This is a genomic window from Micromonospora sp. H33, assembly GCF_052068455.1.
GTDB lineage: Bacteria > Actinomycetota > Actinomycetes > Mycobacteriales > Micromonosporaceae > Micromonospora.
This window is the reverse complement of sequence record NZ_JBQHDE010000002.1, coordinates 57,260-777,804: the sequence shown is the minus strand read 5'-3', so window position 1 is coordinate 777,804 and position 720,545 is coordinate 57,260. Positions and strand designations below refer to the sequence as shown.

Annotated in this window: 642 protein-coding genes, 5 tRNA genes, 1 other RNA gene, 11 pseudogenes and 2 riboswitches (1 of these 661 cut by a window edge); of the genes and pseudogenes, 258 read left to right on the top strand and 401 right to left on the bottom strand. The window is 73.6% G+C overall.

Going from position 1 to position 720,545, the window contains the following annotated elements; genetic code table 11:
• Positions 1-141: 141 nt before the first annotated feature.
• Positions 142-1,236: a glycerate kinase gene (locus ACTMS0_RS09115; RefSeq protein WP_441154650.1), complete on the top strand. Its 1,095-nt coding sequence runs from the start codon at positions 142-144 to the stop codon at positions 1,234-1,236.
• Positions 1,237-1,598: 362 nt separating this feature from the next.
• Here ACTMS0_RS09115 and ACTMS0_RS09110 read toward each other — a convergent pair whose 3' ends face one another.
• A complete protein-coding gene (locus ACTMS0_RS09110) occupies positions 1,599-2,633 on the bottom strand; it encodes a LacI family DNA-binding transcriptional regulator (RefSeq protein WP_441154649.1) in 1,035 nt (344 codons plus the stop codon).
• A gap of 240 nt (positions 2,634-2,873) precedes the next feature.
• On the opposite strand from ACTMS0_RS09110, the pseudogene ACTMS0_RS09105 reads away from it, so the two are divergent.
• Positions 2,874-3,245, top strand: a pseudogene (locus ACTMS0_RS09105) (FUSC family protein); the annotation flags it as partial.
• Between the two features lie 15 nt (positions 3,246-3,260).
• Positions 3,261-3,452, top strand: a pseudogene (locus tag ACTMS0_RS09100) (transposase); the annotation flags it as partial.
• A 1,324-nt stretch (positions 3,453-4,776) separates the two neighbouring features.
• Here the strand turns inward: ACTMS0_RS09100 and ACTMS0_RS09095 are convergent.
• From ACTMS0_RS09095 to ACTMS0_RS09085, 3 genes are all read right to left on the bottom strand, one after another.
• Positions 4,777-5,751 carry a metallophosphoesterase gene (locus ACTMS0_RS09095; protein WP_441154648.1) on the bottom strand — a complete coding sequence of 325 codons (975 nt, stop codon included), beginning with the start codon at positions 5,749-5,751 and terminating at the stop codon, positions 4,777-4,779.
• Positions 5,752-6,004: 253 nt separating this feature from the next.
• Positions 6,005-9,865, bottom strand: a complete 3,861-nt coding sequence (locus ACTMS0_RS09090) for a tetratricopeptide repeat protein (protein ID WP_441154647.1) — start codon at positions 9,863-9,865, stop codon at positions 6,005-6,007.
• Positions 9,862-10,311, bottom strand: a complete 450-nt coding sequence (locus ACTMS0_RS09085; protein ID WP_441154646.1) for a hypothetical protein — start codon at positions 10,309-10,311, stop codon at positions 9,862-9,864. Before ACTMS0_RS09085 ends, ACTMS0_RS09090 begins: the two co-directional genes overlap by 4 nt.
• A 499-nt stretch (positions 10,312-10,810) precedes the next feature.
• On the opposite strand from ACTMS0_RS09085, the gene ACTMS0_RS09080 reads away from it, so the two are divergent.
• Positions 10,811-10,948 carry a hypothetical protein gene (locus ACTMS0_RS09080; RefSeq protein ID WP_441154645.1) on the top strand — a complete coding sequence of 46 codons (138 nt, stop codon included), beginning with the start codon at positions 10,811-10,813 and terminating at the stop codon, positions 10,946-10,948.
• Between the two features lie 615 nt (positions 10,949-11,563).
• Here ACTMS0_RS09080 and ACTMS0_RS09075 read toward each other — a convergent pair.
• A tRNA-Leu gene (locus ACTMS0_RS09075) sits at positions 11,564-11,647 on the bottom strand.
• A 189-nt stretch (positions 11,648-11,836) separates the two neighbouring features.
• Between ACTMS0_RS09075 and ACTMS0_RS09070 the strand changes: the two are divergent.
• The 5 genes and pseudogenes from ACTMS0_RS09070 to ACTMS0_RS09050 form a co-directional block, all read left to right on the top strand.
• Positions 11,837-12,284, top strand: a pseudogene (locus ACTMS0_RS09070) (tetratricopeptide repeat protein); the annotation flags it as partial.
• A gap of 2,111 nt (positions 12,285-14,395) precedes the next feature.
• Positions 14,396-17,005 (top strand): fibronectin type III domain-containing protein, encoded by a 2,610-nt coding sequence (locus tag ACTMS0_RS09065; protein WP_441154644.1) that lies wholly within the window; start codon positions 14,396-14,398, stop codon positions 17,003-17,005.
• Between the two features lie 28 nt (positions 17,006-17,033).
• On the top strand, positions 17,034-18,029 hold the full coding sequence (locus tag ACTMS0_RS09060; RefSeq protein WP_441154643.1) for an AAA family ATPase: 996 nt from the start codon (positions 17,034-17,036) through the stop codon (positions 18,027-18,029).
• 12 nt (positions 18,030-18,041) lie between these two features.
• Positions 18,042-19,184, top strand: a complete 1,143-nt coding sequence (locus ACTMS0_RS09055) for a DUF58 domain-containing protein (protein ID WP_441154642.1) — start codon at positions 18,042-18,044, stop codon at positions 19,182-19,184.
• Entirely contained in the window at positions 19,160-21,589 is a 2,430-nt protein-coding gene (locus tag ACTMS0_RS09050; RefSeq protein ID WP_441154641.1) for a transglutaminaseTgpA domain-containing protein, read from the top strand. Before ACTMS0_RS09055 ends, ACTMS0_RS09050 begins: the two co-directional genes overlap by 25 nt.
• An 84-nt stretch (positions 21,590-21,673) precedes the next feature.
• Here the strand turns inward: ACTMS0_RS09050 and ACTMS0_RS09045 are convergent, their stop codons facing one another.
• The 4 genes from ACTMS0_RS09045 to ACTMS0_RS09030 all read right to left on the bottom strand — a co-directional run bounded on the left by ACTMS0_RS09045 (position 21,674) and on the right by ACTMS0_RS09030 (position 24,564).
• Positions 21,674-22,099, bottom strand: a complete 426-nt coding sequence (locus ACTMS0_RS09045) for a nucleotidyltransferase domain-containing protein (protein WP_441154640.1) — start codon at positions 22,097-22,099, stop codon at positions 21,674-21,676.
• Positions 22,100-22,103: 4 nt separating this feature from the next.
• Complete coding sequence (locus ACTMS0_RS09040; RefSeq protein WP_441154639.1) at positions 22,104-22,733, bottom strand: M23 family metallopeptidase; 630 nt, start codon at positions 22,731-22,733, stop codon at positions 22,104-22,106.
• A 68-nt stretch (positions 22,734-22,801) separates the two neighbouring features.
• The gene (locus tag ACTMS0_RS09035; RefSeq protein ID WP_441154638.1) at positions 22,802-23,593 is read right to left on the bottom strand and encodes an SDR family oxidoreductase; all 792 of its coding nucleotides are present in this window, start codon (positions 23,591-23,593) and stop codon (positions 22,802-22,804) included.
• Positions 23,590-24,564, bottom strand: a complete 975-nt coding sequence (locus tag ACTMS0_RS09030) for an LLM class F420-dependent oxidoreductase (RefSeq protein ID WP_441154705.1) — start codon at positions 24,562-24,564, stop codon at positions 23,590-23,592. The genes ACTMS0_RS09035 and ACTMS0_RS09030 overlap by 4 nt, the downstream gene beginning before the upstream one ends.
• A 149-nt stretch (positions 24,565-24,713) precedes the next feature.
• On the opposite strand from ACTMS0_RS09030, the gene ACTMS0_RS09025 reads away from it, so the two are divergent.
• The gene (locus ACTMS0_RS09025) at positions 24,714-25,925 is read left to right on the top strand and encodes a low temperature requirement protein A (protein WP_441154637.1); all 1,212 of its coding nucleotides are present in this window, start codon (positions 24,714-24,716) and stop codon (positions 25,923-25,925) included.
• 33 nt (positions 25,926-25,958) lie between these two features.
• Positions 25,959-26,840: a DUF1028 domain-containing protein gene (locus ACTMS0_RS09020; RefSeq protein WP_441154636.1), complete on the top strand. Its 882-nt coding sequence runs from the start codon at positions 25,959-25,961 to the stop codon at positions 26,838-26,840.
• Positions 26,841-26,887: 47 nt separating this feature from the next.
• Here ACTMS0_RS09020 and ACTMS0_RS09015 read toward each other — a convergent pair whose 3' ends face one another.
• The gene (locus ACTMS0_RS09015) at positions 26,888-27,556 is read right to left on the bottom strand and encodes a maleylpyruvate isomerase N-terminal domain-containing protein (protein ID WP_441154635.1); all 669 of its coding nucleotides are present in this window, start codon (positions 27,554-27,556) and stop codon (positions 26,888-26,890) included.
• A gap of 128 nt (positions 27,557-27,684) precedes the next feature.
• On the opposite strand from ACTMS0_RS09015, the gene ACTMS0_RS09010 reads away from it, so the two are divergent.
• Entirely contained in the window at positions 27,685-28,137 is a 453-nt protein-coding gene (locus tag ACTMS0_RS09010) for a YbhB/YbcL family Raf kinase inhibitor-like protein (protein WP_441154634.1), read from the top strand.
• Between the two features lie 16 nt (positions 28,138-28,153).
• Here ACTMS0_RS09010 and ACTMS0_RS09005 read toward each other — a convergent pair whose 3' ends face one another.
• Positions 28,154-29,041, bottom strand: a complete 888-nt coding sequence (locus ACTMS0_RS09005; protein ID WP_441154633.1) for a phosphatase PAP2 family protein — start codon at positions 29,039-29,041, stop codon at positions 28,154-28,156.
• Positions 29,042-29,226: 185 nt separating this feature from the next.
• Between ACTMS0_RS09005 and ACTMS0_RS09000 the strand changes: the two genes are divergently transcribed.
• Complete coding sequence (locus tag ACTMS0_RS09000) at positions 29,227-29,949, top strand: DUF3159 domain-containing protein (protein ID WP_441154632.1); 723 nt, start codon at positions 29,227-29,229, stop codon at positions 29,947-29,949.
• Positions 29,950-30,241: 292 nt separating this feature from the next.
• Here ACTMS0_RS09000 and ACTMS0_RS08995 read toward each other — a convergent pair.
• The 4 genes and pseudogenes from ACTMS0_RS08995 to ACTMS0_RS08980 all read right to left on the bottom strand — a co-directional run.
• Positions 30,242-30,355, bottom strand: a pseudogene (locus ACTMS0_RS08995) (glycoside hydrolase family 48 protein); the annotation flags it as partial.
• Between the two features lie 738 nt (positions 30,356-31,093).
• On the bottom strand, positions 31,094-31,516 hold the full coding sequence (locus ACTMS0_RS08990) for a roadblock/LC7 domain-containing protein (protein WP_441154631.1): 423 nt from the start codon (positions 31,514-31,516) through the stop codon (positions 31,094-31,096).
• Positions 31,513-34,002 carry a nitrate- and nitrite sensing domain-containing protein gene (locus tag ACTMS0_RS08985; RefSeq protein WP_441154630.1) on the bottom strand — a complete coding sequence of 830 codons (2,490 nt, stop codon included), beginning with the start codon at positions 34,000-34,002 and terminating at the stop codon, positions 31,513-31,515. The genes ACTMS0_RS08990 and ACTMS0_RS08985 overlap by 4 nt, the downstream gene beginning before the upstream one ends.
• Before the next feature lie 96 nt (positions 34,003-34,098).
• Positions 34,099-35,478 carry an FGGY family carbohydrate kinase gene (locus tag ACTMS0_RS08980; RefSeq protein ID WP_441154629.1) on the bottom strand — a complete coding sequence of 460 codons (1,380 nt, stop codon included), beginning with the start codon at positions 35,476-35,478 and terminating at the stop codon, positions 34,099-34,101.
• Positions 35,479-35,716: 238 nt separating this feature from the next.
• Here ACTMS0_RS08980 and ACTMS0_RS08975 point away from each other — a divergent pair, with 238 nt between their 5' ends.
• Entirely contained in the window at positions 35,717-37,630 is a 1,914-nt protein-coding gene (locus tag ACTMS0_RS08975) for a chorismate-binding protein (RefSeq protein WP_441154628.1), read from the top strand.
• 84 nt (positions 37,631-37,714) lie between these two features.
• Here ACTMS0_RS08975 and wrbA read toward each other — a convergent pair whose 3' ends face one another.
• A complete protein-coding gene (gene wrbA, locus ACTMS0_RS08970; RefSeq protein WP_441154627.1) occupies positions 37,715-38,332 on the bottom strand; it encodes an NAD(P)H:quinone oxidoreductase in 618 nt (205 codons plus the stop codon).
• Positions 38,333-38,432: 100 nt separating this feature from the next.
• On the opposite strand from wrbA, the gene ACTMS0_RS08965 reads away from it, so the two are divergent.
• Positions 38,433-38,921 carry an N-acetyltransferase family protein gene (locus ACTMS0_RS08965; RefSeq protein WP_441154626.1) on the top strand — a complete coding sequence of 163 codons (489 nt, stop codon included), beginning with the start codon at positions 38,433-38,435 and terminating at the stop codon, positions 38,919-38,921.
• Positions 38,922-39,111: 190 nt separating this feature from the next.
• Here ACTMS0_RS08965 and ACTMS0_RS08960 read toward each other — a convergent pair whose 3' ends face one another.
• A complete protein-coding gene (locus ACTMS0_RS08960) occupies positions 39,112-39,498 on the bottom strand; it encodes a hypothetical protein (protein WP_441154625.1) in 387 nt (128 codons plus the stop codon).
• 124 nt (positions 39,499-39,622) lie between these two features.
• Between ACTMS0_RS08960 and ACTMS0_RS08955 the strand changes: the two genes are divergently transcribed.
• Positions 39,623-40,732 carry a winged helix DNA-binding domain-containing protein gene (locus tag ACTMS0_RS08955; RefSeq protein WP_441154624.1) on the top strand — a complete coding sequence of 370 codons (1,110 nt, stop codon included), beginning with the start codon at positions 39,623-39,625 and terminating at the stop codon, positions 40,730-40,732.
• 46 nt (positions 40,733-40,778) lie between these two features.
• Here ACTMS0_RS08955 and ACTMS0_RS08950 read toward each other — a convergent pair.
• Positions 40,779-41,027: pseudogene (locus ACTMS0_RS08950) on the bottom strand (hypothetical protein); the annotation flags it as partial.
• Between the two features lie 154 nt (positions 41,028-41,181).
• On the opposite strand from ACTMS0_RS08950, the gene ACTMS0_RS08945 reads away from it, so the two are divergent.
• From ACTMS0_RS08945 to ACTMS0_RS08935, 3 genes are read left to right on the top strand one after another with little or no spacing between them, the layout of a single operon-like run.
• Entirely contained in the window at positions 41,182-42,024 is an 843-nt protein-coding gene (locus ACTMS0_RS08945) for a HalD/BesD family halogenase (RefSeq protein ID WP_441154623.1), read from the top strand.
• 21 nt (positions 42,025-42,045) lie between these two features.
• Positions 42,046-42,897 (top strand): hypothetical protein, encoded by an 852-nt coding sequence (locus ACTMS0_RS08940; RefSeq protein WP_441154622.1) that lies wholly within the window; start codon positions 42,046-42,048, stop codon positions 42,895-42,897.
• A 22-nt stretch (positions 42,898-42,919) separates the two neighbouring features.
• Entirely contained in the window at positions 42,920-44,725 is a 1,806-nt protein-coding gene (locus tag ACTMS0_RS08935; RefSeq protein ID WP_441154621.1) for a choline/carnitine O-acyltransferase, read from the top strand.
• Between the two features lie 56 nt (positions 44,726-44,781).
• On the opposite strand, the pseudogene ACTMS0_RS08930 reads toward ACTMS0_RS08935, so the two are convergent.
• A pseudogene (locus tag ACTMS0_RS08930) lies at positions 44,782-44,928 on the bottom strand (aminoglycoside adenylyltransferase domain-containing protein); the annotation flags it as partial.
• On the bottom strand, positions 44,925-45,398 hold the full coding sequence (locus tag ACTMS0_RS08925; RefSeq protein WP_441154620.1) for a MarR family winged helix-turn-helix transcriptional regulator: 474 nt from the start codon (positions 45,396-45,398) through the stop codon (positions 44,925-44,927). The pseudogene ACTMS0_RS08930 and the gene ACTMS0_RS08925, both read right to left, overlap by 4 nt.
• 61 nt (positions 45,399-45,459) lie before the next feature.
• On the opposite strand from ACTMS0_RS08925, the gene ACTMS0_RS08920 reads away from it, so the two are divergent.
• A complete protein-coding gene (locus ACTMS0_RS08920) occupies positions 45,460-45,831 on the top strand; it encodes a VOC family protein (protein WP_441154619.1) in 372 nt (123 codons plus the stop codon).
• Between the two features lie 11 nt (positions 45,832-45,842).
• Complete coding sequence (locus tag ACTMS0_RS08915) at positions 45,843-46,727, top strand: DNA-3-methyladenine glycosylase family protein (protein ID WP_441154618.1); 885 nt, start codon at positions 45,843-45,845, stop codon at positions 46,725-46,727.
• A 197-nt stretch (positions 46,728-46,924) separates the two neighbouring features.
• On the opposite strand, the gene ACTMS0_RS08910 is transcribed toward ACTMS0_RS08915, so the two are convergent.
• Genes ACTMS0_RS08910 through ACTMS0_RS08895 form a run of 4 tightly spaced genes read right to left on the bottom strand, consistent with a single transcriptional unit; the run spans position 46,925 to position 51,309 of the window.
• Complete coding sequence (locus ACTMS0_RS08910) at positions 46,925-48,130, bottom strand: ABC transporter ATP-binding protein (protein WP_441154617.1); 1,206 nt, start codon at positions 48,128-48,130, stop codon at positions 46,925-46,927.
• A gap of 9 nt (positions 48,131-48,139) precedes the next feature.
• Positions 48,140-48,973 (bottom strand): carbohydrate ABC transporter permease, encoded by an 834-nt coding sequence (locus ACTMS0_RS08905; protein WP_441154616.1) that lies wholly within the window; start codon positions 48,971-48,973, stop codon positions 48,140-48,142.
• 1 nt (position 48,974) lies between these two features.
• Positions 48,975-49,970 carry a carbohydrate ABC transporter permease gene (locus ACTMS0_RS08900; protein ID WP_441154615.1) on the bottom strand — a complete coding sequence of 332 codons (996 nt, stop codon included), beginning with the start codon at positions 49,968-49,970 and terminating at the stop codon, positions 48,975-48,977.
• A 52-nt stretch (positions 49,971-50,022) separates the two neighbouring features.
• On the bottom strand, positions 50,023-51,309 hold the full coding sequence (locus ACTMS0_RS08895; protein WP_441154614.1) for an ABC transporter substrate-binding protein: 1,287 nt from the start codon (positions 51,307-51,309) through the stop codon (positions 50,023-50,025).
• Positions 51,310-51,544: 235 nt separating this feature from the next.
• Between ACTMS0_RS08895 and ACTMS0_RS08890 the strand changes: the two genes are divergently transcribed.
• The 4 genes from ACTMS0_RS08890 (at position 51,545) to ACTMS0_RS08875 (ending at position 54,001) form a co-directional block, all read left to right on the top strand.
• Positions 51,545-52,123, top strand: coding sequence for a DsbA family protein (locus ACTMS0_RS08890; protein WP_441154613.1), 579 nt, complete (start codon positions 51,545-51,547; stop codon positions 52,121-52,123).
• A gap of 253 nt (positions 52,124-52,376) precedes the next feature.
• Complete coding sequence (locus ACTMS0_RS08885; protein ID WP_441154612.1) at positions 52,377-53,081, top strand: VOC family protein; 705 nt, start codon at positions 52,377-52,379, stop codon at positions 53,079-53,081.
• A 171-nt stretch (positions 53,082-53,252) separates the two neighbouring features.
• The gene (locus tag ACTMS0_RS08880) at positions 53,253-53,684 is read left to right on the top strand and encodes a hypothetical protein (RefSeq protein ID WP_441154611.1); all 432 of its coding nucleotides are present in this window, start codon (positions 53,253-53,255) and stop codon (positions 53,682-53,684) included.
• A gap of 47 nt (positions 53,685-53,731) precedes the next feature.
• Positions 53,732-54,001 (top strand): hypothetical protein, encoded by a 270-nt coding sequence (locus ACTMS0_RS08875; RefSeq protein ID WP_441154610.1) that lies wholly within the window; start codon positions 53,732-53,734, stop codon positions 53,999-54,001.
• A gap of 151 nt (positions 54,002-54,152) precedes the next feature.
• Here the strand turns inward: ACTMS0_RS08875 and ACTMS0_RS08870 are convergent, their stop codons facing one another.
• The 4 genes from ACTMS0_RS08870 to ACTMS0_RS08855 all read right to left on the bottom strand — a co-directional run bounded on the left by ACTMS0_RS08870 (position 54,153) and on the right by ACTMS0_RS08855 (position 59,615).
• Positions 54,153-54,932: a L,D-transpeptidase family protein gene (locus ACTMS0_RS08870; RefSeq protein ID WP_441154609.1), complete on the bottom strand. Its 780-nt coding sequence runs from the start codon at positions 54,930-54,932 to the stop codon at positions 54,153-54,155.
• A gap of 430 nt (positions 54,933-55,362) precedes the next feature.
• Positions 55,363-56,118 carry a DUF4184 family protein gene (locus tag ACTMS0_RS08865; RefSeq protein ID WP_441154608.1) on the bottom strand — a complete coding sequence of 252 codons (756 nt, stop codon included), beginning with the start codon at positions 56,116-56,118 and terminating at the stop codon, positions 55,363-55,365.
• A gap of 27 nt (positions 56,119-56,145) precedes the next feature.
• Positions 56,146-56,820, bottom strand: coding sequence for an HAD family hydrolase (locus ACTMS0_RS08860; RefSeq protein WP_441154704.1), 675 nt, complete (start codon positions 56,818-56,820; stop codon positions 56,146-56,148).
• 86 nt (positions 56,821-56,906) lie between these two features.
• Positions 56,907-59,615: an MGH1-like glycoside hydrolase domain-containing protein gene (locus tag ACTMS0_RS08855; RefSeq protein WP_441154607.1), complete on the bottom strand. Its 2,709-nt coding sequence runs from the start codon at positions 59,613-59,615 to the stop codon at positions 56,907-56,909.
• A gap of 42 nt (positions 59,616-59,657) precedes the next feature.
• Here ACTMS0_RS08855 and ACTMS0_RS08850 point away from each other — a divergent pair, with 42 nt between their 5' ends.
• From ACTMS0_RS08850 to ACTMS0_RS08830, 5 genes are all read left to right on the top strand, one after another.
• Entirely contained in the window at positions 59,658-61,595 is a 1,938-nt protein-coding gene (locus ACTMS0_RS08850; protein ID WP_441154606.1) for an amylo-alpha-1,6-glucosidase, read from the top strand.
• Between the two features lie 147 nt (positions 61,596-61,742).
• Positions 61,743-63,071: a glycosyltransferase family 4 protein gene (locus ACTMS0_RS08845; RefSeq protein ID WP_441154605.1), complete on the top strand. Its 1,329-nt coding sequence runs from the start codon at positions 61,743-61,745 to the stop codon at positions 63,069-63,071.
• 180 nt (positions 63,072-63,251) lie between these two features.
• Entirely contained in the window at positions 63,252-65,054 is a 1,803-nt protein-coding gene (locus ACTMS0_RS08840; RefSeq protein WP_441154604.1) for a protein kinase domain-containing protein, read from the top strand.
• Positions 65,055-65,153: 99 nt separating this feature from the next.
• Entirely contained in the window at positions 65,154-65,963 is an 810-nt protein-coding gene (locus ACTMS0_RS08835; RefSeq protein ID WP_441154603.1) for a metal-dependent hydrolase, read from the top strand.
• Between the two features lie 2 nt (positions 65,964-65,965).
• Positions 65,966-66,859, top strand: coding sequence for an amidohydrolase family protein (locus ACTMS0_RS08830; RefSeq protein WP_441154602.1), 894 nt, complete (start codon positions 65,966-65,968; stop codon positions 66,857-66,859).
• A 1-nt stretch (position 66,860) separates the two neighbouring features.
• Here ACTMS0_RS08830 and ACTMS0_RS08825 read toward each other — a convergent pair whose 3' ends face one another.
• From ACTMS0_RS08825 to ACTMS0_RS08795, 7 genes are all read right to left on the bottom strand, one after another.
• Complete coding sequence (locus tag ACTMS0_RS08825; RefSeq protein ID WP_441154601.1) at positions 66,861-67,454, bottom strand: nucleotidyltransferase family protein; 594 nt, start codon at positions 67,452-67,454, stop codon at positions 66,861-66,863.
• Between the two features lie 143 nt (positions 67,455-67,597).
• Positions 67,598-69,283 (bottom strand): bifunctional 3'-5' exonuclease/DNA polymerase, encoded by a 1,686-nt coding sequence (locus tag ACTMS0_RS08820; RefSeq protein ID WP_441154600.1) that lies wholly within the window; start codon positions 69,281-69,283, stop codon positions 67,598-67,600.
• A 161-nt stretch (positions 69,284-69,444) separates the two neighbouring features.
• On the bottom strand, positions 69,445-70,401 hold the full coding sequence (locus ACTMS0_RS08815; protein ID WP_441154599.1) for a carbohydrate ABC transporter permease: 957 nt from the start codon (positions 70,399-70,401) through the stop codon (positions 69,445-69,447).
• 13 nt (positions 70,402-70,414) lie between these two features.
• The gene (locus ACTMS0_RS08810) at positions 70,415-71,356 is read right to left on the bottom strand and encodes a carbohydrate ABC transporter permease (protein ID WP_441154598.1); all 942 of its coding nucleotides are present in this window, start codon (positions 71,354-71,356) and stop codon (positions 70,415-70,417) included.
• A gap of 23 nt (positions 71,357-71,379) precedes the next feature.
• Positions 71,380-72,780 carry an N-acetylglucosamine/diacetylchitobiose ABC transporter substrate-binding protein gene (ngcE, locus tag ACTMS0_RS08805; RefSeq protein ID WP_441154597.1) on the bottom strand — a complete coding sequence of 467 codons (1,401 nt, stop codon included), beginning with the start codon at positions 72,778-72,780 and terminating at the stop codon, positions 71,380-71,382.
• Positions 72,781-72,806: 26 nt separating this feature from the next.
• Positions 72,807-73,556, bottom strand: coding sequence for a sugar isomerase domain-containing protein (locus ACTMS0_RS08800; protein WP_441154596.1), 750 nt, complete (start codon positions 73,554-73,556; stop codon positions 72,807-72,809).
• A complete protein-coding gene (locus tag ACTMS0_RS08795) occupies positions 73,553-74,515 on the bottom strand; it encodes a MurR/RpiR family transcriptional regulator (RefSeq protein WP_441154595.1) in 963 nt (320 codons plus the stop codon). Before ACTMS0_RS08795 ends, ACTMS0_RS08800 begins: the two co-directional genes overlap by 4 nt.
• A 191-nt stretch (positions 74,516-74,706) precedes the next feature.
• On the opposite strand from ACTMS0_RS08795, the gene ACTMS0_RS08790 reads away from it, so the two are divergent.
• Positions 74,707-75,693 (top strand): N-acetylglucosamine kinase, encoded by a 987-nt coding sequence (locus ACTMS0_RS08790; protein ID WP_441154594.1) that lies wholly within the window; start codon positions 74,707-74,709, stop codon positions 75,691-75,693.
• 88 nt (positions 75,694-75,781) lie between these two features.
• Here the strand turns inward: ACTMS0_RS08790 and ACTMS0_RS08785 are convergent, their stop codons facing one another.
• The 3 genes from ACTMS0_RS08785 to ngcE (ACTMS0_RS08775) form a co-directional block, all read right to left on the bottom strand.
• Positions 75,782-76,690: a carbohydrate ABC transporter permease gene (locus ACTMS0_RS08785; RefSeq protein WP_441154593.1), complete on the bottom strand. Its 909-nt coding sequence runs from the start codon at positions 76,688-76,690 to the stop codon at positions 75,782-75,784.
• Positions 76,690-77,595, bottom strand: coding sequence for a carbohydrate ABC transporter permease (locus tag ACTMS0_RS08780; protein ID WP_441154592.1), 906 nt, complete (start codon positions 77,593-77,595; stop codon positions 76,690-76,692). The genes ACTMS0_RS08785 and ACTMS0_RS08780 overlap by 1 nt, the downstream gene beginning before the upstream one ends.
• 68 nt (positions 77,596-77,663) lie before the next feature.
• Positions 77,664-79,076: an N-acetylglucosamine/diacetylchitobiose ABC transporter substrate-binding protein gene (gene ngcE, locus ACTMS0_RS08775; RefSeq protein ID WP_441154591.1), complete on the bottom strand. Its 1,413-nt coding sequence runs from the start codon at positions 79,074-79,076 to the stop codon at positions 77,664-77,666.
• 187 nt (positions 79,077-79,263) lie between these two features.
• Here ngcE (ACTMS0_RS08775) and ACTMS0_RS08770 point away from each other — a divergent pair, with 187 nt between their 5' ends.
• On the top strand, positions 79,264-80,691 hold the full coding sequence (locus ACTMS0_RS08770; protein ID WP_441154590.1) for an acyltransferase family protein: 1,428 nt from the start codon (positions 79,264-79,266) through the stop codon (positions 80,689-80,691).
• Here ACTMS0_RS08770 and ACTMS0_RS08765 read toward each other — a convergent pair.
• Both ACTMS0_RS08765 and ACTMS0_RS08760 read right to left on the bottom strand, forming a co-directional pair.
• Positions 80,663-82,153, bottom strand: coding sequence for a CoA-acylating methylmalonate-semialdehyde dehydrogenase (locus tag ACTMS0_RS08765; protein WP_441154703.1), 1,491 nt, complete (start codon positions 82,151-82,153; stop codon positions 80,663-80,665). The two genes, ACTMS0_RS08770 and ACTMS0_RS08765, sit on opposite strands and share 29 nt — an antisense overlap.
• Positions 82,154-82,191: 38 nt before the next feature.
• Positions 82,192-83,499, bottom strand: a complete 1,308-nt coding sequence (locus ACTMS0_RS08760) for an aspartate aminotransferase family protein (RefSeq protein ID WP_441154589.1) — start codon at positions 83,497-83,499, stop codon at positions 82,192-82,194.
• 246 nt (positions 83,500-83,745) lie between these two features.
• Here ACTMS0_RS08760 and ACTMS0_RS08755 point away from each other — a divergent pair, with 246 nt between their 5' ends.
• Positions 83,746-84,714, top strand: a complete 969-nt coding sequence (locus ACTMS0_RS08755; RefSeq protein WP_441154588.1) for a hypothetical protein — start codon at positions 83,746-83,748, stop codon at positions 84,712-84,714.
• 53 nt (positions 84,715-84,767) lie between these two features.
• Here the strand turns inward: ACTMS0_RS08755 and murD are convergent, their stop codons facing one another.
• Positions 84,768-86,117, bottom strand: a complete 1,350-nt coding sequence (murD, locus tag ACTMS0_RS08750) for a UDP-N-acetylmuramoyl-L-alanine--D-glutamate ligase (protein ID WP_441154587.1) — start codon at positions 86,115-86,117, stop codon at positions 84,768-84,770.
• 88 nt (positions 86,118-86,205) lie between these two features.
• Between murD and ACTMS0_RS08745 the strand changes: the two genes are divergently transcribed.
• On the top strand, positions 86,206-87,555 hold the full coding sequence (locus ACTMS0_RS08745; RefSeq protein WP_441154586.1) for a hypothetical protein: 1,350 nt from the start codon (positions 86,206-86,208) through the stop codon (positions 87,553-87,555).
• Positions 87,556-87,571: 16 nt separating this feature from the next.
• On the opposite strand, the gene ACTMS0_RS08740 is transcribed toward ACTMS0_RS08745, so the two are convergent.
• The gene (locus ACTMS0_RS08740; protein ID WP_441154702.1) at positions 87,572-89,620 is read right to left on the bottom strand and encodes a PucR family transcriptional regulator; all 2,049 of its coding nucleotides are present in this window, start codon (positions 89,618-89,620) and stop codon (positions 87,572-87,574) included.
• Positions 89,621-89,684: 64 nt separating this feature from the next.
• Positions 89,685-90,494: a TrmH family RNA methyltransferase gene (locus ACTMS0_RS08735; RefSeq protein WP_441154585.1), complete on the bottom strand. Its 810-nt coding sequence runs from the start codon at positions 90,492-90,494 to the stop codon at positions 89,685-89,687.
• Positions 90,495-90,751: 257 nt separating this feature from the next.
• Between ACTMS0_RS08735 and ACTMS0_RS08730 the strand changes: the two genes are divergently transcribed.
• Positions 90,752-92,593 (top strand): thiamine pyrophosphate-requiring protein, encoded by a 1,842-nt coding sequence (locus ACTMS0_RS08730; RefSeq protein WP_441154701.1) that lies wholly within the window; start codon positions 90,752-90,754, stop codon positions 92,591-92,593.
• Between the two features lie 26 nt (positions 92,594-92,619).
• Here the strand turns inward: ACTMS0_RS08730 and ACTMS0_RS08725 are convergent, their stop codons facing one another.
• Positions 92,620-92,802, bottom strand: a complete 183-nt coding sequence (locus ACTMS0_RS08725; protein ID WP_441154700.1) for a DUF397 domain-containing protein — start codon at positions 92,800-92,802, stop codon at positions 92,620-92,622.
• Positions 92,799-93,602, bottom strand: a complete 804-nt coding sequence (locus tag ACTMS0_RS08720) for a helix-turn-helix domain-containing protein (protein ID WP_441154584.1) — start codon at positions 93,600-93,602, stop codon at positions 92,799-92,801. The genes ACTMS0_RS08725 and ACTMS0_RS08720 overlap by 4 nt, the downstream gene beginning before the upstream one ends.
• A 210-nt stretch (positions 93,603-93,812) precedes the next feature.
• On the opposite strand from ACTMS0_RS08720, the gene ACTMS0_RS08715 reads away from it, so the two are divergent.
• Complete coding sequence (locus ACTMS0_RS08715) at positions 93,813-94,334, top strand: hypothetical protein (protein WP_441154583.1); 522 nt, start codon at positions 93,813-93,815, stop codon at positions 94,332-94,334.
• Positions 94,335-94,386: 52 nt separating this feature from the next.
• On the opposite strand, the gene ACTMS0_RS08710 is transcribed toward ACTMS0_RS08715, so the two are convergent.
• From ACTMS0_RS08710 to ACTMS0_RS08695, 4 genes are all read right to left on the bottom strand, one after another.
• Complete coding sequence (locus ACTMS0_RS08710; protein ID WP_441154582.1) at positions 94,387-96,582, bottom strand: transglycosylase domain-containing protein; 2,196 nt, start codon at positions 96,580-96,582, stop codon at positions 94,387-94,389.
• Between the two features lie 193 nt (positions 96,583-96,775).
• Entirely contained in the window at positions 96,776-97,585 is an 810-nt protein-coding gene (locus ACTMS0_RS08705; protein ID WP_441154699.1) for a hypothetical protein, read from the bottom strand.
• A gap of 143 nt (positions 97,586-97,728) precedes the next feature.
• On the bottom strand, positions 97,729-98,838 hold the full coding sequence (locus ACTMS0_RS08700; protein WP_441154581.1) for an SPFH domain-containing protein: 1,110 nt from the start codon (positions 98,836-98,838) through the stop codon (positions 97,729-97,731).
• Between the two features lie 4 nt (positions 98,839-98,842).
• On the bottom strand, positions 98,843-99,310 hold the full coding sequence (locus tag ACTMS0_RS08695) for an NfeD family protein (protein ID WP_441154580.1): 468 nt from the start codon (positions 99,308-99,310) through the stop codon (positions 98,843-98,845).
• 85 nt (positions 99,311-99,395) lie between these two features.
• On the opposite strand from ACTMS0_RS08695, the gene ACTMS0_RS08690 reads away from it, so the two are divergent.
• Positions 99,396-100,706, top strand: a complete 1,311-nt coding sequence (locus tag ACTMS0_RS08690) for a serine hydrolase domain-containing protein (RefSeq protein WP_441154579.1) — start codon at positions 99,396-99,398, stop codon at positions 100,704-100,706.
• Positions 100,707-100,751: 45 nt separating this feature from the next.
• Here the strand turns inward: ACTMS0_RS08690 and ACTMS0_RS08685 are convergent, their stop codons facing one another.
• Positions 100,752-101,567: a DUF3097 domain-containing protein gene (locus ACTMS0_RS08685; RefSeq protein ID WP_441154578.1), complete on the bottom strand. Its 816-nt coding sequence runs from the start codon at positions 101,565-101,567 to the stop codon at positions 100,752-100,754.
• Between the two features lie 216 nt (positions 101,568-101,783).
• Here ACTMS0_RS08685 and ACTMS0_RS08680 point away from each other — a divergent pair, with 216 nt between their 5' ends.
• A complete protein-coding gene (locus tag ACTMS0_RS08680; protein WP_441154577.1) occupies positions 101,784-102,578 on the top strand; it encodes a hypothetical protein in 795 nt (264 codons plus the stop codon).
• Positions 102,579-102,658: 80 nt separating this feature from the next.
• Here ACTMS0_RS08680 and ACTMS0_RS08675 read toward each other — a convergent pair whose 3' ends face one another.
• The 4 genes from ACTMS0_RS08675 to fabG all read right to left on the bottom strand — a co-directional run bounded on the left by ACTMS0_RS08675 (position 102,659) and on the right by fabG (position 106,098).
• A complete protein-coding gene (locus tag ACTMS0_RS08675) occupies positions 102,659-103,438 on the bottom strand; it encodes an HAD-IIA family hydrolase (RefSeq protein ID WP_441154576.1) in 780 nt (259 codons plus the stop codon).
• A gap of 34 nt (positions 103,439-103,472) precedes the next feature.
• Positions 103,473-104,504: a ferrochelatase gene (locus ACTMS0_RS08670; protein ID WP_441154575.1), complete on the bottom strand. Its 1,032-nt coding sequence runs from the start codon at positions 104,502-104,504 to the stop codon at positions 103,473-103,475.
• A 98-nt stretch (positions 104,505-104,602) separates the two neighbouring features.
• Positions 104,603-105,370, bottom strand: coding sequence for an enoyl-ACP reductase FabI (gene fabI, locus ACTMS0_RS08665; RefSeq protein WP_441154574.1), 768 nt, complete (start codon positions 105,368-105,370; stop codon positions 104,603-104,605).
• Between the two features lie 23 nt (positions 105,371-105,393).
• Complete coding sequence (gene fabG, locus ACTMS0_RS08660) at positions 105,394-106,098, bottom strand: 3-oxoacyl-ACP reductase FabG (RefSeq protein WP_441154573.1); 705 nt, start codon at positions 106,096-106,098, stop codon at positions 105,394-105,396.
• A gap of 419 nt (positions 106,099-106,517) precedes the next feature.
• On the opposite strand from fabG, the gene ACTMS0_RS08655 reads away from it, so the two are divergent.
• A complete protein-coding gene (locus ACTMS0_RS08655; protein ID WP_155331292.1) occupies positions 106,518-106,670 on the top strand; it encodes a hypothetical protein in 153 nt (50 codons plus the stop codon).
• A 77-nt stretch (positions 106,671-106,747) separates the two neighbouring features.
• On the opposite strand, the gene ACTMS0_RS08650 is transcribed toward ACTMS0_RS08655, so the two are convergent.
• From ACTMS0_RS08650 to ACTMS0_RS08640, 3 genes are read right to left on the bottom strand one after another with little or no spacing between them, the layout of a single operon-like run.
• Complete coding sequence (locus ACTMS0_RS08650) at positions 106,748-107,698, bottom strand: VWA domain-containing protein (protein WP_441154572.1); 951 nt, start codon at positions 107,696-107,698, stop codon at positions 106,748-106,750.
• Positions 107,695-108,696 (bottom strand): DUF58 domain-containing protein, encoded by a 1,002-nt coding sequence (locus tag ACTMS0_RS08645; protein ID WP_441154698.1) that lies wholly within the window; start codon positions 108,694-108,696, stop codon positions 107,695-107,697. The genes ACTMS0_RS08650 and ACTMS0_RS08645 overlap by 4 nt, the downstream gene beginning before the upstream one ends.
• Positions 108,675-109,781 (bottom strand): AAA family ATPase, encoded by a 1,107-nt coding sequence (locus ACTMS0_RS08640; protein ID WP_441154571.1) that lies wholly within the window; start codon positions 109,779-109,781, stop codon positions 108,675-108,677. Before ACTMS0_RS08640 ends, ACTMS0_RS08645 begins: the two co-directional genes overlap by 22 nt.
• A 239-nt stretch (positions 109,782-110,020) precedes the next feature.
• Between ACTMS0_RS08640 and ACTMS0_RS08635 the strand changes: the two genes are divergently transcribed.
• Genes ACTMS0_RS08635 through ACTMS0_RS08625 form a run of 3 tightly spaced genes read left to right on the top strand, consistent with a single transcriptional unit; the run spans position 110,021 to position 112,450 of the window.
• The gene (locus ACTMS0_RS08635; RefSeq protein ID WP_441154570.1) at positions 110,021-110,245 is read left to right on the top strand and encodes a hypothetical protein; all 225 of its coding nucleotides are present in this window, start codon (positions 110,021-110,023) and stop codon (positions 110,243-110,245) included.
• A gap of 22 nt (positions 110,246-110,267) precedes the next feature.
• The gene (locus ACTMS0_RS08630; RefSeq protein WP_441154569.1) at positions 110,268-110,831 is read left to right on the top strand and encodes a PH domain-containing protein; all 564 of its coding nucleotides are present in this window, start codon (positions 110,268-110,270) and stop codon (positions 110,829-110,831) included.
• Positions 110,828-112,450, top strand: a complete 1,623-nt coding sequence (locus tag ACTMS0_RS08625) for a PH domain-containing protein (protein WP_441154568.1) — start codon at positions 110,828-110,830, stop codon at positions 112,448-112,450. Before ACTMS0_RS08630 ends, ACTMS0_RS08625 begins: the two co-directional genes overlap by 4 nt.
• 9 nt (positions 112,451-112,459) lie before the next feature.
• Here the strand turns inward: ACTMS0_RS08625 and ACTMS0_RS08620 are convergent, their stop codons facing one another.
• Positions 112,460-113,530, bottom strand: coding sequence for a phosphatase PAP2 family protein (locus tag ACTMS0_RS08620; protein WP_441154567.1), 1,071 nt, complete (start codon positions 113,528-113,530; stop codon positions 112,460-112,462).
• 116 nt (positions 113,531-113,646) lie between these two features.
• On the opposite strand from ACTMS0_RS08620, the gene ACTMS0_RS08615 reads away from it, so the two are divergent.
• The gene (locus tag ACTMS0_RS08615) at positions 113,647-114,042 is read left to right on the top strand and encodes a thioesterase family protein (RefSeq protein ID WP_441154566.1); all 396 of its coding nucleotides are present in this window, start codon (positions 113,647-113,649) and stop codon (positions 114,040-114,042) included.
• Positions 114,039-114,881, top strand: coding sequence for an MBL fold metallo-hydrolase (locus tag ACTMS0_RS08610; protein ID WP_441154565.1), 843 nt, complete (start codon positions 114,039-114,041; stop codon positions 114,879-114,881). Before ACTMS0_RS08615 ends, ACTMS0_RS08610 begins: the two co-directional genes overlap by 4 nt.
• 154 nt (positions 114,882-115,035) lie before the next feature.
• Here ACTMS0_RS08610 and ACTMS0_RS08605 read toward each other — a convergent pair whose 3' ends face one another.
• Positions 115,036-115,971 (bottom strand): carbohydrate kinase family protein, encoded by a 936-nt coding sequence (locus ACTMS0_RS08605; RefSeq protein WP_441154564.1) that lies wholly within the window; start codon positions 115,969-115,971, stop codon positions 115,036-115,038.
• Positions 115,972-116,364: 393 nt separating this feature from the next.
• Here ACTMS0_RS08605 and ACTMS0_RS08600 point away from each other — a divergent pair, with 393 nt between their 5' ends.
• Positions 116,365-117,447 carry a lytic polysaccharide monooxygenase auxiliary activity family 9 protein gene (locus ACTMS0_RS08600; RefSeq protein WP_441154563.1) on the top strand — a complete coding sequence of 361 codons (1,083 nt, stop codon included), beginning with the start codon at positions 116,365-116,367 and terminating at the stop codon, positions 117,445-117,447.
• Positions 117,448-117,516: 69 nt separating this feature from the next.
• Here ACTMS0_RS08600 and asnB read toward each other — a convergent pair whose 3' ends face one another.
• Entirely contained in the window at positions 117,517-119,478 is a 1,962-nt protein-coding gene (asnB, locus tag ACTMS0_RS08595; protein WP_441154562.1) for an asparagine synthase (glutamine-hydrolyzing), read from the bottom strand.
• A 173-nt stretch (positions 119,479-119,651) separates the two neighbouring features.
• On the opposite strand from asnB, the gene ACTMS0_RS08590 reads away from it, so the two are divergent.
• Complete coding sequence (locus tag ACTMS0_RS08590) at positions 119,652-121,133, top strand: aminopeptidase P family protein (protein WP_441154561.1); 1,482 nt, start codon at positions 119,652-119,654, stop codon at positions 121,131-121,133.
• Between the two features lie 328 nt (positions 121,134-121,461).
• Positions 121,462-123,768, top strand: a complete 2,307-nt coding sequence (locus tag ACTMS0_RS08585) for a hypothetical protein (RefSeq protein ID WP_441154560.1) — start codon at positions 121,462-121,464, stop codon at positions 123,766-123,768.
• An 84-nt stretch (positions 123,769-123,852) separates the two neighbouring features.
• Here ACTMS0_RS08585 and pulA read toward each other — a convergent pair whose 3' ends face one another.
• The 5 genes from pulA to ACTMS0_RS08560 form a co-directional block, all read right to left on the bottom strand.
• Positions 123,853-129,366, bottom strand: coding sequence for a pullulanase-type alpha-1,6-glucosidase (gene pulA / locus ACTMS0_RS08580; RefSeq protein ID WP_441154559.1), 5,514 nt, complete (start codon positions 129,364-129,366; stop codon positions 123,853-123,855).
• A 172-nt stretch (positions 129,367-129,538) separates the two neighbouring features.
• Positions 129,539-130,198, bottom strand: coding sequence for a cellulose binding domain-containing protein (locus tag ACTMS0_RS08575; protein ID WP_441154558.1), 660 nt, complete (start codon positions 130,196-130,198; stop codon positions 129,539-129,541).
• A 97-nt stretch (positions 130,199-130,295) separates the two neighbouring features.
• Positions 130,296-130,973, bottom strand: a complete 678-nt coding sequence (locus ACTMS0_RS08570; RefSeq protein ID WP_441154557.1) for a cellulose binding domain-containing protein — start codon at positions 130,971-130,973, stop codon at positions 130,296-130,298.
• Positions 130,974-131,127: 154 nt separating this feature from the next.
• Positions 131,128-131,517 (bottom strand): hypothetical protein, encoded by a 390-nt coding sequence (locus ACTMS0_RS08565; RefSeq protein ID WP_441154556.1) that lies wholly within the window; start codon positions 131,515-131,517, stop codon positions 131,128-131,130.
• A gap of 37 nt (positions 131,518-131,554) precedes the next feature.
• Positions 131,555-132,262 (bottom strand): hypothetical protein, encoded by a 708-nt coding sequence (locus ACTMS0_RS08560; protein ID WP_441154555.1) that lies wholly within the window; start codon positions 132,260-132,262, stop codon positions 131,555-131,557.
• 168 nt (positions 132,263-132,430) lie between these two features.
• On the opposite strand from ACTMS0_RS08560, the gene ACTMS0_RS08555 reads away from it, so the two are divergent.
• Positions 132,431-132,616, top strand: a complete 186-nt coding sequence (locus ACTMS0_RS08555; RefSeq protein ID WP_441154554.1) for a hypothetical protein — start codon at positions 132,431-132,433, stop codon at positions 132,614-132,616.
• A gap of 1 nt (position 132,617) precedes the next feature.
• Here the strand turns inward: ACTMS0_RS08555 and ACTMS0_RS08550 are convergent, their stop codons facing one another.
• Positions 132,618-133,118, bottom strand: a complete 501-nt coding sequence (locus ACTMS0_RS08550) for an ArsC/Spx/MgsR family protein (protein ID WP_441154697.1) — start codon at positions 133,116-133,118, stop codon at positions 132,618-132,620.
• A gap of 149 nt (positions 133,119-133,267) precedes the next feature.
• Here ACTMS0_RS08550 and ACTMS0_RS08545 point away from each other — a divergent pair, with 149 nt between their 5' ends.
• Positions 133,268-136,123 carry an aconitate hydratase gene (locus tag ACTMS0_RS08545; RefSeq protein ID WP_441154553.1) on the top strand — a complete coding sequence of 952 codons (2,856 nt, stop codon included), beginning with the start codon at positions 133,268-133,270 and terminating at the stop codon, positions 136,121-136,123.
• 78 nt (positions 136,124-136,201) lie between these two features.
• Here the strand turns inward: ACTMS0_RS08545 and ACTMS0_RS08540 are convergent, their stop codons facing one another.
• The 7 genes from ACTMS0_RS08540 to ACTMS0_RS08510 all read right to left on the bottom strand — a co-directional run bounded on the left by ACTMS0_RS08540 (position 136,202) and on the right by ACTMS0_RS08510 (position 144,344).
• Positions 136,202-136,804 carry a GTP-binding protein gene (locus ACTMS0_RS08540; protein ID WP_441154552.1) on the bottom strand — a complete coding sequence of 201 codons (603 nt, stop codon included), beginning with the start codon at positions 136,802-136,804 and terminating at the stop codon, positions 136,202-136,204.
• Complete coding sequence (locus tag ACTMS0_RS08535) at positions 136,785-137,171, bottom strand: DUF742 domain-containing protein (protein ID WP_441154551.1); 387 nt, start codon at positions 137,169-137,171, stop codon at positions 136,785-136,787. Before ACTMS0_RS08535 ends, ACTMS0_RS08540 begins: the two co-directional genes overlap by 20 nt.
• Before the next feature lie 5 nt (positions 137,172-137,176).
• Positions 137,177-137,596 carry a roadblock/LC7 domain-containing protein gene (locus ACTMS0_RS08530; protein ID WP_441154550.1) on the bottom strand — a complete coding sequence of 140 codons (420 nt, stop codon included), beginning with the start codon at positions 137,594-137,596 and terminating at the stop codon, positions 137,177-137,179.
• 98 nt (positions 137,597-137,694) lie between these two features.
• Positions 137,695-140,304, bottom strand: coding sequence for a nitrate- and nitrite sensing domain-containing protein (locus tag ACTMS0_RS08525; protein ID WP_441154549.1), 2,610 nt, complete (start codon positions 140,302-140,304; stop codon positions 137,695-137,697).
• A gap of 101 nt (positions 140,305-140,405) precedes the next feature.
• Positions 140,406-142,070, bottom strand: a complete 1,665-nt coding sequence (locus tag ACTMS0_RS08520; protein WP_441154548.1) for a prenyltransferase — start codon at positions 142,068-142,070, stop codon at positions 140,406-140,408.
• Positions 142,060-142,977, bottom strand: coding sequence for a terpene synthase family protein (locus ACTMS0_RS08515; protein WP_441154547.1), 918 nt, complete (start codon positions 142,975-142,977; stop codon positions 142,060-142,062). Before ACTMS0_RS08515 ends, ACTMS0_RS08520 begins: the two co-directional genes overlap by 11 nt.
• A complete protein-coding gene (locus tag ACTMS0_RS08510; RefSeq protein WP_441154546.1) occupies positions 142,974-144,344 on the bottom strand; it encodes a cytochrome P450 in 1,371 nt (456 codons plus the stop codon). The genes ACTMS0_RS08515 and ACTMS0_RS08510 overlap by 4 nt, the downstream gene beginning before the upstream one ends.
• A gap of 357 nt (positions 144,345-144,701) precedes the next feature.
• On the opposite strand from ACTMS0_RS08510, the gene ACTMS0_RS08505 reads away from it, so the two are divergent.
• Positions 144,702-144,956 carry a DUF2630 family protein gene (locus ACTMS0_RS08505; RefSeq protein ID WP_441154545.1) on the top strand — a complete coding sequence of 85 codons (255 nt, stop codon included), beginning with the start codon at positions 144,702-144,704 and terminating at the stop codon, positions 144,954-144,956.
• Positions 144,957-145,094: 138 nt separating this feature from the next.
• Here the strand turns inward: ACTMS0_RS08505 and ACTMS0_RS08500 are convergent, their stop codons facing one another.
• The 3 genes from ACTMS0_RS08500 to ACTMS0_RS08490 all read right to left on the bottom strand — a co-directional run bounded on the left by ACTMS0_RS08500 (position 145,095) and on the right by ACTMS0_RS08490 (position 147,755).
• Positions 145,095-146,030: a serine protein kinase RIO gene (locus ACTMS0_RS08500; protein ID WP_441154544.1), complete on the bottom strand. Its 936-nt coding sequence runs from the start codon at positions 146,028-146,030 to the stop codon at positions 145,095-145,097.
• Between the two features lie 155 nt (positions 146,031-146,185).
• On the bottom strand, positions 146,186-146,830 hold the full coding sequence (locus ACTMS0_RS08495) for an HAD family hydrolase (protein ID WP_441154543.1): 645 nt from the start codon (positions 146,828-146,830) through the stop codon (positions 146,186-146,188).
• Between the two features lie 61 nt (positions 146,831-146,891).
• Positions 146,892-147,755 carry a carbon-nitrogen hydrolase family protein gene (locus ACTMS0_RS08490; protein WP_441154542.1) on the bottom strand — a complete coding sequence of 288 codons (864 nt, stop codon included), beginning with the start codon at positions 147,753-147,755 and terminating at the stop codon, positions 146,892-146,894.
• A 92-nt stretch (positions 147,756-147,847) separates the two neighbouring features.
• On the opposite strand from ACTMS0_RS08490, the gene ACTMS0_RS08485 reads away from it, so the two are divergent.
• From ACTMS0_RS08485 to mug, 6 genes are all read left to right on the top strand, one after another.
• Positions 147,848-148,420, top strand: coding sequence for a TetR/AcrR family transcriptional regulator (locus ACTMS0_RS08485; protein ID WP_441154541.1), 573 nt, complete (start codon positions 147,848-147,850; stop codon positions 148,418-148,420).
• 125 nt (positions 148,421-148,545) lie between these two features.
• Positions 148,546-149,454 carry a TIGR04222 domain-containing membrane protein gene (locus tag ACTMS0_RS08480; protein WP_441154540.1) on the top strand — a complete coding sequence of 303 codons (909 nt, stop codon included), beginning with the start codon at positions 148,546-148,548 and terminating at the stop codon, positions 149,452-149,454.
• Positions 149,451-150,269, top strand: coding sequence for a DUF692 domain-containing protein (locus ACTMS0_RS08475; protein ID WP_441154539.1), 819 nt, complete (start codon positions 149,451-149,453; stop codon positions 150,267-150,269). The genes ACTMS0_RS08480 and ACTMS0_RS08475 overlap by 4 nt, the downstream gene beginning before the upstream one ends.
• Positions 150,270-150,364: 95 nt before the next feature.
• Complete coding sequence (locus ACTMS0_RS08470) at positions 150,365-150,766, top strand: hypothetical protein (RefSeq protein WP_441154696.1); 402 nt, start codon at positions 150,365-150,367, stop codon at positions 150,764-150,766.
• A gap of 135 nt (positions 150,767-150,901) precedes the next feature.
• Complete coding sequence (locus tag ACTMS0_RS08465; RefSeq protein ID WP_441154538.1) at positions 150,902-151,663, top strand: SDR family oxidoreductase; 762 nt, start codon at positions 150,902-150,904, stop codon at positions 151,661-151,663.
• Positions 151,663-152,220, top strand: coding sequence for a G/U mismatch-specific DNA glycosylase (mug, locus tag ACTMS0_RS08460; protein ID WP_441154537.1), 558 nt, complete (start codon positions 151,663-151,665; stop codon positions 152,218-152,220). The genes ACTMS0_RS08465 and mug overlap by 1 nt, the downstream gene beginning before the upstream one ends.
• A 16-nt stretch (positions 152,221-152,236) precedes the next feature.
• Here the strand turns inward: mug and ACTMS0_RS08455 are convergent, their stop codons facing one another.
• The 3 genes from ACTMS0_RS08455 to ACTMS0_RS08445 all read right to left on the bottom strand — a co-directional run bounded on the left by ACTMS0_RS08455 (position 152,237) and on the right by ACTMS0_RS08445 (position 155,369).
• Positions 152,237-154,213 (bottom strand): ABC transporter ATP-binding protein, encoded by a 1,977-nt coding sequence (locus ACTMS0_RS08455; protein WP_441154695.1) that lies wholly within the window; start codon positions 154,211-154,213, stop codon positions 152,237-152,239.
• 114 nt (positions 154,214-154,327) lie between these two features.
• On the bottom strand, positions 154,328-155,095 hold the full coding sequence (locus tag ACTMS0_RS08450; RefSeq protein WP_441154536.1) for an enoyl-CoA hydratase/isomerase family protein: 768 nt from the start codon (positions 155,093-155,095) through the stop codon (positions 154,328-154,330).
• A gap of 46 nt (positions 155,096-155,141) precedes the next feature.
• The gene (locus tag ACTMS0_RS08445; protein WP_007462679.1) at positions 155,142-155,369 is read right to left on the bottom strand and encodes a helix-turn-helix domain-containing protein; all 228 of its coding nucleotides are present in this window, start codon (positions 155,367-155,369) and stop codon (positions 155,142-155,144) included.
• Positions 155,370-155,593: 224 nt separating this feature from the next.
• On the opposite strand from ACTMS0_RS08445, the gene ACTMS0_RS08440 reads away from it, so the two are divergent.
• Positions 155,594-156,193, top strand: a complete 600-nt coding sequence (locus ACTMS0_RS08440) for a cadmium resistance transporter (protein ID WP_441154535.1) — start codon at positions 155,594-155,596, stop codon at positions 156,191-156,193.
• Between the two features lie 28 nt (positions 156,194-156,221).
• Here ACTMS0_RS08440 and ACTMS0_RS08435 read toward each other — a convergent pair whose 3' ends face one another.
• Positions 156,222-157,829 (bottom strand): ABC-F family ATP-binding cassette domain-containing protein, encoded by a 1,608-nt coding sequence (locus ACTMS0_RS08435; protein ID WP_441154534.1) that lies wholly within the window; start codon positions 157,827-157,829, stop codon positions 156,222-156,224.
• 244 nt (positions 157,830-158,073) lie between these two features.
• Here ACTMS0_RS08435 and ypfJ point away from each other — a divergent pair, with 244 nt between their 5' ends.
• Positions 158,074-158,988, top strand: a complete 915-nt coding sequence (gene ypfJ, locus ACTMS0_RS08430; RefSeq protein WP_441154694.1) for a KPN_02809 family neutral zinc metallopeptidase — start codon at positions 158,074-158,076, stop codon at positions 158,986-158,988.
• A gap of 104 nt (positions 158,989-159,092) precedes the next feature.
• Here the strand turns inward: ypfJ and ACTMS0_RS08425 are convergent, their stop codons facing one another.
• The 11 genes from ACTMS0_RS08425 to ACTMS0_RS08375 all read right to left on the bottom strand — a co-directional run bounded on the left by ACTMS0_RS08425 (position 159,093) and on the right by ACTMS0_RS08375 (position 168,045).
• Complete coding sequence (locus tag ACTMS0_RS08425) at positions 159,093-159,464, bottom strand: YybH family protein (protein WP_441154533.1); 372 nt, start codon at positions 159,462-159,464, stop codon at positions 159,093-159,095.
• Positions 159,465-159,586: 122 nt separating this feature from the next.
• The gene (locus ACTMS0_RS08420) at positions 159,587-160,249 is read right to left on the bottom strand and encodes an acVLRF1 family peptidyl-tRNA hydrolase (RefSeq protein WP_441154532.1); all 663 of its coding nucleotides are present in this window, start codon (positions 160,247-160,249) and stop codon (positions 159,587-159,589) included.
• Between the two features lie 34 nt (positions 160,250-160,283).
• Complete coding sequence (locus tag ACTMS0_RS08415; RefSeq protein ID WP_441154693.1) at positions 160,284-160,910, bottom strand: LysE family transporter; 627 nt, start codon at positions 160,908-160,910, stop codon at positions 160,284-160,286.
• Between the two features lie 327 nt (positions 160,911-161,237).
• The gene (locus ACTMS0_RS08410; protein WP_441154531.1) at positions 161,238-161,669 is read right to left on the bottom strand and encodes a metal-sulfur cluster assembly factor; all 432 of its coding nucleotides are present in this window, start codon (positions 161,667-161,669) and stop codon (positions 161,238-161,240) included.
• The gene (sufU, locus tag ACTMS0_RS08405; protein WP_441154530.1) at positions 161,666-162,142 is read right to left on the bottom strand and encodes a Fe-S cluster assembly sulfur transfer protein SufU; all 477 of its coding nucleotides are present in this window, start codon (positions 162,140-162,142) and stop codon (positions 161,666-161,668) included. The genes ACTMS0_RS08410 and sufU overlap by 4 nt, the downstream gene beginning before the upstream one ends.
• Complete coding sequence (locus ACTMS0_RS08400) at positions 162,142-163,446, bottom strand: cysteine desulfurase (protein ID WP_441154529.1); 1,305 nt, start codon at positions 163,444-163,446, stop codon at positions 162,142-162,144. Before ACTMS0_RS08400 ends, sufU begins: the two co-directional genes overlap by 1 nt.
• Before the next feature lie 85 nt (positions 163,447-163,531).
• Positions 163,532-164,305, bottom strand: a complete 774-nt coding sequence (sufC, locus tag ACTMS0_RS08395) for a Fe-S cluster assembly ATPase SufC (protein ID WP_441154528.1) — start codon at positions 164,303-164,305, stop codon at positions 163,532-163,534.
• Entirely contained in the window at positions 164,305-164,631 is a 327-nt protein-coding gene (locus ACTMS0_RS08390; protein WP_441154527.1) for a non-heme iron oxygenase ferredoxin subunit, read from the bottom strand. The genes sufC and ACTMS0_RS08390 overlap by 1 nt, the downstream gene beginning before the upstream one ends.
• The gene (gene sufD / locus ACTMS0_RS08385; protein ID WP_441154526.1) at positions 164,631-165,773 is read right to left on the bottom strand and encodes a Fe-S cluster assembly protein SufD; all 1,143 of its coding nucleotides are present in this window, start codon (positions 165,771-165,773) and stop codon (positions 164,631-164,633) included. Before sufD ends, ACTMS0_RS08390 begins: the two co-directional genes overlap by 1 nt.
• Positions 165,774-165,862: 89 nt before the next feature.
• A complete protein-coding gene (gene sufB, locus ACTMS0_RS08380; RefSeq protein WP_441154525.1) occupies positions 165,863-167,293 on the bottom strand; it encodes a Fe-S cluster assembly protein SufB in 1,431 nt (476 codons plus the stop codon).
• A complete protein-coding gene (locus ACTMS0_RS08375) occupies positions 167,290-168,045 on the bottom strand; it encodes a helix-turn-helix transcriptional regulator (RefSeq protein ID WP_441154524.1) in 756 nt (251 codons plus the stop codon). Before ACTMS0_RS08375 ends, sufB begins: the two co-directional genes overlap by 4 nt.
• A gap of 98 nt (positions 168,046-168,143) precedes the next feature.
• Here ACTMS0_RS08375 and ACTMS0_RS08370 point away from each other — a divergent pair, with 98 nt between their 5' ends.
• Positions 168,144-169,109: a COX15/CtaA family protein gene (locus ACTMS0_RS08370; protein WP_441154523.1), complete on the top strand. Its 966-nt coding sequence runs from the start codon at positions 168,144-168,146 to the stop codon at positions 169,107-169,109.
• A 153-nt stretch (positions 169,110-169,262) separates the two neighbouring features.
• Here the strand turns inward: ACTMS0_RS08370 and ACTMS0_RS08365 are convergent, their stop codons facing one another.
• The 3 genes from ACTMS0_RS08365 to ACTMS0_RS08355 all read right to left on the bottom strand — a co-directional run bounded on the left by ACTMS0_RS08365 (position 169,263) and on the right by ACTMS0_RS08355 (position 171,745).
• Entirely contained in the window at positions 169,263-170,183 is a 921-nt protein-coding gene (locus ACTMS0_RS08365; protein WP_441154522.1) for an ATP-grasp domain-containing protein, read from the bottom strand.
• Positions 170,184-170,189: 6 nt separating this feature from the next.
• Positions 170,190-170,525, bottom strand: a complete 336-nt coding sequence (locus ACTMS0_RS08360; protein ID WP_441154692.1) for a hypothetical protein — start codon at positions 170,523-170,525, stop codon at positions 170,190-170,192.
• Positions 170,526-170,788: 263 nt separating this feature from the next.
• Positions 170,789-171,745: a heme o synthase gene (locus ACTMS0_RS08355; protein WP_441154521.1), complete on the bottom strand. Its 957-nt coding sequence runs from the start codon at positions 171,743-171,745 to the stop codon at positions 170,789-170,791.
• Positions 171,746-172,010: 265 nt separating this feature from the next.
• Here ACTMS0_RS08355 and tkt point away from each other — a divergent pair, with 265 nt between their 5' ends.
• The 6 genes from tkt to pgl all read left to right on the top strand — a co-directional run bounded on the left by tkt (position 172,011) and on the right by pgl (position 180,515).
• A complete protein-coding gene (gene tkt / locus ACTMS0_RS08350) occupies positions 172,011-174,149 on the top strand; it encodes a transketolase (RefSeq protein ID WP_441154520.1) in 2,139 nt (712 codons plus the stop codon).
• A 15-nt stretch (positions 174,150-174,164) separates the two neighbouring features.
• A complete protein-coding gene (gene tal, locus ACTMS0_RS08345; RefSeq protein ID WP_441154519.1) occupies positions 174,165-175,343 on the top strand; it encodes a transaldolase in 1,179 nt (392 codons plus the stop codon).
• Positions 175,340-176,989 (top strand): glucose-6-phosphate isomerase, encoded by a 1,650-nt coding sequence (locus tag ACTMS0_RS08340; RefSeq protein WP_441154518.1) that lies wholly within the window; start codon positions 175,340-175,342, stop codon positions 176,987-176,989. Before tal ends, ACTMS0_RS08340 begins: the two co-directional genes overlap by 4 nt.
• A 38-nt stretch (positions 176,990-177,027) precedes the next feature.
• Complete coding sequence (gene zwf, locus ACTMS0_RS08335) at positions 177,028-178,545, top strand: glucose-6-phosphate dehydrogenase (RefSeq protein WP_441154517.1); 1,518 nt, start codon at positions 177,028-177,030, stop codon at positions 178,543-178,545.
• A gap of 34 nt (positions 178,546-178,579) precedes the next feature.
• Entirely contained in the window at positions 178,580-179,593 is a 1,014-nt protein-coding gene (locus ACTMS0_RS08330) for a glucose-6-phosphate dehydrogenase assembly protein OpcA (protein ID WP_441154516.1), read from the top strand.
• Between the two features lie 151 nt (positions 179,594-179,744).
• Entirely contained in the window at positions 179,745-180,515 is a 771-nt protein-coding gene (pgl, locus tag ACTMS0_RS08325; RefSeq protein ID WP_441154515.1) for a 6-phosphogluconolactonase, read from the top strand.
• A gap of 53 nt (positions 180,516-180,568) precedes the next feature.
• Here pgl and ACTMS0_RS08320 read toward each other — a convergent pair whose 3' ends face one another.
• From ACTMS0_RS08320 to rapZ, 8 genes are all read right to left on the bottom strand, one after another.
• A complete protein-coding gene (locus tag ACTMS0_RS08320) occupies positions 180,569-180,919 on the bottom strand; it encodes an RNA polymerase-binding protein RbpA (protein ID WP_441154514.1) in 351 nt (116 codons plus the stop codon).
• Positions 180,920-181,057: 138 nt separating this feature from the next.
• Positions 181,058-181,321: a preprotein translocase subunit SecG gene (gene secG / locus ACTMS0_RS08315; protein ID WP_441154513.1), complete on the bottom strand. Its 264-nt coding sequence runs from the start codon at positions 181,319-181,321 to the stop codon at positions 181,058-181,060.
• A 95-nt stretch (positions 181,322-181,416) separates the two neighbouring features.
• Entirely contained in the window at positions 181,417-182,208 is a 792-nt protein-coding gene (gene tpiA / locus ACTMS0_RS08310) for a triose-phosphate isomerase (protein WP_441154512.1), read from the bottom strand.
• Positions 182,209-183,435, bottom strand: a complete 1,227-nt coding sequence (locus tag ACTMS0_RS08305) for a phosphoglycerate kinase (protein WP_441154511.1) — start codon at positions 183,433-183,435, stop codon at positions 182,209-182,211.
• Positions 183,432-184,436, bottom strand: coding sequence for a type I glyceraldehyde-3-phosphate dehydrogenase (gap, locus tag ACTMS0_RS08300; RefSeq protein WP_441154510.1), 1,005 nt, complete (start codon positions 184,434-184,436; stop codon positions 183,432-183,434). Before gap ends, ACTMS0_RS08305 begins: the two co-directional genes overlap by 4 nt.
• A gap of 267 nt (positions 184,437-184,703) precedes the next feature.
• A complete protein-coding gene (gene whiA, locus ACTMS0_RS08295) occupies positions 184,704-185,684 on the bottom strand; it encodes a DNA-binding protein WhiA (protein WP_441154509.1) in 981 nt (326 codons plus the stop codon).
• Between the two features lie 55 nt (positions 185,685-185,739).
• The gene (locus tag ACTMS0_RS08290) at positions 185,740-186,762 is read right to left on the bottom strand and encodes a gluconeogenesis factor YvcK family protein (protein WP_441154508.1); all 1,023 of its coding nucleotides are present in this window, start codon (positions 186,760-186,762) and stop codon (positions 185,740-185,742) included.
• Positions 186,759-187,643: an RNase adapter RapZ gene (rapZ, locus tag ACTMS0_RS08285; RefSeq protein ID WP_441154691.1), complete on the bottom strand. Its 885-nt coding sequence runs from the start codon at positions 187,641-187,643 to the stop codon at positions 186,759-186,761. The genes ACTMS0_RS08290 and rapZ overlap by 4 nt, the downstream gene beginning before the upstream one ends.
• Positions 187,644-187,890: 247 nt before the next feature.
• On the opposite strand from rapZ, the gene recQ reads away from it, so the two are divergent.
• A complete protein-coding gene (gene recQ, locus ACTMS0_RS08280; RefSeq protein ID WP_441154507.1) occupies positions 187,891-189,738 on the top strand; it encodes a DNA helicase RecQ in 1,848 nt (615 codons plus the stop codon).
• A 7-nt stretch (positions 189,739-189,745) separates the two neighbouring features.
• Here the strand turns inward: recQ and uvrC are convergent, their stop codons facing one another.
• Positions 189,746-191,725 (bottom strand): excinuclease ABC subunit UvrC, encoded by a 1,980-nt coding sequence (gene uvrC / locus ACTMS0_RS08275; protein ID WP_441154506.1) that lies wholly within the window; start codon positions 191,723-191,725, stop codon positions 189,746-189,748.
• 151 nt (positions 191,726-191,876) lie between these two features.
• Here uvrC and ACTMS0_RS08270 point away from each other — a divergent pair, with 151 nt between their 5' ends.
• Entirely contained in the window at positions 191,877-195,125 is a 3,249-nt protein-coding gene (locus tag ACTMS0_RS08270) for a penicillin acylase family protein (RefSeq protein WP_441154690.1), read from the top strand.
• Between the two features lie 58 nt (positions 195,126-195,183).
• On the opposite strand, the gene ACTMS0_RS08265 is transcribed toward ACTMS0_RS08270, so the two are convergent.
• The 3 genes from ACTMS0_RS08265 to rsgA form a co-directional block, all read right to left on the bottom strand.
• Complete coding sequence (locus tag ACTMS0_RS08265; protein ID WP_441154505.1) at positions 195,184-195,663, bottom strand: Rieske (2Fe-2S) protein; 480 nt, start codon at positions 195,661-195,663, stop codon at positions 195,184-195,186.
• 190 nt (positions 195,664-195,853) lie between these two features.
• A complete protein-coding gene (gene uvrA, locus ACTMS0_RS08260; RefSeq protein ID WP_441154504.1) occupies positions 195,854-198,796 on the bottom strand; it encodes an excinuclease ABC subunit UvrA in 2,943 nt (980 codons plus the stop codon).
• A gap of 194 nt (positions 198,797-198,990) precedes the next feature.
• Positions 198,991-200,070, bottom strand: coding sequence for a ribosome small subunit-dependent GTPase A (gene rsgA / locus ACTMS0_RS08255; RefSeq protein ID WP_441154503.1), 1,080 nt, complete (start codon positions 200,068-200,070; stop codon positions 198,991-198,993).
• 171 nt (positions 200,071-200,241) lie between these two features.
• Between rsgA and ACTMS0_RS08250 the strand changes: the two genes are divergently transcribed.
• Positions 200,242-200,958 (top strand): maleylpyruvate isomerase family mycothiol-dependent enzyme, encoded by a 717-nt coding sequence (locus tag ACTMS0_RS08250; protein ID WP_441154502.1) that lies wholly within the window; start codon positions 200,242-200,244, stop codon positions 200,956-200,958.
• A gap of 7 nt (positions 200,959-200,965) precedes the next feature.
• Positions 200,966-201,619: an MBL fold metallo-hydrolase gene (locus ACTMS0_RS08245; protein ID WP_441154501.1), complete on the top strand. Its 654-nt coding sequence runs from the start codon at positions 200,966-200,968 to the stop codon at positions 201,617-201,619.
• Positions 201,620-201,629: 10 nt separating this feature from the next.
• On the opposite strand, the gene ACTMS0_RS08240 is transcribed toward ACTMS0_RS08245, so the two are convergent.
• Together ACTMS0_RS08240 and ACTMS0_RS08235 are read right to left on the bottom strand one after the other, a co-directional pair.
• Entirely contained in the window at positions 201,630-202,232 is a 603-nt protein-coding gene (locus ACTMS0_RS08240; protein ID WP_441154500.1) for a DedA family protein, read from the bottom strand.
• A 93-nt stretch (positions 202,233-202,325) separates the two neighbouring features.
• Complete coding sequence (locus ACTMS0_RS08235) at positions 202,326-203,018, bottom strand: class I SAM-dependent methyltransferase (RefSeq protein WP_441154499.1); 693 nt, start codon at positions 203,016-203,018, stop codon at positions 202,326-202,328.
• Positions 203,019-203,192: 174 nt separating this feature from the next.
• Between ACTMS0_RS08235 and ACTMS0_RS08230 the strand changes: the two genes are divergently transcribed.
• Positions 203,193-203,396, top strand: a complete 204-nt coding sequence (locus ACTMS0_RS08230; RefSeq protein ID WP_441154498.1) for a cold-shock protein — start codon at positions 203,193-203,195, stop codon at positions 203,394-203,396.
• 49 nt (positions 203,397-203,445) lie between these two features.
• Here the strand turns inward: ACTMS0_RS08230 and ACTMS0_RS08225 are convergent, their stop codons facing one another.
• From ACTMS0_RS08225 to ACTMS0_RS08195, 7 genes are all read right to left on the bottom strand, one after another.
• The gene (locus ACTMS0_RS08225) at positions 203,446-204,831 is read right to left on the bottom strand and encodes an MFS transporter (RefSeq protein WP_441154497.1); all 1,386 of its coding nucleotides are present in this window, start codon (positions 204,829-204,831) and stop codon (positions 203,446-203,448) included.
• Positions 204,828-205,403, bottom strand: coding sequence for an ArsR/SmtB family transcription factor (locus tag ACTMS0_RS08220; protein ID WP_441154496.1), 576 nt, complete (start codon positions 205,401-205,403; stop codon positions 204,828-204,830). Before ACTMS0_RS08220 ends, ACTMS0_RS08225 begins: the two co-directional genes overlap by 4 nt.
• Before the next feature lie 117 nt (positions 205,404-205,520).
• The gene (locus ACTMS0_RS08215; protein ID WP_441154495.1) at positions 205,521-206,354 is read right to left on the bottom strand and encodes a hypothetical protein; all 834 of its coding nucleotides are present in this window, start codon (positions 206,352-206,354) and stop codon (positions 205,521-205,523) included.
• 161 nt (positions 206,355-206,515) lie between these two features.
• Positions 206,516-208,177, bottom strand: a complete 1,662-nt coding sequence (locus ACTMS0_RS08210; RefSeq protein WP_441154494.1) for a CocE/NonD family hydrolase — start codon at positions 208,175-208,177, stop codon at positions 206,516-206,518.
• A 4-nt stretch (positions 208,178-208,181) separates the two neighbouring features.
• Positions 208,182-208,304, bottom strand: a complete 123-nt coding sequence (locus ACTMS0_RS08205) for a hypothetical protein (protein WP_441154493.1) — start codon at positions 208,302-208,304, stop codon at positions 208,182-208,184.
• A gap of 35 nt (positions 208,305-208,339) precedes the next feature.
• Positions 208,340-209,209 carry a lytic transglycosylase domain-containing protein gene (locus ACTMS0_RS08200; RefSeq protein ID WP_441154492.1) on the bottom strand — a complete coding sequence of 290 codons (870 nt, stop codon included), beginning with the start codon at positions 209,207-209,209 and terminating at the stop codon, positions 208,340-208,342.
• 78 nt (positions 209,210-209,287) lie between these two features.
• Complete coding sequence (locus ACTMS0_RS08195; RefSeq protein WP_441154491.1) at positions 209,288-210,748, bottom strand: DedA family protein; 1,461 nt, start codon at positions 210,746-210,748, stop codon at positions 209,288-209,290.
• A gap of 136 nt (positions 210,749-210,884) precedes the next feature.
• Between ACTMS0_RS08195 and typA the strand changes: the two genes are divergently transcribed.
• Both typA and ACTMS0_RS08185 read left to right on the top strand, forming a co-directional pair.
• The gene (typA, locus tag ACTMS0_RS08190; RefSeq protein ID WP_441154490.1) at positions 210,885-212,753 is read left to right on the top strand and encodes a translational GTPase TypA; all 1,869 of its coding nucleotides are present in this window, start codon (positions 210,885-210,887) and stop codon (positions 212,751-212,753) included.
• A gap of 69 nt (positions 212,754-212,822) precedes the next feature.
• Positions 212,823-213,695, top strand: coding sequence for a serine hydrolase (locus ACTMS0_RS08185; protein WP_441154489.1), 873 nt, complete (start codon positions 212,823-212,825; stop codon positions 213,693-213,695).
• Positions 213,696-213,739: 44 nt separating this feature from the next.
• Here ACTMS0_RS08185 and ACTMS0_RS08180 read toward each other — a convergent pair whose 3' ends face one another.
• The gene (locus ACTMS0_RS08180) at positions 213,740-214,537 is read right to left on the bottom strand and encodes a tyrosine-protein phosphatase (protein WP_441154689.1); all 798 of its coding nucleotides are present in this window, start codon (positions 214,535-214,537) and stop codon (positions 213,740-213,742) included.
• 101 nt (positions 214,538-214,638) lie between these two features.
• On the opposite strand from ACTMS0_RS08180, the gene ACTMS0_RS08175 reads away from it, so the two are divergent.
• Both ACTMS0_RS08175 and ACTMS0_RS08170 read left to right on the top strand, forming a co-directional pair.
• Entirely contained in the window at positions 214,639-215,736 is a 1,098-nt protein-coding gene (locus tag ACTMS0_RS08175) for a mandelate racemase/muconate lactonizing enzyme family protein (RefSeq protein ID WP_441154488.1), read from the top strand.
• Positions 215,737-215,795: 59 nt separating this feature from the next.
• Positions 215,796-216,710, top strand: a complete 915-nt coding sequence (locus ACTMS0_RS08170) for a C40 family peptidase (RefSeq protein ID WP_441154487.1) — start codon at positions 215,796-215,798, stop codon at positions 216,708-216,710.
• Positions 216,711-216,770: 60 nt separating this feature from the next.
• On the opposite strand, the gene ACTMS0_RS08165 is transcribed toward ACTMS0_RS08170, so the two are convergent.
• From ACTMS0_RS08165 to pnuC, 3 genes are all read right to left on the bottom strand, one after another.
• Complete coding sequence (locus tag ACTMS0_RS08165; RefSeq protein WP_441154486.1) at positions 216,771-217,769, bottom strand: TerC family protein; 999 nt, start codon at positions 217,767-217,769, stop codon at positions 216,771-216,773.
• A 378-nt stretch (positions 217,770-218,147) separates the two neighbouring features.
• A complete protein-coding gene (locus ACTMS0_RS08160) occupies positions 218,148-219,326 on the bottom strand; it encodes an AAA family ATPase (RefSeq protein ID WP_441154485.1) in 1,179 nt (392 codons plus the stop codon).
• Positions 219,323-219,976 (bottom strand): nicotinamide riboside transporter PnuC, encoded by a 654-nt coding sequence (gene pnuC / locus ACTMS0_RS08155; protein WP_441154484.1) that lies wholly within the window; start codon positions 219,974-219,976, stop codon positions 219,323-219,325. Before pnuC ends, ACTMS0_RS08160 begins: the two co-directional genes overlap by 4 nt.
• Before the next feature lie 102 nt (positions 219,977-220,078).
• On the opposite strand from pnuC, the gene ACTMS0_RS08150 reads away from it, so the two are divergent.
• Positions 220,079-220,372, top strand: a complete 294-nt coding sequence (locus tag ACTMS0_RS08150) for an antibiotic biosynthesis monooxygenase family protein (RefSeq protein ID WP_441154483.1) — start codon at positions 220,079-220,081, stop codon at positions 220,370-220,372.
• Between the two features lie 123 nt (positions 220,373-220,495).
• Here ACTMS0_RS08150 and ACTMS0_RS08145 read toward each other — a convergent pair whose 3' ends face one another.
• The 4 genes from ACTMS0_RS08145 to uvrB all read right to left on the bottom strand — a co-directional run bounded on the left by ACTMS0_RS08145 (position 220,496) and on the right by uvrB (position 224,844).
• Complete coding sequence (locus tag ACTMS0_RS08145; RefSeq protein ID WP_441154482.1) at positions 220,496-221,356, bottom strand: helix-turn-helix domain-containing protein; 861 nt, start codon at positions 221,354-221,356, stop codon at positions 220,496-220,498.
• A 133-nt stretch (positions 221,357-221,489) separates the two neighbouring features.
• Positions 221,490-221,858, bottom strand: coding sequence for a VOC family protein (locus tag ACTMS0_RS08140; RefSeq protein WP_441154481.1), 369 nt, complete (start codon positions 221,856-221,858; stop codon positions 221,490-221,492).
• A 24-nt stretch (positions 221,859-221,882) separates the two neighbouring features.
• On the bottom strand, positions 221,883-222,734 hold the full coding sequence (locus tag ACTMS0_RS08135) for a helix-turn-helix domain-containing protein (RefSeq protein WP_441154480.1): 852 nt from the start codon (positions 222,732-222,734) through the stop codon (positions 221,883-221,885).
• Between the two features lie 10 nt (positions 222,735-222,744).
• Positions 222,745-224,844: an excinuclease ABC subunit UvrB gene (gene uvrB / locus ACTMS0_RS08130; protein WP_441154479.1), complete on the bottom strand. Its 2,100-nt coding sequence runs from the start codon at positions 224,842-224,844 to the stop codon at positions 222,745-222,747.
• Between the two features lie 214 nt (positions 224,845-225,058).
• Here uvrB and ACTMS0_RS08125 point away from each other — a divergent pair, with 214 nt between their 5' ends.
• Positions 225,059-226,765 (top strand): hypothetical protein, encoded by a 1,707-nt coding sequence (locus ACTMS0_RS08125; protein WP_441154478.1) that lies wholly within the window; start codon positions 225,059-225,061, stop codon positions 226,763-226,765.
• Positions 226,766-226,769: 4 nt separating this feature from the next.
• Here ACTMS0_RS08125 and coaE read toward each other — a convergent pair whose 3' ends face one another.
• Positions 226,770-227,951, bottom strand: coding sequence for a dephospho-CoA kinase (gene coaE, locus ACTMS0_RS08120; RefSeq protein WP_441154477.1), 1,182 nt, complete (start codon positions 227,949-227,951; stop codon positions 226,770-226,772).
• Positions 227,952-228,158: 207 nt separating this feature from the next.
• A complete protein-coding gene (gene rpsA / locus ACTMS0_RS08115) occupies positions 228,159-229,643 on the bottom strand; it encodes a 30S ribosomal protein S1 (RefSeq protein WP_441154476.1) in 1,485 nt (494 codons plus the stop codon).
• Positions 229,644-230,081: 438 nt separating this feature from the next.
• Between rpsA and ACTMS0_RS08110 the strand changes: the two genes are divergently transcribed.
• The 3 genes from ACTMS0_RS08110 (at position 230,082) to ACTMS0_RS08100 (ending at position 231,594) form a co-directional block, all read left to right on the top strand.
• On the top strand, positions 230,082-230,888 hold the full coding sequence (locus tag ACTMS0_RS08110) for a class I SAM-dependent methyltransferase (RefSeq protein ID WP_441154475.1): 807 nt from the start codon (positions 230,082-230,084) through the stop codon (positions 230,886-230,888).
• Between the two features lie 69 nt (positions 230,889-230,957).
• On the top strand, positions 230,958-231,176 hold the full coding sequence (locus tag ACTMS0_RS08105) for a DUF2945 domain-containing protein (protein ID WP_441154474.1): 219 nt from the start codon (positions 230,958-230,960) through the stop codon (positions 231,174-231,176).
• Entirely contained in the window at positions 231,163-231,594 is a 432-nt protein-coding gene (locus ACTMS0_RS08100) for a DUF3140 domain-containing protein (RefSeq protein WP_441154473.1), read from the top strand. The genes ACTMS0_RS08105 and ACTMS0_RS08100 overlap by 14 nt, the downstream gene beginning before the upstream one ends.
• 15 nt (positions 231,595-231,609) lie before the next feature.
• Here the strand turns inward: ACTMS0_RS08100 and polA are convergent, their stop codons facing one another.
• From polA to ACTMS0_RS08060, 8 genes are all read right to left on the bottom strand, one after another.
• Positions 231,610-234,309 (bottom strand): DNA polymerase I, encoded by a 2,700-nt coding sequence (polA, locus tag ACTMS0_RS08095; RefSeq protein WP_441154472.1) that lies wholly within the window; start codon positions 234,307-234,309, stop codon positions 231,610-231,612.
• Between the two features lie 135 nt (positions 234,310-234,444).
• Entirely contained in the window at positions 234,445-235,155 is a 711-nt protein-coding gene (locus ACTMS0_RS08090) for an ABC transporter ATP-binding protein (protein WP_441154471.1), read from the bottom strand.
• Positions 235,145-236,050 (bottom strand): ABC transporter ATP-binding protein, encoded by a 906-nt coding sequence (locus ACTMS0_RS08085; protein ID WP_441154470.1) that lies wholly within the window; start codon positions 236,048-236,050, stop codon positions 235,145-235,147. Before ACTMS0_RS08085 ends, ACTMS0_RS08090 begins: the two co-directional genes overlap by 11 nt.
• Positions 236,051-236,057: 7 nt before the next feature.
• Positions 236,058-237,176, bottom strand: coding sequence for a branched-chain amino acid ABC transporter permease (locus ACTMS0_RS08080; protein ID WP_441154688.1), 1,119 nt, complete (start codon positions 237,174-237,176; stop codon positions 236,058-236,060).
• Positions 237,177-237,208: 32 nt separating this feature from the next.
• Entirely contained in the window at positions 237,209-238,159 is a 951-nt protein-coding gene (locus tag ACTMS0_RS08075) for a branched-chain amino acid ABC transporter permease (RefSeq protein ID WP_441154469.1), read from the bottom strand.
• 87 nt (positions 238,160-238,246) lie between these two features.
• On the bottom strand, positions 238,247-239,416 hold the full coding sequence (locus ACTMS0_RS08070) for a branched-chain amino acid ABC transporter substrate-binding protein (RefSeq protein ID WP_441154468.1): 1,170 nt from the start codon (positions 239,414-239,416) through the stop codon (positions 238,247-238,249).
• Positions 239,417-239,675: 259 nt separating this feature from the next.
• Complete coding sequence (locus ACTMS0_RS08065) at positions 239,676-240,842, bottom strand: hypothetical protein (protein ID WP_441154467.1); 1,167 nt, start codon at positions 240,840-240,842, stop codon at positions 239,676-239,678.
• 55 nt (positions 240,843-240,897) lie between these two features.
• Positions 240,898-241,518 carry an ANTAR domain-containing response regulator gene (locus ACTMS0_RS08060; protein WP_441154466.1) on the bottom strand — a complete coding sequence of 207 codons (621 nt, stop codon included), beginning with the start codon at positions 241,516-241,518 and terminating at the stop codon, positions 240,898-240,900.
• 106 nt (positions 241,519-241,624) lie between these two features.
• Here ACTMS0_RS08060 and ACTMS0_RS08055 point away from each other — a divergent pair.
• Both ACTMS0_RS08055 and ACTMS0_RS08050 read left to right on the top strand, forming a co-directional pair.
• Positions 241,625-241,701 (top strand) — tRNA-Leu (locus ACTMS0_RS08055).
• A gap of 31 nt (positions 241,702-241,732) precedes the next feature.
• Positions 241,733-242,482: a helix-turn-helix domain-containing protein gene (locus ACTMS0_RS08050; RefSeq protein ID WP_441154465.1), complete on the top strand. Its 750-nt coding sequence runs from the start codon at positions 241,733-241,735 to the stop codon at positions 242,480-242,482.
• A 32-nt stretch (positions 242,483-242,514) separates the two neighbouring features.
• On the opposite strand, the gene ACTMS0_RS08045 is transcribed toward ACTMS0_RS08050, so the two are convergent.
• Positions 242,515-243,693 (bottom strand): trans-sulfuration enzyme family protein, encoded by a 1,179-nt coding sequence (locus ACTMS0_RS08045; protein WP_441154464.1) that lies wholly within the window; start codon positions 243,691-243,693, stop codon positions 242,515-242,517.
• An 83-nt stretch (positions 243,694-243,776) separates the two neighbouring features.
• On the opposite strand from ACTMS0_RS08045, the gene ACTMS0_RS08040 reads away from it, so the two are divergent.
• The 3 genes from ACTMS0_RS08040 to ACTMS0_RS08030 all read left to right on the top strand — a co-directional run bounded on the left by ACTMS0_RS08040 (position 243,777) and on the right by ACTMS0_RS08030 (position 246,967).
• Complete coding sequence (locus ACTMS0_RS08040; RefSeq protein WP_441154463.1) at positions 243,777-244,256, top strand: Lrp/AsnC family transcriptional regulator; 480 nt, start codon at positions 243,777-243,779, stop codon at positions 244,254-244,256.
• A 61-nt stretch (positions 244,257-244,317) separates the two neighbouring features.
• Entirely contained in the window at positions 244,318-245,313 is a 996-nt protein-coding gene (locus ACTMS0_RS08035; RefSeq protein WP_441154462.1) for an LLM class flavin-dependent oxidoreductase, read from the top strand.
• Positions 245,314-245,533: 220 nt separating this feature from the next.
• The gene (locus tag ACTMS0_RS08030) at positions 245,534-246,967 is read left to right on the top strand and encodes a pyridoxal-dependent decarboxylase (protein ID WP_441154461.1); all 1,434 of its coding nucleotides are present in this window, start codon (positions 245,534-245,536) and stop codon (positions 246,965-246,967) included.
• Positions 246,968-247,085: 118 nt separating this feature from the next.
• Here ACTMS0_RS08030 and ACTMS0_RS08025 read toward each other — a convergent pair whose 3' ends face one another.
• The 5 genes from ACTMS0_RS08025 to ACTMS0_RS08005 form a co-directional block, all read right to left on the bottom strand.
• Positions 247,086-248,048, bottom strand: a complete 963-nt coding sequence (locus ACTMS0_RS08025) for a sulfite exporter TauE/SafE family protein (protein WP_441154460.1) — start codon at positions 248,046-248,048, stop codon at positions 247,086-247,088.
• Positions 248,049-248,147: 99 nt separating this feature from the next.
• Positions 248,148-248,618, bottom strand: a complete 471-nt coding sequence (locus ACTMS0_RS08020) for an RrF2 family transcriptional regulator (protein WP_441154459.1) — start codon at positions 248,616-248,618, stop codon at positions 248,148-248,150.
• Positions 248,619-248,707: 89 nt separating this feature from the next.
• Entirely contained in the window at positions 248,708-249,577 is an 870-nt protein-coding gene (locus tag ACTMS0_RS08015; protein WP_441154687.1) for an acyl-CoA thioesterase, read from the bottom strand.
• Positions 249,578-249,588: 11 nt separating this feature from the next.
• Positions 249,589-251,037 (bottom strand): pyruvate kinase, encoded by a 1,449-nt coding sequence (gene pyk / locus ACTMS0_RS08010; protein WP_441154458.1) that lies wholly within the window; start codon positions 251,035-251,037, stop codon positions 249,589-249,591.
• Positions 251,038-251,267: 230 nt separating this feature from the next.
• A complete protein-coding gene (locus ACTMS0_RS08005) occupies positions 251,268-251,633 on the bottom strand; it encodes a YciI family protein (RefSeq protein WP_441154457.1) in 366 nt (121 codons plus the stop codon).
• Between the two features lie 323 nt (positions 251,634-251,956).
• Between ACTMS0_RS08005 and ACTMS0_RS08000 the strand changes: the two genes are divergently transcribed.
• Positions 251,957-253,558, top strand: coding sequence for a GMC family oxidoreductase (locus tag ACTMS0_RS08000; RefSeq protein WP_441154456.1), 1,602 nt, complete (start codon positions 251,957-251,959; stop codon positions 253,556-253,558).
• Between the two features lie 83 nt (positions 253,559-253,641).
• Here ACTMS0_RS08000 and ACTMS0_RS07995 read toward each other — a convergent pair whose 3' ends face one another.
• Complete coding sequence (locus tag ACTMS0_RS07995) at positions 253,642-254,472, bottom strand: esterase/lipase family protein (protein ID WP_441154455.1); 831 nt, start codon at positions 254,470-254,472, stop codon at positions 253,642-253,644.
• Positions 254,473-254,720: 248 nt separating this feature from the next.
• Here ACTMS0_RS07995 and ACTMS0_RS07990 point away from each other — a divergent pair, with 248 nt between their 5' ends.
• Positions 254,721-256,061: a pentapeptide repeat-containing protein gene (locus ACTMS0_RS07990; protein ID WP_441154454.1), complete on the top strand. Its 1,341-nt coding sequence runs from the start codon at positions 254,721-254,723 to the stop codon at positions 256,059-256,061.
• A gap of 88 nt (positions 256,062-256,149) precedes the next feature.
• Here the strand turns inward: ACTMS0_RS07990 and ACTMS0_RS07985 are convergent, their stop codons facing one another.
• From ACTMS0_RS07985 to gltB, 8 genes are all read right to left on the bottom strand, one after another.
• On the bottom strand, positions 256,150-256,563 hold the full coding sequence (locus ACTMS0_RS07985) for a hypothetical protein (RefSeq protein ID WP_441154453.1): 414 nt from the start codon (positions 256,561-256,563) through the stop codon (positions 256,150-256,152).
• 100 nt (positions 256,564-256,663) lie between these two features.
• The gene (locus ACTMS0_RS07980) at positions 256,664-257,650 is read right to left on the bottom strand and encodes a hypothetical protein (protein ID WP_441154452.1); all 987 of its coding nucleotides are present in this window, start codon (positions 257,648-257,650) and stop codon (positions 256,664-256,666) included.
• Positions 257,651-257,652: 2 nt separating this feature from the next.
• Positions 257,653-260,262, bottom strand: coding sequence for an FtsK/SpoIIIE domain-containing protein (locus ACTMS0_RS07975; protein WP_441154451.1), 2,610 nt, complete (start codon positions 260,260-260,262; stop codon positions 257,653-257,655).
• 196 nt (positions 260,263-260,458) lie between these two features.
• Positions 260,459-263,152 carry a hypothetical protein gene (locus ACTMS0_RS07970; RefSeq protein WP_441154686.1) on the bottom strand — a complete coding sequence of 898 codons (2,694 nt, stop codon included), beginning with the start codon at positions 263,150-263,152 and terminating at the stop codon, positions 260,459-260,461.
• 115 nt (positions 263,153-263,267) lie between these two features.
• Positions 263,268-264,065 carry an SGNH/GDSL hydrolase family protein gene (locus ACTMS0_RS07965; RefSeq protein WP_441154450.1) on the bottom strand — a complete coding sequence of 266 codons (798 nt, stop codon included), beginning with the start codon at positions 264,063-264,065 and terminating at the stop codon, positions 263,268-263,270.
• A 198-nt stretch (positions 264,066-264,263) separates the two neighbouring features.
• Positions 264,264-265,718, bottom strand: a complete 1,455-nt coding sequence (locus tag ACTMS0_RS07960) for an MFS transporter (RefSeq protein ID WP_441154449.1) — start codon at positions 265,716-265,718, stop codon at positions 264,264-264,266.
• Positions 265,719-265,932: 214 nt separating this feature from the next.
• Complete coding sequence (locus ACTMS0_RS07955) at positions 265,933-267,441, bottom strand: glutamate synthase subunit beta (RefSeq protein WP_441154448.1); 1,509 nt, start codon at positions 267,439-267,441, stop codon at positions 265,933-265,935.
• Complete coding sequence (gene gltB / locus ACTMS0_RS07950) at positions 267,434-272,122, bottom strand: glutamate synthase large subunit (RefSeq protein WP_441154447.1); 4,689 nt, start codon at positions 272,120-272,122, stop codon at positions 267,434-267,436. The genes ACTMS0_RS07955 and gltB overlap by 8 nt, the downstream gene beginning before the upstream one ends.
• A 155-nt stretch (positions 272,123-272,277) precedes the next feature.
• On the opposite strand from gltB, the gene ACTMS0_RS07945 reads away from it, so the two are divergent.
• Positions 272,278-273,114 carry a GNAT family N-acetyltransferase gene (locus tag ACTMS0_RS07945; protein WP_441154685.1) on the top strand — a complete coding sequence of 279 codons (837 nt, stop codon included), beginning with the start codon at positions 272,278-272,280 and terminating at the stop codon, positions 273,112-273,114.
• Positions 273,115-273,258: 144 nt separating this feature from the next.
• Here the strand turns inward: ACTMS0_RS07945 and ACTMS0_RS07940 are convergent, their stop codons facing one another.
• Entirely contained in the window at positions 273,259-274,446 is a 1,188-nt protein-coding gene (locus ACTMS0_RS07940; protein WP_441154446.1) for an FAD-dependent oxidoreductase, read from the bottom strand.
• A 13-nt stretch (positions 274,447-274,459) separates the two neighbouring features.
• Entirely contained in the window at positions 274,460-275,656 is a 1,197-nt protein-coding gene (gene lgt, locus ACTMS0_RS07935; RefSeq protein ID WP_441154445.1) for a prolipoprotein diacylglyceryl transferase, read from the bottom strand.
• 104 nt (positions 275,657-275,760) lie between these two features.
• Here lgt and ACTMS0_RS07930 point away from each other — a divergent pair, with 104 nt between their 5' ends.
• Complete coding sequence (locus tag ACTMS0_RS07930) at positions 275,761-276,264, top strand: NUDIX hydrolase (protein WP_441154444.1); 504 nt, start codon at positions 275,761-275,763, stop codon at positions 276,262-276,264.
• A gap of 189 nt (positions 276,265-276,453) precedes the next feature.
• Here ACTMS0_RS07930 and trpA read toward each other — a convergent pair whose 3' ends face one another.
• From trpA to trpC, 3 genes are read right to left on the bottom strand one after another with little or no spacing between them, the layout of a single operon-like run.
• Entirely contained in the window at positions 276,454-277,257 is an 804-nt protein-coding gene (gene trpA / locus ACTMS0_RS07925) for a tryptophan synthase subunit alpha (RefSeq protein WP_441154443.1), read from the bottom strand.
• Positions 277,258-277,261: 4 nt separating this feature from the next.
• Positions 277,262-278,497, bottom strand: coding sequence for a tryptophan synthase subunit beta (gene trpB / locus ACTMS0_RS07920; protein ID WP_441154442.1), 1,236 nt, complete (start codon positions 278,495-278,497; stop codon positions 277,262-277,264).
• A gap of 31 nt (positions 278,498-278,528) precedes the next feature.
• Positions 278,529-279,332, bottom strand: coding sequence for an indole-3-glycerol phosphate synthase TrpC (gene trpC / locus ACTMS0_RS07915; protein WP_441154684.1), 804 nt, complete (start codon positions 279,330-279,332; stop codon positions 278,529-278,531).
• A gap of 494 nt (positions 279,333-279,826) precedes the next feature.
• On the opposite strand from trpC, the gene ACTMS0_RS07910 reads away from it, so the two are divergent.
• A complete protein-coding gene (locus ACTMS0_RS07910; RefSeq protein WP_441154441.1) occupies positions 279,827-280,084 on the top strand; it encodes a hypothetical protein in 258 nt (85 codons plus the stop codon).
• Positions 280,085-280,133: 49 nt separating this feature from the next.
• Here the strand turns inward: ACTMS0_RS07910 and ACTMS0_RS07905 are convergent, their stop codons facing one another.
• From ACTMS0_RS07905 to hisI, 3 genes are read right to left on the bottom strand one after another with little or no spacing between them, the layout of a single operon-like run.
• A complete protein-coding gene (locus tag ACTMS0_RS07905) occupies positions 280,134-280,712 on the bottom strand; it encodes a Trp biosynthesis-associated membrane protein (protein ID WP_441154440.1) in 579 nt (192 codons plus the stop codon).
• Between the two features lie 55 nt (positions 280,713-280,767).
• A complete protein-coding gene (locus tag ACTMS0_RS07900; protein ID WP_441154439.1) occupies positions 280,768-282,315 on the bottom strand; it encodes an anthranilate synthase component I in 1,548 nt (515 codons plus the stop codon).
• Complete coding sequence (gene hisI / locus ACTMS0_RS07895; protein WP_441154438.1) at positions 282,312-282,761, bottom strand: phosphoribosyl-AMP cyclohydrolase; 450 nt, start codon at positions 282,759-282,761, stop codon at positions 282,312-282,314. The genes ACTMS0_RS07900 and hisI overlap by 4 nt, the downstream gene beginning before the upstream one ends.
• Before the next feature lie 166 nt (positions 282,762-282,927).
• Here hisI and ACTMS0_RS07890 point away from each other — a divergent pair, with 166 nt between their 5' ends.
• From ACTMS0_RS07890 to ACTMS0_RS07880, 3 genes are read left to right on the top strand one after another with little or no spacing between them, the layout of a single operon-like run.
• Positions 282,928-283,665, top strand: a complete 738-nt coding sequence (locus ACTMS0_RS07890) for an ABC transporter ATP-binding protein (protein WP_441154437.1) — start codon at positions 282,928-282,930, stop codon at positions 283,663-283,665.
• On the top strand, positions 283,662-284,417 hold the full coding sequence (locus tag ACTMS0_RS07885; protein WP_441154436.1) for an ABC transporter permease: 756 nt from the start codon (positions 283,662-283,664) through the stop codon (positions 284,415-284,417). The genes ACTMS0_RS07890 and ACTMS0_RS07885 overlap by 4 nt, the downstream gene beginning before the upstream one ends.
• 55 nt (positions 284,418-284,472) lie before the next feature.
• Entirely contained in the window at positions 284,473-285,069 is a 597-nt protein-coding gene (locus ACTMS0_RS07880; protein ID WP_441154435.1) for a TetR/AcrR family transcriptional regulator, read from the top strand.
• A gap of 13 nt (positions 285,070-285,082) precedes the next feature.
• Here the strand turns inward: ACTMS0_RS07880 and ACTMS0_RS07875 are convergent, their stop codons facing one another.
• From ACTMS0_RS07875 to ACTMS0_RS07855, 5 genes are all read right to left on the bottom strand, one after another.
• Positions 285,083-287,164 (bottom strand): amylo-alpha-1,6-glucosidase, encoded by a 2,082-nt coding sequence (locus ACTMS0_RS07875; RefSeq protein ID WP_441154434.1) that lies wholly within the window; start codon positions 287,162-287,164, stop codon positions 285,083-285,085.
• A 6-nt stretch (positions 287,165-287,170) separates the two neighbouring features.
• A complete protein-coding gene (locus ACTMS0_RS07870; protein ID WP_441154433.1) occupies positions 287,171-287,587 on the bottom strand; it encodes an SCP2 sterol-binding domain-containing protein in 417 nt (138 codons plus the stop codon).
• A 162-nt stretch (positions 287,588-287,749) separates the two neighbouring features.
• Positions 287,750-288,490: a DUF2470 domain-containing protein gene (locus ACTMS0_RS07865; RefSeq protein WP_441154432.1), complete on the bottom strand. Its 741-nt coding sequence runs from the start codon at positions 288,488-288,490 to the stop codon at positions 287,750-287,752.
• Positions 288,491-288,555: 65 nt separating this feature from the next.
• A complete protein-coding gene (locus ACTMS0_RS07860) occupies positions 288,556-290,340 on the bottom strand; it encodes an ABC transporter ATP-binding protein (RefSeq protein WP_441154431.1) in 1,785 nt (594 codons plus the stop codon).
• Positions 290,341-290,392: 52 nt separating this feature from the next.
• Positions 290,393-292,279, bottom strand: a complete 1,887-nt coding sequence (locus tag ACTMS0_RS07855) for an ABC transporter ATP-binding protein (protein WP_441154430.1) — start codon at positions 292,277-292,279, stop codon at positions 290,393-290,395.
• A gap of 188 nt (positions 292,280-292,467) precedes the next feature.
• Here ACTMS0_RS07855 and ACTMS0_RS07850 point away from each other — a divergent pair, with 188 nt between their 5' ends.
• The 3 genes from ACTMS0_RS07850 to ACTMS0_RS07840 all read left to right on the top strand — a co-directional run bounded on the left by ACTMS0_RS07850 (position 292,468) and on the right by ACTMS0_RS07840 (position 296,127).
• Positions 292,468-293,097: a TIGR03085 family metal-binding protein gene (locus tag ACTMS0_RS07850; RefSeq protein ID WP_441154429.1), complete on the top strand. Its 630-nt coding sequence runs from the start codon at positions 292,468-292,470 to the stop codon at positions 293,095-293,097.
• 196 nt (positions 293,098-293,293) lie between these two features.
• Positions 293,294-294,163 carry a terpene synthase family protein gene (locus ACTMS0_RS07845; protein WP_441154428.1) on the top strand — a complete coding sequence of 290 codons (870 nt, stop codon included), beginning with the start codon at positions 293,294-293,296 and terminating at the stop codon, positions 294,161-294,163.
• A 140-nt stretch (positions 294,164-294,303) separates the two neighbouring features.
• Positions 294,304-296,127 carry an AMP-dependent synthetase/ligase gene (locus ACTMS0_RS07840; protein ID WP_441154427.1) on the top strand — a complete coding sequence of 608 codons (1,824 nt, stop codon included), beginning with the start codon at positions 294,304-294,306 and terminating at the stop codon, positions 296,125-296,127.
• A 63-nt stretch (positions 296,128-296,190) separates the two neighbouring features.
• On the opposite strand, the gene ACTMS0_RS07835 is transcribed toward ACTMS0_RS07840, so the two are convergent.
• A complete protein-coding gene (locus tag ACTMS0_RS07835) occupies positions 296,191-297,501 on the bottom strand; it encodes a low temperature requirement protein A (RefSeq protein ID WP_441154426.1) in 1,311 nt (436 codons plus the stop codon).
• A gap of 104 nt (positions 297,502-297,605) precedes the next feature.
• Positions 297,606-299,063 (bottom strand): MocR-like transcription factor YczR, encoded by a 1,458-nt coding sequence (yczR, locus tag ACTMS0_RS07830; protein WP_441154425.1) that lies wholly within the window; start codon positions 299,061-299,063, stop codon positions 297,606-297,608.
• 57 nt (positions 299,064-299,120) lie between these two features.
• On the opposite strand from yczR, the gene yczE reads away from it, so the two are divergent.
• The gene (yczE, locus tag ACTMS0_RS07825) at positions 299,121-299,774 is read left to right on the top strand and encodes a membrane protein YczE (RefSeq protein WP_441154424.1); all 654 of its coding nucleotides are present in this window, start codon (positions 299,121-299,123) and stop codon (positions 299,772-299,774) included.
• Between the two features lie 172 nt (positions 299,775-299,946).
• Complete coding sequence (locus ACTMS0_RS07820; RefSeq protein WP_441154423.1) at positions 299,947-300,408, top strand: hypothetical protein; 462 nt, start codon at positions 299,947-299,949, stop codon at positions 300,406-300,408.
• Positions 300,409-300,454: 46 nt separating this feature from the next.
• On the opposite strand, the gene hisF is transcribed toward ACTMS0_RS07820, so the two are convergent.
• The 11 genes from hisF to hisD all read right to left on the bottom strand — a co-directional run bounded on the left by hisF (position 300,455) and on the right by hisD (position 308,306).
• Complete coding sequence (gene hisF, locus ACTMS0_RS07815) at positions 300,455-301,222, bottom strand: imidazole glycerol phosphate synthase subunit HisF (protein WP_441154422.1); 768 nt, start codon at positions 301,220-301,222, stop codon at positions 300,455-300,457.
• A 121-nt stretch (positions 301,223-301,343) separates the two neighbouring features.
• Positions 301,344-302,342: an NADP-dependent oxidoreductase gene (locus ACTMS0_RS07810; protein WP_441154421.1), complete on the bottom strand. Its 999-nt coding sequence runs from the start codon at positions 302,340-302,342 to the stop codon at positions 301,344-301,346.
• 40 nt (positions 302,343-302,382) lie between these two features.
• Positions 302,383-302,814: an organic hydroperoxide resistance protein gene (locus tag ACTMS0_RS07805; protein ID WP_441154683.1), complete on the bottom strand. Its 432-nt coding sequence runs from the start codon at positions 302,812-302,814 to the stop codon at positions 302,383-302,385.
• 5 nt (positions 302,815-302,819) lie between these two features.
• Complete coding sequence (locus tag ACTMS0_RS07800; protein WP_441154420.1) at positions 302,820-303,263, bottom strand: MarR family winged helix-turn-helix transcriptional regulator; 444 nt, start codon at positions 303,261-303,263, stop codon at positions 302,820-302,822.
• 68 nt (positions 303,264-303,331) lie between these two features.
• Positions 303,332-304,057 (bottom strand): bifunctional 1-(5-phosphoribosyl)-5-((5-phosphoribosylamino)methylideneamino)imidazole-4-carboxamide isomerase/phosphoribosylanthranilate isomerase PriA, encoded by a 726-nt coding sequence (gene priA, locus ACTMS0_RS07795; RefSeq protein ID WP_441154419.1) that lies wholly within the window; start codon positions 304,055-304,057, stop codon positions 303,332-303,334.
• A gap of 15 nt (positions 304,058-304,072) precedes the next feature.
• Positions 304,073-304,396: a hypothetical protein gene (locus ACTMS0_RS07790; RefSeq protein ID WP_441154418.1), complete on the bottom strand. Its 324-nt coding sequence runs from the start codon at positions 304,394-304,396 to the stop codon at positions 304,073-304,075.
• A gap of 27 nt (positions 304,397-304,423) precedes the next feature.
• Positions 304,424-305,056, bottom strand: coding sequence for an imidazole glycerol phosphate synthase subunit HisH (gene hisH, locus ACTMS0_RS07785; RefSeq protein WP_441154417.1), 633 nt, complete (start codon positions 305,054-305,056; stop codon positions 304,424-304,426).
• 76 nt (positions 305,057-305,132) lie between these two features.
• Positions 305,133-305,306 (bottom strand): hypothetical protein, encoded by a 174-nt coding sequence (locus ACTMS0_RS07780; RefSeq protein WP_441154416.1) that lies wholly within the window; start codon positions 305,304-305,306, stop codon positions 305,133-305,135.
• Positions 305,306-305,917 (bottom strand): imidazoleglycerol-phosphate dehydratase HisB, encoded by a 612-nt coding sequence (gene hisB, locus ACTMS0_RS07775; protein WP_155331129.1) that lies wholly within the window; start codon positions 305,915-305,917, stop codon positions 305,306-305,308. The genes ACTMS0_RS07780 and hisB overlap by 1 nt, the downstream gene beginning before the upstream one ends.
• Positions 305,917-306,987: a histidinol-phosphate transaminase gene (locus ACTMS0_RS07770; protein WP_441154415.1), complete on the bottom strand. Its 1,071-nt coding sequence runs from the start codon at positions 306,985-306,987 to the stop codon at positions 305,917-305,919. Before ACTMS0_RS07770 ends, hisB begins: the two co-directional genes overlap by 1 nt.
• Positions 306,984-308,306 carry a histidinol dehydrogenase gene (hisD, locus tag ACTMS0_RS07765; protein WP_441154414.1) on the bottom strand — a complete coding sequence of 441 codons (1,323 nt, stop codon included), beginning with the start codon at positions 308,304-308,306 and terminating at the stop codon, positions 306,984-306,986. Before hisD ends, ACTMS0_RS07770 begins: the two co-directional genes overlap by 4 nt.
• Positions 308,307-308,412: 106 nt before the next feature.
• On the opposite strand from hisD, the gene ACTMS0_RS07760 reads away from it, so the two are divergent.
• Entirely contained in the window at positions 308,413-309,117 is a 705-nt protein-coding gene (locus ACTMS0_RS07760; RefSeq protein WP_441154413.1) for an LON peptidase substrate-binding domain-containing protein, read from the top strand.
• Here ACTMS0_RS07760 and ACTMS0_RS07755 read toward each other — a convergent pair.
• The 25 genes from ACTMS0_RS07755 to mraZ all read right to left on the bottom strand — a co-directional run bounded on the left by ACTMS0_RS07755 (position 309,032) and on the right by mraZ (position 335,531).
• Complete coding sequence (locus ACTMS0_RS07755) at positions 309,032-309,952, bottom strand: DUF2567 domain-containing protein (protein ID WP_441154412.1); 921 nt, start codon at positions 309,950-309,952, stop codon at positions 309,032-309,034. The two genes, ACTMS0_RS07760 and ACTMS0_RS07755, sit on opposite strands and share 86 nt — an antisense overlap.
• 59 nt (positions 309,953-310,011) lie before the next feature.
• Complete coding sequence (locus tag ACTMS0_RS07750) at positions 310,012-311,436, bottom strand: AAA family ATPase (protein WP_441154411.1); 1,425 nt, start codon at positions 311,434-311,436, stop codon at positions 310,012-310,014.
• A gap of 77 nt (positions 311,437-311,513) precedes the next feature.
• Positions 311,514-312,533, bottom strand: a complete 1,020-nt coding sequence (locus ACTMS0_RS07745) for a hypothetical protein (RefSeq protein ID WP_441154410.1) — start codon at positions 312,531-312,533, stop codon at positions 311,514-311,516.
• A gap of 93 nt (positions 312,534-312,626) precedes the next feature.
• Entirely contained in the window at positions 312,627-313,571 is a 945-nt protein-coding gene (locus ACTMS0_RS07740) for an RluA family pseudouridine synthase (protein ID WP_441154409.1), read from the bottom strand.
• Positions 313,568-314,251 carry a signal peptidase II gene (gene lspA / locus ACTMS0_RS07735; protein ID WP_441154408.1) on the bottom strand — a complete coding sequence of 228 codons (684 nt, stop codon included), beginning with the start codon at positions 314,249-314,251 and terminating at the stop codon, positions 313,568-313,570. Before lspA ends, ACTMS0_RS07740 begins: the two co-directional genes overlap by 4 nt.
• A 67-nt stretch (positions 314,252-314,318) precedes the next feature.
• Positions 314,319-314,738 (bottom strand): TraR/DksA family transcriptional regulator, encoded by a 420-nt coding sequence (locus ACTMS0_RS07730; RefSeq protein ID WP_007463005.1) that lies wholly within the window; start codon positions 314,736-314,738, stop codon positions 314,319-314,321.
• A 222-nt stretch (positions 314,739-314,960) separates the two neighbouring features.
• On the bottom strand, positions 314,961-316,460 hold the full coding sequence (locus tag ACTMS0_RS07725) for a potassium/proton antiporter (RefSeq protein ID WP_441154407.1): 1,500 nt from the start codon (positions 316,458-316,460) through the stop codon (positions 314,961-314,963).
• 76 nt (positions 316,461-316,536) lie between these two features.
• The gene (locus ACTMS0_RS07720; RefSeq protein WP_441154406.1) at positions 316,537-316,857 is read right to left on the bottom strand and encodes a DUF167 domain-containing protein; all 321 of its coding nucleotides are present in this window, start codon (positions 316,855-316,857) and stop codon (positions 316,537-316,539) included.
• Positions 316,850-317,446 (bottom strand): hypothetical protein, encoded by a 597-nt coding sequence (locus tag ACTMS0_RS07715; protein ID WP_441154405.1) that lies wholly within the window; start codon positions 317,444-317,446, stop codon positions 316,850-316,852. The genes ACTMS0_RS07720 and ACTMS0_RS07715 overlap by 8 nt, the downstream gene beginning before the upstream one ends.
• Positions 317,447-317,518: 72 nt before the next feature.
• Entirely contained in the window at positions 317,519-318,322 is an 804-nt protein-coding gene (locus ACTMS0_RS07710; RefSeq protein ID WP_441154404.1) for a DivIVA domain-containing protein, read from the bottom strand.
• 41 nt (positions 318,323-318,363) lie between these two features.
• Entirely contained in the window at positions 318,364-318,672 is a 309-nt protein-coding gene (locus tag ACTMS0_RS07705; RefSeq protein WP_441154403.1) for a YggT family protein, read from the bottom strand.
• 31 nt (positions 318,673-318,703) lie between these two features.
• Entirely contained in the window at positions 318,704-319,399 is a 696-nt protein-coding gene (locus tag ACTMS0_RS07700) for a cell division protein SepF (RefSeq protein WP_441154402.1), read from the bottom strand.
• 193 nt (positions 319,400-319,592) lie between these two features.
• Positions 319,593-320,339, bottom strand: a complete 747-nt coding sequence (locus tag ACTMS0_RS07695; RefSeq protein ID WP_441154401.1) for a YggS family pyridoxal phosphate-dependent enzyme — start codon at positions 320,337-320,339, stop codon at positions 319,593-319,595.
• A gap of 9 nt (positions 320,340-320,348) precedes the next feature.
• Positions 320,349-321,464 (bottom strand): cell division protein FtsZ, encoded by a 1,116-nt coding sequence (ftsZ, locus tag ACTMS0_RS07690; protein WP_441154400.1) that lies wholly within the window; start codon positions 321,462-321,464, stop codon positions 320,349-320,351.
• Between the two features lie 228 nt (positions 321,465-321,692).
• Positions 321,693-322,511, bottom strand: coding sequence for a cell division protein FtsQ/DivIB (locus tag ACTMS0_RS07685; protein ID WP_441154399.1), 819 nt, complete (start codon positions 322,509-322,511; stop codon positions 321,693-321,695).
• The gene (gene murC / locus ACTMS0_RS07680) at positions 322,508-324,040 is read right to left on the bottom strand and encodes a UDP-N-acetylmuramate--L-alanine ligase (RefSeq protein WP_441154398.1); all 1,533 of its coding nucleotides are present in this window, start codon (positions 324,038-324,040) and stop codon (positions 322,508-322,510) included. The genes ACTMS0_RS07685 and murC overlap by 4 nt, the downstream gene beginning before the upstream one ends.
• Positions 324,037-325,143 (bottom strand): undecaprenyldiphospho-muramoylpentapeptide beta-N-acetylglucosaminyltransferase, encoded by a 1,107-nt coding sequence (gene murG, locus ACTMS0_RS07675; protein WP_441154397.1) that lies wholly within the window; start codon positions 325,141-325,143, stop codon positions 324,037-324,039. Before murG ends, murC begins: the two co-directional genes overlap by 4 nt.
• Entirely contained in the window at positions 325,143-326,558 is a 1,416-nt protein-coding gene (locus tag ACTMS0_RS07670; protein ID WP_441154682.1) for an FtsW/RodA/SpoVE family cell cycle protein, read from the bottom strand. The genes murG and ACTMS0_RS07670 overlap by 1 nt, the downstream gene beginning before the upstream one ends.
• A gap of 295 nt (positions 326,559-326,853) precedes the next feature.
• Positions 326,854-327,978, bottom strand: coding sequence for a phospho-N-acetylmuramoyl-pentapeptide-transferase (mraY, locus tag ACTMS0_RS07665; protein ID WP_441154396.1), 1,125 nt, complete (start codon positions 327,976-327,978; stop codon positions 326,854-326,856).
• Positions 327,975-329,381, bottom strand: coding sequence for a UDP-N-acetylmuramoyl-tripeptide--D-alanyl-D-alanine ligase (locus ACTMS0_RS07660; protein WP_441154395.1), 1,407 nt, complete (start codon positions 329,379-329,381; stop codon positions 327,975-327,977). Before ACTMS0_RS07660 ends, mraY begins: the two co-directional genes overlap by 4 nt.
• Positions 329,378-330,895 carry a UDP-N-acetylmuramoyl-L-alanyl-D-glutamate--2,6-diaminopimelate ligase gene (locus ACTMS0_RS07655; RefSeq protein WP_441154681.1) on the bottom strand — a complete coding sequence of 506 codons (1,518 nt, stop codon included), beginning with the start codon at positions 330,893-330,895 and terminating at the stop codon, positions 329,378-329,380. Before ACTMS0_RS07655 ends, ACTMS0_RS07660 begins: the two co-directional genes overlap by 4 nt.
• 118 nt (positions 330,896-331,013) lie before the next feature.
• A complete protein-coding gene (locus ACTMS0_RS07650) occupies positions 331,014-333,191 on the bottom strand; it encodes a peptidoglycan D,D-transpeptidase FtsI family protein (protein WP_441154394.1) in 2,178 nt (725 codons plus the stop codon).
• Positions 333,192-333,194: 3 nt separating this feature from the next.
• A complete protein-coding gene (locus ACTMS0_RS07645) occupies positions 333,195-333,800 on the bottom strand; it encodes a hypothetical protein (protein WP_441154393.1) in 606 nt (201 codons plus the stop codon).
• Positions 333,790-334,893: a 16S rRNA (cytosine(1402)-N(4))-methyltransferase RsmH gene (gene rsmH, locus ACTMS0_RS07640; RefSeq protein WP_441154392.1), complete on the bottom strand. Its 1,104-nt coding sequence runs from the start codon at positions 334,891-334,893 to the stop codon at positions 333,790-333,792. The genes ACTMS0_RS07645 and rsmH overlap by 11 nt, the downstream gene beginning before the upstream one ends.
• A 206-nt stretch (positions 334,894-335,099) precedes the next feature.
• On the bottom strand, positions 335,100-335,531 hold the full coding sequence (mraZ, locus tag ACTMS0_RS07635) for a division/cell wall cluster transcriptional repressor MraZ (RefSeq protein ID WP_441154391.1): 432 nt from the start codon (positions 335,529-335,531) through the stop codon (positions 335,100-335,102).
• A gap of 357 nt (positions 335,532-335,888) precedes the next feature.
• Between mraZ and ACTMS0_RS07630 the strand changes: the two genes are divergently transcribed.
• Genes ACTMS0_RS07630 through ACTMS0_RS07615 form a run of 4 tightly spaced genes read left to right on the top strand, consistent with a single transcriptional unit; the run spans position 335,889 to position 339,283 of the window.
• Positions 335,889-337,136, top strand: a complete 1,248-nt coding sequence (locus ACTMS0_RS07630) for a MurT ligase domain-containing protein (protein WP_441154680.1) — start codon at positions 335,889-335,891, stop codon at positions 337,134-337,136.
• On the top strand, positions 337,126-337,848 hold the full coding sequence (locus ACTMS0_RS07625) for a type 1 glutamine amidotransferase (RefSeq protein ID WP_441154390.1): 723 nt from the start codon (positions 337,126-337,128) through the stop codon (positions 337,846-337,848). Before ACTMS0_RS07630 ends, ACTMS0_RS07625 begins: the two co-directional genes overlap by 11 nt.
• On the top strand, positions 337,845-338,528 hold the full coding sequence (locus ACTMS0_RS07620; protein ID WP_441154389.1) for a TVP38/TMEM64 family protein: 684 nt from the start codon (positions 337,845-337,847) through the stop codon (positions 338,526-338,528). The genes ACTMS0_RS07625 and ACTMS0_RS07620 overlap by 4 nt, the downstream gene beginning before the upstream one ends.
• Positions 338,528-339,283 carry a phosphotransferase gene (locus ACTMS0_RS07615; RefSeq protein ID WP_441154388.1) on the top strand — a complete coding sequence of 252 codons (756 nt, stop codon included), beginning with the start codon at positions 338,528-338,530 and terminating at the stop codon, positions 339,281-339,283. Before ACTMS0_RS07620 ends, ACTMS0_RS07615 begins: the two co-directional genes overlap by 1 nt.
• A gap of 128 nt (positions 339,284-339,411) precedes the next feature.
• Here the strand turns inward: ACTMS0_RS07615 and leuS are convergent, their stop codons facing one another.
• The gene (leuS, locus tag ACTMS0_RS07610) at positions 339,412-342,252 is read right to left on the bottom strand and encodes a leucine--tRNA ligase (protein ID WP_441154387.1); all 2,841 of its coding nucleotides are present in this window, start codon (positions 342,250-342,252) and stop codon (positions 339,412-339,414) included.
• Positions 342,253-342,719: 467 nt separating this feature from the next.
• On the opposite strand from leuS, the gene ACTMS0_RS07605 reads away from it, so the two are divergent.
• From ACTMS0_RS07605 to ACTMS0_RS07595, 3 genes are read left to right on the top strand one after another with little or no spacing between them, the layout of a single operon-like run.
• Complete coding sequence (locus ACTMS0_RS07605; protein ID WP_441154386.1) at positions 342,720-343,772, top strand: AAA family ATPase; 1,053 nt, start codon at positions 342,720-342,722, stop codon at positions 343,770-343,772.
• A 1-nt stretch (position 343,773) separates the two neighbouring features.
• Positions 343,774-345,072: a DUF58 domain-containing protein gene (locus ACTMS0_RS07600; RefSeq protein ID WP_441154385.1), complete on the top strand. Its 1,299-nt coding sequence runs from the start codon at positions 343,774-343,776 to the stop codon at positions 345,070-345,072.
• A 16-nt stretch (positions 345,073-345,088) separates the two neighbouring features.
• Positions 345,089-347,560, top strand: coding sequence for a transglutaminase TgpA family protein (locus ACTMS0_RS07595; RefSeq protein ID WP_441154384.1), 2,472 nt, complete (start codon positions 345,089-345,091; stop codon positions 347,558-347,560).
• A 200-nt stretch (positions 347,561-347,760) separates the two neighbouring features.
• Here the strand turns inward: ACTMS0_RS07595 and ACTMS0_RS07590 are convergent, their stop codons facing one another.
• The 10 genes from ACTMS0_RS07590 to ACTMS0_RS07545 form a co-directional block, all read right to left on the bottom strand.
• Positions 347,761-348,156: a DUF3040 domain-containing protein gene (locus ACTMS0_RS07590; protein ID WP_441154383.1), complete on the bottom strand. Its 396-nt coding sequence runs from the start codon at positions 348,154-348,156 to the stop codon at positions 347,761-347,763.
• 115 nt (positions 348,157-348,271) lie between these two features.
• Positions 348,272-349,531, bottom strand: coding sequence for a DNA polymerase IV (locus tag ACTMS0_RS07585; RefSeq protein WP_441154382.1), 1,260 nt, complete (start codon positions 349,529-349,531; stop codon positions 348,272-348,274).
• Positions 349,532-349,569: 38 nt separating this feature from the next.
• Positions 349,570-350,865, bottom strand: coding sequence for an alkaline phosphatase family protein (locus ACTMS0_RS07580; RefSeq protein WP_441154381.1), 1,296 nt, complete (start codon positions 350,863-350,865; stop codon positions 349,570-349,572).
• Positions 350,862-351,629: a methyltransferase domain-containing protein gene (locus ACTMS0_RS07575; RefSeq protein ID WP_441154380.1), complete on the bottom strand. Its 768-nt coding sequence runs from the start codon at positions 351,627-351,629 to the stop codon at positions 350,862-350,864. Before ACTMS0_RS07575 ends, ACTMS0_RS07580 begins: the two co-directional genes overlap by 4 nt.
• 37 nt (positions 351,630-351,666) lie before the next feature.
• Positions 351,667-351,846, bottom strand: coding sequence for a hypothetical protein (locus ACTMS0_RS07570; RefSeq protein WP_441154379.1), 180 nt, complete (start codon positions 351,844-351,846; stop codon positions 351,667-351,669).
• A gap of 98 nt (positions 351,847-351,944) precedes the next feature.
• Positions 351,945-355,319: an error-prone DNA polymerase gene (locus ACTMS0_RS07565; protein ID WP_441154378.1), complete on the bottom strand. Its 3,375-nt coding sequence runs from the start codon at positions 355,317-355,319 to the stop codon at positions 351,945-351,947.
• Complete coding sequence (locus ACTMS0_RS07560) at positions 355,316-355,537, bottom strand: hypothetical protein (RefSeq protein WP_441154377.1); 222 nt, start codon at positions 355,535-355,537, stop codon at positions 355,316-355,318. Before ACTMS0_RS07560 ends, ACTMS0_RS07565 begins: the two co-directional genes overlap by 4 nt.
• Positions 355,530-357,179 (bottom strand): DNA polymerase Y family protein, encoded by a 1,650-nt coding sequence (locus ACTMS0_RS07555; protein ID WP_441154679.1) that lies wholly within the window; start codon positions 357,177-357,179, stop codon positions 355,530-355,532. Before ACTMS0_RS07555 ends, ACTMS0_RS07560 begins: the two co-directional genes overlap by 8 nt.
• A gap of 148 nt (positions 357,180-357,327) precedes the next feature.
• Positions 357,328-358,119, bottom strand: coding sequence for a hypothetical protein (locus ACTMS0_RS07550; RefSeq protein WP_441154376.1), 792 nt, complete (start codon positions 358,117-358,119; stop codon positions 357,328-357,330).
• A gap of 124 nt (positions 358,120-358,243) precedes the next feature.
• On the bottom strand, positions 358,244-358,693 hold the full coding sequence (locus tag ACTMS0_RS07545; protein WP_441154375.1) for an SAV_6107 family HEPN domain-containing protein: 450 nt from the start codon (positions 358,691-358,693) through the stop codon (positions 358,244-358,246).
• 456 nt (positions 358,694-359,149) lie between these two features.
• On the opposite strand from ACTMS0_RS07545, the gene ACTMS0_RS07540 reads away from it, so the two are divergent.
• From ACTMS0_RS07540 to ACTMS0_RS07515, 6 genes are all read left to right on the top strand, one after another.
• Positions 359,150-359,638 (top strand): YbaK/EbsC family protein, encoded by a 489-nt coding sequence (locus ACTMS0_RS07540; RefSeq protein ID WP_441154374.1) that lies wholly within the window; start codon positions 359,150-359,152, stop codon positions 359,636-359,638.
• A 43-nt stretch (positions 359,639-359,681) separates the two neighbouring features.
• Entirely contained in the window at positions 359,682-360,434 is a 753-nt protein-coding gene (locus ACTMS0_RS07535; RefSeq protein WP_441154373.1) for a monooxygenase, read from the top strand.
• Positions 360,431-361,000 carry a GNAT family N-acetyltransferase gene (locus ACTMS0_RS07530; RefSeq protein WP_441154372.1) on the top strand — a complete coding sequence of 190 codons (570 nt, stop codon included), beginning with the start codon at positions 360,431-360,433 and terminating at the stop codon, positions 360,998-361,000. The genes ACTMS0_RS07535 and ACTMS0_RS07530 overlap by 4 nt, the downstream gene beginning before the upstream one ends.
• Complete coding sequence (locus tag ACTMS0_RS07525) at positions 360,997-361,866, top strand: carotenoid biosynthesis protein (protein ID WP_441154371.1); 870 nt, start codon at positions 360,997-360,999, stop codon at positions 361,864-361,866. Before ACTMS0_RS07530 ends, ACTMS0_RS07525 begins: the two co-directional genes overlap by 4 nt.
• A 64-nt stretch (positions 361,867-361,930) precedes the next feature.
• Complete coding sequence (locus ACTMS0_RS07520; protein WP_441154370.1) at positions 361,931-363,058, top strand: glycosyltransferase; 1,128 nt, start codon at positions 361,931-361,933, stop codon at positions 363,056-363,058.
• Between the two features lie 16 nt (positions 363,059-363,074).
• Positions 363,075-364,562 carry a phytoene desaturase family protein gene (locus tag ACTMS0_RS07515; RefSeq protein ID WP_441154369.1) on the top strand — a complete coding sequence of 496 codons (1,488 nt, stop codon included), beginning with the start codon at positions 363,075-363,077 and terminating at the stop codon, positions 364,560-364,562.
• Positions 364,563-364,625: 63 nt separating this feature from the next.
• Here the strand turns inward: ACTMS0_RS07515 and ACTMS0_RS07510 are convergent, their stop codons facing one another.
• Both ACTMS0_RS07510 and metF read right to left on the bottom strand, forming a co-directional pair.
• A complete protein-coding gene (locus tag ACTMS0_RS07510; RefSeq protein WP_441154368.1) occupies positions 364,626-365,315 on the bottom strand; it encodes a CDP-alcohol phosphatidyltransferase family protein in 690 nt (229 codons plus the stop codon).
• A gap of 44 nt (positions 365,316-365,359) precedes the next feature.
• Positions 365,360-366,277 (bottom strand): methylenetetrahydrofolate reductase [NAD(P)H], encoded by a 918-nt coding sequence (gene metF / locus ACTMS0_RS07505; RefSeq protein WP_441154367.1) that lies wholly within the window; start codon positions 366,275-366,277, stop codon positions 365,360-365,362.
• 159 nt (positions 366,278-366,436) lie between these two features.
• Here metF and ACTMS0_RS07500 point away from each other — a divergent pair, with 159 nt between their 5' ends.
• Positions 366,437-367,519, top strand: a complete 1,083-nt coding sequence (locus ACTMS0_RS07500) for a polyprenyl synthetase family protein (protein WP_441154366.1) — start codon at positions 366,437-366,439, stop codon at positions 367,517-367,519.
• 171 nt (positions 367,520-367,690) lie between these two features.
• On the opposite strand, the gene ACTMS0_RS07495 is transcribed toward ACTMS0_RS07500, so the two are convergent.
• Positions 367,691-368,059, bottom strand: a complete 369-nt coding sequence (locus tag ACTMS0_RS07495) for an Rv2175c family DNA-binding protein (RefSeq protein WP_441154365.1) — start codon at positions 368,057-368,059, stop codon at positions 367,691-367,693.
• A 187-nt stretch (positions 368,060-368,246) separates the two neighbouring features.
• Between ACTMS0_RS07495 and pknB the strand changes: the two genes are divergently transcribed.
• On the top strand, positions 368,247-370,232 hold the full coding sequence (pknB, locus tag ACTMS0_RS07490) for a Stk1 family PASTA domain-containing Ser/Thr kinase (RefSeq protein WP_441154364.1): 1,986 nt from the start codon (positions 368,247-368,249) through the stop codon (positions 370,230-370,232).
• A gap of 2 nt (positions 370,233-370,234) precedes the next feature.
• On the top strand, positions 370,235-371,098 hold the full coding sequence (locus ACTMS0_RS07485) for a deoxyribonuclease IV (protein WP_441154363.1): 864 nt from the start codon (positions 370,235-370,237) through the stop codon (positions 371,096-371,098).
• Between the two features lie 12 nt (positions 371,099-371,110).
• Here the strand turns inward: ACTMS0_RS07485 and ACTMS0_RS07480 are convergent, their stop codons facing one another.
• The 4 genes from ACTMS0_RS07480 to ACTMS0_RS07465 form a co-directional block, all read right to left on the bottom strand.
• Positions 371,111-372,139 carry a threonine aldolase family protein gene (locus ACTMS0_RS07480; protein WP_441154362.1) on the bottom strand — a complete coding sequence of 343 codons (1,029 nt, stop codon included), beginning with the start codon at positions 372,137-372,139 and terminating at the stop codon, positions 371,111-371,113.
• Positions 372,132-373,538 (bottom strand): class II 3-deoxy-7-phosphoheptulonate synthase, encoded by a 1,407-nt coding sequence (locus tag ACTMS0_RS07475; protein ID WP_441154361.1) that lies wholly within the window; start codon positions 373,536-373,538, stop codon positions 372,132-372,134. Before ACTMS0_RS07475 ends, ACTMS0_RS07480 begins: the two co-directional genes overlap by 8 nt.
• 79 nt (positions 373,539-373,617) lie before the next feature.
• Complete coding sequence (locus tag ACTMS0_RS07470; RefSeq protein ID WP_441154360.1) at positions 373,618-374,097, bottom strand: hypothetical protein; 480 nt, start codon at positions 374,095-374,097, stop codon at positions 373,618-373,620.
• 149 nt (positions 374,098-374,246) lie between these two features.
• Positions 374,247-375,878: a glycosyl hydrolase family 18 protein gene (locus ACTMS0_RS07465; RefSeq protein ID WP_441154359.1), complete on the bottom strand. Its 1,632-nt coding sequence runs from the start codon at positions 375,876-375,878 to the stop codon at positions 374,247-374,249.
• 165 nt (positions 375,879-376,043) lie between these two features.
• On the opposite strand from ACTMS0_RS07465, the gene ACTMS0_RS07460 reads away from it, so the two are divergent.
• The 5 genes from ACTMS0_RS07460 (at position 376,044) to ACTMS0_RS07440 (ending at position 380,016) form a co-directional block, all read left to right on the top strand.
• Positions 376,044-376,538 carry a glutathione peroxidase gene (locus ACTMS0_RS07460; protein WP_441154358.1) on the top strand — a complete coding sequence of 165 codons (495 nt, stop codon included), beginning with the start codon at positions 376,044-376,046 and terminating at the stop codon, positions 376,536-376,538.
• A gap of 236 nt (positions 376,539-376,774) precedes the next feature.
• Positions 376,775-377,008: a hypothetical protein gene (locus tag ACTMS0_RS07455; RefSeq protein WP_441154357.1), complete on the top strand. Its 234-nt coding sequence runs from the start codon at positions 376,775-376,777 to the stop codon at positions 377,006-377,008.
• 148 nt (positions 377,009-377,156) lie between these two features.
• Complete coding sequence (locus tag ACTMS0_RS07450; protein WP_441154356.1) at positions 377,157-378,008, top strand: DUF4397 domain-containing protein; 852 nt, start codon at positions 377,157-377,159, stop codon at positions 378,006-378,008.
• Positions 378,005-378,658, top strand: a complete 654-nt coding sequence (locus ACTMS0_RS07445; protein ID WP_441154355.1) for a class F sortase — start codon at positions 378,005-378,007, stop codon at positions 378,656-378,658. The genes ACTMS0_RS07450 and ACTMS0_RS07445 overlap by 4 nt, the downstream gene beginning before the upstream one ends.
• A gap of 65 nt (positions 378,659-378,723) precedes the next feature.
• Complete coding sequence (locus ACTMS0_RS07440) at positions 378,724-380,016, top strand: exo-beta-N-acetylmuramidase NamZ family protein (protein WP_441154354.1); 1,293 nt, start codon at positions 378,724-378,726, stop codon at positions 380,014-380,016.
• Between the two features lie 60 nt (positions 380,017-380,076).
• Here ACTMS0_RS07440 and proC read toward each other — a convergent pair whose 3' ends face one another.
• From proC to ACTMS0_RS07425, 3 genes are all read right to left on the bottom strand, one after another.
• On the bottom strand, positions 380,077-380,895 hold the full coding sequence (proC, locus tag ACTMS0_RS07435) for a pyrroline-5-carboxylate reductase (protein ID WP_441154353.1): 819 nt from the start codon (positions 380,893-380,895) through the stop codon (positions 380,077-380,079).
• Between the two features lie 73 nt (positions 380,896-380,968).
• Complete coding sequence (locus ACTMS0_RS07430) at positions 380,969-381,997, bottom strand: 6-phosphofructokinase (RefSeq protein ID WP_441154352.1); 1,029 nt, start codon at positions 381,995-381,997, stop codon at positions 380,969-380,971.
• Positions 381,998-382,186: 189 nt separating this feature from the next.
• Positions 382,187-382,693, bottom strand: coding sequence for a polyadenylate-specific 3'-exoribonuclease AS (locus ACTMS0_RS07425; protein WP_441154351.1), 507 nt, complete (start codon positions 382,691-382,693; stop codon positions 382,187-382,189).
• Positions 382,694-382,967: 274 nt separating this feature from the next.
• Between ACTMS0_RS07425 and ACTMS0_RS07420 the strand changes: the two genes are divergently transcribed.
• Entirely contained in the window at positions 382,968-383,660 is a 693-nt protein-coding gene (locus ACTMS0_RS07420; RefSeq protein WP_130327962.1) for a Crp/Fnr family transcriptional regulator, read from the top strand.
• Between the two features lie 43 nt (positions 383,661-383,703).
• Here the strand turns inward: ACTMS0_RS07420 and ACTMS0_RS07415 are convergent, their stop codons facing one another.
• The gene (locus ACTMS0_RS07415; protein WP_441154350.1) at positions 383,704-384,417 is read right to left on the bottom strand and encodes a lysophospholipid acyltransferase family protein; all 714 of its coding nucleotides are present in this window, start codon (positions 384,415-384,417) and stop codon (positions 383,704-383,706) included.
• Between the two features lie 328 nt (positions 384,418-384,745).
• The gene (locus tag ACTMS0_RS07410) at positions 384,746-385,207 is read right to left on the bottom strand and encodes a hypothetical protein (protein ID WP_441154349.1); all 462 of its coding nucleotides are present in this window, start codon (positions 385,205-385,207) and stop codon (positions 384,746-384,748) included.
• A gap of 525 nt (positions 385,208-385,732) precedes the next feature.
• Here ACTMS0_RS07410 and ACTMS0_RS07405 point away from each other — a divergent pair.
• The 3 genes from ACTMS0_RS07405 (at position 385,733) to ACTMS0_RS07395 (ending at position 389,819) form a co-directional block, all read left to right on the top strand.
• Positions 385,733-387,100 (top strand): serine hydrolase domain-containing protein, encoded by a 1,368-nt coding sequence (locus ACTMS0_RS07405; RefSeq protein WP_441154348.1) that lies wholly within the window; start codon positions 385,733-385,735, stop codon positions 387,098-387,100.
• A 271-nt stretch (positions 387,101-387,371) separates the two neighbouring features.
• Positions 387,372-388,199: a DUF308 domain-containing protein gene (locus tag ACTMS0_RS07400; protein WP_441154347.1), complete on the top strand. Its 828-nt coding sequence runs from the start codon at positions 387,372-387,374 to the stop codon at positions 388,197-388,199.
• 201 nt (positions 388,200-388,400) lie between these two features.
• Positions 388,401-389,819, top strand: coding sequence for an alpha,alpha-trehalose-phosphate synthase (UDP-forming) (locus ACTMS0_RS07395; RefSeq protein ID WP_441154346.1), 1,419 nt, complete (start codon positions 388,401-388,403; stop codon positions 389,817-389,819).
• 9 nt (positions 389,820-389,828) lie between these two features.
• On the opposite strand, the gene ACTMS0_RS07390 is transcribed toward ACTMS0_RS07395, so the two are convergent.
• The 6 genes from ACTMS0_RS07390 to ACTMS0_RS07365 all read right to left on the bottom strand — a co-directional run bounded on the left by ACTMS0_RS07390 (position 389,829) and on the right by ACTMS0_RS07365 (position 395,062).
• Positions 389,829-390,644 carry an alpha/beta hydrolase gene (locus ACTMS0_RS07390; protein WP_441154345.1) on the bottom strand — a complete coding sequence of 272 codons (816 nt, stop codon included), beginning with the start codon at positions 390,642-390,644 and terminating at the stop codon, positions 389,829-389,831.
• A gap of 52 nt (positions 390,645-390,696) precedes the next feature.
• On the bottom strand, positions 390,697-392,103 hold the full coding sequence (locus ACTMS0_RS07385) for a flavin-containing monooxygenase (protein WP_441154344.1): 1,407 nt from the start codon (positions 392,101-392,103) through the stop codon (positions 390,697-390,699).
• Between the two features lie 95 nt (positions 392,104-392,198).
• The gene (locus ACTMS0_RS07380; RefSeq protein WP_441154343.1) at positions 392,199-392,903 is read right to left on the bottom strand and encodes an endonuclease/exonuclease/phosphatase family protein; all 705 of its coding nucleotides are present in this window, start codon (positions 392,901-392,903) and stop codon (positions 392,199-392,201) included.
• 4 nt (positions 392,904-392,907) lie between these two features.
• The gene (locus ACTMS0_RS07375; protein ID WP_441154342.1) at positions 392,908-393,855 is read right to left on the bottom strand and encodes an ROK family glucokinase; all 948 of its coding nucleotides are present in this window, start codon (positions 393,853-393,855) and stop codon (positions 392,908-392,910) included.
• 72 nt (positions 393,856-393,927) lie between these two features.
• Positions 393,928-394,566: a hypothetical protein gene (locus ACTMS0_RS07370; protein ID WP_441154341.1), complete on the bottom strand. Its 639-nt coding sequence runs from the start codon at positions 394,564-394,566 to the stop codon at positions 393,928-393,930.
• 40 nt (positions 394,567-394,606) lie between these two features.
• Positions 394,607-395,062, bottom strand: a complete 456-nt coding sequence (locus ACTMS0_RS07365; RefSeq protein WP_441154340.1) for an SRPBCC family protein — start codon at positions 395,060-395,062, stop codon at positions 394,607-394,609.
• A gap of 128 nt (positions 395,063-395,190) precedes the next feature.
• Here ACTMS0_RS07365 and ACTMS0_RS07360 point away from each other — a divergent pair, with 128 nt between their 5' ends.
• The 5 genes from ACTMS0_RS07360 to ACTMS0_RS07340 all read left to right on the top strand — a co-directional run bounded on the left by ACTMS0_RS07360 (position 395,191) and on the right by ACTMS0_RS07340 (position 402,163).
• A complete protein-coding gene (locus ACTMS0_RS07360; protein ID WP_441154339.1) occupies positions 395,191-396,990 on the top strand; it encodes an AMP-dependent synthetase/ligase in 1,800 nt (599 codons plus the stop codon).
• Between the two features lie 14 nt (positions 396,991-397,004).
• Entirely contained in the window at positions 397,005-398,696 is a 1,692-nt protein-coding gene (locus tag ACTMS0_RS07355; RefSeq protein WP_441154338.1) for a sensor histidine kinase, read from the top strand.
• A gap of 7 nt (positions 398,697-398,703) precedes the next feature.
• Positions 398,704-399,372, top strand: a complete 669-nt coding sequence (locus tag ACTMS0_RS07350) for a response regulator transcription factor (RefSeq protein WP_088972416.1) — start codon at positions 398,704-398,706, stop codon at positions 399,370-399,372.
• Between the two features lie 165 nt (positions 399,373-399,537).
• Positions 399,538-400,347, top strand: a complete 810-nt coding sequence (locus ACTMS0_RS07345; RefSeq protein ID WP_441154337.1) for an SAM-dependent methyltransferase — start codon at positions 399,538-399,540, stop codon at positions 400,345-400,347.
• A 160-nt stretch (positions 400,348-400,507) separates the two neighbouring features.
• Complete coding sequence (locus tag ACTMS0_RS07340) at positions 400,508-402,163, top strand: putative bifunctional diguanylate cyclase/phosphodiesterase (RefSeq protein ID WP_441154678.1); 1,656 nt, start codon at positions 400,508-400,510, stop codon at positions 402,161-402,163.
• A 900-nt stretch (positions 402,164-403,063) separates the two neighbouring features.
• Here ACTMS0_RS07340 and ACTMS0_RS07335 read toward each other — a convergent pair.
• Entirely contained in the window at positions 403,064-404,200 is a 1,137-nt protein-coding gene (locus ACTMS0_RS07335) for a glycosyltransferase family 4 protein (RefSeq protein WP_441154336.1), read from the bottom strand.
• A complete protein-coding gene (locus ACTMS0_RS07330) occupies positions 404,197-405,456 on the bottom strand; it encodes a M48 family metallopeptidase (RefSeq protein WP_441154335.1) in 1,260 nt (419 codons plus the stop codon). The genes ACTMS0_RS07335 and ACTMS0_RS07330 overlap by 4 nt, the downstream gene beginning before the upstream one ends.
• 276 nt (positions 405,457-405,732) lie before the next feature.
• On the opposite strand from ACTMS0_RS07330, the gene ACTMS0_RS07325 reads away from it, so the two are divergent.
• A complete protein-coding gene (locus tag ACTMS0_RS07325) occupies positions 405,733-406,245 on the top strand; it encodes a toxin-antitoxin system HicB family antitoxin (protein WP_441154334.1) in 513 nt (170 codons plus the stop codon).
• A gap of 80 nt (positions 406,246-406,325) precedes the next feature.
• Positions 406,326-406,529 carry an ABC transporter permease gene (locus ACTMS0_RS07320; protein WP_441154333.1) on the top strand — a complete coding sequence of 68 codons (204 nt, stop codon included), beginning with the start codon at positions 406,326-406,328 and terminating at the stop codon, positions 406,527-406,529.
• 78 nt (positions 406,530-406,607) lie between these two features.
• Here ACTMS0_RS07320 and ACTMS0_RS07315 read toward each other — a convergent pair whose 3' ends face one another.
• Together ACTMS0_RS07315 and ACTMS0_RS07310 are read right to left on the bottom strand one after the other, a co-directional pair.
• Positions 406,608-406,823, bottom strand: a complete 216-nt coding sequence (locus ACTMS0_RS07315; protein WP_441154332.1) for a hypothetical protein — start codon at positions 406,821-406,823, stop codon at positions 406,608-406,610.
• A gap of 206 nt (positions 406,824-407,029) precedes the next feature.
• Positions 407,030-408,481, bottom strand: a complete 1,452-nt coding sequence (locus ACTMS0_RS07310; RefSeq protein WP_441154331.1) for an NYN domain-containing protein — start codon at positions 408,479-408,481, stop codon at positions 407,030-407,032.
• A gap of 168 nt (positions 408,482-408,649) precedes the next feature.
• Between ACTMS0_RS07310 and ACTMS0_RS07305 the strand changes: the two genes are divergently transcribed.
• From ACTMS0_RS07305 to ACTMS0_RS07285, 5 genes are all read left to right on the top strand, one after another.
• Entirely contained in the window at positions 408,650-410,407 is a 1,758-nt protein-coding gene (locus ACTMS0_RS07305; protein WP_441154330.1) for a DEDD exonuclease domain-containing protein, read from the top strand.
• A 129-nt stretch (positions 410,408-410,536) separates the two neighbouring features.
• Positions 410,537-412,324, top strand: a complete 1,788-nt coding sequence (locus ACTMS0_RS07300; RefSeq protein WP_441154677.1) for a RelA/SpoT family protein — start codon at positions 410,537-410,539, stop codon at positions 412,322-412,324.
• 53 nt (positions 412,325-412,377) lie between these two features.
• Positions 412,378-412,920, top strand: coding sequence for an NUDIX hydrolase (locus ACTMS0_RS07295; protein WP_441154329.1), 543 nt, complete (start codon positions 412,378-412,380; stop codon positions 412,918-412,920).
• Between the two features lie 74 nt (positions 412,921-412,994).
• Positions 412,995-413,888, top strand: coding sequence for a nucleotidyltransferase family protein (locus ACTMS0_RS07290; protein WP_441154676.1), 894 nt, complete (start codon positions 412,995-412,997; stop codon positions 413,886-413,888).
• Positions 413,885-414,172, top strand: a complete 288-nt coding sequence (locus ACTMS0_RS07285; RefSeq protein ID WP_168001853.1) for an Lrp/AsnC family transcriptional regulator — start codon at positions 413,885-413,887, stop codon at positions 414,170-414,172. Before ACTMS0_RS07290 ends, ACTMS0_RS07285 begins: the two co-directional genes overlap by 4 nt.
• An 87-nt stretch (positions 414,173-414,259) precedes the next feature.
• Here the strand turns inward: ACTMS0_RS07285 and ACTMS0_RS07280 are convergent, their stop codons facing one another.
• The 5 genes from ACTMS0_RS07280 to ctaE all read right to left on the bottom strand — a co-directional run bounded on the left by ACTMS0_RS07280 (position 414,260) and on the right by ctaE (position 419,344).
• Complete coding sequence (locus ACTMS0_RS07280) at positions 414,260-414,922, bottom strand: DUF4142 domain-containing protein (RefSeq protein ID WP_441154328.1); 663 nt, start codon at positions 414,920-414,922, stop codon at positions 414,260-414,262.
• 137 nt (positions 414,923-415,059) lie between these two features.
• Complete coding sequence (gene qcrB, locus ACTMS0_RS07275; protein WP_441154327.1) at positions 415,060-416,682, bottom strand: cytochrome bc1 complex cytochrome b subunit; 1,623 nt, start codon at positions 416,680-416,682, stop codon at positions 415,060-415,062.
• Positions 416,679-417,767 (bottom strand): cytochrome bc1 complex Rieske iron-sulfur subunit, encoded by a 1,089-nt coding sequence (gene qcrA / locus ACTMS0_RS07270; RefSeq protein ID WP_441154326.1) that lies wholly within the window; start codon positions 417,765-417,767, stop codon positions 416,679-416,681. The genes qcrB and qcrA overlap by 4 nt, the downstream gene beginning before the upstream one ends.
• Positions 417,768-417,834: 67 nt before the next feature.
• Positions 417,835-418,671 carry a cytochrome bc1 complex diheme cytochrome c subunit gene (gene qcrC, locus ACTMS0_RS07265; protein ID WP_441154325.1) on the bottom strand — a complete coding sequence of 279 codons (837 nt, stop codon included), beginning with the start codon at positions 418,669-418,671 and terminating at the stop codon, positions 417,835-417,837.
• A gap of 73 nt (positions 418,672-418,744) precedes the next feature.
• Entirely contained in the window at positions 418,745-419,344 is a 600-nt protein-coding gene (gene ctaE / locus ACTMS0_RS07260) for an aa3-type cytochrome oxidase subunit III (protein ID WP_441154324.1), read from the bottom strand.
• Positions 419,345-419,452: 108 nt separating this feature from the next.
• On the opposite strand from ctaE, the gene ACTMS0_RS07255 reads away from it, so the two are divergent.
• The 4 genes from ACTMS0_RS07255 to ACTMS0_RS07240 all read left to right on the top strand — a co-directional run bounded on the left by ACTMS0_RS07255 (position 419,453) and on the right by ACTMS0_RS07240 (position 422,531).
• Positions 419,453-420,397, top strand: a complete 945-nt coding sequence (locus tag ACTMS0_RS07255) for a cytochrome c oxidase assembly protein (protein ID WP_441154323.1) — start codon at positions 419,453-419,455, stop codon at positions 420,395-420,397.
• 175 nt (positions 420,398-420,572) lie between these two features.
• Positions 420,573-420,968: a hypothetical protein gene (locus tag ACTMS0_RS07250; protein WP_441154322.1), complete on the top strand. Its 396-nt coding sequence runs from the start codon at positions 420,573-420,575 to the stop codon at positions 420,966-420,968.
• Positions 420,969-421,050: 82 nt separating this feature from the next.
• Complete coding sequence (gene trpD, locus ACTMS0_RS07245) at positions 421,051-422,097, top strand: anthranilate phosphoribosyltransferase (protein ID WP_441154321.1); 1,047 nt, start codon at positions 421,051-421,053, stop codon at positions 422,095-422,097.
• A 227-nt stretch (positions 422,098-422,324) separates the two neighbouring features.
• Positions 422,325-422,531 carry a hypothetical protein gene (locus ACTMS0_RS07240; protein WP_441154320.1) on the top strand — a complete coding sequence of 69 codons (207 nt, stop codon included), beginning with the start codon at positions 422,325-422,327 and terminating at the stop codon, positions 422,529-422,531.
• Between the two features lie 112 nt (positions 422,532-422,643).
• On the opposite strand, the gene ACTMS0_RS07235 is transcribed toward ACTMS0_RS07240, so the two are convergent.
• Together ACTMS0_RS07235 and ctaC are read right to left on the bottom strand one after the other, a co-directional pair.
• The gene (locus ACTMS0_RS07235; RefSeq protein WP_441154319.1) at positions 422,644-423,072 is read right to left on the bottom strand and encodes a cytochrome c oxidase subunit 4; all 429 of its coding nucleotides are present in this window, start codon (positions 423,070-423,072) and stop codon (positions 422,644-422,646) included.
• Positions 423,073-423,082: 10 nt separating this feature from the next.
• Positions 423,083-424,054 carry an aa3-type cytochrome oxidase subunit II gene (gene ctaC / locus ACTMS0_RS07230; RefSeq protein WP_441154318.1) on the bottom strand — a complete coding sequence of 324 codons (972 nt, stop codon included), beginning with the start codon at positions 424,052-424,054 and terminating at the stop codon, positions 423,083-423,085.
• Positions 424,055-424,249: 195 nt separating this feature from the next.
• Between ctaC and ACTMS0_RS07225 the strand changes: the two genes are divergently transcribed.
• Together ACTMS0_RS07225 and ACTMS0_RS07220 are read left to right on the top strand one after the other, a co-directional pair.
• Positions 424,250-425,401: a cysteine desulfurase family protein gene (locus ACTMS0_RS07225; protein ID WP_441154317.1), complete on the top strand. Its 1,152-nt coding sequence runs from the start codon at positions 424,250-424,252 to the stop codon at positions 425,399-425,401.
• Positions 425,398-425,631 carry a sulfurtransferase TusA family protein gene (locus ACTMS0_RS07220; RefSeq protein WP_441154316.1) on the top strand — a complete coding sequence of 78 codons (234 nt, stop codon included), beginning with the start codon at positions 425,398-425,400 and terminating at the stop codon, positions 425,629-425,631. Before ACTMS0_RS07225 ends, ACTMS0_RS07220 begins: the two co-directional genes overlap by 4 nt.
• Positions 425,632-425,637: 6 nt before the next feature.
• Here the strand turns inward: ACTMS0_RS07220 and ACTMS0_RS07215 are convergent, their stop codons facing one another.
• The 4 genes from ACTMS0_RS07215 to ACTMS0_RS07200 form a co-directional block, all read right to left on the bottom strand.
• Positions 425,638-425,805 (bottom strand): hypothetical protein, encoded by a 168-nt coding sequence (locus ACTMS0_RS07215; RefSeq protein ID WP_441154315.1) that lies wholly within the window; start codon positions 425,803-425,805, stop codon positions 425,638-425,640.
• Positions 425,802-426,779 (bottom strand): carbohydrate kinase family protein, encoded by a 978-nt coding sequence (locus ACTMS0_RS07210; protein ID WP_441154314.1) that lies wholly within the window; start codon positions 426,777-426,779, stop codon positions 425,802-425,804. Before ACTMS0_RS07210 ends, ACTMS0_RS07215 begins: the two co-directional genes overlap by 4 nt.
• 165 nt (positions 426,780-426,944) lie before the next feature.
• A complete protein-coding gene (gene erpA, locus ACTMS0_RS07205) occupies positions 426,945-427,313 on the bottom strand; it encodes an iron-sulfur cluster insertion protein ErpA (RefSeq protein WP_441154313.1) in 369 nt (122 codons plus the stop codon).
• Positions 427,314-427,497: 184 nt separating this feature from the next.
• Positions 427,498-428,634 carry a glycerate kinase family protein gene (locus tag ACTMS0_RS07200; RefSeq protein ID WP_441154312.1) on the bottom strand — a complete coding sequence of 379 codons (1,137 nt, stop codon included), beginning with the start codon at positions 428,632-428,634 and terminating at the stop codon, positions 427,498-427,500.
• A gap of 68 nt (positions 428,635-428,702) precedes the next feature.
• Here ACTMS0_RS07200 and nadA point away from each other — a divergent pair, with 68 nt between their 5' ends.
• The 3 genes from nadA (at position 428,703) to ACTMS0_RS07185 (ending at position 432,130) form a co-directional block, all read left to right on the top strand.
• On the top strand, positions 428,703-429,902 hold the full coding sequence (nadA, locus tag ACTMS0_RS07195; protein WP_441154311.1) for a quinolinate synthase NadA: 1,200 nt from the start codon (positions 428,703-428,705) through the stop codon (positions 429,900-429,902).
• A gap of 211 nt (positions 429,903-430,113) precedes the next feature.
• Positions 430,114-431,469, top strand: coding sequence for a UDP-N-acetylglucosamine 1-carboxyvinyltransferase (gene murA, locus ACTMS0_RS07190; RefSeq protein ID WP_441154310.1), 1,356 nt, complete (start codon positions 430,114-430,116; stop codon positions 431,467-431,469).
• Positions 431,470-431,536: 67 nt separating this feature from the next.
• Positions 431,537-432,130 carry a DUF3043 domain-containing protein gene (locus tag ACTMS0_RS07185; RefSeq protein WP_441154309.1) on the top strand — a complete coding sequence of 198 codons (594 nt, stop codon included), beginning with the start codon at positions 431,537-431,539 and terminating at the stop codon, positions 432,128-432,130.
• 69 nt (positions 432,131-432,199) lie between these two features.
• Here the strand turns inward: ACTMS0_RS07185 and ACTMS0_RS07180 are convergent, their stop codons facing one another.
• Entirely contained in the window at positions 432,200-432,358 is a 159-nt protein-coding gene (locus ACTMS0_RS07180; protein ID WP_441154308.1) for a hypothetical protein, read from the bottom strand.
• 16 nt (positions 432,359-432,374) lie between these two features.
• Between ACTMS0_RS07180 and ACTMS0_RS07175 the strand changes: the two are divergent.
• A pseudogene (locus tag ACTMS0_RS07175) lies at positions 432,375-432,506 on the top strand (DNA-binding protein); the annotation flags it as partial.
• Here ACTMS0_RS07175 and ACTMS0_RS07170 read toward each other — a convergent pair.
• Genes ACTMS0_RS07170 through ACTMS0_RS07160 form a run of 3 tightly spaced genes read right to left on the bottom strand, consistent with a single transcriptional unit; the run spans position 432,452 to position 434,992 of the window.
• Positions 432,452-433,465 (bottom strand): ABC transporter ATP-binding protein, encoded by a 1,014-nt coding sequence (locus ACTMS0_RS07170; RefSeq protein ID WP_441154307.1) that lies wholly within the window; start codon positions 433,463-433,465, stop codon positions 432,452-432,454. The pseudogene ACTMS0_RS07175 and the gene ACTMS0_RS07170 sit on opposite strands and share 55 nt — an antisense overlap.
• The gene (locus ACTMS0_RS07165) at positions 433,462-434,283 is read right to left on the bottom strand and encodes an ABC transporter permease (RefSeq protein ID WP_441154306.1); all 822 of its coding nucleotides are present in this window, start codon (positions 434,281-434,283) and stop codon (positions 433,462-433,464) included. The genes ACTMS0_RS07170 and ACTMS0_RS07165 overlap by 4 nt, the downstream gene beginning before the upstream one ends.
• Positions 434,276-434,992 (bottom strand): ABC transporter permease, encoded by a 717-nt coding sequence (locus tag ACTMS0_RS07160; RefSeq protein ID WP_441154305.1) that lies wholly within the window; start codon positions 434,990-434,992, stop codon positions 434,276-434,278. The genes ACTMS0_RS07165 and ACTMS0_RS07160 overlap by 8 nt, the downstream gene beginning before the upstream one ends.
• A 367-nt stretch (positions 434,993-435,359) precedes the next feature.
• On the opposite strand from ACTMS0_RS07160, the gene ACTMS0_RS07155 reads away from it, so the two are divergent.
• Both ACTMS0_RS07155 and ACTMS0_RS07150 read left to right on the top strand, forming a co-directional pair.
• Entirely contained in the window at positions 435,360-440,126 is a 4,767-nt protein-coding gene (locus ACTMS0_RS07155) for a WG repeat-containing protein (RefSeq protein ID WP_441154304.1), read from the top strand.
• Positions 440,127-440,189: 63 nt separating this feature from the next.
• Entirely contained in the window at positions 440,190-441,188 is a 999-nt protein-coding gene (locus ACTMS0_RS07150; protein WP_441154303.1) for an aldo/keto reductase family protein, read from the top strand.
• Between the two features lie 48 nt (positions 441,189-441,236).
• On the opposite strand, the gene ACTMS0_RS07145 is transcribed toward ACTMS0_RS07150, so the two are convergent.
• Both ACTMS0_RS07145 and ACTMS0_RS07140 read right to left on the bottom strand, forming a co-directional pair.
• Entirely contained in the window at positions 441,237-442,034 is a 798-nt protein-coding gene (locus tag ACTMS0_RS07145; RefSeq protein WP_441154302.1) for a site-2 protease family protein, read from the bottom strand.
• Complete coding sequence (locus tag ACTMS0_RS07140) at positions 442,034-442,234, bottom strand: hypothetical protein (protein ID WP_168001880.1); 201 nt, start codon at positions 442,232-442,234, stop codon at positions 442,034-442,036. Before ACTMS0_RS07140 ends, ACTMS0_RS07145 begins: the two co-directional genes overlap by 1 nt.
• 119 nt (positions 442,235-442,353) lie before the next feature.
• Here ACTMS0_RS07140 and ACTMS0_RS07135 point away from each other — a divergent pair, with 119 nt between their 5' ends.
• From ACTMS0_RS07135 to ACTMS0_RS07120, 4 genes are all read left to right on the top strand, one after another.
• The gene (locus ACTMS0_RS07135) at positions 442,354-444,177 is read left to right on the top strand and encodes a protein kinase domain-containing protein (protein ID WP_441154301.1); all 1,824 of its coding nucleotides are present in this window, start codon (positions 442,354-442,356) and stop codon (positions 444,175-444,177) included.
• 72 nt (positions 444,178-444,249) lie between these two features.
• Positions 444,250-446,253 (top strand): bifunctional adenosylcobinamide kinase/adenosylcobinamide-phosphate guanylyltransferase, encoded by a 2,004-nt coding sequence (locus tag ACTMS0_RS07130; RefSeq protein WP_441154300.1) that lies wholly within the window; start codon positions 444,250-444,252, stop codon positions 446,251-446,253.
• Positions 446,243-447,013, top strand: coding sequence for an adenosylcobinamide-GDP ribazoletransferase (locus tag ACTMS0_RS07125; RefSeq protein WP_441154299.1), 771 nt, complete (start codon positions 446,243-446,245; stop codon positions 447,011-447,013). Before ACTMS0_RS07130 ends, ACTMS0_RS07125 begins: the two co-directional genes overlap by 11 nt.
• Before the next feature lie 66 nt (positions 447,014-447,079).
• Positions 447,080-448,375 carry a DUF2314 domain-containing protein gene (locus ACTMS0_RS07120; RefSeq protein ID WP_441154298.1) on the top strand — a complete coding sequence of 432 codons (1,296 nt, stop codon included), beginning with the start codon at positions 447,080-447,082 and terminating at the stop codon, positions 448,373-448,375.
• Between the two features lie 106 nt (positions 448,376-448,481).
• Here ACTMS0_RS07120 and gcvT read toward each other — a convergent pair whose 3' ends face one another.
• Positions 448,482-449,612 carry a glycine cleavage system aminomethyltransferase GcvT gene (gene gcvT, locus ACTMS0_RS07115; RefSeq protein WP_441154297.1) on the bottom strand — a complete coding sequence of 377 codons (1,131 nt, stop codon included), beginning with the start codon at positions 449,610-449,612 and terminating at the stop codon, positions 448,482-448,484.
• Positions 449,613-449,773: 161 nt separating this feature from the next.
• Between gcvT and ACTMS0_RS07110 the strand changes: the two genes are divergently transcribed.
• Positions 449,774-451,333: a leucyl aminopeptidase gene (locus ACTMS0_RS07110; RefSeq protein ID WP_441154296.1), complete on the top strand. Its 1,560-nt coding sequence runs from the start codon at positions 449,774-449,776 to the stop codon at positions 451,331-451,333.
• Between the two features lie 119 nt (positions 451,334-451,452).
• Here ACTMS0_RS07110 and ACTMS0_RS07105 read toward each other — a convergent pair whose 3' ends face one another.
• Positions 451,453-451,782 (bottom strand): hypothetical protein, encoded by a 330-nt coding sequence (locus ACTMS0_RS07105; RefSeq protein WP_441154295.1) that lies wholly within the window; start codon positions 451,780-451,782, stop codon positions 451,453-451,455.
• A gap of 180 nt (positions 451,783-451,962) precedes the next feature.
• Here ACTMS0_RS07105 and lpdA point away from each other — a divergent pair, with 180 nt between their 5' ends.
• Together lpdA and sucB are read left to right on the top strand one after the other, a co-directional pair.
• Positions 451,963-453,351, top strand: coding sequence for a dihydrolipoyl dehydrogenase (lpdA, locus tag ACTMS0_RS07100; RefSeq protein WP_441154294.1), 1,389 nt, complete (start codon positions 451,963-451,965; stop codon positions 453,349-453,351).
• Positions 453,352-453,424: 73 nt separating this feature from the next.
• Complete coding sequence (gene sucB, locus ACTMS0_RS07095; RefSeq protein ID WP_441154293.1) at positions 453,425-455,260, top strand: 2-oxoglutarate dehydrogenase, E2 component, dihydrolipoamide succinyltransferase; 1,836 nt, start codon at positions 453,425-453,427, stop codon at positions 455,258-455,260.
• Positions 455,261-455,352: 92 nt separating this feature from the next.
• Here the strand turns inward: sucB and ACTMS0_RS07090 are convergent, their stop codons facing one another.
• Complete coding sequence (locus ACTMS0_RS07090) at positions 455,353-456,300, bottom strand: SDR family NAD(P)-dependent oxidoreductase (protein WP_441154292.1); 948 nt, start codon at positions 456,298-456,300, stop codon at positions 455,353-455,355.
• Positions 456,301-456,502: 202 nt separating this feature from the next.
• On the opposite strand from ACTMS0_RS07090, the gene ACTMS0_RS07085 reads away from it, so the two are divergent.
• The 3 genes from ACTMS0_RS07085 (at position 456,503) to ACTMS0_RS07075 (ending at position 459,819) form a co-directional block, all read left to right on the top strand.
• Positions 456,503-457,081: a TetR/AcrR family transcriptional regulator gene (locus tag ACTMS0_RS07085; RefSeq protein ID WP_441154291.1), complete on the top strand. Its 579-nt coding sequence runs from the start codon at positions 456,503-456,505 to the stop codon at positions 457,079-457,081.
• A gap of 46 nt (positions 457,082-457,127) precedes the next feature.
• Entirely contained in the window at positions 457,128-458,459 is a 1,332-nt protein-coding gene (locus tag ACTMS0_RS07080; protein ID WP_441154290.1) for a low temperature requirement protein A, read from the top strand.
• A gap of 439 nt (positions 458,460-458,898) precedes the next feature.
• Entirely contained in the window at positions 458,899-459,819 is a 921-nt protein-coding gene (locus ACTMS0_RS07075; protein ID WP_441154289.1) for a TIGR03621 family F420-dependent LLM class oxidoreductase, read from the top strand.
• Positions 459,820-459,825: 6 nt separating this feature from the next.
• On the opposite strand, the gene ACTMS0_RS07070 is transcribed toward ACTMS0_RS07075, so the two are convergent.
• Positions 459,826-460,008: a hypothetical protein gene (locus ACTMS0_RS07070; protein WP_441154288.1), complete on the bottom strand. Its 183-nt coding sequence runs from the start codon at positions 460,006-460,008 to the stop codon at positions 459,826-459,828.
• A gap of 9 nt (positions 460,009-460,017) precedes the next feature.
• Positions 460,018-460,251 (bottom strand): GntR family transcriptional regulator, encoded by a 234-nt coding sequence (locus ACTMS0_RS07065; RefSeq protein ID WP_441154287.1) that lies wholly within the window; start codon positions 460,249-460,251, stop codon positions 460,018-460,020.
• A 333-nt stretch (positions 460,252-460,584) separates the two neighbouring features.
• Between ACTMS0_RS07065 and ACTMS0_RS07060 the strand changes: the two genes are divergently transcribed.
• From ACTMS0_RS07060 to ACTMS0_RS07040, 5 genes are read left to right on the top strand one after another with little or no spacing between them, the layout of a single operon-like run.
• Positions 460,585-460,971 (top strand): hypothetical protein, encoded by a 387-nt coding sequence (locus ACTMS0_RS07060; RefSeq protein ID WP_441154286.1) that lies wholly within the window; start codon positions 460,585-460,587, stop codon positions 460,969-460,971.
• Positions 460,944-461,225, top strand: coding sequence for a hypothetical protein (locus ACTMS0_RS07055; RefSeq protein ID WP_441154675.1), 282 nt, complete (start codon positions 460,944-460,946; stop codon positions 461,223-461,225). The genes ACTMS0_RS07060 and ACTMS0_RS07055 overlap by 28 nt, the downstream gene beginning before the upstream one ends.
• Positions 461,226-461,258: 33 nt before the next feature.
• Positions 461,259-461,471 (top strand): type I restriction-modification enzyme R subunit C-terminal domain-containing protein, encoded by a 213-nt coding sequence (locus ACTMS0_RS07050; RefSeq protein WP_441154674.1) that lies wholly within the window; start codon positions 461,259-461,261, stop codon positions 461,469-461,471.
• A gap of 21 nt (positions 461,472-461,492) precedes the next feature.
• Positions 461,493-462,911: an AAA family ATPase gene (locus ACTMS0_RS07045; RefSeq protein WP_441154285.1), complete on the top strand. Its 1,419-nt coding sequence runs from the start codon at positions 461,493-461,495 to the stop codon at positions 462,909-462,911.
• A 20-nt stretch (positions 462,912-462,931) separates the two neighbouring features.
• On the top strand, positions 462,932-463,558 hold the full coding sequence (locus ACTMS0_RS07040; protein ID WP_441154284.1) for a hypothetical protein: 627 nt from the start codon (positions 462,932-462,934) through the stop codon (positions 463,556-463,558).
• On the opposite strand, the gene ACTMS0_RS07035 is transcribed toward ACTMS0_RS07040, so the two are convergent.
• On the bottom strand, positions 463,544-463,927 hold the full coding sequence (locus tag ACTMS0_RS07035) for a MerR family transcriptional regulator (RefSeq protein ID WP_441154673.1): 384 nt from the start codon (positions 463,925-463,927) through the stop codon (positions 463,544-463,546). The two genes, ACTMS0_RS07040 and ACTMS0_RS07035, sit on opposite strands and share 15 nt — an antisense overlap.
• Between ACTMS0_RS07035 and ACTMS0_RS07030 the strand changes: the two are divergent.
• Positions 463,890-464,153 (top strand): annotated as a pseudogene (locus ACTMS0_RS07030) (aldo/keto reductase); the annotation flags it as partial. The gene ACTMS0_RS07035 and the pseudogene ACTMS0_RS07030 overlap by 38 nt on opposite strands.
• Before the next feature lie 46 nt (positions 464,154-464,199).
• Complete coding sequence (locus ACTMS0_RS07025; protein ID WP_441154283.1) at positions 464,200-465,099, top strand: TIGR01777 family oxidoreductase; 900 nt, start codon at positions 464,200-464,202, stop codon at positions 465,097-465,099.
• Positions 465,100-465,151: 52 nt separating this feature from the next.
• Here ACTMS0_RS07025 and ACTMS0_RS07020 read toward each other — a convergent pair whose 3' ends face one another.
• Complete coding sequence (locus tag ACTMS0_RS07020; protein ID WP_441154282.1) at positions 465,152-466,354, bottom strand: extracellular catalytic domain type 1 short-chain-length polyhydroxyalkanoate depolymerase; 1,203 nt, start codon at positions 466,352-466,354, stop codon at positions 465,152-465,154.
• A gap of 229 nt (positions 466,355-466,583) precedes the next feature.
• Here ACTMS0_RS07020 and ACTMS0_RS07015 point away from each other — a divergent pair, with 229 nt between their 5' ends.
• Entirely contained in the window at positions 466,584-468,404 is a 1,821-nt protein-coding gene (locus ACTMS0_RS07015) for a DUF2079 domain-containing protein (protein ID WP_441154281.1), read from the top strand.
• Between the two features lie 59 nt (positions 468,405-468,463).
• Complete coding sequence (gene lipB / locus ACTMS0_RS07010) at positions 468,464-469,102, top strand: lipoyl(octanoyl) transferase LipB (RefSeq protein WP_441154280.1); 639 nt, start codon at positions 468,464-468,466, stop codon at positions 469,100-469,102.
• Positions 469,103-469,224: 122 nt separating this feature from the next.
• On the opposite strand, the gene aspS is transcribed toward lipB, so the two are convergent.
• Positions 469,225-470,511 (bottom strand): aspartate--tRNA(Asn) ligase, encoded by a 1,287-nt coding sequence (aspS, locus tag ACTMS0_RS07005; protein ID WP_441154279.1) that lies wholly within the window; start codon positions 470,509-470,511, stop codon positions 469,225-469,227.
• Positions 470,512-470,944: 433 nt separating this feature from the next.
• Between aspS and lipA the strand changes: the two genes are divergently transcribed.
• Both lipA and ACTMS0_RS06995 read left to right on the top strand, forming a co-directional pair.
• Positions 470,945-471,997: a lipoyl synthase gene (gene lipA, locus ACTMS0_RS07000; protein WP_441154278.1), complete on the top strand. Its 1,053-nt coding sequence runs from the start codon at positions 470,945-470,947 to the stop codon at positions 471,995-471,997.
• A 67-nt stretch (positions 471,998-472,064) separates the two neighbouring features.
• Positions 472,065-473,705 carry a hypothetical protein gene (locus ACTMS0_RS06995; protein WP_441154277.1) on the top strand — a complete coding sequence of 547 codons (1,641 nt, stop codon included), beginning with the start codon at positions 472,065-472,067 and terminating at the stop codon, positions 473,703-473,705.
• Positions 473,706-473,806: 101 nt separating this feature from the next.
• Here ACTMS0_RS06995 and ACTMS0_RS06990 read toward each other — a convergent pair whose 3' ends face one another.
• Positions 473,807-476,809, bottom strand: coding sequence for a helix-turn-helix transcriptional regulator (locus ACTMS0_RS06990; protein ID WP_441154276.1), 3,003 nt, complete (start codon positions 476,807-476,809; stop codon positions 473,807-473,809).
• A gap of 212 nt (positions 476,810-477,021) precedes the next feature.
• Complete coding sequence (locus ACTMS0_RS06985; RefSeq protein ID WP_441154275.1) at positions 477,022-477,192, bottom strand: hypothetical protein; 171 nt, start codon at positions 477,190-477,192, stop codon at positions 477,022-477,024.
• Between the two features lie 194 nt (positions 477,193-477,386).
• Between ACTMS0_RS06985 and ACTMS0_RS06980 the strand changes: the two genes are divergently transcribed.
• Positions 477,387-478,076 carry a DUF4191 domain-containing protein gene (locus ACTMS0_RS06980; protein ID WP_441154274.1) on the top strand — a complete coding sequence of 230 codons (690 nt, stop codon included), beginning with the start codon at positions 477,387-477,389 and terminating at the stop codon, positions 478,074-478,076.
• A 58-nt stretch (positions 478,077-478,134) separates the two neighbouring features.
• On the opposite strand, the gene ACTMS0_RS06975 is transcribed toward ACTMS0_RS06980, so the two are convergent.
• The gene (locus ACTMS0_RS06975) at positions 478,135-478,536 is read right to left on the bottom strand and encodes an RDD family protein (RefSeq protein ID WP_441154273.1); all 402 of its coding nucleotides are present in this window, start codon (positions 478,534-478,536) and stop codon (positions 478,135-478,137) included.
• A gap of 254 nt (positions 478,537-478,790) precedes the next feature.
• Here ACTMS0_RS06975 and glnA (ACTMS0_RS06970) point away from each other — a divergent pair, with 254 nt between their 5' ends.
• Entirely contained in the window at positions 478,791-480,215 is a 1,425-nt protein-coding gene (glnA, locus tag ACTMS0_RS06970) for a type I glutamate--ammonia ligase (protein ID WP_441154272.1), read from the top strand.
• A gap of 74 nt (positions 480,216-480,289) precedes the next feature.
• Here the strand turns inward: glnA (ACTMS0_RS06970) and ACTMS0_RS06965 are convergent, their stop codons facing one another.
• The 4 genes from ACTMS0_RS06965 to mptB (ACTMS0_RS06950) all read right to left on the bottom strand — a co-directional run bounded on the left by ACTMS0_RS06965 (position 480,290) and on the right by mptB (ACTMS0_RS06950) (position 484,086).
• Positions 480,290-480,748, bottom strand: a complete 459-nt coding sequence (locus ACTMS0_RS06965) for an SRPBCC family protein (RefSeq protein ID WP_441154271.1) — start codon at positions 480,746-480,748, stop codon at positions 480,290-480,292.
• 14 nt (positions 480,749-480,762) lie between these two features.
• The gene (locus tag ACTMS0_RS06960; RefSeq protein ID WP_441154270.1) at positions 480,763-481,116 is read right to left on the bottom strand and encodes an ArsR/SmtB family transcription factor; all 354 of its coding nucleotides are present in this window, start codon (positions 481,114-481,116) and stop codon (positions 480,763-480,765) included.
• Positions 481,117-481,195: 79 nt separating this feature from the next.
• On the bottom strand, positions 481,196-482,671 hold the full coding sequence (gene mptB, locus ACTMS0_RS06955; protein ID WP_441154269.1) for a polyprenol phosphomannose-dependent alpha 1,6 mannosyltransferase MptB: 1,476 nt from the start codon (positions 482,669-482,671) through the stop codon (positions 481,196-481,198).
• Positions 482,668-484,086 (bottom strand): polyprenol phosphomannose-dependent alpha 1,6 mannosyltransferase MptB, encoded by a 1,419-nt coding sequence (gene mptB / locus ACTMS0_RS06950; protein WP_441154268.1) that lies wholly within the window; start codon positions 484,084-484,086, stop codon positions 482,668-482,670. The genes mptB (ACTMS0_RS06955) and mptB (ACTMS0_RS06950) overlap by 4 nt, the downstream gene beginning before the upstream one ends.
• 45 nt (positions 484,087-484,131) lie before the next feature.
• Here mptB (ACTMS0_RS06950) and ACTMS0_RS06945 point away from each other — a divergent pair, with 45 nt between their 5' ends.
• Entirely contained in the window at positions 484,132-485,838 is a 1,707-nt protein-coding gene (locus ACTMS0_RS06945; RefSeq protein WP_441154267.1) for a hypothetical protein, read from the top strand.
• A gap of 200 nt (positions 485,839-486,038) precedes the next feature.
• The gene (locus ACTMS0_RS06940; protein WP_441154266.1) at positions 486,039-486,707 is read left to right on the top strand and encodes an SAM-dependent methyltransferase; all 669 of its coding nucleotides are present in this window, start codon (positions 486,039-486,041) and stop codon (positions 486,705-486,707) included.
• Positions 486,708-486,711: 4 nt separating this feature from the next.
• On the opposite strand, the gene ACTMS0_RS06935 is transcribed toward ACTMS0_RS06940, so the two are convergent.
• Entirely contained in the window at positions 486,712-489,753 is a 3,042-nt protein-coding gene (locus tag ACTMS0_RS06935) for a bifunctional [glutamine synthetase] adenylyltransferase/[glutamine synthetase]-adenylyl-L-tyrosine phosphorylase (protein ID WP_441154265.1), read from the bottom strand.
• A complete protein-coding gene (locus ACTMS0_RS06930; RefSeq protein ID WP_441154264.1) occupies positions 489,753-490,517 on the bottom strand; it encodes a type 1 glutamine amidotransferase in 765 nt (254 codons plus the stop codon). Before ACTMS0_RS06930 ends, ACTMS0_RS06935 begins: the two co-directional genes overlap by 1 nt.
• A 53-nt stretch (positions 490,518-490,570) precedes the next feature.
• On the opposite strand from ACTMS0_RS06930, the gene ACTMS0_RS06925 reads away from it, so the two are divergent.
• Positions 490,571-491,500: a S66 peptidase family protein gene (locus tag ACTMS0_RS06925; protein WP_441154263.1), complete on the top strand. Its 930-nt coding sequence runs from the start codon at positions 490,571-490,573 to the stop codon at positions 491,498-491,500.
• Between the two features lie 135 nt (positions 491,501-491,635).
• A complete protein-coding gene (locus tag ACTMS0_RS06920) occupies positions 491,636-492,106 on the top strand; it encodes a hypothetical protein (protein ID WP_441154262.1) in 471 nt (156 codons plus the stop codon).
• 170 nt (positions 492,107-492,276) lie between these two features.
• Here ACTMS0_RS06920 and ACTMS0_RS06915 read toward each other — a convergent pair whose 3' ends face one another.
• Complete coding sequence (locus ACTMS0_RS06915; protein WP_441154261.1) at positions 492,277-492,702, bottom strand: DUF350 domain-containing protein; 426 nt, start codon at positions 492,700-492,702, stop codon at positions 492,277-492,279.
• A 95-nt stretch (positions 492,703-492,797) separates the two neighbouring features.
• Positions 492,798-494,147, bottom strand: coding sequence for a type I glutamate--ammonia ligase (glnA, locus tag ACTMS0_RS06910; RefSeq protein ID WP_441154260.1), 1,350 nt, complete (start codon positions 494,145-494,147; stop codon positions 492,798-492,800).
• A 212-nt stretch (positions 494,148-494,359) separates the two neighbouring features.
• Here glnA (ACTMS0_RS06910) and ACTMS0_RS06905 point away from each other — a divergent pair, with 212 nt between their 5' ends.
• From ACTMS0_RS06905 to ACTMS0_RS06890, 4 genes are all read left to right on the top strand, one after another.
• Positions 494,360-496,120, top strand: coding sequence for an NAD+ synthase (locus tag ACTMS0_RS06905; RefSeq protein ID WP_441154259.1), 1,761 nt, complete (start codon positions 494,360-494,362; stop codon positions 496,118-496,120).
• A gap of 171 nt (positions 496,121-496,291) precedes the next feature.
• Complete coding sequence (gene panB / locus ACTMS0_RS06900) at positions 496,292-497,137, top strand: 3-methyl-2-oxobutanoate hydroxymethyltransferase (protein WP_441154258.1); 846 nt, start codon at positions 496,292-496,294, stop codon at positions 497,135-497,137.
• A 458-nt stretch (positions 497,138-497,595) separates the two neighbouring features.
• Positions 497,596-498,969, top strand: a complete 1,374-nt coding sequence (locus ACTMS0_RS06895) for a DUF222 domain-containing protein (protein ID WP_441154257.1) — start codon at positions 497,596-497,598, stop codon at positions 498,967-498,969.
• A 724-nt stretch (positions 498,970-499,693) separates the two neighbouring features.
• The gene (locus ACTMS0_RS06890) at positions 499,694-500,350 is read left to right on the top strand and encodes a class I SAM-dependent methyltransferase (RefSeq protein WP_441154256.1); all 657 of its coding nucleotides are present in this window, start codon (positions 499,694-499,696) and stop codon (positions 500,348-500,350) included.
• A gap of 280 nt (positions 500,351-500,630) precedes the next feature.
• On the opposite strand, the gene npdG is transcribed toward ACTMS0_RS06890, so the two are convergent.
• The 4 genes from npdG to ACTMS0_RS06870 form a co-directional block, all read right to left on the bottom strand.
• Positions 500,631-501,329: an NADPH-dependent F420 reductase gene (gene npdG, locus ACTMS0_RS06885; RefSeq protein ID WP_441154255.1), complete on the bottom strand. Its 699-nt coding sequence runs from the start codon at positions 501,327-501,329 to the stop codon at positions 500,631-500,633.
• A gap of 221 nt (positions 501,330-501,550) precedes the next feature.
• A complete protein-coding gene (locus ACTMS0_RS06880; protein ID WP_441154254.1) occupies positions 501,551-502,984 on the bottom strand; it encodes an RNB domain-containing ribonuclease in 1,434 nt (477 codons plus the stop codon).
• Between the two features lie 262 nt (positions 502,985-503,246).
• The gene (locus ACTMS0_RS06875; RefSeq protein WP_441154253.1) at positions 503,247-504,077 is read right to left on the bottom strand and encodes a histone; all 831 of its coding nucleotides are present in this window, start codon (positions 504,075-504,077) and stop codon (positions 503,247-503,249) included.
• Between the two features lie 76 nt (positions 504,078-504,153).
• On the bottom strand, positions 504,154-504,357 hold the full coding sequence (locus ACTMS0_RS06870) for a hypothetical protein (RefSeq protein WP_441154252.1): 204 nt from the start codon (positions 504,355-504,357) through the stop codon (positions 504,154-504,156).
• A 219-nt stretch (positions 504,358-504,576) separates the two neighbouring features.
• Between ACTMS0_RS06870 and ACTMS0_RS06865 the strand changes: the two genes are divergently transcribed.
• Genes ACTMS0_RS06865 through ACTMS0_RS06855 form a run of 3 tightly spaced genes read left to right on the top strand, consistent with a single transcriptional unit; the run spans position 504,577 to position 507,140 of the window.
• Positions 504,577-505,842, top strand: a complete 1,266-nt coding sequence (locus tag ACTMS0_RS06865; protein WP_441154251.1) for a M48 family metalloprotease — start codon at positions 504,577-504,579, stop codon at positions 505,840-505,842.
• Positions 505,843-505,861: 19 nt separating this feature from the next.
• Complete coding sequence (locus ACTMS0_RS06860) at positions 505,862-506,347, top strand: NUDIX hydrolase (protein ID WP_441154250.1); 486 nt, start codon at positions 505,862-505,864, stop codon at positions 506,345-506,347.
• A gap of 1 nt (position 506,348) precedes the next feature.
• Entirely contained in the window at positions 506,349-507,140 is a 792-nt protein-coding gene (locus ACTMS0_RS06855) for a nucleotidyltransferase domain-containing protein (protein ID WP_441154249.1), read from the top strand.
• Positions 507,141-507,237: 97 nt separating this feature from the next.
• Here the strand turns inward: ACTMS0_RS06855 and ACTMS0_RS06850 are convergent, their stop codons facing one another.
• From ACTMS0_RS06850 to ACTMS0_RS06805, 10 genes are all read right to left on the bottom strand, one after another.
• Positions 507,238-508,062 carry a hypothetical protein gene (locus ACTMS0_RS06850; RefSeq protein WP_441154248.1) on the bottom strand — a complete coding sequence of 275 codons (825 nt, stop codon included), beginning with the start codon at positions 508,060-508,062 and terminating at the stop codon, positions 507,238-507,240.
• Positions 508,063-508,191: 129 nt separating this feature from the next.
• Complete coding sequence (locus ACTMS0_RS06845) at positions 508,192-508,533, bottom strand: PadR family transcriptional regulator (RefSeq protein WP_441154247.1); 342 nt, start codon at positions 508,531-508,533, stop codon at positions 508,192-508,194.
• Between the two features lie 51 nt (positions 508,534-508,584).
• Positions 508,585-509,451, bottom strand: a complete 867-nt coding sequence (locus tag ACTMS0_RS06840) for an AraC family transcriptional regulator (protein ID WP_441154246.1) — start codon at positions 509,449-509,451, stop codon at positions 508,585-508,587.
• 109 nt (positions 509,452-509,560) lie between these two features.
• The gene (locus ACTMS0_RS06835; RefSeq protein ID WP_441154245.1) at positions 509,561-509,941 is read right to left on the bottom strand and encodes a VOC family protein; all 381 of its coding nucleotides are present in this window, start codon (positions 509,939-509,941) and stop codon (positions 509,561-509,563) included.
• Positions 509,942-509,985: 44 nt separating this feature from the next.
• A complete protein-coding gene (locus tag ACTMS0_RS06830; RefSeq protein WP_441154244.1) occupies positions 509,986-511,656 on the bottom strand; it encodes a hypothetical protein in 1,671 nt (556 codons plus the stop codon).
• 395 nt (positions 511,657-512,051) lie between these two features.
• Positions 512,052-512,576, bottom strand: a complete 525-nt coding sequence (locus ACTMS0_RS06825; protein ID WP_441154243.1) for a hypothetical protein — start codon at positions 512,574-512,576, stop codon at positions 512,052-512,054.
• 519 nt (positions 512,577-513,095) lie between these two features.
• Positions 513,096-513,632: a hypothetical protein gene (locus ACTMS0_RS06820; RefSeq protein ID WP_441154242.1), complete on the bottom strand. Its 537-nt coding sequence runs from the start codon at positions 513,630-513,632 to the stop codon at positions 513,096-513,098.
• 466 nt (positions 513,633-514,098) lie between these two features.
• Positions 514,099-514,511: RNase P RNA component class A (gene rnpB, locus ACTMS0_RS06815), an RNA gene on the bottom strand.
• A 62-nt stretch (positions 514,512-514,573) separates the two neighbouring features.
• Positions 514,574-514,960, bottom strand: coding sequence for a hypothetical protein (locus ACTMS0_RS06810; protein ID WP_441154241.1), 387 nt, complete (start codon positions 514,958-514,960; stop codon positions 514,574-514,576).
• A complete protein-coding gene (locus ACTMS0_RS06805; protein WP_441154240.1) occupies positions 514,957-515,244 on the bottom strand; it encodes a hypothetical protein in 288 nt (95 codons plus the stop codon). The genes ACTMS0_RS06810 and ACTMS0_RS06805 overlap by 4 nt, the downstream gene beginning before the upstream one ends.
• Positions 515,245-515,356: 112 nt before the next feature.
• Here ACTMS0_RS06805 and ACTMS0_RS06800 point away from each other — a divergent pair, with 112 nt between their 5' ends.
• Both ACTMS0_RS06800 and ACTMS0_RS06795 read left to right on the top strand, forming a co-directional pair.
• Positions 515,357-515,944 carry a GNAT family N-acetyltransferase gene (locus ACTMS0_RS06800; protein WP_441154239.1) on the top strand — a complete coding sequence of 196 codons (588 nt, stop codon included), beginning with the start codon at positions 515,357-515,359 and terminating at the stop codon, positions 515,942-515,944.
• Positions 515,945-515,955: 11 nt separating this feature from the next.
• Positions 515,956-516,717 (top strand): sulfite exporter TauE/SafE family protein, encoded by a 762-nt coding sequence (locus ACTMS0_RS06795; RefSeq protein ID WP_441154238.1) that lies wholly within the window; start codon positions 515,956-515,958, stop codon positions 516,715-516,717.
• Positions 516,718-516,844: 127 nt separating this feature from the next.
• On the opposite strand, the gene mctP is transcribed toward ACTMS0_RS06795, so the two are convergent.
• Positions 516,845-518,494 carry a monocarboxylate uptake permease MctP gene (gene mctP, locus ACTMS0_RS06790; protein ID WP_441154237.1) on the bottom strand — a complete coding sequence of 550 codons (1,650 nt, stop codon included), beginning with the start codon at positions 518,492-518,494 and terminating at the stop codon, positions 516,845-516,847.
• Positions 518,494-518,736, bottom strand: a complete 243-nt coding sequence (locus ACTMS0_RS06785; protein WP_441154236.1) for a DUF3311 domain-containing protein — start codon at positions 518,734-518,736, stop codon at positions 518,494-518,496. Before ACTMS0_RS06785 ends, mctP begins: the two co-directional genes overlap by 1 nt.
• 163 nt (positions 518,737-518,899) lie before the next feature.
• On the opposite strand from ACTMS0_RS06785, the gene ACTMS0_RS06780 reads away from it, so the two are divergent.
• A complete protein-coding gene (locus ACTMS0_RS06780) occupies positions 518,900-519,757 on the top strand; it encodes an alpha/beta fold hydrolase (protein WP_441154235.1) in 858 nt (285 codons plus the stop codon).
• 1 nt (position 519,758) lies between these two features.
• Here ACTMS0_RS06780 and ACTMS0_RS06775 read toward each other — a convergent pair whose 3' ends face one another.
• The 5 genes from ACTMS0_RS06775 to ACTMS0_RS06755 form a co-directional block, all read right to left on the bottom strand.
• Positions 519,759-520,964 carry a bifunctional RNase H/acid phosphatase gene (locus ACTMS0_RS06775; protein WP_441154234.1) on the bottom strand — a complete coding sequence of 402 codons (1,206 nt, stop codon included), beginning with the start codon at positions 520,962-520,964 and terminating at the stop codon, positions 519,759-519,761.
• A 3-nt stretch (positions 520,965-520,967) separates the two neighbouring features.
• On the bottom strand, positions 520,968-521,705 hold the full coding sequence (locus ACTMS0_RS06770; RefSeq protein ID WP_441154233.1) for a zinc ribbon domain-containing protein: 738 nt from the start codon (positions 521,703-521,705) through the stop codon (positions 520,968-520,970).
• Complete coding sequence (locus ACTMS0_RS06765) at positions 521,695-522,531, bottom strand: Nif3-like dinuclear metal center hexameric protein (RefSeq protein WP_441154672.1); 837 nt, start codon at positions 522,529-522,531, stop codon at positions 521,695-521,697. Before ACTMS0_RS06765 ends, ACTMS0_RS06770 begins: the two co-directional genes overlap by 11 nt.
• A gap of 169 nt (positions 522,532-522,700) precedes the next feature.
• Positions 522,701-523,276 carry a flavoprotein gene (locus ACTMS0_RS06760; protein WP_441154232.1) on the bottom strand — a complete coding sequence of 192 codons (576 nt, stop codon included), beginning with the start codon at positions 523,274-523,276 and terminating at the stop codon, positions 522,701-522,703.
• A gap of 16 nt (positions 523,277-523,292) precedes the next feature.
• Positions 523,293-524,522 carry a helix-turn-helix domain-containing protein gene (locus ACTMS0_RS06755; RefSeq protein WP_441154231.1) on the bottom strand — a complete coding sequence of 410 codons (1,230 nt, stop codon included), beginning with the start codon at positions 524,520-524,522 and terminating at the stop codon, positions 523,293-523,295.
• A 237-nt stretch (positions 524,523-524,759) separates the two neighbouring features.
• On the opposite strand from ACTMS0_RS06755, the gene ACTMS0_RS06750 reads away from it, so the two are divergent.
• Positions 524,760-525,440, top strand: a complete 681-nt coding sequence (locus ACTMS0_RS06750) for a bifunctional DNA primase/polymerase (RefSeq protein ID WP_441154230.1) — start codon at positions 524,760-524,762, stop codon at positions 525,438-525,440.
• Between the two features lie 291 nt (positions 525,441-525,731).
• On the opposite strand, the gene ACTMS0_RS06745 is transcribed toward ACTMS0_RS06750, so the two are convergent.
• The 5 genes from ACTMS0_RS06745 to ACTMS0_RS06725 form a co-directional block, all read right to left on the bottom strand.
• On the bottom strand, positions 525,732-526,454 hold the full coding sequence (locus ACTMS0_RS06745; protein WP_441154671.1) for an FAD:protein FMN transferase: 723 nt from the start codon (positions 526,452-526,454) through the stop codon (positions 525,732-525,734).
• 212 nt (positions 526,455-526,666) lie between these two features.
• Positions 526,667-527,266: an FMN-binding protein gene (locus tag ACTMS0_RS06740; protein ID WP_441154229.1), complete on the bottom strand. Its 600-nt coding sequence runs from the start codon at positions 527,264-527,266 to the stop codon at positions 526,667-526,669.
• Between the two features lie 13 nt (positions 527,267-527,279).
• Positions 527,280-528,701 (bottom strand): ferredoxin reductase family protein, encoded by a 1,422-nt coding sequence (locus ACTMS0_RS06735; RefSeq protein WP_441154228.1) that lies wholly within the window; start codon positions 528,699-528,701, stop codon positions 527,280-527,282.
• Entirely contained in the window at positions 528,698-530,077 is a 1,380-nt protein-coding gene (locus ACTMS0_RS06730) for a DUF1501 domain-containing protein (RefSeq protein WP_441154227.1), read from the bottom strand. The genes ACTMS0_RS06735 and ACTMS0_RS06730 overlap by 4 nt, the downstream gene beginning before the upstream one ends.
• 8 nt (positions 530,078-530,085) lie before the next feature.
• Positions 530,086-532,101, bottom strand: coding sequence for a DUF1800 domain-containing protein (locus ACTMS0_RS06725; protein ID WP_441154226.1), 2,016 nt, complete (start codon positions 532,099-532,101; stop codon positions 530,086-530,088).
• Between the two features lie 497 nt (positions 532,102-532,598).
• On the opposite strand from ACTMS0_RS06725, the gene ACTMS0_RS06720 reads away from it, so the two are divergent.
• Entirely contained in the window at positions 532,599-532,856 is a 258-nt protein-coding gene (locus ACTMS0_RS06720) for a DUF3040 domain-containing protein (RefSeq protein ID WP_441154225.1), read from the top strand.
• 34 nt (positions 532,857-532,890) lie between these two features.
• Here the strand turns inward: ACTMS0_RS06720 and ACTMS0_RS06715 are convergent, their stop codons facing one another.
• The 3 genes and pseudogenes from ACTMS0_RS06715 to ACTMS0_RS06705 form a co-directional block, all read right to left on the bottom strand.
• Positions 532,891-533,832, bottom strand: a complete 942-nt coding sequence (locus ACTMS0_RS06715; RefSeq protein ID WP_441154224.1) for an SWIM zinc finger family protein — start codon at positions 533,830-533,832, stop codon at positions 532,891-532,893.
• Positions 533,829-536,300 (bottom strand): annotated as a pseudogene (locus ACTMS0_RS06710) (DEAD/DEAH box helicase); the annotation flags it as partial. The pseudogene ACTMS0_RS06710 and the gene ACTMS0_RS06715, both read right to left, overlap by 4 nt.
• 152 nt (positions 536,301-536,452) lie before the next feature.
• Positions 536,453-537,194 (bottom strand): annotated as a pseudogene (locus tag ACTMS0_RS06705) (ATP-dependent helicase); the annotation flags it as partial.
• A 63-nt stretch (positions 537,195-537,257) separates the two neighbouring features.
• Between ACTMS0_RS06705 and ACTMS0_RS06700 the strand changes: the two are divergent.
• Together ACTMS0_RS06700 and ACTMS0_RS06695 are read left to right on the top strand one after the other, a co-directional pair.
• Entirely contained in the window at positions 537,258-538,133 is an 876-nt protein-coding gene (locus ACTMS0_RS06700; RefSeq protein WP_441154223.1) for a carbohydrate kinase family protein, read from the top strand.
• Between the two features lie 87 nt (positions 538,134-538,220).
• Positions 538,221-538,427 (top strand): hypothetical protein, encoded by a 207-nt coding sequence (locus ACTMS0_RS06695; RefSeq protein ID WP_441154222.1) that lies wholly within the window; start codon positions 538,221-538,223, stop codon positions 538,425-538,427.
• An 81-nt stretch (positions 538,428-538,508) separates the two neighbouring features.
• On the opposite strand, the gene ACTMS0_RS06690 is transcribed toward ACTMS0_RS06695, so the two are convergent.
• The gene (locus ACTMS0_RS06690) at positions 538,509-539,657 is read right to left on the bottom strand and encodes a polysaccharide pyruvyl transferase family protein (RefSeq protein WP_441154221.1); all 1,149 of its coding nucleotides are present in this window, start codon (positions 539,655-539,657) and stop codon (positions 538,509-538,511) included.
• A 178-nt stretch (positions 539,658-539,835) separates the two neighbouring features.
• On the opposite strand from ACTMS0_RS06690, the gene ACTMS0_RS06685 reads away from it, so the two are divergent.
• Positions 539,836-540,783 (top strand): phosphotransferase, encoded by a 948-nt coding sequence (locus ACTMS0_RS06685; RefSeq protein WP_441154220.1) that lies wholly within the window; start codon positions 539,836-539,838, stop codon positions 540,781-540,783.
• Between the two features lie 15 nt (positions 540,784-540,798).
• Here ACTMS0_RS06685 and ACTMS0_RS06680 read toward each other — a convergent pair whose 3' ends face one another.
• The gene (locus ACTMS0_RS06680) at positions 540,799-541,596 is read right to left on the bottom strand and encodes an alpha/beta fold hydrolase (RefSeq protein WP_441154219.1); all 798 of its coding nucleotides are present in this window, start codon (positions 541,594-541,596) and stop codon (positions 540,799-540,801) included.
• 22 nt (positions 541,597-541,618) lie between these two features.
• Complete coding sequence (locus tag ACTMS0_RS06675; protein ID WP_441154218.1) at positions 541,619-541,837, bottom strand: hypothetical protein; 219 nt, start codon at positions 541,835-541,837, stop codon at positions 541,619-541,621.
• Between the two features lie 122 nt (positions 541,838-541,959).
• On the opposite strand from ACTMS0_RS06675, the gene ACTMS0_RS06670 reads away from it, so the two are divergent.
• Entirely contained in the window at positions 541,960-542,259 is a 300-nt protein-coding gene (locus ACTMS0_RS06670) for a hypothetical protein (protein WP_441154217.1), read from the top strand.
• 68 nt (positions 542,260-542,327) lie between these two features.
• Positions 542,328-542,681, top strand: a complete 354-nt coding sequence (locus ACTMS0_RS06665; protein WP_441154216.1) for a hypothetical protein — start codon at positions 542,328-542,330, stop codon at positions 542,679-542,681.
• A 101-nt stretch (positions 542,682-542,782) separates the two neighbouring features.
• On the opposite strand, the gene ACTMS0_RS06660 is transcribed toward ACTMS0_RS06665, so the two are convergent.
• From ACTMS0_RS06660 to ACTMS0_RS06625, 8 genes are all read right to left on the bottom strand, one after another.
• The gene (locus tag ACTMS0_RS06660; protein WP_441154215.1) at positions 542,783-543,265 is read right to left on the bottom strand and encodes a DinB family protein; all 483 of its coding nucleotides are present in this window, start codon (positions 543,263-543,265) and stop codon (positions 542,783-542,785) included.
• Between the two features lie 143 nt (positions 543,266-543,408).
• A tRNA-Val gene (locus ACTMS0_RS06655) sits at positions 543,409-543,480 on the bottom strand.
• An 86-nt stretch (positions 543,481-543,566) separates the two neighbouring features.
• Complete coding sequence (locus ACTMS0_RS06650) at positions 543,567-544,034, bottom strand: peroxiredoxin (protein ID WP_441154214.1); 468 nt, start codon at positions 544,032-544,034, stop codon at positions 543,567-543,569.
• An 82-nt stretch (positions 544,035-544,116) separates the two neighbouring features.
• The gene (locus ACTMS0_RS06645; RefSeq protein ID WP_441154213.1) at positions 544,117-544,554 is read right to left on the bottom strand and encodes a DUF3052 domain-containing protein; all 438 of its coding nucleotides are present in this window, start codon (positions 544,552-544,554) and stop codon (positions 544,117-544,119) included.
• Positions 544,555-544,665: 111 nt separating this feature from the next.
• A complete protein-coding gene (locus tag ACTMS0_RS06640; RefSeq protein ID WP_441154670.1) occupies positions 544,666-547,098 on the bottom strand; it encodes a transketolase C-terminal domain-containing protein in 2,433 nt (810 codons plus the stop codon).
• 597 nt (positions 547,099-547,695) lie between these two features.
• Entirely contained in the window at positions 547,696-548,178 is a 483-nt protein-coding gene (locus ACTMS0_RS06635; protein WP_441154212.1) for a MarR family winged helix-turn-helix transcriptional regulator, read from the bottom strand.
• A gap of 225 nt (positions 548,179-548,403) precedes the next feature.
• Positions 548,404-548,808, bottom strand: coding sequence for a YjbQ family protein (locus ACTMS0_RS06630; protein ID WP_441154211.1), 405 nt, complete (start codon positions 548,806-548,808; stop codon positions 548,404-548,406).
• Positions 548,809-548,877: 69 nt separating this feature from the next.
• Positions 548,878-549,288: a hypothetical protein gene (locus ACTMS0_RS06625; protein WP_441154210.1), complete on the bottom strand. Its 411-nt coding sequence runs from the start codon at positions 549,286-549,288 to the stop codon at positions 548,878-548,880.
• 207 nt (positions 549,289-549,495) lie between these two features.
• Between ACTMS0_RS06625 and aceE the strand changes: the two genes are divergently transcribed.
• Positions 549,496-552,234: a pyruvate dehydrogenase (acetyl-transferring), homodimeric type gene (aceE, locus tag ACTMS0_RS06620; RefSeq protein ID WP_441154209.1), complete on the top strand. Its 2,739-nt coding sequence runs from the start codon at positions 549,496-549,498 to the stop codon at positions 552,232-552,234.
• 151 nt (positions 552,235-552,385) lie between these two features.
• Here the strand turns inward: aceE and ACTMS0_RS06615 are convergent, their stop codons facing one another.
• Positions 552,386-552,832 carry an SRPBCC family protein gene (locus ACTMS0_RS06615; RefSeq protein WP_441154208.1) on the bottom strand — a complete coding sequence of 149 codons (447 nt, stop codon included), beginning with the start codon at positions 552,830-552,832 and terminating at the stop codon, positions 552,386-552,388.
• 185 nt (positions 552,833-553,017) lie between these two features.
• Between ACTMS0_RS06615 and ACTMS0_RS06610 the strand changes: the two genes are divergently transcribed.
• From ACTMS0_RS06610 to gltX, 3 genes are all read left to right on the top strand, one after another.
• A complete protein-coding gene (locus ACTMS0_RS06610; protein ID WP_441154207.1) occupies positions 553,018-554,352 on the top strand; it encodes a GH1 family beta-glucosidase in 1,335 nt (444 codons plus the stop codon).
• 52 nt (positions 554,353-554,404) lie between these two features.
• Entirely contained in the window at positions 554,405-555,676 is a 1,272-nt protein-coding gene (locus tag ACTMS0_RS06605; protein WP_441154206.1) for an MFS transporter, read from the top strand.
• Positions 555,677-555,771: 95 nt separating this feature from the next.
• Positions 555,772-557,181, top strand: coding sequence for a glutamate--tRNA ligase (gene gltX / locus ACTMS0_RS06600; RefSeq protein WP_441154205.1), 1,410 nt, complete (start codon positions 555,772-555,774; stop codon positions 557,179-557,181).
• A gap of 129 nt (positions 557,182-557,310) precedes the next feature.
• Here gltX and ACTMS0_RS06595 read toward each other — a convergent pair whose 3' ends face one another.
• Positions 557,311-557,865: a copper resistance CopC family protein gene (locus ACTMS0_RS06595; protein ID WP_441154204.1), complete on the bottom strand. Its 555-nt coding sequence runs from the start codon at positions 557,863-557,865 to the stop codon at positions 557,311-557,313.
• A gap of 279 nt (positions 557,866-558,144) precedes the next feature.
• Between ACTMS0_RS06595 and ACTMS0_RS06590 the strand changes: the two genes are divergently transcribed.
• A complete protein-coding gene (locus ACTMS0_RS06590; RefSeq protein ID WP_441154203.1) occupies positions 558,145-558,795 on the top strand; it encodes a hypothetical protein in 651 nt (216 codons plus the stop codon).
• A 17-nt stretch (positions 558,796-558,812) separates the two neighbouring features.
• Here ACTMS0_RS06590 and ACTMS0_RS06585 read toward each other — a convergent pair whose 3' ends face one another.
• Together ACTMS0_RS06585 and ACTMS0_RS06580 are read right to left on the bottom strand one after the other, a co-directional pair.
• A complete protein-coding gene (locus ACTMS0_RS06585) occupies positions 558,813-559,739 on the bottom strand; it encodes an NADP-dependent oxidoreductase (RefSeq protein ID WP_441154202.1) in 927 nt (308 codons plus the stop codon).
• 36 nt (positions 559,740-559,775) lie between these two features.
• On the bottom strand, positions 559,776-560,108 hold the full coding sequence (locus tag ACTMS0_RS06580; RefSeq protein WP_441154201.1) for a hypothetical protein: 333 nt from the start codon (positions 560,106-560,108) through the stop codon (positions 559,776-559,778).
• Between the two features lie 125 nt (positions 560,109-560,233).
• Between ACTMS0_RS06580 and ACTMS0_RS06575 the strand changes: the two genes are divergently transcribed.
• The 7 genes from ACTMS0_RS06575 to ACTMS0_RS06545 all read left to right on the top strand — a co-directional run bounded on the left by ACTMS0_RS06575 (position 560,234) and on the right by ACTMS0_RS06545 (position 567,629).
• Positions 560,234-561,589, top strand: a complete 1,356-nt coding sequence (locus ACTMS0_RS06575) for a PucR family transcriptional regulator (RefSeq protein ID WP_441154669.1) — start codon at positions 560,234-560,236, stop codon at positions 561,587-561,589.
• Between the two features lie 78 nt (positions 561,590-561,667).
• Positions 561,668-562,837 (top strand): acyltransferase domain-containing protein, encoded by a 1,170-nt coding sequence (locus ACTMS0_RS06570; RefSeq protein ID WP_441154200.1) that lies wholly within the window; start codon positions 561,668-561,670, stop codon positions 562,835-562,837.
• A 49-nt stretch (positions 562,838-562,886) separates the two neighbouring features.
• Positions 562,887-563,831: a beta-ketoacyl-ACP synthase III gene (locus ACTMS0_RS06565; RefSeq protein ID WP_441154199.1), complete on the top strand. Its 945-nt coding sequence runs from the start codon at positions 562,887-562,889 to the stop codon at positions 563,829-563,831.
• A 75-nt stretch (positions 563,832-563,906) separates the two neighbouring features.
• On the top strand, positions 563,907-564,146 hold the full coding sequence (locus ACTMS0_RS06560; protein ID WP_007072348.1) for an acyl carrier protein: 240 nt from the start codon (positions 563,907-563,909) through the stop codon (positions 564,144-564,146).
• Between the two features lie 2 nt (positions 564,147-564,148).
• Positions 564,149-565,375 carry a beta-ketoacyl-ACP synthase II gene (gene fabF, locus ACTMS0_RS06555; protein WP_441154198.1) on the top strand — a complete coding sequence of 409 codons (1,227 nt, stop codon included), beginning with the start codon at positions 564,149-564,151 and terminating at the stop codon, positions 565,373-565,375.
• 22 nt (positions 565,376-565,397) lie between these two features.
• Positions 565,398-566,822, top strand: coding sequence for an acyl-CoA carboxylase subunit beta (locus ACTMS0_RS06550; RefSeq protein ID WP_441154197.1), 1,425 nt, complete (start codon positions 565,398-565,400; stop codon positions 566,820-566,822).
• Between the two features lie 123 nt (positions 566,823-566,945).
• On the top strand, positions 566,946-567,629 hold the full coding sequence (locus ACTMS0_RS06545) for a lipoprotein (protein ID WP_441154196.1): 684 nt from the start codon (positions 566,946-566,948) through the stop codon (positions 567,627-567,629).
• Between the two features lie 135 nt (positions 567,630-567,764).
• On the opposite strand, the gene ACTMS0_RS06540 is transcribed toward ACTMS0_RS06545, so the two are convergent.
• Positions 567,765-569,498, bottom strand: a complete 1,734-nt coding sequence (locus ACTMS0_RS06540) for a glycoside hydrolase family 3 protein (protein ID WP_441154195.1) — start codon at positions 569,496-569,498, stop codon at positions 567,765-567,767.
• Between the two features lie 98 nt (positions 569,499-569,596).
• Positions 569,597-570,088, bottom strand: a complete 492-nt coding sequence (locus ACTMS0_RS06535) for a DUF3145 domain-containing protein (protein WP_111133972.1) — start codon at positions 570,086-570,088, stop codon at positions 569,597-569,599.
• Positions 570,089-570,410: 322 nt separating this feature from the next.
• On the opposite strand from ACTMS0_RS06535, the gene ACTMS0_RS06530 reads away from it, so the two are divergent.
• Positions 570,411-570,740, top strand: coding sequence for a hypothetical protein (locus tag ACTMS0_RS06530; protein ID WP_441154194.1), 330 nt, complete (start codon positions 570,411-570,413; stop codon positions 570,738-570,740).
• Positions 570,741-570,862: 122 nt separating this feature from the next.
• Here ACTMS0_RS06530 and ACTMS0_RS06525 read toward each other — a convergent pair whose 3' ends face one another.
• Complete coding sequence (locus ACTMS0_RS06525; protein ID WP_441154193.1) at positions 570,863-571,489, bottom strand: carbonic anhydrase; 627 nt, start codon at positions 571,487-571,489, stop codon at positions 570,863-570,865.
• Between the two features lie 149 nt (positions 571,490-571,638).
• Here ACTMS0_RS06525 and ACTMS0_RS06520 point away from each other — a divergent pair, with 149 nt between their 5' ends.
• From ACTMS0_RS06520 to ACTMS0_RS06505, 4 genes are all read left to right on the top strand, one after another.
• Positions 571,639-572,565, top strand: a complete 927-nt coding sequence (locus ACTMS0_RS06520; protein WP_441154192.1) for an alpha/beta fold hydrolase — start codon at positions 571,639-571,641, stop codon at positions 572,563-572,565.
• 125 nt (positions 572,566-572,690) lie between these two features.
• Entirely contained in the window at positions 572,691-574,808 is a 2,118-nt protein-coding gene (locus tag ACTMS0_RS06515; protein ID WP_441154191.1) for a HelD family protein, read from the top strand.
• An 87-nt stretch (positions 574,809-574,895) separates the two neighbouring features.
• Complete coding sequence (locus ACTMS0_RS06510) at positions 574,896-575,813, top strand: cation diffusion facilitator family transporter (protein ID WP_441154190.1); 918 nt, start codon at positions 574,896-574,898, stop codon at positions 575,811-575,813.
• Between the two features lie 152 nt (positions 575,814-575,965).
• Positions 575,966-576,098: riboswitch (cyclic di-AMP (ydaO/yuaA leader) on the top strand.
• An 8-nt stretch (positions 576,099-576,106) separates the two neighbouring features.
• Complete coding sequence (locus ACTMS0_RS06505; protein ID WP_441154189.1) at positions 576,107-577,162, top strand: coiled-coil domain-containing protein; 1,056 nt, start codon at positions 576,107-576,109, stop codon at positions 577,160-577,162.
• A 54-nt stretch (positions 577,163-577,216) separates the two neighbouring features.
• Here the strand turns inward: ACTMS0_RS06505 and ACTMS0_RS06500 are convergent, their stop codons facing one another.
• A complete protein-coding gene (locus tag ACTMS0_RS06500) occupies positions 577,217-577,669 on the bottom strand; it encodes an SRPBCC family protein (RefSeq protein ID WP_441154188.1) in 453 nt (150 codons plus the stop codon).
• A 172-nt stretch (positions 577,670-577,841) separates the two neighbouring features.
• Here ACTMS0_RS06500 and ACTMS0_RS06495 point away from each other — a divergent pair, with 172 nt between their 5' ends.
• Positions 577,842-578,822, top strand: a complete 981-nt coding sequence (locus ACTMS0_RS06495) for a 1-phosphofructokinase family hexose kinase (protein ID WP_441154187.1) — start codon at positions 577,842-577,844, stop codon at positions 578,820-578,822.
• A complete protein-coding gene (gene surE, locus ACTMS0_RS06490; RefSeq protein ID WP_441154186.1) occupies positions 578,819-579,649 on the top strand; it encodes a 5'/3'-nucleotidase SurE in 831 nt (276 codons plus the stop codon). Before ACTMS0_RS06495 ends, surE begins: the two co-directional genes overlap by 4 nt.
• On the opposite strand, the gene ACTMS0_RS06485 is transcribed toward surE, so the two are convergent.
• The gene (locus tag ACTMS0_RS06485) at positions 579,646-580,008 is read right to left on the bottom strand and encodes an STAS domain-containing protein (RefSeq protein WP_441154185.1); all 363 of its coding nucleotides are present in this window, start codon (positions 580,006-580,008) and stop codon (positions 579,646-579,648) included. The two genes, surE and ACTMS0_RS06485, sit on opposite strands and share 4 nt — an antisense overlap.
• A gap of 424 nt (positions 580,009-580,432) precedes the next feature.
• On the opposite strand from ACTMS0_RS06485, the gene ACTMS0_RS06480 reads away from it, so the two are divergent.
• The 4 genes from ACTMS0_RS06480 to ACTMS0_RS06465 all read left to right on the top strand — a co-directional run bounded on the left by ACTMS0_RS06480 (position 580,433) and on the right by ACTMS0_RS06465 (position 582,809).
• Positions 580,433-580,579 (top strand): hypothetical protein, encoded by a 147-nt coding sequence (locus ACTMS0_RS06480; RefSeq protein ID WP_441154184.1) that lies wholly within the window; start codon positions 580,433-580,435, stop codon positions 580,577-580,579.
• 114 nt (positions 580,580-580,693) lie between these two features.
• On the top strand, positions 580,694-581,098 hold the full coding sequence (locus ACTMS0_RS06475) for a hypothetical protein (protein ID WP_441154183.1): 405 nt from the start codon (positions 580,694-580,696) through the stop codon (positions 581,096-581,098).
• 292 nt (positions 581,099-581,390) lie between these two features.
• Positions 581,391-582,077, top strand: coding sequence for a BON domain-containing protein (locus tag ACTMS0_RS06470; protein ID WP_441154182.1), 687 nt, complete (start codon positions 581,391-581,393; stop codon positions 582,075-582,077).
• Positions 582,078-582,260: 183 nt separating this feature from the next.
• Positions 582,261-582,809, top strand: a complete 549-nt coding sequence (locus ACTMS0_RS06465) for a DsbA family protein (RefSeq protein WP_441154181.1) — start codon at positions 582,261-582,263, stop codon at positions 582,807-582,809.
• Positions 582,810-582,887: 78 nt separating this feature from the next.
• Here the strand turns inward: ACTMS0_RS06465 and ACTMS0_RS06460 are convergent, their stop codons facing one another.
• Positions 582,888-585,827, bottom strand: coding sequence for a LuxR C-terminal-related transcriptional regulator (locus ACTMS0_RS06460; RefSeq protein ID WP_441154180.1), 2,940 nt, complete (start codon positions 585,825-585,827; stop codon positions 582,888-582,890).
• A 264-nt stretch (positions 585,828-586,091) separates the two neighbouring features.
• Between ACTMS0_RS06460 and ACTMS0_RS06455 the strand changes: the two genes are divergently transcribed.
• From ACTMS0_RS06455 to serS, 5 genes are all read left to right on the top strand, one after another.
• A complete protein-coding gene (locus tag ACTMS0_RS06455; protein WP_441154668.1) occupies positions 586,092-586,517 on the top strand; it encodes a hypothetical protein in 426 nt (141 codons plus the stop codon).
• On the top strand, positions 586,514-587,689 hold the full coding sequence (locus ACTMS0_RS06450) for a zinc-dependent alcohol dehydrogenase (protein ID WP_441154179.1): 1,176 nt from the start codon (positions 586,514-586,516) through the stop codon (positions 587,687-587,689). The genes ACTMS0_RS06455 and ACTMS0_RS06450 overlap by 4 nt, the downstream gene beginning before the upstream one ends.
• Positions 587,690-587,714: 25 nt before the next feature.
• Entirely contained in the window at positions 587,715-588,884 is a 1,170-nt protein-coding gene (locus ACTMS0_RS06445; protein WP_441154178.1) for a saccharopine dehydrogenase family protein, read from the top strand.
• 106 nt (positions 588,885-588,990) lie between these two features.
• Positions 588,991-590,046, top strand: coding sequence for a MerR family transcriptional regulator (locus ACTMS0_RS06440; RefSeq protein WP_441154667.1), 1,056 nt, complete (start codon positions 588,991-588,993; stop codon positions 590,044-590,046).
• A gap of 194 nt (positions 590,047-590,240) precedes the next feature.
• Complete coding sequence (gene serS, locus ACTMS0_RS06435; RefSeq protein ID WP_441154177.1) at positions 590,241-591,524, top strand: serine--tRNA ligase; 1,284 nt, start codon at positions 590,241-590,243, stop codon at positions 591,522-591,524.
• Between the two features lie 132 nt (positions 591,525-591,656).
• On the opposite strand, the gene ACTMS0_RS06430 is transcribed toward serS, so the two are convergent.
• From ACTMS0_RS06430 to ACTMS0_RS06420, 3 genes are read right to left on the bottom strand one after another with little or no spacing between them, the layout of a single operon-like run.
• Positions 591,657-592,265 (bottom strand): redoxin domain-containing protein, encoded by a 609-nt coding sequence (locus tag ACTMS0_RS06430; protein WP_441154176.1) that lies wholly within the window; start codon positions 592,263-592,265, stop codon positions 591,657-591,659.
• Positions 592,266-592,288: 23 nt separating this feature from the next.
• Positions 592,289-593,758 carry an NADH-ubiquinone oxidoreductase-F iron-sulfur binding region domain-containing protein gene (locus ACTMS0_RS06425; protein WP_441154175.1) on the bottom strand — a complete coding sequence of 490 codons (1,470 nt, stop codon included), beginning with the start codon at positions 593,756-593,758 and terminating at the stop codon, positions 592,289-592,291.
• Entirely contained in the window at positions 593,755-595,458 is a 1,704-nt protein-coding gene (locus ACTMS0_RS06420) for a hypothetical protein (RefSeq protein ID WP_441154174.1), read from the bottom strand. The genes ACTMS0_RS06425 and ACTMS0_RS06420 overlap by 4 nt, the downstream gene beginning before the upstream one ends.
• Before the next feature lie 290 nt (positions 595,459-595,748).
• Between ACTMS0_RS06420 and ACTMS0_RS06415 the strand changes: the two genes are divergently transcribed.
• From ACTMS0_RS06415 to ACTMS0_RS06405, 3 genes are all read left to right on the top strand, one after another.
• Positions 595,749-597,197: an alpha-amylase family glycosyl hydrolase gene (locus tag ACTMS0_RS06415; protein ID WP_441154173.1), complete on the top strand. Its 1,449-nt coding sequence runs from the start codon at positions 595,749-595,751 to the stop codon at positions 597,195-597,197.
• A gap of 80 nt (positions 597,198-597,277) precedes the next feature.
• Positions 597,278-598,192 (top strand): L,D-transpeptidase family protein, encoded by a 915-nt coding sequence (locus ACTMS0_RS06410; RefSeq protein WP_441154172.1) that lies wholly within the window; start codon positions 597,278-597,280, stop codon positions 598,190-598,192.
• A 170-nt stretch (positions 598,193-598,362) separates the two neighbouring features.
• Positions 598,363-599,505 (top strand): site-2 protease family protein, encoded by a 1,143-nt coding sequence (locus ACTMS0_RS06405; RefSeq protein WP_441154171.1) that lies wholly within the window; start codon positions 598,363-598,365, stop codon positions 599,503-599,505.
• A gap of 67 nt (positions 599,506-599,572) precedes the next feature.
• On the opposite strand, the gene ACTMS0_RS06400 is transcribed toward ACTMS0_RS06405, so the two are convergent.
• From ACTMS0_RS06400 to ACTMS0_RS06390, 3 genes are all read right to left on the bottom strand, one after another.
• On the bottom strand, positions 599,573-600,301 hold the full coding sequence (locus ACTMS0_RS06400; RefSeq protein WP_441154170.1) for an NUDIX hydrolase: 729 nt from the start codon (positions 600,299-600,301) through the stop codon (positions 599,573-599,575).
• Positions 600,294-601,793, bottom strand: coding sequence for a hypothetical protein (locus tag ACTMS0_RS06395; RefSeq protein WP_441154169.1), 1,500 nt, complete (start codon positions 601,791-601,793; stop codon positions 600,294-600,296). Before ACTMS0_RS06395 ends, ACTMS0_RS06400 begins: the two co-directional genes overlap by 8 nt.
• 112 nt (positions 601,794-601,905) lie before the next feature.
• A complete protein-coding gene (locus ACTMS0_RS06390; RefSeq protein WP_441154168.1) occupies positions 601,906-603,150 on the bottom strand; it encodes an FAD-binding protein in 1,245 nt (414 codons plus the stop codon).
• Between the two features lie 242 nt (positions 603,151-603,392).
• Between ACTMS0_RS06390 and ACTMS0_RS06385 the strand changes: the two genes are divergently transcribed.
• Positions 603,393-603,782: a hypothetical protein gene (locus ACTMS0_RS06385; RefSeq protein ID WP_441154167.1), complete on the top strand. Its 390-nt coding sequence runs from the start codon at positions 603,393-603,395 to the stop codon at positions 603,780-603,782.
• A 45-nt stretch (positions 603,783-603,827) separates the two neighbouring features.
• Here the strand turns inward: ACTMS0_RS06385 and ACTMS0_RS06380 are convergent, their stop codons facing one another.
• From ACTMS0_RS06380 to ACTMS0_RS06365, 4 genes are all read right to left on the bottom strand, one after another.
• Entirely contained in the window at positions 603,828-604,757 is a 930-nt protein-coding gene (locus ACTMS0_RS06380) for an LLM class F420-dependent oxidoreductase (RefSeq protein WP_441154166.1), read from the bottom strand.
• Positions 604,758-604,803: 46 nt separating this feature from the next.
• The gene (locus ACTMS0_RS06375) at positions 604,804-606,762 is read right to left on the bottom strand and encodes a GTP-binding protein (protein ID WP_441154165.1); all 1,959 of its coding nucleotides are present in this window, start codon (positions 606,760-606,762) and stop codon (positions 604,804-604,806) included.
• A 183-nt stretch (positions 606,763-606,945) separates the two neighbouring features.
• Positions 606,946-607,983 carry a hypothetical protein gene (locus ACTMS0_RS06370; protein WP_441154164.1) on the bottom strand — a complete coding sequence of 346 codons (1,038 nt, stop codon included), beginning with the start codon at positions 607,981-607,983 and terminating at the stop codon, positions 606,946-606,948.
• Positions 607,983-608,252, bottom strand: coding sequence for a hypothetical protein (locus ACTMS0_RS06365; protein WP_441154163.1), 270 nt, complete (start codon positions 608,250-608,252; stop codon positions 607,983-607,985). The genes ACTMS0_RS06370 and ACTMS0_RS06365 overlap by 1 nt, the downstream gene beginning before the upstream one ends.
• 554 nt (positions 608,253-608,806) lie before the next feature.
• Here ACTMS0_RS06365 and ACTMS0_RS06360 point away from each other — a divergent pair.
• The 4 genes from ACTMS0_RS06360 (at position 608,807) to ACTMS0_RS06345 (ending at position 613,434) form a co-directional block, all read left to right on the top strand.
• The gene (locus ACTMS0_RS06360; protein ID WP_441154162.1) at positions 608,807-609,181 is read left to right on the top strand and encodes a YciI family protein; all 375 of its coding nucleotides are present in this window, start codon (positions 608,807-608,809) and stop codon (positions 609,179-609,181) included.
• Positions 609,145-610,410: an RNA polymerase sigma factor gene (locus ACTMS0_RS06355; protein ID WP_441154161.1), complete on the top strand. Its 1,266-nt coding sequence runs from the start codon at positions 609,145-609,147 to the stop codon at positions 610,408-610,410. The genes ACTMS0_RS06360 and ACTMS0_RS06355 overlap by 37 nt, the downstream gene beginning before the upstream one ends.
• Positions 610,411-610,506: 96 nt before the next feature.
• Positions 610,507-611,211, top strand: coding sequence for a dihydrofolate reductase family protein (locus ACTMS0_RS06350; RefSeq protein WP_441154160.1), 705 nt, complete (start codon positions 610,507-610,509; stop codon positions 611,209-611,211).
• A gap of 84 nt (positions 611,212-611,295) precedes the next feature.
• On the top strand, positions 611,296-613,434 hold the full coding sequence (locus ACTMS0_RS06345) for a DUF4153 domain-containing protein (RefSeq protein ID WP_441154159.1): 2,139 nt from the start codon (positions 611,296-611,298) through the stop codon (positions 613,432-613,434).
• A 105-nt stretch (positions 613,435-613,539) separates the two neighbouring features.
• Here the strand turns inward: ACTMS0_RS06345 and ACTMS0_RS06340 are convergent, their stop codons facing one another.
• From ACTMS0_RS06340 to ACTMS0_RS06330, 3 genes are read right to left on the bottom strand one after another with little or no spacing between them, the layout of a single operon-like run.
• Entirely contained in the window at positions 613,540-614,334 is a 795-nt protein-coding gene (locus ACTMS0_RS06340; RefSeq protein WP_441154158.1) for a class I SAM-dependent methyltransferase, read from the bottom strand.
• Between the two features lie 27 nt (positions 614,335-614,361).
• Positions 614,362-614,673: a type II toxin-antitoxin system VapC family toxin gene (locus tag ACTMS0_RS06335; protein ID WP_441154157.1), complete on the bottom strand. Its 312-nt coding sequence runs from the start codon at positions 614,671-614,673 to the stop codon at positions 614,362-614,364.
• Positions 614,674-614,690: 17 nt separating this feature from the next.
• The gene (locus ACTMS0_RS06330) at positions 614,691-615,710 is read right to left on the bottom strand and encodes an NAD(P)/FAD-dependent oxidoreductase (protein ID WP_441154156.1); all 1,020 of its coding nucleotides are present in this window, start codon (positions 615,708-615,710) and stop codon (positions 614,691-614,693) included.
• 79 nt (positions 615,711-615,789) lie between these two features.
• Here ACTMS0_RS06330 and ACTMS0_RS06325 point away from each other — a divergent pair, with 79 nt between their 5' ends.
• Positions 615,790-616,380, top strand: coding sequence for a helix-turn-helix domain-containing protein (locus ACTMS0_RS06325; RefSeq protein ID WP_441154155.1), 591 nt, complete (start codon positions 615,790-615,792; stop codon positions 616,378-616,380).
• Positions 616,381-616,392: 12 nt separating this feature from the next.
• Here ACTMS0_RS06325 and ACTMS0_RS06320 read toward each other — a convergent pair whose 3' ends face one another.
• From ACTMS0_RS06320 to ACTMS0_RS06290, 7 genes are all read right to left on the bottom strand, one after another.
• A complete protein-coding gene (locus ACTMS0_RS06320; protein ID WP_441154154.1) occupies positions 616,393-616,932 on the bottom strand; it encodes a DUF6036 family nucleotidyltransferase in 540 nt (179 codons plus the stop codon).
• Positions 616,929-617,429, bottom strand: a complete 501-nt coding sequence (locus ACTMS0_RS06315) for a helix-turn-helix domain-containing protein (protein ID WP_441154153.1) — start codon at positions 617,427-617,429, stop codon at positions 616,929-616,931. Before ACTMS0_RS06315 ends, ACTMS0_RS06320 begins: the two co-directional genes overlap by 4 nt.
• A gap of 117 nt (positions 617,430-617,546) precedes the next feature.
• Positions 617,547-619,772, bottom strand: coding sequence for a catalase/peroxidase HPI (katG, locus tag ACTMS0_RS06310; protein WP_441154666.1), 2,226 nt, complete (start codon positions 619,770-619,772; stop codon positions 617,547-617,549).
• A 48-nt stretch (positions 619,773-619,820) separates the two neighbouring features.
• On the bottom strand, positions 619,821-620,225 hold the full coding sequence (locus ACTMS0_RS06305) for a Fur family transcriptional regulator (RefSeq protein WP_441154665.1): 405 nt from the start codon (positions 620,223-620,225) through the stop codon (positions 619,821-619,823).
• A 121-nt stretch (positions 620,226-620,346) separates the two neighbouring features.
• Positions 620,347-620,625 carry a hypothetical protein gene (locus ACTMS0_RS06300; RefSeq protein WP_441154152.1) on the bottom strand — a complete coding sequence of 93 codons (279 nt, stop codon included), beginning with the start codon at positions 620,623-620,625 and terminating at the stop codon, positions 620,347-620,349.
• A 129-nt stretch (positions 620,626-620,754) separates the two neighbouring features.
• Positions 620,755-621,045 carry a hypothetical protein gene (locus ACTMS0_RS06295; RefSeq protein ID WP_441154151.1) on the bottom strand — a complete coding sequence of 97 codons (291 nt, stop codon included), beginning with the start codon at positions 621,043-621,045 and terminating at the stop codon, positions 620,755-620,757.
• Positions 621,046-621,357: 312 nt separating this feature from the next.
• Positions 621,358-621,864 carry a hypothetical protein gene (locus ACTMS0_RS06290; RefSeq protein ID WP_441154150.1) on the bottom strand — a complete coding sequence of 169 codons (507 nt, stop codon included), beginning with the start codon at positions 621,862-621,864 and terminating at the stop codon, positions 621,358-621,360.
• A gap of 232 nt (positions 621,865-622,096) precedes the next feature.
• On the opposite strand from ACTMS0_RS06290, the gene ACTMS0_RS06285 reads away from it, so the two are divergent.
• Together ACTMS0_RS06285 and ACTMS0_RS06280 are read left to right on the top strand one after the other, a co-directional pair.
• Positions 622,097-622,957 carry a DUF4253 domain-containing protein gene (locus ACTMS0_RS06285; RefSeq protein WP_441154149.1) on the top strand — a complete coding sequence of 287 codons (861 nt, stop codon included), beginning with the start codon at positions 622,097-622,099 and terminating at the stop codon, positions 622,955-622,957.
• A 64-nt stretch (positions 622,958-623,021) separates the two neighbouring features.
• Positions 623,022-623,183: a hypothetical protein gene (locus ACTMS0_RS06280; RefSeq protein WP_441154147.1), complete on the top strand. Its 162-nt coding sequence runs from the start codon at positions 623,022-623,024 to the stop codon at positions 623,181-623,183.
• Positions 623,184-623,197: 14 nt separating this feature from the next.
• Here the strand turns inward: ACTMS0_RS06280 and ACTMS0_RS06275 are convergent.
• The 4 genes from ACTMS0_RS06275 to ACTMS0_RS06260 form a co-directional block, all read right to left on the bottom strand.
• Positions 623,198-623,274: transfer RNA gene (locus tag ACTMS0_RS06275), tRNA-Ile, on the bottom strand.
• Positions 623,275-623,414: 140 nt separating this feature from the next.
• Positions 623,415-624,656 (bottom strand): FAD-dependent oxidoreductase, encoded by a 1,242-nt coding sequence (locus ACTMS0_RS06270; protein WP_441154146.1) that lies wholly within the window; start codon positions 624,654-624,656, stop codon positions 623,415-623,417.
• Entirely contained in the window at positions 624,646-626,766 is a 2,121-nt protein-coding gene (locus ACTMS0_RS06265; RefSeq protein ID WP_441154145.1) for an MMPL family transporter, read from the bottom strand. Before ACTMS0_RS06265 ends, ACTMS0_RS06270 begins: the two co-directional genes overlap by 11 nt.
• 257 nt (positions 626,767-627,023) lie before the next feature.
• Positions 627,024-627,096: transfer RNA gene (locus ACTMS0_RS06260), tRNA-Asn, on the bottom strand.
• A 270-nt stretch (positions 627,097-627,366) separates the two neighbouring features.
• Here ACTMS0_RS06260 and ACTMS0_RS06255 point away from each other — a divergent pair.
• The 4 genes from ACTMS0_RS06255 to ACTMS0_RS06240 all read left to right on the top strand — a co-directional run bounded on the left by ACTMS0_RS06255 (position 627,367) and on the right by ACTMS0_RS06240 (position 633,851).
• Entirely contained in the window at positions 627,367-627,756 is a 390-nt protein-coding gene (locus ACTMS0_RS06255) for a hypothetical protein (RefSeq protein WP_441154144.1), read from the top strand.
• A gap of 247 nt (positions 627,757-628,003) precedes the next feature.
• On the top strand, positions 628,004-631,339 hold the full coding sequence (locus ACTMS0_RS06250) for a ThuA domain-containing protein (protein WP_441154143.1): 3,336 nt from the start codon (positions 628,004-628,006) through the stop codon (positions 631,337-631,339).
• 117 nt (positions 631,340-631,456) lie between these two features.
• Positions 631,457-632,530 carry a sugar phosphate isomerase/epimerase family protein gene (locus tag ACTMS0_RS06245; protein WP_441154142.1) on the top strand — a complete coding sequence of 358 codons (1,074 nt, stop codon included), beginning with the start codon at positions 631,457-631,459 and terminating at the stop codon, positions 632,528-632,530.
• Between the two features lie 136 nt (positions 632,531-632,666).
• Positions 632,667-633,851: an ROK family protein gene (locus ACTMS0_RS06240; RefSeq protein ID WP_441154664.1), complete on the top strand. Its 1,185-nt coding sequence runs from the start codon at positions 632,667-632,669 to the stop codon at positions 633,849-633,851.
• A 193-nt stretch (positions 633,852-634,044) separates the two neighbouring features.
• On the opposite strand, the gene ACTMS0_RS06235 is transcribed toward ACTMS0_RS06240, so the two are convergent.
• The 23 genes from ACTMS0_RS06235 to ACTMS0_RS06125 all read right to left on the bottom strand — a co-directional run bounded on the left by ACTMS0_RS06235 (position 634,045) and on the right by ACTMS0_RS06125 (position 661,930).
• Positions 634,045-635,052 (bottom strand): sugar phosphate isomerase/epimerase family protein, encoded by a 1,008-nt coding sequence (locus ACTMS0_RS06235; RefSeq protein ID WP_441154141.1) that lies wholly within the window; start codon positions 635,050-635,052, stop codon positions 634,045-634,047.
• A 228-nt stretch (positions 635,053-635,280) separates the two neighbouring features.
• A complete protein-coding gene (gene melC2, locus ACTMS0_RS06230) occupies positions 635,281-636,102 on the bottom strand; it encodes a tyrosinase MelC2 (RefSeq protein WP_441154140.1) in 822 nt (273 codons plus the stop codon).
• Positions 636,103-636,124: 22 nt separating this feature from the next.
• Positions 636,125-636,523: a tyrosinase family oxidase copper chaperone gene (locus tag ACTMS0_RS06225; protein ID WP_441154139.1), complete on the bottom strand. Its 399-nt coding sequence runs from the start codon at positions 636,521-636,523 to the stop codon at positions 636,125-636,127.
• A 421-nt stretch (positions 636,524-636,944) separates the two neighbouring features.
• Complete coding sequence (locus ACTMS0_RS06220) at positions 636,945-639,053, bottom strand: ThuA domain-containing protein (protein ID WP_441154138.1); 2,109 nt, start codon at positions 639,051-639,053, stop codon at positions 636,945-636,947.
• The gene (locus ACTMS0_RS06215) at positions 639,050-641,908 is read right to left on the bottom strand and encodes an RICIN domain-containing protein (RefSeq protein WP_441154137.1); all 2,859 of its coding nucleotides are present in this window, start codon (positions 641,906-641,908) and stop codon (positions 639,050-639,052) included. The genes ACTMS0_RS06220 and ACTMS0_RS06215 overlap by 4 nt, the downstream gene beginning before the upstream one ends.
• Positions 641,909-642,293: 385 nt before the next feature.
• Complete coding sequence (locus tag ACTMS0_RS06210) at positions 642,294-643,361, bottom strand: polyprenyl synthetase family protein (protein ID WP_441154136.1); 1,068 nt, start codon at positions 643,359-643,361, stop codon at positions 642,294-642,296.
• Positions 643,358-644,821 carry an alkaline phosphatase family protein gene (locus ACTMS0_RS06205; RefSeq protein ID WP_441154135.1) on the bottom strand — a complete coding sequence of 488 codons (1,464 nt, stop codon included), beginning with the start codon at positions 644,819-644,821 and terminating at the stop codon, positions 643,358-643,360. Before ACTMS0_RS06205 ends, ACTMS0_RS06210 begins: the two co-directional genes overlap by 4 nt.
• A 76-nt stretch (positions 644,822-644,897) precedes the next feature.
• Positions 644,898-646,148: a metabolite traffic protein EboE gene (gene eboE / locus ACTMS0_RS06200; RefSeq protein WP_441154134.1), complete on the bottom strand. Its 1,251-nt coding sequence runs from the start codon at positions 646,146-646,148 to the stop codon at positions 644,898-644,900.
• Positions 646,148-646,999 (bottom strand): TatD family hydrolase, encoded by an 852-nt coding sequence (locus tag ACTMS0_RS06195; RefSeq protein ID WP_441154133.1) that lies wholly within the window; start codon positions 646,997-646,999, stop codon positions 646,148-646,150. The genes eboE and ACTMS0_RS06195 overlap by 1 nt, the downstream gene beginning before the upstream one ends.
• Entirely contained in the window at positions 646,999-647,643 is a 645-nt protein-coding gene (locus ACTMS0_RS06190; RefSeq protein WP_441154132.1) for an EboA domain-containing protein, read from the bottom strand. Before ACTMS0_RS06190 ends, ACTMS0_RS06195 begins: the two co-directional genes overlap by 1 nt.
• An 11-nt stretch (positions 647,644-647,654) precedes the next feature.
• A complete protein-coding gene (locus ACTMS0_RS06185) occupies positions 647,655-648,593 on the bottom strand; it encodes a sugar phosphate isomerase/epimerase family protein (protein WP_441154131.1) in 939 nt (312 codons plus the stop codon).
• Positions 648,590-649,609, bottom strand: a complete 1,020-nt coding sequence (locus tag ACTMS0_RS06180; protein WP_441154130.1) for an SCO3242 family prenyltransferase — start codon at positions 649,607-649,609, stop codon at positions 648,590-648,592. Before ACTMS0_RS06180 ends, ACTMS0_RS06185 begins: the two co-directional genes overlap by 4 nt.
• Complete coding sequence (locus ACTMS0_RS06175; protein ID WP_441154129.1) at positions 649,593-650,753, bottom strand: inositol-3-phosphate synthase; 1,161 nt, start codon at positions 650,751-650,753, stop codon at positions 649,593-649,595. The genes ACTMS0_RS06180 and ACTMS0_RS06175 overlap by 17 nt, the downstream gene beginning before the upstream one ends.
• 446 nt (positions 650,754-651,199) lie before the next feature.
• Complete coding sequence (locus ACTMS0_RS06170; RefSeq protein ID WP_441154663.1) at positions 651,200-652,381, bottom strand: Gfo/Idh/MocA family protein; 1,182 nt, start codon at positions 652,379-652,381, stop codon at positions 651,200-651,202.
• 53 nt (positions 652,382-652,434) lie between these two features.
• Complete coding sequence (locus ACTMS0_RS06165; RefSeq protein WP_441154128.1) at positions 652,435-653,487, bottom strand: substrate-binding domain-containing protein; 1,053 nt, start codon at positions 653,485-653,487, stop codon at positions 652,435-652,437.
• A gap of 95 nt (positions 653,488-653,582) precedes the next feature.
• Entirely contained in the window at positions 653,583-654,707 is a 1,125-nt protein-coding gene (locus tag ACTMS0_RS06160) for an ABC transporter permease (RefSeq protein WP_441154127.1), read from the bottom strand.
• Positions 654,704-656,215: a sugar ABC transporter ATP-binding protein gene (locus ACTMS0_RS06155; RefSeq protein ID WP_441154662.1), complete on the bottom strand. Its 1,512-nt coding sequence runs from the start codon at positions 656,213-656,215 to the stop codon at positions 654,704-654,706. The genes ACTMS0_RS06160 and ACTMS0_RS06155 overlap by 4 nt, the downstream gene beginning before the upstream one ends.
• Positions 656,216-656,334: 119 nt before the next feature.
• The gene (locus ACTMS0_RS06150; protein ID WP_441154126.1) at positions 656,335-657,513 is read right to left on the bottom strand and encodes an ROK family protein; all 1,179 of its coding nucleotides are present in this window, start codon (positions 657,511-657,513) and stop codon (positions 656,335-656,337) included.
• Positions 657,514-657,766: 253 nt separating this feature from the next.
• Positions 657,767-658,783, bottom strand: a complete 1,017-nt coding sequence (locus tag ACTMS0_RS06145) for a YihY/virulence factor BrkB family protein (protein ID WP_441154125.1) — start codon at positions 658,781-658,783, stop codon at positions 657,767-657,769.
• Between the two features lie 74 nt (positions 658,784-658,857).
• Positions 658,858-659,667 (bottom strand): ABC transporter permease, encoded by an 810-nt coding sequence (locus tag ACTMS0_RS06140; RefSeq protein WP_441154124.1) that lies wholly within the window; start codon positions 659,665-659,667, stop codon positions 658,858-658,860.
• An 11-nt stretch (positions 659,668-659,678) separates the two neighbouring features.
• Positions 659,679-660,479 (bottom strand): ABC transporter permease, encoded by an 801-nt coding sequence (locus ACTMS0_RS06135; RefSeq protein WP_441154123.1) that lies wholly within the window; start codon positions 660,477-660,479, stop codon positions 659,679-659,681.
• 465 nt (positions 660,480-660,944) lie between these two features.
• Positions 660,945-661,136 (bottom strand): DUF397 domain-containing protein, encoded by a 192-nt coding sequence (locus ACTMS0_RS06130; RefSeq protein WP_441154122.1) that lies wholly within the window; start codon positions 661,134-661,136, stop codon positions 660,945-660,947.
• The gene (locus ACTMS0_RS06125; protein WP_441154121.1) at positions 661,127-661,930 is read right to left on the bottom strand and encodes a helix-turn-helix domain-containing protein; all 804 of its coding nucleotides are present in this window, start codon (positions 661,928-661,930) and stop codon (positions 661,127-661,129) included. Before ACTMS0_RS06125 ends, ACTMS0_RS06130 begins: the two co-directional genes overlap by 10 nt.
• 435 nt (positions 661,931-662,365) lie before the next feature.
• Here ACTMS0_RS06125 and ACTMS0_RS06120 point away from each other — a divergent pair, with 435 nt between their 5' ends.
• Positions 662,366-662,602, top strand: a complete 237-nt coding sequence (locus ACTMS0_RS06120; protein WP_441154120.1) for a flavin reductase — start codon at positions 662,366-662,368, stop codon at positions 662,600-662,602.
• Here ACTMS0_RS06120 and ACTMS0_RS06115 read toward each other — a convergent pair whose 3' ends face one another.
• A complete protein-coding gene (locus tag ACTMS0_RS06115) occupies positions 662,603-663,535 on the bottom strand; it encodes an ABC transporter ATP-binding protein (protein ID WP_441154119.1) in 933 nt (310 codons plus the stop codon).
• Positions 663,536-663,849: 314 nt separating this feature from the next.
• On the opposite strand from ACTMS0_RS06115, the gene ACTMS0_RS06110 reads away from it, so the two are divergent.
• Positions 663,850-665,979, top strand: a complete 2,130-nt coding sequence (locus ACTMS0_RS06110) for a TRAP transporter permease (RefSeq protein WP_441154661.1) — start codon at positions 663,850-663,852, stop codon at positions 665,977-665,979.
• Entirely contained in the window at positions 665,976-666,995 is a 1,020-nt protein-coding gene (locus ACTMS0_RS06105) for a TAXI family TRAP transporter solute-binding subunit (RefSeq protein WP_441154118.1), read from the top strand. Before ACTMS0_RS06110 ends, ACTMS0_RS06105 begins: the two co-directional genes overlap by 4 nt.
• 4 nt (positions 666,996-666,999) lie before the next feature.
• Here ACTMS0_RS06105 and ACTMS0_RS06100 read toward each other — a convergent pair whose 3' ends face one another.
• The 5 genes from ACTMS0_RS06100 to ACTMS0_RS06080 all read right to left on the bottom strand — a co-directional run bounded on the left by ACTMS0_RS06100 (position 667,000) and on the right by ACTMS0_RS06080 (position 671,973).
• Positions 667,000-667,536, bottom strand: a complete 537-nt coding sequence (locus ACTMS0_RS06100) for a hypothetical protein (RefSeq protein WP_441154117.1) — start codon at positions 667,534-667,536, stop codon at positions 667,000-667,002.
• Positions 667,537-667,539: 3 nt separating this feature from the next.
• On the bottom strand, positions 667,540-669,432 hold the full coding sequence (dnaG, locus tag ACTMS0_RS06095) for a DNA primase (RefSeq protein ID WP_441154116.1): 1,893 nt from the start codon (positions 669,430-669,432) through the stop codon (positions 667,540-667,542).
• Between the two features lie 61 nt (positions 669,433-669,493).
• On the bottom strand, positions 669,494-670,330 hold the full coding sequence (locus ACTMS0_RS06090) for a siderophore-interacting protein (protein ID WP_441154115.1): 837 nt from the start codon (positions 670,328-670,330) through the stop codon (positions 669,494-669,496).
• 15 nt (positions 670,331-670,345) lie between these two features.
• A complete protein-coding gene (locus ACTMS0_RS06085) occupies positions 670,346-671,623 on the bottom strand; it encodes a deoxyguanosinetriphosphate triphosphohydrolase (RefSeq protein ID WP_441154114.1) in 1,278 nt (425 codons plus the stop codon).
• A complete protein-coding gene (locus ACTMS0_RS06080; protein ID WP_441154113.1) occupies positions 671,620-671,973 on the bottom strand; it encodes a VOC family protein in 354 nt (117 codons plus the stop codon). The genes ACTMS0_RS06085 and ACTMS0_RS06080 overlap by 4 nt, the downstream gene beginning before the upstream one ends.
• Positions 671,974-672,185: 212 nt before the next feature.
• On the opposite strand from ACTMS0_RS06080, the gene ACTMS0_RS06075 reads away from it, so the two are divergent.
• The gene (locus ACTMS0_RS06075; RefSeq protein WP_441154660.1) at positions 672,186-672,650 is read left to right on the top strand and encodes a roadblock/LC7 domain-containing protein; all 465 of its coding nucleotides are present in this window, start codon (positions 672,186-672,188) and stop codon (positions 672,648-672,650) included.
• 49 nt (positions 672,651-672,699) lie between these two features.
• Here the strand turns inward: ACTMS0_RS06075 and ppdK are convergent, their stop codons facing one another.
• On the bottom strand, positions 672,700-675,408 hold the full coding sequence (gene ppdK / locus ACTMS0_RS06070) for a pyruvate, phosphate dikinase (RefSeq protein ID WP_441154112.1): 2,709 nt from the start codon (positions 675,406-675,408) through the stop codon (positions 672,700-672,702).
• Positions 675,409-675,684: 276 nt separating this feature from the next.
• On the opposite strand from ppdK, the pseudogene ACTMS0_RS06065 reads away from it, so the two are divergent.
• Together ACTMS0_RS06065 and ACTMS0_RS06060 are read left to right on the top strand one after the other, a co-directional pair.
• Positions 675,685-677,452: pseudogene (locus tag ACTMS0_RS06065) on the top strand (beta-N-acetylhexosaminidase); the annotation flags it as partial.
• Positions 677,453-677,957: 505 nt separating this feature from the next.
• Positions 677,958-678,626 (top strand): C39 family peptidase, encoded by a 669-nt coding sequence (locus ACTMS0_RS06060; RefSeq protein WP_441154111.1) that lies wholly within the window; start codon positions 677,958-677,960, stop codon positions 678,624-678,626.
• Positions 678,627-678,687: 61 nt separating this feature from the next.
• Here ACTMS0_RS06060 and dusB read toward each other — a convergent pair whose 3' ends face one another.
• The 4 genes from dusB to ACTMS0_RS06040 form a co-directional block, all read right to left on the bottom strand.
• Positions 678,688-679,860 carry a tRNA dihydrouridine synthase DusB gene (dusB, locus tag ACTMS0_RS06055; protein ID WP_441154110.1) on the bottom strand — a complete coding sequence of 391 codons (1,173 nt, stop codon included), beginning with the start codon at positions 679,858-679,860 and terminating at the stop codon, positions 678,688-678,690.
• Positions 679,861-679,912: 52 nt separating this feature from the next.
• Positions 679,913-681,292 (bottom strand): glycine--tRNA ligase, encoded by a 1,380-nt coding sequence (locus ACTMS0_RS06050; protein WP_441154109.1) that lies wholly within the window; start codon positions 681,290-681,292, stop codon positions 679,913-679,915.
• A 113-nt stretch (positions 681,293-681,405) separates the two neighbouring features.
• On the bottom strand, positions 681,406-681,879 hold the full coding sequence (locus tag ACTMS0_RS06045; RefSeq protein WP_441154659.1) for an Rv0361 family membrane protein: 474 nt from the start codon (positions 681,877-681,879) through the stop codon (positions 681,406-681,408).
• 129 nt (positions 681,880-682,008) lie between these two features.
• The gene (locus tag ACTMS0_RS06040; RefSeq protein WP_441154108.1) at positions 682,009-682,350 is read right to left on the bottom strand and encodes an antibiotic biosynthesis monooxygenase family protein; all 342 of its coding nucleotides are present in this window, start codon (positions 682,348-682,350) and stop codon (positions 682,009-682,011) included.
• Positions 682,351-682,376: 26 nt separating this feature from the next.
• Here ACTMS0_RS06040 and ACTMS0_RS06035 point away from each other — a divergent pair, with 26 nt between their 5' ends.
• From ACTMS0_RS06035 to ACTMS0_RS06005, 7 genes are all read left to right on the top strand, one after another.
• Positions 682,377-682,634: a hypothetical protein gene (locus ACTMS0_RS06035; protein WP_441154107.1), complete on the top strand. Its 258-nt coding sequence runs from the start codon at positions 682,377-682,379 to the stop codon at positions 682,632-682,634.
• A gap of 54 nt (positions 682,635-682,688) precedes the next feature.
• A complete protein-coding gene (locus tag ACTMS0_RS06030; protein WP_441154106.1) occupies positions 682,689-683,672 on the top strand; it encodes a metal ABC transporter substrate-binding protein in 984 nt (327 codons plus the stop codon).
• On the top strand, positions 683,669-684,430 hold the full coding sequence (locus tag ACTMS0_RS06025; RefSeq protein WP_441154105.1) for a metal ABC transporter ATP-binding protein: 762 nt from the start codon (positions 683,669-683,671) through the stop codon (positions 684,428-684,430). The genes ACTMS0_RS06030 and ACTMS0_RS06025 overlap by 4 nt, the downstream gene beginning before the upstream one ends.
• Positions 684,431-684,432: 2 nt before the next feature.
• The gene (locus ACTMS0_RS06020) at positions 684,433-685,302 is read left to right on the top strand and encodes a metal ABC transporter permease (protein WP_441154104.1); all 870 of its coding nucleotides are present in this window, start codon (positions 684,433-684,435) and stop codon (positions 685,300-685,302) included.
• Between the two features lie 37 nt (positions 685,303-685,339).
• Positions 685,340-685,666, top strand: coding sequence for an ArsR/SmtB family transcription factor (locus ACTMS0_RS06015; protein WP_441154103.1), 327 nt, complete (start codon positions 685,340-685,342; stop codon positions 685,664-685,666).
• Between the two features lie 71 nt (positions 685,667-685,737).
• On the top strand, positions 685,738-686,343 hold the full coding sequence (locus ACTMS0_RS06010) for a hypothetical protein (protein WP_441154102.1): 606 nt from the start codon (positions 685,738-685,740) through the stop codon (positions 686,341-686,343).
• 49 nt (positions 686,344-686,392) lie between these two features.
• Complete coding sequence (locus ACTMS0_RS06005; RefSeq protein ID WP_441154101.1) at positions 686,393-686,560, top strand: hypothetical protein; 168 nt, start codon at positions 686,393-686,395, stop codon at positions 686,558-686,560.
• A 165-nt stretch (positions 686,561-686,725) separates the two neighbouring features.
• On the opposite strand, the gene ACTMS0_RS06000 is transcribed toward ACTMS0_RS06005, so the two are convergent.
• The 6 genes from ACTMS0_RS06000 to ACTMS0_RS05975 form a co-directional block, all read right to left on the bottom strand.
• The gene (locus tag ACTMS0_RS06000) at positions 686,726-688,729 is read right to left on the bottom strand and encodes an acyl-CoA dehydrogenase family protein (protein WP_441154100.1); all 2,004 of its coding nucleotides are present in this window, start codon (positions 688,727-688,729) and stop codon (positions 686,726-686,728) included.
• A gap of 118 nt (positions 688,730-688,847) precedes the next feature.
• Positions 688,848-689,348, bottom strand: coding sequence for a DUF6328 family protein (locus ACTMS0_RS05995; RefSeq protein ID WP_441154099.1), 501 nt, complete (start codon positions 689,346-689,348; stop codon positions 688,848-688,850).
• Positions 689,349-689,518: 170 nt separating this feature from the next.
• Entirely contained in the window at positions 689,519-690,244 is a 726-nt protein-coding gene (locus tag ACTMS0_RS05990) for a sugar isomerase domain-containing protein (protein ID WP_441154658.1), read from the bottom strand.
• A gap of 54 nt (positions 690,245-690,298) precedes the next feature.
• A complete protein-coding gene (locus ACTMS0_RS05985) occupies positions 690,299-691,123 on the bottom strand; it encodes an alpha/beta fold hydrolase (protein WP_441154098.1) in 825 nt (274 codons plus the stop codon).
• 27 nt (positions 691,124-691,150) lie between these two features.
• Positions 691,151-691,894 (bottom strand): TIGR03943 family putative permease subunit, encoded by a 744-nt coding sequence (locus tag ACTMS0_RS05980; RefSeq protein WP_441154097.1) that lies wholly within the window; start codon positions 691,892-691,894, stop codon positions 691,151-691,153.
• Entirely contained in the window at positions 691,891-692,889 is a 999-nt protein-coding gene (locus ACTMS0_RS05975; RefSeq protein ID WP_441154657.1) for a permease, read from the bottom strand. Before ACTMS0_RS05975 ends, ACTMS0_RS05980 begins: the two co-directional genes overlap by 4 nt.
• Before the next feature lie 248 nt (positions 692,890-693,137).
• Positions 693,138-693,243: riboswitch (TPP riboswitch) on the top strand.
• A 72-nt stretch (positions 693,244-693,315) separates the two neighbouring features.
• On the opposite strand from ACTMS0_RS05975, the gene ACTMS0_RS05970 reads away from it, so the two are divergent.
• The 5 genes from ACTMS0_RS05970 (at position 693,316) to ACTMS0_RS05950 (ending at position 698,578) form a co-directional block, all read left to right on the top strand.
• The gene (locus ACTMS0_RS05970; protein WP_441154096.1) at positions 693,316-693,906 is read left to right on the top strand and encodes an ECF transporter S component; all 591 of its coding nucleotides are present in this window, start codon (positions 693,316-693,318) and stop codon (positions 693,904-693,906) included.
• Positions 693,907-694,002: 96 nt separating this feature from the next.
• On the top strand, positions 694,003-695,457 hold the full coding sequence (locus tag ACTMS0_RS05965) for an ABC transporter ATP-binding protein (protein ID WP_441154095.1): 1,455 nt from the start codon (positions 694,003-694,005) through the stop codon (positions 695,455-695,457).
• The gene (locus tag ACTMS0_RS05960; RefSeq protein WP_441154094.1) at positions 695,454-696,254 is read left to right on the top strand and encodes an energy-coupling factor transporter transmembrane component T family protein; all 801 of its coding nucleotides are present in this window, start codon (positions 695,454-695,456) and stop codon (positions 696,252-696,254) included. Before ACTMS0_RS05965 ends, ACTMS0_RS05960 begins: the two co-directional genes overlap by 4 nt.
• Before the next feature lie 123 nt (positions 696,255-696,377).
• Positions 696,378-698,069 (top strand): PHP domain-containing protein, encoded by a 1,692-nt coding sequence (locus tag ACTMS0_RS05955; RefSeq protein WP_441154093.1) that lies wholly within the window; start codon positions 696,378-696,380, stop codon positions 698,067-698,069.
• On the top strand, positions 698,066-698,578 hold the full coding sequence (locus ACTMS0_RS05950; protein WP_441154092.1) for a hypothetical protein: 513 nt from the start codon (positions 698,066-698,068) through the stop codon (positions 698,576-698,578). Before ACTMS0_RS05955 ends, ACTMS0_RS05950 begins: the two co-directional genes overlap by 4 nt.
• A 47-nt stretch (positions 698,579-698,625) precedes the next feature.
• Here ACTMS0_RS05950 and ACTMS0_RS05945 read toward each other — a convergent pair whose 3' ends face one another.
• Entirely contained in the window at positions 698,626-698,853 is a 228-nt protein-coding gene (locus tag ACTMS0_RS05945) for a hypothetical protein (RefSeq protein ID WP_441154091.1), read from the bottom strand.
• Between the two features lie 440 nt (positions 698,854-699,293).
• On the opposite strand from ACTMS0_RS05945, the gene gndA reads away from it, so the two are divergent.
• Complete coding sequence (gndA, locus tag ACTMS0_RS05940) at positions 699,294-700,739, top strand: NADP-dependent phosphogluconate dehydrogenase (protein WP_441154090.1); 1,446 nt, start codon at positions 699,294-699,296, stop codon at positions 700,737-700,739.
• Between the two features lie 43 nt (positions 700,740-700,782).
• Here gndA and ACTMS0_RS05935 read toward each other — a convergent pair whose 3' ends face one another.
• The 5 genes from ACTMS0_RS05935 to recO all read right to left on the bottom strand — a co-directional run bounded on the left by ACTMS0_RS05935 (position 700,783) and on the right by recO (position 703,845).
• A complete protein-coding gene (locus tag ACTMS0_RS05935) occupies positions 700,783-701,544 on the bottom strand; it encodes a pirin family protein (RefSeq protein WP_441154089.1) in 762 nt (253 codons plus the stop codon).
• Complete coding sequence (locus ACTMS0_RS05930) at positions 701,541-701,762, bottom strand: thioredoxin reductase (protein ID WP_441154088.1); 222 nt, start codon at positions 701,760-701,762, stop codon at positions 701,541-701,543. Before ACTMS0_RS05930 ends, ACTMS0_RS05935 begins: the two co-directional genes overlap by 4 nt.
• A gap of 112 nt (positions 701,763-701,874) precedes the next feature.
• Complete coding sequence (locus ACTMS0_RS05925; RefSeq protein ID WP_441154087.1) at positions 701,875-702,060, bottom strand: hypothetical protein; 186 nt, start codon at positions 702,058-702,060, stop codon at positions 701,875-701,877.
• 64 nt (positions 702,061-702,124) lie between these two features.
• The gene (locus ACTMS0_RS05920) at positions 702,125-702,925 is read right to left on the bottom strand and encodes an isoprenyl transferase (protein ID WP_441154656.1); all 801 of its coding nucleotides are present in this window, start codon (positions 702,923-702,925) and stop codon (positions 702,125-702,127) included.
• A gap of 8 nt (positions 702,926-702,933) precedes the next feature.
• Positions 702,934-703,845 (bottom strand): DNA repair protein RecO, encoded by a 912-nt coding sequence (recO, locus tag ACTMS0_RS05915; RefSeq protein WP_441154086.1) that lies wholly within the window; start codon positions 703,843-703,845, stop codon positions 702,934-702,936.
• 102 nt (positions 703,846-703,947) lie between these two features.
• Between recO and ACTMS0_RS05910 the strand changes: the two genes are divergently transcribed.
• On the top strand, positions 703,948-704,721 hold the full coding sequence (locus ACTMS0_RS05910; RefSeq protein ID WP_441154085.1) for a DUF4097 family beta strand repeat-containing protein: 774 nt from the start codon (positions 703,948-703,950) through the stop codon (positions 704,719-704,721).
• On the opposite strand, the gene ACTMS0_RS05905 is transcribed toward ACTMS0_RS05910, so the two are convergent.
• The 8 genes from ACTMS0_RS05905 to ACTMS0_RS05870 all read right to left on the bottom strand — a co-directional run bounded on the left by ACTMS0_RS05905 (position 704,702) and on the right by ACTMS0_RS05870 (position 712,290).
• Positions 704,702-705,889: an acyltransferase family protein gene (locus ACTMS0_RS05905; RefSeq protein WP_441154084.1), complete on the bottom strand. Its 1,188-nt coding sequence runs from the start codon at positions 705,887-705,889 to the stop codon at positions 704,702-704,704. The two genes, ACTMS0_RS05910 and ACTMS0_RS05905, sit on opposite strands and share 20 nt — an antisense overlap.
• Positions 705,890-706,102: 213 nt before the next feature.
• Positions 706,103-707,005: a GTPase Era gene (gene era, locus ACTMS0_RS05900; RefSeq protein WP_441154083.1), complete on the bottom strand. Its 903-nt coding sequence runs from the start codon at positions 707,003-707,005 to the stop codon at positions 706,103-706,105.
• On the bottom strand, positions 707,002-707,379 hold the full coding sequence (locus ACTMS0_RS05895; RefSeq protein WP_441154082.1) for a cytidine deaminase: 378 nt from the start codon (positions 707,377-707,379) through the stop codon (positions 707,002-707,004). Before ACTMS0_RS05895 ends, era begins: the two co-directional genes overlap by 4 nt.
• Positions 707,372-708,781, bottom strand: a complete 1,410-nt coding sequence (locus tag ACTMS0_RS05890; RefSeq protein ID WP_441154655.1) for a hemolysin family protein — start codon at positions 708,779-708,781, stop codon at positions 707,372-707,374. The genes ACTMS0_RS05895 and ACTMS0_RS05890 overlap by 8 nt, the downstream gene beginning before the upstream one ends.
• Entirely contained in the window at positions 708,757-709,230 is a 474-nt protein-coding gene (gene ybeY, locus ACTMS0_RS05885; RefSeq protein WP_441154081.1) for an rRNA maturation RNase YbeY, read from the bottom strand. Before ybeY ends, ACTMS0_RS05890 begins: the two co-directional genes overlap by 25 nt.
• A gap of 17 nt (positions 709,231-709,247) precedes the next feature.
• The gene (locus ACTMS0_RS05880) at positions 709,248-710,309 is read right to left on the bottom strand and encodes a PhoH family protein (protein WP_441154080.1); all 1,062 of its coding nucleotides are present in this window, start codon (positions 710,307-710,309) and stop codon (positions 709,248-709,250) included.
• Between the two features lie 251 nt (positions 710,310-710,560).
• Positions 710,561-711,931: a serine hydrolase domain-containing protein gene (locus ACTMS0_RS05875; protein WP_441154079.1), complete on the bottom strand. Its 1,371-nt coding sequence runs from the start codon at positions 711,929-711,931 to the stop codon at positions 710,561-710,563.
• Entirely contained in the window at positions 711,928-712,290 is a 363-nt protein-coding gene (locus ACTMS0_RS05870; protein ID WP_441154078.1) for a histidine triad nucleotide-binding protein, read from the bottom strand. The genes ACTMS0_RS05875 and ACTMS0_RS05870 overlap by 4 nt, the downstream gene beginning before the upstream one ends.
• A 93-nt stretch (positions 712,291-712,383) precedes the next feature.
• Between ACTMS0_RS05870 and ACTMS0_RS05865 the strand changes: the two genes are divergently transcribed.
• Positions 712,384-713,181, top strand: coding sequence for an SDR family NAD(P)-dependent oxidoreductase (locus tag ACTMS0_RS05865; RefSeq protein ID WP_441154077.1), 798 nt, complete (start codon positions 712,384-712,386; stop codon positions 713,179-713,181).
• A gap of 61 nt (positions 713,182-713,242) precedes the next feature.
• Here ACTMS0_RS05865 and ACTMS0_RS05860 read toward each other — a convergent pair whose 3' ends face one another.
• The 3 genes from ACTMS0_RS05860 to hrcA form a co-directional block, all read right to left on the bottom strand.
• On the bottom strand, positions 713,243-713,977 hold the full coding sequence (locus ACTMS0_RS05860) for a 16S rRNA (uracil(1498)-N(3))-methyltransferase (RefSeq protein ID WP_441154076.1): 735 nt from the start codon (positions 713,975-713,977) through the stop codon (positions 713,243-713,245).
• 44 nt (positions 713,978-714,021) lie between these two features.
• Complete coding sequence (dnaJ, locus tag ACTMS0_RS05855; protein WP_441154654.1) at positions 714,022-715,167, bottom strand: molecular chaperone DnaJ; 1,146 nt, start codon at positions 715,165-715,167, stop codon at positions 714,022-714,024.
• 69 nt (positions 715,168-715,236) lie between these two features.
• Positions 715,237-716,259: a heat-inducible transcriptional repressor HrcA gene (hrcA, locus tag ACTMS0_RS05850; protein WP_441154075.1), complete on the bottom strand. Its 1,023-nt coding sequence runs from the start codon at positions 716,257-716,259 to the stop codon at positions 715,237-715,239.
• A 220-nt stretch (positions 716,260-716,479) separates the two neighbouring features.
• Here hrcA and ACTMS0_RS05845 point away from each other — a divergent pair, with 220 nt between their 5' ends.
• Positions 716,480-717,091, top strand: a complete 612-nt coding sequence (locus ACTMS0_RS05845; protein WP_441154074.1) for a DUF4870 domain-containing protein — start codon at positions 716,480-716,482, stop codon at positions 717,089-717,091.
• Positions 717,092-717,127: 36 nt separating this feature from the next.
• On the opposite strand, the gene hemW is transcribed toward ACTMS0_RS05845, so the two are convergent.
• The gene (gene hemW / locus ACTMS0_RS05840) at positions 717,128-718,351 is read right to left on the bottom strand and encodes a radical SAM family heme chaperone HemW (protein WP_441154653.1); all 1,224 of its coding nucleotides are present in this window, start codon (positions 718,349-718,351) and stop codon (positions 717,128-717,130) included.
• A 19-nt stretch (positions 718,352-718,370) separates the two neighbouring features.
• Between hemW and ACTMS0_RS05835 the strand changes: the two genes are divergently transcribed.
• Entirely contained in the window at positions 718,371-719,153 is a 783-nt protein-coding gene (locus tag ACTMS0_RS05835; protein WP_441154073.1) for an enoyl-CoA hydratase family protein, read from the top strand.
• 185 nt (positions 719,154-719,338) lie between these two features.
• Positions 719,339-720,202, top strand: coding sequence for a hypothetical protein (locus tag ACTMS0_RS05830; RefSeq protein WP_441154072.1), 864 nt, complete (start codon positions 719,339-719,341; stop codon positions 720,200-720,202).
• A 78-nt stretch (positions 720,203-720,280) separates the two neighbouring features.
• Here the strand turns inward: ACTMS0_RS05830 and ACTMS0_RS05825 are convergent, their stop codons facing one another.
• On the bottom strand, positions 720,281-720,545 hold the 3' end of the coding sequence (locus tag ACTMS0_RS05825; protein ID WP_441154071.1) for an MOSC domain-containing protein. The gene runs 377 nt beyond the window's last position; only the last 265 of its 642 coding nucleotides appear in the window; its start codon lies off the right edge, out of view; the stop codon is at positions 720,281-720,283.

Below are 720,545 nucleotides of genomic sequence, written 5' to 3'. Positions count from 1 at the left end.
CCGCCACGACGCCGCCTGGCAGGCAAGCCGGACGGCGTGTCACCCAACACCGCAAACGTTCGTGGTCACAGCACTAGCTGGTGCCTTTGCGTCGGCGGCAGGATCCTGCCGCCGACGTGACACGACCGGTGGGAGGCTGATGTGCACGTCGTCATCGCGCCCGACTCCTTCAAGGGCAGCATCTCGGCCGGCGCGGCCGCGACCGCCATCGCGGACGGGTGGCGGTCCGTCCGGCCGTACGACGAGCTATCGACCGTTCCGCTCGCTGACGGCGGCGAAGGCACTCTCGATGTGCTCGCGGCCGCCCACGAGGGTGCGATCTGGCAACAGCGGATGGTCCAGGGCCCACACGGCAACGGCGTGTCAGCACGGTGGCTGCTGCTGCCCGACGGTACCGCCGTGGTGGAGCTGGCCGAGGCTAGCGGGCTCGTTCTCACCGACCGGCTCGACGCGCTGTCCGCCAGCACGTACGGATTCGGGCAGCTGCTCGCTGCCGCCGCCCGTCATCCGTCGGTCTCTCGCCTCGTCGTGACCTTGGGCGGATCCGCCACTACTGACGGCGCCGCCGGGGCGCTGCAGGCGCTCGGCGCGAGATTCACCGACCCGGACGGTCGCGAACTGGCCCGCGGCGGGGGTCAGCTGCGCCACCTCGCGGCGATCGACCTGGAAGGGCTGGTGCCACCTCCTGCGGGGGGTGTCCGCTGCTTGGTCGACGTGACAGCCCCCCTGATAGGTCCGACCGGAGCGGCCGCGCAGTTCGGGCCGCAGAAGGGAGCGTCCGGTTGGGAGGTCCGGCTCCTGGAAACCGGCCTGCGCCGCCTCGCCGACCTCCTACGCGGTGATCCTCGGATACCGGGTTCCGGAGCAGCAGGCGGCACCGCATACGGACTGATGTCCGCGTGGCACGCAGATCTCGTGCCCGGCGCGGTCGAGGTCGCCCGCGTCGCGGGCCTGCCCACCGCACTCCTCGACGCCGATCTCGTCGTCACCGGCGAAGGTCGGTTCGACGAGCAGTCCCTCGGCGGCAAGGTGGTCGGACACGTCCTCGAGCTGGCTGGGGCCAGGCAGCTGCCGGTGGGACTGATCGCCGGCGTGCTGGGCAGCGACCCGCCACCCCCGGTGCGCCACCGGCTGGCGTTGAGCGACATCGCGGGCGGTCCGCAGCAGGCGATAGCGGCGGCGAGGCGCTGGCTCATGGCGTCAGGTGCACTCCTCGCGGAGTCGGTCAGCGCTTGATCCGCGACCGCGCCCGCTGCCAGCGGTCAATGGGCGCGGCGCGGATGGCCGGGTCAGCCAGCGGGTGGCGCCGCTCGTCGCTGTAACGAGGTCCGCGGGGTGGTCGGGCAAGTCCCGATCGGCGTGGTCCGCGTGGAGCAACGCCTCGGCGCCGCTCGGTCCGAGATCATGCTCGACCTCGACGCCCGGGACAGACGATTCATCCTCGACCCCGGATACCGAGAAACTCGGGCGGATCAAGCCGACCGGAACGTACGCCGTTGGCAAGCGCTGGGACGTGGCAGGGAACGCCACTCAATCCCTCGTTCACCGGATAGCGGTCGGTGGCTCATCGCGGCTGAGCGTGACGGCTCCTGCGCCGTTCAGGCCCGTGGGGCGGGGCCGGTCGAGTCGCGTACCACCAGCTCGTGGCCGGTCGCGCGGCGCCGGGGCCGGGTCGTGCGGGGCTTGAGGGCGAGAGTGAGCGCCATGCGTCCCATGTCGGTCATCGGCAGCCGGATGGTGGTGAGGCTCGGCGCGAGGTCGGCGGCGACGGAGACGTCGTCGAAGCCGACGACCGACATCCGTTCGGGCACGGGGATGCGGTGCGCGCGGAGCGTCGACAGTACGCCGATCGCCATCGCGTCGTTGAGCGCGATGATCGCGGTCGTCTCCGGGTGGTCGCGCAGGATCTGCTCGGCCGCCACCTTGCCGCCGTCGCGGGTGAAGTCGCTGTGCACGACGGGCAGGTTGTCGAGGGAGAGCCCGCGCTGGCGCAGGGCCGACAAGACGCCGGCGAGCCGGTCGGCGACGGTGGTGAGTCCCGCGGTGCCCGCGGCGACCGCGATGCGCCGGTGGCCGAGGTTCAGCAGGTGCTCGGCGAGCGCCCGGCCGCCGACCTCGTTGTCCGGCAAAACGGCGTCGACGCCGAGCGCGTGCCGCCCGATGACGGCGAGGCGGCCGCCCTGCCGCTGGAACTCCGACACCTCGGCCCGTGCCTCGGCCTCCACGCGCGGGTCGCTGTAGCCCGACCCGGCGATCAATATGATCCCCACCCGCTGCGCGATGAAATGCCGGAGCTGACGCAGCGCCTCGTGGGGGTCGCGGCCGGTGTGGCTGATCTGTACGAACAGCCCCTCCTCGGCGGCGACCTGGATGACACCCCCGGCGATCTCCGAGAAGTAGGGGTCGTCGAACTGGTGGACAACCAGGCCCACGGTCGAGCTCGCGCCGCCGGCCAGGATGCGGGCGTACGGGTTGGCGACGTACCCAAGCTCCTTCGACACCTGCCGGACGCGGCTGGCCACCTCCTCACTGACACCGTCCCTGCCCGACAGGGCGCGGGAGGCGGTCGCCAGCGAGACGCCGGCACGTTCCGCCACGTCGACGAGGCGCAGCCTCGGGCCAGGCTTGGGCATCGCAACCCCCGAAACACGGATCTCATCTGGCTACTGCCAGTGGAATCGGACACGACCAAGTCTACGAAAGCGCTTTCGTAGGGTCTGATCGTAGCCCTTCAGCATCTCCAGTCCGAGCGGAGCGCGAAGGCGAGGAATACACCCATCGCGCGTGCGAGTCGCTCTGATGCCGAGCTGCCCGTTGGTGACAAACGCGCTGGGCCCTGCGGTTCGGCAGGAACGAGCGGGGTAACTCCGGTCATGGGCGCTGATCGGCACGGCCGGCCCGGCCCCGACACCGTTACCGAGCAGGCCAGGGACATGACGGCGCGGGCCCGGCGCCGCGGCGGTGAGGCCGGCCGGCTGCGGCGGCGACATTTCGAAATCATCCTGGTCGTCGCCGTCCAGTGCGGGCTTGCCGCTGCACTGTCCTGGGTGATCGCGCACGAGGTGCTGGGCAGGACAGCGCCGGTTTTCGCTCCCAGCGCGACGGTCGGCACGATCGTCGCCGCCCTCGGGCAGCGTGCCAAACGTACGTTTGAGCTGATGCTCGGCGTCGGGCTGGGCCTGTTGACCAGCGATCTTCTGGTGCTCTTCGTCGGGTTCGGGCCCTGGCAGATCGGTCTGGTGGTGGCGCTGGCCATCGCCATCGTCGGGATCTTCCCCAACCGACCATCGATCATCCGCCTCGTCGGCGCGGTCCTGGCCGAGCAGACCGACGAGTGGACCGAAGGCCGCCGCTACATGGGCCTAGAACTGCTCGCCAAAGCCCGCCTGGTCACCATCGACGCCGACCAACACGACACCAACCAGCCCGACCCGACCCCGATCGCCGCATAGCATCAGACCGGATCCCGCGATGGCCGTCTCTTACACCACCAGCGCGGACGTGACCCCCGGGCAAGCAGTCGCGCTCTTCGGGAGCGCGTTGCTGGTCGGTCCCGCAGAGGGGACTGATTTTGGCGCCAAGAGGCAGGCTGCACGTTATCGATGGGCCGAACCATGGGACGCGGATGGGCCCGTTCGCACGGGATCGCACCGATCGTGACATTGATTTGAGGTCACGATTACAAATCGAAGTGATGACATCACGTGGGGTTCGCGTAAATAACGCGTGTATAACATCGCACTGATGCCACCGACTTGCCGGCCGCCTCGCCATCGCTTCGCTACCGTTCAGCGAGCGGCAGGACCAACGCCCAAGAGCGTGGCCCCGGGATCGCACCCCGAGGCCACCGTTCCTGCCTGTCGCAACTTCGTCCGTAACGACTTGTGACGTGGTGAGGAACGTGGAAAGAGTAGCCAAAGCCAACGGTCAGGGCCATAAGAACCCCCAACGTGACCTGACCTCGCGAGCTCGCGCTCAGGATCCTCCCGCCGCGCCTCCGCGCCCACGTGGTGACCGCCGGCGCAAGCGGGCAGGCGGGGATGGTTTGGCTCGACGCCAGGAGATCTGTGCGCATGACGATCAGACAGTTCCGGCGGTGTCTCCGCGAGATCGCATTGCTCTGACGTGCGCCTTCATTGGCGGCGGAAGCGTCGCTGCGTGCCTGGTCCTGGCTGCAAACGATGCTCCCGACCTAGCCTTCACCGGCGTGGCGGGCGTTGGTGTGGCTGCCGTCACCGCCGTCAGCATCTACTTTCGACGTCGATGAGGAATGGTGCCGAGCAGGCCTGCTTGGCGCCCGTGGGAACACCCCTCTTGCAACCGGCAGTGCGGCTCAGGACTGTGCCACCCCGCGCCGGTCGCCGTCATCTCGAAAAGTCGGCGGGACGACCTGGGGCCAGCAGAGGGCGACTTTCCTGCCGGCCCCACGACTCCTGGTCGGGCCATGAGGTTGACCCGCCTGGCTCCGAACAGCCATTGGCACCTCCGACGCCAGTCTTGCGAGGCGATCCGCCTCTGCCGCGCCCTGGCCGTCCGGGTCATCGACACCCTCGCACCGCTGCTGGCCCTCGCACCTGTGCGCCGGCGGCCGGTCGACCAGATCGCCATCGTCGACGGCACGGCCGATGACTGTCAACCTCGCGCTCATAGGTCTACCGGGCGTCCTGCCGGAGGGAGCGCCAAAGCCTGAAGGCGAAACGTACTCGTCACCGGTGGGGTACGCGTACCGGGCAACAGGGCAGCAGCACGGCGCTGTTGCCCGGGTACGAGTGCACGTCACTCCACCGTTCGGCCGGTCCAGCTGAAGACGGCCGGGCTACGCGGATCAGCGGTCACCGAGAGCCACTCGCTCGCGCTCGCCCCGAAGGTCTCCAGTCGGGTCAGGTTCGCCACCCCGGCGTAGCCGGGCTCAACCTCGTACCGGTGCTCGTCACCGTGGACCAGCAGCACCGGCTCGCCGTAGGCTCGGGCCTTCTCGACGATGCGCGCCCGAATCTCAGCGAAGCCCAGCGTATCGGTCGGCTCCGCCTGCATCAGCAGCAGCACACCCGCCGCGCCGGTGGCCTTGGCCGTGGCGAACGCGGTGTCGATCCAGTCCAGAGCCGCGGCCTTGCGTGCCTCGAACTCCGCCAGTCGTACCGCAGGCTGGTCGCCGCCCGGCAGCTGCGCCCACGGCGCAAGGTTGTTCTCGCTGCCTACGACGTGCACGCTGGCGAACACCACCTGGCTGCGCCAAAAGAGCACGTTCTCCCGGTACGAGGCGTGCTGCGGGTCAAGCGCCTGGGTCAGCACCGGCACCGACCGCCGGCCGAGGGTCCATCCGGGATTCGGGAAGAAGGTGCGGCGTACCGCCTCCAGCCGCTCCGTAGGCAGGTAGCCGCCCGCCGCCGTACGGTGGCAGTCGGTCCATTCGTTGTCGCCCGGCGTGAGGATGAACGGGTCGGCGAACGTGTCGTACAGGTTCACCAGATCGGCGAAGCGGGCGTCGTCGCAGGTGGACGAGCCGTCCTTGACGTCGCCGGCGTGCAGCACAAAGCGTACCTTCGGATCGGCGTTGATCTGGTCGACGAGGGCGGGGAAGACCGCCCGCTGGGCATCGCCATACGGGGTGTCGCCGAGCACGGCGAAGGTCACCGACCCGGCGGCCGGTCCGGCCGGACCGCTGCCAGCGGGGGCGGCGCTCGCGGCGGCGGGAATACCGCTGGCCACCACCGCGACGGTGGCGGCAGCAGCGAGGACGTGTCGTCTCATGAACCGATTCCTCCAGACCGCGGCCACGACCGGGTTGCCGATAGACAACCGCCGGGTTACCCCGGCCGACGGTCTTCTCTGGCGTCACGCCGACCAGCGCGGCTGCGGCCGCTGGCGGTCCATCGCACGAACTGGTGCTGCTCGACGCGCATCGGGTGTTGACCACCGACCAGTTGGCCCGGGTCACCGGTGCGCTGGCCCGCACCGTCCGGCACTGCCTGGACCAGTTGCGGGCCGCCGGGCTGGCAACCTGTCAGGTCGACTCGTCATCGCCGGCCTCCTCTGCGAACGGGCGGCGAAGTTGGGCGGCTTCGTGGTGGCGGCCAGCGTGGTCGAGGAGGTTGGCCTTCACGATGATGGCCTTGTACAGGTCGTCCCGTACATCCTCCGACTTGGAAGCGGCGAGCCGGGTGAAGGTTGTGATCGCCTCGTCGATCGCCGTTGTCGCCTGCTCAATGTCGGTGCCGGCGGCGGCGCGGACCGCGGCGAACACGCGTTGGGCCCTGGCATGGGTCACCACGTCGCCGGTGCGTGCGGCGAGCGCACCCAGGGTGGTGACGGCCTCCTCGCTGTGCGCCAAGGCGTCGTCGGTGCGGTCCAGCGCCTGTTCGAGGCAGACCATCTGAGCGAGGATCACCGCGCGCTGTCGGATCAGGCTGTAGACCATGGTGGGGCTGAGCGACGGGATCCGGCCGTCCCGGCTCGCGGCCAGCATGCGTTCGTGGATTGTTGCCTCCTCCCGGTAGATCTCGACAGCCTCCTCGAGCCGGTTCGCCTCGATCAGGGCCGCCACGCGCTGAGCGAGCAGCTCGGCCGCGAGGTCCACGCTCTGCTCGGGGAGGAAGGACAGGACCGGGATCCCGCGTTCGCGGGCGGCGTCCAGCAGGGGATGGTCCGGCTCCGGCCTGGGCGCGGGCGGCGGTTCCTGCGCCGGTTCCCTTCTGGCCTGGTCGATCCGCCACCAGCGCTGGGCATCGCCGACCCGGTTGTGCCGCATCTGATGGTCGGCTAGGGTCCGGATGGCGTCGGCGTGGCCTGCCTCGGCGGCGCGCTCGAAACTGGCCTCGGCCTCGGCGTGCCGGCCCTGCTCGGCCATCAGCAGGCCCAGCCGGTAGTCACCGTCGGGATCGCCTGCGTCCACGGCGGTGCGGAACCAGTGCTCGGCGTCCCCAATGTCACCGTCGTCCCACATGACTGCGCCCAGCGACACCATCGCGTTCGTCGCGCCCGCCTTGGCGCCCCGCCCAAACCAGTACCGCGCCGTGTCCCGGTCTCCCTGGTTCCAGTGCAGCACGCCTAGGTTGTGGCAACCTGCCGCGATCCCGGCGGCGACGGCCCGGGTCCACCACGTCTTCGCGTCCGTTGTCCGGCCGAGTTCCAGATACAGGTGACCGAGGTTGTACATCGCCTGTGGCAGGCCCGCCTCGGCGGCGCGCCGGTAGTGCTCCTCCGCCTCGGCGGTGCGGCCGGCCTTCACCAGTCGCACGCCCTGGTTGAAGATGTTTACGACCTCGGCGTCGGCTGCGGCGGGCGGCTGAGGCCGGTCGGCCGCGTCGAGGACGCGGAGGTTGCCCATCGTCGTGTCCAGCAGGGACTGATAACCGTCATCGACGAGCACCAGGCGCTCGTAGAGTGCGACAGCCTCGCGCAGGGATGCCACCGCGTCGTCCCGGTTTGTGCGTGCAAGGACCGCTCCGTGGTTCGCCAGCGCGTGCGCCAATATGGCTTGATGGGCGACGCGGTTGACCCGGACTAGCCGCCTGGCCAGCGTCACGGCCTCGTCGGCTACGCCGACAGCCTCCTCGTCCCGGCCGACGTCGGCGAGCCGGCCTGCGTAGTTCAGCAGTGACAGGGTCAGGTCGGCGGTGTACGCGTTCGGGTTCAGCGTGACCAGGTGGCGGCGGATCGCCACCGCTTCCTCTGTCAACCGCAGCGCCTCCGCGCTGTGCCCGAGCCGGTAATGCGCGGTCCCGAGATTGGTCAGCGCCCGCGCCATGCCCGGCAGGTGCGTCTGCGGCGCGGCGTCCACCAGGGCCCGGTAGATGGCGACGCTCTCGACGAGTTTCTCCAGTGCGGCCTGGTCCTGGCCGACCGCCAAGAGGCGGGTGCCCAGACCGTTAAGCGCGAACGCGAAACGTGGCGGGTCGGCCAGATCGGTTCCGGCCAGCTCGCGGTGGATCGCAACGGATTCGCGGGCCGCCTCAACCGCCTGGGTGCGCTGCCCGATGTTCTGCAACTGATTGCCGTGGTTGGCCAGGGCCAAGGCCAGATGGGGACGGCACTCGTGCTGGTCCTTGAGGACGCCCGCGCGCAGCAGCTCGACCGCCCGGGCGGTGAAACCGACGGCTTCGTCATGCCGTCCCAGATCCGACAGGTAGCCGCCGATGTCCATCGTGCACACCGCGACCTGGATCCCGTACGTCTGCGGATCAAGCTCGTTGAGCCGGTGCAGGGCGGCGAGGGCCTTGTGGTTGGCGCGGATCGCCTCCTCCTTGCGCCCGGCGTAGGCCAGGCGCACGCCGAGCCGGGAGTACCAGGACGCGGCATCCTGCAGCCGGGTCGTGTCGTCCACCCGTTCCCGGACCAGCCGGCCAGTCACCGCCGCTGCACCGACGTCGAGCTCGACCTGCCGCCCCTCCGGGAAATGCACCTCGATAACACGCAACACGTCGGTGTCGACGTACGTGGCCTCGCTGAGCGCGACCAGAGCCGCGCTGCCCGCCTGGACCGCGACGTCTGGCCGCTCTCTCAACAGCGTGCCGAGCTGCGCGCCCACATGCGGCCAGCGGTCAGCGGCCGAGGCAAGAACCGTGACCGTCCGGCCCACCGAAGTCGGAACAGGCGCGCTCGGCTCGTCCAAGCCGAGCAAGGCACGGGGCACACCGGTGGCCCAAGGATCCGGGTCGTAGCCGGTGATGTCGTGGCCGGGCATCAGCAGGGCGACGAAGTCCTCCGCCAGCCGGTCAGGATACAGCGGCTCCAGCACCTGAGCGCGATCCAGCGGCGGGTAACAGAACCGGTGGTCAGTTAGAACCCGGTCCACCGGCGCCAAGCCGAGACGGTTGAGCCGGGCGGCGCCATGTTCGTAGGAGACCGCGCCGCCGAGAACCGCGGCGAACACCGCACGGGCCATCACGGTCGGAGAGGTGTCGAACTCCTCACCCTGAAGCCGGGACCCGTACTGGCGACGCCACCCCATGCGCTCGCGGTCGAGCAGGTATGCGGCAATGCCCTCGACGCTGTCCGGCATCGGGCTGCCGGGGTACCGCGCGGTGAGCGCGGCGACAAGGGCAGCCATGTGCAGGGCCAGCACCTGGCCGTAGGCCCGGCCGTCGAGTCCCCGCGCGGTCTCGATGATCGGCTCGCAGACCCCGAGAACGGCGCCGAACCGGTCGCGGGCAGTGGCGAACACCCGCTCGCGGTCCGGCACGCTCCCGGCGAACTCGCCCAGCAGCAAGTCCTTAACCGCGGCGCCGACCGACCGCAACTCACCACGCAGCGCGGCCCACCACTGCACGGTTCGGCCGATCAGCAGCACCCGCACGGCGGGGCCTGCCAGCAGCGGGTCACGCATCAGGTCGACCAGTTCCGGGTGCGCCCAGCGGTCGGCATAGTCGACCACCACCAGCAGCCCGCGGGATCCAGTCCGGACAGGTTCCCCATCCGGCCGCTCGGGCGCGGCGCCGTGGCGAGCTTGCGCCACGTCCCACCCGGCCGCGGCCGACAGCTCGGCGAACCGCGCCGCCAGCCGCGTCTTCCCCTGCCCGCCGGGGCCGTGGAGCAGGAGTGCGGACGAAGCGACGTCAGCGTCGCGCCAGTCGGTAAGCGCGGCGAGTTCGTCCTCGCGGCCGCTGAACGGGACGATCTGGCTGCGCGCGTCCAGCAGCCTGCTCGGCTGGTCGGCGAACCGGTCAGCATCCAGCACCGGGGCAAAGGAGAACCGCTCGAGCCGGTACACCGGCGCCGCAGTGGTGAAGGTGACGTCGCCGATGTGCACGCCGGTGTTGGCGTACCCGGCCCCGCCGGCCGCGACGTGCTGGTCGATCGCGCCGGTCCGCTCGGCGGTGGTGTCCCCGGCCTGGTCGCTCGGGGACGGTGGCGGGTCGGTGCTCATCGGCCGGGGTGCAGGTCGCCGATATGTACGCCGGTGTTGGCGTACCCGTCGCCGATCTGGTGGACCGCGCCGGTATTCACCGCTCGCACCCAGGTCTGCTGCGCGGGCGGCAGCACCGCCGTGACCTTTTCGGTCAACGCGCGCAGCTCGCGGGCGGCCTCGCCGTCGGGGGCGTCGGCGTGTTCGGCGAGCAGGTCGGTCAGGCGGGTCTGCCAGGCTGGCAACAGCCTCTGGCGGACGTGGTCGCGGTCGGCGGCGTCGGCCTGCTCCACCGTGCGGGCGTCTGTGTCGAGCTGCGCTGCGGCCAGCTCGCCGCGGCGGTCACCGCTGCGACGGAACAGGGCGACGATCCCGATGCGGGCGGTCTGCCAGGCGTCGGTGGCGGCCGCGCCGAGCAGCGCTCCCGCCCCGCTCGCCGCCAGCGACACGATCCACTCTGCGACCATGACCTGCTCTCCTCGTCTGCTCGATGGGTGAACGACTACGCGCTGCCGGTGGACGGTTCGGCGGGGGCCGGATAGTCCGCCGCCAAGGGGTGAGTCGGTTGGTCATGTTGAGCGTGACCTCGCCGTAGGGCAGCACGTGGGTCCAAACACGCCCGCAACCGCACCTGGCGGATCGTCATGTTGTCGGGGTCGAACAGCACCTGTCTCTTCACGTCTGGGTAGTCGGGCGCTGATGGCCCTTCCCACCACCGTCTCCATGACCACCGCCCGCCAGGACCTGCGCCGTCTCGTGATGGCCGGCTCTAACGTGTCGACGGCCTTGGAGACCAGCGGCAGTTGCCCGAGCAGCCCGGGATGGGTGCGGAGGAACCGGTGAGCCGCGATCCGGCCCGGACGGAGCTCCGGAGAAAGGAGATGTCCCCATGTCCGTCAAGTTTGGTGGGTGGAGCCACTGGTTCCACTGTCCGCTGTACGACTTCCAAATGCGGGCAGCCACCAGATGGCCGTCGAACTGCGCATCGCGGACGCCCGCGACCGGCATCGCGACGGCTGCCCCGGCCGACTCATCGACCCGCTCCGCCTTAGCAGGATGACGTGCGCGCAGGCACTCTCCGCAGCGGTGCTGTCCGGCGACTGACACGGCTGCTCACAGGGGGCGGTGCGGCCCGGCTCAGACGCATCGCTGCCTGTTCGCCCACCGCCGTCAGCCTGGCGCACTCGGGCAGCAGAGCCCGGATTTCGTCGGGCCACCAGAAATCAAACACAATCATTCCGGCGGCCCAGCGCAAGGCGGCCGGTTGTCAGCTGGTTTGGCCGGACATCGGGAGGGCGATGGCGGTCAGCGCGGCGGCGGCTCCGAGATGTATGTCCGCGAGGACCACATCCTCGAACAACTCGACTGATGGCTCACCCGAGCCTTCTCGCCCAGCCGACTCACCGCAACTGTCCAAGCCATGGCCGACGCGCAGCACAACGACGTCGACCAACAGGCGATCAAGGCGACAGGGGAAACCTCGCCACCTGCGCCTCTCGGCTGGACCGCTACCGCGCCGCTCTCGACGGCGGCGCCGATCCCACTGTCGCCAGCCGATGGATCGTAGAAGCCCTGGGAAACATCAGCGCCGCGCTCCGCGACGCTGACCCCGCAGACAAGGCATTGATTCACCGCGAACTTGGGCTCACCCTGACCTACGGGCCGACGACCCGCACGGTGTCCGCTCAGGCGACCCCAAGTGGATCATGTACTAGATTGTGTCCGAGGGGGGACTTGAACCCCCACGCCCTATACGGGCACTAGCACCTCAAGCTAGCGCGTCTGCCATTCCGCCACCCGGACCTGCACGTCCAGCCTACCGCGCCGGCCGAGGTGATCTTCTCACCGGTCGGCCGCCCGGCGGGCCGCACGGGGAGTTACTGTACACCGCCCCCGTGGATCATGCACATCGGCGCCCGGCCGGTGGGCGGAACCGGACGAGCGGGCCCTTCCGGGTAGCGTCGGAGCGCATCGTGCCGGCAGCATGACGACGTGTCGCATCCCTCTCCCCTGGCCGCCGTCCAGCACCGGGCCCTCGCTCTGCGCCACGCGGGTGACCTGACCGCCGCACGCCGGTTGCTGGGCGAGGCCGTCGAGTCCGCCGGGCCGCCGTACGGTCCGGACCACCCCGACGTGCTGAGCACCGCTCACCTGCTGGCCCGGCTGCACCGGGAGGCCGACGACCCGGCCGCCGCACGCCGGGTCCTCGAGGAGGCGTTCGCGGCGGGCGAGCGCCGCTGGCCGCACGCCGACCCGCTGATGCTGGCGCTCTCCTTCGAGCTGGCCACCGTCGCCGACGAGCTCGGCAACCGCCACGAGGCCCGCCGCAACTACCGCCGCGTCGCCACCGCCGGGCCCGCGGTGCTCGGCGCCGACCATCCGGCGGTACGCGCGGCGCGCGAGTACCTCGGCGACGCCGCCCCCGCCCCGGCCGACACCGCACCGGGTACGCCGAATGTCGAATCCCGCACCGCCGACCAGCCCTCCGCCCTCCCTGTGTCGGCCGGGCTGGCGCCTCCACCGGTCGGGCACCCCGTCGCCCCGTCCCCCTCGCCGGCTCCCACCGGCGCGGGCTCCTCCGGGGGCGTGCCGGATCTCGCCGCGCTGACCGGGCCGACGGTGTCCCTGGCGGTCCTCACCACCTCGTGGCGACCACACGACGGCGCGACGACGGTCGCCCGGCCGCCAACCGCTCCGGTTCCCGGCCCGCCCTCTCCACCGCGACCGACCGCCGCGACGCCGCGCCGGCCCGCGGCGCAGCAGGCGACTGCCCCGAGCGGCGTCCCGCCCACGCCGCCGCCGGCCACCGCCTCGATCCAGGTCCCGCCCACGCCGCCGCCGGCCTCCCCGGTCCAGGTCCAACCCACGCCGCCGGCCACCGCCCCGGTCCAGGTCCCGCCCACGCCGCGGCAGGTGGTCCTGCCGACATCCGGCCCGCCCGCTTCGACGCAGGCCGTCCCTCCGGCTTTCAGCCCATCCACGCGGCCGCCATCCGCAGCCGAGCCGTCCGGGCCCGCCTCCACGTCGGGGGCAGTCGCGGAGCCCGCCACCGCGCCGGCACGCCCGGCGACACCCCGGACCCACCCCTCGGTGTACGCGACACCGCCCGCCACGGACACCCCGACGAAGTCCTCGTCGCAGGGATCGCCATGGTCGGCGTTCCAGCCGGTTCGGCCGTACTCCGAACCGAGCCCGCGACCGCCGGTGCCCGACCCCGTCCCGGGCGGGCGGGCGGCCCACGGCCAGGCGCTCGGCGCGTCCGCGCGACCGCCGGCCACACCACCCACGCCCGGGCGGCCGGTCAGCGACATGGTTCCGGCCGACGCGGCGGATGGTCGGGACGGCATAGTGGCCCCCGTCTCCGGACCGCCGGCGCCGCCCGACGCGTCCGCCGCGCGATCCGGCGAGGCGGCGGTGCCCGGAGCGCGCTGGGACACCCCGACGGTCCAGGTGCGGCAGATCGAGCCGCTGCTCGCCGAGGAGACCGCGATCGCGCGCGGCGGCGCTCAGCCCGGTGCCCATGCGCCGGCGGTGGCCCCTCTGCTCGAGGGCGAGGACGCTGGCAACGCCAACCCCGGCCCGAACCACCCGGTGAGCGGCCCGCCGTGGGTGGCACCCCCGGTCACCCCGTCGCCGGTCAGCGGGCCGCCCGGGCCGCCATCGCAGGCCAGCGGGCCTCCCTGGTCGCACTCCCCGGTCAGCGCGCCGCCGGTGAGCGCGCCGCCGGCCCGACCAGCGGTCAGCGGACCGCTCAACCCCTCGGTCAGCGCCGCGCCCGTCCCGCCCTGGGTGATGGCCGCCTCCGCCAGCAGCGTGCCGGCCGCGAGCCCGACGAGCAGTCCACCGGGCGGCGCGCAAGCCACCTACCCGACGACCGGTACACCGGGCGGCGCACCGGCCGCGTACCCGATCAGCGGTTCTTCGGGCGGTGGGTTGTCCGCGTACCCCTCTAAGGGGCCGGAGGGGCGCGGCCGGAACCGGACGGCGGTGATCGCGGTGGTGGCCGCCGTGGGGGTGGCGGTGGTGGCCGCCGGGGTGGGCGCGGTGGTGCTCGGCCGCGACGAGGCGGCGCCGGCGTCCGCTCCCCCGGCGCCCACGACCCCGAGCGCGAGCCCGAGTGCGGTGGCGGGCGTGCCGCCGACGGACCTGGCGCTGCGGGACGACTCCGCCACGATCACTCTCACCTGGACCGACCCGACGGGTGGCGCGGTGCCGTTCATGGTGGCCGCCGGTCGCGCGGGGCAGGGTCTGGGCGTGCTGGCCAGGGTGGACCCGGGCGAGACGAGTTACACGGTCAACGGGCTGAACTCCCGGGTGGACTACTGCTTCACGGTGCTCGCCGTGTACTCGACGGACACGTTCGCCACCTCTGGGCAGGTCTGCACGGACCGGGCGGGGTGACGGGCGGGTCGCACACGCTGTGTGTCCACAGAGGGACGGTACGGGTTCCCCTGGCCACGGCTAGGCCCATATGATGGCACCCGGCTTCAGGGGAGGGTCGCCGTTTTCCGGCCCGTCACCTGCTCAAACGACACGGGGAGGCAGCCGGTTGTGGCCACCGTCGACGACGCCGTGAACGCCCCGCCCCGCCGGTTCCGGGGTGGGCTGGTCACCGTCGCCACGGTGGCGGCCCTGCTGGCCGCGCTGGGGCTGACCGTGCTCGGCGTCGGCGCCGCCGACAACGCGGTGGCCAGCTACGACGCGAGTTCCTGGCTGTGGAGCAGCGCGCGCAGCGAGCTGGCCCGGGTCAACGGGGTGACCGCGCGGGTGGACACCCGGGTGGAGGTTCCCGGCGCGCGGCGGCACCCGATGCAGGTCACCCAGACCGATCGGCTGCTGGTCCTGCGGGACCTGACCACGGGCCAGGTCAGCTCACTGGACCTGGCGACCCTCCAGATCACCGCCACCTCGCGCACTACCCCCGGTCTCGGTGTGAACGTCGCGCTCCACGAGGACGCGGCGTTCGTGGTGGACGCGGTGCAGGGCGTCGTCCGCCAGCTCGACCCGCGCTCGCTGGCCCCGGTCGGCGAGCCGGTCCGCTACCCGCCGGGCATCACCGGCGGGTCGTTCGACGGCGAGGGTCGGTTGTGGATCGCCGTGCCGAGCGAGGGCACCGTCTCGGCGGTGACCGCCGCGCCCCTGCCGTCCGCGCCGGCCTCCGCCGCGCCCGCCGGCGCGGGTCTCAGTCCGAAGCGCGTCGAGACGTACGAGGTGGCCGAGCCGAGCCACGAGCTGGTGGTGTCCGCCCTGGACGACGGGGTGGCGGTGCTCGACCGGACGGCGGGTGTGCTGGTCCTGGTGCGCCGGGGCGACGTGACGAGGACACCGCTGGCGACGTCCGCGCCGGCCGCGCTACCTGCCCGCACCAGCGGGCCGGCGGTGCCGGTCACGGTGCCGGCCGAGCGGCGCGTGCACGTCGTCACCGACGGCGTGGTGCGCAGCTTCACCGTGCCGGGCAGCGGGGCCGGCCTCGGTCCGGCCGTGTCATGGGCCGGGCGGATCTACTGCGCCGACGAGGCGACCGGCACCGTGTACGCGTTCGACGGAGCCGGCCAGCTGGTCGGCTCCGTGAAGGGCCGGCCGACGGGTCCGCTGGAGCTGGAGGTCCGGGAGAACCACCTCTTCATCAACGCCCCCGACTCCTCGACCGCGCGGGTGGTGGACGACCGGCACCAGATGCGCGAGGTCGACAAGTACGCCAACGACGTGCTCGGTGGGGACCCACCGCCGGCTCCCCCGCCGCCGCCCCCGCCGAAGAAGCCGACGGTGGGCAAGCCGGGGCCGCCCCGCACGGTCACCGCCGCCGCCGGCAACGCCCAGGCCCGGGTGAGCTGGCGGGCCGCCGCCGCCAACGGCGCCGAGATCACCAGGTACGTGGTGACCGGTGGCGGCCAGCGTGTCGAGGTGGGCGCCAACCAGCGCGCGGCGGAGATCAAGGGCCTGACCAACGGCGAGACGTACCGGTTCTCGGTGTTCGCGGTCAACGCCAAGGGCGACGGCCCGGCCCGCAGCAGCAACCCGGTGACGCCGACGGCGGCGGTGCCGGACCCGCCGGCGAGTGCCACCGCCGAGGCACGGCCGGACGGCACGGTGGTGGTGCGCTGGCCGGCGGCGAACGGGCAGGGCAACAGGATCGCCCGGTACGCGGTGACCGCCACCTCGGCCGGCACCAACGCCCCCGCCGGCGAGTCGACGAAGACCGAGCTGGTGGTGCCGGCCGGCGAGCTGGAGTACGGCACGCAGTACGCGTTCACGGTCGTCGCGGTGAACGACAAGGGCGCCGGGTCGGCGGCCTCCCCGGTGAGCAACACGGTCGTGCCGTACGCGGCGCCCGGGCGGCCGGTGGACCTGCGGGCGACCACGGTGCCCGACCAGCCCGGCACGGTCGCGGTGCAGTGGGCGCCGGCCGAGGCGAACGGACGGCCGGTGACGGGGTACCTGGTCGACGTGGGTGGCCGGCGCAGCGAGGTGACCGACACCCGCACGACGGTGAGCGGCCTGGGCAACGGGCAGAACGTGACGGTGACCGTCAAGGCGGTCAACGAGGCCGGCCCCGGTCCGGAGGCCACCACCACCGCCCGGACGGTGGCCGAACCGCGGGTGACGGTGACCGGCTCGTCGGCGACCGCCACCGCGGCGACGGTGACGTTCACCGTGGACGCCGGCGGCGGTCAGGCGACCTGCGCGCTCAGCACGGGCGGCGAGCCGGCGAAGACCGGCCCGTGCTCCCGGATCACCATGTCCGGGTTGACGCCGGGCACGGCGTACACGTTCACGGTGACCGCGAGCAACGCGGCCGGCAAGGGCACCGCCACGCGCGCCCAGGCGACCGCCGCCCTGTACGGCATGGCGACCTGCCGCAACGGCGACTCAGGGGCGGAGGCGACGTACTGCGACGCGGACGTCGACGGCCGCAACGGTAACGAGGTCTTCTCCGTCCCCCGTCAGGACAACAAGCGGCAGGTCGGGTGGGCGCGGCCGGGGACGCGGCTCAAGGCGTTCTGCAGGAAGCAGGGCGAAGAGGTGTACGCGTACATCTACAACGACCACAAGCGCAGCACCTGGTGGGTGCAGGTCGACTACAAGGGACGCAACTACATCCCCTGGGCCTGGCTGAACCTCGACGGCGGCGACGACATCGGCGTCCTGCCCACCTGCTGACCGGACGCCAGGCAAGGAGCACCACCCCGTGAATCCCCCCGAGCCGCTCACCCAGCCGGAGGTGCAGGGCTTCGCCGCGCTCGCCGCCCGGCTGGCCGAGAACGTCAACGCGGTCGTGCTGGGCAAGCCCCAGGTGGTGCGGCTGGCCCTGACCGCCCTGTTCGCGCAGGGGCACGTGCTCCTGGAGGACGTGCCGGGGGTCGGCAAGACCACCCTGGCGCGGGCCGTGGCGGCCACCGTGAAGGGTGAGTGGCGGCGGATCCAGTTCACGCCGGACCTGCTGCCCTCCGACGTGTCCGGGGTGACCATCTTCAACCAGGCGACGCGGGGCTTCGAGTTCCACCCGGGGCCGGTGTTCGCCAACATCGTCATCGCCGACGAGATCAACCGGGCCTCGCCGAAGACCCAGTCGGCGCTGCTGGAGGTGATGGAGGAGCACACGGTCACCGTGGACGGCGTCCGCCATCCGGTACCGCAGCCGTTCCTGGTGGTGGCCACGCAGAACCCGGTGGAGATGGACGGCACGTACCGGCTCCCCGAGGCCCAGCTGGACCGCTTCCTGGTGAAGCTCTCGGTCGGGTACCCGGACGAGGCGGTCGAGGTGGAGGTGCTGCGCGGGGCGACGGTCCGCTCCCCCGAGGCGCTGACGCCGGTGACCGACACCGCCGCCGTCGGGGAGATGGTGCGGATGGCCCGGCGGGTGCACATCGCCGAGCCGCTGTACGCGTACGCGGTCAAGCTCGCGGCCGCGACCCGCAACCACCCGCAGGTCCGCGTCGGGGTGAGCCCCCGGGGAGTCATCGCGCTGACCCGGGCGGCGTGCGCGTACGCGCTCATCGACGGGCGGGGCTGGATCATGCCGGAAGACCTGAAGACCCTCGCCGAGCCGGTGTTCGCGCACCGGCTGCTGCTCACCCCGGACGCGCAGGTGCGCGGGGTGACCGCGGCGGAGGTGCTGCGCCAGGCGGTCGCCTCGGTGCCGGTGCCGCTCCCCTCGGGGCAGCCGGCCCCGGCGCGGAGCTGACCGGACGCTGCCGTGGGGATCACCGCCCGAGGTGTCGGGCTGCTCGTCGCCGCCGTCGTGTTGCTGGCGGTCGGCTTCCGGTTCGCGTACCCGGAACTGGCGCTGCTCGGCGCGGCGGCCTCGACCGCGGTCGGGTACGCGCTGGTCGTCGCGGCGTGGCGGCCCCGGCTGGAGGTGGCGCGCCACGCCGAGCCGGACCGGGTGGCCCGGGGTGAGCCGGCCGCGATGACGCTGACCGTGCGGAACACCGGGCGGCTGCGGGCGGCGAGCCTGGTGGCCGAGGACCGGTGCGGCGGGGCGGCCGTGCCGGTGCCGCTGCTGCGGCTGCGTCCCGGGCGGGACACCACGGTCCGGTACGACGTGCCGACCGCGCGCCGGGGTGTCGTACCGGTCGGGCCGCTGCGGGTGACCCGGCGGGATCCGCTGGGGCTGGTGGCGCTGTCGCGCCCGTACGGCGGGACGGTCCCGGTGTGGGTGCACCCGCGGATCCACCCGCTGACCGCGGTGCCGACCGGCGCCGGCCGCAGCCTGGACGGCCGGGTGGACGCCGTGCCGCACGGCTCGATCACGTTCGACTCGCTGCGGGAGTACGTGGTCGGCGACGAGCTGCGCCGGGTGCACTGGCGGACCAGCGCGCGGGTGGGCGAGCTGATGGTCCGGGAGAACGTCGACACCAGCCTGCCCCGCCTGGTGGTGCTGCTGGACAACCGGGCGACGGCCCACCCCGATCGGGTGGACGGGGTGGCGGAGTCGTTCGAGTCGGCGTGCGAGGCGGCGGCGTCGGTGGTCACCGCCGCTGTCCGCGCCGACCTGCCGGTGGTGCTGCTGCTGGCCGCACCGGAACCGGCCGGCACGGCGCAGCCCGGCGCGGCTCCGCTGGACCGGCTCGCGGCGGCGCAGCTCGGCGAGGACACCCTCGATGCGACGCTGAGCCGGCTGCGGCGGGACCGGGCCGGCGACACGCTCGTCGTCCTCACCGGCCCCGGCGGGCAGGACTCGCTCGGGCGGATCGGCGCGCTGCGGGGCGCGTACCCGTCGGTGGTGGTCGGGGTGTTCGGGGCCGCGCAGCCGGCGCACGCGACCGAACTCGTGGTGATCGACGCCGCGGACGGTGCCGCCTTCGCCGCCGAGTGGGACCGGGTGCGGCGATGGTGAGCGCGCCCGGCGACACGGCGCCCGCCGAGGCCGCTCAGGAGGTGTTGGCAAGGGACCCTTCTACAACGCGAGGCGTTAACCGGGGGCCCTTCCTTACCGACGTGGCGGTGGCGGTGGCGCTGGTCGGGATGGTCGCGCTGGCCGGGGTGGCGCTGGGGCGGGTGTACGCCGACGGGCTGATCACCGGACTGGTCGCGGGGGCGGCGGCCGGGTCCGTGCTGGTCGGTGTGGCGTGCCGGCGGCTGCCGTCGTGGCTGGTGGCGCCGCTGTCGGTGCTCGGCCTGGCGGCGTGGGCACTGTGGTCGCTGCGCCTGGCCGCGAGCCGCGCCGACCTGCCCGGGCCACTGGTCGAGGTGGCCGCCGACGCCGCCCGCAACGGCATCCCCCGGCTGCTGACCGCGATGATCCCGGTCGAGCCCACTCCGGACACGGTGCTGGTTCCGGTCGTCGCCGCCTGGCTGACCGGCCTCGCCGCCACGGAGGTGGCGCTGCGGGCGGGCCGGGTGCTGCTCGGGTACCTGCCGCCGGCGCTGCTCTACGCCGGCGCGCTCTACGTGGTCGGCCCGAACGCCGACCCGGCGGTGCGACCGACGCTGGCGTTCGTGGCCGTGGCCGTGCTGGGGCTCGCCGTTCCGGGAAGAGCCGGGACGGCCGCCGACGACCCGGCGACGGGTCTGCCGCCCGCGGTGCGGGCGGCGGTGCGGGCCCGGCTCGCCGGGGCGTCCGCGGCCGGAGTCGCGGTGGTGCTCGCACTGGCCGCGCTAGTCGGTCCGGCGCTCGCCGGGCAGGTCGGGGGCCGCCCGGTGGACCCCCGCCGGTACGTGGAGCCGCCCCGGGTGGACACCCTCGACGAGAACCCGCTGATCCGCATCTCCGGCTGGGCGCTGAACCCGGACCAGAAGCTGCTGGACGTGACGACGCGGCCGACCCCCGGCGCGGACGCGACCGCCGCCGGTGCCGAGCCGGCCGCCGGTGCAGGCCTCGACGACGTGCGGATCCGGCTGGCGGTGCTGAGCGACTACGACGGGGTCACCTGGCGGGTCGGGGCGAACTACCGCAACGCCGGCCGGATCCTGCCCGCCACGGCCCCCGCCACCGGCAGCACCGTCGAGACGTTACGGCAGGACATCACCGTCGCCGACCTGACCGGGCGGCTGCTGCCCGCCGTCGCCACCCCCCGCGAGGTCACCGGGGCACGGGTGGCGTACGACCCGGCCACCGGGACGCTGATCCGCCCGGAGGGGCTGACACCCGGGCTGCGGTACACGGTGACCTCCGCCCGGGAGCGGCCGGACGCCAACCTGCTGGCCACCGCGAACGTCCCGGCCGGCGACGACGTGGCCCGGGCGCTGCGGGTCGCCGACGGGGTGCCCGACCCGCTGCGCCGTCTCGCCGCCCAACTCGCCGAGTCCAACGGGGCACCGTACGCGCGCGCCGCCGCCGTCGAGCAGTTCCTCGCCGAGCACTACCGCCTCGTCGCGGACGCGCCGAGCGGACACGCGTACCCGAACCTGGCCTTCTTCCTGTTCGGGCCCCGCAACGCGGGCGGGCAGCGCGGCACGTCGGAGCAGTTCGCGGCGGCGTTCGCGGTGCTGGGCCGCCTCGCCGGCCTGCCCACCCGGGTGGTGGTCGGCTTCCAGTCGCCCGGCACCGGCCCGGTGCGGGCCGGTGACGCGTACGCCTGGCCGGAGGTGCTCTTCGACGGGCTCGGTTGGGTGCCGTTCGACCCGCTTCCCCGGCCGGACACCGAGCCCCGTCCGGTGGAGGAGGACTTCCGGCCGCCGCCGGAGGAGCCGCCGCCGTCGGAGGCGCCGCAGCCCACCCCCGAGCAGACGCTCTTGCCGGAGGCGGTGGCGGCGCCGGGCCCGCCGGCCCACACCGGCGGCCCGTCCACGGCGGCGCTGGCAGGCGGCGGCGCCGGCGGCACCCTGCTCCTGGTGGCGGCGCTGCTGCTGACCCTGCTGTGGCTGCGCCGCTCGCTCAGCCGGAACCGGTTGCACCGGGGTGACCCCGGCGAGCGCGTCGCCGGCGCCTGGCGGGAGGTGACCGACGCGCTGCGTCTCGCCGGCCATCCGGTCTCCGGCGACCTGGCGGCCACCGAGGTCGCCGCCCGGGCCCGCGAGATCCTCACCGACGCCGAGACCGCCCGATCCGCACCGTCCACTGCGGACCGGGAACCCGGGGGTGCACCGGCGCAGGCGGGTGTCCGGGAGTTGGCGGGACTGCTCAACCAGGCGGCGTTCGCACCCGGCACGGTCGCCGAGGAGCAGTCGGCCCGGGCCGTGACCGGCGCTCAGGCGTACGTCGCGGCGCTCCGCGCCGCCCGCCCCTGGTGGCGCCGCCTCCTCTGGTCCGTCCATCCCGGTCCCCTGTTCCGGGCCCGGCGTTCCGGTCGGCCGACGTGACGCCGGCAGCGGACGATGCCGTCGTACTCGGATGATGGTGGGCCGGTGCTCACGCCGCGTGACGACCGGCTGATCGTCATCCGATCATGAGGCGCACGCGGCCGACAGCGCCGCCAGGAGGCCGGCCGGGTCGTGCACGACCCGGTGCCCGTCGCCGATGACGCGGCGGGTGCCGGCGTCGACGGGCTCGGTGTGCGCCCAGCTCACCGGGACGACACCCATCTCCACCTCGAACCCGGACGGCCGCCGCACGCGGATCTCCTTGAGCGGCGGCCCCCACTCGGCGAGCCGGGTCACCTGGCCGCCGAGCAGACCGGTCCAGAGGTCCGCGTCCGCGTACCGCGGATTGTCGGTGAGGACCACGAGGTCGAGGTCGGAGTCCATCCGCGCGGCCCCGCGCGCCCAGGAGCCGACGACCACCACACCGCGGACGTCCCCGCGTTCGGCCGCCCACCCGGTCACCAGGTCGACCACCGACTGCGCCTCCCGGGACCGCTCCTCCGTCACCATGTGTTTACACACCTCCCCCACCGACGCAGTTGTTGCTGGTCAGCGTGACGGAGTACTCCCGGTCGTCGGTGGTGATGCCGGACGGTGCGCCGTCGAACCAGGTCTCGACCTTCGCCCAGCCCCGCCGCTGCTCGTAGTGCAGGTGCGGCGCGCCGGAGTTGCCGGTGCTGCCGACCCTCCCGATCTGCTCGCCCTGGGCGACGCGCTGGCCGACCTCGACCAGCGGCGGTTCGAGCAGGTGCAGGTACTGCGTCTCCCACCGGCCACCGTGGTCGATCTTCACCCAGTACCCACCGCCACGCCCGCGCGGCCCGGTCGGGTTGCCCGGGGTACGACCACCCAGCGACCCGTTGATGCCCGCCACGGTGACCTCGCCGGCGGCGGACGCGAGCACCGGCCGCCCCCACGGGTCGCCCTCGGTGGGGAACAGGTCGACGTCGTAGTCGTCGTGGCCGGGATAGGTGCCGAGCCGCCACCTCTCGCCGCAGCCGACGGGGAGCTGGAAGTGCGGGCGCGGGCCCGGCGGCAACAGCAGCGGCACGACGATCACCGCGACCGCGACGACGGCCGCGACCGCGGTGAGCACCAGGACCAGGCGGAGGGTCGGACGTCTGGTGAGGCGGTCGGTCGTCATCGCCCCGAGCATCGCAGACGCCGGCAAGGCGCCGGGTGGCCCCGCCCGCCGCTCAGGAGACCCAGCCGTCAGGCGGTGAGGCGGCGGACCAGTTTGCGCAGTCCGGCCTGCCAGCCGTCGGGGTCCTCGGCGCGGCGGAGGGCGTACGCGGCGACCTCCGGGTGCGGCAGGATCAGGAAGCGCTCCTCGGCGAGCCCGGCCACCACCGAGTCGGCGACCTGGTCCGGGGTGAGCACGGCGCCGGAAGCGGCGATCACCTTCGCGCCCAGGTGACCGGCGGCCAGCCCCTCCGACAGCATCGGGGTGTCGACGCCCTGCGGGCAGAGCGCGCTGACCCGGATGCCCCGGTCCCGGTAGGTGATGGCGAGCCACTCGGCGAAGCCGACCGCCGCGTGCTTGGTCGCCGTGTACGGGGCGTCGCCGACTGCGGTCAGCACGCCCGCCGCCGAGCAGGTCATGAGCAGGTGCCCGCCGCCCCGGGCGAGCATCGCCGGCAGCACCGCACGGGCGGTGTAGACGTGGGACAGCATGTTGACCCGCCACGCCCGGTCCCAGTCGGCGTCCGGGGCGTCCACGCCCCCGCCGGTCGCCACGCCGGCGTTGGCGCAGAACAGGTCGATGCGCCCGTACCGCTGCTCGGTGTCGGCGACCAGCGCGCGCACCTGCTCCTCGTCGGTGACGTCGAGGCCTACGGGGTGCGCGACCGGCCCGACGGCCTCGGCGACCGCGCGGGCCGCGTCGGCGTTCAGGTCGGCCACCACGATGGCAGCGGCGCCCTCGGCGGCGAACCGCCGGGCCAGCGCCGACCCGATGCCCCCGGCGCCGCCGGTGACCACCACGACCCGGTCGGTCAGGTTCACCGCGACGCACCCCCGCCCAGCCGGGTGATCAGCTCACCGAGCGCCGCCGCTCCCCCGGCCGTCAGTTCGGGTGTGGGCAGCAGCGCCAGGACGGGCACGTCGACGCCGGCGTCGGCGTACCGGAGCACCTCGGCGCGGCACGTCTCCGGTGCCCCGTGCAGCACGAGCGCGTCGACCACCTCATCCGGCACGGCCGCAGCGGCGCCGCGCCGGTCGCCGGCCGCCCAGGCCTTCCACATCGGCGCGAACACCTTCTCCCGGCCCAGCCACCGGTGGAACTCGGCGTACGCGGGCACGGTGAGGTAGCTGGTGATGAGCCGGCGGCCCAGCGCGCGGGCGTGCGCGGCGTCCTCGGTCGGGCAGACGAAGATCCGGGTGACCACCTCGAAGCCGGGGCGGCGGTCGTCGAGCGCGGCGACGGCCTGCGGGACGTCACCGGCGGCGAGCCAGTTGAGGATCACGCCGTCGGCCTCGGCGGCGGCGAGCCGCAGCATGCCGGGGCGCAGGGCGGCGAGCAGCAGCGGCGGCGGTACGGCCGGCGGCCGTTCGAGGGTGAACCGCCGGACGGTGAACGTGTCGTACGCCCCGTCGACCGTCTCGCCCGCGAGAGCCGCCCGGAGGAAGCGGAGCACGTCCCGCGTGCGCCGGAACGGCTCGGTGAACTCGACCGCGTTCCAGTTCCGCACGATCACCGGCGACGAGGCCCCGATGCCGAGGGAGAACCGGCCGGGCGCGGTCTCGGCGAGCGCGGCGGCGCTCATCGCCAGCAGGCCCGGCCCGCGCGTGAAGACCGGGGTGATCGCGGTGCCCAGCCGCAGGCGTGGTGCCCACGCGGCGGCGAGCGCCAGCGGGGTGAACGCGTCGGCCCCGGCGACCTCGGAGGACCAGGCGTCGGTGAAGCCGGCCTCGTCGAGAGCGCGGTAGACCGCGGCGTGGTCGGCGAGCGGGATCCCGCCCAGCGGCACCGTCATGCCCCATCGCGTCGTCACCGGTCGATGATGTCCGCCCACGGTGTCCAGGGGCAAGATCGGGTACGGGGTTTCCCGGTTATCGGTCGGCGGTACCGGCGCGGGTGCTAGGACTGCCTGGTGGGCACGTTCGACGGCGAGACCTGCTGACCATGGCGCAGCGCGCCCGGCGCCTCGAGCCCGCCACCGAGGCAACCGGGCGCGCGACCTTCCTGGAGCTCTTCTTCGACCTGGTGTTCGTGTTCGCGCTGACTCGCATCTCGGCGCGCGCGTTCGAGGACCTGGCCCTGGAGCCGGGTGGCGTCGAGGGCTGGACGGTGGTGACCGGCGGGGGGAAGACGCTGCTGGTGCTCTTCGCGCTCTGGGCGGTGTGGCAGGGCACCGCGTGGACCACCAGCCGGTACGACCCCCACCACGCCTGGGTCCAGTTGATCGTGATGATCGCCCTGGTGGCCAGCATGGTGATGGGGGTGGCGCTCAGCCGGGCGTTCCGCGAGACCGGAATGGCGTTCGCGGTCGCGTACGTGGTGGCCCAGGTGTCCCGGCCGCTGATCCTGCTGATCGCGCTCGGCGAACATCCGTACCGCGGGCTGAAGGTGCGGATGCTGCTCACCTTCACCTCGACCGGGATCCTCTGGATCGTCGGGGCACTGCTGCCGACGAATCCTCGCGTGGTGCTCTGGGCGACCGCGCTGGCCCTGGAGTACCTCGCCGCCCGATTCGGCTGGCCGGTGCCGGGACTGGGCCGCTCGACGATCTCGAAGTGGGACATCGCCGGTGAGCACCTGGCCGAGCGGTACCAGCAGTTCTTCCTCATCGCACTCGGCGAGACGATCCTGGTGGCCGGCTTCGCCTTCGACCCCGGCCCGTACGGCGCGGGCCAGATCGCCGCGTTCGCGGCGGCGCTGGCCGCCACCATCCTGCTCTGGCGGATCTACGTGCAGCGCGCCGGGCAGATCCTCGGCGAGGCCGTCGCCAAGGCCCGGCACCCGGCCACCATCGGCCGGTCCGCCGCCGACACCCACCTGGTGATGATCGTCGGGCTGACCGCCCTGGCGGTCGGCTACGAACTGGCCATCAGACACCCGCTCCAGCAGCCGGAGCACGCCTGGGTCGTCATGGCGCTGGGCGGACCGGCGCTCTTCCTGATCGGACGTGCCCGCTTCGAGTACGAGGTGTTCGGCCGGGTTTCCCCGTCCCGGTGGATCGGCGCCCTGGCCCTCCTGGCCAGCGCGCCGCTGCTGCTGCACCACCCGCTGCTGTGGTCGTTGGTCACGGTCGTCGTGGTGCTGGCGGGGGTCGCCATCGACGATGCCCGGCGCGCGTGGGGTCGGCCGCCGGAGGCCGCGGCCCCGCCGTTCTGACGATCCGGGCTACGCGGCGCTACCCTCCGGGGCGTGACCTTCTCGCTCGTCGCCCGCTCCGACGACGGCCGGCTGCACGGCGTCGTCGTGGCCAGCAAGTTCCTCGCCGCGGGCGCGCTCGTCCCGGCCGCCGAAGCCGAGGTCGGTGCCCTCGCCACCCAGGCCCACGTGAACCTGGCCTACCGCCCGCAGGGCCTGGCGCTGCTGCGTACCGGGGTCGCCGCCGCCGACGTGGTCGCCGGGCTGGTCGCCGCCGACCCCGAGCGCGACCACCGGCAGCTCGGCGTGGTGGCCGCGACCGGCACGGGCGCCACCTGGACCGGCCCGGCATGCCATCCGTGGGCGGGCGGTCAGGCCGGGGACGGGTGGGCCGCGCAAGGCAACATCCTCGCCGGCCCCCACGTGATCGACGCGGTGCGCGACGGCTGGCTCGGCGGATCGGCCCTGGCGTTCCCGGACCGGCTCGTCGCCGCCCTGCGCGCCGGTGACCAGGCCGGCGGCGACCGACGAGGGCGGCAGAGCGCCGCGCTGCTGGTGGTCGAGCGCGGCGGCGGGTACGGCGGCACCGGCGACGTCCTGGTGGACCTGCGGGTCGACGACCATCCCGACCCGGTAGCCGAGCTGGGCCGGCTGCTCGCCGTGCACACGCTGCTGTTCAGCCGGCCCGACCCGGCGACCCTGCTCGACCTCACCGGCGCGGTCGCCACCGAAGTCGCCGCCCTACTCACCGCCCTCGGGCACCCCGCCGACCCGGCCGCGCCGGAGAACGCGCTGTTCTCCTGGGCGGGTCTGGAGAACCTGGAGGAGCGGCTGGTGCCGGGCCGCATCGACCCGGTCGTCCTGGACCACCTCCGCAAGGCGGCCCCGCACGTCCCGGCGCCCCGACCCGCCAGCGAGGCCCTGCCCGCCTCCTGACGCCGGCGCGATCCGACGGGCCGCACGGTCCGCCGACGGCGCGGCGCTCAGGGTGCGAAGGAGAGCCAGCGGAAGTCGGCGACCTCGATGGCGGCGCGCTCCGCGGCGGTGAGGGCCGACCGGCTGGTGGCCTTGCGGATCAGGGTGAGCCGGTTCCACCCGAGGGCCGGCGGCACCGGACGGCCGCCGGTGAGCAGGTCGGCGACGACCGCCGCCGCCGTCGGGGTCAGCCACGGCGGCCGGTCGAGCGCCGCGGCCAGGTCCAGGCCGTGCACTCCGACCTCCACCACGCGCGTACGCAGGAACTCGGCGAGCGCCATCGCGTCGCCGTGCCGGGTGCGCACCACGCGACCCGACGGGGCGGCGTCGACCGCGTCGAGGGCGGCCCGCCAGGCCCGGTCGAAGTCCGCCACCAGCGCCGGGCCGTCGAGTTCCCGGGCCTCCCCTCGGCCGCTGTCGATGCGGGCGGCGTCCACCGCCGGGGCGAACTTCGCGGCGGCGTAGTAGCGGGCCGCGTCCACCTCGACCCGGTCAGGAGCCGGCGCGGCCAGCATGTCGACGAGGCGCCCGGCGCCGGTACGCACGTGCGCCAGCAACTCCCGCACCGTCCAGGGGTTGCAGTCAGTGGGGCGGTCGAGGTCCGCCTCGTCGAGGTCACGCAGCACCTCGCCCAGCCGCGTGCACTCGTCCCGGAACGCCGTCCGCACGCTCCGCATCGGCCCTCCCCCCGTCCACTCGTGTCGCCGTACCTTCCCACACCGCCGTCGGGCCGGGCTCCCACGGCAGTTTCACCCCTCGCCGTACGGGTACGCGCAACCAAACCAGGAACGGAAGGAGCCCAGGGATGGCCGGGATCATGATGCGCAGCACCGCGTTCAACGACCAGGACCAGCTGCCGGATCGGTTCTCCCGCGACGGCGACAATGTCTCACCACCCCTGGAGTGGGGGCAGGTGCCGGACTCCGCGAGCGAGCTGGTCCTCCTCGTAGAGGACCCGGACGCCGGGCGCACGCCGTTCCTGCACTGGTTGGTCACCGGGATCTCCGCGAACTCGACCGGGGTACCCGAGGCGGGCGTGCCCATGGGTGGCCGGGAGTGGCCCAACGGCTTCGGCACGACCGGGTGGGAGGGGCCGCAACCGCCGCGCGGCGACAAGCCGCACCGGTACTTCTTCCGCCTCTACGCGTTGGAGCGGCCGTTGGAGCTGCCGGACGCCCCGCAGGTGCCCGACGTGTACCGGGCGCTGACCGACCGGGAGATCGCCAGCGGCACCATGGTCGGTACCTACAACCGCTGATCGCTCGGATGTGCGGTCAGCCCTGGTGGCGGGGCACCAGCCGGTGCACCACGGCGAGCACCAGCGCCATCACCATGCCCATGGTGCCGGCGATGCCGGCGGCGCTGCCCGCGTACCCGACGAAGAGCGGCCGGCGGGCCAGCTCGGCCGGCGGCGTGCCGCGCAGGTCGACCAGCGAGGACAGGGCGAGCCCGCAGGCCAGCACCGCCAGCAGCCCGCCCACGCCCAGCACCGCCGCGGCAATCCGGTGCGCGTCGGCGGGCTCCACCTGCGCCCGCTCCCGCTGCGTCACCAGTAGCACCAGCCCGGCTAGCGCCGCCCACACACCGACTACCAGGTACGCCGCCACCGCGTCGCTGGGCCGGTGCCAGCCGGCGGAGAGGGTGGCGACCCCGGCGGCCGCGGCGTAGCCGGCTCCGATGAACGCGCCGGCGACCCGCATCGTGGGGGGCAGGACGAGCACCAGCGCCACCGCGACCGAGGCGGCCACGGTGGTGTGGCCGCTCGGCAGGCTGTTGCCGGCGTAGACCCGCTCCAGGTCGATGCCGAAGTCCGGCCGGGCGAGCCCGTACTTGAGAGCCTGTGTGGTGGCGTTGGCACCGACGATGAGCAGGGTGGCGGTGACGGCCAGCGCGATCCGCCCCCGGATCAAGGCGATGAAGCCGATCACGGCGGTGGCCGCCACCAGCGACACCACCGACATGGCGTTGAGGATCCGGTCGACCGGTCCGTCGATGCGGTCCTGGCCGATCCGGCTGCCGGTCAGCGCGACGGTGTCGAGCCACTGGCCCAGTTCGGTGTGCACGGCCACGCGCCAGACGGCGAGGAAGGCGACCGCCTGCACGAGCAGGAGCACAACCAACCAGACCGCTGTCCAACCCCTCGCCGTCGTACGCACCCGCACAACTTAACGGCACATCACAGCCGCCGCCCGGGTGGCCCGCCGCCCTTCCCCGGTTAGGTTTGGGGCGTGCCTCGTACGTGCTGGTCGGCCTGCCCCGGGCCCGGCGGCCGCCGGCGGGCGGTGCCGGGACGGCGCGCGGACGCCGGCTCGACCGGAACTCGTGGCGCGGACGGTAGGAGGTGACGGTGACCAGTACACCGGAGCACGGGACGACCCCGGCGGGGCGGCCGGAGTCGCTCGCCGACCTGCTCGGCGGGCGCCGCGGGGCGGTCGACGCCACCCTGCCGCCGGTGGCGTTCGCCGCGGGCTGGCTGCTCGGCGGGGAGTCGCTGCCGCTCGGCGTGGGCGCCGCGCTGGTGACGGGGGCGGCGGTGGCCGGATGGCGGTGGCACCGCGGGCAGCGGCCCCGGTCGGTGCTGGTCGGCCTGCTCGCCGTCTGCGTCGCCGCGCTGGTCGCGCTGCGGACCGGCCGCGCCGAGGACTTCTTCCTGGTGCAACTGGTGGCCAACGCGGCGAGCGCGCTCGCCTGGATGGTCAGCATCGTGATCCGCTGGCCGCTGCTCGGGGTGCTCGTCGGCGTCGCCCTCGGCCAGCGCGGCCGGTGGCGGCGGGATCCGGCGCTGCAGCGGGCGTACGGGCGGGGCTCCTGGGTGTGGGCGGCCACCTATCTGCTGCGGGTGGCGGTCTTCCTGCCGCTGTGGCTCGGTGGGCAGGTCGTCGCGCTGACCGTCGCCCGGGTGGCGCTGACCTGGCCGCTGGTGGCCACCGCCCTCGCGGTGAGCTGGATGGTCGTCCGGCGGTCGCTGCCCGCCGGCCATCGCGGCCTGCGCCATCCCGTCGAACCGGCGCCGTCGGCGGCGCCGGCGACCACGGCCCACGGCCCACGGACGATGAGTGCCGAAAAATGAGGGAGAGGCCGCCACGGGGGGAGCGGCCTCTCCGGTGACGTACGTTACTCCGTCGCGGTCCCGTCCGTGATCCCGGACGGGCCCCTTTTTCGGGCTTTTTCGCGCCCTGTGCACAACCGGGTGGTGGGGTGGGCCGGCCGATCCGCTGCGTCGGCCGGATGACCGGCCCACCCCCGGCCTGGCCGTGGGCGTCAGGCCGTCCGCCGGTCGGGCGCCGCGTTCCCCCGCGCCCCGACCGGCGCTCCGGGCGGGCGTGCTCGACGTCCGCCCGGAGGGGTGCGGTCAGCCGTTGGGGAACAGCTTTCCCGTAGTCGGCGTACGCCATCGCGACGTCCGCCTGGGCCCAGAACCGGTGGTACCGGAAGTCGGGTTCCGGGTTCGGCTCGTACGCGCCGCCCCACGCGTAGTACCAGGAGAGCAGGTAGTGCGCCGAGTCCTTCTCGTTTAGGGGATTTCACAAAGCATTGACGGGCGTTACAGTCGCACCATCGTTGATGGGAGCGCTTCCACCGATGGAGTTCCACCAGGAAGATCACCCGGGCCCGGCCCTGTCGGGACCGGGGAAGCCCCGAGGGCTGACGGCGGGCCAGCCCGGACGCCGCCGCCAGCCACCATCCCGCCACAGTGGAGGGAGGTGGATCCTCAGGCCGCTCGTGTGGCCCGGCTCCCGCGCGACACGCACGACTGGACGCCCATCCCGAACGTGCGTGTGCAGCACCGGTGGGGACGGGGGTTGCCGTTGCGAGTGAGTGAGCATCAGTAAGCCCACGTACCCACAGTCCCGCCTTGCGGCGGGACGCTCCTCGTCTTACCCACCTAAGCGGTGCGAGGTTGACGCTTCACCGACCGCTGCCAGCGAAGGCGCTGGTCTTACATGGTCTCCGCGTCCGTTCGACCCTTGCGGGTCTGGTTCCCGAGGCACTCCCGGTACCGATCTAGCTGGCGCATTTAACCTGCCGCCGCAGGAACCCGGCGTGCCGGGCGAACTTGGTTTTCGCCCGCCCGGCACCAGCCACCGTACCGCAGGAGCGCACCAATGGGTACCAACGCTTACTCCACCAGCGACAGTTGCCTGCCCCCGTTCACGGTCGGAAAGAGGCGGACGCCTCGACACCGCATCGTCCCGCCGGGCGGTGCGCCGTGGTCAGCGGGGCAGGGCCTGCTGGAGCTCCGCGCGCAGCGCGGGGGTCAGCATCTCCCCCGCCTGCTTGGCCAGCCGCGCCATCTCGTAGCCGACCACACCGATGTCGGCGTCAGCGCCGGCCAGGGTGGCCAGGATGGAGCCGTCGCGGACCTGCATCACCAGGAAGTAGCCGCGCCCCATCTCGACCACGGTCTGCTTGACCACGTCCCCGTCGAACATCTGCGCCGCGCCGGCGGTGATGCTCATCAGGCCGGAGGTGACGGCGGCGAGCTTGTCGGCGTGGTCGCGGGGCAGGTGGTCGGAGAGGGCCACCAGCAGCCCGTCGGAGGAGACCACGACCGCGTGCGCCACCCCCGGCACCCGCTGCGCGAACGCGCTGACCAGCCAGCTGAGGTCACGGGCCTCCTGGCTCAACGTCGTCACTGCTGTCCCCCTTCGGTGCTCCCGCGCTCCAGCGGCACGGGCAGTTCGGTGGTGTCCTCGGCCTCGGCCCGCCGGACCCCGCTGTACAGGCGTGACAGCATGCCGCCGACCGCCTCCGGGTCCGGTTCGTGGCGTCGTGCCGGTTCGTCCGGCCGCGCCGAGCGGGTGACGGCGGCGAGCTGCGCCATCGGCACCCGGACGGGCAGGCCGCGGTCGTTGGTGCCGCCCGTTACCGGGACGGACGGCGGGGCGGCGGTGTCCTCGGCCGCCCGGGTGGGGCCCTGGCGGGTCCACCAGCCGCCGCCGGTCTGGGCGGGCGCGCCGGCCGTCGGGGAGAGCACGTCCTCGGCCCGTACCGGGACCCCGCGCGTCTGCCGCGGCGCCACGGCCTCCGGGCGCCGTCCGGCCACCGGCAGCTCCACCGGCCCCCGGCGGCCCCCGGCCGGGCCGGCCGCCGACCGCCCGGCCGGCTCCAGGTCGGCGGCGGGCGCGGGGGCCAGCAGCCCCAGGGGCAGCCGGACGCGGGCCACCAGGCCGGTCTCCCCGGCGTGCAGCCGCACCTCGACGCCGAGGCGGGCGGCCAGGTGACTGACCACGAACAGGCCCATGCGCTCCACGGTGGCGACGTCGGCGGCGGGCGGCGCGGCGAGGACGGCGTTCGCCTCCGCCAGCGCGGTCGGGCTCATGCCGATGCCGTGGTCGACGACCTCGATGAGCGCCCCGCGGTGCTCCTGGACGGCGGTGACCTCGACCGTCGTGTCCGGACGCGAGAAGGCGGTGGCGTTCTCCAGCAGCTCGGCCAGGAGGTGGACGAGTTCGCCGATGGCGTGGCCGACGACGTGCAGGTCGGCGACCTCGTCGTGGCGGATCCGCTGGTACTGTTCGATCTCGGCGCTGGCCGCCAGGAGCACCGCGCCGAGACCGACCGGCCGGTTCCACCGACGGGTCGACTCGGTGCCCGCCAGCACCAGCAGGCTCTCGTCGTTACGCCGCATGCGGGCGGCGAGGTGGTCCAGCTTGAACAGGTTCTCCAGCTGGTCCGGGTCGTTCTCCTCGCGTTCCAGGTTGTCCAGCAGCTCCAGCTGGCGTTCGACGAGCACTTGGCTGCGGCGGGCGAGGTTGACGAACATGGCGTTGACGTTGCGCCGCATCGTGGCCTGCTCGACGGCGACGCTGACCGCGCTGCGGTGCACCGCGACGAACGCCTCGGCCAACTCGCCGATCTCGTCGAGCGACCGGACGACCGCCGGTGCCACGTCGATGGCCGGTACGCCGCCGGTGACCGTCCGCAGCCGGTCCAGGGCGTCGGGCAGCTCGAGCTGGGCGATCCGCAGGGCCTGGCTGCGCAGCAGGCGCATCGACCGGGCGATGGACCGGCCGACCAGCAGCGAGATGAGCATCGCGACCAGCAGCACCGCGACGACCACGCTGACGACGAGCAGGGTGGTCCGCAGCTGGGCGGCGCTCACCTCGTCGGCCTGCCGGACCGCGTCCTCCAGCACCGACGCCTCGACCTGACGGAGCAGTTCCTGGCGCTGCTCGCTGGCCGCCCACCACTGGGTCGCCGGCAGCATTACCGGTGCGGCACCGTCGCGCGGCAGGCTCTGCTCCTCCAGCCGGGTCGCCGCCGCGAACGCCGGGTCCACCGAGGTCTCGTCGTACCGGCGGATCTGGTCGTTGGTGGCCGCGACCCGGAACGCGCCCAACGCGGTCAGCTGCTGGGCCCGCAGGTCGGTCAGGAGGACCTGGTCCTCCACCTCGTAGCCGCCGGCGCGGGCGGCCTCGTAGAGCTGGGCGCGGACCCGCGAGGTCAGCTCCTTGACGCGGGCGAGCTGGACGTAGCGCAGGACCGCGTCGCTGAGCGCGGGCCGGTCCTCGCCGGGGCTCGGCTCCGCCAGCAGGTTCAGCAGCGCATCGACCACCCGGTTGTACGCGCCGAGGATCGTGTCGTTGCCGAGCACCCCCTGCGGCACCGCCGCCCGGATCGAGAGGACCTGCTCGTACGCCTCCTGCACCTCGGAGTACGCGACCCGCCACGCCGCGTCGGCGTCGGCGAGGGGCTCGGCGGCCCGGCCGAGGTCGCCCATCGCCCGGTCGCTCACCGCGTGCAGCGGCGTGAGCGCGAGGGTGGCGGCGTTCGGGTCGGCCGCGTCGCCCGCCCGCCCCAGCGCGCCCAGCTCGCCGGCGGTGCGGTCGCGTTCCTGCTGGAGCTGGTGCACCGCCGCGGTGATCTCCCGGCCGATGCCGACCTGCTGGGCGAAGTCGCCCAGCGCCGTGGTCCGCCCGACCAGGCCCTGCGTCTGCACGGCAGCCAGCACCAGGAACGCCAGCGAGGGGATCACCAGCACGGTGGTGAGCTTGGTGCGCATGCGCCAGTCGCGCAGGCGCAGCGCCGACCGCCGTCGGTGGGGCACGACCCGGACGTCGAACCGGCGCCGGCGGTGGCTCGGCACCGCGCTCTGCGCCGGCTCCGGACCTGCCCCCACACGTGCCTCCCGCGGCTCCCGCTCCTGCGACCCGAGGAGCGGAGTCCATCCAACCAGGCCCGGGAGCTGTGTCAACGGGCCAGGCGTAGCTGCGATTCAGGAAGGTGAGGTGGTGTCGTCCGTCCGGCCGATGTCGGCGAGCCGTGCGGCGTCGCCGACACGACCCAGCGCGACGAGGGTCGCGCCCGTCGCGCCGATCTCCGGGTTCCGCTGGTACCACACCGGCCGGGGGGCCAGGGCCGCGCCGAAGGCCGCCCGCCACCACCGGGACGCGGCCAGCGCGCCTCCACCGAGGACCACCTCGACCCGACTGTCCACGCCGGACTCCAGCACCGCCAGGTCCTCCGCGACCAGGTCACACAGGCCGCGCATCAACCCGGCGAAGATCTCCACCGAGGTCGTGCCGAAGCTCAGCCCGCGAACCTCGCCCGAGCCGGCCGGCGCCACACCCGGCGGGCGGTCGCCACCGAAGCGGACGTTCGCCGGCCGCCCGCCGTCGACGGGGACCAGCGCCAGGGCCTCGTTCAACGCGGCCCCCTCCGGCAGGCGCAGCTCCCGCTTCGCCCAGGTGAAGAGGTTGCCCCCCGAGGAGTACGCCGCGCCGGTGACCACGTGGTCGTGGTCGACCCGGTACCGCCACAGATCCTGGGACAGACGCGGTGGCGGGGCTCCCGCCGGGAGTGCCTCGACCAGCCGGACCGCCGCCGAGGTGCCCACGGTCACCGCCGCCCGGGTCGCGTCGACGCAGCCGGAGCCGACGTTGGACGCCGCGCCGTCGCCCACCGGCGCGGCCCAGCCCACGTCGGCGAGCTGCGGCCACCGGCGCGCGTGCTCCGGGCGTAGCCGCCCGCGCCAACCGACCGGCGCCAGCTCGGGCAGGTCCCCGCCGCGCGCGCCGGCCAGCGCGCACGCCTCCGGGTCCCAGTCGAGCGTGCGCAGGTCGAGCAGGCCGGTGCCGGAGGCCTGCGACACCGACATGGGAGCGGCGTCGAGCAGCGCGCCGAAGATGTACTCGGCCAGGCCGGCGAAGCGGGCGACCCGACCGCCGGTCCGCTCCCGCAGCCAGGGCAGCCGCACCGTCCAGTAGCAGCGGTGCCACCACGTGCCGGTGCGCTGGTGGAAGGCGTCCGGGTCGGCCGGACCGGCCGCGCCCGGCGCCGGCTCCGGTCGGGTGTCCAGCCAGGCCAGCACCGGCCCCAGCGGTGTCCCGTCGTGGCCCAGGGGAACCACCGAGTGCCACTGCGCGGAGGTCGCCACCAGCTGGACGTCGCGCAGGTGGCCGCCCGCCGCCAGCTCGTCCAGGCACTCGGCCAGGCAGGCCAGGTAACCCTCGGCGTCCAGCGTGCCGGTGCCGTCCTCGCCGACCGTGAGGGTGACCCGGCGCCGGGCCAGCGCCCCGGGCAGCGGCCGGGCGTCGCCGTCCAGCACGAGGCCGCGCACCGAGGAGGTGCCCAGGTCGAGCGCGAGAATCTTCATCGCCGGTCACGTTATCCGGCTCGTCGGCGTCCCGCCGCCTGACGCGTCCGGCTTCCGCCCGGGGCGGGCACCGCGTAGGGTGAGCGCATGCTCGCGCGTCTGTCCTGCTGGTGGCCCGCCGATCCGGCGGCCATCCCCCGCGCGTAGCTTCCCACGCGGCCGCCCGACGAGGCGGCCGCCGGTCTCATCCGGGCACCCCGACCGCCCCGCCGGGCGGCACCCGGCCCGAGGAGACCCGATGACCCACCTGCCCACGCTGCTCGCCGCCGTCGCCGCCGGCGTCGATCCCGGCCCGTTCGCGCTCGTCCGCCGCGAGGGCGCCGACCACCTGGACCTGTTCACCGGAACGGTGGACGTGGTGGAGCGGCTCGCCGACATCCCGCTGCCCGACGGGGCGCCCGGGCCGCGCACGCTGGCGCTGGTGCCGTACCGGCAGGTCACCGAGCGCGGCTTCGCCTGCGTCGACGACGGCATCCCGCTGGAGTGCCTGGCCGTCGACCGGCACGACCGGGTCGATCTCGCCGCGGCGCTGGACGCGCTGCCCGACGCGCCGGTGGTCACCAGCGGTGCCCGCTTCGACGTCACCGACGACGAGTACGCGGCCACCGTGGGCCGGGTGCTGGCGGAGGAGATCGGCCGCGGAGAGGGCGCCAACTTCGTCATCCACCGGACCCTGCACGCCACCGTGCAGGGTCCGCCGCTGCGGGCGGCGCTGGCGGCCCTGCGCTCCCTGCTGACTCGGGAGCGGGGCGCGTACTGGACGTTCGTCGTGCACACCGGTACCCGCACGCTGGTCGGGGCGAGCCCGGAGCGGCACGTCAGCGTCGACGACGGGCTGGTCATGATGAACCCGATCAGCGGCACGTTCCGGCACACCGGTACGGCGGTCGACCGCGCCGCGCTGCTGCGCTTCCTCGCCGACCCGAAGGAGGTCGAGGAGCTGTACATGGTGCTCGACGAGGAGCTGAAGATGATGGCCACCGTGGCCGACCGGGGTGGCCAGGTCGTCGGGCCGTACCTGAAGGAGATGTCGCACCTCGCGCACACCGAGTACCTGCTCGCCGGCCGCGGCTCGAAGGACGTCCGCGACGTGCTGCGGGAGACGATGTTCGCGCCCACGGTGACCGGCAGTCCGATGGAGAACGCCTGCCGGGTCATCGCCCGGCACGAGCGCACCGGCCGGCGCTACTACGCGGGGGTGCTGGCGCTGCTCGGCCGCGACGAGGCCGGCCGGCAGACGCTGGACGCGCCGATCCTGATCCGTACCGCCGAACTCTCCCCCGCCGGCGAGCTGCGGGTGCCGGTCGGGGCGACCCTGGTCCGCCACTCGACCCCCGAGGGGGAGGTGGCCGAGACCCACGCCAAGGCCGCCGGCGTCCTCGCCGCGCTGGGCCTCGGGCCGCAGGCGCCCGTACCGGCCTCGGGGTCGCTGAGCCGGCTCGCCGACGACCCCGAGGTACGCGCGGCGCTGGCCGCCCGCAACGCGCCGCTGGCCCGGTTCTGGCTCGACCAGCGGCCGGTGGCCGCACCCGGGCTCCCCGGCCTCGCCGGCCGCCGCGCGCTGATCGTCGACGGGGAGGACACGTTCACCGGCATGCTCTCGCACCAGTTGCGGGCGCTCGGCCTCACCGTCGACCTGCGCCCGTGGGACGCGCCCGGCGCGGTGGACGGGTACGACCTCGTCGTCGTCGGCCCCGGCCCGGGCGACCCGACGGACCTGGCCGCGCCGAAGATGGCGACGATGCGGGGGGTGCTGGCCGGGCTGCTCGCCGCCGGCCGGCCGACCCTGGCGGTGTGCCTCGGCCATCAACTGCTCTGCGGGCTGCTGGGGCTGCCGCTGCACCGACGGGACGCCCCCTACCAGGGGCTGCAACGGGAGGTGCCGCTCTTCGGCGCCCGGCGGCGGGTCGGCTTCTACTCCACGTTCACCGCCCGGGCGGACGCCGACCGGCTGGACACCCCGTACGGGCCGGTGGAGGTGGCCCGCGACGCCACCGACGGTGCGGTGCACGCGCTGCGCGGCACGGGCGTGGCCGGGGTGCAGTTCCACCCCGAGTCGGTGCTCAGCGCGGACGGGGTGGACGTCCTCGCCGACCTGCTCGGCGGGCTGCTGCCCGCGCCGAGCACGCCACCGGCGGTGACCCGGGCGTAGCGCCACCGGTCCGGGGTACAGCTGGCGACGACCGGCGACGCCGGGTGGGCCGAGAGCCCCGCCGGGCACCGCCGGTCGTCCGGCTCAGCCGGCCAGGCCCTTCTTCAGCGCGGTCCCGATCTCCACGGCGCGCCGGGCGGTGAGCGCCGCCGCGCCCAGCGCGAGGCTGTCCGGGGCGATCTCGCCGTTGTTGCTGGTGTGCGACGCGCCGTACGGGTTGCCGGCGACGAACTGGCTCGGGTCGGTGTACGCGGGGGTGACCACGACCCCGCCCCAGTGGTAGAAGACCGTGAACAACGAGGTGAGCGTCGTCTCCTGACCGCCGTGCGAGGTGGCCGTCGAGGTGAAGGCGGAATAGACCTTGTTGGTCAGCGCGCCCTGCGCCCACAGCGGGCCCGTGGTGTCGATGAACTGCTTGAGCTGGGCCGCGATCATGCCGTACCGGGTGGGCGAGCCGAAGATCACCACGTCGGCCCACGCGATGTCGTCCAGTTGGGCCTCGGGCACGCTCTGGGTCTCCAGGTGGTGCGCCTGCCAGCCCGAGTTGGACCGGATCGCCTCGTCCGGCGCCAGCTCGCGCACCTTCCGCAGCCGTACCTCGGCGCCGGCGTCGCCGGCCGCCTCGCACACCGCCTGCGCCAACTGGTAGGTGATGCTGGTAGCGCTGTAGTAGATCACCGCGACCTTGGTCTGGGCAGCCATCGGATGTCTTCCTCCTCCACGATCGAATCAGCCCGGCCGTCTACCCCTTAGTTGCGGAGTCAAACTCCGCCGGCTCGGGGCCGGGTGGCATGCTCGTCCCGTGGAGATCCGCGACGCCGCACCGGACGACTGGCCCGGCATCTGGGCGTTCCTGCGCGAGATCGTGGCGGCCGGTGAGACGTACACCTGGCCCCGGGACGTGGACGAGGAGCAGGCCCGCCGGCTGTGGCTGGTTCCGCCGCCGGGGCGCGTCGTGGTCGCGGTCGACACCGACGGCACCGTGCTCGGCTCCGGCAAGCTGGTTCCCAACGAGGCCGGCCCGGGCGACCACGTGGCGAACGCGAGCTTCATGGTCGATCCGGCCGCCGGCCGGCGCGGGGTGGGGCGGGCGCTGGGCGCGTACGTGCTCGACCTCGCGCGCGCCCAGGGCTACCGCGCGATGCAGTTCAACGCGGTCGTGGCCACGAACACCCGGGCGGTGGCGCTGTGGCGGTCGCTGGGCTTCGACGTCGTCGGTCGGGTGCCGGACGGCTTCCGGCACCCGACCGAGGGGTACGTGGACCTGCTGGTCATGCACCGCTTCCTGTAAACACTCCTCAAGATTTCCGCAAGTTCCGCTCCGTGCCGGTGTCATGACGGCGGGTGGGCGGGGATGCTGGTCGCACCGGTGCCGGGCGGTCGCCCCCGCACCGGTGCACCTGAACGGGGGATCGCGCTCCGCCGGCAAAAGGGGGCCGGCGTGAGCGCGATCCGGGGCTCCGCCCCGCTCCGCCCGACGGTCACTCGTCCAGGCGGTCCCGCAGGTCGTCCACCTGCTGCTGCAGCCGGTCCACCGCCGCCTCGTTGTTGATGACGGTGGTCAAGCCGGCGCCGAGCGCCAACCCGATCAGGACGGCCAGGGCACTGAGCACCAGACCGCCGATCGCGACCCCCCGGCCGGTGACGCCCGGACGGCGGGACATCCGCAGCGCGACGATGCCGAGGATGACGCCGATGATGCCGAGCACCACCCCGACCGGCGCCAGCACCGCGGTCAGCACGCTGAACAGCCCGGCCACCCCGAACACGAGCGCGAAGGTGGCCGCCGCGCTGGTCTTCGCCCCGGCACCGCCCCGGGTGCGGGTCGGTGCGCCGGCGCCACGGACCGGCTCACTTGACGCAGTCATGTCGCTCCCTCCCGCGCGCTGGGTGCGCGTACTCGAGCCGTCGCATCCCCCCTGCGTTCCGGCTTATGCACCCTGTCGGTGAGCACCCGTACGCTGGCGGCCACCCCAGCGACGGAGGAGCCGGATGGGCGTCGAGTTGACCGGGCGGGCCGCGCTCGCGCTGCGGATGACCAGCCTGCTGCTCCGCCCCCGTCCGGGCGGGCCCCCCGGCACGGTGGCGGGCGTGGTGGAGTGGTTCGGAGCCATGCAGGCGCAGGACCTGGCGAGCGGCCTGTGGTCGCTGGGTGCCCGGCTTCCCGGGCTGCGCCAGGCGGAGGTGTCGGCCGCGCTGGAGCGCCGGGAGGCACTGCGCACGTGGCCGATGCGGGGCACCATCCATCTGGTCCCGCCCCGCGACGCCCGCTGGATGCTGGAGCTGACCGGCGTCCGCACGCTGGTCGCCGCCGCGACCCGCCGCGCGCAGCTCGGCCTCACCGAGGCTGACGCCGAGCGGGCCGTGGAGGTGCTCGGCGGCGCGCTGGCCGGCGGCGGTCGGCTGACCCGCGCCCAGTGCCTGGCCACGCTGGAGGCGGCCGGCATCGGCACCGCCGGGCAACGGGGATACCACCTGTTGTCGTACGCGAGCCTGCGGGGCGTCACCTGCCTCGCCCCGAGCGTCGGCACAGAGCAGACCTTCGCCCTGCTCGACGAGTGGGCGCCGGAGCCGCACCGGCCCGAGCGGGACGAGGCGCTGGCGCTGCTCGCCCACCGCTACGTGCGCTCCCACGGCCCGGTCACCGCACGGGAGTTCGCCGGCTGGACGGGGCTGACACTCACCGACGCCCGCCGGGGGATCGCCGCCGCCGGCGAGGCGCTCGCACCGGTCCGCGTGGACGGTGCGGACGCGGTGGTCGACGCGGCCCTGCTCGACGCGGCGCCCCGCCGGGTCGACGACCTGCTGGTGCTGCCGGGCTTCGACGAGTACCTGCTGGGATACCGGGACCGCTCGCTCATGGTCGACCCTGCGCACGCCGACGCGATCGTGCCGGGCGGCAACGGCGTCTTCCAGGCGACGATCGTGCGCGGCGGCCGGGTGGTCGGCACCTGGAAGCGGACGGTCCACCCGACCCGGGTGACGGTCCGGGTGCAGCCGCTGGTGCCCCTCGACGACCGGGCCCGGGCGCGCGTGGAGCGCGCCCTGACCCGCTACGCCGACTTTCTCGGCCGGGAGCTGCGCCTCGACTCGTCCGACTGACGACCATGCCAGTGCCGCTGATCGCGTCGGCGGCACCGGGCTCTTCTCATCCGGGTGGGGACGGTGGGCGCACCATCGGCTTGCGGAACGGGCCCCACCCGACAAAGCGGTGGAACAGGTCACCCGGGCTCGGCCCGTCGTACGGATTCAGGTGATACAGGTCGTGCATCGCCTCGTACAGCAGGCCGGCGAGGTAGATCGACAGGGTCGGGTATCTTCCCTCGAACTCGGCCTTCAGCAGGAGGCGGGCCTCGGCACACGGCCACGGCTGGACACACGCCCGGCATGCCCACATCGTGGCGGACTACCAGTAGTTGGGCTGGTCCAACGGGCCGCGCTCCGGCCGCGGCGCTGTGAACAATGTAACCAATGGGGCTAGACGCCGGTGAATCTTGTTAGGATTCCACATTTCTTCATGCCGCCACCATTGAAGAAGGGATCCGTCCAAAATGAATATCGTGGACACCGCGCGCTATCCACTGGCCGACCCGGGAAGCGACGCATGGGAACGCGTCGTTTCCCAAACGCGCACCGAACTGCGCGAACTCGGGTGCAGCGTGCTGCCGGAGTTCATTCTGCCGAGTAGCTGGGAGGCGCTGCGGCGGGAAGGCGCCGGGGTCGCCCCGCTGGCGTACTACGACGTTGAGGAGACCAACGTCTACAACATCGCGTTCGACGACGACCTGCCGGCCGAGCACCCGGGCCGCATCGTCATGCAGCGCGGCAACGCGTTCGTCCCGCGCGACCGGATCCCCACCGACAGTGTCATCCACCGGCTCTACACCGACCCGTCGTTCGTGCGCTTCGTCGCCGCCTGCTTCGAACTCCCGGAGCTGCACGAGCTCGCCGACCCGCTGTCCGGCCTGGTGCTCAACGTCGTGCAGCCCGGCATGGAGCACCCGTGGCACTTCGACACCAACGAGTTCACCGTCAGCATGCTGACCCAGGAGCCGGAGGAGGGCGGCGTCTTCGAGTACTGCCCGAACATCCGTTCAGCGGGCGCGGAGAACTTCGGCGCCGTCCGTTCGGTGCTCACCGGCGCCGACCGCTCGCCAGTGCGGGCCCTGACCCTGCGCCCCGGTGACCTCCAGCTGTTCAAGGGCCGGTACGCGCTGCACCGGGTGAGCGCGGTGCGCGGCGCCACCGCCCGGCACTCAGCGATCTTCGCCTACTCCGAACGCCCTGGCGTGATCGGCAGCGTCGCCCGTACGCGGCAGCTGTTCGGCCGGGTCCTGCCCGCGCACCGCGACGCCGAGCGCAATGCCGTGCGAGTCGACCAGTTGCTGGATTAGTAATCGCGAGGAGCCGCCCCCGTGCGTTTCGACCGGACCGGAAAAGTTTCCCTCGACGGCATCTACACGCAACCCGATCCCCGCGCCTATTTCACCACCCTGCGTGAGCTCGACTATTACATTCCCCAACTCGCCAAGCCCTATTTCCAGCAAATCATCGGGCAGTACCGCCAATCGCGGCAGGTGGCCGTCCCGACCGTCGTCGACGTCGGCTGCTCCTACGGCGTCAACGCGGCGCTGCTGCGCTGCGACGCCACCATGGACGACCTGTACGACCGCTACGCCGGCGCCGAGTGCACCCGGCAAGCGCTGCTGGAGCGCGATCGTGAGCTGGTCCGGGCGCACCGGTCCCCGGCCCGGTTCGTGGGGTTGGACGTGTCCCGGCCGGCGCTGGGGTACGCATCGGCGGCCGGGTTCCTCGACGACGCCGTGCAGGCCGACCTGGAGGCGCGCGAACCCACGGCGCGGCAGCGCGCCCTGTTCGCCGGTGCCGACATCGTGATCTCCACCGGTTGCCTCGGCTACGTCACCAGCCGGACGCTCGTGCGCGTGGTCGACTCCCGCCGGGACCGGCTGCCGTGGATGGCGCATTTCGCGCTGCGGATGTTCCCGTTCGAACCGATCGCCGACAGCCTCGCGGCCCTCGGTTACGACACGGTGCGGGTGGACGGGACGTTCCGGCAGCGCCGTTTCGCGTCCGACCGGGAACAGCGGCAGGTGCTGGAGACGATGTCCGCCGCCGGCGTTGATCCGGAGGGTCTGGAGACCGACGGCTGGTTGTACGCTCAGCTCTACGTTTCCCGGCCCATCGGCACTCCCGACCCCTTGACCTTTGACGTTGACCAGTCAATGACCCAGAAGGCCGCCCGATGAGCAGCGAGTTCCAGGAGACCGAGTGAGCACGTTCGAAAACGAGGACACGCTGCCGCGGGTGCCGTTGCCCGCGCTGGAGGACACCTGCGCCCGGTTCCTCGAGTGGTCTGCGCCGCTGCTGACGGAGGAAGAGTTCGCCGACACCGAGGCCGCGGTGCAGGAGTTCGGGCGGGCCGACGGTCCGGGGCCGAAGCTGCACGCCGATCTGGTGCGGTACAACGCCGATCCGGCCACGCACAGCTGGTTGGACACGTTCTGGCCGGCGCGCTATCTCGGTCGCCGGGACCGGATCGCGTTGAACGCCAACTTCATCTTCCTGTTCCGCGACACGCCGTTGCGCGGGTTCGCCGAGCCGCAGGTGGAGCGCGCGGCGAGGCTCATCGCCGCCGCCGTGAACTACAAGACCCAGCTCGACGACGAGCGCATCCCGCCGATCGTGACGCGCGGGCAGCCGTTGTCGATGGAGCAGAACAAGTTCCTGTTCTCGACCACCCGCATCCCAGGGCCGGTGCAGGACACCGTCCGAGCGCCGTACAGCGACGAGATGCCGGGCCCGTCGACGGCGCGGCACATCGTGGTGTTCCAGCGCGGCAACGCGTTCCGGATGGACGTGGTCGGTCCGGACGGGCGCCCGTACTCCCTCGACGACCTGGCGGCCGGCCTGCGTGAGGTGCAGAAGGCCGGTGCCGCGCGGGCCGCGACGGCCACCGCGGCCGGTCATCTCACGACGATGGCCCGGGCCGAATGGGCGGCGGCCAGGGACCGGCTGGCGGCACTGGATCCCGGTAACGCCGCGGCGCTGGACACCATCGAGACGGCGCTGTTCTGCGTGTGCCTGGAGGACCTGACGCCGGCCGACGACCTGGCGGCCTGCGACCAGTTGCTGCACGGCGACAGCGCCAACCGGTGGTTCGACAAGGCGGTGTCGCTCATCGTGTTCGCCGACGGCACGGCCGGCATCAACGTCGAGCACTGCGGACTGGACGGCACCACCATCCTCAGCTTCGTCGACACGATGCTCGCCGCGTCGCCCGAGGAGCACGCCGCGCAGTCGGGTGCGGCGGCGCAGGGGGTGCCGGCGATCGAGCCGGTCACGTTCGTGCTCGACGACGCGCTGCGGGCCGACATCGCCGCCGCGGCACGGTCGTTCGCCCAATACGGCGCGGACACCGCCACCGTGACCCTGTCCTTCGACGAGTTCGGGGTGGACGAGGTCAAGCGGCTGCGGATGTCGCCGGACGCGTTCGTGCAGGTGGCATACCAGCTCGCGCACAAGCGGGCCAAGGGCTTCATCGGCGCCACGTACGAGTCCATCGCCACCCGCCAGTACCTGCGGGGGCGGACCGAGGCGATGCGCGTCGTCACGCCCGAGGTGCTGCGGTTCGTGTCCACGATGGACGACCCCGCCGCGTCACCCGACGAGCGGCGGGCGGCGTTCCGGGCCGCGGCCGACAAGCATGTCGAACGGGCGAAGCAGTGCCAGGCCGGTGCGGCACCGGAGCAGCACCTGTGGGAGCTGCAGCTGATCCAAAAGCGGCGTGGGGCGGCGCTCGGCGTGCCCGAGTCGCCCCGGCTGTACGAGACGCCGGGGTGGCTCACGATGCGCGACGACTACCTGAGCACCAGCTCGGCGCCGTCGACCAGCATCCGCTACTTCGGGTTCGGGGCCACCAGCAGTCGCTGCATCGGGATCGCGTACGTGCTGCTGCCGGACCGGTTCAACCTGTACCTCAGCACCCCGCGCCCGGTCGCCGGCATGATGTACACGTTTGCCGACCGGCTCCGCGAAGCGTTGCGTGAGCTGCGCGACCTGCTCGACGAGCGGTAGGCCGGGTCACGGGTCCGCCGCCGGCCGCTCGATCTCCGCGATCTGATGTCGGCGTGGCGGCGGACCCGGTCCCGCAGCGCGTCCCAGGTCTCGGCGGCGAGCCCGCGATAGATCGCCCGGGCGTCGTCGGCCAGCACCGGGCGGTGCGCGGCTGGCAGGCGGTCGAGAACGAAGTCGGCCGCGGCGTCCTTGGACCGGTTCATGCAGCGGGATGGTCGGTGCCTTCCGAGGGCGGTGGCTCGGTGAGCGCGGCCGCGCAGGCGGCGAGGTCGGCGCGGAGCCGCTGCTGCGCGGCGGCGGGCAGCGCGTCGGTCATGCGTCGCTCGATCTCGGCGACGGTCTCGCTGGCCTGGGCGAGGACGCGTCGCCCGGGGTCGGTGAGCTCAGTGGGCAGGGCCCGCCCTCGGGCGGCGGTGGTGGCTCGGGCCAGCAGCCCGCGCTCCTCCAGACCCAGCAGAAGGGCGTGCATCGACTGTCGAGTGACGAACGCGCTGCGTGCGAGTTCGGCCGCCGAGAGGCCGGGCCGCTGGCCGAGCAGTTCGAGGCACGCATACTGCGGCACCGACAGCCCCAGCGGCCGGAGTCCTGCATCCATCGCCGTCCGTAGCGCCGCCGCAGCCTGCTTCAGCGCGTACCCCACCGACATCTCGAGATCGCCTACACCTTGCGCCATGTCAGTATCCTGACATACTCTGGCAATGTCAGGATACTGACATCAACCTCGAGGGGGAACCATGACCGTCACCGGACCCGACTTCATCGCTCTGCAGGTGCGCGACGTCGACGCCGCCGCAGCCTTCTACGAGACTCGGCTCGGGATGCGCCGAACCCTGGCCAGCCCGCCCGGCGCCGTGGTGTTCGCGACGAGCCCCGTGCCATTTGCCGTGCGGACGCCGCTGCCCGGCCTCGACCTGGACGCCGTGACGCCGCAGCCGGGCGCCGGAGTGGCGCTGTGGCTGCGAGCTGACGACGCGCAGGCGCTGCATGACGACCTCGCGGCCGCCGGCGTGCCGATCGTCGCCGCACCGGTCGACGGGCCGTTCGGCCGCGCCTTCACCTTCCGTGACCCGGACGGCTACGCCGTCACCGTCCACGACCAGGGCTGAGGCGGCCAGCCATGAGGCAGCACACGACCGTACGGGAGGTGGCCGGCCCGTGGTCGCTGGCCACCAGCCGGACCTTCTGGGAGGGCTTCGCTCCCGCGGCCCTGCCCGAGCGGGACGAGGCCGCCGAGCTGCGGACGGTGTTCCTCGTCGAGGGCGACTGGTCCCACGCGGCGGCGATCGTCAGGCAGGACGGCACCGCGGCCCGCATCACGGTGGCCGGCGACGGGGACCTGGACGCCGCCGCCGCGCAGACCGCCCGGTTCCTCTCCCTCGACGTCGACGGGCGCGGGTGGCCGGCCGTCGGCGACCGCGACCCGGTCATCGGCGCGGCGCAGCAGCAGCTGCCCGGCCTGCGGCCGTGCGGATTCCACTCGCCGTACGAGGCAGCCGCCTGGGCCGTGCTGTCGCAACGCATCCGCATCACGCAGGCCGCTTACCTGCGCGCCGACCTCATTCGCCGGCACGGCCACGACGGCACCTTCCCCGCCCCCGGCCGGCTGCGGATGCTCGACCTCGACCTGCCCGGCCGCAAACCCGAGTACCTGCGCGCCGTCGCCGATGCCGCCCTCGACGGGGTCCTGGACGGCAGTCGTCTGCGGGACCTCGACCCCGAGGCCGCCGTCGCGCAGGTGCAGCAGGTGAAGGGGCTCGGTCCGTTCGCCGCCGAACTCGTCGTCATCCGCGGCGCCAACCACCCCGACGGCCTCCCGCACCACGAGACCCGCCTCGACGCCGAGATCGTCCAGCAGTACGGGCCCGACACCACCCTCACGCACGTCGCGCCGGCCTGGCGGCCCTACCGCACCTGGGCGGCCGTCCATCTCCGCACCCTCCGCGAACAACGCACCCACGAAATCAGCGGCCGCTCGACAACCGGCCCCGCCGCATACCGTTGATCAAGAAACACCACACTTCACGGACGGCAACTCCGCGTCGGTGTCGCCGATTGCCGGCCCGGGGATCGCACCCAGATCCCGACCTTCCCTGACCTGACGCCCACGCCGTGCGAGCCCCGTGCGAACCGACGGCCCGCTGTCTCACGCATTCGAGCACGAGACAGCGAGCCCATCCGTTCGACAGATCCGACCCTCTGTCAGTCGGCCAGCGCCCCCGCCGCCCGGCCCTCGTGCAGGGTCAGGTTGCGCCCGCTGGCCGGGTCGAACAGGTGGATCTTCTCCAGGTTGAACCACACCCGGTGGCTCTCCCCCTCCCGTACGGCCGACTCGGCCGACAGCCGGGTGACCAGGCTCGCGCCGCCGCCGGTGAAGTCGGCGCCGGCATCGGCGGCCAGTTCCTCCAGCTCGGCGGCACTGGCCCGCTCTCCCTCGACGCTGAGGTAGACGTACTTGTCGGAGCCCATCGACTCGACGATCTCCACCGGCGCCTCGAACTCCATGCCCCGGCGGCGGGTGTCGTCGTCCACCAGCGCGGCGTCCTCGAAGTGCTCCGGACGGATGCCGAGGATCAGCTCGCGCGGGGCGTCCGCGCCCTCGAGCTGGCGGCGGACCCGGTCGCCGATCGGCACGTCACCGAGCGCCGTCCGCAGCGAGCCGTCCTGCACCGCCGCGTGCAGGAAGTTCATCGCCGGCGAGCCGATGAACCCGGCGACGAAGAGGTTGCGCGGGTGGTCGTACAGTTCCTGCGGCGGGCCGACCTGCTGCACCGCGCCGCCCCGCATGATGACCACGCGATCGCCGAGGGTCATCGCCTCGGTCTGGTCGTGGGTCACGTACACGGTCGTGGTGCCGAGCTGCTTCTGCAGGCGGGACACGACGGTCCGCATCTGCACCCGCAGCTTGGCGTCCAGGTTGGACAGCGGCTCGTCCATGAGGAACGCCTTGGGCTGGCGGACGATCGCCCGCCCCATCGCCACCCGCTGCCGCTGGCCGCCGGAGAGGTTGGCCGGCCTGCGGTCCAGCAGCGGGGTGAGCTCCAGGACCTTCGCCGCCTCCTCCACCTTCTGGTTGATGGTCTCCTTGTCCAGCTTCTGCAGGCGCAGCGGGAACGCCATGTTCTCCCGGACGGTCATGTTCGGGTAGAGGGCGTACGACTGGAACACCATGGCGATGTCCCGGTCCCGGGGTGCCTTGTCGTTGACCCGCTCCCCGCCGATGCGCAGCTCGCCGGAGCTGATGTCCTCCAGGCCCGCGATCATGTTGAGGGTGGTGGACTTCCCGCAGCCGGACGGTCCCACCAGGATCACGAACTCGCCGTCGGCGATCTCCAGGTCGACGTCCTGCACCGCGACGGTGCCGTCCGGGAACTTCTTGCTCACCTTGTCGAGCGCGATGTCAGCCACGACTACCACCTATCCCTTGACTGCGCCGGAGGTCAGGCCGGAGACGATGCGGCGCTGGAAGAAGAGCACGAACAGGATGATCGGAATGGTGATCACCACGGCGGCGGCGCAGATCGCCCCGGTGGGGTCCTCGAACTGCGACTCGCCGGTGAAGAACGACAGCGCGACCGGCACCGTACGGGACCGCTCGGTGGAGGTCAGCGAGATGGCGAAGAGGAAGTCGTTCCAGCAGAAGATGAAGACGAGGATCGCCGTGGTGAACAGCCCCGGCGCGGCCAGCGGCGCGATGACGCGGCGGAACGCCTGGCCCTGCGTGGCGCCGTCCATCTTCGCCGCCTTCTCCAGGTCCCACGGGATCTGCTTGAAGAACGCCGACAGCGTGTAGATCGCCAACGGCAGGGCGAACGTGATGTACGGCAGGATCAGGCCGGGCCAGGTGTCGAAGAGGCCGAGCTGCCGCTCGATCTCGAACAGCGGCGACACCAGCGACACCTGCGGGAACATCGCGATCAGCAGCGAGACGCCGACGAGCAGCTTCTTGCCGGGGAAGTCCAGCCGGGAGATCGCGTACGCCGCCATCGCGCCGAGCACCACCGCGACCAGGGTCGCGATCAACGCGATGCCGATCGAGTTGACCAACGCCCGGACGAACTGGTCGGTCTGGAAGATCGTCCGGTAGTTGTCCAGCGTCCACTCCCGCGGGATGAACTTCCCGTCGGTGAGCGTCGCCGGGGTCTTGAACGACAACGACATGATCCACAGCACCGGGATCAACGCGAAGACGACCACGACGACGTCGAGCAGTCCCCAGCGCAGCTTGGCCTTGGTGGTGGTGTCCGCCATCTCAGCGCCTCTCCCCGTCGTCGCTGCCGGGGGCAGCGGTACCGAACAGCTTCACGAAGATGAACGCGACGATCGCCACGGTGATGAAGATCAGCACCGACATCGTGGACCCGATGCCGAGGTTCAGACCCCGGATCAGGTTGTTGTAGGCGATCATCGACACCGACGACGTCTCGTTCGCCCCCGACGTCAAGATGTAGATGTTGTCGAAGACGCGGAACGCGTCCAGCGTGCGGAACAGCAGGGCGACCAGGATCGCCGGCTTCATGACCGGCAGCATCACCTTGGTGAACCGCTGCCAGGCCGTCGCCCCGTCGGTGGAGGCCGCCTTGAGCAGGTCGTCCGGCACCAGGGCCAGGCCGGCCATCAGCAGCAGCGCCATGAACGGGGTGGTCTTCCAGATCTCGGCGAGCATGATGATCGCCAGCGAGCTGGCCCGCTCGGTGAGCGGGGCGCTGCCGTCGAAGAGGTTCGCCAGGTAGCCCGTGCCGGGCGTCCACGCGTACCGCCAGGAGAAGGCGGCGACGACCGTGACGATGCCGTACGGGATCAGCGCCGCGGTCCGGACGATCCCCCGGCCGACCAGCGTCCGGTGCATGATCAGCGCCAGCCCCATGCCGAGCACCAGCTCGACGGCGACGGTGACGACGGTGATCAGCATGGTCACGCCGAACGCCGTCCACCAGAACTCGTTGGTCAGCACGGTCAGGTAGTTCTCCAGCCCGATGAACTCGCGCTGGTCGGGGAAGCGCAGGTCGAAGCGCTGCATCGACAGCCAGACCGAGTAGAGGATCGGGTACGCCGTCACCAGCACCATGACCAGCGCGGCCGGCGCGCAGAGCAGCCAGCCGAGCCGCCGTTCGGCGCGCTTGTTCTCGCTCAGCGGGGCCCTGCGGCGGCTGGCCCGCTGCGCGGGCACGGCCGCGTGCCGCCCGGTACGGGTGGCGGTCTCGTCGGCGGAGATGTCCGCGCCCGCCGGCGTCGCGTTGATGCTCATGCCGTCACCTCCCGGCGGCCTGGTCGGTCGGCCGTGTCACGGGTTCGCTCCCTCACGGCAGGACCCCCTTCGACTCGAGCGCGTCCGCGATGGCGTCGCGCAGCTCGTTCGCGGTCTGCTCGGGGCGGATCGCCGACGGCGGCGAGAGGATCGCCGACGTCACCGTGGAGATGCTCTGGTAGGCCGGCGTCAGCGGACGCACCGCCGGCTCCTTCAGCTCCTCGAGGATCGTGTCCTTCATCGGGTACGCCTCGGTCATCTCCGGGTCGTCGTAGATGCTCTCGATGGTCGGCGGCACACCGTCGTTGATCGCGGAGAACTTCTGGTTCTTCTCGTTGCGGATGCACTTCGCGGCCTCGAAGGACTCCTCCGGGTGCTCCGAGTACGCGCTGACGGCCATGTTCACCCCGCCGATCGTGACCTTGCTCGGGGTGCTCTCGTCGACGCCCGGGATCCGCGCCCAGCCGACCTGCTTGGCCAGGTCCGGGTTCGCCTCCTGCAGTGCCGGGTAGACGAACGGCCAGTTCACCTGGAAGGCGCCGTTGCCGGACTGGAACTCCAGCCGGACCGGGTCCTCGGTGGCGTTGCTGAACGACGGCGACGTCACGCCGGACGTGGCGAAGCGCTGGAGCTGGTCGAGGGCTCGCACCGTCCCCTCGTCCATCACCGCCTCGGTGCCGTCCTCGTTGAGGATCCGCCCGCCGGCGCTCTCGGCCAGCGTGTTGTAGAGGACGACCAGGCCCTCGTACTGGGCACCCATGGTCAGCACCTGGTACGGCTTGCCCTGCGCCTTCAACTGCTGGGCCGCCGAGATCATCTGGTCCCACGTCTTCGGCGGCTCCGGCACCAGGTCCTTGCGGTACCAGAGCAGTTGCACGTTGGTGTTCTTCGGCGCCGCGTAGAGCCGGCCCTCGTACCGGGCGGTCTCCAGCGGGCCCTCCAGGGTGCCCTGCTCGGCCTCGGCCCTGTTCTCCCCGGTCCACTCCCGGATCCAGTCCGCGCTGGCGAACTCCTGGGTCCAGGTGACGTCGAGGCCGAGGACGTCCATGCCGGTGTCCTCGGCGGCGAGCCGGCGCACCATCTGCACCCGCTGCTCGTCGGCCTGCCGGGGCAGCACCCGGTAGACGATCTTGTACCGCCCCTGGGCCTGCGCGTTGCAGTCGTCGACGACCTTCTGCAGGTTCTGCTCGGGCGGGTAGTACAGGTTGATCGTGGGCGTACCGCCGTCTCCACCGGTCCCGCAGGCGGCCATGGGCGCCACCAACGTCAGCGCAGCTGCGGCCGCGACCGCGCGGGCGCGGGGTCGACGCCGCCATCGGGCCTGGTCAGAGTCGCTCATCGCCCCTCCCCTCCTTCTCGGCCAAGCCGGGGGAAGGCTTCCGTGCCCCGGCACACGGCGAGACGGACGGGGCGCCGACCAGGCAGTTCGGTCGCGCCCCGGGCGTTTCGTGGCCCCAACACTGCCCGACCTGCGAAGTTCCGAAACCTGACGGCAACCGGGCCCATGCAACGGAGGTTGGTGTGGCGTACATCACCACGCTGCGGACGACCGTGGGCGCCCTTACGCTCGCCCGATGGACGTCACCTTCTTCTTCGACCCCGCCTGCCCGTGGACCTGGCGTACGTCCCGCTGGCTGGTGACCGTCGCCGACGCCCGCAACCTGCGCATCGAGTGGCGGGCGTTCAGCCTGGCCATCCTCAACGAGGGGGGTATCCCGCCCGAGCACGCCAAGGCGATGACCGCGTCCGGCCGGGCGCTGCGCCTGGTGGAGGCCCTGCGCGCCGAGGGGCGGCACGACGACGCCGGCCGCTTCTACGCCGAGTTGGGCGCCCGCACGCACGACGCCGGCAAACCGCCGGGCCCGAAGGTCGTGGAGGCGGCCGTCGGGGCGGCCGGGCTGGGCGCGGCGGCGTCGGCCCTCGACGACGAGCGCTGGGACGAGGCGGTACGCGAGTCGCACGGGCTCGCGTACGCGTCGGTGGGCCCGGACATCGGCTCGCCGGTGCTGATGGTGCCCGGCGCCGACCGCGGCCTGCACGGGCCGATCCTCACCGAGGTGCCCGGCACCGACGACGCCCTGACCATCTGGGACTGCACCATCCCGCTGATGCGCCTGCCGACCTTCCACGAACTGAAGCGCGCCCGCCACTGACGCCGCCCGCCGACACGGGACCCCGACCCGGACACCGCCCCGCGCTCCCCCCAAGATCCGCGCACTTTCACCGAAAGAGTGGCCACGTCGCGGCGAATGACCACTCTTTCCGTGAAAGCGCCGCCACGGGCGTGCTCCGGGGGGCAGCGCCCGCGGGCGCCGGCTCCGGGGTGCGGGGTGGGGTGCGGGGTGGGGTGCGGGGTGGGGTGCGGGGTGGGGTGCGGGGTGGGGTGCGGTGGGGGATGATGCGCGCATGATCGTGCGGTTCAAGGATCTGTGTCTGGATGCGGCGGACGCCCGGGAGCTGGGCGGGTTCTGGGGACGGGTGCTCGACGGGGAGGTCGTGGACGCCGGGGGCGGGGACACCCGCGTCGATCCCCGGGCGGCCCGCTCCGGCGCCGAGTCGATCTGGGTCAACCGGGTGCCCGAGCCGCGTACCGTCAAGACCCGCGTACACCTGGATCTGCGGCTGTCCGGCGCGGACCCGGCGCCGCTGCTGGAGGCCGGCGCGCGACTGGTCCGCGAGCCGGACGCGGAAATCGACTGGTGGGTGCTCGCCGACCCGGAGGGCAACCTGTTCTGCGCGTTCGCGTCGGGGGAGGGCGCGCGGCCCGGTCCGTTCGAGCTGGTGGTCGACACGGCCGACCCGGCCGCCCAGGCCCGGTGGTGGGCCGGAATCGTCGGCGGCACCGCCGAGATCAGCGAGAAGGGGTACGCCTACATCGTCGGGGCGGCGGGATTCCCCTGGGAGTACTGGGTCTTCGACCCGGTGCCGGAGCGCAAGACGGTCAAGAACCGGATGCACTGGGACGTCGACCTGCTCGACCCGGAGCCGACCGCCCTGATCCGGGCGGGTGCCACGCTGCTGCGCGAGCCGACCGACCAGACCCGCTGGTGGGTGCTGGCCGACCCGGAGGGCAACGAGTTCTGCGCCTTCCCGCCCCGTCCCACCGAGTGAGCGGACGGTTACCCGGCGACCACCAGGTGGACTAGCGTTTACCTGCGCGTTCGCCATCGACGTCGACACGCCTCGGCCGATCCCGGCCCGCCCGATCGGTTGGTTCTCGCGGGAACTCACACCGCCGCCGCGCCGGTTGGGCAGGATCGTCCCCAACGAGGAGGTGCCGTCGTGCAGGACACCCGCGCTCTCGCCCTGACATTCGAGGTGAGCGGCCTGCCACCGGTCAAGACCGAGGCGCTGTCCATCTTCGCCGCCGGGCATCGGCAGGCGACGAGGGTCCGCGCCCTGCTCCAAGCGGCCTGCGTGGCGGCCCAGCGCACCGGCTGGACCCCGCTGTCCGGGCCGATCGAGGTGGACCTCGTGCTGCGCTGCCCGCCGGGGCACCGCACCTCCGACGCGAGCACGCTGCTCGGCGGGGTGTGCGCGGTGCTCCAGGACAAGAAGCGGGTGGGCAGCATCGGCCTGGCCCACCTCGGCGTCCTGGTGGACGTCGCCCTCTACGACGACGACCGGCAGATCCGGAAGTTGTCGTACACCGAGGAACCGGCGGAGGACTTCTCGTACGAGGTACGGGTGGCCGCCGTACCGGCCGCGGTTTGACCGACGGCCGCGGTGGGGTACCGCGGTCGCCGAGGAAGGGAGCCCCGATGTCGGAACCACACGTCACGCTGGACCCCCGGGATCCCGTGCAGGAGAAGCTGCGCCGCCCGCTGGAGGATCAGCTGACCTCGGCGCTGCAGGCCGCCACCGAACGGGTGCGGGCCAGCTACGCCGGCGAGCCGGTCGAGCAGGTCTGCCAGCGGCTGCTGGACGAGACCCGTGCCGGCCTGCACCCCGACATCGCGGCCGGCTTCAACCCGGACATGGAGGAGTTCTGCCGGGTGGCGGTGGCGATCGTCCGGGGCGCGGGCACCTGAGCTCCCGTCACGCCGCGACCGGGCTCGTCCGGCGACCCGTCCAGCGCGTCGCCGCGAGTTCGGCTGGGTGTAGTCGCTGACCAGCGCGGGCAGGCGGTACCCGGCCGGCCCACTGGCAGCGGGCCGGCTCGGGAGAGGACGAAGGACAGCCTCAGTAGCGGGACAGGTTCTGCGCCGGGCAGATGACGATGCGGGGGTTGAGGGTCGGGTTCAGCCACTTCAGGACGCCGACCAGGTGGTCGTGCGAGAGGCTGACGCAGCCGGCGGTGGCGTTGCCCGACGCGGTGCTGAACTCGTGCAGGAAGATCCCGCTGCCCGCGTACGGGACGGGCTTCGGCACGGTCGGCGGCATGTTGTACGTGATGACGGCGAAGTGCGTGTACGCCGGCTTCTCCATCCAGAGCGCCTCGCTGTACCCACCCGGGTTCGTGCTGGTGTGCTGGAACGTGTTGTAGGCCGGTGACTCCGGGTTCTCGTTCCACCAGTCGTCGGTCACGATCCGGTGGTACGGGTAGCGCACGCCCGGGTTGGCGCCGATGCCGTACATGGTCGAGCCGATCGCGAAGACCCCGGTCGGGGTGGTCGGCACGCCCTCGACGTGATCGTCGCTGAACCCCTTGGAGCCGATCCGGGCCGGCAGCGGTGCGGAGACCGGGAACCAGCGGGCGCCCACCCGGTAGAAGGTCTCCAGGGTCGCGTAGGTCGTGCTGTAACCGTTGCCGGTGACGATGACGACCTGCTTCGTGCTGGTCGGCAGGGTGGTCAGCCGGTCGGCCTTCGTCCTTCCGCGCGGCCGGCGCTGGGTGGTGGGCGCCCAGACCTCCCCGACGGCGTCGGTGTCGGAGGGCATGGCCACGGCCGGACCGGCCCCGGCGACGACGGGCGCCGCCACGCCGGCCGCCGCACCGAGGATCAAGGTTCTCCGCTTCATGGCCAAGATCCTGGCACGAGACGCTCTCCCGCACTGTCCCAAAATGAGTGACATTTCGCGATGAATGCAGTCGGTGTGTCGATGCGACACCGTGATCGGCGAACGCCGAAAACGGGTCAGGACCGGGTCCGCAACTCCCCGGTCCTGACCCCCAGCCGTCCGGCGTGGTAGCGGACATCGCCATGGTGGGCGCGCGGGCGTGGCACGTCGCCCGCGCCGGGCTCACCACAACGAGCCGGCCCGCCTGCACTCAGCTCCACGGTGCCCAACCACCGGACTGCAGCACGCTCCCGACTCACCCCGAAGAGCCGTGAGCGCCGGATCAGGTTAGGCGCGTTTCCGCAGCTCGAACAAGGTTCGTGGCGGTCGTGGGAGCGTGATTGATGTCAAGGTGGAAAAACGGCATGTCGACGTAACGCGCGGCCGTGAACTAGCGCTGTTTCCCACCGAGGCGACCACTAGGCGTACGCCGGACGACGGTCGCCGCGACACCGCCGGCGAGCAGAGCGCCCGCCAGTACGTGCAGCAGCCGAACGCCGGTCGGAGCGACCTGTTCCGCGGCCGGCAGCAGCGGCACCAGCGCCACCCCGACGGCGAGGACCAGCCCCGCGACCGGGAGGAACACCGAAGGTCGGGCCGGAACCGATGGCGGCACCACCGTCAGCATGTCACGGCGAGCCGCGACGCGGCGCGCGACCTCGATGGTGACCGCCGCGCCGAGCAGCGTGCTGGCCAGGTCCGACACCGTCCACCAGTGCACACCGGTGGCGGCGTACCAGTCGACGCCGAACGCGCTGAGCCAGTTGGTGTGGGTGACCTGGTCCCACGCGACATGGCTGAGCGCACCGAGCAGCGCCGACCCGGCGGTGATCCACCAGGGGTGCCGGACCGCCGCCAGCGAGGTGTAGTCGGTCCAGCGGAAACCGGAACCGGCCGGCAGGTGCGGGGCGACCACCACCACGGCACGGCGGACGACCCACGCGTACGCGAGCGCCACCGGCAGACACCACCAGAGCAGCCCCGCGAGGGTGTGGGTGCGCGGGAGCTCCCACGGCGTGCCGGTGAACAGGTACGCCACGTCCGGCGACACCGCCCCGGTGACCAGGGTGACCCCGTCGAACCAGCGGGGTCGCCAGAGCTTCAGCGGCAGGACCGCGGCCGGATGGGACGGAAACGTCAGCGGCACCCGGCGAGGTTACCGGCCGGTGGCGGCTCAGAAGTGCCGGAGCAGGTCCGGGAAGGTGGCGAGGTGCAGGACGCCCTCGTCGGTCGGGTCCAGCTCGTCGTGCTCCAGCACCCAGGTGTTCTCGTTGGGGATGAACACGGCGTTCATCCCGGCCGCCCTGGCCGGCAGGATGTCCGACCTCGGGGAGTTGCCGATCATCCACGCGTCGGCCGGGTCGAAGCCGTGCTCCTTGGCCAGCCACCGGTAGGTGTCGACGGTCTTCTCCGAAACGATGTGCGCGGCCCGGAAGTGGTGCAGCAGGTCGGACGCGTCGAGCTTGCGCTGCTGCTCCTCCCGCTCGCCCTTGGTGAGCAGCAGCAGCTCGTGGCGGCAGGCCAGCTCGTCCAGCGCCTCGGCCACGCCGGGCATCAGCTCCACCCGGTGCTCGACCAGGGCGACCGCCAGGTCCTGGATCTCCCGCCGCTCGGCGTCGGTGGCGGGCCGCTCCCGCAGGTGCTCGAAGCACTCCCCCAGACTGTGCAGGAAGACCTTGCTGCCGTAGCCGTGCGCGACCGAGTTGGCGCGCTCGATGTCGTCGAGGATGGCGCGGATCTCGGTACGGTCCAGCGTCGGGTGGTCCACCCACTCCAGGAAGTCGTCGATGACCCGCTCGAACAGGACGTTGTTCTCCCAGAGCGTGTCGTCGGCGTCGAAGACCAGCACCCGTCCCGGCTCGATCACCACGTCTCTCCCTTCGTGTGCCCGGGCCACCGTACTGTCTCCGGCCACCGCGGTCAGCCGAGTTCCGTTCAGCGGCGGAGGTCGAGGATGAGGTCGGCGACCAGGGCGGTCCAGCCGGTCTGGTGCCAGGCGCCGAGGCCGGCCCCGTTGTCGCCGTGGAAGTACTCCGGGAAGCAGATCAGGTCCCGCCAGTCCGGGTGGGTCTGGAAGAGCTGCGCGGCGCCGTAGATCGGTCGCCGGCCCCAGCCGTCCCGGGTGAACAGCGAGATGAGCCGGGCGGACAGGTCGTCGGCGATCTCGTCGAGGCTCCGCTTCACGCCGGACCGGGTCGGGTACTCGACCTGGAGGTCGTCACCGAAGAAGGCCGCGTAGTCGCGCAGCGCGCTGATCAGCAGGAAGTTCGTCGGCATCCAGATCGGGCCGCGCCAGTTGGAGTTGCCGCCGAACAGCCCGCTGGTGGACTCCGCCGGCTCGTACCCGACGCAGAACTCCTGCCCGCCGAGGGTGACCGCGAACGGCTTGTCGAGGTGGGCGCGGGAGAGTGTCCGCAGCCCGTACTCGGAGAGGAACTCGTCGGTGTCGAGCATCCGGGCCAGCAGCCGGACGATCTGCTCCGGGCCCACCATGGACAGCAGCCGCTGCTGGCGGCCGTCCGAGCCGAGCCGCCGGGCGCCGATCACGTCGGCGTACTCGGGGCGGTTGGTGAGCAACCAGCGCAGCCGCGCGCCCAGTTCGGGCAGCCGGTGCAGCGTCCGCGCGGTCAGCCGGGTGACGGCTGCGAGGGGCAGCAGCCCCACCACCGAGCGGACCTTCAGCGGCACCTTCGTGCCGTCGGCGAGCCGCAGCACGTCGTAGAAGAAGGCGTCCTCGGTGTCCCACAGCCCCTGCTCGTACGCGGCCGCGGCGATGTACGCGAAGTGCTCGAAGAACTTGGTGGCGGTGTCCACCCAGGTCCGGTCGTGCTCGGCGAGGACGATGGCGATGTCGAGCAGGTTGAGCGCGTACATCGCCATCCAGCCGGTGCCGTCGGACTGCTCCAGCACACCGGCCACCGGCAGCGCCGCCGAACGGTCGAACGGGCCGACGTTGTCCAGCCCGAGGAAGCCACCCTCGAAGACGTTGTTGCCGCCGGTGTCCTTGCGGTTGACCCACCAGGTGAAGTTCAGCAGCAGCTTGTGCATCACCCGGCCGAGGAACGCGTGGTCCCGGCTCCCGTCGATCTCGAACACCTTGAGCGCCGCCCAGGCGTGCACGGGCGGGTTCACGTCGCCGAACGCCCACTCGTACGCCGGGATCTGCCCGTTGGGGTGCAGGTACCACTCGCGGAGCAGGAGCAGCAGCTGCTCCTTGGCGAAGCCGGGGTCGACCCGGGCGATGCTCACGCAGTGGAACGCCAGGTCCCAGGCGGCGTACCAGGGGTACTCCCACGGGTCAGGCATGGAGATCACGTCGAAGCTGGTCATGTGCCACCAGTGGCTGTTGCGCCCGTGCCGGCGACCGGCCGGCGGTGGCGCCGACCCGGGGTCGCCCTCCAGCCACCGCTTGACGTCGAAGTGGTAGAACTGCTTGCCCCACATCAGGCCCGCGATGGCCTGCCGGGCGACCAACGCCTCGTCCGGGGTGGCCCGGGCGGGGATCACCCCGGCGAAGAAGCGGTTCGCCTCGGTGCGCCGCGCCCAGACCGCCGCGTCGAAGCCGTCGCCGAGGTCGGCCGGCGGGGGTGGCGTGCCGCCGGGCGGCGGGGCGGTCCGGGTCAGCCGCAGCCGGATCTGGCGCTGCGCGCCCGCCGGCACGGTCAGCACGTAGTGCAGGGCGCCCTTGGTGCCCTCCCGCTCCGGGTTGACCGTCGGTGCCCCGGCCACGACGTGGTCGTTGATCCCGTCCTTCGGGTAGCGGGACCGGCTCGGCAGCCCCCACAGCCGCTCGGCGTTGGTGTCGTTGTCGCACAGCAGGGGCGTGGGCTCGCCGTCCCCCTCCAGCAGGAGTTGGCCGAGCACCCAGTGCTCACCCTCCAACCGTGAACCGGAACCGACGATCCGGGGCACCCGGTCACCGCCGGGCAGCCCCCACGCCCAGGTGTTGCGGAACCACAGGGTCGGCAGCACGTGCAGGGTCTCCGCCCGGTCGCCGCGGTTTGCGACGGTGATCAGGATGCACATGTCCGTCGGGCCGGCCTTGGCGTAGTCGACGGTCACCGCCCAGTACCGGTCGTCGTCGAAGATCCCGGTGTCCACCAGCTCGTACTCGGTGTCGTCCCGGCCGCGCAGCGCGTTCACCGCGACGAGTTCGTCGTACGGGAAGGCGGCCTGGGGGTAGTGGTAGCGCCAGCGCATCCAGGAGTGGGTGGGGGTGGAGTCCTCGTACCACCAGTAGTCCTTCGCGTCCTCGCCGTGGTTGCCGCCGTCCCCGCCGAGGCCGAACATGCGCTCCTTGAGGATCGGGTCGCGGCCGTTCCACAGCGCCAGGGCGAAGCAGAAGGTCTGCCGGTCGTCGCACACGCCGGCCATGCCGTCCTCGCTCCACCGGTAGGCTCGGGACCGCGCGTGGTCGTGGGGGAAGTAGTCCCACGCCGTGCCGTGTTCGCTGTAGTCCTCCCGTACCGTCCCCCACGCCCGCTCGGACAGATAGGGACCCCATGCGCGCCACTCCTGCTCCCCCGCGTCGGCCTGGGCGAGCCGGATCCGCTCAGGGTCGGGCGCGGAAGCGTCGGGAGGCGGCACGTCGGTGATCACTCGCACATCTTCGACGCCGCCGGGGTACTTCACCACAGCGGCCATTCTTCTCGTGCCGCGTCACACCTCGCCGCCGGTGGAGGGAAATTGATCGACATCACCTTCGGTCCGCAGGTCTGCGGCGAGCTGACCAGCGCCGCCACCCGCGAGTGGCTGGTGCCGGACGGTCTCGGCGGGTACGCCATGGGCACGGTCGCCGGGCTGCGCACGCGCCGCTACCACGGTCTGCTCGTGGTGGCCGGCGAGACTCCGGCGTCCCGACGGGTGGGACTGGCGAGCCTCGACCCGGCGGTCGTGCTCCCCTCCGGGGCGCGGGTGCGCCTCGGCGCGCACGAGTGGGCCTCCGGTGACGTGGATCCGCGGGGCTTCGAGCTGCTGGAGCGCTTCGACCTGGCCGACGGGCTGCCCCGCTGGCGCTGGCGGATCGGCGACGTGGTGATCGAGCGAGAGCTGGCGACGGTGCACGGCCGGCCGTGCGTCGCGGTGGTGCACCGGCTGGTGACCGGCGGCCCGGTCCGGTTGGAGCTCGCCGCGGCCTGCACCTGGCGCGACGCCCACGGAGAGCGCCGCGCCGACGGGCCCACACCACGGATGGACCCGGTGGCCGACGGCGCCGTGGTCGAGGGCTCCTTCCGGCTCTCCGGGCCGGGCTGGGCGCCGGAGGGCCAGTGGTGGCTCGGCGCGCACCACCGCGAGGAGGCCGCGCGCGGCCTGCACCCGGACGAGGACCTCTGGTACGCGGGCCGTTTCGTCGGCGCGCTGGACCGGCCGGGTGACACCGTCTCGGTGCTCGCCTGGGCCGGCGACCTGGCCGACGAGCCGCCGCCGGGGCCGGAGGTGGTGGCCGCCGCACGGGTCCGCAACCGGGCCGTGGCCGCGGCCGCGCAGCCGGTCGACCCGGTCGAGGCGACGCTCGTCCAGGCCGCCGACGCGTTCGTGATCGGCACCGGCCGTGGCCCGGACGTGGTGGCCGGCTACCCCTGGTTCGGCGCCTGGGCCCGGGACACGATGATCTCCTACGAGGGGTTGTTCCTGTGCGCCGGCCGGGCGGACGAGGGCCGCGAGCTGCTGCGGTCGTACGCGGCGACGCTGTCGGAGGGGATGCTCGCCAACACCGCCGACACCGGCCGGGTGGAGTACAACACCGTCGACGGCACCCTGTGGTTCCTGCACGCGGTGAGTCGGCACGTGACGGTCACCGGTGACACCGACCTGGGCGCGGAGCTGCTGCCCGCGCTGCGCCGCGTCGTCGACGCGCACGTGGCCGGCACCCGGTTCGGCATCGCCGTCGACGCGGCCGACGGGCTCCTCACGCAGGGCGCCCCGGGGACCGCGCTGACCTGGATGGACGCCCGGGTGTACGGGGTGCCGGTGACGCCCCGGGCCGGCAAGCCGGTCGAGGTCAACGCGCTGTGGATCAACGGTCTGGCTGGGCTCGCCGAGCTGGCGGAGCTGGCCGGGCAGGAGGCGGTCGAGCTGTGGCGACTGCACGACCGCGCGGTCTCCGCCTTCCGGGAGCGGTTCCCCGCCCCGACCGGATGGCTGCACGACGTGGTCGACTCGCCCGCCCCCGCGTACCCGCTGGGCGGCGCCGCCGTCCACGACGACGACCTGCTGCGTCCCAACCAGCTGCTGGCCTGGTCGCTCCCGTACGCCCCGCTGGACCCGGACGAGCCGACGCTGCGCCGCGTGGCCGCCGGGCTGCTCACCCCGCTCGGCCCCCGCAGCCTCTCCCCCGACTCGCCGGAGTTCGTCGGCCGGCACCGGGGCGGCCCGGCTGAGCGGGACGGCGCCTACCACCAGGGCACCGTCTGGCCGTGGCTGCTCGGCCCGTTCGTGGACGCGAGCCGGCGGGCCAAGCTCCCCGTCGACGACCTGTTCGTCGGGATCGAGGCGCACCTGACCGAGTTCGGCCTCGGCTCGGTCAGCGAGACAGCCGAGGGTCTTCCCCCGCACCGGGCGACCGGGTGCCCGTTCCAGGCGTGGTCGGTCGCCGAACTGCTGCGGGTGCGCCGGATCCGGTAGGCACCGCTTTACACGACCGCAACGGTTGTGTCTCCGCTGGTTAGCCGTCTACCAGCAGGATTGGCCCCAATCCAGTCGCGACGTCAACGGGGGCACCGGAAATGGTGCCGACCCGCGCGCGCTCGGGGACAACTCAAAGGGGGCCGCATGTCACCAGAGGGCGCCGTGATCGACATCCACCCCGCCCGGCACCAGCGCGTGCTGATGCTGTCCTGGGAGTACCCGCCCGTACTCGTCGGCGGCCTCGGCCGCCACGTCCACGCCCTGTCCGTCGCCCTCGCCACCGCCGGCCACGACGTCACCGTCGTCACCCGCCACACCGACGGCGCACCCCTCGAGGAGTACGCCGACGGCGTCCGCATCGTCCGCGCCGCCGAAGACCCCGTCACCTTCCCCCTGGCCACCAGCTCACTACTCGCCTGGACCATGGCCTTCAACCACACCCTCACCCGCGCCGCCCTCCGCGCCACCGAAACCGGCACCTACGACGTCATCCACGCCCACGACTGGCTCGTCGCCCACACCGCCATCACCCTCGCCGAACACCTCGGCCTCCCCCTCGTCACGACCATCCACGCCACCGAGGCGGGCCGACACCAGGGCTGGCTCCCGGAGGAGATGAACCGCACCATCCACGGCGTCGAACACTGGCTGAGCAGCGCCTCCACGCGGGTGATCACCTGCTCCGGTTACATGCGGGACCAGGTGACCACGCTGTTCGAGGTGCCCGCCGGTGACATCGACGTGGTGCCCAACGGGGTCGACGACCGGGCCTGGCGCGCCCGTCCCCGCGCGGTCGCCTCGGCCCGGGCGCGGTTGGCCGGGGACGGCCCGCTGATCGGCTACGCCGGCCGGCTGGTCTACGAGAAGGGCGTGCAGCACCTGGTGCACGCCGTGCCGTACCTGCGCCGGCGGCATCCCGGGCTGCGGGTGCTCATCGCCGGCGACGGGCCGTACCGGGAGGAGCTGGTGGAGCAGGCGCACGGGCTGCACCTGCACGACACGGTCCGGTTCGCCGGGTTCCTCGACTCGACGCAGCTGCCGGCCGTGCTGGGCGCCACCGACGCGACCGTCGTGCCGAGCCTCTACGAGCCGTTCGGCATGGTCGCACTGGAGGCGGCCGCCGCGGGCGCGCCACTGGCGGTGGCCGCGACCGGCGGGCTCGCCGAGATCGTCGAGCCGGGGGTCACCGGGGTGACGTTCCCGCACAGCGACCCGGACGCCCTCGCCGGGGCGGTCGACCAACTCCTCGCCGACGAGGTGTTCGCGCGGCGGGTGGCCCGGCGCGCCCGCGCCATGGTCGGCGAGCGGTACGGGTGGGCGACGATCGCGGAGCGCACCGCCGGCACGTACGCCGCCGCCCGCCGCGAGCACGGCCCCGCCGGACGGCGGGCCCCGGCCCGGCTCGGCGAGCGCCGGCAGAGCATCGAGATCCCCGACGGGAACCTCCTGGCGATCGGTGGCGCTGCCGGCTGAGCGGCTGTCGGAAGACCCCGGGGCGAGCTGAGGCGGAGTCCAGCCGGGGATCCGGCAAGGCGGACGGTCCGGACGAGCCTGCGGGCCGCCCGCTGACCGACGAGCCACGACGCGCCCGGATGAGAATCCCCGCGCCGCTGACTATCGTGTGACACGGGGCGACCGAGGGGGAACGCGACCGTGCGGCAGGGGCTGATCGCCGGTCGGTACCGGCTGCTCGACCTGGTCGGTACCGGCGGGATGGGCCGGGTCTGGCTGGCCCGGGACGAGATGCTGCACCGCGACGTCGCGGTCAAGGAGGTCGTCCCGCCGAGTTGGCTCGCCGAGACCGAACGGGACGAGGTGCGGCTGCGCTCGCTGCGGGAGGCGCGGACCGCGGCCCGCCTCACCCACCCCAACGTCGTCCGTGTCTACGACGTGGTCCACGACGGCGACAGCCCGTGGATCGTGATGGAGTACGTGCGCTCCCGCTCGTTGCAGCAGATCATCACCACCGACGGGCCGCTGAGCCCGCGCCGGGCCGCCCGCATCGGGCTGGCGGTGCTGGCCGCGCTGCGGGCCGCGCACGCGGCCGGCGTACTGCACCGGGACGTCAAGCCGCACAACGTTCTCGTGGCCGACGACGGCCGGGTGGTGCTGAGCGACTTCGGTCTGGCCACGTTCGACGGTGGCGACGGCGCGATGACCGGGCCCGGCATGGTGCTCGGCTCACCGCAGTTCGTGGCGCCGGAGCGGGCCCGGGACGGGATCTCCGACCCGCGTACGGACATGTGGTCGCTGGGCGCGACACTCTACGCCGCTGTCGAGGGCCGATCCCCGTACGCCCGGACCAGCGCGATGGCGACGCTCAGCGCGCTGGCCACCGAGCCGCCCGGCCCGATGCGGCGGGCCGGTCCGCTGCGCCCGCTCCTGACCGGCCTGCTGCAACGCGACCCGTGGCGACGGCTGACGGCGGCCGAGGCGGAGCCGCTGCTGCACGCGGCGGCGGCCGACCACGACCGGCCGGTCGGGCCGACGACACCCCCCGGCGCCGGTGGGCGTTCCGGTCCGCCCGGCCCGGCGTCCTCGGCGGGATCCGGCCCGCCACGCACCGCGCCGGCCGATCTGACGTCGACGCCCGACCGGCCGACGGCCGCGGGCCCTGCCGGACCGGCGGCCGACGGGGACGCCGGGCCGGTCGTCGGCAGTGCCGGAGCCGGGGTCGAGGGGCACGCCAGGCGAGCCGCCGCGGCGGGCTCGACGCCGGCCCCCGCCGGCAGGACGCCGGTCCGCCGTGGTGGCGCGCCGGCCGGATCGCCGGGACGATCCGCGATGCGCACCCGACGGCGACGGTCATGGACGGCGGTGGGTTCGGCGTTCCTGGTGCTCACCGCGCTGGGGATCGGCCGGGCCCTGCTCACCGGGGACGGTGACCGACCGGACCCGGGTGCCGGTTCCGGTGGGGGCGCCGCACCGGAGCGGCCGGCGGCGTTCGCCTGCGCCGCGCCGCCGCCCGGCGCCGCCCCGGTGCCGTCGGTGCCACCGCCCACCGGCGCGCTGCGCCTGGTGCGGGGCTGGACGTGGCACGTCGACCCGGAAGGCTGGCGGATCGCGGCGCCGGTGGGCTGGCTGCGCTGGACGGAAGGGACGGTGACCTGCTTCCGGGAGCCGGGCGGCGTCCGGATGCTCAGCGTCGAGGCGGGTCCGCGACGGCCCGACCCGGTGGGCTGGTGGCGGTCGGAGGAGCAGCGACTCACCGGCGACGGCCTGCTGTCCGACTACCGCAGGATCAACATCGAAGCGCTGGACATGTTCGACGGTGCCGCCGTGTGGGAGTGCGCCTGGGCCAATGCCGCCGGCGTACGCGTGCACACCGCCCGGCTGCTGCTGAACGTGCCGACCGGGCGCGCGTACACGCTGTCCTGGTTGACCACCGAGTTCGACTGGGGGGTCAACAACCCGTACCTCCTGATGATCCGGCAGAGCTTCACACCGCTGCCCTGACCGCCGGATGCGAGCGGCCGGGCGCCACCCCGGGGGGTGCGGCGCTGAACTACAGTGACGTAGTTTCGGCGCTCAAGATCCCCGGGAGGATGAGCGGACATGATGGGACCATCGCACGCGCTGTCCGGCGCGTCGGTGTGGCTGGCCGGGTCGTGGGCGCTGGACCACTTCGCCGGCTACGAGCAGTCACCGCTCGCACTCGCCGTCGGCACCGCGGTCTGCGCGGGCGGCGCGCTCTTCCCCGACCTCGACCTGTCCGGGAAGGTGACCCGCAACCAGGGCGGCGCCACGGTCGCCCGCACCTTCGGCGTCTTCTCGCTGTTCTTCGCCGAGGTGATGGAGAAGGTGTCGCTCGGGGTCTACTACGCGACGAAGCTCAGCAAGGATCCGCGCCGCAGCAACGGCCACCGGACGCTGACGCACACCATCCCGTTCACCGTGCTGGTCGGCTGGGGCACCACGGCGCTGTGTGCCGCGTACGGCAAGTGGGCCGTGATCGGCATCCTGTTCTTCATGTTCGGCCTCGCCCTGCGCGGCCTCTTCGACGAGTGGGCCGAGCGGGCCGGCTGGGTGGTCGTCACCCTGGCCTCGCTCGCGGCCGCCTGGTTCACCTTCGTCACCCTGCCGGGCGATCGCGGCTATCCGATGATCGGGCTCGCCGTCGGCGTCGGGTCGTTCGTGCACATCCTCGGTGACATGATCACCCGGGCCGGGGTGCCGATCCTCTGGCCCATCCCGATCAAGCGTCGGATGTGGACGATGGTCAGCCTGCCGGATTCGATCGCCCTGCGGGCCGGCAGCAAGACCGAGGTCGTGGTGGTCCGCGCCGCGCTGACCGTGATCGCGGTGCTCGCCGCCGTCGGGCTGGTCGCCCCCTCGGTGCTGCAACGCTTCGACATCGAGGTCTGACGGTGGTCCCGGAGGCCGACGACGCCGACGTGCCCGCGTTCTGGCAGGGCCTCGGTCTGCCCGGCCTCGCCGACGTGCACGTGCACTTTCTCCCGCCGCGGCTGCTGCGCCGGGTGTGGGCGTACTTCGACACCGCCGGCCCGCTGGTCGGCATCGAGTGGCCCATCCGGTACCGGTGGAGCGACGCCGAGCGGGTCGCGCACCTGCGCCGGCTGGGCGTCCGGGCGTTCAGCGCCCTGGCGTACGCCCACAAGCCCGGCATGGCAGCCGACCTGAACGAGTGGACGCTCGACTTCGCCCGCACCACACCGGGCTGCCTGCCCTCGGCGACGTTCTTCCCCGAGCCGGAGGCACCGCGGTACGTCGCCGACGCCCTCGCCGCGGGCGCCCGTGTGTTCAAGGTGCACCTGCAGGTGGGCGGGTTCACGCCGACCGAGCCGGTGCTCGACCCGGTGTGGGGAATGCTCGCCGACGCGGGCGTACCGGTGGTCGTGCACGCGGGGCACGCCCCGGTCGGCACCACGCACACCGGGCCCGACCCGTTCGCCGCCCTGCTCGCCCGCCACCCGGCGCTCACCGCGGTGGTGGCACACCTCGGCGCGCCGGACTACGCGGCGTTCCTCGGCCTCGCCGAGCGGTACGAGCGGGTACGGCTGGACACCACGATGGTGTTCACCCCGTTCTTCGACCGCTTCGTGCCGTTCCCCGCCGACGAGCTTTCCCGGCTACGCGACCTGGGGCTGGCCGGCAAGGTGCTGCTCGGCAGCGACTTCCCGAACCTGCCCTACCCGTACGCCGAGCAGCTCGCCGGCCTGGTGCGCCTCGACCTCGGCGACGACTGGCTGCGCGCGGTCTGCTGGGCCAACGCCGCCGCCCTGTTCGACCTGCCGCGGTGAATCAGACGCCGACGCGTTGCGGCGGCACGGTCAGGCCGTAGAGCGCCATCAGCTCCGGGGTGTCGACCCGGCTGCCGTCGGCCACCGAGTCGCAGGCGATGTCGACGATCTGGTCCTTGTGGGCCAGCAGGTACGGCCGAGCGCCGACGTCGGCGCTGGCCAGGGTGGCGATGCCGGACCAGTGCCGGCGGCCGAACAGCATCGGGTAAGCCCGCAACCCGCCGTAGGTGGCGCAGACCAGCACGTCCGGGTACGGCAGCGCGGTCACCCGGCGGACGGCCGCGGCCGTCAGTCCGGGCATGTCGACCGGTACCACGACCACGGCCTCGATCCCGTCGTCGTCGATCGCCGCCAGGCCGGCGCGGATCGACGAGCCGACGCCCGTCCCCCAGGCCCGGTTGACCACCACCGTGGCGTCGCCGAGATCCGCCGTCTCGCGCACCTGGTCAGCCGCGGCGCCCAGCACGACCACGATCCGCTCGCAGCCGCCCTCCGTCATCGTGTCGATCATCCGGCTCACCAGGGGCTTCTCCCCCTGGTGCAGCAGGGCCTCCGGGCCGCCGATCCGGCGTCCCCCGCCCGCGGCGATGATCATTCCTGCGATCCGGTTCAGCGCTGCGCCCCCTCCACCGTGGAGCGGGCCGCGCCGCGTCGGCCCGGCCCGCTTCCGTCGTACGGACATGAGGAGAAACGAGCATTCCCGGGCGGAGGTAGCGGGGCAAAAGGGAAAATTGTGGGTTAAGCCGCGTCGGCGTAGCAGTCCACGATCGACACGTCGAGCGGGAACCGGACCGGCGTCTCGCCGAAGAGCAGGGCGGTGGCCCGCTCGCCGGACCGGGTGACCGCCGCCGCGACCGCGTCGGCCCGCTCCTTCGGGCAGTGCACGACCACCTCGTCGTGCTGGAAGAACACCAGCTCGCCACCGGTGCCGGTCAGCTCGCCGCGCAGCGTGGCCAGCAGCGTCGACGCCCACTCGGCCGCGGTGGCCTGGATGACGAAGTTGCGGGTGAACCGCCCGCGCGAGCGGGCCCGCGCCGAGCGGTCGCCGCCGTCCGGCGCCGCCTCCTCCCCGTCGAGTCCGGCCGAGCCGGGTGGACAGGTGCGGCCCAGCCAGGAGCGCACCAGGCCACCGGTCTCGCCGGTGCGGGCGGCCGCCTCGACGTACCCGAAGGCGGTCGGGTAGTTGCCGCGCAGCACCTCCAGGGCCGGCACCGCCGACCCGCCGGTCTGCCCGTACATCGCGCCGAGCAGGGCCACCTTGGCACGGGCCCGGTCACCCCCGAACGCGTCGCGGGCGAGCGCGGCGTACAGGTCACCCGCTCCACCGGCGGCGGCGAGCCGGGCGTCGCCGGAGACCGCGGCGAGCACCCGCGGCTCCAGCTGGCCGGCGTCGGCCACCACGAACGTCCAGCCCGGGTCGGCCACCACCGCACGGCGGATCACCTTGGGGATCTGCAACGCGCCGCCGCCCCGGGTGGCCCACCGGCCGGACACCACACCTCCGGGCACGTACTCCGGCCGGAACCGACCGTCGCGCACCCACGCGTCCCGCCAGGCCCAACCGTGCGCCGTCCAGATCCGGTAGAGCTCCTTGTGCTCCAGGACCAGCGGCACCGCCGGGTGGTCCACGCCGCGCAGCACCCAGGCCCGCGCGTTGGGCACCTCCACCCCCGCCCGGGCGAACGCCTTCACCAGCTCCGCCGGAGAGTCGGCGTGCAGTTGGCGTACGCCGAACGCGTCGGCGATGCGGGCCGCCAGCTCGGCGAGCCGGCGGGGCGGCCCGCCCACCGGGGACGGCTCGCCGAGCAGCTCGGCGAGGACGGCGTCGTGCACGTCAACCCGCCACGGCAGCCCGGCGGCCCCCATCTCCACGGCGATGAGCGCGCCGGCCGACTCGGCGGCGACCAGGAGCCGGAACCGGCCGGGATGCCCGGTGGCCGCGATCCGGGCGAGCTGGTCGGCGTACACCCGGGTCAGGGCCTCGATGCCGGGGCCCGGCGGACCCGGCAGCGTCTCGAAGAGCGCGTCCTGGCCGTGGCCGGGCGGCTCGGCCGCGCGGGGCGGCGGGTCCGGCGGCACCGGCGCGCCGGTGAGCCGCGCCCAGGCGGCGGCCAGCGAGCGGGGCTCGCCCCACCGGCCGGCGTGCCCGAGCAGCAGCGCCTCGGTCAGCTCGACGTCGTGGCAGCGGTCGACGCGGACCCCGGCGCGCAGCAGCGCCGGGTACGCCGTCGTGGCGGACCCCCACACCCAGCGCGGGTGCTCGACCCGCTCCCGGGCGGCGACGGCGGCGGCCAGATCGGCGACCGGCTCGGCCGGTGCGGCGGGATGCCCGTCGGCACGAAGGGGTTGCAGCACTCCCCCGCCGACCTCGTCCGCGACCACCGCCACCAGCACGAACACGATTCTGCCTCGCCGGTCCGACACTCCCCGGGCACCCCAGCCGAAGATCCGCCCTCGTTCACGGAAAGAGTGGCCATATCCCGTGAGATGGCCACTCTTTCCGTGAAAGTGCGCGGGCGAACAGGCGAGGGTGGCCGTCCCCGTGGAACGGCCACCCTTTCGCAAACGCGCGAGGCGACGCCTGGTTACTTGCTGACGCCGGCGGTGAGGCCGGACTGCACCTGGCGCTGGAAGACGATGTACACGATCAGCACCGGCAGCATCGCCATGGTGACCCCGGCGAAGAGGCCGGACCAGTCGGACTTGTAGCCCTGGTTGACCGACAGCTCGATCAGGCCCTGGGCGATGACCTGGTTCTTCGGCTCGCCCGCGACCGACTGCATGAGCAGCGTCGGCAGGTACCACTGGTTCCACTGGCCGAGCACGTTGAAGATGCCGATGCTGATCAGGCCGGGCTTGGCCATCGGCAGCATCACGCTGAAGAACAGGCGGCTGTGCGAGGCGCCGTCGACCATGCCGGCCTCGGCGATCGCGTTCGGCAGGGTCCGGAAGAACGAGTGCATAAAGAAGACCGTGAACGACAGCGACCAGGCCACGTACACCAGGATCAGCATGACGTGCTTGTTCGGCCCGAGCAGCGGGAGCACGACGCCGGTGTTGTAGACCCCCTTGAACAGCGGGACGGCGGCGAGGTAGATCGGCAGCGTCAGCCCGGACAGGAACATCCAGTAGATCAGCCGGTTGCCGGGGAACTCGTAGCGTGCCAGGACGTACGCGGCCATCGAGCCGAGCAGCATGGTGAGGAAGACGCTGCCGACGAGCACCAGCAACGTGTTGATGAAGAAGCTGTCGATACCCGCCGTCCAGGCGCGGGCGAAGTTGTCCCACTGCAGGGACTCCGGGAACAGCGACAGCGGCTTGCGGATCACCTCGGAGTCGGTCTTGAGGGCGGACATCACCACCCAGACCAGCGGGTAGACGACCATGATCGCCCACACCGCGAGGAACAGGTGCGAGAAGCCGTTGAAGATCCGTGCGCCGATGCCGTTGGCGGCGGACTCGGCCACCGGGCCGGGTGTGGTACCGGCCGGCGGGGGCGGGGTGGGCCGGGCCCGGCCGGAGGTGTGTGTCACCGTGCTCATCGTCCAGGCCTCCTCAGTACTCGATCCGCTCGCGGCGGGTGATCCGGAGCTGGACGGCGGCCAGCAGGATGGTGAAGATCGCCAGCGACACGGCGATCGCGCAGGCGTAGCCGAACTGGCCCTTCTGGAACGCGTTGAAGTTGATCACCGAGGCGAAGATCTCGCTGGCGTGGTTCGGCCCGCCCTGGCTGGGCGTCATGACGAAGACCAGGGCGTACATGTCCAGGGCGATGAAGCCCAGGTAGACCCAGGCGACCGAGACGGTGTCCCGCAGCAGCGGCAGCGTGATGCGGAAGAACGTCTGGAACCGCCCGGCGCCGTCGAGGATCGCCGCCTCGTAGACGTCCTTCGGGATCGACTGCATCGCCGCGGAGAACAGCACCATGTAGAACCCGGCGCCGCTCCACACCGCGATCAGCAGCAGCCACCACAGCACCGCGGGGACGCCGAGGAAGGGCTCCGGGTCGTTGGTGAACGCGATCGGGTTGTCGGCGTCGACCAGCCCGATCTTGATGAGCAGGCCGTTGATCAGGCCCTGGCCGTCCGTCCGGTAGATCTGCTGCCACATGACCGCGATGACGACCAGGGACAGCACCTGCGGAAAGAAGAAAATGACCTTGTAGAGGCCCGAGCCGAAGACGCCCCGGATGCCGGCCCTGTCCTCGCGCCCGCCCACATTGAGCAGGAACGCGAGGAACAGGGCCAGCGCGATCGTGAACAGCGGCACGGTGACCAGGAAGAACACGTTGTGCCAGAACGCCTTCCTGATCAGCTCGTCGGAGAACAGCCGGACGTAGTTGTCCAGCCCGACGAACTGCTGCCGATCGGAGTAGCCACCCCAGTCGGTCAGCGAGTACCCGGCGGCCTGTGCGAAGGGCCAGACCACGTAGAAGAGGTAGAGCGCGACGGGCAGGGCCAGGAAGCCCGTGACGAAACGCGCGACACCGTGCCGCATTGGACTCACTCTTTCCGTCGGGATCAGGCGGTACGAGTCTGCTTCTTGATCGACGAGTCCTTGGCGACCCTGTCGGCGGCCGCCTGCATCTTGTCGACGAACTGCTGGGCGGTCAGCCGGCCGGCCATCAGCTCCTCGGAGAGGTTCTGGCCCTCCTTGTCCAGGTCGGCGTAGAAGTCCCAGATCTTGACCGAGATGAGGTCCGGACCCGCGTTCTTCATGAGCGCGTTCGCCGACGCCAGCGCCGAGTCCTGCACGTTGTCGCCGGAGCCCTTGGTGGAGGCCAGCGACTTGGTCAGCTCCGCGAACTTCGCCGAGCCGGCCTTGGACAGGATCGCGCGGAGGAACTCCTTGGCCGCCTCCTTGTTCGGGGCCTTGCTCGGGACCACGAAGCCCTCACCGGAGCCCGCGTACACGTCCTTCGCCGCCTTGTCGCCGGCGTTGCTCCAGTAGTCCGACAGCGTCAGCTCGAAGCCCGGCGGGATGGTCGCGGACATCTCGTTCTTCAGCCACGTGCCGACCTGGATGAACGCCGCCTTGCCGTCGAGCCAGGCCTGCTGCGACTGGGTGTGGTCGAGCTTGCCCGGCAGGAGCAGCTTGTCCTTGACGAGCTTCTCCCAGGGCTCGAGCGCCTTGAGGATGCCGTCGGCCTTCCAGGCGTTGTCCTTGAGGTTGTCGATGTCGACGACCGCCTGCTTGCCCGCCGACTTCCAGATGCTCGCCATGAGCGCCCAGCGGGGGTAGTAGCCGTGGACCGCGTCGTGGACGTACGGCGCCATGCCCTTCGCCTTGATCTTCGGTGCCAGCGCGAAGAACTCGTCCCAGGTCGTCGGCGCCTGCCAGCCCTCCTTCTTGAAGAGGGCGGCGTTGTACCAGTTGCCCCAGACCGTGTACGCCACGTTCACGACGTAGAACTTGCCGTTCTGGGTGCCGTCGGAGACGGTGCCCGGCAGCAGCGTGTCGGCCACCGTGCCCTCGCCGTCCCACGCGGGCGCGGTGAGCAGGTCGTCGAGCGGTTCGATGGCACCCTCGTTGATGAGCGTGCTGCGGTCCATCGAGTCGGCGCCCGAGTTCATGACGAGATCGCTCGGCTGCGTCGCCATCTTCGGCTGCTCTTCGGTCTTGATCTTCTGGGTGGAGCTCATGTTGACCGTGATGTTCGGGTGCTTGGCCTTGAAGATCACCTCGTCTTCCTTGGCCCACTGGTCACCGAGACCGCCGTTGAAGATCACGACCTTGACGGCGCTGCCGTCCTTGACACCGAACGGGTTGTCCTTGCTCTTCGCGCCGCCGGCGTCATCGTTCTTCGCCGGCTCGCTGCCGGCGCAGGCGCTGAGCAGGCCGGCGGCCGGGGTGACCAGCAGACCCGCCGCGGCGGCGCGACGCAGCAGAGTCCGGCGGTTGAGATCGGGGGAAACGGACATGATGCGACTCTCCTTGGGATTTCGGGTCAGGCGGTCCGCCGGAGGCGCCCGGCGTACCGCGACTCGAGGGCGTGGTTGTGCTCGTCCCCGCCGGGGACGTTGGCGGAGAGGTAGATAGGGGGTACCTCCCCGGCCTGATGGAACCGTCGTACGACCTCTGCGGTCAGCAGCTGCGCCAGCAGCGCCGCGGTGACCGAGGAGACCGCACAGACCGCGCCGCCGCCCTCGAGCGGCAGCAGTGCGTCGCCGTACGGCGCGCCGTTGTCCAGCACGACGTCGGCGAGATCGGCGAGCCGGCGCCCGGACGGGTGCCGGGGGGCGACCCGTGCCGTGTGCTCGACCGAGGTGACCGCGATCAACGGGTGACCGCGCCCGGTGACCAGCGTCGCCAGCTCGACCACCGAGCCGTTGATGCCGGACTGGGACGCCACCACGAACACGTCCTGCGGCTGCGGGGCCGCGAGGGCGTAGAGCTGGTGGGCGATGGAGGGGTCGCGCTCCAGCTTCGGATCGGCGAGCACGTCACGCGGGGCATCTCCGTGCAGCACCAGGTCGTGGATGGAGAGCCGGTTGGTGGGGACCAGCCCGCCGGCCCGGGCGACCAGCTCCGCGGCGAACGCCTCGGAGTGCCCGGCCCCGAAGGCCTGGAGCACGCCGCCCGCGCGGAGGCTGGCGGCGATCAGGTCGGCGGCGGAGGCGAGCGCGTCGGCGCTGGAGTCGACCAGGCGGTCGAGCACCGGCCGGACCGCGTCGGCGTACCGCTGGGCGCTGATCATGAGGCAGCCCCACCCTTCGCGGCCTTGTGCCCGTCGACGGCCTGGGCGGTACGCCGGAAGGCCGCGTGGGCGCGGTCGTGGGTGCGCTGGGCTACCGCGATGTAGAGCAGGTCGAGCACGACGAGCTGGGGGTGCCGGGCGGACAGCGCGTCGGGGCGGAAGGTGGTGGCCTGGCTGGCCGTGAGGAGCACGATGTCGGCGAGCTCGGCCAGCGGCGAGCGGGGGAAGCCGGTCACGGCGACGGTGGTCGCGCCCCGGCTGCCGGCCTCGGCGAGCATCTCGATGGTCTCCCGGGTCTGGCCGCTGTGCGAGACGCCGAGGGCGACGTCGCCGGGGCGCAGCAGGGCCGCCGAGGCGAGGCCCTCGTGGACGTCGTTCCACGCCCAGGCGGCGACCCCGATGCGGTGCAGCATGAACTGCATCTCCTCGCCGACCAGAGCGCTGCCGCTGGCGCCGAAGATGTTCACCCGGCTCGCGCCGGCGATGGCCACCGCGGCCTGCTCCACCTTCGCGAGGTCGAGCAGCGCGGCGGTGTCGTGCATGGCCCGGGTGTCGGCGGCGATGATCTGGTCGAGCACCCGGCGCAGGGGGTCACTGGGCTGGATCTCGCGCCCGATGTCGACGGTCCAGCCGGCCGAGCGGGCCCGGCCGGTCTCGGCGGCGATGCCCAGCCGCAGGTCCGCGTACCCCTCGAAGCCCATGGCCCGGCAGAAGCGGGTGATGGTGGCGGGCGAGGTGCCGCTGCGCTCGGCCAGCTCCACGATCGTCGCGCGGGCGGCGGCCTCCGGGTCGCTGAGCACGTGCTCGGCGACCCGCCGCAGTGCTCCGGTCAGCTCGCCGGCGCCGGCCCGGACCCGGGCCAGTACGCCGTCGGCCGCCCCGAGGGCGCCCCGCCGGTCGAACCCGTCGGTGTCGACCACCGCGGTCCCCGCGGCGGTGTCCACCTCGTGATCAACCATCGGACGCCCCTTCGGAAAAGACTGTTAACTGTTCGTGGTAAAAGTTCTTACTGAAGGGCCCTCCGTGTCAAGGCCGTGGGCGAAGTTTTCAAACTGTTACCTGGCGCACAGCCCCGTGAGGGCCGGTCCCCTTGCCCGACGCGCCCCGGCCCACCAGCATGAACTCCAGATCCGATCAAGGAGGTGGGCGGGTGTCCGGCACCGTCGTGGTCGGTCTCGACGTCGGGGGTACGTCCACCCGGGCGACCGCCGTGACCCTGGACGGTGAACGGCTCGGCACCGGCCGGGCCGGCGGCGGAAACCCGACCAGCCACGGGGCCGAGGCGGCCGCCCGCGAGCTGCGCACCGCCCTGGGCGCCGCGCTCACCGGCGTCGACCCGGCGCGGGTACGCGCCGGGGTCATCGGGCTGGCCGGGGCCGGCCGGCTGCTCGCCGACCCGGACGGCCGGGCCGCCTTCGACCGGGCCTGGCGGGACGTCGGGCTGCGCTGCCCGTACGCGGTGCACGGCGACGCCCTGGTCGCGTACGCCTCGGGCACCGCCGCACCGGACGGCACGATCCTGATCGCCGGCACCGGTGCGATCGCGGCACAGGTACGCGAGCTGAGGCTGGACCGGGTGGCCGACGGGCACGGCTGGCTGCTCGGCGACGCCGGCTCGGGCTACTGGCTGGGGCGGGAGGCGGTCCGCCGGGTGCTCGCCGACCTGGACCGGGGCGACGCGCCCGGCCCGCTGGGCACCGCCGTCCTGCGCGAACTGCTCGGCTCGGCCGAGGTCGCGCCCCGGCCCCGGGACACGGTCGACACACTGATCCAGGCGGTCACCCGGCGCCCGCCGGTGGAACTGGCCCGGCTGGCGCCCCTGGTGGTGACCGCCGCCGTCGACGGCGAACCGGTGGCGCGCGGGCTCGTCGACGAGGCCGGGGGCCATCTGGCGGCGAGCGCCGCCCGGATCCGTCCGGCCGCCGACACCACGCCGATCGTGCTCGGCGGCGGGCTGCTGACGGGGGACACGCCGCTCGCCGCGGCCGTCCGGGCGGAGGTGGCCCGGCACTGGCCGGACGCGCCGGTGCACCCGGCCGGGGACGGGGCGGCCGCAGCGGCCTGGCTCGCCGCCCGGGGCCTCCCGGACGCCGGCGACCCGGTCACCCTGCACGCCCGCCTGGTGCCCGCCCCGTGAGCACCCGCCCCGGTCACCGCCATGCCACCGAGTCGATCATGTGCCGAGAGCGCCGGGACCGATCAGGCCGACGCGGCGGGAGCGGGCCCTACTTCAGCTGGCCGGCGGTGAGGCCGGTCTGGATCTGGCGCTGGAAGGCGATGTACACGACCAGCACCGGCAGCGTGGCGATGGTCAGGCCGGCGAAGAGGCCACTGTAGTCGCCCTGGTAACCCTGGCTGACCGCCAGCGCGGTGAGTCCCTGCGCCAGTACCCACTTGGAGTCGTCACCCTGCATCAGCACCTGCGGCAGGATGAACTGGTTCCAGTGACTGAGGAAGTTGAAGATCGCGATACTGATCAATCCCGGTCGCGCCATCGGCAGCATGACCCGGAAGAAGAGCCGGAAGTGGCCGCAGCCGTCCATCAGCGCGGCCTCCGCGACCGCGGTCGGCAGCGTCCGGAAGAATGCGGACAGGAAGAAGACCGTGAACGGCAGCGAGTAGGCGGCGTAGACCAGCATCAGCCCGGTCCAGGTACCGAAGAGGCCGGCGTTGCGCACCACGAAGAAGAGCGGCACGAGGGCCAGGAAGACGGGGAACATCATCCCGCCGACGAACAGGTAGTAGAGAAACTGCCGGCCCCGGAACTCGTACCGGGCGAAGACGTACGCCGCCGTGGCACCCAGCAGCATGGTCAGGGTGAGCGAGCCCGCCACCACGATCGCGCTGTTCAGGAAGTACCGGCCGATGTGCGCCTCGGTCCAGGCGCGTGCCCAGTTCTCGAACCGCAGCGCGCCGGGCAGCCCCCACGGGTCGGACAGGATCTCGCCGTCGCTCTTGAACGAGCTGAGGAACATCCAGAGCAGCGGCAGCACGGTCAGCGCGCCCCAGAACAGCAGGAACCCGTGCGAGAAGGCATTGGCGCCGCCGGTCTCGCGACGCGGCTTCCCGTCCGGCGAGACCCGCCGGTCCCCGGCGGCGACCCCGTCGGACGCGGTCTTGTCGAGAATGGTCACTAGTACTCGATCCGATCACGCCGGGCGGCCCGCAGGGCCAGCACCGCCACCGACAGGGTCAGGAAGAACAGCACGACACCGATGGCCGAGGCGTAGCCGAACTTGCTCTCGCTGCCGAACGCCGTCTCGTACATCCGCAGACCGATAACGTCGGAGGAGAAGTTGGGACCGCCGTTGGTCATCTGCTGGATCAGGATGAACCCGTCCAGCGCCGCGATCGCCAGGTAGATCCAGGCGACCTGCACGGTGTCCCAGAGCAGCGGGATGGTGACCTTGCGCAGGGTGGTGAACCGGGACGCCCCGTCGAGCATCACCGCCTCGTAGATGTCGCGCGGGATCGCCGACATGGCCGCGCCGAAGAGCACCACGTAGAAGCCGACGTTGCTCCAGACCATCACCGCCAGCACGCACCAGAAGGCCGTCCGGGGGTCGCCGAGCCAGGTCGGCGCGGGCAGGCCGACGGCGCGCAGGGCGCCGTTGAGCAGGCCGCTGTTGGGGTGGTAGACCTCCTTCCAGAGCAGGGCGATGATGACCACCGAGAGCACCTGCGGGAAGAAGTAGACCATCCGGTAGACCGAGGTGCCGCGAACGCCGGTCACCCCGGCCCGGCCCTTGCGACCGCCCATCGCGAGCATGGTGGCGAAGAAGAGGCCCAACCCGATGGTCAGCACCGGCACCACGGCCAGCAGCCACGCGTTGTTCTTCAACGCGTTCCACACCCGACCGTCGTCCAGCAGCCGCTCGAAGTTGGCCAGCCCGACGGGATCGGCCTCCGCCGAGTAGCCGAGCCAGTCGGTGGTCGAGATCTGGAAGGCCTGCAGGTACGGCGAGATCACGAAGATGCCGTAGAGCAGCAGCGGCGGCACCAGGAACGTGACGATCAGCGGGTACTTGCCATGTTTCATGAGAAGGACCTACTCCCGACGGCGGTGGACCGGTGGGGACGGATGACTCCGCCCCCACCGGCCGGATGTCAAGCGGCCCGCTTGTACTTCTTGATCGAGGTGTCCTGGGCGATCGAGTCGGCGCCCGTCTGGCACTGGTCGAGGAACTCCGCCGGGCCGATCCGGCCGCTGAAGAACTCGCCGCACGCCGCGTCGACGAGTTCCCGCTCCAGCTTGCGGTAGTAGTTGTTGTAGACCCAGTTGAAGCCGTTGCTGCCGGAGGCGTCCAGCGCCTTGACCACCGTGCCGAGGCCGAACGGCAGCTCGATGCCCTCGGTCGAGCCGGCCACCACGGTCAGGCTGGAGACCTTCCGGGTGAAGTCCTGCGCGCCCTTCTTCGACAGCATGATCCGGAAGTACTCCAGGCCGCCGGCGAGGTTCTTGGCCTTGGCCGGCACCATGAACGGCTCACCGGCGGTGCCGCGGATCGCCTCGAACGGCAGCTTGTCGCCGCCGCCCAGGCTCGGCGTCGGCTGGATCGTCATGTTGAAACCCTCGGGCGTCACCTTCTTCTGCTCGCTCTCCAGCCAGGAGCCGCACGAGACGAAGGCGGCCTTGCCCTGACACCACGCGGTCTGCGACTGCACGTGGTCGAGGCCGGGCGAGCCGTCCAGGATGTACTTGTCCTTGACGATCTGGTGCCACGCCTCCGCGGCGGCCTTCATCGCGTCGGACTTCCACGCGTTCGGCTCGAGGTTGTCGATGGCGGTGGCGACGGAGGGCCCGCCGAACTTGATGGCGGTGGCGATCAGCGGCCAGCTCATGTAGCGGGGGTGCTTGCCGGCGTACGTCCACGGGGCGATGCCGGCGGCCTTGATCTGCTTGCAGAGCGCGATGTGCTCGTCCCAGGTCTTCGCGTACTGCCATCCCCGGTCGGCGAAGAGCTTGGTGGAGTGCCAGATGCCGTACGCGGTGTAGGTGTAGTTCAACACCAGGAACTTGCCGTCGTACGAGCCGACGTCGACAGCGCCGGGCAGCAGCGTGTCCTTGACGGTCTTGCCGGGGATGTCGAGGCTCGGCGCGTTGAGCAGCTCGCCGAGGTCGGCGATGGCGTTCTGGGAGACCAGCCCGTTGAAGTCGATCTGACCGGCGCCGGAGTTGTTCACGACATCCGGCGGAGTGCCGTCGACGAAGCGCGGTTGGAGCGTCTTGTTGATCTCCTGAGTGGCCGAGTGCTTGATCGTCGCCTTCGGGTACTTCTCGGTGTACATGGCCTCGTGGGCCTTCGCGTACTCCTCGCCGAAGCCGCCGTTGAAGATCACCACCTCCAGCGGCGCGTCCTCCTTGACCCCGAGCGGGTTCTGCTCGCTCTTGGTGCCCTTGTAGGTGCCGCCTTCGTTGTCGTCACCGCCACCGGTGGCGCAGCCGGCGAGCAGGCCGGCGGCGGGAGTGGCCAGGAGGCCGGCGGCGGCGGTCCGCCGCAGGATGTCACGCCTGTTCATGCTGTCTCCTCGGATCGGGTCTCCGGCGGCCGCCGGCGAATGGGGGGTGGCGGGTCGCCGCGCGAGGCAGGGGGAAGTTTGTCTTCAGTATGTCGAATATTGCTGAAGAATTTCTACGACAGGAGAGCCCAGACTTCAAGACCCGAAGACCGAACCGTTACCGCCGCCGTCGCCTACGCTTGCGACCATGGGCCGCCTGCGCCGGCTCGCCGCAGCCACTCCGGCGAGCCGGGACCGCTACGTCGACCTGCTCCGGGCCCTCGCGATCGTCCTGGTCGTTCTCGGTCACTGGACGGTCGCCACGATCGGGTACGACGCCACCGGGCAGCCCACCGGCCGTTCGGCGCTGCCCGACCTGCCGTGGGCGTATCCGCTCACCTGGGCGGTCCAGGTCATGCCGGTGTTCTTCCTGGTCGGCGGGTACGCGAATGCCGCCTCCCTCACCGCCCGCCGCCGTCGGGGCGGCGACGCCACCGGCTGGCTGCTCGGCCGCAGCGCGCGCCTGCTGCGGCCGACCACCGTGCTGGTGGTCGTACTCGCCGCCGCTGCCCTGGTCGCCCGGGCGCTCGGTGCCGAGCCGGTGCTGATCCGGGCGGTCGTCTGGTTCGCCACCATCCCCCTGTGGTTCCTCGCCGCGTACCTCGTCGTGGTGCCGCTGACCCCGGTGATGTACGCGCTGCACCGGCGCTACGGGCTGCTCGTGCCGCTGGCGCTGGCCGGGCTGGTCGCGGTGGGCGACCTGGGCCGCCTGCTCGGTCCGGCCGAGACGGCCCTGCCGAACTACCTGTTCGGCTGGCTGGCCGTGCACCAGCTCGGCTTCGCCTGGTACGACGCCCGCACCGAACCGCCACCGCAGGACGGGCACGCCGGACCGCCGCCGGACCGCCGGACCGGACCGCGGTCGCGGCGGCTGCCGGTGTCCCGGCGAGCCGGCTGGACGGCGCTGCTCGGCGGGCTCGCGGTGGCGCTGCTGCTCACCGGGCCGGGCCCGTACCCGGTCAGCATGATCAACGTTCCCGGCGAACCACTGGACAACGCCGCCCCGCCCAGCCTGGCGCTGCTCGCGCTGACCACCGCGCAGCTCGGGCTGATCCTGCTGCTGCGCGGGCGCGCGGAGCGCTGGCTGGGCCGCGACCGCCCCTGGATGGCCGTGATCGCGGTGAACGCCGTGGTGCTGACCGTCTTCCTGTGGCACCTGACCGCGACGATCCTGCTGGTCGGCGCGCTGGACGCGGTCGGGCTGCTGCCGACCCCGGCGCCCGGCTCCGCCGCCTGGTTCGCGTGGCGGGTGCCGTGGGCGCTGCTGCTGGCGACGGTGCTCGCCGTCCTGGTCGCCGTCTTCGGCCCGGTGGAGGCCCGCACCGGCCGGCCCCCGGCCGCCCGCGACCCCGAGCCGTCCGACGCCGGTGGGGAGGGCCGTCGGTGGTGGGCCACCGGCCGTGCCGCGCTCACCGCCGCCGGTTTCGCCGCCGTGGTGTACGCGCTGGTCGACAACGCGGTCACCCCCCGCTCCGCCCCGGAGCCGCTCGGGCTGCCCGCCCCGGCGCTGGTGGCGTACCTGGCCGGGGCGGGTGTCCTGCGGCTGCTCAGGTCTGGGTGGGGAAGCCGAGGTTGACCCCGCCGTGGCGTGGGTCCAGCCAGCGGCTGGTGACCACCTTGCCCCGGGTGAAGAAGCGCACCCCGTCCTCGCCGTGGGCGTGCAGGTCGCCGAAGAGGGAGGACTTCCAGCCGCCGAAAGAGTAGTACGCCATCGGCACCGGGATCGGCACGTTGACGCCGACCATGCCGACCTGCACCTCGTGCTGGTAGCGCCGGGCGGCGCCACCGTCGTTGGTGAAGATCGCCGTGCCGTTGCCGTACGGGTTGTTGTTCACGAGGTCGACCGCCTCGTCGTACGACCCGACGCGCACCACGGACAGCACCGGCCCGAAGATCTCGTCGGTGTAGATCGACATGTCCGGGGTGACGTGGTCGAACAGCGTCGGACCGAGCCAGAAACCGGCCGCGTCGCCGTCCGGCTCGACGTCCCGGCCGTCGACCACCGGCACCGCGCCGGCCACCACGCCCGCCTCGACGTACGACCGGACCCGCTCGGCGTGCGCGGCGGTGACGAGCGGACCCATGTCGCACCCGCGCCGGCCGTCACCGGTGCGCAGCCCGGCCATCCGCTCGGCGATCTTCGCGACCAGGGCGTCGGCGACCGGTTCGACCGCCACCAGCGCGGAGATCGCCATGCACCGCTCCCCCGCCGAGCCGAAGCCGGCGTTGACAGCCGCGTCGGCGGCCAGGTCCAGGTCGGCGTCGGGCAGCACCACCATGTGGTTCTTCGCCCCGCCGAGCGCCTGCACCCGCTTGCCGGCCACCGAGCCGCGCTGGTAGACGTACCGGGCGATCGGGGTGGAGCCGACGAACGACACCGCCTTCACCGCCGGATGGTCCAGCAGGGCGTCGACGGCCTCCTTGTCGCCGTTGACGACGTTGAACACCCCGTCGGGCAGGCCGGCCTCGGCGAACCACTCGGCCAGCAGCAGCGCCGCGCTCGGATCTTTCTCGCTGGGCTTGAGCACCACCGCGTTGCCCGCGGCGACCGCCACCGGGACGAACCACAACGGCACCATGACCGGGAAGTTGAACGGGCTGATCACCGCGACCACGCCGAGCGGCTGCCGGATCGAGTACGAGTCGACCTCGGTGGACACGTTCTCGCTGAACCCGCCGCGCAGCGCCGACGGGATGCCGCAGGCGTACTCGATGACCTCCAGCCCGCGCTGCACCTCGCCGGCGGCGTCGGCGAGCACCTTGCCGTGCTCGGCGGTGATGGCCTCGGCGAGCCGGTCCCGCCGGGCGTGGACCAACTCCCGGAAGGCGAACAGCACGGACGTCCGCTTCGCCAGGGAGGCGTCCCGCCAGGCCCGCGCGGCCCGGTCGGCGGCCTCCACCGCCACCGCGACGTCCGCGACGGAGGCCAGCTCCACCTCGCCGGTACGCGCACCGGTCGCCGGGTCGAAGACGTCGCCGCGTCGCGCGGACGCGCCGGAGAGCCGCTTGCCGTCGACGAAGTGCCCGATCAGGTTCACCGGCTCACCGTCCGTTCGCGTCTGGGCGCTGCTCGCGCTCACCGGGCCACCGCCTCGGCGGCGCAGGAGCGGATGGCGTCGACCAGGACGGCCAGGCCCTCGCGGGCCTCGTCCTCGGTCAGCGTGAGCGGCGGACCCATCCGCAGCACGTTGCCGTACAGGCCGCCCTTGCCGGCGAGCAGGCCACCGGCCCGGCACGCCTCGAAGACGCGGGTGGCCAGCGCCGGGTCCGGCTCGCCCGTACCGGGCCGCACGAACTCGACGCCGAGCATCAGCCCCTTGCCGCGTACCTCCGCGACCTCCGGCAGGTCGCCAACGGCGGCGCGCAGGCCGTCGGCGAGGATCGCGCCGACGCGGGCCGCGTTGGCCTGGAGGTCGTGGTCGAGCAGATAGTCCAGGACGGCGTTGCCCGCCGCGGTCGAGACCGGGTTGCCGCCGAACGTGGAGAAGCTGATGGCCGGCACCGACTCGACCACCTCGGCGCGGCCGACGACACCGGCGAGGGCGAAGCCGTTGCCGACGCCCTTGGCGAAGGTGAGCAGGTCCGGCGTGACGCCATGGGCCTGGTAGCCCCAGAAGTGCTCGCCGGTACGCCCCCAACCGGTCTGCACCTCGTCGGAGATGAGCAGGATGCCGTGCTCGTCGAGCACCTTCTTCCAGGCGGCGAACAACCCGTCCGGGCCGTGCACGAAGCCGCCGACGCCCTGGATCGGCTCGGCGATCAGGCACGCCACGTCACCGGCGGTCTGGGTGGCGAGCACCTCCCGCAGGTCCTCCACCGCCGCGTCGATCCGGTCCGCCTCGGGCAGCCGGGCGAGCAGGCCGCGCAGCCGCTCGCCGGAGTGCAGCCAGGCCACCTGCAACGGGTTCAGCGGGCTGGCCGACCAGCCGCGGTTGCCGGTGACGCCCATCGCCGCGTACGACCGGCCGTGGTAGCTGTTGCGGACGGCCAGGATCTGGTGCGAACGGCGGTGGTTGGTGGCCATCAGCAGCGCCGCCTCGTTGGCCTCGGTGCCCGAGTTGGTGAAGAAGACCCGCGCGTCCGGGATGCCGGAGAGCCGGGCCACCTTCTCGGCCAGCTCCACCTGCTGGCGGATCAGGTAGAGGGTGGAGGTGTGCACGATGCCGGTACGCAGCTGGCGCTCCACCGCCTCCCGGATCTCCGGGATGTCGTAGCCGATCATGTTGGTCAGCACGCCGCCGAAGAAGTCCAGATAGGTGCGTCCCTGCGCGTCGGTGACCCGCCGGCCTTCGCCGGAGACCAGTTCGATCGGCTCGGCGTAGTAGAGCGGCATCCAGGACGGGAGCACGGCCCGGTGCCGGGCCAGCAGGTCGTCGGCGGTCATCGTGGCACCTCTCAACGGCGTTCGGGGGGTTACCGCACGCTCTCATCCGACTGGGCGAGGGACAACTGTCACTGTGTAGCGCACGATCCCCGCGCGCCTGACAGCACGTCAACGGATTCCCGTGCCGACCGGAGCCGCCCGTTCGCTTTTCTGCGGCAGCTGCGGCGGTTACGCCACGAAATCCGTACCCAGCCAGGGGGCGAGCGGTGGCCGAGCGTCGTGGCCCGCCTCGGTAGCATCGCGGGCGTGCGCATCGGGGGCGTGGCGTTGCCGAGCGGGGAACCGGGGACGGTCGCCGAGGCGATGACCACGGGCGTCCAGGTCTGGGTCGAGTCGGCTCCGCTGCGGTCCCTCGTCCGGCACTTCGGCGGCGACTGGCCGACCGGCGACCTCGGTGCGGTGCTCGACGGTCTCGACGCCTTCTCCGCCCGGCACTGGGACTTCCGGGCCGGGCGGGAACGCCCCGCGGCCCGTGAACCGGTGCTCGGCCCCGACACGGCGACCCGGGTCCTCGACGCCGCCGCCGCTCTCGGTCTCGTCCACCCCGTACCGCCGGCCCGGTCCCGGTACGCCCACCTGGTCGTACTCGGCGGTCTGGCGCACGCCTGCCTGAGGCGGGTGGCGTACGCCGCCCACCTGCTCCGCGCCGGCGCGTCGGCGAGCGGCGAACTGGCCGTGCTCGGCAGCTTCCGTCCGCTGTCCGGGATGGAGCGCCGTACGCTGACCGACGCCGGGTTGCCCCCGTGCGGGACCGAGGTCGACGTGCTGGACGTGGCGGTCCGGCGGCTGTTCGGCGTACCGGCTCCCGCCGAGGAGGACAGGCACGAGGCCGGCCACCCGCACGACTCCTGGTCGTCGCGCACGTACCGGCCGGCCGGCCTGCCGCCGGTGCGCGTCCTGGCGGCGCCGTCGAGCGAGCCGGAGCGGCGGCGTGCGCACACCGCCGACACGCAGCGGTTCTGGGCGGAGCACGTGGCGCTCTCCCCCGGCGACCGGGTCCTGCTGGTGACCGCGCCGATCTACGTGCCGTTCCAGCACTGCGACGCGCTGCGGACCCTCGCGCTGCCGCACGGCTGCGGCATCGAGACGGTCGGTGTCGACCCGGCCCTGCCCGACGTGGCGGTGCTGCCCGAGCCGACCCTCACCCCTGGCCGGTACCTGCAGGAGATCCGCTCAGCTATCCGGTCGATGCGCGCCCTGCACGCCGCGCTGTAAGGAAGGGACCCTTCTTAACGCCTGGCGTTGTACAAGGGTCCCTTCCTAACACTTCAGCCGGCGGCGGTGTCGCGGACCGCCTGGGCGAACACCTCGGAGCGGTGCTCGAAGTTGCGGAACCGCCCGTAGCTGGGCGCGGCGGGCGACAGCAGCACCACCCCGCCGGTCGGGGTGATCTCGCGGGCCAGCCGTACCGCCTCGACCAGGTCGTCGACGACCTCGCAGCGCACCTTCGGCAGCCCGTCGAGTGCCGCCACGATGCGCGGCCCGCTGTCCGGGATACCGATGACGGTGATCTCCCGCTCGGCGAGGTGCTCGCGCAGCGGGGTGTAGTCCAGGCCGCGGTCGGTGCCGCCGACGATGACGGTGAGCGGCCGCCCGTCGTACGCGTCGATCGCGTGCATGGCCGCGTACGGGCTGGTGGCGAGCGTGTCGTCGACGAACGTGACGCCGGACGGGTCGACGATCTCGGTGAGCCGGTGGGCGAGGCCCTGGAACTCGGCGACCGCCACCGCGAGCGTGTCCCGGCGGGCGGCCACGTCGACGCCGAGCGCGTCGAGCACGGCGACCGCCACGCACAGGTTGCCCTCGTTGTGCCGGCCCACCAGCGGCAGCACGGCCCGCGGGAAGAGCGGCTGGTCGACGAGGTGGAACCAGGGTGTGCCGTCCGGGCCGGTCGCCACGTGCGTGGTGTCCGGGGTGCCGGCGCGTACGGCGGGCCGGTCGCCGAGTTCGGCGGCGAGCCGCGCGTCGGTGCCGTTGACGACGATCGTCTCCGGACCGTGCGCCAGCAGGTTGAGCTTGTCGCGGTAGTACTCCCGCTCGCCGCCGTGCGCGTCCAGGTGCTCGGGGAAGAGCGCGGTCACCACGGCGACGCGGGGCGAGTCGGCCAGATCGCTGCACTGGTAGCTGGACAGCTCCAGCACGTACAGGTCGGCCTCCGGCAGGTCCAGGGTCGGCACGCCGATGTTGCCGCCGAAGACGTTGGGCCGGTCGACCGCGGTGAGCAGGTGGCTGATCATGCTGGACGTGGTGCTCTTGCCCTTGCTGCCGGTGACGCCGACGGTGCGGGCGGCGTGGTCGGCCATCCACAGCGCGGTGCCCTGGGTCACCGGCACGCCGCGCCAGCGCAGCTCGACCAGCCACGGGTGGGTGTTCGGCACGCCGGGCGAGCGGACCACGACGTCGGCGGCGGCCAGCCGGTCGAAGCCCGCCTCACCGGTGACCAGCGGCGCCGCCTCGGCGAGGGGGCCGTCCCAGGGCAGGCTGAGGAAGGAGCCGCTGTCGTCGACCGCCACCAGGTCCGCCGGGCCGTGCGCGGCGATCGCGGTCACGGCGGCCCGGCCCTCGCGGCCGGTGCCCCAGACGGCGACTTTGCGTCCGCGCAGGTCAGACAGGCGCACGGGGCTCTCCTCGAGGTGTCGGCGACGTCGGCGGGCGGGGTCCGGCCGCACTCGGGCACGGCGGACGAACCAGGGCCTAGTATGGCGTGTGCCCAACGAGCAGCTCCGGCGGATGGACGCCTTCACCTTCCCGTCCTACTCGATCGACCTCTCCACCGGGGAGGTGCTGTTCGACTACGCCCTGACTGGGCCCGACGGCGAGCAGCGCTTCACCGAGGTGGTCACCCTGCCGTTGCCCGACGCGCCGCCGTCGGACGAGACGGTCGCGACCCTGGGCCGCGTCCTGGAGCTGCTGCACGTCGTCGCGGGCGTCAGCTACTACAAGACGGCCGCGCCGCGCCGGCTGGTGCTGCCGGCGCCGCTCGGGTCGGCCGCCGTCGAGCTGGTCACGGCCGTCTACACCAAGGGCCTCGGGGAGTACGCGTACCGCAACGCGCTGCCGCACGTGCTGGAGCTGCGTCCCGAGGTACCGGCCGGTGAGGTCGCTCCGGCCGTCGGGTACGACACCTACGGCCGGCGTCCGCTGTCGGCGGTCGGTGGCGGCAAGGACTCGATCGTCAGCCTGGAGGCGCTGCGCCGCGGCGGCTTCGACCCGGTGCCCTTCTCGGTCAACCCGAATCGCGTGATCGAGTCGGTGAACGCGGCGTCGGGCCTGCCGGCGCTGGCGGCGCGGCGACGGATCGACCCGGTGCTGTTCGACCTGAACGAGGCCGGCGCGCTCAACGGCCACATCCCGGTCACCGCGATCAACTCGCTGATCGCGGTGGCGACGGCGGTGCTGAACGGCCTCGGGCCGGTGGTGATGTCCAACGAGCGCTCGGCGTCGGACCCGAACCTGGTCTGGGACGGCCACGAGATCAACCACCAGTGGTCCAAGGGCGTCGAGGCGGAGGGGCTGCTGCGGGCGGCGCTCGCCGAGCACGCCGGGCTCACCGACCCGTACTTCTCGCTGCTGCGTCCGCTGTCGGAGCTGCACATCGCCCGGCTGTTCGCGTCGATCGACCGGTACGACGACGTGGTGACCAGCTGCAACGCGGCGTTCAAGCTGCGCGGCGCGAGCGAGCGCTGGTGCCGGAACTGCCCGAAGTGCCGGTTCGTCTTCCTCGCCCTGGCGCCGTTCATGCCGCGCGAGCGGATCACGCACATCTTCGGCGGTGACCTGCTCGCCGACCCGGCGCAGCTGCCGGGTTACCGGGAACTGCTCGGCGTGGACGGGCACAAGCCGTTCGAGTGCGTCGGCGAGGTCGAGGAGTCGGTGGTGGCGCTCAGCCTGCTCGCCGAGCAGGAGCAGTGGCGCGACGCCCCGGTCGTCCGCGCCCTCGTCGACGCCGTCCCCGAAACGGCCTGGCAGGCAGCGGCCTCGTCCGACGTGTTGACCCCCGGCGGCCCCACCTTCACCCCCACCGTGTACGCGAAAACCCTGGACTCCCTCACCTGAGGCCGGGGGCCGGGGGTTACGGGGTGCGGACGGCGTCCAGGGCCAACAGTGCCACGTGCAGGGAGAGGCAGGCGTCGACCGAGTCCAGGTCGACGTCGAGGATGCGGCCGATGCGGGCCAGTCGCTCGTAGAACGCCGGGCGGGACAGGTGCGCCGCCGCCGCACCCGCCGACTTGTTGCGGCCCTGCTCCAGGTACGCGCGCAGCGTGCCGAGCAACTGCTCCCGGGGGTGCTGCGCGTCGTACGTGAGCAGGGCCCCCAGTTCGCGTTCGACGAACGTCTGGAGCCGCGGCTCGTCCCGCAGCAGGTGCAGCAGGCCGGCGAGTCCCACGTTCGGCAGCCGGAAGATCGGCAGGTCCCGGCGGTCGCGCCGGGCGGCGTCGGCGATCTGGCGTGCCTCGACCAGCGACCGCCGCGCCTCGCGGAGGCTGCCCACCCCGGAGCCGGCGGCGATGACGACCGCGCTGGCCGGCACCGGCCGCACAGGCGCGCCACCGGCCCGCGGGACGCCACCCACGCCCGACGCCTCACCGGGGGTCGGCGCGCCGCCGCCACGGGTGGCCTCGTCGGTCCAGGACGCGGCGCGGGACGCCTCGGCCGGGCGGGGCACCGCCCGGGACGTCTCGCCCGCGCGGGATGTCTCGGCCGCGCGGGGCGCGAGTGCGTCCGGGCGGGTGCGGCGCAGGGCGGCGGCGAAGGCGGCGAGCGCCCGCTCCTCGGCCGCCGCGTCCGACAGGGCGAGCAGCGCCCCCACGGCCTGATCGTCCAGGGCGCTGGTCAGCGCGGTCAGCTTCGCCTCGCGGACGGCGTGCCCGACCGCCTCGGCGAGGTCGCGCAGCCGGGCCGGCCCGGCCTCCGGCCCGCCCGGGGCGAGGCCACCGTCGCCGGCCGGCTCGTGGCCGCCCTCGCCGGCCGGGTCCTCGGTCCGGTACCGGACCACCACGCCCACCAGGTGCCGCCGTTCCAGCACGACGCCGAGGGCCCGCGCCCGCAGCGCCACCTCGTCCACGGGCCGGGAGTGGTCGAGCAGGGCGGTGAGCAGGGTGCGGTGCAGCTGCCGTTCCAGCCCCTCGGCGTCGCGGCGGATGAGCCGCCCCAGCGCCAGGGTCGACGCCGCCCGCTCCACGAGGATGGTCAGCCGGGTCGGTGGGCTGTCGGGGGTACGCACGCCGGGAGCCGACTCGCCGAACCGGACCTCGCCCGCGGACGCGTTCCGCCCGGACTCCGCGGGTCGCCGCGGGCCGCGGGTGGTCAGCTCGCCGTCGCCGGGCCAGCGAAGGAGCAGTCGCCCCCAGTCCTGCCCCCGGGCCCCGACCATGGTCACCAGCCAGCCGCTGTCCGCGTCGTACGCGGTCCGCCCGGCCGGCCGGATCCGCCGCGAGTGCTGCTCCCAGCCGTCGAGCAGCAGCTCGGCGCTCTCCCCCGCCGGGTCGTACGCGAGCACCTGCCGGGACAGGTTCTCCAGCACCACCGGGCACCCGGACAGCTCGGCGGCCTGCCGGACCACCTCGCCCGGGCCGGCGCCCTCCACCGACAGCTCGGTGAAGCGCTGGTGGATCTCCTCGGTGGCCCGCAGCTCGGTGAGCTGCGCGTCGACGATCAGCGCGTGCACGGCCTCGGTGACCCGCACGAACGGCGTGGCACGCCGCAGCTCGACCAGGGGCAGCCCGCGCCGCTCGGCGGCGGCCGCCATCACCCGGGGCACCCCGCTGACGTACCGGCGGCCCAGCTCCACCACCAGGCCGGACACGCCGACGTCGGCCAGGTCGGCGATGAACGCCCGCAGCCCGGCGTCGTCGGCCGGCAACCCGATCCCGGTGGTCAGCACCAGTTCCCCACCGCCGAGCAGGGTCGCGATGTCGGGCACCTCCGCCACGTGCACCCACCGCACCGGCCGGTCCAGCCCGGCGTCGCCCGCGACTAGGCGCGGCGCGCCGTGGCGCACCGGCTCCAGCGCGAGCACCTCACGGACGGTAGGGAACACGGCCGACACGCTACCGTCCGTGACCCCAGCCGCCCATCCCCCGGCGGCCTCCCCCAGCACTTTCACCGAAAGAGTGGCTATCCGGCGAGATATAGGGCCAGTTTCGCGGAAAGTGCGGGGAGGGAGGTGACGTGCCGGCCGCCGGTCAGACCGGGTCGTCGCGGCCGAGCTCCCAGCAGGCGACGGCCGTGGCGGCGGCGACGTTGAGCGAGTCGACGCCGCGCCGCATCGGGATCACCACCCGGACGTCGCTGGCGTCCATCGCCGCCCGGGTCAGGCCGGCGCCCTCGGCGCCGAGCAGCAGGGCCGCCCGGGCCCGCTGGCCGGCGTCGAGGTGCTGGATCGGCACCGCGTCCGGGGCGGGGGTCATCGCCAGCACGGTGAACCCGGCCGCGCGGACCTCGGCGAGCGCGTCCGGCCAGGGGTCGAGCTTGGCGTACGGCACGGCGAACACCTCGCCCATGCTGACCCGGACGCTGCGGCGGTAGAGCGGGTCGACGCAGGTGGGCGAGAGCAGCACCGCGTCGACCCCGAGACCCGCGACAGCCCGGAAGATCGCGCCCAGATTGGTGTGGTTGTTCACGTCCTCCAGGATCACCACGCGGCGCGCGGCGGCGAGCACCTCGGCCGCCGCCGGCAGCGGCCGACGCCGGAACGACGCCAGCACCCCCCGGTGTACGTGGAAACCGGTCGCCTGTTGCAGGACGTCCGGCGTCGCGGCGTAGATCGGCGCCTCCCCGGTGTCCAGGTCGGCGAGCTGGTCGACCCGCTTGGCGTCCACCAGGTACGACCGGACCGGGTAGCCCGCCCGTAGCGCGCGGCGGAGCACCAGTTCGCCCTCGGCGATGAACAGGCCGTGCGGCGGCTCCCAGCGGGTACGCAGCTCCACGTCGGTGAGGGCGCGGTAGTCGGCGATCCGCTCGTCGTCGGAATCGGTGATGAGGTGGACGGGCACCCGACGATTCTGCCGGACGGCACGCGTACCCCCGACACACGCCGCCCACTGGCCGGTTACCGGAACGTCCGGAGGGGTCGGCGCGGCATCGATCAGGTTGAGCGCCTCGCTCCGACCTGCACGGCGAGCTGACCGGAACCGGCGCCCGGTGCGGGCTTCCCCTCCCCGCACCGGGCGCCACCCTTTCGGGGCGTTTCGTCCCCTCCGCCCGGGGAATCCCGCTGGCTGAGGCGAGCGGAGGGATCGATCAGGTGAGCATGGACGGCGACACGTACATCCCGGCCGCCCCGTGGCCCCTGCCCCGTGACGCCACGGTCGCCGACCACATCGTGCAGCGGCTGGCCTGCTGGGGCGTCCGCCGCTACTTCGGCTATCCCGGCGACGGCATCAACGGCATGACCTCGGCGCTGCAACGCACCGCGGAGCAGGCGCAGTTCGTCCAGGTCCGGCACGAGGAGACCGCCGGCTTCGCGGCGTCGGCGCACGTCAAGTACGGCGGCGGCCCGCTCGGCTGCGTCCTCGTGACCAGCGGCCCCGGCGCGGTCCACGCCCTCAACGGCCTGTACGACGCGAAACTCGACCACCAGCCGGTCGTCGCGCTGCTCGGTCACACCGCGCTCACCGCCGAGGGCGGCGGCTACTACCAGGAGATCGACCTGCTCGCCCTCTACAAGGACGTCGCCGCGCCGTTCCTGGCGCAGGTCGACCACCCCGCCCAGGTCCGCCACCTGGTGGACCGGGCCTGCCGGACGGCGCTCGACCGGCGTACCGTCACCGCCCTGGTCCTCCCCCTCGACGTGCAGGACAAGCCGGCGGTGCCGGACCCGCCGCACGCGCACGGCTACTACCACACCAGCAGCGTGCCGAGCACCGGCCCGACCGTGCCGCCGGAGGCCGACGTCCGCCGTGCCGCCGAGGTGCTGGGCAGCGGCGAGCGGGTGGCGATGCTCGTCGGGCAGGGCGCGCTCGGCGCCGAGACCGAGGTACGCGAGGTCGCCCGCCGGCTCGGCGCGGGCGTCGCGACCGCACTGCTGGGATTCACCGCCGTCGACCACCGCGAGCCCTGGGTCACCGGCGCGATCGGCCTGCTCGGCACCCGCCCGAGCTGGCACCTGATGAACCACTGCGACCGGCTGCTCATCGTCGGCAGCAACATGCCGTACTCCGAGTTCTATCCCCCGCCCGGGCAGGCGCGGGCGGTGCAGATCGACCGGGACGGCACGATGATGGGGCTGCGCTACCCGACCGAGGTGAACCTGACCGGTGACGCCGCCCCCACCCTCCGGGCCCTGCTGCGCGAGCTCGGCCCGGGGCCGGGACCGACCCCCTGGCTGGAAACGATCACCCGGGAGACGTCCTCATGGCGGCAGGCGCAGCGCGACCTCGCCGAGCAGCCCGCCGACCCGGTCAACCCCCAACTGCTCTTCGCCACCCTCAGCGATCGGCTTCCCGACGACGTGATGCTGGCCGTCGACTGCGGCACCGCCACCGCCTGGTACGCGCGCCACGTCCAGGTCCGCCCGGGGATGCTGGCCAGCCTGTCGGGCACCCTGCTGTCCATGGGCGGCGCCATGCCGTACGCCCTCGCCGCCAAGTTCGCCCATCCGGACCGCCCCCTGGTGGCGCTGATCGGCGACGGCGCCATGCAGATGAACGGCGTCAACGAGCTGATCACGGTGGCGAAGTACTGGCGTGGCTGGTCCGACCCACGCTTCGTCGTCCTGGTGCTCAACAACCGGGACCTGGCCTTCGTCAGCTGGGAGCAGCGGTCCACCGAGGGCACGCCGATGTTCCCCGACAGCCAGCAACTGCCCGACATCGGCTACCACCGGTGGGCGGAGGTGCTGGGCCTCGGCGGCGAACTCGTCGACTCCCCCGACCAGGTCCCAGGCGTCTGGGAGCGGGCGTTGACCGCCGACCGGCCGACCGTCATCAACGCACTGGTGGACCCGGCCGAGCTGATGCTGCCGCCGCACTTCACCGCCGACCAGGCCCGCAAGACCGCCGCGGCGATGCTGCGCGGCGACACCGACTGGGCGGGCATCCTCCGGCGGGGCCTGCCCGCCACGGTCGCCGCGTACCGGCCCCGCCGGGGCTGAGCGCCGCCGGAGCTGAGCGCCGCCGGTCAGTCGCGCTTCACCGCGCCGACGAAGACCCGCCAGGCGTACGGCTCGAAGCGGAGCGTCCCACCGTCGCGGTCCTTGGAGTCGCGCACCAGCACCACACCCGGCAGATTGTCGGCAACCTCCACACAGGATCCGCCATTCGTGCCGGATCGAGTCGACGTGCGCCAGAGCGCGCGGGTCACGTCCATCGCTGTGCCGCTTCCGTGAGCAGGTGGAGGGACTGACGACTGGACAACGCCTGCCCGTGAATCGCCTCCCACGTTTTCTGGAGCGTAGCAATGTCCTCGCTTTTATCGACGACCTGCGCCCGCACCTGGTGGTCGAGGTGCACTACCGTCCCGCCGTCCGGAAGAGTGGCCAGGATGAAGCCACCCTGCAGCCCCGGGTAGACGGGCGCATCAGCGGGCACCACCTGGATCTGGATGTTCGGTTGGCCGGCGCAGGAGGCCAGGTGCGCGAACTGTGCCGCCAGCATGCCGGGCGGCCCGTCGACCGGCCGGTCGAGGGCCGCGCCGTCGAGGATCACCACGAGGTCCGGAGGCCGCTCGGCGGTCAGGATAGACTGCCGGCTCAGCCGAGAGGCGACGCCCTGCTCGATCTCGTCGGCCGTCATCCGGCCGGCCGCCCGGAAGATCGCTCGGGCGTACTCCTCGGTCTGGAGCAGGCCCGGCACGAACGCCGGTTCGTACCAGCGGAGCAGGACTGCTTCGCGTTCGAACTCGATCCACTCGCGGAGCCAGACCGGGGCGGCGTCGTCCTTGACCAGGTCGGACCAGAGCCGGACGAACAGCCCGCCGGTGTCGAGCGCCTTGTCGATCGCGGCGAGGTAGTCCTCCCGGGGCGGTCGGGTGCCCAGCTCGACGGCGCTGACCTGCTTGCCGGAGAAGTGCGCCCGCTCGCCCAGCTCGTCCTGGGTGAGCCCGGCCAGGGTGCGCTGGCGGCGCAGCTCGGCCAGCAGGAACTCCGACGCGGACACGCTCATCGCTCTCCATCCCCTCTACGCCGGCCCGCCGCGATTCGCGGCCGTTCTCGGGCAGCCCGCCCTGACTCCCCGGCAAGCCACCGAAGCTTCCGAGCGTAACGGTGTCCTCACCAGACTGTGCGCAGGCGGCGTCGGATCGGTCCATTCCCCCCGGCCGTTCCGGCGCCGCCGTGTGACAGAGGAGGACACGGTGGACGGTGAGGCCAGCCGATGCGCGCCCTGCCCATAACGCTCCCGCAGTGCGGAGACGCGGCTTCGACGCGGATCGAGGTCTACTCGGCCGAGTCCCTCGACGCGAACGCCTACACCTGCAATGTCCACACCGAGCATGCCCTCGCCGAGATCGGCCGAGCTGGGCTCCAGGGGCATCCCGTACCCCTCGCCCCGGACATCACCCGGCCCTGCGGACACGTACACGTCTACCCAACCGGCCGGATGGGCGACCAGCACGACCCGGGCCACCCGTCGTGGTGCGATCGACGCGGCTGCATCGTCCGCGGCCAGCACCGGTCGATCCCACTGCCGATCAGCACCGGCGGGCCGGAGGCGGCAATCGCCCACCTCGCACTCACCCTGGGTCTAACCCCGGGTGTGGAGCCGGTGCTGGCTCTCACCGTCGTCGACGGCGACGCCGGCAAGGAGGTCGTACTGTCCCTCGGCCAGGGTCGCGTCCTGTCCTACCAGGTCCGCCGACTGCTCGACCTGGCGATGCGACACCGCCGCACGTGTTAGGAAGGGCCCCTTATACAACGCCAGGCGTTAACAAGGGGCCCTTCCTTACACCTCAGCCGCGGCGGTCGAGCCAGCGGCGGAGGTTCTCCAGCGGGTCGTCGGCGGGGTCGCGCTGCGGCCGGCGGTCCCGCTCCGGGCGCTCGGTGGGGCGCTGCGGGTCGCCGACCAGCGCGGGGCTGGGCGCGGCGAACGCCCTCTCCGGCTGGCCGTCGACGGCGGTGGCGATCACCCGGGCCACCGCGTCGATCACCCGGGCCTGGACCGGGCCCCCCACCGCGTCGGTCGCATCGTCCGGGTTGGCGGCGATGCCGGCCACCGCGACCTGCGGGGTGAAGCCGACGAACGTCTCGGTGGCGTTGCCCTCGGAGCTACCGGTCTTGCCGGCGACCGGACGGCCGTCGAGGATCCGGGTCACCGAGGTGGCGGTGCCGCCGTTGCACTGGCCGAACGGCGACTGCTGGCCGACCGGGCAGCGGGCGGCGTCGGTGGCGGCGCGGGCCACGTCGGCGTCGAGCACCCGCTTGCAGGACGGTTCGACCGGCACCGTCGAGCCGTCCGGCGCGGTCACCGACACCACCGGCAGCGGGGTGCAGTACGTGCCCTCGGCGGCCACCGTGGCGTACGCGTTGGCCAGGTCGAGCGGGGTGGTGGAGGCGACGCCGAGGGTGAAGGCGCCCCAGTTCTCGGCGTCGTTCTCGGCGAAGGCGGCGTCCGCGTCGGCGCGGAAGGTGATGCCGAGGCGCTGGGCCATCTCGACCACCTTCTCCGGCCCGACCTGCTCGGCGAGCCACACGAAGTACGTGTTCACCGAGCGGCCGAAGCCGTCCCACATCATCCGGTACCCGTCCATCCACTCCGGGTTGGCGTTGGCCGGGCACCACCGGCCGTCGCAGGCGCCCTCGCCCTCGGCGGCGTACCGGGTGGGCAGGCGACTCGGCGCGTCGAAGCCGGTGGACAGGGGCTTGCCGGCCTCCAGGGCGGCGAGCATGGTGAACAGCTTGAACGTCGACCCGGCCTGGTAGCCGGCGACGCTGCCGCCGCCGGAGATCAGCGGGTTGACGGTGTTCGGGTGGTTGGCCTGGCCGTCCGGGTTCGGGTCCAGGCTGTAGTGCCGGTTGACCGCCATGGCGAGGACCCGGCCGGTGCCCGGCTCGACCGCGGCGATCGGCAGCGCCCGCTTGTTGTCGTACCCGTAGACGCTCGTGGCCTGCTTCTGCGCGGTGGCCTGGACCTGCGGGTCCAGCGAGGTGACGACGGTGTAGCCGCCGCGGCGCAGCGCCTGCTCCCGCTCCTCGACGGTCTCGCCGAAGGCCGGCTGGGTGAGCCACCACTGGCGCAGGTAGTCGCAGAAGAAGCCCCAGTCGTCGTGACCGCCGGCCATGGCGGTGCAGCCGTTGGGCTGGGCGGTGGGCCGCAGCGTGAGCTCCTCGGCCTTCGCGGCCGCGGCCTGGTCGGCGGTGATCGCGCCGGTGGCGGCCATCGCGTCGAGCACGTACGACCGCCGCGCCAGCGCCGCGTCCGCGTCGCCGTCGATCGGGCTGTACGCCTCGGGCGACTGCACCAGGCCGGCGAGCAGAGCCGCCTCGGCGAGGGTCAGGTCGGCCGGCGCCTTGGCGAAGTAGCGCTGGCTGGCCGCCGCGATGCCGTACGCCCCGGACCCGAAGTACGCGATGTTCAGGTAGCGGTTGAGGATCTCGTCCTTGCCGAGGCTGTCCTCGAGCGCGTTGGCGTACCGGATCTCCTGGAGCTTGCGCCCGACGGTCTGCTCGGTGGCGGCGGCGCGCTCCTCGGCGGTGCGGCCCGGGTCGGTCTTGAGGACGTTGCGGACGTACTGCATGGTCAGCGTCGAGCCGCCCTGCGCGGTCTCCCCGCCGGAGACGTTGGCGACCAGGGCGCGGGCCATGCCCCGCAGGTCGACGCCGCCGTGGTCGTAGAAGCGGCGGTCCTCGGCCGCGACGATGGCCTGCCGCATCACCGGCGCGATCTCGTCCAGCGGCACGTCGGTGCGGTTGACGTCGTAGAACGTCGTGATCAGCGTCTTGCCGTCGTTGGCGTAGAGGTAGGAGCGCTGCGGCGTGACCGGGGTGCGCAGCGCCTCGGGCAGGGCCGCGTAGCCCCCGAGCGCCGCGCGGGCGGCGTACCCGAACAGCAGGTTCCCCGGCAGCGCGGCGACCGCCAGAACCAGGCCAGCGAGCAGACCGGCGAGCAGCACGGTGAACAGCCGCGCCAGCGGCTTGGGGGAGGCCATGCTCCCCAGGATTGCCACGAAAGCCGCCAACCGACCACCCCCAGCGGCCTGTTGTCAGCAACCTCACGGTGAGTAACCAGCTCCCTCCCAGCCATGACCCTCGTTGATCATGAAGTTATCGCAGCGACACGCCGACGTGGAGCGCTATAAGTTCATGATCAACCAGGGTCGGCGGGGTCGGGGCGGGTGGGAGTCAGGTGGCGAGGGGGCCCTGGGGGGTGGTTGGGGTGGACGGGGTGGGTGGTGGGGTTGCGGCCAGGCTGGCGTTCGTCGCGTCGCGGATGATGTCGCGCGGGAGCAGGCGGCCGGAACGGTAGCCGATGCCGATACCGGCGATCAGCACGAAGATCGCACCGAAGGTCTGCAACGAGCCGATCAGCGACCCGCCCAGGCCGAGCAGCGGCGCCGCGATCATCAGCATGGTGCCGTCCCCCATGCTGAACATGCCCGAGCGGGCGACCGCCCAGCCGATCGACAGCCACGCCAGGCTGTAGAAGGTCGCACCGACGAGCACCAGCATGCGGGCGGAGGTGCCGAAGACCGGCGTCTCCTCCGCCAGACCGGCGAACGGCAGCATGAGCACGGTGCCGGCGAGGCTCAGCAGCAGGCCGGTCACCGCGCCGCGGCGGCTGCGGGTCGCCGCGAGCAGGCCGGTCAGGGCGAGGAGCGCCAGCAACCCGAGCCACACCGTGGCCACCCACGCCACGAGGTAGAAGGGACGGCCGTCGGCCGGGTACGGGTCGTTGCCGATTCCGCCGTCACTGGCCATCGACACGAGGCCGTAGAGGATCGCGTACGCGGGAAGCAGCCACACCGCCGCGCGGGCCAGCCGTCGCAGCGACCAGGCCCAGGTGGCGTTGGTGGCCGGCGGGGCGGGCGGCGGATCCCCGACGAACGGCAGCACCCCGAAACCACCGCCGGTACGCCGGGTGCCGAGCGGCCCGGTGGGGTCGTGCGCGCCGGGCACCGGCGCCGAGGACCGTGACCGCTTCGCCGGATCCATCATGCGTGACCTCGCTCCCTGCACGAGCGGTGCGGGACACGCCGGGGCGCCCCGAGGCCTGTTCACCGCCCGTCCTAGGACCGATGGTGGCAGGCGCCGGAGCGCCCCACGAGGAGTTCTCGTATTTGGCGCCGGTTCCCGGGTCAGCCCCGTTCGCGCTGGTCGGCGGGATCGGAGAGGAGGCTGGCCGGCGAGACCGGCTCCGGCGCGGGCAGCCCCTGCGGCCCCTTGCCGCCGGTGGCCTGCGCCTCGGCGACGCGTACCTCGTCGTGGATCTCCTGGGCCGCGGCGGCCGCGGCCTGCGCGGCCTCGGCGGCCTCGCGCTCGACCTGGCTGGCACCGTCGGAGGCCTCCGGCGACGGGACGTCGCCGACCATCTGGCTCAGGCCGCCCAACGCGCCACCCATGCCCTCCAGCGCCTTCGTCAGCTCGGCCGGGACGATCCAGACCTTGTTGGCGGTGCCGTTGGCGATCTGCGGCAGCGCCTGGAGGTACTGGTAGGCGAGGACCTTCTGGCTCGGGTTCGCCTGGTGGATCGCGTCGAAGACGGTGCGGATCGCCTTGGCCTGACCCTCCGCCTGGAGGATCCGCGCCTGCCGGTCACCGTCGGCACGCAGCACCGCCGCCTGCTTCTCACCCTCGGCGGTCAGGATCTGCGACTGCTTGTGCCCCTCGGCGTTGAGGATCGCGGCGCGGCGGTCCCGCTCGGCGCGCATCTGCTTCTCCATCGAGTCACGGATGCTCGGCGGCGGCTCGATCGCCTTGATCTCCACCCGGGTGACCTTGATGCCCCACCGGCCGGTGGTCTCGTCGAGCACGCCGGACAGGTGCCGGTTGATCTCCTCGCGGCTGGTGAGCGCCCGCTCCAGGTCGAGGGAGCCGATCACGTTGCGCAGGGTGGTGACGGTGAGCTGCTCGATGGCCTGGAGGAAGTTCGAGATCTCGTACGTCGCCCGGACCGAGTCGACGACCTTGAAGTAGAGGACCGTGTCGATCGAGACCACCAGGTTGTCCGAGGTGATCACCGGCTGCGGCGGGAAGCTGACCACCTGCTCGCGCATGTCGACCTTGGTACGCACCGCGTCGACGAACGGCACCAGCAGGTTCAGCCCCGGGCTCAGCGTGCGCTTGTAGCGGCCGAGCCGCTCCACCACGTCCTGACGCTGCTGCGGCACGATGCGCACCGACTTCGCCAGGGTCACCACCGCGATCACCGCCACGGCTATCAGCAGGACCGGGAACACGAGTTCCATATGCTCACCTTTTCGCGTCGGGTAGCTCGCCGGAGGAAGAAACGTCGTCCCGCCACACCAGGGCGGTGGCGCCGCGCACCTGGATCACCTGCACCCGGTCACCCGGAGCGAAGGACTGGGTCGCGTCGTAGGAGCGGGCCTGCCACAACTCGCCGTCGATCTTGACCAGGCCATGGTTGACGTCGACCTGCTCCAGCACGAGGGCGGTGGACCCCTCGATGGCCTCCACGCCGAACGGCTGCTCACCGCCGGCGAGCGCGGAGCGCCGGCGCAGCGCCGGCCGGACGCCCAGCACGGTCAGCGCCGAGACCACGGCGAAGACGATCGCCTGGATCTCCACGGGGGCACCCAGCGCCGCGGCGCCCGCGGCGGCGAACGCGCCGACCGCGAACATGATCAGGAAAAGAGTCGTCGTGAAGATCTCGGCGACGGCGAGCACCACGCCGAGCACGATCCACAGCACCGCTTCCACAACACGATCGTGACACGCGAATGCACGTGTCATCGAACTGTCATGATCAGTAGGCTGCCGGCAACCGCGTCACCGAGGAGGGCCCGTGCCCCTGCTGCCCGAGACCACGCGCCGGATCGACGTCCTGGTCGCCGAGGCGCAGTCCGCAGGTCGTGCGCCGTCGCTGGTGATGGGGGTGGTACGCGCCGGCGAGCTGGCCCACCTCGCCGCCGCCGGCGACACCCCCAGCCCGGACGCCGACCTGCAGTACCGGATCGGCTCCATCAGCAAGACGATGACCGCGACGCTCGTCCTCCAGGAGCGCGACGCGGGCCGGCTGGCGCTGCACGACCCGCTCGAGAAGCACCTGCCGGGCACCCCGGTCGGCGGGTTGACCCTGCGGCAGCTGCTCGGCCACGCGAGCGGCCTGCAACGGGAACCGGTGGGCTCCTGGTGGGAGCGCGCCGAGGGCGGCGACCTGGCGGCACTGCTCGCCGGGCTGCACGCCGACAAGATCGCGTACCCGCCGCACCGGTCGTACCACTACTCGAACCTGGCGTACGGGCTGCTGGGCGGCGTGCTCGAACGGGTCACCGGCACCACCTGGGCCGACCTGCTGCGGCAGCGGATCCTGGACCCGCTGGGCATGCGCCGGACCACGTACGCGGCGACCGAGCCGTTCGCCCGCGGCTACGTGGTGCACCCCTGGACCGACACGCTGCGGGAGGAGCCGCGGACGGACACCCGGGCCATGGCCCCCGCCGGGCAGCTCTGGTCGACCGTGGCCGACCTGGCCCGCTGGGCGGCGTTCCTCGCCGACCCCGCCCCGCACGTGCTGTCGCCGGAGACGGTGACCGAGATGTGCGCCCCGGTGGTGCTGAGCGACCTCGACTCGTGGACCGGCGGGCACGGCCTTGGCCTGGAGCTCTACCGGCGCGGCGACCGCGTGTACGTGGGGCACGGCGGCTCGATGCCCGGCTACGTCGCCGCGCTCGCGGTGCACCGCCCGAGCCGCACCGCCGTGGTCGGCTACGCCAACTCGTACGGCTTCCGCAGCGGCGGGATCGGCGGCCTCGCCCTGCGGCTGCTCGACCTCGTGCTGGACGCCGAGCCGGCACCCCCGGCGCCGTGGCGACCCGCCGCCGCGCCGCCGCCGGACGAGGTGGCCGAGCTGGCGGGCCGCTGGTGGTGGATGGGCGTGCCGATGGACGTCACCTGGGAGGCGGGCGAGCTGGTGGCCGCCGTACGCGGAGAGCGCGTCAGCCGGTTCACCGCGGAGGGCCCGGACCGCTGGCGGGGCCGCTCCGGGCCGGAGAACGGCGAGATCCTGTCGGTGCTGCGCGACGGGGCCGGTACGGCGGTGGCGCTGGACATCGCCACGTTCGTCTTCACCCGCAGTCCCGACGAGGAGCCCTGAGCCGGCCGCCCGGACGTGCCGGGCGCCGGCGCCCCATGCGCCGGCTCAGGCCTCCGGCTCGGTGACGAAGTCGATCAGGCGCTCCATCGCGTTGATCAGCGGGGTCTCGACGTCGGCGAAACTGTTCACCCGGGACAGGATGTGCCGCCACATGTCGGCGGGCTCGGCCACGCCGAGGGCGGCGCAGACCCCCTCCTTCCAGGGCCGTCCCGGCGGCACCACGGGCCACGCGGCGATGCCCAGCGCCGCCGGTTTCACCGCCTGCCACACGTCGACGTAGGGGTGCCCGGTCACCAGCACGTACGGGGAGGTCACCCGGGCCACGATCCGGCTCTCCTTGGAGTTGGGCACGAGGTGGTCGACGAGGACGCCGAGCCGCCGGCCGGGGCCGGGGGCGAAATCGCGTACCTCCGCGTCGAGGGCGTCGACGCCGTCCAGCGGCTCCACCACGACGCCCTCGATGCGCAGGTCGTCGCCCCAGATCCGCTCGACGAGGGCGGCGTCGTGGACGCCCTCCACCCAGATCCGGCTGGCCTTGGCGACCTGGGCGCGGACGTTGTCGACCGCGACCGAGCCGGAGGCGGTGCGCCGCCGGGCCGCCGGCACGGTGGGGCGCGCCGGGCGCCGCAGCGTCACCGGCCGGCCGTCGAGCAGGAACGCCGCCGGCAGCAGCGGGAAGTTGCGCCGCCGCCCGTGCCGGTCCTCCAGCACCACCGCCCCGGACTCGAACCCGACGACGGCCCCGCAGAACCCGGAGTCGGCGTCCTCGACCACGAGATCGATCTCGGCGTCCACCTCCGGGGTGACCTTCCGCCGCCGCCAGTCCCCCGCCAACACGTCCTGGTCGTACCGCCCCGCCATGCCGATCACGCTAATCCGCCTCCCCGACCCCACCGGGCCCGCCACGCCGCCCTACCCGTCGATCTTGCACTTTCGGCCCGGGCGAATCGCCACGAAGACCGCAATGCAGGGGCTACAACTCCATGATCGGCGAGAGGGGGACGAGCAGGGCGCGGGAGACGGGCGGCACGGGCGGCAGTCGAGACAGGGGCGGTCGTCAGCACGTACCCTTTCGGCATGTCCACCCCCGCAGCGGGCGCGGCCACTCTCGCGCCGCGCCGGTCCAGCCGGTTCGTTGCCTGGGTACGCGCGTGGCGCGCCGGGCTGGTGCCCTTCGACGAGGTCGCCGACGCCATCGCCGGTGCCGAGGAGCACCTCGTCGCGGACGCGCCCGGCACGTGGACCGACGTTCCGCTGCCCGAGGCCCTGCCCACCCTCGCCAAGCTCTCGCCGGACGAGATCCGCCTGGTGCTGCCCGCCCCCGGTGACCCGCGCGGGCTGCCCGGGCCGGGTGACTTCGCCGGCGCGGCGCTGCTCGCGGGCGAGGCCGTGGTGGCCGGCGCGCTCGGCCTGATCCCGCACGTCCGCACGCACACCTCCGGCTCCGGGGACACCTTCGAGACCGTGCTGTGGCGGGTCTACCCGCTGCCCGCCGACGCCCCGGCGGCGTCGCTCGTGCTGCCCGGCGCCGCGGAGGCGGAGGCGGAGCTGGCCGCCGCCCTGGCCGAGACCACCGCCGCGCTCACCCGGCTCGACGTGGCGCAGTGGCGCCCCGAGCTGGCCGGGGCCCTGGAGGCGCTGCGCCGCCCCGACGGCACCACCGACCTGCCGCCCGGGTTCGACCCGCGCGCCCGGCGGCTGTTCGCCCGCGCCGCCGTGCTGGACCGGGTGCTCGCCCTGGCCGGGCACGCCGCGCCGGGCGGAGCGGTCAACAACTACGAGGCCCAGCAGCGCGACGCCGCGCTGCGCCCGCTGACCACCGCCTGCCGGCAGGCCCTGGTCGCCGCCTGCAACGCCCCGCTGCGCCCGTAGCGCGTCACGCGCCGTACGCCGCCAGGAAGACCCGTACGGCCTCGTCCGCGCGCCCGTGCTGGCCGAGTTCCTGACGTAGGTCAGACCTCGTCGATCAGGTCGGCGACGGAGTCGACGATCCGCGACGGCCGGTACGGGTACCGCTCGGCCTCGGCGCGGCTGCTGATGCCGGTGAGCACCAGGATCGTCTCCAGCCCGGCCTCCAAGCCGCAGAGGATGTCGGTGTCCATCCGGTCACCGATCATCGCCGTGCTCTCCGAGTGCGCGTCGATGGTGTTCAGCGCCGAGCGCATCATCATCGGGTTCGGCTTGCCGACGAAGTACGGCTCCACGCCGGTCGCCTTGGAGATCATCGCGGCGACCGATCCGGCGGCGGGGAGCGCCCCCTCCACCGAGGGGCCGGTGGCGTCGGGGTTGGTGCAGATGAACCGGGCGCCGTCGTTGATCAGCCGGATCGCCTTGGTGATCGCCTCGAAGCTGTAGGTGCGGGTCTCCCCCAGCACCACGTAGTCCGGTGCGAAGTCGCTGAGCACGTAGCCGACCGCGTGCAGGGCCGTGGTCAGCCCGGCCTCGCCGATGACGTACGCGGTGCCGCCCGGCCGCTGGTCGGCCAGGAACTGCGCGGTGGCCAGCGCGGACGACCAGATCGCGGACTCCGGGACGTCCAGCCCCATCCGGGCCAACCGGGCCTGGAGGTCACGCGGCGTGTAGATCGAGTTGTTGGTCAGCACCAGGAACGGCTTGCCGGAGGCGCGCAGCTTGGCGATGAACTCCGGTGCGCCGGGCACCGGCTGGCCCTCGTGGACCAGCACGCCGTCCATGTCGGTGAGCCAGCTCTCGACGGGCTTGCGGTCATGCATCGTGATTCCCAGGGGGTGTCGGGCCGCGGGGCGGTCAGGAGGGGCGACGGGCCGGGACGCAGCAGGCGGTCGGGCAGGTGTCCCACATGGGCAGTTCGCCCAGGCGGCGGCGCAGCGTCGCGCCGTCCGGGTCGGTGCGCTCGCGGACCAGTTCGCGCACCATCGCGACGAACCGCGGGTCGGTGCCGGGCGTGCGGGCACGGACGAAGTCCAGGCCGAGCTGCTTGGCCGTCTCCAGGGCCTCGGTGTCGAGGTCCCACACCACCTCCAGGTGGTCGGAGACGAACCCGATCGGGCTGACCACCACGCTGGTCACGCCCTGCTGGGCCAGCGCGCCGAGGTGGTCGTTGACGTCCGGCTCGAGCCACGGCACCTGCGGCGGGCCGGACCGGCTCTGCCACACCAGGTCGTACGGCAGGTCCGGGGCGGCGGCCGCGTGCACCAGCCGGGCGGTCTCGGCGAGCTGCGCCTCGTACCGGCCGCCGTGCGGGCCGGCGGTGGCGGCCGCCGAGACGGGGATGGAGTGGGCGGTGAACACGATCCGGGTGGTGTCCCGCTTCGCCGGGTCGAGCTGGGCCAACGCCGCCGTCACCGCGTCGGCGTGCGGCTCGACGAACCCGGGGTGATCCCAGAACTGCCGCAGCTTCTCGATGACCGGCGCGTCCGGGCCGACCGCGGCGCGGGCCGCGGCGATGTCCTCCTGGTACTGCCGGCACGACGAGTAGCCGCCGAACGCGCTGGTCACGAACGCCAGTGCCCGTTGCACCCCGTCGTCCCGCATCCGGGCCACGGTGTCGGCGAGCATCGGATCCCAGTTGCGGTTGCCCCAGTAGACCGGCAGGTCGAGGCCGTTGTCGGCGAAGTCCTCCCGGATCGCGGTGAGCAGCTCCCGGCACTGCTGGTTGATCGGCGAGACGCCGCCGAAGTGCAGGTAGTGCTCGGCGACCTCGGCGAGCCGCTCCGGGGGCACGCCGCGCCCCCGGGTCACGTTCTGCAGGAACGGCATCACGTCCTCGGGCCGTTCCGGCCCGCCGAAGGAAACCAGCACCACCGCGTCGTACGCCATGGTCCCATTCTTGCCGGCCGCCCTGGTCGGGTGGACGACGCCCCCGGTTCCGAGGCGGCACGAAGTCCCCTCCGTGGCGGAAGGGACCTTCGTGCCGCTCAGGCGCCGATGGCGTGGTAGCCGCCGTCGACGTGGACGATCTCGCCGGTGGTGGCCGGGAACCAGTCCGACAGCAGCGCCAGGCAGGCGCGGGCGGCCGGCTCCTGGTCGGTGAGGCTCCAGCCCAGCGGGGCGCGCTCGGTCCAGGCGTCCTCGAACTGATCGAAGCCGGGGATCGACTTCGCGGCGATGGTGCGCAGCGGCCCCGCCGCGACCAGGTTGCTGCGGATGCCCTGCTTGCCGAGGTGCAGCGCCAGGTAGCGGGAGGCGGACTCCAGCCCGGCCTTGGCCACGCCCATCCAGTCGTAGACCGGCCACGCCTTGGTCGCGTCGAAGGTGAGCCCGACCACCGCGCCGCCGGGCGACATCAGCGGCAGCGCCGCCATGGCCAGGGACTTGTAGGAGTACGTCGACACGTGCAATGCGGTCGCGACGTCCTCCCAGGGGGCGTCGAGGAAGCCGCCGCCGAGGCAGCTCTGCGGGGCGAAGCCGATCGAGTGGACGATCCCGTCCAGGCCGTCGACGTGCTCGCGTACCTTGTCGGCGAGCCCGGCGAGGTGCTCGGTGTTGGTCACGTCCAGCTCGATCACCGGTGCCGGCTCGGGCAGGCGCTTGGCGATCCGCTCCACGAGCGAGAGCCGGCCGAAGCCGGTGAGCACGACCTGCGCGCCGTTCTCCTGGGCCAGCTTCGCCACCGAGAACGCGATCGAGGCGTCGGTGATGACCCCGGTGACCAGCAGCCGCTTGCCGGCCAGCAGTCCAGACATGTCGGTGTTTCCTCCGTGCTCTCTCAGTGGCCCATGCCGAGGCCGCCGTCGACCGGGATGACCGCGCCGCTGATGTAGGCCGCGGTGTCCCCGGCCAGCCAGGTGACCACGCCGGCGACCTCGTCGGCGGTCGCGAACCGGCCCGCCGGGATGGCCTTGCGGTACTCGGTGCGGCGCTCCTCGGGCAGCGCGGCGGTCATGTCGGTGTCGATGAAGCCGGGCGCGACGATGTTCGCGGTGATGTTGCGGCTGCCCAGCTCGCGGGTGATCGAGCGGGCGACGCCGACCAGGCCCGCCTTGCTGGCCGCGTAGTTGACCTGGCCCGGGCCGCCGTACAGGCCGATCACGGACGAGATGAAGATCATGCGGCCCCACTTGGCGCGCAGCATCCGCCCCGAGGCCCGCTTGGCGCAGCGGAACGCGCCGGTCAGGTTGGTGTCCAGTACGCGGGTGAACTGCTCCTCCGACATCCGCATGAGCAGCGTGTCGTCGGTGATGCCGGCGTTGGAGACCAGCACCTCCACCGGCCCCAGCTCCGCCTCGATCGTGCCGAACGCGGCGTCCACCGAGTCGTAGTCGGTGACGTCGCAGCGGACGCCGAAGAGCCCCTCGGGCGCGTCGCCGCTGCGGTGGGTCACCGCCACCCGGTCGCCCTGCTTGGCGAAGGCCTGCGCGATGGCCAGGCCGATCCCCCGGTTGCCGCCGGTGACCAGGACGGTACGGGCCACGGTTCCCCCTCTGCTCAGCCGATCTCCACGTCGGTCGGAGCCTAGGGGCTACCGGTAGGTAAGCGCTAACGCTGGAGACGTCGGGCCTGGTCAACGGGGGTGTGAAGCACACCACGCCCGGCCGGGTGGACGGGTGTCGTCGGCCGGTCGGCCGAGTGCGCGCCCCGGCATCGGCGGGTGTACGATGATCCCCGTTTGCGAGTCGGGAAATCGGCTCGCGTCCGGGCCCCGCCGACCGCAGGAGGTGATCGCTGTGCGAGATAGCGATCCTCCCAGTCGTGGCCGGGCCCTCCGTCAGCCCCGCTGAGCCCTGACCCGCCAGCCCGGCTGACCAGCCTCGCTCCCCCGCACCACCCGTTCTGGCCGCTGGCCGGGACGACCGCTGGTGTGCGGCCGGAGCCGCCCGGTCACGACTTCGTGTGCGCGTTCTGACCCATCCCCGCGGGCTGCCACGCCCGCGCCCAGTCGCCACCGGAGCCGATCCCATGAGCCGTTACGTCGCCCCGCTGGGCTTCACCCTGGCCGCCGTCTGGGTGGCCGTCCTCTTCGTCCTCGCCAACGGCGGTCACTGATCCTCCGCGCCGGTCCAGGACCGGTCGCCGCCATCCGACGGCGGCGGGCCCTGGACCGGTGCGCGGGAGCCGTCGGGTCAGAGGATCCGGGACGACCACAGTAGGCTCGCCGCCCCGGCGCAGAGCGCGAACAGCAGCGCCATACCCGCGTACCACTGGGTGACCTCGCGGGGTTCGGTCCGGAATCCGATCGATGAGCCCATGTCCTGGTAGACCTGCTTGAGCTCGCTCACCGAGGCCGCCTCGTAGAAGTACCCCTCGGTCGTCTCCGCCAGGTCGGCCAGGGCCAGCCGGTCCACCGGCACCCGCTGCAACTGGCCGCCGATGTCCACCTGGCCGCCGTCGGTGCCGAAGGCGATCGTGGAGACCGGCACGTTGGCCGCCTGCGCCGCCGCCGCGGCCTCCTCGACCGACCGGCCGGAGGTGCGGTAGCCGTCGGAGAGCAGGACGATCCGCGCCGGGGGGATCCCGGCGGCGCCGTCGGCCGGCACCGACCGGATCGCCTCCAGGCAGGTGAACACCGCCTCCCCGGTCGCCGTGGACTCGGCCAGCACCAGGCCGTCGATGGCGGTCACCACGGACTGCCGGTCCTTCGTCGGGGAGACCAGCACGTTGGCCGCCTTCGCGAACGAGACCAGACCGAGGTTGTAGCTCTCCGGGAGTTCGTTCACGAACTGCTTCGCCGCCTCCTGGGCCGCCGCCAGCCGGTTCGGCGCCACGTCGTCGGCCTGCATGGACAGCGACACGTCGATCGCCAGCATGACGGTGGCCCGCTCCAGGGGCTCCCGGGTGTCCACCGCCGGCCGGGCCAGGGCGGTGGCCAGCACCAGCAGGCAGAGCAGGAACGCCGTCGCCGGGACGTGCCGGCGCCAGCCCAGGCCCTTCGGCGCGAGCGTACGCAGCAGGTCCACATTGGTGAACCGCATCGCGTACGTCCGGCGGTGCAACTGCCGCCACACGTAGAACGCGGCGAGGGCGAGCACCGGCAGCACGGCCAGCAGCCACCACGGTTGCAGAAAACGGATCATCGTGTCGTCCCCCGGGTGCGGGCGTGCCGCTGCGCGGCGACGAAGCGCACCATGTCCAGCAGCCAGTCTCGGTCGGTCCGCAGTCGCAGGTGGGCGGCGCCGGCGGAGCGCAGCGCGGCGGAGATCTCCGCCCGCTGGGCCGCGGCGGCCTCGGCGTACCGGGCGCGCAGCCGCGGATCGGCGGTCTGCACCTCGTGCAGCTCGCCCGTCTCCGGGTCGACCACCGGGAGCACGCCGACGTCGGGCAGTTCCAGCTCGCGCGGGTCGACCACCTCGACGGCCAGCACGTCGTGGCGTACCCGTAGCTTGCGCAGCGGGCGGACCCACTGCGCCGGTGGCGCCAGGAAGTCGGAGACGACCACCGCCACGCCACGCCGGCGGGGCGGCCGGTTCAGCATGTCCACGAGGACGCCGAGGTCGCCGCGCCCGGGACGGATCTCGGTGCCGGCGATCGCCCGCAGCAGACCCTGCGCCTCCTTGCGCCCGGCGCGGGCGGGCAGCCGGGTGAACACGCCCGGCCCGGGCGCCGGTGGCCGGCGACGCCAGCCGCCCCCACCGGGCTCGTCGCCGGTGCCGACGACCGCACCGATCCGGTTGCCGCCGCGTACGGTCAGGTGGGTGAGCGCCGCGGCGGCGGCCACCACCACGTCCCGCTTCAGCCACCGACCGGTGCCGAAGTCCAGGCTCGCCGACAGGTCCACCGCGAGCCACGTCTCCAGCTCGCGGTCGGCCACCGTACGCCGGACGTGCGGCATCGTGGTCCGGGCCGTGACCGGCCAGTCCATCCGGCGTACGTCGTCGCCGGGGCGGTACTCGCGCGACTCCCCCGCCTCGCTGCCCGGTCCGGGCAGCAGGCCGACGTAGTCGCCCTGGAGCAGGCCGTCGAGCTTGCGTGTGACGAGCAGTTGCAGGCGGGACAGGACGGCCTCGGTGCGGTCGTGGGGGGTGGCGTCGGAGGGCCGACGGGTGGGTGAGGTCACGGCCGCTGCCCGGGCCAGCCGGCGCCCGGCGGCGCGGTGGCCGGCGTCGGCGTGGCCTGCTGCCGGGGGGCGACCGACGGCAGCGGGATCGTCGCCATCACCCGGTGGACCACGTGGTCGGCCGGCACGTCGTCGGCGAGCGCGTCGTAGCTGAGCACCAGCCGGTGCCGGAGGATGTCGGGCGCGATGTCCTGCACGTCCTGCGGCAGCGCGTAGTCCCGGCCGCGCAGCAGCGCCAGGGCCCGCGTGGCGCGGACCAGGCCGAGTGAGGCGCGCGGGCTGGCGCCGTACTGGATGAGCTGCGCGACGTCCGGCATGCCGTGCTCGGCCGGGCTGCGGGTGGCCAGCACCAGCCGGACCGCGTAGTCGACCAGGGCGTTGTGCACGAAGACCTGGTCGGCCTTGCGCTGGAGAGCGATCAGGTCCGGGGTGCTGAACACCGGCGTGGGCTCCGGCGGCGCGACACCCATCCGGTAGACGATCTCCCGTTCCTCGGCATCCGTCGGATACCCGACGATGATCTTCATGAGGAAGCGGTCCCGCTGCGCCTCCGGCAGCGGGTAGACGCCCTCCTGCTCGATCGGGTTCTGCGTGGCCATCACGAGGAACGGGTCGGGCACCCGGTGGGTCTCGCCGCCGATCGACACCTGCCGCTCGCTCATCACCTCCAGCAGTGCCGACTGCACCTTGGCCGGCGCCCGGTTGATCTCGTCGGCGAGCAGGAAGTTGACGAACACCGGCCCCAGCTCGACGTCGAACTTCTCGCTCGACTGCCGGTAGATCCGGGTGCCCATGATGTCGGCCGGCACCAGGTCGGGAGTGAACTGCACCCGCGCGAACGTCCCGCCGACGACCTTGGCGAGGGTCTCCACGGCGAGCGTCTTCGCGACGCCGGGGACGCCCTCCAGCAGGCAGTGGCCGCGGGCCAGCAGCGCGACCATCATCCGCTCGACCATCCGGTCCTGCCCGACGATCACCCGCTTGATCTCGAACAGCGCCCGCTCCAGCAGCGTGGCGTCCTCGGCCGGCGTGGTCGCCGGGGCGGGTGTCTCCGGGCCCGACCCGTCGGGGGTCGTGACGTCGGGCGTGGTCGGCTGGGCCACCGGTCCTCCACAGCATGATCGGTTGTCGGGCGTGGTGCGTTACAAGACTGACATGCCCGGCTGAGCAGCGAGGCGGTGAGAACCCGATTTCCGCCACGCCGTTCGGTGCCCCGAATCGCCGATCACGGGGTGGACAGGAACGGGGCCTCCACGTGTACGATTCACCCCGTCGCCGGGCGGCTCCCCCCGTGGCCGCCCGGCGCTCATCTTCTCCTCCCCGGCACCCTAGACTGGCCGGGATGGACACCCCCGCATCCGACGCCCTGGTCTGCTCGGCCCGTGGCTGCCGCGCCCCCGCGGAATGGGCGCTGCGGTGGAACAATCCGCGCCTGCACGACGCCGCCCGGCGCAAGACCTGGCTGGCCTGCGCCGACCACCGCACGTCCCTCGGCGACTTCCTCGACGTACGGGGCTTCCTGCGTGAGGTCGTACCGGTGGCCGGATCGCCTACCCTCGAAGTGTGAGCGTGCACAACGGATTTCCGCGGTGAGCGGTGACGACCTGGCCGGGCCGCCGCCCGCGCCGACCGACCCGCCGTCGGCCGCGCCCGGCCCGCCGTCGGCCGGCCCGCTCGAGCCGTGGCCGGAGACCGTCCGCTGGCAGTCCGTCTCGCCGAATCTGATCTGGGTGGAACTGCTGCGGCTGGCCGCCCTCCTCCTCGTCGTCGTGGCCGGGCTCGCCACCGGCTGGGCCCTCAGCGGCAGCGGGCTGTTCGGGGCGGCGGTCGCGGTGGTGCTGCTGCTCGGCTGCCTGCGGGTGGTCGCCATCGTGCGCGCCGTCCGCGCCTGGGGGTACGCCGAACGCGAGGACGACCTGCTGGTGCGTCACGGCCTGCTGGTCCGCCGGCTGTCCATCGTCCCGTACTCGCGGATGCAGTTCGTCGACGTCAGCGCCGGCCCGCTGGAGCGCGCCTTCGACCTGGCCACCGTCCAGCTGCACACCGCCGCGGCGGCCAGCGACGCCCGCGTGCCGGGGCTGCGTCCGGCGGAGGCGTCCCGGCTGCGCGACCGGCTCACCGCGCTCGGCCGGGACCGGGCGGAGGGCCTGTGAGCGACCCGGCCGAGCGGGGCCCGCAGGAGGTCCGGGGACCCGCCCCGGAGCCGCACCCGCCCGCCGGTGCCGCGCCGCACCCCGGCCCGTACCCGCTCGCCGGTGCCGCGCCGCACCCCGGCGGATACCCGCCGTACCCGGTTCCCGGGCCGGGAGCGCAGCCCGGGGCACACGCGCAACCGTCGCATCCCGGCGGGCCACCGCACCCGGCCGGGTTCCCGCACTCCGGCGTGCCGGACGGGTCGGGGCCGCCGCACGGCGGGCCCCGTCAGCCGGCTCCGGGCCCCGGACTCCCGCCCGGCGAGGTGGAGCCCCGGCAGCGCCTGCACCCGCTGTCCCCGGTGCTGCACGGCGCCAAGTCCCTGGTCGTGGTGATCGCCGGGCTCTCCTGGTCGACGCTGTCCCGGGTGGGCTTCGGCTGGTTCGCGGTGCTGGCGGCGGCGCTCGCGCTGGGCGCCACCGTGCTCGCGGTGATCAGCTGGTACAACACCGGCTACCACGTCGTCGGCCGCGAGCTGCGGGTGTACGAGGGGCTGCTGTGGCGGCGTACCCGCGCCATCCCGTTGGAGCGGCTCCAGGCCGTCGAGGTGGTCCGGCCGCTGCTCGCCCAGCTCACCGGCCTCGCCGAGCTGCGGCTCGAGGTGGTCGGCGGCGGCAAGACCGAGGCGCCGCTGGCGTACCTCAGCGTCGCGGACGCGACGGCCCTCCGGCAGCGACTGCTCGCCCTGGCCGGCCGCGCCCCGCAGGACGCCGCCGCACCGGAGGCCCCGGCCGGGGGTGCGGCGCCGGCCGACGCGGCCGCCCCGCCGGGCCGGCCGCTGCACACCGTCCGCAACAAGGACCTGCTGCTCAGCCAGTTGCTGACGCCGCAGGCGTTCATGATCCCGTTCGGCGTGGCGTTCGTGGTGGCGCAGTTCCTCTCCGAGGGGTCGTGGTCGTTCATCGCGGTGGCGAGCACGCTGACCGCCATGGCCGGCGTGCTGCTGCAACCGATCCGCCGGGTGCTGGACGACTGGAACTTCCGGCTCGCCCTGGACGCCGGCACGCTGCGCGTCCGCAACGGGCTGCTGGAGACCCGCGCGCAGACCGTGCCGCTGCACCGGGTGCAGACGGTCGGCGCGACCTGGCCGCTGCTGTGGCGGATCAAGGGGTGGCTGCGGCTGCGGCTGGAGGTGGCCGGCTACGCCGTGGGCGAGTCGGACGCGCGCAACCGGCCGGACCGGCTGCTCCCGGTCGGCGACCTGCCCACGGCGGAGGCGATCCTCGCCGAGGTGCTGCCCGGGGTGCGCCTGGGCGAGCTGCCGCTGACCGCACCGCCGGCGCGGGCCCGCTGGCTCAACCCGCTCAGCCGGAACGTGCTCGGCGCGGGGCTGCACGAGAAGGTCTTCGCCGCCCGGTCCGGCCTGCTCACCCGGCAGGTCGTCGTCGTGCCGTACGCGCGGATCCAGAGCGTGCGGGTCGTGCAGGGGCCGGCGCAGCGGCGGCTGCGGCTGGCGACGGTGCACGCCGACACGGCCGGCGGCGCCGGCGCGGCCGCGAGCGACCGGGACGTGGCCGAGGCGTGGGCCCTGGCGGCGGAGCTGACGGCGCGCGCGCACGCCGCGCGCCGCGCCGGCTGAGCCCGGCGGTCAGCGGCCGGCGGACACCGCGTCGTCGCCTGGCGCGGGCACCTGGTCAGCCAGCGGCCCATCCGGGGTACGCCCGGCGCGCGGGCGCGGGATACGCCAGACGACCTCGGCCGGGGCGCGCCGGGCGCGCCGCGCCGCCCACCAGCGCTCGCCCAGGCCGACGGCGAGGAAGGTCATCCCCACGTACGCCCAGCCGACGAGCACGTCGATCACGTAGTGCTCGCCGGAGTACACCAGGGTGAACGTCATCGCCAGCGGGTACGCGAGCAGCAGCGGCCACCACCGCTTCCGCGTCGCGCGCAGGAAGAACAGCACGACGAACAGGGCGAACGCGGTGTGCAGCGACGGCATCGCGGCGACCGGGTTCGAGGCGATCTGACCGGCGTTGAGCAGGTTGCCGGCGCCGTGCAGGCCGAACGCCTTCCAACCCCGGGTGGAGATCCGGGCGACCTCCTCCAGCAGCCCGTTCTGCGCCGCCCACCAGGGCGGGGCGGCCGGGTAGAGGAAGTAGGTCACCAGGCCCGTGGCGCAGAGGAAGCCCCAGCGGCGCATGAAGGCCGCCCACCGGCCCCGGTCCCGCAGCCAGAGCACGGCGGCGGCGGCCAGCGCCACCACGAAGTGCGAGAAGTAGACCCAGCTGGCCAGGACGTCCCACCATCGCACCTCGGGCTGGTACAGGTGCTGCTGGAGCCAGACCGTCGGCACCTGCCCGTCGGTGGCCCAGCCGAACATCAGCCGGTCGGCGACGATCAGCTCGTACGCGTGCGGCGTCGCCCCGTTGTCGGCGAAGCCCCGCGACAGGTTGTAGAGAACGAGCAGCAGCACGACCGGCAGCCAGTCCCGGGCGAAGCGAAGGTGGCTCCGCCACGGCCGGGTGGAGTTCCAGGCGATCGTCACGGCCCAGATCCACAGGAACGCGTACGCCGGGTCGGTGGGCAGCCCGATGAGAAGCCAGCCGGCGACGAAGGCGACACCCCAGACGGTCATCGCCACCACGCGGCGGCGCCCGCCGTCGGGCACCGGGGACGGGTCGGTGCGGGCGGGGGGCTGGGGGTCGGTCGCGACAGACATCGCGGTCAAGGTTAACGGCGGTCGCCGTGCAGGCGGACGGAGGACCACCGGGGGTTGACCTCCGTGGGTTCGGCGCAGCCGTGGCCCGCCGATGGCGCAGCGCTTAGGCTTGGGCCATGCAGGAGCAGCCCTTCACGGCGGGGTTGACCGCCCGCGTCGAACTGACCGTCACCGACGCCGACACGGCGCAGGCGGTCGGCTCCGGGGACGTGCCGGTGCTCGGCACGCCGCGGGTCCTCGCACTGGCCGAGGCGGCGACGGTCGCGGCGACCGCCACCCGGATGCCGAGCGGCTCGACCACCGTCGGCGTCCGGGTCGAGCTGGACCACCGGGCCCCCACGCCGGTCGGGCGCACGGTGGTGGCACTTGCCCGCCTCGCGAAGGTCGACGGGCGGCGGCTGCTGTTCGAGGTGTCGGTCACCGAGGGCGACACGACCGTCGCCGAGGGCCGGGTGGAGCGGCTGCTGGTCGACCGGCAGCGCTTCGTGGAGCGCGCCGCCCGGCCGTCATGACCGGCCACTCCGCCACCGGCAGCTTCGTCGAGATCGCCGACCGGGTGCACGTGCTGTGCGAGCCGCTGCTGCGGGTCAACGTCACGCTGGTCGTGGGCGACGGCGCGGCGCTGCTGGTCGACACCCTCTCCACGGCCCGGCAGGCGGCGCAGCTGGCCGAGGCGGCCCGGGCGGTCACCGCCCACCCGTGGACGGTGGTGAACACGCACCACCACTTCGACCACTGCTTCGGCAACGCGACACTCGCCGGCGACCCGCCCCGGCCGGTGTACGCGCACGAGCTGGCCGCCGCCGCCCTGCGCGATCCGGACCGGCTGCGCCGGGAGGCGTACGAGGAGATGCGCGACGAGCAGCCCGCCCTCGCCGAGGAGTTGGCCGGCACCGAGCTGCTGGCGCCGACGTACACCGTGCACGCCGAGACCGCGCTCGACGTGGGCGGCCGGCGGGTGGTGCTGCGCCACCCCGGTCGCGGGCACACCGCCGGGGACCTGGTGGTGCACGTCCCCGACGCCGACGTGCTGGTCGCCGGGGACCTCGTCGAGCAGAGCGGGCCGCCGGCCTTCGAGGAGTCGTACCCGTTGCAGTGGCCGGAGAGCGTCGCCGAGCTGCTCCGGATGACCACCGCCTCGACCGTGGTCGTCCCCGGGCACGGCGATCCGGTGGACGCCGACTTCGTCCGGGCCCAGCACGCGCAGCTCGCCGACCTGGCGTGGCTCATCCGCGCCGGCCACACCGGTGGCGCGCCCCCGGAGCGGGTGGCCGCGGAGGCCCCCTTCGGCGCCCGCCCGGCCCTGACCGCCGCCCGCCGCGGCTACGCCGAACTGGACGGCACCCTCTAACCTCGCGCCGCCCCGACCCCGCCCCCCCGACCCGCGGCGATCATGCACTTTCGGTCCCTGATTCGCGGCTTCCATCCCGTTTCGTCGGGGCAGAAAGTGCAAGATCGCGGAGGCGGGCCGGGACGCGCCACCACCGCCTGACCCGCCGCCTCCGTCAGCCGGCGAAGCGGTTGACCACCTCCGCGCGGGTGGGCATCGCGGTGGCGCCGCCCCGCGACTCGCAGACAAGGCCGGCGACCCGGAGCGCGAAGGCGACCCGCTCGTGCCACCCGGCGGGCTCCACGGGCTCGCCGTCGACGAGCAGATCCGCGACGAGCGCCCCCATCACCGAGTCACCGGCACCGGTCGCGTCCACCGCGTCGACCTTGGGGGCGGGTACGCGTACCGGATCGCCACCGACGGGGGCGACCACCGCGCCGGCGGCGCCGAGCGTCAGCACGACGGTCCCGGCGCCCAGCTCGCGCAGGTGCGCGGCGACGCCCTCGACCGGCTCGCCGGGGTAGAGCAGAGCGGCGTCGGCGCTGCTCAGCTTGACCAGGTGGGCGCCGGCGGCGAACTCGGCCACCACCCCGCGGAGCCCGTCCAGCGCCGCCGGGCCGTCCAGCAGCCGGGGCCGGACGTTCGGGTCGAACACCCGCAGGCCGGTGGCGAGGGACCAGGCGCGGCGGGCGGCGGCGAGCGTCGGCGGGTGCAGCAGGACGATCGAGCCGCAGTAGAGGACGTCCGCGCCGGCCACCAGGTCGGCGTCCAGGTCGTCGGGGGTGAGCAGCGCGTACGAGGGCGGCTCGCCGTAGAAGCGGAAGTCCGGCTCGGGACCGGTGTAGGTCGCCACCGCGAGCGCGGTCGGCGCCAGCGCGGTGACCGCGCCGGCCAGGCCGACGCCGGAGCGGCTCAGGACCTTCCGGATGCGGGTGGCCAGCGCGTCGTCGCCCAGCGAGGCGACGAACTCGACCTGGCCGCCGAGCCGGGCCACGGCGACCGCCACGTTGAGGGGCCCGCCGCCGACGGCCTGCCGGTAGACCGGTTCGCCGTCGCATTCGGCGTCGAGGAGGTCGACCAGCGCCTCGCCGAGCACCACCGCGTATCCCATCCCGGTCCTCCGTCCGCCGAACCCTCCGCACCGCCCACCGTAGCCGTGCGCGGGTGCCGAAGGGTCCCACTCGACGCCTCCCCGGAGCAGGTCGCTTCCTGATGGTCCGGGCGCCGGGGCGACTCGACCGACATATCGAGCAACGGCTATTGCATCCGGCCGGTTGACCGTGATGGGATGACGCATGCCGGGGTGCGGGGGCTGCCGCGCCGCCGGCGCCGGGACATCCACGCGAGGGCACCGGTCCGCGAGGCGGACCGCTGCGGCGCTCGTGCCCGCATCTCCTGCGCACGCCCGCCGCGACCGTCGTGACCGCTCGTCGCAGCGGGCCGGCCGTGCCGCCCGTGCGCGTCACCCGCGGGGCGGTCCGCGCCCCGCGAGTCAGGAGTACCCGTGTCCCACCGTTCCCGTACGGCCGCGCTGCTCACCGCGGCCACGACCCTCCTCGTGGGCGCCGTCGCGCTCACCGCCGGTCCCGAACCGGCCGCCGCCCACGGTGCCGCCATGACGCCGGGCAGCCGGACGTTCCTGTGTTGGAAGGACGGGCTGACCGCCACCGGAGAGATCCGGCCGAACAACCCCGCCTGTTCCGCCGCGGTGGCCCAGAGCGGCGCCAACTCGCTCTACAACTGGTTCAGTTTGCTGCGCTCCGACGCGGGGGGCCGCACCGTCGGCTTCATCCCGGACGGCCAACTGTGCAGCGGCGGCAACTCCGGGTTCCGCGGCTACGACCTGGCCCGCACCGACTGGCCGCTGACCCACCTGACGGCCGGCCGGACGATGGAGTTCCGCTACAGCAACTGGGCGCACCACCCGGGGACGTTCTACTTCTACGTCACCAGGGACAGCTGGAGCCCGACCCGTCCGCTGGCCTGGAGCGACCTGGAGGAGGAGCCGTTCCTCACCGTCACCAACCCGCCGCAGCGGGGCGCGGTGGGCACCAACGACGGCCACTACTACTTCACCGGCACGCTGCCGGCCAACAAGAGCGGCCGGCACATCATCTACTCGCGGTGGGTCCGCTCGGACAGCAACGAGAACTTCTTCGGCTGCTCGGACGTGACGTTCGACGGCGGCAACGGTGAGGTGACCGGCATCGGCTCGGGTGGCACCACCCCGCCGCCCAACCCGACGACTCCCCCGCCGAACCCGACCACGCCGCCGCCGCACTCCGGGGACTGCATGGCGGTCTACAAGGTGGTCGGCTCGTGGCAGGGCGGCTTCCAGGGCGAAGTCGAGATCATGAACCACACCCGTACGACGTGGTCCGGCTGGACGGCGACCTGGACCTGGCCCAGCGGGCAGTCGATCACGCAGGTCTGGAACGGCACACAGACCACGTCCGGGTCGTCCGTCACGGTGACCAACGCGTCCTACAACGGCACCTTGGCACCGGAGGGGAGAACCACGTTCGGCTTCCTCGCCAGCACCACCGGCACCAACGCGCTACCGACGGTCACCTGCACCGGCCGCTGACGGGCGGAAGGTGTTAAGCAGGGCCCCCTGCTATGCGCCAGGCGTTAACAGGGGGCCCTTCCTTACACCTCAGCGGACCATGCTGCCGACGACCGGCTTCGTGAGCAGGGCGGACTGGTTGCGCTGGATGCCGGGGTCGAGGGTCTTCGCCACGAAGATGGCATGCCAGATGCAGAAGATCAGCACCGTCCACACCTTGCGGGAGTGGTCCGCCTCCTCCCGCTTGTGCTCCTCGAGGAGCCGCAGCGCGTACGACAGGTCGAGCAGGTCGCCCGCGCCGGAGATGGCCAGCACGTGCCGGGCCCACTCGTACATCTCGCCGCGCAGCCAGACCCGCGTCGGGGTCGGGAAGCCCAGCTTCTTCCGGTTCACGATGGCCGGCGGCACGACCCCCTGCAACGCCTGGCGCATCGCGTACTTCGTGGCGTCCGAGCGGGGCGGGAGCTTCAGGTCGACCGGGATCTTCGACGCGACCTCGAAGACCTCGCGGTCGAGGAAGGGCACCCGCACCTCGAGCGAGTGGGCCATCGAGATCCGGTCGGCCTTGACCAGGATGTCCCCGCGCAGCCAGGTGTAGAGGTCGACGTACTGCATCTTGGTGACGTCGTCGAGCTCCGTGCACTCGGCGTAGATCGGGGCGGTGACGTCGGTGTAGCGCACCGAGGGGTCGTACCGGCGCAGCAACTGCTGCTTCTCCTCCTCGGTGAACATCCGCGCGTTGCCGTAGTACCGCTCCTCGAGCGGGGTGGTGCCGCGCTCCAGGAAGCTCTTGCCCTTGACGCCCTGGGGGATGGCCTTGGAGACCGCCCGCAGGCCCTTCTGCACGCCGCCGGGCAGCCCGTTGACGGCGCTCAGCGAGAGCGGCTCCCGGTAGATCGTGTAGCCGCCGAAGAACTCGTCGGCACCCTCGCCGGAGAGCACCACGGTGACGTGCTCGGCGGCCTTCTTCGCCACGAAGTACAGCGGCACCAGCGCCGGGTCGGCGACCGGGTCGTCCAGGTGCCAGACGATCTTCGGGAGCGCCTCGATCATGTCCTGCGGCCCGATCTTGGTCGGGATCGTGGTCACGTCGAGGTGACGGGCCGACTCCTGGGCGACGTCGATCTCCGAGTAGCCGGGGACGTCGTAGCCGACCGTGAAGGTCAGGATGTTCGGGTTGAACTCGCGGGCCAGCGCGACCACGGCGGTGGAGTCGATGCCGCTGGACAGGAACGAGCCGACCGGCACGTCCGAGCGCATGTGCATCCGGACGCTCTCCCGCAACGTCTCCCGGATCTCGTGGTAGAGCTTCTGCTCGTCCGCGACCGGGGCGGGCCGGAACACCGGCCGGTACCAGCGACGGACGTCGATGCGACCGCCCGGCGTCCAGGTCAGGTACTCGCCCGAGCCGATCCGGCGGATGCCCTGGTGGAGGGTGCCCGGCTCGGGCACGTACTGGAGGGTCAGGTAGTGGCTGAGGTTCGCCGTGTCGATGCCGGCGTCACCGGCGTAGTTGGCCGGCGCGAACGGCAGCAGCGCCTTCTTCTCCGAGGCGAGGTAGAGGCCGTCGGCGGTCTCCAGGTAGTGCAGCGGCTTGATGCCGAAGTAGTCGCGGCCACCGAACGCGCGCCGCTCCTGCCGGTCCCAGATGACGAACGCGAACATGCCGCGCAGCCGGGTGAGCACCTGCTCACCCCAGTAGTGGTAGCCGGCGACGATCACCTCGCCGTCACCGGCGGTGGCGAACTGCGCCCCGAAGTCGCGGGCCAACTCCTCCCGCAGCTCGATGTAGTTGTAGATCTCGCCGTTGAAGGTCAGCAGGTAGCGCCCGTTCGCGTACGGCAGCGGCTCGTGGCTGGAGGCCACGTCGATGATCGCCAGCCGCTTGTGGGCGAACACCCCGTCCGCGTACCGGCCGGTCGCGTCGCCGACCACCTCGACCCCGGTCTCGTCCGGGCCTCGGTGGTGCAGGCATTCCAACGCCCCGGCGATGTGGTCGCGGTGGGCGGCGGCGTCGCCGCGCGCGCTGAAGAAGGCCAGGAGTCCGCACATGGTCGTCATCTTTCCACGCGGTCGTCACGGGCGTCGCGGCCGTCCGGCGAACGGGCCGGACGGTCGGGGCCGCGGCCGGCGGCGGCGGCGTGAGCAGCCGGGCCACCGCCGGGTCCCCGCCGGCACCGGCGCGCGGTACCGTCGGGGCCAGCAACGACGCGAAGGGAGCGGACATGACCGAGGAGCGCACGGACACCAAACCGGCGGACGGCACCGAGTCGCACGACCCGGATTTCCCGGAGGCGTTCCTGGCGTTCATGCGGCAGGGCTGGCGGGACACCACGCTACCGGTCGGTCCGCGCCCGGAGGTGCCGAACTACGCCAAGCGTCGCGCCGCGCTCTCCGCGGCCTTCCCCGGCGAGACCCTGGTGATCCCGACCGGCGGCGAGAAGGTACGCGCCAACGACACCGACCACCCCTTCCGGCCGGGCAGCGACTTCGCGTACCTGACCGGGGACCACGATCCGGACAGCGTGCTGGTGCTGCGGCCGAACGGCTCGGGCCACGACGCCGTGCTGTACATGCGGCCCCGCTCCTCGCGCCTGACCGACGAGTTCTTCCGCAGCCGGCACGGCGAGCTGTGGGTCGGCCGCCGGCACACGCTCACCGAGAAGTCGGCCGAGCTGGGGCTGCCCACCGCGGACCTCACCGAGCTGGACGGGGTGCTGGCCGACCTCGCGCCGGCCCGCACGCGGGTGCTCCGCGGCTTCGACGCCCGGGTCGACGCGGCCGTTCGCGCGTACGACGGCCCGCGTGAGGAGGGCCAGCCGGCCCGCGACCGGGAGCTGGCGATCGCCATCTCGGAGCTGAAGCTGGTCAAGGACGAGTGGGAGATCGCCCAGCTCCAGGACGCGATCGACGCCACGGTCCGCGGCTTCGAGGACGTGGCCCGGGCGCTGCCGGCCGACCGGGGCGTGTCCGAGCGGCTGCTGGAGGGGATCTTCGCCCTGCGCGCCCGGCACGACGGCAACGACGTCGGCTACGGCTCGATCGTCGGCGCCGGCGAGCACGCCACGATCCTGCACTGGGTGCACAACCACGGCACCACCCGTCCGGGTGAGCTGCTGCTGATGGACATGGGCGTGGAGAACCGCCACCTCTACACCGCCGACGTGACGCGGGTGCTGCCGGTGGACGGGCGGTTCACCGCGCTCCAGCGCCAGGTCTACGACATCGTGTACGCGTCCCAGCAGGCCGGCATCGACGTCATCAAGCCCGGCGTGAAGTTCAAGGACGTGCATCTGACGTGCATGCGGGTGCTCGCCGAGGGGCTGGCCGACCTGGGCCTGCTGCCGGTGAGCGTGGACGAGGCGATGGACGAGAAGTCGACCGTCTACCGCCGCTGGACGCTGCACGGCTTCGGCCACATGCTCGGCATCGACGTGCATGACTGCTCGAACGCCCGTAAGGAGATGTACCGGGACGGCACGCTCGGCGAGGGCTACGTGCTCACCGTGGAGCCGGGCCTGTACTTCCAGCCCGAGGACGAGCTGGTCCCGGAGGAGCTGCGCGGCATCGGCATCCGGATCGAGGACGACGTCCTGGTCACCGCGACCGGCGCGGTGAACCTGTCCGCCGGGCTGCCCCGGACGGCCGACGACGTGGAGCGCTGGCTGGCCGCGCAGCGGGAGGCGGGTCCGCGCCTGCCGGGCTGACCCCGCACGTACGACAACGGCGGGCCCCGCCGCCGGCGTCTGCGACGTTTCTCGTCGCCGGACGCCGGTGGTGGGGCCCGCCGTCGTTTGCGCTGGTTTCCGCCACGGCCGCGTTTCCCGCACCGGTCATGCCGAGCCGGGCCGGGACGTCCGCACTCCCGCTGTCCGCACCCGCTACGTACCCAATGCGGGGTTTTTTCGGATACGCACTCATAGTGAAGAACTCTCCCATACGGTGTTGTTCGGCAGCTACAACCGATTTGTAGCGGGGGTCGCCTCGTCACGGCGAAGCGACCTTGTCGGTACAAGGAGAGGACAGAGAGCTCCGATGTCCAACAACCTTCGCAATAACGATGACCCGACCCGCGACAAGACCTCCCCGTTCCGCCGGCGTGGGCTCTGGTTCGTCACGGGCGTCGCCAGCCTCACGGGGGCGGTCAGTCTCGCGGGCGTCGCGTACGCCACCACGGGCGTGACCGGCGCGCACCGGGTGACCGACGTCAAGTGGTCCACCGCCCAGATGGTCAGCGACAACGACAAGGACAAGGACAAGGGCCACGAGGACAAGGGCAAGGACGACAAGGGCCACGAGAACAAGGACGACAAGGACAAGCACGACAAGGGCAAGCACGACAAGGACAAGGACGACAAGGACAAGCACGACAAGGACAAGGACGACGACAAGGTGCGGGAGGTGGGCTGCGACGACGATGAGTTGATCGAGGCCCTGGACCTGGCCAATCGTGACGACGGTGGCACGCTGAAGTTGGCCAAGGACTGCACCTACGAGCTCGACGAGTTCGACAAGAAGGACGAGGCGGGCCTACCGACGATCAAGCAGGACATCAAGATCGAGGGCAACGGCTCGACGATCAAGCGTGACTCGAAGGACGGCTTCCGGATCTTCCGGGTGGCCGACGGTGGTGACCTGACCCTGAAGGACGTCGAGGTCAAGAACGGCGCCGCCGGCGACGAGAAGCGCAAGGACCACGAGAAGGACAAGCACGACGAGAACGACAAGCACGACGGCAAGGACAAGCACGACGGGAAGAACAAGCACGACGGCAAGGACAAGCACGACGGCAAGGACAAGCACGACGGCAAGGACAAGCACGACGGCAAGGACAAGCACGACGGGAAAGACAAGCGCGACGAGAAGGACAAGCGCGACGAGAAGGACAAGCGCGACGAGTCCGGGTCCGGCGGCGGTGCTCCGGCCCCGGCGCCCGCCCCAGCGGCCGCGCAGCCGACGGCTGCGCAGCAGGCGCAGGCCAAGCTGGCGGCTGCCCTGAAGGAGGCTGTCAAGAAGGCGGCCGCGGAGCGGGCTGCCGGCCAGGCGTCGTCCGGGAACGGCCGGAACGGCAACGAGTCCGGCGACTGGCAGGGCAAGGACGGCAAGGACGGCAAGGACGGCAAGGACGGCAAGGACGGCAAGGACGGCAAGGACTGGAACGGCAAGGACGGCAAGGACTGGAACGGCAAGGACGACAAGGAGCACGAGGGCGACGGCGGTGGTCTGCTGGTCGAGCGGGGCGGCAAGGCCCACCTCGTGAACACCAAGTTCTTCCTCAACAGCGCCGAGAACAACGGCGGCGCAGTCGCCAACTTCGGCCGGCTCGACGTCGAGAGCAGCATCTTCGACAACAACCACGCCGGCAAAGACGGCGGCGCCATCTTCAACGCCGGTGTCCTCAAGATCTCGGGGGCCCACGACGGCAAGGGCGGCGAGTCCCGCATCACCAACAACACCGCCGGCAAGAACGGCGGCGGCGTGGCCAACGGTCACGGTGACAAGGACAAGGACAAGGACAAGAAGAAGGACGACTGGGGCCGCAACGGTCACGACCGCGACGACCGCGACGACCGCCACGACCGCGACGACCGCCACGACGACAACAAGAAGGCCGGCACCGTCGAGATCGAGAAGACCCTCATCGAGGGCAACACCGCCAAGAAGAACGGCGGCGGCCTGTTCAGCAACGACGGCTTCGTCGAGGTCAGCTGGAGCTTCGTCAAGAACAACACCGCCGGCGAGAACGGCGGCGGCATCTACGCCGTCGACACCGTCCTGACCGTCAAGAAGAGCATCATCGAGAAGAACAAGGCCCACAAGGACGGCGGCGGCATCTACAACGTCAACAGCGACGAGAAGAACAAGAACCACAACGCCACGTCCTGGGGCAAGGACGACAAGGACGACAAGGACGAGGAGAAGCGCGGCACCGCCACGGTCACCGACAGCGAGATCCTCGAGAACAGCGCCGGCCGCTTCGGCGGTGGCATCTTCAACGGCAAGCCCATTGAAGAGCACAACGGCGAGCCCGCCTCGAGCAACTGGTCCAAGGACAAGGACAAGGACCGCGACGACTTCGGGGCCTCCCTGGTCCTGCGCGACAGCAAGGTCAAGGAGAACTTCGCCGGCAAGAACGGCGGCGGCATCTACAACAACAAGGGCAAGGTCACCCTGACCGACACCAAGGTCACGAAGAACAAGGCCGACAACGGCGACAAGCACAACAAGATCGCCGGTGGTGTCTTCAACAACGATGGCAAGGTCAAGCTCGACGACGACTCCACCATCACCGACAACGACCCCACCAACTGCGCCAAGACCGTCGAAGACTGCTTCAACTGAGCGCTTCGAAGCGCTCTGGGGAACAGCCAGACGGAAAGGTCGGCCCCCTGCCACCTCTGGTGGCAGGGGGCCGCACCATGTGAACTAGCGCTGCACGAAGACGGCCACGCTGCGGGCCGGCACCGTGAAGGTGCCGCTCGCCCGGTCGAAGGAGGCCGTCCGCAGCACCTCGTCGGCGGAGGTCCGCAGCACCGGGTGCAGCGCCACGTCCGCCCCGCGCAGGCCGCTGACCTGCTGGGTCGCCGTCTCCGTGGTGGCGTTGAAGACGACCGTCACCGACTTCCAGCGCCCGTCGAGGCCACGACCGTCCAGCGTCATCGTGAGCACGCCAGGGGTCTCGTCCTTCCCGGACAGCGGGAACGCCACCCGCCTCTGCACCTGCTCGGCGGTGGCCAGCCCGAAGACCGGCGACGAGGCGCGGATCTTCAGCAGCTCGCCGTACCGGGCGTCGGTCAGGTTGATCGCCGCGCAGTCCGGCACCAGCTTCGGGTCGGCCAGCAGGGGCTTCGCGTACGGCCACTTGTCCTTGTTGTCCTGCTCCGGCGGGAGGCCGGCGCCGAACCCGTTGCCCTGGCCGCAGTCCCAGCGGATCTGGTTGAACCAGTCCCCCGAGTTGTACGAGTTGCGGTCCAGCGACTTCGACCGCAGCCGCTCGGTGCCGGTGGTGACGAAGCCGGTGCCCTGACCCATCACGACGGTGCTGAGCGCCAGCACCTGCATCCGGGCCCGGTCCACCGCCGCCGTGTCCTGCGGCAGCTTGTACGCCAGCGCGTCGTACAGGATCTCGTTGTCGTGCGCGTCGACGTACGTGACCGCCTCACCGGGCGCCGCGGTGTACCCGGCGGCCGACCCGTTGTAGTCCACCTGGGCGCCGGTGACCTGCTCGCCGGCCGAGTTCGTGAACCGGTAGCCGCGCAGGTTGCCGGTGAGCCCCACCTTGATCAGGTCGTGCTGGTGCAGCAGCCGGGCCCGCTGGTCGCCCGCCGAGCCGTTGACCGGGTCGCCGTTGGGGTCGGTGAACAGCCCGGAGGCGAAGCCCTGCTGGCGCGGGTTGGCGTCGAACGGTCCACCGCCGCGCACCGCGTCCCGGAGCCGGTCGTTGAACGTGCCGATCCCGGTGCCGGCCATGTTGGCCTGGGTGGCCTGGACGAACCGGACGTCGTTGGCGACCTCGCCGAAGTTCCAGCCCTCGCCGTAGAGCAGGATCTTCCGGCCGTCCACGCCGTCCCGCGCGACGGTCAGCTCGTCCAGCGCGGCCCGCACGGCCAGCATGTTCGCCTTCGGGTGGTGGCCCATCAGGTCGAACCGGAAGCCGTCCACCTTGTACGCCTTCGCCCAGGTGACCACCGAGTCCACCACGAGCTTGCCCATCATGGCGTGCTCGGGTGCGGTGTTGGCGCAGCAGGTCGAGTTGGCGACCGTGCCGTCGTCCAGCAGCCGGTGGTAGTAGCCGGGCACGACCTGGTCCAGCACCGACTTCGGGTCGGTGCCCGCCGCGGAGGTGTGGTTGTAGACCACGTCCATCACCACGCGCAGCCCGGCCGCGTTCACCCCGGCGACCATCTGCCGGAACTCGGTCGTGCGCGTCGCCCCTGACGGGTCGACGGCGTAGCCGCCCTCCGGCACGGTGTAGTGCAGCGGGTCGTACCCCCAGTTGTAGCCGTCGGTGTCGGCCACCGCGGCGATGCACCTCTGCTGCTCGTCGGAGTCCGGCGGCAGCTTCGCCAGGTCGCAGGCGGGCTGCTTCTGGTCGGCGCGGCGCTCGGGGATCGTGGCGAAGTCGAACGCCGGCAGCAGGTGCAGGTGGGTGACCCCGGCGTCGCCGAGCGCCTTCAGGTGCTTCATGCCGGCGGTCGCCGGGTCGGTGAAGGCGAGGAACGTGCCCCGGCGGTCGGTCGGGACGGTCGTGTCGGCGATGGAGAAGTCCCGTACCGACAGCTCGGAGATCTGCACCTTCGTCGACGGCACCGCCGCCGGCTTGCGCAGGTCCCGCCACCCCTGCGGCGCGAGCCGCGGGTCGGCGAGGTCGACGATCTGGCTGTGCGTGGAGTTGGGTGCGAGCGCCAGCGAGTAGGGGTCGGTCACGGACGCGGTGACCATCTTCTGCGCCGCCGGCTGCCAAGCCTCGACCTGGTAGCGGTAGTACTTTCCGGCCCACGAGCGGGACCCGCGCACCGACCACACGCCGGTACGGTCGTCCCGCCGCATCGCGAGGGTGCGCGGCTGCGCCGTCGGCGAGTCGAACAGCTGCAACGACACCGTCCGGGCGGTCGGCGCCCACACCGCGAGCGTCGGCACGCCGCCGGCGAACGTCGGACCGAGGCGCGCCCCCGTCGCCGGGGAGTAGACGTCGTCGAGCACACCCGGGATCTGGACGCCGGTGGCGGCGAGCAACTCGCCCTCGGCGTCGCGCTCGGTCATCACGAGCTGCCCGCGCAGCGCCGCCGGTACCTTGGCCAGGTCCCGCCGGTCCAGCGTGAAGGCCTGGTACGCCCACAGGTGCGGGAACCGGTCCCGCTGCGCCTCGGTCAGCCCGTTGCGCTGCGCCCGCAGCGGGATCGTCGTGTACGTCCCGGCCAGCTCACCGTCGGCCAGGGTCACCCCGCCGGCCGGTGCGGCCACCAGGGCGTACGTCTTGCCGTCGGTCGGGCCGGTCTGCCAGGCGACGGTGGAGCGATCGAGCCAGTGCGCCTTCTGCTTGGTGAGGTCGAGGTCCTTGGCGGTGCCGGAGGTGGTCGCCGGCAGCAGCCGGCCGCGCGTCCCGGCGAGCAGCCACACCTCGCGTCCGGCGCTGGCGAAGTCCAGGCGCTGGTCCTCGGGCACGTCCTTCTCGTCCCCCTTGTGGATGATGTAGCTCAGCCCGGTGGCCCCGGCCGCGAGCGGCACCCGGAACTCCGCGCCGAAGGAGTCGACGCGGGTCGGCGGCATCGGTGTCGCCCAGTCGGTCGGGCTGGCCGCGCCGTCCCACAGGTGCAGGCCCCAGCCGTCGTAGTTGCCGTCGGCCCGCCGGTAGTGGAGGACCGCCGTGCCCTCCTCGACGACCGGGTCCGGCTCGCCGGTGGCCGCCTGCCGGGTCGGGTAGATCGTCGGGTCGCCGGCCTTGAGCCAGACCTCGCCGGTCCGCGTCACGTCGACCGTGCGGTCCTGCTCGACGTCCTTGGTGCCGTTCCGGTCGACGACGAGGAAGCCCACCGACTTCGCGCCGGGCTTGAGCTTCACCCAGGCGAACCGGCCGTAGGAGTCCTCTCCCGCGAAGGGCTGCCCCTTGGGCCACTCGGTCACGTACGCCGGGTCGATGTCACCCCAGGCGTAGAGCCCCCAGTCGTCGTACCCGCCGGCCGGGCGCTGGTAGTGCACCACCACCCAGTCGCGGGCGGCGGCCTGCTCGGGCGTGCCGACGACGGCGGTGGAGCGGGCGGTGGCGGTGCGGCCCGTCCCGTCGCGGACCACGGCCTTGTACTCGACGCGCGTACCACCGGCGAGGCCGGTCAGATCGTGGTGCACGGTGTACGGGGCGCGGTCGGCCGAGCCGAGCAGCGTCCACCTGCCGCCGGCGACGCGGGTGGCCACCGTGACGGTGGCGAGCGGGTCGCCGGTCACCTGGGCGGTGACCGCGGCCCGGGTGGGGACCGGCGTGTCCGCCTCGGGCGCGGTGATCGTGATCGTGGGCGCCGCGGCGGGGAGCGCGATGGGCGTGCCGGCCCGGTGCACGACGGCCGACAGCGCCGGCACGGTGAGGGTGAGCCTGCCGTCCCCCGCGGCCACCGGGGCGGCGGTGGTGCCGTAGACGCCGCCGAAGGTGGCGCCGGCCGACCAGGTGTCCACGGTGACAGTCTGCGGGGTGGTCGCGTTGTTCACCGCGACCACGTACTCGGTCCGCTGCTTCCGGTCGACGCGGGAGACGGCGAAGACGCCGGGTCCGTCGGCGGCGTGGCGGGTGACCTGGACGCCGTCGCGCAGCGCCGGGTGCGCCTGGCGGAGTCCGCCCAGCTCGGCGATGGTCCGGTAGATCGGGTGCCGCGCGTCGAACTGGTCGACGGCGTGCGTCCGGTCGGTGCCGAGCAGGTCGTCGTCGAGGTAGTCGGCGGTCTTGGAGGCGAACATGTCCTGCCGGGCGTCCTTGTCGCCGCCGGCACCGGTGAAGCCCTGCTCGTCGCCGGAGTAGATCACCGGCTGGCCGCGGGTGAGGAACATCAGCTCGTGGGCGAGCTGGTCGCGGCGCAGGTGGGTGGCGGCGTCGGTGTCGCCGTTCGCGATGAACGCGCCGATGCGGCCCATGTCGTGGTTGCCCAGGAACGTGGTGAGCCGGTTCGCGTCGGTGTTCCGCGCGTGGTAGAGGTCGTCGCGGGCGTACACGTCCGCGAGGGCCTTGGCGGAGCCGGCACCCGCGACGAAGCCGCGCGCCGCGTCCTGGAAGGGGAAGTCGAGGGTGGCGGGCAGGCCGCCCCGGCGCACGTACGTCGAGGTGAGTTCCGGATCGGCGCTGTAGACCTCGCCGAACATGAAGAAGTCCTTCTTGCCCGCCCGGTCCGCGGCCTGCTCGACGCCCTGGCTGAACTGTGGCCAGAACTCCAGGTTCGAGTGCTTGACGGTGTCGATCCGGTAGCCGTCGACGCCGGTGGTGCGCACCCAGTCGGAGTAGATCTTCGTCATGCCACGCACGACCTCGGGACGCTCGGTCCACAGGTCGTCGAGGCCGACGAAGTCGCCGTACTCGCTGTTCTCGCCGACGAAGGTCGAGTCGCCGCGGTTGTGGTACATCGTCGGGTCGTTCAGCCACGCCGGAACCTTGACCTTCGCGTCCCCCGGGGTCGCGAAGGTCGGCGTGTACGGGAACGACTTCGTGTTCACCGTCGGGAAGTCACGGGTGCCGTCGGCGTAGTGGCGGTCCTCGAAGGGCCGGCCCTGCGCGTCCCGGTACGGCGACGTCTTCTTGTCGACGTAGGCGTACTTGTCCTCGGCGTACTTGATGACGTCCGCGGTGTGGTTGACGATGATGTCCAGGTAGACCTTCATGCCGCGCCCGTGCGCGAGCTTGACCAGCCGCTTCAGGTCGTCATTGGTGCCGAAGTGCGGATCGACCTGGGTGAAGTCGGTGATCCAGTAACCGTGGTAGCCGGCGGAGGCGTCCTTCCCCTCGCCCTGCACGGGGCGGTTCTTGAACACGGGTGCGAGCCAGATGGCCGTCGTGCCCATCCCCTGGATGTAGTCCAGCCGGTCCATGACGCCCTTGAGGTCGCCGCCGTGGTAGAAGCCCTTGTCCGCCGGGTCGTGCCCGGTCTTCAGCCGGTCACCGGCGAGGCCGCCCCGGTCGTTGCGCGGGTCGCCGTTGGCGAAGCGGTCCGGCAGGACGAAGTAGAACTGCTCGGCCCGGGCGTCGCTGCCACCGGCGGCGAGCAGGGCCGCGGCGGAGGGCTCGGCGCCCCAGTGGGCCGCGCCGGCGGCGACGAGCGGATCGATGGGCGCGCCCGCGCCGGCCGCGCGACCGCTGGCGTCGGCGTTGAGCTGGTGCACGGCCACCGGGGCGCCGACGAGGGTGAGGGTCAGGAGGGAGACGAGGGCGAGCAAAGCCTTGCGCGGTATCGGCGGGGGTTTCATCGACGGCCTTCCTCTGGTCGCTGATTCGCCCGCACGCTAGCCCTTGCCGAAACATTCTGCAATAGCTTGCAAACAGCGTCGTAACAAAGCAGTCTGCTTGCAGCAGCCTTGCCGTACCGCGGGCCGAAAGCGCCGTCCCGCCGCCTCGGCGTGTCGGTGTCCGAGGTGGACGTCAGGTGATGACGCAGGGCGCGCCGTCGACCGTGCAGCCGGTCGGGCGGGAGTCCGTACGCTCCATGTGGAAGCGCAGGGTCGCGGTCCCGCCCGGTGCCACGTCGACGCCGCTGCGGTAGGCGAAACCGTCCTCGGTGACGGTCGCCCTGCCCTGCTCGGTGTTCTCCACCCAGGCGGTCACGAACCGCCCGCCGGCGTACGTCAGTCGCACCGTCCAGCCGCGCCGGTCCGCCGTCCCGTTGCGCACCAGGACCTCGCCGATGAACCCGCCGTCGAAGGAGTTCACCACCCGGTACCGGCCGGTCATCCCGGTCGGTGCCGGCGGGGGCGTCGGGCGGGCGGCGCGGCTGGTGACACCCGGCGTGGGGCGCGGGGGCGTCGCGACGCCCGTGGTGGGCTGGACCGTCGCGCGCGGCGACACCCCGGGCCGGACCGGCCCCGTCGGGACCGGTGCGGCCGACGACGACGGCGGCACCTCCGGCAGAAGCAGCGGCGGCGCGGGCGGGTCCGGTGGCGTGTCGACACCGGTGCGGCCCCGGTACGCGCCGAGCGCGATGACCAGCAGCACGACCATCACGACCACGCCGGCGGCCACCAGGATCCACGGGGAAGACGCGATGGCGGCGGTGGCGCGGGACGACCCCGGGGCACGACGCATGCCGAACATGTACCTCCTCAGCGACCCGTCCCGGAAGCGTAGCGACCAACGACGATGCCGGACACTGCCGGGCAGGTCACGCGCGCCGGGCAGCCCGTCATCCGATGACGCAGGCGGTGCCGTTCACCGTGCACTGGTCCGGCTCCGCGTCGGCACCGTCGTGGCTGATCCGCAGGTGGAACCGCTCGGCGTCCCCCGCGTCGATGGGTCCGGTACCGCGCAGCACGTACCGGCCACTGTCGTCGGCGGACACGGAGACGCCGGACCTCCCGTAGACCCGGATGCTCCGGACGTCGCCGGTGAACAGCAGCTCCACGCGCCAGTCCTGCGCCCCGCCCGTCGTGTTGCGGACGGTCAGCTCCGCTTCGAACGAGTCGCGGTCGATGTCGGTCACCTCGTAGCGCGCGGTGACCTGGCCCGCGGAGGCCCCGCTCCCGACGAGCGGGCTGGGCGGGACCGGAGCCCGGGAGGTGGTCGTGGTCGGCGGGGTCGACCTGGTCCGCGTCGGCCTGGCCACCGACGTCGCCGCAGCCGTCGGGGACGCGGACGCCGGTGACTCGTACGCCGACGCCGCGGCGGCCGGCGTCGGCAGGAGCATCGGCGGCGCCGGCGGCGGCACGGCCTGCCGCTCCTCGGGCCCACGGAACGACAGCAGCGCCATCACGAGCAGCACCACCAGCAGCGCGACACCGGCGAGCACAACGATCCACGGGACCGACGCCAGCACCCTGGACGTGGTTCGCCCGCCGGTGTCCCCGGCTGACTGCACTGACATCGAGGTCCCCCCCTGGTCGAACCGCCGCGCCAGCCTAGCCAGGGATCCCGACCGGCGGAACGGCCAGGTCCCCGAACCGGCCGACCGGGCAGCGGACGGCCGAAAACAGGTGGTGGGCGCGAGCCCGTCGGTCTCGCGGGGAGGTGGCCGCCGGTCAGGCGGTACGGATGACGGTGCAGATGGCCGGCCCGTCGTCGGTGGCGCGCAACAGGTAGCGGTAGCGCTCCCCGGGGACCCGGTGGCCCTGGCTGTCGAGGAACTCCCACTCGACGGCGACCATGGTGAGCAGCGGCGACACCTGCTGCACGTCCTCGATGACCGCGTGCGCGGCGACGAGTTCGCGCTCCTGGTAGTCGGGCGCGGCGCCCACGAAGGACAGTGCCACCGCCGCCGGTGAGGTGAACGAGAAGCTGTACGTGTCGGCGACCACGAGCCCCGGCAGGGCGTAGCACCCGGTCAGGGCGGCCACGTCGCCGGCGGTCAGTGCCACGCCGTACCGGCCGAAGAAGTCGGTCAACGCGTCGAGGTCGGTGGAAGCCGTCACGGGTGACGGAATTTCCGGCGCGCGACCAGCCCAAACCTCAGCGCGGCGGGATGTGCACCTCGATCTCCGCGCCGAGCCGCGCACCGCCGCTCAGACCGAGGTCGTCACCGCTCCAGAAGCGGCCCGGGTCGTACCAGTTCGGACGCCGCCCGGCCGGAAGCAGCCCCATGGCCTCGTAGGTGACCGCGACGACCTCCGCGCAGTACGCCGTCTCCAGCCGGTGCTCGGGGACGGGGGCGCGGCCCCGGTCGTCCGTCACCCGGCCGTTCAGCACGCCCCCGGGGCCCGGGCCGAGCGGTCCCCGCCGGCCGGGCAGCCGCACCGCCGGTGCCCGGCCCCGCAGCCACCGCAAGGCGAGCTGTGCGGTGGACGGGAACGGGGTGCCGTCGAGGCGGGCGATCGTCCGCAGCACCGCCTTCTCCATCTCGGCGTCCGCCGGTGGGTCCAGTTGGCGCAGCCAGCCCCGCTGCCCGTACCGGTTGGCCCAGACGCAGACCGCGTCGCGCAGGTCGTGGAGCTGCACTCCGCGCTGGTGCGTGCCCGACCACAGGTCCGGCAACGACCGGCCCAGCTCGGCGTGCCACATCAGCGGCGGCATGTCGTCCAGCACCACCGCCATGCCGACGTGGTTCACCGGGCTGTTGGTGGTGAGCTGGATGGCCCGGTCCGGCACGCTGCGACCGCGGAACACCCACACGTCGCCGGTGCGGGTCAGCTCCACGGCCTCGTCCAGGCTGATGCTCATGCCGGCGCTCCCCGCCGCTTCGCCCCGGCCTGCGGCACCACGACGCCGCACCGGTGATTCGCCCGCTGACGCCCGCTCACGCCGCCTCCCCGCCGGATCCGATCCGCCGGGCCGGACACGCCGGCGCGACGCCGATACCGCACGCTCATAAGCGTCTACCCTAGGCCGATGCGGCGACGGATGCGGTGGTGGAAGGTGCTCGGTCTGGCGGGCCTGGCCGGCGTGGCGGCGTCCGGTGTGGTCATCGCCCGGGCGGAGCGGCGGCGTCGGGCGTACACGCCGGAGGAGATCCGGGCCCGGTTGCGCGACCGGCACGCGGAGGCGACGGCCACGCCCCGCGACGACCTGTCCTGACTCACTCGCCGCGCGGTCGCGCGCGCTCCACGGCCTGCGCCAGCGCCTCGGGTGTACGCCCGACCAGCGCGCCGCCGTCGTCGAGCAGCAGGATGGGCCGCTGGATCAGCTCCGGCGCCGCCACCATGGCCTCGATCCAGCGCGGCTCGGCGGCCTCGTCCCTCGGCCAGTCGGCCATGCCGAGGGCGACCGCGGCCGGCTCTCCCGTCCGGCAGATGTCCCACGCGCGGACGCCGAGCCGCCGCAGCACCTCGGTCAGTTCGGTCGCGCTCGGCGGCCGGTCCAGGTAGGGCCGCACCTCGTACGACACACCGGCCTCGTCCAGCGTGTCGCGAGCCCCGGCGCACTTGGAACAGGAGGGGTTGTTCCAGATCTCCACGCCCGTCATGGTGCCATCCGGGCCGGGTTCCGGCCGCCCGGGGGCGATGATCGACTCCGCGAACCTGGCATCGGTGTCCAGGTGCCCGGAACCCCACGATACCGCCGGCACGGAGTGGATCATCACGTCCCGCACCGTGGCACGAGGTTGCGCGAATAGCAAGACGGACGTACGGTTTTGTTGAGCATCCGACGCGCGGGTAAGTGTCGCCTAAGCGCGGCAGCCTCCCGGCCGGTGCGACAGACTGCTCAGGACTACTCACAGTCGCTGGTGTGAAGGAGTACGACGTGGCGAGCCTCGACACCTTCGGTGCGAAGACCCAGCTACGCGTCGGAGACGCGAGCTACGAGATTTTCAAGATCAGCAAGGTGGAGGGCCACGAACGGCTCCCCTACAGCCTGAAGATCCTCCTGGAGAACCTGCTCCGGACCGAGGACGGCGCGAACATCACCGCCGACCACATCCGGCAGCTCGGCGCGTGGGACGCCACCGCGGACCCGAGCGTGGAGATCCAGTTCACCCCGGCGCGGGTGCTCATGCAGGACTTCACCGGCGTACCGTGCGTGGTCGACCTGGCCACCATGCGGGAGGCGGTCCGCGACCTGGGCGGCGACCCCAGCAAGGTGAACCCGCTCGCCCCGGCCGAGCTGGTCATCGACCACTCGGTCATCGCCGACCTGTTCGGCCGTGAGGACGCGTTCGAGCGCAACGTCGAGCTGGAGTACGAGCGCAACAAGGAGCGCTACCAGTTCCTGCGCTGGGGCCAGACCGCGTTCAACGAGTTCAAGGTCGTCCCGCCGGGCACCGGCATCGTGCACCAGGTCAACATCGAGTACCTGGCCCGTACGATCATGGAGCGCAACGGCCAGGCGTACCCGGACACCGTGGTCGGCACCGACTCGCACACCACGATGGTCAACGGCCTGGGCGTGCTCGGCTGGGGTGTCGGCGGCATCGAGGCCGAGGCCGCCATGCTGGGCCAGCCGGTCAGCATGCTCATCCCGCGGGTCGTCGGCTTCAAGCTCTCCGGCGAGATGCCGGCCGGCACCACCGCCACCGACCTGGTCCTCACGATCACCGAGATGCTGCGCAAGCACGGCGTGGTCGGCAAGTTCGTCGAGTTCTACGGCCCCGGCGTGAGCGCGGTGCCGCTGGCCAACCGGGCCACCATCGGCAACATGTCCCCGGAGTACGGCTCGACCGTCGCGATCTTCCCGATCGACGCCGAGACCGTCCGCTACCTGGAGCTGACCGGCCGGGACCCGCAGCAGGTCGCGCTCGTCGAGGCGTACGCCAAGGAGCAGGGCCTCTGGCACGACCCGAACGCCGAGCCGGAGTACTCGGAGCGGCTGGAGCTCGACCTCAGCACCATCGAGCCGTCCCTCGCCGGCCCCAAGCGCCCGCAGGACCGGGTGCCGCTGGGCAGCGCCAAGACCCTGTTCCGCGCGGCGCTGACCGACTACGTGGCCGCCGACGAGACCGGCGGCGACCGGACCCGCAAGCCGGGCGTGCCGCAGCTGGAGAAGCCGTTCGGGGTGACCGGTCACGCCGACGAGGCCAGCGCCGAGTCCTTCCCGGCCAGCGACTCCCCGGCCAACGAGATCAACGACCCGGCCGACGCCCCGCGTGACCTGGAGACCGCCGCGGTGGGCTCCGGCGGCCGCGTCACCAACCCGATCCGGGTCACCGGCGCCGACGGCACCGAGTTCGAGCTGGACCACGGCGCGGTGGTGATCGCCGCCATCACCTCCTGCACCAACACCTCCAACCCGCAGGTGATGATCGGTGCCGCGCTGCTGGCCCGCAACGCGGTGGAGAAGGGCCTGTCCCGCAAGCCGTGGGTGAAGACCACCCTCGCGCCGGGCTCGAAGGTCGTCATGGACTACTACGAGCGGGCCGGCCTCACGCCGTACCTGGAGAAGCTCAGCTTCCACCTGGTCGGCTACGGCTGCACCACCTGCATCGGCAACTCCGGCCCGCTGCCGGAGGAGATCTCCGCCGCGGTCAACGAGAACGACCTCGCGGTCGTCTCGGTACTCTCCGGCAACCGGAACTTCGAGGGCCGGATCAACCCGGACGTCAAGATGAACTACCTGGCGTCCCCGCCGCTGGTCGTCGCGTACGCGCTCGCCGGCACGATGGACATCGACCTGGCCAACGAGCCGATCGGCGAGGACAGCCAGGGCAACCCGGTGTTCCTGCGCGACATCTGGCCGAACACCGCCGAGATCCAGGACGTCATCGCCTCCGCGATCGGCGCCACCGGGTTCAGCTCGGCGTACGCCGACGTGTTCGCCGGCGACGAGCGGTGGCAGTCGCTGCCGACCCCGACCGGTGACACCTTCGCGTGGGAGGGCGAGTCGACGTACGTCCGCAAGCCCCCGTACTTCGAGGGCATGCGGCGCCTGCCGGCGCCTGTTTCCGATATCGGTCCAGCGCGGGTGCTGGCCAAGCTGGGCGACTCGGTGACCACCGACCACATCTCCCCGGCCGGCTCGATCAAGGTCGACTCCCCCGCCGGCACGTACCTCGCCGAGCACGGCGTGCCGCGCCACGAGTTCAACTCGTACGGCTCCCGCCGGGGCAACCACGAGGTGATGATCCGGGGCACGTTCGCCAACATCCGGCTGCGCAACCAGCTGGTGCCCGGCGTCGAGGGCGGCTTCACGGTCAACCACCTGACCGGCGAGCAGACGACCATCTACGACGCCTCGGTGGCGTACCAGGAGGCGGGCATCCCGCTGGTCGTCCTGGCCGGCAAGGAGTACGGTTCCGGCTCGTCCCGGGACTGGGCGGCCAAGGGCACGATGCTGCTGGGCGTCAAGGCCGTCATCGCCGAGTCGTACGAGCGGATCCACCGCTCGAACCTGATCGGCATGGGTGTCCTCCCGCTGCAGTTCCCGGCCGGCGAGACCGCCGAGTCGCTGGGCCTCACCGGCACCGAGACCTTCTCGATCGCCGGGGTGACCGCGCTGAACGACGGCGAGACCCCGCGGACCGTCAAGGTCACCACCGACACCGGCGTCGAGTTCGACGCGGTCGTCCGCATCGACACCCCGGGCGAGGCGGACTACTACCGGCACGGCGGCATCCTGCAGTACGTGCTGCGCCGCATGATCGCCAGCTGACCCACCACGCGAACAGGGCCCCTTCCCACCTCGGGAAGGGGCCCTGTCCCGTACCGGAGTGGCCTCCGGCAGAGGATCTCAGTCGGCGTCGCCGCGGGCTTCCAGGGTCTTCATGGCGTGCTCCATCAGGGTGATGAGCACCTCCTTGGCCGACTCCCGCTCCCGGGCGTCGCAGAGCAGCACGGGCACGCCCGAGTCGAGGTTGAGCGCCGCCTGCACCTCGTCGAGCCGGTACTGGCGGGCCCCCTCGAAGCAGTTCACCGCCACCACGAACGGCGTGCCCCGCCCCTCGAAGTAGTCGATCGAGGGGAAGCAGTTGGCGAGCCGCCGGGTGTCCGCCAACACCACCGCGCCGAGCGCACCGAGCGCCAGCTCGTCCCAGACGAACCAGAAGCGGTCCTGGCCGGGGGTGCCGAACAGGTAGAGCACCAGGTCGTCGCTGAGTGTGATGCGACCGAAGTCCATCGCCACGGTGGTGGTGGTCTTGCTCTCCACACCGGACAGATCGTCGATGCCCACCCCGGTCTCGGTCAGCACCTCCTCGGTGCGCAGCGGGCGGGTTTCGCTGACCGCGCCGACCAGGGTGGTCTTGCCGACGCCGAAACCGCCCGCGATCAGGATCTTGATCGCGGTGGGCAGGGGCGGCGCACCCGCCGGCCGCTCAGAGGGCCCGAAGTCCATTGATAACCGCCTCGAAAACGCTGTTGTCGGGAAGGCCGGCCGTCGTCCGCGGCTCGCGTACCTGCACGAGTTCACGGGCCATCAGGTCGCCGAGCAGGACGCGGACAGTGCCCACCGGCAGGTCCAGGTGGGCGGCGATCTCCGCGACGGACTGCACCCGCTGGCAGAGACCCACGATCGCCACGTGCTCGGGACCGAGGCCGATCTCCGGCGTGACGGCCGCCCGGGTGGCGCTCACCAGGGAGATCAGGTCGAACGTGCCGGCGACCGGGCGAGCCCGCCCCCGCGTCACCGCGTACGGCCGCACCACCGGCCCGGCATGGTCGTCGACCCATTGGTGCTCCGCGGACTCCCCCTGCACCGTCATCGCGGCTACTTCCCGGTGGCCGGCTGCTCGGTGCGTGACGGCGACGCGACGTACCTGCCGACACGGGTGACCAGCATCGCCATCTCGTACGCGATCAACCCCACGTCCGCGTCCTCGCTGGCCAGGACCGCGAGGCAGGCGTTGCGGCCGGCCGCCGTGACGAACAGGAACGACGACTGCATCTCGATGATCGTCTGCTGCACCTGGCCGCCGCCGAACCGTTTGCCGGCGCCCCGGGCGAGGCTCTGGATGCCGGCGGCCATCGCCGCCAGGTGCTCGGCGTCGTCCCGGCTCAGCCCTCGGGAGGACGCCATCAGCAGGCCGTCCGTCGACAATGCGACCGCGTGCTCGGCCTGCTTCACCCGGCCGACCAGATCGTCCAGCAACCACGTGAGATCGGCCGTCGAAGCCGTCTTCTGCGTCACTCGTCGTCCTCTTCTCCCCCGGCTCTTCTCGCCGGCTCGTCTTCGACTTGGCTGTCACGCCGGGGGGCGCGTCTCCACGCCTCGCCCAACGGTGCCGGTCAGGTCGCCTGCTGGTCTCCCGGGTCCGGGTCCGCGTCCGGCGGGTCGTCCGCACCGAGTAGCCGGGCCGCGTCCGTGCGGCCCCGGCGGGTCCCGGTCTGGTACGAGCTCATCATCCGGCGCACCTGCTCCGGCGGGCGCACCGTATCGGTGGGGTCGGCGTCGTCCGGCTCGTCACGCAGCTCGGGCGCGATGCTGGCCTGCCGGACGCGCACCGGCAGCCCGGATTCCGTGTACGTCGGGTCCGGCTGGGCGTCCGGCGTCGGCGCGGTCGTCCGGTGCGGCTCCGTCGGCGACTCGGCCGCGCCGTTCGGCCCGGCGGACGACTCCACCGCCGGGGTGGACGAGGTCTGCGCCGGCGACGCGGCGGTCGGCGACGGCGATCCGGCCGCACCGCCGTCGCCGTCGGGGCGGGTCCCGATGGTGAGCGGCAGCCCGGTCGGGACCGTCGGTCCGTCGAGCGCACCGCTGCGGTTGCCCGAGCGGGTCGGCAGCCCCTCGGCGGTCGCCTCGGCGAGGGCCCGTCCCCGGGACCGCACCGGGAGGGACCCGTCGGTGGGCTCGTCGGCGTCGGGCGCCGGCCGGGGTCGGGGCGGGGCGGGCTGCTCGGCCAGCGCGACGGGCGCCGCTGCGGCGGGTCGCTCCTCGATCGCCCCGGCGGCCGGCAGGGCCGGTACGCCCACCGTGCCCGCCGTGCCGGCCAGGAAACCGCCAGAGGTGCTGGGGTCCTCGTCGGCGGTCACCAGCTCGGCCGGGATCAGCACGACCGCGGTCGTGCCGCCGTACGCGGACTCCTTGAGCTGCACCCGGACGCCGTGCCGATCGGTCAGCCGGCTCACGACGTACAGGCCGAGCCGCGAGGCGTTGGCCAGGTTCAGCTCGGAGCGGTCGACGATGCGCTGGTTGGCGGCGGCGAGATCCTCCTCGGTCATCCCGAGGCCGCGGTCCTCGATCTCGAGGACGAACCCGTTGGCGACCACCTGCCCGCGCACCTCGACGATGGTGTGCGGCGGCGAGAAGGACAGGCCGTTCTCGATCAGCTCGGCGAGGAGGTGGATGACGTCACCCACCGCCCGACCCGCCAGGGAGACCGCGCCGAGCGGCAGCACGGTGACGCGGGTGTAGTCCTCCACCTCGGCGACCGCGCCGCGGACGACGTCGACCATCGGCACGTTGCGCCGCCAGGCCCGGCCGGGGGTCGCGCCGGAGAGCACGATGAGGTTCTCCGCGTTGCGCCGCATCCGGGTGGCGAGGTGGTCCACCCGGAACAGGTCCTCCAGCTCCTCGGCGTCCTGCTCGCGCCGCTCCATCGCGTCGAGGAGCGTGAGCTGGCGGTGGACCAGCGCCTGCGTACGCCGGGCCAGGCTGAGGAACACCTCGCGCACGTTGCGGCGCAGCTCGGCCTGCTCGACCGCGGTCCGGATCGCGGTCTCCTGGACGGTGTTGAACGCCGCGCCCACCTGGCCGATCTCGTCGTCGCCGAACTCCAGCGGCGGCGCCTCGGCGGCGACGTCCACGTCCTCGCCGCGGCCGAGCCGCTCGACCACGCCCGGCAACCGCTCGTGGGCCAGGCGGAACGCCGCCTCGCGCAGCCGCTCCAGCTGCGCCAGCAGAGCCCGCGCGGTGGTGATCGACACGACGATGGAGGCGATGACGGCGAGCAGCCCGAGACCCGTGGCGAGCACCAGCCTGACGATGACGCCGATCGCCACCGGGGTGGCCCGGGAGACCACGTCCTCACCGCCGGCGAGCACGACGTCGCGTACCTGTTGCAGTGCCGGCTGGGTGGCACTCTGCCACGCCTCGGCGGTCACCGGCGGACGCGCTTCCGGATTACGGGAGCGGGTGACCCGGTCCTCGAGGTCGGTCAGCCGTTGGTAAGCCTCGCTCTGGACCATCTGCTCGTAGCGGGCACGGTCCGCAGCGGGCAGCTCGGCGGTGGTGCGGCGGGCGGTGAACCGCTGCGCCCCGACGAGCTGAGTGAACTGTGCCTGCTCGGCGGCGGTCAGCCGGCCAGCGGCCAGGGCGCCGGCGAGGAGCGCGTCCTCCTGGGCCAGCAGTTCCCGGGCTCGGTTGAGACTGATCAGCGCGGCCGTGTCCGCGGCGACCTGCCGGTCGTCGAGGCTGCCGATCGACTCGTAGATCTTGAAGATGGACTCGATGATGTCCCCGTACTGGCCCATGACGGTGACCCGGTCGGCGTTGCGGTCGTCGACGGTCGACCTGATCGCCGGCAGGCGGTCGAGGCTGGCGACCAGTTCGTCGAGACGCTGCTCCGCCTCGGCGTCGGTGACGAGCCTGACCTGCCAGTCGTCCAGCGACGACTTCAGCTCGCCTACCAGGCGGTCAGCGCGCTCCCGCCCGGCCTCCAGCTCCTGCTTCTGCCCGGCTTCCGGCCGTCCGAGATAGACCAGGGACATCCGCCGTTCGGACTGCAGCTCGATGAGCACCGGGTCGACGGGTTCGAACACGCCGGTGTTGCGCATCTGAACGCCCAGCAGATTGAATCCGTCGCGGACGGTCACCCACGCCGCGAAGGACCAGAGCGCGACCAGCGACGCGAGCAGGGCGATGACTTTGGTACGGAGATTGGTACTGCGGGAACCCATCACACCGTCCTGGCCGGATGTTCGTTGACCGCCGGAGCGCGGCTGGCCCTTACCCGGCGGGAACGCTAGCAGTGTCGGAAAGTTCACTCAAGCAGCCCTGATCACGCCGGTTCGCCGTGTGCCGGCAGGGTTCGTCCGGTCGCTCCGCCGGTCGGCTCGGCGAGCCGGCGCGTCGCCAGCACCTCGGCCCGGACGATGACATCCGGCCGGTAAAGATCCTTGTCGTGCCAGAGTGGCGGCGCGCCGTCGAGACCGTCCATCTCGGACAGCCACTGGTGGCCGCGCCGCCGAACCGGCGCCGCCTCCGGCACGAACCGACCGGCGGCGTGCAGGGTCTGCAGCGCGTACGCCGTCTCCTCCACGCTGCCCGCCCACCTGCCCCATGAGCCGTCCGCTCGCTGCGACGAGAGCACCCAGCGGGCGGCTCGCCGGACGGCCGTCGCCGTGGGTACGCCCCGGCCGTGCGCGACCAGGGCGAGCACCACGCAGTTCGTGGCGTAGTAGGGCGAGGAGTGCCACCGGTCCGCCCACATCCCCTCCGGCCGCTGCTGCCCGCACAGCCAGTCGGTCAGCCGTCGCACCACAGCGGCCAACGGCTCGTCGGGATCGGCGCGCTTCGACAGCTGCAAGCCCAGCGCGTCGAGCACGTGGGCGTTCGTGGTGACCGAGGCGCCGTCCTCGCCCTGCCAGGTGCAGAAGTGCTCGCCGGTGTCGTACGGCCACAGGCAGGACGGGTCGGCGGCCTGGCCGAACCGTCCGAGCGCGTACAGGGTCATGGCGGTGGTGTCGGCGTCCGCCGGTAGCCCCGGTCCCGTCGCCGTCCCGTTCGGGCCCAGGACCCCGGCCAGTTCGACGAGCACGCTCGGCGGCGGGGACACCCGCACGCGGGCCCGGGCCAGTGCGCTGAGCACCCAGGACCGCTCGAAGACGGTGATCGGGACAGCGGGCGGTACCGGACCACCGTGGCGTCGAGACTCCTCCACCAGGAATCGGAGCGCGGCTTCCGCCTGCCCGCCTCCGCCCGGAACACCAAGCCAGGCAGCGGTCGCTGCCGGAGACGCCCCGACGCACCCCGGGCCGACCGGGACCACCCCCGGGGCCCGGCGAGCCACCCTCCCACCGACCTCGAGGGCGTGCAGCACCTTGTCCGGGACCCGCTGCCCCGATCGGAGCCGGTCCCGGATCCGCTCCAGTCGGTCCCGGCTCAGTCCCACCGGCAGCGGCAACGGGGGACGGCCCGCCGGGACGCTCGGCCCCGACGGGGCCGGCCCGTCCGCTCTCAGCTGCTCGTTGATCTCCTCGATCAGCGCCGGCACGATGAGGTCGACCGCCGGGGTGTCCGGCAACGTCGCGGGACGAAGGGCAACGAGGCGGTCGTGGAGCACGTCCAGGCCTCTGCGCACCGCGGCCGTGAGCCGGGACTCGTCGACCTCGCCCGCCATCCGCCGCCCCCGGAGGACCGTGAGCAGGGCTCCGGTGGCACTCAGGGTCGGCACGAATGCGTACGCGTCACGCCCGCCCCAGGTTCCGTCGGCATGCTGGCCGTCCAACAACCAGGCGACCCGGTCGGCGTGGTGGATCAGCCAGGGCGCGAGAGCGACGAGCCGGGCCGTCTCGTACACCGACGGGGACGAATGTCCTACCGGTGTCCGGGTCATCGCCGCGACGATCTCGTGGGCCACGTGTTCCAGGTCGACCGGCTGCCCGGCACGGTCGGCGGACTGCGGCTGTCCGGCCCGGACAGCCGCGGCGGAGTCAATGCTCATCGGAGGCCCAGAAGTCGGTGGAGCCGTAGAAAGCGCTGCTGTAGCCCAGCTGCCGGGCCAGGTACTCGACCGCCCGAGGACAGCTCGGCTCGAGCTCCGCGAGCAGTGCCCGGCACCGGCTTGTCCCGCTCTGGATCCGCTGCTCCACCTCGGTCCGGTCGTCGACCAGCAACAAGCTGTTCAGGTCACCCCATGCCAGGTCGCGGCGGTAGGTGGAGAGGTCGTTGACCAGCCGCAACACCCGCTGCACCTCGTCGCTGGCCTCGACCAGCTCGGTGATGCGTTGATGGACCTGGCGGTCGCCCGTGTGGGCCAGGTGGGTGACGTTGACGAAGGTGCTCGCGAGGTTGTCGGCGTTGTCCAGGTACTCCTGCAGGCTGGGTGAGGACCCGCCGGCCCGGCGGGCCGTCTTCCACTCCCATTCCCGCTGCATCGCCGACAACACCCGCTCGAGCGCGGTCCGCCACAGCGGGAGCAGCTCGCGGCCGGGTCCGCCGGCCAGGTCGTCGCGAATCTCCGAGAGGAGACGAGACATGTCGTCGTCCGGCTCAGCCGGACCACCGGCCGCGACCGTGAGGTAGCGGGCAGCCGCGTCCTCGATCTCCTCGCGGCCCTGGGCAGCATGGTCGATCTGCCAGTCGAGCGCGAACGCCCACAACACGGCGCGGCTGGCGACCCGCAGATCGGCGGGTGAACACCAGGGCGAGGTGAAGGCCATGATCAGTGCGATGTTGGCGTACAGCGCGGGCTCGAAGGCGCGCGCGGAGAACAGCCCGGGGTACGCCGCGGCCCGGTCGAGCAGGTCGCGGTGACCGTGCGCGGCGAGGGCGGAGATCCGACCGTGCTCGGTGGAGACGGCGAGGTGCTCCGCCACCTTCTGCCGTACGGGCGACAGGGCGGCCGTCATACCGCGGCCGATCGGGCGGCGACCAACGTCAGCTTCACCCGCTCCTGCGGCCGCAGCGCCGCGGCCAGCCGCAGACCCGGCACACCGCGGCTGCGCATCCGGAACCGGTACCGACTGAGCATCGTGGCCACGATGAGCTGCGCCTCCAGATAGAACAGGTGCATTCCCAGACACTGGTGGGGGCCGCCGCCGAAGGGGAAGTGCGCGTAGCGGTGCCGCGCGCGGACGCGCTCCGGCCGGAACCGCTCCGGGTCGAACTCGTCGGGCCGGTCCCAGAACGCGGACATCCGCTGGGTGATGAGCGGGCTGGCCACCACGGTGGCGCCGGCCTCCACCCGGACCCCGTCGATCACGTCGTCGGCCACCGCCCGGCGCGGGATGAGCCACCCGATCGGGTAGAGCCGGAGCAGTTCGTCGAGGACCATCCGGGTGTACGGGAGCCGGTCCAGGTGTTCGCGGGCGACCGGCCCCCGGCCCACCACCCGCTCGATCTCCTCGTACAGCCGGTCGGCGACGTCGGGGTGCTGGTCGAGGTGCGGCCAGAGCCAGGTGAGCACGTTGATCGTGGTCTCGGTGGTGGCCGCGAACATCGCGACGGTGTCGTTGCGTACCTGCCGCTCGTCCAGTTGCCGGCCGTCGTCGGTCCGCGCCCGCCACAGCGTCGAGATGATGTCGTCGCCACCGCCGTCGGCCCGCGAGGCCCGGACGATCGGTACGAGGACCTCGTCGACGATCCGCACCGCCCGGCGGAACCGACGGTCGCCGGGCATCGGCAGCGAGAGCGGGGCGAACGGCACGACGATCCGCGGGATGACGGCCGTGGCGATCACGTCCTGCGCCGCGATGACCCGCATGGCGTCGGGGACCGAGATCCGGTCGGCGAAGAGGACCCGCATGATGGCCCGGGACACGATCCGGGCCTGCTCGACTCCGATGTCGACGGTACGGCCGTCCGGCGACGGCGTGCCGAGCTCGTCGACGGCCTCGGCGATCGTCTCGGCCATCCCGTCGACCATGGCGCCGACACGCTTGGCCGTGAACAGCGGCTGGAGGGTCCGCCGGCTGGCGGACCAGATCTGCCCCTCACCGAGGATGCCCTCGCCGAAGAGCCGCTTGACCGGCCGCCAGAACAGCCCGTCGCCGGCCCGATCGTAGTTGTCCGCCCGCTCGCGCAGGACGTGCTGCACGTGCCGGGGATGGGTGACCAGGTACGGGCGGAAGGTGCCCAGGTTCAGCCGGAGGATGTCACCGCCACCGCGCTCGCCGACGTCGATCAACGCGCGGGCCGGATCCCGTACCACGGCCGGCAGGATCTGGCGCAGGGGTACGGACCTCGTGCGGTTCACCGGTCTGGAGGGGACTGGCATCCAGCGCCCCTTTCCCATCAGCGGTCAGTGACCGTCCCGACATTCAGCGTGACGATTCGCTGAGCATGCCATCAGTCAGGCCCGGATATCCAGCGACCGTGAGGAAATTATCGCGTACAACAAATTGCGGGTGTCCACACTCGACGCCGTGGTTCTTGCGGCTGCGGCACTTGACGTGCGACGGGACCTCCGGTTGCGGCGGTCCCCCGCGTACCCCGCCAGCCACCGCACGGCCGGCGCCCACCCGCCGGGCCGGGCCCGCCCGGGCGGCGGATCGCACGTCCGGGGTACGACGGCGCGCCCGTCCCGTCCGACGACGGCGAATCCGGGCGCGCACCGCCGCCCTGTGCCAGGCTCATGGTCATGGACGACAAGACCATCCTGAAGCGGATCTCCGAGCTGGTCGACGAGGAGCACCGGCTCCGCGCCGACGCCCAGGCCAACGAGGCGGGCACCGACGAGGAGGCCCGCACCCGCCTGCGTGAGCTGGAGGAGTCGCTGGACCAGTGCTGGGACATGCTGCGCCGGCGGCGCGCCGCCCGGTCGACCCACGGTGATCCCGACGCGCAGGGCGTACGCCCGGTGCCGGAGGTCGAGCGCTACCTCCAGTGAGAGGCTGTCGGGAAACCCCGGGGCGGGGTTCCCCGACAGCCTCGGAGACCGTCGCGACGGTCCGGGCCGCCCACGAGGGCGGTGCCGGACCGTCGCGCGGTCCCGGACGGGCTCACCGGTGGCCCGGGACGGTCCCGGTCAGCGCAGACCCGCCTCCCGCAGCAGCAGCTCGGTCAGGGCCGTCGGGTCGGCCTGCGCCGCCGGCAGCCCGCGCGCGGCGAACCAGGCGGCGACCACCTGGACGTCCCGGGCCAGGAACTCCGGGCCCTGCGGGTTGGCGACCAGGTCGACCACCTGCGGCAGGTCGATGAGCACCAGGCGCCCCGCGTGCACCAGCAGGTTGTACGGCGACAGGTCGCCGTGGGCGTGTCCGGCGCGGGCGAGCACGACCAGGGCGTCGACGAGCTGCCGCCACAGGTCGCGCAGCTCCTCGTCCTCCGGTCGCAGTTGGGCCAGCCGCGGGGCGGCGCGCCCGCCGTCGGCGTCGCCGAGGAACTCCAGCATCAGCTCGGTGCCGCGCAGCTGAACCGGGTACGGCACGGCGATCGTGCCGTACCGGGAGCCGATCTCCCAGAGCCGGCTCAGCGCGGCGAACTCGGCCGCCGCCCACTGCCCGGCGATCATCTGGCGGCCGAACGAGGTGCGACCGGTCATCGCCCGCATCTCCCGGGACCGGCGGACCCGGCGCCCCTCCAGATAGCCGGCATCCCGGTGGAACAGCCGGTGGTTGGCGTCCCGGTACCGCTTGACCGCCAGCAGGCAGGACCGGTCGGTGCCGGGCACCGCCCGGCGAACCAGGTGGACGTCGGCCTCCTTGCCGGTCTTCAGCACGCCCAGGTCGGTGTCCTTGGCGGCCAGTTCGGTGACCAGCCAGTCCGGGTGCGGTTCGGGGCCGTGGACCGCGTCGTCCCAGGACGACCAGGTATCCCCCGTCTCCGGGTCCGGCTCGGCGTCGGGGTCGGTGAGCAGCGGCTCGGCGGGCCGGCCGCGCTTCAGGAAGTGTGGTTCGTCGTCGTCGAAGCGGCGCTTGCCGCGGGTACGGCGCTCCGGCGCCGGAAGGTCGTGATCGCGCACTGCGGTGAGAGTCCCTTGGTCGAGGTTGCTGGAGGCAGGTGGAAGCGACCTGCGAAGACGGCCATGACCGACCCCCTCTCCTCGACCGGGCGTCCACGCCCGGGTGCACGATGCGGCACCATGCTGCCGACCGGCGACCGCCGGGAGCAACCGATTTACGCGCCGAGAACCGTGGCGACAGCGGCGATCAGGCCGTCGACGGTGTAGGTCGGGGCGAACCGACCGTCGGTCCAGGTACGGCCGCGGTGCAGCCAGACGCTCGGCAGGCCGATGGCGGCCGCGCCGCCGATGTCCGCCTCCGGGCCGTCGCCGATCACCCAGGCCCCCCGCAACGGCATCCGGACCCGCTGGGCGGCCAGCGCGAAGATCCTCGGGTTCGGCTTGCTCACGCCGGCTTCCTCGGAGATGACCCAGTCTGCGACGTACCGGTCCAGCCCGGTCCGCCGGATCTTGGCGTCCTGCTGGCGTACCGCACCGTTGCTCACCACCACGGGCACCCAGCCGGCCTCGTCGGCGATCCGCAGCGTGCAGGCCACGAGCGGGTCCAGGCGGGTGTACGCCACCACCCCGTCGTGCAGTTCCTCCACCAGGTCGATGGACGGGATCCGCAGCGCGTACCGGTCACGGATGGCGTCGGCGATGTCCCAGCGGTCGGTGAGCCCGTCCGCGTCGATGGAGAGCAGCCAGTCGATGTCGGCGGCCGGCGCACCGATGCTGGCCAGGAACCGCTCACCCCAGGCGCGGAACGGGCCCTCCCGGTCGAGCAGCGTGTTGTCCAGATCGAGCAGGAGCAGCGGCACTCGGGAACCCTACGGGACCGACCTGTCCCACCGACAGGGCCGAGCGACCCGTCGCCGTCCGTCAGGCCGTCAACGACGAACGGGTGAGCCCCTGATCGGGAAGCCGGTCGAGGAGCATGGCGTGGGCGGCCCGGGTGCGGGCCAGCGCGTCGGGGTCCAGCGTGGCGACCAGCACCGCCTCCCCGGTGTCCGCGCCGCGGGCGAGCGGGCGGCCCTCCGGGTCGTAGATGGCGGCGCCGCCGTTGAACCGCCACGGGTCGGCGCCACCGACGGCGTTGGCGAACACCACGTACATGGTGTTGTCCAGGGCACGCGCGGCGTAGTAGAGGTCGCGGCGGTGCGCGGAGCCGGCCAGGTAGCCGCTCGGGCACAGGTAGGCGTGCGCCCCGTCCGCCGCGGCCGCCCGGCCGTGCTCGGGGAAGCAGCCGTCGTAGCAGATGCCGAGGCCGAGCCGCCAGTCGTCGACGAGCAGGGTGGCGCCCCGGTCACCGGGATCGAACAGTTCCCGCTCGCCGCTCCAGAGCTGCTGCTTGTCGTACCCGACGCGGATCTCCCCGGCCCGGTCGACCACCAGGGCGGAGATGGTCCGCCGGCCGTCGGGCTGCCGGACGGCCGCGCCGATCACGACGACCGCGCCGCCGTCGCGCGCGGCGTCGCGCAGCGGCTCCAGGCGGGGGTCGGCGACGCGCCGCGCGGCGTCGGCCGTGACGTCGGTGCCGGCCGGGTCCGCGGCGAGGGTCGGCGGGTGGTACGCGGGCAGGAACAGCTCCGGCAGGACGACCACCCGCGCCCCCTCACCGGCTGCCCGGCGCACGAGGGCCGCGGCGCCGGCCGCGTTTCCGGGCACGTCTCCCGGTACGGGCTGGGACTGCACCGCCGCGACGGTCAACGGCGCGGTGGGAAGGGCGGTGGTGGGTGGCGTCACGCGCGGATCCTAACCGCCGGGCCGCCGGGCGGAGCAGCCACAAGCCGTACGTACGGTTTGCGTGACGCGGGGTGACCTGACACGATCGACCCGTGCCCAGAGTAAGTCAGGACCAGCTCGACGCGCGCAGGCAGGAGATCCTCGCCGCGGCGCGGGCCTGTTTCGCCCGGCACGGGTACGAGGGCGCGACCGTGCGCCGCCTCGAGGAGGCCACCGGGCTGTCCCGAGGTGCGATCTTCCACCACTTCCGCGACAAGGACTCGCTGTTCCTCGCCGTCGCCGAGGACGACGCGGCCACGATGGTCGAGACGGTCGCCCGCAACGGCCTGGTCCAGGTGATGCGCGACCTGCTGGCCCGGGCGGTCTCGCCGGACACGACCGGCTGGCTGGGCAGCCAGCTGGAGGTGTCCCGCCGGCTGCGGACCGATCCGGCGTTCGCCAAGCGGTGGGCGGAGCGGTCCGCGGCCATCGCCGAGGCGACCCGCGACCGCCTGGTACGGCAGCGGGAGGCGGGCGTCCTACGCGACGACGTGCCGATCGACGTGCTGGCGCAGTTCCTCGAGCTGGCGTACGACGGCCTGGTCCTGCACCTGGCGATGGGCCGGCCGGCCGGTGACCTCGGCCCGGTGCTCGACCTCGTGGAGGAGGCGGTCCGCCGCCCCTGACCAGCGGGCGACGACCGCCCCGGGGCGGCAGGTTGCGGTCCGGTAACTGCACCCGCACCCGCGGCCGGCGCTGGCGGGCCTGCTCCACAATGGGGCCGCGATCCCCTCCGCGACAGGAGCAGCACATGACCGTCCTCGCGGCCCCCGGCGACACCTGGGGCATCCCCGGTCCGCTCTTCCTCCGGCTCTACCTGCTGGCGGCCGCCGTGCTCGTCATCGGTCTGCTGGTCCAGCGGGTCCGTGGTCTCGCCGGCCCCACCGTCAGCGACGTCGGCGACCTCGGCCCGCAGCAGGTCGCCTACCTCAACGGCGGCGAGCAACTGGCGATCTGGACCTCGCTCGGCGGGCTGCGCGGCAGTGGGGCGATCGGGGTGGGGCCGGACCGACGGCTCACCGTCGGCGGTCCCCCGCCGGCCGGGATCACCCCGCTGGACCAGGCGATCCACGCCGCCGCCGGCCGGCACACCCACACTCGCGACCTGCGCCGGGACGAATGGGTGCGGCAGGCGCTCGATCAGCTTCGCGCCGGCCTGCAGCAACGCGGGCTGGCACTGGACCCGGAACGCCGCAACGCCCTGCGCCGTGGCTCCCTGCTGCTCTTCGCCCTGGTGCTGCTCGGCGTGTTCCGGATCTTCGAGGGCCTCAACAACGAGCGTCCGGTGGGCTGGCTCGTCCTGAGCCTGATTCCGTTGCTCATCGCGACCGTCCTGCTCTACCGGGTGCCGTGGCGGACCCGCGCGGCCGACCGGGCCCTGCGCGAGTTGCGCCGGCGGCACACCTATCTGGCACCCGCGTCCGCCCCGGCGTACGCCACCTACGGCGCCGCCGGCGCTGCCATGGGGGTCGCCCTCTTCGGCACGGCGTCCCTCTGGGCCATGGATCCGGGCTTCGCCGAGCAGGCCGAGATCCAGCGGCAGGCCCTCAGCGGTGGCGGCTCGTCCGGAGGTGGGGGCTGCGGCGGCGGCGACAGCGGAGGCGGCAGCTCCTGCGGTGGCGGGGGCGGCTGCGGCGGTGGCGGCGGGTGCGGCGGATGACCGGGCCGGCCGGGGTGGGCATCGGCTGGCGGCCGGAGATCGCCGGTTTCGTCGCCGAGCTGCCCGGGCTGCGCTTCGTCGAGGTCATCGCGGAGTCGGTGCCCGCCACCGGCCCGCTCCCGGACGGGCTCGCCGCCCTGCGCGAGCGGGGCGTCACCGTCGTACCCCACGGGGTGCGGCTCTCCCTCGGCGGCGCGGAGCCGGTCGACCCGGCGCGGGTGGCCCACCTGGCCGCGGTCGCCGACCTGACCGGCGCGCCGCTGGTCAGCGAACACATCGCGTTCGTCCGTGCCGGCGGCCTGGAGGCGGGACACCTGCTGCCGCTGCCGCGCAGTCGGGAGGCGGTCGCGGCGGTCTGCGCGAACGTCGCCCGCGCCCAGGCCGAGCTGCCGGTGCCGATCGCGCTGGAACCGATCGCGGCCCTCTTCGACTGGCCCGACGACGAGCTGGACGAGGCCGCGTTCCTCACCGAGATCCTGGAGCGCACCGGCGCCCTGCTCCTGCTCGACGTGGCCAACGTGTACGCCAACGCCCGCAACCGGGGCACCGACCCGCTCGCCCTGCTGGCCCGGCTCCCGCTGGAGCGGATCGCGTACGCGCACGTGGCCGGCGGGGCGGAGCACGGCGGCTTCTACCACGACACCCACACCGACCCGGTGCCGCGCCCGGTGCTGGACCTGGTGGGCGAGCTGTGCGCCCGGCGGCGGCCGCCGGCGCTGCTGCTGGAGCGGGACGGGCACTACCCGCCGGCCGACGTGCTCCGCACCGAACTGGACGCCCTCGCCGCCGCGTCGGGCTTCCCGGCGGTCACGTGATCAGCGACGACCAGGGGCGGTCGACGGCACAGCCCGCTGGCGGTGGGACGTCCACACACGCCCTCGCCGCCCGGCAGGCCGCGCTCGTCGCCGCCCTGGTGGCCGGGGCGCCGGTGCCAGCCGGGTTCGCGGCGGCGCCGCTGGCCGCCGCCCGTACCGCGCTGCTGCGCAAGCGGGCCGGCGAGGTGGCCCGGCACTGGCCGCTGCTCGCCGCGGGGCTTGGCCCCCGCTGGCCCGAGGTCTTCCTGCACTGGGCCGCCGGCCGGCCAGGAGCGGGTTCCCTGCGCGACGGCTGGGACTTCGCCCGCGACCTGCGCCGAGCGGGCACGCTGCCGCCGCTGGGCGCCGAGGAGCTGGCCGCCCGGGAGGCGGGCCACCGCTACGACGGGCAGGGCACGCCACGACCGCGCCGGTTCCCGGCCTGGGGTCGCGCCGGCGGCGCCGTCGCGGTCCAGCTCGCCGGTCGCGTACGCCTGCTGCGCCCCGCCCGCCGCTGACCCGACGGGCCCCGGCCTGCGGTCCCGGTCGGGCTTCGATGCCGGTCGGCGCGTCGATCCAGTCACGACATCAGGTCCAGAGGAGGGCGCACCGCGCCCGGCTTCCCGCCCGACGGATGCGGCAGGATCGACGGCATGGATCTCGGACTGACCGACCGCGTGTACGTGCTGACCGGCGCCTCCCGGGGACTCGGCTACGCCACCGCCGAGTGCCTGGTCGCCGACGGGGCCCGCGTGGTCCTCTCCGCCCGGGACGCCGACGCGGTCGAGGCCGCCGCCCGGCGCCTCGGCGGCCCGGGGCACGCCGTCGGCGTGGCCGCTGACCTGGCCGACCCGGACACGCCGGAACGACTGGTGGCGGCGGCCCTCGACACGTACGGGCGGCTCGACGGTGCGCTGGTCTCGGTCGGCGGTCCGCCGCTCGGCAGCGCGGCCTCGGTGACCGACGAGCAGTGGCGCCGGTCCTTCGAGACGGTGTTCCTCGGGACGGTCCGGACGGTGCGGACCGTCGCCGGCGCGCTGACCGGCGGCGGGGCCATCGGGCTGGTCCTGTCCACCTCCGCCCGGAGTCCGCTGTCCGGCCTGGGGATCTCCAACGGACTGCGCCCCGGCCTCGCCGGCGTCGCCAAGGACGTCGCCGACGAGTACGGGCCCCGGGGCGTCCGGGTGGTGGCGCTGCTGCCGGGACGGATCATGACCGACCGGAACGTGCAGCTCTTCGCCGCGACGGGCGACCCCGAGCGGGCGCGCGCCGCCGCCGAGGCGGACATCCCGCTGCGCCGGCTGGGCGACCCGGCCGAGTTCGGTCGGGTGGCGGCGTTCGTGCTCTCCCCCGCCGCGAGCTACCTGACCGGGATCACGCTGCCGGTCGACGGCGGCGCGCTGCGGGGCCTGTGATGGCCCGCCACGCGCGGCCGACGCGCGAGGAACTGGCGGCCGCGGCCGACCGTACCCTCGCCGACGTCATCGCGCCCGGGCTGGACGTGCTGTTCGTCGGGATCAACCCCGGCCTGTGGTCCGCCGCGACCGGGTGGCATTTCGCCCGGCCAGGCAACCGGTTCTGGCCGGCGCTGCACCGGGGCGGGTTCACGCCCCGGCAGCTGCACCCCAGTGAGCAGGACGAGTTGCCCGGCTACGGGTTGGGCATCACCAACATGGTGGCGCGGGCCAGCGCCCGGGCCGACGAGCTGACCCCGGCGGAACTCGTCACCGGTGCGGAGATCCTGGCCGGCAAGGTCGCCCGCTACCGGCCGCGGTGGGTGGCGGTGGTCGGGGTGACCGCGTACCGCATCGGGTTCGCGCGGCCGAAGGCAGCCTTCGGCCCGCAGCCGGAGCCGCTGGCCGGCGCCCGGCTCTGGGTGCTGCCCAACCCGAGCGGCCTAAACGCGCACTTCACGCCGGAGTCGCTCGGGGCCGCGTTCGGCGAGCTGCGGGCCGCCGTCGCGGCCGGCTGAGGGCCGCTCGGCGCGGTCAGTTGGCGGCGGCGGGCGGCATTGCCTCGTCGGCGATGTACGAGCGCATCGGCACCGCCACCGGCTCCGGCCCGGTCGCGTCCTGGTACGGCGCCGGGGAGTCGGCGACGGCGAACTGCGTCCGGTACAGCTCGGCGTAGAGCCCGCCGACCGCGACCAGTTCCTCGTGCCGGCCCCGTTCGACGATGCGCCCCTGATCGAGCACCAGGATCTGGTCGGCGTCCCGGACGGTGGAGAGCCGGTGCGCGATGACCAGCGCGGTCCGCCCGGTCAGCGCGACCGACAGCGCCCGCTGCACTGCCGCCTCGCTCTCCGAGTCGAGGTGGGCGGTGGCCTCGTCGAGGATGACGATCGACGGTGCCTTGAGCAGGAGCCGCGCGATCGCGATGCGCTGCTTCTCGCCGCCGGAGAAGCGGTAGCCGCGCTCGCCGACGACGGTGTCGAGGCCGTCCGGCAGGGCGCGCACCAGGTCGGCGACCTGCGCACCGGCCAGGGCCGCCCACAGCTCGTCGTCGGTGGCGTCGGGCTTGGCGTAGCGCAGGTTCTCCGCGATGGTCTCGTGGAACAGGTGCGAATCCTGCGTGACGACACCGATCTCGTCGCGCAGCGAGTCGAGGGTGGCGTCCCGGACGTCCACGCCGCCGACCAGCACCTGGCCGTCGGTCACGTCGTAGATCCGGGAGATCAGCATGGACAGGGTCGACTTGCCGGCGCCGGAGGGGCCGACCAGAGCGACCATCTGCCCCGGCTCGACGGTGAACGAGACGCCCTTGAGCACCGGCTCGGTGACCGTGCGGTCGAGGGTGGCGACGTCCTCCAGGGAGGCCAGCGAGATCTCGGCCGCGCTGGGGTAGCGGAAGCGCACGTCCCGGAACTCGACCCGGCCGTTGCGCCGCGGGACCGGCACGGCGCCCGGCTTCTCCGTGATGCCCGGGTGGAGGTCGAGCACCTCGAAGACCCGGTCGAAGGAGACGAGCGCGCTCATCACGTCGACCCGGACGTTGGACAGGGCGGTGAGCGGACCGTAGAGGCGGGTGAGCAGCAGCGCGAGCGTCACGACGGTGCCGGCGCTGACGCTGCCGGTGACCGCGAGCCAGCCGCCGAGCCCGTAGGTGAGTGCCTGCGCGAGCGACGCCACCAGCAGCATGGCCACGAAGAAGGTCCGCGAGTACATCGCGGACTGGATGCCGATGTCGCGCACCCGCTCGGCCCGGTCGGCGAACCGGCCCGCCTCGACGTCGGGCCGGCCGAAGAGCTTGACCAGCAGCGCACCGGCGACGCCGAACCGCTCGGTCATCGTCGCGTTCATCTTGGCGTCCAGGTTGTACGCCTCGCGGGTGATGTCGGCGAGACGCCGGCCGACCCGGCGCGCCGGGATGATGAAGATCGGCAGCAGCACGAGCGACAGCGCGGTGATCTGCCAGGAGAGGGTGAACATCACCGCGGCGGTGAGCACCAGCTGGATGACGTTGCTGACCACGCCGGACAGCGTCGAGGTGAAGGCCCGCTGCGCGCCGAGCACGTCGTTGTTGAGCCGGCTGACCAGCGCGCCGGTCTGCGTACGGGTGAAGAACTGCAGCGGCATCCGCTGGACGTGGTCGTAGACCCGGGTGCGCAGGTCGAGGATGATCCCCTCGCCGATGCGGGCCGAATACCACCTCTGGACGAGGGAGAGCAGCGCGTCGGCGACGGCCAGCGCGGCGATGAACAGCGCCAGCCGGACCACTATGCCGCCGGCGTCGGAGCCGCCCCGGTTGATCGTGTTGATGACGTCACCGGCGAGCACCGGAGTGGCGACGCCGATCATCGCGGCCAGCACCACGGTGACCAGGAAGACGACGATGTCGCGCCGGTACGGCCGCGCGAACGCCACGATCCGCCGGGCGACGCCCCGCTGGAGCCGGTGGGTGGAGATCTCGTCCCGGTTGCGCATCGACCGGAGCATGCTCCACCCGCCCATGCCGCCGCCGGACATCGGATTGGACACGCTCACCTCCGGGTCGTCGGGTCGACCGCACCGTCTGAAGTCAATTCTCCCGACGCCTCTGACAACCTCGGACGTAACCCGGATCTTCCCGAACGGTCCTTACTATTCTCCCCGTCCGGCGAGGTCGCGCAGCCGGCGGGTCTGTGCCTCCCGCTCCGCCCGCCGCTGGTCGGCGTGCGACCGACCGGCGGCACCGGCGAGCAGCGCCTTGATCTCCACGACCGCGTCCCGGTTGCTGGCGAGCAGGCCGGCGGTCAGGTCGCGGACGGCGCCGTCCAGCTCGGCGGTCGGCACCACCACGGTGGCCAGGCCGATCCGGTCGGCCTCGGCGGCGTCCATCCGCCGGCCGGTGGCGCAGATCTCCAGGGCGCGCGAATATCCCACGAGCTCGACCAGGCGCTTGGTGCCGGCGAGGTCCGGGACCAGGCCGAGCGTCACCTCGGCCATGGAGAGCTTCGCGTTCTCGGCGAGCACGCGCAGGTCACAGGCGAGCGCCAGCTGGAAGCCGGCGCCGATCGCGTGCCCCTGGACGGCCGCCACCGAGATCAGGTCGGGTCGGTGCAGCCAGGTGAAGCCGGCCTGGAACTCGGCGATGCGGTCCGCGCACTCCTGCTCGGGCAGGGTGGACAGCTCGGCGAACGAGCCCGGCCCGGTCGCACCGGCCACCGACAGGTCGAGGCCGGCGGAGAACGCCCGGCCCTCGCCGCGCACGACCACGACGCGTACGTCGCCGGGCAGGTCCCGGGAGAAGTCGCTCATCGCGCGCCACATCGCCGGGGTCTGGGCGTTGAGCACGTCGGGCCGACACAACGTGACCGTGGCGATCGGTCCGTCGCATTCCAGCCGGACCCCGGACGCCTCGGCGGTCACCGGGCGGCCCGGGGCGCGGCGCTGATGGACGACGCTGCTGGGCGGGTCACGCCTTCTTGCGACGCCGGGCGCCGCCGCGCTGGCGCAGCTGCACCCCGGACTCGGTGAGCACCCGGTGGATGAACCCGTAGGAACGGCCGGTCGAGGCCGCGAGCGCGCGGATGCTCTCCCCCGAGGTGTACCGCTTTACCAGGTCCTTGGCGAGCGTCTGACGCTCGGCTCCGACGATCCGGCGACCCTTCTCAGTGCTGGTGGCTGTGCCAGTGGCTGCCATGCTGTGTCCTCACGTCCCAGACTGTGCGGTTCGGATACGGTCCCACCTATTAGACCGCCTCGAACGATCATGCGCCAGATATCAACTATTCGCCAACCGACACGCTTAGCAATGTCAGCTTCCCGATAGAGTGATCCCGCCGACCCGTGCCGCCGTACCGGCCGGACGTGCCGGCACCGGTCCGTCGGGCGGCGGAAAGCGCCAGCCGCGCTACCCTCCGCGGCGTGATCGATCTTCTCGGCAGCGCGGCTGGCGCGACGCTCGTCTTCGCCGCAACCGACGTCGACGACATCGTCATCCTGACGCTGTTCTTCGTCGCCGCCCGCACCACCGGGCGGCCTCGCCCCGGGCAGATCGTCGCCGGACAGTACCTCGGCATCGGGGCGCTCGTCCTGGTCAGCGCGGTGGTGGCGGCCGGGCTGCTCGTGGTGCCCGACCCCTGGACCGGCCTGCTCGGGCTGCTGCCCGTCGCGCTGGGCGTCCGGGCGCTGCTGGACCGGGACGACGACGAGGCGCCCGCCGTGGTGGGCGGGACGCTCGGCGTGGCCGGCGTGACGATCGCCAACGGCGCCGACAACGTGGCGGTCTACGTACCGGTGTTCCGGGCGCTGGGCCCCGCCGACAGCGCGATCTTCCTGCTGGTCTTCGTGGTGCTCATCGCCGTGTGGTGCGCCGCCGGGGCCTGGCTGGGCGGCCACCCCCGGGTGATCCGGCTGGTCGAGCGCGCCGGCCGTTGGCTCGTCCCGGCGGTCCTCGTCGCCATCGGCGTGGTCATCCTGGCCACCTCCGGCGTCGTCGGCCACCTGCTCGACCTGGCCGGCTGACCCGCCCGCCGGGCCGGGCGGCGCGCGGTCAGGCCAGCTCGACCAGTTCGAGGAGGTCGTCACTCCATGCGTCCTCGTCGCCGTCGGGCAGCAGGATCGCGCGGTCCGGCTTCAGCGCGGTCACCGCGCCGGCGTCGTGCGTGACCAGCACGATCGCCCCCGGGTAACGGGCGATGGCGTCGAGCACCTGCTCACGGCTGACCGGGTCGAGGTTGTTCGTCGGCTCGTCCAGCAGCAGCACGTTCGCGCCGGAGCAGACCAGGGTGGCCAGCGCCAGCCGGGTCTTCTCGCCGCCGGAGAGCACCCCGGCCGGCTTGTCCACGTCCTCGCCGGAGAACAGGAACGCGCCGAGGATCTTGCGCAGGTCCGTGTCGCTCTGCTCCGACGCGGCGCTGCGCATGTGCTCGAGGATGGTCCGCTCCACGTCCAGGGTCTCGTGCTCCTGGGCGTAGTAGCCCAGCCGCAGCCCGTGCCCCGGCCGCACCTCGCCGGTGTCCGGCTCCAACAGGCCGCCGAGGATCCGCAGCAGCGTGGTCTTGCCGGCGCCGTTGAGGCCGAGGATCGCCACCCGGGAACCCCGGTCCACCGCCACGTCGACGTCGGTGAAGATCTCCAGCGACCCGTACGACTTGGACAGGCCGCTCGCGGTGAGCGGCGTCCGACCGCACGGCGCGGGGGTCGGGAAGCGCACCTTCGCCACCTTGTCGGCGACGCGGACCTCGTCCAGGCCGGACAGCAGCCGCTCGGCGCGGCGGGCCATGTTCTGCGCGGCGACCGTCTTGGTGGCCTTGGCCCGCATCTTGTCGGCCTGCGCCATCAGGGCGCCGGCCTTCTTCTCGGCGTTGGCCCGCTCGCGGCGGCGGCGCCGCTCGTCGGTCTCCCGCGCCTCCAGGTACGCCTTCCAGCCCAGGTTGTAGACGTCCACCACGGACCGGGTCGCGTCGAGGAACCAGACCTTGTTGACCACGGCCTCCAGCAGCGAGGCGTCGTGGGAGATCACGATGAGGCCGCCCTTGTGGTTGGCGAGGAACCCGCGCAGCCAGGTGATCGAGTCGGCGTCCAGGTGGTTGGTCGGCTCGTCGAGCAGCAGGATGCCCCCGCCGTTCTCGCCCGCGTCCCGGAACAGGATCCGCGCCAGCTCGATGCGGCGGCGCTGACCGCCGGAGAGGGTGCCGATGGTCTGCGCGAGGGCCCGGTCGGGCAGGCCGAGGTTGGCGCAGATGCGGGCGGCCTCCGCCTCGGCCGCGTACCCGCCGAGGGAGGCGAACTGGTCCTCCAGCGCGCCGTAGCGGCGGACCAGCTTCTCGTCGTCGGCCCCCTCGGCGAGCTTCGCCTCCAGCTCCGTCATCTGGGCCATCAGCACGTCCAGCCCGCGGGCGGAGAGCACCCGGTCCCGACCGGTGACCTCCAGGTCGCCGGTGCGCGGATCCTGCGGCAGGTAGCCGATGTTGCTGCGCCGGTCGATCTGGCCGGCGTACGGCTGGCCCTCGCCGGCGAGGACCTTCAGCGTGGTGGTCTTGCCGGCGCCGTTGCGGCCGACCAGGCCGATCCGGTCGCCGGGCTGCACCCGCAGCGTGGTGTCGGACAGCAGGATCCGGGCGCCGGCGCGGAGCTCCAGGCCGGTGGCAGTGATCATGTCGGAGGACTCGCTCTCGGGGTCTGGAAGGGCTGACTCAGGGCACGCGAGAGCGCCGGCGGGCGGGAGGCCCGTCGGCGCGGGGCGGTTCAGCCTTCGCAGAGCAGCACGCGGCAAGTGTACCGGGCGCCGCCGGATGGCCCCGCCGGATTACCGGCCAAGATCATCGGGTACGGAACCGGACGTCCGGACCCGGTCCGGTACCGCAACCACCACACGGAATCAGACGGTGATCGGGGTAGACATGGAGCTGAACGAGAAGACGCGGATCGACACCAGTCAGGTGGACGACCGGCGGGGGTCCGGAGGCGGCGGTGGCATCGGCGGGATCCCCATCCCGATCGGGGGCGGGCGGGGCGGCATCGTCGGCATCATCATCGCGGTCCTGGTCGCCCTCGTCGGGGGCGGCTTGGGCCTGAACGCGGCCACCAACGGCGGCGGCGAGCAGGGCGACAACACCTCCCTGGAGCAGAAGTGCTCCGCGGACGACGCCCTCCAGCAGCTGGACTGCCGCAACGCCCTGTACGTCAACTCCATCCAGGCGTACTGGCGGACCGCCCTGCCGCAGGCGTTCGGCGAGCAGTACCGCGCCACCGACACCGTCTTCTTCAGCCAGGCCGTCAACACCGCGTGCGGGCAGGCCGACTCCGGGGTGGGCCCGTTCTACTGCCCCGCCGACTCGCAGGTGTACATCGACCTGACCTTCTACCGGGTGCTGGCCGAGCAGCTGGGCGCGGAGGGCGAGTTCGCCCAGCCGTACGTGCTGGCCCACGAGTACGGCCACCACGTGCAGAACCTGCTCGGCACCAACGAGCAGGTCCGCCGCCAGCAGCAGCGCGACCCGGACAACGCCAACGCGCTGTCGGTGAAGCTGGAGCTCCAGGCCGACTGCTACGCCGGAGCGTGGGCGAAGAACGCCACCGGCACCGCCGACGAGAGCGGGCAGAAGATCTTCAAGAGCATCAGCGAGCAGGACATCGCCCAGGCCATCGACACCGCGGAGAAGATCGGCGACGACGCCATCTCCGAGCGGGCGAACCGGCCGGTGAACCCGGACGAGTTCACCCACGGCTCGTCCGCGCAGCGCCGCGAGTGGTTCACCCGCGGCTACGAGACCGGCGACCCGAAGTCCTGTGACACCTTCAGCGGCAGCCGCTGACCGGCGACCGCCCGCGGAAGGACCGCGGCGACCACCCGACGCCGGGGTCCTTCCGCGTGCACGGGTCGGCGCGCGAGCCCGGGCGGGGCGGCGTCATGGTCGGGTCATCCGAGCCGCGACACCTGGTAGTGGCTGATGAACCAGGTGTCGCCGATCCGGCGCACGATCACGCCGAGGTGGACGGCCACGACCGGCCGGTCGGTGAAGGCGAAGTCGACACTCAGGTAGCCGAGGACGAGGTCGTCCGCGAGGCGCCGGGTCTCGCGGATGTCGTACGTGGCGGTCATGCCGATGGGCTGGGCGGCGTAGTACCCGGCGACGCCGTCACGACCGACCGTGTACGGGTGCAGGCCCTGGAAGATCGCGTCCTCGGTGAAGTACGACGCGACCCGATCGGGGTCGTGGGCGTCGACGGCGGACCTCCACCGGTCGAGGACGGTCCGCAGAATCTGAACCTCGGTGCTGCTGCTGGTCATGGTGGTCTCTCCTGTTCCGCGGTCCGGGGCGGACGGCGCCGGTCACCGGGCGCACCGCACGACGCATCTGGGTGGAAACGGCTCTTACCTAGGTAATCCGGCGACGCCGCCGACCGCTGAAGTCAGCCGGCACGGTCGGGTGCCGGCTCGCGGACCCGGATCCGGACCGCGCGGGCGGCGGCGATCGCGTCGACCAGCACCGCCTGCCGGGGCTCGGGCACGTCGAGCAGCCGGTCCGCGCGCAGCGCCGCGAGCGGGGCCAGCCGCCGGTCGGCCAGCACGGTGTCCACCGCCCGCCGGTCACCGCCGCACACCAGCGCGGCCAGCGTCACCACCTCCGGCAGGAGCAGCCGTACCGCCAGCTCCACCGCGTCGCCCAGCGCCGCCTTCGCCTGGTTGTCCCGCCGTCGTGCGAAGCGCTGCTGCGACCAGCCACCCGCGGCGGTACGGCCCTGCACGTAGCGGGTGTCCACCTTCGACACCACCAGCTCCGCCCCCGCGGCGATCCCGACCGCCACCGCGCCCTTGCGGACGAGCAACAGGCCGATCCGCCGGGGTGCCGCCGCATTCGCCATGAAGGCGGGCAGGTCCGGGGCTTTCGCCGCGCCGGGTGGGGTGTGCAGTTCGGCGGTCGCGCCGTCCGGGGCGGTGAGCAGCAGCCCGTACGTCTGCGGACCGAACTCCGGTGGGCCGTGCCGGTGGGCGAAGCCGTCGACCCAACGGGGCACCCGGCCCGGGTCCACCTCGACCCAGCGACCGCCACCGGCTGCGGGCCTGCTGCTCACGCACCCGAACCTACGGCACCGGGCCCGCCGCGCCTCACCCGGCCAGCAGGGTGGCGACGGCGAGCGCGGCGATGATGGTGCTGGAGGCGAGGGCGGTCATCAGCCGGCCGCGCGGGCCGGCGAGCACGCGGCCGACCAGGGTGCCGCCCCCGGCGACCAGCAACTGCCAACTCGCTGACGCGAGGAACGCCCCGAGCACGAACGCGCCCGCGACGGTCAGATCGGGGTCGGCGGCGTCCCGGCGGCCGAGGACGAGCGCCGCGAAGTAGACCACGGTCGCCGGGTTGAGCAGGGTCAGCGCGAGCACCCCGGCGAACGCCCTCGACGGGCTGTCCAGGCCGCGGCGTGGGGTGCCGGTCGCCGTACCGGCCGCCGGGCGGAGGGCCCGCCAGGCGGTGTGAGCGGCGAGGCCGAGCAGCACCAGGGCGGCCACCACGCGCAGCGGGCCGGCGACCGGGGCGATGACGGTGGCCAGGGCCGCTCCGCCGAGGGCGGCGACGGCCGCGTAGAGACCGTCGGCGGTGGCCACGCCGAGCGCGGCGGCGGCGCCCACCCGGAACGAGTTCCGCGCGGCGAGCCCCATGATCAGGACGGCGATGGCGCCGACCGGGATCGCGACGCCGTACCCGGCGACCAGCCCGGCCAGGAACGCGCCGGTCACGACGGTCGGCGGCGGGTCGAGACGCACCGGAGCGCGGTCCGCTGTCGGCGCGCGACGGTGGCCGCGGCGATAGTGGACTGCATCATCGGGTACGACTCGATCACGCCGCCATCCTCCGCCACCCACCCGCACCACCGCGACCGAATTCCGACCGCCCCTCCGCCCGCCCAGGCGCGCACGTTCACGGAAAGAGTGGCCATTCCGCGGCCGATAGCCACTCTTTCCGTGAACGAGCGTTCTCTCCGGTGATGGGTGGGAGGCGTAGGGCGGGGACGCGTCGGGCGCGGCACCCGGGTGGGTGCCGCGCCCGCTCTCCGACCGGTCCGGTCAGACGTTGAAGCCGAGGGAGCGGAGCTGGTCGCGTCCCTCGTCGGTGATCTTGTCCGGCCCCCACGGCGGCAGCCAGACCCAGTTGATCCGGATGTCCTTGACCAGGCCGCCGCCGGGGCCGGTGGTCAGCGCCGACCGGGCCTGGTCCTCGATGACGTCGGTCAGCGGGCAGGCCGCCGAGGTGAGCGTCATGTCCAGGGTGGCGACGTTCTCGTCGTCGACGTGGACGCCGTACACCAGACCCAGATCGACCACGTTGATGCCCAGCTCGGGGTCGACGACGTCCTTCATCGCCTCCTCGATGTCGGCGACGGCGGCCTTGCCGCCCGCCGCCGGCGCGCCGCCCTCGGTGGCGGCACCACCCACGGCACCGGCCGCCGTGCTGTCGCCGGCCTCCGGAGTCGCCTCGGTCGCGGTGTTCTCGCTCATGCCTTCACCTCCGTCGGGCTGACGCCCACGCCGGCGCGTGCCGCGGCGTCCTTGAACGCCATCCACGGCAGCAGCGCACACTTCACCCGGGCGGGGTAGCGGGCGACGCCCGCGAAAGCGACCCCGTCGCCGAGCACGTCCTCGTCCGGCGTGACCTGGCCACGGCCGGACATCAACTCCACGAACGCCTCGTGCACCACGGACGCCTCGCCGGCCTTCCGGCCGGCGAGCAGCTCGTGCAGCACGCTCGCCGACGCCTGGCTGATCGAGCAGCCCATGCCGTCGTACGAGACGTCGTGCAGCACCTCGCCGTCCGTGGCCACCCGGACGGTGACCTCGTCGCCGCAGGTCGGGTTGACGTGGTGCGCCTCGGCGACGGTCGCCGCCGGGTCGTCCGCGTCACGCAGGCCGCGGCCGTGCGGGTGCTTGTAGTGGTCCAGGATGATCTCCTGGTAGAGCTGGTCGAGCTGCATCAGTCGAACACCTTCCGCACCTGCTCCAGGCCCGCTACCAGAGCGTCGATCTCCTCGGTGGTGGTGTAGAGGTAGAACGACGCCCGGGTCGTGGCCGGCACCCCGAACCGGGTGCAGACCGGGCGGGCGCAGTGGTGGCCCACCCGCACCTGCACGCCGAGCGAGTCGAGGACCTGACCGACGTCGTGCGGGTGGATGTCGCCGAGCGCGAACGAGATCGTGCCGCCCCGACCTACCGGCACCGTCGGACCGAAGATCCGCAGGCCCCGGACGGTCGCGAGGGCGTCCAGCGCGTACGCGGTCAGCTGCTTCTCGTGCCACTGGATGGCCCGCATGCCGATGCCGGACAGGTAGTCGACCGCCGCGCCGAGGCCCACGGCCTCGGCGATCGGCGGGGTGCCCGCCTCGAACCGGGCCGGCGGCGCGGCAAAGGTCGACCCCGACATCGCCACCGTCTCGATCATCGAGCCGCCGCCGAGCACCGGCGGCATCGCCGCGAGCAGCTCGGCCCGGCCCCACAGCACGCCGATGCCGGTCGGGCCGCACATCTTGTGCCCGGTGAAGACGATGAAGTCCGCGTCGTAGTCGACCACGTCCATCGGCATGTGCGGCACCGACTGCGAGCAGTCGAGCAGCAGCAGCGCACCCACCTCGCGGACCCGCTGGGTGATCCGCGAGGTGGCGTTGACGGTGCCGAGGATGTTGGACATGTGCACCAGCGAGACGATCTTCGTCCGTTCGGTGACCAGGTCCTCCAGGCCCGACTCGTCGAGGCGGCCGTGGTCGGTGACCGGGAACCAGCGCAGGGTCGCGCCGGTGCGCTCACACAGCAGCTGCCACGGGACGATGTTCGAGTGGTGCTCCATCTCGGAGATCACCACCTCGTCACCGGGACCCAGCCGGAGGCGCGGGTCGGCGTCCGGGCGCAGCGAGGCGTTCGAGAACGCGTACGCCACGATGTTGATCGCCTCGGTGGAGTTCTTGGTGAACACCACCTCGTCCACGCTCGGGGCGTTGATGAACGCGGCGACCTTGGCCCGCGCGCCCTCGTACGCCTCGGTCGCCTCGGTGCCCAGCGTGTGCACCGACCGCGACACGTTGGCGTTGTGCCGCTCGTAGTGCTCGCGCAGCACGTCCAGCACCTGGCGCGGCTTGTGCGAGGTGTTCGCGCTGTCCAGGTAGACCAGCGGGTGCCCGTTGACCTCCCGATCCAGGATCGGGAAGTCGGCGCGCACCGCGGCGACGTCGTAGCGGGGCACGTCGTCGTACTGCGGCATGCCCGCCGGGATCGCGATCGAGCTCATGCCAGCACTCCGCTACGCTCCGTGCTGCCCTGAGGCACCACCGGACTGAACTGATGATTCGCTCGCTGCCGCTCGCTCATGGCGATCAGGCCCGCGCCGAACCGGCCCCGGCGACGTACCGCTCGTAGCCCGCTTCCTCGAGCTTGTCGGCCAGCTCCGGGCCGCCCTCCTCGACGATCCGACCGGCGACGAACACGTGCACGAAGTCCGGCTTGATGTAGCGCAGGATCCGCGTGTAGTGGGTGATCAGCAGCAGGCCGGTGTCGCCGGTGTCGCGCACCCGGTTGACGCCCTGGCTGACCACGCGCAGCGCGTCCACGTCGAGGCCGGAGTCGGTCTCGTCGAGGATCGCCATCTTCGGCTTCAGCAGCTCCAGCTGCACGATCTCGTGCCGCTTCTTCTCGCCGCCGGAGAAGCCCTCGTTGACGTTGCGCTGGGCGAACGCCGGGTCCATCTGGAGGCGCTCCATGGCCCCGCGCAGCTCACCGCCCCAGGTGCGCAGCTTCGGCGCCTCGCCGTCGATCGCGGTCTTGGCGGTGCGCAGGAAGTTCGCCACCGACACGCCGGGGACCTCGACCGGGTACTGCATGGCCAGGAAGAGGCCGGCGCGGGCCCGCTCGTCGACGGACATCTCCAGGACGTCCTCGCCGTCGAGGGTCACCGAACCGCCGGTGATCTCGTACTTGGGGTGGCCGGCGATCGAGTACGCCAGGGTCGACTTGCCGGAGCCGTTCGGGCCCATGATGGCGTGGGTCTCCCCCGACTTCACGGTCAGGTTGACGCCGTGCAGGATCGGCTTGAGCTCACCCTCGGGCAGCTTCACCGACACCTGCAGGTCGCGGATCTCCAGGGTGCTCATTATCGGGTCACTCCATTACTCGGCGTCAGGTCGACGTAGATGTCACCGTCGCGGATCTCGACGGGGTAGACGGGTACGGGTTCGGTGGCGGGCAGCCCGGTCGGCTCGCCGGTGCGCAGGTCGAAGCGGGAACCGTGCAGCCAGCACTCCAGCGTGCAGCCCTCCACCTCCCCCTCGGAGAGGGCGACCGCCGCGTGCGAGCACTCGTCGTAGACGGCGTAGAACTCGCCGTCCTCGCCGTGCACCAGCGCGATCTGGGTGCCGTCGACGTCCGCGCTGATCACGGTGCCCTTCGGCACGTCCTCGGTGGAGCAGATGCGGATCATCAGGCGCCGGCCTTCGTCAGCCGGGCCTCGATCGTCTCGCCGAGGCGCTCACGCAGGGACTCCACCGGGATCTTGTTCAGCAGCTCGGCGAAGAAGCCGCGGACCACCAGGCGGCGGGCCTCGGCCTCCGGGATGCCGCGGGCCATCAGGTAGAACAGCTGCTCGTCGTCGAAGCGGCCGGTCGCGCTCGCGTGCCCGGCGCCGGCGATCTCGCCGGTCTCGATCTCCAGATTGGGTACGGAGTCCGCCCGCGCGCCGTCGGTGAGCAGCAGGTTCCGGTTGATCTCGTACGTGTCGGTGCCGGTCGCCTCGGCCCGGATCAGCACGTCGCCGACCCAGACGGTGTGGGCGCTCTCGCCCTGCAGCGCGCCGCGGTAGCCGACGTAGCTGCGGCAGTCCGGCACGCTGTGGTCGACCAGCTGCCGGTGCTCGAGGTGCTGGCCGGAGTCGGCGAAGTAGACGCCGTACAGCTCGGCCTCGCCGCCGCGCTCGGTGTACTCGACGGTCGTGTACTGGCGGACCAGGTCGCCGCCGAGGGTCACCTGGACGTGCAGCACGCGCGCGTCCCGGCCCAGCTTGACCTTGAGGTGCTGAGCCTGCACCGCGTCGTCGGCCCAGTCGGACACGGTGACCAGGGTGAGCTTCGCGCCGTCGGCCACCGAGACCTCGACGTTGTCGGCGAGGGTCGCCGAGCCGACGTGCTCCAGCACCAGGGTCGCCTCGCCGAACCGGCCCACCTCCACGAAGGTGTGCCCGTACGCCAGGCTGTCCGCACCCTGGCCGACCACCCGCACGGTCACCGGCTCGGCCACGACGGCCTCACGGGCGACCTGCACCAGCAGCGCGCCGTCCGCACCGCCGTAGGCGAGGGCGCTGATCCGGTCGACCGGGGTGAGCACGCTGCCGACCCGGGGGTCGTCCGAGCCGATCCGCTCGACGGTGACGCCGGCCGGCAGGTCGCCGTACTCGTGCCCGACCGTGCCGGTCGTTGCCTGCACCCCGCCGGTCAGGCCGCGCAGGCGCTTGAGCGGGGTGAAGCGCCACTCCTCCTCCAGGCCGGTGAGGGCCGGGAAGTCGGCGACGTCGTACGAGCGGAGCGCCTGCGACTTGGTGCTGGGCGGCGCGGAAGCCTGGGTAGTCATCTCTTCCTTGGTCTGTTCTGCGACGACGGTCTCTGGTGCTCGGTGCGGCGGACCGGGTGGTCCGGCCCGCCGCTGGGTCGGGGCCGGCGTCAGCCGACCGCGCCCTCCATCTGCAGCTCGATCAGGCGGTTGAGCTCCAGCGCGTACTCCATCGGAAGCTCCTTGGCGATCGGCTCGATGAAGCCGCGGACGATCATCGCCATCGCCTCGTCCTCGCTGAGGCCCCGGCTCATCAGGTAGAAGAGCTGGTCGTCGCTGATCTTGGAGACGGTCGCCTCGTGCCCCATCGACACGTCGTCCTCACGGATGTCGACGTAGGGGTAGGTGTCCGAGCGGGAGATGGTGTCGACCAGCAGCGCGTCACACTTGACCGTGCTCCGGCTGCTGTGCGAGCCCTCCAGCACCTGGACCAGGCCCCGGTACGAGGTGCGGCCGCCGCCGCGGGCGATCGACTTCGAGACGATGGTGCTGCTGGTGTGCGGAGCGGCGTGCACCATCTTGGCGCCCGCGTCCTGGTGCTGGCCCTCGCCGGCCATGGCCACCGAGAGCACCTCGCCCTTGGCGTGCTCGCCGGTCATGTAGACCGCCGGGTACTTCATGGTGACCTTGGAGCCGATGTTGCCGTCGACCCACTCCATGGTGGCGCCCTCGTGGCAGACGGCGCGCTTGGTGACCAGGTTGTAGACGTTGTTCGACCAGTTCTGGATGGTCGTGTACCGGCAGCGGGCGTTCTTCTTGACGATGATCTCCACGACCGCGCTGTGCAGCGAGTCGGAGGAGTACAGCGGCGCGGTGCAGCCCTCGACGTAGTGCACGTACGCGCCCTCGTCGACGATGATCAGCGTCCGCTCGAACTGGCCCATGTTCTCCGTGTTGATCCGGAAGTAGGCCTGCAGCGGGATCTCCACGTGCACGCCCTTCGGCACGTAGATGAACGAGCCACCGGACCAGACGGAGGTGTTCAGGGCGGCGAACTTGTTGTCGCCGACCGGGATCACCGTGCCGAAGTACTCCTTGAAGACGTCCTCGTGCTCGCGCAGGGCGGTGTCGGTGTCGAGGAAGACGACACCCTGCTCCTCGAGGTCCTCACGGATCTTGTGGTAGACCACCTCGGACTCGTACTGCGCCGCGACACCGGCGACCAGCCGCTGCTTCTCCGCCTCGGGGATGCCCAGCCGGTCGTAGGTGTTCTTGATGTCCTCGGGCAGGTCCTCCCAGCTGGTGGCCTGCTTCTCCGTGGACCGCACGAAGTACTTGATGTTGTCGAAGTCGATCCCGGTGAGGTCGGCGCCCCACGCCGGCATCGGCTTGCGGTCGAACAGCCGCAGGCCCTTCAGCCGCAGGTCGAGCATCCAGGCCGGCTCGTTCTTCTTGGCCGAGATGTCCCGCACCACCGCCTCGTTGAGGCCGCGCTGGGCGGACGCCCCGGCGACGTCGGAGTCGGCCCAGCCGTACTCGTAGCGACCGAGGGCGGCGAGCTGCTCCTCCTGGGTCAGGGGCTGGACGATCTGCTCGGTCATCTATCTGTCCTCACAGTGGTGACGGTCTTACCGGACTGGACACGCCCCGGCTGGGCCGGGATGTGCGTGGTGCACACCCCGTCGCCGTGCGCGATGGTGGCCAGGCGCTGCACGTGGGTGCCGACCAGACGGGAGATCACCGCGGTCTCGGCCTCGCACAGCTGGGGGAACTCGGCGGCCACGTGCGCCACCGGGCAGTGGTGCTGGCACAGCTGGCCACCGGAGGCGATCGTGGACGCGTTGGCAGCGTAGCCCTCGGCGGTCAGCGCGCCCGCGAGCGCCTCCGCGCGCGCGAGGGGGTCGTCGCCGGCGTCCTCCATGGCGGCCCGGCACCGGGCCTCCAGGGCGGCCACCTGGTCGGCGGCGAACGCCTCCACCGCCTCCGACCCGCCGTTGCTGGCGATCCAGCGCAGCGCGGCGGTGGCCATGTTGTCGTAGTGGTGGGTGCCGCAGCGGACCCGCGCCTCGTCGGTCAGCAGGAACACCTTGGCTGGGCGGCCCCGGCCCCGGTGGCCCCGCACCGCCTGCTCCCGGGCGACGACGTCACCCTCGGCGAGCATGGCGTCGAGGTGCCGGCGGATGGCGGCCGGGCTGAGCCCGAGCGCGTCACCCAGCTGCGCGGCGGTGGTGGCGCCCCGCTCCAGCAGGAGCTGGGTGACCCGGTCGCGGGTCGAGAGATCGGACGCGGCAGACTGGCCGGCGGCCGGAACGGGCGCCGGCTGGTGCCCAGAGACCCCCGCCGCGTTTTTCACAACGTCAACGTTACGTAATTCGCCAGGGGCCTGCAAACCCGGGGTCCGGTGATCCGAACCACCGCGCCGGCAGAGTCACCCGATCGGGTTCCACTACGGTGCGTAGGATTTGCGCCGTGACTCCTGCCGTCCGGTTCCCGGTCTCCACCCCCCTGCTGAGCCGTCTGGCGTTCGCCAGCATCGTCGCGAACGTCGCGATCGTCGTCACCGGTGGGGCGGTCCGGCTGACCGCCTCCGGCCTGGGCTGCCCCACGTGGCCCCGGTGCACCGACGAGTCGTACACCACGACGCCCGAAATGGGCATTCACGGGGTGATCGAGTTCGGCAACCGCCTGCTCACCTTCGCGGTGGGCATCATCGCCCTCGCCGTGGTGGTGGCCGTCCTGCTGCACCGGCCGCGCCGGCGTGGCCTGCTGCCGCTCGCGGTCGCGGTGCTGTTCGGCATCCCGGCGCAGGCGGTCCTCGGGGGTGTCACCGTGCTCACCAACCTCAACCCGTGGGTGGTCGGGCTGCACTTCCTCGCCTCGATGGTGGTGATCGCGGTCGCGTACGCCCTCTGGCGGCGGATCACGGAGCCGGACGGCCCGACGGTGCCCGTGGTGCCCGGCCCGCTGCGCACCCTCGCGGTGGTCACCACCGTGGTCAGCGCAGCGGTGCTGGTGGTCGGCACGTGGGTCACCGGCAGCGGCCCGCACGCCGGTGACGGCGGCGCGGCCCGCAACGGCCTCGACCCGGAGCAGATCTCCCAGGTGCACGCCGACGGGGTGTTCCTGCTGATCGGCCTGTCGGTGGCGCTGGTCTTCGCGTTCCGGGCGGTCGGCGCCACCGGCCCGGCCCGGGCGGCCCTGGTGCTGGTCGTGGTGGAGCTGGGGCAGGGTGTGATCGGCTTCGTGCAGTACTTCACCGACCTGCCGGCGACCCTCGTCGGCGCCCACATGCTCGGCTCCTGCCTGGTGCTGCTCGCGACCCTGTCGGTGCTCTGGTCGACCCGCGAACGCCGCCCGGTCGCGCCGGCCCCGACCGCCGCCCCGGCGCCCGAGGCATCCGTCCCGGCCCACGCCTGACACCCCCGCCCGCCCCGACCGCGCGCCTACGCGCGCCCCCGCGCGCGGGACGGTCCCCCACTTTCACGGAAAGAGTGGCCTCCCGGCGTTGGGAGGCCACTCTTTCTCTGTTCGGGGGCGAATCCGGACGCGCCCGGGAGGGCGCGCGGGGTGTCAGCCGCGGTGGGACAGATGGGTGAGGATTGCGTCGGCGAGGCGCTCGGGGGCGCCGTCGGCGTACCCCAGGAAGAGGGACGGCTCGGTGAGCTCCAGCTCGACCAGGACGGGGCTGCCGTCGGCGCCGGGGATCAGGTCGACCCGGGCGTAGAGCAGCCGGTCCGGCCCGCCCGGCACCGCCGCGAGCGTCTTCTCGGCCACCGCCAACTGTTCCGCGGTTGCCATACGGGCGGTGATCTGCTCGGGCTTGTAGAGCCCGTCCACGCCCAGGTCCGGGCCGGTCAGCATCGGACCCTTGCGGATCGCGTGACTGAAGGCGAGCCCGCCGGGACCGGCGACGAACAGCAGCGCGGTCTCGCCGGCGGTGTCGACCGCCGACAGGTACGGCTGGACCATGGTGACCCGGCCGGCCGCGCCGAGCCGCCGGACGTGCGCCCGGGCGAGGTCGCGGTGCTCCGTGTCGGCCAAGTCGTACCGGCCGGTGTCCTGGCTGCCGGCGCTGACCGAGGGCTTGAGGACGTACTCCCCGCGCTCGCCGGGGAGCTCCCACTCCTCGCCGGGGGCGACCCACGCGGTGGGGACCGTCGGCACCCCGGCGGCGGAGAGCTCGTCGAGGTAGCGCTTGTCGGTGTTCCAGGCGATTACCTCCGCCGGGTTCGCCAGGGCCGGCACGGCCGCCGCCCAGGCGACGAACTCGTCCCGGCGGGGCATGTAGTCCCAGGGCGAGCGGAGCACCGCGAGGTCGTAACCGGCCCAGTCGACGGCGGGGTCGTCCCAGACGACCGTTTCGACGGTGACGCCGCGGGCCTTCAGCGGAGCGACGACGAGGCGGTCGTCGTCCTCCAGGTCGGGCAGGGCGGCACAGGTGACGAGAGCGACCCGGGGTTCCCCCCGGGTCGACTGGTGGTGGTTGGTCAATTTATGTCAACGGGCCATCGTGCGCCGGGCCATCGACCGCCAGAGGTCGTTGCTCGGGCGCATCTGGTCCATCAGTTCACGCTCCCAGGCGTTCTCGACGGTGACTCCCGCCTTGGCGCACGCCTGCCGCGCGACGACGGTGTCGTCCGCGAACTGGTCGCCCCAGGCCCCGTCGGAGCCGACGAGGACGATGCGCGCGCCGCGCTTGCCGACGTACTCGATGACCGCCTTCGCCCCGCCGTGTCCGGCGGCGAACGACTTGATACCGGCAACCAGACCGTTGGGAGCCTGGTCGTCGGCGGTCTGCTCAGCCGTCAGCGTCGTATCGGAACCATCTGCCATGACGCGAAGCGTAAGCAGACTCGCACCCGTGCGGGCGAGTTCCATGAACCTTTTGTGATGCCAATTACCCCGAGGTTTAAGGAAGACCACAGGCGGCTTGCCCGGATTTATCCCGTAATTTCCTCACCAAAGGGTGGCGACAAAGTTGCGCAGACGTGAACCTGAAAGGCAAGCCCGATGGTGTGAGGAATTCCTGTGACTAATTTAAAAAAGCCGGACAACTCATCCGTGAGGATGACTTGTCCGGCTTCTTCGGCAGTGGATCAGATCAGCGCGTCGAGCGCGACCGCCGCGAACACGATGGTCAGGTACGTGGTGGACCAGTGGAACAGCCGCATCGGCTTGACCGCCTCGCCCCGGATCGCCCGGCGGCACAGCTTGTGCGCCTCCACCAGGAAGATCGCGCCCACCACCAGGGTTGGCACCCCGTAGACGGCGCTCATGCCGAGCGGCCAGACCGCCAGCGAGGTGAGCACGGTCAGCCAGGCGAAGACCAGGATTTCGGCGTTGACCCGCCGGGTGGACGCGACCACCGGCAGCATCGGGATGCCCGCCCGCGCGTAGTCGTCCTTGTACTTCATCGCGAGCGGGTAGAAGTGCGGCATCTGCCAGAAGAAGACCACCGCGAACAGCGCCCAGGCGGCCGGCGCCAGCGAGCCGGTCACCGCCGCCCAGCCGATCAGCACCGGCGCGGCCCCGCACGCGCCCCCCCAGAAGGTGTTCGCCGTGGTGGTCCGCTTGAGCCAGGCGGTGTAGACGAGGTCGTAGTAGACGATCGCGGCCAGGGTGAGGCCGGCGGCCAGGAGGTTGGTGAACGCCGCCATCAGCGCCACCGAGACCACCGCCAGCACCAGGCCGAAGACCAGCGCGCTGCGCGGCGTCACGGTGTGCGCCGGCAGCGGGCGGCGCTTGGTCCGCCGCATGAGCTGGTCGATGTCCCGGTCGATGTAGCAGTTGAGGACGCTGGCCGCGCCGGCCGCGAGCGACCCGCCGACCAGCACCACGGCGACCAGCCACAGCGACGGCATGCCGCCGTCGGCGAGCATCATCGCGGGCACGGTGGTGACCAGCAGCAGCTCGACGATCCGGGGCTTGGTCAACGTCACGTACGCCGCGATGACCGACCGCACGTCCCGCCGCGAGGTGGCCGACTCGCCCGCCACCGTGCCCACCGGCTGCCCGGCAGGGTTGCTGACGGGGCGCTCGGTGATCATGCTCACGGATTGCCACCTTCCGGCGTCGGCAGGGGAGGTCGGGGTCGGCGAGACCCGCCTCGGGGTCCACACACCGCCCACACACTACGCGCTGTCGTTTTGGCTGCCCGGCTGACCCGGCAACGGTGCGAGGCGTCACACGTTCGATCGAACGTGGAACCGCACGGACGCGTACAGAACAGCATGCAGAGATCCCCGGGCGGACGTTTAGGACCGCTCGATAGGGTCACCAGTGAGGGTTCCGCCCATCTGCCGAGGAGCACAAACCATCGTGGCTGCCAACCGACCCGAGCATCCCGCACTGAACTGGTCCGACCTCGACCGCCGGGCCGTCGACACGGTCCGCGTGCTGGCCATGGACGCCGTGGAGAAATCCGGCAACGGCCACCCGGGCACCGCGATGAGCCTCGCGCCCGCGGCGTACCTGCTCTTCAACCGGGTGATGCGGCACAACCCCGCGGACCCGACCTGGCCCGGCCGGGACCGGTTCGTCCTCTCCGCCGGCCACTCCAGCCTCACCCTCTACATCCAGCTCTTCCTCTCCGGGTACCCGCTGGGCCTGGAGGACCTGAAGTCGCTGCGGCAGTGGGGTTCGCTCACCCCGGGCCACCCGGAGCACGGGCACACCCCGGGCGTGGAGACCACGACCGGCCCGCTCGGGCAGGGCCTCGGCAACGCGGTCGGCATGGCGATGGCGGCCCGCCGCGAGCGCGGCCTGTTCGACCCGGAGACCGAGCCGGGCGCCTCGGTCTTCGACCACGACATCTGGTGCATCGCCTCGGACGGTGACATCGAGGAGGGCATCTCCCACGAGGCGAGCGCGCTCGCCGGGCACCAGCAACTGGGCAACCTCTGCGTGATCTACGACGACAACGAGATCTCGATCGAGGACGACACCCGCATCGCCAAGAGCGAGGACGTCGCGGCCCGCTACGAGGCGTACGGCTGGCACGTCCAGGCGGTGGACTGGCGCCGCGGCGACGCCGACCAGGGCGACTACCACGAGGACGTGGAGGCGCTGTACCGGGCGTTGCTGGCCGCCAAGGCGGAGACCGGGCGCCCCTCCTTCATCGCGCTGCGCACCATCATCGGCTGGCCGGCACCCAACAAGCAGAACACCGGCAAGATCCACGGGTCGGCGCTGGGCGCCGACGAGGTCGCCGCCACCAAGCAGATCCTCGGCTTCGACCCGCAGGGCGCCTTCGAGGTCGACGAGGAGGTCCTCAAGCACGCCCGGCAGGTGATGGACCGCGGCGCGGAGGCGCAGCGCGCGTGGACCGGGGCGTTCGAGACCTGGGCCAAGGCGAACCCGGAGCGCACCGCGCTCTGGGACCGGCTGGCCACCCGGACGCTGCCGAAGGGCTGGACGGACGCGCTGCCCGAGTTCCCCGCCGACGCCAAGGGCATCGCCACCCGGGCGGCGTCCGGCAAGGTGCTCGAGGCGCTCGCCCCGGTGCTGCCGGAGCTGTGGGGCGGCTCGGCCGACCTGGCCGAGAGCAACAACACCACCATGAAGGGCGAGCCGTCGTTCGTCCCGGCCGTGCACGCGACGAAGGACTTCCCCGGCCACGAGTACGGCCGCACGCTGCACTTCGGCATCCGCGAGCACGCCATGGGCGCGATCCTCAACGGCATCGCCCTGCACGGCGGCACCCGCCCGTACGGCGGCACCTTCCTCGTCTTCAGCGACTACATGCGCCCGGCCGTCCGGCTCGCGGCGCTGATGAAGCTGCCGGTGACCTACGTCTGGACGCACGACTCGATCGGCCTGGGCGAGGACGGCCCGACCCACCAGCCGGTGGAGCACCTGACCGCCCTGCGTGCCATCCCCGGCCTGGACGTGGTGCGCCCCGCCGACGCCAACGAGACCGCGTGGGCGTGGCGGCAGGCCCTCGAACACACCGACCGGCCGACCGCGCTGGCGCTCAGCCGGCAGCCGCTGCCGACCCTGGACCGCTCCGCGCTGGCCGGCGCCGAGGGAGTGACCCGGGGCGGGTACGTGCTGGCCGAGGCCTCGACCGGGAAGCCGCACGTGATCCTCATCGGCACCGGCTCCGAGGTGCAGCTGTGCCTCACCGCCCGGGAGCGGCTGGAGGCCGACGGCACCCCCACCCGCGTTGTCTCGATGCCCTGCCTCGAGTGGTTCGCCGAGCAGGACCAGGCCTACCGCGAGTCAGTCCTCCCCCGGGGGGTAAAGGCACGGGTGAGCGTGGAAGCGGGCATCGCCATGTCCTGGCGCGGCATCGTCGGCGACTGCGGCGAGAGCGTCAGCCTCGAGCACTACGGGGCGAGCGCCCCGCACATCGTGCTCTTCGAGCAGTTCGGGTTCACCCCCGACCGGATCGTGGCCGCCGCGCACGCGGCCCTGACCCGGGTGGGCGAGATCACCGGTAACCCCACGGGCAACTGAGGGAGCGTGAACGGCATGACGGACAGGTTGGGAGAGCTCAGCGCCGCGGGCGTGGCGGTCTGGCTCGATGATCTTTCACGGGTACGGCTCAGCTCCGGCGGGCTGGACCAGCTGCGCCGGGAGAAGCACCTCGTCGGCGTCACCAGTAATCCGACGATCTTCGCCAAGGCGCTGAGCGACGCCGACGAGTACGACTGGCAACTGCGCGACCTCGCCACCCGGGGGGTCCACGTCGAGGAGGCGGTACGCAACCTCACCGCGTACGACGTGCGGTGGGCCTGCGACGTGATGCGCCCGGCGCACGACGCCACCGCCGGGGTCGACGGCCGGGTCTCCCTGGAGGTCGACCCGCGGCTGGCGTACGAGACGGAGAAGACCGTCGCCGAGGCCAAGGCGCTCTGGTGGCTGGTCGACCGGCCGAACCTGTTCATCAAGATCCCGGCCACCCTGGCCGGTCTGCCGGCGATCACCGCCGCGCTGGCCGAGGGCGTCAGCGTCAACGTCACCCTGATCTTCGGCCTGGACCGGTACTCGCAGGTCATGGACGCGTTCCTCGCCGGCCTGGAGCAGGCGAAGGCGAACGGCCACGACCTGTCGAAGATCGGCTCGGTGGCGTCGTTCTTCGTCTCCCGGGTCGACACGGAGGTCGACAAGCGCCTGGAGAAGATCGGGTCGGCGGAGGCGAAGGCGCTGCGCGGCAAGGCCGCGGTGGCCAACGCGCGGCTGGCGTACGAGCGGTACACCGAGGTCTTCTCCTCCGCCCGCTGGCAGGCCCTCGCCGACGCCGGGGCGCACCCGCAGCGCCCGCTGTGGGCGTCCACCTCGACGAAGAACCCGGACTACCGGGACGTGATCTACGTGGAGGAGTTGATCGCGCCCGGCACGGTCAACACCATGCCGGAGTCGGTGATCGACGCCTTCGCCGACCACGGCGAGGTCCGGGGCGACACCGTGACCGGCGCGTACGACGACGCCCGGCGGGTCTTCGCGGGTCTGGAGTCGGTGGGCGTCGACATGGCCGACGTGATCGACACCCTGGAGCGCGAGGGCGTGGAGAAGTTCGAGGCGAGCTGGAACGAACTGCTCGACGGCGTCCGCAAGTCGCTGGAGGCCGCGGTCAAGGGCACCGGTCACCCGGGCGCCGCCGCCAAGGGCAGCGCCGAGGCCGCGCGGAAGGCCGGGGGTAACGCATGAGCGACCTGCTCGCCGGACCGGTCGAGGCGGCAGCCGGGCTCGCCGTGTACGGGGCGGACGTCGTCGACAAGTCCGCGCCCGCCTCCACCCGCGACGCGCTCGTCGCCAACGAGGCCCCCGGCCGGCTGGCGCGGAAGGACCCGACCCTGTGGGGCCCGGACGCCGAGGCTGAGGCGAAGATCCGCCTCGGCTGGGTGGACACCCACCGCCGCAGCCGGGAACTGCTCCCCCAGCTCGCCGAGCTGAAGGCGGAGCTGGGCGACCTGGACCACGTCGTGCTCGCCGGGATGGGCGGCTCGTCGCTGGCCCCCGAGGTGATCGCACGTACCCTCGGCAGGCCGCTGACCGTGCTCGACACCACCGACCCCGGCCAGGTCCGGGCGGCGCTGGCCGACCGGCTGGAGCGGACGGTGGTCGTGGTGGCCAGCAAGTCCGGCTCGACGGTGGAGACCGACAGCCACCGCCGCGCGTACCGGCAGGCGTTCCTGGACGCCGGGATGACCGAGGAGGAGGCCGGCCGGCACTTCGTCATCGTGACCGACCCGGGCTCGCCGCTGGAGCAGACCGCCGCCGAGATGGGCGCGTTCTGCGTCCTGGCTGATCCGAACGTGGGCGGGCGCTACTCGGCGCTGACCGCGTTCGGGCTGGTCCCGACCGCGCTGGCCGGCGTCGACGTGGCCGACCTGCTCGACGAGGCCGACGCGCTCGCCGAGTCGCTGGGCCGGGACCGGGACAACCCGGGGCTGGCACTCGGCGCCGCGCTCGGGGCGGCGGCGACGATGGGCCGGGACAAGATCGCGCTGGTCTCCGACGGCACCGGCATCGACGGCCTCGGCGACTGGATCGAGCAGCTGGTCGCCGAGTCGACCGGCAAGGCCGGCGTCGGCGTCCTCCCGGTCGTGGTGGAGTCGCCGCAGAGTCCCGGCGCCACCGGCCGGAACGTGCTGACCGTGACCTACGGCGGCGCGCTGCCCCCCGGCACCGTCCCCGGCGGCGGCGCCGACCCGGACGTGGCGGTCAACGGCCCGCTCGGCGCCCAGTTCCTGACCTGGGAGTACGCCACCGCGATCGCCGGCGTGGTGCTCGGTATCGACCCGTTCAACCAGCCGAACGTCACCGAGTCCAAGGAGAACACCAACAAGATCCTGGCCTCGGGCCCGCCGGCCGAGACGCCGTCGTTCACCGAGGGCTCGATCGAGGTGTACGCGCCGGCCGGCGCCCCGGGCGACCTGGCCGGTGTGCTGCGCTGGCTGCTGAACGGTGTGGAGGACGACGGGTACCTCGCGGTGATGGCGTACCTCGACCGGTTCGCCGACGCCGACGCCGCCCGGCTGCGGCCGCTGCTCGCCGGCAGCACCGACCGGCCGGTCACCTTCGGCTGGGGGCCGCGTTTCCTGCACTCCACCGGGCAGTACCACAAGGGCGGCCCGCAGCTCGGCAGCTTCCTCCAGATCACCGGTGCGGCCGACGTTGATCTGCCGGTGCCCGGCAAGCCGTACACCTTCGGGGAGCTGCAGGCGGCGCAGGCCGCCGGCGACCGGCAGGCCCTGGCCGGCCGGAAGCGCCCGCTGCTGCGGCTCCACCTGACCGACCGGTCCGCAGGCGTGGCCCAGCTGCTCGATGCGGTCGGGGCACTGCGCGCGTGACGATGACGGACGGAACGAGGCGGAGCGAGGAGGGCGGCGTGACGAACCCGCTACGCGACCCGCAGGACCGGCGGCTGCCGAGGATCCCGGAGCCGTGCGCTCTGGTGATCTTCGGCGTCACCGGGGACCTGGCCCGCAAGAAGCTGCTGCCGGCCGTGTACGACCTCGCGAACCGGGGGCTGCTGCCCCCGGGCTTCGTCGTGCTCGGCTTCGCCCGGCGCGACTGGGGCGACGGCGACTTCGAGACGCTGGCCTGCGAGGCGGCGAAGAAGCACGCCCGCACCCCCTGGCGCGAGGAGGTGTGGGCCCGCCTGGCCGGCAACATCAAGTTCGTCGGCGGTTCGTTCGACGACGACGGCGCCTTCGACCACCTCGCCACCACCCTTGACGAGCTGCGCCAGACCCACGGTATCCCCGGCAACGCGGCCTTCTACTTCTCCATCCCCCCGGCGGCGTTCCCCGTGGTGCTCAAGCAGCTCGCCCGCACCGGCATGGCCGACAACGAAAAGTCCGGCGGGTGGCGCCGGGTGGTGGTGGAGAAGCCGTTCGGGCACGACCTGCCCTCGGCGAAGGCGCTCAACGACCTGGTCGACGACGTCTTCACCCGGGAGGACGTCTTCCGGATCGACCACTACCTGGGCAAGGAGACCGTCCAGAACATCCTCGCCTTGCGGTTCGCCAACAACCTCTTCGAGCCCCTGTGGAACTCGAAGTACGTCGACTCGGTGCAGATCACCATGGCCGAGGACGTCGGCATCAGCACCCGGGCCGGTTTCTACGACTCGGCGGGCGCCGCCCGTGACGTCCTCCAGAACCACCTGCTCCAGCTGCTCGCGCTGGTGGCGATGGAGGAGCCGACCAGCTTCGACGCGGACGAGATCCGCACCGAGAAGCTGAAGGTGCTCAAGGCGATCACCCTGCCGAAGGACGTCGGCAAGGGCACCGTACGCGGCCAGTACCTGCCCGGCTGGGTGGGCGGCGAGCGCGCGGTCGGCTACCTGGAGGAGGAGGGTGTGCCGCCGGACTCCACGACGGAGACGTACGTGGCGGTGCGGCTGGGCATCCAGAACCGCCGCTGGGCGGAGGTGCCGTTCTACATCCGGGCCGGCAAGCGGCTCCCGCGCCGGGTCACCGAGGTGGCCATCATGTTCAAGACGGCTCCGCACCTGCCGTTCAACGACGCGGACGTCGAGTCGCTGGGCAACAACCAGCTCGTCATCCGGGTGCAGCCGGACGAGGGCGTGGTGCTCAAGTTCGGCTCGAAGGTGCCGGGCACCGCGATGGAGGTCCGCGACATCGCGATGGACTTCCAGTACGGCGAGGCGTTCACCGAGTCCAGCCCCGAGGCGTACGAGCGGCTGGTGCTGGACGTGCTGATCGGTGACCGGACGCTCTTCCCCGACGCCGCGGAGGTCGAGCAGAGCTGGGCCGTGGTGGACCCGCTGGAGCGGGCCTGGGCGGGCACGACGCCGGAGCCGTACCGGGCCGGCGAGTGGGGCCCCCGCGCCGCCGACGAGATGCTGGCCCGCGAGGGCCGGGCCTGGCGGCGGGCGTGACGACCGAGCGACGCGAGCACACCGGGAGGCTCCTGTGATCGGCCTGTGGGACACCACCGGCAACGAGGTGGTCAAGGCGCTCGCCGCCGAGCGGCGCAGCGCCGGCGGGGTGGCCAGCGGCATGGCGCTCACCCTGATCGTGGTGGTGGACGAGAAGCGGGTCCGCGAGGCGGAGGCGGCGGCGACCATCGCCGCCGCCGCCCATCCGTGTCGACTGCTGGTGGTGGTCCGCTCCGACGTCGAGCGGGACCGCAACCGGCTGGACGCGGAGATCGTCGTCGGCGGCCGGCTCGGCCCGTGCGAGGCGGTGGTCACCCGGATGTACGGGCGGCTGGCCCTGCACGCCGAGTCGGTGGTGATGCCGCTGCTGGTGCCGGACGTGCCGGTGGTGACGTGGTGGCACGGCGAGCCGCCGGCCGAGATCGCCACCGACTTCCTCGGGGTCGTCGCCGACCGGCGGATCACCGACGCCGCGCAGGCCGCCGACCCGGTCGAGGCGCTGCGGCAGCGGGCCCGGGACTACGTGCCCGGCGACACCGACCTGGCCTGGACCCGGATCACGCTGTGGCGCACGCTGGTGGCGGGCGCGTTCGACACCACCGAGGCGCAGGTCACCGACGCGACCGTGGTCGCACCGGCGACCGACCCGACGGCCGCCCTGATGCGCGGCTGGTTGGCCGCCCGGCTGGGGATCGACCCGCAGTGGCAGCACACCGACCAGCACCCGCGGATGCACGAGGTGCAGCTGCGCTGCGCCAACGGTGACGAGCTGACGCTGACCCGGAACGACAGCATGGCGATCTTCCGGCGTACCGGCCAGGAGGACCGGCACCTGCCGCTGGTCCGTCGGCCGCTCGGCGACGAGCTGGCCGAGGAGCTGCGCCGGCTCGACGCCGACCAGGTGTACGCGGAGGCGCTGGGCGCTGCGGCGGGGCTCACGGGGCTGGACCAGCGCCCCGCCCAGCGGGTGCACGTCTGGAAGGATCCGGCGGAGGCCCAGCGGGCCGAGGCGGGGGTCACCGCGCACTCCGGGACCAGTGGGGAATGAGCGAGCGGAGCGAGCGAATCATCAAGCTCAGTGCGACGATGCCTCATGACGGCACTGCTCACAGTCCGATCCCCGGCCGAGGCCGTAGCGAAGCTGTGGCATACACGGACGCGGCCGTGGCTCGGACCGTTCGGCGCAGCGGAGTGCCGGCATGAGCGAGGCGAGTGTCGCCGTCCACGCCGACGCCGACCTGCTGGCGCAGGCGGTGGCGGCCCGGTTGGTGGTGAAGCTGCTCGACGCGCAGGCCGAACGCGGCCAGGCGTCGGTGGTGCTGACCGGCGGCCGGATCGCCGCGGCCGTGTACCGCGCGGTGGCGGCGCTGCCCGCCCGGGACGCGGTGGACTGGTCCCGGGTGGACGTGTGGTGGGGCGACGAGCGGTTCCTGCCCGCCGGCGATCCGGAGCGCAACGAGACGCAGGCGCGGGCGGCGCTGCTGGACGTCGTACCGCTGGACCCGGCGCGGGTGCACCCGATGCCGGCCTCGGGCGGCCCGGCGGGAGACGACCCGGAGGAGGCCGCCGGCCGGTACGCCGCCGAGCTGGCCCGGGCGGCCCGCCCGGGCACCGCTGCTCTCCCCCACTTCGACGTGCTCCTGCTCGGTGTGGGCGAGGACGGGCACGTGGCGTCGGTCTTCCCGGAGCACCCGGTGAACTACGAGAGCCGGCCGGTCAGCGCGGTCCGGGGCAGCCCGAAGCCGCCGCCGGTCCGCACCACCCTCACTCTCCCGGCGATCAACACCGCTGAGGAGGTGTGGCTGGTGGCCGGCGGCGCGGACAAGGCCCGCGCGGTCGGCATGGCCCTCGCCGGCGCGGGTCCGGTGCAGCTGCCGGCGGCCGGCGTGCAGGGCACCAGCCGTACCCTCTGGCTGCTGGACCGGGCCGCGGCGGCCGACGTGCCGGCCCGCTTCCGCAGCCTGCGCTGAAGGTGTAAGGAAGGGCCCCTTGTTAACGCCTGGCGTTGTACAAGGGGCCCTTCCTAACACTCCGGCCGGCCGCGACGACGGCGCAGGGCGTCGAGCGCCTCGGCGAGGATCGCCGCGCCCTCGGCGTCGGTGCGCCGCTCCTTCACGTACGCCAGGTGGGTCTTGTAGGGCTCGGACCGGGCGCGGCCCGGCGGGTTTCCGGGGTCGCGGCCGGCGGGGAGACCGCAGCGGGTGCAGTCCCACAGGTCGGGTACCGGCGCCTCGGCGGCGATCCGGATCTCGACATCGTGGCCGTTGCGGCACCAGTAGGTGACCGCCCGGCAGGGGGCCGGCTCGTAGCGTTCGGTGGGGCGGGCGGGGGCGGAGCCCACACGACTGCCCCGGAGGACGTTACCGTTGCGCACGGCTGCTCGCTCCTGTCGTCGGAGGGGAACCGCCGTCGAGGGGATGGCGGCGGCGACGCGGTGCAGCGGGTGAAACGGACTGCGCGCGGCCCGTCGGGGGACGGACCGCGCGCAGATTGTACGACTTGACGCGCCTGCTCAGGCGACGCCGGCGGTCTGCTGGAGCCGGAGCCAGAGCCCGAGCCCGACGATGCAGGCGAACCAGACGATGCCCACCAGCACGGTGTAGCGGTCCAGGTTCTTCTCGGCGACCGACGACCCGGCCAGGCTGGAGCTGACCCCGCCGCCGAACATGCTGGACAGCCCGCCGCCCTTACCGCGGTGCAGCAGGATCAGCATGGTGAGCAGGATGCTCGTGATGACCAGCAACACGATCAACGTGTATGCGAACCAGATCGGCATGGCTGGGGACAGTCCTCTCGTTGCGATCCTCGCCCGGGCAGATCGGGCGCGGTGGCACCGGCCGGCGGACGGGCGGAGTCAAGAATAGCGAGCGATCAGCGGGCGGTGTGCTCCGGGAACCGGCAGATCTTCGCGAACTCCTCGGCGTCCAGGCTGGCACCGCCGACCAGGGCGCCGTCCACGTCCGGCTGGGCCATGATCGCCGCCACGTTCGAGGACTTGACCGACCCGCCGTAGAGGATCCGGACCTGGTCCGCGGTCTCCTGGCCGAAGTTCCCGGCCAGGCGCTGCCGGACCGAGCCGCACACCTCCTGGGCGTCCTCCGGAGTGGCCGTCTTGCCGGTGCCGATCGCCCAGACCGGCTCGTACGCGACGACGACCCTGGTCACCTGCTCGGCGGAGAGCCCCTTGAGGGCGCCGTCGAGCTGGTCGCCGCAGTGCGCCACGTGGGTGCCCTGCTCGCGGACGTCCAGCCCCTCCCCCACGCAGAGGATCGGGGTGAGCCCGTGGGTCAGCGCCGCCTGCACCTTCGCGTTGACGAGCGCGTCGTCCTCGTGGTGGTACGCCCGCCGCTCGGAGTGGCCGACCACCACGTACGTGCAGCCCAGCTTCGCCAGCATCGGGCCGGAGATGTCCCCGGTGTACGCGCCCGACGCGTGCGGCGAGAGGTCCTGCGCGCCGTAGCCGATGAGCAGCTTGTCGCCGTCCACGGCGGTCTGCACGGTCCGCAGGTCGGTGTACGGGGGCAGTACCACCGTCTCGACCTCGGTGAGCTGCTTCTCGGTGAGGCTCGCGGCGAGCTTCTGCACCAGCAGGTTCGCCTCGAGGTGGTTGAGGTTCATCTTCCAGTTGCCGGCCATCAGCGGCCGGCGGGTGGTGCTCGCCATTCAGTTCTCCAGGGCCGCGATGCCGGGGAGGGTCTTGCCCTCGAGGTACTCCAGGGAGGCTCCGCCGCCGGTGGAGATGTGGCTGAACGACTTCTCGTCCAGACCGAGCACGCGCACCGCCGCGGCGGAGTCACCGCCACCGACCACCGAGAACGCGTCGTGCTCGGCGATCGCCTCGGCGACCCCCCGGGTGCCGTTGGCGAAGGCTGCCATCTCGAACACGCCCATCGGGCCGTTCCAGAAGATCGTCCGGGCGTTCGCCGGATCTCCGCAGGCGGAGGTCTTGAGGGCGGCGGCGAACCCGGCCACCGTCTCGGGGCCGATGTCGAGCCCCACCCGCTTGCTCGGGATACCGTCCGCAGGGACCACGTCGTGCGGGGAGTCGGGGGCGAACGCGTCCGCGACCACCACGTCGACCGGGAGCAGGATCTTGCCCTTCTCGGACCGCTCCAGCAGGTTGCGGCAGGTCTCCACCATGTCCTCCTCGAGCAGGGAGGAGCCCACCTCGTGGCCCTGGGCCTTGAGGAAGGTGAAGCACATGCCGCCGCCGATGAGCAGGCGGTCGACCTTGGGCAGCAGCGCCTCGATCACCGCGAGCTTGTCGGAGACCTTGGAACCGCCGAGCACCACGACGTACGGCCGCTCCGGGTCGCCGGTCAGCTTGGAGAGGACCTCCACCTCGCGCAGCAGCAGCCCGCCGGCGAAGTGCGGCAGCCGGGCCGCCACGTCGTACACGCTGGCGTGCTTGCGGTGCACGGCACCGAACGCGTCGTCGACGTACGCATCGCCGAACGCGGCGAGCTGGTCGGCGAAGTCGCCCCGCTCGGCGTCGTCCTTGCTGGTCTCGCCGGCGTTGAAGCGCAGGTTCTCCAGGAGGGCGACCTGACCGTCGGCCAGGCCCTCCACGGTGGACCGGGCGGAGTCTCCGACGGTGTCCTCGGCGAACCGGACCTCGACGCCGAGCAGCTCACCGAGCCGCCCGGCGACGGGACGGAGGCTGAACTGCGGGTCCGGGCTGCCCTTCGGCCGGCCCAGGTGCGAGCAGACGACCACCTTGGCGCCGGCCTCGACCAGCGCCGTCAGCGTCGGCAGGACGGCCCGGATGCGGCCGTCGTCCGTGATGTCACCGGTCTGCTTGTCGAGCGGGACGTTCAGGTCGGCGCGCACCAGCACGCGCCGACCCGCCACCCCCTCGGCGAGCAGGTCGTCGAGGGTCCGGATGCTCACAGCGACTGACCAACCAGCTTCACGAGGTCCACCAGGCGGTTCGAGTAGCCCCACTCGTTGTCGTACCAGCCGACGACCTTCACCTGGTTGCCGATGACCTTGGTCAGCGGCGCGTCGAAGATGCACGACGCCTGGTCGGTGACGATGTCGGCCGACACGATCGGGTCGTCGTTGTACACGAGGATGCCCTTGAGCGGGCCGTCGGCGGCGGCCTTCAGGGCGGCGTTGACCTCGTCCACCGTGGTCTCCCGACCGACGGTGACGGTCAGGTCGGTGGCGGAGCCGGTCGGGATCGGCACCCGCAGCGCGTAGCCGTCGAGCTTGCCCTTCAGGTCCGGCAGCACCAGGCCGATCGCCTTCGCGGCGCCGGTGGAGGTCGGGACGATGTTCAGCGCGGCGGCGCGGGCGCGGCGCAGGTCCTTGTGGGGGGCGTCCTGCAGGTTCTGGTCCTGCGTGTACGCGTGGATGGTGGTCATCAGGCCCTGCTGGATGCCGAACGTGTCGTGCAGGACCTTCGCCATCGGCGCCAGGCAGTTGGTGGTGCAGGAGGCGTTGGAGATGATGGTGTGCTTGGCCGGGTCGTACTGGTCGTGGTTGACGCCCATGACGACCGTGACGTCCTCGTTCTTCGCCGGGGCGGAGATGATGACCTTCTTGGCACCCCCGTCGACGTGCGCCTTCGCCTTGGTGGCGTCGGTGAAGAAGCCGGTGGACTCGATGACCACGTCCGCGCCGACCTCGCCCCACGGCAGCTTCGCCGGGTCCTTCTCGGCGTACGCCTTGATGGTCTTGCCGCCCACGGTGATCTCGTCCGCGGTGGCCTTCACCTCCAGCGGGAGGCGGCCGAGGATGCTGTCGTACTTGACAAGGTGGGCGAGCGTCGCGTTGTCGGTCAGGTCGTTGACCGCCACGACCTCGATGTCAGCGCCGGACGCCAGCACTGCCCGGAAGAAGTTGCGGCCGATCCGGCCGAAGCCGTTGATGCCAACCCGGATGGTCACAGGTCCCATCTCCTCGCGTTCTGGTCCGCCGGCGTGGTGACCCGCGGCCGGCGGAGTGGTGTGCGCCGACCGTTGGAGCCGGCCGTTGACGGTTCATCTCGGCCGCCCCGCCGCGGTCTGAGGGACCTGACCGCCCGAGGCGGTGAGCACGGCGAGGCGTGCCGGTGCCGGCCCCCTTGCCGTACGCAGCGACCATATCCGAGCGCGCGGGGTCGCGCTGCGGCGGGTGGTGATCCTTCTCGCGCCGTAGGACCCGCCACCGTCCTATCAGACCACGAGCATGTCGGGCGTGACTGCCGCTTCCGTATCCGGGATGCCCAGGTCACGGGCCCGCTTGTCGGCGAGCGCGAGCAGCCGCCGGATCCGGCCGGCGATCGCGTCCTTGGTCAGCGGCGGGTCGGCGAGCGCGCCCAGCTCCTCCAGGGAGGCCTGGCGGTGCTCCAGCCGCAGCTGGCCGGCCGAGGTCAGGTGGTTCGGCGCGTCGTCGGCGAGGATCTCCAGGGCCCGGGTGACCCGGGCGGCGGCGGCCACCGCCGCGCGCGCCGAGCGGCGCAGGTTCGCGTCGTCGAAGTTGGCCAGCCGGTTGGCGGTGGCGCGCACCTCCCGCCGCACCCGGCGCTCCTCCCAGGCGAGGACGCTGGCGTGGGCGCCGATGCGGGTGAGCAGGGCGGCGATGGCGTCGCCGTCCTTGACGACCACCCGGTCCACCCCGCGCACCTCGCGGTTCTTCGCGGCGATGCCGATCCGGCGGGCCGCGCCGACCAGCGCGAGCGCCGACTCCGGGCCGGGGCAGGTGATCTCCAAGGCGCTGGACCGGCCGGGCTCGGTCAGCGAACCGTGCGCCATGAACGCGCCCCGCCACGCGGAGACCGCGCAGCAGACGTTGGCCGCCACCACGTGCGGCGGCAGGCCCCGCACCGGACGGCCGCGGACGTCGAGAAGGCCGGTCTGCCGGGCCAGGGACTCGCCGTCCTTGACGACCCGGACGATGAAGTGGCTGCCCTTGCGCAGGCCGCCGGAGGCGAGCACGTGGATCTCGCTCGGGTACCCGTACACCTCGGCAATCTCACGCCGCAGCCGCCGGGCCACCGCGCCGGTGTCCAGCTCGGCCTCCACGACCACCCGGCCGGAGACGATGTGCAGCCCGCCGGCGAAGCGCAGCAGCGCCGCCATCTCCGCCCGTCGGCAGCAGGGTTTGGGCACGTCGACCCGGCTCAGCTCGTCCTTGACCGCCGCCGTCATCGCCATCTGTGCGTCCCCTCACGGACCGGTTCCGGCGTGTCGCCGGAGATTACGTACGTGTCTAACGATCGGCGCCCAGGACCGGCACCAGAGCGGCACCGAAGGCGGCCGGATCATGACGGGGAGTGCCGTCGGTGACCGCGACGGGGGCGAGGACCAGTCGGGCACCCAGCGATTCTGCCGCACGCCCGACCGGTTCGGGATCACCCACCGCCTTGGAATCCCCGAGCACGTAGTCCACCTTCAGGTTCGGGAGGTACCACCGCAGCTCAGCCAGGTGGTCGGCGAGGGACAGGCCGAACGTCTCCTTTTCCGCGGCCAGGTTGAGCGTGACCAGCCGACGGGCCGGGCTCGCGACGATGGCGGCGGCGAGCTCCGGCACCAGCAGGTGGGGCAGCAGGCTGGTGTACCAGCTGCCCGGCCCGAAGATCAGCCAGTCGGCCGCGCCGATCGCGTCCAGCGCCTGCGGGCAGGCCTCCGGGGCCTCCGGGTTGAGCCGCAGCGACTCGACCCGCCCGGTGGTGACGGCCACCTGGTGCTGGCCGGTGACCGTGGCGACGTCGTCGGGGCGGGCCGGGTCGGCGCCCCGGACCCGCGCCTCGATCCCCACCGGTTGGCAGGACATCGGCAGCACCCGGCCGACCGCGCCGAGCATGGCGCCGGCGTGCTCCAAGGCCGCCACCGGGTCGCCGAGCAGCTCCATCAGGCCGCAGAGGACGAGGTTGCCCACCGCGTGCCCGGCCAGCCCGTCGCCCTGCGGCACGGTGTTGCCGGCGGCCCGGGGCGCGACGGCGTCCCGGCCGGCTCCCGGCGCCGACATCTCGGCGAAGCGGTGCTGGAACAGCCCGGCGCTGCGCCGGGTCGACGGGTGGTCCCCGGCCAGCGCGACGAGGGCCTGGCGGAGGTCACCCGGCGGCAGGCCGCCCCGCTCGGCGCGCAGCCGGCCGCTCGATCCGCCGTCGTCGCCGACGGTGACGACGGCCGTGATGTCCAGGTCGAGTTCGGGTGCGCAGCGCCGCAGCGCGCGCAGCGACGCGGAGAGGCCGTGCCCTCCCCCGAAAGCGACCACGCGGGTGGCCGTCATTCGCGCCCCAGGTCGCGGTGCTGGGCGTTGGCGGCGATGCCGGACTGCCGCAGCCGGGCGGCCAGCTCCTCGGCGATGGCGACGCTGCGGTGCTTGCCGCCGGTGCAGCCCACCGCGACGGTCAGGTAGCGCTTGCCCTCCCGCTCGAAGCCGGCGGTGGTGGCGTTGACCAGGTCGGCGTACGTGGCCACGAAGGCGTCCGCGCCCTCCTGGCCCAGCACGTACGAGCTGACCGCCTCCTCCCGCCCGGTGTGCTCGCGCAGCTCCGGCACCCAGTACGGGTTCGGCAGGAACCGGGCGTCGCACACGAAGTCGGCGTCCGGCGGCAGCCCGTACTTGAAGCCGAAGGAGAGGACGGTGACCCGCAGCCGGCGGGCGTCCTCCCCGCCGAACAGCTCCTCGATGCGCCGGCGCAACTGGTTGACGTTGAGGTGGCTGGTGTCGATGATCACGTCGGCCTGGTCGCGGGCCTCCTCCAGGAGCCCACGCTCGACGGCGATGCCGTCCGCGAGCCGGCCCTCGCCCTGCAGGGGATGCGAGCGGCGGACACTCTCGAACCGCCGGATCAGCACCTCGTCGTCGGCGTCGACGAAGACCACCCGGGGCGAGAAGCCACGCTCCTTGAGCTCCCGGATCGCCCCGACCAGGTCGGTCGAGAACGCCCGCGAGCGCACGTCCAGCACCATCGCCGTACGCCGGGCGGCGCCACCGGCCTTCATGGCCAGCTCGGCCATGTCGAGCATGAGCGCCTGCGGCAGGTTGTCCACCACGTAGTAGCCGACGTTCTCCAGGGCCCGGGCGACCGTGCTGCGACCACCGCCGGAGACGCCGGTCACCACCACGAGGGTGGTGTCCGCCTCCGCCGGCGCCGGCTGACTCATGATCTCCGCAGCCGCCGTTCCGGCCGGCACGCCCTGCTCCGCCGTCCGCGCCTCGCTCACCAGAAACCCCCACCCGTGACGCCGCGGCCGGTCCGGCCGCGCATGGTCAGTCAGCGACTCTAACGGCTGTGACCCCACCCGGGATTCCACGGGGTGACACCCGGAACACCTGATTGTCCAGATACGCCCTATTCTTGGCCGGCCGCGCGTCAGCCGTGGCGTTAGGGGCCGCTCGTAGACTGCGCCAATGTCCTCCCCCACCGATCAGCGGCCCGGCGCCCTGGAGGCGCTGCGCCGGGTCTTCGGCTACGACGCCTTCCGGGGCTTCCAGCAGGAGGTCGTCGACCACGTGGTGGCCGGCGGCGACGCCCTGGTGCTGATGCCGACCGGTGGCGGGAAGTCGCTGTGCTACCAGATCCCGGCGCTGGTGCGCGACGGCGTGGCCGTGGTGGTCTCGCCGCTGATCGCCCTCATGCAGGACCAGGTGGACGCCCTCACCGCGGTCGGCGTCCGGGCCGGGTTCCTCAACTCGACGCAGGATCCGCAGGCCCGGCGCCGGGTGGAGGCGGCGTTCCTCGCCGGCGACCTGGACCTGCTCTACCTCGCCCCGGAGGCCCTCGCCGGCCGTGGCACGGTCCACCTGCTCGAGCGAGGGCGGATCGGGCTGTTCGCGATCGACGAGGCGCACTGCGTGTCGCAGTGGGGGCACGACTTCCGCCCCGACTACCTCAACCTGTCGATGCTGCACGAGCGCTGGCCGGGCGTCCCCCGCATCGCGCTCACCGCCACGGCGACCAGCGCCACCCGCACCGAGATCGCGACCCGCCTGCGCCTCACCGAGGCCCGGCACTTCGTCGCCAGCTTCGACCGGCCCAACATCCAGTACCGCATCGTGCCGAAGCGGGAGCCGCGCAAGCAGTTGCTCAACCTGCTGCGCGACGAGCACCCGGGCGACGCGGGCATTGTCTACTGCCTGTCCCGAGCCTCCGTGGAGAAGACGGCGGAGTTCCTCGTCGCGAACGGGATCCCCGCCCTGCCGTACCACGCCGGGCTGGACGCGGCCACCCGGGCGGCCAACCAGCAGCGCTTCCTGCGCGAGGACGGGCTGGTCATGGTCGCGACGATCGCGTTCGGCATGGGCATCGACAAGCCGGACGTCCGCTTCGTCGCCCACCTCGACCTGCCCAAGTCGGTGGAGGGCTACTACCAGGAGACCGGCCGCGCCGGCCGCGACGGGCTCCCGTCGACGGCGTGGCTCGCGTACGGCCTCCAGGACGTGGTGCAGCAACGCCGGATGATCGAGACGTCGGAGGGCGACCTGGCCCACCGGCGTAACCTCGCCGCCCACCTGGACGCGATGCTCGCGCTCTGCGAGACGGTCCGCTGCCGGCGGGTGCAGCTGCTGGAGTACTTCGGCGAGACCTCCGCCGCCTGCGGCAACTGCGACACCTGCCTCGAGCCGCCCGAGTCCTGGGACGGCACCATCCCCGCGCAGAAGCTGCTCTCCACGGTGTTCCGGCTCGACCGGGAGCGCAACCAGCGGTTCGGCGCCGGGCACTGCGTCGACATCCTGCTCGGCCGCACCACCGACAAGGTCACGCAGTACGGGCACGACTCCCTGACCGTGTTCGGCATCGGCACGGAGCTGAGCGAGGCGGAGTGGCGGGGCGTGGTCCGCCAACTCCTGGCCGAGGGGCTGCTCGCGGTCGAGGGTGACTACGGCACCCTGGCCCTCACCGAGACCAGCGGCGAGGTGCTGGGGCGGCGCCGCACCGTCATGCTGCGCCGCGAGCCGGCCCGCGCGCCGTCCGCCCGGTCGGCGAAACCGCGCGGCGCGGCGACCGTGGTCGCCGAGTTGACGCCGGCCGCCGCCGGCACCTTCGAGCGGCTCCGCGCCTGGCGGGCCGCCACCGCGAAGGAACAGGGCGTCCCGGCGTACGTGATCTTCCACGACGCCACCCTCCGCCAGATCGCCAACGACGCGCCGGCCTCCCTGGCGGACCTGTCCCGGATCAGCGGGGTCGGCGAAGCCAAGCTCGCGAAGTACGGCGAGCAGATCCTCGCGGTCCTCGCCGAGGACCCCGCCCCGGCCTGAGAGGCGGTCAGTCGGCGGCTGGGGTCTTCGTGTCGCTGCCGAGGGCGGCGAGGATCGCCTCGGCCGTCCGCTTGCCGACGCCCGGCACCTCGGTGATCTCCTCCACGGACGCGACGGAGAGCCGTTTGAGCGAGCCGAAGTGCCGCAGGAGCGCCTTGCGCCGCACCTCGCCCAGGCCGGGCACCTTGTCCAGCGCCGACTGCGTCATCCGCTTCGAGCGCCGCTGCCGGTGGAACGTGATGGCGAACCGGTGCGCCTCGTCGCGGACGCGTTGCAGCAGGTAGAGCCCCTCGGAGGTGCGCGGGAGGATGATCGGGAAGTCGTCGTCGGGCAGCCACACCTCCTCCAGCCGCTTGGCCAGCCCGCACAGCGCCACGTCGTCGACCCCGAGCTCCGCGAGGGCCTGGGCGGCCGCCGCGACCTGCGGCGCGCCGCCGTCCACCACCACCAGCTGCGGCGGGTACGCGAACTTGCGCGGCCGCCCGGTCGTCGGGTCGATCAGCGTGCCGACCCGCGGCTCGTCGGGCACCCCTTGCCCGGCCGGGGCGTCCGGGTCGTCGGCCGACTCGATGCCCGCCTCACCGGTCTCGGCTCGGGCGTCGAGGTAGCGGGCGAAGCGCCGCCGGAGCACCTCGGACATCGCGGAGAGGTCGTCGGTGGCGCCCCGGATGATGAACCGCCGGTACTCGCTCTTTCGGGGCAACCCGTCCTCGAAGACGACCATGCTGGCGACGACGTCGGTGCCCTGGATCTGGGAGATGTCGAAGCACTCGATGCGCAGCGGCGACGTCCGCATTTCCAGGGCGTCGGCGATCTCGTCGAGGGCCTTGCTGCGGGTGGTGAGGTCGCCGGCCCGCTTGAGCTTGTGCCGGGCGAGCGCGTCCTTGGCGTTGCGTTCCACCGTCTCCAGCAGGGCACGCTTGTCGCCGCGCTGCGGCACGCGCAGCGCCACCCGGCTGCCCCGGTGGGTGGAGAGCCAGTCGGCGAGCGCGTCGGCGTCGGCGGGCAACTCGGGGACGAGCAGCTCGCGGGGGACGTCGGCCTCGCCGTGCTCCCCGCCGTACACCTGGGTGCAGAAGTGGTGCACCAGGTCACCGGTGGTCAGCTCCTCGGTCTTCTCCACCACCCAGCCGCGCTGGCCGCGCACCCGGCCGTCGCGGACGTGGAACACCTGGACGGCGGCCTCCAGGGGGTCGTCGGCGAACGCCACCACGTCGGCGTCGGTGCCGTCACCGAACACCACCGTCTGCTTCTCCAGGGCCCGGCGCAGCGCGGCCAGGTCGTCGCGCAGCCGGGCGGCCCGCTCGAACTCCAACTGGGCGCTGGCCTCGCCCATCTCGCGTTCCAGCTTGCGGACCATGGCGTCGGTCCGGCCGCCCATGAATTCGCAGAAGCCGTCGACGATGGCCCGGTGCTCCTTCGCCGAGACGCTGCCGACGCACGGGGCGGAGCACTTGCCGATGTAGCCCAACAGGCAGGGGCGGCCGACCTGGCCGGCCCGCTTGAACACGCCGGAGGAGCAGGTGCGCGCGGGGAAGACCCGCAGCAGCAGGTCGAGCGTCTCGCGGATCGCCCAGGCGTGCGAGTACGGCCCGAAGTAGCGCACGCCCTTGCGCTTCGCGCCCCGCATCACCTGCAGGCGCGGGAACTCCTCGTCGAGCGTGACGGCGAGGTAGGGGTAGGACTTGTCGTCCCGGTAGCGGACGTTGAACCTCGGGTCGTACTGCTTGATCCAGGTGAACTCCTGCTGGAGCGCCTCGACCTCGGTGGCGACGGAGATCCAGTCCACCGACTCGGCCGTGAAGACCATCTGCCGGGTGCGCTGGTGCAGGTTGACCGGGTCTGCGAAGTACGAGTTGAGCCGGCTGCGCAGGTTCTTCGCCTTGCCGACGTAGATCACCCGGCCGGTGCCGTCCCGGAAGCGGTAGACCCCCGGCGACTCCGGGATCGTGCCGGGCGCGGGACGGTACGTCGAGGGGTCAGCCACGGCAGCAAGCCTAGTCCGCACCCCCGACAGCCCCCGGCCGTCGCCGCGACCTCCGTAGCTGATTGACGCCTTCCGATGGAAGGCCGGAGACGTTACCATCCGGTTTCCGAATGATATTCGTGTAATGATCCCCACCCCCCGGGAGATCACCATGCCGCGTACCCGCCACCCCCTCCTCGCCGGCGCGACCGCCCTCGCCGGGATCGCCGCCCTGCTGACCGCCGCCCCCGCCGCCGCAACGGACACCGCGACCGCCGCGACGGCCGCCCGGACCTCCGTCACCACCTTCACCCCCGACGACCACTGCCTCGGCGAGTGCGCCGACATCCTGCCGCCCGGCCAGAACGGCAACGCCACGCTGGTCGAGATCCTGGGACACCAGGCCCTCGGCACCCTGCCCAAGCACTCCGCGGACCAGCTCGACCGGTACGCCAACCTCGTCTACGGCTACGCCGGCCTGCGCGAGGACCAGATCGGCACCTTCTTCAACGACGCCTCCTTCGGCGTCCCGCCCGGCCAGGTCGAGCGGGACTACTCGCCCCGCGCGGACGTGCGGATCGTCCGCGACAAGGCGACCGGTGTCCCGCACGTCACCGGCACCACCCGCGGCGGCACCATGTTCGGCGCCGGATACGCCGGTGCCGAGGACCGGCTGTTCACCATGGACCTGCTGCGCCACGTCGGGCGGGGCACGCTGACCTCGTTCGCGGGCGGCGCACCCGGCAACCGGGCGCTGGAGCAGAGCGTCTGGCGCACCTCGCCGTACACGGAGGCCGACCTTCAGGCCCAGGTGCAGGCGCTGCGGACCAAGGCCGGCGCGCGCGGCGAGCAGCTCTACGCCGACGTGCAGGAGTACGTGGCCGGGATCAACGCCTACATCGGCGCCTGCATGGCGAACCGCAACTGTCCCGGCGAGTACGTGCTCACCGGCCATCTCGACGCGATCACCAACGCCGGCGGGCCGAAGCCGTTCCAGATGACCGACCTGATCGCCACCGCCGGCGTCGTCGGCGGCCTGTTCGGCGGCGGGGGCGGCACCGAGATGCAGTCCGCGCTGGTCCGCATCGCCGCCCGCGCCCGCTACGGCCCGGTCGAGGGCGACCGGGTGTGGGACGGGTTCCGCGGCCGGAACGACCCGGAGACGGTGCTGACCCTGCACGACGGGCAGAGCTTCCCGTACGGCGACGCCGCCGACGACGCCCCCAGCGTGGTGCTGCCCGACGCCGGATCGGCGCGGGTGGAATCCGTGGTGACCGACGCGACCGGCTCGGCCGCCGGCACCGCGGCGGCGACGTCGACCCGCTCGTCGGAGCTCGCGGCGGCGCTGTCCGGGCTCACCATCCGGCCGGCCAACCGGGGCATGTCCAACGCCGCCGTCGTCTCCGCCGCCCATTCGGCCACCGGCCACCCGATCGCCGTGTTCGGCCCGCAGACCGGCTACTTCGCACCGCAGCTGCTCATGGTGCAGGAGCTGCAGGGCCCGGGCATCAGCGCCCGCGGTGCCGCGTTCGCCGGGCTCAACCTGTACGTGCTGCTCGGCCGGGGGCGCGACTACGCGTGGAGCGCCACCTCCTCGGCCCACGACATCACCGACACGTACGCCGTTCCGCTCTGCGCCCCCGACGGCGCGACGCCGACCCTGGCGAGCAACCACTACCTGTTCCGCGGCCGCTGCCGGCCGATGGAGGAGATCACGCAGGTCAACCGCTGGAGCCCGACGGTGGCGGACGGCACCCCCGCCGGGTCGTACAAGCTGGTCGCCCGGCGTACCAACCTCGGCCTGGTGGCGTGGCGCGGCACGGTCGACGGACGGCCGCACGCCTTCACCCAACTGCGCTCCACCTACCGGCACGAGGCGGACTCGGCGATCGGCTTCCAAATGTTCAACGACCCCGGGCAGATGGGCACGGCCGACGACTTCATCACCTCCGCGAACAACGTCGAGTACGCCTTCAACTGGTTCTACGTCAACTCCACCCAGGCGGCGTACTTCAACTCCGGCCGCAACCCGCTACGCGCGGACGGGTCCAACCCGAACCTGCCGATGCGGGCCGAGCAGCGCTTCGAGTGGCAGGGCTACGACCCGGCCACCAACACCGCCACGTACGCGCCGCTGGCGGCGCACCCGCGCTCGGTGGACCAGGACTACTACGTCAGCTGGAACAACAAGCAGGCCCGGGACTTCGGCGCGGCCGACGGCAACTTCAGCTTCGGCGCGGTGCACCGGGGCGACCTGCTCGACCGGCCGGTGCGGGCGGCGATCGCCGCCGGGCAGAGGTTCGACCGCGCCTCGCTGACCGCACTCGTGCAGCGGGCCGGCCTCACCGACCTGCGCGCCAGCGAGGTGCTCGGCGAGCTGATCCGGGTGCTGGAGAGCCAGCCCGTCACCGACGCCACGCTGGCCGCCGAGATCTCCCGGCTGAAGGCCTGGCGGGCGGCGGGGTCGCTGCGGGTCGAGACCGCGCCGGGTTCGAAGGTCTACCAGCACGCCGAGGCGATCCGAACCCTCGACGCGTGGTGGCCGCTGCTCGTCCGGGGCGTGTTCCGGGCGCCGCTCGGCGCGGACCTCTACCAGTCGCTGGTCAACGCCCTCCAGGTCAACGAGTCGCCCTCCGGTCGCCAGGCCGGCGACGTCTCCGACCTGCCGACCTCCGCCAACAGCGCCCAGACCCACAAGGGTTCGTCCTTCCAGTACGGCTGGTGGGGCTGGGTCGACAAGGACCTGCGCGCGGTGCTCGGCGAGCCGGTACGCGGCGGCCCCGGCCGGGCCTTCTGCGGGGACGGGAACCTCGCCACCTGCCGGCAGGTCCTGCTCGACACGTTGCGGACGGCGAGCACCACCCCGACGGCCGAGGTGTACCCGGGCGACGAGCACTGCGCCGCCGGCGACCAGTGGTGCGCCGACGCGATCGTGCAGTCCCCGCTCGGCGGCATCACGCACGCGAAGATCGCGTGGCAGAATCGGCCCACCTTCCAGCAGGTGGTGTCGTTCCCGGCCCGGCGCGGCGACGACGTGCCGAACCTGGCGGCGGGCCATCCGGTGACGGCGTCCAGCAGCCAGGTGTTCAACGGGCCCGGTCGGGCGGTCGACGGCGACGACCGTACCCGGTGGGCCAGCGCCTGGTCGGACGACCAGTGGCTCACCGTCGACCTCGGCGCGGCGCGGCAGGTCGGCCGCGTGGTGCTCGCGTGGGAGGCGGCGTACGCCCGGTCGTACCGGATCGAGGTCTCCACGGACGGGACCACCTGGCGGACGGTGTGGTCGACCACGGCCGGCGACGGGGGCACCGACGTGGCCGCCTTCCCCGCCGGATCGGCCCGGTACGTGCGGATGCGCGGGCTGACCCGGGCCACCTCCTACGGGTTCAGCCTGTGGGAGGTGGCGGTGTACGCCCGCTGAGACGGCGCACGGCCGGCGCGGGTGTTCCCCGCGCCGGCCGTGGCGGCGTCGATCCGGGTCAGGCGAGCGAGATCCGGTCGCCGTCGACCTTGACGTTCTTCGGTGCGAGGGGCTGGGTGGCCGGGCCGGCCTTCACCGAACCGTCCTCGATCGAGAACTTGCTGCCGTGGCAGGTGCAGTTGATCGTGCCGCCGTCGACGTTCGACACCGGGCAGCCCTGGTGGGTGCAGATCGGGTCGAAGCCCTTGAACTGGCCCGGCGACGGCTGGGTGATCACGACTCCCTGGGCGGCGAAGACCGCGCCCCCGCCGACCGGGATGTCGGTCGTCCGGGCCAGGGACTGGGCGCCCTGCCGGTCACCCCCGCCCGCGTCCCCGGTGTCGGAGACGGCCGGGCCCGGGCTGACGGGGGCGCCGTCGCCGGAGTCGTCGCTCCCGCAGGCGGTCAGGACGACCGCCGCGCCGACGGCACCCGCGCCGGTCAGCAGCGCCCGACGGGTCTGCGTGCCCGGTCCGGTCAGCGCCTGATCGTCACTCATGCCTCGCCCTCTCGTCGACCCACGCCGCTCGTCATGATCCGCGGCCCTACCTCGGTACACGGACCACTCTGCCCGACGGTTCACCCGTTCGGCGACCGGGCCGCCGACGGCCGCGGCCGCCGAGACTCCGGCCGCCGGCGGGCCGGCATCCCGGCGTGCAGGCGACCGCCGGCCCGGATCCGGCCGTGCGTCAGCGGGCGCCGGCCGGCACCTTCCGGGCCGTCCTGGTCTTCGCGCCGTTGGCCTTGGCGGCCCGGGACGTCGCCGCGGCGGCGCCCTTCGCCTCGCCGTCGAGCTTGAGCACCTGGCGCAGGAACTGGCCGGTGTGGCTCTCGGGCACCTCGGCGACCTCCTCCGGGGTGCCGGTGGCGAGCACGGTGCCGCCCCGGTGGCCGCCCTCGGGCCCCATGTCGATGATCCAGTCGGCCGTCTTGATCACGTCGAGGTTGTGCTCGATGGTGATCACCGTGTTGCCCTTGTCGACCAGCCCCTCCAGGACCATCAGCAGCTTGCGGATGTCCTCGAAGTGCAGGCCGGTGGTCGGCTCGTCGAGGACGTAGACCGTCCGCCCGGTGGAGCGCTTCTGCAGCTCGGACGCGAGCTTCACGCGCTGCGCCTCGCCGCCGGAGAGGGTGGGCGCCGGCTGGCCCAGCCGGACGTAGCCGAGACCCACGTCGACCAGCGTCTTGAGGTGCCGGTGGATGGCCGGGATGGCGGAGAAGAACTCGGCCGCCTCCTCGATCGGCATGTCGAGCACCTCGGCGACCGTCTTGCCCTTGTAGTGGACCTCCAGGGTCTCCCGGTTGTACCGGGCGCCCTTGCAGACCTCGCACGGGACGTACACGTCGGGCAGGAAGTTCATCTCGATCTTGATCGTGCCGTCGCCGGAGCAGGCCTCGCAGCGGCCGCCCTTGACGTTGAACGAGAACCGGCCCGGGCCGTACCCCCGGACCTTGGCCTCGGTGGTCTCGGCGAAGAGCTTGCGGATGTGGTCCCAGACGCCGGTGTAGGTGGCCGGGTTTGAGCGCGGGGTGCGGCCGATCGGCGACTGGTCCACACCGACGACCTTGTCGACGTGCTCCAGACCGGACACCCGGGTGTGCCGGCCCGGCACCAGCCGCGCGCCGTTGATCTGGTTGGCCAGTACGGCGTGCAGGATGTCGTTGACCAGCGTCGACTTGCCGGACCCGCTGACCCCGGTGACCGCGATCAGCTGGCCGAGGGGGAAGCTCACCGTCAGGTTGCGCAGGTTGTGCTCGCGGGCCCCGTGGACCACCAGCTCCCGCTCCGGCGTCTGCGGGCGACGCTGCCGCGGCGTCGGGATCTCCTTGCGGCCGGACAGGTACGCCCCGGTGACCGACTCCGGGTTCTCCAGCAGGGCCGGCACCGACCCGCTGTGCACGATCCGCCCGCCGTGCTCGCCGGCGCCCGGGCCGATGTCGACGATCCAGTCCGCGGTGCGGATCGTGTCCTCATCGTGCTCGACCACGATCAGCGTGTTGCCCAGCCCGCGCAGGCGGACCAGCGTCTCGATCAGGCGGTGGTTGTCCCGCTGGTGCAGGCCGATCGACGGCTCGTCCAGCACGTACAGCACGCCGACCAGACCGGAGCCGATCTGCGTGGCGAGCCGGATGCGCTGCGCCTCGCCGCCGGAGAGGGTGCCGGCGGGCCGGTCCAGGGAGAGGTAGTCGAGGCCGACGTCGAGGAGGAACTTCAGCCGGGCGTTGATCTCCTTCAGGACGCGCTCGGCGATCAACTTCTGCCGGTCGGTCAGCTCGATGCCGGCCAGCAGCTCGGCGCACTCGCCGACGGACAGGTTGCAGACCTCGGCGATGCTCTTGCCCGCGAGCGTGACCGCGAGCACCTCGGGCTTGAGCCGGGCGCCGCCGCAGGCCGCGCAGGGCACGTCCCGCATGTAGCCCTCGTACTTGTCCCGCGACCACTCCGACTCCGTGTCCGAGTGGCGGCGCTCGATCCACTGCACCACGCCCTCGAAGCCGGTGTAGTAGGAGCGCTCGCGGCCGTACTTGTTCCGGTACCGCACGTGCACCTGGTCGTCGGAACCGTGCAGGATCGTCTTCTGCGCCCGCGACGGCAGCGCCCGCCACGGCGTGTCGACGTCGAAGTGCTCCGCCTCGCCCAACGCCTCCAGCAGGCGCAGGAAGTATTCCAGGTTGTGGCCGGTCGACCAGGGCTGGATCGCGCCCTCGCGCAGCGTGCGCTCCGGGTCGGGGACCAACAGCTCCGGGTCGACCTCCTTCTTGGTGCCCAGGCCGGTGCACTCGGGGCAGGCGCCGTACGGCGCGTTGAAGGAGAAGACCCGGGGCTCCAGGTCCTCGATGGCGAGGGGGTGGTCGTTGGGGCAGGCCAGGTGCTCCGAGTAGCGGCGCTCCCGGTCCGGGTCGTCCTCGGGCAGGTCGACGAAGTCGAGCAGGACGATGCCGCCGGAGAGGCCGAGCGCGGCCTCGACCGAGTCGGTCAGCCGCTGCTTGGCGCCGGGCTTGACGCTGAGCCGGTCGATGACCACCTCGATGGTGTGCTTCTCCTGCTTCTTGAGCTTCGGCGGCTCGGTCAGCGGGTGCACGACACCGTCGACCCGGGCCCGCGCGTAACCCTTGGCCTGGAGCTCGGCGAAGAGATCCACGTACTCGCCCTTGCGGCCGCGCACGACCGGGGCGAGCACCATGAACCGGGTGCCCTCCGCCATCGCGAGGACCCGGTCGACGATCTGCTGGGGACTCTGCCGGGAGATCCGCTCCCCGCAGACCGGGCAGTGCGGCTCGCCGATGCGCGCGAAGAGCAGGCGCAGGTAGTCGTAGACCTCGGTGATCGTGCCCACGGTCGACCGGGGGTTGCGCGAGGTCGACTTCTGGTCGATGGACACGGCGGGGCTGAGGCCCTCGATGAAGTCGACGTCCGGCTTGTCCATCTGGCCGAGGAACTGCCGGGCGTACGACGAGAGCGACTCGACGTAGCGGCGCTGCCCCTCGGCGAAGATCGTGTCGAACGCCAGGCTCGACTTGCCCGACCCGGACAGCCCGGTGAACACGATGAGGGCGTCCCGCGGCAGGTCGAGACTGACGTCACGCAGGTTGTGCTCGCGCGCGCCACGGATGATCAGTCGGTCGGCCACGGTGCGTGTACTCCCGGGTGCAGAAGACGAGGTGGATCTGTCCGCCAGACGGCCCGTCCGGGCGGTTGTGCGGGCGCCGGAATGCGCCTCGGCAAGACTAGCCCCGAGGTACGACAACTTTCCCGGCCGGCACATTCCCCCAGGTCAACCCGGGTCCGGCGCACCGCCGGCACCCGGAAACCGGACGCCGGCGGTCAGAAGTCCCCGGTCGCGGGCGGCCGGGCCGGCCGCCCCGCCCGTCGGCGCGCGCCACGCCAGCCGCCGCGCCGCTCGGCGGCCAGCCGGACGTCGCGCCGCCGCGTCTCGTAGGCCACCTCGCGGTGCAGCCGTCGCCAGCTCTCCCACCGCCGGGCGGTCAGCTCCCCGGACTCCAGCGCCTCCCGCACCGCGCACGCCGGCTCCCCGTCGTGCCCGCAGTCGGCGTACCGGCAGCCGGTGGCGAGCGCCGCGATGTCGGCGAACGCCCTGTCCAGCCCGGTGAAGCCGTCGAGCAGGCCCACCGCCCGTACCCCCGGGGTGTCGAGCACGGCCCCGCCGCCGGGCACCGGGACCAGCGCCCGCCAGGTGGTGGTGTGCCGGCCCTTGCCGTCGACCCGGCGGATCGCCTGTGTTGGCATCACCACCGCTCCGGCCAGGGCGTTCACCAGGCTCGACTTGCCCGCGCCGGACGGGCCGAGCAGGCCCAGCGTCCGGCCCGGCGCCACCTCGGCGCGCAGCGGGTCGAGCCCGTCGCCCCGCTCCGCGCTGACCGGCAGCACGGGCGCGCCGGGCGCCACGGCCGCGATCTGCCGGGCCAGCGCGGCCGGGTCGGGGGCCAGATCGGCCTTGGTCAGGACCACCAGCGGGCGCGCGCCGGACTCGTGGGCGAGGGCGAGCAGGCGCTCGATCCGCCCGATGTCCGGTTCCGGGTGCACCGGCTCCACCACCGCCGCCGCGGTCAGGTTCGCGGCCAGCACCTGGCCGCTGGCGTCCTTGCCGGCGGTACGGCGGATCAGCGCGGTACGCCGGGGCAGCACCGCCTCGACCGTGACGTTACGGTCGGGCCAGGTGGCGAGCAGCACCCAGTCGCCCGCGCAGGGCAGGCAGGTCAGGTCACCGGCGGCGGCGGCCAGCACGGCCCCGCCGAGCGTGGCGCGGACCGGGCCGTCCACGCCGAGGACGGTGCACACGCCGCGGTCGACCCGGGCCACGCGGCCCGGTCGCTGGTCGGTGCGCCGTCGTACGTCACGTGCCCGGTCGGCGTCCCAGCCGAGGGCGGTCAGGTCGATGGTCATGGCGTCCTCACGGGTGTGGGTTCGGATGGCTCACGCGTGCTCCGACCGGCACGATCACCACCTCCTCCGACCTCCCGGTGCCGCGTTCGACGCCGACGGTAGGGCGCGCGGCGACGCGCCGAAAGCCATTTCCCCGGCGACGCGACGCCGCCCGACCGCTAGGGTCGACACGTGACCACGGATCCGCTTCTGCTGACCGGCGAGGTGGACGACGCCACGGCCCGCCTCCTGCGCACCGCGGCGACCTTCGACGAGGCGGACCTCGCCGCACCGTCCCTGCTGCCCGGCTGGACACGCGGGCACGTGCTGGCCCACCTCGCCCGCAACGCCGACGGGTTCGTCAACCTGCTGACCGCCGCCCGCACGGGGGAGCGGATCCCCATGTACGCGAGCGCGGCCGCCCGTAACGCCGACATCGAGGCCGGCGCTCCCCGCCCGCCCGACGTGCACCTGGACGACCTGCGGCGCACCGCCGACCGGTTCGCCGAGGCGGTCGCGGCGATGCCGGTGGAGGCGTGGGGCGTGACCGTGGAGACCCGCCGCGGGCCCTGGCCGGCCGCCATGCTCGTCTGGGGGCGGTTGCGGGAGATCGAGGTGCACCACGTGGACCTGGCCGCCGGCTACCGGCCGGCCGACTGGCCGGAGGCGTTCGGCCACCGGCTCCTGCACGAGGTCGCCACCGGCCTGGCCGAGCGCCCCGACGCGCCCCCGATGGTCCTGCGCTTCGACGGCAGCCGGCACGAACTCGTTGTCGGCGACCGCTCGGCCGCCCCTACGGTGACCGGCGCCGCCCCGGAACTCGCCGCCTGGCTGATCGGCCGCAGCCCCGGCACCGTGCTCACGGTCACCCCCGACGGTCCCCTGCCGACCCCACCGGAATGGATATAGAGCACCCATGACCTACACCGGAGACGTCACGCCGGGCGGCGCGCCGGCCGTACGCGACCTCGACCGGCTCGCCATCACCAAGGTGTCGGTGGGCCCGATGGACAACAACGCCTACCTGCTGCGCTGCCGGGCCACCGGCGAGCAGGTGCTGATCGACGCGGCGAACGAGGCGCCCCGGCTGCTCGACCTGGTCGGCGACGGCGGGCTCGCGGCGGTGGTCACCACCCACCAGCACATGGACCACTGGGTGGCGCTGGAGGAGGTGGTGGCCAAGACCGGCGCCCGCGCGCTGGTGGGCGCCGAGGATGCGCCCGGGCTGCCGATCGAGGCGGAGACGCTGAGCGACGGCGACACCGTGCCCGTCGGCGACTGCGCGCTGGAGGTCATCCACCTGCGCGGCCACACGCCCGGCTCGATCGCGCTGCTCTACCGCGACCCGGCCGGCATCCCGCACCTCTTCACCGGCGACAGCCTCTTCCCCGGCGGCGTCGGCAACACCGACAAGGACCCCGAGCGCTTCGGCCAGCTCATCGACGACGTCGAGCACAAGCTCTTCGACCGGCTGCCCGACGAGACCTGGTTCTACCCGGGCCACGGCAAGGACAGCACCCTGGGCGCCGAACGCGCCGCCCTCCCCCAGTGGCGAGCCCGCGGCTGGTGACCCCACCACCTCAGCCGATCAGGAACCGACGCCGCGTCAACGCCAGCACGACGCCGGCCAGCACGACCCCCACGCCCATCGTCATCACGACCGGGCTGGGCTCGCCGGGCAGCAGGCCGGCGACCGACCGCGCCACCGTGCCGAGCGCCAGGTAGAGACCGGCCCAGGCGGCCGCGCCGAGCGCCGCGCAGCCGAGGAACCGCCGGTACGACATCCGCAGACCGCCGGCCGCCAGCGGCAGCAGCGCGTTGAAGACCGGCAGGAAGGGCGCCACCAGCACCATCCGCCCTCCGCCGCGACGCAGGGTCCCCTCCGCCGCGGCCCAGCGCTCCTCGCCGATCCAGTCGCCGACGCGGCTGTGCCGCAGCCGGTCCCCCCACCGGCGGCCGGCCAGGAAGCTCAGCGACCAGCCGGCCAGGCAGCCGGCGACGACGGCGGTGAAGGTGGCCAGGCCGGCGGTGGGGCCACCCACCCCCACCGCCGCGAGGATCGCCACGTCCCCCGGGACCAGCACACCCAGCAGCGGTACGGCGTCGAAGACCATCACCACCCCGAGCACCCCCATCAGCAGGGTGGTGGGAAGCTCTCCGACCTGGGCCAGCCAATCCGCCATGCCACGTACGCTATGGCCGCCGGTCCACCGCGGGCATCCGGTCGCATCCCCCACCGTCCCCTGGTCCCCGCCTCAGGGTCGTCCCTGATCCGGTCATCCGGGCCGCAGCACCTGCACCCGTCGCACCGGCGGCCCCGCGGTGGGTTCGGTGATCGGCACGAGGTAGTCGGCCGCCACCACCAGGCCGTCCGGCGGCCGGTGTCCCCGTCCGGGATCGCCGACCAGCACCTCGGCGCCGGCGGCGGCGGCACGGTGCAGGAACGGCAGCACCCGCGCGGCCATCGCCCGGTCGTAGAGGACGTCGCCGGCGACCAGGAGGTCGACCGGGGCCGGCGCGGTGTCGAGCAGGTCCCGCCCGGTGGCCTGCACCGCGACCCGGTTGACGCGGGCGTTGACGGTGACCGCGGCGACCGCGTACGGGTCGACGTCGTTGGCGACCACGGCGGCCGCGCCGGTCAGCGCGGCGGCGATCGCGACCACGCCGGAGCCGGCGGCGAGGTCGAGCACCCGGCGCCCGGCGGCCAACTCGGGGTGGTCGAGCAGGTGCCGGGCGAGGGCCTGCCCACCGGCCCAGACCGACGCCCAGTACGGCGGCGGCAGGGAGTGCCCCGCGCGCGCTTCCATCCGCGCCCACCAGACGATCGGGTCCTCGGCCAGGTGCAACCGCACCTCGGGGACGAACGGGGTGGGCACCAGGCACAGCCGGTCCAGGCCGGCGCCGGGCGCACCGATCTCCCGTTCCAGGTCGACCAGCTCGGTCGTGACTCGGCTCACCGACGCAAGCATGCCGCACCCGGAGGCCCGCCACGCCGGGTCGGCCGAGCCCGTTCCGAAAGTTCACCACATCGCCTGCGGCACTTCGCCCGGCAAACCACGCTCCGGGCAGTTAGGGTCGGGAAGGTACCGGGCGATCGTCGGCCTTCGGTCGGCGGTCGCCTGCTTGTGAACAGGGAGAGATGCATGGCTACCGGCACCGTCAAGTGGTTCAACGCGGAAAAAGGCTTCGGCTTCATCGAGCAGGACGGCGGGGGGCCGGACGTCTTCGTCCACTACTCCGCGATCCAGTCGAGCGGCTACCGGGAGCTGAACGAGGGCCAGAAGGTCGAGTTCGACGTGACGCAGGGCCAGAAGGGCCCGCAGGCGGACAACGTCCGTCCGATCTGATCCGTGGCGGTGACGGCGGCCGGCGTCCGGCCGCCGTCGCGCGCACGGATCAGACCGTCAGCGGTGCCACCGGCAGGTCCCGGCGGTGTCGCAGCGGACCGGCGAGCAGGATCAGCGGCGTGAGCGCCAACCAGCCGGTCATCGCCGCGATCGCGGGGCCGGCTCCGAGGATGCCGGCGAGCACGCCGCTGGCGAGGGCGGCGACGGGGATCGTCCCGTAGTTCAACAGCTGCATGCTGACGGTGACGCGTCCCAGCAGATGCTGCGGGGTGTACGTCTGCCGGAAGCTGCCCTTGACGACGTTGCCGACCGCGACCCCGAAGCTCACCAGGGCACCGCCCAGGGCCAGGCACACCAGCCGCCAGCCGGGAGCCGCCAGCGGGATGAGCAGGGCGGGTGGGCCGGTGAACGCCGCGGCCACCAACAGGGCCCGGGCTGTCCCGCACCACCGGCCCACGGCCGTCGCCAGCACCGCGCCCACGATCCCGCCGGCGCTCATCGCCGCCAGGAGCAGACCGACCAGGCCCGGCGCGAGATGCACGTCGCGGACGAGGAAGACCACCATCAGTGCCTGGTAGCCGGTCAGGCCGAAGTTGCTGGCCGCCCCGAAGACGGTCAGGACCCGGAGGTACGGGTCGCCGACGACGACACGGACGCCTTCGGCGATCTCGCGTCGCAGGGATCGGCGCTCCCGGGCACGCACGGGACGGCGCTCATCCACCCGGATGCGTGACAGGCAGAGGGCGGACAGCAGGAAGCTCACCACGTCCAGCAGGAGCGCGGCCACCGCGCCCACGGCCTGCGCGGCCAGACCGGCGATGCCGGGGCCGAGCAGGTAACTCGCCGTCCGGGTGGCCTGCAGGCGGGCGTTCCCGCCCGGTACCTGCTCGGGAGGCAGCACCACGGGCAGGTAGGCCTGGTCGGCGGTCTCGAAGAAGACCTTGGCCAGCCCCGCACCCAGGGCGACCGCGAGCAGCTGACCGATGGTGAGCACACCGAGCACGGCGGCGACCGGGACGCTGAGGAAGAGCGCCGCGGACACCAGGTCGCAGGCGATCATCACGGGCCGGCGCGGCAGGCGGTCCACCCATGCCCCGGCGGGCAGACCGACCAGCAGCCACGGCAGCCACGCGGCCGCGGTCAGGACCGTGACTGCGAAGGGCGTGGCGTCCAGCACGGCCACGGCCACCAGCGGGAGCGCCACGACGGTCACGTTGCTGCCGACGCTGCTGGCCGCGTGCCCGATCCACAGGAGGCGGAAATTGCGCTCGTGCCGAAGTCCCCGGCCCGGCACCGCGCCGCCCGGCACCGCGCCGCCCGGCACCGCGCCGCGCGGCGCGTGCGTCGCGGCGGACGGGTCGGGTGGGCTGGATGCGGCACCACCCCGGGCGGCGGGGCGTACCGGGTGGGAGGCCTCCGTTCCGGCGCGGCTCACGGTCGGGCCGGGACGCCGTGGGCGAACACGAAGACGGATTCCCGGACGCGACCGTCGTCGGGAACCTCCCGCTCCGCCCAGCGGGCGAACAGGTCGACGACCTGCCGGCCGAGCTCCTCCAGTTCCTCGGGGGTGAGGCGCAGCCACCGGTCGGCGGAGAACGGCCCCTCCCCCCACGCGGCGCGCACCTCGTCGTCGGCGGCCTGCCAGGCGCGGACGAGCTCGGCATGCCGCTCCATGTTCAGAGCGGAGGCGGCGTCGGCGACGGCCCGGGTCGCCGGGTCGGCGTCGAAGTCCGACGTGGACCAGCGCACCGCCCGGTTCACCAGCCGCCACCAGCGCTCCCGCCGGTCGCGGGCGCGTTCGGGAACCTCCTCCACCAGCTCGACACCGGCCAGCATCCGCATGTGATGACTGACGTTGGCCGGGGCCTGCCCGGTGCGCTCGGCGAGCATCCCTACGGTCGACGGCCCGTCCACCTTGAGGACGTCCATGAGCCTGCGGCGCAGGGGGTGGGCGAGCAGCGCGAGCACCTTGGCGTCGGTGACCTTGCGGACGGCGTCTCTCTCCATGCCGTCCGACCCTACTTAGGCAAGACCTCTTGTGCAACACGTCTTGCCTAATTCGTGGTCGGCTCCCGTTCACGCCGCTTCCGCGGGAGAGCCAGCCGGCCGACGGCGCCGGCCGCCTCAGGCGGCCAGCCGCCGGGCCAGTTCGTCCGCCACCTGCTTCGCCAGGCTCGGGGGGATCGCGGCGGCGATCTTCTCCGGGGTGAGTCCGGCGAGGACCCCCTGGATGATCGCCGGTTCGTCGGTGAAGTCCCGTGCCGCGAGCTGCGTGAGCTGGGTACGGAGTGCCTCCACCTGGCCGGGCAGCAGGCGCATCTGGTCCAGGACCTCCGCGACGGTGGTCCCGGTGCGTCCGATGGGGGTGTTGTGCACGGCGGCCTTGATGATCGGCTGGTCGGCGTCGGTGAGCGGCATGTCGTCCTCCAGGAGTCCGATGCTGGCGAGGTAGCGGCGGAACAGGGGGGTCTGGTCCCGGCCCGCCTTGATCGAGTCGCGGAAGAAGCTGAAGTGGGTGTGCCAGAGGTGGGAGTTGTCGCCGGTGGTACGCCGGCGCAGCCGGTCCCACCGGCGGACGGTCCTGCCGTCGGGGCTGTAGATGATCTCGCGGATGTCCCGGGTGTCCGCGGCGTTGGCGGCGCACTGCTCGACGCACCAGACCGAGAAGGTGCGCAGGGTGTGCGTACCGCCGCCGGAGCGGACCTCGAAGAGTCCGACGTCGAGCGCGGCGGCGTCGAGGGTCAGCCCCGAGGAGTCGCGCGGGGACTCGACGACCGAGTAGTCGTTCGCCACCACGCGGTCGGACCCGCAGTGGTAGCCACCCCGGTGGTTGGGGTCGCCGACGATGCCGACCTCGGCCGGTTCGAGATCCTGGCTCCGGACGGTTTTCGGGTCGAGGTTGAGGTGGGCGAGGAGCAGGCCGCGGAGGGCCAGCAGGTTTTCCGGAGCCCGCGTCATGGCTCCCCCTTGCGGTTGGTCGGGGGCCGGGCACGACGGTGACACCGCGTACGCGGTGTCAGGGGCTCACATGCGGGCCCGGCCGAGGTGTGCACAGCGCCGGGCGTTGGCCCAACCATAACCCGCCCGGTGGGCAAACGCCCAGCTCAGAGCGGGACTGTTTACCGTGGAGGCAACTCGGGGCCGGAGTGGACGGTGGGCAGGACCACGGCGGACGGGTGTCTGGGGTCGTGCAGGACCTCCCGCCATCCGGCACGCAGAGTGATCGCCGTGCCGAGGGGTTCGCCGGTGCCGGGGTTGCGCGCGTACCGGGGGTGCGCGCCGCCGGAGACCTGCACGCGCAGCCGGTGGCCGGCCGCGAACCGGTGCGCGGCCGGCCACAGCTCCACCGGCACCCGGACGGCGCCGGTCCCGTCGGCGCGGAACCCGTCCGGGGTCACCCGGACCAGCCCGTCGCACACGTTCCAGGACCGGCCCCGGGCGTCCACGTCACACAGTCGCACGAAGACGTCGAGGTGGGGCAGGTCACTTCGGACGAAGACCTCCGCCCGGACCGGCCCGACGACCTCCACCGGAGCCGGCAGGGCGAGGCTGGTCCACGTCAGCACGTCAGGGCGGGCCTCGACGGGACGGTTGTCCACCGGCCCCGCCCGTTGGGCGACGAGCAGCGGGCCGCCCAGCGAGGGGGTGGGATCGGCCGGGTCGTACCAGAAGCCGGCGGGGGCCGACTCCACCGGCGACGCGGTGCGGAGCGCGCCACCCGGATGCAGGTGCCAGGTCGTCGGCGTCGAGGGCGGCGGCCAGTCCGGCAGGTCCCGCCAGCCGCCGCCCGCCCCGCCGACGTGCACCCGCACCGGGGCGCGTCGGGGCGCCGGCCGCCCGCCGAGGTGTTCGTCGAGCCAGTCGAGGCCGTCGCGCAGGGCGGCCACGAAGAGCCCCGGGCTCCCGTGCGTCCACGGCCCGACGGTGAGCCGGGGTCGGGCGCCGGCGGCGCGCAACGCCGCGAAGTCACGCAGCTGCGCCGGCAGGAAGATGTCGTGCCAACCGCTGATCATGGCGACGGGGACGCGGACCTCCGCGAGACGGTCACCGAAGACCCGGGTACGCCAGTACGCGGCGTCGGGGGTGTGGTGGCGCAGCCACTCCTGGAAGAAGGGCACGGTGACCCCGGTGGCCACCCGGTCCGCCTCGGCCAGCGGCAGGTGGGCGAGCGCCGCCGCGAGCCGGGGCTGGCCCCGCTTGAGTTCCCACTGCCGGGCGAGCCACGGCACGGTCTGCGCCTGGAGCAGCTCCGCCCAGGTGAGCACGGTGTCGAGAGCGAAGGACTCCCCCGCGTACGTGGAGTCGCGGGTGCCGGAGGCGGTCACGACCGCGACCATCGCGCGCAGCTCCTCCCCGGCGTCGGCGGCGAGAGCCCACTGGACGAACCCCTGGTAGCTGGCGCCGAACATGCCGAACGCGCCGCTCCACCAGGGCTGGCGGCGCAGCCAGTCGAGGGTGTCGAGCCCGTCGTCGCGCTCGTGGACGAGCGGGTCGAACACGCCCCCGGAGCCGTGCGTGCCGCGGCAGGACTGGATCACCACGTGGTAGCCGCGCTCGGCGGCGAGCCGGCCCAGCAGGCGCATCGGGCCGCCCCGCCCGTACGGGGTCCGGATCAGGACGGTGGGGGCGCCCGGCAGGTCCGGCGCGTGGTGATCGGTGCGCAGCGCCACGCCGTCCCGGACCCGGACCGGGATGGCGCGGGTCAGGGTGACCCGCCGGGTCCGGGGTGGCGGGAGTCGCAGCGCCGCCGTGGCCAGCCGGGTCGCCAGCGTGGTGAACACGGGGTCAGCCGTTCGTCCGTCGCGGCGACTCGGCGCGGACGGCGTCGCGATGCTGCCGGAGCGAGGCGCCCATCGCCGTCATGAACCGGTGGACGATCTCCAGCGCGTCATCGGTGAAGTCGGCCATCACCGCGTCGGCGCGCCGGCCGAGGGGCCCGCGCCCTAGTACGTGAGGCAGACGCACTCGGTCATGAGGGCGCGGACGTTGCGCACGTACTGGGGGTTGGGGATGGTGAGCGGCTCCCCCTCGCGGGCGACCGCGCCGTGCCCGTAGTTGTACGCGGCGATCACCGCGTTGAGCAGGCAGGAGTTCAGCTCGCTGGTGCACAGGGCGGCGTCCAGCCGGTAGTCGGCCTCGAAGTACATGTCGCCGATGTACTTCGTCAGCCAGGCCAGGTAGTTGGCGCCGAGGTAGGCGTTGTCCGCATAGTCGCGCACGTCGTAGCTCTGCCCGAACCGCTGGTTCATCCAGTCGGCCGTCGCGGGCATCACCTGCATCAGCCCGATGCCGCCGTCGCAGGCGATGATGTTCGACTGCCAGCCGCTCTCCTGCCAGGCGGTCGCCTTGACCAGGGCCAGCGGGATCCGGATGTCGGGAGCGGAGGTCGGCCAGTACGTCTTCGCCGCCGCGTCGCCCAGCGCCGCCTTGACCTGGGAGCGGGTGGCCTGGGTGCCCTCGTAGCGGGGCGTGCAGGAGGTCGGCGCCGGCTTCGGCGGTGGCGGCGGCACCTTCGTCTCGGTCGGCGGCTTCGCGACGGCGCGGGGGGCGGTGGCGCGGGTCGGCTTCGGCGTGGGCCGGGCGCTGGGCGACGCGCTGCGCCGGGGCGCGGCCCCCATCGACTCCCGCGCGGGCGGCGTCGCCGTCGCGGTGGTGACGTCCGCGTCAACGGCCGGTGCGGCGGTGGCCTCGGCCGTCGCACCGACCGGGGCCGCGATCTCCGGCGCGGCGGCCCGGTCGCGGGCGCATCCGGCGAGCCCGGCGGCCAGCAGCACCGCCGCGAGCGTCGCCGTGCCCGCACGGCGTACTCCCATGTCGACCCCTTCCCCGTGACCGTCGCACGGTAACAGGGATCGGCGGGCGGCCACCGCCCCGTGATCGACCGCGCCCCGTTACGCCGGCGCCTCGGTGGCCGACGGCGGGTCGGCGGTGGCCGGCACGTCCCCGGGCGGGTCCCCGCCGCCGGCGGGCGGGTCCGCGGCGGAGGGCGAGTGGTCGGTGGCCGGCGGCTCCACGCCGACCGCCCGGTCGCGGGTCACCCACGCCACCATGAACACCGCCGTCCAGGCCACCCCCAGCAGGACCCCGGTGACGGCGGTGCTGGCCGTGCTCAGGCCCAGGTAGAGCCGGGCGCCGACGACCACGACGACCCCGGCGGCGGTGACCGTCCACGCCGCGACCGCCACCGGCCACCGCGCCCCCCGGGAGAGCAGCCAGGCGAGAGTGCACAGGCTCGCGGTGACCACCGCGTCCTGCGTCGGGAACAGGACCGGCGGACCGGACTCGTCCGGCCGGGCCAGGTCGGCCGTCATCGCGAGCACCACCAGCGGCACGAACGCGCCGGCGGTGCCCAGCACGCTCAGCAGGTCGGCCTGCCAAGGGCGGTGCCGCCAGGCCAGCACCGCCGCCACCACCGCCACCACCGCGATCAGCACCGGCCCGCGCAGTACGGACACCGCCGCGAGCGTGACGTCGACGGCCTCCGGGGTGCGGCGGTCGGCGAACCAGTCGGCGATCGCGCCGTCGACGACCGACAGCCCGCTGTGCCGGATCACCACGCCGAGCGCCCAGGCGACGGCGAGCCCGGCCAGGAAGAGCAGCAGCAGGCCGGCGGCCAGGTTGAGCAGCAGCGTCCAGCCCGGCCCGATGTGCATGGCGAGCAGGAAGAACAGCACCCCGTACCGGCCGGTGAGCCAGCGCACCGGCGGCAGGGCACCCGCCCGGGCCAGCAGCGCCCGTACCGGGTCCGGGTTGCGGCCGAGCCAGCGCCCGGCCAGCAGCACCGCGATCATCGCACCCAGCAGCACCAGCACCGCTCCGGTCGCCCGGCCCAGCAGGTGCGACACCGTCTCGTACGACTCACCGGCCAGGTAGCCGGCGACCACCGAGCCACCCACCCAGGTCACCACACCGGCGAGGTTCCACGGCGCGAACCGCCGGTACGGCATGTTCGCGGCGCCGGCCAGCCGGGGCACCAGCGTGCGGGCGAACGCCACCCACCGGGCGGTGAACACGCCCCGCCCGCCCAACCTTCCCAGCATGGCGTCGGCCCGGCGCCAGCGCTGCGGACCCACCCGGGCACCGAAGCGGCTCGCGCGCAGCCTCGGCCCGTACCGGCGGCCCGCGCGGAAGGCGAGTGTGTCGCCGATCACCGCGGCGACCATCATCACCAGCAGCGTCGGGCCGATCCGTAACGTCCCCGCGTACGCTAGAAAGCCGACCAGCAGCAGGGTCGCCTCGCCCGGCACCAGCAGTCCGAAGATCACGGCGGTCTCCGCCGCGATGATCAGGGCGGCGACCAGGTAGATCAGCAGGGACGGCAGACCCTGCAGTGCGGTCAGCAGGTCGTGCACGTGGCCCCCATGAACACGAGGGTCAGCATGCCAGCCGCACGAACGGCTGGGACAGGAGTTTCGCCAGAGACCCGGGCCATCTGGGGGTTGACCCCGACGCGACCCGGGCAATCGCAGACAGGAGAGTATGGAGGGTATGCAGCTTCGCACCGACCTCCGCAACGTCGCCATCATCGCCCACGTCGACCACGGCAAGACGACCCTGGTCGACGCCATGTTGCGGCAGGCCGGCGCCTACGGCGCCCGCGGTGAGGTAACCGAGCGGGTCATGGACTCGATGGACCTCGAGCGGGAAAAGGGCATCACCATCCTCGCCAAGAACACCGGCGTGCGGTACCTGCCGGCCGACGGGTCCGAGCCGGTCACCATCAACATCATCGACACTCCCGGTCACGCCGACTTCGGCGGCGAGGTGGAGCGCGGCCTCACCATGGTCGACGGAGTGGTGCTGCTGGTCGACGCCAGCGAGGGCCCGCTGCCGCAGACCCGCTTCGTGCTCCGCAAGGCGCTCAAGGCCCGGATGCCGATCATCCTGGTGATCAACAAGGTGGACCGCCCCGACGCGCGGATCAAGGAGGTCGTGGACGACACGTACGAGCTCTTCCTCGACCTGGACGCCGACGAGGAGCAGATCGACTTCCCGATCGTCTACGCCTGCGCCCGCGACGGCATCGCCTCGCTGACCCAGCCCGCCGACGGCTCCGTCCCGCAGGACAGCCACAGCCTCGAGCCGCTGTTCCGCACCCTGCTCGACACGATCCCGCCGCCCGCCTACGACGAGCAGGCCCCGCTCCAGGCGCACGTCACCAACCTGGACGCCTCGCCGTTCCTCGGCCGCCTCGCGCTGTGCCGGGTCCGGCAGGGCACGATCGCCAAGGGCCAGACCGTGGCCTGGTGCCGCACCGACGGCAGCAGCCAGCGGGTCCGGATCTCCGAAATGCTGATGACCGAGGGCCTGGAGCGCAAGCCCGCCGACTCCGCCGGGCCGGGCGACATCATCGCCGTCGCGGGCATCCCCGAGATCATGATCGGCGAGACCCTCGCGGACGCGGAGAACCCGGTCGCGCTGCCGCTGATCACCGTCGACGAGCCGGCCATCTCGATGACCATCGGCACCAACACCTCGCCGCTGGTCGGCCGGGTCAAGGGCGCCAAGGTCACCGCCCGCATGGTCAAGGACCGGCTCGACAAGGAGCTGGTCGGCAACGTGTCGCTGCGGGTGCTGCCCACCGAGCGCCCCGACGCCTGGGAGGTGCAGGGCCGCGGCGAGCTGGCCCTGGCGATCCTGGTCGAGCAGATGCGCCGCGAGTCGTACGAGCTGACCGTCGGCAAGCCGCAGGTCGTCACCAAGGAGATCGACGGGAAGACCTGCGAGCCGGTGGAGCGGCTGACCATCGACGCCCCGGAGGAGTACCTGGGCGCGATCACCCAGCTCCTCGCCACCCGCAAGGGCCGGATGGAGCAGCTGGTCAACCACGGCACCGGCTGGATCCGCATGGAGTGGCTGGTCCCGGCGCGCGGCCTGATCGGCTTCCGCACCGAGTTCCTCACCGAGACCCGGGGCACCGGCATCCTGCACCACGTCTTCGAGTCGTACGAGCCGTGGTTCGGCGAGCTGCGGACCCGCAACAACGGTTCCCTGGTCGCCGACCGGGCGGGCGCCGTCACCGCGTTCGCGATGACCAACCTCCAGGAGCGGGGCCAGCTCTTCATCGAGCCGGGCACCGAGGTATACGAGGGCATGATCGTCGGGGAGAACTCCCGCTCCGACGACATGGACGTCAACATCACCAAGGAGAAGAAGCTCACCAACATGCGCTCGTCGACGGCGGACGAGACCGAGAAGCTGATCCCGCCGCGGAAGCTGTCGCTGGAGCAGGCCCTCGAGTTCTGCCGCGAGGACGAGTGCGTCGAGGTGACGCCGGCCGCGGTCCGCATCCGCAAGGTGGTGCTCGACCAGACGCAGCGCGGCCGGATGGCCGCCCGCCGCAAGCACGCCGGCTGAGTGCCGGCAGGGGCTCTTCACCACGCCCGGCGTGGTGAAGAGCCCCTGCTCACCCGCTACCCTCGGCGGGTGATCTTCGACGAGCTCGACGCCCACCTCGACCGGGTGCCGGGCACCGTGTCCGTGTACGTCGGCCGGCTCGACGCCGCCCCCACGTGGACCCGGCACCCGCAGGCGACCCACTACGCGGCGAGCACGATGAAGGTCGCCGTGCTGGTGGCGCTGCACCGTGCCGCCGAGGCCGGCCGCCTCGACCTCGACTCCCCCGTGCCGGTCCGCAACGAGTTCGACTCCGCGCTGCCCGGGGCAATCCGCTTCTCCTGCGCCCAGCACTACGACAACGACGACGCCGTCTGGGCCCGCGTCGGCGGGACCGCAACCCTGCGCTGGCTCGCCGAACGCATGATCGTCCGCTCCAGCAACCTCGCCACCAACCTGGTCGTCGACCACGTCGGCCTACCGGCCCTGGCCGACGTCTGGGCCCGCGCCGGAGCCCGGCACAGCGTCACCGGCCGCGGCATTGAGGACTTCGCCGCCCGTGACGCCGGCATCACCAACCTGGTCACCGCCGCCGACCTGGCCGCCCTCCTCGGCGGCCTGGCGCGCGGCGCCGCCCGGCCCGGCCCGCTCGCCGCGCCGGAGAGCTGCGTCGCCATGCTGGACACCCTCGCCGCGCAGGAGCATCGCGAGGACCTCGCCGCCGGCCTGCCCGAAGGCACCCGCATCGCGCTCAAGAACGGCTGGGTCCGCGGCGTCCGCCACGGCGCCGGCGTCGTCTATCCCGACGACGCGCCACCGTACGTCATCGTCGTCTGCACCACCACCGACCTCGCCGACGGCGGACCGGGCGGCGAGGAGGTCGAGGACGACGCCTGCCGGCTCATCGCCGACATCTCCACCGTCGTCTGGAACGCCCGGCACGAGCTGCGCGTCGCGGGATAGCGCGGGCCGGGCCGCCCGGCAGCCCGTCGCGGCGCCCGCACCGGTCACTCCAGCAGTCGCGCCCGCAACGCCGTGACCAGGTCGTCGTTCACCCCGAGCCCGTCCCGCAGGTACGCCCCGAACGACCCGTGCACCCGCCGCACCTCGTCGTACGCGGCGTCCAGGTACTCGTCGCGGACCTCCAGCACCGGGCGCACCGCGTCGACGTCCAGCTCCGGCTGCCGCCGGTGCATCGCGGTCACGATCACCTCGCGCAGACTCTCCGTCAGCGGGTTGTTGGCCAGGTAGTCGGCGCGGATCGCCGCCTCGTCCACCCCGAGCGCATGCAGCAGCACCACCGTCAGCCAGCCGGTGCGGTCCTTGCCGGCCGAGCAGTGGTAGAGCAGCGGCAGGTTGTCCGCCTCCGCCGCCAGCCGCACGGCCGTGCCGAACCCGACCCGCGCCGACTCCCCGGTCACGAACCACCGGTAGATCGCCGCCATCGCCGCCGGGGTGCCCTGCACGGCCAGCTCCGCGTACGCACCGAGGTCGTGGCCCAGCAGCACCGCCGACACGTACGTGAAGACCGGGTGCGCCGCGTCGTGCACCGGCAGGTGCACCACGCGCGGTTCCCCCGGCAGCCGGTCCGGCGGGGCGACCGCCTGCTCCGAGGCGTCCCGCAGATCCACCACGCAGGACGGCCCCAACTTCGCCAGCACCGGCAGGTCCTCGTCGGTCAACCGGCCCAGCGCCGGGGTGCGGATGAGCACCCCGGGGCGTACGCGCCGCCCGTCCGCCCCGACCAGTCCGCCGAGGTCACGCGCATTCGGCGCGCCCACCAGGTCCCATTCCCGTCCCCTCATGCCGCCACGAGGCACCGGTGGGCTGTGCGTGATGATTCGCTCGCTCCGCTCGCTCATGCGGCCTCCCCATCGCCTGCCCTTCCCCCTATAGGGTGCCCGACATGACGATCACGGCGGTACGCACCCACCGGCTTTCCGCGCCCCTGCACACCCCGTTCGTCACCGCGCTGCGCCGCACCACCACCGTCGACACCCTCATCGTGGAGGTCGTCGACGCCGACGGGCGCCGCGGTTTCGGCGAGGCGCCGCAGGTGTGGCAGGTGACCGGGGCATCGATGGCCGGCTCCGAGGCGTGCGTCCGCGAGGTGCTCGGCCCGCTGCTCACCGGCCGGGACCCGGACGACCTGGTGGCCCGCTGCACCGAGGTGGGTAAGGCGATCGCCGGCAACGAGGCCGCGAAGGGCGCCGTCGACGTGGCCCTGCACGACCTGGCCGCCCGGCGGCTCGGCGTACCGCTGGTGCGCCTGCTCGGGGGTACGGCCCTGCGCGTCCCGACGGACGTCACGCTGGCCGCCGGCGACGCGGTGGACCTCGCGGCCGCCGCCCGGACGCGGCAGGCGGAGGGCTTCGGCGTGCTCAAGCTCAAGGTCGGTACGGACGCGGCCGGCGACCTGGAACGGGTCCGCGCGGTCCGCTCCGCGGTCGGCACGCGGGTCCGCATCCGGCTCGACGCCAACCAGGGCTGGACGCCCCGCGAGGCCGTCCGGGTGATCCGGGGCATCGAGGACGCCGGCCTGGACGTCGAGCTGGTGGAGCAGCCGGTGCCCCGGTGGGACCTGGACGGGCTGGCGTGGGTCAGCGACCGGGTGTCCACGCCGATCCTCGCCGACGAGGCCGTCTTCGGCGTCCGCGACCTGGTCGAGGTGATCCGCCGGCGCGCCGCCGACCTGGTCAACGTCAAGCTCGCCAAGTGCGGCGGCCTGCACCCGGCCCGCACCCTGCTCGACCTGGCCGCCGCGCACGGCATGGGCACGGTGGTCGGCTCGATGATGGAGAGCCAGGTCGGCATCGGCGCGGCGGCCAGCCTGGTCGCGGCGTACGGCACGACCGCCGTCCCGGACCTGGACGCCGCGTGGTGGCTGGCGTGGTCGCCGGTGCGCGGCGGTCCCCGGTACGACGGCGCGTCCGTGGTCCTGCCCGACGCCCCGGGCCTCGGGATCGACGCACTGGCTGAAGTAAAGGTTCAGGACCGCGGTTGATCCCTGGCGGAAAGTTTCATAGGGTCGCGACAGCGGGCGGCGTGAGCTGGGGGTGGACCGTGGAGCTGCAAGCGGGCCGCGAGGCCGTCGTCCGGGTCGGCGTCGCCACCCTGTGGGCCGCACCCGAGGCGGTACGCGCGGTCGACTGCCCCGCCCTCGCCCCGCGCACCGACCTCGCCGCCTGGATCGCCGGCATGGACGCCGACCAGCAGGTCGGCGACTGCGTGCTCAGCCAGCTCCTGCTCGGCGAGCGGGTGCTGGTGACCGAGCTGCGCCCCGACGGCTGGGCGCACGTCGTCGCCGTCGAGCAGCCCGCCAAGCTGGACCCGCGCGGCTACCCCGGCTGGCTCCCGGCCGGCCAGCTCGCCCCGGCGACCGCGCTCCCCGACACCGATCCGCTCGTCGTGGACGCCACCGTCACCGCCCTGCACGCCACGCCCGACGGCCCGGTACGGCTGCCCGGCGTCGTCCTCGGCAGCCGGCTGGCCGCCGCCGGCCCGGTCGTGGACGGCTGGCGCCCGGTGCACGCCCCGGGCCACGACGCACCCCTGTGGATCCCCGCCCGGCACACCGCCGCCGTGCCGGCCGCCGCCCCCACGGCCGAGGAGGTGCTCGCGGTCGCCCGCCGCCTGCTCGATGTCGTGTACGTCTGGGGCGGCGTCTCCACGTACGGCATCGACTGCTCCGGGCTGGTCCACCTGGCCTGGCGGCGCTTCGGCGTACGGCTGCCGCGCGACGCGGACGACCAGGCCACCGCCACCACGCCCCTGCCGCCCGGCAGCGAACGCCCCGGCGACCTCTACTTCTTCGCCCGCCCCGGACGGGGCATCCACCACATCGGCATCGTCACCGCCGACCCGCGCCCCGGCGACGACCGCCGGATGCTGCACGCCTGCTACCGGCAGCGCCGAGTCCTCGAGGAGCGGCTGCCCGAAGACCGCACCGCCACCCTGGTCGGCGCCCACCGGGTCTGACCCCGTACGAACGACGGCGGGGGCGCCCCCACCGGAGCGCCCCCGCCGTCACCCGCCGTCTCAGCCGCGGGCCTTGACCAGCTCCCGGCGGCGGTCCCGGGACGACTTCACCAGGCTCGCCACGGTGGCCGCCAGCAGGGTGCCCAGGATGACCGTCAGCGACAGCCAGATCGGGATGTGCGGGGCCCAGGCGACGTGCTCGCCGCCGTTGATGAACGGCAGGTTGTTGTCCGCGAGGGCCTCCAGCACCAGCTTCACGCCGATGAAGCCGAGCACCACCGCGAGACCGTAGCTGAGGTAGATCAGCCGGTCCAGCAGACCGCCGAGCAGGAAGTAGAGCTGCCGCAGGCCCATCAGCGCGAACACGTTCGCGGTGAACACCAGGTACGGCTCCTGGGTGATACCGAAGATCGCCGGGATCGAGTCGAGCGCGAAGATCAGGTCGGTCGTGCCGATCGCGATCATCACGATCAGCATCGGCGTGAACAGCCGCCGGCCGTTCACGTGCGTGGTGAGCTTCGCGCCGTCGTAGTCCCGCGAGATCGGCAGCGCCCTGCGGCTCCACCGGATCAGGATGTTCTCGGTGAACTCGTCCTCGTCCGGCTCGCCCTGCCGGGCCAGGTTGATCGCCGTGTAGATGAGGAAGGCGCCGAAGATGTAGAAGACCCAGGAGAACTGGGAGATCAGCGCCGCGCCGGCGGCGATGAAGCCACCCCGCATGACCAGGGCGAGCACGATGCCGACCAGCAGCACCTTCTGCTGGTACTGCCGGGGCACGCCGAAGCGGGCCATGATGATCACGAAGACGAAGAGGTTGTCCACCGAGAGGCTGTACTCGGTCAGCCAGCCCGTGTAGAACTGCCCCGCCGCGCTCGGCCCAGAGGCGAGCCAGACACCCACGCCGAAGATCAGAGCCAGGGCGACGTAGAAGCCGACCCACATGCTCGACTCCCGCACGCTGGGCTCGTGGGGGCGCCGACCGATGATCAAAAGGTCGACGAGCAGGATCGCGGTCAGGGCAACGAGCGTCCCCGCCCACACCACTCCGGACACGTCCAAGGTTCATTCCTCCGGCAGACACGCAACGTCCGGCACACCGTACGCCCTTACCGAGCGTGGTGAGCCGGCGACGCTGACTCTGGTGACTGTCGGAGGTCTCTTCCGCCGCCGCCCTGGCTGGGTCGGCGACCGACGGGGCCGGGTCGCGCCACCGGGGGCCGGCGGTCGACCGTGCTGACGACTCCGTCGCAGGGGAATACTCCCCTCCTCACCCGCCATTCTGACCCACTGCGGGCAGTGACCGCACCTTGGGCGGTCGGTGTCCCTCCCCACGCCTTCGAACGGGAATAGCCGGAGCCACACCGCCTACGGCTTCCTAGGAGGCTAGCCCTGAGGCCCGGCCTCGTCGGCGAGCGCGCGGGCTCCGGGAGCAGGCTGCTACCGCCCGGGCCGGGTCCTCGGGAGCGCGGGGAGCAGCGGGTCGGCCAGGTCCCAGCCGGCCGCTAACAGGTCGGTGCAGGCGACGACCGCCGCCGCCAACCGCCGCTCGTGCGGGCCGGCCAGCTCGACCACCGGCACCCCGCAGCCGGCCAGCTCGGCCCGGAACCGGTCGGTCATCCACGCCCGCAGGTGCTCCCCGTCGCGCAGGCCGTCGTCGTCGAAGGGCACCCCGACGTGGTCCGTGAGCAGGTACAGCGCCGGGCGGCGGGCCGCGGCCCGCACCTCCGCGGAGGTGGAGCCGAGGTACCGCTCCTCCCACACCGCGGTGGCCCGCGCGTCGGTGTCGCAGAACAGCAGCGGCCCCGACGACCGCGCCGCCGCGTCCTCGGCAACCTGCTGCTCCCGTACCACCTCGACGAAGTCGTCCCGGTCCCACGTCACGTCGAAGACCGTCGCCGCGGGTCGGTCCCGGCGCAGCCGCGCGAGCTTGCGCGCGGTCAGCTCCCGGCCGTACTCCGGCACCCACCCGGTGCCGAAGTGCGCGGCGAGCGCGGCGGCCATCGTGGTCGTCCCCGTCGACTCCGCGCCCACCACGACGACCCGCTTGACGAACCACGCCCGCACCGCCGGGTGGAGCCGGTCCCAGTGCCCCGCCGGGTCCGCGCGCACGGCGGTGCCGGAGACCGGCACGGACCGCCGGCCCGGATCGACACTGACGGGTACGGCGTCGAACCGCCGCGCCAGCTCCGCGCCGTACGCCTCCGAGGAGAAGACCGCGTCCACCCGGTCCCCGCCCAGCGCGGCACGGAACACCGCGCAGTGCAGGTCCCAGACCGCCGGATCGGCGTAGTCGACCGGATGGTCGTCGTACGTCCCGACGAAGCGGACCCAGGGCGTGTCCGCGTGCGCCTCGCGGAACCAGGCCAGCCGAAGGTCGAGCGGGATCGACTCGCGGCGCGACGGCGCCACCACCACCGTGACGGCGGCGCAGCGGGCGGCGGCGGCGGCGATCAGCGCGTGGTGCCCGGCGTGCGGCGGGTAGAACTTGCCGACCACCAGGCCGTGCCCGAACTCGGTCCCGCGGCGCCCCGCCTCGCGGCGCTCGGCCGCACCGGCCGCCTCGCGACGCTGTGCCGCACCGGCCGCCTCGGGGCGCACCGCCTCGCCGGCGGTCACGCGGCGACCGGGGCCGGGCCGGGCGGCACCGGCGTCGCGGTGGCGCCGCGCCGCAGGTCGGCCCACCACTCGCGCAGCCCCAGCACGCACAGCCCCAGGAAGATCACGTAGAGCGCGGCGGTCAGGTACAGGCCCTTGTAGGCGTAGAGCGGGATGTAGATCAGGTCGGCGGCGATCCACAGCCACCAGCTCTCCACCCGCTTGCGGGTCTGGCCGTACGTCGCCAGCAACGACAGCGCCGTGGTCAGCGCGTCCGGCAGCGGCACCGTCGAGTCGGTGGCCCGGTCCAGCAGCAGCCAGATCGCGGCGGTCAGCGCCGCCCCGACGGCGGCGAGGGCCCACCACTCGCCGCGGCCCGTCCGGCTCACCGTGAGGCGGGTCCGCCGCTCGCCACCGAAGAGCCAGGCCCACCACCCGTACAGGCCGAGGCCGACGTAGACGACCTGGAGAGCGGCGTCAGCGTACAGGCCGGCGGTCCAGAAGAGGAGCATCAGCAGCAGCACGTTCGCGATGCCGAGCGGCCAGTTCGCGATCCGCTGGCGGGCCACCAGCCAGACGGTGAGCACCCCGGTGGCGAAACCCAACAGCTCCGCCCAGGTGGTCGGCGTGCCCGCCGCCGTGAACGCCGCGTCGGTGAGCCAGTCGATCATGCCTCTCCCCTCTCCCGCGCGATCACCCTAGAGAGCCGTCCACCCGACGGGAAGGCACCCCTGCCGCGAACGCCACGCCGGCCGCCGTGCGAGGCTGCGCACATGGTGCTTGAGGTCGCGCTGATCGACGTGCTGCCGGGACACGAGGACGAGTTCGCCGCCGCGTACGCGAAGGGGCATCCGGTGCTCGCCGGCACGCCGGGCTGCCGGTCGGTGCGGATGACCCGGGGCGTGGAGTCGCCGTCGCGGTTCGTGCTGCTGGTCGAGTGGGACTCGGTCGAGGCGCACGCCGAGAACTTCCGGAACAGCGAGCGGTTCACCCGGTGGCGCGAGCTGATCGGCCCGCACTTCGCCAACCCGCCGCTGGTCGAGCACTTCGTCGACGTGGCCGCCTGAGACTGTCGTACCCGCCGGCTATCGTGCTGTCCGCACGCGCCGGTCGCCGGTCCCGACGGGCTCGGGGGCGCCGGGCCCGGTCGACCGCGCCGTGCCGCCGTCGATCCGTCGACGGCCACCGCGTCAGTCGGCGAGCCGCCGGCCCAGCGCCGCGACCGTCTCCTCCGGTGTCAGCGCGGCCTCCAGCAGCCACCCGGTGAGCCGCTCGTACCGGTCCACGTCCACCGGGGCGACCAGCCGGACGTCTGTGGTCAGCGCCTCCAGCATCACGGTGCGGGGGTCGGCCGGGTCCGGGAACGAGTAGCAGGAGTACGGCGTGAGCGGCTGCACCCCGCCGTGCAGGGCCCGGTCACGGGGCAGCAGGCGGATCGTCACGTTCGCCAGCTCGGCCAGGTCGACGAGGTGTCGGAGCTGCTCGCGCCACACCTCGGGCGGCATGTCGCCGAAGTCGCACACCGCCTCGGCGAGGAGCGCGGTGTAGCGGGGCGGATCCTCCCGCCGCAGCACGTCGTGCCGGATCAGCCGGGCCCGGAGGTCCCCCTCGACATCCACGGTCGGGTCCACCAGATGGCCGGCGGTGATCCGCAGCCGCGCGTACGCCGGGGTCTGGAGCAGCCCGGGCACGACGGCGGGCTGCCAGTCCACGATGCTCGCCGCACCGGCCTCCAGCTCCGCGTACGTGCGCTGCCGCTCCCCCATCTCCCCCAACGCGCGCCACCAGCCCCGGCTGGTCGCGGCGTCCCGGGCGATGACGATGAGCGCGTCCCGCTGGGCCGGGGGCACCTGGTAGACGTCGAGCAGGTCCAGCACGTCGGCGAGGTCCGGGCGGCTCTGCCCGAGCTCGATGCGGGACAGCTTGGAGGTGGAGGCCCAGCCGAGCCGTTCGCAGACCTGCTCCAGGGTGAGTGCCTCCCGTCGGCGCAGTTGACGCAGCTCGGCACCGAGTCGCGCACGTCGGATGACCGGACTTGTTGGCAACGGCATTCCCGCCTCCCCACCGAGGGAGAGTACGCAGCACGATCACCCAGCGCAATAGAACGCTCGCGGAAAGCGACGATCCAAGGTGTGGCGACCCGGACCCCGGCCACCCCCGTCGGCCGGCGGGGTCGTCCGCCGTTCACGGGCGGTACGTGCCGAAGGACCAGACGCGGCCGGCCGGGTCCCGGGCGGCGTAGTCGCGCGAGCCGTAGTCGGTGTCGAAGGGGGCGCGCACGATCTCGGCGCCGGCGGCCCGGGCCCGTTCGTGGTGGACGTCCAGATCGTCCACCGCGACGTAGACCGCGTAGTCGTCGTCGGCCGGGCGGCTCTGCGCGCCCCGCCCGGTGCCCACCATGATCATCCCGTCATCGAAGATCAGCTCGGCGTGCGCGACGGAGCCGTCCGGCCCCTCGTGCACCTCGTGCACCCGGAAGCCGAACGCCCGGCACAGCCATTCCATGGCGGCGTGGGCGTCGGGGTAGCGGAAGGTCGGGTAGATGCTTCTCATGCGTCGATCCTGCCGCCGGACCGGTCAGGCCGGATTGGACGAATGTGATCCGGCCAGAGCGGCCGGGGTGGTGCCGGTGAACTGGCGGAAGTCCCGGATCAGGTGCGACTGGTCGTAGTATCCGCAGCGCGCCGCCACCTCGGCCCACCCGCCGCACTCCCCCGGCGGGACCGCCCCGCCGGGCGTCGGCGGGGACACCAGGTCCCGCGACACGGTCGCGTACGCGCGCTGGAACCGCAGCAGCCGGCCGGCTGTCTTCGGCGCCACGCCGATCTCCTGCCGGAAGCGGACCGCCAGGTGCCGGCGGCTCCAGCCCAGCTCGTCGGCCAGCTCGGCGACACCGATCCCGCCGGCGGTGCCGGCCAGCCGCCGCCAGGCCCGCCCCAGCCGGGGGTCGACCGGCGCGGTGGCCGCCAGCCGGGTGGCCACCGCCGCGTCGAGCAGGGCGAACCGGCGGGACCAGCGGGTCTCGGCGGCCAGCCGGTCGCCGAGCCGGGCCAGCCACGGGTCGGGGAACCGGTCGAGTGCGACCGCCCGGTTGGTCAGCTCACCCAGCGGCAGACCGACGAGCCGGCGGGCGGCCAACGGGGTGAGGATCAGCTCCACGCCGGCTCCGACGCCCTGCGTCGTGGTCGTGCACCACCCGTCGTACGGGCCGGCGACGAACGAGGTCACGCCGACGGCGCCGTGCGCGGCCGCCCGCGGGTCGACGACGTCCAGCGGGGCGCCCCACCCCAGGATGAGCACGACGAACGCGCCGGCCGCCTGGTGGCGCACCAGCGGGAGCGGCGCGGTCTCCCGGTAGCCGAGGTAATGGTCGACGAACGGACGCAGCCGCGCCTCGGGCCTGCCGACCACCACCTCGTCCATGGTCATGCCCGGGCCGTCACTTCACCCCGGCGGCGTCCATGCCCCGCAGCTCCTTCTTCAGCTCGGAGATCTCGTCGCGGATCCGGGCCGCCAGCTCGAACTGCAGCTCCCGCGCGGCGGCGAGCATCTGGTCGTTGAGCTCCTGGATCAGCTCCGCGAGCTCCGCCCGGGCCATCCCCTCCCGGGCGGGGCCGGCGGCACGACCCCGGCTGCGGGTCTCCTTGACCGGCGCCTTGCCCCGGGAGAGCTGCCGCACCGCCCCGCCGACCCGCGTGTCGGTGTCCTCCGCCTCGCGGTAGATGTCGTCGAGGATGTCGTGGATCTTCTTGCGCAATGGCTCCGGGCTGATGCCGTGCGCCTCGTTGTGCGCGGTCTGCTTGGCCCGCCGCCGGTTGGTCTCCTCGATCGCCGCCGCCATCGACGGGGTGATCTTGTCCGCGTACATGTGCACCTGGCCGGAGACGTTCCGCGCCGCGCGGCCGATCGTCTGGATCAGCGACCGGCCGCTGCGGAGGAAGCCCTCCTTGTCCGCGTCGAGGATGGCGACCAGCGACACCTCGGGCAGGTCGAGGCCCTCGCGCAGCAGGTTGATGCCGACCAGCACGTCGTAGTCGCCCTTGCGCAGCTCGCGCAGCAGCTCCACCCGGCGCAGCGTGTCCACCTCGGAGTGCAGGTACCGCACGCGGATGCCGTTCTCCAGGAGGTAGTCCGACAGGTCCTCGGCCATCTTCTTGGTCAGCGTGGTGACCAGCACCCGCTCGTCCCGCTCGGTGCGCAGCTTGATCTCGTGCATGAGGTCGTCGATCTGGCCCTTGGTCGGCTTGACCACGACCTCCGGGTCGACCAGGCCGGTCGGGCGGATCACCTGCTCCACGTACTCGCCCTGGGCCTGCTCCTGCTCCCACGGGCCGGGGGTGGCCGACAGGAACACCATCTGCCCGACCCGCTCCAGGAACTCGTCGAAGCGCAGCGGCCGGTTGTCGGCGGCGCTGGGCAGCCGGAAGCCGTGGTCGATGAGCATGCGCTTACGGGAGGCGTCGCCCTCGTACATGCCGCCGATCTGCGGGATCGTCACGTGCGACTCGTCGATGACGGTGAGGAAGTCGTCGGGGAAGTAGTCGAGCAGACAGTGCGGCGGGCTGCCGGGCAGCCGGCCGTCGATGTGCATCGAGTAGTTCTCGATGCCGGAGCAGAAGCCGACCTGCCGCATCATCTCGATGTCGTACGTGGTGCGCATCCGCAGCCGCTGAGCCTCCAGTAGCTTGCCCTGCCGCTCCAGCTCGGCCAGGCGCTCGCCCAGCTCGGTCTCGATGTCGCGGATCGCCCGCTCCATCCGCTCCGGGCCGGCCGCGTAGTGCGTCGCCGGGAAGATCAGCAGGTGGTCGACCTCGCGGACCACGTCGCCGGTGAGCGGATTGAGGTAGTAGAGCTTCTCCACCTCGTCGCCGAACAGCTCGATCCGGACCGCGAGCTCCTCGTACGCCGGGATGATCTCCAGGGTGTCGCCGCGGACCCGGAACGTGCCCCGCTGGAAGGCCATGTCGTTGCGCGTGTACTGGATGTCGACGAGGCGCCGCAGCAACTGGTCGCGGTCCAGCTCCTGGCCGACGGCGACCCGGACGGCGCGGTCCAGGTATTCCTCCGGGGTGCCCAGGCCGTAGATCGCCGAGACGGTGGCGACCACCACCACGTCGCGGCGGGTCAGCAGCGACATCGTCGCCGAGTGCCGCAGCCGCTCGACCTCCTCGTTGATCGAGGAGTCCTTCTCGATGTACGTGTCGGTCTGCGGAATGTACGCCTCGGGCTGGTAGTAGTCGTAGTAGGAGACGAAGTACTCCACCGCGTTGTGCGGCAGCAGCTCGCTGAACTCCTTCGCCAGCTGGGCGCAGAGCGTCTTGTTGGGGGCCAGCACCAGCGTCGGGCGCTGCAACCGCTCGATGAGCCACGCCGTGGTGGCGCTCTTGCCGGTGCCGGTCGCGCCGAGCAGCACCGTGTTGCGGTCGCCGCGCCGGACCCGCCGCTCCAGATCGTCGATCGCGGCGGGCTGGTCACCGGCCGGCTGGAACTCGCTGACGACCTGGAAGCGGCCGTCGAGCCGGGGAATGTCGAGCGCCATGACCCCACCGTACGCCCGGGGTCCGACACTCCGGGCCGACTACCGACGGTCCGTGATCGGCTTCGATATCCCCATTGTGTGCCCCATCCCACAGGACTACGCTTTTCACGTAGGCCGCTCGCGGCGGCCGACCGGGCCGGTGGCCGTGCCCTCGAAGGCCGGCCACCCCCGGCACAGGGGGTCGCAGCACCCGTTTCCGGCGTGCGCACCCGACGTGGTCGCGCTGACGGCGCTGACCGGCCGCCGCGAGCGCCCCTGCTCGTCACCCCGGGCCGGGAAATCCGTTCAACCTCGCGTGGAGTCCTCCGCCCGTCCCCGCCGCACGCCACCGGAATCCGACCGCCGGCCGGTCGCCGGCCGCCCTCCGGACGCGGCCGACCAGGTCGACCCGGAACCGCCGCCGACGCCCGGGCGCAGCGCACCGGCCGGCGTCCCGACGCCCACCGCCGCGCCACCCGGCGCCCGCCGGCGCCGGACACCGCGCGGCAGCCCGCCCCCGGCCCCACACCGCCCGCTGCCCGACGGCACGCAGACCGGTCAGCTTCCCCGGGTGGTCACCGGCCGCCGCCGTACCATCCTCATGGTGCTCGCGGCGGTGGCCCTGGTCTCCGCCGCCGCCCTGGTCGTCGGGCTGCTGAGCTGGGCGCCCGAGCCGACCGACCCGCCCCGCGCGCTGACCGTCGAGGAGCGGACGCGGCTCGCGGCGGTGCGGGTCACCAACTACCGCGACCTGCGCGCCGGGGTGCGCCTGACGGCGGGGACCGGCGCCGAGCGCACCGAACTGGTCGGCTGGGTGGACTGGTCCCGCCCCCTGGTCTACCTGGATGTCGGCGGCCCGGGCGCGGGCACCGAACGAGGACTCCTCCAGGCCACGCCGTCGGCGGTGATGCTGCGGCCGGACCCGGCCGCCGTACCGACCCCGGCCCCCCCGCCCCTGGTGCCGCCCGGCGACCGGTGGCGCCTGACCGCCCTGCCCGCCGGTGGCCGCCTCGCCCCGGTCCTCGACCTGCTGTTCGGGCTCGCCGCCGACCGGCCCGACGCGCCGGCCCCCGACACGGCGCGCTGGACCGCCCGGACCGACGTCGAGGCCGAACGGGTGGACGTCCTGGAGGCGCCGCTGCCGGCGCCGTCCGGCGCGTCCCCGCCGCCGGTCCCAGACGGGCGCTGGTGGGTGGACGGCGACGCCCGGCTGCACCGGCTGGAGGCCCGGCTACCCGGCGCCGGTCCGGTCTCCCTGCAGCTCAACCGCACCGACCGGCCCACGCTGCGCCCGGTGGACGCGCTCGGCGGGCGGCCCGGGGCGCCCCGGACGCTCACCACCGCCGAGCGGCACCGCCTGGAGCGGCTCCCCGCCCGACTGCGCGGGGTGGGCGGGGCGACCGTCACGCTCACCGCCCCCCTCGGCCCGGGCACGAACCTGCAGGGCGCCGGCTGGGTCAGCTGGAGCCGGCGCGACGCGTACCTCGCGGTCGCCGACCTCGGCGGTCCCGGGCGACGGACGCTGGTGCGGCACGACGCGGGCCGCGCGACCCGGACGGACGTCCCGGCGGCCACCGTTCCCGGCACCGTGGAAGCCCCCGCCCGCCCGCCGCTGCCGGTACCGGCGCGCGGCTGGCGGGCCGCCCCCGCCGACGACCTCACCGCGCTGGTCGACGCCGCCCTGCGCGCGACCACCGCCGCCCGCACCGGGACGGCCCGGCGGATCCGCGGGGACAGTCTCGCCGGGACCAGCGTCGACGTGGTGGAGCTGCGCGCGTCCGGCGCACAGCTGCGCTACTGGCTCGACCGGTCGGGCCTGCTGCGCCGGCTGGAGCTGCGGACCCGCGCGCACACGTGGGCGCAGCTCGACCTGACGCCGGGGTCGGTGCCCCGGCTGGCCGCCGCACCACCCGGCACGAGCGGGACGTCGATCGGACGGTGACCGGTCAGGGCCGCCAACCGGTCTGCACGGCCCACTCCTCGGCCCGCAGGTGCTCCTCGTCGAACCACGGGTCCTTCGCGGTGCCATAGCTGGCGGCGTCCGGCGCGGAGGCGGCCAACTCGCGCTTGAGCAGCAGGTACGCGGCCCGCTGGTCCGGATCCGCCCGCAGGTGGTCCCGGATCAGCAGCGCGTACCGCCAGCCCGGCGAGCCCGCTTCGCGGATGTGCAGGTTCACCGGCCGGGCCGGGTCGGCGCTGCCGTGGAGCCGCTTCTCCCACCGGTCGTCGCCGCGCAGCCGGGGCATGTCCCACCAGTCGCCGGGCAGGCGCGGGAAACCCGCGTCGGCGAGACGCTCGGCCAGCGGCCCGTCGGCCTCGGCGAGGCGCGGCACGGTGAGCTGGATGTCGATCACGTCCTTGGCGGCGAGGCCGGGAACCGCCGTCGAGCCGATGTGGTCGATGCGCAGGTCGGCCGGCGCGACGGCGTGCCGGATCCGGGCGGCCAGCCGCGCGTACTGCTGCGGCCACGTCGGGTCCGCCTCGATCAGCTCGACCCGCGGCGGTCGGACCGCCCGCCGTTCCCGGACGTTGACCTCGTAGGGCAGCAGCCGGTCCGCCCAGAGCGCGTCGACCGCGGCGTGCAGGTCGGCGAGGGTGGCGTCGTTGGTCAGCACCACGTCGGCTGCCGCCCGGCGGCGGGCGTCGTCGGCCTGCGCGGCGATCCGCCGCCGGGCCTCCGCCGGGTCCATCCCCCGGTCCCGCGCCAGCCGCTCCAACCGCGTCGGCACGGCCGCCTCCACCACGACCACCAGGTGGTACGTGGGCGCCAGCCCCACCTCCACCAGCAGCGGCACGTCGTTGACCACGATCGCGTCGGGCGCCGCCGCGGCGACCAGTTCGGCGGTGCGGGCCCGGACCCGCGGATGGATGATCGCCTCCAGCGCCCGGCGGGCGGCCTCGTCGGCGAAGATCACGGCGCCCAGCGCGGCGCGGTCGAGGGCACCGTCCGGGCCGAGGACCCGCTCGGAGAAGGCGGCGACGATCTCGGCGAGCCCCTCGGTGCCGGGCGCGACCACCTCGCGGGAGATCCGGTCGGAGTCGACGATCACCGCGCCCCGCTCAGCCAACCGGGCCGCCACCGCGCTCTTGCCGGAACCGATCCCGCCCGTCAATCCCACCTTCAGCACGGCACCAGTCAACCGGATCATCGTTGGGGCCGCCAACCCGGCTCCGCCGAAGCGGGCTACCGCGACGGCCCGGCCGACGCGCGGCGTGGGAACGGCGAGGGCCCCGCCCCCGACGATCTGTCGATCGTGGGGACGGGGCCCGTCGTCAGCGACCAGCTCCAGGTCGTTGCGCGGCGTCAGACGCGCCGAGCTGGAGTCGTCGTAGGGTCACTTACCGCCGGCGAGCTTCTCCCGCAGCGCGGCGAGCGCCTCGTCGGTGGCGAGGGTGCCGGCCGGCTCCTCGGCCTGCCGGCTCGGGGCCGGGCTGATCGAGGTGGTGGTGCCGGCGGCCGGGGCCGGGGCGGCGGCCGCCTCGGCGTCGGCGGCGCGGGAGGTCTGCACCTGCTTCTGGTGGGCCTCCCAGCGCAGGCGCGCCTCGGCGTACTGCTGCTCCCAGGTCTCGCGCTGCTTGTCGTACCCCTCGAGCCACTCGCCCGTCTCCGGGTCGAAGCCCTCGGGGTAGATGTAGTTGCCCTCGGCGTCGTAGGTCGCGGCCATGCCGTAGAGGGTCGGGTCGAAGTGCTCCTCGCCCTCGACGAAGCCCTCGTTGGCCTGCTTCAGCGACAGCGAGATCCGGCGGCGCTCCAGGTCGATGTCGATGACCTTGACCATGACCTCGGAGCCGACCTGGACGACCTGCTCCGGGATCTCCACGTGGCGCTCGGCCAGCTCGGAGATGTGGACCAGGCCCTCGATGCCGTCGTCGACCCGGACGAACGCGCCGAACGGCACCAGCTTGGTGACCTTACCGGGCACGATCTGCTGGATCGCGTGGGTGCGGGCGAACTGCCGCCACGGGTCCTCCTGGGTCGCCTTCAGCGACAGCGAGACCCGCTCGCGGTCCAGGTCGACGTCCAGGACCTCGACCTCGACCTCCTGGCCCACCTCGACGACCTCGGACGGGTGGTCGATGTGCTTCCAGGACAGCTCGGAGACGTGCACCAGGCCGTCCACGCCGCCCAGGTCGACGAAGGCGCCGAAGTTGACGATCGAGGACACGACGCCCTTGCGGACCTGGCCCTTCTGCAGCTTGTTGAGGAACTCGGTGCGCACCTCGGACTGCGTCTGCTCCAGCCAGGCCCGGCGGGACAGGACCACGTTGTTGCGGTTCTTGTCCAGCTCGATGATCTTGGCCTCGAGCTCGCGGCCGACGTACGGCTGCAGGTCACGCACCCGCCGCATCTCGACCAGGGAGGCCGGCAGGAAGCCGCGCAGGCCGATGTCGAGGATGAGGCCACCCTTGACCACCTCGATGACCGAGCCGCGGACGACGCCGTCCTCGTCCTTGATCTTCTCGATCGTGCCCCAGGCGCGCTCGTACTGGGCGCGCTTCTTCGAGAGGATCAGACGCCCCTCCTTGTCCTCCTTCTGGAGAACAAGGGCCTCGATGTGGTCGCCGACCGACACGACCTCGGCCGGGTCCACGTCGTGCTTGATCGACAGCTCCCGAGAGGGGATGACACCCTCGGTCTTGTAGCCGATGTCGAGCAGGACCTCGTCCCGATCGACCTTGACGACGGTGCCTTCGACAATGTCGCCGTCGTTGAAGTACTTGATGGTCTCGTCGATCGCGGCGAGGAAAGCCTCCTCAGAGCCGAGATCGTCGACGGTGACCTTGGTGGCGCTCGAGGGGGCCTCGATGCTGCTCGTCATGTGGGCGGTTGCTCCGGTCGGATGGGTTGTCATCGCGGACGTGGGCCGCGGTGACCTGTTCGCGCCAGCGGATCCGCCGCCGGGCACACCCTACGATCGCTGATGGGGATCATGATGTGGCTCCGTCGACCGCGCACCTGCTCCCTGCCGAGGCACACGATCCGCGAGCGCATCGTCTAGCCTACCCGCTGCATTACCACAGCGTGCAAGCCCTCCCACCTCATCGCGACCTCGTCAGCTGCGAAAGCGGAGATTTCGGCCGGAAGTCGCCCCGGGTGTCACGCGGGTCACACCGGTCGCAGGGGCCAAGGGTAGGACCGGGCCGGGGACCGCCGCCAACCGGGGCCGCCCCTGCCGGACGGAAACGGCCGGAGGACGGAGCAATGCACGGGCGGCCCCGCCGGCCGTCGACGCCGGGTCGCGGCCTAGCGTGAGCGGGTGGACGACGACAGCCGGGTGGCCCGCCGCACCGTCGGCGACGCCGAGGCCCGCCGCGCCAACCGCCGCTGGTGGGACGTCGACGCCGACGACTACCAGGCCGAGCACGGGGCGTTCCTGGGCGAGGTGGACTTCGTCTGGTGTCCCGAGGGGCTGCGCGAGGAGGACGTGCGTCTCCTCGGCGAGCTGGCCGGGCGGCGCGTACTGGAACTGGGGGCGGGGGCCGCCGCCGCGGCCCGCTGGCTCGCCACGCAGGGGGCGCGGCCGGTCGCCCTGGACCTGTCCGCCGGCATGTTGCGGCACGCGTCGCTCGCCGCCGACCGCACCGGGGTACGCGTACCGCTGGTGCAGGCCGACGCGCTCGTCCTGCCGTTCGCCGACGCCGCGTTCGACGTGGTGTGCACGGCGTTCGGCGCGGTCCCGTTCGTCGCCGACTCGGCGGCCGTCATGCGGGAGGTCGCCCGGGTGCTGCGCCCCGGAGGACGCTGGGTGTTCTCGGTGACCCATCCGATGCGCTGGATCTTCCTCGACGACCCGGGCGAGCACGGGCTGACCGCGGTGCACTCGTACTTCGACCGCTCCCCGTACGTGGAGCAGGACGAGCACGGCGTCGCCACGTACGTCGAGCAGCACCGCACGCTCGGCGACCGGATCCGGGAGCTGGTGGGCGCGGGCTTCCGGCTGGTCGACCTGGTTGAGCCGGAGTGGCCGGAGGGGCACGAGGGGATCTGGGGCCAGTGGAGCCCGCTGCGCGGCCGCCTCTTCCCCGGCACCGCCATCTTCGTCACCGAGAAACCGGACGCGTGAGCCGACCGGACGATCAGCGCGACGCGACGGCGGTCGTTTCCGCCCGCGCCGTCCGGGTACCCGGACGGCATGGCCAAGCAGGAGTTCCACGAGGGTGACCACGTGTCCTGGGCCAGCCACAGCGGCCGGGCCCACGGCGTGGTCAAGGAGAAGCTGATCGACCGGACGCACGTACGCGGGCACGCCGTCAACGCGTCACCGGAGGATCCGCAGTACCGGATCCGCAACGACCACTCGGGGCGGGACGTCGCCCACCGGCCGGAGGCGCTGCGCCATGAGCCGCGGTGACCAGGACCGGGACACCTACCGGGAGTTCACCGAGGCGGTGAACATGAAGCCCGGCGAGCTGTCCAGGTGGCTGGAGACCGAGGAGTCCAAGCACGTCGGCTGGCGGAGAAAGGGCGGCGGGGGCGGTGAGACCGTCGGGCACGAGTCCGGCCGGAAGATCGTCGACCTGCTGCGGCGCAAGCGCGGCGAGCTGTCCGAGGCCGACTACAAGCACATGCGCACGGTCGTCGGCTACGTCCGGCGGCACATGGCGCAGCGACCGAGCGGCGACGTCCGCGCGACCCGGTGGCGGTACTCCCTGATGAACTGGGGCCACGACCCGGTCAAGGGCCCGCTGCCGCCGCCGGGTGGTCCGTCCCGCAAGGCCCTGGAGCGGCACGGCGCCCCGCCGAAGGAGCGTCGGGGACCGGGCCGCTGAGCCGCCGGGCACGGATCAGTGATCGGCGCTGTTCCAGTCGCGGCCCTCACCGACGGACACCTCCAGCGGCACCGACAGCGGGTACGCCCCGCCCATCTCCCGCCGGACCAGCGCCTCCAGGGTCTCCCGCTCACCGGGGGCGACCTCGAAGACCAGCTCGTCGTGCACCTGGAGCAGCATCCGGGAGCGCAGCCCGGACTCACGCAGCGCCGTGTCGACGTGCAGCATCGCGACCTTGATGATGTCGGCGGCGGAACCCTGGATCGGGGCGTTGAGCGCCATCCGCTCGGCGATCTCCCGCCGCTGCCGGTTGTCGCTGCCCAGGTCGGGCAGGTACCGGCGGCGGCCGAGGATCGTCTCGGTGTAGCCGTCGTGGCGGGCCCGGGCCACGACCTCCTGGAGGTAGTCGCGCACCCCGCCGAACCCGGCGAAGTAGTCGTCCATCAGGCCCCGCGCCTCCTCGGTGCTGATCCCGAGCTGCTGGGAGAGGCCGAACGCGCTCAACCCGTACGCCAGGCCGTAGTTCATCGCCTTGATCTTGCGCCGCTGGTCCGGGGTGACGGCGTCGACCGGCACCTTGAACACCGACGAGGCGGTGGCGGCGTGGAAGTCGGCGCCGGAGTTGAACGCGTCGATCAGGGCGTCGTCCGACGACAGGTGCGCCATGATCCGCATCTCGATCTGGCTGTAGTCGGCGGTGAGCAGGCACTCGTAGCTCTCGCCGACCACGAAGGCCCGGCGGATCCGCCGTCCCTCCTCGGTGCGGATCGGGATGTTCTGCAGGTTCGGTTCGGTTGACGACAGCCGGCCGGTCGCCGCCACCGTCTGGTTGAACGTGGTGTGGATGCGGCCGTCGTCGGAGACCGACTTGAGCAGACCGTCCACGGTGGTCTTGAGCTTGGCCACGTCGCGGTGGCGCAGCAGGTGCGCGAGCACCGGGTGCGGGTTCTGCGCGTAGAGCCACTGCAGGGCGTCGGCGTCCGTCGTGTAGCCGGTCTTGATCCGCTTGGTCTTGGGCAGGCCCAGCTCACCGAAGAGGATCTCCTGGAGCTGCTTCGGCGAGCCCAGGTTGAACTCCCGCCCCACCGCCTCGTACGCGCCCTGCGCGGCGGCCTTCACCTCGGCGGCGAAGTGGGCCTCCAGCTCGGACAGGTACTGCGTGTCGGCGGCGATGCCGGTGCGCTCCATGCCGGCGAGCACCCGCATCAGCGGCAACTCCACCCCGGCCATCAGCCGGGCGGACTGCTCCCCGTCTCGGGACAGCTCGGCGTCGATCGCGTCGGCCAGGTCGAGGGTGGCGCGGGCCCGGAGCATCAGGTTCTGCTCGGCCTCACCGTCGTTGCCGAGGCCGTCGAAGGTGAGCTGCCCGCTGTCCGGCGTGTCGACCCGCAGCTCGCGGTGCAGGTAGCGAAGGGCCAGGTCGGTCAGGTCGTACGACCGCTGGTCGGGCCGGGCCAGGTACGCGGCGATCTGCGTGTCGCGGGCGATGCCCTCCAGAGACCAGCCGTGGGCGGCGAACGCGAGCACCGCCGGCTTGCTGTCGTGCAGCACCTTGGGGCGGCTCCCGTCGGCGAGCCACCCGGCCAGGGCGCTCTCGTCGGCGGCGTCCAGCCGGGCGGGATCGAACCAGGCCCCGGCGCCGGCGGCGGTGGCGAGGGCCATCCCGGTCACCGCGGCGGTGTGCCGCCGGTTGGGGCCGGTGTCCAGCGTGACGGCGACCCCGACCGGCGTGCCGGCCGGCGCGTGCGTGCCCAGCCAGGTGGCGAGCGCCCCCGGCTCGGTGAGCACCTCGCCAGCCAGGTCGAAGCCGGCCTCGGCCTCCGGCTCCACGGCCTCCAGGTACTGGTACAACCGGTCGCGCAGGATGCGGAACTCCAGCGTGTCGAAGACCTGGTGCACCGCCTCGCGGTCCCACCCCTGCCAGCGGGCGTCCTCGGGGCGCAGCGGCAGCTCCAGGTCGGACACCAGGCAGTTGATCTCGTAGTTGCGGATCACGTCGGCGAGCCGCTCCCGCAGGCTGTCGCCGGCCTTGCCCTTGATCTCGTCGGCCCGGGCGACCACCCCGTCCACCCCGCCGTACGCGGTGATCCACTTGGCGGCGGTCTTCGGACCGACACCGGGAACGCCCGGCAGGTTGTCGCTCGTCTCGCCGACCAGGGCGGCCAGGTCCCGGTAGCGCTCCGGGGGGACGCCGTACTTCGCCTCGACCGCCGCCGGGTCCATCCGCGCGAGGTCGGAGACGCCCTTGCGCGGGTACAGCACCGTGATCGCGTCGCCGACGAGCTGGAACGCGTCCCGGTCGCCGGTGGTGATCAGCACCGACATGCCCTCGTCGCGGGCCTGGCAGGCGAGGGTCGCGATGACGTCGTCGGCCTCGTAGCCCTCCTTCTCCACCACCGGGATGCGCAGCGCCGCCAGGACCTCCTTGACCAGGCTGACCTGGCCCTTGAAGTCGGTCGGGGTCTCGCTGCGGCCGGCCTTGTACTCCGCGTACTTCTCCGTGCGGAAGGAGCGCCGGGACACGTCGAAGGCCACGACGATGTGCGTCGGCTGCTCGTCGCGCAGCACGTTGATCAGCATGGAGGTGAAGCCGTAGACCGCGTTGGTCGGCTGGCCCGTCGTGGTGGAGAAGTTCTCCACCGGCAGGGCGAAGAACGCCCGGTAGGCCAGGGAGTGTCCGTCGACGAGGAGCAGGCGCGGCGTCGTAGCTTTCACGGTGGCGACTCTAGTCCGTACCGCCGACAAGCCCGGGTGGCGGCACCGCGCCGCCGCACGAAAACGACGACCGGGCGCAAAGCCGGCGGCCGGCCGCCCCCGGGTGGGGACGGCCGGCCGCGGACCGGACGGGCCTCAGGCCACGCCGAGGTACGCCTCCTTGACCGCCGGGTCGTGCAGGAGGGCCTCACCGGTGCCCTCCTTGACGATCCGGCCGGTCTCCAGCACGTACCCCCGGTGGGCCCGGGAGAGCGCCTGCTGGGCGTTCTGCTCCACGAGCAGGATCGTGGTGCCCTGCTCGTTGATCCGCGTGATGATCTCGAAGATCTGCTGGATCAGCATGGGCGCCAGCCCCATCGACGGCTCGTCGAGCAGCAGCAGCCGCGGACGGGCCATCAGCGCCCGGCCCACCGCCAGCATCTGCTGCTCACCGCCGGACAGCGTGCCGCCGGCCTGCTTGCGCCGCTCGGCGAGCCGGGGGAACAGGTCCAGCACCATCGCGAGGTCCTTGGCGATCTCGCCACGGTCCCGGCGGGTGTACGCCCCCATCTCCAGGTTCTCCGTGACCGTCATGCCGGGGAACACGCCCCGACCCTCGGGCGCCTGCCCGATGCCCCGGATCACCCGCAGGTCGGCGCGCATCCGGGTGACGTCGGTGCCGTCGAACACGATCGAGCCCGACGCCACCGGCCGCAGACCGGAGATCGCCCGCATGGTGGTCGTCTTGCCGGCGCCGTTGGCACCGATGAGCGCCACCACCTCGCCCTCGTTGACGTGCAGGCTGATCCCGTGCAGCGCCTGGATCCGCCCGTACAGCAGGGTCAGGTCCTTGATCTCAAGCAGCATCGGTCGGCACCCCCAGGTACGCGGCGATCACGTTCGGGTCCTCCCGGACCTCGGCCGGCAGGCCCTCGGCGATCTTCTTGCCGAACTCCAGCACCACGATCCGGTCGGTCACACCCATCACGAGCCGCATGTCGTGCTCGATCAGCAGGACCGTGACCCCCTGGTCACGGATCTTGCGGATCAGGCCGAGCAGCTCCTCCTTCTCCGCCGGGGTGAAGCCGGCGGCCGGCTCGTCCAGGCAGAGCAGGGCCGGGTCGGTGGCGAGGGCGCGGGCGATCTCCAGCCGGCGCTGCTCGCCGTACGACAGGTTGCGGGCCAGGTCGTCGGCGCGCCGCTCGATACCCACGAAGCGCAGCAGCTCGTGGGCCTTCTCCCGGCCCTGCTTCTCCTCGCGCCAGTGCCGCGGCAGCCGCAGCATCGCGGAGATCACGCTGGTCTTGTGGTGGACGTCCGCGCCCACCATCACGTTCTCCAGCGCGGTCATCTCCGGGAACAGCCGGATGTTCTGGAAGGTACGGGCGATGCCCGCCTTGGTGATCCAGGACCGCCGCCTGCCGCTGACCCGCTCCCCCTTGAACCGGATCTCACCCTCGGTGGGGCGGTAGACGCCGGTCATCGCGTTGAAGCAGGTCGTCTTACCGGCGCCGTTCGGACCGATCAGACCGAGGATCTCCCCCTTGTAGAGGGTGAAGGCCACGTCGTTGAGGGCCACCACGCCGCCGAAGCGCAGCGTGACGTGGTCGACCTCCAGCAACGGCTCCCGGCCCGCGGCGTCCGGCCCGGCCGGGGTGACCTCGGCCGGCTCGGCCGGGCCCTTCTCCGGGGGCACGCCCACCGTGCTCCGACCGTCGGCGACGATGTCCCGGTCGCTCGTCTGGTCGCGTTCGCTTCTCATCTGCGGCTCATTCACTGGGCACCGTCTCCTGGGGAACCGCTTCCTTGCGCCGGTCGGCGAACTCGGCCGCCCGCCGCCGGTTGGGCACCAGACCCTGCGGCCGGAAGATCATCATGACGATGATGACCAGACCGAACACGAGGATCCGGTACTCGGCCGCGTCGAACTCCACGCCGACCAGGTCGCCGACGCCCCGCAGCCACTCCGGCAGGTACCAGGTGAGGGCACCGCCGACGATCGCTCCCTTGATGTTGCCGGCACCACCCAGAATGACCGCCGCGAGCACCAGGATCGAGCTTTCCAGCAGGAACTGGTCCGAGTTGATGAACGTCTGCTTCCCGGCGAATACGGCACCGGTCAGACCGGCGACGGCGGCGCCGATGGCGAACGCCCACAGCTTGTACTTGAACGTCGGCACGCCCATGATCTCGGCCGCGTCCTCGTCCTCGCGGACCGCAACCCAGGCCCGGCCGACCCGGCTGTTCGCCAGGTTCCGCACCAGCAGGATCACCAGGAGGATCAGCGTCAGCATCAGCCAGTAGTACGGCCGGGCGTCCACCACGCCGAACAGCGGCTTGCCGTCCGTGCCGGTGCCGGGCGGGTGCGGGACGGCCGGGATGCCCCGCTGGCCCTGCAGGATGCCCTCGTTGCGCGCGGCGTAGAGCCGGATCATCTCGGCGAAGCCGAGCGTGACGATGGCCAGGTAGTCGCCGCGCAGGCGCAGCGTCGGGCCACCGAGGATCACGCCGGAGACCATGGTCACCATGACCGCCAGCGGCACCGCCGCCAGCCACGGCCACTCGGTGCCGAACCGGCTCTCCGGCGAGGTCAGCAACGCGACCGTGTACGCGCCGAGCGCGTAGAAGCCGAAGTAACCCAGGTCGAGCAGGCCGGCGAAGCCGACCACGACGTTGAGCCCGACGGCCAGCAGCACGAACACCGCGGTGTCGAAGAGCACCCCGGCGAAGTCCGATCGGGTGGTGTAGAAGGCGAAGTACTCGCCGCCGATCGGGAAGCCCAGGTACTCGTAGAACCAGCGGTTGGGCAGGATGTAGAGGAAGACGACCAGGGCCGCCAGGCCCGCCCAGCGGACCTGCTTGGGCAGGTGCGACCACCGCGCCTTCATCCGCGAGGTCCGTCCGTTCTCCGCGGTGGCGGTCATGCGCGCGCCCTCCCGAGTGATTCACCGAGCAGACCGGTGGGCCGGAACATCAGCAGCACGACCAGCAGCACGAAACCGGTGAAGTCCTTCCAGTCTCCACCGAAGAGGCCGGCCGCGTAGTTCTCCGCGACGCCCAGCAGCAGGCCACCGAGCAGCGCGCCGCGCAGGTTGCCGATGCCGCCGAGGACCGCGGCCGCGAAGGCCTTGAGCCCGATGAGGAAGCCGACGTTGAACTTGGTGTAGCCGTACCGGACGTTCCACAGCAGCGCCGCCACACCGGCCATCAGACCGCCGAGCACGAACACCAGCAGGATGACCCGGTTCTTGTTGACGCCCATCAGGGCGGCGGTGTCCGCGTCCTGGGCCACCGCCCGGATGCCGCGGCCCAGCCGGCTGCGGTTCACGAACTGGTCCAGGCCCACCATCATCACCAGCGTCACGCCGAGGATGATCAGCTGGACGTTGGTGATCGCGGCGCCGAAGACGGTGAAGAGCGTCTCCTGCGGGATCAGCGTCGGCATGCCGAACGGCGCCCGGGAGGTGCCGATGCCGAACGACTCGGCCAGCACGAAGGACGCGCCGATCGCGGTGATCAGGAACGCCAACGGCGGGGCGTTGCGCTTCCGCAGCGGCCGGTACGCCACCAACTCGACCGTGACGGCGGTGGCCGCCGAGGCGAGGGCCGCCACCGCGAGGCCGGCCACCAGGGCTATGAGCAGCGGCCCGAAGGCCGGTGAGGGGCTGTTCTGGTCGTAGCCCAGCGCCTCCCAGGTCCACAGGGCGGTGAAGGTACCGACCATGAAGACCTCGGAGTGGGCAAAGTTGATCAGGCGCAGCACACCGTATACCAGGGTGTAGCCGAGAGCGACGAGCGCGTAGATCGCGCCCTGCTCCAACCCGGTTATGGTCAGCGCCGGGAAGTTTCCGAAGAACTCATCGAAGTTCAAGTGGGGGCTCCAAAGGTGCGGCCAAACGATGCGGCCGGGAGGAGAACTCCCGGCCGCACCGTGTGTCCCAGGGGACCGGCTGTCCGGTCAGGCCTTGGGGATCTCGACGTCCGGGACGACCTTGCCCGCGTTGACCTTGAACGCCCAGACGACCACCTGGGCCGGGTCCAGCTCGCCGCTGGCCTCGAACTTGTAGGTCACGCCGGTCGCCGTGCCCGCCTTGTTGTACGACTTGACGAAGGACAGCAGGTCGGCACGGGTGCTCTTGCCGCTCTTGATGCCCTCGAGGAAGATCTTGGTGATGTCGTACGACACGTCGGCGTAGGTGCCGGGCTCGGCGTTCTCGAACGCGGCCTTGTAGTCGGTGAGGAAGGTGCCCTTGGCCGCGGTGGCCGGAGCGCACGGGCAGGTCAGGATCGTGCCCTCGGCGACCGCCTCGCCGGCGACCTTGATGAAGTTGGCGTCGTTGACGCCGTCACCGGCGACCATCGTGCCCTTCCAGCCGGCACCCTTGAGCTGCTTGAGCAGCAGGCCCGCCTCGGTGTAGTAGCCACCGAAGAACAGCGCCGTCGCGCCGCTGGAGATGATCCGGGTGGAGACGGCGGAGAAGTTGGTCTGCTTGACCTGGATCTTGTCCTCGCCGACCGCGCTGCTGCCGATGACCTTCTTGACCTCGTCCTTCAGACCCGCGCCGTAGGCGGACTGGTCGTCGACGACGTAGACCTTCTCGGCCTTCAGGACGTCCTTGATGTAACGACCGAGGGCCGGGCCCTGGGAGATGTCGTTGCCGACGCCCCGGTGGAAGATCTTCCAGCCCTTGGTGCTCAGGCTCGGCCGGGTGGCCGACGGGGTGATGATCGGCAGACCCGCCTCGTCGAAGATCGGGTCGGCAACCTCGGACTCACCGGAGAACGCCGGGCCGACGATGCCGACGACCTTCTGGTCGCCGACGGCCTGCTGCGCCAGGGCCGGGGCCTTGGCCGGGTCGCCCTGCGAGTCGTACTCGGCCAGGGTGACCTTGCAGTCGGCGTTCTCCTTGTTGTACTGGTCGATCGCCAGCTTGGTGCCGTTGCGCATGTGGATACCGAGACCGGCCGCGTCACCGGTCAGCGGGCCGAAGAAGCCGAGCTTCAGATCGCAGGCGGCGGAACTGCCACCACCCTCGCTACCACTGTCAGCCTTGCATGCGGCCGCGCCGCCGAACACTAGTGCGCTGATGGCGACGCCACTCAGCACCCGTGCGAGCTTCTGCCTCACGGCTCGTACCCTCCTCCATCCCAATGGCCCGATCCACCCGGCACCGATTGGCCCTTGCGGGGTGGCCGAACCAGACCGTCGTCGCCGGTCTGGGGCCGGACGTTATCCCACCTCCGAGCTGTGATGAAAGCCCCAGGAGAGCGGGTTGACCGAACCGTTACACGCCGTGCCCGATCAGAAACGATCGCTGTAAGAACCTTCGGTCCTGAAACCTTTTCACCTTTGTTTCGTCGGTAACGAGCGAAAGTCGTTAGACCAGCTACCGACCGGCCGCCGACAACGCCCCCCACCAGGCACGGGAGCCTTCCCCGTCATCCCCGACCAACAGCAATCGATCTCCGTCAGACGCGACCGCCACCGCCGTGTCACCGGTGTCCGGAACCGCCCTCGGCAACCCCATCGCCCGCCACGAATGGCCAAGATCAGGCGAGAACCACAGGGCGTGACCGGCCGCCCCACGAGTCACCGCCACCACGCCCGCGCCGGCCACCGCCAGACCCGCCACCGACGGCACCCCGGCACCACCGGCACCGAACGCCCCGGCCCACCGCCAGCCGTCCGCCGTCGACCGCCACGCCGCGAAACCCACCGCACCCGCCGGCCCCACCGCCACCGGCCCGCCCGCGGTCGCCACCACCCGCTGGGCCGCACCCGAACCGTCCGGACCGCCCGGCAACTCCGCCCGCCGCCACGCGCGGCCGTCGGCCGACATCCACGCCAACGGCCTCGGCCCGCCGGCCGCCAGCAACGACCCCACCACCAGCCACCCCGACGGTACGGCCACCGCGTCCGCCGCCACCGTGCGCCCGCGAGCGTCGCCCGCAAGCTCCGGCACACCCTCCACCAGCGTGAACGCCGACGAGTCCGGTGAGATCCAGACCGCCGCCCCGGCCACCCGCGACCCGACCACCAGCCAGCCCTCCGGGCCGGCCACGATCCGGCCCACACTCACCGCCCGGGGACCACCGAACTGCTCGAACGGCGCCGGCACCTCCCGCAACGCCCCGTCCGGACCCTGCGCCCAGGTCCCGACCCGCGGATTGCCGTGCACTCCCCCGCTCTTCGACCCGACCGCCGCCACCCGCGACCCCCGGCACGCCACCGCCGACAGCACGTGCTGCTCACCGGAGAAGCTCGACGGCACCAGCGTCAGCGGCGCGAACGTCACGCCGTCCGCACTCGTCCAGGCCGCCGGCCGGGTGCCACCCGCCGCGTCGGCGACGCCGCCGGCCACGTACCACCGGCCCCCGCAGGACGCCGCGTCGCGCAACAGCAGCCGCCCCGGCGGCCCCGGCGGGACCGGCAGGGTCAGCGCCGTCCAGGCCGGCGTGAGCGCGCGTTCCGGGCGGTCGGCGGTCCCCGCCCGCTCGCAACCGACGAGCAGCACCACGGCGGCGAGCACCGCCATCAGCCGCCGCACCGACACGGATCCGATGCTATCGATCCGGACCCCGCCCGGGACCGGCCGGACGGATGGGTCCTCAGGTGGCCGGGCGGGCCACCTCGCCGCCGGCGGTCTCCGCGAGGATCCGCTCGGCGACCTCCTTCATGGTCATCCGGTGGTCCATCGCCGTGCGCTGGATCCACTTGAACGCCTGCGGCTCCGTCATCCCGTACGTCGTCATCAGCGCGCCCTTCGCGCGTTCGACGGTCTTGCGGATCTCCAGGCGGTCGGTCAGGCCGGCGACCTCCGACTCGAGGGCGGCGATCTCCGAGTACCGCGACAGGGCGATCTCCACCGCCGGGACCAGGTCGCTCTTCTGGAACGGCTTCACCAGGTACGCCATCGCGCCGGCCGCCCGCGCCCGCTCCACCAGGTCCCGCTGGCTGAACGCGGTCAGGATGATCACCGGGGCGATCCGCGCGCCGGCGATCCGCTCGGCGGCGGCCAGCCCGTCCATGATCGGCATCTTGATGTCGAGGATGACCAGGTCGGGCTTCAGCTCCTCGGCCAGCCGGACGGCGGTCTCACCGTCGCCGGCCTCGCCGACGACCTCGTAGCCCTCCTCGGCGAGCATCTCGGCGAGGTCCAGCCGGATGAGCGCCTCGTCCTCGGCGATCAGTACGCGCCTGCGCTCGGCGTCCGTCTGCGTCTCGGCCACCAGCCTTACCCCCACCATTCTTCGCCCGACACCCGCTCAGCCGGGTGTCGACGCCCCTAGCGTAGTGGGTACTCTATGAGGCGCCACTAAAGGCTTCGGCGAGTATGTCCCCGTATTCCAACCGGTAGAGAAACGGAGCTCAAACCTCCGACAGTGTGGGTTCGAATCCCACCGGGGACACCAATTTGTCGTACTTCTGTTCGACGATCAGTGCGTGCATCCACCCGAGATCCGCGCTCGCGCCCGGCGGTTGTATCTGTCCGGAGCCAGCATCGCTGACACCGCCCGCAGCGTCGGGCTCTCCTACCGCACGGTGTGGCGCTGGTGCCGCGATCGGCCCGAGCCCATCAGCCAAGGGACCGCACTTCGCTGCTTCCGCTGCCGGCCCGATGTCGGCAGCCCGACAGATCCATCGGCATACAGCTACCTTCTCGGCCTCTACCTGGGTGACGGCCACCTCGTCACCACGGCGCGGGTCCCCGTGTTGCGGATCTCCTGCAGCAACTCCTGGCCCGGCCTGATCGCCGCCTGCGAGAACGCCATGCGCCGGGTGCTGGCGTCCAAGGTGCAGCGGGTCCCGCAACAGGGCTGTGTCAACGTCCAGAGCTACGGCAAGCACTGGCCCTGCCTGCTGCCGCAACACGGACCGGGCAAGAAACACGAGCGGCCGATCGTCCTCGCCGACTGGCAGAAGGACATCGTCACCGCCTGCGCGGGCGATTTCCTGCGCGGCCTGTTCCACTCCGACGGTGCGCGTTTCGCCAACCGGGTGAAGGTTCGAGGCAAGGAGTACGTCTACCCCCGCTACATGTTCACCAACGAGTCCGTCGACATCATGGGCCTCTGCCAGTGGGCCCTGGACCTGCTCGACATCGCTTGGCGGATGAACCGTCGCAACTCGCTGTCCGTCGCGCGCCGGGAAGCCGTCGCCGCGCTCGACCGCCACGTCGGCCCGAAGTCGTGACGCCCGTCGGGCCGGCGTGCCGGACCCGCCCGTCAGGCGATCGCGCCCAGCGCCCGCCCCAGGTCCTCGCGCAGGTCCTCCGGGTCCTCCAGGCCGACCGACAGCCGCAGCAGTCCGCCCACCGGCCTCGCCTCCCCCTGCACCGGCCGGTGGGTGAGCGACGCCGGGTGCTGGATCAGCGTGTCCACGCCGCCCAGCGAGACCGCGTGGGTGATGAGCCGGCAGGCGCCGGCGACGGCGGCCGCGGCGGGTGCGCCGCCGCGTACCTCGAAGGCGAGGAGGCTGCCCGGGCCGGACATCTGGCGGCCGACGAGCCCGGCGGGGTCGTGCAGCGAGGGGTGGTGGACGCGCGCGACGGCGGGGTGGTCGGCGAGCCAGGCGGCGATCTTCTCGGCGCCGGCCTGCTGGGCGCGGACGCGCAGCGGGAGGGTCTGGAGGCCGCGGTGGGCGAGGTACGCGCCGAGGGGGTGCAGGATCGCGCCGGTGAGTGCCCGCACCTGCCGGAGCCGGGTCGCCCAGTCGGTGTCGCAGGCGATGACGCCGGCGAGGACGTCGCCGTGGCCGCCGATGCTCTTGGTGGCGCTGTGCAGGACGAGGGTGGCGCCGTGCCGGGCGGGCTGCTGGAGCACAGGCGTGGCGACCGTGTTGTCGACGAGCAGCGGCGCTTCGCCGGCGGCGCGGGCGAGGGCGGCGATGTCGACGAGGTCGAGGGTGGGGTTGGCGGGGGTCTCGACGAGGACGAGGGCGGTGTCGGGCCGGACGGCGGTGGCGACCTCGTCGGGGCGGGCCCAGGTGACGTCGGTGCCGAGCAGGCCGGTGGCGAGGACGTGGTCGGTGCCGCCGTAGAGGGGGCGGACGGCGACGAGGTGCCGCTTGCCGTCGCGGGTGGCGGCGAGCAGGGCGGCGGTGAGGGCGGCCATGCCGCTGGCGAAGGCGACGGCGTCGGTGGTGCCTTCGAGGTCGGCGAGGGCGGTCTCGAAGCGGGCGACGGTGGGGTTCCACAGCCGTTGGTAGACGGCGGTGCCACCGGGTGAGAGGGTCCCGCCGGTGGCGAGGGTCTCGTACGCGTCGCCGCCGGTGTCGACCGAGGGCAGTGGGTTGGTGGTGGACAGGTCGATGGGCGCGGCGTGGACGCCGAGGGCGGCGAGGTCGTCGCGGCCGGCGTGCACGGCTCGGGTGTCCACGGTCGTCATGCCGGAAGGATCGAACATGTGAGGCGTCTACAGCAATAGCATCGAACATCATTCGGCAAAGTCGCTGGGCAGGCTCGGGTGATTCGGGAGAGGATGGTGGCATGCCCGTTGCACCGAACGATGTGCGGCCGTACGCCAGCCTGGACGACACCGACCGCGCGATCCTGGCGGAGCTGGCCGCGGACGGCCGCCTGCCGAACAACGCCCTCGCCGAGCGGGTGGGGGTCGCTCCGTCGACCTGCCTGGCGCGCACCCGCGCCCTGCGGGAGTGCGGGGCGATCCGGGGGTTCCACGCGGAGGTGGACCCGGCGGCGGTGGGCCTGCCGTTGCAGGCGCTGGTGTCGGTGCGGCTGTCGGCGCACGACCGGGCGGTGGTGGACGCGTTCCGGGCGCGGTCGGTGCGGCTGCCGGGGGTGGTGGCGGTGTTCCACGTGGCGGGCGCGGAGGACTACGTGCTGCACGTGCGCGCGGCGTCGGCGGACGCGCTGCGGGACTTCGTGCTCGACCATCTGGCGGTGGACCCGGCGGTGCAGCACACCCAGACGAGCCTGATCTTCGAGCAGGCGCGCGGCGTGGGTTAGGCCACCTTCCGGAACAAACTGGACGCCCAGCGGGTTGGCGACGGTTGTGATCGACGTACCGATGTCTGTTCTTGATCTTGCTCCGGTGGCCCGTGGCGCGAGCGCCGGGGAGGCGTTGCGGCACACGACCGCACTGGCCCGGCGGGCCGAGGAGCTGGGGTACCACCGGTTCTGGGTGGCCGAGCATCACAACATGCCGGCGATCGCGTCGTCCGCCCCGGCGGTGCTGCTGGCGCACCTCGCGGCGCACACGAGCACCATCCGGCTGGGCTCGGGCGGGGTGATGCTGCCGAACCACGCGCCGCTGGTGGTGGCCGAGCAGTTCGGCACCCTGGAGGCGCTGCATCCGGGCCGGATCGACCTCGGCATCGGGCGTGCGCCGGGCACCGACCAGATGACGGCGCTGGCGCTGCGCCGGACGATGGAGGGGCTGTCGGCGGAGGGGTTCCCCCGGGAGCTGACGGACCTGATGAACTACTTCACCGGTGAGGACCCGGGGCCGATCACGGCCACGCCGGGTCTGGGGCAGCGGCCGGCGATCTGGCTGCTGGGCTCCAGCGGGTTCAGCGCCCAGCTGGCCGGGTTGCTGGGTCTGCCGTTCTCGTTCGCGCACCATTTCAGCGCGCAGAACACGCTGCCGGCGCTGGCGCTGTACCGGCAGAACTTCCGGCCGTCGCGGTGGCTGGAGCGGCCGTACGCGATGGTGGCGGTCAACGCGGTGTGCGCGGAGACCGACGAGCGGGCCGAGTGGCTGGCCGGGCCGGCCGGGCTGGCGTTCCTGAAGCTGCGCTCGGGCCGGCCGGAGCCCCTCGCCACGCCGGAGGAGGCGGCGGCGTACCCGTACACGGAGCTGGAACGGGAGTTCGTGGCGCAGCGCCGCGAGGGGCAGGCGACGGGTTCGCCGGAGACGGTCCGGCGGCAGCTCGGGGAGCTGCTGGAGCGCACGGGCGCGGACGAGCTGATGCTCACGACGCTGGTGTACGACGTGGCCGACCGGGTGCGCTCGTTCGAGCTGATCGCCGAGCGGGTCGCCGGCGGCCTGCGCCGGGACTCCTGAAACACGATCTTTACGCCGACGTCACTCCCGGGACGCCCGGTGCGCATAGCTTTGGTTCCGGTGGTGGTACGGCATTCCCGGTCGGGACGGGTCGGGGGTGCCACGGTGTGGCGCACCGGGCCGGAGTTGGCGGGTTCCGCGGCTCCGGCCCGGTGCCTCACTATTTTCAACGCGGGTGGTTGTCCTTGCCTCCGCCGCGCATTCTTGATCCACTCGCCGGGTGGTTGCGCACATGACCCCGGAGGAGTTCCGCCGCGCCGGGCACGCCGTGGTGGACTGGATAGCCGACTACTGGGCCACGCTGCCCGAGCGTCCCGTGACCTCGTCGGCCCCGCCCGGCGCGGTGGCCGCCGGGCTCCCGGCCGGACCGCCGGAGCACGGCGAGCCGGTCGCGGCGGTCCTCGCGGACCTCGACACGCTGGTCACGCCGCACCTCACGCACTGGCAGCACCCCGGCTTCTTCGGCTACTTCCCGGCCAACACGTCCGGCCCGAGCGTGCTCGGCGACCTGGTCAGCTCGGGGCTGGGCGTGCAGGGGATGCTCTGGGCGACCGGTCCGGCCTGCACCGAACTGGAGACGGCGATGCTGGACTGGCTCGCCGACCTGCTGGACCTGCCGGAGCGGTTCCGGTCGGCCGGCGCCGGCGGCGGTGTCATCCAGGACTCGGCCTCCTCGGCGACCCTCGTGGCGACACTGGTGGCGGTGCACCGGGCGAGCGGGGGCCGGTGGCGGGAGGCCGGCGTCGACCGCCGCTACCGCGCGTACACGTCCACTCAGGGCCATTCGTCCATCGAGAAGGCCGTCCGGATCGCCGGGCTCGGTGAGGACGGCGTCGGGTTGGTCGAGGCGGACCCGGAGACCCTGGCGATGTCGCCGGCGGCACTGCGGGCCGCCATCGAGGCGGACCGGGCCGCCGGCGTGGTACCGGCCCTGGTGGTCGCCACCGTGGGGACCACCTCGACGACCGCGATCGATCCGCTGCCGGAGATCGGCGCGATCTGCGCCGAGTACGGGATCTTCCTGCACGTGGATGCCGCGTACGCGGGCGCGGCGGCGGTCTGCCCCGAACTGCGGTTCGGGCACGCCGGGCTGGAGTACGCCGACTCGTACTGCTTCGACCCGCACAAGTGGCTGCTCACCGGCTTCGACTGTGACGCGTTCTGGGTGGCCGACCGGGGCGAGCTGATCGAGGCGCTGACGGTGATGCCGGAGTTCCTCCGCAACGTGGCCACCGAGTCCGGCGCGGTGATCGACTACCGGGACTGGCAGGTGCCGCTGGGCCGCCGGTTCCGGGCGTTGAAGCTGTGGTTCGTCCTGCGCTGGTACGGGGTGGAGGGCCTGCGCGCGCACATCCGGTCGGGGGTGGCGCTCGCCGGCCGCCTCGCCGACCGGGTACGCGCCGACGAACGGTTCGAACTGGCCGCTCCGCACCCGTACTCGCTGGTCTGCTTCCGCCTGCGGGCCGACGACGCGGTCAACGCCGAACTGCTGGCCCGGGTGAACGCGACCGGCCGGGTGCACCTGACGCACACCCGGGTGGCGGGCCGGTACACGCTGCGGCTCGCGGTCGGCTCGCCGCAGACCACCGAGACCCACGTCGACGAGGCCTGGACCCTGCTCACCGACGCCACCGACACCCTCCTCCCCCGCTGACCGCACGGCGGGCGGCACGGCGGGCGGCGCGGCGCGCGGCGCGCGGAGGATCTTGGAAGATTTCGGCCCCTCGGGCGGGCCGTTCCTCTCCAAGATCTCGCGGTGGAACGAGCGGGGACTACCGGCTCGGAGCGGCGACCGGCTCGGGGGTGGCGTCGGCGGGGTGCGGCACCGGGCCGGCCGGGTGGGCGGCGACGAGGGCGGCTGCGGCGACCGCCCGGGCGCGGCGGGCGCGCAGCAGGGCCCGGACGGCGAACCCGAGCGCGGCGACCCAGCCGGCGACCAGCAGCGCGTACACGGCCGGCCGGGCCCCGCCACCGAGGTCGGCGGCGCGCATCAGCGTGCGGGCGTTGGTCAGCACGATCACCCCGCCGATCGCCGCGCCGAGCAGTTGGGCGGGCACGATGCGGACCAGCCAGGCGGCCAGCGGGGCGGCGATCAGGCCGCCGACCAGCAGGGCGGCCACCATCGGCAGCAGGAAGCCCTCGGAGCCGAGGCCGAGGAGGAACCCGACGCTGGCCGCGCCGGCGACCAGGAACTCGGCGGTGTCGACCGAGCCGATCACCTTGCGGGGCTCCATCCGGCCGCTGACCAGCAGGGCGGGCGTGGCGACCGGCCCCCAGCCCCCGCCGCCGGTGGCGTCGACGAAGCCGGCGGCCAGGCCGAGCGGGCCGAGGAAGCGCCCGCGCAGCCGGCCGGCGCGCCGCTCGGTGCGCAGCGGCCGGGAGAAGCGCACCAGCAGGTACGCGCCGAGCGTGAACAGGATCGCCGCCATCCAGGGCGCGGCGGCCTCGGTGGAGATGGCGCTGAGGAAGGTCGCGCCGGCGAACGCCCCGAGCGCGCCCGGCACGGCGATGCGGCCGACCACGCGCCAGTCGACGTTGCCGAACCGCCAGTGCGCCACGCCCGCGGCGAGCGTCGTGCCCATCTCGGCGAGGTGCACCGACGCCGAGGCGGCGGCCGGCGCGACGCCGGCGAGCAGCAGCAGCGTCGAGGAGGTGAGCCCGTACGCCATGCCGAGCGCGCCGTCGACGAGCTGCGCGGCCAGCCCGACGAGCGCGAGGACGAGCAGCTTGCGCACGGCACCTCCCGAGTTTTTGGGTATCTCCTATCGACTTGGTCGACAATGCGGGATGGGCGGTGCCCGGGTCAAGCCCCTGTTCGATCAGTGGGACGTCGGTCAGGTCCAGGCGGCCGGGTCGGCGGCGAGTTCGGTGACGCGCGGCGGGAGCGTGCCGCCGGCGACGTCGGCGACGGTCACCAGGTCGAGGATCTGCCGTTCGCTGGCCCGCAGGGCGATCCACACGTCCTGCAGGGCTCGCGCCGGCCCGTGGTAGCCGAGGTCCTCGGGCCGCTGCCCCCGTACGTGCGCGAGCGGCCCGTCGATCACCCGGATCACCTCGGCGAGGGAGATCTCGTCCGCCGGCCGGGCCAGCCAGTAGCCGCCCTCCGGGCCCCGCTGGGCGTGCACGATCCCGCCCCGGCGCAGTTGCAGCAGGATGCTCTCCAGGAACTTCGGCGGGATGTCCTGGGCGCGGGCGATCTGGTCGGCGGTCACCGGCCGGCCCCGCCCGGCGGTGGAGCCGCCGGTCACCGAGGCGAGCTCGGCGACCGCGCGGAGGGCGTAGTCGACCCGGGCGGAGAGACGCATGCCGGACAGGCTATCCGGCCGGTCACCCCGCCCGGCGGATCACCCCTCGGCCGATCGGCAGGGGGCGGCCGGTGACGGCCGGATCGCGGTCAGGCGCCGACCCGGCGCAGCAGGCCCTCCTGAACGGCGCTGGCGATCTGCCGCCCGCCGCGGGTGAACATCCGGCCGGTCGCCAGCCCCCGCGCGCCGGACGCCGACGGGCTCCAGCAGTCGTAGAGGAACCACTCGTCGGCGCGGAACGGCCGGTGGAACCACAGCGCGTGGTCCAGGCTCGCGCCCACCACGCCGCCGGGACCCCAGACCTCGCCGTGCACCGACAGCACGGAGTCCAGCAGGGTCAGGTCGGAGGCGTACGTCAGCGCGCACGCGTGCAGCAGCGGGTCGTCGGGCAGCTTGCCGTCGATGCGCATCCACACCCGTTGGTGCGGCTCGGCCGGGCGGTCACCGGGACGGACCCAGCCCGGCTCGCCGACGTAGCGGACGTCAATGGGGCGCGGGATCTGCGCCCAGATGCCGAGCCGCTCCGGGTAGCGGGCGAGCCGGTCGCTCATGGTCGGCACCTCGTCCGGCCCCGGCACGTCCGGTGGGCCCGGCGCCTGGTGGTCCAGCCCCTCCTCCACCCGCTGGAAGGACGCGGACATGAAGAAGATCGGCTTGTCGTGCTGGAGCGCGACCGCGCGGCGGACCGAGAACGAGCGGCCGTCGCGGATGTTCTCCACCTGGTACTCGATCGGCTCGACCGGGTCACCGGGGCGTACGAAGTAGCCGTGCAGGGAGTGCACGAAACGCTCCGGGTCGACGGTGCGGCCGGCGGCGACGAGGGCCTGGCCGGCGACCTGCCCCCCGTACACCCGCTGCGGACCGACCGGCGGGCTCATCCCCCGGAAGGCCATCTCGCCGGTGGGCGTGAGGTCCAGGACCTCCAGCAACTGGTCGACGGCGGCCTGGCCGACCGCGATCTCCGCCGCGCTCACTGCAGCGCCCGCGCGGACGCGGCGTCGACGAGCGACCCCAGCTGGTGTACGCGCAGCGTGTTGGTCGAGCCGGGGGTGCCGGGCGGGCTGCCGGCGACGATCACGACGTACTCGCCGGGATTGGCCCGGCCCAGGCCCAGCAGGGCCTCGTCGACCTGCCGGAACATGTCGTCGGTGTGTTCGACGAACGGCATCAGGAACGTCTCCACGCCCCAGGACAACGCGAGCTGGTTGCGCACCTCGGGCACCGGGGTGAACGCGAGCAGCGGCAGGTCGCAGTGCAGCCGGGACAGGCGGCGGACGGTGTCGCCGGTCTGCGAGAACGCCACCAGGGCCTTGGCGCTGATGGCCCGGGCGATCGACGAGGCGGCGACGGTGAGCGCGCCGCCGTGCGTACGCGGGTCGTGCTGGAGCCGGGGCACGCCGATCGAGCCGGACTCGGTGGTGGTGACGATCTTGGCCATGGTGCTGACGGCCAGCACCGGGTACCTGCCGACGCTGGTCTCGCCGGAGAGCATCACCGCGTCCGCGCCGTCGAGGACGGCGTTCGCCACGTCGGAGGCCTCGGCGCGGGTGGGCCGGGAATTCTCGATCATCGAGTCGAGCATCTGGGTGGCCACGATGACCGGCTTGGCGTTCTCCCGGCAGAGCTGCACCGCGCGCTTCTGCACCAGCGGGACGTGGTCGAGCGGGAGCTCCACGCCGAGGTCGCCCCGGGCCACCATGACACCGTCGAAGGCCAGCACGATCGCCTCGAGGTGGTCCACCGCCTCGGGCTTCTCGACCTTCGCCAGCACCGGCCGGTGCACACCCTCCTCGGCCATGATGGCGTGGACCAGCTTGATGTCGTCGGCGGAGCGGACGAAGGAGAGCGCGATCAGGTCGACGCCGAGGCCGAGGGCGAACCGCAGGTCCTCGGAGTCCTTGTCGGACAGCGCGGGGACGCTGACCGCCACGTTCGGCAGTGACACGCCCTTGTTGTTGGAGACCGGGCCGCCCTCGGTGACCAGGACGCGGATGTCGTTGCCCGTGACGTCGGTGACCTCGACCGCGACCCGGCCGTCGTCGATCAGCAGCCGGTCGCCGGGCTTCACCTCCTGCGGCAGCTTCTTGTAGGTGCAGGAGACCCGCTCCTTGGTGCCGACGACGTCGTCACTCGTGATGACGACGGAGTCGCCGGTGCGCCACTCGTGGGGGCCGTCGGCGAAGCGGCCGAGCCGGATCTTCGGGCCCTGCAGGTCGGCCAGGACCGCCACCGGACGGCCGGCCGCGTCGGCCGCCTCCCGCACGAGCCGGTAGACGGCCTCGTGGTCGGCGTGGCTGCCGTGACTGAAGTTGAGTCTCGCCACGTTCATGCCGGCCTCGACGAGGCCGCGGATGCGCTCGGGCGAGGAGGTGGCGGGACCAAGTGTGCAGACGATCTTCGCGCGGCGTGTCACGCCCATCAGGCTAGTCTCTCCTCCGGGCCGGACTGCGGGCCGACCCCTGTCGCACTGCAAACAAGTTCGTCCGACGACGCGCGGGTGCGCGGCCGGCGGTGGGACTGCCCGCCGGGGACGTCGTGACGGCGGGCATCGGCGACCGCGCGCCCGGAATCGTACCGTCCGGTGTCAGCCGGGCCGGAAGGCGCGGGTGCACGGCGCCGGGGCGACCGACGAACGCTCATGGAGTCTGCTCAGCTCTGCGTCTTGGCCAGCGGGAACTCCAGCGAACCGGCCGGGCAGTAGAAGCTCATCACATCCACCTTGTAGAGGCCGGCCTGCACGGCCGGGTCGGCCTCCATCACGCTGCGGACGTCGTCCACCGAGCCGGTGCGGGCCAGGCCGAACCCGAGCGGCGGGTCCGGCTCGCGGGCGGGCCCGTCCACCGCCCCCGCGACCAGGATGATGCCGCGCCGTTGCAGGGCCTGCATGTGCGCGAGGTGCTCGGCCTGGAGCCGCTGCACGGTCTCCGCCGGCAGCGCCCGCCCGGACGGGCCGGGATAGAGCACGATGCACTCGTACGTGTCGAGCGCGAAGTCGACCTCCGGCATCCCCGTCATGGCGTTCTCCTCCCGCCCGTCGCGCCGGCGGCGCCGGCCGGCACGCGCACAGCGTCCCACGCGCCGGGGGCCGGTACGGCCAACTTCGTCGGCAATCCCGGCCGCGCAGCCGCCGCGAGGAGAACCGGTCAGCCGCCCTCGACGTTGCCGCGGCCCGGCGGTGGGCCAGTTCCTCGGGGCGAGCCGGTCCAGGCCCCCGGTGCGCCCGGTCGGGGCCGGGCCGAGCAGCGGACCCGGGGACAACGATCGGGCCATTTCCGCTGAGTAATCGGATCACTACCGTATGGAGGATCTTCATGTTCCAGCGGGGGTGAGGGTCCAGGATGAACGGGTTCGACTACGTCATCGTCGGGGCGGGAGCGGCCGGCTGTGTTGTCGCCAACCGGCTCAGCGAGGACCCGGGCACCCGGGTGCTGCTGATCGAGGCCGGCGGGTGGGACGGCAGCCCCCTGGTTCGCGTCCCCAAGGGCTTCGCCCCGCTCATGGACGACCCGCGCCGGGCCTGGCACTACCCCGCGAGCGCCGCCCCGGGGCGCCCGGAGACGTGGCAGCGCGGGCGGATGATCGGCGGCTCCACCTCCGTCAACGGCATGGTGTACGCGCGCGGCGGCCCGGCCGACTGGGACGACCTGGAACGCCGGGGCAACCCGGGCTGGGGCTGGTCGACCATGCTGGCGATCTTCAGGCTGCTGGAGGACAACCCGCTCGGCGCCTCGCCGGTGCGAGGCGCCGGCGGGCCGCTGCGGCTGTCCTCCGTCACCGGCACCGACCAGCTGTGCGAAGAGATGATCGAAGCCGCGGGCACCCTCGGCTGGCGCCGCGTCGACGACGTGAACGCCGACGACGGGGAGCGGATCGGCTACACCATGGCGACCATCCGCGACGGCCGGCGGGTGAGCGCCGCCGACGCGTTCCTGCACCCGGTCCGGGACCGCCCGAACCTGACCGTCGCGGTGGACACCCGTGTGCTGCGGGTGCTGGTCCGCGACGGTCGCGCGGTCGGCGTTGGGGTCGAGTCGGGCGGGCGGCGGCACGAGCACCTGGCCACCGCCGAGGTGATCTTGGCCGCCGGCGCCCTCGCCAGCCCGCAGTTGTTGCAGGTCTCCGGGATCGGGCCGGCCGACACCCTGCGCGCCGCCGGCGTGGACGTGCTTGTCGACCAGCCGCGGGTCGGCGCCGGCCTGCGGGAGCACCGGCCGATGGTGCTCCAGTACCGGCTCGCCGGTCCCGGAGGCTACAACCGGCGGCTCGGCAGCCCGCTCGGGCAGGCCGCGGCGGCGCTGCGCTACCTGGCCACCCGCCGGGGGCCGCTCGCGCTGCCGGTCCACGACGTCGTGGCGTACGTCAAGTCCCGGCCGGAGCTGGACCGGCCGGACGCGTCCCTGCTGATGGCGCCCTTCTCCGCCGCGCCCCACCAGCCGGGCCGGGCATTGGAACTGGAGCGCGAGCCGGGGCTGATGTGCCTGGGCACGGTCGCCCGGCCGGACAGCGAGGGCCGGCTGGCCATCACGACGGCCGACCCGCGGACGCCACCGGAGATCGTGGCGAACTACTTCACCACCGCCCACGACCGGGCCGTCGCGGTGGACCTCTTCCGGCGGATGCGGGACCTCTTCGCCACCGCCCCGATCGCCGGGCGGATCGCCGCGGAAACCCTGCCCGGGCCGGCGGCACGGACCGACGAGGAGATCGTCGAGGCGGCGGTGACACACGGCTACTGCGGCTACCACGCCGTCGGCACCTGCGCGATGGGCCCGGACGACGGGTCCGTGGTGGACCCGCAGCTACGGGTCCGCGGTGTGGCCGGGCTGCGGGTGGTCGACGCGTCCGTGCTGCCGGTGCTGGTTGCCGGCTTCCTCAACGGGCCGGTCACGGCGCTGGCGTGGCGGGCCGCCGACCTCATCCTCGGCCGGGCCACCGGCTGAGCCGACGCCGACCGGCGGTCGCCACCGCGGGGTGGCGACCGCCGGCCCCGGGCCGCGCGGCGGCGCCCGGAGCGCGTCGCGTGTCAGAGGGCGAAGCAGTTCGGCCTGATGCGCTCGTCGCGCAGCGCCTGCCGGATCACCGTGTACGTGGTGCCGTCGAGCGCGAGCCCGAGGTGCCCGACCAGCCGCAGCGGGCACCACGCCTGGATCAGCGCGTTGGTGGCCCCGTCGGCCAGCGCGGCGTTGTCCACCGGCCGGACCAGCTCGTCCTGCCAGGTGCGGACCGTGGTGTAGCGGACCGCGCCGGGGGTGTCGTCGCCGGCGTTGAGGTCGGCGACGAAGTCCGAGCCGATGGTCATCTGCTGGCAGGAGACGACGCCGGCGCAACTGCCCAGCCCGATGAAGGTGAGGATGTTCGCCACGTACGTCCCCTGCTCCGGGGTGCCGAGGCTGACGTACCGGCCGACGGTGCCGGTGCCGTTCAGCCGCTTCAGGTAGTAGCGGGCCACCAGGCCGCCCTGCGAGTGCGCCACGACGTCCACCTTCGCCGCACCGGTGACGGCGCGGACCTGGTCGACGTACCCGGCGAAGGCGCGGGCGGAGGTGGGGATGTCGCCGAAGCCGAGCCCCGGCAGTTCGTAGGTGAACGGACGGAAACCGTCGCCACGCAGGCGGGCGGCGAGCGGCTCGTAGACCAGGGCGAAGCCGCTGAGGCCACCGACGATGATCACCGGGTTGGCACTGGCATCGGCGCGTTCCGCGGCGTCCTCGGCGGCCGGAACGGCGGCGGGTTCGGACGCCGCCGAGGCGGTCGGGGCGGTCGGGACAGGTGCCGCGGCGGCGGTCGCGGCCGGGACGGCGAGCGTCGCGGCGAGAACGGCCGCGAGCACGGTGGCGGTCTTTCGGAGCAGCATGGCTGCACCTCCGGGGTGGTGGTGGGTGCGGTGTCCGATCGACCGGTGCGACGATGATGGGGCCATTAATTCAGGCTCGTCAATGCTAAGTTACGCTCCGGTAACCGTTTGTTCCATCAAAGGTGCATTCCGGCATTCCGGATGCCGTCCGTCTACAAGGGAGTGTCGTACGGTCCGCGAGGCGTTGCGCGGCAACGATGTCGGCGCGCTCCCCCACCCGCTGGCGCGTCGATGGCATGCTGGGGGCCGTGACCTCACCCCCCGACGAGCGGCTGCGGGTGATGCCGTGGTGGCTGGTGCTGGTCGGGCTGCTGCTCGCCGTCGCCCTCGGCTGGTGGGTGCTGGACTGGCTGCTCGGCGAGGCCGACCGGGCCACCCAGCCGGACACCCGCGCCACCCTGCGGGTCGACGCGATCCGCACCGGGCTGACCGTGGTGGCCGGCACCGGCGGCGGCCTCGCGCTGCTGCTCGCCGCCCGCCGGCAGTGGATCAGCGAACGCGCGCAGCGCCACCAGGAGGCCGTCGCGGCCCAGGACCAGACGCACCGCGAACGCGTCCAGGCGCACACCGAGGCCGTCGCCGAGGCGGCGCAGCGGCAGCAGGAACGGCAGGCCGCGGCGGCCGAGCACGACGCCGCCGAGCGCCGGCTCACCGAGCTGTACACCCGGGCCGTCGAGCTGCTCGGCAGCGACAACGCCGCCGTCCGCCTCGGCGGCCTGCACGCGCTGGAGCGGCTCGGTCAGGACAATCCGGGGCAGCGGCCGACGATCGTGGCCGTGCTCTGCGCGTACCTCCGGATGCCGGGCGCCAACGACTCGCGCGAGACCGAGGTACGGCGCACGGCCCAGCGGGTGCTCACCCGGCACCTGCGCGCGGACGGCGACCACTTCTGGCCCGGGGTCAGCCTCGACCTGACCGGCGCCCGGCTGGACGGGTTCGACGCCGCCGGCTGCACCCTGGTCGACGCCGACCTCACCGGGGCGGTCTGCACCGGCACCACCCGCTTCACCGGCGCGGACGTACGCGGACGGCTGTCGCTGGGGGCGACGTTCGACGAACTGTTGCTCGACGGGGTCACCGGCGACGCGGAGATCGTGCTCGACGGAGCCGACAGCACCGGGACCAGCTTCGACCGGGCCGACCTCGGGGGCACGCTGTCCTGCCGGGGCGCCACGTTCGCGCGGGTGACGTTCCGGGGCACGACGTTCCACCAACCGGCCACCTTCGACACCGCCCGGTTCACCGACAGCGCCACTTTCCGGGATGCGGTGTTCCTCGGCGGCCTGTCGATGGAGCACGTGGTGTTCGGCGGGTACGCCGGCTTCCGCCAGGCCCGCTTCGCCGACCTGGCGCTGTTCCGCTTCGCCGAGTTCGACGGCGAGGCGTGGTTCGAGCAGGCCCGCTTCGAGAGCAAGGCCAGCTTCGGGCGGGCCCGCTTCCACGGCCCGGTCACCTTCGACGGCGCGACGTTCGCCCGCCGCCCCGGCTTCGACCAGGCCCGCGCCACCACGACGGCGTCCCACGTCTGGCCCGACCGGACGCAGGTGCACCCGGTCGACGACGACTGGCTGCTGCTGACCGACCAGTGACGCGGCGGCGCGCCGGCCGCAAAATCTTGGAAGGAAGCGGCCCCTGGGCTGAATCCGTCTCGGCGACCGGCCCGTGGTTCGACCCGCGTCAGGCCGGGCGGACGGCCAGCGCCGTGGCGACGAGCTGGCCCCGGTCCACGCGCTCCGGGTCGACCAGCACAGTCACGGCGACACCCGGTTCGGCCAGCCAGAACGCCTGGTCATCGGCGACCGCACCCGGGCTCGTGCCGTGGGCGAAGTCGGCCGGCGTCCACGAGGCCGGATCCCGCTCCTGGTATTCGGCGAGGAAGTCCCGCAGCGCGGCGAGATCGGTGAGCCGCTCGCCGCGCAGGACGTGCACTCGCAGGTCCACGCGGTGGCCGTCGGGCACCTGCCGCTCCCAGACGCGGCTGGCGACGCGGACGTCCTCCCACTCGCTGGCGAAGTCCGACACCTCCGCACCGACCCCGGCGGGCACGTGCCCGATGTGAAAGCCGTCGAGCACACCACCATCCCGCGCCACCACTCGCCTCCCTACGCCGGTGAGCGTCCAGCGTAGACAGATCTTGGAAGATTCCGGCCCCTGGAAGGGCCGGAATCTTCCAAGATCTGCCGGCCGCGTCTCAGAACACCGTGCGGAAGAGCAGCAGGTAGCCGCAGTAGGCCAGCGGGAGCGCCAGGAAGCAGACCAGGATGCCCAGCACCGGATAGCGGGCCGGCGTCCCGGCGACCATCGCCGGCCGACCCCAGCGGCCGAGCACCAGCCAGCCGGCGATCAGCGACACGGCAGGCAGCCCGGCGCACATCCAGGCGTACAAAGTGCCGAGGTCGACCACCCCGACGCCGGACGCGAGCACCATGACCAGCATGAGGACCACGCCGACGCCGGCACAGCCCAGGTACACGGCGAACGCCCGGGCCACCGGCGACCAGGCCGGCAGCAGCGGGGGCCGCTGAGCCAGCAGCTCGGCCTGCTGCCCGTACCGGTCGGCCTCGTCGGCGTAGCGCCGCGCCAGCTCCAGCTCCGCCGCCGGGTCCGCCTCCCCCGCACGCGGCCCCGGCACCCCGGCCGCCGCCGGCACCGCCAGCGCCGTCTCGCCACCTTGGGGGTACGCCTCGACACCCGGCCGCCCCGGCGCGGCGGCTGCGCCGCCGGCCATCCCCGCCCCCGATCCGTGGTGCGTACCCGGCTGCCCGGCCGACGGCGGAGCCGGAGGCGGCGGACCGGCCGGTGACCGCGGCCCGGCCGGCGCCGATGACGGCGGGCCGGCGGGCGCCGATGACGGCGGGCCGGCGCCCGGCGGTGGGGGCGGCCCGGCGGGCGCCGATGACGGCCGGTCGGCGCCCGGCGGTGGGGGCGGCCCGGCGGGCGGCGAGGGTGCCCCGACGTGCGGTGGCGCCGGCGGACCGGCGGCGGGGGTCGCGGCGCCGATCGCGCGGCCGAGGTGGTCGAGGCGCTGCCCCTGGGCGGTGAGCCGGTGCTGGAGGGAGTCGACGGCGGCGTGCAGGTTGCGCCGGCGCTCGGCCTCCACGGCGGCGCCCTGCTCACCGGCCCGGCGCTGCTCGGCGAGCAGCCGGGCCAGCGCGGCGTAGTCGGCGAAGGTGGCCACGCTCAGCCCTCCCCGTCGTCGTCGGCGGGCTGGCCGTCCCGGGCGAACGGCACGATCAGCCGGGTGCGGTGGTCGTGCCGGTCGACCAGCAGCGCCCGGTCGGCGCGGGGCTGGTAGCTCAGGTCGGGCACGCCCAGGTGCAGCCCGAGGTCGGCACCGGGCACGTTCAGGGCGACCAGGCAGGCCACGTCGTCGCGGTTGTGCGTGCCGCCGAGGTCGTCGGCGAGCCTGCGCAGCCCCCGCCACCAGCCGAGCAGATGCACTCCCTGCCCGGGGCCCTGCCGGAGCAGCTGCCGCAGGTCGTCGTGGCCGCTGCGGAAGGTCTCCGGATCGGCGGCGCCGAGCACGGTCGTGGCGGCGTCCATCCCGAACACGACGAGGTAGGTGCGGCCGGCGCGGTTCCCCCCAGGCGCGCCGTCCACGGCAGCGGCCGGGGGGCCGGCGGGCCGGCCCGGGGGCGCGCCGCCGGCGGCCGGCGACGCAGCGGGAGATGCCGCCAGCTCGGCGATCCGGTCCCGCACCGCTCGGGCGTCGAGACGCTCGACCCGGTGACCGGCGGTGGCCAGCGCGGCGGCGGTGTCGTCCACGGCCGGGGCGGCGGCGGTGACCAGCGGGGCGAGCAGGAAGAGCGCTTCGCCGGGGGCGTGCTGGCGGGCCAGGCTGAGGGTGGCCGCGCGCAGCACCTCGGCGCCGGCGGCGGAGGTGCCCACGACCGCCAGGTGCCGGCCCGGGGTGGCGTCCATCAGGAACAGCGCGGACGTCCCGTCCACGTCGACCGTGCGGCCGACCAGGGCGAGGGGGCGGCGGCCACCCGGACGCAGGCCGGTGAAGGTGGGGTCGTCCTCCAGCCGTGCGGTGTCGTACCCCTTGAAGACGGACGGGGGGCGCGCGCCGGCCGGGCGGGCCTCCCACAGGTCGTGGCGCAGCCGGGCCAGGTCGGCGGCGGCCGCGTGGGCGTCGGGGAAGCGCACGACGGTGTCGGCGCCGGACGCGCCGGCGGCGGTGTTGAGCACGGCGGAGCCGACCGGCAGGGTGGCGGCGGAGTCGTTCAGCGGGTCCAGCACGCCGCCTCCGCCGGGCAGTGCCACACGGAGGGCGAACTGCCCGAAGATCGCCTCCGCGCGTCCGTAGAGCGCCTCGATGCCCGTCGTGCTCTGGCTGGCGAGCACGAGGTGGACGCCGTACGAGCGGCCCTTGCGGGCCAGTTCCTCCAGCAGGTCGACCGACTCGCGGGCGAGCGGGTCGTTGCCGGCGAACAGCACGTGGAACTCGTCGACCACCGCGACGATGCGCGGCAGCGGCGCCTCCCGGGGCAGGTCGGCGAGCTTGGTGACGCCGTGCCGCTTGAACGCGGTGGCCCGGCGGTGCAGTTCCCGGCGCAGCTCGCGGAGCACCGCGACGCCGTACTCCCGGTCGGATTCGATGCCGACCGCCCGCGCGTGCGGCAGCCAGGACGGGTCCCGGCCGGTGGGGACGAACTCGGTGAAGCTCACCCCCTCCTTGAAGTCGAGCAGGTAGAGCTGCAGCTCGGCCGGGGAGTAGCGGGCAGCCAGTCCGTAGAGGACGTCGAGCAGGAAGACGGTCTTGCCGGCGCCGGTGCGGCCGCCGACCAGCCAGTGCGGGGTGGCGTCGTCGAACGCGACGGTGACCGGATCGCGGCCGGCCCGGCCGATGACGGTGCGCAGCCCGGTGGCCGAGGACTCCGCCCAGCGCCGCTCGGGCAGGAGATCCGTGAAGCGCAGCGCCGCGCCCTGTCGGACGGCGGCGCCCAGATGCCCGGCGAGGGCGGCCACGGACGCGGCCGGCGGGTCGCCGTCGAGGCGTACCGGGGCGGCCAGGCCGGTGCCGTCGGCGCTGAACGGCTCCCCGGGCGGGTCGCCCACGTGGGCGTGCTCCCCGGTCAGCCGGACGGTCGTGGTCGCGCCGAGGGCCGGTGCCCCGGCGCTCCCGGCGAGCAGGACGCACACCGCGGCGGCCGGGCCGGCGTGGGTGAGCGCGGCGAGGCGGGCGGCCTCCCGGGGTGGCGGCAGGGAGGCGGCGACCACGAGCAGCAGCTCCTGGTCCGCCCGGTCGGCGGTACGGGCCGCGCGGGCGTGCGCCTCGGCGGCGTCGAGCACGCCGCCGGCCTCGGCCTCGGTCGTCGCGGGCGGGTCGAGCACGCCGGCGTCGACGAGCGGGCGCAGCGGCCCGAAGGTGGCGCCGAGCGCGGCGGTGTCGAGGCCGGTGACCCGGACCCCGCCGGGCGGGGCGGTGGCGAGCAGGCGGAGCACGACGGCGCGCAGCAGCGCGGCGACCCGGGGGTCGCGGGCGTCGGTGTCGACCGCGAGGTGGTGGCCGCTGCCCAGTGGGACGACGACCGGGAAGGCGCCGCCGGCCGTGGCGGCGTCGCCGAGGCGGACCGGCACCGGGCCGGTCGCGAGCGGGGTGGCGCCGGGGGTGGGCGTGGCCAGCGCGTCGCCGAGCTGGGCGAGGCGGGCGAGCAGGTCGGCGGCAGCCGCAGGGGCGGCCGGGGCCGGGGCCGCGCCGAGGGCCCGGCGGGCGGTGTCGAGGTGCGCGCGGGCCGCGCGGTGGGCCGCGACCGCCTGACCGTAAGCCGACGCGAGCCTGCCCACCCTCGTTGCCGCTCCCGTCACCTCGCCCGGTCAGGCCGTGTCTCGACGTCCCGGCGCGAGCCGCGGCGAGGCCCGACCGGGCGATCCGGCGCAAGGCGCGGCCGGGCTGTGACGTCGAGACGCGGCCCAGGTTCGCCGAGAACCCTAGCCGACCCCGGCGACGCCGGGACAGTCCGAAGGCGACCCGACACGCCGGTCAGCTCGGCGGCGACCCGGAGGCCGCGCAGGGGGCGGGCGTCCCGGTGGGACGGTCGGCGGCGCCGCAGTGCCACACCTCGACCGCCTCGACGGTCACGTCCGGCACCCGCTCGACGCGCAGCAGCGCGAGCCGCTTGTCGACCGGCTCGCCGGAGTCCGGCGGGTACCGGATCAGCCCGGACACCCCCGGGTAGCCAGTGCCGGTGTTCTGCCGCAGCACCTCGGCGTGCACCCCCACCGGGTTGACCGCCGTCGGCTCCCACCGCTGCCCCGGGTCGGCGTGGTGCAGCCGCGCCGCGAGGCTCTCCACCGCGCGGACCATCATCATCGCCGCGTCGTACGCGAGGCTCACCCGCTCCCCCACCGGGTGCGGGCGGTCGGGGCGGCAGCGCGGCGGGTCGAGCAGGTCGTCGGCCTGGATCCAGGTCAGGAAGCTGGCGCGCGCCTCGTCGCGGCGCTGCTGCGCGGCCCGCAGCGCCGCGCAGGTGCCCAGCGACGCCTTCGACACGTACGTGACGGGGATGTTGCCCGGGGCGGCGGCGCGCAGCCCGGGGTTGGCGATGTAACGGTTGACCGAGTCGTCACCGACGAGGTGCCGCGGCGGGTTGTCGCCGCACTCGCGCAGGGCGCGCAGGAAGCCGTCGAACTCCGACCAGCGGCCGGCGAAGAAGAGCAGGCCGGGATAGCCGCACTCGGCGGTGAGCCGCTTGCCGGTGCGCCACTCCTCCAGCCGGGTGAGCCGCGGACCGAAGCGCTCCTTCAGGCCGGCGACGAGGGTGCCGACGTAGAGGTCCTCGGCGAGGGAGCTGCCCTCCCCCGTCGTCCAGTACACGTGTGCCTCGCCCACCTTGAGCACCTGCCGGGCGTACGCCTCGACCATCCGCACCTGGTCGGTGTTGGGCGCGCTGACCTGGAGGTAGAGCCGCGAGTTGGCGTCCATCCGGTCGGCCGACAGGGTGGGGGCCAGGACCGGCAGGCCGATCCGGTTGAGTTCGGCGAGGGCCCGGGCGGTGCTGGCGCGGCTCTCCACGAGGCCGACCACGCCGAGCACGGTCGGGTCGTCCCGGGCGAGGTCGGCGAGCCTCGCGACCGCCCGGTCCGCGTGCCGCATCTGCCGGCCGCCGTTGGCGACGACGACGCGCAGCAGCGCCGCGCCGTCCGCGCCGGCCGACTCCTTGAGCAGCGCGTACTGGGCGGTCGCCATCCCCTCCAACTCCTCGCGCTCGGACACGTAGGACTCCTCGTCGGCCCGCGTGCGGTTGCCGGTGAGGGTGCCGAAGTAGACCAGGGTCAGGTAGGGCCGGCGGCGGTCGCTGCGCCGCCACACCTCCTCGGCCGCCCGGTTCTGGGCGAAGATGCGCTCCTGGACCGCGCGCAGCCGGTCCTGGCCGGGTTCGTCGTTGAACAGCTGGGCCGCGCTGTCGCTGTAGCCGACGCACTCGCCGTCGACCAGCTCGACGGCGACCCGACCACCGCTCAGCGACGGGTGGCAGCCGGGCCCCCAGCGGGTGCCGACCCAGGCGCCGCCCGCCGCCACCAGCACCACGGCCAGCGCCGCCGGCAGGAACCGGCGGGACCACCAGGGCGGCTCCGGCGCGCTGAACGGGCGCAGGCCGCCGCGCGGCGGCGGGCCGGTCTCGACCGGGTCCGGCCGCAGCACCACCAGCCAGGCCGCCGCCCGGCGCAGCCGGCGCATCTCGGGCAGGGCCGCGGACCATTCGTCGTACGCCTCGTCGGCCTCGTCGAGGGGGTGCGGCTCGGCCAGCTCCGGCGGGGGGACGTCGCCGGCCGCGACCACGAGCAGCGGATCGTTGCGCCCGGTCTCGTTGCGGACGTCGGTCAGCAGGCGGACCAGCACGTGCGCGGGGTTGCCGGGGGCCACGTTGTCCAGCAGCAGCACCGGGTACGCGGTGCGCCGCCAGTCGGCCGGACGCCACAGCCGCCGCCGGTACGCCTGACGCAGGTCCTCGAGGAACGCGTGCAGCAGCAGCTTGTCGACCTGGTCGGGCTGCTCCCCGTCGCGCCAGCCGGCGGTGAGCCGTTCGGCGAAGCCCAGGAAGGTGGCCGACTGCCGGGGCGCCAGGTACTGCTGGCGCATGAACCAGCGGTAGTGCCGGCCGAGCACGGGCACCCGCCCGGAGACGGCGAGCCGGAACACCGCCCCGGGTACGGCCCGGCGGACCAGCCAGAGCAGCACGTGCGAGGCGATCGAGACGGTGTCCCCGCCGGCCGGCAGCGGCTCGGTGGCGCCGCGCGGCCCGCGGCGGTCGCGCAGCCGCCGGACCAGCGCGGAGCGGCCCTCGTCGGCGTCGAGGCCGACGCTGAGGCTCTGCTGCATCAGCCAGTCCGCCAGCGGGTAGTGCCGGAACCGGAGCCGGGCCGCGCCGAAGGCCTCCAGCGACAGTTGCCGGTGCAGGTCGCGCAGGAGCGCGGGGACCTCGGTGCCGGGGGGCTGCGCCGCGGCGTCGAGGACGGCGTGCGGCACGCGCCGTCGGGGGCCCTGCCCGAGGAAGCGGCGGACGAGTGCCAGCACGTCGGGCGTGCCGGGCGGACGGACGAGCCAGAGCACCGGCGGCCGGCGGTCGCCCCGGCGCGGCCGGCGCAGCAGGCGCGCGAGCAGCGCGAGGAACTCCCACCCGCCGACCGGGAGCCGGTCCCGGGTCGGCGGTTTCTGGCTGGTCGACTCCCGCATGGTCACCCCCGGGTCGATGGCTCACCGTGTCCGTCCGATCCACCCAGTGTGGCGGATCACGGCAAGACGGCGGCCGACGGTCCGGGGTGGACGGTCGGCCGCCGGGTCGCGTGGGTCAGTTGGTGACGGCGTTCAGCGCCGGCAGGTAGCCGTAGCGGTAGCCGTCGGCGTCCGGGTGGTACGCCTCGATGACCCCGGTGACGTCCCGGATCCACGGGTCGGACGCGCACACGCCGTGGCCGGCGAAGTAGGGGCGGGTGTCGGCGAAGGTGGCCCCGGCGGCGGCGGCCCGGGCGGCGGTGACGCCGGCCAGCACGTCGGCGGCCTCGTTGAGGATCGTCCGCTTGTAGGTGCTCATCGCGAACAGGCCGCAGTAGCTGGTCTCGAACAGGCGCGGGTAGCCGAGCACGATCAGGCGGGCGTTCGGCGCCCGGTTGCGGATGGCCGCGTACGTGGCGTCCAGCCGGCCCGGCAGCGTGGTGGTGGCGAAGGACTTGGCGTTGTTGACGGCGTTGGTGCAGCTCGTGGTACTGCCGAACCGGCAGGTGGTCATCACGTCCGCGAAGCCGGCGTCGTTGCCGCCGATCGTGATGGTCACCAGGGTGGTGCTGGTGCTCAGCGAGCTCACCTGGTTGTTGATGACGTCGGCCGTGACCGCGCCACCACAGGCGGGAAACCGGAAGCTGGTCACCGCGTGGGCCGCGGCCCACAGCGGGGCGTACGACTTCTGGCTGCGCAGGCAGCCGGACAGGTCGTACGGGCCGGCGCCCACCCCGGAGGAGTACGAGTCGCCGAGCGCGACGTAGTTGACGGTGGCGGCGTGCGCGGTGGCGGGGACGAGCACCGCGCCGGTGACGGCGGTGAGGACGGCGACCAGCGCGGCCAGGGCGCGGGCCAGCGGGCGGTGTGGCATGAGGGACCTCCACAGGACAGGGGTGGTGGGGCCCGGTGACCGCGCGCGTGGCCAGGGGTGCAACGGTTGTTACTAGCCGGTAATGCTATCGAAACATTTAGATCAACTGAATAGGTGTCGGTCGCGGTGCCGGGCAAGGAAGGGCCCCTTGTTGACGCCGGTGGCGGTACCGGGGCCCCTTGTCAGCGCCGCGCCCGGTCAACGGCCGGGCAGCGACGGGTTGGCGCCGGTCCGGTTGCGCGGGCCGGGCGTCGACGGCCGCCGCAGCGCCCAGGGGCGCCCGCCGGCCTGCCGAGGGCGGACCATGCGGAGCACGGCCGGTCGGGCGTTCCCGACGACCCGCGGAGCCGGACGGACGACCCGGGCCGCGGACGCGGCGACCCGCTGGGCCGGCCGGCGCACCACGGGAGCGGCGAGCATCCGCGCGACCCGGTACTGCAGCCGGCGCTCCCGCAGGCGGTCGAGAGCCACTCCCGCCGCCGCGGTGGCCAGCACGGTGACGGCGCCGGCCAGCACCAGGGTCTGCCGGGGGCCGGCGTGCTCGGAGAGCCAGCCGAGCAGCGGCGCGCCGACGGCGGCGGACACGGAGCCGGTCACCGCCAGGGCGCCGAGCACCCGCCCGCGCATCGCGTAGTCGGTGTCGAGCTGGGCCCGGGCGCCGACGGTGGTGTCGATGAGCACCGCGGCGGCGGCCACCGGCAGGATGACGGCGGCGAAGCTCAGCGTGCCCGGCGCCAGCCCCGCGACGATCTGCAGCGCGCTGGCCAGCAGCCCGGCCGCGATGAGCACGCCGTAGCCGAGGTGACGGCGGCGCGCGGCCACGAGCGCGCCGAGCACCGTGCCGACGGCGAAGACGGTGGACAGCAGCCCGTACCCGGCGGCGCCACCGCCGAGCGGCCCGTCGCTCATCGCGGCCATCGTCACCTGGTAGTTGCGGCCGAGGCTGCCGAGCACGACGGACAGGGCCAGCGCCACCAGCACCACCGGCTGGCGCAGCAGGTAGCGGAATCCGGCCCGGATCCCGCCGACGTCCGGTGCCGCCTCGACCGGTTCCGGGGCGTGCCGATCCCGCTCGCGGACGGCGCACAGGGCCACCACCACCGCGACGAAGCTCGCGGCGTTGACGGCGAACAGCAGAGCGGGGCCGGCGGCGGCGACCACGACGGCGCCCGCGCTCATGCCGAGGATGCGCCCGGCGGAGTTGGTGAGCGAGCCGAGAGCGAGAGCGTTGCCGAGGGTCTCCCGGTCCACCAGCGTCGAGGCCCAGCGGCCCATCATCGGGCCCTCGACCGCGGACACCGCGCCGGAGGCCAGCGAGATCGCGTAGATGGCCGGAAGCCCGCCGGCGCCGGTCACGGCCACCAGCGCGAGCCCGGCCGCGAGCGCCGCGTGGGCGCCCTGCGCGGCGATCAGCAGCGGGCGGGCGGGCAACCGGTCGGCCAGCGCCCCGCCCCACGCGCTGAGCAGCAGGGTCGGGATCGCCTGGAGGAGGACGGCGAGGCCCATCGACGTCGCCGAACCGGTCTCGGCGAGCACGTACCAGTTGACCCCGAGCACCTGCATCCAGGTGCCGACGACGGAAACGAACCCGGCGGCGGCCCAGATCCGGTAGTTGCGGTGGCGCAGCGCGGCGAAGGTGGCTCCGAACGCCACGAGGACCTCCCGGCCAGGACGGCGGCAAACGAAAACCGGACCCGCACGGGTCCGGCCGGCGCCAAGTCTGACCGGCGTGAAACCTCTCCGCCCAGGTTCGTGAGGGGGTTCACCAGCGGGACCGGGCGGGCCGCGCCAGCCCGGCACGAACCGGACACACGACGGCGCCCCGGTCCCGGCCCCCCGGGGGCCGGAACCGGGGCGCCAGGGTCAGCTAGCGGGCGGCCAGCGGCTGCGCGGCCGGCTCCACCGGAGCGGGCAGCGATCCGACGCCGCCCAGGTACGCGTGGATGGCGGCGGCCGCCGCCCGGCCCTCCGCGATCGCCCACACGACCAGCGAGGCACCGCGGTGCATGTCGCCCGCGACGAACACCCCGTCGACGTCGGTCTGCCAGTCCGGACGGGCGTCCACCGCGCCGCGCGGATTGCGGGCCACCCCGAGCTGGTCGAGCAGCGGCTGCTCCTCGGTGCCCTCGAAGCCGATCGCCAGCAGCACCAGATCGGCCGGCAGCTCCCGCTCGGAGCCGGGCAGCGCGGTGACGATGCGCCGGCCGTCGCGCTTCTCCACGGTCACCTCGGCGATGCGAACCGCCCGCACCGCGCCGGTGCCGTCGTCGACGAACTCCTGCACGGCGACGGCGAAGACGCGCTCGCCGCCCTCCTCGTGGGCCGGGTACTCGCGCAGGATCCACGGCCAGGTCGGCCACGGGTCGCGCTCCTCGTCCCGGCCGCGGGGCGGCTGCGGGTAGAGGTCGAGCTGGTGGACGCCGGCCGCGCCCTGCCGGTGGGCGACGCCCAGGCAGTCCGCCGCCGTGTCGCCACCACCGATGATCACGACGTGCTTGCCGGCCGCGTCGATCAGCGTGCCGTCGGGCAGCACCGCGAGCGCCGGGTTGCCGTCCCCGACGGCGGCGACCACCCGGTTGGCGGCGACGAGGTGCTCCATCGCCTGATGGACGCCGCGCAGCGCCCGGCCCGGCGTCTCCGGGGTGTCCCGGCCGGCGAGCGCGCCGCAGGCGAGCAGCACCGCGTCGTGCTCGGCGCGGAGCTCCTCGGCGGTCACGTCGACGCCGACGTTCACCCCCGCGCGGAAGCGCACCCCCTCGGCGGCGAGCTGCGCCAGCCGCCGGTCGATGTGCTGCTTCTCCAGCTTGAAGTCGGGGATGCCGTACCGCAGCAGGCCGCCCAGGGCGTCGTCACGCTCGTACACGGTGACGGCGTGACCGGCGCGCGCCAGCTGCTGCGCGGCGGCGAGCCCGGCGGGACCGGAGCCGACCACCGCCACGGACCTCCCGGTCGGCGCCGGCACCGGCCGGGGACGCAGCCCGCCGCGGGCCACGGCCGCGTCAGCGATCTCCACCTCGACCTGCTTGATGGTGACCGGCTGCTGCCCGCCGAGGCCGAGCACGCACGCCGCCTCGCAGGGTGCCGGGCAGAGCCGCCCGGTGAACTCGGGGAAATTGTTGGTGGCGTGCAGCGACTCCACCGCGGCGTCCCAGTTGCCGGTGCGGACCAGGTCGTTCCAGTCCGGGATGCGGTTGCCCAGCGGGCAGCCGTCGTGGCAGAACGGGATGCCGCAGTCCATGCAGCGGGTGGCCTGCTCGCGGACCAGCTCCTCGCCGGCCGGGGGGTACACCTCGCGCCAGTCCATGATCCGCACCGGCACCGGCCGGCGCGCGGGCAGCCGCCGGTCGTAACGCAGGAAACCGTTCGGGTCAGGCACGGGCCACCTCCTGGGCGGCCACCCGCGGGGCGGGCGGCACCGGCGCGGCCGACGGCGCGCCCAGGGCGCTCATCACCGCGTCGTCGACGTCGTGGCCGGCGGCTTCGGCGGCCCGCATGATCTCCAGCACCCGGCGGTAGTCCCGAGGCACCACCGCGGTGAACTCCTCCACCGCCTCCGGCCAGCGCTTGAGCAGCTCCTCGGCGACCGCCGAGTCGGTCTCGGCGAAGTGCCGCTGCACCAGCTCGTGCAGCGCCGCCCGCTCCTCCTCGCGCAGCGGCGCCAGGTCGACCAGCTCGGTGTTGACCCGCCGCCGGTCCAGCCGCCACACGAACGCGGTCCCGCCGGACATGCCGGCGGCGAAGTTGCGCCCGGTCGGGCCGAGCACGACGACGGTGCCGCCGGTCATGTACTCGCAGCCGTGGTCCCCGACGCCCTCGACGACAGCCACCGCGCCCGAGTTGCGCACCGCGAACCGCTCCCCCACCCGGCCGCGCAGGAGGACCTCGCCGGCGGTGGCCCCGTACAGGATGGTGTTGCCGGCGATGATCTGGTCCTCGGCCCGCCCGCCCGGAACGGCGTCCGCGTCGACGAACGGCGCGGCCTCGTCCGGCCGTACCACCAGCCGGCCCCCGGAGAGGCCCTTGCCGACGTAGTCGTTGGCGTCGCCGTGCAGCCGCAGGGTCACCCCGCGCGGCAGGAACGCGCCGAACGACTGCCCGGCGGTGCCGCGCAGGTCGAACTCGATGGTGTCGGTGGGCAGGCCGGCCCCGCCGTGCCGGCGGGTCACCTCGCCGCCGAGCATCGCGCCCACGCTGCGGTGCTCGTTGCGCACCGGCACCTCGACGCGGACGTGGGTGCCGTCGCGCAGCGCCGGTTCGGCCAGCGCGATCAGCTCGTTGTCCAGCGCCAGCTCCAGGCCGTGGTCCTGGGCGCGGACGCCCCGCCGGGCGGTGCCCTCGGGCAGCTCCGGCAGGTGCAGCACCGGAGCGAGGTCGAGGCCGGCGGCCTTCCAGTGGTCGATCGCCGGGATCACGTCGAGCAGCTCCGTCCGCCCGATCGCCTCGTCGATCGACCGCAGGCCCAGCTCGGCCAGGTACCCGCGGACCTCCTCGGCGAGGAAGAGGAAGAAGTTCTCCACGAACTCCGGCTTGCCGGTGAACCGCTCCCGCAGCACCGGGTTCTGCGTCGCGATGCCCACCGGGCACGTGTCGAGGTGGCAGACCCGCATCATCACGCAGCCCTCGACGATCAGCGGGGCGGTGGCGAAGCCGAACTCCTCCGCGCCGAGCAGCGCCGCGACCAGCACGTCCCGGCCGGTCTTGAGCTGGCCGTCGACCTGCACGGTGACCCGGTCGCGGAGCTTGTTGAGCAGCAGCGTCTGCTGCGCCTCGGCCAGACCCAGCTCCCACGGCGTGCCGGCGTGCTTGAGCGAGTTCAGCGGGGACGCGCCGGTGCCGCCGTCGTGGCCGGAGATGAGGATGACGTCGGCCTTGAGCTTGGCCACGCCCGCCGCGACCGTGCCCACACCGACCTCGCTGACCAGCTTGACGTGCACCCGCGCGGACGGGTTGACGCACTTCAGGTCGTGCACCAGCTGGGCCAGGTCCTCGATGGAGTAGATGTCGTGGTGCGGCGGCGGGGAGATCAGCCCGACGCCGGGCGTGGCGTGGCGGGTCCGCGCGATCCACGGCCAGACCTTGTTGCCGGGCAGCTGGCCGCCCTCGCCGGGCTTGGCGCCCTGCGCCATCTTGATCTGGAGGTCGTCGGCGTTGACCAGGTACTCCGTCGTCACGCCGAAGCGGCCGCTGGCGATCTGCTTGACCGCCGAGCGGCGCTCGGGGTCGTACAGCCGCTCGACGTCCTCGCCGCCCTCGCCGGTGTTGGACCTGCCGCCGAGGCGGTTCATCGCGATCGCCAGGGTCTCGTGCGCCTCGGCCGAGATCGACCCGTACGACATCGCGCCGGTCGCGAACCGCTTGACGATCTCGGTGGCCGGCTCGACCTCCTCGATCGGCACCGGCGGGCGTACCCCGGCGCGCAGCGTGAACAGGCCGCGCAGCGACCCCGCCTTCGCGGCCAGCTCGTCGACCTTCGCGGTGTACTTCCGGAAGACGTCGTACTGGCGGCTGCGGGTGGCGTGCTGGAGCAGGAAGACCGTCTCCGGGTTGAACAGGTGCAGCTCGCCCTCACGGCGCCACTGGTACTCGCCGCCGACCTCCAGCAGGTCGGTCGCCGCCGCGCCGGGCGCGGGCCAGGCGCGGGAGTGCCGCGCGGCCACCTCGGCGTGGATCTCGCCCAGCCCGATGCCGCCGATCTTGCTGGGGGTGCCCCGGAAGTAGCGCTCGACCAGGCGGGTGTCCAGCCCGACCGCCTCGAAGACCTGGGCGCCGCAGTACGAGGACACCGTCGAGATGCCCATCTTGGACATGATCTTCAGGACGCCCTTGCCGAGGGCCTTGACGTAGTTGCGGACGGCCGTTGCGGGTTCCACGCCGACCAGCACGCGGGTGGAGATCATGTCCTCCACCGACTCGAAGGCCAGGTACGGGTTGACCGCCGCCGCGCCGTACCCGATGAGCACGGCCGCGTGGTGCACCTCCCGGCAGTCGCCGGACTCGACGATCAGCGCCACCTGCGTACGGGTCTGCTCGCGGACCAGGTGCTGGTGCACCGCCGCGGTGAGCAGCAGCGACGGGATCGGGGCCAGGTCGGCGTTGGAGTCCCGGTCGGACAGCACCAGGATGCGGACGCCGTCCTCGATCGCCTCGGAGACGTGCCGGCAGATCTCGGTCAGCCGGGCCTTGATGCCGGCGCCGCCCTCGCGCACCCGGTACAGCCCGGAGACCCGGACCGCCTTGAAGCCGGGCAGGTCCCCGTCCTCGTCGATGGAGAGGATCTTCGCCAGCTCGTCGTTGTCGATCACCGGGTAGGGCAGCACGATCTGCCGGCAGCTCGCCGGACCCGGGTCGAGCAGGTTGCCCTCCGGACCGATCGTGGACTGCAGGCTGGTCACCAACTCCTCGCGGATCGCGTCCAGCGGCGGGTTGGTGACCTGGGCGAAGAGCTGGTGGAAGTAGTCGTAGAGCAGCCGCGGCCGGGTGGACAGCGGGGAGATCGGCGTGTCCGTGCCCATCGAGCCGATCGGCTCGGCGCCGGCGCGCGCCATCGGCGCGAGGAGGATCTTCAGCTCCTCCTCGGTGTAGCCGAACGTCTGCTGCCGGCGGCGGACCGAGTCGTGGGTGTAGACGATGTGCTCGCGGGCCGGCAGGTCGGTCAGCTCGATGAGGCCGGCGTGCAGCCAGTCGGCGTACGGCTGCGCCGCCGCCAGCTCCGCCTTGATCTCGTCGTCGTGCACGATCCGGCCGGCGACGGTGTCGACCAGGAACATCTTCCCCGGCTGGAGGCGCCCCTTGGCGACGACGGTGGCCGGCTCCAGGTCGAGCACGCCCGCCTCGCTGCCGAGCACCACGAGCCCGTCGGCGGTCTGCCACCAGCGGCCCGGGCGCAGGCCGTTGCGGTCCAGCACCGCGCCGACGATCTCGCCGTCGGTGAACGCCACCGACGCCGGCCCGTCCCACGGCTCCATCAGGCTGGCGTGGAACCGGTAGAACGCGCGCTTGTCGGCGCGCATGTCCGGGTCGTTCTCCCACGCCTCCGGGATCATCATCAGCACCGCGTGCGGCAGGCTCCGCCCGGCGAGGTGCAGCAGCTCCAGCACCTCGTCGAAGTTGGCCGAGTCGGAGGCGGCGGGCGTGCAGACCGGGAAGATCCGGCGGATGTTGCCCGGCAGGTTCGGGGTGCGCAGCAGCGCCTCCCGGGCCTGCATCCAGTTGCGGTTGCCCCGGATGGTGTTGATCTCGCCGTTGTGCGCGATGAAGCGGTACGGGTGCGCCAGCGGCCAGGACGGGAAGGTGTTGGTCGAGAAGCGGGAGTGCACCAGCGCGATCGCGCTCTCCACCCGCTCGTCGGTCAGGTCCGGATAGAACTCCGGCAGCTGGTCCGGAGTGAGCATGCCCTTCCAGACCATCGTCCGGCCGGACAGGGACGGGAAGTACGCCGGCACGCCGCGCTCGGCGGACTCCCGCTCGGCCTGCTTGCGGACGCAGAACGCCACCCGCTCCAGCTCGACGCCGCCCAGGCGGGACCCGGCCGGGCCGTCCGGCGAGTCGGTCAGCCGGTGCGCGGCGAGGAAGAGCTGCCGTACCCGGGGCATCGCCACGAGCGCCGTCTCGCCCAGGCCGGACGGGTCGACCGGCACGTCCCGCCAGCCGAGCAGGTCGGCGCCCTCGACCAGCGCGTACTTCTCCACCACCCGGCGGGCGCGCGCCTCGGCCGCGTCGTCGTCCGGCAGGAAGACCAGGCCGGTCGCGTACTCGCCGGCGGGCGGCAGCGGGAACTCCACCACCGTCCGCAGGAACGCGTCCGGCACCTGGATCATGATCCCCGCGCCGTCGCCGGTGTTCGGCTCCGCGCCCCGGGCGCCCCGGTGGTCCAGCCGGCAGAGCGCGGCGAGCCCGTTCGCCACGACCGCGTGCGACCGCCGGCCGTGCAGGTCCGCCACGAAGGCCACCCCGCAGGCGTCATGCTCGTGCGCGGGATCGTAGAGCCCGGCCGCGGGCACGCCGGAGCCGAGGTGCGGGACCTGCTGCGGGCTGCTGTGCGGGTGCGGAAAGGCCACCGGGCCTCCTGTCGTCACTCAGGTTGGATCTCGGTGGGGACGACGTCGGCCCTCAGGGGTCATTTGAGTCTACGTTAGGGGGGTCGGCGCAAGGCCAGTGCAGATTGATCACACCTTCCAGACTCTGGGACATGTAGTCTCGCGCGGTGGATCCCGTGCACAAGGATACGGTCGACCGGCTGGAGCGCTTCTACGACGCGGTGCCCCGGGACGCCGCCCGTGCCGAGGAGCACGGGGCCCTGGTGCTGTTCGTCCGCGACGACGCCGGATGGCCGTTCTACGCCCGCCCCCGCCTCGACGCCACCGGCTCACCCACCCTCGCCGACGTCGCGGCCGTCCGCGAGCGCCAGCGGGAGCTCGGGCTGCCGGAGGCCTTCGAGTGGGTGCACGAGGTCACGCCCGACCTGCTCGCCGTCGCCCGCTCGGCGGGCCTGTCCGTGCTCGAGGCGCCGCTGATGGTCCTCGACCCGGCCGCCCTGCCCGACCCGGCGACGCTCACCGACGTACCGGTGCGGCTGCTCGATCCGGCGGATCCGGACTTCGCGCTGGCGGTGGCCGCCCGCCGGGCCGTCGCCGCGGTCGGCTTCGCGGCACCCGGCACCGGCCGGGGGCCGGCCGGTGCCGCCGAGCGCGACGCCACACTTTCCGAAATCGACGTGGCGGCGCTGGACGAGGAGCGGGCCCGCGTCGCCGACGGCCGGCGGCTGTCGGCGCTGGCCGGCACACCGCCGGAGGGGGCGCTGGCCAGCGGGATGGCGATGCGGGTCGGCGACGTCGCCGAGATCGCCGGCGTGGCCACCCTGCCGGCCGCCCGCCGTCGCGGCCTGGGCGCTGCGGTCACCGCCACCCTGGCCCGGGCGCTGCTCGCCGCCGGCACCGACCTGGTCTTCCTCTCCGCCGGCAGCGAGGAGATCGCCCGCGTCTACGTGCGCGTCGGCTTCCGCCGCATCGGCACCGCCTGCATCGCCGAACCCGCACCCGTCGTCCCCTGACGCCGCCCGCCGCACCCCCGCCCGGGCCGATCATGGAGTTGTGGTGGCCGTTCGGGGTGCTCAAGGGCCTTTGTCCACCACCACAGGTCCATGATCGACGGGGTGGGGCGGGGGACGGTCACGGGGACGTGAGGGCCAGGGGGTTCAGGACGGGGGGCGCCACTGGGCGGCGCTGGCGGCAGCCGACGCGAGCAGGCGGGGGCTCAACGTGCCGAGGGCGGCGTCGCGGGCCCGCAGGGCGAGACGCCCCCGGGCCTGGAGCACCGCCGACATGCGGCGGGTCTGCCGGACCACCCCCGCCGCACGGGGCCGGCGCACCCGGTCGTACGCGGCCACCGCGTCGGGCAGCCGGGACTCGCGCAGCAGCGCGGCGAGCGTGGCGGCGTCCTCGAAGGCGAGGCAGGCGCCCTGGCCGAGGTGCGGCGGCATGGCGTGGGCCGCGTCACCGAGCAGCACCGCTCCCCCGGGGCCGGCCGGGAAGCCGTACGCGCGGGGCAGCGGACGCAGCTCGCGGATCTCCTGCTGCACCAGGTCGGCCGGGTCGGTGGCGTCGAGCAGGTCGGCGATCGGCGCGGGCCAGCCCGCGTACCAGCGGCGCAGCAGGGCGAGCTGGGTCTCCGGCGGCTCCGGCCGGGGAGCGCCGGCGGCCGTGGCCACCCAGTAGATCCCGCCACGGCTGGACGCCCCGGAGGAGCCGCGCTCCCCGAGCGACGCGGACACGAACCGGTATCCGGCGCCGAGGACCTCGCCGGCGGGCGGGGTGTCGGCGGGCAGCCGGGGCGCCCGGTACCAGGGGATCACCGCGCGCCAGGCGGCGGAGCCGGAGCTGACCACGGCCGCCTCGGGCGCGAGCTGCCGGCGGACCACGCTGTCGGTGCCGTCGGCGGCGACGACCAGGTCGGCCTCGATCGTGTGCCGCCCGTCGCCGACCGACGGGCGGGCGCCGGACTCGGCGCGGACCGTGCGGACGGTCACGCCGGTCCGCAGCTCGACCCCGTCGCCCAGCCCGGCGATGAGCGCGTCGTGCAGGTCCTCCCGGTGCACCACGACCGGCATCCGGTCGGCCGGGGTGGGTCGGGGCTGTACCAGCCAGTGGCCGTCCGGGCGGCGTACCCCGCCGTCGGGAAGCGGCGTGGCGATCGCGTCCAGCCCGGCACCGAGGCCGAGGGCGTGCAGCGCGCGGACCCCGTTGGGCCAGAGCACCACGGCCGTGGGCTCCGGGCGGATCCGGTCGGCCCGCTCGACCAGGGTGACGCGCCACCCCGAGCGGGCCAGCGCGCCGGCGACCGCGAGACCGCCGATGCCCGCACCGACCACCACCGCGCTGCGCATGTGGCGCCCCCGCTCAGCTGTCGCGGTCGGCGGGGCGGGCGCCGGCGTCCGGCGCCCCGGCGTCCCCGGCCTCTGCGTCGCCGGTCGCCGCCCGGTGCGCCGGCTGGGGTGCCCGCTCGGGCGCGGTGTCGTCGGCCGCCACGACGTCGTCGGCGGCCTCGGCGCGGGCCGCGTCGTCGGGCCCGTCCGCCGCCTCGGGCGGCAGCTCGCCGGTCTCCCGCCAGCGCCGGAACTGCTCTTCGCCGACCACCCGGTACCCCTCCGGGGCCACCGGCCGGGAACCCGCCTCGCGGGCCGACAGGTCGACCTGGGACAGGTCCGACTCGGGGGCGGGCGTCGCGGCCGCGCCGACCGGGACCAGGTACTCGCGGGGGCCACGCACCCGCAGGAAGTAGATCAACGCGCCCAGGAAGACCACCGCGGCGGTCCAGACGTTCAGGCGTACGCCGAGGATCGTGTTCGCCTCGTCGGTGCGCATCAGCTCGATCCAGAACCGGCCGGCCGTGTAGCCCATCACGTAGAGCGCGAACGCCCGGCCACGGCCCAGCTTGAGCCGGCGGTCGAGGACGAGGACCAGGGCGGCGACGCCCAGGTTCCACAGCAGCTCGTAGGCGAACGTGGGGTGGTAGAGGCCCTCCTCGAGGATGGGCCGGCCGGCGTCGTCGCGCAGCGCCTGGCCCGGGTTGTCCGGGTCCATCCGGTGGATCTCCAGGCCCCAGGGCAGGGTGGTGCGGCCGCCGTACAGCTCGTTGTTGAACCAGTTGCCGAGCCGGCCGATCGCCTGGGCCAGCGGCAGCCCGGGGGCGACGGCGTCGGCCACCACCGTGAACGGGATGCCGAGCTGCCGGGCGGCGATCCAGGCGCCGACCGCGCCGCCGGCGACGGCGCCCCAGATGCCGAGACCGCCCTCCCAGATGGCGAACGCCTTCAGCGGGTCCCCGCCGGTGCCGAAGTATTTCTCGGGGGAGGTGACGACGTGGTAGATCCGGGCACCGATGATGCCCGCCGGCACCGCCCACACCGCGATGTCGAGCACCGCGCCGGGCGCGACCCCGCGCTGGCGCAGCCGCCGCTCGGTGACCCAGCAGGCCACCACGATGCCGACGATGATGCAGAGCGCGTACGCCCGGATCGGCACCGGGCCCACCTGCCACACGGCGGTGGTCGGGCTGGGCAGGGCCGCCAGGGGTGTCTGCGAGACGAGGGTCACGGGGGAACAGGCTACCGCCGACCGGCCCTCGCGTGGCACCCCGGTCCGCCCGCCCGGTCGCCGTTCCATGACTTCCGGTGGCCGCGGCCGTAGGCTCGGGTGTCATGAGCGCGCTCACCTGGGCGGTCGCCGCCGTCGTCACCGACGGTGCCGGTCGGGTGCTGCTGTGCCGGCAGGGCCGGGGCGAACGCCGGCACGCGCTGCCCGGCGGGCGCCTGCGCCCCGGCGAGGGCCCGGTCCGGGCGGTGCGCCGGGACATCCGGGCCGAGACGGGCTGGGACATCGAGGTGGTCGACCTGGTCGGGCTCTACCACCTGGCCGAGCCGGGCACGCCGCCGGCGGGTCGGGGTGGCCTGCTGCCCGATGTGCTCGTGCACGTCTTCCGCGCCCGTACGGTCGGTTCGGCTCCGGCGCACGCGCCGACGGGCGGCTGCCGCCTCTCCTGGCACGATCCCGAGGCGCTGCCCGAGGTGCTGACCCCGACCACCCGCGCCGCCCTCACCGACGCCCTCGCCAACCGCAGCGGCGTGGTCCGCGACTTCCCCCCGCCGCCCGTTCCCCCGCCCCCGCGCAGCGCCCCCCCGACAACCCCCGCAACCCACGCCTGACCCGCGACAGCATCCGCGCCGCCCCGCCCCCGCCCCCGCCCTCGCCCCGCCGCCGCCCCCGCGATCTTGCACTTTCTGCCCCGACAAAGGGAGCATTCCACGCAAAGAGGGGGCCAAAACTGCAAGATCGACGCGGAGCAGCGCCCGGGGCGGGGCGCGGCCGGGCGCGCAGGCATGGCACGGGCGGGGTTAGCGGGTGGGGGTGCGGACGCCTTCGGCCAGTTCGGCGCTCAGGGCGCGGAGGGCGGTCAGGCCGGACGGCAGGTCCGGGGCGTCGAGGAGGCGGCGGACCAGGGCGCTGCCGACGATGACGCCGTCGGCGTACCCGGCGACCGTGCTGGCCTGCGCGCCGGTGCCCACGCCGAGACCGACGCCCACCGGCAGGTCGGTGACCTCCCGGACCCGGGAGACCAGGATCGGCGCCGCCTCGGAGGTCTGCGCCCGCGCTCCGGTGACACCCATGATCGCGGTGGCGTAGACGAACCCGCGGCAGTGCTCGGCGGTCATCCGCAGCCGGGCGTCCGTGGAGGACGGGGAGACCAGGAACGTCCGATCCAGCCCGTACGCGTCCGAGGCGGCGAGCCACTCCTGCGCCTCGTCCGGGATCAGGTCCGGCGTGATGAGACCGGTGCCGCCGGCGGCGGCGAGATCCCGGGCGAACGCGTCCACGCCGTACTGCTCGATCGGGTTCCAGTAGGTCATCGTGACCACCGGAGCGCCGGTCGCGGCGACCGCCTCGACGATGCGCAGCGCGTCGGCCACCCGGACGCCGCCGGCCAGGGCGATGTCGCTCGCCTTCTGGATGACCGGCCCGTCCATTACCGGGTCGGAGTACGGAATCTCCACCTCGATGACGTCCACGCCGGCCTCGACCATCGCGGTCATCGCGGCGATGCTGCCCTCGACCGTCGGGAAGCCGGCGGGCATGCAGCCGACCAGCACCGCCCGGCCGTCGGCGCGGGCCTTGTCGAACGCGACCCCGATCCTGCTCACGCCATCACTCCTTGTCGAGGATGCCGAAGTACTCCCCGGCGGTGTGCACGTCCTTGTCGCCCCGGCCGGAGAGGTTGACCACGACGACCGGCTCGCGCCCGAGCTCGGCGGCGAGCTTCGGCGCGATCGCGACGGTGCCGGCGAGCGCGTGCGAACTCTCGATCGCCGGGATGATCCCCTCGGTGCGGCACAGCAGCTCGAAGGCCGCCATCGCCTCGGCGTCGGTGACCGGCAGGTACGTCGCCCGGCCGGTGTCGTGCAGCCACGCGTGCTCCGGTCCGACGCCCGGGTAGTCCAGGCCGGCGGAGATCGAGTGCGACTCGACGGTCTGGCCGTCGGCGTCCTGGAGCACGTACGTGCGGGCGCCGTGCAGCACGCCGGACGAGCCGCCGGTGATGCTGGCCGCGTGCCGGCCGGTCGCCACCCCGTCGCCGCCCGCCTCGAAGCCGTACAGGCGCACGTGCGGGTCGTCGACGAAGGCGTGGAAGATGCCCAGCGCGTTGGAGCCGCCGCCGACGCAGGCGGTGACCGCGTCGGGCAGCGCGCCGGTGAGGTCGAGGCACTGCTGGCGGGCCTCGTCGCCGATGCCGCGGACGAAGTCGCGGACCATCGCGGGGAACGGGTGCGGGCCGGCGGCCGTCCCGATCAGGTAGTGCGTGTCGTCGACGTTGGCGACCCAGTCACGCATGGCCTCGTTCATCGCGTCCTTGAGCGTGCGCGACCCGGTGGTGACCGGCACGACGGTGGCGCCGAGCATCCGCATGCGGGCCACGTTGAGGGCCTGCCGCTGGGTGTCGACCTCGCCCATGTAGACGACGCACTCGAGGTCGAACAGGGCGGCGGCGGTGGCCGTGGCCACGCCGTGCTGGCCGGCGCCGGTCTCGGCGATGACCCGCTTCTTGCCCATGCGCTTCGTCAGCAGCGCCTGACCGAGGACGTTGCGCACCTTGTGCGCGCCGGTGTGGTTGAGGTCCTCCCGCTTGAGCAGCACCCGGGCGCCGACCTTCGCAGAGAGGCGCCGGGCCTCGTACAGCAGCGACGGCGTGCCGGCGTAGTCGCGCAGCAGGGCGCCGAACTCGGCCCGGAACGACTCGTCGGCCGTCGCGGTGCGCCACGCCCCGTCCAGCTCGTCCAGCGCGGCCACCAGGGCCTCCGGAACGAACCGGCCGCCGAACCGACCGAAGTGGCCGGTGGCGTCGGGGTACGAACCGGCCGGGGCGGCCAGGGCGTCGGCGCTCATCGCGGCTCCTCTCGCTGCGGGCCCGGCGCGGTCAGCGCGCCGGGCGGGGCGTCGCCGGGTGGTTGCCGGCGTTGACCAGCTCGGCCACCGCCTCGCGGGGGCTCTTCTGGGTGACCAGGCCTTCGCCCACCAGCACCGCGTCGGCGCCGGCCGAGGCGTACCGGATCAGGTCGTGCGGGCCCCGCACACCGGACTCGGCGATCTTGACGACCCTGCTGGGCAGGCCGGGCGCGATCCGCTCGAACACCGAGCGGTCGACCTCCAGGGTACGCAGGTCGCGGGCGTTGACCCCGATGACCTGGGCGCCGGCCTCCAGCGCCCGGTCGGCCTCCTCCTCGTCGTGCACCTCGACCAGGGCGGTCATGCCGAGCGACTCGATCCGCTCGAGCAGGCCGACCAGCGCGTTCTGCTCGAGGGCCGCGACGATCAGCAGCACCAGGTCGGCACCGTGCGCCCGGGCCTCGTGCACCTGGTAGCTGGAGACGACGAAGTCCTTGCGGAGGACCGGGATGTTCACCGCGGCGCGGACGGCGGCGAGGTCGTCCAGCGAGCCGCCGAACCAGCGGCCCTCGGTGAGGACGCTGATCGCCCGGGCACCGCCGGCCGCGTAGTCGCCGGCCAGGTCGGCCGGGTCGGCGATCTCGGCCAGCTTGCCCTTCGAGGGCGAGGAGCGCTTGACCTCCGCGATCACCGCGACCCCCGGCTTGCGCAGGGCGGCGTACGCGTCCAGCGGCGGCGGGGCGGCGGCGGCCAGCTCCCGGATGCGCTCCAGCGGGACCTGCTCCTGCCGCCGGGCCACGTCCTCGCGCACGCCGGCCAGGATCTCGTCGAGCACGCTTACGGACTTCGCCGGACCGGCGTCGTCCCCCTCCGCGTGCGCATGCTCAGCAGTCACCAACGGACTCCCCTCTCCGGGTGTCATGGGCCGATGCTAGGGGGCGCCACCCGGCGCGGACCCCCGGGGGTATGGCGCTCCTCACCAAACGGGCTGCGGCATAATGCCCGACTTCTGGTGAAGGACGGATCACGCAGGGCCACCATCCCCCTCGACGGGGCGCCACCGCGCGCACCGGCCGGACCGTCCCCGACATCGACATCGATGCTATCGACCGGGCTCCCCTCCCGCCCGGCTCGCGGCTGCGGCGACGACGCCCGTCGATGCTGTGAGCAAGCTCAAGGCCGAACGGCCCTTTCCCAGCTCAGAGCCGTCGATGGAGAGTTGACGCGTCGGTCACGAGCACGAAACGCGAGCCAGCCAGCATGTCCCTCAGGCAGACTCGATGAGGCGTCTGCCCGAGTCCCACACGCATCTCCGTACCGGGGTTGATCATGAGCACTGCCGGACCGCACGAGACCATCGGCCTCACCACCATCTCCCGTACCGTCGCGTCGCTCGCCGTCGGCGTGGTGCACACCCTCGAACGCGCCGTGGTCGGGGAGGGACGCATGCGCACCGCCCGGGGCAACGCGTGGGAGGCCGTCTGCGCCGACCGGGCCCGCGCGGACCAGCGGGCCGAGCTGGACCGCCTGGTGGCCGAGCTGGCGGCGGCCCGCGCCGCGGCCCGCGAGCGCCAGCCGGTGGGCTGAGCCGGCGACATCGGCGCGCCCGCCGGACGCCGGGGACGAGACCAGGCGCTCAGTCCCGCGTCGGATCCTCGCCCCGGTCCAGCGCGTCCCACGCCTCGGTGGTGCGCCGGCCGGTCACCGAGCCCGGCTGCGGCCGCGCGGCGGCCACCGGCCGCGGGCGGCGCTCGTACCGGGCACCCATCGCCGGCCACCGCCGCCCGCGCAGGGCCGTCAGCAGGCCGCCCGCCGCGGCGAGGACCCCACCGACCAGGCTGAGCAGCGGCCACTGCCGGCTGACGTCACCGGCGAACCCGGCGGCCAGCCCGTAGGCGCCGCCCGCTGCCACCGCGACCCCGAGCAGCGCCAGCAGGCCGCCGAGCAGCCGCCGCACCCGCCCGCGGGTGGCCAGCACCGCGCCCCCGCCGGCCAGCGCGACCAGGGCCAGCGCCGGCAGCCAGGGCAGCAGGTCGGCGCCGGTGCGCGCGTCGCGGACCGGCGGCAGCGGGGCGGGGCGCGGGGTCAGCTCCACCGCCCAGGTGCGGGTCGCCGCCCACGCCGCGAGGCCCGCGCCGGCCACGCAGAGCAGCACCGCGTACGTCAGTTCGCGCCGGACCGCCGCGGCGGGCGGGCCGGTGTCGGCGCCGGTCATCGGGCCAGCCTTTCGCTCGCGACTGCGGGGCTCCGCTGCGCTGCACTCCTCGCGCTCACCGGGCCGCCCGCAGGGTCTCGGCGGCGGCGATCGCGGCGAGCACGGCGGCGGCCTTGTTCCGCGTCTCCTGGTCCTCGGCGGCCGGGTCGGAGTCGGCGACCACTCCCGCGCCGGCCTGCACGTACGCGCGCCCGTCCCGCATCAGCGCGGTGCGGATCGCGATCGCCATGTCGAGGTCGCCTCCGAACCCGAAGTAGCCCACCGTGCCGCCGTACAGCCCCCGCCGCACCGGCTCCAGCTCCTCGATGATCTCCATCGCCCGCACCTTGGGCGCGCCGGAGAGCGTGCCGGCCGGGAAGGTCGCGGCGAGGGCGTCGAAGGCGGTGCGGTCGTCGCGGAGGGTGCCGACCACGGTGGAGACGATGTGCATCACGTGGCTGTACCGCTCGATGGTCGCGAACTCGGGCACCTCCACCGTGCCCGGGCGGCAGACCCGGCCCAGGTCGTTGCGGCCCAGGTCGACGAGCATCACGTGCTCGGCCCGTTCCTTCGGGTCGGTGAGCAGTTCGGCGGCGAGCCGGGCGTCGGCCTCGGGGCTGCCGCCGCGCGGCCGGGTGCCGGCGATGGGGTGCAGCAGGGCGCGCCGCTGCCCGTCGGCGTCGGTGGTGACCTTGAGGTGCGCCTCGGGCGACGAGCCGACGATGTCGAAGCCGTCGAAGCGCAGCAGGTACATGTACGGGCTGGGGTTGGTGGTGCGCAGCACCCGGTACACGTCGAGCGGGTCGGCGTGGGTCGGCCGTTCGAAGCGCTGCGCCAGGACGATCTGGAAGCACTCGCCGGCCCGGATCGCCTCCTTGGCCGCCTCCACCGCCTTCGGGTAACCCCCCTCGGGCGTACGGCAGAGCACGTCGCCGGCGGGTGAGCGGTCGACGGTCGAGATCATCGGGGGGATCGGCCGGGACAGCGCGGTGGTCATCGCGTCGAGCCGGCCGACCGCGTGGTGGTACGCCGCGGCGACGGCGGCCTCCCGGTCCGGCTCGTCGGGCGGCGGCAGGATCGCGTTGGCCACCAGGATCGCCGAGCCGTCGTAGTGGTCGAGCACCACCAGGTCGGTGGCGAGCATCATCCCCAGCTCGGGCATGCCGAGGTCGTCCTCGGTGAGGGCGGGCAGCCGCTCGAAGCGCCGGACCAGGTCGTACCCGAGGTAGCCGACCATGCCGCCGGTCAGCGGCGGGAGCCCGGCGTCGGCGGCCGGACCGGCCAGGGCCGCCACGGTCTCCCGCAGCACCGCGACCGGGTCGCCGGTGGTGGGCAGCCCGGCGGGCGGCTGGCCCGCCCACACCGCCGCGCCGTCGCGCTCGGTCAGCGTGGCGACGCTGCGGACGCCGATGAACGAGTACCGCGACCAGGCCGTACCCGCCGAGCCGACGCCCTGCTCGGCGGACTCCAGCAGGAAGGTGCCCGGGCCGCCGGCCAGCTTGCGGTAGACGCCGACCGGGGTCTCTGCGTCGGCCAGCAGCCGCCGGGTGACCGGGACGACCCGCCAGCGCGCGGCCAGCTCGGCGAAGGTCGCCGCGTCGGGGCTCACCGTGCCGTCGGTCATGGCTGGACCTGCCTCTCGTCCCCCGGGGCCGCGACGCCGCTGACCGGCAGGTCGGTGTGGAAGCACGTGCGCTGCCCGGTGTGGCACGCCGGGCCGACCTGGTCGACGCTGACCAGCAGGGCGTCGCCGTCGCAGTCGAGGGCGACCGCGCGGACGTACTGGTGGTGGCCGGACGTGGCGCCCTTCACCCAGTACTCGTTCCGGCTGCGGGACCAGTACGTGGCCCGCCCGGTGGTCAGCGTGCGGTGCAGCGCCTCGTCGTCCATCCAGGCCACCATCAGCACCTCGCCGGAGTCGTGCTGGCGGACCACGGCGGCCACCAGGCCGTCCGGCGTGCGCCGCAGCCGCGCGGCGATGGCCGGGTCCAGGCGGGAGGGCCGGGCCGGGCCGCCGGCCGGGTCCGGGCTGCGTTCGGCGCCGGTCACCGGCGCGTCAGGTACGGGCACAGTGACCCATTCTCCCGTACGCGACGCGGGCACCGCCGCGGGCTCCCGCCGACGCGGCGCCTGGCGGGAGGACGGGCCGGAAGCGACCGGGGCAGACCCTTGCCAGCGGGCCGGAATCTCACCTAGCGTTGAGTTCAACAGCTGATGAGTTTCGGGGAGGTGTGCGATGGAGAACGCCATCGCCGTCCGTAACCTGGTCGTGGACCGGGGCGGACGGCGGGTGCTGCACGGCATCGACGCGACGGTGCCGCGCGGCGCCGTGACCGGCCTGCTCGGCCCGAGCGGCAGCGGCAAGACCACGCTCATGCGGGCCGTGGTCGGGGTGCAGGTGGTCACGTCCGGGTCGGTGGCCGTGCTGGGGCGCCCGGCCGGCACTCCTGAGCTGCGCCGCCGGGTGGGTTACCTGACCCAGGCGCCGAGCGTGTACGTGGACCTGACCGTCCGGGAGAACGCCCGCTACTTCGCGGCGCTACACGGGCGCGGGGCCGCCGACGCCGACCGGGCGGTGGCCGACGTCGGGCTGAGCGGGGCGGCCGGCCAGCTCGTCGGCACCCTCTCCGGCGGCCAGCGCAGCCGGGCCTCGCTGGCCTGCGCGCTGGTGGGCGAGCCGGAGCTGCTCGTGCTCGACGAGCCGACCGTCGGGCAGGACCCGGTCCTGCGGGCCGAGCTGTGGTCCCGGTTCCACGCGATGGCGGCGGGCGGCACCACCCTGCTGGTCTCCAGCCACGTCATGGACGAGGCGGCCCGGTGCGACCGGCTGCTGCTGATCCGCGAGGGACGGCTCATCGCCGACGACACCCCGGACGCGGTCCGCACGGCAACCGGCGTCGACGACCTGGAGGAGGCGTTCCTCCGGATGATCCGCGCGAGCGAGGCCGGCATGGCCGGGCGGGAGGCGTCGTGAACCCCCGGATCCTCGCGGCCACCACCGGCCGCATCCTGCGCCAGCTGCGCCACGACCGGCGTACGGTGGCGCTCCTCCTGATCGTGCCGACGGTGCTCCTGGCCCTCGTCTACTTCATGTTCGTCGACCAGCCCACGCCGCCGGGGCAGCCGTCGACCTTCGACCGGATCGCGCTGGTGATGCTGGGGTTCTTCCCCTTCATCATCATGTTCCTGGTGACCAGCATCGCGATGCTGCGCGAGCGGACCACCGGCACGCTGGAGCGCCTGCTCACCACCCCGCTGGGCAAGCTCGACCTGCTCTTCGGGTACGGCATCGCGTTCGGCCTGGCCGGCGTCGTGCAGGCGGCGGTGGCGTCGGCCGTCGCGTACTGGCTGTTCGACCTCGACACCGCCGGCGGCAGCGGCCTCGTCATCCTCATCGCGGCGGTCAACGCGGTGCTCGCCGTCGCGCTCGGGCTGTTCTGCAGCGCCTTCGCCCGCACCGAGTTCCAGGCCGTACAGTTCATGCCGGTCGTGGTCGCCCCGCAGCTGCTGCTCTGCGGGCTCTTCGTGCCGAGGGACGAGATGGCCGGCTGGCTCCAGGCGGTCAGCGACGCGCTGCCCCTGTCGTACGCGGTCGAGGCGTTGCAGGAGGTCGGCGCGAACGCCGACCCGACCGGCACGATGTGGCGCGACCTGACGATCGTCGGCGGAGCCGCGGTCCTGGCGCTGGTGCTCGCCGCCGCCACCCTGCGGCGGCGCAGCGGCTGAGCCGCACGCGCCACGGCGGCGGACCACACCGGCGGGAGACGAGCGAAGGGCGGCGATGAGGCGGCGGACCGGACGGCGACCCGGCAACCCGGACACCCGGGAGGCGATCCTCGTGGCGGCGCGCGCCGCGTTCGCCGAGCGGGGCTTCGACGCGGCCTCGATCCGGTCCATCGCCGCCGCCGCTCAGGTCGACCCGGCGCTCGTGCACCACTACTTCGGCAGCAAGGACCAGCTCTTCCTGACCGCGATGGAGGCGCCGGTCGACCCCCGGGAGCTGCTGCCGAAGGTGCTCGCCGGCGACCGCGCGGGCATCGGCGAGCGACTGGTACGCACCTTTCTCGGCGTCTGGGACTCGCCGGCCGGCGCCGCCGGGGTGGCCCTGCTGCGCTCGGCGGTGAGCAACGAGTGGACGGCCCGCCTGCTGCGGGAGTTCCTGACCACCCAGGTGCTCCGCCGGGTCCTCGACCACCTCGACGTCGACCCGGCGGAGCTGCCGCTGCGTGGCTCACTGGTGGCCAGCCAACTGGTCGGACTGGGCATGATGCGGCACGTGATCCGGCTGGAGCCGGTGGCGTCGGCCGCCCCCGAGGCCCTGGTCGCGGCGGTCGGCCCGACCGTCCAGCGCTACCTCACCGGCGACCTGTCGGCCTGACGGACCGTGACGTCTAGAGTGCGCGAGGGTGGGCCGGCATGGCGGCCTGCTCCGGCTCGTCGTCCGGGCTGCGGCTACGGCCGAGGGCGTCCAATCTGCCCCAGCGGCCGGGGATGTTCAGCAGCTCGACACGTCCGACACCGGTGGGCAACTCGGGGTCGATGATGAGGTGTTCGCCCTGCGGTTCGAGGCCGAGCATGACGCGCAGCAGGAGCAGGGGCGTTCCCGTCGACCAGGCCTGTGGGCTGCAGGCGGTGGGGTACTCGACGGGGTAGGTGGTGCGGGTTCGCGGATAGCCGGCGAATGCCTCGGGCAGCCGGCCGCGGAAGTACTCGGCGGCGTCGAAGATGGCCTGACAGATGGTGGCGGCCTCGCGGCGGAAGCCGTAGCGCCACAAGCCCCAGGCGATGATGGAGTTGTCGAACGGCCACACCGTGCCGACGTGGTAGCCGAGCGGGTTGTACCGGGCGCAGTCGGTGGCCAGGGTGCGTACGCCCCAGCCCGAGAAGAGCCTGGGGCTGAGCAGAAGTTCGGCGACCCTGCCGGCGCGGGACTCGTCGACGATGCCGCTCCACAACAGGTGTCCGATGTTGGACGACAGCGCGTCGACCTGGCGCCCGTCGGCGTCGAGGGCGAAGGCGTAGAACTCCCCGTCGGCTATCCAGAACTCCTGGTTGAACCGGGCCTTGAGTTCGGCGGCCTCGCGTTCCAGGCGGTCGGCGTAGGCCGGGTCGTTCCAGAACAGGCGGGCCAGGCGGGCCCCGCGTACCTTCGCGTCGTAGGCGTAGCCCTGAAGTTCGCAGGTCGCCCGGGGGAAGCCGGGCAGGCGGCCATCACGGTAGGACACCGAGTCCCAGGAGTCCTTCCAGCACTGGTTGGGTAGCCCGGTCTCGGGGTTACGGGTCTGGTACCAGATGTATCCGGTGTCAAGAAGGTCACCGTACGTGTCGATCCACTGCAACGCTGCGCGAGCCTCGAATTCGTACGCGCGCACCAGGGTCGCGTCCCCGGTCCAGCGTTCGTACTCGTCGAGCAGGATCACGAACAGTGGGGTGCTGTCCGCGGACCCGTAGTACGGCGAGTGGGGCTGCTCCTCGAAGCCGGCCGATTCGCCGTAGCGCAGCTCGTGCAGGATCTTGCCCGGTTCCTCGTCCGAGAAGTCGTTGATCCGGGTGCCCTGACCGTAGGCGAGAGTGCCGAGGGTGGGCGGTACGAGCTGGGGGGTGAACGGCAGGGACTGCAGGCAGGTGAAGATGCTGTCGCGGCCGAACACGGTCATGAACCACGGCAGACCGGCGGCGACCAGCTCCGCGGCCACGCTGATCGACGTGTACCGCAGCGCCGCCAGGTCCACCAGACTCCGCCGGTAGGTGGCGGTTACCGACGGGCTGTCGCAGGAGAGCCTCGGCGCTGCCGCCGTCCACCGTCGCAGCTCCTCGTCCAGCTCGTCACCGGAGCGGGCGGGCCGCAGCTTCATGCTGTCCCGGAAATCCCGTTCCTGCGCACCGAGCACAAGGGTCCGCACGTGCAGCTGCGTCTGCCACTCCCCCTGGGGCGGGATACGGATCTGGAAGGTCATCCCGCCGGAGTCGACGACCCCGGTGGCCGAGCTGGAGATCACGGTCTCCCGGTGGAACCGGTCGCGCCGGTAGCGCAGTCGCAGCTGACCCTCTTCCACGATCGCCGACACCGCTGCCTTCTTGCGCTGCGGGTTCTTGATCTCGAAGATGTCGGCGAAGTCGCTCCCCATGTCCATCCGAACGGTCAGGTCCACCTCGCGATCGCCGTGGTTGAGGACCGCCAGGTCTTCCCGGAAACTGCCGCCGATCGTCCGGTCGCGGATCACGGAGACTTTCGCATCGACGTAGTGAGTGGGCTCCCCGGGAACGAGGAAGAACCGGGTCTCGAAATACCGGATGTCGTCGACCGACAGCGCATGCAGACGCTCGCCGTTCAGCGTCAGCCGCCACGTGGACAAGAAGCGGGTGTCATAAGAGAACAAGCCGGTCGGCGCACTCGGCGACGGATCAATGTCGCCCTGCTCGTCGCAGGTCAGGAACGTATTCCCGTCCAGGATGCTGATTGACCTCCGCATCTCGCGTCACAGGATCCGTGCGTGCAGCCGCTGCCGCCACGCCTGCCCGTGCGGGGCCTGCCGCCGCGCCACCTCCCGCGGGTCACGCGTGCCCGACGGGGCGGGGAAGAACCGCCGAAAGGCAAGGATCAGGCGTGCGTCACCGGCGTACGACGCCTCGTTACGCAACAGCGCAGCGGTCGTCGGCGTGTCACCGCAGATCAGCCGCTCGAACAGCCCGTGGGAGGTCGTCAACACGGCATCGGCGTGCTTCCTCTCCCGCGTCACCACGACAGCATCCGCCGCGGTCAGGTCCGCGTACCAGTGATCGGTGTGACCGTGATCAACAAGATCAACGCGAATGGTCCCGCGAATCCGTGGCGGCAACATCGAACGACCACGTTGCTCCAGCGCACCGAAAAACGCCTCGATGGCCTCACTCATACATTCTCCCGCGCACCTCACGCAGTGTAGGCAGGCGCTCACGCCCTCGCGCTGGTTTCGAGGGACCGGGGCGGGCCTGGGCGGCGGGTCCGGGACCGTGCGCCTGATGCCGTGGCGGCGTAGCTGTCCGGTCAGCCGCACCAACCGAGCGGCCGCAGAGCCCTACCGGTTCCGGTCGGTGGCGTCGGCGTGCGGGCAGAGCATGGGGTGCAGCAGCCGGACGAGTTCCGCGCGGTCGGCCACCGGCTGCGGGAAGACGAGCCGGGCGCGGCGAGGGGCACCCGGCCGGCCGTAGGCGACCACCAGGCCGTACCGGTCGATTCGAACCACCCGCCCGCCGTCGGCGAGACCGAACTGCCGGCGGAGGTAACCGGTCACCTGGCCGGCGTGGTGGTCGGCGAGGTCGGCCAGCAGCGCCGCCTCGACCGGGTGCAGCGGATCCGGCTCGGCCTCCGCGTACGCCCCGAGGTCGATCCGCCGCACGGAGCCGGCGCGTTCCCAGCGGGCCTCGACCACCTCGAAGCGGAACAGCCGGAACCGGGTGCCGACGTCGAGCAGGTCACCGGTGGGGTCGACGGCGGCGAAGTCCACCGCCGCGGCCCGCGCCTCGGCGCCGTGCAGCTGCTCCGCCCAGCCGGAGACCCAGGCGCGGCCCAGGTTAGGCGCGCCGGCCGCCGGCGGCAGGTCGAGCACGTCCAGCACGATCGCCACGTCGGAGCCGCCGTCGGTGGACCGCAGCGCGGCGGCGAGGTCGCTGACGACCGGCACCAGCAGCAGCACCCGGCCGTCCGGGTCGGTGACGTGCCGGACGTGGTGCGGGCCAGGGCGGTGGGCCACGTGGACGAGGCCGGGCAGCCGGCCCGCGATGAGGGTACGGACGATCTCCGCGGGGCTGGGCCGCATGGCACGATCTCCTCATCAGGTTAGGCTTACCTAACTCGGAGCGTAGAGCACCGGCCCGGCCACGTCTACCTGGTCTGCTCCAGCCACGAGGCGTAGAGCAGCCCGTACACCGACTCGGGGTCGCGAACGAGCTCCTCGTGCGGGCCGCGCTGCACGATCCGGCCCCGGTCCACCACGATCACCTCGTCGGCCGCCTGCGCCGTGGAGAGCCGGTGCGCGATGGCGAGCGTCGTCCGGCCCCGGGTCACCGCGTCCAGGGTGCGTTGCAGCCGCACCTCGGTGGCCGGGTCGACCGCGCTGGTGGCCTCGTCGAGCACCAGCAGGTCCGGGTCGGCGACGTACGCCCGGGCCAGCGCGACCAGCTGCCGCTCCCCCACACTCAGCGCCTCGCCGCGCTCGCCCACCGGCGTGTGCAGGCCGGCCGGGAGCCCGTCCAGCCAGTCGGCCAGCCCCAGCTCGGTGAAGGCGGCGGCCAGTTGCTCGTCGGTCAGCTCGGGACGGGCGAACCGGACGTTCTCCGCGACGGTGGCGTCGAACAGGAACCCGTCCTGCGGCACCATCACCACCCGCGAGCGCAGCGAGCCGAAGCGCACCTGCCGCAGCGGCACCCCGGACAGCAGCACGTCCCCCTCGGTCGGGTCCATCAGGCGGGTGAGCAGCTTGGCGAACGTGGTCTTGCCGCTGCCGGTCTCGCCGACCACCGCCACCCGGCTCTTCGCCGGGATCTCCACGTCGATGTCGTGCAGCACCGGCGCACCGCCCGGGTACGCGAACCCCACCGCGGCGAACCGGATGTCCAGCGGCCCGGGCGGCAGGTCCCGCCCCTGCTCGCCCGGGTCGGCGACGTCCGGTGCGACGTCCAGCACGTCCAGCACCCGGCGCCAGCCGGCGATCGCGTTCTGCGCCTCGTTGAGCACCTCGGTGGCGATCTGCACCGGCTGGATGAAGAGCGTGACCAGGAACAGGAACGCCGTCACCTCGCCGATGCTCAGCGTGCGGTCCGCGCCGAGCAGCACCCCGAGCACCACCACGGCGGCGAGGGCCACCCCGGCGGCGATCTCGCCGACCGAGCTGCCCACGATGCTGATCCGGATGGCCCGCTGCTGGGCCCGCCGCTGGTTGTCGATCGCCTCGTCGAGCCGCCGCGCGGTCCGCCCCGCGATCCCGTACGCCCGGATCACCGGCGCACCCACCACGCTCTCGGCGATCGCGCCCAGCAGCGTGCCGGTGCGCTGCCGCACCACCCCGTACGCCCCGGCGAGGCGCCGCTGGAGGCGCCGGATCACGAACACCGCCGGGCCGAACGCGGCCAGCACCACCAGCGTCAGCTGCCAGGAGTACGCGAGCATGACGGCCGTGGTCACCACCAGCTGGCCGAGGTTGATCAGCAGGATCACGCCGCCCCACTGGAGGAACTGGGTGATCTGGTCGACGTCGCTGGTCACCCGGGAGACCAGCGAGCCGCGCCGCTCGGACTGCTGGTGCAGCATCGACAGGTCGTGCACGTGCCGGAAGGCCCGTACCCGCACGTTGGCCAACGCGGTCTCGCTGACCGTGAACAGCCGGCGCATCATCAGGTAGCCGCAGGTGGTGGTGACCGCGAGCACCGCCGCGGTGACGGTCACGACCGTCCACACCACGTCCAGATCGAGGCCGCCGGTGATGCCGTTGTCGATGCCCTGCTGCACCGCCACGGGCACGGCCGCCCGGCCGACCATGTAGATCAGCGCCAAGCCGAGCGTGCCGGCCAGGCCGACCCGCAGCTCCGGGGAGAGCGCCAGGCCGCGCCGCAGCGTCCGCCAGGTCGTCTCGGTCGCCTCCGGCGCCTCGGGTGCCTCCGCGGCTGTCACCGGCCTCGCCTTTCGTTCGCGACTGCGGGGCTCGCGAGATCACTCCTCGCGCTCACCGGTCCACCTCCATCTCGAGGCCGGAGGCCAGCGGCGGCGTGACCTCGTCGTTGTACGTACGCTGCTCGGCCTGCTCGACCTCGGCCTGCTCGTACGCGGTGACCAGGTCGGCGTAGCCGGGGACGGTGGCGAGCAGCTCGGCGTGCGTACCCCGGGCCACCACCCGGCCCTGCTCCAGGTAGATCACCTCGTCGGCGAGCGCGATGGTCGCCCGCCGGTACGCGATCACGAGGATCGACGCGGCCGGCGCTCCAGGATCACCGGCCGACGAGCGCAGCCCGGCCAGGATCGCGGCCTCCACCCGGGGGTCGACCGCGCTGGTGGCGTCGTCGAGCACGAGCAGGCGTGGCCGGCCGGCCAGTGCCCGGGCCAGGGTGAGCCGTTGCCGCTGGCCACCGGAGAGCGAGGTGCCGCGCTCGCCGACCCGCGTGTCCAGCCCGTCGGGAAGGGCGGCGACGAAGCCGTCCGCCTCGGCCAGGCGCAGCGCCGCCCAGACCTCGTCGTCGCCGATGCCGGGGCGGTCCAGGGTGATGTTGGCCCGGACGGTGTCGTCGAAGACGAACGGCACCTGGGCGACGAGCGCGGCCGTGCCGGCGAGCGAGTCGGCGGTGAGGTCGCGGACGTCCACCCCGTCGATCGCGACGGTGCCGGCGCGCGGGTCGACCAGCCGGACGGCGAGTGAGGCGATGGTGGACTTGCCGGCGCCGGTCGGCCCGACCAGGGCGACCGTCTTCCCGGCCGGCACCGTGAAGCTGACCTCGCCGAGCACCTCGGCGCCGGGCAGGTGCGCCTCGGCCGGCTCGTACGCGAAGTGGACGTCGGCGAAGGTGAGGGTGGCCGGCCGGGGGTCGGCGGGATCGAGGACGCAGTCGCCGTACGGCATCTCGCCGGTGGCGTCGAGCACCCGCCGGACCCGGTCCCAGCCGGCGACGCTGCGCGGCAGCTCGGCCAGCACCCAGCCGATGGCACGCACCGGGAACGCCAGCACGGTGAACAGGAACGCCACGCTGACCAGCTCGGCGACGCTGATCGCGCCCTGCCGCAGCCGGATCGTGCCGACCACCAGCACCGCGAGGGTGCCGAGGCTCGGCAGGGTGTCCAGCATCGGGTCGAAGACGCCGCGCAACCGCCCGACCGACACGAGCGCGTCCCGCAGCTCGCGGGCGCGGGCGGCGAAGCGATCGGTCTCCTGCGCCTCGCGCCCCATGGTCTTGACCACCAGGGCGCCGTCGAAGCTCTCGTGGGCGATGCCGCTCACCTCGGCCCGCAGCCGCTGCGCCCGGGCCTGGCGGGGGGCCATCCGGCGGGAGTAGACGACGTTGAGCGCGAAGAGCGCCGGAAAGACGGCGAGACCGACCAGCGCGAGCGCCCAGTCGGTGACGAACAGCGAGGCCACCGCGCCAACCAGCATCACCAGCGTGCCGACGGCGAACGGCAGCGGCGCGATCGGGTACCACGCGGCCTCGACGTCGGAGTTGGCGTTGGAGAGGAGGGTGCCGGTGGCGTTGCGGTGGTGCCAGGACAGCGGCAGGTCGAGGTAGCGCCGGGTGACCCGGCGGCGGTAGGCGGCCTGGAGGCGGAACTGCATGTAGCCGGCGCCGAGCCGCCGGCCGAAGATGCCGACCACCCGCAGCACGCTGATGCCGAACAGCGCGACGGCGGCCAGGGCCAGGGCGCCGACCTCCACCGACCCCTCCGCGATCGCCGGCACGACCACGTCGCCGACCACCGCGCCGACCACGTACGCGCTGGCGATGACCATCAGCCCGAAGAGCACGCTGCCGGCCACCGCCACCCCGAAGATCCGCGGCTGTTCCCGGATCGCCCGGCCGAGGACGGCCAGCCCCCGCCAGAGCACGTCCCGACTCGTCCTGCTCGCCACGCTCTCCCCCGCCGTAAGCCGCAATTATCTCTCCCATCCTTACGTGTGCGGGCCAGCTCCGCCGACCCGGGCGGGCATGTCCGCGATCACCCTCCGGGACGACCCGGTCCGGGCGGCTCCCGGCGAATGGCCGCCACCGCGGCTCCGCGGTCCCGCCGCGCCGGCCGACGGGGCCTACGATCGATGCCATGCCGCGGCACGCCCGATCAGAGCGCGAGGCGCTCGCCGATCTCCTGCAGACGCTCGGACCGGACGCACCGACGCTCAACGAGGGCTGGACCACGCGGGACCTCGCCGCCCACCTGGTGCTGCGGGAGCGGCGCCCGGACGCCGCCGGCGGCATCCTGCTCCCGCCCCTGCGGGCGTACGCCGAGCGGGTCCGCCGCCGCATCGCCGCCCGGCCCTGGCCCCAACTGGTCCACCAGGTACGCCGCCCGCCGGCGTGGAGTCCGGTCAGCAACCCGCTGACCGACGAACTGGCCAACACGCTGGAGTTCTTCGTCCACCACGAGGACGTCCGCCGCGCCCGGCCGAACTGGCTGCCCCGCGACCTGCCGGTCGCGCTGCACCGGGCGCTGTGGAAGCGGGCCGCCCCGCTGGCCCGGATGGCGCTGCGCCGCTTCCCGGCCGACGTGTTCGTCCAGGCGCCCGGGCACGGGCAGCTGTCCGTCGGCCGGGGCGGGGAACCGGTCCGGGTGGTGGGCGCACCCGGCGAGCTGGTGCTCTTCCTGACCGGCCGGCAGCGCGCCGCGCGCGTGCAGGTCGACGGGCCGACGGCGCTGGCGGACCGGCTGCGCGCGGCTCGCCTGGGCATATAACTCGCTGTACACAAACGGTCACGCAACAGCATGGGATCCCCTCGACCCACTGATCGCGGCCGATCCCTGCCTCACGTACGCTGTCCCGCGCCGCCCGCCCGGGGGCGGCGCGACAGGGGGCATCATGCGGACCTTCGCGGTCTCAGCGCTTCGTGAGCCCCCCTTCCCCGCGGGACGGCACGTCGAGACCGAGCGGGTGGGAGGGGATAGCATCGCCTGGGCGCAACGCTTCGGTCTGATCACTAGCGGGCAGCGGCTCCGCCGAGCGGACGCCGCGGGGCTCGCCGGGCGTGCCTGCCCGACCGGTCCGGTCGAGCGGGTCCGCCTGCTGGCCGACCTGATCTCCTGGTTGTTCGTCATGGACGACGCCTGCGACGAGGACGGTCTCGGCGGGGCGCCCACCCGGCTGGCCCCGACCGTCGCGGCGCTGCTCGACGTGCTGGACCGGCACGGCGACCCGGGGGCGGCACTGCCGACCGGGGGCGGTCCGCTGGGCGACGCGCTGGACGACCTCTGCCGGCGGGTCCGGCACCTGGGCCCGCCCGGCCTGCTGCTGCGCTTCACGAGCCAGGTCCGCGACTACCTGCTCGCGTTGCTGTGGGAGGCGGCCAACCGGGAACACGGCCGGGTGCCCGCGCTCGCCGAGTACGTGCAGATGCGCCGGCACACCGGCGGGGTGCAGCCCAGCTTCACCCTCACCGACCTCGCCGCCGGCGGGCTGGCGGGGCCGGAACGGCACGCCGACCCGGCGCTGGTCGCCCTCGACCTGCTCGCCGCCGACCTCGTGTGCTGGTGCAACGACCTCTTCTCGTACGGCAAGGAGACCCGCGGCACCCGGGACGCGCACAACCTGGTCACCGTGCTCGCCGAGGGGTCCCGCGGGGACGAGACGGCGGCGCTGCTGGCCGCGGCCGACCGGTTCAACAAGGGGCTGGCGGCGTACCTGGAGGCGGAGTCGGCGCTGTGGGCGACCGGGGACGACGTGCTGCGGACCGTCCTGCGCAATCGCCGCGCCTGGATCCGAGCCACCTATGACTGGTCGCGGACGGCGGCCCGGTACGCCTGACCGGCGGCGTTCCAACGGGTGGGACACCGGCCGCGCCGACGGGGAGGGCTAGCCGACGCCCGGGGGCAGGCAATACTCTTCGGTAACGAACATTGGCGTGACGGCCGTCACGCCATCACCCCCCGAAGGCGGCTACAGCGATGGCTCTCGATGTACCGTACCGTTCCATCCCTGACATGTTCCTCAAGCGCGTGGCGGCGAGTCCCGACCGCCGCGCCTTTGGCTACCCCGGCCCGGACGACTCGCCGGCCTGGTTGACCTGGGAGCAAGTGGCCCACCGCGCCAAGGCGATCGCCGCCGGGCTGCACGGCCTGGGCGTCGGTCAGGAGGATCCGGTGGCAATCCTGGCGAACACCCGACTGGAGTGGGTGCTCGCCGATTTCGGCATCATGTGTGCCGGCGGCGCGACCACCACCGTCTACCCCACCACCGAGCCGGAGGACGCGACCTACATCATCGCCGACTCCGGGTCGCGGGTGTTGTTCGCCGAGAACCCGGCTCAGGCAGCGAAGATCGCCGGCGCGGAGCTGCCGCGGCTCACCCACGTCGTGCTCTTCGACGGCGCGGCGGACCCGGCCGCGGCCGTACCGCAGCTCACCCTCGCCGAGCTCGAGGAGCAGGGCGCCCGCGCCCTCGCCGCCGAGCCGGACCTGGTCGACATGCTGGTCGCCGGGATCGGTCCGGACCACCTGGCCACCCTGATCTACACCTCGGGCACCACCGGCCGGCCGAAGGGCGTCGAGCTGCTGCACGGCGGCTGGTGCTGGGAGGGCGTGGCGCAGGCCGAGCTCGGGCTGCTGCGCGAGGACGACCTGCAGTACCTGTGGCTGCCGCTGTCCCACTCGTTCGGCAAGACGCTGCTCTGCGGCGCGACCCACGTCGGCCTGCCGACGTACGTCGACGGCCGGGTGGACAAGCTCGTCGAGCTGCTCGCGGTGGTCAAGCCGACGCTGATGTGCGGCGCCCCCCGGATCTTCGAGAAGGTCTACAACAAGGCGGTCACCACGGCCCAGGACGCCGGCGGCGCGAAGGCCAAGATCTTCGCCTGGGGCGTCCGGGTCGGCAAGGAGAAGGTCGCCCTGGAGCAGGTCGGCAAGCCCGTCCCGGCCGGACTGAAGCTGAAGTACGCGGTGGCCGAGAAGCTGGTGTTCAGCAAGCTCCAGGCCCGCCTGGGCGGGCAGATCCGGGTGCTCGTCTCGGGCGCGGCGCCGCTCAGCCCCGAGATCGCCACCTTCTTCGCCGCCGCGAACCTGCCGATCTCGGAGGGCTACGGCCTCACCGAGACCAGCGCCGGCAACTTCGTCAACCCGCCGGAGGGGCTCCAGATCGGCACCGTCGGCAAGGCGATGGGCGATCTCGAGTGCCGGATCGACACCGACGGCGAGATCCTGATCAAGGGCCGGCCGGTGATGCGCGGCTACCACAACCTGCCCGAGGAGACCGCCGCCGCGTTCACCGAGGACGGGTTCTTCCGCACCGGCGACATCGGCAGCCTCGACGAGAGGGGCTACCTGCGGATCACCGACCGCAAGAAGGACCTGGTGAAGACGTCCGGCGGCAAGTACATCGCGCCGTCGCACATCGAGGGCATGTTCAAGGCGACCTGCCCGTACACATCGCAGGCGGTGGTGATCGGGCAGTCCCGCAACTACTGCACCATGCTGGTCACCCTCGATCCGGACGCGATCAAGGGCTGGGCGGCCGGCACGCCGCTGGAGGGTCGCAGCTACGCCGAGATCGTCGCCTCGCCGGAGGCGCAGGCCATGGTCGACGATTACGTCGCGCAGCTCAACACCAAGCTGAACCGGTGGGAGACGATCAAGAAGGTCACGATCCTGCCCCGCGACCTGACCATCGAGGACGGCGAGATCACCCCGTCGCTGAAGATCAAGCGCCGCGGTGTGGAGAAGAACTTCGCCGCGGAGATCGACCGGATGTACGAGGGCACGCTCGCCGAGCTCTGACCGACCCGAGCGGTGGCCCCGCACCCCGACCGGGGTGCGGGGCCGCTGCCGTACGGGGCGGGATCACAGGTGGTGGCGCCGCCAGGCGGTCTGTTCGGCCTCTGACGCGAGCTGCTCCCGCAGCGCCACCTCCCGCACGTCCCGCCGCAGCGGCGCGTCGACGACGGTCTGCCCGACGACCGTCGCCACGGTGGCGACGGCGAGCACGGAGAGGGCGAGCAGCTCCGGCAGCGGGGCGGCCACCGGCACCAGCGCGGCGAGCAGCACCACCGCCGCGACCGAGGGCCAGCGCACGGTCCCCAGCACCCGGCGGCCGAGCGCCACCAGGCCGAGCAGGTAGAGCGCGACGCCGCCGTAGAGCGCCAGCTGGTCCGAGCCGGGCAGCGGCAGCCCCCCGGTCGGCGTGGACGGATCGGCGCCCTCCTCCAACAGGCCCTTGAGGCCCAGCGCGAGCAGGATGATCCCCGCCACCAGCACCAGGTGCAGGTAGGTGTAGGCGTCCCGGGCAAGAGCGGCGCGGGTACCCGGATCCCGGGTCCGGTGCAGCGCCTGCTCGCAGGCCAGCGCCAGCGTGTCGAAGTACGCCCACCACAGGGCGGCCACCACGGCGATGCCGAGCAACGCCGCGATGATGACCGGCCAGCTCAGCGAAAGTCCGGTGGTGAAGCCGGGTCCGATCCCGAGGGCGATGATCGTCTCGCCGAGCGCCACCAGGACGATCAACACGTGCCGCTCAGCCCAGTGCCCGGCGGAGAGCACAGTCCAGCCGGTGCCGGGCAGGACCAGCCCCGACCCGTACTCGACGCCGATGGCGGCGAGCCAGAGCGCGAGCCGGACGACCTGCTCGACGCGGTCGTCGGCGAACCGCTGCGGCAGCACCGCGGCGACGAGAAGGAATCCGGTGGCGGCCAGCACCGGCACCACCGGCAGAAACCGGCGGAACCGCGAGCGTTCGTACCGGACCATCCAGCCGAAGACCGCCACTTGGCTCACCCGGATCACGAAGTAGCAGACCGCGAACACCAGCGGCCCGGGCAGGCCGCCGGGGAGGTCCCGGAATGCCTTCGGCATGGCGAGGGCGAACACGAAGGCCGCGGCCGTGGCCGCGAACCCGACGAACGGGACAACGCCCTGATCCGTACGGACGAGGTTGCCCAGCACCGCGAAGCCGGTCCAGGCCCACCACAGCAGGGCCAGCACCAGCAGGCCCTGTGTCAGGCCGCGCGCGGTCGGGTTGCCGGCCAAGGCCGTGGTGACGTTGAGGAAGGCGAAGACGAACACCAAATCGTAGAAGAGCTCCAGGCGGGTGGCCCGGGAGCCCGGCGCGCTCGGCTGGACGCCGCGCGGCCATGGCGTCCCCCGAACGCTCTCCACCTGGGCAGTCTGTCAGCCAAGGCGGTGCGGGCAGGCGGGATTGACCGACCGGCGGCCCACGCGGAGGCCCCCGGTTCCCGGCGGCGTACGTCGCCGGGATGGCCTCACGCGATGACGGCCGGCTCACCCCACTGCGGCCGGCGTGCCCGGTCCAGGTCGTACCGCACGGCGGCGATCCGGCCGACGGCTTCCACCAGGTCCGCGACGGGCAGGGTGAACGGCAGCCGGAGGAAGCGCTCCAGCGTGCCGTCCAGGCCGAACCGGGGACCGGGCGCCAGGCGTACGCCGACCTCCTCGGCGGCCCGGGCGAGCGCGCTGGAGATCGGCCCGTCGAGTTCGGCCCAGAGGGTGACCCCGCCGTGCGGCACGGTCACCCGCCAGTCCGGCAGGCGCTCGGCGAGGGCGCCGAGCAGCGCGTCGCGCTGGGCGGTGAGCTGCGCCTGGCGGGCCGCCACGATCGCCGGGGCCTGGGCGAGCAGGTGGACAGCGACCAGCTGGTCCAGCACCGGGCTGGCCATGTCGACCCCGACCCGGGCGGCGGCGAGGCGCTGCACCTGCGGGGCGGACGCGCGGATCCAGCCGATGCGCAGGCCGCCCCAGAACGGCTTGCTCATGCCGCCCACCGTGACCACCCGGGAGTGCCGGTCGAAGCTGGCGGTCGGCGGCGGTACCACCGTGCCGTCCAGCGGAAGGTCCACGAAGGACTCGTCGACGATCAGGTCGGTGCCGACGGCGTGGGCGGTGGCGACGAGCCGTTCCCGCAGCGGCGCCGGCATCAGGTGACCGGTCGGGTTCTGGAAGTCGGGGATCAGGTAGGCGAGCTTGGGCCGGCCCTGGCGCAGGGTGCCGAGGAGCAGGTCGGCGTCCCAGCCGGGCTCGTCGAGGGCGAGGCCGTGGGTGGTGATCCGCGCCCGGCGGGCGGCGAGGGCGGCGAGCGCGTTCGGGTAGCTGGGCGCCTCGACCAGGACGCTGCCCCCCGGGCTGTGCGCGAGCCGGAGGACCAGGTCCAGGGCGTGCTGGGTGCCGCTGGTGACCATGATCTGCTCGGGCGAGGTGGGCAGGCCCCGGTCGGCGTACGCGTGGGCGATCGCCTCGCGCAGCTCGATGATGCCGGTCGGGTGGTATCCGGCCCCGCCCAGGTAGCGCGGGAGGTCCTCGGCGGCGGCCCGGGCGGCGGGCAGCAGCTCGGGTGGGGCGGCCAGCGCGGCGACCCCGAGGTCGATCATGTCGCGGTCGTCGAGGGGGGTCCACAGGCCGGTGCCGGCCATCCGGTGGTTGCCGGGGAGCATGGTCCAACTGCCGGCGCCCCGCCGGCTGGCGAGGTGGCCGCTCTCCCGCAGCTCCCGGTACGCGGCGGTGACCGTGGTCCGGCTGATCCGCAGCGCCTCGGCCAGCTCCCGCTCGGCGGGTAGGCGTACGCCCAGCGGCAGCCGGCCGTCGGCGAGCAGGCCGCGGACGGCAGCGGCCAGCGCGGCGTAGTCGGGGCTGCGCCGGCGACCCGGCAGAGCGTGCCACTGGCCGAGCAGCCGGGCCAATTGGGCTCCGCGCACCTGACTCGTCATGCCACTCCCCCCGGATTGGCTCTTCTCCTTCAACGATTGGCACCTAGGGTGGCATGCGTGGCTGCGATTGGCAATCTCCGGTACCGGCCCGCACGGCGGCTGGTCCAGCTCTACGCGGGGCTCGTCCTCTACGGCGTGAGCATGACCCTGATGATCCGCTCGGGGCTCGGCCTGGACCCGTGGGACGTCTTCCACCAGGGCGTGTCGGAGCGGACCGGGCTCTCCTTCGGCACGGTGACCATCGCGGTCGGCGCGCTGGTGCTGCTGCTGTGGATCCCGCTGCGGCAGCGGCCCGGCATCGGCACGGTGAGCAACGTGGTGGTGATCGGCCTGGTGGTCGACGCCACGCTGCCGCTGCTGCCCCAGGAGCTCCCGTTCGCCGCCCGGGTGGCCCTGCTGGCCACCGGGATCGTCGCCAACGGCGCTGCCACCGGCCTCTACATCGGCGCGCGGCTCGGCCCCGGGCCCCGGGACGGCCTGATGACCGGTTTCGTCGCCCGCCGGCCGGGCTTCTCGATCCGGCTGGTCCGCACCACCATCGAGGTGACGGTGCTGGCGCTGGGCTGGCTGCTCGGCGGAAAGGTCGGCGTCGGCACGGTGGCGTACGCGCTGACGATCGGCCCGCTGACCCAGCTCTTCCTCCCCCGCGTCACGGTCCCGCAGCCGGTGACGCCCGCCCCCACCCCGGCGCCGGCGCCAGCCACCCCCTGACCTGCGCGATCATGCAGTTTCGGCCCTCGTTTCGCGCCTTCTGCCCAGGAATGACCGGGCCGAAAGTGCAAGATCGCGTGAGGGTGGGCGGAACGTGACGAGGGCGTGACGCTCGGGTGGTCGATGGGGTGGGGGTGTTTTCTTTCCCCGAGGCGCCCGGCAGAATCTGGCCATGGTGGAGAACCGCTGGCGGTGGACCGACGCCTGGATCTTCGTCTCGTTGGTGATCGCGAGCGGCGCCGGCCGGCACCGCCGAGCGGCGTCCAGCCGCCGGCCCGAAGGGGTCCGCCTCGCCGACGTGCTCTCCACCGCCGACCACCTCAACCAGTCGATCCCGGAGCGGCACGACGTCGAGGTGGCCGTCCGCCGGTTGGTCGGCGCGGGGCTGGTGAGCGTCAGCGACGGCTGGTTCCGCATCACCCCCGACGGCGAACACCTCTGGCGCACCCGCCCCAACGCCGGCCTGGCCACCACGGTCGACGCGGTGCAGAGCGCGCTCAGCCGCCGCCACACCCCGGGCGAGGCGGAGTGGCACCTGGACGAGGCCGACCACGCGGCGGCCGTGCAGGAGTACGTGGTGCGGTCGATCCCGGCGCCCCGGCGCTCTCCCGAGAACCACGCCCGTCGGGACTGACCGGGTCCGCGTACGCGAGAGGGCGCGCCGGACCGCGACGGCGCGGTCAGCGGACGGGGTGGCCCGCCCCGCGCAGCGCGTCCTTGACCTGCGCGACGGTCAGCTCGCCGAAGTGGAAGACGCTCGCGGCGAGCACCGCGTCCGCGCCGGCGCCGATCGCCGGCGGGAAGTGCGCGACCTCGCCCGCGCCGCCGCTCGCGACCACCGGCACGTCGACCACCTGCCGCACCGCGCGGATCAGGTCGAGGTCGAAGCCGGCCTTGGTGCCGTCGGCGTCCATCGAGTTGAGCAGGATCTCGCCCGCGCCCAGCTCGGCGCCCCGCCGCGCCCACTCCACCGCGTCCATCCCGGTGCCGCGCCGGCCGCCGTGGGTGGTGACCTCGAACCCGCTGGGCGTGGTGCCGGCCGGGGCACGGCGCACGTCGAGGGAGAGCACCAGCACCTGCCGGCCGAAGCGGTCGGCGATCTCGGCGATCAGCTCCGGGCGGGCGATGGCGGCGGTGTTCACGCCGACCTTGTCCGCACCGGCGCGCAGGAGGGTGTCGACGTCAGCGACCTGCCGTACCCCGCCGCCGACGGTCAGCGGGATGAAGACCGACTCGGCCGTGCGCCGGACCACGTCCAGCATCGTGCCGCGGTCGCTGGAGGAGGCGGTGACGTCGAGGAAGGTCAACTCGTCGGCGCCGGCGCGGTCGTACGCCGCGGCCAGCTCCACCGGGTCGCCGGCGTCCCGCAGGTCGAGGAAGTTGACGCCCTTGACGACCCGTCCGGCGTCCACGTCCAGACAGGGGATGACCCGTACCGCCACCGTCATGCCGCGAGCCTATCCAACGCGCTCCCGCCGGTGGCCGGCGTGTGAGGCCGACCACCGGCGGGCTGCGTCCTGTTAATAAGGGGCCCCTGCTCTACCGCAGGCGTTAAGAAGGGGCCCTTCCTTACAGCCGCACGAGCATCTTGCCCAGGTTCTCGCCGCGGAGCAGGCCGAGGAAGGCCGCCGGGGCGTTCTCGATGCCGTCGACGACGGTTTCGTCGTACGCGAGCTTCCCATCCCGCAGCCAGCCGGCGACCTCCCGCACGAACTGCTCGCGCAGGTGGCCGTGGTCGCCGACGAGGAAGCCGCGCAGGGTGAGCCGCTTGCCGATGAGCAGCGCCAGGTTGCGCGGCGCGGCCGGCGGCTCGGTGGCGTTGTACTGCGCGATCATGCCGCAGATGGCGGCCCGGCCGTGCAGGCGCATCGCGCCGATGGCGGCCTCCAGGTGCTCACCGCCGACGTTGTCGAAGTAGACGTCGATGCCGTCCGGGGCCGCCGCGCGCAGCTGCTCCCGCACCGGGCCGTCGTGGTAGTCGAAGGCGGCGTCGAAGCCGAGGGCCTTCAGCCGGTCGACCTTCGCCGGGGACCCGGCGCTGCCGACCACCCGGGCGGCGCCCTTGAGCTTGGCGATCTGCCCGACCATGCTGCCCACCGCACCGGCCGCGCCAGAGACGAACACGGTCTCCCCCGGCTTCATCGCCGCCACGTCGAGCAGACCGGCGTACGCGGTGAGCCCGGTCATGCCGAGCACGCCCAGGTACGCCGTGACCGGGGCCAGGTCCGGGTCGACCTTGCGGGCGGCCTTGGCGTCGAGCAGCGCGTACTCCCGCCAGCCGAGCCCGTGCAGCACGGTGTCGCCGGGCGCGAACCCGTCGGCCTCGCTGGCCACCACCTCGCCGACCGCCCCGCCGTCGAGCGGCGCGTCCAGGGCGAACGGCGCCACGTACGACTTGACGTCGTTCATCCGCCCGCGCATGTACGGGTCGACGGACAGGTACGTGTTGCGGACCACGAGCTGGCCCGGCCCCGGGGTCGGGACGTCGGTGGTGACGAGTCGGAAGGTGTCCTCGGTCGGCCACCCCTCGGGGCGGGAGGCCAGGTGGATCTCACGGTTGGTGGTCACGGGTGTCCCTTCGTCGTACGCGGGCGGGGGCGTCGCGGCGTCACGCCGCCAGCGCCTCGCGGACGCGCAGCGCCACGTCGACGTTCCCGCGGGTCGCGTTCGAGTACGGGCAGACCTGGTGGGCCTGTGCGACCAGCTGCTCGGCGGCCTCCCGCGGCACGGCCGGAAGGTCGACCACGAGGGCCACGGTCAGCCCGAAGCCGCCGCTGCCGTTCGGCCCGATGCCGACCTCCGCCTCGACCACCGAGCCGGTGACGTCGGCCTTCGCCCGACGACCGACCAGCCGCAGCGCCGAGTGGAAGCAGGCCGCGTAGCCGGCGGCGAACAGCTGCTCCGGGTTGGCGGCGTCGCCCGACCCGCCCATCTCCTTGGGCACGGCGAGGTCCAGCTCGACGGTGCCGTCGGTGGTGCGGACGTGGCCGTCGCGGCCGTCGCCGGTGGCCGTGGCGTGGGCGGTGTAGAGCACCTGCATGGTCGTCACTGCTCCTTCTGTCGGTGGATCGTCTCGGTGACCCGGGTGAGGGTGTCGCGCAGCGCGACGAGGTCGTCGGCGGTCAGCCCGGTGGCGCGGGCCACCCGCTCCGGCACGTCGGCCATGCGTTCGCGCAGGGCCCGCCCCTGCGCGGTCAGCTCGACCACCACCCGCCGCTCGTCGGCCGCGGACCGCCGCCGGACCACCAGCCCCGCCCCCTCCAGCCGCTTGAGCAGCGGGGAGAGCGTGCCGGAGTCGAGGTGCAGCCGCTCGCCGAGCGCGGAGACCGTGGGCGCCTCGTCGTGCTCCCACAGGACCAGCAGCACCAGGTACTGCGGGTAGGTCAGGCCGAACCCGTCGAGGATGGGCCGGTACACGTCGGTCACGGCGCGCGACGCGGCGTAGAGCGCGAAGCACACCTGCCGCCGCAGCACCAGATCATCGGTCACCGGACGACCGTAGCGCACAATTCAGTTGTGCGCAATCGAGTCGTGCCCTTCCGACGGTGCGCTCCTGGTCAGGCGGTGGCCAGGGCCTCCAGCGCCTGGGCCACGGTGAACGCGCCGGCGTAGAGCGCCTTACCGGCGATCACGCCCTCCACCCCGACCGGCTCCAGCACCGCGAGGGCCCGCAGGTCGTCCAGGGTGGACACACCGCCGGAGGCGATCACCGGGGCGTCGGTGCGGGCGCAGACCTCCCGCAGCAGGTCCAGGTTCGGCCCGCGCATCGTGCCGTCCTTGGTGATGTCGGTGACGACGTACCGCGACGCGCCGGCCTTGTCGAGGCGCTCCAGCACCTCCCACAGGTCACCGCCGTCCCGCGTCCAGCCCCGGGCCGACAGGGTACGGCCGCGCACGTCCAGCCCGATCGCGACGCGGTCGCCGTACTCGCCGCAGACCCGGTCGCACCACTCGGGATCCTCCAGGGCGGCGGTGCCGATGTTCACCCGGGCGGCCCCGGTGGCGAGCGCGGCGCGCAGCGACGCGTCGTCCCGGATGCCGCCGGAGAGCTCCACCTTCACGTCGAGCCGGCGCACCACGTCGGCGAGCAGGCCGGCGTTGGAGCCCCGGCCGAAGGCGGCGTCGAGGTCCACCAGGTGGATCCACTCGGCACCGTCACGCTGCCAGGCGAGCGCGGCCTCCAGTGGATCACCGTAGGTCGTCTCGCTGCCGGCGGCGCCCTGCACGAGGCGTACGGCCTGGCCGTCGGCGACGTCGACGGCGGGCAACAGGGTGAGGCTCACGTCTCTCTCCTCGGATCAGGTACGTCGGTCCAGGGCGATCACCACGATCGCCGGCAGTACGAGCAGCAGCAGGGCGACCAGGGCGAGCCGCAGCGCCAGATCGTCCACCAGGGACCAGATCAGCAGGATCGCCGCCCCGGTCAGCACCACGATCCCGGCACGCTCCCGCCGGGAGTGCCGGGGCAGCCGGCCGGTCCGCCCCCGGCGCAGCGTCGGCGTCAACCGGCGGGCCAGCGCCCGCCGGCGGACCCGGCGGGCCAGCCGCCGTTCCCGGGCCACCCGCTGCCGCGCCGCCTCCGCCTCGCGCACGGCCCGGCGCCGCGCCCGCTCCTTGCTCACCGGATATCCTCGGTGGCGCTCACCGGCTCAGTCACCGGTGGGCAGCGTGGCGAGCCAGTTGCGCAGCAGCCCGGCACCGGTGTCGGCGGACTTCTCCGGGTGGAACTGGGCGGCGGAGAGCGGGCCGCGCTCCACGGCCGCCACGAAGTCCGTCTCGTGGTAGGCGGTGGTGACCGCGGCGCCGGCGGCGGCGAGCCCGGCCACGTCGCTCACGGCGTACGAGTGGACGAAGTAGAACCGGCTGTCGTCGGGCAGGCCGGCGAAGAGCACCGAGCCGGCCGGCGGGCGCACCGTGTTCCACCCCATGTGCGGCAGTCGCCGGGCGGGCAGCCTCGTCACCCCGCCGGGCAGCAGCCCGAGGCCCTTCGTCACGACGCCGTGCTCGTCGCCGTGCTCGAAGAGCACCTGCATGCCGACGCAGATGCCGAGCACCGGCCGGCCGGCGGCGACCCGCCCGGCGATGACCGGGCCGGCGCCGAGCGCCTCGATCCCCGCCATGCAGGCGGCGAACGCGCCCACGCCGGGTACCACCAGGCCGTCCGCGTCGGCGGCGGCGGCCAGGTCGTCGGTGACGGTCACGTCCGCGCCCGCGGCCTCGAGCGCCCGTTCCGCCGACCGCAGGTTGCCCGAGCCGTAGTCGAGTACGACGACGCGACTCATGTCGCCGCCTCCGTCCGGTCGGCGCCGCCACGAGGCTCCACGACGCGGTGCCCGATGATTCGCTCGCTGCGCTCGCTCATGAACCCTCCCCCGGAAGCAGCCACAGCCCGCCGGCCACGGCGGCCAGCACGGCCAACAGTGCGGTGACCACCACGGCTCCGCGCGGGGCCCCCTGCCGGTGCAGCGACAGCACCCCACCGGCCAGCACCCCGGCCAGGACCAGCAACAGGATCGGCAGCAGGCTCCCCATCACAGGGCGCCCTTCGTGCTCGGCACCACGCCGGCCGACCGCGGGTCGATCGCGGTCGCCTCGCGCAGCGCCCGGGAGACCGCCTTGAACTGGGCCTCCACCACGTGGTGGGCGTCCGGGTGACCGCCGGGACGGGCGGCCCGCAGCACGTCCACGTGCAGGGTGATCCGGGCGGACTGCCCGAAGGACTCCCAGATGTGCCGGGTCATGCTGGTCGGGTAGACCGGCCCGATGTACGGGGCGAGCGCCGGCTCGTCGTGCACCACGTACGGCCGGCCGGACAGGTCGACGGCGGCGCGGACCAGCACCTCGTCCATCGGCACGGTGGCCGAGCCGTACCGCCGGATGCCGGCCTTGTCCCCCAGCGCCTGGTCGAACGCCGCGCCCAGGGCCAGCGCGGTGTCCTCCATGGTGTGGTGGGCGTCGATCTCCAGGTCGCCGACGGTCTGCACGGTCAGGTCGAAGCCGCCGTGCCGGGCGATCTGGTTCAGCATGTGGTCGTAGAAGCCGACACCGGTGCTGATCTCGGCCTGGCCCGTGCCGTCGAGGTCGATCTCGACGAGGACCTTCGTCTCCTTGGTGACCCGCTCGATCCGGGCGGTCCGGCTCATCAGATTCGCTCCATCGCTGAAAGGAAGGCGTCGGTCTCGGCGGGGGTGCCGGCGGTGACCCGCAGCCAGCCCGGCAGCCCGACGTCGCGGACCAGCACGCCGGCCTCGAGCAGGGCGCGCCAGGCGACGGCCTGGTCGCCGCCGGTCTCGAACAGCACGAAGTTGGCGTCGCTGTCGGCCACCCGGTAACCGCGGGCGCGCAGCTCGGCCACGATCCGGTCGCGCTGCTCCATGATCGCGGCGACGGTGCCGAGCAGGGCGTCGCGGTGCGCCAGCGCCGCGCGGGCGGCGGCCTGCGTGAGCGCCGACAGGTGGTACGGCAGGCGGACGAGCTGCACCGCCGCCACCACCGCCGGATCGGCGGCGAGGTAGCCCAGGCGCCCGCCGGCGAACCCGAACGCCTTGCTCATCGTGCGGGTCACCACCAGCCGGGGATGCCCGGGCAGCACCGCGAGCGCGCTCACCGTGCCGGGGCGGGCGAACTCCGCGTACGCCTCGTCGACCACGACCATGCCCGGCGCCGCGTCGAGCACGGCCGCGACCACGGCCGGGTCGAGGGCCGTCCCGGTGGGGTTGTTCGGCGAGCAGAGGAACACCACGTCCGGGCGGTGCTCCCGGACCTGCGTCACCGCCTCGTCGGCGGTCAGGCCGAAGTCGGCACCGCGCCGGGCGGGCACCCACCGGGTGCCGGTGCCCAGCGCCAGCAGCGGGTGCATCGAGTACGCGGGCGTGAAGCCGAGCGCGCTGCGCCCCGGCCCGCCGAAGGCCTGGAGCAGCTGCTGCTGGATCTCGTTGGAGCCGTTGGCCGCCCACACGTGGTCGACGGTGAGCCCGTGCCCCAGGTACGCCGCCAGGTCGGCGCGCAGCGCCACCGCGTCCCGGTCCGGGTAGCGGTTGAGGTCGCGCAGCTCGACGGCGAGCGCCTTGGCGATGGCGTCCACCACCGGCTCGGGCACCGGGTACGAGTTCTCGTTGGTGTTCAGCCGGACCGGCACGTCCAGCTGCGGCGCCCCGTACGGGGACCGGCCGCGCAGGTCGTCCCGGATCGGCAGGTCGTCCAGGCTGGTCACGACACGTCCCCCGGGAAGCGCGCGCTGACCGCCTGGCCGTGCGCCGGCAGGTCCTCGACGGTGGCCAGGGTGACCACGTGCGGAGCCACCTCGCGCAGCGCGTCCCGCGTGTACTCCACAAGGTGGATGCCGCGCAGGAAGGACTGCACCGACAGGCCGGACGAGTGCCGGGCGCAGCCGCCGGTGGGCAGTACGTGGTTGGAGCCGGCGCAGTAGTCGCCGAGTGACACCGGCGACCAGGCGCCGACGAAGATCGCGCCGGCGTTGCGGACCCGCAGCGCCCACTCGCGGGCGTTCTCGGTCTGGATCTCCAGGTGCTCGGCCGCGTACGCGTCGACCACCCGCAGCCCCGCCTCGAGGTCGTCGACGAGCACGATGCCGCTCTGCTCGCCGGACAGCGCCGTGGTGACCCGCTCGACGTGCTTGGTCGCCGGGACCTGGCGGGCCAGCTCCCGCTCGACCGCGTCGGCCAGCTCGGTCGACGGCGTGACCAGCACGCTCGCCGCGAGGGGGTCGTGCTCCGCCTGGCTGACCAGGTCGGCGGCGACGTGCGCCGGGTCGGCGGTGTCGTCGGCCAGGATGGCGATCTCGGTCGGGCCGGCCTCGGCGTCGATGCCGACGACGCCGCGCAGCAGCCGCTTGGCGGCGGTGACCCAGATGTTGCCCGGCCCGGTGATCATGTCGACCGGGTCGCAGAAGATGGTGCCGGCGGGGTCGACCGCCGCGCCGTACGCGAGCATCGCCACGGCCTGCGCGCCGCCGACCGCGTAGACCTCGTCCACCCCCAGCAGGGCGCAGGCGGCGAGCACGCGCGGGTCGGGCAGGCCCCCGTTGTCCTTCTGCGGCGGGCTGACCACGACCAGCGAGCGCACCCCGGCGGCCTGGGCGGGCACCACGTTCATCACCACGGTCGACGGGTACATCGCGAGGCCGCCGGGGACGTACAGGCCCACCCGGTCGACCGGCACCCAGCGCTCGGTGACCGTGCCACCGGGCACGACGTGCGTGGTGTGGTCGGTGCGGCGCTGGTCGGCGTGCACCCTCCGGGCCCGCGTGATCGACTCCAGCAGCGCGGCGCGCACCTGCGGGTCGAGCGTCCCCTCGGCCTCGGCGATCGCCTCGGCGGGCACGCGCAGCACCTCCGGGGAGACGCCGTCGAACCGCTCGCTGGCCTCCCGGATCGCCGGGTAGCCATGCTCGCGCACCGCCTCCACGAGGGGGCGGATCCGCTCGACGGCCACGGACACGTCGAGCTGGGCACGGGGCAACAGGCGGCGCGGGTCACGGACGGCGCCGCGCAGGTCGATCCGGTTCAGCACCCTTGTGAGTCTAGGCGGACACTTCCGGCACCGACCGGCACCGCCCGCACGGCGGGACGGTGAGCCGGGACACGCCGCCGGGACGGGATCCGGCTACGCTCGACGCGTGACTGCGCGGCTGCCGGTGTTTCCGCTCGGAACCGTCCTCTTTCCCGGTCTGGTGCTGCCGCTGCACATCTTCGAGGAGCGCTACCGGGCCCTCGTCCGCCACCTGGTCGATCTTCCCGACGGGTCGCCGCGCGAGTTCGGTGTGGTGGCGATCCGGGCCGGCTGGGAGGTCGCCCCGAAGGCGCCGGACGGGCGCCCGCTGCCCGGGGTCGGCGAGGTCACGCTGCACGACGTGGGCTGCACGGCCGAGCTGCGGCAGGTGACCGAGCTGCCGGACGGCGGCTTCGACATCGTCACCGTGGGCCGGCGGCGGTTCCGGGTGGGCGAGGTCGACCGGGCCGGCGCGCCCTTCCTGACCGCCGAGGTCGAGTGGCTGCCCGAGCCGGAGGCCCCGGACGAGGCCGCCGACCTGCTCGCCGCACGCGTGATCGCGGTGTTCCGGCAGTACCTGGGCCTGATCCGCGCCGACCCGGAGGAGATCTCCGAGCAGCTCCCGGAGGACCCGACCGTCCTGTCGCACCTGGTCGCCGCGACCGCCGCGCTGACCGTCGCCGACCGGCAGCGGCTGCTCGCGATCGACGACACCGCCGCCCGGCTCCGCGCCGAGCTGCGGCTGCTCAACCGCGAGGCGGCTCTGCTGCGCCAGGTGCGGGCGGTGCCGGTGCCGCTGGGGGAGCTGGCGTCGCCGCCGATCCCCAACTGACGCCGGGCACCGGCTCGGGGTGCAGCGACGCCCACCGGGACCAGCCGGCCAGCAGGGTGTACGCGACGGCGGCGCCGAACGCGGGCAGCAGCACGTTGCCGTACGGCACCGGGAGCACGCCCAGCACCCACTCGATCCCGCCGGCCCGCAGGTCCGCCGGCTTGCCGAAGGCCCGCCCCTCCGGGGCGGTGTCCAGCAGTCGCTCGTAGGTGGCGAGCCCCACCCGACGGCCCACCTGCCAGGCGGACAGCGCCGCACCGAGCGAGCCGAGCACCGCGGCGACCAGCCCGACCGGCCCCCGGGCGCGGCGCAGCACGAACCAGAGCGCGACCGCCACCAGGACGCCGAACGCGAGGCCGAGCAGGCTGAACCACCCGTCGGCGGCGATCGGCTGCTCCGGCTGCGTCTCGCCGTAGACGGCGCCCGCCGCGGTCTTCACCACCGGGGTGTCGGGCGCGAGCGTGGCCCAGAGCAACCCGAGCGGCGCGCCGAGCACCGTCAGGCCGAGCGCCGCCGCCACGGTCCGCGCGATCCGCGGCCGACGCGGCTCCTGCGCCACCGGGGGCGGACCGCCGTACCAGGTCGCCGGGTACACCGGACCGGCCGGCACGTCGGAGGGCGCCACCGGCGGGCCACCGGCCGGGGCGGGCCCCTCCGGCGCGACCGGTGTCGTCGGGTCACCGGCGGGTAGGTGCCCCTCCGGCGCGACCGGTGTCGTCGGGTCACCGGCGTGCGGGCGCTCCCGCGGCGGGACGGGTGTCGGAGGGTCGGCGTGCGGCGCCACGGCCGCGGGCCGCGGCTCGGGGCGGTCGGGGTCCGGGGTGTCCGCGCTCACGCCGTGATCCTCTCAGGCGGTGCGCCGCGACGGTGGACGAGACCTCACTCGACAGCATCTCAGCGGGCGAACGGCCCCAGCATCACGGCGGCGGCACTCAGCCACGCCTCCCGGGTCGCCGGCTGGAGCTGGTGGTACTCGATCGACGAACCGCTCTCCAGCGCCGGGTCGTACGGCACCACGGTCACCGCCCGGGTCCGGGTGGCGAAGTGGCGCTCCAGGTCGGCCTGGAGATCAGTGCGACCCGGGGTCGGGCAGGAGATCAGCGTCACCGCGTTGTCGGCCAGCTCGCCCATGCCGACCTCGTGCAGCAGGTCGAGCATCCAGTCCGCGCTGAACGCCGCGTCCTCCCGGGGCACCGTGGTGACCACCAGCTGGTCGGCGGCCTGCATGACGGTGCGCCAGTTGGCGCTCTCCACGTTGTTGCCGGTGTCCACGCAGATCACGTCGTGGGTACGCCGGAGCAGCTCCAGCACCCGACGGACGATGAACTGGTCGAGCCGCTGGGCGAACCGGGGGCTCTCCTCGCCGGCCAGCACGTCGTACGAACCGTCCGAGGCGTGCCGCAGGTAGTCGTCCAGCTGGTCGAGCAGCTCCGGCCCGTCCTTGATCTCGATGTGCGCGAGGTCGCTGACCAGGTGCCGGATGGTGCGCGCGTGCCGGGCGCTGCCGGCGCGCAGCCCCAGCGTGCCGCGCAACTCGTTGTCGTCCCAGGCCAGCACGCCACGACCGCGGACACTGCCGACCGTCGCCGCCGCCAGCACGGTCGCCGTGGTCTTGTGCACGCCGCCCTTCGGGTTGGCGAACGCGAGCACCCGGGGAGCGCCCAGGTCGCGCCGGAGCACCGACGCGGCCCGATCCCGTTCGCTCTCCACCGTCTGCGGCCGCCACTCCACCCGGGCGTAGCCCCGGTCGGCGGCCGGCGGGGCGTACGTGGGCTCGGGCTGGTAGCCGTTCTCCGGCGGCGTGTACCGGGGCTCGACGACCGGGGCGTGCCGGTAACCGTTGTCGAGCAGGGCGTACCGCGACTGGGCCGCCGGGGGCGGCTCGGGTTCGGTGTAGCGCGGCTCCGGCGGCGTCCGGTACGCCGGATCGGCCCGGTACGCCGGATCGGCACGGTACGCCGGATCGGCACGGTACGTCGGCTCCACCCGGTAGGCCGCCTCGGCACGGTAGCCCGTGTCGCCCCGCGGGTCCGCGTCGTACCGCGACGGTTCCGCGCCGTAGGGCGGGGGCTCGGCGCCGTACGACAACTCGGCGGGGTGCCCGACGGCCGGCACCCGGGCGGCGTACCCGTTGCCGGCGGCGCGCCGGGGCAGCGGCTCAGGCGCCGGGAAGTCGTCCGGCCCGTCCGGCTCGCCCTGCTCCGCGGCGCGGCCACCCAGCCGCGCCCGGTCGAGCAGCGCCCGCCACCGCGGTGCCGGTTCGGCCGGCCGTCCCCAGCCGGTCTCGCTGCCCTCCACGGCTCGCCCTCCCGACGCCATCCTGCCCCGCCTGACAGGCTACGAACGAAACCCTATTCGGGCCACACCGGTCCGCGCACCGGCGGGCCTACCCACTGTCAGGAAGTGGGCTCCGGCGACCGGCTGTCGGCGGAGTTCGCCGAGGTCACCGGCGACTGGGGACCGGCCGGCGACGAGGGCGGGGCCGACGGAACGGGTGACGAAATAGTCACCTGGGGTACCGGGACGGAGGTCGCACCGCCGGGTGCGGGCGTGGCGGGAGCGGTCGGGACCGGATCGGCCGTCGATGCGGCGGGCGTGGGCAGGGCCCCGTCCGCCGGCGGACTCGCCACCTCCTCCTGTTCCGGCAACGGCGGCGTGAAGACGGTGCGGTCGAGTCGGCGTACCTCCGGTGCCGGGTCCACCACCCGCACCCCCGGCCGGGACGCCACGCGGCGCAGGGCGACCGGCTCCGCCCGGACCACCGCCGCGTAGACGCAGGAGCACCCGGTGCGGTACGCCGCCGCCTCCGCCGCGGCGACCTGGGCGCCGCTGGCGTACAACTCGCGCAGCTCGCGTTCCTCGGGGCCGCCGCCGGTCACCGCGGCGGCCCGCGCCCGGTAGTCGGCCGCCTCCCGGTCCTTGCGGGCGGCGACCTCGGCCATGGCGGCGACCACGTCGTCGGGCAGCCGCTGCGCGGCGATGCGGACGATCTCGGTCTGCCGGTCGGGCAGCGGCACCCGCCCGAAGACGGCGGCGACCGGCACGTCGCCGAGGACGGCGGCGGCCCGCTGCGGCGTCAGGTACGCCGAGAGGGAGACCAGCGCGTACGTGCCGTCGCCGGGCGGTGGGGCGGCGGTCGGCAGCGCCGCCAGGTCGGCGGCGGCCGCCCGGACGTAGCCCGGGATGGAGTCGCCGGCGGCCACCCCCACCCGGGTCACCTCGCCCACCGTGCGATCGCCGACCGGACGGTCGTCGGTGGCCCACACGGCGGTGAGCAGCACGGCGGCGCAGGAGAGCAGCGCCGCCGTGGGCAGCACCCGGGGCCGGGCCGGGCCCTGGCCCAGGCGGCCGACGGCGGCCAGGAGGCGGGGCAGCAGCTGCTGGTCCAGCTGGCGCAGCAGGTCACCGGCGCGCACGGGCGGGGGTCCCCCTCGTCGGGTCGTCATGGGCGTGTCTCGCAGACCGGCGAAGATCCGGGAGACCCGCCCCCAGGGCGGTCACCGCCGCGGTCAGTCCCGCAGGAGTGCCAGCGCGCGTTTCAGATCGTCAGGGTAGTCGCTGACGAAGCGCACCTCGTCCCCCGTTCGGGGGTGGCGGAACCCCAACTCCCGGGCGTGCAGCCACTGCCGGTCCAGCCCGAGCCGGGCGGCGAGGGTCGGGTCGGCGCCGTACGTGAGGTCGCCCACGCAGGGGTGGCGCAGCGTCGAGAAGTGCACCCGGATCTGGTGGGTGCGGCCCGTCTCCAGCCGCACGTCGACGAGACTCGCCGCCGGGAAGGCCTCGAGGGTGTCGTAGTGGGTGATGCTCGGCTTGCCCCCGGAGACGACCGCCCAGCGGTAGTCGTGGTGGGGATGCCGGTCGATCGGAGCGTCGACGGTGCCGCGCAGCGGGTCCAGGTGGCCCTGCACCACCGCGTGGTAGCCCTTGTCCACCTCGCGGTACTTGAACGCCCGCTTCAACACCGTGTACGCCTGCTCGCTCTTGGCCACCACCATGATCCCCGTGGTGCCGACGTCGAGCCGGTGCACGACGCCCTGCCGCTCGGCGGCGCCGCTGGTGGAGATGCGGTGGCCGATCGCGGCGAGCCCGCCGACCACGGTCGGGCCGGTCCAGCCCGGGCTGGGGTGGGCGGCGACGCCGACCGGCTTGTCCACCACGACGATGTCGTCGTCGGCGTACACCACGGTCAGGCCGGGCACGGCCTGCGGCACCACGGCGGGCGGGGCGGGCGGTGCCGGCAGCGTCACCTCCAGCCAGGACCCGGCCCGCACCTTGTGCGAGTTGGCCCGGACCGTGCCGTCCACCAGGGCGGCACCGGCGTCGACCAGGGCTGCGGCGGTCGTCCGGGAGAGCCCGAAGAGCCGGGCGACGGCCTGGTCGAGGCGCAGACCGTCCAGTCCGTCGGGCACCGGCAGCGAACGGTGGTCGCCGCCGGCGGCGAAGGCCGAGGTCATGCCCGCTCCCGCGGCTCGCCGTCGCCGGTCGCCGGGTCGGCGGCCTCGACGGGCCGGCCGTCGCGGCCGAGCCGGCTGCCGTCGCGCTGGCGGCCGGTCAGCTCGAGCAGGACCGCGAGGATGACGCCGCAGACCAGGGAGCTGTCGGCCAGGTTGAACACCGGCCAGACCCGCCCGTACGGGTCGAAGAGGCTGACCATGTCGACCACGTGGCCGACGAACCAGCCCGGCGCCCGGAAGATCCGGTCCATCAGGTTGCCCAGCGCGCCGCCCAGCACCAGGCCGAGCGAGACCGCCCAGGGCAGCGAACGCAGCCGCAGCGCCATCCAGAGGATCCAGCCGACCACGCCGATGGTGATCAGCGGGAAGATCCACGTGTGGTCGGCGCCGATGCTCCACGCCGCGCCGCTGTTGCGGGTGAGGCTGAGGTAGACCAGGCCACCGAACAGCTCGACCGGCTCGCGGTCCTCCAGTGCCCGGAGGGCGAGGTGCTTGGTGAGCAGGTCCAGGGCGAGGGCGGTCAGCCCCACGCCGAGCAGCACCGACAGGGCCCGTCGTCGCGGCGTGCGCCCGCCCCGGGTCGACGGGTCGGCGGGCCCGGCAGGCTCAGCGTCGCCGGCGGGCCGGGTGTGGCCGGCCGTCTCGGCACGGCCCGGTCCGGGGGTCGGTCCTGCGGTCATCTGCTCCCCATCGACGCTCGCGGCGGCGCCGGGGCGCCGCCTCCTCTGCGCGGCCGGGGAGCGTCGCTCAGCGCCGCTCCTCCAGCTGCTTGCACGTCACGCAGAGGGTGGCCGACGGGAACGCGGCGAGCCGCTCCACCGGGATCGGGTTGCCGCACCGCTCGCACCAGCCGTAACCACCCTCGTCGAGCCGCTCCAGCGCCCGCTCGACCTGCGTGATCCGTTCCAGGATGCTGTTGGCGAGGGAGATCTCCTGCTCCCGCTCGAACGTCTTGGTGCCGGTGTCGGCCTGGTCGTCCCCGGCCGAGTCGGTCAGCCGGTCGCGCTGCAGCTCGGTGATCTCGCTCAGCGTCTGATCGTACTCGGCGCGAAGCTCGTCGCGCCGCGCCGCCAGGGCCGCCCGGATCTTCTCGGTCTCCGCCGCGCTGCGGGTGGCCTTGGCCACCGGCTTGCGGCCGGCGGTCCTGGTGTCGGCTGGCTTCGCCATCGTCGCTCCCTCGGCCGCGGAGCCGCGGTGGGCCGCGGCACCTGGACAGGGGTCGCCGCTTTCGGCGCCCCCAGGTACGAAACGGGCGCGCCACCACAGGGCAGCGCACTCCGGAGGTTGGCAAGGATACGGAACGTACAGGCGTCCGACAACGTGCCGCTCCGGCGCCCCGCCGTTCAGCCCCGACTCATGCCATATCGGGGCAAAGGGAACGCTAGCAGATCAACCGTCCCGGTCCTCGCCGTACTCGCCAAACCACCGGGCCAGGCGGCCCTGCCGGCTGACCGCCCGCAGCCGCCGCTCCGCCTGGTCGCGCACGCCGTAGGTGGCCACGATCAGGAGGCTGTCGCCGGTCTTCAGGCGGGAGTCCGGGCCCGGTACGAAGCCGACGCCGTCGCGCAGCACGAGCGTCACCGAGGCACCGAGCGGCAACCGCAACTCGTCCACGTGCACCCCGGCCAGCCGGGAGCCGGGCGGCACCTCCACCTGGAGCAGGTCGGCCCGCATCCGCTCCAGCGGCGCCGTCTCCACCCGGATCTCCGCCGCCTCCGCGGGCGCGGTCACCCTCAGCCGGCGGGCGGCCGGGGCCAGCGTGCCGGCCTGGACCAGCGTGAAGATCACCACCAGGACGAAGACCGCGTCGAAGAGCCGGTCCGCGCCCGGCACCCGCTCCGACAGCGGGATGGTGGCCAGCACGATCGGCACCGCACCGCGCAGCCCCGCCCAGGACAGGAAGGCCTGCTCCCGAAGGCCGACGCGGAACGGCAGGGCGGACACGGCCACCGAGACCGGCCGCGCGAGCAGCACCAGCGCGAGCCCGGCGACCAGCGCGGGCAGCACCGCCGAGCCCAGCCGGCTCGGCGACACCAGGAGACCGAGCAGGACGAAGAGCCCGATCTGGGCCAGCCAGGCCAGCCCGTCGGCGAAGCCCAGGATGGCCTGGCGGTGCGGCAGCCGCGCGTTGCCGAGCAGCACGCCGGCGACGTAGACGGCGAGGAAGCCGGAGGCGTGCAACACCGAGCCGGCCGCGTACGCCAGCACGGTCAGGCCCACCGCCGCGATCGGGTAGAGCCCCGCCGAGGGCAACGCCGCCCGGCGCAGCGCCCACCGCCCACCCACGCCGGCCGCGAAGCCCACCAGGGCGCCCACGCCCAGCTCGTACGTGACCAGGCCGGCCTCGTACCACCAGGGGTGCTCGACCGTGGGCCGGGACAGGAGCACCACCAGCAGCACCGCCGGGGCGTCGTTCATGCCCGACTCGGCCTCCAGGGTGGCCACCAGCCGGGGCGGCAGCCGCAGCCGGCGCAGGGTGGCGAACACCGCCGCCGCGTCGGTCGAGGAGAGCACCGCTCCGTAGAGCAGGGCCAGCCGCCAGTCCAGCCCGAGCAGCAGGTGCACGACGAGCCCGACCACCAGGATGCTCACCACCACGCCGGCCGTGGCGAGTGCGGCGGACAGGCCCAGCACCGGCCGCAGGGTGCTCCACCGGGTGCTCAACCCGCCCTCGGCGATGATCAGGATGAGCGCGCAGAAACCGAGCGTGCGGGTCAGGTCGACGTCGTCGAAGCGGATGCCGAGCCCGGCCTCGCCGATCGCCACGCCCAGCGCCAGGTAGACGAGCAGACTGGGTACGCCGAGCCGGGTGGACAGGCGGACCGCCCCGACAGCCACGAGCAGCACCGCCGCGCCGAGCAGGAGCGCGACGTCCAGACCGGGACTCACCGGTGGCCCGCGCCGGGGGCGCTCGGGCGTGTGGCGACGTCACCACCCGGCCGCACCGGGGCTTCGACACCCACCCTCATCTGTCGCGGAGGCGGTGCAGCGCCCCGGCCAGGTCGGCGGTGGCCCCCTCGACGAGGAAGAGCTTGTCGCGGCTGGCGGCGCCGGTGCGCAGCGACACCGCGGCGGGCCGGACGCCGAGCGCGTCGGCGAGGGCCCTGCGGGCCGCCTCGGTGGCCCGCCCGTCCACCGGAGGGGCGGTCACCGCGACGACCAGGGCGGGACCGTGCGGGCCGTCGAAGCGGCCGCCGACCCGGGTACGGGCGGAGCCCGGCTTCACCCGGACGGCGACGGTGAGTGGGTCGCCGGCACGCGACGCGCCGGCCGGCGCGTCAGGCACCCGTTCCACCGCTGGTGATCCGTCCGTCCTCGGCGAGCAGGGCGGTGGCCGGCGCGCAGTGCGCGCACGGCGTGAAGCCGAGGTCGGCGGCCTCGGCGACCGGCAGCGGCTCGTACTCCCGCCCGACCAGGTGCGGGCACCCGGCGAGGTGGTACCGGGGACGACCGTCGACCACCCGCACCTCGCGGTCGAGCCGGGCCAGCCGCGCGGCGTCCGCCACCGGGACGTCCTGCGCGGCGGGCTCGTCGGCGGACGGCTCGGCCCGTGCCGACGGGTCGACCGCCGGCGGCTCGGGTGGTTGCCGCCACCCGGCGCCGCCGTCGTCGACCGTCGGAGGAACGTGCTGGACGGGGACACCCGCGTCCACGGGCGGCCCGTACGCGCCTGCGGTGACCGGGCCGGTGCGGGGCCGGACCCCTTCCGCCGTCGCCCGGGCGGCGGCCACCTGGCGGGCACCCGCGACCAGCGCGACGGCGGCCAGCAGACTGGCCGCGATGGAGATGATCAGCAGGACGCTCGAGCCGCCGGCCAGGCCGATCACCAGCAGCACCACCGCGAGGAGGATGAGCAGGAGACTGGCGACTATCACGGGTCACCCCCGCCGCGTCGTACCGATGTGGCGAGGCCGGCGACCGTCACCGGGACGGTCGCCGGCCGGTGGTCAGCGACCGGCTTCCAGGGCGCCGGAACGACCGCCGCCGTAGGAACCGGCGAGACCGGCCGCGGCGAGGCCGTTGCCACCCGCGGCCCGGCCGCTGTCGGAGCGGTTCATCTCGGCCTCCAGGCCCTGGCCGCGGCCGTCGAGGTCGCGCAGCTGGCTCTCCAGGTAGGCCTTCAGGCGGGTCCGGTACTCACGCTCGAACTGCTTGAGCTCCTCGATGTGCTTCTGCAGCGCCGTGCGCTTGGCGTCGAGGCCACCCATGGCCTCCTGGTGCCGCTGGCGGGCGTCGCGCTCGAGGGCGTCGGCCTTGGCGCGCGCCTCGCGGGTGACCTCCTCGGCCTTGGAGCGGGCCTCGGAGAGCAGCTGGTCGGCCTCACGGCGGGCGTCGGAGACGTGGTCGTCGGCGGTCCGCTGGGCCATCATCAGCACCCGCAGCGCCTGCTGCTCGCCGTCACCGCCCGGCACCACCGGGCCACCGGCGGTGCGGACCTGCTCCAGCTCCGCCTGCATCGCGCGGGCGGCCTGCTCGGCCGCGGCCTTGTCGCGCTGCACCCGGTCGAGCTGGGCCTTGACCTCGTTGAGCTCGGCGGCGAGACGGGCGTCGCCACCGGGACCGGCGGGGGCAGCGCCCCGGCCGCCGCGCTCCACCTGGGCGCGCAGTTCGTTGTTCTCCTCGATCAGACGGGCAAGCTCGCGCTCGACCTCGTCCAGGAAGGCGTCGACCTCCTCCTCGTCATACCCCCGCTTGCCGATCGGCGGCTTTTTGAAGGCGACGTTATGGACGTCGGCCGGGGTCAGCGGCATCGAAACTCCTCGGGTCAGTTGCGGCCGCGAAAGCGCGTCGGTCATCGGGCGGTCCCGATGATCAACGGCCTCAACACGAACTCCATCAGCACGAACAGGATAACCAGGAGCACAAGGGAGGCCAGGTCGATGCTCACGGTACCAATTCGCAGCGGAGGGATCACACGCCTCAACGCGCTGAGAGGGGGATCAGTGACGCTCCACACGGATTCCAGCCCCGCCGATGCCCCGCGCCCCGGCTGCCACCGCCGGCCGTACTGAAGAACGGCGCTCAACACGAATCGGGACAGAAGAAGCAGAAGGAAGACAAACAGGATCAGGTAGAGAACCTGGAGCACGATCGACAACACGACAGGAGACGTCCCTTGCGCTCGGGCGGGATCAACTGAGACTGAAGAAGCCGCCCTCAGCGATCTTGGCCTTGTCCTCCGCGGTGACCTGGACGTTGGCCGGTGAGAGCAGGAACACCCGATTGGTCACGCGCTCGATCGTACCGCGCAGCCCGAAAGCCAGACCGGCGGCGAAGTCGACCAGACGTCGGGCGTCCGCCTCGTCCATCTCGGTGAGGTTGATGATCACCGGGACCCCGTCGCGGAAGTGCTCGCCGATGGTGCGCGCCTCACGGTAGGTGGTGGGGTGCAGCGTGGTGATCTGGTACCGCTGCTCCTCGTCCGCCGTCACCGCGCGCTCGCGGGCCGTCGCCTGCGGCGCCAGGGCCAGGTTGTCGCGGGTGTGGTAGGCCAGGGCCCCGGACGTCTCGCCGCCGCCGGACCGCGTGATGGACCGGACGCTGGACCGCTCGCCCCGCTCCGGCCGCTCCGCCTCGACCCGCTCGCCGTCGCCGGACCGCGCGGCGGTCCGCTCGGTCAGCCGGCCCCGGTCACCGAGCCGCGGCCGCGGTGCCGGCGGCTCCTCGGCGTCGTCCTCGTCCTCGTCGCTGAAGTCCTCCGAGTACCGGCTCGACCGGTACCGCGAATCGCGGTAGCCACCCTTGTCGTAGCCACCGTCGTCGTAGGCCCGCTCGTCGTCCTCCTCGACCAGACCGAGCCAGACCCCCGCCTTGCGCAGCGCACCCATCCCGCGCCCTTCCCGTCCGCCGTGCGGCACGCACCCCCGTGCCGTGTCGCTTGTCGCGAGTGGATCATCTCTGCCCACCGGACCGGACCGGCAATCCCCTGGCGCACAATTCGCGTCGTGCGCCACGACCCCCGAGCCGGGGATGCCGCTCCCACCAAAACAACACCGATGTAATTTGCTTCTGGCGGTCAGGCTACCGCAGCGTGGAACGCATTCCGAGCAACGCGCTGCCCACCCGGACATGTGTCGCGCCGTACCGGATCGCCATTTCCAGGTCCCCGCTCATTCCCGCCGAGAGAACCGTCGCCTCCGGATGGTGCGCCCGGAAAGCGGCCGCCACCTCCGCGAGCCGGGCGAACGCCCGCTCCGGTTCCCAGCCCAGCGGCGCCACCGCCATCAGGCCGCCGAGCCGGAGCCCGTCCGCGCCGACCACCGCCTCCGCGACCGGGTCCAGCCCGGCGTCCGGGTCGGCGGAGCCGGGCAGCGCGCCGCCTCGGGCCGCGTCGCCGTCGATGCTGACCTGGATCAGCACGTCCAACGGCCGGTCCCGGCCGGCCGCCGACGCCGCGTCCAGCGCGCGGGCCAACCGGACACTGTCGACGGACTGCACCACGTCGGCGTACCGGACCACCGACTTCGCCTTGTTGCGCTGCAACTGGCCGATGAAGTGCCACCGGGGCGTCGCCCCGGCCGCCGCCACCTCGGCCGCCTTCCCGGACGCCTCCTGGTCGCGGTTCTCCCCCACGTCGGTGACCCCGAGCCCGACCAGCGCGACCACGTCGCCGGCCGGGTACGTCTTGGTCACCGCGATCATGGTGACCTCGCCGCGATCCCGGCCGGCGGCCGCGCAGGCGTCGGCGATCCGGGAGCGGACGCGGGCGAGGCCGGCCGCGAGTTCGGCACGCCGGTCCGGACGCACCGGGGCGGAACTGTCAGTCATCGGCAGGGCTCAGGAACCGTTCTTGAGGAAGTCGGGCACGTCGACGTCGTCGAAGAGGACCCGACGCGGCGACTGCTGCGGGGCCGGCATGGTGGCCGGCGGCGGGACCGGCGTCGCGGGCGCCGCCGGCTGGTTCTGGTTGGTCTTGCGGGCCGGCTCGGCCGCCTTGTACGAGGGCGCACCCCCGTCGAAGCCCGCCGCGATCACGGTGACCCGCACCTCGTCACCGAGGGCGTCGTCGATGACCGCGCCGAAGATGATGTTCGCGTCCGGGTGGGCCGCGTCGGTGACCAGCTGGGCGGCGTCGTTGATCTCGAACAGGCCCAGGTCGGAGCCGCCGGCGATGGAGAGCAGCACGCCGCGCGCGCCGTCCATGCTCTGCTCCAGCAGCGGGCTGGAGATGGCCGCCTCGGCCGCCTCCACCGCGCGGTTCTCGCCGCGGGCGCTGCCGATGCCCATGAGGGCGCTGCCGGCGCCACTCATGACGCTCTTGACGTCGGCGAAGTCCAGGTTGATCAGACCCGGGGTCGTGATCAGGTCGGTGATGCCCTGGACACCGGAGAGGAGCACCTGGTCGGCGGTCCGGAACGCGTCCATCATGGAGATGTTCCGGTCGCCGAGCGCGAGCAGCCGGTCGTTCGGGATCACGATCAGCGTGTCGCACTGGTTGCGCAGCTCGTCGATGCCCGACTCGGCCTGCACCTGGCGGCGCTTGCCCTCGAAGGAGAACGGCCGGGTGACCACGCCGATGGTGAGCGCGCCGAGCTTGCGGGCGATGTTCGCCACCACCGGCGCCCCGCCGGTGCCGGTGCCGCCACCCTCGCCGCAGGTCACGAAGACCATGTCGGCGCCCTTGAGCACCTCCTCGATCTCGTCGCGGTGGTCCTCGGCGGCGTTCTTGCCGACGTCCGGGTTGGCGCCGGCGCCCAGCCCACGGGTCAGCTCACGGCCGACGTCGAGCTTGACGTCGGCGTCGCTCATCAGCAGCGCCTGCGCATCGGTGTTGATCGCGATGAACTCGACGCCCTTGAGCCCAACCTCGATCATTCGGTTGACGGCGTTCACGCCGCCGCCCCCGATGCCGACGACCTTGATGACCGCCAGGTAGTTGTGCGGAGGTGTCATCTGAAGGTCCCTTCCCCCTCGAGATTGGCATGGGCCGGCCCACACGGCTTGGCCAGGCCAGCGGTCGACGAACGACTGTTCGCCAGCGGGGCTCGGGCGTAAACCCTCACCCTCTACTAGAGGGTTGCAGTTATGTCAACCACTGATCCTCTTCGGGGCAACGTAAGCGCCCCCGCCCCATGAGCCAAGGAACCGCGCGGCGTGTCGCCGCCTCAGACGCGTCACACCTCACCGGAAGGTCACCACGTCGGGGGCGCTGACGTCGATCGTCGCCGCCTCGCGGTCCAGCAGCGCGGTGGCGACCCGCGCCTTGTCCTCGCCCCGGGTCGCGTCGCCCCACACCACCCGCCGCTCGCCGCGGAGGTTGAGCGTGATCCGGGCGAGCCCCTCGACGGTCACGTCCACCAGCTCCGCCCGTAGCTGCGGGGTCAGCGCGGCGAGCACGTCCAGGGCGGCGCGGGTGTCCGCGTCCGCCGGCCCGGGCGCGGCCAGCCGGACGAGCGGCAGCCCTCCGGGCCGCTCGGCGAGGGTCCGGAAGACCACCCCGGCCCGGTCGAGGACGACGAACTGCTCCCCCTGCGGCACCACGGCCACGCCGGTCCGTTCGGTCACCCGGACCACCAGCGCGTCCGGCCAGTCGCGGCTCACGTCGGCCCGCTCGACCGCCGGCAGGGCACCGATCCGCCGGGCGGTGCCCGCCAGGTCGACCCGGGCCAGCGGCGTACCGTCGGCCACGCCGGCGGCGTCGCGCACCTGCACCGGCGTGACCAGCTCCGCGCCCTCCACCCGCACCTCGCGAACCCCGAACAGCCCGGTCCCGAGCACGGTCCACGCGACGAGCCCGGACAGCGCGAGGACGCCGGCCGCGACCGCCCAGGGCAGCACCGCCCGCATCCGGCGCTGCCGGGCGCGGGCCATGAACCGGCGGGTCGAGGCGGGGACGGCGTCGCTGCCGGCGCGGACGAGCTGCCAGCGGCGGGCCGGGCCCCGACGGCCGGTGCCGCCGTCCGCGCCGGTGGTGCGCCCGCGCGCGGGCCCGGGACTCATCCGGCCGTGGACGCGTCCGGGACCGCGCCGCCGGCGACACCGGGGACGGTGCCCCCGATCGTCGTCGCGCCGCCGGCCTCGCCGCCGGGCACCGTGCCCCTGAGCGGGCCCTCGCCGCGCACCGACAACGCGCCGAGCAGTTGGTCACCCATGAGCGAGATGGGCGGGGCGCCCATGGTCACCACGACATCACCCGGCCGGGCGCGCCGGGCCACCTCGGCCGGCACCGCGTCCCACGAGTCGACGAAGACCTTCCGGTCCACCGGCAGCGACACCGCCTCGATCAGCGCCGCCGAGCCCTCCCCGGGCCCGCGCTGCTCGCCCGGGCCGAAGACCTCCAGCAGCACCACCTCGTCGGCGATCGCGAGGGCCCCGGCGATCTCCGCCTGGAGGTCCCGCGTCCGGTAGAGCCGGTAGGGCTGGAACACCACGATCAGCCGGCCGTCGCCGGCCACCTCCCGCAGCGTCTGCAACGCCAGCGTCATCGACGTCGGGTGGTAGGCGTACTCGTCGTACACGAGCACGTCGTCCGCGACGCCCTTGCGCTCGAAGCGCCGCCGCACGCCCGGGAAGGCCGCCAGCGCGGCCTCCGCGGCCTCCAGGGGCAGGCCCAGGAGGTACGCGGTGAGCACCGCCGAGGCGCTGTTGAGGCCCATGTGCCGCCCCGGCACCGGCAGCCGGAACTCGCCCAGCGAGCGCCCGTCGATCTCGGCGAGGTAGCGGATCCCCTTGGCGGAGGACGTCATCTCGGTCAACCGCAGGTCGGCGTCGGCCGACGTGCCGTACGTGTACACCCGCCGGCCCTCGGCGCGCAGCGTCTCGGCCAGCCGCCGGCCGCCCGCGTCGTCGGCACAGGTGATGATGAACCCGTCCGGGTCCGTGAGCCGGGCGAACTCGGCGAACGTCGCCTCCAGATTGGCCAGGTCACCGTACGTGTTGAGGTGGTCCGCCTCGATGTTGGTGATGATCGAGACGAACGGTCGGTAGATGAGGAAGGAGCGGTCGCTCTCGTCCGCCTCCACCACGAAGTACTCGCCCGTGCCGTGGTGCGCGCCCGAGCCGACCTCGGAGATCTCCCCGCCGATCACGAAGGACGGGTCCACACCGGCCTGCTGGAGCACCATGGTCACCATGGACGTGGTGGTGGTCTTGCCGTGGGTGCCGGCGACCGCGACCGTCCGCCGGCCGGTCATCGCCGCCGCGAGCGCCTCGGAGCGGTGCAGCACCCGCAGCCCGCGGCGACGCGCCTCCACCATCTCCAGGTGGTCCTGCGGGATCGCCGACGAGTAGACCACGGTGTCCACACCGTCGAGGTTGGACGCCTCGTGGCTCATGTGGATCGTGCCGCCGAGCGCGCGCAGGCCGGCCAGCGAGGGCCACTCGCGCAGTTCGCTGCCGGAGACCGGGATGCCCCGGGTGAGGAAGAGCCGGGCCAGGCCGCTCATGCCGACCCCGCCGACCCCGATCAGGTGGATCGTGCCCAGGTCCTCGGCGGTGAGCGTGCCGGCCGGGGTGAACTGCGCGGTCATCGGACCACCGCCTCGTAGACGAAGTTGAGCAGCGCCTCGTCGCCGTCGCGGCGCCCGTACGCGCCCGCGGCGGCGCCCATCGCGGCGAGCCGCTCCGGGTCGCGGATCAGCGGGATCAGGGTGCGCTCGACCCAGTCCGGCGTCAGCTCGCCGTCGTCGACGAGCAGCCCGCCACCGGCCTCCACCACCGGCAGCGCGTTGCGCCGCTGCTCCTGGTTGCTGTGCGGGTACGGCACGTACACCGTGGGCAGCCCGATCGCGGCCACCTCCGCGCAGGTCATCGCCCCGCCCCGGCCGAGCATCAGGTCGGCCGCCGCGTAGCCCAGCTCCATCTGCGACAGGTACGGCAGCGTCACGTACGGCACCGGCAGGTCGGTCGGCACCGGCACCGGCTCGTTGCGCGCGCCGATCACGTGCAGCACCTGCACGCCGTTGCGGGCCAGTTCCTTGGCCGCCCCGGAGACGGCGAGGTTGATCGAGCGGGCGCCCTGCGAGCCGCCCGCGACGAACAGCACCGGCAGGTCGGGGCGGAGGCCGAAGTGGGCGCGAGCCGCGTTGCGCATCGCGTACCGGTCGAGCTCGGCGATGCCGCGGCGCAGCGGCACCCCGACCACGCGGGCGTTCCGCAGCGCCTCGGCCTGCGCGGGCTGGTGCGGGAAACCGACGGCGACGTGCTTGGTGAACTTCATGCCCAGCCGGTTGGCCACCCCCGGCGGCACGTTGACCTCGTGGATGACGATCGGCATCTCGCGCCGCCACGCGGCGAGGTAGGCCGGCACCGAGACGTACCCGCCGAAGCCCACCACCACGTCGGCCTGCACCTCGTCGATCACCTTGCCCGCGGCGCGGGCCGCGGCCCACATCCGGCCCGGGGTCTTCACGAGGTTCATGTTGACCGAGCGGGGCAGCTGGTACGCGGGAATCTGGCGCAGGTCGTACCCGGCCGGCGGGATCAGCTCGTTCTCCAGCCCCTTCGGGGTGCCCACGCAGGTGATCCGGACGCCGGGGTCGTGCCGGCGCAGGCAGTCGGCGAAGGCGAGCAGCGGGTAGATGTGCCCACCGGTGCCACCTCCCGCGAGCACCACCGAACGCAGCGGACCCATCACCGTCTCCTCTCGTCCGCCGACCCGCGGCCGGTCCGGTTCCCCCGGACGCCGCGCGGTGCGGCCTGGTCGTCTCCGCGCCGCTCCCTGGGCACCCGGACCCGGGCGGCCGGCGGGGCCCCCGCCCGGCGCCGGCCGGGAAGCGGCGGCAACGGGGCCCAGACTAGTCGGACCCATCGGGCCGGCGGACGGGCATGGAGGGCTCTCGCCGCATCAGGTTCGGCGCGGGCGAACGAGGCGAGCATCCCGATCGCGGCGAGCGTGACGACGAGGGCGCTTCCGCCGTCCGAGATGAAGGGCAGCGGCACGCCGGTCAGCGGCAGCAGGCCCACCACCCCACCGATGTTGATCACGGCCTGGCCGACCAGCCAGGCGGTGGCCCCGGCGGCGGCGAGCCGCCGGAACGGGTCGGCCACCCGGCGGGCGATCCGCAGTCCGGTGTACGCGAGAACGGCGAACAGCACGACGACCACGCCGCAGCCGACCACGCCCAGTTCCTCAGCGATGACGGCGAAGATGAAGTCGTTCTCCGCGGCGGGCAGCCACTCCCACTTGAGGGTGCTCTTGCCGAGGCCGGTGCCGAACCAGCCGCCGTTCTCGATCGCGTACCGGGCCTGCACCATCTGGTAGCAGTCCTTGAGCTTGCACTGGTCCGGCGGCGGAGGGTCGATGAACATGGTCAGCCGGCCCAGCCGGTAGTTCTCCGCCCCCTTCTCGCCGGACCCGGCGCCGAGCGAGGCGACCGCGACCAGCAGGCCGATGCCGACCAGGCCGACCGCGGTGAGGGTGGCGAAGACCCGCAGCCGCACCCCGGCCGCCCAGAGCAGCCCGACCACCAGGGCGAGCAGGCAGAGCATGGTGCCCAGGTCGTTGTAGCCGACCAGCACGAACAGCAGCCCCACCACCGGGAAGAGCGGCGTGGCCAGTTCCCGCCACCAGCCGAGCTTGACGCCCTTGCGGGCGATCACGTCGGCGCCCCAGAGCACCAGCGCGAACTTCGCCAGCTCCGAGGGCTGCACCTGGATCGGGCCGAGGTGCAGCCAGAGCAGGTTCGCGTAGATCGGGCCGATCCGCTCGACCCCGGCCACCGACTCCAGCGCCACCAGCGCGTTCAGCAGGAGCAGCAGCACCACGGAGACGCCGAGCGCCGGCCAGGCGACCGCGCGGAAGGTGCGCGTCGGCAGCCGCTGGCACGCCCAGAACGCGACGATCCCGATCACCGCGAAGATCGCCTGCTTGGTCAGCGTGGCGGTGGCGTTGCCGTCCTCCGCGTAGTCGCGCACGCTGGTCGCCGAGAAGACCATGGTCAGGCCGATCAGCAGCAGCAGGCCGGCGCTGGACAGCAGCAGGTAGTACGAGGCGAGCGGCCGGTCCAGCAGGCCGCGCAGGGCGGCCAGCCCGCCGGCGGCGTCCAGGCCGCGCAGCGGCGCCGCGCCGCCCGGCTCCTCGGGTGGTCGCGCCCCGCCCGGCGGCTCCGGCGTACGCGCGCCGCCCGGTCGCCGGGTCGTGGCCTCCGTCGTCACGTCGGTGCCTCGTGCCTCCCCCACCCGCACATCATCGCCGCAGCAGGCCGCCACCACCCCCGCAACGGCCCCCTCGGCGTGTCGCCGCACCCCGGCCTGCGCACTGTCACGGAAGGAGTGGCCTCCCGGCGTCGGGAAACCACTCCTTTCCGTGCCGGTGTGCGGATCTTGACGGGCAGCGTCCGGATCAGCCGACGTGGGCGAGGAAGTCGCTGTAGAACAGGCCCAGCGCGATCGCCACCCCGATCCCGGCGATGATCCAGAAGCGAACCACGATGTTGACCTCGCTCCAGCCGGCCAGCTCGAAGTGGTGCTGCAACGGAGACATCCGGAAGACGCGCTTGCCGGTGGTCCGGAACGAGATGATCTGGATCACCACGGACATCGTGATGATGACGAAGAGCCCGCCGATGATCGGCAGCAGCAGGATCGTCCGCGTCGACATCGCCATGCCGGCGATCAGGCCACCGAGGCCGAGCGCCCCGGTGTCCCCCATGAAGATCCGCGCCGGCGACGTGTTCCACCAGAGGAACCCGACGCAGGCGCCGGCCGCCGCCCCGGCGATCAACGCGATCTCCAGCGGGTCCCGCACCGTGTAGCAGTAGTCCTGGGTGTAGTTCGGGTCGGCGCACCAGTGCCGGTACTGCCAGAAGGCGATCAGCGCGTACGCCGCGAGCACCATCACCGAGGCGCCGGTCGCCAGGCCGTCCAGACCGTCGGTGAGGTTCACGCCGTTCGTCGCCGCCATCACCACGAAGATGAAGACGATCACCGCGCCGACCTTGGTGAGCTCCAGCGCGGGGATGTCCCGGATGAAACTCAGCGTGGTGCTGCCGACGGTCGCGGTGTTGGTGGCCCGCCCCTCCGGGTCGGTCATGCTGCTCGGGAAGTACAGGGCGATCACGCCGAAGATCGCGCCGACCAGGATCTGGCCGAGCAGCTTGCCGCGCTTGTTGAGGCCGCCGCTGTGCCGCTTGCGCACCTTGAGGAAGTCGTCGATGAAGCCGACCGCGCCGGAGAAGACCATCAGCCCGAGCAGCACCAGCGCGGTGATGGTCGGCTCGACCTGGGCGATCTGGGCGTCCGGCAGCGTGGTCAGGGCCAGGTGGCCGGCGACGTACGCGATGACGGTGGCCAGGATGAAGACCACCCCGCCCATCGTCGGCGTGCCCTTCTTGCCCTGGTGCATCGCCGGGCCCTCGGCCCGGATCGGCTGGCCGGCCTTCAGCCGGGTGAACACCCTGATCGCGATCGGGGTGCCGAACAGCGAGACCAGGAACGCCACCCCGACGGCGACGATGACCGCCCTCATGCGGCGCCCTCGCCGGCCGCCGGCACGGCGTCGGCGCGCAGCGCGTCCGCCACCTCCCAGGTGCGGTACCGGGAGCCCTTCACCAGGACGACGTCGCCCGGTCGTAGCTCGCTCCGCAGCACCTCGACGGCGCCCGCCTGATCGGTGAGCAGCACCGATTCTCCTCCCCAGTCACGTACCGATGTCGCGCCCTCGTGGATCGGCGCGGCCGCGTCGCCCACCACGAGCAAGCGGTCGACGTCCAGCTCGGCAGCGAGCCGGCCGACCTCGACGTGCCCGTCGTGCTCGAACGGCCCCAGCTCGGCCATGTAGCCGAGCACCGCCACGGTGCGCCGCCCCTGCCCGACGCCGGCCAGCGCGCGCAGCGCGGCCGCCATCGACGCCGGGTTCGCGTTGTACGAGTCGTCGATGACGGTGACCCCGTCGGCGCGCTCGAACACGTCCATCCGGCGGGTCGACACCAGCCCCAGCTCGCCGAGCGCGATCGCCAGCTCGGTCAACGGCATGCCCAGCTCGCGGGCCACCGCCGCGGCGGCGAGCGAGTTGGAGACCTGGTGCCGCCCGGTCAGCCCGAGCCGGACCGGCGCGTCGCCCTCCGGCGTCACCAGCGTGTACGACGGCCGGCCGCGCCCGTCCAGCGTCACGTCGACCGCCCGGATGTCGGCGTCCGGCGCCTCGCCGTACCGGACCACGCGCGCCACCGTACGGGTCGCCATGGCGGAGACCAGGTCGTCGTCGGCGTTGAGCACCGCGAGCCCGTCCGCGGGCAGCGCCTCGACCAGCTCGCCCTTGGCCAGGGCGATGGTCTCCCGGGAGCCGAACTCGCCGATGTGGGCGACCCCGACGTTGAGCACCACGGAGACGCGCGGCGGCACGACGTCGCACAGGTACCGGACGTGCCCCACCCCGCGGGCACCCTTCTCCATGACGAGATAGCGGGTCTCCGGCCCGGCCTGCAACGCCGTGTACGGGTGCCCCAGCTCGTTGTTGAACGACCCGGGCGGCGCCACCGTCGGCCCGAGCCGCGCGGTGAGCTGGGCGATCAGGTCCTTGGTGGTGGTCTTTCCGGACGAGCCGGTGAGCCCGATGACGGTCAGGCCGGGCAGCCGGTCCACCACGGCGCGGGCCAGCCGTCCCATCGCCGCGAGGGCGTCGTCGACCAGCACCATCGGCACGCCGGGCACCTCGCGGGTGCCGAGCACGGCCACCGCCCCCGCCTCGACGGCCGCGGCGGCGTAGTCGTGCCCGTCCACCTTCTCGCCGGGGAAGGCGACGAAGAGCCCGCCCGGGCCCACCTTGCGGGAGTCGAACTCGACCGTGCCGGTGACCGTGACCTCCGGGTCGGCGGCGACCAGCCGCCCGCCGACGGCCGCCGCCACCTCGGCCAGGCGCAGCGGGATCACCGCTGCCCCTCCGGGTCGCCGAAGCGGGCGCGCAGCGCGGCGGCCAGCTCGGTGCGGTCGTCGAAGGGGTGCATCTCGCCGGCGACCTCCTGCCCCTGCTCGTGACCCTTGCCGAGCAGCGCCACCACGTCGCCCGGCTCGGCCAGCCGGACCGCCTCGGCGATGGCCGCGCGCCGGCCGGGGACCTCCAGGATCCGGGCGTCGGTGCCGGCCCGGTACGCCCCGGCGAGCACCTCGGCCCGGATCTCGGCCGGGTCCTCGGTACGCGGGTTGTCGTCGGTCACCAGCACCACGTCCGCTCTCTCCGCCGCGGCCGCGCCCATGAGGGGCCGCTTGCCCCGGTCCCGGTCGCCGCCGGCGCCGATCAGGCAGATGAGCCGGCCGGCGCTGAGCTCCCGCAGGGCGGCCAGCGCGGCGACGATCGCGTCCGTCTTGTGCGCGTAGTCGACGACGCCGCGCACCGGGCCGGGCGCCCGGACCAGCTCCAGCCGGCCGGGGACGCCGCCGCAGGCGGCGACGCCCTCGGCGGCGGTCTTCGGGTCCACCCCGGCGGCGACCAGCGCGGCGACGGCGAGCAGCGCGTTGGCGACGTTGTGCCGGCCGGGCAGGGACACCCCGGCGGGCAGGGTCACGCCGTCCGGGCCGTGCACGGTGAAGCGCTGCGCGTACCCCTCGCCGCCGATCTCGTCCGCCCACCAGGTGGCGGAGCGGTCCCCGGCGGCGGAGTACGTGACGGTGGCCGGCTTGTACAGCGGCCGCAGCGCCGGGTCGTCGTGGTTGAGCACCTCCACCGCGCACCGGCCGTCGAAGAGCTTCGCCTTCGCGGCGAAGTAGTCGGCCGAGTCGGCGTGGAAGTCGAGGTGGTCGGAGCCGAAGTTGGTGTAGCCGCCGACGGTGAACCGGACCCCGCCGACCCGCCCCATGGCGAGGGCGTGGCTGGACACCTCCATGACGACGGCCGTCACGCCGCGCTCCTGGGCGGCGGCGAGCATGGCGTGCAGGTCGGTCGCCTCGGGCGTCGTGCGGACGCTGTCGACCACCAGGTCGCCGAGGCGGGTCTCGACGGTCCCGATCAGGCCGGTCGTGTGCCCGGCGGCCCGCAGGCCGGACTCGACCAGGTACGCCGTGGAGGTCTTGCCGGCGGTGCCGGTCACCCCGATCACGATCAGCCCCTCGGTGGGGTCCCCGTACACGGCGCTCGCCAGGTCGCCGAGGACCGCGCGCGGGTCGGGCACCACCAGCGCCGGCAGACCGGCCTCCTCCGCCGCGGCGGCTCCGGCCGCGTCGGTGAGCACGGCCACCGCGCCGGCCGCCGCGGCGGCCGGGAGGAACTCCGCGCCGTGCCGGCGGGCGCCGGGCAGGGCCGCGTACAGGTCGCCGGGGCGGACCTCCTGGCTGGCGTGGGTGACACCGGTGACCACCGGCTCCGCGGCGCCCGCCCGGGGATCGACGGCGCCCGCGTCGGGCTCGGCGGCGAGCCGGGCGGCGAGGTCACCGAGCCGGACTCCGGTCACGGTGCGGGGGCGAGGATTGCCGGACACGGCGTCAGACCCTACCCGGTCGTCCGCTTCCGGCCGCACAGCCGCCCCGGTGGTTCGTCCTCACTCACCGATGATGTCCCGTTCCCGCCGGTCAGCGAGGAAAGACCTCGAACTTCGGCGCGGCGGCGGACGACGGCGGAACCCGGTCGTGACGCAGGGCGAACTGCATCATGTCCCGGAACGCCGGGGCGGCGATGTCGCCGCCCCCGCCGCCGGGCGTGTGCGCGAAGACCGCGATCACGTACCGGGGCTTCTCGGCCGGAGCCATCCCGATGAACGAGGCCACCTCGCCGGGTTGCTTGACGCCGTCGACCAGGCGCCAGCCGGTGCCGGTCTTGCCGGCGACCCGGTACCCGGGGATCGCGGCCGCCAGGCCGGTCGCGGAATCGACGGTGGTCACCGCCTCCAGGATGGTCCGCAGCTCGGCGGCGGTGTCCGGGCTGAGCACCGACCGGGTCGGCGGCGGCTCGGGCTTCGTCCGCTTCCCGTCCGGCCCGATGATCTCCTTGACCAGGCGCGGCGCGACGTACGTGCCGCCGTTGGCGATCGTGGCGTACGCGGCGGCCATCTGCAGCGGCGTGGCGTCGACGCTGTGCCCGATCGGCACCGACCCGTCCGACGACCCGCTCCACTCCTCCGCCGGCAGGAGCCGCCCGCTCGCCTCGCCCGGCATGCCGACGCCCGTCGCCTCGCCCAGCCCGAACCGCCTCTGGTAGTCGATGAGCCGGTCCCGGCCCAGCTTGTCGGCGATGGCGATGGTGCCCACGTTCGACGAGTACGCCATCATGCCGGGCAGGCTCATCCGCCTGCCGCCCGCCGGATGGGTGTCGGCGAACCAGGTGTCGCCCTTGCGGACGGCGTTCGCGACCGGCAGCGTCGCGTCCGGGGTGATCACGCCCTCCTGCAGGGCCGCGCCGAAGGTGATCGCCTTGTGCACCGAGCCCGGGTCGACCACGAAGCTCGTCGCGACGTCCTCCCGCTCGGTCGGCTTGCTCGCGTCCGGCGTGGCCGCGTTGTAGGTGGGGTACGCGGCCTGGGCCAGCACCTCGTTCGTGCCGACCTCCAGCACGACCGCCGCACCGGTGGAGCCCTTGACCTGGCCCATCCGCTGGGCCAGCAGGACCTGCACCATGTACTGGAGGTCGCGGTCGATGGTGAGCTGCAGCGAGCTGCCCGGCTTCGCCTTCGTCGTCTCGCTGTACCCGCCGGGGATCGGCGCGGCGAGATCACCGAGGCCCACCTCGTAGACGCGCTTGCCGTCGACGCCGGCGAGCAGGTCGTCGTAGCGGGCCTCCAGGCCCTCCAGGCCGATCATGTCCGGGCTGGTGAACCCGATCAGGTTCGCGGCCAGGTCGCCGCCGGGCACCTCGCGCCGCTCGTCCCGGTGGGTGTTGATGCCCGGCAGCTCCAACGCCATGATCTGCCGCGCCCGGCCGACGTCGACACCACGGGCCAGGTACTCGAACTGGGAGTCGCTGCCGTTGGGCCGCTTGCGCGGCTTCATCTTCTCCACCAGTTCGGAGGGCGGGATGCCGAGCAGCGGCGACAGGGCCTTCGCGGTGGCCTGCGGGTCCTCGATCTGGGTCGGGTCGGCGTAGACGTACCGCGCCTCGACGCTGTGCGCGAGCGCCGCCCCGTCGCGGTCGTAGATGGCGCCGCGCGGCGCCGGCAGGACCACGGTGCGCAGCCGGTCGGGGAGGCCGGCGTCGGCGTACGCCGCGCTCTCGGTCGCCTGGAGGACGACGAGCCGGATGCCGATGACGGCGAACAGGGTCAGCGCCAGCGCGGTGCCGAGCCGCAGCCGGCGGCCGGGATCGGCCAGCCGCGGCGGCTTCGGCGGCTTGCGCGACGGGCGCCGGGCCGCCGGCCGGGCCGGCGCGGTACGCGCGGGGCGGCGGCGCGGCGGCGCGTCCTCCCGCGGCGCGCGCTCCGGCACGGTCCGGACCACCGAGGTACGGCGGGGCGGCGGCTCCCGCCGGCCGGCGCGCCCGGCACCGACCCGCCCACCGTCGAGCACCTGGAGGGCGGGGCGGAACGGGTCGCCGGAGCGGCTCCCGCGCGGTGTCCGGCGCTGCTCGGGGCGGGCGGCGCGGGCGTCCCCCAGCCGTTCCTCGCCGATGGTGCGCCCCCGCGGGGTGTACGCGCGGGCGCCGGAGATCCCGCCGACCCCCGGCTCACCCGTACGCGGATCGGCGGTCCCGTCACCACGGGACGAGCCGCGCCGGGAGCCCGTGGCGTCCCGGCGCGGTTCCTCCGATCTCGGGGGCACGATCTACCCCCCGGCGCCCTGCTGGCTGGTGACCGACGGCTGCCCGCTGGCCGGCTGCGGCACGCCGATGGTCTTGCCGTCCGGCAGCCGGATGTACGCCGGCTCGCCGGCCTCGACGAGGCCGAGCTTGCGCGCGGCGGCGGTCAGGTTGCCCGGCGCCTCCGCCTCGGCGATCTCCCGGTTGAGCTGCTGCTGCTCCAGGTCCAGCTTGGCCTGCTGCTGCTGGAGCTTCTCCAGCCGGAACGCGTTCTCGTTGATCTTGGTGTTGACCAGCAGGATGCCGAGCACCCCACCGACGACCAGCACCACGATCAGCGCGGCGAACGGCGCGCGCGGCACCGACACCGGCGCCGGCGGCGCCACCCGCAGCCGGGGCGCGCGCGTCGCGGTCGCGCCACCCCGCTCGGCCGGGCGCAGCGCCGCGGTGCCCTGGGTCGGGAACTCGCGCGCCCCCCGGGCGCGAGTCTCCCCCAGCCGGCCCGCCCGGTCCGCCCGCGGCGTGCCCGTGCCGACGCGCGTGGCCCGCTCCGCCGCGATCCGGCCCCCCGACCGCGGTGTGCGCTGCCCGCCGCCGGTCACGTCCCGGCGGTCGCGCTTGTCAATCGTCATGCCCCTCCCCCTCTTCGTCCGTCCCTGTCCCATCCCCCGGAGCCGACCGTCGCGCGGCCGACCCCGTCCCCGGTTGGTGCATCGCCCGGACCCGCCGGCGGTACCGTTCGCGGTCGGTACGCCGGTGCTGCTCCACGGTCGGGTCGAGCCGCTCCGCGGCCCGCAGCCGCACCGAGGCGGCGCGCGGGTTCGCCGCGACCTCCACCTCGCTCGGCAGTTCCGCGCCCCGGCTGAGCAGCCGGAACGTCGGACCGGACCCGGGCAGCTCGACCGGGAGGTCGACCGGGCCCGTGCTGCGGACCCGGTCGGCGAGCGCCGCCTTGGTGAGCCGGTCCTCCAGCGAGTGGTAGGACAGGACCACCATGCGGCCCCCCACCGTGAGCCGGTCGAGCGCCGCCGGCAGCGCCGCTTCCAGCGCCGCCAGCTCTTTGTTTACCTCTATCCGTAAAGCCTGAAACGTTCTCTTTGCCGGGTGTCCGCCGGTTCGCCGGGCTGGTGCCGGAATGCTCTCCCGTACCAGCTCGGCGAGGCGCGCCGACGAGGTGATCCGGGCCCGTTCCCGCTCCCGGATGATCGCCGAGGCGATCCGCGTCGCGAACTTCTCCTCGCCGTAGACCCGCAGCACCCGGGCCAGGTCCGGGTGCGAGTAGGTGTTGACCACCTCCTCGGCGGTCACCCCCCGGGTCTGGTCCATCCGCATGTCCAGTGGGGCGTCCTGCGCGTACGCGAACCCGCGGTCGGGCACGTCGAGCTGCAACGAGGAGACCCCGAGGTCGAACAGGACCCCGTCGACAGCCGGGTACCCGAGCCGGGCCAGCACCTCGGGCAGCTCGTCGTACACGGCGTGCTCCAGGTGGATCCGGTCGGCGAACCGGGCCAGCCGCGTCCGCGCGTGGGCGAGGGCCTCGGTGTCCCGGTCGAGCCCGACCAGCACGGTCCGCGGATGCGCCTCCAGCACCGCCTCGGCGTGCCCGCCCAGCCCCAGCGTGGCGTCGACGTGGACCGTGCGCTCCCCCCGGCCCAGCGCGGGAGCGAGCAGCTCGAGACACCGCTCGAGCAGCACCGGCACGTGCGTGCCGCGTGGCTCCCCCATGTCGACCCCCAGTGGTTCCGATTCGTCCGTCGTCTCGCGTCCGTCGTCGGACGGCGCCGTGCCGTCGTACCGCCAGATCCCCATCCGCTCCCGCCCGCCTTCCGGCCACGGCCCCCCGATCGGATCGTGCGCCTGGCACCGGGGAAGGGATGCCAGGAACTCGAAAGCGGCTGGAGATCTCGCAGTACGTCGGGCGCCGTCACGCCCTACAGACCGCCGGGCAGCACCCCCTCCTCGATGTCGGCGAAGTCGTCCTCGCTCTCGGAGAGGTAGGTCTCCCAGGCGGTGCGGTCCCAGATCTCCACCCGCGTGTGCGCGCCGATCACGACCAGGTCGCGCTCGAGTGCGGCGTACTCCCGGAGGTGGGCCGGGATGGTCACCCGCCCCTGCTTGTCGGGGACCTCGTCGTGCGCGCTCGCGAAGAAGACCCGGCTGTAGGCCCGGGCCGCCTTGTGCGTCATCGGCTGCGCGCGCAACTGCTCCGCGATCCGCTGGAACTCCGGCGTCGGGAAGACGTAGAGGCAGCGATCCTGCCCTTTGGTGATCACGACACCCCCCGCCAGCTCGTCCCGGAACTTCGCCGGAAGGATCAACCGGCCCTTGTCGTCGAGACGCGGGGTGTGGGTGCCGAGGAACATCGGCCCAACCCCCTCGCCCATCTAGCGGCGTTCGCGGCGCCGCTGACCCCCCGGGCCGGTGGGCCCTCCCGGCCTCACCATCGCGCCCCACTCTACTCCACTTCCCTCCACCTGCAACCGGAAATGCCCGCGTGGCGGGCGTGTCGCCCGGTCAAAACCGCACGTCAACGGGGGTGGAGCGGAGTGGAGGGCGGAGCGGCCCCACCGGCGCCGTCCGCTTTCCGACATAGATCAGTTCCATCCGGCCGATGCCGGTCCGGCCGGTCGCCGCCGGGTAACCGGCCGAACGGTTCGCCGTCGGCGGCGATCTGGGGGGCCCGGCGGTGGAGTAACCTCGCTCGCGTGACGGACGCGAAGATGCCCCTGCGGGCGAAGGTGGCCAGCTCCGTGTCGCGGACCGCCGCGGCGCTGTCGCGGGCCGCGGGCCGCGGCGACGGCTCGGTCATCGGCGGGTGGATCGGCCTGAAGATCGATCCTGACCTGCTCGCCCACCTCGCCGCCGGCCGCGCCATCGCCCTGATCTCCGGCACCAACGGCAAGACCACCACCACGCGCCTCACCACGGCCGCCGTCAGCGTGCTCGGCAAGGTCGCCACCAACTCGTTCGGCGCCAACATGCCCACCGGGCACACCTCCGCGCTGGCCAAGGCCGGCAGCACCCCGTACGCGGTGCTCGAGGTCGACGAGCACTACCTGGCGCAGGTGCTGGACTCCACCGAGGCCCACGTGGTGGCGCTGCTCAACCTCTCCCGCGACCAGCTCGACCGGGCCAAGGAGGTCGCCATGATGGCGCAGCTCTGGCGCGCGGCGCTGGTCCGGCACCCCGAGCTCCGCGTCGTCGCCAACGCCGACGACCCGATGGTCGTGTGGGCGGCCACCCCGCCGCCCAACCACGACCACCGGATCACGCCGCCGCAGGTCACCTGGTTCAGCGCCGGCCAGCGCTGGCACGACGACTCGTGGGTCTGCCCGGAGTGCGGCTCCACCATCGCCCGCGAGGGCGACCAGTGGTGGTGCACCGGCTGCCCGCTGCGCCGCCCCCAGCCGCACTGGACGGTGGAGGACGACGGCGTGGTCGACCCCACCGGTGCCTGGCACAAAGTGAAGCTCCAGCTCCCCGGCAAGGTCAACGTCGGCAACGCCGCCACCGCGCTCGCGGTCGCGGCCGAGTTCGGCGTACGCCCCGTCGACGCGGTGCTCAAGCTCAGCTCGGTCACCTCGATCGCCGGCCGGTACGCGCAGGTCGAGCGCGACGGACGGCTGATCCGGCTGCTGCTGGCGAAGAACCCGGCCAGCTGGCTGGAGGCGTTCGACATGGCCGACGAGGCGCCGACCCTGCTCTCCATCAACGCCCGCGACCCCGACGGGCTGGACACCTCCTGGCTCTTCGACGTCGACTTCAGCCCGCTGCGCGGCCGGCAGGTGCTCATCACCGGCGACCGGGCGTACGACCTGGCCGTCCGGCTCGACGTCAACGGCGTGCCGTTCCAGCACGTCCGCACGTTCGCCGAGGCGATCCGGACGGCCCCGCCGGGCCGGCTGGAGGTCATCGCGAACTACACCGCGTTCCAGGACATCCGAGCGGAGTTGGACCGTGTCAACTGAGAGCCTGCGTATCGTCTGGGTCTACCCCGACCTGCTCTCCACCTACGGCGACCGCGGCAACGCGCTGATCCTGGCCACCCGCGCCCAGCGGCGCGGCTTCCCGGTGGAGGTGCTGGAGGTCCGCTCCGACGAGCCGCTGCCCGCGACCGCCGACATCTACCTGATCGGCGGCGGCGAGGACGGCCCGCAGGCGCTCGGCGCGCAGCGGCTGATCGCCGACGGCGGCCTGCACCGCGCCGTCGCGCAGGGGTCGGTCGTGTTCGGCGTCTGCGCCGGCTACCAGCTGCTCGGCTCCTCCTTCTTCGCCAAGGGGACCGAGTGCGCCGGGCTGGGACTGCTCGACCTCTCGTCGGACCGGGGGCCCACCCGGGCCGTGGGCGAGCTGGCCGGCGACATCGACCCCCGGCTCGGGCTGCCGCCGCTCAGCGGCTTCGAGAACCACGGCGGCCGCACCCACCTCGGCCCGGAGGCGTCTCCCCTCGCCCGGGTCACCGCCGGGGTCGGCAACGACGGCGCCACCGAGGGCGCGTGGCGCGGCAAGCTGCTCGGCACGTACTCCCACGGGCCGGCCCTGGCCCGCAACCCCGCCCTGGCCGACCTGCTGCTGCGCTGGGCCACCGGCGTCAACCAGCTCCCCCCGCTGGACGACACCTGGTCCGACCGCCTCCGTGCCGAGCGCCGCGCCGCGGTGGCCGCCGCCGCCCGACCATGATCCACGCCGTCCGGCGGCTGCTGCGGGAGCCGTCCGCCGTGCGGTTCGGCGTCCTGCTGCTCCTACTCGCGGTCCTCACGCCGGCCGCGCTGCTGGCGCCCCGACCGGACCTGGCGGACCTGCCGGGGTACGCCGACCGGCTCGGCGGGTACGCCCCGGCGGCGGCGATCGTCGGCGGCGCGCTGCTGCTCGTCGCGTTGATTCCCCGGACCTTCATCACGCTGGCGTCCGGGGCGCTCTTCGGCGCCCTCGAAGGGGCCGCGTACGCCCTCGGCGCCGCGGTGCTGGCGGCGGCGGTCGCCTTCACGGTGGGCCGGCTCCTCGGGCGGGAGTTCGTCGCCGAACGGGTCCGTGGCCGCCTGGCCCGCCTGGACGGCTGGTTCGCCCGGCAGAGCGTGCTCGGCGTGATCACCGTCCGGCTGCTGCCGATCGCCGGCTTCGGCCTGGTCAGCTACGGCTACGGCACCACCGGTGCCCGGGTGCTGCCGTTCCTCGTCGGCAGCGTGATCGCCTCCGCGCCGACCGCCTTCGGGTACGCGGCCGTCGGCGCCGCGGTCACCTCCCCCGGCGAGGTCAACTGGTTCGCCGCCGCCCCCGCCGGGCTCGGCCTGATCGCCAGCGCCGTGCTCATCCGCCGCTGGTGGCGCGCCGAACGCCGCCGCCGTCTCGGCCCCACCTGATGCCGGGCGAGGAGCCACTGCCCGGGGGCTTCGTCACCGACGTGGTCCGGGTCGGCGACACGGTCCGGCGTACCCCCGGGGCGAACGCCGACCGCGTCGCGGCGCTGCTGCGTCACCTGGAGCGGGTGGGCGCGGACCTCGCGCCCCGGCACCTCGGGTTCGACGAACGCGGCCGGGAGGTGTTGAGCTACGTGGCCGGCCGGGTGCCCTGGCGGGACCGGGAGGACCCGGCCTTCTTCGCCGACCCGGCGCTGGCCCGGCTGGCCGCGCTGATCCGGCGGCTGCACGACGCCGCTGCCGGCACACCGTTGGCCGGCGGCGCGGCGACGGTCTGCCACCACGACCTGTCCCCGAAGAACACCGTCTACCGGAAATCCCCCACCGGTCCCCTGCCGGTGGCGTTCCTCGACTGGGACCTCGCCGGGCCGGGCCGGCGGATCGACGACGTGGCGTTCGCCGCCTGGCACTGGGCTCCCCTCGGGCCCGGCGCGGACCCGGTCGAGCTGGGCCGGCGGGCGCGGCTGCTCTGCGACGCGTACGACGCCGCCGGCCCCGGCCCGCTCCCCCGGGGCGACCTGGTCGACGTGATGCTCGGCCAACTCGACGGCACCTGGCGCGGCATCGAGGCCGGTTCCGAACGCGGGGAGCCGGCGATGCTGCGGCTGCGCGCGGCCGCCGTCCCGCCGATGATCCGAGGCTGGCACGACTGGCTGCTCGCCCACCGCCCCACCGTGCACGCCGCCGTCCACGACTGACTGGGCGCCCCCACCCCAGGCCCGCGCTCTTTCACGGAAAGAGTGGCCTTCCGACGGGGAATGGCCACTCTTTCGGTGACGTTGTCGCCTCCCCGCCGCCGTGAGATGGCGGCGGGGAGGCGACACGGTCAGGCGACGACGGAGACCATCCGGCCCGGGACGACGATGACCTTGCGGGGTTCCTTGCCGGCCAGGGAGCCGGCCACCGCCTCCAGGGCCGCCGTGCGGACCGTCTCCTCCGGCGCGTCGGCGGGGACCTCGATCCGGCCGCGGACCTTCCCGTTGACCTGCACCGGGTACGTCACCGTCTCGGCCACCAGCAGGGCCGGGTCGGCGACCGGGAAGTCCGCGTACGTCAGCGAGGTCTCGTGGCCCAGCCGGCGCCACAGCTCCTCGGCGACGTGCGGGGCGAACGGCGCCAGCATCAGCACCAGCGGCTCGGCCACCTCGCGCGGGGTCTCCGACAGCCGGGTCAGGCCGTTGGTCAGCTCGATCAGCTTGGCGATCGCGGTGTTGAACCGGATCCCCTCCATGTCGCCGCGGACCCCGTCGACGACCTTGTGCAGCAGTCGGCGGGTGGCCTCGTCGGCCGGGGCGTCGCTGACCCGCAGCGCGCCGGTCTGCTCGTCGACGATCGCCCGCCAGACCCGCTGCAGGAACCGGAACGAGCCGACCACGGCGCGGGTCTCCCACGGGCGGGAGACCTCCAGCGGGCCCATCGACATCTCGTACACCCGGAAGGTGTCCGCCCCGTACGCGGCGCACATCTCGTCCGGCGTCACCACGTTCTTCAGGGACTTGCCCATCTTGCCGTACTCGCGGTTGACCTGCGTGTCGCCCAGGTAGAAGCCGCCCTCGCGCTCGACGACCTCCTCCGCCGGGACGTACGCGCCCCGCGCGTCGGTGTACGCGTACGCCTGGATGTAGCCCTGGTTGAACAGCTTGCGGAACGGCTCGAAGCTCGACACGTGGCCCAGGTCGTACAGCACCTTGTGCCAGAAGCGGGCGTACAGCAGGTGCAGCACCGCGTGCTCGGCGCCGCCGACGTACAGGTCGGTGCCGCCGCAGTCGCCCTCGCCGCGCGGGCCCATCCAGTACCGCTCGTTCTCCGCGTCGACGAAGCGCTCGGAGTTGGTCGGGTCCAGGTAGCGCAGCTCGTACCAGCAGGAGCCCGCCCACTGCGGCATCACGTTCGTCTCGCGGGTGTAGCGCTTCGGGCCGTCGCCCAGGTCCAGCTCGACCTCGACCCAGTCGCGCCGGCGCGACAGCGGCGTCTCCGGGTTGCTGTCGGCGTCCTCCGGGTCGAACGTCTTCGGGGAGAAGTCCTCCACCTCGGGCAGCTCGACCGGCAGCATCTCCTCCGGCAGCGCGATCGCGGCACCGGTCTCGTCGTACACGATCGGGAACGGCTCGCCCCAGTAGCGCTGGCGGCTGAACAGCCAGTCCCGCAGCCGGTAGGTCACCGCGCCCTGGCCGTGCCCGTTCGTCTCCAGCCACGCGATGATCCGGGCCTTGGCGTCGGCGACCCCCAGGCCGTTCAGGTCCAGGCCGCGGTCGGGCGCGGCGCTGTTGACCGCCGGGCCCTCCCCGGTGTACGCCTTGCCGTCGAAGCCCTCCGGTGGCTGCACGGTGCGCACGATTGGCAGCTCGAAGACCTCGGCGAACGCCCAGTCCCGCTCGTCCTGCCCGGGCACCGCCATGATGGCGCCGGTGCCGTAGCCGGCCAGCACGTAGTCGGCGATGAAGATCGGGATGCGCGCGTCGGTGAGCGGGTTGGTGGCGTACGCACCTACGAAGACGCCGGTCTTCTCCTTCGTCTCCGCCTGCCGCTCGACGTCGGTCTTCGCCGCGGCCGCCTTGCGGTACGCCTCGACGGCCGCCCGCGGGCTGGCGTGCCCGCCGGTCCAGGCGTCCTTCGTCCCCTCCGGCCAGGCCGCCGGCACCAGCGCGTCGACCAGGTCATGCTCGGGAGCCAGCACCATGTAGGTGGCGCCGAAGACGGTGTCCGGCCGGGTCGTGAACACCCGGATCGGCTCGACGGTCGTCGGGAAGTCGATGTGCGCGCCGATGGAGCGGCCGATCCAGTTCCGCTGCATCATCTTGATCGGCTCGGGCCAGTCCAGCGTGTCCAGGTCGTCCAGCAGCCGGTCGCCGTACGCGGTGATCCGCATCATCCACTGCTTCAGGTTCCGCTTGAAGACCGGGAAGTTGCCCCGCTCGGAGCGGCCCTCGGCGGTGACCTCCTCGTTGGCCAGCACGGTGCCCAGCCCCGGGCACCAGTTGACCGGGGCCTCGGAGACGTACGCCAGCCGGTGGTCGTCGACGGTGCGCCGGCGCTCGGCCTCGGTCAGCTCGGCCCACGGGCGGCCGTCCGGCGTGCGCCGGGTGCCGCCGGAGAACTCGGCGATCAGCTCGGCGATCGGGCGGGCCCGCTTCGCCTCGGCGTCGTACCAGGAGTTGTAGATCTGCAGGAAGATCCACTGGGTCCAGCGGTAGAAGTCGGTGTCGATGGTGGCCACCGAGCGGCGCTCGTCGTGGGCCAGCCCCAGCCGGCGCAGCTGGGACTTGTACCGGGCGATGTTCGCCTCGGTCGTGGTGCGCGGGTGGGTACCGGTCTGCACCGCGTACTGCTCGGCGGGCAGCCCGAACGCGTCGAAGCCCATCGCGTGCAGCACGTTGCGGCCGGCCATCCGCTGGTAGCGCGCGAAGCAGTCGGTGCCGATGTAGCCCAGCGGGTGGCCGACGTGCAGGCCGGCGCCCGACGGGTACGGGAACATGTCCAGTACGTACAGCTTCTCCGCCCCCGCCCGCGGGTGCCCCGGGTCGGCCAGCGGGCCGGTCGGGTTGGGGGCGTGGAAGGTGCCCTCCCGCTCCCAGATGTCCTGCCAGCGGTGCTCGATCTCGTCGGCCAGGGCCGCGGTGTACCGGAACGGGGGGATGTCGCTGGCCGGTGCGGCTGCCTCAGTCATGGCTCTCCTCGCGTAGCTCGGCGCGGGTCGTCTCGTGCGGTCTCGGTCGGTGCTCGCCGCCCGCCTGACGGAACCGGGCCGACGACGGGCACAAAAAAGCCCCTCGCGCAGGAGGGGCCGCCGTGCTGTCGCGCGTTCAGCGCATCAGCACGGCCCGGTAAGAAGCAGGAAGACTCCGGCCATGTCACGGAGTGTACCCCGCCGTCGGTCTGGCAGGCGTCCCGCCACCGCGCGGCAGCGCTCGGTGATCGTTTCCGGCACCGAACGCAGCGGTCCGGTCCCCCGTCCCGGCGAATATTCGGGGCGTAACCGACCGTCTACCTGCGGGGGTCGGCGACGGCGAGAAACATGGTTAGCCTGAGAGACCAGTGAGATTTCTGCGGCAGACGAGGCTCGCTCGCGCGAACCGAACAGCGGGTCCAGGTGCTCTATACAGAGCTGCCGTCCAGGCGACGAGGAGGAGGCCCGTGACACAACAGACCTGGGACGAGGTGGGCGGTCTGCTGCCGCACGACGAGTTCCGCGCCGCCAGTGAAGCCATCGTGGCGAACATCGAACAGGTCATCGAGGGCAAGACGGCCACCGTACGCCTCGCGCTCGCCGTGCTGCTCGCCGAAGGTCACCTGCTCATCGAGGACGTGCCCGGCGTCGGCAAGACCAAGCTGGCCAAGGCCCTGGCCCGGTCGATCGACTGCACGGTCCGCCGCATCCAGTTCACCCCCGACCTGCTGCCCAGCGACGTGACCGGCGTCAGCGTCTACAACCAGGAGACGCACGACTTCGAGTTCCGCCCCGGTGCCGTGTTCGCCAACCTGGTCGTCGGCGACGAGATCAACCGGGCCTCGCCGAAGACGCAGTCCGCCCTGCTGGAGTGCATGGAGGAGCGGCAGGTCACCGTCGACGGGGTGACCTACCAGCTCCAGACGCCGTTCATGGTGATCGCCACGCAGAACCCGATCGAGATGGAGGGCACGTACCCGCTGCCCGAGGCCCAGCGCGACCGGTTCACCGCCCGCATCGCGATGGGGTACCCGGACGCCGGCGCCGAGCTGGCGATGCTCGACGGGCACGGCGCGACCGACCCGTTGCAGGAGCTGCGGCCGGTCTCCGACGCCAACACGGTGCGGCGGCTCATCGCGCACGTCCGGCAGGTGCACGTCGCCGACGCCGTCAAGCAGTACGCCGTCGACCTGGTCACCGCCTCCCGGGAGGCACCCGACCTGCGCCTCGGCGCCTCGCCCCGGGCCACCCTCCAGCTGCTGCGCACCGCCCGCGCGGTCGCCGCGCTCGACGGACGCGACTACGTCCTCCCCGACGACCTGCAGGTGCTGGCCGTGCCCGTGCTGGCGCACCGGATCATCCCGACCGCCGACGCGCAGCTCGCCCGGCGTACCACCGACGCGATCGTCTCCGACCTGGTGCACCGCCTGCCGCTGCCGCACGAGCGCCGCCGCTCGCCGTACGACACCCGGCCCGCCACCGGCAACGGTCGCGCCCCGTACGAGCCGCGGAGGCCGTGAGGTGCGCGACGGGCTGCGCGGGCTGACCACCCGCGGCCGTTCCTTCCTCGCCGCGGCCATCGCCGCGGCGATCTCGGCCGCGATCCTCGGCGAGAAGGACCTGCTGCGGGTGGCCGTGCTGCTCGGCGTCCTGCCGCTGCTCGCCGCGTTCTACGTCGGACGCAGCCGGTACAAGCTGGCCTGCCACCGCTCGCTGGACCCGCACCGGGTGCCGGTCGGGGCCAGCTCCCGGGTGGTGCTGCGCCTGCAGAACCTGTCCCGCCTGCCCACCGGCACGCTGCTCCTGGAGGACCGGCTGCCGTACGCGCTGGGCAGCCGTCCCCGGGTGGTGCTCGACCGGCTCGGCGCGCACCAGGCCAGCTCGGTGGCGTACACCGTGCGGGCCGACGTGCGCGGGCGCTACGACGTCGGCCCGCTGGTGATCCGGATGACCGACCCGTTCGGCCTGTGCGAGCTGACCCGCGCCTTCCCCAGCACCGACCGGCTGACGGTCATCCCGCAGGTCCACCCGCTGCCCACGGTCCGGCTCCCCGGCGAGTACGCGGGCAGCGGCGACAGCCGGGCCCGGTCGGTGGCGGTGCACGGCGAGGACGACGCGGCGACCCGGGAGTACCGGGTGGGCGACGACCTGCGGCGGGTGCACTGGAAGTCGACCGCGCGCACCGGCGAGCTGATGGTGCGCCGCGAGGAGCAGCCCTGGGAGAGCCGCGCCACCGTCCTGCTCGACACCCGCGCGTTCGGGCACCGCGGCGACGGGCCCACCGCCAGCTTCGAGTGGGCGGTCTCCGCCGCCGCGAGCATCGCCGTGCACCTGCGGCAGGGCGGCTACAAGCTGCGGCTGGTCACCGGCTCCGGCGCGGACGTCGACGCGACGGAACTGGCCGGTGACGGCGTTCTCCTCGACCACCTCGCGGAGGTCCGCCTCGACCAGCGGGTCGAGATCACCACGCTGGTGCAGCGGGTCCGGCAGCGCTCCGACGGCGGCCTGATCATCGGCCTGTTCGGGACGCTGAGCACCGCCGAGGCCGAGGTGCTGGCCGGGCTGCGCGGCAACGGCGCGACCTGCGTCGCGTTCCTGTTGGACAGCTCGACCTGGCTCAACCTGCCGGCCAAGGCGCGGGCCGAGGCCGACCACGCGCACGGCGCCGCCGCCCTCGCGCTGCTGCAGAGCGGGTGGCGGGTGATCGGCGTCGACCACGGTGCCCGGCTGCCCGCGCTGTGGCCGCAGGCCGCGCGGGGCTCGCAGGGCTTCGCCGTACGGGCGGCGCTGGCCGAGACGGTCGCCGGCGGCATGCGATGAACGGAAGGCTCCCCTCATGATCGCCCACCGGAACCTGGGCCTGGTCGCGGCCGCTGCGACGCTGCTCGCCGCGGCGCCGCTGTCGGCCATCTTCGACCGCTGGACGTGGCTGATCCAGTCGACCATCGCGGTCGCGGTGGTGGCCGCCGCGGCGGCGCTGACCCGGCTGGGCCGGGTGCCGCTGTGGGGGCAGATGCTCAGCATGGTGGCGGGCCTGACGCTCGCGCTGGCGTGGCTCTTCCCCTCGGGCTCCGAACTGCTCGGCATCGTGCCCACGCCCGCCACCTTCGGGCACTTCGGCTCCCTCGCCGAGGCGTCGATGGAGGACATGCGTTCGTACGGCGTCAAGGTGCCGGACACCGACCCGCTGCTGTTCATCACGGTGCTCGGCATCGGCGGGGTGGCCGTGCTGGTCGACCTGGTGGCGGTCGGGATGCGCCGGCCGGCCCTCGCCGGCCTGCCGATGCTCGCCGTCTACTCGGTGCCGGTGGCGGTCTACGTGGACAGCGTCCCCCCGGTGCCGTTCGTCATCGGCACGGCCGGTTACCTGTGGCTGCTGGTCACCGACAACGTCGACAAGGTACGCCGGTTCGGCCGGCGGTTCACCGGCGACGGCCGGGGCGTGGACGTGTGGGAGGCCTCGCCGCTGGCGTCCGCCGGTCGCCGGCTCGCGGCGGTGGGCGTGGTGGTCGCCGTCGTCCTGCCGCTGGCCGTGCCGGGGATGACCGGCGGCCTTCTGGACACGATCGGCTCGGGCACCGGTGACGGCACCGGCCGGCCCGGTCAGGGCGGCTCGCCCGGCCGGATCGACCTCTTCGCGGCGCTGAGCGGGCAGCTCAACGAGCGTGAGGTCGCCGATCTGGTGAAGGTCACCACCGACGAGCCAGCGCCCTTCTACCTGCGCTTCGGCGCCGCCGACGAGCTGCGGCAGGACGGCTTCCGGGTCCGCACCCCCACCGGCCGCCCGGTGACCCGCGAGCTGTCCGGTCCGCAGGAGCCGGACCGGGCCGGGGTCGAGCGCAACCGCTACCGGGCCACGGTGGAGGTGACGAAGAACCTCGCCATGCCGTACCTCCCGGTGTACGGCGAGCCGGTACGCACCGAGGACCTCAACGGCAACTGGGCCTACGACACGAACCTCCAGGTCGTCTTCTCCAGCCGTGAGACGTCGCGGGACAAGCGCTACGCGTTCGAGTACGTGCGGACCACGTACAGCGCGCCGGCGCTGCGGCAGGCCCCGCCCCTCCCGGCCGACCACACCCTGCGCCGGCAGCTGCTCACCCCGCGGGTGCCGGAGGTGGAGACGCTGGTCAAGACCCTGATCAAGGGCAAGACCACCGAGTACGACAAGGTCCGGGCGATCTACGACTACTTCTCCGCGGACAACGGGTTCAGCTACGCCCTCACCACCGAGGGCGGCACCAGCGGGCAGGACATCGTCAACTTCCTCAACAACAAGGTCGGCTTCTGCCAGCAGTACGCCGCCGCGATGGCGTGGCTGGTCCGTGCCGCCGGCGTCCCGGCGCGGGTGGCGTTCGGCTTCACCAACGGCGCCAACTCCAGCGGCGGCACGTACACCCTGACCAACCGCAACCTGCACGCGTGGACCGAGGCCTACTTCGTCGGGTTCGGCTGGGTGCCCTTCGACGCCACCCCCGCGTACGGCGTCCAGGGCGCCGCCCGCTCTGCCTGGGCGCCGGACACCGACGCCCCGGAGGAGACCACCCCGGAGCCGGGCACGACCGCCGGGCCGGCGGAGCCGGAGGCCACGCCCGCTGCGGAGCGCCGCAACGAGGGGCAGGAGGACCCGTCCTCGGGGCTGCCGGTCGACTCCGGCACGCCGACCCGGACGGTGCCGGTGTGGCTGTGGTGGGTGGCCGGGGCGGTGGCCCTGCTCGCGCTGCTCGCCGTCCCCGCGCTGCGGCGGCTCGCCCTGCGCCGGCGGCGCAGCGGCGGCCGGGCCCCGGCACCGGTCCCCGAGGCGGCCGAGCCGGACGCCACCGGGGTGCCGGCCGACGCGCGGCGCATGGTCGTGCTGGCCGACGCCGACCGGGCGCGGGCCGACGCGCACGCCGCCTGGGACGAGCTGCTCGACACCCTGGTGGACTTCCGCGTCCGGGTCGACCGGACGGAGACCCCCCGGGCCACCGCCGACCGGCTCGCCCGGGAGTCGCTCGCCGAGGACACGGACGCGACGACGGCGGTACGCCTGCTCGGCCGGGCCGAGGAGCGAGCCCGGTACGCCCGGGATCCGCTCACCGGGGAGCCGCTGCTGCCGGCGCTGCGCCGGGTCCGCGGCGCGCTCGCCGCGCGGGCCGACCGTCGCACCCGCCTGCTGGCAGCGATCCTCCCCCCGTCGGTGCTGCTGCGCTGGCGGACCGCCACGGCGGACGGGTCGGCCGGGCTGGTGGCGTCGTACGGGCGACTCCGGCTCACGCTCGTGCGCTGGAGTCCGCGACGCCTGCTCGCGGGCCGCCTCGCCCGCTGACCCCACCGCCCACCCCGCCCGGTCGCCACTGCCACGACGGCCGGTCGGGGTGCGGTCGGGGTAACGCCGTCCCACCGCGCGGCGGGCACTTGGCGGGGGGCTCGGTGCGGTTGTCGGGGCGCGCGGGAGCGCGAAGCGTCGCCGCAGTCACGGCGACGCGACCGCCCCCGGCGGCCGGCCGGGTTGCGGTCAGGAGGGGGTCAGCGGTGCCCCTCCGGGCGCTGCCGCCACCGGTCCTCCATCCGGTCCAGGATCGACGGGCGCCGACCTGTCCGCCCGCGTGGACGGCGACGTGTGGTCGTCCCGCCCACGACGTGCAGGTCCGGTGACTGCGCCCGCCGCTGCGACTGCACCGCGAACGCGGCCGAAGCCAGCATGACGACGAAGCCCGCCACCGACACCAGCGCAGTGGTGATCACCACGCCGTAGACCAACAGGGCCAGGCCGACGACGACCACGCCGGCAGCGACGAGCAGGCGACGCCGCGCGTGGAAACGCGGGTCGCTGGCGCGCACGGCCGAGGCGAATTTGGGGTCCTCGGCAAGCGACCGCTCGATCTGCTCGAACAGCCGCTGCTCGTGCTCCGAGAGCGGCACGGCACTCCTCCCCGGTCACATGGGTCGGCCCGGTCGGGCCGACAGACCGTGGCAGCCAACCGGCTGCTTACCCGCAAGTCTACGAGGGGCCCCGCGCGTCGGAAAGCGGGACGACCTATGGCCGACGCTGATTTTCATCCGGGCGCTGCTCACGGACTCGGAGCAGACTGGCCGGACCTATGACGGACCGCCCGAAACGGGCAGCAGCTGCGTCGGCGGCAGCTTCCGCCTCCCGCCAGCCCCGCTCGGGCGCGCCGAGCGCGAGTTGGCGTGGGGTCTCCCGGGCCGCCGAGAGTCCCTCGGCCCGCACGCCGACCAGCCGGATCGGCTCACCCGGGTCGAGTGCCGTGTAGAGCGCCCAGGCCGTGTCGAACATCTCCCGACCGACATCCGTCGGCACGTCGAGGGTGCGGGAGCGGCTGACGGTGCGGAAGTCCTCCAGGCGCACCTTCAGCGCGACCGTCCGCCCGACCTGGCCGGCGCGGCGCAAACGGGCGCCGACCTTCTCGGCCAGGCCGAGCAGGGCATGGCGGATCTCCTCCGGGTCGGCCACGTCGACGTCGAACGTCACCTCCGCGCCGATCGACTTCTCCACGTGCTCCGGGGTGACCCGGCGCGGGTCGCGCCCCCACGCCAGGTCGTGCAGGTGGCGGGCGGCGGCGTCGCCGAGCGCCTGGCGCAGCATGCCGTACGGCGCCTGCGCCAGGTCGCCGACGGTGGTCAGGCCGAGCCGGCGCAGCGTGTCGGCGGAGCGCTCCCCCACACCCCAGAGCGCCGACACCGGCAGCGGGTGCAGGAAGTCGAGCACCCGGGCGGCCGGGACGACCAGCAGGCCGTCGGGCTTGGCCCGGGTCGAGCCCAGCTTCGCCACGAACTTGCTGGACGCCACCCCGACCGAGCAGGTGAGCGACTGCTCGGTCGCCACCCGCTCGCGGATCAGCCGGGCGATCGCGGACGGCGGGCCGAACAGCCGCCGGGCGCCGGCCACGTCGAGGAACGCCTCGTCCAGGGAGAGCGGCTCGACCAGCGGGGTGACGTCCCGGAAGATCTGCATGACCGCCCGGGAGGCCGCCGAGTAGGCGGTGAAGTCGGGCGGCAGGAGCACCGCCTGCGGGCAGAGCGCCCGGGCCCGCATGGTCGGCATGGCACTGCGGACGCCGTACCGTCGGGCCTCGTAGCTGGCGGAGCTGACCACGCCGCGGGGCCCGATCCCGCCGACCACGACGGGCCGGCCGCGCAGCTCCGGCCGGCGGCGCACCTCCACGGAGGCGAAGAACGCGTCCATGTCGACGTGCAGCATGGGGCAGCCGGAGTCGTCGGCGTCCGGCCCGAAGCGCGGATCGCCGCCCCGGGGCAACGACTGGCTGCGGCCCATGCCGGAAGGCTAGCGGCGGGGTGCGACGAAACGTCGGGTCAGCCCCGCACCACCAGCAGCGGGATGGTCATCTCGGCCGCCGTGTCCGCCCCGTGGTACGCGACCAGCCGGCTCGCCATCGGCGGCTCGGAGCGGGTTGCCAGGACGGCGTACGTGGCGTTGCAGACCACCACCACATCCCCGATCCGGCTCAGGTGCTCCTCGGGCACCGGGCCGAACCAGCCGGCGGCCACCGCCTCCTCCCGGGTCCGCACCCGGGCCGCGGGACCGAGCACCGCCGACCAGGTGGCCACCACGTCGTCGCGGGCCCCCGGCTCGACGTGCAGGTAGCGGACGCGGGGCTCACCCGCGACCACGGCCACGCCGGCGCGCAGGCGCGGATCGGTGTCCAGGTCGAACCGGTGACCGGCCGGGACGTCGAGCTGCCCGTGGTCGGCGGTGACCAGCAACGCGGCGTCCGGCGGCAGCCCGTCCACGAGGCGGGCCAGCAGCCGGTCCACGTCGGCGGCCGCGATCCGCCACGGCACCGAGTCGACGCCGCTGAGGTGGCCGTGCCGGTCCACGTCGGGGTGGTAGCCGGAGACCAGGGTGGGCCCGGTCCCGGCGGTCAGGGCGGCGAGCATCTCCCGGCCCAGCGCGTCGACGCCGGCCGCGCCCCGGTAGTCGCCACCGCGGTTGGCCGCGACGGTCAACCCGCTGCCGCCGAACTCCGGCCGGCTCACCACCGTCACGTGCACACCGGCCGCCCGCGCCCGCTCCAACTGGGTCGGGACCGGCTGCCAGCGCAGCGGCTCCGGGTCGCCGGCCCACTCGACGTGGTTGAGCACCCGGTCGGTCCCGGGGACCCGCACGGTGAAGCCGAGTACGCCGTGCGCGCCGGGCGCGGCCCCGGTGCCCAGGGTCACCAGGTTGGTCGGGGTGGTGGACGGGAAGCCGGAGGTGAGCGGCCGGCCGACGGTCGCGGCGAGGCCGGCCAGGGTCGGCGCGTACGGGGCGGCGGTCGGGATCTGGTACCACCCGAGGCCGTCGACGAGCAGCACGGCGATCCGGCGGACGCCGGCCAGCGCCCCGGTCAGGCCGAGCGCGTCGGTGGCGCCGGGCACCCCGAGCACCGCGAGCGCGGCGGGGAGCACGTCGGCGAGGCTGGCCGCGCCGTACCGGGGGGCGACGGTCGCCAGCGGACCGGGCGACCGGTCCGGCCCGGCCGGCGAGGTCGAGGCGGCGTCTTTCTCCGCCGCGGCCCCCGGCGCCGCGCCCGTACCGTCCGGCGCGGGGCCGGCCGGTCCGGGGTCCGGCAGCCGCTCGGCGGCGGCCGGCTCGCGCGGCCCGGTCATGCCGGACGGCGGGCGAACAGGTGCAGCTGCGCGGCGAGGTCCCGCCAGGGCGTCCGGGCGGCGAGCGCCCACTCCAGCTCCAGCAGGGCGGCCGGCTGACCGTCGGCGACCACGGCGGGGAGCAGGTCGGCGAGGACGCGTACGCCGTGGATCTCCTCCACCGTCAGCCCGGCGGCGGCCAGCAGCGCGGCGGCGCTCTCGGCGTCGTAGCGCCGGCGCAGGGTGTCCCGTGGCCCGGCGGTGCCGGTGGGGTCGGCGGCCAGCGCGGCGGCGACGTCCAGGTGCCCGTTCATCGCCCGGCCGAGCACGGCGGCGGCCCGCCCGGCGACCAGCACGCTCGCGGCGCCGCCCGGGCGGAGGGCGTTGGCCAGCGCGGCGACCACCGGTGCCGGGTCGTCGACCACCTCGAGGACGGCGTGGCAGAGCACCAGGTCCACACTGGCCGGCTCGACGAGCCCGGCGAGCGCGTCCCCGTCGCCCTGCACCGCGCGTACCCGCTCGGCGACCCCGGCCTCGGCGGCGCGGCGGGTCAGCGCGGCGAGCGCGTCGGGACTGGCGTCGACGACGGTCACCCGGTGCCCGGCCTGGGCCAGCGGCACGGCGAAGCCGCCGGTGCCGCCACCCACGTCGAGCACGGTCAGGTCGGTGTCACCGCGGCGGTCCAGCTCGGCGCGCAGCACCGACCAGATCACGGCGGTACGGGGGGTCAGCGGCGGCCCGGCGAGCCGGCCTCGGGTGTGCTCCACCCCGACGAGCCTAGTCACCCGGTCCAGCTCGGCCGGGGAAGCGCCCGGCGGGCGGTCAGGCCTCGCCGCCAGCGGCGGTCTCCTCCTCCTGGCGGGAGCGCACCGAGTTCGCCACGGGCCCGTCGGTGACCTCGTACTCGCGGGTCTCGACGTGGTGCGTGGGCACCCAGCCGGCGCCCAGCCGGGTCCGTCGGGCGTTGGCCACTCCACCGCTGTTGGCGCGATTCCCCGTCATCGGTTCGTTCCCCTCGTGACGCGCGGGCCACCCTGCCCGCGCGGGCAGGAGTCTCCCGCCGTCCCGGACGGAAAACCGTAATGTGGATCACTTATTGATCAACGAAAATCGCGCGACGCGGGGCTGACCGGGGGATCAATCGGGTCCAACCGGTCAGCGGTGAGATTGATCACTCCCTCGTGCCGCTGCAGCCGCCCCCGGACCACCAGCGCGGCACTCGTCCTCGCCACCCGCCGGTACCGCTGCCAGAGCCCCGGGGAGCAGGTGACGTTGAGCATCCCGGTCTCGTCCTCCAGGTTGAGGAAGGTGACCCCGCCCGCGGTCGCCGGGCGCTGCCGGTGGGTGACGATCCCGCCGACCCGGATCCGCCGGCCCGGCTCCACCCGGCCGAGCCGGGCGATCGGCACCGCGCCCAAGGCGTCGAGCTGGTCGCGGATGAACCGGGCCGGGTGGCTCTCCGGCGACAGCCCGGTCGCCCACACGTCCGCGACGAGGCGGTCGACCGCCTCCATCCCGGGCAGGGTCGGCGCGGCCGTGCCGGTCACCGTGCCGGGCAGGCGACCCGGCCGGTCCTGGGCCGCCGCCCCGGCGGCCCACAGCGCCTCCCGGCGGGTCAGGCCGAAGCACGCGAAGGCGTCCGCGGTGGCCAGCGCCTCCAGCTGCGCGGCGGTGAGACCCACGCGCCGGGCCAGGTCCGGCATGTCGCGGTACGGCCCGTGCGCCACCCGGTCGGCCTCGATCCGCTCGGCCACGTCCTCGCCGAGGGTACGCACGCCGGACAGCCCCAGGCGGACGGCCGGCCCGTCCAGCCCCCAGGCGTGCGGCGGCTCCCCCGGCCGGCTCCCCCACCGGGTGTCCGGGGTGGATTCCAGGACGGCCTTCGCGCCGCTCGCGTTGACGTCCGGCCGGCGGACCTCCACCCCGTGCCGGCGCGCGTCGTCGACCAGGGTCTGCGGCGAGTAGAAGCCCATCGGCTGGGCGTTGAGCAGCGCGGCCAGGAACGGAGCGGGATGGTAGCGCTTGAGCCAGGAGCTGGCGTAGACCAGGTACGCGAAGCTCATCGCGTGGCTCTCCGGGAAGCCGTAGCTGGCGAACGCGGTGAGCTTGCGGTAGACGTCGTCGGCCAGCTCGCCGGTGATGCCCCGCTCGGCCATGCCGGCGTAGAGCCGGTCGGCGATCTGCGCCATCCGCTCCACCGACCGCTTCGCCCCCATCGCCCGGCGCAGCTGGTCGGCCTCGGCGGCGTCGAAGCCGGCCAGGTCGATGGCGAGCTGCATCAGCTGCTCCTGGAACAGCGGCACGCCGAGGGTCTTCTCCAGCGCGTTGCGCATCAGCGGGTGCGGGAAGGTGACCGGCTCCTGGCCGTTCTTGCGCCGGATGTACGGGTGCACCGAGCCGCCCTGGATCGGGCCGGGCCGGATCAGCGCCACCTCCACCACCAGGTCGTAGAAGCAGCGGGGCTTGAGCCGGGGCAGGGTGGCCATCTGGGCGCGGCTCTCCACCTGGAACACCCCGACCGAGTCGGCCCGGCAGAGCATGTCGTACACCTCGGGGTCGTCCAGGGTCATGTCCCCCAGGTCGAGGCTCATCCCGATCATGTCGTAGCCGTAGTGCAGCGCGGACAGCATGCCGAGGCCGAGCAGGTCGAACTTGACCAGCCCGACCGCGGCGCAGTCGTCCTTGTCCCACTGGAGCACGCTGCGGCCGGGCATCCGCCCCCACTCCACCGGGCAGACCTCGATCACCGGCCGGTCGCAGATCACCATGCCGCCGGAGTGGATGCCCAGGTGCCGGGGGAACGTCTGCAGCTCGTTGGCGTACGCGACCACCTGCTCGGGGATGTCCTCCACGTCGACCGCGGCGACCGAACCCCAGCGGTCGATCTGCTTGCTCCAGGCGTCCTGCTGCCCGGGCGAGAACCCGAACGCCTTCGCCACGTCCCGCACCGCCGACCGCGGCCGGTACGAGATGACGTTGGCGACCTGGGCGGTGTGCTCCCGGCCGTACCGGGCGTAGACGTGCTGGATGACCTCCTCGCGGCGGTCGGACTCGATGTCCACGTCGATGTCCGGCGGGCCGTCCCGCTCGGGGGCGAGGAAACGCTCGAAGAGCAGCCGGTGCCGCACGGCGTCCACGTTGGTGATCCGCAGCGCGTAGCAGACCGCCGAGTTGGCCGCCGACCCCCGCCCCTGGCAGTAGATGTCCTCCTCGCGGCAGAACGCGACGATGTCGTAGACCACCAGGAAGTAGCCGGGGAAGCCCAGCTCCTCGATCATGTTCAGCTCGTGCTCCAGCTGCGCGTACGCCTCGGGGTGCGCCTCCGGCGGGCCGTACCGCTCCCGCGCGCCCTGCGCGGTGAGGTGGCGCAGCCAGCTCATCTCGGTGTGCCCCGGCGGCACCGGGTACGCCGGCAGCGCCGGTGCGACGAGCTGGAGGTCGAAGGCGAGTTCCGCACCGAACTCGGCGGCCCGGGCCACGGCTCCCGGGTACGCGGCGAACCGCGCCGCCATCTCGGCGCCGCTGCGCAGGTGGGCGGTGCCGGCGGCGGGCAGCCAGCCGTCGATCTCGTCCAGGCTGCGCCGGGCCCGGACCGCGGCGACCGTGGTGGCCAGCCGGCGCCGCCCCGGGGTGGCGTAGTGCACGTTGTTCGTCGCCACGGTCGGCAGCCCGGCGGCGGCGGCCAGCTCGGCGAGGGCGTCGTTGCGGTCGGCGTCGACCGGGTGCCCGTGGTCGGTCAGCTCCACCGCCACCGTCTCCGCGCCGAAGAGCGCGGTCAGCCGGTCCAGCTCCCGGGCCGCCGCGTCGACGCCCTCGGTGAGCAGGGCGGCCGGCACGTGCCCCTTCCGGCAGCCGGTGAGCACCAGCACGTGGTCGCGCAGCTCGGCGGCGACCTCCTCCAGCTCCCCGTAGACCGGGCGGCCCTTCTCCCCGCCGCGCAGCTGGGCGCGGGAGATGGTGGCGGCCAGCCGCGCGTACCCCTCGTGGCCGTGGGCGAGCAGCAGCAGGTGCCGGCCGAGCGGGTCCGGTTCGCCGCTCTGCGGGCCGGGCAGGTCGAGGGAGAGCTCCGCGCCGAAGACCGTCGGCAGGTGCAGGGCGCGGGCCGCCTCGGCGAAGCGCACCACGCCGTAGAAGCCGTCGTGGTCGGTCACCGCGAGAGCGGTGAGCCCCAGCCGGGCGGCCTCCTCGGCCAGCTCCTCCGGGTGGCTGGCGCCGTCGAGGAAGCTGAAGTTGGTGTGGGCGTGCAGCTCCGCGTACGGCACCACGCCGTCCGGGCGGTCCAGCGGCGGCGGCTCGTAGTGCTGGCGCTTGCGGGTCCAGGCCGGTGAGTCCCCACCGTCGGCGTCCACCGCCAGGGGGTCCACCACGTGCAGGTGCCGCTCATCGCGCGGCGTACGGCGCTGCCCTCGGGCGGGCTTGCCGGTGAGCACCCGCTCCAGGTCCGACCACGGCAGATCCGGGTTGTGAAAACTCACGCCCGCACCCCCGGGTACGCCAGGCGCGCGGGGTGCACCAGGTGCGCCAGGTGCGCCGGTTGCGCCGGCGACGCGATCTTGGAAGATTTCGGCCCCTGGAGGGGCCGTAATCTTCCAAGATCTGTCGAGAGCGGGGTCGAGAGCAGCGGGGTCGAGAGCAGCGGGGTCGGCGGGGCGGTCGCACAGATGGGGCAGGTCGACAGGTGGCGCTCAGTCATAGATGGCCTCCACCAGCCACCGGCCGCCCTCGACGGCGAGCAGCAGGGCGCTGCCGTCGGCGAGGCCGACCTGGAACCGGGCCCGTCGCCGAGCCTCGACCGGCGCCCACCAGCGCTCGTCCACCGGCCACGGCCCGGTCCAGCCCACGATCTCCACCGGGCGGGCGGTCCCGACGGCCAACCGGGCCGGTGCGGCGCTCACCGCCAGGCGCGCGCTGACCTCGACCGGCTCGCCGGCCGCGTCGTGCACGGTGGCGGCGAGCGGCTCGGGCAACACCACCGCCGGAGCCGGTGGCGGGAGCCGACCCGGCCACGGCGGCTCTCCCGTCCGCGTCGACCGGCCCGGACGACTCCGCCGGACCGTCCCGCTGGACCGGGCTGCGTCGGGGCCGTCCGGCAGCGGATCGGGGCGGGGCGGCAGCGGGGGCGGGCCCGGGCGGGCGGGGAGGCGTTCGTCGCCCCACGGCACCAGGCGCACCTGGTCGGCCGGGGACCGCCCGCCGCCGAGCACCGCCGTGACCACCGCCTCGGGGCCGAGGATGCCCTGGACCCGGCTGAGCGCCCGGTGCGCCCGCTCCCGCTCCTCGCCGGCCTCCCCCCACAGGCCCGGTTGCAGGGCACCCTGCGCGATCACCCCGTCGGGGACCAGCCGCAGCCGGATGATGCCGGCCGTCGGCCGGGGCGGACGGGCACCGACCCGGCCGGGTCGGCCGCCGGAGAGCCAGCCGTCGAGCTGCCACCGCACCCGGTCGGCGATGGCGGCGGCGGTGAGCAGACCGTCGTGCCGCCAGACCCGGTGCAGCTCCTGGCCGTGCGCGGTGACCGCCTCGATGCCGAGCCGGGTGCAGGCCAGCCCGTGCGCGGCGAGACGGTCGTGCAGCCGCTCGGCCAGCGCCCGGGCGACGAAGGCCGCCGCGTCGACCCGGTCGAGGGGGTCGTCCTGGTCCGCGGTGACCGCCAGGTCGGCCGGGGGTTGCCGGACCGCGAGCGGGCGGTGGTCCCGCCCCGCCGCCAGCCGGTGGGCCAACGCACCGTCGAAACCGAACCGGGCCAGCACGTCCCCGGCGGGCAGCGCCGCGAAGTCGCCGAGGGTACGCACACCGAGCCGGCGCAGCAGGTCGGCCAGGGCCGGACGGCCGAGCGCCTCGACCGGCAGGTCGGCGAGGAACCGCGGCGCCCCGCCCGGCGGGACGACCCGACCGGAGCGGGCGGCCAGCCCGGCGGCGAAGACCCCGTCGGCGATGCCGATCTGGCTCTCCACCGCGCAGGCCTGGGCGACGTGCTCAACGATCCGCTCCGCCGCCGCCTCCTCGCCGCCGAGGTAGCGGCTCGGCCCCCGGGCCGCCACCGCGCACGCACCGGGGCGGACCACCTCGACGCCGGCCACCAGCTCCTCGACCGCGGCCACCACCGGCTCGAACGCCCGGGCGTCCCGGGCGGGGTCGTGGTCGACGACGGTGAGCCGGGGGCACCGGCCCTGCGCCTCCCGCCGGCGCAGCCCCCGGCGTACCCCCTCCGCCCGGGCCTGCTCCGAGCAGGCGACCACCCGGTTGGCGTGCAGCACCGCGACCGGATCGGTGGCCGGCACCCCGTCGACGATCTCGGCGGCGATCACCGGCCAGTCCGGACACCAGAGCAGCAGCGTGCGTACCGGTGCGGCGGACCCGCCGGTCGCCTCCGGACGAGACGCGCCGGAGCGGCCGGTCGCCTCCGGACGGGACGCGCCGGAGCTGCCGGTCGCCTCGGAACGGGACACGCCGGTCACGCCGGTCGCCTCGCGGGAGCACCGGTCACGCCGGACCGACCAGGGTGAGCGCCGGCGGGGAGGGCTCGGCGGCGGGGGCCGCCGGCACCGTGCGGAGCCGACCGGCGGCCGAGCGGCCGGTGACCGAGGCGACCGCGGCGCCGGGGACCGGGCGGGGGATGACCCGGGTCAGCGCGTCACCGGGCAGCCAGACCGTCAGCTCCCGGGGGCGGGCGGCGGCGCCCCGGCCCCGCGCCGAAACGGTGACCTCCCGGCGCCGCAGCCGGCCCCGGCCGGCGCCGAGCCCCTCCCAGGCTCCCCGAATCACCTGGAGGGTCACGTCGGCGCCGTCCCACCGCCCGTACGGGACGAGGACGCTGCCCCGCTGCCGGGCCCGGGCGGCCAGCCGGTCGGCGACCGAGGCGGAGACCGTGGCCGGCACGGCGGTGACCACGACGTCCACCCCGTCGATCAGCGCGGCGACGACGGTGGCCCACTCCGGCCCCGGATGCGGCACCAGGGCGAGCCGGTCCAGGGCGATGCCGAGCTCGGCGGCGGCACCCGCCCCGAAGGTCGGCACCCCGACCACGGCGCACCACGAGCCGGCCCGGGACGCCTCGGCGAGCAGCGCCAGGACCAGGGAGGTGGCACCGCTGTGCCGGGGCTGACCGACGGCGACCGCGATCGTGCTGCCGCGGCGCAGGCCCCGGTTGGGCAGCAGGCCGGTGAGCTCGGGGGCCACCGGCAGCACCCGGTGACCGCCCGCCGGATCCGGGGCGCTCGCCGGGCGCACCAGACCCGCCAGTGCGGCGGTACCGACCACCATCCGGCCCGCCATCGGACCTACCCCCTGTCGTGCTGCTGTGCGGTGTGCTTGCTGGTAGCTCAAAACGGACCGGGTCGCGCGGACGGCGCCGTCCCCAGGCCCGGCCGGCGCGGGGCCCGGGGACGGGTGCCGGGGATCAGGCCGCGAGGCCGTCGAGTGCCGGTTGGTGGGCCACGCCGAGCGCGGTCTCCACCACCGTCACGAACTCCTCCGCCGCGCGCAGCAGGTCGTCGGCCTCCCGCGCGGTGACGACCCGGGGGATGCCGGCCTCGGCGGCGGCGCGCTTGCTGGCGCCGAGGGCGAAGAACCCGGCCCACTCGTCCAACTCGGGGGCGACGCCGGAGAGCAGGACCCAGACGCTGGTGACCCGGTTCCGCCGGGTCGGCGCGGGGCGGGCGCGCGCGGCGAGCACGGCCGCGGCGGCGCGCAGGGCGGCCAGGTGGGCCGCCGCGTAGCGAAGGCCGTCCGGACCGGTCCGGGCGGCCTCGGCCAGCCCCTGGCGGGCGACCGCGAGAAGCTGGGCGGGGGTGCGGTGCGGCAGCACGTGCGCCGGCACCGTCGGTGCCTGAGCCGGGTTGGTCGGCATGGGTCTGTCTCCTCCACTGGCCGAGGCGCACACCCCGCGACGGAAACCGGTCCGCCGGCGGGACCGCCGGGTCGAGTGGTGCGGAGGAAGACGCACCGGTGTGGGAGCCGGCCGGGTGTGGACGCTTCCCCACACCACACCCGGCCGGCATGACCGGCGGGTTCGTCGCCCGCCGCCCGGGGGTCGAGGGCGGCGGGCGACGCTCCTGCCTGACGGGCCCGGGCTCGCGACTGCCCGGAACCCTGGTGCGGCCCGCGGAGCCGCACCCGCCCGGACCGGTGCCGCGAAACACCACTCCGGGGCTGTTGGAACGAGCGTACGAGGCAATCGAACACTCGTTCTAACTACTGCTGACAGTACACCCCCCCTCCGACGAAAATGCAACGTCTGACCCGCGGGAGGTGCGTCAGCGTGGCCGGCTGAACCCGTCCCGGGCGTACCCGGAAGAATGGCGGCATGCAGCCACACCCGAACGTACGGGCGGTGCAGGAGGCGCTCGACGGGACGGGCGCCCGCGACGGCTCCGGCACGCCGAGCGCCGTCCGCCTGCTGCCCGACGCGGTCCACACCGCCGCGGCCGCCGCCGAGGCACTCGGCGTCGAGGTCGGACAGATCGCCAACTCACTCGTCTTCGAGGCCGACGGCGTGCCGCTGCTCGTGCTGACCTCCGGGGCGCACCGGGTGGACACCGCCGGCCTCGCCGCGTCGATCGGGGTCACCCGGCTGCGGCGGGCCACCCCGGAGTTCGTCCGCGAACACACCGGGCAGGTGATCGGCGGTGTCGCGCCGGTCGGCCACCCGCGGCCGCTGCGCACCCTGGTGGACACGGCCCTCGGGACGTACGACGAGATCTGGGCCGCCGGGGGCGTCCCCCGGGCGGTCTTCCCCACCACCTATCCCGAGCTGCTCCGGGTGACCGGCGGAACGCCGGCCGAGGTGGCGTGAGCGAGCGGACCGTTGCCCTCGGCGGGCGGAGCGAGGTGACCGCGTGAGCCCGGCCGACCGCCGGGAGCCCGTTCCCGACCTGGTCACCCTGCACGTGTGGCGCACCGCCCGGGACGGGCTGCCCCAGGCGCTGGTCCGGATGGCGCGCGACCCGCGCCGGCTGCGCGCACTGCCCGGCGTACGCTTCGCCAAGCTGCTCGGCACCGGGACCGGCACCGCCTTCGGGCCGGGCGACGCGGACCTGACCCGGTGGGCGGCCCTGACGGTGTGGGACTCCCCCGCCGCCGCGGCCGGCTTCGACGGCTCCCCGGTCGGACGGGCCTGGACGCGGCTCGCGCGCGCCGCCGTCCGGGTCGACCTGCGCCCGCTCACCAGCCGGGGCGAGTGGTCCGGCCGGCGGCCGTTCGGCGACCCGCCCGGTGGGCGGGCCGACGGCCCGGTGCTCGCGCTGACCCGGGCCCGGCTGCGCCCCGCCCGGGCGGTCACCTTCTGGCGGGCGGTCCCGCCGGTGGCCGCCGCGCTGCACGCCGCACCCGGCCTGCTCGCCCGGTTCGGCGTCGGGGAGGCGCCGCTGGGCTGGCAGGGCACGGTCAGCGTGTGGCGCGACCCGGCGGACCTGGTCGCGTTCGCGTACCGTCACCCGGAGCACCGCGCCGCGATCATCCGGACGCCCACCGAGGGGTGGTACGCCGAGGAACTCTTCGCGCGGTTCGCGGTGCGCGACGTGGTCGGTGACCGGACGGTGCTGGGGTGGGTCGCCGACGGCGACGCGGGTACGGCGGAGGGTGCGGCATGAGGCTGGTGCGGTGGACACCGGAGGATCTCGTCCGACGGCTGGACGACGTGGTGGCCGTCTACGGCGAGGCGATGGGGTACCGCACCGACCTGCTGGAGGCCCGCCGCGGCTACATCGCCACCCACGTCCGCCGGCCCGGCTTCCGCGCCGTCGCCAGTCTCACCTCCGAGGGCCACCTGGCCGGCTTCGGCTACGGCTACCTCGGCGCGGCCGGTCAGTGGTGGCACGACCAGGTGTGGCGCGCGCTGGACCCGGCGGTCCGGCAGCGCTGGCTGAGCAACTGCTTCGAGGTGGTGGAGCTGCACGTCCGGCCGCCCGCGCAGGGGCACGGCCTCGGTGCGGGCCAGCTGCGCGCGCTGCTCACCATGGCCGAGGGGACGACCACGCTGCTGTCCACGCCGGAGGCCGACGAGCAGCGGTCCCGCGCCTGGCGGCTGTACCGGCGCTTCGGCTTCGTCGACATCCTGCGGGACTTCCACTTCCCGGGCGACGAACGCCCGTTCGGGGTGCTCGGCCGGGACCTGCCGCTGTCCGCCCCCACCTCTCCGGCGCCGGCCGCGGCATGACCCGTCCCGCCCCGGCGACGCGCGTGACCCGCCCGGCCTGGGCGCTGCTGGCCGTGCTGGTGCTGGCGCAGATCTGCTACCCGCTGACCACCGGGGAGACCCGGGCCCGGCTCACCGTCGCCACGGTGGTGCTGGGCTACCTGCTCTCGGTCAGCCACGCGCTGCTCAGCCGCGGCCCGCGGACGGCGGCGGTGCTGGTCGCGGTGGCCACCGGCGGTGGCTTCGCCATCGAGGCGCTCGGCGTGGCCACCGGGTTCCCGTTCGGCAGCTACGACTACTCCGGCCAGCTCGGCCCGAAACTGGCCGGCGTGCCGCTGGTCATCCCCCTCGCCTGGACCTGGATGGCCTGGCCGGCCTGGCTGGCGGCGGTCCGGCTCACCGGCGGCGCGCCGACCGGCGGGTCCGCCGGCACCGGGGTCGGACGGACCCTCCGGCGGATCACGCTGGCGACGCTCGGGCTGGCCACCTGGGACCTCTTCCTCGACCCGCAGATGGTCGCCGAGGGCTACTGGGTCTGGCGGGACGCCACCCCCGCGCTGCCCGGACTGCCTGGGATCCCGGTCAGCAACTACCTGGGCTGGCTGCTCTTCGCGGTGCTGATGATGAGCGCCCTGCGTCCGCTGGCCGGGCCTGCCGTCGCCACCACCGACGGCCGCGACGACCCGATGCTCGCGCTCTACCTGTGGACGTGCGCCTCCAGCGTGCTGGCCCACGCCGTCTTCCTCGGCCTGCCCGCCTCGGCGCTGTGGGGCGCGGCCGGCATGGCGGTGACGGCCGTCCCGCTGGCGGTGACGCTGCTACCCGGACGCCGCCGCCCCGGTCCGGCCGACCGGAACCCCCGCCCCCGCGTCGACGCGCCGGCATGAGCGGGCGGAGCGCCGGCCGGAGCACGCGGAGCGCCGGCCGGGGCGGGCATGGCGGGGCGGCGGCGTGAGCATCCTGCTGGCGCTGCTGGCGGGCGTGGCCGCGCTGACCGCGCACACCGTCGTCAACGCCGGTCGCTGGCTGCGCCGCCCCGCCGCAGCGGCGGCCGAGGTGACCGAGACGGTGGCGGTGCTGCTGCCGCTGCGCGACGAGGCGGCCCGGGTCACCCCGTGCCTGCGCGCGCTGCTGGCCCAGCGCGGTGTGCCACGGCTGCGGATCGTGGTGCTCGACGACGGGTCGACCGACGGCACCGCGGACGTGGTCCGGGCGGTCGCCGGGGACGACCCGCGGGTCACCCTGCTCGACGGCGTCGCCCCGCCGCCCGGCTGGCTGGGCAAACCGTACGCCTGCTGGCAGCTCGCCACCCGCGCCGACCCGGCCGCCACGGTGCTGGCGTTCGTCGACGCCGACGTCGTCCTCGCCCCGGACGCGGTGGCCGCGGCGGTCGGCGAACTGCGCGCCGCGCGGGTGACGCTGCTGTCGCCGTACCCCCGGATCGTGGTGGCGACGGTGGCCGACCGGCTGGTCCAGCCGCTGCTGCAGTGGCTGTGGCTGACCTTCCTGCCGCTGCGCGCGATGGAGCGCTCGGCGCGGCCGTCCCTGGCGGCGGCCGGCGGGCAGTTCCTGGTGGTGGACCGGGCCGGCTACGCCGCCGCGGGCGGGCACGCGGCGGTGGCCGACAGGATCCTGGAGGACGTCGAGCTCGCCCGGGCGGTCAAGCGGGCCGGTGGCCGGATCGCCCTCGCCGACGGCTCGCGGCTGGCCACCTGTCGGATGTACGACGACTGGCCGCAGCTGCGCGACGGCTACACCAAGTCGCTGTGGGCCACGTTCGGGCACCCGGTCGCGGCCGGCGTGGTGGTGACGCTGCTGCTCCTGCTCTACACCGCTCCGCCGCTGGTCGCCCTGGCCGCGCTGGCCGCCGGCGCGCCGGCGGTGGCGGCCGGCGCCGCCGGGGCGTACCTGCTGGGGGTCGCCGGTCGGGTGGTCAGCGCGCGGGCCACCGGCGGCCGGTGGTGGCCCGACGCGCTCGCACACCCCGTGTCGGTCGCGGTCCTCGGTTGGCTGACCCTGCGGTCGTACCATCAGCGAAAGCGGCGGCGCCTGACCTGGCGGGGCCGTCCGGTCGTCTAGGGTCTGGGGGCGCGGCATGGCGCGCATCGTGGTCGTCGGCGCCGGGGTGGGTGGCCTCGCGAGCGCCGCCCGGTTGGCCACCACCGGGCACGAGGTCACCGTCTTCGAGCAGGGCGACACGGTCGGCGGCAAGCTCGGCCGGTACGTGCACGACAGCCCGGCCGGCCCGTTCCACTTCGACACCGGGCCCAGCCTGCTCACCCTGCCCCAGGTCCTCCACGACCTGTTCGAGGACACCGGCGCGAAGCTCGACGAGTATCTGGACCTGGTCCCGCTGGACCCGATCGTGCGGCACGTCTTCCCCCACGGCGGGCCGACGCTGGACTCCTGCGCCGACCCGGCCGAGTTCGCCACCCGGATCGGCGCGGCCTTCGGCGACCGGGCGGCGGCGGACTGGCAGCGCCTGTGGCGGCGCGCCGAGCGGGTCTGGACGGCCTCGGAGCGGGACATCCTGCGCCGCCGCGTCGACTCGCCCCGGGACCTGGCGGCGCTGGCGTGGCGGCTGGGTGACCTGGCCGCCATCGGGCCGGGCCGCACCCTGCGCGGGCTGGGCCGCACGCACCTGTCCGACCCCCGGCTGCGGATGTTGCTCGACCGGTACGCCACGTACACCGGCGCCGACCCGCGCCGGGCGCCGGCCGCGCTGGTCGCCGTGCCGTACGCCGAGTTGACCTTCGGCGGCTGGTACCTGCGCGGCGGGCTGGGCACCCTGGCCGACGCGCTGCTGACCCGCTGCCTGGACCTCGGCGTGGTCGTGCGGACCGGCGCCCGGGTCACCCGGATCGACGCGGCGGGCGGGCGGGTCCACGGCGTACGCCTCGCCGGCCAGGCCGCCCCCGTCCCCGCCGACGTGGTGGTGGCCAACGTCGACGCGCTCACCGTCTACCGGGACCTGCTGCCCTCGCCGCGCCGGCTGGCCGGGCTGACCGACCGCAGCCTCGCCGGCTTCGTGCTGCTGCTGGGCGTACGCGGCGACTCCGGGCTGGCGCACCACACGGTCTTCTTCCCCGGCGACTACGACGCCGAGTTCGACGCGGTCTTCGGGGCGCCGGGGCGGGGTGTGCGGGCCCGTCCCGCCCCCGACCCGACGGTCTTCGTCACCGTCGCGGACGACGAGATGGTCCGCCCGGCCGGGCACGAGGCATGGTTCGTGCTGGTCAACGCCGCCCGGCACGGCACCGCCGCCGGTGCGGTGGACTGGCGGCGGCCCGGCCTCGCCGAGGCGTACGCGGATCACGTCCTCGACGTGCTGGCCGCGCGCGGCACGGACGTGCGGGACCGGCTGGTGTTCCGGGAGATCCGCACCCCGGCGGACCTGGACAGCGCGACCGGCGCGCCGGGTGGGGCGATCTACGGCACCGCCGGTGGCCTGCTCCGGCCGCCCAACCGGGGGCCGGTCCACGGGCTGTGGCTGGTCGGCGGCTCCAGCCACCCGGGCGGCGGCCTGCCGATGGTCACCCTGTCCGCCCAGATCGTCGCCGACGAGATCGGCCCCGCCTGGTAAGGAAGGGCCCCTTCTTAACGCCTGCGGTAGAGAAAGGGCCCCCTGTTAACACGCCCACCCGGCTCAGCCGGCGTCGATCAGGGTGCGGCGGACGGCCGCCAGCAGCTGCCCCAGGCCGAAGCCGGCCAGCAGCACCCACACGGCGGTCGCCATGGTGATGGTGCCGGCGGCCAGGTCCGGGTCGATCAGCCCGGTCAGGCCGGCCAGCAGCAGGCCGACCAGAGCCACCGAGACGCGGGTCGGGCGCTCCCCCACGGTCACCGCGCCGATCTCCCGCATGCCGGCGGAGACGGCCCGTGCCCGGACGTACTCGTGCAGCCAGGAGAGCCCACCGCCGGCGGCCACCAGCGCGCCGGGCGCGCCGATCAGCCAGAACGCGACCAACCAGGCCGCCTCGCCGAGCCGGTCGGCCACCGAGTCGTAGACGTACCCGAGCCGGGTGGTGCGGTTCGTCGCGACCGCGACCGCGCCGTCGACGCTGTCCGCCACGGAGGCGAGCAGCACGAACAGCGCGCCGAGGAACGGTCCGTCCTGGGGTCGTACGGCGAACAGCGGCACGCAGAGGCAGAGCAGCACCCCGGCCACGGTGACCGCGGTCGGGGTGACCCGCAGCCGACCCAGCACGAAGCCGACGTGGTACGCGAAGCGCAGCCAGGCGCGGACGACCGGGGCGGCCGCGCGCGGGTCGAAGCCCCCGTGCAGGCGTGCCCAGGCCGTCGCGTACTGGTCCCAGTTCAGCTGTGTGCCCACCACGGATCAACCGTCGCACCTGTCGGGAGGTGTCGCGGCACGTGGGGTCACACCCGGGCGCCGGCTTGCAGGTTCTGCCAGATCTCCCGGGTGGCCGTCGACCGGTTGAAGGTGATGAAGTGGATTCCCGGCACACCCTCGTCGAGCAGCCGGCGGCACATCTCGCTGGCCTGCTCGACGCCGAGCCGGCGGACCGCCTCCGGATCGTCGGCGACCTTCTCGAAGCGCGCGGCCAGGGCCGGCGGGAAGGGCGCGCCGGAGAGCTGCGCCGACCGCTCGATGGTGCTGATCTGGGTCACCGGCATCACGCCGGGCAGGATCGGGGTGTCGCAGCCCGCCGCGGCCACCCGGTCCCGCAGCCGCAGGTACTCGTCGGCGTCGAAGAACATCTGGGTGATCGCGAACTCGGCGCCCGCCCGGCACTTGCGGACGAAGTGCGCCGTGTCGGTGGCGATGTCGGGCGAGCGGGGGTGCTTGTACGGGAAGGCGGCGACGCCCACGCTGAAGTCGCCGGAGTCGCGGACGAGCCGCACCAGGTCCTCCGCGTAGAGCACGCCCTCCGGGTGCGGGATCCACTCGCCGGTGGGGTCGCCCGGGGGGTCGCCGCGGACCGCGAGCACGTTGCGCACGCCCGCGCCGGCCAGCCGCCCGATCATGTGGCGCAGCTCGGCGACCGAGTGGTTGACCGCCGTCAGGTGCGCCATCGGCAGCAGCGTCGTCTCGGTGGCGATCCGCTCGGTGACCGCGACCGTCGTGTCCCGGGTCGACCCGCCGGCGCCGTAGGTGATCGAGACGAACGACGGGCGCAGCGACTCCAGCTCCCGGATGGCCTGCCAGAGCAGCCGCTCGCCCTGCGCGGTCTTCGGCGGCATGAACTCGAAGGAGAACGTCGGCTGGTGGTCGCGGATCAGCTCCCCGATCGCCGGCTGCGGATTGGGGAGGACCGAGGGGAGACCGAGCGCCACGTCACGACTCTAGCGGTGCGGGGCCGCCGGACCCATGCCCTTCCCACGCGGCGGACAGGTGGCGGTGGGCGCGGCGCCCGGCACGGCGGGTCCGCGCCGCCGCGCGCCGTGGCCCCCCGCCGGTACGTCCCGGGCGGCCCGACCGGCTAGCGTCTGAGCGTGACCCACGCTGCTCCCGTCTCCCCGGTCGACCGCGCCGGGCTGCGTCAACGCGTCGACAAGGCGCTGACCGAGTTCCTGGCCGCCCAGCGCAGCTGGATGACCGGCGTCGACGACGCCCTGGTCCCGGTCGCCGAGGCGATCGAGGCGTTCGTCCTCGGCGGCGGCAAGCGGCTTCGGCCCGCGTTCGCGTACTGGGGGTTCCGGGGTGCCGGCGGGGTGGACACCGACCAGGTCGTGACCGCCCTCGCCGCGTTGGAGTTCGTCCAGGCCAGCGCGCTGATCCACGACGACCTGATGGACCGCTCCGACACGCGGCGGGGCGAGCCGGCCGTGCACCGCCGGTTCGCGGCCCGGCACCGGGCGTCCGGCTGGGGCGGGGACGCGGACGGGTTCGGCGACGCCGCGGCGATCCTGCTCGGGGACCTCTGCCTGGTCTGGTCGGACGAGATGCTGCACTCGGCCGGGCTGGATCCGGGCACGGTGGCGCGGGCGCGACCGGTCTTCGACGAGATGCGCACCGAGGTCACGGTCGGGCAGTACCTCGACGTGCTGACCCAGGCCACCGGGGACACCTCGCTGGAGCGGGCCGGGAAGGTGGCCCGCTACAAGTCGGCGAAGTACACGGTCGAGCGCCCGCTGCTGCTCGGTGGCGCGCTGGCCGACGCCTCGCCGGACGTGCGGGCGGCGTACTCGGCGTACGGGCTGCCGCTGGGCGAGGCCTTCCAGCTCCGCGACGACGTGCTGGGTGTCTTCGGTGATCCGGCACAGACCGGCAAGCCGGCCGGTGACGACCTGCGCGAGGGGAAGCGCACCTACCTGGTGGCGGCCGCCCTCGAGGCAGCCGACGAGGCCGGGCGGGAGGTGCTGCTCGGCGGTCTCGGGGACCCGGCGCTCGACGAGGCGGGCGTGACGCGGCTGCGGGACCTGATCGAGGCCAGCGGCGCGCTGGCCCGCACCGAGCAGCGGATCGCGGCGCTCACCGACGCCGCGCTCGCCGCCCTGGCCACCGTCGACCTGGACACCGAGGCCCGCCAGGCCCTGGTCGACCTGGCCATCGCCGCCACCCGTCGCCCGGCCTGACGGTCCCCGGCCCGACCCGGGCGCCGCGCCGCACCCCGCACGCTCCGCGATCTTGCAGTTCTGGCCCCTCGATTGCCGCTTTCGCCCCAGTTCGTCGGGGCAGAAAGTGCAAGATCGCGGGAGCGGGGAAGGGGCGGGGAAGGGGGCGGGAGGGCGGGAGGGAGAGGGGGGTCAGAAGCCCAGGGCTTGGGCTCGGCGCTTGATCTCGCGGGCCTGGTCGCCGGCGAGGGCGGCGGCCGGCGTGCCGCCGGGCAGCGTGGCGTCCGGCTGGAACAGCCAGCGCAGGCTCTCCTCGTCGTCGTAGCCGGCGTCGGCCAGCAGGTTGAGCACCCCGGGCAGGTGCTTGAGGACGACCCGGTTGGCCACCAGGTCCTCCGGCACTCGCCGGATGCCGTCGCGGCGTACCGCGATCAACTCCCGGTCCCGGATCATCTGGTGGACCTTGCTGATCGGCATGTCGAGGCGCTCGGCGACGTCCGGAAGGGTCAACCAGCCGGCCGGTTCGGCGGCGTTGTCGTCGGCGGGTACGGAGTCGGTCACCAGACCACCCTGCCACGTCCGTCCCCCGGGCGGGTGGCGGCACCCCGCGACGACGTGATCGGCCCCCCGCGCAGCCCGTCCGACCTGCGGCGACGCGTGGCGTCACCGCCGCCGGACGCGGTCGATCGCCTCCCGGCTGTAGCATCCAGTTCTACCTTCACCCCCTGGACACATAGACTGCCTGCCGATGGACACACAGGTCGCCGACACGTTGCTGGGCTCGCTGATCGACGGGCGCTACCGCATCCGCGGTCGCGTGGCCCGTGGCGGCATGGCGACCGTGTACACCGCCACCGACGAGCGCCTCGAGCGCACCGTGGCGGTCAAGATCATCCACCCGGCGCAGGGCCCGGAGGTCCAGGGCCGGATGGCGGGCTTCGTCGAGCGCTTCACCGACGAGGCGAAGACGATCGCCCGGCTCACCCACCCCAACGTCGTCGCGGTCTACGACCAGGGCACCCACGGCGGCCGGCCGTACCTGGTGATGGAGTACGTGCGGGGCCGCACCCTGCGCGACGTGCTCGCCGAGCGGCGCCGGCTCAACCCGGACGAGGCGCTCGCGATCACCGAGCAGATGCTCGCCGCGATCGCCGCGGCGCACCGGGCCGGCCTGGTCCACCGCGACGTCAAGCCGGAGAACGTGCTGGTCGCCGAGGCCCCGACCGGCGGTGCGGCCAACCTGGTCGACAGCGTGGTGAAGGTCGCCGACTTCGGGCTCGCCCGGGCGGTCGAGGCGAGCGCCCACGAGGAGCAGGGCAACCAGCTCATGGCCACCGTCGCGTACGTCGCGCCGGAGCTGGTCACCGACGGCCACGCCGACCCGCGTACGGACGTCTACTCGGCCGGCATCGTGCTGTTCGAGATGCTGACCGGCCGGGTGCCGTACGACGGGGACCGGCCGGTCGAGGTGGCCTGGCAGCACGTCGACCGGGACGTGCCGGCGCCCTCGACCCTGGTGCCGGGGCTGCCGAAGTCGCTCGACGACCTGGTCGCCCGGGCCACCCGGCGCGATCCGGGTGCCCGTCCGACCGACGCCGGCGCGCTGCTGGCCGAGGTGCAGGTGGCCCGGGAGGACCTGGGCAACCACAACACGCGTACGGCGGTGCTGCGCCGGGTGGCCGACGAGCCGGCGGTGGCCCAGCCCACCATGGTGGTCGCGGCCGTCCAGCCGGCCGAGCGGCCCGCCTGGGCCCGGCTCCCGGAGGGCAGTTCACGCGCGGGCCGGCGGCGGGCAGGCCCCGAGGGGGACGACGTCTGGTCCCGGCTGGCCGCGCTGCGGACCCGGGTGCTGGGGCACCCGCGGGGCCGGCTGGCCGTCGCCGCCGCCGTCGTGGTGCTCGGCCTGATCGCCGCGACGGGCGGCTGGTGGTTCGGTGTCGGCCGGTACACGGTGGCGCCGCAGCTGGTGAGCCTCAGCAAGGCGGAGGCGCAGGCGCAGGCGGAACGGGCCGGCTTCGTCCTCGCGTACGCCGATCCCCGCCACGACGAGCAGGTGCCGAAGGACGCCGTCCTGGCGCAGGACCCGGTGTCGTCCACCCGGATCGAGAAGGGTGGCACGATCACGCTCACCCTCTCGCTGGGCCCGGAGCGTTTCCCCGTGCCGGACGTGGTCGGCAAGGAGTTCGAGCTGGCCGCGACCGACCTGGCCGACGCGCAGCTGAAGGTGGCCAAGGGAGCCGCCCGCTACGACGACAGCCTGCCGGCCGGCGTGGTGCTGGCGACCGACCCGAAGGCGGGCACCGAGGTCAAGCCGGGCGACAAGGTCACCGTGATCCTGAGCAAGGGGAAGGCCCCGATCTCGGTACCGAACCTGGTCGGCAAGAACCTGAACGAAGCCCGGTCGATCCTGGCCCGGCTCGGGCTCGTGCTCGTCGAGCCGCCGACCGTCAAGGAGTCCGACAAGCCCAAGGACGAGGTCCTCGGGCAGAGCCCGGCCGACGGCACCGGTGTGGAGAAGGGCGCCCAGGTCCGGCTGGAGGTCAGCCAGGGGCCGCCGCTCGTCGTCGTCCCCCGCGTGATCGACCTGCCGTGCCCGCAGGCGCAGCAGGTGCTGCAGAGCCAGGGCTTCCCGGTGACCGTGCAGTTCAACCCGAACGGCATCACCCGGTTCCAGAGCCCGGGCGAGAATTCGCAGGTGCCTCCGGGCACCCCGGTCACCCTCGGGTGTCTGTGACGATGACGGCACCGCACCGGCCGGTCGGCACGCACACGCCGACCTCGGGCGGCCTGGCGAAGGCGGCCCTGCCGTACGTCGACGCGGCCGGCTCGGAGGTCGTCCAGGTCTACGTCTCCAACTCGCGGGGCTGGGCGCTGCCACCCGGTGACCCGGTCCAGGACGCCCTGTTCCGCTCCGGCTGCGCGGAGCGCGGCGTTCCGGTCTTCATCCACGCGTCGCTGCTGGTCAACCTGGGTTCCCCCACCGCCGCGACGGTCGAGCGGTCGGCGTCGACGCTGGCGCACGCGCTGCGCCGGGGCACGGCGATCGGGGCGCGCGGGGTGGTCTTCCACGCCGGCAGTTCGGTGGACGCGGGCCACGCCGAGGCGGCCATGCGGCAGGTCCGCGAGGCGCTGCTCCCGCTGCTGGACGCCGCGGGCGACGCCGGCGGGCCGATGCTGCTGGTCGAGCCGAGCGCGGGCGGCGGGCGGTCGCTCGCCTCCCGGGTGGAGCATCTCGGCCCCTACCTCGACGCGGTGGACGGGCACCCGATGCTGGGTGTCTGCTTCGACACCTGCCACGCGTGGGCGGCGGGGCACGACCTGGCCGCCGAGGGCGGCATGACGGCGACGCTGGACACCCTGGTCGCGACGGTCGGGGCGGACCGGCTGCGGCTGGTGCACGCGAACGACTCGAAGGACCTGTGCGGCTCCACCCGGGACCGGCACGAGAACATCGGCAAGGGCACCATCGGCGAGCCGGCGTTCGCGGAGCTGATGCGCCACCCGGCCACCGCCGGCGTGCCGATCGTGGTGGAGACCCCGACGGAGAAGCACGTGGGCCACGCCGCCGACGTGGCCACCCTCAAGCGCCTCCGCCCCTGACTCCCGCGGGGGTCAGCCGCGGAGGATCCGGGTGAGGACGTCGATGGCGCGGCCGATGGCGGCGTCGTCGACGTCCATGTGGGTGACCAGGCGGGCCGTACGGGGGCCGAGCACCGAGACCAGCAGACCCTCCGCGCGGGCGGCGGTGGCGAGGGCGTGCGCGTCCAGCGGCGCCTTGGTCAGATCCAGCGGGACGAGGTTGGTGCGCACGCCCGTGGCCAGCACCCCGAACGGGGCGACCGCCTCGGCGAGCCGGGCCGCCTTCGCATGGTCCTCGGCGAGCCGCTCGACGTGGTGCGCGAGGGCGAACCGGCCGGCCGCGGCGAGGATGCCTGCCTGCCGCATGCCACCGCCCATCCGCTTGCGGACGAACCGGGCCCGCTCGATCTTGTCGGCGCTGCCCACCACCAGCGAGCCGACCGGCGCGCCGAGGCCCTTGGACAGGCAGACCGACAGGGTGTCGAAGAGCCCGCCGTACGTCGCCAGCGGCACCCCGTCGGCGACGTGCGCGTGCCAGATGCGGGCACCGTCGCAGTGCAGCGCGACCTGCGCGTCGTCGGCGACGCGCCGCAGCTCGCGCAGGGTGTCGAGGGGGATCACCCCGCCGCCGCCCCGGTTGTGGGTCTGCTCGACGGCGATGGCCCGGGTGGGCACCGCCCAGTAGCCGTCGGGCCGGATCATGGCGGCGACCGCGTCGGGGTCGATGTCCGCGCCGACCGCCGGCCACGTCCGGGAGGAGATGCCACCGTACGCGGCGGCGGCGCCGATCTCGTACGTCACCACGTGCGCGTCGGCGTCGCAGAGCAGCTCGTTGCCGGGCGGCACGAGCAGTTGCAGGGCGATCTGGTTGGCCATCGACCCGGTCGGGCAGAACAGCGCCGCCTCGTGCCCGAAGAGCGCGGCGACCTCGGCCTCGAGGGCGTTGACCGTCGGGTCCTCGCCGTACACGTCGTCGCCGACGTCGGCGGTGGCCATGGCCTGCCGCATCCCGGCGGTCGGCCGGGTCACCGTGTCCGAACGGAGATCGATCAGGTCAGCCACGCAGCATCTCCGCCACCAGGAAGGCCAGCTCCAGCGACTGCTGGGTGTTCAGTCGCGGGTCGCAGGCGGTCTCGTACCGGTCGGGCAGGTCGAGGTCCTCGATGCCCTGGGCGCCGCCGAGGCACTCGGTGACGTCCTCGCCGGTCAGTTCGACGTGCAGGCCGCCGGGGTGGGTGTCCAGGCCCCGGTGCACCTCGAAGTAGCCCAGCACCTCGTCGACGATGCGGTCGAAGTGGCGCGTCTTGTAGCCGTTGGACGACTCGTGGGTGTTGCCGTGCATCGGGTCGCACTGCCAGACGACCTTGGCGCCGGCCGCGGTGACCTTGGCGACGATCGGGGGCAGGGCGTCGCGGACCCGGTGGTTGCCCATCCGGCTGATCAGGGTGAGCCGGCCGGGGACGTTGTCCGGGTTGAGCTTCTCGCACAGCTCGATGGCCTCGTCCGGCGTGGTGGTGGGGCCGAGCTTCACGCCGATCGGGTTGGCGATCCGGGAGATGAAGTCGATGTGCCCACCGTCGATCTGCCGGGTGCGCTCGCCGATCCACAGGAAGTGCCCGGACAGGCCGTACGCCCGCCGGTCGGAGACCCGGGTGAGCGCCCGGTCGTACTCCAGGGCGAGCGCCTCGTGGGAGCAGTAGAGGGTGACGGTCCGCAGCGCCTCGTCGTCGGTCATCCCGCAGGCCCGGATGAAGGCCAGCGCCCGATCGATCTCGCGGGCGATCGCCTCGTACCGCTCACCGGCCGGCGAGTTGCGCACGAAGCCCTTGTTCCAGTCGTGCACCGCGTGCAGGTCGGCCAGGCCGCCGGCCAGGTACGCGCGGAGCATGTTCATCGCGGCGGCCGAGTTCGCGTACGCCCGGATCATGCGCTGCGGGTCGGCGACCCGCGCCTCCGGCGTCGCCTCCAGCGAGTTGATCATGTCGCCGCGGTAGGCCGGCAGGCCGCGCGCGTCGGTCGGCAGCGATCGGGGCTTCGTGTACTGGCCCGCGACCCGGGCGACCTTGACCACCGGCAGGGAGGCGCCGTAGGTCAGGACGATCGCCATCTGGAGCAGCGTGCGGGCATTGGCGAGCAGGTGGCTCTCGGTGTTGTCGGCGAAGGTCTCCGCGCAGTCGCCGCCCTGGAGCAGGAACGCCTTGCCCTCGCAGACCAGCGCGAGCTTCTGCCGCAGCTGGTCGACCTCGTAGGGCGCCACGACCGACGGCACGTTCTCCAGCACCTTGCAGACCTCGGTGACCTGGGCCGGATCCGGCCAGGGCGGGGTCTGCGCGCGGGGCAGGTCCCGCCAGCGGTCCAGGCCGAGGGCCGCGTCCTCGGCGGAGTCGACGGTCGGCCGGCTGGTCTGGAGCACGGGGCTGCCGACGGCAGGATGGCTCAGCTGATGCCACTCATGGCGCATGACAGAAAGCGTACGGCGACGGACCGGGCGGCCGGGCGGCGAGGGGGACTGTTCCGGCAGGTGAGAGATCCCTCACCGGTCAGGGGGTGGGGGCGGGGCTGGGCGTGTTGCCGCCGGCCGCCTCGCCCGCGATGCACCAGTCGGCCCCGTCGCGGGTGACCGTGAACAGCAGCGGGCGGGTGAGCTTGCGCGTGCCGGCGGTCACCGACACCGACGTGCTCACCTGGAGGCCCTTCGGGCCGGGGCGGATGTCGGTGATCTGCGCCTGGGGCACCTCGAAGTGGTCGGCGAAGTCACCGTTCGGTCCGGTGGCGGCGGCGTCGAACGCCTCGTGCATCGCCGCGCAGAGCTGGCTGCGCCCGGCGGCCACGTCCTTGGCCGTCATGGCGTCCAGGTACGCCTGCACCCGCTCCCGGGCCTTGGCCGAGGCCTCCTCGGCGGGCGCCCGTCCGGGACGCTCCGCCGGCTCGTCGTCGCCGCCGATCCCGCAGCCGAGCAGGACGGACGGCAGGGCCGCGGCGAGGGCGCCGACCGCCAGCCTCCGGTACGCCGTACGCATGTCACCTCCGAGCGCGCGCGGACATCGAACCCCCGTCGAGCGGCGAGTCTGTCACATCGACCCCGCCGACCGCCCGTCGGCACACGCGGGCGGGGAGGGACCGGTGCGCGGTCCCTCCCCGCCGTGTGGGTGATGCGTCGGCCTGCGGACTAGCCGAGACCGCCCTTGATGGCGCCGATCAGCTCACCGCTGGTGGTGTCACCGGAGAGCTCCCAGAAGAACGCGCCACCGAGGCCCTGGTTCTTCGCGTACGTCATCTTGCCGCCGATGGTGGACGGGGTGTCGTAGCTCCACCAGTTGCTGCCGCACTTGGCGTACGCCGTGCCGCCGACGGTGCCCGTGGCCGGGCAGGTGTTCTTGAGGACCTTGTAGTCCTCGATGCCCTGCTCGTAGGTGCCCGGGGCCGGGCCGGTGGCGGTGCCGCCCGGCGCGGTCTGGGTCACCCCGGTCCAGCCGCGGCCGTAGAAGCCGATGCCGAGCAGCAGCTTGTTGGCCGGGATGCCCTTGCTCTTGAGCTTCTGGATCGCCGCGTCCGACCAGAAGCCCTGCTGCGGGATGCCCGCGTACGAGTGGAGCGGGGAGTGCGGGGCCGTCGGGCCCTGCGGGGCGAAGGCGCCGAAGTAGTCGTACGTCATCGGCATGATCCAGTTGAGGTACGGTGCCGCGCCGGCGTAGTCGGCGGCGTCGATCTTGCCGCCGTTGCTGCCGTCCGCGGTGATCGCCGAGGTGACCAGGGCCGACGAGCCGAACCGCGAGCGCAGCGCGCTCACCACGTTCTTGAACGCGGCCGGGCCGCTGGAGTCGCAGGTGAGGCCGCAGGCGTTCGGGTACTCCCAGTCGACGTCGATGCCGTCGAAGACGTCCGCCCAGCGCGGGTCCTCGACCAGGTTGTAGCAGCTCTGGGCGAAGGCGGCCGGGTTCTGCGCGGCCTGGGTGAAGCCGCCGGACCAGGTCCAGCCACCGAAGGACCAGATCACCTTGAGGTGGGGGTACATCTTCTTGAGCTTGCGCAGCTGGTTGAAGCTGCCGCGCAGCGGCTGGTCCCAGGTGTCGGCGACGCCGTCGACGCTGTCCGCCGCGGTGTACGCCTTCTCGTAGTCGGCGTAGCTGTCACCGATGGTGCAGCGCCCGCCGGTCGTGTTGCCGAAGGCGTACAGGATGTGCGTCAGCTTCGAGGCCGAGCCGCTGGTGTGGATGTTCTTGACGTGGTAGTTGCGGGCGTAGACGCCCCACTGCGCGAAGTAGCCGACGATCTTGCGGTCGCCGCTCGGCGGCGGGGTCGTGGGCGGCGGGGTCGTCGGGGGCGGGGTGGTGGGGGGCGCCGTGGTCGGCGGCGGGGCGGTGGTCGGCGGCGCGGTGGTGGTCGGGGGCGGGGTGCCGCCACCGGCGCAGGGGGCGCCGTTGACGGTGCAGTTCAGCGGGGCCTTGTAGGCGCCGGTGCCGTTGTAGCCCCAGCTGAAGGTGGCGCCCGGGCCGAGCGGGCCGGCCCAGCTCTTCTTGACCGCGACGTAGTGGTCGCCGGTGCGGGTGACGTCGGCGTCCCAGGAGCTGCTGATGCTGGTGCCGGCGGGCAGGTCGAACTCGATGCGCCAGGTGCTCACCGACGCGTCCGAGCCGTTGGTGACCGTCACCCGCGTCTCGTGACCGGTCCCCCAGTCCTGCACCTTGGCGAACGTGGCGGTGACACTGCCGGCCCCGAACGCCGAGGCCATCGGGACCGTCGCGGCCGTCAGCGCGACCACGGCGCCGACCCAGAGGGCCCGGCGGAACGATCTCTTCATGTGGCGTCTCCCCAAACAGTTAGGAAACTTTCCAAAATAATTGCTGAGACGCTACTCACGGCGTCACCACTTCGTCAAGATGTGCATGTATCGATTTCGTGAGGAGCAAAGCAGGGCGCACGACCGGCCGGCACCAGCCGGTTCGATCCGCGTAGCCTCGCCCCCATGACCGTCTTCGACACCCCGATCGACGCCCTCACCGGCAGGCCCGCCGACCTCGCCCGATACCACGGTCGTGCCCTGCTGGTGGTCAACGTCGCGTCCCGCTGCGGCCTCACCCCGCAGTACGCCGGCCTCCAGGCGCTGCACGACGAGTACGCCGACCGGGGCCTCGTCGTGCTCGGCGTGCCGTGCAACCAGTTCGCCGGCCAGGAGCCCGGCAGCGCCACGGAGATCAGCGACTTCTGCCAGGTGAACTACGGCGTCACGTTCCCGCTCACCGAGAAGGTGGACGTGAACGGCCCGCACCGGCACCCGCTCTACGCGGCCCTGGTGGACACTCCCGACGCCGAGGGCCACACCGGTGACGTGCGGTGGAACTTCGAGAAGTTCCTGGTGGCGCCGGACGGCACGGTCGCGGCCCGGTTCGCGCCGACCGTCGAGCCCGGCTCGCCGGAGCTGCGCGCGGCGATCGAGAAGGCCCTGCCCGCAACCGCCTGACCCGCACGGTTGGTCCGGACCGGCGGCCGGGCCCGGGTCGTTGCGGGCTCCCTGTCGAGCTGCCCCGTCCGTGAGGGCAGCTCGACAGCGCGGCACCGGGCCATCGACCGGAACGCCGCGCCGCAGCCCATCGGGACCCCGCCGAACTCCGGAACACGATCAGCGGACGGCAGTACGTTGGGCAGACGGAGCCGGGGCGACGGGGCACGCGGCACGACGGCCGGACGGAGGGTCGGATGGCGACGGTGGGGCTGATCGGCAGTGGACACATCGGGAGCACGGTCGCCCGGCTGGCGGTGACCGCCGGCTACGACACGGTCGACGCCGGGACGCTCGCCGACAGCTGGCGCTACCAGCCGGACACCCCCGCGTACGGCGTGATCTACACGACCGATCCGCAGACCTGGGAACACGAGTCCCCCGCCGACGCGGACACCCTGCGCTCGGCCCTCGCCGCCGCCACCCGCTGACCCGACGCGCGGTACCGCGACTCCCCCGCCTCCGCCGCACGGAGACCCACGGCGTCACCGCGGCGGATCTGGCGTGTCGGAGGTTGCACGGTAGTCCCGTTCACGGGACTCTGGTCACCCGCACTCGTCCACGCGTCCCGGAGGCGACATGCATCCGCTCCGCTCCGCGTCCCGCCGGCTGCTCGCCACCGCCGCCGCACTCCTGCTCGCCGCCGGCGGTCTCGCGACGATCGCCGGCCCCGCGCAGGCCGCCCCGGTCGGCTATGTCCGGCTGGCGCACCTCTCCCCCGACACCCCGGCCGTCGACGTCTACCTCGCCGCTCCGGGCCAGAAGAAACCCCAGGTCTTCCCCGCCGTCGGCTACGGAGTGGTCTCCACCTACCTGCCGCTGCCCGCCGGCCGTTACGCGGTCGCCATGCGCGAGGCGGGCACCCCCGCCGACGAGCCGCCGGTGCTGACCACCGAGGTGGCGGTGAGCGGCGGCGCCGCGTACACGGTCGCCGGGGTCGGTCGACACGCGGACCTCGGGCTGCGGGTGCTCCACGACGACCTGAGCGCCCCCGACCCGGGCCACGCCAAGGTCCGCGTCGTGCAGGCGTCGGTGCGCGCCCCGGTGCTCGACGTCGCGACCGTCGACGGCCCGCGCATCGCCACCGGCGTCCGCTTCGCGACCACCACCGACTACCAGCAGGTCGAGCCGGGGCGCCTGCGGCTGCGGCTGAGCAGTGCCGGTGGTCCGACGACCGACGCCGAGGTGACGCTGACCGGCGGGGCCGTCTACTCGCTGCTCGTGCTGGACGGGAAGCAGGGCGGGCTCACCACCGAGCTGCGGCAGGACGCCGCGGGCGGTGCCGTCGTCGTCCCGACGGGCGGCGTCGACGCCGGCGCCGGCGGCACGGCCGGGCTGCCCGCGTACCCCCTGGTCGTCGGCGGGGTCGCGGCGGCCGCGCTCGCCGCGGGCCTGGTGCTGCTGCGCCGCCGGGGGCGTGGCACCTGGTGACCGGCCGGCCCGACTTCACGATCCGGCGGCACCGCTACCGCCGGGCGCCGGCCGCCGCGCTGGTCGCGGCCGGCGCGGCGCTCTGCCTGTTGGCGGGGACGGGGGTCGGGCTGGCCACCACCACCGCCACCACGTCGCCGCCGCCGGCCGCGGGCTGGCGGCCGGGCTGCACCATCGACTGCCCCGGCCTCACCGCCCGGACCGTGCGGCTACCGCCCCCCACCCGGGTACGCGTGCCGCGCATCGCGGTCGACTCACCGCTGGAGCTGCTGGGGGTGGACGCGGCGGGCGTCCTCGTCCCGCCGGTCGACTTCGCGCGGGCCGGCTGGTACGGCGCCGGCCCGGCGCCCGGTGACCCCGGTCCGGCGGTGATCGCCGGCCACCTGGACTCCCGCGACGGGCCGGCCGTCTTCGCCCGGCTCGGCGAGCTGCGGCGGGGCGACCGGGTGCAGGTGTGGCGCGGCGACCGGGTGGTGTCGTTCCGGGTCACCGGCACGGTGCGGGCGCCCAAGGACCGCTTCCCCACCGCCGCGGTGTACGGCCCGACGCCCGGCCCGGAGCTGCGCCTGGTGACCTGCGGCGGCGACTTCGACCGACGGTCCGGCCACTACCGGGACAACGTGGTGGTGTTCGCCGTCGTCGAGCTGTAGCTAACCTTCCTTGACGAGCCATCAATGCGTAGCTAAGTTTCATCGCAACCGATGGGAGGTCGATCATGGAGCGTAGGAAGTTCCTGGCCGGTGCGGGTGCGATGACCGCGGGCGCGGTCGCGGCGACGGTCCCCGGCACGCCGGGCAACGCCGTGCCGGCCATCCGCCGGGTGGAGACGGGTCTGGACGTGCTCGTCGGCTCCGACTTCGCCGATCTCGCGGGCGAACGGGTCGGTGTCATCTCCAACCCCACCGGCGTGGACTCCGCCTACCGCCACCTGGTCGACCTGATGCACGCGTCCGGTGCGGTCCGGCTGGCCGCGGCGTTCGGGCCCGAGCACGGGTTCCGCGGCTCGGCGCAGGCCGGCGGCAGCGAGGGCACCGGCGTCGACGCCCGCACCGGGATCACCGTCTACGACGCGTACGGCGCCTCGCAGGCCAAGTGGGAGAGCATGTTCGCCCAGGCCGGTGTGGACACCGTCGTCTTCGACATCCAGGACGTGGGCGCCCGGTTCTACACGTACATCTGGACGATGTACACGTCGATGCTGGCCGCCGCCCGGGTGGGCAAGCGGTACGTGGTGCTGGACCGGCCGAACCCGATCGGTGGCCGGGCGTACGGGCCGATGATGACGCCCGCCTACACCTCCGGCGTGGGCCTGAAGGAGATCGTCCAGCAGCACGGGATGACGGTGGGCGAGCTGGCCCGGTTCTTCAACGCGGAGTTCCTGCCCGCCGCCGCCGGCCGGTCGGTCGAGCTGCACGTCGTCGGGTGTCGACACTGGAAGCGCGACAAGCTCGCCGCCGACACCGACCTGCCCTGGGTGATGCCCAGTCCGAACATGCCCACATCGGACACCGCGCTGGTCTACCCCGGCACCGGCCTGTTCGAGGGCGTCGCGTCCATCACCGAGGGCCGGGGCACCTGCCGGCCGTTCGAGCTGATCGGCGGCCTGGCCGAGGACTTCGACTACCACTGGTCCGACCGGCTCAACGCCCGCGAGCTGCCGGGTGTCGAGTTCCGCGAGGCGTACTTCACCCCGACCGCGGCCGGGCAGAAGCCGGCGCTGCTGAACAAGCTCTGTGCCGGGGTCGAGGTGAAGGTCGTCGACCGGGCGTCGTACGACCCGATCCGCACGGCCGTCGCGATGCTGGTGGAGGCGCGGAAGTACCCGGCGTTCGCCTGGCGGCGCGACTCCTGGGACGCCGCGCGACCGTACTGGGTGGACAAGCTGACCGGTTCGCCGCGGCTGCGCACCATGGTGGACGCCGGCGCCGAGGTGGACGACGTGGTCGGCGCGTGGGCCGACGAGCTGGCGGAGTTCGACCGGCGCCGGACGCCGTACCTGCTCTACTGACCAGTCGATCAGCCGCGGGCGCGAACCGATCCAGCCGGATAACTGGACCGGCGGCGGGCCTCAGTCGGCCTGGGCGGCGATTTCGCGGGCGCGGTCGCGGGCGGCCTCCAGCGCGGCCAGCAGCGCCGCACGGACACCGTGCTTCTCCAGCTCGCGGACGGCGGAGATGGTGGTGCCGGCGGGCGAGGTGACCGCCTCGCGCAGCTTGACCGGGTGCTCGCCGGAGTCGCGCAGCATGACCGCCGACCCGATCGCGGTCTGCACGATCAGCTCGTGCGCCACCTGCCGGGGCAGGCCGAGCAGGATGCCCGCGTCGATCATCGCCTCGACCAGCAGGTAGAAGTACGCCGGGCCGGAGCCGGACAGCGCGGTCACCGCGTCCTGCTGCGACTCCGGCACCCGGAGCGTGGCGCCGAGGGGCTTGAACATCTCCTCGGCCAGCGCCAGGTGCGTGCCGGTGGCGTGCGCCCCGGCGGAGATGGCCGTCATCGCCTCGTCGACCAGCGCCGGGGTGTTGGTCATCACCCGCACCACCGGGGTGCCCTCCGGCAGCCGGCGGCTGAAGAAGGTGGTCGGCAGACCCGCGCAGAGCGAGATGACCAGCTTGTCGGCCGGCACCTTGGGCCCGATCTCCTCCAGCAGCACGCCGGCGTCCTGCGGCTTGACCGAGATCGCGAGCACCTCGGCCTCGCCCACCGCCGTCAGGTTGTCGACCACGCGGACGCCGTAGCGGGCGGAGATCTCCTCCGCCCGGACCGGCCGCCGGGCGGTGGCCAGCAGGCGGTCCACCGGCCAGCCCGAGCGCAACAGCCCGGAGAGCATCAGCTCGCCGATCTTGCCGGCCCCGATGACCGCCACCGTGTGCACCGAACCCGCCATCGGGCCGTACCCCTCTCGCCGTGAAGCCGGCGCGCGGCGGACCGGGAGGCCCGCCGCGACGCCGTGGGATCGATCAGCTGCCGAAGAAGACCTCGGCCTCGGCGTACCGCTCCAGCGGCACGGTCTTCAGCTCCCGGGTGGCCTCGGCCAGCGGGACGCGGACGATGTCCGTGCTCTGCATGGCGACCATCTTGCCCCAGTCGCCCTCGTGCGCCGCGTCGATGGCCTGCAGGCCGAGCCGGGTGGCGAGCACCCGGTCGAACGCGGTCGGTGTGCCGCCGCGCTGGATGTGGCCGAGCACGACCGTGCGGGCCTCCTTGCCGGTCTTGGCCTCCAACTGCTCGGCCAGCCACTGACCGATGCCGCCGAGGCGGACGTGGCCGAAGGCGTCCAGCTCCTGGGTGTGCAGGACCATCTGGCCCTCGAGCGGGTGGGCGCCCTCGGCGACCACGACGATCGGGGCGTACTGGTGCTGGAAGCGCTTCTCCACGTACCCGGCGACCTGGTCGACGTCGAACTGCCGCTCCGGCAGCAGGATCACGTTGGCGCCGCCGGCGAGGCCGGCGTGCAGGGCGATCCAGCCGGCGTGCCGGCCCATCACCTCGACGACCAGGGTGCGGTGGTGGCTCTCGGCGGTGGTGTGCAGCCGGTCGATCGCCTCCATCGCGATGTTGACCGCGGTGTCGAAGCCGAAGGTGTAGTCGGTGGCCCCGAGGTCGTTGTCGATGGTCTTCGGCACGCCGATGACGTTGACGCCCAGCTCGTGCAGCTTGGTGGCCACACCGAGGGTGTCCTCGCCGCCGATCGCGATGAGCGCGTCCACGCCCTGCGCGGCGAGGTTCTCCCTGATCCGCTCGACCCCGTTCTCGATCTTGAACGGGTTGGTGCGGGACGAGCCCAGGATGGTGCCGCCGCGCGGCAGGATGCCGCGGACCTCCGCGATGCCCAGCGGACGGGACAGGCCCTCCAGCGGGCCCTTCCAGCCGTCCCGGAAACCCACGAACTCGTGACCGTAGTTGGTGACGCCCTTGCGGACCACCGCCCGGATCACCGCGTTGAGACCTGGGCAGTCGCCGCCGCCGGTGAGCACGCCGATACGCATGATCTGCTCATCCTCCTGGAGCATTGGGTGAAGCCCGGTAAGCCCCAGGATAGGTGTCAGAACAGACCATCGGCGCCGTTGCCGGCCCGGGGCGGGCCGTCAGTGCGCACTGTAGTCCGCGCCGGTGTACGCCGACACCGCGACCTGGTTACCGCCCAGTAGCTGACCTGGGACTCTCCGGTCGCCCGGTCAGCGCCGGCCGGGTCCGGTCATCGCCCGCCACCGCAGCAGGTTGTGCCGCGCGTCGACCAGGGCGTCGTGCCGGGCCGCCTCGGCCTCCGGCAGCGGCGGGCGGCCCCGGTCGTCCCAGAGCTGCCGCAGCTCCTTGGTGAACCGGGGGATCTCCCGGGGCAGCGCCGGCATCGCCCCCCACAGCTGGGCCAGGGCCACGTGGTCGTACGCCGCGTACCAGGCCCACAGCTCCAACTGCTCGCCAGGCCGGTCCCGGACCGGTTCGAGGAGGAAGTCCAGCAGGTCGTCGCGGATCCGCTCCCGCGACCGCCAGGCCCGGTCGGCCGGCGACGGCAACTTGTCGAGCACGTTGCGGCGCACCCACGGTACGGCCCGGGAGTCGTCGAACTCGGTGGAGACGGCGTAGAACTCGCGGCCGTGCTCGTCGACGACGCCGATCGACACCAGGTCGATGATGCGGCCGTCCTCGACGAACTCGCAGTCGTAAAAGTAGCGGTAGACCATCACGGCCATCCTCGCGTACGCCCCCACCGCCGCGCCGCGCGGGTGCCGGCGACCCGGCCGCCCGCACGTCCGCGCAGGTCACGGCAGGGATGAGAGAAGGGGTCGAGTACGCCTTGAACGTCACGGAGATGAATTGAGGGGTGTACAGCAAGCGACCGGACCGTCATGATCTGATGTGTACCGCTACCGGAGGTGTCGGAGCACCTGGGCGAGGGGACCCGTCAGGTTCACCCGGTGAGCGAGTTGTGGTCCTTGACCGGGGAGGGGTTGGGCCGTGGAGGTGCGCCTTCCGGAGCCGGGTGACGCGCTCACGGGTGTCGAGATGTTCGCCGGCCTCGAGCCGGAGGTCCGGCAGCGGGTGATCGCCGCGGCGGTCCCCCGGACGTACCGCAAGGGACAGCTGCTCTTCGTCGAGAACGACCCCGGCGAGTCGCTGATCGTGCTGCGGCGCGGCGCGGTCGCGGTCTTCCGCACGGCCCCGACCGGCGAGCGGGCCGTGCTGTCGGTGATCCGGCCGCCGGACGTGCTGGGCGAGGTCTCCCTGCTCGACGCCTCCACCCGCTCCGCGTCGGCCGAGGCCATCGAGGACTGCTCCGCCCTCGCGCTGTCCCGGGGCGCGTTCATGGAACTGGTCCACTCCAACCCGCGCATCCTCGACGCGGTGATGCGCTCCCTCGGCGGCCTGATCCGCCGGCTCACCGAGCAGAACGCCGACCACGTCTTCCTCGACCTGCCCGGTCGGGTCGCCAAGACGCTGGTCCGGCTGGCCGGCGAGAGCCAGGCGCCGATGATCACGATCGAGCTCAACCAGAGCCAGCTCGCCGAGATGGCCGGCGGCTCGCGGCAGAGCGTCAACCAGGCGATCGGCTCCTTCGCCAGCCGGGGCTGGCTGCGCACCGAGGGCCGCCGCATCGTGGTCACCGACGTGGCGTCGCTGCGCCGCCGCGCCGGCATGAGCGACCGCTGACCCGCCGCGGGGCGCGGCCGCCCGTGCGGATCTGGGGCTCCGGTCAGGCCGCGATCGGCTGGCGGGGCTGCGGCGCCGGCGGCGAGGGCGTGGACTTCGCCTTCTGGGCGTACATGTCGACGTACTCCCGGCCGGACAGCTCCATCAGCTCGTACATGATCTCGTCGGTGACCGCGCGCTCGACGAACCGGTCCCCCGCCAACCCCGCGTAGCGGGAGAAGTCCAGCGGTGGGCCGAAGCGGATGCGGACCCGCTGCACCTTCGGGATGATCTTCCCGGGTGGCTGGATCTCGTCGAGGTTGAGCATCACCACCGGCACCACCGGGGCACCGCTCTCCAGCGCGAGCCGGGCCACGCCGGTCTTGCCCCGGTAGAGCCGCCCGTCCGGCGAGCGGGTGCCCTCCGGGTAGATGCCGGCGACCCCACCGGCCCGCAGCACCTTGAGCTGGGTTTCCAGGGCCGCCCGCGCCGCCCGGCCGCCCGACCGGTCCACCGGAATGGTGCCGGTGCCGACGAAGAACATCTTGGTCAGCCAGCCCTTGATCCCCTTGCCGGTGAAGTACTCGGCCTTGGCGACGAAGGTGACCTTCCTCGGCACGATCAGCGGCGTGAAGATCGAGTCGGAGAAGGAGAGGTGGTTGCTGGCCAGGATCACCGGGCCGGTCGCCGGTACGTGGTGCAGGCCCTCCACCCGCGGACGGAAGATCAGCTTCAGGAGCGGCCCGAGGATGACGTACTTCAGCAGCCAGTACAGCACCGGCGTCCTTTCCCGTGGGGTTCCCGCGGCGGCGCCCGTCCCCGGGAGCGCTGCCGTCGCCGACGAGCCTACGGAGCACCGGCCCTCCGCCACAACGGACGACCGATCAACTTCCCGTCACACCGCCGGTGACAGCCGTCATCCAGCGTCGCGCCGACGCCGCAGCAGCGCCCGCAGTTCCGCCCCGACGAGGCCGAGCAGCACGAGCGTGGCCGGGACGCCCATCCAGGGCCCGCCAGCCACCCTCACTGAACACCTCCGGGCCGCGGACTCAGTCCGCGCCCATCCGGAGCGTGCCGATCCGGCTACCGAAGTCGTACTCGACGCCTCACCACCACAACGCGCTGGCTGCCGTCAGCAGGGCGGCGAGCATGTAGTCCGGAGTCTGGGCGAGCATCACCGCCCGCCAGAGCCGGCTCGCCGGGTTCCACCGACGCTCGGGCAGATATCGGGCCACCAGCATCTTCACCCCGTGCACGGCCGCCATGAAGAACGGGAAGAAGATCACCCACTCGGCGATGTCGAACGCCAGGTCCTTCACCCGCTCGCTGGCGAAGGCGGAAATTGGAATCACGACCACCGCGGCGACGACGAACGCCGCACCGCACAGGATGAACCAGGCCGTCGACCGGGTCACGTGCCGCAGGCCGAGCTCGTCCACGTCCTCTCCCGGCAGGGTCGCGTACTCGATCACCTCGGCACGCCGCTCCTCGGGCGTCTTGCCGTCGACGTCGAGGAACCTGGCGATGGGGCCCGCAAGCCACCTCGCGAGCACCACCGCCAGGTCCATCTCGCTACCTCCGTCGTTGAACAGTGCCGCTAGTAGAGACGCGACCAGCGGGAGACACGGGAGTTGCGGCACGGGTTGACCGGTGGCGGCGTGAAGGCTGCCACGGTCGCGGCCACCAGTCCCGGGTTCTTCTTCACGAAGTTCCACGCGCCGCGCGCGGCCGCACGTCCCGCAGGCCCTAGAACCGATGATCCTTTATGGACACGTACCGCCCAAAGGTGCGGATGCACCGAGCCGGACCAATCGAACTGGCACCCCCGCCCGTAGTCACCGAGCGGCGTTACGGCACCCGCGGCAGCGAGGCCCGCGCACGAACCGGGGGTGGCATCACCTGCCGCCCGACCGCGCCCGCTCCACGAGGACGCGCCGCGCCGATGACGATCGGTGACCCGGCCCCCGGCGGGGCGCCCGCGCCGGCGCGATGACATCGGCGCTCGCCTATAACATAAATCACATCGCCCATCGATGTCGTGGTCCGACCCGGCCGGCTGGATTCGGTCGGCCGCGCCTGCCATGATGCGGCGCATGTCCCTGCACCGCCGTACCGTGCTCGGCGCCGGTCTCGCGGCCGCCGCAGCGACCGTCGCCGGCTGCCGCGAGGTGGCCCGGTCGGCCACCGCCGGCCCGTCCGCCGGGGCCACCGGGAGCGCGGGCGCGAGCGCGTCGGCCGCGCCCAGCCGGTCGGCGGCGGCCCGGGTCGCCGACCCGGACGCCACCGGGACGACCGGCGCGACGGTCCGCGGCGGCGCCAACGCGGGCGGCCGACTGCTCGTCACGCTCAACCGTCATCTCGCGCCGACCAGCGACAACCCGAAGCACCCGGCGTACGCGGGCGCCGTCGCGCTCTGCCAGGTCAACGGGGCCCCGGTGGCGCGCGCGTGCGTGGGGAAGGCGCTGCGCTACGACGCCGGGCCGGTCCTGCTGCCGGAGTCGAAGCAGGTGGCGATGCGGCACGACTCGATCTTCGACCTCGCCTCGATCACCAAGATCTACACCGCCATCCTGGCCCTGCAGCAGGTGGACATGGGACGGATCGACCTGTCGGCGCGGGTGGTGGACCACCTGCCCGGCTTCACCGGCACCGGCAAGGACAAGGTCACCGTCGCCATGCTGCTGTCCCACACCAGCGGCCTGCCGGTCGGGGCCAAGGTCGCCGGCCTGCCCGACGACGCGGCCCGACGGGCGGCGGTCCTGGCCACCCCCCTGGTCAGCGGCGCGGTGCCCGGCACGGTGTTCCGGTACTCCAGCGTCGGGCTGATGGTGCTGGCCTTCCTGGTCGAGAAGGTCACCGGCCAGCGGTTGGACCAGGCACTCAAGACCGGGCTGACCGGCCCGCTCGGCCTGCGGTACACGGGCTTCAACCCGAAGACCTGGCTCAGCGCCGCCGACCAGGCCGCCCGGCTCGTCGCCACCGACGCGCGCTCGTCGCGCGGGCTGCTCCGGGGCGTGGTGCACGACGACGGCGCCAACCACATGGGTGGAATCGCCGGCCACGCCGGCATCTTCAGCACCGCCGCCGAGGTGGCCGTCATCGGTCAGTTGCTGCTGGCCGGCGGTGCCTACCGGGGCACGCGGATCCTCTCCGAGGAGATCACCCGGCAGATGCTCACCAACGTGAACGCCGGCCTGCCGGCCGTCGACCCGGAGCGGCCCGACCGCACCTCCGCGCACGGCCTCGGCGTCGTGCTCGACCAGCCGTGGTTCATGGGCCGGCTGAGCGGCCCGCGCGCCTTCGGGCACACCGGCTTCACCGGCACCTCCCTCGTGGTCGACCCGGACCGGCGGACGGTCCTGGTCCTGCTGACCAACCGCGCCCACCCGAACTGGAGCTGGGCGAACCCGGACCCGGTCCGGGTCGACGTCGCCGACATCGTCGCGGCGATCCCCCGCTGAGCCGAGATCGACCCGGTGCCGCCGGCACCGGTCGTCGCGCCGGCAGCACGTCGCCGACGCCACCGGCCGGACCACACGGCAGAGGGCACGGTCTGCGCACAAACGGACAAACACCCCCGCCTGCCACCAGCGGAGCGACCCCTGCCGGGCAAGACGCGACACAACGCACTCCCGGAACCGGGTGCCGACGTGTCACGATTCATGGCACGGCGTGGGGACGCCGAGGGGGCTCAGGTGGCGCGCCACGGGCGCGCGTTGAGGAGGTTGTCCGGTGTCAGCGGGTGGCGCCCGCCGGGGGCGGCGGGACAACGGGCTCGACGCGACCGAGTACGCGGTCGCCGGCGACGTCGACCCTCGGGTCGGCGAGCACCTGCTGGACGTGCTGGCGGCCGGGGGCATCGCCGCGTACCTGCAACCCTCCGCCGACCTCAACCCGGTCACCCGCACCACCACCGTCCCGTCCCGGCCGGTCGACCGCCTGTACGTGGACCGCTCGCACCTGACGACCGCCCGGGACTACCTGACCCAGCTCGCCGACGAGGGCGCTGACACGGGCGCCGCCGAGCGCGCGCGCGACGACGAGCCCGACATCGACGCCGAGTGGGCCCGCATCGTCGCCGGTTTCCACGCCACCGCACCGGCCGGCGACAACCCGTGGCCCGCCGCCGAGGACGTCGACGACGCCCGCCCGGGCCGGGCCGGCGTCGACGGGCCGACCGTCACCGAGGTCCGGCCGCTGCCGTCCGCGGCCGACGTCTCCGGCGTGACCGTCGGGCGGGGCCGGGACGACGAGCCGTCGCTGCTGGACGGGCTGGACACCTTCGGGGCGGACCTGCCCGACGACGACGAGGACGAGGACCGGTACACCCCGCCGCCGCCCCCGCCGCTGCCCCGGATCTCGAAGTACGCCGCGATCGGCACGCTGGCCATCGTGGTCGGGTTCGTGCTGTTCCTGTTCCCCTCGGTGTTCCCGGCCGACCCGTCCGTGGTCACGCTGCTCGGCTTCACCGGCATCCTGGCGGGCTTCGTCACGCTGGTCTGGCGGCTGCGTCCGGGCGACCGCGACGACCACGACCCGGACGACGGCGCGGTCGTCTGACCGCCCCGCCCGGCGGTCGCATCGCGTCGATCACCATCACTGCGCCCGCATCCCGGGACGGCCGCTCCCCCGCCAGGGGCGTAACAGTGGTGTAACTTACGGTCAGTAGGAATACCGCTGTCCGTCACGTCCCCTCCGCTGACTGCCGGTCGTTCCTCCCCTGCACCGGCGGTCGCTTCCCGGCAGATCGGAACACCCGAGATGCGACAGAGTTCCCTCGTGGTGGTCGCCAACCGCCTCCCCATCGACGACAGTGTGGCGCCGGACGGCGCCTGCGAGTGGCGCCGCAGCCCCGGCGGCCTGGTCAGCGCGCTGCACCCGCTGCTGCGGCACACCCCCGCCACCTGGGTGGGGTGGGCCGGCGGCACCGGACCGGCCCCGGTGCTGCCCGACATCGACGGCGTCCGCATGCACACCGTTGCGCTGACCGCCGAGGACCTGCGCGACCACTACGAGGGCTTCGCCAACGCCACCCTGTGGCCGCTCTACCACGACGCCGTGGAGCAGCCCGAGTACCACCGCCGCTGGTGGGAGGCGTACCAGCGGGTCAACCAGCGCTTCGCGGAGGCGACCGCCGAGGTGGCCGAGCCCGGCGCCGTCGTGTGGGTGCAGGACTACCACCTCCAGCTCGTGCCCGGCCTGCTCCGGGCGCTACGGCCGGATCTGCGGATCGGCTTCTTCCTGCACGTGGCGTTCCCGCCGCCCGAGCTGTTCATGCAGCTGCCCCGCCGGGCCGAGCTGCTGCGCGGCATGCTCGGCGCCGACCTGGTCGGCTTCCAGCGGGCCCAGGCCGCGCACAACTTCGCCCAGCTCGCGGCGAAGGTGCTCGACCTGCCGGCCACCGACCGCCGCATCGCCGTCGACGACCGGGTGGTACGCATCGGCGCCTTCCCGATCTCCATCGACACCGCCGAGATGGCCGCCCTGGCCGCCCGGCCGGACGTCGCCGAGCGCGCCGCCCGGCTGCGCCGCGACCTGGGCAGCCCCGAGCACGTGATCCTCAGCGTCGACCGGATGGACTACACCAAGGGCATCGAGCAACGGCTCAAGGCGTACAGCGAGCTGATCGCGGGCGGCCACGTCAAGGTTCGGGACACGGTGCTGGTGCAGGTGGCGGTGCCGAGCCGGGAGCGCGTCGGGCAGTACCAGATCCTCCGGGAGCGCGTCGAGCGCGAGGTCGGCCGGATCAACGGCGAGTACGGGCGGGTCGGGGAGCCGGCCATCCACTACCTGACCCAGCCGTTCGACCGCGCCGAAGTGGCGGCGCTGTACCGGGTCGCCGACGTCATGGCGGTGACCCCACTGCGGGACGGCATGAACCTGGTGGCCAAGGAGTACGTCGCCGCGCGGGTCGACGACACCGGGGCGCTGCTGCTGAGCGAGTTCGCCGGCGCCGCCGCCGAGCTGTCCCAGGCCTACCTGGTGAACCCGCACGACCTTGAAGGCCTCAAGCAGGGCCTGCTCGCGGCCCTGCGGGCCGCGCCGGACGACGTCCGCGAGCGGATGCTGGCGATGCGTGCGCACCTGCACCAGCACGACATCCACGCCTGGGCCCGCTCCTACCTCTCCGCACTCGACGAGGACGGGTCGCTGGTCCGCCGGCTCGGCGCCGCCGGCTGACCGACGCGCTCAGTCCCGGCCGGGCTCCTTCTCCAGCCAGTCCAGGATCGCGTCGACCGGCTCCCGCCAGCGGGCGTCGAGCATCAGGTCGTGCCCCATTCCGGGAAAGAGCAGCGGCGCGGAGCCGTACCGCCGGGCCGCCCGAGTCAGCGCCGCCGCCGGCACCACCCGGTCGTCCGGGCTGCCGAGCACCAGTACCGGCGGGTCGCCCACCGCCGGCTCCGGCTCCCGACCGAGCAGCAGCTGCCACTGGGCACGCCGGGCGGCCCCGCCCAGCCGGGAGGCGTACCGCCGGGCGTCGGCCTCCGGCAGCTCCCGGCTGAACAGCTGGCCGCGGCGCAACCGCAAGCGGCCGCCGGCCAGCGCGGGCAGCGTCCCGAGGGGGTTGCGGCGCAGCGCGGTCACCGCCGTACCCCAACCGCCGAGCACCGGCGCCACCAGGACGGCGACGCGGGCCGGGTAGCGCGCCAGGGCGTGCGCGACCACGAGCGCCCCGGCGCCGTGCCCCACCAGCACCGCCTGGCGCGGCAGGCCCGCCGCCACCTGGACCACGTCATGGGCGTACGCCCGCAGCGTCGCGTCCGGCGCCGGGCCGCTGCCGCCGTGGCCGCGCAGGCTCAGGGCGTACGCGGGAAAGCCGCGCGCGGCAGCGTGACCCAGCCAGTGCTCGGCGAACGCCCACGCGCCGTGCCCGAAGCCCGGCACGAACAGCAGTGGCGGGCGGCCCGCCTCCAGCTCCGGGGTGGCGCCGAGCACCTCGCGCCGGACCGGGCGGACCGGCCGGGCCCACTCCCGCCCCCGCATGATCCGCACCTGCTGCGTCACTGTGCCGACCTTTCGTTCGCGACCGCGGGGCTGGCAAGATCACTGCTCGCGCTCACCGCGTCTCCAGGTCTCGAAGGGCGCGCTGGACGGCGCGCAGGTAGTCGGCGTGGCCGACCTCGAAAAAGTGCCGGGTGCTGTCCTTGACCGGCCCGGAGTAGCGCTCCCCCGCCTTCGCGGTGACCTTCGTGGCGAAGGCCGCCGCGCGGTCCGGGCGGGTCACCCGCAGCCGCAGCAGCCGGGCGAACAGCACGGCCTGCCAGTGCGACAGGGGGAAGATGCCCGAGTCGGGCTGCACCAGGCCGGCCACCGCGAGCGTCGGGTGACCGGGCACGAACGCGTTGAGCCACAGCGTCGGCCGGCCGGTCCCGGCGTCGTCGCCGAGGATCTTCGGGTCGAGGAACTCGAACCGCGGCAGGTAGCCGGTGGCGAAGACGACCAGCTCCGGGTCGATCTGCCGGCCGTCGGCGAGCTCGACGGCGTACGGGTGGAAGCGGGTGACGTCCGGCACCGGGGTGATCCGGCCGTGGCCGACGTGGTACACGAGCTGGCTGTTGGCGATCGGGTGGGTCTCGTACACCCGGTGGTCGGGCTTCGGCAGGCCGAAGCGGGTGAGGTCACCGACGGTCAGCCGCAGCGTCAGGTGGTAGAGCCACTGCCGGATCCGCCGCGGGACCCGCATGGCCAGCAGCGCGTCGTTGACCTGGTCGGCGGGGCGACCGAGGACGTACTTGGGGGCGTACCAGTAGCCGCGGCGCGTGGAGTGCCAGCAGTGTGACGCCTGCTGCGCGGCCTCGACGGCGATGTCGCAGCCGGTGTTGCCCGCGCCGACCACCAGCACCCGCTTGCCGCGCAGCTGCGCCGGGTCCTTGTACGACGAGGCGTGCATGATCTCGCCGCGGAACTCGGCGAGGCCGTCGTAGCTCGGCAGCTTGGGGGACCAGTTGTGGCCGTTGGCGACCACGACGGCCGCGTACCGGGAGGTGCGCTCCGGGCCGTAGCCGCCGGTGCTGCGGGTGGTGACGTCCCAGCGGTCCCCGTCCACCGGCTCGACCCGCACCACCTCGGTGCCGAACCAGATGTGCCGGCGCAGGTCGAAGTGGTCGGCGTACTGCTCGAAGTAGGACAGCAGCTGGCTGTGGTGCGGGTAGTCCGGCCAGTCGTCCGGCATCGGGAAGTCGGGGAACTGGGTGAACGGGCGCGACGAGATGAGGTGGGTGCTCGCGTACACCGGGCTGCGGTCGTGCCGCCAGTTCCACGCGCCGCCGATGCCCGTCTCCCGCTCGTAGCAGTCGACGCCGAACCCGTGCTCGGTGAGATTCTTGATGGCGGTCAGCCCGCTCGCGCCGGCGCCGATGACGCAGACCGTGTCGCCCCGGTCCGAGACCGGGCGGCCGTCGCGGGTCAGGGCGACGGTGCTCGACTCCGGATCGGGCCGGCCATGGTCGGTGGAGGTGGACACCGAGGGATCTCCTTATGTGCGGCACGGGTGCCGGGTCGCGCAGCATCCTGCCCACATCGGATGGCCGATGTCCAGCCCTGCCCCCGGTGCCGCGGTCAGTCGGTCGCGGGCAGCAGCAGGTCGACCAGCACCGGGAAGTGGTCGCTGGCGCGGCGGGTCTGCGGGGTGTCCACCACGTCGTAGTCGACCACCGTGATCCGTGGGTCGACGAAGAGCGCGTCGATCCGCCGGCTCGGGTTGGCGCAGGAGAAGGTGAGCCGGTCGGCCCGGTCCATCGCCACCGCCGCGTCGGTGCGGCCGGCCGCCACGGTCGCCCAGGCCGGCCCGTCCGGCCCCTCGTTGAGGTCCGCGCCCGCGATGACCGGCCAGGATGCGTCGGCCAGCCCCCGGGCGAACAGCCCGGCCTGTGCCGGCCGCTCCGCCGGGTCGGTGGACAGGTGCGAGCCGGCGACGGTGAACCGGGCGCCCCGCCCGACCACGCAGTCGGCGTACGCGGCGCCCCGCAGGTGCCGGCCGGGGGTGAGCGGGAACCGCTGGCACCGGCTGGCGGTCACCCGGACCCGGAGGCTGGTCAGCAGCAGGTTGCCCAGCGCGGGCAGGCCCCCGGCGGCGACCACCAGACCGAACGACTCGGCGAGCGCCGCCGACTTCTGCCGCCAGCGGAACCGGCGCGGCCCCTCCTGCACGATGACCACGTCCGGCGCGGCGGCGCGGACCACCGCCGCCAGCGCGGCGGTGTCGTCCCGCTGGCTGTGGATGTTGTACGACACGACGCGCAGCGGCACGCCGTCGACGGGCACGGCCCTAGATCCGGCGGGCGAGATCGGCGGCGCCGATGACACCCGCGGTGTTGCCCAGTCGGGCCGGCCGGATCTCGGCCACCGGCAGCCGGCTGCGCTGCGCCAGCGCCTCGGTGAAGGAGCGGCGGGTCGGGCCCATCAGCAGGTCACCGGCGTCGATGACGCCACCGCCCACCACGAGCACCTGGGGGTCGAGGATCTGCGCCATGTCCGCGAGGCTGGTGCCCAGCCAGCGCCCGACCTGGGCGAACGCCTCGGCGGAGACCGGGTCGCCCCCCTTCGCCGCAGCCGTCACCATGGGACCGGTGATCGCCTCGGCCTCGCCACCGGCCAGGTCCAGCAGGGCGGTGGCGCGGTGCGGCTCCTGGCGGGCGGCGGCGCGGGCGAAGCGGACCAGCGCGCTTCCGCTGGCGTACTGCTCGATGCAGCCCAGCCGGCCGCAGCCGCACTGGTGCCCGTCCGGCACGGTGAGCATGTGTCCGAGTTCGGCGGCGATGCCGTTCGCGCCGCGGACCAGCTCGCCGCCGAGGACGATGCCGCCGCCGACGCCGGTGCCGATCGTGAACATGACCATCGAGTCGTCGGCGTCGCGGGCCGCGCCGTGCCGGAACTCGGCCCACGCGGCGACGTTGCCGTCGTTCTCGACGATCACCGGCAGGTTCACCGCCGCGCTGACGTAGTCGCGCAGCGGCTCGTCGCGCCAGGCCAGGTTCGGGGCGAAGAGCACGGTGGAGCGGCCGGAGTTGATCCAGCCCGCCGCGCCGATACCGACCGCCTCGATCGTCCGGCCGTGCGCCAGCTCGCCGACCACCTCGATGATGACGTCCCGGGTCTTGCCGACGTCATCGGCGGGAGTGTCCCGTCGGGCCTGCACGAGGACCCTGCCGGCGTCGTCCACGACACCGCCGGCCACCTTCGTGCCACCGACGTCGACTCCGATGGTCAGCGTCACCGCTGCCGCTCCCCTCTGCTGTGCTGCCCCGGCCCCCGCGGCGTCGCCTCGGTGGGTGGCGGGAGGTGCTGGTCAGGCCCCCCGGGCGTCCTCGCCCGCGTCGCCGGGCACCCGGGAGGCGGGCACCACAGGACGGTCGGCCGTCGCCCGTACGGTCTGCGACGCGGCCGGCCCGGCGACGTCGACGGGCGGTGCGGCGGCCGGGACGGGGGTCTCCTCCGCGCGGGTGGCAGCGGACCAGACGTCCCCCTCGGGCGCCGACGGAGAATCATGCCCGCTCCGGGTGGCCTCGCGCCACACCTGGTCCTCCGTCCCCGCGGTCGGGGTGGTCGCCGCCGGCGGGTCGGCCCGCTCGTGGGCCGGATCGGCCGGGGCGAACGCGCGTAGCAGGCTGGCCACACCGGCGGCCAGGTCTCCCGCTCCGGTGGCGAGCCGCTCGGCGAACTCGGGACTCGGGTCCCGCAAGGCGGTGATCGCGCGACAGACCGGACAGATACAGCATTCGGCCGTGCCGGTGGCGAAACCGCCCCCGGTCGGCCCTGATGAACCGCCCGGGACGGTGCTGTGACCGAGGACACCCGACACGATCCCACCCAGCGGACCCCACGCCCCGGACCCCGATCCGGCCGCGGCCAGCCGCGCGGCGGCCAGCAGGGTGGCGACCAGTCGTTCCGCCTCTTCCCGGGCCGAACCCGGATCCGTTGCCCCCATGCTCGGCTCCTCTACCGGGGCGGCCGGGCCGCCGGCCGTGTCACTGCGCCGCACCGGGTGCTTCTACCCGGCGCTTGAGCTGCTTCAACGCGGCGTCCATGATCATCTTCTCGGCCTTGCGGCGGAACATGCCGAGCATCCCGACGGACAACTCGACCTCCAGCGTGTAGGTCACCGTCGTCGTGCCGTCCGGGTTGCCCACGAGGTCGTACGAGCCGCGCTGCGACTTCTGCATCTTCGAGGGCGCCACCAGGTGCCACTCGATGCGGGTGAGGTCCTCCGCGTACTCGTAGGCGAGCAGGTACTCGTCGGCCATCACGCCCGCGTCGATGGTGAACCGGACCTGGCTGGCGTAGCCGTCCTCGTACTCCTCGACGACCTCCACGTCCCGTACCGCGTCGGTCCACTCCGGGTAGCTCGGGAAGTCGCAGATGACCACCGCCACCCGTTCCGGTGGCGCGCCGATGATGATCGACTGGGTGGAGGAGTCCGCCATGGGGGGGAGGCTACCCGGCGCCGGGAGGAACCTGCCTGCGCCACCCTCCCGGCCGGACGGGTAGGTTTCGACAGAGCCGACCCGAGGTGGCGGCCCGCCCGGCCAGTGTGAGCACGAGGAGAGTGCAGGTGCGCGAGTTCTCCGTCCCTCCGATCGTCACCGTCGGCGACTCGGCCAACCTCACCGACCCGGTCTGGGACAATGCCGAGGTCGCCCCGGACGCGGTGCAGTTCGTGCGGCCGGGCCCCGACGGCGCCCGGGTCGACGTGACCTGCCGGCAGTTCCGCGACGAGGTGGTGGCGGTGGCCCAGGGCCTGGTCGCGGCCGGCGTGCAGCCCGGCGCCCGCGTCGCCCTCATGAGCCGTACGCGCTACGAGTGGACCCTGCTCGACTACGCCATCTGGGCGGCCGGCGCGGTCACCGTGCCGATCTACGAGACGTCCAGCGCCGAGCAGGCGGCCTGGATCCTGTCCGACTCCGGTGCCGTCGCCGCGCTGGTGGAGACGAGCGCGCACGCCACGCTGGTCGCCGGCGTCCGGGACCGGCTCCCCGAGCTGGAGAACGTCTGGCAGATCGACCTCGGCGCGGTGGACGAGCTGGTCGCGGCGGGCGCCCAGGTCGACCCGGCCGAGATCGAGCAGCGCCGCGCGTCGGTGCGCTCCGGCGACCTCGCCACGATCATCTACACCAGTGGCACCACCGGCCGCCCGAAGGGCTGCATGCTCACCCACCGCAACATGTACGCCGACATCGCCAACGCCGTGCCGGTCCTGCCGAATCTGTTCCGCGAGAACGCGTCCACCCTGCTGTTCCTGCCGCTGGCCCACGCGTTCGCCCGGCTCATCCAGATCGGCGTCGTGCAGGCCCGCGCCACGATGGCGCACTGCGCCGACACGAAGAACCTGGTCGCCGAGCTCCAGGCGTTCCGCCCCACGTTCGTCCTGTCGGTGCCGCGGGTCTTCGAGAAGGTCTACAACGCCGCCAAGCAGAAGGCCGAGGCCGACGGCAAGGGGAAGATCTTCGCCCGCGCCGAGGCCGTCGCGATCGCGTACAGCGAGGCGCTGGAAACCCCGGCCGGCCCCGGCCTGGTGCTGCGCGCGCAGCACGCGCTCTTCGACAAGCTCGTCTACCGCAAGCTCCGCGCCGCGCTCGGCGGCCGGTGCCGCGACGCCATCTCCGGGGGCGCGCCGCTCGGCGCCCGGCTCGGGCACTTCTTCCGCGGCATCGGGGTGACCATCTGCGAGGGGTACGGCCTGACCGAGACCTCCCCCGCGGCCGCCGCCAACCTGCCCGACGCGACCCGGATCGGCACCGTCGGCCGACCGCTGCCCGGCGTGACCATCCGGATCGAGGACGACGGCGAGATCCTGATCGCCGGCGACCTGATCTTCCAGGGCTACTGGCGCAACGAGGTCGCCACCGGCGAGGCGCTGACCGCCGACGGCTGGTTCCGCACCGGCGACCTGGGCCAGCTCGACAGCGACGGCTACCTGAGCATCACCGGCCGCAAGAAGGAGATCATCGTGACCGCCGGCGGCAAGAACGTCGCCCCGGCGGTCCTGGAGGACCAGGTCCGGGCGCACCCGCTGATCAGCCAGTGCGTCGTGGTCGGCGACCGGCAGCCCTTCATCGCGGCGCTGGTCACGGTCGACGAGGAGGCGCTGCCCACGTGGCTGGAGTCGGCCGGCCTGCCGGCGGACACCGGGGTCGAGCACCTGCGCGAGCACCCGGGGCTGCGGGCCGAGGTCCAGCTCGCGATCGACACGGCCAACCAGTTGGTCTCCAAGGCCGAGGCGATCAAGGTCTTCCGGATCCTGCCTCGGGACTTCACTGAGGCGACCGGCGAGCTGACCCCGTCGCTCAAGGTCAAGCGGCAGGTCGTGCACAAGTCGTACGCCGCGGAGATCGCCGACATCTACCGCGGCTGACTACGATCCGTCACGTGCCCGCCTCGACACCCGCCCTCCCGCGCCCGCACCCTCTCGCCGCCGCCGCGCGCGTGGTCATGCTGGCGCTGGTCGCCGTCCTGACCCTGTTCGCCACGCGTGACGTCGCCCAGCTGTGGTGGATCGGGCTGCTGGCGGTGGCGGGCCTGCCCGCGCTGCTGGCGCCGACGCACCACCGGCTCGGGCCGCTCAGCCGGGTAGCCGAGGTGGTGGTGCTGGGGCTGGCCGCGAGCCAGGTCGCCGCCGTCGCGACGATCGGCGCGCAGAACGGCGGGCTGGGCGCCTCGGCGGTGCTGCCGTACCTGGCCGTCCCGGTCACCGTCACGGCGCTGCGCCGGCGGTTCCGCGAAGGCGCCGCGCTGCTCGCCGTCGCCGCGGTCACCCTGCTGGTCGCGGGCGCGCTGACCGAGGTCGACGGGAGGCGGCAGCTCGCCCAGGTCGGCTACCTGGCCGTCTGCGCCCAGTGGCTGATCCTCGCCGCCCTCGGGCTCTACGCGGCCAGCACCCTGCACCGGGTGATGCAGGCGCGCGGCGACGGCAAGCCGCAGCCGTACGCCGAGGCGACCCGGCTGCTCACCCAGCTCCGGACGGTCGCCCGCCAGCTGCCCGGCGCCACCCTCGACCCGGGCGGCATCTCGGAGCACCTGCTGGAGGAGTTGCGGGCGGTAGCCCGGGCGGACCGGGCGGCGGTGCTGTCGGCCAGCGGCGGCGGGCGGCTGGTGGTGCTGGCCCAGTCGGGCGTCGACCGGGTGGACTGGGAGACGACGCTCGACGCGGACTCGGCGATCGCCGACGCGTGGGCCAGCCAGCAGCCGCAGACCGCGGCCCGCTCCCAGGCCCGCTCGCACACCGGCAGGGAGGTCTCCGCGCTGATCGTCCCGCTGGTCGCCGGGGTGCGCACGGTGGGGCTGGTGGTGCTGGAGGCGGACGCCGCGCACGCGTACCCGCCGGACGTGGTGTCCCGCGTGACCGCGCTGACCAGCCCGGCGGCGCTGCGCCTGGAGGCGGCGCTGCTCTTCGACGAGGTGCGCTCGCTGGCCACCAACGAGGAGCGGCAGCGGCTGGCCCGGGAGATCCACGACGGCGTGGCCCAGGAGCTGGTCATGGTCGGCTACGGCATCGACAACGCCCTGGCCACCGTGCACGACGACGCCGAGGAGACCGCCGAGAGCCTGCGGACGCTGCGCCAGGAGGTCACCCGGGTGATCACCGAGCTGCGGCTGAGCCTGTTCGAGCTGCGCAGCGAGGTGGACCGGCACGGCGGGCTGGCCGCCGCGATCGCCGAGTACGCCCGCACCGTCGGCGCCTCCGGCGGGCTGCGGGTGCACCTGTCGCTGGACGAGTCGACCGCCCGGCTGCCCGCCGCCACCGAGGCCGAGCTGCTGCGCATCGCCCAGGAGGCGGTGACCAACGCGCGCAAGCACGCCGGCGCCGCGAACCTCTGGGTCACCTGCGAGGTGGACCCCCCGTACGCGCAGATCGAAGTGTCGGATGACGGTCACGGGATGGGTGACCAGCGCACCGATGGGCACTACGGTCTTGCGATCATGGCCGAGAGGGCGGAACGTATCCGGGGCCGGTTGGAGATCAGGCCGCGGCAGCCGAGCGGCACGACCGTGGCGGTGGTGGTCGGTTCGTCGCCCCGGCGCGATAACGTGCGTGGCAGCGAAGCAGCAGAAGGGGAGTAACCCGAGGATGACCACAAGTCCGACACCGGCCACCCGCACCAAGGTCCTCCTTGTCGACGATCACGATCTGATCCGCAAGGGCCTTCGGCACGCCTTCGAGCGCGACCGGCAGTTCGAGGTCGTCGGCGAGGCCGCCACGGCGGCCGAGGGCGTCCGCCAGGCCGGTGCGCTCCAGCCGGACGTGGTGATCATGGATCTGCGGCTGCCCGACGGCAGCGGCCTCGAGGCCACCCGTGCCCTGCGCAAGTCCAGCGCGACCATGGGGATCGTGGTGCTCACCATGTACGCCGGCGACGACCAGCTCTTCGGCGCGCTGGAGGCCGGCGCGAGCGCGTTCGTGCCGAAGACCGCCCCGGCCGACGAGGTGGTCGCCGCGGCCCGGCACGCCGCCTCCTCCCCGAGCGCGTTCACCGCCGCCGACCTGGCCGAGGCGATGAAGCGCCGGCTGGCTCCGTCCGGTCCGCAGCTCTCCCCCCGCGAGGGCCAGGTGCTGCGGCTGCTCGCCGACGGCATGAGCGTCGCCGGCATCGCCAAGCAGCTCTTCGTCAGCGAGTCCACCGCCAAGACCCACATCTCGAAGCTGTACGAGAAGCTGGGCGCCGCCAACCGCGCCCAGGCGCTGATGACCGCGCTGCGGCTCGGCCTGCTCGAGGCACCGGACGCGCCGAAGTTCTGACCCGCCCCGCGGCACACCGCCGTCGGTCCGCGCCCGCCCACCCGGCGGGCGCGGACCATCCATCGACCTCCGTATTCGACCCGTGCGGTCGCACACGCTATGGTCTCCCCCGGCGGAGGGGCGGTCCGCGGGCAGCGCGGCCCGCGCTCGGTGAAGAGGTGAGGCATGGGACGGCCGGACTGGGCACCCGACGAGATCGACATCGAACGTCCCAGCGTGGCCCGCATGTACGACTACTACCTGGGCGGCTCGCACAACTTCGCGGTGGACCGCGCGGCGGCGCAGGCCATGGTGGCGGCGGTGCCGGAGGCGCCGCTGATGGCCCAGGCCAACCGGGCCTTCATGCGCCGGGCCGTGCAGTTCCTCGTCGACGCCGGAGTCCGGCAGTTCCTCGACATCGGCTCGGGCATCCCCACGGTCGGCAACGTGCACGAGATCGCGCAGCGGGCCGCGCCCGACGCCCGGGTCGTTTACGTCGACGTCGACCCGGTGGCGGTGGCGCACAGCCGGGAGATCCTCGCCGGCAGCGACGGGGCGGCGATCGTGCAGGAGGACCTGCGCCACCCCGAGCGCATCCTCGACCACCCCGACGTCCGCCGGCTGCTCGACTTCGACCGGCCGGTCGCCGTGCTCATCGTCGCCGTCCTGCACTTCGTCTCCGACGACGACCGGCCCGCCGAGCTGCTGCGGACGCTGCGCGACGCCCTCGCCCCGGGCAGCTGGCTGGTGCTGTCGCAGGCCAGCGCCGACGGTCGGGGTGACGACGAGCGGGCCGAGGCCGAGGCGGTCTACCGGCGCACCGACAACCCGCTGTGGATCCGCAGCCGGAGCGAGCTGACCGCCCTGTTCGACGGGTTCGAACTGGTGGAACCGGGCGTGGTCTGGGTGCCCCGGTGGCGCCCGGAGTCGCCCGAGAGCGCCGAGGAGGCCGAGCGGTCGGCGTTCATCGGCGGGGTGGGACGCCTCGGTGGTTGAGAGGCGGTCCGGAAACACCGGGGCGGCGCGCCGACCCGGCGGCCGGGCCGGGGTCGGCACGGCGGTGTGGCCGGCGGCGGAGGCCGGCGTCGCCGCGTCCGGCGCGGTGACCTTCGCCCGCGCATGGGCGAAGGCGGTCAGCGGGACGAGCTACCTGCCGATGACCCAGGCCCAGCTCGAGGCGCTGCTGTGCCGCCTCGCCACGGACCTGGCGGCGGCCCTGCTCACCGAGCCGTTCGACCTGCGCGCCGGGCAGCGGGTGGGTGCCGAGCTGGTGGCCGCGCACATCGCGTCCGCCGAAGGGCTGGGGCGTACGGTCGAGGTCGTCCAGCTACGGCTGGTGCGCGACCTGGGGCTGGTCGCCGAGGACGTGGAGGACCGGATGGCCCGGCTCCTCGCCGCGGTGACCACCGGGTACGCACGGGCGCTGCGCGACCGCACGCTCGACGAGCAGGAGTCGATCCGGCGGGCCGCGATGACCGCGCGGGCGGAGGCGGAGCAGGCGCTGCGGGCCAGTGAGGCCCGTTTCCGGCACCAGGCCACCCACGACCCGCTCACCGGCCTGCCGAACCGGGCGCTGTTCACCGAACGCCTCGCCGCGGCCGTCAACGCCACCGGCCGGGGCGCCGAACGCGTCGGGCTCTGCTTCCTCGACCTGGACCGCTTCAAGCGGGTCAACGACTCGTACGGGCACCAGGTCGGCGACGCCCTGCTCACCACGGTGGCGGACCGGCTCCGGCGGGCCCTCGACGGCCACCTCGTGGCGCGCCTCGGCGGCGACGCGTTCGTCGTCCTGATCGAGAACACCGCGGGCACCCGGGACATCATCGCGGTCGCCGAGGCCGCCCTCGCCGCGGTGCACGAGCCGACCCTGGTGGCGGGGCACCAGGTGGCCGTGACGGCGAGCTTCGGCCTCGTGGAGCGGCAGGTCGCCGGCACGTCCCCGGGCGAGCTCATGCGTGCCGCCGACTGCACCATGCACTGGGCCAAGTCGGCCGGCGGCGACTGCTGGCAGCTGTACGACGCCGACCGACACCACCGGCAACTGGCCCGGCAGGCCCTGTCGGCGGCGATCCCGGCCGCGCTGGAGCGGGGCGAGTTCTTCCTCGACTACCAGCCGCTGGCCTCCCTGCGCGACGGCCGCCTTCTCGGCGTGGAGGCGCTGGTGCGCTGGCGCCACCCCGAGTTGGGCGTGCTGCGCCCGGACAGCTTCATCGACCTGGCCGAGGAGACCGGGTTGATCGTGCCGCTCGGCGGCTGGGTGCTCGCGGAGGCGTGCCGGGCGGCGGGGTCCTGGTCCGCGAGCGGCGGGGCCGCGCCCTTCGTCAGCGTCAACCTGGCCGTACGCCAGGTGCACCGCCCGGGTCTGGTGCAGGAGGTACGCGCGCTGCTGCGGCACACCGGCCTGCCGCCGGAGCGGCTCCAGCTGGAGATCACCGAGAGCACCATGATGAGCACCGCCGAGGAGCCGGTCCAGGCGCTTCGGGTGCTCGCCGACCTCGGCGTACGCATCGCCATCGACGACTTCGGCACCGGGTACTGCAACCTGGCGTACCTGCGGGATTTGCCGGTGACCGAGCTGAAGGTGGCCGGGGAGTTCGTGGCCGGGTTGCGGACCCCGCAGGCCCGGGCCGACGAGCGGATCCTCGCCTCGCTGGTGTCGCTGGCGCACGCGCTGGACCTGACGGTCACCGCCGAGGGTGTGGAGACGGCCGGGCAGGCCGAGCGGCTGCGCGCCATCGGCTGCGACGCCGGGCAGGGCTGGCACTTCGGCCGTCCCGAACCGGCCGACCAGATCCTGGCCCGCCTCTCCTAACCGCCGCCCCGACCGCCCCCGACCGCCCCCCGCCGCCCCCGACCGCCGTCGGCCGCCCCCGACCGCCGTCGGCCGCCCCCGACCGCGGTCCGTCGTCCGGAGCCCGCCGCCGCTGAGCGACGCCGCCGCGTGTGGAGCCGGCGTCGGTGACTCACGCGTCCCGACCGCTGTCGAGCTGCCCCTACCGGTGGGGCACGAGGCGTCATCCCGGCCCCGGCACGACGCCGCCGCGTCTCGAGCCCGCATCGGCAACGGCAGGCTGCCGAGCTGCCCCTACAGACGGGGCATCAATGCGCCCATCCCGACCCCGACACGCCGCCGCGCCCGGAGCCCGCGCCGCCAACGGCAGGCTGCCGAGCTGCCCCTACAGACGGGGCGCCGGTGCCGCGCCATCCGGACCCCCACCGGGTGGTCCATAGATGGGGCAGCTCGACAGCACACCGCCCGGCATCCAGACCCGGCCACGAGACGACCGACGGCTCCGCCTGGCGACGCCCGCCCCCCGACTGCCGCCGCCCGCCGCCGCCGAGCGATCCGCCGGGTTGTGGAACGGCGTCGGTGAGGGCAGGCTGTCGAGCTGCCCCCGACAGGCGAGGGGTCCGTTCGCTGTCGGGTTCCCCGACCGGTGGCGCATCCGATCGCTGGAGAGCTGCCCCTACTGACGGGGCACCAATGCTGCGCCATCCCGGGCCGACACCGGTTGGTCTCATGGATGGGGCAGCTCGACAGCCCACCACCCAGCATCCAGGCCCGATCACGAGCGACAGCGCAGCTCGACACGGCATCAGACCCGCCACGAACCGGCATACAGACCCGCCACGAACCGGCATCCAGACCCGGTCACGAGACGATCGACCGGCTCCGCCTGGCGACGCTCGCCCCGACCGCTGAGCCCCGGGGTCAGCTGGCGAGGAGGGCGGTCATCCGCTGGGCCTGGGTCTCCCAGCGCCACTCGCGTTCGACCCAGGCGCGGCCGGCGGCACCGAACTGGCGGGCCAGGTCGCGGTCGGCGAGCAGCGTCGCCACCCGGTCGGCAAGCTGGGCGACGTCCCGCCCCCGGACCACGTAGCCCGTCTCCCCGTCACGGACGGCGTCCGGCGCGCCGCCGGAGTCACCGGCGACCACGGGCAGACCGGTCGCGGAGGCCTCCAGGTAGACGATGCCGAGCCCTTCCACGTCCAGGCCCCGGTTGCGGGTGCGGCAGGGCATCGCGTACACGTCGCCGGCCGCGTAGTGGGCGGGCAGCTCGGCCGCCGGGACCGTGCCGGTGAACACCACGTCCCGCTCGACCCCGATCTGCCGGGCCAGCTTCTCCAGCGTCGCCCGGTACGGGCCGCCCCCCACGACGAGCAGCGCGGCGTCCGGGACTCGGCGGCGGATCTCCGGCATCGCCCGGATCAGCATGTCCTGCCCCTTGCGCGGCACCAGCCGGGACACACAGACCACCACCGGGCGGTCGGCCAGCCCGAGCCGCACGCGCACCGGCCCGCCGTCGACCGACGGGTGGTACGCGTCCACGTCAACACCGGGGGCGAGACGGTGCAGCTCCGTGACTGCGTGCAGCGCCCGCTCCAGCCGGACCCGCGTGTACTCCCCCAGGTAGGTCGTCACGTCGACGCCGCGTCCGATGCGGCGCAGCGCGGCCCGGGTGCCGGGCAGCGCCGCCCAGCCCACCTCGTGCCCGTGGGTCTGCGCCACGACGCGTCGGATCCCGGCCCGCCGGCGCAGGCCCGCGGCGAGCAGCCCGAGCGGCGCCGCCGCGCCGAACCACACGGTGTCGCAGTCGTACGTCCGCGCCAGCCGCGCCGCCCGCCGCGCCACCAGCGGGGTGGGCAGGAGCAGGCGGGTGCGTTCGCGTACCACCTCGAAGGGCTGGTCGGCGTCGAACTTATCCGCGCCCCGCCAACTCGAGGCGTAGACCACCACCGACCCCGGAGGCTGCCGGACGGCGAGGTTGTGCACGAAGGACTGGATGCCGCCGGGCCGCGGCGGGAAGTCGTTCGTGACGAGCAACGTCCTCCTGGTGCGCTCGCTCATCGACCGGTCTTCCTGGCGTAGGCGCGGGCGGCGGCGATCCGCTCCACGGTGGACGGGTGGGAGGCGGAGTACAGGTACTCCAGGCGAGGTGGATCGGGGTCGGCGAGGTTGATGCCGGCGAGCCGCCGCTGCATCGCCTCGAAGGCGGCCGGATCGCCGGTGAGCGCGAGCGCGTGGGCGTCGGCGCGCGCCTCGACCCGCCGCGACATCAGCGCCTGCGCCGGCGCGGACAGCAGCCCGGCCACCGTTACCAGCGCCACCAGCATCGGGAACGCGCGGGGCTGGGCCACCGAGTCGACGCCGGCCAGGCGCAGCAGCGGGCCGGAGGAGCCGAGCAGGTAGAGCGCCACGACCGCCGCCGCCGCGCCCAGCGCGCCGGTGAGCGTGCCGACCGCCACGTCCCGGTCCTTCGCGTGGCCCAGCTCGTGCGCCACCACCGCGGTCACCTCGGCCGGGGTGGCCTCGCGCAGCAGCGTGTCGTACACAACGATCCGCCGGGTCGGGCCGAGCCCGGAGACGTACGCGTTGACGGCGCGGGTGCGGCGGGACGCGTCGGCCACCAGAACGTCACGGACCGGCACGCCGTCGCGGGCCGCCAGATCCGTCAGCTGGGTACGCAGCGGGCCCGGCTCCATCGGGGTGAACCGGTTGAACACCGGCTCCACCAGCACCGGCAGCACGAACGACAGCAGCACCACCAGGCCGGCCGCCCCGGCCGCGCCGAGCGCCCACCACCAGCGCGGCGCCAGCCGGATCACGCTGTAGAAGCCGAGCAGGGCCACCGCGCCGATGACGGCACTGACGGCGTACGACTTGAGCAGGTCGACCGCCCAACCGCCCCAGCCGTTGGTGGCCAGCCCGTAGCGGGTCAGCACGGCGTGCCGCCAGGCGGCGAACGGCAGCGTGACCAGGTCGGCGACGAGCACCACGGCGAGCCCGCCGAGCACCGCCTGCGCGGCCCAGTGCCCGCCGAGGGGGCGCCCGGCCAGCTCGACCAGGCGGCTGCCCAGCGGGGTGAGCCCGAGCCCGAGCGCCACCAGCAGGCCGATCGCGAGGGCGGCCCAGCCGCCGGGCCGCAGCGCCGCGCGGAACTCACGGCCCCGGGCCACCTGCTCGGCCGGCAGGTCGCGCAGGGCGGCGAGCTGGTCGGCGCGGGGGGCCGGTGGCCGCTGCCACGGGATCAGGACGGCGGCGGCGACGGCGAGCGCGAGCACCAGCCCGGCCAGCGTGAGTACCGCCCAGCCGCGCGGGCTCACCGGGCCATCCCCCGGCCCGGGACGCCGACCATCGCGAGGGGCCTGCCGTCGTCGCGCCGCACCCGCGTCATGCCGCTCCTCCCGCCGTGAGCGCCCATCGTAGTGGCCCCGCAGCGACGGCGGCCGGGGTGTCCGCGACGTCTCACCGTCGCCTCGACCGGTCCCCCGGGTAGGCGGCGGCGTCGTCACGGTAGGGGGCCCCAGCCTGAGCCAGACTGAGCCATGCTGAGCCAAGACGGCTTGCTTTGGTGCCATGAATTGCGCCAGAATGGCACCATGAACCTCACCCCGTACGTCGACCTGCTCCGGCGGGAACTCGCCGTCGCCGCGGAGGCCGGGGGCGACGAAGCGCGGGCGCTCGCCGAGCGCCTCACCGCTCCCCTCGAGTCGGCGATCCGGCTCACCCTGCTGGAGGCGCTGTCGGCAGCCAGCGCCGAGATCACCCGCGACCTCGCCCCCGGCTCGGTCCACCTGCGCCTCACCGGGCGGGACCCGGACTTTGTGGTGACGCCTCCGCCGATCGAGCAGCCACCGGCGGCCGACCAGGCGACGAGCGTCCCCACGACCCCGATCGACGAGATCGCCACGCCCGGCGACAAGGGCGCGACATCCCGGATCAACCTCCGCCTGCCCGAGGACCTCAAGGCCCGGGTCGAGGAAGCCGCCGCCCGAGAGCGACTCTCGGTCAACTCCTGGCTCGTCCGGGCAGCCGCCGCCGCGCTCGGGCCCGGCGGCACCAGCACCCGCGCCTCCGGCACCGGTCAGCGCTTCACCGGGTGGGTGCGCTGACCCCGGCCGGCAGATCCGCATCCACCCCATCCCCTGGACAGACACGACACAAGTTCCTGCCCTTCATCGGCAGCGGGTTCGTGCCGACGGACTCGATGCCGGCCGGCCTTCGGCAGTTCGCCGAGCACCAGCCCTTCACGCCGATCATCGACACGCTGCGGGGCCTGCTCACCGACGGCCCGGTCGGCACCGACGCCGCGGTCGCCACCGCATGGTGCGCCGGCATCGCCCTGGTCGGCTACCTGTGGGCGAAGCGCCTCTACAACCGGGACCCGTCCCGCTGACCGGACACCGGGCAGGCCGCCCGCCGCGACCTCGCGGGTGTCCGGCCCGACCCGCCACCCCGCCGCGACGCCGGCCGTTCACGCCACCCGGCGGCGGCGGCCCGGACGGCGCACCTGGCGCCGCGGCTCCGGCAGCACCTCCACGGTGAACCCCGCCCGGGCGAACACCTCGATCGCCCGGGCCTCGGCGGCGCCGAGCCCGCCCGTCGGGGACGCCTCGTCGAACAGGGCGGTCACCAGGCAGCCGGAGCAGCCGTCGCCCCGGATCCCGCACCGGTCGCACTCGATGAGCATCTCTCCTCCTGATGCGCTGGCGGTGATCATGCCGCGTCGTCGCCGCCCAACCACCGTCGGTCACATCGACGCTATTCGCGGGGTACGACAGAAACCGGACAAGCGGCGGCCATCGTGGAGATCTTGGAAGGAAACGGCCCCTGGCCCGGGGCCAACTCTTCCCAGATCTCGGAGGCCGACGCGACGGCTGCCCGCGGAGGAGCCGGTCAGGAGCGGGCGAGGCGGCGCAGCAGCGCGTCGGCGCCGAGCGGGTACGCGCCGTGCCGGCGGACGCCGTCGGCCACCTCGCGGTCCGAGGAGACCACCACCACCGGCCGGCCCGACGGCTCGGCCCGGACCAGGCGCCGGATCAGCTCGTCGGCGGTCTCCCCCTTGCGGGAGAAGAGCACGCGTACGCCACGCGGGGCCGGCGGCAGGCCGTGCATCCGCTCGGCGCCGTCGAAGACCACCGTCACCTCGTCACCGGTCTGCGCCGCGATCCCGCCGAGACCGGTGATGAGCCGCTTGCGCTGCTGCTCCAGCGACATCTCGCCGAACCCGCGCTTGGTGACGTTGTAACCGTCCACCATCAGGTGCGCCCGGGGCAGGGCGAGCAGCTGGTCCAGCCGGGCCGGGTCGTCGGTGTCCCGGGCGCGGGCCGCCGTGCCGGCCGCGGTGGTGCCGGACTGGTCGGCGAAGGCGTCGGCGACGAAGTCAGCGGGCAGCTTGTCCACCGGCTCGAGCGCCAGCTCCCGCCGCAGCCCGACGGCGGCCTGGCCGATCGTCTCCAGCAGCAGCCACAGCCGGGCGTCGTCGACCGACCGGGCCTCCTTGGCGCTGGCCCGGGCGACCCCCGCCGCGGCCTCCGCCTCGGCCAGTCGCGACCGGGCCCGGCGCAGCTCGGCGTCGGCGTCGGCCGCCGCCCGGGCGGCCCGGCCGCGCTCGGTGGCGAGCAGCTCGGACGCCTTCCGTTCCCGGGCCTGCGTCTCGCGCAGCGACCGCGCCAGCTGCCGCGCCTCCTCGCGGAGCTGCCCCAGCTCCTCCCGGACGCGGGCCAGCTCGTCGCGGAGCTTCTCCGCCTCGACCCGGGCCACCGCGCGGTCGTGCTCGGCGCGGGTGGCGCGCTGTTCGGCTTCCCGGACCAGCTCGGCCACGACCGCGCTGTCCGCCTCGGCGCGGACCGCCGCGCCGCTGGCCTCGATCAGCTCCCGCCAGCCGCGCGGACGCGCCAGGTACGCCAGCGCCGCCACCTCCACCGGGTCGGCGGCGGCCGGCGCGGTGCCCTCGACCACGGCCGCGCCGAGGTCACCGGCGTCGGCGAGCACCCGGGCGGTGACCCGCTGCCGGAACAGCGGGTCGCTGGTGAGTTGGGCCGCGATCGCCGGCGCGCCGAGACGCGCGCGGCGGTTGGGGGCGAACTTGGCCACCCGCCGCAGCGGGACGGGCACCTCGTCGGCCGGCAGGCCGGGCAGGACGGCGGCGGCGAGGGCCACGATCCGCTGGCGGACCGGCTCGGGCAGTACCGGCTCCGGCTCCGGGCCGCCGTCGTCGGCGGCGGTGGTGCCGGCCGCGACGGGGTCGTCGAGAGTGCCCCCCGTACCCTCGACGCCCGCGTCGGGCGCGGCGGCGACCGGTTCCTCCGCGGAGAGGTGGTCGTCGTACGGCTCGGCGAGGGGCATGGGGCAAGTCTCCCACCGCGACCGGGCTCACCGCCCATCGAGTGAGCCGATCTCTCGTTGCGGCGGATTTCCCCGGACGTGGGGGCACCCGCGCACCGCCCGGGGCGGCGGTGGCCGGTGGTGCCGGTGGTGCCGGAGTGTCGGACCGGGCCGCTAGCGTGCCCGCCGATGGCCCAACAGGAGTACGTCCAGGAGTCGCTCGCCGGTCTCGACCCGACCCTCGGTGGCGTCGACCCGGAGCTGCCGCTCCACGCGACCACGTTCGTCGTGGTCGACCTGGAGACCACCGGCGGCGCGCCGGACGGCGGCGGGATCACCGAGATCGGCGCGGTGAAGGTCCGCGGCGGCGAGGAGCTGGGGGTGCTCGCCACCCTCGTCAACCCCGGCGTGCCGATCCCGCCCTTCATCACCGTGCTCACCGGCATCACGCAGGCGATGCTGCTGCCGGCCCCGCCGATCGAGCAGGTCCTGCCGAGCTTCCTGGAGTTCCTCTCCACCGACGCGGTCCTGGTCGCCCACAACGCCCCGTACGACGTCGGCTTCCTCAAGGCCGCCTGCGCCGCCCACGGCTACCGGTGGCCCAACCCCCGCGTGCTGGACACCGCCGCGCTGGCCCGGCGGGTCCTGACCCGGGACGAGGTGCCCAACCGCAAGCTCGGCACCCTGTCGGCGTACTTCCGCACGGCCACCCAGCCGACGCACCGCGCGCTGGACGACGCGAAGGCCACCGTCGACGTGCTGCACGGGCTGATCGCCCGCCTGGGCGGCCACCGGGTGCACACGATCGGCGACGCGATCGAGTTCGCCCGCGCGGTCACGCCGACCCAGCGCCGCAAGCGGCACCTCGCCGAGGGGTTGCCCAAGGCGCCGGGGGTCTACATCTTCCGGGCCGCCGACGACCGCCCGCTCTACGTCGGCACCTCGGTCGACATCGCCACCCGGGTCCGCAGCTACTTCACGGCCGCGGAGAAGCGGGCCCGCATCTCGGAGATGCTCGCCGCCGCCGAGCGGGTGGAGGCGGTGGAGTGCGCCCACTCGCTGGAGGCGGAGGTGCGGGAGCTGCGGCTGATCGGCGCGCACGCCCCGCCGTACAACCGGCGGTCGAAGTTCCCTGAGCGGGTGGTCTGGCTGAAGCTCACCGACGAGCCGTACCCCCGGTTGTCGGTGGTCCGCAACCTCGCCCCCGGCGACGAGGCGTACCTCGGACCGTTCACGTCCCGCCGGGCCGCGGAGCTGGCCGCGGCGGGCTTCCACGACGCCGTGCCGCTGCGGCAGTGCACGCACCGGCTCTCGCTGCGGACCGTGACGCCGGCCTGCGCGCTGGCGGAGCTGGGCCGGTGCGCGGCGCCCTGCGAGCACCGGATCACCCCCGAGGAGTACGCGGCCCGCGCGGCCACGCCGTTCCGCACCGCCACCGCCAGCGACCCGCAGGTGGTGGTCGACGCCCTGCTCGCCCGGATCGAGGCGCTGTCCCGGGCGCAACGCTACGAGGAGGCCGCCGTGGTGCGGTCCCGGCTGGCCGCGGTGCTGCGCGCCGCGGTGCGCATGCAGCGGCTCGCCGCGCTCACCGGCATCGCCGAGCTGGCCGCCGCCCGGCCGGCCGCGCGCGGGGGCTGGGAGCTGGCGCTGGTCCGGCACGGGCGGCTCGCCGGCGCCGGCGTGTCACCGCCCGGCGTCCATCCGCGACCGACGATCGCCGCGATCCGGGCCACCGCCGAGACCGTCCTGCCCGGCCACGGGCCGGTCCCCCGTGCCTCCGCCGAGGAGACCGAACGCATCCTGTCCTGGTTGGAGCGTCCGGAGACCCGGCTGGTCGAGATCTCCTCCGGCTGGGCGTCCCCGGTGGCCGGTGCGGGCCGCTTCCGGCGCCTGTTGACCAAGGCCGAGTGCGCGGCGTCCCACCAACTCTCGACCGAAAGCTCATGACCAAGTGACCGATCGGACGACGTCGGCTCCCTTACGCTGTTAAGGAAGTGCAGTCCTGCCCGTTTCGTGGGCCTGCTCCCGGTTGCCGGGGTCCGGCGGCCGTGGGGCCGGGGTGAGGAGGTGTCCCACGTGGACGTCGACGCCGGACACGGCGCCGCCCTGGGGGGCGCGCTTCCGACCCAGCCGGGCGACCTGCCGCTGACCCGCCGTCTGCGTTCGCTGCTGACCTGGCCCACCGCCGAGACCGACCCGGTCGGCCACCTGGTCCGCACCCACCGGAACATCCACTCCGGCACCGACCCGTCGGTGCTGCGCCGGGCGTACACCATCGCGGAGACCATGCACCGGGGGCAGTTCCGCAAGAGCGGTGAGCCGTACATCACCCACCCCCTCGCGGTCGCCCAGATCTGCGCCGACCTCGGCATGGACACCACCACCCTGGTCGCGGCGCTGCTGCACGACACCGTCGAGGACACCCGCTACACCCTCCAGGCGCTCGCCGACGACTTCGGGCCGGAGGTCGCCCACCTCGTCGACGGGGTGACGAAGTTCGACAAGGCGTTCTACGGCCAGGCCGCCGAGGCGGAGACGATCCGCAAGATGATCGTCGCGGCCGGCAAGGACGTCCGGGTGCTCATCATCAAGTTGGCCGACCGCCTGCACAACATGCGCACCCTCGGGGTCCGCTCGGCCGCGTCCCGCGAGCGGATCGCCCGCAAGACGCAGGAGGTGCTCGTCCCGCTCTGCGACCGGCTGGGCATCCAGACCCTCAAGCGCGAGTTGGACGACGTGGTGCTGCTGCACCTGGAGCCGGAGGAGCACGCCCGGATCGCCCGCCACGTGCACGACCGGCCGGGCTGGGACGCGTACCTCGAGGACGTCGTCGCCCGGGCGAAGACGGCGCTGCGCCGTAGCCGGGTCGACGCCGAGGTGACTCCCCGCCCGCGGCACCTGTACTCGATCTGGAAGGACACGGTCGCGGGCGGCCACGCCGCGCCGTACGACCTGCCCCGCATCGCGGTCATCGTGGACGGTCCGGCCACCGACTGCTACGCGGCGCTCGGCGCCATCCACGGCGTGTGGCGCCCGGTGCCCGGCCGTTTCAAGGACTACATCGCCTCCCCGAAGAACAACCTGTACCGGTCCCTGCACACCAGCGTCTGCGGCCCGAAGGACCACACGGTGGAGGTGCTGATCCGCACCGCGGAGATGCACCGCTCGGCCGAGTACGGCATCGCCGCGAGCTACCGCTTCCCCCACGGTGCCGGTACCGCCGCCCGGGCCGAGCAGTTGGACTGGCTGCGCCGGGTGCTGGACTGGGAACAGGAGACCGCCGACCCGGCGCAGTTCCTGGAGTCGCTGCGCTGCGACCTCGCCGAGTCGCAGATCCAGGTCTTCGCCGACGGACGGCAGGTGGTGCTGCCGGCCGGAGCCACCCCGGTCGACCTGGCGTACGAGCTGGGCACCGAGCACGGTGACCACTGCCTGGCCGCCCGGATCAACGGCCGGCTCGCCCCGCTCTCGTCCTGCCTGGAGGACGGCGACGTGGTGGAGATCTTCACCGAGACGGACGCGGCCAACGGCTACGACGCCGACGCCGCCCCGCGCGGCCCCCGCAAGGAGTGGCTCGGCTTCGTCAAGTCGCCCCACGCGCAGATGCAGATCAACCGGTGGTTCGCCGACCACACCGAGCCCGGCATCTCGATCACCGACAAGGTCCGGCTCGGCCGGGCCACGATCGGCCTGGCCCTGCGCGGGCACAACCGCGGCCTCGCCAGCGACCTGCCCCTGCTGCGGCTCGCCGAGGAACTGGGCTACCCCGACCTGGAGACGCTGCTGGTCGCGGTGTTCGACCGGGTCATCGAGCCGGACACGGTGGTCCAGCAGCTCATCGACCTGGTCGACCACCGGCAGTGACCGGTCCCGCCCCGGACCGTCCTAAGGTTCCGCACGCGCACTAGCCTGGACCCATGATCCCCCGTTCGCGTGTCACCGGACGCGCCGTCGCGTACCAGGTCTTCTACCGGCTGCCGTTGCCGATGCGGCGCCGCCTGGTCCGGCTGGCCGTGCCGAAGTACATCGTCGGCGCGGTCACCCTGGTCCGCGACGCCGAGGCCGAGGGGGCGGGCCGGCTGCTGCTGCTGCGCCAGCCGCCCGGCAACGGCTGGACACTGCCGGGAGGACTGCTCGAAAAGCGGGAGGCGCCGGTGGTCGGCGCGGCCCGCGAGCTGTACGAGGAGACCGGCATCCGCCTGTCGCCCCGCGCGCTGCGCCCGGCGGTGCCGAACGCGATCGTCCACGACAAGGGCTGGGTGGACGTGGTGTTCACCGCCGAGGTGCCGTCCTCGACCACCACCTTCACGGTCGACGGCGCGGAGGTCTTCGAGGCCGCCTGGCACCCGCTTGACGACCTGCCCCAGCTGACCTGGCCGACGGCACGCCTGCTCGCCTACTACGACATCGGGCCGCTGGCCGGGCAGTTCCCGCCACCGGTGCCCGACGTCCGGCCGTGACCGCGCCGAGTGGGCCTTCGTTCGCGACTGCGGGACTCGCCGGCCCGGCTCATTCCTCGCGCTCACCGACCGGAATCTGCGCGGTGGTCCTCGCCGCGGGCGAGGGCACCCGGCTGCGGCCGTTGACCGAGCGGGTGCCGAAGGCGCTCTGCCCGGTGGGGAACGTGCCGTTGCTCGACCGGGCGCTCGCCCGCCTGGCCGGGCTCGGCCTGACCGGCCCGGCGCGGGTGGCGGTCAACGCCAGCTACCTCGCCGGCCAGGTGGTCCGCCACGTCGGCCACCGGGCCCACCTCTCGGTGGAGCCGGACGGCCCGCTCGGCACCGCCGGGGGCGTGGCGAAGCTGCGGGACTGGATCGACGGGCGGGGCGTCCTGGTGGGCAACGCCGACGCGTACCTCGCCGATCCGGCCCGCACGCCCGGGCCGGACATCGCCGCGCTGCTGCACGACTGGGACGGCGAGACCGTACGCCTGCTCGGCCAGCCCGCCCCGGACCCGGCCGCGCCCGGCACCTTCGACGGCCGCGCCTTCACCGGGTTCTCGCTGCTGCCCTGGCGGCGGGTCCGGGAGCTGCCGGTGGAGTTCGGCGACCTGGTCCGGACGGTGTGGCGGCCCGCCGAGGCGGCCGGCGAACTCAGCGTCGTCCCCTACGCCGGCACGTTCTACGACACCGGAACCCCGGCGGACTACCTCGCCGCCAACCTGCACGCGGCGGGCGGCGGAACGCTCGTCGACCCCGGCGCCGTCGTGACCGGCCGGTGCCGTGAGGCGGTCGTCGGCGCGGGCGCGGTCGTGCGCGGCGACGTCACCCGCGCCGTGGTCTGGCCCGGCGCCACGGTGCACTCCGGCGAGCACCTGCGGGACGCGATCCGTGCGGGCACCGACCTCACGGTCGGCGTCGGCCAGCCGCCCCGTCCGGGAGCATCTAGCATGAGCGACGACGCCGACGAACGGAGAACCGTCCCGTGATCACCGCGATCGTGCTGATCGACTGCGCCACCGACTCGATCCCCGAGGTGGCCGAGGCCCTGGCCGCTCTGCCCGGCGTCAGTGAGGTCTACTCGGTGGCCGGGCACGTCGACCTGATCGCGATGGTCCGGGTACGCGAGTTCGAGCAGATCGCCCAGGTCATCGCCGGGAGCATCTCGAAGGTGCCGGGCGTGCTCAACACGGAGTCCCACATCGCGTTCCGCGCGTACTCCCAGCACGACCTGGAGGAGGCGTTCGCGATCGGCCTGGCGGGCGCCGACTGACACGGACGCCGGGCCGGCGCGGCCCGACGCGACGCACACGGCCGGCCCACCCGGAGGTGGACCGGCCGTCGTGCTGCGTACCGAAGGTCAGCTCTCGCCCGGAGCCGGCGTCTCGGTGCCGCCCGGTGCCGGCGACTCGGTGGTGCCGCCCGGAGCCGGGGTCTCGGTGCCGGGCCCCGGGGTACCACCCGGGCTCGGCGTACCAGTGCCGGTGGCCTGCGGGACCGGGATACCCAGCTGCTCAGCCAGCCTGACCAGTTCGTCGTAGTGCGCCTGCAGGGTCGGCAAGGCGGTCTGCGCCAGCTGGACCACCGTCTGCTCGGAGCCCTGCGAGATCTCCGTCTGGGTGGCCTGGATGGCCTGGACGTGGCCGGCCAGCTGGCTGGTCACCCAGAGCCGGTCGAACTCCTCGCCGCTGGCGTTGTTCAGCCGGTCGATCACGTCCTGCTGGTCCGCCGTGGGCTCGTCCGGCAGCTCCACACCGAGCTGGCCGGCGATGTCCTGGACCGACTCGTCCAGCTGGGTGTGGTCCGTCTTGAACATCTCACCCAGGTTCTTGACCTGCTCGTTCTGGCCCTTCTCCTGGGCCAGCTCACCCGCGGTGATCTCGAACAGGTTCACCTGGTGGATCGCCTGCACGTACTGGGTGTCCTGTTGTGATGGCTGCACCGCGGCCCGGGCGGCCGCGGCGGGTGCGATACCCACCAGCACCAGCGCGGCCAACAGGCCCAGGCGCTTGATTCCCAACATGCCTTCCCCCCCTTGAGACGTTGGACCCCACGGATACCCGGCTGGCCCGGGTTATTCCTCCGTCTCCGCCCGTGGGAGAAACGCCGTGGCGCCCGCCGGACGAATCCGGCGGGCGCCACGTGACGGTGCAGGGTGGGTCAGCGGCGTTCGCCGCTGCCGATCTCCTCCCGCTCTCCGCGGGGTTCGACCGGCGGGTGCCCCGGCGAGACCGGCGCCTCGGCGGGCTTCTCGATCGGGTAGAAGAAGCCCCGGATGGCCGGGCCGAGGGCACCGAGCCGGTTCATCTTCTTCGGGACGACCCAGCCGGCGTACTCCAGCGCGCCGTGCCCGTCGTGGTCGGCCGGGCTGAGCGGCTGGTGGACCTCGACGAACCGGCCGTCCGGCAGGCGCCGGATGATGCCGGTCTCGACACCGTGGGCGAGAACCTCCCGGTCGTGCTGCTGGAGGCCCAGGCAGATCCGGTAGGTCACGTAGTACGCGAGCGGGGGCACGACCAGCAGACCGATCCGGCCGGCCCAGGTCATCGCGTTCAGGCTGATCAGGAACTTGTCGGCGATGACGTCGTTGGCGCCGGACAGGGTCAGCACCACGTAGAACGAGACGGCCATCGCGCCCACCGCGGTGCGGGCCGGAACGTCCCGGGGCCGCTGGAGCAGGTTGTGGCTCTTGCGGTCCTTGAGGTGCCGGGCCTCCAGGAACGGGTAGAGCGTCGACAGGCCCACCAGGATGCCCGGCAGGACGACCGTCGGCCAGAACAGCGGCGGGATCACGTACCCGTCGCCGATCGGGATGGTGACCTCCCAGGCGGGCATGAGCCGGGTGGAGCCGTCGAGGAACATGACGTACCAGTCCGGCTGGCTGGCGGCCGAGACCACCCACGCCTCGTACGGGCCGAACAGCCAGATCGGGTTGATCTGGAACAGACCGCCCATCAGCGCGATCACGCCGAAGACGACCATGAAGAAGCCGCCCTGCTTCAGCGCGTACCGCGGGAACATCCGCTCGCCGACCACGTTGCCGTTGGTCCGGCCGGGGCCCGGCCACTGGGTGTGCTTCTGCTTGAAGACCAGGCCCAGGTGCACGCTGATCAGCGCGATCAGCAGGCCCGGGATGAGCAGCACGTGCGCGATGTAGAAGCGGCTGATGATGATCGTGCCGGGGAACTCACCGCCGAAGATCGACGAGGTGAGCCAGGAGCCGATCACCGGAATCGACAGCATGATCGCCGAGGCGATCCGCAGGCCGGTGCCGGAGAGGCCGTCGTCGGGCAGCGAGTAGCCGGTGAAGCCGGCGAGGAAGCCGACCCAGAACAGCAGCGAGCCGATGATCCAGTTGGTCTCCCGCGGCTTGCGGAACGCGCCGGTGAAGAAGACCCGCAGCATGTGCACCACGATCGCGGCCATGAACAGCAGGGCCGACCAGTGGTGCATCTGCCGCATGATCAGGCCGCCGCGGACATCGAACGAAATGTCCAGGCTGGAGGCGTACGCGGCCGACATCGGCGTGCCCCGCAGCGGGGCGTAGCTGCCGTTGTAGACGACCTCGGTCATCCCCGGCTCGAAGAAGAAGGTCAGGAAGACACCGGTCAGCAGCAGGACGATGAACGAGAAGAGCGCGATCTCGCCCAGCAGGAAGGACCAGTGGTCCGGGAAGACCTTGTTCAGCAGCCGACGCAGCGGGGTGGCCACCTGGAACCGGTCGTCCACCCCCCGGGCGGTGTTGCCCGGGACGGCTGCCATGTCAAACTTTCGCCGCTTCACGGCCGCTCCCAGAAGTCGGGCCCGACGGTCTCGGTGTAGTCGGACGTCGCCACGAAGTAGCCCTCGGCGTCGACGTCGATCGGCAGCTGCGGCAGCCGCCGGCTGGCCGGGCCGAAGATGGGCTTCGCGTTGTCGGTGATTAGGAACTGCGACTGGTGGCACGGGCAGAGCAGCCGGTTGGTCTGCTGCTCGTAGAGGCTGGCGGGGCAGCCCGCGTGCGTGCAGATCTTCGAGTAGGCGGCGTAGTTGCCCCACATGTAGTCGCCGTGGCCGATCCGCTCGTTGGCGCGCCGGGCCTCCTGCGCGTCGGAGTCACGCAGGTGGATCAGCAGCGTCGGCGAGTCGGCGTGGCGGTTGCTCACACCGTGGTCGATCCCCGGGAACACGGTGATCTGACCGCCGGAGCTGATGTCGGCCGGGCGGACCGGGCGGCCGTCCTCACGGACGAGCCGGACCTTCTGGCCGCCCTCGGTCGGGGCGAAGCCGGTGGTGAACATCTGGTTGTTCTTGTGCGGGTCGGAGATCAGGCCACCGACCAGCGGTGCCGCGACCACCGCGCCGACCGGCGCGAGACCGGCCAGCAGCGAGATGCCGAGCAGCGGCCGGCGCTTCACGCCGAGCTCGTCGGCCATGTAGAGCATGGTCTGGCCGGTGATGGTGCGGTCGTCCTCGGAGACGGCGCCCTCGTGCCGGTCCTGGATCGAGACCTCCTTCGGCAGCAGCTTCTTGCCCCAGGTGAGGATGCCGAAGCCGATGCCGAGCAGCGCGATGCCCAGGGTGACGCCGAGCAGCGGCGTGTACCACTTGTCGCCGCCGCGGCCGGGCGCGTACTCCCACGGCCACCAGATGTAGATCACCAGGAAGGCGGTCGCCGCCAGGCCGGTCAGCAGGAACATCGACGCGACCGTACGGGTCAGCCGGCGCTCGGCCCTGCTGCCCGGGACGACCTGCGGCTCGTAGTGGACGATCTCGATGTCGTCCCGCCGCGCGCCCTCCTGCACGATCTCGAACCGGCTGAGCCGGGGGTCGTTCACGTCGAGCGGCTCCCGGGCCTGCTGGGCCTGGTGCTCGGTGTGGGTGGTCATGCCGTCACCTCGCTACGGACGGTGTCGACACGCGACACCAGCGCAATGTTACTCACGTTTCGTCCGGTCACGACTTGCCCGCGATCCACAGGCTGGCGAAGACCAGCGCGACGATGCCCACCAGGAAGATCGCCAGGCCCTCGGTGGAGGGACCGTACCGGCCGAGGTTGAAGCCGCCCGGGTCCTGGTCGTGCTTCAGGGTCTCCTGGATGTAGGCGATGATGTCCGCCTTCTGCTCCGGCGTGATCTGGTTGTCGCCGAAGACCGGCATGTTCTGCGGGCCGCTCAGCATGGCCGCGTAGATCTGGCGGTCGGTGGCCGGGCGCAGGCTCGGCGCGTACTTGCCCGAGGAGAGGGCGCCACCGCCACCCCCGAACGCGTGGCACTGCGAGCAGTTGATCCGGAACAGCTCGCCACCGGCGGCGATGTTCCCGTCCTCGTGGAGGTTCGCACCCTCCGGCACCACCGGGCCGCCGCCGAGTTCCTGGATGTACTGGGCGAGCTGGCGGGTCTGCTCGTCGGTGAAGAGCTCCGGCTTGCGCTGCGCCTGGGCCTCCTGACGGGCCATCGGCATGCGGCCGGTGCCGACCTGGAACTCGACCGAGGCGGCGCCGACGCCGATCAGGCTCGGGCCACGCCCCTCGACGCCCTGTGCGTTGCGACCGTGACAGGTCACACAGCTCACGTCGAACAGCGCCTTGCCCTCCGCGGCGGCGCCGGACAACGGCGGGTTGTCCTGCGCCTGCACGCCGGGGGCGAAGACGGTGTAGGCACCGCCGGCCAGCATGAGCGCGGCCAGCAGCCGGACCGCGGCACCCAGCCGGCGGCGGCCCCTGCTGCGCGCTGCGGGCCGCCCGCGCAGCCGCGCGAGCAGACCGCGTCGGCGGTCGTTGTCAGAAGTCATGACCTGTGTCCTTAACCGGTTGGACCTTGCCTGAGGGAGACGGAGCAGCGGCGCGGTTCGTGACGCGCCAAGATCACTGGAGCCAGTAGATCATGGCGTAGAGCCCGATCCACACGACGTCGACGAAGTGCCAGTAGTACGACACGACGATCGCCGCGGTGGCCTGTGCCGGCGTGAACCGGCCCATGGTGGTGCGGATCATGAAGACGATGAAGGCGACCAGACCGCCGGTCACGTGCAGGCCGTGGAAGCCGGTGGTCAGGTAGAACATCGACCCGTAACCGTCTCCGTTGATCTTGATGCCCTCGTGCACCAGCTCGCGGTACTCGTTGACCTGGCCGAGGACGAAGATCAGGCCCATCACGAAGGTGATCGTGAACCAGCGCCGCAGCGCGTGCACGTCGCCCTTTTCGGCGGCGAACACGCCGAGCTGGCAGGTCACCGACGAGAGCACCAGGATCACCGTGAACGTCGTCGCGTACGGGATGTTCAGGTGCGCGGTGTGCTCCGCCCACTGCTCCGGCGCCGCCGCGCGGATGGAGAAGTACATCGCGAACAGTGCCGCGAAGAACATGAGTTCACTGGAGAGCCACACGATCGTCCCGACGCTGACCATGTTGGGTCGGGTCAGGGAGTGGATCCGGCTCTTGTCAATGGCTGGGGCCGCAGTCACGCGGTCATTATTGCCCTTGACCGGGGCCCGCGATCAGCGGGGTGCCAAACCGGTGGTCCGGGCAGCCCGATCGGGGTGGTCCGGTTCGCCTGACCTAGGCTGAAAAGCGTGCTGCACGTCGATCCGATCTCCACCGCGACCTCGGTCGCCGCGCCGGCGGTGACCGCGGCCACCCCGCCGCCGTTCACCGTCACCTCGGTCTTCACCGAGACGCGGCTGGACAGCTGGCTCGCCGTCGGCCTGGTGCTCGCCGCCGGACTCTACCTCTACGGGGTGCACCGGCTGCGGGTCCGCGGCGACCGCTGGCCGGTCGCCCGCACGGTCTTCTTCCTCGGCCCGGGCCTCGGCGGCATCGCGGCGGTGACGGTCAGCGGGCTGCACGCGTACGACACGGCCCTGCTGTCGGTGCACATGGTCCAGCACATGGTGCTGTCGATGATCGCGCCGATCTTCCTCGCGCTCGGCGCGCCGATGACGCTCGCCCTGCGGACCCTGCCGATCCGCCCGCGCAAGCGGCTGCTGGCGATCGTGCACAGCCGGGTCGCCCGCGTCTACAGCTACCCGCTGGTCGCCTTCGCGATCTTCGTGGTGAACCCGTTCGCGCTCTACTTCACGGACCTGTACCGATACACGCTGGAACACGCGTGGGCGCACGAGCTGGTGCACGCGCACTTCATCCTGACCGGCTGCGTGTTCTTCTGGCCGCTGCTCGGCCTGGACCCGCTGCCGGCCCGCTGGCCGTACCCGGGCCGGGCCCTGCTGATGCTGCTGTCCGTGCCGTTCCACACCGTGCTCGGGCTCACGATCATGCAGTCGACCACGCTCTTCGGCGGCGACTGGTACCCGTCGCTCGGGCTGACCTGGTCGGACCCCTGGGAGGACCAGCTGATCGCCGGCGGCATCCTGTGGGCCGGCGGTGAGTTCGTCAGCGTCACCATGCTGGCCGTGCTGGTCGTGCAGTGGATGCGCCACGCGGAGCGGGAGGCCCGCCGGATCGACCGCGAGCTGGACCGCCAGGAGGCCCGCCAGCGCGCCGCGGAGGCCACGGCCTGAGCTGCGCCGACGGGTACGCCCCGGGCGGGGCGTCGCCTATCTCACACCGACCGGTACGATCAGCGGGCAGCTACGAGGTGGGAGCCAGTTCAGCCATGAGCGAGCGCAGCGAGCGAATCATCGGGCTCAGTGCAATGGTGCCTCATGACGGCACGGAGCGAAGCGGAGTGTCGGCATGAGCGATCGTGAGTGCACCGTCCTGCTCTACAGCGACGACCCGCAGGTCCGGGACCAGATGCGGCTCGCCGTCGGCACCCGGCCCGCACCCGGCCTGCAGATCGAGTTCGTCGAGGCGTCGACCTACGCCGAGTGCGTCCGCCTCGTCGACGACTACGAGATCCACCTGATGCTGCTCGACGGTGAGGCGACGCCCGGCGGCGGCATCGGCATCGCCCGCCAGATCAAGGACGACCGCGAGGACGCTCCCCCGACGTGCGTGGTGATCGCCCGCGCCGCCGACCGATGGCTCGCGGCGTACGCCGAGGTCGACGCCACCCTGGTGCACCCGCTCGACCCGGTGACCACCGGCACCACGGTGGCCGAGCTGCTGCGGACGCACGCCCCCGCCTGACGTCCCCCACTCCGGCACCACCTCGGCGCCGGACCCGCCGGCGCCGGTTCCCCATCCACCTGGACCGCTCGGGAGGCCCACCATGGGCGAACGGACCTGGCCGCACCTGCTCTCCGCGCTGCTGCGCGGCGAGGAACTCTCCACCGCCGACACCGCCTGGGCGATGGGCGAGATCATGTCCGGCTCCGCCGCCCCGGCGCAGATCGCCGGCTTCGCGGTGGCGCTGCGCGCCAAGGGCGAGACGGCCGCCGAGGTGGCCGGTCTGGTGGAGGCGATGCTGGGGCACGCGGTCCTGGTCCAGCTCCCCGAGGAGCTGCGGGCCGCCGCCCTCGACGTGGTGGGCACCGGCGGAGACCTCGCGCACACCGTGAACATCTCCACCATGGCCTCGCTGGTGGTCGCCGGCGCCGGCGTCCGCGTGGTCAAGCACGGCAACCGGGCCGCCTCCTCGTCCTGCGGCACGGCCGACGTTCTGGAGTACCTGGGGCTGCCGCTCGACCTCGGCCCGGAGGGCGTGGCCACCTGCGTCGCCGAGGCGGGCATCGGCTTCTGCTTCGCCGCCCGGTTCCACCCGGGCATGCGGCACGCCGGCCCGGTCCGGCGGGAGCTGGGCGTTCCGACCGCCTTCAACTTCCTCGGCCCGCTCACCAACCCGGCGCGACCCCGGGCCGCCGCGGTCGGCTGCTTCGACGCCCGGATGGCCCCGGTGATGGCCGACGTCTTCGCGGCGCGCGGTGACTCGGTGCTCCTCATGCGCGGCGAGGACGGGCTGGACGAGTTCACCACCGCCGCGCCGACCCGGGTCTGGGCGGCGCAGGGCGGCACGGTCCGGGAGTCCCTGCTCGACGCGACGGACCTGGGGGTGCCCCGGGCCACCCTGGCCGACCTGCGGGGCGGTGACGCCGCGTACAACGCCGGCGTGGTGCGCCGCCTGCTCGCCGGGGAGACCGGCCCGGTACGCGACGCCGTGCTGGTCAACGCGGCCGCCGCGCTGGCCACGCAGGGCCCGCTCGACGGGGACCTGACCGGGGCGCTGCGCGGCGGGATGGCCCGCGCCGCCGAGTCGATCGACTCGGGCGCCGCCGCCCGCACCCTCAACCGCTGGATCGAGGTCGCCCGCTCCCTCTGACGCCACCCTGCACGGCCCCTGGCTTCACCCCGCCCCCTGATCCACTCCGTGCCGGCGGCATCGCGGTATCCGAGGCACGCCGATGGGGCCAGGCCACGGGCATCGTGTCGATCATGACGGGGTGGACGGTGCGCGCGGGCGACTGTCGGGGGTGCGTGGAAAACTACAGGCGAGTAGTTCTCCGCCCCGGTCGCCCGTCGGCGGAGCCGCAGCGAGAGGAGCCGCCCGTGTCGACCCGCGAGATGCACTGCGACGTCTGTGAGGGCGTGCAGCCGTTCGAGGCCCCGTCCTGCGTCGACGGTCACGGCACCGACTGCCCCGAGCTGATCTGCACCGGCTGCGGCGCGGCCGTGCTCATCGCGACGTTCGCCTTCCGCGCCCCGCGCCTGGCCACCCGCCGCCGGCCGCCGGCCATCCACCTCCGGGCCGCCTGACCAGCACCGCAAGATCTGCGGAGGCGCCGCCGGGGTGCGGCGCGCGGTGCACACAACGGAGGCCCGCCTCCCCTCGGGGAAGCGGGCCTCCGCGTGCGTTACGGGTGGCGGCTCAGTGCTCGGCGGTGCGCCGGGTGCCGCTGTAGTACTCGAAGAGCAGGCCGCAGGCGGCGAAGACGACCGCCACGATCCCGACGCCCAGCAGCCAGAACTGCCAGAACACCAGGCCGAGGCCCGCGATCGACGCGGAGAGCGCCAGGCCGAACGGCCAGTAGCTGCCGGGGCTGAAGAAGCCGACCTCGCCCGCCCCCTCGAAGATCTCCGCGTCCGGCCGGTCCTCCGGACGCAGGTCGATCCGGCGGGACACGAACCAGAAGAAGCCACCGCACATCGCGCAGAGCAGGAAGCTCAGCAGCAGGCCGACGGTGCCGACCCACTCGACCCGGCCCGAGTCGGCGGCGGCGGTCCAACCGCCGTAGAGGAACGTGGCGAAGAGCAGGAATCCGGCGATGACGAGGAAGATGCGCCACTCGGTCTTCATACCTGCCCCCTCAGTTGCCCGCGCCGGCGGACGCGTTGGCCGGGTTGAAGTTCGCTTGCGTACGCCGGGTCTCGAACGGGAAGGTCTTGGTCGCGTACGGCTCCTCGCCGATGGCGGTCAGCGCCTCCTGCGTCGACCGTCCCTCCCGCTTCGCGGCGAGGAACTGGTCGTACTTCTCCGGCGAGACGACCCGCAGCTCGAAGTTCATGAAGGCGTGGTAGCTGCCGCACAGCTCGGCGCAGCGGCCGACGTACGCGCCCTCCTCGTCGAGCTTGGAGACCTCGAAGACGTTGCGGATCTTGCCGGGGAAGACGTCGCGCTTGAACAGCATCTCCGGCACCCAGAAGGAGTGGATGACGTCGCGGCTGGTCTCCTCGAACCGGATGGACCGGTCGGTCGGGAGCACGAGGACCGGGATGACCTCGCTGGTGCCGAGGACCGACGCGACCGTGTTGGCCTCCGGGCCCTGCCCGTCGCGGTAGTTGAACTGCCAGTTCCACTTGAAGGCGACCACCTCGACGGTGACGTCGGGGTTCTTCGTCGTCCTCACCACGTCCGTCTGCACGACCGCCGTGTAGTAGAAGAGCACGGAGACGATCAGGATCGGCGCGATGGTGTAGAGGAACTCCATCGGCATGTTGTAGCGGGTCTGCACCGGCAGCTCGTTGCCCCGCTTCCGGTAGCGCACCACGCACCAGAAGATCAGGCCCCACACGAACACGCCGACCGCGAGCGCCGCGATGCACGACGCGATCCACAGGTCGTACATCCGGTGCGCCTCGGGCGTGATGCCGCCCTGCGGCCACCCGAAGCCGGCGAACGTGCCACCGACGTCGCAGCCCGTGAGCAGGAGCAGCAGCGCCGCTCCGCCGAGACCGAGCCCGGCGAGCCGACCGGCACCCCGCGCCCGGCGCCCACCGGCTCCCGGGGAAGCGCTGCGTCGTACGGCCGACGGCCGTACCTCCGAACTCCTTGCGACCACCTGGTCCTGCCTCCCTAGCGCGCCGCGGTGTGTGTCTTGTCTGCCGGCTCCGCGGGGCGGAGCGACAGCACCGGCGGCAAAGGCGTCACCGACGGTCGCAGATTACTCGACCATGACGGGCTGGACCGTGTTGGGGTCGCTGTCCGCCCCCATCGGGGAGATCACGGGCCGGACGGCGCGATAGCGTGGGCTTCCGTGAGCGCTTCCCCGGTCTACCTGGACGCGGCGACCGCCGCGCCGCTGCACCCGGTCGCCCGGCAGGCGCTGCTGGCCGCGCTCGACGACGGCTGGGCCGACCCGGGACGCCTGTACACGCAGGCCCGCCGCGCCCGCCAACTGCTCGACGCCGCCCGCGAGGCCACCGCGGCCACGCTCGGTGTGCGAGCCGACGAGCTCTCCTTCACCCCCAGCGGTACGACCGCCGCGCACTCCGCCGTGCTCGGCGGCCTCACCGGCCGGCGCCGCGTCGGGTCGGAGTTCGTGCACTCGGCGATCGAGCACTCGGCGGTACTGCACGCCGCCGAGAGGCACGTGGCCGGCGGCGGTACCGCGACGTCCGTGCCGGTGGACCGGCTCGGCCGGGTCGACCTCGACGCCTGGTCGGAGGCGGTCCGCGCGCCCGGGGTGGCGCTCGCCGCGCTGATCGCCGCGAGCCACGAGGTCGGCACGGTGCAGCCGGTCGACGCGGCGGCCGACTCCTGCGCGGCGGCCGGGGTCCCGCTATACGTCGACGCCGCCCAGGTGGTGGGCCGCGGGTCCGTTCCGGCGGGTTGGTCCGTGCTGACCGCGAGCGCCCACAAGTGGGGCGGTCCACCCGGCGTCGGGCTGCTGGTCGTCCGCAAGGGCACCCGCTGGGAGTCGCCGTGGCCGGCGGACGAGCGCGAGTCGGGGCGTACCCCCGGGGTGTTGAATCTGCCGGCGGTCGTGGCGGCGGCGGCGAGCCTGCGCGCGGCGGCGGCCGACGCGGCGACGGAGGCCGCCCGGCTCGCGCCCCTGGTGGACCGCATCCGGGCGCGGGTGGCGGCGGAGGTGCCGGACGTCGAGGTGGTGGGCGATCCCGATCACCGACTCCCCCACCTGCTGACGTTCTCCTGCCTGTACGTCGACGGCGAGGCGTTGCTGCACGCGCTGGACCGACGCGGCTTCGCCGTCTCCTCCGGCTCCTCCTGCACGTCGTCGACGCTGCGCCCATCGCACGTGCTGGAGGCGATGGGGGTTCTGTCGCACGGCAACGTACGGGTCTCGCTGCACCGGGAGACGACCGAGGCGGACGTGGAGCGGTTCCTCGCGGAGCTGCCCGGGATCGTGGCGGGGCTGCGCGCCGAGGCGGGGGTGGTGGGGCTGTGACGATGCCGGAGGAGGTGCTCGACTGCCGCGGACAGCGCTGCCCGCTGCCGGTGATCGCGGTGGCTCGGCGCCTGCCCGACCTACCGGTCGGCACGGTGGTGCGGGTGCTGGCGGACGATCCGGCGGCGGCGGTGGACATCCCGGCCTGGTGCCGCATGCGCGGCCAGGAGTTCGTCGGCAGGCTCGACGGCCCGGACGGCCCGGCGTACGACGTCCGCCGCCGCCACTGACCGTCGTCAGCCCGGGTAGGTCAGGATGCCGCCGAGGAGGCCCTGCCGGGCCGGCGCCCGTTGCACCGGGGCGACCGGCAGGACCGGCGCGGGCAGGGCCGCGCCCAGCCGGGCCGCCAGGGTGGTCTTCCCCACCCCGGGCAGCCCGGCGAACGCGACCAGAACGCGCGTCACGGCAGGAGGTGCGGCCGTACGTCCTCGGCGGCCTCGTCGCCGTACGACTCGGCGAGGCGCTTGACGAACAGGTCACGGCGGACCTGGTACTCCTGGGTGCCGACGGTCTCCAGCACCAGCGTGGCGAGCAGCGACCCGACCTGGGCGGCCCGCTCCAGCCCGAGGCCCCAGGACAGCGCGGTGAAGAAGCCGGCCCGGAACGCGTCGCCGACGCCGGTGGGGTCGACCGCGTGGATCTCCCGGGCGATCGGCACGTGGATCGGGTCGATGCCGCGACCGGCGATCTCCACGCCGTGCTTGCCCAGCGTGGTGACCCGCACCTTCACCATGTCGAGCAACTGCTCGTCGCTGAGCCCGGCCTTGCTCTGCAGCAGCGACTTCTCGTAGTCGTTGGTCATCAGGTAGTCCGCGCCCTCGATCAGCGCGACGACGTCCTCGCCGGGCATCCGGGCGAGCTGCTGGGAGGGGTCGGCCGCGAAGGCGTACCCCCGCTCGCGGCACTCGGCGGAGTGCCGCAGCATGGCCTCCGGGTCGTTGGCGCCGACCAGCACCAGGTCGAGGCCGTCCAGGCGGTGGGCGACCGGCTCGAGCTCGATGTTGCGCGCCTCGCTCATCGCCCCCGCGTAGAAGGACGCGATCTGGCACATGTCGGTGTCGGTGGTGCAGACGAAGCGGGCGGTGTGCGCGACCTCGCTCACGTGCACCGAGTCGCAGTCGACGCCGTGCCGCTCCAGCCAGGACCGGTAGTCGGCGAAATCGGCGCCGACCGCGCCGACCAGGACCGGGCGCAGGCCGAGCTGCCCCATGCCGAAGGCGATGTTGGCGGCCACCCCGCCGCGGCGCAGCACGAGGTCGTCCACCAGGAAGGAGAGCGACACCTTGTGCAGCTGGTCGGCGATGAACTGGTCGGCGAACCGACCGGGGAAGCTCATCAGGTGGTCGGTGGCGATCGAGCCCGTCACGGCGATCTTCATGTCAACCCTCGGGGGTCGGGAGCAGGGCGCCGGTCAGCCTACCGTTCCGTCCACCGCGAGGTGACCGGTCGGTCGGGCACCGGCCACCTCCCGCACAGGGCGCGGACACACGACGGCGGGGCCGTCCCCCTCGTCATCGAGGGACGGCCCCGCCGTCGGGAAGGCTCAGCTGAACGAGTCGCCGCAGGCGCAGGAGCTGCCCGCGTTCGGGTTGTCGATCGTGAAGCCCTGGGCGTCGATCCGGTCGGCGAAGTCGATGGTGGCGCCGGCCAGGTAGGGGGCGCTCATCCGGTCGACGACGACCTCGACGCCGCCGAAGTCGGTGACGACGTCGCCGTCGAGCGACCGCTCGTCGAAGAACAGCTGGTACCGCAGGCCGGAGCAGCCGCCCGGCTGCACCGCGACGCGGAGCCGCAGGTCGTCACGGCCCTCCTGCTCGATCAGAGCCTTGACCTTCTGCGCCGCGACGTCGGTGAGGATGACGGTCGTGGGGGCCTTGGCCTCGGTCGACTCGGTCTGCGCTGGCGTGGTCACGTGGAATTCTCCCTGCACGCGTACGGTGTGGTCGTCCTGGCCAACGTCGCCCGCCGGTCAGCGATTCCCACTGTGGTCCGGTTTCCGATTGTATGCCTCCTCGCCCGCGGTCACCTGGGCGGCGCGGCCCGGACGTGCGGGTCGGGCGTCCAGCCGGCAACCCGCGCCCCACCAGCCCCGTCCGTCAGCGGCTCCACTGCCGGGCCAGCCGGGCGGCCAGCGCCCGCAGGCCCTCCGCCGGGCGGCCCATCGCCGCCTCGACGCCGCCGCGCTCCTCCCCGCCGAAGTGCTCCACCAGGCTGTACGCCTCGGTGACGCCGGCGGCGGCGGCCTCCCGGCGGCCGGTGCTCACCCGGCCCGCCAGCACGACGCAGGGCACCCCCCGGTCCCGGGCGGCGCCGGCCACCCCCGCGACCACCTTGCCGCGCAGCGACTGGTGGTCGAAGGACCCCTCGCCGGTGATCACCAGGTCGACGGTGTCCAGCGCGGTGTCCAGGCCGATCGCCCGGGTGACCAGGCCGATGCCGGACTCGCACCGGCCGCCGAGGGCCAGGATGGCCGCGCCCAGCCCGCCGGCCGCTCCACCGCCGGGCAGGGCGCCCAGCCCGGCGGGGCAGCCGGGCAGGTCCCGCTCCAGGACACCGGCGAAGCGCTCCAGCGCGGCGTCGAGCAGCAGCACGTCGGCCTTGTCGGCGCCCTTCTGCGGCCCGAAGACGTTGCTCGCGCCGTGCAGCCCGAGCAGCGGGTTGTCGACGTCCGTGGCGGCCACCAGGCGGGCGTCGCGCAGCCGGGGTACGCCGTCCAGCGCCGCGACGGCGGCCAGCGCCGCTCCCCCGTACGGCAGGGCCCGGCCGGCCTCGTCCAGGGGCGTCACGCCCAGCGCGGTGAGCATGCCGGCCCCGGCGTCGTTGGTGGCGGAGCCGCCGAGCCCGATCACCACCTGCCGGGCGCCGCGTTCGACGGCGGCGGCGACCAGCAGCCCGAGCCCGTACGAGGTGGTGGCCTTCGGGTCGCGTTCGGCCGGGGTGAGCAGGTGCAGGCCGCACGCCTGGGCGCTCTCCACGTAGGCGGTGCCGTCGGCGGTGACCAGGATCTCACCGGCCGCCGGCCGGCCGAGCGGGTCGACCGTCGGCACCGGCACCCGGCGGGCGTCCAGCGCGTCGGCGAGCACGTCCAGGAATCCGGGGCCGCCGTCGGCGAGGGGCCGCACGAGCAGCTCGTCGCCGCCGGCCACCTCGTGCCAGCCGGCGACGACGGCGGCGGCCACGTCGGGGGCCGACAGCGTGCCGGCGAACTTGTCGGGACAGAGCAGCACGCGCATGCCGAGCAGTGTGGCAGCACACACCGGTGGAGGCGGCGGCGCGTCCGTGCTGTGGGACCATGGGGTGCGTGACGTCGACCTGGGTAGAACCTTCCAACACCGCCACGGCACTGCTCCTGCTCGGTCGGGGCAGCGACCCCGCCACCGAGCGCGGCGTCGAGTGCCCGGGCGATCTGCCGGCGCCGAGCGACCCGGACCTGGTGGCGCGCGCGGCGGCGGCGAAGGCGAAGCTGGGCAGCAAGGTGTTCGTGCTGGGCCACCACTACCAGCGCGACGAGGTGATCCAGTTCGCCGACGTGACGGGTGACTCGTTCAAGCTGGCCCGGGAGGCCGCGGCGCGGCCGGAGGCGGAGTTCATCGTCTTCTGCGGCGTGCACTTCATGGCGGAGAGCGCCGACATCCTCACCTCGGACGCGCAGAAGGTGGTCCTGCCCGACCTGGCGGCCGGTTGCTCGATGGCCGACATGGCGGTGCTGTCGCAGGTCGAGACCGCCTGGGACGTGCTGACCGACCTCGGCATCGCCGAGGGCACCGTCCCGGTGACCTACATGAACTCCTCGGCGGACATCAAGGGCTTCGTGGGGCGCAACGGCGGCGTGGTCTGCACCTCGTCGAACGCGAAGCGCGCGCTGGAGTGGGCGTACCAGCAGGGTGAGAAGGTGCTCTTCCTGCCCGACCAGCACCTGGGCCGGAACACGGCGGTGCTGGAGATGGGCTTCTCGCTGGACGACTGCGTCCTCTACGACCCGCACAAGCCGAACGGCGGGCTCACCCCGGAGCAGCTGCGCGACGCGAAGATGATCCTGTGGCGGGGCCACTGCTCGGTGCACGGCCGGTTCACCCTCGACAGCGTCAACGACGTGCGGGAGCGGGTGCCGGGCGTGAACGTGCTGGTGCACCCGGAGTGCCGGCACGAGGTCGTCAACGCCGCCGACTTCGTCGGGTCGACGGAGTACATCATCAAGACGATCGAGGCCGCGCCGGCCGGCTCGGCGTGGGCGGTCGGCACCGAGCTGAACCTGGTCCGCCGGCTGGCGCTGGCCAACCCGGACAAGCAGATCATGTTCCTCGACAAGGCCGTCTGCTACTGCTCGACGATGAACCGCATCGACCTGCCCCACCTCGTGTGGGCGCTGGAGGAGCTGGTCGCCGGCCGGGTGGTCAACCAGATCACGGTGGACGCGGACACCGCGCACCACGCGCGGGTGGCGCTGGACCAGATGCTCGCCCTCCCCGGGGCCGACACCCCGCCGCCGAGCACCATCTGATCACCGTCCGTGGCGGCCTTGGTACCGGATGGTGCGGGATCACCCATAAGTGCCCCTGAGGGCGATGTGACCGGGTCCATTCTCGTCACCGAGGGCTATGCTGCCGGGGCGACGACACGCGGGCGTCCCGGTTACGGCCACCGCCATCCTGGGTAGCAGGACGTCCCGCCCCCTCATCGACACGGCACCACCCGACGCGCTGGAGGTTGCGTTGACCGACGACGTCCTGGTCGTACACGGAGGCACTCCGCTGGAAGGGCGGATCCGCGTCCGCGGCGCGAAGAACCTGGTCTCGAAGGCGATGGTCGCCGCTCTGCTGGGCGACAGCCCGAGCCGGCTGTACGACGTGCCGAAGATCCGTGACGTCGAGGTCGTCCGCGGGCTGCTCGGCCTGCACGGGGTCAAGGTCTCCGACGGCGACGAGGACGGCGAGCTCGTCTTCGACCCGGCGAACGTGGAGAGCGCCAGCACCGACCAGATCAACGTGCACGCCGGCTCCAGCCGGATCCCGATCCTGTTCTGCGGGCCGCTGCTGCACCGCCTCGGGCACGCGTTCATCCCGGACCTGGGCGGCTGCCACATCGGCCCCCGCCCGATCGACTTCCACCTCCAGGCGCTGCGGGAGTTCGGCGCCACCGTCGACAAGCGGCCGGAGGGCCTGCACCTGTCGGCGCCGAACGGCCTGCACGGCACCAAGTTCGCGCTGCCGTACCCGAGCGTGGGCGCCACCGAGCAGGTGCTGCTCACCGCGGTGATGGCCGAGGGCGTCACCGAGCTGCGCAACGCGGCGGTCGAGCCGGAGATCATCGACCTGATCTGCGTCCTGCAGAAGATGGGCGCGATCATCAAGGTGCACACCGACCGGGTGATCGAGATCCAGGGCGTGCCGAAGCTGCACGGCTACACCCACCGGCCCATCCCGGACCGGATCGAGGCGGCGAGCTGGGCGGCCGCCGCCCTGGCGACCCGCGGCCACGTCGAGGTGCTCGGCGCGCAGCAGGCCGACATGATGACCTTCCTCAACATCTTCCGCTCGGTCGGCGGCGAGTACGAGGTGACCGACGCCCGGCCGCCCAAGCTGGGCGACCCGGGCCAGGAGGGCGGCATCCGGTTCTGGCACCCGGGCGGCGAGCTGAAGTCGGTCGCGCTGGAGACCGACGTGCACCCCGGCTTCATGACGGACTGGCAGCAGCCGCTCGTCGTGGCGCTGACCCAGGCGCGGGGCCTGTCGATCGTCCACGAGACGGTGTACGAGCAGCGGCTCGGCTACACCGAGGCGCTCAACTCGATGGGCGCCAACATCCAGGTCTACCGGGACTGCCTCGGCGGCACGCCGTGCCGCTTCGGCCGGCGCAACTTCAAGCACTCGGCGGTCATCGCCGGGCCGAGCAAGCTGCACGCCGCCGAACTGGTCATCCCGGACCTGCGGGCCGGCTTCAGCCACCTGATCGCCGCGCTCGCCGCCGAGGGCACCTCCCGGGTGTACGGCGTCGACCTGATCAACCGCGGCTACGAGGACTTCGAGGCCAAGCTCGCCGACCTCGGCGCGCACGTCGAGCGGCCGTAACTCTCCTCACCCGCGCCCGGTGCACCGCGATGTGCACCGGGCGCCGGCCGTTGGCTACCCTTGCCGCGTGTCGCTGTTTCGCCGCAAGTCCGCCAACCTCGTCGAGGAGGCCACCGCCCCGGTGACCCCCGAGGAGGACACCTCCGCCCGTCCCCGCGGCTACACCGCCGCGAAGGGACGCGAGACGCCGAAGCGTCCGACGGCGGGCCGCCGTCCGGCCGCGGCGACGAAGCCGCTGACCAAGGAGGAGCAGCGGGAGCGACGGCGCCAACTGCGCGCCGAAGCGGCTTCCGAGTTCCGGCGCGAGGGCGGCCCCCGCGACCGCGGGCCGGAGCGGCTGCTCGCCCGCAACGTGGTCGACTCCCGGCGTACGGTCGGCACCTGGTTCTTCGGCGGCGCGCTGGTCGTGCTGATCGGCTCGAACCAGGCGATGCCCCCGGTGATCCAGCTGGCCTCCAACATCCTCTGGGGCGCGCTCGCGTTCGGCGTGATCGTCGACTCGATCCTGATCTCGCGGAAGATCAAGAAGCTGGTCCGCGAGCGCTTCCCGAACACCGGGCAGCGGATGGGCTCGCTCTACCTCTACGCGATCATGCGGTCGATCACGTTCCGCCGGATGCGGGCCCCCGCGCCGCGCGTCAACATCGGCGACCCGATCTGACCCTCGACGAATCGGCCCCTTCCCGCACCGCGGGGAGGGGCCGTCGTCGTTCCGGGCCCGGGTGACGGATCACGCCACGCCGAGCAGCCGCAGCAGCGCGGTGGTGCCGGCGGCCCCGAGCACCACCAGCACGAACGGCGCCCGACGCCAGGCCAGCAGCACGCCCACCAGCACGCCCGCCGGCCGGGCCCAGCCGGCGAACCCGCCCGCGTACACCAGCACGGACATGGCGACGGTCGCCCAGGCCGGCAGACCGGAGCAGGCGCCGGTGGAGCTGGGGCCCGGCGACTACGCCACGTTCCCCGGCGACGTGCCGCACCGCTACGAGGCGCTGGCCCCCGGCACCTTCGCCGTGCTGGTGATGGAACACCCCTGATCCTCCCGCCGGTACAGGCGGGCCACCACGTCCTCGATGTCGGGCTCGACGATCGAGACGTCGCGCAGCGCGCCCAGTCCGGCGAGGGCGGCCACCACGTCCGCCACACCCGCCGACTCCAACGCGTACACCAGCCGGTGCCCGTCGGCCTCGACCCGCTCCAGCGGGGCGCCCGGCAGCGCCGGCGCGAGGACGGGCGCGGTGTCCAGGTCGGCGACGAGCAGCCGGCGCGAGCCGTACCGCCGGTGCAGCTCGGCGATCGAGCCGTCGTGCACCACCCGCCCGTGGTCGACCACGACGAGCCGCCCGCAGAGCCGCTCGATGTCGGCGAGGTCGTGGGTGGTCAGCACCAGCGTCGTGTCGCCCGCCCGGCCCAGCTCGGCGAGGAAACCGCGTACCGCCTGCCGGCTCACCACGTCGAGGCCGATCGTCGGCTCGTCGAGGAAGAGCACCTCCGGCCCGTGCAGCAGCGCGGCGGTCAGCTCGCCGCGCATCCGCTGGCCGAGCGAGAGCTGCCGCACCGGGACGTCCAGGAACGCGTCCAGGTCGAGCAGGCTCCGGCACCGCCGCAGCCGCGCCGCGTGCGCGTCGGCGGGCACCCGGTAGACGTGCCGGAGCAGCGCGAACGAGTCGCGCAGCGGCAGATCCCACCACAGCTGCGAGCGCTGCCCGAACACGACCCCGATACGCAGGGCGAGCCGGGTGCGTTCGGCGACCGGGCGCAGGCCGCACACCCGCACCTCCCCGGCGGACGGCATCAGCACGCCGGTGAGCATCTTGAGCGTGGTCGACTTGCCGGCGCCGTTCGGGCCGATGTAGCCGAGCATCTCGCCCCGGGCCACCCGCAGGTCGATGCCGTCGACAGCCGCCACCCGCCGCTTCTCCCGGCGCAACCGGCCGGCCCGGACCCGCACGGAGAACTCCTTGCGCAGCCCCTCGGCCACGATCACGTCGGTCATGATCCCGTACTCCGGTAGTGACGGACACCCGTGCGCCAGGCCGCCGCCGCCAGCGTCGCCGCGACCAGCGCGACGGCCGGCGCGGCCCAACCCACCGCGGCCGGCAGGCCCAGCGGGTCGGCCCGGCCCAGCAGCGCCAGCGCCGGGTGGTAGCTCACGAAGGCGAAACCCAGACCGTACGCGAACAGCGCGCGGAACCATCCACCGTAGACGGTGATCGGGTACGCGGTGAAGTCCCGCCCGCCGTAGGTGACCGCGTTGGCCAGCTCACCGGAGTCGACCCACCAGAACGAGACGGTCGCGGTGGCGACGAACACCGAGCCGAAGAACACCACCCCGGCGAGCGGCGCGACGACCACCAGCGCCACCCGGGCCGGCGTCCAGTCGATGCCGGCCGAGCCGAGCGCGACGACGAGGACGGCCAGGCCGAACACCGCCCGGGACACCTTGCGCAGCGGCAGGTCCATCAGCAGGAGCTGCGGCAGGGTGCCGAGCGGGCGGACCAGCACCGCGTCGAAGAGCCCGGTCCGCACGTACCGGGGCAGTCGCTCGATGTTGCCGACCAGCAGGTCCGCGGTGGCGAACGCCGCGGTGGCGAGCCCGACGATCACCATCGCCTCGCGGAGGGTGAAGCCGCCCAGCTCCCGGGTCACCCCGAAGATCACCAGGACGGTCAGCACGTCGAAGACGGTGGAGCCGACGTTGCCGAGCACGTCGACGACGAACGATGTGCGGTACGCGGCCTGCGAGCGGGCCTGCGCGCCGAGCAGGGCCCGGTACGCCGCCAGGGTGCCACCGGGGCGGGTCGGCTCAGCCACCCTGCACCACCAGGTGGCGCTCGGCGCGCCGCTGCACCCAGCGGCAGGCGGCCAGGATCACCACCGTCCAGGCGACCTGCAATCCGACCAGGGCGACCTGCACGCCGGTCGGGTCCCGCTCGACCAGCACGTCGAGCGGGGTCTGCAACAGGCTCGGGAACGGGGTGCCCAGCCAGAGCGCGACCTGGAGCCACTCCGGGAGGAAGCGCAGCGGGAAGTAGAGCCCGGCGAGCACCCCGGAGCAGACCGTCCAGAGGATCATCGCGCCCCGGACGTCGTGCAGCCAGTACGCGGTCGCGTTGACGAGGAACCGGCAGCCGAAGCAGAGCACCACGGCGGCGAGCGCGGACACCGCGAACAGCGGTCCGGTCGCCCACCGCGACGGCACGTGGACCTCGAAGAAGAGCGGCCCGACCAGCACCGGCGGCAGCATCCGGACCAGCACGGCGTGCCCGGCCCGGCCCAGGTCGGCGGCCAGGTACGCGGTGACCGGGTGCACCGGCCGGAGCAGGTCGGCGGCGACCTCGCCGGAGCGGATCCGGTCGGCCAGCTCGGTCCAGCCCCACAGCAGGACGACGGCGAGCAGGCCCTGGCTCACCCACACGAATGTGGCGAGCTGGCCCCGGTCGTACCCGGCGACGGTGCCCGCCGCGCCGGCGGCCGCGAGCAGCACGTAGCAGCGCAGGAACCCGAAGACGACGTTGGTCACCAGCCCGGCGAGGGAGGCCTGGCGGTAGGTGGCGTAACGCCGGAAGCCCGAACCGGTTATAGCCTTAAATGTCCGGAACCATAGGATAACGTTTGGGGCCCGGGGGTGGTGCCGCAGTGGCGGTGACCGAGCCCACGCCGTTACCCTCCATCCGCAGCTACGCCGTGCCGGAACGGGGGACTCTACCGGCAGGTGGGGTGCCCAGCGCGACAATGTGCAACGAGGTGACAATCGCCGTGAGCGAGCGGACGCGAGCCGGCCACCGGGGCGCGGCCGTGAGCGAGCGGACGCCCGCCGGCCGGTCCGGCGTGCCCGCCCGGGCGGGGCACGACCCCGCCGCCGCGCGCACCGACGACAGGTCGTGCGGATGAGTCGCGGCTACAGCGACCGGTGGCACGACCCCGCCGAGCCCTCCTGGGTGGTCGAGCCGACGAACGAGTGGCGCCCCCAGTTCCCCGGCCAGCGCTACCCCGGTGACATCGGCATCGAGCACGCCCCGCCGCCCGCCCCGCGCGGTCGGGCCGCCGTGGTCGGCCGTGCCGAGGTGCCGCCGCTCGCGCCGACCCACGCCGACGGGACGTACCTCGGCCGGTCCTGGGACGACGAACCGGACGGCTGGCGCGGTCACCGCGACGACCGGCGCCCCGGCGACGAGGCGTACCGTCGTCCGGCCGGCGATCCGACCAGGACGGACGAGCGGACCCGGGGCCAGCGGCCGGAGCAGCGCAACGGCCGGCCCGGCGGCGACCCGGGGTGGGGCGCCGACGCCCGCCGGGCCGACGGCCGTGACCGCTACGACGAGTCCGGCCGGTACGACGACCGCCGCCCCCGGCACGAGCCGGCCGGACGGGACCGGCCCGTCTCCCCGGCGGGGCACGCGGACCTGGGCTGGCTGCGGGAGACCGAGGAGGACCGGCACCGGGGTCACGAGTCTCCCGACGCCGGTCAGCGGGGCGGCCCGGAGCAGCGCCGCACGCGCTACCCGTGGGGACAGTCGGGGTCCGACGACCGGGGCCGGCCCGCCGAGGAGTCCACGGACCGCCGCAACGGCGGACCGCGGGACCACACGTTCACCGGCCCGTGGGACCGCACCGACGGCCCACGCGACCGCGCCGTCGACGGCCCCCGCGACCGCGCCCCTGACGGTCCACGCGACCCCGGTGCCGAGAGGTCCCGCGGCCACGGCACCGACCGGCCGCGCGACGGCGCCGGGGACGACCCGCGCGGCCCCCGCGCGGCGGGTGCGCAGCGACCGGCGGACCGGCGACGGGACGCCGCCGGCGAGGGACCGTGGGACCGTTCCGGCGACGGACCGCGGTACGGCCAGGCCGACCGTTGGCCGCATCCCGAGCGGGCGTACGGCGAGCCGCCGCAGCGCGGTGGTCGTCGTCCGGAGCAGGAGGGACCTTGGGGCCCGCGCGAGGCGGCGGCGCGCGCGGAGGGGCATCCGCAGCGTCGTCCCGCCGAGCCGGGCCGCGACCGGCCGGCGGACCGGTACCGCGCCGAGCGTCCGCCGGCCGACCGGCGGCCCGACGGCGGGCTGACCTGGCCGCCGCCCGGCCCGCTGCGCCCCGGTTTCGACCGGGACGCCGCCCACGGCGAACAGCGCCCGGACCACCCGCCCCGTCCCGCCGACCGGCCGCGTCACGACGGCCGACCGGCGCGGTACGACGAGGTGCACCCCGCGGCGGGCGCCCGCCCCGCCGGCGCGCCGGTGTCCGTCCCGCCGTCCCCGGCCCACGACCGGCCCGTGTCCGGCGCACCCGGCCGACCCGTCTCCCCCGGCATGCCGGTTCCGCCGCCGGCGCGGCCGGTTTCGCCGGCACCGGTTCCGAGCGGCCAGGACCGCCCGCTCCCAAACCGTCCGGTCTCCCCGGCGTCCAACCCGGACCGGCACGACCGCCGGCCCGATCCGTTCGCCGCCGGCGCGGACGGGCCGGACCGGCGGCCGGTCTCCCCCGCGCCCGGCCACCACCCCGGGACGCCCAGCCGGCCGGTGTCGCCGGCTCCCGTCGAGCACGGACGGCAGCGGCAGGACCTCGGCCGCCCGGTCGCCCCCGAGGCTGGCGGACACCCCGTCGACCGTCCCCGCACCACCGCGCCCGCCCCGCACAGCCCCGACCGGCCCGTCTCGCCCGCGCCCCACCCGCACGGACCCGTCGCGCCGCAGGCTCCCGTCGACCGGCAGTCGGCACCGGAGCGCGGCGACCTCTGGGCGGATCGGCGTCCCGGCTCGCCCGAGGGCGCGACCCCGGTCCCGGTGCCCCCGACCGATCGGCCCCGGATGGAGTTCCGTACGGCAGCGGAACACGGGACCCTGCCCGAGGACGTCCGGCCGGACGCCACGTCCCCGGGGTCGACGCACGGAGGCCCGGCGACGACCGGACCGACGCCCGACAATGCCGCGGGCACGACGCCGACCATCACGCCCTGGAATCCACGGCGGTACGTGCCGCCACCGCCGTCGGATCCGCCCGCCGTCGAGCCGCCGCGCGCGGAGACCCCGCAACGGAGCGGCCCGGTCGCCTGGTTCGGGTCGGCCGCACCGCCCGCCGATCCGGCTCCGACGCAGCCGACCTCGCCGGCCGAGGCTGCCGCGACCCCGCCGGTCCCCGGACCGGCCAGCGCGGCGGAGTCCGCCAGGACCGCCGACGCGGATGAGACGTCCACGCCGCCCGCACCCCCTGGCGACGAGCCTGCCGTCGGCTCCATGACGTCCGGATCCGTGCCGTCCGACTCGGTGCCGTTCGATCCCCCGCCGCCACTCGCCCGACCTGTCTCGACCCCGCCCACCGAGCCGGTCTCGGCGCCACCCGCCCAGCCGATCTCGGCACCGCCAAGCCAGCCGGTGTCGGCACCACCGGCGGCCGACGCGGTCCGATCCACCACACCGGACCCGGCGCTACCGAGGCCCACCGTCCCGGCCGTCCCCGAGCCAGCAACGGCCCCGCCCGTGGTCCACGCGGTCTCCACGCCACCGGCCCCGCCTGCCGCCGAGGCAACGGCCCCCATCCCACCGCTGGCCGCACCGCCCACCGAGCCGATCGCCTCGCCCAGCACCGAGTCGGCGCCACTGGCTGCGCGACCGGTCTCGGCACCACCTGCCCAGCCCGTCTCCGCGTCGCCCGCACAGCCCGTCTCGGCGCCGCCCGCCCAGCCGGTGTCGGCACCACCGGCGGGCGACGGAGGCGCGTCCACCGACCCGGTAACGGCACCCGCGGCCGCTCCCGCGCCGGTTCCGGCACCACCGGCCGCCCCCGTCTCGGCACCGCCGGCCGGCGACCTGGCGGGTACGCCGGTCACGCCTCCGGTGTCGACTTCCGCTATCCCCCACCCCGCCCTTCCGTCGGAACCGACCGATCAACCGAGCAACCGGGCCGCCGATGCGGCCGGGCGGCCGGACACGGACCACCCGGTCCCGGCGCCGTCCCCCACCGATGCGGCCTCGGCCGCGACGACCGAGCCTGCGGTCGACCCTGCCGGCCCGGCGGTGGAGCCACCGCACGTGGAAACCCCGATCGTGGAAACCCCGACCGTCGACCCGACGACCACGCCCGCGGGCGAGACCGTTCCACACCCGACGTCGGAAGCGCACGACAACGTCCCGGCCGAGCCGGCGTCACCCCCTGCGGTCGAGGCAACGAGATCGGGGGAGGAAGCAGCCCCTCCGGGGACCGGGAATCACCAGGATCGGCCGGCAACCCCCGACGGCACCAGCGACACGACGCCTGCCGGGACCGGATCGGCCGGTTCCGGGGTGGCGGCGTCGCCGCACAAGGCCGAGGACGGACCCGGTCCGCACCGCGACGCCGCGCCGGCCGGCGCGCGGTCGGCGGCACAGGGCGATCCCGAGCAGATCCTCGCGAGCTACCGCTGGCAGCTGGACCCGGCGACACTGCGCGAGATCGTCACCGATCCCGACGAGTTCCGGGTGATCCGTCGCCGCCTCACCGAGAAGCTCGGCACGGCCGTCGACAACAGGTCCCGCGCCCGGCTGCTCAGCCTGCGGGCGGTGGTCTCCCGGATCGTCGGAGACCTGGACGACGCCCTTGCCGACGGGCGGCTCGCCCTCACGTACGCGGAGGCGACCGGCGAGCTACGGCGTACGGCCCTGGCGCAGGCGCGGCTGGCGCACGTGCTGCGGTGGCGGGGCGAGTACGACGAGGCCGACCGGCTCCTGGCCGAGGCGAACTCGCCGGAGCTGCCCGACCGGCTACGGGCGGCGCTGCACGAGCACGCCGGGCGGTGCTGCTTCGACCAGGGCCGGCTGATGGAGGCGTGCGACCACTTCGAGCAGGCGCTGAACCTGCGGGGCGCCGCCGACCCCGACCTGCTGACCCGGGTCCGGTTGAGCCTGGACGCGGTGACCGAGCGGGCCGCGGGGACGGGCTTCGGGCCGTACCCCCGGAGCCGGGAGGAGCTGCTGGAGCGGGACCGGCCCCCGGTGCCCGCGCGCGACGGCGACCGCTGGGGTTACACCGACCCCGACGGTGACCTGGTGATCGCCGCGGAGTACGCGGAGGCGCAGCCGTTCCGGGAGGGGGTGGCCTGGGTCCGCCGGCCGACGACCGACCGGTGGTCGCTGATCGACCTCACCGGCGCCATCGTGCTGGAGCCGTCCTGGCTGGCGGTCCGCCCGTTCTCCGACGGGCTGGCCTGGGTGTCGCGCGGCGAGCCCGGCGGCTGGCGGGCGATCGACACGACCGGCGAGGTGGTCGTGCCGCCGGGCTTCGCCGAGGTACGCCCGTTCCGGCGCGGTGTCGCCGCCGTCCGCCGGGAGGGCTGGGGAGCGGTGGACCGCACCGGCCGGATCGTGGTGCCGACCCGCTACCACGGGTTCGCGACCGCCCTCGCCGACGGCCGGCACGTCGACGGCTTCACCGACGAGGGCCTGGCCGTGGTGGACGTGGCCGGGCGGTACGGCGTGGTGGACCGGAGCGGGCGGGTGGTGGTACCGCCGGTGCACCCGGCGCTGGTCGTGCACCCCGTCGCGTTCCTGGTCGCCGTGGGCACCGGCCGCTGGGGGGCGCTGGACCGGCGGGGCGAACCGCTGATCGACCCGGTGCACCCCGACCGGGGCGAGGTGGTGGCCGAGATCGACCGGCTGCTCACCGACACCGTGCCGGTGATCTGACCGCGTCCACGACCTGTCTCCCCGCCCGGGCGCCGCCGGCCGCGCCAGGGCTAGGGTCGGGGAATGGAATTCCGACACCTGGGCCGTTCCGGCCTCATGGTCAGCGAGATCTCGTACGGCAACTGGATCACCCACGGCTCGCAGGTCGAGGAGGAGGCGGCGTTCGCGTGCGTCCGGGCCGCCCTGGACGCCGGCATCACCACCTTCGACACCGCCGACGTGTACGCCGGCACCCGCGCCGAGGACGTCCTCGGCCGGGCGCTGGAGAATGAACGGCGCGAGGGCATCGAGCTGTTCACGAAGGTGTACTGGCCGACCGGGCCGGGTCGTAACGACCGCGGCCTGTCCCGCAAGCACATCATGGAGTCGATCAACGGCTCGCTGCGCCGGCTGCGCACCGACTACGTCGACCTCTACCAGGCCCACCGGTACGACTACAGCACCCCCCTCGAAGAGACGATGGAGGCGTTCGCCGACGTCGTCCACTCCGGCAAGGCGCTCTACATCGGCGTCTCGGAGTGGAAGGCGTCGCAGATCCGCGAGGCCCACCAGCTCGCCCGCGAGCTGCGCATCCCGCTGGTCTCCAACCAGCCGCAGTACTCGATGCTCTGGCGGGTCATCGAGGCCGAGGTGGTGCCGACCAGCGAGGAGCTGGGCGTCGGGCAGATCGTCTGGTCCCCGATGGCGCAGGGCGTGCTGTCCGGCAAGTACCAGCCGGGCCAGCCGCCGCCGGCCGGCTCCCGCGCCACCGACGAGAAGTCCGGCGCGGGCTTCATCGCGCAGTGGATGACCGACGAGGTCCTGACCCGGGTGCAGCGGCTCAAGCCCCTCGCCGAGCAGGCCGGGCTCAGCATGGCCCAGCTCGCCATCGCCTGGGTGCTGCAGAACCCGAACGTCTCCTCGGCGATCGTCGGCGCGTCCCGCCCCGAGCAGGTGCACGACAACGTCAAGGCGGCCGGCGTGAAGCTCGACGCCGACCTGCTCAAGGCGATCGACGAGATCGTCGAACCGGTCACCGAGCGCGACCCGTCCCGCACGGAGTCCCCGGCCCAGCGCCCGTGACGCGCTCCGTCGCGGCCGGCCCGGAACGGCGCCGGCCGCGACGGACCGTCAGCCCTGCCAGAAGCGCACGAGATCCAGGCCGCGGACGTACAGGCCCGGAGGCAGGCCGAGGGCGTCGCCGACGGCGAAGACCGCCCCGAAGAACCAGCCGGCGATGGTCGGGTTCCACAGGAGCGCGAACAGCAGGATGAAGCCGTACGGCGCGAAGACGTCGTACATCCGCCGATACGGCGGGCTGAGCCAGGGCTGGATCATGTTGCCGCCGTCCAGACCGGGCACCGGGAGCAGGTTGAGCAGGCTCGCGGTGAGCTGGAGGAAGGCGAGCAGCGCCACGGCCGCCCAGAACTCGACCGGCCCGCCGCCGGGCGCGCCGAGCCGGACGGCGGTGACCAGCACCAGCGTGAACAGCACGTTGGTGGCCGGTCCGGCGAGGCTCACCAGGGTGTGCCGCAGCCGCCCGGGGATGGCGTGCCGGTCCACCCACACCGCACCGCCGGGCAGGCCGATGCCGCCGAGCAGCACCACCAGCACCGGCAGCGCGATGGACAGCAGCGGGTGGCTGTACTTCAGCGGGTTGAGCGTCAGGTAGCCCTGGTGGGCGACGCTGCGGTCGCCGGCCCGGAACGCGACGAGCGCGTGCGCGTACTCGTGCAGGCACAGCGAGACCAGCCAGCCGGAGACGACGAAGAGGAACACGTCGACCCGGACGTTGCCGAACCCGCGCCAGGTCATGACCGCGCTGGTGACGAAGAGCGCCACCAGGGCGAGGAAGACCGGGCTGGGACGGAACGCCGCCCGGGGTACGCCGAGCAGCAGCGGCTCGCCACCCGGGCGGTCGCCGGCCATCACTCCGCCGGGGGCAGCAGGCTCATCCGGTACTCCACGCGGTCGTCCTCGACGAGCGCGACCGAGGTGACGCCGGACGCCGCGAGCTCCCGCCAGGTCTGGCCGATCCAGGACTCGGCATCCGCCTGGCTGCCGAACGACTCCGCCGGACCCTGCACCGACTCGCCGTTCGTGCCCTCGTACCGCCAGCTCCACGCCATGTGCGCGTCTCCCCTCGCCGCTGATCTCCCGCCGCCAGAGTAGTCGTCCTGACGGACAACGGCTGCGCGTCGGGTGAGTGCTTGATCGCTCCCGGGTGGCCGGCCGGTACCGTGGCCGGGTGCTGACTCGAGGTGTGGTGCTCGGCGACCGGTACCGGCTGGACGAGCGGGTGGCGACCGGCGGCATGGGGGCGGTCTGGCGGTGCACCGACGTCGCGCTGGAACGCGTGGTGGCTTTGAAGGTGCTGCTGCCGGCGCTGACCGAGGACCCGGAGTTCACCACCCGGTTCCGGGCCGAGGCGCGAATGCTGGCGGCGGTGCGCCACCCCGGTGTGGTCGCGGTGCACGACGTCGGCCGGGCCACCCTCGCCGACGGCGGCCCGGTCGACTACCTGGTGATGGAGTACGTCGACGGCGAGCCGCTCGGCACCTGGCTGCGCCGGGCGGGGCGGCTCGACGCCGCCTCGACCATGTCCGTGGTGGCGCAGGCGGCCGACGCGCTGCACGCCGCGCACGCCGCCGGCATCGTGCACCGCGACGTCAAGCCGGGGAACCTGCTGGTGAAGCCGGACGGCCAGGTGGTGCTGGTCGACTTCGGCATCGCCCGCTCCGGCACCACGGCCGGCCTCACCGCGGCCAACATGGTGCTCGGCACCGCCTCGTACATGTCGCCCGAGCAGGCCGCGAACCAGCCGGTCTCCGCCGCGACGGACATCTACGCCCTCGGCACCGTGGCGTACGCCTGCCTCGCCGGCCGGCCGCCGTTCGACGGGGACAACCCGTTGCAGGTGGCCCTGCGCCACCTGCAGGACCAGCCGGCGCCGCTGCCACCGGAGACCCCGGCGGCGGTCGTCGCCGTGGTGGAGCGCGCCATGGCGAAGAGCCCGGCCGACCGCTGGCCCGACGCGGCGGCGCTGGCCGACGCCGCGACCGGGGCGCGGGAGGCGACGCTGGCGGTGGTGCCGGACTCGGCCCGTCCACCGTGGGCGGTCGCCGGCGCGTCGCCGGCCGCCGGCCCGCCGGGCCTCGGCGCCGCACCCCCGCCGCCCGCCGCCGCACCCCTGCCGCCCGCCGCCGTGCCCCCGCCGGCCGCTCGGCCGCCCGCCGCCGCGCTCCCGCCCTCCGGCGCCCACCTGGCCGGCACGCCGCAGCCGCCCTGGGCACCGTCGGAGCCGTCCGGCGGGCACCCCACCCTGGAGGACCCGGCCGGTACGACATCGCCGACCCTGCCGGGTCCCGGTGACCGGCGGCCGGCCCGCCGTACCGCGCTCGTCGGCGCGGCCGTCGCCGTGTCCGTGGTGATCGTCGGCGCGGTCGCCGCCACCGCGCTCGTCTCCGAGGGCGGTACCGCCGCGCCCGGGGCCGGTCGCGCCGCGGTGGTGGACCCGGGTGCACCCGCGACGGCGGTCGCCGGAACCAGCCCGGCGTCCGGCGCGGCACCGAGCGCCACTCGACGTACGGCCGCCGCACCGACCCCCTCGGCGGGACGCACCTCGACCCCGGCGCCCGGCACCCCGGCCACCGCGTCCCCGGGCGCGGGTGCCGGTCCCACCGCGGCTTCGCCGCGGCCCCGCCCGACGCCGACCACCGCGGCACCGTCGAAGCCCAACCCGTACACCGCCGGCGAGGTGTGCGGCAGCGGCTACCGCGTGATCGACTCCGCCACGCTGACCGCCGGTGGCGCCCGGAAGGGCCGGGTCTACCTGCTGTACCACGACGGCACCGGCACCAACTGCGTGGTGACGCTCAAGGACAGCGCCGTGGGCACGGCCACCGCCACGTCGGCCTGGCTGGAGGTGCAGGGGCGGGCCCGCAGCACCGACAGCGGGTCGTTCGCGTACTACGCCGGTCCGGTGCGCGCCGCGGCGGCCGGTGTCTGCGTCAAGTGGGGTGGGTCGACCGGCGGCGCCAGCTACGGCAGCGGTTTCGAACACTGCGGATGAGGTGGCGCGAACCGGGTCGGCGGCGTGCGGGCCGGAGGGCGGCGGGTCGCCGGGCGGCCTTAAGGTACGGGCATGTCCGTTGACGGGTGGAACACGGTCCTGGTGCTCGGCGGTATCCGGTCCGGCAAGTCCGAGTTCGCCGAGTCCCTGGTCGCCGACGCGCCCCTGGTCCGCTACGTGGCCACCGCCGCCGACGCCGGCGCCGACGACGAGGAGTGGGCGACCCGGTTGGCGGCCCACCGGGCCCGCCGCCCGGAGACCTGGACCACCGAGGAGACCGCCGAGGACCCGCGCCGCCTGGCCGACGTGATCTCCGCCGCGGAGTCGCACGAGACCCTGCTCGTCGACGACCTGGGCGGCTGGGTGACCGTCCTGCTCGACCCGGCCCACCAGCCGGCCGACGACACCGCCACCATCGCCGAACTGGCCGAGGCGGTGCGCTCCTGCCGGGCCCGGCTGGTGGTGGTCAGCCCGGAGGTCGGGCTCTCCCTGGTGCCGACCACCCCGCTCGGCCGGGCCTTCACCGACGCGCTCGGCGCGGCCAACCGCGCGGTCGCCGACGCCTGCGAGGCGGTCGTCCTGGTGGTCGCGGGTCAGCCGGCCTGGCTCAAGCCCACCACGCCGACGGCTCCCGTCGCGCCGCCGAACGTCATCGTCGGGGCGCCCGGCGCCCCCACGCCGGACGGCGACGTCAGCGAGCCGACCGACGAGACCGTGGTGACGCCGGACGGGGAGCCGGAGGCGCTGCCCGAGGTGCTGACCCCGACCGTCCCGCCTGCCCCGGCGGGCCCGGCCCACGACGGCGGCACCCCGTGGGCGGCCCCGACCATGGCGCTGCCGATGGTGGCCACCGGCCTGGTCATCCAGCCGGGCATGGAGCTGCCCATGCCCGACGAGTACGCGGGCCCGCAGGCCGTCGACCGCCTGGCCACCCTGGACGTGCCCGGCGCCGGGTTCGGCGTGCTCGACCGGGTGGTCGGCTTCGCCGCCGCCACCCAGGGCACCCCGACGCCCGCGCCGTGGGGTTCGGTGCGGGTGCTGCTCGTGCACGGCGACCACGCGGGCGGTGCCGCCGCCGGCACGGTCCCCGGCGACTCCGCCCGCCGCGCCCGGGACGCCCGGGCGGGCCGGGGTGCGCTGGCCCGGCTCGCCGCGGAGTCCGGCGCCAGCCTCCAGGTGGTCGACGCCCCGACCGCCGGCCCGATCGAGGTCGAGCCGGCGCTGACCCTCGACCAGGTCGAGTCGGCGCTGCGCCAGGGCTGGCGGCTGGCCGAGCAGGCCGCCGACGCCGGCGTACGGCTGCTGGTGCTGGGCGCGTGCGGCGCCGGCACCGAGGCGGCGGCCGCGGCGGTGCTGGCGGCCACGGCCGGGGCCGAGCCGCCCGCCGTGCTCGGCCGGGTCGTCACCGACGCGGGCGAGTACGACGACGCCTCCTGGATGGTGCGCTGCGCGGCCGTCCGGGACGGGCTGCACCGCAGCCGCCACTCGCCGCGCGGCGCCAAGGACATCCTGGCCGAGCTGGGCGGCGGTGACATCGCCGTGGCCACCGGCGTGCTGCTCGGCGCGACCGCGCGGCGACTGCCGGTCCTGCTGGACGGTCCGGTCGGCGTGGCCGCCGGCATGGTCAGCCGGGATCTGGCCGGGCAGGCCCGGCACTGGTGCCTGCTCGCCGACCACGGCGGGCACCCGGCGGTGCGGCTGGCCGCCGACGTGCTCGGCCTGACCCCGCTGCTCGACCTACGGCTGGACCTGGGCGAGGGCGCGAACGCGCTGGTGGCGCTGCCGCTGCTGCGCTCGGTGCTCGGGCTGGCCGCCGCGCTGCCGGTACACCCGGCGCTGGGCGGCGTCCCCGAGTCGGACGAGCCGGACTTCCACGAGCCGGAGCCGGCGGGGCCGGGGCCGACCACCGCCGAGCCGGACTTCCACGAGCCGGAGCCGGCGGGGCCGGGGCCGACCACCACCGAGCCGGAGACCGACGAGCCGGACTTCCACGAGCCGGAGCCGGCCGGCCCGGGGCCGACCACCACCGAGCCGGAGTCCGCGTCGCTGGACCCGTCCGGCCGGCGTGCCGGCTGAGCGGCTCGCCGCCGGGGCACGGCTGGCGCTGACCACGTTCACCACGCTGCCGGTGCGCGCCGGCCGGATCGACCGGGCGGTCGCGGGCACCGCGATGGCGCTCGCCCCGGCCGTCGGGGCGCTGCTCGGCGCCGTCCTCGCCGGGGTGCTGCTGCTCCTCGGCGCGTCCGCGCCGCCGCTGGTCGCGGCCGGCGTCACGGTCGGTGTCGGCGCGCTGCTCACCCGGGGCCTGCACCTGGACGGGCTGGCCGACACCGTGGACGCGCTCGGGTCGTACCGGCGGGGGGCGGCCGCGCTGGAGATCATGAAGAAGCCGGACGTGGGCCCGTTCGGGGTGGTCGCGCTGGTGGTCGTACTCCTCGTGCAGGCGGCGGTGCTCGCGGAGCTGGCCGGGCGGTCGGCGCCGGCGGTGCTCGCAGCGGTGGTGACCGCGACCGCCGCCGGCCGGCTCGGGGTCGCGGTGGCCTGCCGGCGCGGGGTGCCGGCGGCCCGGCCGGAGGGCCTGGGCGCGCTGGTCGCCGGCACGGTCGGGCCGGTCGCGCTGGCCGCCGGCACGGCTGCCGTCGCGCTGGTGGCGGTCGCGGCCGTGCCGGGCCGCCCGTGGCAGGGGCCGCTCGCCGTCGCCGCCGCCCTCGCCGTCGCGGTGGGGCTGCTCCGGCACGTGGTACGCCGCCTCGGCGGCGTGACCGGCGACGTGCTGGGCGCGACCGTCGAAGTGGTCACCACGCTGACCTACCTGGGACTGGCGTTGTCCGGCTGAGTTCCGCCCCGCCCGCCGGGTAGCGTTCGGGGCGACAGCACCGGCGCGGCCACCCCGGGGGACGACATGCTCATCACGGACGACTTCCTGCCCGTACCGGTCCCCGAATCGCTGAGCGCGACGTACCTGGTGCCGATGGCCGGGCTGCCGGCGGTGGGCACGAAGACGGCCGTGGAGCGGCTCGCCGGGCGGCTGGCCGAGCCGGTGTACGGGCTCGCGCGGCAGATGCTGGACAGCCCGCTGATGAGCGTGGACACCCGGCCGATCGGCGAGTTCCCCGAGCTGCCACCGGACCTGCTGACCGCGTTCGGCGCGACGGAGGCGCAGCTGGCCCGGCTGGCGGCGGCGACCCACCTGGTGGTGGTGCAGGCCGAGTACCGGCCGGGTTGGCCGCCGGCACACGAGTGGGCGGCCCGGGCGGTGGCCGCCGCGGTCGCCGACACGGTCGACAGCGACGTGGTGGACGTCTTCGGGCTCCAGTTCCTGGACCCGGCGACCGCGCTGCGGTCGCTGCCGGACGCGCAGGGGCGGATCCGGCTGGTCGACTGGGTGCTGGTGCCGTACTCGTCCGACGCCGAGGGGCTGTGGTTCACCACGAAGGGGCTGCGCCGCTTCGGCCTGCTGGAGCTCCAGACGCAGGGTGTCCCCGACCATCTCACCCGGGCGTGGGGCGCGGTGATGACCGGGGCGGCCCGGCGGCTGCTGCGGGACTGGACCGACGGCCTGGCCGGCGAGGAGGTGCCGGCGTTCGTGCAGCTGCCGGTGCTGGCCACGGTCACCGGGCACGACATCGCGGTGGCGTACGGCAATCCGGAGCAGCACGGGGCGACCGCGCCGGTGCTGCTGCGGCTGGAGCTGGACCCGGCCACCGACCCGGAGGCCGACTCGTTCCTCAGCCTGCGCCCGCCGGCCGGGCACCCCGGGCCGGACGGCCGCTACTTCGCCGCCGCCTGCGCCACGCTGTTCAACGGCATCCAGCCGGACGTGCGGTACGCGCGCCCCGGCGACGCCATGAGCCGGGCGGTCGCCACCGCCCGCGCCTCGCTTGGCGACATCCGGGCACGGTTCCTCGCCGGGCAGCTCCCGCCGGAGACGCAGCTCGTGGTCAAGTACGGGCTGCCGGGCGACGACGGCCCGGAGTACGTGTGGGCCGGGGTGACCTCCTGGGACAACCCCGAACGGATCGAGGGCGCGAGCGCCAGCGACGCCAACACGGACCCGACCGTCCGGATCGGCTCACCGGTGGTGGTGGAGGCGACCGACGTGGTCGACTGGGCGGTCCTCGACGGCACCGGCGTCATCGAGGGCGGCTGGACCCAGGCCGTCCTGGACGCCGGCGAACGCCCCGCCCCACCGGTCTGACCGCCCCACCCCGCGCGCCCGCCCGCCCGGCCGACGTGCCGTTGATCATGAAGTTACAGCTCCGACACGCCGAGGCCGAGCGCTACAACTTCATGATCAACGCGGGTCAGCGGACCGAGGGCTGGACGAACGGGGGGCGGGTCAGGCGCATTCCGGCGCGGCGGCCGCGGATGTCGACCTCGACCTCGGCACCGTCGGCGAGCTTCGGCTCCGTGTCGATGAGGGCCAGGGCGATGCCCTGCTTCCTCGTCGGGCTGAAGGTGCCGCTGGTGACGGTGCCGACCTGCGTGTCGCCCACGTACACGGCCATGCCCGGGCGCGGGATCGCCCGGTCGACGGCCTCCAGGCCGCGCAGCGTCCGCCGGGGGCCGGCGGCCTTCTCCGCGAGCAGCGCCTCCCGGCCCCAGAAGGCCGGCTTGTCCCAGCCCACGGCCCAGCCCGAGCGGGCCTGCACCGGGGTGATGTCCAACGACAGGTCCTGCCCGTGCAGCGGGTAGCCCATCTCGGTGCGCAGCGTGTCCCGCGCCGCCAGGCCGCAGGCCCGCAGCTCGTACGCCTCCCCCGCGGCGAACAGCGCGTCCCACACGGCGACCGCGTCGGCCGCGGGCACGACCAGCTCGTACCCCAGCTCGCCGGTGTAGCCGGTGCGGCAGACGGTCAGCTCGGCACCGCCCAGGGTGGCGGTCGAGAAGCTCATGTACCCGTGCTCGGTGGGCAGGCCCAGGGCGGCGAGCAGCTCCGCCGAGCGCGGGCCCTGCACGGCGAGGACCGCGTACGCGTCGTGCTCGTCGGTGACCGTGACCGACGGCGGCGCGGCGGCGCGCAGGCGGCGTACGACCTCGGCGGTGTTCGCGGCGTTCGGGACGAGGAAGACGTGGTCGTCGCCGTGCAGGTAGGCGATGATGTCGTCAACCACGCCGCCGGTGGCGTCGTCGCAGCACAGCGTGTACTGCGCCTTGCCGGGCCCGACGCGTCCCAGGTCGTTGCTGAGGCAGGCGTTGACGAAGGCCGCCGCGCCCGGCCCGGTGATCCGGGCCTTGCCCAGGTGGGACACGTCGAAGACACCGACCGAGGTACGGACCGCGGTGTGCTCCTTGAGCACGCCGCCCCCGGCGTACTCCAGCGGCATCTCCCACCCGCCGAACGGGGCGAACTTGGCGCCGGCGGCGGTGTGCCGGTCGTGCAGCGGGGAACGGCGCAGCCGGGTCTCAGCGGGGCCGGAGGTCACGTCGGTCATGGGTGGGAACTTACCGGGGCCCTAACGGCTGGTTAGCATCGGCGGGACCCGCCGGACACGTCGGCGGGACAGCCCCGACCTCCGGCGGGTACGGTCCGCCGGAGACCTTCATCGCCGGTACGCGACGTTGCGACCGGCCCGGCCCGCCCGGAGTAGCTTCAGTGACATCGCCCCGCACCACCCTGAGCCTGGTCGACACCGACCCCGCCGAACTCGCCGTCGACGCGATCGTCATCGGCGTGCACAGCCAGACCGGCGAGCCGAACGCCGCCGGAGCCCTGCTGCTGGCCAGCGGCGCGGAGAGCATCGCCGCGGCCTTCGACGGAAAGCTGACCGAGACGCTGGCGCTGCTCGGCACGACCGGCGGCCCCGGCGAGGTGATCAAGCTCGCCACGCTCGGCACGGTCACCGCCCCGGTGGTCGCCGCGGTGGGCCTCGGGCCGGAGCCGACCGGCGCCGCCCCCGCCCCGGAGGCCCTGCGTCGGGCGGCCGGCGCGGCCGTGCGGGCCCTGGCGGGCGCGTCCCGGGTGGCCCTGGCCCTGCCGCTGCCGGACGACACCGACGCGCCGGCCGCGCTGCGCGCCGTCGCCGAGGGTGCCCTGCTGGGCGGGTACCGGTTCGCCGGCTACAAGACCCGCCCGCAGCCCGCCCGCCGCGAGCCGGTGGCCGAGGTGCTGGTGGCGGTGCCGGACGCGGGCGACGCGGCCGCGACAGCCGAGGTGGCCCGGGCGCAGGCGGTGACCGACGCGGTGCGTCGCACCCGGGACTGGGTCAACACCGCCCCGAACGAGCTGCGCCCGCCGGCGTTCGCCGACGCCGTGGCCGCCGCCGCACGCGAGGCCGGCCTGGAGGTCGAGGTGCTCGACGAGACCGCGCTGCGCGAGGGCGGGTACGGCGGCATCGTCGCGGTCGGCCAGGGCTCGGAGGCCCCGCCGCGGCTGGTGCGGATCAGCTACACCCCGGCCGGCGGCGGCAGCGACAAGCGGGTCGCGCTGGTCGGCAAGGGCATCACCTTCGACACCGGCGGCATCTCGATCAAGCCCGCCCAGGGCATGTGGGAGATGAAGTCCGACATGGCCGGCGCCGCCGCGGTGGCCGCCGCCATGCTGGCGATCGCGGCGCTCAAGCCGTCCGTGGCGGTGACCGCGTACCTGCCGATGGCGGAGAACATGCCGTCGGGCACGTCGTACCGGCCGGGTGACGTGATCACCATGTTCGACGGCAAGCGCGTCGAGGTGCTCAACACCGACGCCGAGGGCCGGATGATCCTCGCCGACGCGATCGCCCGGGCCTGCGCCGACGGCTGCGACTACCTCTTCGAGACCTCCACCCTGACCGGCGGCCAGGTCGTCGCGCTGGGCAAGAAGGTGGCCGGCGTGATGGGCACCCCGGAGCTGTGCGACCGGGTGAAGGTCGCCGGCGACGCGGTCGGCGAGCCGGCCTGGCCGATGCCGCTGCCGGACGACGTGCGCAAGGGCATGGACTCCGACGTCGCGGACATCTCCCAGGTCAACGCCGGCATGGACCGGGCGGGTCACATGCTCCAGGGCGGGGTGTTCCTGCGCGAGTTCGTCAGCGGGGACGTGTCGTGGGCGCACATCGACATCGCCGGCCCGAGCTACCACTCGGGTGAGGCGACCGGCTACTGGACCAAGGGCGGCACCGGCGTCCCGGTCCGCACGCTCCTGCACCTGATCGAGGACGTCGCCGCCAACGGCTGACGCGCCTCGCGCGCCGCGGCGCCCGCCGCGCCCAGGATCCGCGCACGTTCAGTGAAAGAGTGGCCATTCCGCGCGGGATGGCCACTCTTTCCGTGAAAGAGGCGCTCCGCGGGCGGTGCTCAGAACAGCTCGGGGCGGCGCTTGCGGCGCTCGTTGTAGTCGCGCATCCGCTGCGGGTAGCCCATCAGGCGGACGTCGTAGACCGGGATGCCCAGCCGATGGGCGAAGCGGCGGGCGCCGTCGGGGCCGTCGATCCGGCGGCGGGTCCACTCGCCGTCGTCGGCGATCAGCATGACGGTGGTCTCGGTGACCGTGGTCCGGGGCTCGATGAACGCCTCGACACCGCGCCGGGTGCGGACGAAGCCCTCAAGATGCTCCAGATCGGCACGGTCGGCCGCCCGGTCGAGACTGACCGGACGCGCCTTCTTCCGTCGTCGGAACAGTCCCACCCGCCGTCTCCCCCAACCCGCGTCATCGAAGCCCGTGCCAAGCGTACGTGTCGACGACGTGTCGTTGGGCACCTCGCTACGCGGGCGGAGCGCGGTGGTGACAAGATGACCGAGGTGGGGTGTGTCCGCATTACCCTGCCGTGACCCCCCGAATGCAGCGACGCGACCTGGGAGTTGGACGTGAGCGAGCCGAACCAGACCTTCGACATCGTCATCCTCGGAGGTGGCAGCGGCGGCTACGCGACGGCGCTGCGCGCCGCCCAGTTGGGCCTCTCCGTCGCGCTGGTCGAGAAGGGCAAGCTCGGCGGCACCTGCCTGCACAACGGCTGCATCCCCACCAAGGCGCTGCTGCACGCGGCGGAGATCGCCGACCAGACCCGCGAGTCGGAGCAGTTCGGCGTCAAGGCGGAGCTGGTCGGCATCGACATGGCGGCGGTCAACGCGTACAAGGACGGGGTCGTCTCCCGGCTGTACAAGGGCCTCCAGGGCCTGGTGGGCGGCGCGAAGAACATCACCTTCGTGGCCGGCGCCGGCAAGCTGGTCGCGCCGAACGCCGTCGAGGTCGACGGCGAGCGCTACACCGGCCGCAACATCGTCCTGGCCTCCGGTTCGTACGCGAAGAGCCTGCCCGGCCTGGACATCGACGGTGAGCGGGTCATCACGAGCGACCACGCCCTGGTCCTGGACCGCGTCCCGTCGTCGGCGATCGTGCTCGGCGGCGGCGTCATCGGCGTCGAGTTCGCCAGCGTGTGGAAGTCCTTCGGCGTGGACGTCACGATCATCGAGGCCCTGCCCCGGCTGGTCGCCGCCGAGGACGAGGAGTCGTCGAAGGCGCTGGAGCGGGCCTTCCGCAAGCGGAAGATCAACTTCAAGGTCGGCAAGCCGTTCGAGAAGGTCGAGAAGACCGACAGCGGCGTCAAGGTGACCATCGCCGGCGGCGAGACCGTCGAGGCCGAGCTGCTGCTGGTCGCCGTCGGCCGCGGCCCGAACACCGCCAACCTCGGGTACGAGGAGCAGGGCGTGAAGATGGACCGCGGCTACGTGCTGACCGACGAGCGGCTGCGCACGAACGTGCCGAACGTCTACGCGGTCGGCGACATCGTGCCCGGCCTCCAGCTCGCGCACCGGGGCTTCCAGCAGGGCATCTTCGTCGCCGAGGAGATCGCCGGGCAGACCCCGGCCGTGATCGACGAGGCCGGCATCCCCCGGGTCACCTACTCCGACCCGGAGCTGGCGTCGGTGGGCGTGACCGAGGCGAAGGCCAAGGAGCAGTACGGCGCCGACAAGGTCAAGACCTACAACTACAACCTGGGTGGCAACGGCAAGAGCCAGATCCTCAAGACCGCCGGCTTCGTGAAGCTGGTGCGGGTCGAGGACGGGCCGGTCGTCGGCGTGCACATGGTCGGCGCCCGGGTCGGTGAGCTGATCGGCGAGGCCCAGCTCATCTACAACTGGGAGGCGTACCCGGCCGAGGTGGCGCAGCTCGTGCACGCCCACCCGACGCAGACCGAGGCCCTGGGCGAGGCGCACCTGGCCCTCGCCGGCAAGCCGCTGCACGCGCACGCCTGAGACAGAGTCGACACCGCGGCGTCCGGCGGCAGACGGGCGAGATCGCACCAGGGGAATGAAGGAGTCGTAAGAGATGCCGGTATCGGTCACCATGCCCCGGCTCGGCGAGAGCGTCACCGAGGGCACCGTCACGCGCTGGCTCAAGCAGGAGGGTGACACCGTCGAGGTCGACGAGCCCCTGCTCGAGGTGTCGACCGACAAGGTCGACACCGAGATCCCGTCGCCCGCGGCCGGCGTGCTGACCCGGATCGTGGTCGGCGAGGACGAGACCGCCGAGGTCGGCAGCGAGCTGGCCGTGATCGACGGTGAGGGCGGCGCCGCCGGCGGCGGGGCCGCCGCCCCGCAGGCCGCGCCGGCACCCGAGCCGACCGCCGCTGCCGAGGGCACCGGCCCGGAGCCGGAGGCGCCCGCCCCGGCCCCGCAGCGGCCGGAGCCGCAGGCCGCCCCCGCGCCGTCGGGCGAGGGCACCCCGGTCACCATGCCGGCCCTCGGCGAGAGCGTCACCGAGGGTACGGTGACCCGCTGGCTCAAGCAGGTCGGCGACACCGTCGAGGTGGACGAGCCGCTGCTGGAGGTCTCCACCGACAAGGTCGACACCGAGATCCCGTCGCCGGTCGCCGGCACCGTCCTCGAGATCAAGGTGGCTGAGGACGAGACCGCCGAGGTCGGCGCGACCCTGGCGATCGTCGGCGCTGCCGGTGCCGCCCCGGCCGAGGCGAAGCCCGAGCCGAAGCCCGAGCCGAAGGCGGAGGCCCCCGCGCCGAAGCCCGAGCCGAAGCCCGAGCCGAAGCCGGAGCCGAAGCCCGAGCCGCAGGTCACCGAGCCGACCCCGGGCATGTCGTACAACGAGCCGGCCGCCGAGGCCGAGGTCGCCGCCCAGCCGGCGAAGGCCGAGCAGGCCGCGATTCCGCCGTCCCCCGCGCCGCAGCAGCGCCCGTCGGCGCCGGCCGCCGGCGCCGGTGAAGAGGCCGCCGGGTACGTGACCCCGCTGGTCCGCAAGCTCGCCGGCGAGCACGGCGTGGACCTGTCCTCGGTCAACGGCACCGGCGTGGGTGGCCGGATCCGCAAGCAGGACGTGCTGGAGGCGGCCGAGAGGGCCCGCGCGGCCAAGGCCGCTCCGGCCCCGGCCGCCCAGCCCGCCGCCGCGGCACCGGCGAAGCCGGCCGCCAAGCCGACGCCGAGTGCCAAGCGCGGCACCACCGAGAAGCTGCCTCGGATCCGCGCGGCCATCGCCAAGCGGATGCACGAGTCGCTGCACGAGATGGCGCAGCTCACCACGGTCATCGAGGTGGACGTCACCAAGATCGCCCGGCTGCGGGCGCAGGCGAAGGACTCCTTCCAGCAGCGGCACGGCGTGAAGCTGTCCTTCCTGCCGTTCTTCGCCCTCGCCGCCGTCGAGGCGCTCCAGACGTACCCGATCGTCAACGCCCGGATGGACCTGGCGGCCGGGACGATCACCTACCCGGACGCGGAGCACCTCGGCATCGCCGTGGACACCGAGCGCGGGCTCCTGGTGCCGGTCATCCACAACGCCGGCGACCTCAACCTCGGTGGCATCGCCAAGCGGGTCGCCGACCTGGCCGAGCGCACCCGGACCAACAAGATCAGCCCGGACGAGATCGCCGGTGCGACCTTCACGCTGACCAACACCGGCAGCCGGGGCGCCCTCTTCGACACCCCGATCGTGCCGTCGCCGCAGTCGGCGATGCTCGGCACGGGTGCCGTGGTCAAGCGTCCGGTCGTGGTCAACGACCCGGAGCTGGGCGAGGTCGTCGCCATCCGCCAGATGGTCTACCTGGCCCTGTCGTACGACCACCGGCTCATCGACGGCGCGGACGCCGCCCGCTTCCTGGGCACGGTCAAGGAGCGGCTGGAGGCCGGCAACTTCGAGGCCGAGCTGGGCCTGTAGGGCCGAGTTCCACGCCGAAGGGCTCCCCGGGTGACCGGGGAGCCCTTCGGCGTTCCGGGCGGCCCGTGCGACGGCGGCGTGCAGCCGTCGGGTCAGCCGCGCAGGGTCTCCTCGGAGACCTCCCACAGCCGCTGCGCGGCCTCCGGGTCCAGCGCGTACGGCGCGTACCCGGTGCGGGTGCCCGGCTGGTTCGGGCCGGCCTCCTGGCAGTCCTCGAAGTAGCGCCCACCCACGCCGTCGAGGAGCGGCGAGGTGGCCACCAGCACGGACGTGGCGGCACCCTGCTCGACCGTCTTCCAGGCCGGCGCCGCCGACCCGCCGCTGGCGGCGCGCAAACGGGCCAGATCCTCCTCGCTGACGTAGCGCTGAAGGTTGGTGCGGATCGCGCCGGGCATCAGCGCGTTGGTGAGGATGCCGTCGTCCGCCCAGCGCCGGGTCGCCTCGACCGCGAAGAGCACGTTCGCGGTCTTGGACTGCCCGTACGCCGCCCACGGCTCGTAGGGCCGCTCGCGGAAGTGGATGTCCTCGAAGACGACCGGCGAGCGCAGGTGCGCGGCCGAGCTGACCGAGACCACGCGGGCTCCCCCGGCCGCCGCGAGGGCGCGGTGCAGGCCGGTGGCCAGCGCGAAGTGGCCGAGGTGGTTGGTCGCGAACTGCATCTCCCAACCCTGCGGCGTCCGCATCTCGGGCGAGGCCATGATGCCGGCGTTGTTGACCAGGATGTGCAGCGGACCGTCCCAGGTCGCCACGAAAGCGGCGACGGAGCCCTGGTCGGCCAGGTCGAGCGGGGCGACCAGGATCCGGTCGTTGCCGGTCGTGGCGGTGATGTCGTCGGCGGCCCGCCGCCCCTGGTCGGGGTTGCGGACGGCGAGGGTGACGTCGGCGCCGGCGGACGCCAGCGCCCGGGCGGTCTCCACGCCGATGCCGGATCCCCCGCCGGTGACGACTGCCCGGCGGCCGGTGAGGTCGATGCCCTGGATCACCTCGAGGGCGGTGGACTCTGCGGTGAACGGCGTGCTGACAGGTGTGCTGGTGGTCATGATCCGTCCTTGTCAGAGGTGGCACGGCGGAACCCGGTCCGGCCGCTACCATCGAAAACGGAGGCTCCTCCGCTACGGGATCCAGCGTAACCGGAGGGCCCTCCGCTTGCCAACCGACCTGCTCCCGGCCGGTGTCGTGCCGACGCCCCGGCGTACCGTCGCGGGACGGGCCGCCGGAGCCCGCCGAGTGCCAGGAGGAGACGTGCCCGACCCCGCCCCCCGACCGCTGCGCGCCGACGCGCAGCGCAACCGCGAGCGGCTGCTGGACGCGGCGGTACGGGCGTTTTCCCAGGCCGGGGCCGACGTAACGCTGGACGCCATCGCCAAGGACGCCGGGGTCGGCATCGGCACCCTCTACCGGCACTTCCCCACCCGCGAGGCGCTGGTCGAGGCGGCCTACCGCAACGAGTTGGCCAAGCTCTGCGACGCGGCGGAGGAACTGCTGGAGCGGTTGCCGCCGGCCGACGCCACCCGCGCCTGGATGGACCGGTTCATCGACTACCTGTCCACCAAGCGGGGCATGGCCGACGCGCTCCGGCTGGTGATCGCCGCGGGCACCAACCCGTACGCGCAGAGCCGCGACCGCCTGGTCGCCGCCCTGACCCGGCTGCTCTCCGCGGGCGCGGCGGCCGGCACGGTCCGCGCCGACGTCGACCCGGCCGACGTGCTCGCCGGCCTGAGCGGCGTCTCCCTCGCCGCCGGCGGCCCCGAGCAGCGCGACCAGGCCCGGCGGCTGTTGGACCTCCTCATGGACGGCCTGCGCTACCGCCCCGCCGGCTGAGCCGATTCCGGCCCGGCCGATCCCCGGCCGCTGAGAGAGTGGTCGGGTGGGCGGGAAGGGGTGGCGGGGCCGGCTCGGGCCGGCTGTCGCGATCGCCCCGGGCGCCCGGGTGGACAAGTTCGAGGTCTTCTTCGACCTGGTCTTCGTCTTCTCGTTCTTCATCATCACCCGGGCCACCGCCGCCAACATCACCGGCCGCACGCTGCTGCACGCGTTGCTCGTGCTGGCCGTGCTCTGGTGGTGCTGGGTCGTCCACAGCGTGGTCGCCACCCGGGTCCGCCTCGGGCTCGGCTTCGTACCGGTGCTGATGGTCATCGGGATGGCCGCGCTCTTCTGCTTCGCGCTGGCCCTCCCGCAGGCCTTCGGCGACCCGCGCGAGGGCGCGGCCGGGCCGGTGGTGGTGGCGATCAGCTACATCGTGATCCGGGCCGTGCACTTCCTACTCTTCTGGCACGTCGTACGCGACAGCCCGAACGAACGGCGGCAACTGGTCCGGTTCTCCCCCGAACTCGTCTTCAGCACCCTGCTGCTGGTGGCCGCCGCCATGGCCCCGTCCGTGATCGACGATCCGGACGCGGCCGTGTTAGCCCGGGACGGGCTGTGGCTGACCCTGGTGCTGCTCCAGTACGCGACCGGCATCCTCGTCGGCACCTGGGGCTGGAACGTCACCTCGGCCGAGCACTGGACCGAACGCTACGACCTCATCCTGATCATCGCCCTGGGCGAGTCGGTCATCTCCGTCGGCGTGGGCAGCAACCTGCTCGGCCAGCCACCGACCTGGCCCGCGGTGGCGGCGGCCGTGCTCGGCATCTTCTTCACCGCCGCCCTCTGGTGGGCCCACTACGACATGATCGGGCCCGCCGCCCGCATCGCCCTGCACGCCGCCAAGGACGGCCCGCGGGTCGCGATGGCCCGCGACGCGTACGCCTACCTCTACCTGCCGATGATCGCCGGGATCATCCTGTTCGCCCTCGGGGCCGAGGGGATCGTGCACGAGATCGCCGACCCCAAGGTGCCGATCACGCAGCCGGCGCAGGGTCCCGACGTACCGCTGCTGTTCGGTGGGGTCATCTGCTACCTGGCGTCGAACATGCTGTTCCAGCTGCGTACGCTGCACACCCTGTCCTGGACCCGGGTCGGCGCGGTGGTGGCGCTGACGGTGAGCATCCCGATCGCCTCCCACCTACCCGGCCTGGCCGCAGTCACCCTGCTCACCGCCATCTGCGTCGGCTTGATCGCGACCGAAGTGGTGCTCTTCTCCGCGGCCCGCGAGGCCCTGAACGCCGCCGTCTTCGAGGAGCGCGCCACCCACGAGGCCCACGAGGCCGCCTGGCGCGCCCGCTGGCACGAACCCGCCCCCGAAGACCCGTCAACCTAAGACGAACCGCCTAATCTGAAAGAGTGGGCCCCGAAATCACAGAGGATGAGCTGCGCCGCGAAGTGAATGCCGTTCTGCAGTACGTCGAGCGCGGTTGCTCCTTCACGATCGTCCGTGCTGGCAAACCGATCGCGCGGCTCGTCCCCACGACCAGGCTCGCTGCCCGCCGAGCAGACGTACTCGTTGCCTTTGCTACCTGCCAGCCGATCGACTCGGACGGATTCCGAGCCGACATCGACTCCGCAGTCGACCAGAACCCGTGGTAGCTCACCTATCCGCTCACGCTCACCGGAGCCTCATGATCGGATGACGATCAGCCGGTCGACACGCCGCGCCGAAACCGGCTCACCATCATCCGATCAACGAGCACCGTCTGCCGTTGGCAGAATCAGGCCGCTCGGGGTCGCCCGGCCGGGTCGCCACGCGGCAGGCTGGCGCGATGACGACGTTCAGTCTCCAGGCCTCCCCGACCGACGCCGCCGACTGGCTCACCCTCGCCCGCAGGGCGGAGGTCGCCGGCTACGACGCCCTGCTCGCGGCCGACCATCCCGGGGCGGTGGCGTCGCCGTTCGTCGCTCTGGCCGCCGCAGCGGCGGTGACCACGACGCTGGGACTCGGCACCAACGTCTCGAACGCCGGTGTCCGCGAGCCGGCACTGCTCGCCTCGGATGTCGCGACACTCGACGTGATCTCCGGTGGCCGGGCTCGGCTCGGTCTCGGCGCCGGCCACACCCCGGCGGAGTGGCGCGCCGTCGGACGCGAGCGCCCCGACGTCGCCGGCCGGGTCCGCCGCTGCATCGCCGTCACCGAGGCCGTCCGCGCGCTGCTCGACGGCGAGGAGGTCACCGTCGACACCCCGGGCCTGGTGATGCGAGCGGCCCGCCTGGAGAAGCCCCGGCCGGTGCAGGCGCGGATCCCCCTGACCATCGGCACCGCCAACTCCCGGCTGCTGCGCTGGGCGGGAGCGCACGCCGACGTGGTCGGTCTCGCCGGGCTCGGTCGTACCAAACCGGACGGCTACCGGCACGAGGTGCGCTGGCGGGAGACCGAGATCGAGGCGCAACTCGCCGAGGTCGCGTCCGGTGCGGCAGGCCGGGACACGCCGCCGGAGTTGGAGGCGCTGGTGCAGCAGGTCGTGGTCACCGACGACGCGGAGGCCGCCGCCGCATCGATGGCGGACGACACCGGCCTGAGCGTGCCCGAGTTGCTGGCCACCCCGTTCGTGCTCATCGGCACCGAGGACGAGATCGTCGCGGCGGTCGCCGAACACCAGCGTCGCTGGGGCATCACCCGTTTCGTGGTACGCCGCGACGCACTCGACCCGCTCACCCCGCTCCTCGCCCGCCTCCGGGCTGCGTGACGACCGTCAGCGACACACCCAACCCGGGAAGCGGCGGACCTGACCGTCGCCACGGTCGACGCACAGCTCGCGCCGCTTCCAGTCGACCCAGTACGTCTGGCCCGCCTCCACCAGCAGTGGCCGGTCCAGGTGGAACCACCGGTCGATCGTCGTGACGAGCGTTCGTCGCGCGGCGGTCACCTTCTCCACCGGCGGGCCCTACCCCTCAGGGCCGGAGTGCTCGGCGACGAAGACGCCCACGCCGTGCACACCCTCGACAAGGCCTTGCATCTGTAGGACGAGGATCGCCTGACGCACGACACCAGCCGACACACCGTGCTGCTCCCTGAGCTGAGCGGTGGACGGCAGTTTGTCGCCTGGGGCGAGTTCTCCGGACGCAATCTGCTCGCGGATGAGCTCCGCCAGCTGCGCCCACTTTGGTTTGGCGGGCATGGTGACTCCCTGGTCTGCACCCGCCATCTGATCACAAGAAACTTGTCAGTACAAGTACAAAGTAGTCCGTTGACTTTGACAGACTAGTCTGACAAAGTTCCCATCGATCGGCTCCCTGGTCTGCAACCGGGGCTGGTCACTCCGTGAAACGCGCCCGGCCGGCCGCCAATCCCCCGGAGGTCGGTCGGGTGCCACACCCTGCCCGGCACCGCTCGTCGGGCAGCACCAGCAGGCCCGGGGCGGGTGCCGGGCTCCAGCCGTCATGCGCGGACCCGACCGTGCGTCGACGGCTGCCCCCGCCCGCCCCGGCGCCGCGACCGGAGAGGAGACGGCGTGCGCTCACCCCTCCCCCAGCCGCCCGGTCCAGTGCGCGCGGCGCACGGCGGTCCGGCTGTCCGCGTACTCCAGCTGAGGTGGCGGCGGGGCGAGCCGCCGGTGCCGCTCGGGCCTCGGCACCGGCGGACCTGGCGGGGGTTACGGCGTTGGTGCTCGTGCGGCCTGCGCTGGACCGCGTGCCCGGACCGGCACGCGCCCACCCCGACCGAGCCGCCCACGCCGCCCTGGAACACCCGCTGGCGCGCGCCCACCCCGACCGAGCCGCCGACCCCGCCGCAGAACACCCGCTGGCGCGACGAGCCGACGCGGGCATACCCCCAGGTCGGGCGGGTCGGGCGGCTGACGCCCGCACAGACCTGGCGGGCCAACGGCGGACGCTGGTGACCGCCCGCCCGCACACGCCGTTGCGTCCGCTGTGGCTGTGCCGGGCGTGCGCCGCGCCGTGGCCGTGCGGGTCAGCGCGGGTGGGGCTGCTGCGGGAGTACGCGCACGACCGCGTGGCACTGCTGATCTACCTCGGCGGGCTACTGCACGACGCGGCCGGGCAACTCCACACGCTCAACCCGCACGACGGCCCGGACCCGACGCAGCTCTTCGACCGCTTCCTCGGCTGGGCGTTCATCCGTCGCTCAACCTGATGTGCGCGATGCCGGCCTTACTCTGGGCGCACCCTGAGCAAGAACCTGATCCACTTCATCAACATGATCATCCGGCACCTGACGCAGAATGGGGCGATGGAGATCGACGGGCTCTACGAGTCGCCGTTCACCGAGATCGCCCCGCACGGCCCGGACGCGCTCTTCGCCTCGGACGACATGGACCGCATCGTCTCCATCCTCAAGGCCGTGCGCGCCACCGCCGCGCCGGCACACGAGGTCGCGTAGGGCCGGGACTAAGCTCAGCTCATGCTCACCCGGCTGCAAGTGCAGGGATTCAAGAACCTGCTCGACGTCGACGTCGAGTTCGGTCCCTTCACTTGCATCGCCGGCGCGAACGGGATGGGTAAATCGAACGTCTTCGACGCGATCGAGTTCCTGTCGTACCTCGCTACCGATCCCCTCTCTGAAGCCTCACAGCGCGTCCGCAGCGCGGCCGGCAACAGGGGCGGTGACCCGCGGGATCTGTTCTGGGACGGGTATCGCAGCGACCGGCATCAGATGACCCTCTCAGCGGAGATGATCGTACCCAGCGAGGTGGAGGACGAGCTGGGTGAACGCGTGCAGTCGACCGCGACCCACCTGCGCTACGAGGTGACACTTCGGTACGAGGCAGGGCGCGGTGATCACGGCCTGGGTCGGCTGCAACTGGTTCGGGAGGATCTACGGCAGGTCGACGACAGTCCGGCGTCCCTGCGCTTTCCCGCCGCGGCGGATTTCCTGAATGCGGTCATCACCAGGGCGGAACCGGGACGCCTCTTCCTCTCGACGCAGCGGCAGACGGAAGACGGCTTGGTCGTGGACGTTCACGCCGAACAGAAGCGTGGAAGCATGAAGCGGTCACGAGTCGCGAAGGGTTCCAGTCGCACCGTGCTGAGCACCATGACCACCGCCGACTACCCGACCGTCCTCGCCGCTCGCCGGGAAATGCAGAGCTGGCGCCGCCTGGCCCTGGAGCCCTCCGCACTCCGCGCGCCGGACGGCACCGTCAGCCCCGAAATCCTGGCGCCGGATGGCCGTTACCTCCCCAGCACGCTCTACCGCATCGCACACGGCCCGGATTGGTCCGCCGCTGCTGAACCCGAGCGGGTGTATGCGGCGGTGGCCGGCCGGCTCTCCGACCTGTCCGGGGTAGCCGTCGAGGACCTGGAAGTCGAGTACGACGAGGCGCGGGAGTTGTTCACCCTCTTCCTCCGGGAACGCGGAGGGCTGCGGCTCCCCGCCCGGGCCCTGTCCGAGGGAACCCTGCGCTTCTTGGCGCTCTGCGTCCTGCTGGAGGATTCGCAGTTCACGGGCCTGATCTGCATGGAGGAGCCGGAGAACGGAATCCACCCCGCGAACCTTCCCGCCATGGTGCAGCTCGTCCGGGACCTGGCCGTCGACCCCGGCCACCCACCCGGCGACGACAACCCTTTCCGCCAGGTCATCATCAACACCCACTCCCCCGGAGTGGTGCAGCTCTGCGATCCGGCGGACCTGCTGCTGGCCGAGACGAGGCTGCGCCCCGTTCCTCATGGTGACGCAGGCCGTACCCTCGCTCTTCTTCCCTTTCGCAACTCCTGGCGCGCCAGGCCGGGAACGCCGACGTTCTCCCATGCGGACGTCGTTCCCTATCTCGCCGAGCCTCCGGAGGCCCGCCTCCGTCTTCCCTCGGACCTCACGACATGAGCGATCGGTCCTATTCGGGAGTGTTCATCGCCGAGGGCACGTCCGACGAGCCGCTGTCGAGACACGTCGAGTGGTTGTTCCTCGGTCGCGGCATCTCGGTGAGCCTGACCCCGCCTGACTTCTCTCGGCTCCCGAAGGTCGCCAAGGACGTCGGATCGCGGGTCGGGGCGGCCCTGACGCTCACCGGCGGGCCGGTCGACCTCATCGTGGTGCACCGGGACGCCGACAATGCGGGACGGCTGAGCCGGCATCGGGAGATCGAGGCAGCGGCACGGCCGCTCGCCGGCTCCGCCGAACTGGTCCCCGTCATCCCCGTGCGAATGACCGAGGCCTGGCTGCTGCTTGACGAGGCGGCCATCCGGCAGGTCGCCGGCAATCCACGCGGACGGACGCGCCTCAGCCTGCCGAGGCGGCACGAGGTGGAGTCGAAGCCCGATCCGAAGGAAATTCTCCGGGAATGCCTCCTCACGGCCGCCGACGTTACCGGCCGTCGTCGAGAAGCCGCGGCCAAGCGGTTCAACCAGCATCGCCGTCAGCTGTTGGAACGCCTCGATCCCACTGGCCCGGTAACCGAACTCGACTCGTGGCGTCATCTCGTCTCCGACGTCGACGAGGTTGTCAAGCGGTGGCAGTCAGCCGGCGTCTGACCTTCGCACCGACGACCTCACGTAGAAGCGGATCTTCTCCCGCAGGTGGTCGTACTGGCGCTGAAGCAGGCGCATCTGCTCCTCGACCCGCTCGGCGTGCCGCTCCAGCAGGGCCTGCCGCTCGCCGGCGGTGTGCTCGCCCTCGCGCGCCAGCTCGGCGTACCGGCACATCTCCGCGATCGGCATGCCGGTGTCGCGCAGGCAGCGGAACAGCGTCAGCCAGCCCAGGTCGTCGTCGGTGAAGACGCGCCGCCCGCCGGACGTGCGCCCGACGCCGCTGAGCAGGCCGATCTTCTCGTAGTACCGCAGCGTGTCCAGACTGAAGCCGCTGCGGCCGACGCCCCGGTGGGCGGAGCGCGTCGCGCAGATCCGCGCGGCGTTGACGGCCGACGGCCGCACCCTGGCGCAGGGCGCGCTGGGCTGGCTGCTCGCCCGCAGCCCCCGGACGGTCCCGATCCCGGGCTGCCGGACCGTCGCCCAGGCCGAGGAGAATCTCGGCACGCTCGCCCTCGGGCCGTTGCCGGCCGACGCGGTCGCCGAGGTCGAACGCCTCCTGGCCGATCTCCGTCCGGCACCGGCCGATTTCCGGGTGTGACCGGCTCAACGCATCGGGATCGTCACCCGTATCCGAAGATATGAGCATGCGGATCCTGATGGCCGGCGCGTCCGGCTTCCTCGGCACCCGGCTGGTCGACCTGCTCACCGCCGACGGTCACGAGGTGACCCGGCTGGTCCGCCGGCCGCCGCGCACCGCCGACGAGCGGCAGTGGAACCCGTCGGCGGCCCAGCTCGACCCGGCCGTGGTGGCGGCGGCCGACGCGGTGGTCAACCTGGCCGGCGCCGGGGTCGGCGACCGGCGGTGGAACGACGAGTACAAGCGGATCATCCGGTCCAGCCGGGTGGACACCACCACCACGCTGGCGATCACCATCGCCGGGCTGCCCGCCGCCGACCGCCCACAGGTGATGTTGAATTCGTCGGCGGTGGGCTGGTACGGCGACACCGGCGACCGCGCGGTCGAGGAGGACGCGCCGGCCGGGGAGGGCTTCCTCGCCGACGTCTGCCGGGTGTGGGAGGCGGCGACGCGGCCGGCCGAGGACGCCGACGTACGGGTGGTGCGCATGCGCATCGGCCTGCCGCTGCACCGCGACGGCGGGATGCTCAAGCCGCAACTGCTCCCGATGCGGCTCGGCATCTCCGGCAAGCTCGGCGGCGGCCGGCAGTGGTGGCCCTGGATCTCGATGGAGGACTGGCTGCGCGCCGCACTGTTCCTGCTGGACTCCGACGACGTCGCCGGTCCGGTCAACATGGTAGGGCCGGCGCCGGTGACGAACGCGGAGTTCACCCGGGAACTGGCCCGCCAGCTGCACCGGCCGGCGTTCATGCCGATCCCGGCGCTGGCGTTGAAGGTCGTCCTGGGCGGCTTCGCCGTGGAGGCGCTGAGCAGCAGCCGCGTTCTGCCCAGCGTGCTGACCAAGGCCGGCTTCACCTACCGCCACCCCGACCTGCGCAGCGCCCTGCACGCCGCGCTTGAGGAGTAAGGAAGGGCCCCTGTTAACGCCTGGCGTTGTACAGGGGGCCCCTCTTAACCGGTCAGCAGCCGATCACCCAGTAGTTGGGGCCGGTCTGCTTCAAGGTGGTCGTGTAGAAGGTGTTGTAGAGGCCCATGTTCTGGTTCGAGCCGTTGGCGTAGGCGTACCCCCCGGACTGGTAGGCGCGACCGGCCGTGACGTGCGCGTAGTTGCTCGCCGTGACGCAGGTCGGGCTGGTCGTCGGGCTCGGCGTCGGCGAGGCGGTCGGCGTCGGGGTGGGGTTGGTGCCTCCGCCGTTGAGGCCGAAGAAGAGCGCGTCGTGGTACGTCGAGCAGATGGTGTCCAGGAAGTACGCGGCGGCGGTGCCGCACTGGTCCGCGGCGGTACCGGGGTCGACCGGGGTGCCGTGGCCCATGCCGGAGACCCGCTGGACCCGGACGTCGTTGTTGCCGTACACCTCCCGGCTGGTGTTGGCGGGCAGCGACGCGGTGCTGGTCGGGGTCTGCGACACGCCGCGCACGTTGGTCCACTGGTCCCGCAGTTCGGTGGCGTTCGCCGGCACCACCGTGGTGTCGGAGGTGCCGTGCCAGATGGAGACCCGCGGGTACGGCCCGGAGTAGCCCGGGTACGCGTTCCGGACCAGGTCACCCCAGGCGGCCGGGGTCTTGTCGACGCCGCTGTACTGGCACGTGTTGGTCGAGGCCGGCGGCGAGCAGCGGTACGGCAGGCCGGCGATGACCGAGCCGGCGCGGAAGACGTCCGGGTACGTGGCGAGCATGACCGCGGTCATCGCCCCGCCGGCGGAGAGGCCGCTGATGAAGACCCGGCCCGGGTCGGTGCCGTAGTTGTTCTTGGCGTAGTCGACCATCTGCTTGATCGACAGCGGCTCGCCGGAGCCTCGTCGGATGTCGCCCTCGACGAACCAGTTGAAGCAGCTCAGCGACTGGTTCGCGCTGGACTGCTGCGGCACGATCAGGGAGAACTTCCACTGGTCGGCGTACTTGCGCCAGCCGGAGTTGGCGAAGTAGCCGCTGGCGTTCTGGGTGCAGCCGTGCAGCAGCACCACGGCCGGTGCGCCGGACGGCAGGTTGTCGGGCCGGTACGCGTACATGGCGAGGTTGCCGGGGTTGGACCCGAAGCCGGTCACCTGCTGGAGGCTGGCGGCCTGGGCGGGGGCGGCGACGACGACGGCCGCCGTGGCGGCCAGGACGAGCCCGGCGGCGGCGCCGGCCAGCCGGGCGAGGAGGGACGGGTTGCGGTGCACGGGAGCCTCCTGAGGGGGTGTGAACTGGGTCACCCGCGAATTGCCGCGACGTTACGCCCGCGTGTCGAAGTTGTGACATGGGTCACCCTCACACATTCACCACCGTGGACGTGTGTGCGCCCGCGGTGGGTGATTGGAGGGGGCCCTTGTACAACGCGAGGCGTTAACAGGGGGCCCTTCCTTGCAGGTCCGACCGGCGTGTCCGGGTCCGGTTGGTAACGTCCGCTGCGTGCCGATCTCCCCGTCCCTGGCGCCCGCGCCGGTCCCGCCGGTCCGGGTCGTCCGCGACCGTCGGGCCGACCTGGTCGTCGCCCTCCTCGCGCTCGCCCTGGCCGTGTGGGTGACCAGTGGCCTGTGGCGGGACCCGAACGGCCGGGCCATCACGGTGAACTCCAGCGACCAGGCGCTGTTCGAGTGGCTGTTGGCCTTCGGCGGGCACGCCCTCACGCACGGGCAGAACCCGCTCTTCACCTACCTGATCAACGTCCCGGACGGGGTCAACCTCGCGGTCAACACCTCGATCACCGTGTACGCGGCGGTCTTCGCACCGGTGACGTACCTGATCGGACCGCCGGCGACCTTCCTGGTGATCCTCACGCTCAACCTCGCCGCCACCGCGCTGGCCTGGTACTGGCTGCTCAACCGGCAGTTCGGCCGCAGCCCGCTCGCCGCCGGCCTCGGCGGGTTGTTCATCGGCTTCGCCCCCGGCATGGTCGCGCACGCCAACGCCCACCTGAACTGGACCGCCGGCTGGCTGGTGCCGCTGCTGGTCTGGCGGACCTTCGCGCTGCGCCGCCCCGAGCACCGGATCCGCAACGGGGTGATCCTCGGCGTGCTGGTCGCGGTGGCGTTCTCCATCGCGGCCGAGGGGCTCTTCTTCACCGCCCTCGCCCTCGGCCTCTTCCTCGTCGTCCGGGCGCTGCACCCGGCCGGCCGTGCCGAGGCCCGGACGGCGCTGCCCGGCTTCCTCGGCGGCCTCGGCGTGACGGCACTGGTGGCCGGTGTGCTGCTCGCGTACCCGCTGTGGCTGCACTTCGCCGGCCCGCAGCGCTTCCACGGCACGGGCTTCGACGCGGTGATCCACTCCGAGGACGTCGCCTCGTACGTGGCGTACCCCAGCCGTTCGCTCGCCGGTGAGGCCGGGCTGCGTACCGACCTCGCGCCGAACCCGACCGAGGAGAACTCGTTCTTCGGCCTTCCGCTGCTGCTGCTCACCGTCGCCGCCGTCGTGCTGCTGTGGCGCCGTGCCGAGGCGCCCCGCCGGGCCACCCTCTGGGCGCTCGGCGCGGTGGCGGTCGCCTTCACGGTGCTGTCGTTCGGCCCGGTGGCCAAGGTCGACGGCCGCCGCAGCGACCTGCCGATGCCCTTCGACCTGGTGGGCCACCTTCCGGTCGTGAACGCCGCGTTGCCGGCCCGGCTGGCGCTGGTGGTGGCGCCGGTGATCGGCGTGCTGCTCGCGTACGCGGTCGACGCGCTGCGCGCCGAGCCGCCACGGTCCCGGCCGGCCCGCGCGGGGTGGCTGGCGGCGTTCGCCGTGGCTCTGGTGCCGCTGCTGCCCGTCCCGCTGCTGACGGTGGAGCGGGAACCGATCCCCCGGTTCTTCACCTCCGGCACGTGGCGGGAGTACGTGTCGCCCGGCGGGGTGCTCACGCCCGTGCCGCTGACCCTCGACGTCTACCCGGACGGGCAACGCTGGCAGGCGTACGCGCTCTCCCACCGGCAGGGCGAGTTCGCCATCCCGTCCGGGTTCTTCCTCGGCCCCGGCGGGCCGGACGGGCGCGGCCGGATCGGCCCCCCGCCCCGGCTGCTGAGCACCCTGCTGGACCAGGCCGCCCGGTTCGGGGCGGTGCCGATCGTCACCGAGGGGACGATCAAGGAGGTCCAGGCCGACCTCCGGCACTGGCGGATCGAGGCGGTGGTGCTGCCCGACCAGGTGCACGGGGCGAAGTGGGCGGTCGACCAGGACGCGGTACGCCGCGCCGCGACCGCACTGTTCGGCGAGCCGGAACGCGTCGAGGACGTCTGGGTCTGGCGGATCCGGCAGGAGTGACCCGGTGAGCCGGCTCACGCGCGGGGGTGACCGGCGGGTACGGGACTACGCTGGCAACCGTGACCACGACGACCTCCGGCCTCACGGCCGTCCGTGCCGGTGTCCTCGACTACGAGGCCGCCTGGGAGGAGCAGCGCCGGCTGCACGAGTCGGTGGTGGCCGGCGAGAGCGGCGACACCGTGCTCCTGCTGGAGCACCCAAGCGTCTACACCGCCGGCAAGCGCACCGAGCCGTGGGACCGGCCGATGGACGGCACGCCGGTCATCGACGTCGACCGCGGCGGCAAGATCACCTGGCACGGCCCGGGGCAGCTGGTCGGCTACCCGATCCTGCGCCTGCCCGACCCGGTCGACGTGGTCGCGTACGTGCGGCGCACCGAGCAGATGCTGATCGACGTGTGCGCCGAGTTCGGGCTGACCGCTGGCCGGGTCGAGGGTCGCAGCGGCGTCTGGGTGCCGGAGGACGACCGCGGCCCCGCCCGCAAGGTCGCCGCCATCGGCATCCGGGTCGCCCGCGGCGTCACCCTGCACGGCTTCTCGATCAACTGCGACTGCGACCTGGCGTCCTTCGACCGGATCGTGCCCTGCGGCATCAGCGACGCCGGCGTCACCTCCCTCACCGCGGAGCTGGGCCGCGCGGTCACCGTCGCCGACGTCCTCCCGGTGGTGGAGCGCCGCCTGCCGACCCTGCTCGCCTGACCACCCCGCGCCGCCGCACCGCGCGCCCCCGCCGAGTTGATCAAGAGGTTTGCGCCGCGGTGACGGTCCGTCCATGACGCAAACCTCTTGATCACCGAGGCCCCCGGGTTTGGGTGGGAGGGTTACGGCGTGAGGCGGTGCAGGTCGCGCGGGAAGGCCGTCACCTCCCGGACGTTGGTCGCGCCGGTCAGCCGGGCCACGAACCGCTCCAGCCCGATGGCGAAGCCGCCGTGCGGCGGCATCCCGTGCCGGAACGCGTCCACGTAACCCGCGTACGGCTCGACCGGCTCGCCGCGCGCCGCGAGCGCCGCCAGGTAGTCCGCGTGCCGGTGCAGCCGCTGCCCGCCGGTGACCAGCTCCACGCCCCGGAACAGCAGGTCGAACCCGTTGGAGTACGCCGGACGCGCCGGGTCCGGGTGGGTGTAGAAGGGGCGCTTGGCCATCGGGTACCCGGTCACGAACACGAACTCCGACCCGTGCTCCCGCCGCGCCCACTCCCCCACCGCGCGCTCGTGGGCGGGGGCCAGGTCCGGCTCGTCGGCGGGCGCGCCGGCGATCTTCAGTGCCTCGGTGAAGTGCACCGCCGGGATCTCGGCGGGCACCTCCGGGGCGGTCACGCCGAGCGTGGCCAGCGCCGGCCCGGCCCGCCCGGTCACCTCCGCCAGCATGCCGGCGAGCGTCTCCCGGAGCATCGCCATCACGTCCCGGTGGTCGGCGACGAAGCCCAGTTCGGCGTCGAGGGACGTGTACTGCGCCAGATGCCGCGCGGTGTCGTGCGGCTCGGCGCGGAACACCGGCCCCACCTCGTACACCCGCTCGAAGACGCCCACCATGAGCTGCTTGTAGAACTGCGGCGACTGCGCCAGGTACGCGGGCCGGCCGAACCAGTCCAGCGCGAAGACGTTCGCCCCGCTCTCGGTGGACGAGGCGACCACCTTCGGGGTGTGGATCTCCACGAACTCACGGGCGTCGAGGGCGGCGCGGAAGCCGGCGACCGCCGCCGCCGAGACACGCAGCGTCGCGGCGCGGGTCGGGTGGCGCAGCGCCACGGGCGCGTGGTCGAGCTGGGTGGGCAGGGCGGCGGTGAGCGCCGGCCGGTACAGCTCGAACGGCGGCGGGACCGCGGGCGGGCCGAGCGGTCGTACCGTCGGCGCGGTGAGTTCGACCCCGGCGGGCGCCGCCGGGTTGGCGACCACCGTGGCGACCACCTCGACGACGGTCTCCTCGGTCAGGGCCTCGACGGCCGCGCGGGCCTCGGGCTCGGTGACGACGACCTGGGCGAGGCCGGACGCGTCCCGGACGATCAGGAAGGCCACCGACTTGAGCAGCCGGCGGCGGTGGACCCAGCCGGCGATCCGCACGGTCTCGCCGACCTGGGCGGAGAGCTGGGTGGAAAGGATGCGTTGCACGGCGGGTACCTCCTCGGTCTGATCGCAACGTCGTTCGCCGCCCTCGGGCGGCGAAGCATCTGCTCGGCCCGGGAGGTGTGGGCGAGCGGGTCCTCGCGGTGCCACCACACCTTCGCCCCCGCCGGAGCGGGAGCCTCGTTCGTCGCCTTTTCACCGGGGCCAGCCGGGCGGGTTCTACTGGGCGTCAAGAAGGGACCCCTCCTCTACCGGAGGCGTTAACAAGGGGCCCTTCCTTGCCGTTCTTCCCGCAGCTCGGGAGGGTCTTCACGGCCCGGCGCCAGACCGCCTCGCAGCAACCGGCGGCTCTCTTGAACTGGCGGCTCGGGGCGCTACTCGGCTCCGTCACAGCTCTGCGGCGCACGCTAGCACCCCGGCGACGCGGATGTGACGCTGATTTTTCCGCCCTGGTGTCCGGCGTCACAAGGTTCGGGGCGTGACGGCGGTCGCCCGACGTGCATCGACCGCCGCCGACGGGCGTAGGCTCGGTTTCGTGACGATCGAGCACTCCGCGCCGGCGACCGGCCAGGCAGCGCGCACCGCGACGCCCGCCCCCGAGGGGCGGCGCCTCCTGCGGATCGAGGCGCGCAACGCCGAGACGCCGATCGAGCGCAAGCCACCGTGGATCAAGGTCAAGGCCAAGATGGGCCCGGAGTACACCCAGCTGCGCGGGCTCGTCTCGCGCGAGGGGCTGCACACCGTCTGCCAGGAGGCCGGCTGCCCCAACATCTACGAGTGCTGGGAGGACCGGGAGGCCACCTTCCTCATCGGCGGTGACCAGTGCACCCGCCGCTGCGACTTCTGCCAGATCGACACCGGAAAGCCGGCCGAGTTCGACGCCGACGAGCCGCGCCGTGTCGCCGAGTCGGTGGTCTCGATGGGCCTGCGCTACGCCACCATCACCGGCGTCGCCCGCGACGACCTGCCCGACGGCGGGGCCTGGCTCTACGCCGAGACCGTCCGGCAGATCCACGCCCTCCAGCCGGGCTGCGGCGTCGAGCTGCTGATCCCCGACTTCAACGCCGTCCCCGAGCAGCTCGCCGAGGTGTTCGGGTCGCGGCCGGAGGTGCTCGCCCACAACGTCGAGACCGTGCCGCGGATCTTCAAGCGGATCCGGCCCGCGTTCCGCTACGAGCGCTCCCTCGACGTGATCCGCCAGGCCCGCGCCGACGGCCTGGTCACCAAGAGCAACCTCATCCTCGGCATGGGCGAGGAGCGCGCCGAGGTCTCCCAGGCCCTGCGCGACCTGCACGAGGCCGGCTGCGAGCTGATCACCATCACGCAGTACCTGCGCCCCTCCCCCCGCCACCACCCGGTGGAGCGCTGGGTCAAGCCGGAGGAGTTCGTCGAGCTGCGCGAGGAGGCCGAGGAGATCGGCTTCGCCGGGGTGATGAGCGGCCCGCTGGTGCGCTCGTCGTACCGCGCCGGCCGGCTCTACAAGCAGGCCCTGGAGGCCCGCGAGGGCACCCCGGTCGGCACCGCCGGCTGACGACACCCGGCCCGCCGCGCCGGGCACCGCGCCGCGCGGACCGCCGGCCAGGTGCCATGATCGGCCCATGACCACCGGGGTACGCGAGGAGCACCGCGCCGCGCTGCGCGCGCTGCCGCGGGCCCGATGGTCCCGGCTGCCCGACGCGCTGGCCCTCCTGGCGATCCTCGCGGGGGTCGCGTACCGCCTCGGCCTGCTGCTGCACGCCACGCCGCCGACCAACAGCGACGAGGCCACGATGGGGCTGGCCGCCCTGCACATCGCGCAGGGGCGGGAGTTCCCGGTCTGGTTCTACGGCCAGGCGTACATGGGGACACTCGAGGCGTACCTGGCCGCACCGCTGTTCGCGCTCGCCGGCCCGTCGACCCTGGCGCTGCGCCTGCCCACCCTGGCCCTGTACGCGGTGTTCGTGCTGCTGGCCTGGCGGCTCGCACTGCGGCTCACCCGGGACCGGGGGTACGCGCTGCTGGTCGCCGCGCTGCTCGCGTTCGGCTCGGACCGGATCGTCAAGAACCAGCTCATCGCCGGTGGCGGGTACCCGGAGATGAACGCCGCCGGGGTGGCCCTCGCCGTGCTCGCGTACGACCTGGCGGCCGGCCGGCCGCGACGCCGGCTGTCCCGCTGGGCGGCGTGGGGGTTCCTCGCCGGGCTGATGGTGTGGGTGGACCCGCTGGTCCTGCCGTACGTGGGGGCCGCCGGGGCGGTGCTGGTCGCGTTCCGCTGGCGGGAGCTGCGCGGTCGGGCGGGCGCCCTGCTCGGTCTCGGGGCGCTGGTCGGCGCGGCACCGCTGCTGGTCGACAGCCTGGTGTCGGGGCGCAGCCCGCTCGCCGCCGTCCTGGCCGCCGGCGGCGCCGGGCAGCCCGCCGCCTGGGCCGAACGGCTGCACGGCGCGCTGGTGCTCGGGCCGGCGCTGGGCATGGGCTTCTGCTCGCCAAGCCGCTGCGCCGGCTGGCAGCTCTGGTGGTCCGCCGCCCTGCCGCTGCTCCTGCTCGCCGCCGCCGTGACGGCCTGGCGCCGGCTTCGCGCCTCCGCCGGTCACGGCCACCGACCGGCCGCCGGCAACGGTGGGGATCCGCGATCCGGCGCTGCGGTCGCCGACCGTCGGGTCGGGGCGGCTCTCGCGCTGGCCCTGATCGGGGCGGCCGTGCTGACGCTGGCCGTCTACGTGGTGAGCAGCGCATCGGGCCGTACCCCGATCGAGAGCTCGCGGTACCTGTCCTGCCTGCTCATCTCCGTACCCGTGCTGCTGTGGCCGGTGTGGGACGCGGCCCGGCGGCGATCGGGGCGGGCCGGAAGCGCCCGCCGGGTCGCCGCCGTCGGGCTGCTCGCCGCGATGCTCGGCACCGCCGCGGTCGCCACCGGCGGGGCGGTCGCCGCCGCGCCCGCGCACCGGGCCGCCGAGGCCCGGCACGCCCACCTCGTGCGCACCCTGCGCGCGCTGGACGTCCGGCACGTGTACGGCGGTTACTGGACCTGCAACCGGCTCACCTTCGCCAGCCGGGATGACGTGCTCTGCGCGGTCGTCGACGACGACCTGAGCCCCGGCCACGACCGCTACCGGCCCAACCGGCTCGCGGTTGACGCAGCGCCCCGAGTCGCCTGGGTAGCACCCGAGGGCTCCCCCCTCGCGACCCGCCTAGACGCGCACCCGGACGAACTCACCCTGCACAAACTCCCCGGCTGGCGCATCTACCTACCCGGCCCCTGACCACCACTGGGTGGCGCACTTTCACGGAAAGAGTGGCCATATCCGGTCGGATGGCCACTCTTTCCGTGAAAGTGCGGGCGGTGTGGGGGGGCGTGGGCGGGTCAGCGGGTCTCGGTCAGCAGGCCCAGGCGGTGGGCCAGGGCGGCGGCCTCGACGCGGTTGTGCACGTCCAGCTTCGCGATGATGCGGGAGACGTGGACGCTGGCGGTCTTGGGCGAGATGAACAACTGCTCGGCGATCCGGCTGTTGCTGTGCCCCTCGGCGACCAGCCGCAGCACCTCCCGCTCGCGGTCGGTCAGCAGGTCCGCGCCGGGACGGCCCCGGGTCGCGCCGCGCAGTCCCACCCGGCGGGCCAGGGTCGCGGCCTGCTCGGCCAGCGGCGCGGCGCCGAGCCGGTCGGCGAGCGCGGCCGCCTCGGCCACAGCCGCCGCCACCTCCTCCCGCTCCCCCGTCTGGGCCGCCGCCTCGGCCAGCGCGAGCAGCGCCCGGCCGAGCGGGTACGGCTGACCGTCCGCCCGCCAGGCCGCCACGGCGGCCCGCCACCAGGCGAGCGCGTCCGTCCCGTCCGAGGCGGTCCTCGGGCTCGGCACGGCGGCCCGAGCCGGTGCGGCCTCGGGCGTGCGTGCCGCATCGCCGGCTACGGTGATCGGGCGCCCGTTCGGCCCACCCGAGTGGGGTGCCGCCGGCGGCAGCGACACGGACAGGGTCGCGGCGACCTGGGCGGCGTGCGCCCGCTCGGCCGGGAAGCGGGCCGGCACGGTGGCGGCGAGGGCTGCGGTCCGGGCGGCGAGGTCGTCGCCGCCGACGTGACGGGCGGCGCGGGCGAGGGCGGTGAGCACCGGCCAGCCGTACCGGGGATGGTCGGCGATGCCGCTCTCGGCCAGTGCCGCCTCGGCGGCCCGCCGCGCCTCGGGCCGGTCGTCGGCGGCGAGAGCGGCCTCCAGCCGCAGCTCGATCAGGGGCAGCCGCTGGTGCGGGTGCAGATACGGCTTCGTGAGGAAGCTCAGCGACCGGCCGATCATGTCGTCGGCGGCGGGGTGCCCCTGGGCCAGCCGCAGCCCGGCGCACAGCTGGAGCCAGTGGGAGCCGGAGACGCCCGGCGGGTCGATCCGCGCGGCGTCGGCCAGCACCTCCCCCGCCTCCGCCCAGCGGCCCAGGGCGAGCAGCGCCTCGGCCCGGTTCGACAGCAGGTACGCCCCGGTCGAGCGGCTGATCCCGACCCGGCGCGCCTCGGTGACACCGTCGGCGGCGGCGCGGGCCGACTCCTCGTAGCGGCCCAGCTCGAACAGCACGTCGGAGATGTGCACCAGGGCGCTGACCAGCGCCGGCGCGGTGCCGGCCGCCCGGGCCAGCGCCTCGGAGCGGCGCAGCTCGGCCAGGCCCAGGTCCGGCGCGCCGTCGGCCCGGCGCAGCATCGCGAGCTGCACCGGAAGCTGGGCGCTGTCGACGCCGACGCCGTGCGCCGCCGCGAGCACCTCGGCGGCCAGCAGCGCTCCCTCGGCCCGGTCCACGCGGGCGACGTGGGCGGCGACGTCGGCGAGCAGGTGCAGCCGCTGCGGGCCGTCCGGCGCTCCGACCGCCAGCCGGTACGCCTCCCGCAGCTCGGCGGCGCCGTCGCTCTTGCCGAGCATGGCGAGCATCCGGCCGCGCCGGTCGAGCAGCCGGGCAGCGCGCAGGGGCTCCGCGGTCCCGTCCACCTCCGCCAGCGCGGCCCGGGTCAGGGTGAGGGCCCGGTGGTAGTCCCCGGCCGTCGTGGCCGCCGCGATCGTCTCCTCCAGCAGTGCGAGGTGGTCCATGCCGAGCCGCTCGGTCGCGTCGGGGACCAGCTCCCACAGCTCCAGCGCCCGTTCCAGCAGCCGGCTCTGCTCGGCGTACGCGTAGCGGTCGGCCGCCGCGCAGGCCGCCGTCCGGGCGGCCACCAGCGCGCGGGCGTGGTCGTGCGCGGCGTACCAGTGGTGGGCGATCTCGGCGGGCGCGCGCCCGGCGGCGACCAGGTGGGGCTGCGCCTCGATCGCGGCGGCCCAGCGGGCGTGCAGCCGGGCGTGTTCCCCGGGCAGCAGCTCGTCGTGGACGGCCTCGCGGACCAGCGCGTGCCGGAACTCGTAGTCGCCCTCCGGGTCGGCGACGACGAGCTGGGCGGTGACGGCGGCGCGCAGCGCGTCCTCCAGCTCGGCGTCGGGCAGCCCGGCGACCTCGGCGAGCAGTTCGTGGGCGAAGCGGGTGCCGCCGGCGGCGGCGATGCGCAGCACCCGCTGTGCCGGCTCCGGCAGCCGGTCCACGCGGGCGAGCAGCAGGTCGCGCAGCGTCTCCGGCAGGGCGGCGCAGCCGATCGGGTCACCGGCGGCGGCCAGTTCCTCGATGAAGAGGGGGTTGCCCTGCGTACGGTCGTGGATGTCGTCGACCGCGCGGGCGGCCGGCTCGGCGCCGAGCAGGCCGGCCAGTACCGCCCCGGTGCCGTCCCGGTCCAGCCGGCCCAGCTCGATCCGCTCGACCCCCCGGGCGCGGTCCAGCTCGGCCAGGAAGGGCCGCAGCGGGTGCCCCCGGTGCAGTTCGTCGGTGCGGTACGTGCAGACCAGCAGCAGGCGTTCGGCGCGGGCCGCCCGCACCAGGAAGCCGATCAGGTCCCGGGTAGAGCGGTCGGCCCAGTGCAGGTCCTCGATGACCAGCACCAGCGGCTGCTCGTCGGCGAGGCGCCCGAACAGCTCGGCGACCAGGTCGAACAGGTAGCCGCGCGGGGCGTCGGAGACCGGGGGCGCGGCACCGAGCGGACCCCGGGCCAGCTCCGGCAGGAGCCGGGCGAACTCCGCCTCGTACCCGTCGAAGACGGCGGGGCCGTCGCGGCGCAGCACCGCACGCAGCGCCGCGGCGATCGGCGCGAAGGGCAGGCCCGCCTCGCCGAGTTCCAGGCACTGCCCGACGAGCAGCCGGGCCCCGTCGACGGCGCCGCCGAACTCCTCCAGCAGCCGGGTCTTGCCGACCCCGGCCTCCCCGCCGACCAGGACGGTGCTCGGCTCCCCGGCACGGGTCCGCGCGAGCGCGTCCCGCAGTGCGGCCAGTTCACGCTGGCGGCCGACGAGGACGGTACAGGCGGGGCGTGCGGTCACGGCACCGAGCATGCCACGACCGCCGCCGCCCCCGGTTCCGCCGCCCGGCCCGACGGCCGGCGACGCCGGCGGCACGGGCCCGGCGCCGGGCCGGGTGGGCACGGTGGCGGCCGGTGCGGCGGGTGCGCCCACCCCCGTGGTGGGCGCACCCGCCTCCGTCCCGGCCCCGGCCGGCCGCGTCCCGGCGGGCGGTGGGGCAACCGGCAGGGTGGTCACCGGCGGCTGTCGCCGGGGCGGCCGGCGTGGTGCCGCCGGCTCAGCCAGCCGCGGGCGGAACGGTGCGGCAGGCTCCGGGCCAGCCGGTCGGCGGCGGCCTCGGCGCGCAGTTCGGCCGCGTGCGTACGGTGGACGGAGAGCAGGAACTCTGCGTCGTTGGTGAACATCTCGGGCTCCTCGGTTCGTTGTCATCTGCTGACAACGACTCTCCGCCCGAAGGTGCCCCCGGGGCATGGGTGCGCCGCCTGATCTTCGCCCGCCGGCCCTCCTTACCTCGACCGGCGACAGCCCGCACGGCGGCGTAAGGTACTCAGCCGCCCGCGGATCACCGGGGGGTGTGCCGACCACTAGACTCAGCGGTATGGCAAAGCCCCAGGAGAAGGTCTCGTTCGGCCAGCGGCTGAAGCAGATCGGGATGGTGTTCCGGTTCACCGCCAAGCAGGACAGGTGGTTCGCGCCCCTGGCCTTCGCCGCGGTGGTCATCCCGCTCGCGCTCACCGTGGTCGCGTTCCTCGCCTGGGGCTGGTTCTGGATCCCGCTGGGCATCCTGTTCACGCTGCTCTGCCTGCTGCTCGTGCTCAACCTGCGGTCCAACCGGGCGATGATGAACGCGGCCGAGGGCCAGCCGGGCGCGGCGGCGCAGATCATGGAGAGCATGCGCGGCGACTGGCGGGTCACGCCGGCGGTCAGCTCGACCACCCAGATGGACATGGTGCACCTGGTCATCGGCCGGCCCGGCGTGATCCTCCTGGCCGAGGGCAACCCGCAGCGGGTGCGTGGCCTGCTCGGCCAGGAGAAGCGCCGGCTGGCCAAGGTGATCGGCTCGGCGCCCCTCTACGACTACGTGATCGGCCAGGAGGAGGACGAGCTGCCCATCCGCAAGCTGCGGATGACGCTCATGAAGCTGCCCCGCAACCTCAGCGGCAAGGACGTCAACGCGCTCGACAAGCGCCTCAAGGCGCTCACCGCCCGGCCGCAGCTGCCGAAGGGCGCGATCCCGAAGAACATGCGACCCGCGCGCGGCGCCTTCCGCCAGTCCCGCGGCCGCTGACCCACGCCGTACGCCTCGAGAGCCGGACCCGTCAGGGCCCGGCTCTCGGCTTCTCCCGTCAGCGGCGGGGGGCGGCGGTGATGACGGAGCCGGCGGCGCGGTCGTGCAGGCCGCGGCGGTTGGCGTCCATGATCAGGGCGGGCACCACCAGGGCGAGCAGGACGCCGCGCAGCAGCCCGCGGATCACCCCGATCCGGCCGCCGTCGGCCCAGGAGACGCAGCGGATCCCGGTGATGAACATGCCGGGGGTCTGCGCGAAGAGGCCGAGGAAGAAGGCGTACTCGACGATCAGGACCAGCACCGGCACCCACCCGTCGGTGACCGGGTCGGCGAAGCCGCGGGCGACCAGCAGGCAGAGCACCCAGTCGATCATCAGCGCCCCGAAGCGCCGGCCCAGGCTGGCCGGGGTGAACGTGGGGTCCGAGGCGGGCGGTGCGGGGCGGTCGGCCGGGGTCGTCACAACGGACAAGGGTAGCCAGGCGGCCCGGACGGGATCGACCGCCCCACGGCGCAAAAACGGACCAAGCATCGCACTTGCCACTACACTGGCACACCCGGACGCCTCCCACCGGCCGGCCAAGGGCGGTTGAGCCGCGCGGATGACGCTCCGCGAGGGACGTAACACGGCAGAAACACTGAAGACATGGCCGGGCAACCCCGGGGCCATAGCGTCGCCAGAAGCCCAGCCACCCAGTGGACGTGCCAGGAGGACGAGTGTTCGCCAATCCCGAGGAACTCCTGCGTTACCTCAAGAACGAGGACGTGAAGTTCGTCGACGTACGTTTCTGTGACCTGCCCGGCGTGATGCAGCACTTCAACCTGCCCGTCGAGTCGGTCAACGACGACCTCTTCACCGACGGCCTCGCCTTCGACGGGTCGTCCATCCGCGGCTTCCAGGCCATCCACGAGTCGGACATGCTCCTGCTCCCGGACGTCGCCACCGCCTTCATCGACCCCTTCCGCGCGCAGAAGACGCTCGCGCTGAACTTCTTCATCCACGACCCGTTCACCCGGGAGGCCTACAGCCGCGACCCGCGGAACGTGGCGAAGAAGGCCGAGGCGTTCCTGGCGGCGAGCGGGATCGCCGACACCGCCTACTTCGGCGCCGAGGCGGAGTTCTACATCTTCGACTCGATCCGCCACGAGACCTCCGCCCACCAGTCGTTCTACTACATCGACTCGATCGAGGGCGCGTGGAACACGGGCCGTGAGGAGGTGGGCGGCAACCGCGGCTACAAGACCGCGTACAAGGGCGGCTACTTCCCGGTTCCCCCGGTGGACCACTACGCCGACCTGCGCGACGGTATCGTCCGCCGCCTGGTCGACACCGGCTTCACCGTGGAGCGCTCGCACCACGAGGTGGGCACCGCCGGCCAGTCGGAGATCAACTACAAGTTCTCCACCCTGCTGCACTCGGCCGACCAGCTCCAGCTCTTCAAGTACATCGTGAAGAACGAGGCCTGGGCGAACGGCAAGACCGCCACCTTCATGCCGAAGCCGCTCTTCGGTGACAACGGCTCCGGTATGCACACCCACCAGAGCCTCTGGCTCAACGGCGAGCCGCTGTTCTACGACGAGACCGGCTACGCCGGCCTGTCCGACACCGCCCGCTGGTACATCGGCGGCCTGCTGCACCACGCGCCGTCGCTGCTGGCCTTCACCAACCCGACGGTCAACTCGTACCGCCGCCTGGTGCCGGGCTTCGAGGCGCCGGTCAACCTGGTCTACTCGCAGCGCAACCGCTCCGCCTGCACCCGCATCCCGGTGACCGGCAGCAACCCGAAGGCCAAGCGGGTCGAGTTCCGGGTGCCGGACCCGTCCAGCAACCCGTACCTCGCCTTCTCCGCGATGATGATGGCCGGCCTGGACGGCATCAAGAACAAGATCGAGCCGCCGGCGCCGATCGACAAGGACCTGTACGACCTGCCCCCGGAGGAGTGGGGCGACGTCAAGCAGGTGCCGGGCTCGCTGCCGGAGGTGCTCGACGCGCTCGAGGCCGACCACGACTACCTGCTCGACGGCGGCGTCTTCACGCCGGACCTGATCTCCACCTGGGTGTCCTGGAAGCGGGCCAACGAGGTCGACCCGGTGCGCCTGCGGCCCACCCCGCACGAGTTCGCGATGTACTTCGACTGCTGACCAGCACCACCACGCACCGATACCGGCCGGGCCGGCTCCGCGACACCGCGGGGCCGGCCCCGGCCGTTTGCGCCTCAGCGGGCGAGCAGGGCGTCCAGCTTCGTGAAGGAGCTGCCCCAGCCCCCCTCGGCGCTCGACCGCCAGTCCGCCGGGAACGGACCCTGCCGCAGCTCCAGCCGCGTCTTGCCGCCCGGCTCGTCGTGGAACTCCAGCCGCAGGGTCATCCGCGTGCCGTCCTCGACGCCCGGCATGCCCTTGAGCTCCTCGTAGCCGACCAGCAGCTCGTTCTCGACGATCTCGGCGAAGGTGCCGTCCCCCGGTGAGGTCATCGACGGGTCGTCGTCGTTGACCATGGTGAAGCGCTGGTGCCCGCCGACGCGGACGTCGAGGTCGACGGTCTCGCGCGGCACCGACCAGCCGACCGGGCCGAACCAGGCGGCGAACTGGTCGGGATCGGTGAAGGCGCGCCAGACCAGCTCCCGGGGCGCGTCGAAGACGCGGGTCATGACGAGTTCGTTGGCGGTGTCGGGCATCGTGCTGTCCTCTCTCACTGCGGATCGTTCGTCGTCTGCGGTGCCTGGGCCTGGATCCGACGCAGGTGGGCGTCGAGCCGGTCGAAGCTGGCGTCCCAGTGCCGCCGGTAGCGCTCCATCCACGCGGTGGCCTCCCGTAGCGGCTCGGGGTTGAGGCTGCTGGAGCGCCACTGGGCGGTCCGGCTGCGGGTGATGAGGCCGGCCTGCTCCAGCACCTTCAGGTGGCGGGAGATCGCCGGCAGGCTGATGTCGAACGGCTCGGCCAACTCGGTGACGGTGGCGTCCCCCTCGGCCAGCCGGGCGAGGATCGCCCGGCGGGTCGGGTCCGCCAGCGCCGAGAAGATGACGCTGAGCCGGTCGGTCGCCACTTGCTTAACCACCTCGTTAATTAGCCGATGCGTTAAATGTAGGGCGGGCCGTCGCCGGGGTCAAGGACCTACGGAGATTTCAGTCCAGCCGGACGTGGCGGAGCCGGGGCAGACCCCACACCGCCACCACGACGACCAGGGCGGTCATCGCCACCGCGCCCGGGGCCTTGACCAGCCGGGCGAGGTTGGTGCCGTCGGGCAGGGCGAGGACGGCCGCGACCGCGCACGGCAGCACGAACCAGTGGGTCCGTACCGCCACGACCGCCAGCACGGCCAGCGGCCAGGTCGCGTACCAGGGGTGGAACACCGGGGCCAGGGCGACCGTGGCGGCCAGCGCCAACCCCGCGCCGAGCAGGGTCACCCGGGGGCGGGCCGCGTCCACCCGCAGCACCCGCTGCCGTACGTCGTTCAGCTCGCGCAACGCCGACCAGGCCCGCCACCACAGCAGCGCCAGCAGGGCCACCAGCACGGCCAGCGCCACCGCCCGCGCCACCGGGACCACGGCGGGCTGCCGGCCGAGCAGTTCGCCGACGTAGTCGACGACCATGCCGACGGCAGTGGGGGGCGACGTCCACTGCTCCGAGTCGCCGCTGCGGTTCAGCCCGCGCACCCAGCCGAGACCGAGACCGGAGAGCAACGAGGCACCCGCCAGGGCGGCGAACGCCCCGACGGCCAGCCAACCGCCGTCGCGCAGCAGCGACCGTACGGTGTAGCGGCCGAGCACCGCGGCCAGGGCCGCGAACGGCAGCACCACCACCGCGGTCGCCTTCACGCCCACCGCCAGCCCCAGCAGCGCCCCGGCCACCAGCAGCGGGCGCGGCTTGCCCGGGAAGTGGACGAGCACCAGCAGGCCGAGCAGCAACAGCCCGAGCATCACCGCGTCGTTGTGGGCGCCGGCCACCAGGTGCACGCCGACCAGCGGGCAGGCCAGCGCCAGCCAGACGGCCCGGCGGGTCGGCACGCCCGCCGCCCGGGCCAGCCCGAGCAGGCAGAGCGCGGCGAGCAGCACCCCGGCCACGGCGAGCAGGCGCAGCACCACCACCGCGCCGGCCAGCCCGCCGCCGAGCGTCACCGCCAGCGCGGCGAGCAGCACGAACACCGGCCCGTACGGCGCGGGCGTGTCCCGCCAGATCGGCGCGACCGCGTCCACCCACGGGCAGCCGGCCGCCGCCACCCCGGTCGCGTACGGGTCGACGCCGTGCGCATACGCCCAGCCCTGGCAGGCGTACGAGTAGACGTCCCGGCTGCCCAGCGGCGGCGCGACGAGCAGCGGCAGCGCCCACAGCCCCGCCGTGCGGTACGCCCAGCCGGTCGACGGCGCGCCGTCGCGCAGCGCCCACCAGGCGCCGACCAGCAGGCCGGTGCCGAGCAGCCAGAGCACGACGGTCAGCGGGCCGTCGTCGGAGCGCCACACCCGGTCGGCGGTGGCGCCGGGCAGTGCCCCGCCCACGTAACCGGCGACGGCCAGCAGCACGGCGCCGGCCAGACCGGCGTACCTCGCGACCTGCGCTCGCCCGGGCGCGGTCGGGCCCGGCGGTGCGCCGGGTCCGGTCACCGGCATACCCCTCCCGACTCGACGGCGGCCGGCCGACGGGCCGCCCGAGCCGACCGTACCAAGCGGACCGTCACCACGATCACCAGCAGCGTCATCAGGGGCGCTCCGACGGTCTTGGTGTACCGGGGCAGCCCGGTGCCGTCCGGCAGCACCAGGAACGACGCGACCAGCGCGACCAGGGCGGCCCAGTCGGCCCGGCGGGCGGTCGCCGCGAGCACCGCGAGGGGCCACATCCAGTACCAGGGGTGGAAGAGCGGTGCGAGCGCGACCGTGGCGGTCAGCGCGAGCCCGGCGTGCCACAGCGCGTCCCGGGTCCGCGCCCGCCACCACAGCCACGGCAGCAGCAGGGCGAGCACCGCCAGGCCGATCCCCCGGGTGACCGGCAGCGCGTCGACGTGCCAGCCGAAGGGCAGCACCAGGTAGCCGAACGTCTGCCCGAGCGCGGTCGGCGGTGAGGTCCAGCCGATCACGTCGCCGCCGCGTTCCAGCCCACCGATCCAGCCGAAGTCCAACCCGGCGGCGAACGTGACCCCGGCGACGACGCCGACCGCGCCGCCGACCACCCACCCGCCGTCGCGGATCAGACCCCGGATCGAGTACGCCCCGGCGAGCGCGGCCAGCGCCGCGAACGGCACCACGACCAGCGCGGTCACCTTGATCCCGATGGCCAGGCCGAGCAGCACGCCCCCGGCCAGCAGCGGGCCGGGGCGCCCGCGCCCAGACGCCACGACCGCCAGCCCGGCGACGAGCAGCCCGACCATCAGCGCGTCGTTGTGCGCGCCGGAGACCAGGTGCACCCCGACCAGGGGGGAGCCGAGCGCCAGCCACAGCGCCCGCTCGGGGGCCACCCCGCACCGGCGGGCCAACACCGGCAGCACGGCCGCCGTGAGGCCGACGCCGGCCACCGCGAGCAGCCGGAACACGACGATGCTGGCGATCAGCGAGTCGGTCGCCGCCACCACCGCCCCGGAGACGAGGACGAACAGCGGCCCGTACGGCGCCGGGGTGTCCCGCCAGATCGGCGAGATCGTGTCCAGCCACGGGCACGGCAGGGCGGACACCCCCTGCTCGTACGGGCTGAAGCCGGCCGCGTACGTGGCGCCCTGGCAGGCGTACGCGTAGACGTCCCGGCTGCCCAACGGCGGTGCGACCAGCAGTGGGGCCAGCCAGAGCCCGACGGTGACCAGCGCCCACCGGGTGGACGGCACCCGGTCGCGCACCGTCCACCACGCCCCGGCGGACAGCACCAGACCGACCACCCAGAGTGCGATCAGCAACGGCCCGTTCGGGCCCTGCCAGATGCGGAGCGGGTTCGAGAGGTGCGACGAGGAGGGAAGGGCGCCGCCGAGGAAGGCGGCGACGGCGAGCATCGTCGAGCCGGCCAGGCCGGTCCAGCGGGCGAGGTGGAGAGGCACGGAAGGACATGCTGCCAGTACGGTGGTCGCGGTACGGAGGTGGGCATGCGGGACAGTCGGGTGGTGGCGCTGGCCACCGCGTCGGCCGTGGTGCTCGGTGTGACGTACCTGACGTTGCCGCCGATGGGTTCGGACCTGGCCGCCCAGGTGGCGCGGGCGGACTTCTTCGCCGCCCACGGCGCCACCCCGGTCGACCTGCGCTGGTACGGCGGGGTGAACCAGTTCGGCTACAGCCTGGTCTCCCAGCCGGTGATGGCGCTGCTCGGCGCCCGGGTGACCGGCGTGCTCGCGCTGGTCGCCGCGGCGGCCGCCCTCGCCGCCCTGCTGGCGCGCACCGGGGTGCCCCGGCCCCTGCTCGGCGCCCTGGTGGGCGTGGTCACCCTCGCCGGCAACCTGGTCGCCGGCCGGGTCACGTACGGCCTCGGGGTGGCCCTGGGCCTGGCCGCCCTGCTCGCCGTCACCCTGCCCGACGGCCGGCACCGGGGGCCGGGCGGACGTCCGACCGCGCTCAGCGGGGGGCGCCGCGGAACACTCCGGCTCGGGCTGGCCGTCCTCGGAGCGCTGCTGGCGTCGGCGACCAGCCCGGTGGCCGGCCTGTTCGTCGGCCTGGCCGGCGCGGCGCTGCTGCTGTCCCGGCGGTACGCCGACGGCCTGGCCCTCGGGGTCGCCGCCGCGCTGCCCCTCGGGGCCACCGCACTGCTCTTCGGTGACGGCGGCTGGATGAACATCAGCCGCACCGACGCGGTCCGCGCGGTGGTGACCAGCCTGCTGGTGGCCGTGCTGGTGGCGTACCGGCCGGTGCGGGCGGGTGCGCTGCTCGCCGCGGCAGGGGTCCTGGCCGCGGCGCTGGTGCACACCCCGGTCGGGCTCAACGCCACCCGGCTCGCGGCGATGTTCGCGCTGCCCGTGCTGGCCGCCGCCGCGCGTGTAAGGAAGGGCCCCTTCTTAACGCCTCCGGTAGAAGAAGGGCCCCCTGTTAACGCTCAGCCGTCTCGGTGGGCTCCACGGGCTCGGTGGGTCCCACGGGCTGGCAACCGCTCCGCCGACCCGCCCAGAGGGCCGGTCGGGGCGGTCACGCTCGCCGTGCTGCTGGCTGCGGTGTGCTGGTGGCAGCCGCCGGTCTCCCCGGCCGACCTGCGCAGCGTCACCGACCCGGCGGCCCGGCCGGCGTACTTCACGCCGCTGCGGGAGTTCCTCGCCGGTCAGCGCCTCACCGGCCGGGTGGAGATCCCGCCGACCCGCGACTACTGGGAGGCGGCGTCCCTCGGCGAGGTGCCGCTCGCCCGGGGCTGGCTGCGGCAGGCCGACATCGACCGCAACCCGCTGTTCTTCACCACCGTGCCGGGCGCCACCGGCACCGGGGTGCCGTTGACACCGGCCAGCTACCGGGACTGGCTGGTCGACAACGCCGTGCAGTACGTCGCCGTTCCCGACGCCCCGCTGTCGTGGGTGGGCCGGGCCGAGGCGGAACTGGTCACCGGCGGCCTCCCGTACCTCACCCCGGTCTGGTCCGGCCCCCACTGGCGGGTGTGGACCGTCGACGGGTCGCGACCTGTCGTCGGCGCCCCCGGCGAGCTGGTCGGCTCCGACGCGGCGTCGGTGACCTTCCGGACCGCGGCGGCCGGCGCGATCCCGGTCCGCGTACGCCACAACCGCTGGCTGGCCGTCACCGGCGGCGCGACGGTCGCCCCCGACGGCGACTGGATCACGGTCACCGTGCCCCGCGCCGGGGAGTACCGGCTCGGCAGCTGACTCCGCGTGTTTGCCGTTCCGGCAAACATTCTTGCCGCACCTGCCGTTGCCGGGGAACGATCGTCGCGGCGGGCCGTTCCACGGCCCGACCGGGAGGCGGCCCGACCGGGACGCGGCCCGACCGGGACGCGGCCCGACCGGGACGCGGCCCGACGGACGCGGCCGACCGGGAGACCGGCGACGAGCATGGAGGAGGAACGGTGCAGGAGAGCGCTGACCGCGCGGTGGACGACGTCCGGCGGCCGGACGTGGACGCGGAGGCGGCCCGGTTCTGGGACGAGCTCTACGGGCAGCGGGACCAGGTCTGGAGCGGCCGGCCCAACCCGCACCTCGTCGACGTCGCCGGCCCGCTGCCGGCCGGTACCGCACTGGACCTGGGCTGCGGTGAGGGGGCCGACTCGATCTGGCTGGCCGGCCGGGGCTGGCGGGTGACCGCCGTGGACATCTCGGTGACCGCCCTCGACCGGGCCGCCGCCCGGGCGAACGCCGATGGCGTCGCGGCACTGATCGACTTCCGGCGGCACGACCTCATCCGGACGTTCCCCGAGGGCGCCTTCGACCTGGTGTCCGCCCAGTTCCTCCAGTCGCCGCTGGACTTTCCCCGGGACGACGTCCTGCGCGCGGCGGCCCGGGCCGTGGCGCCCGGTGGCCGGCTCCTGGTCGTCGAGCACGGCGAGATGCCGCCGTGGAGCCGCAACGCCCATCCGCACGTACGGTTCCCCATTCCCGAGGAGACCCTGGCCGGGCTCGACCTGGACGCCGACCGGTGGCACGTCGAGCGGCTCGACGCCGTGCACCGGCCGGCCACCGGCCCGGACGGGCAACCCGCGACGCTGCTCGACAACGTCGTCCTGGTGCGCCGCCGGTAGGGCCTCAGCTCTCCAGCACCCGCTCCATCGCGGCGCGGGAGCGGCGGCCGGTCCGCAGGTACTCGTCGAGGAACTCGCCCGGGTCGTCGCGGCCGAGCAGCCGCACCACGCCGGCCAGCTCCACCCCGTGCCGGGGGAGCTGGTCGCCGACGCGGCCCCGCACCAGCATCAGCGCGTTGCGGACCTGCGCGGCCAGGGTCCACCCGGCCGCCATCGCCTCGGCGTCCGCCGGATCGACCAGGCCCGCGTCCCGCGCGGCCGCGAGGGCGTCGAGCGTACGCGTCCCGCGCAGCGCCGGCAGTCGCCCGGCGTGCCGGAGCTGGAGCAGTTGCACCGCCCACTCGACGTCGGACAGCCCGCCCCGGCCGAGCTTGGTGTGGGTGGCCGGGTCGGCGCCCCGGGGCAGCCGCTCGGTCTCCACCCGGGCCTTGATCCGACGGATCTCGACGACCTGCTCGCGGGTCAGCCCGTCGGCCGGGTACCGGACCGGGTCGATCATCGCCTCGAACTCGGTGCCCAGGTCGGCGTCGCCGCAGACGAACCGGGCCCGCAGCAGCGCCTGCGCCTCCCACACCTTCGACCAGCGGGCGTAGTACTGGGCGTACGCGGCGAGGCTGCGCACCAGCGGCCCCTGCCGGCCCTCGGGACGCAGGTCGGCGTCGACGCCCAGCGCCGGGTCGGGGGCGGGCATGCCGAGCAGCCGGCGCAGCTCCTCGGCGATCGCGTGGGCGGCGGCGCTGGCCGCGCTCTCGCTGACGCCCTCCGGCGGGTCGTAGACGAACAGCACGTCGGCGTCGGAGAGGTAGTTCGACTCGTACCCGCCGAGCCGGCCCATGCCGATCACCGCGAACCGCAGGCCCGGCAGCGGCGGTTTAGGGGCTGTCGACGAGCGGGCGGTCCGCAGGGCGGCGGCCAGGGTGGCGTCGGTCACGTCGGCCAGCGCGGTGCCCACGGCGGTCACGTCGGCGAGGCCTGGCGTGGCCCGCCCCTCGGCACGGGGTGGGGACGGCGCCAGCGACCCGGCGCGGCTCAGCACGTCGGCGCAGGCCAGCCGGACCAGCTCCCGGCGGCGCAGCGCGCGGACCGCCCGGGTCGCCTCGACCGGGTCGTCGGCGTGCCGGGCCGCCGCCGCCGCGAAGCCCTCGCAGAGCACGTCCCGGGAGCGCGGGGTCAGCTCGCTCTCCTCGGCGAGCAGGCGCAGCGCCTCCGGCTCGCGGGCGAGCAGGTCGGCCGCGTACCGGGAGGAGGACAGCACCCGGGCGAGGCGGCGGGCGACCGGCCCGGTGTCGCGCAGCAGGCGCAGGTACCAGGGGGTGCTGCCGAGCTTGTCGGAGACCTGGCGGTAGTTGAGCAGCCCGCGGTCCGGCTCGGGGGCGTCGGCGAACTCGCTGAGCAGCACCGGCAGCAGGGTGCGCTGGATGGCGGCGGTGCGGCTGACCCCGCCGGTGAGGGCCTGGAGGTGCCGTAGCGCCCCGGCGGGGTCGGCGAAGCCCAGGATCTCCAGCCGGTTGCGCGCCGCCTCGGGGGTGAGCCGCAGCCCGTCGGCGGGGACCCGGGCGACCGACTCCAGCAGCGGCCGGTAGAGCAGCTTGGCGTGCAGCCGGCGTACCTCGGTGGCGTGGGTGACCCACTCGGCGCGGAACTCCTCGACGGCGCTGCGGCCCGGGGTGGCCGCGTAGTCGAGCGCGGCGGCCAGCCAGCGCAGCGCGGCCGGGTCGGTCGGCACCGTGTGGGTCCGGCGCAGGCCCTGGAGCTGGAGCCGGTGCTCGACGGCGCGCAGGAAGCGGTAGCCGCGCAGCAGCGCCTCCCCGTCGGCCCGCCCCACGTAGCCGCCGGCGACCAACGCCCGCAGCGCCGGGATCGTGCCGGGCACCCGCAGCGTCTCGTCACCGCGGCCGTGCACCAGTTGCAGCAGCTGCACCGCGAACTCGATGTCGCGCAGCCCGCCCGGGCCGCGCTTGATCTCGCGTTCCAGCTCCTTCGGCGGGACGTTGTCGATGATCTTGCGGCGCATGGCGCGGACGTCCTCGACCGCCTGCGGCCGCTCCGCGGCCGTCCAGACCAGCGGGGCGAGCTGGTCGATCCACTCGCGGCCCAGCGCCCGGTCCCCGGCCGCCGGCCGGGCCTTGAGCAGCGCCTGGAACTCCCAGGTACGCGCCCAGCGCCGGTAGTAGGCGAGATGGCTGGCGAGCGTCCGCACCAGCGGGCCCCGGTTGCCCTCGGGGCGCAGCGCGGCGTCGACCGGCCAGGCGACCAGCCCGCAGACGTGGATCAGCCGGGTGGCGACCGTGGTGGCCGCCGGGAGGTCGTCGTCCTCGGCCCCCACGAAGATGACGTCGACGTCGGAGACGTAGTTCAGCTCGTCCCCGCCGCACTTGCCCATCGCCACCACGGCGAGCCGCGGCCGGGGCGTACCCTCCGGCAGCTCCCCCACGGCGATCTCGTACGCGGCGGCGAGCGTCGCGTCGGCCAGCGCGGACAGCGCCGCCATCGTCTGCTCCAGCCCGCGGCCGCCGGTCAGGTCGGCCGCCGCGATCCGCAGCAACGCCAGGCGGTACGCGGTCCGCAGCACCGCGATCGGCTGCCCCTCGCCGGTCAGGTCGAGCCGACCGTCGGCGGGCGGTGCCAGCCCGTCCGGGGCGGTACGCAGGGCCGTCCACTGGTCGGGGTTCGCGACCAGGTGGTCGCCGAGCGCCGAGGAGGCACCGAGCACGGCGACGAGGCGCCGCCGCAGGCCCGGGTCGTCGTGCAGCGCGGCGAGCAGGGCGGACCCGGTGCCGATGCCCGCCGAGCCGTTGCCGTTGCCCGCCGTGCGGCGCTCGGCCTCGACCAGCCGGTGGAGCTGGCGCAGCGCCAGGTCTGGGTCGGCGGCCCGGGACAGCGCGGTGAGCAGTTCCGTCGCCGGCTCGTCGGCCGGCTCCTGGGTGTCCGGCCGCCACAGGCCCAGCCCGTCGGGGCCGAGCAGGTCGGCGGCGCGGGAACCGCCGTCGCCGGCGCCGAACCCGTACCGGGCGAGCCGCCCAGCGGCCCTGGTCGGCCGGCTCATCAGTGCCCGAGCAGGGGCAGGCTGCGGCGGGTGCCCTCGTCCAGCTCGCCGAGGGCCAGGGCCGCGAAGCGCGCCGCGAACGGCTGCCACACCTCCTCGACGTCGACCATCACCGCGTCGCAGGCGGCCACCACCACCTCCGGGTCGTAGCCCAGCTCGGCGAGAATCGTCGAGTCGTTGGCCCAGTCGGCGATCATCGCGGTGTCGCACTCGATGTGGAACTGGAGGCCCCAGGCCCGGTCGCCGAGGCGGAACGCCTGGTGCGGGTAGCGGGTGGAGGCGGCGAGCAGGGTCGCGCCGGCGGGCAGCTCGGTGATCTCGTCGGAGTGCCACTGGAGCACGTCCGGGATCAGCGGGACGTACCGGAAGAGCGGGTCCGCCTCGGCGGCGTCGCGGCGGCCCACGACGCCGGGGCCGACCTCCGGCCCGGACGGGCTGCGCTCGACGGCGCCGGCGTGCGCGGTGGCGAGAAGCTGCGCGCCGAGGCAGATGCCCAAGGTGGGCACGCGGTACCGGACGGCCTTGCGCAGCAGCGCCTCCACCCGGGGGAACCAGGGCGCCCCGGGCGAGCCGTCGGCCAGCGGATACGCCTGCTGCTCGCCGCCGAGCACCACCAGCGCCGAGTACCCCTCCAGGTCGGCCGGCAGGTCGTCACCGGCGTGCGGCCGGACCACCCACAGGTCCAGGCCGGCCTCGGTCAGCCACTCCCCCAGCCGGCGCGCGTCGTCCGTCGGGTCGTTCTCGATCACCAGCGCGGTTGCCACGCCGTCGAGGCTATCCGGTACGCGAGCCGAAGAGCTGGTTAGGCTCGGCGACTGTGATCATCGACGAGGTCGTCCGTCCCCCGGCGCTGCGCCCCGGCGACACGGTCATGCTCGTGTCGCCATCCGGGCCGACCCGACCGGAGCGGGTGGCCCGGGGCGTCGAGCTGCTCACCGGCTGGGGGCTGCGGCCGGTCCCCGCCCCGAACGCGTACGCCCGGCAGGGCTACCTGGCCGGCGCCGACGAGCTGCGGGCGGCGGACCTGAACGCCGCGTTCGCCGATCCGGAGGTGCGCGGGATCATCTGCACCCGCGGCGGCTACGGCGCCCAGCGGGTGGTCGACGCGATCGACATGGCGGCCGTACGCCGGGACCCGAAGGTGGTGGCCGGTTTCTCCGACATCACCGCCCTCCAGTTCGCGCTCTGGCGGGGCGCCCGGCTGGCCGGGGTGCACGGGCCCGGGGCGGCCTGGCGGGACGAGCGGACGACGCTGGACTCGGCGCAGTCGCTGCACGCCGCGTTGATGACCACCGAGCCGGTGACGGTGGCGGCCCGCGACGGGGAGGAGACCTTCGGCGTACGGGTGCCGGGCCGGGCCACCGGCCGGCTGCTCGGCGGCAACCTGTGCCTGATCGTGGCGTCGCTCGGCACCCCGGACATGCCGGACCTGACCGGGGCGGTGCTCCTCGTCGAGGAGGTGCAGGAACCGCCGTACAAGATCGACCGGATGCTCACCCAGCTCCGCCGGGCCGGCGTGCTCGACCGCGTCGCGGGGGTGGCGGTCGGGCAGTTCACCGACTGCGCGGACGGGTGGGCGGTGGACGTCGCCGACGTCCTGACCGACCGGCTCGGCGACCTCGGCGTCCCGGTTCTCGGGGGCCTTCCGGTCGGTCACGGGGTCGGGCAGCTCACCGTCCCGGTCGGCACCGAGGCGGTCCTCGACGCCGACGCCGGCACCCTCACGGTCTCCCCCGCCGTCCGCTGACCGCCCCGCGCGGCCGGCCTGTCCGGGTGACCGGCACCGATTGCCAGCTTGCTCATAGGCTCGCCACTGGTCTCCCTCAGCCGCCCTGGCCACCGTCGGTGAGGTCATCACACCACCGACGAGTTGGAGGACGACATGTCCCGCACGATTCGCAAGAAGCACCTGCTGGCCGGGCTCGCCGCCGCGGGCGTGCTCGGCGTGGGGGTCGCGGCGCCGACCGTGGCGCTGGCCGCCGACAACACCTCGCCCTCGCCGAGCGCCAGCGCCAGCGCCAGCGCCAGCGACGACACGGACCGGCAGCAGCAGCGGGCCGACCGGCAGGCGGAGTTCGCCGAGGCGTTCGCGAAGGAGCTGGGCGTCCCGACCGACAAGGTGACGGCCGCGCTGGAGAAGCTGCGCGAGCAGCGCAAGGACGACCGGCCCGAGCGGCCGGACGCCGCCGACCGGCAGGCCGCGCTGAAGGAGCGGCTGGACCAGGCGGTCGAGGACGGCAAGCTCACCCAGGAGCAGGCCGACGCGATCATCGCCGCGGCCGAGGCCGGGGTCTTCCCGGGACCGGGCGGGCGCGGCGGCCACGGCGGACCGGGCGGCTTCGGCGGCAAGTGAGCGAGGCGCCGTCCGCCCCGGCAGCGCGGCCGGGGCGGACCGCGTCGTGCCGTCACGGGACGCTGTCCACACGGCGTGTCGACGAGATGCGTCGACACGTCGGCACCGCAGGCCGCGACCCGTCCGAGATGGACGGCGGCCGGGGCGCCATCCGGGTCGGGATGGGACCGTCAGGCGATGCAGGCGCAGACGATCAGGGCGGCGCCGAAGTGCGTGGCGGCGCTGACCCGGGCGGCCGGGTGCGGCTCGTCGGAGCAGATGATCTCGCCCAGCTTGCCCGGGGTGAGCAGGTCGAGCACGAAGAACGCCAGCGCCATGATGCCGAGGCCGACCAGGCCGAAGAGCACCGTCGAGGCCAGCCCCTTGGCGAAGTCGCTGTAGCTGGTCAGGATCGCGGTGAACACGATCCCGGCGATGCCGAGCTGGTTGGCGGCGAGCAGCAGTGCGGCGTTGCCGTTGCGGCGCTCCCAGATCAGTTCCCGCAACCGACCGGGAGTGAGCATGTCGACCAGGACGAACCCGGCCGCCATCAGGCCCACGCCGACGACCCCGAACACCACGCTCTGCCAGGCACCGCTGAGCAGATCCTCCAGCACCGAAACGCCTCCCGACCTCCGGCGCCCGGCAGGGGTACGGGCGCGGTGATCGAGACGATAGCGGCACCGCGCCCGGCGGGCGATCCCCCGGTTCTCTAGAGCGAGAGGTAGCGCTGCCGCTCGTACGGGGTGACCTCGCGGCGGTACTGCTCCCACTCGGCCCGTTTGTTGCGCAGGAAGAAGTCGAAGACGTGCTCGCCGAGCACCTCGGCGACCAGTTCGCTGCCGGCCATCACGTCGATCGCCTCGGACAGGTTCTCCGGCAGCGGCTCGTACCCCATCGCCCGCCGCTCGGCGCTGGTCAGCGACCAGACGTCGTCCTCGGCGCCCGGCGGCAGCTCGTACCCCTCCTCGATGCCCTTCATCCCGGCGCCGAGCAGCACCGCGAAGGCCAGGTACGGGTTGGCCGCCGAGTCGAGCGACCGGACCTCCACCCGGGCCGAGTTCGGCTTGCCGTACGCCGGGACGCGGACCAGCGCGGACCGGTTCAGGTGGCCCCAGCAGACGTACGCGGGGCTCTCGGTCACCCGGTCCGGCAGGGCCTGCGGGAACAGCCGCTTGTACGAGTTGACCCACTGGTTGGTGACCGCCGTGTACTCGCGGGCGTGCACGAGCAGGCCGGCGATGAACGCGCGGGCCACCTTGGACAGCTTCATCGGGTCACCGGCGTCGTGGAACGCGTTGCGCTCTCCCTCGAACAGCGACAGGTGGGTGTGCATGCCGCTGCCCGGCTGGTCGGTGAACGGCTTCGGCATGAAGGTGGCCTGCACGCCGGTGGAGAGCGCCACCTCCTTGACCACGTGCCGGAAGGTCATGATGTTGTCGGCGGTGGTCAGCGCGTCGGCGTAGCGCAGGTCGATCTCCTGCTGGCCGGGGGCGACCTCGTGGTGGCTGAACTCGACCGAGATGCCGATCCGCTCCAGCGCGAGCACCCCCTGGCGGCGGAAGTCCCGCGCGACCGCGTGGGTGGTGTGCTCGAAGTAGCCGCCCGTGTCGACCGGGGTGGGCACCGAGCCGTCCATCGCGCCGTTCTCCAGCAGGAAGAACTCGATCTCGGGGTGGGTGTAGAAGGTGAAGCCCTTCTCCGCTGCCTTGGACAGCGCCCGGCGCAGCACGTGCCGCGGGTCGGCCCAGGACGGGCTGCCGTCGGGGAGCAGGATGTCGCAGAACATCCGGGCGCTCTCGCCGCTGACCCCGCCCTCGAACGGGAACACCTGGAACGTGGTCGGGTCGGGCATGGCGACCATGTCGGACTCGAAGACCCGGGCGAAGCCCTCGATCGCCGAGCCGTCGAACCCGATGCCCTCCTCGAAGGCCGCTTCCAGCTCGGCGGGCGCCACCGACACGCTCTTCAGCGTGCCCAGCACGTCCGTGAACCACAGCCGGACGAACCGGATGTCCCGCTCTTCCAGCGTACGGAGGACGAACTCCTGCTGACGGTCCACTTCCACCCCTCGCGACACTGTTGTCCGCCTTCGACCGGGCTCGACCCGGCCTGACCGACCAGTCTCCACCTGCCTCGTTACGCCGACGTTACGCGACCCTGCCGGCGCTCGTCCCGCCCAGTCCCACCCCGGTGCCGGCCCCCCGTCGGGGGTGGCCGCCGTCTCCCCCGGCGGACCGTGTCGGGCCGCGGTGGCTGGGGCAAGATGAGGACATGCCCAGCCTGCGTATCGCCCTCTGCCAGGTCAACCCGACCGTCGGCGACCTCACCGGCAACGCCACGCTGATCCGGGAGTGGACCCGGCGCGCCGCCGACGCCGGCGCTCAACTGGTCGCGTTCCCGGAGATGATGCTGACCGGCTACCCGGTCGAGGACCTGGTCTTCCGCCGGTCCTTCGTGGCGGCGTCGAAGGCGGCGGTGGAGCGGCTCGCGGCCGACCTCGCCGCGGACGGCCTGGGCGACCTGCCGGTGCTCGTCGGTTACCTCGACGCGGACGGGCCGCCGCAGGTGAGCGGCGACGCGCAGCCGGGTCACGGCGCGCGCAACGCCGCCGCCCTGCTGCACGGCGGCGGGACCGTCGCCACCTACTTCAAGCACCACCTGCCGAACTACGGGGTCTTCGACGAGGACCGGTACTTCGTCCCCGGGGACATGCTGACCGTGGTCCGGATCGGCGGGGTCGACGTCGCGCTGACCATCTGCGAGGACCTGTGGCAGGCCGGAGGCCCGTTCGCCGCCGCCGGCCAGGCCGGCGTCGGCCTGGTCCTCAACATCAACGGCTCGCCGTACGAGCTGAACAAGGACGACATCCGGCTGCCGCTGGTCCGCCGCCGGGCCGCCGAGGCCCGGGCCCCCATCGCGTACGTCAACATGATCGGTGGTCAGGACGAGCTGGTCTTCGAGGGCGACTCGATGATCGTGGCGGCGGACGGGACGCTGCTGGCCCGGGCGCCGCAGTTCGTCGAGCACCTGCTCGTGCACGACGTGGAGCTGGCCGAGACGGCGCCCCACGCCGGGGATGACGCCCAGCTTGCCGACGGGCTGCGGGTGGTCCGCCGTACCGTCGGATCGCTGCCGGCCGCGCCCGCGGGCCCGGCGGCGACGGGCGGCGTCATCGAGCCGGTGGCCGACGAGGCCGAGGTGTGGCAGGCGCTGGTGCTGGGCCTGCGCGACTACGTCAACAAGAACCGGTTCCCCTCGGTGGTGCTCGGCCTCTCCGGCGGCATCGACTCGGCGGTCTGCGCGGCCTTGGCGGTCGATGCGCTCGGCGCCGACCGCGTGGTCGGGGTGTCGCTGCCGAGCCAGCACTCCTCCGAGCACTCCCGCGAGGACGCGGCGGAGCTGGCCAAGCGCACCGGCCTGGACTACCGGGTCGAGCCGATCCAGCCGATGGTCGACACGTTCCTGGCCAACATGTCGCTGTCCGGCGTCTCGGTGGAGAACCTGCAGGCCCGGGTCCGCGGGGTGATCCTCATGGCCCTGTCGAACCAGGAGGGCCACCTGGTGCTGACCACCGGCAACAAGAGCGAGCTGGGAGTCGGCTACTCCACCCTCTACGGCGACTCGGTGGGCGGCTTCAACCCGGTGAAGGACGTCTGGAAGACGTTGATCTGGCGGCTGGCCACGTGGCGCAACGCGGACGCCGCCCGGCGCGGGGAGACCGCGCCGATCCCGGAGAACTCCATCGGCAAGCCGCCGTCGGCCGAGCTGAGCCCCGGACAGCTCGACAGCGACACCCTCCCCGACTACGACGTGCTCGACCCGATCCTGATCGGGTACGTCGACGGCGACCTGGGCCGGGACGGGCTCATCGAGTCCGGCCACGACCCGGCGGTGGTGGACCGGGTGCTGCGGATGGTGGATACCGCCGAGTACAAGCGGCGCCAGTCCGCCCCCGGCACGAAGATCTCCATGAAGGCGTTCGGGCGGGACCGCCGGCTACCGATCACCAATCGCTGGCGGGAGAACGGCTGACGCCCGCGGGGCGGGCGCTCACGCGGCGGGCGCGCGGCGGGCGCTCGCGGGTCGGGCGCCCGCGGTCGGGAGTGAAATCCTCCACTGGCCTCTGCCGCCGCCCGGCGTCCGGTGCGACGATCGCGGCGGAACCCGGGGACCGCGTACGCGGCCTCGAGGAAGGAGAGAACCATGGTGGAATCCACCCCGCCCGAGGTGACCGCCCTCTACGGCGGACCGGCGACCCGGCGGGTCCGCACCCGCGACCTCCTCGCCGCCAAGGAGCGCGGCGAGCGGTGGCCGATGCTCACGTCGTACGACCAGTACACGGCGGCCATCTTCGACGCCGCCGGCATTCCGGTGCTGCTGGTCGGCGACTCGGCCGCGAACAACGTCTTCGGTTACGAGACGACCCTGCCGGTGACCGCCGAGGAGCTGCTGCCACTGGTCCGGGCGGTGGTCCGGGCCACCCGGCAGGCGCTGGTCGTCGGCGACCTGCCGTTCGGCTCGTACGAGGAGGGGCCGACGCAGGCCCTGCGCACCGCCGTCCGGTTCATGAAGGAGGGCGGCTGCCACGCGGTGAAGCTGGAGGGCGGCCGGCGCTGCGCCGAGCAGATCGCCGCCATCGTCGGCGCCGGCATCCCGGTGATGGCGCACATCGGCTTCACCCCGCAGAGCGAGCACACCCTCGGCGGGTACCGGGTGCAGGGCCGCGGCGACGCCGCCGACGAGGTGATCGCCGACGCGCGGGCGGTGGCCGAGGCGGGCGCCTTCGCGGTGGTGCTGGAGATGGTGCCCGGCGAGGTGGCCAAGCGGATCACCCACGAGCTGAGCATCCCGACTGTGGGCATCGGTGCCGGCCCGGACACCGACGCCCAGGTGCTCGTCTGGCAGGACATGGCCGGCCTGCGTACCGGAAAGGCGCCGCGCTTCGTGAAGCGCTACGCCGACCTGGCCGGTGCGCTGACCGACGCGACCCTCCGCTTCGCCGACGAGGTCCGCGGCGGGGAGTTCCCCGCCGCCGAGCACACCTTCTAGGGGTACGGGAGGCCTCCTGCCGAACCCTCACGGAGGCAGGGGGCCTTCTCCTCGGCCGGCGAGCGGCCGATGCCCTCAGTCCCGTCGCCAGGCGTGGCCCTGGTCGTGGGGTTGTTGGCGGCGATGGTTGTACCTGCCCGATCCCAAAACGGCCCCTAAATCCTCGACATCGCTCCCTGCGCGCCTCCACGCGCCGGATCTCCACGCGCCGGTCTCTGCGCTCCACTTCGGTCTCGGTCTCGCCGTTCCGGGCTTCAACTCCGGCTCTGCGCCCCCTCCCGGCTCCCCGCTCCCCCTCCGGCTCCGGGGGTCCCGGCTCCCCCCTCCCGGCTCGCGGCTCGCGGCCCGCGGCCCGCGGCTCACGGCTCGTGGCTCGTGGCTCGTGGCTCGTGGCTCGTGGCTCGTGGCTCGTGGCTCGTGACCCCGGAATTGTCGTACACGTGTTCTAGCGTGGTGGGGTGATCGAGGAGCTGACGCGGGCGGAGGTCGCGACGCGGTCGTGCATGGACGCGGCCGTGTGGGCGATGCCCGGCGAGCAGCTCATCGACGCTCTGGATGTGGTGCACCGGTTGGAGCAGCGGCTGGTTGCGGTGAAGTTGTCGCTGGTGCGGGAGTTGGACGGTCGGGGCACGGCGGTGGCGCAGGGTGCGACGTCGACCGCGGTGTGGCTGCGTGACCGGCTGCGGCTCACTGTGCCGGCGGCCCGCCGCCTGGTCGCCCTGGCCGGCGCGCTGGACGCCGAGCCGGTCGCGCTTCGCGAGGCGCTCGCCGACGGTCGGATCGACGCCGAGCAGGCCCGGGTCATCACGGAGACCACCGCCACCGTCCGCACCGAAGCCAGCCCCGACGCCGCTCAGCAGGCTGCCGACCTTCTGATCGATTGGGCCGGCCAGTTCGACCCCACCGCACTACGCCGACTCGGTGCCCGCATCCTCGACCACGTGGCACCCGAGATCGCGGAAGCCGCCGCCGCACGCGCCCTGGACGCCGAGGCGGCCCGGACCGAGCGCGACCGCCACCTCACCCTCTCCCACCGACGCGACGGCCGCCTCCGACTCACCGGCACCCTCGACACCGAAACCGCAGCCCTGCTCCGCGCCGCCATCGAACCGCTGACCACCCCCACCGGGCCCGACGACGCCCGCTCCCCCGGCCAACGCCGCCACGACGCACTGGGTGACGTCTGCCGACTCGCCCTGCGCACCGGCGACCTACCCGAACACGGCGGCGACCCCGCCCAGATCGTCGTCACCACCACCTACGACACCCTCACCGCGCACCTCGGCGCCGGCACTCTCGACACCGGCCTCACCCTCACCCCGGAGACGGTCCGCCGGCTCGCCTGCGACGCCGCCCTACTCCCCGCCGTCCTCGGCGGCACCGGCCAGATCCTCGACCTCGGCCGCCAACGCCGCCTCATCACCGGCCCACTCCGGCGAGCCCTCGTCCTACGCGACCGCGGCTGCGCCTTCCCCGGCTGCGACCGCCCACCCCGCTGGTGCGAAGGCCACCACCTCCAACACTGGGCCGACGGCGGCGACACCAGCCTCGCCAACGCCGTCCTGCTCTGCCGCCATCACCACCGCCAAATCCACCACCACAACTGGCAGGTCCGGCTAGCCGCCGACGGGCACCCGGAATTCCTCCCACCCACCTGGCTCGACCCCCAGCAACACCCCCGCCGCAACCACCACCACACAAGCCCACGCGTCGTGCCACCCGCCGCTCCCAGCGGCCCCCACACCGCAACCACCGTCGCACCCACCACCACGGCGAGACGGGCCCAGACACGACCACCGGGCCGACCACCCACCAACTCCCGACCACCGTGACCATCGCCGAACCCACGTCATCTACCCAGGGGCCCTCCCGCAGGCTCGGACGGACGCCCACACTCCCGCGTGTGCCCGCGAGACCGCCGGGGATCGCCACCAGCGGGCTCGGTGCCGCTGGCGGACCTCGGCACCCCACCAACGGACTCGGTGCCCCTGGCGGACCTCGGCACCCCACCAACGGACTCGGTGCCCCTGGCGGACCTCGGCACCCCACCAACGGACTCGGTGCCCCTGGCGGACCTCGGCACCCCACCAACGGACTCGGTGCCCCTGGCGGACCTCGGCACCCCACCAACGGACTCGGTGCCCCTGGCGGACCTCGGCACCCCACCAACGGACTCGGTGCCCCTGGCGGACCTCGGCATCGCCACCGGCGGACTCGGTGCCCCTGGCGGACCTCGGCATCGCCACCGGCGGACTCGGTGCCCCTGGCGGACCTCGGGCTTCCATCGACGCCCGATTCCCCGCTGCTCACGGCAGCACCGGAGGTGCGGGCTCGGTGCCGCTGGCGGCCTCGGCTTCCACCGACACCCCGATCCGCCGCGCTCTCGGCAGACACCGGAGGTGTGGTTGCAGACCCCGCTCATCACCACGCGCAGGCCGGCGGGCGCATGCTCGACGGACGGGCGGGCCCGTGGCAGGTGACCGGGCGGGGTCGGCCTGCTCGACCCGCCACCGCGACAGCCGCGCCGAGGGCCGGGGGGCGTTAGCCTCCACCACCATGCCGGACGCCTCATTCCTCGACGCCACCCGTGATTCCTACGACGCGACGGCCGTCGAGTACGCCGAAATGGTCGCCACGGAGCTGGACCAGCGGCCGCTCGACCGCGCGCTGCTGGCAGCCTTCGCCGAACTGGTCCGCGCCAACGGTGCCGGTCCCGTCGCGGATGTCGGCTGCGGTCCGGGCCGGGTCACCACCCTGCTGCACGACCTGGACCTGGACGCGTTCGGTGTGGACCTTTCGCCCGGAATGGTGGAGGTGGCCCGGCGTGCCTACCCGCACCTGCGGTTCGAGATCGGCTCGATGCTCGCCCTGGACCTGCCGGACGCGGCCCTCGGCGGGCTGCTCGCGTACTACTCGGTCATCCACGTGCCGCGCGACCGGTGGCCCGAGGTGTTCGCCGAGTTTCACCGCGTCCTCGCACCGGGCGGCCCGCTGATGCTCGTCTTCCAGGTCGGCGACGACCTCTACCACCGCGATGAGGCCTTCGGCAAGCCGATCCGCCTGGACTGGTACCGGCACCGCCCGGACCAGGTGGCTCACCTGCTGCGCGACTCGGGCTTCGAGATGTGGGTGACGGCGGTGAAGGAGGCCGAGGGGACCGAACGAACCCCGCAGGCCGTCCTCATCGCGCGCAAGCCCGCTGGGGCGGCGTAGGTCCCCGCGCGGAGCTGCCGCGACCCTGCGCGGTAGGGAATCTCACCGGCACTGCGCAGGTCCGGGGCGGAGCTGCCGCGTGCGAAGGGAAAGCCCGGCAGGACGGTGTAGGTCGCGGTGCGGACGTGCCGCGACCGCGCGCGGCACGGGAAGGCCACCGGCCGGTGGTCCCGCCGGCCGGGAACAAACTGGCCCGGCGGTCGTCGCAGACCACGGTGGATCCTCCTGGGCCCACCACGCGCGGCCGGGCTGGACGGGCCGCCAGGACCCGGCGATGCCGTCAGAGGTCGGTGACGCGGATGCCGGCGTGGGCCTTGTAGCGCTTGTTGATGGCGATCAGGTTCGCGGTGAGCGCCTCGACCTGGTGGGCGTTGCGCAGGCGGCCCGCGTAGATGCCGCGCATGCCCGGGATCCGGGCGGCGAGGGCGCCGACGATGTCGACCAGCTCCCGCTCCTCGGTGCAGATCAGCACGTCGAGCTCGATGCGGTCGATCTCCGGGTCGGCCAGGAGCGGGGCGCTGACGTGGTTGAACGCGGCGCACACCCGGGAGTCGGGCAGCAGGGCGGCGGCCTGCTGGACGGCGCTGCCTTCCTCGACGGTCAGGGCGTACGGGCCCTGCTTGTCGAAGCCGAGCGGATTGACGCAGTCGACCACGATCTTGCCGGCGAGGGGCTCGGCGAGCGCCGCGACGGTGGCCGCGTGGCCGTCCCACGGCACGGCGATGATGACGACGTCGCTGCGCCGCGCGACCTCCTCGTTGCCGGCTCCGGCGACGCTGGCACCGGCGGCGATCCCGGGAAGACTCGCGATCTCCTCGGCGGACTGGGCGGCCCGCTCCGCCGACCGGGATCCGATCAGCACGGTGTGGCCGGCGCGAGCGAACCGGTAGGCGAGACCCCGCCCCTGGTCGCCGGTGCCGCCGATGATGCCGACGGTGAGCCCGGACACGTCGGGCAGGTTGCTCGCGTCGTAAGCCATGGCGACATCCTCGCAAACCCGCCGGCCCGGCAGCAGCGGCAGGCGCTGTGACAAACCCCGCTACCGACGCCACCGAAGCACGCAGGGTCGCACGGTGCACGGCACGACGGTACTGGGCGGCACGCGGGCTACAGCCGCCGCAGATCGACGCAGGAGCGCGGACGCGACGGTGGCCCCGCCCCGGCTCGCGCCGACGTGCTCCGTCCGCGGAACCGGTGCCGTCAGGCGCGCTCGAAGGCCACCGTGCGGGTGGTGGGGTCGGCGGTGACGAGGCGGACGCGGATCCGTTCGCCGAGCGGAAGTTCGCCGACGCAGCGGGCGCGGACCGGCGGGTCGTCCAGGGCCACCGTCCCGCCGGGCGGGCGGCCGGGGCGGGACCGGCCGTTCGGGGGCGAGTCGACGTCCAGCACCGCCGCGTCGAAGGTCTCCCCGACCCGGTGCTCCAGCAGCACCGCCTCGGCGAGTTCGATGGCGCCGCGGGTGGCGGCCGAGGCGGTGCGGTCGGTCGCCGCCATCACCTCGGGCAGCTTCGGCAGCGCGGACCGCGCCCAGTCGGGTACGTCGCGGCCGTCTTGCAGGGCCAGACAGACCTCGGTGGCGTACCGGTCGGCCAGGCGCCGCAACGGCGCCGTGACATGGGCGTACGCGGCCGCGACGCCGCCGTGCTCCGGCTGCTCCGGGAGGGTGCCGGCAAAGGCGGTGTACGCGGCGCCGCGCATCAGCTCGGCCGCCTGGTCGATGAACGCCGCCGCCCGGGGCTGCGTCGGGTCCAGCCCGGCGATCACCTCACCGGGGCCCGCCCCGTCCGGCCAGGTCACGCCCAGCGGGGCGGCCGCAGCCCGCAGCCGCTCCACCGCCTCCGGCTTCGGCGCCGGCATCGTACGCAGCAGGCCGATCCGCCCGGCGAGCATGATGTCGGCGGCCGCCATCCCGGTCAGCAGCGAGATCTGGGCGTTGTGCTCCTCCAGCGGCACCGGCCCGCGCAGCACCAGCCGCCAGCCGTCGCCGTCGGGCTCCACGTCCTGCTCCGGTAGCGGCAGGTTGATGGCGCCCCGGCGCAGGCCGCGCGCGGTCAGCACGGCGCCGATGCGGGGCAGCAGGGCGATGGGCTCCGGCAACCGACCCGCGTCGGCGGCCACCTGGACGCCGGCGTAGTCGAGCTGCGCCCGGCTACGAACCAGTGCCCGCTCCATGCGGACGGCGGTCGTCGCACCGTCGCCGTCCAGGTCGATCGTCCACACGACCGCCGCGCGGTCGACGTCCGGCAGCAGGCTGGCCGCTCCCTCGCTCAGCGTCTCGGGGTGCAGCGGCACGCTGCCGTCGGGCAGATAGATGGTCTGCCCGCGCCGCCACGTCTCCTCCTCCAGCGCCCCGCCGGAGCGGACGTGGGCGGCGACGTCGGCGATCGCGTACGTGACCCGGAAGCCGCCGCCAGCGCGGCGCGCGAGGTGCATCGCCTGGTCGAGGTCCCGGGAGCCGGCGGGGTCGATGGTGACGAACGGGACGTCCGTGCGGTCCACCGCCGGTCGGGGCGGGTCGGCCGCCGCGGCGTCCGCCTCGCGCTGCGCCGCGGCGGGGAATCCGTCCGGGAGGTCCAGTTCGCGGCGCAGCGCGCCGAAGTCGATGCGGGGCGCGAGGACGCGTCGGATCACCACGGGGTCCATCCTGACAGCGCCCGGCCCGAACCGCTGTCCGGCAACACCGGGCACCCGCGCTCGTCGCCACGCGAACGCCGTCACGCCGGAACCCCCCGCGCCCGCCGCTCGCCGACCGGGACCGGCTCGTCCGGTACCGCTGCGGCGATCTCGTCGATGACTACGAGGGCGTCGACTGGCACGAGCCTGCCGCCGCCGTGACACCCGATCGCCTGGCGCGCCGGGGCAGGGGGCGACGAGGCGTACCGCCCGTGGGCGTGGGTCAGCCGGCCGCCTTGCGGGCGACGGCCCGCGTACCCCGGGTGGTGGTGGACCGGGCGGCGGCCGAGCGGGCGGGCGCCTTCCGGGCGGTGGCCGTGCGGGCCGTGGTCTTGGCCGCGGTGGTCTTCCGCGCCGGGGCCTTCTTCGCCACCGTGGTCGTCTTCTTGGCGGTGACCTTCTTGGCGGGCGCCTTCTTCGCCGCGGCCGTCCGCGCGGTGGCGGTCGGACGGGTCGGGGTGGCCTTCTTGGCGGGGGCCTTCTTCGCGGGAGCCTTCTTCGCCGCGGTCTTCTTGGCCGTCGCGGTGGTCTTCTTCGCGGCCGAGGTGACCTTGCGGGTGGCGGGCCCCGCCTTCGCGGGGGCCTTCTTCGCCGCGGTGGCGGCCTTGGTCCGCGCGGAGGTGGTCCTCTTCGCGGCCGTGCTCTTGGCCGCGGCGGTGGTCTTCTTCGCGGTCGTGGTGGTCTTCCTCGCCGCGGCGGTCGTCTTCTTCGCCGCGGCCGTGGTCCTCTTCGTGGCGGGGGCCTTCTTCGCCGCCGCGGGGGCTTTCCTCGCCGTGGTGCCGGCCTTCTTCGCGGCAGGGGCCTTCTTGGCGGGGGCCTTCTTCGCGGGGGCCTTCTTCGCGGGGGCCTTCTTGGCGGGGGCCTTCGCGGCGGTGGTCTTCTTCGCCGGGGCCCGGCCGGCGCCGCCGGCCACCTTGGTGGCCGGGGCCTTCTTCGCCGCCGTCGAGGACGCCCGCGCCGTCCGTGTCGCCCCCGCGCTGCGCTCCGCCGCGGCGGTCTTCTTCGCGGCGGTACGACGGGCGGCCGGGCGGGTGGCCTGCTGTGCTACGGCCATCTCGGTTTCCCTCCTTGGGGACGTGCCCGCACCCTCGCAGAGCACGCGGTACCTCGACGCGGGCCTCCCGCGCCGCCTATCTGCCCTCCCCGGCCCAGCGGGCGTCCTCGGCGTCCCATGCTTCGTTGCGCTCCCGCACCTGCTGCAGCGCGTTCTCGGCGTCGGCGGCTGAGGCGTACGGCCCGAGAACGTGCCGGGCGGGGCACACGTCGGCATCGGTCTCGACCCGGTGGTGTCGGGTGCACCAGTAGTAGTGCCCCCCGATTCCGCTGTCGCTCATGGGATCACTGTGCACCGCGATCCACCCGGCCGCCACCGGAACACCGCAAGTCGCCGATGATCTCCACAGTAGACGTGCTCTCGACCGTAGGGGGCACGAACAGCGAAAACAGTCATCCACGGGACTGGGCGAGGCCACCACCCGCCCACCCGCCGACCCTGGAGCATCGGCTGAATGGCCGGTACCGCCGCGGAGAGCCCGTCGGCACAATCGGCGCTCATGATCGACACGACGGCCGTCGACGGCACATGCCCGCGGTGCGGCACGGCCGCGGTCTCCCAGCTCGACGCAGTGCCGTGGTGCCCGTCGTGCGAGTGGAACCTGGAGGCGTACGACGAGGAGCGCAGGGGCCCAGTCTTCGGCTGGCGGTGGTTGGACCGCCGCCTGCACCACCTCGCCTACCGGATGACCCGTCGGCAGTTCGACCGGCTGCTGGGGCGCCGGCTCGGTGCCACCGGTGCGGGCGCGGCGACCGTTGTCACCGCAGCCGCGTCCGTGGTGCTGTTCCTCGGGGTGGTGGCCCTCGCCGGCACCGGGGTCTGGTTGATCGTCGGCTTTCCCTTCCCGAGCCCGTCGATCCTGCTGGCCGTACCGCTGCTCGCCCTGGCCGTCGGACTGCGGCCCCGGTTCGGTCGGCTCGACCCGCACGCGGAGGTCCTGTCCCGCGACCGCGCCGCCGAACTGTTCGGGCTGGTGGACGAGGTGGCGCGGGCGGTGGGCGCCCCGGCACCCGACGTGATCGCGGTGGACGACCACCTGAACGCGTACGCGCAGACGGTCGGCGTCCGTCGCCGCCGGGTGCTGTGTCTCGGGCTGCCGTACTGGGGGTCCCTCGGCCCGCAGGAACGGGTCGCCCTGCTGGGGCACGAGTTGGGGCACTTCATCAACGGCGACCCGCGGCGCGCGCTGCTCACCCAGCCCGCGTTCACCACGCTCGGATCGGCGGCGGACCTGCTCCGCCCGGCACCGTCGGCCGAACACGGTCTCATCGAGATGATCGCCGCGGCCCTCGGACGGATGCTCCAGCGGCTCCTGTCCCGTCTGCTGTTCGCACTGCACCTGGTTCTCGTGTGCGTCGCGCTGCGGGACAGCCAACGGGCCGAGTACCTCGCCGACGAGATGTCCGCGAAGGCGGCGGGGACGACGGCCGCGACAGACCTGCTGGACGTCACACTGCGGGTCGAGTCGATGGAGCTCGCCGTACGCCGGGAGGCGCGGGCGGGGCACGGGCCGCAGCGGTGGCAGGCGGCGGTCGCCGAGGCGCGGGTGGCCAACGCCGGCCGGCTGCCGCAGTTGCGGCAGCTGTCGGCCCGCGAGGAGGCGTCGCTGTTCTCCTCCCACCCGCCCACCGGCCTGCGCCGGCTGATGCTCGACGGCCGGGAGCGGTACGAACCGGCCGTGGTGCTCACCGAGGAGCGGTCCGCCCGCATCGACGCGGAGCTGGCGAAGGAGTACCAGAAGGTGCTCCGGATCCTCGCCTGGTGAGCCGGGTTAAGGTCGCCGGATGGGCGTACCCGAGTACATCCGGCGGCTGCGCGCGCACGTGGGCCGCGACCTCCTCCTGCTGCCGAGCGTCAGCGCCGTGGTCCGCAACGAGGCCGGCGAGCTGCTCCTCGCGCAACGCGCGGACGACGCGCGCTGGTCGGTCGTGAGCGGCGTCCTGGAGCCGGGCGAGCAGCCGGCCACGGCGGTGGTCCGGGAGGTACGGGAGGAGACCGGACTCGACGTCGAACCGGTACGGCTGAGCAGCGTCCTCGCGCACCCGCACACCTACCCCAACGGGGACCGGTGCGAGTTCGTGAACCTGGGGTTCCGGTGCCGGCTGATGGGCGGTACGGCGCAGGTCAACGACGACGAGTCGACGGCCGTGGGGTGGTTCCCACCGGACCGGCTGCCCGAGCTGGACCGGCACGCGCGGCTGGTCATCGGGTACGCGCTCGACGACGATCCGGCGGCGGGCTTCCTGCCGCCCGACGTGGCGTGGGCCTGAGATGGACGCAGACGTCCGCCGCTACCTGACCGCGCTGGTCGCGGCCGGCCGCGACGTGTTGGGTGACCGCCTGGTCGGGGCGTACGCGGCCGGCTCGGTCGGGCTGGACGCGTACCAGCCGGGTCGCAGCGACGTCGACGTCGCTCTGGTCAGCGCCGACGTCCTCGACGCGGATCGGAAGCGGGCCCTGGTGGCGCGGTTGCGGCACGAGACGCTGCCATGCCCGGCCCGGGGCCTGGAACTGGTGGTCTACCGGCGGGAGGTCGCCCGGTCCGGCACCGCCGAGCCCGGCTTCGAGGTCGAGCTGAACACCGGGGCGCGGATGTCGTTCCGGGCCACGTACGACCCGGCGGACCGGCCGGCCGCGGACGGCCACTTCTGGTACGGGCTGGACCGCAGCATCCTGCACCAGCACGGGCACGCGGTGCTCGGCCCGCCGGCCCGCGAGGTGTTCGCCGACCTGTCCCCCACCGACCTGCGCCGGCTCCTCGTCGACGCGCTCTCCTGGTGGCTCGCCCGGCCGGTCCCGCCCGGCGACGGGCCGGCGCCGGGCGCGGAGGACGCGGTGCTGGGCGCGGCCCGCTCGCTGGTGCGGTTCCGCCAGGGCGGGTGGCTGTCCAAGGCCGACGCCGGGCGCCGGCTCGCCGGGGTCCTCCGGGAGGAACCGGGGTGGGGCGACGCCGCGGACCTGCTGGACCGGGCGGTCGCCGCCCGGAGCGGTGGCGAGTCACCGCGCGGGCCGGAGGCACGCGCCTTCCAGCGCCGGGTGCTGGCCGAGATCGCCGGCGCCTGACCGGGAGCGCCCGGCCGTCCGGGTACCCGGCGCCGGTGCTGGCCGAGATCGCCGGCGTCTGACCGAGACGCCAGACGGCCAGGGCACCCGACGCCGGTCAGGGGCCGGCGACCGCGAGGGCGGGCGCGGCCTCCGGGCGGGTGCGGGCCGCGCGGATCGCCCAGGCCAGCGCGTACGGCGTGGCCGCCAGATAGAACTGCGGCACGGGAAGCAACACGTCGGTGATGCGGAAGATCTCCGGACCGGTGGGGCGGGGCAGGCCGAGTGCCGAGTCGGTCCAGGTGACGAGCAGCCACAGCGGCGCGGAGACCGGGTCGACGGTGTCGCCCTGCGGCACGCCGTCGAGGACGGTCTCCGGGCCGGTCGGGACGGCGCTCAGCACCGCCAGCACCACCGCGAGGTCGGCGACCGCCAGTGCGCCGAGCACGCCGACGCACCAGGCGGCCCGGACCCGGCCGCGCTCGGCGAGCGTCGCCGCACCGCGCAGCACGAGGGCCAGGCCCGCCAGCCAGAGCACCAGCCCGGGCGCGTTGGTCGCGATCTCGTCGGCGGCGTCGTGCGTCGCGTACGCCGCGAGCGTAACGGTGAACGCGAGCGGTGCGACCACCCCGGCCACGACGGGCCACCCGCGGGACGGGGCCCGGCGGGCCAGCCGGTCGGCGGCCACCGCCAGCCCCACCGCGCCGCCCGCGATGAGCACGGTGAGGATGGGCAGCTGCAGGTCGAACGCCCAGGGGACGTGCCACGAGAGCGGGTCCACCACGGTGGACATCACGACCAGCGCGACGACCACGACCGCGACGCAGGTCGGCGGGGCGAGCAGCAGCGGCACGGCCCGCCGCGCCCGTCTGCCGAGCGGCACGCGATCGGCCGCCTCGATGCCGCTCCGGCGGGCCGCCAGGCTGGCGGCGAAGCGCAGCATTCCCCAGGTGCTGCCGGTCGGCGGCCAGGGTGTGCAGCTCGGCCGTCCACTCCCGGCGCAGGTCCTCGCGGAGCTCCGCCGGCCAGCGGCGCGCGGCGACGGCGAGCAGCAGCAGCGCGACGCGGTGGCTCACCATGCCGGTGCCCCGCTCGGCTCGACGCCGCCCAGACCGCGGCGCCCCTCGGGGGCGATGGCCCGCAGCTCCGCGAGGGCCTGCCGGGCCGCGGCGACTCCCTCGGGGGTGAGGCGGTAGTAGCGCCGCGCCGGTCGACCCACGCTGCGCGGGTCGACCGGCTCCCACTCGGCGCTGAGCCAGCCCGCCCCGCACAGCCGGTGCAGCACCGGGTAGAGGGTGCCGCTCGGCAGCTCCGTCATCGCCATCAGGTCGAGGCCGTAGCGCTCGGTTCCCGGCTCGGTGAGCAGCGCGGCGAGCACCCGCGCGACCGGAATCGTGATCCGCGCGACCGGCACTATATCGGAACTCTACATAGGGGTGGGGGCACCGCCGGCGGCGACCGGCGGTCAGGCCGGGACCGGCTCCACCGGGATCCACAGCTCCGCCTCCGCGGTCGCCCCGTCCGCCGAGATCCGGATGCGGGAGATCTCCGGCCCCGGGCGGCTGCGGTACGGGTTGGACGGGAACCACTGGGTAAAGACGTCCCGCCACAGGTACTGGACGCCCTGAGGGAACGGCCCCGAGGTGGTGAACACCGCCCAGGTGCCGGCCAACACGGCCATCGCGTCCAGGTCCTCCGGGACGTCGGTGCCGGTGACCGCACCGTGCCAGTAGTCCAGCTCGGTGCCCTCCTCCCGACCCTCGGCGACGTTGGCGCTGACGTTGACGATGCCCCGTGGTTCCTGGTCGGACAGCGCCTCGATCCGGGCCACGGTCGCCGGGTCGATGCTCCGGACGAACTCGACGATCGCCGGGTTCATCCCCTCGTGCACGAGCGGCACCCGGGCCCGGCGGCCCACCAGGTGGAAGCTGTCCTTGTCGACGATCCGGTACTCCATGCTGCTGCTCCCTTCGACGGTGAGGCGGAAGGACATCCGGGGCTGGGCACGCAGCGTCGCCCCCGTACGTCGGGCCTCGCCCGGGCCAACGCCGTGCACGGCCTGGAACGCCCGGGCGAACGCCTCCGCGGAGCCGTACCCGTGCCGGACCGCGATGTCGAGCAGCGACCGCTCCCCCGCGACCACCTCTGCGGCCGCGACGGTCAGCCGCCGGCGGCGGACGTACTCGGACAGGCCGATCCCGGCCAGCGCGGAGAACAGCCGCCGGAGGTGGTACTCCGACGTCGCGGCGATCCGCGCCAGCGCGGCCACGTCGACCGGCTGGTCGAGATTGCGCTCGATGTGGTCCATGACCTGGTTGAGCCGCTCCAGCACCCGGCCCCTCCTTCCCTTGCGCCGACCACGCTAGGACCGTCGGTGCGCCCCCGACCCGACAAGCTGTGCCCGTTCCGGTCGGGTTCCGTGCCGAGCGTGGCGCCCGGGCTCAGGGCCAGGTTTTCGCCTCGGCGTCGAAGACCTCCGGGGCGCTCTCCTGCGGCAACACGCAGAGCAGGTGCCCGCCCGGGGCGCGCAGCACCCGGCACTCCTGCCAGCGCGCCACCTGCGTGGCACCGAGAGCGGTCAGCCGGGCGGTCTCCGCCTCGACGTCGTCGGTCTCGATGTCGAGGTGGAACCGGGGCGCGTCGTCGACGGACTGGACGGCGGTGATCAGGCCGGGCAGGGCGCCGTGCAGGTCGGTGAACTGCGGCTCCGGGGCGTACGGCGCGGCGGTGGCGCCGAGAGCGGCGGACCAGAAGGCGGTCGCGGCGTCGGCCTCGGCGGACGGGGTGTCGATGATGAGGGCGTAGACACGGCTCCGATGCATCGACGAAGACTAGATCCTTGGGTTCGAGAATCTGAACAACTGAGTCAGGTTTTCAGGCTGCGGTTTTGAGTCGTGCTCGGGTGATGTAGTCGTCGACGTGGTGGTCGATGGTGGTGAGGGCTTGGCGTAGGGCGGGTGGTGCTTGGGGTTGGTCGGCTGCGAGGAGTGGGCGTAGGAGTCGGTTGTTGAGTTTGGTGTAGAAGATCGCGAGGCGTTGGCCGTCGGGGGTCAGGACGTAGGTGTGGGTGTGTTTGATGCGTCGGATCAGGCCGTTGAGTCGGAGGCGTCGTAGGTCGTAGGTCATTTGGCTGGTGGTGTAGGGGGTGCCGAGTAGCCGGGCGGTCAAGGCGCGAAGGCTCTTGTTGGTGACGCCGGACGGCGAACAGGGTGAGGGTGAGGGCGCCGGTCAGGGCCATGACCCGAGGGTCGCCGAAGCGTAGGGCTGGGGCCCTCCTGCCGTCCTGGGTGAGGGTGGGCTGTGCGACCCGCTCGATGACTGGGTTCGCAAGGACGCAGCTCTGACCGGCACGGATAGTGTCCAGCAGCCGGCGGTTGGCGTCACGGGCTTTGGCGGTGACCTCGTGGAGGTGTTCCAGACGGCGGAGCACGCCGATGTCGTAGGTGTCGTTGATGACGGTCTCGATCCGTAGCGCTCGCCGGTCTTTGAGGTAGTACTTGATCCGTGAGTGCCGGTAGAAGGCGTTGACCACGACGCCGTCGTTGTCGCGGTCGATGGCGGTGCGGAACACGCCTTTGGTGGTGGAGCGGATCTGCCGGTTGAAGATGATCTCCATGTTGTCGGGGCGGCCGATGTCGAGGTTGTCCGCGGTGAGGGCTTCGAAGAAGGCGCGGGCGTGGCGGGGTGCGGTGAACACGATGGTTTTGGCGACCTCGATCTGTCGCATGGAGATGTCCCACCAGTAGCCGGCGGCCCGGTCGCCGGGGGTGAACGGTAGCGGCAGGCGTGCCCACCAGCGCTCGGTGAACACCGTGACGGTGCCGGGTCCGAGCCGGTCACAGATGGCTTGCAAACCGGTGGGGTCGTCGCAGGCGGCGAAGCCGTTGGACAGCTCACGGAAGCCGATGCCGGCTTTGATGGCCTGGCGTTTGGCCCATTCGTGGCCGTTGAACCAGATCTTGCCCGGGTAGGGGAAGTAGGCGCAGACCTTGATGAACGCGGGCCCGACATCGGCATCCCACAGGTAGAAGTAGTAGCAGGTGACCCGGCGCTCGACCCGGTTGTAGGAAAACCACACGGCCCCGGTGTCGGTGGCGGACTTGGTCCCGGTGAAGACCCGCTGGTACTCCTGCGCCACCCCGATCGCGACGACCTGGGATCGGCCAGTGGCGGCAGCACGACGCATCAATGGCATGACCTGGTCGATCTTGCGTTCCGGCCACGGGCTGTCGGCCAGCACTCCCGGGCGGGTCTTCTCTTTCTTGCCGGTGAAGTTGATGACCGGGATGTCGTTGGCCTCGGCGAAAGACATCACCGCCCGGCGGAAGATTTGCCCGCGGCGTTCCAGCAGCGCAGGCGAAGGCACCGGCTTGCCCTCGTGCTGGGTGAGGAAGCTGACCACCTGGCCGCCCACCACCAGGTTTGGCACGGACAGGGTCAGATAGGCCCGGTCCACGCAGTCGATCTCCAGCAGCTTCTGCCCGTCGAGCACGTCGTTGACCGTGACCGCATTCGTTCTCGCCAGACGTGAGGCCATGACCACCCTCCGCATCCGCGCCTACGAATGCCAGGATGAGCCCACCGACACCGGCCCGACCAGCCCAGCCACCCACCTCGGCGGTCCGAGGCGAAGCCTCACTGGTGCGGTGTCCACGAACGTTCACCGGGTTTGTGGTGGGTGTTGTGGATCCTCGCCGTGTGGGCGAGCCCACCACGGGGCGGGCCCTGATCGAGGCTGCGACCTGGTGGGCGACGGACGAGTCGACCTGTACGCCGGATTCTGAACACCACACCGCCTATGAGCTGCGGAAACACCTGCGATCATGGCCCTCAGGGCGTCTCCAGGACGTCACCCTCATCCCCGTCCTGCTCGGGGAAGAGGTTGTCGATGGCCTGCGCCGCACGCTTCGTGGAGGTTCTGCCAGGGCGTTGTCAGCCCATCGGACCGTCGTAGTAGCCGGGGCGGGCGAGCAGTACCGAGTTGAAGTAGTAGCCCTGGGTCTCAGCCGGGTCGTCGTCTTCGACGAACGAGCGCCAGAACGACAGGAGGAGGTCGGGGGCGACGAACGAGGCACCGTCATCTTCCTCGACAAGGGCCACGAAGCGGCTCAGCTGGCTGACGACCTCCTTAGCGGGCAGGGCGAACACGTCCACTCCCCGGTATGTCACGGTGTCGCCACTTTCGTGCGGCCGTCCCAGCTCGATGGCTTCCACGGTCCCGTCGGCCCCGTAGGACACGCTGACCATCAGGCCGCTTGGCCTGAAGACGTACAGCCCTGGTTGGTCAGATGCCGAGGGTGCAGTGGTGTCCTTGAAGCGGTCCAAAGCGATGGTCGCCTCGGTGCGGCTCATACCGATACGCAGCCAGCCGAGGGCGTCCGGGGGTTCGAGGACCAGATCCATCGCGACATGGTCGCAGGTCTGCTTCGCGCTCTGTGCGGAGGTGCGTTCGATCATGTCAAGCACCTGGTGGGACGCGAGGGTCAAGCATGTCCCGTGACAGGACAACGAGTAGGCCGCTCGTGTGATCCGCTCGTTTGATCCGCTCGACACTGCCGAATTGACCTCTTAAGGATCAAGGCGGCCCGCAAAGCGGGCCGCGCCGGCCCGGCCCCGGCCTGCTGGCGACCTCCGGCCGGCATCGGCCGGGCCGGCCGGCCACGCTGCGGGAAGTCATGGGCGAGAGGCTGAGGCGGGACGATCGCCGTCGAGGTTGCCTTCCGTCGAGGGCGGGGCGATCGCTGCCGCGCAGCAGAGCTGCTTGCCCCCGGCCTCTCGTGGGCACCGCCCGCAGTTCAATGGCGATGAGGACCAGGGCGTGACCCATCCCCCCGGATGCCTGATCCTCTACGCCACCCGCCCGGCGTCAAGGGCGCTGCGCGTCGGCACGCCGATGGCCTACGGCCACCCTTGACCCCAACCGGGCGCCGCAGTCTTGGCACCTATCCAGGGGATGGGGGCAGACTGACAGCCCTGCTAGTCACGGACGACGTAGCCGGCGAAGAAGCCGGCCCCGACGACAGCGGCCACGCCGATCAGGAACCAGGGGGCGTCCAGTCGATAGGCTGCGTAGGCGCCGGCGAGGCATGTGACGCCGATCCACATCATGGCGGCGTTCCAGGCCCGGGACAGCTTCCCCCCGTGTGGCTTCGGTGCACGGTCCAACTCGGCCCGATACCACTCGGGAAGCACCCGGCGTGGGGGCCGGTATGCCCACACGAGGGCCAATACTCCGGTGGTCAGGACCAGCAGGAGCCCCGCGGCCATGGCGACGGTCTGGAGTGGACCTTCCGGAAGGAACGTGCTCAGTGCTGCCACGGCGATCGAGTACCAGAAGGCGGCGCCGACCAACAGCATCACGGGGAGGTGGCGGATGCCCGACTTGATGAAGAACGTCGCTGCCCGACGTTGCGACGGACGTTCAGCCCCATGACGAAAGCTCAGGTACAGCCACAGCGAGAGGCTTCCCGCGAGGATGAACGCCCACAGGAGGTAGATGGCTTCTCTCTCCATCTCGTCACCCTACCGATCCACCAGCTCACTCCACACGTCGCCGAGAACGTCACCGGCCGCGAGCAGGTCAACGACGGTCGCTGACGCCGGCCGACACTAGTCTTGATCTTTTCAGGGTGGGGGTCGACGATCACTTCCGGCTGGCGGTTACGGCGGGCACTCGGCGTGCCATTAGCGTGCCATTGGGCGAGGACAACAGGGGCCAGCCGAGGCCACGAGAGACTGCCGAGACCAGGCCGCCAAGCCGGTGGCCTGGCGGAGATCGACAATTCCCAAGCTGACAGTCGCCCAGCTTGGCTGCACAGCTACCCGCTACAGCGGGCTCGGTCCAAGATCAGGGCGTCTCCAGGGCGTCAGGGCGTCTCCAGGGCGTCGAACGCGGACCAATGATGACCACCAACACCCATAGACAGCCTGACATACGACCAGGTCGCAGCCTTGATCGAGGCTGCGACCTGGTGGGCGACGGACGAGTCGACCTGTACGCCGGATTCTGTGCGCGGCGCGTACCCGAAGGTCCGCGCCGGCGGCGGTCATCCATCTCGGCCTGCCGTCACCGACAGGCTCCAGCGGCCTACCCGCAGACATCGGGCGGGCCGCCCTCGAACGTCTGCGCGGACCGTCACCTCGCGGTGAGGGTCCTTTCTTGGCCTTGCTCCGGGTGGGGTTTACCGAGCCACCCCGGTCACCCGGGGTGCTGGTGGGCTCTTACCCCACCGTTTCACCCTTACCGTCCCGTATGGGGCCGGCGGTCTGTTTTCTGTGGCACTGTCCCGCGGGTCACCCCGGGTTGCCGTTAGCAACCACCCTGCCCTGTGGAGTCCGGACGTTCCTCGGCGGCGGGCCGCAGCCCGCCGACGCGACCGCCCGGTCGACTCGTCCGTCGCTCCCTCATCCTAACGACGCGAGGACCGTCCCCATTTCCGCCCCGGCGGTCGTCGTCAGGTCACGCGCATCGTCACGACGCCCGATCCCGCATACGCCTTGGGGGTCTCCGTGAGCACGACGCGCCCGCGAGGCCACTCCGGGTCGGGACGACCCAGCGCGGCGGCGTGGGCGCACTGCCAGTCCATACCCTGCCGCAGTAGTCGACCCACCGCGAGGGCTGAGGTGAGCGTCAGCTCCACGACCTCCAGCGCTGGCAGCGCGCCGACATGCTCCCCGAGGGCGGGACGAGCGAACGAGGCTGCGGCCAGGCAGAGCGCCGGGACGTAGACGTGCCGTCCCACCGCGTTGTGGGCCTCTACGACGAGCGCGGAGAGCGCCGGGTTGCCCGCTCCGAGCGCCAGCAGCGCCGAGTGGTCGAGGACGGCTCCGGCCGACCTCACGCCACCCGCCGTGGCGTCGACGTCGGCAGCGCCTCGGGAGCGTCTCCTGCCTCGATCGCGGTCCAGGTGTCCGCAGCCACCGCAAGATCCGACTCCGACAGGTGAGGCGCGAGGTGACGCCGGACGTACTCCTCGGCCTGGGACGCACGCTCACGGAGTTCCTCAGCGGTGGGGACCGCCCGGGCAAGCTCTGCCACCAGGTCCCGCATCGTCAGTCCGCGCTCCCGAGCCAGTACCGCCAGGCGATCCCGCACGAGGGCGTCGACCTTGATCGTGGTGTCCACGGCCGAAGTATACGGGCGGTATACCGAGCAGCTGTGGTTTCCCGAACGGCGGGTCGGACGGCTGCCGAAAATCGGTGGCTCGCCCGTCGAGGCCGGGGCGTACCCTGCGCGGATGCTGACGCCGTCGTTCCCGATCCGCACCGAACGCCTGGACCTGCGGCCCTTCACCGCGTCGGACCTGGAGAGCTTGCACGCGTACTTCTCCGATCCCGAGCTGCACCGCTACGTCGACATCGGGGGGCCGACGGACCTGGAGGGCAGCCGCGCGGTGCTGGCCCGGCGCCAGAAGCGGACCACCCTGAGCGACGCGGGGGACTCCATCCAGCTGGCGATCGTCCTCCGGGAGACCGGCCAGATCGTCGGGGACGTGGTCCTGATCTGGACGCGACCCGAGCACCGGCAGGGCGAGGTCGGCTACATGCTGGCCCCGGACCACCGGGGTCACGGGTACGCCGGTGAGGCCGCCGCCGGGATGCTCACGCTCGGCTTCGACCAGGCCGGCCTGCACCGGATCACCGGCCGGATCGACGCCCGCAACACCGCGTCCGCCCGTTTGCTGGAGCGGCTGGGCATGCGCCGCGAGGCGCACCTGCGGGAGAACGAGATCATCCGGGGCGAGTGGACCGACGAGGTGATCTACGCCATCCTGGCCCGGGAGTGGCGCGGCCGGCCCGGTGCCGGTCACCGCGGGTCGTACTAGCCTCGCAGCTCATGGACTTCTCCGACGCCGCGCTGCTCGTCGCCGCCGGTCTGGCCGCGGGCACGGTGAACGCGGTGGCCGGCGGCGGTTCGCTCATCACCTTCCCGGCGATGATCGCAGCCGGGCTGCCGCCGATCCCGGCGAACGTGAGCAACTCGGTCGCGGTCTTCCCCGGGTACGTGGCGAGCGTCGCCGGCAGCCACCAGGACCTGCCGCGCGGGCGCGCGCTGGCCACCCTGGTGCCCACCACGGTCCTCGGCACGGTCGCCGGGGCGGCGCTGCTGCTGGCCACGCCGGCACGGGCCTTCGAGCTGGTCGTACCCTTCCTGGTGCTCGGCGCCACGGCGGTGCTGGCCTTCCAGGACCCGCTGCGCCGGTTGGTCGGGCACCCGCGTGACCTGTCGCCGCGCCGCCGTACCGTTTCGGTGCAGGCCATGGTCGCGGTCGGCGCGGTGTACGGCGGCTACTTCGGCGCGGCGCTCGGGGTGATGCTGGTCGCGGGCCTGGCGCTGGTGCTGGACGCGACGCTGGCCCGGGTCGGCGCGATCAAGAACCTGCTCTCCGCGGTGGTGGGGCTCACCACGCTGGTGGTGTTCGCGCTGTTCGGGCCGGTGAACTGGGCGGCGGTGGCGCTGGTCGCGCCGGCCACGCTAGTCGGGGGGTACGCGGGCGCCCGGCTGGTCCGCCGGCTGCCGTCGGTGGTGCTCAAAACCGTGATCGTCGGGTTCGGCACGGTCATCGGGCTCTACCTGCTCTGGCGCGCGGTGCGCTGACCGCGCCCCCGGCACGGACGCTCCCCCGCGTACCCGAAACGCGAGCCGCCGGTGCGCCGCCGCGCACGGACGTTAAGAGGGGCCCCTTGTACCACGCGAGGCGTTAACAAGGGGCCCCTCCTTCACCTCAGGCGACGGGCTCCGGGGCCGCGTCGGCGCCGCGCCGCTCGCCCGGGGTGACCCGCGGGTCACCCTCGTCGGCGAAGTAGTCGTCCGGCGTGGTGCTGTCGCCGCCGTCATGCACCTTCGCGGCCCGCAGCGCCAGCGTCAGCAGCGCCGCGACCGCCAGGTTGACCAGTACCGCCACGAAACCGACGTAGATGGTCATCTTGGTGTCGAAGCCGAACTTCTCCAGCGGGAACGCGGAGCCGCCGAAGTGCTTCCGGGTCGGGCTGGACACCTGGTAGAGCATCCACATGCCCAGCCCCATGCCGAACACCCAGCCGGCGATCAGCGCACCCCGGTGGAACCAGCGGGTGTAGAGACCGAGCGCCACCGCCGGCAGCGTCTGGAGGATGATCACGCCGCCGATGAGCTGGAGGTCGATGGAGAACTGCGGGTCGAGGAAGACGATGCACGCGACCGCCCCGACCTTGACCACCAGCGAGGTGATCTTCGAGACGTTCGCCTCCTGCGCCGGGCTGGCGTCCCGCTTCAGGTACTCCTTGTAGATGTTGCGGGTGAACAGGTTCGCCGCCGCGATGGACATGATCGCCGCCGGCACCAGCGCGCCGATGCCGATGGCCGCGTACGCGACGCCGGCGAACCAGTCCGGGAACTGCTGGTCGAACAGGACGGGCACGACCGTGTTGTTGTCCACGCTGCCCTCGGTGGCACCGGGCAGGGGCTTCACGCCGGCCGAGATGGCCATGAAGCCGAGCAGCGCGATGAGCCCCAGCAGCAGGCTGTACGCGGGCAACGCGGACATGTTCCGCTTGATCACGTCCCGGTTCCGGCTGGCCAGCACACCGGTGAGGCTGTGCGGGTAGAGGAACAGCGCCAGCGCCGAGCCGAACGCCAGGGTGACGTACTGGAGCTGGTTGTTCGCGTTCAGCAGGATGCCGTCGTTCGGGTTCGGCGAGGCCTGGAACTTGGCGTCCGCCGCGTCGAAGATCGAACCCCAGCCGCCCAGCTTGTACGGCAGCCAGATCACCGCCACCAGGATGACGATGTAGATCAGCGTGTCCTTGACGAACGCGATCAGCGCCGGCGCGCGCAGCCCGGACTGGTACGTGTACGCGGCCAGGATCGCGAAGGCGATGATGATCGGCAGGTGCCGGGCCAGCGCGCTGTCGCCGGTGACGCCCATGGTCTTGAGCACCGCCTCGATGCCGACCAGTTGCAGCGCGATGTACGGCATCGTGGCGACGATGCCGGTGATCGCCACCAGCAGCGCCAACGCCGGGGAGTTGAACCGGCTGCGGACGAAGTCGGCCGGGGTGACGAAGCCGTGCCGGTGCGACACCGACCAGAGGCGGCAGAGCACCAGGAAGACCAGCGGGTAGATCACGATGGTGTACGGCACCGCGAAGAAGCCCATCGCGCCCGCGCCGAACACCAGCGCCGGGACCGCCACGAAGGTGTACGCGGTGTAGAGGTCACCGCCGACCAGGAACCAGGTGATCCAGCCGCCGAAGTTCCGCCCGCCCAGTCCCCACTCGTCGAGGTGGGCCATGTCCTTCGGCGCGCGCCAGCGCGCCGCCACGAACCCGATCCCGCTGACCAGCAGGAACAGCGCCGTGAAGATGATGATCTCGGTGAGGTGGTCCTCCCACATCAGCGGTCACCCCGCTTCTTCGTCATCTGGTACACGACCGTGGTGGTCGCGACGCCGAGCAGGATGTAGGCGAGCTGGAGCCAGTAGAAGCGCGGAAAGCCGAAGATCCGGGGGGAGTCGGCGTTGAAGAAGGCCGGGATCAGCGGCACGAGAATAGGTACGAAAAGCAGCCAGTTCCAGGGACTCTTGTCCTTCGCCCGGGTCGTCGCGGTGGCCCGCGTCTCCGGTTCGGGTGCGGCCATCTGGCACACCTCCGGTGGTCGTGGTTCGGCATGTGACGGCCGGAGGCTACGGCTGTGTGAGCGCTGTCACGTTCGATCAAGGAACCGGCCTGCGCCGAACGGCGGATCCGCTGCGCCGAACGGCGGGCCACCGGTCGGAATGTGGATCTGGCACGATGCCCCGATGCCGACCTTCCCGTCGTACGACGGCACCACGCTCGCCTACCACCGACTCGGCGACGGCCCGCCGCTGGTCTGCCTCGCCGGTGGCCCGGCCCAGGCGTCGCGCTACCTGGGCGACCTCGGCGGCCTGTCCGCCACGCGGACCCTGCTGCTGCTCGACAGCCGGGGCAGCGGCGACTCGGCCGTCCCGGCGGACCCGGCCAGCTACCGCTGCGACCGGCTCGTCGACGACGTCGAGGCGTTCCGCGCCCACCTGGGGTTCGACCGGATGGACCTGCTCGCGCACTCGGCCGGCGCCAGTCTCGCGCAGCTGTACGCCGCCCGGTACGCGCACCGGCTCGACCGGCTGGTGCTGGTCACGCCGAGCCTGCGCCTGCTGCTGACAACCCCGGTCGGCATGGCGGAGGCGTACGCCAACCGGGCCGGGGAGCCCTGGTACGCGGAGGCGACGGCGGCGATGGACGCCTGGGGCGACGCACTCAAGCGCGGCGCGGACGACGCGGAGATCGCCCCGCTGCGGCTGGCCGCCTCCCCGTTCTGGTACGGCGAGTGGACCGAGCGCGCCCGCGCCCACGCCGCCGCCGCGGAGCACGGGATCGCTCCGGCGGCGGCCCGTGGCTTCTACGCCGGGGTCGACGTCGACCGCGACGCGCTGCGCGCGGCGCTGGCCGACGTGGCGGTGCCGACCCTGGTCGTGGCCGGTGCGCTGGACGGCGCACCCACCCCGGAGGCGGCCCGCCAGCTGGCCGGGCTGCTGCCGAAGGCCGAGCTGGTGACCCTGCCGAGGTCCAGCCACTTCCCGTTCGTCGACGAACCGGCGGCGTTCGCGGCGACCGTGGAACGGTTCCTGGCCGGCTGACTCAGTCGGCCGGGAGGTGGGCGGTCTCGTTGACCGTGCGGACGGCGACACCGCCGTCCGGCCACAGGTCCACCATCGAGATGCCGGCGGCGTCGAGGAACAGCCGGTGCAGCAGGGTGTCGCCGGCCCCCAACGCGTCGCGCAGGATCAGCTTGATCGGCGAGACGTGGGAGACCACCACGACGGTCTCCCCCCGGTACGCCTCTCGCAGCCCGTCGACCGCACGGCGGCTGCGCGCGGCGACCTGGGCGAACGACTCGCCGTCCGGCGGCGCGACGTTGGTGGAGGCGAGCCAGGCGTCCATCTCCCCCGCCCAGCGCTCCCGCACCTCGGCGAAGGTCCGCCCCTCCCACGCGCCGAAGTCGCACTCGATGAGGTCGTCGTCGAGGCGTACCGGAAGGCCCCCGAGGGCTTCGGCGATGGCCTCGGCGGTCCGCGTACACCGGCTCAGGGGAGAGCTGACCACGGCCGCGACGGACGGGGCCAGCGCGGCCACCCGGGCGGCCGTGGCCATGACCTGGGCCCGGCCGCGCGCGGACAGCGGCACGTCGCCGCGGCCGGAGTAGCGGCGCTGCTCGGTGTACTCGGTCTCGCCGTGCCGGACCAGGATCAGGCGGGTGGCGGTGAAGCTGGGCCGCGGCTCCCAGGAGGCGGGAGCGGTGGCCGGGTCGGTGCCGGTGGTCCTCGCGGTGGCCGCGCGCGCCGCCGCCTCGCGGGCCGCCGCCCGGGCCGGCGAGTCGGGCGCGGCGACTTCGCGCGGAGGTTCCGGGGCGCGGGCGGGGCGCGTCGGGGCACCGGCGGCGGCGTCCATCGCGGCGTTGGCCAGCGCGTCGGCGTGCCGGTTGCGCTCACGGGGGATCCAGCTGAACCGGACGGCGGCGAACCGGCCGACCAGCCCGGCCGCCTGGGCGGCCAGGGGGCGCAGGCCGGGATGCTTGATCTGCCAGCGGCCGCACATCTGCTCGACCACGAGCTTGGAGTCCATCCGGATGTCGACCTCGCCGGCGCCCAGCTCGGCGGCGGCCTCCAGGCCGGCGATCAGGCCCCGGTACTCGGCGACGTTGTTGGTCGCGGTGCCGATCGCCTCGGAGCGTTCGGCCAACACCTCGCCGGTGTCCGGGTCGCGGACGACCGCACCGTACCCGGCCGGGCCGGGGTTTCCCCGGGACCCGCCGTCGGCCTCGACGAGCACCACGCGCGGCGCCATCGGTTACAGACCGGACTCGTTGGTGCGGACCATGATCCGGCGGCACTCCTCGCAGCGCACCACCTCGTCCGGGTCCGCCTTGCGGATCCGGCCCAGGTCGGCACCGGACAGCTCCAGCCGGCACCCGCCGCACCGCCCGGCGGTGAGCAGGGCCGCGCCGAGCCCGGTGTCCTCGCGGATCCGGTCGTAGAGCGCGACCAGGTCGGCCGGGAGGTCGGCGGCGAGCGGCTGCCGCGCGCCCCGCTTGAACTCCTCGTCCTTGCCGATCTCGGCCAGGGTCTCGTCGCGGCGCTGCTCGACGGCGGCCCGCTTCTCCCGCGCCTCCGCGATCCGCTTCTCGACGCCCTCCAGGACGCCCTGCGCGGTCTCCCGCTGCTCCATCAGCTCCAGCTCGGCGTCCTCCAGGTCGCCCTGACGGCGGTTGAGCGAGGCCAGCTCGTGCTGGAGTGCCTCCAGCTCCCGAGCCGGGCCGGTGCCGGCGGCGAGCCGGTCCTCGTCCTTGCTCTTGCGGGCGCGGACCTGGTCGATGTCCTTCTCCAGCCGGGCGATGTCCCGGTCCAGGTCGTCGACGGCCACCTGGGCGCGGACGCGCTCGTCCTCCAGCGCGGACAGCTCCCGGGCGAGGGCCTCCAGCTCGGCCCGCTCGGGCAGCGCCCGGCGGCGGTGGGCGAGTTGGGCGAGGGCGGTGTCGATCGCCGCCAGGTCGAGCAGGCGGCGCTGGACGTTCGGGTCAGCCTTCACGGTCGGGCTCCTTGTCGTCCGCCGCGGGCGGGGCGGCGTGTACGGTCCACGGGTCGGTGTCCAGGTCGGACACCAGCGTCTGAACGCCGGTCGCCTCCCTCAGGAGGGCGGCCAGGTCGTCCAGCCAGGGTCGTTCGGTCGCCCAGTGGGCGGCGTCCAGCAGGGCGGGCCCGCCGGTGGCCAGGTGCTCACCGGCGGGATGGTGCCGCAGGTCGGCGGTGAGGAAGGCGTCCACCCCGGCGGCGGCCGCGTCGGTGAGGAAGCTGTCGCCGGAACCGCCGCTCACGGCGAGCGTACGCACGCTGCGCCCCGGGTCGCCGGCCGCCCGGACGCCCCAGGTGGTGGCGGGCAGCACGGCGGCGGCGTGCCGGGTCAGCTCGGCGAGGGTCATCGGCTCGGGCAGCTCGCCGATCCGGCCGATCCCCCGGCCGGCGCCGTGCGCGGGCGAGCCCGGGGCGGGCCGGTGCAGCGGGCGCAGCCCGGTCAGCCCGAACCGGGCGGCGAGCGCGTCGGAGACGCCCGGGTCGGCCACGTCCGCGTTGGTGTGCGCCACGTAGAGCGCGACGTCCGCCTTGATCAGCCGGTGGACGATCCGCCCCTTGTACGTGGTCGGAGCGACCGACGACACCCCGCGCAGCAGCAGCGGGTGGTGGGCGACGATCATGTCTACCCCGGCCTCGACCGCCTCGGCGACCGTCTCCGGCACCACGTCCACGACGCAGAGCACCCGGCGGACCGGCGCGCACGGCTCGCCGAGCACCAGCCCGACGCGGTCCCACTCCTCGGCCCAGGCCGGCGGGTAGCGCAGCTCCAGCTCGGCCACCACGTCGGCGACGGTCGGCGGGAGTGCGGGAGTGCTCACGGCGGGCCAGCTTACCGGCGCGGGCGGCGACGGGGCGCCTCGCCACCCGGACGCAACCCGTCATGCCGCCGCCGGCACCGGTCCTGGTGATCGTCCCCGTGCCGGCGGCGTCGCGGCGGTCGACCGCCGTGGCTCAGGCGGCGGAGGCCGCCGGTGACCGGTCCCGCAGCGCGGCCACCGCCGCCTCCCAGGGGAAGGTGTGCAGGTGTCGCTCGCCGGAGCCCGGCGGGTGCAGCGGGAAGACGTGGTCGCCGAAGAGCACGGTGACGCCCCACTCGGCCAGCCGGCCGAGGCCGGCCCGGAACGCCGGGTGGGCGGCCATCGCCGCATTCGTGTACGGCACCGCCACCAGCGGCACCCCCAGTCCCTGTGCCTCGACGAGCAGCCCGAGGGCCAGGGTGTCGGCGATGCCGGCCACCCACTTGTTGACCGTGTTCACCGTCGCCGGGCAGACGACCATCGCGTCGGCCGGGGGCAGGACGTCCGGGTCGCCCGGGTTCTTGTAGTGCGTACGCACCGGGTGCCCGGTCTGGCGGGCCAGCGCCGGCCGGTCGATGAACTTCGCGCCGTCCGGCGTGGTGACCACGCAGACGTCCCACCCGTCCTGCTGGGCCAGCTCGACGAGCCGGCCGACGTGCCCCGCCAGCGGCGAGCCGCAGACGATGACGTAGAGCACCTCACGGCGCTCGTTCTGGTGCGGGCCGGCCATCAGACCGGCTCCGCGCTCATACCCCTACTCCCATGTGCTCAGCCAACTCCGCGATCGGAGAAGGCGGCGCACCACGTGTGCGACGAAGGATGTCCGACATCACCTCGTGGGCGATCGGACGGCAGCGGATCTCCGACGGGGCCAGCCGGTCGCCACGCAGCAGCATCTCACCGGCGTTCGCCACATCGCCGACCTGCGCGAAGCCCCGCGCGATGTCGAGCAGGTGGTGGGCCCGGCGTTCGGGGAGCAGCCCGTTGAAGGCCGGCTCCGGGATGCGCTGCTGGTGGATCTCCACCGCCCGGCCGCCGTCACCCAGCTCCACCGCCGCCGCGGAACGGTGCAGCTCCACATTGGTCGGACCGAACGACGTCCAGTAGTGGTTCTGGTCGCCGCCCAGCAGGGTGGCCGCCTCCTCGGCACCGCACAGCAGGTCGTCCACGGTGGCGGAGTCGCCGATCCGGGAGGCGGCCATCGCGCCCTGGAGCAGCAGCATGCCGTACACCGACAGGCGCTCCGGCGAGGCCTCGTTGCCGCCGCCCGGGGCCAGCCGGTTCGCGATCGTGACGTTCAGCTCCAGGGCCGGACGGGGCCGGCCCATCGCCACGAGCGCGTTGCAGACCCGGGTGGTGGCGATGCCCGCCAGCAGCGGGTCGTCGGCCCGCTGGGCGACCGCCATCGACCGGTCGGCGGCCAGCCAGGCCAGGTCGCACTCCCCCAGCTTGCGCAGGACCGAGGAGGCGATCTGGTAGACCTGCCCGAGCAGGTGGGCCGCCTCCCGGGCGTCGTCCCCGCCGAAGCCGGCGTCGGCGGCCTGTGCGTCGCGCAGCAGCTTCGGCAGCGCGCGGGTGAGCATCCCGTAGCGCCCGTACTGGTAGGTCAGCCAGGCGTGGGTGACGGCCTTGCGCATGTCCGTCAACGGCGGCGGGTACGGCGCCGCATCGAAGTACGCGCTCATCGAGTCGTACCGTTCCAGGGCCGCCCGGATCTCCTGGACCTCGACCTGGTCGATGCAGTTCAACGCGTCGGTACGCCGCTCCGGGTCCTTGCCGAGCAGCAGCTGCACGTCGACCTGGAGGATGTCGGCGATCTCGTACAGCACCGAGAACTTGTCCAGCCGGCGCACCCCGCGCTCGACCTTGTCCACCCAGCTCTTCGACTTGCCCAGCCGGTCCGCGAAGACCTGCTGCGACATCTTGCGCCGCCCCCGCCAGTAGGCCACCCGCCGCCCTATGGGTAACTCGTCCATCTCCCCATCCCTCCCCTGTGCCGTCCACTCCGGCCGGTGGCCGGGGGTCTCCTCGGGCGCGACGCTTCACGTGTTCAGGTTTTCGCTGGTCGCACAGCGTGTGCGTCAGCCGTACGGCCGATCCTCTTAGTTTTCGTGCAAGTTGCATCAGCCGTTCGTCAACTCAACGACCGCGGGTTACGGCAGTGACGGTGCTCGACGTACGACCTGGGCACCGGCCGGGTCCGACAAAGGGGGATGGCAAACATGTGGGGGAATGTCGGACCGCGCGTCGTTCAACTGTCGCCTCTGGAGCGGGTGCGGCTGCGCCGGGTGGCCGTACGCTACGCGCTGCACGGCTGGGACGTGACACCCGGCGCGTGCCTGGCCCGCAGCCGCTTCGTGTGCGGCCGGGCCGGCTGCCCCACCGTCGGCTGCCACCCGGCCCTGGAGGACTGGGAGCACGCCGCGAGCGCCGACCCTGCCCGGGTGGCGACCTGGTGGCGTACCCGCCCGCACGGGGTGCTGCTCCCCACCGGCCGGGCGTTCGACGTGCTGGAGGTGCCGGCGCACCTGGGCCGCCAGGTGCTGGCGGCCATGGAGAACCATCCGGCGGGTGCGGCCGTCCGCGGGCCGGTGCTGGCCACCCCCACCGGGCGCTGGATGTTCCTGGTACGCCCCGGCGACCCGCTGCGGCCCGAACTCGACCACTGCTTCCACGTCGTCCGGCACGGGCCGGGCTCGTGGATTCCGGCGCCCCCGACCCGCCTGCCCGAGGGCGCCGTCCGCTGGGTGGTCGCCCCGGAACAGGCGCGCTGGCAGCTGCCCGACTCGTACCTGTTGCAGAACACGCTGATCGGGGAGTTACAGGCGAGCGGGGTCACGCTCATCGCCGAGCTGCTCCCCGGTCACCTGCCGCTGCCCCGCCGGGGCCGGTGACGCGCGGCGCCGACCAGCCTGCCGGGTGAGCCCCGCGAACGGGCAGCGTCGTCGGGACGGTCCGGCTCGTTGAACTCCGTGACGGCGCGGACGCGCCACGAGCGGGGGTTGCATGTCGACCGACGACACGACACGCGAGCCGGGCGGCGGCGCCGAGCCGCCGCGCCACCACCGTCCCCGGTACCGCTGGGCCGGCACCCGTCCGGCGGGCTCCCGGCCCGGCCGGCCCCGCCCGGCGGGCTCCCGGCCCGCCGGCACCCACCGCCCGGCCCGCTGAACGCGGGGCGGGCGTCAGTCGGCGAGCGGCAGGTCCGTCGAGTGCAGCAGGCGGCCGTCGTCGGTGACGATCGCGTGCCGGTGACCGGCCAGCCGGTCGAGCCAGCCGACGCCGGCGGCGCCCATGGCGACGGCCGCGGTGGCGTACGCGTCCGCGAGCCCCAGGTCGGTGCCGACCACGGTGACCGACCGCAGTCCCCGGGGCGGGGCGCCCCGGCGCGGGTCGAGCACGTGGTGGCCGCGCTCGTAGACACCGGAGGTGGCGACGGCCAGGTCGGAGCCGGTGAGCACCAGGCAGGTGGCCATCGGGTCCCACGGGTGCCGGACGCCGATCCGCCACGGCCGGCCGGAGGCGGACAACCCCCGGACCCGCACGTCGCCGCCGGCGTTGAGGCAGTGGTTGGCCGAGCCGGCGGCGAGCAGCCGGTCCGAGGCGACCTGGGCGGCCCAGCCCTTGACGTACCCGGACGGGTCCAGGCCGCCGGTGGCGTACGCGTCGAAGAACCCGTCGGTGGCGCCCCACAGGTCGGCGCAGCGCTCCAGCACGAGCCGCAGGTCCGCCGACGCCTCCGACAGCAGCAGCTCGCCCCGGTCGAAGCGGCGGACCTCGCTGTCGGCGCGGTACGTGCTGAACCGGGCGTCCACCTCCCGTAGCCAGCGGAAGACCTCGTCGGCCAGCCCGTCCATCTCGGTGCGGGGCAGGTCGTCGGCGAGGTCGAGGCTGATCGCCGTACCCATGACCTGCTCGACCCGGCGCAGGCCGGGCCGGGTCAGCGACGCCGGCACCAGGGCCTGTGTCGAAGTCCCGGCGCGAGCCGCGACGAGGCCCAGGCGGCGGTCCGGCAAGGCGGAGATTGGTCCGGATACCGGTGTTGTATCCGGACCAATCTCCAACGCCGCCGGTCGTCGTCTGGGTCCGGCGCGGCCGGGCTGTGACTTCGACACAGGCCCTAGGTCGCCCGGTCGATCGCGGCCTGCAGCGACTGGCGATACGAGTCGCTGGTCGCGGTCGCCCCGGACACGGTGTCGAGGTCCGCGCCCTGCTGCTGCACCACCAGCCCCGACGTGCCGCTGTACCGGTCGTTCACCTGCTGGCTGCGCTGGTCCGACTGGGCCGTCTCCTCCGGCAGCTCCAGCGTCACCGCGTCGACGATGCGCGAGCCGGAGAGGGTGATCTGGACCTGCACGTTGCCGTACTCGTTCTCCACCACCGGCCCGGTCACGGTCCGCGTGGTCGGCCGGGCGGCCGTGCTGCTCGTCCGAGGGGCGGACGGCACCCGCGCACCGGAGGTCGGGCCCGCATCGGGGCGCGTCGCGGGGGTGCGGGTGGCGCTGCGGCTGGGCCGGGGCGAGGCGGCGCCCGACGCCGACGCCTCCGGCGCGACGGCGTCTCGGCCGGCCGGGGTCGGCCCGGCGGGGGCGGGCGCGACCGGCTGCCCCTCGGCGGGCAGCTCCTGGGCGACCTGGCTGGCGCCCGGGCCGCTCTTCAGCACCACCATCGCGGTGGTGCTGGCGGCCAGGCCGGTGATCGCGAGCAGGGCGCGGCGCATGGGGAAGCCCTTCCTACAGCTCGAAGGTGGCGAGGTGGACCTGGCGGCGCGGCACGCCGGCCTGGCGCAGCACGGCCAGCGACTGCGCGACCAGGCCGGGCGGCCCGCACAGGTAGACGTCCCGGCGCACGAGGTCAGGGACCAGCCCGCGCAGCCCCTCGGGAGTGAGCACCTGACGGGGGCCGGGGTCGTTCCGGGAGCCGATGACGTACCAGATCCGCACGTCCCGGGCCTGGGCGAGCCAGTCCAGTTCCCGGTGCAGCAGCACGTCGGCCGGGGTGCGGGCCCGGTAGACCAGGGCCGAGCCGGGCGGCAGCTCCTCGAGCATCGCCCGGATCGGGGTGATCCCGCTGCCGCCGGCGATCAGCAGCACGCGGTCGCCGGTCCGGTGAGCGGCGGTGAACGTGCCGGACGGCCCCTCCGCCCACACGCGGGTGCCGGGGTCGAGGTCGCGCAGGTCCGCTGTGTACGCGCCGACCACCTTGACGGTGAGGCGCAACCAGCGGTCGTTGGCGGCGGCCGAGACGGAGAACGGGTGCGACTGCCACCAGCAGCCGCGGGTGACGAACCGCCAGCGGAAGAACTGGCCGCCGAGCAGGTCCAGCTCGCCCAGCCGCTCCCCGGTCAGGTAGATGGAGATCGTGTCCGGGCTCTCCGCGACCACGTCGGCCACCCGCAGCCGGTGCCGCAGGTTGAACGCCAGCGGCGCGACCACCCGACCCCAGATCAGGGCCGCGACGACCACGACGTACATGGCGATCCACAGGGTGCGGACCGGGCCGGGCCGGAAGAGCTGGGCCCCGTTGCTGAACTGGTGGCCGAAGCCGAGCAGCAGCGCGAGGTAGCTCGACAGGTGCAGGGCGTGCCACAGCTCGTACGGCAGCACCCGCCGGATCGCGCGGACGCTGGTGAAGCCGATCAGCACCAGCACACCGGCGGCGGTGAACGCGGACACCATGTCCTCGTAGTCGCGCAGCAGCACGCCCGCCTCGGTGAGGAGCGGGTTGTCCTCCAGGTCGGCGTACCCGACGAGGATCAGTGCCGCGTGCGCGAGCACCGCGACCAGCAGGGTGGCGCCGAGGTCACGGTGCCAGCGGGCGATCTGCTCGCCGCCGATCCAGCGTTCCAGGACCGGCAGGCGGCTCATCATCAGCACCTGCACGAGCAGCAGGTAGCCGGCGACGAGGCCGGTGATCCGGCCGGCGGCGGTGAGGGTCGCCGCGGTGTTCCGCAGGGAGCCGGCGGGGGTGTCCAGCCACCAGGGCAGCACGCCGGCGAGCAGGCCGAGCACGAGCAGCACGGCCAGCACCCGCCGGCCGCCGGGTCCGCACCGCGACGGCACCCGGGGGCGTACGCCGGCAGTCGACCGGCCGCCGGGCCGGGACGCGGTCGTCCCGGCCCGACGGCCGGCGGCGTGGGTACGGGGGTACGTCACGCGTACAGCTTCACCGGGGCGTACTTCATCCGCGGGAAGATCTTCGCCACCTCCGCGTTGGTGAGACCGAACCGGCCCTGCGCCACGGACCCGTAGACGTTGAACATGTTGTTGTACTCGGGTACGTCACCGGAGTCGAGTTCGTTCAACCCGTTCCACGTGCCGAGCAGGGAGCCGGCGAGCCGGCGGCCGGACAGGACGGTGACGACGCCGCCGTGCCCGTGGTCGGTGCCGCCGCTGTTGGAGGCGACCCGCCGGCCGAACTCGCTGGACACCATGACCGTGACGTCGGCGGCCCGGTCGCCGAGGTCGGTGAAGAACGCGGCCATCGCCGAGGCCAGCTCGTTCAGCCGCCGGTACAGCTGGCCGCCCTCGCGGCTGCCCTGGTTCTCGTGGGTGTCGTAGCCGCCCATCCCGACGGTGGCGACCCGGACGTTGGCGCCGCCCTTGATGAGCTGGGCGAGCTGCTGGAAGGCGTACCCGACGCCCCGGTACTCGACGCCCTCGGCCGGCTGGTACGGCTTCGCGGCGAGCTTCTGCGCGGTGGCCAGGGCGCCAAGGCCGTCCTGGACCGCCTCCTGGACCGGGTGGTTGATCCCGGTGAACAGGCCCCGGATGGCCTTCTCGGTGGCCGCCCGGTACTTCTCCTCGCCGTTGAGCCGCAACGAGCCGACGCTGTTCAGCGACAGCGCGCCGTTGGTGCCGACCAGCGAGCGGGGCAGCGTGCTGCCGATGCCGACGCTGCGGAACGCGGTGCCCTTGCCGAGCGCGTCGACCAGGCTGTCCAGCCAGCCCCGGCCGCCGGTCTCACCGGGCAGGCCACCGAGGTTGCAGGCGTCCGCGGCCTGGAAGTGGCTGCGGGACAGCCGCTCGTCGGAGACGCCGGGGATGAAACCGAGGTTGCCCGAGCGCAGCCACGGTTCCAGCGGCTTGAACGCGCTGGTCAGCTTGAAGCCGCGGCCGACGGCCAGCGAGTCGTCGGCGAGCAGCAGGTCCGGGCGGGCTCTGGCGAGCACCGGGTCGTCGGCCGGGGCGACCAGGCTCAGCCCGTCCAGCCCGCCGTAGAGGAAGACGTGGATCAGGGTGCCGGTCTTCGTCGCGGCGAAGGACGCCGACGTGGTGACGAACTGGGCGGTGGCGAGGGCGGTGGCGGTGGCGGCGGCGCCGGCCACGAAGGTCCGGCGGGTGACGCCGCGGCCGTCCTGCTGGGCCTCCTCCAGCTCCTCCAGCCGGCGGTAGCGGTCCCGCTCGGCGGCGTTCTCGGCGGCGACGACGTCGGCCTCCGCCCGCAGCAACGCCTCGGCCGGGTTGTCGGCCAGCCGCCGCACGTCGGGGCAGTCGGGGTGCAGGGGGTACGAGTACACAGTCTTCTCCATCGGAGGCCTCACCTGAGGTGGTGCTGGGGGGAAGCGAGGATCGCCCGCGCGATGGCGGTGACGGCCCCGTTGAACGTCGCGTCCACCCGGGCACCGGCCGACCGGCCGGCGATGCCGAGGATCAACGACTTCTCCTTGGCGCTCAGCTTCTGGCCGACCAGCCGCTGGGCGAGCGCGTCCACGTACGCCCCGGCGGTCGCCGGCGGCCGGGCCACCAGCTTCTCCGGCTTCCGGTACGTGAAGACGGTGCGGCGGGCGGCGACGAGCTCACCGGCCTCGTTCCAGCCGTTGACCATCGTGCCGGCCGACGTCCAGGCGACGTAGACATCCGGGTAGCCGTCCGGGGTGGGCTGGCCCATCGGGTACTGGCCCAGCTCGCGCATCGTTTCCTGGATCTGCCGCAGGCCGCGCCCGAACGGGGTGCGCCGGTTGTCGCCGTTGTCGTGGCCGGGCGAGGCCTCCGGCGAGACGCCGAGCGCGCGGTACGTGGCGACGAGGTACTCCATCGGGCGGCGTACCTTCTGCCCCACCGCGGCCCAGAACTCGGAGGAGCTGAACAGGGTCATCAGCAGCGGCTTGACCATGCCCTTGTTGGTCAGGTACGTCTTCGCCAGCCGGTCCACGAGAGACTTCGGCGGCGTGTCCGAGACGAACCGGGTGGCGAGACTCTGCGCCACGTACTTCGCCGTCGAGGGGTGCAGGGCGATGTACGTCAGGTACGCGTCGATCGCCGCCTCGGCCTTCTTCGGGTCCTTCGAGTTGTTGGCGTGGGTGAAGCCGAGGATCTTCACCTTGCCGACGTAGTGCCGCTCCGGGCGGAAGACGTACCGGCCGTCGGCGACGCCGCGTCCGGTCTGGAGCAGGGCCGCCTGCCGGACGTCCTTCTCGGTGTAGCCGCCGTCGACGCCGACCGAGTACAGCTCCAGGTTCTCCCGGGCGAGATTCTCGTTGACCGCTTCGGCGCGGGAGTCGTTCTGGTTGAGGTAGAGCAGCAGCGCGGGGTGCCTGTTCGCGGCGAGCAGCATGTCCGGGTAGCTGCCCAGGGCGTGCGCCCGGACCACGTCCCGGTCGAACGAGTTCCGGTACACCTCGCCGCCGTCGAAGTCGGCCGCGACGTGCAGGAAGTCGTTCCAGAAGTCGACCATCACCTCGTACAGCTGGCGGTCCGACCAGATCTGCCGGGCGATGGTGGCGTCGACCAGCTCCCGCTCGGGCTGGGCGCCCCGCTCGTTGAGCTGGTCGCGCTGCGCGCGCAACTGGTCGGTGCCGAGCTTGAGGGTGGGCAGCTCGGCGAGCTTGAGCTCGGCCTTCGTCGGCGCGATCTTTTCCGGGTCGAGCTGCCAGCGCAGCCAGCCGTCGATGCCCCGCTCCTTGATGTCGGCGAGGACCTTCGGGGTCACGCCGAAGGTGGCCCGCCGGGCCAGGTGCAGGATCGGGTCCTTGGCGAGGACCGTCTTGACGGTCACCGGGGTCTCCGCGGCGGCGGCCGCCGGCCCGGAGAACGTCCGGCCGCCGGCCGGGTTGTTCTTCTTCAGCGCCGCACCGGCACGCGAGCCCATGTAGCTCTCGTTCTGCTCGGTGTAGGTGCGCACGGTGCTCGGCTGCTGGCCGCTGGGCCGGGCGGCGGTCCCGTCGGTCACCTGGGTGCCGGTGGCGTCACCGGCCACCACGTCGTCACCGAAGAGGCCCCGGACCTGGGGCGTCATCGCCAGCGCGGCGCCGCCGGCGACCACCGCGGCGGTGCCGCCGAGCGCGGCGAGCGCCTTGCGGCGGCCCACCTTGCGGCCGGGCTCGCCGTCATCGTCCAGGTTGGACAGCCTGCCGCCGGGGATGCGGGCCGGGGTGGTGGACGGTCCGAAGCCGTTCGGACCGACCCACTGGGGGCCCTGCGGGGCGGGCGACTGGGGGGTGTCGTAGGCGTACGGGGTGGGCGCGTACGGGTCGCGGTACGCCTCGGGGTGGGGGCGCCCGTCCCATCCGCGGTCGTCCCACGGTCGACGTGGTGGCACATTCTGGTCGGCCATGTACCAATCCGTTTCTGCTGCGCCGCAACGGCCGTGACCGGGCAGGATGCGGGTGCGGCGGCGAATGCCTGAGGGGGTTGCTACGGGAAGGTAGCCAAGGGGTGAGAGGCCTTCAAGCAGCGTCGGAAGGCCCCGAACCGGCACTTAAGACGGCCCTCATCGCCCTTCCGGCGCCCCCGTCGCGGGCCGGCACCGGACAGATCGCCCGGAGCAGGGCCGACGTGGCCGGTCCGGGCACGCGCGTAACGTTTTCGGCCCACGCGGCGCTGATCGCGCCGTTCAACGGCACAGGCAAACTTAAGGTCCGGATAAGCCTGTCCTGAAGGGGCCAGGGATCCGCCCCCCGCGCACTGCGCCCGGCTGTCCCGCGCGGCGGGCCCGTGCGAATCCCACGCGGTGACGCCCGGAATCGCAAAGAGGCAGGAGCAGCGGAGCGTGAGCCGCCGCCCCAGCGGGTATGCCGCCGAACCGCTGCTGAACGCGTGAGGGGAAGGCACATGCTCAGCAAAGAGGATCAGCGCAGGTTCGAGCAGATCACCCGGCACCTCCGGGAGACCGACCCGGCTTTCTTCGCCCGGCTCGACAACCGCGCGCGGGGCCGTCGTGGCCGGTGGCTGATGTTGTTGACCATCGTTCTCTGGGCGGCGCTCCCGGCGACGACCGTACTGGCCGGACGGCTGGCCGGCGTGATCTGCGCGGTGGTCCTGGTGGCCAACGCCGCGGTCATGTGGCGTTTCCGCCGCCGCTGGCTGTGACGCCGCGGGCGACGCCGTACTTCCCGACAGCCGCTCAGTCGCCGAGCCGCCGGTACGCCCGGCGCAGCCGTTCCACCAGCCCCGGCCCGCCGATGGCGGGAGCGGGCGCGCCGAGCTGTCGGAGCAGCAGGTCCGGCCCGGTCGCCAGGGTGGGCGGCCGGTCGGGCAGCGGCACCGGCGGGGACCAGAACCGGTCCACCGCCTCGGCCAGCGGCGCCGGTGGCAGGCCGGTGACCGCCCGCGCGGTGCCGACCGGGGGGACGTCCACAGTGGTACGGGCAGCGCCGTCCGAGGTGGACCGCACCGCCGGGAGTGGGGCGGCGGCGGTACCGCGCAGGACCCGCAGCCGGTCGAGCAGCTCGTCCCGGCTCCGGCCCCGCCAGTGCAGCAGCTGGAACGGGTCGGCGTCGAAGGCCTCGGCGAGCAGGTAGAAGGTCGCCGCGAGGTGCTTGCAGGGGACGGCGGCGTCGGGGCAGTTGCACCGCTGGCTCAGCTCACCGATGGTGGCCGGGAACAGCGGCGCGCCGGCCGCGGCGAACAGCTCCTCCAGCTCGGCGGGCAGGTCCCCGGCGAGCAGGCGGGCGCTGAAGAACGCCTGCGCCGCCAGGTCGTCCTCCACCCGTTCCCAGAGCGCGGGCGGGAAGGCCGGCAGCGCGATGCGCACGTCGTACGGCCGGGGGCGGGAGCCCTGCACCACGGCCGTCACCTCGCCGGGCGCCACGTCGAGGCGGAGCACCTGGCCGGCGCGCGCGTACGACCGGCCCCGGGTGAGGCGGGTGCCGAGGGCGAACGACTCCAGCACCTCCAGGAACCGCCGGGACCACCAGGACCGGCCGATCGCGCCCCGGGTGCTGCGCGCCCGCAGTCCACCCTCGACCTTGCGGGGCGGCCCGTAGTCGGCGAACCGCCCTGGGACGCCGTCCCGCCGCTCGGCACCGTCCCGATCGGTCGTGCCACCACCGGCTCGCGGGCTCACTCGACCACCGCCCCGGCCTCCAGACGGAACAGGTCGCGCAGCTGGGCCGTGGACAGCTCGGTGACCCACTGCTCGCCGGTGCCGACGACCTTCTCGGCGAGGCGACGCTTGTCGGCGATCAGCGCCGCGACCTTCTCCTCCACCGTGCCCGCGCAGACGAACTTGCGGACCTGGACGCGCCGGCGCTGGCCGATGCGGAACGCCCGGTCGGTGGCCTGGTCCTCCACCGCCGGGTTCCACCAGCGGTCGACGTGCACGACGTGGTTGGCGGCGGTGAGGGTGAGCCCGGTGCCGCCGGCCTTGAGCGACAGGACGAACAGCGCCGGCCCGTCCGGGGACTGGAACCGGGTCACCATCGCGTCCCGGTCGGCCTTGCCGACACCGCCGTGCAGGAACAGCGTCTCCCGGCCGAAGCGGGCCGACAGGTGGGCGCGCAGCATGCCGCCGAACTCCGCGTACTGGGTGAAGAGGAGGGCCTTCTCACCCGCGGCGAGCACCTCGTCGAGGATCTCGTCCAGCCGGGCCAGCTTGCCGGAGCGGCCGTCCAGGGCCGAGCCGTCGCGCAGCAGGTGCGCCGGGTGGTTGCAGACCTGCTTGAGCCGGGTCATGGCGGCCAGCACGAGACCCCGGCGCTCGATGCCGTCGCTCGACTCGATCCGCGCCATCATGTCGTCGACCACCGCCCGGTAGAGGGCGGCCTGCTCGGCGGTCAGGTTGCAGACGACCTCCATCTCCAGCTTCTCCGGCAGGTCGGAGATGATCGACGAGTCGGTCTTGAGCCGGCGCAGCACGAACGGACCGGTGATCCGGCGCAGCCGCTCGGCCGCCTCGGCGTCACCGTGCCGCTCGATCGGCTCGGCGTACCGCTTCTTGAAGGTCGCCGCGGGGCCGAGCAGCCCCGGGTTGGCGAACTGCATGATCGACCAGAGGTCGGCGAGCCGGTTCTCCACCGGGGTGCCGGTGACGGCGATCCGGTGTCGCGCCGGCAGCGCGCGGACCGCCTCGGCCTGCCGGGTGGAGGCGTTCTTGATGGCCTGCGCCTCGTCCACCACCAGCCGGTGCCAGTCGACGCCGGCCAGGTCCACCGCGTCGCGGGCGGCCACGGTGTAGGTGGTGAGGACCAGGTCCGCCGCGTGCACGGCGTCGGCGAACGCGTCCCCCCGGGCCCGCTCGGCGCCGTGGTGGACGTGGACCCGCAGGCCTGGGGTGAACTTCGCCGCCTCCCGCTGCCAGTTGCCGACCAGCGACATCGGACAGACCAGCAGGGTCGGGCCGGCGTCCGGCGGGTCGCCCGCCAGCAGGGCGAGCAGTTGGACGGTCTTGCCGAGGCCCATGTCGTCGGCCAGCACCCCGCCCAGGCCCAGTGACTGGAGGAAGGACAGCCAGGCCAGCCCCCGCCGCTGGTACGGGCGCAGCGTGCCCCGGAACGACGGCGGCGCGTCCAGCGGGGTGAGCCGCCGCTCCACCGTGCCGGCGAGCAGGTCGCCCAGCGCGCCGTCGGCGCTCACCTCCAGTACGGGCAGCGCGTCCCCGTCGGCGTCGGACAGGCCGAGGCGCAGCAGGTCGCCGACGGTCAGCTCGCCGGCCGAGCGGAGCAGCCGCAGGCCGGCGGCGAGACGCTTCGGGTCCAGCTCGACCCACCGGCCGCGCAGGCGCACCAGCGGGGTCTTCAGTGCCGCGAGGGACGCCAGTTCGTCGGCGGTCAGCGGGTGGTCGCCGAGCGCCACCTCCCACCGGTAGTCCACCAGGGCGTCCAGCCCGACACCGCCGCCGGCCCCGGCGACGGTGCCCGGGGCGGTCCGGCTGCGCGCCTGGAGGCGGGCGCCGAGCCGGGACGACGGGCGCTGCCACCACGACGGCAGCAGGACCGCGAACCCGGCCGCGTGCAGCACGGGAGCACCCTCCCGGAGGAACCGGTGCGCGCCCTCCACGTCCAGCACCAGCGCCTCTGGCGTGGCGGTCCGCAGCGCCGCGTCCAGCTCCGGCCAGAGCCGGCTGGCCCGACCCAGTTCCGCCAGCAGCGTCTCCTGCGGAGCGTCCAGCCCGGTGACGGTCTCCGGCTCGTGCCAGATCCGCCCGGCGTCGACGTGCAGGCTCGGCTCGTCGGCGGCCTGGAGGCCGAACTCGACCCGCCAGAGCCCGTCGATCGGGGTGTGGGCCGAGGTGTCGGCCGGCACCACGGTGACCGGCTCGGTGATCTCGTCGAGTAGCGGCTCGATCAGGCGGAAACTGGCCCGGACGGCACCGCCCGCAGCGTCGCGCTGCCAGGCGTCCAGCTCGCCGCGGAGCGTCTCCAGGGCCGCCGGGTCGGCGGCGAAGTCGCGGTGCGGGCCGGTGAGCGCGGCCAGCCACGCCGGCACCGCGCCGAGCCGGCGTACGCCCTTGGCGAGCGCGGTGTCGGCGAGCGCGGCCCGCACGGCGGCGTCGGTGAGCCCGTCGAGCGCGTCGGCGACCAGCTCCCCCGGGTCCGACCCGGTACCGTCCCGCCCGGGGCCGGAGCCGACGTCACCTCGGCCGGCGATGCCGCCGCCACGGCCCGCCTCGACCATGGCAGCGGCATCGCGGCGTCCCGCCGGGCCGGACCCCGCGATGGCGGCGGCATCGAGTGGATCGAGCTGGACCTCGACGGCGGCCCGGGCGGCCGGCGGCAGCGCCAGCGCGAGGGAGCGGGCCCAGGCGGCGTCCGTGCCGGTCAGCAGGGGCCGCCACACGGCCCGCGCGTTGACGGCACGATCACCCGGCTTGGTCGGCTGCCCGGCGTTCGCGTCCGTGCCGGTCCGGTCCACCGCCTCCGACCCGGTCGACGGCATCGCATCCCGGACCGTCAGCCGGCGCCGCTCCGCACCGCGGGCCCGGGCCGGTTCCTCGTCGCGTCGCCCGGCCACTCCGGCCCCGGCCAGCGGCAGGACGCCGGGCAGGACTCGGCCACGCGCCGCCAGGTCGGTGGCGAAGGCGGCCAGCTCGGCGAGGTGGCGCAGGGTCGCGCCAGGCACGGCCACCTCGGCGACCCGGCGCAGCAGGGGCAGGGCGGCGTCCGGTGCGTACGCCAGGACGGGAACCCGCCACCCGGCCAGGGTGACCGGCCCGCGGACCGGCTCGACCGGCTCGGTGCGGACCAGTTCCGGCGAGTCGAGCGGCGAGCCGGCGCGGGTGGGCAACGTGAGCAGGGCCGTCCCGAGCGCGGTCGGCTCGGCCACCTCGGCCAGGGCGGCGGCGAGCACGGCGTGGTCGGCGGCGAACGGGTGCGGGCGCTCCCGGGGTGCCCGGCCGGGGCGGCGCGGGGCCTGGGGTGGGAGCGCGCTGTCCTCGGCCCACACGGCGAGCCCGGTGCCGGGCCGCCACGACCCGTGGATGACCAGCACGCGCTCCCCCTCGTCGACGCCCGGGCCCAGGATAGGCGGCCCGCACCGGCTATCGTCGCCGCCGTGGACGACCTGCTCGTGATCGGGGGCCTCGGGGTGGACGTGCGGGTCCGCGTCCCGGCGCTCCCGCTGCCCGCCGCCGACTCCTTCACCGTCGAACCGATCGACCTGCGCATCGGCAACACCGGGGCGGGCGTCGCGCTCGCCGCGCACGCGCTCGGCCTGCGCGTGACGGTGGTGGACGTGCTCGGCGCCGACCCGGCCGGGGAGGTGGTGCGGGCGGCGCTGGCACGGACCGGCGTACGGGCGGTGCTGGCCGACGCCCCCGCCGGTACGCGACGGTCGGTGAACCTGGTCGACCCGGCGGGGCGGCGCAGTTCGCTCTACGACCCCCGGCCGTGGTCGGGACCGGCGCCGTTCCCGTCGGAGGAGCTGGCCGCGCTGGTCCGGGGCGCGGCGCACGTCCACGTCTCGATCATGGACTGGGCCCGGGACGTGCTGCCCGCGGTCCGGGCCGCGCTCGCCGAGGGTGTCGCGCTCTCCACCGACCTGCACGACTGGGACGGCGCGAACCCGTACCACCGGCCGTTCGCGGAGGCCGCCGACCTGGTCTTCGTCAGCGGGGTCCGGTTGGGCGACGACGCCAAGGCGGTGGCCGCGGGCCTGGCGCCCCGGACGGTCGTGGTCACCCGTGGCGGCGACGGCGCCGACGTGCACCCGGCCGGCGGCGCGCCGACCCGGGTGCCCGCCACCGCGCCGCCCGCGCCGGTCGTCGACACCAACGGCGCCGGTGACGCCTTCGCGGCGGGCCTGATCGCCGCCCGCCTGCGGGGCGCGACGCTGGCCGACGCGGCGGCGTACGCGGCCCGCGTGGCAGCCGCCGCCTGCACCCACGACGGCATGGAGTACCCGCCGACCCTGCTCCCCCGACCCGCCTGACCTGCGGTACGCGTCGCGCGGGGACCCCGGCCCGGGCCGGCGTGCGCTTCCGCTGCGCTGGTACGCGGCTCGGGGCAGGATGGGCGCATGGCATCAACCGTGGAGATCCCCCTGGTCGGTGGCGCAGCCGACGGGCAGACCGTCACCGTCGAGCTGGACTCGAACGGCCGGCCTCCCCTCACCCACCACCATCTGGGCGACGGTGGGCTGGCCGAGGCGGAGATCTACGAGTTGGAGACGGTGGAGGCCACGACCGACCGGTGGCGCTACTGCTGGCGCGGCCGGGCGGTCTGAGCCGGCGACCGGCGGAGCAGACGCGGCGGGCCCGCCGGCGGCGGGCGGCCGACCGCCGCACCGCGGGGCGGCACGGCAGCCTCAGGCGTTGACGCGGATCATCGACTGGGCCCGGAGGCTCTCCAGGACGGCGCGGGTGACCTGGGAGGTGCCCCGAGCCTCCTCGCACACGTCGGCCACCCGCCGGGCGGTGGCCTCGGCGCGCTGCTCCCGCTCGTCCCACAGCCGGTCGACCTCGGCCAGCAGCGGGCCCTCCACCTCCCGCTCCACGCCCCGCAGCGCCGGTACGCCGAGCCGCTGGGCCAGGTCGAAGACCTTGCCGGCGTACGGCAGCGGCAGGAACGGGGTGCCGACCATCGCGGCGAAGATCAGGAAGTGCAGCCGCATGCCGACCGCCAGGTCGAAGTGGCGCATCAGGCCGAGCACCTGCTGGGGCGAGTACGTACCGTGCAGGATCCGCCCCCGCTCGGCGGCGATCATGTGCGACAGCACGCCGTGCGAGTGCCGGATGTCGTCCCGCTCCATCGGGACGAACAGGACGTACGCGTCGATCCGCTGCACGAGGAAGTCCCCGATCTGGGCCAGCAGCCGGTGATAGCCGTCGACGTCGAGCCGTTCGGCGGCCCGGCCCGGCTCCCGTACGCTGATGCCCACCAGCCGCCTGCCGGCCGGCACCCCCTCCTCGCGCAGCAGTTGCTCGGGGAATTCTTCGGGTTCCAGCAGGAATGCCGGGTCGGCGGTGACAGTGATCGGGTTGAGCAGACCCGCCTCCTCCAGCACCATCCGGGACTCCTGGTCCCGCACGGTCACCTGGGCGGCGCCGGCCAGGGTCTCGCGCACCATCCCCGTGTCCACGCTCTCGCTGAGCGGGCCGACCCCCACCGCGTACGTGAGCAGCGGCAGGCCGCGCTCCTGGGCGACCCGGACGACGCGCAGGTACCGGCGGGCCTCCCGGTCGTACAGGATGCCGCCGCCGCCCAGGATGAGCAGGTCGAGCTGCGCGAGCACGAGTGACGAGTCGTTGCGGCTGACGCCCTCCCACGGCACCGCCTCCACGTCCGGGTGCGCCACCCGGGTGTGGGCGGGGTTACGCGAGAAGACGATGATCCGGGCGCGCGGCTCCTGCTCCCGCAGGTCGCGCAGGAGGCCGGTGAGGATCGCCTCGTCGCCGAGGTTGCGCCCGCCGTACGAGCCGAGCACCCCGATGGTCAAGCCGGCGCCACGCGTCATCCGTCGCTCCTCCCCAGGTGCGTCCGGCGCCGTTTTCCCGGTACGCCCGTGAACAGTCCTGGCCGCTCCGCCGGGGGCCGCGCGTACCCCGCTCGGGGCACGCAGCGGCCGTCGCGCTCCCGCCGTCGGGCTCGAAATGTCGTTGCCGGGACACCGGGTCCTCGGCGACGGTGGGCACATGGTTGAGCCGGCGACCGCGCACGTCAGGACCCGGATCGGCTGGGCGGATCTGCCCGACCACGTCCGGTCCGCCGTGGAGGACATCCTCGGCGACCGGGTGGTCGAGGCGGCGTCGCAGCCCGGCGGGTACTCGCCAGGCACCGCCGACCGGGTCCGCACCGCCCGGGGCACGCGGGCGTTCGTCAAGGCGGTGAGCCCGGCGCAGAACGCCGACAGCGTCCGCCTGCACCGCACGGAGGCGCGCAACACGGCGGCCCTTCCCGCGTACGCCCCGACGCCCCGACTGCTCGGCCTGCACGACGACGGCGAGTGGGTGGCGCTGGTCCTCTCCGACGTGGCCGGGCGGCATCCCGCCACGCCCTGGCTGCACGCCGAGCTGACCCGGGTGCTCCGCACGCTGGAGACGTTGGCGACGGCCCTCACCCCGAACCCGGTGCCGCACGTGCCGACGGCCGCCGAGCAGTTGGCGTACGACCTCGCCGGCTGGCAGCGGATCGCCGCCGACCCGCCCGGCGACCTCGACCCGTGGGCGGCGGCGCACCTGACCGACCTCGTCGACGCCGCCGGTTGGGCGGCCGCCGCGCTGTCCGGCGACACCCTCTGCCACGTCGACATCCGCGCCGACAACCTGCTCATCGACGACACGGGCGCGGTCACCGTGGTCGACTGGCCGTGGGCGTGCCGGGGGCCGGCCTGGTTGGACACGGCGCTGCTGCTGGTCAACGTCCACCTGCACGGTGGGCACGACACCGAGACGCTGCTGCGCCGGCTGCCGCTCACCGCGGACGTCCACCCGGACGCCCTCACCGCGTTCTACGCGGGCCTGGCCGGCTTCTTCCTCGACAGCGCCCGGCGACCGCCCCCGCCCGGCATTCCCACGGTCCGGGCCTTCCAGCGCGCCCAGGCCGACGCGCTGCTGCCCTGGGTGGCGCGACGACTGGCCTGACCGGACGCGGTCCTGTCAGCCAGGCGCGGTCGTCGGGTGGGTGAGGAACGGCAGGACGGCGGCCGGCAGGGCCGGTGACGTGAGGATGTCGTAGTGGGTGAGGCCGGGCAGCACCGCCAGGCGTGCGGCCGGCCGGTCGGTGCCGTCCCAGCCGGCGTCCCGGTGGCCTCCGCCGAGCAGCCCGAAGAACTCCACCACGTGCGCGGTGGTGATCGAGTCGGCGTCGGCGAAGACCAGCAGTGTGGGCAGGGTGAGGGCGGCCACCTCGGGCGACCAGTCGTACTCGCGGCGCAGCAGATCCCCCGACTTCGCCCAGAGCCGGGGCCAGTCCGCGGGCCGGGGCGCGACGCGCGCGTAGAGATCGTGCATCCCGGTGCCGCGCATCCGCTCGCCCGTCGTCTCGTCGTGCCGGGCCATCGCGGCGAGCACCTCGGGGTACCAGCCCTGCCGCCGGCACGGTGCGGAGACCACCACGAGCCGGCCGACCAGGCCGGGGTGCTGGATCGCGGTCCGCAGCGCCACGCCGCCGCCGAGCGAGTACCCGAGGACGTCCGCCCCGGTCAGGCCGAGGTGGACGATCAGCGCGGCCACGTCGTCGGCCATCGACTCGTACCGCAGCGGGCGGTCGACGTCGGCGGTCCGGCCGTGACCCTGGAGGTCCACCGCGATCACGCGGCGGCGCCCGGCCAGCGCCGGGAGCAGCGGGGCGAACATCTCCGTCGATCCGAAGCCGCCGTGCAGCAGCACCAGCGGCCGGCCGGCGCCGTGCTCCGCGTACCAGAGCCGCAGCCCGTTGACCTCGGCGTAGCTCACCTCGCCCGCCCGCCCTGCGGCCTCATGCCGCCGCCCGCGTCAGCGCGGCGACCGCGCGGGCGGCCGCGGCGCGGACGTGTCGCGCGTGCGGACCACCGAGCGCCACGACCAGGCCGTCGTCGACGTCGTGCCCCTCGGCGAGCCGGCGGCACCCGGCGACCAGCTCCGCGCGGCTCCGGCGCGCCGCCTCGGCCTCCGCCCTCAGCCGGGGAGTCGGTCTCCCGGGTCCGCGCACCACCATGTCGCGAGTATGCAGGCCGGCGGTGACAGCGGAGGACTCACCTGACCGGCACGGCCGAGGTGACCTGGGCCAGGCGTACGGCGGCCGCCAACCCCGTTGACGTCCGTCCCTACCGTCCGGGCATGACAGGGACCTGGATCGCCATCACCGTGGCGGGCTTCGTCCTGCTGGGGACGACCCTCGTGACCGCCACGCACCGCCGGCGCGTGGCCCGGCTGGCGCCCCTGGACCGGGCCCGGCTCGCGGCCCGCGGCCTGCGCCGCGGGGACCGCACGCGCCGGGGCCGCGGCCGGCGCGGCGGCGGTGACCACTTCGGCCGGACGAAGATCCGCAAGTACGGCGACGAGCACCACGACGGCAACACCGGCAGCGGTGGCGGCGACTCGGGCGGCGGCGACAGCGGCGGCGGCTCGTCCTGGTGACGCGCTGACACCTCGGCCGTCATCGCCGGCTTGCATCCGGTACGTAGGTACAGGCTTAGGGTCGTGACATGAGTGACCAGCACAGCACGGACGACGTGTGGGCGCCGGACGCGTGCACACTGCCGACGGTCGAACGGCCGCTGCGGCTCGCGGAGTTCGACCGGTTCTTCGTCGACGCGGTCCGGGGCGTCGAGCGGCTGTCGGCGGGACATCTACGGCTGCGGCTCGACGGCTCGGGACAGGTGGAGGCGACGGCGCGGGACCTGACGGCGCGCGAGGCGACCTGCTGCTCGTTCTTCTCCTTCGACCTGTCGCGGTCCGGCCCGGACTCGCTCACCCTGGACGTCCGGGTGCCGGCCGGACACGTCGACGTGCTCGACGCCCTCGCCGGGCGAGCCACCTCGGTACGGGGCGAGCGGTGACCGGGCTCCGCAGTGCCGGCAGTTCCTGCTGCCCGCTGCCGTTCGCCGAGAGGAACCACGGTTGACCCGGCGCGGATGATGATCGTGTGAAGGTGAGCGGGCTACTCGCCGAGGAGTTGCTCGCGCAGGATGTCCGCGTGCCCGCAGTGCTGAGCGAGCTCGCGCAGCATGTGGAGGTACACCCAGCGGAGCGGGAGCGGGCCGCGCCGGTTGCCGTGGAGCAGGTCGTCCAGCTCGAGGGATGACGTCGCGCGGCGTGATGCTTCGCAGGCTTCGCGATACGCCTGCTGGATGCTGGCGATGGTGTCGTCGTCATCGAGGATGAACGACTCGTCGGGCGTGGCGGGGATGCCGATCTCGGCGCGCGACCGGCACGTGACGGCCTCGTCGAACCAGACCTTCTCGACGAAGGTCGCGTGCTTCACCAGACCCAGCAGCGTCGTCCTCGAGGGCACCAGCGATCGGCGCACCTCCTCCTCGGTCAGCCCGTCCAGGCAGCGGTCGAGAGCGCTGCGGTGCTCGTCGAGAAAGGCCTCGAACTGGGCCTTGGCTGGGCTGTTGACGGCGTCTTCGCTGAACGTCACCGGGAGAGCGGGCATGCGCCAAGCATCCAAGAGTGGCCACGCAGGAGCAACAGAGATCGGTGCTCACGTCGGCCGGGGTAGGAGCACCGGACCGGATGGCGTGCTGTTCCCTTCGGTCCGGTGTCGGTGCTGGTGGTGATGGGTGGGCGCGGCAGGTTTCGAACCTGCGACCCCTCGCTTGTAAGGCGAGTGCTCTCCCACTGAGCTACGCGCCCGGGCGCCCGTACGGCGGGCCGGAGGTTGGCAAGCTTACCCTGCCGACCGTGGGCCACGTCGCACGGCCGCGTACGGGTCGTCCGGGTCAGGCGGTGGCCGTCTCGGCGAGCGCCTTGCGCCAGCCCTGCTGGTCGCGGGCCTCCCCCGGCATGTTCATCTCGGCGAAGCGGACCACGCCCGCCTTGTCGATGACGAAGGTGCCGCGGTTGGCGATGCCGGCGACGTCGTTGAAGACGCCGTACGCCTGGGCGACCGCGCCGTGCGGCCAGAAGTCCGACAGGAGCGGGAACTGGTAGCCCTCCCGCTCGGCCCAGACCTTGTGCGCGAACACCGAGTCGACGCTGACGGTCAGCACCTGGACGTCGTCGTTGACGTACTCGGTCAGGTTGTCCCGCACCTCGCACAGCTCACCCTGGCAGACGCCGGTGAAGGCGAGCGGGTAGAAGACCAGCAGCACGGTGCGCTTGCCGCGGAAGTCGGAGAGCCGGACCTCCTGGTTGTTCTGGTCCTTGAGCACGAAGTCCGGCGCCTCGGCGCCAACCTCGATGGGCATGGGAGAACTCCTTGCGTCGAGTCGAAGGTGACGACAGCGTCCCACACACGGTGGTGGCCCCACCGTGTGTGAAATTGCTCAGTTACTTCTTGGGCTTCGACCCGCGCCGGAGCACCAGCCGGGCGCCGCTCCAGTCCCGGCCGGCGTTGATCGTGGAGGTCTGCTGGAGGCCGGCGGTGGGCGCGGACTCGGCGACCTCGCTCGGCTCGACGTGCCCCTCGCGCCCGGCCTTGGGCGTGAGCAGCCACACGACGCCGTTGTCCGCCAGCGGGCCGAGGGCGTCGACGAGCAGCTCGAAGAGGTCACCGTCGCCGTCCCGGTACCACACCAGCACCGCGTCGACCACCTCGTCGGTGTCCTCGTCGACCAGATCCCCACAGCGGTCGGTCAGGGCGTCCCGGAGATCCTGGTCGACGTCGTCGTCGTACCCCATCTCCATGACGACCATCCCCGGCTCGATCCCGAACCGGTCCGCCAGGCTGCGTACCCCGTCGGCGGCCTGACCAGCGGTCGCGCTCACTGTCGCGTGCCTCCTCATCTCATCCCTGCTCGCGGCGTCGTACGACGCCGTCGGGCCAAGTCCACACAGTTGCGGCTCGCCGCGCAAGTGGCGCACCGGGTGGAACGGAATTTACCGTGCCAGGAGCGTGCGGGCACCCTGGGTAATGGCATCCTCGGAGACCAGAACCCGACGGGCAGCCGGACCTAATGGTACAAACGAGTCAACTGCGGCTACTCGTCGCGCCGCTCCGACATATCCGGCATCGACCAGGGCCGCGATCACCCCTTCGCCGACCCCGCCCGACCGCCGCGTCTCGTCCACGACCAGCACCCGGCCGGTCGCCGTGGCCTCCCGGATGAGGTCGGCGACCGGCAGCGGCGCCAGCCAGCGCAGGTCCACCACCCGGGCGCCCACCCCCTCCTCGGCCAGCGCCGCGGCGGCGCGCAGCGACAGCCGCAGCCCGTTACCGAAGGTGATGATCGTGATGTCCTCGGCCGAGCCCACGCCGTAGACGCGGGCGCGGCCGACCGGCACGTGCGCGCTCGACCAGGCGCCCGGTTCCGCGTACTCGGCGAGCCACTCCCCGTCGCCCTCGCTGTGCAGGTCGCGGGTGTGGTAGAGGGCGATCGGCTCCAGGAACACGCAGACACTGCCGTCGACCGCCGCGCTCGCCAGGCAGGTCCGGAGCATGGGCGCGGCGTCGTCCGGCCGTGCCGGCACCGCGACCACCAGGCCGGGGATGTCCCGGAGTACGGCCACCGAGTTGTCGTTGTGGAAGTGCCCGCCGAACCCCTCCTGGTACGCCAGCCCCGCGACCCGGACCACCATCGGGTTCCGGAACGCCCCGCGCGAGAAGAACTGCATAGTGGCCGCCTCGCCGCGCAGCTGGTCCTCGGCGTTGTGCAGGTACGCGAGGTACTGGATCTCGGGCACCGGCAGCATCCCGGCCAGCCCGGCACCGAGGCCGAGCCCGAGGATCGACGTCTCGTCGAGCAGGGTGTCGAACACGCGGCCGGCGCCGAAGCGTTCCCGCAGCCCCTTCGTCACCCCGTACACCCCGCCCTTGGCGCCGACGTCCTCGCCGAAGACGGCCATCTGCGGGTGGTCCAGCAGCCCGTCGGCCAGCGCGGCGTTGATGCTCTGCGCGAGCGTCAGCGGGCCGGCCAGCTCCGGGAGTTTCCCGCCGAAGGCCTCGACCCGCGCGGGCACCCCCGGACCGGCCGCCCGCGCGGCCGCGTCGGCCACCGCCCGGGCCACCCGGACCGGTCGCCGGGGCGCCAGCGGGGCGACCACCTCGGCCGGGTCGGCCAGTTTCGGCTCGTCCAGCACCTCCTCGGCGATCCGGCGCACGCGCCAGCCGATCTCGTCGTACCGGGCCAGCAGGTCAGCGCCGGTGGCGACGCCCGCCCCGACCAGCAGCCGTGCGGTGGCCAGCAGCGGGTCCCTGTCGAGGTCCGCCGCGATCTCCGCGGCGGTGCGGTACGCGCTCTCGGCGTCCGCGCCGGCGTGCCCCATCAGGCGGACGGTGGACAGGTGCAGCACGGCCGGGCGCCGGTGCCGGCGGACCCACGCCGCCGCCTCGGCCGCCACCGCGTACGCCCCCAGCAGGTCGCTCCCGTCGGCGGCGAAGTAGCGGATCCCCGGCTTCGAGCGCAGGGTCGCCTCCACCCAGCCCCGCGGCGAGCGGACGCTGATCCCGAGGCCGTTGTCCTCGCAGACGAAGAGGACCGGGATGCGCAGGCCGGTGTGGTCGTACCAGCCCGCGGTGTTGAGGGCGGCCGTGGCGCTGGCGTGGTTGACCGACGCGTCGCCGAACGAGCAGACCACGATCGCGTCCGGTGGCCACGACGCGTGGGACGCTCCCCCGCCGCTGCCGGCCCGGACCCCGGTCCGCCGGCCCGCCCCGTCGAGCCGGCGCAGCCGCTCCACCGCGAGGCCCATGCCGACTGCCCGCGGCAGGTGCGAGGCGATCGTGGAGGTGGTCGGCACGACGGCGAGATCGGATCGGCCGAACACCTTGTGCCGGCCGCCCGCGATCGGCTCCCGCGCCGAGGCGACCATGCCGCGCAGCACGTCACGGGCCGCGTCCGCGTACCCGGGTGCGAGGGGCCGGTCCGCGACGGGCCCGGCGGTGCTGTCGGTGCCCTCGGGCACGTCCGCCACGTGGGCGGTCGCGGCCACGGCGGACCGCTCCGGGCCGCCTGGCCCGGAGTCGTCGGGGGCGGCGGCGTCGCCGGGGCCCGCGGCGGCGTCCGGGCCGTCGGCGGACCGGGCGCCCGGGACGAGGTCGGGCCCGGCGGCTCCGGGCCCCGTCCGGTCGTCGGGCTCCGTCGTGGCGTCGGGCTCCGTCGTGGCGTCGGGCTCCGTCGTGGCGTCGGGCTCCGTCGTGGCGTCGGGCTCCGTCGTGGCGTCGGGCTCCGTCGTGGCGTCGGGCTCCGTCGTGGCGTCGGGCTCCGTCGTGGCGTCGGGCTCCGGGGCGGCCAGGTCGACACCGGCGGTCACGGCGTTCCGGTCGGCTGCGGATGGCGAGGCGGGCAGCTCGGCCTCCGCGCGCTCCGGCAGCGGGACGGCGGTACGGACGCCGTTGGTGGGTGCGTCCGGTCCGGACGGGGCAGCGTCCTCCACGCGTTCGGCCGGAGCGGCGTCGTCCGCGCGGCGCGGCAGCGGGACCGTCGCGGCGTCGCCGGCCGCGCCGGGCAGCGCCACCCGGTCGCCCTCCGCGGGGCGGTCGGTCGTTCCGTGCGGTACGTCGTCGACGTCGGCGGCCTGGGCGGCGCGGACGCAGTAGAAGGCGCCCGAGCGGTAGTGCAGCAGCGCCGGGTCGGTGGGCCGCAGGGCGGCGGCGATCGCGGCGTTGCCCTCGTGGCCGGCCGAGCCGATCGTGTAGAACCCTTCGCCGAAGCTGCGCAGCCAGCGACCGGCGAGGTCGAGCTGGCGGCTGACGACCTGGGCGTCGAAGAGGTCCAGCGCCTGCGCCCCGGTCAGTGGCGCGTCGTCGATGACGGGCCGGGCGGGATCCCGCCGTCGCTCGTCGTCGGCGGACAGTGCTCCCAGCGCCTCGCGGAGCCGTTCGTCAAGATCGTGCGGGGTGCTCACGACGGACAGCATTACCGACCAGGGCCCGGTCCGCCCACCGGGACACGATCGGCGCGACCGCGCCTACTCCGCCCCGCACGCCTCCGGGCAGCCGCCGTCGGAGACCTTGAACACCAGGTCGCGCAGGGTGGCGAGCTCGGCGTCGGTGAGGCCGGCGAGGAGGCGGGAGTCGGACATCACGCGGTGGACCCGCGCCCGCATGCGCCGGCCGGCCTCGGTCACCACCAGCGTCTTCTGCCGCCGGTCGGCGGGGTCGACCCGGCGCTCCACGAGGCCCGCCTGCTCCAGCTTGTCCACCAGCGCGGTGACGTTGGACCGGTCGCAGCGCAGCTGCTCGGCCAGGTCGCGGGCGGGCAGCGGATGGTCGGGGTCCAGCTCGTGCAGGGCCCGGGCCGCGGCGGGGGTGAGCCCCAGCTCGGCGATGTCGACGTCCTGGTAGTGCCGGATGGCCGAGGCGATGTGCATGATCCTGCGCACCGCGTCTCCGGCCAGCCCGGAGCGACCGGTCGCATCGGAGCCGGTCGGCGAGACGGTGCCCTGCGCCATGGCTCACATTCTACGTCCGGCCAGGTGACATCCATGATCACGCTCCCGGGCCGGCCGGAGTGGACAGCGCCGGCCCCGGCGGGTTCGCCGCGATGACCCTGCACCTGGCGCTGTTGCCCCGGAGGCACGCACTTTCACTGAAAGAGTGGTCATCCGGCCCGGGATGGCCACTCTTTCAGTGAATGAGGGGCATCTGAGGGGCGGCGTGGCGGGCGGGGGGCGGCGTCAGCCCGGGAGGAAGGAGAAGCGGACCTGGCGGGTCGGGTTGTCGCCGTTCGGGTCGACCAGGCACAGCGACTGCCAGGTGCCGAGGGCCAGCCGCCCGCCGACCACCGGCAGCGTCGCGTACGGCGGCACGAACGCCGGCAGCACGTGGTCCCGCCCGTGGCCGGACGAGCCGTGCCGGTGCCGCCATCGGTCGTCGGCGGGGAGCAGGTCGTCGAGCGCGGTGAGCAGGTCGTCGTCGGACCCGGAGCCGGTCTCGATGATCGCGAGCCCGGCGGTGGCGTGCGGGACGAAGACGTGCAGCAGGCCGTCACCCTGCCCGGCGACGAACCGTTCGGCCTCGGCCGTGATGTCCCGGACCGTCGGCCGCGACCCCGTCTGGACCGTGATCACCTCGGTACGCATACGCCGCATTCTGCCCGAGCGACCGGGTGCCCGCCCGGACGACTGCCCGTCCGGACGACCGGGCCTGCGTCACCAGCTGCCGCCGCCCCCGCCGGAGTCCCCGCCGCCACCGGAGGACCAGCCGCCGCCGGAATCGCCACCACCGGAGAACCAGCCGCCACCGGAGTCCCCGCCCGACGACCCGCCGCCCGAGTCGCCGGTGTCGCCGTAGTCCCGGTTCCGGTAGTCGGCGCCGATGTCCCCGACCGGCCCCGGAATGGTGCCGAGCGCTCCGCCGCCTCGGCCGTGCGCCGCTCGTGGCGAGGAGGCCCGCGCCCCGGCCCACGCCACGAGCGCGCCGAAGAGGGCCAGCCCCACGCCGAGGACGAGGACCGGCAGCCCGGCGGGATCGCCCGCGAGGAGACCGGCTCCCGCGGCGAGCGCCAACGCCACCCCGCCCAACCCCAGCAGTACGCCGAGAGCCACCTGTCGTGCGTTCATGAGCGGCACGGTAGGGATCGCCCGCAAGGGGCCTCGCGGCGCCGGCGCCCGGAGGCGTACGCCGGGGTGAACCCGCGACCAGGGAAAAGTTACCGACGGGTACCTGTGTCGAGCGTCGCGTCTCCCGGCGGTGGACGTGACGGAGGGCGGCACGAGGGGGCAGGATGGCGCTAGAGACCTATCCCACACACAACCGAGGGAACGCCTGTGGCTACGGAACGCAAGCGCCCGGTGATCACCGCCGGTCTGCCGAGCCAGCTTCCGGACATCGACCCTGAAGAGACCAGCGAATGGGTCGAGTCGCTCGACGGTGTCATCGACGAGCGCGGGACCAAGCGCGCCCGCTACGTCATGCTGCGCCTGCTGGAGCGGGCCCGCGAGCGCCAGGTCGGGGTGCCGTCCCTGACCACCACGGACTACATCAACACCATCCCCCCGGAGCGCGAGCCGTGGTTCCCGGGTGACGAGCACGTCGAGCGGCGGATCCGGGCGTACGTCCGGTGGAACGCCGCGATGCTGGTGCACCGGGCGCAGCGCCCCGAGATCGGCGTCGGCGGACACATCTCCACCTTCGCCAGCTCGGCCTCGCTCTACGAGGTCGGCTTCAACCACTTCTTCCGCGGCAAGGACCACCCGGGCGGCGGCGACCACCTCTTCTACCAGGGCCACGCCTCGCCCGGCATGTACGCGCGCGCGTTCCTGGAGGGCCGGCTCAGCGAGCACCAGCTCGACGGGTTCCGGCAGGAGCTGTCGCACCCCGGGGGCGGGCTGCCGTCGTACCCGCACCCGCGGCTGATGCCGGACTTCTGGGAGTTCCCCACGGTCTCCATGGGCCTGGGCGGGCTGAACGCGATCTACCAGGCCCGGTTCAACCGCTACCTGCACCACCGGGGCATCAAGGACACCTCCGACCAGCACGTCTGGGCGTACCTTGGCGACGGCGAGATGGACGAGCCGGAGACGCTCGGCGCGATCGGCGTGGCCGCCCGCGAGGAGCTGGACAACCTCACCTTCGTGATCAACTGCAACCTGCAGCGGCTGGACGGCCCGGTCCGCGGCAACGGCAAGGTCATGCAGGAGCTGGAGGCGTTCTTCCGGGGCGCCGGCTGGAACGTCATCAAGGTGGTCTGGGGCCGCGAGTGGGACCCGCTGCTCGCCGCGGACACCGACGGCGCGCTGGTCAACCTGATGAACACCACGCCCGACGGTGACTACCAGACCTACAAGGCGGAGTCCGGGGCGTACGTCCGGGAGCACTTCTTCGGCCGCGACCCGCGGACCCGCAAGATGGTCGAGCACCTGACCGACGACGAGATCTGGAACCTCAAGCGCGGCGGGCACGACTACCGCAAGCTCTACGCGGCCTACAAGGCGGCGATGGAGCACACCGGTCAGCCGACGGTGATCCTGGCCAAGACGATCAAGGGCTGGACGCTCGGCTCGCACTTCGAGGCGCGCAACGCCACCCACCAGATGAAGAAGCTGACGCTGGAGGATCTCAAGACCTTCCGCGACCGGCTCTACCTCGACATCCCGGACAAGGCGCTGGAGGAGAACCCCTACCTGCCGCCGTACTACCACCCGGGCGAGAAGTCGGACGAGATCGCGTACCTGCACGAGCGGCGTCGGCAGCTCGGCGGCTACCTGCCGTCGCGGCGGACCACGCACAAGCGGCTCACCATCCCGGGCCCCGAGCGCTTCTCGGACGTCAAGCGCGGCTCCGGCAAGCAGAAGGTCGCCACCACCATGGCCTTCGTCCGTCTGCTCAAGGACGTGATGAAGGACAAGGAGTTCGGCAAGCGCTGGGTGCCGATCATCCCGGACGAGGCGCGAACGTTCGGCATGGACTCGCTCTTCCCCACGGCGAAGATCTACTCGCCGCACGGCCAGCGGTACACCGCGGTGGACCGGGAGCTGTTCCTGTCGTACAAGGAGGCCATCGGCGGGCAGATCCTGCACGAGGGGATCAACGAGGCCGGCTCGGTCGCCTCGTTCACCGCGGCCGGCTCGTCGTACGCCACGCACAACGAGCCGATGATCCCGATGTACATCTTCTACTCGATGTTCGGGTTCCAGCGCACCGGCGACGGGCTCTGGGCTGCCGCCGACCAGATGGCGCGGGGCTTCCTGCTCGGCGCCACCGCGGGGCGGACCACGCTGAACGGTGAGGGCCTGCAGCACGAGGACGGCCACTCGCACCTGATCGCCGCCACCAACCCGGCGGTGGTCGCGTACGACCCGGCGTTCGCGTACGAGATGGCGCACATCCTGGAGAACGGCCTGCACCGCATGTACGGCGAGGGGCAGGAGAACATCTTCTACTACCTGACCGTCTACAACGAGCCGATCGTGCAGCCGGCTGAGCCGGAGGGCGTGGACGTCGAGGGCCTGCTCAAGGGCATCTACCGCTATGCGGCGGCCCCCCAGGTGGACGGTCCGAAGGCGCAGCTGCTCGCCTCGGGCACCGGCATGCAGTGGGCACTCAGGGCGCAGCAGCTGCTCGCCCAGGACTGGGGGGTGGCCGCCGACGTCTGGTCGGTGACCTCCTGGACCGAGCTGCGCCGCGACGCGGTCGAGGCCGAGGGGCACAACCTGCTCAACCCGACCGGGGAGCAGCGGGTGCCGTACGTGACGCGGAAGCTCGCCGACGCCGAGGGCCCGAAGGTCGCGGTCAGCGACTGGATGCGGGCGGTGCCGGACCTGATCTCCCGCTGGGTGCCCGGCGACTGGACCTCGCTCGGCACCGACGGGTTCGGCATGTCCGACACCCGGCACGCGCTGCGCCGGCACTTCCACGTCGACGCCGAGTCGATCGTGGTCGCGACGCTGCGGCAGCTCGCCCTCCGCGGCGCGGTGGGGGCGAACGTGCCCGCCGAGGCGGCCAAGAAGTACGCGATCGAGGACGTCACGGCGGCGCCGGTCGGCGAGACCGGCGGCGACAGCTAGCAGGCACACGACGAAGGCCCGGCGCGATCCTCCGCGCCGGGCCTTCGCCATGTCGACCCAGGTCGGGCCGGCACGAAGTGGCGGTGACCCGGGGTCCCTGGCGGGGACGCCGGGTCACCGCCGGAACGGGTGACGCCAGGACGGGGCCCGGTCAGCCGACGGCGGCCAGGTCGGTCAGCCGGGCGAGCGAGTCCTCCAGGTCGGCGCCGACCCGACGCAGGCCGAGCCGGAGCAGAGCGGCCTTGACCGGACCGGCCGGCCAGCGTACGACGATGAGCCGCACGATCGTCCCGCCCTCCTCCTCGTCGGCGGTGAGCTGGACGTAGATCTCGGTGCGCGCCTCCGCCCGGGCACCGGCGCCCTTGGCGCGTTCCCGCCAGCCGATCAGGCTCGGCTCCTGGTAGGCGATCACCTCGGCCTCATGCGCCGCGCCGCGCCCCGCCTGGACCAGCTGCCGCCGGCCGAAGCCCTCTCCCGAGAGCACCTCGGCCGCGCGGACCCCCGCCAGCCAGGCCGGCAACTGTTCGGCCCGCTGCACGACGTCCCAGACCGCTTCGATCGGCGCCATCACGTGCGCACTGCGTTCCACGAGGATCATTTCCGTCTTCCTCCAGTGAGGACATCCCACGATATCGGCACTCTATGCGCAAATTCGGACGTACTTGGACGGGTTCGGAAAAGACACGCCGAAAACCATTGCGCTGGCCGGCTCCGCAGCCTATGGCGCTCTGCGCGGCAGGCCCCTAGAGTCGCGAACACATTTCGCGTACGACGGGAGGGCGCATGCCGACCGCACCGCTGCCGCAGTTCCCCGCCGGGTTCCGTTTCGGGGTGTCCACGTCCGCGTACCAGATCGAGGGCGCGGTCGACGAGGACGGACGCGGACCGTCCATTTGGGACACCTTCGCCCACTCCCCTGGCCGGATCGTCGACGGCAGCACCGGCGACGTCGCCTGCGACCACTACCACCGGTACGCCGAGGACGTCGCGCTGATGGCCCGGCTGGGCGTCGGCGCGTACCGCCTCTCGATCGCCTGGCCCCGGGTCCGGCCGACGGGCGACGGCCCGGTCAACGCGGCCGGGCTGGACTTCTACGACCGCCTCGTCGACGAGCTGCTCGCGCACGGCGTCGACCCGGTCGCCACCCTGTTCCACTGGGACCTGCCGCAACCCCTCGAAGACGCCGGCGGATGGCTCAACCGGGACACCGCCCACCGGTTCGCCGAGTACGCCGACGCCACCGCCGCCCGCCTCGGCGACCGGGTGAAGCTGTGGATCACCCTCAACGAGCCGTTCATCCACATGAGCCTCGGCCACGGCATGGGCGTGCACGCGCCGGGACGGATGCTGCTCTTCGACGCCTTCCCGGTCGCCCACCACCAACTGCTCGCGCACGGCCTCGCGGTCGCCGCGCTACGGGCCCGCACGGCCAGCCCGGTCGCCATCGCCAACAACTACTCGCCGGTGCGGGTCCTCGGTGACACCGAGGCCGACGCCGCCGCCGGAACGGCGTACGAGGCGCTGCACAACCGGCTCTTCACCGACCCGCTGCTCGGCCGCGGCTACCCCGACGATCCCGGCTTCGACCAGGGCGTGGTGAGAGACGGCGACCTGGCGGTCGTCGCGGCACCGATCGACGTGCTCGGGGTGAACTACTACAACCCCACCGGGATCCGCGCCCCCGAGGACGGGTCGCCGCTGCCCTTCGAGATCGTGCCGCTGAACGGCTACCCGCGCACCGCCTTCGACTGGCCGGTCGTCCCCGAAGGACTGCGGGAACTGCTCGGCTGGCTGCACCGCACGTACGGCGACGACCTTCCCCCGATCCAGATCACCGAGAGCGGCTGCGCGTACGACGACGCGCCCGACGCCGCCGGGCGGGTGCACGACCCGGAGCGCGTCGCGTACCTCGACGGGCACCTGCGGGCTGTCCGGGCGGCGATCGACGACGGGGTGGACGTGACCGGTTACTTCGTCTGGTCGCTCCTCGACAACTGGGAGTGGGCCGAGGGCTTCACCAAGCGCTTCGGCCTGGTCCACGTCGACTACGCCACCGGTACGCGGACGCCGAAGTCGTCGTACGCCTGGTACCGCGACGTGATCGCGGCCGCCGGGTGAGCGCGAGGAGTGCGCTCGCGAGCCCAGTGGTCGCGGACGAAGGACCGACGACGTGACCACTGTCGACCCGACGCCGGCCTCGCTGCCGGCGGCGCTCGCCGAGCCGACCGTCCCGGTGCGGCGGGGCTGGATCGCGCTGCTCGCCGCCGCGAACCTCGGCGTCTGGATGGCGTTCTTCACCCCGATCCAGGTGCTGCTTCCGCAGCAGGTGGAACGGATCGCGCCGGCCGACAAGGAGACCATGCTGGCCGTGGTCACCGGCATCGGCGCGCTGGCCGCGGTGCTCGTCAACCCGCTCGCGGGTGCGCTCTCGGACCGCACCGCACCGCGCCTGGGCGGGCGGGCCTTCGGTCGCCGGCACGCGTGGACCGCCGGCGGTGCGGTGCTCGGCGCGCTCGCCCTGGTGCTGCTGGCGCAGCAGCACACCGTCCTCGGGGTGACGCTCGGCTGGGTCGCCGCGCAGGTCTGCTTCAACGCGATGCTGGCCAGCCTGACCGCCGCCGTACCCGACCGGGTGCCGGTCGCGCAGCGCGGCGGGGTGTCCGGCTGGGTCGGCATCCCGCAGGCGCTCGGCCTGGTGCTCGGTGTGGTGCTGGTGACCGCCGTGGTCACCGGCAACGCGGCCGGGTACGCCGCCGTCGCGGTCGCCGTACTCGTGCTCGCCCTGCCGTTCGCCCTGTTCACCGTCGACGACCCGCTGCCGGCCGCGCACCGGCCGCCGCTGCGGGGGGTGCTCGCGTCCATGTGGGTGTCGCCCCGGCGCCACCCCGACTTCGGCTGGGCCTGGGTCACCCGCTTCCTCGTTCAGCTCGGCAACGCCCTCGGCACCCTCTACCTGCTCTACTTCCTCACCGACGAGGTACGCCTGGCCGACCCGGAGGGCGGGCTGCTGGTGCTGATCCTGCTCTACACCGTCGGGTTGGCGTCCACCGCGGTGGTGGCGGGGCGGCTGTCGGACCGCTCCGGGCGCCGCAAGGTGTTCGTGATCACCGCCGGCGGCATCATCGCGGTCGCCGCGCTGCTGCTCGCCCTGGCGCCGGTCTGGCCGGTGGCGGTGGCCGCCGCCCTGCTGCTCGGCGCCGGGTACGGGGTCTACCTGTCGGTGGACGCGGCGCTCATCACGCAGGTGCTGCCCCGCGCCGCGGACCGGGCCAAGGACCTCGGGGTGATCAACATCGCGAACTCGGCGCCGCAGGTGCTCGGTCCGGCGATCTCCGCGCCGATCGTCGTCCACCTGGGCGGCTACCCCGCGCTGTACGCCGTCACCGCGGCGGTGACCGTGCTGGGCAGCGTCCTGGTGCTGAAGATCCGCTCCGTTCCGTGACCACCTCCGGCGCAAGGAAGGGACCCCTTTACAACAGCGGGCGATAACAAGGGGCCCTTCCTTGCACCACGGCGGGCGGCCGTAGGCTGGGGGACGTGACGGTACGTGTACGCTTCGCCCCCTCCCCGACCGGTATGTTCCACGTCGGCGGCGCCCGCTCGGCCCTGCAGAACTGGATCTTCGCCAAGCAGCAGGGCGGGGTGTTCGTGCTCCGCATCGAGGACACCGACGCGGCGCGCAACAAGCCGGAGTGGACCGAGGGCATCCTCTCGGCGCTGGACTGGATCGGCATCGCCCGGGGCAGCTACGAGGGCCCCTACTTCCAGTCGTCGTACGCGGGCGAGCACCGCGCCGCCGCGACCCGGCTGCACGAGAGCGGCCGCGCGTACTACTGCGACTGCACCCGGGAGGCCGTGCAGGCGCGGACCGGCTCGCAGCACTCCGGCTACGACGGCTTCTGCCGGGACCGGGGCCTGGAGCCCGGCCCGGGACGGGCCCTGCGCTTCCGTACGCCGGACGAGGGCGCGACGGTCGTGGTCGACCTGATCCGCGGTGAGCCCACCTTCGAGAACAGGCACATCGAGGACTTCGTCATCGCCCGCGGTGACGGATCCCCGGTCTTCCTGCTCGCCAATGTGGTCGACGACCTGACCATGGGGATCACCCACGTGATCCGGGCCGAGGAGCACCTGCCCAACACCCCCAAGCAGCAGCTGCTCTGGGACGCGCTGGGCGTCAAGCCCCCGGTCTGGGCGCACGTCCCGGTCGTGGTCAACGAGAAGCGGCAGAAGCTCTCCAAGCGCCGCGACAAGGTCGCCCTCGAGGCGTACCGCGAGGAGGGCTACCTGGCCGACGCGATGCGCAACTACCTGATGCTGCTCGGCTGGGCGCCGTCCGGCGACCGCGAGATCGTGCCCTGGTCGGTGATCGAGGAGGAGTTCCGGCTGGAGGAGGTCAACCCCTCCCCCGCGTTCTTCGACGAGAAGAAGCTGCGCGCGTTCAACGGCGAGTACATCCGGGCGCTGCCGCTCGCGGAGTTCATCGCGGCGTGCCAGCCGTGGCTGACCGGCACCGACACCATCGCGCCGCCGCCGTGGCAGCCGGAGGAGTTCGACGTCGACGCGTTCGCGGCGGTCGCACCGCTGGCGCAGACCCGGATCGCGGTGCTCAGCGAGATCGTGCCGAACGTCGACTTCCTCTTCCTCGAGTCGCCGCTGATCGACGAGGCAGCCTGGGCGAAGGCGATGAAGGAGGGCGCGGCCGAACTGCTCGACGCGGCGATCGTCGCCTTCGAGGCACTGGAGTCCTGGGACGCCGAGTCGATCAAGTCGACGCTGGAGGCGGTCGGCGCGGAGCGCGGCCTCAAGCTGGGCAAGGCCCAGGCGCCGGTCCGCGTCGCGGTCACCGGCCGCACCGTCGGCCTGCCGCTCTTCGAGTCCCTCGAGGTGCTGGGCCGCGACCGCGCGCTCACCCGCCTGCGCGCCGCCCGCCTCCGCCTGTTCTAACCCCGCTACCCCACACCGCGCTCCACCCCCAGCCTCGCCGATCTTGCACTTTCGGCCCCCGTTCGCCCTTGTTTGCCGCTGTTTGTCGGGGCAGAAAGTGCAAGATCGCGGGCGGGAGGGGCCGGGGGGCTAGCGGGTTTGGCGGCGGCGGAAGGCGAGGGTGGCCGCGCCGGCGGCCAGCAGTGCCAGGGCGCCGAGGCCGGCCCAGAGCCAGGGGGACCGGTCGCTGTCCCGGGCGGCCGTCGGTTCGGCCGCCCCGGCGGAGCCGGTCGGGGTCGGTGCGGCCGGGGCGGCCGACGCGGGTGCCGACGGGGTGCCGGAGACGGACGCGGACGGGTCGGCCGGGGTGCCGCTGGTCAGGGTGAACCGGACCTCGCCGGAGACCGGATGCCCGTCGCTGGACTGGAGCTGGTAGCCGACGATGTAGAGCCCGGCGCGGCCCGCCTGGAACGGCACGCTCACCCGGGTGCCGGAGAACGTCGGCGCGCCGCCGGCCGCCGCCACATTGTCCGGCCCGGTGACGGTGACCTTCGTCGTGGCCGGGTCGGGCTTCGCCAGGAAGCGCAGCTCGATCCGGGCCGGCGCGGTGGCGATGCGCGCACCGTCGCGCGGGTCACTGCCGGTCAACTGGTTGTGCGCGGCGGCCGGCGCCGGCGGCACCAGCAGCGACACACCGAGCGCCACGCCGAACACCACTGGCCAGGCACCCGCCACACGTGCGAACCTGCCCCCCATGAGCCCCTCCCGAAAGGTACGATCCGCCCGCTGATCAACGGCCGCCGGTGGGTTGGTCGGTCGGGGATCCCAGATAGTTCCAATAACAGTTCCACAAGCTGCAACCGATCGCCGTCCGGCGGAGTCTTTAGGGGTGGGCATCCGGCCTGCGCGTCCGGTCACCTCCGCCGATCCAGCAATGCGTGACCTGCAGCGAAGCCATCCATCGAACGGGGCGAGGAGGCGGCGATGGTCCGAAGGGTACGGCGACTGGTCGCCCTGGTCGCGGGGGCTCTGGCGACCGGGGTGCTGGCACTCGGACTGGCCGACCCGGCGAAGGCGGCGCCGAAGCCGCCGCCCGCGGGCGTGGACATCACCGGCGAGGGGCTCGCCGAGCCGCTGCGGCTCCGCGCCAACCGCCACCCCGCCGAGGTGGTGGCCATCATCGACCAGGTCAACTTCCTCGGCCGCACCGGCCAGACCACCGGTCCCCGCAAGGCCGACCTCGGTCCGAAGTACACGATCGTGGTGCTGTCCGGCGAGACGCCCAAGCAGACGTACGACCTGTACCCGAAGGCGGCCGGCGGCCCGCGCGTCTACCGGCCCGCCAAGCAGCCGGACTCGCGGCGGACCACCGCCGGCTGGTTCCTCGGCCGGCTCAGCATGTCGGAGACCCTGCGGACCGTCGGCGTGCCGTTGGAGCGCCAGTTCGACACCGTCAGCGGTGGCGTCGGCGGCGGTGAGCGGGTCATTCCGGAGGACGCCATCAACCCCGCCCGCGACCTCGACGAGGCGCTGGGCGAGCTTCAGCGGCTGCTGCTGCTCAACGTGGCCGTCGTGCTCACGATCACGTCCGGTCTGGCCGGGATCGCGCTGCTGATCCGCCGCCGGACCCGCTGAGACCCCCCACCGGGCCCTCAGACCTCCAGGACCACCTTGCCACGGACGTGGCCCGTCTCCATCAGGCGGTGCGCGTCCGCGGCCTGGTCGAGGGGGAACGTCCGTGCCACGTGGACGGTCAGCCGGCCCGCGTCCACCAGCCCGGCGAGCACGCTCAGGTCCGCAGTCGACGGCTTGACGAAGACGTAGCTGCCGCCGAGGCGGGTCACGTGCTCCGGATCCGCCGTCGAGACCAGCCGGGCCGGCCGGGCGAGCAGCTCGGCCGACACGTCCAGGGCATCGCCGCCGAAGAGGTCGAGCGCCACGTCCACCCCGTCCGGCGCGAGCTCCCGCACCCGGTCCAGCAGGCCCTCCCCGTACGCGACCGGCTCGGCACCGAGGGAACGGACGAAGTCGTGGTTGTCCGGCCCGGCGGTGCCGAGGACCCGGTCGGCCCCCAGTGCGCGGGCGATCTGCACGGCGAGGTGACCGACCCCGCCGGACGCCCCGTGCACGAGAACGGTGTCGCCCGAGCCGGTGCGCGCGAGTTGCAGCGCCTGGTACGCGGTGAGCCCGGCCAGTGGCAGGCCGGCGGCCTCGGCCCAGGACGCCTGCACGGGCTTGTCGGCCAGCGCGCGCTCCGGGGCGGGCACCAGCTCCGCGTACGTGCCGTACTGGATGTGGTCGCGCCGGACGTACCCGATGACCTCGTCGCCCACCGCGAAGCCGGTCACCGCCGGACCCACTGCCGCCACCACGCCGGCCGCGTCCCAGCCGGGCACCAGCGGGAAGTGGCTGGGGAAGGCACCGGCCAGGTAGCCCTCGCGGACCTTCCAGTCCACCGGGTTCACCCCGGCGGCCCGCATCCGGACGAGGACGACGTCCGGACCGACCGGCGGATCGGGCAGCTCCCGCACGGTGAGCAGGTCGGCCGAGCCGTACTCGTCGATCGCGATCGCCTTCACACCCACCACGCTAGCGGCCGGACGTCGACCCTGCGGTCAGCACCAACGGCGTGGCGGTCGCTCCCGGCGGGTGGCCCGCTGCCGGGGGCGGACCGGGCCGTGCCGGTGCGCGCCCGCCCAGCCCGGCAGGTCACTGCGGCAGCCGGGGGTCGCGTCGTCGGCCGCCGGGACCGGCTCCGCTGACCGCTGCCGCGGCACCGCGACCTCGTCCTCGGCACGCTCGGGCAGGCGCCCGGTGGGCGCCTCGCCCGGGTGGGCCGGCACCCCGCCGATCGCCCTCCGGTGGTGCTTGGCCGCCGGCGGCTCGTGGTGGCCCGGCCGGCAGGGCTCGCCCTGGGCGCAGCCGTGGTCGGCCTCCCCGTGCGCCATCCCGGTCTCCTCACGCTCGCCGTCGCGCGCCGGTGACGGCCCGGCGTGCCCTGTCACCGTACTGGCCGGGCCTGACGAGCTGCGCGGCACGTACCCCAGTTCAGCGGTGCGGGCGGCGGGGGAAGATCGTCCTCCGCGGCCGGACGGCGACCGCCGGGGCCGGGGCCCCGGGCGCGCGGGACCGCCCCCGTACGGCGGCGCAGGTCACGGCGTGTCAGGCTGGGACGGTGAGCGAGCCGGACACCGAGCTGACGGCCACCCTCCGCCGCATCGAGCGGAAGGCCGGGGCGTTGGCCACCGCCAGCGTGGCGCGGATGGACGAGACCCTGCCGTGGTTCCGCGCGCTCCCGGCCGACCAGCGCTCGTGGGTCATGCTGGTGGCCCAGGCCGGCGCGCGCTCGCTGGTGCAGTGGCTGCGCTCCGGCGGCGGGGCCGCCGACAGCACGCAGGAGGTCTCCGACGAGGTCTTCGCCACCGCGCCGCAGGCCCTGGCCCGCTCGATCAGCCTCCAGCAGACCGTGGCCCTCATCAAGGTCACCATCGACGTGGTGGAGGAGCAGGTCCCGCACCTGGCCGCCCCGGGCGAGGAGCCGCAGCTGCGGGAGGCGGTGCTGCGCTTCTCCCGGGAGATCGCCTTCGCCGCCGCGCGGGTGTACGCGCGCGCCGCCGAGTCCCGCGGCTCCTGGGACGCCCGGCTCCAGGCGCTGCTCGTGGACGCGCTGCTGCGCGGCGACTCGCCGGACGTGCTGGCCAGTCGGGCCGCCGCCCTGGGCTGGACGGACGCCCCGCCGGTGGCGGTGGCCGTGGGCCGCTCCCCCGGCGGCGAGGTCGCCGCGGTGCTGCACACCGTCTACCGGCAGGCCCGGCGGATCGGCGCGGAGGTGATCGGCGGCGTCCACGGGGACCGGCTGGTCATCGTGCTCGGTGGGGCGGCCGACCCGGTGGCCGCCACCGGCAAGCTGCTCGACGCGTTCGGGGAGGGGCCGGTCGTGGTCGGTCCGGCCGTGCCGAGCCTGGACGAGGCCACCGAGTCGGCCCGGGCTGCCCTCGCCGGGTTCCGGGCCGCGCCGGCCTGGCCGGCCGCGCCACGGCCGGTGCCCGCCGCCGACCTGCTGCCCGAACGGGCACTGGCCGGGGACGCGGAGGCCCGCCGGCGGCTGCGGCACGACGTGTACGCGACGCTGGCCCGCTCGGGCGGCGAGCTGCTGGAGACGCTGGACGCCTTCTTCGCCGCCGGTGGCACGCTGGAGAGCGCCGCCCGGGCGCTGTTCGTGCACCCGAACACGGTGCGCTACCGGTTGCGCCGGGTCTCCGAGGTCACCGGGTTCTCGCCGCTCTCGGCGCGGGACGCGTACGCGCTCCAGGTGGCGCTCACCGTCGGCCGTCTCGACCCGGTGGTCACCGTGGTCCCGACCCAGACAATGGCCCCAGGCGTGAGGAAAACCTCACAGACGGGTGATGATCACGGCCGATCTTTGTAGGATCCCTCCAAAGGTCCTAGTGCGGTTTGGTCGGGGGCAGCACAGCGCTACCCGCGCGTATCCGGGAGAGTCATAGACGTGCTCGCCGTACTCTCCCCCGGCCAGGGTTCGCAGAAACCCGGCTTCCTGACCCCCTGGCTCGATCTGCCCGGCACCGAGGCGCGGTTGCGCTGGTGGTCCGCGCTCGCCGGGGTCGACCTGGTCCACCTCGGCACGGCCGCCGACGCCGACGAGATCAAGGACACCGCCCGCACCCAGCCGCTGCTGGTCGCGGCGGCGCTGCTCGCCGCCGAGCACCTGCCGATGTACGACGTCGCCCTGACCGCCGGCCACAGCGTCGGTGAGCTGGGTGCGGCGGCGCTCGCCGGGGTGCTCCCGCCGGAGGCCGCGATCACCCTGGCCGGCGTCCGGGGCCGCGAGATGGCCGCCGCCTGCGCGCTGGAGCCGACCGGAATGGCCGCCGTGCTGGGCGGCGACCCGGACGAGGTGCTCGCCGCGATCGCCGCGCACGGGCTGCACCCCGCCAACCGGAACGGCACGGGCCAGATCGTCGCCGCCGGCGCGCTGGACGGGCTGGACAAGCTGGCCGCCGAGCCGCCGGCCCGCACCCGGATCATCCGGCTCCAGGTGGCCGGGGCGTTCCACACGCCGTACATGGCCCCGGCGGAGGCGGCGCTGGCGGCGGTGGCGGCCGGGATCACGCCGACCGACCCGGCCCGCATCCTGCTGTCGAACCTGGACGGCTCGGCCCTGAACCACGGCCGGGAGATGGTGCAGCGGCTGGTCCGCCAGGTCACCGCCCCGGTCCGCTGGGACCTGTGCATGCGGACGCTGGCCGACCTCGGCGTGACCGGCGTGATCGAGCTGCCGCCGGCCGGCACCCTCGCCGGCCTGGTCAAGCGGGAGCTGAAGGGCAACGCCGCCCCGGAGATCGTCACCCTGAACACCCCGGACGACCTGCCCGCCGCGCGGGACCTGATCGCCCGGCACAGCGGGCTCGGCGGCCACGAGCCGGTGATCCAGTTCCGGGTGGTGGTCTCCCCCGCGGCCGGCACGTTCGCCCCCGCCGAGGAGCTGGCCGAGGGCGCCGACCTGCGCACCGGCCAGGTCATCGGCCACATCACCACCCGCCAGGGCGCGGTCGAGGTGACCGCGCACGACAACGGCCTGCTCACCGAATGGCTGGCGAACCACGACGACCCGGTCGCCCCGGGGCAGCCGCTCGCGCGCATCGGCGGCCACGCATGAGCCCGACGACACCGCGCACGGCGCGGCCACGCAGGGAAGGACAGCTTCGATGACGGGCAGCCGGATCGTCGCGCTCGGCCACTACCAGCCGTCGCGTGTGGTGACCAACGACGAGATCGCTCAGCTGGTGGAGACCAGCGACGAGTGGATCCGCGACCGGGTGGGCATCGTCACCCGGCGGATCGCCGACGGTGAGACGGTGGCCGACATGGCCGCCGCCGCGGCGGGCAAGGCGCTGGCCAGCTCCGGCCTGACCGCCGCCGACATCGACCTCGTCGTCGTGGCCACCTGCACCTCGGTCGACCGCAGCCCGAACGTCGCCTGCCGGGTCGCCGCCAAGCTCGGCATCACCGCGCCGGGCGCGTACGACATCAACACCGCCTGCTCGGGCTTCGCGTACGCCCTGGGCACCGTCGACCACGCCATCCGGGCCGGCGCCTCGCGCAACGCGATCGTCATCGGCGCGGAGAAGCTCTCGGACTTCACCGACTGGACGGACCGCTCGACCTGCATCATCTTCGGTGACGGTGCCGGTGCCGCGGTGGTCACCGCCACCGGTGCGGACGAGCCGGTGGGTGTCGGCCCGGTGGTCTGGGGCTCGGTGCCCGAGCGGGGCGACGCGGTCCGCATCGAGGGCTGGCGCCCGTACATCCAGCAGGAGGGGCAGGCGGTCTTCCGCTGGGCCACCACCGCGCTGGCGCCGCTGGCGCTCCAGGCCTGCGAGCGGGCCGGGGTCGACCCGTCGGAGCTGGCCGCGTTCGTGCCGCACCAGGCCAACGCCCGGATCATCGACGGCATCGTCAAGCGCCTCGGAATCCCCGACGCGATCATCGCCAAGGACATCGTCGAGTCGGGCAACACCTCGGCGGCGAGCGTCCCGCTGGCCCTGTCGAAGCTGGTCGAGCGGCGGGAGGTGCCCTCCGGCGCCCCGGTGCTGCTGTTCGGCTTCGGCGGCGGCCTGACCTACGCCGGTCAGGTCGTCCGCTGCCCCTGAAGACCCGGCGCGGTCCCGCCGCGCCGCCTTCGCCGCCCGCGGCGAAGCAACCCCCGATGAGAGGAACCAACCGCAATGACCCGTGACGAGATCACCGCCGGCCTCGCCGAGATCCTCGAAGAGGTTGCCGGGGTGAACCCGGACGACGTGGCCGAGGGGAAGTCCTTCACCGACGACCTGGACGTCGACTCGCTGTCGATGGTGGAGGTCGTGGTGGCCGCCGAGGAGAAGTTCGGCGTCAAGATCCCGGACAACGAGGTGCAGAACCTGAAGACCGTCGGGGACGCCGTCAGCTACATCGAGGCGCAGTCCTGACCATGGCACACACCGACGTCGTCGTCACCGGGCTCGGCGCGACCACCCCGCTGGGCGGGGACGTCGCGTCGACCTGGGACGCCATGCTCAGCGGCCGCTCCGGGGTGAGTGCCCTCACCCAGGAGTGGGCCGAGCAGCTGCCGGTCCGGATCGCCGCCCAGCTCGCGGTCGATCCGGCCGGCCTGCTGGACCGGGTGAAGCTGCGCCGGCTGGACCGTTCCGAGGCGATCGCGATCATCGCCGCGCAGCAGGCCTGGGCGGACGCCGGCCTGGCCGACTCCGGGCCCGACCCGGAACGGCTCGGCGTGAGCGTCGGCTCGGGCATCGGCGGCGCGCTGACCCTGCTCGCCCAGGACGACGTCCTCGAGGCGTCCGGTCCGCGGCGGGTCTCCCCGCACACCATCCCGATGCTGATGCCGAACGGCCCGGCCGCGTGGGTCGGCCTGGAGCTGGGCGCCCGCGCGGGCGTGCACTCCGTGGCCAGCGCCTGCGCCACCGGCGCGGAGGCGATCGCCCTCGGCATGGACATGATCCGTGCCGGTCGCGCCGACGTGGTGGTGGCCGGCGGCACCGAGGCGGTCATCCACCCGCTGCCGATCGCCGGCTTCTCCTCGATGCGGGCGATGTCGACCCGCAACGACGACCCGGAGCGGGCCTCCCGCCCGTGGGACAAGGGCCGCGACGGCTTCGTGCTCGGCGAGGGCGCCGCCGTCCTCGTGCTGGAGCGCGCCGAGCACGCCGCCGCCCGGGGCGCCCGGGTGTACGCGCGGCTCGCCGGCGCCGGCATCACCTCCGACGGCTACGACATCGTCCAGCCGCACCCCGACGGGGCCGGCGCGATCCGGGCCATCGCGAAGGCGATCGCCGACGCGGACATCGCCAAGCGCGACATCGTGCACGTCAACGCCCACGCCACGTCGACCCCGGTCGGCGACCTGGCCGAGATCAAGGCACTGCACCAGGCGCTGGGTGACCACCCGGTGCTGACCGCGACGAAGTCGATGTCCGGGCACCTGCTCGGCGCGGCCGGCGCGCTGGAGTCGATCGCCACGATCCTGGCGATCCGCGACGGCGTCGTGCCGCCGACGATCAACCTGGACGACCCGGACGACGGTCTCGACCTGGACGTGGCCGCCAACAAGGCGCGCCACATGGAGATTCCCGCCGCACTGAACAACTCGTTCGGCTTCGGCGGGCACAACGTGGCTCTCGTCTTCACGCGGGCCTGAGACCACAGCCTTGGAGGCTCAAGTGACCACCACTGTTGTCGGCTCGGAGACGTCCACCGTGGACTACCGGGATCCGGAGCTGCGGCTCCGGGCCCTGTTCGACGCGGGCACGCTGCGCCTGCTGGCACCCCGGGACACCTCCGGTGTGCTCTGGGCGCGGGGCGAGGTCGAGGGCACACCCGCCATCGCGTACGCCACCGACGCCACGAAGATGGGCGGCGCGATGGGCACCGACGGGTGCCGGCACATCGTCGACGCGATCGACACCGCCGTCCGGGAGCGGGTGCCGGTGCTCGGGCTCTGGCACTCCGGCGGTGCCCGGCTGGCCGAGGGCGTGGTCGCGCTCGACGCGGTCGGCCAGGTCTTCGCCGCCATGGTCCGGGCCTCCGGCCGGGTGCCGCAGATCTCCGTGGTGCTCGGTCCGGCCGCCGGTGGCGCCGCGTACGGGCCGGCGCTGACCGACATCGTGGTGATGAGCGGCGCCGGGCGGATCTTCGTCACCGGCCCGGAGGTGGTCCGCAGCGTCACCGGCGAGCAGGTCGACATGGAGCGCCTCGGCGGCCCCGAGCCGCACGGCCGGCGCTCCGGCGTCGTGCACGTGACGTGCAAGGACGACGAGGAGGCGCTGGCCGAGTCGCGCAAGCTCGCCGCGCTGCTGGGCCACCAGGGCCGGCTCTCGCCGGACGACGTGCCCGCCTCCGGCGAGGACGGCCACGACCTGGCCGCGAAGATGCCGGCCGAGACCAATCGGGCGTACGACGTCAAGCCCGTCGTGAAGGCACTGCTCGACGCCCCGGGCGTGGAGCTGCACGCCAAGTGGGCGCCGAACATCGTCACCACGCTCGGCCGGTTCGCCGGCCGGACGGTCGGCGTGATCGCCAACAACCCGCTGCGCCTGGGCGGCTGCCTCGACGCGTCCAGCGCCGAGAAGGCGGCCCGGTTCGTGCGGATGTGCGACTCGCTCGGCGTGCCGCTGATCGTGCTGGTCGACGTGCCCGGCTACCTGCCCGGCCTGGGCCAGGAGTGGGACGGCGTGGTCCGGCGTGGCGCGAAGCTGCTGCACGCCTTCGCCGAGGCCGTGGTGCCGCGGGTGACGTTGGTGACCCGCAAGGCGTACGGCGGTGCGTACATCGCGATGAACTCCCGTTCCCTGGGCGCGACCGCGGTCTTCGCCTGGCCGAACGCGGAGGTCGCGGTGATGGGCGCCAGCGCCGCGGTGAACATCCTGCACCGCAAGAAGCTGGCCGCCGCCCCCGTCGAGGAGCGCGAGACGCTGCGCGCGCAGCTGATTGAGGAGCAGATCCGCGTCGCCGGCGGCGTGAACCGGGCGCTGGAGATTGGCGTGGTCGACGACGTCATCAAGCCGGCCGAGACCCGGCGCCGCATCGCCGAGGCGCTCGCCGCCGCCCCGGCCGCCCGCGGCGCCCACGGCAACATCCCGCTGTAGACGGGTCTGCGCGAAAGGGGGCTCCCGGGTCGTACCCGGGGGCCCCTTCCCCATTGTCCTTGACGGCCCGCTCCCCGCCCGGTTTGCTGTACCGGCTGAAGATCGACAACGGGGAGCGCCATCGTGCCACGTCGTACCACCGCGGCCCTGCTGGCCGCGCTGACCCTCACCCTGGCCGCCGGCTGCGGCCGCGACGATGACCCGGCCGCCGCCGGTTCGCCGACCCCGGCGGCGACCGGCGAGCCGTGGTACGACGAGATCACCGCCGCCGAGGCGGACGGCGAGGTCGGCGCCGCCGGTACGCCATGCCCGCTGCCGGTCACGTTCCCGCTCGCCAAGGGCTGGCGGCCCAAGGTCATCGAGTTGCCCGAGGCCACCCCGACCGGCGGTCCGGAGGCCGAGCTGGGCGCGGAGCTGGCGGCAGCACTCGGCAGGCGCGGCGGCGCCACCATGCGCTGCGAGGTGGACGGCCGCCGCCGGGGCGGGGGTTTCCTGCGGGTGTGGACCGCCGACCAGGCCGGCGTCGCGCCCCGCGCCGCGCTGGACGCCTACCTCGCCGACACTTCGGTCGAGACGGCCGTCGACCCGAAGTTCCGCGACGTCACCGCCGGCGGCTTCGCCGGGGTCGAGGCGACCTGGCTGAGCCGCAGCGAGCTGCTCGACGAGGAGAGTCGCGGCTGGGCGGTGGCCGTCCAGGCGGACGGGCGGACCCTGCTGTTCACCACCAACGAGAGCCTGATCGCCGAGCCGACCGACGTGCTGCCGGCGTACCGTCTCGCCGTCGGCGGCCTCGCGAAGGCCGGCTGACGGCACTCGACCTCCAGCGGCTGGAGGTTGGCGGCTGGCCGGCGTGGACGACCGCCGTGCCGGCGGCGGAGTGGCTGGTGGCCGCCCTGCGCACGGCCCGCTGAGGGGGTGCTGACCGCAGCCGGGGAGCGGCGGTCAGGTGGCACAGGTGGTGGCGGGCAGGCCGGGCACCGGCACCGGGGAGCGGCCGGTGGGCCGGGCCTTGCCGGCCAGCACCCGGGCGAGGGCGGTCATCGACGCCCGGCTCGACGAGTACGTCGCCAGCAGCGCCGGTGAGGTGGCCTTCGCCAGCACGTACGGGGTGTCCATGGCGACCGTCACGGCGGCGTCGGCGCGCAGGTCGTCGGTGCCGTCGCCGTACCCGACCAGGTGGACGACCGTGCCGCCATTCGGGACCACGCGCATCCCGGCCGAGGTCAGCGCCTCGGTCAACGCGGCCCGGGTGTGGTCCCGGCCGGCGGAGGAGGTCACCGTCACCGGCCCGCGCACCGGCGTGCCGCACGGTCCGCGCAGCACGGTCACCGCGGCGGCGGCCAGCTTCCCGGCCGCGTCTCGGTGGGCCGGCGCGGCGAGCGTGGACAGGTCGGGGGTGGCCCGGCCCGCGAGGGTGAACTTCATGGTCAGCACCCGGGTCGCCGCCTCGACCAGCCGGGCGCGGGGCAGCGAGCCGTCCCGCAGGGCGGCGAGCAGCCCGGCGTACGCCTGCCCGACGTTCGGCGGCATGAGGATGAGGTCGTTGCCGGCCTTCAGGGCGCGGACCGCGGCCTCCCCCGGCGACCAGCGCTTCGCCGGTGCCATGTTCATCCCGTCGGTGACCACCACCCCGCGGAAGCCGAGCTGGCCCCGGAGCACCCCGGTGAGCAGCTTGTGCGAGAACGTCGCCGGGGTGCCCGGGTCGACCGCCCGCACGTCGAGGTGACCGGACATCACCGCGAGGGCGCCCGCGTCGACGCCGGCCCGGAACGGCACCCACGCACCGGCCTCCAGCGCCGTGCGCGGCTGTTCCAGCACCGGCAGGTCATTGTGGGAGTCGGTGGCGCTGTGGCCGTGGCCCGGGAAGTGCTTGACGGTGGCCGCGACCCCCGCAGCCTGGAGGCCCCGGACGGCGCCGGCGACCTGTGTCCCCGCCGCCTTCGGGTCGGCGCCGTACGAGCGGGAGCCGATGACGGTGCTGCGGGTGGCGAGGACGTCGGCGACCGGGGCGAAGTCGACGTTTATGCCCATCGCGGCGAGTTCGGTGCCGGCGGCCCGCCACGCGGCCTCGGTCAGCTCCGGCCGGCCCGCCGCGCCGGCGGCGAGCGCGCTGGGCAGCAGCGTGACGCCGTCGGTGATCCGGGTGACCACCCCGTGCTCCTGGTCGGTGCCGATGAGGAACGGCGCCGAGCCGGCGGGCAGTCGGCCGGCGGCCTCCCGCAGCCCGGTGGTCAGCGCGCGGACCTGCTTCGGGTTGTCGACGTTGGTGGTCTCCTGGTTGCCCTTGGTGGGGTCGTCGGCGCTGAAGCCGACCAGGATCAGCCCGCCGAGGCGGTACTTCTCGATCATTTCGGCGGGGGTGTCGACGCCGGCGAGGGCCCGGTTGCCGGCGGCCGACCCGGGCGAGACGTGGGCCGCCGCGTCGCCGTAGGCGTACGGCATGAGCACCTGGCCGACGAGGTTCTCGTCGGCCAGCGAGCCGGCCAGGGCGGCGGCGCGGCTGGCCGGGTCGCCGGCCGGGACCGGAACGGCGGTCGACGGTGCCGCCGACGGGCTGCTCGCCGCCGGTGCCGGGGGCGCGGCCTCCCGGGTGCTGGCGCAGCCGGACACGAGCAGTGCGGTCAGTGCGGCGAGCGCGACGCCGCCGCGGCGCGGAGTTGTCGACACGCGAGCCATCCCACCAGTTCGACGCTAATCGGGGCAACCCGACCCTACGCGCGCCGACCGGGCGACCACGGTTCCGTGACGGCCCGGTGACCGGATCCGCGCGGGGATCAGCCCACGCGGGTGAGCAGGGTCACCGGGGCGCCGTCACCGGCGTAGCGGTACGGCTCGAGTTCGGCGTCCCAGGCGGTGCCGAGCGCCTTGTCGAGCGCGTGCGCGAGGGCCTCCGGCGCCCGGGCGCCCGCCATGATGCTGCGCAGCCGGTCCTCGCCGAGCTGGATGTCGCCGGCCGCGCCGACGGTGGCCCGGAACAGGCCCCGGCCCGGCACGTACATGAAACGCTCCCCGTCGGCGCCGGGACTCGGCTCCTCGGTGACCTCGAAACGGATCATGGGCCACTGCCGGAGGGCAGCAGCCAGCTCGGCGCCCGTCCCCGGACGACCGGTCCACCCGCACTCCGCCCGGCGGGCGCCGGGGTCGACGGGCTGAGCCGTCCACTGCAGGTTGACCGGCGCGGCGAGGACGCGCGCGATCGCCCACTCGACGTGCGAGCACACGGCGAGCGGGGTCGAGTGGACGTATACGACGCCACGCGTTGGCACGGTGACCTCCCGGAGAGCGAGGTGCGTCTTCCCCTACGACCTCGGCCAGCCGGGTGGCTTCTGGAACACATGATGACTCGTGTGACGGATGGTGCGCCAGGGAATCGGAAAATTCGCCGCCGTTTCGCCGGTGGAATAGCCGGTCGGGTGACCGTGGTTGACCCCCTCGACGCGGTGACCAGCCAGGCATCGTGGTCGTGTACAGTTCCATCGGCGGCCTGTGCCGCGAACATCTTCCGCGGGTCCACCCACCGGGTGAAGCCCGCACCCAGCCCCCGGACGTCAACCGCGTCCTCCCGTACGTCTTGCAAGGAGTACCTCCGTGGCGAGCAACACCTCTAAGACCGCGCGCGCGTCAGTCCGGGCCGGCCAGGCTGGCCAGGGTGGCGCCCTCAGCGTGCTGGGCGAGTTCAAGTACGTGATCCCGCTGAACGGCGGCAAGCACGCCTACGTGCGGAACCTGACCAACGGCAAGACCGTGCACCTGCGCACCGACTCCGAGGCCTTCGTCGAGGAGATCCGGGTGCTGGCCGCCGCCGGTCACGCCGCCAAGATCCGCGCCGAGCTGACCGCGCTCAACGCCGCCCACCCGGGTGACGGCTGGGACGCCACCGAGAAGCGCCTCGTCGAGGCCGGCGTCTTCGAGGGCTGAGCCCCTCCACGCACCATCGGAACCGCCCGTCGGGACACGTCCCGGCGGGCGGTTCCGCGTCTGTGCCGCCCGGCGGGAGACGGCCCCTTCCTCTACCGCAGGCGTCGACGAGGGGCCCGTTCCTACCCCTCGAGCAGGGTGACGGTGCCGGTGGCCAGGTCGTAGAGGGCGCCGACCACGCCGACGCGGCCGGCGGCGACCGGCGCGGCGAGCAGGTCGTCGGCGCGCAGCGCGGCCACCGTCCGCAGCACGTGCCGCCGGGTCGCGAGCGGGCCGACCCGCGGGTCGGCCAGGCCGACCTCGGTGACCGCGGGCGCGATCTGGTCGACCAGGTGCGTGAGCGACCCACCGGGCCGCTCACCGGCGCGCAGCGCGTCCACCGCCGCGGCGACCGCGCCGCACCGCTCGTGGCCGAGCACCATGACCAGCGGTACGCCGAGCTGCCCGACCACGAACTCGATCGAGCCGAGCACGGCCCGGTCCAGCACGTGCCCGCCGGTCCGGATCACGCAGATCGAGCCGAAGGTCTGGTCGAAGATCGCCTCCAGCGGCACCCGTGAGTCGATGCAGCCGAGCACGACGGCGTACGGCTGCTGGTCACCGGACGCGGCCGCGGCGGCGGCGGTGACGTCGTGGCCGTGGATCGGCTGCCCGCTCACGAACCGTCGGTTGCCGGCCAGCAGCTCGGCCAGCGCGGCGCGTGGCGTGCCCCCGGCGGGGCGACCGGGTTCGTCCGGCGCTGGTGCCATGTCCGTCAGCCTGACCGGTCCGCGGCGGTCCGCGGGCGGGGTTGCGAATCTTCTCACCGGCGCGGTTGGCGTGGTGTCATGACGGGTAGCCGGTGTTACCACCGGGTATCCCCGGTGTGACGGTTTGGTGCGGCCCCGGGGAGGTGGCGATGCCGGAGGTACGCGAGGTACAGCTGCCCGACGACGTCCGCCTGCACGTGGAGATCGACGGCCCGGCCGACGCCGAGGTGACGGCGGTGCTGCTGCACGGCTGGACGCTGGACGGGCGCGCCTGGCACCGGCAACTCGCGGACCTGCGGGAACGCTTCGGCGGCGCGGTGCGCGTGGTGACCTACGACGCCCGGGGGCACGGCCGCTCCAGCTGCATGGCGCTGCCGACCGCCACCCTGGCTCAGCTCGGCGACGACCTCGCCGCGGTGCTCGACGCGGTGGTCCCGGCCGGGCGGGTCGTGCTGGCCGGTCACTCGATGGGCGGCATGACGATCATGGAGTACGCGCACCGCCACCCCACGCACTTCGCCGCCCGCGTCGCCGGGCTGCTCTTCGTCTCCACCACCGCCGAGGGGCACACGCACACCGTCTACGGTCTCTCGCCCCGTATCGCCCGGTTGATCCGACTCGCCGAGACCACCGGGGCCGGCGTCCTGGCCCGGTGCGGGTCCTGGCGTCCGCCGCGGGCGCTGCTGCGCGCCCTGCGGCCCAGCATCCGCTGGATGCTCTTCGGGGACCACTGCGACCCGAGCGACATCCGCCTGGTCACCTCCGCCGTCGCCCGCGCGTCGTTGCGCTCGATCGGCGGTTTCCGGGCGTCGATCGGGGCGCAGCGCCGACTGGAGACCCTCGCCGCGCTGGCCCGCCTGCCGGCCGCCGCGCTGGTCGGGGACCGGGACCGGTTGACCCCTCCGCCGTGCGCCGAGTCGATCGCGGCCGCGCTGCCGGCGACCGAGCTGACCGTGTGCCCGGGCGCGGGGCACATGCTGATGATGGAGCGCCCCGACGAGGTGAACGCCGCCCTGGCCGGAGTGCTGCGCCGGGTGCTCGAGCGCCCGGCCGCGTCGGCGGAGCTCGTCGGATAGGTCCTGGCGCGTCCGCACACCTCCGGCGCGGGGCGTGGCGCCGGGGCCGTACCCTCGTGCGGTTGGCCGGCGTACGGCCGCGCGTACCGCGCCACCCTCGCCGCCGACGTCAGGAGGAGCGAGCGTTGACCGACCAGACCGCGCTGGAGCAGGAGATCGCCGTCGAGCAACGGCACCTCGACCGGGTGTACGCGCGCCTGGCCGAGCTGCGCCGGTCGGCGGTCCGCGCGGAGAAGGAGGGCTACCGGCTGGCCCGGGTCGGCAACTTCGGTGCCCTGGTGGAGCGGGACGCGATGGTGTTCCACGCGGCGCAGCGCCGGCACCTGTTCGACGCCGAGCACGAGGGGCTGGTCTTCGGCCGGCTCGACCTGCGCGACCGGCAGGTGCTGCACGTCGGCCGGCTCGGCATCCGCGACGAGAACGCCGCCACCCTGGTGGTGGACTGGCGCGCCCCGGCCGCCGCCCCCTTCTACCGGGCCACCCCGGCGCAGCCGCTCGACGTCGTCCGCCGACGCATGATCCAGTCCAGCGGGGAACGGGTCACCCGCATCGAGGACGACCTGCTCGACCCGGCCGCCGCTCCGCCGGACATGACGGTGGTGGGCGACGGCGCCCTGCTGGCCACCCTGTCGAAGGCGACCGGGCGGGGCATGCGGGACATCGTCGCCACCATCCAGCGGGAGCAGGACGAGGCGATCCGCTCCCCCGGTTCGGGCGTCACGATCGTCTCGGGCGGTCCGGGGACCGGCAAGACGGCGGTCGCCCTGCACCGCGCCGCGTACCTGCTCTACGCCGACCGCAGCCGGTACGCCGGCGGCGGCATCCTGGTGGTCGGGCCGTCGGCGGTCTTCGTCGAGTACATCGCCTCGGTGCTGCCCTCGCTGGGCGAGGACACCGCCACGCTGGCCTCGCTCGGCGCTCTCTTCCCCGGGATGCGTGCGACCCGCACCGACCCGCCGGAGGTGGCGGCGGTGAAGGGCTCGCTGCGGATGCGGCGGGTGCTGGAGCGGGCCGCCCGCGACGCGGTGCCGGGCGGCCCCGGCGAGCTGCGGCTGCTCTACCGGGGTGAGCTGCTGCGGATCGACCGCCGCGAACTGGACGCGATCCGGGACCGGGCGCTGCCGCGCGGCGCGCGGCGCAACGAGGTCCGCCGGGCCGGCTTCGACGGCGTGTTCGCCGCGCTCTGGGCGCAGGCCCGGCGGCTGGGCATCCCGCGCCTGCCGGAGCAGCGCGCGTTCGAGGCCGAGATCGCCGAGCGGCCGGAGTTCCGCGAGTTCCTCAAGGCGTGGTGGCCCCGGCTGCACCCGCGCCACGTGCTCGGCTGGCTGGCCCGCCCCGACCGGCTGCGGCGGTACGCGGGCGGGGTGCTCTCCGGCCGGGAGATCCGCCTGCTCACCGAGGCGTACCGGACCCTGGACTCCCAGGGGCTGACCATCGCCGACATCGCCCTGCTGGACGAGCTGGACGCCCTACTCGGCAAGCCGATGAAGCCGGCACGGCCGAAGCGGGACCCGTTCCAGCTCGCGGGCGGGGTGCGCGAGCTGACCACGTTCGCCGACCGGCAGCGCGCCGCCCGGGAGGCGGCCCGTGAGCGCCCCGAGGACTACCGCGAGTACGCCCATGTCGTGGTCGACGAGTCGCAGGACGTCTCGCCGATGCAGTGGCGCATGATCGGCCGGCGCGGGCGGCTCGCGTCGTGGACGGTGGTCGGCGACCCGGCGCAGACGGCGTGGACCGGCGACCCGGACGAGCTGGTCCGGGCCCGTGACCAGGCCCTCGGCCGCCGCCGCCGGCACCACTTCACGCTCACCACCAACTACCGCAACTCGGCGGAGATCTTCGCGGTGGCGGCAGCGGAGATCCGGCGGCTCGACCCCGACCTGCCGCTGCCGACCGCCGTCCGTTCCACCGGCGTCGACCCGGTGGAGCTGGTCGTGCCGCCGGCCGAGCTGGAGACCTCGGTGGTGGAGGCGGCCAGTGCCTTGGTCGCCGAGGTCGAGGGGACGGTCGGCGTGATCACGCCGGTGCCGCGTCGGGACGAGGTCGCCGGGTGGCTGGGCGGGCTCGGCGCTCCGCGCCTGCAGGTGGTGACCAGCCTGGAGGCCAAGGGCATGGAGTACGACGGCGTCGTGCTGGTCGCTCCGGGCGAGATCCGGGCCGACCCCGGGTCGGGTGTACGGACCCTGTACGTGGCGCTGTCCCGGGCCACGCAGCGGCTCACCACGGTCGACCCGATCGGCTGAGAGTCGGGCGCCCGACCCTCAGTTGCATACATAGCGATGTGAGCATAGATTGGACGCGGGTCCGGACGGGTGACGGAAGGTGTCCGCGTGGGCGCAGGTCATGACCACCACCACGGGTCGGTCGCGAACGCGGCGCAGCGGCACCGGGGACGCCTCTGGGCGGCCTTCGCCCTGCTCGCCACCCTGATGGTGGTGGAGGCCGTGGCGGCGTTCCGCACCGGCTCGCTGGCCCTGCTCAGCGACGCCGGGCACATGTTCACCGACGTGCTCGGCATCGGCATGGCCCTCGCCGCGCTCACCGCCACCCGCCGGAGAAGCGGCGACCCTCAGCGGACCTTCGGCCTCTACCGGCTGGAGGTGCTGGCCGCGCTCGCCAACGCCGTGCTGCTCTCCGGCGTCGCGATCTACGTGGTGGTGGAAGCCGTCCGGCGCTTCGGCGACCCGCCGGAGGTGCGGACCGGTCCGATGCTCGCGGTGGCCGTCCTCGGCCTGCTCGCCAACCTGGGCGCCTTCGCCCTGCTGCGGTCCGGGGCCCGGGAGAGCATCAACGTGCAGGGCGCCTACCTGGAGGTGTTGGGCGACCTGCTCGGGTCGCTCGGCGTGATCGGGGCCGCCCTGCTCATCGCGGCCACCGACTGGTGGTGGGCCGACCCGCTGGTCGCGGTCGCCATCGGCGTGTTCATCCTGCCGCGCACCTGGCGGCTCGGGCGGGCCGCGCTGCGCATCCTCGTCCAGGCCGCCCCGGAACACCTCCAGGTCACCGCCGTGCACGACCGGCTGGTCGCCGTCCCGGGTGTCGCCGAGGTGCACGACCTGCACGTCTGGACGCTCACCTCGGGGATGGAGGTGGCCTCCGCGCACCTCACCATGGCGCCCGGCGCCGAGGTCGGCGCGGTCCTCGCCGCCGCACGGACCGCCCTGCGGGATGAGTTCCGCATCGAGCACGCGACGTTGCAGATCGAGCCCGGTGCGGCTCCGGGGGTCTGCGGGTCGGTTGAGTGGTAACCAACACGTGCGTGATTAGAGCGACTATTATCCCTTTTTGTCGGATTGGGCCGTGATCACGCCGACACCGTCTGTCACTTCCGCTGCATCTGTCACACCGGCACCGGTAGGCTCTGTTCCGGCCTCCGCCAGGCGGCACGCACCGGTGCCGGCGGCGGCCGCCGCCTAATCGCCCGACAGGGCGAGCCGGGGAACCAGGTACCTGGGGTGCATCCGCGTCGAGCGGTAGGGATCTTCCGTCCCGAACCCGTCAGCTAACCCGGTCGGCGGCTGACGGAAGGACATGTGGATAGATGCCAGAAGTGGTATCCGTACGACGACCTGCCGCCCGAGTGGCGGCCCTGCTCATCGTGGCGCTCACCCTCGGTCTCGGCGCCGCGCCGGTCGCCCCCGCGGCGGCCGCTCCCCCGGCCCGCCAGGCCGCCGCACCCGGGTCGGACCCGGAGGGCGGCACCCCCGCCCTGCGGGCCCAGCTCGAGGCGGCCAGCAAGGGCTTCCTGGACGCCAAGCGAGCCCTGGACACCTCGGTCAAGCGCCAGCAGCAGCTCGCCGCGCAGCTCAAGACCACCGAGGCCCAGCTCGCCGAGCGCACCTCCCGGGTCGGCCAGATCGCCGGCCTCGCGTACCGCACGGGCCGGCTCGGAGCCGCGTCGGCCCTGCTCAACAGCACCTCGCCGGAGGGCTTCATGGACCGGGCCGCCGCCCTGGACGCGGTGGCGGCCAACGAGGACCTGGCCCTGAAGGAGCTGCTGGAAACCCGTGACCAGGTCACCAAGGCCAAGCTCGCGGTGGAGGTGGAGATCACCGAGCAGCGCAAGCAGCAGGCCGTGATGGCCAAGCGCAAGCAGCAGGCCGAGAAGGCGCTGACCGTGGCCAACTCCCGCGCCGACGCCCCCGCCAGCCGGAGCGCGTCCCGGACCGCCGCCGCCGCCCCGCGCAACTCGGACGGCTCCTGGCCGCGGGAGTCGTGCAGCGTCAACGACCCGACGCCCGCGGACGGCTGCATCACCCCGCGGACGCTCCACGCGCTCAACCAGGCCAAGGCGGCCGGCTTCACCCGGTACGTCTCCTGCTACCGCTCCGGCGGGTCGGGTGAGCACCCGAAGGGCCGGGCCTGCGACTTCGCCGCCCAGCCCAACGGCTTCGGCGGGGACGCGACCGGCGGCGACCGGACGTACGGCAACAACCTGTCGGCGTTCTTCGTCAAGAACGCCGATCGGCTCGCCGTGCTCTACGTGATCTGGTACCGGCAGATCTGGCTGCCCAGCAGCGGGTGGAAGTCGTACAGCGGGGCGAACGGCGACCCGTCCAGCGACCACACCAACCACGTGCACCTGTCGGTGTACTGACGACGTTCGGGTCGGGGTCGTCCGGGTGACCGGACGGCTCCGGCCCGTCGTCGGTCAGGCGGCCGGACCGGCGTCCAGCATCGCACCGAGCCGGCTGGCGAGTCCCAGGTGGGCCGAGCGGGCCTGCGCGAAGGCGTACCCGAACAGCGGCGCCGGCGCGGCGAGGGTGATCTCCACGTCGATGCGGACACCGTCCGGCTCGGGCCCGAGCCGGGTGTGGTTGCGGACGATCGTCGCCGGCCACTGCCGGGCGACCGTCACCACCTCGTCGGAGGTGGCGACCAGCACGTCGGCGCGGTAGGTGACCGGGAGACGCAGCCGCCCGACCGCGAGCCGGTCGGTGATCGCGTAGCTGGCGCGGGCACCGGGACGGGGCCTGAGCCGACGGACCCGGACGATCAACGGGTGCAGCTCCACCTGCCGGAGTGGGTCGGCGAGCAACTCGGCGGCGACCGCGGGCGCGCAGCGCGCCTGGACGGTGTAGCTGAAGGAATCCCGCCTGAGCACGCCGTCTCCCCACCGTCGTCGCCTCGCCCGATCGTCGTCCACCCGCCCGCACGCTGGCAACGTCCGACCGGACACCGCGCGGACACCGGGTATTCACCCACCCGCCCGACTACCGTCAGCTGATGGGGTACGACGGATCGTGGCGGACGACCGGGGCGGGGAGGCGGTGCCCGTGAGTGAGCATGTGATGGTCTTCGCGCCGACGCCGCGGCTCACGGTGACGGTCGACCAACCGAGCGAGGCGCCCGAGCTGCACCTGCACCCGGGTGGGCAGGGCGTCTGGCAGGCGCGCATGATCATGTCGCTCGGGGTCGACGTGGTGCTCTGCACGGCGCTCGGTGGTGAGATCGGCCAGGTGCTGGAACCGCTGCTGGTCAGCGAGGGGGTCGACCTCAAGGTGGTGGTCCGCGACTCCGGCGGGAGCGGTGGGTACGTGCACGACCGGCGCGAGGGCGCCCGCCGGGAGGTCGTGGACGTGCCGGGCGGGGCGCTCGGCCGGCACGAGCTGGACGAGCTGTACAACCTGGCGCTCGGCGAGGGGCTCCGCGCGCCGGTCAGCGTGCTGAGTGGACCCCACGAGCCGCACCTCGTCCCGGCCGAGCTGTACCGGCGCTTCGCAGCCGACCTGCGGGCCAACGGCGGCAAGGTGGTCGTCGACCTGGCCGGCGAGCACCTGGCCGCCGTGCTGGACAGCGGCGTGTTCTTCCTCAAGGTGAGCCACGAGGAGCTGATCGCCGACGGCCGGGCCGCCGGCGACGACGAGGACCAGCTCGCCCGGGCGATGTACGACCTGCACGCCGGCGGCGCGGAGAACGTGGTGGTGAGCCGCGCCGACAAGCCGGCGCTCGCCCTGGTCGACGGCGAGGTGTTCGAGGTGGAGATGCCCCGCCTCCAGGCCGCCGACCCGCGCGGGGCGGGCGACTCGATGACCGCCGGGGTGGCCGCCGTGGTGGCCCGGGGCGGCGACATCCGGACGGCGGTCCGCACCGGGGCCGCGGCGGGAGCGTTGAACGTGACCCGGCACGGCCTCGGCACCGGCCGGCTCGACTCGATCACCGGCCTGGTGGACCGGGTCCGGCTCGTGCCGGCGGGCGGCCGCCCGCAGGAGCGTACGACCCCGGACGAGCTGGCGGACCGGGCGGCCGAGCGATGACCGTGCGGGTCCTCATCACCAACGACGACGGGATCGCCGCGCCCGGCATCGCGGCGCTGGCCCGGGCCGCCGTCGACCGGGGCCTCGACGTCGTGGTGGCCGCGCCCCGGGAGGAGGCGAGCGGCACGAGCGCGGCGATGACCGCCGTGGAGCGGGGCGGTCACGTGGTCGTCGATCCGCACCCGCTGCCCGGGCTCGACGGAGTGCCGGCGTACGGGGTGGGCGGCTCGCCCGGCTTCATCGCGCTGATCGCAGTGCACGGGGCGTTCGGGCCGCCGCCGTCGGTCGTGCTCTCCGGCGTCAACCGGGGCGCCAACGCCGGCCGTGCCGTGCTGCACTCGGGGACGGTGGGTGCCGCGTTCACCGCCGCCGCCAACGGCTGCCGGGCGATGGCCGTGTCCCTGGACGTGCTCTCCGCCGGCGAGGCCACCGCGGTCAGCGGCGGCGCGGCGGTGGCGGCGGCCGCCCGGGTCCGCGACGCCGAGCGGCACTGGTCGACCGCCGCGCACGTGGCCCTGGACCTGCTGCCCCGGCTGACGGCCGGGCCGGTGGAGAGCGTGCTCAACGTCAACGCCCCGGACGTGCCGCGCGCCCGGCTGCGCGGGGTCCGCCGGGGCCGGCTGGCGAGCTTCGGTCAGGTGCAGATGACGGTGGCCGAGGCGGGGCACGGCTTCGTGCGGACGGCGCTGGAGGAGCCGGGCGAGGCGGCCCAGGCGGGCACCGACGTGGCACTGCTCGCCGAGGGGTACGCGTCGGTGACGGCGGTCCGGGCGGTCACCGAGGTGACCGACGTCGACCTCACCGGGCTCGACCCGACAGCCTCTTAGGCGCCCGGGAGGACCTCTGGGGCCGTGGCGCCCGCGTAGTAGGGCTCGGGAGCGCCGAAGAGCCCGAGCAGGCCGGTGACCCAGAGCTGCCGGTGCACGAAACGGCTCGGCTCGGTGACCACGAGCTTGACGCCGCTCACCTCGGCGGTCTGGAAGCCGGCCACCATCGCGCTGATGCCGACGGAGTCGATGAAGGTCACCAGCCGCATGTTCAGCTCGATGCGGGTCGGACGCCCCTTGGCCAGGACCTCGGCGATCGCCTCGCGCACCTCGTACGCGGTGTCTACGTCGATCTCGCCGCGCGGCGCGATCTCGACGACACCCCCGGGCAGAACCGACTTCACGATCGACAGGCTCACGCGAGCACCTCCACTCGCCCGTCCGACGGGCGCCTCATCAGTACGCGGGCCGCGACCGAGAGTATTCCTCCGACGCCCTCGGTCGCCACCCCTCGGGATGAGCAATTCTTGTGGTCCGGGGGGTCAAGTCGGCTATGTCCGGACATTTTACCTTCTGTTTCCCCAACCATCAGCGGTCGCTGACGGTCGCCGACCAGGGTAGCGGGCTTCGGCCAGTCCGGCCGCAACCCGACCTCCCGGGCGTGCCCGGGAGGTGCGCGGCCGGCGGGTCGGCGCGTTTGCCTCGTGGGGTTGTCCCCGGTGCCTTGGGCCGGTGTCAAAGTCCTCGGTCGAGCCGAGGCGGCCCGCCGCAGGCCGGCCAGGGGCTTTGACACAGGCCCTAGCATCGGCGGGCAGGACGGTACCGCGACGGAGAGGACGATCGATGATCCGAAGACTTGCCGCGCTGGCCGGGGTCGGCGCGCTACTCGCCCTCATGCTGGCCTGCGGCTTCGGCGGCGGGGGCGACGACGACGATGACGACGACGACGACTTCGCGCACGGCGTGGCAGCGGTGGTCGTCCTCCGCTGACGCCGGTTTGCGGCGCCCCGTCCCGGGGCAATGCCGGACGAAGAGGACCGCGACACGCCGGAGAGACGCCAGGTCCGAAGTGGCCGCCGGCTTCGGCACCCCGAGGAGGTAGACATGTTCGGAACCAAGCTGCTGGAGCGGCGTGGCAGGCCGGAGCGGATCGCGGATCAGGCGTGGCAGCACCTGGTCTCGGCGGTCAGCTCCGCGGGGGACAGCGTCCGTGACACCGCCCGTTCCGCCCGCCGCGGCGGCACCGACCTGGCCGACGACGCCACCGATCTGGTCGGCACGGCGGCCGAGGAGGCCCGGCGCCGGGCCACCCTGGCCTTCGACGCCCTCGCCGGCCGGCGGCCGGCTCTGCCGTGGACCCTGGTGATCAGCGCCGCCCTGGTCGGGGCGGCGATCGGCTGGGCCGCCGGCACCGCGGCGCGTGCGGTGGGCCGCTCCGACCGGTCGGTCGACGACATCGAGTTCGTCGACGTGGACCGGCCCAACTCCCCCGCCAACCTGGACGGCTGACACAGACGAGGGCGGGCCCCGGACGACGTTGTCGTCCGGGGCCCGCCCTTACCTGGCGCCCGCATCTCCCCCGCGATCATGGAGTCGTGGTGGGACGAACTGCTCCGACCGGAGCTGCCCTGGCTCCGGTGATCGGGGAGACTGCTCCCGGCACCGAGGAACGCGCTCACCGTCTGTCTATAGAAGCGCTCCCAGACACGCCCTCACCCGCCTCGGGCGAGGGTGCCTCACCCACGGCCCGGACAGGATCGTTCCGGACGGGCGCGCGCCTGCCACCGAGGAGGGAGCCACGATGACTGTCGCGACTGTCAGCCGCACCGACCAGGACATCCAGGCCGCCGTGCTCGACGAGCTGACCTTCGAGCCCCGGGTACGGCCGCACGAGATCGGCGTGACCGTGTCCGAGGGCGTGGTGACCCTGACCGGCCGGGTGGACAGCTATGCCCGCAAGTGGGCGGCCGAGCGCGCCGCGCACCGGGTACCCCGCGTCCGGGCCGTCGCCAACGACCTCACCGTGCAGATCGGCACCGGCGCCGAGCGCCCCGATCCGGACCTCGCGGCCGCGGTCACGCACGCCTTGGAGTGGAACGCGTTCGTGCCGGTGGAGCGGATCGACGTGAGCGTGTCGGACGGCTGGGTCACGCTGCATGGCGAGGTGGCCTGGGAGTACCAGCGCCGGGCCGCCGAACGAGCGGTCGCCCGCCTGACCGGCGTCGGCGGGGTGAGCAACGGCCTCTCCGTCCGCCCGGCCGCCCGCCCCGACGGGCACCGGCTCGCCGAGCGGATCGTCGACGCGCTCGCCCGCAACCGGGCCACCGAGGCGGAGCGGATCACGGTCCGCGTGCACGGCGACACCGTCGTGCTCCGCGGGCTGGTCCACTCGATGCCCGAGCGGACCGAGGTGGAGCGGATCGTCTGGTCGGCGCCCGGCGTCCGGGAGGTCCAGAACCACGTCGCCGTCGCCCCGGTGCTGCGGTGACGCCACCCCGGCCCCGCGGGTCGGCCGGCGGCGAACCACCCGGCCCGGGTGAGCCACCTTCACCCCGGCGCGGGCGAACGTGGGAGTCATGACTGATCCGAACGGGCTCCGACCCGGGTGCCCGGCACCCGGGTCGACCCTGCGGGTACGGCGCCGTCGCTCGGATCAGCGGGGGGTGGCGCGATGACCACACCGCTTCAGGTCACCGCCCGCCTGCGCACTCCGGTGACCGAGACGGACCACGTGCGGGGACCGGCGGACGCGCCCGTGACGATCGTCGAGTACGGGGACTTCCAGTGCCCGTTCTGCGGGGCCGCGTACCCGAACCTCGCCGAACTGCTCCGCCAGCGGGCCGACACGGTCCGGCTGGTCTACCGGCACTTCCCGATCGCCAACGTGCACCCGTACGCGGAGAGCGCCGCCGAGGCGAGCGAGGCCGCCGCCGTACGCGGGCGGTTCTGGGAGCTGCACGACTGGCTCTACGAGCACCAGGACCAGCTCGACCCGGTGCACCTGTCGCTCGGCGTCGAGCAGATCGGGCTGCCCGCCGACGAGATCGGCGCCGAGGTGGGCCGCCGGGCCCACGGCGACCGGGTGCGGCGCCACTTCGTCGGCGGCATCCACAGCGGCGTGGACGCCACCCCGACGCTGTTCGTCAACGACGTCCGCCACGACGGCGGCTACGACCTCGCGGACCTGCTCGCCGCCGTCGACGGCGCCGCGCCCCCGTGACCGGCGGACGACCCGCCCACGTCCCGCACGTCGCGCGGACACCGCGACGGGCGGGACGTCGTGTCGATCAAGGGCCCGTCAGATCAGCCGCAGGTCCCGGGCGCGCCGCACCGCCTCCCGGCGGCGGCTGGCGTCGAGCTTGCGGTAGATGTTGCGTACGTGCGTCTTCACCGTGTTGACCGACAGGGACAGTTCGGCGGCGATCTCCACGTTGGACAGAATGCTCTGCAGGTACCGCAGGATGGTCAGCTCGCGCTCGGTGAGCGGCTCGTCGAGCGCCGCCGGACCGGCCTCGGCCGGCGAACGCTCCACCGGCTCGTCGGCCCCACGCACCAGGTCGCTGACCGTCGGCCAGTGTGCCGTCCCGGTGTCCAGATGTGCCGCGAGCAGGTCACGCACGCCGGGTTCCGCACGGGTGAACGGCCGGCGGATGCCCTCCGGTCCGGCCAGGTCGAGAGCCTGCTCCAGCACCCGCCGGGCCCGCCGTTCGTCGCCCGCACGGCCGGCGAGCACCGCCTCCAGCACGGCGGCGTCCAGGCGTACGGGCAGTGGCCAGCCGTCCGCCTCCGGGGCCGGCCAGTCGGGCAGGACGGCCTGGGCGGCACGGTCGTCGCCGGCCCGCAGTTCGACCCGGGCGCGACCGACTGCCAGGGCGGGGTCTCCGTCGTCGCCCAACAGGTCCCGCGCGGTGTCCAGGTCGCCCCGCGCCCCGCGCAGGTCCGCCTCGGCGGCCACCAGCCACCGGTCCAGCTCGCCGCCCCCGGGGCGCCCGGCCAGCCGTTCCCGCGCAGTGGCGAGCGCCCGGTGCCCGGCCGCCAGGTCGCCGGCGTCCCGGAGGAGGTACGCGCGGCACAGCGCGGCCACCGCCCCCGCCTCGGGTTCCCAGGTCGCCGGTTCCGCCAGCGCCAGATTCGCCTCCGCCTCCTCGGGCTGGTCGCGGTGCAGCGCCACGACGGCCAGCGCCAGGTACGCGTACCCGGAGTCGGTCCGGCCGGACCACCCCTGGCACGGCGGCAGGGCGAGCGCCCCCCGAGCCAGTTCCTCGGCCTCCCGCAGCGCCCCGCGCACGGCGTACAGCAGCGCCACCCGGCTGGCGCCGACCAGCTCGGTCCGCGTCCGGCCCGCCGCCCGGGCCGCTGCCAGCGCGGCGCCGAGATGTGACTCGGCACGGCGCAGGTCGCCGTCGGCGAGGTCGGCCAGACCGAGCGCCGTGCCGGCCGCCGCCCGCACGTCGGCGTCCTCGGCGGCCGCTCCGCGCGGCTCGGCGGGCGGGGCGGGCGCGGCGAGCAGCCGGTCGACCGACGGCGTCCCGGCCGACGGCGTGCCGCCCGGCGGCGGCACCGGGCCGGCACCGCTCGGCGGAGGCTCGGGCGCCCCGGCGGTACCTGGCGTACCGGCCGGGACCACCGGGCGGGTGGCGAGCAGGCGGGCGGCGGCGTCGCGTACCGCCGGGAGGTCGCCGGAGAGGCGTGCCACCGCGAGTTCGACCGCGGTGGCCAGCCGGGCGAAGCGCTCCCGGCGGGGCGCGGGCAGCGACCGGCCCGCCTCGGCGGCGGATCGCAGGTACCCGGCGGCGGCCGGCGCGTCCCCGGCATGGGCACGCTCGGCGGCGCAGGCCAACGCCAGCTCCGGATCGGCCGCCAGGACCTCGACGGGCGGGGGCTCGGGCGCCGGCCTGGTCAAACCCTCGTGGTCGTACGGGGCCAGCTCGGGCCAGCTCGTCACGAACAGCTCGGTGGCCCGGGCCCAGTCGGCGCCGGCCAGCGCGTGGCGCAGCCCGTCGGCGGGCCGCCCGTTGTCGGCGTACCAGCCGGCGGCGCGCAGGTGCAGGTCCCGCTGCTCGTCGGCGGGCAGCCGGCTCAGCTCGGCCTGCAGCAGGTCGGCGAGCAGCGGATGGCACCGGTACCAGGGCGGGCGGCCGTCGTCCCGGCGCAACGGGCCCCCGTCGCCGGACAGGGTGGCCAGCGCCGCCTCCGCGTCGGGCCGGCCGGTGAGCGCGCCCGCGAGACCGGCGCAGACGGCGTCCGCCACCGCCGCACGGCGCAGCACTTCCCGGTCGCCGGGGTCCAGACCGGCGAGAACCTCCTCCCGCAGGTAGCTGGCCACGTCCGGCTGGTCGCCGCCGAACTGCTCGATCCACCGGGCCGGGTCGGGCTGGCCCCGCAGCCCGAGCGCGGCGAACCGGAGCGCCGCCGGCCAGCCGCCGGTCCGTTCCCGCAGCCGCCGTACGGCCGCCGCCGGAAGCACCGCCCCGTGCGCGGTGAGCAGGTCGGCGACCTCGTCGCCGGTAAACGCCAGCTCGTCCGGGCCGAGCTCGGTCAGCTCCCCGGCCAGCCGCCACCGGTGTACGGGGAGCGGCACCCCGGCCCGGGCGCCGACCACCAGCCGGAGCCGCTGCTCGGCGTGCCGGAGCAGGAACTCCAGCCCGCTGACCGCCGCCGGATCGGTGATGCGGTGCAGGTCGTCCAGCACCAGCAGCACCGGCCGCTCCCGGGCGGCGAGGGCCGCGGCCAGCAGTTCCAACTGGTCGGGGCGCGGAGACCGCTCGGGCACCGACGGCTCCGCCGGACCGTCGCCCGGGTCGGTGGCGTTCCGCAGGGCCGCCGCCACGTACGACCACAGGCGGTCGCCGTCGTCGCCGGCCTCCACCGACACCCACCCCAGGTCGGGAGGCTCCCGGCCCGGATCGGGACCGCCCGCGCCGAAGTCCCCCGCCGGGGCGCTGGTCGGCGGTGCGTCCCGGGCGCCGTCGGCGGCTCCGGTCACCGGCCCGCCCCGGACCGGATCCCGACCGGCCGTCCCGGCGGCCCGGAACCAGGACGCGAGCAGGGTCGTCTTGCCCCAGCCGGCCGGTGCGGCGACGAGGGTCAGCGGCACCCCGGTCCCCTCGTCCAACGCCCGCAGCAGCCGGGGCCGGAGCACCACCGGCTCGGGCAGCGCGGGTGGGCTCAGCCGGGAGGCCAGCACCGGCGCTCCCGGTCCCGTGACGACTGCGGTCTCCCGTCGGTCCTCCGGCACCCGGCCCCCACCCCCATGGACGTGTTCCACTCCCCCCCAGGCCGTGTCTCGACGGTTCCGGCGCGGCCGGGCCGGGACGTCGGGACATGGCAAGGTCCTGCGGCCGGCGGTTACCCGACGGACGGCGGTTCACCCCTTCGGGGGGAGCCCGCTTCACCCCGCCCCGGGCGAGTGTGGCGGTACGCGTGCGCCCGACGGGCGCCCGCCGCAGGTCGCCCGACGCGCGGATCGGGACGGGAGGAACAGGTGGGACGGATCGCCACGGTGGCCGGCAGCGCCCTCGCGGGCGCGGTGGTGGGGGCGCTGTCCGGCCGTGTGCTGCGGGGTCGCCGACGCCGCCGTCCGACCCGCGGGCCCGGCGTCCCCCGCCAGCCGGTGGGTGGCTGGCAGGTCGTCACGGTGGACCGGGCGCCCGGCGCGGTGCTGCCCGGCGGGCGGTGGCCGGAGCCCCTGCGCCGCCTCGGCGGCGCGATCCAGGTGGAGGTACGGCCGGCGCCCGGCTGCCGGGGCACCGAACTGGCCGCGCGACCCCGCCCCGGCGTCGCGCTCCCGGGGCTCGCCGCGCACGTCGTCGGCGACGATCCCGCCCGCACGGTCCGGGCCGCGCTGCGGCAGGCCAAGCAGCTCGCCGAGACGGGCGAGGTGCTGCGCGCCGACCGGGCGCCGATGGACCGGGGGCCCGCCGGATGAGGGCGCTGTGCTGGACGGGCGCCGACCAGGTGGCGGTACGGCAGGTGCCCGACCCGGAACTGCGCAACGGCCACGACGTGATCGTGCGGGTGCGGCAGAGCGCCACCTGCGGCGGTGACCTGCCGCTGCTGGCCGGGCGCACGCCGTACGTGTCCGTGGGGGACGTGCTGGGGCACGAGTTCCTCGGTGAGGTCGTCGAGGTGGGGCCGGAGGTGCGCCGGCACCGGGTCGGCGACCGGGTGGTGGTCAGCGCCTCGGTGGCCTGCGGCACCTGCTGGTACTGCCGGGGCGGGCTCCCGTCGTGCTGCGACAACGGCAACCCCGAGCCGGAGGTCAGTGAGGCGACGTACGGACACCCGGTGCCCGGTGCGTTCGGCCGGCCGCGCGCCACGGGCGGGTTCGCCGGCAGCCACGCCGAGTACGTGCGCGTCCCGTACGCCGACGTGGGCGCGTTCGGCGTTCCCGACGCGGTCAGCGACGACCGGGCGCTCTTCGCCTCGGACGCCGCCCCGGCCGGCTGGATGGCCGCCGACGTGGGCGGAGTACGCGCCGGCGACGTGGTGGCAGTGTGGGGCGCCGGGGCGGTCGGGCAGCTCACCGCCCGGGCCGCCGCGCTGCTCGGTGCGGACCGGGTCATCGTCGTCGACGACCAGGACGACCGGCTGCGGATGGCGGAGCGGCACAGCGGCGCGGACACCATCGACCCGCGCCACGCCGACGTCCCCGCCGAGCTGCGCGAGCGGACCGGCGGGCGGGGCCCGGACGTGTGCGTGGAGGCGGTCGGGCCGGCCTGGGACGGACGGATCCGGTCGTTGGCCGACCGGTTCACCGGCGGGGCGGAGCGGCCGCCGGCGGTCCGCGAGGCGGTGCACGCCTGCCGCAAGGGCGGCACGGTCGTGGTGCTGGGCGAGTTCGACGGGCACGTGGACGCCTTCCCGCTGGGCGCGGTCAGCGCCAAGGGGCTGTCGGTCCGGGGCGCACGGCAGCACGGGCAGCCCTACGTGCCGATGCTGCTGGAGCGGATGGCCCGCGACGAGCTGCGGACGGAGCACCTGGCCACCCACCGGTTGCCGCTGGAGCAGGGGGCGCACGGGTACGCGCTGTTCCGGGACCGGCGCGACGGCTGCGTGCGTACCGTGCTCAGCCCGGACCTGCCGCCGGGTGCCGCGTGAGCGAGCCGGGTGGCAGACTCGGCGGATGCGTGAGGAGCGGACGTACGACCTCGTCCTGTTCGGCGCCACCGGTTTCACCGGGGGCCTGACCGCCGAGTACCTGGCCCGGCACGCGCCGGCCGGGCTGCGCTGGGCGCTCGCCGGACGCAACCCCACCAAGCTCGCCGCCGTCCGGGAGCGGCTCGCCGCGATCGACCCGGAGCTGGCGGCGCTGCCCCTGCTCACCGCCGACGTCACCGATCCCGGGTCGCTGCGGGCGGTCGCCGAGAGCGCCCGGGTGGTCGCCACCACCGTCGGCCCGTACGTCCACCACGGCGAGCCCCTCGTGGCGGCGTGCGCCCAGGCGGGCACCGACTACCTGGACATCACCGGGGAACCGGAGTTCGTCGACCTGATGTACGTGCGGCACCACGCCGAGGCGGTCCGCACCGGGGCCCGCCTGGTGCACACCTGCGGGTTCGACTCGATCCCGTACGACCTGGGCGTCTGGTTCACCCTCAAGCACCTGCCGGCGGACGTGCCGGTCACCGTCGACGGCTTCGTTCGAGCGGGCGGACGGCCCTCCGCCGGCACGTACCACTCGGCGCTGACCGCGTTCTCCCGTACCGGTGAGATGAGCCGGGCCGCGAAGGCCCGCCGGGCGGTGGAGCCCCGCCCGGAGGGCCGGCGGGTCCGCGCGGTCCCGGGCCGGATCGCCCGCTCGCCGGAGCTGCGCATGTGGACGGTGCCGCTGCCGACCATCGACCCGCAGGTGGTGCGCCGCTCGGCCGCCGCCCGCCCGGAGTACGGCCCGGACTTCCGGTACCGCCACTTCGCGGCGGTGAAGCGGCTGCCCACCGTGCTGGCCGGCGTGGCCGGGCTGGGCGCCCTGGTCGGTCTCGTGAAGCTGCCGCCGACCCGGCGCTGGCTGCTCGGCCGGCGCTCCTCCGGCCAGGGCCCGAGCCCCGAGCAGCGGGCGCGCTCCTGGTTCCGGGTACGGTTCCTGGCCGAGGGCGGCGGGCGGCGGGTGCAGACCGAGGTGTCCGGCGGCGACCCCGGCTACGACGAGACCGCGAAGATGCTCGCCGAGTCGGCGCTCTGCCTCGCCCTGGACGACCTGCCCCCGACGTCCGGCCAGGTCACGCCGGTGACGGCCATGGGCGACGCGCTCCTGGACCGGCTCCAGAAAGCCGGAATCACGTTCCGCCTGCTGTGAAAGGAAGGGCCCCTTCTTAACGCCTCCGGTAGAGAAAGGGTCCCCTGTTAACAGCTTGACCCTCGACCTGCTTGAGGACACAGGATCCATTGCCGTGGAGAGTGAACTGCGCAGCATCGGCGAGCTGGCCCGGGCCAGCGGGCTGACCGTCAGTGCCCTGCGGTTCTACGACTCGGCCGGGGTGCTGGTCCCGGCCCGGGTCGACCCGGTGACCGGCTACCGCTGGTACACCGATGACCAGGTGCGTCCCGCCCGGCTGGTCGCCGGGCTGCGCCGGGTCGGCATGCCGGTGGCTCAGATCGCCGCGGCGGTGCGGTCCGAGCCGGCGTCCGCGCACCGGCTGCTGGACGCGCACCTGCGCCGCCTCGAGGACGGTCTCGCCGACGCCCGCCGCGAGCTCTCCCGGATCCGTACCCTCATCGATCCCGAGGAGCAGCCCATGACGACCCGCCTCACCCTGTCCCGCACCGACCTGGGCGCCGCCGTGGACGCGGTCCGCTTCGCCGTCGGCACCGATCCCGACGTGCCGGCGCTGACCGGTGTGCTCCTCGACGTGGAGCCCGGCGCGGTCACGCTGGTCGCCACCGACCGGCACCGGCTCGCCGTGGCCCGGGTCGGCGCGGACGTCGACGGCCCCGCCGTGCGCGAGATCGCCCCGGCCGACCTCGTCGACCGGGCGCGCGTCCTGCTCGACGGCTCCGGGGACGTGCGGCTGGCCGTCGGCGGCGGTGCCGTCACGGTCGAGGTCGCCGGTCGTACGCTCGAAGCCATCGCGCTGCCGTACGACTTCCCGGACCACCGGCGGCTGCTGCACGGCGGACTCGACCGGCCGGCGCACCGCGCGACCGTCGACGTGGCCGCCCTGCGCGCGGCCCTGACCGACGCGGACGCCCCCGTCGTCCACCGTGAGTACGCCGGCGCCCCGCTGCCGGTGAGCGTGCTGGGCCCCGACGGCCGGGGCGGGGTGCGGCTGTTCGGGGAGGACGAGCTGAGCGGTGCTGCCCTGCGCGTCGGGGTCAACGCCGACTACCTGCTTCAGGCCCTCGACGCGGGCGGCCGGGGCCAGCTCGTCCTGGAACTGGACGGCCCGATCACGCCCCTGGCGCTCCGCCGGCCCGACGACGTGGACGCCTTCTCGATCCTGATGCCGATCCGCCTCTGACCGACCCAACTCGCTACGCGCACTTTCCGGGAAGGAGTGGCTGTCCGCGCCGGGATGGGCACTCTTTCCGTGAAAGAGCGCGCGACGGGACGCGCGGGCGGGGGCCGGCTGCGAGACCGGGCCGGGGGCGGCCGAGGCGCGACGGTAGCATCTGGAGGTCCACCTGACGTCCGGACGGAGGCGTACGGAGCAGCATGCTCGACATGGAGTTGATCCGGAAGGATCGCGACGCGGTGGCGTCCGCGCTGGCCAAGCGGATGGACCCGGCGGAGGTGACCCGCGCGCTGGACGAGATCCAGCAGCTCGACCAGCAGCGGCGCAGCCTGATCACCGAGATCGACGGCGAGCGCCAGCGCCGCAAGGCCGAGGCCCGGGCGTACGCGGAGGCCAAGCGGGCCGGCCGCGAGCCCGAGGTCACCGCGCCGGAGGCCGGCCGTAAGCAGCTCTCCGAGCTGGAGGCCGAGCTGGACGAGGTGCAGTCGCGCCTGCGGGACCGGATGAGCGAGCTGCCCAACCTGCCCGCCGACGACGTGGTGCCCGGCGGCAAGGAGGCCAACCGGGTCGTCAAGACCTTCGGCGAGCCTCCGGCGATCGAGAAGGTCCGCGACCACGTCGAGCTGTCCCGGATGCTGGGCCTGGTCGACCACGAGCGGGGCGTCAAGCTGGGTGGCTCCGGCTTCTGGATGTACACCGGCCTGGGCGCCCGGCTGGAGTGGGCGCTGATCAACTGGCTGATCGAGCGCAACATCGAGGCCGGGTACGAGTTCCTGCTCCCGCCGCACCTCCTGCTGGACACCGCCGGGTTCGCCGCCGGGCAGTTCCCCAAGTTCTACGACGACGTCTACCACCTGGACCGGCAGTCCGCCCCGCGCGGGCAGTTCCTGCTGCCCACCGCGGAGACGGCGATCCTCGGGGCGTACCAGGACGAGATCCTGGAGACCGCGAAGCTGCCGCTGAAGGTGTTCGCGTACACGCCCTGCTACCGGCGGGAGGCGGCCGGCTCGCACTCCGACGAGCGGGGCACGGTCCGGGGCCACCAGTTCAACAAGGTGGAGATCTTCCAGTTCACCCTGCCGGAGCAGGCCGAGGCGGCGCACGAGGAGATGGTCGCCCAGGCGGAGAGCCTGGTCGAGGCCCTCGGTCTGCACTACCAGCGCAGCCTTCTCGCGGCCGGCGACGCCAGCGCCGCGATGAAGAAGACCCTCGACATCGAGGTGTGGATGCCGAGCACCGGCAAGTACAAGGAGGTGTCGTCGGTCTCCTGGGGCGGTGACTACCAGGCGCGGCGGGCGGCGATCCGCTACCGGGAGCCGGGCGGCAAGCAGACCCGCTTCGTGCACACGCTCAACGGCTCGGCGCTCGCCACCAGCCGCCTGTTGCCGGCGATCCTGGAGCAGTTCCAGCAGCCCGACGGCACCGTCCTGGTCCCCGAAGTCCTCCGCGACCGCCTGAACACCGACCGCCTCACCCCACGCTGACCCCGCGCTGACCCCGCTCACCCCGCGCTGACCCCGCTCTCCGCCGCGATCTTGCACTTGGTGCCCCGACGAAAGCCACCGAACGGGACAAACCAGGGGCCGAAAGTGCAAGATCGCGGGGGAACGGGGGACTTACGCCTTTGCGAGGGCGGCCAGGCGGCGCGTCAGGTCTTCGCCGTCGAGGAAGCCCTGGTGGGTTATCTTGCCGGTGCGGTCGAGGATGACGAACGTGCTCTGCTCGACCACCTCGAAGCGGCGCCACAGCGCGCCCGCCCGGTCGTCGAGCTGCGGCACCCCGGCCAGCTCGAACTCGGTGACGAAGTCCTTCATGGCCCGCTGCTGACCGAGGCCGGCGACGCCGACGACGGGCACGGTGTCGCGGTACTGCGGCGCCACCTCGGCGACCGTCCACGCCTGGCTCGCGCAGGTGGCGCACCAGGGCGCCCAGAACCACAGCACCACCGGCTTCCCGGCCAGGTCGGCGGCGTTGAAGGCCGCGCCGTCCAGGGTCTTCGCGGTGAACTTGAGCGTGTCCGGCACGGTGGCCGGCCGCGGCGCGGCGCTCGGTGAGGCCACCGAGGGCGAGCCCGTGGCGGAGGGGGTACCGGCTGCGGGGGTCGGGGACGCCGCGGCACCGGGCGCGACGGTCGCCGACGCGCCGCCGTCCCCGCCGCACGCGGCCGTGCCGAGCAGGGCGACCGCCGTCACGGCCGCCAGGACGGTACGCGGCAGCCTCCGCATCGGCGCCTCCCTTCGGTACGCGGTCACGACTCGGCCTTGGTCAACCGCAGGGCGAGTTCGGGGCAGACCTTGACCGCCTTGAGCGCCCCCTCGCGCAGCCACGTCGGCACGGGCGTGGGCGGGAAGGCGGGGTACCCGTTGCCGTCGAGGCGGATGAAGTCGGGCACGACGTGCGCGCAGAGCCCGTGCCCGTCGCAGCGGGACCAGTCCAGCATCAGCCGCTGCGGGTTCGGGTCGGGCGCTCCGGGGAGCCCCATCAGACCCTTGACCCGCTTGCCGCAGCCCTCGCCGGTGGCGTGCAGCCGCAGGTCCTCGGCGAAGACCTCCACCGCGGAGAGCGCGAACCGGGCCGTACCGTCGGGGTGGCTGCACGCCCCGCGGCCCTTGACGTCGCCGGCGGCGGCCCGGACGACCTCCACCGGGGCGCTGCCGGAGACCGCGAGGTCGACCGAGCGGGCCAGCTCCGGCAGGCCCATCTTGCAGGGCCCGCACTGGCCGGCGGACTCGCCGGCCAGGTAGCGGACGACCTGGGCGGCCTCGCCGAGCGGGCAGGTGTCCGGGCCGATGGGCACGATGATGCCGGCGCCGAGCGTGCCGCCGACGGCGGCGAGCCCCTTGCGGGAGATCTCGGCCCGGTCCGCCGCCTCCTGCGTGATCCACTTCCCGTGGTAGCCGCCCATCAGGATGCCCGGCCCGTCCGGCACCTCGCACAGGTCGAGGATCTCTCGCAGCGGCGTGCCGGCGGCGCACTCCACGACGGCCGGTCGCTTCGCCGCGCCGGTGACGGTGAGCAGCACGGTGCCGGGTTCGTCGTCGGTGCCGAGCGCCGCGTACTCGTACGGGCCGAGCCGGGCGGCGATCGCGAGCTGGGAGTACGTCTCGGCGTTGGAGAGCAGGGTGGGCAGGCCGCCGACACCCGAGTCGCTGGAGCGCTTCTTCGTGCCCGGCGGGATGTGCGGCAGGCCGTTGATCCCGTTGACCAGTGCCCCGCCCTCGCCGGAGATGAACCGGTGCGGCACGGTGACGACGCTCGTCGGCACCGGCATCCGCCGCTCCCCCAGCGCCTCCATCAGGGACTCCTGGCCCACGCCGTCGTCGGTCACCCCGATGATGATCTCGTCGGCGTCCAGTGCGTACGCGGCCAGCGCCGCGCCGTCGAGGATGAGGTGCGGGGCGCGGGTGAGCAGCACCTTGTCCTTCCAGCTGGTCGGCTCACCCTCGGTGGCGTTGACGACGACGATCGCCGACGCGTCCTGCCGTTCGCAGGACTCGAGCACGGCGCGCAGCTTCTTGGCAAACGGGAAGCCCGCCCCGCCCTTGCCCTTGAGCTGGATGCCCTCGGCGAGCCGCAGCAGGTTCGCCGGTTCCATCGGCCCGATCGGGCCGTGGACCTCCTCGTGGGCGAACAGGTCGAGCCGGCCGAACTCGGCGAAGCCGGCGGTCAGCCGGGGCTCGCCGACGCACGCGACGGGCGGCACGGTCGTCCGCATCACTTGGCCTCACCCCGCAGCCCGGCCCAGTACGCGGTGTCGACGGCGTCCGCGTTCGCCCGGCGCCGCCGCCGGCTGTCCTTGGCCTCCCGGCGGGCCCGCCGGGAGGCGAGGTCGACCAGGGTCGGGGTGTCGTCCGGGGGCAGCGGGACGTCCTCCGGGACGTACCGGGCCGGCGGCCGCCAGTAGTCCGCCTCCTCCGGCACGTCCTCCTCGGCGCTGTGCCGGCCGCCGCCGCTGCGCGGCGCGGACGAGATCGGGGTGCCGGAGACCGGGGTGCCGGAGACCGGCCCGCCGGAGATCGGCCCGGCCGACACGGGGCCCGCCGAGATCGGTCCGGCCGAGATCGGCGAGGTGGTCTCCCAGCGGCGCGGGCTGGTCCACGGCTCCTCCGGCTCGTCGAGGCGGCGCTGCACCGAGTACCGGGTGCCGGCGTCCACCTCGCCCCGGCTCCGCCGGGAGGGACGGGCCTCGTCGTCGTCGCGCCGGCGCCGGCCGGCCGGCTCCTCGTCGCGCCGGCGGGACCGCGACTCGTACTCGTACTCGTCCTCGCGGCGCCGGGCCGCCCGCTCCTCGTCGCGGCGGGCCACGACGGGCTCGCGTTCCTCGGTGCGCCGCCGGGACCGGGTGGGCGCGGGCTCCTCGGACCGGCGACGGGCGGGCCGCTCGCTGCGGCGGGCCGGCTCCAACTCGCGCTCGTCGCGGCGGCGGCTCGGTGCCGGCTCGCGCAGCGAACCGGGCTCCGGCACCACGGGCACCGTGAACCGCTCGGGGTCGCGGCGGCGGCTGCCGGGCGCGCTCCACGAGCCGGCGAGGGTGGTCTCGGACCAGGTCGACTCCCGCCCGCCCCGGGTCTCGCGCCGGTCGTCGCCGTCGCGCTTGCGGGCCAGCGTGCCGAGGAGATTACGGCCCTTGCCGTCCTCGGTCACCCGCGCGGTCATCGCCTTGTTCATCGCGGCGGCCTGGTGCTGCTCGCGGCTGCGCCGGCCCAGGTGCACGGAGAACCGGACCAGCAGCGCCAGCACCACGAGCAGCACGCAGGCGGCGTAGCTGAACACCACCCAGGACTTCGCGGGGCGGCCGGCGTTGAGGCCGTGGAAGATGGCGAACGGCCACGCGGCGTACGCGGCGGAGTGCAACGTCCGCCACAGCCACTTCGGACCGACGCCGGCGAAGCGGGCGCGGATGAGGCCGGTCCAGAGCACGCTCACCATGAGCAGCCCGGCGACCGTGCCGAGGCCGACGTAGAGCCCGCGTCCGCTGACGAACGGAATGATCGCGTCGGTGCTCCCGGCCCGTCCGGTGGCGATCTTGGTGATGACGTGGAAGACCAGCCCGGCGACGCCGAGGATGCCGGTCGCCCGGTGCGCGGACTGGAGCAGCACCCGGTGCCGGATCATCAGCACGAGGCGGTCGGTGGCGAGCAGCCCCAGCACCACGGTGAGGCTGAGCGACACCAGGGCGATCACCCCGGCGAAGAACTCGGTGAAGAAGAAGCCGTACGAGTACATCGCGCCGCCCACGCCGGTCAGCATGGTCATGGCCCACAACGCGGCGAGCGCGGAGACGGTCAACAGGACGAACGCGGACCGCGACGGGGTGCGTACGCCCCGGCTGGTGGTGCTGGTCCGGACGGTCGCTGCCTTCTGTTTCTGCTGTGCCGGGGCCATCTGCTCCTCGATCGTCTCGCGGTGGCGCGCCACCGGCCGACCCTGCTCCCTCCTCCAGTACGGACCGGCCGTGCCCCCGGATCATCGGTGGACCAAAAAATTCCCCGCGGGCCGTCGAACCGACCGGCCGCCCGGCGCGTGTAGGCGCCTCCGACCGCCCCGGATACCGCGTAGCAGTGACGCCTGTCCATGCATTGACAGCGACTGTAATACACTTGTAAAGTTTCGGAAACTTTCAGGCCGGGATGCAAGACGCCGGCAACTGGAAGCCCTCCCACGGCTCCACCACCACCTATTCCCCCAACCCCCGCAGGGAGAATCCGATGCATCGACGTCGGTGCCGGTCGGCGATCGTCGCGCTGGGCGCGATTGCGGGCCTGCTGCTCCCGGCCACCGTGGCGGCGCCCCCGGCCGCCGCGGCCCCGGCCGGGACCAAGAAGGTCATCGCCAACCTCTTCGAGTGGAACTGGACCTCCGTCGCGAGCGAGTGCCAGTCGACGCTGGGCCCCAAGGGCTACGGCTGGGTCCAGGTCTCGCCACCCCAGGAGCACGTCCGGCGCTCCGAGTGGTGGGTCTCCTACCAGCCGGTCAGCTACCGGATCGAGTCCCGCAAGGGCACCCGCGCGCAGTTCAAGTCGATGGTGGACACCTGCCACGCCGCCGGCGTCAAGGTGATCGTCGACGCGGTCGTCAACCACATGTCCGGCCAGGACGACCCGGGCACCGGCTGGGCCGGGTCGTCGTTCAGCCACTACGACTACCCGGGCACCTACCAGTCGCAGGACTTCCACTACTGCGGCCGCAACGCGGGCAACGAGATCACCAACTACAACGACCGCTGGGAGGTGCAGAACTGCGAGCTGGTCAACCTCGCCGACCTCAAGACCGAGTCGGAGTACGTCCGTTCGCGGCTGGCCGCGTACCTCAACGACCTGCTGTCGCTGGGCGTCGACGGGTTCCGGATGGACGCCAGCAAGCACATGCCGGCGGCGGACATCGCGGCGATCAAGGCCAAGCTCTCCCGGTCCGCGTACATCGTGCAGGAGGTCATCTACGGCGCCGGTGAGCCGATCACGCCGAACGAGTACACCGGCAACGGCGACGTGCACGAGTTCCGCTACGGCAAGGATCTGGCCCGGGTCTTCCGGTCGGAGAAGCTCGCGTACCTGCGGAACTTCGGCGAGGGCTGGGGCCACCTGCCCAGCGGTTCGGCGTCGGTGTTCGTCGACAACCACGACACCCAGCGCGACTTCGGCGGCGTGCTGACCTACAACGACCGGGGCATCTACGCCCTCGCGAACGCGTTCATGCTGGCCTGGCCGTACGGCTCGCCGTCGGTCATGTCGAGCTACACCTTCGGCAACCGGGACCAGGGCCCGCCCCAGGACTCCGCCGGCCGGACGCTCAACACCACCTGCTACTCGGGCTGGGAGTGCGAGCACCGCTGGCCGGTCATCGCCAACATGGTCGGCTTCCGCAACGCCACCGAGGGCGCCGGGGTCGCCAACTGGTACGACAACGGCAACAACCACATCGCCTTCAGCCGCAGCGGCAAGGGCTACATCACCGTCAACGACGAGGACGGGGCGATCACCGGCCGGTCCTACTACACCGGGCTCCCGGCCGGTCGGTACTGCGACGTCATCCACGGCACGTACAGCAACGGGACGTGCAGCGGTCCCGTGATCACGGTGGACGGCAACGGCTGGTTCGCCGCCAACATCCCCGCCCACGACGCGGTCGCCATCCACATCGGCGCCCGCCTGAGCTGAGAGGTACGGAAGGGCCCCTTGTTATCACCTTTTGGATAATAAGGGGCCCTTCCTAACACGACACCCCTTAGACTGGTTTCGTGCAGTTTGACCGAATCGGCTCTCGCCTCCGCTGGACCGCCGTCGCGGTCGGCGTACCCCTGCTGCTGGTGACCGCCGGGATCACCGGCTGGAGACTGACCCCGCAGCCGGAACCCACGCCGGCCGCCCAGCCGGTCGTGGAGCAGCCGTCGCCGGAGGAGTCCGAGGCCCCCGAGGCCCCCGTACCCGAGGAGACCGTGCCGGTCGCGGCACCCGCGCCGGACGACCTGCCGGTCGTCGACTACGACCCGGCGCCCCGCGGCTTCCCCGCCGACCCGGAGCCGCTGGACACCACGCCGCTCACCGAAGGCGTGCACCCGACCCGGCGGATCGCCGCCTACACCGCGCCGGGCGGGAAACCCATCGCCTTCCTCGCCCCCACCATCAGCGGTGTCGAGCTGACCATGCCCGTGGTCGAGCGCCGCACCGGGTGGACGGCCGTGCTGCTCCCCTCGGCGAACCGCACCCTGGCCTGGCTGCCGGCGGGCGGCTTCACGACCGTGCCGCTGCGCGACCAGATCGTGGTGGAGCGCCAGCACCACCGGCTGACGTGGTACCGGGGCGGCCGGGCCGTCCGGTCGTGGCAGGTCAGCCTCGGGAAGCGGGGCCAGGAGACCCCGCTGGGGCGGACCTTCGTCCTCGGCCGCACCGAGCCACCCGACTCGGTGTACGGCGGGGTGGACATCTTCGCGCTCGGCGCGGTCCCCGACGACCCCGACTCGGTGCCGACCGGGCTGCGCGGCGCGCACATCGGGCTGCACAGCTGGTACCACGACGGCGAGCTGGGCCGGAACACCACCAACGGGTGCATCCGCCTGACGAAGAGCGGCCAACGGGAACTGCTGTCCGAGGTACGCCCCGGCACCGAGGTCGTGGTGGTCGAGCAACTGCCCGAGCCATTCCCGACCGCCTGACGGGCCCCGAAGGCGTGATCGACTCGATGCCGCCGGCATCGCGCCGTCCCGGGGCGCCGGACACCCCGATGCCGCCCGCACGGAGTGGATCACGGAGAAGCCGTCAGACAACGTGATCCGATGACGTCCGGCCCTGGCATGGGCGGGGCCTCCGGGGGTATGACCGGAACATGAGGGCGAGTTTCCGGCTTGGCCGGATCGCGGGCGTACCCGTCGGAGTCAACTGGAGCGTCCTGGTCATCTTCGTGCTCATCGCGTGGGGGCTGTCGGCCAACCAGTTCCCGCGCGCGTACCCCGACCGGCCGTGGATCGCGTACGCCCTGGCGGGCCTCGCGGCCGCGGTGGTCTTCTTCGTCGGCCTGCTCGCCCACGAGGTCTCCCACGCGGTGGTCGCCAAGCGCAACGGGCTCGGCGTCGGCGGCATCACGCTGTGGCTCTTCGGCGGTGTGGCCGAGCTGAAGGGCGAGGCGCCCAACCCGGGTGCGGAGCTGCGCATCGCGGGGGTCGGGCCGCTGGTGAGCCTGCTCATCGGCATGTTCTTCGGCGCCATCGCGGTGGTGCTGGCCCTGGCCGGTTCCGAGGGGCTGCTGCTCGGCGCCTTCGCCTGGCTGGCCGGCATCAACGTGCTGCTGGCCGTCTTCAACGTCCTGCCCGCCGCCCCGCTCGACGGCGGGCGCCTGCTGCGGGCGGCGGTCTGGAAGGCCACCGGAGACCGCACGAAGGCGTCGCTGGTGTCCGCCCGAGCCGGCTGGGTGCTCGGTGCCCTGCTGATCGGGCTGGGCTTCTGGCAGTTCCTCGCCGGGGCCGGCTTCGGCGGGCTGTGGCTGATCCTGATCGGCTGGTTCCTCATCGGCGCCGCCGGGATGGAGGAGCGGCAGGCCCGGATGGGCAGCGCCCTGCGCGGCGTCCGCGTCGCCGACGTGATGACGCCGCAGCCGCAGACCGCCTCCGGGGACCTGACGGTGGCCGACTTCGTCGACAACTACCTCTTCGCGTACCGGCACTCGGCGCTGCCGTTGACCGAGGAGGGACGGCCGATCGGGCTGGTCACTCTCGACCGGGTGCGCGACGTCCCGGCCGACCGTCGCGGCGCCACCACCCTCGCCGAGGTCTCCTGCCAGGCCGACGAGCTGGTGCTCGCCTCCCCCGACGAGTCGCTGAACGACCTTCTGCCCCGGCTCAGCGAATGCGCCGACGGGCGGGCGCTCGTGGTGGTCGAGGGCCGGCTGGTGGGCATCGTGTCGCCGAGCGACATCAGCCGGGCGGTGCAGCGCGGCAGCATGCGTCAGCAGATGGCCTCCGGCCACCGCTAACGGCGGGAGGCGACCAGGCGGGCCTGGAGCTCGGGGACGCCCGGAACGGACAGCTCCGACAGGGCCGTCACCGACCCGTACCGGTGACCGATCTCGGACCGGGACCGCCGCTCAGCAGGCCCCGCAGCCACGCTCGGGTCCAGGCGGCGATGGTGAACGAGTCGGTGACCACGCCGTCGCGGATCAGCTCGCCGACCCGCCCCGCCGGGTACGTCCGTGCGGCGCGGATGCCCTCCTCGGCGGCGAGGTCGCCCAGTTCGGCTATCTCGGCCAGGTAGAGCCGCACCATGCTGGTCGCGATGCCGGTGTCCGGATGCAGGACCCCCAGGTCGACCAGGCGGGCCGGCGCCACGCCGATCTCCTCGCGCAGCTCCCGCGCCGCCTGTTCCTCCGGCGGCACACCGGCCTCGCCGAACCCACGCGGCGCCTCCAGGTGCCACCGCCGGGTGGTGTGCCGGAAGTGCTCCACCAGCACGACGCTGCCGTCGAGCACCGGCAGCACGACCAGGCCGTCGGCGCCGCTGCTGGGAAGCGACCGGAGGTACGTCCCGAGCACGCCACCCGGGAAGCGGACCGGATCGCGGACGAGCGTCACGTAATCGTCCCGGTAGACCACCCCGGCCCGGCTCCACTCCGCCGGCAGGCCGCGGGCGCGCAGGACGTCCGCCCGGGCCTGTTCCGCGGCCGCCACCTGCTCCGGCTCGTCCAGGATCTCCACCGCCGAGCCGGGCGGGTTCGCGAAGAGTTCCGGCTGGCGCCGCCGCAGCTCGACGTACTGCCTCCAGGATTCACTCACCCTCGTCCTCCTGCGGCCGGTCGATGTTCGGCTCGTCGTCGCGGCCCGTATCCCCCGGAGTGACCGGGAATCCCGTCTCCTGCAGCCGGCGCACCAGCTCCCGCCAGTCCTCCCCGGCCCGTTGGAGGTGTACCCGCATAACGTCGACGCCGGTGCCGAGGTCTCGGGCGGCGCGGCGCTGGTCCCGGTTGACCACGGCGAAGCGGACCACGGCGGTGGCGCCCCGCCCGGCGACCTCGGCGGCCACGTCACCGACCAGCTCCACCCGTGGATCACCGTCGAAGACCAGCGAGACGGTGCTGCCCAGCACCTCGACCGTCACCCGGATCACCGGTTCCCATGCCCGCGCCCGCTCCAGGCGCCGTTCCCCGACGATGCCCGCCAGCCGCTGGGCCAGGGCGACGTAGCGGTCGTACACCTGCTGCGCCCGGGTGACGAAGTCGAGCGGCTCGGCGAGCAGTTCCCGCAGGGCGGCCACGTACTCCCGCCACTCGTCGGTGTCCCGGGCCTGCCGGACGTGGTGCAGCTCCAGCCCGGTCAGGTCGAGGCGCAGCGGCAACTGGGCCAGGTCGAAGGCGTACGGCCGCAGCGTCCGGACCAGGGTGAGCAGGTCGTCCAGGTTCCGGTCCGGCGGCCGCTCCCGCCGGTACTCCTGCATCGCGGTGCGGCGCAGGGAGTCGGCGGGGATCAGCGCGTACCCGTCGACGGCGTCCGGCAGTGTGGTGTTGTAGCGCAGGTCGACGAGCTGCTTGAGCTGACCGACCAGCGGCGCGGAACGGAACCGGCCCTCGGCCGGGTTCGTGCCGGGCTCCACCAGGAACTCCCGGTAGAAGCCCTCCCGGGTGGCCTGTTCCGCCTCCACCGCCCAGAGCGTCACCTCCTGCATCCGCCGGCGCAGCACCGGGCGGCTCTCCTCCGGCAGCCGAAGGTCCCGCCGGAGCTCCTCGAGGTCGAAGGCGGCGAGCTGGAGCAGGAAGCGACGGAACTCGGCGAACATGCAGCGCTCGGTGAGGCGGTCGTTCTCCGCGTCGTCCCACGACAGCCGCAGGCAGCGGACCTCGTCCACCTCGCCCAGCAGCCGCAACCAGCCCGACCAGCCCGCGCTGTCCACCCCGAACCCGGGCTCCGCCGCCAGGCTGCGCTCCCGCAGGAGGAACGGCACGAGAACGCCGTCGGCCAGCAGCTCCCGGAACGCCGCCCGCTGCGGCCCGTCCGTCGTGAAGTCCCGGTGGACGACGGGGTTGTTGAAGAAGTACGCCCGGTTCACCACCACCTGCTCGGCGTTGAGGATCGCGCGCAGGTACTCGGCCCGCGCGTCGCGGCGGCGGCGCTGCTCCACCTCCCGGTACGACTCCCGCCGCGCGACCAGCCGGGCGAGCAGGTCCTGCCTGACCCACTGGTTGTCCAGGCACTGCGCGACGACCGTGATCGGGGCCAGTGCCCGGTTGTCGATCGGCGTCAGCCGGAGACCGGTGCCGGAGGGGTCCGTCATGTCACTCCATCCCTTGTGGACGTCGAGGTCGGTCACGAGGCAACCACGGAACCGGTCCGGTCGGAAAGCCGACGAAGGGCCGAGGCGACTTTCCGACAGCTGGCGCCGGCGCTCAGGGGCGGGGAAAGTACCGGTCGAGCAGTTCGGTGCGGAACGTGCCGGTCGGGTCCAGCCGTGCCGCCAGGGCGACGAAGTCGGCGTACCGGGGCCAGGCCGCGGCGACCGCCGCCGGTGCCAGGCCGAACACCTTGCCCCAGTGCGGGCGCGGCGTGAACGGTGCGAGCCGCTCCTCCACGGCCGCCACCACGGGAGTCACCGCGGACCCGTCGGCGATCCAGGTGAAGTGGATCGCGAGGGTGTCGCGGTCGTGGTTGGGGCTGAGCCACAGCCGGTCGGCGGCGACCGTCCGCAGTTCGCAGACCTGGAGCACCGGGGCGATCAGGTGCGCCACCTCGTCCAGCGCGGCCAGCGCGTCGACCCCGGCGGTCCGTGGCACGTGGTACTCCGACTGGAGTTCGTCCCCGCTGCTCGGGGTGAAGCCGAGCCGGAAGTGCGGCAGGCGCTCGTGCCAGGGCCCGGGGGCTCCGAGCTGCGGCGTGCAGTGCTCCGCGGACAGCCCGGCGACGGGGTGCCGGGGCCGGTCGGCGGCGGTCGTCCCGAGCCAGTCCGCCGGGGGCGGGGGCAGCTCCGCGTGCCGCTTGACCCACACCTCGCGGAGCAGCGGCGTACGCCAGTCGGTGAAGACGCTGACGCTGTACGCGGAGGCCAGCGCCTCGTCCAACGACTCGCGGGCGAGGCCGAGGCGCACGTACTGGCACAGCGTGAACGCCGGCACCACGTCGAGGGTGACCCGGGTGACCACACCCAGCGCGCCGAGGGAGACCACGGCGCCGGCGAAGGTGTCCCCGTCCGTGTCGCGGTCGAGGGTCCGCAGGTGGCCGTCGGCGGTGACCAGTTCCAGGGCCGTGACGGCGCTGGCCAGGTTGCCGTTGCGCACGCCGGAGCCGTGGGTGCCGGTGGCGACGGCCCCGGCAACCGAGATGTGCGGCAGGGAGGCGAGGTTCGCCACGGCGTACCCGTCGGCGTGCAGGGCGGTGGCGAGATCGCCGTAGCGCAGGGCGGCCGGCACGGTGACGGTCGACCGGTCCCGGTCCAGCGTCACGTCCTGCGGCAGCCCGGCCAGCGACACCAGCTCCCCGGCGGTGTCGCCGAACCGGTTGAACGAGTGCCCGGTGCCGATCGCCCGGAGCCGGTCGCTGCCCGCCACCAGCCGGCGCAACTCGTCGACCGAGCCGGGCCGGTGGAACCGCCGGGCCGCGTACTCCACGTTGCCCGCCCAGTTCCGCCGCGCCACCATCCGCGCCCCCTCCAGCCGTCCTCGCCCGGGCCCACCCGTGCCCCCCGCACGCCGCCCGCCGACGGTAACCGCACCCCGCCCACCCCGCCGCCCGCCGCCGTCGATCATGGAGTTGTGGTGGGTGACAGATGCCGCGGAGCGGGACAGCTCGGGCACCACAACTCCATGATCGGCAGGAGGTGGCGGCGGGGGGGCCAGGCCCGGGGCGGTTATCAGCCGGGCGGCTGGGGAACTCTGGGCGGATGAGCAGTTACCGCGATCCCGCCCCGCGCGGCGATGTCTTCCCCTCCGAGGAGGAGATCGACCCGACCGGTGTCGGCGTGCTGCCGGCGAGCGCCCCGCCGGCCACGACGCCCGGGCCGCAGCCGACTCCGGCGCCACCGCCCGCACCCACGCCGGTGCCGCACCCAGGCCCGCCGCCGCGCGCGGAGGGCCGGTCGATCGTCACGCATCACCTGAACGGTGCGGTCGAGGTGGTCACCGACCTGGACGGGGACGGCGTCGCCGACGTGGTGCAGGTCGACCTCGACGGCGACGGGGTCCCGGACGTCACGTACGTCGACAGCGACCGCGACGGCCGCCTCGACACGGTGCTCCGCGACCCCGCCGCCAGCGACCGGGTCGGGCGTTAAGAAGGGGCCCCTCCTCTACCCGAGGCGTTAACAGGGGGCCCTTCCTTACACCTTGGGCAGCACCTCGCTGGCGACCAGGTCCAGGTGGTCCAGGTCGGCGAGGTCGAGCACCTGGAGGTAGACCCGCTGGCTGCCGGCCTCGGCGTACCGGCCGATCTTGTCGACGATCTCCGCGGGGGTGCCGGCCAACCCGTTGGCGCGCAGCTCGTCCGGCTCCCGGCCGATGGCGGCCGCCCGGCGGGCCACCTCCGCGTCGTCGCGGCCGCAGCACAGCACGAGCGCGTTCGACCAGGTCATCGTGGCCGGGTCCCGCCCGATGCCGGCGCAGGCGGCACGGACCCGCTCGAACTGGGCGGCGCAGTCCTCGATCGAGGCGAACGGCAGGTTGAACTCGTCGGCGTACCGGGCGGCGAGGCGCGGGGTGCGCTTCGGGCCCATGCCGCCGAGCAGGACCGGCGGGCGCGGGGACTGCACCGGCTTCGGCAGGGCCGGCGAGTCGCTGACCGGGTAGTGGCGCCCGGCGAAGTCGAACGTCTCGCCCGGCGGGGTCTCCCACAGGCCGGTGATGACGGCGAGTTGCTCCTCCAGCCGGTCGAACCGCTCCGCGAGGGACGGGAACGGGATCCCGTACGCGGTGTGCTCCTCGCCGTACCAGCCGGTGCCGATGCCCAGCTCGACCCGGCCGCCGCTCATCTGGTCGACCTGGGCGACCGTGATCGCGAGCGGCCCGGGCAGCCGGAAGGTGGCGGCCGTCATCAGCGTGCCGAGCCGGATCGACCGGGTGTCGCGGGCCAGCCCGGCGAGAGTGGTCCACGCGTCGGTCGGGCCCGGCTCGCCACTCACCGAGCCCATCTTCAGGTAGTGGTCGGAGCGGAAGAAGGCGGCAAAGCCCGTCTCCTCGGCGCGGCGGGCCACGGCGAGCAGGTCGTCGTAGGTGGCGCCCTGCTGGGGTTCGGTGAAGATCCGCAGTTCCATGTTCCCGAGCATAGGAAGCCCGTCCGGAGCCCGCCCGTGGACCGGCTCACCTCCCCGTCGTGGCGGCGAGCTGCCGCTGGGCCAGGAAGCGGGTGTACTCGACCCGGTCGAACGGGTTGCCGTCGGTGCGGGGCCGGCAGGGCGGTTCCCCGACGACGAGCCGGTCCCCGTGCGGCACCGACGACCACAGCCCTTCGCCGCGGGTGAGGTCGGGCAGCCGCCGACGGACCTGCGCCTCGCACCGGGCCGGCAGCTCGCCGGTCACGTGCCAGCTGTCGCCGCCGGGCTCGGTGCCGTCGACGCGCCCGCCCACCCGGGCCAGGTACGCCGTGACCGGTCCGAGCGTGTCGCCCGGCACCTCGCAGTCGAACCGGTGGCACGGCTCGTGGACCCGGGTGCCGGCCCGCGCCAGGGCCTGCATCAGCACGTACGGGGTGAGGTCCCGGAAGTCGCCGGCGGTGCTCACGGGCGACCAGTACCCGCTGTGCGTCAGCGCGACCGCGACGTCGGTGACCGGCCACCCGTGTCCGCCCTGGTCGAGCGCGGCGAACACGGTCTCCTCGATCGCCGCGTGGAAGGACAGCGGCAGCGAACCCAGCTCGACCGCCAGCCGGTAGGTCACCCCCTCCCCCGGCTCGACCCGCAGGCCGACCGTGGCGAGGAAACCGTTGCCGATGATCTCCGCCGCCTCGCCGACACCCACCGGGCGCTCCACGTGCAGCAGGTCACCGGGGCTGAACTCCGCCTCGACCCCGTACGCCTCGGCGAGCGTCGCCGCCAGCACCTCGCGCTGGACGTCGCCGTAGAGCAGCACCCCGGTGCCGCCGCCCGGGGCGGGCCGGGTGCGGATCAGCGGGTCCGCGTCGGCGAGGTCGACCAGGGCGGCGTGCAGCGCCTCCGCCTGCTCCGGACGGCGCGCCCGCACCACGGTCGCCAGGGTCGGCGGCGGGAAGTGCGCCGCAGCGTCGCCGTTCTCCGGTGTGCCGAGCTGGTCGCCGATGCGCGCGCCGGGCAACCCGTGAAGCCGGGCGATCCGGCCGGCGGTGAGCACCCCGGTGTCCGGCGCGCCGACGACCGCCACGCCGGTGACCCGGGCCCGGTGCCGGGCGAGCCGCCCGTCCGGCTCCCGGCGGTGCACGGTGACCCGCTGCCGCCGGGTCAGCTCGCCGCCGTACGACCGGACCAGCGCGACCTTCTCCCCGCGCTCGGTGCGCTCGACGGCGAACACCCGGGCCCGCAGGTCGGGCTCGGCGGGCGGCGCCGGCGGCAGCAGGTCACCGAGCGCGGCGACGAGTTCCGGTACGCCGGCGCCGGTGATCGCCGAGCCGAACAGCAACGGGTGCGCGAGTCCGGCGGCGGTCTGCGCCCGCAGGGCGACGCGTACCCGGTCCGGATCGGGAGTGCGCTCCTCCACCAGGTCCGCGAGCAGCTCGTCGTCGTGGTCGGCCAGCACGGTGGCCCGGTCGACGACGGCCGTGGAATCGCGCTCGTCGTACGCCTCGACGCGGGCCGCCGGCGTGCCGGGCCCGCGGACCGTACCCATCGGCACCACGCCGGGGGTGAGCAGCCGGCGGACCTCCGCGACGAGCGCGTCGGTGCGGGCACCGGCACGGTCGACCTTGTTGACGAAGAGCAGCGTCGGCAGCCGCAGCGACCGCAGGGTCCGCATGAGCACGCGGGTGTGCGGCTGGACGCCCTCGACCGCCGACAGCACCAGGACGGCGCCGTCGAGCACGCCGAGGGCCCGTTCCACCTCGGCGACGAAGTCGCTGTGCCCCGGGGTGTCCACGAGGTTGACCTGGCGGTCGCCGGCTGTGAAGGCGACCACCGCCGAGCGGATGGTGATGCCGCGCCGGCGCTCGATCTCGCCGGTGTCGGTGCGGGTGGTGCCGGCGTCGACGCTGCCGAGCCGGTCGATGACACCGGTGTCGAAGAGCAGGCGTTCGGTCAGGCTGGTCTTACCGGCGTCGACGTGCGCCAGAATGCCGATGTTGATGGTCTCCATGCAGTGACGGGTCCTCGAAAGCTCGCATCCGGATGGGAAGGAAGTTTTCGAGTCCTCGCATCGTCCCTGCTCCCGTCGTCGGTGGCTGCCCTCTGCGGACCACGCTGGCAGAAACCCGGTACGCCGGGCGACCGATTTTCCGCGTACGCGGGCGCCGGGCCGACCGGGCCCGGCGCCAGGCCCTCAGACGTACGGCCGCTTGGCGTACGCGGTCTTCAGTGCGGCCAGGCCGGTGGCCTTCGGCGAGAGCGTGCCCCAGCCGGAGTTGAAGTAGTTCGTCCGCACGATCCGGGGTCCCCGCTCGGCGTTGAGCGCGGCGATGGCCGCCGGGACGGTGGCGATCCAGCCCGCCTGGTCGGGGATCTCGGCCGCCCGGACCCCCCACTCGGCGATCAGGACGGGCCGGGAGAGGGCAACCGGGCCGAGGTCGGCGACCGCCCAGTCCTTGGTCCGGCGGAACCGGGCCAGCGCCGTGTGGGTGGCGTTGGTGGCGTAGACGTTCCACTGGAGGAAGTCGAGCTTGGCCATCAGCGCCTCGGGGTGGGTGCGCTGGTAGCAGGCCCGGTCGAAGCCGCCGAGCCCCACCGAGAAGGTGGTGCCGGCGGGCAGGCCGCGCGCCTTGAACCAGTTGACGATGTACGTGACGCCCTGCACCGCGCGGGCGTCGGACTCCGCCCACGTGTACGCCTTGCCCGCCTCGGTGGTGCCGAACTCGTGGTCGGTGTCCAGTTCGGAGGCGAGCTGGATGTTCACCCCGAAGCCCATGGTCCGGTACTGCGACAGCGCCCGCGCGAACAGCCCGTCGCACTGGCCGGCGAGAACCTGGCTGTAGCCGTACGCCCTGGGCCAGGTCGTCCCCGGTCGCTGCTGGATGGTCATCGCGGGTGCCGGGACGGTGTACCGCACGCCGTCCACGGTGAACGTCTGCGGGTCGGTGTTCGGGGCGCCGTAGTGCTTGAGCTCCAGCACCATGTTGATCTTTATCCCGGCCTTGCCAAGGTCGACCAGCCACGGCCGGTTCCACCCCGGGAAGAGGTAGCCGTCGGCGAAGCTGCGGTACTGGGTCAGCGAGCGGATGTTGCCACCCGCCATGTCGGCCGTCGGGTCGGCATTCCCGGAGAGGTAGTAGCCGCCCAGCACCGGCGGGGCGATCGTGTAGTCGGCGGTGGCGGTGGCGGTGCGCCCGCCGTTGTCGCGCACCGTGACAGTGACCCGGGGCATCACGCCACCGCCCGGTAGACGGCCACCGCGCCGTTGTCCGACAGCTTCGTCCAGGTGCGGCCGGAATCGTCGGTGACGGTGACGGTGAGCGGGTCGATGACGGCGGTGACCCGCGCGGGCGCGCTGCTGTTGCCCTGGGCGTCGGTGACCACGACCGTGACGGTCACCGGCCGGGTGTCGGCGTCGCCGTACGTCACGGTCAGCGTCATCTGGTCGCCGGGAGAGTAGACCGCCGCGTTCAGGGCGGCGGTCGCGGTGGGAGCGGCCATAGCCGTCTCCTCTCATGCTGGTCCACCGGCGGCGACCGGCCCCGCCGGGTCCGTGCCCGGACGGCTGGTCATCGGGTACGGCGAGCCGCCCGGGGCGCGTGCGACGGCGGGGACGGCGGTACTGCCGCAACCGGTGGAGTCTGGACCTGTGCAGCCCCGTGCGCGCGACGGCGGTGGGCTGCGGCCGTTCCGGCCGCGTCGGCGCGGCCGGTCAGATCTGTCGAAGGTGGCGACGTCGGTGTCCGGAGGCGACACCCGTCCCGGGTGCCCGGGACGGGTGTCGACCGGAGCGCGGCCCGTGGGGCGGAATCGGCGGTGCGCTACGCCGGGTCCGCCGCGGCGACGGGGCCGTGCTCGGTGGCGGCGGTGTCGGCGGGGACGGTGCTGTCCCCGCCGGGCCCGAGGATCGGGATGTGGCCCGCCATCCTTACGCCTCTCACCTGCTACAACAGTGCGACGGCAAGGTGCTCGGCGTCCTGTCCGGTATCCGACACCGTCGTGTCGCGCAGCTGGTTGCGGCACGCCCGATGACGTGCATTGAGAGGAGACCTCCGGTGAAGTACCTGATGCTGATCTACGGCAACGAGGAGATCTGGAACAGCCTGCCCGCCGGTGACCTGGCCACGCTGATCGGCGAGGTCGACGCGTTCAACGAGGCGCTGCGCGCCTCCGGCGAGCTGGTGGAGAGCCAGGGGCTGGTGTCCCGGGCCCGGTCGGTCCGCATGGTGGGGGACGCGCCCGTGGTCACCGACGGCCCCTACCTGGAGGCGAAGGAGTACGTCGGCTCGTACTTCGTGGTGGACGTCGACAGCGAGGAGCGGGCGCTGGAGATCGCCCGGTCGTACCCGGCCCTGCGGTTCGGTAGCGGCCGCAGCGGCGGCGGCCTGGAGGTGTGGCCGCTGATGACCGGCACCGGCGGCGACCTCTGACCGGCGACGACCGGGTCGGCGACCTGCTGCGCGACCTCGCGCCGCAAGTCATCGGCGCCCTGGTACGCCGGTACGGCGACTTCACGCGCGCCGAGGACGCCGTGCAGGAGGCCCTGCTCGCGGCGTTCGAGACCTGGACCGCCGACGGCGTGCCGGAGCACCCGGCGGGCTGGCTGCGGACGGTGGCCGCCCGCCGCTACGTGGACCAGGTACGCGCCGACGCCGCCCGGCAGCGCCGGGAGCAGGCCGTCCTGGACGCGACGCCCCGCGACGCACTGCTCGCGCCGCCGCCGGACGCCGAGCCGGCCCGCGACGACCTGCTGGAACTGCTGTTCCTCTGCTGCCACCCGGCGCTGGGACCGTCGGCGCAGGTGGCGCTGACGCTGCGGGCGGTCGGCGGGCTGACCACCCCGGAGATCGCCGCCGCCTTCCTGGTGCCGGAGCGGACGATGGGACAGCGCATCGTGCGGGCCAAGCAGCGGCTGCGGGAGGCGGATGCCCGCTTCGCGCTGCCACCCGAGCCGGAGCGGGGGCCCCGGCTCGCGGTGGTCCTCCACGTGCTCTACCTGATCTTCAACGAGGGGTACGCGGCCAGCAGCGGGCCCGCGCTCCGCCGGGTCGACCTGACCCGGCAGGCCGTCCGCCTGGCGCGCCGGCTGCACCGGCGGCTGCCCGCCGACGGCGAGGTGGCCGGCCTGCTCGCGTTGATGCTGCTGACCGAGGCGCGGGGACCGGCCCGTACCGGGCCGGACGGCGAGCTGGTGCCGCTGGCCGAGCAGGACCGGACCCGCTGGGACCGATCCGCCATCGCCGAGGGCACCGCGCTGCTGACCCACGCGCTGTCGACCGCGCCGGTCGGCCCGTACCAGGTCCAGGCCGCGATCGCCGCCGTGCACGCGGAGGCACCGTCCGCCGAGGGGACCGACTGGCCGCAGATCCTGGGTCTGTACGAGCTGCTGGAGCGGCTCGCCCCCGGGCCGGCCGTGACCCTCAACCGGGCGGTCGCGCTGGGCATGGTGCGCGGGCCGGCCGCCGGCCTGGACCTGTTGCGCGAGCTGGCGGACGGGCCGCTCGCGGGGCATCACCGGCTGCTGGCCGTCCGCGCGCACCTGCTGGAGCGGGCCGGCGAGCGGGAGGCCGCCGCCCGGGCGTGGCGGGAGGCCGCCCGGCTCGCCGGCAGCCTGCCCGAGCGACGCTTCCTCGTCCGGCAGGCCGCCCGGCTGATGTGAGCCAGGTCACATAGCCGTGGTGTCGAACGGACCGCGCCCGCTCCGATCCCTCGGTGAACGGGCACCAGGAGGTGTCCGCAGACGAGAGGGACGACGATGACCAAGGTGACCGCACAGCTGTCCGTGTCGCTGGACGGGTTCTACGCCGGCCCCCGCCACACCGGCGACGGCCACTGGATGGAGTCGGCCGAGGCCGCCGGCTTCTTCCGCGTCACCCGGTGGGTGACCGACGCGATGGCGTGGCGCGAGCGGCAGGGCTTCGACGGCGGTACGCACGACACCAACTCGGAGATCGTCGCCGAGACCTTCGCGGCGGCCGGCGCGTACGTGATGGGGCGACGGATGGCCGACGGGGGCGAGGTGCCCTGGGGTGAGGAGCCGCCGTTCCGCGCGCCGGTCTTCGTCGTCACCCACCGCCCCCGGGAGACCCTGGTGCGCGGCGGCGGCACCAGCTTCACGTACGTGACCGACGGGCTCGCCAGCGCCGTCGCGCAGGCCCGCGCCGCCGCCGGAGGGAAGAACGTGGCGGTGGCCGGCGGCGGCAGCCTGGTCCGGCAGGTCCTCGCCGCCGGCCTGCTCGACGAGCTGGAGCTGCACATCGTGCCGGTCGTGCTGGGCACCGGCCTGCGGCTGCTCGACGCCGACCTGGGCCTCGGCGAGAAGGAGGGCATCGAGCTGGCGCAGACCCGGGTCGTGCACTCCCCCGAGGTGACCCACGTCCGGTACGCCGTCACCGGCCGCGCGCCCCTCCTGCTGGACGACCGCGGCAGCGGCGGCGGCCCCACCACCACCGTGTCGTGACGCCACGTCCGCCGTCGGAGGCGGGGCGGCGGGCCGGGGTGGAGGGGCCGTACAGTGTGCCCACCTTTGATCAAGGAGAGTGCCGTGACCCAGCCGCCACCGGCGCCCCGACCGCCCGCCGACGACGCCGACGGCGGGAGCACCCCGTCGTACCTGCTCGCCGCGCCCGCGACCGCCGACGCCCCCGGCTCCTTCCCGTGGCCCGAGGGCCAGCCCACGTGGGCGATCCCGGTCAGCCTCCCACCCGGCACCCGCGGCTACGCGGTCTTCATCCCCCTGGTACCGGTCTCCGAAGCGGGCGCCACGGGTGGCCCGACCGCGGCGGCGGCCGGTGCCGCGGCGGCGGCCGGTGCCGCGGTGGCGGTCGTCCAGCCGGACGTCGCGCCCTCCGACGGCGGCGACTCCGCTCCCGGGGACCGTTCACCGGAAGCCGGCACCGACCGGCCCGCCCCGAAGGCGGGCGCGACCCCCGCGACGCCGGCCGACAGCGGGCCGTCGACCGTGCCGGCCACGGCCACCGGTTCGCCGGCACCGCACGCCGCTCCCCCGGCCAGCGCCGCGCCGGCAACCGGCCCGTCAGCGGCGTCCGGTCCCGCCGCACCGACCGCCCAACCCGTACCGGGTCACCCGATGCCGTACGCCGCCGCGCCCGGGCGGCCCGGCGTCCCCCCGTACCCCGGGATGTCCGGTGGTTTCTACCGGCCGGCACCGCCGGGGCCGTCGTGGTTCGAGCGGCACTGGCCCGGGCCGAAGCCCGCGCGGGGGCGGGCGGTGCCCGCCGCGGTCCTCGCCGGCGCCCTCGGGCTGGGGTTCTTCGTGCCGCTGAGCCGCACCGGGATCGGCTGGTTCCTCGGCTGGCTGGCCCTGACCGTCGGTGTGGTCGTCGCGGTCCGCCGGGCGGTCGCGAAGCTGCCGCGCACCGAGCGGTGGGTCCGCGCCGGCTGGGCGGCGGCGGCGCTGGCGCTGCTGTCGGTGCTGGCCTTCCGTAACGCCTGGTGGCTGGTGACGTTCTGCGTCCTCGGCGCGCTCGGGTGCGCGACCCTCGCCGTGATCGGTGGCCGGGGCGTCCGGTCCATCCTGTTCAGCCTGGTGGCAGGGCCGACCGCGGCCTTCCGGGGCCTGCCCTGGGTGCGGGCCCATTTCCGGTCCGGCGCCGATCCGGGGCTGGTCCGCCGCGTGGTCGGCTCGGTCGCGGCCACCGTCGCCGCGCTGGTCGTGTTCGGCACCCTGCTCGCCTCGGCGGACGGCGCCTTCTCCGTGGTGCTGAGCGTGATCGTGCCCGAGGTCAGCATCAGCACCGTCTTCCGCTGGATCTTCCTCGCCACGGTCGGTGCGCTCTGCGCGGTGGCCGCCGTCTGGACGCTCGCCGCGCCGCCGGACCTGTCCAGCGTGGACCGGCCGACCCGTCGCAGCCTGGGCATGGTGGAGTGGGCGCCGGCCATCGCGGCCCTGACGCTGCTGTTCGCGGGGTTCGTGGCGGTGCAGTTCACCGTGCTGTTCGGCGGCCAGCGGCACGTGCTGCGCACGGCCGGGCTCAGCTACGCCGAGTACGCGCGCAGCGGCTTCTGGCAACTCCTCGCCGTCACCCTGCTGACGCTCGCCGTGCTCGGCGGCGTGGCCCGCTGGGCCCGGCGCGAGAGTCGGGCAGAGCGGATCGTGCTGCGCGTCCTGCTCGGCGCGCTGAGCGCACTCAGCGTCGTCATTGTGATCTCGGCGCTGTCCCGGATGTACACGTACCAGAAGGTCTACAGCTTCACCGGCGAACGCCTCTTCGTGATGGCGTTCGAGCTGCTGCTCGGCACCGTCTTCCTGATGATCCTCGTCGCCGGGCTGCGCTGGAAGGGCGGCTGGATCCCGCGCGCGACCGTGGCGCTGGCCGTGGTCATGCTGCTCAGCCTGGCCGTCCTCAACCCGGAGGACTACGCCGCCGGCCGCAACATCGCCCGCTACCAGGCGACCGGGAAGATCGACGCCTGGTACCTGCGGGCCCTGTCGGCCGACGCGACGCCGGCCCTGGCCAAGCTGCCCGACCCGGTGCGCCGCTGCACCCTGAGCTGGATCGCCGACGACCTCGAGGAGGCGGACCCCTGGTACGCCTGGAACCTGGGCCGGGTGCGCGCGCGGCAGGCTCTGGAGCGGGTCGGCCCGGGCGCGATCGGCGGACCGAGCGACTGCAGGGCGGCCGACCAGTTCGACCTGCCGAAGACCCGCCGCCCCCGCTGACGCTTCCGCCTCCGCCCCGCCTCCCTCCCGCCCCCGTCGAGATCTTGGAAGATTTCGGCCCCTCAAGGGGCCAGTTTCTTCCAAGATCTCGACGGAACGCGGCGGTCAGTGCGCCGCAGTCCCCCGTACGGCCCAGGCGCGGGCGGTGAGCTGGATGGACCCGTCCGGCTCGGCCGGCAGGCGGGTGTTCAGCAGGTCCGCCAGCTCGGCGCGATCCGCCTCGGTCAGGGACGTGACATAGGTGGGCGCCGCTCCCTGGCCACCCAGGAACGGCTGCCAGTAGTCGTCGAAGTCGACGAACACCGTCGGCACCTCGACGGCCCGGACGGACACGTCCCGAAGCCCAGCGTTCGTCCACAGCGCAGCCAGCCGATCCGGGTGGCACACCGGAAAGCGCGGCCCCTCGTCCAGTTCCGCGGCGGCCGGGTCGAGCACCGAGGCCGCGTCCCAGAAGTGGCGCATCATCTCCATGCCTTCGGCGTAGTCCCAGACGTACGCGGCCGCGACGCCGCCCGGCCGCAGGACCCGCGCGACCTCGGCCGCCGCCCGCTCCGGCTCGGGCACGAAGTTGAACGCCAGCCCGCTGACCACGACGTCGACACTGGCGTCGGCCACGGGCAGCGACCGCGCGTCACCGACGTGGAAAGCGGCCCGCGCGTCACCGACCGTCGAACTGGCGTGGGCCAGGAAGCCCTCGGACGGGTCGATGCCCGTGACCTGCGCGGGATCCGCCACCGCCAGCACGGTTGAGGCCAGAGCGCCCGTGCCGCAGCCCACGTCGAGCCAACGCCTGCCGGGCGGCACGTCCAGCCAGCTCAGGAACTCCTCGGCGACGCGGCGGCTCCACCGACCCACGTACGCCTCGTACGCCCCACCGTCCGCCCACACCGGCCCCGCCATGTGCGAACGATACGCCAGGAGCCCTTTTCAGCGGGGAGTGACGAGACGGACCTCGCACCGCACGCCGCCGGTCTTGGTCAAACGGACATCGCCGGTCACCAGTGGACAGGACAGCAACTCGGCGGCAGCGACGTAGGCGCCGTCGTAAGCCGACACGTTCGCTCGTAGCTGCCACATCCGCTGAAGGAGCGGAGCGATGTCCACATTGTCGACGACAAGCGATGACAAGGCATCCACCGCCTCCCGGGCTCGCGGGTGCGGGTGGGGCGGACGGACGCCGGACCCGCCGTGGGCGCGGTAGCGCTCCTCCCAGTACGCCGCGTCGAACGCTTCCGGCATCCGTCCCTCCTCCGTGTTCACAGCCCGTGGCGGCGGTCCCCCGCCACCAGGTCGGCGACCCGCGCCTCGGACTCGGCCGAGAACCGCTCCCGCCGGACGGCGACCGCCCGCCGGGTCTCCTCGGTGACCAGGTCGCTGTTGATCATCGCCGCCGCGAGGGCGCCGCCCGCCGCCGCCGCGCCCACCTGCGCCGCCAGGTCCGTGACGTTCCCGGCCACCCATACCCCGGGTACGTCGGTACGCCCGGTCGGGTCGGCCGGGATGTGCTCGCCCATCCCGCTCGGGTGCTCGGCCGGCCGCAGCCCGAGCCCGGCCAGGAACCCGGCCCGCGCCACCATCCGCGCCCCGACCGCCAGCGCGTCCCGCTCGACGACGGTTCCGTCGCTGAGCCGTACCCCGACGAGCCGGTCGTCGGCGACGTCCAGGGCCGCCACCGTGCCGGTCACCACCCGGATGCCGCGGGCCGCGAGCTGCTCCGCCTGCTCGTCGTCCGGCCCGGCGGACATGTGCGTGAAGTAGGTGACGTCGGCGCTCCACTGGCGGAACAGCAGCGCCTGGTGCACCGACATCGGCCCGGTGGCCAGCACGCCGATGGCCCGGTCGCGGACCTCCCATCCGTGGCAGTACGGGCAGTGGATCACGTCCCGGCCCCAGCGCGCCCGCAGTCCCGCGACGTTCGGCAGTTCGTCCAGCAGTCCGGTGGTCACGAGCAGCCGACGCGCCCGCACCGACCGCCCGTCGGCCAGTGCCACGGCGAACCCGTCACCGTCGCGCACCGCGTCCGCCACCTCGCCGGTCACCACGTGGCCGCCGTACATCCGCACCTCGGCCCGGCCCCGCTCCAGCAGCTCGGCCGGCGGCGTGCCCTCGCGGGCGAGCAGCCCGTGCACCCCGTCGGCCGGCGCGTTGCGCGGGGCGCCGGCGTCGATCACCGCCACCGCTCGGCGGGCCCGGGCGAGCATCAGCGCGCCGTTCAACCCGGCGGCGCCGCCGCCGACCACCACCACGTCGTAGTCGTTCCTCAGCTGATCGGTCATCCTGACCACCTCCCGCGCCAACCCTGCGGGGTGGTGGCCGTATCGGCAAATGTTCTTGCCGTTATGGCAAACTGGCGGCATGGACAGCGACCTGGACCAGGCCCTCGACGCAGTCGGCCCCCGGCTCCGCGCCCTGCGGAAGCAGCGCGAGACCACGCTGGCCGACCTGTCGGCGGAGACCGACATCTCGGTGAGCACGCTCTCCCGCCTGGAGTCCGGCGCCCGCCGGCCGACCCTGGAACTGCTGCTCCCGCTGGCCCGCGCCCACGGCGTCACGCTCGACGAACTGGTCGGTGCCCCGCCCACCGGCGACCCGCGCATCCACCTGCGCCCGGTCACCCGCCACGGCATGACCATGCTGCCGCTGTCCCGGCGGGCGGGCGGCATCCAGGCGTACAAGCTGGTGATCCCGGCCCGCAAGACGGACCCCGACCCCCAGACCCACGAGGGGTACGAGTGGCTCTACGTCCTCAACGGGCGGCTGCGGCTCGTCCTCGGGGAGCACGACCTGGTGCTGACGCCGGGCGAGGCGGCCGAGTTCGACACCCGGGTGCCGCACTGGTTCGGTGCCGCCGACGCGGAACCGGTGGAGATCCTCAGCCTCTTCGGCCGGCAGGGCGAACGCGCCCACCTGCGCGCCCGCCCGAAGACACAGTCACCTCAATCGTGAGTGCAGCCCTGCCTACGACCGGCGCTGGCTCGCTACCCAGTTACGGAGCCGCTGCCGATGTGCGTCCGACACCGCGACCGTCTCGATGCGCTCGGCGAGCACGACGGAATCGATGAGCCCGTGCTCGATCAGCGCGCTGGCGAAAACATGATCCTTCTCCCGGCCCGCGACCAGTTTCGACACCACACAGTCGTGCGGATCGAGCAGGTATCCCCGACCCGGCGCGGTGCTGGACGTCTCGACCAGGACAAGGCGATCACGCCAGCCTTCCGGCAGGACCGCCGTCGACACGCTGACCCCTTGGGCGTAGTAGCCGAAGGTCTCGTGGAACGCGGACAGCTCACCGATCGCCCCGTCGACCTGGTCGGCTTTCCGGTCGTCGGGGTCGTCGAAGAAGGCCACGTCGACCTCGATCGAGGCCGTCGCCGCTGGTGGAAGGTCCTCCTCAGGGATCGCTCCCAGCACGGACTGACTGCCGATGACAAGTACGTCGGGGTCGCCGGCGATCTGAGAGGCGGCCCGCAGAACATGCTCCAACTGTTCGCGTCTCACGCCGCACGCTCGCTGCGCCAACGGTCGGCGAAGGCAGCCAGCACGGCTTGGCGCTCCGCTTCCGGTAGCACACCCGCGAACGGCGAATTCTGCCGCAACTCGATCGCGTGCGGCGCGCGCGAAGTCAACGCTTCAAGCACCGCCTCCACACCAGCGTCCAGCACCGCACGCCATCGCCCCAGCCACATGGCGGCCATCCCGTGCGGATGTATGTGGAGCAGCCGGTCCAGGTTCTGCGCCGCCTTCGCCAGGACCGTCTCCGGATCTTGAACGAGCCGGCCGGCGACCGCCCGATGCAGCCACAGCGCCTTGAGCTGGTCACGCGTCAGCTCCGGCCGCAGGATCGCCTCGACATCGGCTCGGCGTAGACGCCGGTGGGCTCCGATCTTCACGTACGGCAGCAGGCCACGCTCGCACATGTCCACCACATGTTGACGCGACGAGCGCAGCAGCGCCGCCGCCTCGCCCGTTGTCAGCAGGTCGCTTCCATCCACCACACCCCAAGCATGGAAGCCAAGCACCAAAAACGCAACCACGAGTGCCTCGGGAACCGCGCCAGGTGCGCGTCCGGGCCGGCCCGTGGTGGGCCGGCCCGGACGTCGGGACAGGTGAGATCAGACCAGGTCGTACCGGCCCAGGTTCATCACCTTGGTCCACGCCGCGACGAAGTCCCGGACGAACTTCTCGCGGGCGTCGTCGCTCGCGTAGACCTCGGCGAGCGCCCGCAGCTCCGAGTTCGACCCGAAGACGAGGTCGACCCGGCTGCCGATCCACCTGACCTCGCCGGTGGCGAGGTCAAGGCCCTCGAAGGTGGTCGCGTCCGCGGACGTCGCCTTCCACGTCGTGCCCAGGTCGAGCAGGTTGACGAAGAAGTCGTTGGTCAGCGACCCGGGGGTCGTGGTGAGGACACCGAGCGGCGACTGCTGCCAGTTCGCACCCAGGACGCGGAGACCGCCGACGAGGACCGTCATCTCCGGCGCGCTCAGGGTCAGCAGGTTCGCCTTGTCGACCAGGAGGAACTCGGCCGGCAGGCGGTGGCCCTTGCCGAGGTAGTTGCGGAACCCGTCCGCAGTCGGCTCCATCGCGGCGAACGACTCCACGTCGGTCTGCTCCTGCGACGCGTCCGTACGTCCCGGCGTGAAGGGAACCTCGACGTCGACCCCGCCGTTGCGGGCGGCCTGCTCGACGGCGGCGTCACCGGCGAGCACGATGAGGTCGGCGAGCGAGATCTGCTTGCCGCCGGTCTGCGCGGCGTTGAACGCCTGCTGGATGCCCTCCAGCGTGCGCAGCACCGTCGCCAGCTGGTCGGGGTCGTTGACCTCCCAGCTGTTCTGCGGCTCGAGGCGGATCCGCGCCCCGTTGGCGCCGCCACGCTTGTCGCCGCCGCGGAACGTCGAGGCCGACGCCCATGCCGTGGAGACGAGCTGGGACACCGTCAGCCCCGAGGCGAACACCTGCGCCTTGAGAGCGGCGACGTCCTCGGCGTCGACCAACTCGTGCGTCACCGGCGGGACCGGGTCCTGCCAGATCAGCGTCTCGGTCGGGACCTCGGGGCCGAGGTAGCGCTGGATCGGACCCATGTCGCGGTGGGTCAGCTTGAACCAGGCCCGGGCGAAGGCGTCCGCGAACTCGTCCGGGTTGGCCAGGAAGCGCCGCGAGATCTGCTCGTAGATCGGGTCGACGCGGAGCGCCAGGTCCGACGTCAGCATCGTCGGCTTGCGCCGCTTCGACGGGTCGTACGGATCCGGGATGATCTCTTCGGCGTCCTTCGCGACCCACTGGTGAGCCCCGGCGGGGCTCTTCGTCAGCTCCCACTCGTAGCCGAACAGGATCTCGAAGAAACTGTTGCTCCACCGGGTCGGCGTCGTGGTCCAGGTGACCTCGAGACCGCTGGTGATCGTGTCCGGCCCCTTGCCGGTGCCGAAGCTGCTCTTCCAGCCGAGGCCCTGCTCCTCGATCGGGGCGGCCTCGGGCTCGGGACCGACGTGGTCGGCAGGGCCCGCGCCGTGGGTCTTGCCGAAGGTGTGGCCGCCGGCGATCAGCGCGACCGTCTCCTCGTCGTTCATCCCCATGCGGTAGAACGTCTCGCGGATGTCGCGGGCCGAGGCGAGCGGGTCCGGGTTGCCGTTCGGGCCCTCCGGGTTGACGTAGATGAGGCCCATCTGGACCGCGGCGAGCGGGTTCTCGAGCTCCCGGTCGCCGGTGTAGCGCTCGTCACCGAGCCAGGTCGTCTCGGGACCCCAGTAGACGTCCTCCTCGGGCTCCCAGACGTCCGGCCGGCCACCGGCGTAACCGAAGGTCTTGAAGCCCATCGACTCCAGGGCGACGTTGCCGGCGAGGATCATCAGGTCGGCCCAGGAGATGCTCTGGCCGTACTTCTTCTTGACCGGCCACAGCAGGCGCCGGGCCTTGTCGAGGTTCGCGTTGTCCGGCCAGCTGTTGAGCGGCGCGAAGCGCTGCATGCCGGCGCCGGCGCCACCGCGGCCGTCGCTGATGCGGTACGTGCCCGCGCTGTGCCACGCCATCCGGATCATGAAGGGGCCGTAGTGGCCGTAGTCGGCCGGCCACCAGTCCTGCGAGGTCGTCAGGACCTCCGTGATGTCCCGCTTCACGGCGGCGAGGCCGAGGGCCTTGAACGCCTCGGCGTAGTTGAACTCCTCGTCGAGCGGGTTCCGCACGGCGGGGTTCTTGGCGAGGATCTTCAGGTTGATGCTGTTCGGCCACCAGCCGCGGTTGCCGCCGCCCTGGGTCGGGTGGGGGGCGCGTCCGTGTGCGACCGGGCAGCGAGACTCGCTTCCCGCGCTCGCGTCATGGACGACGGCATCGTGGTTCTCGGACATCGGGTTCTCGGACAAGGGATTCCTTCCGTGACGTGCCGTATCAGGGGATCAGGAATTGTCAGCGATGGAACAGTCGGGGCACCGGCCCCAGTAGATGACCTCGGCCTCGTCGATCGAGAAGCCGCTGTCGTCGGACGGAGTCAGGCAGGGCGCCTCGCCGACGGCGCAGTCGACGTCGGCGACCAGACCGCAGGATCGGCACACCACGTGGTGGTGGTTGTCCCCGATCCGCGACTCGTACCGGGCCACCGAGCCGGACGGTTCGATGCGCCGCACCAGACCCGCGGCGGTCAGCGCGCGCAGCACGTCGTACACGGCCTGATGGGACACGTCGGGGAGGTCCCGGCGTACGGCGCCGATGATCGAGTCCGTGTCGGCGTGCGGGTGCGCGTGCACCGCGTGCAGCACCGCCACCCGAGGACGGGTCACGCGCAACGCCGCCCCGCGCAGCATCTGCTGGACGTCCAGGGTCGTGGCCACGCCCGGAAGTCTGGCTCGTTTTCTGGAATGAGTCAAGATTGTGGGTGGGACATCACGCCACCCTCGACGGCTGGTGGCGCCTACAGCCCGGCTACTAATCCTCGATGTATCCGGTGGCGGGATCGATCATGGCCAGGAAGGTCCGGATGGCCTCCTTCATCTCGGGCAGGCTCATCGCGGAGCCGCCGGAGATCCCGAAGCCGTAGTCGTGCGGCCCGTTGAGCCAGTCGAAGTCGTACGTGCCAGGCTCCTCGGCACGCTCACGGATTCGGAAGTCCTGCCCGTCGACGGTCACCATTACCGGCGGTTGATCATCCTTGTAGCGGGTTCGCATGTGCTCGGGCACGAGGCCCGGCTCCGGCTCGGTTGACATGCGTGCTCCTTCTCCGCCGACCCGATCGCGTCTCATCCTCCCTCGCGACCGCGTGGATGCCGGACCCCCGGAGGACAAGCGACCCGCACGGGCGATTCCCGCGCGGGCCGGCCTGCGAGCACGCCCTGGTCATCTCTCGGCAGCGGCGCGTCGCCCGCTGCGCCACTTGGCGGCATACGGCAGCGCGAACAGGTACAGACCGGTGAACAGGAGCAAGGCGAGCGGGAGCAGCGGCACGTAGGACACCCAGACGACGGGCTCCTCCCGTGCCAAGGCGACGAAGGTGACGACGACGGTCACCGTAAAGGCAATGGCCAGCCAGCGGTGGATCTGCCGTACCCACTTGTTCCAGTTCAACGGGACCTCCTGAAGACGAGCACCCCGGGCCCCGGCGGCGTGCCGGGTGGGATGGATATCCACGGCGGTCACGCTAGCTACGGTTCGGCGACCGGTGCTTCTCGATTCCTGACCGATCCGGTGGGCCTGGTCGTCGGCGATCCGCCGCTGGTCGCCGTTCGGCGAGAGGCGAGTGAGACCGAGCCCGGCTCCGCCACGTGCCGTGGTAGTGGCGGGGAAGCTCCGACGCGGGCCGCCCGGTGCGGACTGGCGGCGTCGGTCCCGATCTTGACGCGGTTCGTACCACTCCCCCGGCGCCCCTCGACCTCTTGCGGACTGGATGCGGACTGCTCGCCGCGGCCGGACTCGGACGACGCTCACCGAAGCATGGCGGTCCTACCTGGTCCCGATCATGAGCCCCAACCCGGACAGGACAAGGCCAAGGATGGTGGAAGCAATGGTGACTGCGTTCCACCGTGAAAACGTCCGGCGTGCCCAGTCCTCGAAATCGGATCTCACCGGCCGAGCCAAACACCTCGATCCACACGTCGCAACAGCCGCCCTACACGGGCAGCCTCGGGTTCGCCTTATCGGTGCAACCACGTCGTGTCGCCAGGCCCTCATCAGGGCTGCGTGTCGATTGGTGCCGCCGCGTGGCATGAGCCGACGGGAGTGCAGGGTTATCAGCCCGACCCACACCCCCGCGACCCCGGCAAACACTGTCGCGAACGTAATGGCGATCGGGACCCAGACCAGTGGTGGCTTCAGGGACCAGAGGGCTATCGCGCCGATGGTCAGACCCAGCATGAGCGGCCCGAGGAGCAGGCAGCGGTACCCGACGACCAGCAGCCTGTACGCCCGCGTCGCCCGGATCCGCTCGACCGCCTTGTCGACCTCTGCCATGTGGGTGACCTCCCCGGAATCGCCGTGACTGTACCGAGGCCCCGCTCTCGTGCCGTCCCGTCCACCGTCGACCCACACACCGTGGAGCGGGCCAGCGCCAGGGTGACAAGGTGGAGCGCCCTACCTCTCGACCAGACCTGGGCGATGCTGCATGCGTTGCTCGCCGCATCCTGATGTGCACCCGGACCCACCTCGACGCCGCGTCGCGTCGACGATCGGAGACACTTTCACCGTGCGAAACGACCTCGACCAGATCAAAGCGGCGTTCGTCGGAACGCCACTGGCCAGCCTGCCGATCGGGCACGGCCCGTCGGGCACTGTCCTCGTCGCCGACATCGACCCCAATCGCCTGCACGAGGCCTGGCAGGCTGCCGACGCACTGGTGCCGGTCATCGGACGCCGGCCCGTCATGGTCACCGACGACTTCCACGACACGCTGAGGATCCGGCCCGAGCCCGAGGCGGGTCCGTCGGAGTCGGAGCTGCGCGCGTTCGCCGAGGCGGCCGAGTCTTCCGAACCCTGGCTGGCCTACCGCCACAACAGCGAGGACGACGAGGTCGACGAGGGCGAGGTCGAGTACTACGCGCGCGGCATGGCCGGCGTCGACCTGGACCTGACGGCCCTGGTGTCGGATGTGGCGCTGCCGACTCCGAGCCAGGCGCTGGAGCGGGCGCTGTACGATCGGCTGCTCGCCGACGCCGACCTGTACGCCCGGGTGCTTGGCAGCGTGCGGTTCGTGACGCAGACCGACTACTGGTACACGCCTGACAGCGTCCTGCTCATGTTGCTGCCCACCAGCGACGTCCGCAGCTCGGGGTACTGGGTGGACTTCTTCGGTGCGCCGACCCGGGAGTACCAGCGGATGCTCGCCGAGGTGTTGGCGCAGTGGCGTCACCGGTGGGACGCCCGCCTGGTCGCGTCGTGGGGCACCATGCTGCAGTTCCAGGTGGGTCGTCGCCCGGCACCGGGTGACGAGGCGTGGACCGCGGCCGGCCAGCTCAAGGCGCTCGCCCCGAACCTCGACCTGAGCCAGTGGGAGGTCGCCGTTGCCTTGCCCGCCGGTGACGCGTGGTTCGTGCACAACCGGCCCTGACAGACTCGACCAGACCGTGACCCGGCGAGCTCGGCCGTCGCCTGCGGACTGAGCATCGGCGGCGATGACGCTGGACGTGTACGCGAACCTGTTCGAGGACGACCTGGACCAGGTGGCGGACCGCCTGGACCGGGCGGCGGCTCGTGCTGCTGCGGACTCAGTGCGGACTGACGGCGTGGGTCCGGATCTTGACGCGGTTCGTCCGGGTCGCCGGCAGCATGGCTGACCCGGGGTTTTGCATGGTGGGGCGGGCGGGACTCGAACCCGCGACCGAGGGATTATGAGTCCCCTGCTCTAACCGGCTGAGCTACCGCCCCGGCACCGCGCCGGATCGTAACCCGCTCGGTTGATCAGCGGCCAGCACGAACCGGCTCCCCTCGCTCACGGCGCCTGGCGCAGCAGCACGATGGGCAACGCGAGGATAACAGCGCGCAGCGACGCCATCCCCGAGGAGGTGTCAGGCCGGCGGGCGCAGGTGTTCGAGGACGGCGCCGGCCGTACGCCAGCCGCTGGCCAGCGCGCCCTGGATGGACGGGCTGTCCCGGTGGTCGCCGGCCACGAAGAGCCCCTCCCCCAGTGCCACCGGCTTGCGCAGCCGGCGCTGCGGCGGTGGTGCGGCGGGTAGCGCGTCGGGGACCGACACGGTGGTGAGGTGGGTCCAGTCCGCGGTGGACCGTCCGTAGAGGCGGGCCAGCTCGTCCCGGATCACCGGCTCGGGTGGGGCGGACGGGCCGACCACCGAGGTGGCGACGAGGTGCCGCCCCTCCGGCGCGTACGTCGGCACCGCCCTGCTGAGGACGACGGTGTTGGCGATGAGTTCCCGCCGGTCGCCGTCGACGAGCAGGATCGGCTCGTCCAGGGGCGGCGTGTCGGTGGCGTGGTAGTAGGTCGTGTAGCTGTGCATGCGTACCCGCGCCAGCATCGGCAGCAGCGTTCCCGCCGCCGGCGGATCGACCGCGACCACGACGGCGCGGGCGGCGATGTCGCCGGCCTGGGTGCGGACCCGGCCGGGCGCGACCTGGGCGACGGGGGTGTCCAGGTCGATCAGGTCGGTGGGCAGCGGGGCGACCACGGCCCGGGGCAGCGCGGCCATCCCCTCGGCCGGGAGGCCGATGCGCCCCCGCGCGAAGGAGCGCAGCACCATCGCGAACACGTGGCTGGAGGTCTCCAGCTGGCGGTCGACGAACACGCCGGAGAGGAACGGTCGCAGCAACTCCTCGATGATCGCGTCGGAGAGGCCGGCGCGGCGCAGCGCCGCCTCGGTGGTGGTCTCGGGCGCGTCCAGCAGCCGCCGGGCGGGCAGCGTGGCACAGCCGGTGGCGAGTGCGGCGAACCGCAGCCGGTCCAGCAGCGAGCCGACGCCGGCCAGGGCGGTGCCGGGCGCGCCGGCCGGTTCCCGCAGCGGGTTGACCAGCCGCGTCAGGGTGTCGCCCCGGCGGACCAGCACGCCGGAGGTGAAGTACCCGAGGTCGAGCCGGTCGACGTCCAGCAGCGTGCCGAGCCGCGGGTAGGCGGTGTTGAGCACCTGGAAGCCGCGGTCGAGCAGGAAGCCGTCGACCGCGTCGGTGGCGACGCGGCCGCCGAGGCGGCCGCTCGCCTCCAGCAGCCGCCACGGCACGCCGGCGCGGTGCAGCCGCCGGGCCGCCGCCAGGCCGGCCAGGCCGCCGCCGACGATCACCACGTCCGTCTCAGCCAGCACGCTGCGCCTCCCGCTCACCGTTAAACCGCGACAACCGGCTCGGCCACCAGATCTTCGGGCCGATGTCGTACGACAGGGCGGGCACCAGCAGGGAGCGGACCACGATGGTGTCGATCAGCACGCCGACGGCGACCGCCACGCCCAGTTCGACGAGCACGACCAGCGGGAGTACGGCGAGCGCACCGAACGTGGCGGCGAGCACGATGCCGGCGGAGGTGATGACACCACCGGTGACCGCGAGGCCGGCGAGCACGCCGGCCCGCGTGCCGCGCCGGACCGACTCCTCCCGGACCCGGCTCATCAGGAAGATGTTGTAGTCGATGCCGAGGGCGACCAGGAAGACGAAGGAGAACAGCGGGAACGAGGCGTCCACGCCGGGGAAGTCGAGGACGTACCTGAAGATCAGCGCGCAGAGGCCGAGCGTGGCGGCGAAGCTGAGCAGCACGGTCGCGATCAGCAGGATCGGAGCGAGGATGGCCCGCAGCAGCAGCGCCAGGATGATCGCGATGACCAGGAGGACGACCGGGATGATGACGTTCTGGTCGCGCCGGGAGGCGTCGGCGGTGTCCACGCTGATCGCGGTGAAGCCGCCGACCACCGAGTCCGAGCCGGGTACGGCGTGCACGGCGACGCGCAGGTCCCGGATGGTCCGCTCGGCGCCGTCGGAGTCCGGCGGGTCGGCGAGCGTCGCCTCCAGTTGGACGACGCCGTCGACGACCTTCGGCGGCGCGTTCGGGTCCGGGGGGCCGGCCGGGTTGTCGGTGAGCGGGCGTACGGCCGCGATCCCCGGGACGCCCTGCGCCACCTCGGCGACCTGCCGCGCGGTCTCCTGGGTCGTGAAGATGGTGGCGGGGCTCCCGGTGCCGCCCGGGTAGTGCCGGGCGATCGTCTCCTGCCCGGCGACGGATTCGGTCCGCTCGGTGAAGAGGTCGCTCTGGCCGAGGGTGGTCACGCCGAGCTGGGTGAGACCGATCGCCAGCGCGGCCAGCGCGACGCTCGTGACCAGCCAGACCGCGCGGGCCTGCCGCGCCACGAACCGGGCGACGCGGCTCCAGATGCCGTCCTCGATGCGGGGGTCGGCGCGGTCGTGGAGCGGCCGGCGCGGCCAGAACGCCCACCGTCCGCCGAGCACCAGCAGCGCGGGCAGGAAGGTGAGCATCACCAGCAGGGTGGCGGCGATGCCGATGGCCGCGACCGGCCCGAGCGCGCGGTTGGAGTTCAGACTGGACAGCAGCAGGCAGAGCAGGCTGACGATGACGGTGCCGGCGGAGGCGACGATGGCCGGGGCCGCGCCACGCCATGCCGCCCTCATCGCGTCCCAGCGGCACTCGTGCCGGTGCAGTTCCTCCCGGTAGCGGGCGACGAGCAGCAGCGCGTAGTCGGTGCCGGCGCCGAAGACCAGCACGGTGAGAATGCCCTGGGCCTGCCCGTTGAGGGTGATCAACCCGGCGTCGGCGAGCAGGTAGACGAAGACGGAGGCGAGCCCGAAGGACATGCCGGCGGCCAGCAGCGGAAAGATCCACAGCACCGGACTGCGGTAGACGACCAGCAGGATGACCAGCACCACGCAGAGGGTGACCAGCAGCAGCGTCCCGTCGATCGCCGAGAACACCTCGATCAGGTCGGCGAGCAGGCCGGCGGGCCCGGCCACGTCGACGGTGAGCCCGTTCCGGTCGGCGCCGGTGACGTCGCGCAGTTCCTCGACGACCGTCCCGATCTCCTCACCCCGGTCGTCGTCGATCGGCACGACCACCTGCACGGCCTGCCCGTCCTCGCTGGGGATCGGGGGCGGGAGCGGGCCGACCACGCCGGGCACCTCGGCGAACCGGACGGCGTCGGCCGCGATCCGCTGCCGGTCCGCGTCGGTGATGCCGGAGGTGCGCTCGTAGACGACGAGCGCCGGCGTGGTGGGTTCGTCGACGAACCGCTCGAACAGCTCTTGGGCGCGGGTCGCCTCGGCGTCGGCCGGGAGGAAGGAGGCGTTGTCGTTGGTGGCGACCTCACCGAGCCGCCCGGAGTACGGCCCGGCCACGCCTCCGATCACCAGCCAGGCGAGGACGACCAGCAGCGCGACCAGCGTGACCCGCCCGCGACCGCCTCTTCCGGACATCCGCACCACCCAGTGACCGACGCACCAATCGACGCATCGCGGCTTAAGCCCGACATCGCCCATCCTGCCGGCCCAAGCCGTCGTGCGGAGCCGAAACCACTCCACCCCGACTCCGCCGATCTTGCACTTTGTGCCCTTGATTTGCGCGTGTTTGCCCCGTCTGTCGGGGCCGAAAGTGCAAGATCGCCGAGGGTGGGGGCGGGCCTGAGACGGCGAACGCCCGCCGGCGGGCCGACGGGCGTTGTGATGGAGAGGAGCTCCCCCGTTTGGACTCGAACCAAAAACCTGCCGGTTAACAGCCGGCTGCTCTGCCAATTGAGCTACGGGGGACCGTGCCGTCACCCGGCTTCCGGATCTCTCCGGCTCCGTGCGACGGGACAAGAGTACAGGACTCCCCGGGGTGTTGGTCCAGGGGGTTACCCACGTCCGACCGTGCTCCGACACGAGGATATACAGGGACAAATCGTCATCGCGGCACAAGCAGGTATGAGCGGAGAGCAGGATGGGTAGTTAGCTGCCGACGACAGGACGCAGGCGCATCGGCCTGTCCCGACGGGTATGTGGCGGGACGACGGCGCGTCAGGTACGGAAGGAGCCGCCATGCGCGGAAAGATCATGTTTCTTGGCGGGCTGGCTGCGGGATTCGTCCTGGGCGCCCGCGCCGGCCGTGAGAAGTACGAGGAGTTGGTGGTGCGGGGCCGCAAGGTCCTCGACCACCCGACCGTCCAGGAGGCGGCCGGTGTCGCGCAGGCCCAGGCGACCCGGCTCTACAGCGAGGGCAAGGACAAGCTCGGGCAGTCGAAGCTGGGCGAGAAGCTGAGCGGCAACGGCCACCGGCAGGAGCTGACCGCCGCCGACGACGCGTTCGCCGGCACCCCGGCCACCGTCGGCGCCAAGTCCGGCTCGTCCGGCGCGACCTCCGGGTCGTCGACCAGCAGCACGTCCCGCAGCAAGCCGTCCACTTCGGGCGGCAGCGGCAGCACGCTGTAACGCGTACGCATCAGCGGGCCGGTCGTCTCGAACGACCGGCCCGCTGGCGTTTGCGCGGACCGGCGGACCGACTTTCGCCGATTCAGAACGAAAGTTCGCACGATCTGAGGGAAACTTCTGCCCCGAACCTCTTCTCTTTACTTCCATGCGCAAATATCGTCTCGCGTAGAACCTGGCCAGGCTCTCCGTCCCGCGACCCTCCTCAGCGACGCGCTGAGGCGGACCCGCCCGACCAGAGCGAGGTTCGATGCGCAGACCGACCGGCCGAAGGGCCACCACCTACCTCAGTCTCCTCACCCTCCTCGGCACGACACTCGTCGCGACCGCCGCACCGCAGCCGGAACCGGCCTCCGCCGCTCCGGTCCTGACCACACCCGCCCCCGACAGCAACGGCATCGAGTACAAGGTGCTGGTGTTCACCCGTTCCGCCGGTGGCAGCCACGCCGCCACCGCGGCCGGGGTCGACGCCATCCGGCAGCTCGGCAACGAGCGACGGTTCACCGTGGAGGTCACCGACGACCCCCGCAAGTTCGACGGGCCGCACCTGAAACAGTTCCGGGCGGTCATCTTCCTCAACACCGCCGGTGACGTGCTCACCGACGCGCAGCAGGCCGCGTTCGAGCGGTACTACCGCGCCGGCGGCGGCTTCGTCGGCGTCCACTCGGCGATCGAGGCCGAACCGGGCTGGTCCTTCCTGGACGGCGTGCTCGGCACCCGGGCCGCCGGGGCGGCCACGGCGGCCGGCCCGGCCACGGTCACCGTCGCCGACCGGGTCCACCCGGCCTCCGCGCCCCTGCCGGAACGCTGGACCCACACCGACCGGTGGTACAACTTCGCGGCCAACGTCCGGGGCGTCTCGCACGTCCTCGCCACGGTGGACGAGAAGACGTACGCCGGCGGGTCGATGGGCTTCGACCACCCGATCACCTGGTGCAAGGACCACCAGGGTGGCCGCTCCTTCTACACCGGGCTCGGGGCCACGCCGGAGAGCTTCGGCGGCACCGACCTGCGCGCCCACCTGGGCGGCGCGATCCAGTGGGCGGCCGGCGTCACCGACGGCGACTGCGGCGCGACCGTGCTCGCCAACTACCAGATGACCGTGATCGGGGCGCAGCCCAACGTCAACGAGCCGATCGGCTTCGACGTGCTCCCCGACGGCCGCGTGCTCCAGACCGACCGGCGCGGCGGCGTACGGCTGCACGACCCGGAGAGCAACGAGACCACCGTGCTGGCGCAGATCCCGGTCTACACCCACAGCGAGGACGGGATGTACGGCCCGGCGATCGACAACGACTTCGCCACCAACCGCTGGGTCTACCTGTTCTACGCGCCCCCGCTGGACACCCCCACCGGAGGCGCGCCGACCACCAGCACCGACCCGACGGCCTGGGACCGGTGGAAGGGCTACTTCCAGCTGTCCCGCTTCAAGTTCGTCGACGGCGAGAACCCCTCGCTCGACCTGGCCACCGAGCAGAAGATCCTCCAGGTGCCGGTGGACCGGGGCGCCTGTTGCCACGTGGCCGGCGACATCGCCTTCGACTCGAAGAACAACCTGTGGCTGGTCACCGGTGACGACACCCCCGCCGGTGGCGGCGGCTCCGGCGGCTTCTCGCCGCACAACGACTCGGTGAGCGCCACCGGCGCGTACCAGGCGCCCTTCGTGGACGCCCGGCGCAGCTCCGCCAACACCAACGACCTGCGGGGCAAGATCCTGCGCATCACGGTCCAGGCGAACGGCAGCTACACGGTGCCGGCGGGCAACCTGTTCCCGGCCGGCACCGAGAAGACCCGGCCGGAGATCTACGCCATGGGCTTCCGGAACCCGTTCCGGATCACCCTCGACAAGGACGACGTCGCCTACATCACCGACTACTCCCCCGACTCCTCCACCGCCGCGGTGGGCCGCGGCCCGGCGGGCACCGGCCGGATGATGGTGGTCGACGAACCGGCCAACTACGGCTGGCCGATGTGCGTGCAGCCGAACCTGCCGTACATCGAGATGAACTGGACCACCAGCCCCATCTCGCCGGTCGCGCCGTTCGACTGCGCGGCGCCCAAGAACACCTCCCGGCACAACACCGGCCTGACCGACCTGCCGACGGTGAAGAAGTCCGAGCTCTGGTACTCCTTCCAGGCTCCCACCCCCTGCCCGGAGTCGTACCTGTCGACACCGACGCAGACCTGCCCGGTGCTCTTCCCGGAGCTCGGCACCGGCGGGGTGGGCCCGCACGGCGCGGCGAAGTACGACTACGACCCGGAGCTGAGGTCGGAGACGAAGTTTCCCGCGTACTTCGACGACGCGATCTTCTTCGGCGAGTTCACTCGGGACACCCTCAAGGAGGTCCGGCTCGACTCGCAGGGCGACATCCTGAAGATCAACAACGTGTTGAACTGCGGACCGGCGCCCACCACACCCGCCCGGCCGTTCCTCTGCGACAACCCGATGGACATGAAGTGGGGCGCGGACGGCAACTTCTACCTGCTGACGTACGGCGACGGCTTCTTCAACGTCAACCCGGACGCGGCGATGCTGAAGTTCAGCTACGTCAAGGGGCTGCGGGCGCCGATCGCGACGCTCACCGCCACACCGACCAACGGGATCGCCCCGCTGACCGTGGCGTTCTCCAGCGAGGGGTCGAGGGACCCGGACCCGGCGGACTCCATCTCGTTCGCGTGGGACTTCGACGGCAACGGCACCACCGACTCCATCGACCCGAACCCGACGCACACGTACATGGCCAACGGCGTCTACACCGCCCGCCTGACGGTGACCGACTCCAGCGGCAAGAGCGCGTCGGCGAACACCACCATCACGGTCGGCAACACCGCGCCCACGGTGACCGTGCAGACCCCGGTCGAGGGTGGCTTCTTCAGCTGGGGTGACGACATCCCGTGGTCGGTGACCGTCACCGACCCGGAGGACGGGCCGGTCGACTGCTCCAAGGTAGAGGTCACCTTCGTGCTCGGCCACGACGAGCACGGGCACGGCGAGGCCAACCAGTTCGGCTGCTCCGGGGTCCTGCCCACCGATCCGGACGACGCCTCGCACGGTGGATACATCTACGGCGTGGTCAGCGCGTCGTACACCGACGGCGGCGCCAACGGCCAGCCGGCGCTGACCACGGTCGACCAGCAGGTCATCCAGGACAAGCGGCAGCAGGTGGAGTTTGCCCGCAACGAGTCGGGCACCACGGTCGGCACCAGCGCCGACACCGGCGGCGGGCAGCAACGCGGCAGCCTCGACCCGGGTGACTGGATCGCGATCAACAACACGGTCGACCTGCGCAACATGCAGTCGGTCACCCTGCGGACGTCCGGCGGCAGCGCCGCGACCGCCGGGCAGCCCCGGTTCGCCGTCCAGTTCCGGCTGGACTCGCCGACCGGTCCGCTGCTGACCACGGCCACGGTCAACGCGACCACCGGCAACACCGCGTTCACCAGCACCAGCGTGCCGATCACCGACCCGGGCGGTTCGCACCGCCTCTACCTGGTCTTCGCCACCGTTCCCGGTGGTCCGAGCGGCGGCTTCGGAAACCTCAACTGGGTCGAGTTCACCGGCGCCGGCATCGGCGTCAGCCCCTGACCGGGAGCGGGCCGGGGCGGCACCGCACCGGCGGCACCGGCCCGCTCCCCCCGACCACCCGGGTCACCACCGGCGACCCGGACACCGGAACCACCGCACCGAGAAAGGCAGCATCAGATGAACGACAGTCAACACGGAATGAGCCGTCGCCGGATGCTCGGCGCCCTGGCCGGCGTCGCCGGCGCGGCCGCCGTCGGCGCCAGCGGCTGGGCCTCCGCCGCCGGGGCGGACGGCAACGGCCTGCTCGTCCCCGCCGGCAAGCGCGGCATCATTCTGTACAGCGTCCGCGACCGGATCGGCGCCGCCCCGGACACCACCGGGGTGCCGTACGGGTTCGAGCGCGTCCTCGGCCGGCTCGCCGAGATCGGGTACAAGGAGGTCGAGTTCGCCGGCTACAACCAGAGCACGGCGATCCTCGGCCGGCAGATCACCCCGCAGGAGATCCGCAAGATCCTGGACGACAACGGGCTGCGCGCCAACGGCTCGCACGCCTCGATCCCGGGCACCGTCACGCCGGACACCGTCGCCGCGTTCGAGCGGACCCTCGACACCGCCGAGATCCTCGGCATGAGCCACATCGGCACCGGCAGCGACCCGACCAACAGCAACTACAAGGCCGACTGGGACGCCGCCGTCGACCGGTGGAACTTCTTCGGGGAGATGGCCGCCGCCCGGGGGCTGAAGCTGTACACCCACAACCACGACGCCGCGTACAACTTCCTGCTGGACAGCGGCCCGCTGGACGCGCTGGGCCGGCCGACCCGGTCCTCCGGCGTACGAAAGCTGGACTACTTCATCGCCCACACCAACCCGGAGTGGGTCTGGTTCGAGATGGACATCTACTGGGCGCACGTGGCCCAGCACCGGTTCAGGACCTACACCGACCCGGACGGTGTGGTGCAGACCAGCGTCTTCGACCCGCTGGCCGTCGTGGCGGCGCAGCCGATCCGGTTCCCGCTGTTCCACGCCAAGGACGGCGCGTTCAACCCGAACAGCAGCGCCGGGTACGACATGGTGCCGCTCGGCCAGGGCGACATCGACTACGGCAACTTCTTCGCGAACATGGGCGCGAAGGGTTACCACAACCCGATGTGGGAGCAGGACAACGCTCCGGGCGGCGCCGCCGACCCGGGCCGGTCCCTGCGCTACGCCGAGGTCAGCCTCCAGCACATGTCGGGTCTGCGGGGCTGACGGACCCGATTGAAGGGGGGCCGCGCCCGGTCGTCGGGCGCGGGCCGGGGCCGCGTCCGGTTTCACCGGGCGCGGCCCCGGCGCGCTACGGGGCGGTAACAACACCGTGGCAGACTCCGGCCGGGAGGTGGTGGAGATGGTCTCCGTCCGGCCGGAGAACGCGGACCAGGCACGCCTGGTCACGCTGCTGCGCGACAACGGCCCCCGGTCCCGAGTGGAGCTGGGCGACGCGCTGGGTCTGACCCGCGCGCGGCTCGTCGCCGAAATCGAACGGCTGACCGAGGTCGGGCTGGTGGAGAACGCCGGGCCCGCCGCCTCCCGCGGCGGCCGGCGCTCGTCGTTGCTGCGCCTCGGGTGCGGGGTACGCTTCGCCGCCGTCGTCATCGGTACGCGGGAACTGACCGTCACCGTCACCGACGGGGAGCTGACGCCGCTCGCCGACCTCGCCGAGCCCGTCGACGTCCGGAAGGGGCCGGAGCCCGTGGTCGGCCGCGCGGTGGAACTGATCGGGAAGCTCCGCGCGGACCTCGGCCTGGGCCGGCTCACCGGGGTCGGCGTGGCCCTTCCCGGGCCCGTCGACCTGCGGGAGGGCATGCCGGTCTCGGCACCGCTGCTGCCGGGCTGGCACCGCTTCCCGGTACGCGACACGATCGCCGCCGAGCTGGGTTGCCCGACCGTGGTCGACAACGACGCCACCGTCAGCGCCCTCGGCGAGCGGCACGCCGGCGTGGGGCGCACCTTCGACGACTTCCTCCGGGTGGCGCTCGGCGCCGGGGTCGGCTGCGGCCTGGTCCTCGGCGGCGCCCTGCACCGGGGTGCCACCGGCAGCGCCGGGGACATCGGCCACCTGCGGCTCACCGAGGACGGCCCGACCTGCGTGTGCGGCGAGGTCGGCTGCCTCGAGGCGTACTGCGGCGACAGCGGGCTGGTCGGGGCGGCGCTGGCGGCGGCGCGCGGTGGCCGCTCCCCCGCGCTGGCCGCCCGGCTCGCCGAGGCCGGCGACCTCACCGTGGCCGACCTGACGGCCGCGGCCGGTGCCGGCGACCCGGCCGCGCACGCGGTGGTACGCGAGGCGGGGCACCGGCTGGGTCAGGTGCTGGTCGGGCTGGTCAGCTTCGTCAACCCGGCCATCGTCATCATCGGCGGGGCCCCCGCCGGGCTGGGCCACACGCTGCTCGCCGAGATCCGGGCGCTCGTCTACCGCCGGTCGGCGCCCCTGGCCACCGGCACGATGCCCATCGTCCTGTCGGACCTCGACGACCGGGCGGCCGTGGTCGGCGCCGCCCGCCTGATCAGCGACCAGGCCCTCAAGCCCCACTGACCCGCCCGCCCCCGCCTCCCCCCGCACACTCCCGGCCCCGGCCCCCCGCCGCGGCCCCGGTGATCATGAAGTTATAGCGGCGACACGCCGGTGATCGCCGCTATAACTTCATGATCGACTCGGGCAGGAGCGGTCGGGGCGGTCGGGCGGGGCGGCCGGCCGGGGTTTGCGCCCCCGGCCGGCCGAGCTGCCGTCAGTCCTTCCTGCTGAAGGCGGCGTCGAAGGCCGCCGCCGGGGCGTCGAAGGCGAGCCGGCGGACGAACTGCAACGCCTCGGGAGCCCCGACCAGCCGGTCCATGCCGGCGTCCTCCCACTCGATGGAGATCGGCCCGTCGTACCCGATCGCGTTCAACGCGCGGAAGCAGTCCTCCCAGGGCACGTCGCCGTGGCCTGTGGAGACGAAGTCCCAACCGCGGCGCAGGTCCGCCCAGGGCAGGTGGGAGGCGAGCCGGCCGCGCCGGCCGTCGCCGGTGCGCACCTTCGCGTCCTTGCAGTCGACGTGGTAGATCCGGTCGGCGAAGTCGAAGATGAAGTTCACCGGGTCCAGTTCCTGCCAGACGAAGTGCGACGGGTCCCAGTTGAGCCCGAACGCCGGCCGGTGCCCGATCGCTTCGAGGGTCCGCTTCGTCGTCCAGTAGTCGTACGCGATCTCGCTCGGGTGCACCTCGTGGGCGAAGCGCACCCCGACCTCGTCGAAGACGTCGAGGATCGGGTTCCAGCGGTCGGCGAAGTCCTGGTAGCCGCGCTCCAGCATCGCTGGCGGCACCGGCGGGAACATGGCGAGGGTGTGCCAGATCGACGACCCGGTGAAGCCGACGACGGTCTTCACGCCGAGCTTCGCCGCCGCGCGGGCGGTGTCCTTGATCTCCTGCGCGGCCCGCTGACGGACCCCCTCGGGCTCACCGTCGCCCCAGATCCGCGCCGGCAGGATCCCCTGGTGCCGCTCGTCGATCGGGTGGTCGCAGACCGCCTGGCCGACCAGGTGGTTGGAGATCGCGAAGACCTGGAGGTTGTGCTTGGCGAGGGTCTCCTTCTTCCGGTCGACGTACGACTCGTCGGCGAGCGCCTTGTCGACCTCGAAGTGGTCACCCCAGCAGGCGATCTCCAGGCCGTCGTAGCCCCACTCGGAGGCGAGCCGGCAAACCTCGTCGAACGGCAGATCGGCCCACTGGCCGGTGAAGAGCGTGATGGGTCGCGCCATGGTCCTTTTCCCCTGTCGTGATGGGGATTCCGTACGTGCGTGACCGGGGCGAGGGAGTGCCGGGTGCGGGCGGCCCGAGAAGCACCGGTGGGCACGGTTGCGCCTGGGGCCGACGGGTTGCGCCTCCCGTCGGCTCACCGGCCACCTCGCGGTCGCCGCTTTCACTCTAGGCGGGGATCGGGCCGTTCAAAAGGGGGCCCCTCCCCGACGAGGGGCCCCTTCCCACCGTCAGGCGTACGTGTACCAGGCGTCGTGGGAGAGCAGGTCGGCCGGGCTCACCGTGTTCCAGGGGGACATCACGTCGTGCAGGTCCACGACGTTCGCGGTGCCACCGGTGGGCAGGTAGCCGGCCGACGGCCGGGCGCGCTGCCAGTTCGACCAGAGCTTGTCCACGTGGCAGTGGTGCAGCCAGAAGACCGGGTCGTTCGGGGAGACGCCCGTCGCCATGGTGCCACCGACCCACACGTGCACCCGGTTGTGCAGGTTGGGGCCGCGCCAGCCCTCGACGAGGTTGCGGAAGCCGGAGGCGGAGGTGCTGTTCCACGGCGCGACGTCGTAGCCGGTCTGGGCGAGCACGGTGGCGACCTGGCTGGAGGTGGGCAGGCTCTGCCCGGCGGCGCCGAACTGGCGGCGGAGGTAGCTGCGGCTGTCCACCCGGACGCTCAGGGGCCAGTTGCCGGTGGCGTACGCGAACGGGCCGGTGGTGATCTGGCCGTCGCCGCTGCGGCCGTTGCCGCCGAGGAAGTCCGGCGACCAGAGCGAGGACGTCGCGGAGCGGTCGGTGGTCCAGTCCCAGTACGGCAGGTTCACCGCCGGGTCGACGGCCTGGAGGGCGCGCTCGAACTCCAGCAGGAACTGCCGGTGCCAGGGCAGGAACGAGGGCGAGCGGTGGCCGACCCGGTTGCCGGTGTCCGTGTCGCCGAGGATGAAGTCGTTGTGCGTACGGACGAACTGGTCGTAGACGCCGCTGCGCTTGAGCGCGAGTACGGCGTCGACGAACGCGCGCCGCTCGGTCGGGGTCAGGTCACGCTGGTTCTTGCGGATGCCCATGGCGGGTGCCTCTCGGGGTCGGTCAGCCGTGCAGCGGGATCAGGCGGGCGCCGTCGAGGTCGTCGACCGCCGCCCGGGCGAGTTCCCGGAGGTCCTCGAACGACCGGTAGTGGTGGACGGCGCTGACGTAGCTGCCGTCGGCGTTCGCCATCACGTGCAGGTCCACGTCGTCGATCCGGACGGCGGGCGCGGGCAGGCCGTGCGCGGTGCGGTGCCGGTGCCCGGCGTGAGCGGGCGCGCCGATGGTGATGCGCCGTCCCCGGTAGGTCTCGGTGACCGTGCCCGTGCCGTCCGGCGTGGGACGCGCCGGCGCCGGTCGTTCGGTCGCGTCGGCGACCCGGGTGACGCCCACGATGGATCCCGCGGAGACCGCCGTGGCGGCGGCGACGCGCAGGACGTCGCGGCGGTTGACCTCAGCCATCCTCACCAAATCCTCTCCATGCATGCCGATGATGAACAGTCGAAGGAAACAAAGTTTCAGTCGACATGGACCGAAAAATCTTCGGCCGAAACGCAGCGAGAGGAAGCTATCAACGGACGGCGGCGTACCTCAAGGACGGTCGACAGTGGAGCGGTCGACCCGGTGACAGGCCGTCACCGGGTCCGTCGTTGTCGCGGCAGGCAAGTAGTGGAGGCGGATCGATAGCCGCCGCCCCGGTCGACCGGGACCGACAGGGGATGTCCATGCACCGATGTTGCGCACAGTCGCCGACCGCGCCCGATGGGTGACGCAGGACACGCCATGGGCCCCTGCCGAAGCAGAGGGCCCGTGCGTCGACGCAGGTGTTGGGAAGGGCCCCTTGTACAACGCCAGGCGTTAACAAGGGGCCCTTCCTTTCAGATCACGGCAGGATCCACTTCTGGTTGGCGCCGGTGTGGCAGGTCCACAGGTGCACGGCCGTGCCGTCGGCGGAGTTGTTGCCGGAGACGTCCAGGCACTTGCCTGACTGCGGGTTCCGTACCGTGCCGTTGGCCTGGGCCGACCAGTTCTGGGCGCCCGTGCCGTTGCACGTCCAGAGCTGGATCTTCGTGCCGTCGGCCGAGCCGCCGCCGGAGACGTCCAGGCACTTGCCCAACGCCCGGATCGTCGAGTTCGGCGTCACCGTCCACGTCTGGGCGGCGCTGCCGGTGCAGGTCCAGATCTGGATCTGCGTACCGTCGGCGGTGGCGCCGTTGCGCACGTCCAGGCACTTGCCGGCCAGGCCCTTGATCGGCCCGGTGCCGGGGGTGCCGCCGCTGCCCTTCACCAGGGTGAAGTCGTCCACGTCGTAGAGCCCCGAGCCCGAACCGGTGAAGGTCAGGTAGAGGTTCTGCGTGCCGGACGGGACGCCGGACAGGGTGGTCGTGACGTCGGCGAAGGTGGTCCAGCTGCCGGTGTTGGGCACCGCGACCGAGCCGAGCACGGTGCCGGTGGCCGAGCCGGTGCGCACCTGGAGCGTGCCGCCCGGTCCGCCGGAGACGACCCGGGCCCGGAACGAGGTGACACCGGTCAGGTCCACCCCGTTGTACGCGGCCCAGTCGCCCGGGTCGATGTAGCCGAGGGTCTGGCCGCCGTTCGCGCCGGCCTTGGTGAACGGGGTGACCCCGTTGGCCGAGCTGTACGCCTCGGCCTGGATCGTGGTGTTCCCGCCCGGCGGGGTGGAGCCCAGCTCCTTGATCCGGATGTTGCGGAACGAGGCGTCGTCGCCCGTACCGTGGTTCTGGAGCCCGATGTGGCCGGCGAGCGACCGGGCGGGGTCCGTGTTGGTGAAGTCGTTGATCTTCACGCCGTTCAGGAAGACCTGGAGGCGCTCCCCCTCCACCAGCAGTTCGTAGGTGTTCCACTCCCCCGGCGGGTTCAGGGCCGCGTCCCGGGCGGCGATGTCGGCGGACTTGAAGGTGTAGACGGCTCCGGTGGTGCGGTCCGCCGCGTCGGTGGCATCGATCTGGATCTCGTAGCCGTTGTTCACCGCCGACCACGGGTCGCTCGACGGCGGGAAGCCGATGAAGACGCCGGAGTTGTCGTCACCGGCGAGCCGCCAGTCCAGCTTGAGCGAGTAGTTGGTGAACTGCTTGGCGCTGTACCAGTAGAGGCCCATGCCGCCGACCGAGGTGAGCGTGGCGTCGGCGTTGGTGAAGCTGCCCGGCCCCGCCTGCGACCAGCCGGTCGTCGAGCCGTTGTAGAGGGTGGTGTAGCCGGTTTCCGGGCGGCAGTCGGCCTTGGTGCGGCCGGCCGCGTACCGGATGCCGCCGAGCAGGTGTGCGCGGAAGGCGGGCTCGGCGTACGAGGCCTGGGTGTGCCCGCCGCCGGTGTAGAAGGCCCGGCCGCCGCTGACGGTCTTGCACCACGAGTGCGGGTGGTCGGCGCCCATCGAGCCGCCGGAGTACGACGACTCGTCGAGGGTGGCCAGCACCCGCGCGGTGGAGCGGGCGTTGGTCTGGTAGTTGTACCACTCGTCGGTGCGCGTCCAGGTCTGCGGCAGGTGGGCGGTAGCGGCGTGGGCGCGGTTCTCGGCCTTGACGTTGGCCTGCTGGATGGCCGGGTGCGAGGCGAAGTACGCCCCGACCAGGTTGCCGTAGAAGGACCAGCCGTATTCGGTGTCGGCGGCGGAGTGGACGCCGACGAAGCCGCCGCCGGCGCCGATGTACGACTCGAAGGCGCTCTGCTGGCTGGCGTTGAGCACGTCACCGGTGGTGTTGAGGAAGACCACGGCCTCGTACTGGGCGAGGTTGCCGGTGGTGAAGGCGGCGGCGTCCTCGGTGGCGGTGACGGTGAAGTTGTTCGCCGCCCCCAGGTCGCGGATGGCCTGGGTGCCGACGGCGATGGAGTCGTGGCGGAAGCCGGCCGTCTTGGAGAAGACCAGCACGTCGTACGCGGCGTCGGCGGCGTTGACCGGGCCGGCCTGGGAGGTGCAGGCAAGGACGGCGAGGACGGCGGTGGCCACGCCGAGGACGGGTCGGAGGATTCTCATGGCAGGGTCCACTTCTGGTTGGCGCCGGTGTGGCAGGTCCACAGGTGCACCGCCGTGCCGTCGGCGGAGTTGTTGCCCGAGACGTCCAGGCACTTGCCCGATTGCGGGTTGCGTACCGTGCCGTCGGCCTGCGCGGACCAGTTCTGCGCGCCCGTGCCGTTGCACGTCCACAGCTGGATCTTGGTGCCGTCCGCCGACCCACCGCCGGAGATGTCCAGGCACTTGCCCAGGGCCTTGATGGTCGAGTTCGGGGTCACCGTCCACGTCTGGGCCGTGGTGCCGTTGCAGGTCCAGATCTGGATCTGCGTGCCGTCGGCGGTGGCCGCGTTCCGGACGTCCAGGCACTTGCCGGCCAGCCCGGTGATCGGGCCGACCCCGCTGCCGCCACCGGTGGTGAAGGTGAACGAGTCGACGTCGTAGAGCGCGCCCGTGCCCGACCCGGCGAAGGTCAGGTAGAGGGTCGTGGTGCCGGCCGGCGGGTTGCTGACGCTCCCCGTGACCGTGGTGAACGCGTCCCAGGCGCCGGTGACCGGGACGGTGGCCGAGCCGAGCACCGCGCCGGTGGCCGAGCCGGCGCGGACCTGGAGGGTGCCGCCGGCCCCGGCCGAGGAGACGCGGGCGCTGAACGACGTCACGTTGCTGATCCGGTACGGCTCGAACGCGATCCAGTCGCCGTTGTTGATGTTGCCGACGGTCTTGCCACCCTCGGCGGTGGCCTTGTCGAAGGTCGCGATGCCGGAGGAGGTCTTGAAGTGCTCCGCCTGCCGCTTGCGCGGCTGGAGGGTGTGCTGGGTGTGCGTGGTCAGACCACCCGCGTCGGTGTACTCGGCGTCGAAGACCGCGAAGATGTTCGCCGCGTCGTCGTGCTCACCGTCGACCGGGATGGTGATCGAGCCGGAGCAGCCGGTCTTCGAGGTGATCTGGTGGCCGTGGCTGTCGTGGCCCAGCACGTACGTCATCTTGACCTTGGTGCAGTCGATCGTGCCGTCCTCCGGGTCGGTCACCGTGATGCCGAACGGCACGGTGTCCCCGAAGGAGAAGAGCGAGCCGTTGCCCGGGCTGGTGATGGTGACCGTCGGCGCGGTGTTGCCGACGCCGATCTGCACGCTCGCGGTGCCGGTGGCGCCCTGCGGGTCGCGGACGGTCAGCGTGGCCGTGTACGTGCCGTTCGCGGTGTACGTCTTGCTCGGGTTGGCCGCCGTCGAGTTGGTGCCGTCGCCGAAGGCCCAGGAGTAGGTGAGCGCCCCGCCCTCCGGGTCCGACGACCCGGCCGAGGAGAAGTTCACGGTCAACGGGGCGGCGCCGGACGTCTTGTCCGCCGACGCCACCGCCGTCGGGGCGCGGTTGCCGCCGGCGACGTAGTCGTACCGGTAGAGGGCCGAGTTGGCGTCACCGTTGAAGTACCCGGTGCCGTAGTCCAGGACGTAGAGCGCGCCGTCCGGCCCGAACGCCATGTCCATGACCTGCTTGCCGTTCCAGGGGAACGTGTCGATGGTACCGACCGAGCCGTCGGCGTTGACGTGGATCGGCTTCACCCAGCCCCGGCCGAACTCACCGGCGAAGAACAGCCCGTCGAAGCTCTGCGGCCACTTGGTGGTGGAGGTCGACGAGGCGTTGAACCGGTAGACCGGGCCACCCATCGGGGACTCGGAGCCGCCGCCGAACTCCGGCGGGCTGCCGGCGTCGCCCGCGTACCGGATCCAGGCCGGCTTGGCGCCCGGCAGGGTGGGGAGGCCGGTGTTGCGGAACGAGTTGTTGGTCGGGCCGCCGGTGCAGTTGTACTTCGCGCCGGCCGTACCGGCGGCGAAGTCCCACTCGGCGTACGTCTCGCCGGCGGTGTTGGTGCCGGTGCAGTACGGCCAGCCGTAGAAGCCCGGCCCGGTGACCCGGTTGAACTCGACCTGCCCGCTGGGGCCGCGGGCGGTGGTGGTACCCGCGTCCGGCCCGTAGTCGCCGACATGGACGATGCCGGTGGCCTTGTCGACGCTCATCCGGAAGGGGTTGCGGAAGCCCATCGCGTAGATTTCGGGGCGGGTCCGCGGGTCCGAGTCGACGAACATGTTGCCGGCCGGGATCGAGTACGTCCCGTTCGCGTTCACCTTGATCCGCAGGATCTTGCCGCGCAGGTCGTTGGTGTTGGCCGCGCTGCGCTGCGCGTCGTACGCGGGGTTGCGGTTGGTGCGCTCGTCGACCGGCGCGTACCCGGCGGAGTCGAAGGGGTTCGTGTCGTCGCCGGTGGACAGGTACAGGTTGCCGGCGGCGTCGAAGTCGATGTCGCCGCCGACGTGGCAGCACATGCCCCGGTCGGCGGGGACGTCGAGGATGTCGACCCTGCTGCCCTGGTTCAGGGTGAAGTCGGCGTTGAGGGTGAACCGGGAGAGCCGGTTGACGCCCTGCCAGGCGGAGAAGTCGGAGCCGGTCGCCGGGGCGTCCCCGCCCGGGGTGGACAGCGGCGGCGCGTAGTACAGGTAGATGTGCCGGTTGCTGGCAAAGTTCGGGTCGGCCCCGACGCCCTGCAACCCCTCCTCGTCGTGGCTGTAGACGGCGACGCTGCCGATCACCGCCGTGGTGCCGGCCGCGTCGGTGCGGCGGACGGTGCCGTTGCGGGCGGTGTGCAGGACCGAGCGGTCCGGCAGCACCGCGATGGTCATCGGCTCGCCGACCTCGGCGACGCCCTTGGCGAGGGTGACCTGCTGGAAGTCGGTGGCGACGATGGGGTGGGCCTGGGCCGGGGTGGGTCCGCCGAGGGCGGCCGGGCCGGCGCCGAGGGCGACGGTGCCGGCGGCGGCGACCAGGAGCAGGGTCGAGCCGCCGGCGAACCAGGAGCGGTGGTGGGGTGTGTGCCTCGTGGACATCGCTGTGCTGTCCCTTCCTGACGAGTGACTGCCAGGGCGGGGCGCGCGCCGTCGCGCCGGATGCCGTAGCGGGGTGCCGTCGGCCCGCCGGGTGCCGTCCCGGCCGGCCGTGACCACCGTTGGCTGGCGGGCCACGTGCTCGGTGGTCACCAGTGGACCTTTTCAACCTCCCCGTACGGCCCGTGGTCGGGTGCGGACGCCGCGCGGTTCAGGTGGAAAGGTTCAGTCGATGGGTTCCCGCGCCGCCGGTTCACCTCGACGAAATAATCCGGTGTTGGCACGACATTAAATGGCGTACGTCGATGTGTCCATACCTTCTGACGATCCAGCATGGACTTTCGTCGAATTGGCCGAAAGTTGCCCGGCCGACGGCCGGCAGTACAGGTCAGCGCCGGCGATCGATCGCCTGGCCGGCCAGGGCGGCGAGCGCCGCCCGGCTCTCCGGTGCCACCGGGGCGTTCTCCAGGGCGGCCAGGGCGGCGTCGGCGCGGACGCGGATCATCTGCTCGATCTTCTCGCGGGCGCCGGTGCGCTCGATGATCTTCCGCAGCTCGGCGGCGCCGTCGGCGTCCAGCTCCGGGTTGCCGAACAGCTCCCGCAGCCGCGCGGTCTGCGCCCGGTCGGCGGCGTCGCGGGCCAGCGCCATCATCACCGTGGGCTTGCCCTCGCGCAGGTCGTCTAGGACGGACTTGCCGGTGACCGCCGGGTCGCCGAAGACGCCGAGCACGTCGTCGCGGAGCTGGAAGGCGTCGCCGAGCGGGTCGCCGAACTCGGCCAGCGCGGCTACCAGCTCCGGCCCCGCGCCGGCCAGCGTCGCCCCGATCTGCAACGGCCGGGTGACGGTGTAGCGGGCCGCCTTCATCCGGATCACGGTGAGCGCGCTGGCGACCGAGCCGTCGCCCACACCGGACACCAGGTCCAGGTACTCCCCCGCGATCACCTCGGTACGCATCAGCGCGAAGACCGCGTACCCCCGGTGCACCGCATCGGTGCTCAGCCCGCACTCGTGGAACATCTGGTCCGACCAGGCGGCGCAGAGGTCACCGCAGAGCAGGGCGGTGTTGCGCCCGTACGCCTCGGGGTCGCCGCGCCAGGACGAGCGGGCGTGCAGGTCGGCGAAGATCCGGTGCACCGAGGGTTCGCCGCGGCGGCGGTCGCTGCCGTCGAGGATGTCGTCGTGGATCAGCGCGAACGCGTGGAACAGCTCCAGCGCGGCGGCGGCGACCACGATCGGCGTGCCGTCCGGTTCGCCGGCACTCCGCCAGCCCCAGTAGCAGAAGAGCGGGCGCAGCCGCTTGCCGCCGGCCAGCACGAACCGGTGCAGCGCCGTGAACACGCCGCGCGGCGCGCCGTCCGGCCAGTCCGGGTACTGCCGGTCGAGGAACGCGGCCAGCTCGGCGTCGAACCGGGCCCGCAGCCCGGCCGCGTCGGTGGGCGCGACGGTGACCGTCACGGCTCCTCCCCCAGCCGTCCGCCGGCAGCCGGCGGAGAGGCAGCAGCCGGCGGAGAGGCGGCAGCCGGCGGAGCTGGTGGGGCCAGACCGGCCAGCTCCAGTAGCAGCCCCTTCACCTCGGTGGCGGCGATCCGCTCCCGCGCCGCCGAAGGGTCGGAGCAGAGCAGGACGGGCCCGTCGGCCGGGTCGGCGGGCAGCCGCCCGTGCGAGCCCCGGACCGCCCGTGCGCCGGCGTCCAGTCCGACGACGCTCATCAGGTACCGCATCCCCAGCTTCTTACGGGCGAGCGCGACGGCCGCCCGTCGCTTCGCCGCGCCCGGGGCCGCGGGGTCGAAGAACAGCTCCGCCGGGTCGTACCCGGGTTTGCGGTGGATCTCGACCAGCCGGGCGAAGTCGGGCGCGTGGGCGTCGTCGAGCCAGTAGTAGTACGTGAACCAGGCGTCCGGCTCGGCCACCAGGACGAGTTCGCCGGCGCGCGGGTGGTCCAGCCCGTACGCCGCCTTGCCGTCGGCGTCGAGGACCTCGGCCACCCCGGGCAGAGCGGCGCACAGCTTGGCCACCGCCGGCACGTCGGCGGGGTCGCGGATGTACACGTGGGCGATCTGGTGGTCGGCGACCGCGAAGGCCCGCGAGGTCCACGGGTCGAGGTACTCCATCCCCGCCTGCGTGTGGACCCTGAGTAGCCCCTCGGCGCGCAGCAGCCGGTTGACGTCGACCGGTCGGGACACGTCGGTGATGCCGTATTCGGAGAGCACCACGACGGTGGCGTCCCGGGCGTGGGCGGCGTCCAGCAGCGGCGCGAGCACGGCGTCCAGCTCGGCCGCCGCGGCGGCGGCTCGCGGCGAGGACGGCCCGAACCGTTGCAGGTCGTAGTCGAGGTGCGGGACGTAGACCAGGGTCAGGTCGGGTGCCTGGTCGGCGAGGAGCTGTTCGGCGGCCCGGCAGATCCAGCGCGAGGAGGCCAGACCGGCGCCCGGCCCCCAGTACGTGAACAGCGGGAAGGTGCCCAGCGCGGCGGTGAGCGTGTCGTGCAGCTCGGGCGGGTCGGTGTAGCAGTCCGGGTCCTTGCGCCCGTCCGCGTAGTAGACCGGGCGGGGCGTGACGGTCCAGTCCACGTCCGCGCCCATCGCGTACCACCAGCACACGTTCGCGACGGTGTAGCCGGGCTCGACCCGGCGGGCGGCCTGCCACAGCTTCTCCCCGCCGACCAGGGCGTGGTGCTGGCGCCACAGCAGCACCTCGCCGAGGTCCCGGAAGTACCATCCGTTGCCGACAATGCCGTGTCCGGCCGGCAGCGTCCCGGTGAGGAAGGTCGACTGCACCGCGCAGGTCACCGCCGGCAGTACGGTGCCCAGCTCGGCGCGGAAGCCGGCGTCGGCCACCGCCCGCAGCCGGGGCATGTGGGCCAGCAGCCGCGGGGTCAGGCCCACCACGTCCAGCACCACCAGTCGCTTGCTCATGCCGTCACCTCGCTTCGCTCGGCGCCGGGCGCAGGCTCCACCGCACGGCGTCGATGATTCGCTCGCTGGCGCTCGCTCATGCCGTCACCGCCGTCGGGTTCGGGGCCAGGCCGAGCGCGACCAGTTCGTCGCGAGCGAAGGCCAGCTCGGCGGCGATCCCGGCGGCCAGTTCCGCGTCGGTGCGCGGGCGCCGCGCCGCCGGCAGCACCCCCCAGGTGTACGTCTCGACGTCGAGGTGGTCGCAGCCGGCGTCCGGGCCGGCGAAGAGCGCGGCCAGCGCGTCGCGCAGCACCGGCAGCGTCGAGCCCAGCGGCGGCTCGGGTGGGGCGTGCAGCGGTACGTGGTAGTGCACCCGCCACGGGCCGGGCAGCGCCGCGTCGAGGGCCACGTCGAGGTCGTCGGCCGCCCAGGCGGGGTCCGCCGGGTCGGCCGTCCGGTCGACGCCGGCCGGGGCGCCGTGCGCCGCGCGCTCGGCCCGGCGTGCGCCGGTCGCGGCGGCGCAGCCGGCCGTGCGGGTCTGGTGCAGGAAGCGCGGCTCGACCCAGCGGCGCAGGGCGTCCGCGTCGCCGGCCGGGTCGGCGGCCTCCAGCGCGGCGGAGACCTGCACCTTGACGACCGGCAGGCCGGCCGCGCGCAGCCGGCCGAGGGCGTCGGCGGGCTGCTCCCAGGCGCAGGCGAGGTGGGCGAGGTCCAGGCAGATCCCGAGCCGCCTGGTATCCATACCGGACAGTATCGTCGTGGCCTGCCCGGTCGACTCCACCAGACAGCCGGGTTCCGGTTCGAAGCCGACCCGGACCGGCCGGCCGGTGTCCCGCTCGATGGCCGCGAGTCCCGCCGCCAGCTCGTCGAGCCGGCGCCGGGCGGTGTCGGCGCGGGCCGCGTCCCAGGGCGCCCGCCAGGCGAGCGGCAGCGTCGACACTGAGCCGCGGGCCGCGTCGTCCGGCAGCAGGTCCGCGAGCACCCGGGCCAGGTCCAGGGTGTACGCCAGCCGGTCCGTGGTGGTCCAGTCCGGCTGGTACACCGCGCCCTTCACCACCGGGGCCTGGAAGGCCGCGTACGGGAAGCCGTTGAGGGTGACCACCTCCAGGCCCCGCGCGGCCAACTCGGCGCGCAACCGGCGGCGGGCGCCGGGCTCGGCGGCCAACTCGGCGGCGACCGGGGCGGCCAGCCACAGCCCGAGGCCGAGCAGGTCGTTGCCGAGCGTCTCGCGGACCGGCACCGCGTACGTGTCGAGTTGGGCGAGGATACCGGCGAGGTCCTCCGCGGGGTGCACGTTGGTGCAGTACCCGAGGTGGACGGTGCTCCCGTCGGCGTGCCGCAGCCGCATCAGCTGCCGCCACGCAGGATCGAGTTACCGGCGAAGGTCGGCCCCGGCGCGTCCACGTCACCGAGGTCGAGCCGCCCGGACTGCCCGTAGAACTCGACCGGGTTGCGCCACAGCACCCGGTCGACGTCGTCGTCGGTGAACCCGGCCAGCAGCATCGCCTCACCGGTGGCCCGGGTGAGCAACGGGTCCGAGCGCCCCCAGTCGGCGGCCGAGTTCACCAGCACCCGCTCGGTCCCGTACACCTTCAGCAGCTCCACCATCCGCGGCGGCGACATCTTCGTGTCCGGGTAGATCGAGAAACCAAGCCAGCAGCCGGTGTCATGGACCAGCTCGACGGTCACCTCGTTGAGGTGATCGAGCACCACCCGGCCCGGCTCGATGCCCGACTCGGCCACCACCGCGAGACTCCGCTCGACGCCGCGCGCCTTGTCCCGGTGCGGGGTGTGCACCAGCGCCGGCAGATCGTGCGCGACGGCCAAAGCGAGCTGGACGGCGAACACCTCGTCCTCCTCCGGTGTCATCGAGTCGTACCCGATCTCACCGACCGCCACCACACCGTCCTTCTCCAGATAACGCGGCAACACCTCGAGCACCGGCCGGCAGCGCGGATCGTTGGCCTCCTTCGGATTGAGCGCCACCGTGGCGTGGTGGCGCACCCCGAACTGCCCGGCCCGGAACGGCTCCCACCCGATCAGCGAGTCGAAGTAGTCGGTGAACGAGCCGACACCGGTACGCGGCTGCCCCAACCAGAACGCCGGCTCCACCACCGCCCGCACACCCGCCGCGGCCATCCGCTCATAGTCATCGGTGGTGCGGGACGTCATGTGGATGTGCGGGTCGAAGATGCGCATCACGCCTCCCTGGGCTGCGGTTGGCCAGTGCCGGCGGTAGGGCCGGTGTCGACACCGGCTCCGAGCCGGTCGAGCAGGTCGATGGCGTCGGCGGGCATGGTCCGGCCGGCCGCAGTCCGCTCAGCCGCGAGCGCGGCGAGCATCGCCGCCAGCTCCCCGTCGGCCCGGACGTCGAGGTCGGCCACCACCGCCAGCGGCACACCCGTGAACACGCACTTGAGCACCGCCTGCCGCCACGCCGCCGGGTCGAGGTGCCGCGCGTACGGCCCGAGGGCCGCGGCGACCAGCCGGGTGTCGTTGGTGCGGATCGCGTCGTGCAGCAGCGGCACCCCGGCCGCGCCGACCGGCAGCAGCGGCAGCGCCTTGAGCACGGCGCGTTTCTCGGCCGCGTCCCCGGCGCGGTACAGGGCCTCGGCCTGCACGGCGTGATCGGCCGGCAAGGTGACCAGCAGCAACGCGCGGACCGCCTCGTCGGCGGTCCAGCCCGGCAGATCCGGCAGCTCGGCCCGGCCGCAGCGCCGGCCCACCGCCGGGAAGAGCCGCGCGATCTCGCTCGGCTCAGCCGCGACACGGCGCAGGGCCGCCGCCAGCCAGTCAGGATCGGGTACGCCCCACAGCGCGTCCCGCAGTCGATCCGGTGTCATCGTGCCTCCCTTCAGCGCCGCCTCGGGTCCGGGGGCGGCGCGGTCGGAGCAGGGTCCAGGGCGGCCGCGGCGCGCAGGAACTCCAGCGAGCGGGCGGCGACCGCGGGTGCGGCGTGCGAGTGGCGGGGCAGCTCGACCGCGACCAGACCCCGATAACCGACCTCGCGGAGCGCGGCCAGCACCGGCGGGAAATCGATCTCGCCCGCGCCGAACTCCAGGTGCTCGTGCACGCCCCGCCGCATGTCGTCGATCTGCACGTTGACCAGGTGGGCGGCGACGTCGCGGACGCAGTCGGGCACCGGCAGCGGCTCCAGGCAGCGACAATGTCCGATGTCGAGGGTGACGCCGAGCCGTTCGGGCGCCCCCAGGGCCGCGTGCAGCCGGCGCCAGCCCGCGATGTCCTCGACCAGCATCCCCGGCTCGGGCTCGAAGCCCAGCGTCACGCCGGCGACGTCGGCCGCCTCGACCACGGTGGCGCACCCGGCCACCAGGCGGTCCCAGGCCACGGCGGGCGGGACGGCCGCCGGCCGGACACCGGCCCAGAAGGAGACCGCCTCGGCGCCGAGGTCCGCGCCGACCGCCACCGCCCGGCGCAGGAACTCGATCCGGCGGCCCGGGTCGTCGTGCAGCAGCGTCGGGGCGTGCTTGTGCCAGGGGTCGAGCAGGTACCGGGCTCCGGTCTCGACCACCACGGCGAGGCCGAGCGTCGCCAACCGGCGGGCGACCGCGTCGACCCGCCGGGCCAGCGCGGGCGCGAACGGGTCCAGATGGTCGTGGTCCAGCGTGAGCGCCACACCGGCGTACCCGAGGTCCGCGATGACCGCGAGCGCGTCCTCGAGGCGGTGGTTGGCGAAGCCGTTAGTGCCGTACCCAAACCGCAGCCCGCCGCCGGCGCCACCCCCCGGGGACGTCGTGGGGCGGTCGGGAGCCGGCGGGCGGGCGGCGGTCATGTCGGGGAGACCTTCCGGGCCAGGCGCCGGCCCAGCGGGGCGGCCGCGGCCACCGCCAGCCCCAGCAGGCCGGCACCGGCGCGCGCGGTCAGCGCGCCCTGCAACGCGGGCAGGCCGGTGATGCCGGCGCCGACCGCCGCGCGCACCCGACCGGCGGTCGGCTCGGCGACCACCCGGGCCTGGGCGGTGCCGTAGCGGGCGGCGTACCAGCCGGCGAGCAGGACCGGAAGGGCCGCCGCCATGGCGGCTACCGCGCTCCGGTCGCCGGCCGTGGATCGGCGGTCGCGTCGCGTGGGCGGCCCGGGGGCTCCCCCCGGCTCGGGTCGCGCGACCGGCCCGCTCCCACCGGCTGCCGCCCCGCCGGCGTCGGCGCGACCGGCGGGTACGCTCCGGTTCGGGCGCCGGCCGGCGGCGGGACGGTACGCGGCGCTCGCGGCGACCAGGGCGGTGCCGGCGAGGGTGCCCAGCGGCAGCGTGGCGTCGGCGCCGCTGACCTCGCGGCGGGAGAGCGCGGTGACGGTCCAGGTGTGGGCGGCGATGGTGACCGCAGCGGGGACCGCCGCCAGCACCCGGCCGCCGGACGCGCCGAGCAGGACGTCCAGCCCCCGGCACGCCGCCATCGCGGCCGGCCCGGCGGCGGTGTTCTTGGCCGCGAGGTCGTACGCCCAGACGGCGGCGGCGAGCGGCACCGCGACGGCGGCGGCCCGCCGGCCCCCCGCGGCGGCGGCGAGCCCGACCCCGGCGGCGGTGAGGCCGGCGGCGAGGCCGACCGCGAGACCGGGGTCGACACGGCCGCTGGGGATCGGCCGTTCCGGGCGCTCGACGGCGTCCAGCCGCCGGTCGGCCCAGTCGTTGGCGGCCATGCCGGCCCAGTACAGCAGCACCGACGCGGCGGCGAGGGCCGGTGTACGCGGGCCGAGCGCGCCGGCCGCGGCGGCACCGGCGACGACGTCCCCGGGCACCGAGAGCGCGGCCGGGGCGCGGACCAGCTCGGCGAGGTCAGCGACGCGGGGCATCGGCACCTCCCTCGTGCAGCTGGCGGGCGAGGTCGCACAGCCGGGTCCACTGGTCGGCCAGGGAGTGCGTGGTGGTGCCGAGCGGGTCCTTGAAGAAGAAGGCGAGGTCGGTCAGGGGGCCGGTGTGCCCGGCGGCGTGCGCGGCGGCGGTGAGCCGGGCCAGGTCGAGCACCAGGGGCGCGGCGAGCGCCGAGTCGCAGCCGTGCCAGGTGAACTCCAGCCGCATGCCGGTGCCGAGGAAGCCGGCGAAGGTGACCAGGTCCCAGGCGGTCTTGAAGTCGCCCATCTCCTCGACGTACTCGATCCGCGTGCCGCCCTGCGGCAGGTAGCCGAGGGTCTCGCCGAGCACCCGCTGCTTGCTGCGCACCTTGGCGGCGTTGGCGTCCGGGTCGGCGAGGTTGGCGCCGTCGCCCCCGCCGAGCAGGTTGATCCCGGACCACGACCGGACGGCGAGGTGCCGCATCGCGAACATCGGGGCGAGCACCGACTTGACCAGCGTCTCACCGGTCTTGCCGTCGTTGCCCGCGTACGGCACGCGGTGCTCGTCGGCCAGCGCCGTCAGCGCCGGCAGCCGCAGGCCGGTGGACGGGGTGAAGTCGACGTACGGGCAGCCCGCCGTCACGGCCGCGTACGCGTACAGCGAGCTGGGCGGCAGCACCTCGTCGGGGCCGGTGAGGGCGGCCCGCAGCGCGGCCGGGTCGGCGTGTGCCGGGTGTGGGCGGGGCGCCGGTTCGGTGGCCGAGACGTTGACCACCACGACCCGGGCCAGCCCGTGCCGCTCCCGGAAGTCGGTGAGGTCGCGGACGAGCGCGGCGGCCCGGTCGGCCTGTGTCCCGCCGGTGGGCGCGGGGCGCAGCTCCCGCTCGACCGCGGCCAGTTCCTCGGTCAGCGCGGCGACCAGGCGGCCGGGCAGGACGCCGGCGGCGGCCAGCTCCTCGGCGCGCTTGGCGAGCGGGGTGGCGACGACGTCGTGCCCGCCGAGGACCAGGTCGGCGAAGGCCGGCAGGGCCGGGCCGCGCACCTCGGGCAGCTCGGTGACGCACCCGGTCGGCCCGGTCAGCCCGGCCCGCAGGGCGAGCGCTCCGACGATGCTGGTGGTCGCGACCGATCCGCGCGCCCCCACCAGCCAGACACCCGTACGCATGGCACTCCTTCCCGGTCGGGAAACCGGCCTCGCATAGAACTACATAGATATCAGAAGATCGTTCCGAAAGATACCCTTTGTGCGGATGGGCCCCGCCCGCCGTCCGCCCCGGGGGAGCACACCGGCCGGCGCCGAGGTCGGCGGCGACGACGCCGGACCGGCGCCCGGTGCGGGTGCGGACGGACGGGGCTGGCAGGCAGGGGCGGTCGGCGTCTCGCCCCTGCCTCCCCCGCATCCGCCGGTCGAACGACGGCGCGGTGGCGGCGACCATCGCCGTCGGGGTGGCGGTCCTCCGGTGCGGCCGGGGAATCCCGGTCCGGCCGCACCGGACGACCTGCTCGTGCCACCAGACCGGTCGGCCCGCTGACACGTCCTCCGGTCCCGACCCGAATCCGGCCGCGGGGCGCAACCGCGGCCGGCCCTCGCCGGTCGGTCCCGGAGGTGGCTCAGGCGGCGACCGTCGCCAGTGCCGGCTCCACGTCGGTCCACGAGGAACCGAGCTCGGCCGACCGGCTCACCGCGTCCAGCACCAGTTGGACCTGCAACGCGTCGGCGAACGAGGGCGCCGGGTCGACGCCGGTCGCCACCGCCTCGATGAAGTCCCGCATCTGGTGGGTGAAGGAGTGCTCGTACCCGATGATGTGGCCCGGCGGCCACCAGGCCGACATGTACGGGTGCTCGCCCTCGGTCACCAGGATCCGGCTGAAGCCCTGCTCGGCGGCGGGTCGCGTCGCGTCGTAGAACTCCAGTTCGTTGAGGCGCTCCAGGTCGAAGACCACCGAGCCGAGCGACCCGTTGATCTCCACCCGGAGGGCGTTCTTCCGGCCGGTGGCGAACCGGCTCGCCTCGTACGTCGCCAGCGCGCCGCCGTCCAGCCGGGCGACGAACACCGCGGCGTCGTCGACGGTCACCGGCCCGGTGGCCGGGCGGTGGCCGTCACCGTCCAGCGTGGCCGCCAAGCCGCTCGACCCGGCGGGCAACGGCCGTTCCTTGACGAACGTCTCGGTGACCGCGCTGACCCCGGTGATCAACTGGCCGGTGACGTACTGGGTCAGGTCGATGATGTGCGCGCCGATGTCGCCCAGCGCGCCGGAGCCCGCCTTGTCCTTCTGGAGGCGCCAGACCAGCGGGAACTGCGGATCCACGATCCAGTCCTGCAGGTAGGTCGCCCGGACGTGCCGGATGACCCCGAGCCGCCCGTCGGCGACCATCTGCCGCATCATCGTGACCGCGGGCACCCGGCGGTAGTTGAACCCGCACATCGACCGCACGCCGGCGGCCTGGGCGGTCGCCGCCGCGGCGGCCATCGCCCGGGCCTCGGACACCGTGTTGGCCAACGGCTTCTCGCACAGTACGTGCTTGCCGGCGGCCAGCGCGGCCAGCGCGATCTCGGCGTGACTGTCCCCCGGTGTGCAGACGTCGACCACGTCGATGTCGTCCCGGGCGATCAGGTCGCGCCAGTCGGTGGTGTACGCCTCCCAGCCGAGCCGGTCGGCGGCCTCGGCCACCTTCCCGGTGTCCCGGCCGCAGATCAGCGCCATCCGGGCCCGCGCCGGCAGGTCGTACACGCGGTTCACAGTGCGCCAGGCCTGCGAGTGCGCGGCGCCCATGAACGCGTAGCCGACCATGCCGACCCGCAGTTGCTTGTCTGTCGTGGACAAGGTGGGTCTCCCCCCGTGTGTCAGAACCCGAGCTTCAGGTAGTTGCTCGCGTTCTCCTTCGTGATCGTCTCGGAGGCGAGGATGATCTCCTTCGGCACCTGGAGCTCCACCAGGTCGGACATGCCCTTGCCCTGCCCGATGAGGCGGGCCAGGGAGATGGCCGAGGAGGCCATCGACGGGCTGTAGGTGACGCTGGCCTTCAGCACGGTGTTGTCGGCCTGGATGTCCTCGATCGCCTTCTTCGAGCCGGCGCCGCCGACCATGAAGAACTCGGTGCGGTTGGCCTGCTTGATCGCGGCCACCACGCCGATGCCCTGGTCGTCGTCGTGGTTCCAGAGCGCGTCCATCTTGGGCAGGGCCTGGAGCAGCTGGGCGGCCTCCTGCTGACCCGAGTCGGCGGTGAAGCGGGCCGCGCGGCGGTTCTGGACCTTGAGCCCGGCCTGGGCCAGCGTGTCCGCGAAGCCCTTGGACCGCTCCTGGGTCAGCTCCAGCTCGTCCATGCCGGCGATCTCGCCGATCACCGGGTTGGTGACGTTCTTGGCCTTGAGCTGGGCGATGATGTACGTGGCGGCGGCCACGCCCATGCCGTAGTTGTCGCCCTTGATCTGCAGCCGGTAGGCCTTGGCGTCCGGGAACGCCCGGTCGAGGTTGACCACCGGGATGCCGGCCTGCATCGCCTCCAGGCCGAACGCGTTGAGCTCCTTGCCGTCGTGCGGCAGCAGCACGATCACGTCGGGCTTCTGCGAGATCAGCGTGGACAGCGCCGCCCGCTGCGCCGCCGCGTCCGCGCCGGCCTCGACCGCCTTGAACTCCACGTCGGAGTACGCGGCGGCCTGCGCCTTGGCGTTGTTGGTGATGGCGGCGATCCAGCCGTGGTCGGCGGCGGGGGCGGAGAAGCCGATGACGACGCGCTTGCCCGGCTCGGCGTTGCCGCCCGTCGCGGCCGCCTTGGTCTGCGCCTCGGTCGGCTGCTCCTCGTTGCTGGTGCAGCCGGCGAGCAGGACGCCGGCGCCGACGGCGGCCCCGCCGAAGAGCAGCCGGCGGCGCGACAGGTCGCGGCTGTGCTGGGTCATGACGACCTCCTGGTTTTCGCGGTGGTGGAGGGAATTGGGGTGTGCGAGGTCCGGCCACCGTCGTCGAGTTCGGGTGGCCCAGGTGCGTGTGTCGATCAGGTGGTGGTGAGCCGGTTCCGGTTGAGGAACTGGGTGAGGCTGCGGAACTGGACCTGCTGGACCAGGACGGCCGCGACGATGATGCCGCCCTTGACCATGTTCTGGGCCTCTGTGGAGAGGCCGTTGATGGCGAAGAGGTTGGTGATGGTGGCGAAGATGACCACCCCGAGCAGGGAGCCGATGATGGTGCCCCGCCCGCCGCTGAGCAGCGTGCCGCCGATGATCGCGGCGGCGATCGCGTCCAGCTCGTAGAGGTTGGCCATCGCCGCCTGCGCCGAGTTCGCCTGGGCGGTCAGCATGATGGCCGCGATGCCGCAGCACAGGCCGGACAGCGCGTACAGCAGCAGGGTGTGCCGCTTGACGTTGATGCCGGCCAGCCGGGCCGCTTCCGGGTTGCCGCCGACCGCGACGGTCCGCCGGCCGAACGTGGTGCGGTTGAGCAGCACCCAGCCGGCGGCGACCACCGCGGCGAGGATGTAGACCAGCAGCGGGATCCCGAGCAGATTCGTGCTGGCGATGCCGTTGATGAAGTTGTTGTCGGACACCTGGGTCTGCTTGTCCGAGATCTCCGCGGCGAGGCCCCGGGCCGCCACCAGCATCGCCAGGGTCGCGATGAACGGGACCAGCCGCCCGTACGAGATGAGCAGGCCGTTGACCAGTCCCACCGCGAGCCCGACGGTGAGCGCGCTGAAGATCATGCCCCCGGCGCCGTAGCTCTGCGTGGCGACCGTGGTGCACCAGACCCCGGCGAGCGCGACGATCGCGCCGACGGAGAGGTCGATGCCGCCGCCGATGATCACGAACGTCATGCCGACCGTGACCACGCCCACCACCGAGGCGAGCTTGAGGATGCTGAGGACGTTGTCCCAGACCCAGTCCGGGTTGGAGTAGAGGTCGGAGCGGGTCAGCGCGCCGATCACGATCAGCGCGGCGAGCACCCCGATCAGCGCGAGGTTGCGCCGGGCACCCTCCCCGGCGTCGCCGTGCCACCAGGAGAGCCGGCCACCGGCCGCCGCCTTCTCGCCGGCCGCGGCGGTCTCCGCCGGGTCCACCGGCGGCGACTGCGCCGGCAGCTGCCCCGCCCGCTCCGGCGCGGTCGAGGTGTCCTTGACGTCACTCATGCCGGTGCGCCTTCCATCAGGGACCCCGCCATGACGAGGTCGAGCACGGTGTTCTCGTCGAGTTCGGTGGCCGGCGCCTCGCGGACGACCCGGCCCTCCCGCATGACCAGCACGCGGTCGGCCAGGCCGAGCACCTCGGGCACCTCGCTGGAGACCAGCAGCACCCCGACGCCGCGGGCGGCCAGGGCACGGATGACCTGGTACAGCTCGGCCCGCGCGCCGACGTCCACGCCCCGGGTCGGCTCGTCGAGCAGCAGCAGCTTCGTGTCGCCGAGCAGCCACCGCCCGACCACGACCTTCTGCTGGTTGCCACCGGAGAGCGTGCGCACCGGCCGGCGGACGTCGCGGGGGCGCAGGTCCAGGCTCTCCGCGATCCGGTCCGCCTCGGCCCGCTCCTTCGCGGCGTCGGTGAAGCCCACGCGGGAGTACCGGCCGAAGGTGGCCAGCGTGACGTTGCGGTAGATCGGCTCGCCCAGCAGCAGCGCCTGGCTCTTGCGCTCCTCGGGGGCCATGCCCAGCCCGGCCCGTACGGCAGACCCGACGCTGCCCGGGCGGAGCGCCCGGCCGGCGACCCGCACGCTGCCGCCGTCGGCCCGCCGGGCGCCGTAGATGGTCTCCAGCAGCTCGGAGCGGCCGGAGCCGACCAGCCCGGCGATGCCGACGATCTCGCCGGCCCGGACGCTGAGCGAGACGTCGGCGAACTCGCCGGCCCGGGTCAGCCCGTCGACGCGGAGCAGCTCGTCGCCGGCCGGCGCCTCGGCGGGCCGGTCCGGGAAGACGTACTCGATGGTCCGGCCGGTCATCTTCGAGACCAGGTCGCGGGTCGGTGTGTCGCGGGCCGGCAGGTTCGCCGCGGTGGTCCGGCCGTCCTTGAGTACGGTGACCCGGTCGCCGATCTCGCGGATCTCCTCCAGCCGGTGGGAGATGTAGATGACGGCGATGCCCTGCGCGGTCAGCTCGCGGATGATCCGGAACAGGTTGCCGACCTCGTCGTGGGCGAGCACGGCGCTCGGTTCGTCCATGATGATCAGTCGGGCCTCGTGCGACAGCGCGCGGGCCATGCTGACCACCTGCTTGCCGGCGGCCGGCAGCGACCGGACCATCCGGTTCGGGGGGATCTCGGCGTGCCCGAGCCGACCGAGGATCTGGCGCGTCCGCCGCGCCATGTGGCCGCGCCGGACGAAGCCGAGGCGGCGCGGCTCGTGGCCCAGGAAGGCGTTCTCCGCCACCGACAGGTCCTCGACCAGGTCCAGCTCCTGGTAGATGGTGGCGATGCCGGCACGCATGGCGGCCTGCGGGTTGGCGAAGGTGACCGGCTCGCCGCGCCACTCGACGGTCCCGGAGTCCGGACGGTGCACCCCCGCCAGCACCTTGATCAGGGTCGACTTGCCGGCGCCGTTCTGCCCGAGCAGGCAGTGCACCTCCCCGGCGCGGACCTCCAGCTGCACCCCGTCGAGGGCGCGCACGCCCGGGAAGGTCTTCACCACGTCGGTGAGGCGCAGGACCACCTCACCGGCCACGGTGTCGGCGGGCGCTTCGACCAGCGGCGCATCGGTCACGACGGCCTCCTCGGTTGGGTCACTGGTGCCGGCGCCCGACGTCGCTGCCGGCCATTCCGTCGCCCCGCTCATGACGCCTCCACGAAGGCCAGGTCGCTGGCGAGGACCGCGGCCCCGGCGACGCCGGCCCGCGAGCCCAGCTCGGACAGGACGACCGGCAGGTTGCCGGTGGCCAGCGGCAGCGACCGGCGGTACACCACGCTGCGGATCTCGGCGAGCAGGATGTGGCCGAGCTGCGCCAGCCCGCCGCCGATCACGATCATCGACGGGTTGGTGAAGCTGACCAGCCCGGCCAGGACGCCACCCACCCGCCGACCCCCGTCGCGGATCAGCTGGATGCAGGTGACGTCGCCCTCGACGGCGCCCTCGGCGACGTCCACCGCGGTGACGGCGCCCCGGGCGGCGAGCCGTTCGGCAAGGGCCGGCGACGCGCCGCTGCGCGCGGCCGCCAACGCGTCCTTCGCCAGGGCCGCGCCGCTGAACAGCGCCTCGAGGCAGCCGACGTTGCCGCAGGAGCACATCGGACCGTGCGAGTCGACCTGGATGTGGCCGATGTCGCCCGCGCAGCCGTCGGTGCCCCGGTAGACCTCGCCGCTGAGGTAGATGCCGCAGCCGATCCCGGTGCCGATCTTGACGAACAGGAAGTCGTCGACCGAGTGGGCCACCCCGCCGTGCCGCTCCCCGATCGCCATGATGTTGACGTCGTTGTCGACCACCGCCGGGCAGCCGTGCTCGCGGGTGAGTAGCTCCCGCACCGGGAAGCGGTCCCACCCGGGCATGATGGGCGGGGAGACCGGGACGCCGTCGCGGAAGCTGACCGGCCCCGGCACCCCGACGCCGACCGCGTCGAGCCGCTCGTACGCGCCGTCCACCTTGGCCTTGTGCAGCAGTTCGTTGACCCGCTGAAGCGTCACCTTCGGACCGTTGCGGATGTCGGCCGGCTCCGCGTACGCGGCCACCGGCTCCAGCCGGCCGTTGACCACCTCGACGTCGATCGAGCTGGCGCCCAGGTCGACGGCGGCGAAACGCAGGTGTGGGCTCAGCTCGACGAGGGTGGAGCGCCGGCCGCCCCGGGAGGCCGCGAGGCCCGCCTCGGCGACGTAGCCGAGGCCGACGAGGCGCTCCAGCTCGGCGAGCAGTCTCGGGCGCGGCATCTGGAGGCGATCGGCCAACTCGGCCCGGGAGACCGCGCCCTCGTCCCGGAGCAGCCGCAGCAGTCGCACGTGCAGGGGATCGACGGTCCGCACGGGACTCACCTCTTCGTCGACGTCGTTCACATCGACGCAATGTCGATGTGTCGTGTCCGACACAGTAGGAGTCTTCCGTGCCGCCTGTCCAGAGCTTCAGCCCATCTGATTCCAACTTTTGTCTGTCTGAGCAAAAGCTATAAGTGGATCTAGGAAAGAGTCACGGATTAGCGCCCAGGTCATCGCAGGTCGTCACCCCGGACACGACGCCGCCCCGCCACCCCGGCGGGGCGGCGGGGCGACGAGGGAGGTCTCAGCGCCGACCGGAGTTCCGCTTCTTGCGGAGCTTGCGGTCGTCACGCAACTCGACGTACGGCTCCTCGTCGGCCGAGTGGCCCGCCGAGATGGCGCGGCTGCGCTCCAGTTCGGCGTCGAACTCGGCACCGAGCAGGATGGCGATGTTGGTGAGCCAGAGCCAGACCAGGAAGATGATCACGCCTGCGAGCGCCCCGTACGTCTTGTTGTACGAGCCGAAGTTGCTGACGTAGAGCGCGAAGAGACCGGAGACCACCAGCCAGATCACCACGGCCAGCACGCCGCCCGGGCTGACCCAGCGGAAGCCGCCGTGCCGCGCGTTGGGCGACGCCCAGTAGAGGATCGCGAACATCAGACTGACCAGCACCAGCAGCACCGGCCACTTGGCGATGTTCCAGACCGTCACCGCTGTGTCACCGAGCCCCACCGCGTTCCCCACCGCCTCGGCGAGACCGCCGGTGAAGACCACGATCACGGCGCTGGCCAGCAGCAGGACGCCGATCACGGCGGTCACTCCGATCCGGATCGGCAGGGTCTTCCAGATCGGCCGGCCCTCCGGAACGTCGTAGATGGTGTTCGAGGCCCGCATGAAGGCGGCGATGTAGCCGGAGGCGGACCAGAAGGCGGCCAGCAGACCGATGATCGCGGCGATGCTCGCCAGCTCGCCGCTCTGCTGCGCCTGGCCGATCGCCGTTTCGATGATCTGCCGGATGTTCTCCTGCGGCACGACCTGGTTGACGGTGTCCTTGACGCCCTGGGTCGCCCGCTTCCCGAGCAGGCCGAGGATCGAGATCAGCACCAGCATTCCGGGGAAGATGGACAGGACCCCGTAGTAGGTGAGCGCCGCCGCCCAGTCGGTGAGGCTGTCGTCCTGGAACTCCCGGACGGTGCGCTTCAGGGCCGCCTTCCAACCGGCGCCGGGCAGCTCGGCCGGGCTCTCCGGCCCCTCGTCCGGGCCGGCCGGCCGGTCCCGGAAGGCGCGCCCGTTCCGGGCAGAAGACTCATCGGAGGCCATCGCCCCTCCCTCACCTCGGCTGTGTGCTCCTCCGAGATGCCCGGCGGCGGCAGGGGTTAACCACCGACCTGTGCCTACTTGTAGAGCAACCTGCCCATCCGGCGTGACGCGACCAGCAGGCCGGCGGCCAGAACCACCACCAGGTAGAGGACGTCGAGCATCCAGGCCCAGCCCGCCGTGTCGACGGTGACGCCGCGGATCAGGTGCACGGCCCGGTAGAGCGGTGTCACCTCGACCAGCCAGCGCAGCAGCGCCGGGTACGCCTCGGCGGGGACGAACGTGCCGGAGAACAGGAAGAGGACGAACTGCGCCGAGCCCATCAGGTCGAAATCCTGCCAGCTGCGCATGAACGTGGAGATGGCCATGCCGATGGCCCCGAACACGAAGCCGACCAGCACCGCCGCCGGGAAGGCGGCCAGGGCGCGGGCGGGGGTCGTCAGGTCCATCACGGCCATCACCACCAGGAACGCGGCCGAGTACGCGCTGCCCCGCAGCATCGCCCAGGCCAGCTCACCGAGGGCGATCTCGAACGGCTGCACCGGGGTGGCGATCACCCCGTCGTACAGCTTCATGTACTTCATCTTGCCGAAGAAGTTGAAGGTGGTCTCCGCGAGCGCGCCGGTCATCGCCGACGACGCGAGCATGGCCGGCGCGACGAACGCCGCGTACGTGACGACCTCGCCGCCGGGCAGCGTGAGGTCGCCGACCAGCGCGCCCACGCCGACGCCGATCGAGAGCAGGTAGAGCAGCGGCTCGACGAAACCGGAGACGAGCAGCAGCCAGTAGACGGACCTGAGGGCCGCGACGTTGCGCTCGGTCACCGAGGCCGACCGCCGCGACGCGGCGGAGACGTCGACCAGCCGGGGCAGGACCAGACCGACCATGACAGCCCTTCCTAGACGACGAGCTTGCGGCCGAAGGTGCGGCGGGCCAGCAGCCAGCCGCCGACCGCCCAGGCGGTGAGGTAGAGCAGGTGGCCGAGGACGGACCACTGCGGAGCGACGCCGAGGGTCGCCGCCCGGCACAGGTCGACGGCGTGCCACAGCGGCGTGGCGTACGCGAGCCAACGCAGCCCCAGCGGCAGCGACTCGACCGGGAAGAACACTCCGGCGAAGAGGCTCATCGGGATCACCGCGAACCGGAACAGCATGGCGAGCCAACTGTCTGTGTCGACCGCGGCCGCGTACGCGAACGTGGGCGCCGCGACGGCCAGGCCGAGCAGCGCCGCCACCGGCAGCGCCAACACGGCCCACGGCGAGCGGAGCGCCCCCAGCACGCTGGTCACCACGAGGAACGCCGCGATCGAGGTGAGCACCCGGAACAGCACGAACGCCAGGTGCCCGGCGAGGATGTCACCCACCCGCAGCGGCGCCGCGGTCTGCGCGGAGTAGAGCTTGACCCACTGGAAGTTGCTGAACACCGGCCAGGTGGACTCGCCGATCGCCACCTGCATCGCCGTCGAGGCGAGCAGGCCACCGACGATCCACTCCAGGTAGGAGATGCCGCCGACGCCCTGGTCGATGTACGCCCCGACGCCCACCCCGAAACCGAGCACGGTCAGCGCGGGCAGCAGGAACGACGAGAACACCCCGGCCCGCCAGGTGCGCCGGTAACCCACCAGGTAGTGCGCGAGCACCGCCAGCGCCGGCACCCGCGGCAGGGCCGGCCGGGCCCGCTCCCGCGCCTGACTAGTCATGCCACTCCGCTCCCCGTCCACCCGGCCTTCCTACCCCACCGGTACGACAGGCCGGCGCCCACCCTACGGCCACGGGGTAAGGAAGGGCCCCTTATTAACGCCTGCGGTAGAGCAGGGGCCCCTTCTTAACGCGGGCGCTCGGCGATCCGCTGTTCGGCCCGGGGCGGTAGCAGACGGACCGGCCGTGCTGTCACCGTCCGGCGGCCGGCCCCGGTCAGCCGAAGTGCCGGCCGATCACCTGCTCCGAGTCGGCGGCGTCGCGCCAGCGGTCGACGTGGAGGTGCTCCCCGTACCAGGTGACGATGCCGGTACGCAGATCCTCGCGGACCTCGTCCCGCGTAGGCGCGGTCGGCGTGCCGTCACCGCTCCGGCTCCACGGTGCCGGCCAGCGCCGCCCTCAGGTCCACCGAGGGCACGCGCTGGCCCGGCCTGTTGCCCTGCGCGCTGTCGTCCGGCAAGGGCCCGTTACGGGCGCTCGGGAGCGTGGGCGACGAACGCGCGCCAGGCCTCGGGGGCGAAGGTCAGCACGGGGCCGCCCGGGTCCTTGGAATCGCGTACGGCGAGCACGCCGGGCAGGTTGTCGGCGACCTCCACGCAGTTGCCGCCGCTGCCGTTGCTGCGGGTGCTCTTGCGCCACCGGGCGCCGGTCAGGTCCATGTCTCCGCCACTTCCGCTATCAGGTCGAGGGACTGCTGCTGCGATAGTGCCTCACCACGGATCGACTCCCAAACCTCGACCATCTGCTGCACGTAGTCAGCCCGGTCGATCACCTGCCCGTGGCGCTGCCCGTCCAGGTAGACGACATCCTCCCCGGCTGGCGAGGTGGCGATCACGAAGGGGCCGTCGAGTCCAGCGTAGGCCCCGGCGGAGAGCGGCACGACCTGGATTCGCACCCGCGGCAGCGCCGAGCCCAGCTTCACCAGGTGCTGCAACTGCTCGCGCATCACCTCCGGCCCACCGACGCGACGGCGCAGCACGTACTCGTCGACGACCACACTGAGCAGGGGCGGCCGGTCGCGGGTGAGGATCCCTTGCCGATCCAGCCGGGCAGTCACCTGCTGCTCGATCTCGTCCACCGCGAACAGCCCGGCGCCGGCCAGGATGGCGCGCGCGTACCCCTCGGTCTGCAGCAGGCCCGGCACGTAGAGCGGCTCGAACGAGCGCAGCGCGGTCGCCTCCTGCTCGATGCCGGCCCAGTCGCGGAACCACGGCACCACCGTCTCCCGGCTGATCCGCCGCTGGATGCGCTCGAACCGTCCGTCCGCTCCGAACACCGTGTCGCACCGGCGTGCGAAGTCCAGGCTCGGGCGGCGCTCGCAGGTCTCCACCTTGGCCACCAGTGCACCCGAGTAGCTCAGCGCTTCGGCGAGGGCGGTCTGGGACATGCCGCTCGTGGCGCGGGCGAGGCGCAACTCCTCGGCGAAGTGGTCCAACATGGACGAACGTTCCACGGACAGCCTCCGTACATCTTCGGACCGCCTGGGGTCGGCCGCCGTACGCGCTGGTCGTCGGCGCGCGGGACCTCCCACCGTAGTCGCGGCGCCAACAGACTGTCACGCAGCGGAACCGCTCACGGGATCGGACGGCGGGCGGAACCAGGCCGGGGGCGCCCGTGCACAACGAGGTGCGTCGGCGCCCCCTTCCCACCCCGACGGAGGCTCCATGCGACTCAGGTTCTGGCGCTGCCCGCGCCCGGCGCCGCCGGCCCCGCCCGCGACGCCACCCATCCCGCTGCCTCGCCGTACGCCGAACGAACGCCCGGCGTGGGCGATCGCCCCGACGGAGATCTTCCCGACCTACGGCCCGGGTCGCCCGGGACGGCTGACCCGCGCACAGGAGTGGCGGGCCAACGGTGGCCGCTGGTCGTGTACGGAGGGCCCGCGCTGATGCCGCGCTACCGCCCGCACGTCGCGGCGCGCCCGTCCTGGCGGTGCCGGGTGTGCGGCGCCGCGTGGCCGTGCTCGCCGGCCCGGCTGGGGTTGCTCGGCGAGTACCGCGAGAACCGGACCGGCCTGCTCATCTACCTCGGCACGCTCATGGTCGAGGCCATGACCGACCTGAACGGCCAGATCCCGCCGGCGGCGCTGACCGACCGATTCTTGACCTGGGCGCGAGCCCGTTGATCAGTCGATCAGGGTGCGGCCGGTGAGGTGGAGGAAGACGTCCTCCAGGCTGCTGCGCCGGACCAGCACGTTGACCGGGTGCAGGCCGAGCGCGGCCACCTCGCCAACCGCCGCGTCGCCGTCGGCGACGTAGAGCAGGATCCGGTCGGGCAGCACCTCGACCCGCTCCCCCAGCCCGTCGAGCTTGCCGGCGAACGCCTCCTGGGACTCGGCCGCGAAGCGCAGCTCGACCACCTCACGAGTGGAGTGCTGCTCGATGAGCGACCGGGGCGACCCCTCGGCGACGATGCGCCCGCCGTCCATGACGACGAGGCGGTCGCAGAGCTGCTCGGCCTCGTCCATGTAGTGCGTGGTGAGCACCAGCGTGACGCCCTGCTGCTTGAGGCGGAACAGCCGCTCCCACACCAGGTGCCGGGCCTGCGGGTCGAGGCCGGTGGTCGGCTCGTCGAGCAGCACGATCTCCGGCTCGTTGACCAGCGCCCGGGCGATGGTGAGCCGGCGCTTCATGCCGCCGGAGAGAGGCTCGACCTTGCTGTCGGCCCGCTCGGCGAGCTGCACGAAGTCGAGCAGCTCGGCGGCGCGATCCCGGGCCACCCGGCGCGGGATGCCGAAGTAGCGCGCGTAGGTCGTCAGATTCTCCCGGACGGTCAGCTCGGGATCGAGGTTGTCGAGCTGGGGGCAGACGCCGAGCCGGGCCCGGATGGCCGTGCCGTCGCGCACCGGGTCCATGCCCAGGATGCGCAGCTCCCCGCCGCTGGGCGGCGAGATGCAGCCGATCATGCGCATGGTGGACGACTTGCCGGCGCCGTTGGGGCCGAGGAAGCCGAACGCCTCGCCGGCGCGGACCTCCACGTCGATGCCGTCGACGGCGGTGAAGTCGCCGAACCGCTTCACCAGCCCCCGCGCCTGGATGAGTGGTTGAGCCATGGTCACGGGCCGACCATACCGGCGGGGTCCGACAGCTTCGAACGGTTTCGGACGCCCGGACAGGTGGCCCTCGATGCGCCGGGCGGACGGACATCGCCGGGCGCCACTGCGTCCCGCTCGCCGACCCGAACGCGATTGACGGTTCCGCGGGCGGTTGAAGGACATCGTCACCGCCCGGCGAAATCACCGTCGACAATGTTCCGCGACGTACGGGATTCGCGTATCGTCCCGCCGTGTCAGCAGTACGTTCCTCTGACGGCTCCACCGCGGAGCCGCACCCCGGCCCGGGAGAGACGGCAGCAGCCGTGGACGGCGGCCAGGTGCCGCTGCCGCGGGAGCCGGGCGACTCGGCGATCCACGCCGCCGACGGGCGGGACGTGCGGGACCTCGCCGCCCATTTCGAGGACGAGAAACCGGGACGCGTCCTTTCCGGTCCGGTCGGCGTTCTGGTCACCGGTACGACGCTGGCGATCGCGCTGCTCGCGCTCTGGCAGGTCTTCGATCCGCTCCCCCAGGGCAGCAAGTACTACCTGATCCTGTTCCTGGCCGGCGTGCTGCCGGTAGTGTTCCTGGCCTATCCCGCCGACCTACGGCTCCCCCGGCGTCGCCCTGAGACGAACCCCGGACCGGCACCGGTCGACGCGACGGAGCCGTCCCGGGCCCGACCGACCGTCCCCGACTGGGTCCTAGCCGCCGTCGCGGTGGTCACCTGCCTGTACCCGGTGCTGCCGATCAGTGTCGGTGCCGGCGGTGGCGGGTACGACGCCTTCCTCGACCGGCAGGGCCTGCCGGCGCCCCTCGACGTGGCGATGGGCACCGCGCTCCTGCTCCTGCTGCTGGAGGCGTGCCGGCGTACGACCGGCTGGATCCTGCCCGCCGTCTGCCTGGTGTTCCTCGGCTACGGCTACTACGGCGGCCTGCTGCCGCAGTCGTGGCCGGTGGCCCACGCGGGGCTCGACTTCGCCCAACTGGTGGCCGCGTTCTACAACTCCGACAGCGGCTTCTACGGTACCCCGCTCGACGTCGCGGCCACGTACATCGTGCTCTTCACCATCTACGGCGCGGTGCTGGACCTCTCCGGGGCCGGACGGTTCTTCGTGGAGCTGTCCGCCGCCGCGTTCCGCCGCTCCCGCACCGCCGCCGGGCGCACCGCCGTCGCCTCCGGTTTCCTGCTCGGCACCGTCTCCGGGTCCGGCGCGGCGACGACGGTCAGCATCGGCGCGGTGACCTGGCCGATCCTGCGCCGAGCCGGTTACCCGGCCGAACGGGCGGGCGGCATGCTGGCCGCCGCCGGCGTCGGGGCGATCCTCTCCCCACCCACCCTCGGCGCGGCCGCCTTCATCATCTCCGAGTACCTCGGGGTCTCGTACCTCCAGGTGCTCGGCTGGGCGACGGTCCCGACGCTGCTCTACTACCTCGGCATCCTGCTGTCGGTGGAGATCGACGCCCGGCGCTCCGGAGTGCGGCCGGTGGTGATCGAGACCGGTTCCGCCGGGCGGCTGCTGGCCCGGTTCGGCTACCACTTCCTCTCCCTCTTCGTGATCGTCGGTCTGCTCGCCGTCGGCTTCTCGGCAACGAAGGCCGTGGTGGCGGCGACCGTGCTGGCCGCCGTGCTGTCCTTCCTGGACCGCCGGCACCGGCTCACCCCGGCCCGGCTGCTCTCCGCGCTCAGCACCGGCGTGCGCGGCGTACTCGCGGTGACCGCGGTGTGCGCCGCGGCGGGCATCATCACGGCGACCACCACCAAGACCGGTCTCGGCCCGCAGGCGGCGGCGCTGCTGGTCGGCGGAGCCGAGGCGGTCAGCTCGGACCCGGCCGTGGTGCTGGCGCTCACCGCGCTCCTCGCCGCCGTCGCGCTGAGCCTGCTCGGGCTGGCCGTGCCGGTCACCGCCTCCTTCGTGATCGGCTGGGTGATCATCGGTCCGGCGCTGCTGGACCTGGGGGTTGCCGCCCCGGCCGCGGCGATGTTCGTCTTCTACTTCGCGGTGCTGTCCGAGGCGTCCCCGCCGACCGCGCTCGCGGCGGTCGCCGCCGCCGCGGTGACCGGGGGCCGGCTCGTGCCGACCATGTGGCAGACCCTGCGGTACGCGCTGCCGGCCTATCTCATCCCCCTCGCCTTCGTGATCACTCCGACCGGCCTCGGGCTGCTCGGCATCGGGGGGCCGGAACGGATCGCCGTGGCCGGGGCGGTCGCCGCGCTCAGCGTCACCGTCCTGGCGGTGGCGGCCGGCGGGTGGCTGCCCGGCGTCGGGCCGGCCGGCACACCGGAGCGCGTCCTCGGCGCGCTCGCCGGAGTGGCGCTGCTCTGGTTCGAACCCGTACCCGTCACCGTCGGCGCCGTGCTGGCCGCCGCCATGGTGGCGGGTGTGCTCGTACGACGCGGATCCGCCGGCCGGACCGGTGGGCCGTCAGCAGGACCACGGGTGAACTCACGGGAGGAGAAACAGTGAGACGGATCAACGTGCGGATCGCGGCGGGCATGGGCGCGCTGACCCTCGTCGCGGCGGGGGCCGCCGGTTGCGGGGGCCGGCAGGACGGCGCGACCCGGGACGACGCGGGCAGCGAGATCACCTGCGAGGTCACCGAGAACACCCGCGTGGGCATCGCGACCGGGAACGCCACCGGCGTCTACTACGTGGTCGGCAACGCCCTCGCCGGCCAGCTCGGCGAGGCGACCGGCGGCAAGCTGACCGGCACGGCGGCCGAGACCGGCGCCTCGGTGCAGAACATCGAGCAGCTCGTCGCCGGCCAGTACGACGTCGCCTTCTCGCTGTTCGACACGGCGGTCAACGCGGTGCAGGGCAAGGGCAGCTTCAGCTCGCCGCAGCAGGTCGAGGCGCTGGCCCGGATCTACGACAACTACACACAGGTGGTCGTACGGGCGGACGCGGGGATCGCCTCGGTCGCCGACATGAAGGGCAAGAAGATCTCCACCGGCTCGCCGAAGTCCGGCACCGAGGTCATCGCCAACCGCCTGCTGGAGGCCGCCGGCCTGGACCCGGCCAAGGACATCCAGGCCCAGCGGCTGGACCTGACCAAGACCGTGGACGGGATGAAGGACGGCAGCATCGACGGCTTCTTCTGGTCCGGCGGAGTGCCGACCGGCGGGGTGACCGACCTGTTCACCACGGCCGGCGACAAGGTGAAGTTCATCGACATCACCCCGCTGCTGCCCAAGATGGCCGAGCTGAACCCCGCCTACCAGGCCGGGACGATCGGCGCGGACGTCTACAGGACCCCGGCGGACACCCCGACCATCGTGGTCCCGAACGTGCTGCTGGTCCGCAAGGACCTCAACGCGAACGTGGCCTGCGCCATCACCCGGACGGTGTTCCAGAAGAAGGACGCCCTCGCCCAGGCCAACCCGGCGGCCAAGGGCATCAGCCTGGAGAACGCCCGCAACACCGACCCCGTACCGCTGCACCGCGGCGCGGAGAAGGCACTCCAGGAGCTCGGCGGAAGCTGACCGGTCAGGTGTCGGTGGGAGTGGTGGCGGCCCGGGCGGCAGCGACCAGGCGATCGGTCTCCGCCACCACTTCCGGGTCGTCGGCCGGGGTGCCCGGCTCGAAGCGGACGGTCCAGGTCAGACCGTCGGCGCCGGGCGTCCGGCGCGCGGCGATCCGGCCCGCACCGCCGGGCACCGGGTGTGCCTCGGTGTACGCCACCGAGCGGGTGACCCGGGCCCGCACCTGGTGTGGCAGGTCGCCCGGGTCGAGCAGCAGGTACGTCTCGGCCGGGCAGTCGGCGACCACCAGGTAGCCGTCGCGCTCGGCGACGTGCTCGGCGGGGGTGACCGTCAGCTCCCGGCCGGACCAGACCGCCTTGAGGATGTCGTGCCACCCGATGCGGTGCCCGCGGCCCGGCAGCCAGAGCCCGAGGTTGGTGGCGACCAGCACGCCGTCGCCCTCGCCGTTGCCGGCGGCGGCCCAGGCGAGCACGCGCTCGTCGGGTGCGAGCGGCGGGCGGTCGGCCGGCGGCAGCTTCGGCCGGCGGCGGAACAGTGTCATGCTCTACAGCCCTCCCGCGGCCTGTTCGCGCAGCGCCCGGGCGTGCTGCTCCAGCGACAGCAGCTCGCCGAAGGCGGCGAAGTACTCGTCCTTGTTGCTGACCGGGTTGATCCGTTGGATCTTCGACTTCAGGTCCCGGATCCGGCCGGTCACCGAGCCCCACTGCAGGCGGGCCATCGTCACCGAGACGTAGCGCAGGTCCGGCTCGCCGTCGATGCGCAGCGGCTCCACGGCCAGCTCGCCGACCAGCGCCTTGGCGGCGAGGTCGTCGCAGGCGTCCCGGACCGACTCGATCCACACCGCACCGCCGGTGGCCGCCGCCGCCCCGCCGGCCGCGGCGACCGCCGCCCGGACCGCCACGTGCACGGGGTGCCGGTACTCCGGGGCCTCGACCGCGTCGAACATCGGCCCGGCGAGCACCGGCACCTGGAGGGCCAGCTTCAGCGCCTCCCGCTCGACCATCGACCGCGGGCTGTCCACCGCCGGCTCGGCGGGGGCGGGACGCGGCGGGGCGTCGCCCCGGCCCTGCGGCGGCGCGTTTCCGGCCGCCAGCACGGCCCGCTGCACCGGCTCGATCTCCATGCCGAGGTCACCCGCCAGCTTGCGGACGTACTCCGGACGCTTCTCCCGGTCCTTGATCTTGGCGACCAGCGGCGCGGCCCGGCGCATCGCCTCCACGCGGCCGTCGACGGTGTCCAGGTCGTACCGGCTGATCATGTGCCGCAGCGCGAAGTCGACCAGCGGCTCGCGGCGCGCGACCAGGTCGCGGACCGCGAGGTCGCCCTTGGCCAGGCGCAGCTCGCACGGGTCCATGTTGTCCGGGCTGACGGCGATGAACGTACGCCCGACGAAGCGCTGGTCGTCGTCGAACGCGCGCAGCGCCGCCTTCTGGCCGGCCGCGTCCCCGTCGAAGGTGAAGATGATCTCGCCGGCCACCGCGTCGGTGTCGAGGAGCAGCCGGCGCAGCACGCCGATGTGGTCCGCGCCGAACGCGGTGCCGCAGGTCGCCACGGCGGTCGGCACCCCGGCGAGGTGGCAGGCCATCACGTCGGTGTAGCCCTCGACCACGACCACCTTGCCCTGCTTGGCGATCTCCCGTTTGGCCTGGTCGATGCCGTAGAGGACGTGCGACTTCTTGTAGATCGGCGTCTCGGGGGTGTTCAGGTATTTCGGGCCGTCGTCGTCGTCGAAGAGCTTGCGGGCGCCGAAACCGATGACGTCGCCGGTCAGGTCGCGGATCGGCCAGAGCAGGCGGCGGCGGAACCGGTCGATCAGGCTGCCCGAGCGCGCCGGCCGGGACAGCCCCGCGGTGACCAGCTCGTCGTGGGTGAAGCCCTGCTGGCGCAGGTGCTTCGTCAGCAGGTCCCACCCGTCGGGAGCGAAGCCGCAGCCGTACCGCTCGGCGGCGGCCCGGTCGAAGCCGCGCCGGGCCAGGAACTCGCGGGCCGGCCGGGCGCCGGGCGTGGTGAGCTGGGCCCGGTAGAACTCGACGGCGGCGGCGTGGGCGGCGACGAGCCGCTGCTTCTGCCCCTGCTGGGGGCGGGAACGCGGCGCGGAGTGGTCGCTCTCGACATACCGCAGCTGCAGGCCGGCGCGCGCGGCGAGGCGCTCGACGGACTCGACGAAGCTGAGGTGCTCGGCGTCCATCAGGAACTTGATGGCGTCGCCGCCGGCGCCGCAGCCGAAGCAGTACCAGACGTTGCGGGCGGGCGAGACGTTGAACGAGGGGCTCTTCTCGTCGTGGAACGGGCAGAGCCCCTTCAGGTTGCCGCCGCCGGCGGACCGGAGGGTGACCGTCTCGGAGATGACGTCGGCGATCGACGTGCGCTCGCGGACCAGCGCGATGTCCTCGTCCCGGATCCGCCCCGCCATGACCGCCACCTCCTCGCCGTACATCCTGCCCTGCCCGGCCGACGTTCCGCCGCCGGGGGACGCCGGTGTGGCGACCACCGCGGTGTCAGGCGGCGAGGGCGGTGGACTCCTCGACCTCGACCTGGCGGTTCCAGTCCGGCTTGCTGGCCCGCCAGCCCTCGTCGTCCAGCCCGCGCCGCCAGTAGCCGGAGATGGAGAGCCGCTCGCGGGGGATGCCGCGCTCGACGCGCAGCAGCCGGCGCAGCTCCTTCACGAAGGTCGCCTCGCCGTGCACGAAGGCGTGCACGTCCCCGTACGGGAAGTCCAGCGCGCGGACCGCCGCGACGAGCGCCTCTCCGACCGGCCGGTCGCCGCGGTGCAGCCAGGTCAGCTCGACGGCACCCGGGCTGGGCAGGGGCTGCTCCTCCGCCGGGCCGCTGATCTCGACGAGGACGGTGGCCGGCGCGCCGGCGGGCAGCCGCTCCAGCGCGGCGGCGATGGCCGGCAGGGCGCTCTCGTCGCCGACCAGCAGGTGCCAGTCGGCGTCGGGGCTGGGGGCGTACGCGCCACCGGGGCCGACGAAGCGCACCGGGTCGCCGGGGCGCAGTGCGGCCGCCCAGGGCCCGGCGAGCCCCTCGTCGCCGTGGTGCACGATGTCGACGGTCAGCTCGCCCGCGACGGGGTCGAAGGCTCGCACGGTGTACGCGCGCAGCCGGGGCCACTGCGCGGGCGGCAGGTCTCGACGGATCGCGGCCAGGTCCATCGGCTCGGGGTACGCCACCCCGGGCACCGGGAAGAGGATCTTGATGTAGTGGTCGGTGAACTCGCCCACCGGCAGGCCGGCCAGCTCGTCGCCGCCGAGCACCAGCCGGACCAGGTGCGGGGTGGGCCGCCCGGTCCGGACGACCCGAGCGGACGTGACCTTCTTCGGGCGCTCCGTCATGCGAGTTAGGCTAGCCTAAGTTGCGCGGCCCGCCCACCGGGGGTCGCCGTCAGCGGTCCGGCCGCCGCCGACCAGCCGGGCGTGCCACTCCACGGCCGCCGGGTCGGTCAGCGACGCGACCTGGTCGATCACCACGCGCAGCCGGGCCGCGTCGTCCGGGGCGGCCCGCCACAGCGGCGCGAAGACCACGTCCAGCGCGTCCGGTGCCCGGTCGGCCAGGACGGCCACCAGCTCGGTGAGGATCCGCCACTGCCGCTCGTAGCGGTCCCGCGAGCCGGGGCGGCGCATCACGTACCGCAGGGCGATGCCCTTGAGCAGGGCGCACCGCGCGCGGATCTCGCGGGGCACGACCAGGTCGGCGGCGTAGCGGCGGTGCGGGCCGGGGCCGGACCGCTCCTGCGTCGCGGCCACCGCCGCGGAGACGAACCGCCCGGTCAGCACGCTGGTGGTCGCCTTCAGGGCGGCCTGCGCCGGGTGGCTGCCGTCGTAGCCGGCCAGGGGCGCGAGCGCCGGGTCGGCGAGCAGGTCGACCAGCACCTCCGCGAGGTCGGCCGGGGACTCGCCGGAGTACGTGGCCGCCACGTCGGCACAGAGCGCGGCCCGCTCGTCGGCGTCGACCAGCAGCGGGTGCAGTGTCACGTACCCGCCGTGGATGCCGTCCTCGACGTCGTGCACCGAGTACGCGACGTCGTCGGCCCAGTCCATCACCTGCGCCTCCAGGCAGCACCGCCCGTCCGGGGCGCCGGCCCGCAGCCAGTCGAAGACCGGCCGGTCGTCGGCGTACACGCCGAACTTGCGCTCGCCCGGCCGCCGGGCCCACGGGTACTTGCTGACCGCGTCGAGGGAGGCCCGGGTGAGGTTCAGCCCCGCGGAGGCGCCGTCCGGGCCGATGACCTTCGCCTCCAGCCGGGTGAGGACGCGCAGCGTCTGCGCGTTGCCCTCGAAGCCGCCGCACGGGGCGGCGAGGACGTCCAACGCGTCCTCACCGTTGTGCCCGAACGGCGGGTGCCCCAGGTCGTGCGCCAACCCGGCGGTGTCCACCACGTCCGGGTCGCAGCCCAGCCGCGCCCCCATCTCCCGGGCGATCTGGGCGACCTCCAGGGAGTGCGTCAGCCGGGTCCGCAGGAAGTCGTCGGTGCCGGCCATGTGCACCTGGGTCTTGGCGGCAAGCCGGCGGAACGCCGCCGAGTGCAGCACCCGGGCTCGGTCCCGCTCGTACGCCGTGCGGCCGTACCCGCTGTCCTTCGGCGGCTCGTCGACCCACCGCCGCGCGTCCGGATCCGGGGTGGTCACCCCCCACGCTGCCGCAGGACGCAGAACTCGTTGCCCTCCGGGTCGGCCAGCACCGTCCACCCCACGCCGCCCTGGCCGACGTCGACGTGCCGGGCGCCCATGTCCACCAGTCGTTCGACCTCCGCCTCCTGGTCGTCCGGACGCAGGTCGATGTGGAGCCGGTTCTTGCTCTCCTTGCCACCCGCCACCGGGACGAACACGATGCCGGGCAACCGGTCGGGCGCCTGCCGGATCTCCACCTCGTCCGGCTTCTCCGTGACCACCTGGTAGCCCAGTGCCTCGGCCCACCAGCGGGCCAGTCGGGCCGGATCATGGGCATCGATGGTGAGGCTCTCCCAGGCGCTGCTCATCCCGACAGGTTACGCCGCAGGACATCCGCCGGCGCAGCGGCGACAGGCGGCGGCGCGCAGCGCAACCCCCGTTCAGTCTGAGTTGTCGACCGATCGCCGACGGTTACGGGATCGCGGGCGAAGGTGGGCTGGCGGTAACGTCCCCGATGCGGAACGTCACCAACCAGCCGGCCCGACGGGCGGGGAGAGGGACTCTCGTGGACGTGGACACGATGGTGGGTACGGAACTGCTCCGGTTGCGGCGCCGCCGCCCGGAGGTGGCCGGCGCGGTGCTCGCGGGGACCGACGGGTTGGTGATCGGCAGCGACCTGCCCGGGACGGACGCCACCCACCTGGCGGCGCTCGCGGCGGCCGGCTTCGGCGTGGCGAGCCGGGTGGCGGTCACGGCGCGGCGCGGCGCCTTCCAGGAGACGCTGGTCCGCACCGCGAGCGGCACCGTCGTGACGTACCCGGCCGGGCGCGACGCACTGCTCACGCTCGTCGCCGACGCCACCGACGACCTGGAGGGGCTGCACGCCGAGGCCCGGGAGGTGGCCCACCGGGCCGGTTCGGCACTGGACGCGCGGCCCCGCGCCGCGACGCCCGACGCGCACGCCCCGCTCGCACACCGCACGCCGATGACGACGCTGCCGCGCCGGACGACGCACCACACCTGGCGCCGGCCGCCGATCCGCTGACCCGGCGATGGCGGGCCCGGCGCGGGCCCGCCATCGCGTCACACCTCCGTCAGCGGCTGTCGGAGCCGGTGGTCTCCACGACCGCGCGCCCCGCCTCCAGCCGGGCGACCGGCACGCGGAACGGCGAGCACGAGACGTAGTCCAGCCCCACCTCGTGGAAGAAGTGCACCGACTCGGGGTCACCGCCGTGCTCGCCGCAGACGCCGAGCTTCAGCCCGGGCCGGGCCGCACGGCCCTCCTCGGCGGCGATCCGGACCAGCCGGCCGACACCGTCCCGGTCGATCGACTCGAACGGTGAGATGCCGAAGATGCCGAGCTCCAGGTAGCGCCAGAAGAACGCGCCCTCCACGTCGTCACGGGAGAAGCCCCAGGCCATCTGGGTCAGGTCGTTGGTGCCGAAGGAGAAGAACTGCGCCGCCTCGGCGATCTGGCCGGCGGTCAGCGCCGCCCGGGGCACCTCGATCATCGTGCCGATCAGCACCTCGACGCCGCTGTCCCCGACCACCTCGGCGATGATCTTCTCGGCCTCGGCGCGTACCGTCTCCAGCTCCTGCACCGCGCCGACCAGCGGGACCATGATCTCCGGCTTGGCCACCGCGCCGGCACGGGTGACGGTGACCGCGGCCTCCGCGATCGCCCGGACCTGCATGGCGAAGAGACCGGGGATGACCAGGCCGAGGCGGACGCCGCGCAGGCCCAGCATCGGGTTCTCCTCGTGCATCCGCCGTACGGCAGCGAGCAGCGCCTCCTCCTTCGCCACGTCCTCGCCACGCTCCTGGGCGACGGCGACGTTCACCGCGAGCTGCTCCAGCGGCGGCAGGAACTCGTGCAGCGGCGGGTCGATGAGCCGGACGGTGACCGGCAGGCCGTCCATCTCGCGGAAGATCTCCTCGAAGTCGGCCCGCTGCAACGGCAGCAGCGCGGCGAGCGCGGAGTCCCGCTCGTCATCGGTGCGGGCCAGGATCAGCTTCTCGACCAGCTCCCGCCGGTCGCCGAGGAACATGTGCTCGGTGCGGCAGAGCCCGATGCCCTCGGCGCCGAAGCGCCGGGCCCGCGCGGCGTCCGGGCCGGTGTCGGCGTTCGTCCGGACCGCGAGCCGCCGCTTGGCGTCCGCGTGCGTCATGATCCGGTGTACGGCCTTCACCAGCGGGTCGTCGGTCTGCTCCGGGTCCAGCTCGCCCTCGAAGTACTGCACCACCTCGGACGGCATGACCGGCACCTCGCCCAGGTAGACCTTGCCGGTGGTGCCGTCGATCGACACGACGTCGCCCTCGCGGACGGTCTGCCCGGCGACGATGAACTTCCGCCCGGGGATGTCGATGTCCAGCTCGTCGGCGCCGGAGACGCAGGTCTTGCCCATGCCCCGGGCGACCACGGCCGCGTGGCTGGTCTTGCCGCCCCGCGAGGTGAGGATGCCCTGCGCCGCGATCATGCCGTTGAGGTCGTCGGGGTTGGTCTCCCGGCGGACCAGGATCACCTGCTCGCCCTCGCCGGCCAGCTCCACCGCCCGGGCGGAGGTGAAGACCACCTTGCCGACGGCCGCGCCCGGGGACGCGCCGATGCCCTTGGCGACCGGCTGGAACTCGTGGTCGAGTTTGAAGCGCGGGAACATCAGCTGCGCGAGTTGGGCGCCGTTGACCCGGTGCAGCGCCTCGTCGAGGTCGATGAGGCCCTCGTCGACGAGCTGCCCGGCGATGACGAACGCCGCCGCGGCGGTGCGCTTGCCGACCCGGGTCTGGAGCATCCAGAGCTTGCCCCGCTCGATGGTGAACTCGATGTCGCAGAGGTCCTTGTAGTGCCCCTCGAGGCGGGCCATGTAGTCGAGCAGCTCGTCGTACGACTTCTTGTCGAGCTTCTCCAGCTCCTGCAACGGCACGGTGTTGCGGATGCCGGCGACCACGTCCTCGCCCTGCGCGTTGGCGAGGTAGTCGCCGTAGATGCCCTGTGCGCCGCTGGCGGGGTCGCGGGTGAAGGCGACACCGGTGCCGGAATCCGGCCCGAGGTTGCCGAACACCATCGCCACCACGTTGACGGCGGTGCCGAGGTCGGCGGGGATGCGCTCCTGGCGCCGGTAGACCACGGCCCGCTCGGCGTTCCACGACTCGAACACCGCCTTGATCGCGAGGTCGAGCTGCTCGCGCGGGTCCTGCGGGAACTCCCGGCCGGTGTGCTTGCTGAAGATCTTCTTGTACGCGTCGACCAGGCCGCGCAGGTCGTCGGCGTCCAGGTCGAGGTCGTTGGTGGTGCCCTTGGCGCGCTTGGCGTCGTCGAGTGCGTGCTCGAACTCCTCGCCCGGCACGTCGCAGACGGTCTTGCCGAACATCTGGATCAGTCGGCGGTAGGAGTCCCACGCGAACCGGTCGTTGCCGCCGGCCTGCGCGGAGAGGCCGACGACGCTGCGGTCGTTGAGGCCGACGTTGAGGACGGTCTCCATCATGCCGGGCATCGAGAACTTGGCGCCGGAGCGTACCGAGACCAGCAGCGGGTCCTCCGGGTCGCCGAGCTTCCGGCCCATCGCCGCCTCCAGCGCCCCGACGCGGGCGCTGATCTGGTCGGCCAGCCCGGCGGGCTCCTCACCGGTGGCGAGGTACGCCTTGCACGCCTCGGTGGTGATCGTGAAGCCCGGCGGCACCGGCAGGCCGAGGTTGGTCATCTCGGCCAGGTTGGCGCCCTTGCCCCCGAGCAGGACCTTCTGATCCTTGTTGCCCTCGGCGAAGTCGTAGACGTACTTGTGATCGACCGTCTCTTGCGCTGCCACCAGAGCCTCCCACGCGCGCCGGATTGACACTTAACGAAGGTTCAGCTGCCACATACCCCGGGGCCGGCCATCGGTAATCCCGGGGCACATGCCGATCGGTGGGCGAAGGTTAAGCGAACATCGAGTGGCCTGGGACCGTTCGGTGACAATAGGCACAGCTATCACGACCATCCGCGTTCGTGGTGTTTGTTGGGAACGCTTCCACGCGCAGGATCACGCAATTGCCGGCTCCCTCGTACTCTTGAGGCACCGCATCCGGTGAACCTCACTTTTGCCATAACAGCCGCGAATACACCCCTCGGAGCCGTCGTCGTGTCGTCCACCCCCACCGCCGCCCCGGACCCGCTGGACGCCGGGACCGCGCCGCACCGCGCCGACGAGCCCGCCCGCCCCGCCGACCCGGTGCCGCCCGTCCTGGCGGACCAGCAGCCGGCGGCGTCGGAGCTGGCCCGGGCGGCCGCCCGGGCAGCCGGGGACCTGCTGGCCCCGCCGGCGCCGGTTCGGCTGGGCGACGTGGTGCCGGCTCCCGAGCAGGTGACGCCCGACCCGGCGGGGGACTTCGTCCTCCCCGCCGACGCGGCGGTCCGGGTCAGCACCAACGCCGCCGCGCTGGCTGTCGGCGAGCAACTGGCCGCCCTGCTGCGGCCGGCCACGGGCTACCCGCTGCCGGTCACCGACGCGGCCCGCCCGGAACCGGCCGGCGGCATCGCGTTGGTGCTCGACGACGACCCCGGCCTCGGCCCCGAGGGCTACCGCCTGGACGTGACCCCGTCCGGCGTCCGGATCGGCGCCGCCACCCCGGCCGGTCTGCTGCACGGCGTGCAGACCCTCCGGCAGCTCCTCCCGGCCGCGATCGACAACCCGACTCCGGTGGCGGAGCGCTGGGTGCTGCCGGGCGGGTCGATCACCGACCGGCCGCGGTTCGCGTACCGCGGCGCGATGCTCGACGTCGCCCGCCACTTCTTCGGCGTGGACGACGTGCTGCGGGTGATCGACCACCTGGCCCGGTACAAGCTCAACCACCTGCACCTGCACCTCACCGACGACCAGGGCTGGCGGATCGCGGTCGACTCCTGGCCCCGGCTGGCGACGGTCGGCGGCGCGACGGCGGTCGGCGGCAGCCCCGGCGGCTGGTACACGAAGGCCGACTACCGGCGCATCGTCGCGTACGCGGCCGAACGGCACATCACCGTCGTCCCGGAGATCGACCTGCCCGGGCACACCAACGCCGCGCTGACCGCGTACCCCGAGCTGACGCCGGACGGGGTCGCGCCGCCGCCGTACACCGGCACCGAGGTCGGCTTCAGCTACGTCGACCCGGCCAACGAGCGGACGTACGACTTCGTCACCGACGTGCTCGGCGAGGTCGCCGCCCTCACCCCCGGCCCGTACCTGCACGTGGGCGGGGACGAGGCCTTCAAGGTGAAGGGGACGGCGTACACCGGGTTCGTCGAGCGGGTGCAGCGCATCGTGGCGGGCCTCGGGAAGACCGTGCTGGGCTGGCACCAGCTCGCCCCGGCGGCGCACGTCGACGGGCGGGTCCTCCAGTGGTGGGGCACCGACGGCGCCGACCCGGTGACCGCCGACGCCGTACGCCGCGGCGCCCGGCTGATCCTCTCCCCCGGCAACCACGCGTACCTGGACATGAAGTACGCCCCGGACACGCCGATCGGGCACGACTGGGCCGGCCTGATCGACGTGCGGCGCGCGTACGACTGGGATCCGGGGACGCATGTGGCCGACGTTCCGGCGGAAGCCGTGCTCGGCGTCGAGGCCCCGCTCTGGACCGAGTCGGTCACGTCGCCGGCGGAGATCGAGTTCATGCTCCTGCCCCGGCTGCCCGCCCTCGCCGAGCTGGGCTGGTCGCCGCGCGCCACGCACGACTGGGAGGCGTTCCGCGAGCGGCTGGCCGGTCAGGGCCGGCGGTGGACCGCAGCCGGTACAACCTTCCACCGCGCCCCGGAGATCCCCTGGCCGGCGGACGAGCCCGCCACCGCACGCATCCCGACCCAGACGGGAGCCCCCACCACAACCGCCTGACACGAGCCCGTTCTGCCCTGCCAGCGCTCCCCGGGGTCGGGTGCGGGCGAAGATCTTGGAAGCTTTCGGCCCCTCCAGGGGCCGTTATCTTCCAAGATCTCGCAGGCGCCCGCAGCGCCCGCGCGCCGCGAGTGCCGGGACCGGCCGGAGGTGAAATCGGGCGCGCGTGACGTGTCTCCGCCGTGTCCCGACTGACCGGTTTGCGTGCGGCGTCCGGTGGCCGGGGCCACGCGGGGGATGGAATCGGCGGGCCGGCCGGGCCGTTGTACATACCGTGACCGGGGCGCCGCCGCGCCCCTACCGGCCCCGCACCGCCGCCCAGGCGAGCACGGGAGCGCCGGAATGGCCCGCCACCCGGAGCGGTTACATCTTCGGACGCCCGAGCGGCATCCCCCAGCCGGGCGCCCGGCCCGAGCGACACCGGGCTCCGTGAACACCTTTCCCAGACGCCGGCGACGTGCATCCCCTTGCCCGCCGCGCGTACCCCCGAGCGAGAGGCTTCGATCATCATGCGTACCGATTTCCTTCGTACCCGGAAGGCCGTCCTGGCCGCCGCCGGTCTCGCGGTGACCGGCGGCGTGATCACCGGCCTGATCCCCACCGCCTACGCCGACGACAAGCCGGCCGCCCAGGCCGAGCACACGGGCGGGTTCATGGGCGAGCTCAAGGGCGACCGAGAGCTGGCCGTGGACTACCAGGCTCAGCCCAACTTCTACTACTGCGGCCCGGCCGCCACCCGCAACGCCCTGTCCGTTCAGGGCAAGACGGTCGACGTCGACGCCATGGCCGAGCGGATGGGCACCACCGAGGCCGGCACCGACTCCATCTACGACATCACCCCGGTGCTGAACAAGGAGACCGGTAAGGACGTCTACCGCAGCGTCGAGATCTCCGAGGCCCGGGCCGACGAGAAGCAGACCAACAAGCTGCGCAAGGACGTCAAGCGCACCGTCGACGAGGGCCGCGCCGTGGTGGCGAACATCGCCGGCACCGCGACCGACATCGACGGTGGGCTGCACTCCTTCGAGGGCGGCCACTACATCAGCGTGGTGGGCTACCGGGACGGCGCCAAGCAGGTGAAGATCGCCGACTCGGCGAACCCGGACACCGCCTCGTACTGGATGACCACCGAGGCGCTGGCCGACTGGATCGCCACCCGCGGCTACAGCACCTCCTGACACACGAAGGGCCGGCCCCCACCCGGGGCCGGCCCTTTGTCGTCCACGAACGCCGAGGCGGTCAGCCGCCGGAGTCGTCCAGCTCGGCGCCCTCGGGGACGGTGTCGTCGTCGCGGCTGGCCAGCCAGCCGTCGGGCAGGAAGACCTTGCCCGGCGAGTTGGTGCGCCCGCGCGGCTGCCCCAGCGTCTCCACCGGGAACGGCGCCGCCGGGTCCAGCTTGCCGAGCAGGTCGTCCAACTGGGCCAGGCTCTCAATCATGGCGAGGGACCGGCGCAGCTCGCTGCCGACCGGAAAGCCCTTCAGGTACCAGGCAACGTGCTTGCGGAAGTCCGTGCAGCCGTCCCGCTCGCCCCGGGCGGCGTTGCGGGCGCCGACGGTGAACTGCTCGACGAGCAACTCCGCGTGCCGCCGCATCGTCGCCGCGACCTCGCCCAGGGTCGGCAGCCGCCGCTCCGGCGAGCCGTTGAACGCGGCCTCCAGGTCGGCGAAGAGCCACGGGCGGCCGAGGCAGCCGCGCCCCACCACGACCCCGTCGACGCCGGTGTGCGCCACCATCCGCAGCGCGTCGTCGGCCTCCCAGATGTCGCCGTTGCCGAGCACCGGAACGTCGAGGGCCGCCTTGAGCGTGGCGATGGCGTCCCAGTCGGCGGTGCCCGAGTAGCGCTGCGCCGCCGTACGCCCGTGCAGGGCCACCGCCGCGACGCCGGCGTCCTGGGCGGCGAGGCCCGCCTCGACGTACGTCAGGTGGTCGTCGTCGATGCCCTTGCGCATCTTGACGGTGACCGGCACCCCGGCGGGTGACGCGGCGTCCACCGCGGCCTTGACCAGGCGGGCGAAGAGCCGGCGCCGCCACGGCAGCGCCGAGCCGCCGCCCTTGCGGGTGACCTTGGGGACCGGGCAGCCGAAGTTGAGGTCGATGTGGTCGGCGAGATTCTTCTCGACGACGATCCGCACGGCGGCGGCGGTGATCTCCGGGTCGGTGCCGTAGAGCTGAAGGCTGCGCGGGCTCTCCTCGGAACCGAAGGCGATCATGCGCAGGGTCTTCGGGTTGCGCTCGACCAGCGCAACCGTCGTGATCATCTCGCAGACGTAGATGCCGCCGCCCTGCTCCCGGCAGAGCTGGCGGAACCCGACGTTGGTGATGCCCGCCATCGGCGCGAGCACCACCGGCGGCCACACCTCGTGCCGCCCGATCGTCAACGGGCGCAGCGCGGGAGCGGTCGTCGTGGTCACCGCACAAGTGTACGGGCCCCGACCGGCGCCGGTCGGGGCCCGTACCCGCAGCTCAGCAGCCGGGGAGGCGCTCGATGAGGTACCGCTCCACCTGGTCCAGGGAGACCCGCTCCTGGGCCATGGTGTCCCGGTTCCGCACGGTCACGGCGTTGTCGTCCAGCGTGTCGAAGTCGACCGTCACGCAGAACGGGGTGCCGATCTCGTCCTGGCGGCGGTAGCGGCGGCCGATGGCCTGCGAGTCGTCGAACTCCACCACCCAGCGCTTGCGCAGCTGCGCCGCGAGGTCCTTCGCCTTGGGCGACAGCGCCTCGTTCCGCGACAGCGGCAGCACCGCCACCTTGACCGGGGCCAGGCGCGGGTCGAAGCGCATCACGGTGCGCTTGTCCACGCCGCCCTTGGTGTTGGGCGCCTCGTCCTCGTCGTACGCCTCGAGCAGGAACGCCAGCACCGCGCGGGTGAGGCCGGCGGCCGGCTCGATGACGTACGGCACCCAGCGCTCCTGCTTCGTCTGGTCGAAGTAGGACAGGTCGACGCCGGAGTGCTTGCTGTGCGTGGAGAGGTCGAAGTCGGTGCGGTTGGCGATGCCCTCCAGCTCGGCGAACTCGGTGCCACCGAACTGGAACCGGTACTCGATGTCGACGGTGCGCTTCGAGTAGTGGGAGAGCTTCTCCTTCGGGTGCTCGTAGAAGCGCAGGTTGGTCTCGGACAGGCCGAGGTCGATGTACCAGTTCCAGCGCTCCTGGAGCCAGTACTCGTGCCACCCCTCGTCGGTGCCCGGCTCGACGAAGAACTCCATCTCCATCTGCTCGAACTCACGCGTGCGGAAGATGAAGTTGCCCGGGGTGATCTCGTTGCGGAACGACTTGCCGGTCTGCGCGATGCCGAACGGCGGCTTCTTGCGGGCGACCGTCTCGACGTTCTTGTAGTTGACGAAGATGCCCTGCGCCGTCTCCGGCCGCAGGTAGTGCAGCCCCTCGTCGCTCTCCACCGGGCCGAGGAAGGTCTTCATCAGACCGTTGAACATCTTCGGCTCGGTGAAGGTGCCCTTGTTGCCGCAGTTGGGGCAGTTCAGCTCGGCCAGCGAGGCCGGCGGGTGGCCGTGCTTCGCCTCGTACGCCTCCTCCAGGTGGTCGGCCCGGAAGCGCTTGTGGCAGAACTGGCACTCGGTCAGCGGGTCGACGAAGGCGTCCAGGTGGCCGGAGGCCGCCCAGACGTCCCGGGCCAGGATCACCGCGGAGTCGAGGCCCACCACGTCGTCGCGCTGCTGGACCATGGTCTTCCACCACTGCCGGCGGACGTTCTCCTTCAGCTCCACGCCGAGCGGACCGTAGTCCCACGCCGAACGGGTGCCCCCGTAGATCTCACTCGAGGGAAAGACGAAGCCCCGGCGCTTGGCGAGGCTGACAACGGCGTCGATACGGTCGGCTGGCATGTTTCCTCCTACGCCGGCTGGAGGTCGGCGGGGACACGGTGGATGCAACGGTTCAGTTCGGGACAACGGTACGACCAGGGACGTCCCGAGCCCAGCAGAATACCGGGGGCGGGTCAGCTGACCCCGCACACCTCCAGTTCGCCGGTCTGCCGGTCCTGTTCGAGGGTCACCTGCTGGCGGTCGCGGTCGCCGCCGGTGAAGGTCACGTCGACGGGCACGGTCAGCGTGTTCGGGTCGACGTCGCCGACACGGAAGGACGCGACCTGCGGCTCGTCGGCCACGCGCCGCTCGAACTCCCGCCGCGACTCCCGCCGCTGGGCCGCGTCGCACAACCGGTCGTAGGCGGCACCGTACTTCCGGTCCACCAGGGCGCGGTAGTAGTCGGTGGAGACGGCGCGCCCCTGTTCCTCGACCGCCTGCACACCGGTCACGGCGAGCCCGATCACGGCCGCGCCCCCGCCGCCGCAGCACAGCAGCAGGGCGAGCGCGCCGGCGCCGAGCCCCAGCCAGAGCCGGGTGTTGCGACCTTCGGTGGGGGGTGCGGCGAACGGCGGCGCGACACCGGGACCGGCCGGCGGGGTGGGGATCCCCGGGTGCGCCGGCGGGCCGGGCACAACCGGCGGGTGCGCGCCGCCCTCCTGCCCGGGCACCGAGGGGTACGGCGAGGAGGCGGCCGGTCCGGGAGCGGTCATGAGATCAATGTAGTGCTTGCGGGCTCACCGGTAAGGACCGGCGGAGCGATCACTCGCCGCCACGACCACCTCGCCGCCGGGCGCGGCGCTGGCGAGCGCCTCGTACGCGGACGGCTCGTCCACCGATCGGGCGAGCAGCGGGATCGCGGTGACCTTGACGTCGAAGTCGCCGAGCGCGCGCCGGTAGGTGCCGACCGACTCCCACTCGGTGAGCAGGCACCAGTGCCGCGGGTCGTCGAGCGCGCGGACCAACTGGCCGCGCAGGTACCCGGGGCGGGCGGCGAGCGCGGCGAGGGCGGCGTGCGCCCGGGCGGTGAAGTCGTCGGCGACATCGACCTCGACCACGAACCGGTTGGTCACCAGCACCGGGTCCTCCTCGTAGAGTCTGTGGGATGCAGCGTACGCAGAGCGGGTTGGCGGCCCGGTTGGCCCGGGCGAACCCGACGACGGTGTTCCTGGTCACCCTGGTGCTGGTGCTGGTCGCGTTCTTCACCCCGGGCGTGGTCGGTGGGCTGCTCACGCTGGCGCTCGCGGCGGGCATGGCCGCGCTGCTGGTCACCACGTGGGCGGTGCAGACGCCGCCGACCCGGGTGATCCGGCTGCTGGTGCTGACGCTGCTGGTCACGGCGGGCCTGGTGAAGCTGCTCTGACATGCACTCATGCGTTTTTGACAATCATTATCGTTGTTGCGGACAGTTGACGTCATGAACATCCGCTCCGCTCCGCGTACCCTCGCCGCCGCCGCGACCGCCCTGCTGGCCCTCGGCGGCGTCGCCGCCTGCTCCGACGACCAGGCCGGCGCCGACCCCCAGCGGGTCGACGTGGTGGCCGCGTTCTACCCGTTGCAGTTCCTCGCCGAGCGGATCGGCGGCGGCGCCGTCACGGTGAGCAACCTCGTGAAGCCGGGTGCCGAGCCGCACGACGCGGAGCTCAACCCGGGCCAGGTCGGCGAGGTCGCGCAGGCGGAACTGGTCGTCTACCTCAAGGGCTTCCAGCCCGCCGTCGACGAGGCCGTCGAGCAGAACGCGGCCGACAAGGCCTTCGACGTCGCCACCGTGCAGCCGCTGCTCGACGCCGCCGCCGGTGGGCACGACCACGGGCACGAGGGCGAGGCGGGGCACGCCGAGGAGTCGCCGGGCGCCGAGGAGCACGCCGAGGAGGAGACCGGCGGCAAGGACCCGCACCTCTGGCTCGACCCGACCCGCCTGGCCGCCGTCGGCGACCAGCTCGCCGAGCGGCTCGGCACAGCCGACCCGGACCGTGCCGGCGACTACACCGCGCGGGCGGGGGCCCTCCGCACCGAGCTGGAGAAGCTCGACGCGGAGTTCACCGCCGGTCTGAAGACCTGCCAGCGGCGCGAGATCGTCGTCAGCCACACCGCCTTCAGCTACCTGGCCGAGCGTTACCGGCTGGAGCAGATCGGCGTCACCGGGCTGAGCCCGGAGGACGAGCCGTCGCCGCAGCGGCTCGCCGAGGTCGCCGAGGAAGCCCGCGAGCACAAGGCCACGACGATCTTCTTCGAGACGCTGGTCAGCCCGAAGGTCGCCGAGACCATCGCCGGCGAGGTCGGCGCGAAGACCGCCGTGCTCGATCCGCTGGAGGGGCTGTCCGGCGACAACACCGGGGACTACCTTTCGGTGATGCGCACCAACCTGGCGACCCTGCGGACGGCGTTGAGCTGCTCGTGACATCCCCTGTCATCACCGTCACGCACGGGGTGGTCGGCTACGACGGCCGCCCCGTGCTGCGTGACGTCTCGCTGACCGTGACCGCCGGCGAGGTGGTCGCGGTGCTCGGCGCCAACGGCTCCGGCAAGTCCACGCTCATCCGCGCCGTGCTCGGGCTGGTCCCACTCAGCTCGGGGTCGATCACCCTCTTCGACCGCCCGGTGCGGCGGTTCCGGCAGTGGCACCGCATCGGGTACGTCCCCCAGCGCCTCGGTGCCGGCGGCGGCGTACCGGCCACCGTCCGCGAGGTGGTGGCCTCGGGCCGACTGGCCCGCCGGGGCGTCCTGCGCCCGCCGGGGCGCGCCGACCGGGAAGCCGTGGACGCGGCACTGGCATCGGTGGGCCTGGCCGACCGGGCCGGTGACCCGGTGGCCACCCTCTCCGGCGGCCAGCAGCAGCGCACCCTGATCGCCCGCGCGCTGGCCGGTCAACCGGAGCTGCTGGTCCTCGACGAGCCGACGGCCGGCGTGGACGCGGCGAGCCAGGAGGCGTTCGCCGGCGCACTCAAGGACTTCGTGGCCCGTGGCGGCACCGTACTGCTGGTCGCGCACGAGCTGGGGCCGCTGCGGCCGCTGATCTCCCGGGCCGTCGTCGTGCACGCGGGCGGGATCGCCCACGACGGCGCCGTTCCCGAGCCGGCCGGGCACCACGCCGACCCCGACCACGACCACGTGCACCCGCACGGTCCCGACGAGCCCGCCGGGCTCTGGAGCAGCTGAGCATGGAACTCTTCCAGTACCCCTACATGCAGCGCGCCCTGATCGGCGCGCTGGTCATCGGCCTGGCCGCCCCGGCACTCGGCATCTACCTGGTGCAGCGCCGGCTGGCGCTGATCGGCGACGGGGTCGGGCACGTGGCGCTGACCGGTGTCGGCGCCGGGCTGCTGCTCAACCAGTCCCCGGTGCTGGTGGCGGTGATCGTGGCGAGTCTCGGCGCGATCACCATCGAGCTGGTCCGGGCCCGCGGGCGCACCTCCGGGGACCTGGCGCTCGCGCTGCTCTTCTACGGCGGCATCGCCGGCGGCGTGATGCTCGTCGGGCTCTCGAACAACACCCGGGCGCTCAACGCGTACCTCTTCGGGTCGCTGACCACCATCTCCCCCGGCGACCTGACCACGATCGCGGTGCTCGGGGCGGCGATCCTGGTCACCATGCTGGCGCTGCGCCCGGCGCTGTTCGCGGTCTGCCACGACGAGGAGTACGCCCGGGTCTCCGGCCTGCCCGTCCGTACGCTCAACCTGCTCCTCGCCGTCGCCACCGCAGTCACCGTGACGATCGCGATGCGCGCGGTCGGCGTGCTGCTGATCAGCGCGCTGATGGTGGTGCCGGTGGCCGCCGCCCAGCAGGTGACCCGGGGCTTCCGCGGCACGATGGCCGCGGCGATGGCGCTCGGCCTCTTCGCCGCCGGCTCCGGCGTCTACGTGGCGGCCGACGCCAACACCGCTCCCGGCGCGTCCGTGGTGCTGATGGCGATCGCGTCCTTCGCGGTGGTCGCGCTCGGTGGCGCGGTCTGGCGGGCGCTGCGGCGCCGGGCCACCCCGGCCGCCACCCCGGCCCCGGAACCGCACGAGGTCGTCCTGCACCGGTCCTGATCAGCCGCACCCGCCTGGGATTGGTTACCGTTACAGGGTGAGCAGCGGGTCAGGCTACGACGCCTTCGAGGGTGCCAGCGAGCTGCTGCGCGCCCTCTCCGCGCCGATCCGGCTGGCCATCGTCAGCGAGCTCGCCGACGGCGAGCGGTGCGTGCACGAGCTGGTCGACAAGCTCGGCGCCCCGCAGCCCCTGGTCTCCCAGCACCTGAGGGTGCTGCGCGGCGCGGGCGTGGTGCGCGGCTCCCGGCGCGGGCGGGAGATCGCCTACGCCCTGGTCGACGAGCACGTCGCGCACATCGTGGCGGACGCGGTGAGCCACGCCGGCGAGGGCACCGTCACCGCCGCGCCGGCCGCCCGATCCTGACCCCGCACCGGGCGCGCCCGGACCCGCCGTACGGGATGCTTCGCGCGTGCGGTCGTGGCACGCTGTCCGGCGTGAAGATCTACGCCGATCGCTTCCCGACCGCCGCCCGTCAGTTGCTCACCGACCTGCTCGTCGTCGCCTGGGTGTACGCGTCGGTGCGCGGCGCGCTGTGGCTGCACGACCTGGTGCAGAAGCTCGCCGTACCCGGACAGAAGCTGGAGGGGGCCGGTGGCGGCCTGGCCGACAACCTGGCCGAGGCCGGCGGGAAGATCGGCCGGGTCCCGCTGGTCGGCGACGAGCTGACCGCGCCGTTCGAGCGGGCCGCCGGGGCCGCGCGGTCCCTCGCCGAGGCCGGCCGGGACCAGCAGGAGCTGGTCGACCAGCTCGCCCTGGCCCTGGCCGTCGCCGTGCTGGTCTTCCCGCTCGGCCTGGTGCTCTTCGGCTGGCTGCCGCTACGGGTGCGGTGGATGCGCCGCGCCGGTGCCGCCGCGAAGCTGGCCGCCGCGCCCGCCGGCCGCGACCTGCTCGCCCTACGGGCCCTGGCCACACAGCCGCTCGGCCGGCTGACCCGCATCGCGCCCGACGTGGCGGAGGCGTGGCGGCGCGGCGACGACGACGCGGTCGAGGCGCTGGCCGCCCTGGAGCTGCGCCAGCTGGGCCTGCACGGCGGCCGCTGACCCGAGCGCCGCGCCGACCTGACCGGACGGCGGTCGCTAAGGTCGTCAGGTGTTCTACTTCCTGATCGTCGTCGCGGTGCTGCTGCTCGGCTACGCCGCGTTCCTGGTGCGCTTCGTCCGGCAGGGACGTCGGATCCCGCCGGCGGCCTACCTGGGTCTCGCCGTGTTGAACGGCCTGATCCTCGCGGCGGTGCTGGCCTGGGCCGTCGCCCGCTGACCGAGACCGCCTGCGCGGCGGACGGTCGCGGTCGCCCGCTGACCGGCCCGACCGGCGGCGAACAGCCTTGATCGACACGAGATCCGGCATGTCGCGGTATCCGGATGACCGGGACACCGCGACATGCCGGACGTCGAGTGGATCAAGCTGGAGTCGGCCGGGCCGTCAGGCGGGTGGCGGGATCCGGCGGCGGGCGTCGGTGGCGGTCGACGGGCCCGGCGACCAGCGGGCGACCCAGGGCAGGTCGGCCGCCGGCGTGAGTACGCCCTCCTCCAGAGCGGCGTAGCGGCCGGCGAGGATCCGCTTGGCGGCCGCCGTGTCGACCGAGTCGGTGTTGTCCCAGAGGGCCGTGAAGAGCGCGTCCACCCGGACCCGGGCCTGCCGGCAGAAGAGGTCGGCCAGCTCGACGTTCTCCGGGCGGGTGTCCCGCTCGGCCGCCGCGCGGACGCAGACCGCCGACATCGCGAACAGCTCCGCGCCGATGTCCACCACCCGCCCGAGGAACGCCTGCTTGCGCTCCATCTTCCCCTGCCAGCGGGACATCGCGTAGAACGTCGACCGGGCCAGCTTGCGGGAGAAGCGCTCCACCTGGCGCAGATGCCCGGCGAGCGGGCCGAACTCGCCGTACGCCCCGGGTGCCTGCCCGCGACCGACCGCGAGGGTCGGCAGCCACTTCGCGTAGAAGACACCGGCCCGCGCCCCGGCGCGCGCCTTGCGGCCGAGACCGGCGTCCGGGTCGATGATGTCGCCGGCCACCGACAGGTGCGCGTCGACCGCCTCGCGGGCGATCAGCAGGTGCATGATCTCGGTGGAGCCCTCGAAGATGCGGTTGATCCGCAGGTCACGCAGAAGCTGCTCGACGGCGGCCGGGCGCTCGCCGCGGGCGGCGAGGGACTCGGCGGTCTCGTACCCGCGCCCGCCCCGGATCTGGATCAGCTCGTCGGCGATCCGCCAGGCCATCTCGCTCGCGTAGAGCTTGACCAGCGCCGCCTCGATCCGGATGTCGTTGCGGTCGTCGTCGGCGAGCAGGCAGCACAGGTCCAGCATGGTCTCCATGCCGTACGTGGTCGCGGCGATGAAGGAGAGCTTCTGGGCGACGGCCTCGTGCTCGCCGACCGGCCGGCCCCACTGGACCCGGTCGGCCGCCCACTCCCGGGCCACGTTGAGCGCCCACTTCCCGGCACCGACGCACATCGCGGGCAGCGAGAGCCGCCCCGTGTTGAGCGTGGTCAGCGCGATCTTCAGGCCCTTGCCCTCGCCGCCGATCACGTTCTCCTTCGGCACAAAGACGTCGTGGAAGCGGGTGAGGCTGTTCTCCAGGCCGCGCAGCCCGATGAACGCGTTGCGCCGCTCGACCGTGATGCCCTCGGAGTCGCCCTCGACGACGAACGCGGTGATCCCGCCCCGCCGGCCCTCGCCGGCCGGGACCCGGGCCATCACCACCAGCAGGGTGGCCACCGTGCCGTTGGTGGCCCAGAGCTTGACGCCGTTGAGCCGGTAGCCGCTGCCGTCCGGCGTCGGCTCGGCGGTGGTGGCCAGGCGGGCCGGGTCGCTGCCGACGTCCGGCTCGGTGAGCAGGAACGCGGAGACCTCGCCGGCGGCGAGCCGGGGCAGGAAGTGCTGCTTCTGCTCGGCGGTGCCGAACATCTTGAGCGGCTGCGGTACGCCGATGGACTGGTGCGCGGAGAGCAGCGCGCCGATCGCCGGGCTGACCGAGCCGGCGAGCATCAGGGCCCGGCAGTAGTGCAGGTTGCTCAGCCCGAGGCCGCCGTACGCCCGGTCGATCTTCATGCCGAACGCGCCGAGCCGGGCCAGCCCCTGGAACACCTCGTCGGGGATGGCCGCGTCCCGCTCGATGACCGCACCGTCCACCTCGGAGGCCACGTACTCCCGGAGCCGGCCGAGGAACTCGTCGGCCCGGGCGACGTCGTCCGGCGCCGACTGCGGCCAGGGGTTGATGAGGTCGAGCCGGAACCGGCCGAGGAAGAGCTCCTTGCCGAAACTCGGACGGTCCCACGAGGACTCCCGCGCGGCCTCGGCGACCTGTCGGGCCTCCTTCTCGGAGACCTGGCCGGCCTCCTTGGGCAGCGGGCCGGCCGAGCCGGAGGTCGTGGGCTGGTCGGGGCCGGTGCCGTCGGGTGCGGACCGGCTGTTCTGCGTCGTGGTCACGGCTGCCTCCTCGAACCTCGGTCCGGATGCGTCGACGTGGCGACACCTGCCACGCTACCCCCGGGTGTTACCCAGGGGTAGCGTTCGGTGAAGATCGATTTACCGGCGTCTTTGCCGCTCAGTCGGCGTACGACGTCGGGCTGTCCTCCTCGTCGTCCACGTCGTCCTCGCCCCAGTTGCGGCGGGCGAACGGCAGGACGGCCCAGAAGGCCAGGAACCAGATCGCGGTGATCCCGCTGAGCACGAAGGCGATCGTCCGGTCGAGCACGAAGTCGGTGATCAGCAGGACCGCGCTGACCATCGAGACCAGCATGAACGCGAGACCGGCGCTCGCCATCCGGTGCGCGAACCGGACCAGCTCCGGCTTGCGCCCCTGCCGGAACAGCGCCCGGTGGAAGGCCACCGGAGAGATGATCAGGGCGGTGGCGCCGGCCGCGGCCAGCAGCGCGACGATGTAGACGTCCTTCTGGAAGGGCGTCGTCCGCTCGAACCCGGCGCTGAAGGGCAGAGTGAGCAGGAAGGCGAAGAGGATCTGCACGCCCGTCTGCGCCACCCGCAACTCCTGCAGCAGGTCGGCGAAGTTGCGCTGCCAGCGCTGCTTCTCGGTCTCCTTCGACACGCGCTACCTCCGGTGAGAACGTACCGCCGGCGGAGCCCACCCCGCCGGCAGGAACGCTGATGCCCCACCCCGCGTTCCGTGAAACCGGTTCGGATCACCGGCCGGAGCGGACCGTTAACAAGGGACCCCTCCTCTACCGGAGACGTTAAGAAGGGGCGCCTCCTCACACCTCAGGCGCCGCGGCGGATGCGGCCGGCGTACCGGGCCTCCAGGGCGTCGTTGTGCGCGTCACCGCCGGCGATGTTCGCCGACAGGTAGACCGGAGGCCGCTCCCCGGAGGCGAGCAGCCGGGCCACCACCTCGACCGTGATCTGCTGGGCCAGCAGGGCGGCCGTGATCGACGAGACCGCGCCGATCGCGCCGCCCCCGGGCAGCGGCAGGGTGGCGTCGCCGTACGGGGCGCCGTTGTCGAGCACCACGTCGGCGAAGTCGGCGAGCTTGCGCCCCGAGGGGTGGCGCGACTCCATCCGGCCGGAGTGCTCGGTCGAGGTGATGGCGATCAGCCCGTGCCCTTTGTCGCGGACCAGCGCGGCGAACTCCACCATCGCCCCGTTCACGCCCGAGTTGGAGGCCAGCACGAAGACGTCCGGCGGGCGGACGGGCGCGAGGTCGTACAGGCGGTGCGCCACCGACGGGTCCCGCTCCAGGCGCGGCCCGAGCACGTCCGGCGACGCGCCGCCGACCAGCACGAGGTCGCGCAGGGCGATCCGGTTGGTGGGCACCAGCCCACCGGCCCGCCCGGCGATCTCCATCGCGAGGGCCTCCGAGTGCCCGGTGCCCAACGCGTGCACCACGCCGTCGGCGCGCAGCGCCTCGGCGATCAGGTCGGCGGCCCTCCCCACCGCCTCGCGCTGGCTCGCCGCCACCCGGTGCATCGTCGCGGTGACCACCGCCAGGAAATCCTCGGCGGTCGGCGCCACATCCCCTGCGTCCAATTCGGTCTCCCTTACTCAGCCGCGGATCCGGGCCAGGATGGCCTCGGCCAGCGGCGCGGGCGCCTCGTCGGGGATCCAGTGGCTCACCCCGGTCAGATCCACGAACCGGTAGTCGCCGGTCACGTGCGCCGCGCAGGCCTCGGCGGCCGTCCGGCCGATCGCGACGTCGCGGTCGCTCCAGACGTACGTGGTCGGCACCGGCACCGGGCCGACGGCTGCCAGGTCGTTCCGGGACATCGCCCGGTACCAGTTCAGCGCGGCGGTGAGCGCGCCGGGGGCGCGCATCGGCTCGGCGTACGCGGCCACCCGGTCGGCGCCGCCGACGCCGGACAGCATCCGGCGCAGCCCGGTCGCGTTCAACGCCAGCAGCGCCTTCTCCGCCTTGCCGGCCTGCCGGAACAGCAGCATGTACGCCGAGCGGGCCTTCTGCTGCGGGTCGGTCGTGAGCGCGTGCGCCATCGCCGCGGGGTGCGGCACGGAGACCGCGGTCAACGTCCGGACCCGGTCGGGGTGGCGGGCGGCCAGGCCCCAACCGACGACGGCTCCCCAGTCGTGCCCGACGACGTGCGCCGCGTCGACGCCGAGCGCGTCCAGCACGGCCGCGGGATCGGCGACCAGTTCCGCCAGCCGGTACGCCTCGACGGCCTCCGGCCGGGCGCCGGGCGAGTATCCGCGCTGGTCGAGCGCGTACGTGCGCAGCCCGGCGGCGTGCAGGGCCGGCACCACGTCGTCCCACTCCCCGCCGTGCTGCGGGAAACCGTGCAGCAGGAGGACGGCCGGACCGTCCTCCGGGCCACCGGCGCGTACGTCGAAGGTCAACCCCCGGGCGTCGATCCGCATGATCGGCAGCCTACCCACGCACCGGGGTCACTCGTACTGCCGCTTGGGGGCGGGCACCTGCCGCCACGACTCCACGTCGAGGTAGGGGATCTCGGCGTCGTTCACCGGGTCAAGCACGATCCGGTCGCTGTAGCGGCCGGTCACCTCCACCCAGGTGTCGTCGGCGAGGCCGGTGGGCGCGTTGCCGGTCATGCCCAGCTTGACCGGGCGGCCGTCGGCGGCGCAGCAGGAGAGGACCATCCGCGCGAGGATCGGCTGCCCGTCGGGGCCGGCGGTGATGAAGCCGGTGAGCTGGACCCGCCGGTCCCCGATGGACGCGCCCTTGTCGAACAGCGCCCGCGAGGCGTAGTCGAGCACGCTCACCGGGGCCGGGTCGCCCTCGGGCAGCGGCGGGTAGTCCGACGGCTGCTGCTGGCTGGAGAGGGCGGTGCCGGCCTGGCCGGCCGCGTACGAGCCCAGGGCCGGCGGTGCGACGAGCAGCAGGCCGAGCACCGGCAGGATGAGCAGCCAGCCGACCCGCGGCTCGTGGTGGGCGTGGCCGTGGTCGTGGTGGTCGTCGTCGGGTCCGTCCCCGGTGGCCGCGACGCGGGGGGCCGGGCGCAGCTCGTACCAGAGGGTCATGACGGCGGCGGCGACCAGCAGCACCCCGGCGGCGATCAGGAAGGGACGCAGCCCCTCCTTGACGTAGTTGAGGTAGAGGTCGGTGAAGCAGGCCCGGATCACCGCGCCGCCGAGCAGCAGCAGGACCACCGCCTGCGCCTGGCGGTTCACAGCAGCACCGCCCCGGTGCCGACGGCGACCGCCACCGCCACCGCGAAGGTGGCCGGCGCGAACCGCAGCGCGAACCGCCGGCCGAAGACCCCGGCCTGCATCGAGATGAGCTTGAGATCCACCATCGGACCCACCACCAGGAACACCAGCCGGGACGTGAGCGAGAACTGTGACAGCGAGGCCGCGACGAAGGCGTCCGCCTCCGAGCAGATGGAGAGGAGGACGGCGAGCACCGCCAGCGCCAGCACCGACAGCACCGCGTTGTCGGCGAGGGTCTGCAACCACCGCTCGGGCACCAGCACGTTGATGCTGGCGGCGGCCATCGCCCCGAGGACGAGGAAGCCGCCGGCGTGCGTGACGTCGTGCCGGACCGCCGCCCAGAACGCCCGGCCGCGGGAGGCGTCGTCCAGTTCCGGCCGGCGGGGAAGCCGGATCCAGTCGGCCCGGCCGAGGCGCAGCCACAGCCAGCCCATCACCATCGCCACGACCAGGCTGGCCAGCCCCCGGGCGAGGACCATCTCCGGGTTGTTCGGGAAGGCGACCGCGGTGGCGGTGAGCACGATCGGGTTGATGGCCGGTGCGGCGAGCAGGAACGCCAGCGCGGCGGCCGGGGTGACGCCCCGCCGGATCAGCGACCCGGCGATCGGCACCGACCCGCACTCGCAGCCGGGCAGCACCACGCCGGCCGCGCTGGCCACCGGCACCGCGGCGGCCGGGTGCTTCGGCAAGGCCCGCGCCCAGAACGACCGGGGCACGAAGACCGCGATCACCGCGGAGAGGAGCACGCCGAACACCAGGAAGGGCACCGCCTGCACCATCACCGAGACGAACACCGTCGTCCAGGTCTGGAGCCGGGGCGTCGAGAGCGCGCCGGCGAGCGGCTCCCGGAAGATGATCAACAGCACCAGCAGCGCGGCGAGGACCTCGACCGACCCGATCCGGTCCCCCAGCCACCGCCGGGGCTCGTCACCGCCGGCCGGCGGCGGCTCCTTCAGGGGTACGTTCGGCGTGGCCAGGCCGACCGGGGCGGTCGTGGTGGTGCCGTCGGGTATGCCGGCGGCGGGCGTTTCCGGTGTCACGTGCTCTTCCCTCTGCCGGGTGGCGGACCGGCGGCCTGAGATTACCGGCCGGAGCGGGCCCGGTCGATGGACTCCGCGAGAAGACCCACCATTCCCGCCCTGAACTGCGCGTAGATCACTTTGCCGGGTGATCTTCAGGGGTGTTAGCGTCGGTGGGACAACTTCACATCCGACAGGGGAGCGCACAGCGCTGAGAGTGCGGGCGGAGCCCGCAGACCCTCGAACCTGATCTGGGTAATGCCAGCGCAGGGAGTTCGGTCGACCTCCAGCCGCGCCGCCGTCCGGTTACACCGGGCGCGGCGTGCGTCTTCTCCTGGTTCGCATCAAGAACTGGGAGCACTCATGACTCAACCCACCACCACCCGGTGGCGCACCGTCGACGTGATCGTCGCAGCCGTCATCGCGGTGGCCTTCGGCGTCATCTTCTGGGCCTGGGGCCTGCTCTGGCGGGGTGTCGACCCGGCCTTCGCCTTCTTCCCGGCGGCCCAGGCGATCATGTACGGCGTCTGGCTGGTGCCCGCCGTCCTCGGTGGCCTGGTGATCCGCAAGCCCGGTGCGGCGCTGTTCTGCGAGGCGGTCGCCGCGACCGTCTCCGCGCTGCTCGGCTCGGAGTGGGGCGGCATCACGATCGTCCAGGGCCTGATCCAGGGGCTCGGGGCCGAACTGGCGTTCGCGGCGTTCCGCTACCGCTCGTTCCGGCTGCCGACCGCGCTCCTCGCCGGTGCGTTGACCGGTCTCGGCGCCGCGCTGTTCGACTTCTTCGTCTGGAACGTCGACTACGCGCTGGGCAGCTACCGGATCCCGTACGCGCTGCTCACGATCGTCAGCGCGACGCTGATCGCGGGCGCCGGGGCCTGGTACCTGACCCGCGCCCTGGCCGGTACGGGTGCCCTGGACCGCTTCCCGGCCGGCCGCGAACGCGCCGCCATCTGAGCGCCCAGTGTCGATCATGAGGTTGACGGCACCAACGGAGATCCACATCGCCGTCAACCTCATGATCGACGGGGTGGGGCGAGGAGGGAGCGCGCCGTGGCGGCGGTGACGCTGCGGGGGTTCGGCTGGCGGCACGCCGGGCGGAAGCGGTGGGCGCTGCGTGGCGTGGACCTGCGGGTGGAGCACGGGGAGCGGGTACTGCTGCTCGGGCCGTCCGGGGCGGGGAAGAGCACCTTGCTCACCGCGCTGGCCGGGCTGCTGCCCGAGGACACCGGCGAGCAGGAGGGCACCGTCGAGATCGACGGGCTGGACCCGCCCAAGGCCCGCGAGCGGGTGGGCGTCGTCTTCCAGGACCCGGAGAGCCAACTGGTGATGGCCCGCTCCGGCGACGACGTCGCGTTCGGGCTGGAGAACCGCGGGGTGCCCGCCGAGGAGATCTGGCCCCGGGTGGACGAGGCGCTGCGCCGGGTCGGCTTCCCGTACGACCGGGACCGCCCCACGGCCGCGCTCTCCGGCGGGGAGCAGCAGCGCCTCGCCCTGGCCGGGGTACTCGCCCTGCGCCCGGGTCTGCTGCTGCTCGACGAGCCCACCGCCAACCTGGACCCGACCGGGGCGGCCCTGGTCCGCGACGCGGTCGCCCGGGTACTGGACGCCGACACCACCCTGATCCTCGTCGAGCACCGGGTGGCCGAGTCGCTGCCGCTGGTCGACCGGGTGGTCGTGCTCGAAGCGGGCGGCGGCGTCCGGGCCGACGGCACCCCGGAGGCGGTCTTCGCCGCCCACGGCGACGCGCTCGCCGCCGAGGGGGTGTGGGTGCCCGGCCGCCCGGTACCGCCCCGCCGCGCCACCGCGCCGGCCGGCGACGTGCTGCTCGCCGCCGAACGGCTCGGCCTGCCGCCCCGGCTGGGCGCCGTCGACCTGGCCGTACGCGCCGGCGAGGCGCTCGCCGTCCGCGGTCCCAACGGCGCCGGCAAGTCCACCCTCGCCCTCCTGCTGGGCGGGCTGCTCAAGCCCGGCACGGGCCGGGTCACCGCCACCGCCGAACTGGCCGGCGGCGACGCCCGTACTCCCCCGCACCGCTGGCGGGCACCGGCGCTGGCCCGCCGGATCGGCTCGGTCTTCCAGGACCCGGAGCACCAGTTCGTCACGGGTACGGTCTTCGACGAGCTGGCCCTCGGCCCCCGCCGCGTCGGCCGCACCGAGGCCGAGGTCCGCTCCACCGTGGACGAGTTGCTGTCGCGGTTGCGGCTGTCGGCGCTCGCGGCCGCGAACCCGTACACCCTGTCCGGTGGCGAGGCGCGGCGGCTGAGCGTGGCGACGGCCCTGGCCACGGCACCCCGCCTGCTGATCTGCGACGAACCCACGTTCGGCCAGGACCGGCGGACATGGCTGGAGCTGGTGGACCTCTTCGCCGGCCTGCGCGACGCGGGGCACGGCCTGGTGACGGTGACCCACGACGCGGAGTTCGTCGCCGCCCTCGCCGACCGCCACGTCCGGCTGGAGCGCCACGTCGGCCCGGCCCCGCACGACCCCACCGGGGGAACACCGTGATCGGCCTGGAGCCGGTCGCCCGGCCGGACGCGCCGCTGGCGCGGCGCAACCCGGTGGCGAAGTTCGCCGCGGCGCTGGTCTTCTCGGTCGTCCTGATCGCGACCCTGGACCCGGTGGCCCCGGCGATCGCCATCGCGGTCGAGCTGGCCGTGCTGCCGCTGTTCGGCGTACGCCTGCGAGTGCTGGCCCGGCGGGCGTGGCCGCTGCTGGCCAGCGCGGGCGGCATCCTGGTCACGCTGGTGCTCTTCGCCGCCGAGCGCTCCGGCCGCGTGCTGCTGGACGCCGGTCCGGTGGTGGTGACCTCCGGCGTGCTGCTCACCGCCCTCGGCCTGGTGCTGCGCATGTTCGCGGTGGCGCTGCCGGGGGTGATCGTCGTCGCCACGACGGACCCGACCGACCTGGCCGACGCGCTGGTGCAGAACGCGAAGGCGCCGGCCCGGTTCGCGTACGGCGCGCTGGCCGCGTTCCGGCTGGTGCCGCTGCTCGGTCAGGAGTGGCGGATGATCAGCATGGCGCGGCGGGCCCGGGGGGTCGACGCCGGCCGCAACCCGCTGGCCAGGATGTGCCTCTTCGCCTCGACCGCGTTCACGCTGCTGGTCGGCGCAATCCGCCGGGGCACCCGGCTGGCCGTGGCGATGGACGCGCGCGGGTTCGACGCCACCACCCCGCGTACCGTCGCCCGCCGACAGCACTTCGGCACCGCCGACGCCGTCCTGGTCGCCGGTGCGGCGGCGCTTGCCGGCGCCGCGCTCACCGCCAGCGTCCTCCTCGGCACGTTCCGCCCGCTGATCGGGTGACGGTCGCGGCCGACCGATCAGTGGAATCGCATGTTCGCATGGGTGCAGCGTGCGCGACACGCGATGTTCCCCTGATCGGACGAGATTGGCCGCGACCTCAACGATCGGACGGGAGAGCAGCACATGGGCCACGGCCACGCGCACCACCACGATCACGACCCGGTCGCCGGCACCGACGTACCCCCGGCGCTCGACCTCTCCATTCCGGACCAGGAACTGCCGCCCGCGGACGTCAGCCGGCGCGGCTTCCTGCGGAGCGCCGGCCTGCTGGGCGCCGGCGCGGCCACCACCGTGCTGGCCTCCGGCACGCCCGCCCTCGCGGCGGACCACCACCACGGTCCCGGCGGCGACCACGGCCGCACCGGCGAGTTCCGCTGGCTCGCCGGTGACCACCACATCCACACCCAGTACAGCTCGGACGCCATGTACCGGGTGATCGACCAGGCCCGGCACGCCAACGCGTACGGCCTCGACTGGATGGTGGTCACCGACCACGGCAGCGCGACCCACGCGAAGATCGGCGTGGAGAAGGTCAACCCGGACATCGTCGCCGCGCGGGCCCAGCTCAAGGACCTGCTCATCTACCAGGGCCTGGAGTGGAACATCCCGGCCGCCGAGCACGCGACCGTCTTCGTCCACCCCGGACGCGACGAGGTCGCCGTCCTCAAGGAGTTCGAGAACGCCTTCGACGGCAGCGTCAAGAACGCCGGCGACTCCACCCCGGCCAACGAGGCGCTCGCCATCGCCGGCATCAAGTTCCTCGGCGAGGCGGTCCGCCAACGCCGCGTCGAGGGCGCGCTCTTCCTGGCCAACCACCCGGCCCGGCGGGGCATCGACTCCCCGCACGAGATCCGCGGCTGGCGGGACGCCGACCCCAGCGTGGCGATCGGGATGGAGGGCGCTCCCGGCCACCAGGCCGCCGGCCTCCCGGGCGGCGGCCGGGCCCGCGGCTACTACGACAACAACCCGTCGGCGAACTCCTTCCCCGGCTACCCGCTGGAGAGCTACCGCACCTGGGGCGGGTTCGACTGGATGACCTCCACCGTCGGCGGGCTGTGGGACAGCCTGCTCGCCGAGGGCAAGGCCTGGTGGATCAGCGCCAACTCCGACTCGCACGTCAACTACCTGGACACCTCCCAGCGGGGGCCGGGCAGCGACTTCGCCCTCAACGGCAGGTACAACGACCCGGTGTACGGCCCGGTGATCACCAACGCCGGCGACTACTGGCCCGGCCAGTACAGCCGTACCCACGTCGGGGCGACCTCCTTCGGCTACCGGGCGGTGATGGACGGCCTCCGCGCGGGCCGGGTCTGGGTGGACCATGGCGGCCTGATCAAGGGCCTCGACGTCCGGGCCCGGGTCGCCGGCGACCGGCGCCGGAACTCGGGTACGCCGCTCGGCGGCGTGCTGCGGGTGAGGCGCGGGACGACGGTCGAGGTGACGATCGACATCGACCTGGCCGACACCCCGAACTGGTCGCAGTTCGTGCCCGTGCTCGCCCGGGTCGACGTGATCGCCGGCCGGGTGACCGGGCCGGTCGCCGACAAGGACGCCTTCACCGCCCCGACCACCAGGGTCGTGAAGTCCTTCGAAGTCGCCAAGGGCACCGGCAGGGTCTCCTTCACGCACTCCTTCGGCGGGGCCGACGAGCCGTTCTACCTGCGGATCCGGGGCACGGACGGCAAGCGCAGCCAGACCGGCCTGATGGGGGCGGCCGTCGACCCGTTCGGCCCGGCTCTGGACGTCGTCGGCGCGGCCGACCCGTGGGAGGACCTGTGGTTATACGCGAACCCGATCTGGGTCCTGCCCCTGTGATCCTGGGCATCGACCTCGGGCACCGGACCGTCCGGGAGGCCGAGCACTGGCTGGGTGAGCACGTCGTGCCGCTCGGCCTACCGGACCTGGTCGCCTGCACCCACCTGGTCGCCGAGCCGTACCCGCACGTGGCGCTCAGCATGGCCGTGCCGACGGGGACGGACCGGTTCATCGCGCTACCCGACACTGCCGCCGAACTGCGGACGGCGGCGGCGCGGGCGGCGGGCGAGCACGCCGCCCGTACGGCGGGTCGGGCGGTGCTCTATCCGGGCGCGGACCGGATGATCGGCACCCTCACCGTGGGCGATCTGCTCGCCGCGAGCGCGATCCAGCGGGTCGTGGTGCTCGGCGGCGCGTCGGCCGGGCCGGAGACACCGGTGCACACCCGGGACTTCGTCCGGCCGCAGTGGCAGGCGGGTGAGCTGGTGCTGGTCACCATGCCGCACCACGCCGGGGGCGTTGCGCCGTTCGAGGTGGCGGACCCCACGCCCTGCTGCGCCGACCACTGACGATCGTGGACGGTCACCGTTCGAGGTGACCGTCCACGATCAGCGGATCAGCTACGCCGGAAGGCGTATCGGCGGGCCTGGCCCGCCCGCTGGCCGCGCCCGACGCCGGGCGCGCCGGTGACCGGCGGACCGGCCTTCGGCGGCACCGGGCGGGTGGCCGGCAGGGCCGGGACCGGCGCCACCGCGACCTGGTCGAGGTTCACCGGCGTGAGGTCCGTGACCTCGGGCGCGGGGCGGGTGGTGCGGGACTTCCGGGCGCTGCGCTTGCTGGGCATCCGTGCCTCCTCACTTCGCGGGCTCCCCGGCGCGTGGCCGGTGGACCCGCTGCGTCTCGTGACCGCCGCCGACGGCGGTCCAGCTGCTGCGGACTGACTGCTGCCCGGGAGCGACCACGGAGACACCACCGGCCCGACGGCGGGTGGGGAGACGCGGACGCCCGGGAGCACGCGGGTCAGGCCGCGACGGCGGCGGACCCGGCTCGGGAAAGGGGCGTCACTTGCGCATGACGGCAGCCTAACCCGGGCCGCCGGCGGGGCGCAGCCGAATTACCGGCGTCCGCGGGATCGGGCGGATCCGCGCAGACGGCACGGCCGGAGCGGCACCGGCGACCACCCGCGCCAGGTCGGTGACACACCGTCGGCGACGGAACCCCATCCTCCGGACGCCGCGATACGGTCGCAGCGGCAGGCTGATGACGGCGGAAGGCGGCGGACGGATGACCGAGCAGGCGAGTGCCCAGATCGGGGTGACGGGGCTGGCGGTGATGGGCCGCAACCTGGCCCGGAACCTGGCCCGCAACGGTTTCGCCGTGGCGGTGCACAACCGTTCGCCGGAGCGCACGCGCAGCCTCGTCGCCGAGCACGGGGACGAGGGGCGGTTCGTGCCCGCCGAGTCGCTGGCCGACTTCGTCGCCGCGCTGGAGCGTCCCCGGGCGGTCATCGTGATGGTCAAGGCGGGCGGCCCGACCGACGCGGTCATCGACGAGCTGGTGCCGCTGCTCGACGCCGGCGACATCATCGTGGACTGCGGCAACGCGCACTTCGCCGACACCCGACGCCGCGAGGAGGCGCTGCGCAAGCAGGGGCTGCACTTCGTGGGCACCGGCGTCTCCGGCGGCGAGGAGGGCGCGCTGCGTGGTCCGAGCATCATGCCGGGCGGGTCGGCCGAGTCGTACCGGAAGCTCGGGCCGATCTTCGAGAAGATCGCCGCTCAGGTCGACGGGGTGCCGTGCTGCCGGCACATCGGGCCGGACGGCGCCGGCCACTTCGTGAAGATGGTCCACAACGGCATCGAGTACGCCGACATGCAGCTCATCGCCGAGGCGTACGACCTGCTGCGGGCGGGTCTGGGCGCGGAACCGGCGGAGATCGCGGAGATCTTCCGGGAGTGGAACTCCGGGGAGCTGGAGTCGTTCCTCATCGAGATCACCGCCGACGTGCTCGCGCACGGCGACGCGGCCACCGGGCGCGCGTTCGTCGACGTCGTGCTGGACCAGGCCGAGCAGAAGGGCACCGGCCGCTGGACCGTGCAGAGCGCCCTCGACCTGGGCATCCCGATCACCGGCATCGCCGAGGCGACGTTCGCGCGGTCGCTCTCCGGCCACGCCCACCAGCGGGAGGCCGCGCGCCAGGCGTTCCCCGAGGCGGGCGCGACGTGGCGGGTCGAGGACCGGGAGACCTTCGTCGAGGACGTACGGCGCGCGCTGCTGGCCAGCAAGATCGTCGCGTACGCGCAGGGCTTCGACCAGATCCGCGCCGGCAGCCGGGAGTACGACTGGGACATCGACCTGGGCGGCACGGCGACGATCTGGCGGGGCGGCTGCATCATCCGGGCGCGCTTCCTCGACCGGATCCGGCAGGCGTACGACGACCAGCCGGGCCTGCCCACCCTGCTGGTGGCGCCGTGGTTCGCCGACACCGTGCGCGACGGGGTGCCGAGCTGGCGGCGGGTGGTCGCCGAGGCGGCCCGGGCCGGGGTGCCCGTGCCGGCCTTCGCCTCGTCCCTGTCCTACTTCGACGCCCTGCGCGCGGAGCGCCTGCCGGCGGCCCTGATCCAGGGCCTGCGGGACAACTTCGGCGCCCACACGTACCGCCGTGTCGACCGCGACGGCTCCTTCCACACGCTGTGGGCCACCGCCGACCGCCGAGAGGTCGACGCCTGATTCCCACCCCTGTGAGGACCGCGTCCTCGTGGGGCGGGGCGGCTCAGGCGAGCGTGGCGTGCATCTCCCAGACCAGGATCTCGGCGGGTTCCGTCGCGGTCACGCGCTGGCCGCCCGCGCCGGTCAGGCGGGCGGCGTCGCCGGTTCCCAGGAGGCCGCTGCCCTCGAGCGTGACCGCCCCGTCGGGCACGTAGAGGTGGACGAACGGGGCGTCGGGGAGGGTCACCTCGTCGCCGGGCCGCAGGCGGGCGGCGTGCAGGGTGGCGTACCGGTTCCGGATGCGGATCGCCGAGGCACCCGCGTACCGGTCCATGCCGGAGGCCACCGGGACCAGGCCGCCGCGCAGCAACTGGTCGTCGATCTCGAGCTGCTCGTAGCCCGGGTCGACGCCCGCCTCGTCCGGCACGACCCACATCTGTACGAAGTGGACCGGCTCGGTGTGCGGGTCGCGGCCGTCGAGGCGCCAGGCGTCGTTCTTCTCCGAGTGCAGGATGCCGGTGCCCGCGCTCATCCGCTGCCCCAGGCCCGGGTAGATCACGCCGGAGTGGCCGGTGGAGTCCTGGTGGACCAGTGAGCCGCGCAGCACCCAGGTGACGATCTCCATGTCCTCGTGGGGATGGGTCTCGAACCCGGCGCCGGGACGGACCACGTCGTCGTTGTTGACCAGCAGCAGGCCGTGGTGGGTGTTGGCCGGGTCGTAGTGCCGCGAGAACGAGAAGGAGTGCTTGGAGTCGAGCCAGGAGATCCGGGTGGTGAAGCGGTCGTCGGCGCGTCGGATGTCGACGGCGGGAGCGGGCGCGGTCACCAGGCACGCTGCCCGGTCTCGGTGGGCGCCCAGGTCAGCGCCGGCTCCCCGGTGGCCAGCTCGCCGATCTCGCCGGAGCGCACCTGCGGGGTGTGACCCAGCTCCTGGCAGTGCTGCTCGGCGATCTCGGCGCAGATCTCGGCGACCTGCCCGCAGATCGGCTCGCCGATGTCCGCCGCGTTCAACGCCATGAGCATCTTGTACCGCAGCTCCCGCATTCCCCCCACCCCCTGCCCCGATCGTAGGCCGCCCCGCGTCCAGGCCACCCCGGAACGCGGCGACGCCGCCTCCCGGCGGTAGTCAGGGGGCGGCGTCGGGGTCGCAGGGTGCTCAGAAGAAGCGGCGGCGCTTCGCCTTCGCCGGGCGGAGCAGGTCGGCGCCCTTGCTGAGCAGGCGGGAGATGCCGGACGGGCCCCGCCGGGCCTCGATCGTGTGGCTCAGCTTGCGCGCGCCCGCGGCCGCCACCGGCACGGCGACGGCCATGAACGCCCACTGGGCGATTCGCTTCTGGATCATTTGGGTTCACCTCCGTCAGTAACTGCTGACCGGGGAGGTACCCGCCGAGAGCACCCGGTAAGCGTCAGGTGGTGGGTGCCACCGGATTGGGCAGCGCCCCGCCGAAGCGGCGGTCGCGCCGCGCGTACAGCTCACAGGCGTACCAGAGGTGCCGGCGGTCGAAGTCCGGCCAGAGCGTGTCGAGGAAGACCAGCTCGGCGTACGCGCTCTGCCAGAGCAGGAAGTTCGAGGTGCGCTGCTCACCGGAGGGGCGAAGGAAGAGGTCCACGTCGGGGACCTCCGGGTGGTAGAGGTACTTCGCGATGGTCTTCTCGCTGACCTTCGCCGGGTCCAGCCGGCCGGCCGCGGCGTCGCGTGCGATCGCGGCGGCGGCGTCGGCGATCTCGGCCTGCCCGCCGTAGTTGACACAGAACTGGAGCGTCAGCGTCGAGTTGCCCCGGGACATCTCCTCGGCGGTCTGCAGCTCCGAGATCACGCTCTTCCACAGTCGGCCGGCCCGCCCCGACCACACGACCCGGACACCGAGGTCGACGAGCTGATCCCGGCGGCGGCGGATCACGTCCCGGTTGAAGCCCATCAGGAAGCGCACCTCGTCCGGCGAGCGCCGCCAGTTCTCGGTGGAGAACGCGTACGCCGACAGGTAAGGGATGCCCAGCTCGATCGCGCCCTCGATGGTGTCGAAGAGTGAATACTCCCCGGCCTCGTGCCCCTTGGTGCGGGGCAGGCCGCGCTCCTTGGCCCACCGGCCGTTGCCGTCCATCACCACCGCGACGTGCCGGGGCAGCGCCTCCGGCGGCAGCGCCGGCGGGCGGGCGCCCGACGGGTGCGGGGTCGGCGGCACCGGCTCGCGCCGGGCGGACCTCATCGATCGGATCACTGCACTCTCTTTCTGCTCACGTCCTGCTCCCCCGCCGGTCCCGCGACCGGCTCGGCAGCCGGCCCGCCAGCAGGTCGCCCGGCCGGCTCCGCGGCCGCCCGAGCGGGCGGGCCGGCGGGTGTCGGGACCGCACCGGCCGCCGGAACGCCCCGGTCGACCAGCGGCAGCGAGCGTAGCGCGCGTTCCAGGTGCCACTGCAGGTGTGCCGCGACCAGGCCGCTGCACTCCCGGCGGACGCCGGTCTCGGTGGCGTCCGCGACCCGCCAGTCGCCGGTGGTCAGCGCGGACATCAGGTCGATCGTGGCGGGCGCCGGGTGGGCGGCGCCGGGTGGCCGGCAGTCCGGGCAGACCGCGCCCCCGGCGGGGACGGAGAACGCCCGGTGCCGCCCCGCGGTGCCGCAGACCGCGCACCCCGCCAGCGCCGGTGCCCAGCCGGCCAGGGTCATGCCGCGCAGCAGGTACGCGTCCAGCACCAGGGTGGTGGCGTGCTCCCCGGCAGCGAGGGCCCGCAGGGCACCGAGGGTGAGCTGGAACAGCCGCAGCGACGGCTCCCGCTCCACCGGGGTGAGCCGCTCGGCCGTCTCGCAGATCGCGCTGGCCGCCGTGTAGCGGGGGTAGTCGCCGAGGAAGCGCTTGCCGTAGAGGTCGATGCCCTCGACCTGGCTCACCGTGTGCAGCGAGCTGCCGTGGTTGCCCTTCGGGTCGCCGGCGAGCTGGAGGTCGACGTGCCCGAACGGCTCCAGCCGGGCGCCGAACTTGCTGGTGGTGCGCCGCACCCCGCGGGCCACCGCCCGCAGCCGCCCGTGGCGTCGGGTGAGCAGGGTGATGATCCGGTCGGACTCGCCGAGCTTCTGCACACGCAGCACCACCGCGTCGTCGCGGTAGAGCTGTCGGCGGTACCCGGCCATCGGGCCATTCTCCCTCGGGGTGGGAAATCAGGGTCGGTTCGGGGTGGACGCCCGGACGGCCCCCGATGCGGCGGACCGGCCCGCGGCCGTAGCGTCCTGCCCATGGCACTGCACCGGAGCACCGCCGCGCTCGCGGCCGCCACGCTCATTGTCGTCGCCGGGTGTGACAGCCTCTCGTTCCGCCGGCTCGACTTCGACCACACCGAGACGGTGAAGATCACCACCGTACGAGTGCTGCCCGGTGCCGGTGACGTGGTCGTACGGGCCACCGGCGCCCCCGGTTCGGTACGGATCAAGCGAGTGGTGCGCTACCAGGCCGCCCAGCCGGAGACGACGTACCGCGTCGACGGCGCGGAGCTGGTGCTGGACACCGACTGCGGTCCCCGGTGCAGCATCTCGTACGAGGTGACCGCCCCGCCCGGCGTCGCGGTGAAGGGCGAGACCGGCTCCGGGGACGTCGACGTGAGCCGGGCCGGCGCGGTGGACGTGACGGTCGGCTCCGGCGACGTCCGGGTGGCCGGCGCGGCCGGCCCGGTACGCGTCGAGACCGGCTCCGGCGACATCGAGGTGGTCGACGTGACCGCGGCGGTGACGCTGCGGGCGTCGTCGGGCGACATCACCGCCCGTCGGCTGGGCGGCGGCGTGGACGCCGAGGCGAACTCGGGCCGGGTGACGGTCGAGCTGGCGACGCCCGCCTCGGCACGCGCGCATGCCTCCAGCGGGGACGTCGAGCTGGTCGTCCCGCCCGGCAGCTACCAGGTGCGCTCCGAGGTCGGCTCGGGCCACGCCGAGCTGGGCGTGCCGAACGTGCCGACCGCGACGCTGGTGCTCGACGTCGCGACGGGCAGCGGGGACCTCACGGTCTCCCAGCGGTGATCTCCACCGTCTCCGGCTCCCGGATGCGCTGCCTCGGCACCGCGGCCCGGCCGGCCGGCGCGGCGGGGTGCGCGCCAACGTCCCGACCGGCCGGCGCGGCGGGGTGCGCGGCCGCGTCCCGGCGGGCCGGCGGCCGGGTCGAAGGTCCAGGACCGGCCGGGACCGGCCGCCGCCCGCCGGGGATCAGCTCCGGCCGGCGCCGGGCGGCGACGTCCTCCACCCATCCGACCAGCAGCGTGACGACGCCGACGAGGGCGAAGACCAGCGCGATCCGGATGGCCAGGCCGACCCGGTCCTGGTGCGACCAACCGACCACGTCCACCAGCGGGGTGAGCGCGACGACGAACGCCATGTGCCAGAGGTAGACGGTCAGCGCCCGGCGGTTGAGGACGGTGACCACCCGCCCGAACAGCGCGCTGCGGTCCACCCACGCCGCGCTCGCCGGCCCCCGGCCGAGCAGGACCAGGACGAAGCCGGCCGACCAGAGGGCGTTGCCGAGCGGGATGTCGTTGAGGTCGTAGCCGCGCGGCCCCGGGTGGGTGAGGACCCACGCCCCGCCGGCGGCGACGAGACCCGAGGCGGTGGGCCAGAGCACCCGGTTCGGGAGGCGGCGCAGCGTCCCGTCCTGGTGGGCGAAGCCGAGCAGCCAGGCACCGAAGTACAGCCCGAACTGCTGGACCGCTGCCGGCGCGTTCGGGTACACGCCCGACTCGATGGCCGCGAGCACGGCGTACGGGGCGAGAAGGGTGGGCAGCGGCGCGCGCCGGAACAGCCACAGCGCCACCGGAGACGCGAGCACGAACCAGAGGTAGTCGCGCAGGTACCAGATCGGGCTCAGCACCAGGGCGCCCCAGTCGTTGGCCGGTGGGTCGGCGACCGGGAACAGCCAGAGCAGGACCTTCGGCGTGAGCGGCAGCCCGGTGAGCAGCATCGCCGGCACGAAGACCGCGGCGAGCACCCACAACGACGGCAGCAGACGGCGCAGCCGCCGGCCGACCGCCGGTGCTCCGGACCGCCGCAGCGACGCCGCCATCAGCGAACCGGCGAGGGCGAACATCACCGACATCGCCGGGAACACGAGCGTGAGCGACGCCCAACCGGTGACGTGGTAGACGACGACTCGAACGATGGCCAGGAAGCGCAGAAGGTCCAGATATCGGTTTCGCATCAGCCTGCATCTGTGTCCGGGGGCAAAGGGGGCGTATGGCCCTCTACCCTCTGACGGACCGACGCGAAACGGCGAGGAAGTCGGGCAGATAGTGACGATCCCCATCGTCCTGGCCGAAAACGATCAGGAAGAACGATCACACCCCGAGCCACCGGCGGCGCGTCGCGAGCGCGCGGCCCGTGCGGGTCCGGGCCGGCGCGGCCCGGTGCCCGGTCAGAAGCCGAGCTTGCGCAGCTGCTTCGGGTCCCGCTGCCAGTCCTTCGCGACCCGGACGTGGAGGTCCAGGTAGACCCGCGTGCCGAGCAGCTCCTCGATCTGCCGCCGGGCCCGGGTGCCGACGTCCTTGAGCCGGCTGGCCCGGTGGCCGATCACGATCGCCTTCTGGCTCGGCCGCTCGACGTAGAGGTCGGCGTAGATCTTCATGACCTGCCCCTCGGGGACCATCTCCTCCACCACCACGGCGATGGAGTGGGGCAGCTCGTCGCGGACGCCCTCCAGCGCCGCCTCCCGGATCAGCTCGGCGACCAGCACCTGCTCCGGGTCGTCGGTGAGCATGTCGTCCGGGTAGAGCTGCGGCGACTCCGGCAGGTAACGGGTCATCACGTCGACCAGCGTGTCGACCTGGTGCCCGGAGACCGCGCTGACCGGCACCACCTCGGCGAACTCGCCCAGTTCGCTCACCGCGAGCAACTGCTCGGCCAGCCGCTTGCGGTCCACCAGGTCGGTCTTGGTGACGACGGCGAGCACGGTGGCCTTCAGCTCGGCCAGCTCGCCGGAGATGAACCGGTCGCCCCGGCCGATCGGCTCGTCCGCCGGGATGCAGAGGCCGATCACGTCGACCTCGCTCCACGTCTGCCGGACCAGGTCGTTGAGGCGTTCGCCGAGCAGCGTACGGGGGCGGTGCAGGCCCGGGGTGTCGACGAGGACGAGCTGCGAGTCGGGCCGGTGCAGCACCGCCCGGATGACGTGCCGGGTGGTCTGCGGCTTGCTGGACGTGATGGCGATCTTCTGCCCGACGATCGCGTTGGTCAAGGTCGACTTGCCGGCGTTCGGCCGCCCCACGAAGCAGGCGAACCCGGCCCGGTACGGCCGCCGCTCCAGCTCCTCCGGAATCACTCGACCACCGTGCCGAGAACCGTGCCGTCCGGGGCCGCCACGTGGATCGGCGCGTCGGCGGCGAGGTCGCGAACCGCGGCGTGACCGGCGCCGTCCAGCGTCGACGCCTCGGTCACCACCGCCGCGGCCTCCAGCCGGGTGGCGCCGGCCGCGGCCGCCGAGGCGACGGCGAGCTGGAGCGCGGTGAGTGCCAGCGACGGCAGGGAGACGCTGGCGGCGGCGTACGTCCGGCCGTCCTGGTCCCGGACGGCGGCGCCCTCGACGGCGCCGACCCGGCCCCGCGCGCCCCGCGCCAGGACGACCAGCTTGGCGTCCTCGGCGCTCAGCTCCACCGGGATGGACGACGCGGTCGGTGCGGCGGGTGACTCAGGCATCGGCGGGTTGCCTCTCCTCGGCTCGGTCGGTGCGGGTCCCGGCCGGCTCGCCCCGGCCCTGGTCGTCCTGCTGGTCGGTCGGCTCCGCCGGGCGCACCAGCACGGTGTCGATCCGGTTGCGCCGGCCGGTCGTGCCCTCGGCGACCAGACGCAGGCCGGCCACCTCGACCTGGGCGCCCGGGAGCGGGACCCGGCCCAGGGACTGGGCGAGCAGGCCGCCCACGGTCTCCACCTCGTCGGTGGGCAGGTCGGTGTCGAACAGCTCGCCGAGATCCTCCACGGGGAGCCGTGCGGTGACCCGCACCGCGCCGTCGTCGAGGTGCTCGACCGGCGGGCGTTCGACATCGTACTCGTCGGTGATCTCGCCGACGATCTCCTCCAGGATGTCCTCGATGGTGACCAGGCCGCCGGTGCCGCCGTACTCGTCGACGACGATGACGAGGTGGTTGCGGGCGGCCTGCATCTCGGAGAGCAGGTCGTCGACGGGCTTGGACTCCGGCACGAAGGTGGCCGGGCGCATCAGCTCGGCGACCGGGAGCTGCCGGTCCTCCGGGGCGCCACCCTGCGTACGCCGGATCAGGTCCTTCAGGTAGAGCACACCCAGCACGTCGTCGACGCTCTCGCCGATGACCGGGATGCGGGAGAAGCCGGAGCGCAGGAACAGCGCCAGGGCCTGGGCGAGCGTCTTGTGCTTCTCGATCCACACCATCTCGGTGCGGGGCACCATCACCTCGCGGGCGATTGTGTCGCCGAGGGCGAAGACCGAGTGGATCATCTGCCGCTCACCGTGCTCCACCACACCGCGCTGCTCGGCCAGGTCGACCAGCTCGCGCAGCTCGACCTGGGTGGCGAACGGGCCCTCCCGGAAGCCACGCCCGGGCGTCACCGCGTTGCCGATGAGGATGAGCAGCGAGGCGAGCGGGTTGAGCGCCCGGCCCAGCCAGCGCACCAGCGGCGCGACGCCGCGGCCCACCGCGTACGCGTGCTGGCGGCCGATGGTGCGTGGCGCGACGCCGACCACCACGAAGCTGACCACGGTCATCGCCCCGGCGGTGATCAGCGCGGCCCGCCAGCCGGCGCCGAACGTGTCCACCGCGACGAGCGCCACCAGGGTGGTCGCGCCCAGCTCGGCGAGCAGCCGCAGGAGCAGGAGCAGGTTGAGGTGGCGGACCACGTCACCGGCGACGGCCTGGAGGGCGCGGGCGCCCCGCGCGCCGTCCCGGGCCAGCTCGGCGGCGCGCGCCGGGGACACGGCGGCGAGCGCCGCCTCGGTCATCGCGATCAGGCCAGCGAGCACGACCAACCCGGCCGCGAAGAAGATCAGTTGCAGGTCGGGAAGGCCGCTCGCGCCGGCCGTCGCTGCCGCAAGGGAAGACATCACTGGGACCGGGTCGACCGCCAGCTGGCCAGCAGGCGGGCCTGGAGCTCGAACATCTCCCGCTCCTCCTCCGGCTCGGCGTGGTCGTAGCCGAGCAGGTGCAGCACGCCGTGCACGGTGAGCAGGTGCAGCTCGTCGGCGGCGGAGTGCCCGGCGGCGGCCGCCTGCTTGGCCGCCACCTCCGGGCAGAGCACGATGTCGCCGAGCAGCGCGGGCTCGCCGCCGACGGCGGCGTTCTCCCCCGGCCCGTGGTCGACGCTGCCCTCGTCCATGGGGAAGGCGAGCACGTCCGTGGGACCGTCGCCGCCCATCCACCGGTGGTTCAGCTCGGACATGTAGTCGATGTCGACGAGCAGCACGGACAGCTCGGCGAGCGGGTTGACCCCCATCTCGTCGAGGGCGTGCCGGGCGACGGCGAGCACGGCGTCGGTGTCGACGTCGACACCGGACTCGTTGGCGATCTCGATGGACAACTGTCTTCCTTCAGTCGTTAGCGGCGGCGACCGGCCCGGCCACCGCCCTGGGCGGTCCGCCCGGGCACGGCGTGCACGCTCTGCGCCTGCTGGTGCTCCCGCTCGGCGTCCCAGCGCGCGTACGCGTCGACGATCTCCCCGACCAGCCGGTGCCGGACCACGTCCGAGCTGGAGAGCTGGGCGAAGTGCACGTCCTCCACGTTGGTGAGGATCTCCCGGACGACCCGCAGGCCGCTGGTCGTCCCGCCGGGAAGGTCCACCTGGGTGACGTCGCCCGTGACGACGATCTTGGAGCTGAAGCCGAGCCGGGTGAGGAACATCTTCATCTGCTCGGGCGTGGTGTTCTGCGCCTCGTCCAGGATGATGAACGCGTCGTTGAGCGTACGACCTCGCATGTACGCCAGCGGCGCCACCTCGATCGTGCCCGCCGCCATCAGCTTCGGGATCGAGTCCGGGTCGAGCATGTCGTGCAGCGCGTCGTACAGCGGCCGCAGGTAGGGGTCGATCTTCTCGTTCAGGGTGCCGGGCAGGAAGCCCAGCCGCTCACCCGCCTCGACCGCCGGCCGGGTGAGGATGATCCGGTTGACCTGCTTGGCCTGCAGCGCCTGGACCGCCTTCGCCATGGCGAGGTAGGTCTTGCCGGTGCCGGCCGGGCCGATGCCGAAGACGATGGTGTGCGCGTCGATCGCGTCGACGTAGCGCTTCTGCCCGAGGGTCTTGGGGCGGATGGTGCGGCCGCGCCGGGAGAGGATGTTGAGCGTCAGGACCTCGGCGGGCCGCTCGGCGCTGCCCTGCTCGAGCATGCCGACGGTACGCCGGACGGCGTCAGTGGTCAGGGTCTCGCCTTTCTCGATGAGTTCGAGGAGTTCGCCGAAGAGCCGCTCGGCGAGGGCATTGTCCGCGGGAGCACCGGTGATCGTGATCTCGTTGCCCCGGACGTGCACGTCGCTGTTGACCGAACGCTCGACCAGTCGCAGGATCTCGTCACCCGCGCCGAGGAGATTGACCATGATCTTCGAATCCGGAACGGTGATCCTGGTCTGTGCCCGAGGCGGGCCCGGAGGTGGGGTGCTGGTCATAGGTCGGGCCGAGCGGCCCTGAGCCACCTGCTCTCGATCTCGGCGCCGGGCCGGTGCCACGGCGTGCTGGCGTTGCTCCCATCGTATCCGTTCAACAGCGCCGCCACCCCGCCCATTTCCGGCGCCACCTACCGCCCCCCACCCCGCCCCCCACCACCGCGATCTTGCACTTTTGGTCCCTGATACGCCCTGCTACACGCCATATGTCCGGGCCGGAACTGCAAGATCGGCGGAGGAAAGGGGCTGGTGGGTCAGGCGGTGCGGAAGTCGTAGCCGTCGAAGGTCTCCTGGGTGCGGGTGAAGCGGTAGGTCGCCCAGTGCATGCGGACCACCGTCCCGTCGCCGTCCCGGGTGAACCGCAGCAGCTCGCCCACCTCCCGGCCGGAGACCGTCCGGTAGACGTCCGGGCGGTCCGGCAGCGGGGCGAACACCGCCGGCGGCTTGCCCGCCGGGTCGTCCGCGCCCCGGGCGCGCAGCGTGCCCTCGTGCCAGCTGAACACGTACTCGAAGCCCTCGCCCCACCAGCGGCCGAGCAGGCCGCGGATCTCCGGTGGAGCTGGCGGCCCCGGCCGCCAGGGAGTGACCTCGGCCGGGTCGTGCTCCGCCGCGGCGGCGAGCAGCCGGTGCGGCAGGTCGAACAGCTCGCCGGCGGTGCCGGACGACCCGAGCACCGCGGCGCCCATCGCGCCGGCGGTCCCGTCGCCGCCCCGGCGGCCGTAGACGGCGGCGAGGAAGCCGGGCATGGCGCCGTCGTGGCCGACGTGCATGATCCGCTTGCCCTGCGGCACCAGGATCAGCCCGAGGCCGAACCCGCCACCCCAGAGCGTCTCGTCGGTGACCGTGACCGGCCAGCGCATCTCCTCCAGCGTGGCGGGCGAGAGCACCCGGCCGGCCGCGTCGAGCGCCTCCGGGTCGGCGAGGAAGGCCGCCCAACGGGCCATGTCGCCGGCCGTGCTCCACAGCTGCGCGGCCGGACCGACCGCGGCGAAGTCGGTGGGCGGCTCCGGATGCGCCTCGTCGGAGTACGCGTCGACGAGGAAGCCGGTGGCGGCCCGCCGACCGGGCTCCACGGTGGTGGCGGTCAGCCCCAGCGGAGTCAGCACCCGCTCGCCGAGCACCTCCGCCCAGGTGCCGCCGCGCAGCGTGCCGACCAGGTGGCCGAGCAGCGCCATGCCGAGGTTGGAGTAGTGGTAGCGGCGGCCCGGGGGCAACACCCGCTCCGCCCTCGCCAGGTCGGCCAGGAGCTGGTCGGTGTCCGGCGCGCGCAGGGTGTCCCAGACGTCGCCGTACGGCTCGCGTTGCAGGCCGGCGGTGTGCGACAGCAGCCGCCGCACGGTCAGCTCGCCGTGCGCCGGCAGGTCCAGGTGCCGGCTCAGCGGGTCGTCCAGGTCGAGCAGGCCGTCGTCGCGGCACTGCATCGTCAGGACCGCGGTGAAGGTCTTGGTCACCGAACCGATCCGGAACCGGGTCTGCGGGTCCAGCGCGGTGTCGTTCCCGGTCGCGCCGACCGCGCACGTCCACAGCGGACGGTCGGCGCGGTGCAGGGCCGCCGAGACCGCCGGTATCCGGGCCTGCGCCTGCACCTGCCGCACCAGGCGGTCCAGGCGCTCCGCGGGCGTCACGCGAGGTTCCGGGCCAGCATCGGGCCGAGCGGGGCGCCGCCGAGCAGGTGGGCGTGCGCGTGGAAGACCTCCTGGCCGCCGTACGCCCCGGTGTTGAACATCAGCCGGAAGCCGTCACCGAGCAGCCCCTCGTCCTCGGCCACCGCGGCGGCCGTGGCGAGCACCTCCCCGGCGAGCCCCGGGTCGCCCTGGGCGAGGGTGGCCACGTCCGCGTAGTGCTCCTTGGGGATCACCAGGACGTGCACCGGCGCCTTCGGGCCGATGTCGCGGAAGGCGAGCGTGGTGGGCGTCTCCCGGACGACGGTGGCCGGGATCTCCCCGGCGACGATGCGGCAGAACAGGCAGTCAGGTGTGCTCACCGGGGCAGTGTAAGGAAGGGCCACGCCTGACGCCTGCGATGTAGCAAGGGTCCCTTTGTCAACACGTGCCGGCGGTGCGGCAGGATGGCCGGCGTGACTTCACGGGCGGTGCTGGTGACGGGGGCCTCACGGGGCATCGGGCGGGCGGTGGCGCAAGCGTTCGCGGCCGGCGGGGACCGGGTGGCGGTACACCACCGCGACTCCGCCGAGGCGGCCGAGCGGCTCCGCGCCGACCTGCCCGGCGCGGGTCACGTGGTGGTCCGCGCGGACCTGCCCGGCGCGGGTCACGTGGTGGTCCGCGCGGACCTCACCGACCCCGACGCGGTCCGCGCGATGGTGGACGAGGCCGCGACCCGCCTGGGAGGCCTGGACGTCCTGGTCAACAACGCCGGCGTGTACGGCGAGCGCGACTCGCCCCACCCGGTCTTCGGCACCTCCTACGACGAGTGGCGGGCGCGCTGGCGGCAGGTGGTCGAGACGAACCTGACCGGCGCCGCCAACGTCACCTGGTGCGCCGCCCAGCACATGCGGGAGCGGGGCGGCCGGATCGTCAACGTCTCCTCCCGGGGTGCCTTCCGGGGTGAGCCGGAGCAGCCGGCGTACGGGGCGAGCAAGGCGGGGCTGAACGCCCTGGGCCAGTCCCTCGCCGTCGCCCTCGCGCCGTACGGCATCACCGTCGCCACCGTCGCGCCGGGCTTCGTCGAGACCGACATGACCACCGAACACCTGGACGGCGAGCGGGGCGTCGCGATCCGCGCCCAGTCCCCGTTCAACCGCGTCGCCCGTCCGGAGGAGATCGCCGCCGCCGTCCACTGGCTGGCGAGCCCCGCGTCGGAGTGGGCCTCCGGCACGATCGTCGACCTCAACGGCGCCAGCTACCTCCGCACCTGACCCCTCGCCACGCCCCCGGGGCGCGGGGCCGTGGCGGGCGGGGCAAGGAGCCTGCGCTGGGTTACCAGCGGCCGAGGCGGACCGACAGCACCGACAGCGCCGCCACCCCGGCCGTGGAGGTACGCAGCACCGACGAGCCCAGCCGCACCGGCCGGGCACCGGCCTCCGCGAAGGCGTCCAGCTCGCGGTCGGCGATGCCCCCCTCCGGGCCGACCACCAGCACGATCTCACCGGCCGCCGGCAGCGCCACCGTTGTCAGGCGCTCCTCGGCCGCCTCATGGAGGACGAACGCGGCCGCCGCGCCGGCGAGCCGGCGGGCGACCTGCGTCGTCGACTCGTCCGGTGATCCGGCCACCACGGGCAGCCAGGGCCGGCGGGCCTGCTTGGCCGCCTCCCGCGCGGTCGTCACCCACTTCTCCCGGGCCCGTACGCCCCGGTCACCGCGCCAGAGGACGATCGAGCGTTCGGCCGCCCAGGGCACGATCTCGTCCACGCCGACCTCGGTCATCGCCTGCACGGCCAGCTCGCCCCGGTCCCCCTTGGCGATGCCCTGCACCACCACCAGGCGCGGGACCGGCGCGTCGACGTACCCCCGGGAGGTGATCTCGACGTCGAGGGTGTCCTTGCCGACGGTGATCACCACCGCGGCGGCCGTGCCGCCCCGCCCGTCGGCGAGCAGCAGTCTCTCGCCGGGCCGGAGCCGCTGCACGGTGGCGGCGTGGCGCCCCTCGGGGCCGTCGAGGGTCATCCTGTCGGCGGTGGGCAGCGACTCGACCAGGAACAGCGGCGCGGACACGATCACCAGGCTAACGGCCCGGCCGACCGCCGGGCCGCGCACCGTCAGGCGTGGCCGTTGAAGGCGTCCCGCATCCGGGAGAAGAAGCCGCCCTGCTTGGTCAGCTCGGCGACCTCCTCGCCCCGGGTCCGGGCGAAATCGCGCAGCATCCGCTCCTGGTCGGCGTCGAGCTTGGTCGGGGTCCGCACGTCGAGGTGGACGTAGAGGTCACCGCGACCGGTGCCGCGCAGGTGCGGTACGCCGCGGGCGCGCAGCCGCAGCGTGCTGCCCGGCTGGGTGCCGGGCTTGACGTCGACCGGCTCCTCGCTGTCGAGCGTCTTGATGGTCAACCGGGTGCCGAGGGCGGCCGCCGTCATCGGGACGGTCACCCGGCAGTGCAGGTCGTCGCCCTTGCGGGAGAAGACGTCGTGCGGCCGCTCGTGGATCTCCACGTAGAGGTCGCCGGCGGTGCCGCCGCCGGGGCCCACCTCGCCCTGCTGGGCCAGCCGGATCCGCATGCCGTCCTCGACACCGGCCGGGATCTTGACGGTGAGCGAGCGGCGGGTGCGCACCCGGCCGTCACCCGCGCAGGTCGGGCAGGGGTGCGGGATCGTGGTGCCGTAGCCCTGGCAGACGGTGCACGGCCGGGCCGAGACCACCTGGCCGAGGAAGGTGCGCTGCACCGACTGCACCTCGCCCCGGCCGCCGCACGCCTCGCAGGTGGCCAGGTGGGTGCCGGCGGCGGTGCCGGCGCCGGAGCAGGTGGTGCAGAGCACGGCGGTGTCGACCGTGATCGGCGCCTCGACGCCGAACGCCGTCTCGTTCAGGTCCAGCTCGAGGCGCAGGATCGCGTCGGCACCGGGCCGGGTACGCGGGCGCGGCCCGCGGGCGCCACCGGCGGCGCCGCCGAAGAACGCGTCCATGATGTCCTGGAAGCCGACGAACGGGCCGGCGCCGCCGGGGCCACCCGGACCGCCGGCACCCCCGCCGCCGGGCGCGAGCGGGTCGCCGCCGAGGTCGACGATCTGCCGTTTCCGGTCGTCGGAGAGAACCTCGTACGCGGCATTGATGTCCTTGAACTTCTCCTGCGCCTCCGGGTCCGGATTGACGTCCGGGTGGTACTGGCGCGCCAGCTTGCGGTACGCGCGCTTGATCTCGTCGTCGGAGGCGTCCCGGCTCACGCCGAGGATGCCGTAGTAGTCCCTGGCCACTGCGTTCCGTGTCCTCATGTTCGTCTCGCGTTGCGCCGGCCGCCGGCCGGAACGGCCGGACGGTACTGCCTAGTTCTGGGCCAGCAGGTCGCCCACGTAGCGTGCCACGGCCCTCACCGTGGCGATGGTGCCGGGGTAGTCCATCCGGGTCGGCCCCAACACGCCGAGGCCCCCGACGATGGTGGCTCCCGGGCCGTAGCCGGTGCTCACCACCGAGGTCGAGCGGAGATTGTCGATCTCGTTCTCGTCACCGATGCGGACCCGCATCGTGCTCGGCTCGACCTCACCGATGAGCTTGAGGAGCACCACCTCCTCCTCCAGCGCTTCCAGGATGGGGCGCAGCGACCCCTGGAAGTCGAGCAGGCCGCCCCGGGTGAGGTTGGCGGTGCCGGCCAGCGCAATGCGCTCCTCGTGCCGCTCGACCAGGGTCTCCAGCAGCACGGTGGAGAGCGTGGTCATGGCCGGGCGCAACTCGGCGGTGGCCTCGTCGACCAGCGCCTGCACCAGCGGCGGCGTCTCGGACAGCCGGGTGCCCACCAGCTTCTCGTTGACCAGCCGGCGCAGGTGGGTGACGTCGTCGGCGGGGATCGGCGCGGGCAGCTCGACGAGGCGCTGCTCGACGCGGCCGGTGTCGGCGATCATGACGAGCATCAGGCGGGTGGTGGAGATGGGCACCAGCTCCAGGTGGCGCACCGAGGAGCGGGCCAGGCTCGGGTACTGCACGACGGCGACCTGCCGGGTCAGCTGAGCCAGCAGCCGCACCGTGCGGTGCACCACGTCGTCCAGGTCGACCGCGCCGAACAGGAAGCGCTCGATCGCCCGGCGCTCGGCCGGGCTGAGCGGCTTGACCCGGGACAGCCGGTCCACGAAGAGCCGGTAGCCGCGGTCGGTGGGCACCCGCCCGGCGCTGGTGTGCGGCTGCCGGATGTAGCCCTCCTCCTCGAGGACGGCCATGTCGTTGCGGACGGTCGCCGGGGAGACCCCGAGCTGGTGGCGCTCGACCAGCGCCTTGCTGCCGACGGGCTCCTGCGTGGCGACGTAGTCCTCGACGATCGCGCGCAGGACCGCGAGCTTGCGGTCGTCGAGACCCATCCTGCCCACCTCCTGTCGCGCGTCGGCCGCCGGCTGCCCGACGGCCTCCTGGCACTCGACTGTAGCGAGTGCCAGTCTACGTCGGCGCGCCCGCCGACGCGATGATCAACGACGGACGGAGGCACGTCCCCAGCGGCGGACCCGGTAGGGCCGATCATCCGGACATCCGGGGCGGTCTCGCTCTGGTGCGCCGTTGTGGGCTCCCCCTACCGTGATCCTCATGACTGAACCACCTCGCCCTCCCGGCGCGGGAGACCCGGACCCGAACGTCCCGGGGTCCGACGAGCCGACCACACCACTGTCCGGGGCACCGGGCCCGGGCGGCTATCCCCCGCCCGGCGGCTATCCGCCCCCCACCGGTGACGTTCCACCGTCGGGTGGCTATCCCCCGCCCGGCGGTTATCCCCCGCCCGGCGGCTACCCTCCGCCCGGCCCGGGCTACCCGCCCGGCGGCGCCTACGGCGCCCCGGCCGGCTACCCGAGCAACGACGACAAGACCTGGGCCGTGATCAGCCACTTCGGTGGTCCCGCGGGCGTGGTCCTCGGCAGCGGCTTCCTGGGGTGGCTGGCCCCGCTGATCGCCCTGACCGCACGCGGCCAGCAGTCGCCGGTCGTGCGGGCGCACGCCGTCGCGGCGCTGAACTTCCAGCTCACCTGGCTGGTCGCGCTCCTCGCCAGCGTCGTACTGGCCGTCATCACCTGCGGCCTGCTGTTCTTCGTTCCGTTCCTCGTCGCCCTGGTGCCGCTGATCTTCGGCATCATCGGGGGCGTCAAGGCCGCCGAGGGCACCCTCTACCGCTACCCGATGACCTACGCGTTCGTGAAGCGCTGATCCCGACCGGCCGCTCCCCCGGCCGGTCGGCGCACCTCAGGCGAGCAGGTCGCGCACCACGGCGTCGGCCAGCAGGCGACCGCGCAGGGTGAGCACGGCCCGGCCGGCGGCGTACTCCGCGTCGGCCAGCAGGCCGGCCGCCCGCGCGCGCTCGGCGCCGGCACGGCCGGCCGGGTCCAGCACGTCCAGCGGCAGGCCGGAGGCGAGCCGCAGGCGCAGCATCACGTCCTCCATGTGCGCCTCGTCGGCGGTCAGCACCTCCCGGGCCAGGCCGGGTGACTCCCCGGCGGCGAGGCGCTTCGCGTACGCCGTGGGGTGCTTGACGTTCCACCAGCGCACGCCGCCGACGTGGCTGTGCGCCCCCGGGCCGAGGCCCCACCAGTCCCCGCCGGTCCAGTAGAGCAGGTTGTGCCGGCACCGGGCGGCCGGCGTCCGCGCCCAGTTGGACACCTCGTACCAGGAGAACCCGGCCGCGTCGAGGGCGGCCTCCGCGGCCAGGTAGCGGTCCGCGGCGACGTCGTCGGAGGGGTACGCCAGCTCGCCGCGCCGCATCCGGGCGGCGAGCCGCGTGCCCTCCTCCACGATCAGGGCGTACGCGCTGACGTGGTCCACGCCGGCGGCGACCACCTGGTCGAGCGTCGCGGCGAAGTCCTCCGCGCTCTCCCCCGGCGTGCCGTAGATCAGGTCCAGGTTGACGTGGTCGAACCCGGCGGCGCGGGCCTCCCGTGCGGCGGCGACGGCCCGGCCGGCGCTGTGCCGCCGGTCGAGGATCGCCAGCACTCCCGGCGACGCGGACTGCATGCCCAGCGAGATCCGCGTGTAGCCGGCGGCCCGCAGGGCCGCCAGCGACTCCGGCGTGACCGACTCAGGGTTGGCCTCGGTGGTGACCTCGGCGTCGGCGGCCAGCCCGAACGTGCGGTCGACGGCGTCGAGGATCCGGGCCAGGTCGTCGGCGGGGAGCAGGGTCGGGGTGCCGCCGCCGACGAAGACCGTGTCGACCCGGGGCGGCGGGCTGTCGGGCAGCACCCGGGCGGCCAACGCCAGCTCGGCCAGCACGGTGTCCGCGTACTCCTCGCGGCTGGCCCCGCCGCCCAGCTCGGCGGCCGTGTACGTGTTGAAGTCGCAGTAGCCGCAGCGGCTGGCGCAGAAGGGCACGTGCACGTACACGCCGAAGCCGCGCGCGCCGACCGAGGTCAGGGCGGCGGCGGGCAGCGAACCGTCGGCGGGGACGGTCTCACCTTCTGGAAGGACGCCGGGCATGGCCACTAGTGTGCCCGGCATGACCTCACCGGACGCGCTCGTGCGGGTCGCCACGGCCCGCGGGGTGACCACCCTCACCCTGGACAGCCCGCACAACCGCAACGCGCTCTCCACGCCGCTGATGACCCAGCTGCTCGACGGCCTCGCCGCCGCGGTCGCCGACGACGCCGTACGCGTGGTCGTGCTGGACCACACCGGGCCGGTCTTCTGCTCCGGCGCCGACCTGAAGGAGACCGCCGCCGCGTACGCCAGCGGGACGGTGCCCGCCGGGATGCTGGGTGACGTGCTCGCGGCGGTCTGGGAGTGCCCGAAGCCGGTGGTGGCGCGGGTCGCCGGGCCCGCGCGGGCCGGCGGCCTCGGGTTGATCGCGGCCGCCGACCTGGCGGTCTGCGCGCAGGAGGCGACGTTCGCGTTCACCGAGGTCCGGATCGGGGTGATCCCGGCCGTGATCTCCGCGACGGTGCTGCCCCGGCTGCACCCGCGCGCCGCGGCCGAGCTGTACCTGACCGGGGACACCTTCGACGGGCGGCGGGCCGTCGAGGTCGGCCTGGTGACCGCCGCGGTGCCGGCGGCGGAGCTGGACGCCGCCGTGGCGCGGTACTGCGACTCGCTGGTCCGGGGGGCACCGGGCGCGCTGGCCGGCGCGAAGGAGCTGCTGCGCCGCCCGGCCGCCGCGGACCTGCGCACCGAGATCGCCGACCTGGCCGCGCTGTCCACCGGCTACTTCCTGTCCGACGAGGGGCGGGAGGGCGTGCTGGCGTTCCGGGAGAAGCGGCCGGCAAGCTGGGTGCCGGGCGAGTAGCAGGGTTTCCGCGCGGGTTGACGCGGGAAGGCCGGGTCCGCCGGTCGTCCGGCTGACCTGCGGTTTTCGTGCCCGCCGTGGCGGCACGGCCGTCGCGGCCACGCCTGGCGGAGCCGTCCGGAACCGGTCGGACGACCCGCGGGACGCCACGGGGGACGTACGCTTGTCGAACTGTCAGACAGGGGGTGCAGGTGCGAACTCGGGCAGTCGTCGCGGGTGGTGTCGTCCTGGTTCTCGTCGCCGTGGTCGGGCTGTTCATCGTCCTCCGGCAGTTCGGCGACGCGCTCAAGCTGCCGCTCGCCAGCCGGACGTGCACGGTGCAGGCGGACGGTGAGGTGGCCCTGGACGCCGACCAGATGGCCAACGCGGCGACGATCGCGGCCATCGGCATCCAGCGCGGGATGCCCGAGCGGGCGGTCGTGGTGGCGCTCGCCACCGCGTACCAGGAGTCGGGCCTGCGCAACCTGGCCGGCGGCGACCGCGACTCGGTGGGCCTGTTCCAGCAGCGGCCGAGCCAGGGCTGGGGCACGCCGACGCAGATCCGCGACCCCCGGTACGCCACCAACAAGTTCTACGCCGCCCTGGCGAAGGTGCGCGGCTGGGAGCGGATGCGGGTCACCGACGCGGCGCAGAAGGTGCAGCGGTCGGCGTTCCCCGAGGCGTACCAGAAGTGGGCCGACGAGTCGGAGGTGCTGACCCGGGCGCTGCTCGCGCACGCGACCGGCGCGGTCGCCTGCACGGTCGTCGGCAATCCGCTGCGGCGGGGCGCCGCGGCGACCGCCGCCCTGACCCAGGGCCTGACCCTGGACTGGGGGCTCGCCACCACGGCCGCCGCGGTCCACCTGACCGGTCTCACGGTGACGCCCGCCGACGAGCGGGGCGGCTGGCGGTACGCGCACTGGCTGGTGTCGCACGCCCAGGACAACGGTGTCCGGCTGGTCCGCTTCGGCGACCGGCAGTGGACCGCCGAGAAGGGCACCTGGGACCGGGTGACGGGCGCGGAACCGGCCGACGCCCGCGTGGTGGCGGAGGTCTTCGCCGCGACCTGAGCCGGCGGCGGCGCCGGCCGGGCGTTCAGCGGGTGCGGCGCCGCGCTCAGCCGGGTGCGGCGCAGGTCGGGGCGGGCCTCAGCCGGCGGCGGCGACGCGGCGGCGCGCCTTGTCCCGGATCCACTCCGGCAGGTCGTGCGCGTCGAGCAGGCGGGGCAGCAGCTCGGGTTCGAGGTTCAACGCCCGGAACACCTCGCCGATCGTCACCCCGTGCGCGGGCCGGTCCACCACCTCGACCGGGTCCCCCGCGCCGATCTCACCCTCGCGCAGCACCCGCAGGTAGGCACCCGGGCGGGCCCGCACGGTGAACCGCTTGATCAGATCCGGCACGCCCCAGAACCCG

Coding starts and splice junctions, on each gene's coding strand:
- ACTMS0_RS07570 (WP_441154379.1), bottom strand. CDS start 351,846: ATGACGGGGAATCGCGCCAACAGCGGTGGAGTGGCCAACGCCCGACGG.
- ACTMS0_RS07150 (WP_441154303.1), top strand. CDS start 440,190: ATGGAATTCCGACACCTGGGCCGTTCCGGCCTCATGGTCAGCGAGATC.
- ACTMS0_RS07620 (WP_441154389.1), top strand. CDS start 337,845: ATGATCCACGCCGTCCGGCGGCTGCTGCGGGAGCCGTCCGCCGTGCGG.
- ACTMS0_RS08510 (WP_441154546.1), bottom strand. CDS start 144,344: ATGCCAGTCCCCTCCAGACCGGTGAACCGCACGAGGTCCGTACCCCTG.
- ACTMS0_RS06245 (WP_441154142.1), top strand. CDS start 631,457: ATGAACGACAGTCAACACGGAATGAGCCGTCGCCGGATGCTCGGCGCC.
- ACTMS0_RS07340 (WP_441154678.1), top strand. CDS start 400,508: ATGACCCAGGCCCAGCTCGAGGCGCTGCTGTGCCGCCTCGCCACGGAC.
- whiA (WP_441154509.1), bottom strand. CDS start 185,684: ATGGCGATGACGGCGGCGGTCAAGGACGAGCTGAGCCGGGTCGACGTG.
- ACTMS0_RS08390 (WP_441154527.1), bottom strand. CDS start 164,631: ATGATCCGCATCTGCTCCACCGAGGACGTGCCGAAGGGCACCGTGATC.
- ACTMS0_RS07530 (WP_441154372.1), top strand. CDS start 360,431: ATGAGGCTGGTGCGGTGGACACCGGAGGATCTCGTCCGACGGCTGGAC.
- ngcE (WP_441154597.1), bottom strand. CDS start 72,780: ATGTCCGTTTCCCCCGATCTCAACCGCCGGACTCTGCTGCGTCGCGCC.
- ACTMS0_RS06590 (WP_441154203.1), top strand. CDS start 558,145: ATGGTCCGAAGGGTACGGCGACTGGTCGCCCTGGTCGCGGGGGCTCTG.
- secG (WP_441154513.1), bottom strand. CDS start 181,321: ATGCCGATCTGGTTCGCATACACGTTGATCGTGTTGCTGGTCATCACG.
- ACTMS0_RS06665 (WP_441154216.1), top strand. CDS start 542,328: ATGAGTGACCAGCACAGCACGGACGACGTGTGGGCGCCGGACGCGTGC.
- ACTMS0_RS06240 (WP_441154664.1), top strand. CDS start 632,667: ATGGTCTCCGTCCGGCCGGAGAACGCGGACCAGGCACGCCTGGTCACG.
- ACTMS0_RS08525 (WP_441154549.1), bottom strand. CDS start 140,304: ATGGGTTCCCGCAGTACCAATCTCCGTACCAAAGTCATCGCCCTGCTC.
- ACTMS0_RS06865 (WP_441154251.1), top strand. CDS start 504,577: ATGATCGACACGACGGCCGTCGACGGCACATGCCCGCGGTGCGGCACG.
- hisF (WP_441154422.1), bottom strand. CDS start 301,222: ATGACGGTGGCGGTACGGGTCATCCCCTGTCTGGACGTGGACGCCGGA.
- ACTMS0_RS08855 (WP_441154607.1), bottom strand. CDS start 59,615: ATGGCCGCTGTGGTGAAGTACCCCGGCGGCGTCGAAGATGTGCGAGTG.
- ACTMS0_RS06370 (WP_441154164.1), bottom strand. CDS start 607,983: ATGCCCCGGGTCACTGTCACGGTGCGCGACAACGGCGGGCGCACCGCC.
- ACTMS0_RS07350 (WP_088972416.1), top strand. CDS start 398,704: ATGACCACAAGTCCGACACCGGCCACCCGCACCAAGGTCCTCCTTGTC.
- ACTMS0_RS08180 (WP_441154689.1), bottom strand. CDS start 214,537: ATGAGGGGACGGGAATGGGACCTGGTGGGCGCGCCGAATGCGCGTGAC.
- ACTMS0_RS07840 (WP_441154427.1), top strand. CDS start 294,304: ATGGCTCTCGATGTACCGTACCGTTCCATCCCTGACATGTTCCTCAAG.
- surE (WP_441154186.1), top strand. CDS start 578,819: ATGACCGTGCGGGTCCTCATCACCAACGACGACGGGATCGCCGCGCCC.
- ACTMS0_RS06625 (WP_441154210.1), bottom strand. CDS start 549,288: ATGAACGCACGACAGGTGGCTCTCGGCGTACTGCTGGGGTTGGGCGGG.
- ACTMS0_RS07615 (WP_441154388.1), top strand. CDS start 338,528: ATGCCGGGCGAGGAGCCACTGCCCGGGGGCTTCGTCACCGACGTGGTC.
- ACTMS0_RS06395 (WP_441154169.1), bottom strand. CDS start 601,793: ATGACGGACCCCTCCGGCACCGGTCTCCGGCTGACGCCGATCGACAAC.
- ACTMS0_RS08515 (WP_441154547.1), bottom strand. CDS start 142,977: ATGACGGCCGCCCTGTCGCCCGTACGGCAGAAGGTGGCGGAGCACCTC.
- ACTMS0_RS08410 (WP_441154531.1), bottom strand. CDS start 161,669: ATGAGCGAGAACACCGCGACCGAGGCGACTCCGGAGGCCGGCGACAGC.
- ACTMS0_RS08710 (WP_441154582.1), bottom strand. CDS start 96,582: ATGGCCTCCCCCAAGCCGCTGGCGCGGCTGTTCACCGTGCTGCTCGCC.
- ACTMS0_RS08835 (WP_441154603.1), top strand. CDS start 65,154: ATGATGGGACCATCGCACGCGCTGTCCGGCGCGTCGGTGTGGCTGGCC.
- ACTMS0_RS07130 (WP_441154300.1), top strand. CDS start 444,250: ATGTCCGTTGACGGGTGGAACACGGTCCTGGTGCTCGGCGGTATCCGG.
- ACTMS0_RS06800 (WP_441154239.1), top strand. CDS start 515,357: ATGCTGACGCCGTCGTTCCCGATCCGCACCGAACGCCTGGACCTGCGG.
- ACTMS0_RS08435 (WP_441154534.1), bottom strand. CDS start 157,829: ATGATCACTGCCACCGGCCTGGAGCTCCGCGCCGGCGCCCGGATCCTG.
- ACTMS0_RS08620 (WP_441154567.1), bottom strand. CDS start 113,530: ATGTCTGTCGCGACCGACCCCCAGCCCCCCGCCCGCACCGACCCGTCC.
- ACTMS0_RS08550 (WP_441154697.1), bottom strand. CDS start 133,118: ATGATCCACTCCGTGCCGGCGGTATCGTGGGGTTCCGGGCACCTGGAC.
- ACTMS0_RS06675 (WP_441154218.1), bottom strand. CDS start 541,837: ATGGTGGTGCGCGGACCCGGGAGACCGACTCCCCGGCTGAGGGCGGAG.
- ACTMS0_RS06365 (WP_441154163.1), bottom strand. CDS start 608,252: ATGGCCGCTCCCACCGCGACCGCCGCCCTGAACGCGGCGGTCTACTCT.
- sufC (WP_441154528.1), bottom strand. CDS start 164,305: ATGAGCACCCTGGAGATCCGCGACCTGCAGGTGTCGGTGAAGCTGCCC.
- ACTMS0_RS07455 (WP_441154357.1), top strand. CDS start 376,775: ATGGCGACGGTGGGGCTGATCGGCAGTGGACACATCGGGAGCACGGTC.
- ACTMS0_RS07805 (WP_441154683.1), bottom strand. CDS start 302,814: ATGCAGGTGCTCTACACCGCCCACGCCACGGCCACCGGCGACGGCCGC.
- ACTMS0_RS06695 (WP_441154222.1), top strand. CDS start 538,221: ATGGCATCAACCGTGGAGATCCCCCTGGTCGGTGGCGCAGCCGACGGG.
- ACTMS0_RS05930 (WP_441154088.1), bottom strand. CDS start 701,762: ATGCGGGAGCTGCGGTACAAGATGCTCATGGCGTTGAACGCGGCGGAC.
- ACTMS0_RS09095 (WP_441154648.1), bottom strand. CDS start 5,751: ATGAGACGACACGTCCTCGCTGCTGCCGCCACCGTCGCGGTGGTGGCC.
- ACTMS0_RS08215 (WP_441154495.1), bottom strand. CDS start 206,354: ATGACGCGGGCTCCGGAAAACCTGCTGGCCCTCCGCGGCCTGCTCCTC.
- ACTMS0_RS08925 (WP_441154620.1), bottom strand. CDS start 45,398: ATGGCGCAAGGTGTAGGCGATCTCGAGATGTCGGTGGGGTACGCGCTG.
- ACTMS0_RS08235 (WP_441154499.1), bottom strand. CDS start 203,018: ATGCTTGCGTCGGTGAGCCGAGTCACGACCGAGCTGGTCGACCTGGAA.
- ACTMS0_RS08265 (WP_441154505.1), bottom strand. CDS start 195,663: ATGAGTGACGATCAGGCGCTGACCGGACCGGGCACGCAGACCCGTCGG.
- ACTMS0_RS08425 (WP_441154533.1), bottom strand. CDS start 159,464: ATGACCAGCAGCAGCACCGAGGTTCAGATTCTGCGGACCGTCCTCGAC.
- ACTMS0_RS06775 (WP_441154234.1), bottom strand. CDS start 520,964: ATGGCGCCGCGCGTGGTGCTCGTCGAGGCCGACGGCGGGTCCCGGGGA.
- hrcA (WP_441154075.1), bottom strand. CDS start 716,259: ATGGGTCTCGACGACCGCAAGCTCGCGGTCCTGCGCGCGATCGTCGAG.
- ACTMS0_RS08520 (WP_441154548.1), bottom strand. CDS start 142,070: ATGAGCATTGACTCCGCCGCGGCTGTCCGGGCCGGACAGCCGCAGTCC.
- pknB (WP_441154364.1), top strand. CDS start 368,247: ATGGACACACAGGTCGCCGACACGTTGCTGGGCTCGCTGATCGACGGG.
- ACTMS0_RS06630 (WP_441154211.1), bottom strand. CDS start 548,808: ATGCGTACCGAGGTGATCACGGTCCAGACGGGGTCGCGGCCGACGGTC.
- murG (WP_441154397.1), bottom strand. CDS start 325,143: ATGGGTCCGCTGCGTTCGGTGGTGCTCGCGGGAGGTGGCACCGGTGGG.
- ACTMS0_RS07250 (WP_441154322.1), top strand. CDS start 420,573: ATGAGCGATCGTGAGTGCACCGTCCTGCTCTACAGCGACGACCCGCAG.
- ACTMS0_RS08220 (WP_441154496.1), bottom strand. CDS start 205,403: ATGGAGAGAGACGCCGTCCGCAAGGTCACCGACGCCAAGGTGCTCGCG.
- ACTMS0_RS06390 (WP_441154168.1), bottom strand. CDS start 603,150: ATGGTGGCGCGGCGGAACTGGGCGGGCAACGTGGAGTACGCGGCCCGG.
- ACTMS0_RS06965 (WP_441154271.1), bottom strand. CDS start 480,748: ATGCCCGACACCGCCAACGAACTCGTCATGACCCGCGTCTTCGACGCG.
- ACTMS0_RS06145 (WP_441154125.1), bottom strand. CDS start 658,783: ATGGCCTCCGATGAGTCTTCTGCCCGGAACGGGCGCGCCTTCCGGGAC.
- ACTMS0_RS06030 (WP_441154106.1), top strand. CDS start 682,689: ATGAACATCCGCTCCGCTCCGCGTACCCTCGCCGCCGCCGCGACCGCC.
- hisH (WP_441154417.1), bottom strand. CDS start 305,056: ATGAGTCGCGTCGTCGTACTCGACTACGGCTCGGGCAACCTGCGGTCG.
- ACTMS0_RS08975 (WP_441154628.1), top strand. CDS start 35,717: ATGACCCACCTGCCCACGCTGCTCGCCGCCGTCGCCGCCGGCGTCGAT.
- ACTMS0_RS08825 (WP_441154601.1), bottom strand. CDS start 67,454: ATGATCATCGCCGCGGGCGGGGGACGCCGGATCGGCGGCCCGGAGGCC.
- ACTMS0_RS09015 (WP_441154635.1), bottom strand. CDS start 27,556: ATGCGGAGCGTGCGGACGGCGTTCCGGGACGAGTGCACGCGGCTGGGC.
- rsgA (WP_441154503.1), bottom strand. CDS start 200,070: ATGACCATCGACCTGACCGCCCTCGGCTGGGACGCCGACCGGGCACGT.
- ACTMS0_RS07740 (WP_441154409.1), bottom strand. CDS start 313,571: ATGACCTCGGCCTTCGCCGCCGGCGGCGACCACCGTTCGCTGCCGGTG.
- ACTMS0_RS06995 (WP_441154277.1), top strand. CDS start 472,065: ATGACCACCGGGGTACGCGAGGAGCACCGCGCCGCGCTGCGCGCGCTG.
- ACTMS0_RS06035 (WP_441154107.1), top strand. CDS start 682,377: ATGCAGCGTACGCAGAGCGGGTTGGCGGCCCGGTTGGCCCGGGCGAAC.
- ACTMS0_RS08685 (WP_441154578.1), bottom strand. CDS start 101,567: ATGGCGGGGCGGTACGACCAGGACGTGTTGGCGGGGGACTGGCGGCGG.
- rsmH (WP_441154392.1), bottom strand. CDS start 334,893: ATGGGGGAGCCACGCGGCACGCACGTGCCGGTGCTGCTCGAGCGGTGT.
- ACTMS0_RS07460 (WP_441154358.1), top strand. CDS start 376,044: ATGACCGTCTTCGACACCCCGATCGACGCCCTCACCGGCAGGCCCGCC.
- ACTMS0_RS06020 (WP_441154104.1), top strand. CDS start 684,433: ATGGAACTCTTCCAGTACCCCTACATGCAGCGCGCCCTGATCGGCGCG.
- ACTMS0_RS07485 (WP_441154363.1), top strand. CDS start 370,235: ATGACGGCACCGCACCGGCCGGTCGGCACGCACACGCCGACCTCGGGC.
- ACTMS0_RS07820 (WP_441154423.1), top strand. CDS start 299,947: ATGGTGGAGAACCGCTGGCGGTGGACCGACGCCTGGATCTTCGTCTCG.
- ACTMS0_RS05880 (WP_441154080.1), bottom strand. CDS start 710,309: ATGACCAGCACCCCACCTCCGGGCCCGCCTCGGGCACAGACCAGGATC.
- ACTMS0_RS07585 (WP_441154382.1), bottom strand. CDS start 349,531: ATGGGCCGCAGCCAGTCGTTGCCCCGGGGCGGCGATCCGCGCTTCGGG.
- ACTMS0_RS07440 (WP_441154354.1), top strand. CDS start 378,724: ATGGAGCGTAGGAAGTTCCTGGCCGGTGCGGGTGCGATGACCGCGGGC.
- ACTMS0_RS08480 (WP_441154540.1), top strand. CDS start 148,546: ATGACCGTCCTCGCGGCCCCCGGCGACACCTGGGGCATCCCCGGTCCG.
- ACTMS0_RS06835 (WP_441154245.1), bottom strand. CDS start 509,941: ATGCATCGGAGCCGTGTCTACGCCCTCATCATCGACACCCCGTCCGCC.
- ACTMS0_RS06795 (WP_441154238.1), top strand. CDS start 515,956: ATGGACTTCTCCGACGCCGCGCTGCTCGTCGCCGCCGGTCTGGCCGCG.
- ACTMS0_RS06195 (WP_441154133.1), bottom strand. CDS start 646,999: ATGCGCATCTTCGACCCGCACATCCACATGACGTCCCGCACCACCGAT.
- ACTMS0_RS06470 (WP_441154182.1), top strand. CDS start 581,391: ATGACTGTCGCGACTGTCAGCCGCACCGACCAGGACATCCAGGCCGCC.
- ACTMS0_RS06985 (WP_441154275.1), bottom strand. CDS start 477,192: ATGTTCACCAACGACGCAGAGTTCCTGCTCTCCGTCCACCGTACGCAC.
- ypfJ (WP_441154694.1), top strand. CDS start 158,074: ATGGAGCTGAACGAGAAGACGCGGATCGACACCAGTCAGGTGGACGAC.
- ACTMS0_RS06580 (WP_441154201.1), bottom strand. CDS start 560,108: ATGGCGCACGGGGAGGCCGACCACGGCTGCGCCCAGGGCGAGCCCTGC.
- ACTMS0_RS07695 (WP_441154401.1), bottom strand. CDS start 320,339: ATGACTGACAGTTCCGCCCCGGTGCGTCCGGACCGGCGTGCCGAACTC.
- ACTMS0_RS07410 (WP_441154349.1), bottom strand. CDS start 385,207: ATGGACCTGGCGGTGGTGCTCGCGAGGTGGCTTGCGGGCCCCATCGCC.
- ACTMS0_RS07470 (WP_441154360.1), bottom strand. CDS start 374,097: ATGCGTACGGCGTACCGGAGGCTGGCGGTCGGCGCCCTCGCCGCGGCC.
- ACTMS0_RS08810 (WP_441154598.1), bottom strand. CDS start 71,356: ATGCGGCACGGTGTCGCGCGTTTCGTCACGGGCTTCCTGGCCCTGCCC.
- ACTMS0_RS07310 (WP_441154331.1), bottom strand. CDS start 408,481: ATGCCCCTCGCCGAGCCGTACGACGACCACCTCTCCGCGGAGGAACCG.
- ACTMS0_RS08200 (WP_441154492.1), bottom strand. CDS start 209,209: ATGGGAGTACGCCGTGCGGGCACGGCGACGCTCGCGGCGGTGCTGCTG.
- ACTMS0_RS06730 (WP_441154227.1), bottom strand. CDS start 530,077: ATGGAGAAGACTGTGTACTCGTACCCCCTGCACCCCGACTGCCCCGAC.
- ACTMS0_RS06050 (WP_441154109.1), bottom strand. CDS start 681,292: ATGCCAGCCGACCGTATCGACGCCGTTGTCAGCCTCGCCAAGCGCCGG.
- ACTMS0_RS08570 (WP_441154557.1), bottom strand. CDS start 130,973: ATGTCAGTGCAGTCAGCCGGGGACACCGGCGGGCGAACCACGTCCAGG.
- ACTMS0_RS06080 (WP_441154113.1), bottom strand. CDS start 671,973: ATGAGCAGCGCCTGGGAGAGCCTCACCATCGATGCCCATGATCCGGCC.
- ACTMS0_RS06350 (WP_441154160.1), top strand. CDS start 610,507: ATGACCAAGGTGACCGCACAGCTGTCCGTGTCGCTGGACGGGTTCTAC.
- ACTMS0_RS06160 (WP_441154127.1), bottom strand. CDS start 654,707: ATGAGTGACGTCAAGGACACCTCGACCGCGCCGGAGCGGGCGGGGCAG.
- ACTMS0_RS08085 (WP_441154470.1), bottom strand. CDS start 236,050: ATGAGAAGCGAACGCGACCAGACGAGCGACCGGGACATCGTCGCCGAC.
- sufB (WP_441154525.1), bottom strand. CDS start 167,293: ATGACCGAGCAGATCGTCCAGCCCCTGACCCAGGAGGAGCAGCTCGCC.
- ACTMS0_RS08400 (WP_441154529.1), bottom strand. CDS start 163,446: ATGAGCTCGATCGCGATCCCGGCGGGCATGCCGCAGTACGACGACGTG.
- ACTMS0_RS06090 (WP_441154115.1), bottom strand. CDS start 670,330: ATGACGGAGCGCCCGAAGAAGGTCACGTCCGCTCGGGTCGTCCGGACC.
- ACTMS0_RS06610 (WP_441154207.1), top strand. CDS start 553,018: ATGCCGACCGCACCGCTGCCGCAGTTCCCCGCCGGGTTCCGTTTCGGG.
- sufD (WP_441154526.1), bottom strand. CDS start 165,773: ATGACTACCCAGGCTTCCGCGCCGCCCAGCACCAAGTCGCAGGCGCTC.
- ACTMS0_RS07580 (WP_441154381.1), bottom strand. CDS start 350,865: ATGACCGGGCCGCGCGAGCCGGCCGCCGCCGAGCGGCTGCCGGACCCC.
- ACTMS0_RS07545 (WP_441154375.1), bottom strand. CDS start 358,693: ATGCCGACCAACCCGGCTCAGGCACCGACGGTGCCGGCGCACGTGCTG.
- ACTMS0_RS08905 (WP_441154616.1), bottom strand. CDS start 48,973: ATGGCGGACACCACCACCAAGGCCAAGCTGCGCTGGGGACTGCTCGAC.
- fabI (WP_441154574.1), bottom strand. CDS start 105,370: ATGTCTGGACTGCTGGCCGGCAAGCGGCTGCTGGTCACCGGGGTCATC.
- ACTMS0_RS06235 (WP_441154141.1), bottom strand. CDS start 635,052: ATGGCGCGACCCATCACGCTCTTCACCGGCCAGTGGGCCGATCTGCCG.
- ACTMS0_RS06520 (WP_441154192.1), top strand. CDS start 571,639: ATGCCGGAGGTACGCGAGGTACAGCTGCCCGACGACGTCCGCCTGCAC.
- ACTMS0_RS07025 (WP_441154283.1), top strand. CDS start 464,200: ATGCGGATCCTGATGGCCGGCGCGTCCGGCTTCCTCGGCACCCGGCTG.
- ACTMS0_RS07850 (WP_441154429.1), top strand. CDS start 292,468: ATGCCGCGGCACGCCCGATCAGAGCGCGAGGCGCTCGCCGATCTCCTG.
- ACTMS0_RS06445 (WP_441154178.1), top strand. CDS start 587,715: ATGCGTGAGGAGCGGACGTACGACCTCGTCCTGTTCGGCGCCACCGGT.
- ACTMS0_RS06140 (WP_441154124.1), bottom strand. CDS start 659,667: ATGGTCGGTCTGGTCCTGCCCCGGCTGGTCGACGTCTCCGCCGCGTCG.
- ACTMS0_RS08730 (WP_441154701.1), top strand. CDS start 90,752: ATGGACGGCGACACGTACATCCCGGCCGCCCCGTGGCCCCTGCCCCGT.
- ACTMS0_RS06855 (WP_441154249.1), top strand. CDS start 506,349: ATGGACGCAGACGTCCGCCGCTACCTGACCGCGCTGGTCGCGGCCGGC.
- ACTMS0_RS07170 (WP_441154307.1), bottom strand. CDS start 433,465: ATGACCGACGTGATCGTGGCCGAGGGGCTGCGCAAGGAGTTCTCCGTG.
- fabF (WP_441154198.1), top strand. CDS start 564,149: ATGGCACACACCGACGTCGTCGTCACCGGGCTCGGCGCGACCACCCCG.
- ACTMS0_RS08635 (WP_441154570.1), top strand. CDS start 110,021: ATGGACACCCCCGCATCCGACGCCCTGGTCTGCTCGGCCCGTGGCTGC.
- ACTMS0_RS06375 (WP_441154165.1), bottom strand. CDS start 606,762: ATGGAGACCATCAACATCGGCATTCTGGCGCACGTCGACGCCGGTAAG.
- ACTMS0_RS06060 (WP_441154111.1), top strand. CDS start 677,958: ATGCGTACCGATTTCCTTCGTACCCGGAAGGCCGTCCTGGCCGCCGCC.
- ACTMS0_RS05945 (WP_441154091.1), bottom strand. CDS start 698,853: ATGCCCAGCAAGCGCAGCGCCCGGAAGTCCCGCACCACCCGCCCCGCG.
- ACTMS0_RS07295 (WP_441154329.1), top strand. CDS start 412,378: ATGATCCCCCGTTCGCGTGTCACCGGACGCGCCGTCGCGTACCAGGTC.
- qcrC (WP_441154325.1), bottom strand. CDS start 418,671: ATGACTTCTGACAACGACCGCCGACGCGGTCTGCTCGCGCGGCTGCGC.
- ACTMS0_RS05835 (WP_441154073.1), top strand. CDS start 718,371: ATGACCTCACCGGACGCGCTCGTGCGGGTCGCCACGGCCCGCGGGGTG.
- rpsA (WP_441154476.1), bottom strand. CDS start 229,643: ATGACGAGCAGCATCGAGGCCCCCTCGAGCGCCACCAAGGTCACCGTC.
- ACTMS0_RS07685 (WP_441154399.1), bottom strand. CDS start 322,511: ATGAGTCCCGGGCCCGCGCGCGGGCGCACCACCGGCGCGGACGGCGGC.
- ACTMS0_RS08955 (WP_441154624.1), top strand. CDS start 39,623: ATGGGCGTCGAGTTGACCGGGCGGGCCGCGCTCGCGCTGCGGATGACC.
- ACTMS0_RS07475 (WP_441154361.1), bottom strand. CDS start 373,538: ATGCGCCATGAGTGGCATCAGCTGAGCCATCCTGCCGTCGGCAGCCCC.
- ACTMS0_RS05985 (WP_441154098.1), bottom strand. CDS start 691,123: ATGCGGATCGACGCCCGGGGGTTGACCTTCGACGTACGCGCCGGTGGC.
- ACTMS0_RS06265 (WP_441154145.1), bottom strand. CDS start 626,766: ATGTCCGGAAGAGGCGGTCGCGGGCGGGTCACGCTGGTCGCGCTGCTG.
- sufU (WP_441154530.1), bottom strand. CDS start 162,142: ATGCAGCTCGACCAGCTCTACCAGGAGATCATCCTGGACCACTACAAG.
- ACTMS0_RS07075 (WP_441154289.1), top strand. CDS start 458,899: ATGACGACGTTCAGTCTCCAGGCCTCCCCGACCGACGCCGCCGACTGG.
- ACTMS0_RS06205 (WP_441154135.1), bottom strand. CDS start 644,821: ATGAGCAAGCGACTGGTGGTGCTGGACGTGGTGGGCCTGACCCCGCGG.
- ACTMS0_RS06540 (WP_441154195.1), bottom strand. CDS start 569,498: ATGGCTCGCGTGTCGACAACTCCGCGCCGCGGCGGCGTCGCGCTCGCC.
- ACTMS0_RS08035 (WP_441154462.1), top strand. CDS start 244,318: ATGTCTGTTCTTGATCTTGCTCCGGTGGCCCGTGGCGCGAGCGCCGGG.
- ACTMS0_RS08705 (WP_441154699.1), bottom strand. CDS start 97,585: ATGGATCCGGCGAAGCGGTCACGGTCCTCGGCGCCGGTGCCCGGCGCG.
- ACTMS0_RS07630 (WP_441154680.1), top strand. CDS start 335,889: ATGCCCCTGCGGGCGAAGGTGGCCAGCTCCGTGTCGCGGACCGCCGCG.
- ACTMS0_RS07875 (WP_441154434.1), bottom strand. CDS start 287,164: ATGCGGAGGTCAATCAGCATCCTGGACGGGAATACGTTCCTGACCTGC.
- ACTMS0_RS07370 (WP_441154341.1), bottom strand. CDS start 394,566: ATGGGGGCAACGGATCCGGGTTCGGCCCGGGAAGAGGCGGAACGACTG.
- ACTMS0_RS06170 (WP_441154663.1), bottom strand. CDS start 652,381: ATGGTCGGCTACGCGTTCATGGGCGCCGCGCACTCGCAGGCCTGGCGC.
- ACTMS0_RS07210 (WP_441154314.1), bottom strand. CDS start 426,779: ATGAAGATCGCCGTGACGGGCTCGATCGCCACCGACCACCTGATGAGC.
- ACTMS0_RS06220 (WP_441154138.1), bottom strand. CDS start 639,053: ATGAGAATCCTCCGACCCGTCCTCGGCGTGGCCACCGCCGTCCTCGCC.
- ACTMS0_RS08590 (WP_441154561.1), top strand. CDS start 119,652: ATGACCGAGGAGCGCACGGACACCAAACCGGCGGACGGCACCGAGTCG.
- ACTMS0_RS05905 (WP_441154084.1), bottom strand. CDS start 705,889: ATGCGAAACCGATATCTGGACCTTCTGCGCTTCCTGGCCATCGTTCGA.
- ACTMS0_RS06820 (WP_441154242.1), bottom strand. CDS start 513,632: ATGGAGAGAGAAGCCATCTACCTCCTGTGGGCGTTCATCCTCGCGGGA.
- ACTMS0_RS09080 (WP_441154645.1), top strand. CDS start 10,811: ATGGCCGTCGAACTGCGCATCGCGGACGCCCGCGACCGGCATCGCGAC.
- ACTMS0_RS06450 (WP_441154179.1), top strand. CDS start 586,514: ATGAGGGCGCTGTGCTGGACGGGCGCCGACCAGGTGGCGGTACGGCAG.
- ACTMS0_RS06505 (WP_441154189.1), top strand. CDS start 576,107: ATGCCAGAAGTGGTATCCGTACGACGACCTGCCGCCCGAGTGGCGGCC.
- ACTMS0_RS07870 (WP_441154433.1), bottom strand. CDS start 287,587: ATGAGTGAGGCCATCGAGGCGTTTTTCGGTGCGCTGGAGCAACGTGGT.
- ACTMS0_RS06690 (WP_441154221.1), bottom strand. CDS start 539,657: ATGACGCGTGGCGCCGGCTTGACCATCGGGGTGCTCGGCTCGTACGGC.
- ACTMS0_RS05920 (WP_441154656.1), bottom strand. CDS start 702,925: ATGAGGTCCGCCCGGCGCGAGCCGGTGCCGCCGACCCCGCACCCGTCG.
- ACTMS0_RS08680 (WP_441154577.1), top strand. CDS start 101,784: ATGTCCACCCCCGCAGCGGGCGCGGCCACTCTCGCGCCGCGCCGGTCC.
- ACTMS0_RS08795 (WP_441154595.1), bottom strand. CDS start 74,515: ATGGTTGATCACGAGGTGGACACCGCCGCGGGGACCGCGGTGGTCGAC.
- ACTMS0_RS06780 (WP_441154235.1), top strand. CDS start 518,900: ATGCCGACCTTCCCGTCGTACGACGGCACCACGCTCGCCTACCACCGA.
- npdG (WP_441154255.1), bottom strand. CDS start 501,329: ATGGCTTACGACGCGAGCAACCTGCCCGACGTGTCCGGGCTCACCGTC.
- ACTMS0_RS06335 (WP_441154157.1), bottom strand. CDS start 614,673: ATGCCGGAAGCGTTCGACGCGGCGTACTGGGAGGAGCGCTACCGCGCC.
- ACTMS0_RS06685 (WP_441154220.1), top strand. CDS start 539,836: ATGGTTGAGCCGGCGACCGCGCACGTCAGGACCCGGATCGGCTGGGCG.
- ACTMS0_RS08175 (WP_441154488.1), top strand. CDS start 214,639: ATGACGATCACGGCGGTACGCACCCACCGGCTTTCCGCGCCCCTGCAC.
- ACTMS0_RS06415 (WP_441154173.1), top strand. CDS start 595,749: ATGCATCGACGTCGGTGCCGGTCGGCGATCGTCGCGCTGGGCGCGATT.
- ACTMS0_RS08020 (WP_441154459.1), bottom strand. CDS start 248,618: ATGCGTCTCTCCGCCCGGGTCGACTACGCCCTCCGCGCGGTCGCCGAG.
- gcvT (WP_441154297.1), bottom strand. CDS start 449,612: ATGACCGACGTGACCTCCGGCCCCGCTGAGACCCGGCTGCGCCGTTCC.
- ACTMS0_RS06180 (WP_441154130.1), bottom strand. CDS start 649,609: ATGCCCCGCGTCGCTGACCTCGCCGAGCTGGTCCGCGCCCCGGCCGCG.
- yczR (WP_441154425.1), bottom strand. CDS start 299,063: ATGACGAGTCAGGTGCGCGGAGCCCAATTGGCCCGGCTGCTCGGCCAG.
- ACTMS0_RS06890 (WP_441154256.1), top strand. CDS start 499,694: ATGCCGGACGCCTCATTCCTCGACGCCACCCGTGATTCCTACGACGCG.
- ACTMS0_RS06135 (WP_441154123.1), bottom strand. CDS start 660,479: ATGACTAGTCAGGCGCGGGAGCGGGCCCGGCCGGCCCTGCCGCGGGTG.
- ACTMS0_RS08675 (WP_441154576.1), bottom strand. CDS start 103,438: ATGCATGACCGCAAGCCCGTCGAGAGCTGGCTCACCGACATGGACGGC.
- ACTMS0_RS08670 (WP_441154575.1), bottom strand. CDS start 104,504: ATGGCGTACGACGCGGTGGTGCTGGTTTCCTTCGGCGGGCCGGAACGG.
- ACTMS0_RS08715 (WP_441154583.1), top strand. CDS start 93,813: ATGCGCGCCCTGCCCATAACGCTCCCGCAGTGCGGAGACGCGGCTTCG.
- ngcE (WP_441154591.1), bottom strand. CDS start 79,076: ATGAACAGGCGTGACATCCTGCGGCGGACCGCCGCCGCCGGCCTCCTG.
- ACTMS0_RS08145 (WP_441154482.1), bottom strand. CDS start 221,356: ATGCCGTTGCCAACAAGTCCGGTCATCCGACGTGCGCGACTCGGTGCC.
- ACTMS0_RS08465 (WP_441154538.1), top strand. CDS start 150,902: ATGGATCTCGGACTGACCGACCGCGTGTACGTGCTGACCGGCGCCTCC.
- ACTMS0_RS06280 (WP_441154147.1), top strand. CDS start 623,022: ATGACGCTGGACGTGTACGCGAACCTGTTCGAGGACGACCTGGACCAG.
- ACTMS0_RS05955 (WP_441154093.1), top strand. CDS start 696,378: ATGGGCCACGGCCACGCGCACCACCACGATCACGACCCGGTCGCCGGC.
- ACTMS0_RS09025 (WP_441154637.1), top strand. CDS start 24,714: ATGGCGCAGCGCGCCCGGCGCCTCGAGCCCGCCACCGAGGCAACCGGG.
- pyk (WP_441154458.1), bottom strand. CDS start 251,037: ATGGGCGTGACACGCCGCGCGAAGATCGTCTGCACACTTGGTCCCGCC.
- ACTMS0_RS08240 (WP_441154500.1), bottom strand. CDS start 202,232: ATGGCGGATTGGCTGGCCCAGGTCGGAGAGCTTCCCACCACCCTGCTG.
- ACTMS0_RS07905 (WP_441154440.1), bottom strand. CDS start 280,712: ATGACCGGCGCCGACACCGGCCCGCCCGCCGCGGCGGTCCGGCGCGAA.
- ACTMS0_RS08475 (WP_441154539.1), top strand. CDS start 149,451: ATGACCGGGCCGGCCGGGGTGGGCATCGGCTGGCGGCCGGAGATCGCC.
- ACTMS0_RS07550 (WP_441154376.1), bottom strand. CDS start 358,119: ATGGCGGGCCGGATGGTGGTCGGTACCGCCGCACTGGCGGGTCTGGTG.
- ACTMS0_RS06190 (WP_441154132.1), bottom strand. CDS start 647,643: ATGACACCGGATCGACTGCGGGACGCGCTGTGGGGCGTACCCGATCCT.
- ACTMS0_RS08040 (WP_441154463.1), top strand. CDS start 243,777: ATGCCCGTTGCACCGAACGATGTGCGGCCGTACGCCAGCCTGGACGAC.
- ACTMS0_RS08980 (WP_441154629.1), bottom strand. CDS start 35,478: ATGAAGATTCTCGCGCTCGACCTGGGCACCTCCTCGGTGCGCGGCCTC.
- mraY (WP_441154396.1), bottom strand. CDS start 327,978: ATGAGGGCGGTCATCGTCGCCGTCGGGGTGGCGTTCCTGGTCTCGCTG.
- ACTMS0_RS07280 (WP_441154328.1), bottom strand. CDS start 414,922: ATGTTGGGAATCAAGCGCCTGGGCCTGTTGGCCGCGCTGGTGCTGGTG.
- ACTMS0_RS07880 (WP_441154435.1), top strand. CDS start 284,473: ATGAGGCGGCGGACCGGACGGCGACCCGGCAACCCGGACACCCGGGAG.
- ACTMS0_RS07405 (WP_441154348.1), top strand. CDS start 385,733: ATGTCCCTGCACCGCCGTACCGTGCTCGGCGCCGGTCTCGCGGCCGCC.
- ACTMS0_RS06525 (WP_441154193.1), bottom strand. CDS start 571,489: ATGGCACCAGCGCCGGACGAACCCGGTCGCCCCGCCGGGGGCACGCCA.
- ACTMS0_RS08105 (WP_441154474.1), top strand. CDS start 230,958: ATGGCCAAGCAGGAGTTCCACGAGGGTGACCACGTGTCCTGGGCCAGC.
- ACTMS0_RS06120 (WP_441154120.1), top strand. CDS start 662,366: ATGCCGCGCTACCGCCCGCACGTCGCGGCGCGCCCGTCCTGGCGGTGC.
- ACTMS0_RS06340 (WP_441154158.1), bottom strand. CDS start 614,334: ATGGCGGGGCCGGTGTGGGCGGACGGTGGGGCGTACGAGGCGTACGTG.
- ACTMS0_RS08090 (WP_441154471.1), bottom strand. CDS start 235,155: ATGCTGCTTGAGATCAAGGACCTGACCCTGCTGTACGGGCGGATCCAG.
- ACTMS0_RS05925 (WP_441154087.1), bottom strand. CDS start 702,060: ATGATCCAGAAGCGAATCGCCCAGTGGGCGTTCATGGCCGTCGCCGTG.
- ACTMS0_RS08885 (WP_441154612.1), top strand. CDS start 52,377: ATGATCGTGCGGTTCAAGGATCTGTGTCTGGATGCGGCGGACGCCCGG.
- ACTMS0_RS07940 (WP_441154446.1), bottom strand. CDS start 274,446: ATGCGCAGCGCGGTGGTGGTCGGTGCGGGCATCGGCGGTCTCGCGGTC.
- mug (WP_441154537.1), top strand. CDS start 151,663: ATGGCCCGCCACGCGCGGCCGACGCGCGAGGAACTGGCGGCCGCGGCC.
- ACTMS0_RS07145 (WP_441154302.1), bottom strand. CDS start 442,034: ATGGCCGGCGACCGCCCGGGTGGCGAGCCGCTGCTGCTCGGCGTACCC.
- ACTMS0_RS07965 (WP_441154450.1), bottom strand. CDS start 264,065: ATGCCACACCGCCCGCTGGCCCGCGCCCTGGCCGCGCTGGTCGCCGTC.
- ACTMS0_RS07315 (WP_441154332.1), bottom strand. CDS start 406,823: ATGCTCATCGAGTGCGACCGGTGCGGGATCCGGGGCGACGGCTGCTCC.
- ACTMS0_RS07305 (WP_441154330.1), top strand. CDS start 408,650: ATGGCCCAACAGGAGTACGTCCAGGAGTCGCTCGCCGGTCTCGACCCG.
- ACTMS0_RS06650 (WP_441154214.1), bottom strand. CDS start 544,034: ATGCCCATCGAGGTTGGCGCCGAGGCGCCGGACTTCGTGCTCAAGGAC.
- ACTMS0_RS06215 (WP_441154137.1), bottom strand. CDS start 641,908: ATGTCCACGAGGCACACACCCCACCACCGCTCCTGGTTCGCCGGCGGC.
- lspA (WP_441154408.1), bottom strand. CDS start 314,251: ATGACCGCAGGACCGACCCCCGGACCGGGCCGTGCCGAGACGGCCGGC.
- ACTMS0_RS08080 (WP_441154688.1), bottom strand. CDS start 237,176: ATGAAGGCGCGGTGGTCGCACCTGCCCAAGCAGGTCCGCTGGGCGGGC.
- ACTMS0_RS05970 (WP_441154096.1), top strand. CDS start 693,316: ATGACTCAACCCACCACCACCCGGTGGCGCACCGTCGACGTGATCGTC.
- ACTMS0_RS06430 (WP_441154176.1), bottom strand. CDS start 592,265: ATGCGGAGGCTGCCGCGTACCGTCCTGGCGGCCGTGACGGCGGTCGCC.
- ACTMS0_RS06175 (WP_441154129.1), bottom strand. CDS start 650,753: ATGCGTACGGGTGTCTGGCTGGTGGGGGCGCGCGGATCGGTCGCGACC.
- ACTMS0_RS08895 (WP_441154614.1), bottom strand. CDS start 51,309: ATGAGCGACTCTGACCAGGCCCGATGGCGGCGTCGACCCCGCGCCCGC.
- ACTMS0_RS07325 (WP_441154334.1), top strand. CDS start 405,733: ATGAACCTCACCCCGTACGTCGACCTGCTCCGGCGGGAACTCGCCGTC.
- ACTMS0_RS06670 (WP_441154217.1), top strand. CDS start 541,960: ATGACAGGGACCTGGATCGCCATCACCGTGGCGGGCTTCGTCCTGCTG.
- ACTMS0_RS06905 (WP_441154259.1), top strand. CDS start 494,360: ATGCCCAGCCTGCGTATCGCCCTCTGCCAGGTCAACCCGACCGTCGGC.
- ACTMS0_RS06380 (WP_441154166.1), bottom strand. CDS start 604,757: ATGGAACTGCGGATCTTCACCGAACCCCAGCAGGGCGCCACCTACGAC.
- ACTMS0_RS06745 (WP_441154671.1), bottom strand. CDS start 526,454: ATGGGTACGGCGATCAGCCTCGACCTCGCCGACGACCTGCCCCGCACC.
- katG (WP_441154666.1), bottom strand. CDS start 619,772: ATGTCCGAGAACCACGATGCCGTCGTCCATGACGCGAGCGCGGGAAGC.
- ACTMS0_RS08780 (WP_441154592.1), bottom strand. CDS start 77,595: ATGAAACATGGCAAGTACCCGCTGATCGTCACGTTCCTGGTGCCGCCG.
- mctP (WP_441154237.1), bottom strand. CDS start 518,494: ATGTGGGAGGACCACCTCACCGAGATCATCATCTTCACGGCGCTGTTC.
- ACTMS0_RS06290 (WP_441154150.1), bottom strand. CDS start 621,864: ATGGCAGAGGTCGACAAGGCGGTCGAGCGGATCCGGGCGACGCGGGCG.
- ACTMS0_RS06565 (WP_441154199.1), top strand. CDS start 562,887: ATGACGGGCAGCCGGATCGTCGCGCTCGGCCACTACCAGCCGTCGCGT.
- ACTMS0_RS07155 (WP_441154304.1), top strand. CDS start 435,360: ATGAGTCGCGGCTACAGCGACCGGTGGCACGACCCCGCCGAGCCCTCC.
- ACTMS0_RS08605 (WP_441154564.1), bottom strand. CDS start 115,971: ATGGGATACGCGGTGGTGCTCGGCGAGGCGCTGGTCGACCTCCTCGAC.
- ACTMS0_RS08445 (WP_007462679.1), bottom strand. CDS start 155,369: ATGGCAGCCACTGGCACAGCCACCAGCACTGAGAAGGGTCGCCGGATC.
- ACTMS0_RS07120 (WP_441154298.1), top strand. CDS start 447,080: ATGCTCATCACGGACGACTTCCTGCCCGTACCGGTCCCCGAATCGCTG.
- ACTMS0_RS07710 (WP_441154404.1), bottom strand. CDS start 318,322: ATGCCGCTGACCCCGGCCGACGTCCATAACGTCGCCTTCAAAAAGCCG.
- ACTMS0_RS05895 (WP_441154082.1), bottom strand. CDS start 707,379: ATGCCTGAGTCACCCGCCGCACCGACCGCGTCGTCCATCCCGGTGGAG.
- ACTMS0_RS06305 (WP_441154665.1), bottom strand. CDS start 620,225: ATGCTGCGCGGGGCGGCGTTGCGCGTGACCCGTCCTCGGGTGGCGGTG.
- ACTMS0_RS06825 (WP_441154243.1), bottom strand. CDS start 512,576: ATGATCGAACGCACCTCCGCACAGAGCGCGAAGCAGACCTGCGACCAT.
- ACTMS0_RS07645 (WP_441154393.1), bottom strand. CDS start 333,800: ATGACGATTGACAAGCGCGACCGCCGGGACGTGACCGGCGGCGGGCAG.
- tal (WP_441154519.1), top strand. CDS start 174,165: ATGACGGACAGGTTGGGAGAGCTCAGCGCCGCGGGCGTGGCGGTCTGG.
- ACTMS0_RS08870 (WP_441154609.1), bottom strand. CDS start 54,932: ATGAAGCGGAGAACCTTGATCCTCGGTGCGGCGGCCGGCGTGGCGGCG.
- ACTMS0_RS07525 (WP_441154371.1), top strand. CDS start 360,997: ATGACCCGTCCCGCCCCGGCGACGCGCGTGACCCGCCCGGCCTGGGCG.
- ACTMS0_RS07750 (WP_441154411.1), bottom strand. CDS start 311,436: ATGGCGTCGGGAGGGCGAGCCGTGGAGGGCAGCGAGACCGGCTGGGGA.
- ACTMS0_RS08360 (WP_441154692.1), bottom strand. CDS start 170,525: ATGGCAGATGGTTCCGATACGACGCTGACGGCTGAGCAGACCGCCGAC.
- panB (WP_441154258.1), top strand. CDS start 496,292: ATGGTGGAATCCACCCCGCCCGAGGTGACCGCCCTCTACGGCGGACCG.
- ACTMS0_RS08585 (WP_441154560.1), top strand. CDS start 121,462: ATGTCCAACAACCTTCGCAATAACGATGACCCGACCCGCGACAAGACC.
- ACTMS0_RS09040 (WP_441154639.1), bottom strand. CDS start 22,733: ATGACGACCGACCGCCTCACCAGACGTCCGACCCTCCGCCTGGTCCTG.
- leuS (WP_441154387.1), bottom strand. CDS start 342,252: ATGACTGAGGCAGCCGCACCGGCCAGCGACATCCCCCCGTTCCGGTAC.
- ACTMS0_RS08845 (WP_441154605.1), top strand. CDS start 61,743: ATGTCACCAGAGGGCGCCGTGATCGACATCCACCCCGCCCGGCACCAG.
- ACTMS0_RS06325 (WP_441154155.1), top strand. CDS start 615,790: ATGGACAGCGACCTGGACCAGGCCCTCGACGCAGTCGGCCCCCGGCTC.
- ACTMS0_RS07090 (WP_441154292.1), bottom strand. CDS start 456,300: ATGACCACCAGCACACCTGTCAGCACGCCGTTCACCGCAGAGTCCACC.
- ACTMS0_RS07900 (WP_441154439.1), bottom strand. CDS start 282,315: ATGACCGACGGCACGGTGAGCCCCGACGCGGCGACCTTCGCCGAGCTG.
- ACTMS0_RS08650 (WP_441154572.1), bottom strand. CDS start 107,698: ATGATCCGTTTTCTGCAACCGTGGTGGCTGCTGGCCGTGCTGCCGGTG.
- ACTMS0_RS08245 (WP_441154501.1), top strand. CDS start 200,966: ATGACCTACACCGGAGACGTCACGCCGGGCGGCGCGCCGGCCGTACGC.
- ACTMS0_RS06405 (WP_441154171.1), top strand. CDS start 598,363: ATGAGGGCGAGTTTCCGGCTTGGCCGGATCGCGGGCGTACCCGTCGGA.
- ACTMS0_RS06755 (WP_441154231.1), bottom strand. CDS start 524,522: ATGGACGAGTTACCCATAGGGCGGCGGGTGGCCTACTGGCGGGGGCGG.
- pnuC (WP_441154484.1), bottom strand. CDS start 219,976: ATGATCGACTGGCTCACCGACGCGGCGTTCACGGCGGCGGGCACGCCG.
- ACTMS0_RS06480 (WP_441154184.1), top strand. CDS start 580,433: ATGATCCGAAGACTTGCCGCGCTGGCCGGGGTCGGCGCGCTACTCGCC.
- ACTMS0_RS06875 (WP_441154253.1), bottom strand. CDS start 504,077: ATGGCCGTAGCACAGCAGGCCACCCGCCCGGCCGCCCGTCGTACCGCC.
- ACTMS0_RS07700 (WP_441154402.1), bottom strand. CDS start 319,399: ATGGGTGCGCTGCGCAAGGCGGGGGTCTGGCTCGGTCTGGTCGAGGAG.
- ACTMS0_RS06860 (WP_441154250.1), top strand. CDS start 505,862: ATGGGCGTACCCGAGTACATCCGGCGGCTGCGCGCGCACGTGGGCCGC.
- ACTMS0_RS08005 (WP_441154457.1), bottom strand. CDS start 251,633: ATGACGGGGATGCCGGAGGTCGACTTCGCGCTCGACACGTACGAGTGC.
- ACTMS0_RS06130 (WP_441154122.1), bottom strand. CDS start 661,136: ATGGACCTGACCGGCGCCCGGTGGCGCAAGAGCACCCGCAGCAACGGC.
- ACTMS0_RS08700 (WP_441154581.1), bottom strand. CDS start 98,838: ATGGAACTCGTGTTCCCGGTCCTGCTGATAGCCGTGGCGGTGATCGCG.
- ACTMS0_RS05910 (WP_441154085.1), top strand. CDS start 703,948: ATGGCACTGCACCGGAGCACCGCCGCGCTCGCGGCCGCCACGCTCATT.
- ACTMS0_RS08720 (WP_441154584.1), bottom strand. CDS start 93,602: ATGAGCGTGTCCGCGTCGGAGTTCCTGCTGGCCGAGCTGCGCCGCCAG.
- ACTMS0_RS08575 (WP_441154558.1), bottom strand. CDS start 130,198: ATGCGTCGTGCCCCGGGGTCGTCCCGCGCCACCGCCGCCATCGCGTCT.
- ACTMS0_RS08555 (WP_441154554.1), top strand. CDS start 132,431: ATGCGGCGACGGATGCGGTGGTGGAAGGTGCTCGGTCTGGCGGGCCTG.
- ACTMS0_RS07235 (WP_441154319.1), bottom strand. CDS start 423,072: ATGAAGACCGAGTGGCGCATCTTCCTCGTCATCGCCGGATTCCTGCTC.
- ACTMS0_RS08770 (WP_441154590.1), top strand. CDS start 79,264: ATGGGCCGCCTGCGCCGGCTCGCCGCAGCCACTCCGGCGAGCCGGGAC.
- ACTMS0_RS06225 (WP_441154139.1), bottom strand. CDS start 636,523: ATGGCTGAGGTCAACCGCCGCGACGTCCTGCGCGTCGCCGCCGCCACG.
- ACTMS0_RS06760 (WP_441154232.1), bottom strand. CDS start 523,276: ATGGCCGGCCCGCACCAGAACGAGCGCCGTGAGGTGCTCTACGTCATC.
- ACTMS0_RS06255 (WP_441154144.1), top strand. CDS start 627,367: ATGCGCGGAAAGATCATGTTTCTTGGCGGGCTGGCTGCGGGATTCGTC.
- tpiA (WP_441154512.1), bottom strand. CDS start 182,208: ATGGCGAGCACCACCCGCCGGCCGCTGATGGCCGGCAACTGGAAGATG.
- ACTMS0_RS06935 (WP_441154265.1), bottom strand. CDS start 489,753: ATGAGCCGGCCGACCAGGGCCGCTGGGCGGCTCGCCCGGTACGGGTTC.
- ACTMS0_RS07560 (WP_441154377.1), bottom strand. CDS start 355,537: ATGACTGAGCGCCACCTGTCGACCTGCCCCATCTGTGCGACCGCCCCG.
- ACTMS0_RS08615 (WP_441154566.1), top strand. CDS start 113,647: ATGCAGGAGCAGCCCTTCACGGCGGGGTTGACCGCCCGCGTCGAACTG.
- ACTMS0_RS08455 (WP_441154695.1), bottom strand. CDS start 154,213: ATGTCCGGCGGCGGCATGGGCGGGTGGAGCATGCTCCGGTCGATGCGC.
- ACTMS0_RS06720 (WP_441154225.1), top strand. CDS start 532,599: ATGCTCAGCAAAGAGGATCAGCGCAGGTTCGAGCAGATCACCCGGCAC.
- murC (WP_441154398.1), bottom strand. CDS start 324,040: ATGACCGCGCAGTTCACCCCGGCCGGCACGCTCACCGCCGAGGACCTG.
- ACTMS0_RS07930 (WP_441154444.1), top strand. CDS start 275,761: ATGAGCGCGCTCACCTGGGCGGTCGCCGCCGTCGTCACCGACGGTGCC.
- ACTMS0_RS08150 (WP_441154483.1), top strand. CDS start 220,079: ATGGTGCTTGAGGTCGCGCTGATCGACGTGCTGCCGGGACACGAGGAC.
- ftsZ (WP_441154400.1), bottom strand. CDS start 321,464: ATGACACCTCCGCACAACTACCTGGCGGTCATCAAGGTCGTCGGCATC.
- ACTMS0_RS06830 (WP_441154244.1), bottom strand. CDS start 511,656: ATGGCCTCACGTCTGGCGAGAACGAATGCGGTCACGGTCAACGACGTG.
- ACTMS0_RS07345 (WP_441154337.1), top strand. CDS start 399,538: ATGGGACGGCCGGACTGGGCACCCGACGAGATCGACATCGAACGTCCC.
- ACTMS0_RS06100 (WP_441154117.1), bottom strand. CDS start 667,536: ATGACACTGTTCCGCCGCCGGCCGAAGCTGCCGCCGGCCGACCGCCCG.
- serS (WP_441154177.1), top strand. CDS start 590,241: ATGCTCGACATGGAGTTGATCCGGAAGGATCGCGACGCGGTGGCGTCC.
- ACTMS0_RS07045 (WP_441154285.1), top strand. CDS start 461,493: ATGCTCACCCGGCTGCAAGTGCAGGGATTCAAGAACCTGCTCGACGTC.
- pgl (WP_441154515.1), top strand. CDS start 179,745: ATGAGCGAGGCGAGTGTCGCCGTCCACGCCGACGCCGACCTGCTGGCG.
- ACTMS0_RS07515 (WP_441154369.1), top strand. CDS start 363,075: ATGGCGCGCATCGTGGTCGTCGGCGCCGGGGTGGGTGGCCTCGCGAGC.
- ACTMS0_RS06980 (WP_441154274.1), top strand. CDS start 477,387: ATGGCAAAGCCCCAGGAGAAGGTCTCGTTCGGCCAGCGGCTGAAGCAG.
- ACTMS0_RS06250 (WP_441154143.1), top strand. CDS start 628,004: ATGCGCAGACCGACCGGCCGAAGGGCCACCACCTACCTCAGTCTCCTC.
- ACTMS0_RS08230 (WP_441154498.1), top strand. CDS start 203,193: ATGGCTACCGGCACCGTCAAGTGGTTCAACGCGGAAAAAGGCTTCGGC.
- ACTMS0_RS07180 (WP_441154308.1), bottom strand. CDS start 432,358: ATGTCCGTGCTGGTGTACGCGGGCGGGTTCGCCGGCTGGGCCCGGCCG.
- ACTMS0_RS07540 (WP_441154374.1), top strand. CDS start 359,150: ATGCAGCCACACCCGAACGTACGGGCGGTGCAGGAGGCGCTCGACGGG.
- melC2 (WP_441154140.1), bottom strand. CDS start 636,102: ATGGGCATCCGCAAGAACCAGCGTGACCTGACCCCGACCGAGCGGCGC.
- dnaG (WP_441154116.1), bottom strand. CDS start 669,432: ATGTACGGCGAGGAGGTGGCGGTCATGGCGGGGCGGATCCGGGACGAG.
- ACTMS0_RS06785 (WP_441154236.1), bottom strand. CDS start 518,736: ATGGCCGCACCCGAACCGGAGACGCGGGCCACCGCGACGACCCGGGCG.
- ACTMS0_RS07595 (WP_441154384.1), top strand. CDS start 345,089: ATGATCGCCCACCGGAACCTGGGCCTGGTCGCGGCCGCTGCGACGCTG.
- ACTMS0_RS07430 (WP_441154352.1), bottom strand. CDS start 381,997: ATGCGTATCGGCGTGCTCACCGGCGGCGGCGACTGCCCAGGTCTCAAC.
- ACTMS0_RS06750 (WP_441154230.1), top strand. CDS start 524,760: ATGGCAAACATGTGGGGGAATGTCGGACCGCGCGTCGTTCAACTGTCG.
- ACTMS0_RS08945 (WP_441154623.1), top strand. CDS start 41,182: ATGAATATCGTGGACACCGCGCGCTATCCACTGGCCGACCCGGGAAGC.
- ACTMS0_RS09030 (WP_441154705.1), bottom strand. CDS start 24,564: ATGACGGTGCCGCTGGGCGGGATCCCGCTCGCCGACCACGCCGCGGTC.
- ACTMS0_RS08560 (WP_441154555.1), bottom strand. CDS start 132,262: ATGAGCATCAGCCTGGACGAGGCCGTGGAGCTGACCCGCACCGGCGAC.
- ACTMS0_RS09045 (WP_441154640.1), bottom strand. CDS start 22,099: ATGGTGACGGAGGAGCGGTCCCGGGAGGCGCAGTCGGTGGTCGACCTG.
- ACTMS0_RS06615 (WP_441154208.1), bottom strand. CDS start 552,832: ATGATCCTCGTGGAACGCAGTGCGCACGTGATGGCGCCGATCGAAGCG.
- ACTMS0_RS07065 (WP_441154287.1), bottom strand. CDS start 460,251: ATGCCCGCCAAACCAAAGTGGGCGCAGCTGGCGGAGCTCATCCGCGAG.
- ACTMS0_RS07450 (WP_441154356.1), top strand. CDS start 377,157: ATGCATCCGCTCCGCTCCGCGTCCCGCCGGCTGCTCGCCACCGCCGCC.
- ACTMS0_RS08535 (WP_441154551.1), bottom strand. CDS start 137,171: ATGACGGTGCAGGGGGAGTCCGCGGAGCACCAATGGGTCGACGACCAT.
- trpB (WP_441154442.1), bottom strand. CDS start 278,497: ATGAGCGCCGACGCCCTGGCCGCCCCGGCCGGTTCGTACCCCGACGCC.
- uvrB (WP_441154479.1), bottom strand. CDS start 224,844: ATGGCGCTCGACATTCCCCGGCTCGACGGCCGCTTCCAGGTCGTCAGC.
- gndA (WP_441154090.1), top strand. CDS start 699,294: ATGACCGAGCAGGCGAGTGCCCAGATCGGGGTGACGGGGCTGGCGGTG.
- recQ (WP_441154507.1), top strand. CDS start 187,891: ATGTCCTCCCCCACCGATCAGCGGCCCGGCGCCCTGGAGGCGCTGCGC.
- ACTMS0_RS09010 (WP_441154634.1), top strand. CDS start 27,685: ATGGCCGGGATCATGATGCGCAGCACCGCGTTCAACGACCAGGACCAG.
- ACTMS0_RS07890 (WP_441154437.1), top strand. CDS start 282,928: ATGGAGAACGCCATCGCCGTCCGTAACCTGGTCGTGGACCGGGGCGGA.
- ACTMS0_RS08140 (WP_441154481.1), bottom strand. CDS start 221,858: ATGAGAAGCATCTACCCGACCTTCCGCTACCCCGACGCCCACGCCGCC.
- ACTMS0_RS06185 (WP_441154131.1), bottom strand. CDS start 648,593: ATGACCGCCGCCCGCCCGCCGGCTCCCGACCGCCCCACGACGTCCCCG.
- ACTMS0_RS08135 (WP_441154480.1), bottom strand. CDS start 222,734: ATGACCATGGACGAGGTGGTGGTCGGCAGGCCCGAGGCGCGGCTGCGT.
- ACTMS0_RS09085 (WP_441154646.1), bottom strand. CDS start 10,311: ATGGTCGCAGAGTGGATCGTGTCGCTGGCGGCGAGCGGGGCGGGAGCG.
- ACTMS0_RS06740 (WP_441154229.1), bottom strand. CDS start 527,266: ATGCGCCGCGCCCTGCTCGCGATCACCGGCCTGGCCGCCAGCACCACC.
- ACTMS0_RS06920 (WP_441154262.1), top strand. CDS start 491,636: ATGTCCCGCACGATTCGCAAGAAGCACCTGCTGGCCGGGCTCGCCGCC.
- hemW (WP_441154653.1), bottom strand. CDS start 718,351: ATGCCCGGCGTCCTTCCAGAAGGTGAGACCGTCCCCGCCGACGGTTCG.
- ACTMS0_RS07140 (WP_168001880.1), bottom strand. CDS start 442,234: ATGGCGTGGAGCTGGCGGTACGAGGGCACGAACGGCGAGTCGGTGCAG.
- ACTMS0_RS09110 (WP_441154649.1), bottom strand. CDS start 2,633: ATGCCCAAGCCTGGCCCGAGGCTGCGCCTCGTCGACGTGGCGGAACGT.
- ACTMS0_RS08540 (WP_441154552.1), bottom strand. CDS start 136,804: ATGGACTTCGGGCCCTCTGAGCGGCCGGCGGGTGCGCCGCCCCTGCCC.
- ACTMS0_RS08290 (WP_441154508.1), bottom strand. CDS start 186,762: ATGACGGCCACCCGCGTGGTCGCTTTCGGGGGAGGGCACGGCCTCTCC.
- ACTMS0_RS07365 (WP_441154340.1), bottom strand. CDS start 395,062: ATGGCGGACTCCTCCACCCAGTCGATCATCATCGGCGCGCCACCGGAA.
- ACTMS0_RS07995 (WP_441154455.1), bottom strand. CDS start 254,472: ATGCTGCTCCGAAAGACCGCCACCGTGCTCGCGGCCGTTCTCGCCGCG.
- ACTMS0_RS08900 (WP_441154615.1), bottom strand. CDS start 49,970: ATGAGCATCAACGCGACGCCGGCGGGCGCGGACATCTCCGCCGACGAG.
- mraZ (WP_441154391.1), bottom strand. CDS start 335,531: ATGTTCCTCGGCACCCACACCCCGCGTCTCGACGACAAGGGCCGGTTG.
- ACTMS0_RS06330 (WP_441154156.1), bottom strand. CDS start 615,710: ATGACCGATCAGCTGAGGAACGACTACGACGTGGTGGTGGTCGGCGGC.
- ACTMS0_RS07780 (WP_441154416.1), bottom strand. CDS start 305,306: ATGGGGAGCCTGCTGCCGATCCTGTTGCTGGTCCTGGCCGGGGTGCTG.
- ACTMS0_RS06850 (WP_441154248.1), bottom strand. CDS start 508,062: ATGCTGCGCTTCGCCGCCAGCCTGGCGGCCCGCCGGAGCGGCATCGAG.
- ACTMS0_RS08920 (WP_441154619.1), top strand. CDS start 45,460: ATGACCGTCACCGGACCCGACTTCATCGCTCTGCAGGTGCGCGACGTC.
- ACTMS0_RS07730 (WP_007463005.1), bottom strand. CDS start 314,738: ATGGCGAAGCCAGCCGACACCAGGACCGCCGGCCGCAAGCCGGTGGCC.
- ACTMS0_RS08760 (WP_441154589.1), bottom strand. CDS start 83,499: ATGACCGCCGACGACCTGCTGGCCCGGCACCGGGCCGTGCTCCCGTCC.
- ACTMS0_RS08875 (WP_441154610.1), top strand. CDS start 53,732: ATGTCGGAACCACACGTCACGCTGGACCCCCGGGATCCCGTGCAGGAG.
- qcrA (WP_441154326.1), bottom strand. CDS start 417,767: ATGACCACCCACACCGAGCACCAGGCCCAGCAGGCCCGGGAGCCGCTC.
- ACTMS0_RS08800 (WP_441154596.1), bottom strand. CDS start 73,556: ATGATCAGCGCCCAGCGGTACGCCGACGCGGTCCGGCCGGTGCTCGAC.
- ACTMS0_RS06870 (WP_441154252.1), bottom strand. CDS start 504,357: ATGAGCGACAGCGGAATCGGGGGGCACTACTACTGGTGCACCCGACAC.
- rapZ (WP_441154691.1), bottom strand. CDS start 187,643: ATGAGTCAGCCGGCGCCGGCGGAGGCGGACACCACCCTCGTGGTGGTG.
- ACTMS0_RS08505 (WP_441154545.1), top strand. CDS start 144,702: ATGGTCATGGACGACAAGACCATCCTGAAGCGGATCTCCGAGCTGGTC.
- ACTMS0_RS08915 (WP_441154618.1), top strand. CDS start 45,843: ATGAGGCAGCACACGACCGTACGGGAGGTGGCCGGCCCGTGGTCGCTG.
- ACTMS0_RS08340 (WP_441154518.1), top strand. CDS start 175,340: ATGAGCGACCTGCTCGCCGGACCGGTCGAGGCGGCAGCCGGGCTCGCC.
- ACTMS0_RS08270 (WP_441154690.1), top strand. CDS start 191,877: ATGCCGCGTACCCGCCACCCCCTCCTCGCCGGCGCGACCGCCCTCGCC.
- ACTMS0_RS06725 (WP_441154226.1), bottom strand. CDS start 532,101: ATGGCCGACCAGAATGTGCCACCACGTCGACCGTGGGACGACCGCGGA.
- ACTMS0_RS06560 (WP_007072348.1), top strand. CDS start 563,907: ATGACCCGTGACGAGATCACCGCCGGCCTCGCCGAGATCCTCGAAGAG.
- trpD (WP_441154321.1), top strand. CDS start 421,051: ATGGGCGAACGGACCTGGCCGCACCTGCTCTCCGCGCTGCTGCGCGGC.
- ACTMS0_RS08045 (WP_441154464.1), bottom strand. CDS start 243,693: ATGTTCGATCCTTCCGGCATGACGACCGTGGACACCCGAGCCGTGCAC.
- ACTMS0_RS08960 (WP_441154625.1), bottom strand. CDS start 39,498: ATGACTGCGTCAAGTGAGCCGGTCCGTGGCGCCGGCGCACCGACCCGC.
- ACTMS0_RS07335 (WP_441154336.1), bottom strand. CDS start 404,200: ATGAGCGAGCGCACCAGGAGGACGTTGCTCGTCACGAACGACTTCCCG.
- recO (WP_441154086.1), bottom strand. CDS start 703,845: ATGGCCGGGTACCGCCGACAGCTCTACCGCGACGACGCGGTGGTGCTG.
- eboE (WP_441154134.1), bottom strand. CDS start 646,148: ATGCGGCTGCGGCACGCCGACGGGAGCACCGTCCACCTCGGGTACTGC.
- ACTMS0_RS07425 (WP_441154351.1), bottom strand. CDS start 382,693: ATGGTCTACCGCTACTTTTACGACTGCGAGTTCGTCGAGGACGGCCGC.
- ACTMS0_RS07970 (WP_441154686.1), bottom strand. CDS start 263,152: ATGCGGGAGTCGACCAGCCAGAAACCGCCGACCCGGGACCGGCTCCCG.
- ACTMS0_RS06165 (WP_441154128.1), bottom strand. CDS start 653,487: ATGACCCAGCACAGCCGCGACCTGTCGCGCCGCCGGCTGCTCTTCGGC.
- ACTMS0_RS07910 (WP_441154441.1), top strand. CDS start 279,827: ATGAGCACTGCCGGACCGCACGAGACCATCGGCCTCACCACCATCTCC.
- ACTMS0_RS06300 (WP_441154152.1), bottom strand. CDS start 620,625: ATGTCAACCGAGCCGGAGCCGGGCCTCGTGCCCGAGCACATGCGAACC.
- ACTMS0_RS06945 (WP_441154267.1), top strand. CDS start 484,132: ATGCGGGACAGTCGGGTGGTGGCGCTGGCCACCGCGTCGGCCGTGGTG.
- asnB (WP_441154562.1), bottom strand. CDS start 119,478: ATGTGCGGACTCCTGGCCTTCTTCAGCGCGCGCGGCGACGCCGCCGCC.
- ACTMS0_RS08205 (WP_441154493.1), bottom strand. CDS start 208,304: ATGGCCGACTTCACCGATGACGCGCTGGAGATCGTCCACCGGTTCATG.
- pulA (WP_441154559.1), bottom strand. CDS start 129,366: ATGAAACCCCCGCCGATACCGCGCAAGGCTTTGCTCGCCCTCGTCTCC.
- typA (WP_441154490.1), top strand. CDS start 210,885: ATGCAGCTTCGCACCGACCTCCGCAACGTCGCCATCATCGCCCACGTC.
- ACTMS0_RS06385 (WP_441154167.1), top strand. CDS start 603,393: ATGAGCAGTTACCGCGATCCCGCCCCGCGCGGCGATGTCTTCCCCTCC.
- ACTMS0_RS07465 (WP_441154359.1), bottom strand. CDS start 375,878: ATGAAGAGATCGTTCCGCCGGGCCCTCTGGGTCGGCGCCGTGGTCGCG.
- wrbA (WP_441154627.1), bottom strand. CDS start 38,332: ATGGCTGCCCAGACCAAGGTCGCGGTGATCTACTACAGCGCTACCAGC.
- ACTMS0_RS08100 (WP_441154473.1), top strand. CDS start 231,163: ATGAGCCGCGGTGACCAGGACCGGGACACCTACCGGGAGTTCACCGAG.
- ACTMS0_RS07395 (WP_441154346.1), top strand. CDS start 388,401: ATGCGACAGAGTTCCCTCGTGGTGGTCGCCAACCGCCTCCCCATCGAC.
- ACTMS0_RS06465 (WP_441154181.1), top strand. CDS start 582,261: ATGACCACACCGCTTCAGGTCACCGCCCGCCTGCGCACTCCGGTGACC.
- ACTMS0_RS05845 (WP_441154074.1), top strand. CDS start 716,480: ATGACTGAACCACCTCGCCCTCCCGGCGCGGGAGACCCGGACCCGAAC.
- ACTMS0_RS06075 (WP_441154660.1), top strand. CDS start 672,186: ATGGTGGGTACGGAACTGCTCCGGTTGCGGCGCCGCCGCCCGGAGGTG.
- ACTMS0_RS08610 (WP_441154565.1), top strand. CDS start 114,039: ATGACCGGCCACTCCGCCACCGGCAGCTTCGTCGAGATCGCCGACCGG.
- sucB (WP_441154293.1), top strand. CDS start 453,425: ATGCCGGTATCGGTCACCATGCCCCGGCTCGGCGAGAGCGTCACCGAG.
- ACTMS0_RS06635 (WP_441154212.1), bottom strand. CDS start 548,178: ATGGCGCAGGGCACCGTCTCGCCGACCGGCTCCGATGCGACCGGTCGC.
- ACTMS0_RS08815 (WP_441154599.1), bottom strand. CDS start 70,401: ATGAGCACGGTGACACACACCTCCGGCCGGGCCCGGCCCACCCCGCCC.
- ACTMS0_RS09090 (WP_441154647.1), bottom strand. CDS start 9,865: ATGAGCACCGACCCGCCACCGTCCCCGAGCGACCAGGCCGGGGACACC.
- ACTMS0_RS07200 (WP_441154312.1), bottom strand. CDS start 428,634: ATGCGCGTGCTGCTCTGTCCCGACAAGTTCGCCGGCACGCTGTCGGCC.
- ACTMS0_RS06475 (WP_441154183.1), top strand. CDS start 580,694: ATGTTCGGAACCAAGCTGCTGGAGCGGCGTGGCAGGCCGGAGCGGATC.
- ACTMS0_RS08000 (WP_441154456.1), top strand. CDS start 251,957: ATGAACGGGTTCGACTACGTCATCGTCGGGGCGGGAGCGGCCGGCTGT.
- proC (WP_441154353.1), bottom strand. CDS start 380,895: ATGGCGGGTTCGGTGCACACGGTGGCGGTCATCGGGGCCGGCAAGATC.
- ACTMS0_RS07865 (WP_441154432.1), bottom strand. CDS start 288,490: ATGCGGCCCAGCCCCGCGGAGATCGTCCGTACCCTCATCGCGGGCCGG.
- hisB (WP_155331129.1), bottom strand. CDS start 305,917: ATGAGCCGGACCGCCCGGATCGAGCGGGTCACCAAGGAGACGAAGGTC.
- ACTMS0_RS08890 (WP_441154613.1), top strand. CDS start 51,545: ATGGACGTCACCTTCTTCTTCGACCCCGCCTGCCCGTGGACCTGGCGT.